Source organism: Streptomyces sp. SS7, from assembly GCF_037993025.1.
Taxonomy (GTDB): domain Bacteria; phylum Actinomycetota; class Actinomycetes; order Streptomycetales; family Streptomycetaceae; genus Streptomyces.
Window position 1 is genome coordinate 230,687 of record NZ_CP141223.1, and the last position, 912,231, is coordinate 1,142,917.

763 protein-coding genes, 3 tRNA genes, 47 pseudogenes and 2 riboswitches (2 of these 815 only partly in view) are annotated in these 912,231 nt (G+C 72.7%); of the genes and pseudogenes, 384 read left to right on the forward strand and 429 right to left on the reverse strand.

Going from position 1 to position 912,231, the window contains the following annotated elements; all coding sequences use genetic code 11:
* Both U5640_RS01070 and U5640_RS01075 read right to left on the reverse strand, forming a co-directional pair.
* Positions 1 to 461 (reverse strand): annotated as a pseudogene (locus U5640_RS01070) (zinc-binding dehydrogenase) (its annotated part extends 130 nt beyond the left edge of the window); the annotation flags it as partial.
* Between the two features lie 157 nt (positions 462 to 618).
* Entirely contained in the window at positions 619 to 2,025 is a 1,407-nt protein-coding gene (locus tag U5640_RS01075) for a DHA2 family efflux MFS transporter permease subunit (protein WP_340373904.1), read from the reverse strand.
* A gap of 202 nt (positions 2,026 to 2,227) precedes the next feature.
* Between U5640_RS01075 and U5640_RS01080 the strand changes: the two genes are divergently transcribed.
* From U5640_RS01080 to U5640_RS01090, 3 genes are all read left to right on the forward strand, one after another.
* Positions 2,228 to 2,746: a MarR family transcriptional regulator gene (locus U5640_RS01080; RefSeq protein ID WP_340373905.1), complete on the forward strand. Its 519-nt coding sequence runs from the start codon at positions 2,228 to 2,230 to the stop codon at positions 2,744 to 2,746.
* 65 nt (positions 2,747 to 2,811) lie between these two features.
* Complete coding sequence (locus tag U5640_RS01085; RefSeq protein ID WP_340373906.1) at positions 2,812 to 4,023, forward strand: MFS transporter; 1,212 nt, start codon at positions 2,812 to 2,814, stop codon at positions 4,021 to 4,023.
* Between the two features lie 226 nt (positions 4,024 to 4,249).
* Complete coding sequence (locus tag U5640_RS01090) at positions 4,250 to 6,427, forward strand: SpoIIE family protein phosphatase (protein ID WP_340373907.1); 2,178 nt, start codon at positions 4,250 to 4,252, stop codon at positions 6,425 to 6,427.
* On the opposite strand, the pseudogene U5640_RS01095 reads toward U5640_RS01090, so the two are convergent.
* The 6 genes and pseudogenes from U5640_RS01095 to U5640_RS01120 all read right to left on the reverse strand — a co-directional run.
* Positions 6,424 to 6,659: pseudogene (locus U5640_RS01095) on the reverse strand (transposase); the annotation flags it as partial. The gene U5640_RS01090 and the pseudogene U5640_RS01095 overlap by 4 nt on opposite strands.
* A gap of 43 nt (positions 6,660 to 6,702) precedes the next feature.
* Entirely contained in the window at positions 6,703 to 7,887 is a 1,185-nt protein-coding gene (locus U5640_RS01100; RefSeq protein WP_340373908.1) for a type III polyketide synthase, read from the reverse strand.
* A 125-nt stretch (positions 7,888 to 8,012) separates the two neighbouring features.
* Positions 8,013 to 8,201 (reverse strand): alpha/beta hydrolase, encoded by a 189-nt coding sequence (locus U5640_RS01105; RefSeq protein WP_340373909.1) that lies wholly within the window; start codon positions 8,199 to 8,201, stop codon positions 8,013 to 8,015.
* On the reverse strand, positions 8,168 to 8,485 hold the full coding sequence (locus tag U5640_RS01110; RefSeq protein WP_340373910.1) for a hypothetical protein: 318 nt from the start codon (positions 8,483 to 8,485) through the stop codon (positions 8,168 to 8,170). Before U5640_RS01110 ends, U5640_RS01105 begins: the two co-directional genes overlap by 34 nt.
* Before the next feature lie 545 nt (positions 8,486 to 9,030).
* Complete coding sequence (locus U5640_RS01115; RefSeq protein ID WP_340373911.1) at positions 9,031 to 9,492, reverse strand: hypothetical protein; 462 nt, start codon at positions 9,490 to 9,492, stop codon at positions 9,031 to 9,033.
* Positions 9,482 to 9,970, reverse strand: coding sequence for a copper-binding protein (locus U5640_RS01120; RefSeq protein WP_340373912.1), 489 nt, complete (start codon positions 9,968 to 9,970; stop codon positions 9,482 to 9,484). Before U5640_RS01120 ends, U5640_RS01115 begins: the two co-directional genes overlap by 11 nt.
* A 140-nt stretch (positions 9,971 to 10,110) precedes the next feature.
* Between U5640_RS01120 and U5640_RS01125 the strand changes: the two genes are divergently transcribed.
* The gene (locus U5640_RS01125; RefSeq protein WP_340373913.1) at positions 10,111 to 10,686 is read left to right on the forward strand and encodes a sigma-70 family RNA polymerase sigma factor; all 576 of its coding nucleotides are present in this window, start codon (positions 10,111 to 10,113) and stop codon (positions 10,684 to 10,686) included.
* 5 nt (positions 10,687 to 10,691) lie between these two features.
* Positions 10,692 to 11,357: a hypothetical protein gene (locus tag U5640_RS01130; RefSeq protein ID WP_340384858.1), complete on the forward strand. Its 666-nt coding sequence runs from the start codon at positions 10,692 to 10,694 to the stop codon at positions 11,355 to 11,357.
* Positions 11,358 to 11,984: 627 nt separating this feature from the next.
* Here U5640_RS01130 and U5640_RS01135 read toward each other — a convergent pair.
* Complete coding sequence (locus U5640_RS01135; RefSeq protein WP_340373914.1) at positions 11,985 to 12,596, reverse strand: TetR/AcrR family transcriptional regulator; 612 nt, start codon at positions 12,594 to 12,596, stop codon at positions 11,985 to 11,987.
* Positions 12,597 to 12,748: 152 nt separating this feature from the next.
* On the opposite strand from U5640_RS01135, the gene U5640_RS01140 reads away from it, so the two are divergent.
* Entirely contained in the window at positions 12,749 to 14,404 is a 1,656-nt protein-coding gene (locus U5640_RS01140) for an amidohydrolase (RefSeq protein ID WP_340373915.1), read from the forward strand.
* Between the two features lie 91 nt (positions 14,405 to 14,495).
* A pseudogene (locus tag U5640_RS01145) lies at positions 14,496 to 15,984 on the forward strand (APC family permease).
* A gap of 179 nt (positions 15,985 to 16,163) precedes the next feature.
* On the opposite strand, the pseudogene U5640_RS01150 reads toward U5640_RS01145, so the two are convergent.
* The 7 genes and pseudogenes from U5640_RS01150 to U5640_RS01180 all read right to left on the reverse strand — a co-directional run.
* A pseudogene (locus U5640_RS01150) lies at positions 16,164 to 16,378 on the reverse strand (helix-turn-helix domain-containing protein); the annotation flags it as partial.
* 105 nt (positions 16,379 to 16,483) lie between these two features.
* Positions 16,484 to 17,083: a TetR family transcriptional regulator C-terminal domain-containing protein gene (locus tag U5640_RS01155; protein WP_340373916.1), complete on the reverse strand. Its 600-nt coding sequence runs from the start codon at positions 17,081 to 17,083 to the stop codon at positions 16,484 to 16,486.
* Between the two features lie 99 nt (positions 17,084 to 17,182).
* Positions 17,183 to 17,719: a putative immunity protein gene (locus tag U5640_RS01160; RefSeq protein WP_340373917.1), complete on the reverse strand. Its 537-nt coding sequence runs from the start codon at positions 17,717 to 17,719 to the stop codon at positions 17,183 to 17,185.
* Between the two features lie 101 nt (positions 17,720 to 17,820).
* The gene (locus tag U5640_RS01165; RefSeq protein WP_340373918.1) at positions 17,821 to 17,988 is read right to left on the reverse strand and encodes a hypothetical protein; all 168 of its coding nucleotides are present in this window, start codon (positions 17,986 to 17,988) and stop codon (positions 17,821 to 17,823) included.
* Positions 17,989 to 18,041: 53 nt separating this feature from the next.
* The gene (locus tag U5640_RS01170; protein ID WP_340373919.1) at positions 18,042 to 18,833 is read right to left on the reverse strand and encodes an SGNH/GDSL hydrolase family protein; all 792 of its coding nucleotides are present in this window, start codon (positions 18,831 to 18,833) and stop codon (positions 18,042 to 18,044) included.
* 128 nt (positions 18,834 to 18,961) lie between these two features.
* Complete coding sequence (locus U5640_RS01175; RefSeq protein WP_340373920.1) at positions 18,962 to 19,120, reverse strand: hypothetical protein; 159 nt, start codon at positions 19,118 to 19,120, stop codon at positions 18,962 to 18,964.
* Between the two features lie 167 nt (positions 19,121 to 19,287).
* On the reverse strand, positions 19,288 to 20,082 hold the full coding sequence (locus U5640_RS01180) for a thioesterase family protein (protein ID WP_340373921.1): 795 nt from the start codon (positions 20,080 to 20,082) through the stop codon (positions 19,288 to 19,290).
* A 248-nt stretch (positions 20,083 to 20,330) separates the two neighbouring features.
* Here U5640_RS01180 and U5640_RS01185 point away from each other — a divergent pair, with 248 nt between their 5' ends.
* The 3 genes and pseudogenes from U5640_RS01185 to U5640_RS01195 all read left to right on the forward strand — a co-directional run.
* Positions 20,331 to 20,528: a DUF6229 family protein gene (locus U5640_RS01185; RefSeq protein ID WP_340373922.1), complete on the forward strand. Its 198-nt coding sequence runs from the start codon at positions 20,331 to 20,333 to the stop codon at positions 20,526 to 20,528.
* Positions 20,529 to 20,633: 105 nt separating this feature from the next.
* The gene (locus U5640_RS01190; RefSeq protein ID WP_340373923.1) at positions 20,634 to 23,543 is read left to right on the forward strand and encodes a type 2 lanthipeptide synthetase LanM family protein; all 2,910 of its coding nucleotides are present in this window, start codon (positions 20,634 to 20,636) and stop codon (positions 23,541 to 23,543) included.
* A gap of 70 nt (positions 23,544 to 23,613) precedes the next feature.
* Positions 23,614 to 24,186 (forward strand): annotated as a pseudogene (locus U5640_RS01195) (hypothetical protein); the annotation flags it as partial.
* Positions 24,187 to 24,239: 53 nt separating this feature from the next.
* On the opposite strand, the gene U5640_RS01200 reads toward U5640_RS01195, so the two are convergent.
* Both U5640_RS01200 and U5640_RS01205 read right to left on the reverse strand, forming a co-directional pair.
* On the reverse strand, positions 24,240 to 24,620 hold the full coding sequence (locus U5640_RS01200) for a hypothetical protein (RefSeq protein ID WP_340373924.1): 381 nt from the start codon (positions 24,618 to 24,620) through the stop codon (positions 24,240 to 24,242).
* 258 nt (positions 24,621 to 24,878) lie between these two features.
* A complete protein-coding gene (locus U5640_RS01205) occupies positions 24,879 to 25,421 on the reverse strand; it encodes a GNAT family protein (RefSeq protein ID WP_340373925.1) in 543 nt (180 codons plus the stop codon).
* Positions 25,422 to 25,599: 178 nt separating this feature from the next.
* Here U5640_RS01205 and U5640_RS01210 point away from each other — a divergent pair, with 178 nt between their 5' ends.
* A complete protein-coding gene (locus U5640_RS01210; RefSeq protein ID WP_340373926.1) occupies positions 25,600 to 26,025 on the forward strand; it encodes an excalibur calcium-binding protein in 426 nt (141 codons plus the stop codon).
* Positions 26,026 to 26,052: 27 nt separating this feature from the next.
* On the opposite strand, the gene U5640_RS01215 is transcribed toward U5640_RS01210, so the two are convergent.
* The 3 genes from U5640_RS01215 to U5640_RS01225 form a co-directional block, all read right to left on the reverse strand.
* A complete protein-coding gene (locus tag U5640_RS01215; protein WP_340373927.1) occupies positions 26,053 to 26,673 on the reverse strand; it encodes a dihydrofolate reductase family protein in 621 nt (206 codons plus the stop codon).
* Between the two features lie 202 nt (positions 26,674 to 26,875).
* The gene (locus U5640_RS01220) at positions 26,876 to 28,093 is read right to left on the reverse strand and encodes an MFS transporter (RefSeq protein WP_340373928.1); all 1,218 of its coding nucleotides are present in this window, start codon (positions 28,091 to 28,093) and stop codon (positions 26,876 to 26,878) included.
* Between the two features lie 228 nt (positions 28,094 to 28,321).
* Positions 28,322 to 28,480: a hypothetical protein gene (locus U5640_RS01225; protein ID WP_340373929.1), complete on the reverse strand. Its 159-nt coding sequence runs from the start codon at positions 28,478 to 28,480 to the stop codon at positions 28,322 to 28,324.
* A 7-nt stretch (positions 28,481 to 28,487) separates the two neighbouring features.
* On the opposite strand from U5640_RS01225, the gene U5640_RS01230 reads away from it, so the two are divergent.
* From U5640_RS01230 to U5640_RS01240, 3 genes are all read left to right on the forward strand, one after another.
* Positions 28,488 to 29,021: a hypothetical protein gene (locus U5640_RS01230; protein WP_340373930.1), complete on the forward strand. Its 534-nt coding sequence runs from the start codon at positions 28,488 to 28,490 to the stop codon at positions 29,019 to 29,021.
* A 77-nt stretch (positions 29,022 to 29,098) separates the two neighbouring features.
* Complete coding sequence (locus U5640_RS01235) at positions 29,099 to 29,986, forward strand: NAD-dependent protein deacetylase (RefSeq protein WP_340373931.1); 888 nt, start codon at positions 29,099 to 29,101, stop codon at positions 29,984 to 29,986.
* A 264-nt stretch (positions 29,987 to 30,250) separates the two neighbouring features.
* Positions 30,251 to 31,702 (forward strand): MFS transporter, encoded by a 1,452-nt coding sequence (locus tag U5640_RS01240; RefSeq protein ID WP_340373932.1) that lies wholly within the window; start codon positions 30,251 to 30,253, stop codon positions 31,700 to 31,702.
* 67 nt (positions 31,703 to 31,769) lie between these two features.
* Here U5640_RS01240 and U5640_RS01245 read toward each other — a convergent pair.
* A pseudogene (locus U5640_RS01245) lies at positions 31,770 to 31,904 on the reverse strand (cytochrome P450); the annotation flags it as partial.
* 232 nt (positions 31,905 to 32,136) lie between these two features.
* Here U5640_RS01245 and U5640_RS01250 point away from each other — a divergent pair.
* Entirely contained in the window at positions 32,137 to 33,354 is a 1,218-nt protein-coding gene (locus U5640_RS01250; RefSeq protein ID WP_340384860.1) for a GNAT family N-acetyltransferase, read from the forward strand.
* A 28-nt stretch (positions 33,355 to 33,382) separates the two neighbouring features.
* Here the strand turns inward: U5640_RS01250 and U5640_RS01255 are convergent, their stop codons facing one another.
* The gene (locus U5640_RS01255) at positions 33,383 to 33,631 is read right to left on the reverse strand and encodes a hypothetical protein (RefSeq protein ID WP_340373933.1); all 249 of its coding nucleotides are present in this window, start codon (positions 33,629 to 33,631) and stop codon (positions 33,383 to 33,385) included.
* On the opposite strand from U5640_RS01255, the gene U5640_RS01260 reads away from it, so the two are divergent.
* A complete protein-coding gene (locus U5640_RS01260) occupies positions 33,630 to 33,752 on the forward strand; it encodes a hypothetical protein (RefSeq protein ID WP_340373934.1) in 123 nt (40 codons plus the stop codon). The genes U5640_RS01255 and U5640_RS01260 overlap by 2 nt on opposite strands.
* 5 nt (positions 33,753 to 33,757) lie before the next feature.
* Here U5640_RS01260 and U5640_RS01265 read toward each other — a convergent pair whose 3' ends face one another.
* Complete coding sequence (locus tag U5640_RS01265; RefSeq protein WP_340373935.1) at positions 33,758 to 35,341, reverse strand: PLP-dependent aminotransferase family protein; 1,584 nt, start codon at positions 35,339 to 35,341, stop codon at positions 33,758 to 33,760.
* A 21-nt stretch (positions 35,342 to 35,362) separates the two neighbouring features.
* On the opposite strand from U5640_RS01265, the gene U5640_RS01270 reads away from it, so the two are divergent.
* The gene (locus U5640_RS01270) at positions 35,363 to 36,337 is read left to right on the forward strand and encodes an EamA family transporter (protein ID WP_340373936.1); all 975 of its coding nucleotides are present in this window, start codon (positions 35,363 to 35,365) and stop codon (positions 36,335 to 36,337) included.
* 239 nt (positions 36,338 to 36,576) lie between these two features.
* Positions 36,577 to 36,729 carry a hypothetical protein gene (locus tag U5640_RS01275; RefSeq protein WP_340373937.1) on the forward strand — a complete coding sequence of 51 codons (153 nt, stop codon included), beginning with the start codon at positions 36,577 to 36,579 and terminating at the stop codon, positions 36,727 to 36,729.
* Positions 36,730 to 36,931: 202 nt separating this feature from the next.
* Here the strand turns inward: U5640_RS01275 and U5640_RS01280 are convergent, their stop codons facing one another.
* The 8 genes from U5640_RS01280 to U5640_RS01315 all read right to left on the reverse strand — a co-directional run bounded on the left by U5640_RS01280 (position 36,932) and on the right by U5640_RS01315 (position 47,556).
* A complete protein-coding gene (locus U5640_RS01280; protein ID WP_340373938.1) occupies positions 36,932 to 37,309 on the reverse strand; it encodes a cytochrome C oxidase subunit I in 378 nt (125 codons plus the stop codon).
* Positions 37,306 to 39,000: a cytochrome c oxidase subunit I gene (gene ctaD, locus U5640_RS01285; RefSeq protein ID WP_340373939.1), complete on the reverse strand. Its 1,695-nt coding sequence runs from the start codon at positions 38,998 to 39,000 to the stop codon at positions 37,306 to 37,308. The genes U5640_RS01280 and ctaD (U5640_RS01285) overlap by 4 nt, the downstream gene beginning before the upstream one ends.
* A 283-nt stretch (positions 39,001 to 39,283) precedes the next feature.
* Entirely contained in the window at positions 39,284 to 41,236 is a 1,953-nt protein-coding gene (locus U5640_RS01290; protein WP_340373940.1) for an alpha-L-fucosidase, read from the reverse strand.
* A gap of 218 nt (positions 41,237 to 41,454) precedes the next feature.
* Complete coding sequence (locus tag U5640_RS01295; RefSeq protein WP_340373941.1) at positions 41,455 to 43,191, reverse strand: trehalase family glycosidase; 1,737 nt, start codon at positions 43,189 to 43,191, stop codon at positions 41,455 to 41,457.
* A gap of 84 nt (positions 43,192 to 43,275) precedes the next feature.
* The gene (locus tag U5640_RS01300) at positions 43,276 to 44,100 is read right to left on the reverse strand and encodes a carbohydrate ABC transporter permease (RefSeq protein WP_340373942.1); all 825 of its coding nucleotides are present in this window, start codon (positions 44,098 to 44,100) and stop codon (positions 43,276 to 43,278) included.
* Positions 44,097 to 45,083: a sugar ABC transporter permease gene (locus U5640_RS01305; RefSeq protein WP_340373943.1), complete on the reverse strand. Its 987-nt coding sequence runs from the start codon at positions 45,081 to 45,083 to the stop codon at positions 44,097 to 44,099. The genes U5640_RS01300 and U5640_RS01305 overlap by 4 nt, the downstream gene beginning before the upstream one ends.
* A 24-nt stretch (positions 45,084 to 45,107) precedes the next feature.
* On the reverse strand, positions 45,108 to 46,355 hold the full coding sequence (locus U5640_RS01310; protein ID WP_340373944.1) for a sugar ABC transporter substrate-binding protein: 1,248 nt from the start codon (positions 46,353 to 46,355) through the stop codon (positions 45,108 to 45,110).
* Between the two features lie 178 nt (positions 46,356 to 46,533).
* Entirely contained in the window at positions 46,534 to 47,556 is a 1,023-nt protein-coding gene (locus tag U5640_RS01315; protein ID WP_340373945.1) for a LacI family DNA-binding transcriptional regulator, read from the reverse strand.
* A 311-nt stretch (positions 47,557 to 47,867) separates the two neighbouring features.
* On the opposite strand from U5640_RS01315, the gene U5640_RS01320 reads away from it, so the two are divergent.
* A complete protein-coding gene (locus tag U5640_RS01320) occupies positions 47,868 to 51,524 on the forward strand; it encodes a LamG-like jellyroll fold domain-containing protein (protein WP_340373946.1) in 3,657 nt (1,218 codons plus the stop codon).
* A gap of 37 nt (positions 51,525 to 51,561) precedes the next feature.
* Here U5640_RS01320 and U5640_RS01325 read toward each other — a convergent pair whose 3' ends face one another.
* From U5640_RS01325 to U5640_RS01340, 4 genes are all read right to left on the reverse strand, one after another.
* Positions 51,562 to 52,248, reverse strand: a complete 687-nt coding sequence (locus U5640_RS01325; RefSeq protein WP_340373947.1) for a response regulator transcription factor — start codon at positions 52,246 to 52,248, stop codon at positions 51,562 to 51,564.
* A 204-nt stretch (positions 52,249 to 52,452) separates the two neighbouring features.
* The gene (locus U5640_RS01330; RefSeq protein WP_340373948.1) at positions 52,453 to 53,175 is read right to left on the reverse strand and encodes a ferritin-like domain-containing protein; all 723 of its coding nucleotides are present in this window, start codon (positions 53,173 to 53,175) and stop codon (positions 52,453 to 52,455) included.
* A 135-nt stretch (positions 53,176 to 53,310) separates the two neighbouring features.
* Positions 53,311 to 53,928, reverse strand: coding sequence for a 3'-5' exonuclease (locus tag U5640_RS01335; protein WP_340373949.1), 618 nt, complete (start codon positions 53,926 to 53,928; stop codon positions 53,311 to 53,313).
* Between the two features lie 402 nt (positions 53,929 to 54,330).
* On the reverse strand, positions 54,331 to 55,059 hold the full coding sequence (locus tag U5640_RS01340) for a flavodoxin family protein (protein WP_067253160.1): 729 nt from the start codon (positions 55,057 to 55,059) through the stop codon (positions 54,331 to 54,333).
* A 125-nt stretch (positions 55,060 to 55,184) separates the two neighbouring features.
* On the opposite strand from U5640_RS01340, the pseudogene U5640_RS01345 reads away from it, so the two are divergent.
* Positions 55,185 to 56,163 (forward strand): annotated as a pseudogene (locus U5640_RS01345) (NAD-dependent epimerase/dehydratase family protein).
* A gap of 131 nt (positions 56,164 to 56,294) precedes the next feature.
* Here the strand turns inward: U5640_RS01345 and U5640_RS01350 are convergent.
* Positions 56,295 to 57,313, reverse strand: a pseudogene (locus U5640_RS01350) (HAMP domain-containing sensor histidine kinase); the annotation flags it as partial.
* A gap of 5 nt (positions 57,314 to 57,318) precedes the next feature.
* Between U5640_RS01350 and U5640_RS01355 the strand changes: the two are divergent.
* Positions 57,319 to 57,678: pseudogene (locus U5640_RS01355) on the forward strand (hypothetical protein); the annotation flags it as partial.
* 69 nt (positions 57,679 to 57,747) lie between these two features.
* Here U5640_RS01355 and U5640_RS01360 read toward each other — a convergent pair.
* A complete protein-coding gene (locus U5640_RS01360) occupies positions 57,748 to 60,726 on the reverse strand; it encodes a glycoside hydrolase family 2 TIM barrel-domain containing protein (protein WP_340373950.1) in 2,979 nt (992 codons plus the stop codon).
* A 645-nt stretch (positions 60,727 to 61,371) separates the two neighbouring features.
* The gene (locus U5640_RS01365) at positions 61,372 to 61,839 is read right to left on the reverse strand and encodes a helix-turn-helix domain-containing protein (protein ID WP_340373951.1); all 468 of its coding nucleotides are present in this window, start codon (positions 61,837 to 61,839) and stop codon (positions 61,372 to 61,374) included.
* Positions 61,840 to 61,932: 93 nt separating this feature from the next.
* On the opposite strand from U5640_RS01365, the gene U5640_RS01370 reads away from it, so the two are divergent.
* Complete coding sequence (locus U5640_RS01370; protein ID WP_340373952.1) at positions 61,933 to 62,433, forward strand: PaaI family thioesterase; 501 nt, start codon at positions 61,933 to 61,935, stop codon at positions 62,431 to 62,433.
* A gap of 49 nt (positions 62,434 to 62,482) precedes the next feature.
* Here the strand turns inward: U5640_RS01370 and U5640_RS01375 are convergent, their stop codons facing one another.
* Positions 62,483 to 63,448, reverse strand: a complete 966-nt coding sequence (locus tag U5640_RS01375; protein WP_340373953.1) for a D-alanyl-D-alanine carboxypeptidase family protein — start codon at positions 63,446 to 63,448, stop codon at positions 62,483 to 62,485.
* Positions 63,449 to 63,747: 299 nt separating this feature from the next.
* On the opposite strand from U5640_RS01375, the pseudogene U5640_RS01380 reads away from it, so the two are divergent.
* Positions 63,748 to 64,812, forward strand: a pseudogene (locus U5640_RS01380) (IS1380 family transposase); the annotation flags it as partial.
* Between the two features lie 161 nt (positions 64,813 to 64,973).
* Here U5640_RS01380 and U5640_RS01385 read toward each other — a convergent pair.
* Positions 64,974 to 66,275: a prenyltransferase/squalene oxidase repeat-containing protein gene (locus U5640_RS01385; protein WP_340373954.1), complete on the reverse strand. Its 1,302-nt coding sequence runs from the start codon at positions 66,273 to 66,275 to the stop codon at positions 64,974 to 64,976.
* A gap of 305 nt (positions 66,276 to 66,580) precedes the next feature.
* A complete protein-coding gene (locus tag U5640_RS01390; RefSeq protein ID WP_340373955.1) occupies positions 66,581 to 67,015 on the reverse strand; it encodes a GAF domain-containing protein in 435 nt (144 codons plus the stop codon).
* Between the two features lie 582 nt (positions 67,016 to 67,597).
* Between U5640_RS01390 and U5640_RS01395 the strand changes: the two are divergent.
* The 6 genes and pseudogenes from U5640_RS01395 to U5640_RS01420 all read left to right on the forward strand — a co-directional run.
* Positions 67,598 to 67,765, forward strand: a pseudogene (locus tag U5640_RS01395) (IS1380 family transposase); the annotation flags it as partial.
* Positions 67,766 to 67,886: 121 nt separating this feature from the next.
* The gene (locus U5640_RS01400) at positions 67,887 to 68,786 is read left to right on the forward strand and encodes an amidohydrolase family protein (RefSeq protein WP_340373956.1); all 900 of its coding nucleotides are present in this window, start codon (positions 67,887 to 67,889) and stop codon (positions 68,784 to 68,786) included.
* An 82-nt stretch (positions 68,787 to 68,868) separates the two neighbouring features.
* Positions 68,869 to 69,324 carry an Lrp/AsnC family transcriptional regulator gene (locus tag U5640_RS01405; protein ID WP_340373957.1) on the forward strand — a complete coding sequence of 152 codons (456 nt, stop codon included), beginning with the start codon at positions 68,869 to 68,871 and terminating at the stop codon, positions 69,322 to 69,324.
* Positions 69,325 to 69,391: 67 nt separating this feature from the next.
* The gene (locus U5640_RS01410; protein WP_340373958.1) at positions 69,392 to 71,191 is read left to right on the forward strand and encodes an RNA ligase family protein; all 1,800 of its coding nucleotides are present in this window, start codon (positions 69,392 to 69,394) and stop codon (positions 71,189 to 71,191) included.
* The gene (locus tag U5640_RS01415) at positions 71,191 to 74,121 is read left to right on the forward strand and encodes a poly(A) polymerase (RefSeq protein ID WP_340373959.1); all 2,931 of its coding nucleotides are present in this window, start codon (positions 71,191 to 71,193) and stop codon (positions 74,119 to 74,121) included. The genes U5640_RS01410 and U5640_RS01415 overlap by 1 nt, the downstream gene beginning before the upstream one ends.
* Positions 74,122 to 74,258: 137 nt before the next feature.
* On the forward strand, positions 74,259 to 75,929 hold the full coding sequence (locus U5640_RS01420) for a protein kinase (RefSeq protein ID WP_340373960.1): 1,671 nt from the start codon (positions 74,259 to 74,261) through the stop codon (positions 75,927 to 75,929).
* A gap of 372 nt (positions 75,930 to 76,301) precedes the next feature.
* On the opposite strand, the gene U5640_RS01425 is transcribed toward U5640_RS01420, so the two are convergent.
* The 3 genes from U5640_RS01425 to U5640_RS01435 form a co-directional block, all read right to left on the reverse strand.
* Positions 76,302 to 76,841, reverse strand: a complete 540-nt coding sequence (locus U5640_RS01425) for a hypothetical protein (protein ID WP_340373961.1) — start codon at positions 76,839 to 76,841, stop codon at positions 76,302 to 76,304.
* Positions 76,842 to 76,844: 3 nt separating this feature from the next.
* Complete coding sequence (ctaD, locus tag U5640_RS01430) at positions 76,845 to 78,485, reverse strand: cytochrome c oxidase subunit I (protein ID WP_340384862.1); 1,641 nt, start codon at positions 78,483 to 78,485, stop codon at positions 76,845 to 76,847.
* Between the two features lie 180 nt (positions 78,486 to 78,665).
* Positions 78,666 to 79,166 (reverse strand): hypothetical protein, encoded by a 501-nt coding sequence (locus U5640_RS01435; protein WP_340373962.1) that lies wholly within the window; start codon positions 79,164 to 79,166, stop codon positions 78,666 to 78,668.
* Positions 79,167 to 79,404: 238 nt separating this feature from the next.
* On the opposite strand from U5640_RS01435, the gene U5640_RS01440 reads away from it, so the two are divergent.
* The 6 genes from U5640_RS01440 (at position 79,405) to U5640_RS01465 (ending at position 85,740) form a co-directional block, all read left to right on the forward strand.
* The gene (locus tag U5640_RS01440) at positions 79,405 to 81,414 is read left to right on the forward strand and encodes a SpoIIE family protein phosphatase (RefSeq protein WP_340373963.1); all 2,010 of its coding nucleotides are present in this window, start codon (positions 79,405 to 79,407) and stop codon (positions 81,412 to 81,414) included.
* Positions 81,415 to 81,457: 43 nt separating this feature from the next.
* Positions 81,458 to 81,958, forward strand: coding sequence for a GNAT family N-acetyltransferase (locus U5640_RS01445; protein ID WP_340373964.1), 501 nt, complete (start codon positions 81,458 to 81,460; stop codon positions 81,956 to 81,958).
* 127 nt (positions 81,959 to 82,085) lie between these two features.
* Complete coding sequence (locus tag U5640_RS01450) at positions 82,086 to 82,727, forward strand: hypothetical protein (protein ID WP_340373965.1); 642 nt, start codon at positions 82,086 to 82,088, stop codon at positions 82,725 to 82,727.
* 112 nt (positions 82,728 to 82,839) lie between these two features.
* Positions 82,840 to 83,082, forward strand: coding sequence for a ferredoxin (locus U5640_RS01455; protein WP_340373966.1), 243 nt, complete (start codon positions 82,840 to 82,842; stop codon positions 83,080 to 83,082).
* Complete coding sequence (locus U5640_RS01460) at positions 83,079 to 84,470, forward strand: FAD-dependent oxidoreductase (protein ID WP_340373967.1); 1,392 nt, start codon at positions 83,079 to 83,081, stop codon at positions 84,468 to 84,470. Before U5640_RS01455 ends, U5640_RS01460 begins: the two co-directional genes overlap by 4 nt.
* A 34-nt stretch (positions 84,471 to 84,504) precedes the next feature.
* Positions 84,505 to 85,740 carry a cytochrome P450 gene (locus tag U5640_RS01465; protein WP_340373968.1) on the forward strand — a complete coding sequence of 412 codons (1,236 nt, stop codon included), beginning with the start codon at positions 84,505 to 84,507 and terminating at the stop codon, positions 85,738 to 85,740.
* Positions 85,741 to 86,018: 278 nt separating this feature from the next.
* Here U5640_RS01465 and U5640_RS01470 read toward each other — a convergent pair.
* Positions 86,019 to 86,078: pseudogene (locus U5640_RS01470) on the reverse strand (hypothetical protein); the annotation flags it as partial.
* Positions 86,079 to 86,386: 308 nt separating this feature from the next.
* Here U5640_RS01470 and U5640_RS01475 point away from each other — a divergent pair.
* Positions 86,387 to 86,818: a tautomerase family protein gene (locus U5640_RS01475; RefSeq protein ID WP_340373969.1), complete on the forward strand. Its 432-nt coding sequence runs from the start codon at positions 86,387 to 86,389 to the stop codon at positions 86,816 to 86,818.
* A 204-nt stretch (positions 86,819 to 87,022) separates the two neighbouring features.
* Here the strand turns inward: U5640_RS01475 and U5640_RS01480 are convergent, their stop codons facing one another.
* Entirely contained in the window at positions 87,023 to 87,850 is an 828-nt protein-coding gene (locus U5640_RS01480) for a DoxX family membrane protein (protein ID WP_340373970.1), read from the reverse strand.
* A gap of 150 nt (positions 87,851 to 88,000) precedes the next feature.
* Positions 88,001 to 88,162, reverse strand: coding sequence for a hypothetical protein (locus tag U5640_RS01485; protein ID WP_340373971.1), 162 nt, complete (start codon positions 88,160 to 88,162; stop codon positions 88,001 to 88,003).
* Positions 88,163 to 88,267: 105 nt separating this feature from the next.
* Between U5640_RS01485 and U5640_RS01490 the strand changes: the two genes are divergently transcribed.
* Complete coding sequence (locus tag U5640_RS01490; protein WP_340373972.1) at positions 88,268 to 88,702, forward strand: hypothetical protein; 435 nt, start codon at positions 88,268 to 88,270, stop codon at positions 88,700 to 88,702.
* Between the two features lie 901 nt (positions 88,703 to 89,603).
* On the opposite strand, the gene rbsD is transcribed toward U5640_RS01490, so the two are convergent.
* Genes rbsD through U5640_RS01515 form a run of 5 tightly spaced genes read right to left on the reverse strand, consistent with a single transcriptional unit; the run spans position 89,604 to position 93,766 of the window.
* Positions 89,604 to 90,005, reverse strand: coding sequence for a D-ribose pyranase (rbsD, locus tag U5640_RS01495; RefSeq protein ID WP_340373973.1), 402 nt, complete (start codon positions 90,003 to 90,005; stop codon positions 89,604 to 89,606).
* Between the two features lie 4 nt (positions 90,006 to 90,009).
* Complete coding sequence (locus U5640_RS01500; RefSeq protein ID WP_340373974.1) at positions 90,010 to 90,960, reverse strand: ribokinase; 951 nt, start codon at positions 90,958 to 90,960, stop codon at positions 90,010 to 90,012.
* A complete protein-coding gene (locus U5640_RS01505; protein WP_340373975.1) occupies positions 90,953 to 91,753 on the reverse strand; it encodes an ATP-binding cassette domain-containing protein in 801 nt (266 codons plus the stop codon). Before U5640_RS01505 ends, U5640_RS01500 begins: the two co-directional genes overlap by 8 nt.
* Positions 91,754 to 91,761: 8 nt before the next feature.
* Positions 91,762 to 92,721, reverse strand: coding sequence for an ABC transporter permease (locus tag U5640_RS01510; RefSeq protein WP_340373976.1), 960 nt, complete (start codon positions 92,719 to 92,721; stop codon positions 91,762 to 91,764).
* Between the two features lie 7 nt (positions 92,722 to 92,728).
* On the reverse strand, positions 92,729 to 93,766 hold the full coding sequence (locus U5640_RS01515; RefSeq protein WP_340373977.1) for a substrate-binding domain-containing protein: 1,038 nt from the start codon (positions 93,764 to 93,766) through the stop codon (positions 92,729 to 92,731).
* Positions 93,767 to 94,794: 1,028 nt separating this feature from the next.
* Here U5640_RS01515 and U5640_RS01520 point away from each other — a divergent pair.
* The 5 genes and pseudogenes from U5640_RS01520 (at position 94,795) to U5640_RS01540 (ending at position 101,338) form a co-directional block, all read left to right on the forward strand.
* On the forward strand, positions 94,795 to 95,832 hold the full coding sequence (locus U5640_RS01520) for a LacI family DNA-binding transcriptional regulator (RefSeq protein ID WP_340373978.1): 1,038 nt from the start codon (positions 94,795 to 94,797) through the stop codon (positions 95,830 to 95,832).
* A gap of 881 nt (positions 95,833 to 96,713) precedes the next feature.
* On the forward strand, positions 96,714 to 97,049 hold the full coding sequence (locus U5640_RS01525) for a hypothetical protein (RefSeq protein ID WP_340373979.1): 336 nt from the start codon (positions 96,714 to 96,716) through the stop codon (positions 97,047 to 97,049).
* 366 nt (positions 97,050 to 97,415) lie between these two features.
* Positions 97,416 to 98,012 (forward strand): HD domain-containing protein, encoded by a 597-nt coding sequence (locus tag U5640_RS01530; RefSeq protein WP_340373980.1) that lies wholly within the window; start codon positions 97,416 to 97,418, stop codon positions 98,010 to 98,012.
* A gap of 104 nt (positions 98,013 to 98,116) precedes the next feature.
* Positions 98,117 to 99,091: pseudogene (locus tag U5640_RS01535) on the forward strand (helix-turn-helix domain-containing protein).
* 81 nt (positions 99,092 to 99,172) lie between these two features.
* Positions 99,173 to 101,338, forward strand: a complete 2,166-nt coding sequence (locus tag U5640_RS01540; protein ID WP_340373981.1) for a hypothetical protein — start codon at positions 99,173 to 99,175, stop codon at positions 101,336 to 101,338.
* Between the two features lie 199 nt (positions 101,339 to 101,537).
* On the opposite strand, the pseudogene U5640_RS01545 reads toward U5640_RS01540, so the two are convergent.
* The 4 genes and pseudogenes from U5640_RS01545 to U5640_RS01560 form a co-directional block, all read right to left on the reverse strand.
* Positions 101,538 to 102,554 (reverse strand): annotated as a pseudogene (locus U5640_RS01545) (chitinase); the annotation flags it as partial.
* Between the two features lie 161 nt (positions 102,555 to 102,715).
* On the reverse strand, positions 102,716 to 104,047 hold the full coding sequence (locus U5640_RS01550) for a cytochrome P450 (RefSeq protein ID WP_340373982.1): 1,332 nt from the start codon (positions 104,045 to 104,047) through the stop codon (positions 102,716 to 102,718).
* Between the two features lie 153 nt (positions 104,048 to 104,200).
* On the reverse strand, positions 104,201 to 105,691 hold the full coding sequence (locus U5640_RS01555; RefSeq protein ID WP_340373983.1) for an NAD(P)/FAD-dependent oxidoreductase: 1,491 nt from the start codon (positions 105,689 to 105,691) through the stop codon (positions 104,201 to 104,203).
* Position 105,692: 1 nt separating this feature from the next.
* Complete coding sequence (locus U5640_RS01560) at positions 105,693 to 106,682, reverse strand: patatin-like phospholipase family protein (protein ID WP_340373984.1); 990 nt, start codon at positions 106,680 to 106,682, stop codon at positions 105,693 to 105,695.
* A gap of 205 nt (positions 106,683 to 106,887) precedes the next feature.
* Here U5640_RS01560 and U5640_RS01565 point away from each other — a divergent pair, with 205 nt between their 5' ends.
* Positions 106,888 to 107,478 carry a TetR/AcrR family transcriptional regulator gene (locus U5640_RS01565; RefSeq protein ID WP_340373985.1) on the forward strand — a complete coding sequence of 197 codons (591 nt, stop codon included), beginning with the start codon at positions 106,888 to 106,890 and terminating at the stop codon, positions 107,476 to 107,478.
* Positions 107,479 to 107,535: 57 nt separating this feature from the next.
* Here the strand turns inward: U5640_RS01565 and U5640_RS01570 are convergent, their stop codons facing one another.
* On the reverse strand, positions 107,536 to 108,225 hold the full coding sequence (locus U5640_RS01570; protein ID WP_340373986.1) for a hypothetical protein: 690 nt from the start codon (positions 108,223 to 108,225) through the stop codon (positions 107,536 to 107,538).
* Between the two features lie 167 nt (positions 108,226 to 108,392).
* Between U5640_RS01570 and U5640_RS01575 the strand changes: the two genes are divergently transcribed.
* Complete coding sequence (locus U5640_RS01575; protein WP_340373987.1) at positions 108,393 to 108,869, forward strand: nuclear transport factor 2 family protein; 477 nt, start codon at positions 108,393 to 108,395, stop codon at positions 108,867 to 108,869.
* Between the two features lie 34 nt (positions 108,870 to 108,903).
* Here U5640_RS01575 and U5640_RS01580 read toward each other — a convergent pair whose 3' ends face one another.
* Complete coding sequence (locus U5640_RS01580; RefSeq protein ID WP_340373988.1) at positions 108,904 to 109,638, reverse strand: SDR family oxidoreductase; 735 nt, start codon at positions 109,636 to 109,638, stop codon at positions 108,904 to 108,906.
* A gap of 141 nt (positions 109,639 to 109,779) precedes the next feature.
* On the opposite strand from U5640_RS01580, the gene U5640_RS01585 reads away from it, so the two are divergent.
* The 3 genes from U5640_RS01585 to U5640_RS01595 all read left to right on the forward strand — a co-directional run bounded on the left by U5640_RS01585 (position 109,780) and on the right by U5640_RS01595 (position 113,130).
* A complete protein-coding gene (locus U5640_RS01585) occupies positions 109,780 to 110,589 on the forward strand; it encodes a helix-turn-helix transcriptional regulator (RefSeq protein ID WP_340373989.1) in 810 nt (269 codons plus the stop codon).
* 307 nt (positions 110,590 to 110,896) lie between these two features.
* The gene (locus tag U5640_RS01590) at positions 110,897 to 111,745 is read left to right on the forward strand and encodes a PhzF family phenazine biosynthesis isomerase (RefSeq protein WP_340373990.1); all 849 of its coding nucleotides are present in this window, start codon (positions 110,897 to 110,899) and stop codon (positions 111,743 to 111,745) included.
* 62 nt (positions 111,746 to 111,807) lie between these two features.
* Entirely contained in the window at positions 111,808 to 113,130 is a 1,323-nt protein-coding gene (locus U5640_RS01595; protein WP_340373991.1) for an MFS transporter, read from the forward strand.
* 79 nt (positions 113,131 to 113,209) lie between these two features.
* Here the strand turns inward: U5640_RS01595 and gap are convergent, their stop codons facing one another.
* The 6 genes from gap to U5640_RS01625 form a co-directional block, all read right to left on the reverse strand.
* On the reverse strand, positions 113,210 to 114,208 hold the full coding sequence (gene gap, locus U5640_RS01600) for a type I glyceraldehyde-3-phosphate dehydrogenase (protein ID WP_340373992.1): 999 nt from the start codon (positions 114,206 to 114,208) through the stop codon (positions 113,210 to 113,212).
* Positions 114,209 to 114,315: 107 nt separating this feature from the next.
* Positions 114,316 to 115,272 carry a helix-turn-helix domain-containing protein gene (locus U5640_RS01605; protein ID WP_340373993.1) on the reverse strand — a complete coding sequence of 319 codons (957 nt, stop codon included), beginning with the start codon at positions 115,270 to 115,272 and terminating at the stop codon, positions 114,316 to 114,318.
* Positions 115,273 to 115,413: 141 nt separating this feature from the next.
* A complete protein-coding gene (locus U5640_RS01610) occupies positions 115,414 to 118,494 on the reverse strand; it encodes a glycoside hydrolase family 38 C-terminal domain-containing protein (protein WP_340373994.1) in 3,081 nt (1,026 codons plus the stop codon).
* Positions 118,495 to 118,530: 36 nt separating this feature from the next.
* Positions 118,531 to 119,427 carry a carbohydrate ABC transporter permease gene (locus U5640_RS01615; protein WP_340373995.1) on the reverse strand — a complete coding sequence of 299 codons (897 nt, stop codon included), beginning with the start codon at positions 119,425 to 119,427 and terminating at the stop codon, positions 118,531 to 118,533.
* The gene (locus tag U5640_RS01620; protein WP_340384864.1) at positions 119,427 to 120,272 is read right to left on the reverse strand and encodes a sugar ABC transporter permease; all 846 of its coding nucleotides are present in this window, start codon (positions 120,270 to 120,272) and stop codon (positions 119,427 to 119,429) included. Before U5640_RS01620 ends, U5640_RS01615 begins: the two co-directional genes overlap by 1 nt.
* A 77-nt stretch (positions 120,273 to 120,349) precedes the next feature.
* Positions 120,350 to 121,726, reverse strand: a complete 1,377-nt coding sequence (locus U5640_RS01625; RefSeq protein ID WP_340373996.1) for an extracellular solute-binding protein — start codon at positions 121,724 to 121,726, stop codon at positions 120,350 to 120,352.
* Positions 121,727 to 121,979: 253 nt separating this feature from the next.
* Between U5640_RS01625 and U5640_RS01630 the strand changes: the two genes are divergently transcribed.
* Positions 121,980 to 123,227 carry an ROK family transcriptional regulator gene (locus U5640_RS01630; RefSeq protein ID WP_340373997.1) on the forward strand — a complete coding sequence of 416 codons (1,248 nt, stop codon included), beginning with the start codon at positions 121,980 to 121,982 and terminating at the stop codon, positions 123,225 to 123,227.
* A gap of 66 nt (positions 123,228 to 123,293) precedes the next feature.
* Here the strand turns inward: U5640_RS01630 and U5640_RS01635 are convergent, their stop codons facing one another.
* Positions 123,294 to 124,829, reverse strand: coding sequence for an MFS transporter (locus U5640_RS01635; protein WP_340384867.1), 1,536 nt, complete (start codon positions 124,827 to 124,829; stop codon positions 123,294 to 123,296).
* A 618-nt stretch (positions 124,830 to 125,447) separates the two neighbouring features.
* Here U5640_RS01635 and U5640_RS01640 point away from each other — a divergent pair.
* The 5 genes from U5640_RS01640 to U5640_RS01660 all read left to right on the forward strand — a co-directional run bounded on the left by U5640_RS01640 (position 125,448) and on the right by U5640_RS01660 (position 130,843).
* Complete coding sequence (locus U5640_RS01640; protein ID WP_340384869.1) at positions 125,448 to 126,926, forward strand: glutamate-cysteine ligase family protein; 1,479 nt, start codon at positions 125,448 to 125,450, stop codon at positions 126,924 to 126,926.
* A gap of 96 nt (positions 126,927 to 127,022) precedes the next feature.
* Positions 127,023 to 127,157, forward strand: coding sequence for a hypothetical protein (locus U5640_RS01645; RefSeq protein WP_340373998.1), 135 nt, complete (start codon positions 127,023 to 127,025; stop codon positions 127,155 to 127,157).
* A gap of 47 nt (positions 127,158 to 127,204) precedes the next feature.
* The gene (locus tag U5640_RS01650) at positions 127,205 to 128,530 is read left to right on the forward strand and encodes an MFS transporter (RefSeq protein ID WP_340373999.1); all 1,326 of its coding nucleotides are present in this window, start codon (positions 127,205 to 127,207) and stop codon (positions 128,528 to 128,530) included.
* Entirely contained in the window at positions 128,527 to 129,903 is a 1,377-nt protein-coding gene (locus U5640_RS01655) for a hypothetical protein (RefSeq protein ID WP_340374000.1), read from the forward strand. Before U5640_RS01650 ends, U5640_RS01655 begins: the two co-directional genes overlap by 4 nt.
* Positions 129,904 to 130,057: 154 nt before the next feature.
* Positions 130,058 to 130,843 (forward strand): PaaX family transcriptional regulator C-terminal domain-containing protein, encoded by a 786-nt coding sequence (locus U5640_RS01660; RefSeq protein ID WP_340384871.1) that lies wholly within the window; start codon positions 130,058 to 130,060, stop codon positions 130,841 to 130,843.
* Positions 130,844 to 130,867: 24 nt separating this feature from the next.
* Here the strand turns inward: U5640_RS01660 and U5640_RS01665 are convergent, their stop codons facing one another.
* Entirely contained in the window at positions 130,868 to 131,398 is a 531-nt protein-coding gene (locus U5640_RS01665; RefSeq protein ID WP_340384873.1) for an AAA family ATPase, read from the reverse strand.
* A gap of 143 nt (positions 131,399 to 131,541) precedes the next feature.
* Here U5640_RS01665 and U5640_RS01670 point away from each other — a divergent pair, with 143 nt between their 5' ends.
* Positions 131,542 to 132,354, forward strand: coding sequence for an SAM-dependent methyltransferase (locus U5640_RS01670; protein WP_340374001.1), 813 nt, complete (start codon positions 131,542 to 131,544; stop codon positions 132,352 to 132,354).
* Between the two features lie 19 nt (positions 132,355 to 132,373).
* Here U5640_RS01670 and ligA read toward each other — a convergent pair whose 3' ends face one another.
* Complete coding sequence (ligA, locus tag U5640_RS01675) at positions 132,374 to 134,485, reverse strand: NAD-dependent DNA ligase LigA (RefSeq protein WP_340374002.1); 2,112 nt, start codon at positions 134,483 to 134,485, stop codon at positions 132,374 to 132,376.
* Between the two features lie 460 nt (positions 134,486 to 134,945).
* On the opposite strand from ligA, the gene U5640_RS01680 reads away from it, so the two are divergent.
* On the forward strand, positions 134,946 to 135,305 hold the full coding sequence (locus tag U5640_RS01680; protein WP_340374003.1) for a hypothetical protein: 360 nt from the start codon (positions 134,946 to 134,948) through the stop codon (positions 135,303 to 135,305).
* Between the two features lie 6 nt (positions 135,306 to 135,311).
* On the opposite strand, the gene U5640_RS01685 is transcribed toward U5640_RS01680, so the two are convergent.
* Positions 135,312 to 135,719: a hypothetical protein gene (locus U5640_RS01685; RefSeq protein WP_340374004.1), complete on the reverse strand. Its 408-nt coding sequence runs from the start codon at positions 135,717 to 135,719 to the stop codon at positions 135,312 to 135,314.
* A 160-nt stretch (positions 135,720 to 135,879) separates the two neighbouring features.
* On the opposite strand from U5640_RS01685, the gene U5640_RS01690 reads away from it, so the two are divergent.
* A complete protein-coding gene (locus U5640_RS01690) occupies positions 135,880 to 136,308 on the forward strand; it encodes a hypothetical protein (RefSeq protein WP_340374005.1) in 429 nt (142 codons plus the stop codon).
* On the opposite strand, the gene U5640_RS01695 is transcribed toward U5640_RS01690, so the two are convergent.
* Complete coding sequence (locus U5640_RS01695) at positions 136,293 to 137,036, reverse strand: VCBS repeat-containing protein (protein ID WP_340374006.1); 744 nt, start codon at positions 137,034 to 137,036, stop codon at positions 136,293 to 136,295. The two genes, U5640_RS01690 and U5640_RS01695, sit on opposite strands and share 16 nt — an antisense overlap.
* Positions 137,037 to 137,207: 171 nt before the next feature.
* Between U5640_RS01695 and U5640_RS01700 the strand changes: the two genes are divergently transcribed.
* Both U5640_RS01700 and U5640_RS01705 read left to right on the forward strand, forming a co-directional pair.
* The gene (locus tag U5640_RS01700; RefSeq protein WP_340374007.1) at positions 137,208 to 138,869 is read left to right on the forward strand and encodes a serine/threonine-protein kinase; all 1,662 of its coding nucleotides are present in this window, start codon (positions 137,208 to 137,210) and stop codon (positions 138,867 to 138,869) included.
* Positions 138,866 to 139,750, forward strand: a complete 885-nt coding sequence (locus U5640_RS01705; protein ID WP_340374008.1) for a hypothetical protein — start codon at positions 138,866 to 138,868, stop codon at positions 139,748 to 139,750. Before U5640_RS01700 ends, U5640_RS01705 begins: the two co-directional genes overlap by 4 nt.
* On the opposite strand, the gene U5640_RS01710 is transcribed toward U5640_RS01705, so the two are convergent.
* The 4 genes from U5640_RS01710 to U5640_RS01725 all read right to left on the reverse strand — a co-directional run bounded on the left by U5640_RS01710 (position 139,731) and on the right by U5640_RS01725 (position 142,398).
* Entirely contained in the window at positions 139,731 to 140,036 is a 306-nt protein-coding gene (locus U5640_RS01710) for a hypothetical protein (protein ID WP_340374009.1), read from the reverse strand. The two genes, U5640_RS01705 and U5640_RS01710, sit on opposite strands and share 20 nt — an antisense overlap.
* Positions 140,037 to 140,161: 125 nt before the next feature.
* A complete protein-coding gene (locus U5640_RS01715) occupies positions 140,162 to 141,394 on the reverse strand; it encodes an aminotransferase class V-fold PLP-dependent enzyme (protein ID WP_340374010.1) in 1,233 nt (410 codons plus the stop codon).
* A 44-nt stretch (positions 141,395 to 141,438) separates the two neighbouring features.
* Positions 141,439 to 141,615 (reverse strand): hypothetical protein, encoded by a 177-nt coding sequence (locus U5640_RS01720; RefSeq protein WP_340374011.1) that lies wholly within the window; start codon positions 141,613 to 141,615, stop codon positions 141,439 to 141,441.
* 417 nt (positions 141,616 to 142,032) lie between these two features.
* The gene (locus U5640_RS01725; RefSeq protein ID WP_340374012.1) at positions 142,033 to 142,398 is read right to left on the reverse strand and encodes a hypothetical protein; all 366 of its coding nucleotides are present in this window, start codon (positions 142,396 to 142,398) and stop codon (positions 142,033 to 142,035) included.
* A gap of 164 nt (positions 142,399 to 142,562) precedes the next feature.
* Here U5640_RS01725 and U5640_RS01730 point away from each other — a divergent pair, with 164 nt between their 5' ends.
* From U5640_RS01730 to U5640_RS01740, 3 genes are all read left to right on the forward strand, one after another.
* Positions 142,563 to 142,913, forward strand: a complete 351-nt coding sequence (locus U5640_RS01730) for a hypothetical protein (RefSeq protein WP_340374013.1) — start codon at positions 142,563 to 142,565, stop codon at positions 142,911 to 142,913.
* On the forward strand, positions 142,910 to 143,761 hold the full coding sequence (locus tag U5640_RS01735) for a hypothetical protein (RefSeq protein ID WP_340374014.1): 852 nt from the start codon (positions 142,910 to 142,912) through the stop codon (positions 143,759 to 143,761). Before U5640_RS01730 ends, U5640_RS01735 begins: the two co-directional genes overlap by 4 nt.
* Before the next feature lie 66 nt (positions 143,762 to 143,827).
* A complete protein-coding gene (locus tag U5640_RS01740; protein ID WP_340374015.1) occupies positions 143,828 to 144,202 on the forward strand; it encodes a roadblock/LC7 domain-containing protein in 375 nt (124 codons plus the stop codon).
* Positions 144,203 to 144,213: 11 nt separating this feature from the next.
* On the opposite strand, the gene U5640_RS01745 is transcribed toward U5640_RS01740, so the two are convergent.
* Both U5640_RS01745 and U5640_RS01750 read right to left on the reverse strand, forming a co-directional pair.
* A complete protein-coding gene (locus tag U5640_RS01745; RefSeq protein WP_340374016.1) occupies positions 144,214 to 145,005 on the reverse strand; it encodes a beta-glucanase in 792 nt (263 codons plus the stop codon).
* 180 nt (positions 145,006 to 145,185) lie between these two features.
* Entirely contained in the window at positions 145,186 to 145,416 is a 231-nt protein-coding gene (locus U5640_RS01750; protein WP_067253496.1) for a WhiB family transcriptional regulator, read from the reverse strand.
* Between the two features lie 226 nt (positions 145,417 to 145,642).
* On the opposite strand from U5640_RS01750, the gene U5640_RS01755 reads away from it, so the two are divergent.
* Positions 145,643 to 146,530, forward strand: coding sequence for an oxygenase MpaB family protein (locus U5640_RS01755; RefSeq protein WP_340374017.1), 888 nt, complete (start codon positions 145,643 to 145,645; stop codon positions 146,528 to 146,530).
* A 185-nt stretch (positions 146,531 to 146,715) separates the two neighbouring features.
* Positions 146,716 to 147,639, forward strand: a complete 924-nt coding sequence (locus tag U5640_RS01760) for an SGNH/GDSL hydrolase family protein (RefSeq protein ID WP_340374018.1) — start codon at positions 146,716 to 146,718, stop codon at positions 147,637 to 147,639.
* A 132-nt stretch (positions 147,640 to 147,771) separates the two neighbouring features.
* Here U5640_RS01760 and U5640_RS01765 read toward each other — a convergent pair whose 3' ends face one another.
* Both U5640_RS01765 and U5640_RS01770 read right to left on the reverse strand, forming a co-directional pair.
* Entirely contained in the window at positions 147,772 to 149,253 is a 1,482-nt protein-coding gene (locus U5640_RS01765) for an MFS transporter (RefSeq protein WP_340384876.1), read from the reverse strand.
* A 506-nt stretch (positions 149,254 to 149,759) separates the two neighbouring features.
* The gene (locus tag U5640_RS01770) at positions 149,760 to 150,803 is read right to left on the reverse strand and encodes a helix-turn-helix domain-containing protein (RefSeq protein WP_340374019.1); all 1,044 of its coding nucleotides are present in this window, start codon (positions 150,801 to 150,803) and stop codon (positions 149,760 to 149,762) included.
* Between the two features lie 241 nt (positions 150,804 to 151,044).
* Here U5640_RS01770 and U5640_RS01775 point away from each other — a divergent pair, with 241 nt between their 5' ends.
* Positions 151,045 to 152,376, forward strand: a complete 1,332-nt coding sequence (locus U5640_RS01775) for an alpha/beta fold hydrolase (RefSeq protein ID WP_340374020.1) — start codon at positions 151,045 to 151,047, stop codon at positions 152,374 to 152,376.
* Positions 152,377 to 152,974: 598 nt separating this feature from the next.
* On the opposite strand, the gene U5640_RS01780 is transcribed toward U5640_RS01775, so the two are convergent.
* The 3 genes from U5640_RS01780 to U5640_RS01790 form a co-directional block, all read right to left on the reverse strand.
* Positions 152,975 to 153,793, reverse strand: a complete 819-nt coding sequence (locus tag U5640_RS01780; RefSeq protein ID WP_340374021.1) for a chitosanase — start codon at positions 153,791 to 153,793, stop codon at positions 152,975 to 152,977.
* A 147-nt stretch (positions 153,794 to 153,940) separates the two neighbouring features.
* Positions 153,941 to 154,984, reverse strand: a complete 1,044-nt coding sequence (gene mgrA, locus U5640_RS01785) for an L-glyceraldehyde 3-phosphate reductase (protein WP_340374022.1) — start codon at positions 154,982 to 154,984, stop codon at positions 153,941 to 153,943.
* 105 nt (positions 154,985 to 155,089) lie between these two features.
* Positions 155,090 to 155,362 carry a hypothetical protein gene (locus U5640_RS01790; RefSeq protein WP_340374023.1) on the reverse strand — a complete coding sequence of 91 codons (273 nt, stop codon included), beginning with the start codon at positions 155,360 to 155,362 and terminating at the stop codon, positions 155,090 to 155,092.
* A gap of 152 nt (positions 155,363 to 155,514) precedes the next feature.
* Here U5640_RS01790 and U5640_RS01795 point away from each other — a divergent pair, with 152 nt between their 5' ends.
* Complete coding sequence (locus U5640_RS01795) at positions 155,515 to 156,213, forward strand: hypothetical protein (RefSeq protein ID WP_340374024.1); 699 nt, start codon at positions 155,515 to 155,517, stop codon at positions 156,211 to 156,213.
* Positions 156,214 to 156,327: 114 nt separating this feature from the next.
* On the opposite strand, the gene U5640_RS01800 is transcribed toward U5640_RS01795, so the two are convergent.
* On the reverse strand, positions 156,328 to 158,598 hold the full coding sequence (locus U5640_RS01800) for a M4 family metallopeptidase (protein WP_340374025.1): 2,271 nt from the start codon (positions 158,596 to 158,598) through the stop codon (positions 156,328 to 156,330).
* Between the two features lie 424 nt (positions 158,599 to 159,022).
* On the opposite strand from U5640_RS01800, the gene U5640_RS01805 reads away from it, so the two are divergent.
* Positions 159,023 to 159,475: a hypothetical protein gene (locus U5640_RS01805; protein ID WP_340374026.1), complete on the forward strand. Its 453-nt coding sequence runs from the start codon at positions 159,023 to 159,025 to the stop codon at positions 159,473 to 159,475.
* Between the two features lie 7 nt (positions 159,476 to 159,482).
* Here U5640_RS01805 and U5640_RS01810 read toward each other — a convergent pair whose 3' ends face one another.
* Positions 159,483 to 159,935, reverse strand: a complete 453-nt coding sequence (locus tag U5640_RS01810) for a flavodoxin family protein (RefSeq protein WP_340374027.1) — start codon at positions 159,933 to 159,935, stop codon at positions 159,483 to 159,485.
* 220 nt (positions 159,936 to 160,155) lie between these two features.
* Between U5640_RS01810 and U5640_RS01815 the strand changes: the two genes are divergently transcribed.
* The 10 genes from U5640_RS01815 to U5640_RS01860 all read left to right on the forward strand — a co-directional run bounded on the left by U5640_RS01815 (position 160,156) and on the right by U5640_RS01860 (position 167,678).
* A complete protein-coding gene (locus tag U5640_RS01815) occupies positions 160,156 to 160,530 on the forward strand; it encodes a hypothetical protein (protein ID WP_055633293.1) in 375 nt (124 codons plus the stop codon).
* A gap of 211 nt (positions 160,531 to 160,741) precedes the next feature.
* Entirely contained in the window at positions 160,742 to 161,110 is a 369-nt protein-coding gene (locus tag U5640_RS01820; protein ID WP_340384878.1) for a metalloregulator ArsR/SmtB family transcription factor, read from the forward strand.
* Positions 161,111 to 161,171: 61 nt separating this feature from the next.
* A complete protein-coding gene (locus U5640_RS01825; protein WP_340374028.1) occupies positions 161,172 to 161,600 on the forward strand; it encodes a hypothetical protein in 429 nt (142 codons plus the stop codon).
* Positions 161,601 to 161,710: 110 nt separating this feature from the next.
* On the forward strand, positions 161,711 to 162,178 hold the full coding sequence (locus U5640_RS01830; protein ID WP_340374029.1) for a hypothetical protein: 468 nt from the start codon (positions 161,711 to 161,713) through the stop codon (positions 162,176 to 162,178).
* 220 nt (positions 162,179 to 162,398) lie between these two features.
* Complete coding sequence (locus U5640_RS01835) at positions 162,399 to 163,802, forward strand: ATP-binding protein (protein ID WP_340374030.1); 1,404 nt, start codon at positions 162,399 to 162,401, stop codon at positions 163,800 to 163,802.
* Positions 163,799 to 164,221, forward strand: coding sequence for a roadblock/LC7 domain-containing protein (locus U5640_RS01840; protein ID WP_340374031.1), 423 nt, complete (start codon positions 163,799 to 163,801; stop codon positions 164,219 to 164,221). The genes U5640_RS01835 and U5640_RS01840 overlap by 4 nt, the downstream gene beginning before the upstream one ends.
* Positions 164,218 to 164,604 (forward strand): DUF742 domain-containing protein, encoded by a 387-nt coding sequence (locus tag U5640_RS01845; protein WP_340374032.1) that lies wholly within the window; start codon positions 164,218 to 164,220, stop codon positions 164,602 to 164,604. The genes U5640_RS01840 and U5640_RS01845 overlap by 4 nt, the downstream gene beginning before the upstream one ends.
* Positions 164,576 to 165,223 (forward strand): ATP/GTP-binding protein, encoded by a 648-nt coding sequence (locus U5640_RS01850; protein WP_340374033.1) that lies wholly within the window; start codon positions 164,576 to 164,578, stop codon positions 165,221 to 165,223. The genes U5640_RS01845 and U5640_RS01850 overlap by 29 nt, the downstream gene beginning before the upstream one ends.
* Positions 165,220 to 166,461, forward strand: coding sequence for a cytochrome P450 (locus U5640_RS01855; protein WP_340374034.1), 1,242 nt, complete (start codon positions 165,220 to 165,222; stop codon positions 166,459 to 166,461). Before U5640_RS01850 ends, U5640_RS01855 begins: the two co-directional genes overlap by 4 nt.
* Positions 166,461 to 167,678: a cytochrome P450 gene (locus U5640_RS01860; RefSeq protein WP_340374035.1), complete on the forward strand. Its 1,218-nt coding sequence runs from the start codon at positions 166,461 to 166,463 to the stop codon at positions 167,676 to 167,678. Before U5640_RS01855 ends, U5640_RS01860 begins: the two co-directional genes overlap by 1 nt.
* Before the next feature lie 122 nt (positions 167,679 to 167,800).
* Here the strand turns inward: U5640_RS01860 and U5640_RS01865 are convergent, their stop codons facing one another.
* A complete protein-coding gene (locus U5640_RS01865) occupies positions 167,801 to 169,333 on the reverse strand; it encodes a helix-turn-helix domain-containing protein (RefSeq protein ID WP_340374036.1) in 1,533 nt (510 codons plus the stop codon).
* Positions 169,334 to 169,506: 173 nt separating this feature from the next.
* Between U5640_RS01865 and U5640_RS01870 the strand changes: the two genes are divergently transcribed.
* Positions 169,507 to 170,100: a helix-turn-helix domain-containing protein gene (locus U5640_RS01870; RefSeq protein WP_340374037.1), complete on the forward strand. Its 594-nt coding sequence runs from the start codon at positions 169,507 to 169,509 to the stop codon at positions 170,098 to 170,100.
* A 22-nt stretch (positions 170,101 to 170,122) separates the two neighbouring features.
* Entirely contained in the window at positions 170,123 to 170,743 is a 621-nt protein-coding gene (locus U5640_RS01875) for an L-threonylcarbamoyladenylate synthase (protein ID WP_340374038.1), read from the forward strand.
* A 352-nt stretch (positions 170,744 to 171,095) separates the two neighbouring features.
* On the opposite strand, the gene U5640_RS01880 is transcribed toward U5640_RS01875, so the two are convergent.
* Positions 171,096 to 171,329 carry a hypothetical protein gene (locus tag U5640_RS01880; RefSeq protein WP_340374039.1) on the reverse strand — a complete coding sequence of 78 codons (234 nt, stop codon included), beginning with the start codon at positions 171,327 to 171,329 and terminating at the stop codon, positions 171,096 to 171,098.
* A gap of 211 nt (positions 171,330 to 171,540) precedes the next feature.
* Between U5640_RS01880 and U5640_RS01885 the strand changes: the two genes are divergently transcribed.
* On the forward strand, positions 171,541 to 172,296 hold the full coding sequence (locus tag U5640_RS01885; RefSeq protein WP_340374040.1) for a dienelactone hydrolase family protein: 756 nt from the start codon (positions 171,541 to 171,543) through the stop codon (positions 172,294 to 172,296).
* Positions 172,297 to 172,390: 94 nt separating this feature from the next.
* Here U5640_RS01885 and U5640_RS01890 read toward each other — a convergent pair whose 3' ends face one another.
* The gene (locus U5640_RS01890) at positions 172,391 to 174,790 is read right to left on the reverse strand and encodes a M4 family metallopeptidase (RefSeq protein ID WP_340374041.1); all 2,400 of its coding nucleotides are present in this window, start codon (positions 174,788 to 174,790) and stop codon (positions 172,391 to 172,393) included.
* A 364-nt stretch (positions 174,791 to 175,154) separates the two neighbouring features.
* Here U5640_RS01890 and U5640_RS01895 point away from each other — a divergent pair, with 364 nt between their 5' ends.
* The 4 genes from U5640_RS01895 to U5640_RS01910 all read left to right on the forward strand — a co-directional run bounded on the left by U5640_RS01895 (position 175,155) and on the right by U5640_RS01910 (position 179,228).
* A complete protein-coding gene (locus U5640_RS01895) occupies positions 175,155 to 175,967 on the forward strand; it encodes an MHYT domain-containing protein (protein WP_340374042.1) in 813 nt (270 codons plus the stop codon).
* A 114-nt stretch (positions 175,968 to 176,081) separates the two neighbouring features.
* Positions 176,082 to 177,587 (forward strand): metallophosphoesterase, encoded by a 1,506-nt coding sequence (locus U5640_RS01900; RefSeq protein ID WP_340374043.1) that lies wholly within the window; start codon positions 176,082 to 176,084, stop codon positions 177,585 to 177,587.
* A 67-nt stretch (positions 177,588 to 177,654) separates the two neighbouring features.
* Entirely contained in the window at positions 177,655 to 178,689 is a 1,035-nt protein-coding gene (locus tag U5640_RS01905; protein WP_340374044.1) for an LLM class flavin-dependent oxidoreductase, read from the forward strand.
* Positions 178,690 to 178,694: 5 nt separating this feature from the next.
* Positions 178,695 to 179,228, forward strand: a complete 534-nt coding sequence (locus U5640_RS01910) for a hypothetical protein (protein WP_340374045.1) — start codon at positions 178,695 to 178,697, stop codon at positions 179,226 to 179,228.
* Between the two features lie 3 nt (positions 179,229 to 179,231).
* Here U5640_RS01910 and U5640_RS01915 read toward each other — a convergent pair whose 3' ends face one another.
* Positions 179,232 to 180,200: a TauD/TfdA family dioxygenase gene (locus U5640_RS01915; RefSeq protein ID WP_340374046.1), complete on the reverse strand. Its 969-nt coding sequence runs from the start codon at positions 180,198 to 180,200 to the stop codon at positions 179,232 to 179,234.
* Positions 180,201 to 180,352: 152 nt separating this feature from the next.
* On the opposite strand from U5640_RS01915, the gene U5640_RS01920 reads away from it, so the two are divergent.
* On the forward strand, positions 180,353 to 181,183 hold the full coding sequence (locus tag U5640_RS01920; protein ID WP_340374047.1) for an aldo/keto reductase: 831 nt from the start codon (positions 180,353 to 180,355) through the stop codon (positions 181,181 to 181,183).
* Positions 181,184 to 181,264: 81 nt separating this feature from the next.
* Here the strand turns inward: U5640_RS01920 and U5640_RS01925 are convergent, their stop codons facing one another.
* From U5640_RS01925 to U5640_RS01950, 6 genes are all read right to left on the reverse strand, one after another.
* Entirely contained in the window at positions 181,265 to 183,607 is a 2,343-nt protein-coding gene (locus tag U5640_RS01925; RefSeq protein WP_340374048.1) for a SpoIIE family protein phosphatase, read from the reverse strand.
* Positions 183,608 to 183,708: 101 nt separating this feature from the next.
* Positions 183,709 to 184,176 (reverse strand): peroxiredoxin, encoded by a 468-nt coding sequence (locus U5640_RS01930; protein ID WP_340374049.1) that lies wholly within the window; start codon positions 184,174 to 184,176, stop codon positions 183,709 to 183,711.
* Positions 184,173 to 184,553: a MauE/DoxX family redox-associated membrane protein gene (locus tag U5640_RS01935; RefSeq protein WP_340374050.1), complete on the reverse strand. Its 381-nt coding sequence runs from the start codon at positions 184,551 to 184,553 to the stop codon at positions 184,173 to 184,175. The genes U5640_RS01930 and U5640_RS01935 overlap by 4 nt, the downstream gene beginning before the upstream one ends.
* A 109-nt stretch (positions 184,554 to 184,662) precedes the next feature.
* Positions 184,663 to 185,175 (reverse strand): MarR family transcriptional regulator, encoded by a 513-nt coding sequence (locus U5640_RS01940; RefSeq protein WP_340374051.1) that lies wholly within the window; start codon positions 185,173 to 185,175, stop codon positions 184,663 to 184,665.
* A gap of 39 nt (positions 185,176 to 185,214) precedes the next feature.
* On the reverse strand, positions 185,215 to 185,478 hold the full coding sequence (locus tag U5640_RS01945; protein WP_340374052.1) for a hypothetical protein: 264 nt from the start codon (positions 185,476 to 185,478) through the stop codon (positions 185,215 to 185,217).
* The gene (locus U5640_RS01950) at positions 185,475 to 185,720 is read right to left on the reverse strand and encodes a hypothetical protein (RefSeq protein WP_340374053.1); all 246 of its coding nucleotides are present in this window, start codon (positions 185,718 to 185,720) and stop codon (positions 185,475 to 185,477) included. Before U5640_RS01950 ends, U5640_RS01945 begins: the two co-directional genes overlap by 4 nt.
* Before the next feature lie 371 nt (positions 185,721 to 186,091).
* On the opposite strand from U5640_RS01950, the gene U5640_RS01955 reads away from it, so the two are divergent.
* The 5 genes from U5640_RS01955 (at position 186,092) to hemC (ending at position 190,969) form a co-directional block, all read left to right on the forward strand.
* Entirely contained in the window at positions 186,092 to 187,135 is a 1,044-nt protein-coding gene (locus U5640_RS01955; protein WP_340374054.1) for a zinc-binding dehydrogenase, read from the forward strand.
* A gap of 315 nt (positions 187,136 to 187,450) precedes the next feature.
* Complete coding sequence (locus tag U5640_RS01960; protein WP_340374055.1) at positions 187,451 to 187,936, forward strand: hypothetical protein; 486 nt, start codon at positions 187,451 to 187,453, stop codon at positions 187,934 to 187,936.
* A 91-nt stretch (positions 187,937 to 188,027) separates the two neighbouring features.
* The gene (locus tag U5640_RS01965) at positions 188,028 to 188,987 is read left to right on the forward strand and encodes an ATP-dependent DNA ligase (protein WP_340374056.1); all 960 of its coding nucleotides are present in this window, start codon (positions 188,028 to 188,030) and stop codon (positions 188,985 to 188,987) included.
* A 155-nt stretch (positions 188,988 to 189,142) separates the two neighbouring features.
* Positions 189,143 to 189,919 (forward strand): NPP1 family protein, encoded by a 777-nt coding sequence (locus tag U5640_RS01970; RefSeq protein WP_340374057.1) that lies wholly within the window; start codon positions 189,143 to 189,145, stop codon positions 189,917 to 189,919.
* A gap of 114 nt (positions 189,920 to 190,033) precedes the next feature.
* A complete protein-coding gene (hemC, locus tag U5640_RS01975) occupies positions 190,034 to 190,969 on the forward strand; it encodes a hydroxymethylbilane synthase (protein ID WP_340374058.1) in 936 nt (311 codons plus the stop codon).
* Between the two features lie 13 nt (positions 190,970 to 190,982).
* Here hemC and U5640_RS01980 read toward each other — a convergent pair whose 3' ends face one another.
* The 4 genes from U5640_RS01980 to U5640_RS01995 all read right to left on the reverse strand — a co-directional run bounded on the left by U5640_RS01980 (position 190,983) and on the right by U5640_RS01995 (position 193,790).
* The gene (locus U5640_RS01980; protein ID WP_340374059.1) at positions 190,983 to 191,501 is read right to left on the reverse strand and encodes a hypothetical protein; all 519 of its coding nucleotides are present in this window, start codon (positions 191,499 to 191,501) and stop codon (positions 190,983 to 190,985) included.
* A 189-nt stretch (positions 191,502 to 191,690) separates the two neighbouring features.
* Positions 191,691 to 192,551: an ABC transporter permease gene (locus U5640_RS01985; protein ID WP_340374060.1), complete on the reverse strand. Its 861-nt coding sequence runs from the start codon at positions 192,549 to 192,551 to the stop codon at positions 191,691 to 191,693.
* Positions 192,511 to 193,338, reverse strand: a complete 828-nt coding sequence (locus U5640_RS01990) for an ATP-binding cassette domain-containing protein (protein WP_340374061.1) — start codon at positions 193,336 to 193,338, stop codon at positions 192,511 to 192,513. The genes U5640_RS01985 and U5640_RS01990 overlap by 41 nt, the downstream gene beginning before the upstream one ends.
* Positions 193,335 to 193,790 carry a MarR family winged helix-turn-helix transcriptional regulator gene (locus tag U5640_RS01995; RefSeq protein WP_340374062.1) on the reverse strand — a complete coding sequence of 152 codons (456 nt, stop codon included), beginning with the start codon at positions 193,788 to 193,790 and terminating at the stop codon, positions 193,335 to 193,337. The genes U5640_RS01990 and U5640_RS01995 overlap by 4 nt, the downstream gene beginning before the upstream one ends.
* A gap of 243 nt (positions 193,791 to 194,033) precedes the next feature.
* Between U5640_RS01995 and U5640_RS02000 the strand changes: the two genes are divergently transcribed.
* Positions 194,034 to 194,825 (forward strand): RNA polymerase sigma factor SigF, encoded by a 792-nt coding sequence (locus U5640_RS02000; protein ID WP_340374063.1) that lies wholly within the window; start codon positions 194,034 to 194,036, stop codon positions 194,823 to 194,825.
* A 16-nt stretch (positions 194,826 to 194,841) separates the two neighbouring features.
* On the opposite strand, the gene U5640_RS02005 is transcribed toward U5640_RS02000, so the two are convergent.
* Positions 194,842 to 195,177, reverse strand: a complete 336-nt coding sequence (locus U5640_RS02005) for an ANTAR domain-containing protein (RefSeq protein ID WP_340374064.1) — start codon at positions 195,175 to 195,177, stop codon at positions 194,842 to 194,844.
* Positions 195,178 to 195,284: 107 nt separating this feature from the next.
* Here U5640_RS02005 and U5640_RS02010 point away from each other — a divergent pair, with 107 nt between their 5' ends.
* A complete protein-coding gene (locus U5640_RS02010) occupies positions 195,285 to 196,088 on the forward strand; it encodes a VOC family protein (RefSeq protein ID WP_340374065.1) in 804 nt (267 codons plus the stop codon).
* A 32-nt stretch (positions 196,089 to 196,120) separates the two neighbouring features.
* On the opposite strand, the gene glgX is transcribed toward U5640_RS02010, so the two are convergent.
* Both glgX and U5640_RS02020 read right to left on the reverse strand, forming a co-directional pair.
* Positions 196,121 to 198,268, reverse strand: coding sequence for a glycogen debranching protein GlgX (gene glgX, locus U5640_RS02015; RefSeq protein ID WP_340374066.1), 2,148 nt, complete (start codon positions 198,266 to 198,268; stop codon positions 196,121 to 196,123).
* A complete protein-coding gene (locus U5640_RS02020) occupies positions 198,265 to 198,777 on the reverse strand; it encodes a pep a2 (RefSeq protein WP_340374067.1) in 513 nt (170 codons plus the stop codon). Before U5640_RS02020 ends, glgX begins: the two co-directional genes overlap by 4 nt.
* Positions 198,778 to 199,003: 226 nt before the next feature.
* On the opposite strand from U5640_RS02020, the gene U5640_RS02025 reads away from it, so the two are divergent.
* From U5640_RS02025 to U5640_RS02060, 8 genes are all read left to right on the forward strand, one after another.
* Positions 199,004 to 199,303 carry a DUF5133 domain-containing protein gene (locus U5640_RS02025; protein ID WP_340374068.1) on the forward strand — a complete coding sequence of 100 codons (300 nt, stop codon included), beginning with the start codon at positions 199,004 to 199,006 and terminating at the stop codon, positions 199,301 to 199,303.
* A gap of 158 nt (positions 199,304 to 199,461) precedes the next feature.
* Positions 199,462 to 201,405, forward strand: coding sequence for an alpha-1,4-glucan--maltose-1-phosphate maltosyltransferase (locus U5640_RS02030; protein ID WP_340374069.1), 1,944 nt, complete (start codon positions 199,462 to 199,464; stop codon positions 201,403 to 201,405).
* A gap of 32 nt (positions 201,406 to 201,437) precedes the next feature.
* On the forward strand, positions 201,438 to 203,156 hold the full coding sequence (treS, locus tag U5640_RS02035) for a maltose alpha-D-glucosyltransferase (protein ID WP_340374070.1): 1,719 nt from the start codon (positions 201,438 to 201,440) through the stop codon (positions 203,154 to 203,156).
* Between the two features lie 28 nt (positions 203,157 to 203,184).
* Positions 203,185 to 204,546: a maltokinase gene (locus U5640_RS02040; RefSeq protein ID WP_340374071.1), complete on the forward strand. Its 1,362-nt coding sequence runs from the start codon at positions 203,185 to 203,187 to the stop codon at positions 204,544 to 204,546.
* 3 nt (positions 204,547 to 204,549) lie between these two features.
* Complete coding sequence (gene glgB / locus U5640_RS02045) at positions 204,550 to 206,754, forward strand: 1,4-alpha-glucan branching enzyme (RefSeq protein WP_340374072.1); 2,205 nt, start codon at positions 204,550 to 204,552, stop codon at positions 206,752 to 206,754.
* 97 nt (positions 206,755 to 206,851) lie between these two features.
* On the forward strand, positions 206,852 to 207,946 hold the full coding sequence (locus tag U5640_RS02050; protein WP_340374073.1) for a glutamate--cysteine ligase: 1,095 nt from the start codon (positions 206,852 to 206,854) through the stop codon (positions 207,944 to 207,946).
* 165 nt (positions 207,947 to 208,111) lie between these two features.
* Positions 208,112 to 210,010 (forward strand): AMP-dependent synthetase/ligase, encoded by a 1,899-nt coding sequence (locus U5640_RS02055; RefSeq protein WP_340374074.1) that lies wholly within the window; start codon positions 208,112 to 208,114, stop codon positions 210,008 to 210,010.
* Between the two features lie 138 nt (positions 210,011 to 210,148).
* Complete coding sequence (locus U5640_RS02060; protein ID WP_340374075.1) at positions 210,149 to 210,583, forward strand: ATP-binding protein; 435 nt, start codon at positions 210,149 to 210,151, stop codon at positions 210,581 to 210,583.
* On the opposite strand, the gene U5640_RS02065 is transcribed toward U5640_RS02060, so the two are convergent.
* Positions 210,528 to 211,022 (reverse strand): ATP-binding protein, encoded by a 495-nt coding sequence (locus U5640_RS02065; RefSeq protein WP_340374076.1) that lies wholly within the window; start codon positions 211,020 to 211,022, stop codon positions 210,528 to 210,530. The two genes, U5640_RS02060 and U5640_RS02065, sit on opposite strands and share 56 nt — an antisense overlap.
* Positions 211,023 to 211,384: 362 nt before the next feature.
* Between U5640_RS02065 and U5640_RS02070 the strand changes: the two genes are divergently transcribed.
* Positions 211,385 to 211,774, forward strand: a complete 390-nt coding sequence (locus U5640_RS02070) for an STAS domain-containing protein (RefSeq protein WP_340374077.1) — start codon at positions 211,385 to 211,387, stop codon at positions 211,772 to 211,774.
* 195 nt (positions 211,775 to 211,969) lie between these two features.
* On the opposite strand, the gene U5640_RS02075 is transcribed toward U5640_RS02070, so the two are convergent.
* Entirely contained in the window at positions 211,970 to 212,455 is a 486-nt protein-coding gene (locus tag U5640_RS02075; protein ID WP_340374078.1) for a MarR family transcriptional regulator, read from the reverse strand.
* A 117-nt stretch (positions 212,456 to 212,572) separates the two neighbouring features.
* Here U5640_RS02075 and U5640_RS02080 point away from each other — a divergent pair, with 117 nt between their 5' ends.
* From U5640_RS02080 to U5640_RS02105, 6 genes are read left to right on the forward strand one after another with little or no spacing between them, the layout of a single operon-like run.
* A complete protein-coding gene (locus U5640_RS02080; RefSeq protein WP_340374079.1) occupies positions 212,573 to 213,784 on the forward strand; it encodes a PP2C family protein-serine/threonine phosphatase in 1,212 nt (403 codons plus the stop codon).
* 34 nt (positions 213,785 to 213,818) lie between these two features.
* Complete coding sequence (locus U5640_RS02085) at positions 213,819 to 214,718, forward strand: STAS domain-containing protein (protein ID WP_340374080.1); 900 nt, start codon at positions 213,819 to 213,821, stop codon at positions 214,716 to 214,718.
* Positions 214,715 to 215,131: an STAS domain-containing protein gene (locus U5640_RS02090; RefSeq protein WP_340374081.1), complete on the forward strand. Its 417-nt coding sequence runs from the start codon at positions 214,715 to 214,717 to the stop codon at positions 215,129 to 215,131. Before U5640_RS02085 ends, U5640_RS02090 begins: the two co-directional genes overlap by 4 nt.
* Positions 215,128 to 215,571: an anti-sigma regulatory factor gene (locus U5640_RS02095; RefSeq protein ID WP_340374082.1), complete on the forward strand. Its 444-nt coding sequence runs from the start codon at positions 215,128 to 215,130 to the stop codon at positions 215,569 to 215,571. Before U5640_RS02090 ends, U5640_RS02095 begins: the two co-directional genes overlap by 4 nt.
* Entirely contained in the window at positions 215,571 to 216,608 is a 1,038-nt protein-coding gene (locus U5640_RS02100; protein ID WP_340374083.1) for an ATP-binding SpoIIE family protein phosphatase, read from the forward strand. The genes U5640_RS02095 and U5640_RS02100 overlap by 1 nt, the downstream gene beginning before the upstream one ends.
* Complete coding sequence (locus U5640_RS02105) at positions 216,605 to 218,326, forward strand: SpoIIE family protein phosphatase (protein WP_340374084.1); 1,722 nt, start codon at positions 216,605 to 216,607, stop codon at positions 218,324 to 218,326. The genes U5640_RS02100 and U5640_RS02105 overlap by 4 nt, the downstream gene beginning before the upstream one ends.
* 7 nt (positions 218,327 to 218,333) lie before the next feature.
* Here the strand turns inward: U5640_RS02105 and U5640_RS02110 are convergent, their stop codons facing one another.
* Positions 218,334 to 218,795 carry a MarR family transcriptional regulator gene (locus tag U5640_RS02110; protein ID WP_340374085.1) on the reverse strand — a complete coding sequence of 154 codons (462 nt, stop codon included), beginning with the start codon at positions 218,793 to 218,795 and terminating at the stop codon, positions 218,334 to 218,336.
* A gap of 225 nt (positions 218,796 to 219,020) precedes the next feature.
* On the opposite strand from U5640_RS02110, the pseudogene U5640_RS02115 reads away from it, so the two are divergent.
* A pseudogene (locus U5640_RS02115) lies at positions 219,021 to 220,382 on the forward strand (NAD(P)/FAD-dependent oxidoreductase); the annotation flags it as partial.
* A gap of 12 nt (positions 220,383 to 220,394) precedes the next feature.
* Entirely contained in the window at positions 220,395 to 222,656 is a 2,262-nt protein-coding gene (locus tag U5640_RS02120) for an FUSC family protein (protein WP_340384880.1), read from the forward strand.
* Between the two features lie 225 nt (positions 222,657 to 222,881).
* Here U5640_RS02120 and U5640_RS02125 read toward each other — a convergent pair whose 3' ends face one another.
* From U5640_RS02125 to U5640_RS02135, 3 genes are all read right to left on the reverse strand, one after another.
* Positions 222,882 to 223,313 carry a hypothetical protein gene (locus U5640_RS02125; RefSeq protein ID WP_340374086.1) on the reverse strand — a complete coding sequence of 144 codons (432 nt, stop codon included), beginning with the start codon at positions 223,311 to 223,313 and terminating at the stop codon, positions 222,882 to 222,884.
* Between the two features lie 28 nt (positions 223,314 to 223,341).
* Positions 223,342 to 224,178, reverse strand: a complete 837-nt coding sequence (locus tag U5640_RS02130) for a DUF1206 domain-containing protein (protein ID WP_340374087.1) — start codon at positions 224,176 to 224,178, stop codon at positions 223,342 to 223,344.
* A gap of 153 nt (positions 224,179 to 224,331) precedes the next feature.
* Positions 224,332 to 224,556 carry a hypothetical protein gene (locus tag U5640_RS02135; RefSeq protein WP_340374088.1) on the reverse strand — a complete coding sequence of 75 codons (225 nt, stop codon included), beginning with the start codon at positions 224,554 to 224,556 and terminating at the stop codon, positions 224,332 to 224,334.
* Between the two features lie 53 nt (positions 224,557 to 224,609).
* Here U5640_RS02135 and U5640_RS02140 point away from each other — a divergent pair, with 53 nt between their 5' ends.
* Positions 224,610 to 225,056, forward strand: coding sequence for a hypothetical protein (locus tag U5640_RS02140; RefSeq protein WP_340374089.1), 447 nt, complete (start codon positions 224,610 to 224,612; stop codon positions 225,054 to 225,056).
* On the opposite strand, the pseudogene U5640_RS02145 reads toward U5640_RS02140, so the two are convergent.
* From U5640_RS02145 to U5640_RS02160, 4 genes and pseudogenes are all read right to left on the reverse strand, one after another.
* Positions 225,020 to 225,199: pseudogene (locus tag U5640_RS02145) on the reverse strand (hypothetical protein); the annotation flags it as partial. The gene U5640_RS02140 and the pseudogene U5640_RS02145 overlap by 37 nt on opposite strands.
* Before the next feature lie 69 nt (positions 225,200 to 225,268).
* Positions 225,269 to 225,583, reverse strand: coding sequence for a DUF5133 domain-containing protein (locus tag U5640_RS02150; protein WP_340384882.1), 315 nt, complete (start codon positions 225,581 to 225,583; stop codon positions 225,269 to 225,271).
* Between the two features lie 104 nt (positions 225,584 to 225,687).
* Entirely contained in the window at positions 225,688 to 226,527 is an 840-nt protein-coding gene (locus U5640_RS02155) for a SigB/SigF/SigG family RNA polymerase sigma factor (RefSeq protein ID WP_340374090.1), read from the reverse strand.
* 180 nt (positions 226,528 to 226,707) lie between these two features.
* Positions 226,708 to 227,160, reverse strand: coding sequence for an ATP-binding protein (locus U5640_RS02160; protein ID WP_340374091.1), 453 nt, complete (start codon positions 227,158 to 227,160; stop codon positions 226,708 to 226,710).
* A gap of 194 nt (positions 227,161 to 227,354) precedes the next feature.
* Between U5640_RS02160 and U5640_RS02165 the strand changes: the two genes are divergently transcribed.
* Positions 227,355 to 227,576, forward strand: a complete 222-nt coding sequence (locus U5640_RS02165; protein ID WP_340374092.1) for a hypothetical protein — start codon at positions 227,355 to 227,357, stop codon at positions 227,574 to 227,576.
* Positions 227,577 to 227,854: 278 nt separating this feature from the next.
* Entirely contained in the window at positions 227,855 to 228,310 is a 456-nt protein-coding gene (locus U5640_RS02170) for a cyclic nucleotide-binding domain-containing protein (RefSeq protein ID WP_067255056.1), read from the forward strand.
* A 604-nt stretch (positions 228,311 to 228,914) separates the two neighbouring features.
* Here U5640_RS02170 and U5640_RS02175 read toward each other — a convergent pair.
* Positions 228,915 to 230,225 carry an MFS transporter gene (locus U5640_RS02175; protein ID WP_340374093.1) on the reverse strand — a complete coding sequence of 437 codons (1,311 nt, stop codon included), beginning with the start codon at positions 230,223 to 230,225 and terminating at the stop codon, positions 228,915 to 228,917.
* A 120-nt stretch (positions 230,226 to 230,345) separates the two neighbouring features.
* Positions 230,346 to 230,963 (reverse strand): LysE/ArgO family amino acid transporter, encoded by a 618-nt coding sequence (locus U5640_RS02180; protein WP_340374094.1) that lies wholly within the window; start codon positions 230,961 to 230,963, stop codon positions 230,346 to 230,348.
* Positions 230,964 to 231,040: 77 nt separating this feature from the next.
* On the opposite strand from U5640_RS02180, the gene U5640_RS02185 reads away from it, so the two are divergent.
* Positions 231,041 to 231,943 (forward strand): LysR family transcriptional regulator ArgP, encoded by a 903-nt coding sequence (locus U5640_RS02185; RefSeq protein WP_340374095.1) that lies wholly within the window; start codon positions 231,041 to 231,043, stop codon positions 231,941 to 231,943.
* Here the strand turns inward: U5640_RS02185 and U5640_RS02190 are convergent.
* Positions 231,933 to 232,667, reverse strand: a complete 735-nt coding sequence (locus U5640_RS02190; RefSeq protein WP_340374096.1) for a TetR/AcrR family transcriptional regulator — start codon at positions 232,665 to 232,667, stop codon at positions 231,933 to 231,935. The genes U5640_RS02185 and U5640_RS02190 overlap by 11 nt on opposite strands.
* 156 nt (positions 232,668 to 232,823) lie before the next feature.
* Between U5640_RS02190 and U5640_RS02195 the strand changes: the two genes are divergently transcribed.
* Both U5640_RS02195 and U5640_RS02200 read left to right on the forward strand, forming a co-directional pair.
* Positions 232,824 to 234,041 carry a saccharopine dehydrogenase C-terminal domain-containing protein gene (locus U5640_RS02195; protein ID WP_340374097.1) on the forward strand — a complete coding sequence of 406 codons (1,218 nt, stop codon included), beginning with the start codon at positions 232,824 to 232,826 and terminating at the stop codon, positions 234,039 to 234,041.
* A 130-nt stretch (positions 234,042 to 234,171) separates the two neighbouring features.
* A complete protein-coding gene (locus U5640_RS02200) occupies positions 234,172 to 234,420 on the forward strand; it encodes a WhiB family transcriptional regulator (protein ID WP_340374098.1) in 249 nt (82 codons plus the stop codon).
* 18 nt (positions 234,421 to 234,438) lie between these two features.
* Here the strand turns inward: U5640_RS02200 and U5640_RS02205 are convergent, their stop codons facing one another.
* A complete protein-coding gene (locus U5640_RS02205) occupies positions 234,439 to 235,854 on the reverse strand; it encodes a M1 family metallopeptidase (RefSeq protein ID WP_340374099.1) in 1,416 nt (471 codons plus the stop codon).
* A 134-nt stretch (positions 235,855 to 235,988) separates the two neighbouring features.
* Between U5640_RS02205 and U5640_RS02210 the strand changes: the two genes are divergently transcribed.
* On the forward strand, positions 235,989 to 236,336 hold the full coding sequence (locus U5640_RS02210; RefSeq protein ID WP_340374100.1) for a DUF488 family protein: 348 nt from the start codon (positions 235,989 to 235,991) through the stop codon (positions 236,334 to 236,336).
* Between the two features lie 7 nt (positions 236,337 to 236,343).
* Here the strand turns inward: U5640_RS02210 and U5640_RS02215 are convergent, their stop codons facing one another.
* Together U5640_RS02215 and U5640_RS02220 are read right to left on the reverse strand one after the other, a co-directional pair.
* Positions 236,344 to 238,017, reverse strand: coding sequence for an FAD-binding dehydrogenase (locus tag U5640_RS02215; RefSeq protein WP_340374101.1), 1,674 nt, complete (start codon positions 238,015 to 238,017; stop codon positions 236,344 to 236,346).
* A gap of 53 nt (positions 238,018 to 238,070) precedes the next feature.
* Positions 238,071 to 238,703, reverse strand: a complete 633-nt coding sequence (locus U5640_RS02220) for a TetR/AcrR family transcriptional regulator (RefSeq protein WP_340374102.1) — start codon at positions 238,701 to 238,703, stop codon at positions 238,071 to 238,073.
* A gap of 327 nt (positions 238,704 to 239,030) precedes the next feature.
* On the opposite strand from U5640_RS02220, the gene U5640_RS02225 reads away from it, so the two are divergent.
* Positions 239,031 to 240,209, forward strand: a complete 1,179-nt coding sequence (locus U5640_RS02225; protein ID WP_340374103.1) for a phytanoyl-CoA dioxygenase family protein — start codon at positions 239,031 to 239,033, stop codon at positions 240,207 to 240,209.
* Positions 240,210 to 240,295: 86 nt separating this feature from the next.
* Here U5640_RS02225 and U5640_RS02230 read toward each other — a convergent pair whose 3' ends face one another.
* The 3 genes from U5640_RS02230 to pgm all read right to left on the reverse strand — a co-directional run bounded on the left by U5640_RS02230 (position 240,296) and on the right by pgm (position 243,986).
* Positions 240,296 to 241,297 (reverse strand): MASE1 domain-containing protein, encoded by a 1,002-nt coding sequence (locus tag U5640_RS02230; protein WP_340374104.1) that lies wholly within the window; start codon positions 241,295 to 241,297, stop codon positions 240,296 to 240,298.
* Positions 241,298 to 241,387: 90 nt separating this feature from the next.
* On the reverse strand, positions 241,388 to 242,233 hold the full coding sequence (locus U5640_RS02235) for a PP2C family protein-serine/threonine phosphatase (protein WP_340374105.1): 846 nt from the start codon (positions 242,231 to 242,233) through the stop codon (positions 241,388 to 241,390).
* A 112-nt stretch (positions 242,234 to 242,345) separates the two neighbouring features.
* Positions 242,346 to 243,986 (reverse strand): phosphoglucomutase (alpha-D-glucose-1,6-bisphosphate-dependent), encoded by a 1,641-nt coding sequence (gene pgm / locus U5640_RS02240; RefSeq protein WP_340374106.1) that lies wholly within the window; start codon positions 243,984 to 243,986, stop codon positions 242,346 to 242,348.
* Between the two features lie 279 nt (positions 243,987 to 244,265).
* On the opposite strand from pgm, the gene U5640_RS02245 reads away from it, so the two are divergent.
* A complete protein-coding gene (locus U5640_RS02245; RefSeq protein ID WP_340374107.1) occupies positions 244,266 to 244,931 on the forward strand; it encodes a lysophospholipid acyltransferase family protein in 666 nt (221 codons plus the stop codon).
* Positions 244,932 to 244,969: 38 nt separating this feature from the next.
* Here U5640_RS02245 and U5640_RS02250 read toward each other — a convergent pair whose 3' ends face one another.
* Positions 244,970 to 246,019, reverse strand: coding sequence for a LacI family DNA-binding transcriptional regulator (locus U5640_RS02250; RefSeq protein ID WP_340374108.1), 1,050 nt, complete (start codon positions 246,017 to 246,019; stop codon positions 244,970 to 244,972).
* A 234-nt stretch (positions 246,020 to 246,253) separates the two neighbouring features.
* On the opposite strand from U5640_RS02250, the gene U5640_RS02255 reads away from it, so the two are divergent.
* From U5640_RS02255 to U5640_RS02275, 5 genes are all read left to right on the forward strand, one after another.
* Positions 246,254 to 247,180 carry a sugar ABC transporter permease gene (locus U5640_RS02255; protein ID WP_340374109.1) on the forward strand — a complete coding sequence of 309 codons (927 nt, stop codon included), beginning with the start codon at positions 246,254 to 246,256 and terminating at the stop codon, positions 247,178 to 247,180.
* 4 nt (positions 247,181 to 247,184) lie between these two features.
* Positions 247,185 to 248,111, forward strand: coding sequence for a carbohydrate ABC transporter permease (locus U5640_RS02260; protein WP_340374110.1), 927 nt, complete (start codon positions 247,185 to 247,187; stop codon positions 248,109 to 248,111).
* 94 nt (positions 248,112 to 248,205) lie between these two features.
* Entirely contained in the window at positions 248,206 to 249,543 is a 1,338-nt protein-coding gene (locus U5640_RS02265) for an extracellular solute-binding protein (protein ID WP_340374111.1), read from the forward strand.
* Positions 249,544 to 249,626: 83 nt separating this feature from the next.
* Positions 249,627 to 251,672 (forward strand): beta-galactosidase, encoded by a 2,046-nt coding sequence (locus U5640_RS02270; RefSeq protein WP_340374112.1) that lies wholly within the window; start codon positions 249,627 to 249,629, stop codon positions 251,670 to 251,672.
* Positions 251,673 to 251,793: 121 nt separating this feature from the next.
* Positions 251,794 to 253,815 carry a glycoside hydrolase gene (locus U5640_RS02275; RefSeq protein WP_340374113.1) on the forward strand — a complete coding sequence of 674 codons (2,022 nt, stop codon included), beginning with the start codon at positions 251,794 to 251,796 and terminating at the stop codon, positions 253,813 to 253,815.
* 96 nt (positions 253,816 to 253,911) lie between these two features.
* Here U5640_RS02275 and U5640_RS02280 read toward each other — a convergent pair whose 3' ends face one another.
* The 6 genes from U5640_RS02280 to U5640_RS02305 are packed head-to-tail and all read right to left on the reverse strand — an operon-like array spanning position 253,912 to position 259,983.
* A complete protein-coding gene (locus U5640_RS02280) occupies positions 253,912 to 254,802 on the reverse strand; it encodes a hypothetical protein (RefSeq protein WP_340374114.1) in 891 nt (296 codons plus the stop codon).
* A complete protein-coding gene (locus tag U5640_RS02285) occupies positions 254,799 to 255,671 on the reverse strand; it encodes an STM4011 family radical SAM protein (RefSeq protein WP_340374115.1) in 873 nt (290 codons plus the stop codon). The genes U5640_RS02280 and U5640_RS02285 overlap by 4 nt, the downstream gene beginning before the upstream one ends.
* Before the next feature lie 9 nt (positions 255,672 to 255,680).
* A complete protein-coding gene (locus tag U5640_RS02290; protein WP_340374116.1) occupies positions 255,681 to 257,012 on the reverse strand; it encodes an STM4012 family radical SAM protein in 1,332 nt (443 codons plus the stop codon).
* Positions 257,009 to 257,824, reverse strand: coding sequence for an STM4013/SEN3800 family hydrolase (locus U5640_RS02295; RefSeq protein WP_340384884.1), 816 nt, complete (start codon positions 257,822 to 257,824; stop codon positions 257,009 to 257,011). The genes U5640_RS02290 and U5640_RS02295 overlap by 4 nt, the downstream gene beginning before the upstream one ends.
* A gap of 52 nt (positions 257,825 to 257,876) precedes the next feature.
* Positions 257,877 to 259,019 carry an STM4014 family protein gene (locus U5640_RS02300; protein ID WP_340374117.1) on the reverse strand — a complete coding sequence of 381 codons (1,143 nt, stop codon included), beginning with the start codon at positions 259,017 to 259,019 and terminating at the stop codon, positions 257,877 to 257,879.
* 10 nt (positions 259,020 to 259,029) lie between these two features.
* Positions 259,030 to 259,983 carry an STM4015 family protein gene (locus U5640_RS02305; protein ID WP_340374118.1) on the reverse strand — a complete coding sequence of 318 codons (954 nt, stop codon included), beginning with the start codon at positions 259,981 to 259,983 and terminating at the stop codon, positions 259,030 to 259,032.
* A gap of 195 nt (positions 259,984 to 260,178) precedes the next feature.
* On the opposite strand from U5640_RS02305, the gene U5640_RS02310 reads away from it, so the two are divergent.
* Positions 260,179 to 260,505 (forward strand): hypothetical protein, encoded by a 327-nt coding sequence (locus U5640_RS02310; RefSeq protein ID WP_340374119.1) that lies wholly within the window; start codon positions 260,179 to 260,181, stop codon positions 260,503 to 260,505.
* A gap of 104 nt (positions 260,506 to 260,609) precedes the next feature.
* A complete protein-coding gene (locus tag U5640_RS02315; protein ID WP_340374120.1) occupies positions 260,610 to 261,656 on the forward strand; it encodes a DUF6745 domain-containing protein in 1,047 nt (348 codons plus the stop codon).
* A 7-nt stretch (positions 261,657 to 261,663) separates the two neighbouring features.
* Here the strand turns inward: U5640_RS02315 and U5640_RS02320 are convergent, their stop codons facing one another.
* Entirely contained in the window at positions 261,664 to 262,395 is a 732-nt protein-coding gene (locus U5640_RS02320) for an FAD binding domain-containing protein (protein WP_340374121.1), read from the reverse strand.
* Between the two features lie 177 nt (positions 262,396 to 262,572).
* Here U5640_RS02320 and U5640_RS02325 point away from each other — a divergent pair, with 177 nt between their 5' ends.
* On the forward strand, positions 262,573 to 263,499 hold the full coding sequence (locus U5640_RS02325) for a GNAT family N-acetyltransferase (RefSeq protein ID WP_340374122.1): 927 nt from the start codon (positions 262,573 to 262,575) through the stop codon (positions 263,497 to 263,499).
* Between the two features lie 57 nt (positions 263,500 to 263,556).
* On the opposite strand, the gene U5640_RS02330 is transcribed toward U5640_RS02325, so the two are convergent.
* Positions 263,557 to 264,681, reverse strand: coding sequence for a peptidoglycan DD-metalloendopeptidase family protein (locus U5640_RS02330; RefSeq protein WP_340374123.1), 1,125 nt, complete (start codon positions 264,679 to 264,681; stop codon positions 263,557 to 263,559).
* Positions 264,682 to 264,887: 206 nt separating this feature from the next.
* Between U5640_RS02330 and U5640_RS02335 the strand changes: the two genes are divergently transcribed.
* Positions 264,888 to 265,859, forward strand: coding sequence for an STM4015 family protein (locus U5640_RS02335; protein ID WP_340374124.1), 972 nt, complete (start codon positions 264,888 to 264,890; stop codon positions 265,857 to 265,859).
* Between the two features lie 20 nt (positions 265,860 to 265,879).
* On the opposite strand, the gene U5640_RS02340 is transcribed toward U5640_RS02335, so the two are convergent.
* The gene (locus U5640_RS02340) at positions 265,880 to 269,254 is read right to left on the reverse strand and encodes a pyruvate carboxylase (protein WP_340374125.1); all 3,375 of its coding nucleotides are present in this window, start codon (positions 269,252 to 269,254) and stop codon (positions 265,880 to 265,882) included.
* A gap of 388 nt (positions 269,255 to 269,642) precedes the next feature.
* Between U5640_RS02340 and U5640_RS02345 the strand changes: the two genes are divergently transcribed.
* Both U5640_RS02345 and U5640_RS02350 read left to right on the forward strand, forming a co-directional pair.
* A complete protein-coding gene (locus tag U5640_RS02345) occupies positions 269,643 to 274,790 on the forward strand; it encodes a family 43 glycosylhydrolase (RefSeq protein ID WP_340374126.1) in 5,148 nt (1,715 codons plus the stop codon).
* A 67-nt stretch (positions 274,791 to 274,857) separates the two neighbouring features.
* Positions 274,858 to 275,763: a hypothetical protein gene (locus tag U5640_RS02350; protein ID WP_340374127.1), complete on the forward strand. Its 906-nt coding sequence runs from the start codon at positions 274,858 to 274,860 to the stop codon at positions 275,761 to 275,763.
* On the opposite strand, the gene U5640_RS02355 is transcribed toward U5640_RS02350, so the two are convergent.
* The 5 genes and pseudogenes from U5640_RS02355 to U5640_RS02375 all read right to left on the reverse strand — a co-directional run.
* Complete coding sequence (locus tag U5640_RS02355; protein ID WP_340374128.1) at positions 275,739 to 278,561, reverse strand: hypothetical protein; 2,823 nt, start codon at positions 278,559 to 278,561, stop codon at positions 275,739 to 275,741. The two genes, U5640_RS02350 and U5640_RS02355, sit on opposite strands and share 25 nt — an antisense overlap.
* Positions 278,558 to 279,679: an AAA family ATPase gene (locus U5640_RS02360; RefSeq protein WP_340374129.1), complete on the reverse strand. Its 1,122-nt coding sequence runs from the start codon at positions 279,677 to 279,679 to the stop codon at positions 278,558 to 278,560. Before U5640_RS02360 ends, U5640_RS02355 begins: the two co-directional genes overlap by 4 nt.
* A 29-nt stretch (positions 279,680 to 279,708) precedes the next feature.
* On the reverse strand, positions 279,709 to 281,127 hold the full coding sequence (locus tag U5640_RS02365) for a VWA domain-containing protein (protein ID WP_340374130.1): 1,419 nt from the start codon (positions 281,125 to 281,127) through the stop codon (positions 279,709 to 279,711).
* Positions 281,124 to 282,485: a hypothetical protein gene (locus tag U5640_RS02370; RefSeq protein ID WP_340384886.1), complete on the reverse strand. Its 1,362-nt coding sequence runs from the start codon at positions 282,483 to 282,485 to the stop codon at positions 281,124 to 281,126. The genes U5640_RS02365 and U5640_RS02370 overlap by 4 nt, the downstream gene beginning before the upstream one ends.
* A 99-nt stretch (positions 282,486 to 282,584) precedes the next feature.
* Positions 282,585 to 283,115, reverse strand: a pseudogene (locus U5640_RS02375) (hypothetical protein); the annotation flags it as partial.
* Between the two features lie 265 nt (positions 283,116 to 283,380).
* Between U5640_RS02375 and U5640_RS02380 the strand changes: the two are divergent.
* Both U5640_RS02380 and U5640_RS02385 read left to right on the forward strand, forming a co-directional pair.
* Positions 283,381 to 285,645: a helix-turn-helix domain-containing protein gene (locus U5640_RS02380; protein WP_340374131.1), complete on the forward strand. Its 2,265-nt coding sequence runs from the start codon at positions 283,381 to 283,383 to the stop codon at positions 285,643 to 285,645.
* A gap of 236 nt (positions 285,646 to 285,881) precedes the next feature.
* Positions 285,882 to 286,838, forward strand: coding sequence for a helix-turn-helix domain-containing protein (locus U5640_RS02385; protein WP_340374132.1), 957 nt, complete (start codon positions 285,882 to 285,884; stop codon positions 286,836 to 286,838).
* Positions 286,839 to 286,898: 60 nt separating this feature from the next.
* Here U5640_RS02385 and U5640_RS02390 read toward each other — a convergent pair whose 3' ends face one another.
* The 4 genes from U5640_RS02390 to U5640_RS02405 form a co-directional block, all read right to left on the reverse strand.
* Positions 286,899 to 287,261, reverse strand: a complete 363-nt coding sequence (locus U5640_RS02390; protein ID WP_340374133.1) for a hypothetical protein — start codon at positions 287,259 to 287,261, stop codon at positions 286,899 to 286,901.
* A gap of 24 nt (positions 287,262 to 287,285) precedes the next feature.
* Entirely contained in the window at positions 287,286 to 287,894 is a 609-nt protein-coding gene (locus tag U5640_RS02395) for a flavin reductase family protein (protein ID WP_340374134.1), read from the reverse strand.
* 66 nt (positions 287,895 to 287,960) lie between these two features.
* Positions 287,961 to 288,401, reverse strand: a complete 441-nt coding sequence (locus U5640_RS02400) for an Lrp/AsnC family transcriptional regulator (RefSeq protein WP_340374135.1) — start codon at positions 288,399 to 288,401, stop codon at positions 287,961 to 287,963.
* A 19-nt stretch (positions 288,402 to 288,420) separates the two neighbouring features.
* Positions 288,421 to 289,770: a transaminase gene (locus U5640_RS02405; protein WP_340374136.1), complete on the reverse strand. Its 1,350-nt coding sequence runs from the start codon at positions 289,768 to 289,770 to the stop codon at positions 288,421 to 288,423.
* 436 nt (positions 289,771 to 290,206) lie between these two features.
* Here U5640_RS02405 and U5640_RS02410 point away from each other — a divergent pair, with 436 nt between their 5' ends.
* Together U5640_RS02410 and U5640_RS02415 are read left to right on the forward strand one after the other, a co-directional pair.
* Entirely contained in the window at positions 290,207 to 292,588 is a 2,382-nt protein-coding gene (locus tag U5640_RS02410; RefSeq protein ID WP_340374137.1) for an NlpC/P60 family protein, read from the forward strand.
* 166 nt (positions 292,589 to 292,754) lie between these two features.
* Entirely contained in the window at positions 292,755 to 293,870 is a 1,116-nt protein-coding gene (locus U5640_RS02415; RefSeq protein ID WP_340374138.1) for a cytochrome P450, read from the forward strand.
* Between the two features lie 16 nt (positions 293,871 to 293,886).
* Here U5640_RS02415 and U5640_RS02420 read toward each other — a convergent pair whose 3' ends face one another.
* The gene (locus tag U5640_RS02420; protein WP_340374139.1) at positions 293,887 to 294,060 is read right to left on the reverse strand and encodes a hypothetical protein; all 174 of its coding nucleotides are present in this window, start codon (positions 294,058 to 294,060) and stop codon (positions 293,887 to 293,889) included.
* Between the two features lie 251 nt (positions 294,061 to 294,311).
* Between U5640_RS02420 and U5640_RS02425 the strand changes: the two genes are divergently transcribed.
* Positions 294,312 to 294,947, forward strand: a complete 636-nt coding sequence (locus U5640_RS02425; protein WP_340374140.1) for a class I SAM-dependent methyltransferase — start codon at positions 294,312 to 294,314, stop codon at positions 294,945 to 294,947.
* Here the strand turns inward: U5640_RS02425 and U5640_RS02430 are convergent, their stop codons facing one another.
* The 5 genes from U5640_RS02430 to U5640_RS02450 form a co-directional block, all read right to left on the reverse strand.
* On the reverse strand, positions 294,948 to 295,520 hold the full coding sequence (locus U5640_RS02430; protein WP_340374141.1) for a phosphatase PAP2 family protein: 573 nt from the start codon (positions 295,518 to 295,520) through the stop codon (positions 294,948 to 294,950).
* Positions 295,513 to 296,859, reverse strand: a complete 1,347-nt coding sequence (locus tag U5640_RS02435; RefSeq protein WP_340384889.1) for a diacylglycerol kinase family protein — start codon at positions 296,857 to 296,859, stop codon at positions 295,513 to 295,515. The genes U5640_RS02430 and U5640_RS02435 overlap by 8 nt, the downstream gene beginning before the upstream one ends.
* Before the next feature lie 84 nt (positions 296,860 to 296,943).
* Entirely contained in the window at positions 296,944 to 298,641 is a 1,698-nt protein-coding gene (locus tag U5640_RS02440) for a hypothetical protein (protein WP_340374142.1), read from the reverse strand.
* 143 nt (positions 298,642 to 298,784) lie between these two features.
* Positions 298,785 to 300,851, reverse strand: a complete 2,067-nt coding sequence (locus tag U5640_RS02445) for a DUF1996 domain-containing protein (protein WP_340384891.1) — start codon at positions 300,849 to 300,851, stop codon at positions 298,785 to 298,787.
* Positions 300,852 to 301,049: 198 nt separating this feature from the next.
* A complete protein-coding gene (locus U5640_RS02450; protein ID WP_340384893.1) occupies positions 301,050 to 301,862 on the reverse strand; it encodes a hypothetical protein in 813 nt (270 codons plus the stop codon).
* Between the two features lie 286 nt (positions 301,863 to 302,148).
* Between U5640_RS02450 and U5640_RS02455 the strand changes: the two genes are divergently transcribed.
* From U5640_RS02455 to U5640_RS02475, 5 genes are all read left to right on the forward strand, one after another.
* Positions 302,149 to 302,811 carry a lipoprotein gene (locus tag U5640_RS02455; RefSeq protein WP_340374143.1) on the forward strand — a complete coding sequence of 221 codons (663 nt, stop codon included), beginning with the start codon at positions 302,149 to 302,151 and terminating at the stop codon, positions 302,809 to 302,811.
* Positions 302,812 to 303,319: 508 nt separating this feature from the next.
* On the forward strand, positions 303,320 to 305,860 hold the full coding sequence (locus tag U5640_RS02460; RefSeq protein WP_340374144.1) for a SpoIIE family protein phosphatase: 2,541 nt from the start codon (positions 303,320 to 303,322) through the stop codon (positions 305,858 to 305,860).
* A gap of 51 nt (positions 305,861 to 305,911) precedes the next feature.
* A complete protein-coding gene (locus tag U5640_RS02465) occupies positions 305,912 to 308,608 on the forward strand; it encodes a SpoIIE family protein phosphatase (protein WP_340374145.1) in 2,697 nt (898 codons plus the stop codon).
* A gap of 134 nt (positions 308,609 to 308,742) precedes the next feature.
* On the forward strand, positions 308,743 to 310,107 hold the full coding sequence (locus tag U5640_RS02470) for an FAD-dependent oxidoreductase (RefSeq protein WP_340374146.1): 1,365 nt from the start codon (positions 308,743 to 308,745) through the stop codon (positions 310,105 to 310,107).
* 67 nt (positions 310,108 to 310,174) lie between these two features.
* Positions 310,175 to 311,140, forward strand: coding sequence for a DUF1152 domain-containing protein (locus U5640_RS02475; protein ID WP_340374147.1), 966 nt, complete (start codon positions 310,175 to 310,177; stop codon positions 311,138 to 311,140).
* Positions 311,141 to 311,162: 22 nt separating this feature from the next.
* On the opposite strand, the gene U5640_RS02480 is transcribed toward U5640_RS02475, so the two are convergent.
* Positions 311,163 to 312,947: a serine/threonine-protein kinase gene (locus tag U5640_RS02480; RefSeq protein WP_340374148.1), complete on the reverse strand. Its 1,785-nt coding sequence runs from the start codon at positions 312,945 to 312,947 to the stop codon at positions 311,163 to 311,165.
* Positions 312,948 to 313,126: 179 nt separating this feature from the next.
* Between U5640_RS02480 and U5640_RS02485 the strand changes: the two genes are divergently transcribed.
* The gene (locus tag U5640_RS02485) at positions 313,127 to 313,741 is read left to right on the forward strand and encodes a hypothetical protein (protein WP_340374149.1); all 615 of its coding nucleotides are present in this window, start codon (positions 313,127 to 313,129) and stop codon (positions 313,739 to 313,741) included.
* A 75-nt stretch (positions 313,742 to 313,816) separates the two neighbouring features.
* Here U5640_RS02485 and U5640_RS02490 read toward each other — a convergent pair whose 3' ends face one another.
* Both U5640_RS02490 and U5640_RS02495 read right to left on the reverse strand, forming a co-directional pair.
* Entirely contained in the window at positions 313,817 to 314,299 is a 483-nt protein-coding gene (locus U5640_RS02490; protein WP_340374150.1) for a roadblock/LC7 domain-containing protein, read from the reverse strand.
* Positions 314,300 to 314,497: 198 nt separating this feature from the next.
* Complete coding sequence (locus U5640_RS02495; RefSeq protein WP_340374151.1) at positions 314,498 to 314,923, reverse strand: ATP-binding protein; 426 nt, start codon at positions 314,921 to 314,923, stop codon at positions 314,498 to 314,500.
* Positions 314,924 to 315,117: 194 nt separating this feature from the next.
* Between U5640_RS02495 and U5640_RS02500 the strand changes: the two genes are divergently transcribed.
* The 4 genes from U5640_RS02500 (at position 315,118) to U5640_RS02515 (ending at position 319,660) form a co-directional block, all read left to right on the forward strand.
* Positions 315,118 to 315,885, forward strand: a complete 768-nt coding sequence (locus tag U5640_RS02500; protein WP_340374152.1) for an IclR family transcriptional regulator — start codon at positions 315,118 to 315,120, stop codon at positions 315,883 to 315,885.
* Positions 315,886 to 315,977: 92 nt separating this feature from the next.
* Entirely contained in the window at positions 315,978 to 317,492 is a 1,515-nt protein-coding gene (gene glpK, locus U5640_RS02505; protein WP_340374153.1) for a glycerol kinase GlpK, read from the forward strand.
* Positions 317,493 to 317,636: 144 nt separating this feature from the next.
* On the forward strand, positions 317,637 to 318,866 hold the full coding sequence (locus U5640_RS02510; RefSeq protein WP_340374154.1) for a SpoIIE family protein phosphatase: 1,230 nt from the start codon (positions 317,637 to 317,639) through the stop codon (positions 318,864 to 318,866).
* 98 nt (positions 318,867 to 318,964) lie between these two features.
* Positions 318,965 to 319,660: a DUF4389 domain-containing protein gene (locus U5640_RS02515; protein WP_340374155.1), complete on the forward strand. Its 696-nt coding sequence runs from the start codon at positions 318,965 to 318,967 to the stop codon at positions 319,658 to 319,660.
* A 12-nt stretch (positions 319,661 to 319,672) separates the two neighbouring features.
* Here U5640_RS02515 and U5640_RS02520 read toward each other — a convergent pair whose 3' ends face one another.
* Genes U5640_RS02520 through U5640_RS02530 form a run of 3 tightly spaced genes read right to left on the reverse strand, consistent with a single transcriptional unit; the run spans position 319,673 to position 322,837 of the window.
* Positions 319,673 to 320,506, reverse strand: coding sequence for a carbohydrate ABC transporter permease (locus U5640_RS02520; protein WP_340374156.1), 834 nt, complete (start codon positions 320,504 to 320,506; stop codon positions 319,673 to 319,675).
* Positions 320,503 to 321,558 carry a sugar ABC transporter permease gene (locus tag U5640_RS02525; RefSeq protein WP_340374157.1) on the reverse strand — a complete coding sequence of 352 codons (1,056 nt, stop codon included), beginning with the start codon at positions 321,556 to 321,558 and terminating at the stop codon, positions 320,503 to 320,505. Before U5640_RS02525 ends, U5640_RS02520 begins: the two co-directional genes overlap by 4 nt.
* A 1-nt stretch (position 321,559) precedes the next feature.
* Positions 321,560 to 322,837, reverse strand: coding sequence for an extracellular solute-binding protein (locus U5640_RS02530; protein WP_340374158.1), 1,278 nt, complete (start codon positions 322,835 to 322,837; stop codon positions 321,560 to 321,562).
* Positions 322,838 to 323,194: 357 nt separating this feature from the next.
* Here U5640_RS02530 and U5640_RS02535 point away from each other — a divergent pair, with 357 nt between their 5' ends.
* The 6 genes from U5640_RS02535 (at position 323,195) to tgmB (ending at position 328,648) form a co-directional block, all read left to right on the forward strand.
* Positions 323,195 to 323,947 (forward strand): DeoR/GlpR family DNA-binding transcription regulator, encoded by a 753-nt coding sequence (locus U5640_RS02535; protein WP_340374159.1) that lies wholly within the window; start codon positions 323,195 to 323,197, stop codon positions 323,945 to 323,947.
* A gap of 36 nt (positions 323,948 to 323,983) precedes the next feature.
* Positions 323,984 to 325,348, forward strand: a complete 1,365-nt coding sequence (locus U5640_RS02540) for a 6-phospho-beta-glucosidase (RefSeq protein ID WP_340374160.1) — start codon at positions 323,984 to 323,986, stop codon at positions 325,346 to 325,348.
* A 306-nt stretch (positions 325,349 to 325,654) separates the two neighbouring features.
* Positions 325,655 to 326,869: a hypothetical protein gene (locus U5640_RS02545; protein WP_340374161.1), complete on the forward strand. Its 1,215-nt coding sequence runs from the start codon at positions 325,655 to 325,657 to the stop codon at positions 326,867 to 326,869.
* Positions 326,870 to 326,958: 89 nt separating this feature from the next.
* Positions 326,959 to 327,249: a YkvA family protein gene (locus tag U5640_RS02550; RefSeq protein ID WP_340374162.1), complete on the forward strand. Its 291-nt coding sequence runs from the start codon at positions 326,959 to 326,961 to the stop codon at positions 327,247 to 327,249.
* A 204-nt stretch (positions 327,250 to 327,453) separates the two neighbouring features.
* On the forward strand, positions 327,454 to 327,645 hold the full coding sequence (gene tgmA, locus U5640_RS02555; RefSeq protein ID WP_055632657.1) for a putative ATP-grasp-modified RiPP: 192 nt from the start codon (positions 327,454 to 327,456) through the stop codon (positions 327,643 to 327,645).
* 16 nt (positions 327,646 to 327,661) lie between these two features.
* On the forward strand, positions 327,662 to 328,648 hold the full coding sequence (gene tgmB, locus U5640_RS02560; protein ID WP_340374163.1) for an ATP-grasp ribosomal peptide maturase: 987 nt from the start codon (positions 327,662 to 327,664) through the stop codon (positions 328,646 to 328,648).
* A 63-nt stretch (positions 328,649 to 328,711) separates the two neighbouring features.
* Here the strand turns inward: tgmB and U5640_RS02565 are convergent, their stop codons facing one another.
* On the reverse strand, positions 328,712 to 328,942 hold the full coding sequence (locus U5640_RS02565) for a DUF5133 domain-containing protein (protein WP_340374164.1): 231 nt from the start codon (positions 328,940 to 328,942) through the stop codon (positions 328,712 to 328,714).
* Positions 328,943 to 329,193: 251 nt separating this feature from the next.
* On the opposite strand from U5640_RS02565, the gene U5640_RS02570 reads away from it, so the two are divergent.
* Both U5640_RS02570 and U5640_RS02575 read left to right on the forward strand, forming a co-directional pair.
* The gene (locus U5640_RS02570; protein WP_340374165.1) at positions 329,194 to 330,564 is read left to right on the forward strand and encodes a diaminopimelate decarboxylase; all 1,371 of its coding nucleotides are present in this window, start codon (positions 329,194 to 329,196) and stop codon (positions 330,562 to 330,564) included.
* Positions 330,565 to 330,649: 85 nt separating this feature from the next.
* On the forward strand, positions 330,650 to 331,549 hold the full coding sequence (locus U5640_RS02575) for a Gfo/Idh/MocA family oxidoreductase (RefSeq protein ID WP_340374166.1): 900 nt from the start codon (positions 330,650 to 330,652) through the stop codon (positions 331,547 to 331,549).
* Here the strand turns inward: U5640_RS02575 and U5640_RS02580 are convergent, their stop codons facing one another.
* Positions 331,550 to 332,437 (reverse strand): GNAT family N-acetyltransferase, encoded by an 888-nt coding sequence (locus U5640_RS02580; protein WP_340374167.1) that lies wholly within the window; start codon positions 332,435 to 332,437, stop codon positions 331,550 to 331,552. It abuts the gene before it with no gap.
* 232 nt (positions 332,438 to 332,669) lie between these two features.
* On the opposite strand from U5640_RS02580, the gene U5640_RS02585 reads away from it, so the two are divergent.
* Positions 332,670 to 333,764: a PP2C family protein-serine/threonine phosphatase gene (locus U5640_RS02585; RefSeq protein WP_340374168.1), complete on the forward strand. Its 1,095-nt coding sequence runs from the start codon at positions 332,670 to 332,672 to the stop codon at positions 333,762 to 333,764.
* On the opposite strand, the gene U5640_RS02590 is transcribed toward U5640_RS02585, so the two are convergent.
* Positions 333,718 to 335,964, reverse strand: coding sequence for an MMPL family transporter (locus tag U5640_RS02590; protein ID WP_340374169.1), 2,247 nt, complete (start codon positions 335,962 to 335,964; stop codon positions 333,718 to 333,720). The genes U5640_RS02585 and U5640_RS02590 overlap by 47 nt on opposite strands.
* A 131-nt stretch (positions 335,965 to 336,095) precedes the next feature.
* On the opposite strand from U5640_RS02590, the gene U5640_RS02595 reads away from it, so the two are divergent.
* The 4 genes from U5640_RS02595 to U5640_RS02610 all read left to right on the forward strand — a co-directional run bounded on the left by U5640_RS02595 (position 336,096) and on the right by U5640_RS02610 (position 340,412).
* Positions 336,096 to 336,302 (forward strand): hypothetical protein, encoded by a 207-nt coding sequence (locus U5640_RS02595; RefSeq protein ID WP_340374170.1) that lies wholly within the window; start codon positions 336,096 to 336,098, stop codon positions 336,300 to 336,302.
* Between the two features lie 51 nt (positions 336,303 to 336,353).
* The gene (sthA, locus tag U5640_RS02600) at positions 336,354 to 337,760 is read left to right on the forward strand and encodes a Si-specific NAD(P)(+) transhydrogenase (RefSeq protein ID WP_340374171.1); all 1,407 of its coding nucleotides are present in this window, start codon (positions 336,354 to 336,356) and stop codon (positions 337,758 to 337,760) included.
* A 202-nt stretch (positions 337,761 to 337,962) separates the two neighbouring features.
* Complete coding sequence (locus U5640_RS02605) at positions 337,963 to 339,438, forward strand: APC family permease (protein ID WP_340374172.1); 1,476 nt, start codon at positions 337,963 to 337,965, stop codon at positions 339,436 to 339,438.
* 14 nt (positions 339,439 to 339,452) lie between these two features.
* Positions 339,453 to 340,412, forward strand: coding sequence for a hypothetical protein (locus U5640_RS02610; protein ID WP_340374173.1), 960 nt, complete (start codon positions 339,453 to 339,455; stop codon positions 340,410 to 340,412).
* Between the two features lie 36 nt (positions 340,413 to 340,448).
* Here U5640_RS02610 and prcB read toward each other — a convergent pair whose 3' ends face one another.
* The 4 genes from prcB to U5640_RS02630 form a co-directional block, all read right to left on the reverse strand.
* On the reverse strand, positions 340,449 to 341,306 hold the full coding sequence (gene prcB, locus U5640_RS02615) for a proteasome subunit beta (RefSeq protein WP_340374174.1): 858 nt from the start codon (positions 341,304 to 341,306) through the stop codon (positions 340,449 to 340,451).
* Positions 341,307 to 341,384: 78 nt separating this feature from the next.
* Positions 341,385 to 343,727, reverse strand: coding sequence for a glycosyl hydrolase family 65 protein (locus U5640_RS02620; protein ID WP_340374175.1), 2,343 nt, complete (start codon positions 343,725 to 343,727; stop codon positions 341,385 to 341,387).
* Positions 343,724 to 344,464, reverse strand: coding sequence for a beta-phosphoglucomutase family hydrolase (locus U5640_RS02625; protein ID WP_340374176.1), 741 nt, complete (start codon positions 344,462 to 344,464; stop codon positions 343,724 to 343,726). The genes U5640_RS02620 and U5640_RS02625 overlap by 4 nt, the downstream gene beginning before the upstream one ends.
* A gap of 38 nt (positions 344,465 to 344,502) precedes the next feature.
* Entirely contained in the window at positions 344,503 to 344,898 is a 396-nt protein-coding gene (locus tag U5640_RS02630; protein ID WP_340374177.1) for an SgcJ/EcaC family oxidoreductase, read from the reverse strand.
* 98 nt (positions 344,899 to 344,996) lie between these two features.
* Here U5640_RS02630 and U5640_RS02635 point away from each other — a divergent pair, with 98 nt between their 5' ends.
* Positions 344,997 to 345,644 (forward strand): nucleoside/nucleotide kinase family protein, encoded by a 648-nt coding sequence (locus U5640_RS02635; protein WP_340374178.1) that lies wholly within the window; start codon positions 344,997 to 344,999, stop codon positions 345,642 to 345,644.
* Positions 345,645 to 345,754: 110 nt separating this feature from the next.
* Here the strand turns inward: U5640_RS02635 and U5640_RS02640 are convergent, their stop codons facing one another.
* The 6 genes and pseudogenes from U5640_RS02640 to U5640_RS02665 form a co-directional block, all read right to left on the reverse strand.
* On the reverse strand, positions 345,755 to 347,590 hold the full coding sequence (locus U5640_RS02640) for a hypothetical protein (protein WP_340374179.1): 1,836 nt from the start codon (positions 347,588 to 347,590) through the stop codon (positions 345,755 to 345,757).
* Positions 347,591 to 347,648: 58 nt separating this feature from the next.
* Positions 347,649 to 349,368 (reverse strand): annotated as a pseudogene (locus U5640_RS02645) (hypothetical protein).
* 4 nt (positions 349,369 to 349,372) lie between these two features.
* Entirely contained in the window at positions 349,373 to 350,275 is a 903-nt protein-coding gene (locus U5640_RS02650) for a carbohydrate ABC transporter permease (protein WP_340374180.1), read from the reverse strand.
* Positions 350,272 to 351,183: a sugar ABC transporter permease gene (locus tag U5640_RS02655; RefSeq protein ID WP_340374181.1), complete on the reverse strand. Its 912-nt coding sequence runs from the start codon at positions 351,181 to 351,183 to the stop codon at positions 350,272 to 350,274. Before U5640_RS02655 ends, U5640_RS02650 begins: the two co-directional genes overlap by 4 nt.
* 120 nt (positions 351,184 to 351,303) lie before the next feature.
* Positions 351,304 to 352,626 carry an extracellular solute-binding protein gene (locus U5640_RS02660; protein ID WP_340374182.1) on the reverse strand — a complete coding sequence of 441 codons (1,323 nt, stop codon included), beginning with the start codon at positions 352,624 to 352,626 and terminating at the stop codon, positions 351,304 to 351,306.
* A gap of 275 nt (positions 352,627 to 352,901) precedes the next feature.
* A complete protein-coding gene (locus tag U5640_RS02665) occupies positions 352,902 to 354,035 on the reverse strand; it encodes an ROK family protein (RefSeq protein WP_340374183.1) in 1,134 nt (377 codons plus the stop codon).
* Positions 354,036 to 354,355: 320 nt separating this feature from the next.
* Here U5640_RS02665 and U5640_RS02670 point away from each other — a divergent pair, with 320 nt between their 5' ends.
* From U5640_RS02670 to U5640_RS02695, 6 genes are all read left to right on the forward strand, one after another.
* On the forward strand, positions 354,356 to 355,264 hold the full coding sequence (locus U5640_RS02670) for a BadF/BadG/BcrA/BcrD ATPase family protein (RefSeq protein ID WP_340374184.1): 909 nt from the start codon (positions 354,356 to 354,358) through the stop codon (positions 355,262 to 355,264).
* Positions 355,265 to 355,455: 191 nt separating this feature from the next.
* Positions 355,456 to 357,372, forward strand: coding sequence for a phosphatase PAP2 family protein (locus U5640_RS02675; RefSeq protein WP_340374185.1), 1,917 nt, complete (start codon positions 355,456 to 355,458; stop codon positions 357,370 to 357,372).
* Between the two features lie 276 nt (positions 357,373 to 357,648).
* Positions 357,649 to 359,190, forward strand: coding sequence for a glycosyltransferase family 39 protein (locus tag U5640_RS02680; protein ID WP_340384895.1), 1,542 nt, complete (start codon positions 357,649 to 357,651; stop codon positions 359,188 to 359,190).
* Positions 359,191 to 359,287: 97 nt separating this feature from the next.
* Positions 359,288 to 360,211, forward strand: coding sequence for a MurR/RpiR family transcriptional regulator (locus U5640_RS02685; protein WP_340374186.1), 924 nt, complete (start codon positions 359,288 to 359,290; stop codon positions 360,209 to 360,211).
* A 326-nt stretch (positions 360,212 to 360,537) separates the two neighbouring features.
* Entirely contained in the window at positions 360,538 to 360,921 is a 384-nt protein-coding gene (locus U5640_RS02690; RefSeq protein ID WP_340374187.1) for a hypothetical protein, read from the forward strand.
* 127 nt (positions 360,922 to 361,048) lie between these two features.
* Positions 361,049 to 363,379, forward strand: a complete 2,331-nt coding sequence (locus U5640_RS02695; RefSeq protein WP_340384897.1) for a SpoIIE family protein phosphatase — start codon at positions 361,049 to 361,051, stop codon at positions 363,377 to 363,379.
* Positions 363,380 to 363,413: 34 nt separating this feature from the next.
* Here U5640_RS02695 and U5640_RS02700 read toward each other — a convergent pair whose 3' ends face one another.
* A complete protein-coding gene (locus tag U5640_RS02700) occupies positions 363,414 to 364,349 on the reverse strand; it encodes a peptidoglycan-binding domain-containing protein (protein ID WP_340374188.1) in 936 nt (311 codons plus the stop codon).
* 59 nt (positions 364,350 to 364,408) lie between these two features.
* On the reverse strand, positions 364,409 to 365,236 hold the full coding sequence (locus U5640_RS02705; RefSeq protein WP_340374189.1) for a hypothetical protein: 828 nt from the start codon (positions 365,234 to 365,236) through the stop codon (positions 364,409 to 364,411).
* Positions 365,237 to 365,367: 131 nt separating this feature from the next.
* Between U5640_RS02705 and U5640_RS02710 the strand changes: the two genes are divergently transcribed.
* The 4 genes from U5640_RS02710 to U5640_RS02725 all read left to right on the forward strand — a co-directional run bounded on the left by U5640_RS02710 (position 365,368) and on the right by U5640_RS02725 (position 370,547).
* A complete protein-coding gene (locus tag U5640_RS02710; protein WP_340374190.1) occupies positions 365,368 to 366,216 on the forward strand; it encodes a bifunctional methylenetetrahydrofolate dehydrogenase/methenyltetrahydrofolate cyclohydrolase in 849 nt (282 codons plus the stop codon).
* Positions 366,217 to 366,322: 106 nt separating this feature from the next.
* Positions 366,323 to 367,033 (forward strand): TetR family transcriptional regulator, encoded by a 711-nt coding sequence (locus tag U5640_RS02715; RefSeq protein WP_340374191.1) that lies wholly within the window; start codon positions 366,323 to 366,325, stop codon positions 367,031 to 367,033.
* A 157-nt stretch (positions 367,034 to 367,190) separates the two neighbouring features.
* Positions 367,191 to 367,607 carry a zinc ribbon domain-containing protein gene (locus tag U5640_RS02720; RefSeq protein ID WP_067254830.1) on the forward strand — a complete coding sequence of 139 codons (417 nt, stop codon included), beginning with the start codon at positions 367,191 to 367,193 and terminating at the stop codon, positions 367,605 to 367,607.
* 165 nt (positions 367,608 to 367,772) lie between these two features.
* Complete coding sequence (locus U5640_RS02725; protein ID WP_340374192.1) at positions 367,773 to 370,547, forward strand: hypothetical protein; 2,775 nt, start codon at positions 367,773 to 367,775, stop codon at positions 370,545 to 370,547.
* 54 nt (positions 370,548 to 370,601) lie between these two features.
* Here the strand turns inward: U5640_RS02725 and U5640_RS02730 are convergent, their stop codons facing one another.
* The gene (locus tag U5640_RS02730) at positions 370,602 to 370,982 is read right to left on the reverse strand and encodes a PPOX class F420-dependent oxidoreductase (RefSeq protein WP_340374193.1); all 381 of its coding nucleotides are present in this window, start codon (positions 370,980 to 370,982) and stop codon (positions 370,602 to 370,604) included.
* Between the two features lie 228 nt (positions 370,983 to 371,210).
* Between U5640_RS02730 and U5640_RS02735 the strand changes: the two genes are divergently transcribed.
* Together U5640_RS02735 and U5640_RS02740 are read left to right on the forward strand one after the other, a co-directional pair.
* Positions 371,211 to 372,026: an SAM-dependent methyltransferase gene (locus U5640_RS02735; protein WP_340374194.1), complete on the forward strand. Its 816-nt coding sequence runs from the start codon at positions 371,211 to 371,213 to the stop codon at positions 372,024 to 372,026.
* Between the two features lie 160 nt (positions 372,027 to 372,186).
* Positions 372,187 to 373,578: a S1 family peptidase gene (locus tag U5640_RS02740; RefSeq protein WP_340374195.1), complete on the forward strand. Its 1,392-nt coding sequence runs from the start codon at positions 372,187 to 372,189 to the stop codon at positions 373,576 to 373,578.
* Between the two features lie 58 nt (positions 373,579 to 373,636).
* Here U5640_RS02740 and U5640_RS02745 read toward each other — a convergent pair whose 3' ends face one another.
* Entirely contained in the window at positions 373,637 to 373,822 is a 186-nt protein-coding gene (locus U5640_RS02745) for a hypothetical protein (RefSeq protein WP_055632074.1), read from the reverse strand.
* Between the two features lie 95 nt (positions 373,823 to 373,917).
* The gene (locus tag U5640_RS02750; RefSeq protein WP_340374196.1) at positions 373,918 to 375,096 is read right to left on the reverse strand and encodes an ROK family transcriptional regulator; all 1,179 of its coding nucleotides are present in this window, start codon (positions 375,094 to 375,096) and stop codon (positions 373,918 to 373,920) included.
* 181 nt (positions 375,097 to 375,277) lie between these two features.
* On the opposite strand from U5640_RS02750, the gene U5640_RS02755 reads away from it, so the two are divergent.
* Entirely contained in the window at positions 375,278 to 376,480 is a 1,203-nt protein-coding gene (locus U5640_RS02755; RefSeq protein WP_340374197.1) for a Gfo/Idh/MocA family oxidoreductase, read from the forward strand.
* A 31-nt stretch (positions 376,481 to 376,511) separates the two neighbouring features.
* On the opposite strand, the gene U5640_RS02760 is transcribed toward U5640_RS02755, so the two are convergent.
* Positions 376,512 to 377,207: a L,D-transpeptidase gene (locus tag U5640_RS02760; RefSeq protein WP_340374198.1), complete on the reverse strand. Its 696-nt coding sequence runs from the start codon at positions 377,205 to 377,207 to the stop codon at positions 376,512 to 376,514.
* 133 nt (positions 377,208 to 377,340) lie between these two features.
* Between U5640_RS02760 and U5640_RS02765 the strand changes: the two genes are divergently transcribed.
* Positions 377,341 to 377,877 carry a hypothetical protein gene (locus tag U5640_RS02765; protein ID WP_340374199.1) on the forward strand — a complete coding sequence of 179 codons (537 nt, stop codon included), beginning with the start codon at positions 377,341 to 377,343 and terminating at the stop codon, positions 377,875 to 377,877.
* A gap of 4 nt (positions 377,878 to 377,881) precedes the next feature.
* Here the strand turns inward: U5640_RS02765 and U5640_RS02770 are convergent, their stop codons facing one another.
* From U5640_RS02770 to U5640_RS02785, 4 genes are all read right to left on the reverse strand, one after another.
* Positions 377,882 to 378,808: an SDR family oxidoreductase gene (locus U5640_RS02770; protein WP_340374200.1), complete on the reverse strand. Its 927-nt coding sequence runs from the start codon at positions 378,806 to 378,808 to the stop codon at positions 377,882 to 377,884.
* 102 nt (positions 378,809 to 378,910) lie between these two features.
* Positions 378,911 to 379,291, reverse strand: a complete 381-nt coding sequence (locus U5640_RS02775; RefSeq protein ID WP_340374201.1) for a DUF4180 domain-containing protein — start codon at positions 379,289 to 379,291, stop codon at positions 378,911 to 378,913.
* A gap of 57 nt (positions 379,292 to 379,348) precedes the next feature.
* Positions 379,349 to 379,978, reverse strand: coding sequence for an MBL fold metallo-hydrolase (locus tag U5640_RS02780; RefSeq protein ID WP_340374202.1), 630 nt, complete (start codon positions 379,976 to 379,978; stop codon positions 379,349 to 379,351).
* The gene (locus U5640_RS02785) at positions 379,978 to 381,063 is read right to left on the reverse strand and encodes an S-(hydroxymethyl)mycothiol dehydrogenase (RefSeq protein ID WP_340374203.1); all 1,086 of its coding nucleotides are present in this window, start codon (positions 381,061 to 381,063) and stop codon (positions 379,978 to 379,980) included. Before U5640_RS02785 ends, U5640_RS02780 begins: the two co-directional genes overlap by 1 nt.
* A gap of 159 nt (positions 381,064 to 381,222) precedes the next feature.
* On the opposite strand from U5640_RS02785, the gene U5640_RS02790 reads away from it, so the two are divergent.
* Positions 381,223 to 382,977: an ABC transporter ATP-binding protein gene (locus U5640_RS02790; protein WP_340374204.1), complete on the forward strand. Its 1,755-nt coding sequence runs from the start codon at positions 381,223 to 381,225 to the stop codon at positions 382,975 to 382,977.
* 79 nt (positions 382,978 to 383,056) lie between these two features.
* On the opposite strand, the gene U5640_RS02795 is transcribed toward U5640_RS02790, so the two are convergent.
* Entirely contained in the window at positions 383,057 to 383,353 is a 297-nt protein-coding gene (locus U5640_RS02795) for a hypothetical protein (protein ID WP_340374205.1), read from the reverse strand.
* Positions 383,354 to 383,525: 172 nt separating this feature from the next.
* Between U5640_RS02795 and U5640_RS02800 the strand changes: the two genes are divergently transcribed.
* Positions 383,526 to 383,894 (forward strand): nuclear transport factor 2 family protein, encoded by a 369-nt coding sequence (locus tag U5640_RS02800; RefSeq protein WP_340374206.1) that lies wholly within the window; start codon positions 383,526 to 383,528, stop codon positions 383,892 to 383,894.
* Between the two features lie 264 nt (positions 383,895 to 384,158).
* Here the strand turns inward: U5640_RS02800 and U5640_RS02805 are convergent, their stop codons facing one another.
* On the reverse strand, positions 384,159 to 386,117 hold the full coding sequence (locus tag U5640_RS02805; RefSeq protein ID WP_340374207.1) for a ricin-type beta-trefoil lectin domain protein: 1,959 nt from the start codon (positions 386,115 to 386,117) through the stop codon (positions 384,159 to 384,161).
* Between the two features lie 259 nt (positions 386,118 to 386,376).
* Between U5640_RS02805 and U5640_RS02810 the strand changes: the two genes are divergently transcribed.
* Positions 386,377 to 387,591, forward strand: a complete 1,215-nt coding sequence (locus tag U5640_RS02810; protein ID WP_340384899.1) for a glycosyltransferase — start codon at positions 386,377 to 386,379, stop codon at positions 387,589 to 387,591.
* Positions 387,592 to 387,937: 346 nt separating this feature from the next.
* Here the strand turns inward: U5640_RS02810 and U5640_RS02815 are convergent, their stop codons facing one another.
* Positions 387,938 to 388,633 (reverse strand): TetR/AcrR family transcriptional regulator, encoded by a 696-nt coding sequence (locus tag U5640_RS02815; protein ID WP_340374208.1) that lies wholly within the window; start codon positions 388,631 to 388,633, stop codon positions 387,938 to 387,940.
* A gap of 189 nt (positions 388,634 to 388,822) precedes the next feature.
* On the opposite strand from U5640_RS02815, the gene U5640_RS02820 reads away from it, so the two are divergent.
* A complete protein-coding gene (locus U5640_RS02820) occupies positions 388,823 to 390,067 on the forward strand; it encodes a YncE family protein (RefSeq protein WP_340374209.1) in 1,245 nt (414 codons plus the stop codon).
* A gap of 95 nt (positions 390,068 to 390,162) precedes the next feature.
* Here the strand turns inward: U5640_RS02820 and U5640_RS02825 are convergent, their stop codons facing one another.
* Positions 390,163 to 392,031 carry a cellulase family glycosylhydrolase gene (locus U5640_RS02825; protein WP_340374210.1) on the reverse strand — a complete coding sequence of 623 codons (1,869 nt, stop codon included), beginning with the start codon at positions 392,029 to 392,031 and terminating at the stop codon, positions 390,163 to 390,165.
* 138 nt (positions 392,032 to 392,169) lie between these two features.
* Here U5640_RS02825 and U5640_RS02830 point away from each other — a divergent pair, with 138 nt between their 5' ends.
* Positions 392,170 to 393,288: an XdhC family protein gene (locus U5640_RS02830; protein ID WP_340374211.1), complete on the forward strand. Its 1,119-nt coding sequence runs from the start codon at positions 392,170 to 392,172 to the stop codon at positions 393,286 to 393,288.
* Between the two features lie 160 nt (positions 393,289 to 393,448).
* Here the strand turns inward: U5640_RS02830 and U5640_RS02835 are convergent, their stop codons facing one another.
* Positions 393,449 to 393,952 (reverse strand): metallophosphoesterase, encoded by a 504-nt coding sequence (locus U5640_RS02835; protein WP_340374212.1) that lies wholly within the window; start codon positions 393,950 to 393,952, stop codon positions 393,449 to 393,451.
* A 227-nt stretch (positions 393,953 to 394,179) separates the two neighbouring features.
* Between U5640_RS02835 and U5640_RS02840 the strand changes: the two genes are divergently transcribed.
* On the forward strand, positions 394,180 to 396,108 hold the full coding sequence (locus tag U5640_RS02840) for a glycosyltransferase family 2 protein (RefSeq protein ID WP_340374213.1): 1,929 nt from the start codon (positions 394,180 to 394,182) through the stop codon (positions 396,106 to 396,108).
* A 92-nt stretch (positions 396,109 to 396,200) separates the two neighbouring features.
* On the opposite strand, the gene U5640_RS02845 is transcribed toward U5640_RS02840, so the two are convergent.
* The 6 genes and pseudogenes from U5640_RS02845 to U5640_RS02870 form a co-directional block, all read right to left on the reverse strand.
* Complete coding sequence (locus tag U5640_RS02845) at positions 396,201 to 397,004, reverse strand: class I SAM-dependent methyltransferase (protein ID WP_340374214.1); 804 nt, start codon at positions 397,002 to 397,004, stop codon at positions 396,201 to 396,203.
* On the reverse strand, positions 397,001 to 397,882 hold the full coding sequence (gene rfbD / locus U5640_RS02850) for a dTDP-4-dehydrorhamnose reductase (protein ID WP_340374215.1): 882 nt from the start codon (positions 397,880 to 397,882) through the stop codon (positions 397,001 to 397,003). Before rfbD ends, U5640_RS02845 begins: the two co-directional genes overlap by 4 nt.
* The gene (gene rfbB / locus U5640_RS02855) at positions 397,879 to 398,847 is read right to left on the reverse strand and encodes a dTDP-glucose 4,6-dehydratase (protein WP_340374216.1); all 969 of its coding nucleotides are present in this window, start codon (positions 398,845 to 398,847) and stop codon (positions 397,879 to 397,881) included. The genes rfbD and rfbB overlap by 4 nt, the downstream gene beginning before the upstream one ends.
* The gene (locus tag U5640_RS02860) at positions 398,844 to 399,911 is read right to left on the reverse strand and encodes a glucose-1-phosphate thymidylyltransferase (RefSeq protein ID WP_340374217.1); all 1,068 of its coding nucleotides are present in this window, start codon (positions 399,909 to 399,911) and stop codon (positions 398,844 to 398,846) included. Before U5640_RS02860 ends, rfbB begins: the two co-directional genes overlap by 4 nt.
* Before the next feature lie 58 nt (positions 399,912 to 399,969).
* A complete protein-coding gene (locus tag U5640_RS02865) occupies positions 399,970 to 400,152 on the reverse strand; it encodes a hypothetical protein (RefSeq protein WP_340374218.1) in 183 nt (60 codons plus the stop codon).
* An 86-nt stretch (positions 400,153 to 400,238) separates the two neighbouring features.
* Positions 400,239 to 402,672: pseudogene (locus U5640_RS02870) on the reverse strand (SpoIIE family protein phosphatase).
* Positions 402,673 to 402,812: 140 nt separating this feature from the next.
* Between U5640_RS02870 and U5640_RS02875 the strand changes: the two are divergent.
* The gene (locus U5640_RS02875; protein WP_340374219.1) at positions 402,813 to 404,957 is read left to right on the forward strand and encodes a SpoIIE family protein phosphatase; all 2,145 of its coding nucleotides are present in this window, start codon (positions 402,813 to 402,815) and stop codon (positions 404,955 to 404,957) included.
* A 78-nt stretch (positions 404,958 to 405,035) separates the two neighbouring features.
* Here U5640_RS02875 and U5640_RS02880 read toward each other — a convergent pair whose 3' ends face one another.
* Complete coding sequence (locus tag U5640_RS02880) at positions 405,036 to 406,481, reverse strand: S1 family peptidase (RefSeq protein ID WP_340374220.1); 1,446 nt, start codon at positions 406,479 to 406,481, stop codon at positions 405,036 to 405,038.
* Positions 406,482 to 407,237: 756 nt separating this feature from the next.
* Between U5640_RS02880 and U5640_RS02885 the strand changes: the two genes are divergently transcribed.
* The 8 genes from U5640_RS02885 to U5640_RS02920 all read left to right on the forward strand — a co-directional run bounded on the left by U5640_RS02885 (position 407,238) and on the right by U5640_RS02920 (position 416,829).
* Entirely contained in the window at positions 407,238 to 407,453 is a 216-nt protein-coding gene (locus U5640_RS02885; RefSeq protein WP_340374221.1) for a type A2 lantipeptide, read from the forward strand.
* A gap of 83 nt (positions 407,454 to 407,536) precedes the next feature.
* Positions 407,537 to 408,343, forward strand: coding sequence for an HlyD family efflux transporter periplasmic adaptor subunit (locus tag U5640_RS02890; protein WP_340374222.1), 807 nt, complete (start codon positions 407,537 to 407,539; stop codon positions 408,341 to 408,343).
* Positions 408,340 to 410,562, forward strand: coding sequence for an NHLP family bacteriocin export ABC transporter peptidase/permease/ATPase subunit (locus U5640_RS02895; protein ID WP_340374223.1), 2,223 nt, complete (start codon positions 408,340 to 408,342; stop codon positions 410,560 to 410,562). The genes U5640_RS02890 and U5640_RS02895 overlap by 4 nt, the downstream gene beginning before the upstream one ends.
* The gene (locus U5640_RS02900; RefSeq protein WP_340374224.1) at positions 410,559 to 413,375 is read left to right on the forward strand and encodes an NHLP bacteriocin export ABC transporter permease/ATPase subunit; all 2,817 of its coding nucleotides are present in this window, start codon (positions 410,559 to 410,561) and stop codon (positions 413,373 to 413,375) included. Before U5640_RS02895 ends, U5640_RS02900 begins: the two co-directional genes overlap by 4 nt.
* Positions 413,376 to 413,535: 160 nt before the next feature.
* Positions 413,536 to 415,035, forward strand: a complete 1,500-nt coding sequence (locus U5640_RS02905) for an MFS transporter (RefSeq protein WP_340374225.1) — start codon at positions 413,536 to 413,538, stop codon at positions 415,033 to 415,035.
* A gap of 137 nt (positions 415,036 to 415,172) precedes the next feature.
* Entirely contained in the window at positions 415,173 to 416,177 is a 1,005-nt protein-coding gene (locus U5640_RS02910) for a Ppx/GppA family phosphatase (protein WP_340374226.1), read from the forward strand.
* A 35-nt stretch (positions 416,178 to 416,212) separates the two neighbouring features.
* Positions 416,213 to 416,356: a hypothetical protein gene (locus U5640_RS02915; protein WP_340374227.1), complete on the forward strand. Its 144-nt coding sequence runs from the start codon at positions 416,213 to 416,215 to the stop codon at positions 416,354 to 416,356.
* A gap of 113 nt (positions 416,357 to 416,469) precedes the next feature.
* Complete coding sequence (locus U5640_RS02920; protein WP_340374228.1) at positions 416,470 to 416,829, forward strand: STAS domain-containing protein; 360 nt, start codon at positions 416,470 to 416,472, stop codon at positions 416,827 to 416,829.
* Positions 416,830 to 416,985: 156 nt separating this feature from the next.
* Here the strand turns inward: U5640_RS02920 and U5640_RS02925 are convergent, their stop codons facing one another.
* Positions 416,986 to 417,420, reverse strand: coding sequence for a protease inhibitor (locus tag U5640_RS02925; RefSeq protein ID WP_340374229.1), 435 nt, complete (start codon positions 417,418 to 417,420; stop codon positions 416,986 to 416,988).
* A gap of 335 nt (positions 417,421 to 417,755) precedes the next feature.
* Here U5640_RS02925 and U5640_RS02930 point away from each other — a divergent pair, with 335 nt between their 5' ends.
* From U5640_RS02930 to U5640_RS02940, 3 genes and pseudogenes are all read left to right on the forward strand, one after another.
* Positions 417,756 to 418,331, forward strand: coding sequence for a hypothetical protein (locus U5640_RS02930; protein ID WP_340374230.1), 576 nt, complete (start codon positions 417,756 to 417,758; stop codon positions 418,329 to 418,331).
* A 55-nt stretch (positions 418,332 to 418,386) separates the two neighbouring features.
* Positions 418,387 to 419,082: an alpha/beta fold hydrolase gene (locus tag U5640_RS02935; RefSeq protein WP_340374231.1), complete on the forward strand. Its 696-nt coding sequence runs from the start codon at positions 418,387 to 418,389 to the stop codon at positions 419,080 to 419,082.
* 585 nt (positions 419,083 to 419,667) lie between these two features.
* A pseudogene (locus U5640_RS02940) lies at positions 419,668 to 419,985 on the forward strand (transposase); the annotation flags it as partial.
* 311 nt (positions 419,986 to 420,296) lie between these two features.
* Here the strand turns inward: U5640_RS02940 and U5640_RS02945 are convergent.
* On the reverse strand, positions 420,297 to 422,708 hold the full coding sequence (locus tag U5640_RS02945) for an Orn/Lys/Arg decarboxylase N-terminal domain-containing protein (protein ID WP_340374232.1): 2,412 nt from the start codon (positions 422,706 to 422,708) through the stop codon (positions 420,297 to 420,299).
* A gap of 392 nt (positions 422,709 to 423,100) precedes the next feature.
* Between U5640_RS02945 and U5640_RS02950 the strand changes: the two genes are divergently transcribed.
* Positions 423,101 to 424,270, forward strand: a complete 1,170-nt coding sequence (locus tag U5640_RS02950) for a lactate 2-monooxygenase (protein ID WP_340374233.1) — start codon at positions 423,101 to 423,103, stop codon at positions 424,268 to 424,270.
* A gap of 39 nt (positions 424,271 to 424,309) precedes the next feature.
* Here the strand turns inward: U5640_RS02950 and U5640_RS02955 are convergent, their stop codons facing one another.
* From U5640_RS02955 to U5640_RS02970, 4 genes are all read right to left on the reverse strand, one after another.
* Complete coding sequence (locus tag U5640_RS02955) at positions 424,310 to 425,935, reverse strand: RICIN domain-containing protein (protein WP_340374234.1); 1,626 nt, start codon at positions 425,933 to 425,935, stop codon at positions 424,310 to 424,312.
* A gap of 407 nt (positions 425,936 to 426,342) precedes the next feature.
* The gene (locus U5640_RS02960; protein WP_067254741.1) at positions 426,343 to 426,720 is read right to left on the reverse strand and encodes a toxin Doc; all 378 of its coding nucleotides are present in this window, start codon (positions 426,718 to 426,720) and stop codon (positions 426,343 to 426,345) included.
* Between the two features lie 3 nt (positions 426,721 to 426,723).
* Positions 426,724 to 426,969: a hypothetical protein gene (locus tag U5640_RS02965; RefSeq protein WP_067254739.1), complete on the reverse strand. Its 246-nt coding sequence runs from the start codon at positions 426,967 to 426,969 to the stop codon at positions 426,724 to 426,726.
* Positions 426,970 to 427,048: 79 nt separating this feature from the next.
* Positions 427,049 to 429,304 carry a glycoside hydrolase family 9 protein gene (locus U5640_RS02970; protein WP_340374235.1) on the reverse strand — a complete coding sequence of 752 codons (2,256 nt, stop codon included), beginning with the start codon at positions 429,302 to 429,304 and terminating at the stop codon, positions 427,049 to 427,051.
* A gap of 822 nt (positions 429,305 to 430,126) precedes the next feature.
* On the opposite strand from U5640_RS02970, the gene U5640_RS02975 reads away from it, so the two are divergent.
* On the forward strand, positions 430,127 to 432,493 hold the full coding sequence (locus U5640_RS02975; protein WP_340374236.1) for a SpoIIE family protein phosphatase: 2,367 nt from the start codon (positions 430,127 to 430,129) through the stop codon (positions 432,491 to 432,493).
* Between the two features lie 35 nt (positions 432,494 to 432,528).
* A complete protein-coding gene (locus U5640_RS02980) occupies positions 432,529 to 432,744 on the forward strand; it encodes a winged helix-turn-helix transcriptional regulator (RefSeq protein ID WP_340374237.1) in 216 nt (71 codons plus the stop codon).
* 51 nt (positions 432,745 to 432,795) lie between these two features.
* Here U5640_RS02980 and U5640_RS02985 read toward each other — a convergent pair whose 3' ends face one another.
* From U5640_RS02985 to U5640_RS02995, 3 genes are all read right to left on the reverse strand, one after another.
* Positions 432,796 to 433,056, reverse strand: a complete 261-nt coding sequence (locus tag U5640_RS02985; RefSeq protein ID WP_340374238.1) for a hypothetical protein — start codon at positions 433,054 to 433,056, stop codon at positions 432,796 to 432,798.
* A 51-nt stretch (positions 433,057 to 433,107) separates the two neighbouring features.
* Positions 433,108 to 435,135, reverse strand: a complete 2,028-nt coding sequence (locus tag U5640_RS02990) for an RICIN domain-containing protein (RefSeq protein WP_340374239.1) — start codon at positions 435,133 to 435,135, stop codon at positions 433,108 to 433,110.
* Between the two features lie 320 nt (positions 435,136 to 435,455).
* On the reverse strand, positions 435,456 to 436,379 hold the full coding sequence (locus tag U5640_RS02995; RefSeq protein ID WP_340374240.1) for a helix-turn-helix domain-containing protein: 924 nt from the start codon (positions 436,377 to 436,379) through the stop codon (positions 435,456 to 435,458).
* Between the two features lie 74 nt (positions 436,380 to 436,453).
* Here U5640_RS02995 and U5640_RS03000 point away from each other — a divergent pair, with 74 nt between their 5' ends.
* The gene (locus tag U5640_RS03000; protein WP_340374241.1) at positions 436,454 to 437,317 is read left to right on the forward strand and encodes a phytanoyl-CoA dioxygenase family protein; all 864 of its coding nucleotides are present in this window, start codon (positions 436,454 to 436,456) and stop codon (positions 437,315 to 437,317) included.
* On the opposite strand, the gene U5640_RS03005 is transcribed toward U5640_RS03000, so the two are convergent.
* The 3 genes from U5640_RS03005 to U5640_RS03015 form a co-directional block, all read right to left on the reverse strand.
* Positions 437,296 to 438,264 (reverse strand): aldo/keto reductase, encoded by a 969-nt coding sequence (locus U5640_RS03005; RefSeq protein WP_340374242.1) that lies wholly within the window; start codon positions 438,262 to 438,264, stop codon positions 437,296 to 437,298. The two genes, U5640_RS03000 and U5640_RS03005, sit on opposite strands and share 22 nt — an antisense overlap.
* A 74-nt stretch (positions 438,265 to 438,338) precedes the next feature.
* Positions 438,339 to 438,845, reverse strand: coding sequence for a flavoprotein (locus tag U5640_RS03010; RefSeq protein ID WP_340374243.1), 507 nt, complete (start codon positions 438,843 to 438,845; stop codon positions 438,339 to 438,341).
* A 9-nt stretch (positions 438,846 to 438,854) separates the two neighbouring features.
* Positions 438,855 to 439,316, reverse strand: coding sequence for a nuclear transport factor 2 family protein (locus U5640_RS03015; protein WP_340374244.1), 462 nt, complete (start codon positions 439,314 to 439,316; stop codon positions 438,855 to 438,857).
* Positions 439,317 to 439,474: 158 nt separating this feature from the next.
* On the opposite strand from U5640_RS03015, the gene U5640_RS03020 reads away from it, so the two are divergent.
* Complete coding sequence (locus U5640_RS03020) at positions 439,475 to 440,020, forward strand: TetR/AcrR family transcriptional regulator (RefSeq protein ID WP_340374245.1); 546 nt, start codon at positions 439,475 to 439,477, stop codon at positions 440,018 to 440,020.
* Between the two features lie 132 nt (positions 440,021 to 440,152).
* Positions 440,153 to 441,349: a serine hydrolase domain-containing protein gene (locus tag U5640_RS03025; RefSeq protein ID WP_340374246.1), complete on the forward strand. Its 1,197-nt coding sequence runs from the start codon at positions 440,153 to 440,155 to the stop codon at positions 441,347 to 441,349.
* Between the two features lie 49 nt (positions 441,350 to 441,398).
* Here U5640_RS03025 and U5640_RS03030 read toward each other — a convergent pair whose 3' ends face one another.
* Positions 441,399 to 441,623, reverse strand: a complete 225-nt coding sequence (locus U5640_RS03030) for a ferredoxin (RefSeq protein WP_340374247.1) — start codon at positions 441,621 to 441,623, stop codon at positions 441,399 to 441,401.
* A gap of 11 nt (positions 441,624 to 441,634) precedes the next feature.
* On the reverse strand, positions 441,635 to 442,852 hold the full coding sequence (locus U5640_RS03035; protein ID WP_340374248.1) for a cytochrome P450: 1,218 nt from the start codon (positions 442,850 to 442,852) through the stop codon (positions 441,635 to 441,637).
* 322 nt (positions 442,853 to 443,174) lie between these two features.
* On the opposite strand from U5640_RS03035, the gene U5640_RS03040 reads away from it, so the two are divergent.
* The gene (locus tag U5640_RS03040; RefSeq protein ID WP_340374249.1) at positions 443,175 to 443,798 is read left to right on the forward strand and encodes a LysE family transporter; all 624 of its coding nucleotides are present in this window, start codon (positions 443,175 to 443,177) and stop codon (positions 443,796 to 443,798) included.
* Between the two features lie 11 nt (positions 443,799 to 443,809).
* On the opposite strand, the gene U5640_RS03045 is transcribed toward U5640_RS03040, so the two are convergent.
* Positions 443,810 to 444,265: a nuclear transport factor 2 family protein gene (locus tag U5640_RS03045; protein WP_340374250.1), complete on the reverse strand. Its 456-nt coding sequence runs from the start codon at positions 444,263 to 444,265 to the stop codon at positions 443,810 to 443,812.
* Positions 444,266 to 444,401: 136 nt separating this feature from the next.
* Between U5640_RS03045 and U5640_RS03050 the strand changes: the two genes are divergently transcribed.
* Entirely contained in the window at positions 444,402 to 444,848 is a 447-nt protein-coding gene (locus U5640_RS03050; protein WP_340374251.1) for a nitroreductase family deazaflavin-dependent oxidoreductase, read from the forward strand.
* A 98-nt stretch (positions 444,849 to 444,946) separates the two neighbouring features.
* Here U5640_RS03050 and U5640_RS03055 read toward each other — a convergent pair whose 3' ends face one another.
* Positions 444,947 to 446,053, reverse strand: coding sequence for a cation diffusion facilitator family transporter (locus U5640_RS03055; protein ID WP_340374252.1), 1,107 nt, complete (start codon positions 446,051 to 446,053; stop codon positions 444,947 to 444,949).
* Here U5640_RS03055 and U5640_RS03060 point away from each other — a divergent pair.
* Together U5640_RS03060 and U5640_RS03065 are read left to right on the forward strand one after the other, a co-directional pair.
* On the forward strand, positions 446,052 to 447,071 hold the full coding sequence (locus U5640_RS03060; RefSeq protein WP_340374253.1) for a glutathione S-transferase C-terminal domain-containing protein: 1,020 nt from the start codon (positions 446,052 to 446,054) through the stop codon (positions 447,069 to 447,071). The two genes, U5640_RS03055 and U5640_RS03060, sit on opposite strands and share 2 nt — an antisense overlap.
* Before the next feature lie 76 nt (positions 447,072 to 447,147).
* Positions 447,148 to 447,453 carry a DUF4235 domain-containing protein gene (locus tag U5640_RS03065; RefSeq protein WP_067254694.1) on the forward strand — a complete coding sequence of 102 codons (306 nt, stop codon included), beginning with the start codon at positions 447,148 to 447,150 and terminating at the stop codon, positions 447,451 to 447,453.
* Positions 447,454 to 447,499: 46 nt separating this feature from the next.
* Here the strand turns inward: U5640_RS03065 and U5640_RS03070 are convergent, their stop codons facing one another.
* On the reverse strand, positions 447,500 to 447,892 hold the full coding sequence (locus tag U5640_RS03070) for a VOC family protein (RefSeq protein ID WP_340374254.1): 393 nt from the start codon (positions 447,890 to 447,892) through the stop codon (positions 447,500 to 447,502).
* 64 nt (positions 447,893 to 447,956) lie between these two features.
* The gene (locus U5640_RS03075) at positions 447,957 to 448,424 is read right to left on the reverse strand and encodes a pyridoxamine 5'-phosphate oxidase family protein (RefSeq protein WP_340374255.1); all 468 of its coding nucleotides are present in this window, start codon (positions 448,422 to 448,424) and stop codon (positions 447,957 to 447,959) included.
* A gap of 119 nt (positions 448,425 to 448,543) precedes the next feature.
* On the opposite strand from U5640_RS03075, the gene U5640_RS03080 reads away from it, so the two are divergent.
* Together U5640_RS03080 and U5640_RS03085 are read left to right on the forward strand one after the other, a co-directional pair.
* A complete protein-coding gene (locus tag U5640_RS03080; RefSeq protein WP_340374256.1) occupies positions 448,544 to 448,906 on the forward strand; it encodes a DUF1304 domain-containing protein in 363 nt (120 codons plus the stop codon).
* Complete coding sequence (locus U5640_RS03085; RefSeq protein WP_340374257.1) at positions 448,903 to 449,466, forward strand: TetR/AcrR family transcriptional regulator; 564 nt, start codon at positions 448,903 to 448,905, stop codon at positions 449,464 to 449,466. Before U5640_RS03080 ends, U5640_RS03085 begins: the two co-directional genes overlap by 4 nt.
* Before the next feature lie 7 nt (positions 449,467 to 449,473).
* Here the strand turns inward: U5640_RS03085 and U5640_RS03090 are convergent, their stop codons facing one another.
* Together U5640_RS03090 and U5640_RS03095 are read right to left on the reverse strand one after the other, a co-directional pair.
* A complete protein-coding gene (locus U5640_RS03090; RefSeq protein WP_340374258.1) occupies positions 449,474 to 450,325 on the reverse strand; it encodes a hypothetical protein in 852 nt (283 codons plus the stop codon).
* 61 nt (positions 450,326 to 450,386) lie between these two features.
* Positions 450,387 to 451,341, reverse strand: a pseudogene (locus U5640_RS03095) (helix-turn-helix domain-containing protein).
* 71 nt (positions 451,342 to 451,412) lie between these two features.
* Here U5640_RS03095 and U5640_RS03100 point away from each other — a divergent pair.
* Complete coding sequence (locus U5640_RS03100; RefSeq protein ID WP_340374259.1) at positions 451,413 to 452,363, forward strand: NADP-dependent oxidoreductase; 951 nt, start codon at positions 451,413 to 451,415, stop codon at positions 452,361 to 452,363.
* 21 nt (positions 452,364 to 452,384) lie between these two features.
* Here the strand turns inward: U5640_RS03100 and U5640_RS03105 are convergent.
* Positions 452,385 to 453,492 (reverse strand): annotated as a pseudogene (locus U5640_RS03105) (NAD(P)-dependent alcohol dehydrogenase).
* A gap of 30 nt (positions 453,493 to 453,522) precedes the next feature.
* Positions 453,523 to 454,977, reverse strand: a complete 1,455-nt coding sequence (locus tag U5640_RS03110; protein ID WP_340374260.1) for an aldehyde dehydrogenase family protein — start codon at positions 454,975 to 454,977, stop codon at positions 453,523 to 453,525.
* A 104-nt stretch (positions 454,978 to 455,081) separates the two neighbouring features.
* On the opposite strand from U5640_RS03110, the gene U5640_RS03115 reads away from it, so the two are divergent.
* Positions 455,082 to 455,549: a MarR family transcriptional regulator gene (locus tag U5640_RS03115; RefSeq protein WP_340374261.1), complete on the forward strand. Its 468-nt coding sequence runs from the start codon at positions 455,082 to 455,084 to the stop codon at positions 455,547 to 455,549.
* 193 nt (positions 455,550 to 455,742) lie between these two features.
* The gene (locus U5640_RS03120; protein ID WP_340374262.1) at positions 455,743 to 456,123 is read left to right on the forward strand and encodes an anti-sigma factor antagonist; all 381 of its coding nucleotides are present in this window, start codon (positions 455,743 to 455,745) and stop codon (positions 456,121 to 456,123) included.
* Positions 456,124 to 456,138: 15 nt separating this feature from the next.
* Here U5640_RS03120 and tuf read toward each other — a convergent pair whose 3' ends face one another.
* Positions 456,139 to 457,332 (reverse strand): elongation factor Tu, encoded by a 1,194-nt coding sequence (tuf, locus tag U5640_RS03125; RefSeq protein ID WP_340374263.1) that lies wholly within the window; start codon positions 457,330 to 457,332, stop codon positions 456,139 to 456,141.
* A gap of 56 nt (positions 457,333 to 457,388) precedes the next feature.
* Entirely contained in the window at positions 457,389 to 458,342 is a 954-nt protein-coding gene (locus U5640_RS03130; protein WP_340384901.1) for a ribose-phosphate pyrophosphokinase, read from the reverse strand.
* A 248-nt stretch (positions 458,343 to 458,590) separates the two neighbouring features.
* Here U5640_RS03130 and U5640_RS03135 point away from each other — a divergent pair, with 248 nt between their 5' ends.
* Positions 458,591 to 459,253: a DUF4230 domain-containing protein gene (locus tag U5640_RS03135; RefSeq protein WP_340374264.1), complete on the forward strand. Its 663-nt coding sequence runs from the start codon at positions 458,591 to 458,593 to the stop codon at positions 459,251 to 459,253.
* Positions 459,254 to 459,648: 395 nt separating this feature from the next.
* Positions 459,649 to 460,110, forward strand: coding sequence for a VanZ family protein (locus U5640_RS03140; protein ID WP_340384903.1), 462 nt, complete (start codon positions 459,649 to 459,651; stop codon positions 460,108 to 460,110).
* Here the strand turns inward: U5640_RS03140 and U5640_RS03145 are convergent.
* Positions 460,107 to 460,346 (reverse strand): hypothetical protein, encoded by a 240-nt coding sequence (locus U5640_RS03145; RefSeq protein ID WP_340374265.1) that lies wholly within the window; start codon positions 460,344 to 460,346, stop codon positions 460,107 to 460,109. The genes U5640_RS03140 and U5640_RS03145 overlap by 4 nt on opposite strands.
* Positions 460,347 to 460,461: 115 nt before the next feature.
* Between U5640_RS03145 and U5640_RS03150 the strand changes: the two genes are divergently transcribed.
* The 3 genes from U5640_RS03150 to U5640_RS03160 all read left to right on the forward strand — a co-directional run bounded on the left by U5640_RS03150 (position 460,462) and on the right by U5640_RS03160 (position 463,640).
* Positions 460,462 to 461,484, forward strand: a complete 1,023-nt coding sequence (locus tag U5640_RS03150) for a PHP domain-containing protein (RefSeq protein ID WP_340374266.1) — start codon at positions 460,462 to 460,464, stop codon at positions 461,482 to 461,484.
* A gap of 49 nt (positions 461,485 to 461,533) precedes the next feature.
* Positions 461,534 to 462,493: an SDR family NAD(P)-dependent oxidoreductase gene (locus tag U5640_RS03155; RefSeq protein ID WP_340384906.1), complete on the forward strand. Its 960-nt coding sequence runs from the start codon at positions 461,534 to 461,536 to the stop codon at positions 462,491 to 462,493.
* Positions 462,494 to 462,611: 118 nt separating this feature from the next.
* Positions 462,612 to 463,640 carry an SDR family oxidoreductase gene (locus U5640_RS03160; RefSeq protein WP_340374267.1) on the forward strand — a complete coding sequence of 343 codons (1,029 nt, stop codon included), beginning with the start codon at positions 462,612 to 462,614 and terminating at the stop codon, positions 463,638 to 463,640.
* Between the two features lie 43 nt (positions 463,641 to 463,683).
* On the opposite strand, the gene U5640_RS03165 is transcribed toward U5640_RS03160, so the two are convergent.
* The 3 genes from U5640_RS03165 to U5640_RS03175 form a co-directional block, all read right to left on the reverse strand.
* On the reverse strand, positions 463,684 to 463,932 hold the full coding sequence (locus U5640_RS03165) for a hypothetical protein (RefSeq protein WP_340374268.1): 249 nt from the start codon (positions 463,930 to 463,932) through the stop codon (positions 463,684 to 463,686).
* A gap of 55 nt (positions 463,933 to 463,987) precedes the next feature.
* Positions 463,988 to 465,277, reverse strand: coding sequence for an ROK family transcriptional regulator (locus U5640_RS03170; RefSeq protein ID WP_340374269.1), 1,290 nt, complete (start codon positions 465,275 to 465,277; stop codon positions 463,988 to 463,990).
* 73 nt (positions 465,278 to 465,350) lie between these two features.
* On the reverse strand, positions 465,351 to 466,286 hold the full coding sequence (locus tag U5640_RS03175) for a DUF3626 domain-containing protein (protein ID WP_340374270.1): 936 nt from the start codon (positions 466,284 to 466,286) through the stop codon (positions 465,351 to 465,353).
* Positions 466,287 to 466,375: 89 nt separating this feature from the next.
* Between U5640_RS03175 and U5640_RS03180 the strand changes: the two genes are divergently transcribed.
* The 4 genes from U5640_RS03180 (at position 466,376) to U5640_RS03195 (ending at position 470,806) form a co-directional block, all read left to right on the forward strand.
* On the forward strand, positions 466,376 to 466,870 hold the full coding sequence (locus U5640_RS03180) for an FBP domain-containing protein (protein ID WP_340374271.1): 495 nt from the start codon (positions 466,376 to 466,378) through the stop codon (positions 466,868 to 466,870).
* Positions 466,871 to 467,093: 223 nt separating this feature from the next.
* The gene (locus U5640_RS03185) at positions 467,094 to 468,347 is read left to right on the forward strand and encodes an FUSC family protein (RefSeq protein ID WP_340374272.1); all 1,254 of its coding nucleotides are present in this window, start codon (positions 467,094 to 467,096) and stop codon (positions 468,345 to 468,347) included.
* Positions 468,348 to 468,391: 44 nt separating this feature from the next.
* Positions 468,392 to 469,453: a hypothetical protein gene (locus tag U5640_RS03190; RefSeq protein WP_340374273.1), complete on the forward strand. Its 1,062-nt coding sequence runs from the start codon at positions 468,392 to 468,394 to the stop codon at positions 469,451 to 469,453.
* A 90-nt stretch (positions 469,454 to 469,543) separates the two neighbouring features.
* Positions 469,544 to 470,806 (forward strand): lactonase family protein, encoded by a 1,263-nt coding sequence (locus U5640_RS03195; protein ID WP_340374274.1) that lies wholly within the window; start codon positions 469,544 to 469,546, stop codon positions 470,804 to 470,806.
* On the opposite strand, the gene U5640_RS03200 is transcribed toward U5640_RS03195, so the two are convergent.
* Together U5640_RS03200 and U5640_RS03205 are read right to left on the reverse strand one after the other, a co-directional pair.
* On the reverse strand, positions 470,774 to 471,499 hold the full coding sequence (locus U5640_RS03200; RefSeq protein ID WP_340374275.1) for a DUF2470 domain-containing protein: 726 nt from the start codon (positions 471,497 to 471,499) through the stop codon (positions 470,774 to 470,776). The two genes, U5640_RS03195 and U5640_RS03200, sit on opposite strands and share 33 nt — an antisense overlap.
* Before the next feature lie 86 nt (positions 471,500 to 471,585).
* Entirely contained in the window at positions 471,586 to 472,194 is a 609-nt protein-coding gene (locus U5640_RS03205; protein ID WP_340374276.1) for a TetR/AcrR family transcriptional regulator, read from the reverse strand.
* A gap of 117 nt (positions 472,195 to 472,311) precedes the next feature.
* Here U5640_RS03205 and U5640_RS03210 point away from each other — a divergent pair, with 117 nt between their 5' ends.
* On the forward strand, positions 472,312 to 473,841 hold the full coding sequence (locus tag U5640_RS03210; protein WP_340374277.1) for a cytochrome P450: 1,530 nt from the start codon (positions 472,312 to 472,314) through the stop codon (positions 473,839 to 473,841).
* On the opposite strand, the gene U5640_RS03215 is transcribed toward U5640_RS03210, so the two are convergent.
* The 11 genes from U5640_RS03215 to U5640_RS03265 all read right to left on the reverse strand — a co-directional run bounded on the left by U5640_RS03215 (position 473,803) and on the right by U5640_RS03265 (position 485,491).
* A complete protein-coding gene (locus U5640_RS03215) occupies positions 473,803 to 474,657 on the reverse strand; it encodes a pentapeptide repeat-containing protein (RefSeq protein WP_340374278.1) in 855 nt (284 codons plus the stop codon). The two genes, U5640_RS03210 and U5640_RS03215, sit on opposite strands and share 39 nt — an antisense overlap.
* A 24-nt stretch (positions 474,658 to 474,681) precedes the next feature.
* Positions 474,682 to 475,614, reverse strand: coding sequence for a sigma-70 family RNA polymerase sigma factor (locus U5640_RS03220; protein WP_340374279.1), 933 nt, complete (start codon positions 475,612 to 475,614; stop codon positions 474,682 to 474,684).
* 34 nt (positions 475,615 to 475,648) lie between these two features.
* A complete protein-coding gene (locus tag U5640_RS03225) occupies positions 475,649 to 476,392 on the reverse strand; it encodes a PIG-L deacetylase family protein (RefSeq protein ID WP_340374280.1) in 744 nt (247 codons plus the stop codon).
* Between the two features lie 28 nt (positions 476,393 to 476,420).
* A complete protein-coding gene (locus tag U5640_RS03230) occupies positions 476,421 to 477,722 on the reverse strand; it encodes an alpha/beta fold hydrolase (protein WP_340374281.1) in 1,302 nt (433 codons plus the stop codon).
* Between the two features lie 132 nt (positions 477,723 to 477,854).
* Entirely contained in the window at positions 477,855 to 478,877 is a 1,023-nt protein-coding gene (locus U5640_RS03235) for a LacI family DNA-binding transcriptional regulator (RefSeq protein WP_067254620.1), read from the reverse strand.
* Between the two features lie 79 nt (positions 478,878 to 478,956).
* Positions 478,957 to 480,381, reverse strand: a complete 1,425-nt coding sequence (locus U5640_RS03240; protein WP_340374282.1) for a BNR repeat-containing protein — start codon at positions 480,379 to 480,381, stop codon at positions 478,957 to 478,959.
* 47 nt (positions 480,382 to 480,428) lie between these two features.
* Entirely contained in the window at positions 480,429 to 480,749 is a 321-nt protein-coding gene (locus U5640_RS03245) for an L-rhamnose mutarotase (RefSeq protein ID WP_340374283.1), read from the reverse strand.
* A gap of 43 nt (positions 480,750 to 480,792) precedes the next feature.
* Entirely contained in the window at positions 480,793 to 481,872 is a 1,080-nt protein-coding gene (rhaS, locus tag U5640_RS03250; protein ID WP_340374284.1) for a rhamnose ABC transporter substrate-binding protein, read from the reverse strand.
* A gap of 61 nt (positions 481,873 to 481,933) precedes the next feature.
* On the reverse strand, positions 481,934 to 482,911 hold the full coding sequence (locus tag U5640_RS03255) for an ABC transporter permease (protein ID WP_340374285.1): 978 nt from the start codon (positions 482,909 to 482,911) through the stop codon (positions 481,934 to 481,936).
* Entirely contained in the window at positions 482,904 to 483,977 is a 1,074-nt protein-coding gene (locus U5640_RS03260) for an ABC transporter permease (protein WP_340374286.1), read from the reverse strand. Before U5640_RS03260 ends, U5640_RS03255 begins: the two co-directional genes overlap by 8 nt.
* Positions 483,974 to 485,491 carry a sugar ABC transporter ATP-binding protein gene (locus tag U5640_RS03265; protein ID WP_340374287.1) on the reverse strand — a complete coding sequence of 506 codons (1,518 nt, stop codon included), beginning with the start codon at positions 485,489 to 485,491 and terminating at the stop codon, positions 483,974 to 483,976. Before U5640_RS03265 ends, U5640_RS03260 begins: the two co-directional genes overlap by 4 nt.
* Before the next feature lie 272 nt (positions 485,492 to 485,763).
* On the opposite strand from U5640_RS03265, the gene rhaI reads away from it, so the two are divergent.
* From rhaI to U5640_RS03300, 7 genes are all read left to right on the forward strand, one after another.
* Complete coding sequence (gene rhaI / locus U5640_RS03270) at positions 485,764 to 486,924, forward strand: L-rhamnose isomerase (RefSeq protein ID WP_340374288.1); 1,161 nt, start codon at positions 485,764 to 485,766, stop codon at positions 486,922 to 486,924.
* 116 nt (positions 486,925 to 487,040) lie between these two features.
* The gene (locus U5640_RS03275) at positions 487,041 to 489,080 is read left to right on the forward strand and encodes a bifunctional aldolase/short-chain dehydrogenase (protein WP_340374289.1); all 2,040 of its coding nucleotides are present in this window, start codon (positions 487,041 to 487,043) and stop codon (positions 489,078 to 489,080) included.
* 5 nt (positions 489,081 to 489,085) lie between these two features.
* Positions 489,086 to 490,522, forward strand: coding sequence for a rhamnulokinase family protein (locus U5640_RS03280; RefSeq protein ID WP_340374290.1), 1,437 nt, complete (start codon positions 489,086 to 489,088; stop codon positions 490,520 to 490,522).
* 72 nt (positions 490,523 to 490,594) lie between these two features.
* Positions 490,595 to 491,350: a (Fe-S)-binding protein gene (locus U5640_RS03285; RefSeq protein WP_067254595.1), complete on the forward strand. Its 756-nt coding sequence runs from the start codon at positions 490,595 to 490,597 to the stop codon at positions 491,348 to 491,350.
* On the forward strand, positions 491,347 to 492,825 hold the full coding sequence (locus U5640_RS03290) for a LutB/LldF family L-lactate oxidation iron-sulfur protein (protein ID WP_340374291.1): 1,479 nt from the start codon (positions 491,347 to 491,349) through the stop codon (positions 492,823 to 492,825). Before U5640_RS03285 ends, U5640_RS03290 begins: the two co-directional genes overlap by 4 nt.
* On the forward strand, positions 492,822 to 493,451 hold the full coding sequence (locus U5640_RS03295; RefSeq protein ID WP_340374292.1) for a lactate utilization protein C: 630 nt from the start codon (positions 492,822 to 492,824) through the stop codon (positions 493,449 to 493,451). The genes U5640_RS03290 and U5640_RS03295 overlap by 4 nt, the downstream gene beginning before the upstream one ends.
* Before the next feature lie 84 nt (positions 493,452 to 493,535).
* On the forward strand, positions 493,536 to 494,261 hold the full coding sequence (locus U5640_RS03300) for a hypothetical protein (RefSeq protein ID WP_340374293.1): 726 nt from the start codon (positions 493,536 to 493,538) through the stop codon (positions 494,259 to 494,261).
* 34 nt (positions 494,262 to 494,295) lie between these two features.
* On the opposite strand, the gene U5640_RS03305 is transcribed toward U5640_RS03300, so the two are convergent.
* Complete coding sequence (locus U5640_RS03305; RefSeq protein ID WP_340374294.1) at positions 494,296 to 494,868, reverse strand: hypothetical protein; 573 nt, start codon at positions 494,866 to 494,868, stop codon at positions 494,296 to 494,298.
* A gap of 123 nt (positions 494,869 to 494,991) precedes the next feature.
* Between U5640_RS03305 and U5640_RS03310 the strand changes: the two genes are divergently transcribed.
* Both U5640_RS03310 and U5640_RS03315 read left to right on the forward strand, forming a co-directional pair.
* On the forward strand, positions 494,992 to 495,849 hold the full coding sequence (locus U5640_RS03310; protein WP_067254586.1) for a MoxR family ATPase: 858 nt from the start codon (positions 494,992 to 494,994) through the stop codon (positions 495,847 to 495,849).
* Positions 495,846 to 497,198 (forward strand): VWA domain-containing protein, encoded by a 1,353-nt coding sequence (locus tag U5640_RS03315; protein ID WP_340374295.1) that lies wholly within the window; start codon positions 495,846 to 495,848, stop codon positions 497,196 to 497,198. Before U5640_RS03310 ends, U5640_RS03315 begins: the two co-directional genes overlap by 4 nt.
* A gap of 34 nt (positions 497,199 to 497,232) precedes the next feature.
* Here U5640_RS03315 and U5640_RS03320 read toward each other — a convergent pair whose 3' ends face one another.
* The 3 genes from U5640_RS03320 to U5640_RS03330 form a co-directional block, all read right to left on the reverse strand.
* Positions 497,233 to 497,592, reverse strand: coding sequence for a cupin domain-containing protein (locus U5640_RS03320; RefSeq protein WP_340374296.1), 360 nt, complete (start codon positions 497,590 to 497,592; stop codon positions 497,233 to 497,235).
* Positions 497,593 to 497,733: 141 nt separating this feature from the next.
* A complete protein-coding gene (locus U5640_RS03325; RefSeq protein WP_340374297.1) occupies positions 497,734 to 498,711 on the reverse strand; it encodes a threo-3-hydroxy-L-aspartate ammonia-lyase in 978 nt (325 codons plus the stop codon).
* A complete protein-coding gene (locus U5640_RS03330; RefSeq protein ID WP_340374298.1) occupies positions 498,708 to 499,436 on the reverse strand; it encodes a PAS domain-containing protein in 729 nt (242 codons plus the stop codon). Before U5640_RS03330 ends, U5640_RS03325 begins: the two co-directional genes overlap by 4 nt.
* Before the next feature lie 173 nt (positions 499,437 to 499,609).
* On the opposite strand from U5640_RS03330, the gene U5640_RS03335 reads away from it, so the two are divergent.
* Positions 499,610 to 500,428, forward strand: a complete 819-nt coding sequence (locus tag U5640_RS03335; protein ID WP_340374299.1) for an SAM-dependent methyltransferase — start codon at positions 499,610 to 499,612, stop codon at positions 500,426 to 500,428.
* A gap of 24 nt (positions 500,429 to 500,452) precedes the next feature.
* Here U5640_RS03335 and U5640_RS03340 read toward each other — a convergent pair whose 3' ends face one another.
* Both U5640_RS03340 and U5640_RS03345 read right to left on the reverse strand, forming a co-directional pair.
* Complete coding sequence (locus tag U5640_RS03340; RefSeq protein ID WP_340374300.1) at positions 500,453 to 501,367, reverse strand: helix-turn-helix transcriptional regulator; 915 nt, start codon at positions 501,365 to 501,367, stop codon at positions 500,453 to 500,455.
* A 121-nt stretch (positions 501,368 to 501,488) separates the two neighbouring features.
* A complete protein-coding gene (locus U5640_RS03345) occupies positions 501,489 to 501,710 on the reverse strand; it encodes a DUF397 domain-containing protein (RefSeq protein WP_340384908.1) in 222 nt (73 codons plus the stop codon).
* Positions 501,711 to 501,862: 152 nt separating this feature from the next.
* Here U5640_RS03345 and U5640_RS03350 point away from each other — a divergent pair, with 152 nt between their 5' ends.
* From U5640_RS03350 to U5640_RS03365, 4 genes are read left to right on the forward strand one after another with little or no spacing between them, the layout of a single operon-like run.
* On the forward strand, positions 501,863 to 502,333 hold the full coding sequence (locus tag U5640_RS03350) for an ATP-binding protein (RefSeq protein ID WP_340374301.1): 471 nt from the start codon (positions 501,863 to 501,865) through the stop codon (positions 502,331 to 502,333).
* Positions 502,330 to 502,818, forward strand: a complete 489-nt coding sequence (locus U5640_RS03355) for a hypothetical protein (RefSeq protein WP_340374302.1) — start codon at positions 502,330 to 502,332, stop codon at positions 502,816 to 502,818. Before U5640_RS03350 ends, U5640_RS03355 begins: the two co-directional genes overlap by 4 nt.
* Before the next feature lie 53 nt (positions 502,819 to 502,871).
* Positions 502,872 to 503,837 carry a pirin family protein gene (locus U5640_RS03360; protein WP_340374303.1) on the forward strand — a complete coding sequence of 322 codons (966 nt, stop codon included), beginning with the start codon at positions 502,872 to 502,874 and terminating at the stop codon, positions 503,835 to 503,837.
* A complete protein-coding gene (locus tag U5640_RS03365; protein ID WP_340374304.1) occupies positions 503,834 to 504,466 on the forward strand; it encodes a hypothetical protein in 633 nt (210 codons plus the stop codon). The genes U5640_RS03360 and U5640_RS03365 overlap by 4 nt, the downstream gene beginning before the upstream one ends.
* 20 nt (positions 504,467 to 504,486) lie before the next feature.
* Here the strand turns inward: U5640_RS03365 and U5640_RS03370 are convergent, their stop codons facing one another.
* Entirely contained in the window at positions 504,487 to 504,969 is a 483-nt protein-coding gene (locus U5640_RS03370) for an NADAR family protein (protein ID WP_340374305.1), read from the reverse strand.
* A 144-nt stretch (positions 504,970 to 505,113) separates the two neighbouring features.
* Between U5640_RS03370 and U5640_RS03375 the strand changes: the two genes are divergently transcribed.
* Together U5640_RS03375 and U5640_RS03380 are read left to right on the forward strand one after the other, a co-directional pair.
* Positions 505,114 to 505,527: a hypothetical protein gene (locus U5640_RS03375; protein ID WP_340374306.1), complete on the forward strand. Its 414-nt coding sequence runs from the start codon at positions 505,114 to 505,116 to the stop codon at positions 505,525 to 505,527.
* 184 nt (positions 505,528 to 505,711) lie between these two features.
* Positions 505,712 to 506,428 carry a DUF4142 domain-containing protein gene (locus U5640_RS03380; RefSeq protein ID WP_340384910.1) on the forward strand — a complete coding sequence of 239 codons (717 nt, stop codon included), beginning with the start codon at positions 505,712 to 505,714 and terminating at the stop codon, positions 506,426 to 506,428.
* 43 nt (positions 506,429 to 506,471) lie between these two features.
* Here the strand turns inward: U5640_RS03380 and U5640_RS03385 are convergent.
* Positions 506,472 to 506,765 (reverse strand): annotated as a pseudogene (locus U5640_RS03385) (MarR family winged helix-turn-helix transcriptional regulator); the annotation flags it as partial.
* Positions 506,766 to 506,931: 166 nt separating this feature from the next.
* The gene (locus U5640_RS03390) at positions 506,932 to 507,885 is read right to left on the reverse strand and encodes an EamA family transporter (RefSeq protein WP_340374307.1); all 954 of its coding nucleotides are present in this window, start codon (positions 507,883 to 507,885) and stop codon (positions 506,932 to 506,934) included.
* Positions 507,886 to 507,967: 82 nt separating this feature from the next.
* Here U5640_RS03390 and U5640_RS03395 point away from each other — a divergent pair, with 82 nt between their 5' ends.
* Together U5640_RS03395 and U5640_RS03400 are read left to right on the forward strand one after the other, a co-directional pair.
* On the forward strand, positions 507,968 to 508,495 hold the full coding sequence (locus U5640_RS03395; RefSeq protein WP_340374308.1) for a MarR family transcriptional regulator: 528 nt from the start codon (positions 507,968 to 507,970) through the stop codon (positions 508,493 to 508,495).
* A gap of 84 nt (positions 508,496 to 508,579) precedes the next feature.
* The gene (locus U5640_RS03400; protein ID WP_340374309.1) at positions 508,580 to 508,957 is read left to right on the forward strand and encodes a tetratricopeptide repeat protein; all 378 of its coding nucleotides are present in this window, start codon (positions 508,580 to 508,582) and stop codon (positions 508,955 to 508,957) included.
* 125 nt (positions 508,958 to 509,082) lie between these two features.
* Here the strand turns inward: U5640_RS03400 and U5640_RS03405 are convergent, their stop codons facing one another.
* Positions 509,083 to 510,510, reverse strand: coding sequence for a PepSY domain-containing protein (locus U5640_RS03405; protein WP_340374310.1), 1,428 nt, complete (start codon positions 510,508 to 510,510; stop codon positions 509,083 to 509,085).
* A 129-nt stretch (positions 510,511 to 510,639) separates the two neighbouring features.
* Here U5640_RS03405 and U5640_RS03410 point away from each other — a divergent pair, with 129 nt between their 5' ends.
* Positions 510,640 to 511,284 carry a peptide deformylase gene (locus U5640_RS03410; protein ID WP_340374311.1) on the forward strand — a complete coding sequence of 215 codons (645 nt, stop codon included), beginning with the start codon at positions 510,640 to 510,642 and terminating at the stop codon, positions 511,282 to 511,284.
* Positions 511,285 to 511,316: 32 nt separating this feature from the next.
* Here U5640_RS03410 and U5640_RS03415 read toward each other — a convergent pair whose 3' ends face one another.
* A complete protein-coding gene (locus U5640_RS03415) occupies positions 511,317 to 512,735 on the reverse strand; it encodes an NAD(P)/FAD-dependent oxidoreductase (RefSeq protein ID WP_340374312.1) in 1,419 nt (472 codons plus the stop codon).
* A gap of 118 nt (positions 512,736 to 512,853) precedes the next feature.
* On the opposite strand from U5640_RS03415, the gene trxA (U5640_RS03420) reads away from it, so the two are divergent.
* On the forward strand, positions 512,854 to 513,234 hold the full coding sequence (trxA, locus tag U5640_RS03420; protein WP_340374313.1) for a thioredoxin: 381 nt from the start codon (positions 512,854 to 512,856) through the stop codon (positions 513,232 to 513,234).
* A 13-nt stretch (positions 513,235 to 513,247) separates the two neighbouring features.
* On the opposite strand, the gene U5640_RS03425 is transcribed toward trxA (U5640_RS03420), so the two are convergent.
* The 3 genes from U5640_RS03425 to U5640_RS03435 all read right to left on the reverse strand — a co-directional run bounded on the left by U5640_RS03425 (position 513,248) and on the right by U5640_RS03435 (position 516,668).
* Positions 513,248 to 514,693, reverse strand: a complete 1,446-nt coding sequence (locus U5640_RS03425; protein WP_340374314.1) for a benzaldehyde dehydrogenase — start codon at positions 514,691 to 514,693, stop codon at positions 513,248 to 513,250.
* A gap of 108 nt (positions 514,694 to 514,801) precedes the next feature.
* Positions 514,802 to 515,851, reverse strand: coding sequence for a LacI family DNA-binding transcriptional regulator (locus U5640_RS03430; RefSeq protein ID WP_340374315.1), 1,050 nt, complete (start codon positions 515,849 to 515,851; stop codon positions 514,802 to 514,804).
* 160 nt (positions 515,852 to 516,011) lie between these two features.
* Complete coding sequence (locus U5640_RS03435) at positions 516,012 to 516,668, reverse strand: helix-turn-helix domain-containing protein (RefSeq protein ID WP_340374316.1); 657 nt, start codon at positions 516,666 to 516,668, stop codon at positions 516,012 to 516,014.
* Between the two features lie 116 nt (positions 516,669 to 516,784).
* Here U5640_RS03435 and U5640_RS03440 point away from each other — a divergent pair, with 116 nt between their 5' ends.
* Both U5640_RS03440 and U5640_RS03445 read left to right on the forward strand, forming a co-directional pair.
* Positions 516,785 to 517,345, forward strand: a complete 561-nt coding sequence (locus U5640_RS03440) for an NAD(P)H-dependent oxidoreductase (protein ID WP_340374317.1) — start codon at positions 516,785 to 516,787, stop codon at positions 517,343 to 517,345.
* Between the two features lie 160 nt (positions 517,346 to 517,505).
* Positions 517,506 to 518,552, forward strand: coding sequence for an FkbM family methyltransferase (locus U5640_RS03445; protein ID WP_340374318.1), 1,047 nt, complete (start codon positions 517,506 to 517,508; stop codon positions 518,550 to 518,552).
* On the opposite strand, the pseudogene U5640_RS03450 reads toward U5640_RS03445, so the two are convergent.
* Positions 518,549 to 518,861: pseudogene (locus U5640_RS03450) on the reverse strand (TerC family protein); the annotation flags it as partial. The gene U5640_RS03445 and the pseudogene U5640_RS03450 overlap by 4 nt on opposite strands.
* Before the next feature lie 122 nt (positions 518,862 to 518,983).
* On the opposite strand from U5640_RS03450, the gene U5640_RS03455 reads away from it, so the two are divergent.
* From U5640_RS03455 to U5640_RS03470, 4 genes and pseudogenes are all read left to right on the forward strand, one after another.
* Complete coding sequence (locus U5640_RS03455) at positions 518,984 to 519,958, forward strand: alpha/beta hydrolase (RefSeq protein ID WP_340374319.1); 975 nt, start codon at positions 518,984 to 518,986, stop codon at positions 519,956 to 519,958.
* A gap of 227 nt (positions 519,959 to 520,185) precedes the next feature.
* A complete protein-coding gene (locus tag U5640_RS03460) occupies positions 520,186 to 521,178 on the forward strand; it encodes a helix-turn-helix domain-containing protein (RefSeq protein ID WP_340374320.1) in 993 nt (330 codons plus the stop codon).
* 207 nt (positions 521,179 to 521,385) lie between these two features.
* Positions 521,386 to 521,533, forward strand: a pseudogene (locus U5640_RS03465) (IS481 family transposase); the annotation flags it as partial.
* Between the two features lie 107 nt (positions 521,534 to 521,640).
* On the forward strand, positions 521,641 to 522,231 hold the full coding sequence (locus U5640_RS03470) for a TetR/AcrR family transcriptional regulator (RefSeq protein ID WP_340374321.1): 591 nt from the start codon (positions 521,641 to 521,643) through the stop codon (positions 522,229 to 522,231).
* Between the two features lie 105 nt (positions 522,232 to 522,336).
* On the opposite strand, the gene U5640_RS03475 is transcribed toward U5640_RS03470, so the two are convergent.
* Positions 522,337 to 523,731: a glycoside hydrolase family 43 protein gene (locus tag U5640_RS03475; RefSeq protein WP_340374322.1), complete on the reverse strand. Its 1,395-nt coding sequence runs from the start codon at positions 523,729 to 523,731 to the stop codon at positions 522,337 to 522,339.
* A gap of 237 nt (positions 523,732 to 523,968) precedes the next feature.
* Between U5640_RS03475 and U5640_RS03480 the strand changes: the two genes are divergently transcribed.
* From U5640_RS03480 to U5640_RS03495, 4 genes are all read left to right on the forward strand, one after another.
* A complete protein-coding gene (locus U5640_RS03480) occupies positions 523,969 to 525,390 on the forward strand; it encodes an amidase (protein WP_340384912.1) in 1,422 nt (473 codons plus the stop codon).
* A gap of 49 nt (positions 525,391 to 525,439) precedes the next feature.
* Complete coding sequence (locus U5640_RS03485; RefSeq protein WP_206189786.1) at positions 525,440 to 525,658, forward strand: hypothetical protein; 219 nt, start codon at positions 525,440 to 525,442, stop codon at positions 525,656 to 525,658.
* Between the two features lie 144 nt (positions 525,659 to 525,802).
* Positions 525,803 to 527,284: an SPFH domain-containing protein gene (locus U5640_RS03490; RefSeq protein WP_340374323.1), complete on the forward strand. Its 1,482-nt coding sequence runs from the start codon at positions 525,803 to 525,805 to the stop codon at positions 527,282 to 527,284.
* Positions 527,285 to 527,396: 112 nt separating this feature from the next.
* Positions 527,397 to 527,861 (forward strand): type II toxin-antitoxin system PemK/MazF family toxin, encoded by a 465-nt coding sequence (locus U5640_RS03495; protein WP_340374324.1) that lies wholly within the window; start codon positions 527,397 to 527,399, stop codon positions 527,859 to 527,861.
* Here the strand turns inward: U5640_RS03495 and U5640_RS03500 are convergent.
* Positions 527,846 to 528,685 carry a TIGR02452 family protein gene (locus U5640_RS03500; RefSeq protein WP_340374325.1) on the reverse strand — a complete coding sequence of 280 codons (840 nt, stop codon included), beginning with the start codon at positions 528,683 to 528,685 and terminating at the stop codon, positions 527,846 to 527,848. The genes U5640_RS03495 and U5640_RS03500 overlap by 16 nt on opposite strands.
* A gap of 314 nt (positions 528,686 to 528,999) precedes the next feature.
* Between U5640_RS03500 and egtA the strand changes: the two genes are divergently transcribed.
* The 4 genes from egtA (at position 529,000) to egtD (ending at position 533,468) form a co-directional block, all read left to right on the forward strand.
* Positions 529,000 to 530,319 carry an ergothioneine biosynthesis glutamate--cysteine ligase EgtA gene (egtA, locus tag U5640_RS03505; RefSeq protein WP_340374326.1) on the forward strand — a complete coding sequence of 440 codons (1,320 nt, stop codon included), beginning with the start codon at positions 529,000 to 529,002 and terminating at the stop codon, positions 530,317 to 530,319.
* Positions 530,316 to 531,635 (forward strand): ergothioneine biosynthesis protein EgtB, encoded by a 1,320-nt coding sequence (gene egtB, locus U5640_RS03510; protein ID WP_340374327.1) that lies wholly within the window; start codon positions 530,316 to 530,318, stop codon positions 531,633 to 531,635. Before egtA ends, egtB begins: the two co-directional genes overlap by 4 nt.
* Positions 531,635 to 532,414 (forward strand): ergothioneine biosynthesis protein EgtC, encoded by a 780-nt coding sequence (egtC, locus tag U5640_RS03515; RefSeq protein WP_340374328.1) that lies wholly within the window; start codon positions 531,635 to 531,637, stop codon positions 532,412 to 532,414. Before egtB ends, egtC begins: the two co-directional genes overlap by 1 nt.
* A 73-nt stretch (positions 532,415 to 532,487) precedes the next feature.
* Positions 532,488 to 533,468, forward strand: a complete 981-nt coding sequence (egtD, locus tag U5640_RS03520; protein WP_340374329.1) for an L-histidine N(alpha)-methyltransferase — start codon at positions 532,488 to 532,490, stop codon at positions 533,466 to 533,468.
* Between the two features lie 76 nt (positions 533,469 to 533,544).
* On the opposite strand, the gene U5640_RS03525 is transcribed toward egtD, so the two are convergent.
* Positions 533,545 to 535,776, reverse strand: a complete 2,232-nt coding sequence (locus U5640_RS03525; RefSeq protein WP_340374330.1) for an alpha-L-fucosidase — start codon at positions 535,774 to 535,776, stop codon at positions 533,545 to 533,547.
* A 456-nt stretch (positions 535,777 to 536,232) separates the two neighbouring features.
* Between U5640_RS03525 and U5640_RS03530 the strand changes: the two genes are divergently transcribed.
* From U5640_RS03530 to U5640_RS03585, 12 genes are all read left to right on the forward strand, one after another.
* Entirely contained in the window at positions 536,233 to 537,294 is a 1,062-nt protein-coding gene (locus tag U5640_RS03530) for a sugar ABC transporter substrate-binding protein (protein ID WP_340374331.1), read from the forward strand.
* Between the two features lie 46 nt (positions 537,295 to 537,340).
* Positions 537,341 to 538,903: a sugar ABC transporter ATP-binding protein gene (locus U5640_RS03535; RefSeq protein ID WP_340374332.1), complete on the forward strand. Its 1,563-nt coding sequence runs from the start codon at positions 537,341 to 537,343 to the stop codon at positions 538,901 to 538,903.
* On the forward strand, positions 538,896 to 539,939 hold the full coding sequence (locus U5640_RS03540) for an ABC transporter permease (protein WP_340374333.1): 1,044 nt from the start codon (positions 538,896 to 538,898) through the stop codon (positions 539,937 to 539,939). Before U5640_RS03535 ends, U5640_RS03540 begins: the two co-directional genes overlap by 8 nt.
* 93 nt (positions 539,940 to 540,032) lie before the next feature.
* On the forward strand, positions 540,033 to 541,367 hold the full coding sequence (locus U5640_RS03545; RefSeq protein WP_340374334.1) for an L-fuconate dehydratase: 1,335 nt from the start codon (positions 540,033 to 540,035) through the stop codon (positions 541,365 to 541,367).
* Positions 541,360 to 542,247, forward strand: coding sequence for an amidohydrolase family protein (locus U5640_RS03550; protein WP_340374335.1), 888 nt, complete (start codon positions 541,360 to 541,362; stop codon positions 542,245 to 542,247). The genes U5640_RS03545 and U5640_RS03550 overlap by 8 nt, the downstream gene beginning before the upstream one ends.
* Entirely contained in the window at positions 542,238 to 542,675 is a 438-nt protein-coding gene (locus tag U5640_RS03555) for an RbsD/FucU domain-containing protein (protein ID WP_340374336.1), read from the forward strand. Before U5640_RS03550 ends, U5640_RS03555 begins: the two co-directional genes overlap by 10 nt.
* On the forward strand, positions 542,672 to 543,706 hold the full coding sequence (locus tag U5640_RS03560) for an alcohol dehydrogenase catalytic domain-containing protein (RefSeq protein ID WP_340374337.1): 1,035 nt from the start codon (positions 542,672 to 542,674) through the stop codon (positions 543,704 to 543,706). Before U5640_RS03555 ends, U5640_RS03560 begins: the two co-directional genes overlap by 4 nt.
* Before the next feature lies 1 nt (position 543,707).
* Positions 543,708 to 544,469: an SDR family oxidoreductase gene (locus tag U5640_RS03565; RefSeq protein ID WP_340374338.1), complete on the forward strand. Its 762-nt coding sequence runs from the start codon at positions 543,708 to 543,710 to the stop codon at positions 544,467 to 544,469.
* Positions 544,466 to 545,095, forward strand: coding sequence for a bifunctional 4-hydroxy-2-oxoglutarate aldolase/2-dehydro-3-deoxy-phosphogluconate aldolase (gene eda / locus U5640_RS03570; protein WP_340374339.1), 630 nt, complete (start codon positions 544,466 to 544,468; stop codon positions 545,093 to 545,095). Before U5640_RS03565 ends, eda begins: the two co-directional genes overlap by 4 nt.
* Complete coding sequence (locus U5640_RS03575) at positions 545,092 to 546,162, forward strand: sugar kinase (RefSeq protein ID WP_340374340.1); 1,071 nt, start codon at positions 545,092 to 545,094, stop codon at positions 546,160 to 546,162. Before eda ends, U5640_RS03575 begins: the two co-directional genes overlap by 4 nt.
* Positions 546,163 to 546,256: 94 nt before the next feature.
* Positions 546,257 to 547,270, forward strand: a complete 1,014-nt coding sequence (locus tag U5640_RS03580) for an aldo/keto reductase (protein WP_340374341.1) — start codon at positions 546,257 to 546,259, stop codon at positions 547,268 to 547,270.
* Positions 547,261 to 547,983, forward strand: coding sequence for a FadR/GntR family transcriptional regulator (locus tag U5640_RS03585; RefSeq protein ID WP_340374342.1), 723 nt, complete (start codon positions 547,261 to 547,263; stop codon positions 547,981 to 547,983). The genes U5640_RS03580 and U5640_RS03585 overlap by 10 nt, the downstream gene beginning before the upstream one ends.
* 7 nt (positions 547,984 to 547,990) lie before the next feature.
* On the opposite strand, the gene U5640_RS03590 is transcribed toward U5640_RS03585, so the two are convergent.
* The 4 genes from U5640_RS03590 to U5640_RS03605 all read right to left on the reverse strand — a co-directional run bounded on the left by U5640_RS03590 (position 547,991) and on the right by U5640_RS03605 (position 552,488).
* On the reverse strand, positions 547,991 to 548,959 hold the full coding sequence (locus tag U5640_RS03590) for a nitrilase-related carbon-nitrogen hydrolase (protein WP_340374343.1): 969 nt from the start codon (positions 548,957 to 548,959) through the stop codon (positions 547,991 to 547,993).
* A 679-nt stretch (positions 548,960 to 549,638) separates the two neighbouring features.
* Entirely contained in the window at positions 549,639 to 549,992 is a 354-nt protein-coding gene (locus U5640_RS03595; RefSeq protein WP_340374344.1) for a GntR family transcriptional regulator, read from the reverse strand.
* Positions 549,993 to 549,998: 6 nt separating this feature from the next.
* Positions 549,999 to 550,943 carry a DUF1648 domain-containing protein gene (locus tag U5640_RS03600; RefSeq protein ID WP_340374345.1) on the reverse strand — a complete coding sequence of 315 codons (945 nt, stop codon included), beginning with the start codon at positions 550,941 to 550,943 and terminating at the stop codon, positions 549,999 to 550,001.
* A 105-nt stretch (positions 550,944 to 551,048) separates the two neighbouring features.
* Complete coding sequence (locus U5640_RS03605; RefSeq protein WP_340374346.1) at positions 551,049 to 552,488, reverse strand: glycosyl hydrolase family 28-related protein; 1,440 nt, start codon at positions 552,486 to 552,488, stop codon at positions 551,049 to 551,051.
* Between the two features lie 82 nt (positions 552,489 to 552,570).
* On the opposite strand from U5640_RS03605, the gene U5640_RS03610 reads away from it, so the two are divergent.
* Complete coding sequence (locus tag U5640_RS03610; RefSeq protein ID WP_340374347.1) at positions 552,571 to 553,272, forward strand: CDP-alcohol phosphatidyltransferase family protein; 702 nt, start codon at positions 552,571 to 552,573, stop codon at positions 553,270 to 553,272.
* 21 nt (positions 553,273 to 553,293) lie between these two features.
* Here U5640_RS03610 and U5640_RS03615 read toward each other — a convergent pair.
* The 5 genes and pseudogenes from U5640_RS03615 to U5640_RS03635 all read right to left on the reverse strand — a co-directional run.
* A pseudogene (locus tag U5640_RS03615) lies at positions 553,294 to 553,710 on the reverse strand (adenylyltransferase/cytidyltransferase family protein); the annotation flags it as partial.
* Positions 553,707 to 555,299, reverse strand: a complete 1,593-nt coding sequence (locus tag U5640_RS03620; RefSeq protein ID WP_340374348.1) for a fibronectin type III domain-containing protein — start codon at positions 555,297 to 555,299, stop codon at positions 553,707 to 553,709. The pseudogene U5640_RS03615 and the gene U5640_RS03620, both read right to left, overlap by 4 nt.
* A 143-nt stretch (positions 555,300 to 555,442) precedes the next feature.
* Positions 555,443 to 556,984: an oligosaccharide flippase family protein gene (locus U5640_RS03625; RefSeq protein ID WP_340374349.1), complete on the reverse strand. Its 1,542-nt coding sequence runs from the start codon at positions 556,982 to 556,984 to the stop codon at positions 555,443 to 555,445.
* A complete protein-coding gene (locus U5640_RS03630) occupies positions 556,981 to 558,564 on the reverse strand; it encodes a hypothetical protein (RefSeq protein ID WP_340374350.1) in 1,584 nt (527 codons plus the stop codon). The genes U5640_RS03625 and U5640_RS03630 overlap by 4 nt, the downstream gene beginning before the upstream one ends.
* A complete protein-coding gene (locus U5640_RS03635; RefSeq protein ID WP_340374351.1) occupies positions 558,561 to 560,033 on the reverse strand; it encodes a hypothetical protein in 1,473 nt (490 codons plus the stop codon). Before U5640_RS03635 ends, U5640_RS03630 begins: the two co-directional genes overlap by 4 nt.
* A gap of 187 nt (positions 560,034 to 560,220) precedes the next feature.
* Between U5640_RS03635 and U5640_RS03640 the strand changes: the two genes are divergently transcribed.
* Both U5640_RS03640 and U5640_RS03645 read left to right on the forward strand, forming a co-directional pair.
* A complete protein-coding gene (locus tag U5640_RS03640; RefSeq protein ID WP_340374352.1) occupies positions 560,221 to 561,201 on the forward strand; it encodes an NAD-dependent epimerase/dehydratase family protein in 981 nt (326 codons plus the stop codon).
* Positions 561,202 to 561,232: 31 nt separating this feature from the next.
* Positions 561,233 to 562,429: a glycosyltransferase family 4 protein gene (locus tag U5640_RS03645; RefSeq protein WP_340374353.1), complete on the forward strand. Its 1,197-nt coding sequence runs from the start codon at positions 561,233 to 561,235 to the stop codon at positions 562,427 to 562,429.
* Between the two features lie 43 nt (positions 562,430 to 562,472).
* On the opposite strand, the gene U5640_RS03650 is transcribed toward U5640_RS03645, so the two are convergent.
* The 9 genes and pseudogenes from U5640_RS03650 to U5640_RS03690 all read right to left on the reverse strand — a co-directional run bounded on the left by U5640_RS03650 (position 562,473) and on the right by U5640_RS03690 (position 570,069).
* The gene (locus tag U5640_RS03650) at positions 562,473 to 563,591 is read right to left on the reverse strand and encodes a glycosyltransferase (protein ID WP_340374354.1); all 1,119 of its coding nucleotides are present in this window, start codon (positions 563,589 to 563,591) and stop codon (positions 562,473 to 562,475) included.
* The gene (locus tag U5640_RS03655; RefSeq protein WP_340374355.1) at positions 563,588 to 564,154 is read right to left on the reverse strand and encodes a DapH/DapD/GlmU-related protein; all 567 of its coding nucleotides are present in this window, start codon (positions 564,152 to 564,154) and stop codon (positions 563,588 to 563,590) included. Before U5640_RS03655 ends, U5640_RS03650 begins: the two co-directional genes overlap by 4 nt.
* A gap of 160 nt (positions 564,155 to 564,314) precedes the next feature.
* Positions 564,315 to 565,315, reverse strand: a pseudogene (locus U5640_RS03660) (IS5 family transposase).
* A 73-nt stretch (positions 565,316 to 565,388) separates the two neighbouring features.
* Positions 565,389 to 566,051 (reverse strand): arsenate reductase ArsC, encoded by a 663-nt coding sequence (locus U5640_RS03665; protein ID WP_340374356.1) that lies wholly within the window; start codon positions 566,049 to 566,051, stop codon positions 565,389 to 565,391.
* Entirely contained in the window at positions 566,044 to 566,712 is a 669-nt protein-coding gene (locus tag U5640_RS03670) for a helix-turn-helix domain-containing protein (RefSeq protein WP_340374357.1), read from the reverse strand. The genes U5640_RS03665 and U5640_RS03670 overlap by 8 nt, the downstream gene beginning before the upstream one ends.
* A gap of 98 nt (positions 566,713 to 566,810) precedes the next feature.
* Positions 566,811 to 568,244 carry an FAD-dependent oxidoreductase gene (locus tag U5640_RS03675; RefSeq protein ID WP_340374358.1) on the reverse strand — a complete coding sequence of 478 codons (1,434 nt, stop codon included), beginning with the start codon at positions 568,242 to 568,244 and terminating at the stop codon, positions 566,811 to 566,813.
* 63 nt (positions 568,245 to 568,307) lie between these two features.
* On the reverse strand, positions 568,308 to 568,631 hold the full coding sequence (trxA, locus tag U5640_RS03680; protein WP_340374359.1) for a thioredoxin: 324 nt from the start codon (positions 568,629 to 568,631) through the stop codon (positions 568,308 to 568,310).
* A 35-nt stretch (positions 568,632 to 568,666) separates the two neighbouring features.
* A complete protein-coding gene (gene trxB / locus U5640_RS03685; RefSeq protein WP_340374360.1) occupies positions 568,667 to 569,659 on the reverse strand; it encodes a thioredoxin-disulfide reductase in 993 nt (330 codons plus the stop codon).
* Positions 569,656 to 570,069 carry an arsenate reductase ArsC gene (locus U5640_RS03690; protein ID WP_060905627.1) on the reverse strand — a complete coding sequence of 138 codons (414 nt, stop codon included), beginning with the start codon at positions 570,067 to 570,069 and terminating at the stop codon, positions 569,656 to 569,658. The genes trxB and U5640_RS03690 overlap by 4 nt, the downstream gene beginning before the upstream one ends.
* A 91-nt stretch (positions 570,070 to 570,160) precedes the next feature.
* Here U5640_RS03690 and U5640_RS03695 point away from each other — a divergent pair, with 91 nt between their 5' ends.
* The 3 genes from U5640_RS03695 to U5640_RS03705 are packed head-to-tail and all read left to right on the forward strand — an operon-like array spanning position 570,161 to position 572,312.
* The gene (locus U5640_RS03695; RefSeq protein WP_340374361.1) at positions 570,161 to 570,469 is read left to right on the forward strand and encodes a metalloregulator ArsR/SmtB family transcription factor; all 309 of its coding nucleotides are present in this window, start codon (positions 570,161 to 570,163) and stop codon (positions 570,467 to 570,469) included.
* The gene (locus U5640_RS03700) at positions 570,466 to 571,245 is read left to right on the forward strand and encodes an aquaporin (RefSeq protein ID WP_340374362.1); all 780 of its coding nucleotides are present in this window, start codon (positions 570,466 to 570,468) and stop codon (positions 571,243 to 571,245) included. The genes U5640_RS03695 and U5640_RS03700 overlap by 4 nt, the downstream gene beginning before the upstream one ends.
* On the forward strand, positions 571,242 to 572,312 hold the full coding sequence (locus U5640_RS03705; RefSeq protein ID WP_340374363.1) for an ArsO family NAD(P)H-dependent flavin-containing monooxygenase: 1,071 nt from the start codon (positions 571,242 to 571,244) through the stop codon (positions 572,310 to 572,312). Before U5640_RS03700 ends, U5640_RS03705 begins: the two co-directional genes overlap by 4 nt.
* Here U5640_RS03705 and U5640_RS03710 read toward each other — a convergent pair.
* The gene (locus U5640_RS03710; protein ID WP_340374364.1) at positions 572,278 to 572,826 is read right to left on the reverse strand and encodes a DinB family protein; all 549 of its coding nucleotides are present in this window, start codon (positions 572,824 to 572,826) and stop codon (positions 572,278 to 572,280) included. The two genes, U5640_RS03705 and U5640_RS03710, sit on opposite strands and share 35 nt — an antisense overlap.
* A 29-nt stretch (positions 572,827 to 572,855) precedes the next feature.
* Positions 572,856 to 572,969: pseudogene (locus tag U5640_RS03715) on the reverse strand (transcriptional regulator); the annotation flags it as partial.
* Between the two features lie 63 nt (positions 572,970 to 573,032).
* On the opposite strand from U5640_RS03715, the gene U5640_RS03720 reads away from it, so the two are divergent.
* Complete coding sequence (locus tag U5640_RS03720) at positions 573,033 to 573,404, forward strand: hypothetical protein (protein WP_340374365.1); 372 nt, start codon at positions 573,033 to 573,035, stop codon at positions 573,402 to 573,404.
* Positions 573,405 to 573,701: 297 nt separating this feature from the next.
* On the opposite strand, the gene U5640_RS03725 is transcribed toward U5640_RS03720, so the two are convergent.
* A complete protein-coding gene (locus tag U5640_RS03725) occupies positions 573,702 to 574,115 on the reverse strand; it encodes a MerR family transcriptional regulator (RefSeq protein ID WP_340374366.1) in 414 nt (137 codons plus the stop codon).
* 421 nt (positions 574,116 to 574,536) lie between these two features.
* On the opposite strand from U5640_RS03725, the gene U5640_RS03730 reads away from it, so the two are divergent.
* From U5640_RS03730 to U5640_RS03745, 4 genes and pseudogenes are all read left to right on the forward strand, one after another.
* Positions 574,537 to 576,027 carry a SulP family inorganic anion transporter gene (locus tag U5640_RS03730; RefSeq protein ID WP_340374367.1) on the forward strand — a complete coding sequence of 497 codons (1,491 nt, stop codon included), beginning with the start codon at positions 574,537 to 574,539 and terminating at the stop codon, positions 576,025 to 576,027.
* Between the two features lie 295 nt (positions 576,028 to 576,322).
* A pseudogene (locus tag U5640_RS03735) lies at positions 576,323 to 576,529 on the forward strand (transposase family protein); the annotation flags it as partial.
* A 52-nt stretch (positions 576,530 to 576,581) separates the two neighbouring features.
* Positions 576,582 to 577,178 (forward strand): ISAs1 family transposase, encoded by a 597-nt coding sequence (locus tag U5640_RS03740; protein ID WP_340374368.1) that lies wholly within the window; start codon positions 576,582 to 576,584, stop codon positions 577,176 to 577,178.
* A complete protein-coding gene (locus U5640_RS03745) occupies positions 577,118 to 577,453 on the forward strand; it encodes a hypothetical protein (RefSeq protein ID WP_340385692.1) in 336 nt (111 codons plus the stop codon). The genes U5640_RS03740 and U5640_RS03745 overlap by 61 nt, the downstream gene beginning before the upstream one ends.
* A gap of 124 nt (positions 577,454 to 577,577) precedes the next feature.
* Here the strand turns inward: U5640_RS03745 and U5640_RS03750 are convergent.
* Together U5640_RS03750 and U5640_RS03755 are read right to left on the reverse strand one after the other, a co-directional pair.
* Positions 577,578 to 577,907: pseudogene (locus U5640_RS03750) on the reverse strand (cupin domain-containing protein); the annotation flags it as partial.
* Between the two features lie 58 nt (positions 577,908 to 577,965).
* On the reverse strand, positions 577,966 to 578,433 hold the full coding sequence (locus tag U5640_RS03755; protein WP_340374369.1) for a MarR family transcriptional regulator: 468 nt from the start codon (positions 578,431 to 578,433) through the stop codon (positions 577,966 to 577,968).
* 128 nt (positions 578,434 to 578,561) lie between these two features.
* Here U5640_RS03755 and U5640_RS03760 point away from each other — a divergent pair, with 128 nt between their 5' ends.
* On the forward strand, positions 578,562 to 579,353 hold the full coding sequence (locus U5640_RS03760) for an SDR family oxidoreductase (RefSeq protein ID WP_340374370.1): 792 nt from the start codon (positions 578,562 to 578,564) through the stop codon (positions 579,351 to 579,353).
* A 606-nt stretch (positions 579,354 to 579,959) separates the two neighbouring features.
* Here the strand turns inward: U5640_RS03760 and U5640_RS03765 are convergent.
* Positions 579,960 to 580,532 (reverse strand): tyrosine-type recombinase/integrase, encoded by a 573-nt coding sequence (locus U5640_RS03765; protein WP_340374371.1) that lies wholly within the window; start codon positions 580,530 to 580,532, stop codon positions 579,960 to 579,962.
* Between the two features lie 116 nt (positions 580,533 to 580,648).
* Between U5640_RS03765 and U5640_RS03770 the strand changes: the two are divergent.
* Positions 580,649 to 581,610 (forward strand): annotated as a pseudogene (locus U5640_RS03770) (IS5 family transposase).
* A 22-nt stretch (positions 581,611 to 581,632) separates the two neighbouring features.
* On the opposite strand, the gene U5640_RS03775 reads toward U5640_RS03770, so the two are convergent.
* Positions 581,633 to 583,105 (reverse strand): sugar transferase, encoded by a 1,473-nt coding sequence (locus U5640_RS03775; protein WP_340374372.1) that lies wholly within the window; start codon positions 583,103 to 583,105, stop codon positions 581,633 to 581,635.
* Between the two features lie 164 nt (positions 583,106 to 583,269).
* Here U5640_RS03775 and U5640_RS03780 point away from each other — a divergent pair, with 164 nt between their 5' ends.
* Positions 583,270 to 583,485 carry a dodecin gene (locus U5640_RS03780; RefSeq protein ID WP_340374373.1) on the forward strand — a complete coding sequence of 72 codons (216 nt, stop codon included), beginning with the start codon at positions 583,270 to 583,272 and terminating at the stop codon, positions 583,483 to 583,485.
* Between the two features lie 15 nt (positions 583,486 to 583,500).
* On the opposite strand, the gene U5640_RS03785 is transcribed toward U5640_RS03780, so the two are convergent.
* The gene (locus tag U5640_RS03785; protein ID WP_340374374.1) at positions 583,501 to 583,992 is read right to left on the reverse strand and encodes a hypothetical protein; all 492 of its coding nucleotides are present in this window, start codon (positions 583,990 to 583,992) and stop codon (positions 583,501 to 583,503) included.
* A gap of 72 nt (positions 583,993 to 584,064) precedes the next feature.
* On the opposite strand from U5640_RS03785, the gene U5640_RS03790 reads away from it, so the two are divergent.
* Positions 584,065 to 585,078 carry an LLM class flavin-dependent oxidoreductase gene (locus U5640_RS03790; protein ID WP_340374375.1) on the forward strand — a complete coding sequence of 338 codons (1,014 nt, stop codon included), beginning with the start codon at positions 584,065 to 584,067 and terminating at the stop codon, positions 585,076 to 585,078.
* Positions 585,079 to 585,088: 10 nt separating this feature from the next.
* On the opposite strand, the gene U5640_RS03795 is transcribed toward U5640_RS03790, so the two are convergent.
* The 6 genes from U5640_RS03795 to U5640_RS03820 all read right to left on the reverse strand — a co-directional run bounded on the left by U5640_RS03795 (position 585,089) and on the right by U5640_RS03820 (position 591,339).
* Positions 585,089 to 586,156, reverse strand: a complete 1,068-nt coding sequence (locus U5640_RS03795; RefSeq protein WP_340374376.1) for an NAD-dependent epimerase/dehydratase family protein — start codon at positions 586,154 to 586,156, stop codon at positions 585,089 to 585,091.
* A gap of 11 nt (positions 586,157 to 586,167) precedes the next feature.
* Positions 586,168 to 587,040 carry a lysophospholipid acyltransferase family protein gene (locus tag U5640_RS03800; RefSeq protein ID WP_340374377.1) on the reverse strand — a complete coding sequence of 291 codons (873 nt, stop codon included), beginning with the start codon at positions 587,038 to 587,040 and terminating at the stop codon, positions 586,168 to 586,170.
* The gene (locus U5640_RS03805; RefSeq protein WP_340374378.1) at positions 587,040 to 587,822 is read right to left on the reverse strand and encodes a GNAT family N-acyltransferase; all 783 of its coding nucleotides are present in this window, start codon (positions 587,820 to 587,822) and stop codon (positions 587,040 to 587,042) included. Before U5640_RS03805 ends, U5640_RS03800 begins: the two co-directional genes overlap by 1 nt.
* Positions 587,823 to 587,975: 153 nt before the next feature.
* Positions 587,976 to 588,722: a succinate dehydrogenase/fumarate reductase iron-sulfur subunit gene (locus U5640_RS03810; protein ID WP_340374379.1), complete on the reverse strand. Its 747-nt coding sequence runs from the start codon at positions 588,720 to 588,722 to the stop codon at positions 587,976 to 587,978.
* On the reverse strand, positions 588,719 to 590,665 hold the full coding sequence (locus U5640_RS03815) for a fumarate reductase/succinate dehydrogenase flavoprotein subunit (protein WP_340374380.1): 1,947 nt from the start codon (positions 590,663 to 590,665) through the stop codon (positions 588,719 to 588,721). Before U5640_RS03815 ends, U5640_RS03810 begins: the two co-directional genes overlap by 4 nt.
* Before the next feature lie 2 nt (positions 590,666 to 590,667).
* Positions 590,668 to 591,339, reverse strand: a complete 672-nt coding sequence (locus U5640_RS03820) for a succinate dehydrogenase (RefSeq protein ID WP_340384914.1) — start codon at positions 591,337 to 591,339, stop codon at positions 590,668 to 590,670.
* A 132-nt stretch (positions 591,340 to 591,471) separates the two neighbouring features.
* Between U5640_RS03820 and U5640_RS03825 the strand changes: the two genes are divergently transcribed.
* On the forward strand, positions 591,472 to 592,356 hold the full coding sequence (locus U5640_RS03825) for a LysR substrate-binding domain-containing protein (protein ID WP_340374381.1): 885 nt from the start codon (positions 591,472 to 591,474) through the stop codon (positions 592,354 to 592,356).
* A gap of 8 nt (positions 592,357 to 592,364) precedes the next feature.
* Here U5640_RS03825 and U5640_RS03830 read toward each other — a convergent pair whose 3' ends face one another.
* Positions 592,365 to 593,258 (reverse strand): NAD(P)H-binding protein, encoded by an 894-nt coding sequence (locus U5640_RS03830; protein WP_340374382.1) that lies wholly within the window; start codon positions 593,256 to 593,258, stop codon positions 592,365 to 592,367.
* A gap of 124 nt (positions 593,259 to 593,382) precedes the next feature.
* Between U5640_RS03830 and U5640_RS03835 the strand changes: the two genes are divergently transcribed.
* Complete coding sequence (locus U5640_RS03835; RefSeq protein WP_340374383.1) at positions 593,383 to 594,228, forward strand: LysR family transcriptional regulator; 846 nt, start codon at positions 593,383 to 593,385, stop codon at positions 594,226 to 594,228.
* A 28-nt stretch (positions 594,229 to 594,256) separates the two neighbouring features.
* Here the strand turns inward: U5640_RS03835 and U5640_RS03840 are convergent, their stop codons facing one another.
* The 3 genes from U5640_RS03840 to U5640_RS03850 all read right to left on the reverse strand — a co-directional run bounded on the left by U5640_RS03840 (position 594,257) and on the right by U5640_RS03850 (position 598,524).
* Positions 594,257 to 596,395, reverse strand: coding sequence for an EAL domain-containing protein (locus U5640_RS03840; RefSeq protein ID WP_340374384.1), 2,139 nt, complete (start codon positions 596,393 to 596,395; stop codon positions 594,257 to 594,259).
* Complete coding sequence (locus U5640_RS03845) at positions 596,392 to 597,204, reverse strand: SAM-dependent methyltransferase (protein WP_340374385.1); 813 nt, start codon at positions 597,202 to 597,204, stop codon at positions 596,392 to 596,394. The genes U5640_RS03840 and U5640_RS03845 overlap by 4 nt, the downstream gene beginning before the upstream one ends.
* 327 nt (positions 597,205 to 597,531) lie before the next feature.
* A complete protein-coding gene (locus U5640_RS03850) occupies positions 597,532 to 598,524 on the reverse strand; it encodes an SCO0930 family lipoprotein (protein ID WP_340374386.1) in 993 nt (330 codons plus the stop codon).
* Positions 598,525 to 598,834: 310 nt separating this feature from the next.
* Here U5640_RS03850 and U5640_RS03855 point away from each other — a divergent pair, with 310 nt between their 5' ends.
* The 3 genes from U5640_RS03855 to U5640_RS03865 all read left to right on the forward strand — a co-directional run bounded on the left by U5640_RS03855 (position 598,835) and on the right by U5640_RS03865 (position 601,008).
* On the forward strand, positions 598,835 to 599,479 hold the full coding sequence (locus U5640_RS03855; protein ID WP_340374387.1) for a hypothetical protein: 645 nt from the start codon (positions 598,835 to 598,837) through the stop codon (positions 599,477 to 599,479).
* Between the two features lie 21 nt (positions 599,480 to 599,500).
* Positions 599,501 to 600,265 (forward strand): hypothetical protein, encoded by a 765-nt coding sequence (locus U5640_RS03860; protein WP_340374388.1) that lies wholly within the window; start codon positions 599,501 to 599,503, stop codon positions 600,263 to 600,265.
* A gap of 212 nt (positions 600,266 to 600,477) precedes the next feature.
* Positions 600,478 to 601,008, forward strand: a complete 531-nt coding sequence (locus U5640_RS03865; RefSeq protein ID WP_340374389.1) for a hypothetical protein — start codon at positions 600,478 to 600,480, stop codon at positions 601,006 to 601,008.
* A 107-nt stretch (positions 601,009 to 601,115) separates the two neighbouring features.
* On the opposite strand, the gene U5640_RS03870 is transcribed toward U5640_RS03865, so the two are convergent.
* Positions 601,116 to 601,631: a hypothetical protein gene (locus U5640_RS03870; protein ID WP_340374390.1), complete on the reverse strand. Its 516-nt coding sequence runs from the start codon at positions 601,629 to 601,631 to the stop codon at positions 601,116 to 601,118.
* 335 nt (positions 601,632 to 601,966) lie between these two features.
* On the opposite strand from U5640_RS03870, the gene U5640_RS03875 reads away from it, so the two are divergent.
* Positions 601,967 to 602,638, forward strand: coding sequence for a class F sortase (locus U5640_RS03875; protein WP_340374391.1), 672 nt, complete (start codon positions 601,967 to 601,969; stop codon positions 602,636 to 602,638).
* A gap of 27 nt (positions 602,639 to 602,665) precedes the next feature.
* Here U5640_RS03875 and U5640_RS03880 read toward each other — a convergent pair whose 3' ends face one another.
* Together U5640_RS03880 and U5640_RS03885 are read right to left on the reverse strand one after the other, a co-directional pair.
* A complete protein-coding gene (locus U5640_RS03880; protein ID WP_340374392.1) occupies positions 602,666 to 603,505 on the reverse strand; it encodes a polysaccharide deacetylase family protein in 840 nt (279 codons plus the stop codon).
* A 75-nt stretch (positions 603,506 to 603,580) separates the two neighbouring features.
* Positions 603,581 to 605,546: pseudogene (locus U5640_RS03885) on the reverse strand (amino acid--tRNA ligase-related protein).
* Between the two features lie 97 nt (positions 605,547 to 605,643).
* On the opposite strand from U5640_RS03885, the gene U5640_RS03890 reads away from it, so the two are divergent.
* Positions 605,644 to 606,129, forward strand: coding sequence for a universal stress protein (locus U5640_RS03890; protein ID WP_340374393.1), 486 nt, complete (start codon positions 605,644 to 605,646; stop codon positions 606,127 to 606,129).
* Positions 606,130 to 606,139: 10 nt separating this feature from the next.
* Here the strand turns inward: U5640_RS03890 and U5640_RS03895 are convergent, their stop codons facing one another.
* Positions 606,140 to 606,955, reverse strand: coding sequence for an alpha/beta hydrolase (locus U5640_RS03895; RefSeq protein WP_340374394.1), 816 nt, complete (start codon positions 606,953 to 606,955; stop codon positions 606,140 to 606,142).
* 80 nt (positions 606,956 to 607,035) lie between these two features.
* Here U5640_RS03895 and U5640_RS03900 point away from each other — a divergent pair, with 80 nt between their 5' ends.
* Entirely contained in the window at positions 607,036 to 607,512 is a 477-nt protein-coding gene (locus tag U5640_RS03900) for a MarR family winged helix-turn-helix transcriptional regulator (protein ID WP_340384916.1), read from the forward strand.
* A gap of 23 nt (positions 607,513 to 607,535) precedes the next feature.
* On the opposite strand, the gene U5640_RS03905 is transcribed toward U5640_RS03900, so the two are convergent.
* On the reverse strand, positions 607,536 to 608,690 hold the full coding sequence (locus tag U5640_RS03905) for a CapA family protein (protein WP_340384918.1): 1,155 nt from the start codon (positions 608,688 to 608,690) through the stop codon (positions 607,536 to 607,538).
* A 215-nt stretch (positions 608,691 to 608,905) separates the two neighbouring features.
* Here U5640_RS03905 and U5640_RS03910 point away from each other — a divergent pair, with 215 nt between their 5' ends.
* The 5 genes from U5640_RS03910 (at position 608,906) to U5640_RS03930 (ending at position 613,743) form a co-directional block, all read left to right on the forward strand.
* On the forward strand, positions 608,906 to 609,454 hold the full coding sequence (locus U5640_RS03910; protein WP_340374395.1) for a sigma-70 family RNA polymerase sigma factor: 549 nt from the start codon (positions 608,906 to 608,908) through the stop codon (positions 609,452 to 609,454).
* A gap of 157 nt (positions 609,455 to 609,611) precedes the next feature.
* Entirely contained in the window at positions 609,612 to 610,127 is a 516-nt protein-coding gene (locus tag U5640_RS03915; protein ID WP_340374396.1) for a hypothetical protein, read from the forward strand.
* A gap of 141 nt (positions 610,128 to 610,268) precedes the next feature.
* A complete protein-coding gene (locus tag U5640_RS03920) occupies positions 610,269 to 610,928 on the forward strand; it encodes a zf-HC2 domain-containing protein (RefSeq protein WP_340374397.1) in 660 nt (219 codons plus the stop codon).
* 160 nt (positions 610,929 to 611,088) lie between these two features.
* Complete coding sequence (locus U5640_RS03925; RefSeq protein WP_340374398.1) at positions 611,089 to 611,478, forward strand: hypothetical protein; 390 nt, start codon at positions 611,089 to 611,091, stop codon at positions 611,476 to 611,478.
* 3 nt (positions 611,479 to 611,481) lie between these two features.
* Positions 611,482 to 613,743 carry a caspase family protein gene (locus tag U5640_RS03930; RefSeq protein WP_340374399.1) on the forward strand — a complete coding sequence of 754 codons (2,262 nt, stop codon included), beginning with the start codon at positions 611,482 to 611,484 and terminating at the stop codon, positions 613,741 to 613,743.
* A gap of 24 nt (positions 613,744 to 613,767) precedes the next feature.
* Here the strand turns inward: U5640_RS03930 and U5640_RS03935 are convergent, their stop codons facing one another.
* From U5640_RS03935 to U5640_RS03945, 3 genes are all read right to left on the reverse strand, one after another.
* On the reverse strand, positions 613,768 to 614,631 hold the full coding sequence (locus U5640_RS03935) for a DNA-formamidopyrimidine glycosylase family protein (protein ID WP_340374400.1): 864 nt from the start codon (positions 614,629 to 614,631) through the stop codon (positions 613,768 to 613,770).
* Positions 614,632 to 614,653: 22 nt separating this feature from the next.
* Positions 614,654 to 616,741, reverse strand: a complete 2,088-nt coding sequence (locus tag U5640_RS03940) for a SpoIIE family protein phosphatase (RefSeq protein WP_340374401.1) — start codon at positions 616,739 to 616,741, stop codon at positions 614,654 to 614,656.
* A 61-nt stretch (positions 616,742 to 616,802) separates the two neighbouring features.
* Positions 616,803 to 617,081, reverse strand: a complete 279-nt coding sequence (locus U5640_RS03945) for a hypothetical protein (RefSeq protein WP_340374402.1) — start codon at positions 617,079 to 617,081, stop codon at positions 616,803 to 616,805.
* Between the two features lie 128 nt (positions 617,082 to 617,209).
* On the opposite strand from U5640_RS03945, the gene U5640_RS03950 reads away from it, so the two are divergent.
* Positions 617,210 to 618,631, forward strand: coding sequence for a lipase maturation factor family protein (locus tag U5640_RS03950; RefSeq protein WP_340384920.1), 1,422 nt, complete (start codon positions 617,210 to 617,212; stop codon positions 618,629 to 618,631).
* A 49-nt stretch (positions 618,632 to 618,680) separates the two neighbouring features.
* Here U5640_RS03950 and U5640_RS03955 read toward each other — a convergent pair.
* From U5640_RS03955 to U5640_RS03965, 3 genes and pseudogenes are all read right to left on the reverse strand, one after another.
* Positions 618,681 to 619,170, reverse strand: a pseudogene (locus tag U5640_RS03955) (amidohydrolase); the annotation flags it as partial.
* A 73-nt stretch (positions 619,171 to 619,243) separates the two neighbouring features.
* Positions 619,244 to 620,212, reverse strand: coding sequence for an aldo/keto reductase (locus tag U5640_RS03960; RefSeq protein WP_340374403.1), 969 nt, complete (start codon positions 620,210 to 620,212; stop codon positions 619,244 to 619,246).
* Positions 620,209 to 620,967: an SDR family oxidoreductase gene (locus U5640_RS03965; protein WP_340374404.1), complete on the reverse strand. Its 759-nt coding sequence runs from the start codon at positions 620,965 to 620,967 to the stop codon at positions 620,209 to 620,211. Before U5640_RS03965 ends, U5640_RS03960 begins: the two co-directional genes overlap by 4 nt.
* A 212-nt stretch (positions 620,968 to 621,179) precedes the next feature.
* On the opposite strand from U5640_RS03965, the gene U5640_RS03970 reads away from it, so the two are divergent.
* Both U5640_RS03970 and U5640_RS03975 read left to right on the forward strand, forming a co-directional pair.
* Positions 621,180 to 621,896 (forward strand): FadR/GntR family transcriptional regulator, encoded by a 717-nt coding sequence (locus U5640_RS03970; RefSeq protein WP_340374405.1) that lies wholly within the window; start codon positions 621,180 to 621,182, stop codon positions 621,894 to 621,896.
* A gap of 88 nt (positions 621,897 to 621,984) precedes the next feature.
* On the forward strand, positions 621,985 to 623,334 hold the full coding sequence (locus U5640_RS03975; RefSeq protein ID WP_340374406.1) for an amidase family protein: 1,350 nt from the start codon (positions 621,985 to 621,987) through the stop codon (positions 623,332 to 623,334).
* Positions 623,335 to 623,361: 27 nt separating this feature from the next.
* Here U5640_RS03975 and U5640_RS03980 read toward each other — a convergent pair whose 3' ends face one another.
* Complete coding sequence (locus U5640_RS03980; protein ID WP_107103433.1) at positions 623,362 to 623,535, reverse strand: hypothetical protein; 174 nt, start codon at positions 623,533 to 623,535, stop codon at positions 623,362 to 623,364.
* Positions 623,536 to 623,990: 455 nt separating this feature from the next.
* Here U5640_RS03980 and U5640_RS03985 point away from each other — a divergent pair, with 455 nt between their 5' ends.
* Both U5640_RS03985 and U5640_RS03990 read left to right on the forward strand, forming a co-directional pair.
* Entirely contained in the window at positions 623,991 to 624,434 is a 444-nt protein-coding gene (locus tag U5640_RS03985; protein ID WP_067254374.1) for an inositol oxygenase family protein, read from the forward strand.
* A gap of 25 nt (positions 624,435 to 624,459) precedes the next feature.
* On the forward strand, positions 624,460 to 625,218 hold the full coding sequence (locus U5640_RS03990; RefSeq protein ID WP_340374407.1) for an SDR family oxidoreductase: 759 nt from the start codon (positions 624,460 to 624,462) through the stop codon (positions 625,216 to 625,218).
* A 52-nt stretch (positions 625,219 to 625,270) separates the two neighbouring features.
* Here U5640_RS03990 and U5640_RS03995 read toward each other — a convergent pair.
* The 5 genes and pseudogenes from U5640_RS03995 to U5640_RS04015 all read right to left on the reverse strand — a co-directional run bounded on the left by U5640_RS03995 (position 625,271) and on the right by U5640_RS04015 (position 631,589).
* Positions 625,271 to 626,765, reverse strand: a pseudogene (locus tag U5640_RS03995) (SDR family NAD(P)-dependent oxidoreductase).
* A 102-nt stretch (positions 626,766 to 626,867) separates the two neighbouring features.
* A complete protein-coding gene (locus U5640_RS04000) occupies positions 626,868 to 628,226 on the reverse strand; it encodes a wax ester/triacylglycerol synthase family O-acyltransferase (protein ID WP_340374408.1) in 1,359 nt (452 codons plus the stop codon).
* Positions 628,227 to 628,328: 102 nt separating this feature from the next.
* Positions 628,329 to 629,549, reverse strand: a complete 1,221-nt coding sequence (glgC, locus tag U5640_RS04005; RefSeq protein WP_340374409.1) for a glucose-1-phosphate adenylyltransferase — start codon at positions 629,547 to 629,549, stop codon at positions 628,329 to 628,331.
* A gap of 54 nt (positions 629,550 to 629,603) precedes the next feature.
* Entirely contained in the window at positions 629,604 to 630,776 is a 1,173-nt protein-coding gene (glgA, locus tag U5640_RS04010; RefSeq protein WP_340374410.1) for a glycogen synthase, read from the reverse strand.
* A gap of 39 nt (positions 630,777 to 630,815) precedes the next feature.
* The gene (locus U5640_RS04015) at positions 630,816 to 631,589 is read right to left on the reverse strand and encodes a (2Fe-2S)-binding protein (RefSeq protein WP_340374411.1); all 774 of its coding nucleotides are present in this window, start codon (positions 631,587 to 631,589) and stop codon (positions 630,816 to 630,818) included.
* Positions 631,590 to 631,798: 209 nt separating this feature from the next.
* On the opposite strand from U5640_RS04015, the gene U5640_RS04020 reads away from it, so the two are divergent.
* Positions 631,799 to 633,028, forward strand: coding sequence for a DMT family transporter (locus U5640_RS04020; RefSeq protein ID WP_340374412.1), 1,230 nt, complete (start codon positions 631,799 to 631,801; stop codon positions 633,026 to 633,028).
* On the opposite strand, the gene U5640_RS04025 is transcribed toward U5640_RS04020, so the two are convergent.
* Positions 633,018 to 634,187, reverse strand: a complete 1,170-nt coding sequence (locus U5640_RS04025) for a transglycosylase family protein (RefSeq protein ID WP_340374413.1) — start codon at positions 634,185 to 634,187, stop codon at positions 633,018 to 633,020. The genes U5640_RS04020 and U5640_RS04025 overlap by 11 nt on opposite strands.
* Positions 634,188 to 634,351: 164 nt before the next feature.
* On the opposite strand from U5640_RS04025, the gene gndA reads away from it, so the two are divergent.
* Positions 634,352 to 635,791 carry an NADP-dependent phosphogluconate dehydrogenase gene (gndA, locus tag U5640_RS04030; protein WP_340374414.1) on the forward strand — a complete coding sequence of 480 codons (1,440 nt, stop codon included), beginning with the start codon at positions 634,352 to 634,354 and terminating at the stop codon, positions 635,789 to 635,791.
* Positions 635,792 to 636,262: 471 nt separating this feature from the next.
* Here the strand turns inward: gndA and U5640_RS04035 are convergent, their stop codons facing one another.
* The 3 genes from U5640_RS04035 to U5640_RS04045 form a co-directional block, all read right to left on the reverse strand.
* Positions 636,263 to 636,610: a GNAT family N-acetyltransferase gene (locus U5640_RS04035; protein WP_340374415.1), complete on the reverse strand. Its 348-nt coding sequence runs from the start codon at positions 636,608 to 636,610 to the stop codon at positions 636,263 to 636,265.
* A 52-nt stretch (positions 636,611 to 636,662) separates the two neighbouring features.
* On the reverse strand, positions 636,663 to 637,082 hold the full coding sequence (gene panD / locus U5640_RS04040; protein WP_340374416.1) for an aspartate 1-decarboxylase: 420 nt from the start codon (positions 637,080 to 637,082) through the stop codon (positions 636,663 to 636,665).
* Between the two features lie 372 nt (positions 637,083 to 637,454).
* A complete protein-coding gene (locus tag U5640_RS04045) occupies positions 637,455 to 637,790 on the reverse strand; it encodes a hypothetical protein (protein WP_340374417.1) in 336 nt (111 codons plus the stop codon).
* A gap of 543 nt (positions 637,791 to 638,333) precedes the next feature.
* On the opposite strand from U5640_RS04045, the gene U5640_RS04050 reads away from it, so the two are divergent.
* Positions 638,334 to 639,581, forward strand: coding sequence for a DUF418 domain-containing protein (locus U5640_RS04050; RefSeq protein ID WP_340374418.1), 1,248 nt, complete (start codon positions 638,334 to 638,336; stop codon positions 639,579 to 639,581).
* Between the two features lie 226 nt (positions 639,582 to 639,807).
* On the opposite strand, the pseudogene U5640_RS04055 reads toward U5640_RS04050, so the two are convergent.
* The 5 genes and pseudogenes from U5640_RS04055 to U5640_RS04075 form a co-directional block, all read right to left on the reverse strand.
* Positions 639,808 to 640,468 (reverse strand): annotated as a pseudogene (locus U5640_RS04055) (nucleotidyl transferase AbiEii/AbiGii toxin family protein).
* Positions 640,469 to 640,592: 124 nt separating this feature from the next.
* Positions 640,593 to 641,785 (reverse strand): annotated as a pseudogene (locus U5640_RS04060) (IS3 family transposase).
* 209 nt (positions 641,786 to 641,994) lie between these two features.
* Complete coding sequence (locus tag U5640_RS04065) at positions 641,995 to 643,416, reverse strand: aldehyde dehydrogenase family protein (protein ID WP_340374419.1); 1,422 nt, start codon at positions 643,414 to 643,416, stop codon at positions 641,995 to 641,997.
* A pseudogene (locus U5640_RS04070) lies at positions 643,413 to 644,292 on the reverse strand (SDR family oxidoreductase). Before U5640_RS04070 ends, U5640_RS04065 begins: the two are co-directional and overlap by 4 nt.
* Entirely contained in the window at positions 644,289 to 645,635 is a 1,347-nt protein-coding gene (locus tag U5640_RS04075; protein ID WP_340374420.1) for an NAD(P)-binding domain-containing protein, read from the reverse strand. The pseudogene U5640_RS04070 and the gene U5640_RS04075 overlap by 4 nt, the downstream one beginning before the upstream one ends.
* A 213-nt stretch (positions 645,636 to 645,848) precedes the next feature.
* Between U5640_RS04075 and U5640_RS04080 the strand changes: the two genes are divergently transcribed.
* On the forward strand, positions 645,849 to 646,400 hold the full coding sequence (locus tag U5640_RS04080) for a hypothetical protein (RefSeq protein ID WP_340374421.1): 552 nt from the start codon (positions 645,849 to 645,851) through the stop codon (positions 646,398 to 646,400).
* 319 nt (positions 646,401 to 646,719) lie between these two features.
* Complete coding sequence (locus U5640_RS04085; protein ID WP_340374422.1) at positions 646,720 to 647,811, forward strand: AraC family transcriptional regulator ligand-binding domain-containing protein; 1,092 nt, start codon at positions 646,720 to 646,722, stop codon at positions 647,809 to 647,811.
* A 149-nt stretch (positions 647,812 to 647,960) separates the two neighbouring features.
* Here U5640_RS04085 and U5640_RS04090 read toward each other — a convergent pair whose 3' ends face one another.
* From U5640_RS04090 to U5640_RS04120, 7 genes are all read right to left on the reverse strand, one after another.
* Positions 647,961 to 649,331, reverse strand: a complete 1,371-nt coding sequence (locus tag U5640_RS04090; protein ID WP_340374423.1) for a peptidoglycan-binding protein — start codon at positions 649,329 to 649,331, stop codon at positions 647,961 to 647,963.
* 175 nt (positions 649,332 to 649,506) lie between these two features.
* On the reverse strand, positions 649,507 to 650,841 hold the full coding sequence (locus U5640_RS04095; protein ID WP_340374424.1) for a hypothetical protein: 1,335 nt from the start codon (positions 650,839 to 650,841) through the stop codon (positions 649,507 to 649,509).
* Between the two features lie 455 nt (positions 650,842 to 651,296).
* Positions 651,297 to 655,643 (reverse strand): DUF6603 domain-containing protein, encoded by a 4,347-nt coding sequence (locus U5640_RS04100; protein WP_340374425.1) that lies wholly within the window; start codon positions 655,641 to 655,643, stop codon positions 651,297 to 651,299.
* Entirely contained in the window at positions 655,640 to 656,878 is a 1,239-nt protein-coding gene (locus U5640_RS04105) for a hypothetical protein (protein WP_340374426.1), read from the reverse strand. The genes U5640_RS04100 and U5640_RS04105 overlap by 4 nt, the downstream gene beginning before the upstream one ends.
* Before the next feature lie 8 nt (positions 656,879 to 656,886).
* Complete coding sequence (locus U5640_RS04110) at positions 656,887 to 659,481, reverse strand: LamG domain-containing protein (protein WP_340374427.1); 2,595 nt, start codon at positions 659,479 to 659,481, stop codon at positions 656,887 to 656,889.
* Positions 659,478 to 659,627: a hypothetical protein gene (locus U5640_RS04115; protein ID WP_340374428.1), complete on the reverse strand. Its 150-nt coding sequence runs from the start codon at positions 659,625 to 659,627 to the stop codon at positions 659,478 to 659,480. The genes U5640_RS04110 and U5640_RS04115 overlap by 4 nt, the downstream gene beginning before the upstream one ends.
* Positions 659,624 to 663,199, reverse strand: a complete 3,576-nt coding sequence (locus U5640_RS04120; RefSeq protein ID WP_340374429.1) for a hypothetical protein — start codon at positions 663,197 to 663,199, stop codon at positions 659,624 to 659,626. Before U5640_RS04120 ends, U5640_RS04115 begins: the two co-directional genes overlap by 4 nt.
* An 856-nt stretch (positions 663,200 to 664,055) precedes the next feature.
* On the opposite strand from U5640_RS04120, the gene U5640_RS04125 reads away from it, so the two are divergent.
* From U5640_RS04125 to U5640_RS04140, 4 genes are all read left to right on the forward strand, one after another.
* Positions 664,056 to 667,112 carry an AAA family ATPase gene (locus U5640_RS04125; RefSeq protein WP_340374430.1) on the forward strand — a complete coding sequence of 1,019 codons (3,057 nt, stop codon included), beginning with the start codon at positions 664,056 to 664,058 and terminating at the stop codon, positions 667,110 to 667,112.
* Between the two features lie 102 nt (positions 667,113 to 667,214).
* Positions 667,215 to 667,355, forward strand: coding sequence for a hypothetical protein (locus U5640_RS04130; protein ID WP_340374431.1), 141 nt, complete (start codon positions 667,215 to 667,217; stop codon positions 667,353 to 667,355).
* 95 nt (positions 667,356 to 667,450) lie between these two features.
* Positions 667,451 to 667,621 carry an RICIN domain-containing protein gene (locus U5640_RS04135; protein WP_340374432.1) on the forward strand — a complete coding sequence of 57 codons (171 nt, stop codon included), beginning with the start codon at positions 667,451 to 667,453 and terminating at the stop codon, positions 667,619 to 667,621.
* Positions 667,622 to 667,654: 33 nt separating this feature from the next.
* Complete coding sequence (locus U5640_RS04140) at positions 667,655 to 667,996, forward strand: hypothetical protein (RefSeq protein WP_340374433.1); 342 nt, start codon at positions 667,655 to 667,657, stop codon at positions 667,994 to 667,996.
* Between the two features lie 232 nt (positions 667,997 to 668,228).
* On the opposite strand, the gene U5640_RS04145 is transcribed toward U5640_RS04140, so the two are convergent.
* Positions 668,229 to 669,401, reverse strand: a complete 1,173-nt coding sequence (locus U5640_RS04145) for an MFS transporter (protein ID WP_340374434.1) — start codon at positions 669,399 to 669,401, stop codon at positions 668,229 to 668,231.
* A 127-nt stretch (positions 669,402 to 669,528) separates the two neighbouring features.
* Positions 669,529 to 672,747: a cytochrome P450 gene (locus tag U5640_RS04150; RefSeq protein ID WP_340374435.1), complete on the reverse strand. Its 3,219-nt coding sequence runs from the start codon at positions 672,745 to 672,747 to the stop codon at positions 669,529 to 669,531.
* A 203-nt stretch (positions 672,748 to 672,950) separates the two neighbouring features.
* Here U5640_RS04150 and U5640_RS04155 point away from each other — a divergent pair, with 203 nt between their 5' ends.
* The gene (locus U5640_RS04155) at positions 672,951 to 673,538 is read left to right on the forward strand and encodes a TetR/AcrR family transcriptional regulator (RefSeq protein WP_340374436.1); all 588 of its coding nucleotides are present in this window, start codon (positions 672,951 to 672,953) and stop codon (positions 673,536 to 673,538) included.
* A 41-nt stretch (positions 673,539 to 673,579) separates the two neighbouring features.
* On the opposite strand, the gene U5640_RS04160 is transcribed toward U5640_RS04155, so the two are convergent.
* Entirely contained in the window at positions 673,580 to 675,226 is a 1,647-nt protein-coding gene (locus U5640_RS04160; protein WP_340374437.1) for an RICIN domain-containing protein, read from the reverse strand.
* Positions 675,227 to 675,687: 461 nt separating this feature from the next.
* On the opposite strand from U5640_RS04160, the gene U5640_RS04165 reads away from it, so the two are divergent.
* Both U5640_RS04165 and U5640_RS04170 read left to right on the forward strand, forming a co-directional pair.
* Positions 675,688 to 677,739, forward strand: a complete 2,052-nt coding sequence (locus U5640_RS04165) for a non-reducing end alpha-L-arabinofuranosidase family hydrolase (RefSeq protein WP_340374438.1) — start codon at positions 675,688 to 675,690, stop codon at positions 677,737 to 677,739.
* Between the two features lie 96 nt (positions 677,740 to 677,835).
* Positions 677,836 to 678,801: a glycoside hydrolase family 6 protein gene (locus U5640_RS04170; RefSeq protein ID WP_340374439.1), complete on the forward strand. Its 966-nt coding sequence runs from the start codon at positions 677,836 to 677,838 to the stop codon at positions 678,799 to 678,801.
* 100 nt (positions 678,802 to 678,901) lie between these two features.
* Here U5640_RS04170 and U5640_RS04175 read toward each other — a convergent pair whose 3' ends face one another.
* Positions 678,902 to 679,918, reverse strand: a complete 1,017-nt coding sequence (locus U5640_RS04175) for a hypothetical protein (protein ID WP_340374440.1) — start codon at positions 679,916 to 679,918, stop codon at positions 678,902 to 678,904.
* Positions 679,919 to 680,190: 272 nt separating this feature from the next.
* On the opposite strand from U5640_RS04175, the gene U5640_RS04180 reads away from it, so the two are divergent.
* From U5640_RS04180 to U5640_RS04200, 5 genes are read left to right on the forward strand one after another with little or no spacing between them, the layout of a single operon-like run.
* Entirely contained in the window at positions 680,191 to 683,892 is a 3,702-nt protein-coding gene (locus tag U5640_RS04180) for a nitrate reductase subunit alpha (protein WP_340374441.1), read from the forward strand.
* Between the two features lies 1 nt (position 683,893).
* Positions 683,894 to 685,444 (forward strand): nitrate reductase subunit beta, encoded by a 1,551-nt coding sequence (narH, locus tag U5640_RS04185; RefSeq protein WP_340374442.1) that lies wholly within the window; start codon positions 683,894 to 683,896, stop codon positions 685,442 to 685,444.
* A complete protein-coding gene (narJ, locus tag U5640_RS04190) occupies positions 685,441 to 686,229 on the forward strand; it encodes a nitrate reductase molybdenum cofactor assembly chaperone (RefSeq protein WP_340374443.1) in 789 nt (262 codons plus the stop codon). Before narH ends, narJ begins: the two co-directional genes overlap by 4 nt.
* A complete protein-coding gene (narI, locus tag U5640_RS04195; protein WP_340374444.1) occupies positions 686,226 to 686,978 on the forward strand; it encodes a respiratory nitrate reductase subunit gamma in 753 nt (250 codons plus the stop codon). Before narJ ends, narI begins: the two co-directional genes overlap by 4 nt.
* 42 nt (positions 686,979 to 687,020) lie before the next feature.
* Positions 687,021 to 687,602: a hypothetical protein gene (locus U5640_RS04200; protein ID WP_340374445.1), complete on the forward strand. Its 582-nt coding sequence runs from the start codon at positions 687,021 to 687,023 to the stop codon at positions 687,600 to 687,602.
* Positions 687,603 to 687,783: 181 nt separating this feature from the next.
* On the opposite strand, the gene mshA is transcribed toward U5640_RS04200, so the two are convergent.
* From mshA to U5640_RS04230, 6 genes are all read right to left on the reverse strand, one after another.
* Positions 687,784 to 689,148 carry a D-inositol-3-phosphate glycosyltransferase gene (gene mshA / locus U5640_RS04205; RefSeq protein WP_340374446.1) on the reverse strand — a complete coding sequence of 455 codons (1,365 nt, stop codon included), beginning with the start codon at positions 689,146 to 689,148 and terminating at the stop codon, positions 687,784 to 687,786.
* Positions 689,145 to 690,005 carry a formate dehydrogenase accessory sulfurtransferase FdhD gene (gene fdhD / locus U5640_RS04210; protein ID WP_340374447.1) on the reverse strand — a complete coding sequence of 287 codons (861 nt, stop codon included), beginning with the start codon at positions 690,003 to 690,005 and terminating at the stop codon, positions 689,145 to 689,147. The genes mshA and fdhD overlap by 4 nt, the downstream gene beginning before the upstream one ends.
* A 4-nt stretch (positions 690,006 to 690,009) precedes the next feature.
* Positions 690,010 to 691,392, reverse strand: coding sequence for an L-serine ammonia-lyase (locus tag U5640_RS04215; protein ID WP_340374448.1), 1,383 nt, complete (start codon positions 691,390 to 691,392; stop codon positions 690,010 to 690,012).
* 68 nt (positions 691,393 to 691,460) lie between these two features.
* Positions 691,461 to 692,720 carry a serine hydroxymethyltransferase gene (gene glyA, locus U5640_RS04220; RefSeq protein WP_340374449.1) on the reverse strand — a complete coding sequence of 420 codons (1,260 nt, stop codon included), beginning with the start codon at positions 692,718 to 692,720 and terminating at the stop codon, positions 691,461 to 691,463.
* Positions 692,721 to 692,740: 20 nt separating this feature from the next.
* Positions 692,741 to 693,922: an FAD-dependent oxidoreductase gene (locus tag U5640_RS04225; protein ID WP_340374450.1), complete on the reverse strand. Its 1,182-nt coding sequence runs from the start codon at positions 693,920 to 693,922 to the stop codon at positions 692,741 to 692,743.
* A gap of 101 nt (positions 693,923 to 694,023) precedes the next feature.
* Complete coding sequence (locus U5640_RS04230; protein ID WP_340374451.1) at positions 694,024 to 695,157, reverse strand: aromatic ring-hydroxylating dioxygenase subunit alpha; 1,134 nt, start codon at positions 695,155 to 695,157, stop codon at positions 694,024 to 694,026.
* Between the two features lie 208 nt (positions 695,158 to 695,365).
* On the opposite strand from U5640_RS04230, the gene U5640_RS04235 reads away from it, so the two are divergent.
* The 3 genes from U5640_RS04235 to U5640_RS04245 all read left to right on the forward strand — a co-directional run bounded on the left by U5640_RS04235 (position 695,366) and on the right by U5640_RS04245 (position 698,072).
* On the forward strand, positions 695,366 to 696,157 hold the full coding sequence (locus U5640_RS04235; protein ID WP_340374452.1) for an IclR family transcriptional regulator: 792 nt from the start codon (positions 695,366 to 695,368) through the stop codon (positions 696,155 to 696,157).
* Positions 696,158 to 696,291: 134 nt separating this feature from the next.
* Positions 696,292 to 697,164: a formyltetrahydrofolate deformylase gene (gene purU / locus U5640_RS04240; RefSeq protein WP_340374453.1), complete on the forward strand. Its 873-nt coding sequence runs from the start codon at positions 696,292 to 696,294 to the stop codon at positions 697,162 to 697,164.
* A gap of 113 nt (positions 697,165 to 697,277) precedes the next feature.
* The gene (locus tag U5640_RS04245; RefSeq protein ID WP_340374454.1) at positions 697,278 to 698,072 is read left to right on the forward strand and encodes an IclR family transcriptional regulator; all 795 of its coding nucleotides are present in this window, start codon (positions 697,278 to 697,280) and stop codon (positions 698,070 to 698,072) included.
* A 37-nt stretch (positions 698,073 to 698,109) separates the two neighbouring features.
* On the opposite strand, the gene folP is transcribed toward U5640_RS04245, so the two are convergent.
* The 6 genes from folP to U5640_RS04275 form a co-directional block, all read right to left on the reverse strand.
* Positions 698,110 to 698,946, reverse strand: a complete 837-nt coding sequence (gene folP / locus U5640_RS04250; RefSeq protein WP_340374455.1) for a dihydropteroate synthase — start codon at positions 698,944 to 698,946, stop codon at positions 698,110 to 698,112.
* A gap of 133 nt (positions 698,947 to 699,079) precedes the next feature.
* Positions 699,080 to 699,940: a bifunctional methylenetetrahydrofolate dehydrogenase/methenyltetrahydrofolate cyclohydrolase gene (locus U5640_RS04255; protein WP_340374456.1), complete on the reverse strand. Its 861-nt coding sequence runs from the start codon at positions 699,938 to 699,940 to the stop codon at positions 699,080 to 699,082.
* A 37-nt stretch (positions 699,941 to 699,977) separates the two neighbouring features.
* The gene (locus tag U5640_RS04260; RefSeq protein WP_340374457.1) at positions 699,978 to 702,416 is read right to left on the reverse strand and encodes an FAD-dependent oxidoreductase; all 2,439 of its coding nucleotides are present in this window, start codon (positions 702,414 to 702,416) and stop codon (positions 699,978 to 699,980) included.
* 223 nt (positions 702,417 to 702,639) lie between these two features.
* Positions 702,640 to 703,617, reverse strand: a complete 978-nt coding sequence (locus tag U5640_RS04265) for an ABC transporter substrate-binding protein (RefSeq protein ID WP_340374458.1) — start codon at positions 703,615 to 703,617, stop codon at positions 702,640 to 702,642.
* A gap of 13 nt (positions 703,618 to 703,630) precedes the next feature.
* Positions 703,631 to 705,631, reverse strand: coding sequence for an ABC transporter permease subunit (locus U5640_RS04270; RefSeq protein ID WP_340374459.1), 2,001 nt, complete (start codon positions 705,629 to 705,631; stop codon positions 703,631 to 703,633).
* Complete coding sequence (locus tag U5640_RS04275; protein WP_340374460.1) at positions 705,631 to 706,719, reverse strand: glycine betaine/L-proline ABC transporter ATP-binding protein; 1,089 nt, start codon at positions 706,717 to 706,719, stop codon at positions 705,631 to 705,633. The genes U5640_RS04270 and U5640_RS04275 overlap by 1 nt, the downstream gene beginning before the upstream one ends.
* 338 nt (positions 706,720 to 707,057) lie before the next feature.
* On the opposite strand from U5640_RS04275, the gene U5640_RS04280 reads away from it, so the two are divergent.
* Positions 707,058 to 707,546 carry a lamin tail domain-containing protein gene (locus U5640_RS04280; RefSeq protein ID WP_340374461.1) on the forward strand — a complete coding sequence of 163 codons (489 nt, stop codon included), beginning with the start codon at positions 707,058 to 707,060 and terminating at the stop codon, positions 707,544 to 707,546.
* A 59-nt stretch (positions 707,547 to 707,605) separates the two neighbouring features.
* On the opposite strand, the gene U5640_RS04285 is transcribed toward U5640_RS04280, so the two are convergent.
* Entirely contained in the window at positions 707,606 to 708,640 is a 1,035-nt protein-coding gene (locus U5640_RS04285; protein ID WP_340374462.1) for a glycoside hydrolase family 5 protein, read from the reverse strand.
* A 499-nt stretch (positions 708,641 to 709,139) separates the two neighbouring features.
* On the opposite strand from U5640_RS04285, the gene U5640_RS04290 reads away from it, so the two are divergent.
* From U5640_RS04290 to rsgA, 4 genes are all read left to right on the forward strand, one after another.
* Positions 709,140 to 710,615 carry a glycosyltransferase family 2 protein gene (locus U5640_RS04290; protein WP_340384922.1) on the forward strand — a complete coding sequence of 492 codons (1,476 nt, stop codon included), beginning with the start codon at positions 709,140 to 709,142 and terminating at the stop codon, positions 710,613 to 710,615.
* A 182-nt stretch (positions 710,616 to 710,797) separates the two neighbouring features.
* The gene (locus tag U5640_RS04295) at positions 710,798 to 712,327 is read left to right on the forward strand and encodes an APC family permease (protein WP_340374463.1); all 1,530 of its coding nucleotides are present in this window, start codon (positions 710,798 to 710,800) and stop codon (positions 712,325 to 712,327) included.
* A gap of 129 nt (positions 712,328 to 712,456) precedes the next feature.
* Positions 712,457 to 712,984, forward strand: a complete 528-nt coding sequence (locus U5640_RS04300; protein WP_340374464.1) for a hypothetical protein — start codon at positions 712,457 to 712,459, stop codon at positions 712,982 to 712,984.
* A gap of 48 nt (positions 712,985 to 713,032) precedes the next feature.
* The gene (gene rsgA, locus U5640_RS04305) at positions 713,033 to 714,145 is read left to right on the forward strand and encodes a ribosome small subunit-dependent GTPase A (protein WP_340374465.1); all 1,113 of its coding nucleotides are present in this window, start codon (positions 713,033 to 713,035) and stop codon (positions 714,143 to 714,145) included.
* A gap of 21 nt (positions 714,146 to 714,166) precedes the next feature.
* Here rsgA and U5640_RS04310 read toward each other — a convergent pair whose 3' ends face one another.
* Both U5640_RS04310 and U5640_RS04315 read right to left on the reverse strand, forming a co-directional pair.
* Positions 714,167 to 714,811 carry a histidine phosphatase family protein gene (locus U5640_RS04310; protein WP_340374466.1) on the reverse strand — a complete coding sequence of 215 codons (645 nt, stop codon included), beginning with the start codon at positions 714,809 to 714,811 and terminating at the stop codon, positions 714,167 to 714,169.
* A 36-nt stretch (positions 714,812 to 714,847) separates the two neighbouring features.
* A complete protein-coding gene (locus U5640_RS04315; protein WP_340374467.1) occupies positions 714,848 to 715,600 on the reverse strand; it encodes an SDR family oxidoreductase in 753 nt (250 codons plus the stop codon).
* A 176-nt stretch (positions 715,601 to 715,776) separates the two neighbouring features.
* On the opposite strand from U5640_RS04315, the gene U5640_RS04320 reads away from it, so the two are divergent.
* Genes U5640_RS04320 through U5640_RS04340 form a run of 5 tightly spaced genes read left to right on the forward strand, consistent with a single transcriptional unit; the run spans position 715,777 to position 725,842 of the window.
* The gene (locus U5640_RS04320; RefSeq protein ID WP_340374468.1) at positions 715,777 to 717,093 is read left to right on the forward strand and encodes an aspartate aminotransferase family protein; all 1,317 of its coding nucleotides are present in this window, start codon (positions 715,777 to 715,779) and stop codon (positions 717,091 to 717,093) included.
* Positions 717,090 to 718,661, forward strand: coding sequence for a class I adenylate-forming enzyme family protein (locus tag U5640_RS04325; protein ID WP_340374469.1), 1,572 nt, complete (start codon positions 717,090 to 717,092; stop codon positions 718,659 to 718,661). Before U5640_RS04320 ends, U5640_RS04325 begins: the two co-directional genes overlap by 4 nt.
* Positions 718,662 to 718,666: 5 nt before the next feature.
* Positions 718,667 to 719,719, forward strand: coding sequence for a ketoacyl-ACP synthase III family protein (locus U5640_RS04330; protein ID WP_340374470.1), 1,053 nt, complete (start codon positions 718,667 to 718,669; stop codon positions 719,717 to 719,719).
* A complete protein-coding gene (locus U5640_RS04335; RefSeq protein ID WP_340374471.1) occupies positions 719,716 to 725,097 on the forward strand; it encodes a beta-ketoacyl synthase N-terminal-like domain-containing protein in 5,382 nt (1,793 codons plus the stop codon). The genes U5640_RS04330 and U5640_RS04335 overlap by 4 nt, the downstream gene beginning before the upstream one ends.
* On the forward strand, positions 725,084 to 725,842 hold the full coding sequence (locus U5640_RS04340) for an alpha/beta hydrolase (RefSeq protein ID WP_340374472.1): 759 nt from the start codon (positions 725,084 to 725,086) through the stop codon (positions 725,840 to 725,842). Before U5640_RS04335 ends, U5640_RS04340 begins: the two co-directional genes overlap by 14 nt.
* Here the strand turns inward: U5640_RS04340 and U5640_RS04345 are convergent.
* The 6 genes from U5640_RS04345 to U5640_RS04370 are packed head-to-tail and all read right to left on the reverse strand — an operon-like array spanning position 725,794 to position 735,928.
* Positions 725,794 to 726,771, reverse strand: a complete 978-nt coding sequence (locus U5640_RS04345) for a Gfo/Idh/MocA family oxidoreductase (RefSeq protein WP_340374473.1) — start codon at positions 726,769 to 726,771, stop codon at positions 725,794 to 725,796. The two genes, U5640_RS04340 and U5640_RS04345, sit on opposite strands and share 49 nt — an antisense overlap.
* 4 nt (positions 726,772 to 726,775) lie before the next feature.
* On the reverse strand, positions 726,776 to 728,512 hold the full coding sequence (locus U5640_RS04350; RefSeq protein ID WP_340374474.1) for a radical SAM protein: 1,737 nt from the start codon (positions 728,510 to 728,512) through the stop codon (positions 726,776 to 726,778).
* Between the two features lie 49 nt (positions 728,513 to 728,561).
* Positions 728,562 to 730,289, reverse strand: coding sequence for a radical SAM protein (locus tag U5640_RS04355; RefSeq protein ID WP_340374475.1), 1,728 nt, complete (start codon positions 730,287 to 730,289; stop codon positions 728,562 to 728,564).
* Positions 730,282 to 733,722 (reverse strand): beta-ketoacyl synthase N-terminal-like domain-containing protein, encoded by a 3,441-nt coding sequence (locus U5640_RS04360; protein WP_340374476.1) that lies wholly within the window; start codon positions 733,720 to 733,722, stop codon positions 730,282 to 730,284. The genes U5640_RS04355 and U5640_RS04360 overlap by 8 nt, the downstream gene beginning before the upstream one ends.
* Entirely contained in the window at positions 733,719 to 733,994 is a 276-nt protein-coding gene (locus U5640_RS04365; protein ID WP_340374477.1) for an acyl carrier protein, read from the reverse strand. The genes U5640_RS04360 and U5640_RS04365 overlap by 4 nt, the downstream gene beginning before the upstream one ends.
* Before the next feature lie 32 nt (positions 733,995 to 734,026).
* Positions 734,027 to 735,928, reverse strand: a complete 1,902-nt coding sequence (locus U5640_RS04370; protein ID WP_340374478.1) for a KedN5 family methylcobalamin-dependent radical SAM C-methyltransferase — start codon at positions 735,926 to 735,928, stop codon at positions 734,027 to 734,029.
* Between the two features lie 487 nt (positions 735,929 to 736,415).
* On the opposite strand from U5640_RS04370, the gene U5640_RS04375 reads away from it, so the two are divergent.
* The 3 genes from U5640_RS04375 to U5640_RS04385 are packed head-to-tail and all read left to right on the forward strand — an operon-like array spanning position 736,416 to position 738,592.
* Positions 736,416 to 737,387 (forward strand): PIG-L family deacetylase, encoded by a 972-nt coding sequence (locus U5640_RS04375; protein ID WP_340374479.1) that lies wholly within the window; start codon positions 736,416 to 736,418, stop codon positions 737,385 to 737,387.
* A gap of 36 nt (positions 737,388 to 737,423) precedes the next feature.
* Complete coding sequence (locus U5640_RS04380) at positions 737,424 to 738,062, forward strand: hypothetical protein (RefSeq protein ID WP_340374480.1); 639 nt, start codon at positions 737,424 to 737,426, stop codon at positions 738,060 to 738,062.
* Positions 738,062 to 738,592 carry a hypothetical protein gene (locus tag U5640_RS04385; RefSeq protein WP_340374481.1) on the forward strand — a complete coding sequence of 177 codons (531 nt, stop codon included), beginning with the start codon at positions 738,062 to 738,064 and terminating at the stop codon, positions 738,590 to 738,592. Before U5640_RS04380 ends, U5640_RS04385 begins: the two co-directional genes overlap by 1 nt.
* 301 nt (positions 738,593 to 738,893) lie before the next feature.
* Here the strand turns inward: U5640_RS04385 and U5640_RS04390 are convergent, their stop codons facing one another.
* Positions 738,894 to 739,973: a methyltransferase gene (locus tag U5640_RS04390; protein ID WP_340374482.1), complete on the reverse strand. Its 1,080-nt coding sequence runs from the start codon at positions 739,971 to 739,973 to the stop codon at positions 738,894 to 738,896.
* Positions 739,973 to 741,052, reverse strand: a complete 1,080-nt coding sequence (locus U5640_RS04395; protein ID WP_340374483.1) for a radical SAM protein — start codon at positions 741,050 to 741,052, stop codon at positions 739,973 to 739,975. Before U5640_RS04395 ends, U5640_RS04390 begins: the two co-directional genes overlap by 1 nt.
* A gap of 313 nt (positions 741,053 to 741,365) precedes the next feature.
* Between U5640_RS04395 and U5640_RS04400 the strand changes: the two genes are divergently transcribed.
* From U5640_RS04400 to U5640_RS04410, 3 genes are read left to right on the forward strand one after another with little or no spacing between them, the layout of a single operon-like run.
* Positions 741,366 to 743,105: a carbamoyltransferase C-terminal domain-containing protein gene (locus tag U5640_RS04400; RefSeq protein ID WP_340374484.1), complete on the forward strand. Its 1,740-nt coding sequence runs from the start codon at positions 741,366 to 741,368 to the stop codon at positions 743,103 to 743,105.
* Positions 743,102 to 744,301 (forward strand): DegT/DnrJ/EryC1/StrS family aminotransferase, encoded by a 1,200-nt coding sequence (locus U5640_RS04405; protein ID WP_340374485.1) that lies wholly within the window; start codon positions 743,102 to 743,104, stop codon positions 744,299 to 744,301. The genes U5640_RS04400 and U5640_RS04405 overlap by 4 nt, the downstream gene beginning before the upstream one ends.
* Before the next feature lie 37 nt (positions 744,302 to 744,338).
* Complete coding sequence (locus U5640_RS04410) at positions 744,339 to 744,851, forward strand: glutathione peroxidase (protein WP_340374486.1); 513 nt, start codon at positions 744,339 to 744,341, stop codon at positions 744,849 to 744,851.
* On the opposite strand, the gene U5640_RS04415 is transcribed toward U5640_RS04410, so the two are convergent.
* A complete protein-coding gene (locus U5640_RS04415; protein ID WP_340374487.1) occupies positions 744,836 to 745,942 on the reverse strand; it encodes an FAD-dependent oxidoreductase in 1,107 nt (368 codons plus the stop codon). The genes U5640_RS04410 and U5640_RS04415 overlap by 16 nt on opposite strands.
* 603 nt (positions 745,943 to 746,545) lie before the next feature.
* Positions 746,546 to 747,976 (reverse strand): amino acid permease, encoded by a 1,431-nt coding sequence (locus U5640_RS04420; RefSeq protein ID WP_340374488.1) that lies wholly within the window; start codon positions 747,974 to 747,976, stop codon positions 746,546 to 746,548.
* Between the two features lie 185 nt (positions 747,977 to 748,161).
* Between U5640_RS04420 and U5640_RS04425 the strand changes: the two genes are divergently transcribed.
* Positions 748,162 to 748,860, forward strand: a complete 699-nt coding sequence (locus tag U5640_RS04425; RefSeq protein WP_340374489.1) for an FCD domain-containing protein — start codon at positions 748,162 to 748,164, stop codon at positions 748,858 to 748,860.
* A gap of 59 nt (positions 748,861 to 748,919) precedes the next feature.
* Complete coding sequence (locus U5640_RS04430; protein WP_340374490.1) at positions 748,920 to 750,392, forward strand: APC family permease; 1,473 nt, start codon at positions 748,920 to 748,922, stop codon at positions 750,390 to 750,392.
* 75 nt (positions 750,393 to 750,467) lie between these two features.
* Here U5640_RS04430 and pqqE read toward each other — a convergent pair.
* The 7 genes and pseudogenes from pqqE to U5640_RS04465 form a co-directional block, all read right to left on the reverse strand.
* A pseudogene (gene pqqE, locus U5640_RS04435) lies at positions 750,468 to 751,578 on the reverse strand (pyrroloquinoline quinone biosynthesis protein PqqE).
* A complete protein-coding gene (gene pqqD, locus U5640_RS04440) occupies positions 751,575 to 751,847 on the reverse strand; it encodes a pyrroloquinoline quinone biosynthesis peptide chaperone PqqD (RefSeq protein WP_340374491.1) in 273 nt (90 codons plus the stop codon). The pseudogene pqqE and the gene pqqD overlap by 4 nt, the downstream one beginning before the upstream one ends.
* Positions 751,844 to 752,641, reverse strand: a complete 798-nt coding sequence (gene pqqC, locus U5640_RS04445) for a pyrroloquinoline-quinone synthase PqqC (RefSeq protein WP_340374492.1) — start codon at positions 752,639 to 752,641, stop codon at positions 751,844 to 751,846. Before pqqC ends, pqqD begins: the two co-directional genes overlap by 4 nt.
* Positions 752,638 to 753,537: a pyrroloquinoline quinone biosynthesis protein PqqB gene (gene pqqB / locus U5640_RS04450; RefSeq protein ID WP_340374493.1), complete on the reverse strand. Its 900-nt coding sequence runs from the start codon at positions 753,535 to 753,537 to the stop codon at positions 752,638 to 752,640. Before pqqB ends, pqqC begins: the two co-directional genes overlap by 4 nt.
* A 9-nt stretch (positions 753,538 to 753,546) precedes the next feature.
* Complete coding sequence (gene pqqA / locus U5640_RS04455; RefSeq protein ID WP_340374494.1) at positions 753,547 to 753,687, reverse strand: pyrroloquinoline quinone precursor peptide PqqA; 141 nt, start codon at positions 753,685 to 753,687, stop codon at positions 753,547 to 753,549.
* A 40-nt stretch (positions 753,688 to 753,727) separates the two neighbouring features.
* Positions 753,728 to 753,934, reverse strand: coding sequence for a hypothetical protein (locus U5640_RS04460; protein ID WP_340374495.1), 207 nt, complete (start codon positions 753,932 to 753,934; stop codon positions 753,728 to 753,730).
* Positions 753,935 to 753,948: 14 nt separating this feature from the next.
* Positions 753,949 to 755,052 carry a PQQ-dependent sugar dehydrogenase gene (locus tag U5640_RS04465; RefSeq protein ID WP_340374496.1) on the reverse strand — a complete coding sequence of 368 codons (1,104 nt, stop codon included), beginning with the start codon at positions 755,050 to 755,052 and terminating at the stop codon, positions 753,949 to 753,951.
* A 344-nt stretch (positions 755,053 to 755,396) separates the two neighbouring features.
* Between U5640_RS04465 and U5640_RS04470 the strand changes: the two genes are divergently transcribed.
* The 4 genes and pseudogenes from U5640_RS04470 to U5640_RS04485 all read left to right on the forward strand — a co-directional run bounded on the left by U5640_RS04470 (position 755,397) and on the right by U5640_RS04485 (position 761,399).
* The gene (locus U5640_RS04470) at positions 755,397 to 756,233 is read left to right on the forward strand and encodes a hypothetical protein (RefSeq protein WP_340374497.1); all 837 of its coding nucleotides are present in this window, start codon (positions 755,397 to 755,399) and stop codon (positions 756,231 to 756,233) included.
* Positions 756,233 to 758,533: a bifunctional serine/threonine-protein kinase/ABC transporter substrate-binding protein gene (locus U5640_RS04475; protein ID WP_340374498.1), complete on the forward strand. Its 2,301-nt coding sequence runs from the start codon at positions 756,233 to 756,235 to the stop codon at positions 758,531 to 758,533. Before U5640_RS04470 ends, U5640_RS04475 begins: the two co-directional genes overlap by 1 nt.
* A gap of 10 nt (positions 758,534 to 758,543) precedes the next feature.
* A pseudogene (locus U5640_RS04480) lies at positions 758,544 to 759,338 on the forward strand (serine/threonine-protein kinase); the annotation flags it as partial.
* Entirely contained in the window at positions 759,315 to 761,399 is a 2,085-nt protein-coding gene (locus tag U5640_RS04485) for a branched-chain amino acid ABC transporter substrate-binding protein (protein ID WP_340384924.1), read from the forward strand. The pseudogene U5640_RS04480 and the gene U5640_RS04485, both read left to right, overlap by 24 nt.
* A 9-nt stretch (positions 761,400 to 761,408) precedes the next feature.
* On the opposite strand, the gene U5640_RS04490 is transcribed toward U5640_RS04485, so the two are convergent.
* A complete protein-coding gene (locus U5640_RS04490) occupies positions 761,409 to 764,318 on the reverse strand; it encodes an AAA family ATPase (protein WP_340374499.1) in 2,910 nt (969 codons plus the stop codon).
* A gap of 134 nt (positions 764,319 to 764,452) precedes the next feature.
* On the opposite strand from U5640_RS04490, the gene U5640_RS04495 reads away from it, so the two are divergent.
* The 3 genes and pseudogenes from U5640_RS04495 (at position 764,453) to U5640_RS04505 (ending at position 768,384) form a co-directional block, all read left to right on the forward strand.
* Positions 764,453 to 765,187, forward strand: a complete 735-nt coding sequence (locus U5640_RS04495; protein ID WP_340374500.1) for a DUF6585 family protein — start codon at positions 764,453 to 764,455, stop codon at positions 765,185 to 765,187.
* A gap of 18 nt (positions 765,188 to 765,205) precedes the next feature.
* Positions 765,206 to 765,645 (forward strand): annotated as a pseudogene (locus tag U5640_RS04500) (transposase); the annotation flags it as partial.
* A gap of 810 nt (positions 765,646 to 766,455) precedes the next feature.
* Entirely contained in the window at positions 766,456 to 768,384 is a 1,929-nt protein-coding gene (locus U5640_RS04505) for a WD40 repeat domain-containing protein (RefSeq protein WP_340374501.1), read from the forward strand.
* A 398-nt stretch (positions 768,385 to 768,782) separates the two neighbouring features.
* Here U5640_RS04505 and U5640_RS04510 read toward each other — a convergent pair whose 3' ends face one another.
* Positions 768,783 to 769,139, reverse strand: a complete 357-nt coding sequence (locus tag U5640_RS04510) for a darcynin family protein (RefSeq protein ID WP_340374502.1) — start codon at positions 769,137 to 769,139, stop codon at positions 768,783 to 768,785.
* A 312-nt stretch (positions 769,140 to 769,451) separates the two neighbouring features.
* On the opposite strand from U5640_RS04510, the pseudogene U5640_RS04515 reads away from it, so the two are divergent.
* From U5640_RS04515 to U5640_RS04525, 3 genes and pseudogenes are all read left to right on the forward strand, one after another.
* Positions 769,452 to 770,430 (forward strand): annotated as a pseudogene (locus U5640_RS04515) (transposase).
* 21 nt (positions 770,431 to 770,451) lie between these two features.
* Positions 770,452 to 770,970, forward strand: a complete 519-nt coding sequence (locus tag U5640_RS04520) for an NUDIX domain-containing protein (protein WP_340374503.1) — start codon at positions 770,452 to 770,454, stop codon at positions 770,968 to 770,970.
* Between the two features lie 228 nt (positions 770,971 to 771,198).
* Positions 771,199 to 771,392, forward strand: a pseudogene (locus tag U5640_RS04525) (IS5/IS1182 family transposase); the annotation flags it as partial.
* A gap of 15 nt (positions 771,393 to 771,407) precedes the next feature.
* On the opposite strand, the gene U5640_RS04530 reads toward U5640_RS04525, so the two are convergent.
* Positions 771,408 to 773,312, reverse strand: coding sequence for an ABC transporter ATP-binding protein (locus U5640_RS04530; RefSeq protein WP_340384926.1), 1,905 nt, complete (start codon positions 773,310 to 773,312; stop codon positions 771,408 to 771,410).
* 147 nt (positions 773,313 to 773,459) lie between these two features.
* Here U5640_RS04530 and U5640_RS04535 point away from each other — a divergent pair, with 147 nt between their 5' ends.
* Positions 773,460 to 774,419, forward strand: a complete 960-nt coding sequence (locus U5640_RS04535) for a lysylphosphatidylglycerol synthase transmembrane domain-containing protein (RefSeq protein WP_340374504.1) — start codon at positions 773,460 to 773,462, stop codon at positions 774,417 to 774,419.
* Between the two features lie 229 nt (positions 774,420 to 774,648).
* The gene (locus U5640_RS04540) at positions 774,649 to 775,749 is read left to right on the forward strand and encodes a mechanosensitive ion channel family protein (RefSeq protein WP_340374505.1); all 1,101 of its coding nucleotides are present in this window, start codon (positions 774,649 to 774,651) and stop codon (positions 775,747 to 775,749) included.
* A gap of 210 nt (positions 775,750 to 775,959) precedes the next feature.
* Here the strand turns inward: U5640_RS04540 and U5640_RS04545 are convergent, their stop codons facing one another.
* Entirely contained in the window at positions 775,960 to 777,525 is a 1,566-nt protein-coding gene (locus U5640_RS04545) for a M1 family metallopeptidase (protein ID WP_340374506.1), read from the reverse strand.
* A gap of 218 nt (positions 777,526 to 777,743) precedes the next feature.
* On the opposite strand from U5640_RS04545, the gene U5640_RS04550 reads away from it, so the two are divergent.
* The 4 genes from U5640_RS04550 (at position 777,744) to U5640_RS04565 (ending at position 783,547) form a co-directional block, all read left to right on the forward strand.
* Entirely contained in the window at positions 777,744 to 779,963 is a 2,220-nt protein-coding gene (locus U5640_RS04550; protein WP_340374507.1) for an NADP-dependent isocitrate dehydrogenase, read from the forward strand.
* Between the two features lie 184 nt (positions 779,964 to 780,147).
* Positions 780,148 to 781,458: a bifunctional o-acetylhomoserine/o-acetylserine sulfhydrylase gene (locus U5640_RS04555; RefSeq protein ID WP_340374508.1), complete on the forward strand. Its 1,311-nt coding sequence runs from the start codon at positions 780,148 to 780,150 to the stop codon at positions 781,456 to 781,458.
* Positions 781,459 to 782,625 (forward strand): homoserine O-acetyltransferase, encoded by a 1,167-nt coding sequence (locus U5640_RS04560; protein ID WP_340374509.1) that lies wholly within the window; start codon positions 781,459 to 781,461, stop codon positions 782,623 to 782,625.
* Between the two features lie 127 nt (positions 782,626 to 782,752).
* Complete coding sequence (locus U5640_RS04565; protein WP_340374510.1) at positions 782,753 to 783,547, forward strand: N-formylglutamate amidohydrolase; 795 nt, start codon at positions 782,753 to 782,755, stop codon at positions 783,545 to 783,547.
* Between the two features lie 13 nt (positions 783,548 to 783,560).
* Here U5640_RS04565 and U5640_RS04570 read toward each other — a convergent pair whose 3' ends face one another.
* The 3 genes from U5640_RS04570 to U5640_RS04580 all read right to left on the reverse strand — a co-directional run bounded on the left by U5640_RS04570 (position 783,561) and on the right by U5640_RS04580 (position 786,158).
* A complete protein-coding gene (locus tag U5640_RS04570) occupies positions 783,561 to 784,082 on the reverse strand; it encodes a hypothetical protein (protein ID WP_340374511.1) in 522 nt (173 codons plus the stop codon).
* Positions 784,083 to 784,087: 5 nt separating this feature from the next.
* Positions 784,088 to 784,663, reverse strand: coding sequence for a sigma-70 family RNA polymerase sigma factor (locus U5640_RS04575; RefSeq protein ID WP_340374512.1), 576 nt, complete (start codon positions 784,661 to 784,663; stop codon positions 784,088 to 784,090).
* Between the two features lie 82 nt (positions 784,664 to 784,745).
* Positions 784,746 to 786,158: a S8/S53 family peptidase gene (locus U5640_RS04580; protein ID WP_340374513.1), complete on the reverse strand. Its 1,413-nt coding sequence runs from the start codon at positions 786,156 to 786,158 to the stop codon at positions 784,746 to 784,748.
* Between the two features lie 178 nt (positions 786,159 to 786,336).
* Between U5640_RS04580 and U5640_RS04585 the strand changes: the two genes are divergently transcribed.
* Positions 786,337 to 788,940: a CHAT domain-containing tetratricopeptide repeat protein gene (locus U5640_RS04585; RefSeq protein WP_340374514.1), complete on the forward strand. Its 2,604-nt coding sequence runs from the start codon at positions 786,337 to 786,339 to the stop codon at positions 788,938 to 788,940.
* A 34-nt stretch (positions 788,941 to 788,974) separates the two neighbouring features.
* Here the strand turns inward: U5640_RS04585 and U5640_RS04590 are convergent, their stop codons facing one another.
* Complete coding sequence (locus U5640_RS04590; RefSeq protein WP_340374515.1) at positions 788,975 to 790,753, reverse strand: LuxR C-terminal-related transcriptional regulator; 1,779 nt, start codon at positions 790,751 to 790,753, stop codon at positions 788,975 to 788,977.
* A gap of 96 nt (positions 790,754 to 790,849) precedes the next feature.
* Here U5640_RS04590 and U5640_RS04595 point away from each other — a divergent pair, with 96 nt between their 5' ends.
* Positions 790,850 to 791,935 carry a M12 family metallopeptidase gene (locus tag U5640_RS04595; protein WP_340374516.1) on the forward strand — a complete coding sequence of 362 codons (1,086 nt, stop codon included), beginning with the start codon at positions 790,850 to 790,852 and terminating at the stop codon, positions 791,933 to 791,935.
* 123 nt (positions 791,936 to 792,058) lie between these two features.
* Here the strand turns inward: U5640_RS04595 and U5640_RS04600 are convergent, their stop codons facing one another.
* The 9 genes from U5640_RS04600 to U5640_RS04640 all read right to left on the reverse strand — a co-directional run bounded on the left by U5640_RS04600 (position 792,059) and on the right by U5640_RS04640 (position 801,633).
* A complete protein-coding gene (locus U5640_RS04600; RefSeq protein WP_340374517.1) occupies positions 792,059 to 793,414 on the reverse strand; it encodes an NtaA/DmoA family FMN-dependent monooxygenase in 1,356 nt (451 codons plus the stop codon).
* Positions 793,415 to 793,436: 22 nt separating this feature from the next.
* Complete coding sequence (locus U5640_RS04605) at positions 793,437 to 794,627, reverse strand: LLM class flavin-dependent oxidoreductase (protein ID WP_340374518.1); 1,191 nt, start codon at positions 794,625 to 794,627, stop codon at positions 793,437 to 793,439.
* A 322-nt stretch (positions 794,628 to 794,949) separates the two neighbouring features.
* Positions 794,950 to 795,975, reverse strand: coding sequence for an ABC transporter substrate-binding protein (locus tag U5640_RS04610; protein WP_340374519.1), 1,026 nt, complete (start codon positions 795,973 to 795,975; stop codon positions 794,950 to 794,952).
* 64 nt (positions 795,976 to 796,039) lie between these two features.
* Complete coding sequence (locus U5640_RS04615) at positions 796,040 to 796,837, reverse strand: amino acid ABC transporter ATP-binding protein (RefSeq protein ID WP_340374520.1); 798 nt, start codon at positions 796,835 to 796,837, stop codon at positions 796,040 to 796,042.
* Positions 796,834 to 797,811, reverse strand: coding sequence for an amino acid ABC transporter permease (locus U5640_RS04620; protein ID WP_340374521.1), 978 nt, complete (start codon positions 797,809 to 797,811; stop codon positions 796,834 to 796,836). The genes U5640_RS04615 and U5640_RS04620 overlap by 4 nt, the downstream gene beginning before the upstream one ends.
* Positions 797,812 to 798,178: 367 nt before the next feature.
* A riboswitch (SAM riboswitch) is annotated at positions 798,179 to 798,288 on the reverse strand.
* Positions 798,289 to 798,353: 65 nt separating this feature from the next.
* On the reverse strand, positions 798,354 to 799,250 hold the full coding sequence (locus U5640_RS04625) for a glutathione S-transferase C-terminal domain-containing protein (RefSeq protein WP_340374522.1): 897 nt from the start codon (positions 799,248 to 799,250) through the stop codon (positions 798,354 to 798,356).
* A 143-nt stretch (positions 799,251 to 799,393) separates the two neighbouring features.
* A complete protein-coding gene (locus U5640_RS04630) occupies positions 799,394 to 799,516 on the reverse strand; it encodes a putative leader peptide (RefSeq protein ID WP_340374523.1) in 123 nt (40 codons plus the stop codon).
* 495 nt (positions 799,517 to 800,011) lie between these two features.
* Positions 800,012 to 800,941 carry a carbohydrate kinase family protein gene (locus U5640_RS04635; RefSeq protein WP_340374524.1) on the reverse strand — a complete coding sequence of 310 codons (930 nt, stop codon included), beginning with the start codon at positions 800,939 to 800,941 and terminating at the stop codon, positions 800,012 to 800,014.
* Complete coding sequence (locus U5640_RS04640) at positions 800,938 to 801,633, reverse strand: class II aldolase/adducin family protein (protein ID WP_340374525.1); 696 nt, start codon at positions 801,631 to 801,633, stop codon at positions 800,938 to 800,940. Before U5640_RS04640 ends, U5640_RS04635 begins: the two co-directional genes overlap by 4 nt.
* 57 nt (positions 801,634 to 801,690) lie before the next feature.
* On the opposite strand from U5640_RS04640, the gene U5640_RS04645 reads away from it, so the two are divergent.
* Complete coding sequence (locus tag U5640_RS04645; protein ID WP_340374526.1) at positions 801,691 to 802,305, forward strand: TetR family transcriptional regulator; 615 nt, start codon at positions 801,691 to 801,693, stop codon at positions 802,303 to 802,305.
* 64 nt (positions 802,306 to 802,369) lie between these two features.
* Here U5640_RS04645 and U5640_RS04650 read toward each other — a convergent pair.
* Positions 802,370 to 802,443: transfer RNA gene (locus tag U5640_RS04650), tRNA-Pro, on the reverse strand.
* A gap of 89 nt (positions 802,444 to 802,532) precedes the next feature.
* A complete protein-coding gene (locus U5640_RS04655) occupies positions 802,533 to 803,729 on the reverse strand; it encodes a serine hydrolase domain-containing protein (RefSeq protein ID WP_340374527.1) in 1,197 nt (398 codons plus the stop codon).
* Positions 803,730 to 804,392: 663 nt separating this feature from the next.
* Between U5640_RS04655 and U5640_RS04660 the strand changes: the two are divergent.
* From U5640_RS04660 to U5640_RS04690, 7 genes and pseudogenes are all read left to right on the forward strand, one after another.
* Positions 804,393 to 811,365 (forward strand): annotated as a pseudogene (locus tag U5640_RS04660) (SDR family oxidoreductase).
* Between the two features lie 3 nt (positions 811,366 to 811,368).
* Positions 811,369 to 816,006 carry a beta-ketoacyl synthase N-terminal-like domain-containing protein gene (locus U5640_RS04665; RefSeq protein ID WP_340374528.1) on the forward strand — a complete coding sequence of 1,546 codons (4,638 nt, stop codon included), beginning with the start codon at positions 811,369 to 811,371 and terminating at the stop codon, positions 816,004 to 816,006.
* A complete protein-coding gene (locus U5640_RS04670) occupies positions 816,003 to 816,311 on the forward strand; it encodes an acyl carrier protein (RefSeq protein ID WP_067252449.1) in 309 nt (102 codons plus the stop codon). The genes U5640_RS04665 and U5640_RS04670 overlap by 4 nt, the downstream gene beginning before the upstream one ends.
* A 3-nt stretch (positions 816,312 to 816,314) precedes the next feature.
* Complete coding sequence (locus tag U5640_RS04675; RefSeq protein ID WP_340374529.1) at positions 816,315 to 817,121, forward strand: alpha/beta hydrolase; 807 nt, start codon at positions 816,315 to 816,317, stop codon at positions 817,119 to 817,121.
* Positions 817,118 to 818,278: a glycosyltransferase gene (locus U5640_RS04680; RefSeq protein ID WP_340374530.1), complete on the forward strand. Its 1,161-nt coding sequence runs from the start codon at positions 817,118 to 817,120 to the stop codon at positions 818,276 to 818,278. Before U5640_RS04675 ends, U5640_RS04680 begins: the two co-directional genes overlap by 4 nt.
* A complete protein-coding gene (locus U5640_RS04685) occupies positions 818,275 to 819,342 on the forward strand; it encodes a class I SAM-dependent methyltransferase (RefSeq protein WP_340374531.1) in 1,068 nt (355 codons plus the stop codon). The genes U5640_RS04680 and U5640_RS04685 overlap by 4 nt, the downstream gene beginning before the upstream one ends.
* 97 nt (positions 819,343 to 819,439) lie before the next feature.
* Positions 819,440 to 820,384: an alpha/beta hydrolase fold domain-containing protein gene (locus U5640_RS04690; protein ID WP_340374532.1), complete on the forward strand. Its 945-nt coding sequence runs from the start codon at positions 819,440 to 819,442 to the stop codon at positions 820,382 to 820,384.
* A 104-nt stretch (positions 820,385 to 820,488) separates the two neighbouring features.
* Here U5640_RS04690 and U5640_RS04695 read toward each other — a convergent pair whose 3' ends face one another.
* From U5640_RS04695 to U5640_RS04705, 3 genes are all read right to left on the reverse strand, one after another.
* Positions 820,489 to 821,277: an alpha/beta hydrolase gene (locus U5640_RS04695; RefSeq protein ID WP_340374533.1), complete on the reverse strand. Its 789-nt coding sequence runs from the start codon at positions 821,275 to 821,277 to the stop codon at positions 820,489 to 820,491.
* A 319-nt stretch (positions 821,278 to 821,596) separates the two neighbouring features.
* Complete coding sequence (locus U5640_RS04700) at positions 821,597 to 822,109, reverse strand: hypothetical protein (RefSeq protein ID WP_340374534.1); 513 nt, start codon at positions 822,107 to 822,109, stop codon at positions 821,597 to 821,599.
* Positions 822,110 to 822,250: 141 nt separating this feature from the next.
* Positions 822,251 to 823,282: a LacI family DNA-binding transcriptional regulator gene (locus tag U5640_RS04705; protein WP_340384928.1), complete on the reverse strand. Its 1,032-nt coding sequence runs from the start codon at positions 823,280 to 823,282 to the stop codon at positions 822,251 to 822,253.
* A gap of 298 nt (positions 823,283 to 823,580) precedes the next feature.
* Between U5640_RS04705 and U5640_RS04710 the strand changes: the two genes are divergently transcribed.
* Positions 823,581 to 824,357: an SDR family oxidoreductase gene (locus tag U5640_RS04710; protein WP_340374535.1), complete on the forward strand. Its 777-nt coding sequence runs from the start codon at positions 823,581 to 823,583 to the stop codon at positions 824,355 to 824,357.
* 79 nt (positions 824,358 to 824,436) lie between these two features.
* Positions 824,437 to 825,441, forward strand: a complete 1,005-nt coding sequence (locus tag U5640_RS04715) for a Gfo/Idh/MocA family oxidoreductase (protein ID WP_340374536.1) — start codon at positions 824,437 to 824,439, stop codon at positions 825,439 to 825,441.
* Positions 825,442 to 825,483: 42 nt separating this feature from the next.
* Here U5640_RS04715 and U5640_RS04720 read toward each other — a convergent pair whose 3' ends face one another.
* From U5640_RS04720 to U5640_RS04735, 4 genes are all read right to left on the reverse strand, one after another.
* Entirely contained in the window at positions 825,484 to 825,657 is a 174-nt protein-coding gene (locus U5640_RS04720; RefSeq protein ID WP_340374537.1) for a hypothetical protein, read from the reverse strand.
* A gap of 176 nt (positions 825,658 to 825,833) precedes the next feature.
* A complete protein-coding gene (locus tag U5640_RS04725; protein ID WP_340374538.1) occupies positions 825,834 to 826,748 on the reverse strand; it encodes an ATP-binding cassette domain-containing protein in 915 nt (304 codons plus the stop codon).
* A gap of 5 nt (positions 826,749 to 826,753) precedes the next feature.
* Positions 826,754 to 827,830 (reverse strand): ABC transporter permease, encoded by a 1,077-nt coding sequence (locus U5640_RS04730; RefSeq protein ID WP_340384930.1) that lies wholly within the window; start codon positions 827,828 to 827,830, stop codon positions 826,754 to 826,756.
* Positions 827,830 to 828,846: a sugar ABC transporter substrate-binding protein gene (locus tag U5640_RS04735; protein ID WP_340374539.1), complete on the reverse strand. Its 1,017-nt coding sequence runs from the start codon at positions 828,844 to 828,846 to the stop codon at positions 827,830 to 827,832. The genes U5640_RS04730 and U5640_RS04735 overlap by 1 nt, the downstream gene beginning before the upstream one ends.
* Before the next feature lie 413 nt (positions 828,847 to 829,259).
* Between U5640_RS04735 and U5640_RS04740 the strand changes: the two genes are divergently transcribed.
* Complete coding sequence (locus tag U5640_RS04740; RefSeq protein WP_340374540.1) at positions 829,260 to 830,045, forward strand: GntR family transcriptional regulator; 786 nt, start codon at positions 829,260 to 829,262, stop codon at positions 830,043 to 830,045.
* Between the two features lie 16 nt (positions 830,046 to 830,061).
* Here the strand turns inward: U5640_RS04740 and U5640_RS04745 are convergent, their stop codons facing one another.
* The 4 genes from U5640_RS04745 to U5640_RS04760 all read right to left on the reverse strand — a co-directional run bounded on the left by U5640_RS04745 (position 830,062) and on the right by U5640_RS04760 (position 832,907).
* Positions 830,062 to 830,820: an SDR family NAD(P)-dependent oxidoreductase gene (locus U5640_RS04745; protein ID WP_340374541.1), complete on the reverse strand. Its 759-nt coding sequence runs from the start codon at positions 830,818 to 830,820 to the stop codon at positions 830,062 to 830,064.
* Positions 830,821 to 830,822: 2 nt separating this feature from the next.
* The gene (locus U5640_RS04750) at positions 830,823 to 832,001 is read right to left on the reverse strand and encodes an acyl-CoA dehydrogenase family protein (protein WP_067252419.1); all 1,179 of its coding nucleotides are present in this window, start codon (positions 831,999 to 832,001) and stop codon (positions 830,823 to 830,825) included.
* Between the two features lie 140 nt (positions 832,002 to 832,141).
* Positions 832,142 to 832,714 (reverse strand): TetR/AcrR family transcriptional regulator, encoded by a 573-nt coding sequence (locus tag U5640_RS04755; protein WP_340374542.1) that lies wholly within the window; start codon positions 832,712 to 832,714, stop codon positions 832,142 to 832,144.
* A 119-nt stretch (positions 832,715 to 832,833) separates the two neighbouring features.
* Positions 832,834 to 832,907, reverse strand: a tRNA-Pro gene (locus tag U5640_RS04760).
* A 138-nt stretch (positions 832,908 to 833,045) separates the two neighbouring features.
* Between U5640_RS04760 and U5640_RS04765 the strand changes: the two genes are divergently transcribed.
* The 3 genes from U5640_RS04765 (at position 833,046) to U5640_RS04775 (ending at position 835,275) form a co-directional block, all read left to right on the forward strand.
* On the forward strand, positions 833,046 to 833,570 hold the full coding sequence (locus tag U5640_RS04765) for a DUF309 domain-containing protein (protein WP_340384932.1): 525 nt from the start codon (positions 833,046 to 833,048) through the stop codon (positions 833,568 to 833,570).
* Positions 833,571 to 833,615: 45 nt separating this feature from the next.
* A complete protein-coding gene (cobF, locus tag U5640_RS04770; RefSeq protein ID WP_340374543.1) occupies positions 833,616 to 834,389 on the forward strand; it encodes a precorrin-6A synthase (deacetylating) in 774 nt (257 codons plus the stop codon).
* A 430-nt stretch (positions 834,390 to 834,819) separates the two neighbouring features.
* A complete protein-coding gene (locus U5640_RS04775) occupies positions 834,820 to 835,275 on the forward strand; it encodes a PaaI family thioesterase (protein ID WP_340384934.1) in 456 nt (151 codons plus the stop codon).
* Between the two features lie 29 nt (positions 835,276 to 835,304).
* On the opposite strand, the gene U5640_RS04780 is transcribed toward U5640_RS04775, so the two are convergent.
* The gene (locus U5640_RS04780) at positions 835,305 to 836,078 is read right to left on the reverse strand and encodes a sulfite exporter TauE/SafE family protein (protein ID WP_340374544.1); all 774 of its coding nucleotides are present in this window, start codon (positions 836,076 to 836,078) and stop codon (positions 835,305 to 835,307) included.
* 124 nt (positions 836,079 to 836,202) lie between these two features.
* On the opposite strand from U5640_RS04780, the gene U5640_RS04785 reads away from it, so the two are divergent.
* Positions 836,203 to 837,006 carry a lysophospholipase gene (locus U5640_RS04785; RefSeq protein WP_340374545.1) on the forward strand — a complete coding sequence of 268 codons (804 nt, stop codon included), beginning with the start codon at positions 836,203 to 836,205 and terminating at the stop codon, positions 837,004 to 837,006.
* Positions 837,007 to 837,102: 96 nt separating this feature from the next.
* On the opposite strand, the gene U5640_RS04790 is transcribed toward U5640_RS04785, so the two are convergent.
* The gene (locus tag U5640_RS04790; protein ID WP_340374546.1) at positions 837,103 to 838,356 is read right to left on the reverse strand and encodes an amidohydrolase; all 1,254 of its coding nucleotides are present in this window, start codon (positions 838,354 to 838,356) and stop codon (positions 837,103 to 837,105) included.
* Positions 838,357 to 838,724: 368 nt separating this feature from the next.
* Here U5640_RS04790 and U5640_RS04795 point away from each other — a divergent pair, with 368 nt between their 5' ends.
* Both U5640_RS04795 and U5640_RS04800 read left to right on the forward strand, forming a co-directional pair.
* A complete protein-coding gene (locus U5640_RS04795; RefSeq protein ID WP_340374547.1) occupies positions 838,725 to 838,868 on the forward strand; it encodes a hypothetical protein in 144 nt (47 codons plus the stop codon).
* A 229-nt stretch (positions 838,869 to 839,097) separates the two neighbouring features.
* A pseudogene (locus tag U5640_RS04800) lies at positions 839,098 to 839,351 on the forward strand (LuxR C-terminal-related transcriptional regulator); the annotation flags it as partial.
* 13 nt (positions 839,352 to 839,364) lie between these two features.
* On the opposite strand, the gene U5640_RS04805 reads toward U5640_RS04800, so the two are convergent.
* Positions 839,365 to 840,219 (reverse strand): Cof-type HAD-IIB family hydrolase, encoded by an 855-nt coding sequence (locus tag U5640_RS04805; protein WP_340374548.1) that lies wholly within the window; start codon positions 840,217 to 840,219, stop codon positions 839,365 to 839,367.
* A 149-nt stretch (positions 840,220 to 840,368) separates the two neighbouring features.
* Here U5640_RS04805 and U5640_RS04810 point away from each other — a divergent pair, with 149 nt between their 5' ends.
* The 5 genes from U5640_RS04810 (at position 840,369) to murJ (ending at position 846,034) form a co-directional block, all read left to right on the forward strand.
* On the forward strand, positions 840,369 to 841,157 hold the full coding sequence (locus U5640_RS04810; RefSeq protein ID WP_340374549.1) for an SAM-dependent methyltransferase: 789 nt from the start codon (positions 840,369 to 840,371) through the stop codon (positions 841,155 to 841,157).
* A 57-nt stretch (positions 841,158 to 841,214) separates the two neighbouring features.
* Complete coding sequence (locus U5640_RS04815; RefSeq protein ID WP_340374550.1) at positions 841,215 to 842,618, forward strand: glutamine synthetase family protein; 1,404 nt, start codon at positions 841,215 to 841,217, stop codon at positions 842,616 to 842,618.
* Position 842,619: 1 nt separating this feature from the next.
* Complete coding sequence (locus U5640_RS04820; RefSeq protein ID WP_340374551.1) at positions 842,620 to 843,753, forward strand: amidohydrolase family protein; 1,134 nt, start codon at positions 842,620 to 842,622, stop codon at positions 843,751 to 843,753.
* Positions 843,754 to 843,768: 15 nt separating this feature from the next.
* Complete coding sequence (locus U5640_RS04825; protein WP_107122106.1) at positions 843,769 to 844,308, forward strand: NUDIX hydrolase family protein; 540 nt, start codon at positions 843,769 to 843,771, stop codon at positions 844,306 to 844,308.
* Between the two features lie 91 nt (positions 844,309 to 844,399).
* The gene (gene murJ / locus U5640_RS04830) at positions 844,400 to 846,034 is read left to right on the forward strand and encodes a murein biosynthesis integral membrane protein MurJ (protein ID WP_340374552.1); all 1,635 of its coding nucleotides are present in this window, start codon (positions 844,400 to 844,402) and stop codon (positions 846,032 to 846,034) included.
* Between the two features lie 4 nt (positions 846,035 to 846,038).
* Here the strand turns inward: murJ and U5640_RS04835 are convergent, their stop codons facing one another.
* The 14 genes and pseudogenes from U5640_RS04835 to U5640_RS04900 form a co-directional block, all read right to left on the reverse strand.
* The gene (locus tag U5640_RS04835) at positions 846,039 to 846,686 is read right to left on the reverse strand and encodes a sigma-70 family RNA polymerase sigma factor (protein ID WP_340374553.1); all 648 of its coding nucleotides are present in this window, start codon (positions 846,684 to 846,686) and stop codon (positions 846,039 to 846,041) included.
* Between the two features lie 149 nt (positions 846,687 to 846,835).
* Positions 846,836 to 846,909, reverse strand: a tRNA-Pro gene (locus tag U5640_RS04840).
* Between the two features lie 97 nt (positions 846,910 to 847,006).
* Positions 847,007 to 847,363 carry an MmcQ/YjbR family DNA-binding protein gene (locus U5640_RS04845; RefSeq protein WP_340374554.1) on the reverse strand — a complete coding sequence of 119 codons (357 nt, stop codon included), beginning with the start codon at positions 847,361 to 847,363 and terminating at the stop codon, positions 847,007 to 847,009.
* A gap of 30 nt (positions 847,364 to 847,393) precedes the next feature.
* A complete protein-coding gene (locus tag U5640_RS04850; RefSeq protein ID WP_340374555.1) occupies positions 847,394 to 847,921 on the reverse strand; it encodes a GNAT family N-acetyltransferase in 528 nt (175 codons plus the stop codon).
* Positions 847,918 to 848,499: a helix-turn-helix domain-containing protein gene (locus tag U5640_RS04855; protein ID WP_340374556.1), complete on the reverse strand. Its 582-nt coding sequence runs from the start codon at positions 848,497 to 848,499 to the stop codon at positions 847,918 to 847,920. Before U5640_RS04855 ends, U5640_RS04850 begins: the two co-directional genes overlap by 4 nt.
* A gap of 46 nt (positions 848,500 to 848,545) precedes the next feature.
* On the reverse strand, positions 848,546 to 849,448 hold the full coding sequence (locus U5640_RS04860; protein WP_340374557.1) for a LysR family transcriptional regulator: 903 nt from the start codon (positions 849,446 to 849,448) through the stop codon (positions 848,546 to 848,548).
* A gap of 31 nt (positions 849,449 to 849,479) precedes the next feature.
* The gene (locus tag U5640_RS04865) at positions 849,480 to 850,673 is read right to left on the reverse strand and encodes a glycine C-acetyltransferase (protein WP_340374558.1); all 1,194 of its coding nucleotides are present in this window, start codon (positions 850,671 to 850,673) and stop codon (positions 849,480 to 849,482) included.
* Between the two features lie 36 nt (positions 850,674 to 850,709).
* Positions 850,710 to 851,738 (reverse strand): L-threonine 3-dehydrogenase, encoded by a 1,029-nt coding sequence (gene tdh, locus U5640_RS04870; protein ID WP_340374559.1) that lies wholly within the window; start codon positions 851,736 to 851,738, stop codon positions 850,710 to 850,712.
* A 189-nt stretch (positions 851,739 to 851,927) separates the two neighbouring features.
* Positions 851,928 to 852,488: a GAF domain-containing protein gene (locus U5640_RS04875; RefSeq protein ID WP_340374560.1), complete on the reverse strand. Its 561-nt coding sequence runs from the start codon at positions 852,486 to 852,488 to the stop codon at positions 851,928 to 851,930.
* 84 nt (positions 852,489 to 852,572) lie between these two features.
* Positions 852,573 to 853,232, reverse strand: coding sequence for an ATP/GTP-binding protein (locus U5640_RS04880; RefSeq protein WP_340374561.1), 660 nt, complete (start codon positions 853,230 to 853,232; stop codon positions 852,573 to 852,575).
* On the reverse strand, positions 853,210 to 853,581 hold the full coding sequence (locus U5640_RS04885) for a DUF742 domain-containing protein (RefSeq protein WP_340374562.1): 372 nt from the start codon (positions 853,579 to 853,581) through the stop codon (positions 853,210 to 853,212). The genes U5640_RS04880 and U5640_RS04885 overlap by 23 nt, the downstream gene beginning before the upstream one ends.
* 2 nt (positions 853,582 to 853,583) lie before the next feature.
* Entirely contained in the window at positions 853,584 to 854,018 is a 435-nt protein-coding gene (locus tag U5640_RS04890) for a roadblock/LC7 domain-containing protein (RefSeq protein WP_340374563.1), read from the reverse strand.
* Between the two features lie 1,106 nt (positions 854,019 to 855,124).
* Positions 855,125 to 857,320 (reverse strand): annotated as a pseudogene (locus tag U5640_RS04895) (ATP-binding protein); the annotation flags it as partial.
* 379 nt (positions 857,321 to 857,699) lie between these two features.
* Entirely contained in the window at positions 857,700 to 858,899 is a 1,200-nt protein-coding gene (locus U5640_RS04900; protein ID WP_340374564.1) for an MBL fold metallo-hydrolase, read from the reverse strand.
* A gap of 137 nt (positions 858,900 to 859,036) precedes the next feature.
* Here U5640_RS04900 and U5640_RS04905 point away from each other — a divergent pair, with 137 nt between their 5' ends.
* Positions 859,037 to 860,218 carry a Glu/Leu/Phe/Val dehydrogenase dimerization domain-containing protein gene (locus U5640_RS04905; protein WP_340374565.1) on the forward strand — a complete coding sequence of 394 codons (1,182 nt, stop codon included), beginning with the start codon at positions 859,037 to 859,039 and terminating at the stop codon, positions 860,216 to 860,218.
* Positions 860,219 to 860,286: 68 nt separating this feature from the next.
* Complete coding sequence (locus U5640_RS04910) at positions 860,287 to 860,919, forward strand: TetR/AcrR family transcriptional regulator (RefSeq protein ID WP_340374566.1); 633 nt, start codon at positions 860,287 to 860,289, stop codon at positions 860,917 to 860,919.
* 30 nt (positions 860,920 to 860,949) lie between these two features.
* Here U5640_RS04910 and U5640_RS04915 read toward each other — a convergent pair whose 3' ends face one another.
* The 4 genes and pseudogenes from U5640_RS04915 to U5640_RS04930 all read right to left on the reverse strand — a co-directional run bounded on the left by U5640_RS04915 (position 860,950) and on the right by U5640_RS04930 (position 866,329).
* The gene (locus U5640_RS04915) at positions 860,950 to 861,735 is read right to left on the reverse strand and encodes an SGNH/GDSL hydrolase family protein (protein WP_340384936.1); all 786 of its coding nucleotides are present in this window, start codon (positions 861,733 to 861,735) and stop codon (positions 860,950 to 860,952) included.
* 126 nt (positions 861,736 to 861,861) lie between these two features.
* Positions 861,862 to 862,587, reverse strand: a complete 726-nt coding sequence (locus tag U5640_RS04920; RefSeq protein ID WP_340374567.1) for a DUF6250 domain-containing protein — start codon at positions 862,585 to 862,587, stop codon at positions 861,862 to 861,864.
* Positions 862,588 to 862,723: 136 nt separating this feature from the next.
* Positions 862,724 to 863,702 (reverse strand): annotated as a pseudogene (locus tag U5640_RS04925) (LysM peptidoglycan-binding domain-containing M23 family metallopeptidase).
* A gap of 4 nt (positions 863,703 to 863,706) precedes the next feature.
* A riboswitch (cyclic di-AMP (ydaO/yuaA leader) is annotated at positions 863,707 to 863,900 on the reverse strand.
* Between the two features lie 269 nt (positions 863,901 to 864,169).
* Positions 864,170 to 866,329, reverse strand: coding sequence for an alpha-galactosidase (locus U5640_RS04930; protein ID WP_340374568.1), 2,160 nt, complete (start codon positions 866,327 to 866,329; stop codon positions 864,170 to 864,172).
* Positions 866,330 to 866,550: 221 nt separating this feature from the next.
* On the opposite strand from U5640_RS04930, the gene U5640_RS04935 reads away from it, so the two are divergent.
* Positions 866,551 to 867,348, forward strand: a complete 798-nt coding sequence (locus U5640_RS04935) for a tyrosine-protein phosphatase (RefSeq protein ID WP_340374569.1) — start codon at positions 866,551 to 866,553, stop codon at positions 867,346 to 867,348.
* A 41-nt stretch (positions 867,349 to 867,389) separates the two neighbouring features.
* Here the strand turns inward: U5640_RS04935 and U5640_RS04940 are convergent, their stop codons facing one another.
* The 19 genes and pseudogenes from U5640_RS04940 to U5640_RS05030 all read right to left on the reverse strand — a co-directional run bounded on the left by U5640_RS04940 (position 867,390) and on the right by U5640_RS05030 (position 888,550).
* The gene (locus U5640_RS04940) at positions 867,390 to 867,512 is read right to left on the reverse strand and encodes a DUF6126 family protein (protein ID WP_340374570.1); all 123 of its coding nucleotides are present in this window, start codon (positions 867,510 to 867,512) and stop codon (positions 867,390 to 867,392) included.
* Positions 867,509 to 868,123 (reverse strand): XRE family transcriptional regulator, encoded by a 615-nt coding sequence (locus U5640_RS04945; RefSeq protein ID WP_340374571.1) that lies wholly within the window; start codon positions 868,121 to 868,123, stop codon positions 867,509 to 867,511. Before U5640_RS04945 ends, U5640_RS04940 begins: the two co-directional genes overlap by 4 nt.
* Positions 868,124 to 868,197: 74 nt before the next feature.
* Positions 868,198 to 869,583, reverse strand: a complete 1,386-nt coding sequence (locus tag U5640_RS04950; protein WP_340374572.1) for an aspartate aminotransferase family protein — start codon at positions 869,581 to 869,583, stop codon at positions 868,198 to 868,200.
* 13 nt (positions 869,584 to 869,596) lie between these two features.
* Entirely contained in the window at positions 869,597 to 871,480 is a 1,884-nt protein-coding gene (dxs, locus tag U5640_RS04955; RefSeq protein ID WP_340374573.1) for a 1-deoxy-D-xylulose-5-phosphate synthase, read from the reverse strand.
* A 37-nt stretch (positions 871,481 to 871,517) separates the two neighbouring features.
* Complete coding sequence (gene ispG / locus U5640_RS04960) at positions 871,518 to 872,675, reverse strand: flavodoxin-dependent (E)-4-hydroxy-3-methylbut-2-enyl-diphosphate synthase (protein ID WP_340374574.1); 1,158 nt, start codon at positions 872,673 to 872,675, stop codon at positions 871,518 to 871,520.
* A gap of 4 nt (positions 872,676 to 872,679) precedes the next feature.
* Complete coding sequence (gene hpnH / locus U5640_RS04965; RefSeq protein WP_340374575.1) at positions 872,680 to 873,702, reverse strand: adenosyl-hopene transferase HpnH; 1,023 nt, start codon at positions 873,700 to 873,702, stop codon at positions 872,680 to 872,682.
* Between the two features lie 5 nt (positions 873,703 to 873,707).
* Positions 873,708 to 874,349 carry a 1-hydroxy-2-methyl-2-butenyl 4-diphosphate reductase gene (locus tag U5640_RS04970; RefSeq protein ID WP_340374576.1) on the reverse strand — a complete coding sequence of 214 codons (642 nt, stop codon included), beginning with the start codon at positions 874,347 to 874,349 and terminating at the stop codon, positions 873,708 to 873,710.
* Complete coding sequence (gene shc, locus U5640_RS04975; RefSeq protein ID WP_340374577.1) at positions 874,350 to 876,473, reverse strand: squalene--hopene cyclase; 2,124 nt, start codon at positions 876,471 to 876,473, stop codon at positions 874,350 to 874,352.
* A 118-nt stretch (positions 876,474 to 876,591) separates the two neighbouring features.
* Positions 876,592 to 877,656 (reverse strand): polyprenyl synthetase family protein, encoded by a 1,065-nt coding sequence (locus U5640_RS04980; RefSeq protein WP_079079085.1) that lies wholly within the window; start codon positions 877,654 to 877,656, stop codon positions 876,592 to 876,594.
* A gap of 74 nt (positions 877,657 to 877,730) precedes the next feature.
* Positions 877,731 to 879,131 carry a hydroxysqualene dehydroxylase HpnE gene (gene hpnE, locus U5640_RS04985; protein WP_340374578.1) on the reverse strand — a complete coding sequence of 467 codons (1,401 nt, stop codon included), beginning with the start codon at positions 879,129 to 879,131 and terminating at the stop codon, positions 877,731 to 877,733.
* A gap of 154 nt (positions 879,132 to 879,285) precedes the next feature.
* Positions 879,286 to 880,236, reverse strand: coding sequence for a presqualene diphosphate synthase HpnD (hpnD, locus tag U5640_RS04990; RefSeq protein ID WP_340384940.1), 951 nt, complete (start codon positions 880,234 to 880,236; stop codon positions 879,286 to 879,288).
* Positions 880,237 to 881,154: pseudogene (gene hpnC / locus U5640_RS04995) on the reverse strand (squalene synthase HpnC); the annotation flags it as partial. It abuts the gene before it with no gap.
* Between the two features lie 360 nt (positions 881,155 to 881,514).
* A complete protein-coding gene (locus U5640_RS05000; protein WP_340374579.1) occupies positions 881,515 to 882,303 on the reverse strand; it encodes an ABC transporter ATP-binding protein in 789 nt (262 codons plus the stop codon).
* Positions 882,296 to 883,225, reverse strand: coding sequence for an ABC transporter permease (locus U5640_RS05005; RefSeq protein WP_340374580.1), 930 nt, complete (start codon positions 883,223 to 883,225; stop codon positions 882,296 to 882,298). Before U5640_RS05005 ends, U5640_RS05000 begins: the two co-directional genes overlap by 8 nt.
* Before the next feature lie 98 nt (positions 883,226 to 883,323).
* Positions 883,324 to 884,169, reverse strand: coding sequence for a glycosyltransferase (locus tag U5640_RS05010; RefSeq protein ID WP_340384942.1), 846 nt, complete (start codon positions 884,167 to 884,169; stop codon positions 883,324 to 883,326).
* A gap of 32 nt (positions 884,170 to 884,201) precedes the next feature.
* Positions 884,202 to 884,981 carry a CDP-alcohol phosphatidyltransferase family protein gene (locus U5640_RS05015; RefSeq protein ID WP_340374581.1) on the reverse strand — a complete coding sequence of 260 codons (780 nt, stop codon included), beginning with the start codon at positions 884,979 to 884,981 and terminating at the stop codon, positions 884,202 to 884,204.
* Positions 884,959 to 886,020 (reverse strand): iron-containing alcohol dehydrogenase family protein, encoded by a 1,062-nt coding sequence (locus U5640_RS05020; RefSeq protein ID WP_340374582.1) that lies wholly within the window; start codon positions 886,018 to 886,020, stop codon positions 884,959 to 884,961. The genes U5640_RS05015 and U5640_RS05020 overlap by 23 nt, the downstream gene beginning before the upstream one ends.
* Positions 886,008 to 886,760, reverse strand: coding sequence for a phosphocholine cytidylyltransferase family protein (locus U5640_RS05025; protein ID WP_340374583.1), 753 nt, complete (start codon positions 886,758 to 886,760; stop codon positions 886,008 to 886,010). Before U5640_RS05025 ends, U5640_RS05020 begins: the two co-directional genes overlap by 13 nt.
* Complete coding sequence (locus U5640_RS05030) at positions 886,757 to 888,550, reverse strand: DUF5941 domain-containing protein (RefSeq protein WP_340374584.1); 1,794 nt, start codon at positions 888,548 to 888,550, stop codon at positions 886,757 to 886,759. The genes U5640_RS05025 and U5640_RS05030 overlap by 4 nt, the downstream gene beginning before the upstream one ends.
* A gap of 323 nt (positions 888,551 to 888,873) precedes the next feature.
* Between U5640_RS05030 and galE the strand changes: the two genes are divergently transcribed.
* From galE to idi, 3 genes are all read left to right on the forward strand, one after another.
* Entirely contained in the window at positions 888,874 to 889,857 is a 984-nt protein-coding gene (gene galE, locus U5640_RS05035) for a UDP-glucose 4-epimerase GalE (protein ID WP_340374585.1), read from the forward strand.
* A gap of 128 nt (positions 889,858 to 889,985) precedes the next feature.
* Positions 889,986 to 890,927, forward strand: coding sequence for a cation diffusion facilitator family transporter (locus U5640_RS05040; RefSeq protein WP_340374586.1), 942 nt, complete (start codon positions 889,986 to 889,988; stop codon positions 890,925 to 890,927).
* 175 nt (positions 890,928 to 891,102) lie between these two features.
* Positions 891,103 to 891,696: an isopentenyl-diphosphate Delta-isomerase gene (gene idi / locus U5640_RS05045; protein ID WP_340374587.1), complete on the forward strand. Its 594-nt coding sequence runs from the start codon at positions 891,103 to 891,105 to the stop codon at positions 891,694 to 891,696.
* A 12-nt stretch (positions 891,697 to 891,708) separates the two neighbouring features.
* Here the strand turns inward: idi and U5640_RS05050 are convergent, their stop codons facing one another.
* Complete coding sequence (locus U5640_RS05050) at positions 891,709 to 892,227, reverse strand: ATP-binding protein (RefSeq protein WP_340384944.1); 519 nt, start codon at positions 892,225 to 892,227, stop codon at positions 891,709 to 891,711.
* Between the two features lie 280 nt (positions 892,228 to 892,507).
* On the opposite strand from U5640_RS05050, the gene U5640_RS05055 reads away from it, so the two are divergent.
* The 3 genes from U5640_RS05055 (at position 892,508) to U5640_RS05065 (ending at position 896,443) form a co-directional block, all read left to right on the forward strand.
* A complete protein-coding gene (locus U5640_RS05055) occupies positions 892,508 to 893,260 on the forward strand; it encodes an enoyl-CoA hydratase/isomerase family protein (protein WP_340374588.1) in 753 nt (250 codons plus the stop codon).
* 138 nt (positions 893,261 to 893,398) lie between these two features.
* Entirely contained in the window at positions 893,399 to 895,813 is a 2,415-nt protein-coding gene (locus U5640_RS05060) for a Tex family protein (RefSeq protein WP_340374589.1), read from the forward strand.
* A gap of 66 nt (positions 895,814 to 895,879) precedes the next feature.
* Entirely contained in the window at positions 895,880 to 896,443 is a 564-nt protein-coding gene (locus U5640_RS05065) for a putative glycolipid-binding domain-containing protein (RefSeq protein ID WP_340374590.1), read from the forward strand.
* A 33-nt stretch (positions 896,444 to 896,476) separates the two neighbouring features.
* On the opposite strand, the gene U5640_RS05070 is transcribed toward U5640_RS05065, so the two are convergent.
* Positions 896,477 to 898,117 carry an ABC-F family ATP-binding cassette domain-containing protein gene (locus tag U5640_RS05070; protein ID WP_340374591.1) on the reverse strand — a complete coding sequence of 547 codons (1,641 nt, stop codon included), beginning with the start codon at positions 898,115 to 898,117 and terminating at the stop codon, positions 896,477 to 896,479.
* A 93-nt stretch (positions 898,118 to 898,210) separates the two neighbouring features.
* Here U5640_RS05070 and U5640_RS05075 point away from each other — a divergent pair, with 93 nt between their 5' ends.
* Positions 898,211 to 899,167 carry an FAD-dependent oxidoreductase gene (locus tag U5640_RS05075; RefSeq protein ID WP_340374592.1) on the forward strand — a complete coding sequence of 319 codons (957 nt, stop codon included), beginning with the start codon at positions 898,211 to 898,213 and terminating at the stop codon, positions 899,165 to 899,167.
* Between the two features lie 46 nt (positions 899,168 to 899,213).
* Here the strand turns inward: U5640_RS05075 and U5640_RS05080 are convergent, their stop codons facing one another.
* Positions 899,214 to 901,157, reverse strand: a complete 1,944-nt coding sequence (locus U5640_RS05080) for a Xaa-Pro dipeptidyl-peptidase (RefSeq protein WP_340374593.1) — start codon at positions 901,155 to 901,157, stop codon at positions 899,214 to 899,216.
* Positions 901,158 to 901,343: 186 nt separating this feature from the next.
* Between U5640_RS05080 and U5640_RS05085 the strand changes: the two genes are divergently transcribed.
* Positions 901,344 to 901,517 (forward strand): hypothetical protein, encoded by a 174-nt coding sequence (locus U5640_RS05085; RefSeq protein WP_340374594.1) that lies wholly within the window; start codon positions 901,344 to 901,346, stop codon positions 901,515 to 901,517.
* A 149-nt stretch (positions 901,518 to 901,666) separates the two neighbouring features.
* On the opposite strand, the gene U5640_RS05090 is transcribed toward U5640_RS05085, so the two are convergent.
* Positions 901,667 to 902,149, reverse strand: a complete 483-nt coding sequence (locus U5640_RS05090) for an Appr-1-p processing protein (RefSeq protein WP_340374595.1) — start codon at positions 902,147 to 902,149, stop codon at positions 901,667 to 901,669.
* Between the two features lie 42 nt (positions 902,150 to 902,191).
* Positions 902,192 to 903,658 (reverse strand): amino acid permease, encoded by a 1,467-nt coding sequence (locus U5640_RS05095; protein WP_340374596.1) that lies wholly within the window; start codon positions 903,656 to 903,658, stop codon positions 902,192 to 902,194.
* A 190-nt stretch (positions 903,659 to 903,848) separates the two neighbouring features.
* Between U5640_RS05095 and U5640_RS05100 the strand changes: the two genes are divergently transcribed.
* Entirely contained in the window at positions 903,849 to 904,559 is a 711-nt protein-coding gene (locus tag U5640_RS05100) for a MerR family transcriptional regulator (protein WP_340374597.1), read from the forward strand.
* Here the strand turns inward: U5640_RS05100 and U5640_RS05105 are convergent.
* From U5640_RS05105 to U5640_RS05125, 5 genes are all read right to left on the reverse strand, one after another.
* Complete coding sequence (locus U5640_RS05105; protein ID WP_340374598.1) at positions 904,499 to 905,752, reverse strand: acyltransferase; 1,254 nt, start codon at positions 905,750 to 905,752, stop codon at positions 904,499 to 904,501. The genes U5640_RS05100 and U5640_RS05105 overlap by 61 nt on opposite strands.
* A gap of 128 nt (positions 905,753 to 905,880) precedes the next feature.
* Positions 905,881 to 908,058, reverse strand: a complete 2,178-nt coding sequence (locus U5640_RS05110; protein ID WP_340374599.1) for a 3-hydroxyacyl-CoA dehydrogenase NAD-binding domain-containing protein — start codon at positions 908,056 to 908,058, stop codon at positions 905,881 to 905,883.
* Positions 908,059 to 908,101: 43 nt separating this feature from the next.
* Positions 908,102 to 909,316 (reverse strand): acetyl-CoA C-acetyltransferase, encoded by a 1,215-nt coding sequence (locus U5640_RS05115; RefSeq protein ID WP_340374600.1) that lies wholly within the window; start codon positions 909,314 to 909,316, stop codon positions 908,102 to 908,104.
* 36 nt (positions 909,317 to 909,352) lie between these two features.
* Positions 909,353 to 910,525 (reverse strand): CaiB/BaiF CoA-transferase family protein, encoded by a 1,173-nt coding sequence (locus tag U5640_RS05120; protein ID WP_340374601.1) that lies wholly within the window; start codon positions 910,523 to 910,525, stop codon positions 909,353 to 909,355.
* A gap of 127 nt (positions 910,526 to 910,652) precedes the next feature.
* Entirely contained in the window at positions 910,653 to 911,033 is a 381-nt protein-coding gene (locus U5640_RS05125; protein WP_340374602.1) for an MmcQ/YjbR family DNA-binding protein, read from the reverse strand.
* A gap of 131 nt (positions 911,034 to 911,164) precedes the next feature.
* Here U5640_RS05125 and U5640_RS05130 point away from each other — a divergent pair, with 131 nt between their 5' ends.
* Positions 911,165 to 912,231, forward strand: partial view of a saccharopine dehydrogenase NADP-binding domain-containing protein gene (locus U5640_RS05130; RefSeq protein WP_340374603.1) — the 5' portion only. 106 nt of this gene lie beyond the right edge of the window; the window shows 1,067 of its 1,173 coding nt (coding positions 1-1,067); its start codon is at positions 911,165 to 911,167; its stop codon lies off the right edge, out of view.

The following is a 912,231-nucleotide window of genomic DNA, read 5'->3' on the forward strand; positions in this document are numbered from 1 at the left end:
AGCTCGCTCAGTCGCGCTCCGTCGGCGGTCACCGCGACGGCCGAGGTCCGCACCCCGCGCACCGGCTCCGGGTGCGCCCCGGGCCGGACGCCCACGTACCCGCCCCCGTCGCGGACCCACTCCAGGGCCGGCTCACCGAGCACCGCCGCGTCCAGCACGGCGTCGACACTGCCCGCGCCGACCGTGCCGGACGTGAAGTGCGCGGCTCCCAGGGACCGTACGAACTCCTCGTCGCCCGGCCTGGCCAGCGCGGTCACCGCGATCCCCCGCCGGGCGGCGAGCTGGACGGCGAAACCGCCGACCGCACCCGCCGCTCCGGTGACCAGGAGTGACTGCCCCTCGGTCAACTCCAGCAGTTCCAGGGCCTGTACGGCGGTCAGTCCGTTCAGCGGCAGTGTGGCGGCGTGCACCATGTCCACCGTGTGCGGCGCCTGCGCCACCGCGTCCGTCTCGACGACGACGTTCTTCTCCGGCGCGGCCGACCCGGTCGAGACGCCGGACCGCGGTCAGGACCGCTCGCCGGTCCGCGACGGCCCGACCGGCCGGACAGCCGTGCAGGCCGACGGCCGGCGGCACAGGGCGGCAGCGGTACGGGGTCGACGGTCTCGCGGTGAGGCGTCAGCGGGCGTTCTCGTGGTGCGTCGCGGCCGCTGTGGGCCGGGACGCCGCAGCCGTGTTCCCGGCGGCCGCGCGGGCGCGGGCGTCCGGGAGGGTGAAGGCGAAAGCAGCGGTCGCCGCCGCGACGGCGGCCAGGGCGAGGTAGGTGTACTGGTACGCGGTGACCGGCGGATCGGCGACGGCCGCCGCGGGGGTGCCGAGGACGAGGGCGGTGGTCACCGCGACCGGCGCCAGGGCCCCTCCCGTCTGCCGGACCACGGTGTTCAGCGTGGACGCCTGGGCCAGGTCCTGCCGGTCGACGTTGGCGAGCGAGGCCACCGTCGTGGGCATGAAGACCCCGCCCATGGCAATGCCCAGCAGGAACATGTAGGCCCGGAACGTCCACAGACCGGTGTCCTCGTCGCAGGTGGCGAAGAGCAGGAGGACCACGCTGACGCCGGCCAGCCCGCATCCGACGATGATCCGCGGGCCCACCCGGGCGTAGAGGACCCCGACGACCTGGACGGTCAGCAGGACCCCGAAGGCCTCGGGGAAGGTGCTGGTACCGGACTCCAGCGCGCTGCGGCCCTGGGCCTGCTGGAGGAAGAGCGGGCCGAGGTACATCGCGCCGAGGATCGGGATCAGACCGATCAGGTTGATCAGGTTGGTGTCACGGAAGAGCCGGTCCGCGAAGAGCCGCAGTTTCAGGAGCGGTTCGGTCACGCGCAGCTGGTGGACGGCCGTGGCGGCGAGCAGGAGCGCGCCGAGAACCAGGGAGACGACCACCGGCACGGAGGACCAGCCGCGGCTGGGACCCTCGGAGACACCGAACATCGCGGCACCCAGTCCGGCGGCGCTCAGCAGCAGGCCCGGCAGGTCGAACCGGCCGGGCAGCCGGCCGCGGTGCTCGGCCAGGAAGAGCATGCCGAACACGACGACGGGCAGCCCCACCGGCACGTTGACGTAGAACACCCACCGCCAGGACAGATGGTCGACGAGGAGGCCGCCCAGAATAGGCGCGGCGGCCGGGGCCATCTGCTGCGGGACGATCATGTAGCGGGAGATCCGCACCTGGTCGGAGGCGTTGAAGGTCGCGAAGAACAGGGCGGCGGAGGCCGGGAACAGCACACCGGCGGACAACCCCTGCACCGCACGGAAGGCCACCAGCTGGGCGAGGCCGGCGGCCGTGCCGCACAGCAGGGACGAGCCGAGGAAGACGGTGAGCGCGGTGAGCAGGACGCGCTTGCCGCCGAAGCGTTCGACGAGCCAGGCGGAGGCGGGGATCGTCATGGCCAGACACACCGGGTAGACCACGACCACCCCGTCGAGGGCGGCCGTGGTCAGCCCGAACTGCCGCGCGATGGCGGGCAGGGCGACCGTCGTGATCGCCCCGTCGACGATGGCGATGAAGGTCACGCTGACACACATCACGGGGACGACGAGGCGCTGACCGAGCCGGAAGGACCGGGCCGGGCCGAGCGAACGGGAGGAACGGGAGGAACGGGAAGAACGGGAAGAACGGAGGGGCGTGCGGGAGCGACGCGGGGACAGCTGCACATGCTGAGCATACTCACTATGTCGGTGCTCATAGAATCGGGTTTCCGGTGGAACGCGCGACGGGGAGCGACACATGGCAGTGCAGGGCAGCAGCGACGTCCTGGTCGACGAGCTCTACGAGACGACGCAGCAGCTGCGCCGGTTCGTGGAGCACCGCCTGCGCGCCGGCGGCGCCACGGTCGCCCGGCTGCGGGCCCTGCGGATGCTCGCGCGCGCCGAACGGCCCCTGCGGATGCGGGACCTGAGCGAGATGACGGGCGTCGCGGCGCGCACCGTGACGAGCATCGTCGACAGCCTGGAGCGGGACGGTCTGGTCGAGCGGGTCCGCCACCCGGACGACCGCCGCGCCTTTCTCCTCCGGCTGACCGACGACGGACTGCGGTGCCATCGTGAGGCCGAGGACGTGGACCGTCAGGCGCTCGCGGAGGCGACGGCCGGTCTCACCCCGGAGGACCGGGAGCGGTTCCGGGCTCTCCTGGCGGTCGTCCGCGAGGCGACGGCCGACCGGAACCAGTCCGACGGGGACCAGTCCGACGGGGACCAGCCCAGCCGGGACCCGTCCGGCCGGCCCGCGCACGGCATGCGACCGTGACGCGCGAGGAGCGCGGCCCTGCCGTTCCCAGCCTCTGGCGGGACCGCGACTTCCGCAGCCTCTGAGTGGGCCAGACGGCTTCCCAACTCGGAGAACACACCTGTCTGGTGGTCGTGCCGCTCTTCGCCGTCCTGACGCTGGACGCCGGTGCCGGCCAGTTGGGCGCCCTGCGGGCGGTGGGGCAGGCTCCGATCCTGCTGCTGTCGCTCTTCGCCGGCGCGTGGGTGGACAGGTGGCGCACCCGCAGCGTGATGGTGCTGACGGACGCGGGCCGGGCCCTGGCGTTGGGCGCCGCCGCCGCGGCGGCCCTCCTCGGCGGTCTGGTCCTGCCGGTGCTGTTCGTCGTGGCCTTCGCCGTCGGGGCCCTGTCGGTGTTCTTCGACGTGGCCTACCAGGCGTCCCTGGTACGGCTGGTGAGGCGGGATCAGCTGGTCCGGGGCAACAGCGCGCTCGAGGGCAGCCGGTCCGCGGCGCAGATCGGCGGTCCCGCCCTCGGCGGCGCGCTGGTGTCCGTGCTGTCGGTGCCGGTCGCCGCCGTTTCCAGCGCGTCGTTCTTCGCGCTGTCGTTCCTGACGATACGGCGGATCGGTCGCCGCGAGTCCGTCCCGGCGCACGCGGAACGCCGCGAGCACAGAGGTGCCTCCGGGGTCTGGCGGCGGATCCGCACCGGGCTCCGTTTCGTCGCCGGTGACACCTCGCTCCGGGCGGTGTGTCTCGCGTCTGCCGCCTTCCAGCTCTTCTTCGCCGCCGTGATGACCGTCTATCTGTTGTTCCTGCCGCGGGACCTGCACCTCTCGGGCGCCGCCGTGGGGCTGGCCCTCGCGGCGACGGGGCCGGGGGCGCTCCTGGGTTCCCTGCTGGCCGCCCGCCTGCCGAGCCGCTTCGGGCACGGCCGAGTGCTCGTCCGGGCGGCGGTGCTCGGCGACGGCGCGTTCCTGTGCGTGCCCGCGCTGCACGGCTCCTCCGCGGTGACGATCACCGCGCTCTGCACGGCCAACCTCGTCTTCGGGGCCTGCGGCCAGCTGGTGAACGTCACGGTGATGGCCGTCCGGCAGACCCTGACGCCCGACGGGATGCAAGGCCGCGTGGCCGCGACGATCACCTTCGTCGGCATGGGGCTGACCCCGCTCGGCTCGCTCCTCGGCGGGTTCCTCGCGCAGGCGTGGGGGACGCGCACGAGCCTCCTGGTGACGGCCGCGGGCATGCTGCTGTCGCCGGCCCTGATGGCCCTCTCCCCTCTCGCCCGGCTGGGACGGACGCTCCCCGCCCCGGCGTAGCCCGCGGCACCGCCCCTACCCGCGGCACCGCCCGTACCCGCGGGCGGGCGGTGCCCGCCGCCGACCCGCCGGTGAAATGCCGCTTTATGCTAATTTTTAGCTATCCAGCGGACATGCTGTCTGTCCTATCTCATGAGAGGTGCGATACAGGACCTCGGGGCTGGGCCGCACGGCCCCGGGAAACATCGTCCGGCGTGTGCCGGAGTCAGCGAGCTGCGTGAGACGCATGAACGCCACTTCGTCCTCCTCCTCGGCTTCGCCGTTCGACATGGTCAGCGGAGCCCTGGCGGATTACATCCCGAGGGCCGGAGCGACGGCGGCCGCGGGTCGCGTCGGCTCCTCGGGCGAGGGTGACGTGCGTCCGCCCCGGGGCAGCGGCGCGGAGCCCGACGACCGGGAGCAGATCCTCGGGGCCGTCAACCTCGACCGGGATCTGCGGATCACCAGCTGCAATGTGGACGCCGCCCCTTTCACCGGGGTGACGGTCGCGCCGGGGGACTCCTTCGCCGATCTCCTGCCTCCCGGGGACGTACCGACGGTGACCCGGCGCCTGCAGCGGGTCCTCGACACCGGGGAGGCGCACGTCGCCCGTGTCCAGCGCCTGCGGCGCAGCGACGGGTCGGAGCTGGTGGTGTCGATGAGCATCCTGCCGGCCGCCACTCCGGAGGAGGGTCTGACCGTCTCGCTGATCGCCATGGCCAAGCGGCTGCACCTGTACGCCTCCGCCGCCGCGATCGGCACGTCCCTCGACATCGGGGAGACCGCGCAGTCCCTGGCCCAGTCCCTGCTGGCCTGGGGGGACGTGGCGGCCGTCGACCTGGACTACGCCGTGTGGACGGGTGAGGCGGTCACCGAGCAGGCCCAGGACCGCATCCGGCTGCGGCGGGCCGCCCTGGTGCCGGACCGGGCCTGGCCCGACGGGTACCTGACCCCCGGGGACAATCTGCCCCAGGAGGCGAGCCGGCTGCTGGCCGGCGCGGTCATGCGGGACGACGTACCGCAGGCCATCGTCGTCCGTGACCGCGAGGCGATCGAGCGGGCACTCGGCGACCGACGGCTGGTGCGCGCCCTGGTGCCCGGCGACCAGCCGGTGAGCGTCGCGTGCATTCCGCTCGTCGTCGAGGGGCAGCAGGGCACCCCGGGCCCGATCGTGCTGGGCGTGACAGAGGTCTGGCGCCGCCCGGAACGCCCCTTCCGCGAGGGTGAGCTGCTCGACCTCCAGGAACTCGTGGCCAAGACCGCCCGCCATGTGGACCTGGCCCGCCAGCACCAGCGGGAGCACGCCCAGGTCCTGGCACTGCAACGCCGGCTGCTGCCACGGGTCGGCAGCGAGACCATCGAGGTCGCCAGTGTGTACGAGCCCACCACTCCCGACAGTGCGGGCGTCGGCGGGGACTGGGTGAACAGTTTTCCGCTGCCGGGCGACCGGACCGCGCTGGTGGTCGGTGACGTCGTGGGGCACGGCCTCGGGGCCGCGGCGGCCATGGGCCAGCTGAGCATGGAGGCCCGTGCGCTGCTGTCGGCGGGGCTGGGCCCCGGCGAGGTGCTGGAGCGGCTGGACGAGACGGTCACGCTGCTGGACGACACCGACGCGGGCCTGGCTGCCGGGTACAGCGCGCTGGGCTCGACGTGCTGCATCGCGGTCTACGATCCCGTCGACCACCGGGTGGTGATGTCCAACGCCGGTCACCTCCCCCCTGTCCTCGTCCATCCCGACGGGTCCGCCAAGGCCGTGGCGGCCCAGCCGCACCCGGCGCTCGGAGCCGAGTTCGCCGTACGGGAGCCCTTCGACGTGCACGAGTTCGCCGCGCCCCCGGGCTCGCTCCTCGTCCTCTACACCGACGGCCTGGTCGAGGATCCGTCCACCTCGATCGATGACGGCATAGGCCGGCTGACGGACGTGGTCCGTGACGTGCATCCCTGGGACGATCTCCAGCGGGCCGCCCGTCGCGTGGTCGCCCGGCTGGCCCCGCAGGAACCCCTGCGCGACGACGTGACCCTGCTGCTGGCCCGGATGGCCGGCCGCCGCGGCCGGGACAGCGCCACCTGGCGCCTGTCCGCCCGCGACAACACCGCGGCCCGCGCCCGCGCCCTGGCCTCGCCCGTGCTGCGGGCATGGCACACGGGCGGCCAGGCCCGGGACAACGCGCTGCTGGTGATCAGCGAACTGGTCACCAACGCCGTCCGGTTCGGCACCGGGCCCGTCACCCTGCGGCTGGTGCGGGCCGGGCACCGGCTCACCTGCGAGGTCGGCGACAGCGGCAACGGCCGCCCGCGCCTGCGCCGCGCCGGGCTGCTCGACGACCGGGGGCGGGGGCTCCACGTCGTCCACAAGCTGACCACCCGCTGGGGGGTGCGGTGGACCGAGACCGGCAAGGCGGTCTGGGCCGAACTGGAGGTCTAGCTTGATCTTTCACCTGTGCGGCGGGGGCGTGGAGTCGTTGACTTCTTCGTGCGTCGTTTTGTGGGGCCGGGTTTGCGGACGGTGTGCACGTCATAGCGAGCGGTGGGCTGGTTGTTCCTGGGGCCGGGTGGCCGTCCTGGGCCGGCCGGGAGGATTTCGGTGCTCCGGCCGGGCAGGCGGCCTTCGACCGGAGGTGCCGAAAGTCGCGACGGACGCGGGCAGGGGTGAGCCTTTAAAGATCAACCTGGTGCCGGAGTGAGGGCGGGGTGCCCCGGCTACAGCCACTCCCCCTCCACGGCCGTGGCCGTCAGTCCGGGTGCGGCCGCGTACAACACCGTCCGGCTGCCCGACTTCTGGCCGGCCTCGTGGGCGCGGCACAGGATGTCGAGCACGGCCGCGCCGCCGCGGTTGCCCGTCAGGTAGCTGTCCCGGCTGTAGGCGAGAAGGCCCGTCGGCCATCCTTCGGGCATCGTCTGTTCCATGTACTCCAGCACCCTCGTCCCACCCGGGTGCGCGAGCAGCAGGTCGGGATGCCACCGCTCTCGGTCGTCCTCATGGCGTACGCGCAACCACCTCCACATCGCGGCGACCGTCTCCTGTACGGCGCGCGGTCCACGGCGGTCCATCACGAAGTGCGTGCCGTCGGTCCGGGTCTCCAGCCGGTGCAGGTCCATGGTGCCGGGCAGGGTGTGGTGCCAGACCGCGTCCAGTCTCAGGACCGACTCCGGTCCGGGGCGTCCGGTGACCACCACGGCGACGGCGGTGTCGGCGAACAGCAGCCGCACGATCAGCGACTCCAGTGTCTCGTCGGCGGGTTGGTAGGTGGTGCTCAGCGCCTCCGCGATCACCACCAGCACCACGCGGTCGGGGTCCGTCGCGACCAGATCGGCCGCGAGCGCGAGCGATCGGGTGCCGGCGATGCAGGCCCACTGGGTGGCCGGGAGCAGGAGTACGTCGCGGCGCAGCGGAAGGCGGTTGAGCAGGGACAGGTCGAGCCCCGGGAGGGCCGGGGTGGTGGAGTGACTGGTGATGAGACAGTCGACGTCGGCGGCGTCCAGTCCGGCGACGTCGAGAGCTGCGCGCGCCGCGCGTTCGCCGTACTCCTGCACGGCCGCCCAAGCCGGCGCGGTGCGCTCCTGGACGGTCTGCGGTGCGGGTATCGCCTCCAGTGCGGCGATTACGCGGTTCACCTCGTCGTCGCCGAAGCCGCGTCGGGTCAGTGCCTCACGAGCCGCGCCCGCGCCGGGGGTTCGCAGGCCACTCCCACCGCTGGGCGCGGAGGCCGACTCCAGCGGCAGCATCCAGGCCCGTGAGATGATCCCGGTGCTCGCGGCGATGCCGTCCATCCTCGGCAGCCACGGCGCCTGCGGGTGGCGGGCCCGGACCTCCGCCAGGATCTGGCCGGTCTTCACGACATGCTCGCCTTGCACCACGGCAGGAGGACACAGATAGGCGCCCATAGCACGCATCTTTCTCGGGAAACCCCTGGATGACGTCCAGTGTCTGAAACCTGCCCGATGCGGCAGACCGGGGTCAAGATGCTTTCATCGCAATCCACTTCGCATTCCACCTGCCTTTGTCCATATCACTGGAGAACCGGACCATGTGGATGCGGTGCGGCGGCACAGGTCGGGTCCTGCGCGGGAAGCAGGCCGGTGCGCAGGTAGGCGTTGACCTGGTCGTCGACGCAGGTGTCGCCGTACTCGCCGTAGAGGCCGTGCTGGCGGGCGTGTTCGACGGTCAGGAGCCGCGAGCTCGGCCACCGCTCGCGCATGGCCCGGCGCCGGAGTCGACGCTGCGAGGGTCGCCGGTCGCGGCGAGGAGCAGGGCCGGGACGTCGTTGTCGAGCACGGTCGGTGCCTCGGCGGGCGGCGCCCAGAACTCCGCAGGGGGTGATGGCGTTCGCCAGGGGCCGACGAGCGGGAACCGCCGGCGGCGCGACTGTTCGACCGCGCGCCAGTAGTCGGCGGCGCCTCGCCGCTCCGCCACGTCGCCGCAGAGGATCGCCGTCATCCGGCCGGCGGTGGCCGAGCCCGCCGAGGTCAGCAGGAACTCCAACCAACGGGCCGGTCGTTGGGGTGGCTCGACCGGCTTCCGGTCGGCGGCACGGGCCAGGAGGCCTACGGTTCGGGCCAGGTCGGCGCGCCGGCCGTCGAGGCCGCCACCACGCCGATCCGTCGTCTTTCCGGAACTGCGGGCCCGAACGGTGGGCCGTGTCGGTCGCCTTCCGGCGGGAGACGGCGACGGGGATCGTACGGCTGCGTCGATCGGTGTAGTCCAGGGGCACGGTGACGTCGGCGCAGTCGGCGCCCGCGGCGTCCGGCTCGCGGCCGGTCTCGTCGTCGGGGCCGAGCACGCAGGCGTGGCAGTCGAGGTGCTGGGTGTGGAAGCGGGCGAGCGGGTCCGGGCCTGCGGCGGTGGCGGGCGTGGCGTAGGGCGCGACGGCAGTGGCGGCGAGCAGCACCGGGCACACCGCGAGCGTCCTGGGGTGTCGTCGAAACGCTGAAGCCGGCGTGTGATCAACGCCAGGGTGGCTCGCGGTCCGGCAGACGCACGGGAGTCCGCCGGGCCGAGAAGGCCCGGCGGACTCCCGTGCGGCAGGGTCACCCTTGGCGTGCGCCTCCGGCGTCCGTGCGGTGTCGACGGCGGGGGGCAGGGGCGTGCGCGCGGCGGTGGGGGCGGCCGTGGGCGACGACCGCCAGGAGGGCCAGGACGGCCACTCCCGCCGCCTCGACGTACACGGTCGGGCGGACCAGCTCCGCGTCCATCGACTCGACGAAGCCGAAGAGCCCCGTGGTGAGGCTGAGCACCAGGGCGCCCAGGGTGCCCGCCGTGAAGAGGGCGGTCACGGCGGCTACCGGCACCAGCCGGCGTACGGGGGTGACCAGCAGCGCCAGGGCCAGCAGGAGGCCGACGACGCCGTTGAGCAGGAAGAGCGGCCCGATGGTGTCGAGGCCCCGGTAGCCCTCGTCCCACAGGCGCAGATGGATCGCTGCCATCGCCGCCGTCAGCCCCGCGCCGGCCAGGCGCAGGACGAACGTCGCGGCCGTCCGTTCAGTAGCCATTGTTCGTAGAGGTGTTGTCGTTGCTGGTGCTGGGCGACGCCGGGGTTCCGCCGACCGTGATGTGCGTCTTCATGCCGAGGTCCTTGTGTCCGTCGACCGGGCAGAACACCTGGTACGAGCCGGACTTCAGCGTCACCGTGAAGGTCGTGGACTGTCCGGGCTCCAGGGTCTTGCTGCGGTTGTTGCCGCCCGGGCCGTCCAGCTCCAGGGCGTGTTCGTGGTGGCCCATGTTCTGCGCGGTGAAGGTGTACCGGCCGGGGTGGTACTTCTGCGTCGAGAGCTGGATGTGGAAGTCGGTCAGCTTCGCCGTGACCTGGGTCCCGGAGGCCGCGGCCATCGACGGGGCGGGTGCGGTGGTCGTACCGGAACCGCTGCTGCTGCCGTTGCTGCCGCCGCCTCCGCAGGCGGCCAGCAGGGCGGTCAGTCCGCCGGCGGCCACACCGAGGAGCACGCGGTCACGGGTGTGCGGGATGGTCATGAATCGGTCCTCCGGATCGTCCCCCTGCTCCCCCCTGCAAGGGGTACGGCCGCGGCGGGCGGAGGGATTGCGGATCGCCCGAGGGAGAATGGAGGTGAGGTGAGCGCAATCCCTTCCGGGCGTCGGAACGTATTCCTGATATGTGGCGCATGGCCCTTTCCTTCGGACGGGTGCCCGACGAGGCACTGCTCACCGGCCTGACCACGGGCGATCCCGAGCTGGCCGTGGCGTTCGTGCGCCGTTTCCAGAGCACGGTCTACGGCGTGGCCCTCGCCGTCCTGGGCGACACCCAACTCGCCGAGGACGTCGCCCAGCAGACGTTCGAGCGGGCCTGGCGGCACGCACAGGTGTACGACCCCCGGCGGGGCTCCGTACGGTCCTGGCTGACGACGATCGCGCACAACCTGGCGATCGACGCGGTACGGGCGCGGCGGGCGAAGCCGGTCGCGCCCGAGGACCTGGACACGCTGCTCGACGTCGTGACCGAGACGCCCGAGCGGCGGGCGATGGCCGACGACAACGCCGAGCGGGTCCGACGCGCGGTGGCCGAGCTGCCCCGGGAACAGGCGCGGGCCCTGGTGATGGCCGGGATCTACGGGATGACGGCCGGGGAGGTGGCGGACACCGAGCACATTCCGCTGGGCACGGCGAAGACACGGATCCGGACCGGCACGCGCAAGGTGCGCGCCCTTCTCGAGACGGAGGAGAAGCGGTGAGCGGCATGGAGTGCGAGCGGCTGCGGGAGCAGGGCGCCGAACTGGCGCTCGGGGTCCTGCCTGCCCGTGAACGGGCCGAGGCGGTCGCCCACCTGGACCGTTGCCCGGAGTGCCGGGAGCACGTCGAACGGCTGACGGCGGTCGGCGACGGTCTGCTCGCCCTGCTGCCGGAGGCCGAGCCGCCGGTCGGCTTCGAGAGCCGGGTCGTCCGGGCCATGGGCGCCGCCCCGGTGCCGGAGCGGAGGCCTCGCAGGCAGCGGCTGCGGCTGGCGGCGGCCGCGGCCGCCGCGACCGTGGCCTGCGGTTTCGGCGGCTGGGCGGTCGGCACGGTGGTCGAGGGCGCGCCGGCACCGGTCGCCCAGCGGACGCACGGCGGACTGCGCGAGGCCGCCCTGGTCTCCGGCGGCCACGAGGTGGGCCGCTTCTTCGCTCACGGCGGCGACCGGAGCTGGGTGTACATGTCCGTCGAGCTCCCCGGGACCGACCGGGGCCCGGTGCGGTGTCTGCTGGTCCGCGCCGACGGGTCGACGGTCCCGGTGGGGTCGTTCCCGCTCAAGGACGGTTACGGCTACTGGGGGGCGCCGACCCCGGTCGACCCGACGACCACGACCGGCGCCCGCCTGGTGGGCCCGGACGGAACGGTCCTGGCCACGGCACGCTTCTCGGCGTGAGGCCGGCTGAATACCTCCAGAGACTACAGATGAATTCCACCGTAGATGACTCCGGCTTGCACCAGGGGCCCCATGACGGATCCAGAAACCTGGTTGTGCGTACCTGAAGCGATCCCACTCGGTTCGGCCTCACCTGTGCTCTCGCCGGACATGAGAACCCCCTGATCGATCTCAATCATCGAAGTCGGACGAGGGCCTGGTACGCAGCCATGCGGAACAACTACATGTTCATTCGTTCCCGTCGGCGACCGCTCGCACACGCGCTCGCGGGCCTTCGCGGCGATGGAGTCGCTCCGACGTGTCGTTTGATCTCGTCTCCGTTGGGGGTGGGTCGACCGAGACGCAGCGCCTGCCGAGGTGGAGGGAGCGTTCGGGGACGGCCGACCTCAGGGCGTCCAGCAGATCGGCGCGGTGGGCGGTGCGCGCCGTCAGGCGGGCGCCGGGCGCTGAGGCGGGACTGTCGGTCCGGGGGCGAAAGCCGGCCTTCCCGACCCGTGACGGTGACCGCGTCAGGACGACGGACGCCTACAGCACCCGGGCCGAGGCACGCACAGGGCACGTGACCATTTCCGACGGGGCCAGGGTGCCGCGTCGACGGGCCGAGCAGGGCCCCGTCCGCGACTGCCCTCAGTGACGCAGCAGGTCGCGGAATCCGGTGAGCAGGGCGCGCAGCCCGAGGTCGAAGGCCAGGGTGGCGCGGCTGCGGTCGGCGGGGGTCTGGTCGAGTACGGCGCTGAGGTGCGGAGCCGTGTCGCGGGCGACGTCGGAGACCATCACGGGCGGCGCCACCAGGTCGAGGGCGGAACCGAGGACGAAGCTCTCCAGCGCGGTGATCACCGGCATGACCTCCTTGGCGGCGAAACCGGCGTCGAGGAGCAGCTCGGCGACCTTCTCGTACATGGCGTGCATGAAGGGTTCGGCCAGTGGGGCGGTGGCGAGCAGGGGAACCGCCCCGGGGTGGGCGGCGAAGGCGGCGAGGTAGGAGCGGGCCCAGCCCTCCAGGGCCTTCTCCCAGGGCTGTGACCAGTCCTGGTCGCCTCCGGTCGTCAGGGCCAGTTCCTCGCGCATCAGCGAGATGATCTCGTCGCGGCCGGCGACATGGTGGTAGAGCGCGGACGGGGCGACACCCAGCGCCTTGGCCAGGGCCGGGATGGAGAGTGCGCCCTGCGCGTCGGCCAGGCGCAGTGCCGCCGCACCGATGCGCCGACGGTCCAGCAGAGGTGTGCGCGGCCGTCCCACGGTGGCTCCTCGTCTTCGTGTGCCGTAACCCAGAAGTTACCGAATGACATTCAGTAAAACTCTTCCCAGTCGCCTGGGCGGCGCCTACATTACCGGAAACCGAATGCCTTTCAGTTAGGCAGCCGGCCGAAGGAAGGGCACCGTCCGACGCCATGCATGCCGACATCGTCTTCACCGAAGGAACCGTCCGGACCGGGCTGGCAGACACCCCCGTCCACGACGCCCTCGCCGTCACCGACGGCCGGATCACCGCCCTCGGCGCCGCGGCGCTGGCCGCCAGGGGACCGCGCACCACCGTCGTCGACCTGGCCGGCGGGACCTTGCTGCCGGCGTTCGGCGACGGACATGTCCATCCCGTGATGGGAGGACTGGGGCTGGCCGGGGTGCCCGTCCGGGACCGCACGAGCGTCGACGAGATCGTCGGGGCCGTACGGGACTGGGCCGCCGAACACCCGGAGACGGAGTGGATCACCGGTGACGGCTTCGACCCGTGGCTCGCCCCCGACGGCCGTTTCGACGCCCGGTGGCTGGACGCCGCCGTACCCGACCGTCCCGTCGTCCTGCGCACCATGGACCACCACACCGCCTGGGTGAACAGCGAGGCCCTGCGCCGGGTCGGTTACACCGCCCGCACGCCGGACCCGGTGGGCGGGGAGATCCTGCGCCGGGACGGATCGTCCGAGCCGCTGGGCACGCTTCGCGAGTTCGGCGCTCTCGGCCCGGTGCTCGCCCTCATCCCCACTGCGTCCCACGAGGTGCAGGTGGCGGCGCTGCGCGAGGCCGCCGCCCGGTTCGCCGCGGCCGGCGTGACCTGGGTGCAGGACGCCTGGGTGGAGCCGCACCACGCCGACGTCTGGGTCACCGCGGCGACCACCGGGCCGGGGCTTCCGGTACGCGCCGACCTCGCCTTCGTCCTGCAACCCGACGGCTGGCGCGAGCGCATCCTCCGCTTCACGGCGGACCGGGACAAGGTGGAGAGCTCCGCTCCCGGGCTGCTGACCGCGCGGAGCGTGAAGTTCTTCGCCGACGGCGTCATCGAGGCCGGCACCGCCGCCCTCCTCGAGCCCTACAGCGACTGCCCGCACTCGCACGGCATCGCCAACTGGTCCCCCCAGGAGCTCGCCGAGGCCGTCACCGCCGTCGACGCACTCGGCTTCCGCGCGCACCTCCACGCCATCGGCGACGGCGGAGTCCGGATGGCCCTGGACGCGATCGAGGCCGCGGCCCGCACCAACGGCGCCCGCGACCGCCGTCCGGTCATCGCCCACGCCCAGCTGATCGACCCCGCCGACCTGGACCGGTTCGCCGCCCTCGGCGTGGTCGCCAACCTCCAGCCGCTGTGGGCCCAGCCCGATCCCCTGATGACCGAGCTGACCCTGCCGAGGATCGGCCCGGAACGCGGCGGGCGGCAGTACCAGATCGCCGCCCTGCTCGCCTCCGGTGCCCGGCTCTCGTTCGGCAGCGACTGGCCGGTCACCGCCCATGAACCACTGCGGGGCATCGCCACCGCCGTGACCCGTCAGACGCCACAGGGTGTTCCCGAGGGCGGCTGGCTCCCCGAGGAGCGGATCGACGTCGACACCGCTCTCGCCGCCTACTCCGCAGGGTGCGCCCACCAGGCGTTCGAGGAGAAGGAATGGGGCGCGCTGCGCCCCGGAATGCGCGCCGACCTGGTGCATCTCGCCGCCGACCCGGCCGAGACCGCCCCCGGCGACCTCGCGCACCTCCCCGTCCTGGGCACCTGGCTCGCGGGCCGGCGTACCCACCCCGCCCCCGCTCCCCGCGGCACGCGGCCCGGGAGACGATAGACCCACGTCGTCCTCACGGCCGGGTCCGCGTCTCCCCGACATCTCGCTCATCTCGCCCGCTCCTCGACGACACACACTCTGCGGAGACCTCATGACCGAGCCCCTCGTCCCCACCGCTCCCCAGCAGCCCCCATCGGCCGCCGGGGCCGATCCGAGCCCGCACCTCCAGCGCGGCAGTCTCGGTGTCGCCGACATCGTCTTCTTCGTCGTCGCCGCGGCCGCCCCGCTCACGGTCATGGCCGGCGTCGCTCCCCTGGCCATCCTCTTCGGCGGCATCGGCGCCCCGGTCGCCTATCTCGCCGTCGGGGTCCTGCTGGTCCTCTTCGCGGTCGGCTTCACCGCGATGACGCCCTACATCCGCAACGCCGGCGCCTTCTACTCGTACATCGCGCGGGGCCTCGGACGTCCGGCAGGGCTGGGGGCGGCGTTCCTCGCCGTGTTCTCCTACAACTCCCTCCAGATCGGCCTGTTCGGCGCCTTCGGCTTCTTCGCCTCCACCACCGCGAACGACCTCCTCGGCGTCGACCTGCCCTGGCCGGTGTACGCCTTCGCCGGGATCGCCGTCGTCTGGTTCCTGGGCTTCCGCTCCATCAACCTCGGCGCCAAGGTCCTGGCCGCCCTGCTGATCGCGGAGACCGCCATCCTGGTGCTCCTCGCCGGAGCGGTCCTGGTCAAGGGCGGCGCGAGCGGGCTGAGCTTCGACTCCTTCGCTCCCTCGAACATCTTCGTCTCGGGGATGAGCGGACCGCTCGGTCTCCGCCGTCGCCGCGTTCATCGGCTTCGAGGCCACCGCCATCTACCGCGAGGAGGCCCGCGAGCCCGACCGCACCGTGCCCCGTGCCACCTACCTCGCGATCGGCTTCCTCGGCCTCTTCTACGCCTTCATCGCCTGGATCATCGTGCAGGCGTTCGGCAGCGACCAGGCCGTCGCCGTCGCCGCGAAGAACCCGGCGGAGATGTTCTTCACCGCCATGACCCAGTACGTCGGCGGCTGGGCGACCGACGTCCAGCGTGTCCTCATCGTCACCAGCGTGCTCGCCGCCCTGCTCGCCTTCCACAACGCCATCACCCGGTACGTCTACGCCCTGTCGGCCGAGAACGTCGCCCCGGCGTCGCTGGGCCGGGTGCACCCCAGGCATGGCTCGCCGTGGGTGGCCGGCGTCGCCCAGAGCGCCCTGGCGGTCGTGGTCGTCGCCGTCTTCGCCTCGATCGGCGTCGACCCCTACACCAAGTTCTTCCTGTGGGTGAACACTCCCGGTGTCGTCGGCATCCTCGTCCTCCAGGCGCTGGCGGCCTTCGCGGTGGTCTCCTTCTTCCGCCGCAACCGCGCCGAGCACGGCGAGGGAAGCCTGCGCACCCTGGTCGCGCCCGCCGCGGCCGGCGTCCTCCTCACCGCCGTCACCGTGCTGGTCTGCAAGCGCCTGGACCTGTTCACCGGCGCCGGCGCGGCCGTCAACTGGACGCTGATCGCGCTCGTCCCGGCGGTGTTCCTGGCCGGCACGGCCCGTGCCGCACACATCCGCCGCACCCGGCCCGAGGTCTACGCCAAGCTCGCCACCACCGACGTCGACGCCGCCTGACCGATGTGCGCACAGGGGCGGTCCCGCCGTCCGGCCGCAAGCCGGAACGCGGGACCGCCCCGCGCCGTTTACTCCCGTGCTGCGCAGCGCGGGGATCGACGGCCAGCACTTCGCCCGCGACATCCCCGGCGCCGAGGAGGCGGGTGCACCGCCACGGCGGTCACCTGCTGCCCGAGGAGCCAGCCCATCGCGAGGAGTTCCTCGCCGTTCAGCTCCACGGCGCCGAACATGCGGTCCACAACATGGGCGACCAGCGCCGCCCGGTTGTCGAAGTGCCGTACAGCGTCGCCGTGCCGGAGCCCAGGCGCTGGGCCAGCGTGCGCATGGAGAGAGCGTCGGAGCCGTCCTCGTCCACGATCCGGGCAGCGGTCGCGACGATGCGCTCCAGCGGCACGGGCGGCCGCCCCGGGGAACGCCGAGCCGATCCAGCGCCCGGTAGCCCGGGACCAGCGACTGCCACGGAACGTCCCACCTCCTCGGCCGCGACGGCGACCTGCAGCTATCGGTTCTTGTCGGCGAAGGTCAGCAGATGCTCGCCGGTCAGACGGAGCACCTCGCGCGTGTCCTCGCTGTTGCGGTCGACCAGCCAGCACAGGATGAGGCCGTCCAGTACGGCGTTCAGATAACGGGCGAGGACCGGAACCGGCTCGGTCCAACGGATCCCCTCGCTCTCGGCGGCCTCCGTGAGAAGCTTCTGGTGGACCTGCAGATAACTCTCGTACTGCTGGCGGGCCAGTTCCTCGAAACCGGCCTGCCGCAAGGCGTAATGCGTGAGCTCATAGGTCACCTGGTGCTCTCCCGGACTGAGCTCCACGCCGTCCCAGAAGGCACCCAGGCTCCGGTAGACGCGTTCACTCAGGTCACCGCCCTCGTGAAGGGCCTTCCACGCCGCTTCGGCACTCCTCGCCGTGAAGCGGGTGAGGACCTCCTGGAGGAGTTCCTCCCGAGAGCTGAAACAGTAGTGAAAGACCCCCAGGGGCATGTTCGCTTCATTGACGATCGCGCGCGTCGTCGCTTTCGTGACTCCGTCGCGGACCATGACGCGGAACGCCGCTGAGATCAGCTCTTCCCGTCGGTCTTTCGCCGCCATGCGAGCCATGCAGTCTGCTTTCCCCTGAGGCCGAGATTCCCGTGCATCCTATCCCAGCGTCTTGGACGGGTGACCGACATGGGGCGGGAACGGGCGGGCCGCGGGCCCTCACGGTGAACGGAGGCCGGCGTCCAGCATGCGCGTCAATGCGCCGACCCGTCCCCCGCCATCCGGTGCCGCCGGGAAGCGCTCGAGTACCTCCACGACGGCCGGTGTCGCGCGGCGCACCGCTCGATCGACGTGTTCGGCGCCGATGGCCGGGTCGTGGCCGGCGGCCAGTTCGGCGGCCCGGGCCGCGTGAGCGGCGGCTCCGAGGATGTGCTTGACCTGGGTGGCCTTGGCCAGCGGGTGCAAGTAGGCGGCGCCCGCCGCGGCCATCGCCGCCCGGGCCGCCTCGCTCGCGGCCGCGGTGTGCGCGCTCCGGGCCGCCTTGAGGGCCGCCCACGCCGTGTCGCGCAACGGCTTCCCCCGCTCGCCGCCCCGAGCGAACTCCCACGCGGCACGGACGGCGTCGCGCGGCCGCGCGTCGTCCGGCTGATCGGCCTCGAACAGCTCGAGTACCGGTTCCGCGCACGCCGCGGCGAACGCGGTGACCTCACGCAGCTCCTGCTTGCTCAGAGCGATCCCGCTCCCGTCCTCCGCCATGAAGCCATCCTCGACCAGGGGGCCGGTCCGGCCCGGAGGCCCGGTCGGAGGATCAGGTACGGGGTACCGGTCGACCGGATCGCCGGGCGCCAGGGCCGAGATCACGTCCGTCCGTCGGGTTCCTCGATGATCCAACGCGAACGCGACGGCACGGAGGGGTCGGCCACCACCTCGGCCAGCGGTTCGCCCTCGGCGCGCAGCAGCTCGGCGATCTCGGCGGCAAGTGCGGGGAACGCGTCCGAGAGTCGTGGGTACGGTCCGTCGGTCACCGTGGCACCGTACCCGGCGCGGGCCGGGCCGATGCCCTGGTCCGGCCACGGCGTCAGATGCGGGAAGGTTCGGTCAGCGGCAGGAGCGCGGGGCGTTTGGCCAGGCGGCCGTCGCCGGAGGAGCGGCCGCGCAGACGGCGGGCGATCCAGGGGCCGAGGAAGGTGCCGGCCCAGCGCAGCTCGGTGGTGACGGTCCGCCAGGCGGTGGTGGGGGCCTGCGCGGCCGGCAACGGCCGGGTCCACTCGGTGTCGCTGCCGGGGAGGGCCAGCGCGTGGGCGACGGCGGCCGCGATGCGGGCGTGGCCGAGGGGACTGGCGTGCAGCCGGTCGGCGCTCCACAGACGCGGGTCGGTCACGACGGGGTGCGCGGCCGTCTCCGCCACCACCACGCCGTGGCGTCCGGCGGCCTCCCTGATGCGCTCGTTGAGCCCCTGGACCCGCGGCCCGAGCGGACGGGCAAGCGGTGTTATGCGCCCGATGTCGGGGATCGCCAGCGTCGCCACCGTGGCGCCCTGGGCGGTGAGTGCCGCGAACATCGCCTCCAGGTGGCCGGCCACCTCGTCGGCGTCGAAGCTCGGGCGCAGGAGGTCGTTGACCCCGGCGACGACGGTGGCCAGGTCCGGTCGCATCGCGAGCGCCGGGGCGAGCTGTCCGGCACGCACCTCGTCGGCCTTGCGGCCGCGCACGGCGAGGTTGGCGTAGTGCACACCGGGGCTGTGGCGGGCCAGGTGCTCGGCGAGCCGGTCGGCCCAGCCGCGCAGGCCGTGAGTGTCGTCGCCGTCGCCGACCCCTTCGGTGTGACTGTCCCCCAGGGCGACGTACCGCAGATAGGCACCGTTCGTCATGGACCCGCTCCCCTGTCCGCATAGGCAACTGAGCACCTAGGTGCATTGTTGACTATGAGGATAGCGTCGGGCTGCTGCCCGATGCGCCGAGGTGCGCCTTGCGGCCCCGCGGGCGGCCGCGAGCGGCGTCAGGCGGTGACGTCGGAGTCGTCGGTGCTGCCGAGCGGGCGGGCGAAGGTGTGGGGCACCGGGGGCACGTACATCCAGTGCTCGTCGACCTCGTGCACGCCGACGCTGCGCCCCCTGGCCGTCCCGGCGGCCCGCGAGCGGGGGTCGCCTTGATGCACGTCCGGCTCGCCCTGACCGAAGCCGGGTACGCGGCCCAGCCGCTGTGGGGCGAGTTCGGCCGCCCGGGACCCGCCCTCGCCCGCTCGACGCCTCGGTGCGGGGGGCGGAGTGGCGCGGCCGGGGCGCGGTCCGGGACAGGTGCCCGCGGCGCGGCCGCCTAGCGCGCTCAGCCGCGCGGTGCCACGTACAGGCTCTGGGTGCTGCGGCCGAGGGGGCCCTTCTCGTCGTGGAGGGCGGACTCGGCGATGCCGATGCCGGCGGCGTCGACCATCGTCCGGGCGTCCAGGCAGACCCACTCGCCCTCGGGGTGGCGGTGCACGCCGACGGTGAGGTCGGCGTTGATGAAGACGTAGCGGTGGAAGTCCAGTTCGGCGCTGACGCCGTTGCCCGAGTCGGCGGCGATCAGCACCCTGCTGAGCGGTGCGATCTCCTCCCCGGCGACCAGGGGCACCCGCATGCGCATCCACGCCTGCGCCGGGCCGGGCTCCAGGAAGGAACCGGCCGCGAAGCGCACCTCCATCGCGGTGTGGTAGCCGCGGTCCCAGGGCACGGGGAAGAACGGCTTCGCGAGCGCGCTCGCCGGGCCCGGCACCTGGGGGCCCGGCGTCACCTCGGGAACCGAGTGCGGCGCCGTCTTCAGGAGCAGCGCCGTCACTCGCATCACGTCCGCGCCGCCCTCGGGCGTGAGGACGGCCTCGACCAGTTCGGTGCTGCGTCCCGAGCGCAGCACCCGGACGGCCACGGTCAGCGGCCGGATCGGGACCGGACGCATGATCTCGTACGTGAGCCGGGCGACCCGCAGGTCCGGCCTGGCCCCCGGCCGCTGCTCGACGGCCAGCCCGAGCAGCGCGGCGGGCGGGCCGGCGTGCTGGGAGTCGGCGTCCCACGGCCCTCGGGTGGACGGGGTGGGGAGGAACCTGTCCTGGCTCTCCCGCTGGTAGAAGGCCTCTGCTTCCGACACCGCTGTGCCCTTCCCTCCGTGGTCCGCCGGACTGTCCCGCACCATGCTACTAAGCGCTTGCTCATTCCGTCGGGGAGCCGCGACGGCCCGGCGGCACCGCCGGGCGGGCCCGTCGGCCCCAGAGGTGGTACGGGGTCCCGCCCGCCCCACCCGACTGTGGCCGGATTAGCCGTCTGACAGATGTTCGATCGCCGCGATACTCGGGGCTGGGCAATCCGTCCCGCAATTTCCGTCTCCGGAGGCCGCCGATGCCACAGATCAGTGTTCACACCGCGGTGCTCGACGCCTGGCTGTCGGGTGCCGAGAGCGCGTACGGGCAGGTCAATCCCGCTGGTCCGCTCTACGTCGGTGGCGCTGCCGCCGAGGCCGCGCTCACCGACCCGAGCGACTCCCTCTACGGCTTCTGTTCCAGCCCGAGCGGGTCGCACGGCAGCTGGTGCTGCTGATCCCCTGAGGCACGACGGGAGCGGGGGGACCGTGCGGCTCCCCTCGCCCTCGGGGGCGCGTCGCCGGACGGGCCCACACATCCGGTGGAACAGGGACGGTGACGGGTGAACGGATCTGCTCCGGTGCAGCCGACGGGCGCGGTACCGATGGACGCCGTACAGGGGGACAAGGACGAGACGGAGTGGTTCGCCCGCCCCGTACGCGTCCTGGCCCGCCCCTGGCGGGAGGAGCTCGCGCGGCGGCTGGCGGACGTCGACGGGCTCGACGCGAAGGAACGGGACGTGGTGCTGGAGGCGGGGCACACCGCGCTGCTCAGGTCCCTGCACGCGAAGCTGTCGCGGCTGTTCCTCATCGAACTCCATGCGCTGCGCGTCGCGGCGGACGGCGCGGCCGACGGGGAGAAGGCCGGAGCCGGAGCGTCCGACACGGCGTCCTGGGCCGCGTTCATCGAACTGGCCGCCCAGGACGGCTATCTCGACCGGCTGGCCGGCCGGTATCCCGTCGTGGGCGGGCGGATCGCCTCGGTCGCCCGGCTGTCGGTGGGCGCGACCGCCGGTTTCGCCGAACGGTTCGCCGCGGACCGGGAGTCGCTGCGCCCGCTGTGCGCGACGGCCCCAGGACGGCTGCGGGCCGTCACCTTCGGGGCGGGTGACACCCACCGCGGCGGACTGACCGTCAGCCGGGTCGACCTCGACGACGCGAGCGTCATGTACAAGCCCCGGTCGTCGTGGATCGACGTGGCGCTGGGCGATCTGCTGGAGGAGCTGTTCGCGGACCTCGCCGACGCCCCGGCACCGCACGAACGCATCCGCGTGCCGCGCACCCTGGCCCGCGAGGGCTACGGGTGGGCCGAATTCGTCCGCCACCGCTACTGCGCCGACGACGGCGAACTCGCCGTCTTCTACCGCAACGTCGGGCACTGGCTGGCCGTCCTGCGGCTGACGGGCGGTACCGACATGCACGCCGAGAACATGATCGCGGCCGGTCCGGTGCCGGTCGTCGTCGACGCCGAGACCCTCTTCGACGCCCCCGCGCCGTTCCCGCCCAGTGGACGCGGCGACGCGGTGGACGCGGCGGCCGCGGCGATCCGCCGCACGGTGCTGCGCACCGGACTGCTGCCCGTGCGCGGCACCGGCTTCGCGCTGGGCGGCGTCGACATCTCCGGCATCGGGGCGCTGCCCGGCCAGCAGCCGCTGATCCCGCACCCGGTGATCACCCGGGGCGGCACCGGGGCCGCCCGCTTCGAGGTCGGCCTGGTCGCCATGCCCACCGCGGGCAACCACCCCAGTCCCGCCCCGGTACTGAGCGCGTACTGGGACCGCGTCCTCGCCGGATTCCGCGAGATGACCGCACACCTGCGACGGCCGGGCACGGACCCGCACCGGCTGCTGCGGCGCTTCGAGGGCGTGCGGGCGCGGCGCATCCTGCGGCCCACGCAGGCCTACGTCGACATCGGCCGCATGCTGTGGCACCCGGCGTCGCTGCACGACGAGCCCGCGGCCGTCGAACGGGCCCGCGACATCCTGCGCCGCAACGCCGAGGTGCTGCCGGGAGCGCCCACCGACCGGGTGACCGTCGAGGGGGAGATCTCGGACCTCCTCGTCGGCGACGTCCCGATGTGCACCTTCACGGTGGACTCCGCGGCCGTCGAGGCGACCGTGCGGGACTGGCGGACCGCCGACCTGCCGCTGGAGGAGTCGGTGATCCAGGACGCCCTGGTCGGCGCCTACCTCAACGAGCGGTCGCTGCCCGGCCGGGTCCGGACCGCCGCCCACCGCCCGCACGCCCGGGACCGGGAGCGGCGCCGTCGTCACCTGGCCGCGGACATGGTACGGCGGCTGTGCGACGGGGCGGTGCGCGGGCAGGACGGCACGGTCACCTGGATCAGCCCCGTGTTCACGCCCGCCGGATGGTCCATCAGGGTGCTGCCCGCCGACCTCTACACGGGGCAGGGCGGGGTCGTCCTGGCACTCGCCGAATACCTGGCCGAGGTACGGGCCGGACGGGCGGACGAGGTGCCGGGCGTCGCCGAGACCTTCGACGGAGCGCTGCGCGTCCTGGTCGGCACCGAGGACCTGGCGACCGTGCCGCCCTCGGCGGGCGCGTTCAGCGGTGCCGCGTCCCAGGTGTGGACGTGGCTGGCGCTGCACCGCGTGCTGGGCGATCCCTGGCTGCTGAACAGAGCGGCCCTGCGCGCGCTCCCCCTCGCCGGGGGCCCGCTCGTGGACGACGACGTCGAGGTCGACCTCCTCAACGGTGCCGCGGGCGCCGTGGTCCCGCTGCTCGACCTGGCCGCCGCGACCGGGGAGGACCGGTGGGCGGCCGCCGCCGCCCACGTCGGCCGACGGCTGAGCGGACTGGCCCTGCACGACACGGCCGGGGCGCGCTGGACCACCCGGCTCAACCCGCAGGGCATCGGCGGCTTCGCCCACGGGGCCACCGGCATCGGCTGGGCCCTGGCCCGTCTCTCCCTCGGCGAGGCGGGCACCGCCGCCGAACGGCAGGGCTGGAGCCGCCTCGCCGAAGAGGCCTTCGCCTACCAGGAGTCGCTCTGGCAGCCCGGCGAGGGCAACTGGCTCGACGCCCGGGTCGGCGCCGAGGAGGACTTCTTCACGAGCTGGTGCCACGGCAGCGCGGGCATCGGCGTCGCCATGCTCGACCTGCACCGGCGCACCGGCGATCCCGCGCGCCTCGACACGGCCCGGCGGGCCGCCCGCGCCTGCGCCGCCGAGGGCTTCGGCTGGAGCCACACGCTGTGCCACGGCGACCTCGGTCTCTGGGAACTCCTCACCGCCCTCGAGCCCGGCCGCACCGCCCCGCTCGACGGCGAGATCCTCACGAGTCTCGAACAACGCGGGCCCACCGGCGGTCTGGCCCGCGAGGCCTTCTCCCCCAGCCTGATGGCGGGCCTCGCCGGAGTCGTCCACACCCTCCTGCGCATGCACCCGGCGGCCGACCTGCCCGATCCCCTCCTCCTGGACCCTCGCCTCGCGGACCTCGGCACGCCCGGGTGACGTCCGGGCCCCGCACCCGACGCCGCCGCACGCGGGAGGGCGAGGTCGCCGAGCAGGGCGCGCACATGGCTCCGGCAACCGCACCGATGTGCCGCCGGACCGCTGGGTCCCCGCGCTGGCCGTCTGCTCGGGGGCGGTCGTCGCCCTGGCGCTCGCGGCCCTGCGCCGCCCGGAGGGCCGTGGCCGGGCGGCCTGTCTGGGGGCGGCGACGGCGATCGGTCACGCCATGACAGCGGCGCTGATGAAGTCCGCCACCCACGCCCTCGACGAGCGGGGGCTCGTGGGCTTCCTGTCCGCCTGGCAGACGTACGCGTTCGCCGCCACCGGCGTCTGCGCGCTGTTCCTTCTGGAGAACGCGATGCAGGCCGGCCCCCTGGTCGCTTCGCAACCCGCGCTCACACTCGGCGACGCGGCGGTGAGTCTCGTCCTCGGCGTGACCCTGTACGAGGAGGCCGTCCGTACCGGGTGGTGGCTGCTGCCCCAGCCGTGCGGGGTGGCGCTGGTCGTCGCCGGCGTCGTCGCCCTGGCGCGGGCCACCCTCGCGCGGACGCTGGTGGCACAGGACCCGCAAGAACAACGGGGGGTGGTTCCCGCCGGCCGACAGGAACCACCCCCCGTGTCAGGGGCCGCTGATCAGACGTAGATCAGGCGTGGAGCGGTTTGTAGCAGTGTGGAGCAGTGCGGAGCAGGTGCGGATCAGGCGGAGGCGCAGATCGCGTACACGCTGATGCCGACGGTGGAGTAGCCGTCCTGCCGGCCGAGGGCGATCCATCCGGTGCCGTCGGCGGTGGGGAAGCTGCCCACCAGGATCGCGCCGTTGCCCTGGGCCTCGCCGCCGCCCCCGATGACCCGCTTGCCTGCCGGGCAGTACACCGTCCTGCGCTGGAAGTTGGGCACGTTGGCGTTGGGGAGCTGGACGATCTGGTAGCCGTCCACGGTCGCGGCCCGGGCCGGCGCCTTGGCCGCGGCGGCCAGGCCCGTGGCGGGTTCGCTGCTCGTGGCCTGGGCCGCCCAGCCGGCTCCGGACACCAGAGCCAGTGCCAGGACGCCCGCGCCGATCGCCTGCTTGCCTCGCATACACATGTCCTTTCGGTCCCGAGGCCCCGCGGTCGCGGAAGCTCTCGGACGCCATGGTGGCGGGCACGGAACGGACATTGGGCGGGCAATACGGCTAAACGACACGATGTGCCGAATGCGGAGCATACGGCGCACGGATCGCCGCCGAATGCCCCGCGCGCCCGCGCCCCCGCCTCCTCCTGCGACGATCCGGAGCCGAGCACGGACCGGATCGGCGGCCACGCGCCGCCCGCCACCCGGTAGCACGCCCCACCGCGGCTATACCTGCAGGCCGGGTTTCCAGTCCTGGGCGAGGAGTCCGAGCAGGACCTCGTCCAGGAACTCACCCATCACCCAGGCCGAGGAGCGCAGCACGCCCTCGCGGACGAAGCCGTTGCGTTCGGCGGAGCGCAGCATCGCGGCGTTGTCCGCGAGCGTCTCGATCTGGAGGCGGTGCATGCCGCGCACGACGAAGCCGTAGTGGCACAGCACCGCGACCACGTCGGTGCCGTAGCCGTGGCCGCGGGAGGCGGGCAGCAGGCCCAGTCCGATGTGCGCGGCCCGGTTGTGGGTGTCGATGCCCCACAGCGTCGCCGTGCCGACCAGCGTGCCGCCCTCCAGTTCCACCACGGAGAACGGGACGCTTCCCTGCGCGGTGTCGTCCACCACGAGCCGCGGGTCCTTCGCTCCGGGCGACACCGGACGCCATGGCCCGCTCTCGGCCCGCGAGGCGTTGACCACGTCGTCGTAGAGCTCGGCCCGCAGGATCGGGATGTCCTCCTCGTGCCGGGCCCGGAGCCCGACCTTGCTGCCTTTGAGCATGTGAGCTTCTTATCGGGCCGGACCGGCCGACGGCAAACCAATATGCGGGCACGGGAGTTCGGGCATCCTCCCTGGTCTCGGCCCGCCTCCTCACCCGGACGGCCGCTCACCTCGGGCGGCGGCGCGGGGCGTTCCCTAGCGTCGTAGCGACGGTCGCCCGGGCCGGGAGGAGACACCCATGCCACGCATCGCCATCGCCGCAGCCGCAGCCGCAGCCGCAGCCGCCGCGATCATGATCGTCGTTCCGCTCGCCGGAGTCGCACACGCACAGGACCTCGACTGCCGGGACTTCACCTTCCAGGAGGACGCCCAGGCGGTCTTCGACCAGGACCGCAGCGACCCCAACCGGCTCGACGAGGACCAGGGCCCGGACGACGGCATCGCCTGCGAGGCCCTCCCCCGCAGGTCGCCGGCCGCCCTCGCACCCGCCACGAGCCGTCCCACGGCGCCCTCCGCCTCCCTGTTCCCGAGCCGCGGTGTGCGGGGCGGTGTCGGCGGCACGGTCACCGCCGGCCCGTCGGCCCGGGACGTCGCGCTCGGGTCCGGCCTCACCCTGGCGGGCCTGCTGGCGGCCGCCGGGTGCGCGCGACGACGCCGGTCCTGAGCGGCGGCGGCAGGACGGGGCCGGCGATCACGTGCGGCAGCAGTCGTACGTCAGGTGCGTCGCCGTAGACGTCGGGGTCACGCCGCGCCGCACCAGCGTACGGGGGGTGCCGCCGGTGAACAGGGGGGTGCCCGCGCCCAGCACGACGGGGGCGACGTGGAGGCTCAGGGTGTCGACGAGACCGGCGTCGAACGCCGAGCCGATCGTGGCGCCGCCGCCCATCAGGACGACGTCGAGATCCTTCCCGGCGCGCGCCGACGCCGCCTCGGCGTGTTCGCGGGCGACCGCGAGGGCGTCGTGCAGTCCGGTGGTGACGAACGTCCAGTCGAGGTCGGTGAGCCGCACCGACTCCGGAGGTGAGCCGGTCACGACGACGAAGGCGGGCCTGCCGACCTCACCGGCGCCGTAGCCCGTCGTGTCGTCCCAGCCGTCCGGGCCGTCGACCTGGTCGAAGAGCCGGCGGCCGAGGACGACGGCCCCGGAGCGGAGGGTGCCCTCACGCAGGATGCGGCGGTCGTCGGGGTCGTCCGAGAACGCCCAGGTGTGGAGGGCCTCGCCCCCGGTGCCCAGGCCGTTGTCGGGGCCGGGGTCGGGTCCGGTGACGAAGCCGTCGAGTGAGACCGAGATGTCGGCGATGATGCGCGTCATACCGGGGCAGACCCCGTGCGCCCCCCGGACTCATCGGCCCTGGTCCGCTTTCCGCGCCGCCGCAGGGGGCCGGTCCTCCACAGGTCGCGTCCGCGAAGTCCCTCCCCCGGGGGGTACCCCCGGCCCCGCGACGCCCGGCACGCTCCCCCCAGAGCCGAAGGGCGCGCCCTTCGAGCGGACGACGGGACTTTGCGGGAAAGACCTAGCGCGCCGTTACCTGGCCGGTCTCCGCCGGGGCCGGTGCGCCCGACGACCTGATCACTTCGGAGTTCCCGCCGCTGCCCCGGTCCATGAGGCCACCGGTGAAGGCGAGACCCAGGCCCGCCGCGGCGAGGGCCGCGCCGACCAGGGCGGGCGAGGCCCAGCCCCAGCCGGCCGAGATGGCGAGGCCGCCGAGCCAGGCGCCGCCCGCGTTGGCCAGGTTGAAGGCGGAGTGGTTGGAGGCCGCCGCCATCGTCGGGGCGTCCTTCGCCTTCGCCATCAGCAGCATCTGCACGGGCGTGGTGACGAGGGCGCCCATCGCGCCCATGACGACGAGCGTCAGCAGGGCGGGGACGGTGCTGTGGACCGTGAAGTAGAACGCCACGAGCGTCGCGCCGAGCAGGGCGAGTCCGCCGTACAGCGTCGGGCGCAGGGCGCGGTCGGTCAGCGGGCCCGCGAGCAGGGTGCCCAGGGTCATGCCGCCGCCGTAGAGCGCGAGGACCAACGTGGTCGAGGAGTCCGAGAGGCCCGTCAGGTGGGTCAGGATCGGCACCAGGTAGCTGTAGACGGCGAAGAAGCCGCCGAACCCGACGACGGCGGTGGCGAGCCCGATGGCGACCTGCCTGTTGCCCATCGCCCGCAGTTCGTGCCGGATGCCCGCCTGGGCGCCACGCGGCTGGTGGGGGACGAAGGCGGCGAGCGCGGCGAGGGCGACCAGGCCGATCACGGCGACCGCGCAGTAGGCGTACCTCCAGCCGAACTGCTGGCCGAGCGCGGTGCCGGCCGGGACGCCGACGATGTTGGCGACGGTGAGGCCCAGGAACATCCGCGAGACGGCGCGTCCGGCCCGCTCGGGGGCGACCAGCCGGGACGCCACGACGGCGCCCACGCCGAACAGGGCGCCGTGCGGCAGGCCGGCCAGGAAGCGCGCGGCGAACCGCCACCCGAAGGTGGGCGCGAGGGCGGACGCGACGTTGCCGATCACGAACAGCCCGGACAGCAGGAGCAGCAGCCGCTTGTGGGGGATGCGAGCGCCGATGCCGGTGAGGACGGGCGCGCCGACGACAACGCCGAGCGCGTAGGCGGAGACGACGTTGCCGGCTTGCGGGACGGACACGCCGATGCCGTCGGCGATCTGGGGAAGCAGTCCCATCGTGGCGAATTCGGTCGTACCGATGCCGAACGCGACGACGGCGAGGGACAGCAGGGCCAGGGGCATGGAGCGGAGGTACCTTTCGGGGGCGGCGATCCGGATGCGGCGGAGCGGGCGGGGGACCGTCGTCGCCCTGCTCCGGTGGCCAGTCGCGCCGGCCGCCATTGCCCGGTGCGCCCCCCGGGGCAGGGGAGGCCCACCAAGGTGCAGCAGCGGCGGAGGTCTGCGCATTCCAAGATCGGACCCTGCCTGATATGGCCTCCGTCACACACCGTGCGGGCGCTGCGGATCGAGCTACCAGATCAGGCACCAGTAGCCGCCGGAGGTGCCCACGCCGATGCGGTCGGCCGGCGGCACGAGCCGGGGGTCGGGGTCGCCCCGCGCCGAGAGCGAGCACGCCGGGTCGCCGACCGCCTGCGCCGCCGCCATGCGCTGTGCGGCGGCCTCGGCCACCGGCGACGTGAACCAGACGGTCGTCGGCGCCGAGCTGCCCGGGGCCGTGGCGGTCGGGGCCGGGGCCGTCGGGGCCCGGGCGGGCGTGGAGGGCGGCGCGGAGGCGGTCGGCGTCGGGTGGGGCGGCACGGTCGCGGTCCGCAGCGGGTGCGGTGACCGTGCGGGCGTGCGGGACGGTGTCGGTTCCGGTGGCGTCCGCGGGGGCGTCGACGACGCCACCGCCTGGCCGCCGGGGCGGGTCGGGGCCACCGGGGGCCGGGAGGTCGACGGATGCGTGGGGAGGGACCGGGACGTGCTCGACGTACGGGGGGAGGCCGTGCGGGAGGGAGCGGGTGACGCGGTGAGCGAGGGCGGGGTGAGCGTGGGCGGGGTGAGCGTGGGCGGGGTGAGCGTGGGCAGGGACAGGCCGGAGGAGGCCGTGGGCGACGGGCGGGACGTGCCGTCCTCCGAGGCCGTCAGCGCCCAGACGCCCAGGCCACCGGCGGCGAGGACCACTGCCGCACCCGCGATCCACGGCGCTCTGCGCGGTGGGCGTCGGTGACGGCGGCTCATGCCTCTCACTGTCTGCCCGGGCGCCGGTCTTCTCAAGCGGTGGGGGACCTTTCGTACGCTTGCGGCATGCGGATACGCCCCACCTTGAGCTGGACGCCCACCGAGGGCCTGCCGCCGGGCACCACGGATCTGGAGCCGGTCGTCGACGCCCTGAGCGACGGTGGGGTGCTGGTGCTGAGCGGGGCGGGCATCTCCACGGAGTCGGGCATCCCCGACTACCGGGGCGAGGGCGGCAGCCTCAGCCGGCACACGCCGATGACGTACCAGGACTTCACCGCCGAGGCGCAGGCGCGGCGCCGGTACTGGGCGCGCAGCCACCTCGGCTGGCGCACGTTCGGCCGGGCGCGGCCCAACGCCGGGCACCGGGCCGTGGCGGCGTTCGCGCGGGCCGGGCTGCTCACGGGGGTGATCACCCAGAACGTGGACGGTCTGCACCAGGGCGCCGGCAGCCAGGACGTCGTGGAACTCCACGGGAGCCTGGCCCGGGTCGTCTGTCTGTCCTGCGGCGCGTTGAGCGCGCGCCGGGAACTCGCCCTGCGGCTGGAGGAGGCCAACGCGGGCTTCGCGCCGGTGGCGGCGGGTATCAATCCGGACGGCGACGCCGACCTCACCGACGAGCAGGTCGGGGACTTCCGCGTGGTGCCGTGCGCGGCGTGCGGCGGCGTCCTCAAGCCCGACGTGGTGTTCTTCGGTGAAACCGTGCCGCCGGCGCGGGTCGCGCACTGCCGCGCCCTGGTGCGGGAGTCGACCTCGCTGCTGGTCCTCGGGTCCTCGCTGACGGTGATGTCCGGTCTCCGGTTCGTCCGCGAGGCGGCCCGGGCCGGGAAGCCGGTGCTGATCGTCAACCGCGACGCGACCCGGGGCGACCGCCACGCCCTCACCCGCGTCGCGCTCCCCCTGGGCGCGGCCCTCGGCACGGTCACCGAACGGCTGGGCCTGCCCGGCGCTCCCTGAGCACCCGCAGCGCCTCCGAGAAGTGGCGTACCGGTTCCTCCACCCGATTTCCCCATGCTTTCCGCAGGCTTTCCGCAGACCCTCCGCACAAGGAAGCCGGAATTACATTCCCCGGCTCGCGTGAAATATTCCCGCGAAGCGAAATACCTCACAGCGCAATGCCCCGCGACGCGCTCGCGCAAGAGGCGTCGCGCCTGCTCGGACAGCATTTGGATGCGCTGCGCAAGGAGGCGCACACGCTTCGTAAACGGCACGGTTGGGCCTATGGTCGCTTTCCGGTCTGCCGCCGAACCCGTCGAGCAGGCCCGTCCCTGTCCCCGACGAAAGCAGGCGAGCGAAGTTTTGCCGACCGCACCAGTCACCTCAGCGACCCCGGCTCCCTCGACTCCTCCGCCCCCTCCGAAGACAGTCACCGTCACGGACCCCGCACTGGTGAAACGCGCCGTGAAAGCCGCCGCGCTGGGGAACGCGATGGAATGGTTCGACTTCGGCGTCTACAGCTATATCGCGGTCACTCTGGGAAAGGTCTTCTTTCCCTCCGGGAATCCGACCGCCCAGCTTCTCTCCACTTTCGGCGCGTTCGCCGCGGCCTTCCTGGTCCGCCCGCTCGGCGGGATGGTCTTCGGGCCGCTCGGCGACCGGGTCGGCCGGCAGAAGGTGCTGGCCCTCACCATGATCATGATGGCGGCGGGCACCTTCGCCATCGGACTCATCCCGTCGTACGCCTCGATCGGCGTCGGGGCCCCGCTGCTCCTGCTGGCCGCGCGGCTCGTGCAGGGCTTCTCCACCGGCGGTGAGTACGCGGGCGCGTCCACCTTCATCGCCGAGTACGCGCCGGACAAGCGGCGCGGCTTCCTCGGCAGCTGGCTGGAGTTCGGCACGCTCGCCGGATACATCGGCGGGGCCGGCCTGGTCACCGCGATGACCGCCCTGCTGTCCACCGAGGACCTGCTGAGCTGGGGCTGGCGGATCCCGTTCCTGATCGCGGGCCCGATGGGCATCGTCGGCCTGTACCTGCGGATGCGCCTGGAGGAGACCCCGGCGTTCGCCGCGGAGATCGAGCAGGCCGAGGCGGGCCGGCCGAAGGTGCCGCTGCGCCGGATGGTCGCCGGACAGTGGCGGGCGCTGCTGCTGTGCATGGGCCTCGTCCTGGTCTTCAACGTCACGGACTACATGCTGCTGTCGTACATGCCGAGCTATCTGACCAGCGAACTCGCCTACGACGAGACGCACGGACTGCTCGTGGTGCTCGGTGTGATGGCCCTGATGATGATCGTCCAGCCCTTCGCGGGCGCCCTCACCGACCGGGTGGGCCGCCGGCCGGTGATCGCCGCGGGCTGCGCGGGCTTCCTGCTCCTCTCCGTCCCCGCGCTGCTGCTGATCCGCCAGGGCAGCCTGCTCGCGATCGCGCTGGGCATGGGCGCGCTGGGCCTTCTGCTGGTCTGCTTCACGGCGGCGATGCCCGCCACCCTGCCGGCCCTGTTCCCGACGAGCGTCCGCTACGGATCGCTCTCGCTGGGCTTCAACGTCTCCGTCTCGCTCTTCGGCGGCACCACCCCGCTGGTGGTGACGGCCCTGATCGGGGCGACCGGGAACATGATGATGCCCGCGTACTACATGATGGCCGCGGCCGTCATCGGCGGCGTGGCGGTCTGGTTCACCGCGGAATCGGCCGGGCGTCCCCTGCCGGGCTCGGCCCCGTCCGTGGAGAGCTGAGCCGCCCGTCGGCTGAGCCGCCCGTCGTCAGAAACGCACGGGCAGGACGCGCGGGCAGGACGCGCGGGCCGCGGGTCCGCATCGAGGGGCGCCACCGCAGTTCGTCCGGCCGCACGGCGAGGGTCAGTCCGGGGAATCGGTCGAGGAGCGCGGAAAGGGCGATCTCGGTCTCCAGCCGGGCGAGGGGAGCCCCGGGGCAGTAGCCGCGCAGGGTCCGTGACCAGCTCCCGCGGGGTCAACGGCAGTCCCCTGTACGGGAGTTGCGGTCGGCATGGTCCTCACCCTGGACGCAGCGCGCCTTGTGTCCCCATCGGCCCGCGGCGGCCGCGGTGCCGCCGGGTAATTCGGTTGACCTGGCCGTGGGGTGGCGCTGCATGGTGGCGGGGGCCGCACGGCTGGTGCGGGTGGTGCGTGAGGGGAAGGCGACGGCGGCGATGGAGATCCGTTCCACGAGCGAGCAGGACCTGGGGGTCTACGTCGACACGCTCCACGCGGCGTTCGGGCGCTTCGCGGAGGCACCGGACGACAGCCGGGGCGTGTGGTGGTCGGCGGTGGAGATGGACCGCGGCGTCCTCGCGACGGCGGCGGACGGGCGGCCCGTCGGGACCGCCGGCGCGTACTCCTTCGAGCTGACCCTGCCCGGCGCGGTCCCCGTACCGGTCGGCGGGGTGAGCATGGTCGGGGTCCTGCCCTCGCACCGACGCCGGGGCGTGCTCACGGCGATGATGCGGTATCAGCTCGCCGAACTCCGGGCCCGGGGCGATTTCCTGTCGGTGCTGCTGGCCTCGGAGGCCTCCATCTACGGCCGGTTCGGCTACGGACCGGCGACCTACACCCACCAGCTGACCGTGCCGCGTCAGCGGGGCGCCTTCACCCGTCCCCGGGCGGGCGGGGAGGCCGGTCCGGACACCGGCACGATCGAGGTGCTGCGGCGGGCCGAGTGCGGCGCGGTCCTGGAGGAGGTCTACGACCGCTACCGCCGCGCACAGCCCGGCGCGCTGTCCCGGCCGCACCGCTGGTGGGACCTGGGTGCGGGGCAGCCCCCCGTCTCTCGAGCACCGCGGTACATCGCCCTCCACCGGGACGCAGACGGCATCGCGGACGGATACGCCGCCTATGCGATCGGTGAGTCCGACACCCTGACCGTCGACGAGACCATCGCCTGCGACGACGCGGTGTACACGGCCCTCGCCCGCTTCGTCCTCGGACACGACCTGGTCGGCCAGGTCGTCTTCAAGCACGTCCCGCCGGGGCACCCCCTGCGCTGGCAGCTCGCGGACTTCCGTGCCGCACAGGTGGGCGGCGACACCGACTGGCTCTGGGTGCGGCTGCTGGACGTGCCCGGCGCGCTGACCGCGCGCGGCTGGTTCACGGACGGCGAGCTCGTCCTCGACGTCGACGACCCCTTCCTCGGCGAGCGGGTCCGCCATCTGCTGACCGTGCGGGACGGCAAGCCCGACTGCGTCCCGACGGACCGGGAGCCCGACCTCTCCCTGGACGTGCGGGACCTGGGCTCGGTCTACCTCGGCGGCACCGCCCCGAGCACGCTCGTCCGCGCCGGCCACATCCGTGCTCACCGGCCGGACGCGGTCCCCCTCGCCGACGCCCTGTTCCGGGCCGAGCGTCCCCCGCACTGTCTGCACTGGTTCTGAGAGCACCGGCGGCGGCCAGGGTGCAGCGTCAGGCGGTCACGGGCAGGAGGTCGAGGAGCGCGCCGACGCCGTCGAGGGTGCGGTGCGGGCGCTGCTCGGGCGGCAGTGCGGTGCAGTGGCCGTCCGGGTGGATGCCGGTGGTCACCGCGACGGCGAGCGCCCCGGCCGGGGCCGGACCATGGTGGGCCATCGCCATCTCCAGTTCCGGCTCGTCCCGAAGGGGGAGGTGCTGGGCTGCGTCGGCATCACCTGGCGCAGGAACGGCGAGCACGGTCATGTCCGCCCAGGAGGTGGCGCGGCGCCATCTGGAGGACCTCCAGGCCGCGGCGCACCCGATCGCGGAGCGGGCCGCGGCGGCCGGTCCGCACCGGCTCGGGCCGGGCGGCGCGGGCGCCTGACGTCCTCAGGCGGCGGGCGCAAGGCTCCGCAGGGCCGTGCCGAGGACGGCGACGCCCTCCTCGATCTCGTGGGCGGGGCCCGCCGCGTAGCCGAGGACCAGGCCGGGCGGGCCGGGCGCGATGCGGTGCCAGGACAGCGGGTGTGCCTTGACGCCCCGTTCCAGGGCGGCCGCGGCCAGGTGGACGTCGTCCGGTCCGCCGTCGTCGAAGGTGACCATGAGGTGCAGCCCGGCGGCGGCCCCGTGCACCCGGGCGCCGGGCAGGTGTTCCCCGACGGCCCCCAGCATCACGTCCCGGCGGCGGCGGTGGCGGCGCCGGACGTGGCGCAGATGCCGTTCCAGGTCGCCCGACTCCATCAGCCGGGCGAGGACCAGCTGGGTGAGGACGCCGTTGCCGAGGTCGGCGTACCGTTTGGCGGCGACCACCGCGTCCAGCCGGTCGGGCGGGACGAGCAGCCAGCCGACGCGGAGCGCGGGCGCGAGCAGTTTGGAGACGCTGCCCGCGTAGCAGACCCCCTCGGGCAGCAGGGAGCGCAGCGCCGGGACAGGTGGGCGGTCGTAGCGGTGCTCGGCGTCGTAGTCGTCCTCGATCACCACTCCGCCGTCGGCCGCCCAGCCCAGCAGGTCGCGGCGGCGTTCGCCGTCGAGGACGACACCGGTGGGGAACTGGTGAGCCGGGGTCAGCAGCACCGCCCGGGCACCGCCGGCGCGCAGTGCGCCCACGTCCAGGCCGCCCTCGTCCACGGGGACGGGCACCAGGGAGTGGCCGCCGTACTCGAGCTGCTGCCGCGCCCCGAGGGACCCGGGGTCCTCGACGGCGATCCGCCGGATGCCCTCGTCCCGCAGGAGCCGCCCGAGCAGGCCGAGCGCCTGCGCCACCCCGGCGACCACCACGACCTCGTCGGGGTCGGCGCGGATGCCGCGGTTGCGGGCCAGCCAGCCGACGACGGCCCGGCGCAGGGCGGGGGCGCCGCGGGGATCGCCGTAGCCGAAGTCGGCCGGCCCGACCTGGGCGAGGACGGCGCGCTCCGCGCGCAGCCAGGCGGTGCGGGGGAAGGCGGCGAGGTCGGGGACGCCCGGGGAGAGGTCGATACGGCAGGGCGTGGCGCGCAGGGCCTCGACGACGCCCTCCCGGTCGGCCGAGCCGAAGACCCCTGGCCCGGGCACGGACGCCGCGAGGACGGGTGTCGCGGGGGCGGGCGGCACGGGGGCGGGGCCGGATCGCGGGCGGGCGCGGGCGGGGCCGCGGGGCGCGGCAGGCGCGGCCACGACCACCGTGCCGAGCCGGCCGCGGCCGGCGATCTGCCCGGACTCGGCGAGCCGGCGGTAGGCCTCGGTGACCACACCCCGCGTCACGCGCAGCTCCTCCGCCAGGACCCGGCTGGCGGGCAGCCGCGCCCCGACGGGCAGCCGCCCGTCGGCGACGGCGGACCGCAGCTGCTCGGCGAGCCAGGCGATCCGTCCGCCGGGCGGCGCCTGACCGATGTCCAGCTGGAGGAAGTCCGAGCCGACCGCCGGTCCGACGGCCGGCGCGTCCACCGTTTTGGACCCCTGCGACGGTGACTTCTTGGACCTGCCCATGACGTCCATTGTGCGGGCACCGTGGACTTCATGAACACACCTTCCGCCTCACCTTCCGCCTCCGCGTCCGCGTCATGGGCCCGGCTCGTCCCCGGCATGGTCGGGATGACGCTGGTCGGCAGCAGCGTGAGCGTCTCGCGCACGCTCGTCGACGCCCCGCTGTTCACCACCCAGGCGCTCCGGTACACGGCCGCGACCGCGATCCTCCTGGTCATGGCCCGGGTGGCCGGTGCCCGGGTGCTCCGGCCGCGGGGCCGGGAGTGGCTGTGGCTGGTGGGGATCGCGGTGAGCGGCCTGGTGCTGTTCAACGTGGCCGTGGTGCGGGGCGTCGCCCATGCCGAGCCGGCGGTCATCGCCGTCGCGGTCGCGTCCGTGCCGCTGGTCCTCGGGGTGGTCGGCCCGGTGCTGGAGCGGCGCGCGCCGAGCCGGCAGGTGCTGCTGGCGGCGCCCGTCGTGATGGCGGGCGCGGTGCTGGTGGAGGGAACGGGCCGCACCGATGCCGTCGGGGTGGCCTGGGCCGCGCTGGCGCTGGGGTGCGAGGCCGCCTTCACCCTGCTCGCCGTACCGGTGCTGCGGCGGCATTCCCCGTGGGGGGTGTCCGTGCACGCGATGTGGCTGGCGGCCGTACTGCTCGCGGTGCTCGGCGCGGTGACGGAACGGCCGTCGGCGATCGGGGAGTTGTCGGGTGTCCAGTGGGCGGCCGTCGGCTATCTCGCGCTGATGGTGACGGCGGTCGCCTTCGTCCTGTGGTACTCGACGGTCCGTGCCGTGGGTTCCGGCCGGGCCGGACTGCTCACGGGCATCGCACCGCTCGCCGCGGCGGTCGTCGGCACGGCTTTCGGCGGCGGTGCACCCCGCCCCTCGGTGTGGCTGGGCATCGTCGTCCTCGTCCTCGGTCTGGTCGGCGGCATCAGCCCCCGGCGCGTGCCCGCCGGGACGGTCCCGGCGGACGGTCACCCGGCGCGGGCGGGCCGGGCGGGACGCGGGGCGGACGCGAAGGTGTGAGGGATCGCTTCCCACCGGGGGAAGGGGTCCGCCCGCTCACCTGCGGAGATCGAGGCGGACGCCACCGGGCGACATCGGTCCCGAGTCCTTTCCCGCGTGGTCCCCGGCCACGGCGCGATCGCCCCGCCGCTCTCGCGTACCCAGACCGCGGCGGTCGATACGGCGGTCCCGCCCGCCCGCGTGAGGGCATCCGGCCGCGGGTACCCGGTCGGCCCACGCGGAGCCGAAGGGAGACCGGCATGAGTGACACGACCCCGTCCCAGGCAGAGGGCGAGCGGCCGGAGGAGGAGCCCCGGCACCGCGACGTACCCCGCACCACCCCTTCACAGGCGGAGGGCGAGGCGGTCCCGGACGAGGAGACGGAGAACGAGAACGCGACGGAGAAGGAGTAAGGAGAGCGAGAAGGCCACGGTGAACGAGCAGGCGGCGGACGGCACGGAGTAGAGGCGCGGCGCGGGAGTGATCCATCGTCGCCTCCCAGCTAGTGCCGCCGTCCGGGTACACGGACCGGGTGCACCGTACGCGGCCGTCGAAACGCGGCGCCGCACCCGGACGAGGAGGCCCTGCCCCAGGACCCGGGGCAGGGCCTCCTCGTCAGCGGGTCAGTGACAGCGCGGCCAGGAAGACCAGGGCGAGGCAGACGGCCAGCGTGCCGGCCACACAGCGGCGGCGCAGCAGGCGGTACCGCTCCTCGTACTCGCGCCGCAGGGAGGCGCAGCGGGCGGCGATCCGTTCCAGGTCGTGGCGGGCGCGCAGGAGACCGTCGTGGACGTGGTGGCGTTCCACCTCCTCGCGTTGGGACGTGGTGAGCCAGTCCATGCGCCCGGTGAACTCGCGGGCCCGCTGCTCGGCCTCCGCGACCCTGGCCCGCCAGAGCAGGTAGCCCTCGGCCTCGTTGCCGAGGACCTCGTCGGTTCCCGGCTTCGGTCCCGGCTTCGGCGGGCCGTCGGCACGGCGTCCCGGGTCGTTCATGCGCCGACGCCGTGCGCCTCGGCCTCGGCCATCGCGATCTCGGGGTGATGGAGGTCGAAGGCCGGGGATTCGCTGCGGATCCGCGGCAGCGTGGTGAAGTTGTGCCGCGGCGGCGGGCAGGACGTGGCCCACTCCAGGGAGCGGCCGTAGCCCCAGGGGTCGTCGGTGCCGACGAGCTTGCCGTACCGTCCGGTCTTCCAGACGTTGTAGAGGAACGGCAGCATCGACAGTCCGAGGACGAAGGAGCTGATGGAGGAGACCGTGTTGAGCGCGGTGAAGCCGTCCTGCGCCAGGTAGTCGGCGTACCGGCGGGGCATGCCCTCCGCGCCCAGCCAGTGCTGGACCAGGAAGGTGCCGTGGAAACCGACGAACAGCGTCCAGAAGGTCATCTTGCCGAGGCGTTCGTCGAGCATCCTGCCGGTGAACTTGGGCCACCAGAAGTGGAAGCCGGCGAACATCGCGAAGACGACGGTGCCGAAGACCACGTAGTGGAAGTGCGCCACCACGAAGTAGGAGTCGGACACGTGGAAGTCCATCGGCGGTGAGGCGAGGATGATGCCGGTCAGGCCGCCGAAGAGGAACGTGACGAGGAAGCCCGCCACCCACAGCATCGGTGTCTCGAAGGAGAGACTGCCCTTCCACATGGTGCCGATCCAGTTGAAGAACTTCACGCCGGTCGGGACGGCGATGAGGAACGTCATGAAGGAGAAGAACGGCAGCAGCACGGCACCGGTGACGAACATGTGGTGCGCCCACACCGTCACGGACAGGCCGGCGATCGCGATGGTGGCGGCGACCAGGCCCATGTAGCCGAAGATCGGCTTGCGGGAGAAGACCGGGATGATCTCGGTGACGATGCCGAAGAACGGCAGCGCGATGATGTACACCTCCGGGTGGCCGAAGAACCAGAAGAGGTGCTGCCACAGGATGGGGCCGCCGTTGGCCGGGTCGTAGACGTGGGCGCCGAACTTGCGGTCCGCCTCCAGGGCGAACAGCGCGGCCGCGAGGACCGGGAAGGCCAGCAGGACCAGGACACCGGTCAGCAGGACGTTCCAGGTGAAGATCGGCATGCGGAACATGGTCATGCCGGGGGCGCGCATGCAGATGATCGTGGTGATGAAGTTGACGGCGCCGAGGATGGTGCCGAAGCCGGAGAAGGCCAGTCCCATGATCCACATGTCGGAGCCGATGCCCGGCGACCGGATGATGTCCGACAGCGGGGTGTAGGCGAACCAGCCGAAGTCGGCCGCCCCCTGCGGGGTGAGGAAGCCGCCGACGGCGATCGACGAGCCGAACAGGTACAGCCAGTAGGCGAACATGTTCAGCCGCGGGAACGCGACGTCGGGCGCGCCGATCTGGAGCGGCATGATCCAGTTGGTGAAGCCGGCGAACAGCGGCGTCGCGAACATCAGCAGCATGACCGTGCCGTGCATCGTGAACGCCTGGTTGTACTGCTCGTTCGACATGATCTGCAGGCCGGGCCGGGCGAGTTCGGCGCGGATGAACAGCGCCATGATCCCGCCGATCAGGAAGAACGCGAACGACGTGACCAGGTACAGGGTGCCGATGGTCTTGTGGTCGGTGGTCGTCAGCCACTTGACCACGACGTTGCCGGGCTGCCTGCCCCGTACCGGGACCTCGGCGTCGTAGGGGACGACGGCCGGCTCCTCCGGGCCGTTGAGAATAGTCACAGGCGTCTTTCTCCAATGGTTCGCGGGCCGGCCGCGCGGGGGTAGTCAGCCGTCATCCTTGCGCCTCGGGGCCTGGAGCGGAGCCCTGAGCTGCTGACATACCGCCGAACGGGCGGTCGTGACCCACGAGTGGAGCAATCGTCCGACGGGCGGGGGACGGCAGGTCCGCGGTGCCGCGGCCGTGCGGCGGGGCTCCGGCTGGATCCTTCTTCCACCGGCCCCGCCGACTACCGGGCGGGCGTCTCTTCGCGGGACGCGGACGCCTCGCCCGTCGTCGGGATCGTCAGACGGCGACGATCTGCCATTGCTGCCGCGTCAGGGACGCGTACGGCTGCTGTTCGATGTTGGCTCCGTCGGCCGTACTGCCCTCGTCAACGGCGAGGCAGAGGCCGCTGTAGCGGTTGATGAGGAAGTAGTAGCCGTCGCCGGTGGGCGTGACGGCCCACTGCTGCTGGGGGGCGGAGGCGTCGGACCAGATGCCGACGTTGCCGCCGTCGTCGCGGGAAAGGCCCGCCACTTCCATGAGCGTGCCGCTGCCCACACCCTTGATCTTGTAGTAGCCGTCGCCCGTGTTGGTGAAGGTCCACTTCTGGTTCGCCGCGTCGAGCCAGGGCCACTGAAGGACGTTGGAGCCATTGGCGGTGCCCCCGCCCGCCACGTCGGCGACCTTGCCGCTGTTGCGGTTGACCAGCCGGTACACCGTGCTGTTGCCGGGCAGCGTGGAGGACACCAGGGCGGGGGTGGCCGTCCTGCCGCCGATCCTGACACCGCCGATGTTGACGTAGCCACCGGTGGCCGCGTTGGCCCGGATCCGTAGGAAGCCCACGTTGCGGGCGGGCCATTCGGCCACCTTGGTCGCACGGTTGCCGGCCCACGTGCCGGTGGCGACCTGCGTGAAGTCCGTGCCGTCGGTGCTGGTGAAGATGGTGTAGGAGGTGATGTCACCGTCGGTGGAATCGGTGCGGTTCCACTGCTTGGGCAGGTACTCCAGGGTGGAGACGTTGCTCCAGACTCCGCCCAGGTCGATCGTGATCGAGTGCGGCAGCGCCGAGGACAGTCCCCACGTCGACCAGCAGGTCTCATATCCCTTGTCGCTCAACCCGTCGATGGCGTTGAGCGGCCCCTCACCGGTGCGGAATCCGGTCGCGTAGGCGCTGACGGGTGTCACGGGATGCTCCGCGCGCAGCATCTGGGCCGGCAGCGGCGGCCGGGAGGTGTCGGGGCTCCAGGCCGCCCCGACCTCGGCGAGCCGGTTGACGATATTGGTGTCCAGCTTGCCGTTGCGGTTGGGTGGGCAGTTGAGGATGAACGAGGTGTACTTCGGCTCCAGGTCCGCGAGATGGGACAGGATCGCGTCCTTGCTCATCAGGCTCTCGGTCGGCGTGGACGGATGCCAGAACCACCCGTTGCTGATCGTCTGCCCCTGCGTGGCCGCGTAGGTGTTCCCGGCCGGCGCGGAGACGCCGAGCGGCTCCTCGAAGTAGATCGCGTCACCGAGGAACGGTACCGACAGCGCACCGTGGTCGATCATGACGATGTCCGGCTGGAGCGACTTCACGTGCTCCCGGATCCGCTGGTAGGAGAGGGCCTGCTGCCCCATCTGCCACGCATAGCCGTCCGTGACGAACAGGTCGATCTTGCCGTAGTTGGTGAGCAGCTCGGTGATCTGCCCCAGGACGAAGGTCATGTCACCGGACTGGATGGCGTCGGTGATCTCAAGACCGGACACCCCGTGACGGCTCTCCCACGCCTCGACGCCGAAGGTGCGGTCCCAGATCGAGTAGTAGAGCCCGACCTTCAGCCCCTTCGCCCGGAAGGCGTCGCAGTACGCCTTCACCACGTCCTGCTTGTAGGAGCTGTTCGCGACGTTCTGGGTGCCGTAGGCGCTGGGCCACAGCGCGAAGCCGTCATGGTGCTTGGTCGTCAGGATGCCGTAGCTCATCTTCGCGGCGGCCGCCGCGGCGGCCCACTGCGCGCAGTCCACAGCTGTGGGCGCGAACAGGGTGGGGCTCTGGTTCGGGGCGGCCCACTCCTCGTTGGTGAAGGTGCCCAGGTTGAAGTGGTTGAACATGCCGAACCGCATGTCCACCAGGTTGCTGAGATTGGTCTGGGCGTCCGCGGCTGCCGCCTGCGTCAGCAGAGGCGACAACGCGGGGAGCACGGGCAGCGCGGTGGTGGCCACAGCGGCGCCCGCCGCACCCAGCAGCGCGCGGCGGGACAGTCTTCCTGACGACATGTGCGGACTCCAGGATTGAGGGAGCTCTGGTATGCCGGAGCGAACATCCCCGGGCCCCAAGGCGCCGGATGTTACGCATGAAGTTCAGTGATGTGACGGCGTCATGTCAACCGGTTGAAGGGATGAAAGTCCCGCCTCACTGATTGATGACGCAGAGTTTGCGAGCTGAATCACTTATGTCCGTTACAGACATGCCATGTCTTCCTGGAGCGACCGGGTCAGCGGCCGCTTCGGTGCGCGTGCGCTTCTGCGAGGAGGAGGTAGCTGCTGGCGGTCCAGGTGTAGGCGCGGTCGCGCAGGCCGGTTCCGGTGAGGGCGTCGAAGTTCTCGGCGAAGCCGTGGGCTTCGCACAGGGCGCGGAAGCGGGCGCTGATGTCGTCGGCCAGCCGGGTGTGGCCGGCCCGGCGCAGGCCGTCCTCGACGAGGACGGTGGCGGGCGCCCAGATGGGGCCGCGCCAGTAGCCGTCGGCGAGGTAGTGCGGCGAGGTGGTCAGCTCGGTGGCGAGGCCGTACGGCGTCAGATGGGCCTCGATGCGGTCGGCCAGGGTGCCGCCGATCTCCTCCGGCAGGTGCTCGCCGAGCGCGATGGGCATCAGGTCGAGGAGGCTGGCGCTGCTCCAGGTGCTGCCGGTGCCGGCCCCGCGGGCGAGGAACCGGTCGCCGGTCCAGAGCTGGTCGAGCAGGGCCGTCTGCAGCTCCGCGGCCCTGGCGGTCCACCGGCGCGAGGCGTCGGCCTTCCCCAACTCGGCTGCCAGTGCGGCGAGTTCGTGTAGCTGGAGGACGAGGAAGGCGGACAGGTCGGCGGTGACGACCACGCGTCCGGGGTCGAAGGTGGTGGCGTTGTCCCAGCCGCTGTCGTTGCCGTGCTGGTAGTGCGGCAGTTGGGCGCCGGGGGCGCGTCGCGCGGTGAGCCAGAAGTCGGTCCAGCGCTCCAACCGGGCGTAGACGCACGACAGTTCCTCCGGGGTGGGCGGCTTCGGCAGCCGGCGGCGCAGCCGGCCGAAGGCCCAGCCGTGGATGGGCGGCTTGACGAAGTTGTGCAGGACCTCGGAGTGGGTGACCGAGTCGGGCAGGGCGCCGGCCGCGTCCTGGTGGTCGAAGGGGAGGTGGAACTGATCGAGTGCGAGCCCGGGCGAACCCGGCGCCAGGGCCAGGGCGTTGAAGCAGTGGTCCCAGCTCCAGACCTTGTCCATCCAGTGCTTGGACATCAGCACGCCGGGCCGGGTGACCAGGCCCGTCGGACGGACGGTCGCCGACCAGAGGACGTAGGCGGCGAGTTCGGCGGCCGGGGTGGCGGAGGAGCGCCAGGGGGCCACCGCGTCGACGAAGGCCGCGAACGCCCCGGCGGCGGCGTCCCGCACCTCCTCGAAGCAGGCCGAAGGGGTGTAGGGCGGGCGGGCGGTGTCGAGCTCCTCGATCGCGATCTCCCAGGCCCCGTCCGGGTCAGCGGTGACGGTGACGCCGCGGTCGGCACGGCCCAGTGCCTGGTCCCCGGCCACCTCGGCGAGGGTGCCGGTCAGCACGGTGACGCGGTAACGGCGGCCGGTCTCGTACGACGTGAAGACGTGTCCGCCCGCCGCGGGGTCGTGGAAGAAGTACGTGCCGCTGAAGGGGGTGAGGTCAGGGGCGGCGGCGCGGACACCGAGACCGAGGCCGCTGCCCCGCAGCCGTACGGTGTCCGGCGACTCGTAGGCGAGGTCGACGCGGCCCGTCTCGCCGATCCAGCCGAGCAGGCCCGGGGTCGCCTCGATGCGGGTCTCGGCACGCTCGCCCGCCGTCGGGTGCAGGGGGACCAGGCGCAGGACGCCGTGCATGCCGTTCTGGTGCGAGACGAGGTGGAGGTCCTCGGCGTACGTCTTCTCCGCGATCACCGGCGAGATGTCGAACCAGGATCCGAACGTGCTGAACGGGATGTCGTGGACGGAGAAGGCCGGGCCGGATCGGGCGGCGGTCATGTGGCGGACTCGTTTCTGGAGCAGGGGCGACGGTCGGCCGACCGCGTCGTCGGGCCGGCCGTCGTGCCGTTCGCGAGGGGGAACTCAGTCCTTGACGGCACCGGCGGTCACACCGGCGGCGACATAGCGCTGGGCGAGGACGAGGATGACCGCGGCCGGCAGGGAGGCGACCACGGCGGTGGCCATGATGGCGTTCCACTGCTGGTTGTTGTTGCCGATGTAGTGGTAGATGCCGAGGGTGATCGGCTCGTGGGCGCCGCCGTTGACGAGGGTGCCGGCGAAGACGAAGTCGGACCAGGACCACAGGAAGGCGAACAGGGACACCGTGATCACGGAGTTTCGGCTCAGGGGCAGGACGACGGACCAGAAGGTGCGCAGCGGCCCGGCGCCGTCCGTCCTGGCCGCCTGGAGCAGTTCGCCGGGGATGCCGGACATGAACGCCGTGAAGATCAGGACGCCGAACGGGACGGACAGGGTGGAGTCGGCGACGATCAGGCCGGGCACGGACTGGAGCAGTCCGAGCTGCAGGTAGACGGCGTAGAAGCCCATCGCCATGATGATGCCGGGGATCATCTGGGCGGCCAGCAGGACGAAGTGGAGGAGGCCGCCGCCGCGTGGGCGCAGCTTGGCCAGGGCGTAACCGGCCGGCGCGGACAGGGCGACGGTCAGGACGACGGTGCCGAGTCCGATCAGGAGGCTGGTGCCGAGGTAGGGCAGTTGCTCGGCGAGGACGGTGCGGTAGCCGGCCAGGGTGCCGTGCAGGGGCAGCAGGTCCGGCGGGCTCTTGCGCATGTCCTGGTCGCGGGTGAGGGAGACGTTGACCATCCAGTAGACCGGGAAGAGCATGATCCCGGTGAGCAGGACGCCGATCGTCGTCCTCGCCCGGGAACGCTTGCGGTGTGCGCTCATGCCGTCGCCTGCTTTCTCTGGGCCCGGACGTGGACCAGGCCGAAGACCAGCGCCGCGACGACGAGCAGGTTGCCGACGGCCGCACCGGGGCCGAAGGCCGGCAGGAGGCTGCCGAAGCCGAGCTGGTAGGACCAGGTGGCGAAGGTGGTGGACGAGTCCGCCGGGCCGCCCTTGGTCATGATCCAGATGATGTCGAAGACCTTGAGGGTGTAGATCAGCCCGAGGAGCAGGGTGATCGCGGACACCGGGCGCAGCAGCGGGAAGGTGATGCGCCAGAAGCGCTGCCAGGTGTTCGCGCCGTCGAGGGCGGCGGCCTCGTACAGGTTCGTGGGGATGGACTGCAGTCCGCTGTGCAGGACGACCAGGTTGAACGGGACGCCGATCCAGATGTTGGCGATGATCACCGAGGCCAGGGACCAGGACGGCGAGGTCAGCCAGTTCACCGGTCCGATGCCTACTGCGTGCAGGGCGGCGTTGACGACGCCGGACTCGCTGTTGAGCATCCACGACCAGGTGGAGGCCGAGACGATCAGCGGCAGCAGCCACGGCACCAGGAACAGGGCCCGCAGCGTGGCGGAGAGCCGGAAGTTCTGGTGGAAGAAGACCGCGAGGGCGAGCCCGATGGCGTACTGGAAGACCAGGCACACGACCGTGAAGACCGCGGTGTGCAGAAGAGCCGGCGCGAAGGTCGGGTCCTCGATGACGTCACGGTAGTTCGCCAGGCCCGTGAACGGCGCGTCGCCCTGGACGAAGGAGCGGACGGTGTAGTCGCGCAGGCTGAGGTCGAGGTTGCGGTAGAGGGGATAGGCGTAGAAGAGGGCGAGGTAGAGGGTCACCGGCGCGAGGAAGCCCCAGGCGGCCCACTGGGTGGAGGGGGGCCGGCGGCGTTTCCCGACGCGGGCCCGGGGCGGGCCGGCGGCGGGCGCCGGCCCGTTCCGGACGCCCTCGGACCGGTGGTCCGGCAGCTTGGTGGTGTGGTTCATCGACGAACGGCCCTCGTGGTCGGGTTACTTGACGGCGGACTGCGCCTCGGACAGCGCGTCCTCGGGCGACTTGGAGCCGCTGAGAGCGGCCTGCACGGCCTTCCACATCTGCTCGGAGATCTTGGGGTACTTGGTGCCCAGGTCGTCGCTGGTGCGGCCCTTCGCCGCCTTGACCGCGTCGACCCAGGGCTTCAGGTCGGCGTTCGCGGCCACCTGCTTGTCCTGGACCGCGCCGGTGGGAGCGACGTAGGACAGGGTGTTGTCGGTGTTGAGCAGGTTGTCGCCGCTGGTCAGGCAGGTCACCAGCTTCTGTGAGACGGCGTGGCGGCCGGTGTCCCTCTGGACCGGGACGGTCACGAACTCGCCGCCGGTCGGGGCCGCGGCGTCGCCGCCGGTGGCGGCGGGGACGGGCAGGACGCCGTAGGCGAAGCCGGCCTTCTTGGCGTTCGCGAGCTGCCAGGTGCCGTTCTCGCCGAACGCGTAGTCGCCGCCGGCGAACTCCTGCCAGCTGGTGGTCTGGGTGTTGTTGATGACCGAGTTGGGTGCGTAACCGGCCTTCAGCCAGTCCTTCCAGAGGGAGAGGGCGGAGACGGCCTGCGGGGAGTCGAGTGCGGTCAGGTGGGCGCCGGAGCCCCAGAACCAGGGCAGGAACTGGAAGCTGCCCTCCTCCGTGCCGATCGCCGAGAAGGTGATGCCCTTCTTGCCGGCCGCCTTGACCTTGGCCAGCGCCGCCGTCAGCGTCTTCCAGTCCTTGACCGAGGCGATGTCCACGCCGGCCTTCTTCAGTACGTCCTTGTTGTAGTACAGGGCCAGGGTGTTCGCGCCGATCGGGACGCCGTAGGTCTTGCCGCCGGACTGGCCGGCCGCGAGCAGATTGGGGTCGACCCCGGCGGTGTCCAGTTCGATGTCGCCGGTCGTGGTGAGCACTCCCGCCTCGGCCAGTGTCGAGACCACCGGATTGTCGACGATGAGGACGTCGGGCGGGTTGCCCTGCTGCGCGGCCAGCAGTGTCTTGTTGCCCAGGTCGCTGGTGTCGAAGGCGGTCCGCTTGATCTTCACGCCGGCCTCGGTGCCGCACCGGTCCAGCAGCTTCGCCCAGTCCGAGGTCTTGTCGAACTGCGGGTACGGGTCCCAGATCGTGTACGTGCCGCCGCGTGCGCCCTTGGTGTCGCTGCTGCCCGACCCGGAGGAGCAGGCGGTGGCGGTGACCGTGAGGGCGACGACGGTGACGGCCGCGGCGGTCAGACGGCGCGGTCCGGAGGAGCTGGTCATGGAGGTTCCTTCGATGTCGGGCGTGCGGTGCCGAGGGCACGGGTGAGGTCGGGCGTGCGGTGCCGGGGCACGGGGTGGCGGAGGGGAAGGAAGGGAGGAAAGAAAGAGGGCACGGCGGACGGCGCCGTGGAGCTGTGGGCGCGTCCTGGGGGTGCTGCGGGGAGGTACGGCGGTGGCGTCAGGGGGTGGTGGCGGCTGTGGCGGGTCCGGTGCTGGCCCGCAGGGAGATGGGCGGCGTCAGGAGGTGGTGCCGGGGCTGGGCGTCGGGGTGGCCGATCCGCTCCACCAGCAGTTCGACTGCGCGGCGCCCCATCTCCTCGGCGGGTACATCGGCCGCGGTGAGCTGCGGGGTGACCGTCTCGGCCCAGCGGGCGGCGACGACCCCGGTGACGGAGAAGTCGCGCGGCACATGGCGGCCGGCTTGCGCGAGACCTCGGTAGAGGCCTCCGAGCGCGGCTTCGTTCAGGGTGACGAGGGCGGTGGTCGCCGGGTCGTCGTGGAGGATCCGCTCCAGGCAGGCCTGTCCCGAGGCGGCGTCGTCCCCGCAGCAGTACGTGCGGACCGTGAGCCCGCGTTCGGCCGCGGCCTTGGTGAAGCCGTCGAGGCCGCGGTGGGCGGACTCGTACCCGGCCCGCAGCAGGTTCTCGGGGCGGTTGACGAAGGCGACCCTGCTGTGGCCGAGGTCGGCCAGGTGGTGGACGCACGCCGCAGCGAGCGCGGTGTGGTCGAGGCTCACCCACCAGCCGCCCTCCGGACGGCCGGTACGGCCGATGGCGACGGAGGGGAAGTCCAGCTCGGCCAGGTGATCGACCCGGTCGTCCGCCAGTCTGATCTCCATCAGAATGGCCCCGTCGACGCGCCGCTCCCCCAGGAGCCGCTGGAACGAGCGGTCGCTGTCCACGCCGCTCGGTGAGAGCAGCACGTCGTAGTCGTAGGCCGCCGCCGCCTCCACGACGCTGCCGATGAAGTCGAGCTGCATGCCGGTGTAGTGGTTGCCGGCCGGCGGGAAGACCAGTCCGATGGTGCTGGTGCGGCCGTTGGCCAGGGCGCGTGCGCTGGCGTTGGGCCGGTAGCCCAGTTCGTCGATGACCTGCTGGATCTTCAGACGGGTGTCGTCCGAGACCGGGCGCTTGCCGCTCAGCGCGTACGAGACGGTGCTCCGCGAGACACCGGCCCTGCGGGCGATCTCACCGATGTTCACGGGTCTCCTTCGTCGAACCGGTTCGCCTGGCGGACCGACTGTCGAACCGGTTCGCGTGAAGTGAAGGTAGGAATCACCCACCGCCGTGTCAACACCCTGGACGATTTCCGTCCGGAGGATTGCTGGGCGCACGGCCCGGTGCTAGCTTCGCGAACCGGTTCGACGACCGCGATCGGCCGCCACCCCTCCCCCACCGGACGAGTTCTCCACCCGTCGACTCCGGACGTCGAACCGGTTCGACAAAGATCGCACCCGTGATCGCCCCCCGTCATCCCCCCGTGATCGCCCCCGACGATTGAGGACGTAGATCGATGCCATCCGCTGACCGACCGGCCCCGCGCCGGGCCCCGGCCGCCGTGGCGCTGGCCCTCGGCGCCGGCCTGCTGGCCGCACCGGCCGTCCCCGCCCGGGCCGCCGAGGCCCCTTCGCCCGCCGCGCACTACACCTTCGACCAGGACGACCTCGCCTCCGGCAGGATCACCGACAGCTCCGGCAACGGGCTCACGGCGACGCTGGTCAACCCCTCCACCGCCCAGTCCGTCACGGGCACGGGCGGCGGCAGGGCGCTCTCCCTGCCCGGCGGGGCGCCGGCCTCCGGCGCGTACGTCCGGCTGCCCCGGGAGGTCCTCGGTGACGCGAGCGATCTGACGGTCTCGGCCCGGGTGAGATGGAGCGGCGAGGCGTCGCCCTGGCAGCGCATCTTCGACCTGGGCACCGACACCGGCCGGTACCTCTTCACCACGCCCTCCAACGGCAGTGTGCTGCGCACCGCCGTGACCACCGGCGGTGGCGGCGCGGAGGCCCAGGTCTCCGGCTACGCGCCGCTGCCCGCCGACGGCTGGCGGACCGTCACCGTGACCCTGGACACCGCCGCCCGCCGTCTCACCACCTACCTCGACGGCGTCGCGGTCTCCTCCGCGGCGACGAGCGTCAAGGCGGGGGACCTGCTGGACGGCGCGGCCACGACGGCCGGCTACATCGGCAAGTCCTTCTACCAGGACCCGCTGCTGAAAGGCGCGATCGACGACTTCACCGTCTGGCACTCGGCGCTCACCGCCGAGCAGGTGGCCGGCACGGTCGGCGCGCCGCCCACCCTCCGGCAGCTCTCACGGACGGCGTTCGAGGTCCGGACGACGACCGGGACCGCCCCCACCCTGCCGGCCGCGGTCCGCGCCTCCTTCTCCGACGGCTACGACCGCGACACGCCCCTCGGCTGGGACGCCGTGGCGGCCGAGAAGTACGACCGGCCGGGCACCTTCACGGTGGCCGGGTCGGCCGCCGGGCAGCCGGTGCGGGCGACCGTCACGGTGGTCCGGGAGGGAGCGCTCACCGTCGACCTCGGCTCGGACACCGGCGCCTTCCACGGCGGCGCCTCCGGGACCCTCTACGGCGTGTACGGTCCGGACGTCCCCACCGGCAACCTCATCGAGGGCATGGGGCTGCGCACGGTCTCCACCAAGGCGCAGGACGGCCCGCAGCATCCGGGCGCCGACGCGCTGGAGGTCGTGCAGCCGCTGGCCGACGCCACCGACGGTGATGTGTACATCTACATGACCGACATCCACCGCGGTTTCCCGTACGAGTGGCCGGGCGCCACGCCCGCGGAGAAGCTCGCCCTCTACGAGCAGAAGATCGCCCAGCAGGTCGACCAGGTGCTGCACCTGCCGGAGCGGTACCGGGACAACATCGTCTTCGTGCCGTTCAACGAACCCGAGGGCAATATGTTCGGCACCGGCGAGTGGAGCTACGACAAGGTCAGCTGGCTCACCGACCCCGAGGACTTCTTCGCCGCCTGGGACGAGGTCCAGCGGCTCATCAAGCGCAGGATGCCGGACGCCCGCGTCGCCGGTCCCAACACCAGTGTCCTGTACGACCAGGTGAAGGGCTTCCTCGCCCACACCCTGGCCGCCGGCACGCTCCCCGACGTGATCACCTGGCACGAGCTGAGCCACCCGGAGGCGGTGCGCCGCAGCGTCGCCAGGTACCGGGCGTGGGAGGAGGAGTTGTTCCGGGGCACCGGCCGGGAGGGGACCCGACTCCCCGTCAACATCAACGAATACGCGTTCAACTACCACACCTCCGTCCCGGGTCAGATGATCCAGTGGGTGTCGGCGATCGAGGAGTCCAAGGTCGACGCCGACATCGCGTACTGGAACATCGACGGCAATCTGTCGGACTCCGCGGTGCAGTCGGGCCGCGGCAACGGCCAGTGGTGGCTGCTGAACGCGTACGCCTCGATGAGCGGCCACACGGTGACGGTGACCCCGCCGTTCCCCGGCGAGAACTACACCATGCAGGGCGTGGCCACGCTGGACGAGAAGAAGAAGCAGGCCCGGCTGCTGTTCGGCGGTTCCGCCGGCAAGGGACACCTCACCTTCACCGGCGTGCCGCGGGACGTCTTCGGCGACCGGGTGCACGCCTGGGTGCGCGAGATCGAGTGGAGCGGCCAGCTCGGCGACTCCGCCGGCCCCCGGCTGCTCACGGAGACCGAGGTGACGGTTCACCAGGACGGTACGGTGACACTGGACTTCGGCGACGGCGGGCTGCCCCGGCTGAAGGAGTCCTCGGCCTACGAGGTCGTCCTCAGCCCGGCCGGCAAGGCCCGGGGCACCCGGTCCGCGCCCGCCCGCTGGCAGGGGTCGTACGAGGCGGAGGACGCCGCGCACACCGGGTCCGGCTACTCCAGGAACGGTCCGGAGGGCTCGACGAGCGACGTGTCGAAGTTCTACACCTCCGGCGGCTACGACGTGGGCGGTCTGCGCACCGGCTCGGACGTCACGCTCGACTTCACCGTGGACGTGCCCGAGGACGGCGACTACGACCTGAGCGTCTTCGCCAACTCCCTCAACACCTTCGACAAGGTGAAGGACCAGGGGCCCACCAATGTGTTCCTCCGGGTCGACGGCGACGCGGCCACCGAGCAGGAGCTGCACCTGCCGCTCGGCTACAAGTGGGTGGTGTGGGACCACACCGACACCTCGGTCCGCCTGACCCGCGGCAGGCACACCCTCACGCTGGCCGCGAGGAGCCTCGACGGCCGACGCGCCACGAAGGGCGACGCGATCGTCGACCGCCTCACCCTGTCCCTGCCGGACGCCTCGGCCGGCACACAGGTCTACGAGGGCGAGCTGGCCTGGCTGGGCGGCGGGGGACGCCCCGTCTACACCCTGCCGAAGCACGCCCCGCTCCCCGCCACCGGCTCGGGCGCGGCCCGGCTCACGCGGGGCCAGACGGCCACGTTCTGGGTCTACTCCCCCGCCGACCGCGAGGCCACGCTGCGGGTCGCCACCCTGGGCGGCTCGGGTGCCCGGCTCTCCGTCGACGGGCACGACGTCCTGCGCCTGGCCAAGGGGCGCGAGGCGGTCGCGGTCTCCCTCTCGGGCGGCGTCAACAAGGTGACGGTGACCGGCGGTTCCTCCACCACCCTCGTCGACCGTCTCACGGTCACCCCCTCCGAGGGCGCGCTCCCGGTGCGGACGTACGCGGCGCAGGACGCCACGCTGGCGGGCACGGCCGCGCTCACCCCGCTCTCCCTGGCCACCGACGGCACGGCGATCACCGGCGTCGGCGGCGAGCCGGGCAACGGCAACACCGCGACGTTCACCGTCACGGCCGACCGGGCCGGTCTGTACGCCCTGCGGATCCGCTACTCCAACCCCGAGCAGTCCCCGGCCACCCACTACAACCCGGACCCGCTCGCCCGGTACGCCGACCTCTCCGTCAACGGCGGCGCACCCCGGCGGGTAGGCTTCCCGCACACCTTCCACCAGAACAACTTCTGGGAGCTGACCGTCCCGGTCCGCCTCGACGAGGGACGGAACACGGTCTCCTTCCGGTCCGAGGAACGGCCGAACTTCGACGGCACCACCTACGCCTCGGACACCTTCCCCGGTGTGCTCCTGCGCTCCCGCTACGCGCCCCTGATCGACCGGATCGCGGTCGCGCCGTACGCCGAGGAGGTGCGCTGAGGTGACCCGACCGGCCCCGCCTCCCGACGGCACCTGATCAGTCCCCGGCTCGTACCAGCCCGCTCTCGTAGGCGAAGATCACCGCGTGGACACGGTCGCGGAGACCGAGTTTGGTCAGGATGCGGCCGAGGTGGGTCTTGACGGTCGTCTCTCCCACGAAGAGGCGGCCGGCGATCTCGCCGTTGGTCAGTCCCTCCGCGACCAGCGCGAGGACTTCCCGTTCCCGGTCGGTGAGCACGGCCAGGCGGCTTCGCTGGGCGGGCACGGACGCCGGGGCCTGCCGGACGAAGCGGTCGACCAGGCGCCGGGTGAGGGAGGGCGCCACCATGACCTCGCCCCGCAGCACCGCCCGGACGGTCACCGGGATCTCCTCGGCGGGGGCGTCCTTGACGAGGAAGCCGTTCGCACCGGCGCGCAGGGCCGCGTAGGCGTACTCGTCGAGGTCGAAGGTCGTGACGACGAGGATGCGGGGTCCGTTCGGCCGCGCGCACAGGTGCTCGGTCGCGGCGAGTCCGTCCAGGCCGGGCATGCGTTCGTCCATCAGGACGAGGTCGGGCCGGAGTGCGGCCACGGCCGTGATCGCCGCGTCCCCGTCGGCGGCCTCGCCCACCACGGTGAGGCCGGGCTGGCTGTCGACGACCATGCGCAGTCCCATCCGGATGAGCTCCTGGTCGTCGCAGATCAGCACCCGCGCCGCCGACGGGGTGGCGGCCGGGCCGGTCATGGGGTCACCGCGGTGGGCCGGGGGCGGTGGGGCGCCGCTTCGACCGGCTGGAGCGCTCGAAGGCCGTGTGGGCGAACCTCCCGCCCGCCTTCGTCCACCGGGCCACCTGGAGTCCCTGACGGCGGCGCACGCCGGCACCGCGTACATCGGCAGGGGGCCCGCGATCACCGCTCCTCCGGTTCACCGCTCCACCGGTTCGCCGGTTCACCGGTTCACCGGTTCACCGGTCCCGAGGATCGCCGCGGCCGGCGGACCGGCCGACCTCAGCACGTCCGCCACGAAACGTCCTCGCCCGACCCCGAGCCCGCGCAGTGCCCGCCCGTGGTCGGCGGCCACGATCAGGACCGCGCCGAGGAGCATCACCCGCCAGCCCGCCAGCAGCGGCCGCCGGGCTGCGCGCGGCAGCTCCGCGACCGACGCGCGCAATCGCGCGCAGTGGAACGGGACGTGGTGTTCCTCGTCCGCCAGGATGCGGCCGGCGACCTCCGACGTGAGCGGATCGTCGGTCCCGTCGCGCAGCGCCCGGTAGTAGCGCAGCGCGACCATCTCCGCGACCATCAACAGCAGCAGCTCCGCCCGAAGCCCCCGCACGCGACGCAGTCGGGCGAAGGCCGCGTCGCTCCAGTGTCCGGCCTGCGGCTTCGCCCCGCCCGCCTCGAGCAGCCGAGCGAGGAGCCGCGCGTGGTTCTTCTCCTCGGCGACGAACAACCGCAGCGCTGCCGTGTACTCCGGATCGCCCGCCGCGTCCGCCTTGGCGAACAGGGCCGAGCTGTCGCCGTCCTCGCCGGCCTGGAAGCGCTGGACGCTGGCCCGCACCGCCGGGGGCAGTGCGGCACCCGACTCCCAGCGAGGGTCGGGCCGGGCCGCGCGGCGGTCCCGTTCGGTCTCGAAGTGGCGAAGCCATACGGCGAATCCCGATGCACTCATGCCGTTCTCTTCCCTCCCCCGCCCCGCCCGGACGGGGCGGGGTCTCCTCGGCCGAGGGGACGCGGCGGGAGGGGGCGCAGTTCCGACGCAGGGTGCGCGTGGATCGCCGTGACGTGCGGGGTGACGCGTCCGTCGTCAGTGATCCCCGTGGCCCGTGGTCCGTGGTCCGCCCGCGACGGGGACCGGCCAGGCCCCGCGGCCCAGGAGGTCCAGGACGAGGGCCGCGATGTTCCAGGCGTCGTCCTCGCCCCGGTGATGGCGCCCTTCGAGGGGGAGACCGGCGATCTTCAGGGCCTGGCTCATGCCGGGCTTCCTGCCCAGGCCGTGGGCGGTGGTGAAGACCGCCTTGGCATTGGTGTGGCCGCGCTCCACGGGATATCCGAACGGGTAGGGCACCCGGTCGGCCTGGCTCTGCCGGGCGAACTGGCGGCGGTCGTAGTCGCCCCAGCTCGCCCAGGGCCGCTCCGCCGCCGCGTACTCCTCGACCAGGAGCCGGCACGCCTCGGCGAAGGTCATGCCGCGTGCCACGTCCGCCTGCGTCAGGCCGGTCAGTTCGGTGCAGAAGGGGCTGACGGTCGACCGGGTGGGACGGACCATGATGCCGTGCCGGGACAGGCGGCGCCCGGCCCGGAGGTCGACGACCGTGAGGCCGACCTCGATGATCTCGTTCACCGCGCCCGGCGGGGGCTGCCCGTCCCAGCAGGTGGCTTCGACGTCGATGACGTTCAGGAGGCTCAGGTGGTCGTCGCGCATGGGGTGAGGCTACGAGGGGGCCGGGCCGCCCGGCATCCGTATTTCCGCCCCGGCGCCCGCGCTCCGCGCCGCGGGAGGAGCGGGCCGTGCGGGTGCGGGGGGGTGCGGGCGGCCCCGCGCCGGGGCGGCTTCGTCCGGTGCGGCCGAGCAGCGCGGCGAGGGACGGGGCCGCCCAGGCGGTGAGGGCGATGCCCCCCGGCCGAGGGCGTCGAGCAGGGGTGCGGCGAGGGCGGTGCCGAGGGCTCCGGCGGCGAAGTACAGCACGAGGGAGACGCGGGCCCGGACGTGCCGGCGGCCGTCGTCCTCGGCCTCGCCCTGTTCGACGCCGAAAGTTCGGCCGCCGGCTCGATCTGACGCTCATGCAACGGACGGTGAGCTGAACCGGCGCGACCGCGCGCGGGGTCAGCGGTGTTCGGGGTTGTCCGCGCCCGGACGGCAGCCCGCATCCCACGCCGAGCGCTGGTTGCCGTGGGCGGGAACGCCCCCGGAGCGTTTCAGCAGGGCGGCGAGGTGCATGAGGTTCCAGGTCATGAAGGAGGTGTTGCGGTTGGTGAAGTCGTTCTCGGGGCCGCCCGAGCCCGGGTCGAGGTATGACGGGCCGGGGCCGGCCGCACCGATCCAGCCGGCGTCCGCCTGCGGCGGGATCGTGTAGCCGAGGTGCTGCAGGCTGTAGAGGACGTTCATCGCGCAGTGCTTCACACCGTCCTCGTTGCCCGTGATCAGACATCCGCCGACGCGGCCGTAGTAGGCGTACTGCCCCTGGGAGTTGAGCAGGGAGGAGCAGGCGTAGAGGCGCTCGATCACCCGCTTGGTGACCGAGCTGTTGTCGCCCAGCCAGATAGGGCCGCAGAGGACGAGGATGTCGGCGGCCATCACCTTCTCGTACAGCGCCGGCCAGACGTCGGTGGAGGCGCCGTGTTCGGTCATGTCCGGGTAGACGCCCGTCGCGATGTCGTGGTCCACGGCGCGCACCAGGTCCGTGGTCACGCCGGCGGCGTCCATGACCGCCCGGCTCCTGTCGATCAGGCCCTGGGTGTGGCTGCGCTGCGGGGACGGTTTCAGTGTGCAGTTGACGTAGAGGGCGGTCAGGTCGTCGTACCGGTACGACGGCGTGGAAGGAGATGCGTCCATAGCGGGCAGGGTCTCGCGCCGTGCCCGTTGTGTCCCGGTTCGACGCGCCGCCGGACGTCTTACGGAGTGGTGACGCGCCCGGCGGGTCACGCCCCGTCGCGGGCGGGCGGTCCTAGCGTGGCCGTATGCGAGTACTGGTCACCGGCGGTGCCGGGTTCATCGGGTGCCATGTCGTGGACGCGCTGCGGGAGCGGGGACACGAACCCGTCGTGTTCGACGTCCGGGAGGACCCGGCCGCCGACGTGCGCGCCCCCGCCGCCGTGGCCCGGGCCCTGGTCGGGGTCGACGCGGTGTCCACCAGGCGGCGATGGTCGGGCTCGGGGACGGGGTCGCCGACGCGGCGGAGTACGTCTCGCGCAACGACCTGGGCACGGCCGTCCTGCTCGCCACCATGGCCGGGGCCGGCGTGGGCCGCCTCGTCCTGGCGAGGGACGGTACGAGTGCCGCAGGCACGGGCTCGTCCGTCCCGGACCCCGGGCCGTCGCCGACCTCGACGCCGCCCGGTTCGAGCCCACCTGCCCGCTGTGCGGGGACGACCTCTCCCCCGGCCGGGTCGGCGAGGCCGCCCCGACCGATCCGCGCAACGTGCACGCCGCGACCAAGCTCGCCCAGGAGCACCTGGCCGCCGCCTGGGCCCGGTCGACGGGCGGGTCGGCGGTGTCGCTGCGCTACCACAACGTGTACGGGCCCCGGATGCCCCGCGACACCCCGTACGCCGGTGTGGCCTCCTTCTTCCGCTCCGCTCTCGCCCGCGGCGAGGCTCCCCGGCTCTTCGAGGACGGGCGGCAGCGGCGCGACTTCGTCCACGTGCGGGACGTCGCGGCGGCCAACGCCGTCGCGCTGGAGGCAGGGTCCGCGCCGGGGGCGCTGACCGCGTACAACACCGGCAGCGGCGAGCCGCACACCGTCGGGGAGATGGCCCGGGCGCTGGCCGCCGCGTGCGGCGGGCCCGACCCGGTCGTCACCGGTGAGTACCGGCTCGGGGACGTACGGCACATCACCGCGGACTCCTCACGGCTGCGGGCCGAGCTCGGATGGAAGCCGGAGGTCGGGTTCGAGGACGGCATGGCGGAGTTCGCACGGGCCGGGATGCGGGGGGCGTAGGGGGTGTTTCGAAAGTCCTGTGCGGTGCCCGCGGTGTCCGGTGCGTGCTCTCGGCGTGCCGGGCGCCGTGTGCCGTGGGTGCCGTGGGTGCCGTGCGGGACTTTCCTAGGGGCCGGTGGTGCTGCCCGCGTTCATGAAGCTGCGGCGGGCAGCACCACCTCGAAGCGGCAGCCCCCGGGGATGTTGCGCACCGTGGCCCGGCCCTGGTGCGCCTCCACGATCCCCCGGACGATGGCGAGGCCCAGGCCCGCACCGGCCGGGGGCGTCCGGGCGTGCGTGCCGCGCCAGCCGGTGTCGAAGACGCGGGGCAGGTCCGCCTCGGGGATACCGCCGCAGCCGTCCGTCACGGACAGCACCACACCGCCCGGGGAACGCTCCGCGGCGACCGCAACCGTGCCGTCGGCCGGGGTCCGGCGGACCGCGTTGACCAGCAGGTTGCCCAGCACCCGGCTCATCTCCTTGCCGTCCACCTCCACCGGCACCGGTTCGATGCGGCCTCCGACCAGCCGTACGCCGTACTCCCGGGCGAGCGGGTCCGCTCCCGCGAGCGCGTCGCCGACGAGGTCGTACGACGACATACGGGTGGGCGTGAGCGGCAGGGTGCCGGCGTGGATCCGGGAGAGCTCGAAGAGGTCGCCGACCATGCCGTCGAGGCGTTCGACCTCGGTGCGCATCTGCTTGAGGTAGCGGCCGGGATCGACGGCGACACCGTCCTCCAGGGCCTCCGACATGGCGCGCAGACCGGCCAGCGGGGTGCGCAGGTCGTGCGAGATCCAGGCGACGAGTTCACGCCGGGAGGTCTCCAGGGTGCGTTCCCGCTCCCGGGACTCGGCGAGCCGCGCGCTGGTGGCCGCCAACTCGCGGCTGAGAGCGTCCAGTTCGGCGGTCGTCGGGCCGACGGGAGCGGAGAAGTCCCCGCCGTCGCCGAACGAGCGTGCCGCCACGGCGAGTTCGCGGCTGCGGGCGACGACCCGGCGCCCGAGCAGCAGCGCGGTGGCGAGGGAGACCACGGCGGCCATGGCGACGACCGTGGTCACCACGGTCAGGTCGTGCGGGGAGAGGAACATCGCCCAGGCGACGGCGAGCGTGCCCGCGAGCATCGCGACGACCCGACCGCCGCGACCACGGCGAGCGAGGCGGTCAGCGAGCGCCCGGCAGGGCGCGGGTGGCGTACGGCCGTACGCGTACTGGGTGTGGGCCGATCCGGCCTGCACGGTCCTGATCACGGGGCTGGCGACGGCGGCGGGACTGCTGCGCTCGGGGGCCGTCCTGCTGCGGCGGCACCCTGCCGACCGCGACGGCGTCCGCCTCGCGCTCCTCGTGGCCGCCGCCCTGCTCTCCCTGCTGGTCGCCGACCTCTCCGGTATGAGCAAGGCGGAGACGGAACGCATCTGGCTCCCCTTCGCGATGTGGCTCCTGCCCTCCTGTGCGTTCCTTCCTCGTCCCCGTGCCTGGCTCACCGCCCAGGCCGTGCTGGCGCTCCTGCTCAACCATCTGCTGTGGACCGGCTGGTGACACCTGGGCGTGGCCGCCGCCCTCGGGCCGGCTGCCGCCGGCGGGACGGCCGCCGGCGGGCTCTGTGGTTCAGGCGCCCGGTGTGATGCGCAGCCTGATGGTGCGGGCCTCGGGGCGCAGCGCGAACTCCGGCCACACGTCCGGCCCGCAGGAGCGCGAGCCGAGTCCGTGCTGGGCCGCGTCGATGATCAGGTGACTCGTGGTCGACTCCGGAAGCTCGAAGGGGTGTGCGGCCCGGGCGATCTGCTGCGGGGTGTGGCGGCCGAGGGTGAAGCCGGGGCGCCGACCGCGGGTGTCGGGGAGGGCCTCGAGCCGCAGTACCCCGGTGCCGCCGCTGGTCAGCGTGAGGCGGCGCAATCGGGAGCGGTGGCCGGTCTCCTGGGGGCGCGCGTAGGCGACCGCGAGGTCGCGGACCGCGGCGGAGAAGCGGCCGGTGCGCGCCGCGCGGAGACTGTCGGGGTAGGACTCCCGCGGTCCCAGGCCGAACCAGTCCGCGCCGTCGACGGGTGCCGTCCCGTCGGGCAGTGCGAAGTGGACCCCGATCCGCGGCCACACCGACCGCCAGCCGCGCGAGGGCTCTATCTCCACGCGCAGTTCGAGTGCGCCGTCCTCGATCGACCAGACGGACTCCACGGTCACCGACAGGGCGGAGTCCGCGGCGGAGACCCGGTCGACGGTGCGCAGGGCGTCCGCGGCCTGCTCGACGCCGAGGCGCCGCGTCATCAGCCGGTCCAGACCGTCCTGGCGCCAGGTGTCGGCGCTGGACACCCCGAGGACGCTGTCGTCGCTGCCCTCCAGCCGGTCGGCCCGGCTCTCGTCGTTGTCGGTGGGGGCACGGAACAGCTCCAGGCGGGGGCCGGTCACGGGGCGCCCGGCGAGGCGGGTGAGGGAGCCGCCGGTGAACTCGGCGATGCCGAGCGTGAGCGTTCCCTCGCCGGACCGCCAGTCGTGCCGGGGCCGGACGGCGGGTACGGGCCGCCGTACCGAGCGGTCGAGTTGGGCGGTGGCGACCTCATGCCCCCGCGGGGCCCAGGCGGTCGCCGCCGCCAGCACCGCCTCGACCGTCAGCCAGGTCTCGCCGTCCGTGGCCACCGCGACCGGCGGCAACGGCACCCGCCCCGACTCGCCCGCCGCGAGGACCGGGGCATCCCACTCCCCCGAGTCCACGAGGTGTCCGTCGTGCTCGACGCGCCAGCCGAAGCGCAGGTCGGACGTGTCGGCCGAGTGCCGCAGGTTCGTGATCACGAGTGCGTCGCCGTCGAAGGCGAAGCGGATCGGCTGGGTGACCGCCTTGAACTCGTGCAGGCTCGGCATCGGCACGTCGTCGCTGAGCACCATGCCGTCCATCACGAAGTTGCCGTCGTGCACGACCTCCCCGAAGTCACCGCCGTAGGCGTGGTACGGCGTCCCGTCCGGGGCCGCGGCCAGGATGCCGTGGTCGCGCCACTCCCAGACGAAGCCGCCGTGCAGCCGCGGGAACCGGTCGACCAACTCCTCGTACTGGTCGAGGGCACCCGGCCCGTTGCCCATCGCGTGGGCGTACTCGCAGAGCAGGAACGGCTTGGTGCGCTGCCGGGCGCCCTGGGCCGGCGTGCAGCCGAGCAGCGGCGCCCGGGAGCCGTCCGTGCCGATCTGCTCGGTCTCCAGGACCGTGGGGTACATACGGGAGTAGACGTCCGTGTACTCGCCGGTGTAGTCGCCTTCGTAGTGCACGGGACGCTCGGGGTCGCGGGCGTGCACCCAGGCCGACATGGCGGCGAGGTTGGCGCCGGTGCCGGCCTCGTTGCCGAGAGACCAGATCACGACGGCGGGATGGTTCTTGTCCCGCTCGACGGTGCGCCGGACACGGTCCAGGTAGGCCGCGCGCCAGGCCGGATCGTCGCTCGGGTTACCGGCCCAGTCGGCCTTCTCGAAGCCGTGGGTCTCCAGGTCGCATTCGAGGACGACCCAGAAGCCGAGTTCGTCGGCGAGGTCGAGCAGCCGGGGGTGCGGGGGGTAGTGGCTGGTGCGGATGGCGTTGACATTGAACCGCTTCATGCGGGCCAGGTCCTCCCGCGCGTGCCCCTCGTCAAATACGCGGCCGCGCTCGGGGTGGGCCTCGTGCCGGTTCATCCCGTGGAAGACGACGCGGCGGCCGTTGACCAGGAACCGGTCGCCGCGGATCTCCACCGTGCGGAAGCCCACCCGCAGGGCGATGCTCTCCGCGGCCGAGGACACGGTGACGTCGTACAGGCGGGGCCGCTCGGCCGACCACGGCTCCACGTCCGCGATGTCGAGGGGCGCCACGTCGGCGGGGGTGGCCCAGACCCGCTCGACGCCGAGTTCGGGGATGCGCAGGGTGACGGGGAACGCGGCCGCGTCGGCGGTGATCTCCGGGTCGACACGGCCGTTTCCGTGGTCGTATCCGGTGCGCAGCCAGACGTCCTCGACGCCCCCGGCCGGCCGGGCGAGCAGGGTGACGTCCCGGAAGATGCCCGGCAGCCACCACTGGTCCTGGTCCTCCAGGTAGCTGGCGGCCGACCACTGGTGCACCCGTACGGCGACGACGTTGTCGCCCGGTCGCACGGCGGACGTCACGTCGAACTCGTGGGCCAGTCTGCTGCCGCTGGCGCTGCCGATCTCGACGCCGTTCACCCAGACCCTGAACAGCGACTCCACCCCGTCGAACCGCAGCAGGACCCGCTCGGCGTCCGGCCAGTCCCCGGGCAGGTCGAAGTGGCGGCGGTAGTCGCCGGTGGGGTTCTCGTCGGGGACGTGCGGCGGGTCGAGGGGGAACGGGTACTGGACGTTCGTGTAGATCGGCCGGCCGTAGGCACCGTCGCCTTCCAGCACCCAGTGCGCGGGCACCGGGATGCTGTCCCAGCCCCGGTCGTCGAAGTCCTCGGAGGCGAACTCCTCGGCGACCGCCGCCGTGGGCGACAGACGGAACCGCCAGGAGCCGTTCAGCGACCGGGAGGGGGCGTCGGAGTGCAGCCAGGAGCGGGCCGGACGCAGGGCGCCCCGCCACGGTGCGGTGTCCGACACGTACGAGGAGAGCGGGGAGGGCAAGGTGGCTGTGCCTTTCGGACGGGGTGGTTTCAGGGCGGCGGTGCCCTGGCGCAGGGGAAGCAGTCGTCTGCACGACTCCGACTCAACACGAACGAACAAATCCGACCAGCGACTGCGGGGAAGACTGGACGCTCCGGGGAGTCGCTGTCAAGCCCGTCCGACAGAAGGCCCCTCCTCCCCACCTGCGCGACCCGAGGCCGACCAGCCGTCGGCCAAGGGATCCGCCGCCGTCCGCGGAATCGACCCTGCGGGAACTCCGGATCGCTGTACCCGCGGGTGCTGCGCCTGCAGCACAACGGGTCCGCCAACGGCACCGGCTACTGCAAGCTCCGAAGATCGTCCGGGTCAACTGACCACTCCCCTGGTACGGGACGACCAGGCGCGGGAACCGCCGACGAAGCGGTTCCCCGCGAGGCTCAGTGGGCCATCACGGGCTCGCCCTCGGACGGCTCCGGGGCCCGATTCGGAATCACTGCGCCGGCACCTGGGCCAGTGAGCAGGACCCGAACGTGACGACGCGCCTGCCGTGCGGTCGCGGCGACGGTCGTGCACGAGGCGCCCGGAACCGCGACCGCGGCCGGCAAGGCAAGCCGGTGGCCGCCCCGGACGCGGGCCAAGCAGGACGCGTCGCCGTCGAGCACCGCGTCACGATCGCGGCCGTGCACCGGGTCCCAGCCGGGCCGTGACGTGCTCGGGACGGAGCGAGGAGTGCCCCTCGGAGCACTCGACGACGACGCGGACCGGAGCGTCGCAGTCGGTGTGGCGGACGTCCAGCACAGGACTCTCGGAGCCGAGGGCGTATGCCTCGCCCCACTGCCGCAGCGCCATCAGGACGGGCCACAGGTCCCAGCCCTTGCGGGTCAGGCGGTACTCGTTGCGGGAGCGGCTGCCCGGCTCCCGGTAGGGGACGGTCTGCAGGATGCCGGCCGCGATCAGCTTCCTCAGTCGGTCACTGAGGACGGCCTCCGACAGGCCGATGTGGCGGTGGAAGTCGTCGAAGCGGCGGACTCCGTTGACGGCGTCCCGCAGGATCAGCAACGTCCATTTCTCTCCGACCACGTCGAGCGTGCGCTGGACGGGACAGTTCTCCGTGCTCGCCTCAAGCCACTCCATCCCGCCATCGTAGGCGCCTGACTTCGTCATTGACAGTCAGGTGAACGGGCAGCTAGCTTCACTTGCAAAAGTCAGAGGGGAAGGCGCTCGGTGGTGGGACGCACACGGACGTACCAGTGGGAGGATCCCGCGGTCTCGGCGGAAGCCGCCGCACGCATGGCCGGCATCGACTTCCTGCGCGAGCTGCAGGCGGGGCGGCTGCCGGGGGCACCCATCGGCTCCGCCATCGACTTCCGCCTGGACGAGGTGGAGCCCGGCAGGGTCGTGTTCTCCCTGACGCCGGGCGAGGAGCACTACAACCCGATCGGCAGCGTGCACGGCGGCGTCTTCGCCACGCTGCTCGACTCCGCCGCGGGATGCGCCGTCCAGACGACTCTCCCGCAGGGCATGGCGTACACCTCACTCGACCTGACGGTGAAGTTCCTGCGGCGGATCACCGCGGAGACGGGCACGGTGCGCGCCGTCGGCACGGTCGTCAACAGGGGCCGCCGAACCGCCCTCGCCGAAGCGCAGTTGGTCGACGCGAAAGACCGTCTGCTCGCCCACGCCACCAGTAGCTGCCTGCTCTTCCCGGTTCCTTCCCCTCAAGGGTGAGCACCAGGACTCTGGTGGAGGGCTCGGGTGCGACCGATCGAACCCGGGCTCAGCCGAAGTACGCCTGCTCGTTGACGTGGAACATGTAGTTGCGCCAGTTCGCCCTGATGTAGGTGAACCGCGCGGGGTCGTAGCTCCACAGCCCGTCCAGCGCACCGGTGATGAGGGCCTCGTCGGCCCGGACGAAGTCCAGGACCGCCTCCGCGACGGGGGCGTACGACCAGTGCCAGCGTTCCTGGCTGATCGCCGGGGTGTCCTGGGCCGACGCGGCCGTGTACGTCTGGAGGAAGCCGTGGCGGGAGGCGTTCGCGCGCAGCCAGGCGTAGCGGGCGGCCTGCGGACCGCCGTCCGTCCAGTTCTGGGGTGTGGTGTCGAAGAAGTCGGCGTCGGAGCCGAGGTGGTGGCGGGAGACACCCGGCGCGGTCGAGGTGCGGAGTATCTCGATCTGGCGCTCGTCCGGGGTCAGGGACGCCCAGACCGTGCGGTGGGACTCCTTGTCGGGGTCCCACTGCGGGTCCGTGCCCAGTTCGGCGGGGTACGCCGCGCGTGTCGCGTCGGTGATGACGCCGAAGGTTCCGGCGCCGCCCGAACCGGTGCGCAGGAAGTCGTACTTACGGTCCCAGATGGCCCGCTGGGTGGCCGCGGTCCGCACCCGGGAGACGACAACGGCGGAACGATCGGTGCCCGTGCCGGCCGCGGCGGCGTCCGCCAGGGCGTTGACCTGGGCGTCCAGCTCCGCGGGGAGGGCGCCCGGAGCGGTGCCGGTGCCGGTGATCCAGGCCGCGACCGCCGCCGGATCCGCGGCGCCCAGTACGGCGGCGACGGCGCTCCGGCGGTCGTCGATGTCCTGCGGGGAGGAGTACACCCGGGGCGGCGGCGTCTCGTCACCGAAGGCCGACCAGCCGAGCCCGGCCGTGCCGACGGCACCGGCGCCGGCCGTGGCCAGCAGCAGGAACCTCCGGCGGCTGGGCCTTCTGTGGCGCCCCGGGACCTGATGGTCGTGCGAGTCCTGCATGGTTGCCCTCTCCCGACTCCCCGCGGACGCACCCTTGACCTGCCCGCCCCGAACTGTGGGCACTCTAAGGGATACGAGCGGAGGATCCGAGTCCGGATGCCGTCAACCTCCTTGCGGCGCGGGCTGGTTGGCGCGACGGCCCGGCCATGAAGGCCGCACGCCATGACGGTCGTCCTGGCCTTGGGCTTTCGTGAGGGGGTCTGTCCGAGGCTTGATCACAAACAGAGAAGTGCTCCTGAACTGGAACGACAGGACTTGTCGAGGGTCCAGATCGCGCCGTGGGAAGAAGCACTTCTCAGGTGAACAAGCGTATCGGGTCGTACCCGCGTGTCCGCGTTGAGGACAGCGGTCATCAAGTGCTGGATGTGGCGCTCGCGGTCGCCCTCGGCGGCGACTGCCTGACCGACATCGGCATGCTGCGGGCCGAGCCGGACGTGTTCGGGCCGGCGGCCCCGGACCCGACAGTCTTGGCAGGGCAGACGGCGCCGGATGCGACCGGTTCTGCGACCGTGGACCTGGACGGCGTCCTGGTTATCGCACACTCCGACAAGGAAGACACAGCTGCGACCCGGAAGAAGACCTTCGGCCACCACCCGCTCATGGCCTTCGTCGACCATGGCACGGGCGGGTCCGGCGAACCGGTGGCCGGTCTGCTCAGGCCCGGAAATGCGGGGAGCAACACCGCCGCCGATCACATCACGACCACCCAACTGACCCTGGCACAGCTGCCCAAGTCCCACCGGCGCGGGCGCCAGACGCTGATCCGCACCGACTCCGCGGGCGGCACCCACGAGTTCGTGGGCCTGGCTCGCGAAACACGGACGGTGACTGTCGTATTCGGTCGGCATGACCATCACCGACACCATTCACCAGGCCGTACTCAAGGTGCCGCTCGCGGCATGGACGCCCGCCGTCGAGCCCGACGGGGAGGTCCGCGACGGGGCCTGGGCCGCCGAACTCACCGGCGGCATGCTCGACGGCTGACCGAAGGGCATGAAGCTGATCGTCCGCAAGGAACGCCCGCACCCCGGCACCCAGTTGAGAATCACAGATGCCGACAGCATGCGGCTGACCTGCCTCGCGACCAACACCACGGGCGGCCAGCTCGCCGACCTCGAACTGCGCCACCGCCGCCGGGCCCGCTGCGAGGACCGGATCCGAAACGCCCGCGACACCGGCCTGCGCAGCCTCCCCCTGCACGACACCGCACAGAACCAGATCTCGCTGGAGATCATCTCCCTCGCACTCGACCTCCTCGCCTGGATGCCGATGCTCGCTCTCACCGGCGACACCCGCCGCTGGGAACCCAGGAGCTCCGCCTGCGCCTGTTCTCCGCCGCCGTCCAACTCGTGAACACCGACCGCCCCAACGACCTGCACCACTACACCGGGAACGTGGAACCCGGCGCCCACCCGACGCGACACTCGGGCGGCCACCCCGCCCCAGCCACAAAAAGACTGCACCTCACAAACACAGAGTCCCCGCCAGCACACCACCGAGGACTCATGAACGATCGAGGGTAACCTCAAAAACGAGACACCAGAACATTGAGAGTGTTGAGAACGAGCGAGGTACCGAGGGCGGGTTCATTGTCCATGAACTGGGGGTTGCTGTTACTCCAGGATCCGTCGGGACGTTGCAGTGAGCGCAAGTGGGAAGCCATCTCGTCGGCCCAGGAATGCTCGCGGCCGTCGGCGGTGAGCAGCGTCTTGATCTCCAATTCATGTAGGCATTCCGCCATGAGCCACAGGTATAGGTACAGGCCCGCCTGACTCGGGTCGCCATGTCGGTCGGGAACGATTTCCACCGTATCGCCGCGATCGACGAAATGAAAACCTCTGGAGGACTTTAGTCGGGTCGCGGGCACGCTAGAACCCTGCGTCTCGGGATCATCGGTGACCGTCAAGCCGGGATGCCCCTCAGGCCAGCGCGGTGACTGGTCAAAATCAAAGTTGAGTGCGTCGGCGTATCGCGCGTGTTCGCTGACGGTGTAGTATTGACGGATCCAGTCGAGAGTGACCGTCACCTCCGGTGACGAATGGGATATTCCCGCCCCGAGATAGATAAACATTCCCTGCAGGGTGGCGAGTCCGGTGGATATGATTGGGGTCAGGTTCTGACCCACCGCTTCCCGCGCCTCGGGCCGCCGCCGGAAGCGGTCCAGGGTTAGAAGCATTCCTCCATCGCCGGAAAGGCAGAACCTGTTGTCGGCGAGAAACTCCTGGACATCTGGACGATTGTTGATCAAGGGAGTGTTGTGACAGCAATGGACGTAGTCCACCATCTCCCTCCAGAGGGGGTCGCTGGGTGCGACCTCCGCGTACCGCAGAGCCGTCGCAGCAAACATGGTATCGGTTATCGAGGGTCCGCCCATGGTGACTTCTCGGTTCGGGTGGCTAGGGGTACCGAACACCCCTGTTCTCCCCGCACCGAAACCACCGCGGTGCATTCCCTCCTTCTCCTGGCACCCCCTCAAGTAATCGACCGCCTTGGCGATCTGGGCGGCGTATCGCTCCCTGTCTACGGCGCACAGTAGCCGCGTCCCCATACCGGTGGCCGCAGGACGGTACAGGCGTCGGCCGACTCCCTCACCGAATGCCCCATCCTCCAGCTGCTCGCCCGCCAGCCACTCGGCGGCCCGTTCGGTGGCCGCCCGATCAATGTTCAATAGTGCCAATCCGGACAACGCGGTGACGAAAACGCTCGGATCCGGCCCGCCGGCTTTAAGGCGCAACCCCCACGCTCCGGATGAGCCTTGATGCCTCAGCAGCCAGTCGCCAGCCCTTTTCCTCATCTCCAGGATTGACGCGGAACCCACTGAATTCACCCCATCTAGTGTCACTAATCGATTCCTTTGTCTTGTCGTTGTCGGTGAGGTTGGCGGACCTCGGTGTGAACTCAGCGGTCCAGGCGAACGGTTTCGCGCCGGTGTTCCAAGCGGTGACGTAGTTGTTGATCGCGCTGGCGAGACGGGTGACGGCGGTGAAGGCGCCGCGTCGCCGCATGGCTTGCCGGGCGGACCCTGAACCAGATCTCGACTTTTTCACCCAAACCGTGTAGAGCATCCCCGCTCGGGCCGTACTAGGTGACGAGCCGAATTTGGCGAGGCTCTACCGCCCCGTCCACCGTCGCTCAGATGTCTTGGACCCTGTCAAGAAGTGCTCGGGCGCGCTTTTCCATCCATTGCAATTCCGCACCCAGGAACTCTGTGCGTTCGCCCGCGAATGCGATACCGACGATGGCCACGACGTCTCCGTTCTCGTCGCGTACCGGTAGCGCCACGGCGGCCTGAGCATTCACCGCCCGCGCCCCCGGTCGGACAACACCGCTGTCATCCGTCTGGATATTGCAGGACTGCACCGCCACCCCCCGCTCCAGGGCCAGCCCCGCCATGCCCTTGCCCCGAGGCACAAACGCCGTAACCTCCCGTACCTTCGGCGGCAGGTTGACGGCGGCAGCCAGCGCAACGCCTTCGCCTTGGCGCACATGGACAGAGCCAGCCACGCCGTCGTACGTTCCGATGAATTCCCGGAGCCAACTCTCCACCTCAGTTTCATCTGTGATCATGGTGGCCTCCTTCTCCCTGTGCCTGGAAGGGCATATGCCGGCGATCGGTTCAGGAACTCGTTGAGTGGGCCGGTTCCCCAATGGCTTGTCCGGCTTGTTTGACCCGTTCGGCGAGTGAGCGGCTCGACCGCGTCACCGTCAGCCGCAGCCACAAGCTCCAGAACGGAATTCAGAGTTGCACAAGTAAAGCCGCAGTTCCAGGGGTTCCTTGAAGTTTCCAGATCTTATATCGGCCATTTCCGCACGATTCACCCCACGTGGCCGCCCCGCCTGAAGGGCATGCGAGAATCCTGAGATCTAAATTACGCCAAAAGAATGATTTTGAGCCATGCCCATATATCTGTCCACCCGTGACCCGGGAGGCGGCCTGTCCCTGTACGGCGTGGCCCTGCGGGACGCGATCCGGCGCCGGAGATCTTCCAGCAGCTCGTGCGCTGCGTCACTCGACCTCGTGGCCGATGCCCGCGTCGTCGTGAGGGGGTCTGTCCAAGGCTTGATCACAAACGCGAGAAGTGCTCCTGAACTGGAACGACAGGACTTGTCGAGGGTCCAGATCGCGCCGTGGGAAGAAGCACTTCTCAGGTGAACAAGCGTATCGGGTCGTACCCGCGTGTCCGCGTTGAGGACAGCGGTCATCAAGTGCTGGATGTGGCGCTCGCGGTCGCCCTCGGCGGCGACTGCCTGACCGACATCGGCATGCTGCGGGCCGAGCCGGACGTGTTCGGGCCACGGGCCCTGACCGTGTCCCGGGAACGGGAACGCGGCCCGCTGCTCGACGCGGCGGTGCGCGAGCCGGCCGACGGACTCCCCGGCGCACACGCGACCCCACCGACGACGGCCCCCACGACTGCCACGACTCCGAGAGGGACGCATGACGGACGCACACGACTGGGCGAGCGAGGCGGTCGCGGTACGGCGGTTCCAGGAGCGGCTCGGGCTGCCGGGACTCGTGGACGTGCACGTCCACTTCATGCCCGAGAACGTGCTGCGCAAGGTCTGGGACTACTTCGACGCGCTCGGCCCGCTGACCGGGGGTGTCGAGTGGCCCATCACCTACCGCGCCGAGGAGGCCGAACGCCTCGCCGTGCTCCGGGACTTCCGCGTCCGCGCCTTCACGTCGATGGTCTATCCGCACAAGGGCGAGATGGCGCGTTGGCTGAACGGCTGGGCCGCCGACTTCGCCCGCCGCACGCCCGGCTGCCTGCACACCTCGACCCTCTTCCCCGAGCCGGGCGTCGAGTCGTACGTCAGGGAGGCGGTCGAGTCGGGCGCACGCGTCTTCAAGGCCCACGTCCAGGTGGGGGCGTACGACCCGGCGGACGACCTCCTCGACCCCGCCTGGGGACTGCTCGCCGAGGCCGGCGTCCCCATCGTGATCCACTGCGGTTCGGGGCCCGCGCCGGGCAAGTACACCGGGCCCGAGCGGGTGGAGCGGGTCCTCGCCCGGCATCCCCGACTCCGGCTGGTCGTCGCGCACATGGGGATGCCCGAGTACGAGGACTTCCTGAGCCTCGCCGAGCGGTACCCGGAGGTCAGGCTGGACACCACGATGGCCTTCACCGACTTCGGGGACCGCTTCGCCCCGTTCCCCCAGGACGCCCTGGCCCGGCTCACCGATCTCGCCGACCGTGTCCTCCTCGGCAGCGACTTCCCCAACATCCCCTATCCGTACGTCCACCAGCTGGAGGCACTGGAACGCCTGGGGCTCGGCGACGCGTGGCTGCGGGCCGTCTGCCACGACAACGGGGCGCGCCTGTTCGGGCTGGAGTGAGCGCGGCCCTCCCGCCGCGACCGCCCGGCGGGCCCGCGGCGTTTGCTTGCTCCGACCGGGGATTGCGTGCTACTTCTCCGCCATGACCGCGTTTTCCCCGTTCACCCCCGACGCCGTCGACTGGCGCATCCTCGACGTCCTCCAGCGCGACGGCCGGGCCAGCTTCGCCGATCTGGCGCGGGCCGTCTCCATGTCGCCCAGCGCCGTCACCGAGCGGGTGCGCCGGCTGGAGGAGGCGGGGATCATCAGCGGGTACGCGGCGGTCGTGGACCCGGAGAAGGTCGGCCTGACGATCCTGGCGTTCGTACGGCTGCGCTACCCGAACGGCAACTACAAGCCCTTCCACGACCTGGTCGAGGCGATGCCGGAGATCCTGGAGGCCCACCACGTGACCGGCGACGACTGTTTCGTCCTCAAGGTCGCGGCACGCTCCATGCGCCACCTGGAAGAGGCCACCGGCCGCATCGGCACCCTGGGCTCCGTCACGACCAGTGTCGTGTACTCCTCCCCGCTGCCCCGGCGCCAGGTGGGCCACTGAGAGACGCGCCCGTACCGTCCCGTAAACCGTTGGAGGCCCGGATTCCCGCGCTCCTATAGTGACCGCCATGCGCACCGCCTACCCCCGAACACCGCATCTTCCCTGGTCACCCGGCGTCTCCGCCGACGATGTGCGGGCAGGGGGACTCGCGGGGTTCGTCGGGCGGGAGGTCGTCGTCACCGAGAAGCTCGACGGGGAGAACACCACGCTGTACGCGGACGGGCTGCACGCGCGGTCCGTGGATTCGGCGCACCATCCGTCGCGGGCGTGGGTCAAGGCGCTCCAGGGGCGGGTGGGGGCGCGGATACCGGCGGGCTGGCGGGTGTGCGGCGAGAACATGTACGCCCGCCACTCCCTGTCGTACGACAGCCTGGACGGCTACTTCTACGGCTTCTCCGTGTGGGACGCCCGCGACCGGTGTCTGGGCTGGGACGAGACCGTGCGGTTTCTGCGCGGGCTCGGGGTCCCGGTGCCGCCGGTGCTGTGGCGCGGGGTGTTCGACGAACGGGCGCTGCGGCGGCTGCGGGTGGCGACGGGACGGCAGGAGGGTTTCGTCGTACGGACCGTGGAGGGCTTCGCCCGGGCGGAGTTCGCCGGGCGGGTCGCCAAGTGGGTGCGGTCCGGGCACGTCACGACGGACACGCACTGGATGCACTCGGCGGTGGCGGCGAACGGCCTGGGCCCCACGGCACCGCTGTGGGCCGTACGGTCGGGGGCGGCACCGGACGCGGAGGCACTGGCCGTGTGTCTCGGCGAGGTCTGCCCGGGCGCGACGGCGCGCGGCGACGCACAGGCCGACCCGGGCGCGACCGCCCGCTCCGGTGCGGCCCCCGCCTTCGACGCGGTCGCCGCCGTCGAGGTGGCCGCCCGGCTGGACGGGCTCGGCCGGGGCGGCGACGCGCGGCTCGCGGGCGTGCTGGCCGCGCTGCTGCACCGCACCCCGCGGGCGAGGCTGCTGAGCGGGGCCGCCGGGGCGCTGGGGGTGCCGCTCGCTCGGCGGGTCGCCGACCTGGTGGGGCTGCACGGCGGTCCGCAGCGGCCCTACCCGGACGGGGAGCGGCGGGCGGGGCTGGTACGGATGTCGTTCGCGGCCGATCTCGGGGTGCTGCACGCGGTCGCGGGGACGGTCGCCGGGGACGACGAGGCGCGCGAGCAGGTCGAGTGGTCGGCGCTGCACGCCCAGGAGGCCGGGCTGTTCGGTGAGGCGCCGCTCGGGGCGCTGCGGTCGGGACTGCGCGACGCGCTGGAGTCCGACGGGATCGGCGGCGCGGCGGCGGACCGCTGCTGGGCGGAGACACGGGAGGCGTACGCGCGGGGGCGGGTCGGCACGGTGGCGGAGGCCGTCGCGGCGACCTGGCGCTGGCGGGGCGGGGAGTCGCCCCGGCTGGTGCAGCTCGTGGGGCCGTCCGGAAGCGGCAAGAGCGCCTTCGCCGCACGGCTGGAGGGCGTCTCGGCGTACGTCTCGCTGGACGGGCTGCGGGAGGCCCGCGGCGGCCGGGCCGACCAGAAGGCCAACGGGGAGGTGCTGCGGGAGGGCCTGGACCGGCTGGACCGGGCGCTCGCGGAGGGCGCCGGGCGGGTGGTGGTGTGGGACGCCACCTCGCTCAACCCGCACCAGCGCTCCCTGGTGCACGCGGTGGCCCGCCGACGCGACGCGCTGGTCACCCACGCCGTGCTGGTCACGGCCGAGGACGAGCTGCTACGACGCAACGCCGGGCGCGCGCATCCGGTACCGGCCGGGGTGCTGGCGGGGCAGCTGCGCCGGTTCGTGCCGCCGTACCCCGGCCAGGCGCACCGGACCTGGTACGTCGGCGCGGACGGGACCGTACAGGACCGTGACGGCACACTGGAGGGGGAGGACGCCTGATGCGTACCAGCGAGGAGATCTACCACCGGGTGCGCTGGGATCCGCGGTTCGACCCCGCGCGGTTCGTGCTCGGCATCAACCAGCGCCAGGCCGCGCCGAAGCGGGTGCCGCTGCCGGCGTTCGTGCCGGGCGGCGAGATCCCCTGGCACCGGGTGCTGTTCGTGGAGGCGGACGGCGAGCTGGTGTGGGACCGCGCCACCGGGGTGGACCGTATCGACACCTCCGGCGCCGGCCGGGTGCGCGAGGCGCGCCGGCTGCGGGCGCCCTTCTTCACGGCGCGCACCCCGCACGCCTGGGACGCGACGGCCGGACGCTGGCGGCCCGCGCCACCGCCCCAGCCGTCCCCGTCGTCCCGGCTGTCCCCGCCGTCGGTGCGGGACACGGGGCACGACCGGGTGCGGATCGTCACCTGGAACACGCTCTGGGACCGCTACGACAGCCACCGCATCGACACCGCCCGGCGCCGCCCGCTGCTGCTCGAGGCGCTGGAGCGCGCCGACGCCGACGTCATCGCCCTCCAGGAGGTCGAGGCGGAGCTGCTGGCCATGCTGCTGGACGCGGACTGGGCCCGGGCGGGCTGCACGCTGGCCACCGACCCCTACGGGAAGGACGTCGACGACTGCGGTCTGCTGCTGCTCAGCCGGCTGCCCGTGCGGGAGGGGGCCGTGCACGTCCTCGGGCACCACAAGGCCGTCACCGCCCTCGTCGTGGACACCGCGTCGGGTCCGCTGACCGTGGCCGCCACCCATCTCACGAGCGACCACTCCGAGGACGGGCCGGCCCGGCGCGCCACCGAGCTGACCCGGCTGGCCGAGGGGCTCTCGGGTGTGACGGGCGGTCTGGTGCTGGTCGGCGACTTCAACGACGGCGGGCCCGGCCCGGCGCGCACCCTCGGCATGCTCGACGCCTGGACCGAGACCCACGGCCCGGGCGACGACTCCCCCACCTTCGACCCCGGGGTGAACCCGCTGGCCGCGGTCTCCTCGCTCAGCGGCCGGGCCTCCCGCCTCGACCGGGTCTTCGTCCGCGCCGCCGACGGCCCGCGCGTGACCGGCGCCGCACTGCTCGGTGACACGCCCACCCCGCAGGGGCTGTACGTCTCCGACCACTACGGGGTCGCCGCCGACCTGTACTGCGGCACCGGTGCGCCCGTCGACGTGCTCGACCTCGCGCCGACGCCCCGCACGGCGCTCGCCTGGGTGCCGCCGCGTGACCTGTGGCCCGCGATCCAGGACGTGCGCCGCGACCACGACGTGCAGATCCGGCGCTGGCCGCCGCACGTCAACGTGCTGTTCGGGTTCGTCCCCGAGGCGGAGTTCGAGCGGGCGGCGCCGCTGCTGGCCACGGCCGCCGCGCAGGTCCAGCCGTTCACGGCCCGGCTCGACGGGCTGCACACCTTCGGGCACCGGCACGGCGCCACGGTGTGGCTGGACCCGGCCGCGGCCGACGAGACGCCGTGGGCGGAGCTGTGGCAGGCCCTCGTACGGCGCTTCCCGCGGTGCCGGGGGCGCCATGAGGGGTTCACCCCGCATCTGAGCCTCGGCCGGACCGGTGACCCGCACGCGGTCGAGGTCGACTGCGCGGCCCGGCTCTCGCCCATGACGGCGCGGGTCGGCGAACTGGTCCTGCTCTCCCGGCGCGGCGACGAACCGATGCGGCCGCGGGCCACGGTCGCGCTCGGCACCGGCGAGGTGCGCTGGCTGCCCGAACCCGCCGTCGGCCGCCCCGACCGGGACTGGGCGGACTGGGCCGGCCCCGCCCCCGGGCGGGAGGTCCGGCCCGACGCGGACGGGGCGGCGGCGGCCGAGCGGGTCGTACGGTGCCTGACGGACGCGTTCGCCGAGGGCGCCGTCGAGGTGGCCGGGTCCCGGCGTATGGGCTGCGCCCTCGCGGGCGCCGACCTCGACGTGGTGGCCGCGCTGCCGGGGACGGTCGACCTCACGGTCGTACGGGAGCGGGTCACGGAGGCGCTGCCGGACGCGGCGCGGGTGCGGGAGGTCGTCGGCGCGCGGGTGCCGGGGCTGCGGCTGCGGGCCGAGGGGCTCGACGTGGACCTGGTGGTCGTGGGCACGGGGCCGGTGCCGCCCCGGGAGGCGGTGGCGCGGCGGGCGGAGCTGGGCGAGGCCGCCGCGGTCGCGCTGAGCGCGGTGTCCGACGCCGACGCGGTCCTGGCGGCGGTCGGCGCGGGGGGTGCGCCGGGGTTCGCGTCGCTGGCGCGCGTCGTGAAGGCGTGGGCACGGGCGCGCGGGCTGGACTCCGCCCCGTTCGGCGGGCTGCCCGGGGTGGCGTGGGCGGTGCTCGCGGCCCGCACGGTCCGGGAGGCACCGGACGGCGCGGACGACGCCGAGCTGCTGCGGCGGTTCTTCGGTACCTGGGCCGCGTGGGACTGGCGGGAGCCGATCGCCCTCACCGGGGAGGACCCGGCGGCCGACGACGGCGCCGCCCTGACGGTGCTGACCCCCGGCGCGCCGGTGCGCTCCTGCACCGGACAGGTCGGGGCCGGTACGGCGGACCTTTTGAGCCAGGAGCTGTACCGGGCCTGGGACCTCGCGGAGACGGCGGCCGGGTCCGGGACGGATCCCCGGCCGGTGCTCCTGTCCCCGCCGCCCCTGCACCGGCGCCACGCGTCCTGGGCGGTGGTGACGGTCCGCGCCCGCCGCCCGGAGGAATTCGACGAGCTGAACGGGCGGGTACGGGGGCGGATGCGGGCGCTGCTCACGGCGCTGGCGGAGTCGGGCGTGGCGGAGGCGCACGCCTGGCCGCGGACGCTGCTCGACGACCCGGCGGCCGCGCGGTACGCGATCGGGCTCGGGCGCACCTCGCCGCGTGCCGGGGAGCGGCTCGCGAGCGTCGCCGACCGCTGGCTCACGGGCCTGCCCGGGGTCGAGTGGGAGTGCGTCGAGGGCGGGGCGGTCCCCACACCGAAGTGATCAGAATACGCACATGTGTGCGGTGATTCCCGAGATGTCCCCACGGCGGATTTTCGCCAGTAGGGTGGCGGGCGAATCCACGGCAGCCGGTACGACGTCGGGCTGCCGCATGCCGTCAGGGGGGCAGAGTCATACGGGTGCTCGCGGAGAGATACGAACTGGTCGAGGCCGTGGGGCGCGGGGGCATGGGAGAGGTCTGGCGCGCCACGGACCGCGAGCTCGGCCGGACGGTGGCGGTCAAGGTCCTGCCGCCGGACCTCACCCGCCACGAGGAGTTCCGGGTCCGGTTCCGCCGGGAGGCGCGCACGGTCGCCTCGCTCAACCACCGCAACGTCGCCGTGCTGCACGACGTCGGGGAGGACACCACGGACGGCGGGACGACGCCGTTCCTGGTGATGGAGTTCATCGAGGGGCGCACCCTGACCGACGCGCTCGCCGAGGGGCCGTTCACGGTCGAACGGGCGCTGGCCGTCGGCAGGGACATCGCCGACGCCCTCGCCCACAGCCACGGCCAGGGCCTCATCCACCGGGACATCAAGCCGTCCAACGTCATGCTGACGTCCGGCGGTGACATCAAGGTCCTGGACTTCGGGATCGCCAAGGTCGTCGCGGAGACCACGACCCGGCTCACGGCCACGGGCATGACGGTCGGCACCCCCGCCTACCTCTCCCCCGAACAGCTCACGGGGCGGGCGGTGGACGGCCGTTCCGACCAGTACTCCACGGGCTGTCTGCTGTACGAACTGCTGACCGGCCGCCCGCCGTTCGTCGGCGACTCGCCGTTCGCGGTGATGCACCAGCACATCAGCCAGGAGCCGCTGGTGCCGTCCCGGCTGCGTCCGCAGATCCCGGCCCGTGTCGACGCGCTCGTGCTGCGCACCCTGGCCAAGGACCGCGAGGAGCGGCTCGGCAGCGCGGCGGAGCTGCGGGAGGCGCTGGCGGAGACCCTCGCCGCGCTGGGCGCGCCGGTGGCGGCTCCCACCCGTCAGCGCGCCGCCTCGGCCCCGGTCACGCCGACCGCGCCGCCCGCCCCCACCGTCCCGCCCGCCCGCACGGCCGCCGAACCCCCGGCGGGACCGGGGCACACGACCCTGGCCGAGCAGGAGACCCGCACCACGCCCACACCGCCGAGGCCGTCCGGCCCGCCGCCGGGCGAGCGGCCCGGCCCGGCCGCCTCCGACAGCACCTCGTCCCCCGCCCGGCGCCTCTCCGCCGGCGCCGGACGGCTCGTCGCCCTGCTGGGCCTCGTCGCCTCCGGTGTCGTCACCCTCAGCTACCAGGACCTGTACGACGACTCCCTCGAACCGCTGATCGGCGTGTGGGCGGCCACCGCCGTGCTGGGGCTCGCGCTGTTCCGCTGGTTCCCCCTCGCCGCGACCTGCCTGTGGTGGGGCGCCGGGGCCCTGGCCGTCGCGAGCGTCACGGCGGGCGGCATGGACCGGGGCGCCGACTACTCCTCCGGGTACGGCTCGCTCTACTACTACGACTCCTACAGCAGCGAGTACTACAGCGCGTCCTACGACGGGATCGACCGCGTGGAGATCTTCGCGGCGCCGCTGCTCGCCCTCGCCGTGCTCTGTCTGGTCCGCGCCCTGCGCCCCCGCGCCCCCTCCCCGCTCGCGGCGGCCTGCGCGCTGACCCTGGGCGGTACGGGGGTGGGCTGGCTGGCCTTCGACGACGAGGGCCAGACCGGGGTGTTCTCGGTCGCCTGGGGCCTGATCGTACTCGCCGCCGTCCTCCTGGAACTCCGCGCGGCCCGCCGCAAGGCCCCGCGCCGCCGACTGCGCTTCGTGACGGCCGACCAGTGAACCTGGGGGCGTGTCCGCAAGGTCCCGTCGTCCGCCCGCCGGGCCGCCGGGGCGGACGGACGTAGGGACCTGCCGGGGATCGCCGTCCGCCGGGCCGGCCGCCGCGTCGCCTTCCGGGACCGCGTGACGCCCACCGAGGCGGGCCGTGTCTTCAGCGGCACCGGGGCGCGCCCGTGAACTGCGCGGCGACCGTCGAGGCCGACGGGAGACGGCCGAGCCGTGACGCCGGCGCCCGGCGCGGAGGGCGTCGGGTCGCGCGCGTGCCCATGCCTCCGGCGCGACGCGAAGGCCCTGTACAAGAGGCCCGGGCCACCGGGGTGCCCCGCCACGACCGCGACCGATGCCGGTGCACCCGTCCGCCCCCGCCCCCGCTTACGACGCCCGGCGGCGGGACCGGCTCGCGCAGAGGGCCGCGACGGCGACCGACACGGCGACGATCCCGGCCGGCGCCAGGGCGAGCGACGGCCCGTGCGGGCCGCGCTCCCCGGCCAGGGCCGGCTGCAGCACCGCGGTGGCCGCCGCCGCGCACAGCCCGCCGCCGAGGAGCCCGGCGACGAGGCGCGGTCGCCGCCCGGGGCCGGCGGGAGCCGGGGCCGCGCGCAGTTCCGCCCAGTCCTGCGCGGTCTGCCGTGCCTCGCGCCGCCGCTGGACGAGCGCACGGCACCACAGGACCGCCGTGACGGCCGCGCCGGTGACCGCCGCGGCGACGGGCACCCACCAGGCCTCCGCCAGGAACAGCAGCAGGGCGATGACCCCGGTCGTGCTCCAGCCGCTCAGACAGGCGGCCGCGGCGGTGCGGCGGGAGTCGGTGCGGTCGGCGCCGGCCCGCAGGTCGACGAGGGCCGGCAGGTACCAGGTACAGCCGGACACGGTCACCATCGCGGCGCCGAGAGCGGCGACGGGCTGGACCACGGCCTAGATCTCCGCCTCGAGCGCGGCGATCTCCGGGTGGTGCAGGTCGAAGGCGGGCGACTCGCTGCGGATACGGGGCAGGGCGGTGAAGTTGTGGCGCGGCGGCGGGCAGGAGGTGGCCCACTCCAGGGAGCGGCCGTAGCCCCAGGGGTCGTCCGCGGTGACCGGCTTGCCGTACTTGGCGGTCTTCCAGACGTTGTAGAGGAACGGCAGGATCGACAGGCCGAGCAGGAACGCCCCGAGGGTGGACAGGGTGTTGAGGGCGGTGAAGCCGTCGGCGGCCAGGTAGTCGGCGTACCGGCGGGGCATGCCCTCCGCGCCGAGCCAGTGCTGGACCAGGAAGGTGAGGTGGAAGCCGACCGTGAGCGTCCAGAAGGTGATCTTGCCGAGGCGTTCGTCGAGCATCCTGCCGGTGAACTTGGGCCACCAGAAGTGGAAGCCGGCGAACATGGCGTACACGACCGTACCGAAGACGGTGTAGTGGAAGTGGGCGACGACGAAGTACGAGTCGGAGAGGTGGAAGTCCATCGGGGGTGCCGCGAGGATCACTCCGGTGAGGCCGCCGAAGACGAACGTGACCAGGAAGCCCGTGGTCCACAGCATCGGTGTCTCGAAGGACAGCGAGCCCTTCCACATGGTGCCGATCCAGTTGAAGAACTTCACACCGGTCGGGACGGCGATGAGGAACGTCATGAAGGAGAAGAACGGCAGCAGCACCCCACCGGTGACGTACATGTGGTGGGCCCACACGGTCACGGACAGACCGGCGATCGCGATCGTCGCGGCGACGAGCCCCATGTAGCCGAACATCGGCTTGCGGCTGAAGACGGGGATCACCTCGGAGACGATCCCGAAGAACGGCAGAGCCAGGATGTAGACCTCGGGATGGCCGAAGAACCAGAACAGGTGCTGCCAGAGCAGGGCGCCGCCGTTCGCCGCGTCGAAGACGTGGCTGCCGAACTTGCGGTCGCACTCCAGCGCGAACAGGGCCGCCGCGAGCACGGGGAACACGATCAGCACCAGGACGCCGGTCAGCAGCACGTTCCAGGTGAAGATCGGCATGCGGAACATGGTCATGCCGGGGGCGCGCATACAGATGATCGTGGTGATGAAGTTGACGGCGCCGGCGATCGACCCGAACCCGGACAGCGCCACGCCCATGATCCACAGGTCGGCGCCGAGGCCCGGGGAGTGCACGGAGTCCGACAGCGGCGCATAGAGGAACCAGCCGAAGGACGCCGCCCCGCCCGGTGTGAGGAAGCCGAAGGCGGCGATCGACGAACCGAACAGGAAGAGCCAGAAGGCGAGCATGTTCAGCCGGGGGAAGGCGACGTCCGGGGCGCCGATCTGGAGCGGCATGATCCAGTTGGCGAACCCGGTGAACAGCGGCATCGCGAACATCAGCAGCATGATCGAGCCGTGCATCGTGAACGCCTGGTTGAACTGTTCGTTCGACATCAACTGGAGCCCGGGCCTGGCCAGTTCGGCCCGCATCAACAGCGCCAGGACACCTCCGACAAGGAAGAACACGAACGCGCTGACCAGATACAGCGTGCCGATCCTCTTGTGGTCGGTGGTCGTCAGCCACTCCACCCAGGAGGGCCCGGCGGGGGCCCCCGCGGCGCTCCCCGGCGCGATCTCCACCAGTTCCGTACGTGCCTCGTCCACCGGTGCGTGTCCTCCCCTTGGTCGTCTGACGGCTCGGCTTCTCGCCGAGCCAAGATCACCGCAGGTGAGGAAGACGCCGGTAGGGTCGAACGGCCCCGGCTGGTCCCGGACCCCGGGGCCCGAAGGTCCCGCCCGGCCCGGGTCGGGACCCGGCCGTCACCGCCGTACCGGCGGCACGCGCAGGGTGGTGCGGCTCGCGCCGGCCGGCCAGAGCACCTCGACCTCGACGCCTCGGGCGCGGGCGTAGGCCACCAGGTGCGCGGTGGCGTCCCGGCCGTCGGAGGGCGAGCCGTCCCACACGGCCACCAGGCGCCGGCAGCCCGCGACGATCTCCTCGTCGGCGCCGACGCACGCGTCGCGGTCGCCGGGGTCGTACGTCAGCAGTCGTACCTCCCGGGCGAGCAGCAGCAGTTCCCCGGTCGGCACCCGGTCCCGCTCGGGCAGCGGGGCGGGCACCATACCGATCGTGGGGATCACCACGACCAGGTCCCGCCCCGCCACGCGCAGCGCCCGCGCGAAGGCCAGCGGGGCTCCTCCCCCGGCGCGCACCACTCCCGGTCCGCCGTCGGGCTCCCCCCGCAGCCGCGCCACCAGTTCGGCCTCGATCAGCCCGAGGCTCTCCGGGGTGACGTCGGCGTGGCCCACCACCGCGATCATCCACCGCTCCTTCCGTTCGGTCCACGCGATCAGTGAAGTCAGGGCCCTGCGGGCCTGGCTAGAGTCGAACGGCCCTGACCGGGAGCGTGCGGCGCGGCGGGCCGGGGGTGGGCACGGGTGCCGCCGGACACGGCGGTTGCCACGGTTCCGGATATGGTGTTTTCGTATGACATGTTGCCCAGGGTGAGGTCATGCGGTGGATGCTCCCCGGAGGACGGGCCAGGTACCGGGACGGCCCTTGGAGGCGGTCGGGTACGCGGGTGTGCTGCGCGAGCTGCTGCCGATCGCGCTGTGGCGGGAGGACGCGGACGGCCGGATCGTGGAGTGGTCCCTCGCCGCGCAGGACCTGCTGGGGTACCGGGCCGAGGACGTGCTCGACCGGCCCGCGTCGGCGCTGCTGGTGCCCGAGGGCAACCGTGAGCTGGCCGACGAGCTGACGTACCGGGTGCACAGCGGGGAGACGGTCGTCGGGACCCTGTCCGTGCGCCATCGCGACGGCCATCAGGTCACGATGGAGATGTGGATCGTCCCGGCCGCCGGTCCGGACGGGCGGGCCGGGGCGATGCTGATCGCCGTCGAGACCTCCCAGGTCCTCAGGATGCGGGACTCGCTGGCGGCCTTGGAGAGCCTGTTCCGCCAGTCGCCGATCGGCCTGGCCACGCTCGGCACCGATCTGCGCTTCCTGCGGGTCAACGACGCGCTCGCCCGGATGAACGGCGTCTCCCCCGCCGAGCACGTGGGCAAGCGGCTCACGGAGGTCGTGCCCGGGGTCAACGCGCTGGCCCTGGAGTCGACGATGCAGGAGGTGCTCGACCGGGGCACGGCCGTCGTCGACGTCCGCCGCAGCGGCCGCACCTCGGCCGACCCGCACCGGGAGCGGACCTGGTCGTGCTCCTACGCCCCACTGCTCGACGGCGCGGGCCGCACCCTGGGGCTGATCGCGTCCCTCATCGACATCACCGAGAGCCAGCAGGCCGAGCGCGACGCGGAACGCGCCCGGCGCCGCTTCGCGCTGCTGGCGGAGGCCGGCACCAGGATCGGCACCACCCTGGACCTGCAGCAGACGTCCGAGGAGATCGTCCGGATGCTGGTGCCCCGGCTCGCCGACTCCGCCGACGTACAGCTCCTGGAGGAGGTGATGGCGCCCGACGAGCCCACCGACGCCGTGCACGGGGTGGTCCGCCGCATGGCCGCCCTGTTCGCCGACCCCGCAGCGCCCCGGGCGAAACTGCGCCCCGGCCTGACGTCCCGGCTGGAGCAGGGCTCCCTGTACGAGCGGGTCATCACCGAGGGCCGCCCCACCAACCTGTACCGGCCGGACGTCCGGGCCCTGGTCACCGACCCCCGCGCCGACGAACTGCGCGCCTATCTGATGAGTCTGGGCTCGGCGCGGCTGGTCCCGCTGGTGGCCCGGGGCAAGGCGCTGGGCGCGGTCGTGGTGACCCGGCTGCGCAGCCGGGAACCCTTCGACGAGCAGGACTGCGTGCTCATCGACGAACTGGCCGCGCGTGCCGCCCTGAACATCGACAACGCGCTGATGTACACCCGGCAGCGGGCGGCGGCCCTCACCCTCCAGCGCAGCCTGACGAACAGCACGCTCCCGGACGTGCCCGGGCTCGACCTCACCGGCCGGTACCTGCCCGCCAGTGAGCACGACGTCGGCGGTGACTGGTACGACGTGATCGCGCTGCCGGACGACCGGACCGGGCTGGTCATCGGTGACGTGATGGGCCACGGCATCCATGCGGCGGCGGTGATGGGCCAGCTCCGCGCGGCGGTGCGGTCACTGGCCCGGCACGGCATCCGTCCGGCCCGGATGCTGCGCTCGCTGGACGCCGTGGTGGCCGACATGGGCGAGGACCAGATGGCGACCTGCGTCTACGCCGTGCACGACCCGGCGGCCGGCGGCTGCCTGATCGCCCGGGCCGGCCATCCGCCGCCGGCCGTGGTGACCCCGGACGGCGCGATCACCTTCCTGGACGGCTCCCCGGGCACCCCGCTGGGCACCGGAGGGCGGCGGTTCGCGACCGAGGAGGTCCCGCTGCCGCCCGGCAGCCTGCTGGTGCTCTACACCGACGGGCTGATCGAGGCCCGCGGCAGCGACCTCGACCAGGGCCTGGACCGCCTCGCCGGAGCCCTGCGGCGCCCCGCGCCGTCCCTGGCCGCGCTCTGCGACGGCGTCCTCGAACAGATGCTGCCGCTCCCCGCCCAGGACGACGTCGCGGTGCTGATGGCCCGCCCGCAGTGACCCGGGGGCCTCCGCGTCGGCGGGGGCGTGTGATGCTGGCGGCATGACCGATCAGCACGAGATCGCCGTCGTCCGCTGGACGGGGCAGGACCACTCTCCCGACGGCGGGCTCTCCGGGCTGCTGGCCGCCTACCACCTGCGGACCCAGGAGGAGAAGGGCGAGGGTGTCGAGCGGGTGGAGGAGCTGCCGGAGCGCTACCGGGCAGAGGTCCGCGATCCCCTCGGCGCGTTCGGGCGGGACGTGGTGCTGGTCGCGGTGAGCGGGGGCGCCGCCGTGGGCTGTGTGGTGGTGACCGGGGCGGTGGGCGGGCGGTGCGAGGTGAAACGGCTGTGGACACGGCCCGCGCAGCGCGGCCGAGGGGTCGCCTCCGCGCTGATCGGGGCCGCGCTGGCGCAGGCCGGGCGGAGCGGCGTGCGCACCGTGGGGCTGTCGGTGTGGCGGTGGCGGACGGGCGCGATCGCGCTGTACGAGCGGCTCGGCTTCACCGTCGTCCCCCCGTGGGACGGCCGGGAGGGGCTGGTGTGCATGGAGCGCGCCCTGTGACGGGTACCGCCCCCGCGCGGTGACCTGTACGGCCCACCGCTGTCTCCCTCCCGAGTGGTCCCGGTGGCGGAACTCGCCGCGGCACGGGTGTCTGGACCCAAGAGGTGTGCGGAGAGAGCGGGAGACCATGGAGCACAAGCGCGAGCGCCTCGGGACACCGCGGGCCGCCGGGATCGCCGGTGTCGTGTTCGCGGTCCTGCTGGGCGTGGCGATCGTCCTGCTGCGGACCGCCCTGCCCGGCGGGGCCGACGGGCACCACATCACGGTCGACGCGGCGCAGCGCAGGTCCGTGCAGACGGCGCTGGGCCTGCTGCCGTACGCCGGGATCGCGTTCCTGTGGTTCATGGGAGCCCTGCGTGAGCAGGCCGGGGACGCGGAGGACCGGTTCGTGTCCACGGTGTTCCTCGGCAGCGGCCTGATCTTCGTCGCCACCCTGTTCGGGTGCGCCGCGGCGGCGGTGACCGTGCTGGACGAGAACCAGCAGGACGCCCCCTTCGGCCGCCACTACGCGTACACCCTGCTGACCACGTACTCGATGCGGATGGCGGCGGTGTTCATGCTGACGACCTCGACCATCGGCCGCCGGCTCGGCGTCCTGCCGCGTCCCCTGGTGCTCCTGGGGTTCGCCGCGGGTCTGACGCTGTTGCTGGTGGGGGCGCGGCTGCCCTGGTCCGAGCTGGTCTTCCCGGTCTGGGCGCTGATCGTCAGCCTGGACATCCTGCGGGGCGGGCGTGCCTCGGCGGCGGGGCGGCGGGCCGCCTCGGCGTGAGCGGGCCGGCCACCGGCCTCACCCGAACGGGCCGCTCCTCGTCGCCGCCCGTGCCACGGCCCCCGAGGCTGGCAGCAGGGGCTCGTCAGGGCCGTAGGAGAGGACCGAACCCGTGCCGAGGATTGCCGTCGATCTGAACCGATGTCAGGGCTACGCGCAGTGCGCGTTCCTCGCCCCCGAGGTCTTCGCCATGCACGGCGACGAGGCGCTGCTCTACGACCCGGAGCCGGACGAGGGGCAGCGGGAGAAGCTGGCGCAGGCCGCCGCGGCGTGCCCGGTGCAGGCCGTGCTCGTCGACGCGGTGGACCCGGTGGACCCGGCGGACGCCACGCCCGGGGCGGTGTCCGGCCGGTGAGCGCGGACGGGTTCCCGGAACGGTTCCGGCGCGAGGGCCGGATCGTCGTGGTCGGCGCGTCGCTGGCGGGTCTGCGGGCGGCGGAGACCCTGCGCGAGAAGGGGTTCGCGGGCTCCCTGACGCTGATCGGGGACGAGCCCCACGAGCCGTACGACCGGCCTCCGCTGTCGAAGACGGTGCTGCTCGGGCGGGCGGCCGCCGAGCGGACCGCGCTGCCCCGGCTGGCGGCTGTCGACGCGACCTGGCGGCTCGGCGTCGCCGCGACCGGGCTGGACATGGCGGGCCGACGGGTGCGGCTGGCCGACGGCGACGAGGTGCCGTACGACCGGCTGCTGATCGCCACCGGGGTGCGGGCGCGGCCGTGGCCGCGCGAGGCGGAGGCGGAGCTGGACGGTGTGTTCGTGCTGCGGACCCGCGACGACGGCGCGGCGCTCGCGCGGCGGCTGGCGGCGGGGCCGAAGCGGGTGCTGGTCGTCGGGGCCGGGTTCACCGGGTCGGAGATCGCCGCCGCGTGCCGGGAACGGGGTCTGGCCGTCACGGTCGCCGAGCGCGGGGCCTCGCCCCTGGTCGGCGCGCTCGGCGGGGTGGTCGGCGCGGTCGCCGCCGACCTTCAGCGGCGGCACGGCGTGGATCTGCGGTGCGGGGTGATGGTGACGGCGCTGGAGGGCGACGCCTCGGGGCGGGTACGGGCCGCGCAGCTCTCCGACGGCTCGACGGTGGAGACGGACGTGGTGGTCGTCTCGCTCGGCGCCCTCCGCAACACCGAGTGGCTGGCCGGGTCGGGGCTCGGGGCGGGACCCCGCGGGATCGCCTGCGACGCGGGCTGCCGTGCCTTCGACATCCGCGGGATCGTCACCGACGACGTGTTCGCGGCGGGTGACGTCGCCCGCTGCCCGCACCCGCTGTTCGGCTACCAGTTCCTGTCGCTGGAGCACTGGGGCAACGCCGTCTCCCAGGCGCGGGTGGCGGCCCACAACATGCTCAGCGAGAGCACCGACCGGATCCCGCACATGGAGGTCCCGGCCTTCTGGTCGTCCCAGTTCGGAGTGAACATCAAGTCGGTCGGGGTGCCCTCGCTGGGGACGGAGATCCTGATCACCCAGGGGTCGCTGGAGGAGCGCCGGTTCGTCGGCGTGTACGGCTACCAGGGGCGGATCATCGGTGCGGTCTCCTTCGACCAGGCCCGCTGGCTGCCGTTCTACCAGCGGCTGATCGAGACGACCGCGCCGTTCCCGCCGGAGTTCGCCACGGTCGACCGGCGCCCGGAGGGGCGGCGGCCGCTCGACGCGGACTTCCCCGACCCGTCGGTGCCGACCCACGGTCCCACCGTGACCCTCAGCGGGTACTCGCCGGCCGACCGCCGGCTGTCGTTCACCCCCGCGCACTGACCCGCTTCGGCCACGAGCCCCCGAGGACCCAGCCATGACGCCATCGCCGCTGCACCGGATCCTGGACTACGCCAACCGCGCCGACCCGTACCCGATCTACGAGGAGCTGCGCAGGACGCCGGTGTATCACGAGGGCGAGGGGCCGTACGTCGTCAGCACCTACCACGAGATCCTCGGTCTGCTGCACGATCCCCGGATCAGCTCCGACTCCCGGACCGTGGCGCAGACCGCGCACGATCCGCTGGCCGAGCCGGACCAGCAGGAGAGCGCGCTGCCGCCGAGCTTCCTGCGGCTCGACCCGCCCGAGCACGACCGGCTGCGCCGGATGACGAACCGCCCGTTCGGACCTCCGCATTCCCCGCACCGGATCGACGGGATGCGCGGCGAACTGCGGGACATCGTCACCGGTCTCATCGACGGCATCGGCGATCCCGACCGCTTCGACCTGGTGGACCGGTTCTCGTACCCGTTCCCGGTGACGGTGATCTGCCGGCTGCTGGGGATCCCCCGCGAGGACGAGGCGCGCTTCCACGCCTGGGCGGACGCCATCGCGGCGAGCCTGGACCCCGACCCGGACGCGGATCCCGCCGAGCGCGGCAAGGGCGCGCACGACGCCCGGACGCAGCTGGGGATGTATCTGGCGGGGCTCGTCGAGGAGCGCCGCAGGAACCCCGGCGACGACATGCTCTCCGCGCTGGCCACGGCCCAGGGCGAGGACGGCTCGATGACCACGATGGAGCTGCTCAGCACCGCCGCGCTGCTGCTGATCGCGGGCCACGAGACCACCGTCAACCTGGTCACCAACGGCATGCTGACCCTGCTGCGCAACCCCGATGTGCTGCACCGGCTGCGGGCCGATCCCCGCCTGGCCGTGCCCGTCGTCGAGGAGCTGCTGCGCTTCGAGCCGCCGGTGCAGCTGGTGCCACAGCGGGTCACCCTCGCCGATGTCGAGGTCCGGGGTGTCACCATCCCCAAGGGCTCCGCCCTGTGGCTGGTGCTGGCGTCCGGCAACCGTGACCCGCGGCGCTTCGAGAACCCCGACCGCTTCGACCCCGACCGCCGGGACAACCAGCACCTCGGCCTCGGCAGCGGCATCCACAGCTGCTTCGGCGCGCCCCTGGCCCGGCTGGAGACCCAGTTCGCCCTGGCGGAGCTGGCCCGCCGACTGGAGAACCCACGACTGCTGGAGGACCCGCCACCGTACCGCCGCAACGCCGTACTGCGCGGACCCCGGCATCTGCGGATCGCGTGCGACGGGATCCGGGCGTAGGGAGGGTCTTTCCGATCATCCGATCGCCTGATCGTCGGACTGGTCGTGCGGGAGGGGGAGATATCTGAGGCGGTGCGGGCGGGAGGGATCTGCCGGAGCGGTGCGGCCCGTGACCGACGGTGCACGGACTCTTCGCCCGCTGGGCCGACGACGGGACCTTCGACCGGCTCCTGACGGTGGCCCACGGCCGGGCCGAGGCGCAGGTTCAGGTTCAGGTTCAGGTTCAGGTTGCGGTGCTTGAGCGGGGAGAGCCGGGCCATGTCCGCTTCGCGAATCTCGTGGCCCTCGGCGCGGAGCTGGGCGACGGCGGCGTCGATGTACTTCGTGGTCCACAGCACGATGGCGTTGAGGACCAGGCCGAGCGCGCCGAGCTGGTCTTGTCCGAACTCGCCCAGCTCGGCGGCAGGTCCGCCAACGAGCCGTCGTTCACCACGGAAGGCAGTCGTGAAGAAGTGTTGGGTGGACGGGTTCCGCCGGGCGTGTCATGCACGATGTCCGCGCGCGCTTCGCGGTCCTACTGGAAGAAGGCGTAGTCCGGCCACAGCAACGCTTGTCACACCCCGCCACCGCGCCGACCAGGCCACAATGACCCCAGTAGATCTTGCTGTATCGCACCTGCGCGTACGGCAGACAAGGAGATGTCGTCATGTCGATGATCAGGCTCACCGTCCCGGCAGGTTCTCTCCCCCCCGAGGGCCGCGAGACCGTCCAGAAGGATCTGGCCGAAGCGCTGCTGCGCTGCGAGGGAGCGCCCGACGCAGCATTTTTCCGGGCCCAGTTGTGGAGCTATCTCGTCGAACTGCCCGAGGGGGCGCAGACCACCGCAGCGGACGACGCACCACGATTCCTCATCGACGTCACGGTTCCGCAAGGCGTGCTCTCCGACGAGGGCAGAGCCCGCCTCGTGGAGGAGGCCACGGGGATCGTGCTGTCCGCTGCCGGACTTGGCCAGGACGATGCGCCGAGGGTGTGGGTCCTGGTGCATGACCAGCCTGACGGAACATGGGGAGCAGGGGGCGCAATCGTCCGCCGTGCCGACCTCTTGGCTCTCGCCCAGAAACAGCGCGCCGGGGAGTGACGCCACTGGGTGCGGCACCCTCCGACCGCTGTCACCTCGCCCGTATGCCTTGCACCCGTTTCACCGGCATGCGCTACGCCGCCTCGCCTGAAAACGGGCGGGGCCCAACCGACGCGTAGCGGGTAGAGCAGGACGCGGTACGGACGTAGCGACCCGCAGCAGTCATGAACTCCGAAGCCGCCGGAACAGACAACTTTCGCATCATCAGCAACACAGTGTGGTCCAACACGGTGAGGATCCCGACGTCATGCAACTCGAGCAACGACGGCCCCCGGCGGGCTGGCCGAACGCTCGAAGGTCTGTGCGTACGGCCACTCTCAAGATCCTTTCCGGCGTGTTCCCGGTCCTGAGGTCGGCGACGGAACCACTGGCCACCGGCGTCAACGGCGTGCTGCGTTCCGGAATCCTGCCGCCGGACGGGCGTAGGCCCGGTGGGGCTTGGCGCCGCCGTGGAACTGGCGGCCCGAGCGGTGGCACTGATCGTGGTGTCGGGCCCCTCAGCGATACGCAGGGAGATCGCTTTCGTCGACCCCACGCAGGACGACCCCGTGGAGGCCTGGCGCACAGCAGCCCCCGGCCGCACCTGGCGATCGTCACTTTCCTCAATGGCGCAGGATCAGGAAGAGCGCCGCCGTCAGCACACCGAGCAGCGCCGCGATCGCGCCGTATTGGAGCCAGTGCTGCCGTAGGAGAGGTATCGCGCGGCGACGGCCAGACCGCCGGCGCCCATGAGGCACAGGATGACGGCGGTGACCGCCAGGAGCAGTTCGTACTCGAACCGGCGGGGGCGAAGAACCCGCCGTCCCCCTTCACGCCGATGGCGTTGACAAGGCTGACAAGGACGGCGGCCCCGCCGAGCGGGGTCAGCAGGCCGAGTACCAGCCCGGGACCGCCTCCGGTCTCCGCCGGCCCGGCCAGGATCGCCAGCGCTTTGACGGACGGGTATCCCCCGGCCTTGAAGAAGGCCGCGGTGCCGTCGAGACCGGGGCCCCCGAACCAGCCGATCAGTTTCTGCGTGCCATGGGCGACCATGATCGGGTCGAGGGTCAGGCGAAGCAGGAGGAAGCCGACGCCATGGGGGAGTTGATGATGCGTGAACCGGTTGAGGTCGACGTCGTGCGGCCTTCCACGGGGTAGAGACCGGAGGCGTCGTCATGCGCGGTTCCTTGGAGTGATGAGGGATCAGTGCGCGAGGTGTGCGGTCATGAAGTTGGGGTTGGTGTTGGTCGTGTAGGCCGCGTCGGTCACGTACTCCTCGGAGCCGTGGACGGCGACGGAGGTGGGCGTCCGGGCCCACCCGGCCAAGGACTGCCGACGCCCCGACTGGTGGTGCTCGGCAGCCACGCGTCGCTGAGCACCGCACACCCCGCGCCTCCGTGTCCCGATCACGAGACGTAACATGGCGCCGCCGAGCTGCGAAAGGGGGCCTGGCCGGTGGCAGGTGGACTGGTGATCATCCCGTTCCTGGCGTTCGTCCTGGCCATTCCGCCGGCGATGCTGTCCTATGCGGTCGGCAAGAAGACGTCCCGGAAGATGGGCTGGCTGTTCGCCTCGGTCTTGATCGGCCTGCCCTCTGTGCTGCTGATTGCCATGTTCATGCCTCGAGGCGGCACCTCCGACCCGTCAGGTCCCATCATCTACGGGAACCCGTACGAGCCCGGCTCGATTGCGGACGCCCAATACAAGCGCGGCTACGACTTCGCCGCCGGTCTCGCCAGGCAAGGAGAGAACCCGGGATCGGGCATGGCGGACGACGTCTTTCTCTGGTGCCAGGACCGGCTGACGCCAGCAGCAGGTTTCAAGGGCAAGATCACTACGGCGATGATGCAGGGCTGCGTCGAGGGATCCAAACAGCCTTCCGTACCTCCATCGAATGCGTCGTAAGGCCAACTGGGACGAGCTTGCTCGTGTCGTCGTCGTTCAGCGGCAGCGGCAGCGGCAGCGGCAGCGGGACCAACGGGCCTGTGGGCGGAAGCCGGACCGGCGTGCAGAGAGGGCGGCCGGAGAGGAACTCGTACGAACGCAGGCCCCACCCATCCGGTGTCAGCAGCCGGTTCAGCTCCTCAACCTGCTTCATCCTTCATCGCCTCCTCGACGCCGGCCGCAACCTCGGGACGGACGGTCCGCGCCAGGAAGGCGAGCAGCACTTCGTCCGGCCCGTCAGAGAGCTCCGACCGGGAGTCCTCGAAGATGCAGTCTCGAGCAGGTCGTTGTTGTTGAACCGGTGCTGCTGGATTTCGGCGCGGACGGTCGGGAGCTCGCCGTTCTCGGACGCAGGTCGGTCCAGGTCGTCGATCCGCACCACCGTGGTCTCCACGAGCCTCCGTGCACGGGCGCGCGGTGGAGTGCATCGCGTCCACTCATCCCCGGCGGCGGCCCCGTGCGGTGCGCCACGGGTTCGGCCGGCCGCCGGGGTACCCCGCGGTACCCCGGATGGGCGTGGACGGCGACCTGCTGGCCACCCGCGGGGCGGTGGATCCGCAGGCCGCGGCAGTGGGCAGTCGGACGCTTCACGGAACAGCGTTCGGTGCCCGGTCCGGAGCCGTGTTCGGCGCCCCGGCGGTCGATCAGCGGCTTCACGCCGACGCCGGCCGGAACCGTCGACGGCTGTTTTGCGGAAGTCCGGGAGGTTCGCGCTGCGGAACGTGGCGAGGAGGATGTCGAGCCACCACCCACAGTTCGTCGTCGACCTCCCACGGCTTCGGCGGCGCCACGCCGTGCCCCCGGCTCACCAGTCCCGCCAGTGATCCAATCTCCTCAAAGACCATTGCGTCAGGGGTTCTTGTCAGTACTCGCCGGAGAACGGGACGCCGGCGCGAAGGAGCACGTTGGCGAAGAAGCTGTCCTCGCCCGTGCGCACGGCGAATCTCGCGGCTCCGACCCGCCGTTTGAACTCGTCGTGATCGAGAGGCTCCGGGTCGAGGCCGAGCGAACAAAGCCCGGTGTGGACGGTGGGGTTGACCTCGCGGACCTTGCCGGTCACCCAGCTGCCCTCGACCACGACTTGTCCCAGTACGGCCTCGACGACGTCCAGGAAGGGCGGTTGACCGTACCGGTAGCCGAGGTCCACGGTGGGGGTGCCCGGCGCCAGGGGCAGCCCCGCGTCGCTGATCACGAAGGTGTCGGTGTGCCGAAGTCCGGCGATCAGACCGGCCAGCTCCTGGTGGATGATGCCGTTGCGTTTCACGGGTTCAGTCCTTCCTGTCGGTGGTGGCGGTGGCGACCATGACGCGAAGCGTGTCCAGGTCGGCGCAGTACTGTTGGGCGCCGGCGGCCCGCACCGCCAGGGAGCCGGCGGCGATCCCCAGCCGGGCGGCGTCCAGAAGGGAGTCGCCGGCTGCGAACCGGGCGGCGAACACCCCGACGAACGCGTCGCCGGCCCCGGTGGTGTCCCGCACGGTGGCGGGGATGGCCGGGATCGCGGTGGTGGTGCCGTCCGTGTCGGTGATGATCGCGCCCGCGGCTCCCAAAGTGGTGACCACCGCCTTGGCGCCCCGGGCGCGCAGCGCGGCGTGCGCTTTCCGTACGGCGGCCAGGTCCGTGGTCGTGTCGGTGTCCTGCTGCCCGGAGACCACTGCCTGCTCGTGCTCGTTCACGATCAGCACGTGGCAGCGGGAGATGAGCCGGTCCGGCAGTTCGGCGGCCGGCGCGGCGTTGAGCAGGAATCGCCCCTTGCAGGCCGCTGCCGCGCGCTCCACCACGTCCAGCGGGATCTCCAGTTGGGCCAGCACGACGTCCGCGTCCGCGCCGGCGCCGCCTGTCGGGTCGCCCTGGGGCGGCCACTGATGGTTGGCCCCGGAGACCACGATGATGGTGTTGTCTCCGGCCGCCACGGTGATCCATGCGGTTCCGGTCTCCGCGCCGGGGACGGGGATCACACCGTGTACGTCCACGTTTCTGGCGGACAGACCGGCACGTGCGGTGGTGGCCGCGGCGTCGTCGCCGACCCGGGCGATCAGCGCGGTGCGCACCCCGGCGGTCGCGGCCGCCACCGCCTGGTTGGCGCCCTTGCCGCCGAGCGTGACCTGCGCCGTCCGGCCGAGGATGGTCTCTCCGGGTGACGGGAAGGCGTCGGACTCCACGACGTGGTCGACGTTCACCGAGCCGATCACCACCACGAGCGGCGAGCGGGGCTCAGGCACGCACGTCTCCTTCGATGGCTCCCGTGATCAGGCCGACCAGTTCGTCGCCGGTGGTGTCGGCGACGGTCCGCCGGGCGGCGGTCTGCCCACGGCGCAGCACGTACGCGGTGTCCGCCACCCGCAGCACCTGCGCCATGTCGTGGCTGATCAGCAGTACGGTCACGCCCGTGTCGCGCAGCCGGTGGATCAGCGCCTCCACAGCCGCCGTCTCCCGCACGCCCAGGGCGGCGGTCGGCTCATCCATGATCACCAGGGTTTTGCCCCAGTTGGCCGCCCGGGCGATGGCTATGCTCTGCCGCTGGCCGCCGGACATCCGACGTACCGTGGCCCGGACGTTCGGCACGTTCACGTCCAGCCGGGACAGGATGTCCTGGCTGTGGCCGATCATGGACTTCTTGTCCAGCACCTGGATGGGACCGAACCCCGTGGTCAGTTCCCTGTTCAGGTACAGGTTCTGCCATACCGTCAGGTCCTCGATCAGCCCGAGGGTCTGGTACACCGTTTCGATGCCCAGTCGCCGCGCGTCGTCGGGCGAGCCGAGCCGGATCGGCTCGCCGCGGAAGCGGATCTCGCCGTCATCCGGTGGGTGTACCCCTGTCAGGCAGCGCACCAGGGTGGACTTGCCCGCCCCGTTGTCGCCCAGCAGTGCGGTGACCTCGCCTTCGGCCAGTGCCAGGTCCACGCCCTGCAGTGCGCGCACCGCGTCGAAGGACTTGCGCAGCCCGCTGATCTCCACGAGCGGCGGGTCGACGGCGGAGGCTTCGCCCGCCTCGCGGGCCAGAGTGTCTGTCATGACTGTCCCTACTTCTGGAACCGGGAGATGAAGGCGGCGCTGAGCACCACCGCGCCGACCGCGACGGGCTGGTAGTACTGCGAGATGCCGAGCAGGGTGAAGCCGTTGACCAGGGACTGCAGCAGCACCGCGCCGGCCGCGGAACCGAACACGGAGGCCTTCCCGCCGAACAGGCTGGACCCGCCGAGCACCACGGCGGCGATGGAGCTGAGCAGCAGGTCCGTCTGCAGGCTCGGGTCGGCGCCGCCGGTGCGGGCCACGAACAGCACTGCGGCGACTCCGCAGGCGAGCCCTGAGCCGGCGTAGGCGATGAGCCGCATACGGTCGACGTGGATGCCGGCCTCGCGGGCGGCTTCGATGTTGCCGCCGGTGGACAGCAGGTACGTACCCGTGCGGGTGCGGAAGAGCAGGAAGCCGACCGTCACCGCCCCCAGGACGGCCACCACCCAGAACCATCGCACCGGGCCGATGCCGTCGAGCGCCAGGTCACGGAGGAAGGAGGAGTTCACCGCGACGGTGTTGCCGGTGCTCAGCAGGAGGGTGAAGCCGCTGACCACGGTCAGCGAGCCGAGTGTGACGATGAAGTCCGTCATGTTCAGCCGGGCCACCATCAGGCCGTTGATCACGCCGACCGTCAGGCCCGCCAGCAGTGCCAGGAGTATCGAGAGGGGCAGCCCCCAGCCGTGGGTGTAGGCGTATCCGAGTACTGCGGCCGCCCAGGGCAGGTTGGACCCCACCGACAGGTCGATGCCGGCCACGGTGACCACCAGTTGTTGGCCCATGGCGAGCACCAGCAGGATCGAGGTGGACACCAGCAGGTCGCTGATATTGGCGACCGTGAGGAAGTCGGGTGTGGCGATGAAGAAAACGATGAAGACCAGGGCCACCCCGATCGGGGCGGCGAAACGTGCCGCCGCCCCGACTGAGAGGTGCCCGGCGAGGCGACCGGGCGCCTGAACGTCTGCCATGATCAGCTCACTTCCCGGCCGCGGTCAGCGGGTTGGTGAACGGTTCGACCGGCTGCGGGAAGGAGCTGATCGCCTTGTCCACGTTGCTGGAGTCGATCAGCGCCGTCGGGGAGACGATCCGGCTTGGCACGGTCTTCTTCTTGACGAGGTCGATGCACGCCTGCACGGCCATCTGCCCCTCGGCGTAGGGGTACTGCGAGATGGTGCCGCTGAGCGTGCCGGCCTTCACGGCCTCCAGCGCGGCGGTGATGCCGTCCACGGAGATGATGGACACCTTCCCGGTCAGCCCCGCGTTCTTCACCGCCTGCGCGGCGCCCAGGCCCATGGAGTCGTTGGCGGCGAAGATTCCGGTGATCTTCGGGTGCGCCTTCAGAATGGCCTCGGTGACGGTCTGCGCCTTGGCCTGGTCGTAGTCGGCCGGCTGGGTCGCGACGATGTTCAGCTTGCCGGCCACCGTCTCGGAGAAGCCCTTCTGGCGGTTGATGCCGTTCTGCTCGCCCGCGATGCCCTGGAGGATCGCCACGTCGCCCTTTCCGCCCATGCGCTTGAGCAACGCCTGTCCTGCCTGCTCCCCGGCGGACAGGTTGTCCGAGCCGATGAACGACGCGTAGGACACTCCTGCCTGCTTGGAGGCGTCCGGGTCGATCTGGGTGTCCAGGTTCAGGATCGGGATCTTCTTCTGCGCCACCGGGACCAGCGGGGTGATCACGTTGGTGGCGTTCACCGGCACCACGCCGAAGCAGTCGTAGTTCTGCCCGGCCAGGGTGGACAACTTGGCGTTCTCCCCAGTGGAGTCGGTCTCCGACTGGCCGGCCTGGACCTCCACCGTGACGCCCTGCTTCTTGCCCTCGGCCAGGGCACCGTCGCGCAGCGCCGCCCAGTAGGGGTTGGTGAAGTCACGGGTGACGATGGCGATGCGGACGCCCTTGCTCCCGCCGCTCCCGCTGCTCGCGTTGTCCCCGCCCCGCCCGCACGCGGCCACTGCGGCCAGCACGGAAAGGGCGACGGTCGCAGTGCGCAGCTGGCGTCTGGTGTGGTTGGACATGGTGGTGCCTTTCTTCGCGTCATTGCGTCCGGTCAGGTGTGGTCGACCGGTAGAAGGTGGCTCTGGCGGTTGGCCGAGTCCGGCGACTGGGCCGGCTCGGGGATGCGGCTGACGGCTGAGCCGACGCCGGGGTGATGCGTGACCGGGAAGCGGAATTCGACGGCGCCCGGCCGGCCGGCCGGTCCGTGCCCGGCGTCATCGGCAGGTGCGTGTCGTGGCGTGGGGGCCGGCCGGTCCGCCGGTGTCTTACGACGGGGTGGCCGGGCGGTGATGCCGAACGGGTTCAGGAGTCGGATCCGGCTGCCGTTGATCTGCGACGGGCAACTGGAGGAGGAACCGGCATGGTGAGCGGGCCGGCAAAGGCGGCATGGGGAGTCATGGGCGTTCCCCTTCGCCGCTGAGGGGTGTTGCTTTTCCTGATTCCGTTTGCCGTCCGGTCCTCGACCACCCTCCGGGTGAAGAGGGAGATGGCCAGGATCAGGGGCAGGCTTTCGACAGCAGTCACTGTCGGCGGGCCGTACTACGGATGCTTGGGGGTTACCGAGCAGGTGGCCCGAAGTGAACCATGTGTTTTCCAGCTCACGGGTGCAAGAAAGCCACAGGCGGCAATTAGGTCACGATTCTGGACAGCTTGTGGCTGTTCTTCATTGCGGCGGGCCTAACGGGTCGCCGCTGATTTGAGCACGGCCGGCGGGGTGAACGACATCCGCGTGGAGTTCGTTCTTCCCTGACCGCCGTCTCGAGGTGGCGATCTCCTTGCCACCGGCAGACGGGGCGCGGCGAGACCGCTTTACGCAAGGCTTCATCGCGCACGTCCCTTCTTTCGTGTGGGCGGCTTGCAGAGCGGACGGACACTTGCGAGCAACCAGCTACGTAATCGATTACATCGCTTATGGCGAGTTATTTAAACGGCGGCTCTCGACGGGTGTCAAGGTCCTGGTGTCAACACATTCGGCAGGCGGTCGACGTCTTGACGGCGTGGGGAGTAATCGATTACAAGGGTCCAAGACGGGAGAAGGAGGTGACCGATGGCGGTGACCGTCGCAGACGTCGCTCGACACGCCGGAGTCTCGACGGCGTCGGTGTCGCGGGCTCTGTCGGGCGCGGACGGTGTCAGCGCAGCCGTACGTGAACGCGTCACCGCGGCAGCGCAAGCGCTGGGTTACCGACCGAACACGGTCGCGCGTTCACTGCGGACCACGCGGACGCAGACGATCGGACTGATCATCCCGGACGTCGTGAACCCCTTCTTCAGCGAGCTCGCCTGGGCTGCCGAAGAGGCTGCGCACCAGCACGGATACAGCGTGATCCTGTGCAACGCCAACGAGGAGACCGAACGCCAGGACGGGTACATCGACCTGATGCTGGCCCGACGCGTCGACGGACTGCTGCTGACCCCGGTACTCGAGGAGTCGTCCGCCTTGCGCGCCGTGGCGCGCCAGGGTGTGCCCATGGTGTTCGTCGACCGGGCGGTGGCCAGCATGGACGCGCCGGTGGTGCGCGCGGACGGACACGCGGCGATCTCCCAGCTCGTCGACCACCTGGTGAAGCTGGGACATGAACGGATCGCCGTCATCAGCGGCCCTCCGCAGACGGTCACCGGCCGCGAACGGCTCACCTCCTTCCGGAACGCGATGCGGGCGCATTCCCTGGATCTTCCAGAGGAGCTGGTGCGGTTCGGCAACTTCCAGGCGGACAGCGGCCGACGGGCGGCCGCCGAGCTGCTCGACCTGGACGAGCTGCCCACCGCGGTGTTCGCCATCGACAACCTGATGACACTGGGAGTTTTCCAGGAAATGCGCAAGCGGGGCCTGCGGATCGGCGCGGACATGGCGGTGGCCGGCTTCGACGACCCGCCCTGGTTCCAACTGCTGGACCCTCCCCTGACCACGGTGTCACAGCCGGTGACCAGAATGGGGGCACTGGCGGTGGACATGCTGATCGAGGCGATCGGCGGCGGATCGGTGGAATCCCACCTGCTCGACTGTGAATTGGTGATCCGGGAATCGTGCGGCGAGACCAGGGCCCTTGGCGGTAAGGGCCGGCGCCCGGATCAAACGCCGTGACTCCGGGTAGGACCTTCTCCCCATCGAAGCGTCCTCGAGTCCGAATGGACAAGAACAGCCCGTGAAGCGAGAATGCGACGACCATGACGGAATTCCACTGAAACTGAGCACCCAGGCAGGAGATCCGGGCCTGGTCCCATCCCGGAACTTCGCTCCGGAAGCCACTCCGGGCTTGGACTTGGTGCTCTTACGCTTGGGCCGTGGGAGCGCGCCGTTTCCCCGATCACCGGGACTCATCGGCGGTCGCGGAGCCTGCGTACCGTCTGCCGGGCCTGAGCGCGGCGGCGTGGGCCGGCCGCGCACCGGCGTGCCTGCTCGATCGTGCGCCGCCCCTGAGGGCTGCTCATGATTGCCTTGATGCGTGCGACAATTCCGGCCACATGACCCCCTCCGCTTGGATGACCCGCTCTTCCGAGGCACCGTCGTCTTCTCGACTGCCCCGTGACTGACGGTCCGTCCCAGCCCCCGGTGGCCGGAAATCGTTTGTGTCTGCGACAGTCACCGTGAACTGCCGTCCACCAGACAGGAACGTCATGGCAACCTCCAAGAAGTCGAACCGGCACAGACCCGGCACTCTTCTCCGCGCGACCGTGAGCAGTGCCCTTGCCGCCGCCCTCACGGTGGTGCTCACGGCCTGCAACGGAGACGGGACCTCGACGGCAGCCCCCACCGGCGGGAAGAGCACGACGGCAGGGTCGGCCGGCAGCGCGCAGACCGCTTCCCAGCCGGCCGGCGCCAAGCCCGCGGACCAGTCCACGACGGGCACCGGCAACGCCGGTTCGTCACATTCCGCAGCTCCTCAACCCGCCCCCTCGGCGCCCGCACCGGCCGCCCCGATCGCCTCTGCCAGTACGGACAGTGACGACGGTTGCGACCACAAGATGCCCATCTCACCTGACGAGGTGGCGGTCTACCGTTACACCCCCGAGGGGGGCTCCCTGAGTCTCATCGTCAAGTACGGCAACTGGGGCTGTGCCCCCGCGGACTCCGACGGCGCGCCGTTCGAGACGGTGGGGAAGGAAACCTACATGCCCATGGACCAGGCGGCGTACGTCACCGTGACCACACCCATCGTGGAGAGCACCGAGAACCAGCACATCGGCGTCCAGGAGTTCCTGGACTGGCTGGCAGCCAACCCGAACAGCGGACTGGTGTTCAAGTACCACGTGGGCGCCGACGGGGCGATCGACCGTCTGGACGAGGAGTTCACTCCCTGAGCGACGACGCTGCGGCCCGTACCCGGAGGCCAGCCGCTCGCCGCCGGAGGTGGCCGTTCGGGGCGTCCGGGGCAGCGAACCTCCGCACAAGAGGTCGAGTCCCGGCTGACTGGGGCTGTCCAGCGCTGTGTCGCCGGGCCCTACCGGCGCCCCATCGGCCACGATGGGGACCGCGGCCGGCAAGCGCGCATTCACTGCGGGAGCGTTTGCGGTAGGACGGGCCGCCAACCGCGATGGCCCTCGCGCAGGCGGCCTCCAGACGTGTGTCGCCGTACTTCTTCCGCAGGGGAGTCACGCCCTCATGGCGCCCGGCTGGCTGGTGCGCTGGCGACAGATCGCTTGGGGGTGGGAAAGTACGCTGCCGGGGTGATCCTTCCGACAGTCAACGAGGTACGCGCGCTGCACGAGCGGTACGCGCCGTCGCATGAGGCGCTGGACCTCGTCTTCACCCACTGCGAAATCGTCTGCAGCATCGCCGCACAGCTTGTGGCACAGACCGCCATCCCTCTCGACGCCGACCTCGTCCGAGTCGGCGCCCTGCTCCACGACATCGGCGTCTACCGGCTCTATGACCAAGCCGGTCGGCTCGATCACCGCAACTACATCCGCCATGGAGTCCTCGGCTACGAGATCCTCCACGAGGAGGGCTTCCCGGAGCCCCTGTGCCGCTTCTGCTCCTGTCACACGGGAGTCGGTCTTACCCAGCACGACATCCGCGAACAGAAGCTCGCCATACCCGAGGCCGACTACCTGGCCGAGACCATCGAAGAGCAACTGGTCATGTACGCGGACAAGTTCCACAGCAAGACGACACCCCCTACGTTCCTCACCGCCGACTCCTATGCAGCGCAAGTGGAGAGGTTCGGCGCGGACAAGGTCCACGCATTCGGCCTTCTGCGTGCCCGGTTCGGCGAACCCGACCTGACCTCGGCCAGGGCGCGGTACGGCCACGCGCAGGCATGAGGTCGGCGGCGCCGCACCGGACAGGCCCGGGCAGGCCCGGCAACATTCGCCCTGTTGCGATGTGACGCGCCGTCTGGATGGCGCGTCTGCGCCAAGCTGTGCGGGTGGCAGAACGAGTACGCGTCCGTGAGATCGATGACGACGAGGGCAGGCGGATGCTGCGGATCATCCGCCGGGGCAGCGGGTCGGTGGTGACCTGGCGGCGGGCGCAGATGGTGCTGCTGTCCGCGCAGGGCATGGGCGGAGATCGCCGAGGTGACGTTCACCAGCGCGGACCGGGTCCGGGACGTGATCCGCAACTTCAACGCCGACGGCTTCGACTCCCTCTACCTCAAGTACAAAGGCGGTCGGCCCAGGACGGTCACCCTGCCCGAACGGCGCGAGATCAAGAAGATCGCCAAGTCCAGGCCGGCCGAGCACGGTCTGCCGTTTTCGACCTGGAGCCTGGCCAAGCCGGCCGGCTTCCTGGGCGCGGAGGGGGTGGTCGACGACATCAGCCACGAGGGCCTTCGGGTTCTGCTCCGCGAGGAGGGCGTTTCGTTTCGACGCACAAAGACCTGGAAGACCTCCCGCGACCCCGACTATGCCGCCAAGAAGGCCCGGGTCGAGCACCTCTACGCGATCGCCGACGGCGAGGTCATGCCCGAGGAAGGCGAGCGCGGCGGACGGCACAAGGATCCCGACCGGGAGCCGAGGGCCCGTAGGCGGGCTGCCTACACCCGCCAGCACGGGGTCCGGCACCTGTTCGCCGCCTACGACCTGGCCCGGGACAAGCTCTACGGTCATGTCAAGCCGAAGAAGAACCGGACGAGGTTTCTGGAGTTCTGCCGTTATCTGCGCAGCCTCTACCCGCCGAAGATCCGGATCGCGATCGTGCTCGACACTTCGTGGCTGAATCGGATCGAGGCCCAGTTCACCGCTCTGCGCTACTTCGCCCTGGACGGTACCGACCATGCCGGCCACGGGGAGCAGGGAGCAGGGAGCGGGGCAGCATGATCCGCCGCTACATCATCTGGCGAAACCGTCACGTCGCCGATCAACGGATACGAGCCGTGGTCGACAGGGCGAACATTGCTTGATGCGGCAGTGGGTCGCGCGGGTGCGGCAGGGGTGCGACAACCCGGATGCCCGAAGAGGGAGGTTCCTGCGATCATGCCGGGATGTTGCCGTCGCTCGAACACCTGGTCATCCGTCACACGTACCGGCTGCCCGCCCCCGTCGGACCCGCCGGTGAAGGAAGCGGTGCCGCACGCCAGTTGGACGCCGCGCTGATGTCGGTGGGCTTCAAGCTCTCGGCGGAGCTGCTCGGGCACCTGTCGGGGCTGGCCGAGCGGTCGGTCACCGAGACCGCCGGTCGGGTCCTTCGGGCCGTGCGGGAAATGGTCGGCGACCACGTCCGGCACAACGTCTACTTCATCGACTTCCCGGCCAACGTGCCGGACACGTACGACTTCTGGACCCGCTGCATCAACGACGCGCTCGCCGACGACGGCTCCCGCGCGGGCACGCTCGCCCAGTTGAGCACGGGCGTGGTCGATCTGCTCACGCTGCCGTCCTACGGCACGTATCAGCACTCCTACGAGGAGATGCTCGCCGCGCATGACGAACTGGTCGCCGCCGCGGGCGACCGTCTGACGGTCCTGCACCTGGGGGGCTCCCCGGAGGACGAGGTCGGCGCGCTGTATCTGGCCCTCGCCGGCAGCGTGACCCCGCTGGGCGAGGACGGCCTGCGCGATCTGGGGGTGCTCGCGCGGCACTGCGTCGACGGCCCCCAGCCCGAGGTGATCCCCGTGCGGGAGAACCGCGCCGTCGTCAACCTCGCCCGGCTGCGCGCCGGCGCCGACCTGCTGCTGGACACGGTCACCGATGTGCTGCGGCTGGCCTGTGCGTTGTCGGGCGGCGACGCCACCCTGGTGGAGCCGACCCGGTTCCGGTCGCCGAGCCGGCGGGTGCGGCGGGTCCTGCTCGCCGGTCTCGACGCGGTCGTGGCCGCGGCCCCCGCCAAGCTGGCCGACGTCACCGCGCACCGCGAGGCGTTCAAGCGGCTCGGTGAGCGGCTGCATCCGCACGAGTACCCGCACTGGCCGCACGCCGCCGAGGTGTTCGCGGTGGCGCGGGGCGAGCGGCAGGCCCCGTCGTTCGACCGCCGCGTGGAGGAACTGCTGGGCGCGGACGACGTCGGCGCGGCGGCCCGGTTGCTGACAGCCGCGCCGGGCCGGCTGTTCCGCTCGCTGGACCGACTGCTGCGGCTGTGCCGCACCGAGGACCAGCGCGCCGCCGTGACGGCCGCCGCCGGGCAGGTCGCCCCGAAGGTCTCCGGGCGTGTGCTGCTGTCGGTCCGTGAGCACTTCCTCAACCGGGCCGAGGAGCCCGCCGGTAGCCGGGTGTTCGTCAACCGCTCGGGCCGCGGCTGGGTCACCGCCGACACCCGCCCGCCGGTGGGGGCGGCGCAGCGCGAGCGGCTGATCGAGGTGCTGGACGCGGAGACGCGCCGCCGTCTTCCCGAGCCGGCGCACCTGCTGGTCGACCCCGACGTGCTCGACGTGGCGCTTCCGCTCAGCGGCAGGGCGACGACGGCCGGGCTGGGCGTGCTGCCGCGCGGCTCGCTCTCCCGGGTCGACGGCGAGTTGCTGCGGTTCTTCGTGTACTGGAGGCAGTCGCGCCGCACCACCGACTTCGACCTGGCCGCGCTGCTCCTGGACGCCTCGTACGAGACGCTCGGCTGGCTGTCGTACACCGAGCTCAAGCAGGTCGAGGGCGAGCACTCGGGAGACATCACCGAAGCGCCGGACGGTGCCTCCGAGTTCATCGATCTGCGGCTGGGGGCGGCGCGCGGGGACTTCGTCGTGCCGCAGGTCAACATCTTCTCGGGCGAGGGCTTCGAGGAGGTCGAGGAGTCGTTCTTCGGCTTCATGCTGCGCGAGGCCGAGCAGCGGGGGCGTCCCTTCGAGGCGCGGACCGTGCGGATGAAGTCGGAGCTGCGGGGCCCCGGCCGGGTCGCGCTGCCGCTGGTGTTCCTGCGCGGCCCCGACGGCGGCTGGCGCGCGAAGTGGCTGCACCTGTATCTGCGGGGCAGGGTGGCCTACAACCGGGTCGAGGGGAACCGGCTCTCGGTCGCGACGCTGGTGCGGGCGGTCGTCGAGCGGAATCCGCTCACGGTCCGGCATCTCGTCGGCCTCATGGGTGCCGGGACGACCACGGTGTGGGACGGCGGTGCGGTCCCGGACGGACCGGTCCTGTACATCGGTCTGGAGCGGCCCGAGGGGCTCCACCCGGACTCGGTGGTCGTCACCCGGGAAAACCTGCGCGACCTGATCCCGGGCTGACTGCTACCGTTGCGTCCGGGCGAGGCCATGAACGGGCTTCCTTCTCCACACTCTCCCTGATTCAGTCCGTTCGCTTTCCTCCCCTTCGACCTCACGCCGGGGTGCCGCAGCGCACCCCGGCGTCGTCATGCCGTCATGCCGTCATGCCGTCATGCCGTCATGCGGTCAGCCGTCAGTGGTGCGCGGCGGCGAGCGCCTCGAAGGTGTGGCTGAAGTACCAGGTGTCCTGGGCGATGCCGGAGCAGGAGTCGGAGCCGCCGGTGCCGACGCAACCGCCGTTGTCACGCTGGAGCGCCCAGAAGGAGAGGGTGTTGATGCCCCGCGCCTCGGCCCACTTCTCCACCGTGACGGCGTTCTCCGTGGTGAAGGTCTCCTCGGGGCCGTAGTCGTCGATGCCGGGCATCTCGATGACGCCGATCATGTTCCAGAGCCTGGCGGAGTTCTTCTTCGGGTAGAGCGCGGCCAGTTGGCCGTGGAGTCCGGTGGCGGCCGTCGCGGTGTCGGCGGCCATGTCGTGGGTGGCGCCGTCGTAGTAGTCGAAGGTCATGAGGTTCACGACGTCCACGCGTGCGCCGTTGTCGACGGCGTTGCGCAGGACGGCCAGGCCGTTGGCCCCCAGTCCGGTCGTGGAGGTCGGCAGGGTGTAGGAGAACTGGACGCTGCGGCCGGTGTGTTCCGCCCAGCGTTCGACCTTGGCGATCGCCTTGTTGCGGCGGTCGATTCCGGCGGCGTTGTCGATGGAGTCGCCTTCGACGTCGAGGTCGATACGGGTGATGCCGTAGGTGGTGACGAGGCTCTTGAAGACGGCGGCGATGGCGTCGACGTCGGTGCAGCTGTCGGCCAGTTCGGTGCCGGTGGTGTCCGCGGACCAGCCGCCGAAGGAGGGGATGGCGTTGCCGCCGCGCGCCCGCAGCCGCGCGATGTCACGGCCGAAGGCGTCCTTCGCGATCGGCCGGCCGGTGTCACCGTTCCAGTACGCGGTGCAGGAGCCCGGTGCGGACGTCTGGAGGAAGGCCAGGGTGAGGTACTTGTTGCCTGAGGCGGCGGCGAGTTCGGCCGGGCTCTGCCCGGTCCAGGTCTCGAAGTACGGCGCCACCACCGGGGCCGGCCGGGGCTTCGCGGCGGCCGGCGGCGCGTCCGACGGCGCCTCCGGCGCGGCGAGGGCGGCCCCTCCCCCGAGGGCCATGAGTCCGACGGACAGCGAGGCCGCGCTCAGACAGGACAGCAACGTACGCACAGAACCAGGTCGTCTCACTGACGCTCCCGTGGTGAAGGGACGTGCCGCGGGGCGCGTGGAGGCACACGGTCCGCGGGTGAACAGCGACCATCGTTGGACTAGACCATTTAACTGTCAAGGTTCTTTACAATTAACTGACCTCAACCGGTGCGCGGGGCGAGGGTGACGACGGCGGGACCCTCGGGGCGGACCGTGATGCCGTACGACGTCCCGGTGGGCGTGCGGCGGAAGGTCACGGTGTGGGCGGGCAGGAGGTGTTCGAGCAGGACCGTGGACTCGCGGAGCGCGAACTGCGTGCCGAGACAGGCGCGGGGGCCGATGCCGAAGGGGAGGTAGGCGCCCGGGTGGGCGGGGCGGCCTTCCGGGGCCGTGAAGCGGCGCGGGTCGAAGCGCTCCGGGTCCGGCCAGAGTCCGGGGTCGCGGTGGGTGAGGTACGGGCAGACGAGGAGGTCGGTGCCCGCCTCGACCGTGTGCCCCGCGAGAATGTCCGCCGCGGCGGCGTGCCGCGGCAGGATCCAGGCGGGCGGGTACAGCCGCAGCGTCTCGTGGACCAGTGCCTGGATCGCCCGGCGGCGCCGCGCGGAACCCTCGGGGCCGGCGGCGAGCGTCTCCTCGCGGGCGGTGGGGTTCCGGTCGAGCAGGAGGTGGAGCCAGGTGAGGGTGGTGGCGGTGGTCTCGTGCCCGGCGACGAGGAGTGTGACCAGTTCGTCGCGGATCAGCCGGTCGGTGTACTCGGGGCGCTCGGTGGCGGCGTCCAGGAGGACCTGGAGCAGGCCGGGGCCGTCGGGTCCCGCCGCCCCCGCGCGGGCGGTCTCGACGGCCCGCCGGGCGACGGCGTCGATCCGTGCGAGGTCGGCGGCGACGGCGTCGCGCGCGTCCGCGGCGTCGGCGGGCAGCGTCGGGAGGGCCGCCGCCACCGACGCGACCGCGGTCAGCTCACGCTCGGTCTCCTCGTCGACGGCGTACCCGGTGAGCGACCGCCAGATGGCGTCCAGGGCGAACCGGCGCATCTCCTGCCCGACGTCGAAGGCCTCCCCGGTCCGGGCGTACCCGCTCCACCGGGCCGCGGTGGTGCGGGCGGCCCCGGCGATCCGCCCGTCGTAGCGGCGCATCCCGGTCCCGGTGAACTGCGACTGGAGCAGCCGGCGTTGCCGCTTCCAGGCGTCGCCGGTGGCGGACAGGACACCGTCACCGACCAGCAGCCGGGCGCGGTGCGCACGCTTGACGTAGCGGTCCGGCCGCCGGGCGAGGACGTGCTGCACCGCGTCCGGGTCGGTGACGAGCACGGTCAGGCCGGGCCCGAGCCGCACCCCGGCGACCCCGCCGGCCTCCTCCCGCACCTGACCCAGCAGGTCGACCAGTTCGCCTCCCGCGGCCTGCCAGCGGGCGACGAGACCCGGATCGGCTTCCGGGACCGGGTGCCCCGTCGCGGGGGCGGGCGGGTGGGGGCTGAGGCCTGCTTCGCTGTCCACGTTCCTTCTCCTGGTCGGCCGCTGCCGTCGCGTTCGGATCGGAGCGGCGGCACCACGGACTGTACGGGAGTCGGCACGTGCGGTGACAGCCCGTCAGAAGGTCGGCGGCGTAAGGGCGCGCGCGGCCGGCGCGGCCGCTCGTCCGACGGGGCCCTACGCGGCGTCGTACGCCTCCGGGTCGAACGTGGCGAGCCTGCGGCGCAGCCGGCCCGTCGACCAGGGCCAGCTGAAGCTGTTGAGGCCGTTGGCGTCGAGGTAGTAGCTCGAACAGCCGCCCGCGTTGTACACGGTCGTGGGCAGGGCCTGCTGCACCTGAGCGCCGAAGGCGGCCTGAACCTCGGGGCGCACGTCCATGCTGGTCCAGCCCGCGGCGCGGAAATGCCGTACCGCGCCTGTCAGATAGGCGAGCTGGGCTTCGAGGACGGTGTACGCGGAGGAGTGACCGGTCCCCAGATGCGGGCCGAGGAGGAGAAACGCGTTGGGGAATCCGGTGACGGTGGTGCCCAGATAGGCGTCGGGGCTGCCCTTCCAGTGGTCGTCGAGGCTCACGCCGTCGGCGTCGAACACGCGCCCGGCGATGGGCATGTCGAGGATGTGGAAGCCGGTGCCCAGGATGATGGTGTCCACGTCCGCCGTACTGCCGTCCGCGCCGATCACCCGGCCGCCCTCGACGGCGCGGACCGCGGTGGGGTGGACGGTGACGTTGGGCCGCGTCAGGGCCGGATAGTAGGTGTTCGACAGCAGCAGGCGTTTGCAGCCGAGGGTGTAGTCGGGCGTCAGGGCGCGCCGCAGCCGCGGGTCCCTGACGGCCGCCCGGAGGTGGAGCGCGCCCGCCTTCTGCACCGCGCGCAGGAGGGCGGGGTGACGGAAGCCCACGCCGAGGGCCTCCAGGGCGGCGTACTCCGTGCCCCGCAGGGCCCGCCCGGCGCCCGGGAGGTGCCGCAGCAGCCGGCGCCCGGCGGCAGGCACCCGGTGGTCGGGCTTGGGCAGCACCCACTGGGCGGTGCGCTGGAACAGGTGCAGCCGGTCGACGTACGGCTGGACGGCGGGCACGAACTGCACGGCGGACGCCCCGCTGCCGACGACGGCGACCCGGGCGCCGGTCAGGTCGTGGTCGTGGCGCCAGCGCGCGGAGTGGAAGACCTCGCCGGGGAAGTCGGCCAGGCCGGGGATGTCGGGGAGCAGGGGTTCGTGCCAGGGGCCCGCCGCCGCGACGAGGAAGCGCGCGAGGTAGTCGCCGCGCGAGGTCCCGACCCGCCAGCGGGCCTTGCGGGCGTCCCATTGAGCGCGCAGGACCTCGGTGCCGAAGCGGATGAGGGGCGTGACGCCGTACCGGGCCGCCGTGTCGCGCAGATAGGCGCGGATCTCGGGCTGGCCGGCGAAGGCCCGGGTCCAGTCGGGGTTCGGCGCGAAGGAGTACGAGTAGAGGGCCGAGGGGACGTCACAGGCGCACCCGGGGTAGGTGTTGTCCCGCCAGGTGCCGCCGAGGTCGTCCGCCTTCTCCAGGACGACGACCTCTCGTACGCCGGCCCGGCGCAGCTGGACGGCCGCCCCGATGCCGGACAGCCCGCTGCCGATGATCAGCGCCTCGACGGTGGTGGGCCGGGGGTTCGTGGTCGCGCCGGGGTGGTCGGGGTGGGGCATGTCAGGCTCCTGTCCGGGCGTTCGCGGAGGCGGGGGCGGCCGGGCGAAGGTGGTCGCGGACGAGCGCGCGGGTGGTGCGCAGCGAGGTCTCCAGTACCGTGAGCCGCCGCCGGGGATCCATGAAGTTGCCGCCCATCACCCGCAGGTCGGCGGGGGTGGGTTCGAGCCGGACGACCTCGGTGCCGGCGGCCCGCAACGCGGCGCACTCGGCGTCGAGGGTGCGGGTCATGACCCGGCGCAGCAGCGCCTCGGCGCGGCCCAGTCCGCGGCGCGGCCCCGGGCGGACGGAGCTCATGGGGGCGATGACGTACACCTCGTCGAGGCCCAGGGGGACGAGGAGGTTGGCGGACGCGGTGGACAGGATGCCGCCGTCGGCGTACCGGCGGCCGGCGATGCGCACGGGCGGGAACCAGCCGGGGACCGCCCAGGACGCGCGCAGCGCGTCCCGGAGTGCCGCGGGCGGGGTGTCGGGGTGTCCGAAGACGGTACGGCGTCCGGTGTCGAAGTCGGCGGCCACCAGCCAGGTCGCCGGATGCGGGACCCAGCCTCCGCCGGGAGCCAGGACGTCGGCCAGGTCCGCCAGCCACCTGCTGTCGCCCCGCCCCTGGGGCAGCAGGCCGGACAGGCCGGCCGTCGTGGGGGCGGTGCGCCGCCGGGCCCGGCGCGCCAGTCCGGGCGATCCGGGGAAGAAGGCGGGGCGCGGGGGGACCGCCCGGGGCGGGCCCGCGAAGTGCCGGACCAGTTCCGGACGCGCGTCCTTTCCGGCGAGTTGCGCCGCCAGCAGTTCCTCCACGCCGACACCGGCGCCGAGCAGCGCGGCCAGCTCCGCCCCGGCCGATGTGCCCACCAGCACGTCGGCCCGGCGGGGGTCCCACCCGAGGGCACTCCGGAGAGAGTGCAGGGCGCCGACCGTCCAGGCCGCGCCGAGCGTTCCGCCGCAGCCGAGCACCAGTCCTCGGGTAGGGGTCGTACGTGTGCCCGTCGCGGTCACGTCATGTCTCCGCCCTCTTGGCTCTGCACGGTACCGGCTCTTCGGGATACCGACGAGATCGGGATACTAGCGGTATCCGAAAGCCGGGCGCACCCCTTCGGCGGAGTTAGGATCCAGGGAGCCGAGGCAGGGAGGCAGCCGAGAATCCCTGAGGCCCCGGGGGCACAGCACCACCGCGCGGGACGGGAGAGGGAGCGAGAGAGACATGACCCGTCTGAGCCGCGTCGAGAGCCAGGAGCGCACGCGCGAGCGACTCGTCGCCACCGCACGGGAGCTGTTCCTGCGTGACGGGTACGGCGTGACCTCGCTCAGCGATGTCGCGGAGACCGCCGGCTACTCCAAGGGCGCCGTCTACTCCAATTTCCGCAGCAAGGGCCATCTGTGCCTGGCCGTCCTCGACGACATCCGGGCCGAGCAGCTCGCGCTGCTCACGGAGTCCGTGATGCGCGATCCGGCGGCCGAGGACCGGCTGGCCGCCTTCGCGGCCTGGAGCGAGGCCAACATCGGCGAGACGTGGACCGTGCTGGAGGTCGAGTTCCTCACCGGCGTACGGCACGACCAGGAACTGCGGCGGGAGATCACGGCCCGCGTCACCGCGATCCGCGGGGCGCTGGCCCTGCTGATCGAGGCGCTGGCCCTGGAGCTGGGCACCTCGCCGGCCATGCCGCCCGACCAGGCCGCGATGACCCTGCTCAGCCTGGGCATCGGCCTCGGCCTCCAGCGCGTGGCCGACCCGTCCGTCCCGACGGCCGTCCTCACCGACACCCTGCGGCTGGTGCTGCGGCTGGACCGGTAGGCGCCGCGCACTCGGGCGGGACCGGGCGTCGGCGGCCGGGGTGCGGAGGCCGAGGGCTCAGGACGACTTCTCGGCCGCCGTGTCGAGGGCCGTCCTCAGCGCAGGCAGACCCTGCCCGAGGAGGGTCTTCTCCAGACTGCGGTCGCTCTTGCGGCCCGTGCGCTCACCCTGGGCGAAGCCGTCGGTGTCCACGACCTGCCCGCACCACTCGCCGTTGCCGACGGACTGCCCGTCGAACGGGACCACCGCGCCCTCCCCCAGGGACACCCAGCGCTCGTCCTCCCAGCGTAGGGCGAGGACGTAGGTGTGGTCCGGCACGACCCGCGGGGCGTCGCCGGTGAGTTCGGGAATCAGGGTCTTGCCGTCGGCACGCAGCAGGTTCCAGCCCGGCCCGACGTAGTCCAGCGAGGACCCCACGGTGGGGTGGGAGCGGGTGGTGGAGGTGAACGGCTTGTCCTGGACCTCCAGTTTCACCGTCCGCTCCACCTCGTGGCTGTAGGGCCCCGCCGACAGCTCCTCCCGCCCGCTCTCCCGCTCCTCGACCGCCCGGCCGACGACGACCACGTCGGCGTACCGGACCCAGTCCTTGGCCGTCTCCGACGGATAGCGATTGACCGCGAGGCCGCAGCCGTTGACGGTGTCGAGGCCCGGCCAGCCGATCAGCACACCCGCGACCACGCCGACGGCCGCCGCGCCCGCGACGACCGGACGGCCCGTCAGACGGGGCGGTAACAAGTTTCTTCGCACTCGATGATCTTGATGTGAACACGTTTCACCGGCCGTGACGCAGGTCACTTTTCCAGTCACAGCCCTGTCACAGCCCGAACGGCCGTGACCACTTGACCCCATCGCGGGCCCGAACGACCGGGCGAAAGGAGTCGTAGCCCGGTCAACACGACTGGTAGGAAGGGCGGATGACCTCTCATGACCCCGACCCGTCGGAGCGGCTGCTCGCCGAACGCGCCTGTGAGCGGGTGATCCTGGAGTTCGTCCGCCGGCTCGACCTCGGTGACCCGAGCACCGTCTGCGACCTCTTCACCCCCGACGGCAGCTGGGAATGGCCGCACGACGCGCGGCGCGTCGAGGGCCGCGAGGCGCTCCGCGCCTACTTCGGCTCCCGCCCCGCCGACCGCCTCTCCCGCCGTATCTGCACCAACATCCTGGTCACCGTCGAGTCCCCGGACACCGCCACCGCCCTCACCTACTTCGCGACGTACCGCATCGACGGGCACACCGAGGGAACCCTCGTCGCCCCCCGGCCGCCCGCCAACATCGGCCACTACGAGGACACCTTCCGCCGGATCGACGGCACCTGGCTCCTCTCCACCCGCACCCTGCACCTCGCCTTCGGCGGCCCGACGGAGCGCCTGGCGCCCGTCGGCCGGGACTGACGCACGAAGGCCCCGCGGTCTCGGGCGGACACGGTCACCGGGCGCGGGCGGCCGGCCGTACGACGAGTTCGTTGACATCGACCTGCGGCGGCTGGGAGACGGCGTGGGCGATGGCGTCCGCGACCGCGGAGGCGGGCAGGGCGACGGCACGGTAGGCCTGCATGACCTGCCGGGCGACCGGGTCGGAGATCCCGTCGGCGAGTTCGGACTCCGTGACACCGGGCGAGACCAGGGTGACCCGGATGTCCCCGGCGGACTCCTGCCGCAGCCCCTCGGTGATCGCGCGGACGGCGAACTTGGTGGCGCAGTAGACGGCGGCGGTGGGCGAGACCTCGTACGCGCCGACGGAGGCGACGTTCACGACGTGCCCGCCGCCCTGGGCGCGCATCACCGGCAGGGCGGCGGCGATGCCGTGCAGAACCCCCCGCACGTTCACATCGATCATCCGGTCCCACTCGTCCACCTTCAGCGCCTGGAGCGGGGACAGCGGCATCACGCCGGCGTTGTTGACGATGACGTCCAGCCTGCCGTACCGGTCGCGGGCCGCGGCCACGAAGGAGCGGACGTCGCCGGCGTCCGTGACGTCCAGACGACGGAAGGACGCGGTGCCGCCCGCGGCGGTGAGCTCCTTCGCGAGCGTCTCCAGCCGGTCGGTGCGGCGCGCCCCGAGCAGGAGGCGGTGGCCGTCTGCGGCGAGCCGACGGGCGGTCGCCTCGCCGATGCCGCTGCTCGCTCCGGTGACCGCGACGACCTTGGGTGCGTGGGACATGCCTGTACTTCCGTTCGATCCGCTGAGGCAGGGGGCTTGCGGCACCGAGTCTGGGCCGGCCCGCGACGGCGGACCAGGACGTGTGCTGCCTGGGTGCGCCACACCCAGGCGGGCCGGCGCGGAGAGGCCTAAGGTTCGGTCGTGGCCGACAACCAGCTGGGAGAGTTCCTGCGTGCCCGCCGGGGCGCCGTGTCCCCGGACACGGTCGGTGTGCCCGCCCACGGCGCCCGCAGGGTCGCCGGGCTGCGCCGGGAGGAGGTGGCCGTGCTGGCGGGGGTGAACGCCGACTACTACGCCCGCCTGGAGCAGGGCCGCGAACGCCGGCCGTCGGCACAGGTCCTCGACGCGCTCGGGCACGCCCTGCGGCTGGACCCCGACGCCCGGGCCCATCTGCACCGGCTGGCCGGCACGGCCCCCGTCCTCCCCCTCGGCCGCACCCCGGACCGGGTGAGCCCGGCCCTGCGCCGGCTCCTGGACGGTTTCCCCGGCTCCCCGGCGTACGTCGTCAACCGCACCCTGGACGTCCTGGCCGCCAACACCCTCGCCGAGGTGCTGCACTCACCCTTCTCCGACCTGGACAACCTCGCCCGTATGACGTTCCTCGACCCGGCCGGCCGCCGCTTCCACACCCGGTGGGACCGGACGGCCCAGGCCGTGGTGGGCCATCTGCGCGAGTCGTCGGGCCTCGATCCGGACAGCCCCCGTCTGCGCGCACTCGTGCGGACTCTCTGCGCGGACAGCCCCGACTTCGCCGGTCTGTGGCACACCCACACCGTGCGGGGCAAGACCCATGACGCCAAGCACTTCCTCCACCCGGACGTCGGCCCGCTCACCCTCACCTACCTGGCCCTCGACGTCCGCGACGCCCCGGGCCAGCAACTCATCGTCTACCAGGCCGAACCTTCCGGCCCCGACGCCGAGGCCCTCGCCCTCCTCGCCGCCCTGGCCTGAGGGCGTTCCCGCCGGGACCGGGGGGCGCGTCCATGCGGGTGGCAAACGCGCTCGCGGCAAGCCGACTTCGGCATGACCGGCGTTGTACAGGACACCTCCTCCACCCGCTAGGGAAAGGCTGTTCCATGCGCCGTACCACTCTGCTCGCCGTCTGCGCCCTCATCACCGCCGCCGCGACCGGCTTTTTCGCCACGACAGCGATCCGCAGCCGCTGACCGACCGATGGTCGGCGGCGGCGATCAGGATCTCCCGGTGCGGTTCGATCTTCCCTGTGGACTCGGCCCGCACCGGGTGGCAGCGTGTGCCCATGACCAACGAAACCCTGCGCTACTCGGCCTTCACCCGCGACCCGGCGGGCGGCAACCCCGCCGGGATCGTGCTCGACGCCTCCGGGCTGGACGCGGCGGAGATGCTGGCCGTCGCCGCGGAGGTCGGCTATTCGGAGACGGCGTTCGTGACGGAGCGCGACGACGCCGCGCGACGGTTCCGGGTGCGCTACTTCAGCCCGCTGGCCGAGGTGGCCTTCTGCGGGCACGCGACCGTCGCCCTGTCCGTGGCCCTCGCCGAGCGGCTCGGTCCCGGCGGGATCGTCCTGGACACCCCCGCCGGTGAGATCCCGGTGGCGATCGGGGTCGGTGAGAACGGCGAGGTGCTGGCCACGCTCACCAGTGTCCCGACGCGTTCCCGTCCCGCTTCCGGCGCCGAACTGGAGGCGACCCTCGCGGCCCTGGGCTGGGCGGCCGGCGATCTCGACCCGGAGCTGCCGCCGCACGTGGCGTTCGCCGGCAACGACCACCTGATCCTGGCCGCCGCCTCCCGGGCCCGACTGGCGGACCTCGCCTACGACTTCGACGGTCTCGCCGCGGTGATGCGGCACTACGGCTGGACCACCGTCCACCTGGTGTGGCGCGAGTCGCCGCGGTACTTCCACGCCCGGGATCCGTTCCCCGTCGGCGGTGTCGTGGAGGACCCGGCGACCGGCGCGGCGGCCGCGGCCTTCGGCGGTTACCTCGCCGCGCTCGGGCTCGTCACGGCCCCGGCCAGGATCGCGATCCGTCAGGGCGAGGACATGGGCCGCCCCAGCGATCTGCTGGTCGACGTGGACCCGGAACTCGACCGGACCCGGGTGACGGGCGGGGCGGTTCCGATCGCCTAGTGCCACCTCGTCAGCGTATGTTCCGCCGGGGAAGCCGCCCCCCGTCCCCATGGAGAGCCGCCATGGCCCTGGGCCACGACGCCCCGCTCGGTGAGTCGCCCGCTCCGGCCGCCGTGCCCATCGTCATCCCCGCCACTCCCGACTCCCCTGTCGACGTCTCCCCCGTCGACGCCTCCCCCCGGCTGGTCCTCGCCCTCGCCGTCGCGCAGTTCGGCGCCTACCTGGCCGTGCTCACGCCGGTGACGGTGACCCTCGCCCTGCGGGTCGGCCAGATCGTGCCGGCTGCCGGCCGGGGCGCCGCCCTGGGACAGGTGCTGAGCGTCGGCGCGATGCTCGCGATGCTCGGCAACCCCGTCTTCGGCGCCCTGTCCGACCGCACCACCAGCCGCTTCGGCCGCCGCCGGCCCTGGCTGGTCGGCGGGATGACCGCCGGGCTCGTCGGACTGCTCGTCGTCGCCCTCGGCGGGAGCGTGCCGGTGCTGACGGCCGGCTGGGCCGTCGCCCAGCTCGGCATCAACGCCACCCTGGCCGCCCTGACGTCCTGCGTCCCCGATCTGATCCCGCCGCGGCAGCAGGCCCGGGTCTCCGGCGTCATCGGCATCACGGCCTCGCTCGCGATGCTCGGCGGCTCGGTGCTCGCCCAGGTGTTCAGCGGCTCGATGGCAACTGCCTTCCTGGTGCCCGGGGTGATCGGCCTGGCCGCCGTCGGCTGCCTCGCGGTCGTCATCGAGGACCGCCCGGCCCGCGCGGGAGCCTTCGAGCCGTACAGCGTCCGGGAGTTCCTGCGGAGCTTCTGGGTGAACCCGCGCCGCCACCCCGACTTCGCCTGGAACTTCGCCGGCCGGTTCCTGGTCTTCACGGGCGCCTCCTGTGTGACCAGCTACCAGGTGTACTTCCTGATGGACCGCCTCGGGTACGACGACACGGCGGTCACCGGGAAGGTCCTGGTCGGCATGCTCGCCATGGTCGTCTCGATCACCGCCGGGTCGCTCCTCGGCGGTCAGCTCTCCGACCGCTCGGGGCGCCGCAAGCCCTATGTGCTGGGGTCCTCGCTGGTCATGGCGGCCAGCCTGGCGCTGATCGCCTCCGCGCAGAGCTTCGGGACGTACGTCGTCGCCCTGGTCGTCTTCGGCTTCGGCGAGGGGCTCTACCTCTCCGTCGACATGGCGCTGGCCGCCGCGGTGCTGCCCGACCCCGAGGAGTCCGCGAAGGACATGGGCGTGCTCAACATCGGCAACGCGCTCCCCCAGTCCCTCGTGCCCGTCGTCGCCCCCGCCCTCCTGGCGATCGGCGGGGGCGGGAACTACGGCGCGCTGTTCCTCTTCGGCGCGGTCGCCGCCGTCCTGGGCGCGCTCGCCGTCCAGTTCGTCCGCTCGGTCAGGTAGCCGGCCGGCTTCCCCCATCGAGGAAGAAGCCCGGCCGGCTCCCGCGTCGGCATCCCGTAGGTAACGCCGGGTTACAGGGTCAGCGGGCGGCGAGCAGTCCCAGGGTGTCGACGACCCGGTGGGAGAAGCCCCACTCGTTGTCGTACCAGGCGACCACCTTGACGTGGCGGCCGTCGACCCGGGTGAGCTCCGAGTCGAAGATCGACGAGGCCGGGTTGCCCGTGATGTCGGAGGAGACCAGGGGGTCCTCGGAGTACTCGAGGATGCCCGCCAGGGGGCCCTCGGCGGCCGTGCGGTAGGCGGCGAGGATTTCTTCGCGGGTCACGTCACGGGCGACGGTGGTGTTCAGCTCGACGATCGAGCCGACCGGGACGGGCACCCGGATCGAGTCGCCGGACAGCTTGCCGTCCAGGTTCGGCAGCACCAGGCCGATCGCCTTGGCGGCGCCCGTCGTGGTCGGCACGATGTTGACGCCGGCGGCGCGGGCGCGGCGGGGGTCGCGGTGCGGGCCGTCCTGGAGGTTCTGCTCCTGGGTGTAGGCGTGCACGGTCGTCATGAAGCCGTGCTCGATGCCGGCCAGCTCGTCGAGCACCGCGGCCAGCGGGGCGAGCGCGTTGGTGGTGCAGGAGGCGTTCGAGACGATCGTGTGCAGCTCGGCGTCGTAGGCGTCGGTGTTGACGCCGTAGGCGAGGGTCACGTCGGCGCCGTCGGAGGGCGCGCTGACGAGGACCTTGCGGGCACCGGCGTCGAGGTGGGCGCGGGCGGCCTTGGCGGAGGTGAAGCGGCCGGTCGACTCCAGCACGATGTCGACGTCCAGCGCGGCCCACGGCAGCTGTGCCGGGTCGCGCTCGGCGAGCACCTGGATGCGGTGTCCGTCGACGACGAGCGCGCCGTCCTCGGCGGTGACCGGTCGGCCGAGACGGCCGGACGTGGAGTCGAAGGCGAGGAGGCGCGCGAGGGCGGTCGGCTCGGTGAGGTCGTTGACGGCGACGACCTCGAGGCCGGTCTCGCGCTCCAGCAGCGCGCGCAGCACGTTGCGTCCGATGCGGCCGAATCCGTTGATGGCGATGCGAGTCATGAATCGTGTCCCTTCGAGTCGCCCCCAGCCTCGCGTGCCGCGGTCGCGGGTGGCCACGGCGTGAGCGACATGGTTCGCAAGGATCTCGCCAAGGGGTGCCGGGGGGCCTATTCGCCCCGGGTGAAGGTGCGCCGGTACTCGCTGGGGGTGGTGCCGAGGATCTGCTGGAAGTGCAGCCGCAGGTTCGAGCCGGTGCCCAGGCCGACGTCGCCGGCGATCTGCTCGACGCCGCGCTCGGAGCGTTCCAGCAGTTCGCGGGCGCGGTCGATCCGGGCGCGCATCACCCACTGCATGGGGGTGTAGCCGGTGTCCTCGACGAAGCGGCGGGAGAGGGTGCGCGGCGAGACGGCCGCGTGCCGGGCGAGGGTGTCGAGGGTGAGGGGTTCGTCGAGGTGGCGCAGGGCCCATTCGCGGGTGGCGGCGAACCGTTCGCCCAGGGGCTCGGGCACGCTGCGCGGGACGTACTGGGCCTGGCCGCCGCTGCGGTAGGGCGCGGCGACCAGCCGCCGGGCGGCGTGGTTGGAGGCGGAGACGCCGAGGTCGCCGCGGAGGATGTGCAGGCACAGGTCGATGCCGGAGGCGGCACCGGCGGAGGTCAGAACGCTGCCCTCGTCCACGAAGAGGACGTTCTCGTCGACCCGTACGAGCGGGTGCTTCGCGGCGAGCGCCCGGGTGTAGTGCCAGTGGGTGGTGGCGCGTCGGCCGTCGAGCAGGCCGGTCGCGGCGAGCGCGAAGGCCCCGGTCGAGATGGCGGCCAGCCGGGCGCCGCGGGCGTGGGCGGCGCGCAGGGCCTCGACCACCCGCGGCGGCGGGTCCTCGCGGTCCGGGGAGCGGTAGCCGGGGAGGAAGACGATCTCGGCCCACTCCAGCGCCTCCAGACCGTGGGCCACGTGGTACGACAGCCCGTCACCACCGGTGACCAGGCCGGGTTCCGCCCCGCACACCCGGACCTCGTACGGCATGCTGGCGCGGGTCGTGAACACCTGGGCGGGGATTCCGACGTCGAGCGGCTTGGCACCTTCGAGCACGAGGACGGCGACGCGTCGGAGGCGGGAGGACGGCACGCGGTACAGCTTAGGTCGAGGGACAGGGCGGGCGGCGGGTCCGCCCTGTCGACGAGTTGGTCCGCGTCAGGCCAAGAGCGCCTGGCGCTCTGTGGTGCGCAGTGCAGCGGTGCGCGTGTCTCGGGCCTGTGGGCGAAGGTGTCAGGCGCCGCCGGCATCGGGGCCGGCCGGGCGGTGCAGGCGGAGGGTGAGGATCTGGAAGGGGCGCAGGGTCAGGTGGACCTCGCCGTCGGTGACCCGGTGGCTCGCCGGGTCGGGCAGGGGGCGTTCCAGCAGGTCGGTGGTCTCGGCGGAAGCGAGGGGGAAGCCGGGGGTGAGGGTGGCGCGGGCGCGGACGCCGTGGGCCTCGAAGAGCCGGACGACGACGTCCCCGCTGCGGTCGTCGGCGAGTTTGACGGCCTCGACGACCACACCCGGGTGGTCGACGGTGACCAGCGGGGCGACCGGGGTGCTTCCGGGCCGGGTGCGTTCGGGGAGGTTGAGGTGGTAGCCCTCGCGGACCGCGTCGGCGAGGTCGGCGCCGATCAGCAGGGCGTAGCGCAGCCGGTGCACGCCCCGGTCCTGGTCGGGGTCGGGGAACCGGGCGGCGCGCAGCAGGGAGAGGCGGACCGTGGTGGTGGTGCCGCCGTCGGGGCGGACGTCACGGGTGATGTCGTGGCCGTAGGTGGAGTCGTTGACCAGGGCCGCGCCCCAGTCGCGTTCGCCGACGTGCAGGAAGCGGTGGGCGCAGACCTCGAACTTGGCCGCGTCCCAGCTGGTGTTGGTGTGGGTGGGGCGTTCGACGTGGCCGAAGGGGATCTCGGCGGTGGAGTGCGCGGCCCGTACGTCCAGCGGGAAGGCGGCCTTGAGGAGCTTCTCGCTCTCGTGCCAGTCGACGACCGTGTCCACGAGCAGGCGCCGGGACCCTGCGGCGAGGCTGAGGGTCTGTTCGACGCGGGACGCTCCGAAGTACCGGACGACGTGGACGGCGCCGTCCTCGGTGGCGGTGACCGAGTCGGCCTCGGTGAGGTCGCGTAGGGAGTTGCGGTAGAAGGCGTCGATGTCCCACGCGTCCCACTGGTTGGGGAAGTCCTGGTGGAGCTGGAGGAGGTTGGCGCGGGCGCCGGGGGCGAGGGCCTCGCGGTCGGCGGTGAGGTCGCGGGCGGAGGTGATCAGGCCGTCGGAGTCGACGGTGACGCGGACGAGCCCGTTGTCGAGGACGAGGCCCTCGGCGGTGGCGCGCGGGCGTACGGGGGCCGCGGGGTCGTCGGCACGGGGCGCGGCGCCGAGGGCGGCGACGCCGGCGCGGGCGTGCGGGGCGGCGTTGAAGACGAGGGTGCCCTCGCCGTCGTCCGCGAGGCTCCCCTGGGCCGCGTCGATCAGCTCCTCCAGTTCACGGGCGACGGCGGCGTAGGTCTCCTCGGCCTCCCGGTGCACCCAGGCGATGGAGGTGCCGGGCAGGATGTCGTGGAACTGGTGGAGCAGGACCGTCTTCCACAGGCGGTCCAGGGCGTCGTACGGATACGGGTGCGCGTGCCGTACGGCGGCGGTCGCGGCCCACAGCTCGGCCTCGCGCAGGAGGTGTTCGCTGCGCCGGTTGCCCTGCTTGGTGGCGAGCTGGCTGGTGAGGGTGCCGCGATGGAATTCGAGGTACAGCTCGCCGGACCAGACGGGGGCGCCGCCGGCCGCCTGGTACTCGGCGTGGGCGCGCGGGAAGAAGTCGGCGGGTCCCTCGACGGCGACGCGGGCGGAGCCCTCCAGGTCGGCCAGGCGGGCGGCGCGGGAGAGCATCTCGCGGGTGGGGCCGCCGCCGCCGTCGCCGTAGCCGAAGGGGATGAGGGAGCTGTTGCTTCCTGCCTTGTCCTGGAAGTTCCTTACGCTGTGGGCGACTTCGGCGCCGGAGAGTTCGCCGTTGTAGCTGTCGACGGGTGGGAAGTGGCTGAAGATCCGGGTGCCGTCGATGCCCTCCCACCAGAAGGTGTGGTGCGGGAACTTGTTGGTGGTGTTCCAGGAGATCTTCTGGGTGAGGAACCAGCGCACCCCGGCGAGCTTCATCAGCTGCGGCAGGGCGGCGTTGTAGCCGAAGGTGTCGGGCAGCCACATCTCCTCGGTCTCGACGCCGAACTCCTCCAGGAAGAAGCGCTTGCCGTGGACGAACTGGCGGACCAGGGCCTCGCCGCCGCTGATGTTGGTGTCGGGTTCCACCCAGAGGCTGCCGGCGGGCAGGAACTGACCGGTCTTCGCCTTCTCCTGGGCGCGGGCGTAGACCTCGGGGCGGTGTTCCTTGAGCCAGGCGAGCTGCTGCGCCTGGGACATGACGAACTTGAACTCCGGGTGGTCGTCCATGAGCTGGGTGACGTTGGAGACCGTGCGGGCGACCTTGCGGACGGTCTCGCGCAGCGGCCAGAGCCAGGCGGTGTCGATATGGGCGTGGCCGACGGCGGAGACGCGGTGGGCGCTGGCGTGCGCCGGGGCCGCGAGGGCGGGGGCCAGGGCGGCTCGGGCGGCCGGCGCGCTGCCGCCGATGTCCTGGAGGTCGACGGCGTCCAGGGCCTGTTCGGCGGCGCGCAGGAGCTGCCAGCGGCGCGGTGAGTCGGGGGAGAGTTCCCGCATGAGCTGGTCGAGGACGTCGAGGTCCTGGACGAGTTCGTACACCGGCCGGTCGACGACGGCGAGGTCCAGCCGGCGCAGCCGGTACAGGGGTTCGCCCGGGTCGGCGGCCGGGTCGCCGATCCAGGGGGCGCGGCCGCCCACCGCGGTCGGGCCGAAGGAGAGTTCGCCGGGGGCGGTGTGCATCACGACGGGGTTGGCGGCGGCCTCGATGTAGGCCGTGAACTGCTCTCCCCCGGCGGCGCGCCCGGTCACCGGCAGCCAGGTGTTGCGGGGGTTGAGGGCCTTCACGGCGGTGCCGTCGGCGCGGTAGACGAGCCCTTCGGCGGAGAAGCCGGCCGAGTGGGTGGCGAAGCCGAGGTCGAGGACGGCCTCGACGGGGAGTCCGGCCCAGTCGGCGGGGATCGTGCCGCTCACCTTGAACCAGCTGGTCGTCCAGGCCGGGCCCCACCGGTCGCCGGTCCGGGCGGGGCGGTAGGGGGCGGTCAGGCCCGTCTGCACGGGCACGGGTTCGCCGGGCACGTCCCAGACCTCGACGTGCAGCGGGAGCGAGCGGGCGTGGACGGCGGGCCGTATGCGCTCGTCGAGGACCCGGCGCAGTCGCTGCTCGGTGAGTTCACGGTCGTTGTGCATGGCTGTCTTTCTCGTGGGGGGTCGCGGAAGGGGTGCTCATCCCTTGAGGGCGCCGCCGAGGGCGAAGCCGCCGCCGAGCTTGCGGGAGAGCAGCAGGTAGAGCATGACGACGGGCAGCGAGTAGAGGAGCGAGAAGGCGGAGAGCTGTCCGTACTGCGTCTGGTCGTGGGCGCTGAGGAAGGTGAAGACGCTGACGGACGCGGGGAGTTTCTCCGGGGACAGCAGCAGGATGAAGGGGACGAAGAAGTTCCCCCACATGCCGATGAAGGTGAAGACGGTGACCACGGTGACGCCGGGGCGCATCAGCGGCAGGACGACCCGCCACAGCACCTGCATGGCGTTCGCGCCGTCGATGCGCGCCGCCTCCTCCAGGACGATCGGCACGCCGTCCATGAAGTTCTTCATCAGCCAGATCCCGAACGGCAGCGCGGAGGCGGCCAGGAACAGGGTCGTGCCGGGCATCGAGTCGATCAGGTTGACCTGCACGAACATGCTGTAGACCGGGATCATCACGGCGGTGATGGGCAGTCCGGTGGAGAACAGGATCGTGTAGAGGAACGGCCGGCGCAGCCGGGAGCGGTAGCGGGACAGCGGGTAGGCCGCGAGGACCGAGACGACGACGGTGATCAGGGTGCCGAAGCCGCACAGCAGCAGGCTGTTGAGCATCGGCCGGTAGGTGGTGTCGACGTTCAGGATCGCGTCGAAGTTGTCGAGGGTGAAGGTGTCCGGCCACGTCAGCCGGAAGGTGTTGAGGTTGCTGACGGAGGCGAGGGCCATCCACAGCAGGGGCAGCACGTAGGTCACCGACACCGCCAGCAGGACGAGGTTCACCCCGAGCCGGCCGAGGCGGGGGCGGCGTCGCGGGGCCGCGGGGCGGGGGGCGGACCGGCTGCGGCGGGCGGATCCGGTGGGCGTCTTGACGGCGACGGCCATCACTCGTCCTCCAGTCGGAGCAGCCGGATGTACACGGCGGAGAACAGGGCGCCGACCACCAGCAGGACCAGCGCGATGGCGGTGCCGTAGCCGATGAGGCTGTTCTGGAAGGCCTGTTGGTACATGAACACGGGAAGGGTCTCGCTCTTGTTGCCGGGTCCGCCGCGGGTCATGGTGTAGATCAGGCCGAAGACGGAGAGCGTCTGGAGCGTGATCAGCATCAGGTTGGTCAGGACGGACCGCCGGATGACCGGCAGCGTGACGCGCCACAGCCGCTGCCAGGGGCCCGCGCCGTCCATCTCGGCGGCCTCGACGAGTTCTCTCGGCACGTCGTTGAGGGCGGCGGAGAAGACCATCATCGAGAAGGCGGTGCCGCGCCAGACGTTGGCCAGGCAGACCGCGAGGATCGGCAGGGTGTAGAGCCAGTTCTGCCGCGGCAGGTGCAGCGCCCCCAGAAGTGAGTTGAGGGATCCCTGGTCGTAGAAGAAGGCGTACATCAGGTAGCCGGCGACGACCTCGGGCAGCACCCAGGCGGCGATGACCACGCCGTTGGTGAGCGAGCGGACCGGCTTGGACGCCTTCTCCATCAGGACGGCCAGGGCCAGTCCGAGGGTGTTCTGCCCGACGACCGCGGAGCCGATCACGAAGACCAGGGTGAGGCGTACGGAGTTGAGGAAGTCGGAGTCCCGGAAGGCGCGGGTGAAGTTGTCGAAGCCGGTGAAGTGGGTGCCGGTGGCGCCGGTCAACTGCATGTCGGTGAAGGCGTAGTACACGCAGTAGGCGATCGGGCCGGCGAGGAAGACCACCAGCAGGACCACCGCGGGCAGCAGCGGCAGGCCCCGCAGGAGGCCCCGGAGGGGCGCGGGGACCCCGCGGGACCGGCGGTGGCCGTCGGTCCCGCGGGAAGCCGGGGCGAGTGCGGTCACGAGGTGCCCTTGACCGTCTTGTCGTCGCCCACGGCGGCGGCCACGTCGCTGTCGTAGGTGGCGGCGGCCTTGTCGACGGAGGCCTGGCCGGTGGTCACGGACTCCATGGCCTTCTGGATGGCGGTGGAGACCTGGTTGTAGGCGGGCAGGCCGGGCCGGTAGTGGGTGTCGGCGACGAGGGCGGTGAAGAACTCGTTGGTGGGGACGGCCTTCAGATACGTCGGGTCGGTGGCGACGTCGGTGCGGGTGGCGATGGTGGCGTTGAGGGCGTTCCACTTCGCCGAGTTTGTCCTGGTCTGGAGGGACTCCAGGAACTTCCAGGCGAGGTCGGCGTTGCCCGCCTTGGCGGGGATCGACCAGGCCCAGCCGCCTGACATCGATGTCTTTCCGGGTGCCTGTCCGTTCTGCGTCGGCATGGCGGCCGTGCCCATGGTGCTCTCCCAGGCGCTCCACGGCTTGGCGCTGGTCGAGCCCCAGTTGTTGGGCATCCAGGAGCCGTCGATGTCGATGGCGAGCTTGCCCTCGGGAATCAGCTCGGTGCCGACGGTGGTGCCGAAGTTGGCGCCGAGGGCCTGGTCGACGGAGGGGCCGAGCTTCTCGCTGAAGACGGTGTGGACGAACGTCAGCGCGTCCTTGAAGCCCTGGCTGCCGACGACCCACTTCTTCCGGCTCGCGTCGTAGAGGGACTTGTCGCCGGCCGGGGTGCCGTACAGGAGCATCTCGAAGCCCTGCATGGAGGAGGCCTCGCCGCCGGCGGTGCCGGTGTAGAGGTTCATGGGGGTGACGCCGGGCAGCCTCGCCTTGATCTTCCGGGCGGCGGCGAGGACGTCGGCCCAGGTCTTGGGCTGCCAGGGCACGGAGATCCCGGCCTTGGCGAGGAGCGTCTTGTTGTACCAGATCCCGCGGGTGTCGGTGTTGTCCGGGACGCCGTACACCTTGCCGTCGGCGGCGCCGGTGACCGCGCCCTTGGCGGCGGTGGCGTACTGCGACCAGTCGGCCCACTTCGCGGTGTAGGCGTCGAGGGGCTTGAGGTAGCCGCCCGCGATGTCGGAGTTGATCAGCGCGGTGTCCTCGTAGACCAGGTCGGGGGCGGTCGAGGGGGACCGCATCATGAGCTGGATCTTGGTGTAGTAGTCGTTCTCGGAGGCCGTGACGGGGACGAGCTTGACGGTCGTGCCGGGGTTGGCCGCGGTGAACTCCTTCACCATCGACGCGAGGTAGTTCGCCTGGAGCTTGTTGCTGCTGTTGAGGTTCTGCCAGTAGACGACCTTGACGGTCTTGGCGGAGCTCCCGGAGGAGCCCGATCCGCAGGCGGTCGCGGTCAGCGCGGTGGCGGCGGTGAGGATGGTGACGAGGGCGAGTTTCGAGCGCACTGGGGTTTCCTCCGGAACGAAAAAACCTGTGGGAAGCCGCATGGGACGCGGACACGCCGGCTCGGTGCGGGCGGCGCCTCCCTTGCGCCGCCCTGCGCGTCCGGTCCGTTCGACCCGGTTCGGTGGGCGACAGCTAAATCCAATGGATGGACTAAGTCAACGCCTCCGGTATGTAAACTTCCGGCCATGCGGCGTGGTGTGATGGCGGGGACGTCGCGATGTGGACATGAGGCGGGGGTCAGGTGATGGACAGGTGACGAGACTCGGCGGCACGAATCTGCCGCGTGTGGGCGGCTACAACCAGGCTGTGGTGCTGGACGCCATCCGCACGCGCGGCGCGGTCAGCCGTGTCGAGCTGGCCGCGCTCACCGGCCTGACCAATCAGACCGTGTCGAACGTCGTCCGCAAGCTGCTCGACGCGGGTCTGGTCACCGAGACCGGGCACGCCCCGTCCAGCGGCGGCAAGCGCCGCACACTGCTCTCCCCCCGCCCGGACGGCGCGTACGCGGTCGGCGTCCACCTCGACCCCGACTCGGCCGTGATCGTGCTGGTGAACCTGGCGGGCGAGGTGATCGTCAGCCGCCGGCTGCGGCTCACCGCGCCGGACGTGCCGGAGGACGTCGTCGACCGGGTCGCGCGTGCGGTGCAGCGGCTGATCGTGCGCTCCGCGGTGGAACCGGCCCGGCTGCTCGGCCTGGGCATCGCCGCGCCCGGCCCGATCGACGGCTCCACGGGCTGTGTCGTCCGACCGCCGAACCTGCCCGGCTGGGACCGGGTGCCCCTCGTCGAGATGTTCGCCAAGGCCACCGGTCTGCCCGTCGCCCTGGACAACGACGCGACGGCCGCCGCGATAGGCGAGCGCTGGATCGGCGGCGAGGCCCGGGCCGGCAGCTTCCTGTTCATCTACCTCGGGACCGGGATCGGCGCCGGGATCGTCCTCAACAACACGGTCCTGCACGGAGATTCGGGCAACGCCGGGGAGTTCGGCCATATGCCCGTCGAGCCCGGCGACCGGGTCTGCCACTGCGGCGCCACCGACTGCCTCGGCCCCTACTGCAGCCCGGCCGCGATCATCGACGACCTGCTGCGGCGGTACGGCCGCGACGCCGCCGACCGTATCGGGGTGACCGGTGCCGCCGCCTCCCTCCACGACGACTGGAAGGCCCTGCGCCGCGCCGCCCGCGCCGGTGACCCCGGGGCCCAGGACGTCGTACGCCGCGCCGCCCGCCTGATCGCCCAGGCCACGCGCGGTGCGGCCAGTCTGCTCGACGTGGGCCGGGTCGTCCTCGGCGGCGAGGCGCTGCGCGGCATCGAGCCGATCCTGCTGGAGGAGATCGACAGCGCCGTCAACCGCACCTCGGTGGCCCGCTCCATCCGCCCCGTGGTGATCGAGCAGAGCGTCATCGGCGACACGGTGGGCGCGATCGGGGCGGCGTCACTGGTCCTGCACGGGAACTACGCCCCGGGCTGGCGCCTGCTCACGGACGGGGCCGGCGGCTGACGGCCTCGGCTACTTCCGCGCCCTGGGGGGGGCGCGTCGGCGCGGTGGCGGGTCCGGCGTCGGCGGTCAGTGCTGCGCGGGCGGTGGCGTGCCGTCGGTCTCGGGGGCGGTGCGACCGCCGTGGCCGCCCGGGTGGCGCAGGGCGCAGAAGTAGCCGATGCCGAGCGCTACGGCCATGCCGTAGAAGACCCACTGGTTCGCTTCCGCGAAGTCCATTCGGATCGCGGACATGGCGTCCCGCATGGTGGTCGCGACCGGCCCGGTGCCGGTGGGGGTGCGCGTGTCGCCGTTGCCGGTGATCGACTGGGTCACGTCCCGGGCCACGGAGTGCGCGGTGCCGGACGGCACCCCGCGGGTCCGGAGGGTGTCGACGACACGGTCGGTCATCGTGTGCGTGAGCACCGTGCCGTAGACGGCGAGGCCGACGCTGGCCGCGTAGTTGCGGACGGTCTGCGTGATTCCGGTGACCTCGCCGTAGGAGGCGTCGATGGCGCGGTTGACCGCGTCCGTGGAAGCCGGGGCGAGGATGAACCCGATGCCCGCGCCGGCCAGGGCGGCATAGGGCCACTGGTCGTGCATGGACAGGTCGGTGAGCTTGCCCGCCCACAGCGCGAAGCCGACGGCGCCGACCGCGCAGCCGGTCTTCATCGCCGGACGGGCACCCCGCCGGTCGAGGATGCGGCCGCCCCACTGGGAGGCGATGGCGAACCCGACGAAGAAGTACAGCAGATACAGGGCGGCCTGGTTCGGCGAGGCACTCAGCGAGACCTGGGCGTACACGGACGCGAAGAAGAACACCGGGACGAACGCCAGCATGGCGAAGAACAGCACCAGCGCGTCCACGGCGAAGGCACGGTCACGGAAGACCGCCAGGTTGACCAGCGGGTGGCGGGTGCGCAGTTCGAGGCGGCAGAAGACGTACAGGACGGCGAGGCCACCGACGATGCACGCCCAGGTCGCGGCGGTGTCCCAGCCCCAGACAGACGCCTGCTGGAAGCCCAGCACGCTCGCGCCCATGCCCACGGCGATGAGCAGCGCGCCCCGGACGTCGAGGGCCTCGTCGCGGCGCCGGTCGGAGATACGGGCGAGGGCGGTGAGGATCAGTGCGACAACCGCGACCGGGACGTTGACCCAGAAGATCGCCCGCCAGGTCCAGTCGGTCAGCCAGCCGCCCAGCAGCGGTCCGAGCGCGGTGAGGGCGCCGGTGACACCGAAGAACAGGGCGAGCGCCCGCCCGCGCCGCTCGACGGGGAACACCGCGACGACGACCGCGAGCGCGGCCGGGAAGAGCAGCGCGGCCCCGAGCCCCTGGGTCGCCCGGAAGACGATCAGCCAGGTCAGCGCGGTGTCCCCGGTGGGGACACAACCGCACAGCACCGAGGAGATCACGAAGATCAGCGTGCCCGCCACGACCACACGGCGCGGGCCCCACAGGTCGGCGAGTCGGCCGCCGAGGGCGAAGAACGCGGCCAGGGCCAGCAGGTAGGCGTTGACCACCCACTGCATGCCGGAGCTGGAAAGCCCCAGTTCCGAGACGATGTCGGGCGCCGCGATCGACACGATCGTCTGGTCGATGAAGGTCATGGCGACCGCGAACATCATGGCGGCGAGCGCCAACGGCTGGGAGGCCGCGCGGCCGGCGCCGAGCGCGCTCTCGCCGTGACGTGTGTGCGTTCGGCTCATCCGGCCAGTCTGCGACGGTCCCCACGGGGGCGCACCCCGAGCGCGGCAGGGGCAGCCGGGAGTGCCCGGTGTCGACGTGAACGACCCCCGTACGCAAGGCAGTCGGACACTCGGCGCCCGGCCCTGCAACTCCCGCCGCAGCTGCGGGACATGACGGCGCCGGGGCGGTCCACGGCGGACGGCCTCACCGGTGACGCGTGCGTCACCGCCACCCTCGCCGACGTGACGCGTCCGGGCGGTCCGAGCCTGACGCACCGCGTCCTGGAGTCAGGCCTGTGGGCGCTCGCCCGGCTCGCGCCGGTACCGCCGCTCCGGGCCGGCCGGCACGCGGCCGGCCCGGAGGAGAGCGGCGCCGACCGGCTCGGCCCGTGGCGGCGCGCCGGGGCCCGGCTGTCCACGGAGGCGCAGGTCGCCGGGTACCCCACCCCCAGCCCCCGGGCGACCGCGGGGAGCAGTCTCGGCCCGCTCGCATGGTCGGCTGCGGGGGGTGGTGGGACGCTGGAGGGGAGGGGCGTCCTCGGAGCAGCGGGAGGATCGATGGGACGTGACGTCCCGGCGCTGGTCTTCACCCGCGAGGACCGTCGCCGCTACCGGATCAAGATGCAGGAGTGCCTGGAGGTCCTCGCGCAGATGCTGCGCGAGGAGCGGTTCGCCTCGGAGCGGCCCCGGGTGGGGCTGGAGATCGAGCTGAACCTGGTCGACGACGAGGCCGAGCCGGCGATGCGCAACAGCGAGGTGCTGGAGGCGATCGCGGACCCGGCGTGGTCGACCGAGCTGGGCCGGTTCAACCTGGAGATCAATGTGCCGCCCCGGCGGCTGACGGAGGGCGGGCCCGACGCCTGGGAGTCCGAGATCAGGGACGCGCTCAACCACGCCGACCAGCGGGCCAGGACCGCCGAAGCCCGCCTCATCATGATCGGCATCCTGCCCACGCTGCGCCAGGAGGACGTCGGCGAGGACACCTTGTCGGAGAACGCGCGCTACCGGCTGCTCAACGACCAGGTGTTCGCGGCGCGCGGCGAGGACCTTCGGATCGAGATGGACGGGGTCGACCGGCTGCGCACCTACGCCGACACGATCACGCCGGAGGCCGCCTGCACGAGTACCCAGTTCCACCTCCAGGTATCGCCGCAGGAGTTCGCCGCCTACTGGAACGCCGCCCAGGCCGTCGCCGGGGTCCAGGTCGCGCTGGCGGCCAACTCGCCGTTCCTGTTCGGCAAGGAGCTGTGGCACGAGACCCGGATCCCCCTGTTCGAACAGGCCACCGACACCCGCCCGCAGGAGATCAAGGCGCAGGGCGTACGGCCCCGGGTGTGGTTCGGGGAGCGGTGGATCACCAGCGTGTTCGATCTGTTCGAGGAGAACCTGCGCTATTTCCCCGCGCTGCTGCCGCTGTGCGACGAGCAGGACCCGGCCCGCACCCTCGACGAGGGCGCCGTCCCGGAGCTGGGCGAGCTGACCCTGCACAACGGCACCATCTACCGCTGGAACCGCCCGGTCTACGCCGTCGCCGACGACGAGCCGCACGTCCGCGTGGAGAACCGCTGTCTGCCGGCCGGGCCGACCGTCGCCGACACCCTCGCCAACGGGGCGTTCTACTACGGGCTCACCCGCGCCCTGGTGGAGGAGGACCGGCCGGTGTGGTCGCGGATGTCGTTCCAGGCCGCCGAGGACAATCTGCACACCGCCGCCCGCCACGGCATCGAGGCCCCGCTGTACTGGCCGGGCATGGGAGAGGTGCCGGTGCCGGAACTCGTGCTGCGCCGGCTGCTCCCGCTGGCGCACCGCGGACTGGAGCTGTCGGGCATGGACGCGGCCTGGCGGGAGCCGCTGCTCGGTGTCGTCGAGCAGCGCTGTGTCACCGCCCGCAACGGGGCGGTCTGGCAGAAGGAGATGTTCCACCGCATCAGCAAGGCGGCACACGTGGACCGGCACGAGGCGCTGCGTCTGATGACCCAGCAGTACATCGACTACATGCATCTCAACGCCCCGGTGCACACCTGGCCCGTGGACTGACCGGCCGTCACGGTCCGGCTCGTGGTCCGGGTGACCGGGGGTGACCTTGAAGTCCGGGACCACGCCGGGACCCGCGGGCGGCACCGGGAGGCACCCGTGGCGCACACCCCGACCGTCGACGTGCCGATCGCAGGTGCGGGTCCGGTGGGGCTGAGCGCCGCCGCCCTGTCCGCCCACCTCACCGCGCTCTCCGCGATTGATGTTGTGCACTTTATTGACGACCATCATTGAAGCGCCTAACTTCACGGTGTCCCTCCCCCCACTCAAGGGAGACCGCGATGCCCCCGTCCCCCACCATCCAGTTACGCCGGGTCGCCCTCTCCGGGCTGCTCGGCACCGCCGTGGAGTTCTACGACTTCCTCGTCTACGGCACCGTCGCCGCCCTGGTCTTCGGCGAACTGTTCTTCCCTGGCGCCGACCCCGCCGTCGGCACCATCGCCGCGTTCGGCACCTTCGCCGCCGGCTATCTCGCCCGCCCCCTCGGCGGCATCCTCTTCGGCCACTTCGGCGACCGGCTCGGCCGCAAGTCGATGCTGCTGCTCACGATGGGACTGATGGGCGGCGCCAGCTTCCTCATCGGTCTGCTGCCGACGTACGACACCCTCGGCGTCTGGGCGCCCGTCCTGCTGATCACCCTGCGGGTCGTGCAGGGCATCGCCATCGGCGGCGAGTGGGGCGGCGCCACGCTGATGGTCGTCGAGCACGCCGGGGAACGGCGGCGCGGACTGTGGTCCAGTTTCACGCAGATGGGGGCTCCGCTCGGCTCCCTGATCTCCGCCGCCGTCGTCGCGCTCGTCGTCACCCTCCCGAAGGACGAGTTCACGGCGTGGGGCTGGCGCGTGCCGTTCCTGCTGAGCGTGCTCCTGCTCGGCGTGGGTCTGTTCGTCCGGCTCCGGGTGGTGGAGAGCCCGCTGTTCGCCGAGGTGAAGCAGCGGGGCACCGAGGCACGGCTGCCGGTCCTCGACGTCCTGCGCCGCCCCCGTCCGGTGCTGCTGGCCTGCTGTGTCGGCATCGGCGCCTTCACCGCCCAGTCGCTGCTGACCAGTTATCTCATCGCGTACGCCACCGGCATCGGCTACGCCCGGCCGCAGGTGCTGACCGCGCTCACCGTCTCGGCCGCCGTCGCCCTGGTCGTCCTTCCCTGTGTCTCGGCGCTGTCCGACCGGGTCGGCCGCCGTCCGGTCGTGCTGGTCGGAGCGCTCGCCTCGGCGGCGCTGGCCTTTCCCGTCATGGCCCTCGTCGACACGAGGTCGCCGGGGCTGCTGATCCTCGCGGTCGTCCTCGGTCACGGCATCGCCCAGTCCACGATGTACGGGCCGCTGGGCGCCCTGTTCAGCGAGATGTTCGGCACCCGGGTCCGCTACACGGGTGCCTCCCTCGGCTACCAGGGCGCGACCCTGATCGGCGCCGGCTTCTCCCCGATGATCGCCGGGAGCCTGGTCGCCGGGAGCCACAGCGGCACCCCCGTCGCCCTGCTGCTGTGCGGCGGCTCCCTCGTCACCGCGCTGACCGTGTGCTTCGTACGCGAGACCAGCCGTACGTCCCTCTCCGGCGCCCCCGCCGAGAGCGCCTCCGCCCCCCACTCCCAGGAGATCACCGCATGACGAACCGCCCCCGAACCGCCGCCGTGGCCGCGCTCCTGCTCGCGCTCACCACACTGCCGGCCACGGCCGTGGCGGCGACGGACGAGCCGGTCCATGTGGAGGGCCGGCTCCCCTCCGGCGCGACGTACCTGATGGACGTCCCCGCCGACTGGAACGGCACCGTCCTGCTCTTCAGCCACGGCTACGCGGCCGGCCCGGCCAACCCCGCCCAGGACGCCCCGGACGACGCCACCAAGGCACTACTGCTCGACGGCGGTTACGCGCTGATCGGCTCGTCCTACGCCACCACCGGCTGGGCGGTCACCGACGCGGTCCCCGACCAGCTCGCCACCCTCACCGCGTTCACCGACCGCTTCGGCGCCGCCTTGCGCACACTCGCCTGGGGGCGGTCGTACGGCGGACTCGTCACCACCGCGATCGCCGAGCGCGCCCCGCAGCGCATCGACGGCTCGCTGTCCCTGTGCGGCCTGGTGCACGGCGGCGTCGCCAACTGGAACAACACCCTCGACCCGGTCTTCGCCCTCAAGACCCTCCTCGCGCCGGACTCCGGCGTCCCGCTCGTGAACCTCCCGGACCAGCAGACCGCCACCGACGCGGTGACCGTGCTGACGGCGGCGGTCGACGCCGCGCAGACGACCGCCCAGGGGCGCGCCCGGATCGCCCTCGCCGCCGCCCTGCACAACATCCCCGTCTGGAACCAGCCCACCCAGACCCGGCCCGCGGCGACCGACTGGGACGCCCAGCAGGCCAACCAGTACACGGCCGTCAAGGGCCTGCTGAACGCCGGATTCAACCGGCGGCAGGAGGCCGAGGCCCGCGCCGGCGGCTCCATGTCGTGGAACACCGGCGTCGACTACGCGCGGCTGCTCCGGCAGTCGTCGGTCCGCAAGGAGGTCACCGAGCTGTACAAGAAGGCCGGACTGTCCCTGCGCGAGGACCTCACGGCCCTCAACCGCGCCCCGCGCATCGGCGCCGACCCGGACGCCGTCGCCTGGATGAGCCGGACCAGCTCCTTCACCGGCAGGCTGACCAAGCCGCAGCTCTCCGTCCACACCGTCGGCGACGCCCTCGTCCCGGTGCAGACCGAGAGCGCGCTGCGCCGGGCCGTCACCGCCGCCGGCTCGTCGGCGCTGCTGCGGCAGGCGTACACCGACAACGCGGGGCACTGCACCTTCAGCCCCGCCGAACAGCTCGCCGCCCTGCACACCCTGGAGGACCGTCTCACCACCGGCCACTGGCCGGCCACGGACGCCGGGGCGCTCAACTCCCGTGCCGCGGCGGCCGATCCCACGACTCCCGCCCGCTACACCGCCTACCGCCCGACCCCGTACCTGCGGCCCTACGACCTTGCCCACCCGGCCGACGGCCGGTGACCTGGTACGACCGCCCGCGGCAGGTCCGCCGGGCGGTCGTACGCTTGCTCGCGTGGCGGACGACGACATCCTGGACACCTCGGACGGCGAAGCCCCTGCGGGCGACGCCCCGGACGGCGACACCTCGGAAGCCCCGCAGTCGCGGCCGCAGTCGCTGATGCTCGCCTTCTTCGGCAACCATGTGCTGGAGGAGGGGGAGCTGTGCGTGTACTCGGGCAGCATCATCGACGTCCTCGGCCGGGTCGGGGTGGGCGAGCAGGCCGTACGGTCCACGCTGACCCGCATGGTCAACCGGGGCCTGCTCAGGCGTCAGCGGGAGGGCCGCCGGATGTACTTCGGTCTGACCCCGCAGGCGACGCGCATCCTCGACGACGGCCGCACCCGTATCTGGACGCAGGGCGCGGTCAACGACGACTGGGACGGCTCCTGGACTCTGCTGGGCTTCTCGCTGCCCGACTCCTGGAAGCGCCAGCGCCACGATCTGCGCTCCCGGCTGACCTGGTCCGGGTTCGGCGCCCTGTACAGCGGGCTGTGGATCGCCCCGGGCGACGTCGACGTGTCCGCCGTCGTCGACGAGCTGGGCCTCGCCGACCACGTCAAGATCTTCCACGCCCGAGCCGACCAGGCCACCGACATCGCGCTGATGATCCGGGACACCTGGGACCTGGAGAGCATCGCCGCCCGGTACGTCACCTTCGACAAGCGCTGGACCGCGCACCTGGGCGCCGGCTCCGGCGAGGATCCGATCGGGACGCGGCTGCGGCTGGTCAGCGAGTGGCTGTGGACCATCCGCACGGATCCCCGGCTGCCCGCCCGCCATCTGCCGCCCGCCTGGCCGGCCCGCGCCGCCCAGGAGACCTTCCGCCAGGTGGCCGAGCAGACCGAGGCCCCGGCCCTGCGCAGCGCCCGCGAACTCCTGGAGACCGCTCCCCTGCACTGAACCGCCCCCCGCGCCACTCCCGGGTCACTCCCGGGCCGGGAGGGCGTCGAGGCCGGTGTCGCGCAGGATGCGCTCGACCGTCTCGGCGAGGGTGCTGTCGGCGCCGATGACGGTCTCCACGCCGCCGGGCAGCAGATCGAGCTCCCGGTACCAGTCGCGCAGATCGCTCTCGCCGACCTCCCGGGCGATGGGCTTGGTGGCGTGCCGGGCGAGGGTCTCCTCCCACGGCACGTGCAGGTAGTAGGCGTGGGTGCGGCCCCGGTGGTCGGTGCGCAGCCGCGCGAGCATGTCGCCGTAGCGGTCGGCGCAGAGGATGCCTTCGAGGACGACGTGATAGCCGGCGTCGAGGGCATAGCGGGCGACGGTGTCGATGAGGCCGATGTTCGCGGCGCCCGGCCGGTCCCGTTCGCGCAGGACGATCCGGCGGAGGTTGTCCTGACCGACCAGGGCCAGTCCTCGCCCGAACCGGTCGCGCAGGCCGGCGGCGACCGAGGACTTCCCGGAGGCCGAGTTGCCGCGCAGGAGGACGAGCCGGGTCTGCGAGGTACCCACCATCACACGTGTCACCATACCGGCGGCGTGGGGGCCGCCCGCTGTGCGTACTGGGGAATCCGTGAACTGATGTACGCAGGCGGGACGTTGGGACGTATGTTGTGCGGTGACCGACCCTTGAACCGACCGGAAGACGGACGCTCCTCATGACCGAGCACGTGACGCCCGAAGCGGCCGCGCACCAGAAGATCGACACGTCGGTGCCGCACTCGGCCCGGATCTGGAACTACTGGCTGGGCGGGAAGGACAACTACCCCGTCGACGAGGAGGCCGGTGACGCGTACACGGCCGTCTTCCCCGGCATCGTGACCATCGCCCGCAGCAGCCGGGCCTTCCTGAAGCGCAACATCACCCATCTGGTGGCCGAGGCGGGCATACGACAGTTCCTGGACATCGGGACCGGGCTGCCGACCGCCGAGAACACCCATCAGGTCGCGCAGCGCATCGCGCCCGAGACCCGGATCGTGTACGTCGACAACGACCCGATGGTGCTGGCGCACGCCCGTGCCCTGCTCTACTCCTCCCCGGAGGGGGCGACCTCCTACGTCGACGCCGATGTCACGGACCCGGAGCGGATCCTGGCGGCCGCCGCCGGGACGCTGGACTTCTCCCGGCCCACCGCCCTGATCCTCAGCAACATCCTGGGCCATGTCGCCGACCACGACGAGGCCCGCTCGATCGTCGACCGGCTGATGGGCGCCCTGCCGTCCGGCAGCTATCTGTCCATCAACGACGGTTCGCTGGGCGTCGATCCCGTCTTCGAGCAGGCCCAGAACGCCTACAACGAGAGCGGTGCCGTGCCGTACAACCTGCGGACGCCCGAGCAGATCACCTCCTTCTTCGACGGTCTGGAGCTGCTCGAGCCCGGTGTCGTCTCGGTCCCGCTGTGGCGTCCCGAGGCCGACTCCCCCGAGCCGAGGGTCATCGGCGAGCACGGCGGACTGGCACGCAAGCCGTGAGGTGAGAAGCCGCAGGTCGTCACTCCCCCGTGTCGAGGAAGTCCGCGACCAGGACGGCGAACTCGTCCGGGGTGGCGAGGCGGACACCGAGGGCCTCGGCCTTGGTCCGCTTGGAGCCGGCGCCCTCTCCCGCGACGACCAGCGCGGTCTTCCTGGAGACGCTGGAGGAGGCGCGGCCACCGGCCCGTTCGACGAGTTCGTTCATCTCGTTGCGGCTGAGCTTCTCCAGCGGGCCGGTCATCGCGCCCGTGACCACCACCGCCAGGCCGGCGAGCGGACCGGCGGCGGGGGCGTCGGCGGCCCCCTCCCCGGCGGCCGCGGTCTCCTCGGCGGCCGGGGGTGTGGCGCCGGGCTCGGTCATGTTGACGCCGGCCGCGGCGAGCTTGTCGATGAGCGGGGCGAGTTCGGCGAGTTCCGCCACGATGGACGGGGCCTTCTCGGTGCCGATGCCCTCGACCCGCTGGATCGCCTCGGCGTCGGCCGCGCGCAGGGCGTCCATCGTGGCGAAGTGGCGGGCGATACGGCGGGACATGGAGCGGCCGGTACCGCGCACGCCCAGGGCGCACAGCACCCGGGACAGCGGGCGCTGCCTGGCCCGGCCGAGCGCGGTGAGGAGGTTGTCGCTGCTGGTCTCCCCCATCCGCTCCAGGCCGAGGAGCTGGTCCCGGGTGAGGGTGAACAGGTCCGCGAGGTCGGCGACCAGGCCCGCCTCGACGAGCTGTACCACCCGGGTGTGGCCGAGTCCCTCGATGTCGAGCTGGTCGCGGCCTGCGGCATAGGAGAGGGAGGCCACGAGGTGGCAGTTGCGGCCGTTCTCGCAGCGCCAGCGCTGTTCACCGGTGTCGATGCCGGCGCCGCACCGGGGGCACGACTCGGGGAAGGGGATGGGCTGTTCGTCGCCGGTGCGCAGATGCGCGACGGGTGCTTCGATGCGGGGGATGACGTCACCGGCGCGGTGGACCATGACATGGTCGCCGAGGCGCAGGTCCCGGCGGGCGATGTCGGCCGGGTTGTGGAGGGTGGCGTAGGTGATGGTGGAGCCGTCGATCTCGACGGGTTCGAGGACGCCGCGCGGGGCGATGACGCCGGTGCGGCCGACGTTCCACTCGACCGCGAGCAGGCGGGTGATCTTCTCGACGGCCGGCAGCTTGTAGGCGATGGCCCAGCGCGGGGCGCGCGAGCCGGAGCCGGCGGTGCGCTGGTCGGCGGCCAGGTCGGCCTTGACGACGATCCCGTCGATCCCGAAGGGCAGTTCGGCCCGCAGCGCGGCGATCTCCTGGACGCGGGCGAGCACCGCGTCGGCGTCGGCGGCCGTGGTACCGGGGACGGCGGTGGTGACGGTGGTGTTCACACCGTAGGAGCCGGTCAGGGTCATCAGGTCGCTGTGCGCGGCGTCGGCGAGGGACTCGGCGAGGGCCGGTTCGGTGGCGGGCAGGGGCAGCAGGCCGTAGCCGAAGAAGGTCATGGGCACGGTGTAGGCGCGGTCCTTGGCGCGCAGGGTGCCCGCTGCGGCGTTGCGGGGGTTGGCGAAGGGCAGTCCGCCGTGGGCCGTGCGCACCTCGTTGGCGTGCTCGAACTGGGCGGTGGTCATGAGGACTTCGCCGCGCACCTCGACGGTGACGGGTGCGGTGAGCCGGTCCGGGAGGCCTTCTATGGTGCCGATCGCATGCGAGACGTCCTCCCCGGCCGTCCCGTCGCCGCGGGTGATCAGCCGGGTGAGGCGGCCCTCGGTGTAGCGGGCGGCGATCGCGAGGCCGTCCAGTTTGGGCTCCACGCTGAACCGGGTGATGTCGTGCCCGACGCGGCGGGCCAGTGAGGCGGTCCAGGCGGTGAACTCCTGCGGCGAGAACACGTTGTCCAGGCTGAGCATCGCGACGGTGTGCGGCACGTCCCCCTCGGCGGCGCCTCCGGCGACCTTGCCGGTCGGCGAGTCGGGCAGGGTGTCCTCGGGGTGCCCGGCCTCCCACTCGGCGATGGCGCGCACCAGACGGTCGTAGGCGTCGTCGTCCAGGGCCGACGTACCGCCCGCGTAGTAGGCGGCGGCCGCCCGCACCGCGTCCCGCACGGCACGCCCGTAGGCCTCGGCGTCCGCGATCACTGCAACTGCACCAGGTGTCGTCATGTCCTTCATCCTGCCTGCCACCACTGACAATGCCCCCGGCGAGCGGACGGGGCGGGGTGCGGCGGCCCGGAGGCGGGCGGGCAGACTGGGTGCGTGGACAGGGTGCGACGGGCGGAACGGGAAGCCGGTGCCGAGCGGTACGGAAGCCTACGGGTGTGCACCGGGGAGCCGGGTCCGGCCGACTGGCTGACCCGGCGAGCGCCGGGGCCGGGCGATGGCGGCCTCGGCACGGTGGCCGGGGTGGCCGCTCCGGGCTTCGCCGCCTACGCACGGCTCCTGCATCCGGCGTCCCTCGACGGGCGGCCGGTGCGGTGGTCGCAGGCGGCCGCCGCCTACGGCCGGACGGTCGGGCCGGGGGCGCAGTGGCACCGGCTCGTCGGCGTGCCCCGCGCCTACCACAACGGGTCGGAGCACGGTCTGGCCGGTGTGTGGGACGAGCATCCGGCGCAGGGGCCGACCCCGCCGGGGGGTGGCGCAGGCCCTCGTCCCGGTCCTGGCCCGGCACACCCGGACGCCGCGCCGCTGCTGGTTCGGCCTGTGGGAGGGCTACGGCCGCCGGGACTTCGCCGGGGTGCCCACGTTCCCCACCCCGGGCCGGGACGAGGTGCTGCTCCGCGGGGCGCTGTCCGAGATGCTCTCGCCGGTCTCGGTGGACGAGTTCGCCGAGCTGCCGGATCTGTGGTGGCCCGAGGACCGTGCCTGGTGCGTGGGCGGGGACGTGGACCTGGTCAGCACCTACGTGGGCGGGTCGCCGGAGCTGATCGCCGGCCTGCTGGCCGACCCCCGGCTGGAGGCTCTCCCCGCCTCCCCCGGCGACACGCCCTACTGACGCGGGTCAGGCCGCGCGGGCCCGGCGCCGTGCCGCGAGCACCGGCACGGTGGCCGGCACCGGCGGGGACACGGGCGGGGCCGGGAGTCGCAGGGGCGCCGCCTGGGGTCGTACGGCACGCACCCGGTAGGTCGTGCGGCTCCGGTCGGCGACGGGCTCGCCCAGGGTTATCCGGCCGGTGGCGCGCAGCTGGTCGCACTCGGCGGTCGGCAGGGCCACGTAGCAGCCGCCCTTGCCGGTGACGGAGTCCAGCGGCCGCCAATAGCTGTACCGGTGCCGCCCGTTCGTATGCACGGTCACGAAGACGGGATGGCTCGCATCACTGACGATCCGCAGAACATCCGCCTCGGCCCGGGTGAGCGGGGCGTTGCGGCGCGGGGAGTCGGACAGGCGCGGAGCGTCGGCGGGCGGCATGGGCGGCGACCTCTTTCAGGGACAACGGCTGTACACCGTCTACCCCGTAGGAGCGAAGTTGATCTCTGTTCCGCGCATTCTTCAACACGGCAGTGACATTACTGTTGCGCCGTGACGGGAAGGCCTTCCCGGATGGGCCGCTTTGTCCATCCCGGGGGGTATGACGCGGGGCGGCGCACGGTCGTTGGACGAGGCGTGGGACTCGGCACGGGAGGACGCGCGGGGGCTCGACTCCGGCGTGCGGCACACCCGCTCCTGGCTCCCCCCGGCGTCCGAGGAACTGCTGCCGGCAGCGCGGGCGAGCGCACTGAGCCGGTGGTATCCGTCGTTCAGCCACCACTGTCTGCGGTTCACGGAGGGACCACCCCTGTGGACGCCCGGCGGACGCGAGGACGTACGGGAGGTCGCGGGATTCCTCTGCTGCGCCTCGGAGGCCGGCCGCAAAAGCGGCACCGTCTTCCTGGCCTTCGACGGGCTCGCGTTCCGGGAGCCGGATCCCGTGCTGGTGCTGACCACTGCGGTCGCGGCCGACGCCGTGGACGCGCTCGTCGCGCTGCTGGTGGACGGATCCGGTCAGCAGCGGGGGTAGAAGGGGTCCAGGCCGGTGGCCGGGAAGGCCGACGGGTCCGCCCGGCCCGTGTCGTCGACGGTGAACTCACGGGTGTCGGGGCCGAGTCCGCGGCCGGGCTCCCCGAGGCGGGCCTCCCAGGCGTACACGCCGTCGCCGGTGTAGGTGTACGCCGAGAGGTCGGGGTGGCGGTCGTGGTCGAAGTCGGCGACCGCGATGTCCTTGGCGGGGCCCAGGTCCAGTTGCCGGATCCGGCGGGCGCGGCCGGTGTTCGAGAACGGGCCGAAGCGCAGTTCGGCGACCTTCGGGGGGATCGGGGAGTCGCCGAGCTGGTTCCGGCCGGCGACGACGACCAGGTCGCTCCAGCCGTCCCGGTCGAAGTCGGCCACGACGGCCCGGACGTAGTTCTGGTGGGTTCCCGCACGGTCGGCGAGGGCGCGTCGCCCGGCGGTGTTCTCGTACGGCGTGCCGAACCCGAAGGTGACGGTCAGCCCCGCGCCCCGACGCGTCGGGTCGGCGACCCGGTCGGGGCGGCCGTCGCCGTCGAGGTCGGCGATCAGTGCGCCGGAGTCCGTCACACACGCCGTCACGGAGGACGGGCCGTCCGGGGGCCGGGGCGGCGGGCCGAGGACGTCCTCGCAGCCCGCGAGGAGCAGCAGACCAGCGGCGGCGAACACCCCCGGGGTGAACCTGCCCCCGTGCCGCGTCCGGTACGGGCGCTCGCGCGCCGTGGAGAACATGGCGACCATGGCGCCCCACTGTGACACACGGCTGTCGCACACGGGTGCGATGTCGTTCCGCCCCCTCGCGATCGGCGGCCGGGAGTGCAACCGTGGTGGCCGAAATCGTGTCTCAGCAGCCGTGGCCCGACGGTTGCCGGGGCCGGAAGGGCGCGGGCGCGCCGAGGAAAGGGGGTGGCGATGAGCACATGGGCCGTACCGGGGTACTCCGAGTCCCTGGAACTGGGTTCCGGAGCCGGCGGACGGGTGGTGCTCGCCCTGCACGAGCCGACCGGTGTGCCGGTGGCCGTCAAGTACCTCAGCGAGTCGCTGCGGACGCGCCCCGGTTTCCTGCGCGGCTTCCGCGCCGAGGCAGAACTGCTCGGCGGTCTGCACAGCCCCTACGTGGCCGGTTTCTACGAGTACGTGGAGGGCACCGAGGGCGCCGCCATCGTGATGGAGCTGGTGGACGGCGTGTCCCTGCGGACCCTGCTCGCCCGCCAGGGCCCCCTGACCCCGGAGTCGGCGCTGGCCGTCCTGAAGGGCTCGCTGCTCGGTCTGGCCGACGCCCACCGGGCCGGTGTGGTCCACCGCGACTACAAACCGGCGAACGTCCTGGTCACCCCGGAGGGCGCGTCCAAGCTCGTCGACTTCGGGATCGCGGTGGACGCCGGCCTGAGCGCGGGCGTGGCGGGCACGCCGGCCTACATGGCGCCGGAGCAGTGGACCGGCGCGCCGGCCTCCCCCGCCGGGGACGTGTACGCGGCCACCGCCACGTTCTTCGAGTGCCTGACCGGCCGCAAGCCCTATCCCGGCGACAACATGGCCCAGCTCGCGGTGCAGCACGCCGAGGACCCCGTCCCGGTGGAGGAGGTGCCCGCGGCGGTGCGCGCCCTGGTCCGCCGGGGCATGGCCAAGACGGCGGCGGAGCGCCCCTCGGACGCGGCGGCCTTCGTGGCGGACCTGGAGCGGGCCGCCGTGGGCCAGTACGGCGACGACTGGGAGGAACGCGGCCGGGGACGGCTGGCCGCCGTCGTGGCGTCGCTGCTCTTCCTGCTGCCCTCGGGCCGCACGGGATCCGGGACGAGCACCACCGTCGACGAGGCACGCACCGTGCTCGGCCCGGACGCCTCCGGCGGGCGGCTGCGCCCGTGGCGGCCCACCGTGCCGGGCGCGGCCGTGGCGGCGGCCGCCGTGCTCGTCGCGCTCCTCCTGGGCCAGGGGGTCGGCCAGGGAGCGGGAGCGGCCTCCCGGCAGGAGACGCAGGCACGGGCCACGACCAGCCCCCGTCAGGTGTCCGACACCGGCTCCCCGCCCACGGCGTCGGCGTCGGCGTCCGCGTCGGCCTCGCCGTCGGCGTCCGAGTCCTCCGCCCCGCCGAGCGCCTCGCCGTCGGAGTCGACCGGTGACGGGTCCTCGCCGTCGGCGGCCGCCCCCGACCCGTCGGTCTCCCCGGACGCGTCGTGGAGCGCACCCGCCCCGAGCGACTCGGCGAGCCCGACCAGCAGCCCGTCCCCTTCGCCGTCCCCGTCCGCCGCCACCGCCGTCAAGGACGTCACGGTGTCCGCCTTCCGGCAGACGGGCCCGGCCACCGCCACCACCACGATCACGGTCACCGCGGACGGCACGGGTCCCGTCACCCTCACCCTCGCCTGGTTCACGGGCAACGCGGCCGGACAGGCGGGGTCGGCGGACGGCAGCGAGTCGTACCGGCGCAGCGGTGCCCGGCAGTACACGCTGACCGTCGACCACACCTTCCAGGGAACCGGCTGCTACTGGACCGTGCAGGCCACCACCAGCCCCGCCTCGGCGGACGGCGGCGCCTCCCAGCAACTTCTGACCCGGGGGTGCCAGCTCCGATGACCAGGCCGGACGAGCACTACGACAGGGACGACTACAGCGCCACCGCGCTGGACAGCTTCTGGGTCGAACGCGGGGAGGACGGCACGACCGTGGTGCACGCCCGGTCCGACGACGCCACGGCGGTGCTGCCGTCCGGCGCCGACGAGCGTACGGCGGTGCTGCCGTCCGGCGCCGACGACCGCACGGCGGTGCTGCCGTCCGGCGCCGACGACCGCACGGCGGTGATCACACCCGCGGCAGCCGACGGTACGGCGGTACATGAGCCCCGGTCCGCGCACGGGACGGCGGTGGTGGAGCCGGGCTCGGCTGAGCCGACGGCGCCGGTGGGGAGCCGGTCCGGCGGCGGCGAGGTCGTTCCGCGGGGGCGGGTCGACGGGACCGTGCTGCGTTTCGGGCCTGGCGTCACCGCGCGGCCGGGGGCGACCTCTGGTTCGGCCTTCGGGGTGCACACCGTGACCGTGCCCGCCGCGCCGCCGGTCCGGCGACACCGTCGGCTGCGCCGGCACGCGCTGCCCGCGCTGGTGCTGGTCGCCGCGGTGCTGTTGCTGCTGTGGCGGCAGTACGACACGCCCGGCCTGTCGGTGCGGGGCGTCTCGGCGGCGGCCGCACAGGACAGCACCGGGTGCGACGCGACGGCGGACGTCGTCGGCGTCGTCCGCACCGACGGTCACGCGGGCCGGCTCAGCTACCGCTGGGTCCGCAACGACGGCACCGAGTCCGACGTCCTGCACGCCACGGTCGCCGCGGGGCACCGGCAGGTGCGGGTGCATCTGCTGTGGACCTTCCAGGGGCAGGGCCACTACGCGGCGACGGCGGAGCTGCGGGTGCTGTCCCCGGGCGCCCGGACGGCGCGGGCCGCCTTCACGTACGACTGTCCGTAGCGGGCCGGCGGTGGCCGCGGGCGGCGGCCGCGTAGTGGCGGGCCAGGGCGTGGAAGGCCTGCCAGGTCGCGGCGGACGGCCCTGATGTCGGCGCGCATCCGGTGGGCGTTCCAGGCGGTCGCCGGGGTCTCGCCCTCCCCACCGCGTAGACGACACCCCGGTGCCGCAGTCCCCGGCGCCCTTGGGCGGTGCGGGCGTCGCCCGCCGGTCCGAGTGCGGCCGCCGCGCCGGCGGCCACGGCCCCGCCCAGGAAGCGGGCCCGGCTGATCCCTTCGGTCTTCTCCATGCCCCCACGGTGTCGGGGCGCGGAAGCCGTGCGCAGTCGGCCGATGGTCGGTGCCGGTGCGACGAAGGTGGATGCCCCGGCCGCCGCGCGGGGTCGAAGGGGCTGCCGGCGTGCCGGAGGTCTGCTCAGTGCCAGGGGGACGTCCGGCGGGCCCAGCGCTGCACGACCGGGGCGCAGGTCTCGGCGAAGTGCTCGTAGTCCTCGGGCGTGTTGTAGACGTGGGCGGAGAGGCGGAGGTAGCCGAGGCCGTCGAAGCTGGTGAACGCTGCCTCGACGCCGAGTTCGGCGGGTGCCCGGTCGCGGAGCGCGTCGGCCGCGATCCGGCTCGCGCCGAGACTGCCCGGCAGGCGGACCAGGCGCATACCGGGGACGGGCATGCCCACGTCGACCGGTTCGGTCGGGGTTTCGGCGGGGGCGAAGGCGTCCGCGACGACCCGGGCGCCGTACTCCGCCAGGTCGTCCATGTAGCGGCGGGCCGTGTCCCAGCCCCAGGTGTCGTCGATGAACCGCAGCGCCGCGGGCGCGGCGAGGGCGCCGGTGGCATCGAGGGTGCCCTGGTGGTCGAAGCGGTCGGGGAAGGGCTCGGCCGCACCCCAGGAGTCGATCAGCGGGTGGAGGTCGTCCCGCAGCGGCCCGCGGGCGACGAGCGCGGCCGAACCGCGCGGCGCGCAGCCCCATTTGTGCAGGTTGCCGACCCAGGCGTCGCAGTCCAGGCCGGCGAGGGGCGCGGCGAGGAGGCCGGGGGCGTGCGCGCCGTCGACGAGCAGGGTGATGCCGCGCCGTGCCGCTTCGGCGGCCACGCGCTCGACGGGCATCAGCCGGGCCGTGGCGGAGGTGATCTGGTCGAGGACGATGAGGGCGACCTCCTCGTCCACCTCGGCGAACACGGCCCGGTACGCCTGGTCGGCGTCGGCGGCGAGCGGCACCCGTGCGGTGCGCACCCGGCGGCCCCAGCGGCGGGCGAGCCGTTCGGCGCCCATCGTGACGGCGCCGTAGCCGTGGTCGGTGACCACGATGTCCCCGCCGGTCCGGTCGGCGAGCGCGGCGAAGACCGCACTGGCACCGGCGCTGGCGTTGGGGACGAGCGCCAGGTCCTCGGGGTCGGTGCGCAGCAGGCCGGCGATCTCCGTGCGGGCGGCCGCGAGCCGTGCGGGCAGGGTCGCGAACCAGACGACGGGGGCCCGCTCCATCTCGGCGCGCAGGGCGTTCTGCCGTTCCTGGGCGACGGCCGGGACCGCGCCGAACGAGCCGTGGTTGAGGTGGCGCAGGCCGGGGTCGAGGGTCCAGGCCGCCGTCGCGGGCCGGCCGTCGGGCAGCGGCAGCGGACGGGGCGCGGTGAGTACGTGGCCCTCGCTCATGGTGGTCCCCCTTCGCGCTTCCACATCGGTCGGCGGGCCGGGCGTCAGGAGAAGAAGCCCCTGGGGGCGGGCAGTCCGGGGTTGATGGAGGGGCCGCCTGCCATGACGCGGTCCAGGTCGCGCTTGATGCGTTCGGCCTCGCCGCGCACCTGGGCGGGGATGTCGCCGCGCTCACTGACGAGGCGGTGGTAGATCGGCGTGTCGTCGAAGACGGAGAACACGGGTGGCTCTGCTTTCGTGGGCGGTCGGGCGGGCCGACACGGTGGAACGGCTTCGGACACGGCACCGGTCCGGCGGGTGGACCGGCGCTGCCGTGACGTCGTCTGACGGCCCCGCAGCGATACCGGTGTCGGCGACATCATCGCATTGTCCCCGGTTCGGCCCTCGCCGATGACCGTGGATGGCCGTCCGTGACACATCGGAGACTTTGACTCCGGTTTCATGGTGCAGCGATGCCGCAACCATGCGCTAAGCTAAGGCCAAAGCTGAAGAGCAGAACTCCCGTTCCTCGGTGACGCGTTGGTGGTCCAAGGAAAGACGTCCCGCTTCCTGCGGGGAAATGCAGGTGCAAGGCCTGCCCGGCGCTCGGATACGTACCCCGTACCACTTCCGTGGTACGGGGTACGTGCTTTTCCGGTTCAGACCTCGAGTTCGGCTTCCAGCGCCCTGAGCCGGTGACGGGCGAGCGCGAGGTTGCCGCGACCCCGGTCCAGCGCGAGATACAGGAAGAGCCCGCCGCGCGCCCGGGCCAGCGGCCTGATCAAGTGGTACTGCGTACCGAGGGTGATGAGGATGTCCTCGATCTCCTCCTGCAGACCGAGCGACTTGAGCGTGCGCTGCTTGGCCCGGACGACCTCGGTGTTTCCGGCCGCGGCCAGCTCCAGGTCCAGCTGGGGGCCGCCGCCCAGGGCACCGAGCGACATCCCGCTCTCGTAGTCGACGAGGGCCACCCCCAGGGCACCCTCGATGCTCATCGCTTCCTTGAGCGCGCTCTCAATGTTCACGCTGGTGCCTCATTTCCGTACAGACCGACCGGTCTTGATCGCTTACAACGACAACCAGTGTTATTTCTGGGAGCGTTGATTTCGAACGAGCTCATCTTTGGCCAGTCTTGCGATAGTTGGCAAATAAAGTACTGTGCTCGGCAGGGCAAGCGAAGGGGCAACCAATGGCTCTACTCGAGACGGCCCTCGCCCGAGTTCTGCAGACGCCCGGCATCGTCGGCGCCGCTGTGGTGGACTCGGTGACGGGCCTCTCCTACGCCTCGCTGGGGGACACGGGCGCGAGCCAGGACGTCCACGACCTCGTCGGCCTCGCCGACGGCGGTCTCCGGCAGGCGGGGTGCGCCGACGAACTGGAGAGCATCGTCGTCACCACCGCGAGCACCCACCACGTGACCCTGAGCGTCGGCCGGGACCGCGATCCGGTGCTGCTGTGCGCGACCGTGGACCGGGACCGGACCAACCTGGCCTGGGTGCTCCAGGACCTCACCCGGCACGCGGACGCACTGCTGGCATGAGCCGGAACGACGACGCCGAGAAGCCCCCCGCCCCCCGCAACCTCCCCTCCCTCCTCTCCGGCCTGCACGCGCAGCGCCGCTCCTGCACCGTCTCCGTCACCGGAAGTCCCGGTGGCACCCTGCACGTCCGCGACGGCCTGGTGGTCGCCATGGAGACTCCGGGCACGCCCGGGGCCGAGGCCATCCTGCTCAGGTCCGGCCGCCTCACCGAGGAGGCGTGGACGGCCGTGCGGGCCACGGACAGCACCCATGAGCATCTGGCGCGGGAACTGGTCGCCGCCGGGCTGATCGGCGCCGGGGAGCTGGAGGTCGTCTGCCTGGGCGCACTGTTCGACGCGGCCTTCGCCCTCTCCCTCAACCGGCCGGTGGACTGGGAGGTCGGTGATCCCGTCCCCGTGCTGCACGCCGGGGCCGGGATGCCGCCCGAGCGGCTGGTCGCCGAGACGACGCGCCGCTTCGCCATCCTGGAGAAGGAGCCCGGCGCGATCGCGCGGTCCACCCGGGACCGTGTCCACCCGACCCCCGCCGCCGGCCTGCCGGAATCCACCGCCCGCCTCTCCCCCCGCCACCTGGGCCTCCTGACCGCCGTCGACGGACGCCGGACACCCCGGGACCTCGCGTTCTCGCTCGGCCGCGGACTGTTCGCCGTCCTGCTCGACCTGCGGCAGCTGACCGGGCTGCGACTCGTCGAGTACGCGACCCCGCCGGGCGCGGCCGGACGCCCGAGCACCGCCCCCCGTACCCCCGCCGCCCCGGCCGCCCCCGCGACGGCCGGGCTCCCCCGGCGCCTGCCGCGCCGCACCGGCTCCCAGCCGGCCTCGCCGGACTCCCCCGGGCACCTCGCCTGACCCGGCCGGTTCCCCCGTCGCGCCCGTCCCCTCCCCGCCCGCACCGCTCACCAGGAAGAAGACATTATGAGCGACCCCGTGAACGACATCCTCATCTCCCTGCGGGACAAGGTGATGGGTGTCAACGAAACCACCCTCGCGACCGTCGACGGGCTGGTGGTCGCCAGTGACGTCAGCAAGACGCACGCGGAGTCCATGGCCGCCGTCGCCGCGGCCACCCTGTCCCTCGGGCGCCGTCTCGCCGACCAGGCCTCCACCGGCACCCTGCGCGAGATGAGCGCCCAGTGCAGCGCCGGACATGTGATCGTCACCGCGGTCGGGGAGCGCGCGCTGCTCGCCGTCATGGCGGACGAGGGCCTGGACCTGGCCGCGTTCCGCCGGGAGATGCCCGCGCTGGTGGCCGAGCTCGGCGGCATCCTGGACGCCGACGCCCCGGACTGACGGCGCCCGGTTCACACCGGATCACCTTCGGTCTCCACCTCCCCCGCCCCCTCGGTCCCCTCCACGTCCTCGGGCTCGTCGTCGTCCTCCTCCAGCAGGTAGGGCGGGCGCATCACCACGAGGCGCGACACCTCGTACGACATCTCGGTGACGCCGGGATCGGGCGGCGGGTGGTACCGGCCCGCGCACACCGAAAGGTTGACGATCAGGTACGCGTTCCAGCCGCGGCCCACGCCCCGCCGGTCGACGAACACCTGCCGGCCGTCGACCCACCAGACGACGGACCGTCTGCCGAACTCGACCCGAAGGTCGATCCAGGCACCGGGGCGGATCGCCGGGTCCCGGTAGTAGAGGTTGGCACCGCGGACGTGGTTGCTCAGCTCCAGGAGATCGGGGTTGTCCGGGTGGTACTCGAAGACGTCGATCTCCTGGTCGCCGTCCCGCCAGGTCCAGATCGCGGGCCAGGCCCCCATCTCGTACGGCAGTCTCACCCGCGCCTCGAGCACGTCACCGGTGCGGACCGTGAAGGCCTCCTCGCTCCCCTCCGTGGTGAGCAGGCCCGCGTTCCACCGCCCGTCGCGGCGTCGGGTGGCCCGGAACGTCCCCGTCCGGGAGTAGGCGGGATCCGAGACCAGGTAGTCGAGTTTGTTGTCGTCGGGATTGATCGGTCCGCCGTTCGGATACGCCCACGAACGCCCCGCCACCCACTGGCTGGTGGAGGTGAAGTCCGCGGTGAAGACGGCCGCGGGTCCGCGCCGGGCCGCGGTGGCCTCGGGCGAACGGTCGGATGCGGGATTCTCCATGGCCGGATGCTGCTCCGCATATGTCCAGGGCATGCGGGCGGGCGGCGGATCCGCCGCGAGGACCACCCGGCTGAGTGACGAGCCCCGGCGTGTCATGTCTGCGGTAGGACAATCCGCTCAGGGGAGGTCCTGCGCGGTGCTCCGTGCGAGGTGCGCCGCGCTTCGCCGACCGGTGCCCGGTCAGGGCCGGCTCGGCCGCAGGCCGCGGCGCTCCCCGGCCGTCATCGCACCCCACACCCCGTGCCGCTCGCCGTGCCGGACCGCCCAGGTCCCGCAGGCGCGCATCACCGGGCAGCTGCGGCAGACCGCCCGCGCCTGCTCGATCTGCCGCCGGGACGGGCCGTCCTCACCGATCGGGAAGAACAGCTCGGGGTCCTCGGAACGGCAGGCCGCCGCCTCACGCCAGTTCAAGGAGGGGAAGGAGTTCATCGGCACCTCCGGCGACCGCTTCGCCGACTCCGCCGGGCGGCCCGCCCGCGCGAAGACGCCCTTCGACGCCCTTCGCATCCACGGACCCGGCGGAGGTAGAAAGAAATATAGGCACTTCGAACCGTTTGGGCCATGGCCCCGGAGTGCGCGATTCCGGGCGGTGGACGGCGACGGGCGCCCCCGCGGCGACGAGGAGGTCACGGCACCCATGAGACCGGCCGAAGCCGGGGGCCGCAGCCCCCGTGAGCGTCTCGGAGAGGGCCTGTTCACCCGGGTCGCCGGGCCGGACGGCGCACGCCACCGGGCCCGGATCCACGGCACCCCCGGCCCGCGCTGGTTCGGACCGGAGCGTCCGGTCCGCCGGGTGCACGGGGACGCCTCCATGTTCATCGGCGGTCTGTCCGCCCTGCTCCTGCAGTCGCTGCACCCGCTCGCCATGGCCGCCGTGGCCGCCCACTCGGGGTACCGGGGCGACCCCTGGGGCCGGCTCCAGCGCACGAGCACCTTCCTGGCCACGACGACGTACGGCACCGCCGAGCACGCCGAGCGGGCGTGCGCCCGGGTGCGCGCGGTGCACGAGCGGGTACGGGGGGCCACCGCGAGCGGAATGCCGTACCACGCCTCCGATCCCCATCTGCTCACCTGGGTGCACCTCGCCGAGACGGACAGCTTCCTGCGCGCCCACCAGCGCTACGGCGCGCGTCCCCTCTCGGACGACGAGTGCGACGGCTATGTCGAGGACATGGCCCGGGTCGCCGTGGAGCTGGGCATCCCGGCTCCGCCCCGCAGCAGGGCCGAGCTCACGGAGCGGCTGACCGCGTACCGCCCGGAGCTGGCGGTCACCGCCCAGGCCCGGGAGGCCGCGCGTTTCCTGCTGCTGCACCCTCCCGTACCGCTCGTCGCCCGTCTCCCCTACGGGGTGCTCGCCGGCAACGCCGTGGCACTGCTGCCGCGCTGGGCGTCCGGACAACTGGGACTGCCCCGGATCCCCTTGGTCGAGGACGTCTGTCTGCTGCCGCTCGGCCGCGCCACGACCGCGACGATCCGCTGGGCGATGGCACCGGCCCGGCAGCGCGTGACCACGGCCACGGGCTGACCGCGTGAGGGTGGGCTCGCGCCCGCGGGCCACGCCGCCTCGGCACCCGCACAGACGCGCGAAGACAGTCCCTCCCGCCTCTGGCCCTGGCGGGCTACCCGGCGGTATACAAACTGCGGCGCACAGCACGGCGGCCGTCCGGGCCGTCGGCGCCGGCCCGGGCGGGCTCGGGGGGAGGAGCTGCGATGCAGCACGAGGTACGCGGCGGCACTTCGGCCGGACAGCGACGCAGAGGGATCACCTTCCTTGCCGCACTGGGCGGTTGCGCCCTGGTGGCCGCATCGGCGGTACCGGCGGCGGCACACGGCGGCGGGGGCGGCGGCGGGAAGACGCGGGCGTACGTGGCCCTCGGGGACTCGTACACCGCCGGACCTCTCATCCCCCGGCAGACGGACGCCAACTGCGCCCGCTCCGACCAGAACTACCCGTCGCTGGTGGCCGCGAGGCTCGGCACGACGCCCTTCAAGGACGTCAGCTGCTCCGGGGCGACGACCCAGGAGATGTGGAAGGCGCAGGGCACCAACGGCCCCCAGCTCGACGCGCTCGGGCGCACCACCGACCTGGTGACCGTGCAGGTCGGCGGCAACGACGTCGGTTTCGGCACCATCATCGGGACGTGCGCCGCGCTGGCCGCGCAGGACCCGGCCGGCAGCCCCTGCCGGAAGTACTACGGGGCCTCCGGGGTCGACCAGTTGAGCGTCACGATCGCCCGGACGGCGCCCAAGGTGGCGCAGGTGCTGCGGGACGTGCACCGCCGGTCGCCGCACGCGCGGGTGCTCCTCGTCGGCTATCCGGACCTCCTGCCCGACGACGGCATCGGCTGCGCGCCCTCGGTGCCCTTCGCGGCAGGGGACTTCGCCTACCTCCGGGACACCGAGAAGCGCGTCAACCTGATGCTGCGTCTGGTGGCGTACGCGAGCCGGACGGAGTACGTCGACACCTACGGGCCCACCGTCGGCCACGACATGTGCAAGCCCGCGGCGGACCGCTGGATAGAACCGCTCCGGCCCGCCTCCCCGGCGGCACCCGCCCACCCCAACGCCAAGGGCGAGGCCGCCATGGCCGGAGCCGTCCTCAACCGCCTCGACCGGGGGTGGCACGACCGCTGAACGGAGGACCTCGCCTGCGCCCGGTGCATCGCCGAACCTTCCGCCGGGCGTACGGCGGACCCGGCGCCGTATCCGCGCCGCGCAGCCTCCTCCGTCGCCGGGAGCGATGAGCTGCGGGCGGTGCGGGCGGGTTCACACCCCCGGGGGGCCCGTGCCGCCCTGGAGGCGCTCCAGGTCCGAGGGGCGTACCTGGATCACCACGACGGCGATCAGCGCGGCGACCGCGGTGAAGATGGCCGCCATGATGAAGGCGGCCGAGACGCCGGCGGTGAGGACCTGGTCCGACCAGGGGGCGGGGAGCTGGCCGGTGCGCTGGAAGCGCAGACGTTCGGCGGGGGTGGCCTGGGCGAGGAAGGCGGGGATCTGGTCGTTCGCCTCGTTGCGGCTGGCCGTGCCGTACATGGTGACCAGGATGGACAGGCCCAGTGAACCCCCCACCTGCTGCGTCGCGTTGAGGAGGCCGGAGGCCGCGCCCGTCTCGGGCGTGGGGACGTCGGACAGTGCCATCAGCGTCAGCGACACGAACTCCATGCCCATGCCCAGGCTGAAGACGAGCATGGGGCCGAGGATGCTGCCCGCGTAGGTGGAGTCGACGTCCGTGAGCGTCAGCCAGCTCAGGCCGGCCGCGGCCAGGATCGCGCCGCCGACCATGAAGGGTTTGGGGCCGTACGTCGGCAGGAACCGTGAGGCGAGTCCGGCCCCGACCGCGATGACCGCGCTGACCGGCAGGAACGCGAAACCGGCGGCGAGCGGGCTGAAACCGAGCACGTTCTGGACGAAGAGCGTCAGGAAGAAGAACATGCCGAAGATCGCGGCGGCCAGACAGAGCATGATGCCGTACGTGCCCGCCCGGTTGCGGTCGGCGAACATGTGCAGCGGGGTGATCGGCTGCCGGGAGCGCCGCTCGATCAGGATGAACACCGCGAGGACGACGACGGCCGCGCCGAACGAGGCGAGCGTGAGCGCGTCGCGCCAGCCGTCCTGTCCGGCCCTGATGAAGCCGTAGACCAGCAGCACCATTCCGACGGTGGAGGTGAAGGCGCCCGCCAGGTCGAAGCGGCCGGGGTGGCGCTCGGACTCCTTGATGTAGCGCGGGGTGGCGAGCGCGATGAGCAGGCCGATGGGGACGTTGACGAACAGCACCCACCGCCAGTTCAGGTACTCGACGAGGATGCCGCCGGCGAGCAGACCGATCGCGCCGCCGCCCGCCGAGACCGCCGCGAACACACCGAAGGCGCGGTTGCGTTCGGGGCCTTCGCGGAAGGTGGTGCTGATCAGAGCGAGGGAGGTCGGGGAGGCGATGGCTCCGCCGACGCCCTGGAGGGCGCGCGCGGAGAGGAGTTGGCCCTCGTTCTGGGCGAGGCCGCCGAGCAGGGACGCGAGGACGAACAGCAGCACGCCGACGATGAACACCCGCCGTCTGCCGAGGATGTCCCCGGCCCGGCCGCCGAGCAGCAGCAGCCCGCCGAAGGTCAGCGTGTAGGCGTTGACGACCCACGACAGGCTGGTGGTGGAGAAGTCCAGGGAGCGCTGGATGTCCGGGAGCGCGATGTTCACGATGGTGATGTCGAGAACCACCATCAACTGACATGAGGCGATGACCAGCAGCGCCATCGCGTGTCCGCCACCGCCGTTCTGCGGGGCGGTGGTCTCGGTCGCGGGGGTCGGCTGCGGAGCGCTGGTCATGGCGTCGTGTCGCCCGCCCGAAGCGGGCCCGGGGGAAGTGACCTTGGACGGTGGTGCCCAGGTCGGATCCACCGTTCGACGGTACGCCCCCGCCCGGACCGTCACCACTCGATCATCCGGGGGACGGCACGGCACGGGGCCGGGCCAGGACTCCCCCGCAGTCCTGGCCCGGCCACCGGCCCCCGCGGGTCTGTGTGCCGCGGTTGATCACCAGCATGCGACAGGTACGGGAGGTATGTCGTTGGCGCACGGTCCACAACTCGTTGGCACCGCGTCCACAGGGGGCCCGGCGCGAGGGGGCCCGGCGCGAGGGGGCCCGGCGCGAGGGGGCCCGGCGCGGCCCGGCGCGGTGAGGCCGCGGTCCGTCAGCGGCCCGCTCGACGCTTCCGGCTTCCCGCGTCCCACGTCCCGCGTCCGGCATGTGCGGTGCGCGGTCAGGGTTTCGGCGTCCCGCCCACCGCGGCGCGATCACCCGCGCCCGCCCCGGCCTTCGCTCCCTGCCCGTCTTCGTCCGCGGTCAGGGCCTGCTCGCGCAGTTCGCTGGGCGCGAGACCGTAGGCAGTGCGGAAGGCCCGGGTGAACTCGGCGGCGCGGAGGAAGCCCCAGCGGGCGGCGACGGCGTTGACCGGCAGGGCGCGCAGGGCGGGGTCGGCGAGGTCGCGGTGGGCGCCGGCGAGCCGCTGGTCGCGGATGTAGGCGGCGATGCCGACGCCTTCACTCTGGAAGAGGCGGTACAGATAGCTGCGGGAGATGTGGTGGGCCGCGGCGATCCGGGCGGGGGTGAGGTCCGGGTCGGCCAGGTGGCGGCGCACGTGGTCCTTGATGTGCAGGACGAGCGAACGGCTGCGGGTCTCCGGCGGCACGCTCGGGTCGGCGTCCACGGCGTGCGCGAACGCGACGGTCACCAGGTCGGCGACGACCGTGCCGAGCCGCGGCGCGTCGGAGGGCCGGTACGGCCCGGTGTCCCCGATCAGCTGGCGCAGGAACTGGGCCAGGAGTGCGCCGCTGCCCTCCCGGCCCGAGATGAGGCCGCCCAGGACCCGGTCGACGCGGTGCCCCGGTACGGGCACCAGGGCGCGCGGGATCTCCACGCCGACGATCGTGACGGGGTCGGCGCCCGTGGTCACGTCCCAGGACCGCGAGGAGGAGTTGGTGTGGAAGTCGTTGATCCGGTAGACCGCCTGGCGCCGGTCCCAGACGGCCGCGCCCTCGCCCTTCAGCAGCAGCGAGAGATGGTACGTCTCGGGGTCGGACTGCCGGACCAGTTTGGCCGTGCGGTGGAACGTGAGGGGGTCCATGGTGGCCGGCCACACGACGACCTCTCCCAGTTCGATCACGCGTTGGTGGCCGCGGTAGTCCTCGGTGCGGGGGGTGCTGAGCCGCATGGGTGCGTGGGTGCTGCCCATGCGCTGGGCCCAGGCGTCGAAGCGGTCGCGCGGCGGCAGGTCCATCGTCCGGAAGACCGACTCTCGCAACATCCGAGCAGTCAACCACACAGGTCGCAGGCCCTGTTGAGGGTGGCCTTCCGGGCACCCACCGTCACATTACCGAACCGTAACCTACCGACCAGTACCCGCGGTAACCGTCTGGTCGGTACGGTCCTGACAGTTCGTCCAACAGCGGTACGGAGCTGCGGTCGGGACGACCGGCGCTCCGCGCCGTCCCCCACCCGAGCCGCAGAGGAAGGCTCGGGCCTCCCCTCTCCCCCGGAGGTCCGCCATGCCCGCCCCCACCCGACTGCTCGCCGCGGCCGTGACCGTGGCCGCCTGCCTCGGTGCGACGGCCGTCCCGGCCACCGCCGCCGGTGACACCGCCACGGACGCCGTGGTCTCGCGCGGTGTCACCATCCCCACCTTCTACAACCCGCCCGTCACCCTCCCGTCGGCCGACGGCGCCCTGATCCGCACCGAACCGCTCCCCCTCGCCCTGAGCCTGCCCGGCGTCGACGGCCCGCTCCCCGGCACGGCGACCCGGCTGATGTACAAGTCCACCGACTCCGCCGGCGGTCCCGTCGCGGTCACGGGCGCCTACATCGAACCGACGGCCGCCTGGCGGGGCGGCGGGGCGCGTCCGCTGGTCGTGGTGGCCCCCGGCACGATGGGCCAGGGCGACCAGTGCGCCGCCTCCCTCGGTCTGGAGCGGCCGCTCATCGTCAACCTCCAGACCCTGTCGGTCGGTTACGAGAACCTGGCGATGTACCGGCTGCTCGCGCGCGGCATCGCCGTCGTCGTCACCGACTATCCCGGGCTGGGCGCCACGGACCGGCTGCACACCTACGTCAACCGGGTCGACGAGGCGCACGCCGTCCTGGACGCCGTCCGCGCCGCCCGCTCCCTCGGCGGTACGTCGCTCACGGCCGCCTCCCGGGTCGCGCTGTACGGCTACAGCCAGGGCGGCGGAGCCACGGCGGCCGCCGCCGAACTCCAGCCCTCCTACGCCCCCGACATCACCCTCGCCGGAACCTACAGCGGCGCCCCGCCCGCGGACCTGGCCGCGGTCACCCGGGCCATCGACGGCAGCGACCTCGCGGGGGCGCTCGGCTGGTCGGTGAACGGGTTCGTGCAGTCCGACCCCGAACTGAAGCCGATCGCGGAGGCGCATCTCAACGCGGCCGGCAAGGCGGCCCTCAAGGACCTGTCGACCATGTGCGTGGGCGACGCGCTGCTGGCCTACAACTCGGCCCGCAGCAGCTCCTGGACCACCGACGGCAGCTCCATCGCCGACATCATCGAGGAGGAGCCGGCGCTCCAGGCGTTCCTCGCCGACCAGCGCATCGGCCGGCTGAAGCCGACGTCCCCGGTGCGGCTGGCGACGGGCACCGCCGACAACCTCGTCCCGCACGCCCAGGCTCGGGCGCTCGCCGCGGCCTGGTGCGCGAAGGGCGGGAACGTCACCTACAAGCCGGTGGTGCTGCCGGGCCTGGGCCGCGCCCTGCTCAACCACTTCGGCCCCCTGCTGGCCGACCAGGGCGCCGCGATCGGGTGGCTGACCGACCGGCTCGAAGGGCAGCCGGCGTCGTCGAACTGCGCGGCGCTGCCGCTGACGCCGTGATGCCGTGATGCCCTGACGCGGGACGCCGGGATGCCGGGAGCGTCACCCGCCGTGGTCCCCGGCCTAGGCTGGGGCCATGGTCGAGATCGAGGTGGTGGAGTTGCTGGTGTCGGCCGCCCACCGGTTTGCGGGGCGCCCCTCGGACGGTCCGTCGGACGGACCCGAGGACGAGTCGGTGTCCCGGGTGGAGGTCCGGCGGGGTCTGGGGCTGGTCGGCGACCGGTACTTCGGCCGTCCGGCGCACCGGGACGCGGCGGTGACCCTCATGGCCGTCGAGAGTCTGCCGGTGGGCCCGGACGGCTCTCCGGGGCTGCGGCAGACCCGGCGGAACGTCCTGCTCAGGGGCGTCGACATCGACTCCTGCGTCGGCTCGACGATCGCGCTCGACAGCGGGGACGGTCCCGTGGTGTTCGCCGTCAACCGGCCGGCCCGGCCGTGCGCCTGGATGGAACGTCACGGTCGGGCCGGGGGCACGGCGTGCCCTGCGCGACAAGGGCGGCGTGCGGTGCACGCCGTTGTCGGACGGCGTACTGACCGTCGGCCGGGCGACGTTCGAGGTGGTCGACGCACCGCCCGGGCCGGACCCGAGGGGCGCCCGTCAGCCGAGGTGGTAGCTGTCGCCGTAGACCTTCCAGTCCAGCGGCGGATCGAGGTCGAGGTTCCCCTTGCGCAGGAAGACCCGCTGGGCGGTGTCGACGCGGCTGGTGTCGCTGTGCGCCTCCTCCTGCTTCATGGCCCAGACGCGCGCGTCGAGGAAGGCGTTGAGGTACGTCGTCTCGTTGCCGCCCTGGGCCGGCGGCTCGGCGCTGCGCAGGGCCCGCTTGCGGATGTTGCGGAAGCTGGTGGAGTCGTCGCCGTCGCCGTGCATCACGATCGCGTCGTAGTAGGCGAACTGGCCGAGGGCCCGCAGACCGTCCGCCTTGCCCTGCTTGACGGCGGGGTTGAAGTAGACCCGGTCGCGCTCGTCGTTCTGCGCCTTCTGGAACGCGGTGTCCTGGGCGGCCTTGCGCCAGTCCTTGGGGTAGTTCGGATCGAGCCCCGCGTGGGAGTCGCTGCCGTCGACCGAGCGGAGCGCCGGGAGGTACTTGGCGAGGACGTTGCCGGGTTTGCGGTCGGTGTAGAGCTGCACGAGGTCGAGCATGTCGCCGGTGCCGGAGCAGAAGCCGATGATCCCGGCGGTGTAGCCGCGGCCGTCGCCGATGTCCTCGATGTACTTGTACTGGGCCTTCCAGTCGAGCGAGGAGTTCTCCGCGCTCGACACGAGTTTCATCGCGATCTCCTTCTTCGCCGGGTCGTCGAGCCCGGCCGCGGTCACGGCGCCCGCCCGGGCCGGGGCGAGCAGCGGGACCGCCGCCACGGTCCCGGCCAGGGCACCGGTGAGGGCGAGGAAGGTACGGCGGGAGGCGGGAATGGGCACCACAGTGGCTCCAGGGGGTGGGGGGCGAGCGAACTGACAGGAAAGTTTCCTATCAAGCCGCCCGTACAGAAGTAACCCCACCGCAAGCATGTTCGTACGATCGAACGAGCATACTTCCGGCCACTTCCGCATCCCGGTGCGGCGGGCTCAGCCCAGCTTGCCGAGGCGGGCGTCCCGCCACAGGTCTACGCCGGCGTCGGTGGCGTACCGGTCGATCTCGGCGAGTTCCTCGGTGCTGAAGTGAAGGTTCCTCAGCGCCGCCACGTTCTGCTCGAGTTGCTCGGTCCGCGAGGCGCCGATCACCAGGGAGGTGACCCGCGGGTCCCGGAGCGCCCAGGCCAGGGCCATCTGGGCGAGGGTCTGCCCGCGCCGCCCCGCCACCGCGTCGAGGGCCCGCAGCCGGCCGACCATGTCGTCGGAGAGCCATGCCGCGTCCAGCGAGGTGCCGCGGGCCGCGCGGGAGTCCTCGGGGACGCCCTGGAGATAGCGCCCGGTCAGCATCCCCTGGGCCAGCGCCGTGAACCCGATGACGCCGACTCCCTCCTCCTGGGTGACGTCCAGCAGGCCGTCGGTCTCGATCCAGCGGTTGAGCATGCTGTACGACGGCTGGTGGATGAGCAGCGGCGTCCCCAGTTCCCGCAGCAGGCCCGCGGCCTCACGGGTGCGCTCCGCGTCGTAGGACGAGATGCCGACGTAGAGGGCCTTGCCCTGGCGCACCGCGGTGGCCAGCGCCGACATCGTCTCCTCGAGGGGCGTGGTGGTGTCCAGGCGGTGGGAGTAGAAGATGTCGACGTAGTCGAGTCCCGTGCGGCGGAGGGACTGGTCCAGCGAGGCCAGGAGGTACTTGCGCGAGCCGCCGCCCTGTCCGTAGGGGCCGGGCCACATGTCCCAGCCGGCCTTGGTGGAGATCGCCAGCTCGTCGCGGTAGGGCCCGAGGTCCTGTTTCATCAGGCGGCCGAAATTGAGCTCTGCCGCGCCGTAGGGCGGACCGTAGTTGTTGGCCAGATCGTGGTGGGTGATCCCGAGGTCGAAGGCGCGCAGCGCGATCTCACGCTGCTTCTCGAACGGCCGGTCGTCACCGAAGTTGTGCCAGTACCCGAGGGACAGGGCGGGGAGGTCGAGTCCGGAGCGGCCGGCGCGACGGTAGAGCATGCCGTTGTCGTAGCGCTCCGGGTGTGCGACGTGGGTCATGGAGGGGTCTCCCAAGAGGTCCGGGGTCACTGGGGCACAGAAAACCACGGATGAGCCGACCGGGCGTGCTCCCGGATGCCCACGGCCTTCGGGGACCACCCGCCGTCAGGGGGTGCCCGGAGCGTCGCCGCGCCAGTCGAAGCGGGTGGTGTCGGTGGGGCGCCGTGCGTACAGGGTGCGGCCGCCGGGGCCGTAGCGGCCTATTTCCGTGGTGAGTTCCACCTCGCCCGGCCCCTGGTCGGCGCGGTCCGTGACGTCGAGCAGCAGGCCGTCGAGCGGGCCGCCCACCAGCTCGGCGTACGCACGGTCCGGGCGGGGGCCCGCGTCGTCGTGATCGGCGCCGTACACCCGGCCCCGCAAGAACTCAGCCTCGTCCATGACCAGCAGCTTGGCACGCCCCACTGACAACGCCCCGTCGGCCGGGACGCGGGGCGCACAGGGGCGCACGGAAGCGTTCGCCGCATCGGTGGCGCGTCGACGGGTAGCCCGCTCTCACTCGCACATCGGGGCGTACGGGCTGGGGGGCGACCGTGACGGCAGGCGGGCGGGAGCGATTACCGGAGGGCGGGTCGGGGCGGGACCGGCGGCGCCGCACGGTGCGGGAGCTGCGGGCGGCGGGCCGGGACGGGCCGCGGTTGGGGGAGGTGCTGCCCGCGCTGGCCCTGCTGATCGTGGCCGTGTGCGCGCTGGTCGTGGGGCTGGTGCTGGTCTCCCGCAGGTTCGGCGCCTGGGCCGGTGTCCCGGTCCTGGTGGTGTGCGCGGTCGCCGGAACGGCGGTACGGCGCCGCTCACGGCCGTACGCCCGGCGGCGCGGAGGTCGCTACACGGCGCGGGAGCTGGCGGAGCTGGACATGCCGGCGCTGGTGGTGGCGGTGGCCCGGATGCTGCGGCGGGACGGCTGGCGGGTGCTGCCGCCGCCGCGCCACGACGCCCTGCATCTCGCCGCCCGGGACGGCCGGGGGCGGGTGCTCGACGTGGCGTTCCGTCCGGTGGCGGAACCGCTGCCCGACGAGGACGGGGCCTGTTCCTGCCGGACCCGGCCGGCGGCGCGCGGCTGGGCGGCTCCGGCGCTGCGGCTCGTGGTGCACCGGGGCACGTTCACCCACCGCGACGAGGTGTGGGCCGCGCGCCAGGGCCACACCTATCTGATCGACGGCCCCCGGCTGCTGCTGTGGGCGGGCGGTACCCCGCTGGCCCAGCTCGCGGCGGACGCCGCTCCCCAGCGGTGAGCCGGGCGGCACGGGCCGCCGCCCGGCCCCTCGGGGGCCCGGGCGGCGGTGGTCGTGGAGCCGTCCCCCGGCCCCGGGGCGGCCGTGCCGCCCGAGGTCAGGGGACGATCCGGGTCAGGGCGTCAGCTGCCAGTTCTGGATGTAGCCGACGTCGATCGACGCGCGGTCCTGGACGCGGAGCTTCCAGGTGCCGTTGAGCGGCTGGGCGGAGGCGTTGACGGTGAAGGTCTGGTCGACGTTGTCGGCGGAGCCGCCGCTGCGGTTGAGCAGCGAGTAGACCGTGCCGTTCGGGCCGACCAGGTCGACCGTCAGGTCACCGCGGTAGGTGTGGACGATGTTGACGTAGACCGAGGTGGTGGCGGAGGCGTTGCCGTCGCGGCCGGTGATGGTGACCGGGGACTCGACGGCGGCGCCGTTGTCCGGGATGTCGACCCGGGTGGCGTTGGCGTAGATGTACGCGATACGCCAGCTGAAGGTGTCCGTGACGGACGCCCCCGTGCTGTCGGTGACCTTGAGGGTCACGTCACCGGTGCCCAGGGTGGTCGGCGTGCCCGAGATGAGACCGCTCGGGCTGATGCTCAGCCCGTCCGGCAGTCCGGTCGCCTCGTAGGTCAGACCGGCGCCCGAGTTGGTGGTGTAGGCGTCCACCTGGAGGCTGACCGCCTGGCCGATGCCGCTGGTCTGGTCGGCGATCGGCGCGACGTTGACGCCGAGGGCGATCCGGTTGCCGACGTTGATGCCGGCCCAGGCGTCGGCGACGGCGAGGTAGGTCGGGCTGTAGGCGCCGAAGAGGTCGGCGGCGGCCGAGAGGGTGGCGGTGCGGGCACCGGCGTAGTTCGTCGACGAGGTCATGTACGTCGTCAGCGCCCGGTACCAGATCGCGGCGGCGTTGGTGATGCCGATGCCGGTCACGGCCCGGCCGTCGGAGGTCGGGCTGTTGTAGGAGACGCCGTTGATCGTCTTGGCGCCGCTGCCCTCGGAGAGCAGGTAGAAGAAGTGGTTCGCGGGGCCCGAGGAGTAGTGGACGTCGAGGCCGCCCAGGGTGGAGCTCCAGCTGTCGCTGGAGGAGCCGTCCTTGGAGGGCTTGTCCATGTAGCGCAGCGGGGTGCCGTTGCCGTTGATGTCGATCTTCTCGCCGACGAGGTAGTCACCGGGGTCGGCCGGGAGGTTCTCGTAGAACTCGACGGCCGCGGCGAAGATGTCCGAGGTCGCCTCGTTCAGGCCGCCGGACTCCCCGGAGTAGGTGAGGTTGGCGGTGGCGGCGGTGACGCCGTGGCTCATCTCGTGGGCGGCCACGTCGAGGGCGGTCAGCGGGTGGGTGTTGCCCGAGCCGTCGCCGTACGTCATGCAGAAGCAGCTGTCCTGCCAGAACGCGTTGACGTAGGAGCTGCCGTAGTGGGCCCGGCTGTAGGCGGCGACCCCGTCGTTGCGGATGCCGTTGCGACCGTAAACCTCTTTGTAGTAGTCCCAGGTGGCGGCGGCGCCGAAGGCCACGTCGACACCGGCGGTCTGGCGGTTGGACGGCAGACCGTTGCCCCAGACATCGTTGTCGTCCGTGAACAGTGTCCCGGTGCCCGAGGTGCCCTGGTTGAGGTCGTACGTCTTGTGCCCGGCGCGGCCCGGGTCGGTGAGCTGGTACGTCGAGCCCGACTGCGTGGTGCCGAGCGGGACCGTGCCGACGTACTGGCCGGTGCCGGTGCCGGTGTGCACCTTCTCCGCGGCCTGGATCTGCTTGCCCGTGGTGGCGTCGGTGACGACCTGGAGTTCGCTCGGGGTGCCGTCCTCCTGGACGCCCTCGACGACCGTCTCCCAGGCGAGGACGGGCCTGCCGGTTCCGGCCCAGACGACCAGGCGGGGCGCGTTCTCGGTCGCGGAGCTCTTGACGTCGGCCTTCTTCGAGGCGGCGAGCGCCTTGTCGGTGGCGTTCGAGGCGGAGAGCTTCGGGGTCAGCGAGGGCACCTTCAGGGTGGCTCCGCTCGCCTTCGTCACGGTGGTGCGGCCGCCCCTGTCGTGCACGACAAGGTCACCGCCGAGGACGGGCAGCCCGGCGTAGGTGCGCTCGTAGCGGGTGTGGGTGGTGCCGTCGGCGTCCTTGATGACGTCCTTGGCGACCAGCTTCTCCTGTCCGCCGAGGCCGAGCCGCTGGGCGGTCGTGCCGGCGGCGGTCTGCGCGCTCTTGATGAGCGAGGCGCGGCGGGCCGGGGACAGAGCGGTTGGTTCGGCGCCGGCCCGGGGCGTGGCGGTGATCCTGCCGGGGCCGGGGTCGGTGGGTGCCGCGGAGGCGGCGCCGGTCTGCATCCCGAGGGTGAGCAGGGTGCCGGCGGTGGTGAGGGCGATGAGCGAGGCGCGTCTGCGCCGGGGGGTGGCATGGTGTCGCCGGGGCAACGGGTTCTCCTTCGGTGCGACGGTCGGCCTCTGGTGGGGGCCGAGGGGGGCGGGCCGACGGGATGGGCCGGTCCGGAGCGCTGCACGACTGGCGGGTGGAAGGAGGTGGGGGGTGAGGGAGTGGGGGGTGGTCGGGCATCCACCTCATGAGGGGGATGTGAAGGAACGGTGAATGACCGCAGCAGAGTGGCACTGCGTGCACAGCTTTGTCATGGGAATGCCAAGACTTCGGCCGGAAATGACCATGCCGGGCTGGGGATTCGGCCCGCGGAGCGCAGATTTTCGGCCGCACCGCGATCGGCGCGCTACGCCGAACGAGTCGCCACTGCTCCGTTCGAGTGGTCGTGCCGCGCGCATCGTCGTACGGTCGGTACCGGACAACCCGGGACGCACCCGGTCCCGGGACGGGCGGGCGGGAGCCGACATGCGACACGTCACGAGGACAGCGGTGATGCTCTGTGCGGCGCTGGGACTGACCGCGGCGATCGGCACCGCCTCGGCCACACCGGGCGCGCCGTCGGCCGGGGCACGGCAGGTGGCCGTGCCGGTCCTGGTGGACTGCTTCTGGCACGCGCAGGTCCGGCCGGGCGCCTTCGTGCTGGCCTGCGGCGACGGCAACAGCCGGCTGACCTCGCTGCACTGGAAGCACTGGGGCACGCGGACGGCACGGGCGAGCGGGGTCAACGTGGTCAACGACTGCGTCCCGTACTGCGCGGCCGGCCACTTCCACCCGTACGCCGTGAAGGTGACCCTCGACCATCCCAAACCGTGGAAGAAGCACCCGCGGGTGCAGCACTACAGCCGGATGACCCTCACCTACACCGGGGCCCGGCCGGACCACTTCCCGCGGGTCGTGACCTACCCGCTCTGGAACTGAGCCCCGCTCACTCCATCAGTCCGGCGGCCACCGTCGCGCCCAGTTCCCAGCAGGCCCGCAGGTCCGCCCTGCCGGGTTCCCCGGTGACGGTGACCGGGTCGGCCGCGCCGCGCCAGCCCAGTCCGGTGGTGACGGTCCCGACGGCGCGCACGGCGCCGGTGACGTCGTTGCCGCCGTGGACGTAATAGCCGAACGGGCGCCCCCGGGTGGTGTCGAGGCAGGGGTAGTAGACCTGGTCGAAGAAGTGCTTGAGCGCGCCCGACATGTACCCGAGGTTCGCGGGGGTGCCGAGCAGATAGCCGTCGGCCTCCAGGACGTCCGAGGCGGTGGCGGCGAGGGCGGCCCGGCGCACCACCCGGACCCCCTCGATCTCCGGGTCGGTCGCCCCCGCGAGCACCGCCTCGAACATCGCCTGGCAGTGGGGGGACGGGGTGTGATGGACGATCAGCAAGGTGGCCACGCCACGGAACCCTGCCCGCTCGGCCGGCCCACCGCAAGCGCGGGGCACCCGGTCAACTCCCACCCTTCGGTGGTCAAAAAGTCGCGTGGATCTTCGTGTTTCGAACGTCCTTGGGCCAGTCCCGGAGCACGCGGCCCTCGTGGCGGACGCGGTCCGTACGTTCGGATGCACCAGCGGGACCGGAGGAGTCCGGGCCCGTGCAACCGGCAGGAGGAGCGCCATGGCGAATGTGGAGATCTCTCTCAAGGAGATGATGACCGCGGTGGAGGGCGCGATGGGGGCCGCCGTCGTGGACTACACGAGCGGGATGGCCCTGGGCACGATGGGCGGCGGCAAGGACCTTGACCTGGCCGTCGCCGCCGCGGGCAACACCGATGTGATCCGGGCCAAGGTCCGCACGATGGAACACCTGGGCCTGAAGGGAGAGATCGAGGACATCCTGATCACCCTGGGCAGCCAGTACCACCTCATCCGGCTCGTCAAGGGCCGTACCGGCAGCGGGCTGTTCATCTATCTCGTCCTGGACCGGGAGCGCTCCAACCTGGCCATGGCCCGCCACCAGCTCAAGCGCATCGAGAACGAGATCGAGGTGTAGAGACTCCAGGTCCCCGGCTTCGCATGCCCATGAATTGAAGATTTCTTCATCTCGACACATCCAGATCAGCGCATCACACGGGTGTGCGGAGCCTCCAACCAGGAGGATCGGAACGGGATCCCGACGCAGGACCACGCGCGGCGGCGTACGACGCCGGGCCGCCGCGCGGACGGGCCCATCCGGCGAACGCGGCAGGAGCGAGCGATTGACCATGCAGGTCCCCCTCTACCAGGCCAAGGCCGAGTTCTTCCGCATGCTGGGGCACCCGGTGCGCATCCGGGTCCTCGAACTGCTGCAGGGCGGCCCCGTCCCCGTACGGGACCTGCTCACCGAGATCGAGATCGAACCGTCCAGCCTGTCCCAGCAGCTGGCCGTGCTGCGCCGCTCCGGGATCGTGGTGTCGATCCGGGAGGGGTCGACGGTGAGCTACGCGCTCGCCGGCGGCGACGTGGCCGAACTGCTGCGGGCGGCCCGCCGGATCCTCACCGAGCTCCTCGCGGGCCAGAACGAGCTGCTCGCCGAGCTGCGCCAGGCGGACCCGCCGCTGCCGGTGCCGCACGGCGGGGGCCGACGGGTGTGACGAGGGGACGCGACGGCGGTCTTCGGGTCGGCTTCAGAGGAGAGCCCGGAGCCTCGACCGCATGCATCGAGACGACCGCGGACACCGACCCCGCACCCCCGCAGCCGAGCGCAGCCGCCGCCGGTTCATGAACCAGGCGCTGTTCGCCGGCGGAGTCGCCGCCGTGGCGACGATGACGGGATGTTCCCCGCACTCCTCCGGGACGACGGCCTCCACCTCGTACGGCGGCCCGGGCGGCGCGATGCCCTCGGGCATGCCCTCCGGAGGGCCCGGCGGTTCCGGGGGCCTCGACCTCGTCCGCGTCCATGCCGGCAACCTGGACGAGGGCCACGCCGAGGTGAAGACGGCGGAGGTGGAGAAGCACCTCGACGACACCCGCATCTCCTGGTCCGGCGAGACGGAGGTCCACCGGCCCCCGACCGAACACCAGTGCGAAAGTCGAACGAAACAGACCGAAACGCCACGGTCCGCCACCCCTTCCGCCAGGTAGAAATATCTACCAGCATGCAGATGCCGAGTCGGCACAGTGCGGCCGACGGCCTTGCCCGGTGCCGCGCTGGTCCGTCGCCGGGTCCTGGGGACAGCACACGGAGCCGGACGATGAGCGATGCGATGTGGGAACGCGGCGTGGAGTGGCTCTCCGCCGCGGCGACGGACCCTCGGGTCTGCAAACGCGAGTGGGACCAGGGCGACGGGATCGCCCTGCTCCAGGCGGGCCGGTACTGGGACGTGCTGAGCGTCCCGGACCGGCTCGGTCTGCTCACGCTGGATCTGCTGTGGCAGCCCGCGCTGCCGGTGCCGGGGCCGACCCTGGTGGACACGGCCGCCCACCGGGTGGGCTTCTTCCTGCCGCCCGACCCGGGCAGCCGGTGGATCGGGGCCGGGCTGCGGCACGCCCGCCGGGGCTCCTGGGTCGCGGTGCCCCCGCCGTACCGGCCGGCCCGGTTCCTGGAGTGGCTCGTGCCACCGGACGGCACCGGCGCCCTGCACGCGCCCGGCACGCTGGAACTGGCCCTGCGCCAGGCCAACGGCACCCTTGCCGTGCTGACGCCGATCGGCGCGGAGTAGGGCCGGCGACGACGACGCCCCGGGCAGGCGCCCGGAACAGGGATCGCTCCCCGTTTTCAACTCACGTATGGGCAAAGGCATTTCAGGCACTCGACGCAGAACCGAACAGAAGTCGGTCGGTTTCGCGCTGAACTCCCGCCCAACCGGGCAGGAGCGGCCGACGACGGTGTGTACTGTGCTGCGAGAACCCCGATGCGACCCCTTCCTGGAACCCGAATCGATGATCGAATTACCGGACCTGGTGGCCGGCGGTCTGACCGTCGGCACGCTGTCCGCGTTCGCCCTGGGCGGCGGCCTGCTGCGGGCCCGGAGGCAACGCGCCCGCGCGCAGGCCGAGACGGCCGCCCTGCGCACCCGACTCGACGGGACCGTCAGGGCGTTCACGGCCGAGGTCGAGCATCTGGCGGCGCACCGCGTGCCCGCCGCCGCCCGCCAGGTCGCCCATCGGCACCTCGACGTCCCGGGCCCGCTGCAGCCGTTGACCGTCGGCACCCCGCTCGGCATCGCCATGGAGAACGTGCTCCTCGCGCTCCAGTCGGAGGTGCTCGCCCAGCGCACCCGGGTGGACGCCGCCGCGCAGGCCGGGATGCGCGGCGCCACCCGGGAGATCCAGGCGGCCCTGTACCGCCTCCAGGACGCCCTGCGCGTGCTGCAACAGCGCTACGACGACCCGGAGCTGGCCCAGACGCTGTTCCGGCTCGACCACGAGAACGAGCAGTCGCTGCGCCGCGCCCAGGTCACCGCGGTGGTCTGCGGGGCCTGGGTGGGGCTCGCCCGCGAGGAGTCCCACGTCGTGGACGCGGTCACCGGCGGCCAGGCCCGGCTCGCGGGGTACCAGCGGGTGCGGGTCCACAACCATCTGGAGCCCGGCACCGCCCTCGTCTCGCACGCCGTGGAGCCGGTCGCGATCATCGTCGCGGAACTGCTCGACAACGCGCTGCGCCACTCCTCCCCCGACACCGACGTCGTGGTCGGCCTGGAGCACGTCCACCACGGGGTGTGCATCACCGTCGACGACGCCGGCCTCGGCATGACGCGCGACGAACGCGAGCGCGCCCAGCGGCTGGTGGCCGGCGACGAGCCGATCCTGCTGACCGGGCTGGGCGATCCGCCGCGCATGGGACTGGCCGCGATCGGCCGCCTCACCCGCCAGTTCGACCTCGGCGTCGACGTCTCCTCGGCCTCCCCCTACGGCGGGGTGCGCGCGGTGCTGCGCGTCGACAGCCATCTGCTGAGCACGATCGATCCCGAGGAGCGGCCCCCGGCGGCGAGCGCCCCGCGCACCACGCGCCCGACGGCTGCTGAACGCACCTCCCCCTCCCACACGTACGGAACGGAGCACCAGGACGCGGAGCCCGCCGGGCACCACGGCTCCCGGGACGCCGACGGCCTGCCCCAACGCCGCCGCCGTTCCCGCGCGGCCGTGGCCGAGGACTCCGCGGCCGTCCGGCCGGCCCGCCGTCCGGAGGAGGCCGCCGCCGCACTCGGCGCGCTTCAGTCCGGCACCGCGGCGGCCCGCTCCGGCGCGGACGAGCCGGCCACCGCGCAGGTGGCCGGGGACGGCACCGACCAGACCGACCAGACCGACCAGACCGACCACGCAGAAGGAGGAGCGGCCCGATGACCAGCCGCGACACGGGCGACACCGCATGGGTGCTGGAGCCGATCCTGCAGGTGCCGCACGTGGTGGCCGCCGTCATGCTCACCCGGGACGGCCTCGTGACGGGCTACACCGACGCCCTGTCGCAGCCGTCGGCCGAACGGGTGGCCGCCATCACCAGCACCGTACAGGGGGCGTGCCGGACGGCCGCGGCCGCCTTCGCCGACCGGGAACGGGCGGAGGTCCGGCAGATCGTCATCGAGTCCGACCACGGGTACGTCCTCATCGTGCCGACGGACCACGGCACCTGTGTCGCCGCGTACGGCGGAGTCGAGGCGCGCCTCGACCTGCTGGCGCACCGGGTGCACTCCCAGGTGGCGCGACTGGGTGAGAAGGCCATGGCGGCCGCGCCCAGAGGAGCCGACGACAACGCTCCGGCATGACCGGTCGCCCGGCCGGCCGCCCCCTGGTCCCCGCGTATCTGTCGACCGGGGGCGTGGCCCGGCCCAGCCGCCCGCACCTGGAGCGGCTGACGGTACTCGCCCTCACCGGCGATCCGCTGGCCCGAGGCACACCCGAAGGGTCACCCGAGGGACTGCCGGCCGCCGGACTCGCCCTGCTGGAAGCCCTGGAGGGCGGCTCGCTGGCCGTGGTGGAGGCGGCCGCGCTGCTGCGGCTCCCGGTGTCCGCGGTGCGGGTGCTGGCGGCCGACCTCGAAGACCGGCACCTGGTACTCGCCCGGCCGCCCATCCCGCCCGCCGGGCGGTTCGACCCCGACCTGCTGAAGAGAGTGGCCGATGGCCTCCGCGCCCTCAAGCACGACTAGCGCACCCTCAGGCACGACCGGCGCGCCCGGCGAGACGGATCGCGTCCATCTTCCCGACACCGCCCGCGACCTGGTGAAGATCCTGGTCGCCGGGCCGTTCGGGGTGGGCAAGACGACCCTGATCGGCTCCGTGTCGGAGATCCGGCCGCTGCACACCGAGGAGCAGCTGAGCGAGGCGTCCGCGCAGGTGGACGATCTGGCGGGGGTGCGGGACAAGACGACGACGACCGTCGCGATCGACTTCGGCCGGGTCAGCCTGCCCGGCGGGGTGGTGCTCTATCTGTTCGGCACGCCCGGACAGGAGCGGTTCCGGGCGCTGTGGGACGACATCGCCTACGGGGCGCTGGGCGCGCTGGTCCTGGTGGACAGCCGCCGGATCGACGCCTCCTTCGACGTGCTGGGGCTGGTCGAGGAGAGCGGACTGCCGTACGCGGTGGCATTGAACGAGTTCCCGGACGCGCCCCGGCACCACGGGGTGGAGCGGCTGCGCCGGGCCCTGGACCTGGAGGCGGACACCCCGATGGTGACCTGCGACGCCCGGGACGCGAACTCCTCGATCGACGCGTTACTTGCGCTGGTCGACCATCTGCTCACCCGCGACCCGGCGGAGGTCCGGTGACCACCTACCCTCCGGACCGGCGGGACTTCTCGCGTTCGGCGCCGGTGCGCCTGTGGGAGGAGGGCTTCGCCTCGGACCCGCGCCACTACTACGGCGCGCTGCGCGCCCAGGGACCGGTGGGCTGGGCAGAGCTGGCGCCCGGGGTACCGGCGTACGTGGTCACGGACCGGCGGGCCGCGCTGGACGTGCTGCACGACGAGGAGACCTTCACGCACGACCCGAGGGCCTGGGAGACGACCGTCCCGGCCGACTCCCCGGTGCTCGGCATGATGCGCTGGCGGCCCAACGCGCTGTTCTCCGACGGCGCCGCCCATGTCCGCTACCGCACCACCCTGATCGATGTGTTCGACCTGGTGGAGCCGCACGATCTGCGCGGCCGGGTGCACCGCGCGGTACGGCTGCTCGCGGGCCGGATCGCTCCGCTGGGCGAGGCGGACCTGGTCGGGGACTTCGCACGGCCGCTGCTGGCGCTGGTGCTCAACGACCTGTTCGGGCTGCCGGACCACGAGGGCGACCGGCTCAACGACAGCCTGGGCAAGATGATGGAGGGCGGCGCGCAGGCCGCCGAGGGCGAGGCCCAGTACGCGCGGTACGTCCTGGAGCTGATCGACGCCAAGGCACGGACGCCGGGGGACGACCTGCCGAGCCGGCTGCTGGACCATCCGGCCCGGCTCACCCGCGAGGAGGTCACCTGGCAGGTGTTCCTCACCCTCGGGGCCGGCTACGAGCCGACCGCGAACCTGCTGTCCAACACCCTGTCCCGGATCCTCGGCAACCCGGCCTACTACTCCACCCTCACCAGCGGCGCCCGTCCGGTGCTGGACGCGGTCGTGGAGGTGCTCCACCACGAGACACCGCTGGCCAACTACGGCATCTACTACGCGCGCAGACCCGTCTCCTTCCACGGGGTGTGGCTGCGGGACGCGGTACCGGTCGTGGTGTCGTACGGGGCGCTCGGTCACTTCTCGGAGCAGGAGGTCACCGACGGCCGGCATCCGAACGACGCCTCGCACCTGTCCTGGGGCGCGGGCGCGCACGCCTGTCCGGTCAAGCAGCACACGCTGCTGCTCGTCACCGAGGCCATCGAGCAGCTCACCCAGTGGCTGCCGGACCTGGACCCGGTGCTGCCCCGGGCCCGGCTGTCCTGGCGGCCCGGGCCGTTCCATCGCTCGCTGACCGCCCTGCCCGTCCGTTTCAGCCCTCGCTCGCCCTCTTCCGACCAGCCAGGAGTGTCCTGATGACCGTGACCGACCGCATCGCCCTCGACCCGCTCGGCGCCGACATCACCGCCGAGAGCGCCCGGCTGCGTGCCCTCGGCCCCGTCGTGCCCGTCGAGCTGCCCGGCGGCATCCCCGCCTGGGCGCCCACCGGATACGACACGCTGAAGCAGCTGATCCTCGACCCCGAGGTCAGCAAGGACCCGCGCCGGCACTGGCGGCTCTGGCCGGAACTCGGCGAGCACCCCTCCTGGGGCTGGATCCTCGGCTGGGTCGGGGTGGTCAACATGCTGTCGACGTACGGCGCCGACCACACCCGGCTGCGCAGGCTGGTGGCGCCGAGCTTCACGCACCGGCGGACCGAGGCGCTGCGGGAGCGGGTGGAGGCGGTCACCGCCGAGCTGCTGGACGACCTTGAGCGGGGCGGTGAGGTGGTGGACCTGAAGGCCGGGCTGGCACATCCGCTGCCGATGCGGATCATCTGCGAGCTGTTCGGGGTGCCGGAGGGGATGCGGGACTCCGTCGGCCGGCTGATAGCGGCGATCATGGACACCTCGGACCCGAGCCCGGAGCACGCCGCGTTCGTGCAGGAGCGGATCGGCACGGTCCTGGGCGGGCTGATCGCCCACAAGTCGGAGCAGCCGGGCGACGACATGACGACCGAGCTGATCCGGGTGCGCGACGAGGACGGGGACCGCCTCAGCGACGAGGAGCTGCTGTACACGCTGCTGCTGGTCATCGGGGCCGGGTTCGAGACGACCGTGAACCTGGTCGGGAACGCGGTGGTGGCGCTGCTGGGGCGGCCCGAACAGCTGGCGGCGGTGCGCGCCGGGGAGATCTCCTGGGACGCGGTCATCGACGAGACGCTGCGGGCCCACCCGTCGATCGCCTCGCTGCCGCTGCGGTTCGCGGTGAGCGATCTGAAGGTCGGCGAGGTGACGATCCCGGCCGGGGACGCGATCATCACGACGTACGCCGCGGCGAATCTGGATCCCGCGCACTACGGCCCGGACGCGGACGTGTTCGACGCGACGCGGGCGGCGGAGGACCATCTGTCGTTCGGGATCGGGGTGCACCGGTGCATCGGGGCGCCGCTGGCCCGGATGGAGGCGTCGATCGCGCTGAGCACCCTCTTCGAGCGTTTCCCCGAGTTGAGCGCGGCCGACGGGAAGCTGGAGCAGGTGCCGTCGTTCATCGCGTTCGGCTGGCAGGAGATCCCGGTCCGGCTGCGCGGCTGAGGACGACCGCGGGGGATGCGACCAGACCCCCGTGCCGGTCGCACCCCCGCGGTGCCTCGAACCTACGTGCCGCGGGACGGGGATGTGAATCGTGGCGATGCCCGTTCGCGGGCGCCGAGGACTCAGTCGTGCACAGGTGAGTCCGGATGGCCCGATTCCGCGGGCGGGTCCTGGCGCAGGTCGGGCTGGTCGAGTTCGCGGGTCGCGAGGTGCGCGAGGACGACCTCGTAGAGGTCGCTGCCGGAGGCCAGGAGCTGGCGCTCGAGGACGGGTTCGGCGCTGCGGACGTGCTCACGCACAGTCTGCGCGTGTACGCCGAGCAGCTGTGCGGCGCGTTCGGCGTTGCCGCCGGCGGCGAGCCAGGCGCGCAGGGTACGGCGCAGATCGCGGGCGTCGGTGTCCAGGCGGGCCAGCAGGTCACGCGCCCAGGTGCCGAGGGCGGGCCCGGTGAGCAGGTCGCCGAACCGGGCGGGCCCGGCCGGCCGGACCCGGGTGTCCTCGGTGAGCGCCACCTCGGTGTTGAGCGCCAGATGGACTGCGGCCCGGACCGTGAGGTCGGAGAAGTCGGTGCCGAGCAGGTTCTCGACCCGTTCCATACGGGCACGGACGGTGTTGCGGCTGACGCCGAGCACCTTCGCGGCGCTGACCGCGGTGAACTCCAGTCCGAGGCGGGTGGTGGCGAGCAGTTCGGCACGGGTGTGGTGCGGGAGGGTGTCGAGGGGGCGCAGCAGCCGGGTGCTCCAGCTGCGCAGGACGTCCGGGTCCATCAGGCGCTCGGGGTGCGTGCGCTCGGCGTAGACGGCGGTCTGGTCGGGGCGGAAGCGGGCGACGGCCAGGGCGCTGACGGCCTGCCCGTAGGCGGTGGCGGTGCCGGCGAGGCGCTGCCGGGCGCTGCCGCCGAGCAGGGCGTCGGGGGTGCGCTCGCACACGCTGCGCAGGGCGGAGGCCGTGGTGTCGTCGGGGACGACGACGATGACATGGCCGTCCATGGCCGGGCAGCGGACGACGAGGGCCTCGTCGCGGGTGGCCTCGACGCACGCGTCGGCGAGGCGGTCGCGGTCGGCGGGGCTGGTCTCCACGACGTAGACGCACGTGGTCTCGGTGTCGAGCAGGCCGGGCCAGAGCCCGGCGGCGACCCGGCGGGCGGCGACGATGTCCTCGACCATGAGCAGCTGCAGGATGGCCAGACGCAGGTCGGCGGTGGCGCGGGCGAGGCGGTCGCCGGTGGCCACGGTCTGCTGGGCACGCAGCAGCAGTTCCAGGACGCTCGCGGCGCGCCGGAGGATCTCGGCGGCGCGCCGGTCGAAGGGGGCGGTCCGACCGACGACGAGGACGGCGGCCGTGCCGGGTCCGGGCAGTTCGACCCGGACGAGCCGCAGACTGCGGCCGTCGCCCTCCCAGGCGGCGGAGGCGAGGCGGCCGCAGACGAGGTCGCCGAACAGGTCGTCGTCCAGCGGCATCCGCTCCCCGGCGAGCGGCTCGCCACCGCGGTCCAGCAGGGACACCGTCGCGTCGAGGGTGGTGGCCAGCCAGGCGACGATCCGCCGGACACCGGACCCGGCGGGGCGCAGCTGGTCGAGCAGTTCCTGCGCCCATGACGAGTCCGCGCCGCCCGTCGCCTCGGTGTGGCGGTTCCCGTCGTCCCGGCCGGTCATGCGCGCGCTCTCCTCGTCCCGTCCGGCCCCCTCGGGGCCGTGACCAGTGATTTCGGTCGGGGACGTTACCTCACGCCGGGCTCGGGCCCGAGCCCGGTCGGATACCGGGATGGATCGTAAATATGCCGCCATACGGACATGAGACCCGGCCGCCCGCACCGTACGATGGGGCCGTGGCCCAGCTGCGTGCCGCCCAGAAGCAGATGACCCGTCGGCTGCTGCTGTCGACGGCTCTGGAGCTGTTCGGGAAGCACGGCTACGCGGGGACGACGGTCGACGACATCGCGCGGGCCGCGGGCACCACCCGGGTGACCTTCTACGCGCACTTCCCGTCCCGCACGGCCCTGATGACCGCGCTCTGCGCGGAGCTGGAGGAGCTGACCGCCGAGGACACCGAGCACCTCGTCGAGGTGGTGCGCGAGGGCGGGCGGGAGGGCATCGCGGTCTGGCTGGCGACCTCGGCGGAGCGCTGGTCCGCGATCCGGCCGTACGTCCTGGCCGCGGAGGAGGCGGCGGCCGTGGACGCGGAGGTGCGCGAGGTGGTCGAGGGCCGGTTCGACGGGCTGGTCACCGACGTCCGGGCCGCCCTCGACGGGGCCGGCCGGTTCGATCCGGGCTCCCGGCGCATGCGGGGCTTCCTGGCGCTCGCCCAGCTCGACCGGCTGGCCCGGCAGTGGATGCGGCACGGCTGGCAGAGCGAGCCCGGGACCGCGCTGGACCTCCTCACGGAGAGCTGGGTGGGGTTGCTCGGCCGGCCCGCGCCCTGATGCCCACGGATAAGCTCGGCCAATGGCCAAGTACTACGACGTGCACCCCGACAACCCCCAGCCGCGCACCATCGCACAGGTCGCGCAGGCCATCCGGGAGGACGCGCTGATCGCGTACCCGACGGACTCCTGCTACGCGCTGGGCTGCCGACTGGGCAGCAAGGACGGCATCGACCGGATCCGGTCCATCCGCAAACTGGACGACCGGCACCACTTCACGCTCGTGTGCCGGGACTTCGCCCAGCTCGGGCAGTTCGTACGGCTGGACAACGACGTGTTCCGCGCGATCAAGGCGTCGACGCCGGGCAGTTACACCTTCATCCTCCCCGCCACGCGGGAGGTGCCGCGCATGCTCCAGCACGCGAAGAAGAAGACCGTGGGCGTCCGCATCCCCGACCACGTCGTCACCCAGGCCCTGCTGGCCGAGCTCGGCGAGCCCCTGCTGTCGAGCACTCTGCTGCTGCCCGGCGAGGACGAGCCGATGACCCAGGGCTGGGAGATCAAGGACCAGCTCGACCACGTGGTGGACGGGGTGGTCGACTCCGGGGACTGCGGCACCGAGCCGACCACGGTGATCGACTTCTCCGAGGGCGAGACGGTGATCGTGCGGCACGGGGCCGGGGACACCTCACGGTTCGAGTGAGCCCGTGCCCGGGGCGCTGTCGGTGCCGGACACGCCGTGCGGTCCTGCGTCCCACCGGACGGTGAGGCAGGCCCGGTCCACCGTCCGGACCAGGGTGTCGCCGTCACGGTCGGTCGGCCTCGCGCGCAACGAGACGGTGCCCGGCTCGGCGGGGTGCCTCGGCGCCGGTCGCTCGCCCTCGTCGTACGACACCTCGAACGTCGGCTTCTCAGCGGCCCGCCGAGCGGAACGTCCACCGTGCCCGCACCCGGGTGCTGACCGGGTACGTCTCCGCGCTGCGGCAGGTCACGCCGGACAGGGGCACCCTTCTCGACCTTCGTCGCCGCGGGTGAGACCTCGTCGAGCGTCCGGCTCACCCGGGCCCGTGCCGGGCGTCGGGCGCTCGCTGCGGGGGCACCGCCCCCCGTGCAGGTGACGACGCCTTCTCACGCCCCTCGGCCCGCTGTGTCCCGGCGACGGAGTCGGCCGGGGCGTCGGCGGGCGCCGCGAAGGTCTGGGTCATGACCGGTGTGCCGGTCGCGGCCAGGACGACGGCCATGGCGATCACCGCCACCACGCGTAGGCCTCTGCTGGGGGACCCGGACATGCTGATCACCTGTCTCAACTCGAAAAGGGCTGCGGAGAGGCCGTACATGATCACGGTCCACGAGGGTGCAGTCGCCTTGTGACCGGGCCTGGACCGCTCGATAACGGAACGGCAACGGCCTTCGGACGGGGGGCCTCGCCGAGGGGTGGGTGATGCGTGCAACGATGAGTCCCGCAGCCCCAGTTCGACCGCGCAGAGAGGCACACCCCCCATGACCTCCGTACAGGGCACAGCCGTGGACATCCCCACCGAGGACGGCGTCGCGGACGCCTATCTCGCCCATCCGGGCGACGGGTCGCCCCGGCCGGGCGTGCTGCTGTACCAGGACGCGTTCGGCCTGCGCCCGCACCTGAAGGCGATGGCCGACCGGCTCGCCGCAGCGGGCTACGCGGTGCTCGTGCCCAACGTGTTCTACCGGCACGGACGCGCCCCGGTGGTGGAGATGCCGGAGTACATCGACCCCGTCGCGCGGCCGGAGATCTTCGGCAGCCTTATGCCGCTCATGCAGTCCCTGACGAACGACCTCGCGGCACGGGACGCCGACGCCTATCTGCGCTGGCTGGAGGAGAGCCCGCTGGTCGCGGACGGCCCGGTCGCGCTCACCGGGTACTGCATGGGCGCGCGGCTCTCCCTGCTGACCGCCGGCACGCACCCCGAGCGGGTCGCCGCGGCGGCGGGCTTCCACGGCGGGCGCCTCGCCACCGACACCCCGGAGAGCCCGCACCTGGTGGCCGGCCGGATCACCGCCGAGGTGTACTTCGGGCACGCCGACAACGACCACTCCCTGCCGCCCGAGCAGATCCAGCGGCTGGAGGACGCCCTGACGGCGGCCGGCGTGCGGCACACCTGCGAGGTCTACGAGGGCGCGCAGCACGGCTACACGCAGGCCGACACCTCGTCGTACGACGAGAAGGCGGCGGAACGGCACTGGGCGGCGCTGCTGGACCTGCTCAAGCGCACCTTCTGAACCGCGGAAGGGCGCCCACGGCCGCACGGCGCGACGCCGTCCCGCACGCGGGGGGAACCCGCGTGCGGGACGGCGTCGTGGTGCGGAGAGCGGATCAGCCGGTCGTCACGGCGGTGTCGTCGATGACGAAGCTGGTCTGGAGCGAGGAGTCCTCGACGCCGCTGAACTTCAGCGCCACGGTCGAGCCCGCGTAGGAGCCGAGGCTGAAGGACTTCTGGACGTACCCGGAGGCCGCGTTGAGGTTCGAGTACGTGGCCAGGGTGGTCGAACCGGCGGTGACCGTCAGCTTGTCGTACTGGGTGCTGGTGGTGGTCTCGGCCGTGTCGACGTGGAGGTAGAAGGTGAAGGTGGTGTTGGTGCAGCCGCTCGGGATCGTCACCGACTGGGACAGCGTGTCGGTGTGGGTCGAGCCGTAGCCGTCGAGCCACGCCTTGTAGGAGCCGGTACGGGCCGCCTGGCTGCTGGAGTTGGTGATGACACCGCTCGTCGCGGTCCAGGTGGTGTTGCCCGACTCGAAGCCGTTGTTGCCCAGCAGTTGGGTGGAGGTGCAGGAGCCGCCGCCGGAGGAGCTGACCGTCCAGGTGAAGGACGCGGTGCCGGTGGCGCCGGTGGAGTCGGTCACCGTCACGGTGGTGCTGTAGGTGCCGGCCGTGGTCGGCGTGCCCGAGATCAGACCGGTGGAGCTGATCGACAGGCCGGTGGGCAGGCCGGACGCGGCGTAGCCGAGCGTGCCGCCGTTGGTGCTGCTGGCCGAGACCTGCAGGCTGACCGCGCTGCCGACGGTGGTGGACTGGCTGCCCGGGTTGGTGACCGTGACGCCGTTCGACGGGACGGTGATGTGGCTGCCGACGTTGATGCCCGCGAAGGCGTTGCCGACCCCGGCGTACTGCGTGGAGCTTGCGCCGTAGAGCGCCGTGGCGGCGTTCAGGGCGGCGGTGCGGGCGCCCGCGTAGTTGGTGCTGGACGTCATGTACGTCGTCAGCGCCTTGTACCAGATCTGGAGCGCCGCGGCCCGGCCGATACCGGCGACGGCGACGCCGTCGGAGGTCGGGCTGTTGTAGGTGACGCCGTTGATGGTCTTGCTGCCGCTGCCCTCGGAGAGCAGGTAGAACATGTGGTTCGCCGGGCCCGAGGAGTAGTGGACGTCGAGGTTGCCGACGCCTGAGTACCAGGAGTTGGCCGAGGCGCCGTCCTTGCTCGGCTGGTCCATGTAGCGCAGCGGGGTGCCGTCGCCGTTGATGTCGATCTTCTCGCCGATGAGGTAGTCGCCGACGTCGGAGGAGTTGTTCGCGTAGAACTCCACCCCCGTGCCGAAGATGTCCGAGGTGGCCTCGTTCAGACCGCCCGGCTCGCCCGAGTAGTTCAGGCCCGCGGTGTTGGAGGTGACACCGTGGCTCATCTCGTGGCCGGCCACGTCCAGCGAGGTCAGCGCGTGCGTCCCGCCGGAGCCGTCGCCGTACGTCATGCAGAAGCAGTCGTCGTCCCAGAAGGCGTTGACGTACGACGAGCTGTAGTGCACGCGGGAGTAGGCGGCGACGCCGTCGTTCTTGATGCCGCTCCGCCCGAAGGTGTTCTTGTAGAAGTCCCAGGTGACCTGGGCGCCGAAGTGGGCGTCGACACCGGCGGTCTGGGTGTTGGAGCCGGAACCCGTGCCCCAGGTGTCGTCGGTGTCGGTCATCAGGGTGCCGGTGCCCGACGTGCCGTTGTTGAGGCTGTACGTCTTGTGGCCGCCGCGCGCGGTGTCGTACAGCTGGTACGTCGACCCGGACAGCGTGGTGCCGATGGTGACGGCGCCGCTGTACTGGCTGTTGCCGGTACCGGTCTTGATGTCCTGGAACTCGGAGAGCTTCGCGCCGGTCAGGGCGTCGGTGACGACGTGCAGCCGGCTCGGCGTGCCGTCGTCCTGGAGGCCGGTGACCACGGTCTCCCAGGCGAGCTTCGGCGTGCCCTCGCCGGCCCAGATCACCTTGCGGGCGCTCTGGGTGGCGGGGTCCGTCGCGTCGAGCGCCGCGGCCCGCTTCAGGGCCTTGGTCTCGGCGGAGGCCTTGCTGTACGTCGCCGTGGTCGACTTGACCGAGATGGCGCGGCGGTTGTTGTTGAAGGTCGTGCTCACCGTGCCGGCGGCCAGCGAGGCCGGGGGCGTGTGCGCGACGAAGTCACCGCCCAGGACGGGCAGTCCGGCGTAGGTGCGCTCGTAGCGTGTGTGCACCGTGCCGTCGTTGTCCTTGACGACGTCCTTGACGACGAGCTTCGTCCCGGCGGGCAGGCCCAGGGACTCCGTCGTCCGTTCCGTCCTCGCCTGGGCGCCCTTGATGAGCGCGGTGCGCTGGGCGGGCGTGACGTCGGCGGCGAGGCCGCCGCTGCGCAGGGGGGTGGGGTGCGGGGCCGCGGGCTTGGCGGCTGCCGGGACCGACTGGACGCCGAGGGCCAGAAGGGCGGCGGTGGAGAGCAGGGCCGCTCCGACCGCGGTCCGCTTGCGGGGGTTGGGTCTCACTCGTTCTCCTACTGCGGCGGCCGAGGGGTACGGCCGGTGACAGACCGGGCAGACGGGTGTGCTGTCCGGGACGAGCTGAGTCGTGCGGGACCGTGCGACTGCGTGGGGGGTGTCCCGCCGCTGGTGTGCGGCAGTTGGGAGGGAGAATGACAGGCTTGACGGTTACATGTCAGCCTGACCGGGGCGCTTCGAGGGTTATCCCTCGGTGCCGGGCCGGACGCGGACCGTCACCCCGCGGCCGACTGCGACCGGACTGTGCACGCCCTGTCCGTCCGGTGCGACACGCCGGGTCCGCTTGCCCTCACCCCACTCTTACACGTAGACAATCCTCCACGAACAACCGTGACTCTGGGGGGAGTTGCCGATGGAAGGCACGATTGACGGCTTCCGGTACGGGATAGTGACGCCGGTGGCGGCCTATCTGATGGCGTGCCTGGGAGGGGCCCTCGGGCTGCGCTGCATCGTGCGGTCACTGATGGACAAGGACTCCTTCCGGACGGGCTGGCTGGTACTGGGGGCCACCTCGATCGGCTGCGGCATCTGGACGATGCACTTCATCGCGATGATCGGCTTCCGGGTGCGGGAGACCCGGATCGGCTACGAGGTGTGGCCGACCGTCCTCAGCCTCGCCGTCGCGGTCGGTGTGGTCGGCGTCGGCGTGTTCCTCGTCGGCCGCCCGGACGCGGGCCGCGGCGCGCTGCCCCTCGCGGGCACCCTCACCGGTCTGGGCGTCGCCGCGATGCACTACCTGGGCATGGCGGCGATGCGGCTCGACGGCACCCTCGTGTACGACCCGCTCCTGGTCGCCCTCTCGGTGCTGATCGCGGTCGGCGCGGCCACCGCCGCGCTGTGGGCGGCCGTCACGGTCCGCGGCTTCCTGACGAGCCTCGGCGCCAGCCTGGTGATGGGCCTCGCCGTCTCCGGGATGCACTACACGGCGATGTCCGCGGTCGGTGTCCATGTGCACGGCACGACGTCGTCCTGGGCCGGGGACTCCCCCACCTCGCTGCTGCTGCCGATGCTGATCGGACCGGTGATCTTCCTCGTCCTCGCCGGTGTGGTGGTGATGTTCGACCCGCTGCTGGTGCTCGGCGACGGCGAGTGGAACCGGCCCGCTCCGGCCGAACGGACCGATCCACCGAAGCGGCAGGTCAGCCGGTCGTGGAGCGGGGGGTGAGCGGTGCGCACGGCCGGCGGGCGGTGGGGTCACGGCCCGGCCGACGGCGAACCACGGTGCTCGGGGCGGTACTTGGCGCACGGCGCCGGGTGACGGATTGCTACGGTGCACCGCGTGTCTGACTCCTCACGTGATACCGCCGCGGGCGCCGGCTGGGGCGAGGCGGAACCCGGCGCCTACCGCGCGCTGATGCCCGGCCGGGTCGAGAAGATCTCCTGGCTCGATCCACGGATGCTGTGGGCCGCCCGCAACGGGGTGCTGGCCTCCTGGTTCGGGGACCCCACGGGCCGTACCCGCGACCGGTGGGTGGCCCAGCGGCAGGCGGCCGGGGCCCCCGCCGACAAGGTGATCCGGCGCTCCGACCCCGACCGCTTCTCCTTCATGGTCATCGGCGACACGGGCGAGGGCGACGCTTCCCAGTACGCCGTCGTGCCAGGGTTCCTGAAGGTCGGTCAGGGGACCGCCTTCACCGTCCTCGCCAGCGACGTCATCTACCCGGTCGGCAGCGCGGACGACTACGCCACCAAGTTCTTCCGCCCGTACCGGGACTACCCCGCGCCCGTCTACGCGATACCGGGGAACCACGACTGGTACGAGGACCTCGGCGGGTTCATGCGGGTCTTCTGCGACGACGCCCCGCCGCTGCCCGCCGAGCCCGCCCCCCGCCCGCCGACCGCCGCCTGGCTGCGCTCCCGGCTGTGGCACCGGCCGCGCCCGCACGACGGACAACACCTCGACGAGGCGCGGAAGTCGCGCTCGGCGGCGGACCAACTGGCCGTGCAGCCGGGGCCGTACTGGGCGATCGACGCCGGCCCGGTGCGGATCGTCGGGATCGACACCGGCCTGCTGGGCACCCTGGACGCCGCGCAGGGCGCCTGGCTGCGCGAAGTGTCCCGGGGACCCCGGCCGAAGATACTCGTCACCGGCTCGCCGCTCTACGTCGACGGGGAGCACCACCCCTGCGCCATCGAGGGCGGCGGGACGGTGGACGACATCGTCCGCGCCCCGGAGCACCGCTATGTGGCCGCGATCGGCGGCGACATCCACAACTACCAGCGCTACCCCGTGCCGTTGGCGGACGGCCGCACCCTCCAGTACGTCGTCTCGGGCGGCGGCGGGGCCTTCATGCACGCCACGCACACCATCCCCCGCGTCTCGATCGCAGGGGTCTCCGAGCAGGACTTCCGCTGCTACCCGCTGCGCGGCGACTCCCTCGCCTTCTACAGCGGGCTCTACGGGCGCCGGCTGGGGCTGCGCCGCCTCTTCTCCCTCAGCGAGGCCGAGGCCCAGGCGGTGATCGCCGAACGGCTCGGCATCCCGGCCACCCGCACCCCGGGGCCGGAGGTCCGGGTCACCCGCCGGATCCGGCTGATCGCGGGCCTGCTGGGCACCGGGAGCCGCCCGGAACGGCGGCGGCGCCTTCGGCTCCCCGTCCGCAAGATCTACACCCAGCTGTTCTCGCCCGGCTCCGCGACGTACAGCCCGCCGTTCTTCAAGAGCTTCCTGCGCCTGGACGTCACCCCGGAGTCGATCCGCCTGCGCTGTCACGCGGCCACCGGCAACCGCGCCCAGGAACTGAACCCCCCGGTCGAGGACGAGGTGGTCATCCCGCTCGTCTGATCACACGCCGGCAATGTTCGGCTGCCACAATCGGGGCAGTACCGCCGTACGACCGCTGGAGGATCCCGTGCCGCCCACCTCACGCCCGCTGCGCAAGCTCGGGTTTCTCACCATCGGGCTGTTCGAGGGGGACGACCCGCGGCGGGGGCACGAGACCACGCTGGAGATCATCGAGCTGGGCGAGCGGCTCGGCTTCGACAGCGCGTGGGTGCGCCACCGCCACCTCCAGTACGGCATCTCCTCCCCCGTGGCCGTCCTGGCGGCCGCCTCGCAGCGCACCCGCCGTATCGAGCTCGGCACCGCGGTGATCCCGCTGGGCTGGGAGAACCCGCTGCGGCTGGCCGAGGACCTGGCGACGGTGGACGTCCTGTCCGGCGGCCGGCTCAACCCGGGGGTGAGCGTCGGCCCGCCGATGCACTACGACCAGGTCAAGGACGCCCTCTACCCGGACTCCGCCGACGCCGAGGACTTCGGCTACGAGCGGGTGCGGCGGCTGCTGGACCTGGTGCGGGGCAAGTCGGCGAGCGACTTCAGCGGGGTCGAGGGCTTCGAGGTGTTCTCCGACCGGGTGCAGCCGCACTCCCCCGGCCTCGGCCGGCGCCTGTGGTACGGCGGTGGCAGCGTCGGCTCGGCGCGGTGGGCCGGGGAGCACGGCATGAACTTCCTCACGAGCTCCGTCGTCAAGGCCGAAGCCCCGGACGACACAAGGGACTTCGCCGAGATCCAGCTCTCCCACGTACGGGCCTTCCGTGCCGCGCACCCCGACGGCGAGGCCGCCCGTGTCTCGCAGGGGCTCGTGGTCGTCCCCACCGACTCGGCCTCGCCCGCACAGCGCGCCAAGTACGAGGAGTTCGCCGCGAAGCGGCTGCCGCGCACCCGGTCCCCGCAGGGGCCGGCGCGGCTGCTGTTCGCGCCGGACCTGGTCGGCACCTCCGAGGAGATCGCCGAGCGGCTGCACGCCCACGCCGCGTTCCGCGAGATCGACGAGGTGGCCTTCGCGCTGCCCTTCACCTTCGAGCACGAGGACTACGTGCAGATCCTCACCGACACCGCGACGAAGCTGGGCCCGGCGCTCGGGTGGCGGCCGGCGGTGGCCGGCTGAGCGCCGTGGGGGGTCCGGAACGGGACGGGTGGCGTCTCGGGGCCGGGCGACAGCCGTTCTTCGCGCTCTGCGAGGAGAGCGACGGACCGGGCACCGGCCACGGGCTGTCGAAGGGCGCGTCGCTGTGCGGGATCCCCGGTGACCGGCTCACGGTGTACCGCGGCCCGTTCGACCCGACCCGGAACACGGCCTGCCCGGACTGCCGCGCGCAGGTGCACGGAGATCCCGAACCCACGGTCGAGGATCGCCTGCGCCACCGGGTGCGGGGCGCGGTGCCGGGGCCCCTGCGTGCGGAACTGCTGGCGGCCCTCAAGCAGGGGGCGCGGGTCGGGCTCTGGGTGAGCGGGCGGGCGGCGGAGCTGGTACGACGGCACGTGCGGCCCGAGCGGATCGCCGAGGGCGGCGCGCTCGTCGAGGCCGTGGTGCGCGCGGACCGGCGGCTGGGCCTGGCCCGCGTGGTTCACGGCACCCGTGAGTTCCTCGTGTTCCTCCCGCAGGACGAGCGTCCGTTCGTGGCACGCGCCGAGCCCGGGCCGTGAGCCTCACCACCGGCCCGGCTCGGTGCCCGTGATCGGCTCCGAGGGCTTGCCGTCCACCCCGACCGGGACGTCACCGGCGAGCATCACGCGGTGCATGGTGCGGGGGAAGCCGAGGTGGGCGTTGTCGGCGGGGGCGAGGTGGATGGTGGCCCGGTTGTCCCAGAAGGCCACGCTGCCGGGCTCCCAGCGGAAGCGGACGGTGTACTCGGGGCGCACCGCCTGTTCCAGCAGCAGCTCGAGGAGGGCACGGCTCTCGGCCCGGGAGACGTCGGCGATCTGCTCGACGTAGTAGCCGTTGACGTACAGGATCCGCTCCCCGGTCTCCGGGTGGACCCGGACCAGCGGGTGCAGTGCGGCGACCTGGTGGTCGAGCAGATGGCGGACGTAGGCGTCCTCGCCGGGCCGCGGCTGGTAGCCGACGCCGAGGCGGTGCTCGGCCCTCAGCCGGTCCACGAACTCTTGGACGGGTGCGGACAGTCCGGCATACGCGGCGGCCAGGTTGGACCAGGTGGTGTCCCCGCCGTAGGGCGGGACCGTCTCGGCGCGCAGGATCGTCGCGGCCGGCGGGTCGATCCGGGCGCCGTGATCGCAGTGCCAGCCGCGCAGCAGGGTGTGCCTGCGGCGCTGGAGCCATTCGTCGTGCTCCATGCCGAATCTGCCACCGAGCTCCAGCCGGTCGGCGGTGGTCTCGATCTCCGGGAAGTCCGCCGGTGAGGCGCTGCCCCGTCGGCGCAGCACGACGGGCTCGCCGAACCGCCGGGCGAAGGCCACGTGTCCGGCGTGGTCGAGGCGCTGGCCGCGGAAGAACACCACCTTCCAGCGCAGCACGGCCGCCCGGATCGCGGCGACCTGGGCGTCGTCGAGGCCTGCGGCCAGGTCCACGCCCTCGACCTCGGCGCCGATGTGCCCGGCGACCGGTTTCACCTCCACCCCGGCCGCGCCCGCCGCCTGGCTGTCGAAGTCCGTCGTCATGCCCGCTCCGATCGTCGTGAACACCCCTCGCCGAAGATCGTGACAGTCCGTCGCCGCCGTGGCGACAGTGCCTCCGGTCCGGCCCGGTTGAGCGGGCCCCCTTCATCCGTGAGGCTGGAGTGACGCATCCCGCTCCGAGGGAAGGGCAGACGGTGATCGACATCCCGGTGCACACGCTCAACGACGGTACGCAGCTCCCTGCCCTCGGTCTGGGTACCTGGCCGATGGACGACGCGCAGGCCCAGGAGGCGGTGGCCGGCGCACTCGGGCTGGGCTACCGGCTGGTCGACACGGCGGCGAACTACCGCAACGAGAGCGGGGTGGGGCGCGGGGTGGCGCGGAGCGGGGTCCCGCGCGAGGACATCATGGTCACCACCAAGCTCCCGGGCCGCCACCACGGTCACGAGGAGACCCTGGCCTCCTTCGAGGAGTCCCGCCGCCGTCTCGGCCTCGACCGCGTCGATCTGTATCTGATCCACTGGCCGCTCCCCCGGGTCGGCAGGTACGTCGACTCGTGGCGGGCGATGATCGAGCTGCGGGAGGAGGGTCTGGTCCGTTCGATCGGCGTCTCGAACTTCACGCCCGAGCACATCGAGCGCCTGGAGAAGGAGACGGGTGTCCTTCCGTCGGTGAACCAGATCGAGCTGCATCCCCTCTTCCCGCAGGAGGAGCTGCGGGCCTTCCACGCGGCGAAGGGCATCGTCACCGAGAGCTGGAGCCCGCTGGGGCGGGGCTCGGCCCTGCTCCAGGACCCCGCGGTGGTCCAGGTCGCGGAGGCGCTCGGGGTCACCCCCGCGCAGGTCGTGCTGCGCTGGCACGTCCAGCTGGGCGCGGTCCCCGTCCCGAAGTCGGCCGACCCCGGGCGGCAGGGCGCCAATCTGGACGTCTTCGGCTTCTCGCTGGGTCCGGCGCAGATGCGCGTGATCGCGGACCGGGCCCCGGAGCGGCTGGGCGGCGACCCGGAGACCCACGAGGAGTTCTGAGCCGGGGACCGCGCGGCCACCGGCTCGGTGCGGTGCGGTCTCCTGCCGAGCGCCCGTCCGCAGGGGCGGGGCCCGGTGTGATCACTGCGGCTCGAGGCTCTGTTCCGCCCAGATCGTCTTGCCCCGGTCCGTCTGCCGGCTGCCCCAGCGCTGGGTGAGCTGCGCGACCAGCAGCAGGCCGCGCCCGCCCTCGTCGAAGGCGTGGGCGCGGCGCAGGTGCGGCGAGGTGGAACTGCCGTCGCTGACCTCGCAGATGAGGCTGCGGTCGCGGATCAGCCGGAGCCGGATGGGGGGTTCGCCGTAGCGGATGGCGTTGGTGACCAGTTCGCTGACGACGAGTTCGGTGACGAAGGCGGTCTCCTCCAGTCCCCAGGCGGCGAGTTGCTCGGTGGCGGCCTGCCGGGTGGCGGCGACCCGGGCGGGGTCGGGATCGACGTCCCAGGTGGCGACCCGGTCGGCGCCGAGGGCGCGGGTGCGGGCCAGCAGCAGGGCCACGTCGTCGCCCGGCTCCTCGGGCAGGACCGCCTTGAGCACGGTGTCGCACAGGGCGTCGAGGGTGTCGGCCGGCGCGCCGAGGGCGCTGCACAGTTCGCCGGTGGCGCGGTCGACGTCCCGGTCCCGGTCCTCGATGAGGCCGTCGGTGTAGAGGGCGACGACCGCGCCCTCGGGCAGCTCCAGCTCGACCGCCTCGAAGGGCAGCCCGCCGACGCCGAGCGGGGGGCCGGGGGCCATCCGGACCAGCTCGGCGCGGCCGTCGGGCAGCAGCAGGGCCGGCGCGGGATGGCCGGCGGCGGCGAGGGCGAGGTGCCGGCTGACCGGGTCGTAGACGGCGTACAGGCAGGTGGCTCCCAGCTCCGCGACCTCGTCGCCGCCCTCCTGGTAGCCGGCGAGGTGGGTGACCAGGTCGTCGAGGTGGGTGAGCAGTTCGTCGGGCGGCAGGTCGACGTCGGCGAGGGTGCGCACGGCCATGCAGAGCCGGCCCATGGTGGCCGAGGACGCGATGCCGTGCCCGACGACGTCGCCGACGACCAGCGCGACCCGGCTGCCGGAGAGCGGGATCACGTCGAACCAGTCGCCGCCGATGCCGGCGGTGGAGCCGCTGGGCAGATAGCGGTGGGCGACCTCGACGGCGGCCTGGCCGGGCAGTCCGCGCGGCAGCAGGCTGTGCTGGAGTGCGAGCGCGGTGGTGCGTTCACGGGCGAAGCGGCGGGCGTTGTCGATGCAGACGGCGGCCCGGCTGGCGAGCTCCTCGGCGAAGACGGCGTCGTCGGCCTCGTAGTCGTCGGGGTGGGCGATCCGGACCCCGACCAGCACTCCGAGGGTGGTGCCGCGGGCACGCAGCGGCACCGAGATCATGGAGTGGACGCCGCGCCGGTAGGGGCTGCCCTCGGGCGAGCGGGTGTCGCGCTCGGCGAGCCAGCGCATGAAGTCGGGCTCACCGGCCTGGCTGCGGATCGCGCGCCCCTGCCGCAGGGCGCGGGCGGGCGGGCTCAACGGCGGATGGGTGTCGGTGCCGCCGAGGCGGACCGCGGCCTCGGGGGTGCCTTCCCGGCCGGAGCCGTGGGCGACCCGGCGCAGCACGATCTCCCCCTCGGGCACGGGCGGCGGCTCGTCGGCGCCCAGGACCCAGTCGAGCAGGTCGACGCTGACGAAGTCGGCGAAGCGGGGGACCAGCAGTTCGACGACCTCCTCGGCGGTGCGGACGACGTCGAGGGTGGTGCCGATGGAGGCGGCGGCCTCGTTGAGCATGGCGAGACGGCGGCGGGCCCAGTACTGGTCGCTGCTGTCGAAGGCCGCCAGGGCGACCCCGGCGACCTCGCCCGAGGCGTCCCGCACCGGCCACATCTCGGTGGTCCAGGCGTGTTCCCGGTTGAGGGAGGGGGCGCCGGTGTGGCTCTCGTAGCGCAGCGGGCGGCCGGTCTCGGCGACCTGGCGCAGGTGCCAGTTGAACCCCTCGCTGTGGTCGGCCTCCTCCACGGTGTCCGGGAAGCGGCGGCCGAGCAGGACGTCCTCGGTGACGCCCATGACCTTGCAGGCGACCTCGTTCAGCCGCAGATAGCGCTGTCCGGGGTCGAAGACGGACATCGACATGGACGCCTGCTGGAAGGCGCGCCCGGCGAGGGTGGGTTCCGGCGCGGCGGCGCGTTCCGCGGTGAGGGTCCAGCCCAGGGCCTCTCCCCCGGTGCCGAGGAGGGGACAGGCGGTGACGGCGAGGGTGACGGGGTGCCCGTCGCGGTGGCGTACGACGACCGGCCGGCTCCAGGCCTGTCCGCCGGCGGACGTGAGGTCCTCGGCGAGCAGGCCCGCCGCCGCCCGCCCCACGGCCTCCTCGGCCGGATGCCCGGTCAGCAGCCGGGCACCCTCGCTCCAGCCCGTCACGATGCCCCGGGCATCGATGACCGCCGCAGCGACGACATGGTCCATGTCGTCCAGAATGGTCCCTTTGACCGGGTGCATCAACCGCGCGGGTCCGGTCGTGGACCGGGGCTGCGGGCGCCGGCCGGGGGCCGGGGCCCGCGCGTCGCTCAGCCGCGGTGGGCGCGCAGGGCGTCCAGGGCGCGGTCGGCGTGGGTGTTCATGCGCAGTTCACTGCGGACGACCTCGAGGACGGTGCGGTCCTGGGCGATGACGAAGGTGGCCCGCTTGGTGGGCATGAGGGAGACGCCGCGCTTCACCCCGAACAGTTCCCGCACCTCGCCGTCACCGTCGGAGAGCAGGGTCATCCCGAGGGTGTGACGGCCGGCGAACTCCTGCTGGCGGTCGACGGAGTCCCCGCTGATGCCGATCGGCCGGGCGCCCACGGCGGCGAACTCGGCGGCGAGATCACGGAAGTGGCAGGCCTCGGCGGTGCAGCCGGGGCTGAGCGCGGCGGGGTAGAAGAAGAGGACGACGGGGCCCTCTGCGAGCAGGTCGGTGAGGCTGCGCACCGTGCCGGTCTCGTCGGGGAGCGAGAAGTCCTCGACCTTGTCGCCGATCTCCAGTGTCTTCGTCATGACCGTCCTTCCGTGCCGTTCGCGACGCTGCGGGCCCACAGCACGAGGGGCACCTGCAGGGGCAGCCGGCCGAACGCGGCAGCCTTGAGGGGGGTGGGACGGTCGCGCCAGTCCAGCGCCATCTTGACGTTGGCGGGGACGACGCCGACGAAGAACGCGGCGCTGGCCAGCGCGGCCGCCTTGCGGGTCCGCGGCAGCGCCAGTCCGGCTGCCAGCGCCAGCTCCGCGGCGCCGCTGGCGTACGTCCAGGCCCTGGGCGAACCCGGCAGGACGCGCGGGATCGTCGCGTCGAAGGAGCGGGGTGCGGCGAAATGGGCCACGCCCGCGGTGGCCAGCAGGCCGGCCAGCAGCAGGGGTGAGCGTCCGGACCGGGACAAGGTTCCTCCTCTGAAGTCCTGACGCCCGAGATTACTGGACGGTAGTCGGGACCCCGGCGGCGGGGTACGGCGCTGCGGACGCCCTCAACTCCCTTGCGGCGACAGCCGGTCAGGCGCCGACGGCCGACTGGTCGGTGTCGTCGTCGACGGCGTAGGAGAGGAAGTCGTCGACCATGCGGTGGAAGAGCGCGGCGAGCCGGCCGAGCTCCTCGGGGGACCAGCCGGCCAGGGCGAGCTGCATCCCCCGGGCGCCCGCGTCCCGGACCCGCTCGACGGCCTCGCGGCCGGCGTCGGTGAGCTGGATCCGCTGGGCCCGGCCGTCGTCGGGGTCGGGGACCCGGGTGACGTACCCGGACTTCTGGAGCTGCTGTACGGTGCGGGTCACGTGGGAGGCCTCCACGCCCAGGCGCTGGGCCAGCTCCCCCGGCCGCAGCGGCTCGGAGTCGGCGACCTGGCGCAGCAGCGCCACGGCGGCCCGGTCCAGGGGGACGCCGGCCATCGCCATCAGCCGGTCGTGCTGGCGGGCACGGGTGCTCAGGTAGGTGATCCGGGTGAGTGCGCGCTCGATCTCGATCACTTCCGGGGCGGCCACGGCGGGCAGGGGGAGGGGTTCGCTGGGCATGCCATCCAGTTTACCATCTTGTTGCGTAACTCAAGTAAGTTACTGCGCGGGCACCCCCACGGATTCACCCCAGGCCGCTCCCGTGGCGATCGCCCGGAGCCACGGCCGGACCGCCTTCGGCGGCACGCCGATCGTGAGAACCCCGCTCACCCGGCGGCCCGTGCGGTACACGGCCACGAACCGGCGCGCGGCGAGGTCGCCCTCGTATACGACCAGCCGGCGACCCCGGCTCCAGCTGGGCAGCAGGCTGCCGAGCGAGTCGTACGGGGCGAGGTGGAGGACCGGCGGCCGGTGGGCGATCAAGGGGGGCCCGCGCGGACGACGCCGGGCAGCTCGGGCCAGGTGATGTCGACGACCAGGAGATCGAAGCGGTGCGCGTCGAGCCGCGCCAGGGCGCCGGCGGCGGTGTCCGCGAGGCCGATCCGGTAGCCGGCCAGCTCCTGCGTGGCGGTGAGGAGTCCGGCGGTGTCCGGGCCACCGGCGAGGATCAGCACCTGCTGCCCGGCGCCCCGGGCGAGCGAGGGCGTGAGGACGGCACGGGACAACGGTCCGGGGCGGTCCCCAGGCCGGGACGATCGGGGTGCGCGCATCAGGAGGGGTGCCCTTCCATCGAGGGGACATGGAGGTCACGCTTGCTTGACTCAAGTAATTCATATGTGCTTGCCTAACTCAAGCAACCTGGGCCGGTCGGCCCGGGCCCGGAGCCGCCTCCCCCCGGCCTGGGATCAGCCCGGCGCGACCGAACCCCCTCCTCGGCCCGCGGGTGCGCTGCCGCTCGCCCCGCCGCCTCCGTCCACCCCGGCGAACAGAGCACGACGGACTCTGTCCTGACGCGCCTCGGCGTGTGACCGCCGTTGTGCACCACCGATGACCGATAACCGATGAGCGACAAGCGACACCCGAGAGAGGTTCTCCCATGAGCACGATGAAGTCCGTCCGGACCGGTGGCGTCGACAAGATCGAGGTCGTCGACGTGGAGCGGCCCGTGCCCGGTCCCAGGGACGCCCTGGTCCGGATCCGTGCCTGCGGCATCTGCGGCACCGATGTCACCTTCCTCCACATGGGTGGCATGCCCGCCCGCGCCCACCTCGGCGGCGAGCTGGTCCCGGTGGCGCTCGGCCATGAGCCGGCCGGCGAGATCGTGGAGCTCGGCTCCGACGTGGAGGGGCTGAACATCGGCGACCGCGTGGTCGTCAACCCGCAGGACGCCCCCGGCGGCATCATCGGCTGCGGCGGCACGTACGGCGGTATGAGCGAGTTCCTGCTGATCGAGAACGCCGAGGTCGGCCGGAGCGTCGCCGTCTTCCCCGACAGCGTGCCCTTCGACGTGGCCTCGCTGAACGAGCCGATGGCGGTGGCGCGGCACGCCGTCAACCGGTCCGAGGCGGGCCCCGGTGACAAGGTCGTGGTGTTCGGCGCCGGCCCGATCGGGCTGGGCGCGGCGATCTGGCTGAAGCTGCGCGGCGTGGAGCACGTGGTGGTCGTCGACGTCATCCCCGCCCGGCTGGAGAAGGCACTGGCCGTGGGGGCGGACGCCGTCGTCAACTCGGCGGAGGAGGACGTGACGGCGCGACTGACCGCACTGCACGGCCGGAGCGCCAACGCGCTCGGCCAGCCCCGGCCGGGCACGGACGTCTTCGTCGACGCGGCCGGCGTGGCCGCGGTCTTCAACACCGTCGTCGACTCCGCCAAGTGGGGGGCCAGGCTGGTGATGGTGGCCGTCCACAAGAAGGGCTCCGAGATCGACCTGGGCGGCATGCTGCGCAGCGAGCTGACCCTGATCGCCTCCCAGGGCTACCCGACAGAGATCTTCGAGGTGACCCCCGAGCTGGTCGAGCACCAGGAGCGGTTCGCCCGGCTGATCAGTCACCGGGTCCCGTTCGCGGAGGCCGAGCGCGCCTTCGAGCTGACGCTGACGCCGGGCGCGGCGGAGAAGGTCGTCGTCACCCTGGACGACTGAGCCTCCCGGCGGGGCCGCCTGACCGGACCCCCCGCCCGGCGGCCACCCCCCTTCCGCCCTTGGTTGTCCCACTTCCCCCCGGACGGGAACGGCACCGCATGCGAGCGACCCTGCGACAGGCGGCGCGGGCCTCGGTCCGCGCCGCCGCGTCGCGGCGCTCGACGGGACGGTACGGCTCTCCAGCCCGGCGGGCGGACCGACGACGGTGGACGTGGAGCTGCCGTGCGTGTGGTGAGCGGCCCCCCGCCGGGCGACGGCTCCGGTGGCCGAGGGTGCGGGCCACTTGGACGAGGGGTGTCAGTGGCCTGCCCTACCGTGACGGACACGGGACGGTTCACCGATCGCAAGGGGGGCGCGATGGGCGCGAGTTGCTGGGACTACGTCACGCCGTACAGGGGCGGCGTCGAGGAGTCCCTGAGGGCACTGCACGCCGAGGAGTTCGCTCGGGAGTACGGCGCCGACGGCGTCTACGCGAGCCTGGAGGAGCTCTGGGGGGACGCGGAGTTCATGAGCCAGGAGGGCACCCACTCGATCCTCGACATCCTGCACGTCGTCGGCACCTGCGCACCGCCGGACGAGTACGCGGTCGAGGACACCAGCACACTGCGGCCACTGCCCGCGGACCGGGTCAGACACCACTTCGGCAGCCCCAGACCGACACCGGAGCGGTTCCGGGAGGTGTACGACTCCGGGCCCGCGCTGAGTGCCGAGTGCGCGGTGCGCTGGACCGGCCGGTACGTCCTGCTCTACACCGGCGACCGGCCGAGTCACCTGGGCGTCTTCGGCTGTTCGGGCGACTGAGCCGCCGTTCGGGGGAAACCGCCGCGCCGGGCGCGTGCGGCGGGGCCAGAGGGTCGACACCTCACCCGTGACGCTCCCTCTCATCCCTCCCATGCTCGCCACGCCCGGCAAGCTGCCCCCGGTCACCCAGGACGCGCGCTGGGCCTACGAGACGAAGCAGGACGGGCAGCGGGCCGTGCTCTACCTCCCCGGGGACGGGACGCTCCGGCTGCGGGCCCGCTCCGGCGAGGACATCACCGGGGCCTATCCGGAGCTGGGGCCGCTGGGCGCGGCGCTGGGGGCCACGGCCGCGGTACTGGACGGGGAGGTGCTGGCGCCGGACGCGCGGGGCCGGGCCGACTTCCAGCTGCTGCAGTCCCGGATGGGGCTGGCGCAGGCACCGGGCAGGGCGGCGCGGATGGCGGCGGTGGTGCCGGTGCACCTCGTGCTCTTCGACGTCATGCACCTCGGCGGGGACCCGCTGCTGCGGCTGTCCTACGCGCGGCGCCGGGCGCGGCTCGAGGAGCTCGGCCTGGAGGGGCCGTTCTGGTCGACGCCGCGCGCACTCGTCGGCCACGGACGCGAGGCCCTGGACGCCACCCGCGTCCACGGTCTGGAGGGGCTCGTCTGCAAGCGGCTGGACTCGGTGTACGAGCCCGGCGTGCGCTCCCGGGCCTGGATCAAGATCCGCAACCTGCGCACCGCCGATGTGCTGATCGGCGGCTGGTCGCCGGGGAAGGGAAGGCTGACCGGGCTGCCCGGTGCGGTCCTCGTCGGGCAGCGGACCACCGCGGGCGCCCTGCGGTACGTCGGCAGCGTGGGCACCGGCTGGAGCGAGGCCGAGCGCACCGAACTCGGCGCGCTGCTGCGGGCCGAGGCCACCGGGGTGTGCCCCTTCGACCCCGTCCCCGCGGCCGCCGGTGCCCGGTGGGTGGCGCCCCGGCTGGTCGGCGAGGTCCGCTACAGCACCCGGACCCGGGCCGGACTGCTGCGCCAGCCCTCCTGGCTGCGGCTGCGCACCGACCTCACCCCCGACGAGTCTGCGGCCGACCTTCCGGACAACTCCGCCTGACACGGCACCGAACGACCGAGTGTTGGGCTGTGCTTCACCACTGATACGCCTGCGACCCCTTGGCCTGGGAGCGAAAACCGTGGAAGCTGAGCTTCCTTCAACTCCCTTTTCCCCCACAGCCGTTCGGCTGCGCCCGGATCCCCTAGGAGGACGCAGTGTCGTCATCTACGTTCAAGGCCCACGGCAGGAGGTGGCTCACCGGACTCGCCGGTGCCGCCGCCCTGGTGCTCGCCGTACCCTCGGTCGCCTTCGCGGCTCCCCCGGCGGCGCTGCCGCAGAACGCCGAGGCGGCCGAACTGACGTACCAGCCCGCGTTCGACTACGACACGGACGGCTGCTACTCCACCCCGGCCATCGGCCGGGACGGCTCCATCAACGGCGGCCTGAAGCCGACCGGTTCGCTGAGCGGCGACTGCCACGACGCGTCCGACCTGGACAACACCAACACCTACTCGCGCTACAAGTGCAACAACGGCTGGTGCGCGTACATGTACGGCCTGTACTTCGAGAAGGACCAGGCCCTCGCGGGCAGCAGCATCGGCGGGCACCGGCACGACTGGGAGCACGTCGTGGTCTGGGTGCAGAACGGCAGCGTCCAGTACGTGTCGACGTCCAACCACGGCTCGTTCACCGTGCACCCCGTCTCCGGCGTCCGCTTCGAGGGCACGCACGCGAAGGTCGTCTACCACAAGGACGGCATCAGGACCCACTGCTTCCGGATCGGCAACTCCAACGACGAGCCGCCGGAGAACGCCAAGCACACCTGGCAGTACCCGCCGCTGGTCGGCTGGAACGGCTACCCATCGGGTCTGCGCGACAAGTTGACCGCGTACGACTTCGGCAGCGCCAACTTCGGCCTCAAGGACGGCAACTTCGCCGCCCACCTGGCGTCGGCCAAGCCGTCGGGGATCACCTTCGACCCCAACGCGTGACGGCGGTACGGAACCCGTAGTCCTACCCTTCCGGCCACGGTTCACACGGTGCCCCGTGGCCGGAAACGGGGAAGCGGTGCGGAGTGCGGGGCGCGAGGGTCTATCGTGTCCCGCATGTCCGTTCCGGAACTGATCCGCATCGTGTCCCGAGACTCCCCCATGGCGCTGGCCCAGGTGGAGCGTGTCCGCGCCGAGTTGGCCGTGCTGCACCCGGGTGTGCGCACCGAGGTCGTCCCCGTGAAGACGACCGGCGACAAGTGGATGGGCGATCTGTCCCAGGTCGAGGGCAAGGGCGCGTTCACCAAGGAGGTGGACGCGGCGCTGCTGGCCGGTGAGGCCGATCTGGCGGTGCACTGCGTCAAGGACGTGCCGGCGGACCGGCCGTTGCCCGCGGGCACGGTGTTCGCGGCCTTCCTCCGGCGCGACGACATCCGCGACGCCCTGGTCCACCCGGGCGGGCTCACCCTCGACGAACTGCCGGAGGGCACCCGGATCGGCACCTCCTCGGTGCGCCGGATCGCCCAGCTGGCCGCGACCCACCCGCACCTGGAGTGCGTGCCGTTCCGCGGCAACGCCAACCGGCGGCTGGAGAAGCTGGCGGCGGGCGAGGCGGACGCGCTGCTGCTGGCGGTGTCCGGTCTGGAGCGCATCGGCCGTACGGACGTGATCAGCGAGGTGCTGTCGCCGGAAACGATGATGCCGCCGATCGGCGCGGGAATCCTCGCGCTCCAGTGCCGTGAGGGCGACACCGGGCTGATCGACGCCGTCAGCGGGCTCGGCGACCCGGCCACCCACCGGGAGGCCACGGCGGAGCGCATGTTCCTGCATGTCCTCCAGGGACACTGCAACAGCCCGATCGCCGGGTTCGCCCGGGTGGACCGCAGCGGGGAACTGTCGCTACGGGCCTGTGTGTTCACGCCCGACGGCAAGGTGCGGCTCAACGCCCACGAGTGGGCCGGCCCGCTCGACCCGGCGACCCTCGGCACCTCGGTGGCGGTGGCGCTGCTGCGTCAGGGCGCCCGCGAGATCATCGACGGCATCCCGCACTGATCCGGGGGCACACTCAGGCGGTGCCCTCCTCGGCGGCCTGGTCCCGCAGGAAGTTGCTCACCTGGCGGGCCAGGCTGTCCCGGCCCGGCCCCGCGGGCAGCGCCCCGCCCCGCAGGCCGATCCCTCCGGTCCACAGCCGGCGGTCGGCCCACTCGTCGTCGACCCGCAACTGGATCTGCACGTCCACCTGGCCGAGCGCCGCCTCGGGCCCCGCGGCGTACAGGACTGCGGTCGCGCGGCGCAGCGGGTAGACGTCGAAGCCCTCGATGAACTGCGAGTTGCGCCAGTCGATGAACGCGCTCTCGCCGTCGGGCCCGATCCGTACGTCGATCTGACCGTCCTCGAGATGGATCGTGGAGTGCCCGGTCCCACGGTTCTCCACGGTCACCCGCAACCGGAAGTAGGTCAGCCCCTCGGCCGCGTCGTCGCGGCCCCGCGGCGGCTCGGACTCCTCCAACTGGTGGACGCGGACCCGCAGACCGGCCTGCTCGTCGTACTCCTGCCAGTCCCCGACCACGTTCGGCTCGTCCACTGTCCACCTCTCGACTTCTACCGGCTGCTTCCTATCCGTGTGCTCAGCGCACTGTCAAATGGGCGGAATGCGCTGTGGCCAGGGCGTTCACCCCTTTTGATCGTCGATCAAGCCGTGCGCAGGAAGAATCCGCCGACGGCCGCCGCGGGACGGTCCGCGGGCGTGCCGCACATCACGTCGCCGACAAGATCAGCGGGCCAGCCGGCCGAGCAGTGCGGAGGCCGCGGTGATGCCGAGCGCGGCGGCCAGGACGAGCACCCCGAAGTCGAGCGCGAGGTGCGCGGGGGTGCCGAGGAGGAGACCGCGCAGGGCGTCCACTTCGTAACTGAGCGGGTTGACCTTGCTGATCACCTGGAGCCAGCCCGGCATGATCGCGACCGGGTAGAGGGCGCTGGAGCCGAAGAACAGCGGCATGGTGATGGCCTGCCCGATGCCCATCAGCCGGTCGCGGCTGAGGACGATGCCCGCGATGGACATCGACAGACAGGAGAAGAACGCCGAGCCGAGCACGACGATCCCGGCGACGCCTAGCAGCTTCAGCGGGTTCCAGGTCAGGGCGACCCCGAGCAGGGCGGCGATGAGGATCACCACGACGGCCTGGATCAGCGACTTCACACCGGCCGCGAAGGCCTTGCCGGTGATCAGCGCCGAGCGCGGGGTGGGGGTGACGAGGAGTTTGTTGAGGACCCCGGCGTCCCGCTCCCAGATGATCATGATGCCGTAGAAGATGGCGATGAACATCGCGGACTGGGCGATGATGCCGGGTGCGAGGTAGTCGATGTAGGGGATGCCGCCGGTGGGTATCGCCCGGATGCGGCTGAAGGTCTGACCGAAGATCAGCAGCCAGAGGGCGGGCTGCACGGCCCGGGTGTAGAGCTCGGTGCGGTCGTGCCTCAGCTTCTGGAGTTCGACGGCGCACAGGGCCGCGACCCGGGCGGGGAGCACCCGCCAGCCGGCGCGCGGCACGGGGGGCCGCAGCAGCAGGTCGATGCCCGGCTCGTGGGCCACGTCAGCCGACGCGCTGCGCGGTGCGGCGGGTGCTTCGGACATCGCGGAAGTCTCCTGACGTGTCGTCGAGGCCGCTGCCGGCGACGTCCCGGAAGACGTCCTCCAGGCTCGGCGGCGGGTCCGTGGGCGCGAGGCCGCGGCGTTCGCCGAGGTCGCGGCGGAGCTCGGCGGGGGTGCCGAGGGCGCGGATACGGCCGCGGTGCATCAGACCGACCCGGTCGCAGTACTGGTCGGCCTCGTCCATGTAGTGCGTGGTCACCAGGACGGTCATGCCGGTGGCCTCGCGCACGGCGGTGATGTGCTCCCAGACACCGGTGCGGGCGATCGGGTCGAGCCCGATGGTGGGCTCGTCCAGGATCAGCAGCCGGGGTGCGCTGACCAGGGCCTGGGCGAGTTCGAGGCGGCGGACCATACCGCCGGAGTAGGTGCCGGCCAGCCGGTCGGCGGCGTCCGTGAGGTCGACGGCGGCCAGCGACTGGGCGACGCGCGCCGCGCGTTCCCGGCGGGGCACGTCGAAGACCCGGGCGAACAGGGCGACGTTCTCCCGGCCGGTGAGGTTCTGGTCGGCGGACAACTGCTGGGGGACGTACCCGAGCAGCCGTCGTACGGCCATGCGGTCGCGGGCGGCGTCCCGGCCGAAGACGGCGACCATGCCGGACGGGACGGGCAACAGCGTGGTGATGCAGCGGATGGCGGTGGTCTTGCCCGCCCCGTTGGGGCCGAGCAGACCGAAGACCTCCCCCTCGCGGACGGTCAGGTCGAGCCCGTCGACGGCCCTGGTGTCCCCGAAGGCGTGGGCGAGCGCGGTGCAGGCGACGGCGGCGGTCATGAGTCCTCGGCCTCCTCGTGCAGACTGACGGCGAGCGAGCGCAGCGCCGGGAGCGCCGCGCGCAGGGCCTCCCGGTCGGCGGCGTCGAGCCCGGTGACATGCCGGTGGACGAGCGCGGCCCGGCGTGCCTTCCAGGCCCGCAGACGGGTCTCGGCGGCCTCGGTGAGCAGCAGCCGGGCGGCACGCCGGTCGGCGGGGTCGGTCTCCCGGACCAGGTACCCGTCCCTGACGAGCTGGTTGACCAGGGTGGAGACGGAGTTGCCCGCGAGGTACAGCTCCTTGGCGGCGTCGGAGATCCCGACGCCGGGCCGGGACTCGACGAGCCGCAGCAGTTCGACCTCCGCGCCGCGCAGCCGGGGCACGGTCAGCCCGGCGCGCAGACGGCGCCGCAGCAGCCGCTGGATGCCGACGAGCGCGTCGGCGAGCTCTTCCGGGAAGGTCTCCTCGTCCACATCGCGAGGTTACCTCTGTGTCAGAGGTAAATCTCCCTCCGGGAAGTCAAAAGTAAATTCCGACATAACCGGACGAACAGTTTCAGAAGTTCGTGCCCGGGAAGGTGACCAGTGTGCTTCGGACAGGAGGCACGTCCGTGGGACCTCCGCCTGGCGGGCGCCCCGGGCGATCGCCGAATTGTCCGCGCGTGCGCATCCCACGGTGCCCTTCCATCCTCGGCACCCCCTCGGGAAGGCATGCAGATGCGTTCCACCGTCAGAACGCGCCGGCACCCCCACGACGACGCCCCGGACACCGGCCGGTCCTTCGCACGGCTGGCCGCCCTGTCCGACGGGCCGGAGCGCCGGGCCCTGCGCGACGAACTGGTCCGGCTGTGGCTGCCGATGGCCGAGCGGATCGCCGTCCGCTTCCGCGGTCGCGGCGAGACGCTGGAGGACCTGTACCAGGTCGCGGCCCTCGGACTGGTCAAGGCCGTCGACCACTACGATCCCGGGCGCGGCCGGGCCTTCGAGGCCTACGCGGTGCCCACGATCACCGGCGAGATCAAGCGCCACTTCCGTGACCACATGTGGACGCTGCACGTGCCCCGGCGGGTCCAGGACCTGCGCAACCGGGTGCGGCACGCCACGAAGGAACTCACCCAGACGACGCCCGGCCGGGTGCCGAGCGTCGCCGAGATCGCCGCGTACGCGCAGCTCACCGAGGAGGAGGTGCACACCGGCATGGAGGCGCTGGAGTGCTTCTCCGCGCTCTCACTGGACGCCGAGCTGCCCGGCACCGACGGGTACGCCCTCACGGACGCCCTCGGCGAACCCGACCCCGGCTACGACACCGTCGTCGACCGCGTGGCCGTGGCGCCCTGTCTGCGGGCGCTTCCGGAGCGCGAGCGCACCATCCTCTATCTGCGGTTCTTCCAGGGCATGACCCAGAACACCATCGCCGAGCAGCTCGGCATCTCGCAGATGCACGTCTCCCGGCTGCTCAGCAGCTGCTTCGCCCGGCTGCGCGAGGAGGTCGTGCCGCAGACCCGATGACCCGGGCGAATCGCCCTCACTCCAATGGCGGGGCGCCGGGGATCTGCGTGGGGCCGTACTCGTCCAGCAGGGCTTCCAGCTCCGCCCGGATCTCCTCCGGCATCTCCCCGCTGCGCCCCCAGATCAGGATCAGCTCCGAGACGTTGCGCAGCTTGATGTTGGTGTGCTGGGAGACCTCGCGGAGGATCGCCCAGCCCTGGTCGGGCGTCACCCTTCCGAGCGCGACGATCACCCCGATCGCCTGGTCCACCACGGCATGGGAGGCGACCGCCTCCTTGAGCTGCTCGACCTCCTGCTGGAGCCGGCGGATCCAAGCCGTTTCGTCGCCGGGTTCGTGCGGTACTCGTGGCACCACTCCATCGTGCCACCGGCGTCCTCGGCAGGCGCCGCCGCCGAGTCCGGCCGGACACTGGAGGAGAGCCGCCGGCCGTCGGCCCGGAGACAGGAACGCGAGCCCCCATGAACGATCACCCGTCCCCACCCCGCGGAGCGCGGGACGTCCTCTCCACCGACGCCGTGTTCGGCGCGCCCTGCTGGGTGAGCCTGACCAGCCGCGATCTGGAGGCCACCCAGGAGTTCTACGGAGCCGTCCTCGGCTGGACGTGGCGGCGCGGCACCCTGGGCGGCCATTTCCGGACGGCGCTGGTGGACGACGTCCCGGTGGCCGGGATCGCCGCCGTCGCCGCGATGTGGCAGATGGCGGTCGCGTGGACGCCGTACTTCGCCGTCCGCAGCGCCGACGAGGCCGCCTCCCGCACCCGGGAGCGCGGGGGGACCGTGGCGGTGGGGCCGATCTCGCTGCCGCCGGGCCGGGCGGCCCTGCTGGCCGACCGGGAGGGGGCGACCTTCGGGGTCTGGGAGGGCAAGCTGATCGGCAACTGGGAGGCGTGGCGGCAGGCCGCCCCCTCCTTCATCCGGCTGCACACCCGCGACGCCTTCGACTCCGCGATCTTCTACGGCGAGATCCTCGACTGGGCCACGGACCGGCCCGGGTGCTGCGAGGTGCGGTACGAGGGCGGCGAGGTGGTGCTGCGCAGCGGGGGCGATGTCGTGGCGCGGATCGAGTCGGGGGCGTTGGAGGCGGCGCCCGATCCCACCATTCGGCCGCACTGGCAGGTGCATTTCGCCGTCGGCGAGGTGCCGGGGGCTGTGCGGGCCGCGGAGAAGCACGGGGGGAGCGTGCTGCGGGAGGGTGAGGAGGAGGCGATTCTGCGGGATCCGGACGGGGCGCAGTTCACGGTGACGTCGCGTCGTCAGCGGTGACGCCGAAGGAGGGGGAGCCCCGCGCCCGTCCTTCACTCCGAGCGGCGCGGGGGTCTCGTCAGGACGATCAGGCTGCGGGATTCCAGGGTCAGTTCGGCGCCCGCCTTGTACTCCGTCTCGTCCCGGGCCCCGTCCGGTTCCGCCGTGTCGGCGGCGATCGTCCAGCGCTCGCCGTAGGACGTGCCGGGGAGGCGGAAGGGGACCGGTTCCCAGTAGCTGTTGAAGAGCAGGAGGAAGGAGTCGTCCACCACCGGGCGGCCGCGGGGGTCGGGTTCGGCGATGGCGTCGCCGTTGAGGAAGACGCCGACGCTGTGGACGTCGGAGCGCAGCCAGTCGCGGTCACGCATCTCGCGGGCGTCCGGCTGGAACCAGACCAGGTCGGGCAGGGGCTGTCCGGCGTGGGTGACGGTCTCGCCGAGGAAGAAGCGGCGCCGGCGCAGCACGGGGTGGGCGGCGCGCAGCGCGAGAAGGCGCCGGCAGAAGTCGGTGAGCCGGCGCTGCTCCTCGGTGAGCCGCCAGTCGATCCAGGACACGGGGTTGTCCTGGCAGTAGGCGTTGTTGTTGCCGCGCTGGGTGCGCCCGAGTTCGTCGCCGTGGCCGATCATCGGGATGCCCTGGGAGAGCAGCAGGGTGGCGAGGAGGTTGCGCTGCTGGCGGGCGCGCAGTGTCAGGACGGCCGGGTCGTCGGTCTCGCCCTCCGCCCCGCAGTTCCAGGACCGGTTGTGGCTCTCGCCGTCGCGGTCGCCCTCGCCGTTGGCCTGGTTGTGCTTGTGGTTGTACGAGACGAGGTCGCGCAGGGTGAAACCGTCGTGCGCGGTCACGAAGTTGACGCTGGCGCGCGGCCGGCGCCTGGTGTGGGCGTACAGGTCGGAGGAGCCCGTCAGCCGGGAGGCGAACTCGCCGAGGGAGTGCGGCTCGGCCCGCCAGAAGTCGCGTACGGCGTCACGGTACCTGCCGTTCCACTCCGACCACAGGGGCGGGAAGTTGCCCACCTGGTAGCCGCCCTCGCCCACGTCCCAGGGCTCGGCGATCAGCTTGACGCGGCTGATCACCGGGTCCTGCTGGATCAGGTCGAAGAACGCCGACAGCCGGTCCACCTCGTGGAACTGCCGGGCCAGGGTGGCCGCGAGGTCGAACCGGAAGCCGTCGACGTGCATCTCGGTCACCCAGTAACGCAGCGAGTCCATGATGAGCTGGAGCACGTACGGGTGGCGCATGAGCAGGCTGTTGCCGGTGCCGGTGGTGTCGTAGTAGTGCGACCAGTCGCCGTCCACCAGCCGGTAGTACGAGGCGTTGTCGATGCCCCGGAAGGAGAGGGTGGGGCCCTTCTCGTTGCCCTCGGCGGTGTGGTTGTAGACGACGTCGAGGATCACCTCGAGGCCGGCCGCGTGCAGCGCCTTCACCATCTCCTTGAACTCGGTGACCTGCTGTCCCCGGGTGCCGTGGGCGGCGTAGGCGTGGTGCGGCGCGAAGAAGCCGATGGTGTTGTAGCCCCAGTAGTTGGCGAGGCCCCGGTCGATGAGCACACCGTCCTGCACGTACTGGTGGACCGGCATCAGCTCGATCGCGGTCACGCCCAGCGAGGTGAGGTGCTCGGTCACCGCCGGGTGGGCGAGGCCGGCGTAGGTGCCGCGCAGGGCGCGCGGGACGTCGGGGTGGGTGCGGGTGAGCCCGCGGACGTGGGCCTCGTAGATCACCGTGTCGGCGTACGAGCGCCGGGGCGGGGTGTCGTCGCCCCAGTCGAAGGCGGGGTCGGTGACCACGCCCAGCGGGGTGTGCCCCGCGCTGTCGGCGGAGTCGGGGCGGTCCCCGGCGCGTTCGAAGAGCGAGGGGTGGTTGTCGGTCCGGCCCTCGACGGCGCGGGCGTAGGGGTCGAGGAGCAGCTTCGCCGGGTTGCAGCGGTGTCCGCCGGCCGGGTCCCAGGGGCCGTGCACCCGGTAGCCGTAGCGCTGTCCGGGGCCGACACCGGGCAGACGGCCGTGCCAGACGAAACCGTCGACCTCGGTCAGCGGGACGGTCCGGTGGCTGTCGTCGTCCTCGACGAGCACCAGGTCGACCCGCTCGGCGACCTCGCTGAACAGCGCGAAGTTGGTGCCGTCGCCGTCGAAGTCGGCGCCCAGGGGGTAGGGGTGCCCGCTCCACGCGGGCACCCCTGCCGTCCGGTGGGGCGGTGAGGTCACCGAACCGCCTCCAGGACCCCGGGTTCAGCGGGCGCCGGGGCGGCCAGCGCCGCCACCGGGAGGGCGCGCGGCACCGGGCGTCCTTCGCGCAGGCTGGGCGACGGCGGGGCCGGCACCAGCGGGACGCGTTCGCCGGAACGGGCGCGCTGCGAGAACCAGATGACCTTGCTGCCGGTGGCGGTGGCACAGCAGCCCCAGCCGTCGCTCATCGCGGCGATCTGCTCCAGGCAGCTCCGCAGGTCCTGGTCGGGACGCAGCTCACGGTCGTTGCCGCCGACGGCCGTGATCAGATGCTGGCCGTTCCACCACATCTCGATCGAGAGGGACTTGTCCGTCGCGTTCTCGTCGATGGCCGTCAACAGCATCCCGGCGCCGCCGCAGACGGGGGCGACGAGGGTTTCGAGGTCCCAGTACCTCAGGTGGGCGGCCAGGATCCGGCCGACCTGGGCGACGCGCTCCGGACTGACGTCCACGTCGAGGTGGTAGTAGCAGGGAACTGCGGTCTTCATCGTCGTTGGCTCCTCACCGGCGAGGCTCCCGCTCCGTGGGCCCCCGCGGGCCGAATATACGGAGGGTGAGCGCTGATCGCTTCTGAGTCACCTCCCACAGTGCGGGCGTTAGTCCATTCGTGCAACACGAGCGCACTCCGGGGTGATTGAAGATCCAACAAGACGCTGGGTGTCGGCGCATGCACCATGAGTGAAACATTCATCGAGCCCGAAAGGTGACTGCGTCATGCTGCTACCGGCCAAGACCGAGGTCGCCAGGCAGTTGCGGCGGTACCGGGCGTGGGAGCGCGTGATGCTCGCCTCCCCGGCCGACCGCGCGGTGCGGGCCACCTTCGAGGACTCGGGTTACACCTTGTGTGTGCTCATGGGAAAGCGCTGCGCGCGCGAGGCCGCGGACGCGGCGGAGCGGTATCTGCGCACCACGCTCGCCGTCTACCTGCAGGAACAGGACGGCCGTCCGCGGGCGGCCGGCGCCGCACGGCGCGGTGGCCGGGCGGTGGCCCGGCTCGCTCCGGCGACGCCGTGACGGCGGACCCGTTCCGGTGGCGGAGCGGGAGCCGGGCCGCGGGCCCGGCGGACCACATGACGACAGATTCGGCTGCGGGCCGGACGGATGACCCGGCGCAGAACCGCCCGGCCGATCCGGCCGTTAGCCCGGCCATGAGCACAACGAAGGTGAGACGAATGAGCCCGACCCCTGTCATCGGCCGGATCCCGGTCCGCGACGTGCGGCCCGCGGTGGAGGGCGGCAGACGTCCGGCCAAGGCGGTCCCGGGGGAGAGCTTCGAGGTGACGGCGACCGTGTTCCGGGAGGGCCATGACGCGGTGGCCGCCAATGTCGTCCTGCGCGGGCCCAAGGGCCGGCGCGGTCCGTGGACGCCGATGCGTGAACTGGCCCCGGGCAGCGACCGCTGGGGCGCCGAGGTCACCCCGGACGCGCCGGGCCGCTGGACGTACGCCGTCGAGGCCTGGAGCGACCCGGTCACCACCTGGCGCCGGACGGCGCGGATCAAGGTCCCGGCCGGCCTCGACGTGGGGCTGGTGCTGGAGGAGGGCGCGGAGCTGTACGAGCGCGCGGCGGCCGGAGTGCCGAAGGGCCGGGCCCGTACGACGGCCCTCAGGGCAGCGCGGGCCCTGGGCGACGACTCGCTGCCGCCCGCCTCCCGTCTGGCGGCGGCGTTGACGCCGGAGGTGGACGCGGTCCTGGCCCGTCATCCGCTGCGGGAGCTGCTCACCGTCTCGCCGCCCCTGCCACTGCTGGTGGAACGCGAACGCGCCCTGTACGGCGCCTGGTACGAGTTCTTCCCCCGCTCCGAGGGCACCCCCGACCACCCCCACGGCACCTTCCGCACCGCCGCCCGCCGGCTGCCCGCCATCGCCGCCATGGGCTTCGACGTCGTCTACCTCCCCCCGATCCACCCCATCGGCACCACCCACCGCAAAGGCCGCAACAACACCCTCGACGCCACCCCCGACGACGTCGGCGTCCCCTGGGCCATCGGCTCCCCCGAAGGCGGCCACGACACCGTCCACCCCGACCTCGGCACCCTCGAGGACTTCACCCGCTTCGTCGAACAGGCCCGCACCCTCGGCCTGGAGATCGCCCTCGACTTCGCCCTCCAGTGCTCCCCCGACCACCCCTGGGTCCACAAACACCCCGAATGGTTCCACCACCGCCCCGACGGCACCATCGCGCACGCGGAGAACCCCCCCAAGAAATACCAGGACATCTACCCCATCGCCTTCGACACCGACCTCGACGGCATCGTCACCGAGACCCTCCGCGTCCTGCGCCACTGGATGTCCCACGGCGTACGGATCTTCCGCGTCGACAACCCCCACACCAAACCCGTCGTCTTCTGGGAACGCGTCATCGCCGGCATCAACGCCACCGACCCCGACGTCCTCTTCCTCGCCGAGGCCTTCACCCGCCCCGCGATGATGCACACCCTCGCCCAGACCGGCTTCCAGCAGTCCTACACCTACTTCACCTGGCGCACCACCAAACAGGAACTCACCGACTACCTCACCGAACTCTCCGGCGACGCCGCCTCCTACATGCGGCCCAACCTCTTCGCCAACACCCCCGACATCCTCCACGCCTACCTCCAGCACGGCGGCCGCCCCGCCTTCGCCGTCCGCGCCGTCCTCGCCGCCACCCTCTCCCCCACCTGGGGCATCTACAGCGGCTACGAACTCTGCGAGAACACCCCCCTGCGCCCCGGCAGCGAGGAATACCTCGACTCCGAGAAATACCAGCTCAAACCCAGGAACTGGGACACCCCCGACACCCTCGCCCCCCTCATCACCCGCCTCAACACCATCCGGCGCGGCCACCCGGCGCTCCACCACCTCAGGAACCTGCGCTTCCACGACGCGGACAACGACTCCGTCCTCGTCTACAGCAAGCGCACCGGGACGGACACGGTGATCGTCGTCGTCAACCTCGACCCGCACCGCGCCCAGGAGGCCACGGTCTCGCTGGACCTCTCCCAACTGGGGCTGGACGACCACGCGTCGGTGTCGGTACACGACGAGCTGACGGGTGCGTCCTACTCCTGGGGCCGGCACAACTACGTGCGCCTGGACCCCGGCACGAGCCCGGCCCACGTGTTCCACGTCCGGTGATCCGCACCGCAGATCGGAGGCCCCAGACCGCCATGACCGTCAACTCACCCGTCCCGGACACGTTCGAGGACACCCCCGCCAAGGACCGCGACCCCGACTGGTTCAAACGAGCCGTCTTCTACGAGGTCCTCGTCCGTTCCTTCCAGGACAGCGACGGGGACGGTGTCGGCGATCTCACGGGGCTCACCGCCCGGCTCGACTACCTCCAGTGGCTGGGTGTCGACTGCCTCTGGCTGCCGCCCTTCTTCAAGTCCCCCCTGCGCGACGGCGGGTACGACGTCTCCGACTACACCTCGGTGCTCCCCGAGTTCGGCGACCTCGCCGACTTCGTGGAGTTCGTCGACCACGCCCACCAGCGCGGGATGCGCGTGATCATCGACTTCGTCATGAACCACACCAGCGACCAGCACCCGTGGTTCCAGGAGTCGAGGAAGGACCCCGACGGCCCCTACGGCGACTACTACATGTGGGCCGACGACGACAAGCAGTACGCCGACGCCCGCATCATCTTCGTCGACACCGAGGTCTCCAACTGGACCTTCGACCCCGTCCGCAAGCAGTACTTCTTCCACCGCTTCTTCTCCCACCAGCCCGACCTCAACTACGAGAACCCGGCCGTCCAGGAGGAGATCCTCGCCGCTCTCCGGTTCTGGCTGGACCTGGGCATCGACGGCTTCCGGCTGGACGCGGTGCCGTACCTGTACGCGCGCGAGGGCACCAACTGCGAGAACCTGCCCGCCACGCACACGTTCCTCAAGCGGGTGCGCCGCGAGATCGACGCCATGTACCCGGACACGGTGATCCTCGCCGAGGCCAACCAGTGGCCCGAGGACGTGGTCGACTACTTCGGCGACTACGCCTCCGGCGGCGACGAATGCCACATGGCGTTCCACTTCCCCGTCATGCCGCGGATCTTCATGGCCGTCCGCCGGGAGTCCCGCTATCCGGTCTCGGAGATCCTGGCGAAGACCCCGGCCATTCCCGCCAAGTGCCAGTGGGGCATCTTCCTGCGCAACCACGACGAGCTGACCCTGGAGATGGTCACCGACGAAGAGCGCGACTACATGTACGCGGAGTACGCCAAGGACCCGCGGATGCGCGCCAACATCGGCATCCGCCGCCGCCTCGCCCCGCTCCTGGACAACGACCGCAACCAGATCGAGCTGTTCACCGCCCTGCTGCTGTCGCTGCCCGGCTCGCCGATCCTCTACTACGGCGACGAGATCGGCATGGGCGACAACATCTGGCTCGGCGACCGCGACGCCGTCCGCACCCCGATGCAGTGGACACCGGACCGCAACGCCGGCTTCTCGTCCTGCGACCCGGGGCGGCTGTGTCTGCCGACGATCATGGATCCCGTCTACGGCTACCAGGTCACCAACGTCGAGGCGTCGATGTCGTCGCCCTCGTCGCTGCTGCACTGGACCCGCCGGATGATCGAGATCCGCAAGCAGAACCCCGCCTTCGGGCTCGGCACCTTCACCGAGCTGCCGTCCTCGAATCCGGCCGTGCTCGCGTTCCTGCGCGAGTACGAGGACGACCTGGTGCTGTGCGTGCACAACTTCTCGCGCTTCGCCCAGCCCACCGAGCTCGACCTGCGCCGCTTCGACGGACGCCATCCGGTCGAGCTGTTCGGCGGGGTGCGCTTCCCGGCCATCGGTGAACTGCCCTATCTGCTCACCCTGGCCGGGCACGGCTTCTACTGGTTCCGGCTCACCCGAGCCGCGGCCCGTGTCGGCCGACGCCTGTGAGCGTGCGCCGAGGAAAGGATGGGTCATCGTGACGAAGACCGCCCCGCTCAGGCCGAGCACCGCGAGCGCCTTCCGCTCCGGGGGTCCGCTCGTCGCGCTGCTGCGCGAGTGGCTGCCCCGGCAGCGCTGGTTCGCCGGGAAGGACCGGCCGCTCACCGATCTGCGCATGCTGTCGATGACGGAGCTCTACCCGGGTTGTCTCCATCTGCTCGTACACGCCGGCCAGTCCGGGGTGCCGACACCCGGGGGCACTCCCCCCGCCGGTGACTGCTACCAGCTGCTCCTCGGTCTGCAGGAACACCTGTCCCCCCGGCTGGGCCGGGCGCTGATCGGCAGGGTCGAGGACGGCCCGCTGGCCGGGCTGACGGTGCACGACGCGTTGCAGGACCCCCGGTCGGCGCAGCTGCTCCTGGAGCGGATGCGCCACCCGGGCACGCTCGGTCCGCTCTGCTTCGAGTCGGACCCGGCGGTGTCGCTGCCCGCCGGGCTCGCGCCGCGGCTGCTGGAGGCCGAGCAGTCCAACACCTCGCTGGTGTACGGCGACGCGTACATCCTGAAGATCTTCCGGCGGATCCAGCCGGGCGTGAACCCCGATCTGGAGGTGCCGGTGGCGCTGGCCGGCCAGGGGTGCGGGCGGGTCCCCGCGCCGGTGGCCTGGTTCCGGACCACCCATCCCCAGGAGGCCACGCTCGGTGTGCTCCAGCCGTTCCTGCCCGACGCGGCGGACGGCTGGACGCTCGCGCTGCAGGCGCTGGCCCGGGGCGAGGACTTCACCTCGGAGGCCGAGGAGCTGGGCCGGGCGACGGCCGACGTCCACCTGGCGCTCGCGGCGGCCCTGCCGGCCGGTCCGGACGCCGAGGACGGGCGGACGGCGGCCGCGATGACGGAGCGGCTGGAGGCGGCCGCGCACCACGTGCCGGCGCTGCGGCCGTTCGTCCCGGGTCTGACCACGGCGTTCACCTCGCTCGCGGTCTGCGACCAGGGACCGCCCGCCCAGCGCATCCACGGCGATCTGCACCTGGGGCAGGTGCTGCGGGCCGGGCGCGACTGGTTCGTCATCGACTTCGAGGGCGAACCGTCCCGGCCGCTGGCCGAGCGCCGGCTCGCCCACTCACCGGTGCGGGACATCGCGGGCATGCTGCGCTCCTTCGACTACGCCGCCCGGCAGCGGCGGCCCTGGCGGCCGGAGTGGGCGCGCCGCTGCCGGGAGGCCTACTGCGCGGGCTACGCGGCCCGGGCGGGCTGGGACCCCCGCAAGAAGCACGCGCTTCTGCGTGCCTATGAGACGGATCGCGCCGTTTACGAAGTGCTGTACGAGGCCCGCAACCGGCCCGACTGGCTACCCGTACCCATGGCGGCGATCGAACGACTCGCCGTCCGAGGAGGCTGACCCATGGCCCTGCGCGACACCGCTCCCCCCGAGGCCGCCGGTCCCCGGCCGCTCGCGGCGCCCGCGCTCGACCCCGCCGACCGCGCCCGTCTGCTCTCGGGCGCCCATCACGACCCGCACGCCCTGCTGGGCGCCCACCCGGTGGCGGGGGGCGTGCTGTTCCGGGCCCTGCGTCCGTTCGCCGACTCGGTGAGCGTGGTCGTCGGCGGGACGGCGATCCCGCTCGCCTCCGAGGAGGACGGTCTCTTCGCCGCCGTACTGCCGCTCGACGAGGTTCCGGCGTACACGCTGCGGGTGGCGTACGACGGCGACCCGTGCGAGGTGGAGGACCCCTACCGGTTCCTGCCGGCGCTCGGCGACCTGGATCTGCATCTGGTGCGGGAGGGCCGGCACGAGGAGCTGTGGCGGGCGCTGGGCGCCGAGCCGATGACCCACCAGGGGGTGGCCGGCACCCGCTTCACGGTGTGGGCGCCCAACGCGCGGGGCGTGCGGGTCGCGGGTGACTTCTGCTGCTGGGACGGGACCGCGTTCCCCATGCGGTCGCTCGGCGCGGCCGGGGTGTGGGAGCTGTTCCTGCCCGGCATCGGCGAGGGCACCCGGTACAAGTTCGAGATCGCCTCCCGGCACGGCGGACGGTTCCTGAAGGCCGACCCGATGGCACGGCGGGCGGAGGTCCCGCCGGACACGGCGTCGATCGTGCACGCCTCGCACTACACGTGGGGTGACGCCGAGTGGATGGCGCACCGGGGTGACGTCCCGGTGCACCGGGCGCCGTTCTCGGTCTACGAGGTCCATCTGCCGTCCTGGCGGCCGGGGCTGTCGTACCGGGAGCTGGCCGAGGTGCTCCCCGCGTACGTGACCGACCTGGGCTTCACCCATGTGGAGTTCATGCCGGTCGCCCAGCACCCCTTCGCCGGTTCCTGGGGCTACCAGGTCACCGGGTTCTACGCGCCGACGGCCCGGCTCGGCACCCCGGACGACTTCAAGTACCTGGTGGACGCCCTGCACCGGGCCGGTGTCGGGGTGATCGTGGACTGGGTGCCGGCGCACTTCCCCAAGGACGACTGGGCGCTGGCCCGCTTCGACGGGGATCCGCTGTACGAGCCCGGGGACGCGCGGCGGGCCGAGCACCCGGACTGGGGGACGTTCGAGTTCGACTACGCGCGCACCGAGGTGCGCAACTTCCTGGTCGCCAACGCCACGTACTGGTGCGAGGAGTTCCACGTCGACGGGCTGCGGGTGGACGCCGTCGCCTCGATGCTCTACCTCGACTACTCGCGGGACTCCGGGCAGTGGGAGCCCAATGTGTACGGAGGACGGGAGGATCTGGCCGCGATGGCCTTCCTCCAGGAGATGAACGCGACCGTGTACCGGCGGTGCCCGGGGGTCGTCACGATCGCCGAGGAGTCGACCGCCTGGGGCGGGGTGACCCGGCCGACCGACAGCGGCGGGCTGGGCTTCGGGCTGAAGTGGAACATGGGGTGGATGCACGACTCGCTGCAGTACATGGCGAAGGAACCGGTGCACCGCAAGTACCACCACAACGAGATGACCTTCTCGATGGTGTACGCCTACAGCGAGAACTACGTGCTGCCCATCTCGCACGACGAGGTGGTGCACGGCAAGCAGGCGCTGGTGTCGAAGATGCCCGGCGACTGGTGGCAGCGGCGCGCGAACCACCGGGCGTACCTGGGCTTCATGTGGGCCCATCCCGGCAAGCAGCTGTTGTTCATGGGGCAGGAGTTCGCGCAGGGGGCCGAGTGGTCCGAGGCGCACGGCCCCGAGTGGTGGCTGCTCGACCCCGGGTACGCGTCCGCGGGCGATCACCGGGGCGTCCAGGACCTGGTGCGTGATCTGAACGCCGTGTACCGGTCGACTCCGGCGCTATGGGAGCGCGACACCGACCCGGCCGGGTTCCGGTGGGTGCTCGGGGACGCCGCCGACGACAACGTCCTCGCGTTCCTGCGGTACGGCGCCGACGGCGGCCCGCTGCTGGCGGTGAGCAATTTCTCGCCGGTGGTCCGCCACGACTACCCGCTCCACGTCCCCGGTGAGGCACCCGCGTGGGAGGAGGTCCTCAACACCGACGCGGCGCGCTACGGCGGCGGTGACGTCGTCCACGCCGAACCGGTCAAGGCGGCGAACGGGGAGCTGACGCTCACGCTGCCGCCGCTGGCCACGGTGTGGCTACGGCCGTCGTCCGTGTGAGACGGCCCCTGAAGGGGCAGTCGGGTGCGTGCACCCCTGAGCAGTCCCAGCCGGTCCCGGCCGTCAGCAGGCAGGGCGCAGAGAAAGGCCGTATCGCGTGCGCACCGTAGGAGTGGAGGAGGAGCTCCTCCTGGTCGACCCCGAGACCGGGGAGCCCAGGGCGCTGTCCGCCGCGGTCCTCGCCCGCGCCGCGCGGTACGACGTGGCCGAGGAAGAGCCCGTCTTCCAGAAGGAACTGCACAACCAGATGGTGGAGTTCGCCACCCATCCCCGGTCGGAGATGGCGGAGCTGGGCGCGGACATCGTCCGGATCCGCGCGGAGGCGGCCAAGCACGCGCGGGAGGCGGGCTGCGCGGTCGCCGCGCTCGCCACCTCCCCGCTGGCGGTGCGTCCCTCCGTGAGCATCGGGACGCGCTACCGGTGGATGGCGGACCAGTACCGCATCGCGACCCGTGAGCAGATCGTGTGCGGCTGTCACGTGCATGTCTCGGTCGCCTCCGACGAGGAGGGGGTCGCGGTCATCGACCGGCTGCGGCCCTGGCTGTCGGTGCTGACCGCGCTGAGCGCCAACTCGCCGTTCTGGCAGGGCCGGGAGACGGGGTACAGCAGTTATCGCAGCCGGGTGTGGCTGCGCTGGCCGTCGGCGGGCCCGACCGAGCTGTTCGGGTCGGCCGAGCGCTACCACCGGCGGGTGGCGGACATGCTGGCCACGGGGACGATCCTCGACGAGAAGATGGTCTACTTCGACGCCCGGCTGTCGGCACGCTGGCCGACGGTGGAGGTGCGGGTGGCCGATGTCTGTCTGCGCGCGGACACCGCCGTCCTCGTCGCGACGCTGGCGCGGGCCCTCGTGGAGACGGCCGCCCGGGACTGGGAGGCCGGGAAGGAGCCGGCGGACCACAGCGTCAGCCTGTTGCGGCTGGCCGACTGGCGGGCCGCCCGCTCGGGGCTGACCGGGGACCTGGTCGACCCGCTGACCATGCGGAACGCGCCCGCCGAGACCGTCGTACAGTCGCTGCTGGAGTACGTCGAGGACGCGCTCACGGACAGCGGCGACCTGGAGCGGGCCCGGGAGGCGTGTGCCGGTCTGCTGCTGAACGGCAACGGGTCGCAGGTGCAGCAGGAGGTGTTCGCGCGCACGGGCAGTCTGCGGGAGGTCGTCACGACGTGCGTGCGGCAGACCCAGGCCTGAGGCCGTGTGGCCGGTTTCCGAGGGCGCCCCATGACGGGCCAGGTCACCGACGCTCATCACTTGGTCGGTTCCCGGCCACAAGCAGTCCCGCCTGGGCTACATTCGCCAGCGTCGATAACAGTTCTCGTCGACGGGGTCACCCTTCGTACATGTCAGGAGCAGCGTATGCGCGACTTCGCTGTCGCTCCCCCAGCCGTTTCGCCCCTGACCGGCGGGCTCGCCGACAGCGTTTTCGAGACAGCGGCCCGTACCCCGGTGCTGGCCGTCCTCGCCCGCCCCGGCGCGCCGGGCTCCGCCACCTGGCAGGAGGTGACGGCCGTCGAGCTGCGCGACCAGGTCGTGGACCTGGCGAAGGGGTTCGTGGCGTCCGGGATCTCCCCCGGCCACCGGGTCGCGATCATGGCGCGCACCCGGTACGAGTGGACCGTCCTCAGTTACGCCCTGTGGGCGGTGGGCGCCGAGGTGGTGCCGGTGTACCCGACCTCCTCGCGCGACCAGGTCGAGTGGATCCTGCGGGACTCGGCCTGTGTGGGTGTGGTCGTCGAGGACGAGCAGAGCGTCATGACGGTGGGGTCGGTGTGCGCGACCCTGCCCCGGCTGCGGCACGTATGGCAGCTCGACACCGGGGCGCTGGAGGAGCTCGCGCGGCGCGGTGAGTACGTCCCGGTGACCACCGTGGACTCGTTGCGCAGGATCGTGATGCCCGACTCCACCGCGGTGATCGCGTACACCTCGGGCACGTCGGGCCGTCCGCTCGGCTGCGCGCTGAGCCACCGGAGCCTGGCCAGCCCCTGCGACACCCTGCTGGCCGGCTGGGGACAGACCGCCGCGCCGCCCGGGGAGCAGGCCTCCGTCCTCGCGTTCCTGCCGTTCTCCCATGTGTACGGCCTGATGATCCAGGGGCTGTGTCTGCGCGGGGGCATCCTGATGGGGCACGAGCCCGACCTGAGCGCGGATTCGCTCTCGGCGGCGCTGAAGTCCTTCCGGCCGACCTATCTCTACGCGGTGCCGTCGGTGTTCGAGAAGATCTACAAGAACTTCCTGCGGGTGGCGCAGGAATCGGGCCGCGGGGCGCTGTTCGAGCGGGCCGCGGAGACGGCGCGGGACTTCGCGGCGGCCGTCGAGCGCCATCGGCTGGGCCGTGGTTCGGGGCCCGGCTTCGATCTGCGGCTCCAGCACGCGCTGTTCGAGCGGACGGTGTACCGCCGGCTGCGCGCGGCACTGGGCGGCCGGGTGCACCGCGCCACCTCGGGCGGCTCCCCGCTCCACCGCGACCTGTCCCTGTTCTACGAGGGCATCGGCGTGTACGTCCACGACGGGTACGGGCTCACCGAGACCAGCGGCGGTGTCACCATGCAGCCGCTCGGCCGGGAGCGGTCCGGGACGGTCGGGCAGGCCCTGCCGGGCACCGACATCCGGGTGGCGGACGACGGGGAGATCCTGGTGCGCGGCCCGTCGGTGTTCCAGGGGTACGTCAACGCCGACGCCGCGACCCGGGCCGCGCTGCGGGGCGGCTGGCTGGCCACGGGCGATCTGGGGTACATGGACAACGACGGCTATCTGACCATCACGGGACGGAAGAAGGACGTCATCATCACCAGCAGCGGCAAGAGCGTGGCGCCGGCCGCGCTGGAGCAGCGGCTGCGGATGCATCCGCTCGTGCACCAGGCGGTGGTCGTCGGCGACAACCGGCCCTGTGTGGGCGCGCTGATCACCCTGGACCCCGATTTCCTGGCGCACTGGCGCGCCAGCCTGACGCTGTACGGGGAGGGCCGGGAGGCCCGTGAGGAGAACGCCCTGCGGGAGGAGATCGCCCGGGCGGTCGCGGCGGCGAACAGCTCGGTGTCGCGCTCGGAGTCGATCCGCGCCTTCCGGATCCTCCCCCAGCCGTTCGACCACGCGAACGGGCTGCTGACCCCGTCCATGAAGCTGCGCCGCGACTCGATCGTGCGGCACTACGCGGCGGAGATCGAGGCGATGTACCAGGCGAGGGCCAGGCTGCCCCGGCAGACGCCGACGGAAGAGATCCTGAGCTGGGACGACGCCGACGACGTCTTCCGCTGAGAGCCTGCGGGACGGGCTCTCAGGGCAGGGGGCGCGCGGGGCGCGTAGGACGGGCCGACCCGGGAACCCTGTGAGTGGCGACGAGAGATACGTACGAGAAAGGACGTCGGCCCCCCGGCGGTGGGCCGCACCCACGACATGGCGATCGACCCGCGCGGCGACGACTCCCGGGCCGGTGCGGCCGTACCGGCCCGGACCGTGCGGTTCGCGGGCGAGCCGCACGATGTGACGGGCGCGCGGCTGGCCGCGGAGGAGTTCCTCGACGCGCTCGCGGAGGTCGTCCCGCCGTCCGCGCCGGAGTGCTGGCACGACATCGTGCTGATCGTCACTGAGCTGGCGTCCAACGCCGTGCGGTTCGCGCCGGGACCGTTCGAGCTGGCGCTGCGGCCCACGTTCGACGGGGTGCACGTCACGGTGCACGACACCAGTGCCGTACGGCCGTCCCCGCGTCCCTTCCGGCCGGACACCGGGGGCGGCGGTATCGGCTGGTACCTGATCGAGACGCTGTGCACGCAGGTCAGCGTGGTCCCGGACGGGGCGGGCAAGGAGGTGCATGTGTTCCTGCCCTGGTGAGACGGGCCGGGGCGGGGCGCAGCGGCACCAGCACGCGGATCGTCTTCCCGCCGTCGGGGCGTGACTCGACGCTCAGCTCGCGGGTGAGCCGGATGATCAGGGGCCAGCCGTAGCCGTTGCCGCGGTGGGCCGTCGGCGGTTCCCCGGTGCCGTAGGCGGCGGACGGCACCGCCTCGCTGCGGTCGTGCACGGCGAGGCGTACGCCACCGGGTACGGGCGTCACCTCGAAGCCGGCCAGGCCGCCGCCGTGCCGGATCGCGTTCGTCACCAGCTCGGAGACCACCAGCTCCAGATCGATGAGGTCCCGTTCGTGCGGCGGGTGCCCGCACCAGTGGGCGTCGACCACCGCACGCGCCCGTGCCCGCGCGGCCGCGGCGGTCGGCGGCGGGGCGTCCGCGGTCGGCGGCGGGGCGGTCGCCGCGAGGTCGTCGCCCGTCACGCGGGACGGCTTCGCCGGCCGGTCACGGTGTCGCCGTACATCGGGGGGCGGGCGGGCGGTGTGCGTCGGTGGTCACTTCGCTCCCTTCTCACGCGTTCCACCGCTGCGGCTACCCGGGCGTCGCGTCCGCATACCGGGCCGGGCGGGCGAGGTGTCGCCCGCGCCGACGCGGGCCGCGGACGTGAGCGGCGGAGCGGGCATGAGGGGCGGAGCGGGCATGAGGGGCGGGTTCCGGGGTAGCCGCTCGGCGCGAGAAGAAGGCCGCAGCCCCTGGAGGAGTCCATCCGTCCGTCGCCCCCCACCCCGCTGCGCAACCGTCCGCCGGGGCGACCGGTCCCGACCGTCAGCTTTCGGAGGTAGTCGTGTCCACCGCCCAGCACCCCCTGTCCGTCGAGGTCGACGTGGTCCGGGAGGACGTCGCCCTGGTCACGGTCGAAGGCCATCTGGACCTCGACACCGCGACCGAGCTCCAGGCCCAGCTGGCGAACCAGCTCCACCACGGCCGCCGGCACTTCCTGCTCGACCTGTCGGCCGTGCCCTTCATGGACTCGTCCGGCATGAACATCATCCTGCGCGTCTACCACGAGGCCCGCGCCCTGCCCGGCAGTGTCCATGTCATCGCGCCCGCGCCCGCCGTGCGGCGTGTGCTCGATCTGACCGGCGTCAGCCTCACGGTGCCGATCTCGGAGGAGGTCGGTGACGCGCTGGACCTCATCGACCGGGGCGCGGCCGGGACGGAGCCGGAGGCCTGAGGGCGGCTCGCCGCACCGGCCGGAAAGGCGCAGGTGCGGCGGCCAGGCACGGGCAACAGTTGCCATTTGACAACTATGAGCATGAGGCAACAAAGTGTGCGGGGCAGTCACGCGGGAGGGATCACGGATGTGCCGGTGGGCGAGGACGACCACCCGCGGCGCGCCACGGCGGCCCGCGGCGCACGCCCGAGGCACTCAGGCCGTGGCCGCGCCGGCCGGGCCGGCCGGCTCGTGGATCTGCTGCGCCGCTGCGGTGCAGAAGGCCTCCAGACCCCGCAGCAGCGCGTCGCGCTGCACGGCCGGCATCTGCTCCAGGACCGCCTCCAGGGCACTCTCGCGCCGCGCGCGCAGATCGGTGAGGAACGCACGCCCGTGCCGGCTCAGGAAGAGCTGGAGCTCACGGCGGCTGTTCTCGGCCGCCCTGCGTTCGACGAAGCCCACGGCCTGCAACCGGTCGCACAGCCGGCTGGTGGACGGCGGGGTCGAGCCCAGGTGGTCGGCGAGTGTCCGCAGGTTGATGCCTTCGTTGTGCTCCAGGATGAACAGCACCCGCAGCTGGGAGGCGGAGACCGGGGCCGTGGAGGCACGGCCCCACAGGACCTCCAGCAGCTCCGCCGCCTCCGCGGTCACCCGCGCGACCTCCTGGGGCTGCGGACGCGAGGAGCGCGAGGAGGGGGACATCACGGAGCCACTCTCCCAGGCTTCCGTGACGCTGTCAGCCCACCCCCACCGGAGACGGCCCGGCCGCCGCGTCACCGCGGCCCCTTCGGGCCGTCCCGGCCCCACACGGAGAAAGGCGTGACCGACATCGTGAACCGGCTCGTGACCGCCGGGCGCGCCCTGCGCTCCGCGGCCGCCCACGAGGTGCCCGAGGCGCTGCGCGAGGTGCTCCGCGCCCACTATGCCGCAGAGGCGGCGCAGTTGTGTCTCGCCGACTACGGCGCGACCGTCCTGCTGCCCGTCCCGCCCGCGTCGTCCGGTGCCGGCCCCGGGCCCGAGCCGCTGCCCGTGGGCGCCGGCGCCCCGGGCCGGGCCTACGGCGCCCAGGAGCCCCACGTCGAGCGGCTCGACGGCGGCCGGGTGCGCGCGCACCTGCCCGTCACCGTGCGCGGCGACCGGCTCGGCGTGCTGTCCGTGACCCTGCCCGCCGAGGCGGCCGGGCCCGGCCCGCTCGCCGAACTCGCCGAGGTGGCACGGCTGCTGGGCCATGAACTGGTGGTCGCCGAACGCGACACCGACCGCTACCTCCAGGCCCGCCGCACCGACCGGCTGACGCTGGCCGCGGAGATGCAGTGGCAGCTGCTGCCGGCCCGGTCCTGCGCCCGGGACGCCTACGCGCTCGGCGCCCAGCTGCAGCCCGCGTACGCGATCCACGGCGACAACTTCGACTGGTCGGCGTCCGCGGACCATCTGATGGTCTACGTCACCAACGGCATGGGCGAGGGCATCGAGGCGTCCCTGCTGACCGGTCTCGGCATCAACGCCCTGCGCAACGCCCGCCGCGCCGGCATCCCCATCGCGGACCAGGCGGCGCTGGCGGACCAGGCGATCCACGCCCACTACCGGGGCGAGGCGCACCTGTCCGTGCTGCTCGTGGACATCGAGCTGTCGACGGGCCGGACGCAGGTCGTCGACGCGGGGTCACCGCGGATGCTGCTGCTGCGCGACCGGGTGCTGACCGCGGTGGACCTGGAGGCGCAGCTGCCGCTCGGCATGTTCGAGGAGACGGACTACGTCGCCCAGGAACTCACCCTGGAGCCGGGCGACCGGCTGCTGTTCGTCAGTGACGGCGTGCACGCGGTGCCCGGGCCGGGCGGGGAGATCTACGGCGACCGGGCGCTGGCCCGGGCGGTGAACTCCGCGGCGCTGCTGCCGGCGGCCGAGGTGCCGGCCGCGGTCCTGCGGGAACTCTCCGGGCACCGCGGCAGACCCGAGCCGGACGACGACGCGCTGGTGGTGTGCCTCGACTGGTTCGGCAAGCCCCCCGCGTCCCCGTCCGGCGCCCCCTGACCCAGCAGTAGGACCAGACGAGGAGTGAGGCAGGTTGCCGGAGCACGAGACGGCCGCACAGCACAGGACACCCGAGAGCGAGGTCGGGGAGTTCCTGCGCCGGCGGCGGGAGCAGCTCGCCCAGCGGTGGGCGGACGAGCCCCTGTTCCGCACGGTGTTCACCGTCGCGCGGGACGAGGCGGTGGAGGCGGGGCGGGTCGTCCTCGACGCGCTCGCCCAGGTGGCCGGGCGCGGACGCGTGGAGGACCCGGCGGACCCCGGATTCACCGTCGTACGCGAGCAGCTGTCGCGGATGGCGGCGGCGCGTGCCCGCACCGGGCTCACCCCGTCCCGGGTGTCGACCGAGGTGGACGCCCTGCGGGTGCCCGCCGCCGAGCTGCTCGTGGCGGAGCTGCCGCAGGCGTCGGCCGAGCACGTGCGGGCGTGCACGACGGCGCTGACCGTCCTGATGGGCACCCTGCGCCTGGTGGTGATGGAGACCGCGCTCAACGAGGGCGAGGCGCTGATCGACCGGCAGCGGCTGCAGCTGCTGGAGGTGGCGACCCCCGTCATCCGGCTGTGGGACGGGATCGTCGCGGTCCCGCTGATCGGGACCCTGGACAGCGCCCGCAGCCAGGTGGTGATGGAGACGCTGCTGGAGTCGGTCGTCGCCGAGCAGGCCCGGTTCGCGATCCTCGACATCACCGGTGTGCCGACCGTGGACTCGCTGGTCGCCCAGCATCTGATGAAGACCGTGGCGGCGGTCCGGCTGATGGGCGCCGAGTGCGTCGTGTCGGGCATCCGGCCCGCGATCGCGCAGACCATCGTGCATCTCGGCCTCGACCTGGGCACGGTGATCACCCGCGCGAGCCTCGCCGACGCCCTCGCGTACGCCCTGCACCGGCTGGGCGCGGACATCGTGCGCGCGGCGCCCGGCGGTGCGACGGCCAGGTGAACGACGACTTCCTCCAGCCCGGCGCGGTCTCCGTACCGGTGCTCAGACTCGGCGACGTCCTGCTGGTCACCCTCCAGGGCGATCTGTACGACGGCATGGCCGCACGGCTCCAGCAGGACATCGCGCAGGCGATCGTGGACAGCCGGGTGACCGGTGTGGTCATCGACATCTCGGGGGTGGAGATCGTCGATTCCTTCCTCGGCCGGGTGCTGGCCGAGATCGCGGAGCACGCCCGGCTGCTGGCCGCGCGGACCGTGGTGGCCGGGATGCGGCCCGCGGTCGCGCTCACCCTGGTGGAACTCGGTCTGACCCTGCCGGGGCTGCGGACCGCGCTGAACACAGAAGCGGCACTGGAGCAGCTCGGCCGGGTGGACGCGGCCCTGCCCGGCGGCGCGCACGGGGACGCCCGGTGAGCGCGGCCGCCGCGGGCGTCGAGGCCCGGCTGCCGATCCGCTCGGACCTGGACCTGGTCCGGGTCCGCCAGCATGTGCGCCAGGCGTCCGCCGCGCTCGGCTTCGGCCTGGTCGACCAGACGAAGCTGGTCACCGCGGCCAGCGAACTGGCCCGCAACACGCTGGTGTACGGCGGTGGCGGCGAGGTGGAGGCCACCCGGGTCGGGGACGGCAGGCGTGAGGGGCTGCGGCTGACGTTCAGCGACCGCGGGCCGGGCATCCCCGACCTGGAGCGGGCGCTCAGCGACGGCTACACCTCCGGCGACGGGCTCGGGCTCGGGCTCGGCGGGGCACGGCGGCTGGTGCACGAGTTCGCCATCGACAGCACGCCCGGCGTCGGCACCACCGTCACGGTGACCTCGTGGACGGCGCGGACGCCCCGGCCGCGTGAGGGGTGCTGATGGCGCGCGTGTGGGACGTACCGGTGCACGACTCGACGCGGGTGCGCGACGCCCGGGTGGCCGCGGAGGACGCCGCGGCGCTCGCCGGTCTGGACGAGTCGCGCACCGCGGCGGCCGCCCTGATCGCGACGGAGCTGGCCACCAACCTGCTCAAGCACGCGGGCGGGGGGCAGCTGCTGGTCGAGGCGGTGGCGCCGCCCGCCGGGCAGGGCTCCCCGCCGTCCCTCCAGATCGCCGCGGTCGACCACGGTCCGGGCATCGCGGACGTGCCGGCCGCCCTGGTGGACGGGTTCTCCACGACGGGTTCGCTCGGCGCGGGGCTCGGCACCTGCCGGCGGCTGGCCGACGCCTTCGGCCTGGACGGCTCCCCGGGCCGGGGCACGGTCGCCCTGGCCCGGCTGGACGTCGCGCCGCAGGTGCCCTCCGTCGGCGCGCGGGTCGGCGGGATCAACGTGCCGTTCGCGGGCGCGGCGTACTCCGGCGACCTGTGGACCTGCGTCCACGCGGCCGGCCGGCTCACCCTGATGCTGGCCGACGGGCTCGGGCACGGCCCCGAGGCCGCGCGCGCCTCGACGGCGGCCGCCGAGGAGGTGCGGCGGTGTGCCCATCTGCCCCCCGCCGAGCTGCTGAAGTGTCTCGACGGGGCGCTGCGCGGCACCCGCGGCGCGGCCGTCGCGGTGGCGCAGCTCGATCCGCGGGCCGGGCGGCTGCGGTACGCGGGCGTCGGCAACACGGGCGCCCGGCTGTACGAGGGCGGCACCTGGCGTCCGCTGCTGTCGCGGCCGGGCATCGTCGGCGTGCACCGGCCCGGTACCGTGCCGGAGACCGACGTGCCCTGGGCGGCGGACCGGCTGCTGATCCTGCACACCGACGGGCTGCCCAGCCGCTGGGTGCCGCCGTCCGGCCCCGGTCTGCCGGGCGCCGACCCCGCCGTGACGGCCGCGGTGACCGTGCGCGACGCGGGCAGTTTCGCCCGTCCGGTGCGCGACGACACCGCGGTGGCCGTCCTGTCCCCCGACCCGCCGGACCTTCCATGACGCACAGCTGGCAGATCACCACCGTCACCGACGCGGCCCGTGCCCGGATCGGCACCGCCCGCCTCGCCGCCGCGTACGGCGTTCCGCCCCTGGAGCGCACCCGGCTCGCGGCGGCGCTCAGCGGACGGCTGCGCCGCTGTCTCACCAAGGGCGGCGACTGGCGGCTGACCGCCCGGGTGGCGGACGGTCTGCTCGCGCTGGAGGTGCTGCCCCTGTCCGCCGCCGGGGAGCCCGCGTGGCGGACGGCGGCGCCCTGCCCGGAGCCGTCGGGGGCGGTGTTCTGCACCGTGGTCGCGGACGATCCGGTGCTGCTCGCGGAGGCCCTGCTGGGCGCCGACGAGGACACCTCGCTCGTCCTGGACCGGCTCGCCGAGCAGGAGGAGCTCGTCGGGGTCCACCGCGAGGAGCTGCACCAGACCAACCAGGGGGTGCTGGCGCTGCACGCGGAGCTCGACGCCGCCGGGCGGGCGCAGCGCGAGGCGTTCTCGGCGGAGCGGGCGGCCCGCAGGGAGGCGGAGAGCGCCCGCCGCCGGCTGACGTTCCTGGCGGACGCGAGCGCGGCGCTGACGGCGTCCCTGAGTCAGGACCAGATCGTGCGCCGGCTGCCGGAGCTGCTGGTCCCCGAGTACGCCCGCACGGTCGACGTCTGGCTGTTCGACGCCGAGGACGACCGGGGGGAGCGGGCCGCGCACCCGGCGGCGGCCGTGCTCGCCGCCCGCACCGGACGGCCCCGGTACGCGGCCGCGGCCCCCGGCGGGCTGCCGGGCATAGACGACCACCCGCCGTCGGCGCTGGATCCGGCCCGTCCGATGCTGTGCGTGCCGCTGGCGACCCGGCGCGCGCCCTTCGGTGTGCTGACGCTGACCCCGCCGGGCGAGCGCTGGGACCCCGACGACGCGGTGATGCTGGTGGAGCTGACCCGGCGGGCGAGCACCGCCCTGGACAACGCGCGCCGCTTCGAGCACAACCAGGACATCGCCGAGACCCTCCAGCGGGCCCTGCTGACCGATCTGCCGGGGGTTCCCGGTCTGCGTCTGGCGGCCCGCTACCTGCCCGCCACCTACGGGCTGAACATCGGCGGCGACTGGTACGACGCGTTCCGCGGCCCGGACGGCAGTCTGATCGTCGTCATCGGGGACGTCACCGGGCACGGGCTGCACGCGGCCGTGATGATGAGCCAGCTGCGCACCGCCCTGCGCGCCTACGCCGTCGACGGCGCCAGCCCCGGGCAGCTGCTGACCCGGCTGCACGTCTTCCTCCACCAGCTCCAGCCCGATCTGTACGCCACCGCCGTGATCGCCCGGTTCCGGCCCGGGGAGCCGTCGCTGACCTGGGCCGCCGCCGGTCATCCGCCGCCGGTGCTGCGCGGTCCGGACGGGCGGGTGCGCACCCTGGACGCGAAGCCGGGGGCCATGCTCGGCATCCCGCTGCACCAGGAGATCGCCGACCACACGGTGCCGCTCGCGCCCGGCTCGACGCTGGCGCTGTACACGGACGGGCTGGTGGAGCGGCGCGCCCAGGGCATAGACCCGGGCATCGAACGGCTCGCGGCGACCCTCGGCGGTTTTCGCACCGAGGAGCTGGAAGGGGATCTGGACGGGGCGGCGGAGCGCATCCTGGATCCGATGCTGAGCGACTCGGAGCGGGACGACGACGTGTGCCTGCTGCTGTGCCACCTCGACACCGACACGGCCCCCGCGTCGTCCGGGGGCCGCTGACCCCGGCTCAGCCCTCCTTGGTGTACGCGTGGCTGAAGGCGTACAGGCCCTGCTGCAGGGCCGTGCGCTGGGCGGGAGTCAGGCCGGCGAGGACGGCCGCGAGGTGGCGCACCCGCCGTTCGGTGACGTCGGCGAGAACCCGGCTGCCGTAGGCGGTGACCACGAGCTGGACCTCGCGCCGGTTGCGCGGCTGCACGGTCCGCTCGATCAGGCCCGCGGCCTCCAGCCGGTCGCAGAGCCGGCTCGCGGTGGGCACGCCGATGCCGAGGTGCTCGGCGAGCGCGGTCAGATTGAGCTCGGGTCTGCGCCGGACCGTTCTGAGCGCGAGCAGCTGCCGGGCGGGCAGCCGGGGCACCGCCTCCTCGGCCGCCGCGAGCCAGCAGGCCACCAGCGACTCCGCCGCGTCGGCGAGGTGCCGCGCCGCCGTCTGGGGGCCGCCCTGGGCGTCGCAGCCCTCCGCGCGCTCCACGTCAATACCCTCCGGCCACCGCAATTGTCATGTACCTCGGCCTACCCGGAGGTACCTGGCGTACACAGCCCCTGTGCGGGGTACGACGGGAGCCTCAGCAGAAACGTTCGTCTGCATGCCTCGCCCGGCTGGCGGAACCGGTACGGGCGCGGTGGGATCGATGGGGTGCGACGGCTCTCGGGAGGGCACACGCATGACGTCAGACGCCTGGAGCCGCAGAAAGGGATGGACACCGTGACACGACCCAGGATCCTGGTGGTGGGCGCGGGCTTCGCCGGAGTGGGATGCGTTCGACGTCTGGAACGCCGGCTCGCCGCTTCGGAAGCCGAGATCACTCTGGTGACGCCGTTCGCCTACCAGCTCTATCTGCCGCTGCTGCCGCAGGTCGCCTCGGGGGTGCTGACGCCCCAGTCGATCGCCGTGTCGCTGCGGCGCAGCAAGAAGTACCGCACCCGGATCATCCCGGGCGGCGCCGTCGGCGTTGACCTGCAGGCGAAGGTCTGCGTCATCCGCACCATCACCGACGAGATCGTGAACGAGCCGTACGACCACATCGTGCTGGCTCCCGGCAGTGTCACCCGCACCTTCGACATCCCGGGGCTGACCGAGCACGCCTTCGGCATGAAGACGCTCGCCGAGGCCGCGTACGTCCGTGACCACGTCATCAGCCAGCTCGACCTCGCCGACGCCAGCCACGACCCCGCCGAGCGCGCCTCCCGGCTCCAGTTCGTGGTCGTGGGCGGCGGCTACGCAGGCACCGAGACCGCCGCCTGTCTGCAGCTGCTCACGCACAACGCGGTCAAGCGCTATCCGCGGATCGACCCCGCCCTGATCAAGTGGCATCTCATCGACATCGCGCCCAAGTTGATGCCGGAGCTGGGCGACAAGCTGGGCGCCAGCGCACAGGCGGTGCTGCGCCGGCGGGGCATCGACATCTCGCTCGGCGTGTCCATCGCCAAGGCGGGTCCCGAGGAGGTCACCTTCACCGACGGACGGGTGATCCCGACCCGTACGCTCATCTGGACGGCCGGGGTGGTGGCCAGCCCGCTGATCGCCACGCTCGGCGCGGAGACCGTGCGCGGACGGCTCGCGGTCACCTCCCACATGGACCTGCCCGGCCAGGACGGGGTGTTCGCCCTCGGTGACGCGGCCGCGGTGCCGGACGAGGCGAAGGACGACCCGGACGCGGTCTGCCCGCCGACCGCGCAGCACGCCATGCGGCAGGGCAAGGTCGTCGCCGACAACGTGGTGGCGAAGCTGCGCGGGCAGCCGACGCGGCCGTACGTGCACAAGGACCTCGGTCTGGTGGTCGACCTGGGCGGCACCGACGCGGTGTCCAAGCCGCTCGGCATCGAGCTGCGGGGACTGCCCGCGCAGGCCGTGGCGCGCGGCTACCACTGGTCGGCGCTGCGCACGGGCGTGGCCAAGGCGCGGGTGCTGACGAACTGGACGCTGAACGCGATCGCGGGCGACGATTTCGTCCGCACCGGGTTCCAGGCGCGCCGGCCCGCCAAGTTGAAGGACTTCGAGTACACGGACAGCTATCTGACGCCCGAGCAGGTGCGGGCGCACGTCGAGGGCTCGGGTCCCGGGGTCCGGGTGACCGCGGCGGGGACGAGCGCGGTGGCCCGGTGGCGCGACCGGGTCGCCGCATCGGATCCCGGGCTGCTGCGGCTGGCCGCGGGGCTGCGGACGGTGGCCGCGATCTCGCTCACGCTGGCCGTGCTCTCGCTGCTCGGGGCGGACGTCCAGCACCTGGTCGCCGGGGCCATCGCGGCGATGGTGGCCACGTTCGCCATCCGGGAGAAACAGCGGTCCCGGCAGGCGGTCACGCTGGTCCTGGGCCTGCCGACGGCGCTCGCCTCGGTGTCGGTGGCGGCGCTGCTCGGCACCCGGCAGGTGGCCGGTGACGTCTTCTTCGTGGTGCTCATCTTCTGCGCGGTGTACGGCCGCCGGTTCGGCGACCGGGGCACGACGCTGGGGCTGATCGGCTTCCAGGTCTACTTCCTGGCCCTGTTCGTCGGTGTCACGACGGACGACCTGGCCGGGTTCTGCGGGGTGATCGCCGTCGCGTTCGTGTGCGGCGCGGCGGCCCGCTTCGTCCTGGTGCCGCAGACCCCGACGGCGGTCCTGGAGCGGCTGCGGCTGGCGTTCCGGGCCCGGCTGGCGCAGCTGCTCGACGCCCAGCGGGACTTGCTGGACGCCGGCCCCGAGGACGCGGAGAAGGCGCTGGAGCGCGCCCGGGAGGGCACCGCGCGGCTGCACGAGACGGCCATGATGATCCAGGGGCGGCTGGAGGAGGGCACCTCGGACGAGGAGGTGGCCCGGCTGCTGCAGCGCCGGATCGCCGACGCGGAGATCACCGCCGAGCGGCTGGGCCTGCTGCTGCTGACGGCGCGCAGCGCGGAGCGGGCCGACACCCTGACCATGCATCTGCCCGGGGCTCCACTGCCGGAGGGCGGCCGTCTCCCGGTCCGGGACGACGCGCTCGACATCCTGCGCCGGGATCTGACGGCCCTCCAGCTCCTCGTACGGCAGCCCGTGGCGGACGGGACGGACACGGCACGGACGCGCAACCGGCTGCTCGGGTACCGGGACGAGGAGAACCTGCCGGAGGCCTCCGCGGACGTGCAGGACGTGTTCCGGGGGCTCGGCGAGGCGACGCGCGCGGTGCTGGGGCTGCGGATCGCGCTCGACGGACCGCAGGACGAGTCGCAGGACAGTCCCGAGGCCGCCCGCTCCCGGGAGGAGCTGGACGCGGAGGACGCGGCCATCGCCGCCGAGGAGGAGGAACCGCAGGAGAGGGGGCTGCGCCGGCCGACGACCCGGGCGGCGGTGCAGGTCGCCGTCGGCTCGTCGCTGGCCATGGTCGGGGGCGAGCTGCTGTCCGCGCACCGGTGGTACTGGGCGGTGCTGACCTGCTGGATCGTGTTCCTCAACACCGCGTCCACCGGGGAGATCCTGGTCAAGGGCTCCCGTCGGCTGCTGGGGACCGTGCTGGGGGTGGTCGCGGGCATCCTGCTCGCGGGGATCGTCGGGCAGCACACCGGGCCGGCGTTCGCGGTGGTGCTGCTGTGCGTGTTCGCGATGTTCTACACGGCACCGCTGTCGTACACGCTCTCGTCGTTCTTCGTCACGGCGGCGCTCGGCGTGCTGTACACGCTGTTGCACACCTACAGCCTGTCGGTGCTGGTGCTGCGGATCGAGGAGACCGCGATCGGGGCGGCGTGCGGGGTGGCCGCGGCGGCGCTGGTGCTGCCGGTGCACACCGACCGCCGGACGAACGAGCTGCTGACGACCGTCCTGGACCGGCTGACCGATGTCACCTCGGCCGCGGTCGGCCAGCTCAGCGGCGAGCCGCCGACGGAACTGCTCGACCTGGCCCGGGATCTGGACGAGGCGCTGGCGGACCTGCGGGCGGCCACCCAGCCGCTGACGCATCCGGTCACGCCGTTGCGGACCCGGCGGGACACCGCGCAGTACGTGGTCGCGCTGCTGGAGACCTGCGCCTATCACGCCCGGTCGCTGGCGGCGACCGCCGAGCTGCTGCCCACCCATCCCTCGATCGCCGCGGACCCCCGGCTGCGCGGGGCGGGGCAGCGGATCCTGCACAACATCGGCGCGATCGCCGCCCGGGTCGCCGGGGAGCCCACCACGGCCGAGGTGGTCACCGGGCCCAGCGTCGCCTCGCTGCTCAAGCCCGGCGGGATCGGCACGCCCCGCTACGGCCGGGTCACCGACCGGGTGCTCCGCCACCTCCAACGGCTGGACGAGGCGGTCCTCGGCCTCGCCCGCCCGCTGGACGTGCCCCTGACCCGGCCACTACGGGCACCGGTCACCGGACCCGAAACACCGGCGTGAAGGCGGGCAGGTCGCTCGCGGCCGACGTGGTCACCGGGCCCGGCGTCGCCTCCCACCTGAAGCCGGCCGGTCGGCACACCGCGCCACGGCCGGGTCACCGACCGGGTGCTCCGCCACCTCCAACGGCTGGACGAGGCGGTCCTCGGCCTCGCCCGCCCGCTGGACGTGCCCCTGACCCGGCCACTACGGGCACCGGTCACCGGACCCGAAACACCGGCGTGAGACTCAGAAGTCGGCGGGCAGGTCGCTCGCGGCGGCGATGCCGCGCAGTTGCTCGATGTCGTCCTGCCGCTGCCGGATGCAGCCGGCGATCTCGGCCAGCCGGGCGGGGTCCTCGGCGGTGACCGCGTCGGTGACCACCCGGACCGGGCCGGTGCCGTCCACGTGGATCTCGACGAGCTGGTTGTCCAGGCGGCCGGTGAGGGCGGTGGCGATCACCAGGGCCGCCTCGTCGCGGATCTCCTGGGGCAGCGCGTCGCTGTCGTCCGGGTCCAGCGCGAAGTCGAGGGTTTCCGGGGGCTGTTCTTCCAGGGCGCGCAACGCCGGCCCGACGATCTCCATCAGCAGGCGGTAGTCCTCGCTCTCCATGCGGAGGCGCAGAAGGCCGAGGTACATGTCGACGGGCCGTGCGTCCGGCGTGAACTCGGATTCGCTCATGTGCTGCGGGTTCCCCGGCATCCGGGTGTCAGACCCTGCGCCAGCGGGCCATCGCGAAGGAGAACAGTCCGAACAGCACGAGGCCGGCCGCGACACAGGCCAGCAGGGCCGGTCCGGCGGGCGTACGGGCGAACGAGCGCAGGGTGTCGTCGAGCCCCTTGGCGTGGTCGGGGTCGTAGTCGACGGCGGCCCGTACGGCGAAGGCGCCGACGCCGGCGAACACCAGGCCGCGGGCCGCCCCGCCGCCCACGCCGGTGACGTCCACCAGCCGCCGGACGCCCCGGGACATGGCGCCCAGCCGCATCTTCTCGTGGTAGGCGCGGGTGACGGCCCGGCCGCCGATCCAGACGCCGGCCACGATGATCCCCGCACCGGCGGCACCCACGAGCCACTGTCCCGCCGGCACGTGGAGCAGCCGGGCGGTGACGTCCTTGGACTGCCGGTCGCTGGAGCCGCCGCCGCTGCCCGCGCCGGCGGCGAGCGCCAGGACCGAGTAGGCGACGAAGGAGTAGAACCCGCACCGGGCGAGGGCGAGGAGCCGTTTCCCTGCCGTGTGCCCCTCGGGTCCGGCCGCGCCGAAGACCGCCTCCGACAGCCGCCACAGGGCCATCCCGGCCAGCCCGACCCCCAGCGCCCACAGCAGCACGGCGCCGAAGGGCTGCCGCGCCAGCTCGCCGAGGGCGCCCTGCCGGTCGGCCTCGCCCCCGGGGCGTCCGAAGGCGATCCGCAGGGCCAGCACCCCGACGAGAAGGTAGATCACTCCGCGCGCGGTGAAGCCGGCTCTCGCGGCGCCCTTCACCACGGATCCGCGTGCGGCGCGCCGGGCCCCCGCCTCGCCCTCGCGCACCACGGCATTCGTGTTCATGATGTGTCCCTCCCTGGTCTTCGTGAGGCGGCTGCCCCGGGGAGCGCCGGGCACACCCGGACGGACACGAGGGGCGGCGCACACAGGCGCACACAGGCGCACACAGGCGCACACAAGGGACAGCAGGTGGGAGTGAAGGGGGGCCTGGCCGGCTCAGCTCCGGCGCGTCCCCGCCCCCCGTTGCGCACGGCCGAGGGCGTGCAGGTGCTCCAGGGCGTCGAGCAGGACCGTCCGCTCGTGCCAGGCCAGCCAGCGGCCCGCCTGCGCGCCCAGCGCTTCGAGGGCGGTGAGCTGGGCGGTGCGCAGGCCGTCGAGCGGGCGGTCGACGTGGGCCGAGACCATGCCGACGCAGGCCCCCGACCCGGTGGTCAGGGGCACGCTGTGGCAGGCCCGGCTGCCGGCGGCCAGGATCGCCCCGCGGGCGGGGCTCGGTGAACACCGGGTCCTGCTCCACGTCCCGCACGGTGACCTGGACGACCTCGCTCGCGGCCTTCCCGCAGGAGGTGCCCTTCTCCCCGACGTACGCGAAGAAGTCGACGAACTCCTCGGTCAGCCCGGTGTGCCGTTCGATGCGCAGCTGGCGGGTGACCCGGTCGACGGTCTGCACATTGCCCATGTCCGCGCCGACCACGTCGAGCGTCCGGTACAGCACGGCCCCCAGCACCGCGCCCCGGCTGCTGCTGCCCCGCTGGTCCCGCGGCAGGAAGGCCAGCGGCGGCTCGGGCCGGCGCACGCGCCCCGGGAACCACAGCACGGTCCGTTCGTCCGGCCGGGGTGTGCTCACCAGGGCCGCGGCGAGCGTGCGCATCTTGACGTTGTACCGCTGCGAGGCACGCCGCAGGAGCGAGAAGGCCCCTTCCGCGTCGGGAAGGGCGTAGCGCTCCTGCAGCATGCCCTGGGCCTGCGAGATCAGTGGGTGGGCGTGAATTCGGGCGCGGAGGTCGCGCACCTCGGCGCGCAACCGCAGCACCTCCGCGCGCTGCGGGTCCTCGTCCGCCGTCCCTGGTACGGGAGCGGTCATGGCGTCTCCATCCGGTCGGCTGCAGCCGCCGCTCGTACACGGCCGCACCGGCGCGCCTGCCCCGCTCGCTCAGGTGTACACGTGGCGCCCCTCGTCCCGGCGGCGGTCCTCCCCGGCCCCGTCGAGGGCCAGGACCAGCTTCGCGGGCACGTCCACGGTCGCGGGCCCGTCCACGGTCGTCGCTCCCCCCGCCGCGAGTTCGGCCGCGGCGAGCCAGCTCCGGGCGGTCTCCAGGGCCACTCCCACGTCCCGCGTCCCGGTGGAGACGCACAGGGTGTAGGCGAGGTCCTGTGAGCGCGTCCGCGTCCCGGGCCCATCGGACGCCGTGAGCGCCTCGTACTCCTCGACGAGGACGCGCAGCACGGCGGGATGGGGTCTGAGCATGGGGGTGTTCCTCTCCGTCGGTCCGACCGGGCGGGTGCCGGCGGGGCTGGTGGCGGCGGGGCTGGTGTCGGTGGCGCTGCTCTCGGTGGAGCTGGGTGTGCGGTTCATGCGCGGCCGTCGTGCCGGCTGCCGAGCGCCTCCTCGCGGACCCGCTCGCAGCTGCGGCTGATGAGCCGGGAGACGTGCATCTGCGAGATGCCGAGCCGGTCGGCTATCCGGCTCTGGGTCATGTCCTCGAAGAAGCGCATGTAGAGGATGGCGCGTTCGCGTTCGGGCAGGCTGCGCAGCCCCTGCCGGGCGGACTCGCGGTCGACGACGACGTCGAACGAGGTGTCCGGGCCGCCCAGCGTGTCGGCGAGGCTGTAACCCTCGTCGTCGGTGCGCAGCTCGGCGTCGAGCGAGAGGGTGCTGAAGCTGTCCAGGGCCTCCAGACCGGCGCCGACCTCTTCCTCGGTCAGGCCCGTGCGGGCGGCGAGGTCGGCGACCGAGGGCTCGGGGGAGCCCGGGGTCTGGGCGAGTTCGCGGCGGGCCGTGCGGACCTTGTTGCGCAGTTCCTGGACCCGGCGGGGGACGCGCAGCGCCCACATCCGGTCCCGGAAGTGCCGCTTGATCTCGCCGGTGATGGTGGGCACGGCGTAGCTCTCGAAGGCGCCGCGCTCGGGGTCGAAGCGGTCGACGGCCTTCACCAGGCCGAGCGCGGCCACCTGCCGCAGGTCCTCGACGGCCTCCCCGCGGTCGCGGAACCGGCCGGCGATGCGGTGGGCCATGGGCAGCCAGGCGGTGACGATCTCGTCGCGCACGGCGTCCCGTTCCGGTCCCTCGGGGAGAGCGGTCAGCCGCGCGAACTGGCGGGCGGTGTCCGGGGCGTCGTCATGGGGCCGCCGGGTCCGCCCCGCGGGGCGGGCGGATTCTGCGGATCGGCTGGTCGACAGGTCGATGAGCATGCTGGATCGGCTCCTGAACGGTCGTCTCGGGATGTGACCATGGGAGGGCCGTCGTCGTCCGGGGCACCAAGGAGCGGCCCGGAGCGGACACACCACTCCCGTCGGCGCGCCTCCGGTCCGAAGCACGAACCTCCGTCTGCCCGGGGGCCGGAGGAACAAACTCCGTTCGGGGACGGCCTTTCAGTACACGGGGACCACGGCGGTGATGCGCTTGCCGCCGGAGGGCAGGCCGCAGACCTGGACGTCGCGGGCCAGCCGGCACACGATCGGCCAGCCCCGGCCGCCGGTGCGGGTCCGCCCGTGCTCGTCGAGCGGGGTGTTGACGACCGGCAGCCGGTCGCTGCGGTCGCTCACGGAGACCCGCACGGCGGGTCCGTCGAGGTCGACGTCGTACGAGGTGACTCCGCCGCCGTGGAGGATGGCGTTGGTGGTGAGTTCCGAGGCGACGAGCAGGGCGTCGCCGAGGGCCTCCTCGTCGTACGGACGACCGCCGCCCCCGCGCCGCCCGGTCACCGCCCGCCACACGGCCCGGCGGACGTCGCAGGGCCGGCACAGGCCGTCCCCCGGGTCCGGGTCGGGTCCGCGCGGTGCGTCGAGTGCGTACGTGCGGTCGGTCGTTCGGTTGACACGCATCCTTTCGCTCCCCTGGCCGTTCCCGTGCGGGTGGATGGTCGCACCGAGGGGCCACGGCCCACGGGTGCGCCCGGTGTTGTCCCCTCCGGGCGGCGCGGGCCCCTCTCCGTTGCGGCTGGCCGCCCCGGCGGACTCCAAACATCCCGGGGGCGCCGGGAGTCGTCGGAGCGGCCGGCCGAGGGTACATATCAGGCATGACCGATGTCGTGGACGCGGGTGAGCTGCTGCGCCGCATCCAGCGCGCGAGGGCCTGTGCGCGGGAGGAGCTGCGGAGCTGGCGGGCCCGGAGCGGTGAGCTGGAGCGGGACGATCCGGAGGCGGCGCGCGAGGCGCGGGTGCGGACCCTGGCGTACGAGGCGGTGCTCAGGATCCTGGACGAGATCGTGACGCCGGGCCGGACCGGGGTGCGGCACTGACCGCGCGAAGTGAAACAGGTCACGTGGCCGGGTTCGGGTGCGCGAAATCTCCGTGGATGGTTTACGGTTCATCCATAGGCGGTGAGCGAGGTCGAGCCTCTGTCTCCTTCGCACACCATCCTTGACGGCCCTGGCTGGCTTCCCCCGTCCAGCCAGGGCTTTTTCCTGCCCCGGTGCCGAAAGTCGCCTCCGCCGAGGTGCCCGGCGGGCCGGCAGCGGCTGAAATGGGCTGTGGAGACAAGCATCGCGTCCGATCGCCCGGCGAGGAGCACCGCGCCATGACCAAAGCGACGAAACTGCTGACCGCCCTTCCCCCGCCCCAGCGCCGCAGTCTGATGGAGCTCGCCCGGGAGGTCTACTTCCCGGAGGACACCCGGATCTTCGAGGCGGGCGGCCGGGCCGACCGTTTCTGGGTGGTCCGCTCCGGCGCGGTCTCCCTGGTCCAGCAGGTGACCTCGGTGCAGCGGGTCACCGTCGCGAGCCTCGGCGCCGGTGATCTGCTCGGCTGGTCCTGGCTGTTCCCGCCGTACCGGTGGGACTTCGGCGCCGAGGCGTTCAGCCCGGTCCGCGCCTACGAGTTCGAGGCGCAGCCGGTGCTGAAGCTGTGCGAGGAGGACCCGGCCCTCGGGGTCACACTCGTGCGGATCGTGGCCGAGATCCTCGCCCACCGGCTGGAGATGACCCGGGGCCGACTACTGGACCAGTACGGAACACACCGGCGTCGGTCGCTGTAGCCCACCGGGGCGGGAGGACGGGGACGCACACGACAGCGGCCGAGGCGGGCCCGCCGGAAGCCGACAGCAGGCGGGGCGAGACATCTGGGAGTCGGCGGCAGCCTGTTCACGACCGTCGGAGCCGAGAGCAGCCGGGACAAAACCCGCCGGAAGTCGTCGACAGCCAGGCCAAGACCGCCGAAGCCGGCAGCGGCCAGGCCGAAACCGCCGGAAGCCGGCGACAGCCGACACAGACCGCTGGAACCGACAACAGCCAGGCCAGACCGCTGGAAGCCGACGGCAGCCGGTTCGCAAGCGCCGGGCGCGGCAGCCGCCTGGACGCGTCCGCCGGCGCGCCGGCCGGCAAGGAGAACTGGGCGCCAGCCGGCAAGGTGGACGGCGCGCCCGGTCGGCAAGGACGGCGGGGCGCCGGGCTCGGCAGCCGCCGGGAGAGACGCCGGGCACCGCCGCCACCAGGTCGGACCACCCGCAACGGGACGTCGGACACCTCGCAACGGGGCGTCGAACACCTCGCAGCCACCGGACCGGAACCGCCCGCCCCGCCCCTCGGCCACCCCGGCCGACCGCACCGCCGGACGCGGCAGTCGCCGAGACGACGAGGGCCTCAGACGCGATAGCGTCGCAGGGCCGGTACCGCCGTGGCGAGGGTCAGCATCAGGGCGACGACCAGGAGGCCGCCGCCCGCCACCGCCGTGCGGGGGCCGAAGGCCGCGCCCGCGGTGCCGTGCAGGACGTCGGCGAGCCGCGGCCCGCCCGCGACGACGACCGTGAAGACACCCTGCATCCGGCCGCGCATCTCGTCGGTGGCGGCGGAGAGCAGGATCGCGCCGCGGAAGACCATGGAGACCATGTCGGCGACCCCGGCGGCGGCCAGGAACAGCACGGCGAGCCACAGGCTGGTGCTCAGCCCGAACCCGGTGACCGCGACGCCCCAGGCGACGACCGCGCCGATCACCATCCAGCCGTGCCGGCGGGCCCGCGAGAACGTCCCGGAGAACAGTCCGCCCAGCACCGCGCCGATGGGGATCGCCGCGAACAGCAGGCCGAGGGCGAGCCCTTCGCCGTAGGAGGCGTACGTCCGGTCGGCGAGCTGCGGGAACAGCGCGCGGGGCATGCCGAAGACCATCGCGACGACATCGGCGAGGAAGGACAGCAGCAGGACCTTGTGCCGGGATATGTACCGGAAGCCCTCCGCGATCTCGCGCACCCCGGCCCGCTTGGCCGCGGCAGTCGCGAGCGGCGGCAGCGCGGGCAGCCGGGCGACGGCCCACAGCGTGACGGACAGGGCGAGTGCGTCGAGCAGATACAGCTCGGGCAGGCCGATCACGGGGATCAGGGCACCCGCCAGCAGTGGGCCCGCGACCAGTCCGGTCTGCATGACGGTGGAGCCGAGGGCGTTGGCGGCGGCCAGTTCGCCGGCCGGCACCAGCCGGGCGATGGAGGCGTTGCGGGCGGGCGCGTTGAGCCCGAAGAACGCCTGCTGGGCGGCGAGCAGCACCATCAGGACGGCCACCGAGTCCAGACCGGAGACCGCCTGGAGCCAGAACAGCACCGAGGTGACGGCGATCCCGCTGTTGGTGATCAGCAGCAGCCTGCGCCGGTCCATGGTGTCGGCGACCGCGCCGCCCCACAGCGCGAACAGCACCATCGGCACCAGCCCGGCGAGGCCGGCATAGCCGACCCAGGCGGAGGACTGGGTGATGTCGTAGATCTGCTTGGGCACGGCGACGGCCGTCAGCTGGCTGCCGACGGCCGTGACGATGGTCGAGGACCACAGTCTGCGGTAGGCGGGGCGGCGCAGGGGACGGGTGTCCATCGCCCAGCGGCGCCAGCCGCGCCGGGCCGCCTCCTCGGTACGCGGCCCGTCGTCGGTACCCGCCCCGGGTACCGTGCCGCTGCTCTCGCTGGTGTCCACGCGCGTCCTGGTTGCTCGTTACATCTTTCGGGTCGGGGGCCACTATGTCAGCAGCTCCCGGGCCGACGCGGCCGTTTTGGACGGGCGGTCTCGGAATGCGGGACACGCAGGCGTACGGAATCAGGCGCCCGCGACGAGCAGCACACCGAGGGTGATCATGGTGGCGGCGACCAGGCCGTCCAGCACCCGCCAGGCGGCGGGCCGGGTCAGGAAGCGGCTGAGCAGCCGGGCGCCGAAGCCCAGGGCGGCGAACCAGCAGAGGCTGGCGAAGGCGGCACCGAGGCCGAAGGTCCAGCGCAGCGGGCCGCGGTCGGCGGCGATGGAGCCCAGCAGGAAGACGGTGTCGAGGTAGACGTGCGGGTTGAGCCAGGTCAGTGCGAGGCAGGTGAGCACGGCCCGGCGGCGGGAGCCGGCCCCCTCGCCGTCGGTGCGCAGCGCGTCCGTGCCGGGCCGGATCACCCGGCGGGCCGCCAGCAGTCCGTATCCGAGCAGGAACGCGCCGCCGACCCAGCCGACCACGGTCAGGGCGTCCGGCCAGGCCACCACCAGGGCGCCCACCCCGCCCACGCCGAGGGCGATGAGGAGGGCGTCGGACAGGGCACAGATCCCGACGACGGCCAGGACGGCGTCGCGGCGGACCCCCTGCCGCAGGACGAAGGCGTTCTGGGCGCCGATGGCGACGATGAGCGAGAGACCGGTGCCGAAGCCTGCGGCCGCGGCGGCGAGTGCGGTGGACATGACCTCCACGCTAAGGAGGCGATCACTGCACGTACAGCTAAAGATTTTTACGTACCATTAGCGCTCGTGATGACGCCATGATGACCGACCTCCCGCTGGAGCAGGTGCGGACGCTGCTGGCCGTGGTGGACGAGGGCACCTTCGACGCGGCGGCGGCCGCCCTGCACGTGACGCCGTCGGCGGTCAGTCAGCGGGTGAAGGCGCTGGAGCAGCGCACGGGCCGGGTCCTGCTGCTGCGCACCAAACCGGTACGGCCGACCGAGTCCGGTGAGATCGTCGTGAGGTTCGCCCGCCAGCTGGCCCGGCTGGAACGCGACACGCGGTCCGAGCTGGGCATGAGCGGGGACGGGGAGCCGACCCGGGTGACGGTCGCGGTGAACGCGGACTCGCTGGCGACCTGGTTCCTGCCCGCCCTGACCCGGGTGGCGCAGGACCCGCCGCTCCGCTTCGAACTGCACCGCGAGGACGAGAGCCGCACGGCGAAGCTGCTGCGGGAGGGGCTCGTGATGGCCGCCGTCACCTCCTCGCCCGAGCCCGTGACCGGGTGTTCGGTGCGGCCGCTCGGCACGATGCGCTATCTCGCCGCTGCCAGCCCGGACTTCGTGGCCCGCCACCTCGAGGGCGGACCCCTCGCCGAGACCCTGGCGCGGGCCCCCGTGATGACCTTCGACCGCAGCGACGACCTCCAGGACGCGTTCGTCCGCGGGCTGCGACGCGGCGCCGCGGGGGCTGGTCCGGTACGACACGCCGTGCCGACCTCGGAGGGTTTCGTGGCCGCGGTGGCCGCGGGGTTCGGCTGGGGCATGGTGCCCGAGGCCCAGGCGGGCACCCTGCTGCGGACCGGCCGCCTGCTCCCGCTGGCCCCCGACCGTCCGCTGGACGTCCCGCTGTACTGGCAGCAGTGGCGACTCGACTCACCGGCCCTGGCGGCGGTCGCCGAGGCGGTGACGCGGGAGGCGGCGCGGACGCTCAGGCGCTGACACGGCCGTCACCGGGCGCCGCGGCGAGCCGGGCCAGAGTGTTGGCCGCGCTGTCCAGGAGCATCGCAAGCGCCGTCGGGTAGGCGCTGGTGACCATGCGGGCCGAGAGCAGGGGGGCCGCTTCGGCGATGCGGGGGTGGGTGGTGGCGGGGAGCCGGGCGTAGGTCGAGGCCCACTTGGCGTCGTCCGCGCGCTGCGAGGCGCGGGGCAGGGCGAGGGAGGCGGCGTCCAGGGCGGCGAAGGCCAGCGTCTGGTCGATGAAGGCGTGGTAGACGCGGACCGTCTCCGGCAGCGGGAAGCCCGCGGTGCGCAGGACGTCGAGGACGGTCTCGTCGGCGGCCAGTTCGTTGGCCCGACCGGTGACCCGGCTCGCGGTGAGCTGGGCCGCCTGCGGATGGGCGACGTAGGCGGCGTGGATGCGCAGCCCGATCGCGTGCAGGTCGTCGCGCCACCGACCGGTCGGCTCCCAGCCGCGCAGCGCCGCACCGATCAGCGCGTCGCCGATGGCCAGGGTCAGTTCGTCCATGCCGCGGAAATAGCGGTAGAGCGTGCTCGGGTCGCAGTCCAGGGCGAGGCCGAGGCGGCGTGCGGTCAGTCCGCTGCTGCCGTGCTCGCGCAGCAGCCGCAGCGCGGCCTCCACGATCAGCCGCTCGGACAGCACGGTGCCGCTCCTGGTGGGTCTGCGCCGGCGCCGCTTCTCCTCCGGTACGACCGTCTTCGGCATCCCCGCCGCCTTCCTAGCCGCCCCCTTATGCCAACGCCATTGACCTTACGGCAGGGGGAGGCGTTGTATCGCGGACAGGGCTCCTCTTCCTTCGCCCGCCTTTCCCCCACTTTGCGCGTTCTGCTGTGCGCGTCTTCGACCGAGGGAGTTCTCGTCATGCGTGTCCTGCTCGTGGGTGCCGGCGGCGTCGGCACCGCCGTCACCCGGATCGCCGCCCGGCGCCCGTTCTTCGAGGCGATGGTGGTCGCCGACCACGACCCCGCCCGGGCCGCGGCCGCCGTCGCCGCGCTCGACGGCGACGACCGGTTCACCGCCGAGCGGGTCGACGCGGGCGACGAGGCGGCGGTCGCCGCACTGCTCGCCCGGTACCGCTGCGACGTGCTCCTCAACGCCACCGACCCGCGCTTCGTGATGCCCCTGTTCGGCGCGGCGCGTACCGCCGGGGCCACCTATGTCGACATGGCGATGTCGCTGTCCCGCCCGCACCCGGATCGGCCCTACGAGGAGTGCGGGGTCAAGCTCGGCGACGCGCAGTTCGCGCAGGCCGAGCAGTGGGCGGCGGCGGGCGGACTCGCCCTGGTCGGCATGGGGGTGGAGCCGGGGCTGTCGGACGTGTTCGCGCGGTACGCCGCCGACGAGCTGTTCGACGAGATCGAGGAGATCGGCATCCGGGACGGCGCGAACCTCACCGTCGACGGCGCCGACTTCGCGCCCTCCTTCAACATCTGGACCACCATCGAGGAGTGCCTCAACCCTCCGGTGGTCTACGAGGCCGGCCGCGGCTGGTTCACCACGGCACCCTTCAGCGAGCCCGAGGTGTTCGACTTCCCCGAGGGCATCGGCCCGGTGGAGTGCGTCAACGTGGAGCACGAGGAGGTGCTGCTCGTCCCGCGCTGGGTGGACGCCCGCCGGGTCACCTTCAAGTACGGTCTGGGCCGCGAGTTCGTCGACACCCTGAAGACGCTGCACAAGCTGGAGCTGGACCGCACCGCGCCGGTGACCGTGCCGAGTGCGGCGGGCCCGGTGCCGGTCTCGCCCCGGGACGTGGTGGCCGCCTGTCTGCCCGACCCGGCGACGCTGGGCGAGCGCATGCACGGCAAGACCTGCGCCGGCACCTGGGTGCGGGGCGTGAAGGACGGTGCGCCGCGCGAGGTGTACCTGTACCACGTGGTCGACAACCAGTGGTCCATGGCCGAGTACGGCAGCCAGGCCGTGGTGTGGCAGACGGCCGTCAACCCCGTCGTCGCCCTGGAGCTCCTCGCCGGCGGCGCCTGGTCCGGCACGGGTGTCCTCGGCCCGGAGGCGTTCCCCGCCCGCCCCTTCCTCGACCTGCTGACCGCGTACGGCTCCCCGTGGGGCATACGCGAGCAGTGACGAGGTTTCCCGGTCGCGTCCGTTTCACTTCCGCCCCTGCGGTGACCCGCTCCCGAGCGACGCGTGCGGTAGGGCGGAATACCGCAGGAACAGCGAAGAACACGGACGACTCTCGATCGGAGCGACTTCGATGGACGACTGGCGACAGCATGCGGCGTGCCGCCACGAGGACCCCGACCTCTTCTTCCCGATCGGCACATCGGGCCCGGCCCTGCTCCAGACGCAGCAGGCGAAGGCCGTCTGCCACCGCTGCCCCGTGCGGGAGCAGTGCCTCGACCGGGCGTTGGCCACGGACCAGGCCATGGGCGTGTGGGGCGGCACCACCGAGGCGGAGCGGCGCGCGCTCAGGCGGCGGACGGGAGCCCGCCGGGGTTCCTGACGCGCGCCGCCCCCGCCGTCACGGGGTGCTGGGCCTGCCCGCCTGGTACAGCCACTTCTGGAACAGGGGGCCGAGGTTCTGGCCGGACTCCCGCTCCGCGAGCCGCTGCAGCTGGGCGGTGGTGCCGTGGCCGCCCCGGTGCTGCTGCGCCCAGGCGCGCAGCACGCGGAAGAAGGTCCTCTCGCCGATCGCTACGCGCAGGGCCTGGAGGGTCATGGCGCCGCGGGCGTAGACGGGGGAGCCGAAGAGGTTGGCGCCGCTGCCGGGGTTGCCGGGCGGGTACGCCCAGAGGTTGTCGGTGGCGGGGGTGGCGTACAGCGCGTCGAACCTCTTCTGGGCGCTGTCGCCGCCGTGCTGCTCGGAGTACAGCCACTCGGTGTAGGTGGCGAAACCCTCGTTGAGCCAGATGTCCTTCCACGACGTCAGGGAGACCGAGTCGCCGAACCACTGGTGGGCGCTCTCGTGGACCATCGTGCTCAGGCTGGGCGCGCTGTCGTACAGCGGCCGGGTCTGGGTCTCCAGGGCGTAGCCGACGTTGGGCGCGTGGTCGACGACGGAGCCGGCGGCGCGGTAGGGGTAGGGCCCGAAGAGGGTGCTCTCCCACTCCAGTACGGACGGCAGCTTCTTCAGCACGGGCGCGGCGGCGCGGGCCTCGCGCGGGTCGACGGCGTCGTACACCTTGATGCCGTCCCGGGTCGTGTACTGCTTGACCTGGAACGTCCCCACGGTGGCGGTGGCGAGATAGGCGGCCATGGGTTCCTTCTGCCGCCAGTGGAAGGTGGTCCTGCCGTCGCGCGTGCTCTGTCCGACCAGGACGCCGTTGGAGACGGCGGTGCGGCCCCGGGGGACGGTGATCGTGATGTCGTACGCCGACTTGTCGAGAGGGTGGTTGTTGGCGGGGAACCAGGTCATGGCGCCCTGCGGTTCCCCGGCGACGAAGGCGCCGTCGTCGGTGGGCACCCAGCCGTCGAGCGAGCCGTCGGGGTCGGTGACCGGTCCGGGCTTGCCCTGGTAGGTGACGGTGACCCGGAAGGTCTGGCCCTTGCGCAGGGGGCGGGCGGGGGTGACGACGAGTTCCTGACCGTCGCGCCGGTGGGTGGCCGCGCGGTGATCGACCGTCAGGCCGGTGATCTTCAGGCCCTTGAGGTCGAGGTCGAAGCGGCTGAGGCGCTGGGTGGCGCGGGCGGTCAGGACGGCCCTGCCGGTGAGATGGCCGCTGCTCGGGTCGTAACCGAGCGTCAGACCGTAGTGGGAGACGTGGTAGCCGCCGTTCCCGGCGAGCGGGAAGTACGGGTCGCCGACGCCGGGCGCGCCCGCCGAACCGGCCGCGGTGGCGGGTCCGGCCGCCGTCAGCAGGGCAGCCAGGGCGACCGGGACGGTGGCGACGACAGCTTCCCGCCTCAGCGGGGCGGGGCGTCTGCGGGAGAGGGGCACGTGCGCTCCTTGGGGGGGTGGCGAGTGATCAAACGCCCATCAGACTAGGCAACGCGCTGCCCGGAGTCCCCCTCCTCCAGGTCAAGCCGCGCGGCGTCCGGGGACGGCCGCTGGCAGGCCCTACGCTCGGCGGCATGACTGTCCGTGTGCGCCGTGTCTACGAACCGCCCGAGCCCGAGGACGGCGTCCGTGTCCTCGTCGACCGGCTGTGGCCGCGCGGCCTGGCCAAGGACGCGGCGCGGATCGACGAGTGGCCCAAGGCGCTGACCCCCTCGACGGAGCTGCGCCGCTGGTACCACGCGGGCGAGGCGTCGTACGAGGAGTTCTCCCGCCGTTACGAGGCGGAGCTGGCCGCTCCGGAGGCGGCCGAACTCCTGGACCATGTGCGGTCGTTGGTCCAGGAAGGGCCGGTGACCCTGCTGACGGCCGCGAAGTCCCCCGAGAGGAGTCACGCGGCCGTCCTGCTGGGGCTGCTGGGCTGACGGCCGCTCAGCCGGTCTGCCGGGCCGCCGCCCGGCCCGCCGCGCGGCCCGAGAACAGGCAGCCGCCGAGGAAGGTGCCTTCGAGGGCGTTGTAGCCGTGGACGCCGCCGCCGCCGAAGCCGGCGACCTCACCCGCCGCGTACAGGCCCTCGATGGGCTGTCCGTCGGCGCCGAGGGCGCGCGAGTCGAGATCGGTCTGGATGCCGCCGAGCGTCTTGCGGGTCAGGACGTGCAGCCTGACGGCGATCAGCGGCCCGGCCTGGGGGTCGAGGATGCGGTGCGGGGTGGCGACCCGGCCGAGGCGGTCACCGATGTAGCGGCGGGCGTTGCGGATGCCCTGGACCTGCGCGTCCTTGCTGTACGGGTTGTCGATCTGGAGGTCGCGGGCGCGGATCTGGCGGCGCAGTGCGTCGGCGTCGAGCAGGGGCTTGCCGGTGAGCGCGTTCATCTTCTCGACGAGCCGGTCGAGGGTGTCGGCGACGACGAAGTCCGCGCCGTGGTCGAGGAACGCCTGCACGGAGGCCGGGGCTCCCTTGCCGAGCAGTCGGTCGCGCAGGACGGCCCGGCGGTCCTTGGCCGTGATGTCGGGGTTCTGCTCGGAGCCGGAGAGCGCGAACTCCTTCTCCACGATCTTCTGGCTGAGGACGAACCAGGAGTGGTCGTACCCGGCGATGTCCTCGGTGGTGCGCAGGTGTCTGAGGGTGTTGAGGGTGTCGTAGCCCGGCAGGCAGGGGTCGGGCAGCCGGCGGCCGAGCGCGTCGAACCACATCGAGGACGGGCCGGGCAGGATGCGGATGCCGTGGCCGGGCCAGATGGAGTCCCAGTTCTGGATGCCCTCGGTGTAGTGCCACATGCGGTCCCGGTTGACCAGCCGGACGCCGGCCTCGGCGCTGATGTCGAGCATGCGGCCGTCGACGTAGGCGGGCACGCCGGTGACCATCTCGGTGGGCGGGGTGCCGAGCCGCTCGGGCCAGTAGCGGCGCACGATCTCGTGGTTGGCGCCGATGCCGCCGCTGGTGACGACGACGGCCTGGGCGGTCAGCTCGAACTCGCCGACCGCCTCGCGGCTGGAGGCGACACCGCGGGCGGAGTCGTCGGGCGCCAGGACCGTGCCGCGGACGCCGCGGGCGGCGCCGTCCGTCACGACCAGCTCGTCCACGCGGTGGCGGTGGTGGAAGGTGAGCAGCCCGTCCTTGGCGGCCTGCTCGGCGTAGCGGACGAACGGCTCGACGACACCGGTGCCGGTGCCCCAGGCCACGTGGAAGCGGGGCACGGAGTTGCCGTGGCCGTCGGCGCGCAGGTCGCCGCGCTCGGCCCAGCCGACGGTCGGCACGAACGAGATCCCGTGTCCGCTCAGCCAGGTCCGCTTCTCCCCCGCGGCCCACTCGACATAGGCGCGGGCCCAGCGCACCGCCCAGGAGTCCTCGTCCTCGGTGCGGTCGAACCGCGCGCTGCCCTGCCAGTCGTTCCAGGCGAGGTCCAGGGAGTCCTTGATGCCGAGGCGGCGCTGCTCCGGGGAGTCGACGAGGAACAGTCCGCCGAAGGACCAGAACGCCTGGCCGCCGAGGTTGGCGGCGTTCTCCTGGTCGACCAGGGCGACCCGCCTGCCCCTGCTGGTGAGTTCGTGCGCCGCGACGAGGCCCGCGAGGCCCGCTCCGACGACGATGACGTCCGCGTCCATGGCGACCGTTGCCTTTCTCTGACGGGGAGCTGCGATGAGGTGCTGATGAGGTGCTAGTGCGGGGCGCTGCCGTCGGTCAGCAGCGCGGTGAGCAGTTGCTTGAGCCAGGCGCGGGCGGCGTCGACGTCCTTGTCCAGCAGCAGTTGGGTGGTGACCCCGTCGTACGCGGCCACGACCGCGTGGGCGGCGGAGTCGGCGTCGCCGAGGACGGCGGGCAGCGGGATGGGGCCGCGGGCGCGGGCCAGCCGGTCGGCGACGGCTCGGCGCAGCCTGGCCCGGTGTTCCAGGAGGGTCTGCGCGACGGCCGGGTCCCGTGCCGCGTGCACCAGGAAGTCCGTCTTCACCAGCAGCCAGTCGAGGTCGAGGAGCAGCACCTCGGTGACCCGGTCCACCGAGGCGGGCACGTCGAGATCGGGGCCGTCGCCGGCGAGGGCGTCGGCGACCTGCTGGGCGATCAGGTCCGCGCGTTCCCCGTAGAGGGCGAAGAACAGCTCGTCCAGCGTGGCGAAGTTGGAGTAGAAGGCGCCCCGGCTGTAGCCGGCGGCCTCGCAGACCTCCTCGATGGAGACCCGTCCGAATCCCTTGGCGGCGAACACGGCGAAGGCGGCGTCGAGCAGGTTGGCCCGGGTGCGCACCCGGCGCCGGGTGACCCGGCCGGTCGCCCGTTCGTTCTGTTCCGCCGCCACGGTCGGACCTCCGTTCGATACGGCAATGTATCGGATGCACGGATGTATCGAAAGTGGTCTCCCGGAGCTTCGGCGCCCGTGCCCGGACCCTCGTCCCCGCGCAGCGCCCCGCAGGACCAGGTCGTGCTGGGTGGCGTCGAGCCCGTCGCTGTCGGTGACCGGTCAGTTCACCGACGGGCGGAGAACCGCTCCGGCGCCTGCATCACGATGCCGAGATGCCTGTTTTCCCACGATTGCCGAGGTGTTTTTGATGGATTTCCGAGCCTTGAATGATGGCTCCCTGCTCAGAAGACTGGCAGCAAAGCGAGGGCTGCGAAAGGACCCGCGATGATCCCCTCCCGTGTGCGCTCCCGGACCTGGCTGACCGAGGAGGACTGCGCCCTCGACGTGTTCCGCTCGCTCGTCGAACAGCGCACCGACCCCGCCGACCATCCTTCGGCCCTGCGGATCGAGCAGAACGTCCCGCTCTACGACAGCGGCCGGCTGCGCGAGCTGACGGCCACCGCCGAGGGGCGGCGGGAGGTGCAGAGCGAGCTGGTGCGGGCCCTGCTGGACGGCCCCGGTGTCGTGGTCCTGAAGGGCGCGTACACCGATGAGGCGGTGGTGGACCGGGCGTCGGAGGCGTTCCGGGCGCTGATCGAGGAGGAGCGGGCCTCGGGCACGGCCCGCGGTGACCACTTCGCCAGGCCGGGCGCGAACGACCGGGTGTGGAGCGCGCTCGACAAGATGGCCGTGCGGGCGCCGGAGGTCTTCGCGGACTACTACGCCAACGACATGCTGGAGCTGATCGCCGAGGCCTGGCTCGGTCCCGCCTACCAGGTGACCTCGCAGGTCAACGTGGTCAACCCGGGGGGCGCCGCGCAGAGCCCGCACCGCGACTACCACCTCGGCTTCCTGTCCGGGGCGCGGGCGGCCGCGTACCCCGCGCATGTGCACCGGCTGTCACCCGTGCTGACCCTCCAGGGCGCGGTCGCCCACTGCGACATGCCCGTGGAGTCCGGTCCGACCCTCTACCTGCCGCACTCGCAGAAGTTCGAGCCGGGCTATCTCGCCTGGCGACTGCCCGAGTTCGTCGCCTACTTCGACGCCCACCACGTCCAGCTCCCGCTGCAGAAGGGGGACGCGGCCTTCTTCAACCCGGCGCTGTTCCACGCGGCCGGGCACAACGTCTCCCCCGGCATCCGGCGGATGGCCAACCTGCTCCAGATCTCCTCCGCGTTCGGCCGGGCGATGGAGACGGTCGACCGGGAGGCGATGGCGAACGCGCTCTTCCCCGTCCTGCGGCAGCGCCGGGCGGAGGGGGCCGGGGAGGACTGGCTGCGCCGTGTGGTCGCCGCCGCCGCCGAGGGCTACTCCTTCCCCACCGACCTCGACCGCGACCCGCCGGTCGACGGTCTGGCCCCGCCCTCCCAGGCGGACACCCTCTGGCGGGCGGTCGCCGAGGACTGGGAGCCGGAGCGGCTGCGGCGTGAGCTGGCGGCGGGCAGGGAGCGCCGCAGGAGCTGAACGACGTACGCCGAGCCGACGGACGCCGAGCCGACACCGCAGCGGTCCGGACCCGGAGCGGCCGGGGCCCGGAACGTCGGTCCCGCTCACCCCTCGCGGTCGGCATCCCTCGGCGGGCGGCCGGGCGGGGGCTCGCCCGCCGTGAGGTGTTCCAGGACCTCCACCAGTTCCTGGCAGGCCTGCTCCACCGAGCGCCGGGTGTTGCGCTGCTCCATGATCACGGCCGAGAGCAGCAGGGCGGTGAGGGCCATCGTCCCGTTGAAGGCCTGGAGTTTGATCATCACCTCGACCCGGCTGAGGCGGGCGAACGGCCCGATCCGGTCGGTGGCGGCGACCGTCGCCATGACGGAGGTGAACAGCACGCACAGCATGCTGCCGGCCAGCAGGAAGCGCAGGGCCGCCCAGATCAGCAGCGGATAGACGAGGAAGAGCAGGCTGACCGTGCTCCGGGTGGCCGGCGGGACGAGGGCGAGGCAGATCACCGCGAGGCCCGCCGCCTCCTTCCAGCGGGACAGGAGCAGGGGGCGGCGCGCCGTCCGCAGGAGCAGCAGCACCGGCGTGACGATCAGGACGCCCATCACGTCCCCCACCCACCAGCCCAGCCAGACCGGCCAGAAGGACTGCGCGTCGAGCCTGTCGGTGAGGATCAGCAGGCCCACGCCGACGCTCGCGCTCAGCAGCATCGCGGTGAGCGCGGCCAGGAAGACCAGGGCGAGGCCGTCGCGTAATCGGGCGAGGTCGCTGCGGAAGCCGACCCTGCGCAGCAGGAGGTAGGCGCAGACGGGGGCGGCGGTGTTGCCCACCACGTTGACCAGGGCGAGCGGGCGCAGGGTGGTGATCGACAGGATGACGAGCAGGACACCGAGGGCGATGCCCGGCCAGGCGCGCAGGCCGAGGATCAGCAGGGAGGCGACCGCGACGCCGGTGGGCGGCCAGATGGGGGTGAAGACGGCGCCGTCGACGACGAGCCGGCGGATGAGTCCGAGCCGTCCGGCCCCGTAGTAGCAGACGGCGACGGCGAGCGTCTGGACGGCGAAGACCGCCGTCCGGCGCAGCTCGAGGTCCCGGATACCCACCACAGCAGCCATCAGACACCGTCCCGGCGCGGTCGGCGAGGTGAGAGCCCGGCCGCCCCGGGCCCTGCGACCGCTGTCGGGGCCTGCGACCGCTGTCGGGCCCTACGGCCGCGTCCGGGGTACGTCCGCGAGCAGCCCGTCGTGGCCGACCACCAGGACCGCCGCGTCGTCCTCGTGCCCGGAGCGCTCGGCGCCCCTGAGCACGGCGGCGGCGAGCGAGCCGGCCTCCATGCCGGCCACCGCGGCGATGCCCGCGAGACGGACGACCTGGTCCAGGCCGTCCTCGACGCTGAGCCGGGGCCCCTCGACCACACCGTCCGTGAGCAGGACGAACAAACCGCCCTGCGCGAGGCGGTAGCGGGTGACCGGGTAGTCGACGCCCTCGACGACACCGAGGGGCGGGCCGCCCTCGTCCTGGGCTATGCCGGACCTGCCGTCCGCGGTGGCCCAGACGCAGGGGACGTGCCCGGCCCGGGCGCTCTCCAGGACCCCACTGGCCGGATCGAGCCGCATGAAGGTGCAGGTGGCGAAGAGGTCGCCGCCCAGGGAGAGCAGCAGGTCGTTGGTGCGGGCGAGGAGTTCGCCGGGCTCACCGGTGACGGAGGCGAGCGCCCGCAGGCCGACCCGGACCTGCCCCATGAACGCGGTCGCCTCGATGTTGTGGCCCTGGACGTCGCCGATGGACAGGCCTATCCGCCCGTCGGGCAGGGTGAAGGCGTCGTACCAGTCGCCGCCGACGTTGAGGCCGGAGCAGGCGGGGGCGTACCGGACGGCGAGCCGGTAGCCGGGGGCCACGGGCAGGTCACGGGGCAGCATGCCGCGCTGCAGGGCGAGCGCCAGTTCGACCCGGGACCGCTGGAGCTCCGCGCGCTCCCGGGCCTGGGCGGTCAGCGACCCGAGCCTGACCAGCAGCTCGTCGCCTTCGTCCGGGGGGCGCCTGCGGGACATCGATCACTCCGGCGTAAAATCGACATTTTACGTTTAGGGGATCATATCCGGCCGCGGAGCGGCGCGGGGCGCCGGTGAGGAGCGCCCCTGGCCGCCGACGGCTGCCCTCCCGTCAGGCCTCCAGGGCCGCCGTCACCACCGCCTTCGCCTCCTCCTGGATCCGGGTGAGGTGCTCGGCGCCCAGGAAGGACTCGGCGTAGATCTTGTAGACGTCCTCGGTACCGGAGGGACGGGCCGCGAACCAGGCGTTGGCCGTGGTCACCTTGATCCCGCCGAGGGCCGCGCCGTTGCCGGGGGCCTCGGTGAGGACGCCGGTGACGGCCTCCCCGGCGAGCGTGTCGGCGGTGACCTGCGCGGGTGAGAGCTTCGCGAGCAGCGCTTTCTCCTCGCGGGTGGCCGGCGCGTCGATACGGGCGTAGGCCGGCTCGCCGAAGCGCTCCGTCAGGGCGGTGTAGTGCTCCGAGGGCGTCTTCCCGGTGACCGCGGTGATCTCGGAGGCCAGCAGCGCCAGGATGATGCCGTCCTTGTCGGTGGTCCACACGGAGCCGTCGCGGCGCAGGAAGGACGCCCCGGCCGACTCCTCCCCGCCGAAGCCGAGCGAGCCGTCGACCAGGCCGTCCACGAACCACTTGAAGCCGACCGGCACCTCGACGAGCCGGCGCCCGAGGTCGGCGGCGACCCGGTCGATCATCGACGAGGACACCAGCGTCTTGCCCACCCCCGCGTCGGCGGGCCACTGCTCGCGGTGCGCATAGAGGTAGGCGATGGCGGCGGCCAGATAGTGGTTCGGGTTCATCAGGCCCGCGTCCGGGGTCACGATGCCGTGCCGGTCGGCGTCGGCGTCGTTGCCGGTGGCGATCCGGAACCGGTCCCGGCTGCCGATGAGCGAGGCCATCGCGTACGGCGAGGAGCAGTCCATGCGGATCTTCCCGTCCCAGTCCAGCGTCATGAACCGCCAGGTGGGATCGGTGAGCGGATTGACGACGGTCAGGTCGAGCCGGTGCTGCTCGGCGATCCGGCCCCAGTAGGCGACCGAGGCTCCGCCGAGCGGGTCGGCGCCGATCCGGATCCCGGCCGCGCGGATCGCGTCCAGGTCCAGGACGGCCGGGAGGTCGGCGACGTACGTGCCGAGGAAGTCGTACCGCCCGGTGGTCGGCGCGGCGAGGGCCCGCGTGTACGGGATGCGGCGGACGTCCTTCAGACCGGCGGCGATGATGTCGTTGGCGCGGTCCTGGATCCAGGAGGTCGCGTCGGAGCCCGCCGGGCCGCCGCTCGGCGGGTTGTACTTGAAGCCGCCGTCGGCGGGCGGGTTGTGCGAGGGGGTGACGACCACGCCGTCGGCGAGACCGGAGGTACGGCCGCGGTTGTGGGCGAGGATGGCGTGCGAGACGGCCGGGGTGGGCGTGTAGCCGTCGGCGCTGTCGATGAGCACGGTGACGTCGTTGGCCGCGAACACCTCCAGGGCCGTGACGCGCGCGGGCTCGGACAGGGCATGGGTGTCGGCGCCCAGGAAGAGGGGGCCGTCGGTGCCCCGGTCGGCGCGGTACTCGCAGATCGCCTGGCTGGTGGCGGCGATGTGGTCCTCGTTGAAGGCGGTGTTCAGGGACGAGCCGCGGTGGCCCGAGGTGCCGAACGCGACGCGCTGGGCGGGGTCGGCCGGGTCGGGGTGCAGCGCGTAGTACGCGGTGACCAGCCGGGCGACGTCGACGAGGTCCTCGGGGCCGGCCGGCCGGCCCGCTCGCTCGTGCTGCATGTGCCCGCTCCTCCATGTCGGTTGACCATCTGGCTGTGCGGTTCCATCTTCCCCCGGCGCGGTGATCACCCGCGACGCCGGTCCGGGGCACGTCGCGGCGACCGCGCCCCCGACGGCACCCGCGCTCGCGGTCCGGACCGGACCGGACGACGGCCGGGCCCACGCCCGGCACACCGGTCGCCACCGGTCGTCCCGCGCGTTGAGTATCCGTACTCAGGCGCCCGGCGCCCGCCACCCGCGAGACTGTGACCGGACCATCACCCGTCGAGAGGCCGACCCGTGTTCAGTCGCACCGTCATCGCCCTGACCCCGTTCTTCGGGCGGCTCACCGTCACCAGTGAGATCAAGATGCGGCTGCCCGAAGGGAGCATCTTCGTCGCCAACCACGACTCCCTGGCCGACCCCGCGGTGGTGATGGCCGCGCTGCGCAGCTTCGACCTGAAGCCGGTGGTGCTGGCCACGGCGGGCCTGTGGCGGATCCCCCTGCTCGGCAGGGCGCTCAGCCGGGAGGGGCACATCCCGGTCCACCGCGGGACCGCGCACGCCGCACTGGCGCTCGACGCGGCTGCCGAGGCGCTGGCGGGCGGCCGCCATGTGCTCCTGTACGGCGAGGGCGGCCTGCCCCGCCGCAGGGACGCGGGCCCCACTCCCCCGGAGCCGTTCCGCACCGGGCTGGCCCGGCTGGCCCGCACGACCGGTGCGATGGTGGTCCCGATCGGCCACGCCGGGGCCCGCCGCATCGCCTCGGGCTCCCCCACCAAGCAACTCGCCGGCACCCTGACGGCCCCGATCCGCCGCCCCCGCTGCCATGTGCACCTCGGCGCCCCGATCCGTCTCCCCGCGGAGACCGACCGCGGCACGACAGCGGCCCACCAGGCGGTGACAGCGGCCTGGCGCACGGCGGTCAGGGCGGCGGGCGAGCCGGCCCTCACGGGCTCGCGCTGACCGAGGGCGGGGCGAGGCCCCGCACCCCGGGAACGGCACTACCGGGCCCCCGGCGGCGGAGCCGTGCTCTCCCGCACGACCAGCCGCGTCGGCACCAGCGTCGTCCCCCGCGACCCGTCGTCCGGGTCGCGCATCTTGCGCAGTACGGCCCGCACGCACAGCCGCCCCACCTCCGCGAAGTCCTGGTGCACGGTGGTGAGCGGCGGCATGAAGGACCCGGCCTCGGGAATGTCGTCGAACCCGATGACACTCACGTCCTGCGGCACCCGCCGCCCCCGCTCCTGGAGCGCCCGCAGCAGCCCCAGCGCCATCTGGTCGTTGGCCACGAACACCGCCGAGCAGTCCTCGCGCGCGGCGAGCTCGATGCCGGCGCGGTACCCCGACTCCGCCGACCAGTCGCCCCGGATCAGCGGAGGCGCCGTACGCCCCGCCTCGGTCAGTGCGGCCCGCCACGCGTCGGTGCGCCGCTGCGCGGCGAAGGAGTCCTCGGGTCCGCCCAGGTGCCACACCGTCTCGTGCCCGAGGGCGAGCAGATGCTGGACGGCGGTCCGGCTGCCGCCCGCCTGGTCGGTGTCGACGACCGTGTAGTGCTCGCCGGCGTCGGAGTCGACGACCAGCACCTGGACGTACGGCGGCAGCATGATCGTCGCCGCGTCCAGCAGATGCACCTCCATGATGACGATCACCGCGTCCACGGCCAGTTCCTCGAGCCGGGTGAACGCGCCGCGCACCTCGTCCTGAGTGGGCAGGGCCACCGGCAGCAGCGTCACGGCGTACCCCTCGGCGGCGGCCGAGTTGGCGATCGCCTCCAGGGTGCGCACATTGCCCGTCGAGGACAGGGAGAAGGTGATCACGCCGAGGGTGCGGAACTCCCCGCGCTTGAGCGCGCGGGCCGCGCTGTTGGGCCGGTAGCCCAGCTCCTTCATCGCGGCGAGCACCTGCTGCCGTGTCTCCTCGTTCACACCGGCGTAACCGTTGGAGACCCGGGAGACGGTCTGCGAGGAGACCCCCGCCCGACGGGCCACATCGGCCATGGAGACGGTGACCCGGCCCAGCCTCGGCGTTCTCGCCGGGGTTCTTTCAGCCATCTCCATGGCGTCCCCGCCTCTCTGTCTGCACAGGTGTCACGGTCTCCCCCAAAGGACCATTGACCATCGTAATCAGGGCAGTGTAGACATGCCGCCATCCAATGTTTACGTAAACATAACAGTCCGCCAAGGCTCTTGCGTGGCTGATGTTTGCGTAAACATCATGGGTCCGGTGGGGCGGCCGGACATCTCCGCGCCACCGCTGGTTCCACCACCGCACGAGCGAGGAACGACATGACGACGCTGCAACCGCCGGCGGCCGCCGAGCCACGGCAGGCACCGCCTCCGGCGAGACGGGACCGACGCTCCTGGGCGGGGTGGGGTTTCATAGGTCCCTTCGTGGCCGTGTTCGCCCTGGTCTTCCTGGCCCCGATCGCCTACTCGGTCTACCTCAGCCTCTTCCGCGACCAGCTCATCGGCGGCAACCACTTCGTCGGCCTGGACAACTACACGCAGGCCCTCAAGGACGACGCGTTCTGGGCGGCGGTGGGCCGGGTGGCACTCTTCCTCGCGGTCCAGGTGCCGATCATGCTGGGCATCGCCCTGCTGGTGGCGCTGGCCCTGGACAGCGGCCGGCTCTACGGCAAGAGCTTCTTCCGGATCACGATCTTCCTGCCGTACGCCGTGCCCGCCGTGGTCGCCACCCTGATGTGGGGCTTCATGTACGGCACCAAGTACGGCCTGGTGGGCGACATCAACTCGGCGTTCGGTGTCACGCTCCCCGACCTGCTCTCCCCCGGCTGGGTGCTCGCGTCCATCGGCAACATCGTGACCTGGGAGTTCGTCGGCTACAACATGCTGATCTTCTACTCGGCGCTGCGGGTCATCCCGACCTCGCTGTACGAGGCGGCGGAGATCGACGGCGCAGGGCAGTGGCGGATCATCGGCTCGATCAAACTGCCCGCGATCCGCGGGGCGCTCGTCATCGCGACGATCTTCTCGATCATCGGCAGCTTCCAGCTCTTCAACGAGCCGAGCATCCTGCGTCCGCTGGCGCTGAACTCCATCACCACGGACTACACGCCGAACTTCTACACGTACTCGCTGTCCTTCAACGGCCAGCAGCACAACTACTCCGCGACGGTGGCCATCATCATGGGCGTCATCACGATGATCGTCGCCTACGCCGTCCAGCTGCGCGGCATGCGCAAGGGAGCGTGACCCGATGAGCACCTCTGTCACCGCCTCCCCCGCGAAGAACACCACCGCGCCCAGGTTGCGGACCCCGAGGAAGAAGCACACCCCGGGCAAGCCGAAGCGCAACGTGCTGCTGACGGTGCTGATGGGCCTGATGGTCCTCTACACCGTGGTGCCGCTGATCTGGCTGGTCATCAACTCCACGAAGACCCAGACGGGTCTGGCCGAGTCCAACGGGCTGTGGTTCGCCCACGACTTCGCCCTGTGGGACAACATCCGGGACACCTTCACCTACCACGACGCCATCTTCGGCCGCTGGCTGCTCAACACCCTGCTGTACGTGGTGCTCGGCGCGGGCGGCGCGACCCTGCTGGCGGTGCTCGGCGGGTACGCGCTGGCGAAGTTCGACTTCCCCGGCAAGCGCGCGGTCTTCGCCGTGGTGATCGGCGCGGTGGCCGTGCCGGGTACGGCGCTGGCGGTGCCGACCTTCCTGATGTTCAGCAAGATGGGGCTGACCGACACCCCCTGGGCCGTGATCATCCCGTCGCTGGTGTCGCCGTTCGGTCTCTATCTGATGTGGGTGTTCGCCGCCGAGGCGATCCCGACCGAGCTGCTGGAGGCGGCCCGGATGGACGGGGCGAGCGAGCTGCGGACCTTCTTCCAGGTCTCCCTGCCGCTGCTGGCCCCCGGGATCGTGACGGTGCTGCTGTTCACCACGGTCGCCACCTGGAACAACTACTTCCTCCCGCTGATCATGCTCAAGGACCCCGACTGGTACCCGCTGACGCTGGGTCTGAGCGCCTGGAGCTCCCAGGCACAGACCATCGGCGGCGACGTGATCTTCAACCTGGTGATCACGGGCTCGCTGCTCACGATCCTTCCGCTGATCGCCGCCTTCCTGTTCCTCCAGAAGTACTGGCAGTCCGGCCTGGCCGCCGGAAGCGTCAAGGAGTGACACGGGCCGCGCCCCCCAAGCCCCACATGTGAGCCGAGACCGGCACCACCCCCACCCTCACCTGTCCCACCCACGAAGAAGTGGAAGCACCCTCATGCGCAGATCAACGAGCCGCGTCCTGCGCGGCCTCGCCCTCCTCTCCACCCTCGCCCTCGGTGCCACCGCCTGCGGCAGCTCGGACGACAGCTCCGACACCAAGGCCGTCTCCGCCGGTGACATCCAGTCGGCCCTGAAGAAGGGTGGCTCGATCACCGTCTGGGCCTGGGAGCCCACCCTGAAGTCGGTCGCCGCCGACTTCGAGAAGAAGTACCCCAAGGTCAAGATCAACCTGGTCAGCGAGCGGTCCGGCGACAAGCACTACACCGCGCTGTCGAACGCCATCTCCGCCGGCAAGGGCGTCCCGGACGTCGCGCAGGTCGAGTACTTCGCGCTCGGCCAGTACTCCCTCACCAAGGGCCTGACCGACCTGGCCCCCTACGGCGCCGGCAAGCTCGCCGCCAAGTACACGCCCGGCCCGTGGAACGCCGTCAGCGACGGCGACAAGGTCTACGGCCTGCCGATGGACTCCGGTCCGATGGCGCTGTTCTACAACAAGAAGGTCTTCGACAAGTACAAGATCGCCGTCCCCACCACCTGGGACGAGTACCTGGACGCGGCCCGCAAGCTGCACAAGGCCGACCCGAAGGCGTACATCGCCAACGACACCGGCGACGCGGGCTTCACCACCTCCATGCTGTGGCAGGCCGGTTCGCGCCCCTACAAGGTCGACGGCACCAAGGTCGCCATCAACTTCGACGACGCCGGCGCCAAGAAGTTCGAGACCGTCTGGCAGAAGCTGATCAGCGAGAAGCTGCTCGCCCCGGTCACCGGCTGGACCGACGACTGGTACAAGGGCCTCGGCGACGGCACCATCGCCACCCTGGCCACCGGCGCCTGGATGCCCGCCAACTTCGAGACCGGTGTCCCGAACGCCAAGGGCGACTGGCGCGCCGCCGCGATGCCGGCCTGGACCAAGGGCGACAAGGCGAGCGCCGAGAACGGCGGCTCCTCCCTCGCGCTGCCCGCGCTGGGCAAGAACAAGGAACTCTCCTACGCCTTCGTCGAGTACGCGAACGCCGGTGCCGGTGTGGCCACCCGGGTGAGCGAGGGCGCCTTCCCGGCGACCGTCGCGGAGCTGCAGTCCACCGAGTTCAAGAACAAGGAGTTCCCGTACTTCGGTGGCCAGAAGGCCAACGAGATCTTCGCCGAGTCCGCCGCGAACGTCGCCGACGACTGGTCGTACCTGCCCTTCCAGCCGTACGCCAACTCGATCTTCAACGACACCGTCGGCAAGGCCTACGTCTCCTCCACCACGCTGGCCGACGGCCTGAAGGCCTGGCAGGAGGCCTCGATCAAGTACGGCCAGGAGCAGGGCTTCACCATCGAGAAGTAGTTCTCGGCAGCAGTACGTCAACGCCGGGCGGCGCGGCTCCCGGGCCGCGCCGCCCCCGTGCACCACCCTTCGGAAGGACCGCCATGATCTCCACCCTCCAGTCCCGCATGCTGCGCGGGGCGGACGGTGAACCCGCCCCGCGTCTGGCCTACGGCGCCGACTACAACCCCGAGCAGTGGCCCCGGGACGTGTGGGAGGAGGACGTCCGGCTGATGCAGGAGGCCGGCGTGACCGTCGTCTCCGTGGGGATCTTCTCCTGGGCGAAGATCCAGCCGGGCCCGGACACCTGGGACTTCGGCTGGCTCGACGAGGTCATGGACCTGCTGCACGCGGGCGGCATCGGCGTCGACCTGGCGACCGCGACCGCCTCCCCGCCCCCGTGGCTGACCACCGCCCACCCGGAGATCCTCCCGGTGACCGCGAACGGCGAGACGCTCTGGCCCGGTGCCCGCCAGCACTGGCGCCCCACCTCGCCCGTCTTCCGCGAGCACGCCCTGCGCCTGGTCCGCACGATCGCCGACCGCTACAAGGACCACCCGGCGCTGGTCGCCTGGCACGTCTCCAACGAGCTGGGCTGCCACAACGTCTACGACCACTCCGACGACGCGGCCCGCGCCTTCCGCGTCTGGCTGCGTGGCCGCTACGGCACGCTCGACGCCCTCAACCACGCCTGGGGCACCGCCTTCTGGTCGCAGCGCTACACCGACTGGGAGCAGATCCTGACGCCCCGGCTGGCCGCCTCGCACCCCAACCCGACCCAGCAGCTCGACTTCAAGCGCTTCTCCTCCGACGCCCTGAAGGACCACCTCGTGGCCGAGCGGGAGATCCTGAAGGAGATCACGCCGGACATCCCCGTCACCACCAACTTCATGGTGATGGGCAACACCAAGGGCATGAACTACCCGGACTGGGCCGACGAGATCGACTTCGTCTCCAACGACCACTACGTCCACCCCGGCCCCCAGGACCGCGACGAGCTGTCCTTCTCCGCCAACCTGACCAGCGGGATCGCCGCCGGGCGGCCCTGGTTCCTGATGGAGCACTCCACCAGCGCGGTCAACTGGCAGCCCGTGAACGTGGCGAAGCGGCCCGGCGAGCTGGCCCGTGACGCGCTGCTGCACGTGGCGCACGGCGCGGACGCGGTGTGCTACTTCCAGTGGCGCCAGTCCGCGGCCGGCGCCGAGAAGTACCACTCGGCGATGGTCCCGCACGCGGGCGCCGACAGCGACGTCTTCCGCGCGGTGGCCGCCCTCGGCTCCACCCTGCGCACACTGGCCCCCGTGGCCGGCGCGGAGCGGGAGACCGCGGCCGTCGGCATCCTCTACGACTGGGACTCGTGGTGGGCGAGCGAGCAGGACTCGCACCCCACCTCGCTGCTCGACTACCGGCAGGAGGCGCTCGACTGGTACTCGGCGCTCCTCGCCCTGGGCGTGCGCGCCGACCTGGTCACCACCCGCGCCGACCTCGCCCGGCACCAGGTGCTCATCGCGCCGGTGCTGCACGTCGTGCCCGCCGGGCTCGCCAAGGAGCTGACGCGGTACGCCGAACAGGGCGGCCATCTGATCACCACCTACTTCTCCGGTGTCGTAGACGAGAACGACCACGTCTGGCTCGGCGGCTACCCGGGCGCCCTGCGCGAGCTGCTCGGCATCCGCATCGAGGAGTTCGGCCCGCTGCTCGCCGGGGAGGACGTCGAGCTGGACGGCGCCGGCCCCGGCACCCTGTGGACCGACCGGATCACCGTCACCGACGAGGCCGGCACCGAGGTCCTCGCGCGCTACCGCACCGGTGTGCACGCCGGGCGGCCCGCGATCACCCGGCGCGCCACGGGCAGCGGTTCCGCCGCGTACGTCTCCACCCGGCTCGGCATCGACGGGCTGCGCTCGCTGCTGCCGCGGCTGCTGGAGCCTGCCGGGGTGCGCAGCGAACTCCCCGAGAACGCGCGGGGGCGGGTCGAGCTGACCGTCCGCCGCGGGGCGACGGAGCGCTTCCTCTTCCTGGTCAACCGCACCGACGACACGGTGCCGGTGACCGGCCTTGAGGGGGACGTGCTGGTCGGCGACGACCGCACGGACGGCGCGCTCGTCCTCGGGCCGCGCGCGGTCGCCGTACTGCGCCAGGCCCTGTAGCACCCCGGGCAGCACCCCCACGACTCCCCGGCACGGCCTGACCCGTGCCGGGGGCCATCCCCTCCTGCCCGCGCGGCGGGAGGGGCCCACCACAGCGACCGCACCGCAGTTGGGAGCATTGATGGCACGCCGTACCAGACGGTCCCTCGGGGCCGCAGCGCTGACCGCCCTGGCCACCGGGGCCGCCCTGCTGAGCGTCCCCGCTCAGGCGCGGGCCGACGCCGCCGTCACCGTGACGCCGGATCCGTCGTACAAGCACGACAAGTTCGAGGGCTGGGGCACCAGCCTGGTCTGGTTCGCCAACGCGACCGGCGACTACCCGCCCGCGATCCGCGAGAAGCTCGCGAAGCTGCTCTTCGGTGACGACGGGCTGGCGCTGAACATCGCCCGCTACAACATCGGCGGCGGCAACGCGCCGGACGTCACGGACTACCTGCGCGCGGGTGGCGCGGTCGAGGGCTGGTGGAAGGCGCCCGCGGGCACCACCCGGACGGACACCGACTGGTGGAGCGCGGACGACAAGGCGGACTGGAACAAGGACGCCGACGCCACCCAGCGCTGGTGGGTGGACCGCATCAAGAACGACATCGACCACTGGGAGACGTTCAGCAACTCCCCGCCGTGGTTCATGACCGTCAGCGGCTATGTCTCCGGCGGGTTCAACGCCAACGCGGACCAGCTCAAGGCCGACTCGGTCGACGACTTCGCCGCGTACCTCGCGGGGGCGACCAGGCTGCTGGAGAAGTCCGAGGGCATCAAGGTCGACACGATCGACCCGTTCAACGAGCCCAACACCGGCTACTGGAGCACCCGTCTGGGGGCGGACGGCCAGCCCGTCGGCGGCCGGCAGGAGGGCGCCCACATCGGGCCCGAGCTCCAGCAGAAGGTGCTCGCCGCGCTCCCGGCCGCGCTGAAGAAGGCCAAGGTCAAGGCCGACATCTCGGCGATGGACGAGACCAACCCGAGTATCTTCGCGACGAACTGGAACTCCTACTCGCAGGCGTCCAAGGACGCCGTCGGGCAGATGAACGTCCACACCTACGGCACCGGGCAGCGCACCACCGTGCGCGATCTGGCCAAGGCCGCCGACAAGCCGCTGTGGATGAGCGAGGTCGAGGGCGACTGGGGCGACGGGCAGAGCTTCACGGACATGCGGCCGGGCCTCGGCCTCGCCCAGCAGATCGTCAACGACCTGCGCGAACTGGAGCCCAAGGCCTGGGTGTTCTGGCAGCCGGTCGAGGACTACGACAACATGAAGCCGGGCGGCGAGTCCGCCAAGGGCGGCAACTGGGGCTCCATCCAGCTCCCGTTCAGCTGCACCGCGAAGGACACGCTCCAGTCGTGCCCGATCTACACGAACACCAAGTTCGACACGGCCCGTAACTTCACGCACTTCATCAAGCCCGGCGACAGGCTGATCAAGGTGGACGACACCTCCAGCGCCGCGGCGGTGACGAAGGACGGCAAGGGCGCCTCGCTGGTCCACGTCAACAGCACCACCGCGGCCCGCACGGTCACCATCGACCTGTCGAAGTTCCGCACGGTCAAGAGCAACGCGACCGTCACCCCGACGGTGACCAGCGCCGACGGCAAGCTCGTGCGGCAGGCCCCGGTGAAGGTCGTCGACGGCCGCGCCACCTACACCGTGCCCGCCCAGTCCGTGACCTCCTTCTCCATCAAGGGCGTCTCGGGTGTCGCGAAGAACGCGGGGCTCTTCACCAAGGGCCACTCCTACACGCTGACCGGTGTGCAGAGCGGCAAGGCGGTCACCGTCGGCGCCAACGGCACCAACCTGGTCATCGGTGCGGCCAACGGCACGGTCGCGCAGGAGTGGCAGCTCGACGCGCGCCACGGCAAGACCGGCAACCGCCAGCGGTACGTCTTCGCCAACCCGGCCGAGGGCAAGCGGCTCGCCGTGCGCAACAACGTGCCGGTCGTCGAGCCGGACACCGGTGAGCGCGATCCGGCGACCGAGTGGATCATGTCGACCACCGGTGACGGGACGTGGACGCTGATCAACGTGGCCACCTCCCGTGTCCTCGAGGTCGGCGGTCAGGCCACCAACGAGGGGGCCGCCGTGACCACCTGGCAGCCCAACTCCGGCTCCAACCAGCGCTGGAGGGTCACGGACGTGACTCCGTAACACCGCACTCCGCGACACCTCACTCCGGACCACCCCACCCGGAAGCCGCCCGCCCACGCGCCCCCGCGCGTCGGCGGGCGGTCCGCGGCGGCACACTCACGGGCGTCCGCCGCCGAACTCGATCAACGCCAGCCGACGCTGGGCGTGCCGTGCGACGAGGTACTCGTCGAAGCCCGCCCACCTCCACAGCCGGCGCAGCACCCAGGGCCGGTCCTCGAGCTCCCGGTCGGGGTGGTCGTAGGCGTGCCGGACCGCGGCCTTGAGCAGCCGGTGCCGCGCTCCGCCCAGCACCGGGCCCCAGTCCGCCCGGTCGAAGTGCCGGTCCCACCGGGCGCTCGGCCGGAAGTGGTCGTAGTACGCCGTGCGGCTCCAGCGCAGCAGGACGTCGGCGCGCGGCGCCCAGTCGAGCGGCAGGGGCGGCGTGCGCACGCACCGCCACCACTCGGCCAGCAGGCCGTCCTCGAGCAGGTCCCGGAGCAGCACGTCCCCCGGGCGGGGAAAGCTCGTCGCCGCCCAGTCGCTGTGCGCAACGGTCGGTGAGTCCTCCAGCGCCCGCCGGAGCCGTACGGCGTACCAGTCGTCCCCGGTGGTGGGAAACTCCGGCGCAAAGGGGTCGCGCGTGGCCAGGAGGAGCCGCGCCTGTTCGGTGAGCGCCTCGTTCACGCACCCCGAGAACCAAGTGCTGCGGCTCAAGGCACGCATGGTCTTCCCCACGGTGAGGGGTATGGTGCGCGATCGGCCGCCCTCGTCCAGGTGGAGGACGAGGGTGAAGAGTTCGCGCGGCGCGTTGTCCCGGTTCCGGCGCCTGCGCGGGATGTCGAGGATCAGCACCTGCTCCAGCGGTATCCGCGAGGTGCGGCCCCAGGGGAGGGGCCAGGTGCGCCGTGTCAGGGAGACGGTGTGCCCGTCGAACTCCAGGCGCGACCACCGGGTGTGCACCCGAAGGGGCCGGGCGGGCGGCAGACCGGGGTGCCGAGGGGTCGTCATGACGGAAGTATGAGCGCGCCGCGCCGCTCGGTCGCCGGAATACGTTCCAGGACACCGCCGGCGAACACGTCGTACAGCGGCAGGGTCTCCAGGTGCACGTAGCCGATGTGGCAGTCGCAGACGGCGAGCGGGCAGGCGCGCGGGCGCAGGGCGGCGCGGTAGGTGCCGTCGTAGAGGTTGCCGAGTTCGGCGGGGACGAAGTGACAGCGGCGGACCGTGCCCTCGCCGTCGACCGAGATCACCGACTCGCCGGTGCGGCAGGGCAGTCCGGCGCTGGTGTGCGGGTGGCGGCTGTACGGGAAGAGCGGGTCGAGGGCGGTCCACTCCTCGGCCTCGGGGTCGGTGTAGGTCTGGCCCTCGGCGGCGTTGATCCAGAGGTAGACGTGCGCGGGCAGGTCGGCGCGCAGCCGACGGGCCGCGGCGAGGTGCGCGGGCAGGCCGACGACTCCGACGCTGAAGCGGATGCCCCGGTCGGCTAGGTCGCGGCACTTGGCGAGGAAACGGTCGTAGGGGGTCTGGCCCGGGTGGTACGTGCACCACAGGGCCAGCGTCCCGGGGTCGGCGTCGGCGAGCCAGTCGGTGCGGCAGCTCAGGTTGGTCTGGATGGCGACTCGGCGGATGTGCGGGAGGTGGGAGAGCTCCGTCAGGGTGCGCCGGTACCAGGAGCGGACCAGGCCCTCGCCCCAGGGAGTGAAGAGGAGGGAGAGCCGGTCGTCCGTCCGGTCCGCGGCCCAGTCCGCGAACCGCTCCAGCGCGGCGCGGTCGGCGCGCAGTTGGGCGGTGGAGTCACGGCGCTTGGCGAACGGGCAGTAGGGGCAGTCGTAGTCGCAGGAGGCGAGCGGGCCCCGGTAGAGGAGGGTCAGGTCCACGGCGGCCGGTCACTTCCTCTCGTAGGCGGCCATGGCGGCGCGCACGGCCGGGGAGAACAGCGCGGGACCGACGGCGTCGGAGTGGGCGAGGCCCTCCGCGGTGAGCCGGACGCGCCGGGAGTCCTCCGTCAGCCAGCCCCGGTCGGCGAACCCGGCGAGTTCCGGGCCGAAGTCCTCGGTGGGGGGGCCGCCGAAGCGGGCACGGTAGTCGGCGACGTCGAGTCCCTCGGCCTGGAGGAGGGACTGCAGCAGGTGTCGGCGGCGGGACTCGTCGGGGGTCATCGGGTGGCCGACCTCGGCGTGTGTGAAGTCGGCGGTGGTGACGTAGTCGTCGATGATGCCGCGGATCTCGTGCATACCGACCGCGTAGTCGAAGGAGTAGTGCAGTGCGGCGGTGTAGGAGCGGGCTCCGCAGCCCAGGCCGATCATGCCGTCGGTCTGGCAGGCGTAGTCGTCGGCGCCCTGGGGCGGGGCGTCGGCGCGGCGGAACATCCGCATGGACTGCTGGGTGTAGCCGTGCGCGAGGAGGTGGTCCCGGCCGGTCCGGTACAGGGCCAGCCGCTGCTCGTCCCAGGCCGGGTCGTGGCCGGTCGCGGCGCGCCGGTCGAGGCCGGTGAGGGGGCGGACGTAGAGCGGGTAGAGGTACAGCTCCTCGGGGCGCCAGGCGAGGGCGGCGTCCAGGGAGTGCAGCCAGCTCCGCTCGGTCTGGCCGTCGATGCCGTAGATGAGGTCGATGTTGAGGACCGGGATGCGTGCGTCGCGGATACGGGCGAGGGCGCTCTCGACGTCGGCGCGGCGCTGCGGGCGCACGGCGGCCCGGGCCTCGGTTTCGACGAAGCTCTGGACGCCCAGGCTGAGCCGGGTGGCGCCGCGCTCGGCGAGGACGGCGAGCCGGTCGGCGGTGGCGGTCGCGGGCGAGGCCTCGACGGACAGCGGGACCGCGCGCAGGTCGGCGCCCATCCGGTGCTCGGCGATGTCGCAGAGCCGCTCCAGTTCGGCAGCCGTGAGGAAGGTGGGGGTGCCGCCGCCGAACGCTGCCGTGGCGAAGCGGACGCCGTCCGTGTCGCCGAGGGCCTCGCGGACGGCGGTGGCCTGGCGGTCCAGGGCGTCGAGGTAGGCGCCGGTGAGGACGTCGGGGGCGCCGATGCGGGTGAAGAGGTTGCAGAAGCCGCAGCGGACCTCGCAGAACGGTATGTGCAGGTACAGCGAGAGGGCGTCCTTGGGCTCCGCCGCCCACAGGCTCCGCAGCGCGGGCCGGTCCGTGAGCGTGCGGTAGGCCGTCTTGTGGGGGTAGGCGTAGACGTAGTGCTGGTAGGGGGTCTCCGCGGTCGCGGTGGTCATCGGGCGGCCTCCGCCGGGTGCAGGAAGAAGTGGGCGTACGGCACGGTCCACACCGACGGGTGGCCGAGGCGGTGGCCGGTGTAGCCGTCGTCGCCGTAGGCGGTGCCGTGGTCGGAGCAGACGATCGCGAAGCAGGGCCGCCGGCTGCTCGCGGCGGTGAGGAGCCGGCCGATGTGCCGGTCGACGTACTCCAGGGCGGCGGCGTGCGTCTCGCGGGTGTCGCCGGCCTCGCGGGTGGCACCGGGGAGGTGGAACCAGTTCGGCTGGTGCAGTGCGGAGACGTTGACGAAGAGGAACAGCCTCTGTTCGGGCGGGAGTCGGGCGACGACGCGTTCGGCGCAGGCGACCTGGTTCTCGAAGGACTGCGGTGAGGTGACCCCGAACTCCGGTGCCCAGTGCGACTCGTGGAAGAGTCCGGGCAGTACCGAGCCGAGGGGGCCCTGCTTGTTGAAGAAGCCCACGCCTCCGACGCACACGGTGTGGTAGCCGGCCTGCGCCAGGCCGGAGACCAGGTCCGGGGTGTCGTATACGAAGGTGCCGTCGGCGGTGGTCTCGCTGCCCGCGAAGCTCGCCGCGAACAGCCGCGGGTGCGGGCCGGGGGCCGCCGGGGTGGGCAGGAAACCCGCGAAGATCGCCTGGTGGGAGGCGTAGGTGAAGCTGCCCGGGGCGTGGCGCTCCTCCCAGCGTCCGCCGGGGAGGTGACGGGCGAGGTGCGGGATGCGCCCGGCTGCCGCCAGTTCCACGGCCACGTCGTGGCGCAGGGTGTCGAGGGTGACCAGGAGGATGTCGTGGCTGCCGACGACGTCCTTCATGTCGGGGTGACCGGGCACACCGGGGAGGTCGGGCAGGTCGGGCAGGTCGGGTTCAGGCATGGCGTGTTCCTCTGTCGTGCCGGTCGTGCCGGTCGTGCCGGTCGTGCAGCACGGCGGCCACCTGGGCGCCGTAGGTGTCCAGTCCCTCGGCGCCGCTGCCGGGCAGGCCGGTCAGCCCGGGCAGCAGGTCGCCGAAGGCGTTGACCTCGCCGACGGCGGCCCTGCGCCAGCCGACGGCCGGGAGCAGGTCGACGCCGACGCAGAGGGTGCGCGGGAAGCAGGCCGCGGCCCGCTCGCACACCCCGAGGACATCGGCCCAGCGGGTGCCGGCCGCCTCGAAGGACCGCCGGACGGCCTCGAGGTCGCCGCGGCTGCCGCCGAGATGGAGGTTGGTCAGGGGGGAACGGCTGGTGCGGACCACCGCGTGGGTGGCCCGGCCGGCCACGACGACGACCCGCAGATCGGCGGCGCGGCCCTCCTGGGAGGCCTTCGGCAGCCAGCGTTCGAGGTGCAGGCCGTCCGGGGCGAGGGCGTCGACGACGGCCGCGATGTCCCGCTCGCTCTCGTAGCGGCGCACCTTGAGGGAGTTGTGCAGGCTGCCGTCCGGGGCCACCTCCACGGAGGTGGTGGCCCTGATCCGGCCGCCACCGCCCGCCTCCACGGCGAGGACGCCCGACGCGGACGATCCGTGCGCGGGTTTCACGAACAGCCGGTGCATCCGGTGCGCGTCCATCAGCGCCCGTACGTCGTCCCAGCCGTGCACCTCGGCGGCACCCGGGCCGGAGGTCGGCGAGGCGGGTACGGGGACCCCGGCGGCGTCGAGGACGGCGTGACAGCGGCGTTTGTCGAACAGGACGGCGAGGTCGTCCGGGTCGTCGAGGCGGCGACCACCGCGCAGCCCGCGCACCGCGGCGGTGAACCGGGCGTACCAGCGGGCCGAGCCCTCGACCCGGGTGGGGTCCCCGGCGCCCCGCAGGATGCGGTCGACCTCGGTGTTCTCGCCGGGAGAGTCGACGCGGACGGTCTCGTCGGCGGTGAAGTCGGCTCCGCCGTCGCGCAGGACGTCCGTCCAGGGGACGATCCGCGGGGCGGGCAGACCGGCCGCGAGGACCGCGTCGCCGAAGAGCGCGACGCGGCGGTTCTCGGGGTTGCCGACGACCGCGAAGCGCGGTGCGGGCGGGGCGGATGTGCTCACTCGGGGGTGCTCACTCGCCCACGGCGACGTAGCGCCAGACCGTGCCGTCGTCCTCGGTGTCCTCGTCCGCGTCGCCGCGGTCGAGGTCCAGTTCGACGCCCGCCAGGGTCTGGCGCAGGCGGTCCTGGAGCGGCTCGGTGAGGTAGTGGTGGTGCAGGTCGAGCTTCTTGAGGTGGGTGAGCGCCTGCCCGCCGAGCAGCGCGGCGGCGCCCTCGTCGGTCAGGATGCCCATGGAGAGGTCCAGCACCTCGAGGCGGGCGACGACCGGCGCGGAGGCGACGGCCGCGGCGACGGCGTCCTGCATCTCGCTGTTGCGCAGGGCCAGGTGACGCAGGTGCGGCAGCCGCGTGCCGGACAGGAGGGGCTCCAGGTCGGCGACCTCGCTGTCGCCGCCGTAGTCCGGCGTGCCGAGCCACAGGTCGAGGTGCTCCAGGGCGGGCAGGTCGCTGGCGCCGACCCCGCGCACCACCTCGGCGCCCAGGCCGCCCGCCTCGATGACGAGCCGGCGCAGCGCGCCGTGGCTCACCGCGGGGAACTCCAGCCCGGAGCCGCCGCGCACCCCCAGCTCCTCCAGCGCGGGGTAGGCCGTGAGCAGCGGGGTGACGTCGGTCTGGTTGATCCAGGAGATCTCGCACTCCTCGGACTCCATGTCCCCCACGAACAGGGCGCGCAGCGCGGGGAAGCGGTCCCGGGCGCCGACCAGGGCGTCGATGACGGCGGTGGGCTCGGTGTCGTACGCCTCCTGCCAGGGGCCGACGATCAGGGCCCGTACGCGCGTGGTGTCGACGGCGGCACAGAAGCGGGCGAAGGCGTCCGTCCACGGCTCGTCGGAGTCGTAGACGTCAGAGGTGATCCGCCAGGCGACGCCCTCGGCGTCCGGCAGGTCGTCGGTGCGGGCCTCGGGGCCCGGGAAGGAGTAGGCGGGCAGCCCGTACAGCGAGACGAGATGGGTGGCGTAGGACATACGGCTGCTCCCGTGCGGAAAAGGTGGGCGATCCCTGATGCCCGCAGTTGTACCAACAGGCACTGACAACGTCCCGCGGCGGGGGCGGGGTTCGGGGCGGGGTCGCCGGGCGGGTCCGGGGCGTTGTCAGTGGTGGTCCGTACGGTCGTGGTCATGAGGCCGGTGCGCGGTGCACCCGGCGGTGAGGGGAGAGCCATGTACCGGCAGGGAGACGTGCTGATCGTGCCCGTGGACACGGAGGCGGTGCCGCCGCACGTCGCCCTGGCACCGCGGGAGGCGCGGGACGGGCGGGGGCGGCTGGTGCTGGCGCTGGGCGAGGTCACCGGGCACGCCCACGCGGTGGTGGGGCCGGGTGATCTGGTGCGCGAGCCGGGGCCGTTCGGGCCGCTGCTGCTGCATCTGCCGCAGGGCGGCCGGGTGGTGCACGAGGAGCACGCGGTGATCCCGCTGCCCAGGGGCTGGTACCGGGTGATCCGGCAGCGGGAGTACGTGCCGGGGTCGGTGCGGATCGTCGCGGACTGAGCCGGGCCGGGCACGGCCCGCGTCGAGCAGGGCCGAACGGCTCGGACAGGGCTGCACAGGTGAAGCAGGTGGAGCAGGTGGAACAGGGAGTGGGGGAAGGACCGATGACGACGACGGGTGCGCAGGTGGGGGCGGTGGCCTCGGACCAGGGGCTCGCCGCGTGGCGGGCGTGCGCCACGGCGACCGGTCCCGCCGACCGGGCGGCGGCCGAGGCCGGGGTGCGCCGGGCCTACCGGCAGGCCGGGCTGGCCGAGCCGGAGCGGGTGGTGTGGGCGGGTTCGCCGCGCGCGGCGGTGGCACTGATCCGGGCGATGACGGACACGGGTCCGAGCGTGCGCGAGACCGTGCGCAGCGCCCCCTGGGCGCAGGAGCGGCAGCTGCTGCACGCGGAGTTGGGCACGGCGGGCTGGCCGGCCCACTGGGCGGCCACCGGTGGCCGGCTGTGGGACTCCACCCAGGCGCTGGTGGACCGGATCCGGACGGGGCTCCTGGAGGAACTGGCCGGCGGGGAGACGGGCGAGGAGGCCGCGCGGATACGGCTGATCCTGCTGGACGCGGTGCTGGGGCAGCACGACGCGCCGTGGCTCGCCGCGTTCGCCACCGACGGCGGTCCGCTCGACGGACTGGCCACGGTGTCCCGCAACGCGGGCTGGTGGTGGCCGTTCGCGCGGGTGGCGGTGGTGTCGGAGCGGCCGGTGGCCCTGCACCGCGACGAGGCGGGCCGCCTCGACCACGGCGACGGCCCGGCGCTCGCCTACCCCGACGGGTTCGCTCTGTACGCCTGGCGGGGCATGCCGGTGCCGGCCGCGTTCCTGGCGGAGCTGCGGTCGCTCACCCCGGACCGGATCCGCGCCGAGGAGAACGCCGAACTGCGCCGTGTGATGCTGGAGTACTACGGCTACGACCGGTACCTGGCGGACTCCGGTGCCCGCCCCGTCCACCGGGACGGGACGGGCATCCTGTGGCGGATCGACCTCGCGGACGACGAGCCCGTGGTGATGGTGGAGGTCGTCAACTCCACGCCGGAGCCGGACGGCACCCGGCGCACGTACTGGCTGCGGGTGCCGCCGTCGACGCGGACGGCGCGGGAGGGGGTCGCCTGGACGTTCGGACTGGCGGAGGACGTGTACCGGCCGCTGCTGGAGACGTGAGGAGGCCTCAGGCGCCCGTGCGGGCCAGCACGTCCGTGACCTGCTCGCGCAGATGGGCCCGGGCCGGGGCGGGCAGGGCGGCGAGGTCGGTGCGTTCCAGGGCGTGCAGCACCTGGTCGGCGTCCGGGTCGAAGGGGGTGCTCTCGCTGAGCACCTCGTAGCCGTCCCGTACGGCCACCCGCAGCAGCCCCGGCGCCTCGGCGTCGCCGTCGGCGTCCGTGTGCACCGCGGCGGCCACGACGAGCGGGGGCGGACCGCCCGCGTCGCCCTCCACCTTGCGGTAGCCGCTGACCAGGGGGGTGCGCCAGCGCAGGCTCAGCAGCAGCGGACGCTTGGCCACCAGCTCGGTGAGGTCGGTGTCGTACACGCCGTCGGGTCCCAGGACCGTCGCACGGGCGTCCAGGACCAGGGCCGCGGGGAGCAGACAGCGCAGGGTGCTGCCGACGATGTTGCCGCCGACGGTGGCGGTCCGGCGCACCGCGCCGGTGCCGATGCCGCAGGCCGCCCGGTGCAGCACCTCGGGCACGGTGGTGTCGACGCGGTGCAGCAGCACGGCCCCGCCGATTTCCTCGGCGCCGACGACGTTCGCCTCGGGCACATGGCGCAGCGACACCGCCTGTTCCGGGAAGCCGTCCCGTTGCCAGGCGGCCCACACCAGTGTGGCCCCGCCGATCGGTACCGCCCCCTCGGCCAGACAGCGCTGAGCGTCGGATATGGAGGCGGGAAGACGCAACTGCACGACAACCGACCTGCCTTCCCGGGTAGTTCGTGGGGAGACACGTGTCACTCCCCCGTGTGATCAATGGCAGAACGGATTCTGCCCAGGCACACGGGGGCGCATACAGGGCTCATCGCGGCACTCGGTGCCAGGACAAAATGCGTTGCGGCCGGTGCCGCCGCTGCCGACCCTTGGCCCATGTCCTACGTCCTGCGCCCCGCCGCCCTCGCCGACGCGCCCGCCGTGACCGAGCTGCTCAACGCCGTCGACCTGATCGAGATCGGTCGGCCCGAGACGGACCTGCACACCGTCGAGGCCGATCTGAAGCACCCGGAGACCGATCTGGAGCGCGACTCCTGGCTCGCCTTCGCGGGCGACCGGCTGGTGGCGTACGGGCTGTTGTGGGACGAGTCGGGGGGCGAGCGCGTCGACGTCGACCACTACGTCCTGCCCGACCGCCAGGACGCCGGGCGGCTCGTCCTGGAGGCGATGGAGGCACGGGCGCTGGAGCGGGCCCGGGAGAACGGCGCCGGGCGCGCCGTGGTGCACCTGCACCTCAACACCGCGCCCACGCTGGACACCTCGCTGCTGACCGAACGCGGCTGGTCCGTCGTACGGCGCTATCACGTACTGCGCCGGGCGCTGGACGCGGCGGAGGACCGGGCGCCGGTGCTGCCCACCGGGGTGCGGCTGCGCCCGTGCGCCACCGAGGCAAACCGCCGGCGGGTGCACGAGCTGTACCAGGCCGCGTTCGCCGAGCACTTCGACTTCCAGCCGCGCGGCTACGAGCAGTGGCTGCACGACGTGGACGCCGCGGGGCTCGACTGGTCGCTGGTGTGGATCGCCGGCACGGACGATCTCGGGGACGCCGGGTTCCTGCTGGCCCGCGACGACCGTGAGGCGATGGGCTGGATCCGCAGCCTCGGGGTGCTGCGCGAGGCCCGGGGGCGCGGGCTGGCCGGGCTGCTGCTGCGGCACGCCTTCGCGGCCTTCGCCGCCCGGGGCCGGGACACCGTGGGGCTCGGCGTGGACACCTCCAACGCCACGGGCGCCCCGCGGCTGTACGCCCGCCACGGGATGGGCGTGCACTACGCGGTGGACACCTGGGAGGCCGTCCTGCGCTGACGTCCGACGTCCGAGCGCCCCGACGGGCGTCCGCGGAACCGCCCCCGTCGTCGCGGGTCAGCCGGCGGCGGAGAGCCAGGGCTGAGGATCGGTGTAGTAGCCGTCGTAGATCACCTCGAAGTGCAGATGCGGCCCGGTCGACAGGCCGGTGGAGCCGACCCGGCCGACCGGGGTGCCGGTCTGCACGGCCCGGCCCGCGGTGACGTCGATCCGGGAGAGATGGCTGTACGTCGTCTGCAGCCGCTTGCCGTCGATGGTGCCGTGGTCGACGACGACCCGGTTGCCGTAGGCCTTGGTCATGGCCGCGAAGACGACCGTGCCCGCGCGGGCGGCGGAGACCTGGGCGCCCTGCGGTGCGCCGTAGTCCACGCCGGTGTGGAGTTTGGTGACGCCGGTGAGGGGGTGCGTGCGGGAGCCGTAGGGCGAGGTGATGGTGAGGGTGGTGACGGGCGGGGCGAGGAGGGCGCCGGCCCGGGCGCCCGCCGCGCCGCCGCCGCTCGGGTCCTCCCGGTCGAACTCGGCGTACTTCGCGAACAGGGCCCTGACCTCGGTCAGGTAGGTCGTCGCGTCGGCGGGCACGCGTCCCGCCTTCTCCACGGCGTCCGTGCCGACGGCGTAGGCGGCGAGGGTGAGGTCGACCAGGTCACCGTTGACGGTCCCGTCGGTTCTCAGGTCGGTGACCTTTCGGGCGAGGGAGCAGTCCTGGCGGCCCAGCGCCATGATCGCGTCGGCCGGATCGCCGGGCGAGGACGTGCCGTTGCCGTCGTCGTCCTTGCCGAAGGTGCGCCACTGGGCGTCCGTGAAGGCAGCGATGCCCTGCCCGCCGGAGGCACCGGCGGTGGCGTTGTCCCAGCCGGTGAGCTGGTCGATCTGGGCGGCGAGGACGGACGGTGTGACGACGGTGCAGGCGCCGGCGGCCTTGCGCAGCCAGGGCCCGTAGGTGTCGTTGACCCCGGCCACCGGGTCCTGCCGGGCACCGCCGCCCGGGGACCAGTCGTCGGGGAGTCCGCCGGTCAGGGCCAGGACTCCGGCGACGGCGGAGAGGGTGAGCAGTCCGGGAAGGACAAGGAAGACGACGGGGCCGGGGCCGCGCCGGCGGGGCGAGGGGGGCGGCGTGCGCGGCGTCGGCGCTTCGGGCCCGGTGTCCCGTACGGGGGTGTCGACGGCGTGCTCTTCGCTCACGCGGAGGGCTCCGCGGGGAGTGTGCAGGTGTTCACGGGCGGACGGTAGCCCGCCGCCGGGCCGGTGTCAGCGGACGCGAGGGCACAACCGCTGCCCACGGGGGCAGAACCGGTCGGCGCCGTGCCGTGCGGGGCCTTGGTAGAAAGGGCCGCCACAGGCCGGGCCCTCGGGTGCCGGCCGCCGTCCGCGCTCGGAAGGATCCCGCCGTGCCCCTCGACCACGTCCCAGGTCTGCACGGCCTGCCCGTGCACGTCTTCCCGCAGCCCGGCGCCGCGGCACGGCCGTTGCCGGAGGCGGGGACGGTCGCCTGGAAGCTGGTGAGCGGTCTGCGGACCGACGAGGAGGACTTCGACGAGCACTGGCGGCGCTTCCTGGACACCGTGGATCCGGCCGGGGTGCGCGCACTGGTCCTCGGCGGGGGCGCCTACGGCGGTGACATGGACGGCTGCTCCCCCGGGGAGACGGCGGAGCTGCTCGCCCGGGCCGCCGACCGGCTGACCGGCCTTCAGGCCCTCTATCTCGCCGATCTCACGTTCGAGGAGGCGGAGCTGTCCTGGATCGTCCAGGGTGACGTCAGCCCCGTGCTTCAGGCCTATCCCCGGCTGCGGGAGCTGGCGGTGCGCGGTTCGACCGACGGCTTCGGCGGGGGTTCGGGGCTGGAGTTCGCGCCGATCAGCCATGACGGGCTGCGCGTCCTGCGGTTCGAGAACGGCGGGCTGCCCGCGCAGGTGCTGCACGGGCTCGCCGCCTCGGAGCTGCCCGCGCTGGAGCACCTGGACATCTGGCTGGGCGACGAGTCGTACGGCCGCACGGCGACCGTCGGGGACCTGGCGCCGGTCCTGGACGGCTCCGGACTGCCCGCGCTGCGCCGGCTGGGCCTGCAGAACGCCGACATCCAGGACGAGGTGGCGGCCGCCGTCGCCTCGGCCCCGGTGGTGGCCCGGCTGACCGCCCTGCACCTGGGCCGCGGCATCCTCACGGATGCCGGGGCCGAGGCGCTGCTGGCCGGTCAGCCCCTGACGCATCTGGCGGAACTGGACCTGCACCACCACTATCTGTCGGACCCGATGGCGGAGCGGGTGCGGCAGGCGCTGGAGCCGTACGGGGTGCGGATCGACCTGTCCGGCAGGCCGGAGCTGGACGAGTACGAGGGGCGGTACGTGGCCGCCGGTGAGTGACCCCGCCGGCGGCCGGCCGGTCAGTCCACCACGACCAGCAGGTCACCGCCCTCCACCTGCTGGATCCGGTTGATGGCGAGCCGGGCGACCCGGCCGCCCCGGGGCGCGGTGATGGTCGCCTCCATCTTCATCGCCTCGATGGTGGCGACCGTGGCACCGGCCGTGACCTCGTCGCCCTCGGCGACGGCGAGGGTCACCACGCCCGCGAACGGGGCGGCGACATGGCCGGTGTTGGCGCGGTCGGCCTTCTCGGTCACCGGGATGTCGGAGGCCGCCGCCCGGTCACGGACCTGGATCGGGCGCAGCTGGCCGTTGAGGCTGGACATCACCGTGCGCATGCCGCGCTCGTCGGCCTCGCCGACCGCCTGCAGCTCGATCAGCAGCCGCACGCCGGGCTCCAGGTCGACGGAGTACTCCTTGCCCGGCCGCAGCCCGTAGAAGAAGTCCTTGCTGTCCAGGACGCTGGTGTCGCCGAACGCCTGCCGGTGCGCCTCGAACTCGCGGGTGGGGGCGGGGAACAGCAGCCGGTTGAGGGTGGCGCGGCGGGACTTCTCCAGGCCGTCGCGGTCCTCGGCGGTGAGGTCGTTGACCGGCTTGGCGTCGGCGCGGCCCTCCAGGGCCTTGCTGCGGAAGGGCTCGGGCCAGCCGCCGGGCGGGGTGCCCAGCTCGCCGCGCAGGAAGCCGATGACGGAGTCGGGGATGTCGTAGCGGTTGGGGGCCGCCTCGAAGTCCTGCGGGGAGACGCCGGCGCCGACCAGGTGCAGGGCGAGGTCGCCGACCACCTTGGAGGAGGGGGTGACCTTGACCAGGTGGCCGAGGATGCGGTCGGCGGCGGCGTACATCGCCTCGATGTCCTCGAAGCGGTCGCCGAGGCCGAGCGCGACGGCCTGGGTGCGCAGGTTGGACAGCTGGCCGCCGGGGATCTCGTGGTGGTAGACGCGCCCGGTCGGGGACGCGAGGCCCGCCTCGAAGGGGGCGTAGACACGGCGGACGCTCTCCCAGTACGGCTCGAGGTCGCCGACGGCCTGGAGGTCGAGGCCGGTGGGGCGCTCGGAGTGGTCGGTGGCGGCGACGAGCGCCGACAGCGAGGGCTGGGAGGTCGTGCCGGCCATGGAGGCCACCGCGCCGTCCACCGCGTCCGCGCCGGCCTGGATGGCGGCGAGGTAGGTGGCGAGCTGGCCGCCGGCGGTGTCGTGGGTGTGCAGGTGGACCGGCAGGTTGAACTCGCGGCGCAGGGCGGAGACCAGCGTGGTGGCGGCGGGGGCGCGCAGCAGGCCCGCCATGTCCTTGACGGCCAGGACGTGGGCGCCGGCCTCGACGATCTGCTCGGCGAGCCGCAGGTAGTAGTCGAGGGTGTAGAGGCGCTCGTTCGGGTCGGACAGGTCGGAGGTGTAGCAGAGGGCGACCTCGGCGACCGCGGTGCCCGTCTCGCGTACGGCGTCGATGGCGGGGCGCATCTGGCCGACGTCGTTGAGGGCGTCGAAGATGCGGAAGATGTCGATGCCGGTGGCGGCGGCCTCCTGCACGAAGGCGTCGGTCACCTCGGTCGGGTAGGGCGTGTAGCCGACGGTGTTGCGGCCGCGCAGCAGCATCTGGAGGCAGATGTTGGGGACGGCCTCGCGCAGGGCGGCCAGCCGCTCCCAGGGGTCCTCGGCGAGGAAGCGCAGGGCGACGTCGTAGGTGGCGCCGCCCCAGCACTCCAGGGAGAGCAGGTCCGGCAGGGTGCGGGCGACCAGCGGGGCGGAGGCGAGGAGGTCCTTGGTGCGCACCCGGGTGGCCAGCAGGGACTGGTGGGCGTCGCGGAAGGTGGTGTCGGTGACGCCGATGGTCGGGGACTCGCGCAGCCAGCGGGCGAAGCCCTCGGGGCCGAGGTGGACCAGCCGCTGCCGGGAACCGGCCGGCGGCTCACCGGCGGGCAGCGGTGGCAGCTTGGTGGTGGGCTCGATCAGCTCGGGGCGCTCGCCGTGCGGCTTGTTGACGGTGACGTCGGCGAGGTAGGTGAGCAGCTTGGTGCCGCGGTCGGCGGAGGAGCGGGCGGTCAGCAGGTGCGGGCGCTGCTCGATGAACGAGGTGGTGACCCGCCCGGCCTGGAAGTCGGTGTCGTCCAGGACGGCCTGGAGGAAGGGGATGTTGGTGGCCACGCCGCGGATGCGGAACTCGGCGACGGCACGCCGGGCGCGCCGGATGGCGGCCTCCAGGTCCCGGCCCCGGCAGGTGAGCTTGACCAGCATGGAGTCGAAGTGCGCGCTGATCTCCGTACCGGCGTGGGTGGTTCCGCCGTCGAGGCGGATGCCGGAGCCGCCCGGGGAGCGGTAGGCGCTGATGCGGCCGGTGTCGGGGCGGAAGCCGTTGGCGGGGTCCTCGGTGGTGATGCGGCACTGCAGGGCCGCGCCGCGCAGGGTGACCGTCTCCTGGGAGAGGCCGAGGTCGGCGAGGGTCTCGCCGGAGGCGATCCGCAGCTGGGCCTGGACGAGGTCGACGTCGGTGACCTCCTCGGTGACCGTGTGCTCGACCTGGATGCGGGGGTTCATCTCGATGAAGACGTGGTTGCCGTCGCGGTCGAGGAGGAACTCGACGGTGCCCGCATTGCGGTAGCCGATCCGGCGGGCGAAGCGGACGGCGTCGGCGCAGATCCGCTCGCGCAGCTCCGGGTCCAGGTTGGGCGCGGGGGCCAGCTCGATGACCTTCTGGTGGCGGCGCTGGACGGAGCAGTCGCGTTCGAAGAGGTGCATGACGTTGCCCTCGCCGTCGGCGAGGATCTGCACCTCGATGTGGCGGGGGTCGACGACGGCCTTCTCCAGGAAGACGGTCGGGTCGCCGAAGGCGGAGGCGGCCTCGCGGGAGGCGGCCTCGATGGACTCGCGCAGCACGGCCGGGTCCTCGACCCGGCGCATGCCGCGGCCGCCGCCGCCGGCGACGGCCTTCACGAAGACGGGGAAGCCGATCTCCTCGGCGGCGCGGACGAGTTCGTCGACGTCGTTGGAGGGGGTGGAGGAGCCGAGGACGGGGACGCCCGCCTCCCGGGCCGCCGCGACCGCGCTCGCCTTGTTGCCGGTCAGTTCGAGGGTGCGCGCGTCGGGGCCGACGAACGTGATGCCGGCCTCCTCGCACGCGCGCGCGAGCTCGGGGTTCTCGGAGAGGAAGCCGTAACCCGGGTAGACGGCGTCGGCTCCCGCCCGGCGGGCGGCGGCGACGATCTCCTCCACGGAGAGGTAGGCGCGCACCGGATGCCCGGGTTCGCCGATCTCGTAGGCTTCGTCGGCCTTCAGCCGGTGCAGTGAGTTGCGGTCCTCGTGCGGGAAGACGGCGACCGTGCGCGCGCCCAGCTCATAGCCGGCGCGGAACGCACGGATCGCGATCTCACCACGGTTGGCGACCAGCACCTTGCGGAACATCCTGGACCCCTTCAGCCTGACGGTGACGGGACCCATGGTGGCGGTGAGTCACTTCTTTGACCATGTGAGCCGGGCCACTCACCGGCATGTCTCGCCCGATGAGACGTGTTCCGCAAGGCGAATCAGGTCACGGCGGCTGCCGCCGCCGGACCCGGCGCGTCCCGGGCTCGCGGTCGGGGACCTCGATCCGCCGCTCGCGGTCGGCGAGGCGGGGGCGGGCGCTCACCGGATGGCCGGAGTCGTCAACACGGCACTGAGCAGCGGGGCTTGAGAACCATGACGTTTTCGTTCGACCTGTCGGACATTGTTCGAGAAGTCTTGACGCGGCCATGTACACCGTTTGACACTCTCGCAACATCACGTCACACGGCTGAAACGGCGGTCTCCTATGACGCAGAGAAAACGCTTCCGCTTCCGTGCGAGACGCGGGGCGGGCCAACTGGCCGCCGTGACCGCCGTTTCGCTGCTCATGAGCCTCACCGCGGCGGCCGCACCGGCCCGGGCCGCGGGCGACCTCACCGACGGCCTCGCCCTCTGGTACAAGCTCGACGGAGCCTCCGGCACGACCGTGCCCGACGCCTCCGGCCACGGTCGGGACGGCACCCTCAACGGCACCGCCGACTGGTCCGGCCAGGGGCTCGGCTTCAACGGCTCGGACACCTACGTCAAGGTGCCCAACGACGTGATGAAGGGGATGACGTCGATCAGCGTCGCCTTCGACGTGAAGCTCGACGCCACCCAGGCCACGCCGTACTTCCTCTACGGATTCGGCAACTCCAGCGGCGGCAACGGCAACGGCTACCTCTTCGCCACCGGCAACTCCCTGCGCACCTCGATCGCCACCGGAAACTGGTCGACGGAACAGAACACCAAGCCCTCCGACTCCCGCAATCTCACCCGCTCGGTGTGGAAGAACGTCACCTACACCCAGACGGGCACCACCGCGGTCCTGTACGAGGACGGCGTCGAGATCGCCCGCAACACCTCGGTGACCATCACCCCGGGCGCGATCGGCGCCGGCACGACCACCGCCAACTACGTGGGCAAGTCGGTCTACTCGGGCGACAGGCTGTTCAAGGGCAGCATGCGCGACTTCCGGGTCTACGACCGCGCCCTGGCCGCGTCCGAGGTCGAGCAGCTCGCGCTTCCCCTCGCCACCCAGGGCGTCGAGGACGACAAGGCCGCCCTCGACCTGGGCGACACCAGCGCGATCACCGCCGACCTGACACTGCCGAAGACCGGTACCGCCGGGGGCTCCACCATCACCTGGGCCAGCGACAACGCGGACGTGGTGACGGACGCCGGCAAGGTGACCCGTCCCGCCGCGGGCCGGCCCGACGGGCACGCCACCCTCACCGCGACCCTGAAGAAGGGCACGGTCACCGCGACAAGGACGTTCGACATCACCGTCCTCTCGGCATTCGACGACCAGACCGCGGCCGACCGGGCCGCCGAGGCGCTGACCGTCCACAACCTCGACGACGTACGCGGCAACCTCACCCTGCCGGCCTCCGGCACCTACGGCACGGACGTCTCCTGGTCCTCCGCCGACCCGGACGTCGTCTCGGCCGCCGGTGTGGTCCACCGCCCCGCGCACGGCGCGGGCGCCACCGCGGTCGAGCTCACCGCGACGGTCACCAAGGGCGACGCGAAGGCGACCCGGGTGTTCACCGCGAAGGTCCCCGAACTCCCCGCGAAGGAAGCCCTCAAGGGCTACATGTTCAGCTACTTCACAGGCGAGGGCACGGCGAACGGCGAGCAGCTCTACGCCGCGCTCAGCAAGGGCGACGACCCGCTGCACTGGCGTGAGCTGAACGACGGCGAGCCGGTGCTGACCTCGACGCTCGGCGAGCAGGGCCTGCGCGACCCGTTCATCATCCGCTCCCCCGAGGGCGACAAGTTCTACCAGATCGCCACCGACCTCAGGATCTACGGCAACGGCGACTGGGACGCCGCCCAGCGCACCGGCAGCAAGTCCATCATGGTCTGGGAGTCCACCGACCTCGTGCACTGGACGAACCAGCGCCTGGTGAAGATCTCCCCCGACAGCGCGGGCAACACCTGGGCGCCCGAGGCGTACTACGACAGCACCCTCGGTGAGTACGTCGTCTTCTGGGCGTCGAAGCTGTACGACAACGAGGCGCACTCCGGCGACACCTACAACCGGATGATGTACGCCACCACCCGTGACTTCTACACCTTCAGCCAGCCCAAGGTCTGGATCGACCGCGGCTACTCCGTCATCGACTCCACGGTCATCCAGCACGACGGCACCTACTACCGGCTGTCGAAGGACGAGCGCAACAACACCTCCTCCACACCCAACAGCAAGTTCATCTTCGAGGAGAAGAGCGACTCGCTGCTGAACCTGTCCTGGGACGCGGTCGCCGAGGGCATCGGCAAGGGCGCGATGAACGCGGCCGAGGGCCCGCTGGTGTTCAAGTCGAACACCGAGAACAAGTGGTACGCCTTCCTGGACGAGTTCGGCGGGCGCGGCTACATCCCCTTCGAGACCACGGACCTCGCCTCCGGCAAGTGGACGCCGGTCGCCGACTACGACCTGCCCTCGCGACCCCGCCACGGCACGGTCCTGCCGGTCACCCAGGCCGAGTACGACCGGCTGCTCACCGCCTACCAGCCGGACCAGCTCGTCACCGGCGTCGAGGACGTCACCGTCAGGACGCGCACCGGCGAGGCACCGGTGCTCCCCGCGACGGTGATCGCCACCTACTCCGACGGGGTCGAGCGGCCGGTGGCCGTGCACTGGGACGACGTCCCGGAGTCGGCCTACGCGCAGCCCGGTGAGTTCACGGTGACGGGCAGCCTGCCCGACGGCGCCGCGATCCCCGTGCAGGCGAAGGTGACGGTCTCCGCGGCCGGCGCCGACGTGCCCGCCGACCTGCTGCTGCACTACGGCTTCGACGAGACGTCCGGCAACATCGCCGTCGACTCCAGCGGCCACGGCTACCACGGCACCTACGTCCGTACGCCCGCCTTCGGCACCGGCGTGAGCGGCGGCTCGTTCAGCATGTCCGGCGCGAGCGACTCGCCGTATGTGAAGATCCCCGCCGGTGTGCTGAAGAACGCGAGCAGCGTGACCGTCTCGACGTACGCGAAGTGGAAGGGCGGCAGCAACTGGCAGTGGCTGTTCGGGCTCGGTCCGGACAGCAACAAGTACCTCTTCGCGAGCCCCTCCAACGGCTCCTCGAAGCTGTACTCGGCCATCACCAAGGCGAGTTGGTCGGCGGAGTCCAAGCTGACGGCGGGCTCGCAGCTCACCCCCGGCGAGTGGCGGCACGTGACCGTCACCCTGGACGGCTCGACCGGCACGATGGTCCTCTACGTGGACGGCATCGAGGCGGCCCGGGCGACCGGCGTCACCGTCAAGCCCTCCGAGCTGTACGACGCCGACAAGGACTACAGCGGCTACATCGGACGCTCCCTGTACGCGGCCGACCCGTACTTCGGCGGTGAGGTCGACGACTTCCGCATCTACGACCGCGCGCTGTCGGCGGCCGAGGTGATGGAGCTCAGCGGCAACACCACGGGCATCGCGCGCGCCACCCACCCGGCGCTCAAGGTCGACGCCCTGATCGACAACGGCAAGAGCCGCATCACCCTGCCCGTCAAGGAGGGCACCGACCTCACCGCACTGGCACCGGAGTTCACCCTCGCCCACGGCGCGGCCGTCAGCCCCGCCTCGGGCAGTGTGCAGGACTTCACCAAGCCGGTGACGTACGAGGTCACGGGCTCCGACGGCAAGAAGCGCACCTGGACGGTCTCGGCGGTCGAGATGAAGAGCCCGGTGCTGCCGGGGCTCAACGCCGACCCGAACATCGTCCGCTTCGGCGACACCTTCTACCTGTACCCGACGACCGACGGCTTCGACGGCTGGAGCGGTACGCAGTTCAAGGCGTACTCCTCGACCGACCTGGTGCACTGGACGGACCACGGCGTCATCCTCGACCTGGGCCCGGACGTGAGCTGGGCGGACAGCAGGGCCTGGGCGCCGACGATCGCCGAGAAGGACGGGAAGTACTACTTCTACTTCTGCGCCGACGCGAACATCGGCGTGGCCGTCTCCGACTCGCCCACCGGTCCCTTCAAGGACGCGCTCGGCGCACCGCTGCTCAAGGCGGGCCAGCTGAGCGGCCAGATGATCGACCCGGCCGTCTTCACGGACGACGACGGCACGTCGTACCTCTACTGGGGCAACGGCCACGCCTACGTGTCGCCGCTGAACGCCGACATGACCTCGATCGACACCGCGCAGATCAAGGACATCACCCCGAGCGGCTACAACGAGGGCTCGTTCGTGGTGAAGCGCAAGGGCACCTACTACTTCATGTGGTCGGAGAACGACACCCGCGACGAGAACTACCGCGTCGCCTACGCCACCGGCCCCTCCCCCACCGGCCCCTGGACCAAGCGGGGCGTGATCCTGGAGAAGGACGCCACGCAGGGCATCCTGGGCACCGGCCACCACTCGGTCGTCCAGGTCCCGGGCACGGACGACTGGTACATCGCCTACCACCGCTTCGCGATCCCCGGCGGTGACGGCACCCACCGTGAGACCACCATCGACAGGATGGAGTTCGACGCGGACGGTCTGATCGAGAAGGTCGTGCCCACGCTCACGAGCATCGACCCGGTCGCCGTCGTGCACGCCGGTCCCGACGCCACCGGCACGGAGGGCTCGGCGATCGCCCTGAACGGCACGCACTCCGGCGCGGGCACCCCGAAGTGGACCCTCGCCCAGGGCGCGCCCTGCACGATCGCCGACCCGGGCGCGGCCCGGACCACGCTCACCTGCATCGACAACGGCACCTTCACCCTCACCCTGACCAGTGGGCGCAGCACCGACACGGCCGTGGTGACGGTCGGGAACGCGGCTCCGGTCCTCACCTCCGCCACCGGTCCGAGAGCCCCGGCCCCGGTCGGCCGCCGGACGAGCGTCGCGGTCTCCTTCACCGACGCGGGCACCGCCGACACCCACACCTGCACGGTCGACTGGAAGGACGGCACCAGGCCGGCCGCGGGCAAGGTCGTCTCGTCCGGCTGCCTCGCGGAGCACACCTACGCCTCGGCGGGCATCCGCCGGCCGGTGGTCACGGTCACCGACGACGACGGCGCGTCGGCCGCCCGTACGCTCCCCGAGATCGTCGTGTACGACCGCTCGGCCGGTCCGGTGGTGGGCGCGGGCGCCGTCGGCACCCGGAGCTTCTTCACCGTCGCCGCCCGCTACCTCCCGCAGGCCACCACCCCGCTCGGCCAGGTCACCTACGTCTCGGCCCCGGCCCGGGCGAAGTTCCGCTCCACCGGCCTGGACTGGCTGGTCGTCAGCGGCTCCAAGGCCGTCGTCGAGGGCTCCGGCACCCTGGCCGGCAAGAAGGGCTACGGCTTCCGGGTCACGGCCACCGACAACCCCGACACCTTCGCGATCAGGATCTGGAAGAAGTCCGACGGCAAGGTGGTCGTCGACACGGGGGCGGGGGTGAAGCCCGGCTCCGTGACGATCGGCACGCACCGCCGCTAGCACCACTAAAGTCATGGGCCCCCTGCGCACGCAGGGGGCCCATGCGCCGTACGGGGGTAGACACGGCATGCAGACGGTCGAGGACATCTGGAACGAAGCCGATCTCGCCGGGCGCCGCCTGGCCGGGCTGGCTCTGAACCCGGCCGCTCCCGAGGACGTCCTGCTCCGGCTGCTGGCGGACGCCCCGCCCGCGGCACGGATGCTGCTGTGCCGGGACCGGGACCTGCCCGAGGCGGTCGTCGACGCCGTGCTCGCGCATCCGGACGCCCGCACGCGCAGCTTCCTGGCCCGCAATCCGCAGGTCGCCGCCGAGCAGCGGGCGAAGCTCGTGGACGATCCCGACTGGCGCGTGCGCGCCCATCTGGCCGACGGGCCGCGGCACCCCGCCCCACCGCTGGCCCACGAGACCGTGGTCCGCATGATCAGCACCTACGGCAACGAAGAACTGGGCGGATCCGTCTACCTCCAGTTCTCGAACGAACTGCACCAGGCCATGCCCACCCACCCCGACCCCAAGGTCCGGGCCTGGGGAGTCGGCATGTGGACCGGGCTGTCCGAGGAGACACGGGCGGCGCTGCTGGCGGACCCGGACGACGAGGTGCGCCGGAGGGCGGAGCGTCACCGCCGGCACCAGGACCCGGCATGGGTGGAGAGCAATCTGCCGGAGCACCCGTGCCACGGGCGGACCGACGCCCTGGTGAACCTGCCGCTGACCAGGGCCGCCGTGGACAGCGTCCTCCGCGCACCGGCGGGTCCCCAGGAGCGCTCGATGATCGCGCGCAACGCGTCGCTGCCGTACGACGTGGTGGTCCTGCCGGCCTCCGATCCGGACCCGGAGGCGCGGAAGGAGATCACGCGCCGGGCCGACCTCGGGCCGGACCGGATGCGGGCCCTCGCGGTCGATCCGGACCCGGAGGTGCGGCTCGCCGTGTCGGTCCACCCGGCCGGTCAGGTGACGTCCAGCAGGGCCTGAAGGGCCCGCGCGGTTCCCGGGTGCCTCGTGAGGAGGAGCGCGCCACCCGGTTCCGCCGTCTCCCAGGTGCCCTCGCAGCCCAGCAGGGCGGCCAGCGCGTCGCAGGTCCCGGGGTGGGCGGCGAGGAGTGCCGCGCCGCCGCCGGCGGGCGCGGACGGCAGGGCGAGCGGCGGCGCCTCCGGGAGCCGCCACGGCGGGACCCAGCTGTCCAGCTCCGCGAGCCGGGCCGGGAACACGCGGCCGGCCTCGCGGACGATCAGCGGGGCCAGTTCGGTGCCGCCCGCGCGCAAGGTGGTGATCAGGGTCGGCAGCCAGGGCAGCAGGACCCGGTCGGGGAGCCGGGCGAAGGCGTTGGACACGGCCTCGACGACGAAGGCGGCCAGGGCCGGAACCGGTTCGAGGGCATGCACGAATCCGCTCAGATAGCGGGGGTAGGCCGGGACGACCAGCGGGTTGGCGAGCAGCTCGTCGCAGCGCTCCCGCAGCGCCGCCCTGGGCAGGGTGCCCAGGTGGGTCTGGGCCGCCCACAGCAGGGCGGTGCGCGCGGGCTCCGCCGGGTGGGACTGGGCCAGGGCCAGTTCGAGCTGGGTGCGGTCGCAGCCCAGGGAGAGGGCGAGGCTCTCCATGCCGAACAGGAAGCCCAGCATCGCGGCGACCTGACGGACGGTCGCGTCCTCGTCGGCGAACGCGGTCGGCAGCAGTGTGCAGTAGTGCGCGTACCCGGTCTTGACGAAGGACTCGATCCAGGACGGCAGGACCGGTTCGGCGGTGCGGTAGTACGCCAGCAGCCGGCGGACGCGGCCCAGCACCTCCGGGGCGCCGTCGACGCTGCGTTCGGCCGCGAGGACCTCCAGCGCGCGGGTGCCCAGCTCGTCGGCGAGCCGTCGGCTGCGCAGGTACACGATCGCGTCCTCGACCGCCGCGAGGACAGTCGCCGCCGTGGCCTGCGGCGCGTACGCGGTGCGGCGCAGCCGCTGCTCCAGGACCTGCTCGATGCTGACGCCCTCGTAGCCGAGTTCGATGAGCGACCGCTGGTGGGTGCCGAGAGCGAGGTCCCAGGACTCCTGGATGGGCCGCTGGCCGAGACCGCGGTCGCCCATGATGGGACGGGCGGCGCCCTCGGGCAGCAGCCAGCGCAGCATCCACAGCACGTCGGAGCAGTGCCCCAGTTCGGGCCGGGCGGCGATGTCCAGCAGGGCACGCTGGACCCCGCGCTGCTGGAGCCGCAGGTTCAGCGGGGCGAGCCGGTCGTGGACGTCCCGGGCCAGCGGCGGCAGCGCGTCGTAGCCGACCTGACCGACCCGGTCGCCGCCCATCATGATCTCGACGAGCCGGCCGACGTCCCGCCGGCCCGGCACCCGGTCCTTCTCGATGCAGGTGACGGCCGCGTCCTGGAAGTCGTACGGCGTCGGCTTGGCGCGGTCGCGCATGCCGGCCAGCAGGATCGACGTCTCGAAGACGGCGATGGCGTCGGCGGTGGAGGCGAGGTAGCCGTTGCGGCGGGCGGCGCGCACGATCTCCACCGACCAGCCGAGCAGTTCGGCCTCGTCGAGGGTGTCGAGGACGGGCGGCCGGCGCAGGAACCCGGTGAGCCTGTCGGCGGGTACGGCCGCGGCGGCGGCCGGCGGGGCCGCGGGCGCGGGGAGGCTCTTCTTCGGCTTGGCGCCGGCCTGGCCCGCGAGCCGGTAGGGCTTCACCCGGGTGCGCTTGAGGTTCTTCGCCCATTCCGTGGCGGCGATGGAGACCGAGCCGGCGGCCAGCCCGAACTGGGCCTCGATCGCGGCGTGGCTGGACGGGATCAGTCCGTGCCGCCAGGTGGTGCCGCTGGGCGGACTGATGCTGAAGGTGTCGCTGCCGTGCACGCCGAACTCCTCGACCCGGCTCGCCGCGTGGAAGGCTCCGCAGACGTAGAGGCAGTCGGCGGGGTCGGTGCCGGTGGCGGCGAGGTGGTGCCGCATCCGCGTCCACATGTACCGCTCGCGGTCCTCGTCGACGCGGGCCTTGTGCTCCTCCCCGGGTGCGAGGCGGCGGAAGAGGCTGCCGATGAGCAGCATCACCTGGCGGTAGGTGTCGTGGTCGCTGTCGCCGAGGGGCAGTTCGACGTACTGGTGCCACCACTCGGACCAGTGCCGGACCCGGCCGTGGCGCAGGAGGTGTTCCTCCAGTTCGGCGAAGCGCGGGCGCAGGTCGCCGATCTCCACGCCGACGGCGTCGCCGTGCAGGGCGCTCTCCTCGCCCGCCGCCGGTGCGTCGGGGTCCGGGGTGTCGGCCGGGGTCGGCTCGGGTGGGCCGGCGTCCCGCTCCCACTGGAACACATGGTCCGAGGAGCGGTCGACCAGGACCAGTTCGACGCCGGGGGTGTCCAGGGCGTAGGCGATGGCCTGGTACTCGGCGGAGGCCTCGGTGATCGGGGCGACGACCGACAGCGGGGACCAGTCGGCGGGGAAGCCCTCCACCTCGGACGCGAACGCCTGGACGGCCACCGGGAGGCGGCAGTTGCGCAGCTCGGTGAGGAGAGGCGCCATGTCCTCGCACAGCTCCAGGTAGACCACCTTCGGCCGCTTCTCGCGCAGTCGGCGGGCCATGGCGATCGCCGAGGCCGGTGAGTGGTGGCAGACGGGGAAGATCTCCAGCGGTTCGCGCACCGCGCGCTCGACGTCGTCCACGATGCCCCGCAGGATGCCCTCCAGGGCGCCGGGGCCGTCGGCGAAGGCCGTGGCGGCCTCGTGGAGCTGGCCGCGGAGGGCCTCGAAGGGGGTGCCGCCGCCGTTCACACCGCTCCCGTGCTCGCCGGTCATGACAGGGTCGCGATCGCGTCGCGGCCGCCCTCGAGGAACTCCGGCCAGGAGCCGCCCTCTTCCTTGCTGCGCGGCTCGACCACACCGTGCAGGTACTTGTTGAGGATGGCGAGGTCCTCCGGCTCGCGCCGGGCGAGGGAGCCGACGAGCGAGGAGGCGAGGGTGCGGGCGGTCAGGGCGCGGTCACCGAAGAAGTTGCTGTGCAGGATGGCGTCCTCCAGGACACCGATCTGCTCGGCGGTGGACAGCGCGGACTCCAGCTTCTCGTCGTCGCTGCCGGCGGCGGCCGCGGACGCGCGCAGGTCGGCGAAGCTCTGCAGGAGCACGTCCAGCAGGGTGGGCGGGACGTCGAGCTCGATGCGGTGGCGGCGCAGGAGTTCCTCGGTGCGGAAGCGGACGATCTCCGCCTCGCTCTTCTTGTTCGTCACGACCGGGATGCGGACGAAGTTGAAGCGGCGCTTGAGCGCGGAGGACAGGTCGTTCACGCCCCGGTCGCGGCTGTTGGCGGTGGCGATGACCGAGAAGCCGGGCTTGGCGAAGACGATGTTCTCGCCGTCGGCGCCGTCCAGTTCGGGGACGGAGATGTACTTCTCGGAGAGGATCGAGATCAGCGCGTCCTGGACGTCGCTGGTGGATCGGGTCAGTTCCTCGAAACGGCCGATGGTGCCGGTCTCCATCGCGGTCATGATCGGCGAGGGGATCATCGACTCGCGCGACTGGCCCTTGGCGATCACCATGGACACGTTCCACGAGTACTTGATGTGGTCCTCGGTGGTGCCCGCCGTGCCCTGCACGACCTGGGTGGAGTTGCGGCAGACGGCCGCCGACAGCAGTTCGGCGAGCCAGCTCTTGCCGGTGCCGGGATCGCCGATGAGCAGCAGCCCGCGGTCGGAGGCCAGGGTCACGATGGAACGCTCGACGAAGCTGCGGTCGCCGAACCACTTCTGGTCGATCTCCCGGTCGAGGCCGTCGGCGCGCTCGGAGCCCAGGATGAACACCCGGATCATCTTCGGCGACAGCCGCCAGGAGAACGGCTTGGGGTTGTCGTCGATCGACTCCAGCCAGTCCAGTTCCTCGGCGAACTTGATCTCGGCGGGGGCGCGCAACAGGTCGGTCATGACGGTGCCTTTCAGAAGAATGAGGGGTGCTAGGCGAGGAACGTCTTGAGTTCGTCGACGAGCTTGCGGATGTGGCCCGAGATCACCGGGGTGCCCTGGTCCTTGAAGCGCTCCCGGAACCAGGGGTTGACGCTGCCGCGCCCCGAGCTGGTCACCGACCCGACGGGGATGAACTTGACCCCGGAGCGGTGCAGGGCGGCCATGCTGTCGAACAGCGGCTGGTGGTGCCATTCGTAGAAGTCGGAGATCCACACCACGACGGTGTTGCGCGGCTCGGCGATCTTCGGCTGGGCCAGGGCCATGGCGACCGTGCCGTCGGTGCCGCCGCCGAGCTGGGTGCGCAGCAGGGTCTCGAAGGGGTCGTGCACCCAGGGAGTGAGGTCGACCGCCCGGGTGTCGTAGGCGACGAGGTGGACGTCCACTCGCGGCAGTCCGGCGAAGATCGAGGCCAGGATGGTGCAGTTGACCATCGAGTCGACCATCGAGCCCGACTGGTCGACGACCACGATGAGCCGCTGGGGTGTCGTCCTGCGGGCGGTGTGCCGGTAGTAGAGGCGGTCGACGTAGAGCCGCTCCTCCTCGGGGCTGTAGTTGGTGAGGTTCTTCCAGATGGTGCGGTCGAGGTCGAGGTTGCGGAAGACGCGCTTCGGCGGGATCGAGCGGTCGATCGCACCGACGGTGGCCTTCTCGACCTGGGTGCGCAGGACCTCCGCGACCTCGTCGACGAACCGGCGGATCAGCGCCTTGGCGTTGGCGAGGGCCACGCCCGAGAGGTTGTCCTTGTCGCGCAGGAGTTGCTCGATGAGCGACATGCTCGGGGTGAGGCGGGCGGCGAGCGCGGGGTCGGCGAGCACCTCGCGCAGTTTCATGCGGCGGACGAGGTCGCCCTCCAGGGCGCCCAGTTCGGGTCCGATCGCCGGGACGAGGCTGCCGAGGTCGGGGGTGGCACGGTGGCCGCCGGTCCCGGTGGGGCTCGCGCCCCGGCCCGCGCCCCGGCCCGCGCCGCGTCCGCCGCGCAGGTCGCCGGGTGAGCAGCCCAGGGCGCGCTCCAGCCAGCCGGCGTCGGACTGCCACCGGGCGAGCTGTCCGGCACTGACGGCTCCGCTGCCGGTGCTGAACACGTTGAGCAGCACCTTGGACACCAGGGCCGCGCGGCGCACCTCCGCGGCGCCGTCCCGCGGGTCGTCGGCGGTGTCGGTGTCGTCGACCACCATCAGGCCGTCGAACGCGTCGGCCAGGTGGGGATGGCGCTGCACGATCGAGTCGACGGAGGCGTGCGGGTCCAGCAGGGCGGGCGGGAGGCCGATGTCCTCGACGACGGCGAGGCTCGCCGACTCCAGCGCGGCCTGCTCCTCGGGGTCGAAGAGACGGGCGAGGAGCCGCCAGTACAGCACCTGCCGACGGTTGTCGTGCGGCACGGGCGTCGGATCGGTGGTCGGTTCGGTCATGTGCGCAGCAGCCTTCCCGCTCGCTCCCGCAGGACGGTCACGGCGTCGGTGGCGGCCTTCTCGGCCTTGACGCCCGTCCGGTCGGTGGTTCCGCCGGCCCAGGCGCCCGCCTGGAGGGCGACGGTCTTGCGGCGCACGGTCGTCTCGACGGCGAGCGGCTGGATGCGGAAGGCGCCGCCGTCCCAGCGGAGCAGGCCGACGCAGGCGCCGGAGGCCGCGACGGCCTCGGGGGTCAGCGGGCCCGCGACCGGGATGCGGTCGGTGTCGACGACGAGGTCGTCGCCCGCGTGGGTGAGGACGAGGGTGTCGCCGTCCCACCGGGTGGCGTAGCCCTCCAGGAACACCGGTTCCGCGAGGCGGGCGGGGTGCCGGTCGAGCGGCGCGGTGGCCGGCGCGGTGGCCGTGGGCAGGGCGACGCGGGCGGTGGCGAAGGGGTCCGCCGGTTCGCCCGGGCGGGCCCGGGTGTCGTCCCAGAGGAGGTCGCCCTCCTCGGTGAGGGGCATGGCGTCCAGCCGCATCGTCCGGTCTTCGCCGAGGGCGGCGAGCAGCGACAGATGCGGTCGCAGCAGCTGCCAGACCCCGGCCGCGACCACGCTGTCCGGCTTGGGCACCGAGACGCTCGCGCGGACCAGCCGGGACGGGGTGCCGTCGTCGGGTTCGAACAGGGCGTGGACCTGGGCCTGCGCGGCGGTCGCGTGTTCGTGCAGGTCGATGCCGAGCGGCAGCAGCCGCCCGGTGGCGGTGCCAGCGGCGGGCCGGCCGGTGGCGCCGGGCCGGGTGAGCAGCAGGCCGCGGGCCCAGAGGTCGCCCCAGCGGCGGGCCGGAACACGCTCCAGGGCGGAGCCGGGGCAGGAGGCGGCGAGCTCGGCGGCGAAGCCGTCGAGCAGGGCGGCGAGCCGCCGCAGTTCGGGCCGGGGCAGCATCGCGGAGACGATCGGGGCGGCGCCGCCGACGAGTTCGTGGTCGATGCCCTGCCAGCCGGCGCGGGCGAGGTCCGCGAGCCAGGTCCGGGCGGCGGCGAGCAGGTTGGCCTGCTGCGGGTCGCCGGCCGCGGCAGGGGTGTCGTCGGCGCGGATGCGGCCGGTGGCGGCGTCGGCGCGGGCGGTGAGCGCGTCGTGGACGGCGCCGAGGAGGGCGGAGCGGGCGGCGGCCAGGGCGAGGAGGTGGTCCTCGTCCGCGGTTCCCGCGGCGGCCTGCTCGGCGGCCGCGGCGACCCGGGCGGCCAACGGGCTGCCGGAGACGGCGCGGGCGAGTTCCGCGAGGCCCGCGGCCTGGTCGGAGCGGGGCCGCAGCAGCCCGGCGACGAGACACCGGTCGAGGGCGTCGACCGCGGCCAGGGCTTCCTCCAGGCCGTCCACCGGGGCACCGAGCGCACCGGTGGACTCCCCCGCGCCCGGGCGCTCCCCCGCGCCGCCCGGATCCGCGGCCCCCTCCGTGAGGGACGGCTGCGTGCCCTCCGCCCGCGTCGGGGCGAACCAGTGCATCTCCGGCAACGGGTCGGTGACCGGCGCCTGTTCGAGATAGGCGAGGTGGCGCAGGAACCGGCTGAAGACGGGGGCGGCGGCCGCCTTGCCGTCCGCCTGCTGCGGGTGGGTGCCGGTCATCGCGGCGGTGAGGGCGGCGGCGTCGGGCTCACCGCCCGTCGGCTCGACCCGCAGATAGCGGGCGACGCGCGGGCCGCCGTACTGGAGGACCGCCTCGGTGACCAGGGCACGGATGTGGTTGCAGAACGAGCCGCGCGCACCGCCGCAGGGCCGGTTGTTGTTGGTGCTGCAGGCGAAGGCGTAGGTCCCGGCCTCGATCGACGAGACGTAGACGCGCTCGATGTCCGAGCCGCTGGAGACGACCCCTTGCAGGCGCCCCTCGGCGAGTTCGACGAAGGGGACCTTGGCGAGCTTGCGCGGACGGGCGGGGGGCACCACCCGGGCCGTACTCGCCCTTTCCCAGTTCTCCCGGTCCGACAACGCACCATCTCCTTTGCGGCACACGGCTGCACACGCCGGGCGGCGCAGCACAGGGGGATTCGCCGCACCCGAGCGGCGCGACACCAATGAACTTATCGGCGACCACTGACAACGTGTCCGACCTGCGCAGACAGCACCGGATGAGGGGGGCGGGCGACCGCGCCCCCAGCGCTTGCCCGGCGCTGTCCGGATCCCGGTCGGGACCGCACAGCAAACGCCGCGCTCTCCTAGAATCCGATCGATCACGGCCGGTGGTGCGGGCAGCCCGGCGAGGGCGGGAGGGACGGGATTGAGCGGGGAGCAGGCGGCGTTCGGGCCGCTGCTGCGGGAGTTGCGGCTGGCCGCCTCGCAGACGATCGAGGGTCTGGCGGAGGCGTCGGGCGTCAGTGTGCGGGGCATCGGCGACCTGGAGCGGGGGCGGCGGGCGGCTCCGCAGCGGCGTACGGTCGCGGCGCTCGCGGACGGTCTGGGGCTGGACGAGGCGCTGCGCGAGCGGCTGCTCGCGGCCGCCCGGACGGGGCGCGCGCCGGGATACAGCCCGGTGGGCGTCCAGGCGTTCCCTCGCGGTGTCGACGACTTCGTGGGCCGCGAGGCGCAGTTGGCGCGGCTCGCGGAGCTGGCGGCCGGGCGGCGGGACGCGGTGCAGCCGGTGGTGGTGGCGGTGTCCGGGCCGCCGGGCGCGGGCAAGACGACGCTCGCGCTGCACGCCGCCCGCGCGCTCGCCGAGCGTTTCCCCGACGGGCAGTTGGTGGTCGATCTGTGCGGCACCGACGACGAGCCGCCCGGCCCCGCGGAGCTGGTGCTGCGGGTGCTCAAGGCGCTCCGCGTGGCCGACCGGGAGCTGGCCCGGGCCGGTCCGCAGGGCCATCCGGCGCTGTACCGTCGGGTGCTGGCGGACCGGCGCTGTCTGCTGGTCCTGGACGACGCGCGCGACGAGGCCCAGGTGCGGCCGCTGCTGCCGGCCGCGGGCGGGGCCATGGTGGTCGTGACGAGCCGGCGCATGCTGACCGGGCTGGACAGTGTGCACCGGCTGCCGCTCGGGGAGCTGAGCCCGGGGGAGGCCGCCGCGTTCCTCACGGCGCTGGTCGGCGCCGAGCGGGCGGCGGCCGATCCGGACGCCGTCGCCGACGTGGCCGGCCGGTGCGGGCGTCTGCCGCTGGCGCTGCGGGTGGCGGGCAACTGGCTGGCCACCCGCACCGGCTGGACGGTGCGCCGGCTCGCCGACCGGCTGGCCGCCGAGGACCGGCGCCTGGACGCGCTGTCCGCGGGGGACGTGCGGGTTGCCGCCGCCTTCGACCTGTCGTACCGTCAGCTGACCCCCGCGGCGGCCCGGTTGTTCCGGCGGCTCGCGCTGGTGCCGGGCCCGGACACGGGCGCCGCCGGGGCCGCCCGGCTGACGGGGCAGGCGCTGTTCGACGCCGAGGACACCCTGGAGGAGTTGGTCGAGACCGGGCTGCTCGGGGCGCACGGCGAGCGGTACCGGCTGCACGACCTGCTGCGGCTGTACGCGCGTGCCCGGCTGGCGGCCGAGGAGAGCGCCGCGGACGCGGTACGCGCGCGTGAGGCGCTGTACGACTGGCTGCTCGGGACCACGGTCGTGGCCGGGCGGTGGTTCGAGCCGGACCACGGTGCGCCGCCCGCCGACTTCGACGGGCCGGTCGACCTGTCGAGCGCGGCGCGGGCCCGGGACTGGTTGCAGGCCGAGGGCGCGAACTGGCTGGCGGCCCTGCGCGCGGCGGCGGCCGTCGGGGCGCACCGGACCGTGGTGGAGGTGGCGGAGTCGTTGCACTGGTTCTCCGACCAGTGGATCTTCTGGGGGCACTGGCCGGAGGTCTTCGGCGCGGCCGCCCGCAGTGCGCGCGAGCTGGGCGACCCGGTGCTGGAGGCGACCCATCTCAACTACCACGCGTGGGCACTGCTGACCTGCGAGGGACGCCCGCACGACAGCCTGGAGCGCTCCGCGCGGGCCCTCGAGGCGGCGCGGCGGGCGGGTGACGTACGGCAGGAGGCGTGGGGGCACATCTACCAGGGGCTGGCGTTCCGCCGGCTGGCGGACCACGTCCCGGCCGCCGCGCACATGCACCGCGCGGTCGCGCTGTTCGAGGCCGTGGGCGATCTGCACGGCAGCCTCCAGGCGCGGCACGGACGGGCGCTGATCCTGATGGACTCGGGGCGGCCCGAGGAGGCCCTGGTGGTGCACGAGGAGACGCTGGCGTTCCTGGAGCGGGTCCGGGACCGGCTGGCGCCGCACATCGCCGAGTTCGGCCGGGGCGGCATGCACTCGGGGATGGGGGCCAGCCTCGCCCTGCTGGAGCGCTGGGCGGAGGCCGTGGAGCACCATCGTGCCGCCACGGCGATCTGGCGGAGCAGCGGCAACACGGCCATGGAGAGCCGTCAGCTCGTCCACCTGGGACACGCGCTGGCGTCCGCGGGGCGGCAGGACGAGGCGCGGGAGGCGTACGCCCGCTGTGTGTCCCTCGGCCCGGACGCCGACCCGCAGCGCGTGACGGCGGCCCGCGACGCCCTCGCCCGCCTCGACACGACCTGGTTGTAGTGCCCCGACAGGCGAGGTCCCCGCGCCGTGGGACCATCCTCGCCGCCGCCGCTGCCCCGCGTCTTGTCCCTCGGCGCACTGGGCTGTTCCGTGCGCGCACGGCCGCGGCGGGACGTTTCTGCCTGTTTCCTGCCTGGAGGCGGTCCCGGCCGGCTGCTTGGCTGGGGGCGGCGGGAGAGCGGGCCGCCGCCGGTGCGCGCTCTCCCGGGCCCCGTACGGCAGAAAGGGAGAACCGGGTGAGCCTGGTGTGGACGACGGACGCGGTCGCCGAGGGGGAGCGGCTGACGTACTGGCGCGACGCGCTGGGCCGGGCGCTGGTGCCGATGCACGTCACCCCCCGTGGGGACGGACCGTTCTCGGGCCGGATCTCCAGCGGGCGGCTCGGCTCGCTGTGGATCTCCACCGTGGAGGCGGACGCCCAGCGCGCCAGCCGTACGCCCGCCCAGATCGCCCGCGCCGACGCGGACTGCGTGGCCGTCGGCGTCCAGACTGCGGGCACCGCGACCCTCGTCCAGGACGGCCGGCACGCGCGCGTGGGCGAGGGGGACCTCGTCGTGTACGACACGTCACGCCCGTACGCCCTGGACTATCCGGGGCGGTTCTCGACGCGGGTGCTGCACATGCCCCGGCGGGCGCTCGGTCTGCCGGAGGAGGATCTGCGGCAGGTCACCGGCACCGCGCTCGCGGCCACGGAGGGCGCCGGGGCACTGCTGGTGTCCTTCCTGACCGGACTCGCCGCGTCCCTCCCGACCTGTTCCCCGGCGGTCGCGACCCGGCTGGCGGCCAGTGTGGTGGACCTGTTCGGCACGCTGGTGGACGAGCGGACGTCCACGGACGCGACGTCGCCCGCCGACCCGCACCACCCGCTCGTGGCCCGGATCAGGGACCACATCGACCGGCATCTCGCGGACCCCGGACTGTCCCCGGCGAGCATCGCTGCGGCACACCACATCTCCGTGCGCTATCTGCACCGGCTGTTCGAGGAGGAGGGCGTCAGCGTGGCGCGGCTGGTCCGGCGGCTGCGGCTGGAGCGGTGCGCCCGGGATCTGGCGCGGCGGGACGCGGCGGCGCCCACGGTGTCGGCGGTGGCCCAGCGCTGGGGTTTCGCCGACCCGGCGCATTTCAGCCGGGTGTTCCGGGCGGCCTACGGACGGTCCCCGCGCGACTGGGTGCGCCACGGCGCGGTCGGCTGAGCCCGCGAGGCCGGGGCCGGGCGGCCTCGGTGGGGCGCGCGGGACGGGGCGCGCCGGGGGTCACCGCGCCGGACGGGCCGCCCGCCGGGCGCAGAGCACCGCCGCTGCGGTGAGGGCGACCGCGGCGGCGCCGATCGCGCGGCCGCCGCCCGCGCGGGTGCGCCAGGCGAGCACCGCGCCGGTCGACTGGGCGGACAGCACCGAGCCGGCGCTGAGCCAGGAGCCCACGGAGGCGACGGACGCGGCGGAGCCGACGGAACCCACGGACAGGAAGCCGCCGACCGAGCCGACGGACAGGGAACTGCCCACGGAGCCGATGGAGAGGAAGGAGTCGACCGAGCCGATCGACAGCGCCGAGTTCCTCGACCACAGCGAACGCCAGGAGCCGTCCGCGCCCGCCCGCTCCGTCACCGCTCTCGTCATGGTCCGATCTTAGGACGGCGGGTGTCAGGAGGGCGGCCGGTCGCGGTAGGCGATGCGGGCGAGGTCGCGGACCTCGCCGAGGGTTCCCCATTCATTGCGGCCCAGCCGGGACAGGGGCCGCAGCCGCCGGATGTCGGGGTGGCCCTCCACGATCACGTCCTCGCGCACGGCGGCGTGCACGACCTGGCCGAGGACCAGGGTGGAGGCGCCGATGCCGAGGGTGGAGTGCAGCCGGCACTCCAGCGCCACCGGGGAGGCCGCCACGCGCGGTGGCTTCACCCGCAGCGAGGCCTCCCGCTCGATGCCCACCGCCTCGAACTCTCCCTCGTCGGCCGGGAAGTCGGTGGCGGTGGCGTTGATCTGCTCGAAGAGCGGCTCGGGCGCGAAGTTGACGACGAACTCGCCGGTGGCCTCCACGTTGCGCAGGGTGTCCTTGCGGCCGACGGAGGTGAACTGGACGATCGGCGGGTCGGTGCAGGCCACGGTGAAGAAGGAGTGCGGGGCGAGGTTGGCCGTCGTGCCGTCGGCGGCCAGGGTGGACACCCAGGCGATCGGACGGGGGACGACGACGGCCGTGAGCAGCCGGTAGAAGGCTCCCGCGCCCAGGGACTCGGGATCGAGGTCAACGCGCATACCGGCCACCCTACGGCGCCGTCGTCGCCCGCGGATCCGCCGCGGACCTTCGGAGATCCTCCCAGGTCACCCCACCTCCCAGAGAAACCGGTGGGTGTGGATGGCGAAGTAGGGGAAGGACTGGACACCGCCGACGCCCTCGATGAGCCGCACGGTGTCGTTGACGAAGTCGAGCAGGTCCTTCGCGGTGGGGCTGACCACCTCGGCGAACAGGTCGAAGCCGCCCGAGGTGAGCACCGCGTACACCACCTCGGGGTGGGCGGACAGCGCGTCGGCGACCGGGCGCGGATCGCCGTCGACGGTGACGCCGAGGAGCGCCATGGCCTGGCCCCCCATGGCCATCGGGTCGGTGACGCCGACGACCTGCACGGCTCGGGAGTCCAGCAGCCGTTGCAGCCGCTGGCGGGCGGCGGAGGCGGAGAGTCCGACCCGGGGGCCGAGGTCGGCGTACGCGATGCGTCCGTCGGTCTGGAGTTCGCGCAGGATGGCCCGGTCGATCTCGTCCATGTGTCCTCTGTGTCCTCTCCTAGCCGGCCAGTTCGGCCAGGGCGGCGGCGAACAGGTCGGTGTGGGTGTCGACGTCCTGCTCGGTGGTGTCCGGGCACATCAGGGCCATGCTGTGGAAGGGGGTGAGGAGGATGCCCCGGTTGGCGAGGTAGAGGTGGAGGAAGTCCTCCAGCTCGGTGTCGCCGGCCGCCGCGGCCTCGGTGCCGGTGCGGGGCGCGGGGTCGGTGAAACGATACTCGGTACGGGCGCCGAGGCGGGTCACCGACCAGGGCAGCCCGTGGGCCTCGATGCCCGCGCGGACGCCGTCCTCGAAGCGTTCGGACAGCTTGTGCATCCGGGCGAACGCGTCGTCGGTCAGGACGTGTTCGAGGGTGGCGCGGGTCGCGGCGACGGAGAGCGCGTTGCCCGCGAGGGTGCCGCCGACCCCGCCCATGTCGACGAGGTCCAGGTCGGCGCGGCCCAGCAGCCGGTCGGCGAGGTCCGCGGAGAGGCCGTAGGCGCCGGCCGGGATACCGCCCGCGATGGCCTTCCCGATGGTCAGCACGTCGGGCTCCAGGCCCCAGGCGGCGGTGCAGCCGCCCGGGCCCGCCGAGAAGGTGTGCGTCTCGTCGTTGATCAGCAGCGTGCCGTGCCGGCGGGTCAGTTCGCGCACGCCCTCCAGGTAGCCGGGTTCGGGGAGCACGATGCCGATGTTGGTCAGCGCGGGTTCCATGAGGACGGCGGCCACGTCGCCGTGGGCGAGTTCGCGCTCCAGGTGGTCCAGGTCGTTGAACTCGGCGACCCGGCTGGTGAGGGTGACGTCGCAGGGGGCGCCGACGTTCCCGGGGCGGGGCGCGCCCTGACCGTCGGGGCCGGTCACGATCAGGGACTCGTCGACGCTGCCGTGGTAGCAGTAGCTGTTGACCAGGATCTTCGGCCGGCCGGTGACGGCCCGGGCGAGGCGGATCGCCCAGCGGTTGGCGTCGGTGGCGGTGAGCGCGAAGCTCCACCGGGTCGGACCGAAGCGGCGGGTCAGCTCGGCGCCGACCCATTCGGCGTCCTCGGTGGGCAGCATCGCGGTCGCACCGCCCAGGGTGGCGAAGCGGTGCTGCACGGCCTCGGCGACGGCGGCCGGCGAGTGGCCCGCCATGGCCCCGGTGTCGCCGAGACAGAAGTCGATGTACTCGTGCCCGTCGACGTCGCGGACACGGGCCCCCCGCGCGGACTCCAGGTAGCGGGGGAAGGCACCGGCCGTCTTGTTCATCCAGGTCATCGGCACCCGGCCGAAGAGATGGTCGGCACGGCCGTAGGCGTCCCGGGACCGGGGGTTGCGCCGCTCGGCGTCCGCGCTCTCACGGGCGAGGAGTTGACGGATTCGGGCACGTTCCATGGCACATCCCTGGTCGAATCGGACGACTGGATGTGCTGAATTTACGGCCGTCGACGCAGCCACAGCAAGAGGTGGCGCTTGATTCGAGCGTGACAACGCTCGAATCAAGCGTCGGCGACCGGATCCCAGGTCTGGCCTTCCAGGCGATCGTGAGCGATCATGAACCGTGGTGAACCGGTCATCGCGGATCGGCGCGAAGAGGCGAGAGACGAAGGTCACGAATACGTATCGGACATTTAACTCTTCAATCTTCACACCAGTCACACATGTTGGTTTAGGTTTGCGCCCAGACCGCACGAGCGACTCCGGCGAACGAACGCCGGGTCAGGCGGCCAACAGCCCGGCAGGGCATTGAGCTTGGGGCACCCCCTCCGCGGGGTCGCCCGGATCCGCGGGCCGCTACGGCCCGGCGGAGCACGGAAGGAGTACGTCTTCCATGGCGAGGGACGTCGGCGAGCCGAGCCGGGCGGAGGTCCAGCAGGCGGTCAACGCGCTGTACGACCGGGCCGAGAGCGACACCGGGAAGTACAACGTGACGCGCGCCCAGGCCGGCGGGCGCCGGTCCGGTGTCTCCCTCGCGCGCGGCGGACGCGGTTCCGACCCGTCGACCGACGCCATGACGCGGAAGTGGTTCGACGTGGCGCGCGGCAGCATCGGTCCGACCGTGGCCGCCGCTCTCCCGGCGGACCGCATGCCCGCCCGCCCCATCGGCGGCCCCGGCGGTCCCCGGGTGCCCAAGGAGCTGGAGGAGGCGTTCGAGAAGCGGGCGCCGCGCGCCCTGGAGCCGGGTTCACGGCTCGAACTCGAGGCACCGGCACGGCAGGCGCCGGAGCTCCCCGCACGGCCGGTCGCCGCACTGCCGCCCGCGCCGCGGCCGATGCCCGCCGCGCCCCGGCCGGACGCCCCCGCGGCCCTGGAGCCCGCAGTGGTGCAGCCGTCGCAGCCGTCCCAGCCGTCGCCCGCGGCGACGATGGCGATGCCGCTCGTGCCCCCGCAGATGGCGCCTCAGGCGATGGCGCCGCAACCCATGACACCGCAGCCCATGGGCCAGCAGTCCATGGGCCAGCAGTCCATGACGCCGCAGCCGATGGCTCAGCAGCCCATGGCGGCTCAGGCCACGCCTCCTCAGCCCATGGCCGCCCAGCCCATGGCGACACAGCAGATGAGACCCCCGGCCACCCCCGTGGCACGGCCCGGGGACACCGCGGCGCAGCAGGCGTACCGGGCCGAGGCCACGGCCGCGTGGGCCGGACAGAACACGTCCTCGCAGGCCGTCCTGAGCTCCGACACGGGCCCTCAGCCGGTGGTGGGCGGCACGGACCAGATGCCCGAGGCGAAGATCATGACGCCGGGGGCGGCCAGGACGTCGGCCCGCGGCTCCCGGCCCGCGCCCGGCCCCCAGAAGTCCGGATTCGGCGCCTCGAAGGCCGCGTTCAGCTTCCCGATGCCCGAAGTCGACCCCACGACCGGCACGTTCATCCTCCCCGACTTCGGCGATCCGGCCGCCGCTGCCCCGGCGGCACCCGCCCCGGCGCCGAGCGCTCCCGCGCCGCAGGCCGGCCCGGGTACCGGTTCGTTCGCCTTCCCGATGCCGGACGCGGGCAACGCCACCCCGGCCCCGGGCACCCCGATGCCCCAGGCGGGGCCCGGGACAGGCTCGTTCGCCTTCCCCCTGCCGGACGCCGCCGCCCCGGCGCCCGCACCGGCGCAGAACGGCCCCGCGAGCGGTTCGTTCAGTTTCCCCATGCCCGGCGCCGCCACCACCACGCCTGCCCCGGGCACCCCGATGCCCACCGGCGGTCTGCCGACGCCGGGGCCCGGAGCTCCCGGTGCGGTCTTCCCGCCCTCCGAATTCGGTGTCGCGCAACCGCCGTTCAGCTTCCCGTACCCCGAGCCGGTGCCCTCCGCCGGTGCGCCGGCGGCCCCGGCCGGCCCCATGACCGGCTCCTTCGCCTTCCCCATGCCCGACGCGGGGATGGGCACTCCCCCGGCCGGTACCCCGATGCCGCAGGCCGGTCCCGGGACGCCGCCGAACGGCACGCTCATGCCCGAAGGCGTCCCCGCCGCGCCCGCACCGGGGTTCCCCGCTCCCGAACTCGTGGGTGCCAGCGCCTTGACCGGTTTCCCGGCCCCCGCCGCCATGGCGGCACCTATGCCGGGGATGACCGGAGCGATGCCGGGCCCGGCGGAGCCGGCGTCCGCCCTGGCCGCCGGAATGCCCGGTACGACGGCCATGGCCCCGGCCATGGCGGCCGCACCCATGGCCCCTCCGATGCCCGCACCCGCACCCATGGCACCGCCGATGGCGCCGCAGACGGCCCCGGCCGCGGCTCCCGCCTTCGCGGCCACCGCACCCTTCCCGGCCGCCCCCATGCCCCCGGCCGCCCCCATGCCCACCCCGGCGCCCATGCCCGCCGCCCCCGCCGGCCCCACCTTCGCCGGCACCGGTACGGCCTACCTCGGGAAGGCCGACAAGGCGCTCGCCTTCGCGCGGGCCCAGATCGGGCGGCCCTGCCTGCCGGGCGCGACGGGGCCGGAGTCGTACGACTGCTCCAGCCTCACCCAGGCCGCCTGGCGGGCCGCCGGGGTGACCCTGCCGCGGGCCGCGATCGACCAGGCGAAGGACTTCACCCGGGTCGGCCTCGACGCGCTCCGCCCCGGTGACCTCGTGTTCTTCCACGACGACCTCAGCCATGTCGGTCTGTGCACGGACGGCGGCATGATGATCCACGCTCCGGGTCCCGGCGCGACCATCCGCGAGGAGCCGATCACGGCCGTCGGCGAGGGCACGGTCCGGGGTGCCGTACGGCCCGCGTGACATGAGGTGACGGACCCCGGCGCACGGCTTGGCCGGAAGAAGGCCCTCGCGGCTCCGGCCGCCGCCGTCACACTGGCATGGCCGTGTGCGGGAGGGGGGTCCGGTGGCAGACGGACCGGTGAGTGTGCGGAAGGTGGACCGGGGGCCCGGTCCGCCCGGATGTCCGGTGAGCCGGGCGGCCGACGGGGGCTGGGTCGTGCACGGGTATCCGGCCGCCCGTGAGCTGCTGCGCAGCGCGGACACCGTGCAGGCGGGCCTCGGGATCGAGACGGTGCAGAGACTGCCCCGGCGCATCCGCCGTCCCGTGCTGTACCAGGACGGGCCGGAGCACCGGGAGCAACGGCGTCGGACCGCACGGTTCTTCACGCCCCGGCGGGTGGACGAGCACTACCGCGCGCTCATGACCCGCGTCGCCGAGGAGCAGGTGGCGGCGCTCCGGGCTTCCGGCACCGCGCAGTTGTCGGACCTGAGCTTCACCATGGCGATCGAGGTGGTGCGGGAGATCATCGGGCTCACGCACAGCCGCCCGGGGCTGAAGCGGCGGCTGGAGCGGTTCTTCCCCGAGGAGTTCGGGCGGCCGGGGCTGACCAGTGTGCGCGGCCTGTACTGGACCGTGCAGGGGAACGCGAACTGGCTGGCGATCCATCTCGCCGACGTCCGCCCCGCGATCCGCGCGCACCGGCGCCGGCAGCGGGACGACCTGATCTCGCACCTGCTGGCCGAGGGCTGCTCCCAGGCCGAGATCCTCGGCGAGTGCCTGACGTACGCGGCGGCCGGCATGGTCACCACGCGGGAGTTCATCTCCGTGGCCGCCTGGCATCTGTTCGGCGACCCGGAGCTGCGGGAGCGTTATCGCGCGGCGGCCGAGGCGGAGCGGCTGGCGCTGTTGCAGGAGATCCTTCGGCTGGAGCCCGTCGTCGGGCGGCTGGCCCGCCGGACCACCGCGCCCCTGACGGTCGGCGGGACGCAGCTCGCGGCCGGCGAGCTGGTCACGGTGCACGTGGACGAGGTCAACGCCGACCCGGCGGTGGCGGGTGACGGCCCGGGGCTGCTGCGTCCCGGCCGGACGATGGGGCTCGGCGCGGGCGCGGCCGGGCTCGCCTTCGGGGACGGCGCCCACCGCTGCCCGGGCGCCTCCGTCGCCGTACTGGAGGCGGACGTCCTGCTCAGCAGGTTGTTCGCGCTCGGCGGACTGCGGATGACCGGCGTGCCGCGGGTGTCGTTCAAGGACGAGACCGGCGGCTACGAGATCAGGGATCTGGCGGTGACCGTCCCGCTGTGACCTGTGGGCGGCCGGGTCAGCGCAGTGCGGAGCCGGCGCGCCCCTGTGCCCTGCGGGCGTTGTTGTAGGCACGCAGGAGGAGCTTGGAGACCGCGCACGGCGACCGGTCGACATGGCACTGCCGGCAGGTGCGGGTGTGCTCCTCGTAGGCGGCTCGGGCCTGGTACAGAGCGTCCTCGGGAGAGGGCATGGGGGGTCCTCCGAACGGGATGACGGGTGGTCGGGGGCGGACCTACTGGCGAGTAGGTCCTACGTCGAAGGAAAGTGGATCATGTTACTCACGGTAGCGGAAAATGGGATTCCGGCCGTTTCGGGACCGGTCCGTGCTCACCTGGCGTGAACTGACCGCCCCCGTACGGCGCATGCGCCGGTCCGACCCGGCCCGAAGTGCGACGATGCCCGGGATGCGCTCACCACGGCACACGAGGCGAAGGGGCCGACTTGGCAGGCGAGGACGACGGGCGGCGCGCGGCGGCGGTGTTCGACGCGCTGGGGTCCGGGTACGAGAAGGCGTTCGCGCACTCGGAGGCGCACCACAGATCCCTGGAGTGGCTGCTCGGCCGGCTCGCACCGGGCAGCACGGTCCTGGACGTCGGCAGCGGCACGGGCCGGCCGACGGCCGCGACCCTCGTGGCGTCGGGCCACGAGGTCCTCGGCGTCGACGTGTCCCCGGTCATGGTCGCGCTCGCCGAGCGGCAGGTGCCCGGGGCGCGTTTCCGGTGCGCCGACGTTCGGGACCTGCCGCTGGAGGAGGGCTCGTTCGACGCGGTCTGCGTCTACTTCTCGCTGCTGCAGATGGACCGCGCGGACCAGTCCGGGCTGCTCGGGCGTCTGGCGCGGGCGCTGCGGCCGGGCGGGAGTCTGGTGCTGGCCACCGTGCCCCTGGACCTGGAGGGCGTGGACGCGGTGTTCATGGGGCAGCCCGTCCGGGTCACCAGCTTCGCCGGGGCGGACCTCGTCGAGGTGGTCCGGGCCGCGGGACTGACCGTGCTGGCCGAGGAGGACACGCTGTTCACCCCCGCCCATCCGGACGCCGTGCCCGAACCCCACCTCTTCCTGTACTGCGGCAGGCGGTGATCAGCGTTCCGCGCGGGCGGCGAGGGAGAGCACCAGGGCCGCCGAGCCCGTGCCGAGGAGCGCGCCGGCGATGACGTCCCCGGGGTAGTGCACGCCGGTGTGGACCCGGGAGTAGCCGACGGCGCAGGCGAGCGCGCCCAGCGGGACGGCGGCGACCGGAAGCGCCGGGCCGACCGCGGCGGCGAACGCGACGGCCGAGGCGGTGTGCCCGGAGGGGAAGGACGCCGACGCCGGCATGGGCACATGACGGCCCGGGAACGGCGAGTCCTCGGCCCGGTGCGGCCGTCGGCGCCGCACCAGTCGCTTGCCGACCAGGTTCGCGGTCGCCGAGGCCACCCCGATGGCGGCCACGCCCAGGACGGCGGCGCGGCGCGAGCGGCCGCCGCACAGGGCCAGGCCGGCGGCGACCGCGAAGGACAGCTTGGAGTGGTCGGCGGCCGCGGACAGCCGGCGCAGCGCGGTGTCCAGGGTCGGGGTCCGGGTGATGGTGACCGTCTCGTAGAGCGCCTGGTCGAGGGTGGCGAGGTCGTGGACCAGGTCCGGGGTGGTGAGCTTCGGCAGGCGGTCAGACATCGTAGGCATCCTTGGTCGTCTTGGGGTCGTGACGGCCGAGGGCGAGACGCACGATGCGCCGCCAGTCGACCGTCGGAGGCGCGTAGGCGGCGCCGGGGCGGTGCCGGGGCACCCGCACCCGGAGCACACTGGGCCGCACGGTGCACACCACCGGGGTGGGCAGTTCGAGCGCTTCGCCGTCGACGGCCACCGAGATGCGGTCCCGGTCGGCCTCGACGACCACGCGGTGGGGGGTGAGCGTGGTGATGCCGCTGGCTCGTTCGCCGAGCAGGGCGAGTTCGGCGGCCTGGGCGGCGCCCTCCACGCGGACGCCGATCACGCCGAGCAGTCCGGCGTCCAGCCGGGGGCGGCGGCCGCCGCCGAACGGGTCGGCGCGGGCGTAGGCGTTGTTGCTGACCAGGAGGGCCTGCGGGGCGTGCAGCAGGGTGTCGTCGGCGCGGACGTCGAGGGTCGGCCCGGCGCCGCCCTGGAGCAGGTCGGGCAGGTGCTCCAGGGCGGTGGCGGCCTTGGCGTCGCGGTACTCCGGATTCTGCACGATCTCGGCGTACGCCCCGAAGGAGACGGTGTTGACGAAGGGCCGACCGTCGACGTCCCCGAGGTCCACGCGGAGTTCGACACCGTGGGTGAGGGCGTCGAGGCTGAGCGCGGGGTCGGCGCGGTCCAGGCCGAGATCCATCGCGAAGTGGTTGCGGGTGCCGGCCGCGACGACCACGAACGGCACGTCGTGCTCGGCGGCCACGGCGGCGACGAGCGCCTGGGTGCCGTCGCCGCCCGCGACGCCGAGCAGGTCCGCACCCTCGGCGACGGCCTTGCGGGCCTCCTCGGCCGGGTCGGTCCAGCCCTCGCCGGTGCCCAGCAGCACCACCTTGGCGCCCAGCGCCTCGGCGCGCGCGACCAGGTCGTACTTCTCGACCTTCCCGCCGCCCGACCGCACGTTCATGATCAGGACGGGGTGGCGGGGCGGCGGGACGCGGCGGCCGTGGGTGCCCTTGGGGCGGCGCAGACTGCGCAGCGACTGACGGGCCGAGGCCAGGGCGGCTCCCCACAGGGCGACGGCGCCGACCGCGACCACCCAGAGTCCTGAGATGGCGTACAGGACCAGCACGCCCACGGGCGCGAGGACGGCGAGCACCCCGCCCAGGAACCGGGCGCCGCCGCGGTGGGCGAGCATCCACCACACGCCGGCCCCGGCCAGGGCGAGACCGGCGAGGCCGGCGAGCAGGACGACCCAGCCCCCGGACCCGGCGCCGCCCGCCACGACCGCCGCGCAGCCGAGAACGAGGACCACGGCGAGCCGGGCCCATCTGCGTGCGCGGGCGACGGCGTCCTTGGCCGTCATCCCCGCCGTCCACTTCGAAAGCGTCTCGTTCACCGTGCGCCCGCCATGCTCCGGGTCCCCTCGAGGTATCTGGACAGCAGTCGGTCAATTGTCCATGGCACAGCAGTCCGGGGTGACCGCCGGGGTGCGGGAAGGCTCCAGACGGCAGAAGCAGGACGCCCGGACGGGTACATCGGCCAGCGCGGCCGCGAGCTTCAGCTGCTGGGCGACGATCCGGGCCTCGGCGTCCTTGCCCCGGCGGACCAGGCATTCGTGGAAGCCGTGCAGGGACCAGACGTTGCCCGGGTGCTGGGAGGGCCGCGGCAGGGTGTCGTCGAGTCCGAGATCGGCACGGTAGACGGCCTCCGCCTCCGCGACCCGGCCCTGTTCCAGGAGCAGCGCGCCGTAGGCGTGCCGGGTGGGCTGCATCCACCCCCACGGCTCGTCGTACGGCAGGCCGTCGTCGAGGGCGATCGAGCGTTCGAGGGCGGCGAAGGCGAGGTCGTGACGCCCCTTGCGGTACTCCAGCTCGCCGTCCAGCATCGCGTCGGCGATCGCGAGGATGTCCGCGCAGGTGTTGTTGAACAGCATGCGGGTCTCCTGGACCCGCCCGGCCGCCGCCCGGAACAGCCCGCGTTCCGTCTCGGCCTGCGGCACCCGGCCGGTGGCGGAGAGGGCGACCCCCCGGGCGTAGTGCAGCAGCGCCGTGGTGAAGCTGTAGAGGCCGGCGTCGGCGGGGAACGGCAGGGCGAGGACGTCCTCCCAGCGGCCGAAGCGGATCAGGACGTGGAACCGCATGCCGAGGAAGGCCTCCAGCCAGTCGGCCATGGGCGGGCTCTCCACCCGCAGCAGTTCCTCCGGGACGGTGGCCTCCAGACGCTCCACGGTCTCCAGCGCCGTCCCGTACTGACCGAGGAACATCGCGCCGTAGATCTTGAAGTGGAGGTTGTGGCACCGGTACAGCGTGTAGAAGTTCATCGGGCCGGACCGGGCGAGCACCTTCGCGTCGGCGGCGATCGCGGCGCTGTTGTCGGTGACGACCCGCCGGTAGTCGCCGCAGAGCACGTCCAGGTGCGAGGGCATGTGCTGGAGGTGCCCGGCGTCCGGCACCAGTCCGCGCAGCCGGTCGGCGACCCGCAGGGCGGCCTCCGGGGTGGGCGACATCTCCATGAGGTGGACGTAGAAGTGCAGCAGCCCGGGGTGCGCGGCAGCCGCCGGATCGGCGAGCGCCCGGTCGAGCACCTCCTGGGCCTGCCGGGTGCGGGCGCCTTCGGCGGGGCGGCCGGTGCGCACGTCCCACAGCTGCCAGGGGGTCAGGTTCATCAGGGCGTCGGCGTAGAGGGCGGCCACGTCGAGATCGCCGGGGGCCAGCTCGTGGACGGCGCGCATGGCGTCGGCGTACGGCTCGTTCCACACCGCGCAGTCCGGGGCGGGCCGCTCCTGCGGATAGCGGGCGCGCAGCGCTCCGATCAGTGCCCGCTCCACGGGGGTCGCCCCGGCCGCCTTGGCGTGGGCGCGCTCCACGGCGGCGTGGGTACGGGCCACGGTCCGTTCCAGGTCCCGGCCGTCGAAGAACTCCCACGGCTTGTTGTAGTGGGGACCGAGGGCGTAGGCGATGCCCCAGTACGCCATCGCGCAGTCGGGGTCGGCCCGGGCCGCCGCCTCGAAGCAGACCACGGCCTCCTCGTGGTGGAAGGCGTACGCCCACACCAGCCCGCGGTCGAACCACAGCTGCGCCTCCGGCGAGGAGGTCGTCACGGGCCGGCCGTGGCTGCCGAGGTCGTAGTAGTCCACGGATTCCATGGTGCTCCCATCGTCGCGCGGCGGCTCGAGCGACGTATACCGCGCGGACCGGTGCCGCGGCGGTGGGTCGGAAGCGGGAGCACCCGTACGGGGTGAGGGGCCCGTCGGCGCTGCGACGGACCCCTCTGCGGTGACGCGGTGTCTCAGGCGGTGCGGCGGACGTTCCGGTAGAGCACCACGAACCCGGCGATCACCAGGAGGCCACCCGCGGCCGCGGGCCACAGGCTGCCGCCGGTCTCGGCAAGGCTGCCCGAGACGGCCTGGGGCTCGGTCACGTTGCCGGTGCCCGCGGGAGGCTGGGCGCCGCTGCCGGCGGCCGCCCCGGTGGCGCCGCCGGCCGGCGCCTGGGGGGCGCTGCCGGCGGGTGCCGCCGTACCGGTGTCGTCGTCGCCCTCGGCCGCCGGGGCCCGGGGCCGGTCCGGGGCGGTCGCGGCGGTGCCGACCTCACCGGCCGGCCGGGCGGCGGGGGCGGAGGTGGCCGCCTTGGGAGTGTCGGCGCCGGGCCTGCTGTCGCCACGGGTGTCCGTGCCGGCCGGGGCGCCTCCGGTGCCGGAGTTCCCCTTCTGGGGCTCGGTGTCGGCGGGCTCGGTCACCGGGGACTCGGGGGCCTGGGACTCGGCAGGGGCCTGGGACTCGGCGGGGGGCTGCTGCCCGTCGCCACCCGGGGTGCCGTCCGAGCCGCCCGCGGAGCCGCCGTTCCCACCGCCGTCGGAACCGTTGCCCGAACCGCCGTCGGAACCGTTGCCGGAGCCGTTGTCCCCGCCGTTGCCGGCACCGCCGTCCGAGCCGTTGCCGCCGGAGCCGTCGTCGCCCGTTCCGGCGCCGCAGTCGCGGCCCTCGTTGATGCAGTCGACCATCTGCTTCATCAGGCCCTCGTCGAAGACGTTGATGAAGTCGCCGTGGTCCGTCACCGGCTTGTGGAGCTGCTCGGGGAAGGAGTCCACGGCGAACAGGGGCGTCGTACGGCCGCCGTCGTCGAGGCTCGGCGCGTCCACGTCGTAGACGATGCGCTGCACCAGCTGCGGGATGGCCTTGAAGCCGGTCGGGCAGGTGCCGTTCGGGGCGGCGAAGGCCACGTGGGTGCGGTGGTTGGCGCTGTCGATGTTGCTGCCGTCCCAGCAGCTCTGGAAGCGGAAGGTGCGCACCACGTCGCTGCCGGACGGGCACAGCGGGTACTTGTCCTTCAGCTGCCGGTCCTCGAAGCCGGTGCAGCTCCAGGAGGCGTTGGCGTTGCCCGGGCCGTTGACGAAGGCCTTGGCGTCACCGGTGATGATGCGCAGCAGCCGGGGCATCTCGGTGACCTGGGAGACCGGGTTGCCGACGAAGGTCAGGGTCACGTCCTTGGGGGTGACGATCTCACCCGCGTTGCCCTCGATGCCGCCGCCGGGGCTCTTGGCGTCCTGCTCCTCGGTGCCGTTCTGGAGCCGCAGGACCGGCCAGTAGTACGTGGACCTGTCACCCGGGTCCACACAGCTCGTCTCGGCGTTCGCCAGGTCGTCGTCGGAGGCGAAGGCGGTGTTGGACTGGTTGCCGACGTAGTCGTGGAAGTGGTGGGCGCCGTTGCTGACGCCGGGGGCCACGATGACGTTGTCCGAGTTGAACAGGCCGTTCTCGTTCACTCCGCAGCTGGTGACGAAGGTGCCGCGGGAGGGGCCGGAGCGGGGGTCGAGCGGGAGCGAGGCCGGGACGGTCCTGATGTCGACGTAGTCCCCGGCGACGGGACCGTTGCCGGCCTGGCCGCCGTTGTCCTGCCGGCCGTTCTGACCGGACTCCTGAGCCGAGCCCTGTCCCTGGCCTGCGTTCTGCCCCTGTCCCTGCTGCTGCCCCTGCTGGTTCTGCTCCTCGGTGACGCGCAGGGAGCAGGCGGCGAGCGCGTCGAGGCCGTCCGGACGGTCGCCGTCCCGGTCGACGGCCTCCGTGATCCGGCCGATCGTCGCGGCGCGCTTCTCCTTCAGCGGGTTCATCACCGCGTTGTCGGCGAAGCCCCGGTCCTGCCGTACCGCCTGCGCCTGGTCCTGGAGTTGCTGGTAGGCGGCGGCTATCTGCTGGTCCAGGGCGGCGAGTTCGCGGTCGACCTCGGAGCGGGCGCCGTCGGGGACGGAGGTGAGGCTGTTGCCGACGTCGGGACAGTCGATGGTGACCGAGCCTCCGCCGGTCAGTTCCACCGTGTCGCCGTTGGAGGTGGCCGAGGCGTAGACGTTCACCGCCATCAGCCCGCCGCCGCCGAGGATCAGGGCGACGGCGGCGAAGGTGGCCCGCCGTCCGCCCGTCGGGCGTCTGCGTCTGTTCTGTACCAAGGAGTGCTCCTACGCGAATTCGTCGTCGGCCGCCTGGGTATGGAAATCCCCCGCCCCATACGCAGCAGGAGGCGCACGTGTTCAGCCGACGCACGAATTCATAGCAAGATCTCAGGCGGAGCGCGTGGGCGGCCCCTCGGGAACCGTGGCGGACAGCAGGGCGGGCGCCCTGAACAACCGCCGGAGGCGGGCTCGTTCGTGGTACAGGCCGAGCACGACGGCGGCTGCTACGGCGATCAGATGCTCGCGGCCTGCCAGGTTGGGCTTGGCGATCGACTCGACGACCATCGAACCGCCGGTGAGGAAGAACACCACGGGGGCGCGGCGCACCACCGACAGGTAGGTGAACAGGCCCACGACGGCGGCGGAGGGGCCGGTGTCGAGCACCTGGCCCGCCTCGGGCGGCAGTCCGAGGCCCCACCAGCCGGGCCCCGTCGCGATCATCACCCGCACCGTGAGGGTGCCGGCCAGGGTGGCGGCGTAGGCGACGGCGAGGGTCCTGAGCCGGCCGAGGGCGAGTTCGGCCAGGGCGAAGGCGAGGAAGAGCTGGGTGATGCCGGCCCACACCGGCAGGTCGAGGGCGGGGACGTAGAGGGAGACGGGGGTGCGCAGGAGGGCCAGCCACAGCGGGAGGTCGCCCTGGACGCCGCCGAGGATCCGCACGACGGTGGCACCGGTCGGGTTCTGGGCGATGGCGTGGAAGAAGATCACTCCGCCGCAGGCCACGAACGCGAGGAGCAGCGCCTTGGGACCGCGTCGCCGGAGCTGGCGGAGGGGGTCGACGACGATGCCGTACAGCTCGTCGCGCAGGGTGCGCCCGACGAACGCGGCCGCACGCAGCGGGAGGCTGCGGCGCGGCTTCCGCTCGCCGTCCCCGGCTCGGCCGGTGCGGCGTCCCTCCACCTCTGGACGCAGGATCACCAAGGGGTCCCCCAAGAAACTCGTCGCACGGACGTCCGTGTCCGGGCCGGTCGGAACAGCTCCCCCAGCGGTGCGCAGCGGGATCGGCGCACGTCACCGCCAGGGGACGCCACCGGCGGGTCGGCCGGTGTCGCTCCTGTGAAGACGCAATGAGGGCCTGCCAGGATCACTCCGCCGCCGTTCGCGACTTTCCGCACACGGAGACTCACGGAACGTCATGCTTTTTCGGTGCGGGACCGCCCACCTCGCGCGTTACAGTGCACCGCGTGCATCGAGAGGAGATCGCGGAGTGCGCCACGGGGTGGGGAACGGACGGCGGGGGCTGGCCCTGGCGGTCCTGCTGACGGCACTGGTCGGCGGCTGTTCGACGGGGGACGGGGAATCCGCTCCGGCCGGGGACGGCCCGTCGTCCCGGGCCGGCGTCGAGGTCGCGCGGCGCGGGACACGTGTGGGTGCGGCGGGGTCGGCCTGCGAGCTGCCGGTCACCTTCGACGCCGCCGAGTCCTGGAAGCCCAAGGGGGTCGACGCCGAGGCGTTGCCGGCGGGCGTGAGCGAGGACCTGGCGGATCTGGCCGACGCGTTCCTGCACCAGGGCCCGGTCACCTTGGCCTGCGAGATAGACGCCAAGCCCGCGGGCGCCATCGGCTTCCTCCGGGTGTGGACCGGTGAGCCGGGGGACGCCGACGCCCGGGCCGTGCTGGAGGACTTCGTCGCCGCCGAGAAGGGTGCGGCGCGGGAGGAGTACCGCGCCTTCGAGGCGGGCGGTTCGTCCGCCGCCGAGGTCGAGTACACCGCGCCCGGCGGCGGGGAGTCCCGCACGGCCCACGCCTTCGCCGTGGTCACCCGCGACGGCCCGGTCGTCCTGCACCTCGGCGGCCTGGACGACGAGGAACACGCGGCGATGCTCCCGGCGTACGAACTGGCGAAGGCGACCCTGCGCCCCACGGCCTGACCCGCCCCGACGGCCCCCTCGGCGGCCGGGCCGAGCACCCGACACCCCTTGCATGCACCCACCCGCACCACCGCCGACTCCCCACCCCCGACGCGCCACCCCACCGACCCCACGTGGCCCCACGCAGCCGGACGCGGCACACCGCTCCCCCGCCCCCGACAGCCCGGCACCTCCCGCCGCCCGCACCACGAACGCCCGAGCGCCGGTCGGCCCGCCCCCGTCCGCCCCCGCGCCACGTCGTCACGCCCCCCACCCCCCGCCCCCGGCCGTTCCGTCCGACCGTCCCTGCCCGACCCGCCAGGCGCCGCACACCAGCCGTCCGACCCGCCCCAGCCCAACCCCCGAGCGCCGGACTCCACCCGCCCGTACCACCCCGCCCGCCCCGCCGAGCGCCGGACTCCACCCGCCCCCGGTCGCCCCGTCCGCCCCGCCCGGATGCACAGCACCGCAGGTGTGGCGCATTCTTGCTGTGTCGACCACGCGGCGGCGCACGGACGGGGTAGGGCCGATGACTGGGAGCGCCGGGGACGAGCGGAGGCAGTCCGGGCCGCCGCCCGCGCTGCTGGTCGCGGCCTCGGTCGACGCCCTGCGGGCGGCGGACGGGCGGGCCTCCGGCGTGTACCTGCGCTCGCGCACCCCCGGGATCATGCGGCTCGGGGTGATCGCGGGGCTGCCCGGCCGGCTGTTCCGGCCCTGGTGGCGGGTGCACGTGGAGCGGCCGTTCCCGGTGGTGGACGTCCAGCGGACGGGCGTACCGGTGGTGCTGGCGAACGCCACGGAGACGATGCGGCGCTATCCGCAGCTCGCGGCGGGGCTGCCGTTCCAGTTCGGCTCGCTGTACCTCCCGGTCGCGGCCCAGGGCCGGTCGTACGGGGTGCTGATCGTGCTGCGGGCGGCTGCCGCCGACGCGGCGGAGGTGCTGGCCGAACAGGAGCGCCTGACGCGGGTGGCGGACCGTCTCGCGGCGGAACTGGTGCGGCTGGAGGCCGAGGGCGCGCCTGTCACCTGGGACGACGCCCCCGTGTGCGTGCGGCCGCCGGCGGCGGGGCCCGCGCCGGGCCGGGTCGGCCGGTTCTCGTGGGACCCGGTGTCCGACACCGTCCACGCCGACGACCGGGCGCGGGCGCTGTTCGGTCTGCCGCCCGGGGGCGTCCCCGGCACGCTGGGGGAACTGGCCCGGGCCGTCGACCCGGCGGACGCCCACCGCCTGCCCGACCTGCTGCGCGAGACGGCGCGGGGCAGCCCGCCGCCGCTGCCCCTGGAGGTGCGCACCACCGAGGGCGGGCTGCGGCTGCTGGAGCTGTGGGCGGCGGCCGAGGGGCCGGCCGGCTCCGTCACCGGCGTCCTGCTCGACCCGGGGGCAGGCGCCCTCGCCGACGGTGCGGCGGACCTGCTGCCGGAGGGCGTGTTCTGCCTCGACCGGCTGGGCCTGGTCGTGTACGCCAACGCCCGCGCCGCGCACTTCCTGGGCGTGGACCGCGAGGAGATGGTCGGCCGGCCGCTGTGGGAGGCCGTGCCGTGGCTGAACCAGCCGGCCGGTGAGGAGCATCTGCGGGGCGCCCTGCTGTCGCCGGAACCGGTGCACTTCCATGTGCGGCGGCCCGCCGACGGCCCGCGGGTGTTCGAGGGCGACTGGCTGAGCATGTCCGTCTACCCCGGCCCCGACCTGCTGACCTGCACCGCCGTCCCGGCGAGCCGGGTCCCGCCCGAAGCGGCCCCCGAACCGGTGGACGCCGAGCCGCCGGCGCCCGACCCGGCCGCGCAGACCGCCCCGTCGTACCGGCCGATCGTGCTGGCGATCGCGCTCACCGAGGCGGTGACCGCCCGCCAGGTGTCGGAGGTGGTCATGCAGGAGCTGCTCCCGGCCTTCGGCGGCCGTCGGCTCGCGATCTACCTGCTCCAGGAGCGGCATCTGTATCTGGCGTGGGAGAGCGGCTTCCCCGACGGGTTCCTCTCGGCGTTCGAGGGGGTGGGCCTGGACGCCCGGCTGCCCGGCGTGGAGACGCTGACGACGGGCCGTCCGCTGTTCTTCGACTCGATGCCGCAGCTGGCGGCCGCCTACCCGGGCATCGAGCTCGACGCGAGGGAGGGCGCCCGCGCCTTCCTCCCGCTGATCGCCTCGGGCCGCCCGGTCGGCTCCTGCATCCTCGGTTTCGACGGCCCGCGCAGCTTCAGCCAGAAGGAACGCACCGTGCTGACCGCGCTCGCCGGGCTGATCGCCCACGCCATGGAGAAGGCCCAGCGCTACGACACGGAGGCGGCCCTCGCGCGCGGGCTCCAGCAGGCCCTGCTCCCCCGGCGGCTGTCGCAGCACGCGCGCGTGGAGACCGCGGGGCGCTATCTGCCGGGCACCGAGGGCATGGACGTGGGCGGCGACTGGTACGACGTGGTGGAGGCGGGCGACGGGCTCGCGCTGGTCATCGGGGACGTCCAGGGGCACGGGGTGCAGGCCGCGGCCACCATGGGGCAGCTGCGCAGCGCGGTGCGGGCGTTCGCGCTCAGCGACCATCCGCCGCAGGAGGTCCTGTCCGGCACGAACCGTCTGCTCATCGACCTCGACCCCGGCCAGTTCGCCAGTTGCTGCTACGTCCGGCTCGACCCGGCGACGGGCCGGGCGCGGGCGGCCCGGGCCGGTCATCTGCCACCGCTGCTGCGCGGGCCCGACGGCCGTACGACGGCGGTGGAATTGCCGGGCGGGGTGGTGCTCGGGGTCGACCCGCGCGCCCGGTACCCGGTGACGGAGCTGCGGCTGGAGCCGGGCGCGATCCTGGCGCTGTACACGGACGGGCTGGTGGAGCGGCCCGGGCGCGACATCGACGAGGGCATCGCGGCCCTGCGCGCGGCGCTCGACGGGGCGGGCGACGGGGCGGGCGGTTCCCTGGGGGAGGTCGCCGACCGGCTGACCGCGTCGGCCCGGCGGGCGGTGGACCGGGCGGACGACATCGCGCTGCTGCTCGCCACCCTCCCGGCCCGCCCGGATGATCACGCAGGGGAGCATGAGCACCGATCCGGTGACACTGTGTCACGTCCGGGTGGGCGTGTCCTGTGACTCTGTGTGACGCCTCTCGCCTCAGGAGGCCGGGCAGTGTAGGAATGGCACATGGCACGTGTCCTGGGGCGCCCGAGTGCCCGGCCGACCCGTCGTCCCCGGGGCCCGGGAGTTCGGCGTGCGCCGGAGTCCGCGCTGGGCGGGCGCAGTCTCGCGGCGCAGGTGTTCGTGCTGCAGGTGGCGATCGTGCTGCTGCTGGTCGTGGCGGCGGTCGTGGCGCTGCTGCTCCAGGTGCGCCACGACACCACCCAGGAGGCCCGCAACCGCTCCCTCGCCGTCGCGCAGACCTTCGCCAACTCCCCCGGCATCGTCGAGGCGTTGCGCAGCCCGGACCCCACGGCGGTGCTCCAGCCGTCGGCCGAGGCGGCCCGCAGGGCCGCCGACATGGACTTCATCGTCGTGATGAACACCGACGGCATCCGCTACACCCATCCCAAACCGGACCGCATCGGCAAGAAGTTCGTCGGGAACATCAAGCCCGCTCTGGACGGCGGCACCGTCGTCGAGGAGGTCGACGGGACCATCGGCCGGCTGGTCCAGGCCGTCGTCCCGGTGAAGGCCCCCGACGGGACGGTCGTGGGTCTGGTGTCGTCGGGCATCACCACCCGGCACGTCGGCGGCAACGCGGACCGTCAGCTGCCGCTCGTCCTCGGCAGCGCCGCCGTGGCCCTCGCCCTGGCCACCGCGAGCACCGCGCTGGTCAGCCGCCGGCTGCTGCGGCAGACCCATGGTCTCGGACCGCGCGAGATGACCCGGATGTACGAGCACCACGACGCCGTGCTGCACGCCGTGCGCGAAGGGGTGATCATCGTCGGCGGGGACGGCGAGCTGCTGCTCGCCAACGACGAGGCGCACCGGCTGCTCGACCTGCCGCCGGACGCCGAGCGCCGTCAGGTCCTGGACCTGGGCCTGGACCCCGGTACGGCGGAGCTGCTGGCCTCGGGGCGGATGGTCACCGACGAGGTGCATCTGGTCGGCGACCGGCTGCTGGCGATCAACCAGCGGCCCACCGACCTGGCGGGCGGCCCGGAGGGAAGCGTGGCCACGCTGCGGGACTCCACCGAGCTGCGGGCCCTGTCCGGCCGGGCGGAGGCGGCCCGGGAGCGCCTGGACCTGCTGTACGCGGCCGGGGTGGGCATCGGCACGAGCCTGGACGTCACCAGGACGGCGGAGGAGCTGACCGAGCTGGCGGTGCCGCGGTTCGCGGACTTCGTCACCGTCGACCTGTTCGACGCGGTGCTGGCGGGCGAGGAGCCCGAGGCGCGGGGCGCGCTGCGGCGCACGGCGGTGGGCGGTGTCCGCAAGGGTTCGCCGCTGTACGCGGTGGGCGAGCGGATCCGGTTCGTGGACTCGGCGCCGCAGGCCCGCGCGCTGGAGACGGAACGGGCCGTGCTGGAGGCGCGCCTCGCCCAGTCGCCGGGCTGGCGGGCGCAGGACCTGGAGCGGACCGAGCAGATCGTGGAGTTCGGCATCCATTCGCTGATCACCGTGCCGGTGCGGGCGGGGGCCCTGGTGCTGGGCGTGGTGAGCTTCCTGCGGTCGGAGCGGCCCGAGCCGTTCGACCCGGAGGAGGTGGCGCTGGCGGAGGAGCTGGTGGCGCGGGCGGCGGTCTCCATCGACAACGCGCGCCGCTTCACCCGTGAGCACGGGATGGCGGTCACCCTCCAGCGCAGTCTGCTGCCCCGCACGCTGCCCGAGCAGAACGCGCTGGACATCGCCTACCGCTATCTGCCGGCGCAGGCCGGTGTGGGCGGCGACTGGTTCGACGTACTGCCGTTGTCCGGGGCGCGGGTGGCGCTGGTCGTCGGGGACGTGGTGGGGCACGGGCTGCACGCGGCGGCCACGATGGGGCGGCTGCGCACGGCCGTGCACAACTTCTCCGCGCTGGATCTGCCGCCGGAGGAGCTGCTCGGGCTGCTGGACGAGCTGGTGACCCGTATCGACCAGGACGAGGCGGCGGACGGGGCGCACGGTCCGGTGTCCGGGGCGACCTGTCTGTACGCGATCTACGACCCGGTGTCGCGGCGGTGCACGGTGGCCCGGGCCGGGCATCCGCCGCCGGCCCTGGTCCATCCCGACGGCCGGGTGGAGTACCCCGAGGTGCCGACCGGGCTGCCGCTGGGGCTGGGCGGGCTGCCGTTCGAGACGGCCGAGCTGGAGCTGGCCGAGGGCAGCCGGCTGGTGCTGTACACGGACGGGCTGGTGGAGGACCGGCAGCGGGACATCGACACCGGTCTGGAACTGCTGCGGACGGCGCTGGAGCGCAGCGCCGCCGGCACGCCGGACGAAGCCTGCCGCAGTGTCCTGGAGGAGCTGCTGCCGGCCCGCCCGAACGACGACATCGCGCTGATCGTGGCGCATACCCGGGCTCTCGGCGCCGACCGGGTGGCCGAGTGGGACGTACCGGTGGATCCGGCCGCGGTGGGCGAGGTGCGCTCGGCGGTCGCGCGGCAGCTGGCCGTGTGGGACCTGGAGGAGCTGTCGTTCACGACGGAGCTGATCCTGAGCGAGCTGGTCACCAACGCGATCCGCTACGGCATCGCGCCGGTCCGGGTGCGGCTGCTGCGCGACCGGACGCTGATCTGCGAGGTGTCCGACGCGAGCAGCACCTCGCCGCATCTGCGGTACGCGGCGATGACGGACGAGGGCGGCCGCGGGCTGTTCCTGGTGGCGCAGCTCACCGACCGCTGGGGCACCCGGTACACCCCCACGGGCAAGGTCATCTGGGCGGAACAGCCGCTGCCGTGAACGGAGTGGTGCGCGCGCACCGACTCATAAACGACGTTGATGAGTCCATAGACCGGACCCGCGTACCGACTTAGGTATGCCTCAGTTTAGGCTTCCCCCGAGTTGATCCGTCACCGCTCGAAGGGAACCTGATCATGCCCCGCCCCCTGCGGGTAGCCATCGTCGGAGCCGGCCCCGCCGGGATCTACGCCGCCGACGCGCTGCTCAAGTCCGATGTGGCCGCCGACCCCGGTGTCTCCATCGACCTCTTCGAGCGGATGCCGGCCCCGTTCGGACTGATCCGCTACGGCGTGGCGCCGGACCACCCCCGGATCAAGGGCATCATCACCGCCCTGCACCAGGTCCTCGACAAGCCGCAGGTCCGCCTGTTCGGCAACGTCGACTACCCGGCCGACATCTCGCTCGACGACCTGCGCGCGTTCTACGACGCCGTGATCTTCTCGACCGGCGCGATGGCCGACCGCGAGATGTCCATACCGGGCATCGAGCTCGACGGCTCCTACGGCGCCGCCGACTTCGTCTCCTGGTACGACGGCCACCCCGACGTGCCGCGCACCTGGCCGCTCCGGGCGGAGAAGGTCGCCGTGCTGGGTGTCGGCAACGTCGCCCTCGACGTCGCCCGCATCCTCGCGAAGACGGCCGACGAGCTGCTGCCGACGGAGATCCCGCCGAACGTGTACGACGGTCTGAAGGCCAACAAGGCGCTGGAGATCCACGTCTTCGGCCGCCGCGGCCCGGCGCAGGCGAAGTTCTCCCCGATGGAGCTGCGGGAGCTGGACCACTCCCCGAACATCGAGGTCGTCGTCGACCCCGAGGACATCGACTACGACGAGGGCTCGATCGCCACCCGGCGCGGCAACAAGCAGGCCGACATGGTCGCCAAGACGCTGGAGAACTGGGCGATCCGCGACACCGGCGACCGCCCGCACAAGCTCTTCCTGCACTTCTTCGAGTCGCCCTCGGAGATCCTCGGCGAGGACGGCAAGGTCGTCGGCCTGCGCACCGAGCGCACCGCCCTCGACGGCACCGGGAACGTCAAGGGCACCGGCGCGTTCAAGGACTGGGACGTCACCGCGGTCTACCGCGCGGTCGGCTACCTCTCCGAGAAGCTGCCCAAGCTGCCCTGGGACATCGACTCGGGCACGGTCCCGGACGAGGGCGGCCGGGTCATCGAGGAGAGCGGCGCGCACCTGCAGTCGGTGTACGTCACCGGCTGGATCCGGCGCGGCCCGATCGGTCTGATCGGCCACACCAAGGGCGACGCCAACGAGACCGTGGCGAACCTGCTGGCCGACCACGCGGGCGGCCGGCTGCACACCCCGTCCTCGCCGGAGCCGGAGGCGGTGGACGCGTTCCTCGCCGAGCGCGCGGTCCGCTTCACCACCTGGGAGGGCTGGTACAAGCTGGACGCCGCGGAGAAGGCGCTGGGCGTGCCGCAGGGCCGTGAGCGCGTGAAGCTCGTCGAGCGCGAGGACATGCTGCGGGAGAGCGGCGCGTAGGCGCCGTCGTGACGGGAACCCCGGGTTCCGGGTGGGCGGCATGATCGCCGCCTGCTAGCTTCCCGGGGTGTTCTCCCTCCACGAGCCTCCCCTGTTCACCCGCCTGCGTGATGCGCGGCGGGTGCTCGTCGCCGGTGCGGGCGGCGGTTTCGACGTGTACGCGGGCCTTCCGCTGGCGCTCGCGCTGCGGTCGGCCGGCAAGGACGTCCACCTGGCGAATCTCTCCTTCACCGAGCTGTACGCCCAGCCCGACGAGGTGTGGCTGGAGCCGGACGTGGCGGCCGTGCGCCCGGACACCCCGGCCCGCGGTGACTACTTCCCCGAGCACGCCCTGGCCCGCTGGCTCGACGGCCAGGGGCTGCCCGCCACCGTGTACGCCTTTCCCCGCACCGGCGTCGCCCCGCTGCGGGACGCCTACCGGGCGCTGGTGGACCGTCTGGGCGGGGTCGACGCGGTCGTCCTCGTGGACGGCGGCACGGACATCCTGATGCGCGGCGACGAGCACGGGCTGGGCACGCCCGAGGAGGACATGGCCAGCCTGGCGGCCGTGCAGGCCCTGGACGGGGTGGAGCACCGGCTGGTGGCGTGCCTGGGCTTCGGCGTGGACGCCTATCACGGCGTCAACCACGCGCTCGTCCTGGAGAACCTGGCCGCGCTCGACCGCGACGGGGCCTACCTCGGCGCGTTCTCCCTGCCCCGGGAGAGCCGTGAGGGGAGCCTGTACCTGGACGCGGTGGCGCACGCCCAGGCCTGCACGCCGGGGCATCCGAGCATCGTCCACGGCTCCGTCGCCGCCGCCGTGCGCGGCGAGTTCGGCGATGTGCGCTTCACCGAGCGCACCCGGGGCAGCGAACTCTTCGTCAATCCGCTGATGTCGGTGTACTTCTGCGTGGACGCGGTCGGTCTGGCCCGCCGCAACCTCTATCTCGACCGTCTCGCGGACACCGTCCTGATGCGGCAGATCAGCACCCGCATCGAGGAGTTCCGCGAAGAACTCCCCGTCCTGCGGCAGCCCCGGGCGTTCCCGCACTGAGGCGGCGGTCCGGGCGCCGGGCTCAGCCGCCGTCGCGCGGGTGGGCCTGGATCACGTTGCCCTTCTGGTCGGCCTCCAGATAGGCGCCGCCGTAGTCGTCGACGAGGTAGATGTTCATCGTCGGCGGGTCGTTGAAGATCGTGGACGCCGGGTTGATCACCAGGTAGCGCATGGTCGGGTGGGGGATGTTGAGCACCTTCTTGGCCTTGGTGAGCAGTCCGGGCACCTTGTCCCAGTCGAAGCTGTCCAGGTCGACCGGGGTCTCGCCGCTGAGCACGGTGCCGCCGGGGCCGTTCTTCACGGCCACGTCCCCGCCCCGGTATTCGTAGCGGTCGTAGAGCTTGGCGTTGCCGGCGACCGGGGCCGCGGCGATGGCGTACTCCGGGTACACCGTGAGGTCGGTGACCTTGGAGCCGCCCATGGCGGCCTTCAGCTTCTTCACGACCGTGCGGACGCCGTCCGCGGAGAGCAGGTCGAGCTGCTGCCCGGACTGTCCGCCGGACGAGGAATCCGTGGAGTCGGAGCCCGTGGAGGAGGAGCCCGGACGGGGGCTCGCGGAGGCGGAGGCGGACGACGAGGAGGACCCGGAGGACCCGGGGGACCCGCCGTCCCCCGCGTCCCGCAGCAAGGGGCTCACGTACCACGCCAGGACGCCGGCCAGGACGGTTCCGGTGACGGCCGAGGCGACCACGAGGGGACGGCCGCGGCGCGGCCGGCGGGGAAGGCCGGAGCCCTGGACCGTGACCGCGCCGGGCGCGGGCGCCGCGGCGGGGAACGGGGCCGGGGTGGGGCCGCCGGCGGGCGGGGCGATCGGGTAGGAGGTCGGCGCGCCGGTGAAGGCGGGGGGCTGCCCGCCGTAGGGCGAGGGGCCGTAACCGGTCGCCGGGCCGAACCCGGCGGGCGGGCCCGGCACGGGGGTGTCGCCGGCAGGCGCACCGAAGGCGCCCGGCGTCGTGTCCGCCGGTGCCTCGCCGGTCACCGCGGCGAGCAGCCGGTCGACCTCCTCGGCCTCGGGGCGGGCCTGCGGGTCGCGCACGAGGAGCGCGGTGAGGAGACCGGCCAGCGGGCCGGCCTGCCGCGGGGGCGGCACGTCCTCGGCGAGTACGGCGGCCAGGGTGGCGAGGGTGCTGGAGCGGCGCAGCGGGTGGTGGCCCTCCACGGCGACGTAGAGCAGCATGCCCAGCGACCAGAGGTCGGCGGAGGGGCCGCCGTCCTTGCCGCTGACGCGCTCCGGTGCCATGAAGTCGGGCGAGCCTATGACGGAGCCGGTGGCGGTGAGGCTGGTGGCCTCGCGCAGGGCGGCGATGCCGAAGTCGGTGAGGACGGGCCGTCCGTCGGGCCGCAGCAGCACGTTGGCCGGCTTCACGTCGCGGTGCTCGATGCCGACGGCGTGCGCGGCGCGCAGCGCGGACAGCACCTCGCGTCCCAGGCGCGCGGCCTCCACCGGGGTCAACGCGCCCTGCTGGAGCCGGTCCTGGAGCGAGCCGCCCGTGACCAGCTCCATCACGATCCAGGGATACGTGTTCTCGCCGCCGTCGACGATGTGGTGGATGGTGACGACATTGGGGTGGTGGACGCGGGCCAGGGCGCGGGCCTCCCGCAGGACGCGCTCCCGGAGGGTGCGGGCGCCCTCGGGGTCGTATTCGGCCAGCGCCGGATCCGGTGGCCGTACCTCTTTCACGGCCACGTCGCGGTGCAGTGCGAGGTCGCGGGCGCGCCACACCCACCCCATGCCTCCGCCTCCGAGCCGGTGCAGCAGCTCGAATCGGCCGTCGATGACGCGTCTGTCGGGTTCCCCGGTGTTCATGGGGGGAGCTTAGGGGTAGACGCGGACAGTGGTGTGTCCGCCAAGGGGGGCACAGCGCGAATGGTCCGCCCCGGCACGGGCATGCTGTGAACGAGGTCACTTCTTCCGGCGGGCCGCCGTGCCGGAACCACTCCGGACTCGTCGCCCTCCCCCCACGATCGCCACGAAGGACATGTGCTTTGGCTCTTACGTACCCTGACGCCCCCTCGGCCCGCCGGCCCGGCCGCTGCTGGACGATCCGCGTGGTCGGGCACCGGGACCGCACCGCCTCGGTCACCTGCTCGTCGGCGTGCGTGATGCCGCCGCGGTCCCGGGACCTCGCGGCGCTGCGCCGCTTCGCGGAGGCCCACGCCGCAGCGCACGCCAGAGCGGCGGCGGTGCATCACGACGCCGCCTGCTGGTGCCGGCGCGAGCGGTGCGCGCTGCACGAGGGCACCCGGGTCAACTGCGCGGGCACGGTCGTCCTCGTGCTGCGGCACGATCCGGCGGTCGCCCAGGTGTGGACGCTCACCGAAGTGTGCTCCGCCTGCGCCCCCTTGATGCCGCACGCGCGGGTGATCAGCCGTGCCGTTCCGCCCCCGCCCCGGGACGGGGAGCGGGAGGGCGAGCGGGAGGGTCACGCCCGTCCCCCTTCGCCCGCACCCGTGCCCGCGTCCCCGACGGTGGCGCCGCCCCGCATGGTCCCCGGCGGCTTCAGCGCTCCCGCGAACCTCGGCCCCGGCCCGGAACGGGTGGGAACCCGCCGCCGTGCCACGACCCGGCGCCGCGGCCGCGCGGAGGGCCCCACCGGCTGAACCGCCTCGGCGGCCGGCGCCACCGCGCCACCCGGCACCCCCGCACGCCCGGTTCCGGCTCTCCGCCCCGCGCGCTCAGGAGCCGTAGCGGGACTGCGGGGGGATGCGCAGGGGCAGGGCGCCCAGGCTGCGGGGCGGGAGGGCGGGGGGCGGCGGCCCGTCGGGAGGGCGGGGGCGGTCGGGGGTGGCGGGCGTCGTCATCAGTTCGGCGATACGGGTCCCGCTGCGCCGCCCTTCGAGATGGAGCCGGCCGACGTTGACCCGGTCGTCCGCGAGCAGTGTGAGGACGGCGGACGGGCCGGCCGCGTAGGTCGCGACGTATCCCCCGGCGCCGCGGACGAGCAGCTCGCGGAACTCCCCGCGCGTCGCGAGGTCGGCCATCCGGCGGCCGACGCCCAGCGCCGCGGCGGTGAGCGCCGCCAGCGCCTCCGCCTCCACGTCGGGCATGTCCCTGGCCAGGACGAGCCCGTCGGCGCTGGCCGCCAGCGCCCCTCTCAGCTGCGGCACGCACGTGCGCAGCCGGTGCAGTTCGTGCAGAACCTCGGCCTCGACGGCCATGACCGTGTCCTTTCGGCGCGTGGGCGGCAGGAGCGGTTCAAGTGCGGGGCGGGGAAGGGTCGTTGCAGCGACCCTGAGCGTGCGGGTGAGACCGAGGTTACGGAAAGTACCGGCCACGGGGGACCGCTTTGGCATTTTCCGCTGGAACATGCTGCCGTCGATCACGCGCGCCGAGGCGCGATCAAGCAGAGCGCCCGTTCACGCGGCGACGAGATCCGCCCACCGGGTGACCCCTCGGGAGTGCACCCGCTTGCCGTGCGCCGCGGCCAGGGCGTGCACGATCTGCTCGCCGCGGCCGTGCTCGTCGGGGTCGATGTCCGCCCGGGCCTGGCCGGGAGCCAGGGCGGGACCGGCGTCGGTGACCTCCACCCGCAGCGTGCCGGGCCCCCTGCCCCGCATCCAGGAGAGCCGCAGCTCCGCCGGGGGCAGGGCGTGCACGATCGCGTTGGTGAGCAGCTCCGACACCACGAGGAGCGAGTCGTCGACGATGTCCTCGGACACCTTCCAGTCGGCGAGGACCTCCCCCACGCGCCGGCGTACGGCTGCGACGGCCCCGGGGACGGGCGGCAGCGGACACACGTGTTCCACTGTCTCCCGGGGCAGTATGCCGAGCTGTACCGCCATCTTCTCTCCTCCGGTGAATGCTGTCTGCCGATACCGGGCACCGGCACCACTGCCGGACCTCAGTGCACGTTAGGGACCGAAGCGGAGAAGGGCAACGAATCCCGGTCGGCATTGCCGAACGCCACCGAGCGGGAGGTGATCGGCGGCCGGGCGCAGCGGGGGCGAACGGCCCACCGCGGTAATAGGCTCGGCTCATGACCGGCCCGGTCCAGTCGATCGAACGGGCGGCGGCGATCCTGCGTCTCCTCGCCGGCGGACCCCGTCGTCTCGGGCTCGGCGAGGTGGCGGCCTCGCTCGGGCTGGCGAAGGGCACCGCCCACGGCATCCTGCGCACCCTGCAGCACGTGGACTTCGTGGAGCAGGACCCCGCCACCGGAAAGTACCAGCTCGGGGCGGCCCTGCTGCACCTCGGCACCAGCTACCTCGACGTCAACGAACTGCGCTCGCGGTCCATCAACTGGGCCGACGCGCTCGCGGCCCGCAGCGGGGAGTCGGTGCGGCTGGGCACCCCCCTGGAGGGCAGGGTCCTGGTCGTCCACCATGTGTTCCGGCCGGACGACACGTTCCAGACCCTGGACGTGGGCTCGCTGCTGCCGCTGCACGCCTCCTCCCTCGGCAAGGTCCTGCTCGCCTTCGGTGCCGCGCCTCTGGACTCGGCCCTGGAAGCGGGGCTGGAGGCCTACACCCGGCACACCCTGGTCGAGCGGGGCCCGCTGGCCCGGGCGCTGGCCGAGACCCGGGAGCGGGGCTGGGCGGACGAGGTGCAGGAGATGAGCATGGGAGAGGCCGGGGTCGCCGCGCCGATCCGCGGGCACGGCGGGCTGGTGGTCGGCGCGATCGGTCTGTCCGGCCAGCTCGAACGGGTCTGCGACAGTCAGGGGCACCCCCGGTCGAACCTGATCAACCTGCTGCGGGAGGCCGCCCGGGCGATCTCCAGGGACCTGGGCGCCGGCCGCTGGTGACCGCGTCCCGCGGCGAAGGGCCCGGAGGCGAAAGCGGTCGGATCCGCAAGCGGTCGGAAAGTCCGTCGAAGAGTCGGAAGGGAGACCCGATCATGGTCGAGCGCTATGTGATGTCCATCGACCAGGGCACCAACTCCACCCGATGCATCCTCTTCGACCACCACGGACGGCTCTCCTCGGTCGCCCAGCGTGAGCACCAGCAGCACTTCCCGCGGCCCGGCTGGGTCGAGCACGACGCCGTCGAGATCTGGCGCAACCTCCAGCGGATCGTCCCCGAGACGCTCTCCGGCGCCGGGGCCGGGGCCGAGGACATCGCCGCGATCGGCCTCGCCAACCAGCGGGAGACCACCGTGGTCTGGGACCGCCGCACGGGCGTCCCGCTGGGCCGGGCGATCGTCTGGCAGGACACCCGCACCGAACCCCTCGTCACCGCCCTGCGGAGCGATCCCGGGGACGAGTTCTTCCTGGAGCGGTGCGGTCTGCCGCCGTCGACCTACTTCTCTGCGCTGCGGCTGAGCTGGCTGTTCGACCACGTCGACGGGCTGCGGCGGCGCGCCGAGAACGGCGAGGTGCTGTGCGGAACGATCGAGAGCTGGCTGATCTGGAACATGACCGGCGGCCCGGACGGCGGGCTGCACATCACCGACGCCACCAACGCCGGCCGCACCATGCTGATGAACATCCGCACCCTCACCTGGGACGAGGAGCTGCTCGCCTTCTTCGGGGTGCCGCGCCCCATGCTGCCCGAGATCCGCTCCTCCGCCGAGCACTACGGCACCGCCCGGTCGCTGCTGCCCGGCGTGCGGATCACGGCCGCCCTCGGCGACCAGCAGGCCGCCCTGTTCGGCCAGACCTGTTTCTCCCCGGGCGAGGCGAAATGCACGTACGGCACGGGCAGCTTCCTGCTGCTCAACACCGGCGGCGACCTGGTGCGGTCCCGGCACGGCCTGCTCACCACCGTCGCCTACAAGATCGGGGAGCAACCGCCGGTGTACGCCCTGGAGGGCTCCATCGCCGTCACCGGCTCGCTGGTGCAGTGGTTCCGCGACCGGCTGGGGCTGATCAGCAGCGCGCCGGAGATCGAGACGCTCGCCCGCACGGTCGAGGACAACGGCGGCTGCTACATCGTCCCCGCCTTCTCCGGGCTGTTCGCGCCGCACTGGCGCAGCGACGCGCGCGGGGTCATGGTAGGTCTGACCTCGTACATCACCAAGGGCCATCTGGCCCGGGCGGTGCTGGAGGCCACCGGCTGGCAGACCCGGGAGGTGGTGGACGCCATGAACGCCGACTCCTCGGTGCCCCTGAAGCAGCTCAAGGTGGACGGCGGGATGACGGCCGACAACCTGCTGATGCAGTTCGTGGCGGACGTCCTCGACGTGCCCGTGGTACGGCCCATGGTCGCCGAGACGGTCTCCCTCGGCGCGGCCTACGCCGCCGGGCTCGCCGTCGGCTACTGGCCCGATCTGGAGGGACTGCGCCGCAACTGGCACCGGGCGGCCCAGTGGATCCCGGACATGGACCCGGCGCGGCGCGAGGCGGAGTACGAGAACTGGAAGCGAGCCGTCGAACGGTCACTCGGCTGGGTGAAACCGCCGAGGCCGCCGTGACCGGAGCGGTCCTCGCCCCCGCCACGGTGCCGCCGGCGGACGGCGTCCGCGCGCCGGACTCGTCGTCGGACTGACTGGGCCGGGTCCGCGCTCCTATCGTGGAACGGCGACATCGACGCCCGGCGCGAACCAGACAGGCAGGACATGAGGAAACCGCAGATCGACTACACGGCGGTGTTCCGGGCCCTGCCCGGCATGGTGGCCCTGCTCACCCCGGAGCTCGTCTACGCCGATGCCAACGACGACTTCGTACGGCTGTCCGGGCGCACGCGTGAGCAGCTGGTGGGCCGCTACATCTTCGACGTCTTCCCCGAGAACCCCAACGATCCGGCGGCGGCCGGCCGGCAGGAGACCGAGACGTCGATGCTGCGCACGGTGGCCACCGGCGAGCGGGACACGATGGCGCTGCTGCGCTACGACATCGAGGACCCCGACCGGCCCGGTCAGTGGCGGGAGCACTTCTGGAGCCCGGTCAACGCGCCCGTCCTCGCCCCCGACGGGCAGGTGGAGCTGATCGTGCACCGGGTGGAGGAGGTCACCGAGCTGATCCGGGCCTTCGGCGGGCCGGGCGACGACAGCCGGGCCCGGGTGCTGGAGGCCGAGCTGTACACCCGTGCGCGGGAGCTCCAGCAGGTCAACGAGCGGCTGCGCCGGGCGCACGCCCATGAGCGCGAGGTCGCCCTGGCGCTCCAGGCGGCGATGCTGCCGGCGCCGGGCCCGACCGGGGAGCACGCGGCGGCGGTGCGCTACCGGCCCGCGATCGGGGCGCTGAACGTGTGCGGCGACTGGTACGACCTCGCCGATCTGCCGGACGGGAACCTCGCGGTCGCGGTCGGTGACGTCGTCGGACACGGTCTGGCCGCGGCCTGTGTCATGGGGCAGCTGCGCAGCGCGCTGAGCGCGGCCTGCCGGGTGGCCGACGGTCCGGGCCAGGCCCTGGAGGCCCTCGGTCTGTACGCCCGCTCGGTCGAAGGCGCCGAGTCCACCACGGTCGTGTCGACGTTCATCGACTGGGCCGAGCGGACCGTGACCTACAGCAGCGCGGGCCATCCGCCCCCGGCGCTGCTGGACCCCGACGGCACGGTCCGCTTCCTCGACGAGGCCACCGACCCGCCGCTCGCGGCCCGTCCCCGGCACCTCGCGCGCCCGCAGGCCCGTACGTCCTTCACGGAGGGCTCCACGCTCGTGCTGTACACCGACGGGCTGATCGAACGCCGTACGGAGGACATCGACACCGGTCTCGACCGGCTGGCCGACTCCCTGGTCCGGCACCGCAAGGACGACCCCGAGCAGCTCGCCGACGCCCTCCTCGCGGATCTCCTCCCGGCGACCGGCAACACCGACGACACCGCCCTGATCGTCATCCGCCTCTGATCCCCGCGCTGCCCCCGATGGCCCCGCGCCCCTGCGCCATGGGGCCACAGGGGGCAGAGTGGAAGGAGAAGCACAGGTGACATCAGGAGGCGGGAGCAATGACGCATCCCCTGCCCGCGCCGGTCCGGGTGACCGCACGGCTCGACGCGCCCCTGTCGCGCTGGCTGTGGCTGGTGAAGTGGATCCTGGTCATCCCGCACGTCGTGGTGCTGTTCTTCCTGTGGATCGCGTTCACGGTGGTCGGGGTGATCGCCTTCTTCGCGATCCTGTTCACCGAGCGCTACCCGCGGGCCCTGTTCGACTTCAACCTCGGTGTGCTGCGCTGGAGCTGGCGGGTCACCTACTACGCGTACGGGGCCCTGGCCACCGACCGCTACCCGCCGTTCAGCCTGGGCGAGGAGCCCTCCTACCCGGCCCGGCTGGACGTCGTCTATCCCGAGCGGCTCTCCCGCGGCCTGGTCCTGGTGAAGTGGTGGCTGCTGGCCATTCCGCACTACGTCGTCGTGGGCTTCTTCGTCGGCAGCTGGGGGTACGGCTGGTGGAACGGCGGTCTGGTGACCGTGCTGGCGATCATCGCCGCCGTGGTCCTGCTCTTCACCGAGAAGTACCCGCGGGACCTGTTCGACCTGATCACCGGGCTGAACCGCTGGGTCCTGCGGGTCGCCGCGTACGTCACCCTGATGACGGACGTCTATCCCCCGTTCCGTCTCGACATGGGCGGTCCGGACCCCGACCCCGGCCCCGGGCCCGAGCCCGGCCCCCAGCCGTCGACCCGGACCGGGCCGCCCTGGTGACCGCCCCGCACCTCAGCGCAGGGCCCCCTTGGTCGCGTCGGCGATGAACCCGCGGGCGAAGAAGGTGAACACCATCACCAGCGGGATGACCGACAGCAGGACCCCGGACATCACCATGCTGTAGTCGGTGGAGTGCCCGGCGTACAGCTGGGCGAGCGCCACCTGGAGGGTGAGCTTGTCCGGGTTGACCAGCATCACCAACGGCAGGATGTAGTCGTTCCAGGCGCCGATGAAAGTGTAGATGCCGAGGAACGCCAGCGCCGGACGGACGCACGGCAGCACCACGTGCCAGTACTGGCGGAAGAACCCCGCGCCCTCGATCCGGGCGGCGTCGAGGAGTTCGTCCGGGACGCTGGTGGAGGTGTACTGCCGCATCCAGAAGATGCCGAAGGCGTTGGCCGCGGCGGGCACGATCAGCGCCTTCAGGGTGCCCAGCCAGCCCAGCTGCACCATGATCTCGTACTGCGGGATGATCGCGAGCTGGGTCGGCAGGATGTACATCGACAGGAGCACGCCGAAGAGGAACTTCTTCGCGGGGAACTCGTACTTGGCGAAGGCGAAGGCGGCCAGCGAGTCGAAGAACAGCACCAGTACGGTCGTGGAGACCGCGACGATCATGGTGTTGGCCAGTGACCCGAAGAAGTCCATCTTGGCGAACAGGTGCCGCAGATTGGTGAGCAGGTTGTCGCCGAACCAGAGCTTCGGCGGGTAGCGGTAGATGTCCTGCGAGGTGTTGGTCGCCATGACGACGATCCAGTAGAACGGGAAGACCGAGACGACGACACCGGTCATCAGGATCGTGTGGACACCGAGGCCCCTGAGGCGCTTGCGGTTCAAGGCGTTCATGGCCGTCGCTCCTTACGCTGCACCAGGCGCCAGTTGACGAGCACGATGAGCAGGATCAGCAGGAAGAAGGCCCAGACGATCGCGGCGCCGTAGCCGAAGTCGTTGTTGTCGAAGGCCTGGTGGTAGAAGTACAGCAGCGTGGTCAGGCCCGCCTGGCCCGGTCCGCCGGAGTTGGGGTTGGTGGCCGCGTCGCTGCCGAACAGCACCTGGGGTTCGGTGAAGCTCTGCAGCCCGGTGACGGTGGAGATCACGACGGTGAACAGGATGATCGGCCGCAGCAGCGGGATCGTGAGGGAGAAGAAGATCCGCACCGGGCCCGCGCCGTCCATCCGGGCCGCCTCGTAGAGCTCCGAGGGGATCGCCTGGAGGCCGGCCAGATAGATGATCGCGTTGTAGCCGGTCCACTGCCAGGTCATCAGCGCCGCGATCACCAGCTTGATCGTCCACTCGTTGCTCATCCAGGGCACGGCCGACAGGTGCAGGCCCCTGAGGATGGCGTTGATCAGACCGAAGTTGTTGCTGAAGACCGCGCCGAAGAAGATCGCGATGGCCACCAGCGAGGTGATGCTGGGGATGAACAGACAGACCCGGTAGAACGCGGTGAACCGCTTGGTGGAGTTGACCAGGACCGCGAGGACCAGGGCCATGAAGAGCATGGGCACGGTCGACAGCACCCAGATGATCAGGGTGTTGCGGATCGACATCCAGAACACCGGGTCGTCCCACAGGAAGCGGAACTGCTGGAAGCCGACGAACTGCATCTGCCCGATGCCGTCCCACTTCTGGAACGCCAGGTACACGGTGTAGAGCACCGGGAAGAGCATGAAGACCGAGAAGATCAGGTAGTACGGCGAGATCGCGAGGTACTGCGGCCAGTGCCTGAGGACCCGTCGGCTCGGCCCGGGCCGGGCCCCGGCCGACACCGGCCGGATCCGGGGGGCGCGCCGCCCCGGACCGCGGGAGGGGTCCGGAGCGGGCTGCCCGAGGAGGCCGGTGGCGGGTCCGGAGGTCGGTCCGGTGGGTGCCGGACCGGCTACCGGGCTTGACGACATGTCACTTCACTCCCTGCCGCTGAGCGATCTGCTTGGCCTGGCTGACCGCGTCCTTCCAGGCCTCGTCCGGGTCCTTGCCCTTGGCCTCGATGCTGGTCAGCTCGGCGTAGTAGGGCGCGGAGACCGCCGCGTCGGCCGGGGCCTCGTAGGCGGCGGGGATCTTCTGGGCCGCCGGGCCGAAGATCTCGATGGTCTTCTGACCGCCGAAGAAGGCGTCCCCGCCGGTGAGCGCGGGCAGCTTGTACGCGGCCGGTGCGGTCGGGAAGAGGGCGGCGTCGGTGAAGCCGCGGGCCTGGTTCTCGGGGCTGAGGATCCAGCTGATGATCTTGAAGGCTTCCTCGGGGTTGCCGCTGGTCGCAGGGATGGCGAGGAAGGACCCGCCGAGGTTGGACGGTCCGCCGGGCAGGCTCGCCACCCGCCACTTGCCCTTGGTGCCGGGGGCGGCGTTGCTGATGTCGAGGGCGTGCCAGGCGGCGCCGATCTCGGTGCCGAGGGTGCCGTTGCCGATGGCGGCGTTCCAGGTGTTGTCGTTGATCTTGGCGTCGATGCCGAGGGTGTAGGGCTTCACGGCGGTGGTCCAGGCGGTGCGGATGTGGTCCTGGTCGCCGATGAACTTGTTGTCCTCGTCGATGAAGCGCCGGGTGCCCTGGCCGACGATCATCGAGAACACGGAGCCGATGTTGTTGATCAGGAAGGTCTTGGGCACGGCCTTGTGCAGTTCGACGCCGGCCTTGAAGTAGTCGTCCCAGGTGGACAGTTGGGCGGAGACCTGGGTGGGGTCGGTGGGCAGGCCCGCCTTGGCGAAGAGGTCCTCGCGGTAGAACGTGGCGCAGGGGCCGATGTCGATGGGGAAGCCGATGAGCTTGCCGTCCTGGGTGGTGGCCTGCTTCAGCTTCCACGCCAGGTAGTCCGGGGTCAGCTTCTTCGCGCCGACCGTGTTCAGGTCGACGAACCGGTTGGCGTTGGGCAGGAAGGAGGCGATGTCCTCGCCCTTGATGCCGGTGATGTCGGGGGCGGTCTGCGCGGAGCGCAGTCCGGTGAGCAGCTTGGTCTTGAAGTCGCCGCCGACCACGGAGGTCTTCAGGGTGATGTCGGAGAAGTGGGTCTTGGCGTCCGCCACGACCTTGTCGCTCAGTCCGCCGGCCCAGTACCAGAACGTCAGGTTCTTGCTGTCCTTGCTGCCGCTCGACGCCGAGCCGCCGCCGCACGCTGCGGTGGCGCCGGCCGCGGCGGCCGTCAGTACGGCGGCCTGAAGGAATCGTCTGCGGGAAAGGTCCACGATCTTCTCCTAGATCTCGGCGGTTTCGGCGTGTCCGGCATGTCCGGCAGGACCTGTGGGTCGGGGTCCGCGGTGGGGCGCGGCGGGGAGGCCGGGTGGCTGAAGAGCATCGGCGTGGGTGGAACCCTTCAGCCACCCGGGGTGTACGACCTGGTCCTCTCAGACGGTGCCGACGCGTCCGGGACGGCGGAATACGCCGTTCATCCGCTTCGGCCGACCGGAGTGGGGCCCGGGCCTGCTCCGAATTACGCAAGAGAGTGCACCCGGTGAGCGGGTTTGACAAGGGTCAAGCGAATATCGAGACATTCATGCGCGACTTTGCTTGAGTTTGGCGAGTTCACGAGTATGGTCTGCCGCATGCTCCCTGACCGAAGACATCAGCTGATCCTTCGTTCCCTGCGTGCGGACGGGCCGACCTCGGTGTCCGTCCTGGCCGAGAGGGTCGGGGCGAGCCAGGCCACGATCCGCCGTGACCTCGCACAACTGGAGGACGAGGGCCTGCTCAAACGGGTCTACGGCGGCGCCGCGCCCGTGGTGGGCGAGGACGATCCGTTCGCCGACGTCGCCGGGATCCGGGTCGAGGCCAAGGACGCCCTGGCGGCCTGGTGCGCAAACCTCGTCAAGGACGGTGAGACCGTGCTGCTCGACATCGGCACCACGGCCCACCGGGTGGCCCGGCATCTGCACGGCCGGTCCCTCACCGTGATCACCAGCAACCTGGCGGTGTACGAGGAGCTCCAGGACGACAAGGACGTCCAGCTGATCCTGCTCGGCGGCGTGGTCCGGCGGGACTACCGCTCGCTGGTCGGCTTCCTCACCGAGGACAACCTGCGCCAGGTCCACGCCGACCGGCTGTTCCTCGGGACCAGCGGGGTCCGCCCCGACGGCCAGGTGCTGGACACCACCGCCGTCGAGGTGCCGGTCAAGCGGGCGATGATCGCCGCGAGCGCCCAGGTGGTCCTGGTGGCGGACGCCGGCAAGTTCCCCGGCACCGGGATGGCCCGGGTGTGCGGACCGGAGGACCTCGACGTCGTGGTGACCAACGCGCCGGGCGAGGAGAAGACCTGCGCACGGCTGCGCGAGGCGGGGGTCGAGGTGGTCGAGGTATGAGCAAGGTGATCCACGGATGAACGAGGTGGTCGGCGTATGAGACTCACGATCCTGGGCGGCGGCGGCTTCCGCGTCCCGCTGGTCTACCGGGCGCTGCTGGGCGACCGCGGCGCGGGGCGCGTCACCGACGTGACCCTGTACGACCTGGACGCCTCCCGGCTGGCCATCATCCGCAAGGTCCTCGCCGACCAGGCGGCCGGGCATCCCGACCCGCCCACCGTGACGGTCACCACCGACCTCGACGAGGCGGTCACCGGAACCGACTTCGTCTTCTCCGCCATCCGCGTCGGCGGACTCGCCGGCCGGGCGGCGGACGAGCGCATCGCCCTGGAGGAGGGCGTCCTCGGCCAGGAGACCGTCGGCGCCGGCGGCATCTCCTTCGGGCTGCGCACGGTCCCCGTGGCCGTGGCGATCGCCCGCCGGGTCGCCGCGCTGGCCCCCGATGCCTGGGTCATCAACTTCACCAACCCCGCCGGGCTGGTCACCGAGGCGATGACCGCGCACCTCGGCGACCGGGTGATCGGGATCTGCGACTCGCCCGTGGGCCTCGGCCGCCGGGTCGCCGGCGCGCTCGGCGTCGAACCGGCCCGCGTCCGCCTCGACTACGTCGGGCTCAACCATCTGGGCTGGCTGCGCGGGCTGTACGCCGAGGGCCGCGACCTGCTGCCGTCCCTGCTCGCCGACGACGGCGCCCTCACCTCGTTCGAGGAGGGCCGGCTCTTCGGCGCCGACCTGCTGCGCACCCTGGGCGCGCTGCCCAACGAGTACCTGCACTACTACTACTTCAGCCGCGAGTCGGTCAGTTCGGCCCGGGCCGCCGAGCAGACCCGGGGCGCCTTCCTCCACTCCCAGCAGCAGCGCTTCTACGACGCCCTGGCCCTGACCCCGCCCCCGGGCCGGCCGGCGGCGCGCGCCGCCTGGGACGCCTGGGACGCGACCCGGCTGGAGCGCGAGACGACCTACATGGCCGAGAACCGCGAGGCCGTCGGCATGGGCGAGCGGGACTCCTGCGACCTGGAGTCCGGCGGATACGAGCAGGTCGCCCTGGCCCTGATGCGCGCCATCGCGCTGGACGAGCGGGCGACGCTCATCCTCAACGTGCGCAATCGCGGACGGATCCCCGTCCTGGACGACGACGCCGTCGTGGAGGTGCCCTGCCATGTCGACGCCAACGGCGCCCACCCCATCGCCGGGGCCGCGCTGCCCGACCACGGCACGGGGCTGGTGTGCTCGGTCAAGGCCGTCGAACGGGCGGTGATCCACGCCGCGACGGCCGGTGAGCGCGAGCACGCGGTGCGGGCCCTGACCATCCACCCGCTGATCGACTCGTACGCCGTCGCCAGGCGTCTGCTGGACGCCTACCAGCGGCACTTCCCGGAACTGGCCTACCTGGGCGGCTGAGCGACCGCGGCGGCCAGGGCCCGCCCCGACGCGGATGACGGGCGAGTCCTGGCCGCCGAGAGCGATTCTCGGGGCGCGGCACGGTGTGCCCACCGGTGTGCGCGGGGCGGCCCTGGTGAACGGCGGCCACCCCGTGCGCCCGGCGCACACCCCGTACGCGGCTGCGGGGCGAGGAGTGACGGCGTGTCGGGCGGGGAAGGCGTGACGTCAGCAGGCCGGGCCCCGGCCCCGCGTGATCAAGCACACCCCGTGGCGCGCGATACTGGGCTCGGCCCATCGCCCTCGTCGACCGCTCACGAACGGATCATGCACATCTCCGCGACCGCCCCGCCCACCACCCCCTCCACGGTCTGGCTCGGCCGTGGCCGCCACACCGGTCCCACGGCACCGGAGGTCCTGCGCACCCGTCTCGGGGCGCTCAAGGACGGCGAGAGGCTCCAGGACTTCCGGGAGCTGCCCGACAGCGAGACCGCCGAGGGCGAGTCGGCCTTCGAGGCGCGCTGGCAGGTACCCGACAACATTACCGTGCGGGCCCGGCTGAAACTGTCGGAGTGGTCGGGCCGGGGCCAGGAGTGGACGCTGGTCGCCGAGGCCGAGCGGCCCTGGGACCTGCGCTGGCCGTCGCCCGCCGAGGTGTTCTGGCCGTGGGAGACGGACACCGCCTGGGGCCAGGAGACCGTGGCCGGCCAGCGGTTCCTCGACGCCAACCCGCTGCCCGCCGACGACAGGGACCTGCGCCGCGTCCTGCGGTCCGCCCTGCGCGACACCTGGACCGTCGACGTCGTCGTCCACGAGGCGATGACGCCGGACGACCGGGGCCGGCGTTCGCTGGTCTCCCTGCTGCCCCCGGGCCTGCACCACCGGGTGGTGGAGCACCGGGCGGCGCCGCACCAGCTGCGGACCGTGAACTGGGCGCTGAAGGACTTCGGCGTGGAGGTGCCGCGCGGCGGGGCGCTGGTCCTGCCCGGCAGCCCCGCCCCGGACGGCTACGACGCCGGGTCCTTCGCGGTGCGCAGCGTCTTCCTCGACGGCTCGCACCCCACGGAGGTGCTGGACGCCGTACGCCGCTACGTCGCGCTGCCCGCGCCCCTGCCGGAGGGCGGCGACGCCGCGCTCACCCTGCTCCGGGAGAAGTGGCAGCTGTTCACCCTGGAGGAGGAACTCGCCCGGGAGCGCGAGCTGGTGGCCATGTACAAGGAGGCCCTGGAGGCGATGACCGAGTCCCGGGACCTGTACCGGGAGGCCGCCGAGCAGGCCCACGAGGCGCTGGCCGCGTACCGTGAGGCGGCGGCCGAGGCGGGCGTCGAGCCACAGCGTCCCGCGCCGGCGAAGAAGGGCGGCTCGCCGTTCCAGCAGTGGGGCCGCACCCTGGAGCGGCTCAAGGAGAGCACGATGGGCCTGCGCCCGGCGTCGGCCACGGTACCGGCCCCGGCGTCGTCCCGGGACGGCGAGGACGGCAGGGGCACAGGCTCCGCCGACTCCGCCGACCCGACCGGGGAAGCCTTCCGACGTGTGAGGTAATCCCGCCGGAAAAGGGGAATTCGGAAACCGAAATCGGGGAAATCGAAACAAGGGCGGCACACCGCGCGACGGACCCGGAGGGAGGGCCCGTGGACACGACCACCACGCTCCTCGTCGTCGCCGCGGTACTCGCGGCGACCCTGCTCGTCTGCGCCGCCGCGGTGCTGGTGCGGCTGGTCCGCACCCGCCGGGACCTCAGACGCGCCGGCCTGCCCACCGGGCCGCGCTGGATCTTCTGGGGCGCGGTCCTGTACTTCGTGCTACCGACCGACCTCCTGCCCGACCCGGTCTACCTCGATGACATCGGTGTCCTGCTGCTCGCCCTGCGCTCCCTGCGCCGTCTCCCCGACCCGGCGGCAACCCCAACTGACCGTATTTGAAGACGTTTTCCCCCCCGGTTCGACGCATCTCCCCTGCTCCGCGCCCTGTTGGGACCCCGACTCGCCGATGATCACGGAGAGTAAGGAAACCAACCACCCGTTCGATTCGTATAAGTGACTGAAGGTCGCACCTAACGCAGCGGGCCCGAGTGACGTCGCACAGCGGCACCGCTTGATCGAGGCAGTTCCGACGAGGGAGAGAACATGCAACCGTTCGCGCTCAACTACGCACGCCCTGCGGCGGAGTTGGAGTTTGCAACTCCGTACGCCTATGACCCCGGACTGCAGTTGAACGTACTCCTCGACGGCCGGGTCGCCGCACGCGACCACGCCCTGCTCAGAGAACTGGGGACCACCACCTCCACCGCGGGTTCCAAGACCCACTTCGACGACTGAGCACGGGCCGCGCAACATGACCGTGCTCATCCTGACCTGCGAAGAGGACGTCACGGCGGACATGGTGGTCGTGCACCTGAACGCCGCGGGCGTCCCGGTCGTCCGGCTCGACCCGGCCGATCTGACCAGCACCGTCGCCCTGTCGGGCGAGTTCGTCCACGGTGCGTTCCGGGGCCATCTGTCCTCGGCCGGCCGACTGGTGAGCCTGGACGGACTGCGGTCCGTGTGGGTGCGCCGGCCGGGCGCCGCGGCGGCGCGGGCGGCCCAGCCGTCCGCGTGGCTCACGGAAGAGGCCTCGCAGGCCCTCTACGGCATGCTCCGGGGCACCGGAGTGCGCTGGATGAACCACCCGGACGCGTCCGCGCGCGCCCGGCACAAGCCGTGGCAGCTGCGGCTGGCGCAGCGCAGCGGGCTGCCCGTGCCCGCGACCCTCATCACGACCTTCCCGCAGGCCGCGCGGGATTTCGCGGAGCGCTACCCGGACCTGGTGGTCAAGCCGGTGTCCGGGGCGCATCCGCAGGACCCGCCGCGCGCGGTGCCCACCACCCGGGTACCGCCCGGCGCCGACTTCGCGGCCGTGGCCTACGGTCCGACCCTGCTGCAACGCCGCGTCGCCAAAAGGGCGGACATCCGGCTGACCGCGGTGGGCGAGCGGCTCCTCGCCGCCCGCAAGGACACGGCCCCGGACACCGATCCGGACGTGGTGGACGTGCGCTACGCGCCCTCGACCACGCCGTGGCGCCCCGCCGACGTACCTCCCCGGCTGGCGGACGCCGTACGGACGTATCTGCGCGAGGCGGAACTGGCCTACGGCGCCTTCGACTTCGCGGAGGACTCGGACGGCACCTGGTGGTTCCTGGAGTGCAACCAGTCGGGGCAGTTCGGTTTCGTGGAGGTGGACACCGGTCAGCCGATCGCGCGCACCATCGCGGAGTGGCTGGCCGGTCCGGCCCCGCGGCCGGGCCCCCGGTCCGCCGACCGCTGCGGTTCGGCGGTCTCCTGAGCAGACCCCGGAACGCACCCGCGGGGCCGGGACCCCACCGGGTCCCGGCCCCGCGGTCACCGCTCAGACGGCGAGCGGCAACCCCCTGTCGGTCGTGGCCCGGGACTCCAGCAGGGAGTCCGCCGCGGCCACCGCCTCCCGGACGTCGGACGTGCCCATCAGCACACAGAGCGTGTAGGTCACGTCATGCAGTTCACGGGCCGTCTCCGGCCGCTCCTGCTCCGCCTGAGCGATCCTCAGCGTCGCGTACCGGGTCAGCAACGTCCTGGCGACCTTGGGGTCGGGAACGATCACGAGCGCCCCTCTCTACGGTTGTTGCGCTGCGTGTGCCCGGACCTGGGCGATTCATGCACACGAGGCACACACGTCACCCTCCGGGGGCACGATCGCGCCACGCGGTTCGTGCCGTACGTAACGCCGGGGTGCACGCTGAGTCACGCGCGTCCCGAGACCCCGCACGGAAAACGACGCAGAGGACACCCGTACGGCCCTTCGGGGGTGACCCTGGAGGTGTCGCACCCCCCCGCCGCGAAGGAGCCCCGGACGTGTCATTCTCCACCGACAAGGTCGCGCGCGCCGTACGGCAGGCGGTCACCGACGGGCTGCTGGCCGAGGACCGGCCCGTGGCCGGCCTCCTCGACGTCGGGGGCGTGCGCGAGAGCGTCGCCGCGCTCCGGGGGGCGTTCGCGGGGGTGCCGGAGGTGCTGCACGCCTTCGCCGCCAAGGCCTGCCCGCTGGTGCCGGTGCTGCGGCTGCTCGCCGACGCCGGTCTGGGCTGCGAGGTGGCGAGCCCCGGGGAGCTGCGGCTGGCGCTGGACGCGGGGTTCGCGCCGGAGCGGATCGTGCTGGACTCCCCCGCCAAGACCCGCGGCGAGATCCGCGAGGCGCTCGATCTCGGTGTCGCGCTGAACGCGGACAACCTCGGCGAGCTGGACCGGATCGGCGCGCTGCGCCCCGGACACTGCTCCTCCGTGCTGGGGCTGCGGGTGAATCCGCAGGTGGGCGGCGGTTCGATCGGGGCGATGAGCACCGCGACCGCCCACTCCAAGTTCGGTGTGGCCCTGCGCGACCCCGGGGCCCGGGAGCGGGTCGTCGAGGCGTTCGTACACCGTCCGTGGCTGACGCGGCTGCACGCGCACGTCGGCTCCCAGGGCTGCCCGCTGCCGCTGATCGCCGAGGGGCTCGCGGCGCTGCACGGGCTGGCCGGGGAGATCGACGCGCGCGCCGGCCGCCGTCAGGTCACCAGCCTCGACCTGGGCGGCGGGCTGCCGGTGAACTTCGCCGACGACTCCGTGACACCGACCTACGCCGCGTACGTGGCGGCGCTCACCGCCGCGGAGCCCGCCCTGCTGGACGGCCGCTACGCGGTGGTGACCGAGTTCGGCCGCTCCCTGCTCGCCAAGAACGGGGTCACGGCCGCCCGCGTCGAGTACGTGAAGGAGGCGGGCGGCCGCCGGATCGCGCTCACCCACGCGGGCGCCCAGGTGGCGACCCGGACGGTGTTCATGCCGGCGTCCTGGCCGCTGCGGGTCAGCGCGTACGGCCCCGACGGCACGCCCAAGCGGGGCCCGCTGACGCCGTACGACATCGCCGGGCCGCTCTGCTTCGCCGGGGACGTCGTCGCCCACGCGCACCCGCTGCCCGAACTCGCCGAAGGCGACCTGGTCGTGCTGCACGACACCGGGGCGTACTACTTCTCGGCGCCCTGGGCGTACAACAGCCTGCCCCGCCCGGCCGTCTACGGCTGCCTCTTCGAGAACGAGGGCGGGGAGAGCGCACGGGACGGCCGCCGGGGCGCCGGCGTCCTGTTCGCCACCGTCCGCGCCGCCCAGTCGGCCCGGGAGATCTCCCTGGAGAACGGCGCGGACCGGGCCGACGCCCTGCTGACGGGCTTCGCCGCGCGCCCTCGCGGCTGAACCGGGGGGTGTCCCCGGGCCGGATCGATGTGCGAAGCTCGCCCGTGTTCGACACGGCTTCGCACAAGCAGGGGAGATTCAGCGTATGCGCATCGGTCTGCTCGGTACCGGTCCGTGGGCCCAGATGGTGTACGGCCCCGTCCTCGCCGCCCACGACGACCTGGACTTCACCGGGGTGTGGGGCCGCCGCCCCGAGGCCGCCAAGGAACTGGCGGACCGTCACGGCACCCGCGCCTACGACGACGTCGACGCGCTCCTGGAGGACGTGGACGCGGTCGCCGTGGCGCTGCCGCCGGACGTCCAGGCGGAGCTGGCGGTGCGGGCCGCACGGGCGGGCCGGCACCTCCTGCTGGACAAGCCGGTCGCCACCACCGCTGCCGGGGCCCGGGCCGTGGTCGCGGCGGCCGAGGAGGCACAGGTCGCCTCGGTGGTCTTCTTCACCTCCCGGTACCTGACCGAGACCGCCGACTGGACAGCGGCGCAGAAGCGGGCGGGAGGCTGGTTCACCGGGCACGCCCGCTGGCTGGGCTCGGTGTTCGCCGAGGACGGCGACAGTCAGTTCGCCACGCCCTGGCGGCGAGCGAAGGGCGCCCTGTGGGACGTGGGCCCGCACGCCCTGTCGGTGCTGCTGCCGGTCCTCGGTGACGTCCGCCGGGTGAGTGCCGCCGCACCCGGCCCCCGGGACACCGTCCACCTGGTCCTGGAGCACGCCGGAGGCGCCTCCAGCACCGTGACGCTCAGTCTGACCGCCCCGCCCGCGGCGTCCGGGGCGGCCGTCGAACTGTACGGCGACAGCGGTGTCGTCCGGCTGCCCGAGCCGGCCGGCAGCGCCGCCGACGCGCTGACCCGGGCCGCGGGGGAGCTCCTCGCCGCGGCCCGGGACGGGCGTGCGCACCCGTGCGACGCCGCCTTCGGACTGCGGGTCACCGAGATCCTCGCCGATGCCGAGGCCCTGCTGGGCCCGGGCACCGGCGAGCCGCGCTGATCAGCTCGGTGTGAAGTTGGCCCGCTCCCTCACCACGGGGTAGCCCGCCGTGGCGAAGTGGGCCGCCATGGGGAAGTTGCCCTGGTCCGTGGCCGCGGCGATGAACTGCGCGCCCCGCTCGACGAGGTAGTGGGTGCAGTCGGCGAGCAGGTCGTAGGCGTAGCCGTGGCCGCGGTGCTCGGGCAGGACGCCGATGAAGCCGACGCAGGGCCCGGAGGGGTTGTGGGCCGGGATGTGGATCCCGGCGAGGTCGCCCTCGGGGGTGCGGGCGACCTGCCACCACGCGCGCGGGGACGGGCACCAGCGGAAGAAGTCCATCTCCTCCTGGGCGGCCTGGTCCGGACCGCCCTCCGCGACGGCCCTGCGGGCGTGGGCGTCGAGGGTGACGGAGTGGATGCGGCGCAGGGCGTCGAAGAACACCGCGTCGTCGGGTTCGGGAGCGAAAGCGAGCCGGCCGGGGCGCTCGGGGAGTCCGCACGGCGGCGTCCAGCGGTAGACGAAGCGCTCCACGAGCAGGCTCTGGCCGGCCGCGCGGGCGGCGGCGTACCGCGCCTCGACGGCGGCCCGCAGGGCGGGGTCCTCGCGCCAGCCGCCGGGCAGGGCCAGTTCCAGGCCGACCTGCCAGGGCGCGGTGCGCAGGAGTTCGGCGCCCGCCTCCTCCTCGCCGTCGGCGAAGTCGAACCACTCGACGGTGACCGGTTCGCCGTCGTCGGGCCCGCCCCACCAGGCGGCTCGGGCGACGACCCGGCCGTCGCGCAGGGCCACCCGCCTCCAGTGCGGACGGTAGGTGGCGTTGCGGAACGTCTCGGCGTTGCCGAGCGGGTCGGGCAGGGTGTCGAAGAGATGGGTGTCGCGCTCGTCGAGCGCGCGGATGACCAGATCGGTCACGGGGATTCCTCCGGGATGCGGATGACGTGAGTCGCTCCCGGGCGTCGGACGAGGGTCAGACGCGGCACGCCGGGGTCACGGAACGGGAGCGCGGGACGCGTGAGAGCTTCATCGGCGCTCGCCTCCTTCCGTGGTCTGCGGGCGTGCGGGAACACCGTAGAAGATCGTCTGACGGGGCGTCCACCCGTTTTCCCGGCGTGCGGGCGGCGGTGCCGGGGTGGAGCGTGGTGGTGTGGCACGAGTGGACGGGGAACGGCGGGGCTGGCTGCGGGGCGCGCCGCCGCCGCCCTGGGTGCGGGCGCTGCCGCTCGCGCTGATCGCGGGGGTGTGCGTGGCCACGCTGGTGAGCCCGGACCCGCTGGACATCGGCTTCCTGCTGGGCGCGATCCCGCCGCTGGCGGTCCTGTCGTACGGCCCGGTGGCGACCGGTGTGCTGGGTGCGGTGGTGGTCGTGATGCTGAACGTGCCGGCCTTCCGACTGGACAATCCGGGTCAGACGGACCTGCTGACGGTCTGTTTCGTCGCCGTGCTGAGCGTGTTCGTGGCGTTCGTGCGCAGCCGCCGGGACGTGCAGCTGGACGTCGAGCGCACCATCGCCGAGGCGGCCCAGGAGGCGGTGGTGCCGCCGGTGCCGGAGCGGGTGGGCGAGGTGGCCTGCGCGGGCCTGTACCGGGCGGCGGAGCGCGGCACGCTGGTGGGCGGCGACTTCTTCGACGTACGGGACAGCGCGCACGGGGTGCGGGCGGTGCTGGGGGACGTCCAGGGGCACGGGCTGGCGGCGATCGCGACGGTGGCGTCGCTGATGGGGGCGTTCCGGGAGGCGGTGCTGGACCAGCCGTCCCTGGAGGCGGTGGCGGCCCGGCTGGACCGGCGGCTGGCGGTGGACTCGGCCCGGGTGCCGCACGCGGAGCTGTTCGCGACGGCGGTGCTGCTGGAGTTCACCCCGGGCGCGGACGCGGTGCGGGTGGTGGTGTGCGGGCATCCGCCGCCGGTGCTGCTGCGCGACGGCACGGCGACGGAGGTGGCGGTCACCCCGGGGGCGCCGCTGGGCCTGGACCTGCCGGACGCGCCGCGGCCGGGCGGGCTGGTGCTGCCGCTGTGCGCGGGTGACCGGCTCTTCCTCGCCTCGGACGGGGTGTGGGAGGCGAGGGACGGGGCCGATGTCTTCTATCCCCTGACGGAGCGGCTCCCCGGCCTCACGGCGGGGGCCGATCCGGCGACCACGGCCGTCCGGGTCTGGACCGATGTCGTACGGCACTCCCCCGAGGTCCGGGACGACGTCACGATGCTCGTCCTCGCGCCCCTACGTCCGGACCGTGACCGGTGAGGGTCTCCGCGTCGCCCTCGGCGTCGATGTGCGGCAGGATCCGGTCGAGCCAGCGGGGGGTCCACCAGGCCTTCTCGCCGAGCAGGGTCATCACGGCCGGCACCATGAGCAGCCGGACGACGGTGGCGTCGATCAGCACGCTGACGGCGAGGCCGAGACCGAGCATCTTGACGACGATGTTGTCGCTGATGATGAACGCCGCGAACACGCTCACCATGATCAGGGCGGCGCAGGTGATGACCCGGGCGGTGATCTCCAGGGCGTGGGCGACGGAGTCCTTGGCGTCGCCGGTGCGCAGCCAGGCCTCGTGGACGCGGGAGAGCAGGAAGATCTCGTAGTCCATGCTGAGGCCGAAGATGATCGCGAACATCATCATCGGCACATAGCTCTCGATGGGCACGTCGCCGTGGACGCCCAGCGCGGGCCCGCCCCAGCCCCACTGGAAGACGGCGACGACCACGCCGTAGGAGGCGGTGATGGACAGCACGTTGAGGACGGCGGCCTTGACCGCGACGAGCAGGCCGCGGAAGACGGCGAGGATGATCAGGAAGGCGAGGCCGACGACCACGCAGATGATCAGCGGCAGGCGGCTGGCCACGATGTCGCGGAAGTCGACCTGGGCGGCGGTGGTGCCGGTGACATAGCCGTGGGCGTCGTAGCCGGAGACCGCGTCGGGCAGGGTGGTGTCCTTGAGCCGGTTGACCAGGTCGGTGGTGACGGCGTCCTGCGGGGCCTGCGTGGAGTAGACGGTGCCGATCAGGACGTCGCCGTCCTGAGTGGCCGTCAGGGGGGTGACCGTCGCCGCGTCGGGCACCGCGTCCAGGGTCTTCTGTGCCTGGGACTGGAGGTCGGCGCGTTTGTCGGAGGGGACGGACGTCTGGTCGACGACGATGGTGAGCGGCCCGTTGGAGCCGGGGCCGAAGGCGTCGGTCATCAGGTCGTAGGCCCGCCGGTCGGTGAAGGAGGTCGGGTCGGCCCCGTCGCCGATGTGGCCCAGCTGGATGGAGAACACGGGGATGGCCAGGACGGCGATGACGGCGAGACCGGAGGCGAGGTACCGCCAGGGCCGGCGTTCGACGCGTTTGGCGTAGCGGTGCCAGGTGCCGTGCGGGGTGGCGCCCGGTTCGGCGTCGGTCTCGGCGACGGGCTTGCGCAGGTGCCAGCGGTCGATGTGGCGGCCGATGAGTCCGAGCATGGCGGGGACGAAGGTGAGGGCGCCCGCGACGGCGGAGATCACGGTGATGGCCGCGGCGAGACCGAGTTTGCCGATGAAGGACACCCCGGACGCGTACAGGCCCATCAGCGCGATGATCACGGTGGTGCCGGAGACCAGGACGGCACGTCCGCTGGTGGCGGTGGCGTGCCCGGCGGCCTCGGCGGGATCGGCGCCGTCCATCAGGTTCTGCCGGTGCCGGGTGATCAGGAACAGGGCGTAGTCGATGCCGACGCCGAGGCCGATCATGGTGGCGAGGGTCGGTGAGACGGTCGCGAAGGTGAACGCGGCGGCGAACAGGCCGAGGATGGCGAGTCCGCCGACGACGCCGATCAGGGCGGTGACGAGGGGCAGTCCGGCCGCGATGACGCTGCCGAAGCCGATCAGCAGGACGACGACGGCGACCGCGAAGCCGATCGCCTCGCTCAGGTAGTCGTTGGCCTTGGGCCGGGCCAGTTCGCCGAGCGAGCCGCCGTACTCGACGTCGGCGCCGGCCGCCCGCAGCGGCTGCACGGCCTTGTCGACGCCGTTCAGGTAGTCGTCGCCGAGGGTGTTGGGCTGTTTGTCGAAGCGGACGGTGATGTAGCCGGTCTTGCCGTCGCTCGACACCGGGCCGACCTTGGTCGGCGTCTGCGAGAGGGGGTTCTGCGCCGAGAGGACGTGGGGCAGCTTCTGCAGGTCGCCGACCGTGGTGGACATCTGTGAGCTCAGCGCGCTCAGGGGCTGGTCGTCGTGCATCACGATCTGGGCGCTGTACCCGCCGGCCTGCGGGTCGTGCTGCTGGAGGACCTCCAGGCCCTTCTGGGACTGGGTGTCCGAGAGCTGGAAGTTGTCCTCGTAGGTGCCGCCGACGGCGCGGTCGATCAGGTGGAGGGCGACGAGGGCCACCAGCCAGGCGATGACAACGAGCACGAAGTGGCGGGCGCACCAGGCGCCGAGTCTGCGCAGTCCCCCGCGTCGCGGGGGCCCGGCGGTGGGGGGTGCCATGGGCCCATTACACGCCGACCTGATCTTCTCGGCATCTCGGACGTCATGCGCATGAAATGATCGGGATTGCAGGGTGCGCCGGGAGGATGAATGGTGTTAGTACATTCCTTCGGACGCGAGGAGCAGACACCATGCCGACCTCACAGCCGGGCGGCGCCCGGCCCGCCGCGGACCGCGTCACCCCGGACGACCTGCTCCACACGCGCACGGGCAGCGAGGTGTCCCCGGAGGACATGGTCCTGGCCACGGGCCGGGACCTCACCCCGCGCACCCTCGCATGGGCCCGGCGCAAGCTCGCCGAGGAGGGCCCGACCGCGATCGAGAAGCTGCTGCCGTAGATCCTTCTCCGCTCTTTCGCCGCGGCACCCCTCGCTGTCACACTGCGGAGGGTGCCCGACTTCGACATGCTCGTCCTCGGTTCAGGTCCCGGCGGCCAGAAGGCCGCCATCGCCGCGGCCAAACTGGGCCGCCGCGTCGCCGTCGTCGACCGCCCCGACATGGTCGGCGGGGTCTCCCTCCACACCGGCACCATCCCCTCCAAGACCTTGCGCGAGGCGGTGCTGTACCTCACCGGTCTCACCCAGCGCGATCTGTACGGCCAGAGCTACCGGCTGAAGGAGGACATCACCGTCGCCGATCTCACCGCACGCACCCAGCATGTGGTGAGCCGTGAGACCGACGTCGTCCGCAGCCAGTTGTCCCGCAACCACGTCTCCCTGTTCTCCGGCACCGGACGGTTCGTCGACGACCACACCGTGGCCCTGCGCGAGGCGGGCGGCGGCCGGGAGCGGACGATCAGCGCCGAGCACATCGTCATCGCCACCGGGACCCGGCCGGCGCGACCGGAGAGCGTGGAGTTCGACGGGCGGACCATCCTCGACTCGGACAACGTCCTCACGGTCGAGCGGGTGCCGCGGTCCATGGTGATCGTGGGCGCGGGGGTGATCGGCATGGAGTACGCCTCCATGTTCGCCGCGCTCGGCAGCAAGGTCACGGTGGTGGAGAAGCGCGCCGGGATGCTCGACATGTGCGACGTGGAGGTCATCGAGTCGCTCAAGTACCATCTGCGCGATCTCGCGGTCACCTTCCGGTTCGGGGAGACCGTCGCCGCCGTGGAGCGGCATCCGCGGGGCACCCTGACGGTGCTGGCCAGCGGCAAGAAGATACCGGCGGACGCGGTGATGTACTCGGCGGGCCGGCAGGGCCTGACCGACGAGCTCGATCTGGGCCGGGCCGGGCTGGCGGCGGATCCGCGGGGCCGGATCGAGGTCGACGAGCACTACCGTACGCGCGTGCCGCACATCTACGCCGTGGGGGACGTGATCGGCTTCCCGGCGCTGGCGGCGACCTCGATGGAGCAGGGCCGGGCGGCCGCGTACCACGCCTGCGGGGAGCCGGTGGCGCGGATGCACCGCCTCCAGCCGATCGGCATCTACACCATCCCGGAGATCAGCTTCGTGGGGCGGACGGAGGACCAGCTCACCGAGGACAGCGTGCCGTTCGAGGTCGGGGTGGCCCGGTACCGGGAGCTGGCCCGCGGGCAGATCATCGGCGACGCGCACGGGATGCTGAAGCTGCTGGTCTCGCCCGAGGACCGCACGCTCCTCGGAGTGCACTGCTTCGGGACCGGCGCCACGGAACTGATCCACATCGGGCAGTCGGTCATGGGCTGCGGCGGCACCGTCGACTATCTCGTCGATGCGGTGTTCAACTACCCGACGCTGGCGGAGTCGTACAAGGTCGCCGCCCTGGACGCCACCAACCGGCTGCGCCAGCTGGACCGGATCGGGGAGTGAATCACGTTACCCACCCGTCAATCTTGAAAGCTCAAAAGGGGGGGTTATCATCACACGCACACTCGGTGTGACCGTCCCGCGACTCTTGGCGGAACGGTAACCGCCGTGGCTTTCCCCGTCGACGTTTTCCGAGGCCGACCCTTCGGTGCCCGGCGGCGCTCCATCCACACCCCCCATGTGCACGACGGAAAGCAGCACGAGCATGAGCAACAGCACCGGAAGAGGGCTGCAGGCGAACGTCCTCGGCACCTTCGACACGGTGGTGATGGCGGTCGCGGGCAGTGCCCCGGCGTACTCCATCGCCGCCACGACGGCGGTCCTCGTCGGCGCGGTGGGCCTGGCCAGCCCGGCGGCGCTGCTGTACTGCGCGATACCGATGCTGGGCATCGCGCTCGCGTTCAGCCGGCTCAGCCGTATCGACGTGAACGCGGGAGCCAGCTACTCCTGGGTGGGCCGGACCCTCCACCCGTTCCTGGGCTTCCTCAGCGGCTGGGCGCTGGTCGTCTCGGCGACGATCTTCATGGTGGCGGGCTCGCTGCCGGCCGGCTCGATGACCCTCGCCCTCTTCGACGAGGGCCTCGCCGACAACACCGCGCTGTCGACGGTGGTGGGCGCGGCCTGGTTCGTGGTGATGCTGGCGGTGGTGCTGGGCGGGGCCCGGCTCACCGTGCGCGCCCAGCTGATCATGTCGGGTGTGGAGCTGGCGATCCTCGCGCTGTTCGCGCTGCTCGCCTGCTTCCACACCCAGGACAACGCACTGCCGTTCGACTGGTCCTGGCTCGGCTTCAGCCACTTCGACGGCATGTCCGGCTTCGCCTCGGGCGCGCTGGTCGCGGCCTTCTACTACTGGGGCTGGGACGTCACCAGCAACCTCAGCGAGGAGACCCGCAACAGCCGCCGCACGACCGGGCTCGCCGGTCTGATCGGCGTCGGCATCGTGTTCCTGCTCTTCGAGGTGTTCACCATCGCGGTGAACGTCATCCTCAGCGCCCAGCAGATCGACGACAACGGCGCCAACGTGCTGGCCGCGCTCGGTGAGGAACTGATCCCCGGCTGGGGCGGCAAGCTGCTGATCGTCGCGGTGATGCTGTCCACGATCGCCACCCTGGAGACGACGCTCATCCAGGTCACGCGCTCGCTGTTCGCGATGGGCCGCGACCGTACGATGCCCTCGGCGCTGGGCCGGGTGCACCGCACCTGGAACACCCCGTGGATCGCGATCGCGGTGGTCGGCGGGGTGGCGCTGGCGATGTTCGTGGCCTCCAACGCGCTGGGTTCGGTGGGCGACATCCTCGCCGACGCGATCTCGGCGATCGGTCTGCAGATCGCGATCTACTACGGCCTCGCCGGGCTCGCGGCGGTCGTGGCCTACCGCAAGACCCTGCTGCGGTCCCCCTCGGACTTCCTCCTCGGCGGGCTGTGGCCGCTGTTCGGCGCGGTGTTCATGTTCTGGGTCTTCGCGGAGTCGCTCGGCGAACTGGAGCCCGCGGCGATCGCCATCGGCATCGGCGGGCTCGCCGTGGGACTGGTGCCGATGCTCTGGTACTGGCGCAAGGGCAGCGACTACTACCGACCGGCCCGGCTGGACGCCTCGCGGACCGTCGAGGCCGACTACGCGCCGGACGGCCACGCGGCCGCGCACTCCACCGCCTACGAGGGTCTCCCCACCGACTTCTGAGGGGAACCCGAGCGATGGCGCGTGACCGCTTCACTCCCGAGTTCGACCCCGACTGCGGGGACGTGTCCCTCTCCTCCGCACGCCACGACATCGTGATCGGCCGCTGGCAGGGCCTGCGGGAACTGCTGCGCACGACCGGCCCGGACTGGCTCGCCCGGGGCCACCGGGTACGGCTGCTGGCACAGGTCTGCGCGGGCAGTTCGACCGTGGAGACCTGGCTGGCCGCCGAACCGCAGAGCGCGGACGCGCTGGTACTGCGGGCCGCCACCGAGACCGCCAGGGCGTTCAACCTGGCCATCGCCGCGGGCCGGGGCGTGGCGATCGACCAGCAGCGGATCGACGCGGCGGTGCTGGCGTGCCTGTCGGCGGCCGAGGCGTACCCGGCGGACCCCACGCCCTGGGTCTCGCTGATCTCGGTGGCCCGGCTCTATCCGGCCGGGGTGCGCCGGCAGGAACTCGCCCGCTGGTGGGACGAGTTGCACCGGCGCGACCCGTACAGCATGGAGGGCCACCTCCAGGTGCTGCACTACTACTCCGCCCGCTGGCACGGCTCGCACGGTCTGATGTACGACTTCGCGCGCGACGCGGCGGGGGTGGCGCCGCCGGGATGCCCGCTGCCGGTCCTGGTGCAGTACGCCCGGGTCGAGGAGTACCGGTACGCCGTCGACACCACCCAGGGACGGCCCGCCCGGGTGGGCCTCGCCCAGCACTGGAACAACGACGGGGCGGTGAGCGACGTACGGCGCACCTGGGACCGGTGGATCACCGGTCGGCCGGACTCGGTCGTGGCCCCCGGTGAGCTGCGGGATTTCCACTACCTGGCGCACGCGGCCTGCTGGGCGGACGTGGCGGACGTGGCGGCCCCGCTGCTCCGGGTGCTGGGGCGGCGGGCGACGCGTACGCCGTGGTCCTACACCGGGGATCCCGAACAGCAGCTCGTGCGGTGGCGCAAGGAGTGGGTGGTGCGGGCCTGAGGGGTCCCGTGCCCATGAGGAGAAGGGTCGCGGTCCTCACGGGGTGGCGTGGGGGCCGTCCGGCCGCCTGCTGCGGTGTGCCACCATCTCCCGGCTCAGCGCCTCCGTCTCCGCCTCCGGCAGGCGTTCGAAGCCTTCCTCCGTGATGACGGAGACGATCGGGAAGATCCGGCGGCCGATGTCGGGGCCGCCGGTGGCGGAGTCGTCGTCGGCCGCGTCGTAGAGGGCCTGGAGTGCGGTGAGGGCCGCCTCGCGGCGGGACATGTCCGGGCGGAACAGCTTCTTCAGGGCGCCCCGGGCGTAGGGGGAGCCGGAGCCCTCGGCGTGGAAGGGGGCCTTCTCGTAGAGGCCGCCGGCCACGTCGAAGCTGAAGATACGGCCCCTGGCGCCCTCGGGCGCGGCGAGGTCGTAGCCCGCGAGGAGGGGGACGACGGCGAGGCCCTGCATGGCCTGGCCGAGGTTCTGCCGGATCATCGTGGCGAGCCGGCGCGCCTTGGCGCCGAGGGTCATCGGGATGCCCTCGACCTTCTCGAAGTGGGTCAGCTCCACCTGGTAGAGCTTCACCATGTCCAGGGCGAGGCCGACGGTGCCGGCGAAGGCGACGGCGGTGTGGTCGTCCGCCGGGTGCACCTTCTCCAGGTCGCGCTGGGCGATGAGGTGGCCCATCGTGGCGCGGCGGTCGCCCGCGATCAGGACGCCGTCGCGGTAGGCGAGGGCGAGGACCGTGGTGCCGTGCGGGAAGGCGTCGGGTGCGGCGCGGACGCCGTCGGGGAACGGCGCACGGGTGGGGAGCAGTCCGGGGCGGTGTGCCGCCAGGAACTGGGCGAAGGACGAACTGCCCGGTGTGAAGAACTCCGGGGCCGGCCGGCCCTCGTGCCCACGGTCCGCCGTCATGCCACTCCCCCTCGCCCGCCCGGTCGCCGACACCCGACTACCTACCTGCCTTCGGCGACCGGGAAACCCGGGTACGGCTCAACGGCTCTTCGGTGACCGGTGCGGCGGCTGGGCGGGCTCCGTGCGCACCGGCGCGGGCGGCAGCGGGCGCACCACGGGGCCGTCGCCGTTCACCGTGAGGGGTTCGCCGTGGTGACGGATCGTCAGGGGGCCACCGGAGAGCAGGGTGTACGTCGCCTTGTCGGGCCCGATCTCCACCCGCAGCCGGCTGCCGCGGAGCTGGACGCTGAACGCGAGCCGGCTGAACCGCTCGGGCAGCCGGGGCGCGAAACGCAGGCGGGTGCCGTCGCGGCGCAGTCCGCCGAAGCCAGCCACCAGGGCCGTCCAGGTGCCGGCGAGGGAGGCCATGTGCAGCCCGTCGCGGGTGTTCTGTTCCAGGTCGGCCAGGTCCATCAGCGCGGCCTCGGCGGTGTAGGCGTGGGCGAGGCGCAGATGGCCGGCCCGGGCGGCGATCACGGCCTGGCAGCACGCGGACAGCGAGGAGTCGCGGACGGTGAGGGGCTCGTAGTAGGCGAAGTTGCGGGCGAGCTGTTCGTCGTCGAAGGAGTCGTCGCAGGTGTACATCGCGAGGACCAGGTCGGCCTGTTTGACGACCTGCTTGCGGTAGAGGTCGAAGTACGGGAAGTGCAGCAGGAGCGGGTACTGGTCGGGGCGGGTGCCGGCGAAGTCCCAACGCTGGTAGCGGGTGAAGCCGGCGTGCTGTTCGTGCACGCCGAGTTCGTGGTTGTACGGGAGGTGCACGGCCGCGGCCGCGTCCCGCCAGGCGGCACTCTCCTCGTCGTCCACGCCGAGCCGGGCCGCGGCCTCCGGGTGGCGTTCGACGGCATCGGCGGCCGCGAGGAGGTTCGCGCGGGCCATCAGGTTGGTGTACGTGTTGTCGTCGGCGACCGCGCTGTACTCGTCGGGGCCGGTGACACCGTCTATGTGGAAGGTGCCGTGGATGTCGTGGTGGCCGAGCGAGCGCCACAGGCGGGCGGTCTCCACCAGCAGTTCGACGCCCGTTCCCGCTTCGAAGCCGAGGTCGCCGGTGGCCTCCACGTACCGTACGACGGCGTCGGCGATGTCGGCGTTGACGTGGAAGGCGGCGGTGCCGGCCGGCCAGTAGGCGGAGCCCTCGGAGCCCTCGATGGTCCGCCAGGGGAACGCGGCGCCGCTCAGGCCCAGTTGGGCGGCGCGTTCGCGGGCGGCGGGCAGGGTGTTCTGCCGCCAGCGCAACGCCTCGGCGACCGCGTCGGGGGCGGTGTAGGTGAGCAGGGGCAGCACGAAGGTCTCGGTGTCCCAGAAGGCGTGTCCGTCGTAGCCGGAGCCGGTCAGCCCCTTGGCGGGGATGGCGCGCTGCTCGGCGCGGGCGCCCGCCTGGAACACGTGGAAGAGGGCGAAGCGGACGGCCTGCTGGATCTCCTCGTCGCCGTCGACCTCGACGTCGGCGCGGGCCCAGAAGTCGTCGAGGCAGGCGTGCTGTTCGTCGAGGAGGCCCTGCCAGCCGCTGTGCCCGGCGGCGGCGAGGGCGGCCTCGACCTGGTCGCTCATCGCGGGCCGGGAGCGGGCCCCGGACCAGCCGTGCGCGACGATCTTCTCCACCCGCAGCGTCTGGCCCGGTTCCAGCACGGAGGTGACGGTCAGCCGGGCCACGTCCACATTGCTCTCGCTGCTCGTCGTGGTCCGGCCGGGGCCGGTGACGGTGTGGTCGGCGGCGACGGCCACCCGCAGTCCGCTGCGTTTCGTGCGGTGCACCAGGCGCAGCCGGTTGCCGACGGCGACGTCCTCCTCGGGTTCCAGCGGCGACTTCAGGGCGCGGGCGGCGCGCGGGTCGCCGTCGGGGTCGGGCAGGCTCTCGTTGGCGACCAGTTCGGACTGGATCACCACCCGGGAGCGGCCGCCGACGGCCTCCACCTCGTAGGCGACGGCGGCGACGGCCCGCTGGGCGAGGGAGACCAGCCGGGTCGAGCGCACCCGGACCGTGGTGCCGGCCGGGGAGGTCCACTCGCAACTGCGCTCCAGGACGCCGCGCCGCAGGTCCAGCACCCGCTCGTGGGCGACGAGGCGGCCGTAGCGCAGGTCGAAGGGCTCGTCGTCGACGAGGAGCCGCAGGACCTTGCCGTTGGTGACGTTGATGACGGTCTGTCCGGACTCCGGGTAGCCGTAGCCCGCCTCGGCGTAGGGCAGGGGGTGCAGTTCGTGGACGCCGTTGAGGTAGGAGCCGGGCAGGCCGTGCGGTTCGCCCTCGTCGAGGTTGCCGCGCCAGCCGACGTGCCCGTTGGACAGGGCGAAGACCGACTCGCTCTGGGCGAGGACGTCGAGGCCGAGCGCCGTCTCGCGTACGCACCACGGTTCCACGGTGTACGAACGGTGGGTGATCACGCCTGCCCTCCCAGCTCGGCGAGGTCCTTGACGACGACGTCGGCGCCGTGCGCGTACAGCGCGTCGGTCTGTCCGACGCGGTCAACGCCCACGACGTACCCGAAGTTCCCGGCCCGTCCGGCGTCCATCCCGGCCAGCGCGTCCTCGAAGACGGCCGCCCGGGCCGGCGGAACGCCGAGGTCTCGGGCGGCGGCGAGGAAGGTGTCGGGGCGTGGCTTGCCCGGCAGTCCGCGTTCGGCCGCCACGACCCCGTCGACCCGTACGTCGAAGAGGTGCTCGGCGCCGATCGAGCGCAGCACGTCCCGGGTGTTGGCGCTGGAGGAGACGATCGCCGTGCGCAGTCCCCGCGCGCGGACGGCCTCGATGAACCGGAGGGTGCCGTCGTAGGGCTGGACGCCGTCGGTGCGGATCCTCGCCAGGAGGATCTCGTTCTTGCGGTTGCCGAGGCCGTGGACGGTGGGCGCGTCGGGCGGGTCGTCGGGCCGGCCCTCAGGGAGGTGGATGTCCCGGGAGGCGAGGAAGGTGCGCACGCCGTCCGCGCGGGGGCGGCCGTCCACGTACGTGTCGTAGTCGTCCGCGCCGAACGGGCGGAATCCGTCGCCCTCGCGCGCGTGCAGGAAGGCGTCGAAGGTCTCCTTCCAGGCGGCCGCGTGCACCACGGCCGTCCGGGTGACGACCCCGTCGAGGTCGAAGAGGCAGGCCTGGATGGCTTCGGGGAGGCCGAGCGTCGTCGTCATACAGGGTCCGGTTCCCCGGGATCGGCGCCGGTATGACGTCAGTCGTGGGGGAAGGAGTGGTGTTCGTGTGCGATGAGCCAGCGGCCGTGCTCCTTGCGCAGGCCGAAGGTGAGGCGCAGCCGCAGGGTGGGGCTCTCGGCGAGTTCCCGCGGTGTCCCGCAGCGCAGCAGGGCGTGGGCGAAGGCGACGTCGCGCCCGGCGGTGACGTCGAGGGTGTCGATGTCGAAGCGGGCGCCCTGGGCCTGCCAGGCGAAGAACGGGGGCCAGCAGGCCCGGTAGGCGGCCAGGCCCCGGATGCCCTCGTGCGGTGCCGGCACGTCGTACATGACGAGGTCCTCGGCGTGGCCGGCGAGGACCGTGTCGAGGTCCCCGCGGTGGACGGCGTCGGCCCAGCGGGTGATCAGGGTGCGGATCTGCGTCTCGTCGTCGGACACGGTCGCCCTCCTTCCCTCCCTGTCGGTCTCCATGGGTCTCCATGAATCTCCATCGGGGTCCATGGGTCTCCCTCCAGGAGACTGCGACACTCTGCTGTGTGCTCACTTTCGACGATCTGCTGCGGCGGGCCCGTTCCCTCGCCGGGCCGGGCCGGCCGCGCGCGCTCCTCGGGATCACCGGCAGCCCCGGCGCCGGCAAGACGACCCTCGCCGAGCGCCTGGTGCGGGACCTGAACGCGGGCGGCGAACGATGGGCGGCGCACGTCCCGATGGACGGCTTCCACCTCGCCGACGTGGAGTTGGAGCGGCTGGGCCGCCGGGACCGCAAGGGCGCGCCGGACACCTTCGACGCCGCCGGGTACGCGGCGCTGCTGCGGCGGCTGCGGGAGGACTCCGGCGACCTGGTGTACGCGCCGGGGTTCGAGCGGGTGCTGGAGCAGCCGATCGCGGGGGCGATCCCGGTGGAGCCGACCGCCCGTCTGGTCGTCACCGAGGGGAACTACCTCCTTCTCGGAACGGGCGCGTGGGCCCGGGTGCGGGGCGAGCTGGACGAGGTGTGGTTCGTCGAGGCGGACGAGGAGGAGCGCGTGCGGCGGCTGATCGCGCGCCACGAGGAGTTCGGCAAGGGCCACGAGGAGGCGGTGGCGTGGGTGGCGCGCAGCGACCGGCTCAACGCCGCACTGGTGGCGGGCACCCGGGATCGCGCGGATCTGCTGGTCGGGGCCGATGTCGGTGGCCCCGGTTAGCTTCGGGAGCGTGACGGAGGGCGTCAGCGGGTGGGCCCGGGCGGGAGGACGGGTCTCCCGCCCGGGGACGGGCGGCCGCGGACGGCGCGCCCCCGCGAGGCAGGACCCGGTCAGCCGCTGACGGCGGCGCGCAGGGTCAGCTGCGGCTCGGCGTGCGCGTCGTCGGGTCCGAGTACGGCGGTGAAGGCGGCCGTGGTCACGGTCAGTCCGTCCGGCGTCCGGGCCACGCGGACGCCCGACGGGTCCTCGGTGCCGTAGCGCACCGCGAAGACGTGCAGGTCGTCGGGGGCGTCGGCGATCGGGCCGGCCTCCAGGGCGCTGGAGTGCACCAGATGGGCCCAGCCCTGGTCCGGGTTGCCGTAGCCGCGCGGGTCCTCCGCGAGGGCGAAGGCGGCCTGCTCCTGGGTCAGCTCGGCGCGGGCGTCGAAGTGGTCGGCGCCCGTCGCCTCGGGGTGGGTCAGGCGCAGGGTGCCCGCCGAGGAGACGGGCACGTGGGCCGTACGGCGGACCCGGTCGCCGTCGTCCTCGGCGTACGGCAGGCCGGCCAGCAGGTAGGGGCTGCCGTCGAGGCGTTCCACGGCGACCGTCGTCCACAGGGTGGTGCCGTCGGTGACGTACAGGGACCGCACGTGGCGCAGGACGTGGTCGCGGCCGACGACCGGCTTGGTGACCAGCTTGGCGGTCAGTCCGTCGGCGCGGACGTCGCGGACGCGGACCTCGCCCATGGGCCGGCACAGCAGGAAGCCGTCGGTGACGGGGCCGAAGCCGTGCTGGCGGTTGACCGCGGCCGGCAGGAGGTAGGTGCCCGCCGCCTCGATCACGGCCGGGGTCATCCGGTCGTCGAAGGCGACGGAGACGGTGCCGGCCCGCAGCTGGTGCCGTGCGGTCGCGGTGGACGGCTCCCGGTGCCAGGGGGTGGTGTCCTGGATCTGCCAGACGAGCATCCACGCGAAGTGTCCGTCGACCCCGCCGTCCGGCTTGACGGCGTGCCGGGCCCAGCGGCTGTCGCCCCGGTAGCGGCCGAGGTCGGAGCCGATGCGGGCGCCGAAGTAGCGCAGGCCGAGCACGGACTCGAAGGCGGAGTGCTGCTCGCTGTAGCGGGGGCCGCCGTTGTCGAAGCCGCCGTTGGTCAGCCGGGCGTCGAGGTAGCGGGCGAGGGCCTCGCCGTCCTCGGCGAAGACGTCCTCGCCGCTGATCCGGTGGGCCTGGGCGAGGAAGGAGAGGGAGATCGGGCCGTAGTTGTTGTCGTAGGCGCCGCCGTGCTCGGGGGGCAGCAGGGCGCCCCGGTCGGCGACCCGGTGGGCACGGATCTTCGCGTCGTACAGCGCGAGGGCCCGCGCGCGGACCCGCTCGCCGTCCTCGGGTGCGAGATGCCGGGCCAGCATCAGACCGCCCACGACACAGCCGATGGCCTGGTTGCCGGCCTCCTGCGGGTTGAAGAACGTGGCCTCGGTCAGCCAGCTCCAGTAGCCGCGCGCCACCTCCAGCAGCTCGGCGCGCTGGTCGTCGGGCACGAGGCCGTCCGCCGTGTCGAGGATGTTGACGGCCTGGAGCAGGGCCCACACCGTGCTGGGCCAGTCGCCGATGGGGTGGGCGCCCGCCGCGAGGACGTAGCGGGCGTAGGGCAGTCCCGAGCCGCGGACCGTGCGGTTGGGGTAGCCGGGGTTGTCCTCCCGGTACACCCGCTCGCGCAGATGGAAGGCGAGGCTGCGGTGCACCGCCTCCGGCAGCCGCGGGTCCTTGCCCCGCTGCCAGGCGAGGGCCAGCAGCGAGGTGATGCCGAGGGAGGTGTCGCCGATGTCGTCCTCGGCGTCGGGGTGTTCGAGGTTGCCCTCCGGGGTGAGCCGGGCCAGGGCCTGCTCGACGACGTCGGCGAGGACGGCGTCGTACGCCTCCGGGGTGTCCGGGAGGTCGTGCAGCGGGGCGCGCTGGTGGAGGAGGTGCACGGGGATCAGCCCTTCATGCCGGGGACGGCCATGGCGTGGGTCGTCGGAGTCGTCGGGGTCACCCGACGGGCGCCGGCCGGCGGGCGCGCAGTGCGACGGTCACCGTGTGCGGGCCGAGTCCGCCGAGGTAGAGGCGGTCGCCGGTGGTGGCGTCGGTGCCGCCCACGACGGTGTGGTCCTGACCCGGGTCGTAGCGCAGGACGTCGCCCCGGTCGGGCCCGGCGAGGGGGTCGCCCGCCTCGACGTGGGCCTCGATCCGGATCTCGTCGTCACCGGCCCGGTAGGTGACCGGCCCGGTGGTCAGGCACCAGCGCCCGTCGCCGAGCGGTACGGCGCCCTCGGGCACGCCACCGGGCCGGAAGGTCAGTTCGAGGGCCCAGGGAACGGGTGGTCCGCCGAGGTCGATCCGCAGGTCGGCGCCGTCGTCCCGCAGCTCCACCTCGACGCGGGTCGTGTGCGTGACGTCGTCGCGGGGCCGGTCGGGGAAGGCCATGGCGGCCGAGAAGCGTCCCTCGTCCGCCAGGCGGTAGGCACCGCCGTCCCGTCGGCGCTCGGGCGGCAGCGGCTGGTAGTAGGCGGCCGTGAGGGTCTCGGTCAGCAGGTACCGGTGGCCGGCGGACGCCCGCATGTCGGCGGCGCGGAACGGGCCCAGGTCGAAGAAGCCCCGGGAGAGACGGGCCGCGTCGAGGACCGCGTCGCCCGCGAACAGGCGCAGGAACGTGGGGTTGCAGGCGAGGCCGGAGCGGATGCGCCGGTGCGCGGGCACGTCGGAGCCGCCGTACACCACCGTGTGCGCGGTGGCCGAGGCGTGTGCGGCGAGGCGCGCGGTGGTCAGGTACCGGGTACGGGGGAGCGTCTCGTCGGTCGGTGCCGGCAGGACCTTGCAGAGGTCCGGGGTGAGGAGGGTCTCGGCGAGCAGGTCGGGGTCGTCGATGCCCCCGGCGGCCGCGAGCCGTGCCGCCCGGCTGAAGTCGCCCCGGCCGGTGCGGATCGCGAGCAGCCGGTAGTGCGGAAGGTAGGACGCCAGTGGGAACAGCTGGTGCTGGTCCTGCCGACGCGAGTGGACGGTCTCCACCGTGCCGTCCGGTCTGATGAGGTCCAGCGTGGCGGCGAGATTGCGTTCGACGGCGTCCAGCAGGTCGGCGCGGCCGAGCACACCGGCCAGCAGGAGCAGCGAGGGGTTTGGACACATGGGCCGCGTAGACGGCGCTGCGTTCCGAGTACAGGCCGTCCGCGTCGATGTCGACGCCCTCGGCGAGCCACTGCTCGACCCGGTCCGGCAGCCGGTCGTCGGGGAACGACCGGTGGAGCCGGGCCAGCGCCGCGCACAGCTCCCAGCGGTGGTTGGGGGTGTGCACCCCACCGGTCAGGAGCGCGCCGGTGGCGGCACCGGCGATCTCGGCGAGCGCGGCCGTGACGTCCCGCAGCTCCGGCCCCCCGCCGGCGGCGAGGACATGCGCGTCGCACACGTCGTTGACGGTGAACGCGGAGTCCGGGGGCGACTGCACGTTGTCGCCGCCGGCGAAGAGGCCGGTGGTGGTCTGTGCGGCCCGCAGCTCGCGCAGGTGGGCCGCGGCGGCGGCGACGGCCCGCTCGCTGCCGTGCAGGACCGAGTCGGGGGAACGGTACGCGGCGACCAGCGTCTTCACCCGCCGGGCCAGCACGCGGTGGGTCGCACCTGCGGGGTGCGCGGCCGGGCCGGCCGCCAGCGGGGCGGCCGACCGGTCGGCGGCGCGGGCGACCGCGCGGACGAACTCGTGGTCGAGCGGGGTGGGCAAGGTGTCAGTCCTTCAGTCCTGCGTTGATGTCGGCGCCCATGACGTAGCGCTGGAAGACCAGGAAGATGGCGATCAGCGGGATCATGGAGATCACCGAGGCGCCGAGCAGGACCGACCAGTTGATGTTCTGCGCGCCGACGATGCTCTGGATGCCGATCTGCACCGTGAACTTGTTGGGGTCGTTGAGCATCAGCAGGGGCCAGATGTAGTCGTTCCAGCGCCACTGGAAGGACAGGATGGCCAGGGTCAGCATGATGGGCCGGGAGAGCGGCACCATGATCCGCAGGAAGATCGACAGTTCGCGTGCGCCGTCGATGCGCGCGGCTTCCACGAGTTCGTCGGGAACCGTCAGGAAGAACTGGCGGAACATGAAGCATCCGGTCGCGGTGAGCACGGCGGGCAGGATGATGCCGGCGAACGAGTTGAAGAGCCCGAGGTTGCGGGCGACCAGGAACTCGGGGGCGAGCATGACCTCGCCCGGCAGCATCGTGGTGGCCAGGATGCAGACGAAGAAGACCTTGAGCCACTTGTTGTCGTACTTGGCCAGCGCGTAGCCGGTGCAGCAGCTGGCTCCCACGGTGAGGATCGTGGTGATCACGCAGACGGTGGCCGTGTTGATGAAGTACTGGCCGAAGTTGGCACTGCGCCACGCCGTGAGGTAACCCGAGAAGGTGGGGTTGTGCGGCACCAGCGTCAGCGGATAGGAGAACAGGTCGCTGGCCGGCTTGAGGGAGCTGAGGATGAACCACAGCACCGGCAGGCCGTAGAGGCACGCCAGGACCCACAGCAGTGTCGTCGCGGAGATCGCCTGCCGGAGCCCGCCGGTGGCCGCGCCGCGGGACCGCTTCCCGGAGGCGGGCCGTCCGGGGCCCTTGTCGACAGGGCGTGGGATGTCTGTGGTTGTCATCGGTTCTCCACCCGCCGGTTGACCATCAGCTGGATGATCGCGACGGCCATCAGGATGATCATGAGCACGAACGACGCGGCGCTCGCGTAGCCGATCTGGCCCCGTTTGAAGCCGGTCTCGTAGATGTACTGGACGAGCAGGTTGTTCGAGGTGCCGGGGCCGCCGTTGTTGAGGGCGACGAACACCGGGTACTCCTTCATCGCGTTGATCGTGTTGAGCAGGACGACGATGAACGAGGTGGGCGCGATGCTCGGCAGGGTGATGCTGAAGAACTGGCGCCACGGGCCGGCGCCGTCGAGCGAGGCCGCCTCGTAGTACGACACCGGTACGTTCTTGATCGCCGCGATGAACAGCAGCATCGAGAAGCCCGTCCACATCCAGGACGCCGCCATCACCACCACCAGCAGCGACAGGTCGGCGTTGGACTGCCAGGGAACGGCACTTCCGCCGAGCTTCTCGATGAGGTAGTTGACCAGTCCGAAGTTCTCACCGAAGAGCCACCGCCACAGCACACCCACGACGATGGGCGACAGGAGCCACGGGATGAAGAAGATGACGCGGGCGACCGAACCGCCCTTGGCGTGCTTGTTCACCAGAAGGTTGGCGGTGAGCAGCGAGAGCGCGAAGTTCAGCGGTACGAAGAGCACGGCGTACAGCAGCGTCCGCGTCAGCGCGTCGTAGAAGGTGGAGTCACCGATGAGCTTGTCGTAGTTGTCCAGTCCGATGAACTGGAACGTCCCCACACCCGTGTAGTTCGTGAAGGAGTAGAGGAGCCCGATCACCGCCGGCCAGACGAAGAACAGGGCGAAGAGCACGACATTGGCCGCGATGAGGACGAGCGGCGCAAGTGTGTACTTACTGCGTCTCCTGGGCGGGCTCGCGGACGCGTCCGAGGCGCGTTTTGTCATCTTCCTGACTCCGTGCTGGTGGAATGGATTGCGGTGGGCTCACGGCCTGAGCCGGGGGGCACGTGGACGGCCGGGGCCGGGCGGGGTGTCTGGCTCCCCGCCCGGCACCTGGCCCGGCGATCAGCCGCCGACCTGCTGGTTGTAGCCGGCCACGATGTTCTCCAGGGCCTTGTCGGCCGACTGCTGACCGTTGATCGCCTTGGCGAGCTCCGTCTTGGTCGGGTCCTCGGTGAGGCTCTTGCCCTTCAGCACCCACTCCGTCTGCGCGTTGTTGAAGTAGCCCGAGATCGGGGCGTAGAGCGGGATCTCCTCGTTGTACAGCTTGAACGCCGCCTGCGCCGCCTCCGAGGTGAAGGGGTACTTCGGGTTCAGACCGCTCTCGACCGGCAGGAAGCCGGAGGCCTCGCACAGCTCGCGGTAGTGGTCCGGCTCGTAGACCCAGGACAGGAACTTCTGCGCGGCGGTGGCCGCGTCGCCGTTGTTGTTGAAGCCCACCATCATGCCGCCGGCGTTGACGTCACTGGCCTGCACCGGCTGGGCGGGGGTCGGGACGCTCGCCCAGTCGAACTTCTTGATGCTCTCGGCGAAGGCGGCGACCTGCCACACGCCGGACCAGTAGGCGACCACGTCACCGCTCTGGAACATGGCCGACGGGTCGGCGCCGCTGGTCCACACCGACTTCGGCATGGTCTTGTCGTCGTTCCAGCCGACGAAGGTGTTCACGGCCTTCTTGGTCGCGTCGTCCACCGAGAACTTGCCCGAGTCGTCCGCGTGGACGTACTGCCCGCCCATCTCGTAGACCATGGCGCGGAGCCGGGACGGGGAGTTGTCGAACGTCAGGGAGTACTTCGCCTTGGTCTTCTCCCGGACCGTGTTCGCCGCCTTGATGAAGTCGGTCCAGGTCCAGGTCTTGTCGGGCGAGGAGGGGAAGGCGACACCGGCCTTCTTGAACAGCGTCTCGTTGATGTACAGGCCGGACGCGGTGACGTCCGAGGGTATGGACAGCACCTTCCCGGACTTGTCCTTGGCGAGGAAGTTCGGGTTGATGTTGTTGCTCTTGGTGTTGACGATGGAGCTGAGGTCGAGCAGCTTGTTCGACCAGATCGGGTCGAGCGACGGCACGGCCGCCACGTCGGGCAGGGAGTTCGCCTGCGCGGCGTTCTTCAGCTTCGTCGTGTACCCGTCGTAGGGGATGTTGACGAGCTTGACGTCGACACCCTCCTCCTTCTTGTACTGCGCCACCAGCTTCTTCCAGCCCGCGTCCTGGCCCGGAACCGTGGAGATCCAGAACGTCAGCGACTTGGAGGTGCCGCCCGACTCGGACCCGCCTCCGCAGGCGGTCAGCAGCAGGGCACCTGCCGAGGCCACGGCAGCGAGGGGAACCAGGCGGCGTATGCCGCCGCGGCCGAGTCGGCGGGAGCGCCGCACACCCACAGTGGTCATCTTCGATCCCTTTTTCGTCGTAGGGGACGGAGCACGGCGCCGATCGAGGCGGCACGGGTGCATTTTGCAGGAAATTTCGCTTTCCGGGGGCGCGGCCTCGCCCGGCCGCGTCGCCTTGGGGGGCGGAGTCCCCGGCCATGAGGGCCGTCGTCGCACAAGCACGCCCTCGTGCGGCTGCCGTACTTCACGTACAGGCGGGACGCTCAACCCGAGTCGGCGTCCCGGCCGACTTAGAAAGCGCTTGTCCGGACATTGGCAGATCGAGTCGGAGGCCGTCAATCCTTCCCCCCCGCGGCCTCGGTCACGGTTTGGACTCCTCGGCTGACCGCGAGCCGGGCGGCGCCCACGACCGTGCCGAGATCCCCGACCGTGCTGCTGACCACTTCGGTGGGCCAGCTCAGCCGGGCCAGCTCGGCCCGCACACCGGGGAGCACCTGCGGGTCCGCGCCGGTGCTGCCGCCCAGCACGATCAGGCCGGGGTCCAGGACGGCCGTGACGGCGGCGGCGAGCCGCCCCACGTCGGCGGCGTGCCGGTCGACGACGGCACGGGCCGTGGCCCGACCCTCGGCCGCGAGGGCGAAGAGCCGGTCCGTGGTCCGCGGACACGGCCCGTCGCGCTCCCCCCAGGCCTCCTTGGCGCGGCGCAGCAGCGAGCGGGCCCCGATGTACTCCTCCAGGGCCTCCCGGCGCGGCTCACGCCCGTCGTCCCAGGGGTAGGGCAGCCGGGCGAGCTCACCGGCGGCGCCGTTCGAGCCGCGCAGCACCTGGCCGCCGACCACGATGCCGAGACCGATACCGACGCCGATCCGCAGATAGCCGAAGGTGTGCCGGCCCCGGGCGGCGCCCTCGTGCAGCTCGGCGAGCGCGGCGCAGTTGACGTTGTTCTCCAGGTGCACGGGGACGCCCGGGGGAAGGGCCACGGCCATCGCGTCGAAGACCGGACCGGCCTTGGCGGTGGCGGGGCGCATCCCGCTGCCCTGGAGGTCCCGTGCGGTGACGTCACCGACGGCGACCACGATGGAGCGCAGCGGTGCCCCGGCGGGCAGGGCGGCGAGCGCCTCCCGTACGGCGTGCGCGGCGTCCTCGCGGGGGGCGGTGGCCTCGGCGAGCAGGGTGCCGTCCAGGGCGCAGCCCCTGACCCGGGTGTGCGCGGGGCCGAGGTCGACGGCCAGGACGGCGCCGGCGACGGGGCCGAGCCGGTAGACGGCGGCGGAGCGGCCCGTGCCGCTGGAGGCGGTGCCGGAGTGCGCGGCGAGCCGGGCGCCCTCCAGTTCCGCCACGGCGGAGGAGACCGTCGGCTTGGAGAGCCCCGCCAGGCTGGCGAGCTGCGGGCGGGTGGCCCTGCTCGCCTGGGCCAGCACGGCGAAGACCGCGCTGGCGCTCTCGGTCAGGCGGGGGGCTTCCGCCACGTCGTGTTCCACAGTTTCCCCCACACGGGTACCGGGCCGCGCACCCGGCCGATCGGTTCGGCGGACTGCGGCGAAAGGATGCGACGACGGCGCGCGTTCCCGCCCCGCGAAGGTCCGGAAAGGGTCCGCCGGGGTCGAGTGCGCGACTTCTCTTGACGCACTGTACTTCGTTAGTTAACTTCCTAACGAACTTCACGGTACTCGCCTGCCGTGCTCACCAGAAGCCCGTCCCGGGGCTTCCCTAGTTCACCAGAAACAGCAATTTCGCAGGTCACGGTTCGCCCACCGTCGCAGCTCGATGCAACGACGAAAGAGGATCCGTGCAGGACTCTCCCCCTTCGTGCCCCCTCGCGGTCGGCGTCGACGTGGGCGGTACCAAGACGCATCTCCGCGCGATGGCGGGTGACGACGTGGTGGCCGACCGGGTCGGCCCCAGCAGCGGCTGGCGGCCCCACGACACCGCGGCCGCCGCCCGCTGGCTGGCCCGGCTCGTCCAGGAGTCGCTGCCCGCGGGCGTGCGCCCCGCCGTGCTCGCCGTGGGCGCGCACGGCTGCGAGACCCTCCGGCAGTGCGCGCAGATCCGCGCCGCCGTTCAGGAACTGCTCGGCGTTCCCGCGCACATCGTGGGCGACGCCGAGCTTCTCGTGCCCGCCGCGGGACTGGACAAGGGGGCCGGCCTGGTGGCCGGCACCGGTTCGGTCGCGGTGGGCCTGCTGCCCGACGGCACCCCCGTGCAGGTGGGCGGCTGGGGCGCGGTCCTCGGCGACGAGGGCGGCGCCGCCGGCCTCGTCCGGGAGGCGGCCCGGGCCGTATGGGCCGCCCACGACCGCGGTGCGGAGCCGGACGCGCTGGCGGCCGGTCTCGTCGCCGCGTTCGGTGTGCCCGAGGTGCCCGCGCTCGGCGCGGCGCTGGAGGGCGCGCAGAGCGCCTCCGCCGAGTGGGGCCGGCACTCCCCCGTGGTGTTCGCGGCCGCGGACGCCGGCTCCGCGCTCGCCCGTGCCGTGATCGCCGAGGGAGGCGGGGCGCTCGCCGCGCTCGTCGCCCGGCTCGCCGCCCGCGGGGCGGCGGTCGACGACGTGGTGGTGGCGGGCGGCACGATCCTGCACCAGCCCGCTCTCTACGAGGCCTTCACCACCGCGCTGCGGGCCGCCGTACCGGGAGCGCGCGCACGGCCGCTGACCGGGCCGCCGGTCCTGGGCGCGGTGGCACTGGCGAGGGCGCTCCTGTGAGAAACCGCTTGCACGTTCACCCGCGTGACATGTACCCGTCGCCGGGCCCTCACGGAAGCGACACAGCCCGGCCGTAGATCTTCGCTCGTACGCGTCATCCGGCTCAGGAGTCGTCACCAGGCCCACGAGCCGCACGTGATCACATCTCTCCCTCTGGCCCCACGGCCGAAGAACTCAAGAGAGGCACATCCATGCCGTCACCCGCCGGGCTCCACTCCACCTCGGCCGTGAACAGAAGGCGTTTCCTGAAGGTCTCCTTCGGCGGCTCCGCGGCCCTGGTCGCCGCGCCGACGCTGGTCTCCTGGCTGGGCGCGGCCGACGCCAAGGCCGCCACGAGCCCGCTGCCGTTCGTCGACGACTACAAGACGAACGTGCCGACCAACCTCACGCCCGAGACCAACGCCGTGGTGCGGGTCCTCGGCGGCTTCGCCCGGGTGTGGAAGACCGGATCGGCCTGGAACACCGGCACGCCGCTGCGGCCGGAGATCCTGCGCGCCAACATGCGCTACTGCGCCGCGCTCACCGGTGCGCGCACCGAGGCCCAGGGCCGGGAGGCGTTCGTCTACGACCGCCAGCACCAGAGCTACGCGATGATCGCGGGCCTCGGCCCCCTGTCCGGCCTGTACAAGGCCGGCGCCAAGGCGGTCACCTCGATCACCAGCGCCCCGGACACCACGCCCGCGACCACGATCAGCGACGCGGTGCCCGCCGACGCGCCCGCCGGCTCCGCGCTCGGCGCCGGGTCGTACACCTCCGACCTCGGCCAGGTCGCCAAGCTGGTCGACACCGTGCGCGGCCCGTACGCCTCCGGCAACCCGGGCAAGTACGCGTTCCAGTACCCGCGGCCGTGGCGCATGAACGAGAACAGCGAGGTCGTCGACACCGGGAGGACCGACGCGCTCGGCTACCCGGTCTACGACTCCGCGGTGGTCGTCGTGCCCCAGCTGCTGCGCCAGCGCAGCACCTCGCCGACCGACGACGGCGGTTTCCCGAGCGGCCACACCAACGCCTTCCACCTGGCGGCGCTGGCGTTCGCGTACGCCGTGCCCGAGCGGTTCCAGGAGCTGGTGACCCGCGCCCTGGAGCTCAGTCACACCCGCATCATGTCCGGCATGCACTCCACGGTCGACGTCATGGGCGGCCGCATCATGGCCACCGCGCTCGCCGCGGCCACCCTCGCCGACCCGGCCAACGCCGAGCTGAAGGCCGCCGCCCGCGCCCAGGCCCTCGCCTACTTCACCGGGACGACCGGGACGACGGCCGACACGCTGTTCGCCTACGCGCACGCGGACCCCTCGGACCCGTACGCCGACCGGGAGGCCAACCGGCGCGCCGCCGAGCCGCGGCTGACGTACATCCTGGAGCGCCAGGGCCGCAAGGAGCCGCTGACCGTGCCCAAGGGCGCCGAGGTGCTGCTGGAGACGCGCCAGCCGTACCTGAGCGCCGAGCAGCGCCGCGCGGTGCTGCGCTCCACCGCGCTGCCCTCGGGGTACGTCCTGCTGGACGGCTTCGAGCAGTGGGGCCGCCTCAACCTGTTCGCCGCCGCCGACGGCTACGGCGCCTTCGAGTCCGACGTGACGGTCACCCTGGACGCGGCGAAGGGCGGTTTCCACGCGGCCGACGCCTGGCGCAACGACATCGAGGGCGGGGGCTCCCTGACCAAGCGCGGCTCGGGCACCCTCACCCTGACCGGCCACAACCGCTACCACGGCGGCACGGTCGTGCAGGAGGGCACGCTGGTCGCGGGCCACGCGAACGCGCTCGGTCAGGGCGACGTCCGGCTCACCGGCGGCACGCTGCGCGCCGGGCAGCCGGTGCGGGTCCGCGGCACCTGGACGCAGTCGAAGGGCGCGACGCTGGAGCTGCCGCTGCGCCGTGACCACAGCGCCGCGCTCACCGTGTCGGGACGGGTGACCCTCGGCCAGGGCTCGGTGCTGTCGCTGCGCCTGGACGACAAGCAGCCCGCCCGTGCCGGGGACGTCGTCCCGGTCATCGACGGCTGCGCGCTGCGCGGCCAGTTCGACACGGTCGAGCTGAACTCCGCCACGCTGCGCGCCGTACCCGTGTACACGGCGGACGGTCTGTCGGTACGACTCCTGAAGCGGTAACGCCCCCGGAGGCGGGAGCTGGTGCACAGTGGCCCCGTGGCCACCGCGGACCGCTCCCGCCGTCGCCCCTCGGGCGACGCCGCGGGGCGCACGATGAAGCACACCCAGCGCACGGACACGGACACGGTCCCGCGACCCGGCACCGGCACCGGCACCGGCACCGGCACCGGCACCGGCACCGGCACCGGCACGACGGTGGCACGCCCGCGCCGCGCTGCCCCGGTCCGCCGCAGACCCTGGCCGGTGCCGCTGTTCGTGGTCCTCCTCCTCGCCCAGATGGCCGCGGCGATGGTGACCACGGCCGTGCAGCAGACGCCGACCATCGACGAGCCGGTCTACGTGGCCACGGCCGCCGGCTATCTGCACGAGCACCGGATCCGGTACAACCCCGAGCACCCGCCCCTGGGCAAGCTGGTCGTCGCGGCCGGTGTGGCCCTCGCCGACCCGCACGTGGACCCGCGCTTCAGCGGCGACCAGACCGCCGCGGGCCGCCATCTGCTCTACGAGTCGGGCAACGACCCCTGGCGGTTGATGCTGTGGGCGCGGCTGCCCGTGATCGTCCTGACGCTCCTGTTCGGGCTGGTGGTGTTCGCCTTCGCCCGTGATCTCGCCGGTCCCGTCCCCGCCCTGGCCGCGCTGGCCCTGTACGCCTTCTCCCCCGACGTGATCGCGCACGGCTCGCTGGCGACGCTGGACGTGCCCGCGGCCGGTTTCCTGCTGACCGCGGCCTGGCTGCTGTGGCGGGCCCACCGCACCGGGCGGACCCGGCTGTACCTGCCGCTCGCCGGGGCCGCGCTCGGCGCCGCCCTCGCCACGAGGATGAGCGCCCTGCCCGCCGTACCGGTGTGCCTGGCGCTGGCGGCCCGGCCGGTGGGGCCGCGCCGGGTGCGCCGGGCCGCGGCCGCGGCGGGCGTGGTGGCGGTGACCGCCGTGGCAGTCGTCTGGCTGGCGTATCTCGCGGTGGACCCCCGGCTGCGCTGGGACCCGCGGCAGGCGCACGTCCCCGTGGTGCACGGGCTGCACGGGCTGCGCGGGCTGCTGGTGCGGCTGCTGCCCCTGCCGGAGGCGTACCGGGACGGCATGCGGATGCAGTTCGGGCTGGAGAACCAGTCCTGGTCGGGGTTCCTGTTCGGACACGTGTACTCCGGGTCGCGCTGGTACTACCTGCCGGTCGCCCTGGTGGTGAAGACCCCGCTCGGCATGCTCGCGCTGTGGGCGGCGGGCGCTGCCGCCCTGGTGGCGGTACGGCGGCTGCGGCCCGCGGCGCCGTACGTCCTGGTCCCCGCGGCGGTCCTGCTGGCCTCGGCGATGACCGGGTCGCGGAACTTCGGCACCCGGTACGTGGTGTTCCTGCCGATGTTCCTGGCGGTGGCCGGCGGCTGCGTCCTCGCGGTGCGGTGGCGGTGGCGGCGGGTGGTGACCTGGGCGCTGGTGGCCTTCGTCGCCGTCAGCTCGCTGCGCACGTTCCCCTATTACCTGCCGTACTCCAACGAGGCGTTCGGCGGCCCGGCGCGGACGCATCTGCGGCTGCACGACTCCAACGTGGACTGGGGCCAGGACCTCGGCCGGCTCGCGGGCCGGCTGCGCGGACGGTACGCGGGCGAACGGGTCTGGCTCGTCTACAAGGGCAGCGGAGTGCCCTCGTGGTACGGCATCCGCGCCTCCGATCCCCGGCGCGCCCCGCTGCGCTCGGTGCACGGGGTGCTGGCCGTGTCGGACTCTGCGGCGGCCCGGGCCGGCAGGCGGCTCGCCCGGCTGATCCGGTCCAGCCACGAGGTGGACGAGGTCGGCCACTCGATCACGATTTACCAGCGGTGAAGGCCTGCGGGTGTGCGACCGGCGGCAGCTCGGGCACGCTGTCCCGCACGCTCCGTGAGCTATGTTGAGCTGCGTGGGAGACAAAGGAGGCGCACCGGTGCCATCGCCCCAACAGGCACGCGCACAGGCATCAGCGATCACCTCGGGCAAGACGGATCCCGAAGCGGAGGTGTCCCCGACCTCCCGGCTCCGGGCCCTCTTCGACGGGCCCCAGCTGTCCCCGGGACAACGACGCATCGCCCAGTACCTGATCGAGCACATCACCGAGGCGGCGTTCCTGTCGATCACCGACCTCGCCGACCGGGTGGGGGTCAGCCAGCCCTCGGTGACCCGGTTCGCCGCCGCCGTCGGCTTCAGCGGCTACCCCGCGCTGCGCGAGAAGCTCCAGTCGATCGCGCTCGGCACCCTGGCCGGCGGCCCCGCCGCGGACGAGGCGAACCGCGCCAACGAGCTCCAGGCCGCGGTCGACGCGGAGATCGAGAACCTGGAGAACCTGCGGCGGGACCTGTCCGACCCGGACCGGGTGATCGAGATCGGGCGGGCGCTGTCCCAGTCGACGCCGCTGACCATCCTGGGCCTGCGGATCTCGGCCTCGCTCGCCGAGTACTTCGCCTACGCCGCACGCCGGGTCCACCCCGACGTCCGGCTGGTGACCCGGGGCGGCAGCGTCGCCTACGACGCGCTGCTGCAGTCCCGGGAGGCGGGCGGGACCTGGGTGCTGGCGTTCTCGATGCCCCGGCACGCCCAGGAGACGCTGACGGCGGTACGGGTCGCGCGCAGCGCCGGACTGAAGGTCGCGCTGATCACCGATCTGGCCCTCGGACCGGTGGCCGACGAGGCCGACGTCACCTTCGCCAGCGGCACCGGCTCCCGGCTGGTGTTCGACTCCTACGCCGCCCCCGGGGTGATGGCCGCCGCGCTGCTCCAGGCCATGACCGACGCGGGCCCGGAGCGCACCCAGGCGCGGCTGGAGGAGTACGAGCAGATCGCCGAGCAGCACCAGTTCTTCCTGCGCGAGTAGGACGGCCGGCCCCGGACCGACGACCCTCCACGATCACCCCTCCCCCCTCCGTAAAAGGGCACAGGGATCATTGCGGGCACATCGCACATGAATGTTTTCATACGCCTTGCAAACCCGTCGGTATATATAAATACTGCTCACGGCCGCACCGCCCACTCAGGGCTCCTGTACGGGCACCCGAAGCCGTCGTCCCTACCCACGCCGGCGCCACAGGGTGCTCGGGGCGCCGCTCGCGCGAGCGCCCGTGGCGGCCTCGGTCATCCCCTGGACCGGGGCCGCCCCACACCCGTCGGACCACCCGTCCCGACGCCGCACACCCGGAAGCGATGACCATGACTCTGACGACGACGCAGCGCATCAGCCCGGACTGGCCGTGCCAGGTCAAGACCCCCGGCAGCTACGACTGGGAGCGTTCGGCCGCGAAGTGGCTGCGGGAGCTGGTGCCCGCCCGGTACGCGAGCTACCCGCTCATGCTGCGTCAGCCGGTGCTGCTCGGCCGTCACGCCCAGATCCAGGTCCAGCAGGAGATCCGGGTGGCCCGCACCGCCCTGCAGACCGCGCGCGCCGACCTGCCCCGGCTGGGCATGCCCGAGTCGGTCATCGAGCACACCATCAAGCTGTACGCCGCCGAGCTCATGCAGCTCCAGCACATCGCCCGCAGTGTCCGCTGCGTCACCCAGGCCCTGATCGAGTCCCACGCGGGCCGCTGAGCCGAGGCGGACGCCGGCCCGTCCGTGACGTCGGCGCAAGGGCCTGATCGCAGCCGCACACCTGTGCCATGCTCGATGCGTGACGAGCGAATCCGCGCTGCCCCCGGAGTCGGGCGAGACACCCGACATGGCCGCCCTCACCCGGGTCGTGGCACGCCAGCGCGCGGAGATGGACCGGCTCCAGGAACTGGCCGCCACCGCGGCCGTCCGGGAGCGGGCCAAGGGCGCGGTCATGGCGCGGCTCGGCTGCTCCCCCGACGCGGCACAGGAGGAACTGCAGCGCCGGGCGAAGGCCGCCCGGCGGACCCTCCTGGAGGAGTGCTGGCTCACCCTCGGCTCACTGACCGCGCGCACCGCCGCCGAACCGCACCCCTCCGCAACCCCACCGCACGAGGGGCCGGACGAAGCGCACCCGGCCCCCGACGAGGCCGACTCCTCGGCCCTGGCCCGGTTCGCCCGGGCCCTCGTGCGGGTCGGCACCCCCCAGGACCTCGCCCGCTGTGTGCTCGACCGGCTCGCCGCCGACGCGGACGCCGACGCGGTCATGCTCTACGCCCGGCTGCCCACCGGCGGGCTGGAACTGGTCGGGCACGCCGGGATCGACGAGACGCTCGCCCTGCAGTGGGGCCGGGTGCCGCCGCTCGCCGGGATCGCCGCGCTGGAGACGCTGAGCACCCACGAGGCCCGCTGGCTGGAGGACCCGGCGGCGGACCAGGAGCGGTACCTGCTGATCGGGGGCGCGTCGCGGTGGGGCTCCCGCGCCTGGCTGGCGGTGGGCACCGGCGAGCCGGCCGAGGTGGCGCTCGGCGTGCTGCGCCGCCGCACGGGCCCCTTCCCGGCCGCCGTACGCGCGCATCTGCAGGCCGTCGCCCGGCTGTGCGCGGGACCGCTGCACACGTTCGGGGTCCGGCGGGAGCCGGCCGTCGGTGCCGCCGCGGACGCCGTGCAGACGGTGTTCGACCGGCTGCCGGTCGCCGCGGTGCTGCTCACGCCGGTGCGCGGGCCCTCGGGTGCCGTCGAGGACTTCCGGATCGAGGCCGTCGCCGCCGGTACCTCCGACGCCGTCGGCCGCGCCGGGCGCGAGCTGCGCGGTCTGCGCTTCCTGGAATGCTGGCCCACGGCCGTGGACGAGCCGCTGTGGCAGGGGTGCCTGAAGGCGCTGGAGGGCGAGGAGCCCTACGAGAGCGAGCCGTTCGCCCGGCAGCAGAGTGTCGCCGGGGTCAGCGAGCTGGCCACCTACGCGGCGCGGGTGGCCCGGCTGGGCGACGGACTGGTCGTCAGCTGGGTGCGCCACGACCCCTCGGACCGCCAGGAGCAGCGGCTGGCGGACGTGCAGCGGCTCGGCCGGCTCGGCTGGGCCACCTGGAACCTGACCACCGGCGAGGGAAACTGGTCCGCCCAGGTCTACGCCCTCCTCGAACGCGACCCCGCGCACGGACCCGTCCCGCTGACCCGGCTGCCCGGCTTCGCCCTGCCCGAGGACGTGCCCGCGCTGGCCCGTGCCGTCGGCGAGCTGGTGCACGAGGGGAGACCGTGCGACGTACCGTTCCGGGTCGCCGCCCGGGACGGCGTCCGCCATCTGCGGGCGGTCGCCGAGGCGGTGACGGACGCCGAGGGCACCCCCGTCGAGGCGCACGGCTTCCTCCAGGACGTCAGCGCCCAGCGCAGCGCCGAACTCGCCCTGCTCGCCAGCGAACGCGCGATGCTCACCCAGCAGGGCGCGCTGACGGCCGAGCGCACGGTCGCGGCCCGGCTCCAGGACGCGCTGCTGCCGCTGCCGAAGGAGCCCGTACGGCTGGCCGGACTGCGCGTCGACATCGCCTACCTGCCCGCGCAGTCGGGGCTCAACGTGGGCGGCGACTGGTTCAGCGCCATCCAACTGCCGGACGGAGACGCCCTGTTCGTGGTGGGTGACGTCACCGGGCACGGTCTGGACGCCGTCGCCTCGATGGCCCTGCTGCGGTTCACCGCCAAAGGCATGGTGATCACCGGCTCCTCGCTGACCGGGGCGCTCTCCCGCCTCAACGCACTGCTGCTGCACTCCCGGGACCCGCACGGGACGGCGACCATGGTCCTGGCCCGCTACAGCCCCGCCGGGCGGCGGCTCGTGTGGGCCCAGGCCGGGCATCCCCCGCCGCTGCTGCTGCGCTCCGGCGAGGCCCGCTACCTCGAACGGCCGCACGGCATGCTGCTCGGCGCCCGCGACACCCCGCGCTACGCGGAGGCGGAGTGCCTGCTCGCCCCGGGCGACCGACTGGTGCTGTACACCGACGGTCTGGTGGAACGCCCCGGGGAGAGCATCGACCTGGGCCTGGAGCGGCTCGCCCGCGCCGCGGCGGCCCCCCACCCGGACGGCCCGGTGCCGCTGGAGCGCCTGCTCGGCGCGCTGCCGGGACCGGAGGGCCGGGACGACGTGTGCGTCCTGGACATCCAGGTGCCCCTGGACGCCGCCGACTGACCGGACCGGTCCCCCGTCGGCCCGGTCGCCGGTGTCAGCCGCCGGTGCGTGACTCCAGCGCCTGCCGGGTGTCGTCGCCGTACACGCCGTCCTCGTCGCCCCGGATGCCGTACCAGAGCTGGAAGCGGGCCACGGCCTCCGTGAGGGTGGCGTCGTACCGGCCGTCGGTGGGGCCGTCGCGGTACACGTCGGGGATCTTCAGCAGCCGCTGCTGGAGGTCGGTCACCTCGGGGCCGCTGTCGCCCTCCCGCAGCGTGCCGGCGCCGTCGGGGTCGGCCGACGGCGAGGAGGTGTCCGGCTGGGTGGCGCTCGGCTGCGGCCGGACGGTCTCCGCCGCCGCCTCGCCGCCGCGGCCCGGCACCAGCAGGGCACCGGCGAAGCCGACGAGCGCCGCGGCGCACACGCCGACCGCGATGGCGGCCCGGCGCAGCCCGTTGCCCGGCCCCTCGGCGTCGCGCCGCCCGCGCGCACCGCGCGCCGCCGGCGCCGCGGGGTGCGCGCCGGTGCGTCCCCGAGGGGGCCCGTAGGGGCGGCCGGCGGGGCGAGTGGGGCGCGATCCGTACGAGGGCCGCTCAGCCGGACCCGCCGAGGCCGCGGCGGAAGGGTGCTCGCCCCACCCCGCCGGCGCCGCGGCGCCCCGGTCCGCGGCGGGCTCGGACGGGGACCGCTCCTCCGCCCAGTCCTGGCCGGCGACCGGTTCCGTCGCCGGTCCCGCGGGGTCGTGGGCGTCGGCCGCGGGGACGGCATCGGTCCAGTGCCCCACCGGCGGGAGCCGCTCCGTCGCCGGTTCGTCGGTGCCGTCCGGCAGCCCCTGCATCGGGATCGACTCGTAGGAGACCGGTTCCTTGGTCAGCTCGGTCATCTCGCGGAACAGGTCCGCCAGGGCGTCGGTGTTGCGGGGCCTGAGAACCCGGATGGGCTCCACGACCTTGCGCTCCTGCGGTTGTCCGGGTTCGGCCGGTGTCGGCACCCTGGTCTCCCTCCGTTCCGTGTCCCCGGGGAGAGATACGGGCGGACGGGCGGACGGGTTCAGCCGGTCAGGAAGCGGCGCAGCGAACGCGCGGTCGCCGCGACGAAGGCGTCCCGGGCGCCGTCGTCGAGGACGTCCAGGGAGAGATAGGGGTTGAGGTCCTCCAGTTCGACGAGGAGCAGCTCGCCGCCGGGGGCGCGGCAGGCGTCGACGCGCTGGATGCCGTACGCGAGGGTGTTCCACTCGATGAAGCGGTGGGCGAACTCCAGGTCGGCGGGGGTCGGCTCGTAGGGCTGCAGCTCCCAGCGGCGGCCGGGGTCCGGGGCGTACAGGGCGTACTGGAAGTCGTGGTCGACGAAGTAGAAGGAGACCTCGTAGGCGAAGTCGACGCACGGCTGGACGAGGACGGTGCCGTCGGCCAGGGCGGGCAGGTCGTCCTCGGTGACGGTCCTGAGGCCGAGGGAGTCCGCGCCCAGCTTGGGCTTGACGACGTACCGGCCGGCCGCGGGCAGGCGGTGCAGGTCCTCGGCGCGGTCGACGGTGGGGATCACCGGGTACCCCTGGGCGCCGAGGTCGAGGAGGTACTGCTTGCCGGCCATGTCGGCGCGCCCGGTGAGCGGGTTGTAGACGCGGACGCCGTCGTGCAGGGCGCGCTCGCGGAAGGCGTCGTAGGCGTCCTGGTAGCCGAGGACGGGGCCGCTGTTGCGGACCACCACGGCGTCGAACCCGGCCATCAGGGCCGCCGCGTCCAGGGGGTGGCACAGGGCCAGGTCGAAGTCCGCGCGCAGCAGGGAGGTGAGCCGGACGTCCTCGTCGCCGTAGCGCCGGCCGCGGGCCGGGTAGGCCAGGTCGGTGACGTAGAGGAGACGGGGACGGGCGGACGGCACGGGGGCTCCTCGGGCTGGGCGGCGGTGCCGAAAGGTTACGCCGGGGCGGTGGGTGCTCCTGCGGGGAGGGGGACGCGGGGGTCGTACGATGACAGGACCGTCGTTTCTCTCCCGAAGGGCTCGTCCACTCCGTGACCACCGCAACTCTTCTCGACGGCAAGGCCGCCGCGGCCGACATCAAGAACGAACTCGCGCTGCGTGTCGAGGCGCTCAAGGAGCGCGGCATCACCCCGGGGCTGGGCACGATCCTCGTCGGCGACGACGCCGGCAGCCGTTCCTACGTGGGCGGCAAGCACCGCGACTGCGCGCAGGTCGGCATCGCCTCGATCCGGGTGGAGCTGCCCGCCGACGCCTCCCAGGCCGATGTCGAGGCCGCGGTGCTGCGGCTGAACACCGACCCGGCGTGCACCGGCTTCATCGTGCAGCTCCCGCTGCCCGCGCACATCGACACCCATGCCGTGCTGGAGCTGATCGACCCGGTCAAGGACGCCGACGGGCTCCACCCGACGAACCTGGGCCGGCTGGTGCTGGGCATCCCCGGGCCACTGCCGTGCACCCCGCGCGGCATCATCGATCTGCTGCGCCGCAACCACGTGGAGATCACCGGGCAGCAGTTCTGCGTGATCGGCTGCGGTGTGACCGTCGGCCGTCCGCTGGGCCTGATGCTGACGCGCGCCACCGAGCACGCCACGGTGACCCTGTGCCACGAGGCGACGCAGGACACCGCCGCGCACGCCCGGGAGGCGGACGTGGTCGTGGCCGCCGCCGGGGTGGCCCATCTGGTGCGGCCGGACTGGATCAAGCCGGGCGCCACCGTGCTGTCGGTGGGCCTCACCCGCACGGTCGAGGGCGTCCTCGGTGACGTGCACCCCGATGTCGGCGATGTCGCCGGCTCCTTCGCCCCGCCGATCGGCGGCGTCGGCCCGATGACCCGGGCGATGCTCCTGACGAACGTCGTCGAGGCGGCCGAGCGGCTCTGAGCCCCTGCCGTCCCGGCACACCGTGCCAGGCACTCAGTTCCCTGCCCGGGGGAAAAAGGAGGGAACTGAGTGCCATCGCAGCGCCCCGGGTGTTACGTTCCCGTCCATGAGCGCCACTGAGAAGGCGGAGGCCAAGCCGCCCATGCGGGACGCCCTGGTCGCGGCGGCCTTCCGGCTGTTCCTGGAGCGGGGCTACGAGCAGACCACCGTCGACGACATCGTGGCCCTCGCGGGCGTCGGCCGGCGGTCGTTCTTCCGCTACTTCCCCTCCAAGGAGGACGTGGTCTTCCCCGACCACGAGCGGTGCCTGGCCGACATGACCGCCTTCCTCGCCGCGAGCGAACCGGACGCGGAGCCGGTCCGGCGCGTGTGCGACGGCGCCCGGCTCGTCCTGCGGATGTACGCCGAGAACCCCTCCTTCTCGGTGCAGCGCTACCGGCTCACCAAGAAGGTGCCCGGGCTGCGCGCGTACGAGCTGTCGGTGGTGTGGCGCTACGAGCGCGCCCTCGCCGAGTACCTGCGGGGCCGCTTCGCCGGCGGGGCCGACGGCAGCCTGCGGGCCGATGTGATCGCCTCGGCCGTGGTGGCCGCGCACAACAACGCCCTCAGGTCGTGGCTGCGTTCGGACGGCGAGGGCGACGCGACCGCGACCGTGGACCACGCGCTGGGCTATGTGCAGGCGGCGTTCGGCGCGGCGCCCGCGCCCGCACACCCGCCCGCCGAGCAGCCCGAGGACGTGGTCGTGGTGGTCTCGCGGCGCGGGGCGCCGCTGTGGCGGGTGGTGCAGGAGATCGAGACGACGCTCGGCCGGAGCTGAATCAGCTCCGCTCCCTCATCAGGGTACGCGGTACCTTTACCTGTGGCACTCAGTGCCATACGCTGTGGCCGTGCACGGTGGCACGGCGACCGGGCACATCCGTGCACGGCCGGGCCGCGCACGGGGGATTCCGGCCCAGGGCAGGGAGTTGACCAGCGTGTACCACTACTCAGGAAGCGCCGTTCAGCGGGCAGCCGGCTCCTCCGCGGGGCTGCTCGACCGCGCGAAGGCCGACGGCGAGGCGATCCTCTTCCAGCGCTGCACCTGGTGCGGCACCGCCATGTACCACCGGCTGCTGTGTCCGGTGTGCCAGGGCAGCGACCTGCGCACGGAGCGCAGCGAGGGCGTCGGGACGGTCCGCCACGCCACCGTCGTCCACCGCAACACGCCCTCCGCGCGCAATGTGTCGCTGGTCGAGATGGCCGAGGGGTTCGTCGTACGGGGCCGGGTCATGGGCCCCCTCATCGGCATCCACAGCGGCGATCGCGTCCGGCTCTCCACCGTGAAGGACCCGGTCCGCGGCGAGCCGGTGTTCCAGTTGGTCGACGAGCCGTACCGGGGCTGGCACCGCTAGCGCCGGACAGCGCGGCGACACGCACCCGATGGCTCAATTCCGGTCATTCACAGGCCGGTTCGCTCCTCACAGGCAACCCACAGGTCCCTGATCGCCTCCTTGCAGGCGTGAGGTGCTCCCGGAACGGACGGGAGACGCCCACGCACGAAGTGTGAGGAGGGACCCTTGTTGCATGCCCGGCGCATAGGTGTCACCGCCGTGGCCGTGCTCGCGGCCCTGGCGGGAACACCCGGGCTGGCCCAGGCCCGGCAGCCGTCCGCTACGACGGCGTCGGCCGCTTCCGACGACGGCCTGCCCCCGGGGTGGCGCGTCACCGGTGAGGGTGCGTCACGTCAGCTGGTGTGGCGCGCGGAGCGACCCGTGCCCATGGGGGACGCGCGGGTCGAGTTCCACGCGGGCGGCCGGCTGCTCGGGGTGCCGAAGCCGGCCCGGGACGGCCGTACCTTCCGGCTGTCCCTCGACCGGGCCGCGTCGCTGACGGACCTCCAGGTCCTCGCGGCGGGCCGCCGGCTGGACGAGAGCGCCGCAGACTCGGACGCACCGTCGAGGGATTCCCTGGCGGCCGCGCGTCCCCCGGCCGCGCTCCCGGCGAACCCGGTGGACCCCGGCAAGCCGGGCGCGTACCGCACGGTCACCGGTGAGTACGACCTCGCCCCGGTGAAACTGCCCGACTTCCCCCAGCCGGTCGAGATGCAGGCCGTGGTGGTCGCGCCGAAGGGCGCCACCGGCAAGCGGCCGCTCGCGCTGTTCCTGCACGGCCGGCACGCCACCTGCTACAAGCCGGGCGGCGGCGACGACGGCGTCACCGGTGACTGGCCCTGCCCCACCGGGCTGAAGGCGATCCCGAGCTACCAGGGCTACCTGCAGGACCAGAAGCTGCTGGCCTCGCAGGGCTATGTCACGGTGTCGATCTCGGCGAACGGCATCAACGGCCAGGACTGGGCGGCCGAGGACGGCGGTGCCCAGGCCCGTTCGTCCCTGGTGCGCCGGCACCTGGCGAAGTGGGCCGGCTGGGCCGCCCACCCCGCCGACGCGCCGGCGGCCGTACGCACCGCGCAGGTGGACCTGGACCGCGTCCTGCTCGTCGGCCACTCGCGCGGCGGCGAGGGCGTCAACCGGGCCGCGATGGACAGCCTCTACCCGGCGCCCGCCGCCCAGGACGGCTACCGGGGCCCGGTCCGCTGGAAGATCCGCGGGACCGTGCTCATCGGCCCGACCGTCTTCGGCCAGAACCCGGTCGCCGACGTCCCCTCCACGACGATCCTGCCCGGCTGCGACGGTGACGTCTCCGACCTCCAGGGCGAGGTGTACGCCGACGGCACGCGCGGCGTCAGCAAGGGCACCGCCCTGCACAGCTCCGTCTACGTGGTCGGCGCCAACCACAACTTCTTCAACACGGAGTGGACCCCGGGCAAGGCCCAGGCGCCCGCGAACGACGACTTCTGGGACGACCCGGAGCGCACGGACCGCGACCCGGTCTGCTCCACGGGCACCCGTACCCGGCTGACCGCCGACCAGCAGCACCGGGCCGGCGCGACCTACATCGCCGCGGCCGCCCGGCTGTTCGTGGCCGGCGACGACCGGGTGCGCCCGCTGCTCGACGGCACCGGCCGGCGCGCCCCCTCCGCCGACCCGGCCCGGGTGCTGACCCACGCCGTGGGCGCCCGCCGTACCGGCGCGTTCCTGCCGGACGCCGGGGTGAAGGTGACCGGCGGCAGGCTGTGCGCGGCCGTCGACCCGGCCCCCGCCAAGGCCTGTCTGGGCGCGGACGCCCACGGCTCCTCCCCGCACTTCGCCACCTGGGCGCTGGAGAAGGAGGCCGGCCGCGGCGCGGTCGCGCTGAAGTGGTCGACGCCCGGCAGGGCCACGAAGGTCACCCCCGCCAAGCCGCTCTCCCTGTCCGGCGCCAAGAACCTGACGCTGCGCGTCTTCGTGCCGCCCAACACCACCGGCACCAAGCTGGACGTGTCACTCACCGACTCCGCCGGTCACCGTGCCAGGCTCGGCCAGGTGAAGGTCGACGGGCTGCCGGGCACCGTGCGGACCTCCTCCTACTGGGCGCGCGAGGTGCGGGTCCCGCTGACCGCGGCCACCCGCGGCAGGTTCGACCTCAAGCACGTCAAGTCGCTCGAGCTGACGCCGCGTTCGCGCTCCGGGCGGGCCTGGCTGATGGACGCCTGGGGCTGGGCCCCCGGCACCCCGGCGGTCGCGGCGGCCACCCTGCCGCGGGTCGACATCGGCAGGCTCACGGTCAAGGAGGGCGACTCCGGCACCCGCACCTACCGCGTCCCGGTCAAGGTCACCGGACACGGCACGGGCCGGGTCCGCTTCTCCGTCATCGACCCGGACACCGGCCGTGCCGTGGACAAGCTGGTCGCCGTGCGGCCCGGAGCGAACCCGCTGAATGTGTCGGTCGTGGTGAAGGGCGACACCCGCTTCGGCTACGACCAGCGGCACGACGTCGTCGCCAAGGCCGTGCGCGGTGCGGTCATCGGCTCGTACCAGGGCGGGGTCACCGCGCAGAACGACGATCCCGCGCCGAAGGTGACGCTGACGCCGGTCACGGACAAGGTGACCGAGGGCGGGACGCTGACCTGGCGGATCTCCCTCTCCGAACCGGCCGACGTGGTCTTCTGGCAGCCCGTCCGGGTCCTGCCGGTCACCGAGGGCACCGAGCTGTCCACCAAGGACGTGGACCCGCAGTGGCTGCTGGACTGGTCCGGTGACCTGCCCGACCCGGAGCGCCCGCTGTCCAGCGCGAACCTGTGGGCGTGGATGGGCGTCCCGGCCGGGTCCACCACCACGGACTTCACCGTGAAGACGGTGCGGGACCAGGTGGCCGAGCCGGTCGAGTCGATGCGGCTGGCGCTGACGGACGAGAACGCCGAGCCGCTGCCGGACGGGCCGGTCCTGACGGGAACGGTCGAGGACGCGCCGTAGGCGGTCGTCACTCAGGGGGCATGGACCGGGCGGTCCATGCCCCCTCTTGCGTGTTCAGAGCGTGATGCGGATCCCAACCGTGCCGTCCAGCCCGCGCCGCAGCCTGCTGCCCAGGAGAGTGAGCCGCCCGAGGACGCCGTACTTGCGGGCCAGCAGGGTGCGGTAGCGGGCCGTGGTCCGGGCGTCGCAGATCTCGGCGGTGGCCGGGACCGGTGCCCCGGTGGGATTGCCGCGTACGTCGCAGGGGCCCACGAGGACGTCGGCGCGGGCCCGGATCCGCTTCACCTTCCAGGCGTCGGCGGCCGACCAGGCCCCGAGCGTGTCCCCGTCGCGCACCACCCAGACCGGGGTCGCGACCCCGGTGCCGTTCTTGCGGTAGCTGGTGATCAGCAGGTACTTGCCCGCTCCGAGCCGGTCGAGCGCGTTGTCGTCCATGCGGGCAGTCTAGGCAGGCTGATCCCGACCTCGGCAGCCCCGGACCGTGGTCGGCGCGGCCGCGCGATGCTCCCCGGGGCCGCCGGTGCGGCGCGGCCCGGCGACGGCGGTTTCCGGGCATCCCGGCACGGATTCCGCCGGTCGCCCCCCGGGTGCCGGCTCCCTTGCATAGATTGCTTGCCGATATCACGCCTCCCCCTTCCCCCTCCTGCCGCCGGAGCCGAACCCATGACGTCCGTCACCCCCACGCCGGAGAACTCCCGTATCGACATCACCCAGCCGCACACCGCCCGCATCTGGAACTACTGGCTGGGCGGCAAGGACCACTACGAGGTCGACCGGGCCGCCGGCGACCGCATCCGGGAGTTACACCCGGACATCGGGGAGTACGCCCGCGCCGACCGGCTCTTCCTGGGCCGTGCCGTGACCCATCTGGTGACAAGGGCCGGGATCCGCCAGTTCCTCGACATCGGCACCGGGCTGCCCACCGCCGACAACACCCACGAGGTGGCCCAGCGGCTGGCTCCGGACTCCCGGGTCGTCTACGTCGACAACAACCCGCTGGTCCTCGCGCACGCCCGGGCCCTGCTCAGCAGCACGCCCGAGGGCCGCACGGACTACCTCGACGAGGATCTGCGCCACACCGAGGCGATCCTGGAGCACGCGGAGAAGACCCTGGACCTCGCGGAGCCGGTGGCGCTGATGCTGCTCGGCGTGGTCATCTTCGTCGGCGACGACGAGGACCCGTACGCCCTGGTGCGTCGGCTGCTCGACCGGCTGCCGACGGGCAGCCATCTGGTGCTGTCGCACACCGTCACCACCCCCGCGATGCCGGACGTGGACGAGGCCGTGCGGTTCTGGAACGAGCACGGCACTCCGAAGCTGACCCAGCGCACCCCCGAGCGGGTGGCGCGCTTCTTCGACGGTCTGGAACTGCTGGAGCCGGGCGTGGTGTCGTGCTCGCGCTGGCGGCCCGAGCGGCAGGCGGCGGAGCCGGAGCCGGCGGAGGTGGCGATGTTCGGCGGAGTGGGACGCAAACACTGAGGTGGCGGCGCGGCCGTCCGGCGGGCGACGGCCGGGCGCGAGGTGATCACTTCCGGGCTGAACACGACCGGGCGCTCGCACGTATGGGGGTGAGGGCACTCAACGACCGGAGCGCCCCGCGGTGTTGGAGCCGCACAACCGGGGTTTTCGGGAGCTGGGCATGAGGCACGCACGACGACGGATCGTCCGGCGAGTGACACGGCTGGCGGCAGTCGGCGGACTCCTCCTGGGCGGGACCATGGTCACCCAGGCGGCCATGGCGACCGAGACACCCGCCACCTCGGCGACGCCGCGCGCCGCCCCGGAGTCCGTGGTCACCAACCCCGGTGCGGCGCTGGTCAAGAAGCTCGGCACGGCGCGCACCGCGGGGACCTGGCTCGACGACGAGGGACGCCCGGTCGTGGCAGTCACGGACGACGAGTCGGCCGCCACCGTGCGCAAGGCGGGCGCCCGGCCCAAGCTCGTGGACCACAGCATGAACGAACTGAAGTCGGCGGCGGCGACGCTGCGTTCGGCGCCCACGGTGCCCGGCACCGCGTGGGTGACGGACTACAGGACCAACGAGGTCATCGTGCAGGCCGACAGCACGGTGTCGGCCTCCGACTGGGCGAGCCTGACGAAGACCGCGACGGGCATCGGCAGTTACGTCCGGATGGAGCGCACGGCGGGCAAGTTCACCACCCGGCTCAACGGTGCCCAGCCGATCCTGTCGACGGGCGGCCGCTGCTCGGCCGGGTTCAACGTGACCAACGGGACGAACGACTTCATCCTGACCGCCGGGCACTGCGGGCCGACCGGGTCGACCTGGTTCGCCGACAACACGGCGCAGCAGCAGGTGGGCGAGACCGTGCAGCAGAGCTTCCCGGTCAACGACTTCTCGCTGGTGCAGTACGCCAGTGGCAAGGCCGGCGACGGCGCCGACGTCGTGGCGATCGGCAACGGCAACGGGGTGCGCATCACCGGCACGGGCGACGCGGCCGTGGGCCAGCGGGTGTTCCGCAGCGGCAGCACCACGGGCCTCAAGGACGGGCAGGTCACCGGGCTCGACGCAACGGTGAACTACCCGGAGGGCACGGTCAGCGGGCTGATCGAGACGAACGTGTGCGCCGAACCCGGGGACAGCGGCGGCCCGATGTTCTCGGAGGGCGTCGCGCTCGGCATCACCTCGGGCGGCAGCGGCGACTGCACGACGGGCGGCACGACGTTCTTCCAGCCGGTGACCCGGGCGCTGGCCCAGCTGGGCGTGACGCTCATCGTGTCCGCCCCGGCCGACGGGCAGGGCGGCGGCGCCGCGGCCTCCGGTGGCCCCCAGCCGTCCCTCTCCCCCACCCAGGCGGCGATCGCGCCGGGTTCGACCTCGCCGGGCTCGACGACCCCGGTGACGGGCGTCGGCGGGACGTCCCTCGCGGCGCGGCTCACCGACCCGAACGCCATCGGCCCCGGCCTGCTGGTCATCGGCGGCAGTCTGGTCGCGCTGGTCGCCACCCGCTACTTCCGCGCCGAACAGGACCGCCGGGCCTACCGCGACTACTACTCGGCGACCTGGGGCTGAGCCGGGCAGGCAAACGAAAAGGGCACCCGGTCAGGGTGCCCGCTTCGGCCTACGAGGATCAGACCGCGTTGAGCGGCTGCGGGGCCGCGGCGGCCCACTCCAGGACGAGGCGCTGGTACTCCGCGCGCTGCTCGACACTCAGTGTCCCGCCCGACCGCAGCCACAGGGCCCGGATCTCCTCGTTGACCTCGTCAGCCGAACGATCGGAAACGGTTTCAACAGTGGTGGACATGGTGTGAAGCATACGACCCTCAGAGTGAAGGCCACGTGAGTAAGTACTGATAATTCGGTCATTCCGCACCGTGTTACTGATCACGTCCCCCTGTACACCGCCATCTGTCAACCCCTGTCGGCCCGTTCGTCCTTCCCGGCCCCCAACACCAGGACCTGGATGGCCAGAACGGCGGCACCGCGCGCCCAGTCGTGGAAGTCGGACACCTTCGTCTCCAGGTCGACGGGGGCGGCCAGCGGATGCCGGTGGGAGCGGATGGTCTCCGCGACCGTGACGCCGGCCACCTCCATCAGGCCGACCCCTTCGCCGGCCAGCAGGATCTTCTGCGGCATGGCGAAGTTGGCGATCTGGGCCACCAGCGTGCCCAGGGCGCGGGCCGCCTCCTCGACGACCCGGGCGGGCAGGGGCTCGCCGCCGGCGGCGCGGGCGAGGATCTCCTCGTACGTCCACGCGCGGCCGGTGGCGGCCTGGACCTGGTAGCGGATGCTGGGGACGGTCAGCAGCGAGACGGCGCTGCCGCGTCGGCCGTCGGGCGTGAGCGGCCCGTGGGGGTCGACGATCCAGTGGCGGCCGAAGCCGCGGCCCTCCTCGGCGCACGGGACCCGCCGGCCGCCGAGGACCAGTCCGTAGCCGAGGCCCGCGCCGATGGTCAGGACGGCGAAGCGGTCGAGGCCGCGGCCGGCGCCGAACCAGGTCTCCGCCTCGACCAGGGCGGCGACGTCGTTCTCGACGACCACGGGCAGGCCGGTGCGCTCCTCGACGAGCGCGGCGAGCGGCACGTCCCGCCAGCCGAGGAAGACCGACTCGCCGACCACGGCACGGTCCCGGACGAACCCGCCGACCCCGATGCCGACACCGGCGATCCCGGGGTGCGCGCCGGTCAGTTCCGCGGTCATCTCACCGAGGAGGGCGACCACCTCGGCGGGCTCATGGCTGGTGAGCGGGCGGTCGTACCGGGCGACGATGTCGCTGCGCAGGGTGGTGACGACGCCGTAGACCAGATCCGCGGTGATCTTGAAGCCGAGGAAGGAACGGGAGCCCGCGACCACGTCGAGCGGCTGCGAGGGGCGCCCCTGCCGCACCTCGGCAGGGGTTCCCGCCTCGGCCGCCTCCACGAGCAGGCCCGACTCGATCAGCGGCTTGGTCAGCCGGGTGAGGCTGCCCGCGGAGAGGCCCAGCCGGTGTGCGAGGTCGGTGCGGGACAGCGGCCCGTGGACCAGCACCTCGATCGCGACCGAGCGCTCCTGGGGGCTCAGCGGCAGCCAGCTGGCGGTACGTGCGGTCATGCGGGTCAGTCTCCCCAGGGCCGGCGGGCACGATCTTTCTTTCACGGCAAAAATATCAGGCCCGGCTCCGGACTCAGCCCGGCCGGACCAAGCGGACCGAGGAGCCACCATCGACCCTCTTGACGGCCAGATTCTTTTGCGATGAAAGTAAGGCTCTCGGCAAACGAAGGGCACCCCTCCCATGACGTTCTCGCTCGGCATCGTCGGCGCCGGCCAGTTCTCCGGTCAGTTCGCGACGCTGTTCCAGGCCCATCCCGGCGTCGGTGACGTGTACGTCACCGATCTGCTGCCCGAGCGGGCCGAGCAGCTCGCCTCCGCGCAGGGGCTGGCCGGTACCTTTCCCTCGTACGAGGCGATGCTGGAGTCGCCGGCGGTGGACGCCGTCGCGATCTTCACCCAGCGCTGGACCCACGGTCCCCTGGTGGTCCAGGGCCTGAACGCCGGGAAGCACGTCTATTCGGCCGTGCCCATGGCGATCAGCACGGAGGAGATCGCGGCGATCATCGACGCGGTCAGGGCGACCGGGCTGACGTACATGATGGGCGAGACCAGCCAGTACAACCCGGCGACCGTGCACGCCCGCAACCAGATCGCCGAGGGCGCCTTCGGGCGGCTCTTCTACGCCGAGGGCGACTACGTCCACGACATGGACCTGGGGTTCTACGAGGCGTACCGCTACAGCGGCGGCGAGAACTGGAAGGCCACCGCCAGCTATCCGCCGCTGCTGTACCCGACACACTCGGTGGGCGGGGTGCTCGGCGCCTGGCAGACGCACGCGGTGAGCGTGTCGGCGATCGGGGTGGTGGACGAGCGTGGCGACGGCGTCTTCGACAAGGACGTCAGCCAGTTCGGGAACGACGTCTCCAACGCGACCGCGCTGTTCGAGGTGGCGGGCGGCGGTTCGTTCCGCACGAACGAGTTCCGGCGGGTGGGCTACCCGTCCCACCTGCGTGAATCACGGTTCCGGTTCTTCGGGACCGAGGCCAGCATGGAGCAGCTGGCGACGGTGGCCCTGTGGCAGGACAAGAAGGGCGTGCGGGACATCAGCGAGCTGCTCGAACCCAGGCCCACCCTGTCCCCCGACGACCCCTCGCTGCGGCACATCGCGCCGGAGCTGCGGGCGGCCTTCACCTCCGGGTCGGCGCCGGTGCACGACCGGGCGCGGCTGCCCCGCGCGTTCGACACCCTGCACAACGGGCACGAGGGCAGCCACCACTTCCTGGTCGACGACTTCGTGACGTCGGTGAACGCGCGCACACTGCCGTCGGTCAACGCCTGGGTGGCCGCCCGCTACACCCTGCCGGGCATCATCGCGCACGAGTCCGCGCGGCAGAGCGGGGTCAGGCTGGAGATCCCGGACTTCGGGGACGCCCCGGAGAGCTGAGCCGAGGCCCGCCGGCCGGGGCCGGGTGCCGTCAGGTGCCCGGCTTGCGGCCGTAGACGAAGACGTCGTCGCCGTTCCTCAGCAGCGACCAGTACTTCTTGGCGGTGGTCGTGGTCATGTTGACGCAGCCGTGGGAGCCCGGCGGGTTCCACATGCTGAGGTTGACCGAGTGGAAGGCCTGGCCGCCGTCGAAGAACTGGCTGTAGGGCATCGGCACGTTGTAGATGTTGGACACGTGGTCGATGTCACGCCAGTAGATCTTCTTCAGCCCGGTGCGGGTCTCGTACCCGTTGCGGCCCGTGCGGACGGGGACGGGGCCGTAGACGAGCCGGCTGCCGTCCTGGATCCAGCTGAGCTGGAGGGTGAGGTTGACGCAGGCGATCCGGCCCTTGTTGGTGGGGCACCGGCCGGCTGCGTTGGGGTGGTTGCCCACGGCCTTCTGCTTGTTCATGAGATCCATCACGCCCCAGGTGACGGAACCCGCGTAGCCGATGTTCGGCGTGATGCCGTGCTTGTTCTGGAACGCCTGGATGGCGCGGCAGTCGGCGGCCGACTGCCTGCCGTCGACGGGCCGGCCGAGGAACTTCTCGACCTGCTTCTGGTACGGCCCGGCCTGCGTGGTGCAGGTGGCGGCCTGGGCCGGCGCGGCGCCCAGCACGAGCGTCAGCGGGGCGAGCAGCCCCGTGACCCCGAGCGCGACGGCTCCTCTTGTGCGTATGTCCCCCATGGGTGCCCTCTTTCCGGCGCGGTTGCGATCTCGACAACCTAGACCGGTGGGCGGGGTGCGTGGTTGTGGTCCGGGGCAAGCTGTGACGAATCAGTGAAGTAGGCCCGGCCGACGAAATGGAGTTCGTTCACACATGTCCGGTTTTGTCCAGCAACTTCCCGCGCTCATAGGGGTCGTGATCGGTGCCCTCGGTTCGTATCTGGCGGTCGTGCGCAGCGACCGGGCCCGGTTCGGGCGGGAGCAGGCGGCGCGGTGGGAGGAGCGGCGGCTGTCGGTGTACTTCGACTACGCGCAGGCGTTGAAGAGGTCGGTGATCCTGACGTACCGCGTCGCCGCCCACCTCGGCAACGACCCGCACCCGCACCCGATGGCCCTGGCGGAGGCCGAGCCGCTGCTGGCGGAGGCCACCGACGGGCGGGACCCGGCCGGGGAGGCGCTGATCATGCTGGGCAGCCGGCAGGTGGTGGACCGGGCCCGGGTATGGGTGCGGGTGGTGATGGACATGGAGGCGTTCCTGCGGGCGGGGACCGTCGACCCCGAGGCCTGGCAGGAACTGCTGGAACGGCAGCGGGCCGGCCGTGAGGGCTACTACACGGCCGTGCGCGAGGACCTGGCGCTGCCGCCGGGGCATCCGGCGCGCTGGCCCACGATGCCGGTTTCGGGCGGATGAGGGATCAGCGGTAGCCCGTCACGTCCGCCGGCTTCCCCGCGTCCTGGACCTCGACCAGGTAGCGCCAGGCGTCGGGGCGGCTGCCGTCGAGGTCGGTGTAACCGTAGAGGGCGGCGAGGCCGCCGCTGGACAGGGACCGGCCGTTGAAGCGTGCCACGTCCGGGTCGGCGGCGAGGGCGGCGACGGCCCGGCCGACATAGCGGGGTGTCTCGGAGATCGCGAAGTGGGGTTCGGCGGTCAGGGCGTCACGCCAGGTGTCCTCGGTGACGCCGAACGCGTCGAGCATGATCTCCGAGCGCATCCAGCCTGGGGTGAGGGCGACGGCGGTGGCGCCGCGCGGGCCGAGTTCATGCCCGAGGGAGAACGCCATGCGCAGCACGGACGTCTTGGCGAGGTCGTAGAAGAAGCTGTTGCGGTAGGTGACGCGGTTGTACTCGGCGGTGCCGTCGGTCATCTCCACGACCAGGCCCCCGGGGTGCCGCAGCAGGAGCGGGAGGGCGTGGTGGCTGGTGATCGCGTGGGTCTCGACGGCGAGGCGGAGCAGTCTGAGTCCGTCGTCGAGGTCGTGCTCCCACACGGGGGTGTCCCACGCGAAGAGGTGCTCGGCGCCCCAGATGTCGTTGACGAGGACGTCCAGCCGGCCCTGCTCGGTGTCGATGCGTTCGACGAGCGCCCTGACCCGGTCGGGTTCGAGATGGTCCGTGGGGACGGCGATGCCCCGCCCGCCGGCCTCGGTGACCAGGTCGGCGGTGTCCTCCAGGGTCTCGGGGCGGTCGTACTCGGAGCGGCGGTCGCGCGTGGTGCGTCCCGTCACGTAGACGGTGGCCCCGGCCGCGCCCAGCTCGACGGCGACGCCCCGTCCGGCGCCCCTCGTCGCCCCCGCCACCAGTGCGACCCTGCCCGCCAGCGGACCCGACCTGTCCGGCCCCATGTCCGGCCTCCTCGTGTTCCTCGACTGCTGCTCGGTGTCGGGTCCAGGGTCGCGTGGAAGCCGGACATCTTCTGTCGTCTTTTCCGGCGGGTTCGCCGGCGGTCACCCGGTGGGGCTCAGCCGCTCCGCGAGTTCGTCCTCGTCGGCGACGAACCAGAGCTGGCGGCCCCGGTTCGCCTCGTACACGAAGTCGCGGAGGGCGGAGCTGTCGGCGAGGTGCCGGGAGATGTCACCGACGACGGCCAGCCGCAGCCGGTAGTTCGCGAACTTCTGCACGACCGCGCCCGCGACCCCCGACCGCAGCCGGAAGAACTCCTCCCCGCAGCGCTCGGCGGGGACCACCACCAGTTCCGCGTCGTGTCCCATCGCGTCACCGATCAGGTCGAGCGCGGCGCGCTCCCCGTCCAGCGCCGGCCCCTCGGGGGCACAGCGCAGGACGCGGGTGGTGTGCAGGGTCGTGAGCGTGGGTGCGGTGTCGGTCATGCGGATGATCGTAGGAGTGTCCTACGGCCGTGCGCGCGCCCTTTCCCGGCCACGGCGTCAGTGCCCGCGGGCGATCCACTCCTGGAGGTGGGGTGCCTCCGCGCCGATGGTCGTGGCGTCGCCGTGGCCGGTGAGCACCTTGGTGTCGGGAGGGAGGGAGAGCAGCTTCTCGCGGATCGAGGTGATGATCGTCGGGAAGTGGGAGTAGGAGCGGCCGGTGGCGCCGGGGCCGCCCTGGAACAGGGTGTCGCCGGTGAACAGGACACCGAGGCCGGGGTCGTACAGGCAGACCGCGCCGGGGGCGTGCCCGGGGGTGTGCAGGACGGTGAGGTCGGCGCCGGCGGCCTCGATGACCTGGCCGTCGGCCAGATGGGCGTCGGGCTCGCGGTCCGGGTGGGTGAGCTTCCACAGCGGCAGGTCGTCCGGGTGCAGCCAGATGGTCGCGCCGGTCAGCTCGGCGAGGGCGGGGGCCGCGTTGACGTGGTCGTTGTGGGCGTGGGTGCACACGATCGCGGTGAGCCGGCGGTCGCCGACGGCCGCGGCGACGGCGGCGGCGTCATGGGCGGCGTCGATGACGATCGCCTCGTGGTCGTCGCCGACGATCCAGACGTTGTTGTCGACGTCCCAGGTGCCGCCGTCGAGGCTGAACTGCCCCGAGGTGACGAGTCGTTCGATCCGGGCGGCCATCACAGCACCACCACCGAGCGCAGCACGTCGCCGTGGTGCATCCGCTCGAACGCCTGCTCCACCTCGTCGAGGGCGATCGTCTCGGTGACGAACGCGCCGAGATCGAGGCGGCCCTGCTGGTGCAGGTCGATCAGCATCGGGAAGTCGCGGGAGGGAAGGCAGTCGCCGTACCAGGACGACTTCAGGGCACCGCCGCGGCCGAAGACGTCCAGGAGCGGCAGTTCGAGCTTCATCTCCGGGGTCGGGACGCCGACCAGGACGACCGTGCCGGCCAGGTCACGGCCGTAGAAGGCCTGCTGGTACGTCTCCGGGCGGCCGACCGCCTCGATGACGACGTCCGCGCCGAAGCCGCCGGTCAGCTCGCGGATCGCCTCGACGGCGTCCTTCTCCTTGGAGTTGACCGTGTGGGTCGCGCCCATCTTCTTCGCCGTCTCCAGCTTGCGGTCGTCGATGTCGACGGCGATGATCCGCGCCGCGCCGGCGAGGTCGGCGCCGGCGATCGCCGCGTCACCGACGCCGCCGCAGCCGATCACGGCGACCGTGTCCCCGCGGCTCACGTTGCCGGTGTTGATCGCGGCCCCGATGCCCGCCATCACGCCACAGCCGAGCAGCCCGGCCACGGCGGGCGACACCGCCGGGTCGACCTTGGTGCACTGTCCGGCCGCCACGAGCGTCTTCTCGGCGAAGGCTCCGATGCCGAGGGCCGGGGACAGCTCGGTACCGTCGAGGAGGGTCATCTTCTGCCGGGCGTTGTGCGTGTCGAAGCAGTACCAGGGGCGCCCGCGCAGACAGGCCCGGCACTGGCCGCACACCGCACGCCAGTTGAGGATCACGAAGTCGCCCGGGGCGACGTCCGTGACGCCCTCGCCGACGGACTCGACCACACCCGCCGCCTCGTGGCCGAGCAGGAAGGGGAACTCGTCGTTGATGCCGCCCTGCTGGTAGTGCAGGTCCGTGTGGCACACCCCGCAGGCCTGGATCCGTACGACGGCCTCGCCGGGGCCGGGGTCCGGGATCACGATCGTCTCCACCCGCACCGGCTCGTTCTTCCCCGGCGCGATCACTCCGCGTACGTGCTGCGGCATGGGGTTGCCCCTTTCTTCGGCGGTCATCCGTCCCAGGTAGGACCCTACGCGTGACGGAGTGGTCAGGGCACGGGCGACAGCTCCGGAACCCCTCCTGCGGGCCGCGCCCGGCGACCGCCGCCGTAGCCTGAGGGCTCCGCCCGAGCGCCGAGGAGCCCCGTGAGCAACGCAGAGACAGCCGGCATACGACCCCCGTGGCGGCTGCTGCTCGACCATGTCCGGCCCCACCGCGGGACCCTGCTGGCGGGGGCGGTGCTGTCGCTGGTCACCGGGGCGACCGGGCTGCTGCTGCCGCTCGTGGCGCGGGGGTTGATCGAGGACCTGTCCCACGACCGGCCGATCACAGGGGCGTTGTTCCTTCTGACGGGCCTGGTCGTCGCCAACGCGGCGGTGGGGGCGCTGGGTTCGTACGTGCTGCGGCGCACCGCCGAGTCCGTGGTGCTGGGCGCGCGACGGGCGCTGTCCTCGTATCTGCTGCGGCTGCGCATCCCGGCCGTTGACCGCACCGAGCCCGGCGACCTGATGGCCCGGATCACCTCCGACACCACCTTGCTGCGCGAGGTCACCACCGACTCGTTGGTGGGCCTCGGCACCGGCGGACTCACCCTGGCCGCGACGGTCGTGATGATGGCGCTGGTCGATCCGGTGCTGCTGGGGGTGACCCTGGCCGTGATCCTGTGCGCGGGAGCGGTCCTCGGGGTGATCGTGCCGCGGATCAACCGGGCCAGCCGGCAGGCACAGGACGCGGTCGGGGTGATGGGGGCCTCGCTGGAGCGGGTGCTGGGCGCGCTGCGCACCGTGAAGGCGTCCGGTGCCGAGCCCCGGGAGGAGCGGACGCTGCACGCGGCGGCCGAGGAGTCCTGGCGGCAGAGCGTGCGGGCGGCCAAGTGGTCGGCGGCGGCCGGGAACACGGCCGGGCTCGCCATGCAGAGCGCGTTCATCACGGTGCTGGCGGTGGGCGGGGCGCGGGTCGCCACGGGGGCGATCGGTGTCGGCACCCTGGTGGCGTTCCTGCTGTACGTCTTCTATCTGATGGCGCCGATCCAGCAGGTCGTGGGCGCGATCACCCAGTACCAGACGGGCTCGGCCGCCCTCGCCCGGATCCAGGAGGCGCTGGCGCTGCCCGCCGAGCCGGTGGGCCGGCCCGCCCCGCTGCCCTCCCCCGCCGCCGAACCGGCCTCGCTGTCCTTCACCGACGTCCGCTTCCGGTACGCCGACGACCTGCCCTACGTCCACCACGGGGTGACGTTCGACGTCCCGGCGCGGGGCATGACGGCGTTCGTCGGCCCGTCGGGCGCGGGCAAGACCACGGTGTTCTCGCTGATCGAGCGGTTCTACGATCCCGAGTCCGGCTCGATCAGCCTCGACGGGCGCGCCCTCGGGGACTGGGAGCTGCCGCTGCTGCGGTCGTCCATCGGGTACGTCGAGCAGGACGCGCCGGTGCTGTCGGGCTCGCTGCGCGCCAACCTGCTGCTGGGCAACCCGGAGGCGGACGAGGACACGGTACGGCGTGTGCTGAAGACGACCCGGCTGGACGGGCTGGCCGACCGGCTGCCGCAGGGCCTGGAGACGCTGGTCGGACACCGGGGGACGAAGCTGTCCGGCGGGGAGCGGCAGCGGGTGGCCATCGCCCGCGCGCTGCTGCGCCGGCCCCGGCTGCTGCTGCTCGACGAGGCGACCTCGCAGCTGGACGCGGTGAACGAGGCGGCGCTGCGGGACACGGTGGCCGATGTCGCCCGGACGACGACGGTGCTGGTCGTGGCGCACCGGCTGTCGACGGTGACGACGGCCGACCGGATCGTCGTCATGGACGCGGGCCGGGTGCGGGCGGTGGGGACGCACGCCGAGCTGGTGACGGGCGATCCGCTCTACGCCGAGCTGGCGGCGACCCAGTTCCTGGCGGCGTCCGAGTGAGGGAAGGCCCCCGGGGGCGACGCCGAAGGGGCCGCCCCCCGGCGGGAGGGCCCGGGCGACGGCCCCACGGGGCCTGCGGCTACTGGACCGCGGGGAGCAGCCCGGTGACGGGGGCGACGAGGTCGGTGACCTGGTGCAGTTCGCTCAGCTTGGTGAGCTGGTGCACGTTGTTCAGTTCGGCGAGCTGGCGGGAGACCGTCGGCAGGTCGGCCCGGTGCTCCGCCGGCATCCCGTCGGCGGCCAGCGAGTCGATCAGGGCCATCGGGTGGATCCGGCCGGCGGAGGGGGCGTCGGCCGCGTTCGCCAGGGGTGCGGCGAGGCCCGTGACACCGGCGGCGAGGGCGGCGACTGCGGCGATGCGTCGAGTGGAGATCATGCCCGCACAAACGCCGCGGGCGCCGTCGCGGACACGGGTGGCGGACCGGGCTCACTCAGGAGGCGGAGCCGTGGCCGCTGCGCTTGCCGAGGCCCGTGGGGCGGAGGACGCTCGAAGGTGAGGGACCGGCGGCCCGGCTCCCCACGGTCCGCGGCCCTCCAAGGAGGTCACCATGGGCACTGCGGCAAGTTCCGGCTTCTCCACCGACACGCTGCGCAGGGGCGTCGAGGGATCGACCCCCTCGGATCTGCTGTCCCTCTACGCGGACGACGCACAGCTGCGCATCGTCGACCGCAACACCCAGCCCAGCAGCCCGCGGGTGCTGCACGGCCGGGCGGAGATCGGCGAGCTGCTCCAGGACGTGTACAGCCGCGACATCAAGGCGCACAAGGTCGACGACTGCATCGTGCAGGGCGACCGCGCCGCCTTCACCGAGTCCTGCGAGTACGCGGACGGCGTGCGGGTCCTCTCCGAGTCGATGATCACTCTGCGGGACGGCAAGATCGTCGACCAGATGATGATCCAGGCATGGGACGAGTAGGGAGGAAGTTCGCCGGGGTCCAGGTCACCTCCCGGCTGACCTGGACCTTCTCGGCCCGGCTGGGGCGCTCGCGCGGCCACCGCTCCGCGCTGCCGGGGCCGGCGTCGGCGGCGGGCCGGAAGCTCTCCGTCGCCGTGCTGCGCACGCTCCTGGGCACGGCCCGCCGGCCGCGCCCGCTCCCTCCCGGCACCCCCGTACCGGCACCGGCCCGCGCTGCCGGTGCGCCGCCGCCGGACGCGCTGACGCCCGGCGCGGGACGGTGCGTCAGTTCAGCGACCAGCCCTGGTTGGTGGCGCCGCTGCACGACCACAGCACCAGCACGGAGCGGTTGGCGGTGGCGGCACCGTTGACGTCGAGGCACAGGTTCGCGTGGACGTTGGTGATCGTGCCGTCGCCGTTGACGTTCCACTTCTGGTTGTTCTGGCCGTTGCAGTCCCAGATGACGACCTTGGTGCCGTTGCCGGTGCCCTGGTTGTAGGCGTCCAGGCACTTGTTGCCGTACACCACGAGTTCCTTGCGGGAGGTGTACGTCCAGGACTGGTTCTGGCCGCCGTTGCAGTCCCAGATCTCCGCCTGCGTGCCGTTGGTGACGGTGTTGTTGTAGACGTCCAGGCACCGGCTGGACGCCTTGCCGACGACCTGGGTGCCGTTCACGCCCGCCAGGGGTCTGACGGTGATGTCGGCGAGGGCCGGGGCGTTGCTGAAGGCCAGTGTGTTGGCCGAGCCCTTGGACAGGCCCACCAGGAGGCTGACCGTGCCCTGGCCGGAGCCGGTCGGCGGGAAGGAGACCGTGGTGGCGCCCTGGCCGTTGACCTTGAGGGTCGCGGTCCTCGGCGTCGAGGCGGTGTTGGTGTAGGCGACGTCCACGATCTTGGTGCCGGTGGCGCCCGCGGTCACACCGGAGAAGCTCGACGTACCGGTGTAGGTGCTGCCGGAGGCCTCGGTGCCGCCGGAGACGGTGAGCATCACCGAGCCGCCCGCCGGAACGCTCTGGGTGTAACTCGTGCTGTACGAGCCGACGTCCGACCGGGACCACAGGTCGCGCACGGTCGCCGAGGCACCGGTCAGCCCCAGGTCGGACCAGCGGACGGTGATGTTCGCGGCGGCGGAGGTCCGGTTGAGCAGGACGACGGCCCGCTTGCCGGTGCCGGCGAGGACCTTGCCGTACACCTGGAGGCCGGTGGTGTCCTCGGCGACCTTGACGCCCTGGAGTCCGCGCGCGTCCTGGTCGACGGCGATGACCTCGGGGTTCTTGAGGATGTCGGCGGTCTCGGCGGTCATGGTGGTGAGGTCGTTGCCGGCCAGCAGCGGGGCGCCGGAGACGGCCCAGAGGTTCATGTGGGTGCGGTTCTGCGCGGCGGTGAAGCCGCTCATGCCGACCATCAGCATGTCCGGGTCGTTGTAGTAGCCGGTGTGCTGGGCGAGCGGGTGCAGGCCCTGGTCGAAGTTGGACAGCAGGTTCGTCATGGACGGCGAGTTGCCGTAGAAGATGATGTCGGTGCTGGTCCGGTACATCGGGGCCAGGCCCGGGGCCCAGTTCCAGGGGTTGCCGTAGCCCCAGTTGCAGACGGAGAGGGTGAGCGGGCGGCCCGTGGTGGCGCTCGCCCGGGCGACCGCGTCGCTGATGGCGGTGTACGTCGTCTGCGGGTCGAGGCCCTCGGCGTCACCGCCGCACCAGTCGACCTTCACGAAGTCGAAGCCCCACTTCGAGAACTGGAGCATGTCCTGGGCGTAGTGGCCCTCACTGCCGCTGCCCGGGGCGGCGGGGCGGCCGGTCGGGTAGTAGTAGCCGCAGCCGTCCTTGCCGGCGTCCGTGTAGATGCCGGCTTTGAGGCCCTTGCTGTGGATGTAGTCGGCGATGGCGCTCATCCCGCCGGGCCACTCGGACTCGTCGACGGTGATGTTGCCGGCGCTGTCGCGGGTGCCCTGCCACCAGCCCTCGTCGATGTTGACGTACTGGTATCCGGCCGCCGGCAGGCCCGCCCCCACGAACGCGTCGACCTGTCCCTTGATGACGCTGTAGTCGATCTTCGCGGCGAAGCTGTTCCAGGACGCCCAGCCCATCGGGGCCGTGGGCACCGCGATCTGACGGGCCGTCGCCGCCTGCGCGGGGGCGGGAGCGGCGAACACCAGGGCGGCGGTCGCGGTCAGCGCCAGGGCGAGGAGGCGCACGGCTGCGGTTCTGCAGCGTCTGAGGAGGCTGGGACGCGGAGGGGGATACATGCGGCGACTCCGAGGGGGATTCGACATCTCGAACGAGGATCGGCTAACCGAACGGCTGCGCGCCCGAAAGTAGAGCCGCCGGAGGGGCAAGTCAACGGCTGCGACAGAAGTCATGTGACCGGTCTCAAGGAAAACGGTGTGACCGGTCTCAACGAGCGTGAGGTGACCGGCCTGCGGGATGAAGTGACGTTCCGCTTCGGGTCGTTGGCCCCACCGCGCCCCTGCCGCCGCCATACTGTCCGACGTGCGAGTGGCGATCATGACGGCGGGCTCCCGGGGCGATGTCGCCCCCTTCACCGGTCTGGGGCACGCCCTGGTGCGCGCGGGCCACGAGGTCACCCTGGTCACCCATGAGCGGTTCGCAGCGCTCGTGACCGGCTCCGGGGTGGGCTTCCATCCGCTGCCGGTCGACCCGCGGGCCGAGCTGGAGTCGGAGCGCGGCCGGGGCCTGCACGACAGCTCCAGCGGGGCGGGCAAGCTGCTGCGGGCGGTCCGGCTGGCGCGGGCGGTGGTCGGCGACATGACCGACGATCTCCTGACCGCCGCGCACACGGCCGACGCCCTGCTGGCGGCCGCCCCGCTCGAGCCCCTGGCGCGGACCATCGCCGAGGGGCTCTCCCTGCCGATCCTCGGTCTCCACCTCCAGCCCGTCGCGCCCACCCGGGAGTTCGCCCCGCCCCTGCTCGGCGGCGGCTCCTGGGGCGCCCTCGGCAACCGTCTCGCCGGGCACGGTGTCCAACGGGCCGTCGACCGGGTCTTCGCCCCGGTCCTGCCCGCCGTCCGCGCCCGGCTCGGTCTGCCGGCCAGGGGTCCGCGCTCGCGCGGGCACCGGTTCACCCCGGTGCTGCACGGTTTCAGCCCCCTCCTGGTGCCCCGGCCGCGCGACTGGCGCCCGGGGCTCGACATCACCGGCTACTGGTGGCCGTACGACCGGGATCGTCAACTCCCTGAGGCCCTGCGGGAGTTCCTGGACGCGGGGCCGCCGCCGGTCTTCGTCGGCCTGGGCAGCGCGACGGTGCCCGATCCTCAGCGGCTGAGCGCCGAGATCGTACGGGGGCTGCGGCTGGCGGGGCTGCGCGGGGTGATCCAGCGCGGCTGGGCGGGCCTCACGGCCGACGGCGACGACCTGCTGACCGTCGACGAGGTCCCGCACTCCCTGCTCTTCCCCGAGACGGCCGCGGTGGTCCACCACTGCGGCGCGGGCACCACGGCGGCCGGGGTCCGCGCGGGCGTCCCGGCCGTACCGGTCCCGATCCAGTTCGACGAGGCCTTCTGGGCCGACCGCCTCGTGACGGCGGGGGTGGCCCCCCGGGCCGTCCCCCTGCGCCGGCTCACCGCCGAAACCCTGGCCGCTGCCCTCGCCGACGCCACCCGCGACCCCCGGTACACCGAGCGAGCAAGGGAACTGGGCACCCGGGTACGCGCGGAGGACGGCACAGGACGAGCGGTGCAGGCGGTGTCCCGCCTACGGTGACCGGGCAGCCGGGGTGAGCGGCTCGGGGGCTGACGGCCGGGGTCCGACTGGAGCGGCGAGGGCCTGAGCAGCCGACCGGAGCGAGCGGAACCAGGGGACCGACCGGGGCGGGGAAGACCCGCCGGGCGGCAGAACAGACGAGCCCGAGGACCGCCCGGAGCGAGCGAGACCCGGGAACCGACCGGGGCCGGCGAAGCCCAAGAGTCCGGCACGGTCGGCTGGAGTGAGTGCGGTCCGGTGGCCGGTCGCGGTGCTGAAGGTGTGAGGGTCGGCCGGAGCCGGGCAAGGGCGAGAACCAGCCACAGCGGCCAGGCCCGGCAACACGTGTCCGGGAGATGGGCGGTGTTCAGTCGGGCCGGCGTGGGCCTGTGGGCGGGGCCTGGGGGCCCTGCGGCAGCCATCCCGGTGGTTGCAGGATGCCCAGGAGCTGGCGGACCAGTTCGTCGACCACCTCGTCCAGGGTGGCGTCGACCCAGCCGGCGCTCCAGTCGTGGAGGAGGCCGTTGACGCTGCCGATGAAGGCCGCGGCCGAGAGGCGGTAGTCGCGGGGGGCCGCCTCGCCGCGTTCGACGGCGGCCGTGGCCTCGGCGCAGATCAGCTCGATCCAGCGGGCACGGCGGGCCAGGCGCTGCTCCTCCAGACGCGGGCTGATGCCCACGATCTCGACGAAGGTGATCCGGATCCGGCTCGGATCCGAGGTGACGTCGGCGGCGTAGGCGCGGAAGATCGCCGTGACCCGCTCGGCCAGCGGCAGGCCCTCCGCCGCCGCGAAGGCGGCCACGACCGCCTCCTCCGCCCAGTCGTTGACCTGGAGGTGGAGCACCGCGAGGACGTCCTCGAGGGTGCGGAACTCCTCGTAGAACTGCCGCGTCGACAGCCCCGCGGCCTCGCTGAGCGCCGCGACCGTCGTCCCGCGGTAGCCGGGGGTGCCCCCGAACAGTTTCAGCGCCGCGTCGAGGAACCTGCCGCGCCGCTCCGCCTGCCGTTCGGCCGCGGTCCTGCCGCCGTACCGGCCGGTCGGCGCCCTGAGCCTGCCCGTCACTGCACCCTCCCGAGTCGCTCCGTGCTCCCCCGTCGCCAATTTTGTCGTGCACGGAGTCTTGTGGCGAAGGGCACCCCTTCCTTACTTTCCAGTAAGTACATTCTGAACGCAGCCGTGTTCAGATTTGCGCTTCTTCGAGCCGCTCAGCCCTGCCCCACCCGTTTCCCCACTCCGGAGGAGTGAGCACTCATGGCCGCCTTCAGGCCCGGGCACCTCTGTGCCGTAGCCGCCGCCCTCGTCCTGTCCGTCACCGCCCCCGCGACCACGGCCCAGGCCGCGTCCGGCGCCGCACTGCGCGAGGTGATGTTCGTCGGCAACAACTGGGAGGGCACCGCGGACGTCATCAAGTCCACCGGTGACTTCGCGAAGGTCGGCCGGATCAATGTGATCCCCGACAAGGACGCGCGGATGGCGGAGATCAACGCCGATCCGATCAAGTGGATCTACTTCACGGCCATCCGCAACGGCGTCGGCGAGGGCCACGACCAGTTCGTGGACGACATGTACTCCACGCCGGACGGGAAGTCCGTGGTCGTCTCGCGCCCCAGCTTCGCCGACGTGGTCTCCATCAACCTCTCCACCGGTGCCATCAACTGGCGCTTCCCGGTGTCCGGTTACCGCTCCGACCACATGGCCGTCTCCCCCGACGGCACCCGGGTCGCGGTCTCCGCGTCGACCGCCAACACCGTGCACGTGCTGGACATCAACACGGGCAAGCAGGTGGGGTCGTTCGCCACCGGCGACAAGCCGCACGAGAACATCTTCACCAAGGACGGCAAGTACATCTACAACATGGCGATCGGTGATGTGAACACCAGTCTCGACGCCCCGTGGCTGGACTGGACGAAGGGCGACCGGCGCATCACGGTCGTCGACGCGACCACCTACAAGCAGGTCAAGATCATCGACATGCGGCAGAGACTGGACGCGATCGGCCTCACCGACTACTCCGACGCGGTGCGCCCGGCGGTGTTCTCGCCCGACGAGTCCAAGCTCTACTTCCAGGTGTCGTTCTTCAACGGCTTCTTCGAGTACGACCTCGCCAGCGACAGCATCACCCGCACCAAGACCCTGCCGAAGAACCCGGCGACGAGCGACGACCGCACCACGTTCGTCAACGACTCCCGCCACCACGGTCTGTCGATGAGCCCGGACGGCAGCAAGCTGTGCGTCGCCGGCACCATGGACGACTACGCGACGGTCGTCAACCGCAGCACCCTCCAGGAGGGGCCCCTGGTCACCGCGTCCAAGCCGTACTGGGCCACGGTCAGCGGCGACGGCAAGGACTGCGTGATCTCCGAGAGCGGCGCCGACCAGGTCACGGCGATCGACTTCGCCACCGGCAAGAAGGTCCTGTCGATCCCGGTGGGCGACCACCCGCAGCGGGTGCGGCTCGGCCATGTCGCGGCCGACTGGACGGGCACCGGCAGCTGATCGGGCGGCACCGGAGGGGGCGGGCGCCCGGCGCCCGCCCCCTCCTTCGCGCGCTGTGGCACGGTGTCGTGCTCTCGCGTGTCGTGCTCTCGCGCCTATCCGATCTTCGAGGCCACCCACGCGGCCAGTTCACCGCGCGCGGCGGCCAGCAGGGTCGCGGACGGCGCGGTCGCGCCGTTCGTCACCAGTGCGTAGTGCAGGACACCGGAGTCGGCGGCGCTGAGCAGCAGTCGTCGGCTGCCCGTCCCACCGGGTTCCACGGCGGCACCGATCCTCGTCGAGCCCGTCGAGGAGGAGTAAGCCGGAGGGCCGTACACCGTGCCCAGATCGGAGACGACCGTGGTGGACGCGGTCGGGAAGGAGGCGGGCAGATGCAGTTCGGTCGGCGCGGTGCCGCCGTTGGACCGCCACACCAGCACGCCGTACTGGCCGGAACCGACCAGCGAGGCCACGTTCGGCAGGCTGCTGGGAACCGGGTTCCAGGTGAGCGTGGTGGAGCCGTCCCGGGAGCGGTCCTCGTAGGTGAAGGCGACGGTGGAGCCCGAGGTGGCGCTCGGGTACACCCGGTCGAGGAGGCGGGCGTCCTGACGGAGCGTCGCGACACCGCTGTCGTCCAGGCGTACGGCCGAGAGGTCCTCGTCGTTCCAGGCGTCGCCGGAGGTCATCACCTTGTCGGCGTTGCCGTTCATCAGCTCGCGGTGCCGCCCGTTGTAGATGTCCCACTGCCACTGCGAACCGGACAGGACCGGTCCCGAAGCGGCCGGGGTCGTCCACCAGTTGGCGCCCTTCACCCGTGAGTCGAGGGCCTGGTACATCGCCTTCAGGACGGTGGGCGCCTTGCCGGCGGTGCTGCCGTTGAGGGGGTGGCCGAACTCGCTGACCATCGCCGTCGTCCCGAGGGCCGAGGCGCGGTCGCGGACCGTGCCGAAGTCGCCGACGTACTGGCCGTCCGAGGCGTTGCCCCACATCAGGATCCCGGAGATCGCCTTCTGGTCGTAGAAGTGGGTGTTGAAGACGTACCGGGAGCCGATCGCGCCGGCGTCGAGGAGGCCGCCCTCCTCCTTGCTGACGTTGCCGTTCCAGAAGAGGTTCGGCTCGACGAGGGCGGGCTTGTCGGTCCAGCCGGCCGCGTCCATCCGGGCCCGGAACTTCACGTAGAAGGGCCACAGCAGGTCGCGTTCCCAGGTGCGGCTGGCCTGGCCGGAGTCATAGGTGCCGGCGTAGGGCTCGTTGTAGGGGTCGAAGCCCAGGACGCCGGTGAACTCCTCGGTCGTGAGGTTCGCCTTGATGTAGGCCATGGTCTTCTGGGCGGTGGCCAGGAAGTAGTCCTGGAGGCCGTAGGCGTTGTGCCAGAAGTCGTACTGGGCCTTCTTCACCGCGTTGTTCTGGGTGATGTTCTGGCCCCACACGAAGCAGATCCCGCAGGACTCGGTGGGGTAGCCGCCGAGCGCGACCGCCCAGGCGGGGGCGCCGTCGCCGGTGTACCAGCTGCCCGAGTTGAACAGATGGCGGGAGTACAGGTCCTGGTGGAAGTCGGGGTACACCCGGATGCCCGTGTCGAGGAAGGCCTGCATCTGGGCGGTGGCGGAGGCCAGATAGGCGGTGTCGACCTGGCCCTTCACCGGTTCGGCGTAGGCCCAGGAGAGCAGGAAGCGCACGGCGTTGCCGCCGCCGAGGGCGCGCAGGGCCGTCGCCGACTTCCTGGCGTCGGCGACCGAGGCGAAGGGCAGGCCCTTGTTCTCGGCGAGTTTCGTCTCACCGGAGACGTTGTAGCCACGCAGTACCACCTCACGGCCGTTCGCGTCGACGAAGCGGCCGTTCGACACGGTGAGCGCCGTGCCGTCGAACGGGAGGGAGTCGGGGACGGTGGCCGCGGCGGCGGGCGTGCCCGCCGCCGTCAGGAAACCGCAGAGTCCGCAGAGGACAACCAGAACAGCGAGCAGACGTGCCCGGACATTCGGCATGTCCACTACAGTCGGGCGCTTTCCGGACACCGTCAATACATCTGACTCACGAGTAAGGTTGAACATTGTTCACCTCTGGCGCCTCTCGCGCACCGCCGAGGGGCGGCGGGCGGGGCGGCAACGGATTAACGTGCAGACGTGCGCGAGATTCTCCCGGTGCTGAGCGGGTGGTACGGCGCCGGTGCGCCGTTCGGGCTCGCGACCGTGGTCGCGGTCAGCCGCAGCGCGCCGCGGTCACCGGGAGCGGCGATGGCGGTGGGGCCGGACGACGAGGTCGTGGGCAGTGTGTCCGGGGGCTGTGTGGAGGGCGCGGTGTTCGAGCTCGCCCAGGAGGTACTGGCGAGCGGACGGGCCCGCCGGGAGACGTTCGGCTACAGCGACGCCGACGCGTTCGCGGTGGGACTGACCTGCGGCGGGGAGCTCACCGTGCTGGTACGGCCGGTCACCCCCGCGCGGGATCCCGCCTTCGGCCTGCTCGCCGCCTCGGTCGCCGCCGGCGAACCGGTGACCCTGGCAACCGTCACCGACGGTCCTGCCGCGCTCGGCGCCGCTCTCGCGGTCCGGCCGGACCGTGCCGCGGGCTCGCTGGGCACCGAGGGCCTGGACGCGGCGGTCACCGCCGACGCGCGCGGGGAGCTCGCCCTCGGCGCCACCGGAGTGCGGCACTACGGACCGCGCGGGCAGCGGCGCGAGGACGCGGTCACCGTGTTCCTGCACTCCTTCGCCCCACCGCCGCGCATGCTGGTGTTCGGGGCGATCGACTACGCGGCGGCCGTGGCCCGCATCGGCGACTTCCTCGGCTACCGGGTCACGGTGTGCGACGCGCGCCCGGTGTTCGCCAGACCGAGCCGCTTCCCCGAGGGTGTCGAGGTGGTCGTGGACTGGCCGCACCGGTATCTGCGCGGCACCCGGACGGACGAGCGCACGGTGATCTGCGTCCTCACCCACGACCCGAATTTCGACGTGCCGCTCCTCGAGGAGGCGCTGCGCCGGCCGGCCGCGTACATCGGGGCGATGGGCAGCCGGCGCACCCACGAGGACCGGCGCCGGCGTCTGGTCGAGGCGGGCCTGGGCGAGCCCGAGCTGACCCGGCTGCGTTCCCCGGTCGGGCTCGACCTCGGTGCGCGTACGCCCGAGGAGGTGGCGGTGTCGGTGGCCGCCGAGATCGTCGCCGTGCGCTGGGGCGGCACGGGCGCTCCGCTGTCGGGGACGGCGGGAGCGATCCACGGCCGCCCGCCGGAAAGCCCCACCCCCTAGTGCCGTGACCGGAAAGGTTTGCCGGGAAGCTCGCGGCGTCCGGTGCGGTGCATCGCAAGGCGGAGCGTCGCCCGCGTACTGGATGTACTCGGGTGATGCGTCAACGCGGCGAGGTGCCGTGCCGGGCGTCGCGAGCCGGTGAACCTTTCCGGTCACGGCACTAGCCCCGACGCGGCAGCCGGTGCAGGACGACGTCCGTGAGGCGGCCTTGGGCCGCCGTGGCCGTGAGATAGGTGCAGTGCGGCTGACGGCGGCGGTCGGTGGGGGAACCCGGGTTGAGCAGGCGCAGTCCGCCGGGGGCGGTGCTGTCCCAGGGGATGTGGCTGTGGCCGAAGACCAGGACGTCGAGCTCGGGGAAACGGGCGGCGCAGCGGGCCTCGCGGCCCTGGGCCGGTCCCGTCTCGTGGATCACGCCGAGGCGCAGCCCGTCCAGTTCGGCACGGGCCACCTCGGGCAGCCGGGCCCGCAGGTCGGGGCCGTCGTTGTTGCCGTACACCGCGATCAGCCGACGGCTGAGGCTCTCCAGCAGGTCGAGGGTGGCCACGTCGACCCAGTCCCCGGCGTGCACGACGACGTCGGCCTCGGGAAGCGCGGCGAGCAGCGGGGCGGGCAGTTCCCTGGCGCGCCTCGGCAGGTGGGTGTCGGACGTGAGCAGAAGTCGCACAGGCCCAGGCTACGCGCGGCCGGCCGGCGCCTCCCCCGACCGGACCCAAGGCCGGAATCCGGCTGCGCGGCCCCTCGACCCCGCCGTCTGCGGGCGACGCCGGGCAACGGCTCATGAACGCTGGGGAACTGGACAGGTGACCGCGGGGCCGCGGAGTTAGCATCGGGCCAACGCGCACCCGTCCTGCGGCACAGATCCGAACAGATCCAAAGGGGGCCAGGAGCCCGATGCCGGTCAAGGTCAGCGTCATCGTCCCCGTCTACAACCCCGGTCCCTACATCGAGGACTGTGTCGCGTCGCTGCTCAGGCAGTCGCTGCCGCCCGACGCCTACGAAGTGATCTTCGTGGACGACGGCTCCACCGACGCCACCCCCGCCCGTCTCGACGCGCTCGCCGCCGAGGATCCCCGGGTGCGGGTCATCCACCAGGAGAACTCCGGCTGGTCGGGCAAGCCCCGCAACGTCGGCATCGACGCCGCCCGCGGTGAGTACGTCATGTTCGTCGACAACGACGACCACCTCGGCGACGAGGCCCTGGAGCGGATGTACGCGTACGGGGTGGCCCACGACGCCGACGTCGTCGTGGGGAAGATGGTCGGCCGGGGCCGCGGGGTGCCGGTGGAGCTGTTCCGGGTGAACCGGCCGAAGGCGAACGTCGAGAACGCGCCGCTGATCGACAGTCTCACCCCGCACAAGATGGTCCGCCGCGCGTTCCTGGAGCGCACCGGGCTGCGCTTCCCCGAGGGGCGGCGGCGCCTGGAGGACCACGTCTTCGTCACCGAGGCCTATCTGCGCGCGGACAACGTCGCGGTCCTCGCCGACTACGTCTGCTACTACCACGTGCGGCGTGACGACGACGCGAACGCGGGCTTCCAGCGCTTCGACCCGGCCGGGTACTTCAAGAACCTCCGCGAGGCCCTGGACGTCGTCGAGAAGTACACCGAGCCGGGCCCGCTGCGCGACCGGCTCTTCCGGCGCTGGCTGCGCGTGGAGATGGTGGAACGGCTGCGCGGCCGCCGGTTCCTGAACCTGCCCGAGGACTACCGCAAGGAGCTGTTCCAGGAGATCCACGCGGTGGTCGTCGAGCGGTTCGGACCGGGGGTGGCGGAACCGCTGCAGCCCACCCAGCGCGTGGTCGCCGCACTCGTGACGGACGGGCGTTACGACGACGTCGTCGCGTTCGCCGAGTGGGAGTCCGGGGTCGCGCTCACCGTGGACCCGGAGGACGTCCGCTGGCAGGACGGGGTGCTGCGGATCGGGTTCGCGGCGGAGCTGACGCACGACGGCGGGCCGATGACGTTCCCGGCCGCCGGGGGGACCCCGCAGTGGCCGCCGAGGGACGTCGCCGAGGCGGTGCGGTGGCTGGGCGAGGACACGGTCGGCCGCTTCGGCAGGGCCAGGCCGGACCTGCTGCTGCGCGACCGGGCCAGCGCCGCGCAGTACTTCCATCCGGTCGAGGTGGTCCGGGAGACGGTCCCGGCCGGCGACGGCAGCAGGGTGCGGCTGGTGCTGCGGGGCACGGCGACCGTCGACCCCGCGGACCGGACCGCGCTGCCGGGCGACGGACTGTGGGACGCGTACGTACGGGTCGGGCTCGGCGGCTGGACCAAGGAGCTGCGGCTGGGGCCGGCGCCGCGTCACGACCGCCCGGAGCCGCCGGCCGCCGTCGTCGCGGGCCGGGTGGTGCTGCCGTACTGGACCGACCGGCACACCAGTCTCGCGCTGGACGTCGGCCGCGCGGGCCGCCGGCTGGGCCTCGGCCGGCTGGGGCCCGCGGACGTCACGGTCGCCGGGGAGCGGATCGCGGCGGACCTGGGGCTGCACGTGCCCGTGCGCACCGGGGTGCTGCTGCGGCTGAGCGGGCCGGGGTCCCACGACGTGCCCGCGGTGCTGCTGCCGGGCGGGCGGCTGGAGGCCTCGCTGCCCGTCGCCGACCTCGCGGGCCGCACCTGGCGCACGGCGCTCTGTCTCACGCCGGACGGGTCCGAGGTGCGGTTCCACCCACTGGCGGTGGCACTGCGGGTGGGGGCGGACGGGGTGCGGGCCGTTTCGGCGCCGCGTCCCGGAGGGGTGCGGAAGTGGGGGCGGCGGGTGCGGCGTCTGTGGCGGCGGGTGCTCGGTGCTGTCGTGCGGGGCGGGGGCGGGGGCGGGCGTTGAGAGCCTGTGTCACCACAGGCTCTGAAGTGTCGTACGGGTGTGCGTCGTGGCTGGTCGCGCAGGTCCCCGCGCCCCCCCCCACAGGACGGTGGTCAGTTGGCGACCGAGACCTGGTTCAGGGCGGTGCGCAGGGCGTCCCAGCCTCGGCGGCGGGACAGGCCCCGGTTGCGGGCGCGGGTCAGGGGGCGCCAGAAGCCTGCCTCCAGCAGGGTCCTCGGCGGGACCGCGCGGACCCGGTCGAGGACGGTCTCGGGGACCTTCTGCGGGTCGGGCACGTCGAACTCGGCGAGGATCTCGTCGTAGCGCCGGCTCAGCACCCGGCTGTGCGGGTCGGCGCCGAAGACGAGGAGCTGGCCGGTGGGCTGGGTGTCGACGAGGACGGTGACGAGGTCGGGGCGGTGCCGGGCGAGGATCTCGGTGAGCTTGTAGACGTCGCCCGTCCAGGCAGTGGTGTGGCGGTCGCGGGCCGCCTCGTCGGCGCTGCGCGGCAGCATGTCGTCGAAGACGATCACGCTGGCCCAGTCGGAGTGCCGCTCGACGTTGATGAAGTCGCGCAGCGCGTACTCGAACAGGTGCATGCCGTCGATGAAGGAGAGGTCGAGGACGGGGCGCCGCCAGTGGCCGAGGGCCGGACGGCCGCGGCGCAGGTTGCGCCAGGGGTGCCGGCCGCCCCTGAGGTGCTGGAGCGGGTTGTCGCGGGCGAAGAAGTCGTCGCTGGTGGCCTTCACCAGATGGACGTCGCAGCGGATCTCGGAGGTCACCTTGAAGGCGGGGTCGACGGCGATGCTCGGCACCCGGGACAGCCTGAGGCTGCGGCCGTCGTTGACGCCGATCTCCAGGTAGGTGCGGGCGGCGGTGACCTTGTGCAGTTCCCGGAGGAACTCATGGCGTTTCACGAACGGACTCCTTGGGTCTCCTTGCGGATGAGCGGCAAAGCCGTGTGCAGAGCGGTGCGCCAGTCCCGCAGGGGGCGCAGGCCGGTCTCCCTCCAGCGGGCGTGGCCGAGCACGCTGTAGGCGGGGCGGGGGGCGGGCCGGGGGAAGGCGTCGCTGGTGGTGGGGCGGACCCGGTCGGGGTCGGCGCCGATGAGCCGGAGGATCTCGCGGGTCAGCTCGTACCAGCTGGCCTCGCCGGTGGCGGTGGCGTGCAGGATCCCGGTGGCCGTGCGGCCGGTGCGCGGTCCCAGGTCGGCGATGCGGGCGGCGACGTCGGCGCTCCAGGTGGGCTGGCCCCGCTGGTCGTCGACGACGTCGAAGGTGTCGCGGCGGGCCTGGAGAGCGAGCATCGTCCGGACGAAGCTGGGGCCGTGGACGCCGTAGAGCCAGGCGGTGCGCAGGACGACGCAGGCGTCCGGCAGTTCACCGAGGACGGCGCGTTCCCCGGCGAGTTTGGTGCGCCCGTAGGCGGTGCGCGGGGCCGGGGGGTGGTCCTCCGGGTAGGGGACGGTGGCGTCGCCCGCGAAGACGTAGTCGGTGGAGACGTGGATCAGCCGGGCGCCGTGCGCGGCGCAGGCCCGCGCCAGCAGCCGGGGACCGTCGCCGTTGATCCGCAGCGCGCGGGCCTCGTCGGTCTCGGCGTCGTCGACGGCGGTGTACGCGGCGCAGTTGACGACGAGGTCGGGCCGGTGCGCGGCGACGGCCCGGTCCACCTGGTCCGGGCGGGTGATGTCCAGGGCCGTGTGATCGAGGCCGGTCACGTCCTCGCCGCGCCGCGCCAGTTCCGTGACGGTGTCGCGGCCGAGCAGGCCGGCGGCGCCGGTGACGAGCCATCTCATACGGTCCGCACTCCCCGTTTCAGCGGCTCCCACCAGTCGCGGTGGTCCCGGTACCAGGCGACCGTGTCGGCGAGGCCGGCCGTGAAGTCGTGCCGGGGCCGGTAGCCGAGTTCGGTGCGGGCCTTGGTCCAGTCGACGCTGTAGCGCAGGTCGTGGCCCTTGCGGTCGGGCACGTGGTCGACGCGGTCCCAGTCGGCGTCGCAGGCCTCCAGCAGCAGCCCGGTCAGCTCCCGGTTGCTGAGTTCGGTGCCGCCGCCGAGGTTGTAGACCTCGCCGGGGCGGCCCTGGGTGCGCACGAGGTCGACGCCCCGGCAGTGGTCCTCGACGTGCAGCCAGTCGCGGACGTTGCGTCCGTCGCCGTACAGGGGGACCCGCTCGCCGTCGAGGAGGCGGGTGACGAACAGCGGGACGACCTTCTCGGGGAACTGGTGGGGGCCGTAGTTGTTGGAGCAGCGGGTGACCCGTACGTCCAGGCCGTGGGTGCGGTGGTAGGCGAGCGCGATCAGGTCGGAGGACGCCTTGGACGCGGAGTACGGGGAGGTGGGGCCGAGCGGGTGGCCCTCGCGCCAGGAGCCGGTCTCGATGGAGCCGTAGACCTCGTCGGTGGAGACGTGCACGAACGGCCCGACCTCGTGCCGCAGGGCCGCGTCGAGCAGGGTCTGGGTGCCGAGCACATTGGTGCGTACGAAGGTCCCGGCGCCGTCGATGGAGCGGTCGACGTGGGACTCGGCGGCGAAGTGCACGATCTGGTCGGCGCCGGCGGCGAGCTTGTCGACGAGGTCGGCGTCGCAGATGTCGCCCTGCACGAATTCCAGCCGGGGGTGGCCGGCCGGCAGGTTGGTGAGGGTGCCCGCGTAGGTCAGCTTGTCCAGGACGGTGATGTCGAGCGCGGTGTCGCGGGCGAGGAGGCCGCGGACGTACGTGGAGCCGATGAAGCCGGCGGCTCCGGTGACGAGGAGGTTCATGTGTGGATCTGTACCTTGCTGTGGTCGCCGAGGACGAGACGGTGGGCGCTCGGCACGCCGGGCGCCGGGGTGACTTCCACATGTCGGCCGATCAGGGAGTTCTCGATGCGGCCCACGCCGTCGATGGAGGAGTCGCGCAGCACGATGGAGAACTCCAGCTCGCTGTCGGTGATGCGGCAGTTCTCCGCGACGGAGGTGAAGGGGCCGACGTAGGAGTCGCGGACCTCGGTGCCCGCGCCGATGACGACGGGACCGACGACGCGTGAGTTGACGATCCGGGCGCCCGCCTCGACGACCACCCGGCCCACGGTCTCCGAGGTCTCGTCGACCTCGCCGTCGATGCGGGTCTCCAGTCCCTCCAGGACGGTCCGGTTGACCTCGAGCATGTCGACGACGTTCCCGGTGTCCTTCCAGTAGCCCTTGATGATCGTGGAGCGGACGTCGGCGCCGTCGTCGATCAGCCGCTGGACGGCGTGGGTGATCTCCAGCTCGCCGCGCCGGGAGGGCCGGATCGTGCGCACGGCGGCATGGATCGCGGGGGTGAACAGGTAGACGCCGACCAGGGCGAGGTCGCTCTTGGGCCGGTCGGGTTTCTCCTCCAGGCCGACGACCTGTCCGGCCGCGTCGAGTTCGGCGACGCCGAAGGCGCGCGGGTCGGGGACCCGGGTGAGGAGGATCTGGGCGGCCGGCCGGGTCCTGCGGAACTCGTCGACGAGGTCGGTGATGCCGCCGACGATGAAGTTGTCGCCCAGGTACATCACGAAGTCGTCGTCGCCGAGGTAGTCACGGGCCACCATGACCGCGTGCGCGAGACCGAGGGGCCGCTCCTGCGGGATGTAGGTGACGGCGAGGCCGAACCGGGAGCCGTCGCCGACGGCCGCGCGGATCTCGTCGGCCGTGTCGCCGACGATCACCCCGACCTCGGTGACGCCCGCCGCGGCGATGGCCTCCAGGCCGTAGAAGAGCACCGCCTTGTTGGCCACGGGGACGAGCTGTTTGGCCGAGGTGTGGGTGATCGGCCGGAGTCGGGTACCGGCACCGCCGGACAGCACGAGAGCCTTCATCGCCTCACCTCGGCTCCCGGAGGCCGGGAATGCCTGGATCGTGGTGGTTGTCTGTCTTTCAGTCCTCACCCCTGACGATGTTCCATTCCGGGCCGGAGCGCATCCCGGGCGGGGTGCCGGGGCCGACGCGGGCGGGCAGGCAGGTGCGCAGGGCCCACAGGTCGCGGCGGAGTCGGCGGGCCCGGGCCCAGCCGGTCTCCGCCCGGCGTACGGCGGGCTTCTCCTCGATGTGCGAGGTCACGGGTTCTCATCACCTTTCGGGTGACCCACGGAGCGTTCCCGTGGCGCCACGCAAGGGCGAGTACCCGGGGCGGGCCCGCGGACACGTCAGCCGTCGACGGGGACCTCGGCCCACACCTGTTTGCCGCCGCTGACCGGGAGGGTGCCCCAGGCCTCGGAGACGGCCTCCACGAGGAGGATGCCGCGGCCGCCGGTGGCCTCCCAGCCGAGGTTGGGTTTGACGGGGGTCCGGGGCGAGGTGTCGGTGAGGGCCACCCGCAGCCGGTTGCCGGCCAGGGTGAGGTCGAGGCGGACCCGGCCGTCGGTGTGCACCAGGGCGTTGGTGACGAGTTCGGAGACCACGAGGAGGGCCGTGTCCACGGCGTCGCCGGACAGGCCCCAGGCGCGCAGCGTGCGCCGGGTGAAGCGGCGGGCCTGGCGGGCCGCGTCGGGCAGCCGCCACACGGTCCAGCCCTCGCGCAGCGGTTTGACGGCCATGCCGTCGTAGCGCATCAGCAGCAGGGCCACGTCGTCGGCGCGGGGGGCGCCGGTGAGCAACGCGTCGGCGACCAGGCCCAGGTCGGCGGGGTCGGAACCGGACAGGCCCCGGGCGAGCCGGTCCAGGCCGGTGTCGATGTCGAGCTGGGCGGACTCCACCAGGCCGTCGGTGGTCAGGGCGATGACCGTGCCGGGCAGCAGTCGGAGCGGGGTCATGGGGAACTCCGTCCGGTCGAGCACGCCGAGCGGCGGGCCGCCCTCGCCCTCGACGCGTTCGGTTGCGCCGTCCGGGTGGCGCAGCACCGGTGGCGGGTGTCCGGCGCGTACGCACCAGCCGGTGCCGGACTCCATGTCGAGGTCGACGTAGGCGCAGGTGGCGAACAGGTCGGTCTCGAGCTCGGTCAGCAGCCGGTTGGAGTGGGCGACGACCACGTCCGGCGGGTGGCCCTCGGCGGCGTAGGCGCGCAGCGCGGTGCGCATCTGGCCCATGAGGGTGGCGGCGGCGGCGCTGTGGCCCTGGACGTCGCCGATGACGAGGGCCACGTGGTGGTCGGGCAGCGGGATCACGTCGTACCAGTCGCCGCCGACCTCCAGCCCGGCGGTGGCGGGCAGGTAGCGGGCGACGGCGACCCCGCCGGGGGAGCGCGGGCAGCCGGCGCGGGAGGAGCTGGCGCTGGAGCATGCCCACGAGTTCGTGCTCGGCGTCGAAGGCGTGGGCGCGCAGCAGGGCCTGTCCGGCGAGCCCGGCGGAGGCGGTGAGCAGGGCGCGTTCGTCGGGGCCGAAGTCGTGCGGGGTGTCCCAGCCGATGAGGCAGGCGCCCGCCATCCGGCCGGCGGCGGGCAGCGGCAGGACGGCGAGGCCGCCGGGGCCGACCTCGGCGAGGGCGGGTTCGAGGACGTCGCTGCCGGCCGGCCAGATCCGGGCGCGGCCCTCGCGCAGCGCGGCGGCGAGGGTGGGCATGGCGCGTACCGGGGCGTCGGGCCATTCGCCGCGCCATTCCGAGCGCCACAGCTCGGGCCAGGCCTCGGGGTCGGGCGGGTCGAGGACGATGACGACGAGCCGCTCGTTCTCCAGCTCGGCGAGGGCGATCCGGTCGGCGCGCAGCGGCTCGCGCAGGGCGGTGACGACGGCCTGGCTGACGTCCCGGACGGTGCCGGCGGTGGCGAGGGCCGCGGCCAGGCGCTGCACCCGGGCCACGTCGGTGACCTCGGCGCGCAGGCTGGAGGCGTCGGCGACGGTGCCGACGAGCCGGGGCGGCCGGTCCTCCCCGCCGGGCAGCAGCCGGCCGCGCAGCCGCAGCCAGCGGGGCGGGCCGTCGGGCCGGAGCACCCGGAACTCCAGTTCGCGTTCGCCGATCGACATGTGGTCGGCCTCGACGAAGGACATCAGCGAGGGGAGGTCCTCGGGGACGGTCCGGGCGAGGAGGGTCTCCACCCGGCCGTCGAAGTCCTCCCGGTCCATGCCGAACAGGTCCAGGAGCGCGTCGCCGACCTCGACGCGGCCGGTGTCCATGGCGAGGCCGAAGGTGTCCGCGCCCGGTTCGTCCTCCGTGCCGGGGGCGCCGGGCGCGGGTGCGGCGAGGGCCTCCGCGACGAGCGCCAGGCAGGCTCGGTCGTCGCCGTCGAAGCCGACGGGGCGTTCGCTGACGGCGAGCAGCAGCCGTCCGCCGGCGCCGGGCACCGGCAGGGCGGCCAGCCGGACGTCGGGGGTGCCCTCGGCGAGGTGTTCCGGGCCGAGCCACACGGGCCGGCCGACGCGGTGCGCTTCGGCGACCGCGGAGCGTCCGTCGGCGGGGTAGCTCTCGCGCAGTCCGTACAGGGCTCCGGGCACGCCCGCGGACTCGGTCAGCAGGAGCGCTCCGGTGTCCTCGCCGGGTGTGTACAGCGCCGCGAGGGACGCTCCCGTGAAGACGAGCGCCTGTTCCAGGACACGCCGCACCCGGTCCGGGCCGGCCGGGTCGGCCGTGATCGTCTTCAGGGCGAGGTCGGCACGCAAGGGCCCCGCTCCGCGCCCCGCAGCACCCTCAGTGACCACGTCCGCCATTACAGCGCGTATGAGACCCGCGCGCAGCCCCTCCTCACGGCGGGGCCGTCCGCGCCGCCGTGAGGGCGTTCGCCGTGCGCCCCGGCCCGGTAGGGGGCAGATTTGGAGCCGGAACCCGGGGTGGTCGCTGGGCCGAGGAGGTGGGCGCCGTGTCCGACGGGAACCAGGCCGGGCGGACGGCGGCCTCCGTGCGGGCGCCGGTCGGCCGACCGCTGCTGTCCCTGGCGCTGACCTCGATGATGGACGCAGTCGGCGCGCACTCGGGTGCGGTGTACCTGCGGCCGGGCGAGGAGCCGGTGCTCCAGATGGCGGTGACGGCGGGGCTGCCCCGTTCCTTCGCGGCGCCCTGGGAGCGGGTCGGACTGAACGCGCCGATCCCGGTGGCGGAGGCGGTCCGGGAGCGGCGGCTGGTGTGGGTGGGCGGGGAGGAGGACATGGCCCGCCGGTATCCGCGGATCGCGGTCGTCCTGCCGTATCCCTTCGCGCTGGCGGCGCTGCCGGTGGCGACGGAGTCGCGGGTGTACGGGGCGGTGTACGTGACCTGGCCCGGTTCGCATCCGGCGGAGCTGTCCGAGCGGGAGCGCGAGGAGCTGATGGCGGGGTGCGAACGGCTGGCGGTGCGGCTGGAGCGGACGGCGGCGGAGGACCGGACGCTGGGGGTCGAGTCCGATCTGATGGACGCCTGGTCGATCGGCGGGACCGCGGACACCCTCGGCACGGTGGAAGCGGCGCGGATGGTGGCCCGGCTGCCGTACGGGCTGTGCTCGCTGGATCTGAGCGGCCGGGTGGGCTTCGCCAACACGGCGGCGGCGGATCTGCTCGGGGTGCCGGTGCGCGGGCTGCTGGGGGTGCAGCTGTGGGCCGCGGTGCCCTGGCTCAACGACCCCTCGTACGAGGAGCGTTACCGGGCGGCGCTGATCGGGCAGGCCCCCGTGTCGTTCGTGGCGCTGCGGCCGCCCAAGGAGTGGCTGTCGTTCCGGCTGTACCCGAGCACCACGGGGATCAGTGTCCGGATCACCCGGGCGCGGAACGTGTCGGAGCCGAAGCCCTCGCCGGCCCGGCCGGGGGACGCGCCGACCCGGCTGGTGTCGATGTCGCAGGCGCTGAGTCTGGCGGGGGCGCTCACCGAGACGGTGACCGTGCAGGACGTGGTGGGGCTGATCGCGGACGAGATCGCGCCGACCGTGGGCAGCCAGGCGCTGGCACTGCTCGGGGCGCGGGCGGGACGGCTGCGGGTGCTGGGCCACCACGGCTATCCCGACCCGCACACGGTGGAGCGGTACGAGGGGATGCCGCTGTCGGCGGCGTCGCCGGGCGCGCACGCGGTCGCGCACGGCGTTCCGTCGTTCTTCTCGTCCCGGCGGCAGCTGGAGCAGCTCTATCCGGCCAAGCGATCCTCCCCGGACGGTTTCGCGGCCTGGGCCTATCTGCCGCTGATCGCCTCGGGCCGTCCGGTGGGCGCGTGTGTGCTGGCGTACGGGCGGCCGCGTGAGTTCTCCACGCACGAGCGGGCGGTGCTGACCAGTCTGGCGGGGCTGATCGCGCAGGCCCTGGACCGGGCGCTGCTGTACGACGTCAAGCACCAGCTCGCGCACGGTCTCCAGGCTGCCCTGCTCCCCCACACGCTGCCGCGGCTGCCGGGGGTGCGGGCGGCCGCCCGCTATCTGCCGGCCACCCGGGGCATGGAGATCGGCGGCGACTTCTACGACCTGGTGCCGTCCCGGCCGCTGGCGGCGGCGGTGATCGGGGATGTGCAGGGGCACAACGTGACGGCGGCGGGGCTGATGGGGCAGCTCCGTACGGCCGTACGGGCGTACACGACCGTCGGGCAGGAGCCCGCGGAGGTGATGCGCAGCACCAACCGGCTGCTGATCGACCTGGGGTCGGATCTCTTCGCCAGCTGTCTGTACCTGCGGCTGGACCCGGCGCGCGGGCGGGCGGTGATGGCGCGGGCCGGGCATCCGCCGCCGCTGTTGCGCCGGGCGGACGGACAGGTGCGGGTGCTGGACCTCGCGGGCGGTCCGCTGCTGGGCATCGACGGGTCGGCGGCGTATCCGACGACGGAGGTGGAGCTGACCTCCGGCTGTGTGCTCGCCCTGTACACGGACGGGCTGATCGAGTCGCCGGGGGTGGACATCGAGGACGCGGTCGCCGAGCTGGGGCGGCGGCTGGGCGAGGGGGGCGACCGTCCGCTGGAGGAGCTGGCCGACGATCTCGTGGGGCCGTACGCGGCGGCCGAGGAACGGCTCGACGACGTGGCGCTGTTGTTGCTGCGGGCGACCTGAGCACGGGAACGGTCCGGCCCCCGCCGGAGGGCCGGACCGTTCACGCGGTGCCGGGGATCGGCTGGTGCCGATGCGGTGTCAGTTGGACGCGCTCACGCCCGAGCCGCCCTCGAGACCGTTGTCGTCCTGCTGGCCGACGCCGTTGCCGTTCTGGTCCTGGGCGCCGTTCTGGTCCTGCGCCCCGTTGCCGGCGTCCTGACCGTTGCCGTTGACGGCCTCGCCGGTCCGGTCGTCGATGCCGTCGCCGTTCTCGTCGACCGCGCCGGCGCCCTGGCCGTTGCCGGCGTCCTGACCGTTGCCGTTGACGGCCTCGCCGGTCCGGTCGTCGATGCCGTCGCCGTTCTCGTCGACGGCACCGGCGCCCTGGCCGTTGTCGCCGACGCCGTCGCCGGCGCCCACGCCACCGCCGTCGCCGAGGGTCGCTCCGGTCGCCTGGAGGGCGGTGGTCACCGGCTGGAAGAAGGTCTCGCCGCCGACGGTGCAGTCACCGCTGCCGCCGGAGGTCAGGCCGACCGCGAGGCCGTCCTGGGTGAACAGGGAGCCGCCGCTGTCGCCGGGCTCGGCGCAGACGTCGGTCTGGATGAGACCGGTGACGGTGCCCTCGGGGTAGTTGACCGTGGCGTCGAGGGCGAGCACGGTGCCGTCGTTGAGGCCGGTGGTGCTGCCCATCCGGAAGACCTTGGTGCCCACGACCGCGTCGGCGGCCTGCGAGATGGCGACGGTCTGCTGGCCGGTATTGACCTCGCTCGGCGCCTGGGTGTTCGGGTCGTCGTACTTCACGAGTGCGAAGTCACCGTCGCCGGGGAAGGTCGCCTGGTCGACGGTGGCGATCGGCTGGCCGTTCTCGGAGTCGGACCACTGCTCGGCGGCGACGCCGCAGTGACCGGCCGTCAGGAAGGCGGGCGAGCCGTCCTGGGCGGTGACGTTGAAGCCGAGGGAGCAGCGCGCCCCGCCGCCGAAGATGGCGTCGCCGCCGGAGACCTTCGTGGAGAAGGTGCCGGTGGACTTCTTGACCGTCGCCATGCCCGAGCCGAGGCTCTGGACGGTGGACTCCAGCCGGTCCCACTTGGCGCCGGTGACGGTGGAGTCGGCGGTGACCAGGATCTGGTTCGTCCGCGGGTCGACGGCCCACGCGGTGCCCGTGATGGTCGCCTTGGTCTTCAGGGTCTTCGCGGCCGCCTCGAGCTCGGCCGCGCTGTTCTGGACCTCGCGCACCTTGGCGCCGGCCTTCTCGGCCTGGACGAGGACGTTGTTCTTGTCGCCGGAGACGTTGACGACGTTGACGACCAGCTGCTGCTGTCCGGAGTCGTAGTAGGAGCCGGCGAAGGCGTCCCCGAGCAGCTGCTGAAGCTGTGCGGCGAGGTCCGAGGCGTCGCCCGCCTTCAGGGTCTTCACGGAGGCGGCGTCGTTCGTGCCGTCCTGGGAGGCGTTGGCCTGGGGAAGCAGGATGGCCGCCGCTCCGAGCGCCGCGACACCACCGACCGCGATGATGACCTTACGCTTCGTAACTCGCTTGTGACTCAAAAAACTCGACCTCCTGGGGGGCGGGGTCTGGCTGCCGGTCGTCGGCAGCTCCGTACAGCGGCGCCTGGTTGGCCTTGAGTACGCGGGGGGCGCGGGATGCGTTCAATCGCGTTTGCCAACTTCCTTTGCGCAATGCGGAATCGGCCATGACCGCGCCCTGACCGGGGCATGGGGAGGCACCCCCCCATACCCCGACGTCCGCCGCTGAAGCGGACGGGATCCTTCCAGGACACGGGCGTCGACATCCCGCCAGGCGCACAGTCGTCCCACAGCACCCTGCCGGATCGGATGTCTCGATCACGGCAGTCCGGACACCCAGGGGGACGCACCCTCGGTGAGCGGACGGTCACGGGGTGCGCTCGTCGGAGAATCTGCACATCGATTGCCCAAGGGGGGCACCGGAGGCGGGGATTCTGCACATCTCGCGGGTGCCGCTCACGCCATTGGGGCAGGAGTGTCGGATTCGCCGCGCCGGCCCCGGCCGCTCATCCGAGCGCATGCGGCCGAAGTCGTGAAGGAGTCGGCGACAAGTCGTGCGCGCGCCTGCACGGTTCGCCCCCGCCGTGCGGCAAGTTCGCAGGTGAGGCCGGGGATTGAGTGGAACCGCGGCCCGCGGACCTGCTTTCATCCATCGCACCGCAGGGCTCGGACGCCTCCCGGAAACGGGGGTCCGGCCCTCACGGTCGCGGCCGTCGTCTGTCCCCAGAGGGGGCCGCTCCCCCCTTGTGAGATATCCATATGAAGGGAAGTTCCACCATGAACTCCACCCCCCAGGTTGAGACCGTCGAGATCTCCGACGCGGACCTCGACAACGTCTCCGGCGGTCTGTCCGTGAACGCCCTGGGCACCGTCACCGGCCTGGTGGACGGCGTCGCCCCGGTCACCGGCCTGGTCGACACGGCCGTCGGCACCGTCGAGGGTGTCACCGGCCTGAGCACCGCCCCGGTCACCAACCTGGTCGCCGGTCTCTGATCGCACCCGTGTGACCTTCCGAGTCCCGGAGCCCTCACCCGGCTCCGGGGCTCGTCGGCGTCCCGACCCCGGAAGAAGCGCCCGTGCAGTTCCGCCAGCAGGCCCTCACCAAGCTCCAGTCACCGGAGGAACTCGACCTCCCGGTGCGTTTCGCGCGCCCGCAGGGCCGGCTGGTGCTGGCCGTGACCCTCGCCGTCATGGCGGCCGCCTCCGGGTGGGCGGTGACCGGCTCGGTCGCCTCCACGGTGAGCGCGCCCGCCGTGCTGACCCACGGCGAGGGCAGTTACCTCCTGCAGAGCCCGGCGGCCGGCCAGGTCACCGCCGTCCTCGCGAAGGAGGGTGAGCGGCTGCCCGCCGACTCCCCCGTGCTGAAGGTCCGTACGGCCGACGGCGAGGCCGTGGTCCGCACGGTCGCCGCGGGCCGGATCACCGCCCTCGCGGCCACCCTCGGGCAGATCATCGCCACCGGCGCGGACGTCGCCGCCGTGGAGAAGGTCGCCGGCGCCGACGACCCGCTGTACGCCACCGTGTACGTGCCGGCCGGGAACGCCGCGTCGATCCCCGAGCACGCGGCCGTCGACCTGACCGTGCAGACCGTCCCCGCCCAGGAGTACGGCGTGCTGCGCGGCCATGTGCAGTCCGTCGACCGCACGGCCCAGTCGGCGCAGCAGATCTCCGCGTTCCTCGGCGACAGCCGCCTGGGCGAGCGGTTCACCGAGGACGGGCGTCCGGTGGCGGTACGCGTGCGGCTGGACACGTCGGCCTCCACGAAGAGCGGTTACCGGTGGTCGTCCGCCGACGGACCGCCCTACCGGCTCAGTTCACCGACCATGGCCACGGGTGCGATCCGGCTGGCCGACCGGCGTCCCGTCGATTGGCTGCTTCCGTGACCACCGCCGAGCAGAACCGCAGCCGCAGGCGGGCGGCACCGCCCCGGCGCACGGTCCCACGGGCCGGGGCGAAGACCGTCCGCACCCCCACCGTCCTGCAGATGGAGGCCGTGGAGTGCGGCGCCGCCTCCCTCGCGATGGTCCTCGGTCACTACGGCCGGCACGTCCCGCTGGAGGAGCTGCGGATCGCGTGCGGGGTCTCGCGCGACGGCTCGCGGGCGTCCAACCTGCTGCGGGCGGCGCGCGGTTACGGCCTGACCGCCAAGGGCATGCAGATGGATCTGGCGGCCCTCGCCGGGGTGGCGGCGCCCGCGATCCTCTTCTGGGAGTTCAACCACTACGTCGTCTACGACGGCATGGGCCGGCGCCTCGGCCGCCGCGGGGTGTTCGTCAACGACCCCGGCAAGGGGCGGCGGTTCGTGCCGACGGAGGACTTCGACGGCAGCTTCACCGGGGTCGTCCTGGTCCTGGAGCCGGGCGAGGGGTTCGAGCGGGGCGGGCGCCGGCCGGGCGTGCTGGGCGCCCTGCCCGCGCGGCTGCGCGGCACGGCGGGCACCCTGCCCACCGCCGTGCTGGCGAGTCTGCTGCTGGTGCTGGTCGGTGCCGCCGTCCCGGCGCTGAGCCGGACCTACATCGACCTGTTCCTGATCGGCGGTCAGACCTCCTTGCTGGGGGTGCTGTTCGCCGCCATGGGTGCCTGCGTCCTGCTGACCGTCGCGCTGACCTGGCTCCAGCAGGCCAATCTCCACCACGGGCGCCTCATCTCCTCCACCCTCTCCAGCGCCCGCTTCCTGCGCCATCTGCTGCGGTTGCCGGTGACCTTCTTCGCCCAGCGCAGCCCGGCCGACCTGGTGCAGCGGCTGCAGTCGAACGACGCCGTCGCCGAGACCCTGGCGCGTGACCTCGCCTCGGCGGGCGTGGACGCGATCGTCGTCGTGCTGTACGCCGTCCTCCTCTACACCTACGACCCGCAGCTGACGGTCGTCGGCATCGGGGTGGCGCTGCTGAACATCGTGGCCATGCGGGTCGTCGTCCGGCTGCGCGCGACGCGTACGGCGAAACTGCGGGCGGACACCGCCCGGCTCACCAACACCGCGTACACCGGGCTCCAGTTGATCGAGACGATGAAGGCGACCGGCGGGGAGGACGGCTACTTCCGCAAGTGGGCCGGGCAGCACGCCACCACGCTGGAGGAGCAGCAGCGGCTCGGTGTGCCGAGCGCCTGGCTGGGCGTGGTCGCGCCGACGCTCGCCACCCTCAACAGCGCGCTCATCCTGTGGATCGGCGGGATGCGGGCCATCGAGGGCCATCTCTCCGTGGGGCTGCTGGTCGCCTTCCAGGCGCTGGTCGCCCGCTTCACGGCCCCGCTGACCCGGCTGAACGGTGTGGCGGGCCGCATCCAGGACTTCGCGGCCGACGTGGCCCGGCTCAAGGACGTGGAGAGCTTCCGCGCCGACCCGCTCTACGACCGCCGCGCCGGCGCCGACTCCACGCGCCGGCTCCGGGGACACGTCGAGCTGCAGGACATCGCCTTCGGCTACAGCCCGTTGGACAAGCCGCTGCTGTCGGGCTTCGACCTCACCGTCGGCCCCGGGCAGCAGGTGGCGCTGGTCGGCGGCTCGGGCAGCGGGAAGTCGACGGTCTCGCGGCTGCTGTCGGGTCTGTACACGCCGTGGGAGGGCGTGATCCGGATCGACGGGCAGCGGCTGGAGGACATCCCGCGCGGGGCGCTCGCCTCCTCCGTCTCCTTCGTCGACCAGGAGGTGTTCCTCTTCGAGGGGACGGTCCGCGACAACGTGGCGCTGTGGGACCCCTCGATCCCGGACGAGGCGGTGATCGAGGCGCTGCGGGACGCGGCGCTGTACGACGTGGTCATGCGCCGGCCCGGTGGCATCGACGGCCGGGTCGAGCAGGACGGCCGCAACTTCTCCGGCGGCCAGCGGCAACGCCTGGAGATCGCGCGGGCGTTGGTGCGCCGGCCCAGCGTCCTGGTCCTGGACGAGGTGACCAGCGCGCTGGACGCGGAGACCGAGCTGGTGGTGATGGACAACCTGCGCCGGCGCGGCTGCGCCTGTGTGGTGATCGCCCACCGGCTGAGCACGGTCCGCGACAGCGACGAGATCGTGGTGCTGGAGCACGGGAGGGTCGTGGAGCGGGGACGGCACGAGGAACTCGTCGCGCGCGGCGGCGCGTACGCGGCGCTGGTCAGGGAGCGGTGACGGCCATGCCCGACGGTGATCTCGTCCTGGGCGCGCTGGGCGGGACGGGGACGCGGGTCGACTGCGCCGGTTTCGGCCGCCTGGACCTCGAAGGCCCCCAGGTGCTGTGGCTCGTGGTCTCCGGCGCGCTGGACCTGTTCGCGGTGGACGCCGGACAGCAGGGCCACTGGCACCACCTGGGACGGCTGGAGGCGGGCGCGCTGCTGCTCGGTCCGGTCTCCGGACCCCAGCACACGCTCGTGGCCCGGCCGTCGCGGGACTGCGTGGTGCACCGCATCGGCCTGCGTGAGCTGTACCAGCCGGCCGGCACCCGGACCTGGTCCTACGACGAGTACGGCGACCCCCGGTACGTGCCGCCGACGTCGAGCCCGCTGGAGTACGCGCTCGCCCTGGGCGTCGGCCGCGGCCTGTCCGTGCTCTTCCAGGCGCCGACGGCGACGGAGGGGCCCGCCGAGGTGACCGACGACGACGTGTTCTGGATGCAGGTCCCGCCGGGCAGCGTGCAGTACGGGTCGCTGTACGGCGCGGAGGCGGCCGCCGATCTGCTGATGGACCCGGCGGTGTGGCAGGGCATGGTCGACCAGCAGTACCGCCTGCTGACCACGCTGGACCGCTGGATCGAGCAGCTGGAGCGCACCCACGAGTTGCGGGCCGCCGCCGGCATCAGGGCGGGCGAGGCGGTCCGCGACCGGGCCGACCGCACGCTGCTCGCCTCGATCGGCGCGCGGACGGCCCGGCGCACCACGTCCGCCGACGCGGACGCCACCTTCGGCGCGTGCAGGCTCGTCGCCGAGGCGGCCGGGATCACGCTCGCGCAACCCGCGCGGACGGGGGCCGGGGACGAGCGCCTCGACCCGGTCGAGCAGGTGGCCCTGGCCGCCCGGGTGCGCACCCGGGCGGTCCGGCTCGACGGGCGCTGGTGGCGGGACGACCTCGGCCCGCTGGTCGGCCGGCGGAGGCTGTCCGGGGCGCCGGTGGCGCTGCTGTGGCGGCGCGGCGGTTACGTCGCCGTACACCCGTCGACGGGGCGGGAGACCCCTGTCGAGCGGGCGAACGCCGAGGAGTTCGAGCCGCGGGCCGTGATGTTCTACCGGCCGCTGCCGGACCGCGGGCCGTCTCCGCTGGGCCTGCTGCGGTTCAGCATGCGGGGCACCGGGGGCGATCTGGCGCACCTGCTGCTGAGCGGGCTGGTGACCGTGGCGATCGGGGCGCTGGTGCCGATAGCGACGGGCAAGGTGCTCGGCGAGTACGTGCCGAAGGCGCAGTCGGGGCCGATCGCGCAGATGTGTCTGGCCGTGATGGCCGGCGGTGTGGTCGCGGCGGCGTTCACGCTGCTGCAGAACCTCACCGTGCTGCGGCTGGAGGGCCGGATCGAGTCGACGCTCCAGCCGGCCGTGTGGGACCGGCTGCTGAGACTGCCGACCCGGTTCTTCGCCGAGCGGTCCACGGGTGAACTGGCCAGTGCCGCCATGGGGATCAGCGCGATCCGCAGGCTGCTGGCCGGACTCGGTCCCTCGGTCGCGCAGTCGCTCGCCGTCGGCGCGATGAACCTGGGCCTGCTGCTCTGGTACAGCGTGCCGATGGCGCTGGCGGCGATCGGGATGCTCGTCGTCGTCGCCGGGGTGTTCCTGGGGCTCGGGCTGTGGCAGGTGCGCTGGCAGCGGCGGCTGCTGGTGCTCTCCAACAAGCTGAACAACCAGGCGTTCCAGACCCTGCGCGGCCTGCCGAAGCTGCGGGTGGCGGCCGCCGAGAACTACGCGTACGGGGCGTGGGCGGAGCGGTTCGCGCGCAGCCGTGAGCTCCAGCAGCGCCTCGGCCGGATCAAGAACCTCTCCACGGTGCTGGGCGCGGTGTACCTGCCGCTGTGCTCGCTGCTGATGTTCATGCTGCTGGCCGGTCCGGCGCGGGGCGCGCTGTCGGCGGCGGACTTCCTCACCTTCACCACGTCGATGACGATGCTGCTCACCTCGGTGACCTCGCTGACCGGTGCGTTCGTCTCGGCGGTGGCGGCGCTGCCGTTGTTCGAGGAGATCCGCCCGGTGCTGGAGGCGACGCCGGAGGTCCGTACGGGGAGCACCCTTCCTGGCCCGCTGTCCGGCGCCCTGGAGGCCCGCCGGCTCTCCTTCCGCTACTCCGACGACGCTCCGCTCGTCCTCGACGACGTCTCCTTCGAGGTCCGGCCGGGCGAGTTCGTGGCGGTCGTGGGGCCGAGCGGCTGCGGCAAGTCGACCCTGCTGCGCCTGCTCATCGGCTTCGACAGACCGCTCTCGGGTCAGGTGCTCTACGACGGCCAGGACCTCGCCGCGCTGGACCGGTCCGCCGTGCGCCGGCAGTGCGGAGTCGTGCTCCAGCACGCCCAGCCGTTCACCGGGTCGGTCCTGGACGTCATCTGCGGGACCGGGGCCTACACGCCGGAGGAGGCGATGGCGGCCGCCGAGCTGGCGGGGCTCGCGGAGGACATCCGGCGGATGCCGATGGGGCTGCACACCATCGTCTCCGGCAGCGGCTCGGTCTCCGGCGGCCAGCGCCAGCGGCTGATGATCGCCCAGGCGCTGATCCGCCGGCCGCGCGTGCTCTTCCTCGACGAGGCGACCAGCGCCCTGGACAACGACACCCAGCGCACGGTCATCGAGAGCACCCGCAAGCTGAACGCCACCCGGGTCGTCATCGCCCACCGGCTGTCGACGGTGCTGGACGCCGACCGGGTCGTGGTGATGGAGAACGGGCGGATCACCCAGCAGGGCCCACCCGCGGAACTCCTCGCGGACACGAGCGGCCGTCTGCACGAACTGGTGCGCCGTCAGCTGACGTAGGGGCGGCGGGCCGGTCCCGCCCCCCGACGAAACCCCTCTAACGAAACTTTGCCGTTTCGCTCGAAGTGGTCTAGCCTCGATGTGTACGAAACAGTTTCGTTTACTTTCTCTTTGCCCATCCGCCTGCTCCACCGCACCGACCTCCCTGGAGTGGTTCCCCATGCCCTCGAAGACCTTGACGGACGGCGCCCGCACGGGCACCGAGCCGGCGCCGTCCGCCTCCGCCAGGAAATGGTGGATCCTCGCGGTCGTCGCCCTGGCCCAGCTGATGGTGGTGCTGGACGCCACCATCGTGAACATCGCCCTGCCCTCGGCCCAGGCCGACCTCGGCTTCTCCGACGGCAACCGGCAGTGGATCGTCACCGCCTACGCGCTGGCCTTCGCCTCACTGCTGCTGCTCGGCGGCCGCATAGCCGACCTCTTCGGCCGCAAGACCGCCTTCCTCATCGGCGTGGTCGGCTTCGCCGCGGTCTCCGCGCTCGGCGGCGCGGCCGCGAACTTCGAGATGCTGGTCACCGCCCGTGCCCTGCAGGGTGCGTTCGGCGCGCTGCTCGCCCCGGCCGCGCTCTCCCTGCTCAACACGACGTTCACCGACGCCAAGGAGCGCGCCAAGGCGTTCAGCGTCTACGGCGCCATCGCCGGCGCGGGCGGCGCGGTGGGCCTGCTGCTCGGCGGCATCCTGACCGACGCGCTGGACTGGCGCTGGACCCTCTACGTCAACGTGGCCATCGCCGTCCTCGCCTTCGCGGGCGGCTGGATCCTGCTGACCAACCACCGCGACGCGGGCAACTCCAAACTCGATGTCCCCGGCACCGTCCTGGTCGCCGCCGGACTGTTCTCCCTGGTCTACGGCTTCTCCAACGCCGAGACGCACGACTGGGGCTCCCCCCGGACCTGGGGCTTCCTGATCGCGGGCGGGGTGCTGCTGGTGGCCTTCGCCTGGTGGCAGACCCGCGCCGCGCATCCGCTGCTGCCGCTGCGCATCCTGCTCGACCGCAACCGGGCCGCCTCCTTCTTCGCCGTGCTGATCTCCGGCGCCGGCATGTTCGGTGTGTTCCTCTTCCTCACCTACTACCTCCAGCTCAACCTGGGCTTCAGCCCGACGAAGACCGGTGTGGCGTTCCTGCCGATGGTCGGCGCGCTGATGGTGGCGGCCCAGCTGGGCACCACCGTCCTGGTGCCCCGGATGGGACCGAAGGCGGTCATCCCGCTGGGCTTCGCGATCGCCGCCGCCGGCATGGCCTGGCTGACCGGGATCGGCGTCGGCTCGCACTACACGAGCGCGGTGCTGCCGCAGCTGGTCGTCACCGGCATCGGACTCGGCCTGGTCATGCCGCCCGCCATGCAGATGGCCACCGGCGGGGTCGCGGCCGAGGACGCCGGAGTGGCGTCCGCGACGGTCAACGCCATGCAGCAGGTCGGCGGCTCCATCGGTACGGCGCTGCTCAACACCCTCGCCGCGAGCGCCGCGACCGACTACCTGGCCGGCCGGGACGCCACCAGCAAGCTGGTCCAGGCGCAGGCCACGATCGAGAGCTACACCACCGCCTTCTGGTGGTCGGCGGGCATGTTCGCGGCGGGCGCGGTGATCGCGTTCGCGCTCTTCCGCCGCGGGGTGCCGGAGCAGGACCCGGACGCCGCACCGGTGGTCCACATGTAGTTCCGCCGGCCCGCACCCCGGCCCACCGGGGAACGGCGAGCGCCGCAGAGCGAGGAGCCACCGTCCGCTGCGGGACGGTGGCTCCTTTCGTACCGTGACCGGCGTAGGGAATCGGCTCTCGGGGTACGCGCCGGGCCATGAGAATCAGCGTGCTGGACGTGGGGTCGAACGCGGTACGGCTGGTGGTGGCGGACGCCGAGGGCGGGGTGCCGCTCCCGGTGCACACGGAGAAGTGGCGGCTGCGGCTGTCCGAACGGGTCCGTCCGGGCGCGCCCGTCCCGGAGGAGGCCGTGGAACGGCTGGTGACCGCGGTCGCCGCGGCGGCCCGGACCGCGGACCGGTGGGGTGCGGCCGGTCCCCTGGCCTTCGCGACCGCCGTGGTGCGCGCCGCCCCCAACCGGACGGAGGTGCTCCGGGCGGTCCGCACCCGGACCGGGGTCGCGCTGTGCACCCTGCCGGGCGAGCTGGAGGCGGAGCTGACCTTCCTCGGCGCCCGCCGCTGGATGGGCTGGCGGTCCGGGCCGCTCGCGCTGCTGGACATCGGCGGCGGCTCGTTCGAGGCGGCGTTCGGCCGGGGCCGGCTGCCGGACTTCGCGGCCTCGCTGCCGCTCGGGGCGAACCGCCTGACCCATGACTTCTTCGCCGGACAGGACCCGCCGACCCCGGACCTGGTCCGGGCCGTGCGGCGCAGCGTCCGCCATCAGCTCCGGGACGTGGCCGCCCGGATCCGCTGGGAGGGCCCGCGCACCGCGGTGGCCACCTCCCGCACCTTCCAGCAGCTCGGCCGGCTGTGCGGGGCCCTGCCGGGCCGGCACGGTCCGTTCGTGGACCGCACCCTGCACCGCCGTGACCTGCGGACGGCGATCGAACGGCTGGCCGAACTCCCGGCGGCGGAACGCGCCCGGCTGCCCGGCATCTCCGCACCGCGCGCGGCGCAGAGCCTGGCCGGGGCGGTGGTGGGGCACACGGCGATGAAGCTGACCGGGCTGCGCACGGTCACGGTCTGCCCCTGGGCGATCCGCGAGGGCGTCATGCTGCGGCACATCGAGGACGGCGCGTCCTGGTGGGCGCGGATCAGCGGCGAGACCGACGGGGCTCCCGGCCCCCCGGAGCCGGTGCCGCTGCGCGTCGCGCGACACTGAAGGGCCCCGAAGTCGCCCGATGCGAGGAGCAGGCCATGTCCGACGACCGCGAACCGCCCGAGACCGCGCTCGAGGCGGTCCTGCGGGAGATAGAGGACGCCGAGGCCCGCATCGACGAGCTGGACCATCTCGAAGACCCGGCAACAAGTGATATGCCGGAAATTCACTGGTCCGAGTGAACTAGATCTTGCGCCCGGCCGAGCAGGGATGCCGAGCGCCCCAACGGGGTAGCTACCGGCTCCGAAGCGGCTCCCGAAAGCTGCCCGAAAGCCCCTGCCGAGGTGGAGCGGACATGACGCCACCGGCCAATCCCCACGCCCGTACTCGTGTCAACGGCCCCTGCACCGTGGTGGAGCTGACGGGCGAGATAGACCTGGCGACGGCCGGGTTCGTCGCGGAGCAGCTCGACGAGGTCACGGCCGCGGCGGCCGTCGACGTCCTGGTCGATCTGCGCGGGGTGGAGTTCTTCGACTGTTCGGGGCTGCGGGTGCTGTGCCGGGCCCAGGACCGGGCGGTACGCGGCGGCGGTCGCCTGCGGGTCGTCTGCGACCAGCCGTACCTGCACCGGCTGTTCCGCGCGACGGGCCTGCTGGGGCGCTTCCCTCCGCTCGCCTCACTTCCCGACGGCCTCACGGACAGCCGTACCGAATGACCAGCCGTACCGAATGACCCCAGGGACCGGCGGGCGGCCCCACTCCGCCCGTCCGGCCCCTGGGTTACGAGATCACGGTCGTCCCGTGTCCATTGGCCCGCACTCCCCACGTCACGGGCCGGTCACGGCGTCCACGGGAGCCACGCGATCCCGGTCTCAGAAGGCGAAGAGGCTGCTCCCGGCAGCGTTCTTCACACATTCGTTGGCGAACGTGCGCTCGTAGGCGACACGCTTGCCCTGCCAGACACCGTCGACGGTGACGACGACCGGGGCGTACTGCTTGGTGCACAGGGCGTCGCCCGGGCCCGCGAGGGCGTCCGGATCGCCGCCGGCGGCCCGCAGCTCCGCACAGGCGAGCGCGGCCGCGGGGTGGGTGCCGGAGGGTCCCGGCGCACAGCTCAGGGTGACCGCACGGGCGGCACCCACCGTGGCGGCGCTCTCGCCGTGGCCCATGGTCAGCACCAGGGCGGACGGGGCGTAGAGCGAGGCGGGGGCGGCGGCCGGGGCGGCGAGCGCGGCCCCGGTCAGGGGTGCGCAGACGGTGGCGGCCGTGAGGCCGAGGGTCGCCGCCCAGCGCGCGGTGTTCCGCATTGTGTGCATCCTTCCGCTCGATTTCGAGGGTGTGCCGGCCGGCCCGATCGGAGCCGAACGCGGCGACCGCGAGTCTGCCGAGTCCGCCGCCGAAACTCACATCGACCCCATGCGTTTCAGTAACCTTGCGTATTCAAGCAGTGGCGTGAAGTCACGGACTTCGACCGTTCCAACCGTGGAAGCAAGCGCTTCATGATCGCGCCTGTCGGCCGGATGGCCGGTTTCGATGGGTTCGTTAATCGGCCTGAAACATTCCGCTCCTGCCCTCTTTCCGCTCTCGGCTGACCTCTTCGAGATGCCTTGTGTTCATGGACCAGCGGAGTAATCGTCATTACATGATTACTTCGGAGCAGAGGGACAAGCTGAGGGGCTGGTTCGCCGGGCGGCTGCCCGACGACCTGTTCGAGGAACTCGTCGAGGTCGTCGTGGACCGCGAGGAGATCACCGTGATCGGCCGGGTGCCCGCGCCCCGGCTCACCGAGGACGCCCCGGCCGCCGAGCGGGAGGCCGCCGTCGCGGCCCGGATCCAGGAGTTCCGGGAGCGTACGCGCGAGGCCCGGATGGCCGTGGCACGGGACGCCGAGCACCGGTTCCGCCGCAAGGTCGCGTGGGGCGTGGTGTGCGGCGGGGAGCGGGCCCTCTTCACGCATGTCGCGGCGCCGGTGATGACCCGGCTGCGGCAGCCCGAGCGGCAGGTCCTGGACACGCTGATCGCCGGGGGCGTGGCCCGCAGCCGCAGCGAAGCGCTCGCCTGGTGCGTCCGGCTGGTCCAGCGGCACACCGACGACTGGCTCACGGAACTGCGCGAGTCCCTGGAGCACGTCCAGCGGGTCCGGTCCCAGGGCCCGGACACGGGGGAGGTGACCGACACCCGGGACGACTCGTCCGCTCAGGACCGGGAGGAGGGCTGAGCCGGACCACCCGCTGCCCGGGCTCACTGTCAGACCCTGCCCCTACCGTGGGGGCATGACTCATTTCGTGCTGGTGGCAGGGGCTTTCCTGGGTGGGTGGGCCTGGGACGAGGTGGCGGCGGAGTTGCGCGCGGCCGGGGACGAGGCCCATCCCGTGACGCTGTCCGGGCTCGCCGAGCGGGCCGCGGAGCCCGCGGGGCAGCGCACGCATGTGCGGGACGTGGTGGGCGAGGTGGAGCGCCTCGGACTGCGGGACGTGGTGCTGGTCGGGCATAGCTACTCGGGCATCCCGGTGGGCCAGGCGGCCGAGCGGATCGGTGACCGGCTCCGTCGGGTGGTGTACGTGGACGCGAGCGTGCCCTTCGACGGGCAGTCCTTCCTGTCGAGCTGGGACAGCGACCACGTCCGCGCGTCGATCGAGGCGCACGGCGGCATCTGGCCCCCGCTCGGCGCCGACGACTACGCCGGCCAGGGACTGACCGACGAGCAGATCGCCGGGATACGCTCCCGGGCCACCGCCCACCCCGGCGCCACCCTCACCGAAGGGGCGGAGCTCAAGGGTTCCGCGGGCGATCTCCCCTCGACCTACATCAAGTGCCTGCTCGACGGCGACGCCCCGCCGCCGGCCGTGGCGGACCTGCTCAAGGGCGAGAACTGGGAGCTGGTGGAGATGGACACCGGCCACTGGCCGATGTTCTCCCGCCCGGTCGAACTGGCCCGGATCCTGCACGCGTCGGCAGCCGGGAGCTAGGGGGTGTTTCGAAAGTCCCGTGCGGTGCCCGCGGTGTCCGGTGCGTGCTCTCGGCGTGCCGGACGAAAGCCCTCGTACTGGACGTACTTGGGGTCTCGGCCGGTGCGGCGAGAGGGCGTGCCGGGCGCCGTGGGTGGTGTGCGGGACTTTCGAAACACCCCCTAGGGCCCGTCTTCAAAGATCATCGGGTGGTGGATCATGTTTAGGTGATACGCCGCCATGAACTCACCGATCAGGAGTGGGAGTTACTCGCTCCGCTGATACCGCGGGCCGCGACGGGCCGGCCTCGGATGTCGGACCGGCAGGTTATCAACGGAACGGTCTACAAGATCCGGACCGGGATCTCCTGGCGTGACCTGCCGGAACGCTACGGGCCATGACAGACGGTCTACACCCGCTTCCGCCGCTACGCCCTGGACGGCGTCTTCACCCACGCCCTCCAGCAGATCCAGGCTCCGCGGACGCGGCCGGTGACATCGACTGGCTCGTCCAGATCGACTCCACCGTCGTCCGCGCCCACCAACACGCCGCCGCCACCGGCAGAAAAGGGGGATCAACAGGCCGGACGAACCGGACGATCACGCCCTCGGCCGATCCCGAGGAGGCCTGACCACCAAGATCCACCTCGCCTGCGACGGTCGCGGCCGGCCTCTCGCAATCCTTCTGACGCCGGGGCAGCGCCACGACAGCACCTGCGCACGCCCCCTCCTGGAACGCATCCGGGTCCCGCGCACGGGCCTGGGCCGGCCCCGATGCAGGCCCGACCACGTCATCGCGGACAAGGCCTACAGCTCCCGCGGCTTCCGCGCCTACCTGCGCCGACGCGGCATCGCACAGACCATCCCGGAGAAGACCGACCAGCAGCGACACAGGCACAACCGCGGCAGCCGTGGCGGGCGACCACCAGCGTTCGACCGGCAGATCGGTGGGGACTCGGCGGCAGCTGATAGACGGCATACGGTGGCGAGGCGACCATCCCGGTCCCGGCGGACCGCGTCCGCAATCGTCAGAAGCTAGGCTCCCGAGGCGGTCGGCCGCCGAAGTTCGACAAGACCGACTACCGCGAGCGCCATGCCGTCGAGTGCGGAATCAATCGTCTCAAGCGCCACCGGGCCGTCGCCACGAGGTACGACAAGCTCGCCGTCCGCTACGAGGCGACAGTGCTGGTCGCAGTCCTCAACGAGTGGCTGTGGCCAGCACTTTCCCAAGAGACCCTAACCGACACGCCCGGGCGAGTGCCCCGGCATCTGCCCCGCGCCCTGGATCAGGCACTCGATCAGGTAGTCGCCCGTGTCCTCGTCGTTGGTCACGCCGTGGGTCTCGCTGCGGAAGCCGGGGAAGCGGCGGTCGAAGGACTCCAGGGCGGTGAGATAGCGCAGCAGCGGGCCGTCGGGTGCGCCGATGGACTCGCCCGGCATCAGGACCGGGATACCAGGCGGGGTGACCGTCACCATGGCGGCCGCCACCCGGCCCGCCGCCTCCGAGATCCGGACCCGCTCGGTGTCACCCCGCACTAGCCGCTGGTAACAGTGCTGAGGTGGCGCCACGGGCTGCGGGAGCTGCTGGAAGGCCGTGTCCAGAAGCTCCACCAGGCGCACCGAGCGCAGTTGCTCGTGCATCTCCTGGCACAGCCCGCGCAGGGTCAGGCCCGCGTACCGGCGGGGATGCGCGGCGACGGCCTCCGGCAGGACCCGCTCCAGTGGGGCGTCGGCGTCGTAGAGAGCCTTGAAATCCGTCAGGGCGTCCAGCAGGGTGCCCCACTTGCCCTTGGTGATGCCCATGGAGAACAGGATCAGCGTGGTGTAACTGTCGGTCTTCTCCACCACAATCTTCCGGGTGGCCAGATAGGCGGTGAGCACCCGGGCCGGGATGCCCTCCTCGGCCATCTCGCCGGTGGCGCTGACCCCCGGACAGGTCAGCGTGACCTTGACGGGGTCCAACATGCAGTGGCCCTCGGTCAGCCCGGGGAAACCGTGCCAGTCGACGCCGGGCTCCAGCAGCCAGCAGGACTGCTCGGTGCGCAGCAGCTCCGGCGGGGCTTCCTCGAACGGCAGCCGTTCGCTGGTCGCCGGGTCGGTGACCGTGTCCGGCTGCCACACCCCGAAGAACCACGGCGGCCGGTCCCCGGCGCTCTCGATCCGCCGTCGCAGGCGCACCATCTCCTGACGGAAGCGGATCGCCTCGGTCACCGCCTCGTCGATCAGCCACTCGCCCTGCGGGCCGTCCATCATCGCCGTCGCCACGTCGAGCGAGGCGATCATCGGGTAGAGGGGCGAGGTGGTGCCGTGCATCATCAGCGCCTCGTTGAACCGGTCATGCTCCACCGGTGCCCGCGGTGCGGGTCGCATGTGCACCATCGCGCTCTGCGACAGCGCCGCCAGCAGCTTGTGCGTGGACTGGGTGGCGAACACGGTCGGGCGGTCCGGGCCGGGGAAGGCATCCTCGTCCACCGACATGCCGTAACGGCCGGCGTAGAGCGGGTGGAAACGGGCGTACGCGAACCACGCCTCGTCGAAGTGCACCCGGGGCGTACTGGCGGCGAACGCGCGAGCGGTGGCTACGGCGTCGTAACTCAGGCCGTCGTAAGTGGAGTTGGTGAACACCGCGTACTGCGGGTGCGGGGACACCGCGCCCTCGGTGAGCGGATGCGCGGCGATCCGGGCCGCCACCGCGTCCGCGGCGATCTCGGCCGGGGGCAGCGGTCCCGCCAGGCCGTAGCCGTTACGGGTGGGGACCAGGTAGACCGGCCGGGCACCCGAGACAACCAAGCCGTGCAGCACGGACTTGTGGCAGTTGCGGTCCACCAGCGCGATCTCGTCGCGAGTGACGCTGAAATGGCCTACCAGGCGATTGCACGTCGAGTCGCCGTGCAGCACGAAGTAGGTGAGTTTGGAGCCGAAGACACGGGCCGCGTTGCGCTCCGCCTCGCCGATCGGGCCGGTGTGCTCGAACAGCGAGCCCAGTTCCTCGACCGAGATCGACAGGTCGCTGCGCAGCAGCCGCTCTCCGAAGTAGTCGTGGAAGGCGCGTCCCGCCGGCGACTTGAGGAAGGCGACACCGCCGGAGTGGGCCGGGGTGTGCCAGGAGTATTCGTGGGCGTCGTCGAAGCGGCGCAGTGCCCGGAAGAACGGCGGCAGCACGGATTCCCGGTAGGCGTGGGCGGCGGTGGTGATGCGGCCCGCGATGAAGCCCGGGGTGTCCTCCAGCGGCCAGACGTAGCCCACGACCGACTCGGACACCCACAGCGGCAGGTCCCCCAGGCCCTCGTCGGCCATCACCAAGAAGACCGGCAGGTCCCGGAATCGGCGGCCGATCCGGCGCAGCACAGCGCCGCCGCCCGGGGTCCCGTCGAGGGTGCTGCCCGGCCGGGCGAGTGTGCCTCCCGGCGCGGCGAGCGCGGCGCCGGGCCCGTCACCGGCGGCCCTGGGAAGGTCCCAGGCCACCAGCGCCGCCGCCAGACCAGCCTCGGTGCGCAGTACCGCGTCCGCGTCCTCCGCCGTTACCGCCCACCGGACTTCGAAGCCGCCCGCCTCGATCGCGTCCCGGATCTTCCGTAACTGCTGGGGCCCGGCGCCCTCGCCCCGAGGGTGTTCCGGAACCGCGACCAGGATCCTGCTGTCGGCCATGCGCTCTCCCGCTCTCCACTGCGGCGCCCCGGCCGCCCCGGCCAGTGTCCTGGCGGCGCACCGGGCAGAACGGCGGCCGGGACGGCAAACCACCGCTATGGCGGAAACCGCCGTCCCGACGTTGACTTACGCAACACACACCTAGTGCCGGGACCGGAAAGGTTCACCGGCTCGCGACGCCCGGCACGGCACCTCGCCGCGTTGTCGCATCACCCGAGTACATCCCGTACACGGGCGACGCCCCGCCTTGCCATGCACCGCACCGGACGCCGCGAGCTTCCCGGCAAACCTTCCCGGTCACGGCACTAGAAGCAGATCCTGGCTCTCCCCTCACTACCCGCCGGTATCGTCGCCGTGCACGCGGGCTCCACGGCGAGAGGCGGTAGGGACGGATGGCGAAGCACTGGGCGGACTTCCAGTACGAGATCTATCTCCACGGCATGACGGGCCGAGTTCCCCGGCTGCCCACCGATCTGACCCGGCTGGAGGAGCTGACCGAGCGGCGGCTCGGGCCGGGTCCGGTCGGGTACGTGGCGGGCAGCGCGGGGGACGGCGGCACGGCGCGGGCCAACCGGGCCGCGCTGGAGCGCCGCCGGATCGTGCCGCGCATGCTGCGGGACGTCCACGAACGGGATCTGTCGGTCGAGGTGCTGGGCCGTGCCCTGCCCGCCCCGCTGGCCCTCGCACCGGTCGGCGTGCTGTCGATCATGCACCCGGAGGCGGAGTCTGCGGCGGCCCGGGCGGCGGCCGCACAGGGGGTGCCGTACATCCTGTCGTCCGCCTCGAGCACGCCGATGGAGCGGGTCGCCGAGGTGATGGGGGACGCCGAGCGCTGGTTCCAGCTCTACTGGTCCAAGGACCGCGAGGTGACCCGGAGTTTCCTGGACCGGGCGAGGGCGAGCGGCTTCACGGTGCTCGTGGTCACCCTCGACACTCCGCTGCTGGCCTGGCGTCCGCGCGACCTGGACCAGGCGTATCTGCCGTTCCTGCACGGCGTGGGCACCGCCAACTACTTCACCGACCCCGCCTTCCGGGCCGGCCTGGCCACACCTCCGGAAGAGGATCCGAACGCGGCCGTGCTGCACTTCATCGGACTGTTCGCCGACCCCGGCAAGACCTGGCCGGACCTGGCCTTCCTGCGGGAGCACTGGGACGGCCCGATCGTCCTCAAGGGCGTCCTGCACCCCGACGACGCCCGGCTCGCCGCCGACGCCGGGATGGACGGGGTGGTGGTCTCCAACCACGGCGGCCGCCAGGTCGCCGGCTCGATCGGTGCCGCCGACGCGCTGCCCCGGGTCGCCCGGGCGGTCGGCGACCGGCTGACGGTCCTGTTCGACAGCGGGATCCGCACCGGCGACGACGTCTTCAAGGCCCTCGCCCTGGGCGCCGAGGCGGTGCTGCTGGGCCGCCCGTACGTCTACGGACTCGGCCTGGACGGACAGCCCGGCGTCGAGCACGTGATCCGCTGTCTGCTCGCCGAGTTCGACCTCACCCTGGCCCTGTCGGGCCACGCCACCCCGGCGACCGTGGGTCCGGGCGATCTGGCCGAGGACGAGAGATAGCGCCCGGGGAGCGCCCGGGGGCCGTCGCCCCGGCCGTCCTCAGGCCGTCCCCTCCTCCAGGCTCACCGGCTGGGCCGACGGCGGCGCGTCCGTGCCGGTGACGGCGAGGGAGCCGGGCGTGGCGGCTGCCGTGTCGGGGAGCCAGCGCTGGGCGTCGGAGCGGTCACGGACCTTCACCACCACGTCGGCGCCCGCCTCGTCGCCGGCACCGGCCAGGGCGAGGGAGTCGTCCCAGCGGGGCAGCAGCTCGCCCTGGACGGTGAAGTCGTAGCGGACGTCGTCGGCCCGGCGGTCCCCCACGTCCACGCAGTCACCGAGGATCACCACACCGGCGTCGGCGTGGGAGTCCACGCACAGGTCGGGCTGGGCCGCGCTGCGCAGCTGGCCGTCCTCGGCGTACGACCACTGCTGGGTGTTCCCGGTGTCGCACGCGGCGAGTTGGAGGGCCGCGCCGGCCCGGGCCTCGCCCCGGATGTCCAGGCAGAGGTCGGCGCCGGCCTCGCGCAGTCGGGTCCGCTGGGGCGCGGTGGGGAGTTGGACGGTGCCGGGGGTGGTCGGGGAGGCGCCGGCGCCCGGGGTGTCGGTGCCCGGGACCACACCGCTGGTGGAGGCGGCCGGGTCGGCGCCGCCGCCGTCCAGCCACATCCCGGCGGCCAGCAGACTGGTCAGCAGCCCGGCGGAGGCGAGCCCCACCCCGGTGAACAGGGCGCGCGGGGAGCGCGGTTCGCCGGCCGCGCGACGGCGCGGCGAGGGGATGCGGGAGAGCAGGGTGCCACCGCGCGGCCTGCCGCCCCGGTGCCGGGCGGAGCCCCGCAGGCGTACGGGCTGCTGGGTCCGGCCGGGGCGGGAGTCGTGGTAGCGGCGGGCGCCCCAGCCGAGGACGGCCTCGGCGAGGAGCAGACCGAGCGCGTTCTCGAAGTGCCCGAGCTGCTCGGCGGCGGCCCGGCAGTAGCGGCACTCGTCGAGGTGCCTCCGGACGTCCGGCAGCAGTTCGCCGCCGCGCCGGATGGGCACGTCGAGGAGGCGGTTGTAGAAGCGGCACTCCTTGCTGGGGGCGAGTTCCCGGTGGGCGCGGACCAGGCCCTCGCGGAGCTTGTCGCGGGCCTGCTCGTAGGCGGCGGCGGTCATCTCGGTGTCCATGCCGAGCAGTCCGGCGGCCGCCGGTATCGACTCGGCCTCGACCTCCACGTGCCACAGGACGCAGCGGGCGATCGCGGGCAGGCCCTGGAAGGAGCGCTCGGCGAGCACCCGGTTGTCCGGGGTCATGGACTTGGCGGCGCGCATGCCCCGGGCTCCGGCGGGCTTCGTCAGCACGGGCAGCACGCCGGAGATCTGGTCGTCGGCGGCCCAGAGCCGGGCCATGTCCCTGACGGTCACCAGCAGTCGGGGCCGCAGCGCGGTGCCCGGCTCGCCCAGTTTCAGCCGGTCGAAGACCTGGTGGACGGCGGCCGCGGTGAGCATGTTCGAGACGTTGCCGGAGGACGCGATGCAGATCACCGCGTACTCGTGGACCGGCCGCCAGTGCCGGGCGATCAGCACCGCGGTGGACTGGGCGACCTCGCTGTCCGTGCCGCCGCGGATCCCTGCGGCGAGGGACTCGTCGGATTCTCCGGGGCCACCGCCGGGCGGCGGGTAAGGAGGGCGAGGCGGCTGGGCGGTCGGCACTGAGCGGTTCCTTTGGTACGTACCTGATGGCGCAACGGGGAGTATGTGTCCGCCCCACAGGCGTCACACAAGGACCCGGCCGTCACCCCCCGCTCGGAAGGTTCACCTTTGCACAACTAAGTCGTGCGCAACAAGGCGTGAGGACATCCGGCCCCTTGTTGAAAGGATGTCGACAAGCGGGACGGGCGAATGCCGCGTGGCACGCCTTTCGTCCGTTCTTGCGCCCCGTGTGAAACGGACGCACGCGCAGGGGTGCCGCGCACCTTCCCGGGGGGTGTGCCGCGTAGTGGACTGGAACCGGCCACTTCCTCGGAGGCCCCGCGCAGGACGGCGGCTCTCCTGCGCGCCACGGCCGCCGGCCCTGTTCCTCCCGCCCTGGGCCGGCGGCCCACGACGTCCGGGGGCGGCTATATCTGCCAGGACCGCAGCCGGTCCGCGGCCCCGTACACATCGGTCTTGCCGTCGATCAGGTCACGGGCGAGGTCGACGAGCGCGCCGTAGGGCGGGTCGATGCCGACGCCGCTGACGTACATGTAGGCCACCGCGGTCGCGCAGGCGAACCGGGCGTTGGCCGACGGCAGGGGCTTGAGCAGGGCGAGGGTGTGCAGCAGGGCGGCGGCCCGCCATGCCGGGTCGGAGTCGACGCCGAGCCGGGGCGGATCCACCCGGTGCCGGGCGACGGCCGCGACCAGCGCGGAGAAGTCGTTGACGGTGGGCTGGTCCGGCAGGACCTCTTCGTGGCGCTGGAGCAGCCAGGGCACGTCGATGTGGATGACGGGTGTCATCGGTCAGGCGACCCGCCCCTCGCCCCTGAGGGCGGGTTCGTCGTCCGGGAACGCGGCCGCGAACTCGTCGGCGTGGGCGGAGAAGAAGCGGCGGAACGCCTCCGCCCCCTCCTGCAGGGCCCGGTGCCGCGCGATGTCGGCGGCGGCCGCCTCGCGCACGAGCGCCTTCATCGACGTGCCGCGTTCCTTCGCGATCTGCCGCAGGTCCTCCAGCTCGCGATCGCTGAACTCCACATTGAGGGCTGGCATCCCCTCACGGTACCGCCCGGGTACTCACTCGTAAATATCACCAGGTCAAGCGAGGGTTCGGGCGGTACCAAGAGCGTGCCTAGCCGACCTTGGCGCGGCCCTGGTCCGCCACGAAGGAGGCCAGCCGGGCGAGGGCCGCGTTCCAGTTGATCGCGGTCTCGTTCGTGGACCAGGACTGGATGTCGTCGATGTAGCAGAACTGGCCGACGCACCCCTGGAGTTTGCTCTGTGCGTACGGGTCCTGGATGCTCGAGTTCGCGCCGCCCGCGAGGGTGCCCCTCGGCGGTTCGGGGAGGTTCGGGTCGAGCTGGTGGGCGTACCAGCGGCTGTGCTGGTGGTGGGAGGAGACCTCGCCGTAGCCGGTGACGTAGGAGATGTTGAGCGCGTTGCGGCCGAGGACGTAGTCCATGCTCTGGACGGCCCCGTCGCGGTACTTCGAGGCGCCGGTGAGGTCGTAGGCGGTGGCGATGACGACCGCGTTGTTCAGCACCTGGTGGCTGGAGCCCCAGTCGTAGCGGTTGCCGTCGGGGGCGTAGGGCATGCCGTACGGCTGTGCGGCGAGCGTGGCCAGGTAGGTGTCGGCGCCGCGCACCACCGACCTGCGGACCTTGTCGCGGCCGGGCAGCCGGTTGGGTACGAGCGCGAGGTCGAGGCGGCCGGCGGCGGCCGTGCGGGCCCAGTCGAAGCCGTTCGGGGCGAAGATGTCGGCGGTGTGCGCCGGGGAGCCGAGGACGTGGGCGGCGAACTGCTGCTCACCGGTGGTGAGGTACAGCTCGGCGGCCGCCCAGTAGAACTCGTCGGTCGCGTCGCTGTCGTCGTAGGCGCCGCCGCCGTTGCCGTCGGCGGCGCCGGCGTAGACGTCGGGGTGCGCGAGGGCCGCCGCCCAGGCCTTGCGGGCCGCCTTGAGGGCCTTCGCCGCGAACTGCTTGTCGTAGGGCCGGTAGAGGCGGGCCGCCTGGGCGGCCGTGGCGGCGAGGTTGAGGGTGGCCGTGGTGGTCGGCGGGTGCAGTTCGCGCTTCTGCGGGTCGGCGGCCGGCAGCAGGGGCAGGCCGGTCCACTGCTCGTCGTGGACCTTGTGGTGGGCCATTCCGGCGAGCGGCTGTCCGTCCGGCACCTGCATCTTCAGCAGGAACTCCAGTTCCCAACGGGCCTCGTCGAGGATGTCCGGCACATGGTTGCCGCTCTCGGGGAGTGCGAGGGTGCCGTCGCCCAGCGCCGCGGGCCGGCCGGTGCGGGCGTGCAGGGAGCGCTCGTAGGTGCTGAGCAGTTCCCAGGTGGCGATGCCGCCGTTGACGACGTACTTGCCGTGGTCGCCGGCGTCGTACCAGCCGCCGCTGACGTCGAGGCGGTAGTCGCAGACTCCCGGCTGGCAGGGGACGCTGGTGTCGCCCTGGTTGGGCGCGACGCCGACGTGGCCGGCCGCCCTGCCGTAGCCGGGGCGCAGGTCGTCGCGGATCGCGATGCCGCTGCGCTGGGTGTAGTAGTACTTGACCGCGTCCAGCCGCAGCTGCTCGTAGGGGGCCGTCCCGATGTCGAACGGGCGGCTGGTCTCGCCGTCGGCGACCAGCGTGAGGCCCGTGCCGCGCCCCCGGTAGGCGCCGAAGTCGATGGAGTGGACGCGCTGTCCGGAGGAGACGTCGAGGCCGCGCGGCACGGTCCAGCCGTGGGCGAGCGTCGCGCCGGCGGCGTTCTTCAGCTGCCAGGGCAGCTTCTCGGCCGCGTCGGTGACCAGGGTGGCGTCCTTCGGCCCGGCGGGCAGATAGGCGACCTGGTTGACGCGCACGCGCGGCCCGGTGTCCGGCTCGTAGACCTCTGGGGGCACCCCGCCGAGCAGGGAGACGTCGTCCAGGCAGAACCGCCACGGATCGGCGCTGCCCCCGACCTGGAAGGCGACCTGCCCGTCGGTGGAGTCCACCGGTGAGGTGAAGGTGTACGTGTAGGAGTCACCCGCCTCGTTCAGCACCGGCGTCGCCTCGTACCAGGTGTCGTACGGGGCGATCCCGAGCCCCACGATCGCCCGCACCACGTGCCCCTCGGGCACCCCGGAGGCGGCGAAGGAGAAGCGGTACGAGTCACCCTTGACCAGGGTGATCGCGTTCTGGCCGATCGCGGAGTCCCAGCGGTTGGCGGTGCCGCCGGGGACGTCCGCGCACAGGCGTCCGCCGGACAGGCCGGCGGTGACGTTGCTGGTCCACCAGGGGTCGGCGGTGGTGTCGAAGCCACCGTTCCTGACCTGCTCGACCTCGTCGGCACCGGCCTGCTGCACGGGCAGCGCGGTGAGGGCGGCGCCCAGCAGGGCCGCGAGGGAGAGCAGGGCGGTTCTGCGTCGTGTCACGTCCGGCTCCTCGGTCAGCATCATGGGAGCGCTCCCAAACAGGGGCAGGGACATGCTTGTCCCAGTCATGACACCGCGTCAACGGTCCGGACGAGAACGGATGCCCTTCCCCGCCTGGACCGCGCCCCCGTCAAGCTTCCAGCCTGCTGCGCCGCACCGCCCCTCGGACGGCGCCGGGTGCGGCGCGGGTGGGACGTCCGTCGCAACGGGTCCGCGCACCGTCGAAGGTGACGACGGCCGGGGTGCCGGAATCCCCGGCCCGCTCCACGGCCGCTCCGGTTACCGGCATCCACCGCCGCCCGTCCCCCACTGCGACCTCGATGGACGCGGGCAGGCTGTGCGTGGCATCCGGCATGCGGCGGGCCGGGTGTCCGGCCGGCCGGGGCAACCGGCGTCCGCGTGGGGTGGTTCACCGGCTCGGGGCAGGGGGGAGCGAAAGCGGCGGCGGGCGTGGCGGCCACGCCAGTGCCCGAGTAGGCGACCAAGACGGACCTGCGAGCGACTGTCACTGGCGACTCGCCGTGGTGACTCGCCCCCTCAGGACCCAGAAGTGCTCACAACTGATCCGACAACTGATCGTGACCAAACAGAATCTGACGACGAGCCCCGCGCACCCTTCACGGGGCCGGAGACCTCTTGGAGCCCCGAGGGCGACCGCCGCGGCCACCGGACCCCTTCGGGGGGAAGCGGTCCTTGACCTCGCCCGAGGGCGGCCGCCCGGCCCCGCGAGGGGGTTCCGGTCCGCGCGCGGGCCGGACGGACTAGGCTGGAACGGATGTGGCGCGCCTGTTCACTGTGAGTGTCCGCGATGGAGTGGCGACGATGAGCCCGGAGTATCCGTTCGACGAGGCCGCGACGGCCCGGGTGGTCGTCGACGACACCGGCACGGTCGTCGACTGGAACGAGGGTGCCCGCACCCTGCTCGGCTGGGCACCGCCCGAGGTCGTGGGCCGGCCCGCCGGCGAGCTGCTCGCCACGGGAAAGCCTCCCGCCCCCACCGGCCCCCGCTGGGACGGCACCCTCGCGCTGCGTCACCGCGACGGCCGGACCCTGCGGGTGTGGCTGCTCGCCCACCACCGCCCCGCCCTCCACGACACCCCGGGCACCTGGCTCGTCGTGACCCCGCTCGCCTCGGACGACGGCGGCACCCTGGACGACCCCCTGGACTCGGCCGCGCTGGCCCAGGCGCCGTGCGCCGTCGCCGTCTACGACGAGCGGCTCCGGCTGGCCCGGGTCAACGACGCGATGGCCGCCGCGATCGGTCTGCCCGAGGAACGCATCCGGGGGCTGCGGCTCTCCGAGATCGGCGGCCGGCCGCAGAGCGCCGAACTGGAGACGCACATGATCCGGGTGCTCGCCAACGGACGGGCCGAGGACATCCAGATCTACACCCGCACCGGCGGCGAGGAGCGGGCGCACGCCTGGCTGGCGCGGTTCAAGCCGGTCACCGACGCCCGGGGCCGGGTGCGCGGTGTGTGCCTCGCCGCGCACGACTTCACCGAGAACTACCTCGCCCGCGAGCGGCTGCGGCTGGTCAACGAGGCCAGTGTGCGGATCGGCAGCACCCTCGACGTCACCCGGACGGCTCAGGAGCTGGCCGAGGTGTGCGTGCCCGCGCTCGCCGACTTCGTCAGCGTCGACCTGCTGGACCCGGTGGACGGCGGGGATCCGCCCACCCGGCTCGTCACCCCGCTGGAGCTGCGCCGGGCCGCGCACGACTCCGTCGATCCCGGCAACCCGATGGCGGTGGCCAAGCCCGGGGACGTCCTGCGCTATCCGACCGGCTCGCCCCAGGCCGACTCCCTGATCGCGGGCCGCACCATCGCCGCCTCCGTGGACGAACTGAACGCCTGGCTGGCCTGGGACACCCTGCGCGGCGAACGGGTGCGGGAGTTCGGCGTCCACTCCACGATGTCGGTGCCGATCCGGGCCCGGGGCACGACCCTGGGCGTCGCGGTCCTCACCCGCTACCAGCGGCCGGACCCGTTCACCGCGGACGACGTGCTGCTCGCCGAGGAGATCACCGCCCGGGCGGCCGTCTGCATCGACAACGCCCGCCGGTTCTCCCGCGAGCGCGACACGGCCCTCGCCCTCCAGCGCAGCCTGCTCCCGCGCTCCCTGCCCCAGACGGTCGCCGTCGACGCCGCCTCCCGCTATCTGCCCGCCGCCCGCGCGGGGGTGGGCGGCGACTGGTTCGACGTGATCCCGCTGTCGGGGATGCGGGTCGCGATGGTCGTCGGGGACGTGGTCGGCCAGGGCATCCAGGCCTCGGCGACGATGGGCCGGCTGCGGACCGCCGTACGCACCCTCGCCGACATCGACCTCTCCCCCGACGAGCTGCTCACCCACCTCGACGATCTCGTCGTACGGCTGTCCGAGGAGGCCGGCGGCGAGGGCAGCCCCGGCGAGGTCGGCGCGAGCTGTCTGTACGCGGTGTACGACCCGGTGTCCCGGCGGTGCACGCTGGCCCGGGCCGGACACCCCGCGCCGCTGCTGCTGCGGCCGGGCGGCGCGCCCCACCGGATCGATCTGCCCGCCGGTCCCGCGCTGGGCGTCGGGGGGCTGCCGTTCGAGTCGGCCGAGCTGGAGCTGACCGAGGGCAGTGTGCTGGCGTTCTACACGGACGGGCTGCTCGCGTCCGGCGAGCGGGACGCGCAGGCCGGTCACCTGCTGCTCAGCGAGGCCCTCGCCGCGTACTCGGACTCCCTGGACGAGGCCTGCGACCGGGTGCTGCACGCCCTGCTGCCGGCCGGGGGCGTCGCCGACGACGTGGCGCTGCTGCTGGCGCGCACCCGGGGGCTGCCGGCGGCGCAGGTGGCGACCTGGGACATCCCCGCCGATCCGGCGCTGGTCGCGCCGATCCGCAAGCAGGTCGTGGACCAGCTGGCGCACTGGCAGATGAGTGAGGCGTCCTTCACGGCCGAGCTGGTGGTGAGCGAGCTGGTCACCAACGCGATCCGGTACGGGGCGCATCCGATACGGCTGCGGCTGATCCACGACGCGACGACGTTGATCTGCGAGGTGTCCGACACCAGTCACACCGCGCCGCACCTGCGGCGGGCGAAGACGTGGGACGAGGGCGGGCGGGGACTGCTGCTGGTCGCGCAGCTCACGCAGCGGTGGGGAAGCCGCCACACCCCGGAGGGCAAGACGATCTGGGCGGAGCTGGGGCTCTTCGAGGAGGAGTAGGGCGCACGGCGGGGGCCGTCTCATCCTCCCTCGACATGGTCGGCGACAAGTGGAGCGTGCTGATCATCGGCACGCTCGCCGAGGGCCCGGTGCGCTACTCCGAGCTCGCTGACGCGATCCCCGGCATCGACCCGGGCACCTCGCTGCCGTCCACGGTCCTGGACCTGGCCGCCTGGTCCGCCGATCACCACCGTGAGATCCGCGACCACCGGAACGCGTTCGACGCCGAGGCGACACGAGCGAAGCGGTGAGGGTCGTGCCCGAGGGGAGCCTTGAGCAACACCCTTGAGGGCCCTCTCGGATCAGGCCAGCCGGGCCGGACCCGATGGGAAGGGGCGGACAGGCCCCGGGGCGGCTCCGTGGACCATCCCCGGGGTGAGGACCGTGCCCTTGAAGCGCTCTGCGGTGATGGGGGTGCTGTTCTCGGCGCCGCCGTGGAGCGTGGGCAGGGCGGCGACCATCTCCGCGCGCGTCCAGTCCTCCGTCCGCGGACGGAGGACCGGTGCAGGCGTGGGCACCTCGGGCGCGTGCCGCAGCCGCCGGCGATGAGCTGAACCGGTCATGCGGGGGCTGACCACCAAGGTCCACCTCGCCTGCGACCGCCGCGGCCGGTGTCAGTGGCGTCCGCCGCCGCCGTAGCCGGACCCGTATCCGCCGGACCCGGACCCGCCGGACCCGGACCCGTACCCGCCGCTGCCGTAGCCTCCGTACCCGCCGCCGTAGCCCGAGCCTCCGTAGCCCGAGCCGCCGTTCTTGCCGCTCCAGTTGCAGTAGTACCAGGAGGAGTACGAGCAGGAGGTGCCCGCGGTGGCGCCGCCGGAGGTGGTGCTGCCCGGGGAGCTCTTCGGCGTCGAGGGGGCCGAGGGGGCCGGGTCGGCCGACTTGGGCGTGGCCGCCTTGGGGGTCGGCGTCGGCGTCGGGCCGGCGGTGCCGGGTTCGTCGGCGCCCCAGTTGACGAACTCCATCTGCGGGTCGGGCTGCGAGGTGTCGATCACCCAGCGCTGGGCGGTGCCGTTCGCGCGGTTCTTCAGGACCAGGGCTCCCGAGCCGTCGGTGGCGGCGGGCGCGAGGGCCAGGTTCTGGTCGGAGCGCGGGACGAGCGTGCCCTGGAGGGTGAAGTCGTACCGGACGTTCTTCGCGGTCCCCGCGGAGGAGTCCGCGCACTCGCCGAGCCGCACGGAGTAGCCGAGGTGGGAGTCGAGGCACAGGTTCGGGTCGGCGGCGCTGCGCAGCAGTCCGTCGGTCTCGTACGTCCACTGCTGGCCGGCGTCGGAGGAGCAGGCGGCCAGTTCGGTGTCGGCGCCCTTGGCCGCCTTGCCCCCGGCGATGCCGATGCACAGCCCGGAGGCGACGTTGTGCAGCCGGCCGCGCAGGGTGCCCTGGGTCTCCTGGTCGGCGATCCAGGACGGGCTGTCGGTCGCGGTGTCGGTGCCCGCGGAGGGGGTCTTGGTGCCCTCGCCCGCGGTCGCGCCGCTGCCGCCGTCGGAGCCGAGGGCGGCCCACACCACGAGCGGCAGGACGACCATGCCGCTGACCGTCAGGACGGCGGCCGTGAGGTTGCGGCGGCGGATCCGGCGGGCCGCCTTGCGGTCCGAGCGGCGGGACGCGGGACGCAGCGCGACCTCGGTCCTGGAGCCGGGTCCGGCCGCCGGCCGGGACGCCTCGGCCCCGCCCCTGGCTCCGGACGCGGGGGCCGGCGCGGCCTCGGACACGGCGTCGAGCGTCCGGGGTGCGGCCGGCTCGCCGTCGAAGGCCTCGCCGAGGGCGCCCGGCCGGCGCTCCCGCTCGGGCGCCGCCGTCCGCTCGCGTCCGTCCGCGGTGGCCCGGCCCTCCAGGTAGGCGCCGGCCGCCCAGCCCAGGAGGCCCTCGGCCAGGGCGACGCCGAGGAGGCCTTCGAACTGCAGGAGCTGGTCGGCGGTGTGCGCGCAGTGCCGGCACTGCTCGGTGTGGCCGCGCAGATCGGGGTCGACGTCCAGACCGCCGCGGCGGCAGGTCACGTCCAGCAGCCGGTGGTAGCGGTGGCAGTCGTCGTCGGTGGCCTGTTCGCGGTGGACCTGGAGGACCTCCTCGCGCAGCCGCTCGCGGGAGCGGCGCAGTTCGACGTGGGCGCCCTCCTCGTCGAGACCGAGCAGCTGGGCGGGGATCGCGAGGGGTTCGGCCTCGGCCTCGCAGTGCCAGAGCAGACAACGGGCCGACTGGGGCAGCCGGTGGAAGGCGCGGGCGATCATGCGCCGGTTGGCCGGCGGGAGCAGCAGGGCGGCGGCCGGGGTGCCGTCGGCGTCCTGGGGGCGAAGGGCGGGGTGGAGCAGATCGCGGCGGCCGTCGGCGTCCCACTCGCCGGCCAGCCGGCGGACGGTGGCCAGCAGGTGGGGACGCCAGGCGGCGGTCGGGCCGTCCTGGTGCTGGGTCGCGCCGAACAGACGGGTGAAGGCGGCGGTGGTGAGCATGCCGGCGGCGCGCTCGCCGTCGGTGCACAGCCGCGCGTAGGCGAAGGCCGCCTCCCAGTGCCGGTCCAGCAACTCCCCGACGGGGTGGAGCGCGGGCGACTCCCCCGTCCACTGGGTCAGTTCCGCACTCAGCTGTTCGTCCGTCGCGTCGAGGCGGCGAGCCGAAGGGGAATTCGACAGGCCTGCGTCATTCACGGCTGCATTCCTCCTGGAGGCATGTCCGAGGGGAGCGGGACATGCGGCAATAGGCAGGGTTCGACACCTGTGAGGTCAGCAAAGGAGCCGGCTCTTGTGAAGCGTGGGGGGTGTGACGGAACACAGGGGCCTCGCGCGCACAGGGGGAGAAAACGTTGTCCGTGCGCCGACACGCCACACCTTCGCACAGCCGGACCAGGAGGAACAAGGGATCTCGCGGTTTCCGGCACGGTGTGCGCAGCCCAGGAATTGACGAAACGTCAATGCACTGTCTGAGTTAGGGCGGGTCCCGGTATGGGTGTCCCTTTTTGCCGCCGTTTTCAGGGGCCGTTTCCCGGGACGTCCTTTGCGGCGCGCATTCCGTCCCGGTACGCGCCGGGCGGACTGCCGTAGCGGGCGCGGAACACGCGCGTGAAGTGGAACGGGCTCACGAATCCGGAAGCCGCCGCGACGCGTTCCACGGGCAGGCCGGTGCCCTCCAGCAGCCGGGCGGCGTGCCGCAGTCGCGCCTCGCGCAGGGCCCGCATCGGGGACTGGCCGGTCTGCTCGGTGAAGAGGTGCGAGAGCCTGGAGGGGGACAGCGCCACCAGGGCGGCGAGCGAGTCGACGGTGTGCGGGGCGCCGGGGTCGGCGGCGAGGAGTGCCTGGACGCGCCGGACGCGCTCGTCGAGGCCGGGCGGCGGGAGCGGCGCCCGGGCGGCGGCCGTGGTGAGCAGGACGGCCTCCTCCAGGGCGCACAGGGCGAGTTCGCGGGCGGTGGTGCCGTGCGCCACGGCGATGCCGGAGCCGTCCGGCGCCTCCTCGGCTCCCCCGGGCCCGCGGGCATCGGCGTACAGGCGCCGGAAGGCGGACTCGACGCGCGGGTGCAGGGCCTCGGGCACGGGGGTCACGGCGTACAGGCCGTCGTGGGTGCCGTACGGGCGCAGCCAGGGCGTCCAGGAGGGGCGGGCCTGGCAGTGCGCCCACCAGAACCGCCAGCGCGGGACACCGGGGGCGACCGCGTAGCCGTGCGGGACACCCGGCGCGAGGACGACCAGATCACCGGCGCCGGCCCGGATCTCGCTCGCGCCCTGCCGCAGCACGCCTTCTCCGGCGGTCGTCCAGGTGAACAGCCAACTGTCCGATCCCCGGGGCCGGTCGATCCCGTACCCCGGGGCCTCGTCGAAGTGGGCCGCGACCACCAGGCCGGGCGGCGGCGAGGGGTCACCGGGGCCGGCAGCGGCGGGCAGGTCGTCAGCAGGCATGGGCATCCTCCGTGGGCCGCGTCCGCCTCACGATAAGGGGACCGATCACCAGGGACCGATCAAGGAGGGCGCACATGCTGCGGCAGTACGAGGAGGACGGTTTCACGGTCGTCCGGGGGCTGTTCGGACGCGACGAGGTGGAACGCCTGCGTGCGGAGTTCGCCGGACTCCAGGTGGCGGGGCGGGCCGTGCCGGGGCACTTCGAGCCGCGCGCCGGGAACGATCCGCTGGACCGGTACCCCCGGGTGATGCATCCGCACGAGATCAGCGCGCTCGCCCGGCAGGTGCTGCTCGACGCGCGGTTGCGGGAGGTGCTGGAGGCCCTGTTGGGCGAGGAGGTGCTGGCCGCGCAGAGCATGTTCTATTTCAAGCCGCCGGGGGCGCGGGGACAGGCGCTGCACCAGGACAACTTCTATCTGCGGGTGGAGCCGGGCACCTGTGTGGCGGCCTGGCTGGCGTGCGACGAGATCGACCGCGGGAACGGGGGGCTGGAGGTCGTCCCCGGGACGCATCGGATGGAGGTGTTCTGTCCGGAGGAGGCGGACGAGGAGGTGTCGTTCGCGCGGGAGTACGTGCCGCCGCCGGCCGGGCTGGCGCCCGTGCCGGTGGACATGGCGCCGGGGGACGTCCTGTTCTTCAACGGGAGCCTGGTGCACGGGTCGCCGCCGAACCGGAGCGGGGACCGGTTCCGGCGGTCGTTCATCGGGCATTACGTGGGGCGGTCGGCGGAGCGGATCGGGCGGTACTACCGGACGATGTCCATGAGTGGGGCGAGGGTGCCGCTGGAGGAGAGCGCGGGGGCGGGGCCCTGCGGGACGGAGTTCGCGTCGCCGGTGGGGCCGCACCAGGAGTGGGGCGGGTGCGGGTCCGTCGTGGCCGGTCGCGCGGTGTCCCGCACCCCTGAGGAAGAGGCGCCTCAGTGGCCGGCGACCGGGTGAGGGGTGTAGGGGCGCTCCAGCTCTTCCCGTTCCTCCGCGGTCAGTTCCCACTCCACCGCCGCCACCGCGTCCTCGAGGTGCCGGGGCTTCGAGGCGCCGATGATCGGGGCCGTCACCTGGGACTGGTGGAGCAGCCAGGACAGCGCCACCTGGGCGCGGGGGACCCCGCGGCCGGCCGCGATGCGCGAGACCGCGTCGACGATGGTGCGGTCGGCCTCCAGGTAGAGCGTGCTGCCGAAGGTGTCCGTGGCGCTGCGCTCGGTGGAGGTGCCCCAGTCGCGGGTGAGGCGGCCGCGGGCCAGGGGGCTCCAGGGCAGGACGCCCACGCCCTGGTCGGCGCAGAGCGGCAGCATCTCGCGCTCCTCCTCGCGGTAGAGGAGGTTGTAGTGGTTCTGCATGGACACGAACCGGGTCCAGCCGTGCCGTTCGGCGGTGTACTGCATCTTGGAGAACTGCCAGGCGTCCATCGAACTCGCCCCGATGTAGCGGACCTTGCCCGCCTTGACCACGTCGTGCAGTGCCTCCATCGTCTCCTCGACCGGGGTGTACGGGTCGTAGCGGTGGATCTGGTAGAGGTCGACGTAGTCGGTGCCGAGGCGGGTCAGGCTGTGGTCGAGTTCGGCCAGGACGGCCTTGCGGGACAGTCCCCCGCCGTTGGGGCCCGGGCGCATCCGGCCGTGCACCTTCGTGGCGAGGACGATCTCGTCGCGGCGGGCGAAGTCGCGCAGCGCCCGGCCGACGATCTCCTCGCTGGTGCCGTCGGAGTAGACGTTCGCGGTGTCGAAGAAGTTGATGCCGGCGTCCAGCGCCTGACGGATCAGCGGACGCGAGGCCTCCTCGTCGAGGGTCCACTCGTGCGTGCCCCGGTCGGGAAGGCCGTAGGTCATGCAGCCCAGACAGATCCGCGACACGTCCAGGCCCGTCGAACCGAGCTTCACGTACTGCATCGATGCTGCTCCTGACTCGGAGGGGAGTACACACAGGGGAGCCTACGTCGACGCGGGCCGCTCCTCGGAGTGACTCACTCCACCAGGTCCAGTGCCTGCTCCCAGCCGAAGTCCCCGCCCCGGTGCGGAGGTCCGAAGCGGACGCCCGTGCCGCGCAGCCGTATGAGACTGTCCTGGTAGGCGGGGTGGGCGGCGAGGCCGTCGGAGACGCAGGTCAGGACGCCGACCGGGACGCCCTGGCCGGTGACCTCGCACAGCGTGCCGAGGGCGAGGGTGTCGGCGACGCCCGCCGCCCACTTGTTGATCGTGTTGAAGGTGGCAGGGGCGACGACGACGGCGTCCGGGTCGGGGAAGGGGCGCGGGTCCCCCGGGCTCCGCCAGGCGGAACGGATCGGGCGGCCGGTCTGCGCCTCGACGGCGGCCGCGTCGAAGAAGCCGTTCATGGCGTGCGGGGTGGCGATGACCCCGACCTGCCAGCCCCGGTCCTGAGCGGAGGTGATCAGTCTGCCGACGCCCGAGGCGACGCCGGCGGCGCAGACGACGACGTACAGGAAGGGCGGCTTCTCGTCCGGTGCGGTCACCCGGGAACCCTACGCGAGCGGGAAGGACAGCCCTCGCTCGGACTCGGGGCGCGGGCCGTGCAGGCGGCGGTCCCGCTCGTCGATCCGTACGTCGTTGATGCTGGCCTCCCGCCGGGTCATCAGGCCCCGCTCGTCGAACTCCCAGAGTTCGTTGCCGTACGAGCGCCGCCACCGGCCGTCGGCGTCCCGCGACTCGTACTGGAAGCGGACGGCGATGCGGTTGCCGTCGAACGCCCACAGGTCCTTGCGCAGGGCGTACTCGCGCTCGCGGGCCCACTTGGCGGTCAGGAACTCGACGATCGCGGCGCGGCCGGTGAGGAAGGTGTCGCGGTTGCGCCAGACGGAGTCCTCGGAGTAGGCGAGCGCGACGCGGTGCGGGTCGCGGGTGTTCCAGGCGTCCTCGGCGGCCTGGACCTTCCGCGCGGCGGTCTCCCGGGTGAAGGGCGGGAAGGGCGGTCGGGGGTCGGACATGGAAGCGCCTCCTCGGCGTGGGTTACGGCGACCATGGGAGAACGAGCGTTCTCCGGTACGCTGTCACCGTAGAGAACGAACGTTCTCCTCGTCAAGCGGGTCCGGCCCGGCGAGGGGGACCCGGCGGGACGATCGGGAGCACGGTGATGGTGGTGGCCATGGACGGCGCGACAGCACGTGAGCAGGCGCTCGACGCCGCGGAGACGCTGTTCTACGGGCGGGGTGTGCAGTCCGTGGGGATGGACGCGGTCAGGGCCGCCTCGGGGGTCTCGCTGAAGCGGCTGTACCAGCTCTTCCCAGCGAAGGAACTGCTGGTGGAGGCCTACCTGGAGCGCCGGGACGTGCGCTGGCGGGGGCGGCTCGCGGCGTTCGTGGCGCGGCGGGAGGAGCCCCGGGAGCGGATTCTCGCGGTGTTCGACTGGCTGGAGGAGTGGTTCACCGAGCCGGACTTCCGGGGCTGCGCCTGGATCAACGCGTACGGCGAGCTGGGGGCGACCTCGGAGCGGGTGGCGGAGCGGGTACGGGCGCACAAGCGGGCGTTCCGGGAGTATCTCGGCGCGCTGATCGCCGACGCCGGCCTGCCCGCAGCCCTGACGGGGCCGCTGTTCCTGCTGGCCGAGGGGGCGATGGTGACGGCCGGGATCGACGGGACGGCGACGCCGGCCACCGAGGCACGCGAGGCGGCCCGGCTGCTGCTCGGGTGACCCCGCCGCGCGGCCAGGACATGCCGCCGGGGCCGTCCCGGGGCCGCTGGGCCGTGTGCAGCAACCCGGGCGGCGCTCCGCCGGGGCCGCACGGAGGCTTGTGTTCTTGGCCGTTCACACCCGGGAGCCCCCATGCAGCCGCCCGCAGCACCCGACCGCCGCGCCCCGCTCCGACGGCGGCCGCGGGCCCTGTCCGCCCTCGTCGTCTGCCTGGGCGCGCTGGCCCCCGCGACCGTGGCCGACCCGGCCGCCGCCTCGGGGACGCCGGACGACCGTATGCTGCAACGTCGCCCGGAGGCCTTCGTCGACGGTCCCGGCGGCCCGCCGGGGGCGATCGCCGTGCTGCGCCGGGACGGACGCACCCGGGTCGTACGGGCGGGTGTCGCCGACCTCGGCACGGGCCGGGCGCCCCGGACGACCGACCACATGCGGCTCGCGAGCACGGCCAAGGCGCTCAGCGGGGCGGTGGCGCTGAGCCTGGTGGACCGTCACCGGCTGCGGCTGGACGACACCCTGCGCGAACGGCTCCCGCGATCCCCCTCGGCCTGGGGAAAGGTGACGCTCCGGCAGCTCCTGAACCACACCGGCGGACTGCCGGACTACTCGGACTCCCCCCTGTTCCGGGCCCAGGTGCAGGCCGACCCGCACCGCCGCTTCGACCCGCACCACCTGCTCGACTACGTGGCCGGCCGGCCCCTGCCCTTCCGTCCCGGCAGCCGGTACCACTACTCCAACTCCGACAACATCGCCGTCGCGCTGATGGCGGAGGCCGCCACCGGGACGCCGTACGAGAAGCTGCTGCGCACGCTGGTCCAACGGCCGCTCGGGTTGCGCGACACCAGCCTGCCGCAGGGCTACCGGCTGCCCGCGCCCTCTCTCCACGGGTACGACGTCTCCCCGCCCGGGCCGCCCGTGGACGTCAGCGAGCTGCTGAGCGCCTCCGGGGCCTGGGCGTCCGGCGGGATCGTCTCCACCCCCGCCGACGCGACCCGGTTCGTCCGGGGTTACGCCGGGGGCGCGCTGTACGGTCGCGAGGTCGTCCGGGAGCAGCGGCGGTGGCGGCCCGGGGCCTCGCAGCCGGCCGGGCCGGGGCGCAACTCCACCGGGCTGGGCATCTTCCGCTACCGGACGCGCTGCGGGGTGGTGCTCGGGCACACCGGCAACTTCCCCGGGTACACCCAGCTGATGGCCGCCACCCCGGACGGCCGCCGCTCGCTGACGTTCTCGGTGACGCGTCAGATCAACGCGGACCTGACGCCCGCCCTGCTGGCGCGGATGCGTGCCCTGCAGGAGGACTTCGTCTGCGGCCTGCTGCGGGGCAGGGGCTGAACCGGGGGCCGGTGCGGTTCCCCGGCCCCCGCACCCCCGCCCCGTCGGCTCATCCGTCCGAGGCGGGCACCTCGATGGCGCCGACCGGGCAGGCCCGCGCGGCCTCCCGGACCATCGGGTTCCCGGCGCCGTCCTCCCGTCCGGGCAGCAGCCTGCTGTAGCCGTCGTCGTCCTGGGTGAAGACGCCCGGTGCGGCCAGCGCGCACTGGCCGGCCCCGATGCAGACGTCCGTGTCGATGCGGATGGGGCCGCGGGCGGGGGTGTCACGGTGCATGGCGGTGCCCCTCACCAGGTCACGGGGAGTTCGAGCATCCCCTGGATGGTGTCGCCGGGCTTCCAGCGGACGTCCTCCGCCGGGATCGCGAGCCGCAGGCCGGGCAGGCGCGCGAGGAGGGTGCCGAGGGCGATCTCCAGCTCGGCGCGGGCCAGGTTCTGGCCGAGGCACTGGTGGATGCCGAAGCCGAACGCCACGTGGTGGCGGGCGGAGCGGTGCCAGTCGAGGGTGTCCGGGGCGGGGTAGGCGCTCTCGTCACGGTTGATCACCGAGGTCGCGAAGACCACTCCGTCCCCGGCCCGGATGGTGGTGCCGCCCACCTCGATGTCCTCGGTGGCCAGTCGCAGCAGCCCGTCGGCGATGGACAGCATCCGCATCAGCTCCTCGACGGCGGCCGGCAGCAGCGCGGGGTCGGCGCGCAGTTCGGCCAGCCGCTCGGGGTGCCGGAGCAGGGTGTAGGTGCCGAGGGAGATCATGTTGGCGGTCGTCTCGTGCCCTGCGACCAGCAGGATGACGGCCAGGGCGATCGCGCCGTCGCGGTCCACGGTGCCGTCGCGCAGCCGCTCGTGGACCAGGGCGTCCAGGACGCCGTCGCCGGGCGGCCCGGCCGCCTTGCGGTCGATCAGCTCGCCGAGGTACGCGTCGAGGCGCCCGCGGGCGTCGAGCACCTCCTCGGGCACCCGGCTGCGCAGCATCCGCCGGGACTGCTCCTCGAAGAACTCGTGGTCGGCGTACGGCACCCCGAGCAGCTCACTGATCACCGTGGACGGCACCGGCAGCGCGAAGGCGGAGACCAGGTCGGCGGGCGGGCCCTGGGCGAGCATCGCATCGATCCGCTCGTCGACGATCCGCTGGATCGCCGGGCGCAGCGCCGTGGCCCGTTTCAGGGTGAAGTCCGCGACCAGCATCCGGCGCTGTGCGTGGTGCTCGGGGTCGTCGACGTTGAGCAGGGCGGCCCGGCGGTCGAGCAGCGCCTTGAAGCGCGGGGAAGTCGCCGGGTAGCCGGGCCGGGTGCGGTCGCTGGACAGCCGGGGGTCCGCGAGCAGGGCGCGGGCGGTGCCGTGGCCGGTGACGACCCAGGCGGTGCGGCCGTCGTAGAGCGTCACGCGGGACAGCGGGCGGGCGGTGCGCAGGGAGTCGTAGGCCGTGGGCGGGTGGTAGGGACAGGCGCGGTCCTGGGGGAAGGACACGGGCTTCGACAGTGGGGGGAGTTCCGACAGTTCCGTCATGAGAGTCCTCGCAGACGAAGGGTGCGGCGTGCCGATCTTCATTAGATGCCCGGGGCATCTATAGGACGACAGGGAGTTCGGCCAGATCGACGAAAGGGACAAGATGGCCGGAACCGTCCACTCCGCGAGGGGGTTGCGCAGGTTTCCTCAGGTGCCGTGCCGGACTCCGGGCCGAAAATCAGTTGCCGCCGGGTGGGCCCCGGCCGCACGATCCGGCCATGCTTCGAATCGACGTTCTTCTGCCGCTGCTGTCCGACGCCGTTCTTCCGGCGGGGCTCCAGCAGCAGGCCGGCCGTCCCCGGAGGCCCGATTCCGCGCGTCCGTGACGGCCGCGCTCGTCGCGGGCCTGATCGCGGGTTACGGCATCGCCGTGCCCGTCGGGGCCGTCGCGACCTACCTCGTCTCCCTCACCGCCCGTACCTCCCTGCGCACCGGCGCGTGCGCCGCGCTGGGCGTCGCCACCGCCGACGGGCTCTACGCCCTGCTGGCCACCGTCGGGGGGTCCGCGCTCGCCGCCGCGCTACGGCCGGTGCTGGTGCCGCTGCGCTGGGCTTCGGCCCTGGTGCTGCTCGCCCTCGCGGTGCGCGGTGCCCTGACCGCCGTACGCCAGTACCGGGCCCGTCGGCTCGCCACCCGCTCCGTGCCCACGCCACCGACCGCCGCCCGCGCCTACCTGGGCCTGCTCGGCATCACGCTGCTCAATCCGACCACCATCGTCTACTTCGCCGCGCTGGTGCTCGGTACCGGCACCACGGACGCCGTACGCCCCCTTGAACAGGGTGTGTTCGTGCTGGCCGCGTTCGTCGCCTCCGCGAGCTGGCAGCTGCTGCTGGCCGGGAGCGGCGCCCTGCTCGGCCGGGCCCTGACCGGCCACCGCGGACGCCTCGCGACCGCACTGGTGTCGAGCGGGGTGATGACCGTGCTGGCGATCGGGATGGTGGTGTAGTCCCGGGTACGTCAGGGGGCGGAGGCCGCGGGCGGAGGGTTCGGGGTGAAGGCTCGGGCGACGCTCAGGCTGTCCTCGTAGACGTGGTGGCGGACGACCAGGCCGTCGCGGACGGTGAGGTGCAGGGCGAACGCGGCCCGGTAGGGGCGTCCGGTGGGGGCGGCGGTCTGCCGGATCTCGCCCAGCACCACCGCGTCGGCGCCGTCGACGAGGACGCGCTCGACCCGCGTGTCCGCCGCGCCGGGCCTGTGGTGGGCGGCCAGTATCCGGAAGTGGTCGGCCGCCTCGGCGCCCGTGGCCCGGTGCCGGATCCAGGGCGTCTCGGCGCGGTCGTGCTCGTCCTCGGGCCAGGAGAGCCGCCAGTCGACACCGTCGGCGTACAGGGCGGCGATCCGCTCCGGGGCGCCCTCGCCGATCCGGCGGAGCAGTTCCTCGGTCACGGCGCGGGTACCGGTCGTCCTCGTCATGGCTCCGAGTGTGCCGCCGGGGTGCGGACGGCGCGATTACCCGCGAGGTAACGGCGGTGCGGATGAATCGAGGGGGCACCGGTGTTGCAGGGATCAGCCGGTCGTGAGCGACCATGTGACGAAAGGGACGGATACCATGCCTCTCGAAGGCGAGTACGAGCCCAGCCCGACCCAGTGGGTACGCGAGCAGGTGGAGCTGTACGAGAGCTCCGGCGGCACCAAGGGCACGACGCTGAGGGAGACGGGACTCCCCGTCATCCTGCTGACCACCCGGGGCGCGCGCAGCGGCAAGCTCCGCAAGACCCCGCTGATGCGGGTCGAGCACGACGGGCGGTACGCGCTCGTCGCCTCCCAGGGCGGGGCGCCCACCCACCCGGTCTGGTACCACAACCTCGTGGCCGACCCGCGGGTGGAGCTCCAGGACGGTCCCGCGAAGCAGGACATGACGGTCCGTGAGATCAGCGGCGCGGAGAAGGCCGAGTGGTGGAAGCGTGCCGTCGCCGCGTTCCCTCCGTACGCCGACTACCAGGAGAAGACCGACCGGGAGATCCCCGTGTTCGTCGCCGAGCCGCAGGGCCGCTGACCGCACGGCGGGGGGCTCGTAGCCAGAAGCGCTGAGAGAAAGCTGCGGGAAATCTGCCGCGTGGCGCATGAAGCGGCCCGCTCCGGGCACGCGGGGACTCAGGCCCCGCCGCGCTCCCCCGTCGCGGCGGGGCTTTTGCGCGCCCCGGGCGGCGGACGGTCGGTGACGTCGAGGAAGATCGCGTCGGCCTCGGGGACGGCGTCGCCGATGGCGCGCTTGATCCGGTCGGCGACCTCCTCCACCCGCTCGCTGTCCAGGCCCGGCATCAGATCGACGCGCGCGGCGACGAGGGCCGTGTCGAGACCCGTCTTCATGGTGAACAGCGCCTCCACGCTGTCGATCTCCGGCTGGGCGGCCAGCAGTTCCCCGATCCGGGCGCCGGTCTCGGGGTCGGCGGCCACGCCGATGAGCTGGTCGCGGGCCTCCCGGCCGAGGTGGAAGGCGACGAACACCAGGAGCGCGCCGATCGCGAGCGAGGCGGACGCCTCCCAGACGACGTTGCCGGTGACCATGTGCAGCGCCATGCCGGCGGCGGCCAGGGTGACACCCAGTACGGCGGTGCCGTCCTCGGCGACGACGGTGCGCAGGGCCGGGTCGCGCAGCCGGGACGTACCGCCCTGCCGGCGCACCTGGTGCAGGGCGCGCAGCAGGGAGAGGCCCTCGGCCAGGAGGGCGACGCCGAGGACGATCAGACCGGCCACATAGCCGCTGGTCTTCTCCTCCGCGCCGCTCCGGAGGGCCTCCACGCCCTGGAAGAAGGAGAAGCAGCCGCCCATGACGAAGATGCCCACGGCGGCGAGGAGCGACCAGAAGAAGCGTTCCTTGCCGTAGCCGAAGGGGTGGCGCCGGTCGGCCGGGCGGCGGCTGCGGCGCAGCGCGGCGAGCAGGAACACCTCGTTGAGGCTGTCGGCGACGGAGTGCGCGGCCTCCGAGAGCAGCGCGGGCGAGCCGGCCAGCAGCCCCCCGGCGGTCTTGGCGGCGGCGATCACCAGGTTGGCGGCGAGGGCGACCAGCACGGTCAGGCGCGTGCGGCGGTCGGCCCGCGTCTTTCGGCCAGGCTCGGGCTTCGGCTTCGGTGTTGTCCCGCTCACCCGTGCCGACTGCCCCGGCAGGTCGGGATCACACCGTGCGGTCCGCGGAAATCGGGGAACGCGGTCAGCAGGTCGCCGAGCCGGGCGGCCGGCGTGAGCAGCGGGAGGTGCCATGAACGACGGGGGCGACGGCAACAGCGGGTACGGGCACCGGCGGTTCCGGCGGTCCAGGAGCCACTTCACGGACCGGATCACCGCGGACGGCCGGGACGGCTGGCCGGTGACGGCCGGGCGCTACCGCCTCGTCGTCAGCCGTGCCTGCCCGTGGGCGAGCCGGGCGGTGATCTCCCGGCGGCTGCTCGGTCTGGAGGACGCGCTGTCCATGGCGATCGCCGATCCCCTCCAGGACGACCGGAGCTGGCGGTTCACCCTGGATCCGGGCGAGCGCGACCCGGTCCTCGGCATCCGTTTCCTCGGCGAGGCCTACGACCGGCGGGAGACCGGGTATCCGGGCGGCGTCAGCGTGCCGGCGGTCGTGGACGTGCCCAGCGGCCGGCTGGTGACGAACGACTACCAGCGGATCACCCTCGACCTGGCCACCGAGTGGCGGGCCCTGCACCGGCCCGGGGCGCCGGACCTCTACCCCGAGGAGTCGCGGGCGGAGATCGACACGGTGATGGCCGAGGTGTACGAGGACGTCAACAACGGGGTGTACCGGGCGGGGTTCGCGCGGGGGCAGGAGGAGTACGAGGAGGCCTGTGCGGCCGTCTTCCGGCGGCTGGAGCTGCTGGGGGCACGGCTCGGGCGGCAGCGTTACCTGGTCGGTGACACGATCACCGAGGCCGATGTGCGGCTGTTCACCACGCTGGTCCGCTTCGACGCGGTCTACCACGGACACTTCAAGTGCAACCGCTGGAAGCTGACGGAGGACCCGGTGCTGTGGGCGTACGCCCGGGACCTCTACCAGACGCCGGGTTTCGGTGACACCGTCGACTTCGACCACATCAAGCGGCACTACTACCAGGTGCACACCGGGATCAATCCGACGAGGATCGTTCCCGTCGGGCCGGACCTGGCGGGCTGGACGACCCCGCACGGCCGGGAGCGGCTCGGCGGGCGGCCCTTCGGGAACGGCACCGCGCCGGGACCGGTCCGCCCGCAGGAGGAGGTCCCGGCACCAGGGCGTCCCTGAACCGGTTCGCGCGGTCGAGGATTTCGAGGATTTCCAGTATTTCCAGTACTTCGAGGCTTTGGACAAGGAGGACTCGGTGGCCAGGAAGACCAGGAAGAGGAAGCTCCCGCTCGTCTACCAGCCCGTCGGCTTCGTCTTCGGCTGGGCGAGCGGCGCCCTGGCCGGGGTCGCCTTCCGCAAGGCGTGGAAGGCGATCCGGCACGAGGACGACGCCCCCGACGCCCTGGACCGCGATCGCGGCTGGGCCGAGATCCTGCTGGCCGCGGCGCTGCAGGGCGCGATCTTCGCGGCGGTCCGCAGCGCCGCCGACCGCACGGGCGCGAAGGCCATCGAACGCTCGACGGGCACCTGGCCGACGAAGGAGAAGGGGGGCCGGGACTGAAGGGCGGGACGTGCGGGACAGGACCTGACGGGCGGTCCCGGACCGTTCAGCCCAGTTTGGGGGCCCTGGGGGTGGTGCGGCGCAGGGTGAAGGAGTGGCCCGACGGGTCGGCGTAGCCGCGTTCCTCGTGGGGGCCGGGCGCTCCGTTCGTGTCCAGGGGGCGGCCGCCCAGGCCGACGATCCTGCGCTCGGCCTCGTCGAGGTCGTCGACCAGGAAGTCGAGGTGGACCTGGAAGGAGTTCTCGGGGCGCGGCCAGCTCGGCGGGGTCGCGTTGGCGTCGCGGCGGAAGGCCAGCCGGGTCCCGTCGGCGCCCCGGATCTCGACGCGGTGGGCGGAGACGTCGGTCTCCTCCGCGTCCAGGAACCCCTTGTAGAACTCGGCGAGCTGCTCCGGCTCGGCGCAGTCGAGCACCACGACGCCCGCTTTCACCACGGCCATGTCGTCTCCTCCACGAGGTCGGGGACGGGCGGCTCCCGTCCCGGACCTTGCGGATACCCCGGTTTCAGCCGGCCACCAGCCACTGGCCGTCCCGCATCACCTCGCACCCCCCGGTCTCCTCCTCCCGGGTCCGCCAGGACCGGATCCGTCGCGGACGGATGAGGAAGTACAGGTGGGGCACGGCCAGGGCACGCGGGTCGAAACCGGTCTTGCCGGCGAAGATCTCGGCGTCCTCCTCCGGAAGGTCGGCGGGCGGGACGGCGACGGCCCGCCCCTCGATCATGACCACGTCGTCGGCCGGTCCGACGGCGAGACGGGCCACGCCGGTGTCGTGCAGGGCACGGCCGGTGGGCGTGGCGAGCGGGGCGGCTACCAGCAGGACGGTGCCGTCCCAGACGTAGGAGAGCGGAGCCAGCTGGGGGGCGTCGCCGTCCTCGGCGGCGGTGGCGACCCAGACGTCGACGTCGTGTTCCAGCCGGTGGAGCGTGTCGTGCTTGCGCTGCTGCGCGGTGCGTGCCGGTGCTGGGGTCATGTCTCCAGTGTGGGCGCGGCCCGCGCCCCCGCACCCCGGACCGGGGGCACCCCCCCCCTGGACTTCCTGGACAGGTGTCCCGCTATAGTGGACACCTGTCCAGGAAGTTGAGGGAGATCATGGAAATTCTTGCGGGTGTACTGGTCGCGCTGGTGGCGCTGCTGCATCTCTACATCCTGGTGATGGAGATGTTCCTGTGGCAGAAGAAGCCGGGGATGGGCTTCCACGGGTTCGACGCGGAGATGGCGCGCCGCACCGCCCCCATGGCCGCCAACCAGGGGCTGTACAACGGCTTCCTGGCGGCGGGACTGGTGTGGGGGCTGATCGCCGAGGACCCGACCGGGTTCGCGGCCCAGGTGTTCTTCCTGTCCTGCGTGATCGTCGCGGGCGTGTACGGCGCGGTCACCGCCAACCGCCGGATCCTGGTCGCCCAGGCGCTCCCCGGCGCGCTCGCCCTGGCCGCGGTGCTGATCGCGCAGTGATCCGGGCGGAGGCCGAGGACCCGAGGGCGGCCCGGACCCGGTCCCGCCTGCGGGCCGCGCTGCTGGCGGAGTGCGCGGAGCGGCCGCTGGAGGAGGTGGGCGTGGCGGCGCTGGTGCGGCGGGCCGGCGTCGGACGGGCCACCTTCTACGTGCACTACCCCGACCTGGAGGCCCTCGCCGTCGACGCCTGCGCGGATGTCGTCCGCGAGGCCGTGGAGGCATTGCACGCCTGGCAGGGGCGCCCGGACCCGGTGCGGGCGCCGGCCGCCCTGGCGGGGTTCTTCGCCTCGCTCACCCCGCACGCCCCGCTCTACCGCACCCTCCTCGCGCCGGGCGGCGGCGGTCCGCTCGGCCGGGTGCTCCACCGGGACCTGCGGGCCTACAGCCTGCGGGAGCGGGAGCGGGCGGGCGCGGCGGACGCCCCGCTGGTGGCCTCGGCCGTCGCCGCGACCTTCGCCGGTGTGCTGGCCGACTGGCTGCACGGCGACCTGGGCGGCACCCCCGGTGAGATCGCCGACCAGGTCTGGCAGTTGCTGGTCGCCCTGCACGCGAGCCGCTGAACGGGTTTCACTTGCAGGCCACCGCCCTCTTCGCGAGCGGCCAGGCCTCGACGCCCTCGGGGGTGCGGACGTAGGCCGTCCTACGGTCCTTCGTCAGCCACAACCGCCAGTGCCCGTAGCGGTATCCGGTGTCGCGGGCGTCGGCCGGCATCCGGACGTCCGCGTCGTACGGGGCGGCGAGCAGGCCGGATGCGAGCACACCGTCGGGGTCGCGGACGTACTGCCGGTAGTCCTCGGCCCCGCCCGTCCCCAGGAAGTGCGCCCTCTCCCAGCCGCAGTGCTCCGCACCGGCGTGGCTGGTGAGGGTGGTGGTCGCCACGCGGTGTCCGTCGCGGTCGGTCCAGATCTCCAGGCCGAGGGAGTCGCTGAAGGCGGCGGGGAGTTCGGCCGGGTCGCAGGAGGCGTTCGTCTCCGGGCCCCAGCCCGGTCGGCCCTGCTGGTCCTCGGCGACCACGACCGCGACCTTCGTCCGGCCGCCGACGTCGTACGAGTACAGGACCCGGCCGTCCGCCTCACGCTCCACCCGGTAGCCGGAGTGCGGGACCTGCGGCTGGAACATGTCGAAGAAGAGCCGCAGCCCGTCCTCCGGGGTGTCGCCGCCGTCGCCGCTGCTCCAGCCGTCGGGGCCGCCGCCGTCGGAGATCTGGCCGTCGCACTCCAGCGCCCGGCCTGCGGCGCCTGACTCGGCCGGCAGTGCCTGCGGGGTGTGCGTGTCGAGGGTCCTCGTCGCGAGGTCCAGACGTCCGGTGTACGGCGTCGTCGGCGGCGTTCCCTCGACGACCAGGTCGCTCCTCTCCCCCGCCCCGCAGCCCACGGCCGCCACCAGTGCCGCCGTCACCGCCACCAGCCCTCTGCGCATGCGCGCCCCCGTCCCTCCGGTCGATCCCGTGTCCCTACGACGCCGGGGCGCGCCGGTACGTTCAGCGGGCGGTCTGGAACGTTCTGCGGTAGGCCTGCGGCGAGACCCCGATCGCCGCGTGCAGGTGCTGGCGCAGCGAGGCGCCGGTGGCGAAGCCGACCCGGCCGGCGATCTGGTCCACGGAGAGGTCGCTGGCCTCCAGCAGGTGCCGGGCGTGCACCACCCGCTGCTGGATCAGCCAGCGGCCGGGGCTCGACGCCCACCTCGTCCTGGAAGCGGCGGGCGAAGGTGCGCAGGCTCATCCGGGCGTGCGCGGCGAGGTCGGCGAGGGCGAGGGGCTCGTCCAGGTGCGCGAGGGCCCAGGCCCGGGTGGCCGCCGTGCTCGCCGGACCGGCCTCGGGCACCGGCTGTTCGATGTACTGCGCCTGCCCGCCGTCGCGGAACGGCGGCACCACACAGCGGCGGGCCACCGTGTTGGCCAGTTCGCTGCCGTGGTCCTTGCGGACGAGGTGCAGACAGACGTCGACGCCGGCGGCGGCGCCGGCCGAGGTCAGCACCCGGCCGTCGTCCACGAAGAGGACGTCGGGATCCAGGTCCACCTGCGGGTACATACGGCGGAAGCGGTCGGCGCAGTTCCAGTGGGTGGTGGCCCGGCGGCCGTCGAGGAGGCCGGCGGCCGCGAGGACGAAGGCCGCCGTGCAGATCGAGACGATCCGGGTGTCGGGGCGGATGCGGGCGAGGGCCCCGGCGACCGCCGACGGCAGTTCCTCCGTGAGCCGCTCGGGCGCCACGGACGCGACGACGACCGTGTCGGCCGTCTCCAGCACCTCGGGGCCGTGCTCGACACCCACCGTGAAGTCGGCGTTCGTGCGCACCGCGCGGCCGTCGACCGTGCAGGTCAGCACTTCGTAGCGCCCGTCGGCGGCGCCGAGGATCCGGCTCGGGATGCCGAGCTCGAAGGGGTAGACGCCGTCGAGGGCGAGGACGACGACACGGTGGGGGGCTGCTGCGGCCATGGCACGATTCTATCGGAGGTTGACCATCATGCCATTTCCCGGCGGGGCGGGGCCGGGCAGGCTGGTCGACCATGAGCACTGAGAACACCATGCGAGTCATCGGCCAGGACGTCCTCGGCGGTCCCGAGGTTCTGCAGGAGAAGGAGACGACACGGCCCGCGCCGCGGGCCAACGAGGTCCTGGTGCGGGTGCGCGCCGCCGGGGTCAACCCGACCGACTGGAAGCACCGCGCCACGGGCGGGTTCCTGGGCGAGCCGCCGTTCGTCCTGGGCTGGGACCTCTCCGGGACCGTCGAGGCGGTCGGGATCGGCGTCGCGACGTTCGTCCCGGGCGACGAGGTCTTCGGGATGCTGCCGTACCCCTACGGCCACGGTTCGCACGCCGAGTACGTCGTCGCCCCGGTCCGTGCCCTGTGGCACAAGCCCGCCGGTGTCGACCACGTCCAGGCGGGCGCGCTGCCGCTGGTCTCGCTGACCGCCTGGCAGGCACTGGTGGAGAACGCCGGACTCACGGCCGGGCAGCGGGTGCTGGTCCACGCGGCCGCCGGGGGCGTGGGGCACGTGGCGGTGCAGATCGCCAAGGCGCGCGGCGCGTACGTGATCGGCACGGCGAGCGCGGGCAAGCACGCCTTCCTGCGGGATCTGGGCGTCGACGAGGTGATCGACTACCGGGAGACCGACTTCACCGAGGCGGTGAAGGAGGTCGACGTCGTCCTGGACACCCTGGGCGGGGAGACCGCCACGCGCTCGCTGCGGGTGCTGCGGCCGGGCGGGGTCGTGGTGTCGATCCTGCCGACGGGTTCACGGGAGCTGGAGGAGGAGGCCGCGCGGCTCGGGGTGCGCGCGGTGCGGATGCTCGTGGACGCCGACCGGGCCGGGATGCGGGAGATCGCCGGGCTGGTGGAGGCCGGCAGGCTCCGCGCGACGATCGCGGGGACGTTCCCGCTGGCCGATGCCGCCGAGGCGCACAGGCTCGGCGACACCGGCCGGACCACGGGGAAGCTGGTCCTGACGGTCGGCTGACGGGCCGTCACCGGGTGGATGTCAGAAGGTCAGCACCGGCTTGATGGTCTTGCCCGAGGTCATGTCCTGGACCGCCTGTCCGATGTCCTCGAAGGCATAGGTGCCGATCAGCCGGTCCAGCGGCAGCCGTCCCGCCTTGACCAGTTCCACCAGGGCGGGGATGAAGGTCCGGGTCTCGCTGTCGCCGAGGGTGAGGCCGACGATCCGCTTGCCGCCGAGCAGCCCGTTGACGTCCAGGGCGACCTCGCTGCCGAACGGCGGCGCGCCGACGACGACCAGGGTGCCGCGGGCGGCGAGCGCGTCGACCCCCTGGCGCAGCACGGCCGTACTGCCCGTGGTCTCCACGATCCCGTCGGCGCCCCGGCCACCGGTGATCTCGGCGACGGCCTCGCCGAACGGGACCTGTCCGGCGTCCACGGTGTGGGTGGCGCCCACCTCCTTCGCGAGCGCGAGGCGTTCGGCGACCCGGTCGACGGCGATGATCGTGGTGGCGGGGCCGAGGGCGGCGGCCATGACGGCGGAGAGGCCGACGGCTCCCGGCACCGAGGACGACGACCGTGTCACCGGCGGTGGGCCGCAGGACGTTCCAGACGGCGCCGACCCCGGTCTGCACACCGCAGCCGAGCGGGGCGATCGAGGTCAGGGGGACCTCGGGGTTGACCTTGACCAGGCTGCGCTCGTCGACCAGGGCCCGCTCCGCGAAGGAGGACTGGCCGAAGAAGTGGCCGCCGAGCGGCTCGCCGTCGCGGCTGATGGTGCTGGTGCCGTCGGCGCGGCGGCCGCCGATGAGGTTCAGCGGCAGCCAGGTCGCGCAGTAGGCGGGGTGGCCGCCGTGGCAGTTGCGGCACTCGCCGCAGGAGGTGAAGGAGAGGACGACGTGGTTGCCGGGGGCCACCCCGGTGACGGCCTCCCCCACCGCCTCCACGACCCCCGCGCCCTCGTGGCCGAGGACGCCCGGCAGCGGGAAGGGCAGTCCGCCGCTCTGCACCCCCAGGTCGGTGTGGCACACGCCGGCCGCCACCAGCCGGACCACCGCCTCGTGCGGGCCGGGCTCGGCGAGGACGACTTCGGAGAGGGTGAACGGCGCTCCGGCGGACTCGACGACGGCCGCGCGCGTGGTGATGGACATCGATGGAACTCCCTTGGCCGGGCGGCTGGTTCAGTCGAGCGAGACGACGACGGACTTGACCTTGGTGTAGGAGGCGAGCGCCTCGGGGCCGTACTCGCGGCCGAATCCGGAGTCCTTGACGCCGCCGAAGGGGACGGCCGGGTCGAGCATGGCCCAGTCGTTGACCCAGACGATGCCGGCCTGGAGGCGGTCGGCGATCCGGTGGGCGCGGGCGAGGTTGCCGGTCTGCACCCCCGAAGCCAGGCCGTACGGGGTGGAGTTGGCGAGGGCGACCGCCTCGTCCTCGTCGTCGAAGGGCTGGACGGTGAGGACCGGGCCGAAGATCTCCTCCTGGACGACCCGCGAGTCGTTGGGGAGGTCGGCGATGACGGTGGGCTTGTAGTAGTAGCCGCCGTCCAGGTCGAGGCGCTCACCGCCGCAGACGATCCGGGCGCCCTCCTTGCGGGCGAGGTCGACGTACTCCTCGACCTTGCGCAGGTGCTTCTCCCCCGCCATGGGTCCGACGACGGTCTCCACGGCGCGCGGGTCGCCCACGGGTACCCCGGGCACGGCCTCGGCGAGGATGCTCAGCAGGGTGCTGTAGACCGGGCGGGCCACCAGCAGGCGCGGGCCGCCCATGCAGAACTGGCCGGTGTTGAAGACGAAGCCCTTGATGACCGCGCCGACGGCCTTCTCCAGGTCGGCGTCCTCGAAGACGAGGTGCGCGGCGTTGCCGCCGAGTTCCATGGTGACCTGCTTGAGGTTCTCACCGGCGATGCCCGCGACGTGCCGGCCGATCGCGGTGGAGCCGGTGAAGGCGATCTTGTCGACGCCGGGGTGCCGCAGCAGCGCCTCGCCCGCGACGGGGCCGGTGCCGGTGACGACGTTGACGACGCCGTCGGGCACCCCGGCCCGCTGGAGCAGTCCCGCCATGTACAGGGCGCTCAGCGGGGTCTCGTCGGCGGGCTTGTGGACGACCGTGTTGCCCGCGGCGAGGGCCGGGGCGAGCTTCGAACCGGCCAGGATCAGCGGGAAGTTGAAGGGGGTGATGGCGGCGACGACACCGATCGGGCCGCGCCGGGTGTAGGCGAGGGCGTTCATCGGGATGTCGCGGTTGCCGCCCTCCAGGGAGAAGGCGAGCGTGGCGTAGTACTCGTAGTCGTTGGCCGCGTTGGTGACGTCGACCGCGTGGGCCAGGGTGATCGGCTTGCCGACGTCCAGGCTCTCCAGCCGGGCGATCTCGTCGGCCTCCTCACGGATCAGCTGGGCCACCCGCAGCAGGATCCGGCCGCGCTCGCGCCCGCTGAGCCCTGACCACCGGCCGGAGTCGAAGGCCTCACGGGCGGCCCGCACCGCGGCGTCCACGTCGGCGGTGCCCGCCTCCGCGACGGTGGTGACGACCGCGCCCCGGGACGGGTCGACCACCTCGGTCCGTGCTCCGTCCGCCGCCTCGCGCCACTGTCCCCCGATGAACAGTCGACCGGGGTCGATCTCGAAGGTGGTCATCGCCACTCCTCAGCATCGTTGCCAAGATTTCAACTAACAGGATTCCTGTTGGTCCGCAGTCTCATTACAGACAGGTTTCCTGTCAATGGTCTACGCTCGGACTCATGGCCGGCACCCAGACGACCCAGGCGGCGACTTCCGCGCGCCCGCCCCACAAGGCTCCCCCGTCCCTGCTCTACATGGTGAAGCAGGTGGAGCTCGTCGTGCGATCCCGGCTGGACGAACTCGTCAAGCCCTCCGGCATCACCGCCCTGCAGTACACGGCGCTCACCGTCCTGGAGCGGCACGACGGACTGTCCGCCGCCCAGCTGGCCAGGGACTCCTTCGTGACCGCCCAGTCCATCGCCGATCTGGTGCGCTCGCTGGAGAGCCGCGGCCTGATCCGCCGGGAGCGCAATCCGCGCAACCGGCGCGAGCTGATGATCCTGCTCACCGACGACGCGCGCGCACTGCTGGAACAGTACGCCCGGCCCGTCCGGGAGCTGGAGGAGCGGATGGTGCGGGAGCTCACGGCGCACCAGACGGAGCAGTTCCGGACGGCTCTGTCCAAGGCATGGCAGGCCCTCTCGTAAGCTTCTCGCACCCCTTCGCTCACGGCGCGAAAAAACTCGGTCGAGACACGCCCGAATTTCGAAGACATATGTCAATCGAACATGCTGAAATTCACTCCATCGGGGGTACCTTGCTGGGGGGGGGGGAACTGCTGTCCGCTGCCCCGCCGTTGGAGGCTCCCGACCGGTGGAGCGGGTTGGAGGCGATGTCGTCGTGCAGCAGGAACCCGCCGCGGACACCCCGCACCTGGGCGTCCGGCAGGAGCGGGGGTACACGGTGCTGGAGTTCCGCGGCGAGATCGACATCGTCGCGGCGACGGAGATCGGTCCACGGCTCGACGAGGCGACCGCCGGGCCCGCGCCGCGGGTCGTCATCGACCTCTCGCCGATCGACTTCTTCGACTGCTCCGGACTCCGCCTGCTGTACCGGGCCCGCCGCCGGGTGCTCGACCAGGACGGCGAACTGCGGCTGGTCTGCACCCACCCGCTGGCCCTGCGTGTCCTCAAGGCCACCGGGCTGCACCGCTTACTGCCGCCCGCGGCGACCCTGGACGCGGCCCTGGGGCAGCCCGAGGCCACGTCCGGCACCTTATGACCGCGCTCCCCGGCCCTACCGCACGATCCTCGTGACCTGTCCGGCCCCCACGGTCCGTCCGCCCTCGCGGATGGCGAACTTCAGCCCCTCCTCCATCGCGATCGGCTGGATCAGTTCCACGAGCATGGTGGTGTTGTCGCCCGGCATGACCATCTCGGTGCCCTCCGGCAGGGTCACCACGCCCGTCACGTCCGTCGTACGGAAGTAGAACTGCGGGCGGTAGTTCTGGAAGAACGGCGTGTGCCGGCCGCCCTCGTCCTTGGACAGGATGTACGCCTGTGCCTCGAACCGGGTGTGCGGGGTGACCGAGCCCGGCTTGATCACCACCTGGCCACGCTCCACCTCGTCCCGTTTGATCCCGCGCAGCAGCAGACCGACGTTCTCCCCTGCCCGGCCCTCGTCGAGGAGCTTGCGGAACATCTCCACACCGGTGACCGTGCTCCTCGTCTTCTGCGGGTGGATGCCGATGATCTCCACCTCGCTGTTGACCCGCAGCGTGCCGCGCTCGATGCGGCCGGTGACGACCGTCCCGCGCCCGGTGATGGTGAAGACGTCCTCGATCGGCATGAGGAACGGCCGGTCCACGTCCCGCTGCGGTTCCGGCACCGCCTCGTCGACCGCGTCCAGCAGGTCCAGCACCGACTGCGTCCACCGCGGGTCGCCCTCCAGGGCCCGCAGCGCGGAGATCCGTACGACGGGCACCTCGTCGCCCGGGAACTCGTACTCGGTGAGCAGTTCGCGCACCTCCAGCTCGACCAGCTCCAGGATCTCCTCGTCGTCGACCATGTCCGTCTTGTTGAGGGCGACGACGATGTACGGCACACCCACCTGCCGGGCCAGCAGCACATGCTCCTTGGTCTGCGGCATCGGCCCGTCCGTGCCCGCGACCACCAGGATCGCGCCGTCCATCTGCGCCGCGCCGGTGATCATGTTCTTGATGTAGTCGGCGTGCCCGGGGCAGTCCACGTGGGCGTAGTGCCGGCGCTCGGTCTGGTACTCCACATGGGCGATCGAGATGGTGATGCCGCGCTGCCGCTCCTCGGGCGCCTTGTCGATCTGGTCGAACGGGGTGAAGGGGTTCAGCTGGGGGAACTTGTCGTGCAGCACCTTGGTGATGGCTGCCGTGAGGGTCGTCTTGCCGTGGTCGATGTGCCCGATGGTGCCGATGTTGACGTGCGGTTTGGTCCGCTCGAACTTCGCCTTCGCCACTGCGAGCCCTCCCTGGTCACATGGGTGACGACATGCGCGTATCCACTCCTTCCTGTCTATTCGCTGCGGGCCGCGTCGAACAGGGCGCTCACGGACTCACCGTTGTGAATACGGCGCACGGCCTCGGCCAGGGCGGGGGCGATGGACAGGATCCGCAGCTTGTCGGTGTGCTCCTCGGCCGGCACCGGCACGGTGTTGGTGCAGACGATCTCCAGGACGTCGGGCTGCTCGCTGAGCCGTTTGACGGCGCCGTCCGCGAACAGACCGTGGGTGCAGGCCACCCGGATCGAGCGCGGCTCGAGCTCCCGCAGCCGGTCGAGGAGTTCGAGGACGGTACTGCCCTTGGCTATCTCGTCGTCGAGGACGATCACGTCCCGGCCGATGACCTCGCCGATCACGGAGTTGATGCTGACCCGGTCGTCGGCGTAGCGCTGCTTCGCGCCGGCCGCCACCTGGGCGCCGATCATCCGGGCGAAGGCGGCGGCCTCCTTGGCGTTGCCGAGATCGGGCGAGACGACGGTGGTGGAGGTCAGGTCGTAGCGGCGGAAGTGGGCCGCCAGCTCGCGACGGGCGTGCAGATGGTCCACGGGCATCGAGAAGAAGCCGTGCACCTGCGGTGAGTGCAGGGTCATGGTGAGGACCCGGTGGACCCCGGCCGCCGCCATCAGATCGGCGACCAGACGGCCGCCCAGGGAGATCCGGGGCGCGTCCTTCTTGTCGGAGCGGGCGTAGGAGTAGTGCGGCATGACCACGGTGATCCGGCCGGCAGAGGCGCCGCGGGCCGCGTCGCACATCAGCAGCAGCTCCACGAGGTGCTCCTGCACGGGCTTGACCAGGGGCTGGACCAGGAAGACGTCCCGCTCCCGGCAGTTGGCCTGGAGCTGGACCTCCAGACAGTCGTTGGCGAACCTGCTGAGCCGGGTCGGGCTCAGCGGCACTCCCAGATGGGAACAGACCTCGGCGGCCAGCTCGGGGTGGGCGCTGCCGCTGAACACGGAGATGTCTCGCACGAAGGACTCCTCGACCAGGTCCGTCGGAAGGGGATCTCTCACGGGATCTCTCATGCTACGGACCCCGCCGAACCGTGCGGCCGGGCGGATGGGCCGACCGGGTGAGCACGGCCTGCCCGCTCGTCGCGCCCTCCGGCGGGCCGCGCCATCATGGCCCACGGCCTGACTTTGTGTCACAGATCGTCAACAACGCGGTCTGGCAAGGGCTTTGCCGGGAATCCGTCTCGACAGGAAGGAGGGCCGTCGCCATGACGACTCCCGTCAAGCGCCTCCAGGGGCGCATACCCGGCTGGGCCAAGGTGCTCATCGCGGTCGTGGTCGTACTCACCGTGATGTTCGCCGGGATCCGGCTCAGCCTGCTGCCCGGGCTGCGCGAGTTCTTCGGCACCGAGACCAAGGACCGCTCGGGCCCCGCCCTGCTCAAGTCCATCCAGGACATGAGCCGTTACGAGGCAGCCTCCGGCAACTTCCAGGTCGTCGTGGACCTGGAGAAGGACGCCAAGTACCTCCCGGACGCCCTGCGCGGCACCCGCACGCTGTACGTGGGGGCGGGCACGGTGGACGCCTATGTCGACCTCGGCGGGCTGGGCGACGACGACGTGACGGTCGACGGCGACCGTACGTCCGCCACGCTCCGGCTGCCGCACGCGCGGCTCGGCAAACCGGCACTCGACCCGGACCGCTCCTACGCGGTCTCCAAGCAGCGCGGTCTTCTCGACCGCCTCGGCGATCTCTTCTCGGACAACCCCAACAGCGAGCAGGCCGTGCAGAAGCTCGCCGTGAAGCACATCGGCGAGGCGGCGAAGGACAGCGAGCTGACCTCCCGCGCCGAGACCAACACCACCGACATGCTGGAGGGTCTGCTGCACTCCCTCGGCTTCACGGAGGTCAAGGTCACCTACGGGCCCTGACCGGCCGAGCGGGGTTCCCACGGGCCGTGCGCATCCTCGGGGCGTCAGCGGGTAACCGCCTTACGACGCAGGTAAGTTGAAGACTGGAGGACAGCATGGCCCGTGCAGCCGAACGCCCACGTCCCGTGTTCCGCCTGCGCCCGCCCAAGGGCGGACAGCCACCGGACGCGTCCGCGCCCGCCGCGCAGGCGGCAGCCCGCAAGAAGGCGGCACCCGCGAACCGGGCGGCACCCCGCGAGAAGGCGGCGCTCTGGCGGAGGGTCGTGTCCCGGACGAAGGCGGCGCCCGAGCGGGACACCGCGCCCGGGAAGGACAGCGCGCCCGGGAAGAAGGCGGCGCCCGGCACGAGGGCGGCGCGGGAGGAGAAGGCGCCGGCGCGTTCCGGTCCCCGGCCGATGCCCTTCCCGTTGCGGCTCCTCGCGATGCTGTTCGCCTTCGCCTTCATGGTGGGGTTCGCCGTCGTGCTGGCGCGGCTGACCCTGGAGCCCTCCCCCGCCTCCGAGGCGCTCGTGCACTCGAACCTGCACCCGGGCCGGTCGCTGCGGGCCTATCTGGACCAGCCCGCGCTCCGGGACGCGGTCAAGCAGATCGGCGGGAACGTGCTGCTCGGGGTGCCGTTCGGCATCCTCGTGCCGGTGCTCGCGCCCAAGGCGCGCGGAATGCTGCGGGTCCTGCTGCTGACGGCGTCCGTGATGCTGCTGGTGGAGTTCGCGCAGGGCGCGCTCATCACCGGGCGCGCCTTCGACATCGACGACGTCATCCTCAACACGGCCGGCGCGCTCGTCGGTTACCTGCTGCTCGGCCGCCGCATGAGCCGCGCGGTGCACGCTCCCCGGCCCCGGCGGCGGGATTCCTAGAGCCGCGGCCTCCAGGTGTACTTGTCGCCGCCCACCCAGCGCACGACATTGGGGTCGTCGAGGTCGTGGACGGTGATGCCGAACGCGGCGGCCGTCTCCAGGACGTCGGTGACGGTGTGCGCGGAACCGACCACTTCGCCGTCGATTTCCACGATCCGGAAGGGGGGAGTGCCCGGCTGCACCCCGAGCACCATGATCCGTGGCTGGTTCATGAAGGGGCTCGCGACTTCGGTCATGACTAGAGCGTAAAACGCAACCAGCCGGTATGGATCGTCAGGAATCACCCACCGGGGCCATCGCCCGTCGTGCGCCGGTGGCCGCGCTGGGCAACGCTGGAGCGAGGAGGTGGCCATGGATCCGCTGGATGCCCTGGACCGGATCGCCTTCCTGCTGGAGCGGTCCCTGGCGCCGACGTACCGCGTGAAGGCCTTCCGTACGGCCGCCCGGGTACTGGCCGAGCTGCCCGAGGGCGAGGTGGCCGAGCGGGCGGGCTCCGGCACGCTGGAGTCGCTGAAGGGCGTGGGGCCGAGGACGGCCCAGGTGGTGCGGGAGGCGCTGGCCGGCGAGGTGCCGTCCTACCTGCGGAAACTCCAGGAGGAGACGGGTCGGCCGCTCACCGACGGTGCCGGGGAGCGGCTGCGGGCCCTGCTGCGCGGCGACTGCCATCTGCACTCCGACTGGTCCGACGGCGGCAGTCCGATCGACGAGATGGGCCGGACGGCGGCGGCCCTCGGCCACGAGTGGGCCGTACTGACCGACCATTCACCCCGGCTGACGGTCGCCCGGGGCCTGTCGCCGGAGCGGCTGCGCGCCCAACTGGAGGTGGTCGAGGAGCTGAACGCGTCCTGGGCGCCGTTCCGGCTGCTGACCGGTATCGAGTGCGACATCCTGGAGGACGGCTCCCTGGACCAGGAGCCCGAACTGCTCGAGCGGCTGGACGTGGTCGTGGTGTCCGTGCACTCGAAACTGCGGATGGAGAAGCGGGCGATGACCCGGCGCATGCTGAAGGCCGTGCGGGATCCGCACGCCGACGTCCTCGGGCACTGCACGGGGCGGCTGGTGCAGGGGCGGGGCCGGCCGGAGTCGGAGTTCGACGCGGACGAGGTGTTCGCGGCGTGCGCCGCGTCCGGCACGGCCGTGGAGATCAACAGCAGGCCGGAGCGGCTGGACCCGCCCCGGCGGCTGCTGCGGCGGGCGGTCGAGGCGGGGGTGCTGTTCTCGGTCGACACCGACGCGCACGCCCCCGGCCAGCTGGACTGGCAGATCCTCGGCTGCGCGCGGGCCGAGGAGTGCGGGGTGCCCGCCGAGCGGATCGTGACGACCTGGCCGGTGGACCGGCTGCTGGAGTGGTCCCGGAAGGACGCCTCCGTTTGACTTCGAGCGCACTCCAATTCGTAGCGTTTCGCACATGAGCAACAGCGACATGAGCCCGCAGCACAAGATCGGCTCGGGCTTCGGTGCCACGAGCACCGCCGACGACGTCCTGCGGGGCATCGACCTGGACGGCCGGCTGGCGATCGTGACGGGCGGCTACTCCGGACTCGGCCTGGAGACCACGCGGGCGCTGGTGAAGGCCGGCGCCCGGGTCGTCGTACCGGCGCGGCGGCCGCAGACGGCGCGGGAGAACCTCGACGGCATCGGGAACGTCGAGGTGGACGAGCTCGACCTCGCCGACCTGGACAGCGTGCGCGCCTTCGCCGACCGGTTCCTCGCCTCGGGCCGCACGCTCGACCTGGTGATCGACAACGCCGGGATCATGGCCTGCCCGGAGACCCGGGTCGGGCCGGGCTGGGAGGCGCAGTTCGCCACGAACCACCTCGGTCACTTCGCCCTCGTGAACCGGCTGTGGCCGGCGATCGAGCCGGGCGGGGCGCGGGTGGTGTCGGTGTCCTCGCGCGGCCACCACTTCTCCGGCATCCGCTGGGACGACGTCCACTGGCGGCGGGACTACGACAAGTGGCAGGCGTACGGGCAGGCCAAGACGGCGAACGTGCTGTTCGCCGTGCACCTCGACGCGCTCGCCCGGGACCGCGGTGTACGGGCCTTCGCGCTCCACCCCGGTGGCATCCTCACGCCCCTCCAGCGGCATCTGCCGAGGGAGGAGATGAGGGCGAACGGGTGGATCGACGAGGACGGCAACCCGATCCCGCAGCCGGGCCTCAAGACCCCGGAGCAGGGCGCGGCGACCCAGGTGTGGGCGGCGACCTCCCCGCAGCTGGACGGCATGGGCGGCGTCTACCTGGAGGACTGCGACATCGCCGAGCCCGCTCCGGAGAACGACGAGCGCACCGGGGTGAAGGCCTGGGCGACCGACCGTGAGCAGGCGTCCCGGCTGTGGGACCTCTCGGCCGAGCTGACCGGGGTGAACGCGTTCGCCTCGTAGGCCTCGCCTCCCGGGCCTCGCCTCCCGGGCTGGTCTCCCGGCGCCGGCGCGCGTGCCGGGTCGCTGCAGGGGGTACTCGGCGGTCGTCTCGTGCAGGGACCGTCGAGAGGAGCCCAAGGTGAGCAGCTCAACGGGCGGCGATGTCGTCGTCACCGGGGCCACCGGGAACGTCGGCACGAGTGTGGTGCGACTGCTGTCGGAGGATCCGGGCGTCGCCTCGGTGCGGGGCCTGGCCCGCCGGGTGCCGGAGTGGGCACCCCCGAAGACGGAGTGGACCGGGGTCGACCTGGCGTCCGAGGACGTCGGCCTGGTTCCCCTGTTCGAGGGCGCGGCGGCGGTGGTGCACCTGGCGTGGGCGTTCCAGCCCACGCACGACCCGGCGGTGACCTGGCGGACCAATGTGCTGGGCAGCATCCGGGTGTTCGAGGCGGTGGCCGCCGCGCGGGTGCCGGTGCTGGTCCACGCCTCGTCGGTGGGTGCGTACTCGCCCGGTCCCAAGGAACACGCGGTGGACGAGTCGTGGCCGACGCACGGCTGGCCGGACGCCGCGTACTGCCGGGAGAAGGCCTATCTGGAGCGGGCCCTGGACATCTTCGAACGCGATCACCCGCAGGTGCGGGTGGTGCGGATGAGGCCGGCTTTCCTGTTCAAGCGGGAGTCGGCGAGCGAGCAGCGGCGGATCTTCGGCGGCCGGTTCCTGCCGGGCCAGGTGGCCCGTCCCGACCTGCTGCCCTTCCTGCCCGACGTCCCCGGGCTGCGGGTGCAGGCGCTGCACACGGACGACGCGGCCGAGGCGTACCGGCTCGCCCTGCGCACCGGGGTGCGGGGCCCGTTCAACCTCGCGGCCGAGCCGGCCGTGGACGTCGGTCTGCTGGGCGAGATGTTCGACGCCCGCCGGGTACGCCTCCCGCGCACGGCCGTCCGCTCGGCCGTCGCCGCGGCGTGGAACCTGCGTCTCCTCCCGGCCTCCCCGCATCTCTTCGACGCGGTGCTGCGCCTGCCCCTGATGGACTGCACCCGCGCCCGCACCGAACTCGGCTGGCGCCCGGAACGCACGGCCACGGAGGTGCTCCGGGAGTTCCTCCGGGGCCTGCGGTCCGGGGACGGCGGGCCGACGGTGCCGATGCGGGGGCGGACGGCGGGCTGAGGCGCCCCGTCCACCGCGGGGCACGCCCTCCCCGCGTTCCGGCTCAGTCGGACGGCTCGTCGGGGATCGGCTGCCCGTCGTCGGGGACCGGCTGCCCGGGGGGTGCGCCGGCCGGGCCGGGGGTTCCTCGGCGGCCGGTGCCGGCCTCGTCGGTGTCGGGGAGTTCGGCGTCGGGCAGATCGGGGGTGGTGACGTCCCAGGGGTCCTCGTCCGAGCGGCTCTGCTGGTCGGGCAGGTCTCGGGGGATCGGGGGGCCCGCCTCGCCGGGGCCCTCTTCTCGGTGCGCAGTCACGGTGTGCTCCCTTCGCGGGGCGCTGGCGGGTACCTCGGCAGCGGGCGGTCAAACCTCAGTGCGGGGTGCGCTCCTCCAGGGCCGTGTGCCAGGCCGGCCGGGGCAGGGCGGGCCGGGGGTCGGGGCGGCGGCCGCCGTGCGCGAAGAAGTCCGCGAGGGGCAGGATCGCCGCGCCCACGGTGACCGCGTCGGGGCCGAGCCTGCCGAGGTCGACGGTGACCCTGCGGGCGGGGTGGCCGAGGGCGTAGGCGGCGGCGTGACGGCGTACGGCGGGCAGCAGGCGGGCGCCGAGCTGGAGGCCCGCCCACCCTCCGACGAGGATGCGCTCGGGCCGGAAGAGATTGATCAGGTCGGAGAGGCCGGCGCCCACGTACTCGGCGGTCTCCTCCAGGACGGCGCGGGCGGCCGGGTCGCCCTCGGTGCCGTCCTCCGGGTGGGCGGCGGCGAGCATCGCGGCGAGCGCGCCCTCCTCGTCGCCGTCGGCGGGCGGCCGGCCCCCTTCCTCGCGCCAGCGGTCCAGGAGCGCCTCGGCGCCCGCGTACGCCTCCAGACAGCCGAGGGCGCCGCAGCGGCAGCGACGGCCCCGGACCCGGACCGTCAGATGCCCCCATTCGAGGGCCCGGCCCTGGTCCGCCTCGGGGGTGACGAGGCTGGCGCCGACGCCGGAACCGAAGAGGACCACGACGGCGTTGCGGGCACCGCGTCCGGCGCCGAACCACATCTCGGCCTGGCCGAGGGTCCGCGCACCGTTGTCGATGAAGTACGGGACGGTGTCGGGCAGCGGGGAGCCCTCGCGCAGCAGCGCCTCCAGCGGTACGGCGTCCCAGCCGATCGTCTGCCCGTGGACGACGGCGCCGTTCCCGGGGGTGTGCTCGACGATGCCGGGGACGCCGATGCCGACGCCCAGGAGCCGTTCGGGGGCGAGTCCTGCCGTCGCCAGCACCTCGGCGACGCCGTCCCGGACGTGACCGACGATGCCCTCGACCTCGTACCGCCGCTGCTCCAACGGGCGGTCCGCGCGGGCGAGTTCGGTGAGGGTGAGGTCGAACAGCTCGATCCGCACCCGGGTCTCGCCGACGTCCACGCCGATCATGTGTCCGCTGTCGGGGGCCACGCGCAGCAGGATGCGGGGGCGGCCGCCGTCGGAGTCGACGCTGCCGGCCTCCTCGACCAGTCCGTCGGCGACCAGATCGGCGACGACGTTGCTGACGGAGCCGGAGCTGAGCCCGGTGGCCGGGCCCAGCTCGAAGCGGCTGAGGGGGCCGTCGAAGTAGAGCCGCTGCAGGACGGCCGTGCGGTTGGCCCGTCTGAGATCGCGTACCGTACGCCCGTTCCGCTCCGTCATGACGCTCCTCTCGCACCCTGCCCGTCCCGCAACATACCCTCGGGGACGGACCGGGCGCGACTTCCTCCACCCCTTAGTTCACGATGCGAGACAAGGGGGGGCGGCGCTCGAGGTCGACCCGATGACGGGCGACCGCGCCCTCAGTTCTCTCGGCCGTGCCCGCACCCCGGGGTGCGCCGAAGCGGGCGAGGGTGTGCCAGACCATCTTGAGGTCCTGCGGGTCGGCCCGCCCCTCGCGGACGGCGTCACCGATCACGCGCGGGTCGACCATCGCGCCGTCGGCGATCCGCGCGCCCAGCTCGGCGTACGCACGGCCCCGGTATGCGGCGTTGCGGTACAGCTCGGCGACGGTGATGCGGTAGCCGGGGTGCCACTCGACCGGACAGGGCAGGGCACCGGCCGCCTCCTCGACCGGGGTGCCGCGGTAACTCGGATCCAGGACCAGGGCCTCGACGTCCCGGGCGAGATCGACGCCCCCGTGCACATGGGCCTCGACGTAGTCGTTGAGGGCGTCCCGCTCGTCGGACTCCGCCAGGGCGATCAGGGGCATGGCCGCAGCGACACCGAAGGCCGCGGGCTCGGCCGCGCTGTCGGGGTAGCAGAAGGTGGCACGGGTGAGCGCCGCCGGGCGCAGCCGCAGGTGCGAGGAGCCGAACCTCGGTGCGGCGCCGACGACTTGGCGCCGGAAGTCGAGTCCGCCGTACACGGGTCGCTCGTGCGGGTCCGCGTCGTCGTAGGCCCCGCCGAAGATCCGGCTCTCCCAGCACCACCGGTCCCCGCCGGGGTGGGCGGTGAGGCCGCCGTTGCTCGTGCCGGTGACGAACTGCGAGTGATAGGCGCCGTCGCGGGCGAGCGCGGCGAGGATCGGCAGCCCGCCCGCCTCCCGGTCCGGATGGAAGTTCAGCGTGATCCGCAGGTCCGGAGCGAGGGCGGGACCCGTGGAGCGGGCTGCGACATGCCGCAGGGCGGTCCGGGCGCGCGAGGACGGAGGGACGTGCGGCAAATCCACTGGCTCTCCCTGACAGGGCTATTTATCCTAGGACACAACCTAGAGGTCCTAGGTTATGACCGGGCACTGCACTCACAGGAGGCTCCCCCATGCGGGCACTCACCGAAAGCGACATTCGCAGTTCGTTCGTCAATTGCTCCAAGGGAGAGGCCAGACGGCTGTACGTGCCCCGTGAGCTCGATCAACTTCCCTGGGCCGCGCTGGACTTCCTGGGGTGGCGCGATCCGGGGGCGCCCGATCGGAGTTGTCTGGTGGCCGAGCGGCAGGGCGAACTCGTCGGTGTGACCCTGCGTCTGCCGTCCTCGCGGCGGGGGCTGCCGCACCGCAGCATGTGCTCGCTGTGTCTGACCACGCACCCCGGTGGCGGGGTCTCCCTGATGACGGCCCGCAAGGCGGGCGCGGCCGGCCGCGAGGGCAACTCGGTCGGCCTGTACCTCTGCGCCGACCTGGCCTGCTCCCTGTACCTGCGGGGCAGGAAGGTCCCGGCGTCGGGCGGCCGGCTGGAGGAGACCCTCACCCTGGACGAGCAGATCGCCCGCACGACGGGCCGCCTGTCGGCCTTCCTCGACCAGCTGTACACGTGACGGCGCGCGAGGACCCTCCTCGACCGGATGGCGGAACCCCCGGTCCCTGAGGACGAAGACCTGCGTCGCCCCGTCGCACCCGTGGAAACCATCTGCCGACCGCCGTCCAGGGGTGCGGATGATTCGAGGAGTGAGACGGGGGATTCCCCGCACCCGTTCCCGACGGCACCCTGGAGACAGAAGGAACGTTCGAGCACCGTGGGGAAGGGGAACTGGTCCGGGAATGCGAGAGGTAAGTCAGCGAGCGACGCCGTTCGTACGGTTCCTGCGGCGTCATCGGGAACCCGCGGTGGTCCAGGCGTTCCGCTCCGCCGCGGCGGCGACGATCGCGTACGTCGTCGCCCTGCGGCTCAGCCCCGAGGCGGCTCCCCTCACCGCGCCCCTGACCGCACTGCTGGTCGTCCAGGTCACTCTGTTCGCCACGCTCACCAACAGCATCCGGCGGGTCAACTCGGTGGTCGCGGGCGTCCTGGTCGCCATCGCCTTCAGCCAGCTGGTCGGCCTGACCTGGTGGAGCCTCGCGCTGCTGATCGTCGCCTCGCTCGCGGTCGGGAACCTGGTCCGGGTCCACGAGTACGTGCCGGAGGTGGCGATCAGCGCCATGCTGGTGCTGGGCGTGACCACCGTCGGCGACACCGCCTGGGCGCGGATCGTGGAGACCCTGATCGGCGCGGTCGTCGGCCTCGCCATCAATCTGCTGCTGCCGCCCCCGGTGTGGATCGAGGAGGCGGGCGATTCGATCGAGGGACTGGCCCGCCGGCTGCGGCGGCTCATGCTGCGGGTCGGCGAGGAGGCGGCCGGCCGCCCGGCGTTCGAGGAGGCGGCCGCCCGGCTGCACGAGGCGCGCCGGCTCGACCACGACATCGTGGAGGTGGACGCGGCACTGCGGCAGGCCGAGGACAGTCTGCGGCTCAATCCGCGGGTCCGGGAGGGCCTGCTGCACCGGGTGGTGCTGCGCACCGGTCTGGACACCCTGGAGATCTGCACGGTCGTCCTGCGGGTCCTGGCGCGCACCTTGACCGACCTCGCCAAGGAGCGCGAACCCGATCCGCTGTTCCCGGAGGAGACCGGCGAGGTCGTCGAGCGGCTGCTGTCGGAGATCGCCGACGCGGTGGTCAGCTTCGCGGTACTGGTCACCACGCATGTCAGCCTCAACGCGGACGCCGCCGAGGCCCGGCTCACCGCGGAGCTGCGGCAGGCCGCGGCCACCCGTGACAAGCTCGCCCAGCTGCTGCTGGAGCGGCTCCAGCACGACGCCCGGCAGTGGCAGCTGCACGGCGCCCTGCTCACCGAGGTGAACCGGATGCTCGACGAGCTCGACACCGAGCACCGCTCGCGCCGGCTCCTGGAGGAACTGGACCGGGTCTCCGCCGAGCAGCGGGCGCGGATGCCACGGCTGACCCGGCTGCGCGAGCGCCTCGGCATCCAGGACGAACTGTGGCGGAACCGCACGGGGATCGGCGGGCGTTCTCTCTGAGGGAGCGCCGGGACGGGGCCGGCGCCGAAGGAGGGAGCACGCCTGTGGCCGGCACCACCGTACGGATCGACGGGGACACACTGAGGCTGCCGGGCGGGGTGGCCGTGCGGTTCATGCGGACCCTGCGACTGCCGGAGAGCGGTGAGCACGAGCTGCCGCCCGGGCTGGGGACGTTCCCGCTCCGCCGGGTCGCGGACCACCCCGACACCGTGCCCGCCGAGTGGCTGGCGCGCGGTGGCGTGATGCTGCCGGTGTATCTCCGCGAGGCGATGTGGCTGGGCTTCGCGGGCTCCACCCGGCCGGCGGCGCTCCAGGTCGGGGCGGGCAAGGTGTGCGCGGTCTCCGGCAAGCCGTGGAGCGACCGGCTCTCCCAGGACCCGCAGAACTACCTGGCGCTGCCGCGTCAGCCCTGGCTGGACGGCATCAACTCCGGCAAGGGCACGGTCCGCCAGTTCGTGGCGGTGCCGCTCGGCCTGGGCGCGACCGTGGAGGGCCAGGTCACCGGCGAGGAGGTGTGGGGCGGGGTGCAGCTCCAGTCCTTCCCGCTGACCGAGGAGAAGCGCGCGGAGTGGGAGGAGGCGCAGCGGGTCCTCTCGATGGAGACGCGGAGCGTGCGGTCCGTCGGGGGCGGGTACGGCGCGGCCCCCGGGGCGATGCCCCCGCAGGCGCCGATGCCCATGGCGGCCGCCGCGCCCGCGCCGGGCGGGGCGCCCCGGCCGCGCGCCGCCGCGATGGGGCTGGGCGTGGGCGGTTCGATGCGGCAGGAGGTGTACCGGGACACCCGCCCGGTCGCGGACTACACCCGCGAACCCGGCGCGCGGGTCTTCGTGCACCTGGTCACCCCGCCGGAGTGGCGGCGCATCACCGGCGAGGAGCCCCCGCCCTCCCCGGTGGACCGCGCCGCGTACACCAAGGCGGGCCTGCCGTGGTTCGACTACTACGACGAGGGTGCGCAGGACCTCCCGCCGGGCGACGCCCTGTCCGGGGTCGAGCCGGTCGGCGGGTGGCTCGGCGACGACCTGGACCCCTGGCAGCAGCCGGCGCCCGGCCAGGTACACCCGCTCAAGGACGCACCGGGGGCGCCGGTGCAGGACGGCGACTGGTAGCCGGGGCGGGTCCCGCTTTTGCGTTCGAGGGGCGTTCCGCGTCAAGGTGCTGGGGACGACGGGGGCGCGGGACGACCTGAGGTGCGCACGATGGGCAGTGGGACGGCAGGGGCGCGCGGCGGCTGGAGCAGGCGGCGGTTCGTCGCGGTGCTCGGCGGCGCGGCGGTGGCGCCGGCCGTGGCGGGCTGCGGCGGTGACGGCGACGGCTCGTCCGGGGCGGCGCGGGAGGCGCGGGAGCCCCAGGAGGCCGCGACGGCCCCGCGGTCGCCGCAGGCGTCGCCGTCCGCCGCCTCCGCCTCGGCCGAGCCCGCGCCGAGCCCGTCCGGGCCGCGGCCGCTCTATCTGGGCACCTACACCTCCGCCGAGGGCGGCGGCAGGGGCATCGGTGTCGCCTCGTACGACCCGTCCTCGGGCCGGATCACCGCCCGGGGCACCGTCACCGGCGTCCCCGACCCGTCGTACCTGGCGATCCACCCGGACGGCGGCACGCTGTACGCGGTGGACGAGCGGGCGAAGGGCACGGTGACCGCCGTACGGCCGGCCGACCGCGCGGTGCTGGGGAGCCGGGCGACGGGCGGGGCGCACCCGTGTCATCTCTCGGTGCATCCGAGCGGGCGGTGGCTGCTGAGCGCCGACTACGGCTCCGGCAGTGTGACCGTGCACCCGATCGGGTCCTCGGGGGCACTGGGCGAGCGCACCGCCCGGGTCACCCACACGCGTCCGGCGCCCGGGCCCGGGCAGCGGGGGCCGCACGCCCACCAGTTCCTGACGGCTCCGGACGGCGGGCACGTGCTGGCCGTGGACCTCGGCACGGACACGGTGTACAGCTACCGTCTCGACGAGCGCGAGGGCACGCTCACCGAGGTCGCGCAGGCGCACACCCGGCCGGGCGCGGGACCGCGCCACCTCACCTTCCATCCCGGCGGCCGGTACGCCTACCTCGCCGACGAGGGCGACGACACGGTCGCGGTCTGCGCCTACGACGCCGACGGCGGGCGGCTGACGATCGGCGCACCGCAGTCGACGGGCGCGAAGTCCGGCCCCAACTATCCGGCGCAGTTCGCGGTCACGCCGGACGGGGCGTACGCGTTCCTGGCCAACCGGGGCGACAACACCCTCGCCCGGTACGCGGTGGAGGCGGACGGGGCCCGGCTGCGGCTGCTCGGCACGGTCCCGGTGCACGGGGACTTCCCGCGGCAGATCGCCCTCTCGCCGGACGGCGGACTGCTGTTCGCGGCGAACCAGCGCTCCGGCACGGTCAGTGTCTTCGAGGTGGACGCCGGCAGCGGCCGACTGCGGCTCACGGGCGAGCCGTTCGCGTCACCCGTCGCCGTCTGTGCGCTGCCGCTGTAGGGGGCGCGGGCAGGACGCGGCGCTCGCCCGGGTGAGCAGGTCGTGCATCCGCTCGGTGAGCCGGCCGACGTCGTCGGCGGGCGCGTGGAAGGGCAGGCGTACGTCACCGTGGGCGCGGGCCCGTTCGATGCGGAGCGTCAGTCCGTGCCGGTCGACGGCGAGCGGCTGGACCCGTACGGCACCGTGCAGGCTCTCGTGCCGCACCAGGCGGGTGAGCCGCTCGACGGCGTCGGGGTGGGCGTCGGCGAGGTGGGTGAGCAGCTGGGCCTCGGCGGCGGCGAGGGGGTCGGGGCGGGCGTCGGCGAACTCGTCGCGGTCGACGACGATCGCTCCCCCGGCCTGTTTCAGGACGACCCGGGTGGCGCGGAAGACGAGGTGGTCGTCCTCGGGGGCGAACCAGCCGGCGAGCCAGAGCCGGCCCCGGATGCGGTGGCGCACGGGCACGGGCGCCACGTCGGCGAACTCCAGGACGGCGGACGGCTCGCCGCGGGGCGCGCAGAGGGCGGCCGTGCGCAGGGAGCTGTCGTCGGGCACATGGAGGCGCACCCGGCCGTCGTCGTCGACGGTGTGTGCGCCGAGGAACTCCTCGCGTCCGCCGTCGGCGGTCACCGCGCAGGACCATGCGGCGGCCAGCACCGACCGGGCCCGCTCGGCCGCACCGGGCACCGCCGTCCAGCAATGGCTGTCACCCATCCCAGACCTCCTTAGGTAAGCCTTGCCTAAGCTATCGGAGTTCGGGCCGTGCGCCAACCGGCACCGGTGACCTTTCGTGCCCCGCGTCAGCGCGCGAGGACCCCGAGCAGCGCCCGCGCACACAGGTCCCGCACCTGCTCCCGCGTCAGATCCGCCCCCCGCAGCCACTCCAGGCAGACGGCCGTGGTGAACGCCAGCCAGCCGCGCACCGCCAGCCGCACCTCGGCGCACTGCTCGAAGAGCGGACCGAACTCGGGGTCGGCACCGAGGGCGGCGAGGATCTGCTCCTCCTGCGCGGCGAGGGCCCGCCGGTAGACCCGGCGCACGGTCCGGTCACCCGCCGCGTCCGCACGGTGGAAGGCGCGGTAGCCGTGCGCGTGGGTCTCGACGTACTCCAGATACGTGTCGAGGCCCGCGGTGAGCTGCTCACGGACCGGGATGCCCGGCACCGCCGCGGTCATCCGCAGCATCCGCTCGCTCTCGCACTCGACGACCGCCGCGAAGAAGTCCCGCTTGGTCGGGAAGTAGTGGTAGAGCAGCCCGCGCGAGACCCCGGCGATCCCGGCGACCCGCTCGATGCGGACCTCGTCGTAAGGACTCTCCGAGAACAGGCACGCGCCCACCGACAGGAGTTGCTCCCTGCGCTCCTCGGTGCTGAGTCGACGCCGGGTGCGCTCCTCGGGGTTCGCGGCCATGCCCGCACCTTACTTGACGCCGGTTCAACGACGGGACCAGACTGGACGCGCTATTGAACCCACGTACAACAGCTCCAACCTGCCGCTGGTCAAAGGGAGATCGAGGGAGAGCGCGTCATGGCGGAGACGGTGTCGACGACCGGGGACGTCCTGCCCAAGGGGTTCCGCAGCGCGGAGCTGGGCTGGCCCGCGCTGCGGCGCATTCCGCATCCCCCGTACCGGATCCCGCTGCTCGGCGACCTCCTCGGCGCCAGCCGGCACACTCCCCTGCAGGACTCCGTGCGCTACGCCCGGCAGCTCGGCCCGATCTTCCGGCGCAAGGCGTTCGGCCGGGAGTTCGTGTTCGTGGGGGGCGCGGAGCTGGCCGCCGACCTGGCGGACGAGACGCGGTTCGCCAAACACGTGGGGCTGGGCATCGCCAACCTGCGGCCGGTGGTCGGGGACGCGCTGTTCACGGCGTACAACCACGAGCCGAACTGGCAGCTCGCGCACGACGTCCTGGCGCCCGGGTTCAGCCGGGAGGCCATGGCGGCCTACCACCCGATGATGCTGGACGTGGCCGAGCGGCTCACCGCCCGCTGGGACCGGGAGGCCGCCGCCGGACGAGCGGTCGACGTGCCCGGGGACATGACCAAGCTGACCCTGGAGACGATCGCGCGCACCGGGTTCGGGCACGACTTCGGCTCGTTCGAGCGGGACCGCCCGCATCCCTTCGTGACCGCGATGGTCGGCACCCTCACCTACGCCCAGCGACTCAACACCCTGCCGTTCCCGGGGCTGTCGAAGGGCGCCGCCCGGCAGAACGAGGCCCACATCGCCCACCTGGACCGTACCGTCGACGCGCTGGTGCGGCAGCGGCGCGCGGGAGGCGGCGGGCAGGGGGACCTGCTCGACCGGATGCTCGACACCACGCACCCCGTGACCGGTGAGCGGCTGTCCGACGAGAACGTACGGCGGCAGGTCATCACCTTCCTCGTGGCGGGCCACGAGACCACCTCCGGCGCGCTCTCCTTCGCCCTGCACTACCTCTCCCTGAACCCGCGCATCGCCGCCCGGGCCCGGGCCGAGGTGGACCGGGTGTGGGGCGGGACGCAGATGCCGGGGTACGACCAGGTGGCGAAGCTGCGGTACGTGCGCCGCGTCCTCGACGAGGCGCTGCGGCTGTGGCCGACGGCGCCCGGATTCGCCCGGGAGGCCCGCGAGGACACGGTGCTGGGCGGGGAGCACCCGATGCGGCGGGGCGCCTGGGCGCTGATCCTGACGGCGATGCTGCACCGGGACCCCGAGGTGTGGGGCGAGGACGCCGAGCGCTTCGACCCGGACCGCTTCGACGCCGCGGCCGTCCGGGGGCGCGCCCCGCACACCTTCAAACCGTTCGGCACGGGAGCCCGCGCCTGCATCGGCCGGCAGTTCGCCCTGCACGAGGCCACCCTCGTCCTCGGCCTCCTCCTGCGCCGCTACGACCTGCGCCCCGACCCGGCGTACCGGCTGCGGGTCACGGAACGGCTGACGCTGATGCCGGAGGGGCTGCGGATGGGCCTGGAGCGGCGTACGGCGGCCGCGGCACCGCAGGAGCCGGCGGCGGTGCCGGCTCCGGAGCAGGATGTCTCAGCTCCCCGCTGTCCAGTGCAGCGGGCGGGTGACTGAGCCCGGCAGCCGGGTGCCGGCGCCGCCCCGGGCCGCGGTCACCTGGGGCTGGGTGAGGAAGAAGGCGCCGGTCAGGTCGGCGTCGGTGAGATCGGTGTCCCGCAGGTCGGCCCCGATCAGGTCCGCGCCGCGCAGATCGGCGCCGGTGAGGTCGGCGGCGATCAGACAGGCCCCGCGCAGGTTCGCCCCGTGCAGATCGGCGCCCTTGAGGCGGGCGCCCATCAGATCGGCGCCCCGGCGGTCCTTCCCGCGGCCGCGGACGCCGGCGCGGGCCAGTTCGCTGGTTTTCAGCAGCAGGACGTTGACCTCCGCGCGGTGGGCCGGGACGTCCAGGGCGGCCAGTTCCCCGGGGGTTCCCCGGGTGAGCGCCTCGGTCCGCTCCAGGGCCCGGCGCAGCTCCGGGTGGACCGGGCGGGCGGCGGGCAGGCCGAGTGCCTCGGTGAGGTACCAGAGCAGCTCATGGAGCTGGCGGACCACCGGGAACACCTCGAACACCGCCCGGGCGTGCTCGGCCGGGGCGCCCCGCCAGTCCTGCCCGCCGAAGGTCACCTGGGAGACCTTCTGGCCGGCGCCGAAGCAGTCGTAGACCGTGCAGCCGGTGAAGCCCTTCTGCCGCAGCCGGTCGTGGATACCGCAGCGGTGGTCCGCCGCCAGGTGGAGGCAGGGCCGCCCCGCGGGCTTGTCCAGCGCGAAGTCGGCCGAGCGGGCGAAGGGCAGCGCCACGCAGCACAGGCCGAAGCAGTTCGCGCAGTCGCCGCGCAGTCCGTCCCGGTCCACCGTCCTGTCCCCCGTCCTGTCTCGCGTCTTCTCGTGCATGCCCTCCACCCTACTGATCTGCGCTCACACGCCGTCCGGCACCTCCAGGGCGGCCACCCGCTCCGGGTCGGCCAGGATGTGCAGGCCGACGATCCGGCCGTCGGCGACGGTGATGCCCATGACCGAACGCACCTCGCCCTCGGGCCCGTTGAGGATGCCGACCGCACCGCCCACCAGCGCCAGCCGCCCGGCCGGCGCGAACTGCCGGAAGAGGATGGCCTGTTCGGCCACCGCCTTGGCACCCTGCACGATCTTGGAGGCCGCCGCGCCGCGCACCAGCGCCCCGGAGTCGGCCCGCAGCACCACATCGGGATGGAGGACGGAGACCAGCGCCTCGAAGTCCCCGGCGCGGGCGGCGGCCAGGAACGCGGAGACCACCTCGCGCTGCCGGCCGAGGTCCGGCTCCGCCGTCGGTGCGGCCCCCTGGACCCGGCGGCGGGCCCGGCTGGCGAGCTGCCGGGTCGCGGCCGGGGTGCGCTCGACGATCGGCGCGATGTCGTCGAAGGGCACGGCGAACATGTCGTGCAGCACGAACGCGAGCCGCTCGTCGGGGTCCAGGGTCTCCAGCACGATCAACAGGGCGAGACCGACCTCGTCGGCCCGGAGAACCTCCTGCTCGGGGTCGGTCCGGGACAGGGGCGCGATCACCGGGTCGGGGACGAAGGCGGCGTACCCCGCGGCCCCCGCGGTCCCCTCGGGGAGGTGTCCTTCGTCCATCGGCAGTTCACGGCGGGCGGCGCGCGAGCGCAGCAGGTCCAGACAGACCCGGCCGGTCACGGTGGTCAGCCAGCCGCCCAGGTTGCGCACCTCGTGGACGTCGCTGCGGGCGAGTCTGAGCCAGGCCTCCTGCACCGCGTCCTCGGCCTCGGCGAGCGAGCCGAGCATGCGGTAGGCGACGGCCTTGAGATGGGCGCGGTGCTCCTCGAAGCGTTGTGCGAGGACATCGGTGTCGGTCATGGCGCCACTCCCCCTGGGCGTCGGTCTCACGGCACTAGCGGTTGAACAGTTCGAAGGCGACCGCGGGGCGGCCGCCGAAGCGCTCCCCGACGGAGTGCGCCACCCCGGTCAGGAAGTTCCGTACATACGTCTCCGGGTCGTCGTCGGTGAGGGCCTCCAGGTAGGCGCGGTGTTCGAGCAGCGAGCTCACCGCCCGCTCCAGGCCCGCCGAGGCGTCCACGGCGTGGGTGGGCGTGGCGGAGCCGGCGACCGCGACCCAGCGCACGCCGTTCCAGGGGTCGAGTCCCTGTTCGGCCAGCTCGGGGAAGATCCAGCGGTTGCCGGCGTCCGCGGCGGCGTCCAGCGTGGCCCGGCCCACCGCGACATGGTCGGGCGTGTTCCAGGCGACGCCGCCCCAGGTGTCCCGGTGGTTGAGGGTGATGACCAGCTCGGGGCGGTGTCTGCGGATCGCGGCGGCGATGTCGCGGCGCAGGGCCGGGCCGTACTCGATCACTCCGTCGTGGTGGTCGAGGAACTCCACGGCGGTGACGCCCACGACGGCCGCGCTCGCCCGCTGCTCCCGCTCCCGCAGCGGGCCGCACTCGGCGGGCGCGATGGTGTCGATGCCCGCCTCGCCGCGGGTCGCCAGGACGTAGGCGATCTCGCGGCCGGCGTCGGTCCAGGCGGCGACGGCCGCCGAGCAGCCGTACTCCAGGTCGTCCGGGTGCGCCACGACGGCCAGGGCCCGCCGCCAGTCCTCGGGCATGGGCTGGAGCTGGGGGATCGTCGGCACGGTCATGCCCGAAGACTAATCGGTGACACCGACATCACGCTTCGTCACGGACGAGGGCCAGCAGCCGGTCCAGGACGCGGGGGCCGCCGGCCCGGACGCCGTCGTGCTCGAACTCGTCGGTGACCCAGGTGCGCAGCCCGCGGATCGCGCGGGCGGTGCGCAGGGAGTGGGCGGTGTCGACGTACAGGTCGTCGTGGTAGATCGCGGCCGCCACCGGGACCTCGTTGACGGCGAGGCGGGCGGGGTCGTAGAGGGGCGTCCAGTCGGTGCGGGCGGCGAGGAGGTCGGCGGTCTCCCGCAGCGGACGCAGCGCGGGGTCGGTGTCGAACATCCAGGGGTGGATCGTTTCGCCGGTGAGCAGCAGCGGTCCGTCGCCGGTGAGCGTCTTCGCGGCGTCGAACTGCGGGAACTCGGCGCGCACCCGCTCCGCCGACCAGGCGGTGGGGCGGGCGTCCTGGCCGTAGATCGCCTCATGGACGAGGGCGTAGAGGGGATGCCCGGCGAAGGAGAGCTGGCCGCGGAGCTGCTCCTGGAAGGCGTCGGAGAGCGCGGGGCCCTGCGGGGTGGGGACGAAGGTGTCCTCGAGGAGGTGGTGCAGCCGGTGGCTGCCGTCACCGGTGCCGAGCAGGATGCCGAGGGTCTGGAACGCCTCCACCGTCAGCAGGTGGCCGCCGGGGAGGGTGACCTCGTGCTGGAGGAGGTGGTCGGCGATCCGGCGGACCCGCTCGACGTCCTGCGGGTAGCGGGCGTAGTGCGCGGCGTTCTTGCGCTCCATGCGCGGGTAGGCGGCGCGGTAGACGTCGTCGGCGTGGGCGTCCAGGGCGGGCAGACCACCGGTGATCAGGGCGGCGGCCAGGCCCTCGGGGGCGAGGGAGAGATAGCTGACCGTGCAGAAGCCGCCGAAGCTCTGGCCGAGGACGGTCCAGGGGGCACCGCCGGTGACCTCGCGGCGGACGGCCTCGCAGTCGCGGACGATCGAGTCGGCGCGGAAGTGCGTGAGGTAGTCGGCCTGGGCGGCCGGACCGCCGCGCAGCGGGAGGGTCTGGCGGTTGGCGGGTGTGGAGGCGCCGGTGCCCCGCTGGTCCAGCAGGAGGACGCGGTACTCCTTGAGGGCGCGGCCGAGCCAGGCCGGTCTGCCGACGAAACGGTTGGCGCCGAATCCGGGGCCGCCCTGGAGGTAGAGCAGCCAGGGCAGGTCCTGGCCGGCCTTCTCGCTCGCGACGGCCTCACGGGCGTACAGCTCGATCGTCTCCCCCGCCGGGTCGGCGTGGTCGAGCGGGACGGTGAAACGGCGGTCGGTGAGTACGACGCCGGGCTGGCGGTAGCTGAGGGGCAACAGGGGTCTCCTGGGACGCTCGGTGTACGGGCCGCGTCCCAGTTGAGCACATGTCCGGGCGGGCGTGGCGGCCGGGGATCACGAGCGGCTACTGAACGGCGGCTCAGCGGGCCGGTTCCGTGCCGGGGTGTTTCAGCGCGCCGAGAGACTGGAGCGGCGTACCACCAGCTCGGGCTGGAGCACGACCCTGCGGTGCTCGTGCCGTCTGCCGGTGTCCTCCTCGGTCTCCTCCAGCAGCATCTCGGCGGCCAGGGCACCCATGGTGACGGCGGGCTGGCGGACCGAGGTGAGCGGGACGGCCGCGGCGGCGGCGAACTCGATGTCGTCGTAGCCGACGATGGCGAGGTCGTCGGGGACCCCGACGCCGGCCGCGTACATGGCCTGGAGCACGCCGAGGGCGAGCAGGTCGTTGGCGCAGAACACGGCCGTGGGGCGGTCGGCGAGTCCGAGCAGCCGGGCACCGGCGTCCCGTCCGGCGGCCACGTCGAGCCGCTCGGTGGGCAGCTCGCGCAGGCGGTCGGGGCCGAGGCCGGCCTCGGCGAGCGCGTTCAGGGCGCCGGTGCGGCGGTCCCGGACCTGGTTGAAGCCGGGCGGTCCGCTGACGTACGCGAGGGAGCGGTGCCCGGCGTCTATGAGGTGCCGTACGGCGAGCGCGCCGCCCGCGACGTCGTCCACGGACACCGAGCACTCGGTGGTGCCCTCGGAGACCCGGTCGACCAGCACGAACGGGATGCCGTGGCGGCGGAAGGACTCGATGTTGCGGCCGGTCGCGTCGGCGGGGGTGAGCAGCACGCCCCGCACCCGCTGCTCGGCGAAGAGGGAGAGGTACTCGGCCTCCTCGCCGACGCTCTCGGCGCTGTTGCAGACCATCACGCCGAGCCCGGCGTCGCGGGCGGCCCGCTCGGCGCCGCGCGCGACGTCCACGAAGAACGGGTTGCCCATGTCGAGGACGAGCAGCCCCATGATCCGGGACCGCCCGGCCCTGAGCTGGCGCGCGGACTCGCTGCGGACGTATCCGAGCCGGTCGATCGCGGACAGCACACGGGCCCGGGTCTCCGTGGCGACGGTGTCCGGACGGTTGATGACGTTGGAGACGGTACCGACGGAGACTCCGGCGGCTCGGGCGACGTCCTTGATACCCACCGGCTGGGCCATCAGGCGGGGACCTCCACGTGAACGGGGTACGGCGGGACGGGCCTCACATTACCGTCACGCCGCCCCCTGGCCGTTCCTGTCATGCGGGCAGTGCGAAGTCGACGACGTGGAGCGCCGACGGGGTGGTCCCGCTCGACTTCTCCTGGTACATGAACGACAGCGTGTTGTCGGCCTTGACGCGCAGCTCGTCGATGACGACCTCACCGAAGGCGTTCAGTCCGCTGCCGTCGAAGAGCACGGTCCAGTCGGTGTAGCCGGAGGACTTCGAGGCGCCGGCGATCCGCCCGAACGGGAAGACGGCGTAGGCGTTGTCGTACTTGTCCAGGACCAGCTTGGTGCGCTGGCTGGAGCCGAGGACGACGGGGATCTCCGTCTTCTGCCAGGTGCCCGAGGCGTTCTTGCGGACGTGGAAGGCGCGGCCGTTGGCGGTGCGGTCGCTGACGTAGTTGGTGGTGCACTGGCCGAAGCGGCCGGGGACGTAGCTGATGATCGCGTGGGGCAGGCCGGCGGAGTCGGTGGCCTGGCTCTCCTGGTTCATCAGGGAGTGGTCGGGGTTGAGCGGGTCGACGACCAGCCCCGGGTCGGTGACGGCGACCGTGTCCGAGGTGCCGGTGGTGCCCACGAGCGTGCCCGCGTTGTTGCGCCAGGTCCGTCCGCGGTCGTCGGAGTAGACGTAGCCGGTGTCGTGGTTGGTGATGCCGCCGCTGCTGCACATGACGGCCGCGGACTGCTCGCGCCAGGTGAAGAAGGAGTGGAGCCGTCCGTTGACGTCGTAGTCGATGCCGTGCAGGTACATGTTGCGGGCGGTGGAGGAGCCGTGCGAGCTGGTGTACGTGCCGGTGGAGCCGGACCACTCCCCGAGCGCGGTCCAGGACGAACCGTCGTACTCGGCGAGGGCGTTGCGCCCGTTGCCGGAGATCCCTACCCGGTAGCTGAGCTGGAGTCGGCCCTCCGGCGTGGAGATGAACTGCGGGTAGGTGAACTGCGAGGTGAGCGCGAGCCCGTCGAGGCTGGTCTGCACGGCGCCGAAGACGGACGAGGTCCAGGACGTGGCGGCCGGGTTGTCCAGGAGTCCGGCGACCGACTTCACGTAGAAGAAGCCGTCGCTGTGGGAGTCCATGTTGAGGTGGAGCCGCCCGTCGGCCCTGGAGACGCCCATGGAGATGACGTTGTGGGAGTCGCTGGCCTTGAGGACGTGGGAGAGGGTGACGGTCGACCAGGAGGTGCCGCCGAGGACGCGGCGGCCGACGACCGCGTTGCCGGTGGAGGTGTACCAGGCCGCGTACTGGTAGCCCTTGTAGGTCAACAGACCGTTCTTCTGGAAGGAGTTGTTGTTGACGAGGCCGTCGTAGGACACGAAGAAGATCGCGCTCGCGTCGAGCCGTGTGCTGCCCTTGCCGGTCACGGACGGGCCGGGGTCGGCGGCGCGGGCGGTGCCGGAGGCGAGCAGGGGGGTCGCCGCGGCGCTCGCGAGGGCGCCGGCCAGCAGGGTGCGTCGTCTCATCTCGGGGGACTCCATTGTCGTACGAGAGCGGGTGGTACGGGGTGGTGTCAGGCGAGGTGGAACACTTCGGTGAGGGGTTTCATGGCCTCGTCGGGCCGGGCGCCGTCGAGGGACTCGAAGAACGGTGCCATCTCGGCCTGCCAGCGGGCGTTGACCTCGGCGGCCGCCATCCCGGCCTGGGCGGCGGCGAAGTCCTCGGTCTCCAGGTAGCCGACGAGCAGGCCGTCGTCCCTGAGGAAGAGGCTGTAGTTGTGCCACCCGGTGGCCGAGAGAGCCTCGAGCATCTCCGGCCACACGGCGGCATGCCGTTCGCGGTACTCGGCGAGACGGTCCTGACGGACCTTGAGCAGGAAACAGACGCGCTGCATGGAAGTACCGCTCCCGGTGGGTGGGGGGACTGGGGCGTGGGGATCAGAAGTTGAACTGGTCGATGTTCTTGGCGTCGAACACGGTCGGCTTGCCGAGGCTGATCACACCGTCCTTGCCGATGGTGTACGACGTCCCGCCGGCTGTGAAGGTCTCGCCCTCCTTGCCGGTGATCTGGCCGGAGGCCAGCGCCACGGCGGTCTGCGCGGCGAGGGCGCCGAGCTTGGCCGGGTCCCACAGCTCGAAGCCGTCGACGGTGCCGTTCTTGACGTACTTGCGCATGTCGTTGGGGGTGCCGAGGCCGGTCAGCTTGACCTTGCCCTTGTACTTGGAGCCCGAGAGGTACTGGGCCGCGGCCTTGATGCCGACGGTGGTCGGGGAGATGATCCCCTTCAGGTTCGGGTACTCCTGGAGGAGGCCCTGGGTCTGCTGGAAGGACTGCTGGGCGTCGTCGTTGCCGTACGCGACCTTGACGAGCTTGATGTCCTTGTACTTGGCGTCCTTGAGTTCGTCCTTCATGAACTCGATCCAGGTGTTCTGGTTGGTCGCGGTCTGCGCGGCGGACAGGATAGCGATCTCGCCCTTGTAGCCGATCTGCTCGGCGAGCAGCTGCACCTCGGTGCGGCCGAGGTCCTCGGCGGAGGCCTGCGAGACGAAGGCGTTGCGGCACTCGGGGTTGGTGTCGGAGTCGTAGGTGACGACCTTGATCTTGTTGCTCATGGCCTGCTTGAGCGCGGTGCACAGGGCACCCGGGTCCTGTGCGGAGACGGCGATCGCGTCGACCTGCTGCTGGGTCAGGGTGTTGACGTACGACACCTGTCCCGAGGTGTCGGTCGCGCTGGAGGGACCGACCTCCTTGTAGTTCGAGCCCAGCTCCTTCAGCGCGGCCTCGCCGCCCTTGTCCGCGGAGGTGAAGTACGGGTTGTTGACCTGCTTCGGCAGGAAGCCGACGGTCAGCCCCTTCTTGGTGGCGGCGTTCGGGTCGGCCTTGCCGGTGGCGGCCGCGGAGGCGCCTTCGCTCTTCACGTCCTCCTTGGTGGTGCCCCCGCAGGCGGTGGCGGCGAGGGAGAGCGAGGAGACGACGGCGAGGGCGGCACAGGCACGCCGAAGGGATGACTTGCGCATGAGGGTTCCTTTGGGAGAGAGGGTGAGAGGAGAGCCTTGAGGGGGGCGCGGGCCGTGTGCGCTAACCGGCGGAACGGGCCGCCGCCCGGGCGACGGAGATCTGACGGGCCACCCGGGGGCCGAGGACGGAGACGACGAGCAGCACACCGGTCACGACGATCTGGGACTGCGCCGACACGTTGACGAGGCTCATCACGTTCTGCAGCGCGCCGAGGAGGAACACCCCCGCGATCGCACCCCCCAACGTGCCCTTGCCGCCGTCGAAGTCGATGCCGCCGAGCAACACCGCCGCGACGACGGAGAGTTCGAGTCCGGTCGCGTTGTCGTAGCGGGCGCTCGCGTAGTGCAGCGCCCAGAAGATCCCGGTGAGCGAGGCCATGAACCCCGTCGCCGTGAACAGGATCAGCTTCTGCCGCTTGACGCGGATGCCGGCGAACCGGGCCGCCTCCTCGCTCGCCCCGATCGCGAACAGCGAGCGTCCGAACGGCGTGGCGTGCAGGACGACCACGGCGATCGCGAGCAGGACCAGGAAGGGCAGGAAGGCCTGCGGCAGGAAGCTGTCCCCGACCCGTCCGGCCGCGAAGTCCAGGTACGTGGAGGGGAAGTCGGTCACCGCGTCGGAGCCGAGCACGATCTGCGCGATGCCCCGGTACGCGGCGAGGGTGCCGATGGTGACGGCGAGGGAGGGCAGTCCGAGCCGGGTCACCAGCAGGCCGTTGATCAGCCCGCAGACGACCCCGAGCAGCAGACAGAGCGGGATGATCGTCTCGATGGTCATGCCCTGGTTCCACAGGGCGCCCATCACCGCGCCGGACAGTCCGGCGGTGGAGGCGACCGAGAGGTCGATCTCGCCGGAGACGACCAGCAGGGTCATGGGCAGCGCGATCAGCGCGATCGGCAGGGTGTTGCCGATGAGGAAGGACAGGTTCAGCGCGTTGCCGAAACCGTCCACGAAGGAGAAGGAGAACAGCAGCAGGACGACGAGGAGAGCGCTGACGACCGTGTCCCACCGGATCGCGCGGTTCAGGGACTCAGGCACGGGCCTCCCCCTTCTTCTCTGCGGCCGGCGTCACCGACGCCGACTTCTTCTTCAGGGCGGTGGCCACCCGCAGCGCCACGATCCGGTCGACCGCGATCGCCAGCAGCAGCAGGACGCCGTTGATGGCGAGGACCCACACCGAGCTGACGCCGAGGGCGGGCAGGACGCTGTTGATGGACGTCAGCAGGAGGGCGCCGAGGGCGGCGCCGTAGACGCTGCCGGAGCCGCCGGTGAAGACGACGCCGCCGACCACGACCGCGCTGACGACGGTGAGTTCGTAGCCGGTGCCGGTCGAGGAGTCGACGTTGCCGAACCGGGCCAGGTACATCGCGCCGGCGAGTCCGGCGAGTCCGCCGCAGAAGGTGTACGCGGCGAGGATCCGCTTGCGCACGGGGATGCCGGCGAGGCGGGCGGCCTCCGGGTTGGAGCCGAGGGCGTACAGCTCCCGGCCGCTGCCGAAGTGCTTGAGGTAGTACGCCGTGGCGATCAGCACCGCCAGGGCGATGAGCGCGAGGTACGGCACCGCGGACAGGCCGCCGGAGCCGAAGTCGACGAAGCCGCCGGGCAGGTCGGCCGCGGTGATCTGCCGGGAGCCGACCCAGATGGAGTCGATGCCGCGGATGATGTACAGCGTGCCGAGGGTGACGACGAGGGCGGGCACCTGGCCGAGGCTGACCAGCAGCCCGTTCAGCAGCCCGCAGCCGACACCGAGCAGGACGGCCAGGGCGATCGCGACGACCGGGTCGCCGCCGCCGTGCAGATAGGTGCCGGCGGCGAAGGCGGTGATGCCGAGGGTGGAGCCGACCGAGAGGTCGACGTTCCTCGTGATCACCACCAGGGACTGGCCGGTGGCGACCAGCACCAGGATGGTCGCGTTCAGCAGCAGGTCCTTGATGCCCTGCTCGGAGAGGAACTCGCTGTTGCCGGCCTGGGTGACGGCGATCATCGCCAGGAAGACGACGAGGATGGCGAGTTCGCGCATCTTGAAGACGCGGTCGACGAGCCGGGTTCCGCCGGACCGGGGCGTCCCGGCGACGGGGGCCTGTTCAGGAGTGGCGACCGTCATGCGGCGGCCCTCCCGGTGGCTGCGGCCATCACGGTTTCCTCGGTGGCGTCGGATCGGGGGATCTCGGCGGTGAGCCGGCCCTCGTGCATCACCAGCACGCGGTCGGCCATGCCGAGGATCTCGGGCAGGTCGGAGGAGATCATCAGGACGGCGACGCCGTCGGCGGCCAGCTCGCTGAGCAGCCGGTGCACCTCGGCCTTGGTGCCGACGTCGATGCCGCGCGTGGGCTCGTCGACGATCAGCACCTTGGGGGCGGTGGCCAGCCACTTGGCGAGGACGACCTTCTGCTGGTTGCCGCCGGAGAGCGTGTTGACGGTGTCGGCGATCCGGGCGTACTTCACCTGCAGTTTGACCGCCCAGTTCAGGGACCGGCTGCGCTCGGCGCCGCGGTCCATCAGGCCGGCCTTCACCGTCGTGCGCAGACCGGTGAGGCCGATGTTGCGCTCGATGGACATGTCCATCACCAGGCCCTGGGCGCGCCGGTCCTCCGGGACCAGGGCGAGGCCGGCGGCCATCGCGGTGGAGGGGGCGCCGTTGACCAGTACCTTGCCGTCGACGGTGACGTCACCGGCGTCCCAGCGGTCGATCCCGAACACCGCGCGGGCCACTTCGGTGCGTCCGGCGCCGACCAGTCCGGCCAGGCCGACGATCTCCCCGCGCCGTACGACGAAGGAGACGTCGGTGAAGACGCCCTCGCGGGTCAGCCGGCGCACGCTCAGGGCGATCTCGCCCGGGGTGACGTCCTGCTTGGGGTAGAGCTCGTCGAGGTCGCGGCCGACCATGCGGCGGACCAGGTCGTCCTCGGTCATCCCGGCGAGGGGCTCGCCGGCGATCCAGGCGCCGTCGCGCAGGGTGGTGACCCGCTGGCAGATCTCGAAGATCTCCTCCAGCCGGTGCGAGATGAAGAGGACGGCCGCGCCCTGCTCGCGCAGGGTGCGCACGACTCCGAAGAGCCGGGCGACCTCGCTGCCGGTGAGGGCGGCGGTCGGCTCGTCCATGATCAGGACACGGGCGTCGAAGGAGAGCGCCTTGGCGATCTCCACGATCTGCTGGTCGGCGATGGACAGGCCGCGGGCCGGGCGGTCCGGGTCGAGGTCGACGCCGAGCCGGGCCATCAGGGCGGCGGTCGCGGCGTGGGTGGCCCTGTGGTCGATGCGGCCGAGGGCGCGCCGGGGCTGGCGGCCCATGAAGATGTTCTCGGCGATCGAAAGGTCGGGGAAGAGCGTCGGTTCCTGGTAGATCACGGCGATGCCGGCGTCGCGGGCGTCGCCGGGTCCGTGGAAGACGACGGGCTCGCCGTCGAGCAGCACCCGGCCGGTGTCCGGCCGGTGCACCCCCGCGAGGGTCTTGATCAGGGTCGACTTGCCCGCGCCGTTCTCCCCGGCGAGGGCGTGCACCTCGCCGGGGAACAGCTCCAGGGATACGCCCCGCAGGGCGCGTACGGCGCCGAAGGACTTGGCGACGTCCCTGAGCGCCAGCACCGGGGCCGGTCCCGTGTCGGACGGGTGGGTCATGGGTGGCTCCTCGACGAACGTCCGCGGCGGTGCCCTGGGGCCCGACACGGCGTCGTGAAAGGTTTCAACTGGATTGCCGGGACGTTAGGCACGGCGGGCATGTCACGTCAATGGGTCCGTCTCGAAAAGTTTTCGATAGCCGAAGGTCACGTGGCGGTCACGGAAAGGGCGCGTGGTCGAAAGGGTTGACAGTACCTTCGCGGCCTCATAGCTTCCCGTTCTGAATCGTTTCATCCGGGCCCTGTCCCGGACCGATGTCACAGGAGCCCGAAGTGACCGACCTCGCCGCCGTGAAGGCCGCGCTGAAGACCCAGGCCGTCGAGACGCCGTCGTGGGCGTACGGGAACTCGGGGACCCGCTTCAAGGTGTTCGCGCAAGCGGGCGTACCCCGCACCCCGCAGGAGAAGCTGGACGACGCGGCACAGGTGCACGCGGTCACCGGCGTCGCGCCGACCGTGGCGCTGCACATCCCGTGGGACAAGGTGGAGGACTACGCGGCGCTGGCCGAGCACGCCGAGGACCGGGGGGTGAGGCTGGGGACGATCAACTCCAACACCTTCCAGGACGACGCCTACAAGCTGGGCAGCATCTGCCATCCCGAGGCGGCGGTGCGCCGCAAGGCCCTGGATCATCTGCTGGAGTGCGTCGACATCATGGACGCGACGGGCTCCACGGATCTGAAGCTGTGGTTCGCGGACGGGACGAACTATCCCGGTCAGGACGACATCCGGGCGCGGCAGGACCGGCTGGCGGAGGGGCTGGCCGAGGTGTACGAGCGGCTCGGGGACGGGCAGCGGATGCTGCTGGAGTACAAGTTCTTCGAGCCGGCGTTCTACGCGACGGACGTCCCGGACTGGGGCACGGCGTACGCGCACTGTCTGAAGCTGGGACCCAGGGCGCAGGTCGTGGTCGACACCGGTCACCACGCGCCCGGGACCAACATCGAGTTCATCGTGGCGACGCTGCTGCGGGAGGGCAGGCTCGGCGGGTTCGACTTCAACTCGCGCTTCTACGCGGACGACGACCTGATGGTGGGGGCCGCGGACCCGTTCCAGCTGTTCCGGATCATGTACGAGGTGGTGCGCGGCGGCGGGTTCACCTCCGAGGTGGCCTTCATGCTGGACCAGTGCCACAACATCGAGGCGAAGATCCCCGCGATCATCCGTTCCGTGATGAACGTGCAGGAGGCGACGGCGAAGGCGCTGCTCGTCGACCGGTCGGCGTTGGCCGCGGCTCAGGCTGCCGGGGATGTGCTGGAAGCCAATGCGGTGCTGATGGATGCGTACAACACGGATGTGCGGCCGTTGCTGCGGGAGGTGCGGGAGGAGATGGGGCTGGACCCCGAGCCCCTGGTCGCCTACCGGGCGTCCGGGTGGGCCGAGAAGGTCGTCGCCGAGCGGGTGGGAGGGGAGCAGGCCGGTTGGGGCGCGTGAGCGTCTGCCTTGATCTGTTTCGTCACGGGGTGCGGGCCGGTCAGTGGCTGGTCGCGCGGTTCCCCGCGCCCCTCGAAGACGTCCACTCCCCTCTCTTGGAAAAGTAAGGAATCTCCATGTCCACCCATCCCGAAGCCGCCGCACTCCTCGCGAGGTCGCACCGACTCGGTGCCGATCCCCGCAACACGAACTACGCCGGCGGCAACGCGTCCGCCAAGGGCGTCGACACCGACCCCGTCACCGGTGGGGACGTCGAGCTGATGTGGGTGAAGGGGTCGGGCGGCGACCTCGGGACGCTCACCGAGAACGGGCTCGCCGTACTGCGGCTGGACCGGCTGCGCGGCCTCGTCGACGTCTACCCGGGGGTGGAGCGCGAGGACGAGATGGTCGCCGCGTTCGACTACTGCCTGCACGGCAAGGGCGGGGCGGCGCCGTCCATCGACACCGCGATGCACGGGCTGGTCGACGCCGCGCACGTCGACCATCTGCACCCGGACTCCGGGATCGCGCTCGCCTGCGCGGCGGACGGGGAGAAGCTGACCGCCGAGTGCTTCGGGGACAGCGTGGCGTGGGTGCCGTGGCGGCGGCCCGGGTTCCAGCTCGGACTGGACATCGCCGCGATCAAGGCCGCCCACCCCCAGGCCGTCGGGGTGGTCCTCGGCGGACACGGGATCACCGCCTGGGGCGACAGCGCCGAGGAGTGCGAGCGCAACTCGCTGCACATCATCCGCACCGCCGAGAGGTTCCTCGCCGAGCGGGGGAAGGCCGAGCCCTTCGGGCCCGTCGTCGAGGGGTACGAGGGTCTGGCCGAGGGCGCGCGCAGGGAGCGGGCCGCCGCGCTCGCGCCGTACGTGCGGGCGATCGCCTCGCAGGACCGGCCGCAGGTCGGGCACTTCGCCGACCCCGACGTCGTCCTCGACTTCCTGGCGCGCGCGGAGCACCCGCGGCTCGCCGCGCTGGGGACGTCCTGCCCGGACCACTTCCTGCGGACCAAGGTGCGGCCGCTGGTCCTCGACCTGCCGCCCACCGCTCCGCTGGAGGAGGCCGTGGCGCGGCTGAAGGAACTGCACACCGCGTACCGGGAGGAGTACGCCGCCTACTACGAGCGGCACGCCGAGGCCGGCTCCCCCGCGATGCGGGGCGCCGACCCGGCCGTCGTGCTGGTGCCCGGCGTGGGCATGTTCTCCTTCGGCAAGGACAAGCAGACGGCCCGGGTCGCCGGGGAGTTCTACGTCAACGCGATCAATGTGATGCGGGGCGCCGAGGCGGTGTCCTCGTACGCGCCGATCGAGGAGCGGGAGAAGTTCCGCATCGAGTACTGGGCGCTGGAGGAGGCCAAGCTCCAGCGGATGCCCGAGCCGAAGGCGCTGGCCACCCGGGTGGCGCTGGTGACGGGCGCGGGCAGCGGGATCGGCCGGGCGATCGCGCACCGGCTGGTCGCCGAGGGGGCGTGTGTCGTCGTCGCCGACCTGAACGCCGAGAACGCGGCCGCCGTCGCCGAGGAGCTCGGCGGGCCCGACAGGGCGGTCGCCGTGACCGTCGACGTGACGGACGAGGAGCAGATCGCCGCGGCCTTCCGGGCCGCCGCGCTCGCCTTCGGCGGGGTCGACCTCGTCGTCAACAACGCGGGCATCTCCATCTCCAAGCCGCTGCTGGAGACCTCGGCCAAGGACTGGGACCTCCAGCACGACATCATGGCCAGGGGATCGTTCCTCGTGTCGCGGGAGGCCGCGCGCATGATGATCGCCCAGGGGCTCGGCGGGGACATCGTGTACATCGCCTCGAAGAACGCCGTGTTCGCCGGGCCGAACAACATCGCGTACTCCGCCACCAAGGCCGACCAGGCGCACCAGGTCCGGCTGCTCGCCGCCGAGCTGGGCGGGCACGGGATCCGCGTCAACGGGGTCAACCCCGACGGGGTGGTGCGGGGCTCGGGCATCTTCGCCGGCGGGTGGGGCGCCCAGCGGGCCGCCGTGTACGGGGTCGACGAGGAGAAGCTCGGCGAGTTCTACGCCCAGCGGACCATCCTCAAGCGGGAGGTGCTGCCCGAGCACGTGGCGAACGCGGTGTTCGCGCTGACCGGCGGGGAGCTGACCCACACCACCGGGCTGCACGTGCCCGTCGACGCGGGTGTGGCGGCCGCTTTCCTCCGGTGACCGGCGTGCGGTCGTACGCCGCGGTCGACCTCGGCGCGTCCAGCGGGCGCGTCATGGTCGGCCGGGTCGGCCCCGACTCCCTGGAGCTGGCGGAGGCGCACCGGTTCGCCAACCGCCCGGTACGGATGCCGGAGGGGCTGCGCTGGGACGTGCTGTCCCTGTACGCCGGGGTCCTGGACGGACTGCGGGCGGCCGGCCCCGTGGACTCGGTCGGCATCGACAGCTGGGCCGTGGACTACGGACTGCTCGACGGTGACGGGGCGCTGCTCGGCAATCCGGTGCACTACCGGGACGCGCGCACCGAAGGGGTCGCCGAGAAGGTGTGGGCGACCGTGCCGGCCACCGAGCTGTACGCGGCGACCGGTCTGCAGTACGCGCCCTTCAACACCCTGTACCAGCTCGTCGCCGCCCGGGAGACACGCCAGTTCGCCCATGCCGAGCGGCTGCTGCTCATCCCCGACCTGCTGGCGTACTGGCTGACCGGGGAGCAGGGCACCGAGCTGACCAACGCCTCCACGACCCAGCTGATCGACCCCCGCACCCGCACGTGGTCGTCCGGGCTCGCCGCGCGCCTCGGCATCGACCTGGAGCTGTTCGCGCCGCTGCGGCAGCCGGGCGATCCGGCCGGGGTCCTGCGCGCCGAGGTGCTGGAGGAGACCGGGCTGACCGCTCCGGTGCCGGTGACCGCCGTGGGGTCGCACGACACCGCGTCCGCGGTGGCGGCCGTGCCGGCGACCGGGGAGCGGTTCGCCTACATCTGCACCGGCACCTGGTCCCTGGCGGGTCTGGAGCTGGAGGCACCCGTGCTCACCGAGGAGAGCCGGGCCGCCAACTTCACCAACGAACTGGGGCTGGACGGCACGGTCCGGTACCTGCGCAACATCATGGGACTCTGGCTGCTCCAGGAGTGCGTACGGGCCTGGGGGGACCCCGATCTGGGGGTGCTGCTGCGGGAGGCGGCGGCCGTGCCCGCGCTGCGGTCGGTCGTGGACGCGGGGGACGCGGCGTTCCTCGCGCCCGGGCGGATGCCGGAGCGGATCGCCGGGGCGTGCCGGGCCACCGGGCAGCCGGTGCCCGGGACCCGCGGCGAGGTCACCCGCTGCATCCTCGACTCGCTCGCCCTCGCCCACCGCCGGGCGGTCGAGGACGCCCAGCGGCTCGCCGGGCATCCCGTGGACGTGGTGCACGTCGTGGGGGGCGGCACGCGCAACGCGCTGCTGTGCCAGCTCACCGCCGACGCCTGCGGGCTGCCCGTGGTGGCCGGGCCGACGGAGGCCGCCGCACTCGGCAACGTGCTGGTGCAGGCGCGGGCCCACGGGCTGGTCGGCGACCGTGCCGATCTGCGCGGGCTGCTCGCCCGCACCCAGCCGCTGACGCGCTACGAGCCGCAGGGCGGCACCGGGCGGTGGCGCGAGGCACAGGCCCGGCTCACCGCGCGGTGAGCCGGGGCTCCCCCCGGGCCCCGTCGCCGACTACCCTGCACTCATCCGATGACCGAACCCCGAGGAGCCGCGATGCGTGTCGCACTGTTCCTGACCTGTGTCAACGACACGCTCTATCCGGACACCGGCCGCGCCGTGGTGAAACTGCTGACCAGACTGGGTGTTGACGTCGACTTCCCGATGGCCCAGACCTGCTGCGGCCAGGCCCACTACAACACGGGCTACCGCCATGAGGCCGAGCCGCTCGCCCGGCACTTCTCCGATGTATTCGGGGAGTACGAGGCGATCGTGACGCCCTCCGGGTCCTGCGGGGCGATGGTGAGGGAGCTGTATCCGCGCATGGGCGAGCGGGCGAGGGCGGAAGGGCGCGGGGGCTCGCTGGCGACGGCGCTGGCGCCGGTGGTGCCGAAGACGTACGAGCTGACCGAGTTCCTGGTGGACGTGCTCGGGGTGACGGACGTCGGGGCCTACTACCCCCACACGGTGACCTACCACCCGACCTGTCACGGGCTGCGGGGTCTGGGCCTGGGCGAGCGGCCCCGCCGACTGCTCCGGGCCGTGAAGGGGCTGGAGCTGGTGGAACTGCCGGGCGCGGAGGAGTGCTGCGGGTTCGGCGGCACCTTCGCGCTGAAGAACTCCGACGTGTCGGCGGCGATGGGCGCGGACAAGGTGCGCAACGCCGAGTCGACCGGCGCCGAGGTGCTGTGCGCGGCCGACAACTCGTGTCTGATGCACCTCGGCGGCACCATGACCCGGCTGAAGGCGGGACTGCGGCCGGTGCACCTGGCGGAGATCCTGGCGAGCACGGAGGAGGAACCGGCCGTATGAGCGGCACGTATCTGGGCATGCCGGCCTTTCCCGAGGCGGCTCGGGCGGCGGTCGGGGACCGGACCCTGCGGGGCAATCTGCGGCACGCCACGCACACCATCCGCGCCAAGCGGGCCACGGCGGTCGCCGAGGTGTCCGACTGGGCCGAGCTGCGGGAGGCCGGCAAGCGGATCAAGGACCATACGCTGCGTCATCTCGACCGCTACCTCGTGCAGTTGGAGGAGTCGGTCACGGCGGCGGGCGGGACCGTGCACTGGGCGGCCGACGCCGAGGAGGCCAACCGGATCGTCGCCCGGCTCGTCAAGGAGACCGGCGAGTCGGAGGTCGTCAAGGTCAAGTCCATGGCCACCCAGGAGATCGGGCTCAACGAAGCCCTCGAAGCCGAGGGCATCCGCGCCTACGAGACCGATCTCGCCGAGCTGATCGTGCAGTTGGGCAGGGACCGGCCCTCGCACATCCTCGTCCCGGCCATCCACCGCAACCGGGGCGAGATCCGGGACATCTTCCGCCGGGAGATGGCCGAGTGGGGGCGCGCGGCTCCCGAGGGGCTCACCGACACACCGGCCGAGCTGGCGGAGGCGGCCCGGCTGCATCTGCGGGAGAAGTTCCTGCGGGCCAGGGTCGGTGTCTCCGGCGCCAACTTCATGGTGGCCGAGACCGGCACGCTGGTGGTCGTGGAGTCCGAGGGCAACGGGCGGATGTGTCTGACCCTGCCCGAGACCCTGATCTCCGTCGTGGGCATCGAGAAGGTCGTGCCGACCTGGCGGGACCTGGAGGTCTTCCTCCAGACGCTGCCGCGCTCCTCGACCGCCGAGCGCATGAACCCGTACACCTCGACCTGGACGGGCACGACGGACGGCGACGGGCCGAGGACCTTCCATCTGGTGCTGCTGGACAACGGCCGCACCGACACCCTCGCCGACGAGGTCGGCCGCCAGGCCCTGCGCTGCATCCGCTGCTCGGCCTGTCTGAACGTCTGCCCGGTCTACGAGCGGGCCGGCGGGCACGCCTACGGCTCGGTCTACCCGGGTCCGATCGGCGCCATCCTCAGCCCCCAACTGCGCGGTACGCAGAGCGAGATCGACGCCTCGTTGCCGTACGCCTCCTCGCTGTGCGGTGCCTGCTACGAGGTCTGTCCGGTCGCCATCGACATCCCGGAGGTGCTGGTGCATCTGCGGGAGCGGGTCGTCGAGGGCGGGCCGGTGGTCCGGGAGGGCAACCGGGTGGTGCTCAAACCGGCCAAGGGGCACGCGGCGGAGCGGGCGGCCATGCGGGCGGCGCGCTGGGCGTTCGCCCGCCCCGGCGCCCTGCGCACCGGGCAGCGGCTCGCCTCCCGGACGCGCCGGCTGCACCCCCGTACGCTCCCCGGACCGGGGCGGGCATGGAGCGGCAGCCGGGACCTGCCGGCCGTACCGGCGGAACCCTTCCGCGACTGGTGGCAGCGGACGAACGGCGGGAAGGACGGAGCGCGGTGAACAGCAGGGAACGCATTCTGGGGCGGGTGCGGCGCGCGCTGGCCGACGCGCCCGGGGACGACGCGCCGATCGAGCGCGCCTATCTGCACGTGCACGGGGACCGCGGCGCCGAGGAGACGGTGGCGCTGCTGGCGGCGAACCTGGCCGACTACCGGGCGCTGGTGCACCGCTGCTCGCCGGACGAACTGCCGTCCGTGATCGGCCGGTTGCTGGCAGAGCGCGGGGCGGGGTCGGTGGTGGTGCCGCCGGGGCTGGACGCGGGATGGCTGGCGCGGACCGGGGCCGACCGGGTCGAGGACACGGCCGCGAGCACCGCGGACGAGCTGGACCGGGTCGGCAGCGTGGTCACGGCGTGCGCGGTGGCGATCGCCGAGACGGGGACGATCGTGCTGGACGGCTCCCCCGACCAGGGCCGCCGCCGGATCACACTGGTCCCCGACCATCACATCTGTGTGGTGCGGGTGCCGGACCAGGTCGTCTCGTCGGTGCCGCAGGCCCTCGAACGGCTGGACCCCGCACGGCCGTTGACATGGATCTCCGGTCCCTCGGCGACCAGCGACATCGAACTGGACCGGGTGGAGGGCGTGCACGGTCCGCGCACGCTCGAGGTGATCCTGGTCGGCTAGTGCCGTGACCTTTCCGCTCACGGCACTAGACGGGGCCCCTCGGGGGTAGGGGCCTGGTGCCGTGTGCGCTCCCCAGGGGGTCCCATGCAGTTCATCGAGGTGACCGGTCTGGCCGGGGTGCGGTCCGCCGTGATCCGGTTCACCAGACCCGCCACGGGCCTGTCCTTCCTGCTGTTCCCGATGATCCACCTCGGGGAGCCGGCGTTCTACCGGGAGGTGGCGGACCGGCTGCGCCGCTGCAACCTGGTGCTCACCGAGGGCGTCGGCCGTCAGACGCGGTCCCCCGGCGCGGAGGCCCTGGTGGCGTCGTACGAGCAGCTGGCGTACAGCGAGCGGCTGGGGCTGGTCGTCCAGGACATCGACTACCGGGCGCTCGGGGTGCCCGTGGTGTGCCCGGACATGTCGGGCCGGGAGTTCGAGGCCGGCTTCCGGCAGCTGCCGCTGCGCGAGCGCCTGCTGATCGCGACGCTGACACCGGCGATGGCCGCGGGCATGCGGTTGTTCGGCACCCGCCGCTACGTGGCCCGGCATCTGGCCACCGAGGATCTGGTGGGCGACACCGAGCAGGCCGTGGCGGACGGCATGCCCGGCCTCGACGACCTGGTGATGCGCCGCCGCGACCGGCTGCTCGTGCGGGTGCTCACCGAGTTCGACCAGGCGTACACGAGCCGCACCGGGCCGTTCACGGTCGCCGTGGTCTACGGCGCCGAGCACATGCGGGCGGCCTCGGAGGCGCTGGTCGGGCTCGGCTATCACGCGGCGGACGCGGAGTGGCTGACGGTGTTCCTGGTGGAGCCGGCTCAGGAGTAGGCCGCTCAGAGCAGGTCACTCAGGAGCAGGTCACTCAGGAGTAGGTCATGGGGCAGTGGTGGCGCAGCGCGTACTGGGCGGCGCGCAGATACAGCGCCGCGAAGAACGCGGTGTCCGGGTCATCGGCCCAGGGGCCGGGACGGGTCGCGGCTCCCTTCCCCGCGTCGCCGTCCTGGAACCAGGCACCGAGCCCGTACGGGCCGGAGGGCTCCGGTATCACGTCGAGCGGCAGCCGGAGGGCGGCGGCGAGGCGCTCGGCGAGGGCGAGGACGTCGGGCGCCCCGACGACCAGGGTCTCGGTGTCGTAGGCGTTCTCGACCGGCAGCAGCAGGGGCTCCTCCAGCGCGAAGGGGACCAGGAACGACCAGCTGAGGAGGGTGTGCCGCTCGCCGGGGGTGAGGTGGGCCCGGCAGAGCGTGTCGAAGCCGTCCATGGGCGGGCTCGTCTTCTCCGCGAACCGGCCCGGCTGCGGCGGCCGGCCCGGCCGGTAGGGCGGCAGACCGCGCCGCGTCAGCTGTTCGTCCAGGGCGGCGGCGACATCGCCGTAGCCGTCCTCACCGGGGACCGACCAGTCCTCCGGGTCCACGCTCACGAGGTAGATACCCATGGCCGCACGGTATCCGCCGCCACTGACAACATCGACAAGGCGGGTGAACAAGCGCTTAGATATGTCTGCGGAGCACCTGCTCGTCCTCGACCGTCCGCCCCGCCCGATCCCCCGGAGGGCCCGTTGTTCACGTCCGTCGACGACGTCGTCGCCCGTCTCGCCGAGACCGGCTATCTGGCCTCTCCCGCGGTCGCCACGACCGTGTTCCTCGCCGACCGGCTCGGCAAGCCCCTGCTCGTGGAGGGCCCGGCCGGCGTCGGCAAGACGGAACTCGCCAAGGCCGTCGCCCGGGTGGCCGGGGCCCGGCTGGTACGGCTGCAGTGCTACGAGGGGGTGGACGAGTCCCGCGCGCTGTACGAGTGGAACCACGCCAAGCAGCTGCTGCGCATCAGCGCCGGCCGTGACGAGACCTGGGACGAGGCCCGCACCGACATCTTCAGCGAGGAGTTCCTGCTCCCGCGCCCGCTGCTGACCGCGATCCGCGGCGACGAGCCGACGGTGCTGCTGATCGACGAGACCGACAAGGCCGACGTCGAGGTGGAGGGCCTGCTGCTGGAGGTGCTCAGCGACTTCCAGGTGACCGTCCCGGAGCTGGGCACGATCACCGCGAGCCGCCGGCCTTTCGTCGTCCTGACGTCGAACGCCACCCGCGAGCTGTCGGAGGCGCTGCGCCGCCGCTGTCTCTTCCTGCACCTCGGCTTCCCCGACGAGGAACTGGAGCGGCGGATCGTGCGGCTGCGGGTGCCCGGTCTGGACTCGGTGCTGACCGAGTCGGTGGTCCGGGTGGTGGCCGCGCTGCGCGCGATGGACCTGCGCAAGGTGCCGTCGGTCGCCGAGACCATCGACTGGGCGCGCACCCTGCTCGCGCTGGGCGCCACCACCTTGGACGAGAGCGTCGTCCGCGACAGTCTGGGCGTGATCCTCAAGCACCAGGACGACATCCTGAAGGCCGGGGCCAAGCTCGACCTGGACGCCGTGTGAGCGGCGACGCCGCCGACCGGCTGACCGGGTTCGTGGCCGCGCTGCGCGCGCACGGCGTGCGGATCGGCACCGGCGAGACCGTGGACGCGGCCGAGGCGGTGGCCGCGCTGGGGTTCGCCGACCGGGGGCTGCTGCGCGAAGGGCTGGCCGCCACCCTGCTGCACTCGCCGGACCAGCGCCGGCTGTTCGACACCGTCTTCGACCTGTACTTCCCCTACGGCGTCGGCGCGCCCGCGGGCGAGCCCGGCGACCGGGACTCCCTGCGCGAGCGGCTCGCGGACGCGCTGGCCGCCGACGACCGTGCCCTGTTGGGCCAGTTGGCGATCGAGGCGGTCGACGGGCTGGGCGGGTACGGGAGTTCACCGGGGGCGGACGGCTGGTCGTCGTACCAGACCCTGGACCGGCTGCGCCCGCAGACGCTGCTGGCCCGGGTCCGGGACGAGATGGGGCGGCGCGGCGGTGGTTCCGGCTTCGCGGGGCGCCTGCTGGAGGACGAGATCCGGCGGCGCATCGAGGAGTTCCGGGGGCTGGTGGCGGTGGAGGCGCGGCGCCGGGTGGCGGAGCGGCGGGGGCGGGACCAGATCGCGCGGCGGGCGGTGGCGCCGACCGCGGACCGGGTGGACTTCCTGTACGCGGGCCGGGACCGGCTGGCCGAATTGCGGCGGACCGTCCAGCCGTTGGCGCGCAAGCTGGCCACCCGGCTGGCCGCGCGCCGCCGCCGTGCCGCGCGCGGCACGATCGATCTGCGCCGCACCCTGCGCGGCTCGCTGTCCACGGGCGGGGTGCCGATGCGGCCGGTGCTGCGCCGTCGGCGGCCGGCCCGTCCCGAACTGGTCCTGCTGTGCGACGTGTCGGGCTCGGTGTCCGGCTTCTCCGACTTCACGATGCTGCTGGTGCAGGCGTTGCACGACCAGTTCGGCAAGGTGCGGGTGTTCGCCTTCGTCAACCGGATCGACGAGGTGACGGGGCTGCTCGAGCACGGCCGTGCCGATCCCGAGGGACTGGGCTCGCGCATCCGGGCCGAGGCCCGGCTGACGGGCCATCACGGCAGCAGCGACTACGGCGTCGCGCTCGGGGAGTTCGCGCACCGGTACGGCGCCGCCGTGGGCCCGCGCACGACGGTGTTCGTCCTGGGGGACGCCCGGACGAACATGAGCGACCCGAACCTGGCGGCCCTGCGCGAGATCTCAGGGCGGGCCCGCCGTCTGTACTGGTTGAACCCGGAGCCCCGCTCGCTGTGGGGCACGGGCGACTCGGCCGCTCCCGAGTACGCCGGACTGGTCGCGATGCACGAGTGCCGCAACGCCCACCAACTCGGCGCACTGGTGGCGCGGTTGCTCCCGATCTGAGCGTCTTCCGCCACGAAGGCCGGGGCTCGGTTCGCTACTCGGCCTTCGCGTAGTCCTTGGCCATCGCCCCGGCGAAGTCGTAGACCACGCACTGCTCGTCACCGACGACCCAGGCGTCGTGTCCGGGTGAGACCACGAAGACGTCGCCGGGACCCACCTCGGTCTCGCCGCCCTCGTCCATGGTGATGTGCATCCGCCCGCTGACCACATAGCCGTTGTGGTGGATCTGGCAGGTGTCGGTGCCCGCGAGGGGCGCCACCGACTCCGTCCAGCGCCAGCCGGGCTCGAACGTCGCCATGGCGAAGTCCAGCCCGCTCATGTGGACCGCCTCCAGGTGGCCCCGCGGAAAGTCGCGCCGCTCGTCCGGCTTGTCCATCGTCTTCACTTCCAGCATGGCGTCCTCCTTCCGGCGGCCGTGCCGTGCCACGGCCGGGGCCGGTCTCCCCGGCCGCCCTGGACGTCACCGGTGGGGGCCGCGCCTCACAGGTCCATCGTCCGCCCCGCCACCGGGGGGCGCCATTCGGCGGACCGGGTCTCAGGTACCGCCCGCGCACAGCTCGGCGAATCGGTGGGTGTCGATGTTGCCGCCGGAGACGATCACCCCCACACGGCGGCCCGGGACGCCGGTCCGGCCCGCGAGCAGGGCGGCCAGCGGGGTGGCCCCGCTGGGCTCCACGACGATCTTCAGACGCTCGAAGGCGAAGCGCATCGCGGCGCGGATCTCCTCGTCGGAGACGAGGGCGATCTCGTCGACGAGGCGCCGGTTCACCGGGAAGGTCAGCTCGCCGGGCGTGGACAGGGCCTGGCCGTCGGCGATGGTGCGCGGCACCGGGATCTCGATCCGCCGGCCGGCTCGGAGGGACCGTCGGGTGTCGTCCCCGGCCTCCGGTTCGACGCCGACGATCCGGATGCCGGGCCGCAGCCCCTTCGCCGCGGTGGCGCTGCCGGCGATCAGCCCGCCCCCGCCGACCGGGGCGAGGAGGGCGTCCAGGCCGTCCACCTCGTCGAGGAGTTCGAGTGCCGCGGTGCCCTGGCCCGCCATGACGTGCGGATGGTCGTAGGGCGGGATCAGGGCGAGCCCTCGGTCGGCGGCCAGGGCCCGGGCGAGTGCCTCCCGGTCGCCGGTGTAGCGGTCGTACGTCACGATCTCGGCGCCGTAGCCCTCCGTGGCCGCCCGTTTGGAGCGCGGCGTGTCCTCGGGCATCACGATCACCGCGGTGGTGCCCAGCTCCCGGGCGGCCAGGGCGACGGCCTGGGCGTGGTTGCCGGAGGAGTAGGCGGCGACGCCCCGGGCGAGCTGGTCGGGGGTCAGCCGGGAGACCGCGTTGTAGGCGCCGCGGAACTTGAAGGCACCGACGCGCTGGAAGTTCTCGCACTTCAGGAACACCTCGGCGCCGACGGCCGCGTCCAGGGTGCGGGAGCGCAGCACGGGGGTGCGCCGGGCGACGCCCCTCAGTCTGACGGCCGCGTCCAGCACGTCGTCGAGGGTGATCGGCGGGGGTGCGGTGGTCACGGGCGGGCTCCCTCGGTGGAGTCGGAGGCGTGGGCGGGGTCGGTGGACGTGTCCCGCGCCTGCGCCAGGTAGTGGTAGGCGGAGGCGCGGGAGATGCCCAGGCGGGCGGCGACCTGTTCGACGGCCCGGCGCACGGCGAAGACGCCCCGTTCGTCCAGGCCGCGGAAGAGGGCGACGCGGCGGGCCCGGTCGAGGCCGGGCCAGGTCTGGTCCTGGCGCCGCAGATGGTCGTCGAGCAGGGCGTCCACGACGGAGTCGATGTCGTCGCCGAAGGTGGTCACGGGCGCCTGCGACGGCTGCGCGCCGGTGCCCGCGAGCGCGGCGAGCAGTCCTTGCACCCGGTCGACCTCGGTGACGTCGACGTTGACGCAGAGGGCGCCGAAGACCGCGCCGGCGGAGTCGCGCAGCACCATCGTGGACGACTTGACCCGTCTGCCGTCGCCGGTGCGGGTGACGTAGTTCAGCTCGTCGCGGGCCTCGTCGCCGCGGGCCAGGACGCGCAGGCCGATCTCACTCATCGCCCCGCCGACCGTCCGCCCGGTCACCGACCCGGCGACGGCGACCACCGACCTCTCCGGCCGCCGGTAGTCGTGCAGGACGGCCTCGCACATCGGCCCGAAGGTGGCCGCGATGCCGTCCACGACCGGGGTGAGCGCCCGCAGGATCGCATCCCGCTCCCTCTCCCTCGCCCGTTCGCCTCCGCGGTCCCTCTCCGTGGTCTCCATACGAGCGATTAGACCACAAGTCCAGGATCTGGACCAGCAGTCCAGGCCGCCGGACGTTCCCCGCTCCGTCCGGCGATCGATCGATCAAGGGGTGGCGTCCCCAATCCCCGTTTCCCTAGGATGTGTTACCGACCGCGACGACGCGGCCACGGCCGGGAGCTGGGGGAGAAGACATGCAGTCCGGGAAGCCTCTGTCCACGGAGATCGACGCCACGATCCCGACGGCAGCGCGCATGTACGACCACTACCTCGGCGGCAAGGACAACTACGCGGCCGACCGGGCCGCCTGCGCCGAACTGGACAAGGTCGTCCCGAGCACCCGCGCCCTCGCCCTGAACAACCGCCGCTTCCTCCAGCGGGTCGTGCGGACCCTGGCCCGGGAGTACGGCATCCGGCAGTTCCTGGACCACGGGTCCGGCCTGCCCACCCAGGACAACGTCCACCAGGTCGCCCAGCAGATCGACCCGAGCTCCCGGGTCGTCTACGTCGACAACGACCCGATGGTCCTCGTGCACGGCCGCGCCCTGCTGGAGCAGGACTCGCGCACCACCGTGATCCACGCCGACATGCGCGAGACCGAGGCCATCTTCACCCACCCCGACACGGAGCGGCTGATCGACTTCTCCCAGCCGGTGGCCGTGCTGTTCAACTCGGTCTTCCACTGCATCCCCGACAGCGAGACCGACGGCCCGTCCGCCGTGGTCCGCCGGGTGTCCGAACGCCTGGCCCCCGGAAGCTATCTGGTGATGTGTCAGCTGGTCAGCGAGGACGCTGCGGTACGGGAGTTCGTGACCGACTTCATGGACAAGGCCACGCAGGGGCACTGGGGCCGGGTGCGGGAGCAGAAGGACGTCGCCGCGTGGTTCGAGGGGCTCGGGATCCTCGAACCGGGACTGGTGGAGGTCTCCACCTGGCGGCCCGACACCGAGGTCGCGCCCCGCCAACTCACGCAGGAGTGGATCGAGTTCGGCGGCGTGGGACGTCTGGGCTGACCGGGCCCCGGCCGGGACCGGCCGTCAGGCGTAGCGCTGCCGGACGGTCTCCTCGATCAGCCTGAGCGACTCGCGCGGCTGGAGCGCCTGGTCGGCCAGCCGGTCCAGGGCGACCCGGTACTCCTCCGTCTCGTCCCGGTCCTCCAGGAAGGTCGCGCTCCTGATCTGCTCCAGATAGACGATGTCGGGCAGATCGGCGCCGCCGAACCGCAGATAGGTGACGGGGATGACCGGCGCGGAGGCGTGCGTGACGTCCAGCGGGACGACCTGCACGGTGACGTGGGGCAGCCGGGCCAGCTCGACCAGATGGGCGAGCTGCTCGCGCATCACCTCGCGGCTGCCCAGCACCCGCAGCAGCACCGACTCGTCGAGGATCGCCCACACCCGCGGGGCGTCGGCGCGGTGCAGCAGCTCGCTCCGCCGGGTGCGCAGCTCCACCCGGCGCTCCACCTCCCGCGGCGAGGCCGAGGGCAGCCCGCGCTCCACCACGGCCCGGGTGTACGCGGGGGTCTGGAGCAGACCCGGCACGTACTGGATCTCGAAGGTACGGATCGCGGTGGCCGCCTCCTGAAGTCCGACCAGACGATCGAACCACTCGGGCATCAGCCGTTTGTCGTACCGCTGCCACCAACCCGGCTCCCCCGCCTGCCGCAGCAGCTCCAGCAGCACCGAGGCCTCGTGCTCCTCGGCGCCGTACAGCGCCAGCAGCGCGCGGACGTCACCCTCCGTCGGAGGGCGGCGCCCCTTGCCGGCCTCGATGCGCGACAGCTTCGCCGGGCTGAACCGGACCGCACGCGCGGCCTGGTCCTGGGCGAGCCCGGCGTCCTCGCGCATGCCCGTGAGCTGGACCCCGACCAGCATTTTGAGCAAGGTCGGGGCGGGCTCCGCGCGGTTCAGATACGGTTCGAGGCGGGAGACTCGAGGTGACTCGGCAGACATGCTGTGACTCCCCACGGACCGGCAGACGACAGACCCCAGTATCGCATCCGACGCCCGACGGCCGTAGGCAGCAAGGGAATTGAACCGGCGCCTCGTCGGCGGCACCCTGCGCCCGAGGCGCTCACAGCAGGTGGTCGAACTCCCCGCCCTTCGCCCCCGCCAGGAACGCGGCCACCTCGGCCGGCGTGTAGACCAGGGCCGGACCGTCGGGGTCCCGGGAGTTGCGCATCGCCACACCGCCCCCGTCCAGCGCCGCGACCTCGACGCAGTTGCCCTCCGCGTTGCTGTGACTGCTCTTGATCCAGCGGACGCCCAGCTCGCTCGCCCGCACTCCGTTCGACACCGATCCGGTTCCTGACGACACGGCAACTCTCCTCGCTTCATACGCGCAATTTCCCGTGAAATTGCACGAGGACATCGTCAGCGTGGATAATAACCATGCCGTCAACCGCACTTCCGGCAACCCGTCCTGACCTCGCCTCAGGGAGATGCCCCGTGTCATCACCTGCGCAGTTCCGGAACCACGAGTCCGCCCTCGACTCGTCCAGAACCGCAAGCCTGCACCTCGGGGGCGGCCGGGAGGGATGCGCCGAGGCCCGGAACTTCACCCGGCGCACGCTCGGCGGCTGGTCCCTGGACCACTGCGCGGACGACGCACTCACCGTCGTCACCGAACTCGCCTCCAACGCCGTCCTGCACGGCCTGCCGCCCCTGCCGGCGGATCACCTCACGGATCACTTCGACGTACGGCTCCGGCTCACCCTGCGCCGCTCGCACCTGATGTGTGCCGTCACCGACCCCAGCGACAGCCCACCCCTGTACCCGCCCCCCGGCGACGACCTGCTGGAGCACGGCCGCGGGCTGTACATCGTCGAGACCCTCTCGGAGCACTGGGGCTGGACCCGCCGCTCCCCCGTGGGCAAGACCGTCTGGGCCATGCTGCCGACCCGCACCTCCACGACATGACCGCCACGAAGAGAACCCCGCCCCTGCAGGACCTGGGACATGTGCCCTGGCCCGAGATCCGGGACACCACCGGATCCGCCGCCGGCATCCCCGCCCTGCTCACCACCGTCGCCCGCGGCGACGCCGAGACCGCCGAGAGCGCGCTCGGGCAGCTGCGCCGCCGTATCTGCCGGTACGGCTTCGTGGTGGACCAGGCGACCGCGGCCACGGTGCCGTTCCTGTGGGAGCTCGCACGGCTTCCGCAGGTCACCTGCAGGGTGGCCATACTGCGTCTGCTGAGGAGCATCGCCGACGCCCGCCAGTGGGAGACCACCGCCGCCGCCTACCCCAAGCTGCTGCGCCACCCGGACAACCACGTGGCCTGGGAGCGCCAGGCCCGCCATGCCGTCCGGGCCCAGCGGGGCCTCCTGGAGGATCTCCTCACGGACCGGGACAGCGAGATCGCCGAGGCCGGCCGGGAGCTCGCGGCGACGCTGAACGACTGAAGAACGGGCGGCGAGCCGGTCCGTCCGGGGGAACCGACCGCTAGGTTGACCGTATGAGCAACCTTGACCGTGCGCCCGTGCCGAGCGTGTGCGGCGGGCGTGGATTCGTCGTCGCCGAACCCGTCCGCGAGCTGCTGAGCCCCCGCCGGGTGAAGCTCGGCGAGTCGACCGAGGTGCGCCGGCTGTTGCCGAACCTGGGCCGGCGCATGATCGGCGCCTGGGCCTTCGTCGACCACTACGGACCCGACGACATCGCCGACGAACCGGGTATGCAGGTGCCGCCGCACCCGCACATGGGACTCCAGACCGTCAGCTGGCTGCACGAGGGCGAGGTGCTGCACCGCGACTCCACGGGCAGCCTGCAGACCGTCCGCCCCCGCGAACTCGGCCTCATGACCTCGGGCCGTGCGATCAGCCACTCCGAGGAAAGCCCGCGGACCCACGCCCGCTACCTCCACGGCGCCCAGCTCTGGGTGGCGCTCCCCGACGCCCACCGCCGCACCGAGCCCCACTTCGAACACCACGCCGCGCTGCCCACGGTCACCGCGCCCGGCCTCACCGCCACCGTCGTCCTCGGCGAACTCGACGGGTCCCGCTCCCCCGGGACGACGTACACCCCGATCGTGGGCGCGGACCTCGCCCTGGCCGAGGGCACGGACGTGCGCCTGCCGCTCGCCGCCGACTTCGAGTACGGCGTCCTGTCGATGTCCGGCGAGGTCCACGTCGACGGCGTCCCGGTCCTCCCCGGCTCCCTCCTCTACCTCGGCTGCGGCCGTACCGACCTCTCCCTGCGCGCCGCCTCCGACGCGGGCCTGATGCTCCTCGGCGGCGAGCCCTTCGAGGAGGAGCTCATCATGTGGTGGAACTTCGTCGGACGGTCCCAGGACGAGATCGTCCAGGCCCGCGAGGACTGGATGAAGGGGACACGGTTCGGAGAGGTGCGGGGCTACGACGGGGCGCCGCTGCCCGCACCGGAACTGCCGCCCACGCCGCTCAAGGCGCGGGGCAGGGTGCGGTGAGCCGGGGAGAGCGGAGGACTGCTTCCCGGAGGGAACGGCAGACCTTCCAGGCGCATCTGCGGCAGGCCGCCACCGGCATCCTGGAGCGGCTCCCCGAGCAGCTGAAGCGTGAGACGTACGTCCTGGCCTTCAACATCTGGCGCCTGGACGCCGACCACCGCCGCCCGTACGTGGACATCGGCTACAACACGGAGAGCCGGTACGAGGAGGAGATGCGCCGCAACTCCGATCCCTGGGAGGTGCGCTGGAACTACGCCTTCTGGATCCTGGAGGGCTTCGACAGGCTCGGCACCGTCCCCGAGGACCCGGTCGGCGGCCGGCTCCTCGAGGAGGAGGCAAGGGACCTCGGGATCTGGTACGACGGTGAGGTCGATCTCGGTCGGCCGACGACGGACGACGCGCTGCGCACCAGGTCCGGCCTCCTCGCACGCCACTTCCGCGACGCCGTGGTCGACCTCGCCCGCCACCTCCACGCGAGCGGAACCATCGAGAGGATCTTCGGTCGCCCCTTGCCCGTGGTCGTGTTCGACATGGACTGCCCGGGCTGGGAGGAGGAGGCCACCAGGGCTGCCAACCCGGCCGGGCTGATCGAGGACTTCCTGGGGGCCGCGCTCGACGGCACGCCGTGACGGCCCGGGGCCGGGCGCGCTCATCCGGTCGTGTCGCACCCGCCGCCCGCGCCCTCGGCGAGCCACCCGAGGAGGTCGTCGGTCAGCAACTCGCCGACGGCTTCGATGTCATGCTCGACGGCGCCGAGATCCAGGCCGTACACGGCAGCGCGATCCCGGTCGTGGCGTCGCATGAACAGCCCCCTGCCGCCGCTGTCATCGCCGACGAGCACCCAGTCCGGGGCGTAAAACTTGGTGAGCACCACACGGCGCATGACGTCGTCCTTGACCCGCTCCCCGTCCCTGCGCAGAGGTCTGGACGCGTGCCGGCCCAGTTCCGCTGCCCGCAGCGGCGTGCGCGCTCGCCGGATGAGATCCACGTGGCGGGTGCCTCTGAACTTCTGCGCCTGGAAGAAGTGTTCCGGAGTCGGCCACCAGACCCCGTCGAGCTCGAAGCCGTGAGCGGAGAAGTTCGAGAAGCACCCGTAAGGGACTTCGTCGGCGCCGTAGAAGCAGATCGTCATGAGAGCCTCACTCATGGCCGCCGGTGACGCCGACGGGCCGACATCCGTGTCAGTGACACGATAGAGCGGCCCTGGATGTGCCCGGAGGCCAGCAGAAAGGCAGCCGGCGGGACGGCAGGCGGCCACGGAGAAAGGGCATGGCCCATGGACGAAGACGCATGCCTCGACCGCTACGGGGTGCACCCGGCCGACGCCGACCTCGACGCCGTCCGTCAGCTTCTCGCGGCGCACACCGCACGGGAGCGGCAGGCGCAGGGCGGCGGCGACACGGAGCTGATGAGACTCTGCTGCGTCCAGCTGTTCAACGCCGGCGGTCTGGACGACGTCCTGCTCATCTGGAAGGCCAAGACCGCCAGTACGGACGCCGACTGCTCGATCGACATCCAGCTGCTGTGCGGGACCGGACTGGCCGGGACCAAGGCGTACCTGCGGTCCCTGCGTCCGCCCGAGGCCGCGGCCGCGCTGCAGCGGTTGCTCGACTGCGAGCAGGCCGGCGACTTCGAGGACTTCTCCGTCGCGGGGCATGCCGCGCAGTACGCCGCCTACTACACGCCATGACGGACACGGGCGAGATCTCCTTTGCCCCCTCTTGAACATTTCCCGGGACGGGGTGAGTTCGAAGGGCGTCAGCCACGTATTCGTCTGCGACCGCCCCGCCGGGCGACCTGCGAATCGACAGACCCCCCTCGACCGCACAGGAGGAACAGTGCAGCTCTCACGCAATTTCGTGGGCACTCTTGTCGTGGGCGGCGCCCTGACCCTGACAGTGAGCGCCCTCGTGTACCCGTCGATGCTCGGTCTGACCACCGTGTCGACCTCGTCCGACCGCCTCATCGCCAACACCCAGTGGGGGCCGTTCACCGAGAGCGACCGGGCATTCGTGGTGGCGGTGCGGGCGGCCGGCCTCTGGGAGCACCCCGTCGGACTGATCGGGGTGGAGAAGGGCCAGAGCAAGGCCGTCGTCACGGCCAGCGAGCACCTCATCGACGGGCATGCGGCCCTGGACGAGACCTGCCGCAAGATCGCACCGATGCTGAACGTCGTCCTGCCCAACGTGGCCAGCCCCCAGCAGGAGGGCTTCGTCACCACCTTGAAGGCCTCCCAGGGCAAGCAGTTCGACATCGACTTCGCCAACATCCTGCGCATGACGCACGGTTCCATCTTCAACACGGTGGCGAAGGTCCGGGCGACGACGAAGAACTCCCTGGTGCGCGCGTTGGCCGACCAGGCGAACGACACCGTCCTGGACCACATCACGGTGATGGAGCAGACCGGCCTGGTCGACTTCGACACCACCCTCTTCAACCAGACCAAGCCGCCGACGCTGCCCAAGTCGGACATGACCCCGCCGGTCCCGCCCGCCGGCCAGCCGCTGGTCGTCCTTCCCCCGCCGCCCAACGCCACGTCCACCCCCGCGGACCTGGGCGCGGCGATGAACGGCGTGGCCGCCAACGGGTAGACGCCGCCCAGGGGCGGGCCGAGGTCGCGCGGGGAGGCCCGCCTCACCCCTCGGGCTGCCCCTCGACCTTCCGCAGCAGGCCCAGCGACGCCTCGCGCTCCGGCTCGGTCAAGCCCTCGAAGCACTCCACGAGCACCGCGTCCGCCACCGTGTGACCGGCCTTCAGCATCCGGCTCCCCTAGGGAGTGAGGTGGTGCTCGATACGGCGGCCGCGTCCGGGGCACCGGTCCCCCAGCCCCTGCGCCACCAGACGCCCGGCGAGCGTGCCGAGGGCCTGCTCGCTCCGGAAGGTCGCCGCCGCCAGTTCCCGGGCGCCGGCGCCCGGCGCGCGACCGATCGTGAACGGAGGGTGCGCCCGCGACACCGGCCGCGCGTGACCGGCCGCGCCGTCGCGCATGCGCCGGGATCGCCACGAACCCCGCACGACCACCGCCGCGCCCACACCGCCGCGACCGCCGTAGCCGGCATCAGCACGCTCTCATTCCCGCACCGGTCATCGCCGTTCATCGCCGGTCGTGCTCGACGCCGGGGCGAGCGGCAGGCGTTCTCGCCACCCGTCGCTCCGGGCCCGGCGTCGAACGCACCGGACCGGAGGGCGGGGGCGTGCGTCGGGGGTGGCTCAGGGCGACCCCCGACAGGACCAGGGCCAGGCCCGCCAGCTGCCGGCCGGTCAGGGCCTCGCCCGCCATCGCCGTGCCGAGGACGACACCGGTCACCGGGTTGAGCAGGCCGATCAGCCCGACCGTCCCCGCGGGCAGGTGTCGCAGGCCGGTGAACCAGGCGACGAACGCCAGGGCCGTGGCGACGAGGGAGACGTAGGCGAAGGCGAGGAGGGTCGGGGCGGAGGCGCCGGGTGGAGCGCCCTCCACCACCGCGGCGGCCGGCAGCAGGAGGAGACCGCCGGCCGTGAGCTGCCAAGCCGTCGACGCGAGCACGTCCGTGCCGGTGCTCCAGCGCTTGGCGAGGATGTGACCGAAGGACGACACCAGCAGCGCGGCGGCCGAGGCGAGCACCCCCGGCACGCTCACCGTCTCCGCCCCCGTGAGCAGCATGAGGCAGACCCCGGCCAGTCCGATCGTGGCACCGGCCAGGTGGCCCGCCCGCGGGCGCTCGGACACCAGGGGCCAGGCGATGAGCATCATCGTGAGCGGGGACAGCGCCATCACCGTCGAGGCGACGCTCGTCGGCAGGAGCTGGGACGCGGCATAGACGAGGACGAAGAACACGCTCATGTTGAGCAGCCCGAGCACCGCGGAACGCCACCACCACGCGCCGTGCGGCCGTCGCCGGCACAGGGCCAGCAGGACCAGCCCGGCGGGCAGTGCCCGTAGGGCGGCCCCCCACAGCGGTCGGTCGGCAGGCAGGAACTCGTGCGTGACGAAGTAGTTGGCACCCCAGGCCACCGGGGCTACCGCGGTCAGGGCCGTCAGGGCCACCCGGCGCACATTCGCTTCCATGGAAGTCAATATAGCTTCCACGGAAGCGAATGTAACTGCCCGGGAAGCGAATGTAACTTCCGGGGAAGCTAATATGGCCGCCATGGAGCAGAACGGTGAAGCGCTGGACCGCGTGGCCCGCATCCAGGCCGACTGGCGCCGGGAGCGCCCCGACGTGGACGTGAGCCCCCAGGGTGTGATCGGCCGGCTGCACCGGCTGGCCGACCGGCTCACCGGGGAACTGTGCCTGGTCTACGACCGCTACGGCCTCGGCGAGGGCGAGTTCGACGTCCTGTGCGCCCTGCGCCGCGCCGGGGAGCCCTACGAGCGGGCGCCCGGCGAGCTCGCGGCGCACACCATGGTCACCACCGGCGCGATGACGAAACGGATCGACCGGCTGGAGCGGGCCGGGCTCGTCACGCGCCGCCGTTCCGCCGACGACCAGCGCGGTCGGATCGTCGCCCTCACCGAGGCCGGCCGCGAGCTGATCGACCGGGCCTTCACCGAGCACATGCACAACGAACGCCGCCTGCTGGACCTGCTGACGCCCGCCGAGGCCGCGACCCTCGAAGCCCTGCTCACCGGGTGGCTGGGCCGGATGGAGCATCCGGGAGCCGCCGACGCCGGGTGACCGGCGCGGTGACCCCTCCGCCTAGTAGTGGAATATTCAACGACCACCCCCGGTTGACGGCGGCGAAGGAGGTCACGAGTGAACATGACATACGGCACGGGGTACGACGCGACGAGCGAGTCGGCGTACTACGCCCACGGGACCCCGGCCGAGCGCTGGGAGCGCGCACGGCTGTTCTTCGACGCGCGGGACTACACCGCGGCGGCCCGGGTGCTGGCGCCGTTGGTCGACGAGGTGCCGGAGCAGACCGGACCGCGGCTGCTGCTGGCCCGCGCCTACTACCACTCGGCCCAACTGCGCCGCGCCGAGACCGAGTTGCGGCTGATCGTGGAGCGTGACCCGGTGGAGCACTACGCCCGCCTGATGCTCGGCCGCACTCTGGAGCGGCAGGGACGGCACACGGAGGCGGGACCGCATCTGCGGATCGCCTCGGCGCTGGCCGGGGACTTCCCGGAGGACTGATCCCGCCCAGGACATGATCCGGTCCCGGGCATGATCCGGCCCGGGACACGGGAGCGGCCCGGCGGTGGACCTCACCGCCGGGCCGCTCCCGTGTGCGGGCCGCTCCCGTGCGCTCGGGCTCCGAACTACGCCTGCGCCTCGGCCTTCGCCTTCACCTTCGTCCGGCGCCGGTGGGCCAGCTCGCCGAGGATCACGTCGACCACCAGGAAGCCGGCGAGCGGGATACCGAGGAGCGGGACGAAGTAGCCGAGCACGGCGACCGCCGCCATCAGCGGCACCAGGACGTACGGCGGAACCTGCGCCCAGGCGCCGCGCGGGATCGGGCGCCCGAAGGCGGAGCCGCGGCCACGCTGCCACCACATGCGGTAGCCCCACACGATCAGCAGGATCAGGGAGAGCGCGAGCAGCATCAGCGCGATCTGGTTGACCAGCCCGAACAGGGTGCCGGTGTGCAGGTCGATACCCCAGCGGGTCAGCTTGGCGAGCACCGGGTGGTCGGCGAACCGCACGGTGTCGGTGACCTCGCCGGTCGCCGGGTCGATCGCGACGACGTCCTGCTTCTCGGGCCAGCTGCGCTGGATCTGCTTGACGACGTACGCCGAGGAGGCGTCGGCGGGCGGGACGATCTCGACCGGGTCGCCCAGCCCCTCGGCGCGCGCGGCGGCGAGCACCTTGTCCAGGCCGACGCCGTGCTCGCCGTCGCCGCCCGAACCGGAGGCCGCGTCATGACCGGCGTGCTCGCCGCCGCCGCTCACCGTGGCCGAGACGGACGGGGTGGCCTGCTTGAGCGAGGTGCGCAGTTCGTCGATGTTGGCGCCGGCATAGGTGGACCAGGTCAGACCGGTCGCGGACAGGAAGAAGAACCCCGCGGCGGCCCAGACGCCGACCGTGCCGTGCAGTCCGAGGGTGCGGCGACGGCCGCTGGTGCCGCGCACCTTGCGCAGCGCGCGGCGGCGGGAGAACCACAGCGCGATGCCGCCGGCCGCGATCACCCACAGCCAGCTCGCGGCGAACTCGCTGTAGAGACGGCCGGTTTCGCCGAGGTGGAGGTTGCGGTGCAGCCCGGAGATCCAGGTGCGCACCGGCAGGGCGCCCGACGAGCCGTACTGCTCCAGCGCGCCGCGCACCTCGGCGGTGTACGGGTCGACGAACACGGCGAGGGTGTGCTCGGGGTCGACGCCCTCGACGCCGGAGAGCATCACACGGGTGGTGGCGTCGTCCTGCGGGGAGGGGCGCACGGCCGAGACCGTACCCTCGGGGTGGGCCTTGCGGGCGGCGGCCACCTGCTCGGAGATCGGCAGCTCGGTGTCGCCGGCGGGCACGGTCATCTCGTGCGCGTAGAGGAGCTTCTCGGCCTGGAAGGAGCCCGCGTACAACAGGCCGGTGACGGCGGCGATCAGCAGGAACGGTGCGACGACGACGCCCGCGTAGAAGTGCAGACGCAGCACCAGGGGGCGCAACGAGGCCCACGGGCCGGGGGACTTGGGCAGCGGGTCCGGGGCCGGGGCTGCCTCGGGGGCCTCGTCCGTGGGGGTCGAGGGAGCGGTGGTCATCGGGGGCTACTCCGGAATCGGGGACGGGTTGAGCCGGGACGGTCCAGTAGTCGGATCGCGCCCGGACCGAGTTCCCGCGAGTTCTCGTGACCTGCGTCACATGGGCGTCGCTCATGTCATGCTGGCCCGATGGCAGCTCCCAGTCCCCGTACGCCCCTTGCCGACCGCGTCGAGGAACTCCTCGCCCCTGGCGGCCCGTTGCCGATCGTCGCGGCCGGCGACCCGGTCCTGCGCTCCGGCACCGAACGCTACGACGGTCAGCTCGACGCGTCCCTGCTGGCCCGGTTCGTCGAGGCGTTGCGCGTCACGATGCACGCGGCGCCCGGTGTCGGGCTGGCCGCGCCTCAGGTCGGGGTGGGGCTGCGGATCGCGGTGATCGAGGACCCGGCGCCGGTGCCGGAGGAGGTGCGGGTGACCCGGGGCCGGGTGCCGCTGCCGTTCCGGGTCCTCGTCAACCCGTCGTACGAGCCGGTCGGTCCGGTCCGCGCCGCGTTCTTCGAGGGGTGTCTGAGCGTGCCCGGCTACCAGGCGGTGGTGGCGCGGGCCGCCGAGGTGCGGCTGACCGGCCAGGACGAGCACGGGCGGCCACTGGACGAGGTGTTCGCCGGGTGGCCCGCCCGGATCGTGCAGCACGAGACGGACCACCTCGACGGCACCCTGTACCTCGACCGGGCCGAGCTGCGCTCGCTGTCCGCCAACCAGGCGGTGCTGGAGCGCTGGGCCCAGCCGACCCCGTCGGAGGCGGCCGGCGCCCTGGGCTTCGAGCTGCCGTAGACCGGGGTTACCCAAGTCCCCTTCCCTACAGGTCAGTTGTCCCGGAACGCCTCCAACAGGCGCAGCCAGATCTCGCTGAGGGTCGGGTAGGACGGCACCGCGTGCCAGAGGCGGGAGACGGGGACGCGGCCGGCGACGGCGACGGTCGCGGAGTGGATCAGTTCGCCGACGCCCGGGCCGACGAAGGTGACCCCGCGCAGGATCTCCTCCTCCAGGTCGACGACCATCCGGGCGCGTCCCTTGTAGCCCTCGCCGTACAGGCCCGCGCCGGCCACCGAGGACATGTCGACGTCGACGGCGCGCACCCGGTACCCGGCCTGTTCGGCCTCGGCCAGCGAGAGGCCGACCGCGGCGGCCTCCGGGTCGGTGAAGACGACCTGGGGGACGGTCTCGTGGTCGGCCGTCGCGGCGTGGGCGCTCCACGGCTCGACGCCGTCCAGGAGGGTGCCGGCGGCACGCGCGGCGATCGCGGCGCCCGCGATCCGGGCCTGGTACTTGCCCTGGTGGGTGAGGAGGGCGCGGCGGTTGACGTCACCGGTGGCGTACAGCCAGTCGGTACCGGTGACGCGCAGGCTGTCGTCGACCGTGAGCCAGGAGCCGGGTTCCAGGCCGACGGTGTCGAGGCCGATGTCGTCGGTGCGCGGGGCCCGGCCGGTGGCGAAGAGGATCTCGTCGGCCTCGATCCGGTCCCCGGTGCCGGTGACGACCGTGACGGTGCCGTCGACCCGGGTCACCGACTCCACCGAGGTCCCGGTCCGTACGTCCGCGCCGGCCTCGGTGAGCGCCTCGGCGACGAGTTCGCCGGCGAACGGCTCCATGCGGTTCAGCAGGCCCTTGCCGCGGACGAGGACGGTGACCTCGGAGCCGAGGGCCTGGTAGGCGGTGGCCATCTCGGTGGCGACGACTCCGCCGCCGACCACGACGAGCCGGCCGGGCACGGTCTGGGAGCCGGTGGCCTCGCGGCTGGTCCAGGGCCGTACCTCGGCGAGGCCGGGCAGCGGCGGCAGGACGGCCCGGGTGCCGGTGGAGACGACCACGGCGTGCCGGGCGGTGAGCGTGCGGTCCCCGACGGTCACCGCGCGCGGGCCGGCCAGTCTGCCGTGGCCCCGGTACAGGTCGGCGCCGATGCCGGCGAGCCAGTCGGCCTGGCCGTCGTCCGTCCAGTCGCCGGTGAACCAGTTGCGGCGGGCGAGGACGGCGTCCGCGTCCAGGGGTCCCTGGACGGCCTGGCGCAGTCCGGGCAGCCTGCGGGCGTCGGCCCGGGCGATGACCGGGCGCAGCAGGGCCTTGCTGGGCATGCAGGCCCAGTACGAGCACTCGCCGCCGATCAGCTCGTTCTCCACGACCGCGGTGGTGAGGCCGGCCGCACGGGTGCGGTCGGCGACGTTCTCCCCCACGGGCCCGGCCCCGAGCACCACGACGTCGTAGGCGATGGTTTCCGATTCCGTCATGGGGTCAGTCTGGTGGGTGGTGTGCGGGGTGGCCACACGGGTAGGGGCGCGGAATACGCGCCCGCACGGCCGTGTTGGTGCCGACCAGGAACCCCCACCAGGAAGAAGGTCGCAGGTCATGAGCAGCACCGTGGAGCTCACCAAGGAGAACTTCGACCAGACGGTCACGGACAACGACTTCGTCCTGATCGACTTCTGGGCGGCCTGGTGCGGCCCGTGCCGTCAGTTCGCGCCGGTGTACGAGAAGGCCGCGCAGGACAACCCGGACCTGGTCTTCGGCAAGGTGGACACCGAGGCGCAGCCGGAGCTGGCCCAGGCCTTCGGCATCCAGTCGATTCCCACGCTGATGATCGTCCGTGACCGGGTGGCCGTGTTCGCGCAGCCGGGCGCGCTGCCCGAGGCCGCCCTCGCGGACGTGATCGGGCAGGCGCGCAGGCTGGACATGGACGAGGTCCGCAAGTCGGTGGCGGAGCAGCAGGCGGCCCAGGCCGACCAGTAGACCTCGCCGGGCCTCAGAAGGGGTAGGGGGCCACGTCGCCGCGCACCGTCGTCCAGCGCAGGTCGGTGAAGGCCTCCACATTGGCCTCGCCGCCGAAGCGGGCGCCGGTGCCGGAGGCGGCGACCCCGCCGAAGGGGGCCACGGCCTCGTCGTTCACCGTCTGGTCGTTGATGTGGACGATGCCGGTGGGGATGCGTTCGGCGAGGTCCAGGCCGCGGGCGGCGTCCCGGGTGACGATGCCCAGGGAGAGGCCGTAGGCGCTCCGGGCGGCGAGCTCGGCGGCCTCGTCGGGGCTGCTGAAGGAGCGGACGGGGGCGACCGGGCCGAAGACCTCCTCGGCGTAGGCGGGCGTCGTCTCGTCGACGCCGGTGAGGACGGTCGGCCGGTAGAAGAGGTCCTCGTGGGTGCCGCCCGCGGCGAGTTTCGCGCCGGCGGCCGTGCTGGCCTCGACCAGGCCGTGCACCTTGGTGAGCTGGCCCCGGTCGATGAGCGGGCCGAGGTGGACCTGGGCGCGGTGCGGGTCGCCGACGGCCAGGGACTCGGCCTTGGCGGCGAGCCGTTCGACGTACTCGTCGTGGAGCGAGGCGTGGACCAGGTGGCGGCCGGTGGTCATGCAGATCTGACCCTGGTGGAAGAACGAGCCCCAGGCGGCTGTGGAGATCACCGCGTCGAGGTCGGCGTCCTCCAGGACGATCAGGGCGGAGTTCCCGCCGAGTTCCAGGTGGGCGCGCTTGAGGTGGCGTCCGGCGGCCTCGCCGACCGCGCGGCCCGCGGCGGTGGAGCCGGTGAAGGAGATGACCGGGACGCGCGGGTTGGCGACCAGGGCGGCGCCCGTCTCGGCGCCGCCGGGCAGCACCTGGAGGAGGCCGGCGGGAAGGCCCGCCTCGGCGAAGACGGCGGCCAGCGAGAGGCCGCCGCAGACGGCCGTGCGCGGGTCGGGCTTGAGGACGACCCCGTTGCCGAGCGCGAGGGCGGGCGCGACGGAGCGGATGGAGAGGATCAGCGGGGCGTTGAACGGGGAGATCACGCCGACCACGCCGACCGGGATCCGCCGGGTGTACGACAGCCTGGCCGCCTCGCTGGGCAGGACCTGGCCGGCGGGACGGGAGGCGAGGGCGGCGGCCTCGTAGCACTCCTGGGCGGCGACGTGCAGTTCGAAGTCGGCCTTGCCCGGGATGGAGCCGGACTCACGGACGAGCCAGTCGCGCAGTTCGTCGGCGTGCGCGGCGAACAGGTCTCCGGCCCTGCGCAGCACCCCGGCGCGGACGAAGTGCGGCAGGCGGGCCCATTCGCCCTGGGCGGCGCGGGCGGCCTCGGCGGCCGGGGCCACATCGGCGGCGGAGGCCAGCACGACGGTGCCGAGCGGTGCGCCGGTCGCGGGCTCGGTGACGGTGTGCCGCGGGCCGCTCAGGGCGCGGGACTGCGCGGTCTGCCAGGTCTGGGGGTCGAGCAGCGACATGGGTGGCTCTCCGATCGGTGACCCGCGGGACGCACTGCTCGGGGGTGCACACGTCCCATCTGGTTGAGCATTTAACAGCTTGTTCCGCTCCTGCGCACCCTCCACGGATCAACTGGACTCGCGGTGCACCACGGTTGCGCCGGACAGAGGGTGCGACTCGGGCTCCGCGCCGGGGTTGCGCACCGCCCGGTCGACCAGTGCCGCGAGTTCGCGGCCGGAGGGCAGTGCGATGCGCACGGTGCTCAGCGTAGGCCGCACCACGGCGCCCAGCATCAGGTCGTCGGCGCCGATGACGGCCGTGTCCTCGGGGATGCGCACCCCCGCCTCGGTCAGGGCCCACATCAGGAGCATGGCGTACTCGTCGTTGTAGGCGAACACGGCGTCCAGGCCCAGGTCGGCCCAGCGGGCGGCGAGGGCGGCGGCGGAACTCCGGGTGTACGCGAGGGGCAGTTCGACCACGGTGGCCCCGGTGCCGCGCAGGGCCTCGCGGGCGCCCGTCAGCCGGGGCCCGGAGAAGATCTCCATGCCCGGCTCCTCGGGCACGACGACACCGATCCGCCGTCTGCCCCGCGCGTGCAGGTGCCGGGCGGCGCTGTGGCCGACGCGGGCGTGGTCCAGGAGCAGCGCGTGGGCGCCCTCGACGGGCACGGGGCTGAGGGTGACCACGGCCCGCGCGCCGGACCGTTTGAGCACGGCCACGCCCTCGGGACCGATGCCCGGAGTGGGCACGAGCACGGCGACCGGCCGCAGTTCGGCCCAGGCCCGGGCGGCGTCGTCGCCGTACATCCCGGAGGTGCCGTACTGGACGACCGTGTAGTCCAGGCGGCTCAGGGCGCCCTGGAAGTCGTGCACGAACTGGCTGTAGAGGGGGCCGGCCGGGACCGGCAGGGTGGGCATCAGGACGACCCGGCTGTGTCCGGCACGCAGGCTGCGGGCGGCAGCGTGCGGCACGTACCCCAGCTCCCTCGCGGCCTCGTGGACCCGGCGACGGGTGGGTTCGCTGATGCGTACGGCGCTGGTGTTGTTCAGCACGTAGGAGACGGTCGCGCGCGAGACTCCGGCCAGGCGGGCCACGTCGGCGCTCGTGGGCACGGGGCGCGGCGCCGGCGGCTTCGTCGGCGCGGGCGTGTTGGGTATCTGCACCATGACGTACGGCATCTTGGCAGAAGCTGTGAGCGGGATTTCAGGTGGGGGACGCACACATTTGGTGAAGCGTCAACCACACCTGCGCTCATCAGTGCGAATTACCAGACGAGGTCTTCGGCCCGGTGCGGCGCCGTTCGGCGTGTCGCGACGCGGTGTTCCGTGCGGCGCGTGCTCAGCCGCCGGCCGTGATCCGGTCCACCAGGTCGCTCCACCCGTCCTCCAGCCGGGCCATCGGCACCCCGCACCGACGGGTCAGATGGTGGACCAGGGCCGGGTTGAGGTAGCCCATCAGGGTGTGGGCCAGGAGCTCGTGGTCGGCGTGGGGCAGCGCCTGGCGCAGCAGCAGGACGACATGGCTGTGCTGGACGCCATGGGCGGGCACCGCGTAGCGGCGGTCCGCGGCGGCCTCGGCCGCCAGCTGCAGGTCCAGCTCGCCGGCGAGGCGCCGCAGCAGGGCGATCCCGAAGGCCCGCAGCCGCTCCACCGGGGGCGCGCCCGGTCCGAGCGGCGGGGGCCCGCCGAGGAACGCGGCCTGCATCTTCCGCTCCGCGTGGTCGAGCAGCGCCATCAGCAGACCGGTGCGGTCGCCGAAGCGGCGGAAGACCGTGCCCTTGCCCACGTTGGCGGCCGCGGCCACCGCCTCCATCGTCACCCCGGCCGCGCCGTGCTCGGCGATCAGCCGGGCGGCCGCGTCCAGCAGCCGCGCACGGTTGCGCGCCGCGTCCGCACGCAGACACGGCTCGTCGCCGGCGGCCCCCAGCTGGATCAGTTGCTGAGGCTCGCCGATCTTCTCCTCGGGCTCCGGACAGGGGGGCATAAGGCTGGACATGAACTCAGCGTAAAGCACCCGGAATGAAACTGGACCACGGTCCGGTTATGCTGCTACACATTAAGCGGACCTCGGTCCGGATCGTATACACCCTGTTTCAGCCCTTGGGAGTTCCCATGTCTGTCCGCATCCTCGCGCTCGTCGGCAGCCTCCGCGCCGGTTCGACCAACCGCCAGCTCGCCGAGGCGGCCGTCAAGGTCGCTCCCGAGGGCGCCGAGGTCGAGCTCTTCGAGGGCCTGGCCGAGATCCCCTTCTACAACGAGGACATCGACGTCGAGGGCAGCGTCCCGGCCGCCGCCGCGAAGCTGCGTGAGGCCGCCCAGGCCGCCGACGCGTTCCTGCTCTTCTCCCCCGAGTACAACGGCACGATCCCGGCCGTCCTGAAGAACGCCATCGACTGGCTGTCCCGCCCGTACGGCGCCGGCGCCTTCGGCGGCAAGCCCGTCGCCGTGGTCGGCACCGCGTTCGGCCAGTTCGGCGGCGTATGGGCGCAGGACGAGGCCCGCAAGGCCGTGGGCATCGCCGGCGGCAAGGTCCTCGAGGACGTCAAGCTCTCCATCCCCGGCTCGCTGACCCGCTTCGCCGAGACCCACCCGTCCGACGACGCCGAGGTCACCGCCCAGCTGACCGAGGTCGTGGCCCGGCTGCACGGCACCGCGGGCGAGCTCGCCGCCTGATCACGGGGACGCATCCCGGCGTACGACACGCCACGAGGGGGCCGCGGCACGGGTGCCGCGGCCCCCTCGCCGTGTCCCCCGCGTATCCCGTACGTCGTCACCTCGTCGAAAGTGATTCAACCCGCAGACCGCCGACCGTGCGGTCTGATAAGGCTGGGTCATGCAGACCCTTTTTCGACGACTGCTCCAGCTGATGCCGCGCGTGGGCGTCCAGGTGACCGACCTCGGCCCGGGTGCGGCGGTCGTGTCGCGGCGGGGCGGCCCCTACGAGGTGACCGACGTGAACGCGGCCACGAAGGTCGTCTCCCGGCGCGGCGGTCCGTACCGGGTGACCGGCGTCGACAAGGACACCTGGGTCCTGCGGCGCACCCGCGACGGCGCGCGGACGGGCGTCACCGAGAAGGGCGTCGTACCGCTCGGCGACACCGGCGCCGTGCTGCTGATCGAGGACCCGGAGCACCAGGACGAGCGCAGGATGCAGCTCTCCGCTGCCGAATACCTGTGCGTCCAGCATGTCGCCGCCATGCTGGAGCTGTACGGCGTGAACTGCGTCTTCGACGTCGGGGCCAACACGGGCCAGTACGCCAAGCGGCTGCGCAAGGCCGGGTACACCGGCCGGATCGTGTCCTTCGAACCGACCTCGGAGACGTTCGCCCGGCTGGCGAAGGCCGCCGAGAACGACCCCGACTGGCAGGTCCACCAGTGCGGACTGGGCCGCGAGGAGACGACCGCCGAGATCCACAAGAGCTGGCTGACCATGAACTCCCTGCTGCCGCCCAGCGAGTACGGCAAGGGCCGCTACGGCCGGTTCAAGAACTCCGACACCGAGGAGATCCGCATCCGCCGTCTCGACGAGGTGATGGACGAGGCTTTGGCGGGACTGGCCGGTCCGGTCCCGTATCTGAAGATGGACACCCAGGGCTACGACCTGGAGGTGTTCGCGGGGGCCGGCAAGCGCGTCGCGGAGTTCGTGGGCATGCAGTCCGAGGTCGCCTGTCTGCGGCTGTACGAGGGCAGCCCCACGATGGGCGAGGCCGTCGCCGCGTACGAGGCGGAGGGCTTCGGCATCACCGGCATGTACCCGGTGACCCGCGAGGCGACCACCGGCCGCGTGATCGAGTTCGACTGCGTGATGATGCGCGCGACCGCGGCCCCGGCCCAGGCGTCCCCCACCGCCCAGGCTCCGCAGGCCCCCCAGGCCTCCTAGGCGGTCTGGGTCTCCCCGGCGGCCGCCCGCAGGCTGGTGAGCGTCGCGACGGTGAGGACGAGCACGATGAAGCCCAGGACGATCGACAGGCCGCAGCTGAGGTGGACCGGCTTCCTCAGCAGGCCGCCGATGAGGAAGTACAGCTGCCGCAGGCCCATCAGCGCGAAGGCGTGGGCGGTGAACACGATGTACGGGCCGTCGGTCAGCCCGTAGACGGCAACAGTGGTAGCGGTCGGCGACGCCGAACCGTTTCTCCACGGCCTTGAGCAGCTTGTTCTCCTCGTACTCCTCTTCGTGCCCGCCCTTCCTCTGCCGTGGAGGTGTCACCCGCCGGATGGCGGGGAGGTTCCGCCGGACGGCGGTGCTCCGGGCGGTGCCGGACGGCTGAATCATGTCCCCACGAGCCGCCGCGTCCCGCGTGAGGAGAAGCCATGACATCCGTTCCGCCGCCGTTCGACCCCGAGCTCGCCGCCGCGCTGGAGCTGATCAAGGAGGTGGTCCAGCCCGGGATGTCCCCCGAGGACATCGAGGCCATCCGGCAGGGACCCGGCATCGCGATGCTGGCCGAGCTGGATCTGACGGTGGGCGGTGCCTTCGAGGTCGAGGACCGGACCGTGCCGGGGCCCGAGGGCGCCCCCGAGATCTCGCTGCTGATCTGCCGGCCCACCGCACCGGCCCCGGCCCGGCCGCGCCCGGTCGTCTACCACGTGCACGGCGGCGGGATGGTCCTCGGCACCAACCGGGTCGGCGTCGACGCTGCGCTGGACTGGGCCCGGGAACTCGACCTGGTCGTGGTGTCCGTGGAGTACCGTCTGGCGCCCGAGAACCCGCACCCGGCGCCGGTCGAGGACGTGTACGCCGGGCTGCTGTGGACGGCGGAGCACGCGAAGGAGCTGGGCGCGGACCCGGAGCGGATCGTGATCGCCGGGGCCAGCGCGGGCGGTGGACTCAGCGCGGCGCTCGCCCTGCTGCTGCGCGACCGGGGCGGCCCGCGGCCGATCGGCCAGCTGCTGATGTGCCCGATGCTCGACGACCGCAACGACACGTCCTCCTCGCACCAGATGGCCGGCCTCGGCGTGTGGGACCGTACGGCGAACGAGACCGGGTGGGGCGCGCTGCTCGGCGAACTGCGCGGCGGCCCCGACGTCTCCCCCTACGCGGCGCCGGCCCGCGCCGAGGACCTGTCCGGGCTGCCCCCGGCCTTCCTCGACGTCGGCTCCGCGGAGACCTTCCGGGACGAGGTCGTCGCCTACGCGTCCCGGATATGGCAGGCGGGAGGCGTGGCCGAGCTGCACGTCTGGCCGGGCGGCTTCCACGGCTTCGACGGCTTCGCCCCGCACGCGGCCCTGTCCCGCTCGGCCCGGGCGGCCCACGTGGACTGGCTGCGACGACTGCTCGCGGAGTAGGACGACGCCGCTGGCCGACCGGGCCGGCACGACGTGGAGCCACTCGCCCGCGGGGCCGCCGTAGTAGCCGGGGGGGCGCACACGGCTGGCCCCCGCCCACGGCTCCGACCCGACGCCGGGACACTCGCCCACCGAGCCGCCGTACCAGCCGGGGCATCCGCACGCCGGGCCCCCGCCGGTGGCTCCCGGCCCTCCTCACCCGCGTGCGCGTGGCGCATGATGGCCCCATGAAAGAGCTGGCCGGGCGTCTGACCGCACTGGACCCGGACGCGGGTGCCGCCGTGCGTGTGATCGCCTACTTCGACCGACTGGCCGAGACCCGAGCCGGCGTCGAGGCACTCGTGCGCGGAGCCGCCGTACTGGCCGGGGTGCCCGCGCGACTGGTCGACGCCGACCGCAGGGTACGGGTGCGGGTCGAGGCGGACGGCACCCGACGGGACTCGGACCTGCCGCCGGACCCCGGGTGGCCGTGCGCGGCCCTGACGCCCGACGGCGCGCCGGCGCTGTGGCTGGAGCGCTCCGGAGCGGCGCCCAGCGTGGTCGACGCGGTGATCCTGGAGCGGGCCGCCGGTGCGGCACGGCTCGTCCTCGACCGCACCCGGGGCCGGGCCCCGCTCGACGACCCCGCGCTGGTCGAGACCGTGCTGGACGCCACGGCCGGCGAGCCGGCCCGGCTGCACGCGGCCCGGCGGCTCGGCCTCGACCCGCAGGCCGCCGCCCGCGCCGTCGCCGTACCGTCCGGACAGCCCCGGGTCGTCGCCGTCGAGGGCCCGGTCACGGAGTCCGCGGGCCCGCGGACCGGCGTCGGCCCCGCCGTCCCCGTCCTGGACCTGCCGCGCTCCTGGGCCGCCGCCCGCACCGCGCTGAGGTTCACCGCCGAGGGAACCGCCCAGGATCCCGGCCCCCGGGTGGTGTACGCCGACGAGCTGGGCGGGATCGCCCTGCTGGCCGAGGTCGTCCTGCCCGGGGCCGAACCGCCGCCCGACGTCCAGGCGCTGGAGGCGGCCGCCGCGGACGCGCCCTGGCTGCTCACCACGCTGTACGCCGTCGTGGCGACGGCGAGTCTGCGGGCGGCCGCCGCCGAGGCGAACGTGCACCACTCCACGCTCCAGGACCGCCTCACCCACGCCGAGCACCTGCTGGGCTGGCCGGTGCGCACCCCTCAGGGCCGGCTGCGGCTGCACCTCGCGCTGACGACTCGGCGCCTGACCCGGGCGTAGACCCCTCGCGGCCGGGATGACGGCGGCGAGGGCGGCCGAGACCAGGGCGAGGCCGCCGCCGACGAGGAGCGCGGTGCGGAGCCGTCCTCGGAGGCGAAGGCGTAGCCGCCCATGTGGTGGTCATCCGGGCGAGGATCACCCCGATCACGGCCGAGCCGATCGAGGTGCCGAGCGAGCGCATCGCCGGCACCAGGGCGCCGCAGACCCTACGTCCGGCCCTACACCAGCAACGACGAACGCACCGCGGCCCAGGCAGACTTCCTGCACACCTACAACCACCACCGCTGCCACCACCGCACTCGAAGGCAAGCCACCGATCAGCCGTGTGAACAACGCTCCGGGGCAATACGACTAGGGCCCCTCCCGGCGCCACCTGCCATCATGGGCCGACGGAACGGGGGTCTCGCTCGACGGACCCGGACACGACCCCGGACAGGGACCCGGAGGGGGAGGCAGGGCGCGGTGGAGGACGGCGAGGCGGGCGTGGGTCAGGCGGGGCGTCCGCAGCGGGCGGACGCGCGGCGCAACAAGGAGAGCCTGCTCGACGCGGCGGCCGCGATCTTCGTGGAGTCGGGCGTGGAGGCGCCGGTCCGCGACATCGCGGCGCGGGCGGGCGTCGGCACGGCCACGATCTACCGTCACTTCCCGACCCGGGCCGATCTGATCATCGCGGTCTACCGGCACCAGGTCGAGGCCTGCGCCGAGGCGGGCCCGGCACTGCTGGCGGCCGGCCCGACCCCGTACGCGGCGCTCGGCCGGTGGATCGACCTCTTCACCGACTTCCTGGTCACCAAGCACGGGCTCGCGGCCGTGCTCCAGTCCGACGACGCCGGCTTCGAGGGACTGCACCACTCCTTCCTGGACCGGCTGGTGCCCGTGTGCACCGAGCTGATCGAGGCGGCCGTCGCCGCAGGCGAGATCCGCCCCGGGATCACCGCCTACGAACTCATGCGCGGCACCGGCAATCTCTGCATCGGCGCCGAGCACGACGCCCGTTACGACGCCCGCCGTCTGGTCGGCCTCCTCGTGGCGGGACTGCGCGCCCCGCGGTGAACCGGCCGGGGCGGCTGCGGCTCGCCCTCGTGGTCGATGCCGGTGACGGCTGACGCGGCCATCTCGCGGTACGGCGGCCGTCCCGCCTTCTCACGGAGGTGCGGGTCAGGCCCAGGCCGTCACCGGGAGGAAGGAACTGTCCTGCCGGAACAGGTCCGTGCCGTCCGACGCCACCACGCTCAGCTGGTAGTTGTAGTGGCGCAGGTAGTAGCCCGGGTAGTTGTACGACTCGAAGCGCACCGAGCCGCTCGCCGTGCCGGTGCGGGCGACGAACGTGGCGTCCTTGGCGAAGGTCGCCGTGCCGTCGTTGGCGTCGAAGCGGGCCCGGAAGTTGTAGTGCCGCAGGTAGTTGCCCGAGGAGTCGCGGAACGAGTAGCCGTTCGCGTCGGCGAGGCCCGCGACGACCGTGAAGGTGGACGCCGTCTTCTCGCCGCTGGTGCTGGAGCTGGTCACCACCGGGAGGTTGAGCAGCGAGGACTGCGTCTGCCAGTACCGGGTCGCGTAGTTGACGGAGCGGAAGGAGCGGGTGGCGTTCCTGGTGATGCTCGGGCCGCCGGACACCGTCTCCTTGATGACGGTGAAGTGGCGGGCGGTGCCGGAGATCGCCGGCAGGGCCTTGGGGGCGCTCCAGGTGGCGAAGGAGTCGGTGCTGTCGCTGCAGTAGTAGTTGCCGTCGCCGTAGCCGTCGAAGAAGATCCGCCAGGTGCCGTTGTCGAGCTGGATCACCGAGGGGCCCTCGCGGTAGCTGCCCCAGCCGGCCCAGTCGCCGGTCCGGGAGATCGTGTAGGGCCCGGCGAGGCTGCTCGCGGTGGCGTACTCGATGTACTTCGTCGTCTCGTTCTTGGTGAAGGCGTGGTAGGTCGAGCCGGTCTTCACGATGTAGGTGTCGATGTGGTTGGAGCCGATGCCGGACAGGGCGACCGGTGAACTCCAGGCCGTCAGGGCCGTGTTGGTGGCCTTCAGCAGATACGGGGTGAAGATCCACTCGTCGCTGGTCGGCGAGCAGGACACGATGACGTTGACGCTGCCGTCGCTGTCCACGAACCACTCCGGCGCCCAGGCGCGCGAGAGGCCGGCGATCGGGACCGTGTAGTCGTACAGGAACGTCCAGGCGACCCGGTCGGAGCTGCGGGCGAAGCCGATCGTGGTGCTGACGTCCTGCCAGGTGTGGGTGGTGTAGGTGAGGTAGTAGTAGCCGTCGGTGTGCTTGAACACGCTGGCGTCGCGGATGCGGTTCGCGGGCGGGGTGTACGCGGAGGACTGCACCAGCCGGAAGTCGGTGGCGTCGTCGGACTGGTAGACGTTGACCGTGCCGTCGTCGCTGTTGAGGAACGGCACGATGGTGTAGCGGGTGGCGGAGCCGGCGGCCGGCGCGGCGGCGAGGGCGGTGCCGAGCAGGCCGGGCAGCTCGCCCAGGACGAACGCCGAGGCGGGCAGGACGGCCATCGCGCGCAGCAGGGCTCGGCGGGAGGGGGACGCGGCGGGGCGGGGTGAGGTCATGGTCGGCTCTCTTCACTGCGGCTCAGTAGTCCGACATACCGAACAAGGTTCGGAAAGTCGGTCAGAAGGTAAGCGCGAGTCAGGAACACGTCAATGGTTTGCGCAGGAACAGGTGGTGCCTGTGCGGCCGCTGTGACGGCCTGTCAGCCGACAGGCCGCAGCGCGCCGTTCCGTCCTGCGCCCCCGAGACGTTACCGTTCGGTAGTGTCAGACGACGTCGTCCCGGAGGTGCCCCGTATGACGCCCGACCGTGCCGCCGGCCTCGCCGAGACCGCCCGGGCGCTGGCCGCGGGCGAGGTCTCCTCGCGCACGCTGGTCGAACAGACCCTGGCCCGGATCGAGGCCACCCAGGGCACCCTCAACGCCTTCCGGATCGTCCGCGCCGAGGCCGCGCTCGCCGAGGCCGACGCCGCCGACCGGGAGCTGGCGGACGGAGGGCGCAGGCCGCTGCTGGGCGTACCGGTCGCCGTCAAGGACGACATGGACGTGGCGGGCTCGCCGACCGCGTTCGGCTGCGCCGGCGAGCACCCGCCGGTCGCCCGGGACGGGGAGGCGGTACGGCGGCTGCGCGCGGCCGGAGCCGTCGTCGTCGGCAAGACCAACACCTGCGAGCTGGGGCAGTGGCCCTTCACCGAGGGCCCGGCGTTCGGGGCCACCCGCAACCCGTGGAGCACCGAGCACACCCCGGGCGGCTCCTCGGGCGGCTCGGCGGCCGCGGTGGCGGCGGGCCTGGTGCCGGCCGCGCTGGGGTCGGACGGTGCCGGTTCGGTCCGCATCCCCGCCTCCTGGACCCATCTCGTCGGCGTGAAGCCGCAGCGGGGCCGGGTCTCCACCTGGCCGCGCGGCGAGTCCTTCCAGGGCATCACCGTCAACGGCACCCTCGCCCGGACCGTGGAGGACGCGGCCCTGCTCCTCGACGCGGCGAGCGGCAACCACGATCTCGATCCGCACCGGCCCGCCCCGATCGACGCCTCGGCGGCCGTGCGCCGCGACCCCGGCCGGCTGCGGATCGCACTCTCGCTGAAGCCGCCGTTCACCGCGGTGCCGGCCCGGCTGACGCCGGAGGTACGGGCGCGGGTCGTGGAGCTGGCCGGGCACCTCGCCGACCTGGGCCACGAGGTCGAGGAGGCGGACCCGCCGTACGGGCGGATCGGGCTCACCTTCGTGCCCCGGGCGACCGCGGGCATCGCCGAGTGGGTCGCCGACGCCCCCTTCCCCGCGCTCCTCGACCCCCGCACCCGCGACGCCGCACGGCTCGGCCGGCTGCTCGGCGGCGCCCCGCTGAAGGCGGCCCGGCGCGCGGAGGCGGTCCTGCACCGCCGTATCGGCTCCTTCTTCGGCTCGTACGACGTCGTCCTCGCGCCGACCACGGCCGCTCCCCCGCCGCGCATCGGCGCCATGCTGCACCTCGGCGGATTCGCCACCGACCGCGCGATGATCGCCGCCTGCCCCTACGCCTGGCCGTGGAACGTGCTGGGCTGGCCCGGCGTCAACGTCCCCGCCGGCTTCGCGCCCGGTGGGCTGCCGGTCGGCGCCCAACTGCTCGGCCCGGCGCACAGCGAGCCGCTGCTGCTCTCGCTCGCCGCCCAGCTGGAGGCGGAGCTGCGCTGGCACGAGCACTGGCCCGCGCCGCTCGCGGCGGAGTCCCCGGCCGTCTGACCGCGCCCGTCCCGCTGACCCGCGGTCCTGCCGCCCGTACGCTGTGACCATGGACGATGCGTCGATGGTCGGGCTGATGGGGCGGGTCACCGGGACGATCGGGCCGGGGCTCGTCGGCGAGGTGATCGTCCGGGTGCGGGGCGGGGCGGAGCACTTCCTCGCCTACGCCGCGGACGGCACCGGCCGGATCGAGCGCGGCAGGGTGGTCATGGTGGTGGAGTACCTGGCCCCGAGGACGGTCTACGTCACGGAGGCTTACGACAGTTGAGCCGGCCGCAGCGCAGGTGAGAGCGGTGTCGGCCAGGTCTGCGTCAAGATTGCAACAAGGATCCGTCTGCGTCTTCACCCGGGGCCCCCGCAGGCGCACACTCCCTTCGTTCGGTGCCGAAAGGGCACCATGCAAAGGGGGCGTATGCCGATGGTTGTCGGCGTCGTTGCGGGGATGGCGGTCGCCGCCGTTCTCGTTCTGATCGGTCTGTTCAAGTTGATGTGGCGGGTCGCGGAACCCAACGAGGCACTCGTCATCTCCGGCTCCAGGCACCGTGTGGAGGGGCTGGAGGAGGGCATGGGCTTCCGTATCGTCACGGGGCGCGGCACGCTGGTGATGCCCGGCGTGCAGGTGGTGCGCAAGCTGTCGCTCGACCTGAACGAGACCGAACTGCAGGTGGACTGCGTGACGCACCAGGGCATTCCGCTGAAGGTGCGGGGCGTGGTCATCTTCAAGGTGGGCGACGACTTCGTGTCGATCGCCAACGCCGCCCGGCGCTTCCTCGACCAGCAGAGGATGATGTCGGAGCGGGTGCACAACGTGTTCGCCGGTCATCTCCGCTCCATCGTGGGCGGGTTGACGGTCGAGGACATGATCCGGGACCGGGAGAAGCTCACGGGGCAGACCCGTGCCGCCTGCGGCACGGAGATGGAGAAGCTCGGACTGATCGTGGACTCCCTCCAGATCCACGAGATCGAGGACCCGACCGGGTACATCCAGAACCTGGCGATGCCGCACGCGGCGGCCGTGCAGCGGGACGCCCGGATCGCGCAGGCGGAGGCGAACCGGCTCGCCACGGAGGCCGAGCAGGCCTCGTTCGCCCGGATGGCCGAGGCCACCCGGGACAGCGAGATCCTCCAGGCCGGCTACCAGGCCGAGCGGGACAAGGCGGCGGCCAAGGCCCGTCAGGCGGGACCGCACGCCGAGGCGGCCGCCCGGCAGGAGGTCGTCGTCCAGGAGACCCGGGTCGCCGAACTGGAGGCGCACCGGCGCGAACAGCAGCTGCAGGCCGACGTCCGCAAGCCGGCGGACGCGAAGGCGTACGAGAAGCGCACGCTGGCCGAGGCCGAGCGCGACGCGCGGATCTCGGCGGCCGAGGCCAAGGCGAAGGAGACGGAGCTGGCCGCCGCCGCCGAGGCCACCCGGGTGAAGACCGCCGCCGGCGCCGAGGCCGAGGCCACCAAGGCCCGGGGTGCCGCCAGCGCGGCGGCGACCCGGGCCACCGGTGAGGCCGAGGCGGCCGCCGCGCAGGCCCGCGGTCTGGCAACGGCCGAGGCGACGAAGGCGCAGGGTCTCGCGGAGGCGGAGGCCATCAAGGCGCGGGCCGCGGCCCTCGCCGAGAACCAGGAGGCCGTCGTCGCCCAGCAACTCGCCGAGAAGTGGCCGGAGATCGTCCAGGCGGGCGCGTCCGCGTTCGGCAACGTCGACAACATGGTGCTGCTCAACGGTGCCGACGGCATGGCCGACGTGTTCGCGAAGGCCCTCACCATGGGCGGCACCGGCCTCGGGCTCGCCCGTCAGCTGCTGTCGTCCATGAACCAGAACGGGCAGCCGGCGAACGGGACTTCGACCCTCAACGGGGCCGGGGCGCCTCCGTCCCAGAAGGTGCCCGTCGAAGGAGCGTGACCCGCGCGAGAGAGGCCCGTGGGGGCGGCCTGCGGGTCGCCCCCACGGGCGCGTCCGGGTGAGGGGGTGGGGGCCCCGCAGGTGTCCCGGGGACCGCGGTTAGGGTGCCCCCGTGACCGCTTTCACCGATGAGAACGTCCCGGGGCGCTTCGGCCCCTCCGCCACCACCGAGGCCGACCCGCGCGAGGTGGGCCGGGTCCGCACCGAGTACTCCCCCGCCCACGACGGCGACCCGGACCCCGGCGAGATCGTCTGGACGTGGGTGCCCTTCGAGGAGAACGACGGCCGGGGCAAGGACCGCCCGGTGCTCGTCGTCGCCCGTGAGGCGGCCGGCACGTTCCTCGCGGTCCAGCTCTCCAGCAAGCGGCACGACGACGCAACAGGGAGCCGGGGCCTGCCCCGGTGGGTCGGGATCGGCAGCGGCCCCTGGGACCGCACCGGACGGGACTCCTGGGTGAACGTCGACCGTGTCCTGCGGCTGCACGAGGACGGCATGCGCCGCGAGGCGTGCGCGCTGGACCGGGGCCGGTTCAACCTCGTCCGGCAGCGGCTGCACGAGCGTTACGGCTGGACCTGAGCCGTAGACCCCTCACCCTCGAACGCTCGCTCGAAGGCGGACCGCACCACTGCCCCCGGCGTGCGGTCCAGCACCCCGAACACCACCCGCTCGAATACATGCTCGAACGCCCCGCCGGGGCCGAGCAGCGCCCGGAACGCCCCCGCCACCTGCGCGGGGTCGTTGCGGAACACCCCGCAGCCCCACGCGCCCAGCACCAGCCGCCGGTAGCCGTGCGCGGCGGCCGTCTGCAGGACCCGCTCGGCACGGGCCGCGAGGGCGCCCGGCAGCTCCGGCGCCCGCTCGGGCGCCGTCCGCAGCACGACGCCCGCGTTCGGCGCGGCGGAGGTCAGGAACCCGGCGGTGAACGGCTCTTCCAGCAGCCGGCCCCGGTCGTCCCGGAAGACGGGCACGGCCGGTGAGTGGACGACCCGGTCCGTGTAGAACGGATCGCGGTGGGCGCGGTGGTGCGCGTAGAACGCACGAGCCTCCAGCAGGCACGTGTACAGCGCGGAGGCCCGGCACAGGGCCTCCTCCTGCGCCTGGGCGCCGTTCAGATAGCCGCCGCCGGGGTTGCGGGCGGAGGCGAAGTCGAGGACGGCGACCGGCTTGTCCGCGAGCCGGCGGGCGGCCTGCGTACTGCTCTCGCCGGTGACCTCGACGGAGGTCACCACGGCAGGCGCAGGAGGGACCGGAACGGGTCCGGGCCCCAGCATCCGGGTCCCGGCCCGGGCGGCCCCGATCAGCGCCGCCAGCTCCACCGCGCGGCCGCCGGGCGAGCGGTACCCCCCGGCCGCGACGATCTCCTCGGTCTCCCGGGCGATGCCGCGCAGACGCGCGCTCATGGCGCCACCCCCGTGGACGCCATGACCGCGGACGCCATGACCGTGCGCGACTTCCCCGTTGTTGTGCTCATGCACACATCGTGGGCGGCGGCGGACCGGCCGTGCAAGGAGATTTCCGACGGCCGGAACACCCCGGGAAACCCCGCGGAAACACCGGGCGACCAGCGCGGAGTCGAAGGTTCCCCACGTCATAGGCCCCGATATGCACTCTTGTGCGATGGGGTTCGAGGGTCTTGGGTGGATGGGGTGATTGCCTGGTCCGGCGGCCTGATCGCCGGACAGGTGGCATGGTGGTACCTCAGGAGGATCCAGACATGTCAGATTCGGTCAGCGACTGTACCGAAAAGTCCGACAACACCGACTGTACGGCGCCTCGCACCTCCCTCTCCGAAGCCGAGGTGGAGGCCCTGGTCAGGGGCATCTGCTTCAAGACCGGCCCGCCCCGGACGGTCGGCGTCGAACTCGAATGGCTCGTCCACGAGCAGCGGTCCCCGCAGCTCCCCGTGACACCCGAACGGCTCGCGGCGGCCTACACAGCGCTGGAGAGCGTGCCCCTGCGGTCGGCGCTCACCGTCGAGCCCGGCGGCCAGCTGGAGCTCAGCTCTCCGCCCGCCGCCTCCCTCCCCGAGTGCGTGGGCACCCTCTCCGCCGACCTGGACGCCGTCCGCGCGGTCCTGCGCGAGCACGGACTCGTCCTCACCGGTCTCGGCACCGACCCCTGGCACACCCCTCGCCGGTTCCTCCACGAGCCGCGCTACGACGCCATGGAGGCCTGCCTCGACCGCACCGGCCCGGCCGGCCGCGCCATGATGTGCACCTCGGCCTCCGTACAGGTCTGCCTGGACGCCGGTTACGAGGGGGCCGGCCCGCTGGGGCACGGCCGCCGCTGGTGGCTCGCGCACACCCTGGGCGCGGTGCTGGTGGCCGCCTTCGCCAACTCCCCGCTGCTGCGCGGCGCCCCGACCGGCTGGCGCTCCACCCGGCAGCTGCTGTGGATGGAGATCGGCGCGGGCCGCGCGGGCGCCCCCGCCCTGGACGGCGACCCCCGTGACGCCTGGGCCCGCCATGTGCTGGACGCACCGGTGATGTGCGTGCGGCGCGACGGCGGGCCGTGGGACGTGCCCGAGCGGATGACGTTCCGGGAGTGGACCCGGACCGGGCAGCCGACCCGGGCGGACCTCGACTACCACCTGACCACGCTGTTCCCGCCCGTCAGACCGCGCGGCCATCTGGAGCTGCGCATGATCGACGCCCAGCCCGGCGACGACGGCTGGATCGTGCCCGTCGCCGTGACGACGGCCCTCTTCGACGACCCGGAGGCCGCCGAGGACGCCTGCCGCGCCGTGGAGCCGCTGGCCCCGCGCGCCCTGCCGCAGCCCGCCCCGCACAATCCGCTGTGGATCGAGGCGGCCCGCTACGGCCTGTCCGACCCCGGCCTGCACACGGCGGCCGTCGCGTGCTTCGCCGCGGCCCTGCGCGCCCTGCCCCGGCTCGGCGCCCCCGCCACGATCGTGGACGCCGTCTCGGAGTACCGGGACCGCTATGTGCTCAAGGGCCGCACTCCCGCCGACGACCAGCTGGACAGCCTGCGCGGCACGGACACCCGCGCGTACGGGAAGGACCCGCGCCCATGACCACCGAGCACCTCCCGGACGCCGACACGCTCCGCGAGCGCGCGCTGGCCTCCCTGACCACCGCCCGGGACCGCACCACCCTGCTCACCTCCTGCGTCGAGGACCCGGACCTCACCGCACAGCACTCCCCGCTGATGTCCCCGCTGGTGTGGGACCTCGCGCACATCGGCAACCAGGAGGAGCTCTGGCTGCTGCGCACGGTGGGCGGCCGGGAGCCGATGCGCCCCGAGATCGACGGCCTGTACGACGCCTTCGAGCACCCGCGTGCCGAACGCCCCTCGCTGCCGCTGCTGCCGCCCGCCGAGGCCCGTGCCTACGCGACGGAGGTGCGCGGACGGGTCACGGACGTCCTGGAGTCGGCCGACTTCCACGGCACCCGGCTCACCGAGGCGGGGTTCGCCTTCGGGATGATCGCCCAGCACGAACAGCAGCACGACGAGACCATGCTGATCACCCATCAGCTGCGGCTGGGCCCCCAGGTCCTCACCGCTGCCGACCCGGAGCCGGCGCCGCTGTTCACCGGTCCGGCCGAAGTCCTCGTCCCCGGCGGGCCGTTCACCATGGGCACCTCCGCCGAGCCGTGGGCGCTCGACAACGAACGCCCGGCGCACCAGCGGGAGGTGGCGCCCTTCCACATCGACACCACCCCGGTCACCAACGCCGCCTACCAGGCGTTCATCGACGACGGCGGCTACGACGACCGGCGCTGGTGGACGACGCAGGGGTGGGCGCACATCCGCCGGCACGGCCTGCATGCCCCGCTGTTCTGGCACCGCGACGCCGGGCAGTGGCTGCGCCGCCGGTTCGGGGTCACCGAGGTGGTGCCGCCCGAGGAGCCGGTCCTGCACGTGTGCTGGTACGAGGCCGACGCCTACGCCCGCTGGGCCGGGCGCCGGCTGCCCACCGAGGCGGAGTGGGAGAAGGCGGCCCGCTTCGACCCGGCGACCGGCGGCTCGATGCGCTACCCGTGGGGCGACGCCGACCCGGCGCCCGAGCACGCCAACCTGGGCCAGCGCCATCTGCGCCCCGCCCCCGCCGGAAGCTACCCGGAGGGCGAGTCACCGCTCGGTGTACGCCAGTTGATCGGCGACGTCTGGGAGTGGACGGCGAGCGACTTCCTCCCCTACCCCGGCTTCACCGCGTTCCCCTACAAGGAGTACTCGGAGGTCTTCTTCGGCCCCGAGTACAAGGTGCTGCGCGGCGGTTCGTTCGCGGTGGACCCGGTGGCCTGCCGGGGCACGTTCCGCAACTGGGACCTGCCGGTCCGGCGGCAGATCTTCTCCGGCTTCCGCACCGCCCGCTCGGGGGCGCTCTGATGTGCCGTCATCTCGCCTCTCTGGGCCCTCCGGAACCGCTCGGCAGGATCCTGGTGGACCCGCCGCACGGTCTGTACCGGCAGTCGTGGGCGCCCCGGCGGCAGCGGTACGGGACGGTCAACGCCGACGGCTTCGGCGTGGGCTGGTACGCCGAGGACGATCCGGTGCCGGCCCGCTACCGCCGCGCCGGGCCGATCTGGGCCGACCTGTCCTTCGCCGACCTGGCGCGTGTGGTGCGCTCCGGCGCGCTGCTGGCCGCCGTACGGGACGCGACGCTCGCCGGGGCCGACGCGGAGGCCGCCGCGGCACCGTTCGCGCAGGGCCCCTGGCTGTTCAGCCACAACGGGGCGGTGGCGGGCTGGCCGGCCTCCCTCGCGGTCCTCGCGCCCACCCTGCCCGCGGCGGACCTGCTGGCGATGGAGGCCCGGACCGACTCCGCGTTCGTCTGGGCGCTGGTCCTGGCCCGGCTGCGGGGCGGCGACCCCGGCGGGCAGGCCCTGGCCGACACCGTCCTGGAGGTCGCCGCCGCGGCCCCCGGCTCCCGGCTCAACCTGCTGCTCACCGACGGCGCGACCATCACGGCGACCGCCTGGGGCGACTCCCTGTGGTACCGCGCCGACCCCGGGCGGCGCACGGTCGTGGCCTCCGAACCGTACGACGACGACCCGCACTGGCGGGAGGTCCCCGACCGCACCCTCCTCACCGCGAACCGCACCGAGGTCCTCCTCACCCCCCTCAAGGACCCCGCGTCCGCACCCCCCGAGGAGCCCCGCACATGAGTCCGTTCCCGTTCTCCCGCACAGGTCGCGCCGCCTCATGGGCGGCCGACGGCTCGACCGAAACGAGGCCATGATGACCGGCTCCCGCGCCTACGGCTACACCGACACCCTCGACGCCGAGCACTACGCCAAGGCACTGCGCGCCGACATCCACGGCGGACTGACCGGCACCCCCAAGTCCACGGCCCCCACGTGGTTCTACGACGCCCGGGGCAGCGAACTCTTCGAGGAGATCACGCAGCTCCCCGAATACCCCTTGTGGCGGGCGGAGCTGGGGCTGTTGCGGCTCCACGCCCAGGACGTGGCCGCACGGACCCGGGCCCGCAGCATGATCGAGCTGGGGTCGGGGAGTTCGACGAAATCCAAGCTGATCATCGAGGCGCTGGGCCCGGCCGGCCTGAACTACGTCCCCGTCGACGTCAGTGCCGACGCGCTCCACCAGGCCAGCGCCCAACTCGTCCAGGACTACCCGGGGATCCGCCTCCACGCCCTCCGCAGCGACTTCACGGCTCCGCTCGTCCTGCCGGACCTGCCCGAGGACGGCCCCCGGCTCATCGCCTTCCTGGGCAGCACGCTCGGCAATTTCCGCCGGCCCGCCCGCGGCCCCTTCCTGCGCGGGCTCCGGGACGTCATGCGCCCCCAGGACTTCCTGCTGATCGGCGCCGACCTGGTGAAGGACGAGCAGGAGATGATCGCGGCCTACGACGACTCCCAGGGCGTCACGGCCGAGTTCGACAAGCACCTGCTCCACGTCCTGAACCGCGAACTGGACGCCGACTTCGACCCCGACGCCTTCGACCACACAGCCGTGTGGAACAGCGCGGAGAGCCACATCGAGATGCGGCTGCGCAGCCGGACCGAGCAGCTGGTGAAGATCCGCGAACTCGACCTGGCGGTGCAGTTCGAGCGCGGGGAGGAGTGGATCACCGAGCGCAGCGCCAAGTTCACCGTGGAGGGACTGCGGGAGGAGATGACCGAGGCGCGCCTGCGCACTCGGGAACTCTGGGCGGACTTTGGCGCCGGGTTCGCGCTGCTGCTCGCGGCTCCGGCATAGCCGAGCCGTCCGCCACGGCCGGATCGTCACCGGCGGCGGTCCCTGGCGCGGGGTGCCGGGGACCGCCGCCGGTCGGTCACAGGGCGGTGAACGTCCACAGCAGGTTGGTGCTGCCGCCGTACGTCCACTGCTTGGTGACGGAGCCCGAGGAGACGTTGCCGCCGCCGTCCAGGACCAGACCCGTGGTGCGGTTGGCGATGGAGTAGCGGCCGCCGCCCCGGTGGGTGATCGTCCACTGCTGGTTGGTGCCGCCGTTCCAGGCGGCCTGCCGGGCGGCGGAGCCGTCCGTGGTGGCGCCCCAGCCGTCGGCGACCATGCCGTTGGTGCGGTTGACCAGCTTGTAGTATCCGCCGCCCACGTCGACCGCCTGCCACTGGAGGTTGTTGCTGGAGTCCCAGCTCCACTGCTTGAGGTTGGATCCGGAGGCGACGTTGCCGCCGCTGTCCAGGGCGAGGCCGTCGGTGACGTTGGTGATCCGGAAGTACCTCGACGGGTTGAACTGGACCCTGAGCGAGGTGATCTGGTCGTTGTTGCCGGTGACCCTGAGGTCGGGGTTGTCGGCGGTGAAGGTCCAGGCGGTGCCGGTGAAATTGTCGCCGGAGTAGCCGATCACCTGGTACCCGGGGGCCGGACGCAGGCTGGAGATGGTGCGGGGGCCCAGTCCGGCCGCCGTCAGGTCTGCCGCGGTGTAGTCGCCGAGGGACAGGGGGGCCGAGCCGCCGCTGTAGTTGACGTCCGTGAAGGCGGCCGCGCCGACGAGCGGCAGCAGGGTGGGGATGGTGCCGGAGAAGGCAAGCTTCAGGACGTAGGCACCCGCGCTGTACGGCGCCGAGGACGGCAGGGTGACGGTGAGGCCGGAGGAGGTCTGTGTGGGTGCGGGCAGGTCGATGTAGGTGCCGGCGGTGGAGCCGAGCAGCTTCACAGAGGTCAGCGAGGAGAGGTTGATGCGGTCCGAGCTGAGCGTCTTGATCGTCACTGAGCTGCCGGGCCAGCCGAGGACGGTGGCGTACAGGACGTTGGCCGCCTTGTTCTGCGTGAAGCGGATGTCCTGCGCGGTGCCGGCCGTCGGAGTCGTGAAGGCGCCGCCGCCCATCTTCGTCGGGCCTTCGCCGTACACGGTCCAGGCGCGGGTCGAGTAGACCGACTCACCGAAGCGCTTCAGGTAGTCGCCCATGCCGAGAAGGATGTCCTTCTGCGCCTGGGGGATGGTGCCGTCGGCCATCGGCGCGATGTTCAGCAGCATGTTGCCGTTCTTGCTGACCCGGTCGAGGAACGAGTGCAGCATCTGCTGGAGGCTGTAGTAGCCGATGCCCTGTGTGTAGCACCAGCTGGAGCTGGAGATGCTGTCGTCGGTCAGCCAGTACGGGCTGGTGAGGTCGCCCGGGCCGCCGCGCTCGTAGTCGAAGACCTCGCCCTTGCCGTTGAACCCGTCCTTGTAGGTGGCGACGACCTCACGACCCCAGGCGTTGGCCTGGTTGTAGTAGTAGGACAGGAAGTTCAGGCGCTGCGTCTCGTCGACCGCGTCCAGTTTGAAGTCCTGCCACAGGATGTCCGGTTGCGCGAGATCGACGACCTCCTTGAGCTTGTCGTACCAGAGCTGGTTCTCCGCGGCCGCGCCGAGTTGGCCGTAGAGCTTCTTGAGGCTGGGGTCGGTCTGGGCGGGGGCGAACTCGTAGAAGCCGTTGAAGTGGTACGCGTGGTGCATGGCGACCAGCAGCTTGAGGCCCTTGGCCCGGATCGCCGTGGTGAACAGCTGCAGCAGGTTGAGCTTCGGTCCCTTGGCGACCGAGTTCCACTCGTTGACCTGGCTGTTCCACATGGAGAAGCCGTCGTGGTGCTCGGCGACCGGGCCGGCGAATTTCGCGCCCGCGTCGACGAACAGCTGCGCCCATTCATTGGGGTCGAAGTTCCCGCCGGCCGACTTCAGCTTCGGCGCGAACTGCACGAAGTTGCCCGCCAGGTCCCTCGCCCCGTTGATGAAGTTGTGGTACGGCCATGCCGAGGGCTGGCCGTAGGTCGCGATGTGATGCTGGTTGACGCTGTCACCGGCCTGGTACATGGAGCGCGGATACCACTCGTTGCCGAAGGCGGGAACGCTGAAGACGCCCCAGTGGAAGTAGATCCCGAACTTCGCGTCCTGGAACCACTCCGGGGCCGGTGGGTGCTGGTCGACCGAGTTCCAGTCGGGCGTGTAGGTGCTGGGCGCGGCCTGTGCGCCGCCCGCGCCGAACACTCCTCCGGCGACGGCCGCCGCGGCCACGACGGTGGCACCGGCCAGGAACTCGCGCCTGTTGATCGCACTCGACATAGCACATCCCTGTTGCGGAAGGGGCGGGGAAAGAGTGGAGGGGCCGGCGCGGCTCACAGGGCCCGGGGCGCCGGTTGTTACGCATGAAGGTCGGGCATGTGACCCAGCGTTGTCAACAGGTGTACAGGGATGAATGAAACCCAACAGGCAAGCAATTGGCCGCTTTTCAGGCTACTTTTACCATTTGTCCTGCCGAGACATCCCATGTTCGCGAGGCGAAGCTGCTCGCCGAGGCCGCCACCGAGGGGGCATTGATGGGATGAGTGAGGTCGTTTGACTCGCACCGCCTCACCCATGCACGGCTTTGACCTGGTCATTCTTCTCCGAGCTCCCCCAGAGGGTAGACAGCGGTCCCGATCTCCCCTATACATACATCCCATCTCTCCGGGCGGCTGACACCCAGATGTCGCCGTGGCGAAACATCTCCCGCTATGGGACCAGCGTGAGGAAGTACCGATGAGACTCAGAAACGTTCTGTTCTCCACCGCCACCGTGTCGGCACTGGCGCTGCTGAGCGCGTGCGGCGGCGGCGCCGGCACCGCGGCTTCGTCGGGCGGCGCGCCGATGGTCGGCGTCGACTACCCGCGCTCCGACACCGACTTCTGGAACTCGTACATCAAGTACACGCCGAAGTACGCCAAGGAGCTGGGCGTCGCCCTCAAGACCACCAACTCGCAGAACGACGTCGCCAAACTGACCGCGAACGCTCAGACGTTCATCAGCCAGGGCGTCAAGGGCGTGGCCATGGCCCCGCAGGACACCGCGGCCATCGCGCCGACGCTGGCGCAGCTCGAGGCGAAGAAGATCCCGGTCGTCACCGTCGACACCCGCCCGGACACCGGCAACGTCTTCATGGTGGTCCGCGCCGACAACCGGGCGTACGGGGAGAAGGCGTGCCAGTTCCTGGGCACGAAGCTCGGGGGCAAGGGCAAGGTCGTGATGCTGGAGGGCGGCCTGGACTCCATCAACGGCCGCGACCGCACCGAGGCGTTCAACGACTGCATGAAGAAGAACTACCCGGACATCAAGGTGTTCGGGGAGGCCACCAACTGGGACGGCGCGGTCGCCGCACAGAAGCTGCAGACGGACCTGACGGCCAACCCGGACATCAAGGGCGTCTACATGGAATCGAGCTTCGCCCTGGCCGGCACGCTCCAGGTCCTCAAGCAGAAGGGTCTGCTGGTCCCCCCGTCCGACAAGAAGCACGTGTTCGTCGTCTCCAACGACGGCATTCCGGAGGAGCTCAAGAGCATCGCCGCGGGCAAGATCGACGCCACGGTCTCCCAGCCGGCCGACCTCTACGCCAAGTACGCCCTGTACTACCTGAAGGCCGCGATCGACGGGAAGACGTTCAAGCCCGGCACGACCGACCACGACAGCACGATCGTGCAGGTCCGTCCCGGTCTGCTGGAGGACCAGCTCTCGGCCCCGCTGGTCACCGCCGACGGCGCCACCTACGGCGGCGTGCCCAGCGTGAAGAGCGACGACGCATCCCTGTGGGGCAACAACCTCGGCTGATGCTCGGCCGGACGTGGCAACGACTCACTCACACAAGGCGGTTGAGATGAAAGACGGGGAGCGAGCAGTGACCCCCGCGGCCGCCCTCGCCGATGATGGGCCGGTCCCCGGGGATCCGCCCGTCGTCGAGGCGACGGGCGTGGTCAAACGATTCGGTCCGACCGTCGCCCTCGACGGTGCCCGGATCACGGTCCGGGCGGGCGAGACGCACGCGCTCGTGGGCCGGAACGGGGCGGGCAAGTCGACCCTGGTGTCCGTCCTCACCGGGCTGCAGGCCCCGGACGAGGGAACGGTCACCTTCGGCGGCGCCCCGGCGCCCCGGCTCACGGACCGCGACGCGTGGCGTCGGCGCGTGGCCTGCGTCTACCAGAAGTCGACGATCATCCCCACGCTGACCGTCGCCGAGAACCTCTTTCTCAACCGGCACGACCACGGCCGCAACCGGCTGATCAGCTGGTCGGGCGTGCGCCGTCACGCACGGGAACTGCTGGCCACCTGGTCGGTCGACGTCGACCCGCAGACCCCGGCGGGCGACCTGAGTGTGGAGCAGCGGCAGTTCGTCGAGATCGCCCGGGCGCTGTCCTTCGGCGCCCGGTTCATCATCCTCGACGAACCCACCGCCCAGCTCGACGGGGCGGCGATCAACCGGCTCTTCGACCGCATCCGTGCCCTGCAACGCCAGGGCGTGACCTTCCTCTTCATCAGCCACCATCTGCAGGAGATCTACGAGATCTGCGACATGGTGACGGTGTTCCGGGACGCCCGGCACATCATCACCGCGCCGGTCGCCGACCTCCCGCGGCCCGAGCTCGTCGCGGCCATGACCGGCGAGGCGGCCGACGGCCGGCGCGAGGAACGCACCGGCACCCCCGACACCCGCGCCACGGCCGCACTCAGCGTGCGGGACCTCACCGGGGACGCCTACCGGGACGTCACCCTCCGGGTCGGCGCCGGGGAGATCGTGGGGCTGGCTGGGGCCGCCGGCAGCGGTCGTACGGAGGTCGCCGAGACCGTCGTGGGACTGCACGCGGCCGTGTCCGGTGAGGTGGAGATCGCCGGGACCCGGCCCCGGCCGGGCAGTGTGCCCGCCGCGCTCGCCGCAGGCGCCGGGTTCGTGCCGCAGGACCGGCACCACCAGGGCTTCGTGCCCGGCATGTCGGTCGCGGACAACGCCACCCTGTCCGTGCCCCATCGGCTCGGCCGGAACGGCCTGCTCAGCGGCCGGAGCCGGGACCGGCTCGCCGAGTCCATGATCGAGAACCTGGCGATCAAGACGCCCGGGCCCGAGCTGCCCGTCTCCGCCCTCTCCGGCGGCAACCAGCAGAAGGTCGTCATGGCCCGTGCCCTGGCCGACGAACCCAAGCTGCTGGTCCTGATCAACCCCACCGCAGGCGTGGACGTGCGCTCGAAGGAATTCCTCCTCGGCAAGGTCGAGGAGACCGCGGACGCCGGCACCGGAGTCCTCGTCGCCTCCGACGAACTCGACGACCTGCGCATGTGCGACCGGGTCCTGGTGATGTTCCAGGGCCGTGTGACCTCAGAGATCGCCCGCGGCTGGCACGACCACGACCTCGTGGCCGCGATGGAAGGAGTGGACCTCGATGCCTGAAGCCGTCCTCGCGGACACGCCCGCACCCGAGGCCGCCGAGCCCGGGGCCAAGCGGTCCGGTCTGTTCGGCGGCCGGATACCCCTGGCCCGGCTGCGCGACCTCGCCCTCGTCCCCGCCATCATCGCCATCGCGATCGTCGGCCAGATCGTCAACCCGGTCTTCCTGCAGGCGGACAACCTCATCAACGTCCTGCAGACCATGTCCGAGATGGCCCTGCTGGTCCTCGCCCAGACGATGATCCTCATCGTCAAGAAGATGGACCTGTCCCTGGAGTCGACCATGGGCCTCGCGCCGGGCGTCGCGGCCTGGCTCGTGGTGCCGACCGGCGCCGGACACGGCCTCGGACTCCTGCCCGGCGGCTGGGCGATCCCCGTCACGCTCGCCGTCGGCGCGCTCGTCGGCGTGGTCAACTCCCTGCTGATCATCCGCTTCGGCCTCAACGGCTTCATCGTCACCCTGGGCATGCTGATCGTCCTGCGCGGCATCCTCACCGGCATCTCCGGCGGCCAGACCTTCTTCCAGCTGCCCGGGTCCATGCTCTACCTCGGCACCGCCGAATGGTTCGGGATGCCCGCCTCGATCTGGCTCTGCCTCACGCTGTTCGCCGTCGCGATCGTCGTCCTCGGCTGGACCAGCTTCGGCCGCTCGCTGTACGCCATCGGCGGCAACGTCGACGCGGCGAAGGCGGCCGGTATCCGCACCGACCGGGTGCTGTGGATCGTCATCGTCGTCGGCAGTGTCCTCGCCGCCCTCGCGGGACTGCTGCTCTCGGGACGGCTCGCCTCCGTCGCCTCCGCCCAGGGCAACGGCTACATCTTCACCGTCTTCGCCGCCGCCGTGATCGGCGGCATCAGCCTCAACGGCGGCAAGGGCACCATGTTCGGCGCGTTCTGCGGCATCCTGCTGCTCTTCATGATCCAGAACGTACTCACGCTGGGCGGCGTCCCCGCGCAGTGGATCGGTGCGCTCAACGGACTGATCATCCTGGTCGCCCTCGCCATCTCCCGCATCACGGGCGGCAAAGTCCAGGAGTGACCTCGGGCGGCGCCGACGCCGCCCGACCCCTCTCCCCAGCACCCCTCTCGCCGCAAGGGCCCCTGGCCCTCTGCCCTCACAGGAGTTGCCGCCATGTCGACCGCTCTGCCCGCTCCCCCGGCATCCGCCCGCATCACCGCCCTGGACGTCCTGGACGTGCGCTTCCCCACCTCCGAGCATCTGGACGGCTCGGACGCGATGAATCCCGAGCCCGACTACTCGGCCGCCTATGTCGTCCTGCGTACCGACGCCGGCGACGGGCTGGAAGGCCATGCGCTGGCCTTCACCACCGGGCGGGGCAACGACGCCCAGGCCGCCGCCATCGCGACGCTCGCCCCGCACGTGGTGGGCCGGTCCGTCGAGGAGGTCTGCGGTGATCTGGGAGGGTTCTCCCGCTCGCTGGTCCACGACCCGCAGCTGCGGTGGCTGGGACCGGAGAAGGGCGCCATCCACATGGCGACCGGAGCCGTCGTCAACGCGGCCTGGGACCTCGCCGCCAAGCGGGCCGGCCGGCCCGTCTGGCGCTTCCTCGCCGAGATGTCCCCCGAGGAGATCGTGGCCCAGGTCGACTTCCGCTGGCTCAGCGACGCCCTCACCCCCGAGGAGGCGCTGCAGATCCTGCGCCGCGCCGAACCCGGTCGCGAGCAGCGCATCGGCCGGCTGCTCGACCAGGGCTACCCCGCCTACACCACCACCCCCGGCTGGCTCGGCTACTCCGACGAGAAGCTGGCCCGCCTGGCCCGCGAGGCCGTCGCCGACGGCTTCACCCAGATCAAGCTGAAGGTCGGCGCCTCGCTGGAGGACGACATACGGCGTCTGCGCACCGCCCGGGAGGCGGTCGGCGCGGGCATCCGCATCGCGGTGGACGCCAACCAGAGATGGGACGTCCAGCCCGCCATCGACTGGATGCGCGCCCTGGCCCCCTACGACCCGTACTGGATCGAGGAGCCCACCTCCCCCGACGACATCCTCGGCCACGCCGCCGTCCGCCGCGCCGTCGGGCCCATCAAGGTGGCCACCGGCGAGCACATCGCCAACCGGGTGGTCTTCAAGCAGCTCCTCCAGGCCGAGGCCGTCGACATCGTCCAGATCGACTCCGCCCGCGTCGGCGGCGTCAACGAGAACATCGCGATCCTGCTGCTCGCCGCCAAGTTCGGGGTCCCGGTCTGCCCGCACGCCGGTGGCGTGGGCCTGTGCGAGATGGTGCAGCACCTGTCGATGTTCGACTACGTCGCCGTCTCCGGCACCACCGAGGACCGTGTCATCGAGTACGTCGACCACCTGCACGAACACTTCGTCGACCCCGTGCGCGTCGTGGACGGACACTACCTCGCCCCCACCCGCCCGGGGCTCAGCGCCCAGATGCACCCGGAGTCCCTGAAGGAGTACACCTATCCCGACGGTCCCGTCTGGGCAGCCCGTGTCTGAGACGCCCGGCCTCGTGGATTCCCACCACCACGTGTGGGACCTCCGGCAGCGCCCCCAGCCCTGGCTGGACGCCCCCGGCCACGAGCCGCTCCGCCGCACCTTCGGCACCGACGACCTGCGGGCGGCGGCCGTCCGGACCATCGCCGGACGGCGTCTGCACCGCGCGGTGGTCGTCCAGTGCGTCACCTCCGTGCCCGAGACACGTGAGCTGCTCGCGCTGGCCGACGAGGACCCCCTGATCGGTGCGGTCGTCGGCTGGGCCGACCTCACCTCCGCCGCGATCGGCGACGTACTGGAGCGACTGGGCGCCGGTCCCGGTGGCCGGTACCTGAAGGCCGTACGCCACACCGTCCAGGACGAGCCGGATCCGTACTGGCTGCAACGACCGGACGTGGAACGGGGGTTGCGGGCGGTCCAGGACCGCGGGCTCGGCTACGACGTGCTCGTTCGCGCCCACCAGCTGCCGCAGGCGATCCGTCTCGCGCAGCGCTTCCCGGCGCTCCCCCTCGTCCTGGACCACGCCGGCAAACCGCCTCTCGCCCGCCGGGACCTGGCCGAGTGGGAACGGGCGGTGCGCACGCTCGCCCGCAGCCCGCAGGTGCGCTGCAAGGTCTCCGGGCTCGTCACCGAGGCGGACCGGGAGAAGTGGAGCGTCGACGACATCCGCCCGGTGTGGGACGTCCTGCTGGCGGCCTTCGGCCCCGACCGGCTGATGTTCGGCTCCGACTGGCCGGTCTGCGTCCTCGCCGGCGGCTGGGAGAGGTGGGCGGCCACCGTCGAGGAACTTCTGGACGGCTGCGCGGCGCACGAGACCGCCGCGGTCCTCACCGACACGGCGACCGGCTTCTACCACCTGAAGGAGGAAACACCGTGCTCCTGACCGAACTGCTGCACCCCGGCATCCTCCAGGCACTGGCCGGCGCCGGTCACGGCGCCCGTGTCCTGCTCGCCGACGGGCACTACCCCGCGAGCACGGCCACCGGCGCCCGCGCCCGGACCGTCCACCTCAACCTGGCCCCCGGCCTGCTCGACGTCACGACCGTCCTGGACGTCCTGCTGCGCGCCGTGCCCGTCGAGTCGGCCCACGTGATGGTGCCCCCCGAAGGCGAACCGGAGCCCCCGGCCATCGCCGAGTACCGCTCGAAGCTCGCCCCCGCCCCGGTCGGGACGCTCGACCGCTTCGCGTTCTACGACGCCGCCCGCTCCCCCGACCTGGCGCTGGCCGTCGTCACCGCCGACACCCGCACCTACGCCAACCTGCTGCTGACGATAGGCGTCCGCGCCGAAGGGACCCTGACCTCGCGATGACACTCGCCGTCCGCTACACCGCCGCCCGCGCCCTGGACACGGCGCCCGTCGAGAGCTCCCCACCCGGTCCCGGCGAGGTGGAGCTGGCCCCGGCCTACGTCGGTATCTGCGGCACCGACCTGCACATCTTCCACGGCGACATGGACGCCCGGGTCAGCACGCCCGCCGTCCTCGGCCACGAGATGTCCGGCCGCGTCGTGCGCGTCGGACCGGGCGTGGAGGACTGGGCGCCCGGGGACGCGGTGACCGTGATGCCGCTGCGCTGGGACGACACCTGCCCCGCCTGTCGCGCCGGCCACCGGCACATCTGCCAGCATCTCGACTTCATCGGCATCGACTCGCCCGGCGCCATGCAGCAGCGCTGGACGGTGCCTGCCGCCACGCTGATCCGGCTGCCCGACTCCCTCCCCCTGGACCGGGCCGCGCTCGTCGAACCCACGGCCGTCGCCGTCCACGACGTCGCGAGGGCCGGGGTCCGCGACGGTGAGAAGACCGTCGTGGTCGGCGGCGGCCCGGTGGGCGTCCTCATCGCGCTGGTCGCCAGGGCCGTCGGCGCCGAGGTACGCGTGGTGGAACCCAGCCCCCACCGGCGGCGGCTCGCCGAGGAGCTGGGGCTCACGGCGTGGGATCCGGCGGACGACGTGTCCGAGCTGGTGCGCGAGTGGACCGGCGACGCCGGCGCGGCCGTCGCCTTCGAGGTCTCCGGCGCCGCGGCCGGCGTCACCACCGCGGTCGACGTGCTCGGCGTACGCGGCCGGCTGTGCCTGGTGGCCATCCACCCCAGCCCCCGCGAGCTGAACCTCCACCGCTTCTTCTGGCGCGAACTCACCCTCGTCGGGGCGCGGTTGTACGACCGCCACGACTTCGAGAAGGCGGTCGCCCTGGTCGCCGACGGCACGATTCCCGCCGAGCGGCTGATCAGCAAGGTGGTGCCGCTGACGCAGGCGCCCGCCGCGTTCGAGGCCCTGGAGGGCGGCGGAGACGTGATGAAGATCCTGGTGGACTGCGGCGACGACACGACGGGAAACTGAGATGTCCCTCTTCGACCTGACCGGCAGGCTGGCCGTCGTCACGGGCGCCCGGCGCGGCATCGGCCGGGCCATGGCCCGCGCCCTCGCCGAGGCCGGCGCGGACGTCATCGGCGTCAGCGCCTCGCTGGAGGAATCGGGCAGCGACGTCGAGAAGGACGTCACCTCGGCGGGGCGCGCCTTCGAAGCGATCCGCACCGACTTCGCCGACCCCCACGCGGTGCGCGCCCTGGGCGACGACCTCGCCGGACGCGCACGGCCGATCGACATCCTGGTCAACAACGCGGGCACGATCCGCCGCGCCCCGGCCGCCGAACATTCCGACGCCGACTGGGATCTGGTGCTCCAGGTCAACCTCGGCGCGCAGTTCACGCTGACCCGGGCGGTGGGCGCGGCGATGACGGCACGCGGTCGCGGAAAGATCATCTTCACGGCCTCCCTGCTCAGCTTCCAGGGCGGTATCACCGTCCCCGGTTACACGGCCGCCAAGCACGGCGTCGCCGGCCTGACGAAGGCGCTGGCCAACGAGTGGGCCCCGCACGGCGTCAACGTCAACGCCATCGCCCCCGGCTACATCGCCACCGACAACACCCGGGCGCTGCGCGACGACACCGCGCGCAGCAAGGCGATCCTGGACCGGATCCCGGCCGGCCGCTGGGGCGACGCAGACGACCTGGCCGGCGCCACGGTGTTCCTGGCCTCGGACGCGGCCGCCTATGTGCACGGTGCGATCCTGCCCGTCGACGGCGGATGGCTGGGCAGATGACCGCCACCCTCGACTCCGTGCTGAACGGCACACGCATCCTGCCGGTGCTCACCGTGCCCGACCGGGCGATGGCGTCCCCGCTGGCCGACGCGCTCGTCGCGGGCGGCGCCCGCTGCGCCGAGGTCACCCTCCGCACCCCGGAGGCCGAGCCGGTCCTGCGGGCCATGGCGGCGCACGGCGGCCTCGCCGTCGGCGCCGGCACGGTCCTCACCCCCGAGCAGGCGGAGCGAGCCGTGGCCGCCGGCGCCCGCTTCGTCGTCTCCCCCGGATACGACGAGGAGGTCGTCGCCACATGCCGGGAGCTGGGGGTGCCGGTGGTGCCCGGCGTGGCCACCGCGACCGAGCTGATGCGCGCCCTGCGGGCGGGCCTGGACACCGTGAAGCTCTTCCCGGCCGAGTCGCTCGGCGGCCCGCCGACGCTGCGGGCGCTCGCGGCCCCCTTCCCCGGGATGCGGTTCGTGCCGACCGGTGGGATCGACGCCTCCCGCATGGCCGCCTACCTCGCCGACCCGGCGGTCCTCGCCGTCGGCGGCGGCTGGCCGGCCACCCCCGCTCTCCTGGAGCGCGGCGACTACGCCACGATCCGCCGGCTCACCGCCGAGGCCGTGGAGAGGAGCACGCCGTGATCGACGTCGTGGCCCTGGGCGAGGTCATGCTGCGTCTCGACCCGGGCGAGGGACGGATCCGGACCACCCGCACCTTCCAGGTCTGGGAGGGCGGCGGCGAGTACAACGTCGTACGCGGGCTGCGCCGCTGCTTCGGACGGCGCACGGCCATCGTGACCGCCCTGGCCGACAACGCGGTGGGCCGGCTCGTCGAGGACCTGATCCTCCAGGGCGGCGTCGACCCCTCGCTCATCCGCTGGGCGGCCGACGACGGCATCGGCCGCACCGCACGCAACGGTCTGAACTTCGTCGAGCGGGGCTACGGCATCCGCGGCGCGCTCGGCGTCAGCGACCGCGCGCACACCGCGGTGTCCCGGCTGCGCGAGGGGGACGTGGACTGGGACACGGTCTTCGCGGCCGGGGTGCGCTGGTTCCACACCGGCGGGATCTTCGCCGGGCTGTCCGACACCACCGTCGGCGTCGCCGACGAGGCCATGGCGGCCGCCCGCCGTCATGGCGTCACCGTGTCGTACGACCCCAACTACCGCCCCAGCCTCTGGGCCGGCCGGGGCGGCGCCGACGCCGCCCGCGCGGCCGACCTGCGGCTGGCCCGGCACGCCGACGTCGTCGTCGGCGCCCTGGGCCTGAGCGGCGCGCGCCCGGGTGACGTACGGGTCCGCGCCGACGAGGTACCGGACGCGCTCGCGGAGGCGGCGGACCGGGCCCCCGCCGCCTCGGTGCTGGCGACGACCCTGCGCGAGGTGCCCTCGGCCGGCGTCAACGACTGGTCCTCCGCCGCCTGGTCGCCCGACACCGGTTTCGTCGTCGGCCCCCGTATGCCCGGTCTGCACGTCCTGGACCGTATCGGCTCCGGCGACGGCTTCGCCGCCGGACTGATCCACGGGCTGCTGGACGGCGACACCCCCTGGCCCGCGGAGCCGCTCACAGCCGTCCGCCTCGAACGGGCCCTGGCCTACGGCACGGCGCACGGCGCGCTCACCATGACCACCCCCGGGGACGTCTCCATGGCGACGCTCGGCGAGGTCGAGGCGCTCATGGCCGGCGGTTCGGCCGCCGTCCGCCGCTGACCGTCCTGCCGCCCGGCGGCCCGGCGGCCCGGCGGCCCGCCCACCCGTACCACCCGTCCCGAGTTCCTCGGGCAAGCACGTAAGGCATCTCAGCATGGAGCACGCGAAGATCGCAGACACCCCCGTCGAGCTGGGCCGGCTCGGCTTCGGGGCCTCCGTCATCGGCAACCTCTACCGCGTCACCCCGGCGGACGAGGCCCGGGCCGCGGTCGAGACGGCCTGGGAGTCCGGCATCCGGTACTTCGACACCGCACCCCACTACGGGCTCGGTCTGTCCGAGCGGCGTCTGGGCGGCGCGCTGCGCGGTCTCCCGCGGGACAGCTACGTCATCTCCTCGAAGGTGGGCCGGCTGCTCGTCGCGAACGACCGCCCGCGCGGCATGGACGACGAGGGTTTCGTGGTCCGCGACGACCTGCGCCGCCAGTGGGACTTCAGCCGCGACGGAGTGCTCCGCTCTCTGGAGGCGACCCTCGAACGCACCGGCCTGGACCGCCTCGACGTCGTCTACCTGCACGACCCCGACGACCACTGGCGGCAGGCCGCCGAGGAGGCCGTGCCCGCGCTGGCGGAACTGCGCGACCAAGGGGTGATCGGGGCCATCGGCGCCGGCATGAACCAGTCGGCGATGCTCGCCCGGTTCCTGCGCGAGACGGCCGTCGACCTGGTGATGCTCGCCGGGCGCTACACCCTGCTGGACCAGTCGGCGCTGGACGACGTCCTGCCCGCCGCCCGGGAACTCGGCAAGGCAGTCGTGGCGGTGGGGGTGTTCAACTCGGGACTGCTCTCCCGCGATCACCCCGCCGAGGGCATGAAGTACGACTACCAGGACGCCCCACCGGACCTGGTCGCCCGCGCCCGGGCGATCGCCGAGGTCTGCACGGCTCACGGAACCAGCCTGCCCGCCGCCGCGATGGCCTTCCCCCGTACGCATCCCAGTATCATCAACGTCACCCTCGGGATGCGGAATCCGGAACAGGTCAGACGAAACGTGGCACTTCATGGTCAGGTGATCCCCGACGCCCTCTGGGACGATCTCCGCGCGCAGGGGCTGATCAGGTCGGACGTGCCCGACGGGGGCGCCGGACGGAAGGGGTCGCGTTGTCTCTGACCGACAAGGCCATCGAGCAGATCCGCGAGCTGATCCGCACCGGTGCGCTGCCGCCGGGCTCGAAGCTCCCGCCGGAGCAGGACCTGGCCGCGAAGCTGGGCCTGTCCCGCAATCTCGCCCGGGAGGCCGTCAAGGCGCTGGCCGTGGCCCGGGTGCTGGAGGTCCGCCGGGGCGACGGCACCTATGTCACCAGTCTCCAGCCGAGCCTGCTCCTGGAGGGCCTCGGCGGTGCGGTGGAGCTGCTGCAGGGGGACTCGGCCGCCCTGCAGGACCTGATGGAGGTACGGCGGCTCCTCGAACCGGTCGCGACCGCGCTGGCCGCCACCCGGATCTCCCCCGCGCAGCTGGCCGAGGTGAAACGGCACCTGGACGCCATGCGCGAGGCCCGCGACGACGTGGAACTGCTCAACGCGCACGACGCCGCCTTCCACCGCGCCGTCATCTCGGCCACCGGCAACGAGACCCTGCTCACGCTCCTCGAAGGCATCTCCGGCCGCACCCTGCGCGCCCGCATCTGGCGCGGTCTCGTCGACGCCCAGGCTGCCGGCCGCACCCTCGCCGAGCACGAGGCGATCTACAACGCCCTGTCCGCCCGTGACTCCACCCTCAGCCAGGCCGCGGCCCTGCTGCACGTCAGCAACACCGAACAGTCGCTGCGGGAGCACCTGCGGTCCCCCGGGAGCCCGGCCGTGATCACGCCCGCTCGGAACTGACCGGGCCTCACCCGCCGGTGGTAGTGGTGCGGGCGGACTCGTCGATGTGCAGGGTGAAGACGTCGGGGCGCGCGTAGTGGCCGGTGGGGTCGAAGTCGAAGCGGGCGCGGACGAGGTCGTCCAGGTCGAGTTCGGCGGTCAGGATGCCCTCACCGTCGCGCAGCGGGCCGGCGAGGACCTCGCCGAGCGGGGAGACGATGACCGAGCCGCCGCCGATCAGGACCGTCTCGGGCGCGTCGCCCTGGACGGGGTGGAGGTCGGCGGGCACGGCGTCGCGGCGCAGGAACTCGCAGGCGCTGAGGACGAAGCAGCGGCCCTCCAGCGCGATGTGCCGCATGGTGGCCTGCCAGGCGTCGCGGTCGTCCACGGTCGGCGCGCACCACAGGTCGACGCCCTTGGCGTACATGGCGGTGCGGAACAGCGGCATGTAGTTCTCCCAGCAGATGCCCGCGGCGAGCCGGGCGGTGCCGGTGTCGACGACCGGGAGGGTGGAACCGTCGCCCTGACCCCACAGGTAGCGCTCGGCGGCGGTCGGCACGAGCTTGCGGTGCAGGCCCAGGTAGCCGTCGGGGCCGAAGAAGAGGGCGACGCAGTACAGGGTGCCGCCCCGGCGCTCCACCGCGCCGACGACGGCGTGGCAGCCGAGCTCCTGGGTGAGTGCGGCGAGGGCGTCGGTCTCGGGGCCGGGCACGTCGACGGCGGCGGCATGGTAGCGGCGGAACAGCTCGCGGCCGGCGGGGGTGCGGCTACCCACCGTGACTTCGAAGTCCAGGCCCTTGGGATAGCCGCCGAGGAACGCCTCGGGCAGGACGACCACCTCCGCGCCGTGCCCGGTGACCGCCTCGCGGACGAGTTCCTCGGCGCGGGTCAGCGCGGCCGGTGTGTCGAAGAGCGGGGCGGCGGCCTGGACGACGGCAGCGGTCACCGTACGGCGGTTCGTGCGGGCGGCGGAGGCGGCGGGGAGCGCGGAGGTCATGGCGTCGAGGCTAGTGCCGTGACCGGGAAGGTCTGCCGGGAAGCTCGCGGCGTCCGGTGCGGTGCATCGCAAGGCGGAGCGTCGCCCGCGTACCGGATGTACTCGGGTGATGCGACAACGCGGCGAGGTGCCGTGCCGGACGCCGCGAGCCGGTGAACCTTTCCGGTCACGGCACTAAGAATGCGCGCGGTCGTCGAGCAAGAGGATGATCGACATTTCGCCGCGCCCCGGATGACGGGGAGCCGGACCACCGGCGGCACCGGTACCGCGTCCTTCGGCATCACCTGCGTGCAGCTCCTCGGCTGGGCCGCGGCCCACTGGAGGGCGGCCGGCTCCACTGCGCCACGCGCCCCGAGGGGTCACCGCTCTGGCCGTCGCCGAGATGGGCGCCTTCGCCGGACTCGGCCCGGCCGGACGCCTGGTCAACACCGTCATCGCCGCCCTGGACGACGAACTCGTCGTCGGCATCCGGGCGGTGGCCGCCGGCGACTCCGTCATCTCCCCCGGCATCACCCGCCGCCTCGTCGACACCTGCACCGAGCGCGTGCCCGGCAGCCGCGGCGCGGCGCAGGAACCCCGGCTCTCCCGGCTGACCGGACGTGAACGCGACGTCCTCACGGCTCTCGCCACCGGCGCGACCGACGCCGAGATCACCGCCCGCGTGCGAGGACGCGGTCGTTCACAGGCAGTCGCGCACCAGCGACAGGAGTTCCTGGTCCGTGAGACCGAACGCGCGTGCCCGGGTGATGAGGCCGTGCACGGCCTCGGTGAGACGGGCCTGGTCCGCGACGCCGGGCGCCGCGGTGATCACCGCGCCCCGGCCGCGGCGCAGCTCGATCAGGCCCTCGTCCCGGAGCCGCTGGTACCCGCGCAGAACCGTGTGCACGTTGATGCCCAGCGACTCGGCGACCTCACGGGCGGGCGGCAGCCGCTCGCCCGGGGCCGCGGTGCCGTCGGCGACCGCTCCCCGGACGCAGGCGGCGATCTGCTCGCCCAGCGGTACGGGAGAGCTCGGAAGCACCCGGAACAGCATGCGGGCTCACGCTCCCGTCGCGTGGCGCCGCACCAGGCCGTTGAGCAGCCCGGCCGCGGTCGTCGCGTCGTCGACGGTGACGACGTACTCGCGTCCCCCCGTCGTGCGGACCGAGAGCGCCTCCCCCGAACGCAGCACCACACCCCGCCGGTTCGGCCGGATCCGGTAGCCCCAGCCGCCGAAGTCCCCCAGGGCGTCGACCTGGACGCTGCCGGCACCGACGATGCTGCCGAGCGGCAGGGCCAGCCGGGGCCGGGGCAGGACCGTCGACGTGACGGCGACGCCACGCCGGTCGACGGTGACCCGGACCCCGGCGAACGGTGCGCAGGTCAGGCCGAGGACGAGCGGCAGCAGTCCAGCCTGCCAGGGACCGAAGGTCACGGCGAACAGCCCGCCGAGGGTGACGACTGCGGCCGGGATGAGCACGGCGCGGGAGATCATGGTGCGGCTCCAGGCCACGGCCTCGCCCTCGGCCAGCGGGAGCGCGGGGGACGGCCGCGCGGGCGCGGAGCGCGGCCCGCCACCCGCCAGCCACCAGGCCAGCGCGCCGGTGGCCACGCCCGCCGGCAGCAGCACGGCCAGGTGCCACACCGGCAGGCGTACCGCGGCCGGGTCCTGGACGCCCGCGTTGGCCAGGACGGTGAGAACCAGGGGACAGCCGAGGGCGACCGCCGTGCCGGCGCCGACCGCGGCGGTCAGCCTCGCCCCGGGGTCCTTGCGGGAGACCAGGGTCAGCACGGTGAACAGCAGCCCGAGACCGATGAGGACGCCGGTGCCGAACCACAGCGCGGCGGTCCGGCTCGTGAAGCCGTCGGCCCCGCCGTCCTCCGAGAAGTGGGTGGCGATCCGCCCGGGCAGCCGGTCCTCGTTCGCCAGAAAGGTACCGGCATAGGCGGCGGTGGCCACGCCGAACGGAACGGCCGTCAGGACGCACCTGCGCAGGGCGGTCATCAGTTCCCCCTCATCTCATTGTTCTCAATGAAATAGAACAATGGCACCCTAGCGCGCGCTTCAGCCGCGGTCGCCGGCGAGGGTCAGGATGATGTCGGCACTCCGTTACGCGGGCGGAGGCGTCTGCGCCGGGGCCGTCGCCGGGCTCGTGGTGCCGCCCGGACCGGCGGACGCCGTCCCGGGGGCCACCGGGGTCACCGGGGCCGACGAAGCCGACGACGAGGCGGTGGTGTCGGCGGCGGCGTCGGCCAGGCAGTCGACGAAGCTGACGAAGTCGGGCTTCGCGGTGCCGTCGGTGACCGCGAACTCCTCCTGCGCATGGCTGCGCAGCAGACACATGTCGTAGCGGGCGACCGTCGGCAGGGAGTCGCGCGCGCCGTCCGTGCGGTACTCGTGACGGCCCACCAACTGGCAGGAGTCGTACCGGATCAGCGGTCCGCGCGGCCCCACGACATAGCGGTGCGGCCGCACTTCGGGCGCGAAGTCCTTGAAGGCCAGGCCGGTGTCGTCGCAGTCGCTGAAGTGGACCGTGCCGCTCTTCCACACGCAGTCGATGACCCGCGCGTCGGGGTTGCGCACCTCGAACCGGATGTCCTGGGCGTGGAAGCGCTGCACCGAGTCGTGGTGCTGGGCGACGGGGAACCGGAAGAAGGTGCTCGTGGTGCCGTATTCCTGGCTCGGCGGCCGGGTGCCCGTGATGATGTACGAGCCGCCCCGGCAGGCGATGGAGCCCCCGTAGGGGAATTCCAGGAAGTTGCCCCAGTCGTACTCGACCTTCATGTCGGTGAACCAGTAGTTGAGGAACTGGTCCTGGTCGTTGGGCTGCTGGCCCCGGCCGGTGAGGCCCGAGTAGAGGAAGGCCCTGCGGTAGGCGCCGCCGACCCGGCACGCCTCCCAGCGCATCTCGGAGTTGGTGTCGGTGCCGTCCAGGCAGATGCCGTACTCCCACTCCCCCATCCACTCGCACTCCGAGAACCGGTAGTCCTGCGCCTGGCCGGTGGAGTAGGAGCTGAAGAAGGAGGCGCCCGGCGTCGCCGAGCGGAACTGGATGCGCTCGAAGGACAGGTTGGCCCAGATGTCCTCGTTGCGGCACAGGAAGGAGCCTGCGCCGGCCGACGGGCGGAAGACCAGGGTGGTCATGCGCTTGCCGGCGCCGGAGAAACGCAGCCCGTTGGCGGGACGCAGCGGCGCGACCCCGTTCAGCAGGGCGTTCGGGCGGGTGATGAGGAACTCGCCGGGCGGGATCTCGATCACGGTGCGGCCGATGCCCCGGGAGACGCGGGCGGCGGCGAGGGCGTAGGCGTACTCGAACGCGGCGGTGTCGTCGGCGCTTCCGTCGCCCACCGCGCCGAGGTCGCGGACGTTGATCACCCGGGACAGCAGACCGGCGGAGCCCGGCGCCCGCACCGCGCCGGCGGGGCCGACCGGAGCGCCGGGGCCGCTTCCCGGTCCCGACGCGGCGGACGCGCTGTGGCCGGTGAGGACGGTCGCGCCCAGCACCGTCACCCCGCCACGCAGGAGCTGCCGACGGCTCACACGGGACATCCCGCCTCCCCGCTCTGCCATAATTGCCTTCTTTCAAGCGATTTGTTTCATTGACTTGAGATTCACACACATAAGGAGGGATATGGCTGAGTTCGTTGAGGTTCTCCGGCATCTGTCGGCGGCCCAGAAACCCGCGAAGGGGGTCTCGCTCTACACCCGGTTCGTCAATCGCCCGGCCGGGCGGGTGCTGGCCGCACTGGCCTATCAGGCGGGGGCCACGCCCAATCAACTGACCGTCCTGGGCGCCCTGTTCACCTTCCCGGCACTGGCCGCCGTGGCACTGCTGCCGCCCACGCCGCCGATGGCGGCGGGTGTGGGCGCGGCCCTGGCCATGGGGTTCTTCCTGGACTCCGCGGACGGTCAGCTGGCGCGGGGACAGCGGTCGGGGAGTCCGTCGGGCGAATGGCTCGACCATGTCCTGGACTGCGTCAAGATCCTCGCCCTGCACCTGGTGGTGCTGGTGTCGTTCTACCGGTTCTTCGCCCTGCCGAGCCCGCTCTGGCTGCTGGCGCCGATGGTCTTCCAGCTCGCGGCCGTGGTGATCTTCTTCGCCGGCATCCTGACGGAGAAGCTGAAGCGGCGGGCACCGGGCGAGGTTCCGCCCGATGCGCCCCCGGCCTTCAGGGCCGTCCTGCTGCTGCCCGTCGACTACGGCCTGACCTGTCTGGCCTTCCTATTCCTGGGCAGTCAGGACGTCTTCCTTGCGGTGTACTCCACGCTGCTGCTGGCACACGTCCTGTTCATGGCCGCCTTCCTGGTGAAGTGGTTCCGGGAGCTGCGCTGAGGGGATCGACGGCGGTTCGTGGGCGGCCAGCATCCTCAGGGCGCTGCGCAGCAGGGTGCTGGAGGTGTGCATGGTGTAGGGGAAGTAGACGACCTCCACCCCGACCTCCCCGAACCGCCGCTCGTACTCGAGCCACTTGGGGGTGCCGCGCCAGTCGTCGCCCTTGAAGATGACGTGGAAGCCGACGCGCTTCCAGGTGTTGAGCTTGTCGTCCTCCGTCTCCACGATGGCGTCGTCGACGTACTTCACACTGCGGACGATGTCGAGCCGTTCGGCGAGCGGCACGACCGGGACCTTGCCCTTCAGCCGTGCCGTCATCTCGTCGGAGCTCACCCCCGCGACGAGCCGGTCGCAGTGGCGCCGGGCCTCGCGCAGGATGTTGAGATGGCCGATGTGGAACAGGTCGTAGACGCCGGGGGCGAACCCGATCCGGGTCATCGCGCCTCACCCTTTCCTCGGGGGGCCGTCAGGCCGGACTCGGCCGCCTCGCCCGTCTGGCCGGACTGCCCGGGCCGGGCGCCGCCCTGGGCCGTCTGCTTCGGCGCCGCCGTGGTCTGCCGCGCCGGCTTCTTCGGCACGTTCACGGTCAGGGAACGGGATCTGGCCGCGGCGTTGGTGCCGTCCGTGACCTCGATGGCGTACTGGTGGCGGGAGCCCGCCGGCACGGAGTCCGTCCAGGTCATCCGCGGGCGGTCCCAGAACGCGGAGGACTTGGCCTGGCGCGTGACCAGCTTGCCGTCGCGGTAGATCCGGTACGTCAGGACGGCGTCGTCACGGTCCCAGGCGGCCCGCCAGGCGAGGGTGACCTTGCCGGGCTCGGCCGCCGACAGGGACAGCGTGGGGGGCTCCTCCGGAGCGCCGGTGTCCTTGTCGCCGAAGCGGGTGAGGCCCTGCTGGGGCGTCTCGTTGACCTCGGTGAACTCGCCGCCCGCCCACAGGAAGCCGCGTGACGCCACCAGGACGCGGGGGCCGACCTGCTCGCCGAGGCCGCCGTTGGTGTCGGGGAACCAGTGCAGGATCCTGCGGTCGTCGACCCGCTGGGCCAGGAAGTGCTGGCGGTCGCCCCGGTCGGGGAAGCCGCCGGGCGTCTCGTTGCAGTCGTGGGCGTGCGAGGCGCTGTAGAGCACGCCGTTGTAGGGCAGCACGGACTGGGTGGCGCCGCGGCAGGTGTCGTTCCACACCATGATGCCGGTGGCGGTCCGGCCCGCGATCCGGCCGTCGTAGATGCCCGGGCCGTGGCCCTCCGCGCCCACGAAGAAGCGGGAGTCGTCCTGGGCGATCGTCTTCACCGACGACTGGCTCGGGAACCAGCCGGGGTAGGCCAGCACGGTGGCGCCGGTGACCGGGTTCAGGGTGACCAGGGAGCGGGCCGACTGTCCGTTGACCCTCTCGAAGTCGCCGCCCACGAAGAGGCGCCCCTGCGAGAGAGCTGCCGACAGGGCGCGCACCGGCTGGTCGAGTTCGGCCTTGAAGGGCAGCAGCGCACCCTTGGGCGTGAGGGCGGCGATACGGCTCCTGGTCTCGCCGGAGACCCGGCCGAAGTCACCGCCGAGGTAGATCGCGCGGTCCGTGGGCTCGACGGCCCGCACGGTCGAGGACACGGTGGGCCTGAACTCCTTGCGCACCGAGCAGTCGGCGGTGTTGAGCGCGACCACGTTGGCCGCCTTCTCCGAGCCGACGGTGTCGAAGGACCCGCCGACGTACAGCACCCGGCCGTCCGCGGAGGCCTTCATGGCCCGTACGGTGTGGTGGTACCCCGTGAAGGACGGGGCGCAGGGCAGGAGTTTGCCGGTCACGGCGTCGAACGCGGCGAAGTTGCGGCGGGCCACCAGCTTCCGGCCCGGCGCCGCACCCGGCGGTCGGACCGCCTCGAAGGATCCTCCGACGTAGACGACGCCGTTCGCGGCGGCCATCGACCACGCGATGCCCTCGGTCTGCCAGGTCGGCAGCGCATCGGCGGAGAACGTCTTCGGACCGCTGTCGGCGGCCGCGGCGAGGGAGGCGTCGAGCAGGGCTGCGGAACACACGAGGGCGGTGACGGCAACCCTGGTGACCGGCTTCGAGCGGAGCTTTCTCAGGTGCAAGGGAACCCCGGGTGGCAGTGGTGGGAGTGGTACGGAGTCGGAAGACGCCCACCGAGTGGGCCGCAGCGGTGCGGCCGGGGCCGGCCTCATGCGGCGCGGCGGCGCAACACTCCGGCGAGCTCGTTCACTCTCAGCGACGTCCGATATCGCCACAAACTAATAGCAAATACACACATCCCCAAAGCCATCCCGACGGCGAGTCCTGATGGAGTGTCACCTTCCCTCGTACGGGCGGCTCCCAGGACCACACAGACGGTCAGGGAGACGCCGAGGGCCCTGACATAGCCGCGGTCGACGGTGGGGAAGCCCAGGCGCCGGCGGATCAGCACGGCCGCGGCGAGGTTCTCCACCACGATGGCCGCGCCCCAGGACACGGCGGCGCCGAGCACGCCCCAGGCCGGGACGGCGAGCACGCCGACGGTCAGCTGGACCGTGAACGCGAGGGCGGTGACGGCCAGATGCCAGGAGCTGCGGCCGGCCATCAGCAGCACGGTCTGGGCGTTGCCGACGGCGACGTTGACCACGGAGGCCGCGCACAGCACGACCAGGGCGGGGGCGCCGCGGACGAACTCCGGCCCGAAGGCGGACAGGAAGGTCCCGGGGAAGGCCGCGAGGAGGGCGAACAGCGGCCAGGAGAACAGCACGATCCAGCAGGTCGACACGCGGTGCAGGGAGTGCGCCTCGGGCTCCTCGCCGAGGGCGAGCAGCCGGCTGACCTCCGGCGCCACGGCGAGCCGTACGGCGAGTTGGAGGAGCGTGCCCGCGGTGACCACGCGGCCGATCGCGGTGTAGACGCCGGCCTCCCCCGCGGTGGCCATGGCCGACAGCAGGAGGACGCCGACCCACACGGCGCTGATGTCGAAGACGGAGGAGACCGCGCGCGGCGCGGCGAAGCCCCAGAACGTCCGCCAGGACACGGTCCCGCCTGCGGGCGGGGCTGTCGGCCCCCGGCCGGCCCGGCAGCGGCGCAGGGTGAACCAGGCGGCCACCGCACCGGCCAGCGTCGGCAGCAGCCAGGCCGAGGCCAGCGCGGTCAGGCCGGGCAGCAGGAAGGCGACGGGGAGGGCGATCAGCAGCCGCAGCACAGGCTTGCCGATCTGCTCGACGGCGACGAACGGGACGACCGTGCCGTAGGCCCGGGTGGCGCCGAGCAGGACCATGCCCACGGTGGCGACCGGCAGGAAGACGCCGAAGAGCCGGACCAGTGAGACGGCGTCCGCGGGGGGCAGTTGGGGCAGCAGGAGCCGGGCCGCGGTGGACGACAGCAGCAGGGGCGCGGCGGCCAGGACGGAGACGACGGCCGCGGGCAGGAGGGCCATGCGCAGCAGCGCGGGCACCGAGCGGCCGTCGTCGAGGGCGAGGTCCCGGGGGACGAAACGGATCAGCCCGGCGTCGGCGCCGAGCTTGCAGGTGTTGCTGAGGATGGTGAACAGGGCGACGCCCGTGAAGACCACGCCCGAGCCGTCCGCGCCGACGGCACGGGTGAACAGGCCGACCAGCAGGAAGGAGAAGACGGCGTTGGCGACCGAGCCCGCCATCCCCCACCAGCCGCCCCGGGCGACCGCCGCCACCGCGCGCGGGGCCTGGGCCCCGGCGCGGGTGGGAGCGGCCGTGTGGGCGGCGATCACCGCCGGGAGACGGAGAAGGTGCCGTCCTGGGCGGGAAGTTCCATCGGCGCGGCGGGGTGCGACGCCGGACGGTACTTCGGGCGGCGGCGCGGCAGCCGCAGGCGCCGGCGGGGCCGGGCGGCGTCGAGGACCGTGCCGAGGAGGCGTCCGCCGGAGCAGTCGACCAGTTCCTGCACCTGGCGCAGGTCGTCCTGGCGGGTGGTACCGAGGCCGACGACCAGCACGACGCCGTCGACGCGCTGGGCCACGGCGAGCGCGTCGGCGTGCGTGAGGAACGGTCCCGTCACGACGACGGTGGTGGACTCGACGCCCGCCCGCAGCCGGTGGGCCTCGGTCGACAGGCTCGAGCGGGTGTGCGCGCCGATGCCGCCGCCGGAGCGGAAGGCGAGCCGCCCGGAGACCTCGGCCTCGACGAGGACGCTCCCGCTGGGCAGGAACGCCTCCTCCAGGGTGGGCGCCTCGTACGGCATCAGCGGCAGCCGGTCCGAGAGCCCGGAGACGTCGGAGTCGGCGTCGACCAGCAGGACCTCGCCGCCGTACTCGGCGAGCGCGGCGGCCAGGTTGGCGGCGACCTCCTCGGCGGCCTCGGCGTCGCGCGGGGCGACGACGAGCACCTGGCCGGGGCCCGCGGGGCCGTCCGTCTTGCGCAGTCGGAAGGCCAGGGCGCGGAACGCCTCAGCGCGGGCGCCGCCGGTGCGGCCGACCTTCAGCAGTTCGCCGTGCCCGTCCTCGTCGTCGTCGGGCAGGATGCCGAGCACCGGGGTGTGCAGGGCACCGCGCAATTCGCCGACCGAGCGGATCCTGGAGTCCAGGGCGGAGCGCAGCCAGGCCAGCACCAGGCCGAGCAGCAGGCCGCACACCAGGCCGAGGGCGAGCAGGACGCGCAGGCCGGGGCCGACCGGCAGGTGGGGGGCGGTGGCCCGGCGGACGACGTCACCGGCGTCGGTGTCCCGGGACTTGATGTCCAGGACGCGCTTCTGGAGGGTGTAGAGCTGGCTCTGCGCGGCGGTCTTGGCGTCCTTCTGCTCCAGCTTCTCCTCGGCCAGATCCTGGTTGAGCACCCGGATCTGCTGGCCGAGGGCGTCGGTGGCGCGCCGGACGGCGGCGTCGTTGCGGCTCTTGCGGTCGGTGAGGTAGGCCTCGGCGAAGGCGTTGGCGCCCTGGGCCGCGCGCTGGGGGTTGCCGGCGGTGAACTCGAAGCGCAGCACCCGGGACTTCATCGGGTTGGTGACGCGCAGCCGGGAGGCGAGGCCGCCTGCCTGGCTCTCGGGCAGGCGCAGCGCGCGGGCGACCCGGCGGGCGACCTCGGCGCTGGTGGCGATCTGCTGCTCGGTGGTCATGCTGACCTGGTTGTCGGCGGAGACCCCGACCGCGCCGAACGGGTCGGCGGTGGAGCGCACCAGGACCTCACCGGTGGCGGTGTAGGTGTGCGCGCGGTACTCGGCCAGCGCCAGCCCGCCGAGGAGTCCCAGGACCAGGCCCAGCGCGATCAGGGCGCGGTGGCGAAGGATGCGGCGCAGTTGGTCGCGTAGTTGGTCCGGCTCGTCGTACCGGTCGTCGAGATGGATGGGGCCGGTCACGGGTGCCCTCCTGTTCCGGGGATCGATGCGTGACGGGTGGTTGCGGCCGGCATCGCCGAAGAGCGGAACCGGGATGCCCGGGCGACGGGGGTGGTGATGAGCAGCGGCACGGCCACCAGCAGGGTCAGCGGACCCGCGATGGCGAGCAGGCTGCCGCGCAGGAAGACCATCTGGTAGAAGGCGAACGCGGGGACGAGCAGGGCGGCGAGGGCGCCGGGGCTCTCGCGCAGCCGGTGGCGGATGTCGTCCACGCGCCGGCCGAACGCGCCGAGCAGGAGGAAGACCAGGATCACCGCCGGGGGGCCGGCCCACAGGTAGCTCTCGATCCACAGGGGCGCGGAGAGGTTGTGGAACTCGTACCCGGCGTACTCGGCCAGGGAGATGCCGGTGTCCTCGGGTTTCTCCGGCCACAGCGCGCGCGGCACCATGAACAGCGGCGGGCCGAGGACGTTCTGCGGGGAGAACCCGTGGTCGTGGGCGTAGTCGACACCGGTCTGCATCTGCTGGAAGGCGTCGTAGTCGCCGTTGGAGGTGAACTGGTCGGCGAGGGAGGCGACGGTCAGGGTCTCGCGGTCGCTGTAGCGGAAGTAGTCGCTGTAGGGGAAGACGAACAGCAGTGCGGCGAGGATCGCGGCCGCGGTGACACGGAAGGCCCGGGGCCGGCACAGCCGGGGCACCGCGAACAGCAGGGTCAGCAGGACCATGCCGGCCCAGAACCGCGGCTTGCTGATGGGGTTGTTGACGACCACGTTGAGGGCGAGCAGCACCGGCAGCAGCAGCCAGCGCACCGCACGCAGCCAGCGGTCGCCGCCGGGGCGGCACGGCACTCTCAGCAGTCCGAGCAGGGCCCAGAACGCGGGGACCGAGAGCGACCAGCTGAGCAGGGAGCGCAGCGAGGCGTCCTCCCCGCCGGCCTCGGTGATGGCCTGCCGGCTGGTGAAGTACGCGCCCAGTCGGCCGGGTTGGCCGGCGATCAGCACGACGGCCAGGCCGAGGGCGAGCGCGCACAGGGCGAGCAGGCGCCAGGGCGCGACCCGGCGGGCGAGGACGCGCTCCAGGCGCCCGGGCGGGGCGGTGTGCCCGCGGACGCGTTCCCGGCGGGCGGCGAGGGCCGCTCCGGCGCTGTGGGCGAGGAGGCCGAGTTCGACCAGGGCCACGGCCACGAGCGCGGTGGTCTCGTCGGTCCGGTACGGCCAGGGGTACGCGTCGGCGGCGAGCATCGCGAGGCCCGCCAGGCCCAGCCAGATGTACGCGAAGACCCAGAAGCCGAGGGCGACGAAGCGTACCCGGGAGGCGGTGAGCACCCGGGCGAGCGCGCCGCCGCTGTGCACCACGACGACGCCTTGCAGGACGAGTGCGGCCGACGGATGCGCACCGTGCGACTGGAGGATCAGCCCCGGCAGCAGGACCGTCAGTGCCACGGCCCAGAGGGAGACCGCAGCCACACTGCGGACGCGAGCGTCCTGCATCCCGGCCTCTCCGTCGAGCGAATATTTAGGCTGAAACATCACTGAAGGATATATAGCGCTTAGATCGCGCTAATCACCCCAGGCGCGCAGAAATCGCGAAATTCTCGGCGTGCCAATTACCCCAAATCATGACAAGTCTGCATAGCTTATCGGCCATCAGATCTCCCGATCGACAGAGGAGTTGTGCATGAGCCAGCAGGTAGACGTCGTCGTCGCCGGGGGCGGGGGCTTCATCGGCGGTCACCTGGTGGGCGACCTTCTCGCCCAGGGACTGACCGTCCGCTCCGTCGACATCAAGCCGCGCCAGGACTGGTACCAGGTCCACCCCGACGCCGAGAACGTGGTCGCCGACCTCTCGCTCCTGGACAGCGCCAGGGCGGGCGTCCGGGGCGCGCGCCAGGTGTACATGCTGGCCGCCGACATGGGCGGCATGGGCTTCATCGAGAACAACAAGGCCGCCTGCATGATGTCGGTGCTCACCAGCACCCACATGCTCCAGGCCGCCCACGAGGCCGGCGTCGAGCGCTACTTCTACTCCTCCTCCGCCTGCGTGTACGCCGCCGGCAAGCAGACCGACCCGGCCCTCACCGCCCTCAAGGAGGAAGACGCCTACCCGGCGCAGCCCGAGGACGGCTACGGCTGGGAGAAGCTGTTCTCCGAGCGCATGTGCCGGCACTACGCCGAGGACTACGGATTCGTCACCCGTGTGGCCCGCTACCACAACGTGTACGGCCCGCACGGCACCTGGACCGGCGGCCGGGAGAAGGCGCCGGCCGCGGTCTGCCGCAAGGTGGCCGAGGCGGTCCTCAGCGGCGAGCACCGGATCGAGATCTGGGGCGACGGACTCCAGACCCGTTCGTTCATGTACATCGACGACTGCGTGCACGGCAGCCAGATGATCCTGAACGGCGACAGCGGGATCCCGGTCAACCTCGGCTCCTCGGAGGTGGTCACCATCAACCAGCTCGTCGATCTCGTCGAGGAGATCGCCGGTGTCCGCTGCGAGCGCACGTACCGCCTCGACGCCCCGCAGGGCGTGCGCGGCCGCAACTCCGACAACACCCTGATCCAGGAGATCCACGGCTGGGAGCCGTCGGTGACCCTGCTCGACGGCCTGGAGACGACCTACGCCTGGGTCTACGACCAGGTCAAGCGCTCCCAGCAGTGAGCCGCGGGCGAGCAGAGGAGACGGTGAACCCATGAGGATCCTCGTCCACGACTACAGCGGCCACCCCTTCCAGGCCCAGCTCAGCCGTGAACTGGCGCGCCGCGGTCACGACGTCGTCCACTCGACGTGCACGGCCTACGTCTCCGGCAAGGGCAACCTCGCCGGGGACACCCCCGGACTGCGCTTCGTCACCATCGGCGACGGCACCGCGCTGCGCAAGGACGCCTACGTCCGCCGGCTGCGCCAGGAGACCCTGCTGGGCCTCGAACTGGCCCGGCAGGTACGGCGGGAGAAGCCCGACGTGGCGCTGCTGTCGAACATGCCGATCCCGGTGCTGGTGGTCGCGGCGGGCGTCCTGCGGCGGATGGGCGTCCCCTGGGTGCTGTGGCACCAGGACGTGACCGCCGTGGCGATGAAGAGCTTCGCCGCCGAGAAGGTCGCCCGGTCCATGGGCATCGCCGCGAAGGTCTTCGGCGCCGGCGAGAAGTGGTCGGCGCGGCAGGCCGCGGCCGTCGTGGTGATCGCCGAGTCGTTCCTGCGCGTGCACCGCGAGTGGGGCACGGCCGGCAAGGTCACCGTCATCCCCAACTGGGCGCCGCTGGACGAGATCGTGCCGGTCGACCGGGCCAACGCCTGGTCGGCCGAGCACGGCCTGGACGGTGTGCGGACGGTGCTGTACTCCGGCACGCTCGGCCTGAAGCACAATCCGGAGCTGCTGGTGCGGCTCGCCGAGCGGCTGGGCGCGCGGGGCACCCCGGTGCGGCTGGTCGTCGTCAACGACGGCCCCGCGGTGCCGGTGCTGCGCAGGGCGGCGGCCGAGCGGGGCGTCGATCTGACCCTGCTGCCCTTCCAGCCCTACGGGCGGCTGCCCGAGGTGCTGGGCTCGGGCGATCTCCTCGTGGTGGTGCTGGGCGCGGACGCCGGGGAGTTCTCGGTACCGTCGAAGACCCTGTCGTACCTGTGCGCGGGACGTCCCGTGCTCGGGCTGATGCCGGCCGCCAACCTGGCGGCGCAACTGCTGCACCGGGCGGGATCGGCGGTGTTCCCGCCGGAGGAGAGCGCGCTCGACGAGGCCGCCTCCTGGGCGCGGGAGATCCTGTCCGACCCGGCGCGCGCGGAGTCCCTGGGCAAGGAGAGCCGGGCCCTGGCCGAGCGGGAGTTCGCCCTGGAGGACTGCGCCTCGCGCTTCGAGGACATCCTGCGTACGGCGAGCCGCGGGCGGCGCTGAACGGGCGGCGGTTCGGCCGCACGCGGCGGCCGAACCGCTCGCGTCACCCCTTGCGGTACAGCTTCTCCAGCCGGTCCACCACCGCGCGGATGGAGAAGACCTCGTCGATCGCCCGCCGGCCGGCCTCGGCGAGCCGGTCGCGCAGCACCGGGTCGGCGAGCAGCCGGCCCACCGCGTCGGCCAGCGCCCGCGGGCTGCCGTCGGTGACCAACGCCGCTTCCCTGCGCGCCAGTTCGGCCGCGATGCCGTTACTGTCCGTGCACACGACCGGGGTTCCCTCGGCGAGCGCCTCCAGGACCGTCATCGGGAACGGCTCCCGCACGCTGGGCAGAACGTACACCGCGGCCTTGCGGTAGGCCGCCAGAGCCGCCGCGTGGTCGAGCGCACCGCCGTAGGAGACGACGTCGCCGATCCCCCGGTCCTCGATCAGCCGGCGCACCGCGGGCAGCGAGCCCTCGTCGGCGCCGTAGAGCGTGAAGCGGGCGTCGTCGGACTCCTTGTGGACCAGGGCTGCCATCTCCACGAACGCCTCGGGGCGTTTGCGCGGGTGCAGTCTGGCCAGGAAGACCACCTCGTGGCCGCTGCGCACCCCCGCGGCGTCGCGGCCCGCGTCGGACACGCGCAGCCCGTTGGGCAGGTCGAGCAGCGGCGGGCCGTCCGGGCCCAGGACGGCGGTCAGTTCGCGGCGCTCCCGCTCGGTGAGCACGAGACAGGCGCGGGCGCCGCGCAGCAGGGGCACGAACAGCCGGTCGAAGACCCGCGCCACGGCAGCGGTGCGGGGCTCCACCATGCCGTGGGTCTGGGTGACGTAGTCCTTGCCGCGCAGCCGGGCCACCGCGAGCGCGGCGAGGGAGACGAGGTCGCGGCCGGCGTGCAGGTGCACGGCGTCGGCACGGCCCGTCTCGCGCCACAGGTCCGCCAGGAGCAGCGGGTGCATGAGTCCGAGACAGCCCCGGCCCGGTACGAACCGCCGGGCCGGGCGGGAGACGAACGGGACGGCTCCGACCCGCCCCGGGGCGGCCGCAGCGCCCCGCCACAGCGACACCAGCCGGACGTCGTGGCCGCGGGCGGCCAGCTCCTCGAGCTGCGCCGCCGCCACGCTCGTCGGACCGCCGAAGGCCCCGTCGTCGCTGACGAGGGTGACCACGTGGACGATTCTCATGCCCGGCCTCCCGCGGTCAGGACCGCGTCCCGCGGCACGTCCTGGTGGGCGACGGCGCCCGCGCCCACCACGGCGCCCCGGCCCACGGTGACCCCGCGCAGCACGACCGCGCGGGCCGCGACCCAGCTGCCCGGCTCCAGCCGGATGGGGCCGTTGTCGAACTCGAAGGTGGCACTGCGGCGGCGGTGGCTGCCGGTGCACAGCAGGGCGCTCTGCGAGACACAGCAGTCGTGGCCGATGATGACCGGTTCGAGGTTGAGGATCCAGGCGTCCTCGCCGATCCAGACGTCGTCGCCGACGTCCAGTTTCCACGGCCAGTGGATCCGCACACCACGCCGGATCAGCACCCGCCGGCCGATCCGGGCGCCGAAGGCGCGCAGCAGCGGCGGCCGCCAGCGGGCGGGGAACCACCACTGGGTGAACAGCAGATGCTGGGCGGCGTACCAGGCGGCCTGCACCAGCGCGGGGCGGCCCTTGTCGTATCCGGCTCCGGTGAAGCCGCGCAGCCGGCGGTCCACGACGGGCCGGAGCGCCGGGTCCGCGACGGAAGTGGTCTGTACCATGACGCGATCCTTCCCGGCGGCGGGGGCGAAGGGTCCGTGCCGGCCGCGTGTTGGCGGCAGAGCTGCCCGGATGGCGGAAGCGGTCCCCGGGCCGGAACCCGGGGACCGCTTCGCCCTCCGCGACGTGGAGGGGCCTAGGGAGCGTATTGCGTTGTGATCATTAGGTGGTCCGGGTGAGCTCTCTGAGCCAGATCATCGAGCCGCGGAGGTGAAGGCCGGCGAGGTAGCTGGCGGGTGTCTTGTCGTACCGCGTAGCGATGCCTCGCCAGGCCTTGAGCTTGTTGATCAGCCGCTCGACGGTGTTCCGCTCCTTGTAGAGATCAGCGTCGTGGCTGACGGGTCGGCCGCCTCTGGAGCCCTTCTTCTTCCGGTTGGCGGCCTGGTCCCTCTTCTCCGGGACGACCGCCTTGATACGGCGTTTACGCAGGTGGGCGCGGTTGCCGCGAGACGAGTACGCCTTGTCCCCGGCGACTGCGCCCGGCCGGGTGCGGGGGCGGCCGACAGGCCCACGCACCCGCACCTTCCCCAGCACGGGGATGAACTGCGGGCTGTCGGCGGCCTGGCCCGCGGTCAGGATGAAGGCCAGCGGGCGGCACTTCCGGTCGCCGGCGACATGGATCTTGCTGGTCTGCCCACCCCGGGAGCGTCCGAGGAGGGCGGCCTTCAGCCGGAGTTTGTGCCGTCGCCGGATGCGCTGTCGCTCTTCCCGCTCGGGGTTGCTTTCGTTCCCCTGCCCGGTTTGTTCGTCGCAGTCACCCCCTTTGACCTGGCCTTCTCCGCTTCGGCGGCAGCCTTCTCCAAAGCGATGAGGACCTCCTCCTCCAGGTGCATGCCGGCCGCGTCGTGGTGGGCCCGGGCGGTGGTGGAGTCGATGCTGACCAGGGACAGGTCCACCTCACCGCGCTTCGCGGCTTCCGCGATCAGGCCCTCCAACAGGGCCTCGAAGACTCCGGCATCACGCCACTGCCGGAAACGGTTGTGGACGGTCGACCAGGCGCCGAACTCTGTCGGCATCTCCCGCCACTGGCCGCCCGCCTTGAACCGCCAGATCACGCCCTCGAACTGCTGCCGCAGCCGCTCGGGGTACGGGCCGTACTCGCCAATCGGCAGGTACGGCTCGATGAACTCCCACTCCGCATCCGTCAGTTGCACGCGAGTCATCCAAGAAGGTCTACCAGTCCAGGCCCCGCCCCACGGACAGAACCCGAAGATTGATCACGACCCAATACGCTCCCTAGTGCTGTGCCGGGACGCCGAGTTCGTCGAGGAGCCCGCGGACGCGGCGCTCGATGTCGTCGCGGATAGGGCGGACGTCGTCGACGGTCTTTCCCGCGGGGTCGTCGAGGGTCCAGTCGAGGTACCGCTTGCCGGGGAAGACGGGGCAGGCGTCGCCGCAGCCCATGCTGACGACGACGTCGGCGGCGCGGACGACCTCGTCGGTCCAGGGTTTGGCGAACTCGCGGGAGATGTCGATGCCGCGCTCGCTCATCGCGGCGATGGCGGACGGGTTGACCTCGAAGCCGGGTTCGGAGCCGCCCGACCAGGCCACGGCGTTGTCACCGGCGAGGTGCTGGAAGAAGCCCATGGCCATCTGGCTGCGGCCGGCGTTGTGGACGCAGAGGAAGAGCACGACGGGCTTGCCGTCGACGTGGTAGCCCTCGACCTTGGCCAGGGCACGCAGGCGCTGGCGGGCGAAGCGTTCGGCGATGAGCGGGAGGAAGTTGGGGATGGTGCTGCGGCCGGCGAACTGGTCGTAGCTGGTGTGCAGGAACCGCTCGATGGTCTCCTCGCCGAAGACGCCGTCGAACTCGCGGGCCAGGTGGGTGGCGGCGGTGCGCAGGGCGAGTTGCTGGTCGATGCTCAGGTTGCGGTGCGGGACGGGCGCGGTCTCAGTCATCACGGCCTCCAGGCGGACGGACGGCGGGAGCCAGCCGGTCGACCCGGTCGGCGAGATCACTCAGGGCGTCGGCGAAGGCGTCGTCGGTGCCGGTGCGGGTGGGGTCGGGGACCGACCAGTGCAGGCGGTCGGGGATGCGGGTGCCGAGCTGTTCGTGGGCGTTGTCGCAGACGGCGACCACGAGATCGTCCGGGCGCAGCGTCTCGTCGATGTGGGAGGTGCGGGCGGAGGCCAGGGAGAGGCCGTGCTTGCGGGCGGCCGCGACGGCGCGGGGGTGGACGCGCCGCGCGGGGTCAGTTCCCGCCGAGGCGGTTGGCACGGTGCTGTGCTGCCTCCAGAGAGCGGCGGCGAGGTGGGAGCGGGCGGAGTTGTGGGTGCAGACGAACACCACGCGGGGTGCCGTCCGCAGGGGTGTGGGCATGGTGTCGGCCAGGGTTTCGACGCGTAGGCGCAGGTAAGTGCGTCTGCGGTCGCCTTCGGAGCGGGCCCGCTCGATCAGGCCGACCTGTTCGAGCAGCTTGAGGTGGTGGGCCAGGAGGTTGCTTGGCAGGCCCAGTTCCTGGCCGAGTTCGCCGGGCGAGGCGTCGCCCAGCAGCAGCCGGTCGATGATCGCCAGGCGCGCGGGTTCCCCCAGTGCCGCGTGCCGTTGCGCTCGCGCCATCACCGATGCAGACCACTCAGCATTCATTGACTCAATTTTTGTTGAGCTAATGCCCTGGCGTCAAGGGTCCCGTGGGAGCCAGACCGCAGGATCCGGCGTCAGAAGACGCCCAGCATGCGGCGCTGCACGTCGAGATGGTGCTCGTTCATCCACCTCTGTGCCGCGACCTGGACCGCGTCCCAGGGTGAGCCGAGGGGTGGGGTGTAGGAGAGGTCGAGCTCGCTGAGGCCGTCGACCGGCATGCCGTGGAAGAGCGCGGCGGCGTACGTGTCCACGCGCTTGGAGACCTCCGCGCTGCGTCTCCCGACGAGTTGGGCGCCGAGCAGGAGGCCGCTTGAGGTGTCGCCGGTGACTCGGATGGAGATCGGGGTGGCGCCGGGGTAGTACGCCTTATGGTCGTCGGGGCGGCTGGCGGTGGTGGCCGGTGTCCAGCCCCGTCCGGCGTCTGCGGCTTCGTGGTCGCGCAGGCCGGTGCGGGCGGCGACGAGGTCGAAGACCTTGACCACCTGGGTGCCGAGGCTGCCGGCGAACCAGCGGGCGCCGCCGAGAGCGTTCTCGCCCGCGATCCGGCCCTGCTTGTGGGCGGTCGTCCCAAGCGGCAGCCAGGTCTTGCCGAGGAGGCGGTGGTGGGTGACGGCGCAGTCGCCGGCCGCGTACACGCCGGGCAGCGAGGTACGCATGTACTCGTCGACGTCGATGGCGCCCTTCACACCGAGCCGGGCTCCGGCAGTCGCGGCGAGCGCGGTGTCGGGGCGTACGCCGACGACGACCAGGACGAGATCCGTGCCACGGGTGAACGTCCGGCCGTCGGGGCCGCTGGCCCGTACGTGAAGGAGGTCGCCGCCCGCGGCGCGGGTGATCGCGGAGACCTGGGTGCCGGTGATGACTTCGACGCCGTGGGTGTCGAGTTCGGCGTGGACCAGGGCTCCGAGTTCCGGGTCGACGGTAAGCAGGACCTCGGGCAAGGCCTCGATCTGGGTGACCTGGAGGCCGCGGGTGGTCAGGGCCTCGGCCATCTCCAGGCCGATGTAGCCGGCGCCGATGACGACGGCCGACTTCGGGCGGCGCGCGGCGATCGACTGCATGATCCCGAAGGTGTCGCCCATGCTGTGCAGGAGATGGACGCCGTCTGCCGGGCCGAGCGCGTCCGGCCCGCTCAAGCCCTCGATGGGCGGGCGGGCGCTGACCGCGCCAGTGCCCACGATCAGGGCGTCGTACGGCAGTTCCTCGGCACGGCCCTCGGCGTCGCGCACGGCCAGCCGCTTGCCGGGCACATCGATGCCGGTGGCGAGGATGTCGGTGCGCACCTGCATGCCGGTGGCCTTCAGGTCCGCCAGGGTGCGGTGGGCGAGGTCGCTCCAGTGGCCGACCTCGCCGGAGACGTAGTACGGGATGCCGCAGAGGGAGAAGTTCGGGTAGGCGTCGGCCACCACCACGGTGACCTCGCTGTGGGGATCCAGCTCGCGGGCGCGCAGGGCCGCGCTGATGCCGGCGTCGCTGCCGCCGACGGCGACGATGCGTTTGCTGGCCACCGGGATACCTCCGTCGGAGATCCGAAGTGGGGGCGCTGGTGGCGCCCCCACGGGTGTCGCGAGTCAGGCGAGGTGGTCGGCGAGTTCGCGTTCGAGGGCAGCCTTCGGCTTGGCGCCCACGATGGTCTGCACGACCTCGCCGCCCTGGTAGACGTTCATCGTCGGGATGGACATCACGCCGTACCGGGCGGCGGTGGCCGGGTTCTCGTCGATGTTGAGCTTGACGATCTCGATCTTGTCGCCGTGCTCGGCGGCGATCGCCTCCAGCGACGGGGCGAGCTGGCGGCAAGGGCCGCACCAGGCGGCCCAGAAGTCGACGAGGACGGGTTTGTCGCTGGCGAGGACGTCCTGCTCGAAGGAGTCGTCGGTGACGTTCTTGAGGGCCATGGGGACCTTCTCTTGCGGTTTCGTGCGGATGTCGCTCAGACCGCGGCTGTGGTCATATCCGGCTCGGGCGTCTGCTCGGCGTCGGCCAGGGCGGCGAGGTAGCGCTCGGCGTCCAGGGCGGCCGCGCAGCCGGAGCCGGCCGCGGTGATGGCCTGCCGGTAGGTGTGGTCGACGACGTCGCCCGCGCCGAAGACGCCAGGGATGTTCGTGCGGGTGGAGGGGGAGGCGACCTTGAGGTACCCCTCGTCGTCCAAGTCGAGCTGGCCGGTGACCAGGTCGGTGCGCGGGTCGTGGCCGATGGCGACGAACAGGCCGGTGGCGGGGAGTTCGGACGTCTGGCCGGTGACGGTGTCGCGCAGGGTGAGCCCGGCGAGTTTGCCGCCGTCCTCGTGGATCTCGGCGACCTCGCTGTTCCAGGCGAAGGAGATCTTCGGGTCCGCGAAGGCGCGCTCCTGCATCGTCTTGGACGCCCGCAGGGTGTCACGGCGGTGGACGATCGTCACGGAGCGGGCGAAGCGGGAGAGGAAGGTGGCCTCCTCCATCGCCGTGTCCCCGCCGCCGACCACCACGATGTCGTGCTCACGGAAGAAGAAGCCGTCGCAGGTCGCGCAGTACGACACCCCGCGGCCGGACAGCGCGTCCTCGCCCGGAAGATTGAGCTTGCGGTGCTGCGAGCCCGTCGCCACGATCACGGCCTTCGCCCAGTGGACCGTGCCCCCGCTGTCGGTGACAGTCTTGACCGCGCCGGTCAGGTCGACGGCGACGATGTCGTCGGGGACGAGCTCGGCGCCGAAACGCTCAGCCTGGGCCCGCATGTTCTCCATCAGCTCCGGGCCCATGATGCCGTCGCGGAAGCCGGGAAAGTTCTCCACCTCGGTCGTCTGCACCAGCGCGCCGCCAGCGGTGACCGCACCCTCGAAGACCAACGGCTTCAGCGAGGCACGGGCGGTGTAGAGGGCGGCGGTGTATCCGGCGGGGCCGGAGCCGATGACGATGACGTTGCGTATGTCCGTCGCCGTGTCGCTCATGCCTGGGGCTCCGGCGCGATCTCCTTGATCAGGCCCTCGACCAGCACCTTGATCTCGTCCCGGATCGGGCGGACGGCCTCGACGCCCTGGCCCGCCGGGTCCTCCAGCTGCCAGTCCAGGTAGCGCTTGCCGGGGAAGACGGGGCAGGTGTCGCCGCAGCCCATGGTGATGCAGACGTCTGACTCCTTGACCGCGTCCACGGTGAGCATCTTCGGGACCTCGGCGGAGATGTCGATGCCGACCTCGGCCATGGCCTCGACGGCAGCCGGGTTGACGCCCGCGCCCGGGTTGGAGCCGGCGGAGCGGACCTCGACGCGGTCCCCGGCCAGGTGGGTCAGCCACGCGGCGGCCATCTGGGAACGGCCGGCGTTGTGGACACAGACGAAGAGCACGGAGGGCTTGTCGGACATCAGAGGTCTCTCTTGTCTCACGACCGGATCAGGTGCGAATGATGTCAGCACCCGGTGGTGTCAGCCACCACTGATGTGACAGTATCAGCCCATGATGACGTCAGTCGACACTGACCTGATCCGGGTGCTGGCCGACCCGCTCAGGCTCCAGATCGTGACCCTGCTCGCCAAAGAGACGCTGTGCACCACCCACCTCGTGGAGGAGACCGGTGCCAAGCAGACCAACCTCTCCAACCACATGAAGGTGCTGCGCGAGGCCGGGGTCGTCGAGACCGAGCCGTGCGGCCGGTACATCTACTACCGGCTCAAGCCGGACGTCATCGCCCAGCTCGCCGACCAGTTCGCCGACCTGGCTGAGTCCGCTCGCACCGCCGCCGAGAACAAGAGGGCCTGCCCATGACCCCCGCCGAAGCCGCCCCGACCGCGGAGTCCGCGCCAGCCGCTGCTGAACCCACGTCCGTCGCGCCGGCGCCGGGTGCCACCCCGCCTCGTACTCCCCTGGTAGCCCGGGCCTCCGCCGAACTCATAGGCACGGCGCTGCTCGTGGCGGTCGTGGTCGGCTCCGGCATCCAGGCCACCGAACTCACCAAGGACGTCGGCCTCCAGCTGCTCGCCAACTCCACAGCCACCGTCTTCGGCCTCGGCATCCTCATCCTGCTCCTCGGCCCGGTCTCCGGCGCCCACTTCAACCCCGTCGTCACGCTCGCCGAGTGGTGGACCGCCCGCCGCGGCGGCGCCGGCGTCACCCCGCGCGAAGTGGCCGTCTACCTGCCCGCGCAGATCGCGGGCGCGATCGCGGGCGCGATCCTGGCAGACGCGATGTTCGGCGAACCGCTGGTCAAGTGGTCCACCCACGACCGCTCGGCCGGACACCTGCTCCTCGGCGAGGTCGTCGCGACGGCGGGCCTGATCCTGCTGATCTTCGGCCTGGCCCGGGCGAACCAGCTGCGCTTCGCGCCCGTCGCCGTCGCCTCCTACATCGGCGCCGCGTACTGGTTCACCTCCTCCACATCCTTCGCCAACCCGGCCGTGACGATCGGTCGGGCCTTCAGCGACACCTTCGCGGGCATCGCCCCCGGCTCCCTGCTGGGCTTCATCGGCATGCAGCTCGTCGGGGGCGTGATCGGGCTGGCGCTGGTCGCGCTCATCTTCATGCCGGGACGATCGGCCGAGTGACCAACGGGGCCCAGGTGGTGGTGATCGGCGGCGGCCAGGCCGGGCTCGCCGCCGGCTACCACCTGCGCCGCCTCGGCCTGGAGTTCGTCATCCTCGACGCCCAGACCACGCCTGGCGGCGCCTGGCAGCACGCCTGGGAGTCGCTGCGCCTGTTCTCCCCGGCCGCGTACTCCTCGCTGCCCGGACGCCTCATGCCCGCGCAGCCTAGCGAGACCTACCCCGATGCGCAGCACGTGGTGGACTACCTCACCGAGTACGAGAAGCGCTACGAACTGCTCGTCGAGCGCCCCGTACGCGTTCTCGGTGTCCATCGGGACGGCGGGTTCCTGCGCGTGGAGACGGACTCCGGCACCTGGCGCGCCCGCGCCGTGATCAGCGCGACCGGAACCTGGTGGCGGCCCTTCCTGCCCGCCGTCCCAGGCCGGGCAGCCTTCAGAGGACGCCAGCTGCACACGGTGGAGTACCGCAGCCCCGCCGACTTCGCCGGTCAGCGAGTCCTGGTGGTGGGCGGCGGCAACTCCGGCGCCCAGATCGCTGCCGACCTCGCCGACGGTACGGACCCGACCTGGGTCACCCAGCGCCCGCCCCGCTTCCTCGCCGACGACATCGACGGCCGCGTCCTGTTCGACGTGGCAACTGCCCGCCGCCGAGCCCTGGATGACGGGCGTACGGACCTCGGCGGCGTCGCCTCGCTCGGCGACATCGTCGCCGTACCTCCCGTGCGCGAGGCCCGAGACCGCGGCCTGCTCACCAGGCGCCCGATGTTCACCCGGCTCCACTCCGGCGGTGTCGAGTGGCCCGACGGCACCCGGGCCGAGGCCGACGCGATCATCTGGTGCACCGGGTTCCGACCGGCTCTGCCCCACCTGGCCCCGCTCCAACTCCGCGGCCGACGCGGCCACATCGGCACCGACGGCACCCGGGCGGTGGATGAGCCACGTCTGCACCTGCTCGGCTACGGCGACTGGACCGGTCCGGCCTCCGCCACCCTGATCGGCGTCGGCCGTCCTGCTCGCGAGGCGACCCGCGAGATCAGCGGGCTGCTTGCGGACCGGCGGGCAGGGTGAGCTGGCGGCGGTGGAACTCAAAGTGCTGGGTCGGATACCGGTAGATGTCCGCGAGCGTCATGACGTCCTGGAAGAACGGGTCCCAGCGCGTCGGATAGTGCATGCCCAGGGAGAGATCGGCTTCCCGCTCGGCGTCGAGCCGCCGGTGCAGGTAGGCGATCACGCGGTCAAACGCCGCACCCATGCCGCGACGTCCGAGCACCTTCGCGCCGCCGAGCGGGCCGAGGTAGTTGACGACGTCGAAGGGCCGAGTGCCTGCGTCCAGGACACGGGCGAAGGTCCGGCTCGCACCGCGCGGCAGCCGTCCGAAGATCCTCATCAGGATGAGCAGCGGCCGCATCAGGATGTAGCCGAAGAGCGTGTGGAACAGCATCTGTCCGTTGGTCCAACGGGTGCCGTCGGTGGGCCGGCGCAGGTCGTCCTCGGAGGCGTCTTCGAGGAGCTGATGGAATGCCCTCCGGGCACGCTCCAGCTCCTCGTGGATCGCCTGACGGTCCACGGACGGCTCGCCCATCGGACTCACCCGCTCTCCGTACGGTCGGCTCAGCCGAGGCTGCTGAGCATCCGCCCCATCGCGGCCACCACGGACGGCTCGACCCGGTAGTACACCCACGTGCCGCGCCGCTCGGAGGCGAGCAGGCCGGCCTCCTTGAGCTTTGGTGAGAGCACAGGTGACGTCGAACTTCGCCCGGTCAAGAATTCCTCAATCACCGCCGAGCGGTGCGTCCCGAGGGCGAGTATCCCGACGTCACGCCCGAAGAATGGGCTGAGTTCGAGGAGCACTTCGGCAAACGCAAGGTCGAACTCGGCAACTGCGCTCGCCCCTATGGATCACCCTGTCAGCATGAACACGCCTGTATCCGATGCCCGATGCTGCAGGTCAACCCGAAGATGTTGCCCAGGCTCGCAGAGATCGAGAAGGACCTGCTTCTCCGTCGCAAGCGAGCTGAGGAGGAACAGTGGCTCGGTGAGATCGAGGGCATCGACCTGACTTTGACCTTCGTCCGCACCAAGCAGGCTGACGCCGCTCGACTCGCACGCCGGTCACCCGTCGCCCTCGGCATCCCAACCACCCGCCCCCCGTCCGGCTGACCACCACGATCGGCTCGCCCGACTCTCCCCGCTCAAGCACAAGAACCTGAACCTGCTCGGCCGCTACAGCTTCACCGCCAGCGTCCCGGCCGCCGGCGCCCTGCGCCCGCTGCGCGACCCGGACGCGCCAGACTTGGACGAGGACGACGACGGGAGCGGGCAGGACTGAGGATGGCTGACCAGGGCGGTGCTGAGCTTGCGGGTCCGCGCGTTGGTCAGCCGCTTCGCGACCGTCGCGCAACGCTGCCGGGGAGCGTGGGGCGAAGTGGCGCCGGCCGGGAGCGACACTGCGGGGTTTCAGACGCGGCCGGCTGGAGTGTTCTGTTCCAGCCGAGCACCAAGGGTGGCGGCGAATTCCTCGGCGCGGGCCAGCTGGATGCGCAGCTTCTCGACCTGCTCGGTGGCGGCCTGCTGGTATGTGCGGACGCGCTCCAGCAGGGCCTTGCGCTCGCCGGCGTCGAGAGCGTCGTCGTTGTCCAGGCGATCGGTGGCGTCGAGCAGGTCGCGCATCTGCTCCAGGGTGAAGCCCAGCGGCTTCATCCGGCGGATGACCATGAGTCGGGCGACGTCGTTCTCGGTGTAGAGGCGGAAGCCGCCCTGGGAGCGGGCGGAGGGGATGACGAGGCCGGTCTCCTCGTAGTGCCGGATGGTACGCAGCGACAGCTCCGTCCGCGCGGCGACCTCGCCGATCTGCATGTGCCCGTCGTCCACGCCGTTCGCCTGGCCCTTCTACCTCGTGGCGGGCCGCGTCCCGTACGGCCCCACCGATCCCTACTCTAACGTTAGGGTAGAGTTGCTGGTGGTGAGGGCGGCCCGGCTGCCCCGCTGTTGCCGTTCCGGGGCCGATGGCGCCCCCGGCGAAGATCCGATTCTTGCAGGAGAGAGCGTGCGCGAGCCCCTGACGCCGATCGCCGCCGCCTGCCCGCCGTGAGGCTTCGCCCCCGGATGTGAGCCGCCGGCCGCCCGTGTGCGCCGCCCCGCCTCGCATCCCTCCCCTTTCGACTTCCGGCCCGCCCTGCGGGCTGTCCGCGGGGTGCCGCCCCGGCCCCTGCGCGTCCTTCCCGCACGCCCCGGACTGCCCGTGGGGTGTGCCCGAGCACGACAGGTACGCATCTCCTTGTCTTCTGCTGCTGTGACTCCCGCCGCGCGCCTGCGCGGCCTCAAGCCCGACTGGCTGAACGATCCGAAGGTCTGGCGCACCGAGGTCCTGGCCGGCCTGGTCGTCGCCTTGGCCCTGATTCCCGAGGCGATCTCGTTCTCGATCATCGCCGGGGTCGACCCCGCGGTCGGCCTGTTCGCCTCGTTCACCATGGCCGTCACGATCTCGATCGTCGGCGGTCGCCGGGCGATGATCTCCGCCGCCACCGGCGCCGTCGCTCTCGTCATCGCCCCCCTGAACCGCGAGCACGGCCTGGGCTACCTGGTCGCCGCCGTCATCCTCGCCGGTGTCTTCCAGGTGATCCTGGGCGCGCTCGGGGTGGCGAAGCTGATGCGGTTCGTGCCGCGCTCGGTGATGGTCGGCTTCGTCAACGCACTCGCGATCCTGATCTTCATGGCGCAGGTGCCGGAGATGCACGACGTGCCCTGGCTGGTCTATCCGCTGATCATCGGCGGGCTGGCGCTGATGGTGTTCTTCCCGAAGGTCACCACCGTGATCCCGGCACCGCTCGTCTCGATCGTCATCCTGACCGTCATCACGGTCGCGGCCGGCATTGCGGTGCCGACCGTGGGCGACAAGGGCGCCCTGCCGTCCTCCCTGCCCGTCCCCGGCCTGCCGGACGTGCCCTTCACCCTCGATACCCTGACGACGATCGCCCCGTACGCCTTCGCGATGGCGCTGGTCGGGCTGATGGAGTCGCTGATGACGGCCAAGTTGGTCGACGACATCACCGACACCCATTCCTCCAAGACCCGCGAGTCCATCGGCCAGGGCATCGCCAACATCGTCACCGGCTTCTTCGGCGGCATGGGCGGCTGCGCCATGATCGGCCAGACCATGATCAACGTGAAGGTGTCCGGCGCCCGCACCCGCCTGTCCACGTTCCTGGCGGGCTCGTTCCTGATGGTGTTGTGCATCGCCTTCGGCCCGGTCGTCTCCGACATCCCCATGGCCGCCCTGGTCGCCGTCATGGTCATGGTGTCGTTCGCGACCTTCGACTGGCATTCCATCGCCCCGAAGACACTTCGGCGGATGCCCGCCGGGGAGATTGCCGTCATGGTCATCACCGTGATCGTCGTGGTCGCCACCGACAACCTCGCCATCGGCGTCGTCGTCGGCTCCGTCACGGCCATGGTCATCTTCGCCAAGCGCGTCGCCCACCTCGCCGAGGTGACCGCAGTTACCGACCCCGATGGCAGCACGGTCGTCTACCGGGTGACCGGCGAGCTGTTCTTCGCCTCCTCCAACGACCTCATCGGCCAGTTCGACTACGCCGGCGACCCGAAGAAGGTCGTCATCGACCTGTCCGCCGCGCACATCTGGGACGCCTCCTCCGTCGCGGCCCTGGACGCGATCGAGACGAAGTACGCCCAGCGCGGCAAGACGGTGGAGATCACCGGCCTGAACGACCCCAGCGCCGACCTCCACGGCAAGCTCACCGGCGAACTCGCCGGCAGCCACTGACCCACAGCGCCGCAACACCAGAGGACCCCGGCCCAACCCTGGGGCGCAGGGCGAACACCTGAGCCAGTCGCCGAAGCGGCACGCACGCGCGCGGTGGCCCTGGACAACCTTGCCCATCGCGCGCTTGCCGACCCAGTGGGGGCGCAGTGCCGAGATCGTGTCGGCGTTCGCGTGGTGTGCTGTACACCAACAACGGGGCAGGGCTGCGGGATGGTCGCCTGGGGCTGATGCGGAGGCAAGCACGGCTCCCGGTGATCACGAGGTGTTGAGTCCCTGATCACCACGACGGAGGACCATGCACGCCCGCTCGTCCTCGCCCATCCCGGGCCCTCTGGGCCAACTCACCGACGCCGCACCGGCCGCACCTGATGACCTCCCCGGCCTGCTGACCTGCCTGGCTCAGGTGCCCGATCCACGGCGGGACCAGGGCCGGCGCCACCCACTCTCTTTCGTCCTGGCCCTGGCCGCGTGCGCGGTCCTGGCCGGAGCGAAGTCCTTGGCCGCGATCGCGGAGTGGGCCGCCGACGCCCCGCCCCACGTCCTGGCCCGGCTCGGTGGCCCATGCCGGGAGCCCGGACCGCGGCCCCGTCGCCCCGGCCGAGGCCACCGTGCGTCGTATCCTCCAGCGCATCGACGGCGACGCCCTGGATATGGCCGTCGGAAGTTGGCTCGCCGGGCGCGAACGCGCCGACGGCCAGGAGGAGAACGACAGCGACCGGCCCCTGCCCTCCCTCGCCGTGGACGGCAAGACCGTGCGCGGTGCCCGCCGCACCGACGGCACCCGGGTCCACCTGCTCGCCGCGATGACGGGGACCGGCCTGGTCACCGCCCAGCGCGAGGTGGACGGCAAGACCAACGAGATCACCGTCTTCCAGCCCCTGCTTGCCCCGCTCGACCTGCATGGCACGGTGGTCACCTTCGACGCCCTCCACTCGCAGACCGCCCATGCGCGCTTCATCGTCGAGGACAAGCACGCCCGCTCCTGGACAAGACGCGGGCCATCGCACACGGTCGCGACGAGATCCGCCGGATCAAGGCCGCCGCCGTCACCGGGATCGCGTTCCCACACGCGGTGCAGGCCGTCCAGATCGTGCGCCGCCGACGGATCGTCACCACCGGCAAGGTCACCCTGGAACGCGTCCACGGGGTGACCGACCTGACCGCGGAGCAGGCCGACGCAACCGAGATCGCCCGCCGCGTCCGCGATCACTGGGGCATCGAGAACAAGATCCACCACGTCAGGGACACCACGTACGCCGAGGACGCCTCACGCCTGCGCACCGGCACCGCTCCACGTGCCATGGCATCCCTGCGCAACCTGGCCATCGGCGCTCTCCGACTCGCTGACCAGACGAACATCGCCGCTGGACTCCGCCATCACACCAGCGACGCCAACCGTCCACTGATCACCCTCGGCATCATGTGATCGATCAGGACACGTCACCCGAACGACGCGGCCCTGGAAGACAGGATGAGACGTGCGGGTCAATCTCTTGGTCACACTCGAAGGCCCGACATCCCGCACGTCACGGGCATTGCGGCACTGAGCATTATTGTTCGCGTACGGCGTTCCAGACAGGACTCGTTCCGAAATACGAGTCGTAGAGATCCTGAACGTCGAGGAGGCTCTCCGACGGTACCTTGCCGTAGCGGATGCGCTCAAGGTGGCGGAAGTACTCGAAGCGCTCCACCCCGGGCGTGATGATGACCAGCATGTCCGCGATCTCGCCGGGTGCGGCGGCGAAGGCGTGCTGTGTACCGGGCGGTACGACGACAACATCCCCGCGCTCCGTGGTGACCACTTGATTGCCGGACAGTAGCTGGGCGGTGCCGTCGAGGACGTAGAACATCTCGGCGGAGTTGCCGTGGTGGTGCGGGCGGACCGGTCTTGCGAGCGTCGGCCCACGGGGCGGTGCCGGGTTTCGCGGCGGGATCCGCTCAGGCGGTCGGGGGTGCGAGGGCCGCGGCCAGGGCCACACGCAGATCTGCGCGGGCGGCGGCGCCGATGCCCGCGAGGACATCGTCCTCGACCGCGGCGGCCAAGGTGTCGGCCCGGCGGAGCAGCGCGTGGCCCTGGTCGGTGAGGGTGAGGCTCTGGCGCCGGCGGTCGCGGGGGTCCCGCTGGCGGCGCAGCAGTCCGCGTCCTTCGAGGTCGTCGACGAGGGTTACGACGATGGCGGGCAGTACGCCGAGCGCGGTGGCCAGTTCGAGCTGGGAGGCGGGCCGGTCCTCCGCGAGGACGGCCAGGGCGTGGTACTGGCGACCGGTCAGTTCCAGTTCCGCGAGCTGCGGGGCCGCCCTGGCCTGGATCTCCTTGTCCGCGCGGGCGAGGAGCAGTGCGAGCCTTCCGGTCACCGCCCGGGGCGGCGCCGAGGCGGTCGGTGGCGGGGAGTCGGGCAGGTCCATGACGGTGAGACTACCAGGACTGAATCATTCATAATTTGATTGATTCAGATTCTGAAGTAGTGTGGTGGTCGCGGCCACCGCCCTCCGGCGGCCGCGACCACTTACCCTTCCTCTCGTAAGGACCAGACATGAACGACTTCAGCGGTCAGCGTGCTCTCGTGACCGGCGCCTCCTCGGGCATCGGGGCGGCCTTCGCTGAACAGCTCGCCGCCCTGGGCGCGGACCTCGTCCTCGTCGCCCGCTCCGGGGCACGCCTTGAGGAGCTCGCGGCACGGCTGCGGAAGACCCATGGCGTGCGGGCGGCCGTCCTCCCCACCGACCTCGCCGCCCGGGGTGCGGCCCAGCGGCTGGCGGCCGACCTCGGCGAGCGGAGCCGGGAGATCGACGTACTGGTCAACAACGCGGGCTTCGCCATGCACGGACTGTTCGCCGAGGCCAACCAGGCGCGGGTGAACGAGCAGGTCGCGCTGAACGTCGCCGCCCCGGTGGAACTGACCGGGCTGCTGCTGCCCGGCATGATCGAACGTGGACGCGGCACCGTCGTGAACGTCGCCTCCACCGCCGCGTTCCAGCCGCTGCCGCACATGGCGGTCTACGGTGCGACCAAGGCGTTCGTCCTGTCCTGGACGGAGGCGCTGTGGGCCGAGACCCGTGGCACCGGCGTCGACGTCCTCGCCCTGTGCCCAGGAGCAACGCAGACGCGGTTCTTCGAGGTGGTCGGCACCGACGCGGCCTCGGTGGGGCGGCGCCAGACTCCCGAGCAGGTGGTCTCCGCCGCCTTGCGGGCGCTCGCCCACCGCCGCCCGTCGACGGTCAGCGGGCACGCGAACGCGGCGCTGGCCTCGCTGCCGAGGATCATGCCGCGCTCGGTGATGCTCCGCCTCAGCGAGCGTAGCCTGCGGCCCCGTGACGCCGCCTGATTCCGTACACGATCAGCCGGACAGGACCCGGGCTGCGGGCATAGGCGGCCATGTCGTCGACGACCTTGGGGCGACCGCCGTGTCGGCCTCGTTCACGGGCGGACGCCTGTCCTTCGAGGGACTTCTCCCGGATGTACTCGCGCTCGGACTCGGCTCGCAGCCCTGTTCGGCGCCTTGACCTGGGCTGACCGTACGGCGCAGCCTTCGCGGGTCGATCATGAAGATCGTGACCGTGGCCTCAGGGCCGGTACCGGCGAAGGACGTGAGCGTCGAACTCGGCAGAGGCACCCAGCCCGGGCAGGTCGCCACAGATGAGTTCACCACCAGATCTTCTCCCGGCCGGGCGGCGGAGCGACGGCGCGTCCGCCCGTCGGGAAGCGTGCGGGCTGCTCAGTCCGCGCCGCTGGCGGAGGCTCCCGCTACCGCGGGAGGAACTCACAGCCGAGATCGGAGCGTCAACAGCTTCATGGAGCTCGAGTGCCCCAGCGACGCGTATGCGTCAGGCGCTCAGAGCAGCCGCACTGAGCTGCGGCGATGCCCGGCGCGTTCCCGAAACGAAGGAGGGGCGTTCCCAGGAGGGATTGAGAGGAGCCGTTGACCTGCGGCTCAGTAATTTTCTGCAAGGCCCCCCACACCCAGGCGGCCGGCCACCCGCGCACTGGCCGCCACCCACGCCTGCTCGATGTGCTCGGAGCGCACATGGATGTAGCGGGTCGTCGTCGCCAGCCACTCATGCCCCAGCAACTCCTGGATCGCCTTCAGATCCACCCCCCGCCCGTACAGCGACGAGGCACAGAAATGCCGCAGCCCATGCGGAGACAGCCGGCCCGACCAGACTGGCAGGAACCGCTCCACCGCGCCGGCCTGCCCGTTCCGCAGACCCTGCGCACCGACACGGCCGGCCGCGCTGCGGCGCTCGCCGGGGAACATCGGGGCCCGCGGATCGGTGTGGTCGCCGGGGAAGTGCGGGCGGACCTCCTCGAGCCACCACCTCAGCAGCACGTCCACCCCGTCGATCCCCGGCACCAGCCGTGCCCGCGGCCCGCGGCCCTGGCTCCCCTTGCCGTAGCGGACATGCAGCTCCCCGAAAGCGCCTAGGTCCGGGCGCCAGTCACCGACATCGAGCGTCACCGACTCGTTCAACCGCAAGCCCACCCGCCGCCACAACGACGCCGCCACCTAGGGAGCGTATTGGGTCGTGATCAATCTTCGGGTTCTGTCCGTGGGGCGGGGCCTGGACTGGTAGACCTTCTTGGATGACTCGCGTGCAACTGACGGATGCGGAGTGGTAGTTCATCGAGCCGTACCTGCCGATTGGCGAGTACGGCCCGTACCCCGAGCGGCTGCGGCAGCAGTTCGAGGGCGTGATCTGGCGGTTCAAGGCGGGCGGCCAGTGGCGGGAGATGCCGACAGAGTTCGGCGCCTGGTCGACCGTCCACAACCGTTTCCGGCAGTGGCGTGATGCCGGAGTCTTCGAGGCCCTGCTGGAGGGCCTGATCGCGGAAGCCGCGAAGCGCGGTGAGGTGGACCTGTCCCTGGTCAGCATCGACTCCACCACCGCCCGGGCCCACCACGACGCGGCCGGCATGCACCTGGAGGAGGAGGTCCTCATCGCTTTGGAGAAGGCTGCCACCGAAGCGGAGAAGGCCAGGTCAAAGGGGGTGACTGCGACGAACAAACCGGGCAGGGGAACGAAAGCAACCCCGAGCGGGAAGAGCGACAGCGCATCCGGCGACGGCACAAACTCCGGCTGAAGGCCGCCCTCCTCGGACGCTCCCGGGGTGGGCAGACCAGCAAGATCCATGTCGCCGGCGACCGGAAGTGCCGCCCGCTGGCCTTCATCCTGACCGCGGGCCAGGCCGCCGACAGCCCGCAGTTCATCCCCGTGCTGGGGAAGGTGCGGGTGCGTGGGCCTGTCGGCCGCCCCCGCACCCGGCCGGGCGCAGTCGCCGGGGACAAGGCGTACTCGTCTCGCGGCAACCGCGCCCACCTGCGTAAACGCCGTATCAAGGCGGTCGTCCCGGAGAAGAGGGACCAGGCCGCCAACCGGAAGAAGAAGGGCTCCAGAGGCGGCCGACCCGTCAGCCACGACGCTGATCTCTACAAGGAGCGGAACACCGTCGAGCGGCTGATCAACAAGCTCAAGGCCTGGCGAGGCATCGCTACGCGGTACGACAAGACACCCGCCAGCTACCTCGCCGGCCTTCACCTCCGCGGCTCGATGATCTGGCTCAGAGAGCTCACCCGGACCACCTAATGATCACAACGCAATACGCTCCCTAGTAGGCGCCCTGGCCGTTGAGGACCGCGCGGACGGTGCGGGCCATCACGTTGACGTCGCCGGACAGGGACCAGTTGTCGACGTAGCGCAGGTCCAGGGCGACCGTCTCGCGCCAGGACAGGTCCGAGCGTCCGCTGACCTGCCACAGTCCGGTCAGGCCCGGCCGGACGTTGAGCCGGCGCATCTCGACGCCGTTGTACTTGACGACCTCCTCGGGCAGCGGCGGGCGCGGGCCCACGAGGGACATGTGCCCGAAGAGGATGTTGAAGAGCTGGGGCAGCTCGTCCAGGGAGTAGCGGCGCAGGACGCGTCCGACCGGGGTGACCCGGGGGTCGCGGCGCATCTTGAACATGTGTCCGTCGTTCTCGTTCTGCTGCTCCAGCCCGCTCTTGAGCCGGTCCGCGTCGACCACCATGGTGCGGAACTTCCACATCGCGAACCGCATGCCGTGCCGGCCGACCCTGGTCTGGCGGTAGAGGACCGGGCCCGGTGAGCCGAGCCGGACGGCCAGGGCCAGCAGGAGCAGCAGCGGCGAGAGCAGCAGGAGCAGCAGCAGGGCACCCACCCGGTCCACCGCCGTCTTGGCGGCGGCGTGCGCACCGCGCTGGAGCGGCGGGGCGATGTGCAGCAGGGTGAGCCCGGCCGCCGAGGTCAGCCGCACCCGGCGGCGGGCCACGTCGGTGATGCCGGGGAGCACCATGAGCGAGCGGCCCCGGTCGTGCAGCGCCCAGGACAGCCGGCGCATCCGCTCGCCGTCCAGGTGCGGGCCGGGCGCCACGAAGACCAGGTCGGCGCCGAGTTCGTCGGCCGCGCCGAGGACGACGGAGGCGTCCGCTTCGGGTGTCTCGGGTGCCTCGCGGGTCAGTTGCGCGCACACGGGGACGCCCGAGGTCACCTCGTCCTCGCCGACCGGGCAGGCGCCGACGATGACGAACTCGTGGTCGGTGCGCTGGGCGAGCTGTCCGACCACGGCGTCGAGGGCCGAGGCCTCCCCGACGACCAGCACATGGCGCAGGGCGCGGGCGTTGCGGCGGGCGGCCAGCAGATGACGGTGGATCAGCTTCTGACAGACTCCCGTGGCCACCAGGGCGGGGAGGAGCGCGGTGAACGCCTCGGCGGGCACGCTCTGCAGTCCGCAGACCACCCGCAGCGTGGCCAGGGCGCCGACCAGGACCAGCCAGTCCCGGGCCACGGCGCGCAGGCCGCCTCCGTCGCCCCAGGCGGCGGGGGTGTACCGCTTGCTCGCCACCCCGATGAGCGGCCACAGCAGGGCCGCGGCGGCCGCCAGCCGCAGGGGGTGGGGCTCATGGACCTCCACGATGGTCGCGGCGACCGGCAGGGCCGCGGCGGCCAGGTCGACGCCGACGGCGAACGGGCCGTACCAGCGGGCCCTGGTCCGCACACGCGGGACGGGGTGGCGCGCCACGGGAATCGGCGCCTGCCGGGACATCGCGATTCTGAACCGGCGCATGGTTTCCTTCGAACCCCCACTCGCAGATCACATTCCTCACATGATCCTTATATCACCGCGTGGGTAGGAAAATAGGCTTTTATCGCCCGGTGGGGAGCGGCGTGGCATGGCGGTGCGTCGCGGGTTGGGGCACGGTGGAGTGACACGGCCGAGAGGAGCACCCGATGTCGAACCACACCTACCGGGTCACGGAGATCGTCGGCACCTCGCCGGACGGCGTCGACCAGGCCATCCGCAACGGCATCGGCCGCGCCTCGCAGACGCTGCACAACCTGGACTGGTTCGAGGTCACCCAGGTGCGCGGCCAGCTCGAGAACGGCGAGGTCGCGCACTGGCAGGTGGGTCTGAAGGTCGGCTTCCGCCTGGACGAGTCGGACTGACGGACCGGTCCGGGATCAGGTACGGCCCTGTCCCTCCTGCGCCTCGCGCAGTTCCGGAGACGGCGCGCTCCAGCGGGCGAGCACGACCCGGAATCCCGCCCGTTCGGCGTCCTGGCACACCAGCGCGTCGTCGTCCACCAGCAGCCGCACCTCCCGCGACCGGGCGAGCCGGCGCAGGATCTCCAGCTTGGTGCGGCGGGCCGGCCTGCGGTCGTCGTTGCGCCGCATGTACACCCGTCCCCCGGGCAGCCCGTGCGCGGCCAGCCACGCCAGCGTGTCCCGCCGGCAGCGCTCCGGCCGGCCGGTGAGGTAGACGACCTCGCACTCCTCGGCCTGCCCCCGTGCCAGGGCGACGCCTTCGGGGATCGGCGGGTCCGCGGGCGCGGCGGCGAAGAACGCGTCCCAGTCGCGCGGCCTGCTCTCCAGGAACCGCTGCCGGTGGGCCGTGTCGGCGAGGGTGTTGTCCAGATCGAACACGGCGATCGGCCGTCGACTGCTGTCGGTCACGGCCCCATTCTCCACCGGAACTTCCGTGGGGAGCCGTGGGAATCCCGTGGAACGTCAGGTGTTGGACCAAGTATGAGTTCCGCGATCGCACCGGCCCGCTTCTCCCTCCTCGATCGGTCCCGGATTCGGGAGGGGCACGGCGCGGCACAGGCGCTGCGGGACACCGTGGCGCTGGCGCGGGAGGCCGAGCGGCTCGGATTCCACCGCTTCTGGGTCTCCGAGCACCACGGGGTCCCCGGCGTCGCGGGCTCCGCGCCCACCGTCCTCGCGGCCGCCGTCGCGGGAGCGACCCGCACCATCCGGGTCGGCACCGGCGGGGTGATGCTGCCCAACCACCGGCCCCTGGTGGTCGCCGAGCAGTTCGGGGTCCTGGAGTCGCTCTTCCCGGGACGGATCGACATGGGGCTGGGCCGCTCGGTGGGCTTCACCGACGGGGTGCGCAGGGCGCTCGGCCGCGACAAGGACGACGCCGACGACTTCGCCGCCCAGCTCGCGGAACTCCTCGGCTGGTTCGGGGGCACCTCGCCGACGCGGGTGCACGCCTACCCCGCCGAGGGACTGACGGTGCCGCCGTTCGTGCTGGCCCTGGGCGAGGGCGCGGCGATCGCGGCCCGCGCGGGCCTGCCCCTGGTGATCGGCGACCTCCGGGACCGCGAGAGGATGCGGCGCGGCATCGACACCTACCGTGCGCTGTTCCGCCCCTCCCCCTGGGCGTCCGAGCCGTACGTCGTCGTCTCCGGCACGGTCGCCGTGGCCGCGAGCCAAGAGGAGGCCCGGCGGCTGCTGCTCCCGGAGGCCTGGTCGATGGCGTACTCCCGCACCCACGGGACCTTCCCGCCGCTCCCGCCCGCCGAGTCGGTGGAGACACGCACGATGACCGCGAAGGAACGCGGCTTCTACGACTCCGGCCTGTCCGGCCACATCGCCGGCACCGAGGACCAGGTGACGCACGAGCTGGACACCCTGCTCCAGGAGACCGGCGCGCAGGAGATCCTCGTCACCACCAGCACGTACGACCGTACGGCGCTGCTGGACTCCCACCGGCGGCTGGCCGGGATCGTGCACCGGGCGAGGAACAGCGGGTGACCGTCGGTCCCTAGTGCCGTCGGCGGCGCCGGTGTTCGCTCCAGGACCGGTGGTGGTCCAGGAGAGTCTCCTCGATCGGGCGGTAGGTGAGGCCCAGTTCCTCGGTGCTGCGGCGGTTGTCGACCCGGAACCGGATGCCGAGGTGTCCCCGGATGTAGTCCTGCGAGAGACCGAAGGCGGGGCCCAGGATGCGGACCGGCCAGTGCGGCAGGGCGGTGCGGGGCAGGCGGAGGTCGCGCGGGTGGTGCCCGCGGAGCAGCCGCGCCATCTGGTGGAAGGACGTCATCTCCTCGGCCGCGAGGATGTACCGGCCGTGGGCGTCCGGGTGCTCGGCCGCGGCCACATGGGCGGCGGCCACGTCACGGACGTCGACCGTGGTGAAGCTGAAGTCGGGGGCGCCGTAGAAGAAGTAGCCCTTGAACAGCTCGTCGAGGAGGAAGAGGCTGCCGGAGTCGGAGGCGGGGGTGAGGGAGGGACCGAGGATCAGCCCGGGGTTGAGGGAGACCATCCGCCAGCGGCTCTGCGCGGCCTCGGCGTCCCAGGCGGCCTGCTCCGCCACGGTCTTGGCGTAGTGGTACGGGTTGTTCTCCACCGTGCTGGTGGTGTTGACGTACTTCTCCGTCAGGACCCGGCCGTCCATGCGGTCGACGTCCGCGTAGTCGCCGAAGATCGCGCCCACCGTGGAGGTGAACACCAGGCGCTCCACCGTCTCGGCGCGCTCCACGGCCGCGACGACGTTGCGGGTGCCGTGCAGCGCCGGGTCGACGACGTCCCGCTGCCCGTCCTTGATCTTCTCCGGCATCAGGAAGGGCGAGGCCACGTGGAAGACGACCGAGCAGCCCTTGGCCGGCTCGTCGAAGGAGCCCTCCCGCAGCAGGTCCGCCTCGAAGAGGTCGAGCCGGCCGGGGTGGGCGTCCCGGAGGGCGCGCAGCGGAGCGAGCTTGGCCGTGTTCGCCGTGTCGCGGACCGTCGTACGCACCCGGTGGCCGCGCTCGAGGAGCTGCCGCACCAGGTGCGCCGCGACGAAGCCGCTGCCTCCGGTGACCAGGACCGTTCGGCCGGCCGGGCTTGTGCTCACGCGCGCTCCCCTCAGGAGGTCGGGACGCGCGCCATGATCCCATCCCGGGCGCCCGACGGCCCCCCGCTTGCGGGGAATTCACGGGACCCGCGCCGGTGCTCGTGCGGACCGGCCAGGACCCGTTCCCCGGCCGCCGCCGCGAGCGCCCTGCGGTCGGTGGCGCCGTCCGGTGCGAGCAGCGGGAGCACCTCGACCTCCGCGACCAGACCGCGCGCCGAGGCCACCCGCCACAGCGAGGCGAGCAGCGAGTCGTCGCCGACGTAGGCGGGCGCGGTGCTGGCCGCGCCGGCGCCGTCCCGGTAACGGATCCGCACCGGCTGGACCGGGACCCGGGCGTCGAGCGCGGCCTGGAACACCGCGCGCCGGAAGTGCCCCTGGGCGCGGCCGCACCAGGTGCTGCCCTCCGGGAACACCGCCACGGCCTGCCCGGCCCGCAGCACCCCGGCGACGGTGGCGACCGTGCCGGGCAGGGCGCGCAGCCGGTCCCGGTCGATGAACAGGGAGCCGTTCGCGGCCATCGCCCCCACGACCGGCCACGCGCGGATCTCCTTCTTGGCGAGCATCCGGGCCGGGCGGACCCCGGCCAGCAGCGGGATGTCCAGCCAGGAGATGTGGTTGGCGACGAGGAGCAGTCCGCCGGTGGCGGGCACGGGCTCGCCGGTCACCCGGATCCGCACCCCGGCCGCCCGGACGACGGTCCGGCTCCACCGCCGTATCGCCCCCGCCGGGATCCGCGCGCCGAACGGGGACAGGGCGACCCCGGCCAGTACCAGGACGACCACCGCGACGAGCCGCAGCACCGCCCGCGGTACGGCCGTCCAGGACGCCGTACCCTCCACGCACGCCCGCGGGGTGCAGGGCGCGCCGGGCAGCCAGACACTCATCAGGCGCTCGGTACGAGGGAGAGGAAGTGGCGCAGGTAGCGGGAGTTGACCCGGCGCATCGGCAGCAGCACGAACAGGTCGGCGACACCGAAGTCCGGGTCGTGCGCCGGCTCGCCGCACACCCAGGCGCCGAGCCGGACGTAACCGCGCAGCAGGGCGGGCAGTTCGGTGCGGGCGGCCGGGGCCGCGGCGGCGCCTTCCTGGGGGACCCACGGGAGCAGCGGGCGCACCCGGAACTCCTCGGGGGCCAGGTGCTTGGCGCGGGCCCGGTCCCAGGTGGCGGCCGCGAGGACGCCGCCGTCGGCGAGCGGGACCGAGCAGCAGCCGGCCAGCCACTCGTGGCCGCGGTCCACCATGTAGCGCGCGATGCCGGCCCAGATCAGGCCGATGACCGTGCCGTCGCGGTGGTCGGGGTGGACGCAGGAGCGGCCGACCTCGACCAGGCCCGGCCGGATCGCGTCGAGCCGGCCCAGGTCGAACTCGCCGTCGGAGTAGAGTCGTCCGGCGACCGAGGCGCGCTCCGGGGGCAGCAGCCGGTAGGTGCCGACGACCTGGCCGGTCTCCGCCTCGCGCACCAGCAGGTGGTCGCAGTAGGCGTCGAACGGGTCGACGTCGAGGCCCGGCTGCGGGGAGGACAGCAGGGCGCCCATCTCGCCGGCGAAGACCTCGTGCCGCAGCCGCTGCGCGGCCCGTACGTCGGCCTCGTCGCGGGCCAGGGTGACGGTGTAGCGGAGGGGTGCCGTGGACTGCTGGGGACGGTCGAGGGTGGAAACGCCGGTCATGGCTCACTCCTGGGCACGGGCCACATCGGGGACGGTGGCGCTCCCCCTGTTTCTCCCGACCCCGGTTGGCGTGGACGTGTCCGGTGCCGGGAGCGGGGATGTGGGAATGTTGAATGCCAGGCTTTCGGCCGTGCCGACGCTTTCCCCGTGCCGCTACCGCTTCGCCTTGCGGGCCGCCCGCAGCCACTCCTTGTTCATACCGGTGATGGACACCAGCGGAATCCCCTTGGGGCAGGCGGTGGCGCACTCCCCGGCGAGCGTGCAGCCGCCGAACCCCTCCTCGTCCATCTGCGCCACCATGTCCAGGACGCGGGTCTCGCGCTCGGGCGCGCCCTGCGGCAGCACGTTCAGGTGGTTGATCTTGGCGGAGGTGAACAGCATCGCCGCGCCGTTGGGGCACGCGGCCACGCACGCCCCGCAGCCGATGCACTCCGCGTGCTCGAACGCGAAGTCCGCGTCGGGCTTCGGCACCGGCGTCGCGTGCGCCTCGGGCGCGGCCCCGGTGGGCGCGGTGATGTAGCCGCCGGCCTGGATGATCCGGTCGAAGGCGCTGCGGTCGACCACCAGGTCCTTGATCACCGGGAAGGCGGACGCCCGCCACGGCTCGACGTCGATGGTGTCGCCGTCCGTGAAGGACCGCATGTGCAGCTGGCAGGTGGTGGTGCGCTCGGGGCCGTGCGCCTCGCCGTTGATGACGAGGGAGCAGGCGCCGCAGATGCCCTCGCGGCAGTCGTGGTCGAAGGCGACGGGGTCCTCGCCGCGCAGGATGAGGTCCTCGTTGAGGGTGTCGAGCATCTCCAGGAAGGACATGTCCGGCGAGACGCCGTCCACCTCGTACGTGGACATGGCGCCGTCGGTCTCGGGGGTGCGCTGGCGCCAGACGCGCAGGGTGAGCTTCATGCGTAGCTCCGCTGGGTGGGATGGACGTACTCGAAGACCAGGTCTTCCTTGTGCAGGGCGGGAGCCTCGCCGGTGGCGGTGAACTCCCAGGCGGCCGCGTACGCGAACTCCTCGTCCCGGCGGGCGGCCTCGCCGTCGGGGGTCTGGGACTCCTCGCGGAAGTGGCCGCCGCAGGACTCGGCGCGGTGCAGGGCGTCGAGGCACATCAGCTCGGCGAGCTCCAGGTAGTCGACGACCCGGTTGGCCTTCTCCAGGGACTGGTTGAACTCCTCGCCGGTGCCCGGGACCTTGATGCGGCGCCAGAACTCCGCGCGGATCTGCGGGATTCGCTCCAGTGCCTTGCGCAGCCCCGCGTCCGTGCGGGCCATGCCGCAGAACTCCCACATCAGCTCGCCGACCTCGCGGTGGAAGGAGTCGGGGGTGCGGTCGCCGTCGACGGACAGCAGCAGGTTCAGCCGGTCCTGGGTCTCGGCGAGCACCTCCTGGACGACCGGGTGGTCGTCGGTCACCTCGTCCTGGGCCGGGTGGCGGGCGAGGTAGTCGTTCACGGTGGCCGGGAGCACGAAGTAGCCGTCGGCCAGGCCCTGCATCAGGGCGCTCGCCCCCAGCCGGTTGGCCCCGTGGTCGGAGAAGTTGGCCTCGCCGATGGCGAACAGGCCGGGGACGGTGGTCTGGAGGTCGTAGTCGACCCACAGACCGCCCATCGTGTAGTGCACGGCCGGGTAGATCCGCATCGGCACCCGGTACGGATCCTCGTCGGTGATCCGCCGGTACATGTCGAAGAGGTTGCCGTACTTGGCCGCGACGGCCTCGCGCCCCATGCGCTCGACGGCGTCCGCGAAGTCGAGGTAGACGCCCTGGCCGCCGGGTCCGACCCCGCGCCCCTCGTCGCAGACGTTCTTCGCGGCCCGGGAGGCGATGTCGCGCGGGACGAGGTTGCCGAAGGACGGGTAGATGCGCTCCAGGTAGTAGTCGCGCTCGGCCTCGGGGATCTCGTGCGCGGGCCGGGTGTCGCCCTTGGCCCTGGGCACCCAGATCCGGCCGTCGTTGCGCAGCGACTCGCTCATCAGCGTCAGTTTGGACTGGTGGTCGCCGGTGCGCGGGATGCAGGTGGGGTGGATCTGGGTGAAGCACGGGTTGGCGAAGTACGCGCCGCGCCGGTGGGCCCGCCAGATCGCGGTGGCGTTGGAGTTCATGGCGTTCGTCGACAGGTAGAAGACGTTGCCGTAGCCGCCGCTGGCGAGGACGACGGCGTCCGCGTAGTACGTGTCGATCCTGCCGGTGATCAGGTCCCGGGCGACGATCCCCCGGGCCCGGCCGTCGACGACGATCAGATCGAGCATCTCGGTCCGCGGATGCATCTCCACGTTCCCGGCGGCGATCTGCCGCGACAGCGCCTGGTAGGCGCCGAGGAGCAGCTGCTGGCCCGTCTGGCCGCGGGCGTAGAAGGTCCGGGAGACCTGGACGCCGCCGAAGGAGCGGGTGTCGAGCAGTCCGCCGTACTCCCGGGCGAAGGGGACGCCCTGGGCCACGCACTGGTCGATGATCTCGACGGAGATCTGGGCGAGGCGGTGGACGTTGGACTCGCGTGCCCGGAAGTCGCCGCCCTTGACGGTGTCGTAGAACAGCCGGTGGACCGAGTCCCCGTCGTTGCGGTAGTTCTTCGCGGCGTTGATGCCGCCCTGGGCGGCGATCGAGTGGGCGCGGCGCGGGGAGTCCTGGTAGCAGAACTGGACGACGTGGTAGCCCTGTTCGGCGAGCGTGGCGCCGGCCGAGCCGCCGGCGAGCCCGGTGCCGACGACGATCACCGTGTGCTTGCGCCGGTTGGCGGGGTTGACCAGTCCGGCCTCGAAGCGGCGCTTGTCCCAGCGCTCGGCGACGGGGCCCGAGGGGGCCTTGCGGTCGACGAGCGGTTCGCCGGTCGTGTAGTCGGTGTAGGTCATGTTCAGCTCACCACTTTGGTCATGACGCCCACGGGTACGGCGAGGAAGCCGGCCGTGAGCAGCAGCGCGAGGACGTTCGCCGTGGCCTTCAGGGCGCGGTCGCGGGTGCGGCTGCCGACGCCCAGGGTCTGGGCGGCGCTCCAGAAGCCGTGCCGCACGTGCAGGCCGAGGGCGAGCATGGCGACGATGTAGATGACGTTGCCGTACCAGGTGGAGAAGGTGTCCACGACGTTCTGGTACGGGTGGCCCGGCTGGAAGCCGCCGCTGTGCACGGTGCCGGTGGTCAGGTCCAGGAGGTGCCAGACGATGAACAGGCCGAGGATGATCCCGCCCCAGCGCATGGTGCGCGTGGCGTAGGTCGTGCGGGCCTTGCGGTGCACGTACCTGCCGGGGCGTGCCTTGATGTCACGCCGGCTGAGCTGGTAGGCGGAGGTGGCGTGCGCGACCACGGCGACGACCAGCACCACCCGGACCAGCCAGAGCGTCCACTCCTCGTGCATGAACGGTTCGCCGACGGTGCGCAGCCAGTGGGCGTAGTGGTTGAACTCGCCGGGCCCGAAGAAGATCTTCAGGTTTCCGATCATGTGGACGACCAGGTACAGCAGCATGATCAGTCCGCTGACGGCCATCACCGTCTTCTTGCCGACGGAGGAGTCCCACACGGTGCGCGCCATCGACGGCCGTCGGTCCGTCCGCGTTGCCAGAGCCATGCCTCCAGACGCTAGGGCCGTTCGGCCCCATCGGTCCAAGACATGAAACGGCTCGTTTCCATAGGCGTCCACTATCGAGCCGCCTACCCTGGAAGGATGCAGTTCCAGCAGCTCCAGTACTTCGTGGCGGTGGCCGAGACCCGGCACTTCACCCGGGCCGCCGAGCGCGTCCATGTCGCCCAGCCGTCGCTGTCGCAGCAGATCAGGGCGCTGGAGCGGGAGCTGGGGGCGGATCTGTTCCTGCGGGCGCGCGGCAACATCACGCTCACCGACGCGGGCGAGGCGCTGCTGCCGCTGGCCCGGCGGATCCTGGCGGACACCGAGACCGCGCGGTACGAGGTGCAGGAGCTGGTGCAGCTGCGCAGCGGGCGGGTGCGGCTCGGGGCGACCCCGAGTCTGTGCACCGGTCTGCTGCCGGACGTGCTGCGCGCCTTCCACGACCGCTACCCCGGCATCCGGCTGCTGATCGAGGAGGGCGGTTCGCACGATCTCGTACGGCAGCTCGCCCGCGGCGCCCTGGACCTCGCCCTGGTCGTGCTGCCGCTGCCGACGCCCTCCCCCGCGCTGACCACGGTCGAGCTGCTGCGCGAGGACCTGGTGGTGGTGTCCTCCCCCGAGGCGCCGAAACCGGGCGACGGGCGGCGCACGGTCGGGATCGCCGATCTGGAGGGCGAACGTCTGGTGATGTTCCGGCACGGCTACGACCTGCGGGAACTGACCGTGGCCGCGTGCCGGGCGGAGGGCTTCGAGCCGGACTTCGCCGTCGAGGGCGGGGAGATGGACGCGGTCCTCGGCTTCGTCCGGGCCGGTCTGGGGGTGGCCGTCGTGCCCCGGATGGTGGCCGCCCGGGCCGGCCGGGGCCTGCGCGTCACCCCGCTCGCCCGGCCCGGTCTGCACCGGACGATCGCCCTCGCGCACCGCAGCGACGTGGCACCGCCGCGGGCGGCGCGCGAGCTCCAGCGGATGCTGCTGGAGCGCTGAGCCCCGGCTCAGGCCCGGAGGGCGGCCGGCCGGAACACCTCCTCGCACCACCGCCGGAAGGTCGTGGGCGCGGTGTCGGGCGTGCTGGGCTGTGCCGCGCCGTACAAGCCCTGGGTGTTCTGGGCGTCGACCATGTCGGAGAAGGCCCGCACCCACGACTCGGTGGCGCCGAGACGGTTCCAGCGCTCCGCGAGCTGCGCCGTGGTGGTGAACTCGACGCGGACGGGCCGGTTGAGCACCTCGGAGAGGACGCCGGCCATGCCTTCGGGAGTCAGGTCGTCGGGGCTGACCAGCGGCACGTCCTCCTGCCCGCGCCAGGAGTCGTCGAGGAGCAGGCGGGCTGCCGTGGCCCCGACGTCGCGCGTGGCGCACAGGCGCAGCACACGGTCGGGAACGAGCGGCGTGGTGAAGACCCCCGCGTCGCGGATCGAGGCCAGCTGGCGCAGCTCGTTCTCCATCAGGGAGGGCGGGCACAGGGCACGGTAGTGGACGCCCGTGGCGGTGATCGCCTCGTCCATGGCCAGCCCCGCGGAGATCAGTCCGGCGTTTCGGGCGACTCCGCGGCCGAGGGTGGAGACGGCCACGACCCGCTGCGGGCCCTGGGCCCCGATCACCTCGCACAGCGGCTCGGTGAAGGCCCGGAAGTGTCCTTCGACGCTGGCGGCGGCGGGGTTCGGCGGGACCAGCCAGAACACCCGGTCGGCGCCCTGGCCGGCCTCCTTCAGCACCGCCGGGTCCGCGTGCGACCCCTGGACGACCTCCACCCGCTCGCGCACCTCGGGGGCGAGGGCGGCCGGGTCCCGGACGATCACCCGGACCGGTGCGGGGCCCTCGGGGGCGTCGAGGAGGCGGGCGACGACCTCACGGCCGATCTGCCCGGTCGGAGTGGTGACGAGAATCATGAACTGCTCCTGGAACACGACGTGTCGGGACACCCTCGAGCCTGCTGCCGGGGCGTCCGTAACTGAAGGTCCGTCTCGCTCGCGCTTGTTACCCTCAGGGCAATGCCAAGGGGAGGTCAGGCCCGTGGAGTCCCGTCCGCTGCGCTACTTCGTCGCCGTCGCCGAGGAGCTCAACTTCACCCGTGCCGCCCAGCGGCTGGGCATCTCCGCGCCGCCGCTGTCGCGGGCGATCCGCGCACTGGAGGAGGAGCTGGGCGCCGCGCTCCTCGAACGCACCACGCACAGCGTGACGTTGACGCCGGCGGGGGAGGTCCTGCTGCCGGAGGCCCGGTTCGCGCTGGAGGCACTCGAGGCCGCGGGGCGGCGGGCCCGGCGGGCGGCCGCCGCCGGACCGAAGCTGGAACTGGCCGTGAAGGCCGACGGCGACGGGGGGCTGCTGGAGCCGATCCTCGCGCGGTACGCCGCCGACCCGGCCGCGGTGCCGGTCTCCGTCCGGCTGTGCGCCTGGCACGAGCAGTCCCGGCTGCTGCGGCGGGGCGAGGCCGACGCCGCCCTGGTGTACGAGCCGTACGACCGCGTCGGTCTCGACGCGGAGGAGCTGGCCGTCGAACCACGTGTCGCCGCCCTCGCGACGCGCCATCCGCTGGCCGGACGGGCCGGGCTGTGCCTGGCCGACCTGGGGCTGCGCGCCGACACGGTGTACGCGTACCTCGACGCGGTCCGCGGCAGGGGCGCCGACCTCGCGCAGCTGCTCACGCTCGTCGCCCTCGGCGAGGCCGTCCCCCTGCTGCCCGCGTCCGTCGCCGGCCGCTACCCGCGCCCCGGTGTCGTCTACCGCCCGGTCCGGGACGCGCCTCCGGCCGTGCTGGCCGTCGCCTGGCCCCAGCAGTCCCGCTCCACGGCGACGGCGGCCCTGGTACGGGCGGCGGTCGCGGTGGCGGACGAGCGCGGGGCGCGGGCGGCGGGCTGAGCGACGTCCCCCGGGGGAGCCGCCGCGGTCAGCCCGTCGCGTCCGCCAGTGCCAGTTCGTGGAGGCGCTCCGGTGGGCCGGGGCGGGCGTAGTACCAGCCCTGGGCGGTGTCGCAGCCGAGCAGGCGCAGTTGTTCGGCCTGGGCTCCGGTCTCCACGCCCTCGACGGTGACCGCGAGGTCGAGGCCGTGGGCGAGCGAGACGATCCCCTCGACGATCTTGAGGTCGACGGGGTCGGCCGGGAACTGCTGCATGCCCTGGGTGAAGGAGCGGTCCAGCTTGAGCACGCTCACCGGCAGTCGGCGCAGATTGGCGAGGTTGGAGTAGCCGGTGCCGAAGTCGTCCAGGGCGATGTCGATGCCCATCTCGGCCAGCCGGCGCAGCGGTTTGAGCAGGTCGTCGTCGGCCCCGATCAGGGCGGACTCGGTGACCTCCAGGCACAGCGCCTGCGGTTCGACACCCGCGCGTTCCAGGATGTCGACCGTGTCCTGCACCAGCCCCGGATGGGTGAGCTGACACGGCGAGAGGTTGACGTTGATGCGGAGCGGCGGCGCCGAGTCGCCGTCGCGTTCCCGCCAGGCACGGGCCTGCCGTACGGACTGTTCCAGGACCCAGCGGCCGAGCGGCACGATCAGCCCGGTGTGCTCGGCGAGCGGGATGAACCGGTCGGGGCCGAGCACCCCGTGCTGCGGGTGCAGCCAGCGGACGAGGGCCTCCGCGCCGCGGACGCTGCCGTCGCCGAGGTGGACCAGCGGCTGGTACTCGATGAAGAACTCACCGCGCTCCAGGGCGGCCGGCAGCGCGGTGGTGAGCCCGTGGCGGGTGATCGCGCGTGCGTCGGCCTCGGGGTCGGCGAGCTCGAAGCGGTTGCCGCCCGCCGACTTGGCCCGGTACATGGTGATGTCGGCACTGCGCAGCACCTCCGCCGCGTTGTGCTCCCCCGCCCGCCCCTCCACGATCCCGATGCTGCCGCGCACGGTCAGCTCGCGGCCGTCGATGCGCACCGGCGCGACCAGGGCGTTCTGGATGCGCGTGGCGAGTTCGTCGACCTCGCTGCGGGTCTCGGTGCCGGTGGTCAGTGCCACGAACTCGTCGCCGCCGAGGCGGGCCACCATCTCACCGGGCGCGGTCGCGCAGGACTGCAGCCGGTCGGCGACCTCGACGAGCAGCTGGTCGCCGGCCGCGTGACCGAGGCTGTCGTTGATGGTCTTGAAGCCGTCCAGGTCGAGGTAGCACAGCCCGAAGCCCTGCTTGCCGCCCGCGCCCAGCACCTTCTCCAGGCGTTCGAAGAACAGCGTGCGGTTGGGCAGACCGGTGAGGGCGTCGTGGGTGGCCTCGTAGCGCAGCCGCAGGTTGAGCAGCCGGCGCTCGGTGGTGTCCTCCATCAGGGCCAGCTGGTACTGCGGTGCGCCGTCCGCGTCCCGCAGCAGGGACACCGTGAGATTGGTCCACAGGACCGTCCCGTCGGGGCGGTAGAACGCCTTCTCCAGGTGGTAGTGCTCGCGTTCGCCGCGCACGAGTTCGTCGTAGAGCTTCCAGGTCTGCGGGGCGTCGTCGGGGTGCGTCCACTCCCGGACGTTGCGACCGTGCATGGTCTGCTCGGAGACGCCGAACATGCGCAGCAGCGCACCGTTGACCTGGAGGATGTTGCCGTCGAGGTCGGCCATGCCGATCCCTATCGCGGCGCCCTCGAAGACCGCGCGGAAGCGGGCCTCGCTCGCGTGCAGCGCCTGTGCCACCACGCCCTGGGCCTGGAGCGCGGCCCGGGCGATGGCCTCCTGCTCGGCGAGCGTGCGCTCGCGCAGGGCCTGCGCGTACCCGGCGGCCATGGCGTGCTGCAGCCGGGAGGCGCGGGTGCGCAGCTCCTCCTGGGGTCCGTCCTCGCCGCAGTAGAGCACCAGATAGGCGTCGACGCAGTCGAGGGCACGGCTGAGCGCCTCGGGGTCGGTGCAGTGCGCGTCGACGAGGGCCGCGCCGACCGCTCGCCCGGTGTCCGCGTCGAAGGCCCTCGCCAGCAGTGCCTCGCGCAGCCGACGGGCCGACGGCAGGAGTTGTTCCTCGAACTCCGGCCGGGTCAGCGACGTCGACGTCACCGGGAACACCGCCCGGCTCCAGATCGTCGCGAACCGGCGCAGTCTGTCCTCCGGCCCGTCCGGCGCGGCGGTCACGCGGTACGCCCCACGCCGGCGAACCCGCAGAACGCGTACGGATCCTCGTCCTGGGGGTCGGTCTCCGGCCGCCAGCGTGGCATCGGCACCAGTCCCGGTTCCACCATGTCGTACCCCTCGAAGAACCGCGCGACCTCGTCGCGCGTGCGCATGATCAACGGGAGGCGGATGTCCCGGTACACGTCCACCATCGCCTCCGTCCGCTCCCGGGCCACCGGCATTCCCTCGTACGAGGCATGCGTGAGGACGAGCACGCTGCCGGGCGCCAGCGCCTCGGTCAGCTCGGCCACCGCCGCGTACGGGTCGTCCGCGTCCTCCACGAAGTGCAGTATCGCAACCAGCAGCAGCGCCACCGGCCGGTCCAGGTCGATGAGGCTGCGGACCTCGCAACTGGTGAGGATGTCCTGCGGCTTGCGCAGGTCGGCGGCGACCACGCCCGCGTCCCCGTTGCCCTCCAGCACGGCCTGGCTGTGCGACACGGCCACCGGGTCGTGGTCGACGTAGACGACCCGGGCGCCGGGGCTCGCGGCCTGGGCGACCTCGTGGACGTTGCCGAAGGTGGGTATGCCCGAGCCGACGTCGAGGAACTGGGTGATGCCCTCGCCCGCCGCCCAGCGCACCGCGCGCCGCATGAACGCCCGGTTGGCCTGCATGATCTTCGGCAGCCCGGGGGTGAACCCCAGCGCCCTGCGCGCCGCTTCCCGGTCGACCTCGAAGTTGTGCGAACCGCCCAGGAAGTAGTCGTAGATCCGCGAGACGCTCGGCACCGAGATGTCGATGCTCCGAGGGGCCCAGGCGGGACGCTCCATCTCTGTCTCCAAGGCGTAGGCGATCCGGTGTTCGAGCTGAGGCTACTGATCGCCCGCCAACGGGGCGAGTGGAAACGGAAATTGACCGTCCGTTCCCGGTCACCGCCTGCGGCACGTGCCGGATCGACATCCCCGAAGGGTCCACGAGAAGCACCCGACGCATCCCGGAAGGTTCCACAGCCGCCTGAAGGGCGGCGAAAGTCTACGCATACGCGGCATGAACCGGGAAACGGCGATCCGCCCCCTCCGTGCGGCGTGGAGGGGGCGGACCAGTGGTCGGGCGCGCTCGTTCAGCAGGTGCGGGGATCAGCCCTGGGGAGGTGATCGCTACTGCTTGGGCGCGCCGACCAGATCTCCGTTCGGGGCCACGGCGTACCAGGTGCCGCCGACGCCCTGACCGTTGATGTCGCCGGGGGACTTGTCACCGGAGAAGGTGTAGATCGGGAAGCAGTTGATGGTCTGCTGCTTGTCGCCGTCGGACCGGGTGAAGTTCATGTAGCCCTTCTCCTGGATCCCCTTGGTCTGGGAGAAGTCGACCGGGTCGACGATGGGCCACTTGTCACGGCAGGCGTCGTTGCAGTTCGACACCGGCTTGGGCCACGCCTTGTCCTTGAGGAAGCGGTAGACCGTCATGCCGTTCTTGTCGACGACGATCTTGCCGAGGTTGGGGTCGTTGCGGACGGAGAGGGCCGCGGTCGCCGACGCCGAGTCGGCCTTGGCCTTCTTGCCGTCGGGGGCCAGCGCGAACCACTTGTTGCCCACGCCCTGGCCGGTGGTGTCACCGGCGTTGGCGTCCTTGGCGTAGTAGTACGCGGGCCAGCCGTCGACGGTGAGCTGCTTGGTGCCGTCGGAGCGGGTGACCTCGCCGAGCAGCGACTTGTCGATGCCGTCGCCCGCGGAGACGTCGTCGGCGGAGACCGGCGGCCAGGTGGTGGCGCAGTCGCCGTCGCAGTTCGACTTCGGCGGTTCGGCGGTGTCCGCGTCGAAGCGGTAGAGGGTCATGCCCTTGGAGTCGGTCAGGATATTGCCGAGTTGGGCGTTGGTGGAGATCGCCAGCTCACCCGCGGTGGCGCCCTGGGCGCCGGCGCCGGCGTCGGCACCGGCCGTGCCGGCGGGGTCGGTCGCACCGGCCGACGCGCCGACACCGGTCCCGACGCCGCCGATACCGCTGCCGACACCCGCGATGCCGCCGGCCTGGGCCGTCGCACCGACGTTCTGGCTGGACGCGGACGTACCGCTTTCCTGACCGCACGCCGTCGTCAGCGCCAGAATGCCCACAGCGCTCGCCACGAGTGAGGCGCTCCGCCAGGAGGTCTTCATCGTCAACAACTCCCCGATAGTCCTAAGGGTGTTCGCAGCGCCCTGCTGCGCCGCCGCACGGCACTGGGTACGCATGGGGGCGGTCGTTGTGTTCAAACGCGGCACAAAAATCTTTCCGAGGCCTGTGATCGGCGCGTTCCGGGGGCCGTTCGCGCAGGGCGCGGGACCCGGCCGCGGGGTCGTACACCTGTACCCGAGGGGGACGCGCGCGCCGGTGCCCGCCCCGCCGCCGGGCGCGCGCTTCCCCCGTTCGGGGCAATCGGGGCCGTCCAGGGCGTAGGGGGGCGCAGCGCACCGCATGATCTCGGTCGTGCATGGACCCGAACCGACCCGAACCGCCCTCGTCACCCGGGCGTTGTCCCTGACGGCGGCGGCCTGGATCCTCGCGGCCGCGCCGGCCGGGGTGGCCGCGGCCGACGCGTGCGCGTACGCCTCCACGGGCCGCGGCGGCACCTCGGCGGTGGCGGTGGCGGGAGGCCGGGGCCACTCCTGGCCGACGCCGCCGACGTCACCGGACTTCCCGGACGGGCCGGACTTCCCGCAGGCGCCGGCGTTCCCGAAGCCCGTGATGCCCACGGCGTGCCCGGTCCCGACGCCCCCGCCGCCCCCACCGCCCCCACCGCCCCCGCCGGAGCCCGAGCCCACCCCCAAGCCGAAACCGACCGTCAGGCCCGTCCCGCCCCCGAAGCCGACCCTCGGGCCGCGGCCCGCGCCGACGCCCCCGCCGCCCGCACCGGCGGCGCCCGCGGCCCGGCCGCCCGCCCCGCCGAGGCCCAGGCCGAAACCGGCACCGCCCCGGCCCACCCCGCGGCCGTCGGTGACCCCCGTGAGCTACCCGGAGTACCACTCCAAGCCACGCCCCCGACCGGCCGGTGAGCGCACTCCTCCGGTCACCTACGTCCTGCTCATCACCGTGCCCGCGCTGGCCGCCGTCGCCGCGCTGCGGCCCCGCTAGCGCCGATCCAGGAGGCATGTCTTGCCGGAATGGCTTGTTCTCACCTTCGCGATGCTCGCCGCCTGCGCGGTCGTCATCGCCGTGACCTTCCTGCGGCACCGCTCGGCCGCCGAGGACGAGGACCCGTCCGAGACCCCGGACGTCATCGAGTACATGACGATGTGGATCGGCGTGGTGTACGCCATCGTCCTGGGCCTGGCCATCGCCGGGGTCTGGGACGCGCGGGGCGGCGCCGAGGACCACGTCCAGGCCGAGGCCCAGGCGCTGCACGAGATCTCGGAGCGGGTGCGGGTGTACCCGCCCGAGGTGCGCGACCGGATCCGGGCGGACGTCAACGCCTATGTCGGACACGTCGTCACCACGGAGTGGAAGGCGATGGCCGACCGCGGCGAGGTGACCGAGCGCGGGGACGCGCTCCTGCAGAAGGTGCGGGTCGACGTCACCGACTACCAGCCCGCCAACGACTTCCAGGCGCAGGCCTACCAGCCGGTCCTGGACCAGATGGCCGCCGCGGACCAGGCACGCAACGCCCGGGCCGGCTCGACCGGGGCGACCATGCCCGGAGTGGTGTGGTTCGGGCTGCTGGCGGGCGGGGTCATCACCATCGGCATGGTCTTCGCGCTCCAGATCAGGCGCACACCCCGGGAGCTGGTCCTCGCCGGGCTGTTCTCGGCCCTGATCGCCTTCCTGCTCTTCCTCATCTGGGACTTCGACGCGCCCTACAGCCGGGGCATCGCGGCATCCGCCGAACCTTTCCTGCACCTGTTCCCGAACGCCGGGGGCTGACGCACCGCCGGGGGGACGGACCGGGCCGCCACGCCGCGGCCGTCCCCCGCTCGCCGGAACGCCGTCCCCTGGGCGGCCCACATCCGTGCCCCATTCGCGCTACTGCGATCGCGCGGGCGGACACCCGTTCCTAGCGTTTCGGTCATCGAGGTGCATTCACGGCACGAGCGGAACAGGTCCGCCGCGGCTCCTCGAAGACCGGAGGAACCCCCATGCGCGCGATACGCGTCGCCTCGGCCGCCCTGCTGGGCGCGGCCGCCCTGGCCCTCACCGCACCGGCCGCCGTCGCGAGCGACGACGGCCACTACGTCATGTCCGAGGGATACCGGGTGCTGCCCTCCACCGTCGCGGCGGGCGGCCAGGTGACGCTGCTGGTGGACCGTGAGGTCAGCGGCTGCAAGGGCTCGGTGACGGTCACCTCGGGGGTGTTCGACCCGGTCACCGTCCCCCGGGGGTCCACGTCGGCGGTGACGCTGGTCGACCGGGACGCGAGGCCCGGGGCGGTGTACCGGGTAACGTTCACCTGCGGCGGTCTGAGCGCCGTCAAGGAGCTGACCGTCACCGCCGGTCACGGGCCCGTCCCGACGCCCTTCCCGCTCCCCCACGGGGTCCGGGCCGGCGAGGGCGGCACCGTCGCCGGCTTCGACCTGCGCCTGATCGGACTGGGGGCCGCGCTGATCGCGGGCTCGGTCGGGACGGCGTACCACCTCGCGCGCCGGCGCGGGGGCGCGGACACGGCCTGACGGCACCGCCCGGGTGGGCGGTGCCGTCGGGGACCGTGTGTGCCGCGGCGGGTGAGCGCGCCTCGGTCTCGGATCCGGCGCCCGGTCTCAGCGGACGGCGCCCGGTCTCAGATACGGCGCTCGGCCCGGCGGCGCATCCAGAACAGCCCGCCGCCGGCCACCGCGGCGGCGACCAGCCCGCCGCCGATGGCGATGTCGGTGGGGGTGGCGCCGGTGGAGCTGCTGCCGCCGAGACCTCCGCGGACACCGCCGAGCACGGTGAAGGCGCGCGGGCTGACCAGGGTGCGGCCGGAGCAGGTCACGGTGAGGTCGTAGCTGCCGGGGCGGGCGTTGTTGCTGATGGTCGCGGTGCCCCGGGCGCTCTGGTTGGTGCCGCTGATCGCGGTGAGGGTGGCCGTCCCGAAGGCGTCCGAGGTCATGGTGCCGCCCTGCGGGCAGCCGTCGACGGTCACCGTGATCTGGCCGCCCCGGGCGATCACGCTGGGCTGCACGACGATGTTGCTCGGGCTGACGTTCATGCCGTCGCGCGCGACGGCCACGGGGGCGGCGAGGCCCAGGGCGGCGACCGCGGCGGCCGAAACCGCCGAGGCCGTCGAGACTCTCCGAAGACTGGTGGTGCGCATGTGATCCTCCGCGGAAGGCGCCCCGGGTCCCGTCCCCGGTCTGTCGGCGAGAGAACGCCTCCCGCAACGACCCTCAGATGCCCTGCCCGCGCCCGCATTTCGGCGATGGTCCGTCCTGGTGAGCGGACACGCCGGGAGACGAGCGCGCGATCACCCATCGCCGCAGGTCACGGACCGTCAGAAAAATCCTCCGGGCGGCGACTCGGATGGCGCACCGAACGCCGGGCCCGCCACCCGTTCGCCCGTGAGCCGTCGCCGGTTGCCGGTGGCGGACTTAGCGTTCTGATATGCGCGAAAGGGACGCGGCGACGGCCGTGTCGAAAGGGGATTGCCGCATGTCCGGTTACGACCTGTCCGAGCGGGCGGAAGAGGAGGAGCGGCAGCGCAAGCGTGCCCCCTGGGGGGTGATAGCGCTTGTTCTGCTGACCGGTCTCGCGCTCATCCGCAACGGTTCGGGGGAGTTCGACATCGGCCCGCCGCAGCCCGCCGCGGCGGCGGCGCCGGACAGCCGCACCGCCACCGGCACCTTCGGGCAGGCGCCGGCCGCGCTGCCGTTCGCCCAGCCGGACCGGGTGATGATCCCCGCGATCTCGGTGAACGCGCCGGTGATGCCGGTGGGACTGGACGCGGACGGCTGGGTGGGTGCTCCGCCGCCGGAGGACCCCAACCTGGCGGGCTGGTTCACCGGGGGCGTGTCGCCCGGCGAGAAGGGGACGGCGGTCGTGGTCGGCCACGTCGACAACAAGCTGGGCCCGGCCGTGTTCTACGGACTCGGCGCCCTGAAGAAGGGGAATCGCGTCGAGGTGGCGCGCCAGGACGGGAAGACGGCGGTCTTCGAGATCTACGGCATCGAGGTCTTCGCGAAGAACAACTTCCCCGGCGACCGTGTGTACGCCTCCAAGGGCGCCCCCGAGCTGCGGGTCATCACCTGCGGGGGCGGTTTCTCGAAGGCGAACGGGTACGACGGGAACGTCGTCGCCTTCGCCCGCCTGGTCGAGGTCCGCTGAGCGGTCCCGGCCGGGCGGGCGCCCGGTTCAGGTGCCCGGCCGCCGGGGCACGGTGATCCGGTAGCCGGAGTCCAGCAGCCGGGGCAGGTAGCGGCGCAGCGCCTTGACGCTCTGGGAGCGGTCGCCGCCGGCGTCGTGCGAGAGGATCACGACCCCGGGGCCGGCGCCCTCCTCGACCCGGTGGACGATGCTGCGGGTGCCGGGGGTGGTCCAGTCGAGGGTGTCGACGGTCCAGGCGAGGGGTTCCATGCCCAGTTCGGAGCCCAGTTGGAAGGCGGCGCGGTTCCAGGCGCCGTAGGGCGCGCGGAACCAGCGGGGGCGCTCCCCGTAGCCGGTCTCGATGACCTCGCTGGTGCGGGTCATCTCGGAGCGGATCCGGCGGCGGGAGAGCGTGGTGAGCAGTGGGTGGGACCAGGTGTGGTTGCCCACGACATGGCCCTCGTCGGCCATCCGGGCCAGCAGGTCCTGGTGGTCGACGGCCATCTCCCCGCACACGAAGAACATCGCGCGGACGTCGTAGCGGGCGAGGGTGTCGAGGATCTGCGGCGTGTAGCGGGGGTCGGGGCCGTCGTCGAAGGTCAGCACCATGCTGCGGCCGCGCCCGGACAGGCTCATCAGCGGTTCGCTGCGGACCGGGACCCGGTCGGGGGCGGCGCTCGGGGGGCCGTAGCCGGTGAGGGGCTGGAGGCGGTACGCGGAGGCTTTCATCGCGGGGCCGCCCGGGGCGCCGGCGACCGGCCCCGCGGCGCCGCCGGCCGGTTCGTCGTCTCCCGTGGCGAGCAGTCCGGCGGCTCCGGCCGCCCCGGCCGCGGCGGTGGCGCCGACGAGCAGGATCCGGCGCCGTGTGAACAACTGATCCTTCTTCATGCAGTCATCAGTCGCCCGTCCGGCCCCGTCCGCACCGCACCGGTCACACGATTCCACCCTCCGGCGCAGCGCCGGTCAGTCGCGGGCGTCGCGCCGTCGCACCAGGGGGAAGGGGAGTGTCTCGCGGATCGTCAGGCCGGTGAGGAACATGACCAGGCGGTCGGCGCCGATGCCCGGGCCGCCGGTGGGGGGCATGGCGTGGTCGAGGGCGTCGAGGAAGTCCTCGTCGAGTTCCATCGCCTCGGGGTCGCCGCCCGCCGCGAGCAGGGACTGGGCGGTCAGCCTGCGGCGTTGTTCCACGGGGTCGGTCAGTTCGGAGTAGGCGGTGCCCAGTTCGGTGCCGAAGGCGACGAGGTCCCAGCGTTCGGCGAGGCGGGGGTCGGTGCGGTGCTGCCGGGTGAGCGGGGAGACGTCCGTGGGGAAGTCCTTGTAGAAGGTGGGGAGCCGGGTGCGTTCCTCGACGAGGCGTTCGTACATCTCCAGGACGATGTCGCCGGGGCCGTCGTCCGGTGTGCGGGGGACGCCCGCGCGGTCGCAGTGGCGCCGGAGCACGGTCAGCGGGGTGCCGGGGCCGATCTCCTCGCCGAGCGCCTCGGAGATCGCGCCGTGGACCGTGCGCACGGGCCAGGTCCCGGAGATGTCGTGGCGCTCGCCGTCCCGGTGCACGACGGGTGTTCCGTGGACGGCGCTCGCGGCGCCCTGGATCAGCTCGCGGGCCAGGCCGAGCATCACGTCGTAGTCGGCGTACGCCTGGTAGGCCTCCCGCATGGTGAACTCGGGGTTGTGCTTGGGCGAGACGCCCTCGTTGCGGAAGGTGCGGCCCAGTTCGAAGACGTTCTCCAGGGCGCCGACGCAGAGCCGTTTCAGATACAGCTCGGGGGCGATGCGCAGGTGGAGGTCGAGGTCGTAGGCGTTGATGTGGGTGGTGAAGGGGCGGGCGTTGGCTCCGCCGTGGATCCGCTGGAGCATCGGGGTCTCGACCTCGAGGTAGCCGCGGTCCGGCAGTCCCCGGCGCAGGGCCTGGACGGCGGTGGAGCGGGCGCGCACGACGTCGCGGGCGGCCGGGGAGGCGATGAGGTCGAGGTGGCGCAGGCGGACCCGGGCCTCGGGGTCGGTGAGGCCGCGGCGTTTGTCGGGCACGGTCGCCGACGGGGTCGCCGGAGGCGAGGCAGACCCCGGCCTCGACGCGGTAGGTGACGGCGGCCTTGCCGCTCGGGGAGAAGACGACGGCCTTGTCGCGCCGGGTGGCGAAGTAGCCGAGGGAGTCCTGGCCGCCGTACCGGTGCAGGAGGGCGCGCAGGCGGGGTTCGTCGTCGCCGTGCAGGGCGGCTTCGAGGCGCTGGGAGCGGAAGAGGGTGGCGGCGGCGTTGAGGAGGGCGAGGGCGCCGAAGAGGCCGAGGAGGAAGTACAGGGCGTGCGGGGTCCGTCCGTCGAAGGAGCGGGTGGAGACCAGGCCGCCGAGGACCCGGTCGGCGGCCCAGCCGAGGCGCTGTCCCTCCGGCAGGGTGCCCGGGAAGAGCACGACCAGGCCCCAGCCGACGAGGATCGCGAGGACCAGTCCGGCGGCGAGGACGGCGAGGGCGCGGCGGACGGCGCCGTGGCGGGAGGCGGCGTAGAACTCGCGGCGGGCGACGACCAGCAGAGCCAGGGCGAGGGCGCAGACGACGCGGGAGGGCAGGGACTCGGCGTACAGGCCGACGGCGACGCCGAGGACGTCGGTGAGGACGACCAGGCCCAGGTAGACGACGACCAGCCACCAGGCGATCCTCTTGCGGGCGGCGGTGGCGGCGGCGAGGAGGAAGAGGAAGACCGCGTAGGCGAGGTTGGCGCTGACCGGGACGATCACGAGGTCCAGGAAGCGTACGACCGGGCGCAGCAGGCGGCGCAGCGGGGGGACGAGGGCCAGCAGCAGGCAGAGCAGGGCGAGGGCGCCGAAGAACGTGGCGAAGCCTTCGGGCACCCGGCCGGGGAAGCGGTCCGCGGGCCGTCGTATCGGGTCCGCGGAGTCCTTGGCCGTGGCGCTGTCCACGGTGGCGCTCATGTACCGACTGTAGGAACACCCGGGCGGGGCCGCCCGTCGAACGGTGGGTGCCCGGGCCGGGCGGTGGTCGGAGCCGGGGCTCCGATAGCCTCGGGCCGTGACGGAACAGCATGCGCAGCGGCCCGCGCGGGAGCCCTCGGAGCCGTTCGAACGGGGCACGGACGGCCCCAAGGTCGTCCTGGTGGGGGTCGACGGCTCGGACTCCTCCCTGCGGGCCGCGGCCTACGCGAGCGGTCTGGCCCGCCGCCAGCACGCGCTGCTCGCCGTGGTGTACGTGCAGCCGGTGATGGCGGCGGGGGCGGCCTTCGGGGTGCCGGTCACGGAGACGACCGGGCAGGTCGCCGAGGACCTGGTCGCGCAGATCCGGGAGTCCGCCGAGCGGCTGCGCGGGATATTCGACGTGCGGTGGGAGTTCCACACCTTTCCCGGCGACCCGTACACGGGACTGGTGCGGGCCGCGGACGAGCTGAAGGCCGACGCGGTGGTGGTGGGCGCCTCCGAGCAGGCCGGGCACCGGATCGTGGGTTCGGTCGCGGTGCGGCTGGTGAAGGCGGGGCGGTGGCCGGTGACGGTGGTGCCGTAGGCGGTCCGGCTCAGAGGGACTTCAGGAAGGTCCTGATCGCCGCGGTGAACTCCGCCGGCTTCTCCATGTTCAGGTAGTGGCCCGTGTCGTCGATGAGTTCGGCGCGCCCGTGCCGGACCTCGTCGGCCAGCCGCTGTGCCGCGGCGATCACGTCGGGGGTGTCGAGGGCGCCGTTCAGGGTGAGCACCGGGACGTCGACCTTCGGGAGGCGGGACCAGGTGTCGGTCACCCGTACCAGCTGGTCCCGCTCGCCGGGCGTGTGCTTCGCCAGGGTGCTCAGGGCCATCTCGCGCAGCCGGCGCGGGATGGCCGGGTCGATGTCGTCGAGCGTGCGGTGCGGACCGGGCACATAGGAGAGGAAGGCCTTCAGCCAGCCTTCGAGGTCCCCGGCCGCGAGGGTGCGCGCGATCTCGGCCTGGATCCCCCGGTGCCAGGGGTCGGAGTCCTGGAACTCACCGGTGGAGGCGCCGCAGACGACGGCCGCGCGGACCAGTTCCGGGTGTTCCAGCAGGGTGTCGCTGACGACGAGGCCGCCCATCGAGACGCCGACCAGCACGGCGGGGCCGGCGTCGAGGTGGTCCAGCAGCTCGGCGAGGTCGTCGGTCCAGCGGAACGGCCTGCTCGCGTTGGCGGAGGCGCCGTGCCCGCGGATGTCGGGGGCGATCACCCGATGGGTCTCGGCGAGCGCCGGGATGTGGTCGTCGAAGACGTGGTGGTCGACGAATCCCGAGTGGAGGAGCACGACGAGGTCCCCGGCGCCCGCCTCGCGGTAGCCGAGGTCGCCGTCGGAGGACGTGAAGAACTTCATTTCCGCAGGAGCATTCATGACAACCAAGGTGTCATCTTCCCGGGATTTTGACAACCTAGTTGTCATGTCGCCCTGCGTGGTGAGCGCGCGTGCATGATGTGGGGGTGAACGACGCCCCGCTCCCGCCCGACGAACTCGGCCACCGCCTCACCGAGGTCTTCGACCTCGTCGGACCGCTCTACCGGCGCGCCCTGCGCAAAGTGGAGCAGGGCGAGGCGGTGGAGGGGGCGTCCGTGGGGGTGCGCTCGGTGCTGGACCTGCTGCGCCAGAAGGGCGACCTGACCGTCCCGCAGATGGCCCGCGTCATGGCGCTCAGCCGGCAGTTCGTCCAGCGCACGGTCAACGACGCGGCGGAGCGGGGGTGGGTGGAGAGCGTCCCGAACCCCGCACACCAGCGCTCGTCCCTGATCCGGCTCACCGAGGAGGGCCATCGGCTCGTCACCCTCGTCCTCGGCCGCGAGCACATGCTGAACCGCCAGGTCGGCGGGGACCTCACCGACGCCGAGGTGCGGGCCTGTGTGCGGGTGCTGCGGGAGATGCTGAAGACCTTCGACCACGTGGACGTCGAGGACTGACCCCGGCCGCCCCTGCGGGCCCCCTACTCCCCCATCACCAGGCCGTCCTTGGCCGCGCCCCGGCTGAGGACGACGTCCCTGATCCGGTCGCGCACGCCCTGGACCCCCGCGCCCCGGGCGAGCGCCTGGTTGAGGTTCACCACCCGGCCCGCGTCGACGTCGAACATCTGCGGCAGGAACTCCGCCTTGGCCACCTGCCAGCGGCCACCGGGCCGCGCGGGCGGGGCGAAGGTGAAGCGGGCGACGGTGGACTCGTTGCCCCGGGGGTCCTCGGCGCCCCGGTTGTCGCTCATCTCGCCGGCGATCTGGTCGCCCAGGCCGTAGACGACCCAGGTGCCGTTGACCTTCTCGTACGCCTGCGGGACATGGGCGTGGGTGCCGAGGACGAGGTCGACGTCGGGGCGGCCGGCCGTACGGGAGGCGGTGAGGGCGCGGGCCAGGGCGAGTTGCCGCTCGTCGGGGGCGTCCTGCCACGGTGTGCCCGCGTGCACGGAGACGACGACCACGTCGGCGCCCGCTTTCCGGGCGGCCCGGGCGTCGGCGAGGATGCGGTGCTCGTCGGCGAGGCCGACGCTCCAGGGCTGCTCCGCGGGCAGCGGGGAAGCGGTGCCGTAGGTGTAGGCGAGGTGGGCGACCTCGGCGGAGCCGGCGTGCAGCAGGGTGACCGCGTCGGCCTCGGCCTGGGAGCGTGCGGTGCCCGCGTGCCGTACGCCGGCGCCGTCGAGGGCGTCCAGGGTGCGCTGCACCCCGGCGGCCCCGTCGTCGAGGCTGTGGTCGGAGGCGGTGGAGCAGCCGTCGTAGCCGGTGGCGGCGAGGGCCTGCGCGATCTCCGGCGGGGACCGGAAGACGGGGGCACCGCTGTAGAGACCGTTCGCGCCGTAGACGGTGTCCAGCTGGCACAGGGCCAGATCGGCCCGGGAGACCACGGGTGCGATGTCCGTGAGCATGGGGCGGAAGTCGTAACCGGTGCCGCCCGCGTCGAACTGGGCGCGTTCGACGACCGAGCTGTGCGGCAGGATGTCGCCGGAGGCCACGAGGGTGAAGCCGCGGGCGGCGGAGGCGGCCGGCGGCCCGGGGCGCTGCGGCTGCTGACGTTCCCGCTCATGCGCCTGGCATGCGGCGCCGGCGGCGAGGAGGGCGGTCACGGCCAGGGCCACCGCGTGCCTGCGTGCGACGATCATGGGTCACCCCAATTCTGATGGATTGTCATATTTACCCATGTCTCACTCCTAGCGCATGCCCCCGGACGGACCGCTCCGCCGCTCCCTACGGGCCGCCCGATCGGCGTAGCCCCCGACCGTTCGTCGAACCGTTCGTCGACGCGATCGACCGTCCGCCGCAGAGCCGTGCCGGCACCCTGTCCCGAACCGGTGCCTTGCGGTGCCATACGCGCATGACCGCCGGAACCGCCCTCGCCGCCACGAAGACGACCGCCGAGCACGAACTCGCCGCGCTCCAGCGGGAACACGGCCGGCCGCTCTTCGCGCTGCTGCTGCGGCTCTGCGACGGCGACCGCCAGCGCGCCGAGGACCTCGTCCAGGAGACCCTCGTCCGGGCCTGGCAGCATCCCGAGGCCCTGCGCACCGACGCGTTCGACTCCGTACGGCCCTGGCTGCTCACCGTCGGCCGGCGGCTCGCGATCGACGCGCGGCGGGCCCGGCAGGCACGGCCCCCGGAGGTCGGGGACGCGGTGCTGGAGAACGCACCGGTCTGCGCCGACCACGCCGAACGGGCCGCCGCGGCCCTCGATGTGCGCGAGGCTGTGAAGACACTCACTCCCGAACACCGTGAAGTCCTGGTGCTCGTGTACTTCCGGGGGGCGAGTGTGGCGGAGGCCGCCGAAGCCCTCGGCATCCCTGCCGGTACCGTGAAGTCCCGCGCGTACTACGCGCTGCGCGCCCTGCGCCGGGTGCTTCCGGGATACGCGCCCGACCTGGGCTGAAACACACAGCCGGGTCAAGCCTTCGCAAAGCGCCTTGCCGAGGACCCCCGTTGGGTAATCGGGTGTCCTTATCCGTGTTCCGGTCCTGCGACCGGCCACCGGACTCCAGGGGCCCGGCGACGGGCTGCGCGCACGCACCGGAGGAAGGCAGGAAGGGATGCAGCACAGAGGTCATCAGAGCACGGACGGCGCCGGCGGGGGCGAACTCACCGTCCCCATGGCCTGGTTGTACGCCGAGTACATCGCCGACGAACTGCTGCGGACCGGCGATCTCATGCCGCCGACGTCCTTCGAGTTCCGCGCCGGGCGCGACGCCCTGGCGCTCACCATCTTCCTGTCCGACACCGACGGCGAACTCCCCGGCATCCGGGTCGTCACCCAACTCGAGACCTGGCTTTCGCTCACGGCGTACGACCAGCCGTGGCAGGACTGGGTCGAGGAACGTATGTCCCAACTGAGGGCCGTGGCGAAGCAGGCGGACGGCCCCTCGCCGGATCTCGAACTGGCCGAGGCCGCCTGGCGCTGGCTGGAGGAGACCGAGCTGCTCGCCCCCGACCTCAACGCGGTCCCGGGCGGCGCCCCGGGGGGCGGCGAGGACGAGGGACCCAAGGTCTGGACGCCCGCGTGGCAGCTCGGACTGCCCCTCGGTCACCTCGCGATCCATCTTTTCTAGAATCCGACCAATCCGCGAGCCCGGCCGCTCCGAACATCTGGGTCACGATTCGGTACGCGCCTTGAGTGATTCGGGTGCCTGGTCCGTACCGGTGGGAGCAAGGAGTAACCCCACTGGCACTCAACGGCACGAGGTTTCGGCATGAGGTCCCTGGAGAGGCATCGCGACGTCGGCGCGTACGCGCTCGGCGTGCTGGACGAGGCGGAGGCCTTCCGCTTCGAGGACCACCTCATGGAGTGTCCTCAATGCGCGGCGCAGGTCACCGAGTTCGGCCCCACCGCTCGGCAGATGATGCTCTACCGGCGGGCCACCCCGCGCAGCGTGCACCCGTTCGCCGGCCCCGGTCCGCGGATGCTGGACAAGCTGCTCGCCGAAGTGGCGGTCCGGCACCGGGCCGCCCGTCGCCGGATGATGTTCGCCCTGGCGGCCTCCGTGGTGATCGCGCTCGTCGGCCCCGCGGTCGCGATGATGGCGGGCGGTGACGACGCCGAGGACGCGGTACGGGTCACGGCCACCGACGAGAAGTCGGGCGTCTGGGCGCAGGTGACCATCGAGGACGAGGCCTGGGGCAGCGACATCGAGCTGAAGGTGAAGGACGGCGCGGGCCCCCGCGACTGCCGGCTGATCGCCGTCGGCCACGACGGCTCCGAGCAGACCGTCACGAGCTGGAACGTTCCGCTGCACGACGCCCGGCCCAACACCATGAAGGGCGGCACCGCCTACCACCCCGAGGAGGTCGCCCGCTTCGAGCTGCGCACCGCCGAGGGCGAGCATCTGGTCACCCTGCCCTCCACCGACTGAATCCGGCCCGAAGTGAGTTCAGGTCACTTCGATGTCGCGTTCAACCTCATTCCCGGACAGTGATTCCGCACATCCTTTCCCGTTAGTGGAATCGCGGAATATCGCGATTTGCAGCGGCGTGCGTCTCGACGGAAAATGTTGTCGAGACGTGGAGCCACCGATGGAAAAGACTTTGCGAATCCTCCTGTCCGAGGACGGCGCGGAAGCCGAGGACATCGCCGAACTGACCGGCTTTCTGCGCGAGGAACTGCTGCAACTCGACGTCGACGACGTCAGGGCCGTGACCGGCGAGGAGGCGCTCCCGCCGGGCGCCCGCGCCGTGGACATCACCACGATCGGAGCCCTGCTGGTCAGCCTGGGCGCCTCGGCCACCGGACTGTCCCAGGTCATGAACGCCATCCGGGAGTGGCGCGGTCGCTGCCGGGGCACCCGCCCCACCCTGCGCCTGACCCTGGACAACGACCAGCTGGAGATCTCCGAGGCGACGACCGAGCAGGTGTCGGAGGCGTTCGACCTGTTCGTCAGCCGCCACTCCCCCCTCGAGGCGTGAGCCATGACCACCACCCGGCATGCGCTGATCATCGCCAACGACCGGTACGACGACCAGGGCCTCGGACAATTGCGGGCACCGGCGCAGGATGCCGTTTCCCTCGCGGAAGTCCTGGGCGATCCCGAGGTCGGCGATTTCGATGTGGAAGTGTTGAGGAACGAACGGGTGGACGCCATCCGGCGCGGCATCGAGCGTTTCTTTTCCGAGGGCGGGCGCGAGGACACCCTGATGCTGCACTTCTCGTGCCACGGCCTGAAAAGCGAATCCGGATCCCTCTATTTCGCGGCCCGGGACACCGAACCGCGGCTGTTGGAGGCGACGGCGGTCTCGGCGCAGTTCGTCCGGCACTGCATGTTCCGCACCCGGGCCAAGCGGACCGTGCTCTTCCTGGACTGCTGCTACGGCGGCGCCTTCTCCCGGGGTTCGTCCTCGGTCCGGGCCGCGGGGGACGTCCATGTCCTGGAGTCGTTCGCCGGGGAGAAGCTCGGCGGCGGCCGGGGCTGGGCCGTGATCACCGCCTCCAACTCCATGGAGTACGCCTTCGAGGGCACCCAGCTCACCCGCACCGCCGCACCGCGGCCCTCGGTGTTCACCCACGCCGTCGTGGAGGGCCTGACCACCGGGGAGGCCGACCTCGACGCGGACGGCGAGGTGTCCCTGGACGAGCTGTACGAGTACGTCTTCGACCATGTCCGGCGGGAGAGCCCCCACCAGACGCCGGGCCGCACCGTCGACATGCAGGGCGACATGTACCTCGCCCACAGCCGACGGCGGCGCATCGTGGCCAAGCCCGTGCCGCCCGCCCTGCGCAAGGCCATGGAGGCCGCCAACTTCTACACCCGGCTGGGTGCGGTCGCCGAGCTGCGCGCCTGGATGGAGAGCACCGACCTCGCCAAGGCGCTGGGCGCGTGCGAGGCCCTGGAGGAGATCGTCCAGAACGACATCCGGGTGGTCTCGGACGAGGCGCGCAAGGCACTGGCCGACGCCGCGCTGCGGCCCGATCCGGTGCGGATGGACTTCGGCCGGGTGCCGCAGGGCTCCGCGACCCCGCACCGGCCGGTCCATCTGCTCGGCCCGCCCCTCGCCCGCGCCTGCACCTTCCATCCCGTCGCCGAGGCGGGCGGCTGGCTGCGGGCGGAGGAGTCGCCCGAGGGCCTGGACGTCGCCGTCGACACCTCCCGGCCGGGCCGGCTCAGCGGGGAGCTGCTGCTGAAGGGCGTCGTCACCGGCGAGGTGACCCTCCAGGTGGAGGCGGAGATCGTACCGGCGCCGGCCCCGCTGCCCGCACCCGAACCGGAGCAGCCGCCGCCACCGCCGCCGCCCCGGCAGGAGGAGCGCGGCACCGGACGGGGCGGGACCCCCGCGGTGCCTGCGGCGCCCGAGGTGCCCGAGGTGCCCGAGGCCACCGCGGAACCGGAGAGCTCCGGTACCGGCCGGGTCGTACCCGAGGCCACCGAGCAGGGCGCGCCCCCGGCCGACGCGGACCGTGTCCGTCCGGACCGTGTCGACGGGGACCGTCCCGATGCGCACCGTCCTGGGGCAGACGGTTCCGGTGCGGTCGGCGTCCCGGCGGCTGCCGGATCCGGAGGGGGCGCAGGGCCCCCGGCCCCACCGGAGCGCGGTGCGGCGACACGGCCCCCGGGGGACGACGGAGGGGGCCCGGACACCGGCGGGGCCCCGGGCCGCCGGGAGGCGGCCGCCACGCCGGTCCACGGCATCCCGCCCCTGCGCGAACCCCCTCCGGTCCGCGAACCCGCGCCCGTGGCGGAGCCCGCGCTCGGGCCCGCCCCGTCCGCCACCCGGCGAACGCCCGTGCCGCGGCGGGCGCCCGTGGCCGAGGAGGCCCCGGGGACCCCGGCGGTGACCGGGGGGCAGGAGCGGGTGCAGCCCTCGCAGCGGGCGCCGGTGCTCGCCGGGGTCGCCCTGGTGCTGGCCGTGGCCTCGGTGGGCACCGCGGCGCGGGCCGTGTACAAGGCGAAGACGGCCGTACAGGCGCTGCACGACCTCAAGGGCGACCTCGGACAGCACATCAGCGACTCGGGGATGCTGCCCGCGCTCGTCGTCTCCCTGGTCACGGCGGCGGTGGCCGTGCTGCTGTGCGCGCTCGCCCGGCGCGACCTGACGACCCGCCCCCGCCTCTACCCCGCGTCCACGGCGAGCACCACGACCTCCGTGGTGTGGACGGCGCGGCTGCTGGCCGTCCCGGCGCTCGTCGTCGGCGTGATCATGGCGATCGCGTACCCGATCACCAACAGCATCTGGTGAGCCGGGCGGCGGCGCCGCCCGGGGTCACTTCAGCAGCCGTGACATCCGCCGGTCCGCGAGCGGCTTGCCGCCCGTCTGGCAGGTGGGGCAGTACTGGAGCGAGGAGTCGCTGAAGGAGACCTCGCGGATGGTGTCGCCGCACACCGGACAGGCCTCCCCCGTACGGCCGTGCACCCGCAGTCCGCTCTTCTTCTCGGCCTTCAGCCGGCCGGCGGCCAGCCCCCGTGACCGCTCGACCGCCTCGGTGAGGGTGGTGCGCAGGGCCTCGTACAGGGTGTGGGTCTCCGGCTCGGTCAGGGAGGCGGCGAGCTTGAACGGGGACATCCGCGCCGCGTGCAGGATCTCGTCGCTGTACGCGTTGCCGACGCCCGCGAGGAGGCTCTGGTCGCGCAGTGCGCCCTTGAGCTGCCGGCGTTCCCCCGAGAGGAGCCCGGCGAGGCGGGGTTCGTCGAAGTCGGCGGCGAGCGGGTCGGGGCCCAGCCGGGCGACCCCGGGGACCTGCTGCGGGTCGGGGACGACGTACACCGCGAGCCGCTTCTGTGTGCCGGCCTCGGTGAGGTCGAAGCCCTCGCCCGTCTCCAGGGCGACCCGCAGGGCGAGGGGGCCCTTTCCGGGCTTGGGCGGGCCGTCGGGGAGGCGGTCCCTCCAGTGCAGCCAGCCGGCCCGGGCGAGATGGGTGACGAGATGCAGGCCGCCGTCCGTCTCCAGGCCGAGGAACTTGCCGTACCGGTGCACGGCGGTGACCTCGTGCCCCTCGACGGCGGTGACGGGAGGGTCGTACGTCTTCAGGACGCTGACGGCGGCCGGCAGGGCGCGCACGATCTCATGGCCGACGACGTGCTCCGTCAGGAAGTCCTTCAGCGCTTCGACCTCGGGAAGTTCCGGCATGGGTCCAGGGTGCCACGGGAGGTCAGTCGCGCTCGCGCACGGCGAACTCGCACCACACGCACTTGCCGCCGCCGCGCGCCTCCACGCCCCACACGTCGGCGAGCAGGTCGACCAGGAGCAGCCCGCGTCCGGAGACCCCGTTCTCGCCGGCCTCGCGGCGGCGCGGCAGGGCGCTGGAGGAGTCCTCCACCTCGACGCGCAGCCGCCGGTCGCCGCCGGTGAGGACCCGCAGGGTGAGGATCGCGGCGCCCTCGGTGTGCATGAGGGCGTTGGTGATCAGTTCGTCGGCGACGAGTTCGATCTCGTCGGCGCGGTCCCCGGCGCCCCAGGCGCGCACGGCGGCCCGGATCATGTGCCGGGCCGCGGTGAGGGCCTCGGGGTCGCCGGGGGCGACGTGCTGCTGGAGCCGTCCGCCGGTCTGCGGGGTGTCGAGGCCGCGCCGGCGCAGCAGGAGCAGGGCCACGTCGTCGTCCCCGTCGCGCTCCTCGGCGACGTCGATCAACCGGTCGGCGAGGCCGCGTACGTCGTCGGGGCCGGCGGCGACGAGGGCGGCGAGGCCGCGCATGCCGTCGTCGAGGTCGGCGCCGGGCTGTTCGACCAGTCCGTCGGTGGCGAGCAGCAGGATGTGGCCGGGGTCGAGCTCGATGGTGCCGACGGGGTACTCCAGGCCGCCGAACTCGGCGGACAGCCCGAGCGGCAGGCCGCCGGGGACGTGGACGCGCCGGCAGGTGCCGTCGGCGGCGCGCAGCAGGGGGTCGATGTGGCCGGCCCGCACCAGTTGGACGACGCCGGTGGACAGGTCGGCCTCGGCGTACAGGCAGGTGGCGAAGCGTTCGGTGTCGAGTTCGTGCAGGAAGACGGAGGCGCGGGCCATCACGGTGGCCGGGGGGTGGCCCTCGGCGGCGTAGGCCTTCAGGACGATGCGGAGCTGGCCCATGACGGCGGCGGCGTGGGTGTCGTGGCCCTGGACGTCGCCGATGACGGCGCCGACCCGGCCTCCGGGCAGCGGGATCAGGTCGTACCAGTCGCCGCCGATGTCGCGGCCGAGGGTGCCGCCGATGGTGGCGGCGCGGTAGCGGACGGCGACGTCGGCGCCGTGCACGCTGGGGATGGTGCGCGGCAGCATGGCCTGCTGGAGGCCCTGGGCGATGTCCTTCTCCTGCTCGTAGAACATCGCGCGCTGGAGGCTCTGGGCGATGCTGCTGCCGAGGGCCACGAGGATGTTGCGCTCCTCCTGGGTGAAGCCCTCGCGGTTGCTGTAGAGCAGGCCCATGGCGCCGATCGGGCGGGCCTGGACGATCAGCGGGAGATAGGCGGCCGAGGTGATCCTGAGGTCGGTGATGTGCGGCCACAGCACGGGGTAGCCGGCCGCGAACTCGTCCGCCGACTCGATGAAGCGGGGGGTGAGGGTGCGCACGACCTCGCTCATCGGGTACGGCTCGTCGATCCGGGTGACCAGGGTGCCGGGGACGAAGCTGCCCTCGGGGCCCTCGGCGACCAGCCGGATCCGCCCGGCCTCGACCAGGCCCATGACGAGGCTGGTGGCGCCGAGGTGGGTGAGGCCCTGGGTGTCCTTGAGGACGTCGATGACGTCCTGCACGGTCCGGGCGTGGGCGAGGGCCGCGGTGGTGAGCTGGACGACGTTGGTCTGCTCGCGGCGGGCGTCGTCGAGGGCGGCCGCCTCGTCGCGGGCGGCGAGGTCGCTCAGTTCGTCGGTGGCGTCGCGGACGATGCCGACGATGCGGCGGGGCCGGCCGGTGCCGTCGCGGCGGATGTAGCCCTGGGTGTGGGTCCAGCGCAGGCTGCCGTCGCGCAGCCGCAGGCGGAAGTAGGCGCCGTAGTTCTCGCTGCCGTCCTTGATGGCCTGGGAGACCAGCTCGTCCAGCCGGATGGCCTCGTTCGGCGGTACCCGGACCGCGAGGGTGGCGGGGTCGCCGTCGTACTCGTCGGGCCGCAGGTCGAAGATCTCGTGGGCCCGGGCGTCCATGTGGAACAGCCCCGAGTCCAGGTCCCAGTCGAAGCTGCCCATGCCGTTGAGCGCCAGGATCGGATCCGGGTGGGCGGGCCAGTCGCCCGGGAGTGACAGGGCGCTCGCTCCCCGATGAACCATGGGGCCACCTTGCCAGGATTCGTCCGATTCTTCGACTTCTGCGTCGGGCCGGGCGGCCGGGTCAGTCCAGGGCGACGCCGTCGACCAGCTCGGTGGTGCCGGACTCGTCGGGCCCGTCCGGGACCAGCCCGCCGCCGTCGGGCAGGTCGGGGGTCTCGGGGACGGTCTCGGGCCCGACGCCCTCGGCGTCGGGGAGGCCCCGCTCCTCCGCGGCGGGCCGGACGGCGCCCGCGTCCGGCGGTGTGCCGTTCCCCTCCGCCTCCCCCGCACCGACGCGGCCGGTGACGAGGAGCACGGCCGAGAGCGCACAGACGGCGGCGGTCGCCACGGGTACTCGCACGGCGGACCTCCCACGGAGTGCGGACATTTCGCCCACTATTGTCTGCTTCACCCGCGCGGGTCACGCAAACGGAGAGCATGGGGACGCACCGTCACGACGGTCGCGACGAGACGAAGGAGCGCAGGGCCGTGGACTGGTTCACCGCACCCGACTACTGGCTGAGCCGGCTGGTGTTCCAGCGGGCGCTGGCCGGTGTGTACCTGGTGGCGTTCCTGACGGCGGCCCTGCAGTTCCGTGCGCTGCTGGGTGAGCGCGGGATGCTGCCGGTTCCCCGTTACGTCGAGCGGGTGCCGTTCCGGGCGGCACCCAGTGTGTTCCAGTGGCGGTACTCCGACCGGCTGTTCGCGGGCTGCGCCTGGACGGGGTGCGCGGTGGCTGCGGCGCTGCTGGCGGGGCTGGACGCCCTGGTGCCGCTGTGGGCGGGGATGCTGCTGTGGCTGGTGCCGTGGGCGCTGTACCTGTCGATCGTGAACGTCGGCCAGACCTGGTACTCCTTCGGCTGGGAGTCGCTGCTGCTGGAGACGGGGTTCCTCGCGGTGTTCCTGGGCAACGACCGGGTGGACCCGCCGGTCGTGGTGCTCTTCCTGGTGCGCTGGCTGCTGTTCCGGGTGGAGTTCGGGGCGGGGCTGATCAAAATGCGGGGCGACGCCTGCTGGCGGAAGCTCACCTGCCTCTACCACCACCACGAGACCCAGCCGATGCCCGGCCCGCTGAGCTGGTTCTTCCACCATCTGCCGAGGCCCCTGCACCGGGTGGAGGCGGCCGCCAACCACGTCACCCAACTCGTGGTGCCCTTCCTGCTGTTCGCGCCGCAGCCGGTGGCCACCGCGGCCGCGGCGCTGATGATCCTGACCCAGCTGTGGCTGATCCTGTCGGGGAACTTCGCCTGGCTGAACTGGATCACGGTGGTGCTGGCGGTGCCCGCGCTGGCCCTGCCCACGGACCACCGGCGGCTCGCCGGCCCGCCGGTCTGGTACGAGGTCGTGGTGCTCCTCGCGGCGGCGCTGGTCGTCCTCCTGAGCTACCACCCGGTGGTCAACATGCTCTCCCGCCGCCAGGTGATGAACCGCTCCTTCGATCCGCTGCACCTGGTGAACACCTACGGCGCGTTCGGCAGCGTGAGCCGGATCCGCTACGAGGTGGTGGTCGAGGGCACCCGGGACGAGGTACCGCGGGAGGACTCCGACTGGCGGGAGTACGAGTTCCGGGGCAAGCCGGGCGATCCCCGGCACTGGCCGCGCCAGTTCGCGCCCGGCCATCTGCGCCTGGACTGGCTGATGTGGTTCGCGGCGCTCTCCCCCGCCTACGCCGGACCCTGGTTCGGCGCGCTGGTGGAACGGCTGCTGGCGGAGGACCGCGACACGCTGAGGCTGCTGCGCCGCTCGCCGTTCCCGCCCGGCGAGCCGCCGCGGTACGTCCGCGCCCGTCTCTTCCGCTACCGGTACACCACCTGGCGGGAACTGCGCGAGACGGGCGCGTGCTGGGACCGCACCTACGTGCGGGAGTACCTGCCACCGACCCGGCTGACGACGGCGGCTCAGAGGCCGTAGACGCGGGTCCGCGGTGCGCTCGAAGAGCGGTTCGCGTCGGCGGGGCCCACCAGGTGAGCTGCGGCAGGGCGGCGGCGGCCGCGGTGCGGGCGGGGAGCCGGTGCGGGAGGACGACCAGGTCGTGGACCAGGCCCGCCGCCACGGCGGCCGGCCCCCGCCGGACGTCCGGGCGCAGCAGCCGGATCGGGGTCGGGTTCGCCCTGGACCTGGTGGCGGATCGCCTGCGGACCGGCCGCCGGGCAGGTCGCGCAGCCGGGCGCGTGCGGCGGCGGTGTCCGGCCGGGTGAGGTCGGTCCGGCCGACGACGCCCGTGATCAGCGGTGGGTGGCGACGAGCGCGAGGAACTCGGGGGTCTCCTCGGCGACGGTGACGGTGACGGTGACGGTCCGGACGAGGACCGTGCGCTCCACCCCGGCCGCGCGGGCGGCGGGTTCCAGGTCGGCGAGGGTGAGGTCGCGGCGGAGCGGGCTGCCCGCCGCGATCCGGTCCTGGTCCCGTACGGACAGGTCCCGGACGTGGTGGTGGGCGTCCACGGTCACGGCAGCTGCCGCACGGCGGACGGGCCCGCGTCGGTGCCCCGGCCGACGTGGTCGGTGTGCGGGGCGGCGGCCCTCATGACGGCTCGTCGGCGTGGAGCAGTCCGGTGTCCCGCAGCTCCTGCCAGAAGGCCTCGGGGACGGGGGCGGCGAACTGCTCGGCGCAGTCCTCGGCCTCCGCCGCCGAGCGGGCGCCGACCAGGACGCTCGCGACCGCGGGATGGGCGGCGCAGAAGGCCAGGGCGGCGGCGCGCAGCGTGATGCCGTGCCGGCCGGCCACCGCGTTCATCCGCAGCGCCCTGTCGAGCACCTCGGGCGGGGCGGGTGCGTAGTCGTAGGTGGCCGAGGGGCGGGGATCGGCGAGCAGCCCGGAGTTGAAGGCGCCGCCGATGACGACGGACACGCCCCGCTCCAGGGCCGCGGGCAGCAGCGCGGCGGCGGCGCGCTGGTCGAGCAGGGTGTGGCGGCCTGCGCAGAGCACCACGTCGACGTCGGTCTCGCGGACGAAGCGGGTGAGCATCCCGGTCTGGTTCATGCCCGCGCCGATGGCCCCGACCACGCCCTCGGAGCGCAGCCTCTCCAGGGCGGGGTAGCCCTCGCGGAAGGCCTGTTCGGCGTGGTCGTCGGGGTCGTGCAGATAGACGACGTCGACGCGGTCGAGGCCGAGGCGTTCGAGGGAGGCGTCCAGGGAGCGCCGTACGCCGTCGGCGCTGAAGTCCCAGACGCGGCGGTGGGTGGCGGGCACGGCGAAGCCGTCGGCGAGGTCGTCGCCCCCGGCCGCGGAGGGCTCCAGGAGGCGGCCCACCTTGGTGGAGACCGTGTACGCCGAGCGCGGGTGCTCGCGCAGGGCGGCGCCGAGGCGGCGTTCGGCGAGGCCGAGTCCGTAGTGCGGTGCGGTGTCGAAGTAGCGCACGCCGTGGCGCCAGGCGGCGGCGACGGTGTCGTGGGCCTGTTCCTCGGACACCTCGGTGTAGAGGTTGGCGAGGGGTGCGGTGCCGAGAGCCAGGCCGGTGACCTGGACGGGGCTGCGGCCGAGGGCGGTCACCGGGCCGCCTCCGGACGCAGGCGCAGGCCCTGCAGCCCGCCGTCCACGGCGAGCGCGGTGCCGGTGGTGGCGCCGGACAGGGGGCTCGCGAGGTAGGCGATGGCCCCGGCGACCTCGGCGGGGCTGACGAGGCGGCCGGTGGGCTGGCGGGCTTCCAGGGCGGCGCGTTCGGCGGCCGGGTCGTCGGCCGTGTCCAGCAGCCGGCCGACCCACGGGGTGTCGGCGGTGCCGGGGTTGACGCAGTTGACCCGGATGCCCTCGCGGACGTGGTCGGCGGCCATGGCGAGGGTGAGCGAGAGGACGGCCCCCTTGGCCGCGCTGTAGAGCGCCCGTCGGGGCAGGCCGGCGGTGGCGGCGATGGAGCAGGTGTTGACGATCGCGGCGTGCGGCGACCGCCGCAGGTGGGGCAGGGCGGCGCGGGTCACCCGGACCATGCCGATCACGTTGACGTCGAGGACGCGGTGCCATTCGGCGTCGTCGTTGTCCTCGACGGTGCCCTGGGCGCCGATGCCCGCGTTGTTGACCAGGACGTCCAGGCCGCCGAGGTCGGCGACGGCCGCCGCGACCGCCTCCCGGACGGCGGTGTCGTCGGCGAGGTCGGCGCGGTAGCCGAGGATCGGCCCGTCGACGCCGGCGGGGTCCCGGTCGAGGACGGCGACCCGGGCGCCGCGCTCGGCCAGCAGTGCGGCGGTGGCCCGGCCGATGCCGGACGCGCCGCCGGTCACCAGGGCCCTCAGTCCCGCGAAGTCGCTCACGCCTCGTTCTCCTTCCGTGCGGCGAGGCCGGGCGGACCGCCAGGTGCCGCCCGGACCGGGTGGCGTTCGTGCTCGGTACGCCAGCCGCATATTTATCAGACCACTTCCCGCCGCAACAGGCCCCGACCGGGTTCCATGGGCAGTGTTGGCCCCAAGTGGTCCGACCACATCCCTGACTAGACTGCGCGGCACCGGCGAGGAGGAGTGGGCACGTGGACGAGCCGCGGCAGGGAGGGAGCGCCGCCCCCAGGGGCACGGTGACGCAGCGCGCCATCGAGCGGATCAAGGCGATGATCGGCGAGGGACTGCTGGAGCCCGGCCAGCGGCTGCCGACCGAGCGCGATCTCGCGGCCCAGCTGGGCATCTCCCGCAGTTCGATGCGGGAGGCGATCCGGGCGCTGACGGTCCTCGGCGTACTGGAGGCGCGGCACGGTTCCGGGATCTACGTCACCCAGCTCCAGGCCGGTGATCTGCTCGAGACGTTCGGGGTGGTCGCCGATCTCTCGCGCGGGCCGCGTCTGGTGGAGCTGCTGGAGGTGCGGCGGGTCCTGGAGTCGACGGCGACCGCGCTGGCCGCCGCCCGGATCACGCCCGGTCAACTGGCCGTGGTGGAGGGTCACCTGACGGCGATGAACGCCACCGAGGACCCGGAGGAGATCCTCGCCCACGATCTCGCCTTCCACCGGGCGATCGCCGAGGCCGCGGGGAACGAGACGATGGCGGCGATCCTGGAGGGCCTGTCCTCGCACACCTTCCGGGCCCGGGTGTGGCGCGGCTACCGCGAGGAGGGCGCTTTCGACCGCACCCGGCGCGAGCACGCCGCGATCCACCGCGCCCTCGCCGCGCACGACCCCGAGGCGGCCCGCGCGGCGGCGGCCGCGCATGTCGGCGAGGTGGAGGAGTGGCTCCGGGCGCAGGTGGGTTCCTGACCGGATTCCCCGGCGGCCTCTCGACGCGGGCCGCTCGGCCGGGCATGGTTTCTCCTTACGTACTCACCAGTAGCACCAAGGAGTCGCCGTGACCACCTGGGTCGGCCGGACCGCCGTCGAGATCGCCGCCGCCGTGCGGGAGAAGCGGGTCACCCCGCGGGAGGTGGTGGCAGAGCACCTCGCCCGGATCGCCCGCCTGGACGACCGCGTCGGGGCGTTCCGGGTGGTGCGGTCCGAGGCCGCGCTCGCCGAGGCGGACGAGGTGGCGGCCCGCTCCGATCTGGCCGAACTGCCACTGGCCGGGGTGCCGGTGGCGGTCAAGGACAATCTGGCGGTGCGGGGCGAGTCGACCCGGGTCGGCTCGGCGGCGACCCGGGACACGCCGGCCGGCGCCGACCATGTGACGGTGGCCCGGCTGCGGGAGGCCGGTGCGGTGGTCGTGGGGCTGACGAACGTGCCGGAGCTGTGTGTCTTCGGCACCACCGAGGGCGTGCACGGCACGGCCCGCAACCCCTGGGACACCTCGCGCACGGCGGGCGGCTCCTCCGGCGGCAGCGCGGCGGCGGTGGCCGCGGGGATGGTGCCGATCGCGCTCGGCAACGACGGCATGGGCTCCCTGCGCATCCCCGCCGCGAACTGCGGTCTGGTGACCATCAAGCCGGGGCACGGGGTGGTGCCGGCGGGCATAGGCGACGGCGACTGGTTCGGGATGTCGGAGAACGGTCCGCTCGCCACGACGGTGGAGGACGCCCGGCTGATGCTGTCGGTCCTGGCGGACGACACGGGGGCCGTACGGCCGGAGGGCGAGCCCGGCGCGCTGCGGATCGCGGTGTCGGTGCGCAGCCCGCTGGCGGGGGTCACGGTGAGCGCCCCGTACGCGGACGCGGCGCGGGACGCCGCCGGGGTGCTGATGAAGGCGGGCCATCAGGTACGGCGGGCCGACCCGAGCTTTCCGCTGTCGCTGGGCGTGACGTCGCTGGCCCACTGGACGGCGGGCACGGCCGTGGACGCGGCCCCGCTGGACCCCCGGCTGCTGACCCGGCGCACCCGGGTGCACGCGGCCCTCGGCCGGCGCTTCCTGAACGGGGTGCGGGGCGGCTCGGCGCGGGAGGAGCTGCGACGGCGCCTGGAGCCGTTCTTCGAGGAGTACGACATCCTGCTCACGCCGGCGCTGGCGCGGCGTTCACCGAGGGCCCAGGAGTGGCACGAGCGGGGCTGGCTGCGCAATGTGCTGGTGAACACGAACTACTCGCCGCTCACACCGCCGTGGAACCTGACCGGGTGGCCCGCGATGGCGGTGCCGTTCGGCGCGCTGCCCTCGGGGGTGCCGGCCGCCGTCCAGCTGGTGGGGCGGCCGGGGTCCGAGGCGGAACTGCTCCGGGTCGCGGAGCAGTTGGAGGGGCTGCGTCCCTGGACGCGGACGGCGCCGCTCGACTGAGCGCGCGCCGTCGGGGCGCCGGGCGGCTCAGTCGACGCTGGGCAGGATGTGGTCCTCGGCGAGGTCGTCCTCGTAGCCGGCCAGGCGGATCGGGGCGGAGCGCGCCCACACGTCGAGGCTGCCGATCTCGCCGGGCCTGCGGCCGGCGCGCTCCGTGCGTTCCTTGGGGCGTTGCTCGCGATTCGTCTTCTCCGGTGTCACCGCGCACTCCTTATGTGTCGGGTCACCCTCGGGGCGTGCCGGCCAGTCTGCGGTCCGGCGCTTCACGCTCCCTCGGGTCGGGCTGGAGTCGGTGGCGACGCGGTGGTGCCGATGACTCCCAGGAGAGCTGGCCGTGGTGAACCGGCTTGTCCCGGACGGACGGTGGGTGGGGGTGGCACTCCGTCCTGCTGTCCGTCGATACAGACTAACCAAATGAGCGGGGTGCTGCTCGATAGCGCCGAAAATTTGAGGTAACCATGGCGTGTCACCTACGTCTCCACTGAGGTGAATTGAACACTTTTCGGTGGTTTCGCGCCGGTCGAGTTCACTCGTACGGCGGATAGAGGCCCGTTCGGGCGACGTCCGGCCGCGTCGTTCAGGTGCCGTTCGCCCCGTCGCAAGCACGTCATGATCTGCTGAGGTACCGAACGGCTGTCTCGCGGGAGGACTGACGCATGGAGCTGCGCAGCGTCGAGGAGCTGATGGACCTGCTGTACGCGTGCCGGGGCGTGCCCGAGTCCCCGGGCGGCCCGGCCCACGGGGTCGACCTGCACGACCACGCGCTGCAGACGGCGGCGCTGCTGCGCCGAAGTCGCCCCGCGGACAAGGAGCTCCAGCTGACCGGCCTGGTCCACCCCATCGGCCACCTCCTGCGCCCCGCCGACCCCACCGGCCGCGCCGAGCGCACGGCGGAGGCGGTACGCCCGCTGCTCGGCCCCCGCGTCGCCCGTCTGCTCCGGCTGCACCCCTGGCGCGGCGGCGACGACGACCTGGCCCGTCTCCACCAGGCCGACGAGGACGGCCGCTCCCCCGACGTCGACGCGGGGGTCCTGGAGGACTGGCGCACGGTCCTGGAGCTGATCGCCGCCCGCAACTCCCGTCTCGGGGCTGTCGATTGAGCGCAGGCCGTGAGACCGTACCCGGATGACCTCGTCGTACGGCTTGCACGGCAGGGCCGCCGTCGTCACGGGCGCCACCCGGGGCATCGGCCGGGCGGTGGCACGGGGACTGGCGGAGGCGGGCGCGCGGGTGTGCGTGAGCGCCCGCGACCCCGACGAGGTGCGGCAGACCGCCCGTGAGCTGGGCGGGGTGGGCCTGCCCGGGAGCGTCGCGGACCCCGGGCACCCCGAGGCGCTCACCGACCTGTGCCTGCGGGCCTTCGGCCGCCTGGACGTGCTGGTCAACAACGCGGCGACGAACCAGCCGTACGGCCCCCTCATGGACGCCGACCCGGCCCTGTGGCGCGAGGCCTTCACCGTCAACGTCGAGGCCCCGCTGCGCCTCGCGCAGTGCGCCTGGCACGGCTGGATGCGCGAGCACGGCGGAACCGTGATCAACATCTGCACGGAGGGCGCGGGCCACGTGGGCCCCGGCGTCGGCGCCTACGGCACCAGCAAGGCGGCCCTCCTCCACCTCACCCAGCAGCTCGCGGGCGAGCTCGGCCCGGCGGTCCGGGTCAACTCGGTCTCCCCCGGCCTCGTGCGGACCGAGATGGCACGGTTCGTGTGGGAGCCGAGGGAGGGCGCCGTCGCGGCGGGCCTCCCCCTCGGCCGGATCGGCGAGCCGGAGGACGTGGCCGGGGCGGTCCTGTGGCTGTGCTCGGACGAGGCCGGATGGATCACGGGCGCGGACCTGCTGGTGGACGGCGGCACCCGGGTGAGGGCGGCACGCGACGCACCCTGAGGGGCGCGGGGAGCCGTGCGAGCGGCCCCGGCACACCCGCACCCCGGCGCACCTACCACTTGCCCGGCGCGTAATCCTTCAGGAAGACCCCGTAGACATCCTCGCCGGCCTCGCCCCGCACCACCGGGTCGTACACCCGGGCCGCCCCGTCGACCAGGTCCAGCGGCGCGTGGAAGCCCTCCTCCGCGAGCCGCAGCTTGTCGAAGTGCGGCCGCTCGTCGGTGATCCACCCGGTGTCGACGGAGGTCATCAGGATCCCGTCGGTCTGGAACATCTCCTGCGCGCTGGTCCGGGTGACCATGTTCATCGCGGCCTTGGCGGCGTTGGTGTTCGGGTGCCCCGCGCCCTTGTAGCCCCGGCCGAAGACGCCCTCCATGGCGGAGACGTTCACGACGTACGAGCGCCCGCTGGCCGCCCGCCGGGCCGCCGCGGCCATCGCCGGCCGCAACGCGCTGATCAGGATGAACGGCGCGGTGTAGTTGCACAGCTGGGTCTCCAGCAGCTCCACCGGGGAGATCTGCTCGATGGTCTGCACCCAGGTGTTGGTCTCGACGACGTCGGGGACGAGCCCGCCCGCGTCGATGGCGGTGCCGTCGAGGTGCCGGGCGACGCTGGCGTTGCCCGCGACCAGGGCGAGGTCGGCGACCTTCTGCGCGTCCATGCCGCTGGTGCCGACGGGCAGCGCGGCCAGCCCGTCGACCGCGCCGGAGTTGAAGGCGCCGATGACGTGGTGGGCGGGCAGTTCACCGGCGGGCAGCGGGGCGCTCTCCCCGTCGACCAGCGCGGCGTAGGCGGTCGGCAGGCGCCGTACCGTCTGTGTGGCGTTGTTGATCAGGACGTCCAGCGGACCCGCCGCGGACACCTGCTCGGCGAGGGCCACGGCCTGCGCCGGGTCGCGCAGGTCGATGCCGACGACCTCCAGCCGGTCGATCCACTCGGCTGAGTCGTCCATGGCCTTGAAACGGCGGATGGCGTCCTTGGGGAAGCGCGTGGTGATCGTGGTGTGCGCGCCGTCGCGCAGCAGCCGGAGCGCGATGTACATGCCGATCTTGGCGCGGCCGCCGGTGAGCAGGGCCCGCTTGCCGGTGAGGTCGGCGCGGGCGTCGCGCTTGGCGCGGTTCAGCCGGGCGCAGTCCGGGACAGAGCTGGTGGTAGAAGTAGTCGACCTCGACGTACCGCGTCTTGCAGGTGTAGCAGGAGCGCGGGCGCTGGAGTATCCCGGCGATCCGGCCCGCCTCGGTGACCGAGGACGGCAGGATGCCCTCGGTCTCGTCGTCGATGCGCTGCGCGGAGCCGGTCGCGGTGGACTCGGTGACCGCCTTGTCGTGGGCGGTCTTGGCGGCCCGGCGCTCCTGGCGGCGGCGCTGCTTCACCGTGCGGTAGAGGCCGGCGGTGGCCCGGCGCACCGCGATCGCGTCCGGGTGGTCGACCTCCAGCTTGTCGAGTTCCTCGAGCACGCCGAGGCAGACGGCCAGCCGCTCGGGGTCGATGCCGGGGCCGTAGACCATCTCCTCGGTGGCGGCCGAGCCGTCCTCTGTCACCGTCATCGCGCTGCTGTTCCCTGCTGAGAAGTGCGGCGCTCCGACCGCGCCCGCTTTCGAACGGGGAAGTCTACGGAGCGCCGGGCCTCTCCTCCAAACCGCCGGCGGTCAGGAACCGCAGGCCGTGATGAGCGTCTCCACCTCGGTGATCAGCGCCTGCGCGAACCGGTCGAGATCGGGGACGGCCTCGCCGTCGGCGACCAGCCCGTAGTGGACCCGGCCGCGGTACGTCGAGACGGCGACGGCCAGGGACTGACCGCGGGCCAGCGGGGCGTACGGGAACACCTCGGTGACCGGGTTCCCGCCGAGCCGCAGCCCGAGGCTGGGCAGCGGGACGCTGGTGACCAGGATGTCGAACCAGAGCCGGGCGGCCTGGCTGACCAGCGGTCCGCCCAGCCGGTGGCCGAGCGCCGGGACGTGGTCGGCGAGCAGGGCGACGGCGCCCGCGCCCCGGCCGGGCCCGGCGTCCTTGTTGGCGTCCATGGCGGTGCGCACCTGGGCGAGCCGGCCGAGCGGGTCGGGGTCGTCGACCGGAAGCCGCATCAGGTACCCGGAGAGCCGGTTGCCCTGTGGGTGCGCGGTGCGCGGGCGGCGCTTGGAGACGGGGATCAGCGCCCGGGGGCGTACGCCCTCGCTGCCGTCGCCGCGCTCGTCCAGCCAGCTGCGCAGGGCGCCGGCCACCACGGCGATCAGGACGTCGTTGACGGTGCCGCCGACGACCTTGCGGACACGGTGCACGTCGTCCAGGTCGAGGACCACCCCGGCGGTGCGGCGGGTGCCGGTGGGCGCGGCGGCGAGCGCGGGGGTGGACCGTACGCCCAGCCGCGACACGGCGACGGAGGCGCCGATGTCGAGGGCGCGCCCCACGTCGGAGACGGCGCCGCGCAGCAGCCCGGGGAGTCTGCGCACACCGGGGATCAGCCCCCGGGCGGGCTCGGCGGGGCGCGGCCGGGGCGCGGGCAGGTCCATCGGGTCCAGGACGGCGGCGGCGAGCGTCAGGGCGCGCAGTCCGTCGGCGAGGGCGTGGTGGAACTTGAACAGCACGGCGAAGGACGCACCGTCCTCGGCGGGCAGGACGTGCGCCTCCCAGGGCGGGCGGTCCCGCTCCAGGGGACGCTCCATGAGCCGGCCGGCCGCGGTCTGGAAGTCGGCCGTGGGCGCGTGCAGCAGGACGTGCCGGTGGGGGTCGAAGTCGGGGTCGCTCTCGCGCACCGCACCGCCTATGGCGAGCGGACGGCGCAGGTCGAGGGGGAGGACGGGGTCGAAGGGCCGCCACACGTCCCGGATGCGCATGCGCAGCCCGGGCACGGCCGCCGCGCGCGCGGCGAGCAGATCGGCCGCGTGGGCGCCTGCGGTGGACGACTGCGCGGCGAAGACACCGAGGGCCCCGAGGTGCATCGGGTGCTCGGGGGACTCGATGTTCCAGAACGCGAGATCGAGAGGTGCCAGGAGATCATCAGCAGTCAAGGGCTTGCCTCGCGTCGACGACGGGTGAGGCAGCAGTCAACCCCCTGGAGGCGATTACGGTCAAGCATGTTCAGGCTACGCTCAGTTAACAGACGATTAAGTTCATGACACCTGCTGCCCCTTGCCGAGGGCGATGACCCCGTTCTCGGACACGGTGTACAGCTCTCCGTCACGCTCGGGATTGACCCCGATGGTCGCGCCCGGCGGCACCTCCACGTTCTTGTCGAGGACCGCGCCGCGCACCACCGCGCCCCGGCCGATGTGGACGTTGTCGTGCAGGATCGAGCCCTGCACGACCGCTCCCGGGTCGACCCGGACACCGGGCGAGAGCACGGAACGGCTGACCTGGCCGCGGATCAGGCAGCCCGCACTGATGATCGACTCGCTGGCCATGCCGCCCGCGTTGAAACGGGCCGGGGAGAGCTGGTTGGAATGGGTGTAGATGGGCCAGCTGCGGTTGTACAGGTTGAACGCGGGGCGCTCGGCGATCAGGTCCATGTGGGCGTCGTAGTACGCGTCGAGCGTGCCGACGTCCCGCCAGTAGCCCTGGTCGCGGCTGGTCTCGCCGGGGACGTGGTTGGCGCTGAAGTCGTACAGGTGGGCCTCGCCCCGACGGGTGAGCTGCGGCAGGATCGAGCCGCCCATGTCGTGCACGGAGTCCTCCTCCTCGGCGTCCCGCTGGAGGGCCTCGATGAGGGCCTTGGTGGTGAAGAGGTAGTTGCCCATCGAGGCGAACACGGCGTCGGGGTCGTCGCGCAGGCCGGGCGGGTCGGCGGGCTTCTCCAGGAAGTTCTCGATCGTCTGGCCGTCCGAGCCGGGGGTGATCACCCCGAAGGAGGACGACTCGCTGCGCGGCACCCGGATCCCGGCCACCGTGACCCCGGCGCCGCTGTCGATGTGCTGGGCGAGCATCTGGCGCGGGTCCATGCGGTACACGTGGTCGGCGCCGAAGACGGCGACGTACTCGGGCCGCTCGTCGTAGACCAGGTTCAGCGACTGCAGGATCGCGTCGGCGCTGCCCAGGTACCAGCGCTTGCCGAGCCGCTGCTGGGCGGGCACCGGGGTGACGTAGTTGCCGAGCAGGCTGGACATCCGCCAGGTGGTGGTGATGTGCCGGTCCAGCGAGTGCGACTTGTACTGCGTGAGCACACAGATCCGCAGGATGTCGGCGTTGACGAGGTTGGACAGCACGAAGTCGACGAGCCGGTAGGTGCCGCCGAAGGTGACGGCCGGTTTGGCGCGGTCCGCGGTCAGGGGCATCAGGCGCTTGCCCTCGCCGCCCGCCAGCACGATGCCGAGCACAGAAGGTCCACCACGACGCATTGGCCGCTCTCCTCACCCTGGTTGGAACCCATGGATGCCCCGCCGCGGGGCCCGCTACGCCTGTTTGACGATCTCCTGGTACAGCCGGACCGTCCGCCGGGCCACGGCGTCCCAGCCGAACTCGTCCACCGCGCGCACCCGCCCGGCTTCACCCATCCGGCGTCCGGCCTCCGGATCGCCGAGGACCGCGTCCAGCGCCCGGGCGAGCCCCGCCTCGAACACGGCGGCCTCCTCGTCGAGCGGTACGAGGACACCGGTCACCCCGTCCTCGACGACCTCCGGTATCCCGCCGACCCGGGAGGCGACCACGGGGGTGCCGCAGGCCATCGCCTCCAGGTTGACGATGCCCAGCGGCTCGTACACCGAAGGGCAGACGAACACGGCCGCATGGGTGAGGAGTTGGATCACCTCGGGGCGCGGCAGCATGCGCGGGATCCAGTGCACGCCGTCGCGGGCGCGGCTCAACGCGGCGAACAGGTCGCGGAACTCCCGGTCGATCTCCGGCGTGTCGGGGGCGCCCGCGCAGAGCACCACCTGGGCGGCCGGGTCGATGTCCCGCACGGCGCGCAGGAGATGGGGCACGCCCTTCTGGCGGGTGATGCGGCCGACGAACAGCACGTAGGGGCGGTCCGGGTCCAGTCCGATCCTGGCCAGGGCGTCGGTGCCGTGGTCCGGGCGGTAGAGACCGGTGTCGATGCCGTTGTGCACCACGTGCACCCGTTCCGGGGCGAGCGCGGGGTAGCAGGTGAGGATGTCCTCGCGCATCGCCGCCGATACGGCGATCACCGCGTCGGCGGCCTCCAGCGCGGTCCGCTCGGCCCAGCTCGACAGCGCGTAGCCGCCGCCGAGTTGCTCGGCCTTCCAGGGGCGCAGGGGTTCCAGGGAGTGCGCGGTCACCACGTGCGGCACGCCGTACAGCTGCTGGGCGAGACGGCCGGCGAGGTTGGCGTACCAGGTGTGGGAGTGGACGAGTTCGCGGCCTTCGAGGGCGGCGGCCATGGCGAGGTCCACCGAGAAGGTGCGCAGCGCGTCGTTGGCGTCGTCCAGGGCGGCCCAGGGGCGGTGGCGCCGGACGCCCGCCGCGCGCTCCCTTTGCGAGCTCTCGCCCCAGCAGTGCACGTCGAGGTCGACGAGGCGGTGCAACTCCCGGGCGAGGAACTCGACATGGACGCCCGCACCGCCGTACACGTCCGGGGGGTACTCCCGGGTCAGCAGTCCCACTCGCACCCGGAACCCCCCATTCTCAGCGGCTGGTTCCCTTCATGGTCACCCAGACGGGGCGCGCGGGGAAGAGCGCGGGGGTCGTGTGAAGCAACAGTCACCGCAGACCCCGCCGCCGGGCACCCGGTAGTAGAGACAGCAGCTGCGGCGGCGGAAGGCGGTACCGGCCGGGGTGTCGGTGCGGCTGCCGGTGTCCGCGAGGAGGGGATGGGCGAGCAGGTCGGCGGTGAGGTCACGCGCGCGTGCGGCGGTCGCGGGGCGTCCGTGCGCCCACGCCCACTGCTCCAGCTGCCGGGCGGCCCCGGCCAGCGCGGAGGCCGCGTTGCCCCGCAGCAGACCGGGCGCGACGCGGTGGTGGGCACGCAGGGCCGCCGACAGCGGCACGAGATGCCCGTCCAGGACGGCGGCGGCGAGCGTCGCGGCGTCGGCGTCCCCGGGCAGTGCCCTGACCTCGGTCAGCCAGAGGTCGTCGGGGGCGCCGCCGTCCGGGTCCCAGTGCAGCAGCCGCGGATCCAGGTCGGGGATCGCGCCGTACAGGACGGCACAGCCGAGGGCCGCCGACCACAGCCGGGCCGCGAGCCCCTGCTGGGCGACGGAGGCCCCGATCCGCTCCTCGGGGGCCCGGAGCGTCCGGCTCACCTTCCGGACACGGAAAGTCAGCGGATCTCCGTAAACATCCGACGACTGGTTCTCGTAGACATGCGCGAGGGTCGGCAGGGGGCGCGGCGGCTGTGCGGCCACGCGCAGGAGGAAGAAGCCGCCGAGCGGGCGCAGCGCGGCGAGTCGGGGGTCGAGGTCCACGACGTGCAGTAGTACCAAGCGCGGCCGTGGCCGGGATCAGGGGGATCCCTCAGACGTCACCCGCCTGGGGGAGGACGGTCGTCCTGTCGTACTCCATCGGCAGTAGGAGGCATTGAGTGCTCAGGGACGACGACGGGAACAGATCGACAGGGCATCGTGTTGGTCATGAAAGCCGACCGTTCGCCGCGCCGGGTCCCGGGCCCCGGCCTCACGCAGAGGAGCAGCTCATGAGCGCCCTCGCGTTGTCCGTGGTCCTGTCGCTGGTCTCCGCCGTGGCGTACGCCTCCGGCGCGATCGTGCAGGAGCAGGTCGCGGTGTCCTCGCCGGACGGGGAGTACGCGCCGCTGCGCCGCCCCGGCTGGTGGGCGGCGGTCCTGCTGAACGGCCTCGGCGGGCTGCTGCACGTGGTGGCGCTGGCCTACGGTCCGCTGAGCCTGGTGCAGCCGCTGGGCGCCCTGACCATCGTGTTCGCGCTGCCGATGGCCGCGCTGTTCGTCGGCCGCAGGGCCGGGGCGACGGCCTGGCGGGGCGCGATCATGGCGACGGTGGGTCTGGCGGGTCTGCTCTCCCTGGTCGGCGCCTCCGACGCGCAGTCGCTGAGCACGGCGCAGCGGATGAGCCTGGCCGTGGTGACCGCCGGCGCGGTGGTGGCCCTGATGGCGGCCGGGCGGGCCGCGCACCGGCATCCGGCGGTGCGCAGCATGCTGCTGGCGACCGGGTCCGGCATAGCCTTCGGCATGTCGTCCGTCTTCACCAAGACCGTCGCGGTCGACTGGACCGACGGTGTCTCGACGGCCGACCTGCCCTCGCTGGCGGTGATCGGCGTGCTGGCCACGGCGGGCATGCTGCTGTCGCAGGCCTCCTACCGGGGCGCGGGTCTCGCGGCGCCGCTGGCCACGCTGACCGTGGTCAACCCGGTGGTGGCCGCCGCGGTCGGCATCACGATGTTCGGCGAGACGTTCCGGTACGGCACGACGGGCACCGTGCTCGCCCTGGGCTGTGGAGTGGTGGCGGCGGGTGGGCTCATCCTGCTGACCACCGAGCGTCTTCAAGCAGGATCCGCTGTGGCCGGGGCTGTGGCCGCGCCGGTGGAGACGGAAGCGCCCGGAGCGGCCGAAGCGGTGGCAGCGGTGGAACCGTCGGAGCCGGCTGTGACGGCGGCGGCACCCGCCCCGGCACCGCTCATGGCCGACCTGCCGGAGGATCTGCTGGCGGCCGTGGAGCTGCGGGACGGCATGCGGCAGGAGTGGCTCAACCGGCCGGAGAACCCGCGCGTGCCGGTCCAGGCGGCCGGGGAGCCGCTCGCCGGACTGGACCGCCTCGACGCACGCGACGTCCCGGCCGGGGAGCCGGACCCGGGCGACCGCGCGATGGTCTTCCTGCAGAGCCCGCTGTGGAGCGCGGCCTACATCCCGACGCCGGCCGTCGACCGGCATCGGGTGCGGGTCAAATCCTGACGCCGCCGGCCCGCAGATAGGCCAGGGGATCGACATCCGAACCGAAGCCGGGCCCCGTCCGCACCTCGAAGTGCAGATGCGGGCCCGTGCTGTTGCCGGTGGAGCCGGAGCGCCCGATGCGCTGCCCGCCGCCCACCGACTGCCCGTCCCGCACCGCGATCGCGGACAGGTGGGCGTACTGGGTGTAGCGGCCGTCGGCGTGCCGGATGACCACCTGGTAGCCGAAGGACCCGCCCCAGCCCGCGCTGACGACCGTGCCCGCGGCGACCGCCTTCACGGAGGTCCCGGTGGGGACGGGGAAGTCGACGCCGGTGTGGTAGCCCTTCGACCAGGAGGAGCCGGTCGCGTGGTACGGGGTCCCGGTGGCGGCGGCGACGGGGGCGACCAGGGAATGGCCGGTATGCGCCTTGTCGCCGGCGTCGGACTCCTTCTCGGTGCGGGATCTGGACGGGCTCGGGCTCTTCGGGGGGGCCTTCGGCCCGGCGGCGCTCAGTCTCAGGCGCTGGCCCGGCAGGATCAGGTCGGGATCGGCGCCGATCGTGGACCGGTTCGCCGCGTAGAGCCGGCGCCAGCCGCCCTTGACCTCCTCGGTGTCGGCGATGCCGGAGAGGGTGTCACCGCGGACGACGGTGTACATCTCGGCTGTTCCGGCCCGGGACTGGGGCGTGGCCTGCGGCTGTACGTCCTTCAGGGACGTCCTGGCCTTCTTGGCGGACGGGGTGGACGCGCCCGCGGAGGTGTGGCCCGAGGTGCCGTTCGGGTGGATGTCGGGGGTGTCGCCGTTCCGGGCCAGTCCGGCCCGTACCGAGCACACCGGCCAGGCGCCGGGGCCCTGGCCGTCCAGGACCTTCTCCGCGACGGCGATCTGCTGGTCCCTGGTGGCCAGGTCGGCGCGCTGGGCGTACCGCTTGCCGCCGTACGCGTCCCACGTCGACCGGGTGAACTGCAGGCCGCCGTAGAAGCCGTTGCCGGTGTTGATGTGCCAGTTGCCGCTGGACTCGCAGGCGGCGACCTTGTTCCAGGTGTCCACGTCGGCCGCCTGGGCCGCGCCGGCCCCGATGAGCGGTATCGCCATACCGGCCCCGCCCGCGGTGACCGTGAGTGAGGCCCGGTTGATCCTGTTCGGCTGGTACCGGCGGTGCCGGCCGCGTACGGCCATGGGGTTCCCCCTCGACAAGCGTCAGGAGGGGCAAAAGTACGGGCCGTTCACAGCCCGTGACAAGACCGCAATCAGCCGCGCCGGGTTCGCCCACGGACGGCGGAAACCCGTAAGGATGGCCCCTAGGACGAAACAGACCGGCACCACCCCTAGGAGCCAGCCCTATGAGCACTACAGCGCAGATCGGTGTGACGGGACTCGCGGTCATGGGCCGCAATCTCGCCCGCAACTTCGCGCGCAACGGTTACACGGTGGCGCTGCACAACCGGACGGCGGCGCGCACCCACGCGCTGGTGGAGGAGTTCGGGCACGAGGGAACGTTCGTGGCGGCGGAGAGCGCCAAGGACTTCGTGGCGGCGCTGGAGCGGCCCCGCCGACTGGTGATCATGGTGAAGGCCGGGGAGCCGACCGACGCGGTCATCCGGGAGTTCGCCCCGCTCCTGGAACCCGGTGACATGATCATCGACGGCGGCAACGCGCACTTCGCGGACACCCGGCGCCGGGAGCGCGAACTGCGCGAGCAGGGCCTGCACTTCGTCGGCACGGGTATCTCCGGCGGCGAGGAGGGCGCACTGCACGGGCCGAGCATCATGCCGGGCGGCTCGACGGAGTCGTACGGCTCGCTCGGACCGATGCTGGAGAAGATCTCCGCGAAGGCGGCGGACGGCGCGCCCTGCGTGACGCACGTGGGGCCGGACGGCGCCGGGCACTTCGTGAAGATGGTCCACAACGGCATCGAGTACGCCGACATGCAGCTGATCGGTGAGGCGTACCAGCTGCTGCGGGACGTCGCCGGGTACACGCCGGCGCAGATCGCGGAGATCTTCCGCACGTGGAACACGGGCCGGCTCGACTCCTATCTGATCGAGATCACGGCCGAGGTGCTGTCGCACGTGGACGCGGCGACCGGCGAGCCGTTCGTGGACGTGGTCGTGGACCAGGCCGAACAGAAGGGCACGGGCCGCTGGACGGTCCAGATCGCCCTCGACCTGGGCGTGCCGGTGTCCGGGATCGCGGAGGCGGTCTTCGCCCGCTCACTGTCCGGGCACGCGGCGCTGCGTGAGGCGTCCCGGGGGCTGTCCGGGCCGAAGGCGGCGCCGCTGGGCGAGGCGGAGGCGGCGGCGTTCGCGGACCGGGTGGAGCAGGCGCTGTACGCGTCGAAGATCGTGTCGTACACGCAGGGGTTCCACGAGATCGCGGCGGGCAGCGAGGAGTACGGCTGGGACATCGACCTCGGCGCGGTCTCCGCGATCTGGCGGGGCGGGTGCATCATCCGGGCGGCGTTCCTGGACCGGATCCGGGAGGCGTACGACGCGCGGGCGGATCTGCCGAGTCTGCTGTCGGACGAGACGTTCGCGGCGGAGATCGGGGCCGCGCAGGACGACTGGCGTGAGGTGCTGGTGGCCGCGGTGCGCCAGGGCGTGCCCACGCCCGGGTTCGCGGCGGCGCTGGCCTACTACGACGCGCTGCGCGCGGAACGGTTGCCCGCGGCGCTCACTCAGGGACAGCGGGACTTCTTCGGGGCGCACACCTACCGGAGGGTGGACCGGGAGGGGGCGTTCCACACGTTGTGGGGTGGGGATCGGTCGGAGGTGGGGGCGTAGCGGTCACGCCGGGCCGCGCCGCCGGGGTCGCGGGGATCGCCGGGGCGGCCGGCCGGTTTTCCGGTGGCGTCGGCGGGATCGCAGGGGGCGGTGTCTCTTTGAGCGCCGCCCCCTGACGTCACCTGCCCTCGGCTCCGCCCTTCAGCCCGCGCGCCCTGTCCTCCGAGTGGAGGTCAGGTCAACGGTGGGCCCGGTTCCGGGGAGGGAGGTGGCTCCGGGCCGGGCGGGATGGGGGACGGCGACGGTTCGGGGGGTGGGCCCGGGACGGGTGGGGGCTGGGGAACCGGAGGGGGTTCCGGGGAGGGGACCGGGCTGGGGTAGGGGTCCGGTGGGCCCGGGGAAGGTGGGGCGGGGTCGGGGGGTGGGGTGGTCATCGTGTCCTCCGGCCAGTCGTGTCGCTCGGCTCTGGACTACTCCCCCGCGTACCCGGCTCCGCCCCGGACACTCACCCGGGTGGGCCCCGCCCGGCGGTCAGAAACGGCCAGGATGGGCGCGCAGCCAGTCCTTGGCGGCGCTCAGCAGCGCGGGGTCGGCCGGCGGGGCCTCCTCCGGGTGACGGGCGGCCCACTTCACGACGTACGGGCAGAGCGGCGCGACCGGGACGCCCTCACGTGCGGCGATGCCGTACAGCTCGCGCGCGAGGGAGCCCGCGATGCCCTGGCCCTCGTGGGCCGGCTCCACGACGGTGTGCACCGGGACGAGGGCGCGGGCGGGCGACTCCAGCACGAAGTACTCGATCCGGCCCATGACCTCGGCCCCCTCGCCGAGGGCTTCGAGACGGCCCGCCGTGCGGTCGTCGCGGATCTCGATGTCGCTCATGGGCACTCCCGGTGCGATGGCTGGCGGTCGGTACGTACGGCCGACGCGTCGCTCAGACGGACACAGCCTGAGGGCTGCGCCGCTGGTCGGAGCCCGGGACCGGCTCGGAGGCGTCGGCCCCGAGGGACACGATCCGGTTGTCGCCGTCCACGTGCACGACCCGCGGCTGCAGCGCCCTCGCCTCGGCGTCGGTGACCTGAGCGTAACTGATGATGATCACCAGATCCCCAGGGTGGACGAGATGGGCGGCGGCGCCGTTGATCCCGACCACGCCCGAGCCTCGCTCGCCCTCGATGACGTACGTCTCCAGTCGCGCGCCGTTGGTGACGTCGACGATGTGGACCAGCTCACCGGGCAGCAGGTCGGCGGCGTCCAGCAGGTCGGCGTCGATGGTCACGGATCCCACGTAGTGCAGGTCGGCCTGGGTGACGGTGGCGCGGTGGATCTTGGACTTGAACATGGTGCGCAGCATGTTGAACTCCTGGAAGATGGCTCCCTGCCTGCTTTGTGCAGGTCAAGGGCGGTCTTCACTGTACACGGGCACGCGTCGGAGTCGACGGTACCGAGGAACAGCGACTTCACTCGGGCAAGAAGGCTCCCACCTTCGGCATCGACCTGGAAATCGTTCACCGCACTCCTGGCATTTCCGGTCAGCACACCTAAAGCGTTAGGCGGTCGAGCGGTCCTACGGCTGATTGATGCTCCATTGGCGTCTGGCCTGCGGATACGAGAAGCCCCCAGTCCGATCCGAAGCCGTGTCCCACCTGACCGTAATCGACCCCGTGGCACGCCACCTCATCAGGGAGCACACGGTCTGCAGCCTTGTGGTTCAACCAGGCCGGGCTCACGACTGTGATCGATCGATCACAGCCGCTACCACTTGGTGGGCAGCCTGACCGACCGGCAGGGCCGCAAACGCTTCACCGGCCTCGAACACGCGGCCAGCATGAGCATCCAGGACACCGCCCACGCCCTCTCCGGCAACGAGTACGTCGGCACCGACCACGGCTTCCGCCTCAACGGCCCCCGCCTCGAGGCGTTCTCCGGCGTAGACAAGGAAGTCTTCCGACTTCTCGCCGGAGGCGACGTCGAGGAGTACCGCGCCCTCGTCCACGCGAGCCGCGGCGTCCGCCCCCGCCTCACCTTCGCCAAGAACCGGGGCGGCCCCGTCTCCGTCCACGCCGACGGCTCCGTCTTCGCCCTCAGCGCATGCCCAGTCACCCACGGCAGTGACCGAGCGGCGTACGAGCGGGCAGTGGCCGGCCACTCAAACGCACGCACCCATCGATCCGGTTCGAAAAGCTCATCGCGTGCGCTTCGGCTCCGCCGTCCGCTCAAGCCCGACCGCCGTGCTGCCCAGCCCAGAGCCGGCAAAGCCGCCAGCCGGTTCGGAGGGACCACCGAGGAACTCCAGAAACTCGCCGCTGCCAGGGACGGCGTCACGGCCCGGTACGTCGGCCGACGTGCTGGTCAAGTCCTCGCGCTCCTTGTGTCGCGCACGCTGTGTCATGCCTCCAGGCTGGAAGCGCGGCTGCCCCGCGCACATCCGGCAACTGTCGGGCCCACCCCCGCCGAGTGGCTGAAGAAGATCGCCATCCGGTCGCAGCGGACCGGCCCGGGACGAGACTCCGCCGGGCGGCAGGGCACTACCCGCCGATCGGTGGGGGCGTCACCGAAGACTGCCGGATGGTCCGCCCCCCGACGTCCACGCGAGGTTCTCCGTATGACTCAGACGCAGCCGCCGCAGAAGACGCCTGCTCCGCAGGAGAACTCGCCTCCGCAGCCCCGAACCCCGCCCGAGTCCGCCGTGCCGGCCGCTCCCGGGTCCTCGATGGGACGCCTCGTCGGGGTGGACCTGGCCCGCGCGCTGGCGGTGTTCGGCATGTACGTCGTGCACATCGGCCCCCCGCTGTCGGCCACACACGGCGTGGCCAGCTGGATCCGGTACATGTCGGAAGGTCACTCATCGGTCCTGTTCGCCACCCTCGCCGGCTTCTCCCTGATGCTGATCGCCGGCCGCCCGGAGCCGAAGACTGGCCTGGCCGGCCGGCAGGCCAAGGCCCGCATCGCGATCCGCGCCGTCATCTTGCTGGCGCTGGGCACCGTGATGGCGATGGAATACGGGGGAGTGATCATCCTCGGCTTCTACGGCCTCTACTTCCTCCTCGCCCTGCCCCTGGTACGGCTGTCGGCGAGGACACTCGCGATCACCGCAGCCGCCCTCGCCCTCGTCACACCCCAGCTGGCCTTCGCCCTCAACTCGCTGCTGACCCAGCCGATCCAGCAGACCATCAACGCCTACGACCCGCTCCGCCGGCTCAGCGAGGTCGGCGTGCTCGATCTGCTGCTCACCGGCTTCTACCCGGCGCTCACGTGGATGCCGTTCGTGATCGCCGGTATGGCACTGGGCCGCCTCGACCTGTCCTCCGGCAAGGTCCAAGGGCGCCTGGCCGCGCTGGGCGCCGCCCTCACCGTGACCGCGTACGGCATGTCCCTGCTGCTCGCCGGCAAGCACGCGCTGGACAGCCTCGCCGAAGGCGGGCCGTCGTCCGGCGGCTCCGGGTCGATGCCCCCCGACGGCGGGTCGTTCCCCGACATGCCGGCGTCATTGCTCTTGACGGCCGGGCCGCACAGCGGCACCACGTTCGACATCATCGGCAGCGTGGGCGTCGCGATCCTCGTGATCATTGGCGCGACGGTGGCGATGGACCGCCTGCCGCGACTGCGCCTCCTGGCCAGACCCGTCATCGCCGTGGGCACCATGTCCCTGACGGCCTACGTCGGCCACTTCGTCGCACAGTCAGCGCTGTCCGTGCCCGCCGGGACCGGCACCCAGCAATCCTGGGTACCGCTGCTCATGTTCGTCCTCGGAGCCATCCTGTTCGCCGCGAGCTGGTCCCGCTTCTTCCGCCGCGGCCCGCTGGAGTACCTGTTCAACGCCGCCACCAAGTCGGCGAAGTACGTCCGATGAGACCCAGCCGGGGTGGGACGTCTCCACGTCCCACCCTGTCTGGAGAAGGACCGCTACCGCAGCCCGGTTTCGCCGTGAGTCCACTGCTGGGTATCGCTCGGCTGCCCCGCACATCCGCCGTGCAGGGCAGCCACTCACCGTGGACGGCTCCGGGGTGGAATCTGCCGGCTACACCGCATCCTCTCGTTGCAACGGCGGTAGCGGGCATGGACACGATGACCGTCTCTCAGGCGTTCTCGTCATGGATCCGCGCCCCCAGATCCTCCGCCCACTCCAACGCCCACGCCTTGAGTTCTTCGATCTGCCGGGAGGTGAGCCCATACGCGGTGTAGTCCTCGTCCTCGTACCAGTCCGCGCCGATGAGCCGGTCCCGGAGGTCTTCGAGGCTGAACTCGTCGTGGGCGCGACGGCGGCCCAGGGATTCGAGGTCGGCGGTGGAGCGGTGGCGGGAGGCAGCCTGGACGTCGATGAGGTCACGGACGGTGCCGCGGTCGGCGAGGGCACGGACCTTGGTGCCGATCACGTCGTCGAGGGAAAGAACGGGGCCGTAGGGTGTCTGAGCCGGAGGGGCCCAGAACGCCTCCTTGAGGACGTCGACCTCGCACTCCTCGCCGGTGTCCGGATCGGTGACGAGGAACCGGCCGCTGAGCGGATCAGTCTGGACGTGCGTGGTCCGCCATCCGCGCTCGCTGAGACCTGCTGTGAGTGAGGCGACGATGTCATCCATCGGAGCGGGGTTTTCGGTGGCCGACGTCGAGGTCGCGGCTGAAGCGTTCGACCAGGCCGTGGGCCTGCACGGCGTATCCGCCGGTGAGGACCAGAGGGTAGGGGGAGCCGAGGTCGAGGATGTCGGCGAGGAGACGCTCGTGGAGCGGAGTGAGCTTCACGCGGCGGTCGTGTCGGCCGGAGCCGTGTGGAGCGGCTCGGGGAAGGCGTCCTCCCAGACCTCGCGGATGTAGGGACTGATCAAACTGAGCTGCCCCGAGTTTCGTGGAGTCCGGCGATCTTGTTTCAGGCGGACTGCGGGGTGGCCTCCTGCTGTCGCCACCAGTCGCGTTCGTACTCGGCGGGCGGTACGTAGTCGAGGGCGGAGTGGAGCCGTTCCTCGTTGTACCAGGCGACCCACTGGAAGATCGCCCGCTCGAGCTGGTCGACGTCCCTCCAGGGGCCCTGCATCTCGATCAGCTCGGCCTTGAAGGTGCCGTTCAGGGCCTCGGCCATCGCGTTGTCATAGCTGTCCGCGACCGAGCCGACCGAGGCCGAAGCCCCGACGTCGGACAGCCTCCCGGTATAGCGAATTGATACGTATTGCGCCCCGCGGTCGCTGTGATGAATGAGGCCGGAGTCCTTCTTGATCTTCCGTCTCCACAACGCCATCTCCAGTGCGTCCAACGGCAGTTCGGTTCGCATGTGGTTCGCGACCTGCCAGCCGACGATCGTCCGGGAGAAGACGTCCAGGACGAACGCCACATACACCCAGCCCGTCCAGGTGCGGACATAGGTCATGTCGGCCACCCAGAGCTGGTCGGGTCGGCTCGCGGTGAAGTCACGGTCGACCAGGTCCGGCGGCCTGGGTGCCGCCGGCTCCGGCACGGTGGTGCGGCGCCGCTGGCCGCGGATGACGCCTTCGAGGCCCAGTTCGGCCATCAGCCGCTCGACGGTGCAGCGGGCCACGTGGACGCCCTTGCGCCGCAGCGCGCGGGTGATCCGGCGGACGCCATAGGTGCCGCCGGACTCGGTATGGACCTGTTCGATCAGCGGCATGAGCTGCTCGTCCCGCAGTCGGCGGGCCGACTTCGGCCGCTTCTTGCGCGCGTAGTACGCCGACTCGGACAGCCCCAGCACCCGGCAGGCGAACCCGACCCCGAGGCCCTTGTCCCTGAGGTGCTCGATCACCTGGTCGGCCTCGTCCGGGGACGGTCGAGTTCCGCCGCAAAAAACGCGCTCGCGGCCTTCAGAATCTCGTTCGCCCGCCTCAACTCCGCGTTCTCCCGGCGGAGTTGTTTCAGCTCGTCCCGCTCTGCGGTGGTCAGCCGGTCGTCGCGTTCCCCGGTGTCCGCCTCGGCTTGGCGGACCCAGCCGCGCAGGGCCTCCTTGTGGATGCCCAGGTCCTTCGCGACATGCGCGATCGGACGGCCGGTGGTGCGGACCTCGCGGACGGCACGCTCGCGGAGCTCGTCGGGGTATTTACGTGGTGCTGGCACTGCTCGTGGTTCTCCTTCGGGCCAGGATCATAAGCCTGGCTTCAGGGACTCCACGAAACGGGGGTCAGCTCACCGAGAAACTCCCGACGTGTCTGCTCCCTGCCTGCTTTGTGCAGGTCAAGGGCGGTGTTCGCAGCGTACAACGATTCGCATGTCCGGTCAGCCGTCCCCAGGTGTCTCGGGACTCACACACGGGTGTGCCACTGGGATCACCGGATGTGGATCCAGACGGCCTTCTCCCGGGTCCACTGGTCGAAGGCATTGGTCGATTTCTCCACGCCGCCGAACCCTGACTGCTTCCAGCCGCCGAAGGGTGTGGTGATGTCGCCCTCGCTGTAGCCGTTGACGGAGACCACGCCGGCCTGGACGCCGTGTGCCAACCGGAGTGCTGTGTCGAGGTCACGGGTCCACACCGAGGCGGCGAGCCCGTATTCGGTGGCGTTCGCCAAGTACACCGCCTCGTCTTCGGAGGTGAAGGTCTGGACGGTGACGACGGGGCCGAACAGTTCCTTGGTGAGTACGTCGCTGCCTTCGGGCGCGTGGGTGATCACGGTGGGCGGGTAGTAGGCCCCACGCTTGGGCAGGCCGTGCGGCAGCCCTCCGGTGTGAATGCGGGCTCCACCGGCCCGGGCGGCTTCCACCGCCGCCGCGACCCGGTCGAAGGCCGCCCGGTCGATCAATGGCCCCACTTGAGTGCGAGGGTCCGCAGGATGCCCGATGACCAGGCGCTTCGCGGCGGTCGTGAACCGCTCCAGCACCTCGTCGGCGATGTCCTTGTGGACCAGGACGCGGGAACCGGCCGTGCAGTTCTGCCCCATCGTCAGGAAAGCGGCCTCGATCATGTGGTCGATGAGCTCGTCCCCGTAGGCGAGCGCGTCGGCCATCAGCACCTGGGGGTTCTTGCCGCCCATCTCCAGCGAGACGCGCTTGAAGTTGCTGTCGGCCGCGTCCTTGAGGATGCGGCGCCCGGTCTCGGTGGAGCCGGTGAACGAGAGGGCACCCACGACGGGGCTGCGGGCCAGGGCTGCGCCGGTGACAGAGCCGTGGCCTGTCATGACCGTGAGGACCCCCTCGGGGAGGCCGGCCTCGGTGGCGAGTTCGGCAAGGTGCAGGGCCGAGCGCGGGGTCGCCTCGGCGGGCTTGACCAGCAGGCAGTTGCCCGCGGCGAGGGCGGGACCGACCTTCCACGCGGTCATGGCCAGCGGGTAGTTCCAGGGCAGGATCGCCGCGACCACTCCGACCGGTTCCCGGGTCATCAGGCCGAGGCCGTCCTGTCCGCCGGGTGCGATCCTGCCGAACATCTTGTCGGCCGCCTCGGCGAACCAGCGGACCGACTCGACAGCACCGGGTACGTCGCCGGTGAGGCACTCCGTGAGCGGCTTTCCCGCGTCCTCGCTGTCCAGCTCCGCCAGGATCCGGGCGTCGCGTTCCATCAGGTCGGCGAGTCGCAGCAGCACCCCGCTGCGCTCCCGGACCGGCAGCCGGGACCACACGCCGGATGCGAAGACCTGCCGGGCCTGCTCAGCAGCCTTGGCGACGTCTTCGGCGCTCGTGGCGGGCACGGTGGTGATCAGCTCCCCGGTGGCCGGGTTGACGACGCTCAGCGTGGCGGGACTCTCTCCGGCGATCATTTCCCCTCCTCCAGTTCCCAGCGTCCGTCGATCTGCCGTGCCAGTCCCCGGCGGCGCAGCTCCTCGAGATAGCGGGCCATGCCGCGCTCACCCCCTCCGACGGAACAGCGGAAGCACCCTCGGCAGCAGGTTCGGCGCCAGCATCGCGAACCGGACCAGACGGGACTCACCGGTCCGGGGGTACGCCTCCAGGCGGGGCTTGTCGAGCAGAGTCACCACGGCCGCCACGACGTCGGCAGGCTGCTGCGGTGGGTCCTGGAACTGCATGGAGTTCCCGCCGTCCACGGCCTCCTGGCGCAGCATCCTGGTGTCGGTCGCCGACGGCAGCACCGATCCGACAAGGATGCCCTTGCTCCTCAGGTCGAGCCCGAGGGAGAGCATCGCCCCGCGCAGCCCGAACTTCGAGGCCGTGTAGATCGGTGTCTCACCCAGCGGGAAGATCCCGCCGAGGGAGACGGTGGTGACCACGCGGGCGTCCCGGGAGGCCTGCAGCAGAGGGATCGCGATCCTGGTGGCGATCAGCGGCGAGGTCAGATTGAGCGTGATCTCCTTCTCGATGCTCTCGACGCTGCGCACGTCGAAGCGTTCGGCGCTGGTCATTCCCACATTGTTGACGAGCACGTCGAGGTGGCCGTACGCGTGGGCGACCTGCTCGAAAAGGTGCTCCACCTGGGCCCGGTCCACCAGGTCGCAGCCGATGGCGGTGTGGCCGGCCCCGGGAAGCCCGGCGGCGACCTGCTTGGCGCGGGTCTCGTCGACGTCGACGACCACGCAGCGGGCGCCCGCGGCGGCGAAGCGACGGCACATCGCGCTGCCGATCCCGCCGGCGCCGCCGGTCACCAGCATGACCTTGTCATGGAAGTCGAAGCCGCTCATGACACCGCCTCCACGTCCCGCAGGGACCGCACGCGCGGCGGCCGGCCTTCGGTGCGCCAGCCCATCCCGGCCGCGATCCTGGCGAGGTGCTTCACGATGGCCGCGCTGTCCACGTAGCCGGTGTGCCGGGGCGAGTCGACGAACTTGAGGCCGCCCGACAGGTCCGGGCGGTCGGTACGGATCAGGCTTGCGAATCGCTCCGCGTTCGGCAGCCGGTGCCGTACGTCGTGGATGTGTCCGGCGATCAGCTGGGCCTGGGTGTCGAAGAGCCGGTATGCGCCGGAGTTGGTCTCGACGAAGCCGACTCCGCACAGGCCCTGGTGTTGACGGGAGAACGACGACAGGTACAGGTCGGGGTGCTGCTCGTCGCCGAAGTACTTCTGCGCGACCGGCACCTTGTGGACGTAACCGGTGGCCAGCAGGATCAGGTCGAAGTCGTCGCGGGTGCCGTCCGTGAAGTGGACCGTCCCGCCCTCGGTCCGCGCGATCCCCGGTTTGGCAGTGATGTCGCCGTGCTGGAGGTGGTGGATCAGCATCGAGTTGATCGCGGGGTGCGTCTCGAACAGCTTGTGGTCCGGCTTCTGCAGACCCAGGCGCGCAGGGTCTCCGTTCACGATCCGCAGGACGGTGCCGAAGACCCGCTGCGCCAGCCACATCGGCACATGCGGACCGTCGTTGGCTATGGTGTCCACCGGCCGGCCGAAGAGGTGCTTGGGGATGAACCAGTAGCCGCGGCGCATGCTGATCACCGCGTGGTCCGCGCTGCGGGCCGCATCGCAGGCGATGTCGCAGCCGGAGTTTCCGGCTCCCACGACCAGGACCCGCTTGCCACGCAGTTCCTCCGCGCTGCGGTAGCCGACCGTGTGGCGGACCTCGCCCGTGAAGTTCCCCGGCAGTTCCGGGACGTTGGGGTGCCACTGGGAACCCGTGCACACCACGACATGGCTGTGCACCGTCTGCTGTCCGTCGGTCCGGGTGACCACCCAGGTGCCGTCCGGGTTCTTCTCCACGCTTTCGACCTCGACGCCGAACTCGATGCGCTCCGTCAGCTCGTAGGCGTCGGCGAAGGACCTCAGATACGAGAGGATCTGCCGGTGCGGGGGATAGTCGGCGAATTCGTCGGGCATGGGAAATCCCCCGAAGCCCGAGAGGGTCTTACTGGAAATGAAGTGGGCCGACTCGTACATCGGGCTTCCGGGGTTGTCGATGTCCCAGATCCCGCCGGGCCCTGTATGCCGCTCGAGATGTGTGTACGGCAGATTCCGCTCCGTCAGGGCTCTGGCGACCGCCAGCCCGGCCGGCCCGGCTCCGATCACGCAGGTGTCGTACTGAACATTTCCCATGAACCCGATCCCTTTTCCAGCCGTTCGCGGTCCCATTTCTGAAGGGCTGAAGGGAACTTATTCATCTGGAGTTCAGCGGGAAATGGTCCGTGCGGTCAAAGAGGGGGCCTGGGCGGCCAGCCGCCCAGACACCTCAGGGTCCTCGCTCGTCAAGCTGCGGTCCTCGGCGCGCTGTGTAGCCTGTCGATCTGTTCGAACGGGATGGGGTGGGGCATGGAGACGCTGGTGGAGGAGGCCGTCGCCGAGGCGCTGCGTGGCGGGGGCGGCGAGGGAATCCGCCTGTATGTCGCTGCCTGCACCGAACGCATGGCGCCGCTGTTCGTGGGCCTGCGGGCCGACGAGCCGGGGCGGGAAGCCGACATGGACCTCTATGCGGAGTCCGTGCGCGATCTTTGGTATGCCGACCGGCCGCTCGTCGACGCCCCCGACCGCGTGCGCCTGCTGGAGCGGTTCCACGAGCTTCAGCCGAGGGAGGAGGGGATCACGGATGTCGCCGACACCTACGCCTGCTTCGCTGCCCTCTGCCTGCGGTATGCCCTGCTGGCCCACGGCTCGGGAAGCGCCGATGCCGCGGTGTCCTGCGGCCATGCGGCGCTCACCGCGATGGGCCTGCTGGACCGGAACGTGGCGGGTGCCGGCTTTCTCGCTGAGGAACAACGGCTCCAGTCCCTCTCGCTGAGCAGTGACGTTTCAGGCCTGTGGGACGCGAGCGTCACGGCAGGGCGGGAGAGGTTCCGTGCAGTGGTGGGCCGCCTGTCCCGCTGAACTCGGGCCTATGGAGAGGTCACCGTGGGGCGGGCTCGCACCACCGACACGAACGAGTGATCCAGGTGGCTGGGCCTGGGCGGCGAACACCGTCGCCACGGCCCGTCGGGTCGCCCTTCGTTTCTTGCGCTCTCGCGCCGGTGTCCCATGGGCCGCGGACGGCAAGGCAGGCGGGTTTCCGCAAAAGGATTGGGAGGGGGAAGAAGCCGTGTGCAGCGCCCCGGAGGCCGAAATGGGGGCCCTGGCGGCCACGGGCGCGACAAGCGGGGCCCCGGCTGCTTAGAGTGAATCGAGAAACGGCCTGGTGAGAGGGAACTCGATGCCCGATGCTCCCGCCCCGGCCACGTCTCCGAGTACGAGCCGCAGCACCTCGGCCACCATCGCGCCGAACATCCTCCGCTACCTCGTCCGGGTCGCCGACGCGTACGGCGTCGACCTGCAGCCGCTTCTGACCCGGGTCGGGCTGGATCCGACGGTGATGGGCTCCGCCGCGCTGCGGGTCTCCTACCGGCAGGGCAGTGACGTCATCCGCCGGGCGGTGGAGCTGACCGGAGACGAGCACCTGGGGCTGCGCGTGGGCGCGGCGCAGCACCTGACCGCGTGGGGGCTGCTCGGCTTCGCGATGATGGCCGCCGACACTCAACAGGACGCCATCGAGACGGGCGTGCGCTATCAGAATCTCTCCGGGGCGATGACGGTGTGGTCGGCCCGCTGGGAGGATGTCGGCTACGTGTTGCGCGCCGATCTGCCGGATCCCGCACTGGATCCGACGGTCGCCGTCTTCCTGATCGAGGAGGCGTACTCCAGCGTCGTCACCCTCATCCGTCTGAGCGTCGGCACCGGATTCGCCCCGCAGGCGGTCGAGTTCGCCTTCTCCGCCCCGCGCGACACACGCCCGTTCGACGAACTGTTCCGCTGCCCACTGCGCTTCGACGCCGCCCGCAGCCGCATGGTGATCCCCACGCGGTGGGCCCGTGCCGCCATGCCGGGGCGGGACCCCATCACCTACGCCTCGGTGCTTGACGTGCTGGAGAAGGAGATGGCGTCGCGGCGCGACCAGCAGGACCTGCTCGAGGTGCTGGAGATCTCCATCGCGCAGAGTCTTCCGGCCGTCCCCCCGTTCCCCGAGCAGGCCCGCAGGCACGCGTCCAGCGAACGCACCCTGCGCCGTCGCCTGGCCGAGTGCGGCACCACGTACGAGGCGATCGTCGACGGGGTACGCCGCGAGCGCGTCGAACACCTGCTAGCACGGCGGGAACTGACACTCCGTGACATCACACGCCAGGCGGGCTTCGCCGACGTGAGTGCGCTCCGGCGGGCGGTGCGCCGGTGGCACGGAGTTACCCCGCTCGAGTTGCGCACCGGGCTCCTGGAGCGGCGGGAGGCGCCCACCGACCGGCCACGCGCCTGACCCCGTTGCATCTCGCCAGAGCCCCTGCCCCGACGGCCTGCACCGATTCTGACGCGCCTGCCGAGCGCGGACGGGACCTTCCCGGCCCGAATGGCAGCAACGCCGGGACGCGACCACGCACGACTTCGACGAAAGGCTCCCTGCCGTCTTCAGAGCTTCGGGATCTTCAGCGCGGCCCAGGTCCTGGGGCCCGGGATCCCGTCCGCGTCGGCCGCCAGTTCGGGCCGGGAGCGCTGGAAGTCGGCGACGTTGAGCCGGTCCGCCTCCGTCCACTCAGGTCCGGGACCCGAGGTGTAGTGCTTGCCGAAGCCGAGCGCCACCAGGCGTCTTCCCAGGGCGGCGACGAGGGGGCTGCGGCGGCCGACGTGGAAGGACGCCGTCCCGGGAAACGGCTCGTACCGCGGTGCCGGCGGCTTCGCCGGGCCCGCCGTCGGCAGTCGCAGTCTCTGTCCCACCGCGATGTCGTCGGCGTCCTTGATTTCGTTGAGGGCCAGCAAGGCCTCGACGGTGGTCCGGTGCGCGGCCGCGATGGACGTCAGGGTGTCGCCCGCCTTGACGGTGTAGGTGCCGGACCCGGCGTCCGGAAGGGGTCCCCTGTCGTCGGAGCGGGGCCTGCCCGGCACGATCTCGATGTCCAGGGCGCCCGGGTCCCAGTGGTCCTGGCCGGGGATCTGGGAGTGCCCGTAGTGGCCGCCCTTGTTCTCCCAGGTGATGCGGGGACGCTCCGTCGCGGCGGCCGCGGTGGCCGGCGGGGCCCCGACGGGCCACACGTCCGGGATGCCGTGCGCGCGCATCGCGGCGAGCAGCCGCTGGAAGTTCGGCTTGGTCTTCGGGTCGAAGCCCCTCGTCCACGGGGCGCCGGCACGTCCCAGCACCTCGACCTGGATGCAGACCTTGCCGGTGCGGTTCGTGCGGCGCGTGCCGTCGTTCTTCAGCGCCCTCGACGACAGGTTCAGGGGCCCGAACTGGCCCAGCCGGTCGGTGACCGGGCAGTAGATCACCTGCGGTTCCACCCCGGCACGGATCAGGAAGGCGGCCACGGACGTGAAGTAGCCGGAGCCGGCCGGGGACTCGGTGGTGTGCCACACGGCCCGCGGCGGCTCGAGCGGGGTGTCCATCGCTCCCCCGATGCGCTGCGCGCCGAGCCGGGTCGCGCCCTCGATGTACGCCGGGCCCGAGGCGCCGTGCGGCACACCGCCCAGGGTGCGGATGTCGCTGCTCAGGACCCCTGCGCGCCGGTCGCCGGCTTCGTCGTGGGTCTCCGGCAGCGGGTCGGGCTCGGGTGCGAGGTGCTCGGCCGGGCCGGTGGGCTCGTAGACGTCCAGGTCGCCGTCTTCGCGCAGGACCATGAAGGCGCCCTCGTGCCGGGGGTGTTCCCTCACTTGGCGCGCGGAGCCCGGAAGGGCGGCGATGGCCCGTACCCGGTCGACGTGGGCCTGGTCGACGGTGCCCAGATAGGTGGTGGTGATGACGTGGGTGTCGGGGGCCGGGTGGTCGACCGCGACGTGGAAGGTGGTCATGTCGGAGTTCCGTTCTCAGGGCCGGCGGAGGTCTTCCCGCTCGGGCGGTGCGGTGGCGGGGCGGGGGACGTGAGGCACACGTCTTGCCCACTCCGGGCACAGGTCGGGACGATTCGGGCGGCGGGGCCGCGGAGGAGGCCGGGGAAAGTGAAGAAGGGGGCGGCCGCGGAATCGGTCAGGAGCTCAGGAAGGTCACGCGCTCGGCCGTCTCGATCATCTGCCGGGCGAAATCGCCGGAGCCGAGCGTCTCGACGCCCAGCGTCGCGGCGATGCCGCCCGCGAGATCACCGATGGGCAGCCGGCCACCCGGCCCCAGCGGCAGCGGTGGAAGAACCGGTCCGCCGGTCCCGTCGGCTGTGCGCAGTGACTTGCCGAACTGTCCGGCGGCAGGGAGTTCCACCGCGAAGTGCACCGCCTCGGGCCGCTGTCGGACGTCCAGCCGGGTCAGTGTGCCGGCGAAGAGGCAGAGCATGATGTCCGGGGTGAGACGGATCGTCCCCACCTCTTCCAGCGGACTGTCGTGCCCCTCGGCGAACGCCTCGACGACCAGCCCGGGATAGCCGGACACGACGCCGGATCTGATCAACGCTCCGGTCACCACGGTCGCCCTGTCCACCGGCGGTCCTGCCCGGTCGAGTTCCGCGTCCGCCGCGGTCAGTCTGCCGATGCTGAAGGCACCGTCCAGCAGATGGCGTATCCACTGCTGGTCGAGGCTGACGAACCGGATGCTCTCCACCGGCAGCAGCCGCTCGTCGGGCACGAGGTACATCAACGGGACGCCCGCCAGACCGGCCAGGCCCGTCAGCCAGGTGCGTACCGTGTCCGGCAGCGTGTCGTCGATGTCCGGGACGTCGAGCGGGTAGCCGGTGGCGGGTTCCAGGGCCGCCCGCAGCCGCTTCTGGCTGCGGCGCCGCTTCCAGTCGTACAACGCGGTGGCGTAGTCGGTGCTCTGCAACGCCAGCAGCCTGCCCAGTTCCCAGGCGGCGGCGTAACCGGCCTCGAACATGCCGATGTCCGGGTGGAAGCGGAGCAGCCCGTCGGAGCTGCGGGTCGCCGGCAGCGGCGACACCGCCACCGGACCGGTCGTCAGGGGGCCCCGGTACCACGACACGGTGCTCCCGCCCTGCCGCAGGGTGTGCCGCACCGGAACCTGCCCCTGGCGCAGCAGGCCGTCCGCGGCGGCGTTGCCGCTGTCGGCCAGCCGCAGGGGGCTGCCGTGCCGAGCCAGGTCCCGGACGAGGGCGGCGAAGTTCTGGTTCTCGGCCACGCAGGTGAACCGCCAGGAGGCCAGGCTCACCAGACGTACGAGTGAGTCGGGCCCACCGGGGCCCAGGTCGAACCCGTCGGCCCGGTACCGCCCTTCCACCGACACCAGGTGCACGGTGCTCGGCTCGTCCGCCGACGGCAGCCTGTTGCCCAGGACCACCGCGACGTCCGGGGCGCCCTCGGTCCGCCGAAGGTGCGCAAGGTAGGGCAGTTCCGCCGCCGAGGGGAGGATCTCCTCCAGCACGCCTCTGGGTACGTCGATGACGGTGGCCCGGTCCTCGGGCGACTGGTGTGCCTCCAGAGGGGTGGGGGGGGAAGTACGCCGGCCCGGCGCCGAGGTCGGCGAGCCGGACCACCTTCGGATCGGGCCGCTGCGACTGGGTGAACAGCAGCAGCACCAGCCAGGGACGGACATCGCCGGAAGGCGGTTCCTCGTCGTCGCCGGACGAGCGTTCCCAGGGCAGCGTCGGCCGGTCCAGCATGACGTGCGGCAGTACGTTGCGATGGTCGCCGAGGCTGCCGTCCGGCGGGAAGACCGCCGTCACCCGGCCCGCGGCAAGGGAGAACCGGTCCGCGCTGATGGTGAACTGACGGGTCGCCGGGAACGGTTCCGGGCTTTCGGTGATCGTCTGGGTGGTGGTGATCACGTACTCCCCGGGCGGCAGGACCGGCCGGGCGTGATCGACGAACGTGATGGTGTCAGCCATGAGTGACCACCTGCGGGACCTCCAGGAACTGGTCGACGCCGAATCCGGCGAGGTCGATCGGAACACCGCCGAGCACCGCGTCGACCAGGGCCGCGCGGGCCGCGGCGACGGCGGGGGCCCCCAGCGCGGCGGTGATCGCGCCGGCGTCGTGCGCGGTGCCGCGGACCGGCTCGGCGGCCGCCCAGCGGATCGCGTCCGGTTCGGTGAACAGCGGGGTCGCGCCCTGGAGTGCGGCGCTCGGCAGGGTCGCCGAGACGGCCGGTTCCTTCGGCGGCAACGGCCGCACCGTGTAACCGGTGAGCAGCTCCTCCACCAGCTGCGGCCGGTTGAGCGAGGCGCCGAACTCACTTCCCCAGAGCGCTGACGGAAGGTGCTTGCCGACCGGCACGAAATCGAACAGGTGGTCGACCTCTTTGCCGTCCTTGGTGATCTCGATCCGGTGCGTCGAGGTCGCGGACGCCACGTCCATCGGGCTCACCCCGAAGGCCGTACCGGCGGTGCCCGTCGGGAGCGTCTTGTCCCGCCCGGCCGGACCACGTACCGCGCCGGTGCTGGGGATGACCGAGTCGGTGACCAGCACCAGGCCGTGCGGGTCGGCCACCCCGAGGTCCGTGCCACCGCCGGGGGCCAGCGCTCCGCCGGCCAGCGCGACGGTGGTGATCTCCTCCCGGGGCGGGAGCAGGGTCGCCCGGAACCTGTCCCACGGCATCGGTGCGGGCGCGCCGGAGCCCGACGCGCCGAAGGAGATGGTGAAGGAGATGATGCTCAGGTCGATGTGGGCACGACCGCCGAAGTCCGGGCCCCAGAACTCGACGTCCGCGCCCACATGGGCGCTGATCGTGTGGGTACCGAAGAACGAGAACGTGTACGAGGCGCCCACCGATACGTGCGCGGAGGCCTCGTAGTGATACGGCTGCCATGCGATGAGGAAGTCCATCGACGCGTCGAACCAGGCCTGCAGCGAGCCGTCGTGCCAGGTCGCGCTGAGGCTGCCGCCCGCCATCAGCGCCGCCGGGGTCAGCGCGAAGTAGGCGCTGCCGGTGAGCTGCAGGTGGGAGTTGACCTGCCAGTTGAAGCCGAGCCGCGGCACCACCGGGTAGTGCGCGGGCACGGTGAAGTGCGGGTGGTAGCCGCCGACGCTCAGGACGAAGTCACCGCTGTTCGGCCCGGCGAACCAGGTGCTGAACGCGAAGCCGCCGGTCAGCCGGCAGTCCCGGGACAGCAGATAGGAGTTCGGGGTGAGCTGGGCGGCGATCGAGAAGACCCCGTCGTCGGGGACGAAGGTGGCGCGCAGCGCCAGCTGCACCTCGGCGACCGGTGTGACGCCCGCCGCGCCCGCGTCCGGCGCCGGCAGGATCAGCGTCGACAGCCCCATCATGTTCAGCTCGAACCGGTGACCGAAGCCGGCCGACAGCAGCAGGAAGGAGTCGACCATCTCGAACGAGGTGAACCGGATCCCGAACATCAGGAAGAGGTCACCGGGCGACGGCGGCAGCGAGTCGTTCAGCCGCTGCAACTGCCCGCCCACGTCGGTGGCGGGCGAACGCCCTGCGACCACATCGGCGATCAGCGGGAAGTCGGCGAGCTGGTCCAGCGCGGGCGGGATCAGCCTGCGGTTATAACCGAAGCCCGCGGCCAGCCCGCGGACGAAGAAGAACGCCGGCCCGCCGATCGGCTTGTCGAGGAACGCGTACACGAACAGGGACGGGCCCTGCGGGAGTTGCAGGTAGGAGCCGATGGCGCCGAGGGAGAAGTCGGCGGTGCGGACGGTGGCCGCCCCGCCGTACCCCGGGTAGGTCGTGCCCTCGAACTCGACGGTGCTCTTCAGGAACGAGCCGCCGATCTCCACCGGCCCCGCCGCGTACGCCAGATCGAGCCCCGCCAGTCCGAAGGTCGGTAGCGCGGCCGGGTCGGACAGCTCGACCCCCGCCTCCAGGCCGGTCAGGGTGAGGGTCAGTCCGGCCGCCGAGATCGAGGCGTCCAGCAGTACGGCGAGTTCGGCGCCCTCGCCGGGCGGATGGTCGTACCGCATGCCCACCCGCTGGATGTGGATCGGCCCGAAGGAGCGCTGCACCTTGTACCAGAGGGCGTTGTCGGTGCTCTGCGTCGACTTGTCAGGTACGGGTGTCGTGGGTTGGGTGCCCGCCACCGGCAGGGCCAGGGGCCTTTCCAGGGTGCCGAGTTTCAGCAGGCCGCTGATCAGGAAACCGGCGGACAGGTCCCCGTCGGGGAGCTTGGCCACCTGGTCCGGCAGCATTGCGTTGACGGCGGTGACCTCGGCCGCGGCCAGGGCGGCGGAGGCCGCGACCAGCCGGAGCGGATCGAAGCCCATCTCGCCCGCGCCGAGATGGTCGCCGACGACCGGCAGGTGCGACAGGTCGACCGTGAGGGCCAGATCGGCGCCGAACAGGTACGTCGGCCCGTCGACGGCGAGGAAGGCGTCCCTCAGGTCCACGGTCAGCCCGTCCGGGACGAAGGCGGCGGCGGACGGCAGCAGGGCGGCGACCAGGTCCTTCAGCGCGGGCACGGGGTCACCGGCCGCGTGGCTGTAGGCGGCGGTGAACAAGCTCGCCGTCGGCTGCCCCGCGAACCTCAGGTCGAACCGGGGCCTGAAGGGCCCGTGCGCCGTCGGTACCGTCGCGGCGAGCGCGGCGGTGAGGGTCCGCTGCCCGGTGTCGATCGCCAGGGTCAGGTCGACCTGGGCGGTGTCGAGGGGGAACAGGGCCTCGCCGGTGAAGAAGAGGCGTCCGGTACCGGTGGACATCTCCATGCCGAGGTTCTCGACGACGAGCCCGGCGATCGGCGCGGGCAGGGCGATCGCGCCGAACCGGTCGGCGATCTCCTGGAACAGCCTGCCGATCGGGACTTGCTGATCGGGTCCGGTCTCGCCGGTGAACTGCCAGTCGCGGGCCCCGGGGTCGTGTGCCGCGGAGATCCTGAGGAAGACTCCGGCGATCACGAATACCGCCAGCGCCTTGAAGGTGGTGTTCTGGGCGTGCTTGACGGAGAACATCACGCTGTTCAGCGAGACCGAGTCCGTCAGCCGCCACTCGCCGTCCAGCTCTAGGAAGGCGTCGTAGACGGCCGCTTCGTTCTGCTGGGGAATGGTCAGGCCGAAGTCGAACTTGAGCACCGACAGATCCGGCACCGGCGAGGGATCGGCGCCGGTCAGCTCGGTGTAGACCTCGCGCATGCTCAGCGGGCCGTCGCCCTCGCGCAGCCCGCCGCCCAGCGTGCCGGTGCGGGTGTCGGCGGTGATCTCCAGGGTGCCTTCCTTGCCGATGCCGAACAGCCCCGTGAGGAGGGCGGACGGACGTGGCGAGGACAGGGGGCTGTCGATGCGGAAGGTCAGGTCGATCGCCTGCACGTCCAGCAGGTCCGGGACGACCGTCCACTCCTCCTGGGTCTCCAGGGTCAGGCTGACGAAGTCGACCGACAGGGTGGCCGGGGTCACCTGCATCGAGACTTTGGTGAGCGCCACCGGGCTGGTGACGGAGAGGTCGAACGGGACCGGCAGGGCGGACTGACCGGCGAATCCGGCCACGTCCGCGAGGCTGATGGCGCCGAGCGCGCTGAAGTCCCCGGAGAACAGCAGGCTCTCGCCCCAGCCGAAGATCTTCGTGTCGACGAGCACGTCGTGCCGCGTTCCGCCCACGGTGATCGGGACGGCCGCGGTCACCGTGACCGAGCCCCGCGCCGACCAATCGATGCGGTGATAGTTGAAGACGGGATCCGAGGTGATCTCGTACCGCAGATCGGTGAGAGTGAACAGGCCCAGGCCGAGGGTCAGCTTCTCAGGCCCGTACAGCAGGATGTCCGGCACGGGAGTCGTGGGGAAGCCCAGCGCCTCCGGGCCGCTCACCATGGTGATCTTCCCGGTGAGTGTGTGGGTGACTCCCGGCATCAGCAGGTCCAGCGGCGCCATCGGCGTGGTGATGACCAGGACGCCGTCGAAGGTCATGGCGGTGGCCGTCGAGTCCAGGATCAGCACCGGCGACCGGAATCGCAGGGTGTCGAAGATCGAGCGGCGAAGGGGCGGGAACGCCTGGGAGAACGTCCAGTCCGCGGCGCCGGCGGCCCGCACCACGACGTGCACGGAGCCGGGTGCGGCGCTGAAGGTGACATCCAGAGCCATTCCGGTGAACGGTCCTGACGCACCGGTGCCTGTCACCCTGACGCCGTCGGCGGTCTCCGTACGGGCCGTCACCGGTTCGATGACGAAGCTGCCGTCGGGGAAGAACGAGGCGAAGAGATCGCCCACGCCGGTCAGCGCGCCGATCGCCACATCGATCCTGGTGCCGGTCTGCCGCACCACGGTCCGGATCTCGTCGGGGGTCATGTGCTCGCCCCGAACTTACGGATGAAGGTGCCCCGGGAGCCGGTGGAGAACACGTTCTGGGTGCTCTTGTAGGAATAAGGCTTTCCCTCTCCGAGCCCTGGCCAGACGTAGGTGGTGTGTGAGGAGATCTCGGGGCGTTCGCTCGTTTCGAGCCGCTCCACGTAACGCTTGATCACATCGTCACTCGGGTGACGGTGCTTCGGGATCTTCCGTCCGGCGCTCGCGACGGCCTCGGCCGGGTCCACCAGGTCGACGAATTCCTGGGAGGACGAGGTCAGGACGCTGCCGTGGTGGGCGGCCTGCACGAGGTTCAGCTTTGTGAGCCGTTTCGCGGCCGTGTTCAGCAGGAACTGCTCGGTGTTCTTGGTCGCGTCGCCCATCATCAGCACTTTCGCGCCATTGGCCTCGACGAGTGTGACGATGCTTCCCCGGTTGGTGTCGTTGCTGCCGTCGTTCTTGTATTCATACGTGATACCGGCGGCGATGATCGATATCTGGCAGCTCTTCCCTTCGTCCAGGATCAGGATGCCGCCCTCGTCGTCCAGCCGGTCGACGGTGTTCTCCTCGTCCTTGGCCTGGACGGGCCTGCCTTGAAGGGTGACCTCTCCCGCCGCCTTTTTCTCGATCGGGTCATGGCTCTTGACGACCTTTTGGACGATCCTGGTGATGGGGTCCAGGAAGGCGCTCGTCTTGGCCACACTGTATTTGTCGAAATTACCGCTGTGATAACACTTGTCGATCGTGTATCTATCGCCCAGCACCGCTGCGAGCTTGTTGTAGTGGTCGGAATCCGGGTGGGTGAGGATCAGAATGTCGATCACGTTCCTGTTGCCGAGGAACTTCTCGTCAGTCAGGACCGAGTGCAGCCTCTTGGTGAAAGCGGTTTTGCTTTCGGGGTTCATTTTGCCCCCCGCGTCCTCGTCGTCCGTGCTCAGTGAGCCGCCGTCGAAGACGATGACCTTTCCACCCGGTGTGGACATCACAGCGAAGTCACCTTGGCCGACTTCGACGAAGGCGACATACAGGTTGCCGTCGCCGCAGTCGCCCACCGGATCGGGGTGGCGCCCGCGTATCTCCGCCTGTCGCTCTTCCCAGAGCCTCTGGCGTTCCTTCACGGCATCTTCCTCCTCCTTCGCTTTCTTCGCCTTCCGCTCACCCTCCAACTGCGACCTCGTGACACGCTTCTCGTACAGGACGGGCGTGTCCTCCGTGCGTTGCCGCTTTTTGCCGGGCATCGGTCACCTCAACTCGGGTAGGCGATCTGCCAGCGCCCTTGGGTCACGCGCTCGCCCTTGGTGGCCCAGGTGGCCATGGCGCGCCGGTTGTCGCCGATGAAGTTGAAGCCGGCGAAGGCGTATTCGTCGTGCACCACGTTCCGCAGGTCGAACTCCAGGTGCCCGTCCGCCAGTTTCTTCAGGATCTGGAGTTCGCCGGCGCCGATGGTGACGTCTCCGATCCGCAGGCTGTTCACGACCACGGTGCCCGCGTACACGTCGGAGAAGGCGTCGCTGCTGAGGTCGCCGGTCTTGAACGTGAACCCTTCCTGTCTGGCCTCGATGCGGTGCCAGAAGCGTTGGTGCTGGTGGAAGCGCAGTACCGGGAAGGTCATGGGACTCGTGCTGTCCTGGAAGAGTTCGAGGTACAGCGTCTTCCCGTCGACGGTGTCGGCCGTCGCGTTCTGCCGGCGCACCTGGAGGTGCCCGCTGCCGGTGTCGGCGACCAGCGGAGTGTTCGCGGGCAGCCCGCTGCGCAGGCCGTTCACTACCGCGGTGTTCGCGTACACGTCGCAGAGGTCGTCGCTGTTGAGGTCGCCGTTCTTGAACATGAGCCCCTCGGGTCTGGCCTCGACGCGCTGCCAGAAGCGGTTGCCGTGGTGGAAGCGCAGCGAGGGGTAGACCGTGCTGGAGCTGCTGTCCTGGAACAGTTCGAGGTAGAGCTGCTTGCCGCCGCTCGCGTTCGACTCCCGGCGCAGTTGCAGATGGGAGGAGTCGGCACTGACCGTGAGCCTGGCGCCGGGCGTCGTGGTGCCGATGCCGACGTTGTTGCCGAGCGGGTTGACGGCCAGCGGTTTCGAGCCGTGCGACTGCACCCAGCTGTAGTCCTGGTGGTAACCGAGCCGCAGGTTGGACTGGCCGGTGGGGCCGAGGATCAGGGTGTTGCCGTTCGCGTTCTGGTTGGTGTTGACGATGTGCAGCTTCGCCTCGGGGGCGACGGTGCCGACACCGGTGTTCACGGGGTCGTACAGCAGCGGCGACTTCTCGGCGAACAGCGTCACCGAGCCGTCCTGGTATCCCGGTACGTTGCGGTAGCCGATGACGATCGGAGCCTGGCCGAGTGACGCAACCGCGATCACCTGGGACAGGGTGACCACCAGCGTCCCGTCGGGCCCGAACGCAGTGGCCGACCGGGGGGTCAGCGTCCATTCGACACGCTGCCCGAGTCTCTCCGAGGCGACCGCCCAGTCGGAACCGACCCCGTTCGCCCGCAGATCGCCCAGTACCGCGCCCGCCGCCGCGGCCGCGTTCACCAGCGCCCACTCGTGGGTCTCGCCGGCCTCCTGAAGGTCGTACGAGAGGGTGAACGAGGCGCCGGCCAGGGAGAGCGCGGTGTCCCGCGACCGGTTGGCGATCCGGAAACGCAGGGTGTTCGGGGTGACGCCGTCGCTCAGTACCCGGTTTCCACCGACGAACCCGATCGCGAGCGGGATGTCACGGCGGCCCCGCCGGTTGACGATGTCGAGGAACGCGGTGCGCTGCCCGGTCAGTTCGCTCTGCTCACCCGCGTACCGCATCCGCTGGTGCGTCAGCTCCACCCGGGTGCCTCGGGTTCCGCGGCTCCCGTCGGCCGTCAGCCCGCGCAGCGACAGGTCGAAGGACGTGCCCCGTCCGATGACCATGGCCTTGGGCGCCCCCAGGTACAGCACCGTACCGCCGGTCGCCGGGTCCGGGGCCCGCAGCAGCGTCCACCCCGAGGTGGCGACGGCCGGTTCGGGCGGGAAGGCGAGGGTTCCCTGGCGCAGCCGCAGCGCGACGTGGTGCTCGGTGGCCGACACGGGGCCCGTGAGGGTCCGGAGTTCGATGTCCTGGCGGGAGGTGTTGGTGAGCCGCAGGGTCATCGGCTGCCCCGCGGGGGCGTCGTCGATGAACAGCACCGGCTGCTGGTCCACGTCGAGCAGGGCGAAGTCCAGCGGATGCGCCCGGACGAACGCGGCCAGCAACGCCTCGTCGTCGGCCATGTCCCGCTGGATCTCGGCCTGGCTGAGCGCGTTGTCGTAGATCCGTACGTGGGACAGCAGCCCTGTGTACCGGCCCGTCCCGTCCGTGCCGACCAGCAGCGGGCTCAGGGCGGCGGCCCGGTCGCCGGCGAACGCGTACTCGCTCGCCTTGACCCCGTCGACGTAGATCCGGGCGGTGTGCCCGTCGTTGACGCAGGCCACGTGGTGCCAGGTGTCCGTGGGTACGGTCCCGGGCGCGGTGGCGTGCCCGTCGCCCGGCTTCACCGAGGTGTCGAACCGGTGCCGGAGCGTGCCGTCCGCGTCGAGTACGACGGCGAAGTCGCCCTTCGCCTTGGCCACGATGCCCACCCGCGCGGCCCTCTTGGCCGACGGGTTGACCCATGCCTCGACCGTGTACGAGCCGAGTCGCAGCAGGGGTGTGTCGGCGCCGGTGACCTGGACGGTGGTGCCGTCGAACGCCAGCACGCTGCCGAACCGGTCGTCGGGGCGGGTCCCCGGTTGCCCGGAGACGGTACCGGCCAGATGGTTGTCGGAGCTGTCCGTGACCTGGTTGTTCGAGGTCAGGGCGTCCAGGTGCCAGTGCAGCACCAGGTTGGCCGTCATTCCGCGATTCCGTCCTGGGCCTCGGCGGACTGCTCCGCCTGCTGGTGAATCTTCGCTATCAGTTCGTACACCTGCGCGTACGGCCGGGTGCCGAGCGCCTCCAGCAGGACGTTCGTCTCGGCGAGCGTCAGCTCCAGGTTGATCATCGTGCTCCTTGTTCGGGCTGCGGGTCGGACACCGGACGCAGGGTCAGCCAGCCTTCGCGCAGGGTTGCCCGGGCCGGGAACCTCGCGTCGGGCCGCGGCGGATCGGCCTGTTCCACCAGGTCGGTCCGGACCTGTTCCTGCCAGGACCAGGCGTAGCCGGGCTCGTCAGGCAGCGGTACGGCGATCCGGTCCGCGTCGGTGAGGACCGGCGCGGCACGGAAACTGACGGCCATGCCCTCCAGCGCGTCCCGGAACATCCCGGACGGGATCCGCAGCGAGTGGGTCGGCAGGATGCCCGCCGTCGCGTGCACCGTGCCTCGCGGGTCGATGAGCATGGTCAGGTACTGCGGAGGCGCGTCGAGCGCCTGGACCAGTGGGTCCTCGGGAGAGCGGACGTCGTGCCAGAGGGGGCCGAGGCGCTGCGCCGAGTCCTCCAGCCAGAACCCGAGGACCCCGTCGTCGAGGAGCTGGTGCTCGCCGATCCTGACCGGGAAACGGACCGACGGGAAGTCGTTGGTCTCCCGGTGGGTGCGGCCCATGTCCTGCCGGAAGACGTTCCAGTCCTGGTGGGTGGCCGGACGGCCCATCAGCTCCAGCGACACCCGCGCGCGGACGACCGCCAGCGGCCGGCCCATCAGCACGGCCCGGCCCCGGTGCTGGGCGTAGTCCTCCGGCTCGATGTACTGGAGGGTGGCGTCCAGGTCCTCCAGGAACGTGCCCAGATCCGTCGGCCCGGTGTCACGCAGACGTTGCACCACCGCCCGCAGAGGGGAGTTGGCGATCGCCTCGATCGGGGCGGGGACGCTTCCGGGCAGGTTCCGCCACTGGGCGAACTGTGGCTGGGCGGCGTCCGCGAGAGCGTGCAGTTTGCCGATGGCCGAGCCGTCGGCGGCGTACACGGCGAGACCGGCGTCGAGGTGGTCGGGCACCAGCCAGCCGCAGATCGGGGAGGTGTCCGGCAGACCGTTGGTCTGCCGGATGTCGTCCTCCGCGTCGAGCCACTCGAACGACAGCCGTGCGGGCTGGGCCAGCCGGGGCGGCATCGCCACCCAGTCCGGGTGCTCGGGCATCCGCAACTGTGTGGTGGTCCGGATCCGGCTGACGTCCACATTCCGGGCGGTGCCGAAGTTGTCCAGGATCCGCAGCCGCAGCACCCGCAGCGCACCGGCCCGGATCGGGTTGAAGTCGCTGAGGGGCTGCGGCGCGTGCCGCGTCTCCGCGCCCACCGCCTGGGCCACGTCGGCGGCGAACCGCTGGTGGTCGGGGAAGCCCAGCGGATCGGCGATCGGGAGCTGACGGGTGAGCTTGCGCATGAGCAGGGCGTCGTTGAACCCGCTCAGGACGGCGGACAGATTGCTGTCCTCGTGCACCGCGAGATGCCGGTAGATACGGACCAGCAGGGCCAGCCGCTGGTCCGCCCCGTGGGAGTCGAACCAGTCGAGCACGCGGGCGGGGTCCGCCAGGAACGCCTCGCGGGTCACCTCGGGCTGCCCCGACCCGTTGTACAGCGGCAGCACAGCGCCCTGCAGGTAGCGCAGCACCCGGGAGGACAGCAGCGGCCGGGCGCTCGGCGACAGGATCGTCGTACCGGTGTAGACGTTGGCACCCTTGTCCGGTATCTGGCGGATCGGCTGGAGCTCCACGTCACGGGGCGGCAGGACATAGTTGCCGGTGACGAAGTCCTCGCTGTAACTGCGGTCGCGCGGATCGTTGTTGTTGCCGATCGTCGCGGGGAAGAACTCCACCTCCCATTCCAGCACCGTGGGATGCCAGGACGGGCCGGTCCACTCGGTGATCGCGAAGTTCGGCACCGGCAGCTTCGCCACGGCGGCGACCGCGGTCGCCCGCAGGGCCCGCACGGCTTTCGGCGTGCTCAGGTCCGGGTGACCCTCGGCGGACAGGGCGCACTCCAGCAACCCCTGCGGATGCAGCGCCCCGTCCTGGCCGTGGCGGTCACTGGGGGTGGCCGCCTGCCCGGTGAGCAGCACCACGGGCTCATTGGGGAGCCGGTACGACGGTGCGGGAATCTCGTGCAGGACGAAGGTGCTGCGGGCGTGCAGGGTGACGGCGTTGAAGTCCTTGAGCGAGAGGTCGACGGCCGCGCGCGCGTCGCGCAGGCGCTGGGCCAGGAGTTCGGCCCTGCCCGAGTCCTGGTCGAGCAGGCCCATCGTGCGTCGGAGAAAGAAGGCCACCTGGTCCTGGTTCGGATACGAGTCCACCAGGGCGTCGTACGGATAGGCGCAGAGCTGGTACTTGTACCAGTCCGCGAAGAGTTGCTCGCGGAGCGAGATCAGTTGGTGGCGCGCCCGGTCCAGGTCTGCCTGGGCGACGTTCAGGAGATTCAGCAGGTCGCTCAACGCATGGGGCACGGTGAGCCGTTCGCGTGCCTGCTTGTCCTCGGCGGTGACGCCGTCGGTGTCGTCCTGTCTCCGGAGCGTCCACAGGATGCCGGAGGGGACGTCGTGGAAGGTGGCGGAGTGCCGGGCTTCGCTCAGGCCGAAGCCGAGGTCCAGCGGCTTCGACTCCAGTTCGTCGGCGAAGGCCAGCGCCTCGAGGAGTTCCTCCACCTGGTCGGCCCGCTCCTCCTGACTCCTCGGGGCAGCCGGGCCGGTCTTGTCGGCGGGCACCGTGGGCAGGACGGTTCCGAGGTGTGCGGCGAGCGCCTCGGTGGCGGTGTTCCCCACGCAGACGCCGGTCTCGTCGTCCGTGTCGGACAGCGGTGGACCCGGCGTGCCGGTGGCCGCGAAGGTCAGCTGGGCGTAGCAGACCACCCGGCCCGGAGGCGGAGCGTCGGGGCCGGCCGGGGACGCGGTCCAGCCGAACCGCAGTCGGGCCCCCTCCTGCCAGCCTGAGCCGCCCGGCGCCGCGGAGCCGTCCCCCAGCGCGGCGGCGGGATCCTGGCCGGGGTCGTCGAACCAGCCGAGCACCTCGTACCGCAGGCCCTTCGGCGGGGCGCCCGGGTAGTCCGGGTCATGGAAGCCGAAGACGCTGTGGCAGTTGGCGTACTGCGCCGCGAAGGTGGGCTCCCCGTAGCCGACCGCGGTCAGCCGGGGGAGGTACCGCGAGCGGTCGGTGGAGCGGCTCCAGACGTCGAGCGGCAGCTTCCGGCCGAGCCTCCGGTACGGCCGTCCCGCTCCGGGTACCGGATAGCAGATCCCGGCGGGGTTGTCGTCGGCGAGGTAGTCGCTCTCGACGATCCACTCCTCCTCCACCCGGCCGTCCCTGCTCCGGGTCACCAGCCAGCGGTTCGGCACCGCCGGGACGGCGGTGGTGCCGTCCGCCCGCTGGACCATCCGGGTCAGACCGTCCGGCAGCGCCCAGTGGAGATGGACACCGGCCCTGAGCCGGAAGTCCTCGTCCTGGAAGGGGCTCCGCACCATGATCTCGCTGATGTACGGGAGATCCTCGTTCTGGTCCAGACCGGTGGCCGTATCGCGGTAGGGAAGCCGGGTGAAGTCGTTGGCCGGCCCCCTCACGTCAAGATCGTCGGCCAGGCACAGCGCGTCGAGGTGGACCGGTACGACCAACGGTCCGCCGATGCTCACCGGTCTTCCGCCGTTGCGGTCGGACATGCGACGGCCATCCCATGCAACACGGTTCTCCCAAGGTCCAGCTGCTGGTCGAACGGTGTCTCTCCCAGGTCAGCGAGCGCCACCGTAGTGGGCAAGCAGCCGTGGGGAGCGCGCAGTTGATTGAACGCGGCACTACTGGCGACGGCGGGTTCGGAGCGTCTCCGGGGGAACGCGGGCCAACGCGCACCTTCACGACTGTGCGACCGCAACGACCGTAGGAAACGGGGTGTCCGGCCCGCCGGAGGCCGTGTCGGGACGAGAGCCGGCAGCTCGCCGCGGCTGTTCCGGCAGCGGGCTCACCATGAGAGTTCCCTGTGAACGCCGACGCGATCGAGCGCGACGAGAGCGGGGGACAGGACCTCGGGCGGAACTACGGGTGCGGCCGTCGTTCCTGCCGTGGTGGGGTTCCCCCTTCGCACAATGAGGGCGGCCCGATCGCTGTCCCTCGGGCGGGCCGCGGTCTCCGGTCCGGCCGGCCGGGCGAGAGGACCGGCTCCGGCACCGGAAGGTTCCCGCGCGGTTCTTCCGGTGGTCCGTCCGGTTGTTCTTCCTGGTGCCCTGTCCGCCGCGCGCGTCCGCGCCGGGCCGGGCCGGGCCGGGCGCCTTGCCCGCGGTGCGGGCGCCGAGGCGCTCGCCGGCGGATCACACGTGTTCTTCCGGCGAGGTTTACCGGCGTCTCACCGACCCTCCTGGCCGAAGGGGAGGGTGGTCGGCAAGCAGCGATCGCCGGTGAGTACCATCCGCTGAACGGCGAGGTGTCGGAGTCCTGGCCCGGATGCTTCGGGCCGGACTCGAAGGGGATCGTCCCGTGCGGCGGGGCGGTGCGGGGGGCGGGCAGTTGGCGACATTCGGTGAGATGCTGCTGGTCTTTCGCCGGGCCGCGGGGATGACACAGGAGGAGCTGGCCGAGGCCGCCGGGATGGCGGCCCGGTCGATCCGGGATCTGGAGCGCGGTCGGCGGGCGCGGCCGCAGCGCCGCACGGCGCAGTTGCTGGTGTCGGCGCTGGGGCTGGGTGACGCCGACGCCGCCGCGCTGCTCGCGGCGGGCCGCCCCCGCCGGCAGACGATTGCTCCTGCCGACGACGGCACGGCGCCGTCCGGCCTGCTCGGTCGTCAGGACCAGCTGGCGGTGCTGGAGCGTGCGGCCGGCGAGGCACGGGCGGGCCGGGGCGGCGTGGTGCTGGTACGGGCGGACGCGGGGATGGGGAAGACCGCGCTGCTGGATGCGTGGGCAAGCGTCCAGCAGTCGCGGGAGATCCTGGTGCTGTCCGCGAGCGGGGCGGAGCTGGAGCAGGGCTTCGCCTTCGCGGTGCTGCGGCAGCTGGTCGAGCCCTTGCTGGCCCGAGCCGGTGACGACAGGCGCGCGCGGTTGTTGTCGGGTCCGGCGCAGCTGGCGTCGCACGCACTGCGTGTGGAGGGGACGGGTGAGCTGTCGCCCGAGGCGTCTCTGGGCCTGCTGCACAGTCTGTACTGGCTGATGGTGCACGTCGCCGACGAGGGGCCGGTCGCCCTGGTGGTCGATGACGTGCACTGGGCGGATGTCCCGTCGGTGCGGTGGCTCGAGTACCTGGCGCGACGTCTGCGGGGTCTGCCCCTGCTGCTGGTGCTGGCGGGGCGGCCGGACAAGGGGTCCGGGGTCGAGCCGATGCTGGAGCGGATCGCCGGACAGCCGTACTGCCGTCCGCTCGGCCTGCCCGGACTGGACATCGACAGTGTGAGCCACCTGGTACGGGCGAACCTGGGGCCCGGCGAACCACGGTTCGTCGCCGCGTGTGCCGCGGCCACCGAATGCAATCCGCTGCTGTTGCACGAGTTGCTGCGGACCCTGTCCGACAACCAGGTCGGGGCCACCGACGAACAGGCCCATCTGGTGGCGGAGTTCCGGGGCCGGATCCTGGCCGGAACCGTGGTCAAGCGGCTGGCCGACGAGCCGGAGCCGGTCCAGCGCCTGGCGCGGGCCCTGGTGGTGCTGGGGGACGAGGCCCCCTGGAAGGTCGTGGCGGAGCTGGCGGGGCTGGGCGAGTCGACGGCCCGGGAGCTCTGCGGCAGGCTGCGGCAGATCGGTGTGCTCGCGCCGGGTGAGCCGGTGCGGTTCGGGCACGCGCTGATCCGCACCGATGTCGCCGAAGCCGTCCTGGGGCCGGTGGAACTGGCCGCCGGTCACGCGCGGGCAGCCGAACTGCTGCGGAGCGACGGCGCGGCCGACGATCTGGTGGCGGCCCATCTGCTGCTGGCCGAACCGGGCGGTGAGCGCTGGTGGGTGGACGCCCTGCGGGAGGCGGCGCGGGCGACTCGTGGCCGCGGGGCTCCGGAGGTCACCGCGGCCTATCTGCGCCGGGCTCTGCGCGAGCCGGTGTCCGTCGAAGAGCGTGGTCCCCTGCTGCTGGAGTTGGGCAAGGACGAGATACAGATCGATGTCGGCGCGGCCAGACACCACCTCACCCAGGCCTCGACGGCGTTAGCCGACCCCTACGCGCTGGCCGAGGCGGCCTCGCTGCTCGCCAGCGCGCTGTTCCTCAGCCATGAGCACGAGCGCGCCGTGGACATCCTCGCCCGCGCGGTGGACGATCTGAACCGAACCGACGACGGCATCGGCCTCGCTCGTGAGGTGTCATGGTTCCTTCAAGCGCAGATGCTGTTGATCGGTTACGACCAGCTGTCCACGCTCCCCGCCGCACGCCTGCACGCGCGACGGCTGTGGGACCACAAGCTGGCCGGTGACACCCCTGGCGAGTGCATGGTCCTGGCCGCGCTGTCCGCCTCGGCCACCACCGGGGAGGCCGGCGCCCAGGTGACCAACGACCTCCTCGACCGGGCCCTGCGAGGCGGCCTGGTCGCGGCGGACACGTCCCACATGCTCGTGACCCTCGCCGGGCTGGCCTTCGTGGCCACCGACCGGCTCGACGACGCGGTCGCGCGATTCGACCGCATCGGCGACATGGGCGGCCGATGGGGCTCGTTCCTGATGGTCTCGTCCGCGATGACCTGGCAGCTGCTCGTCCAGGCCCGCCGTGGCCGACAGCTCCCGCTCACCGCTGACTTCGGACACCCCGCCACCACGGCCGACCAGGGCTTGGAGCCTCGGGTCAGGGTGGCGACGGCAACCCTGGTGGGCGAGTCGCTGATCGAGCGGTGCGACCTGACCTCGGCGACGGAAGTACTCACCGGGGACGCCGACTTCGACCGGGTGGGCTGGACCTGGCAGGGCCCGGCGCTCCTCGCACGCAGTCGCCTGCACGCGGCGCGGGGCAACCCGACCGCCGCCCTCGCCGTCCTGCACGAGTACGGCGCGGAGGAGAACCGGGTACAGGTCATGAACCTGGCCGGGGTGCCGTGGCGGTCGCGGGCGGCCTTGCTGCACCTCGCGCTCGGACAGCGGACGGACGCGCTCCAACTGGCCACCGAGGAACTGGAGCTGGCCCACCGGTGGGGCACCGAGCGGGCGATCGGGGTGGCCTCACGCTGTCTGGGCGTCATCCACGGCGGCCGCAGGGGACAGGCCCTCCTGCGCGAGGCCGTGGCCCTGCTGAAACGGTCCCCCGCCCGACTGGAACTGGCCCGCGCCCACTACGGGCTGGGAACCGCCCTCCTGCGCGCCGGCGAGGCCGACGAGGCCCGCCAGTCCCTCACCCAGGCGCTCCACCTCGCGGACACCTGCGGCAGCGTCCTGCTGGGCGGCAGAGTACGCGGAGCGCTCGCCACGGCAGGAGTGCGCCCCAAACCGGCACCACCAGCGGCCCCGAGCCTGTCCCCGACCGAACACCGGCTGGTCGAACTGCTCCGCGCAGGCCACAGCGACCGTCAGATCGCCCAGGCCCTGCTCCTGACCCCGCACGACGTGACCGGACTGACCGAGCAGGCAGCCCGCAAACTGGGGGTGACCAGCAGGGCGGAGCTGGCATCCCCGGCCTAGTGCCGTGACCGGAAAGGTTCACCGGCTCGCGACGCCCGGCACGGCACCTCGCCGCGTTGTCGCATCACCCGAGTACATCCGGTACGCGGGCGACGCTCGGCCTTGCGATGCACCGCACCGGACGCCGCGAGCTTCCTCCTCGACGGCAGCCACTTCCTCCTGGAGAGCGCGCTCGACGAGGCGGCAGCGCTGATCCGCGCCTTCCTGACGGCCGACGTCCGAACCGGGCGACGGATCAGGTGACCGCGCTCCACTATCTGGTTCTGGGCGCCCGTGCAGGTCCAGAGCCGGAGCGGTGTGCGGTTGCTTCCGCGCGGGTCCGTGGCCTCCACACACTTGTGAGCCTGGAGGTTGACCAGGTCTGGCAGCGGGGCAGCGGGGACACCCTGGTGAATCCGGCCTCGGGCAAGTGCCTGGACGTCACCGAGATGTCCACCGCCAACAACACCCGGCTGCAGATCTGGTCCTGCACCGGTACGGCCAACCAGCAGTTCCACCTGCCGGTCTGACCCGGGTCATCCACGGCTTCCTATACTTCGGTTGTGTCTGATGCGTCGCACTTCTTCCACGTCTCGTCCGTCCTCAATCGGCGGTCGATCACCCGGCATGGCCTGGACTGGGCCCGTATGGGCGCCGCCCGGGGAATCGCCGGCAGCCGCCGCCCCGAGGTGGAGGGGGTCTTCGTCTGTCGGGGTGAGGAAGAAGTGGGGTTCTTCCTGCAGATCAACAACACCGGTGGGCCGGTCGATCTGTGGTCCGTGGACGGCATCGACGAGGGGCTGCTCCTCGACAACGGCAACGGCTTCGTCTATGTCCCCTCCCGCATACCGGCCGAGCGAGTCCGGCTGGTGCGAGCAGACGTTCCTCCTCAGCACGGCATCTGAGTTCGCCCGGCGAGACGGCAGGGGCCGGGCCCGCGCCGTCACGCAGGTCCGCCTTGCGGGCGTCGGGGTGGACGTCCATCGGTTCGTCGATCTCCTCGCGCAGGTGCCCGGGGACCCTCGGGCCGCCGGCTGAGTTGAACTCGCGGGCCTCGCCGCGGCGTTCGCACAGCAGCGCGGCGTACCCGGGTCGCCTCGACGAACTGGAAGCGGCTGGCCACATACGCCTGCTGTGTCAGCGGACCAGGGGTTCGGGTGACAGTGAAGGGCCGGACACCGTCATCCGGAGCAGGGGCAGCGAGGCGACGAGGGTGCCGAGCGCCAGGACGAGGCCGAGCACCCCGGCCCCGGCGGTGTCGAGCACGGCACCGACGGCCAGGGGTCCGACGCCGGTGCCCAGGGCGCCCGCGCCGCTGAGGGAGGCGACCAGGCGTCCGGTCGGGTCGATGAGCGCCGCGGCGGCGAGCATCTGCACCAGGACGGCCAGCTGGCAGGCCTGCCAGAGGACGGCCGCCACGGTGAAGAACACGGGGTCGTGGGTGAGGATCAGGGCCGCCATCGCGAGGGCCTGTGCCGTGACGAAGGCGGCCATCGACCGCAGGCGCCCGAAGCGCCGCGCCGCCACCGGACCCACCACCGCGCCCACGAGCGCCACGACGCTCGAGACCGCGAGGACGGCCGACACCGCCGAGGGCGACATCCCGGTGTGCTGACGGCCCAGGACCGAGGCGTAGGACCACGCGCCCTGGGTGACGGTCCACAGGAGGGCGGTCCCCAGGAGCAGAACCGCCGTCGGCCTGACACCGGTGGTGCCTCCCGTGCCGGCGGAGGCGGCGGCCGGCGTCGCGGGACCGTCCGGGAGCCGGTGCACCAGGGGCCAGGCGGCGAGACAGCACGACGCCATGAGCAGGAAGCCGGTGCCCTCCCCCCAGTGGTGGTTGGCCGCGGGGACGCCCATGATCAGCAGTGCCGTCACGCCGACCGTGCCGGAGATGGTGACGGCGGACGCCTTGTCGGCGTCGTCGGTCGCGGCGAGCGCCGCCGTGGCCGCCGCGTAGACCGCGCCGAGTCCCGCGCCGACGACCAGGTTGGCCAGGACCAGGGTCACCGGGTCGGTGGCCGCCGCCGCTCCCAGGAAGCCGGCGCCCGAGAGGGCGAGTCCGATCCGGGTCATCCGTACCCGCCCCGGCCGCGCGGCCGCCTTGGCCAGCAGCAGCGTCACCATCGCCGTCGCCATCAGCTGGGTCGCGGCCACGAGCCCGGCCCCGGAGTCCGACAGCCCGAAGCGTGACGAGAAGTCGTCGACGAACACGGGCATCACGTTCGCGCCACCGTTGCCGAGCGTGACTCCGGCGACGAGCGCCACCGCCACACCGAAGGTCAGGGAGGAGGCGCTTCGCGCGCTCATCGGCCGCTCCTCAGCGGTGAGCCGGGGAGGACCGCCGGTCCTCGGCGGGGCGTCGGGGGCATAACAGGCATGGAGAACCTCATGGGTGGGGAGAGGGGGCGGGCGGGAGACGTCCGGGCGGGGGCGGTCAGCCGGCCCAGACGTCCTCGACGTACGTGCCGGACTCGGTCAGGGCGCTCAGCCAGGCGCTCGCCTCGTCGTCCCCGGCACCCGTCCGTGTGCGGTAGATCGCCATGAACGCCTCCCGCACCGCCGGGGCCATGCGACGGCCGTCCCCGCAGACGTGGACGCGTCCGCCGGCCTCCAGCACCGCCCAGACCTCGTCGCTCTCCTTGGCGATACGGTCCTGGACGTAGCGGACCCCGTCCTCGGGAGCGCAGGAGAAGGCGGGCCGCATGCTGACGGCCCCGGCCGCCTCGGCCGCCTCGAACTCCGTACGGTGGAGGTAGTCGACGTCGGGGTGGTCGCAGCCGAAGTAGCACAGCAGTGTTCCGGTGGACCGGGTGTGGTGGCGGTCCAGGACCGCGCCGCGGAAGGGCGCCACACCGGTGCCCGCGCTGACGAGGATCACCGGCACGGAGTCGTCCTCGGGCAGGCGGAAGGCCTCGGCGCAGGGCAGCACCCTCGCCTGGACGGTGTCGCCGGCGTTCACGGTCTGCAGGTAGTGCGAGCCGATGCCGTGGAACATGCCCTCGCCGGCGCGGTGGGGTGCGGCGAGCAGCGACACCATCAGGTCCACTTCGCCGGGTGCCGCGGCTGCGGACGAGGAGATCGAGTAGGGGCGCGGGCGCAGCACGGGCAGCAGTTCCAGGAAGCGTTCGAAGGGCAGTTCGCAGGCCCGGTGCTGCTCCAGCAGGTCCAGGACGCTGCGTCCGGAGGCGGTCACCTCGTCGTGGAAGTCCTCCGGAGCGGCCGCCGCGAGTGCGGCCAGGGGCCGCTTCTCGGGCGGGCAGGCGGTGTGCTCGGCGAGCACGGCGACCTGCTCCTGGGTGGCGGTGGCCTGCAGTTCCACGAAGTCGGTCAGCAGACGGCGCACGGTCAGCGGCCGGTCGACGGGCAGGCTGTTGCGGCTGCGGCGACGGGCCCGCAGTCGCACGGTGCGGTCCAGGTCGAGACCGAACCGGTCGGCCACCCGCCGCACGAGGGCGTCCGGGTTGCTCGGGAGCACGGCCAGGTGGTCGCCGGTGCGGTAGGTGACGCCCTCGGGCAGGCGTAGCCTCAGGAAGCGCTTGGAGCGGCCCAACGTGTGCTCCATGTCGACCAGTTCGTATGCGTCGAGCACCTCCATCGGTGCGACGCCGTGTCGTGCCGTGAGCCCGCCGATGACCGAGTCGGTCGCGTCCTGGAGCTCGTACAGTCCGCCGTCCGGGTCGGCGGCCGGCTCGGCCTCCCGCTCGGGTGCGGCGGCTCCGTACCGTTCCAGCAGGGCGGTCCACAGGTCGCCGGTCCACCGGTCCACCGTGCCGGCGAAGTCGCCGGCGGCGTCCGCGGCGCCGCGCTGCAGCAGTGAGGTGGCGCCCGCGGCGGCGAGGCGCTCGTCGATGAGGGTGGGGACGCGCTGGTAGGTGGCGGCCCAGTTGCGGTCGCCGACACCGAGCACGGCGTACTGGAGGCCCTCCAGCGCGCCGGGCGCCAGGCCCTCCAGCCATGCGACGAAAGCCGTGGCGTCGTCGGTGGGCCTGCCGTTGTAGGAGGCGGCCACGATCACCACCGGTCCGTCACCCACGGGGAGTGCTCCCACGGCGTCGTCGAGGGGGGCGACGGACGGGGCGAAGCCGTGCCGGTCGCCGTCCGCCGCCAGGTCGCGTGCGATGCCCGCGCAGGTGCCCAGGTTGGAGCCGTGCAGGAGGGTCAGCGCGGTACCGGCGGCACGCCGGACGGCGGGCCGGTCCAGGCTTGAGGGGGCGCTGCTCGCGGCGGCCGCGGCGGTGGGCAGGCGGCGCTCCCCGCTGGTGCGCCGGGCGAGGTCGAGCGTGAACGCGTCGGGCTTGAGGGTGAGCGACTGCTTGATCTTCAGCTGGTAGTTGGCGTGGTCGATCAGGCGGTAGCGGTGGATCACCAGCGCGAGGACCAGTGTCGCCTCGTGCAGCGCGAACTGGCGCCCGATGCAGGCGCGTTCACCGTTGCCGAACGGCTTGAACAGGTGGACCGGCCGCTCCTCCTCCCGCTCGGGCAGGAACCGGTCGGGGTCGAACAGCTCGACGTTCTCGCCCCAGGCGGGATCCCGGTGCAGCTGCGGGATGAGCACCTGGATCGACTCACCCTTGCGCACGGCGTACTTCCCGCCGATGACGGTGTCCTCCAGCGGCTCCACGGCATACGCGGGGGCCGTCGGCCACAGCCGCAGGCCTTCGTTGAGCACCTGGCGGATGTACGTCAGCCTGCCGATGTCCCCGTAGTCCGGCTCGGGGGCGTCGGAGTCGCCCCACAGCGCGTCGACCTCGGCCTGGGCGCGGGCGAGTACCTCGGGGTGCTTGGTCAGGTAGTAGAGGGCGAAGGACAGGGCCCCGCTGGTGGTCTCGTGCCCGGCGATGAGGAAGGTGATCGCCTGATGGCGGATGTTGACGTCGTCCAGGGGTTCGCCCGTGACGGCGTCACGGGTGTGCAGCATACGGCCGAGCAGGTCGTCGGTGCTCCGGTCACCGGAGGCCCGGCGCTCCCGGATCACGTCGTCGACCAGGTCCTTCATCAGGGTCACGTCGGTGCGGAACTGTTCGGCCTGCTTCCACTTGAACAGCTCCGCGCCCGGAATGGACTCCCCCTTGGCCTGGGCGAAGCCGAGTGCTCGCGACAGGGCGGTGACGAAGGGGTGCGACTCCTCGCGGCCGAAGGAGTCGAAGTCGTAGCCGAAGCCGCACAGGCCGATCGTGTCGAACGTCAGCCGCGTCATGTCGGCGGAGACGTCCACGGGCTCGGCACCCGCCGCGCGGTCCCACTTCCCGATCAGCTTGCGGGCCACCTCGAGCATGGTCGCGTGGTAGCCGCGCATCGCGCCGAGCGAGAACGCCGGCATCAGGATGTCGTGCGCCTTGCGCCAGTTGGGCTCGTCGTCGAAGGCGGTGAAGAGTCCGTCGCCCCCGATCTCCCGGAGGATCACGAGGTCGGCGTGCACGTTCTTGCGGAACCGGCTCTCGTCGGCCAGCTCGGCGACCAGGTCGAGGCCGGAGGCGAAGTTCATCTCGTTGCCGAAGACGCGGAGCTTGAACAGCGGGCCGAGCTCGCGGGCCTCCTTCATCACGTAGTGCAGACCGTCGGCGCCCCCCGGGATGTCGAACGCGTGGCCGACCAGGGGCAGGGCGGGACGCTGCGGGATCGGCTCGGTTCCGCTCAGGGTCTCGTGAGTCATGGGCTTGCCTTTCGTCCGGGCGCGGCTGTCGCTGCCAGAACCATACAAGCGACTTTGTCACCCGACCATGTCGCTCAACTGTGTTGAGTGACACAGTCAATTGAAGGAACCGCGGGAGTCCTGTGAGCGTTCGGCCGAGCCGGGGCCGCGGCCCGTCTTGTCGAGCGACCTGTTCGGCAGACTGAGTCGCATAGGATGCCGTCATGGCTCATGTATCCGCGGCGGAGCGCCGCCCCCAACTCATCAAGGCGGCCGTGGACCTCATGACCAGGGAGGGCGTGGCCGCCGGAAGCACCCGTGCCATCGCCGCCGAGCTGGGCGTGGCCCAGGCGACCGTGCACTACACCTTCGGCACGAAGGAAGATCTGTACCGGGCCGTCATGGAGCAGCTCACCCAGGACCTGATCACCCAGGTGGAGCGGGCGGCGCCCACGGACGCGGGCTTCGAGGACACGATCGTCACACTCGCCGAGGCGCTGTGGCAGACCGTGCTCGCGCAGCCGACCTCGTACCAGCTCCTCACCGAGCTGTCCCTGTTCGCCCTGCGCATGCCACGTCTGCAGGAGTCCCTGCACAGCCACTACCGCGGCATCACGGCCGTGACGACCAAGCTGATCAGTGAGGCCGCCGAGCGCGCCGGGCACGAACTCGCCCAGCCCGCCGAGACCATCGCGAGGTTCTTCCTCGCCGGTTTCGACGGGCTGACGATGCAGCACCTCTCCCTGCCGGACGAAGAGGCCGAGAGGATCTGCCTGCGCGCGCTGATCTCCGCCGTCCTGGCCATGGCCTGACCCCGGGTGCGCCTACGCCGCGCCCCGGTGCGGTGGCTTCGTCACGCACGATTCCACTTCTGGCCCGCCTGGCCGTTGCACGTCCACAGGACCAGCGGGGTCCCGTTCGCGGTACCCGCACCGTTGACGTCGAGGCACAGCCCGGCGTGGACGTTGCGGATCGTCCCGTCGGAGCCGACGGTCCACTTCTGGTTGTCCTGGCCGTTGCAGGGCCAGGTGATGACCCGGGTGCCGTTGGTGGTGCCCTGGTCGTAGGCGTCCAGGCACTTGTCGCCGAAGACGCGGATCTCGCCGCCGGCCCACGTGGTCCACAGCTGGTCGGCGGCCGTGTGGCAGTCCCGGATCAGGGCCGTGGCCCCGGCCGCCGTGGAGGCGTTCTCGACGTCCAGGCAGCGGCCTGACGCGGTGCCGCGCAGACGTGAGGTGGTGGCGGCCAGCGGGCTGCCCCCGCTCACCCGGAACGCGGCGACCCCGTGCGCGGGGACGCTCGCCGAGATCTGCCCGGACGTGCTCGACGTGCCCCCGGTCCACAGGTCGGTGAGGGTGAACGAGCCGCCGGACAGACCCGCCTGCGCGGCCGTCGTGGTGACGGTCGCGGTGCCCCCGCCACGGTTGAACAGGCCCACCGCGACGGAGCCGTCCGACAGGGGCTTGGCGAACACCTCGGTGCTGCCGTCGTCACGCACCCTGCGCCCGCCCGCGCCCAGCGTGTCCTGGTTCACCGCCAGCAGACGCGGGTTGCGCAGGATCGCACTCACGTCGGCGGACATGGTGCGGATGTCGTTGCCGGCCATGAGCGGGGCGCCCATCAGCGCCCACAGGGCGAAGTGGGAGCGGGACTCGGTCAGTGACAGGCCGGGACGGCCGACGACCAGCATGTCCGGGTCGTTCCAGTGTCCCGGGCCCGACTGCGCCGCCAGCGGCGCGGTGATGTCCAGGACGTTGCCGACGCCCATCGGATAGCTGTTCGTGTTGCCGTTCTGCCAGATGTCGAGCAGGTCCTCGGTCGTCCGCCACAGGTCGGCGACCTCGCCCCAGTTGTAGGTGGCCCCGGTGATGGCGTGGAAGCTGTTGGGGTTGATGCTGTAGACGATCGGCCGCCCGGTGGCGCGCAGGGCGTCGCGCATCAGCGTGAACCTGGCCACCTGCTCGTCACGGGTGCCGCTGGAGGAACACCAGTCGTACTTGAGGTAGTCGACGCCCCACGAGGCGAACGTGGCGGCGTCCTGGGCCTCGTGCCCCTTGCTGCCCGTCGACCCGGGATAGGCGCCGCTGGTCTGCGCGCAGGTGCGTTCGCCCGGCACCTGGTAGATCCCGAACTTCAGTCCCTTGCCGTGGATGTAGTCGCCGAGCGCCTTCATCCCGCTCGGGAACTTGGCCGGATCGCCCCGAAGGCTGCCGGCCGCGTCGCGCTGCGGGGCGAACCAGCAGTCGTCGACCACCACGTACCGGTAGCCGGCGTCGCGCATGCCCGAGGACACCATCGCGTCGGCGGCCTGGCGCACCTGGGCCTCGGTGATCCCGCACCCGAAGCTGTTCCAGCTGTTCCAGCCCAACGGTGGAGTGAGCGCCGGACTGCCGGGCGCGGCCGTGGCGGTGGAGTGAGCGGAGGCCGTCACCGACGCGGTGACCGAGAGCGCGGCGGCGGCGAGAAAGCGGAGCAGTCGTCCGCCGGGTCGTGTGGGCACCAGGTCTCCTTTGACCGAAGGGCGCGTTGGAAGTTTCGGTCCCCATTCGGAAACTGAGGGTGCCACGGATAATCAGAGAGGCACCCGAGCATGTCAACACCCCCCGGGGAAATGACCCGTCAAACCCTCCCGGCAGGCCGACAACGCGCCATTTCCGCCTCAGCCTGCACCGAACCGCAGGGCCTCGCCGCCCCCATCGGTTCGAATGTTTCGAGACGCAATTCGAATCATGCGTGAGGTATTGACGGCACTTCAGGACTCCCCAATCATCCAGATGCCCGGCAAGTCGAGCATTGTTCGGCATCACGAACAGAGCGTCGGCGACCGGTGTGTCATGTACTGATCATGCACGCACGGCGCACCCGGTGGCGCGGTGCGCGTTCTGCGGTGCGACCTGCCGCGCCGTGATCCGGTCCGATCCCCCGCACCACCCACCCGCACCCGCCCGTACGAGGAGAAGCATGAACCCACTGAAGCGGCTCGGCCGTCGCCGAGCCTCGGTCTTAGGCCTGCTGGCCGCGACCGTCCTGGTGACGCCCGGGGTCGCGACCGGCGCACCCGACGCCGTCAGAGCCTCCACCCTGGGGGCCCAAGCGGCCCAGACCGGGCGGTACTTCGGAGCGGCCGTGGCCGCCGGAAGGCTCGGCGACGGCACGTACACCGGCATCCTGGACCGCGAGTTCAACTCGGTCACTCCCGAGAACGAGATGAAGTGGCAGACGACCGAGCCGTCCCGTGGCTCGTTCAACTTCGGCCCCGGCGACCAGATCGCCAACCGGGCGGCGTCCCACGGGCAGCGCGTACGCGGCCACACCCTGGTCTGGCACTCCCAACTGCCCGGCTGGGTCGGCTCCATCAGGGACGCCAACACGCTGCGCAGCGTGATGAACAACCACATCACCACCCTGATGAACCACTACAAGGGCCGGATCCACTCCTGGGACGTGGTCAACGAGGCCTTCGCCGACGGCGGCAGCGGCCAGCACCGCCCCTCGGTGTTCCAGAACCTGCTGGGCGACGGCTTCATCGAGCAGGCCTTCCGCACCGCGCGCTCCGCCGACCCTGCGGCCAAGCTCTGCTACAACGACTACAGCATCGAGAACTGGAGCGACGCGAAGACCCAGGGTGTCTACCGCATGGTGCGCGACTTCAAGGCGCGCGGCGTGCCCATCGACTGCGTCGGCTTCCAGGCGCACTTCGGCACCGGCGGACCGCCCGCCAGTTTCCAGACCACGCTGGCGAACTTCGCCGCCCTCGGCGTGGACGTCCAGATCACCGAACTGGACATCGCGCAGGCCTCGCCGACCGCGTACACGAACACGGTCAGGGCCTGTATGAACGTCGCGCGCTGCAACGGCATCACGGTCTGGGGCATCCGCGACAGCGACTCCTGGCGGTCTTCGGAGAACCCGCTGCCGTTCGACCGCAACGGCGGCAAGAAGGCCGCGTACAACGCCATCCTGACGGCGCTGGGCGGCCGGCCCGCCGCCACCCGCGGCACGTCCGCCGCCACGCTCGGCACGCCGGCCGCCTCGCGCGGCGCCGCCGACGCCGCCGCGCTGCCCGGTCGTTACTCGTGGAGCTCCAGCGGCACACTGATCGCGCCGAAGCCGGACTCGACGCACAACATCGCCGGGATCAAGGACCCGACGGTCGTGCAGTACAACGGCAAGTACCACGTGTTCGCGAGCGTCGCCAGTCGCTCCGGCTACAGCCTGGTGTACCTGAACTTCAGTGACTGGTCCCAGGCCGGCTCGGCCACCCACCACTACCTGGACCGCACCGCCGTCGGAATCGGTTACCGGGCCGCACCGCAGGTGTTCTACTTCGCGCCGCAACGCCTGTGGTACCTCGTCTACCAGACCGGCAACGCCTCGTACTCCACCAACCCGGACATCAGCAATCCCAACGGGTGGAGCGCACCGCGCAACTTCTACCCCTCGATGCCCGACGTCATCCGGCAGAACATCGGCAACGGCAACTGGGTCGACATGTGGGTGATCTGCGACAGCGCCGACTGCTACCTGTTCTCCTCCGACGACAACGGACACCTGTACCGCTCCCGGACCGGCGTCAACCAGTTCCCGAACGGCTTCGCCAACACCGTCATCGCCGCCCAGGACGCCAACAGGAACGCCCTGTTCGAGGCCAGCAACGTGTACAAGGTGCAGGGCAGCAACCAGTACCTGCTGCTCGTCGAGGCCATCGGAACGGACGGCCGACGCTACTTCCGCTCCTGGACCTCGGGCAGCATCGCCGGTTCCTGGACGCCCCTGGCCGCGTCCGAGAGCAACCCCTTCGCCCGGGCGAACAACGTCTCCTTCCCCTCGGGCGCCTGGAGCCGGGACATCAGTCACGGCGAGATGATCCGCGCCGGCTACGACCAGACGCTCACCATCCCCGCCTGCCGGTTCCAGTACCTCTACCAGGGCCTGAACCCCAACGCGGGCGGCGAGTACAACCTCCTGCCGTGGCGGCTCGGCCTCCTCACCCAGACCAACTCGACCTGCTGAGCGACCGCGCCGTGGGAAGCGCCTCCGACGGGAGCGCTTCCCTCGCTCGCCGCCGACCTTCGGACGCACCCCTGTCAGAAAGCCGAGGTACCCGTCATGCGCCGCAGACTCCTCGCCCTGGCGGCAGCGCTCTGCTCGCTGCCCTTGGCGCTCGCCGCCGCCCCGTCCGCCCACGCGGCCGACCCGACGACCATGACCAACGGGTTCTACGTGGACCCCGACTCCAGCGCCAAGCGGTGGGTCGCCGCCAACCCCGGTGACGGCCGGGCGTCCGCGATCAACGCCTCCATCGCCAACACGCCGACGGCGCGTTGGTTCGGCTCCTGGAGCGGCACCATCGGCACCGCCACCGGCGCGTACGCGGGCGCCGCGGACGCCCGGGACAAACTGCCCGTCCTCGTCGCCTACAACATCTACAACCGCGACTACTGCGGCGGGCACTCGGCGGGCGGAGCCTCCTCGCCGTCCGCCTACGCGAACTGGATCACGCAGTTCGCGGGTGGGATCGCCGGCCGCCCGGCCGTCGTCGTCCTCGAACCGGACTCCCTCGGGGACTACGGCTGCATGTCCCAGGCCCAGATCGACGAACGCCGGGGCATGCTGAGCGGAGCGATCGCCGCGTTCAACCGCCAGGCCCCCAACACCTGGGTCTACCTCGACTCCGGCAACCCGGGCTGGGCGAGCGCGGCGACCATGGCGCAGCGCCTTCACGAAGCCGGCCTCCGGCAGGCCCACGGATTCTCGCTCAACGTCTCCAACTACCTGACCACGGCCGAGAACACCGCCTACGGCAACGCCGTCAACAGGGAACTCTCCGCCCGGTACGGCTACACCAAGCCGTTCGTCATCGACACCAGCCGCAACGGCAACGGCTCCAACGGCCAGTGGTGCAATCCCTCCGGCCGCCGGATCGGCACCCCCACCCAGCTGGGCGGAGGCGCCGAGATGCTCCTGTGGATCAAGGTCCCGGGTGAGTCCGACGGCAACTGCGGCGTGGGAAGCGGCTCCTCGGCCGGCCAGTTCCTGCCGGAGGCCGCCTACAAGATGATCTACGGCTACTGATCCGCAGCCGCCACCCGTCCACCGGTCGGGCCGGTCCCGTCGCAGCGGGACCGGCTCCGTCATCACCGGCGGCACCAACGGACGCGGCTCGGCCCGTCCGTCAGCCGCGCCCACCGTGACCGCTCCCCGGCCCCCGGTCAACGGGCGGCCGTACGCAGTCCGCCGGTGCACGCGGTGTGGGGGCGCCGTCCGGGCCGTAGCCGAACCGGATCACGACCTGGGGGCAGCACCGCGGCCTCGGCCCGGCCGTCGCCGCCCGCAGGTCCGGCCACTCCATCGCCTGGTGCAGCATCGAGGTCCGCACCCCGTGCGCGGTCGCCGTGAGCAGCACGCGCTGGAGCGCCTGCCCCGCGCGCAGCCAGTCCTCGGGCCGGTCGTGGGACGTCCACAACAGGGCCACCTGGACATGCCGTTCGAAGGGCAGGGTGGGCAGCCGCGGCGCGGGCAGCGCGCCGACGAAGTCCCGCACGGGCACCCGACCGGAGGCGTCCCGCGGCCCCAGGGCCGTCACGGGGATGCCGTACGCCGCAGGGGCTCCCGGGACGGTGAGCCAGGTGCGCGCCTCGGACGCACGGGCCGGGTGCACGGCGTTGCGGGACTCGGCCGCCGCCGTCAGGCGCAGCAGGCGCCGCGTCGCCACGATGTCGGGAACGTCCAGGTGCGCGCCCTCGGCCCGGGCGGCGACGGTCATCTCGTGCACGACCGTGTCCGGCACGGTGCGGCCGGTGAACGGCAGCCGGCTGGTGTGGCGTCGCTCGATCTGCCGGTACAGGTCGCGCAGGGACGCCTGCCCGCCCGCGGTGGTGCCGGTCAGCTGCACCGAGGCCAGCAGGTCCGGATCGTCCGCGGCGGAGCACAGCCGGACGGCGGGGTCCCAGCCCAGGTGCTCCGCGGCCACCCGGAGGTTGAGGACGGCCGCGCCCACGGAGAGGTACTGGGCGCGCCGCCGGGGATCGGCCTCCGGCAGCTGTCGCTCCCGGTCGAGGCGGACCAGGACCGACCTGGTGTCCGGGTCCAGGCCGAACCGCCAGGGCTGCGTGTTGTGGATCGACGGCGCGGCCACCGCAGCGGCCAGCAGGGCCTGGACGGCCGGGGCGTCGACTTCCCGGGTGTGCATCACGGCTCCTTCACCAGGTTGCCTTCCGTGCCGTCCACTCTGCGCCGCCGTCCGGTCCGGGAGGAGGGTTGACCGGCCCCGGCCACGGGCCGTACGGCCTCGATCGCACGCCGGCCCTGGGGGCGGGTCCTTCCGCGTTCGCGTCGCCGACCGGGGCACGTCCCCGGGGCCGTTGGGCCCTGCTCGCGGCGGCCGGAGAGGGCCGGAAGGCCGTCGGGCCGGGGCCGACGGCCCCGGGTCGCCGCAGGGGTGTGCCGCCTAGCGTTCCGGCCATGGAGAACGATCGCAACGCCGGACGCCGGGAGCCGCACGCCGGTGAGGGCTGGCCGCTCGCGGCCCGCAGACTGCTCACGCGCGGCGAGGTGTCCGCGGACGGCCGCGCGGTGTTCGGCACGGGCGACCCGCACTGGGAGGGCTTCTACCGCGACCGCTGGGCGCACGACAAGGTGGTCCGCTCCACGCACGGGGTGAACTGCACCGGTTCCTGCTCGTGGATGGTGTACGTCAAGGACGGCATCATCACCTGGGAGCACCAGGCCACCGACTACCCGTCGATCGGCGCCGACTGTCCCGAGTACGAGCCCCGGGGCTGCCCGCGCGGCGCGTCGTTCTCCTGGTACACGTACTCCCCCGGCCGGGTCCGCCACCCGTATGTGCGCGGGGCGCTGCTCAAGCTGTGGCGCGACGCCCGGCGGCGGCTCGGTGACCCGGTGGCGGCCTGGGCCGAGATCACCGGCGACCCGGCGAAGGCCCGCGCCTACAAGCGGGCCCGGGGCAAGGGCGGCCTGGTGCGCGCGGACTGGGACGAGGTGTCCGAGCTGGTCGCAGCCGCCCAGGTCCACACGGTCAAGACGTACGGCCCCGACCGCGTCGCCGGTTTCTCCCCGATCCCGGCGATGTCGATGGCGTCCTTCGCGGCCGGCGCCCGGTACACCTCGCTGATCGGCGGCACGCTGCTGTCGTTCTACGACTGGTACGCCGATCTGCCGGTCGCCTCGCCGCAGGTCTTCGGCGACCAGACCGACGTACCGGAGGCCGCCGACTGGTGGAACGCCGGCTATCTGATCATGTGGGGGTCGAACATCCCCGTGACCCGGACGCCGGACGCGCACTTCCTCACCGAGACCCGCTACAACGGCACCAAGGTCGTCGCGGTCAGCCCCGACTACGCGGACAACGTCAAGCACGCCGACGAATGGCTCGCCCCGCACCCGGGCACGGACGGCGCGCTGGCCATGGCCATGGGGCATGTGATCCTGCGCGAGTTCCTCGTCGACCGCGAGGTGCCGTACTTCCGGGACTACCTGCGCAGTTTCACCGACGCCCCGTTCCTGGTGACGCTGCGCGAGCACGGGGAGCGGGGCCTGGTCCCGGACGGGTTCCTGACCGCGGCCGATCTCGGGCACGAGACGGAACACGCCGGGTCGAAGACCGTGCTGCTCGACGCGGCCACCGGTGAGCCGGTCGTGCCGAACGGCTCGCTCGGCTTCCGCTGGGCGCAGCACGACCCGGGGCACTGGAACCTCGAACTGGGCTCCACGGTGCCCGAGTTGAGCCTGCTCGGGCGCGCGGAGGAGACCGTGGCCGTGGCCCTGCCCCGGTTCGACGAGGGCGGCACGGAGGGCGGCTCGGTCATGGTGCGCGGGGTGCCCGTGCGGCGCGTCGGCGGACGGCTCGTCACCACCGTGTTCGATCTGCTGCTGGCGCAGTACGGGGTGGAGCGGCCGGGTCTGCCGGGCAGTTGGCCGTCGTCGTACGAGGACGCCTCCGAGCCCTGCACCCCGGCCTGGCAGGAGACGATCACCTCGGTGCCGGCCGAGCAGGCGGCCCGGATCGCCCGGGAGTTCGCCCGCAACGCCGAGCGCACGAACGGCCGGTCCATGATCGCACTGGGTGCCGGCACCAACCACTGGTTCCACTCCGACACCATCTACCGCGCCTTCCTGGCGCTGCTCACCCTGACCGGCTGCCAGGGCGTCAACGGCGGCGGCTGGGCGCACTACGTGGGCCAGGAGAAGGTCCGCCCGGTCACCGGCCAGCAGCACCTGTCGTTCGCGTTCGACTGGCAACGGCCCACCCGGCACATGGCGGGCACCTCGTACTGGTACCTGAACTCCGACCAGTGGCGCTACGAGGCGTTCGGGCCCGAGGAGCTGGCCTCCCCGCTGGGGGAAGGGAGGTTCAAGGGGAAGGGCTTCGCGGACTGTCTTGCGCAGGCGGTCCGGCTGGGCTGGACGCCCGGGCACCCCGGTTTCAACCGCAACCCGCTCGACCTGACGGACGAGGCGGCGCGGGCCGGCCGACCGGTCGCCGAACACATCGTGGACGAACTGACGTCGGGGCGGCTGCGGTTCGCCGTGGAGGACCCCGACGACCCGGCCAACTTCCCGCGGGTGCTCACGGTGTGGCGGGCGAACCTGCTCGGCTCCTCCGGCAAGGGCAACGAGTACTTCCTGCGGCATCTGCTGGGCACCGACGCGGCGGTCCGCTCCGCGGAGACCCCGCCCGAGCGCCGCCCGAAGGACGTGGTGTGGCGGGAGGAGGCGCCCGAGGGCAAGCTCGACCTCCTGGTCTGCATGGACTTCCGGATGACGTCCACCGGGCTGCTGGCGGACGTGGTCCTGCCGGCCGCGACCTGGTACGAGAAGGACGACCTGTCCAGCACGGACATGCACCCGTTCGTGCACGCCTTCACCCCGGCCATCGCGCCGCCCTGGCAGGCCCGCACCGACTACGACGCCTTCCTGACGATCGCCGACCGGTTCAGCGAGCTGGCCGTCGAGCACCTCGGCACCCGCACCGACGTCCTCGCCGTGCCGCTGCTGCACGACACCCCGGACGAACTCGCCCAGCCGGGCGGGGTGGTGCGGGACTGGAAGACCGGGGCGTGCGAGCCTGTCCCCGGGCGCACCATGCCGAAACTGGTCACGATCGAGCGGGACTTCACGGCGGTCGCGCAGAAGATGCGTGCCGTCGGCCCGCTGCTCGACACCCTGGGCACGACCACCAAGGGCGTCACTGTCCACCCCGACCGGGAGATCGAGGACCTCAGGCACCGCAACGGCACCGTCCGTGACGGTGTCGCCGCCGGGCGGCCCTCGCTCGCCACCGCGAGCGACATGTGCGAGGCGATCCTCGCGCTGTCCGGCACCACCAACGGGCGTCTGGCCACCGAGGGCTTCCGGGAGCTGGAGCGGCAGACCGGGGCCGAGGGGCTGGTCGCGCTCTCCGCCGAGCGCGAGGCGGAGCGGATCACGTTCGCCGACACCCGCACCCAGCCGCGCTCGGTGATCACGTCGTACGAGTGGTCGGGGTCGGAGACCGGCGGGCGCCGCTACTCGCCGTTCGTCATCAACACCGAGCACAAGAAGCCGTGGCACACCCTCACCGGTCGGCAGCACTTCTTCGTGCAGCACGACTGGATGGCCGAACTGGGCGAGCAACTCCCCGTTTACCGGCCCCCGTTGAACGCGTCGAGGCACTACGGCGACGAACACCTGCACGACGGGGACCGCGCGGAGGTCACCGTCCGCTATCTGACCCCGCACTCGAAGTGGTCCATCCACTCGAACTACCAGGACAACAAGTACATGCTCGACCTGTCCCGCGGCGGACCGGCGATCTGGATGTCCACCGCCGACGCCGAGAAGATCGGCGTCAAGGACAACGAGTGGATCGAGGCGTACAACCGCAACGGCGTCGTCGCCGCCCGTGCGGTGGTCACCCACCGGATGCCCGAGGGCACCGTGTACATGTACCACGCCCAGGACCGCACCGTGAACGTGCCGAGGACCGAGGTCGGCGGCCGGCGCGGCGGCATCCACAACTCGCTCACGCGACTGCTGCTCAAGCCCACCCATCTCGCGGGCGGCTACGCGCAGTTCACCTACGCCTTCAACTACTACGGCCCGACCGGGAACCAGCGCGACGAGGTCACCGTCATCCGCCGTCGCTCGCAGGATGTGGAGTACTGAGATGCCCCGTGGTGAAGCCGGTGTCGGACGTGTGATGGCCCAGGTGGCGATGGTGATGAACCTCGACAAGTGCATCGGCTGCCACACCTGTTCGGTCACCTGCAAGCAGACGTGGACCAATCGCACCGGCGTCGAGTACGCCTGGTTCAACAACGTCGAGACCAAGCCCGGCGTCGGCTACCCGCGCCGCTACGAGGACCAGGAGCACTGGAAGGGCGGCTGGATGCTCGACCGGCGCGGACGCCTGGTCCTGCGGTCCGGCGGACGGGTCAAGCGGCTGCTGTCCCTGTTCTCCAACCCCGACCTGCCCTCCATCGAGGACTACTACGAGCCGGTCACCTACGACTACGACAACCTCGTCGGCGCCCCCGCCGGGAAGGACATGCCGGTCGCCCGCCCCCGCTCGGTCCTCACCGGCCGGCCCACCGCCCTCACCTGGGGCGCCAACTGGGAGGACGGGCTCGGCGGAGCCCCCGAGAACGCCGGCGCGGACCCCAACCTCAGCGGGGCGTGGGCGGAGAAGGTGCGGTTCGAGTTCGAGCAGACCTTCCTCTTCCATCTGCCGCGGCTGTGCGAGCACTGCCTCAACCCGGCCTGTGTGTCGGCGTGTCCGTCCGGCGCCCTGTACAAGCGGGTCGAGGACGGCATCGTCCTGGTCGACCAGGACCGCTGCCGGGGCTGGCGGATGTGCGTGACGGCGTGCCCGTACAAGAAGGTGTACGTCAACCACGCCACCGGCAAGGCGGAGAAGTGCACCTTCTGCTTCCCGCGCGTCGAGGCCGGCCAGCCCACCGTCTGCTCCGAGACCTGCGTCGGCCGGCTGCGCTACCTCGGTCTCCTGCTGTACGACGCCGACCGCGTCGGCGAGGCCGCCGCCACCCCCGACGCGCGCGACCTGCTCGACGCCCAGCGCGGTGTCTTCCTCGACCCGCACGACCCCGAGGTCCGCGCGGCCGCACGGGCGTCGGGCATCCCCGAGGACTGGCTGGACGCCGCCCGCCGCTCCCCGGTGTACGACCTGGTCATGCGCTACAAGGTGGCGCTGCCGCTGCATCCGGAGTACCGCACGCTGCCCATGGTCTGGTACGTCCCGCCGCTGTCCCCCGTGCTCGACGCCGTCGACGCGGCGGGCGGCGACCAGGACGACCCCGACCATGTCTTCGCCGCCGTCACCCGGCTGCGCATTCCGCTGGAGTACCTGGCGGAGCTGTTCACCGCGGGCGACACGGACGTCGTCGCCGGTGCGCTGATGAAACTCACCGCGCTCCGCTCGTACATGCGCGGCCGCGCCCTCGGCGGGACGGGGGACGAGACGGCGCTCCGGGCCGTCGGCCTGACCGCCCGCGAGGCGGAGGACCTGCACCGGCTGCTCGCCGTCGCCAAGTACGCCGACCGGTACGTCGTCCCCGCCGCCCACCAGGAGGACGCGGCGGCGCTGACCGCCCTGGAGAACCGCTGCCCGGTCGAGACCTCGGGCGACCCCGCACCCCGAAGGACCATGCTCGGCCTGCCCACCGTGCGCCGCGACACCACCGCCGGAGACCCCCGATGAGCCCGCTGCCCGCCACGATCCCCGCCCTCGTCCGCACCCGGGTCCGGGCCGCCGTGCGCCGCCCCGCCCGGCTCACCCCCGAGGAGACGGCGGACCGGGCGCTGACCCTGCGGCTCATGTCGCTGCTCCTCCAGTACCCGGACGCCGAACTGACCTCCGCCCGAGCGGAGTTGACCGGCGCGGTGGCGGCCCTGTCGGCCACGCCCGCGGCGGAGCGGCTGGCCCGGTTCACCGACTGGTTCGCCGACCAGGACCCCGAGGCGCTGGAGCGGCACTACGTCGAGACGTTCGACCTGCGCCGCAGGAGCAGCCTCTACCTCACCTACTACCTGCACGGGGACACCCGCCGCCGGGGCATGGCCCTGCTCGCCCTCCACCAGCGCTACCGGGCCGCCGGCTGGAACAGCGCCGGTGGCGAACTGCCCGACCACCTCCCGGTCGTGCTGGAGTTCGCCGCGCTGGCCGGCCCCGGCGGTGGCGAGGCGCCGCTGCGCCTGCACCGGCGCGGGCTGGAGCTGATCCGGCGGGCGCTGACCGACGCCGACTCACCGTACCGGCATGTGCTGGCCGCGCTGCTCACCCTGCTGCCGCCGCCGACGGAGGCGGACCGGGCCGCGGTGGACCTGCTCGTCGCCGAGGGCCCGCCGAACGAGGACGTCGGCCTGGACCCGTACGGCGCGCACCCCGCCTACGGCCACGGCGAGTTCGCCCCGCCGGACACCTTCGTCCCGCCCCTCACCGCCCCGACCGTCGCCCCGACCAGTCGTGAGGACCACCAGCGATGAACGATCTGCTGCTGTGGGTCGCCGTGCCCTACGTGTGCCTCGCCGTGTTCGTGACCGGGCACGCCTGGCGCTACCGGCACGACCAGTTCGGCTGGACCACGCACACCAGCCAGCTGCTGGAACACCGCTGGCTGCGCTGGGGCAGCCCGCTGTTCCATCTCGGGGCCTTCCTGGTGATCGCCGGGCATGTGGCGGGGCTGGCGGTCCCGGCGTCCTGGACCGGGTCCGCCGGGATCAGCGAACACGCCTACCACACGACGGCCGTCGGGGCGGGTTCGGTCGCGGGGCTCGCCATGGTCACCGGGCTCGGGATGCTGTGCGCCCGCAGGCTGCTGACCCGGCGGATCCGCCTCGGCACCGACCGCAGCGACAAGGTGCTCTTCCCGCTGCTGTCCGCCACCGTCCTGCTCGGCATCTGCGCCACCGCCGCCCACAACGTGTTCGGCTCCGGATACGACTACCGCGCCACGGTCTCGGTCTGGTTCCGGGGACTGTTCGTCCTCCGGCCGCAGCCCGAGGCGATCGCCGGGGCGCCCCTGCTGTTCCAGCTGCACGCGCTGACCGCCTGCCTGCTCTTCGCGGCCTGGCCGTTCACCCGGCTGGTGCACGTCTGGAGCGTCCCGGTCGGCTATCTGGTCCGGCCGTACCTGGTCTACCGGCGGCGCGCCGCACCGGCACCGGGCCGTACGGCCCTCACGCGACGTCCCGTTCGGCCTCTGCCACCATCGAACGCCGATGCGTCACCGTGAGGAGGTGACGGTCCGGCACATCGCGCACGGAAGGGTGCACACATGCCGAAACGCGGGGGCAGGGTGTGGTTCTGGCACTGGCGGCGCAACCCGCTGCGGCGGCGCTCCGACATCGCCGAAGCGTGGATCGGCGCCACGGCGGCGGCGACGCTGCTCCTGACGGTCCCGGTCGTGGGCGTGGCGATGGCCGGGGTCGGCGAGCGCTCCGCCCTCGGCCAGGCGCGGGGCCTGCACCGCACCGCCGCGCATCTCGTCGAGGACGCGCCCACGGCACCGGCGCGGTTCCGCGGGACGGCGGACGCGTCGGTGCGGGCGACCGTACGCTGGACCGGGTCCGGCGGCTCGTCCGTGACGGGTGAGGCAAAGGTGCCGTCGGGCAGCAGGGCGGGCTCCCCCACCACGGTGTGGCTCGACGACACGGGCCGCGTCCGGCCGGCCCCGCCCACCCCGGCCCAGGCGGCATCCCAGGGGGCGGCCCTCGGCGCGACCGCCGCTGCGGGCGCCGGCCTGCTGGTCGCCGGCGGCTGGTGGGCCGCCCGGAAAGGGCTGGACGTGCGTCGCAGGCGCCAGTGGGACCGGGCCTGGTCCGAGTTCGACACCGACCGGGGCCACCGGCACGCGTAGGTCGCGGGGGTGCGTCGTCACAGGAACACGCTCGCCGTGACGCGCCGGCCACCGGGTCCTGCCCGCGGCCACGGGCACTGCGGGAAACCGGAATCGCGGACGCGCGTCAGGGGACGCGGCACGCGGGGCACAGGTCACCGGTCACGGGAGGGGTCAGGGAACGCGACACACGGCACACGGGTCACGGGGCACGGGTCACAGGACGCGGGTGGGGCCGGTGCGTGCGTAGGGCTGCTGTGTACACGTCCACCGTGGCCTTCGCCGTCGTGGTCCAGCCGAAGGACCCGGCGTGGCGGACCGCGGCCTCGCCCATCCGGGCCGAGCGGGCCGGGTCGTCGGCGAAGGCGGACAGCGCCCGCGCGTAGTGCGCCGGATCGTGCCCCCGTACGAGGACGCCGCTCACCCCGTCCCGCACGGCCACCGGCAGACCGCCCACCGCGGCGGCGATCACCGGGGTGCCACAGGCCTGCGCCTCGACGGCCACCAGGCCGAAGGACTCGCTGTGGGACGGCATGACCAGCACGGACGCCGCCCGGTACCAGTCCGCCAGCCGGTCCTGGCCGACCGGCGGTCTGAACAGCACGACGTCCGACACCCCGAGCCGGGCCGCCAGTTTCTGCAGACCCTCCGGCCGGGTCAGACCGCTGCCGCTGGGGCCGCCCACCACCGGCACCACGAGCCGCTCCCGCAGGCCCGGCCGCTCCCGGAGCAGCCGGGCCACCGCGTGCAGCAGCACGTCCGGTGCCTTCAACGGCTGGATACGGCCCACGAACAGCGGGATCAGGGCGTCCGGCGGAAGACCGAGCCGGGACCGGGCCGCGGCGCGCCCGGCGTCGACCCCGCGCGCGTCGGGCCGGAAGCGCTCCAGGTCGACCCCGGGGTGCACGACGGCGACCCGGCCGGGGTCGGCGCCGTAGTGACGCTGCAACTCCCCCGCTTCCTCGGCGGTGTTCGCTATCAGCCGGTCGGCGTCCCGCACGACCTCCGCCTCACCGGCCACCCGGGCCGCTGGTTCGGGCGTGTCGCCCTCGGCGAGGCCGGCGTTCTTGACCTTGGCCATGGTGTGCATGGCGTGCACCAGCGGGACTCCCCAGCGCTCGGCGGTGAGCCGGCCGACGTGGCCGGAGAGCCAGTAGTGGGAGTGGACCAGGTCGTAGTGGCCGGGGCGCTCCCCCGCCCAGGCCTGGCTCACCCCGTGCGCGAAGGCGCAGAGCCGAGCGGGCAGTTCGTCCTTGGCGAGCCCCTCGTAGGGGCCGGCGTCCACGTGCCGGACCAGGACTCCGGGCGCGAGGGCGACGCGGGGCGGCAGCGCGGCCGAGGTGGTACGGGTGAAGATCTCCACCTCGACGCCCAACGCGGCGAGCCGCCCGGCGAGTTCCACGATGTAGACGTTCATCCCGCCGGCGTCGCCGGTGCCGGGCTGGTGCAGCGGCGAGGTGTGCACGCTGAGCATGGCGACCCGGCGGGGGCGGTGCCGGCCGTCGGGCGGCCACGACTCGGGCCGGGCGACCGCGGCGCCGGCCGGGGCGCGGCCGTACCCGCTCATCCGTCCCGTCCCCCCGCCGCGGCGCGGGCCCGCAGGTCGATGCGCTCCTCGCCGGTGTACACGTTCATGGAGGCGCCGCGCAGGAAGCCGACGAGCGTGAGACCGGTCTCGGCCGCCAGGTCCACCGCGAGGGAGGACGGTGCCGAGACCGCCGCGAGCACCGGGATGCCCGCCATGACCGCCTTCTGCGCCAGCTCGAAGGACGCCCGGCCGGACACCAGCAGCACGCTCCGGGACAGCGGCAGTCCGCCGGACCGCAGGGCGCGGCCGATCAGCTTGTCGACGGCGTTGTGGCGGCCGACGTCCTCGCGCAGGTCCAGCAGGTCGCCCTCCGGTGAGAACAGCGCGGCCGCGTGCAGCCCCCCGGTCCGGTCGAACACCCGCTGGGCCGCCCGCAGCCGGGCGGGCAGCACCGCCAGCAGTTCGGGGGCGACCCGGACCGGCGGTGTGTCGGCGATCGGCCAGCGCGCCGTGGTCCGTACGGCGTCCAGGCTCGCCTTCCCGCACAGACCGCAGGACGAGGTGGTGTAGACGTTGCGTTCGAGCGTGATGTCGGGCAGCGGCACACCGGGGGCGAGCCGTACGTCGACCACGTTGTACGTGTTCGAGCCGTCCCGGGTGGCGCCCGCGCAGTACACGATGTTCGCCACCTCCTCGGCACGGCCCAGGACACCCTCGCTCACCAGGAACCCGGCGGCGAGCGCGAAGTCGTCGCCGGGCGTGCGCATGGTGACGGCCAGCGGCCTGCCGTTCAGACGGATCTCCAGCGGCTCCTCCGCGACGAGCGTGTCCGGACGCCTGCCCGGCACTCCGTCGCGGATCCGCAGGACGCGCCGTCGCTCGGTGACCCGTCCCATGACGTCAGCACTCGATGACGTTGACGGCGAGGCCGCCGCGGGCGGTCTCCTTGTACTTGACCTTCATGTCGGCGCCGGTGTCCTTCATCGTCTTGATGACCTTGTCGAGGGAGACGTGGTGCCGCCCGTCGCCGCGCAGGGCCATCCGGGCGGCGGTGACCGCCTTCACCGCGGCCATGCCGTTGCGCTCGATGCAGGGGATCTGGACCAGGCCGCCCACGGGGTCGCAGGTGAGGCCGAGGTTGTGCTCCATGCCGATCTCGGCGGCGTTCTCCACCTGTTCCGGGGTGCCGCCGAGCACCTCGGCCAGTCCGCCGGCCGCCATCGAGCAGGCGGAGCCGACCTCGCCCTGGCAGCCGACCTCGGCGCCGGAGATGGAGGCGTTCTCCTTGAAGAGCATGCCGATCGCGCCGGCCGCGAGCAGGAAGCGGACCACGCCGTCCTCGTCGGCGCCCGGCACGAAGTCGAGGAAGTAGTGCAGGACGGCGGGGATGATGCCCGCCGCGCCGTTGGTCGGGGCGGTGACGACGCGGCCGCCCGCGGCGTTCTCCTCGTTCACCGCCATCGCGTAGAGCGTCACCCACTCCATCGCGCGGACCGCCGGGTCGCCCTCGCTGCGCAGCGCCCGGGCCGCGGCGGCGGCGCGCCGACGGACCTTCAGACCGCCCGGGAGGATGCCCTCACGCCCCAGGCCCTTGGCGACACAGGCCCGCATGACGTGCCAGATCTCCAGCAGACCGGCGCGGATCTCGTCCTCGGTGCGCCAGGCCTTCTCGTTCTCCAGCATCAGCGCGGAGATCGACAGTCCGGTCTCCCGCGTCAGGCGCAGCAGCTCGTCGCCCGTGCCGAAGGGGTACCTCAGGACCGTGTCGTCCAGCTTGATGCGGTCCGCGCCCGCCGCCTCCTCGTCCACGACGAAACCGCCGCCGACCGAGTAGTACGTCCGCTCCGACAGCGGCGCCCCGTCGGCGTCGTACGCGAAGAGGATCATGCCGTTGGCGTGGTAGGGCAGCGAGCGCCGGCGGTGCAGCACGAGCTGGGTCGCCGGGTCGAAGTCGATCTCGTGGGCGGGGCCGATCTCCGCGCCGAGGAGGCGGATGCGCCCGGTACCGCGGATCCTCTCCACGTCCAGTTCGGCCTGTGCGACGTCGACCGTGTGCGGCTGGTACCCCTCCAGGCCGAGCAGGACCGCCTTCGGGGTGCCGTGGCCGTGGCCGGTGGCCCCCAGGGAACCGAACATCTCCGCCCGGACCGCCGCGGTCTGCGCCAGCAGGCCGTCCTGCTTCAGCCGGGTGACGAACATCCCGGCGGCGCGCATCGGGCCGACGGTGTGCGAGCTGGACGGCCCGATACCGATGGAGAACAGGTCGAAGACGCTGATTGCCACGCCATACTCCGTGAGGTCGAAGGGGCATGCCGGGCAAAGGCCGGCATGCCCCCGTGGAACGTTGTCGGTTACAGGCCGGGGTAGAGCGGGTGCTTGTCGGCGAGGGCCTCGACCCGGGCCTTGAGCGCCGCGGCGTCGTAGACCGGCTTGAGGGCCTGGGCGATGACGTCGGCGACCTCGGCGAAGTCCTCGGCGGTGAAGCCGCGGGTGGCGAGGGCCGGGGTGCCGATGCGCAGGCCGGAGGTGACCATCGGCGGGCGCGGGTCGTCGGGGACGGCGTTGCGGTTGACGGTGATGCCGACCTCGTGGAGGCGGTCCTCGGCCTGCTGCCCGTCCAGCTCGGAGGCGCGCAGGTCGACGAGGATCAGGTGCACGTCGGTGCCGCCGGACAGCACGTCGATGCCGGCCTCCCGGGCGTCCGGGGCGGTCAGGCGCTCGGCCAGGATGCGCGCGCCCTCCAGGGTGCGCTGCTGGCGCTCCTTGAACTCCGGCGAGGCGGCGACCTTGAAGGAGACGGCCTTGGCGGCGATCACGTGCTCCAGGGGGCCGCCCTGGAAGCCGGGGAAGACGGAGGAGTTCAGCTTCTTCGCGAACTCCTTCTTCGCCAGGATGATCCCGCCGCGCGGGCCGCCGAGGGTCTTGTGGGTGGTGGAGGTGACCACGTCGGCGTAGGGGACGGGGCTGGCGTGCAGGCCCGCGGCGACCAGGCCGGCGAAGTGGGCCATGTCCACCCACAGGTGGGCGCCGGCCGCGTCCGCGATACGGCGGAACTCGGCGAAGTCGAGCTGGCGCGGGTAGGCCGACCAGCCCGCGATGATCACCTTGGGGCGGTGCTCCAGGGCGAGCTTCTCCACCTCGGCCATGTCGACCAGCCCGGTCGCCGCGTCGACGTGATAGGCGACCACGTTGAACTGCTTGCCGGAGAAGTTCAGCCGCATGCCGTGGGTGAGGTGGCCGCCGTGGGCCAGGTCCAGGCCGAGGATCGTGTCGCCGGGCTGGGCCAGCGCGAACAGGGCGGCCTGGTTGGCGGAGGCGCCCGAGTGCGGCTGGACGTTGGCGTACTCGGCGCCGAACAGCTCCTTGACCCGGTCGATCGCGATCTGCTCGGCCACGTCCACGTGCTCGCAGCCGCCGTAGTAGCGGCGGCCCGGGTAGCCCTCGGCGTACTTGTTGGTCAGGACCGAGCCCTGCGCCTCCATGACCGCGAGCGGAGCGAAGTTCTCCGACGCGATCATCTCGAGCGTGGACTGCTGACGGTGCAGCTCGGCGTCGACCGCGGCCGCGATCTCCGGGTCGAGCTCGTGCAGGGACTGGTGGAGCAGAGTCATCGACGTTTCCTCGCTGGGGCTCAGTGGGCGGCGGCCGGGACGGCGGGGACGAGGGTGCGGCGGAGCCGGTTGAAGAACTTGGGCTGGTTCAGGGAGAGCACCGCGACGGGGGTGCCCTCGCGCCGGTAGACGGCCGTGAAGGAACGGCTGCCGAGGTCGCCCTCGACGACCTCGGGTTCGGCGCCGGGAGCGACGTACCCGGCGAGCTGGATGCGGACCCCGTACTGGTCGGACCAGAAGTACGGTGCGGTGGCCGCGGCGGGGGCGGACACTCCGGTGAGCAGGGTGCGGGCGGCGGTCCTGGCCTGTTCACCGGCGTTGGTCCAGTGCTCGATCCGGGCGTGCCGCCCGGTGAACGGGTGGGGGCAGCGGGCGACGTCGCCGACGGCGACCACGCCCGGGACACCGGTCGCGCAGCCGGCGTCGCACACCACCCCGTCGTCCACCGGCACTCCGGACCCGGCGAGCCAGTCGGTGGCGGGCCTGACCCCGACGCCGGCCACGACGACGTCGGCGGGCAGCACCCGCCCGTCGGCGAGCCGCACGCCCGTGACCCGGCCCTCGCCGAGAAGTCCCGCGACGCCGGTCCCGCACAGCAGCCGGACACCGTGGTCGGAGTGGAGCGAGGAGCACACGAGCCCCATCTCGCGCCCCAGTTGGCGTTCCAGCGGGATGCCGAGCGATTCGACGACGGTGACGTCCAGGCCGAGTCCGCGGGCGGTGGAGGCCACCTCGGCTCCGATGAAGCCGGCGCCGATGACGACGAGCCGGGGCCGGCCGTCGGTCAGCTCGGCGCGCAGCGCCAGGGCGTCGTCCAGGGTGCGCAGGGTGTGGACTCCGGCCAGGCCGTCCGTGCCGGGGAGCGTGCGGGCGGCGGCGCCGGTCGCGACGACGACCCCGTGGGTGCGCACGTGCCGGCCGCCGGCCAGGGTGACGGTCCGGGCGGCCGGGTCGAGACCCACCGCCCGCTCGCCGAGCAGCCACTGCACGTCCAGGTCCGCGTACTCCTCCGCGTCGCCGAGCGCGAGCGCGGCGGCGTCGACGTCCCCCTTGAGGAAGTCCTTGGACAGCGGTGGCCGGTCGTAGGGGGTGTGGCGCTCCTCCCCCACGACGACGATCTCGCCGTCGTAGCCGTCCGTCCGCAGCGCGCGGACCGTGCTCAGGCCTGCCAGCGATGCTCCGACGACGGTGATGCTCCTCATGCGGGCTCCAGACAAGCTGTCTCACATGGCACAACGACATCCGTTATGCGCAACATGGTTTGGGTGGGGAGCGGCGGTTGTCAAGAGGCGGGAGGGGGCGGTCAGCGCGCGGGGCCCACGTCGAGCTTGTTCTGGAGCCAGGCGTGGAACTCTCCGATGTGGTGCTCGCTGGGCACCAGCACACCGCCCTTGGCGTACATCCGCGAGCTCATGCCCGGCTGGGTGCGCTCGCAGGCGTCGAAGTCCTGCACGTTGACCCGGTGGAACAGCTCCACCGAGCGGCTGACGTCCTTGCCGCTCTCGACGACGTGCGGCAGGTAGAGCCAGTCGCACTCGACGATCGTGCGGTCGACGGCCACCGGGTACATACGGTGGAAGATCACATGGTCGGGGACGAGGTTGATGAAGACCTGCGGCTTGACGGTGATCGCGTAGTAGCGGCGGTCCTGGTCCTCGGCCACCCCGGGGATGCGGTCCAGCCCCTCGGAGCCGTCCACCGTGAAGCCCTGGATCTCCTCGCCGAACTCCGCGCCGTGGCCCACGTAGTACTGGGCCGCGTAACCGTCCGCGAACTCCGGCAGCACCTCGGTCAGTTCGGGGTGGATCGTGGCGCAGTGGTAGCACTCCATGAAGTTCTCGATGATGAGCTTCCAGTTCGCCTTCACGTCGTACGTGATGCGCCTGCCCACGGACAGGTTGTCCACGTCGTAGCGCTCGATGGAGGCGAGGTCGCCGAGGCGTTCGACGGCGGCGCCCATCACGTCCGCCTCGAAGGACGGCGGCTCGTCGGCGAGGCACACCCACACATAGCCGAGCCACTCCCGGACATGGACGCCGGTCAGGCCGTACTCGGTCCGGTCGACGTCCGGCATCGAGGTCAGATTGGGGGCCGCGACGAGCTTGCCGTCCAGGCCGTACGTCCAGGCGTGGTACGGGCACTGGAAGGCCCGCTTGACCTCGCCGGACTCCTCCGTGCAGAGCCTGGCGCCGCGGTGCCGGCAGATGTTGAGGAACGCCTTGACCGAGTTGTCCCGGGCCCGGGAGACGAGCACGCTCTCCCGGCCGACCTGGTACGTGCGGAACGCGCCGGGCTTGGCCAGATCGGAGGCGCGGGCCACACAGAACCACATGGCCTCGAAGACCCGCTCCTGCTCCTGGGCGAAGATCCCGGGGTCGGTGTAGTACTCGCCGGTCAGCGTGGGGATCAGGCTGGGCGGCAGGTTCGTGCTGGTCATCGTGTCACCTTCGGAGAGGGCGAGGGTCGATTTCTTTGTTGCACATATCGCAACACTCTTCGCCATAAGCAACGTCCGCCGAAACTGTCCCCTCGCGGACATCCACTGTCAAGGGTTTCGGCACGCTCGGCCATGTTGCATAATGCGATGCCTGTTCTCCATAGGGAAACACCGACAGGGAAACAACGGCGGAGGAGCGACAGCGGCAATGAGCGACGGCACGGACGCTCCGGCGCCCTCCGAGTCCCCGGTGCAGTCGGTCGACCGGGCGGCGGCCATCCTCGAACTCCTCGGCCGGCACGACGAGGCGGGCGTCACGGACATGGCCGCCGAACTCGGGGTGCACAAGTCCACGGCGTCCCGGCTCGCCACCGCCCTGGAGATGCGCGGACTCATCGAGCAGACGGAGGAGCGGGGCAAGTACCGCCTGGGCCTCGGCCTGATCCGCCTCGCCGGTGCCGCCACGGCCCGGCTGGACCTCTCCCAGCAGAGCCGCCAGGTGTGCGAGAGACTGGCGCACCGGATCGCGGAGACCATCAACCTGGCGATCCTGGACCGGGACGCCGCGATCAACATCGACCAGGTACTCGGCCCCTCCGCCCTCACCACCCACAACTGGCTGGGCCGGCGCACCCCGCTGCACGCCACGTCCAGCGGCAAGATCCTCCTGGCCCACCTGCCCGAACCCCACCTCGCGGACCGGCTCATGGAGCCCCTGGAGCGCTACACCCCGCACACGGTCACCGACCCGTCGACCCTCCGGGCCCAGATCGAGCGCGCCCGCGCGGACGGCGTCGCGTACAGCCTCGAAGAGCTCGAACCGGGCCTGAACGCGGTGGCCGCGCCGATCTTCGCCTTCGACGGACGGGCGGTCGCCGCACTCAGCGCCTCGGGGCCGTCGGTCCGGCTGACCGCGCAGCGGCTGCCGGAGATCTGCGCCGCGGTGCGGGCGGCCGCCGAGGAGATCTCCGACCGCCTGGGCCATCTCCGTCGGCCCTGACCTCTTGACCACCGGGTCACCGACACTGGAGCATGTTGCGTATAGCCCACAGCGTTGCGCAATACGAATCAGACGAAGACGCGCGGGACGCCGGCGCGCCAGACGGATTGCGCACCCGATCACGGAGGATGGCCATGTCTCCCCGACCGCAGCCCGGCCGCGAGTTCGTCCTCACCTTCTCCTGCCCCGACCAGGCGGGCCTGGTCCACGCCGTGACCACCTTCCTGCTGCACCACTCCGGCAACATCCTGGAGAGCCGGCAGTTCGACGACCGGATGTCCGGACGCTTCTTCATGCGGGTGCACTTCGACGTCTCGGACCCCGGCATCTCGCTGGAGGACCTGCGGACCGGCTTCGGCCCGGTCGGGCAGGCGTACGGGATCAGCTGGCAGCTGCACGACGCCTCGACCCCCACGCGCACCCTGATCATGGTGTCGAAGTTCGGCCACTGCCTGAACGACCTGCTCTTCCGCAGGTCCACCGGGTCGCTCCGCATCGATGTCCCGGCGATCGTCTCCAACCACCGCGACTTCGAGCCGCTGGCACGGAGCTACGGCATCCCCTTCCACCACATCCCGGTGACCAGGGAGACCAAGGCCGAGGCCGAGGCGCGGCTGCTGGACCTGGTGAGCGAGCTGGACGTCGACCTGGTGGTGCTGGCCCGCTACATGCAGGTCCTCTCCGACGACCTGTGCAAGCAGCTCGACGGCCGGGCCATCAACATCCACCACTCCTTCCTCCCCAGCTTCAAGGGCGCACGGCCGTACGTCCAGGCGTACCAGCGCGGGGTGAAGCTCGTCGGGGCCACGGCGCACTACGTCACGTCCGACCTCGACGAAGGCCCGATCATCGAACAGGACGTCGTCCGGGTGGACCACTCCCGTGACCCCGACGAAGTGGTCACCATCGGCCGGGACGTCGAGGCCCGGGTGCTCGCCCGCGCCGTGGAGTGGCACAGCGAGAGCCGCGTCCTGGTCAACGGGAAGTGCACCGTGGTCTTCCGCTGACGAACCACCGGCCCTAGGGTGCGGGGAACGCTCGGCGGTCAAGTGTCCGATCGGCCCCTTATCCGGTCGCTGTGGCCCCTCGCACCCCGTCAGCCTGTGCGTATAGTTGCGCTATGAGCAACTACGCGGCAGAGGGCGCAACGACAGGTGGGGTGAACGGCGTGCAGTCCGTCGACCGTGCCGTCAGCGTCCTGGAGATCCTCGCCCAGCGCGGCGAGGCCGGTGTCAGCGAGGTCGCCGCCGAGATCGACGTCCACAAGTCGACCGCGTTCCGCCTGCTCGGAGCGCTGGAGGCACGCGGCCTGGTCGAGCAGACGGCCGAGCGCGGCAAGTACCGGCTCGGTTTCGGGCTGGTGCGGCTGGCCGGAGCGGTGACGGGCCGGCTCGACATCACCCAGCAGGGACGGGTGGTGTGCGAGCGGCTCAGCGACCGGATCGGCGAGACCGTCCACATAGCGGTCCTCCAGGAGCACTACGCCGTCAACCTCCATCAGGTACGCGGCCCCGGCGCCGTCGGCACGCACAACTGGGTGGGGCAGCTCACCCCGCTGCACGCCACGTCGAGCGGCAAGATCCTGCTCGCCCATCTGCCCCCGCAGGCCCGCGCGGAGGTGCTCACCGCCTCCGGGCTGCGCAAGCTGACGCCGCACACCCTGACGGTGCGGTCCAAGCTGGAGAAGAACCTCACCGAGGCGCTCGACCGCGGGTACGCGATGACGCTGGAGGAACTCGAGATCGGGCTGCACGCCATGGCGGCCCCGATCCGCTCCCGGGACGGCGAGGTTGTCGCCGCGCTCAGCGCCTCCGGTCCCGCCTACCGCTTCACCGAGACACGCATGCGGGAGCTGGCCCCGCTGCTGGTCGAGGGCGCGGCGGAGATCAGCCGCCGGATGGGCCACCTGGGCTGAGCCCGGCAGGTACGGAACGGCTCGGCTCAGCGGCCGACTACAGCACAGGAGCCGGAGCCGGCACGGGTGACCCGGCGCTCTCGGCACCCCAGCGGGCGGTCACCCGCACCGCGTCCAGCGTCGAGGCGACATCGTGCACCCGCAGACACCACACGCCCTGTGCCGCGGCCAGCACGGACACCGCCGTGGTCGCGGCGTCCCGCTGCGCCGCCGGTCGGGGCCGTCCCGTCACCGGGTCCGCCAGCAGGGCACCCAGGAACGACTTGCGCGACGCCCCCACGAGCACGGGACAGCCCAGCGCGCGCACTTCGTCCAGCCGGCCGAGCAGTTCCCAGTTGTGCCCGGCCTCCTTCGCGAAGCCCAGGCCGGGGTCGACGACCAGGCACCCGGGCGCGACCCCCGCCGCCAGCGCGGCGTCGATCCTCGCGCGCAGCTCGCCGAGCACCTCGGTCACGACATCGCCGTAGCGGGCGTTGGCCTGCATGCCCGCCGCGTGTCCGCGCCAGTGCATCACGACGTACGGCACCTCGGCCCGCGCCATCGACGGCAGCATCGCGGGATCGGCGAGCCCCCCGGAGACGTCGTTGATCAGCCGGGCTCCCGCGTCCAGCGCACGGGCGGCGACCTCGGCCCGCATGGTGTCGACGCTGACGACCGCGCCCGCCGCGGCCAGTTCCCGGACCACGGGCAGCACCCGGCGCAGCTCCTCCGCCACGGGCGGACGCACGGCTCCGGGCCGGGTGGATTCACCGCCCACGTCCACGATGTCCGCGCCCTGTTCGACCAGGGCGAGTCCGTGCGCGACGGCCGCCTCCGGGGCGAACGCCAGCCCGCCGTCCGAGAACGAGTCGGGCGTGACGTTGACGACGCCCATGACCAGCGTCCGGCCGGGCCGCGGAAGCCCGTGCGGGTGGAGCCCGGGTGCACCCGGGCGGGAAAGGGTGGGGTGGGCCATGACGGTCACAGGGGTCCAGCCTCGGTCGGTGACATGTCGGTGACGTGCGGGTTCATGCCGAGGCGGCGTTCCTCTCGGCGGCCTCGACGACGTTGGCGAGCAGCATGGCCCGTGTCATGGGGCCCACCCCGCCGGGCATGGGCGCGAGCCGGCCTGCGACGGTGGCGGCGTCCGGGTGGACGTCACCGACCAGGCCCTGTTCGGTGCGGGTGATGCCGACGTCCAGGACGGCCGCGCCGGGGCGCAGCATGTCCCTGGTGACCATGCCCGGCGAACCGGCGGCGGCGATGACGATGTCCGCCTCCCGGACGTGCCAGGCCAGGCCCTTGGTGCCGGTGTGGCACAGGGTCACGGTGGCGTTCTCGGACCTGCGGGTGAGCAGCAGCCCGAGGGGACGGCCCACCGTGATGCCCCGGCCGATCACGCACACCCTCGCTCCGGCGAGGGGCACGTCGTGACGGCGGAGGAGTTCCACGATGCCGCGCGGGGTGCACGGCAGCGGTGCCTCGACCCCGAGGGCGAGCCGGCCGAGGTTCACCGGGTGCAGTCCGTCGGCGTCCTTGGCCGGGTCCATGCGTTCCAGTACGGCGTTCGCGTCCAGGTGGGCCGGGAGCGGCAGTTGGACGATGTATCCCGTGCAGGCCGGGTCGGCGTTGAGTTCGTCAATGACGTCCTCGACCTGCCGCTGGGTGGCGTCGGCGGGCAGGTCCCGGCGGAGGGAGGCGATGCCGACCTGCGCACAGTCCCGGTGCTTGCCCGCGACGTAGGCACGGCTGCCGGGATCGTCGCCGACGAGGACGGTGCCCAGCCCCGGCGGACGACCGCCCGCGGCCGTCAACTTGGCCACGCGCTCCGCGAGTTCGCGGCGTATCTCGGCGGCAGTGGCCTTGCCGTCAAGCAGTTGTGCGGTCACCGGCGGTGCTCCTTGCCTCGGAGTGGACACTGTTCGCTCAGCCGCGCAGGCGGGACATGGACGGGTCGAACAGGGGTTCCTCGGCGACGACTGCGTCGACGCGCTGGTCGAAGTAGCCGATGTGGAGTGCGGTGCCGGGGACGGCGAGGTCGGCGGGCAGCCAGGCGTAGGCGATGCCCTTGCCGATGGTGTAGCCGTAGGCCGCGCTGGTGACGTAGCCGACCGGGCGGTCGCCGTCGTAGACGGGTTCCTTGCCCATGACGACCGCGTGCGGGTCGTCGACCGTCAGACACGCGAGTCTGCGCCGCACCTGGTCCTTGCGCCGCTGCAGCGCCTCACGGCCGATGAAGTCGCCCTTGTCGAGCCGGACCGCGAAGGCGATCCCGGCCTCGTAGGGGTCGTGCTCGTAGGTCATGTCGGTGCCGAAGGAGCGGTAGCCCTTCTCCAGCCGCAGACTGTTGAACGCGCCCCGCCCGGCGACGATCCCGCCCAGCGGCTCGGCCGCCGCCCACAGCGTGTCCCACAGCTTCTGCCCCTGGTCGGCGGTCGTGTACAGCTCCCAGCCCAGCTCACCGACATAGGACAGGCGCATCGCGGTCACCGGGACACTGCCGATGTAGGCGTGGCGGGCGCGGAAGTACTTCAGGCCGTCGGCGGAGAAGTCCTCCTGGGTCAGGGGCTGCAGGACCTTGCGGGCCAGCGGGCCCCACAGGCCGATGCAGCAGGTCCCGGCGGTGATGTCACGGACCTGGACGGTGCCGTCGGCGGGCAGGTGACGGGTCAGCCAGTCCAGGTCGACATTGCCGTTCGCGCCGATCTGGAACACGTCCCGGCCCAGCCGGGCCACCGTGACATCGCTGCGGATGCCGCCGTCGTGGTCGAGGAACAGGGTGTAGGTGACCGAGCCGACCGACTTGGCGACCTTGCCGGTCGTCAGCCGCTCCAGGAACTCGGCCGCACCCGGACCGGTCACCTCCAGGCGCTTGAGCGCGCTCATGTCGTACATCGCCACCGTCTCGCGGGTGACCTGGGCCTCCGCGCCCACGATCGGCGACCAGAACTGCGCCGCCCACGCGTTCGGGGTGGGGATGGTACGGCCCTCCACCAGCGGGGCGTTGGCCTCGTACCACTGCGGGCGCTCCCAGCCGTTCGCCTCCAGGAAGAACGCGCCCTTCTCCCTCTGCCGGGTGTGGAAGGGGCTGGTGCGGATCGGGCGCGGGTCACCGGAGGGCTGCAGCGGGTGGAGGATGTCGTAGACCTCGACGAAGTTCTGGCAGTTGCGCGCCAGCACGTACTCCGGGGCCAGCTGGTGCGGCTCGAACCGGTTGACGTCGCACTCGTGCAGGTCGAAGGAGGAGCAGTAGCCGTCCACCAGCCACTCGGCCATGGCGCGGCCCACCCCGGCGGAATGCGTCACCCAGACGGCTTCGGCGACCCAGAAGCCCTTGACGTCCCGGGACTCGCCCAGGAGGGGGAAGTTGTCGGTGGTGAAGGAGAACAGGCCGTTGATGCCCTCCTCGACCTTCGCCTCCCGCGTCGCCGGCAGCAGGGCCTGGGTCTCGCTCCAGGCGGTTTCGAAGTCCTCCTCGGTGAACTTCAGCACCGAGGGCATCGGCTCGGCCTCGTCGAAGGAGAGGATGTCGTCGGCGGAGACCGGCATCGGGCGGTGGCCGTAGTAGCCGATGCCCAGACCGTCGAAACGGTCCCGGTAGTACAGGTCCGCGTCCTGGTGGCGCAGGATCGGACGGACCGCCTCCTGTGTCTGCCCGGCCAGCGCCGGAACCGGCCCCGTCCAGGCGAGCTGGTGCGCCAGCGGGGTCAGCGGCAGGTTCATCCCCACCATCCGGGCGATCTTCGGACCCCAGATCCCCGCACAGCACACCACGATGTCCGCCGGGATCTCACCTTGGTCCGTGAGGACGGCGGTCACCTCGCCGTCGGTGTGCAGGACGTCGAGGACCTCGTGCCGGGCCAGGAACGTCACACCGCGTTCCGTCGCCCGGCGGATCTGCGCCTCCACCGCCAGGACCGCCTTGGCCAGGCCGTCCGTCGGCACCAGCAGACCACCCAGCACCCTGGCAGGGTCCAGCAGCGCGTGCTGCTCGACGCACTCCTCGGCCGTCAGCAGCCGGGCCTCCACGCCCCACGCGGTCACCCAGCCGTGCCGGCGCCGCAGCTCCGTCAGCCGCTCGGGGGTGGTGGCCACCTCCAGGCCGCCGACCTGGAGGAAACACGGCTTGCCGTCCACGTCCAGCGAACAGAACTTCTCCACCGTGTAGCGGGCCAGCTCCGTCATCGTCTTGGAGGAATTGGTCTGGAAGACCAGACCCGGGGCGTGTGAGGTCGAGCCCCCGGTGGCGGGCAGCGGCCCCTGGTCGACCACCGTCACCTCGGTCCAGCCACGCGCGGAGATCTCGTCCGCCAGCGCCGCACCCACGACACCCGCACCGATGATCACCACTCGGGGTCCCGCCATCGCCGCACCTCCGAATCGAACCGGCCCAGCCGGTTCAGTTGCTGTCCACGCAACACGGTTCAGGTTGCGCAACTCAATGTGCCCGCCGTCCCAGTGGGTGTCAAGGGTTGCGGAACCCGGGAAAACGGGCCCGGACACGGCGATGCCCGGTGGGCGGGCGCGGAGATCGCGCCCCGCCCACCGGGCGGGTTCCGACCGGTTTGCGAGCCTCAGGAGGCCGGGGCTACTTCAGCCAGGCCTTGACCTTGTCCGGGTTGGCGTCGACCCACTTCTTCGCGGCCGCGTCGGGGGTCATCTTGTCCTCGGCGATGTACTTGGCCACGGTGTTCTGGTCGTCGTTGGCCCAGGTGAAGTTCTTGACCAAGTCGTAGGCGGGGCTGCCGGACTTGGCGAACTTCGCGCTGACGATCTTGTCGAGCTTGTACACCGGGTAGTCGCAGGCGACCTTGGCGGCGTCGGCGTCACAGCCCTCCGTGTACTTGGGCAGGTTGACCTTGACGAGCGGGACCTCGGAGAGGAACCACTGCGGCTCGTAGAAGTAGCCGATCACCCATTCCTTGTCCTTCTCCGCCTTGCGGAAGGCCTGGATGAGCGCCGTCTCACTGCCCGCGTACACCACCTTGAAGTCCAGCTTCAGGTTCTTCACCAGCGCCTCGTCATTGGTGACGTACGACGGGTCACCGTCCAGGAGCTGACCCTTGCCGCCCGACTCCGAGGTCTTGAAGTTGGCCGCGTACTTGTTCAGGCTCTTCCAGTCGGTGATGTCCGGGTGCGCCTTCGCCAGCCACGGCGGCACATACCAGCCGATCAGGCCTTCGTTACCGGTGGGGCCGGCGTCGACCGCGGTCTTCTGGTCGGTCATGTACTTCTTCTTGAGGTCGTCGTGGCCCCAGTTCTCGACGACGGCGTCGACCTCACCCGTCCCGAAACCCTGCCAGGCGATCTCTTCCTTGAGGTCCTTCTTGTTGACCGTACAGCCGAGCTCGTGCTGTGCGACGTACGCTATGACCGCCGCGTTGGCCTCGTAGCCCACCCAGGGGTTGACCGCGAGGTTGAAGGTCCCGCACTTGCCGGAGCCGCCCGAACTGCCGGCCTGCGAGGAGCTGTCACCGACCTTCGTCCCGCCGCAGGCGGTGAGCGTGAGGCCGAGGACGGCCAGGCCCACCACGCCGGCTCTCCAGTGTGTCGCTTGTCCTGCCATGGTCAGTTGCTCCTTACGCGCTGGTACGCCGCGCCGCTGCCTGAGTGATCCGGTCGAACATGACGCCGAGAAGGACGATGGCGAGACCCGCCGCCAGACCCTTCCCGTACAGCTGGCCCTGCGAGAAACCGGCCACGACGTCGTAGCCGAGGGCACCCGCCCCCACCAGGCCGCCCACCACAACCATCGACAGCACGTAGATCAGACCCTGATTCGTCGCGAGAGTCAGAGCACTGCGTGACATCGGCAGTTGAACCTTGGTGATGATCTGCCAGGTGTTGCACCCGGCCGAGGTCGCCGCCTCCACCGTCGCCTCCGGCACCGCCCGCACCCCATCCGCGATGATCTTCATCGCGACCGGCGCGGCGTAGACGAGGGCGGCGACGATCGCGGTGAACCGGGTCGCACCGAACAGTGCCAGGAACGGCACCAGATAGACGAACGGCGGCATGACCTGCGCCGCGTCCAGAGTCGGCCGCAGCACCCGGTCCACCATCCGGCTGCGCCCCATCCACACCCCGAAGACGATCCCCAGCACCATCACGAGCACCGTCGCCACCACGGTCGAGGCCAGGGTGGTCATCGCGTCCGACCACATGCCCGTCCCCACCAGCAGGCCCACGCACACCACCGTGGTGACCCCGGACCGCCACCCGCCGAGCACGACCGCGAGGGCGACCAGCACCCCGGCCACCACCCACCACGGCGAATCGGTCAGCAGCGTCTGGAACGGATTGAGCAGACCATTGGTGATCGCGTCCCGGAAGGCGTTCGTCAGACCGGACAGGTCGTCCTGCGCCCAGGTGGTCGCGGAGTCGGCCGCGCTCGCGATCGAACTGCCGAGGCTGCCCTCGCCGGGGAACTCGGCCGCCCAGAGGTAGGTGTGCGACAGGTAGACGAGGATCGCCGTGATCGCCGCACCCGCGCCGAGGAGGTGCTTGCGCCACTTCAGGAAGCGGTTCTTCGCGTTCCGGGCGCTCTCCTCACGGGCGCTGGCCGCGGTCGTCACCCGGTCCAGCACGATCGCCATCACCACGATCGCCAGGCCCGCGTTGAACGCCGTACCCACATCCAGCGACTGCAGCGCCTGCACCACCGTCTTGCCCAGACCCGGAGCGTCGATCAGCGCCGCGATCGTGACCATGGCGAGCGCGGCCATGATGGTCTGGTTGACGCCCATCACCACGGTCCGCTTGGACATCGGGAGCAGGACCTTCAGCAGGGCCTGCCGGCGGGTGGCGCCCAGGGAGTCGGCCGCCTCGACCGTCGTCGTCGGCACGGAGCGGATGGCGTGCGCGGTGATGCGGATCGCCGGGGGCGCGGCGTAGATGAGTGTCGCGATGGCCGCGGAAGCGCCGCCGATCAGGAAGAACAGGGTCAGCGGGGCCAGGTAGACGAAGGTCGGCATCGTCTGCATGAAGTCCAGGAACGGCGTCACGACCCGGTTGAACCGGTCGGACAGTCCTGCCCACACCCCCAGCGGGATCGCGAACAGCAGCGCCACCAGGACCGCCGAGAGGGTCAGCGCCAGGGTGTCCATGCTCTGCTGCCACAGCCCCTGCAGCCCCATGAACGTGAACCCGGCCACCGCCAGCAGCGCCACCCGCCAGTTCCCCACCGCCCACGAGACGTACCCGGCGACGCCCACGACCCCCAGCCACCCGATCTGGGGCACCGGCCGCACACCGGACGGCTGGGAGATCAGATCCCGGACGAAGGTCACCAGGCCGTCGATCACCAGCCGGATCTCGTTGAAGAAGTACAGGAACAGCGGACTGGAATTGCGGTTCGCGCCGATGGAATCGTTGACGTCGTTGAACCAGCGGTGCAGACCCGTCAGATCGGCGGCCGCCAGGGTCAGGGTCTGCCTGCCCCGCAGCACCACGAAGAGCAGCAGCCAGACCGCCAGGATCACACCCAGCACCACGGGCCGGCTGACCTTGAACGCGCTCCTGGCCGGAGCGGCCGGGCCCGGGGACACGGTCTTGCGGGGTTTCTCGATGGCGACGGTCATCACCTGCCGCCTTCCTGCCCCGCGACGACCGCGAGGATCTCCTCGTCCCCCACGATCCCGAGCAGCTTGCCGTCCTCGACGACCTTCACCGGCTTCTCCGCCGCGAGCACCGCCCGCGTCGCCTCCCGCACCACCACGTCCGGACCCAGCTCCGGCCCGTCCAGAGCGTCACCGTCCACCGGCGCCCGCATGATCCACCGCAACGTCAGCACATCACCGCGCGGCACGTCCTTCACGAACTCCCGCACATAGTCGTCCGCCGGAGCCCCCACCAGCTCGTCCCCCGTACCGCACTGGACCATCTTCCCGTCCCGCATGATCAGGATCCGGTCCCCCAGCTTCAACGCCTCCGACAGGTCGTGCGTGATGAACACCATCGTCTTGCCGACCTCGTGATGCAGCCGGATCACCTCGTTCTGCATGTCCCGCCGGATCAACGGATCCAGCGCCGAGAACGGCTCGTCGAAGAACAGCACGTCCGGATCCCCCGCCAGCGCACGCGCCAGCCCCACCCGCTGCTGCATACCGCCCGACAGCTGGTCCGGATACGAGTTCTCATAACCCGCCAGCCCCACCAGCTCCACCACCTCCAGCGCCCGCCGCGTCCGCTCCGCCCGGCCCATCCCCCGGATCTCCAGACCGAACGCCACGTTGTCCACCACCCGCCGATGCGGCAACAACCCGAAATGCTGGAACACCATCGAGAACTTCCGCCGCCGCAACTCCCGCAACCGCGCCGCGTCCGCCTGCCGGATGTCCTGCCCCTCGAACAAAAGCTCACCCGACGTCGGCTCGATCAGCCGCGTCAGACACCGCACCAACGTCGACTTGCCCGAACCCGACAAACCCATCACCACGAACACCTCGCCGCGACGGACGTCGAAATTCACCTCACGCACCGCGGCCGTACACCCGGTGCGGTCCATCAGCTCACGCCGGGTCAGGCCGCACAGCTCCGCGTCACCCGGCACCCGCTCGGCCTTCGGCCCGAACACCTTCCACAGATTGCGCACGGATATCACCGGAGCGCCGTCGGCGTCCTCGGGCGCACCCCGTCGCCGGGGTGCCTCGGTCTGTGTGGGGGTCACGATCGACCTCTTTTCGGCGTTCAGCCGCGGAACCAGTGCTGCGGCCGAGATGGATGGCACCGTGTTGCGCATCGCGCATCGAATTGCTTGTGGTGGAACACCCTGGCCGCCTCACGGACGGGCGTCAAGGGGTTGGCGGATGACGATTCAACAAGCGACTTCGAGTTGCGTATGACTGATTCCGAACGCGCAATGCGCAACGGAAAGCCCGGAGCATCAGGTCCGGCGCCTACCGTTCTTCACGGAATGAACACACAGAGCACATACCTCGATCACATTCGGTATGCTCCAGTCGCTCCAATCGCACCTTTGAGGGGGGATTCCTCATGCCCACGCGCATGCGTCACGTTCTGGCCGCCGCGTCCCTGGCGGGCGCGCTCGCCGTGTCGACCGCCGGTCCGGCCGGGGCCACCGAGTACACGTCCGCAGTGAAACTCAAGGGCGTGCAGTACGACGCGCCCGGCGCGGACTCGAACCGCTGCTCCGGCGGCAACACCAAGGACGAGTACCTGACGATCAAGAACTACTCGCGGACCGCGACGGTCGATCTGCGGGGGTACGTCGTCAAGGACGCCACGGGCAACACGTTCACCTTCCCCGCCGGCCACCGGCTCGAGCCGGGCGACTACGTCAAGCTGCGGGGCGGCCGCGGCACCGACTCCGACGCCGGCAACGTCGTCTACCGCCAGAACTGCAACTTCATCTGGAACAACGACAAGGACACCATCTACCTCGTGAAGCCGAACGGCTCACGGGCCGACGTCCACTCCTACACCAAGCGCGCGAACGACGCGGACGGCAACGGCTACATCACCTTCCACGGCTGACGCCCACGGGTCCCCGGAGCCGGGTCGGTGCGGCTCGGGGACCCGTCGGCAGGACTGCCTCAGCCTCTGATCCGGTCACGGACCCAGACGCCGTTGGGCGAGAGCGAGGCGGTGCCGAACCTGCCCGTGCTGCACGCGCCCTTCTTGAACACCGACAGGTCCTTCTGGTTGTCGGAGAGGCTCCAGTTCGTCCAGCTGATCTTCTTCCTGGCCATGAGGTCGACGAACTTCTGGGCCATCGGGTAGTCGGTGCCCCAGCCGTTCCAGGAGGCGACCGCCCACTCGCTGACGAAGACGGGCAGCTTGTCCGAGGCGCGGTCGAGAAGCTTCAGGAACTGCTCCCGTCCGGCCGTCGCATAGAAGTGGTACGTGTACATCACGTTCTTGTCGCGTACGGGGTCGGCGATGATGATCTTCTCGTTGGTCGCCTCGGCGGCGCCGAGCGTGGACCAGCCGCGCGTCGGGACGAGGATGACGCTGTGGGGGGCACGGGAGCGGATCACCGGCATGATCTTCGCGGCGTAGTCCTTGATGGTCGACCAGCTCACCCCGTGGGGCTCGTTGGCGATCTCGTAGAGGACGTTGTCCTTGCCCTTGTGCTTCTCGGCGATCGCCGTGAAGAACGCGCGGGCGTTGTCGAGGTCCTCGTGCGGATCGCCCGGGTGGATGGTGTGCCAGTCGACGATGACGTACATGCCGCGGGCGCTCGCCATGTCGACGAGCCGGCTCGCCAGTTCGGTGTACTTCTTCGGATCGTTGCGGTAGGCGCCTTCGCGGGCGTACGTGGAGACCCGCAGCACGCTCGCCTTCCAGTCCTGGGCGACGGCGTCCAGCGCGGCACCGGTGAGGCACTGCGGATACCACTGGGTGCCGTGGGTGCTCATGCCGCGCAGCTGGACGGGCCGGCCGGACCGGCCGCACAGCTGGGTGCCGCAGACATGGAGCCTGCCGTAGGTCTGCACGGGCGTCCTGGCCTTGGGGGCCGGTCCGGAGCCGGCCGCGTGCGCGGGGTTCGCGGGGAGGAAGCCGACCGCCGCCGCGAGGGCCAGTGAGGTCCAGGCGACGCGGCGGGCGCGGGAATGCGTGGGGGGCATGGTGCCTCCGGTTCCTGAGGAGTGGGGACCAAAGGCAAATATGACGATACGACAGCTGAGAGGTGATGCACCGTCACCGCGATTCGTCCGAGTCCCGATCGAGGTTCACCCGAGTGCAGAGACGGTGTACCGCCGCCCGCCCGGGCCCGCACGGACCCCGTCCGGCCACGCTCCCCGCCGGGTGCCACTCCGGCGCATCCTTCCTTCGAGCGACCGGTGCAGCAATCAGCCCAGCGGAAGGCGCGGCTCACACCCTGCCTGGCTATCGGTTGGAGGTGACCGACCCCCTTCAAGGAGCACATCTGGCGAGGAGCACGCCTTGAGCCTGGATTCCTTTGACCTGACGCTGGAGACCGACCGACGACAGTCCGTCCCGCGGATAACTCCCCGATCCGGGCAGCAGCCCGGCACCGTGCTGCCCCGGCCTCCGGACGACCAGGAGAAGTACTCCTACGTCCGACGCCGTCTCTGGGTGCTCACCGGCGCCTCGATCATCAGCATGGGCTGCCTCGTCCAGAGCCAGTTCCGGCTGATCCAGTCCACGCCCTGGCTGTCCGTCCTGCTGCCGTGCCTGGTCTTCAGCATCCTCTACTACCTGGCCTCGCTGCGGGTGAACGGCTTCACCCCCGACTTCGACCTGGAAGCCCACCGCGATCTGGTCCGCGCCTGGCGCCCCGCGACCCATCCGACGGTCGCCGTCTTCCTCCCGGTCTGCGGCGAGCCCGCCGACGTCCTGGAGAACACCTGGCGGTATGTGCGCCGGCTCACCGAGCGCTATCCCGGCAGGGCCACCGCTTATGTGCTCGACGACTCCGCCTCCGCCGAACTCGCCGCCATGGCGAAGGAGTTCGGCTTCGAGTACGGGAGCCGGCCCAACCCGGGATGGTTCAAGAAGGCGGGCAACCTGCACTACGGCCTGGGCATCTCGGACGAGGAGTACATCCTCATCCTCGACGCCGACTTCGCCCCGCGGGCGGATCTGCTGGAGGAACTCCTGCCGTACATGGACCACGATCCGACGACCGGCATCGTCCAGTCGCCGCAGTTCTTCCGCGTGGCCCGGCGGCAGACGTGGATCGAGCGCGGCGCGGGCTCCGTGCAGGAGCTGTTCTACCGCGCCGTCCAGGTGTCCCGGCAGCGCCACGGCGGCGCCATCTGCGTGGGCAGCTGCGCGGTGTACCGGCGGACGGCCCTGGAGGCCAACGGCGGTACGACGCTGATCGAGCACTCGGAGGACGTGCACACGGGCTTCGACCTGGGGCGCCTGGGCTGGAAGCTGCGCTACGTGCCGATCCCCCTCGCCACCGGCAACTGCCCCGACAACGTCAGCGCCTTCTACCACCAGCAGTACCGCTGGTGCTCGGGATCCATGAGCCTGCTGGGCAGCAGGAAGTTCTGGAGCACCAGGCTCCGGCTCACCACCCGGCTCTGCTACTTCTCCGGCTTCCTCTACTACCTCCACACGGCGCTCTTCACCTTCGTGGCGCCCCTGCTGCCGATCGTCCTGCTGGTGGCCACACCGGAGAAACTCAAGGTCGACTATCTGCTGCTGGTACTGCCCAGCGTCGTCTACACCCTCCTGGTCTTCCCGTTGTGGCACCGGAGCCCCTACCGGATCGAGGCCTGGGCCGTACGCCTGCTGTACGGCTGGGCGCATCTGTTCGCCGTCTGGGACATCGTCCGCGGCAGGCGCCAGTCCTGGCGGCCCACCGGCTCGGCGTCCGCGGGCCGCACCACCCATCGGCGCCTGACCATCGGCGTCCGGGTCTGGAACGGCGGTACGGCCGTCCTGTGGGTGGGCGCCGCAGCCTGGCGCATGCTCACCCTGTACCCGCCGGACTTCGTCCTGGTCATGGCCTCCGGGCTGTTCTACGCCGTGGTCGTCGGACGGGTCCTCCTGCCGGAGCGGGCCCCCCGGAAGGAACCCGTCGCCACGGCCGCGCACAGACGGCCGGCGCCCGCGGAGGGCCACTGAGGCCCACCCGCGCGACACTCCGACGAGGTCCCCGCAGCCAGGCCGACGTGGCTGCGGGGACCTCGTCCGTGAGCCTGTGTAAGTAAACGTCAAGACTTGCGCTCGAACGCTTGTGGGTATTTGGGACGACGGCTCATCATTGGCCGGATCCCGCCCGTACCACGAGCATCCAGGAGCCTCCGGTGGCCGCTGGCCAGATCCTCTCCGAGCCGGCCGGCGTGCCGGCGGCAGCCCAGGCCGAGCGGCGGAAACTGCGCAAGCACTTCGGCCGCTTCGACATCCTCTTCTTCCTCCTGTGCACCATCGTCGGCGTGGACACCATCGGCACGGTGGCCTCCTCCGGCGCCGAGGCCTTCACCTGGCTGATCGTGCTGGCCGTGGTGTTCTTCGTACCGTCCGCGCTGCTGATCGCCGAGCTGGGCGCCGCGTTCCCCGACGAGGGCGGCCCCTACATCTGGACCAGCCGGGCCTTCGGGCGGCTGGCGGGCGCCGTCAACAACTTCCTGTACTGGATCACCAATCCGGTGTGGCTCGGCGGCACGCTGTCGGTGTCCGCCGTCACCGCCTTCACCACGTTCTTCCACGACGGCAAGGACCTGAGCACCCCGGCCTTCTACGTCTTCACCCTCGCGTTCGTCTGGGTGGGCGTGCTCGCCGCGATCCTCTCCTTCGACGTCGGCAAGTGGATCCCCACCATCGGCGCCTGGAGCCGGTTCGTGCTGCTCGGGCTGTTCACCGTCACCGTCGTCCTCTACGGCGTCCGGCACGGCCTGCACGGCTTCGGGCTCGGCGACTTCTCCCCGACGTACGCCGGATTCGTCGGCCTGGTGCCCGTCCTGATGTTCAACTACGTCGGCTTCGAGCTGCCGAACACCGCCGGCGAGGAGATGACGGACGCCCAGCGGGACGTGCCCTTCGCCATCTTCCGCAGCGCCCTCCTCGCCGTCCTGCTCTACGCGCTGCCGATCCTCGGCATCCTGCTCGTCCTGCCGGTCAAGGCGGTCACCGGCCTCGGCGGGTTCATCGACGCGATCCGCCAGGTCTTCACCGTCTACGGCGGTTCCGTCGCCGGTGACGGCACCGCCACGCTCAGCGGCGCGGGCAGCGTGCTCGGGGATCTCGCCGCGATCCTCTTCATCCTCACCGTGCTGTCCTCGGGCGTCACCTGGGTCATGGGCTCCGACCGCGCCCTCGCCGTCTCCGGCTACGACGGCGCGGCGCCCCGCTTCCTCGGCGTCATCTCCAGCCGGTTCGGCACCCCGGTCCGGGTCAACATCCTCAGCGGGCTGGTCTCCACCGTCGTCCTGGTCCTGGCCCACCAGCTCACCGGCGGCAGCGCGGCCAAGCTCTTCGGCGCGGTCCTCGGCCTCGCCGTCTCCACCACCCTCGTCAGCTACCTGGGCATCTTCCCGGCCCTCGCGGTCCTGCGCCGCAAGGCCCCCGACACCCCCCGCCCCTACCGGGCGCCCCTGCCCCGCACGATCAGCGCGGTGCTCACCCTGCTCGTCCTGTTCGCGAGCGTGCAGCTCATCGCCCCCGGCCTCGGCGACCACTGGTTCGGCTCCGCCTACGCCCCGGACGGCTGGACCCACGCCGAACGCTGGAAGTACCTGCTGACCGAGGCCGTGCCGCTGGCCGGTTTCATGCTCCTCGGCGTCCTCTTCTGGGCCCTGGGCGCACCGACCCGCGCCGCGGCCGGCGGTGAGCGCTGACCCGCCGGTCGCCCACCGTGCCGGTCCGACCGCGCCCGGCGACGTTGACGGCCACCGTCCGGGGGTACTCGGCCACCCGGCCGGGGAACCCGGTCGTCATCGACGGGGCGCGGGGGCCGGAGGCACACCATGAGCGCGACAGCAGGAGGTCCGGACCGGCGCACGGTCCTGGACGTCTACCTCAACGACCACCTGGCCGGCGCCACGGCCGGCGCCGAGCTGGCCCGGCGCATGGTCCGGGAGCACGACGACCCGGCCTACGCGGAGGACCTGCGGCGGCTGGCGGCGGAGATCGCACAGGACCGGCGGTCCCTGCTCGGTGTCCTGGCCGACCTCGGGATCCCGGTGCGGCACCACAAGGTGTACGCCGCGTGGCTCGGGGAGAAGGCCGGGCGGCTGAAGCCCAACGGACGGCTGCTGCGCCGCTCCGGCCTCGCGGTCCTGGTCGAGTGCGAGGCCATGCGGCTGGGCGTGCAGGGCAAGGCGCTGCTGTGGCGCTCCCTGCTCGCCGCCTCCCCCCGGGAGCCGCGGCTGGAGCCCGTGCGGCTGCGGGAGCTGCTGGAGCGCGCGGAGGGGCAGCTGAGGGCCGTTGACGAGCTGCACCGCAGGGCGGCGACTGCGCTGCTGTCCGCGCCCGGTGTCACCGTGTCCGCGTGACGGGCAAGTCCCCGCCGCACGGGACGGGTTGGCCGGTACACTGGTGGCTTGACCTCCTCCCCCGGCACCCCGCACCCGCTCCTTCCGTACGGCTGGAGCGACACCGTCGCGGCCGGCTTCGCCGCGCAGGAGGCGCGGCGGGGGCTGAGCCCCGGGCGGGTGGTACGGGTCGATCGCGGGTCGTGCGAGGTGGTGACCGTCGACCGGAGCGGGCGGGCGGTGTGCGTGCGCGCGGGGACCGGGTCGCCGGTGTCCGCGGATTCCACGGCCCAGCTCTGCACCGGTGACTGGGTGACGGTCGACGCGGAGCAGCACGTCGTACGGGCGGTGCTGCCGCGGCGTACGGCGTTCGTCCGGGCGGTCTCCTCGCGGCGGTCCGACGGCCAGGTGCTGGCCGCCAACGTGGACCGGGTGCTGATCGCCGTGTCCCTGGCGGACGAGCTGGACCTCGGGCGCGTCGAGCGGTTCCTGTCCCTGGCGTGGGAGAGCGGCGGGGAGCCGGTGGTGGTGCTGACCAAGGCCGATCTGGTGCCCGACGCGACGACCCTGTCGTATCTCGTGGAGGACACCGAACGGGTGGCCCCCGGGGCGCGGGTGCTGCCGGTCAGCGCGGCCACCGGGCAGGGGATGGGCCTGCTCGCCGACGTCCTGCGCGAGGGCACGGCCGCGCTGCTCGGCATGTCCGGTGCCGGGAAGTCGACCCTGGCCAACGCGCTCACCGGGACGGATGCGCAGCGGGTGGACGCCACCCGGGACGGCGACGGCAAGGGGCGGCACACGACCACGGCCCGTGATCTGCTGCCGCTGCCGGGCGGCGGGGTCCTCATCGACACCCCGGGGCTGCGCGGGGTGGGGCTGTGGGACGCGGACGGGGGGCTCGCGCAGGCCTTCACCGATGTCGAGGCCCTCGCCCGGGGCTGCCGCTTCCAGGACTGCTCGCACCGGGCGGAACCGGGCTGCGCGGTGCTCGCGGCTGCCGAGGACGGGACCCTGCCGCTGCGGCGGCTGGAGAACTACCACAAGCTGGTCCGGGAGAACGAGCGGATCGCCGCCCGCAGCGACGCGCGCCTGAGCGCGGACCTGCTGCGGGACTGGAAGCGGAAGAAGGCGCTGGGCCGGCACATGATGGAGCGCAAGCGGGGGCCCCGGCAGGAGGGTTGAGACGGACGCCGTCGGGTTCCGTCAGGCCTCGTCGAGGTGCCGGGCGTCGTCGAAGCGCCCCAGTCTCCAGCGGGTGCCGTCGTGGACGAACTCGTTGATCGAGGTCGCCGCCGGGCTGGTGTCGGTGAACAGGGTCTTCGGCACCCTGTCCAGCAGTGCGGACATCACCGCGACGATGAGTCCGGCGTGACAGACGACGAGGGCGGTGCCGCCCCGGTGCCGGGCGAGCAGCGCGTCGGCGGCACGGCCGGCCCGGATCCGGAACTGGTTCCAGGTCTCCCCGCCGGGCGCGAAGGGCCGGTCGGGGTCGGCCGTCATGTCGAACGAGCCGTGCCTGCGCAGGTGTTCCTCGACGGACAGACCGTCGGCAGCCCCGAAGTCGAGTTCCCGTACCTCGCGTTCGACGTCCGGCGACCCGACGCGCAGCCCCCTGGCGAGGATGTCGGCGGTCTCACGGGCCCTGCGGACGGGACTGGTCAGCAGCGCGTGCGGCCGCAGCCGTTCCGCCGCCAGCCGGGCCGTCAGGCGCGCGGCCTGGTCCCGGCCCCGCTCGGTGAGCCCGCGGCAGGTGCGGGAGCCCGCGAGCAGCTTCCGCACGCTGGCGTGCGACTGCGCGTGCCGCACCAGCAGGACATGGGTGGAGGGGCCGTGTGCGCTGTGTTCCATGCGTGTCGTGGTCCTTCCGTCGGCCTGCGGGGCAGGTCAGTCGAGATCCCAGCCCCCGTCGACGGTCAGGCTCTGGCCCGTGATGAATCCGGCTTCCGGGGAAACCAGGAACGCCACGGCCGCCGCCACGTCCTCGGGACGCCCATGCCGTTTGATGCATTGGCGGGCGAATTCCCGTTCACGCCAGGCCGGGTAATCCGGATGGGACCGCTGGCGCGCATCGAGTTCGATCGGCCCCGGTCTCACGGAATTCACTGTAATCCCATACGGGCCGAGTTCACGGGACAGGGCACGCACGAATGCCTCGAGACCGCCTTTCGCGGCGATGTAGGGGGCGAGTTCCACGCGTCCGATCCGGGTGAGCACGGTGGAAACGGCAACGATCCGGCCAGACCCGCGCGCCACCAAATGCGGAGTGGCGGCCCGTGCGCAGGCGATATGCGCGACGAGATTGACATCGACGGCCGATCTGACCTCCTCCCAGGTCGTTTTCTGCCATGGCGCATATGTGTATGCGCCGGCATTGCAGACCAGGACGTCGAGTCTTTCCCGGCACCGCGCCATGACCTCCCCGAGCCGTTCCACGGTCTCCTCGCGGGTGAGGTCCCCGGGCACGGTGGCGACCACGTCCGCACCCGCCGCCCTCACCCGCTCGATGGTCCTGACCAGGCCGGAGTCCTCGGTCAGATGGGTCAGCACCAGGTCATGGGTGGCGGCGAGGCGCAGGGCGACGGCGGCCCCGAGGCCGGAACCCGACCCCGTGACCACGGCGACGTCCCGAGAAGACATCACATTCCCCCTGTGCAACGCGGCCTGATCACCTGTCCGATCCTGCCACCCAAGACTGGCCGATCACCCCCCGTGATCCGGCCATTCCCAGAACGGCCGCTGTCGGCCTCCAAAGCTCTGCGGCATTCTGTGGTTTCGGATCAGGCCGACGAAGCTGGAGGTTTTCAGTGGGTGCCATGGACGCCGAACGTCGGACGAATACTGATTACCTGAAAAGCATCAAGGAGGTCATCGCCGGAGGCGTCAGCAGCAGCATGCGGGCCGCGGCGGTACCCGTCCCGCTCGTCGTACGGCGCGCCCACGGCTGTTCGATCCGGGATGTCGAGGACAGCGAGCTCGTGGACTTCAACATGGGCTACGGTCCCCATCTCTTCGGCTACGCGGACCCCGATGTCGCCGAAGCCGTGGCCGATCAGTTCACCCAAGGTCATATGACCGGTCTGCCGCACGCCCTGGACGCCGAGGCCGGCGGGCTCGTCGCCGAGCTGGTGCCCGGCGTGGAGCAGATCAGGTTCGCCAATTCGGGCACCGAGGCCGTCGCCTCCGTCCTGCGTCTCGCCCGTACCGTGACGGGCCGCTCCCTGGTGCTCACCTTCGAGGGGCACTACCACGGCTGGAGCGAGACGGTGCTGCGTGCCGGGAAGACCACGCTCCACCTCGCGGGCACCCGGCCGACGGACGTCGTCCCCGGCGCGCCCGGGATGATCCCCGAGGCGCTCGCGCACACCGCGCAGCTGCCGTGGAACGACGCCGACGCCCTCCGCGAGTTCTTCGCCAGGGACGGCGACCGGACGGCCGCCGTCGTCCTGGAGCCGGTGCTGGCCAACGCCGGGGTGATCCCCCCGGCCCCCGGCTTCCTGGAACTGCTGCGCGACCTGACCGCGCGCAGCGGAGCGCTCCTCGTCTTCGACGAGGTGATCACCGGCTTCCGGGTCGCCCGCGGCGGGGCGCAGGAGCGGTACGGCGTCGAGCCCGACCTGACCGTCCTCTCCAAGGTGATGGGCGGCGGTTTCCCCGTCGCGGCGTTCGGCGGCCGCAAGGAGGCGATGCGGCTGCTCGCCACGAACGAGGCCCACCACGCCGGTGTCTACGCCGGGAACCACGCCGCCCTGCGCGCGGTCGTCGCCGTGCTCACCAAGATCCGCGCCCGCCCCGGGCTGTACGACGAGCTGGAGGCGATCGGCGCCGACGCGGAGGCGGCGCTGCGCGAGGTGTTCGCCGCCGAGAAGCGGCCGGTGCACATCAGCCGGGTCGGCACCCTGATGTGCGTGGCGCTGCTGCGCAGGCCGCCCGAGCGGCACGGCACGCTGCGCGACCTCGCCGACGCCGTCGACTTCTCCCGGCACCGCCGTCTGCAGACCCTGGCCCAGCGCGAGGGCGTCTACTTCCACCCCAACCCGCTGGAACCGTGGTTCCTGAGCACCGCCCACACCGGAGAGGTCCTCGACAAGGCGGCGGGGGCCCTGCACCGAGCGCTGACCGAGCTCGGATGACGGCCGCGCGCACGGAACTGCTCTCCCTGCTGCGCGAGCGCGCGGCCCGGCTCGGGAACACCCCGCTGATCAGCGACGAGACCGGCAGCACGGGCGCGGAGGAACTGGTCGAGCGGGTCGACGCCAAGACGCGGGCGCTGCGGGCGGCGGGCGCGGGCCCCGGGGTCCTCGTGGGGACGCTGGGCGGGCCGGCCGCGGAGTTCGTCAGCGAGGTGTTCGCGATCCTGGCCGCCGGGGCGGTCGCCGTACCGCTCTCGCGTCGGCTGACCCCGTGGGAGCTGGAGCGGCTGCGCGAGCGCTGCCCGCTGGACCTGCTGTGGGCCCCCCGCGACGCGCCGTCGGCGCTCCCCTTCCCGGCCGAGGACTGCGGGGCGCGCCGGCTGACGGGTCACCGGCATCCGGCACGCCGGTCGCCGGGGCCGGGGGCGCTCGCGCGCCGGCCCGCGTTCGAGGCGGCGGCGACGGCCCAGCTCACCTCCGGCACCACCGGGCACCCCCGGGTCGCGCTGCGGTCCGCCGCCGCGCTGCTCGCCGAGGCCGAGAACTACCGCGCGGCCCTCGCCCTGGGCCCGGACAGCCGGCTGCTGTGCCCGGTGCCGCTCCAGCACGCGTACGGCTTCGGACTGTGCGCCCTGGCCGCGCCGCTGGCGGGCGCCCACGTCCGTTGCACGTCCCCGGACCGGCCGCGGATGCTGCTGCGGGAGATCGCCGACGACGGGGTGACGCTGTTCGTCGGGGTGCCCCCGCTGCTGCGGCTGCTCGCCCGCTCCGCCCGCTCGCTGCCCCGCCGGGGGCGCGCGGTGGGGTACCTCTCCGCCGGGATGGCACTGGACGCGCACACCGCCGAACTGGTCGCGACCCGGCTCACCGGACACGTCGGCCAGGTCTACGGGACCACCGAGACCGGGCCGATCTGTGTGACCCGTCCGGCCCCGTGGCACCCGGACGCCACGGGCCCCGGGGCTCCCCTGCCCGGGGTGGAGGTCCGGCTCTCACCGGTACCGGACGCTCCGGTACCGGACGCCGCCGTCCCGGACGCCGCCGTGCCTGACACCGGCCCGGACACCCGCCCGGACACCGGGATCGGCGCGGCGACGGCCACCGGCACGGGACTGGTCACCGTCGTGTCGCGGTCGGCGATGCTCGGGTACGCCGAGCGGGACACCGTCGACACGGCACCGCTGCGGGGCGGGTTCACCACGGGCGACCTGGCCCGCTGGGAGGACGGACGGCTCGTCCTCACCGGGCGGTTGTCCACCAGCATCAACGTCGCGGGCGTCAAGATCGCCCCGGAGGAGATCGAAGCGGTCCTGCTCGCCTTCCCGGAGGTCGCCTCCTGTCTCGTCTCCGGCGCCGACGACCCGCTCCTCGGGCAGCGGATCGTGGCGACGGTGACACCGGAGACGGTCGACCCGGAGAAGCTGGAGCGCTTCTGCCGGGAGCGCCTGTCGCCCTCCTGGGTCCCGCATGCCTTCGCCTCCGTGGCGCATCTGCCCACGACCGAGACCGGGAAGGTCATCCGACCGAGGACCGGACCGCCGGGACAGCCCGGGCGTCCGGACAGTTAGGACAAGTGAGCGTGCGAACAGAGAACCTCTTCCTGGCAGGCACCGGCGCGTACATCCCGCCCAGGGCGAGCGTGGCCGAGGCGGTGCGGCGCGGGGCGTACGACAGGGAGCGGATGGACTCCTGCGGCTGGCGCAACATCGCCGTGTCCGACGGGGTCTCCGCGCCGGACATGGCGGTGGCGGCCGTACGGCAGGCGGTGCGCCGCTCGGGCCTCGGGCCCGAGGACATCGACCTCCTCGTCCATTCCTGCGCCTACCACCAGGGGCCCGACGGCTGGTCCGCGCCGCACTACATCCTGCGGTCGACCCTCGGCTCCACCGTGCCGGCGCTGACGGTGGAGCAGGGCTGCAACGCGTTCCTCGCCGCCCTGGAGATGGCCGCCCAGTACCTGCTGTGCGCCCCCTCGCGCACCGGGGCCGTGGTGAGCGCGGCGGACAACTTCGGCGCCCCGTCGGTCGACCGGTGGTACGCGCACCGGGACGCGGTGCTGGCGGACGCGGCGACGGCGGTCGTGCTGTCGAAGCAGTCCGGCTGGGCCGCCCTGCGCTCGGTGGAGTCGGTCTCCCTGCCGCACTTCGAGATCCTCAACCGGGGCCACGAGCCGATCTTCCCGCCGGCCGTCACCACCGGACGGCCGCTCGACATGAACGAGCACCTGGAGGCGATGATCGAGGAGCTGGGCCCGAAGGCCTCGGAGATCGTGCAGGAGTACGGGGCGAGCGGGACCAAGCTGGTCGAGCAGGTGACGGCCGAGGCGGGGATCACCGTGGCCGACCTGTCACGGGTGCTCCATCTCGGCGCCGCCACGGCGGACTTCCTGGACAGTCATCTGCGGCCGATGGGGCTGGACGCCGCGCTGGGCGCCGTCGACTTCTTCCGCGACGTGGGGCACGCGGGCGCCACCGACGTGGGACTCCAGCTCAACCACCATGTGGAGGCCGGTGACCTGGGCGCGGGCGACCATCTGCTCCTGCTGAGCGCCGGACCCGGGCTGATGATCACCGCCGCGGTGGTCACCGTGCTGGAGACGCCGGGTTCCGAGGGGGGCAACGCGTGACGGGGGCACGGGTCCACGTCCCGCCCGCGGCCGGGGCCGAGGAGCCCGTCGCCGTCGTCGGGCTGAGCTGCCGCTACCCCGGCGGCGCCGACTCCCCCGCCGCGTTCTGGGACCTCCTCGTCGAGGGCCGGGACGGCATCGGCGACGGGGCGGAGCGCTGGGCGCCGTACGCGCAGGCGGGGCCCGAGCAGGAGGCCGTCGTCCGGGCCACCACGAGCCGGGGCGGTTTCCTCACCGACATCGCCGGGTTCGACGCGGAGTTCTTCGGGATCGCGCCGCGCGAGGCCGAACTGATGGACCCGCAGCAGCGGCTGGTGCTCGAACTGGCCTGGGAGGCCCTGGAGGACGCGGGCATCCCGCCGCTGGGCCTCGGCGGCGGCGACTGCGGGGTCTTCGTGGGCGTCGGCTCGGACGACTACGGGCGGCGGCTGCTGGAGGACCTCCCCGGCATCGAGGCGTGGACCGGGATCGGCGCGGCGCTGTGCGCCACCGCGAACCGCGTCTCCCACAGCCTCGATCTGCGGGGCCCCAGCCTCGCCGTCGACACCGCCTGCTCGGCCTCGCTGGTGAGCGTCCACCTGGCCCGGCGGAGTCTGCTGGCCGGGGACTGCGACCTGGCGCTGGCGGCCGGGGTGAACCTGATGGTCGCGCCCGGGCTGTCGGTGACCCTGGACCGGGCGGGCGCCACCTCGTCGGACGGCCGCAGCAAGCCCTTCGACGCCTCGGCGGACGGCTATGGACGGGGCGAGGGCGCGGGCGTCCTCGTCCTGAAGCGGCTGACGGACGCCGAGCGGGCGGGCGACCGGGTGCTGGCGGTGATCCGGGGCAGCGGGGTGAGCCAGGACGGGCGCACCGCCGGCATCATGGCGCCCAGCGGCGAGGCGCAGGCGGACCTGCTGCGCAGGACGTACGAGAGGTGCGCGATCGCGCCCGCCGGTGTGGACTACGTGGAGGCGCACGGGACCGGCACGGTGGCGGGCGACCCGCTGGAGGCCGGGGCGCTCGCGGCGGTCTTCGGCGCGGGCCGGCCGGCCGGCCGCCCCTGTCTGATCGGCTCGGTGAAGGGCAACATCGGGCATCTGGAGGCCGGTTCCGGGATCGCCGGGATGATCAAGACGATCCTCGCCCTGGTGCACGAGGAGATCCCGCCCAGCGGGCACTTCTCGGTGCCCAGCCCGCGCATCCCGTGGGAGGAGTCGCGGCTGCGGGTGACACGGGAGCGCACCCCGTGGCGGCGCGGGGAGCGGCCCCGCCGGGCCGGCGTCTCCAGCTTCGGCTACGGCGGCACGATCGCCCACGTCGTCCTGGAGGAGGCACCCACCCGGCCCGTACCGTCCCCTGCCGGGCGCGACGCCCGACCCGTGGCGTCCCCAGCCGGGCAGGACGGCCGGCCTGTGGCGTCCCCAGCCGGACACGACGACCAACCCGTACCGTCCCCAGCCGGACACGACGACCAACCCGTGTCGCCCCCCGCCGGGCAGGAGGGGCCGCCCCTGCTGTTTCCGCTCTCCGGGCGGTCCGAGGTGGCCCTGCGGGCGGACGCGGCCCGGCTCGCGGACTGGCTGGCCGGGCCCGGCGCGGACGTGGCGCTCGACGTCCTCGCCCGGGATCTCGGGGCGCGGCGCAGCCATCTGGACCGCCGGGTCGCCGTCGTCGCCGCCGGTGCGAAGGAACTCGCGGGCGGGCTGCGCCGGTTCGCGGCGGGCGCGTCGGCCCCCGGGGTCGTCGAGGGCCCGCCGGTGGACGGGGCCGGCGACAAGGTGGTGTGGGTGTTCTCCGGCACCGGCGCCCAGTGGCCCGGCATGGGCCGTGAACTGCTGGCCACGGAGCCCGTGTTCGCCGAGACCGTCGACCGGATCGGACCGGTGTTCGCCGAGGAGATCGGCGCGACCGCCCGGGAGCTGATCGAGAACGGGGACGTCGGCCGTGTCGATGTCGCCCAGACGATGATCTACGCCGTCCAGCTCGGCCTGGCCGCCCTGTGGCGGTCGCTCGGGTTCACGCCGTCGGCCGTCCTCGGCCACTCGATGGGGGAGATCGCGGCCGCCGTGACGGCCGGAATCCTGTCGCCGCTGGACGGTGCCCGGCTGGTGTGCCGGCGCAGTGTGCTGCTGCGGCGGGTGGCCGGTGCGGGCGGCATGCTGATGATCGGTCTGCCCGCCGAGGAGACCGCGGCCCGGCTGGGCGGCACCGAGTCGGTGGTGCCGGCGGTGCTCGCCTCGCCCACGTCGACCGTGGTGGCCGGCGGGCGGGCGGAGATCGACGCACTCGCCGCGGACCTGGCGGCGGACCCGGCCCTGCTGGTGCGCCGGGTGGACAGTGACGTGGCCTTCCACAGCCCGCAGATGGACCCCCTGGCGAAGGAGCTCGCGGAGGCCGCCGCCCACCTCGCCGTCCACGCTCCCCGCCTTCCCGTCTACAGCACCGCCTCGGCCGATCCCCGGGACCCGGCTCCCCGGGACGGCGCCTACTGGGCGGCCAACCTGCGCGACCCGGTGCGGTTCGCCGGGGCGGTGACCGCGGCGGCCGAGGACGGGTTCCGCACGTTCCTGGAGGTGTCGGCCCATCCCGTGGTCCGGCACTCCGTGCAGGAGACCCTGGAGGCGGCGGGGGCCGACCGGCACTGTGTCGCCGGGTCGCTGCGCCGGGACGCCGGCGGGCGCGCCCAGCTGCTGGCGAACGCGGGCCTGCTGTACTGCGCGGGAGCGGCCGTGGACTGGCCCTCCGGCCCCGGCGTCCCGCCCCTGTCCCTGCCGCCGCGCAGCTGGCGGCGGCAGCGCCACTGGCGCGAGCCTGCGGTCCGCCGGCCCGACCGGGGCCGGCACGACAGCACGCGCCGCACCCTGCTGGGACCGCGCAGCACCCTGGCCGGGAGCAGCCCGCTGGATCTGTGGCGCACCCGAGTCGACCTGGCGTCACGGCCGTATCCGGGCCGGCACGCCCTGCACGGCGTCGAGCTCGTCCCGGCGGCCGTCGTCCTGCAGACCTTCCTGGACGCGACGGGCCGGCCCGCCCTGTCCGGGGTGTCGTGGAGGCTTCCGCTGACCCTGGCCGCGCCCCGGGACGTCGACGTCGTCGCCCAGGACGGCGTCGTACGCCTGCTGTCCAGGACCGTGCAGCCGGACGGTGCCGGTGCCGCCCCGGACGAGGACGGCGGGCCCTGGCTGACCCACGCCACGGCCACCGCGTCCGACGAGGCGGCGCCACCGGCCCTGCCCCCGGCCGGCGGGCCCGGAACGCCGCTCGCCGCGGACCGGATCACCACCGAGCTGGCCTCGGTCGGGGTGCCCTCGATGGCCTTCCCCTGGCGTGTGGACCGGCTGGAGCGTCTCGACGCGGGGCTGCGGGCGGACGTGGTCGCGGCCGACGAACCGGACTCCGCGGCACGCACCTGGGCCCCGCTGTTCGACGCCGCCCTGTCCATGGCGGCCGTCGCCTTCCCCGGACCCGCCGTCCTGCGCGTGGTGGCGGGGGTGGGGCGGGTGTGGACGACGGACGAACCGCCGGTCCGCGCCCGGATCGAGGCGCTCGTGGAGGAGCCTGCCACCGGCACCGGCACCGGCACCGGCACCGGCACCGGGCGCACGGTGGGCGTGCGGATCTCGGCGCAGGACGGACGGACCGTGGCCGCGCTCGCCGGGGTCCGGTACGCGGACGCGGAGTCGGAACCCCGCCCTCCCGGCGCGCCCGGACAGCTGCTGTTCCGGACCGACTGGCGGCCCCTGCCCACCGAGGGGCCCGCGCTTCCCCGGACCCTGGTGGCGATCGGCGCGGCCGGCGGACTGACCGCCGAACTGCGCACCATTGCGGACCAGTTGGGCGTCGCGTGGCTGTCGGCGGAGGATCCGGACACGCTCGACGGGCTGCGCGGCCGGGTGTCCGGGCCGGTCGACGTCCTCGTCCTGCCCTGCGCCGAGCCGCTCGCGGCCGGGGATCTCGCCGTGCGGGAGGCGTGGCGGCTCGCGTGGGCGGCACAGCGGCTCGGTGTGTGGCCGCCCGGTACGGCGCGGCTGTGGTCGCTGACCACGGGTGTCCGGGAGGCGGACCGGCTGGAGGCGGTGGCCCAGGCGTCCCGTTGGGGCCTCGGCCGGGTGGTCGGGGGCGAGCACCCCGGTCTGTGGGGCGGCACCCTCGATCTCGCTCCGCGGCCCACGCGGGACGACCTCGTCACCGCGGTGCGGGTGATCGCCCGAAACCCGGGCGAGGACGTCGTCGCGGTCCGCGGGGGCGAGGCCTTCGTCAACCGGCTGGTCCCCCTCGGTCCGGGCGCCGACCACGCCCCGCCCCGGTGCCGGCCGGACGGCACCTATCTGGTCACCGGCGGTCTGGGCGTCCTCGGGGGCGAGATCGCCCGGTGGCTGGTGGAGCGGGGCGCGCGCCGCCTCGTGCTGGCCGGACGGGGTGGTTTGCCGCCCCGGTCGCGGTGGGACACCGTGACGGATCCGGCCCGGGCCCGCGCCGTGGGGACCGTACGGGCGCTGGAGTCCCTCGGGGTGACCGTGCGGGTGGTGGCCCTCGATCTGGCCGACCCGGAGGCCGCGGCGGCCGCGCTGTCGCCGGACGCGCTGGGCCTGCCGCCGGTGCGCGGCGTGGTGCACGCGGCCGGGGTCCTGCACGACCAGCTCGTCGACCGGCTGGACGCGGCGACGCTGTCGGCGGTGCTGCGGCCGAAGGCCGGGGGCGCCCTGACGCTGCGCCGGCTGTTCCCGCCGGGGTCCCTGGACTTCCTGGTCCACTTCTCCTCGTGCGGTCAGTTCCTGGGCCTCACCGGTCAGGCGGCGTACGCCTCCGCCAACGCGTTCCTCGACGCCCTGGCCGTCCACGACCGCGGTCAGGGTGCGGCCGGCAGTCTGAGTCTGGCGTGGACGTCCTGGCGGGGGCTGGGCATGGCGGACAACGCGGCGGTGGACGCCGAACTGCGGGCCCACGGTGTCGGGGACATCACGGCCGCCGAGGCCTTCGGCGCCTGGGACCTGGCGGGCCGGTCCGGGGCCGCCGCCCTGGCCGTGCTGCGGCCGGTGCCGCTGCCGCCCGGGGTGCGGCGTGCGGGCCTGCTGAGCGGCCTCACCGACGACGCGCCCGCGGAGCCGGCCGGGCCCGCCGGGCCGCCGCGGGCGGCGGACCTCACCGAGGAGGCGCTGCGGGAGCTGCTGCACGAGCAGACGGTCGCCGTCATCGTGAGTGAGATGAAGCTGGACCCGGCGGAGCTGGACCCGGACCGCTCGCTGCTGAAGACGGGGCTCGACTCGGTGATGGCGATCGTCATCCGGCGGCGCCTCGAACGGCTGCTGGAGCGCCGGCTGCCGGCCAATCTGGTCTGGCACCAGCAGACGGTCACGGCCATCGTGGACTACCTCGTGACCAGTGCGCGCTCCTGACCGCGCGGTGACGCTGGCCTGCCGGATCACGGGGGATCCGGCGGGGCGGCCGACCGTGCTGCTCCACGCGCTGGGCGACACCGGGCGCGGCTGGGACCGGCTGGCGTCCGCGCTGCGGCCGCTGGGGCGCCGGGTGTTCGTGCCGGACCAGCGCGGGCACGGCCTGAGCCCGAGGGTCCGCCCGGAGGCGTACACCTTCGAGCTGATGTACCGGGACGTGACGGCGCTGCTGGACCGTCACCGTCTGGACGACGTCGACCTGGTGGGGCATTCGATGGGCGGTCATGTGGCCTGGCTGGTCGCGCAGCGGCAGCCGGGGCGGGTGGGCCGGCTGGTGATCGAGGACACGCCTCCGCCGCCGCGCGACACGGCGGCGGAGGCGGCGCTGCGGGCCCGGTCCCGGACCGCCGCCGACCGGGCGCCGGTGGTCTCGCTCTACCGGGAGCTGCGCGCACTGCTGCGCGCGGGGGAGCTGGACGGGGCCGCGGTCCGCCCCGTCATCGACGATCTGCGGCGGGCGGATCCCGGCTGGTGGCGGCGGCTGCCCGAGGTCACCGCCGAGACCCTGGTGATCAGCGGGGGTCTGTCCAGCCCGGTGCCCCGCTCGCTGCTGGCGGAGGTGGCCGCGGCGGTGCCCCGGGGACGGCTGCTGGCGCTCGACGCGGGCCATTACGTGCATCGCGCGCGGCCGGAGCGCTACTGCGCCGAGGTGGCCCGCTTCCTCGGCTGCCGGGCGTGTGCGTAGGCGGACTCGACGAGGAGCTGGAGCGCCAGGGCGTCCCGGACGCCCACCTTGGCGTGCGGGCCGCCGGGCGCGCCCGTCACCCGGTCGAAGTAGGCCGAGACGGCGGCGAGTTCGGGCCGGTCGCCGGCCTGTTCGACGGTGCCGTCCGCCCTGCGCAGTTCGCCCCGGCGCAGATCGAGGACGTGGTCGCCGTCGGCGGTGGTGACGGTGACCGACGTCTCCAGCCGGCGCGCGGCCCGGTCGATGTCCAGGCGGGCCGGCAGGCCGCCGAAGGACAGGTCCAGCCGGACCCGCTCCTCGACGTCCGGCGCGTCCGGCGCGTCCGTCGCGCACGCCTCGACCTCGGCCGGGCCGAACACCGTGGTGAGCAGGTCGAGGGCATGGGGTCCCAGGTCCAGGAGGGCGCCGCCGCCGGCCCGGCGGGCGTCGCCGTACCAGGGGGTGCGGGCCCGCCAGACCCGGTTGCCGGGGGTGGCGAAGGTGAACGTGACGCGCCGTGCCCCGGCGCGGGCCGCCTCGGCGAACGCCCCGAGGAGCGGATGGAACCGGAAGGGCATGTTCACCCCCAGCAGTTCCTCGGCGGCGGGATGGGCGGCGATCCGGCGCGCGTCCGCGACCGTCGCGGCGAGGGGTTTCTCGCACAGTACGGCGATGCCGGCGTCCAGCGCCGCCAGCACCGGTGCGGCATGGGCGTCGTTGGGGGTGCAGACGCTGATCAGGTCGGGCCCGGTCTCCTCGATCAGCCGGTCGACGCGGGTACCGGTCCACACGTCCGGCCGGTCCGCCGTCAGCTCCTCGGCGCGCTGGACGTCGGTGTCCACCACGCCCACCAGGCGCATCGCGTCGCGGGCGTCGGCGCAGGGCAGGTGGTAGCGCTCGAACACCCTGCCGCACCCCACCGCCGCGAAGCGGATCCGTTCGTCGGTCATCCCCTCAGCCCCTCACCTGGGCCAGGGCGTGCTCGCCGCACGCCCGCGCGGTCTCGACGACGAAGTCCGGGAAGGCCCGGCCGAGATGCTCGCGGTCGTACGCGACGATCATGGCGCGCAGTTCGGTCTCCAGCCGTTCGGCGAGCCCGGGCGGGTTCTCGTCGGCGAGCAGCAGCCCCGCGTTGAGGAAGGCCACGAGCAGCCCGGCGAGCCCCTGGTCCCAGCGGCGCAGCCGGCCCAGCAGGGGGCGCAGGGAGGCGGCGCCGGTGCCGCGCCGGGCGCGTACGGCGTCGGCGATGCTCTGGGCGAGGAACGGGACCTCGTTCTCCTTGCGGTCGTTGATCTCGGAGGACACCCTGCTCCAGGCCGTCCACAGGTGCTCCACGCGCTCGTCCTCGACCCGGTAGTCGCGGCGGGCGTGCCGCAGGACCTCCCGGGCGGCGCCCTCCACCCCGGGGATGTCGGGTTCCTCGTACCGGGTGGCCTTGTCGTAGATCTCGGTGCCGCGCAGGGCGATGGCCCGGTTGATCAGGAAGAACGGGTTCTCGCTCTCGTGCACCCGGGCGGCCACGATGAACTTGAGGTTCTCCCAGAGCTCGTCGAGGGTGGTGCCGGGCTCGATCATGATCCAGCCGGGTTCCAGCTCGATGCGCTCCTCCTTGAACAGGCGGGCTGCGTCGAAGTTGTACTCGACGGTGGTGCCCTTGCGGAAGCGCTTCATCATGCCGGGTGAGCCGGTCTCCATGCCGAGCAGCGCCAGGTCCATGCCGGCACGGCGCAGGGTGCGCAGCGCCTCCCGGTCGATGAGGCCGGTGTCGACGCGGAACTCGCAGTGGAAGTTGATCTTCAGATCGCGGCGCAGGACCTCCTCGGCGAAGCCGACGGCGTGGCTGTAGCCGTCCTGGAAGGCGCCGCCGAAGTTGTCGTCGTTGAACCACAGGAACCGGGTGCCGAACTCCCGTTGCAGGTACTCGATCTCGTCGACGGCGTCCTCCACCGGCCGCACCCGCCAGGGGCCGTCGACCACTCCGGGCTGCCGGGGGGCGTAGCAGAAGGTGCACTTGGCGTGGCAGCCGCGACTGGTGTACGTCGACGCGCGGGGCGTGGGGATGCCGTTGCGGCGGTGGTGGACGAGCAGGTCGCGGGCGGGCCAGGGTTCGTTCGCGAGGTCGGGGAGTTTGGGCGGGCCGCTGCTGCGGACCCGGCCGTCCTGCCAGAACCACAGCCCCGGCACACCCCGCCAGTCCCGACCGGCCGCCAGACACTCCATCAGCCCCTCGACCGTCAGCTCCCCCTCCCCGAACGCCACACAGTCCGCCTCCGGGATCCGCTCCGCGATCAACTTCGCGTTGTACGTGCAGAACGCCCCACCGATCGCCACGAACACCGACGGATCGGCCTCACGCACACACCGCAGCAACCGCACCGCATCGACGATGTGCAGGTCGTACATGATGCTGATCCCGACGAACCGCGGCCGCTCCCGCCGGATCAGATCCGTGATCGCCTCATCACTCGGATTGCGCCCGTGCAGATTCAACGCCCGCACCGCATACCCGCACGACCGCAGATGACCCGCGATGCACGCCACACCCAGGTTCTCCCGCACCCGCTTGTAGAACAGGCGCATCGCGGGGTCGAGGGACAGGTACTCCTCGTCGTTGATCATGACGTTCTGGTTGTTCAGGCTCGCGGCGCCGGTGGGGATCTCCCGGGGGGTCAGCAGGACCACATCCGCCATGGCCGTCTCCTCTCTCCTTCTGATGTGCCCATCCCGAGAACCGGGCGCGTCACCCGGCCATGGCCTGCTCCCCGCACAGCCTCCTCGTCTCCGCGACGAACACCGGATAGGGATCGCCCAGGACCCTGCGGTCGTAGGCGTCGACCAGGGCGCGCAGTTCCGTCTCCAGCCGCTCGGCGAGCCGGGGCGGGTCCTCGTCGGCGAGCAGCAGCCCGAGGTTGAGGAAGGCGACCAGCAGTTCCGCGAGGCCGTCGGCCCAGTCGCGCAGCCGGCTCAGCAGCGGCCGCAGTCCCGGTTCGCCCCGGGTCCTGCGGGCCCGGGTGGCATCCACGATGAGCTGGGCGACGAACGGCAGCTCCTCCTTGCGGTCGGCGACCTCCGCGCTGACCGTGCTCCAGGCCGCCCACACGTCCTCGACCCGCCGGTCCGGGATCCGGTACTCCCGGCGTGCCTGCAGCAGCACGGCCCGGGCGGGCCCCTCGACGTCCGGGAGCTCGGGCGGCATGGGGTCGGCGATTTTGTCGTACATCTCGGTGCCGCGCAGGGCGATGGCGCGGCTGATGAAGGAGAACGGGTTCTCGCTGACGGCGATGTCGGCGGCCACGATGAACTGGAGGTTCTCCCACAGCTCGTCCAGGGTGGTGCCCGGCTCGACCATGATCCAGCCGGGTTCCAGCTCGATGCCCTCCGCCTTGAACAGGCGGGCTGCGTCGAAGTTGTACTCGACCATGGTCCCCTTGCGGAATCGTTTGGCCATGCTCGGTGCCCCGGTCTCCATGCCGAGCAGCGCGGAGGCCATGCCGGCCCGGCGCAGGGTGCGCAGCGCCTCCCGGTCGACGAGGCCGGTGTCGACCCGGAACTCGCAGTGGAAGGAGATCTTCAGATCACGCCGGAGGATCTCCTCGGCGAAGCCGACGGCGTGGCTGTAGCCGTCCTGGAAGGCGCCGCCGAAGTTGTCGTCGTTGAACCACAGGAACCGGGTGCCGAACTCCCGTTGCAGGAACTCGATCTCGTCGACGACGTCGACCGGTGAGCGGACCCGCCAGGCGTTGCCCGCCGTGACGCCGGGCGCCCTCGGGACGTAGCAGAAGGTGCACTTGGCGTGGCAGCCGCGACTGGTGTACGTCGAGGCCACCGGGGTGGGGATGCGGTTGTCGCGGTGGTGGACCAGGAGGTCGCGGGCGGGCCACGCCTCCTTGGCGAGGTCGGGGAGTTTGGGCGGGCCGCTGCTGCGGACCCGGCCGTCCTGCCAGAACCACAGCCCCGGCACACCCCGCCAGTCCCGACCGGCCGCCAGACACTCCATCAGCCCCTCGACCGTCAGCTCCCCCTCCCCGAACGCCACACAGTCCGCCTCCGGGATCCGCTCCGCGATCAACTTCGCGTTGTACGTGCAGAACGCCCCGCCGATCGCCACGAACACCGACGGATCGGCCTCACGCACACACCGCAGCAACCGCACCGCATCGACGATGTGCAGGTCGTACATGATGCTGATCCCGACGAACCGCGGCCGCTCCCGCCGGATCAGATCCGTGATCGCCTCATCACTCGGATTACGCCCGTGCAGATTCAACGCCCGCACCGCATACCCGCACGACCGCAGATGACCCGCGATGCACGCCACACCCAGGTTCTCCCGCACCTTCTCGTAGAACAGGCGCATCGCGGGGTCCAGGCGGAGGTACTCCTCGTCGTTGATCAGCACGTTCTGGTTGTTGACACTGGAGAATCCGGTGAGGATCTCGCGGGGTGTCATCAGCACCGCGTCAGCCATCCGTACTCCACTCCCCGCGCCCGGTCGTGTCGTCTGTCAGGAGCAGGGCGGCGTTGTTGCCGCCGAACCCGAAGTTGTTCACCAGCACGGAGCGCGTCCCGTCACCGGGCTCCGTATCGCGCAGCACCCGCACGTGCCGTGCGTCGAGGGGCTTGCGCAGTCCGGGCGTGCCCGGCAGGACCTGTTCGCGCAGCGCCCGGACCGCCGCGACGACACCGGGGAACACCGAGGCGTGCAGCAGATGACCGGCGGCGCCCTTGTACGAGCTGACCGGGACGCCCCGCCAGTCGTGCTCGGCGCCGACCCGGTCCAGGGCGAGCAGTTCGGCCTCGTCGCCCTGGCGGGTGCCGGGGGCGTGGCCGTGGACGAGGTCCACCGTGGTGAGCCCGGCCATGGCGAGGGCCTCGCGCACGCAGGCGACGCCGACGTGCGCGTCGAGCCGGCTGACGCCCTGGCCCGCGACCCGGCAGGAGATCCCGCTCAGTGTCGCCCGGGGGAGGTGTCCACGGGCCGCCGCCCGCTCCGCCGTCTCCAGCACGATCGCCCCGGCGCCCTCCCCGACGGTGACGCCGGAGCGGTCCTCGTCGAAGGGGCGGGCGACGGACGTGCTCGTGGCGCGCAGGGTGTCGAGGCAGGCGTAGTCGTAGGTGTTGAGGGACGACACCCCGGTGACGACGGCCAGATCGGCGAGCCCGCACAGCAGCCACTCGCGGGCCAGGGCCAGCCCGAAGGCGCCCGACGCGCAGGCGTGCGCCATCAGCACCGCGTTGCGGGCGGGGATGCCGAGGCCGTCGCCGTCCCAGTCGGGCTCCAGGGCGATCTCCTCGATCCGGGGCGCCCCCGCGACCTGCGGGAGGTGCGGGACCACACCGGCGAGGACGAGCAGGGTGCGGGGCGGCGGCTCGGCGACACCGGCCTCGCGCAGGGCCTCGGCGCGGGCGCGGTCCAGCAGGGTCCGCCGCAGCGGCTGCCCGGGCGTCGGCTCGAGCGGGGTCTGGCAGACCGTCCGGCCGCGGAAGCGGGACGCGTCGAAGCGGGTCGGTGCGGACAGGGCCCGGTTGCCGGCCAGCAGATTCCGCCAGAACGCCTCGCCGCCCTCGCCGAACGCGGTGACCAGGCCGGTGCCGGAGACGACCACCGAGGCGTTTTTCGCCCGGACCGCACCGGCGGCCGTGGCCGCGCCGGTCACGGCGACGGCCGTCACGCGGTAGCCGTCGCCGTGCGGAGCGCGCAGGAGTTCGCAGACGACCATCGCCCGGTGCATCCCCGCCGCGACCGTCCCCCAGGCCCAGCGCCAGGCCTGGAGGGCCGCCGCGCGCGGGCTGATCAGCACCTGGCCGCGCCCGTCCCAGTCGGCGGCCGCGGCCAGTTCCTGGAGCAACTGGGCCGGTTCCGGGGTCATGGCCTCGGTCGGCCGCAGCCTGCGTCCGCCGGCCTCCGCCTCCGCACACCGGGCGACGTACCGGGAGGTGGCCGCGACACAGTAGTCGGTGGCCGCCAAGACCACGGGCGCGGTGCCGCGCAGGTCGGCGGGGAGCCGGTCCAGGGCGGCGCCCAGCACCTCGACGAAGGCGGTGGTGAGGGCGTCGCGGGTGGGGAGGACGACGAGATCCGGACGGAGCTCGCGCGACGGAAACGGCACGGTGCCTCCGACGACCACGGCACTCACGGTCGGCGCGGTCACGAGCCCACCGTCCCGATCGCCGGGGGGCCGGCCGGTGGGGGGCCGACCGTTGGCACGTCGGCCGGTGGGAGGTTGGCAGTTGGCATGCCGGCTGGCGGGAGGCCGGCCGGCGGCGGGACTGCCGGGGGCAGGCCGACCGACGGGGGGACGGCCGACGGGAGACCAACCGGCGGGGAGACGGCCGACGGCAGGACGGCCGGCGGGAAGACGGCCGACGGCGCGCCGACGGGTGAGGGGCCGGCCCATGGCACGCCGGCCGGTGGGAGGGCCCTCGTCGGCAGGCCTGCCGACGGGGGGACGACCAGCGGAAGCTCGGCCGACCGGAACCCTGCCGGGGACAGGCCGACCGACAGGGGGACGGCCGACGGGAGACCAACCGGCGGGGAGACGGCCGACGGCAGGACGGCCGGCGGGAAGACGGTCGGCGGGAAGACGGCCGGCGGGAAGACGGCCGACGGCGCGCCGACGGGTGAGAGGCCGGCCCATGGCACGCCGGCCGGTGGGAGGGCCCTCGACGACAGGCCTGCCGACGGGGGGACGACCAGCGGGAAGCTCGGCCGACCGGAACCCTGCCGGGGACAGGCCGACCGACGGGGGGACGCCCGACGCGCGGCCGACTGGCGGCAGCGCTGCCGGTGGCAGGCCAGCCGGCGCGGGGTCGGCCGACGGCAGGACGGCCGACGCGGAGAAGGCCGACGCGCGGCCGACTGGCGGCAGGACTGCCGGTGGCGGGCCAGCCGATGGGATGCCAGCCGACGGGGGGTCGGCCGGCGGCGCGCCAGCTGGTGACACGCCGGCCGATGGCACGCCGGTCGGTGGGGGGCCCGCCGGGGGCAGGCCCGCCGGTGGCGCGTCGGCCGGGGGGCCGAGGCGGTGGGCGAGGTCGGCGAGGGGGAGTTGGCCGGTGAGGTAGGTGCCCACGTCGGCCAGCCGGGGGTCGCCGTGCCGGTCGGCGACCCGTCGCCAGAAGCGGGGCAGGAGGTCGCCGGTGTCCCGGCGGGCGGTCGGGAGGTGGTACGAGACCGGGTCGAGGAGGCCGAAACGGGCGCCCGCGGCCGCGAGCCGCAGCCCCAGTTCGAGGTCCTCGCCGCCCCACAGCTCGCCGTAGTGCTCGTCGAAGCCGCCCACCCGCTCGAAGAGGGTCCGCCGGACGCTGGTGGCGGTGCCGATGCAGACGAGCCAGCGCAGCGCGGGGTGGCCGGGCGAGCGGATCACCCGGCGGGCGGTGCGCTCGATGAAGGAGCGGCGCGGCCCGAGGAGGGGGACGGCCGTGTCGAGGCCGGCGAGGGTGGCGGGCTCGATCCGCCGTCCCCGCGCGCCGACGAGGGCCGGCCGGAGCGGGTGCGGGTCGGGGGTCAGGGCGAAGGCGGAGAGATCGGTGACGGCGCTGTGCAGCACGGCCGTCTCCGTGCGCGCGTGGGCCGCGAGGTGTGCCTCCAGCAGCCCGGGACCGGCCACGGTGTCGTCGTCGAGGAACAGCAGGAGCTCTCCGCGGGCCGACCGCGCCCCGGTGTTGCGGGCGTGGGCGGCGCCGCGCCCACCCGTGGCGGCGGTGCGGATGGGCAGCCCCGGCGGGAGGGCCGACAGCACCTGGGCGACGGCACCGGGGCGCGGGGCGTCGTCGACCAGGACGACCTCGAACCGCTCCCGGCCAAGGGTCTGTCGCCCCAGGGCGGTGAGCGTGAGCAGCAGGCGCGTGGTCCGGTCACGGGTCGGTACGACCACACTGACCGCGGTGTCACCGCTCACGTCAGGGAGGGGCTCTCGCCGGTCCTCTGGTCCAGGATGTAGGTGGCGAGCCCCTCGATGGAGAAGAGGGTCTCCTCCGTCAGGTCCTCGTCCTCGAACACGACGTCGAACTTCTCCTCGAGGATCAGCAGGTACTCCAGGGCGTCCAGGGAGCTGAACCCGTACTGGTCGACGAGGCTGGCGTCGCCCTCCCCCGGCGGCTGCCCGTGCTCGCCCTTGGTCATGCCCGCCGCTATCTCGTGGAGGTCCCGAATGAGCCCGGCGCGGTCCATCGTCAATGTCTCCCGTGAGGTGGGGTGCTGGGTCAGGCCTGGCTGAACTGCTGCTCCAGCTGCTGCTCCGTCAGTCCGCGGAAGCGGTCCATGCGGAAGTAGTGCTGGAGGTCACCGCCGAACTCGGTGCGGTAGTAGAAGTCCGCGGTGTGACGCTCGGGTCGTGTGCTCACGCTCTCGCCGCGCCGCAGCGCGGCGATCAGCCGGGGCACGGGGTGGGTGAACTCCGTGTCGCTGCGCAGGTACCAGCGTTCGCCGTGCCGGGTGACGACCGGGAGGTCCTCCTCGGGGCCCGAGCCGTCGGGCAGCGGGCGCACGGGCTGGCACATCAGGTCGTAGCGGAACACCTCGTCGAGGAGCGGCAGCAGCTCCTCGGGCAGGCCGGGGCGCAGGGCCTCCTCCCACCACAGCCGCAGCAGCCGTTTGGTGAGCAGCCGCCAGACGTTGGGGTCGACGTTCTCGCTCGCGGAGCCGGTGGGCCGGGCCAGCGCGTGCAGCTCCCGGGCCTCGGGGTCCTCGCTCGTGTCGATCCAGTCGGAGAAGCTGAGGATGACGCGGGACTGGGGGACGTCGGCGAGTTCGCGCAGGGCGACCCAGATGTTGTGCAGCCACAGACTGCGGGCCAGGACCCGGTTCCAGCAGATGAAACGGAGCATGCGCTCGTTGTCCGCGAGGGTCATCGTGCGGTGGGCGAGCACATAGTCGAAGTCGTCCTGCTCGCCGCGCACGGTCACCATTCCGTGCTGTTCCTTCTTGTCGTGGTATTCGGTGTTCGGCAGCAGCATGAGCGGGTGGACGGCGATGAACGGGGTGTGCCGGGCGGCCCGGTCGTACCCGTCGAGGAATGAGGCGACGGTCTCGCCCGGCGCTCCCCAGATCAGCTCCAGATACGGGGTGATGCCATGGTCGGTGAGCCAGCCGACCAGGCTTTCCCAGTCGTTCAGCTTCATGTTCCGGCGGCGCATCAGATCCAGCACGGAATCGTCCATGGTCTGGAGCGCCAGGATGAACGCGCTGTGCATCCCGGACTGCTTCATCTTTTCCATGATGCGGTAGAAACCGGGCGACTTGTTCTTGGCCCAGGAGGTTTCCAGCCGCCTCGGGAAGCCGTATTTACGCCGCACCCGGAGAAGATCGTCGAGGAATTCCTCGTCCTGGCGCAGGAGTCCGAAATTGGAGTCGGCGAGCATGAGGATTTCCGCGCCGCGCCGGCCCAGCACCTCCAGTTCCGCGCGCAGCCGTTCCCGGGAGAACGCCCGCATCTTCTGCCCGGTGGCACCTCCCCAATAACAGAAGGCGCACTTGTACGGGCAGCCCCGGTTGGTCTCCATGAGGGCGTAGTCGTAGAGGAAGCGGCCCTGCCGGTCGACGAGCGGGATCGCCCCGGTGAGGATCGGCGAGGGCAGGATCTCCAGGTCCTTGATGCGTTCGCGCTCGGGGGTGGTGACGAGGTCTCCCCCGGCCTCCCGGAAGGAGATGCCGGCGATCCCGTGGAGTCCGTCGCGGGTCGCGCCGTCGAGGCAGGCGTTCATCAGGTCCCGGAAGACCAGTTCCCCTTCGCCGTTCACCACGACGTCGACCTGCGGGAACGTCCGGAAGACGCGCTCTCCCTGGTGGGCGACGTGGTTGCCGCCGAAGACGACCCAGCCGTTGGGGTTGAGCTGTTTGAAGGTCTCGGCGAGGGCACCGAAGGCGCGGAAGTTCCAGCCGAGCACGGAGAAGCAGAGGATGTCGGGGCAGCCGTCCCGGACGAGATCCCGGGCCATGGCGTTGAGTCCGGCGTCGCCGGGGTAGTTCCTCAGGGAGATGTCCATGCGCCGTCGAATGCGTTCGTCGGCCTCGGCGTAGGCCTTCAGGTAGCCGATCGCCAGCGGCATGGAGACCGCTGAATTCCCCCACACTCCTTGCTGAACGAGTAGTACGCGCGTCGCCATTCCCTGCCTCGTCCTCTAATCGATCCGACAGGCCAAATCGCCCTTCGAGGCTACAGGAGAAGATCCCCGGTGCAATGGGGCCGCGGCAACCCGGCCGGAGTCGTGGCCAATCGTTCCGCCCCTGTTCGGCCAGGCCGCGCGCCTGACCGAGGGCCACCGCACGGACCCGGTGCGGCGCCGCGCAAGGCCTCCCGGTGCAGGGTGGTTGACGTGGGAAATCAGTGAGGGAACCGCGCCGCACGGTCGGCACCGGGTACGGAGGTCGGGGCGCCGGGCGATCAGGTCTCGGGGGCGCAATGAATGACCGGAAACCTATCGCCCCGCCGCACGCAGAAAAAATGATCAGAGCAACGCGTCCGGAATACTTTCGGCCACCGGTCCCCCATTTTCTGCCGCTCTGGAACGCGCCCTGTGCGGGCCTGGCGGTGATCGGTATGCTCCCGCCTTATTACGGCTGTCATTCCTCACCGCCCGGGCTCGGAGATACATGACAGAGATTCCTGACACGTGGTGCCCGATCACTCTGCCGCATGTCGAGACGGTCGACGGCCGGCTGTGTTTCCTGGGGCACGAGGTGGACGCCGACACCGCGCTGCTCTCCCGGTGCGACGGCCGGCGCCCCCTCGCGGCCTTCACCGCGGCGGAGCGCGAGCGCCTCGCCCGCTGGCGGCGGCTCGGGCTGCTGCTCATGGCCCCGCCGGCCGCACCCGCCGATCCCCTGGCGCCGGTCGTCGTGTCCCCGCACCCGGACGACGCCGCGCTGGCGCTGGGCGGCACGGTGGCCCGGCGCGGCGGCCGGTTCGTCGACGTGTTCAGCGTGGAGACCTGGACCAAGGACCCGTACTACGCCGTGCGCCCGGAGCTGACCCGGCGTCTGCTGCTCGCCGAGGAGACGGTCGCCGCCCGGGTGCTGGGGGCCGGGGTGGAGCTGCTCGGCTTCGTCGACGCCGCCGACCGCGAGCTGAGACGGGAGGCGTTCTTCACCGACCCGGCCTGGTCCGACGGCTTCACGCGCGAGGAGCCGGAGCTGTTCGACGCGGTCACCGCCCGGCTGGGCACGGCGCTCGCGGGCGCCGGCCTGGTCTGCGCGCCGCTCGGCGTCGGCGGGCATGTCGATCACCTCGCCTGCCGGGAGGCGGTGCTCGCACTGGCGCGTGGCGGGCGGCTCGGCGGGGCGCGGCTCGTCTTCTACGAGGACCAGCCGTACGCGCTGTTCTCCTCGGCTGAGGAGACCGCGCGCGCACTGGGCGCCCGGCTGGCCGAGGCGGGCCTCGGGGAGCTGCGCCCCGAGCTGTGGCCGGTGGACGGGACGGCGGCGCTCACCAAGTCCGAGGCGCTGGGCGCCTATCGCATCCAGGTGCGCCGGGGCATCGTCCGGCGCATCCACCGGCACGGCACCCGCCTGGCGGAGGGCTCGGACGGGCCGGCCGCCGAGCGGATCTGGCGGCTGCACGGCTGACCGGCCCTCCCAAGAGAACTCCGTGAAGGGTTTCCCATGTATGCACTGGCTCAGTCCCTGGCCCCGGCGGACCTGGAGGTCCTCGCGGACGCCTGCGCCGAGGTGGGTCTCACCCTGGCGGTGACCGATCCCGACGCGGGGGGCCACGCGGCGCCGCCCGGCGCCCGGTTGGTCGCCTTCCACCGGATCGCCGCCGCCGGGCCCGACGAGCCCGCGGCGGCGGAGCTGAAACGCGGCGGCGGTTACGCGATCGCGGTCCTGGACCGCATCTCCGCCACCGAGGTGCTGGCGGCGGTCTCGCGCGGGTACAGCTTCACCCTGGCCAGCCCGCTGCGGCGGGAACGGCTGGTGGAAACCCTCGGCTACCTCAAGACCGTCACGCCGCCCGAGAACACGCAGGTGCTCACGCTCGACGGCAGGGGGACGCTCAGCTCCCCCGCGAAGTCGGCGCCGGTGACCGAGGCGGAGGCGGGGCTGCTGCGGCTGCTGGCCGGGCGGCCGGGCCAGATCGTCTCGCGCGAGGAGCTCGGCCGGGCGGCCGGCGGGGAGGACGTGAACAAGGTGACGTCCGTGCTGAAGCAGAAGTTCCTGGACATCGACTCCGGGGCGAAGCTCCTGAAGATCCCTCACCTGGGCTTCCGCCTGGTGGGCACGGTCCGTGAGGACACGCACTGATGCGCGTCGTGGTGATCACGGGGGCGCCCGGGGTCGGCAAGACCCGGCTCGGGCATCAGCTGGTGACGCGGTACGGCGTCCCGGCCGCGGCGATGGACTGCGACCCCGTCGTCCATCCCTGGGACGGGGGCGAGGAGTTGTACGACCTCATGGCGGCGAGCCTGCGCGCCGCCCTGCCGGTGTACCGGGCGTGGGGGGCGCGGGTCGTTGTCGTCACCGGGGTGGTCCTGGCGGGCCGGGCCTACGAGCGCTTCCACCGGGTGTTCGGGGAGCTCGGGGCGCACCCTGTCTACTACGGGCTGCGGGCCGACGCGGACGCGCTGGCCGCCCGGATCCAGGGCGACGCGGGTGGGCGGCTGTTCGTCGAGGGCCGGCTGGCGGAGCGGCACCTGGACGGGGAGGTGCCCGACGTCCCCGGCATCCGCCTGGTCGACACCACCCGCCTGACCCTGCTGGAGGCGACGGACGCGGTCGCCGCCCTGGAACACGCCGACCTGGGCCCACGATGGCTCGACCGGACGACCACGTGACCCGCCGGGCCCGCCCCGACCCGGCCTCCACCACCCGGACCCGCCCCGACCCGGCCTCCACCACCCCCACACGGCCCACCGACCCTCGGCCAACCCCTGCCACACCCCGGCCCACGCACCACCCCCCCTCGATCAACCACCGCCACCGCACCGGCACCGGCGCCCTCCCGACCGGCCACCGCCACCCGACGCACACCGCCACGCCGCCCCTACCAGCCCGGCATTCACCGGCCCGGTATCCCCCGGCCCCCCGCCCATGTCCGGTGGGCGGGGGGCCGGGGGCCCGGCGGATCGGGGTCGTTCAGCGGAAGCGGCCGACCTCCAGGCCCTCGCCGGTGCGGTGCGCCGAGAGGACGAAGCCGTAGTAGTGGGTGGCGCCGATGCTGGTGACATAGGCGCGGACCTCGTCGCCGAGGGGGCCGGTGAGCTGCTGCTGCGCGTCGCGCGGGGCGAAGGCCGGCCAGCGCGGGGGCGTGGAAGGACGCAGCAGGAGCCGGCCGGAGAGGTTCAGCCGGCGCAGTTCGGCCTCGAGTTCGCGGACGAAGAACGGGCCGTGCTCGTCGCCGTAGGCCGCCGCCTGGAGCAGTGCCTCGCCGCCGCCGGTGAGGAGTGCGGGCACCTGGCGCAGGAGTTCCCAGAAGAACTCCAGTCCGTCCAGGCCGGCTTCCCCGGCGAGCCAGCCGAGCGAGCCGCGTCGCAGCGGCAGGCAGGGCGGGTTGGAGACGACGAGGTCGAAGCGGGAGCCGAGGGAGAGGGACATGATGTCGGCCTCGGTGGCGGTGACCCGGCCGGCCAGGCCGTTGAGGTGGGCGTTGAGGGTCGTGGCCGCCGTGCACTCCGGGTTGACGTCGACCGACAGGACCTCGGCGCCGCCCCGGGCGGCGGACAGCCCGAGGATGCCGGTGCCGCAGCCGAGGTCCAGAGCCGAGCGGATCCCGCTGCGCGCGGCGACGAGCCGGGAGAGGGTGATCGAGTCGGTGCCGACCCAGGGCGCGTACGACCCGCTGTCCCGTCCCGCCGCCCGCCAGGCGGCCAGCAGCACCAGGCCGTCCCCGCGGACCAGGCAGTACTCGGCCGACAGCTTCCCGGCGTCCTCGCTGAGCACACGGGCGCGCAGCAGCAGGTCGAGCAGCGGCGCGGGGACCTCCGCGCGGGCCTCGGACTCGGCGACCTGGTCGCCGAAGACGAAGAGGGAGGACAGCACCGATTCGGCGGACAGGCTGGTGGAGATCGCCGCGAGGCTCTCGGCGTCCCGCCAGGGCGCCAGTTCACCGAGCCAGTCCCCGGCGAGGGTGAGCAGATCGTGCTGTGGAAGGGCGCGAAGCCGCTGCGGTCCGGCGGCCGCGATCTCGTCGGCGGAGATCCCGTCCAGGGAAATCATCACGTCTCCTCACGGCCCGGGAGGGCCGGCTCGAAAACCGGTGCGAACGCCGATTTCAGCTCCCGCAGCCGCTCCAGTGCGCGGGGTCCGGCGTACGGGGCGCAGCGCGCGATTTCCTCCTCGGTGATTCCGCCGAAGAGATAGAGATTGACCACGTCGATCGGCCCGGTGCAGCTCTTGCAGTACGGAAAACGGGGTCGGGGCTGCATGAACATGTCGTAGTGCTGGTGTTCTCCGAACTGCTCGGGTATGAGGTCGGGATTCTCCTTGATGTTTCCCATGGGTTTGAGCCAGGCGTACGGGCAGCAGGAGACGTCCCCCTGGCCGAAAAGCTGGACCATGGTGGCCGTGGCGTAACAGCGCAGGGTACGGACGCCGGTGCGCAGTTGATTCCCGATGTGTTCCACGAACGCGCGTGGCGGGAGGACCGCGGACAGTTCGTCGTAGCGTTCCAGTAATGGCGCGAAATGGTCGCCGAGCGGCGGTGCGTGCGTGGCCCTGGTCTCACCGCGCACGGGAAAGAAGTAGAGCATCACCCCACGCCCGTAGCGCTCCGCCAGGAACTCGGCGAAGTCGGCCTGCCCGGTGGCGTTCAGGTCGGTGATGACCGACTGGATCTCGATCGGGATGCCGAGTTCCACGGCGTGGTCCAGGTGCCGCATGATCACGTCGAAGAGGCGGTGCTGCTTCGGCGGCAGGCGGTGGCCGTTCATCTCCAGCGTGTGGCCGTCGAGGGACAGGCAGAGCTGGACGTTCCCCAGCTCGGCGAGGGCCTGGAGCCGGTGCGGCGTCAGGAAGGCGCCGTTGGTGATGACCTGCACCACCTCGTACTTCTCGCTGCATTCCGCGACGAACTCGGTGGAGCCCTTCAGCCAGAAGAACTCGCCGCCGCTCAGCCGCATGATCGGGCTGTCGACGTGCCGGTGGTAGGCGTCGAGGATCTCGTGCCAGTCGGCGCGCCGGTCGGTGGTGAGCCGCAGCCGCGCGTCGGGTACCTGCATCAGGAGATTGAAGTCCTCGGTGAGGCAGTAGGAACACCTCATCTGGCACAGCTGCTCCTCTATCACCATGTCATTCATGAGGAGCTTGAGACGGTTTTGGCCGTCGCGATGCGCGAACATCGTCTCGCGATAATCACGTTTCAGGGCCATGCCTTATCCCCGCATCCAGGTCGTCCGGCGCATGACTCTTCCGTTGACCGCGAGTCTAAGTTCACCCGGAAGACAGGGTCAATGTGGCCCACGTCTGTCGGCTGCCTTCGTCCGGATCGCGACCCGATCCGTCCGGAGGATGGCTCATATGCGTCTGACGACGGCCCGGTTGGTACGGGGTAGCGTTATGCCGACGTACTCGCCAAATCAGTGTGCCGGAACTGGGAGTAAGGACGGCAGTATGCTCGCTCTGGGACTCGGCGGTTCCAACCACGACTTCTCGGCCTGCCTCGTCGAGAACGGTGAGATCGCCGTCGGTATTGAAGAGGAACGGCTGACGCGGCGCAAATACGCGGTCAATGTGAATTCTCTGGCGAACCAGTGCTGGCGTTACTGTCTGACCGCGCGCGGGGTCCGGCTCGGTCAGGTGGAGGCGATCGTCGCCGACGACACCCTGCTGCCGAGCTGCTACTTCCCCTTCCGCAGCCGTACGACGCTGATCCGGCACCATCTGGCGCACGCCGCCAGCGCCTTCCACCCCTCGCCCTTCCCGGAGGCCGCGATCCTGGTGGTCGACGGGGCGGGCAGCCTCTTCGACGGGCAGGGCGTGGAGACGCTCACGATGTCGGTGGGAAGCGGCACCGGGATCACCGAGATCTCCAAGGTGTTCGGCACCAACTGGAGCACCGACGGACTGCGCGACACCCGGGTCTACCAGGCCGGCGACAGCGACCACTCGCTGGGCTTCCTGTACAAGGCCGTCAGCAGGGCCATCGGCTTCACCCTCTACGAGGAGGGCCGCTGGTACCTGACCGAGGACGGCAAGACGATGGGCCTCGCGCCCTACGGCACCGACCGCTGGCGCGGCGAGTTCCACCGCCATCTCGACCTGCTGCCGGAGGGCCGCTACCACCTGCACCTCAAGGACGGCGGGCTGCTGGACTTCGTCGAGCACGCGCTGGACGGGTTCGAGGGCGACGAGCGGTTCGCCCGGGGCGCCGATCTCGCCTGGGCGGCCCAGGACCTCCTGGAGACGGCCGTCCTGCACGCCGCGCGCTGGCTGCACCGGGAGACCGGGCTGACCCGGCTGTGTCTGGCGGGCGGGGTCGCCCTCAACTCGGTGGCGAACGGCAAGATCCTGCGGGAGACGCCGTTCACGGAGATCTACGCCCAGCCCGCCGCGGGCGACAACGGCTGCGCGGTCGGCTGCGCCTACTACGGCCACCACGTCCTCGGCGGGCACCCCCGCCCCCGGGCCCCGCGGGCCGGCGGGGCCCGGGGACCTGCGGCGCCGCGCGCCGGCGGCGCGGCACCGCGCCCGCAGACCCATACCTACCTGGGCCGTTCGTACGGCACCGAGGAGATCCGCGCCGCGCTCGACGCCTCGGGCCTGCCCCACCGCCGGGTGGCGCGACCGGCCCGGGTCGCGGCCGAACTCCTGCCGCGGGGCGCGCTCATCGGCTGGTTCACCGGAGGGTCCGAGTTCGGGCCGCGGGCCCTCGGCCACCGCAGCATCCTGGCCGACCCGCGCCGCGCGGAGATGAAGGACATCCTCAACAGCAAGGTCAAGCACCGGGAGGCGTTCCGGCCGTTCGCCCCCGCCGTCCTCGCCGAGCGGGCCGCCGACTACTTCGACCTCGACATCGAGTCGCCGTACATGCTGATCGTCGCGCCGGTCCGCGAGGACAGGCGGCGGGAGATACCGGCCGTCACCCATGTCGACGGCACGGCCAGGGTGCAGACGGTGACCCCGGAGGCGAACGGCGCCTTCCACGAACTGGTGGCCCGGTTCGGGGAGATCACCTCGGTGCCCGTGGTGCTCAACACCTCCTTCAACGACCGCGGGGAGCCGATCGTGGAGACCCCCGGGCAGGCGCTCGCGTTCTTCGGGCCGAGCCAGCTCGACTATCTGTTCCTGGAGGACTTCCTGGTGGCCCACAGCGTCACGGACCTGGACGCGGTGACCGAGGAGGCCGGGTGAGCGACGGGACCGGGATGCGGTACGAGACCTGGCGGGCGCTCGCCCTGTGGGGGGAGGAAGAGGAGGCCGCCGCCCTGGAGGTGATCCGGTCCCGGTCCCCCTTCCGCTACTACGGGCCGGACCTCGCGCACCGCACCGATGCGTTCGAGACCGCGTTCTCCGAGGCGATCGGGGTCGCGCACACGGTAGCGGTGTCCTCCGGCACCGCCGCGCTGACCGCCGCGCTGATCGGTCTGGGCATCCCGGCCGGCGCGGAGGTGATCGTGCCCGGCGTGACCTTCGTCGCCAGTGTCGGCGCGGTGGTCGGAGCCCGGGGCGTTCCCGTCTTCGCCGAGGTCGACGACTCGCTCACCCTGGACCCGGCGCGGCTGGAGGAGCGGATCACCGGGCGGACCTGGGGGGTGATGCCGGTCCATCTGCACCACGCCGCCGCCGACATGGACCCGATCCTCGAGGTCGCGCGCCGGCACGGGCTGCGGGTGGTCGAGGACGCGGCGCAGGCCGCCGGCGTCCGTTACCGGGGCCGGCCGGTCGGTGGCCTCGGTGACGCGGGCGCGTTCAGTTTCCAGCTCGACAAGAACATCACCGCGGGCGAGGGCGGCGCGGTCACCACCTCCGACGCCGACGTCCACGACCGGGTGGCCCGCTACCAGGACCAGGGCGGCCAGTTCACCACCGCCAAGGGCGCGACGCGGGGCACCGCCGACGCCCCGCCGTTCATCGGCACCAATCTCCGCATGACCGAGCTGGCCGCGGCGGTGCTCGGGGTCCAGCTGCCCCGGCTGCTCCCGATGTGCCGACGGCTGCGGGACGTGGCCCGCCGGGTGCGGGCCGAGACCGCCGATCTGCCGGTGCGCTGGCGGCGCCTGCCCGACGAGGAGGGCTCGGGCGGCGATCTCACCCTGTTCGCCGGCTCGCGTCTGCAGGCCCGCGCCGTCGTCGCCGACCTCAACGCCGCCGGCATCCCGGCGCACACCCTGTACCAGGGCCAGCCGGTCACGGCCAACCGGGCGGTGCGCGAAGGGCGTACGCCCTGGGGCGTGGAGTGGGAACGGCCACCGCGCCTGCGCACCAGCGAGGCGCTGCTCGGCCGCTCCGTGACCATCGCGCTGGGCGCGGCCATGACGGACGACGACGTGGACGCCGTGGTCGCCGCCGTCCGCAAGGCCTGCCAGGGCATCGACGCGGCCGGCTGACCCGTACGGACCGACCGGAGCGGAGCGAGACACCGACATGAGCCTGTACGACATCCCCGTCCGCACCCTCGCCGGTGAGCCGGGCGATCTGAGCCGCTACCGGGGGACGGCCCTGCTCGTGGTGAACGTGGCCTCGCGCTGCGGGCGCACCCCGCAGTACGCGGCGCTGGAGGAGCTGCACCGGCGGTACGGACCGCGCGGGTTCGCCGTCCTCGGCTTCCCCTGCAACCAGTTCGGGCAGCAGGAACCGGGCACCCCGCAGGAGATCCGGGAGTTCTGCTCGACGGAGTACGACGTCACCTTCCCCCTCTTCGAGAAGGTGGACGTCAACGGCGTACGGCGGCATCCGCTGTACGCGCTGCTCACGGCCGCGCCCGACGAACGGGGGGTGGCCGGGGACGTCGAGTGGAACTTCGAGAAGTTCCTGGTGTCGCCCGAGGGCACGGTCGCGCACCGCATCCGCTCCCGGGTGAAGCCGGACACGCCCGAGGTCACCGGGCGGATCGAGGCGCTGCTGCCCGCGTCAGGACGGCGTCAGGCCGCCGTGTAGCCCAGCTGGCGCCGCATGAACGGGGTCATCAGGGTCTTCGCCTTGGCCAGGGTGGTGGTCCGGGTGCCGAGGACGGCGGTGTCGCCGCCCGGCACGGGCAGGACGGTCACCCCGTCGGACGGACCGAACGGCACGATGAGCGGGGTGCGGTGGACCCCCCGGTAGGAGCGCGACCGCTTGCTGTGCCGGCCCGGACTGCGCAGATACGCCCCGATGTTGTGGGCGGCGGTCTCCGCCTGGGAGAGCGCCGCCGGGGTGACCTTCAGTTCGCCCACGTCGTTCACGTCACCGACCGCGAACACGTCCGGCCGCCCCACCACACGGAGCATGCCGTCGACCTTGACGTGCCCGGTGCCGTTGAGCCAGTCGCCGTGTCCGGCCAGCCGCAGCCAGAGCGTGTTGGGGGTGGTGCCGGTCGCCCAGAAGGAGAGGTCGGCGGAGAGGACGGCGCCGCGGCTGTCGCGGTAGGTGGCGAAGTCGTTGCCCGGCGAGACGAAGGAGCCGAGCCGCACCTGCACCCCGTGCGACTCCAGCCAGGCGCGGGCCCTGCGGCCGGCGCGGGCGCTGCCCGTGGAGGTCAGCAGTTCCGCTCCCGAGTGGGCGAGCGTGACCCGGGCGTCCGGCCGGGCCAGCCGGATCTCGGCGCTGAGCTCGACCCCGGAGGGCCCGCCGCCCACGACCAGGACGTGCTCGGCACCGGCGATCTTGCGCTGGTGCTGGCCGAACACCCGCGCCGCCTCCTCCGCCGTCCCGCCGCTGAAACGGGCCGGTTCGGGGTAGTCGGCGCCGGTGGCGATCACCAGGACGTCGTACGGCAGCCGTTCGCCCGCCGCGAGGACCACCTCCCGCCCGACCGGGTCGATCCGGACCGCCTTGCCGACGACCAGCCGGCCGTGGCGCAGCAGCCGGTCGTACGGGATGAACGGGGTCACCGTCCATTCGGGGCGCACACCGGCGCGCAGGGACGCGATGCGGTGGAAGAAGACGTCCTTGCGGTCCACGAGCGTGACGTTCGCCGTCGCGTCCAGGCGTTTCGCCAGGCGGACGCCCGCGTAACCGCCGCCTATCACCACTACGTTGCCGTCTCGCACAACGAGTCTCCTGTGCTGGGTGGGGGGATGGACGGGAGCGTAGCCCTTTGAAACCTAAAGTACTTGGAGAGTCGGTGAAGGTTCCGTGAAGACGTGTCCCGGCCGCGGCCCGCGGCCGTCGCCACCGGCCCGCTGATCCGCCGCACCACCAGCCGGGAGGCAACACCGCCTCCAGTGTATGGAGTTGACGGCACATCACCGACCGGCAGGCGCGCCTCCGCGGGACCTGTGCGTCGGTCCGGTCATCGTCGCCGCGGCCTTCTTCAACCGTCTGGTCGGGGGGAGGGCGAAGTGAGCGCCGCCGAGCCCACCGCCGGAAACGGAGCGACCATGTCCCCCACCGCCACCGCGGACGCCACGGGAGCGGCCACCGGCGAGGTCCTGCTGGAGCTGTCCGACATCAGCAAGCGGTGCGGAGCCAACACCGTCCTGAACGGAGGGCATCAAGAACCCGCGACAGCTGGTCGGTTCCGCTCTCCGGCGGTCAGCAGCACCACGGCCGCAAGAACCTCGTCACCCGCCCGACCGGCGGTGCCCGGAACGCCGACGGGGCCGGACCCGCCGTACGAGAGGCGGGTCCGGCCCTCCGGCCGGTTCGGGGGGTCACTCCTTCGCGGAGGTCACCGCGTCGGGCACGGCGCCCCGGCCGAGGCGCTGGCGGACCACGGCCACGACCACCACGCCCACGGCCACCAGGGTGGACAGGACGACCTGGTCACGGCCGCCGCCCTCGGCGGTGTCGGTGAGCATGTAGAGCAGGACGAAGGCGATCAGACCGATGGTGGCCCAGGTGAGGTAGGGGTAGAGCCACATCCGCACGACCAGCTTCTCGGGCGCCTCCCGCTCGATGATCCGGCGCATCTTCAGCTGGGAGAAGCAGATCACCAGCCAGACGAACAGGGCGATGGCGCCGGAGGCGTTGAGGAGGAACTGGAAGACGGTGTCGGGCCACAGGTAGTTGAAGGCGACCGCGACGAAGCCGAAGACGACCGAGGCGAGGATGGCCGAGCGCGGCACACCGCGGTCCGTGGTGCGGCCGAAGGCGGCCGGGGCGTCGCTGCGGCGGCCGAGGGAGAACGCCATGCGCGAGGCCGTGTACAGACCGGAGTTGAGGCAGGACAGCACCGAGGTGAGCACGATCGCGTTCATGATCTGCGCGGCGTGCGGGATGCCGATGGAGCTGAGGGCGGCGACGTACGAGCCGTCCTTGAGGATCGCCGGGTCGTCCCAGCGCAGCAGGGAGACCACGATGAGGATCGAGCCGAGGTAGAACACGGCGATCCGCCAGATCACGCTGTTGGTGGCCTTGGTGACCGCACCCTGCGGGTCGGCGGACTCGCCGGCCGCCAGGGTGACGATCTCGCTGCCCATGAAGGAGAAGACGACCATCAGGACGCCGGTGAGGATGGCGCCCGGCCCGTTGGGCAGGAAGCCGCCGTGCGCGGTGAGGTTCGAGAAGCCGGACGCCGGGTGGTCCGAGCCGGGCAGCAGGCCGAAGATCGCGAGGCCGCCGATCACGATGAACGCGGCGATGGCGACGACCTTGATCCCGGCGAACCAGAACTCGAACTCGCCGTAGGAGCTGACCGAGGCCAGATTGCTGGCGGTCAGCACGACCATGACGATCAGGGCCCAGCCCCACTGCGGGACCGCGGGGATCCAGCCGGCCAGGATCTTGGCGCCGGCGGTCGCCTCCACGGCGAGGACGACGACCCAGAAGAACCAGTAGAGCCAGCCGATGGTGAACCCGGCCCAGCGGCCGAGCGCCCGGTCGGCGTAGGCGGAGAAGGAGCCGGAGGTGGGGTTGGCCGCCGCCATCTCGCCGAGCATCCGCATCACGAGGACGACGAGGACGCCGACAAGGGCGTACGAGATCAGGATGCCGGGTCCGGCGGTGGCGATGCCGGAGCCGGAGCCGACGAACAGACCGGCACCGATGACTCCGCCGATCGCGATCATCGACAGATGGCGGTTCTTCAGTCCGGCCTTGAGACCGGGCTCTGCGGGAGGGGCTTCGGGAAGGGTTGTGGTCATCTCGACATCCGGTGAGGAGGGGACGGGCTGTCGAGGCGCGAAATTAGTTCACTACGATCGAAAAGAACAAGGCTTGTTTAAGTGTTCACCTTGCTCTATTTTGCAGGCAACGTGGAACCCTCGCTTCCGGGAGCCCTCCGTGCACCACGCCGTGACCCCGCTCAGCAGGCCGTTAGGGTGGCGCCGTGGTGAATCCAGCGGGCAAGTTCGGCCCCTACGGCGGCGGGGACGCCCGCCTGCGCTCCGGCGGGACCCAGACGGGGTCGGACCTGGTCCGTTCCCGGGTCGCGCTGCGGGTGCGCCTGAAGTCCGTGACCCCGGGTGACCGGCTGCCGGACGCCGGCGTCCTCGCCGAGGAGCTGGGGATCGGTGAGATCACCGTGCGCCGCGCGCTGGAGGGCATGTGCCAGGACGGTCTGCTCGACCGGCGCCGCGGCCGGGCCGGCGGCACCTTCGTCGCCGCCGACTGGGACACCGTCGTCGCCCTGATGCACGACGCCGAGGAGGCAGCCCTGCTCGACTCCTTCCACCTGCTGCTGGAGTGCGGCCTGGTGGCGCACGGCGCGGGCGAGGTCCCCGAAAGCTCCCTCGAAGGGCTGCGGTCGCTGGTCGCGGAGATGGACCTGGCCGAGGACCCGGCCCGGCTGGTCGAGCTGGAGACCCGTTTCCACCTCGACCTCGCCGAGCTGCTCGGCGGCGCCGGCATCCGCGAGTTCGCCGCCGATCTCCTGGGCCGCCAGTGCCTGCTGCTGCCCCCGCCCGGCCCGGCCGTGGTGCGGGCCCGCAACCGCTGCCACGCCGAGCTGCTCACCGAACTCGGCCGCGGCGCGATGGACCCGGCCGTACGGGCCGTGAAGGAACACCAGCGGGCCCGCCCGAGCTGACGGCCGGCCCCGCCCGCCGCGCCCCTCGCCCCGCCACCGTCCCCGAAGGAGCAGTCGCCATGTCCGACCCCGGAGCCGTCGGCCCGCCGCCGACGTCGGGCCCCGCCGGCGGCCCGCCCCAGCGGCTGCGCGGCGGTGTGCTCGGCATGGCGGACATCGCCGCCGCCACCATGGCCAACGTCGGCCCGGCCATGAGCTTCTTCTTCGGCTTCGCCTTCCTCGCCGCCACGGCCGGCATCGCCTCCCCGCTCACCATCGCCGCCGCGGGCGTCGCCGTCGCGCTGCTCGGCAACACGCTCGCCGAGTTCTCCCGCGCGCACCCGTCGGCGGGCAGTTTCATCACCTTCGTCGGCAAGACCTTCGGGCCGGTCAGCGCCGTGACCACCGCGCTGCTCGCGGGACTCGGCTACATCATCGCGATGGCCTCGGTGATCGCGATCTCCGGCGGGTTCGTGCAGATCACCCTGCACCACTACACGGGCATCGACCTGCCGTGGATCCTGTGGACGCTGCTGCTGACCGGGGTGTCGGTGGTGCTGATGCTGCGCGGGATCGTGGTCTCCACCAAGTGGGCCGGCTATTTCTTCGGCGTGGAGATGCTGGTGCTGGTCGTGGTGTCGGCGGCGGCGCTCTTCGAGCACCGCGGCAGCCTGTCCGCCGCCCCGTTCCTGCCGGGCCACCTGCGCCACGGCCTCAGCGGCCTCGCGGCCGGGTTCCCGCTGGCGGTGTACCTGTTCATCGGCTGGGAGAACTCGGCGGCGCTGGCCGAGGAGACGGAGAATCCACGGCGCAACGTCGGGCGCGCGGTGCTCTTCTCCGTCGCGATCATGACGGTGAGCTACATCCTGTTCTCGTACGCCACCGTCACCGGCTTCGGCTACGACACGGCGGCGCTCGGCGACTCCCCCCTCCCCTTCATCGACGTCGCCCACCACACCCTCGGGGCGCTGGCGGTCCTCGCCTACGTCGGCGGGCTGACCTCCACCCTCGGCGTGCTGATCGCCGGCATCAACTCCCAGGCGCGGCTGATCTTCAACGCCGGACGCGAGGGACTGCTGCCGTCGTTCTTCGGGTACGTCCACCCGACGCGCCGTACGCCCAACAACGCGATCGTCACCTTCGCCGTCACCTCGCTGCTGATCATCGGCGGCTGGGGGCTCGGGCACCTGCTCGGCCCCGACGGCGGCCGGATGGACCCCGTGGTCTTCTTCACGGAGTCCTCCAGCCTGGGCGCGCTGCTGATCCTGCTGGTGTATCTCGCCTCGAACATCGCGCTGCCGCTGTACTACCGCCGCTACCGGCCGCAGGAGTTCCGGACCGTACGGCATCTGGTGCTGCCGGCGATCGGGGCGCTGGCGATCCTGGTCCCGCTGTACTACCTCGCCAAGCCGGGGCAGCCGGCGCCGTACAGCTGGTTCCCGTATGTGGCGCTGGTCGCGCTGGTGGGGTCCGTCGGATATGCCGCGGTGTTGGTGCGGCGGGATCCCACGTTGGCGGAGCGGGTGGGGTCGGTGGTCGCGGACGTGGAGTAGTTCCCGGGTGCGGCGCCGTTGGGGCCGGTCGCGCCCGCGCGGCGGAGCCGCACGGCGACACGGCCCCGCGCCCCGTCAGGACACGGACGCTCCCGGGCGGCGATAGGTGTACGGGGGGGCGGGTGGCCGCGGTCTCCGGGGCCACCAGGGTCTGCAGGAGGGGGTGGTCCGGGGACAGGGCACAGGCCGGGTCCGTGCGGGCCGGGTCGCCCGTCAGGGCGTGGGCCTGGCAGCGGCAGCCGCCGAAGTCCTCCTCGCGGCGGGGGCAGGTGCCGCAGGGACCGGTCATCCGCCAGTCGGTGCCGCGGTAGCGGGTGAAGGCGGGCGATTCGTCCCAGATCCAGGCGAGCGGGTGGTCCCGTACGTTGGGCGGGTCCAGGCCGGGCAGGGCGGCCGCGGCCGGGCAGGGCAGTGCGGTGCCGTCGGGGGTGACGGTGAGCGAGACCGCTCCCCAGCCGCCCATGCAGGGCTTGGCGATGCCGTCGAAGTAGTCGGGGACGACCCAGACGAGGTCCATGCGGCCGGCGAGCCGCTCGCGCCGGTGCTCGACGGTCTCCCGGGCACGGGCGAGCTGCTCGCGGGTCGGCAGCAGGGCCGCCCGGTTCAGCAGGCCCCAGCCGTAGAACTGGGTGTTGGCCAGCTCCACGCGGTCCGCGCCCCAGGCCTCGCCCAGGTCGATGAGGTCGCCGACGGAGTCGAGGTTGTCGCGGTGCAGGACGACGTTGAGGCCGAGCGGGAGGCCCGCCGCGCGGATCAGGGCGGCGGCCCGCTCCTTGGCCGCGAAGGCGGACGGGCGGCCGGCGATCCGGTCGTTGGCCCGGGCGTCGGAGTGCTGCACCGAGAGCTGGACGCTGCGCAGGCCGGCCTTCCGAAGGGCGGTCAGGCGGGGCTCGTCCAGGCCGGTGCCGCTGGTGACGAGCTGGGTGTAGACGCCCGCGGCCTCGGCGGCGGCGACGATCCGCTCCAGGTCGGGCCGGAGCAGCGGTTCACCGCCGGAGAGATGCGTGTGGACGACGCCCAGCGCGGCGGCCTGCCGCAGGACGTCCGCCCACTCGTCGGTGCTCAGCTCGCCCGAGCGGCGGGCCAGTTCGAGCGGGTTGGAGCAGTACGGGCAGTGCAGCGGGCAGGCGTGGGTGAGTTCCGCGAGCAGCGCCCAGGGGCGGGCCGGCGACGCGTCGGCGGTCATCGGAGCCAGCCCTCCCCCCGCAGCCGGTCGAGGAAGGCGGGCACCTCGGCGGCGACCGGGGCGCCCGGGAAACGCGCGGCGAGTTCGCCGACGATCCCGGGGACGGTACGGGTCCCGTCGCACAGGCCGACGACCTGGCTCGCATGGCCTTCGAGCACGACCACCCGTTCGGGCAGGAGCAGCAGGTCGGCGCCGCGCACCGGGTCGTGCCGCAGCATCAGCGCCGGCGCGAGGGCGGGGCGCCAGGCGGTGACGTCCGCCGCCGTCACCCCCGCACCCGCCAGGGCCGGCTGTCGGTCTCCGGTCGCTCGGCGGAAACCGCTCGCCCGGGGCGGGGGGCGCGGTGGCCGGTGCCGGCCTGTTGGACCGCGTCGAGCAGGGCCCACAGCACCTCGCACTTGAAGGTGAGCGCGGCCAGGGCCCGCCGCTGGTCCTCGCGGGTGCGGGCCCAGTCCAGGACGAGGGCGAGGGCCTCCGTGCTGTCGCGCCGGCCCTGGTCGACACGGGTGCGGAAGTAGCCGAGGCCATCGGGCTCGATCCAGGAGTAGTGGCGTGCGAAGGCGTCGATGCGCACCCGCATCAGATCGGGCGCGGTCAGCTCGGTGAGGGAGGCCGCGACGGCCTCCAGCGGGGACCGCAGCCGGCAGAAGTTGACGTATCCCTCCACCGCCAGGCGTACGCCGGGCAGCACCGAGTCGCCGCTCAGCAGCGCGCGGCGGTCCAGGCCGGCCGCCTCGCCGAGCCGCAGCCAGCGCTCGATGCCGCCCTCCCCGTCCGCGCGGCCGTCGTGGTCCTCGATGCGCCGCACCCACATCCGGCGCAGCCGGGGGTCGTCCAGCTTGGCGGTGATCAGCGCGTCCTTGACCGGGATGTGCCGCTGGTAGTGGAAGCGGTTGGTGATCCAGGCCCGCATCTCCTCGGGGCACAGGTCGCCCTCGTGCATCCGGAGGTTGAAGGGGTGCCGGTCGTGGTAGCGCTCCCGGGCCACCGCGCGCAGGCGGTCCTCGAACGCGGCGCGGCCCCAGGGTGCGGCTTCGGCCCGGGGGGCGAGGGTCGTGGTCACAGCTCGATCACCAACTCGTCGTCGGCCACCTCGATGCCCATCCGGGCGAGCCGCTTGTGCTGCGCCGCGGTCGGGTCGACCAGGGGGTTCGTGTTGTTGAGGTGCGTGTAGTAGCAGCGGGCGGACAGCGTGGCGAGGATGCCCGCGGTGCCGCCCGGACCGTCGATGGGCAGATGCCCCATCCCGGTGGCGGTGCGGGAGGAGATGCCGGTGCGGCGCGGCTCCTCGTCGTCCCAGAAGGTGCCGTCGACGAGGACGCAGTCGGCCTCGGCCACGACCTGGTGCAGGGCATCCGACCAGGCGGCGACGGCGGGCGCGTAGACCGCCGTACGGCCGGTGGACGGTTCGTACAGGCGCAGCGCCACCACCCAGGCCTCGTCCTCGGGGGCTTCGGCGGCGTACCGGGGACGCTTGGCGGAGACGGGGACGGCGGTGATCCGCAGGCCGTCGTCGGACGGGCCCAGCGGGTGCGCGCCGTGGCAGGTGAGGTCCCGCCAGGTGAGGGAGGTGTAGGGGCCGAGGACGTCGCCGAGGCGCAGGCGGTCCTGAAGGGCCCGGCGGACCGGGGCCGTGGCGTGGATCTCCAGGGCGTCGGCCTCGCGCAGCCGGGCGATGCCCAGGGTGTGGTCGAGTTCGGCGTCGGTGAGGACGACCCCGGCGATCGGAGTCTGCCGGGGGCCGGGCCCCGGGTGGAGCGCGGGGTGGGCCTCGATCTGGTCGCCGATGTCGGGGGTCGCGTTGACGAGGTACCAGCGGCCGTCGTCCGTACGGACCGCGAGGGAGGCGTGACGGCGGCGGCGCTCGGGATGCGCGCGTGCCCCGGAGCAACCGGGGCACGCGCAGTTCCACTGCGGGATGCCGCCGCCGGCCGCGGTGCCGAGCAGCTGGAGCAGCACGGCGGCGGGCTAGCGGGCCGCGAGGGAGTAGGCGGTGACTTCCAGGGCGGTGTCGACGACCGTGTAGCCGGGGGTCCGCCAGACGGCGCTGTCGGACGCCTCGGCCGTGGTCGTGGGCCGGTGCTCCGCGCGCTCGGTGGTGTCGTTCATGATGGGTGCCTTCCTTCCGGAGGGACGGGCATGGATGGGTTCACCCCTCGGTGAGGGGAGCCTGGGGGGCCGGGGCGGCAGTCGGTCCGAGGGTGACCTTCAGGAGGGAGTCCTTGTCGGTGCCCCGGTCGCTGGTGCCGAGCCAGAGTTCGTCGGCGCCGGGCACCTTGGCGAGGGCGCGCAGCCGGCCGTAGGCGCCGGTGTAGTACGCCACGGCGGTGCCAACGGTGACGGCGGCTGCCGCCATGCGGCGGCTCGGGCTCATTTGACGGTGACTTCGAGGATGCGGTCCTTGCCGTCGCCGCCGTCGGTCGTGCCGACCCAGAGCCGGTCGGTGCCGGGCACCTTGGCGAGCGCGCGCAGCCGGCCGTAGCTGCCGTTGTAGTACGACTTCCCGGCCCCGACGGCCTTGCCGGTGCCGTCGATCGGCAGCGCCCACAGCCGCTGGCCGAGCAGCGTCGTGACGTAGACGACGTCGTTCTTGACGGCGATCTGGGCGGGGACACCGCCCTGGTCGGGGTGCCAGACCTTCTTGGGGTTGGTCATCCCCGCCTTGGCGCAGGACCCCTCGCAGCTGGGCCAGCCGTAGTTGCGGCCCGCCTCGACGAGGTTGAGCTCGTCCCAGGTGTTCTCGCCGATCTCGGTCTCCCAGAGCCGGCCGCGGCTGTCCCAGGCGAGGCCCTGCGGATTGCGGTGGCCGAGGCTGTAGACCCGGGTGCCGAACGGGTTGCCGGGCGCCGCGGCACCGCTCTTGGTGATGCGCAGGACCTTGCCGTTGAGGGAGTGCTTGTCCTGGGCGAGATTGCGCTTGAGGGCGTCGCCGACGCTGACGTAGAGATAGCCGTCGGGGCCGAACGCGAGCTTGCCGCCGTTGTGGTCGCCGCCCCGGGTGATGCCGCCGAGGACGACCTTGTAGTCGCTCAGCTTGCTGCCGTCGAAGTGCATGCGCACGACGCGGATCTCGGAGGCCGCGGTGTGGACGAAGAAGACGTCCCGGTCCGTGGTGCCGTTCCAGGTCGGTGACGGGGCGACACCGAGCAGTCCGCCCTTGCCGCCGCTCGGCGAGGGCGCCACGGTGTTCGGGACGGTGCCCACCTTCTTCTTGGTGCCGTCGCTCGACTGGAGCCATACGCCGGCCGTGAAGCGCTCGGTCACCAGGGCCCGCTTCCCGCCGGGCAGGAAGGTGATGCCCCAGGGCCTGGTCCAGCCCCGCGACAGGACTTTGACGCCCGTCGGTGCGCCGGCCGCGCGGGTGTCCGCCCGGGCGTCGGCGGCCGCGGGAGGGGCGGGCTGGAGGAGGCAGGTGCCGAGGACAGCGGTGAGGGCGACGACCGCGGCCCGGCCGCGCCGGACTCGATGCGGCACCGGTTGCGCCAAGCGTGACATTCCGAAGCCTTTCCTGTCGTGGGGGCGTGGAGGCGACCGGCCCCGTCGAGGAAGGAGGGCGCCGCCGGATCGGAGAGCGCGGGGAGACGGGAAGCGTGTGCCGTCGCACGGCACCGGCTCTCCCGGATCGGCTCCCTCAAGGAGTATCGGGGCATGATTTCCGGCCGGGCCACCGGAGATCGTCCATCGTGCTGACGGGCCGGGCGGCAGGGTGAACCCGGGACGAATACGTAATCGGATACGTGGTTCTACGGAGGTGTCCGGCTTCCGGGGGCGACTACGTTCGGTGTGTCGAACGCAGTGAGCCGTGTTGAGGGGACCGAGTGACAGGCAACGCCCGAGGCGTGCGGGGTACGGGGGTGACCCTGCTGGTGGCGGGGAGCCTGCTGGCCGGGTGTTCGGCCCAGGGGGCGGACGGCGGGGCGGCCCGGAAGAGCGCTTCGCCGTCGGCCGGCGCCGGGACGGGGGCCACGGCCGGGGCGGGGGCCACGGCCGGAACCACGGCGCCCCCTTCCGGCTCCGCCCTCTTCACCGCCGACCCCGCGCTGGTCCCGCGGACCGCCAAGGACGGCGCGGTCCTCGCCGACGCGGTCGTGCTCGCCGCCGACGACTGGGGCCGGGGCTACGTCGCCCAGCGGCCGGCCGCGAGCACCCCGGGCACCTGGGCCGTGCTGGACGACGACTGCCGCTGGGAGCGGGAGAAGCTGCCGAGCGGCGTGCTGGCCAGTTCGTCCCGCTACAGCCTGCTGCCGGCCGCGGGGGGCAAGGGCGCGGTCAGGGTGACGGCGGCGACCACCGTGCACGCCTCGGTCCTCGGTGCCGACGAGCAGATCTCCACCACCCTGGAGGAGGTGCTGCGCTGCCCGGAGCAGCAGCCGCGCGCCGACGCGCGGATCACCGGCCTCAACTCGATCGGCACCCCGTTCGGCGCCCGCGAGCAGGGGTACGCCGACGACTCCGTCATGGAGACCGGCCGGTACACCCAGAACGGCGGCGCCGCCCAGTCGTACTCCTGGATGGTCGCCCGGCTGGGCACGGTCGTGGTGGCCGTCTCCGTGACGGGCGGCAAGGGCAACACCGACGAGGAGCTGAACCAGGTGGGTGCCGAGGCCGTGGCGAAGATGCTGGAACGGATCCAGCTGCGCCTGAAGGGGAACTGATGGAGCCGCTGCGTACCTCCGACCCGTCGCGGCTGGCGGGCCACCGGCTGCTCGGGCGGCTCGGCGCGGGCGGCATGGGGGTGGTGTACCTGGGCCGTTCGGCCGGGGGCACCCTGGTCGCCCTCAAGGTGATCCAGGCCGAGTACGCCGAGGACCCCGGCTTCCGGGAGCGGTTCCGGCGCGAGGCGGACACCGCGCGCCGTATGACCAGCCCGTGGGTGGCACCCCTGGTGGACGCCGACCCGGAGGCGGAACAGCCCTGGCTGGCGACCGTGTTCGTGCCGGGGCCCTCGCTCGCCGAGGCCGTCGCCGCGCACGGGCCGCTGCCCGCGGGGACGGTGCGCGTGCTGGGGGCACGGCTCGCCGAGGCGCTGCGGGAACTGCACGCGGCGGGACTGGTGCACCGGGACGTCAAGCCGGGCAATGTGCTGCTGGCGCTGGACGGGCCGCGGCTGATCGACTTCGGGGTGGCCCGGGACCCCCAGGACACCTCCCTCACCTCGACCGGGGTCGTGGTCGGCACGCCCGGGTTCCTCTCCCCCGAACAGGCGCGGGGCGCGCGCGAGTCGGGGCCGGCGGGGGACGTGTTCTCGCTGGGCTGTGTGCTGGCGTACGCGGCGACCGGCCGCCCTCCGTTCGGCACCGGCGCGCTGGACGCGCTGCTGTACCGCACGGCGCACGACGCGCCCGATCTGGAGGGGGTCCCGGAGGAGATCGCCGGGCCGGTGGGCGGCTGTCTGGAGAAGGACCCGCAGCGGCGGCCCACGGCCGAGGCGCTGGCCCGGTCCCTGTCGGCCGCCGCACCCGCCGCACCCGCCACGCCGCCCGACCCGCGCGAGGCGCTGCGGGCGGTGCGCCCCGAGGCGGCGGACGGGTCCGCCGCGTCCCCGCCCGTGCCGGAGGGGACGGCACCCGAGGACGCGGTCGCCGGTGACGAGGCGTGGCTGCCGGAGCCGCTGGTCCGGCTCATCGCGGAACGGTCGGCGGCGGGACTCGCGCTGCCCGGCGTCGACGACACCGAGATCGACACCTCGGACGCGACGGTGCCGTCCCCGGCCGCACCCGAGGAGCGCGGTACCGGCCGGCGCCGCTTCCTGCTGCTGGCCGGGGGCGCGGCGGCGGTGGTCGCGGCGGGCGGGGGCGCGCTGGCCGTGTGGGGGACGCCCTTCGGCGACGGCGGGGGCAAGGGGGCCGGCGCGGCGCCGGACGACAGTCTGCCCCGGTACACCATCGGGCTGCACGCCGATCTGAGCGGTGACCAGAAGGCGGTCGGGCGGGCCCAGGAGCGGGGGTTGCGCGTCGCGGTCGACGAGTTCAACGCCCGGCGCGACGCGCGGTTCGCGCTGGCCGTGAAGACGGTCGACGACGGCGGTGATCCGGCGCGGGCGACCGAGGCGGCCAAGCGGCTCGTCGCGGACCGTACCGTCCTCGCCGTGGTCGGTCCCACCACGGACACCACCGCGCTGGCCTCGCTGGCGACGTACGACGCCGCGTCGCTGCCGCTGATCGCGGTGTCGCCGGGCGCCACCGTGCTGGACGTGACGGGCAGCCGGTCCTTCCTGCACGCCCGGGTCACCGACACGATCCTGCCGTTCTACCTCAGCGCGTATCTGCGGGGCACCGCCAAGTCCCGCACGATCGGGATCGTGGACGACCGGGCGGCGGACACCTACGGCTGGGAGATCAGCAGCACGCTCAGCCGGATCCTGCGCGACGCCCGGCAGCCGGCCGTGCCGAAGGTGGTGAGCGCGTTGCGGACCGACTTCGCGCCGACCATGGACGCGCTGCTCGACAAGGGCGCCGACTCGGTGGTGTTCGCCGGCTACTACGAGCGGGCCGCCCTGCTGGCCCGGGAACTGACCCGCCGTGACTTCCCGGGCGCCCGGGCCGGCGCGCAGGGGGTGCTGGACGCCCGGTTCCTGTCCGCCGCCGGGGACGCGGCCGAGGGCTGGGCGATCCTCGCCCCCGTGATGGACGCGGCGACGGCGCCCGAGGCCAAGGCGTTCGCCGCGGCCCACCGCAAGCGTTACGGCGCGGAGCCCGAGCGGTACTCCGTCGAGACGTACGACGTGGCGCAGCTCGTGCTCAGGACGCTGGGCTCGCTGGCGGTCGGGGAGCGCACCCGGGCCCGGCTGACGACGGCGCTGCGTTCGGCCTCGTACAAGGGGATCAGCCGGAATCTGGCGTTCGACAAGACGACCGGGGCGCTCGTCGTCGACGGCAGCGGTATCTACTTGTGGAAGGTGACCGGCGGCCGGTTCGTCTACCAGGGCGTGGCCCCGTACCAGGTCACCGCCTGAGGGGGTGTCGATGGAGCCGTTGCGCGGCGCCGATCCGGCCGGGATCGGGGGCTACCGGCTGCTGCGCCGACTGGGCGCGGGCGGCATGGGCGTGGTGTACCTGGCCCGCTCCACGAACGGTTCGCTCGCGGCGCTGAAGGTGATCCGCGCCGGGCACGCCGACGACCCCGGGTTCCGGGCCCGGTTCCGCCGGGAGGTGGAGACGGCGGGCCGGGTCGTCAACCCCTGGGTGGTGCCCCTGCTCGACGCGGACCCGGACGCGGCCTCGCCCTGGCTGGCCACGGCGTTCGTCCCGGGGCCGTCACTGGCGGAGGCGGTCGAGGAGTGCGGGCCGTTGCCGTACGCGACCGTCCGCGTTCTCGGGGCCCGGCTCGCCGAGGCGCTGGACGCGGTGCACGGGGCGGGGCTGGTGCACCGGGACGTCAAGCCGGGCAATGTACTGCTCGCGGTCGACGGGCCCCGCATGATCGACTTCGGGATCGCCCGGATGCCGGAGGACACCGCGCTCACCGCGAGCGGCATGGTGGTCGGCTCGCCGGGGTTCCTCTCCCCCGAGCAGGCCCGGGGGCGGGGCCGGGAGATCGGCCCGGCCAGTGACGTGTTCTCGCTCGGCTGCCTGCTGGCGTACGCCGTCACGGGCGAGCGTCCCTTCGGTCCGGGCTCCGCGGCCGAGTCCCTGATGCGCACGGTCCACGACGAACCGGACCTGAACGGCGTACCGCAGCCCTTGCTGCCGCTCCTGCGCGCCTGCCTGGAGAAGGAGGCCGGGGCCCGGCCCGGGGTGACGGAGATCCGTCGGGCGTTGGAGGACACCGGGACTTGGGGCGCGGGTGGCGAGCACGGGGATGATCCTCGGGGCGGGGGCGGCGAGCACGGGGATGATCCTCGGGGCGGGGGCGGCGAGTACGAGGGTGATCCTCGGGGCGGGGGCGGCGAGCACGGGGATGATCCTCGGGGCGGGGGCGGCGACCCCCGGGAGGGTCCGTGGGGCCGGGGCGGCGAGCGCGGGGCGGGGCCCCGTGGCTCGGCCGACGCGCACGGGGACGGGCCGCGCGGTGGGACCGGCGACGGATCGGCCGGAGGGCACGGCCGCGGTGAGGGCGGGCCGCGCGGTGGAACCGGCAGCGGCGGGGCCACCTCAGCCGCAGACGCCCGCGACGACGGGGCCGCGCCGCACGCACACGACCGCGGCACCGGGGCCGAAACCCCGCACGCAGACGCCCGCGACGTCGGCGCCGCGTCGCGCCCCGAGGCCGGAGACGGCAGCGCCGCGCGACGCGTGGAACCCCGCGACGGCGCGGCCGAGCCGCAGGAACAGCACGGCGCCGGCCAGGCCACTCCCCGCGCTGAAGCCGCCGACGGCAGGACCGCGCCGCGGACAGCGCCCCGCGACGGATCGGCCGGAGGGCACGCCCCCGGTGGGGACGGGACGGGCGGTGAGGTCTGGTTGCCGGAGGTACTGACCCGGCTGATCGCCCGGCGTTCGGCCGCCGTGCTCGCGCTGCCCGACGTCTCCGCCACCGAGGTGCCGGTCACCGCCGGCGACGACGGTGAGGCGACGGCAGGGGCTGAGGGGGGCGGCGGGACGACGGCGGCCGGGTCCGGCGGCAGCCCGACGCGACGGCGGTTCCTGGTGCTGGGGTCGGCCGCGGGGGTGCTGGCCGCGGCCGGCACGGCGGCCTGGTGGACCACCGGACGCCCCGGCGGGCCCGCGGACCACGGTGGCTCCGCCGCGCTGCCGCGCCTGACGCTCGCCGTCCACGCCGATCTCAGCGGCGGCGGCCGGACCACGGGCCGGGCCCAGGAGAACGGCGTCCGGCTCGCCGTCGACCGGCTCAACTCCCGTACGGGACGCACCTTCCAGCTGGCGCTCCAGGTGCACGACGACCGGGGCGAGCCGAGCCGGGCGCAGGAGATCGCCCGGCGGCTGGCGGCCGACGACCGGGTGCGCGCGGTGCTCGGGCCGAGCACCGACGCCTGCGCGCAGGCCACCCTCGCCCTGTACCAGAAGGCCCTGCTGCCGATGGTGTCCGTGTCGGTGGGCCTCGACGACGTCTCCGCCTTCACCTACCGGGTGTACGCCGCCACCCGCCCGAACGACGCGACGCTCGTGACGCCCTTGCTGGCGTACCTGGTGCACACCGCCGACGCCCGCCGGACGGTGCTCGTCGACGACGCGGCCGAGGGGGACTTCAGCTGGCGTCTGTGCTCGGGGCTCGCCGAGTCCCTGGGCGCCGTGCGCACGGTGATCCGGCGCACCCTGGCCGCCGACGCCGCCACGGACGGCGCGTTCCGGGCCCTCGCCGAGGCCGTGACGGCCGCCGGGGCCGACGCGGTGGTGTTCGGCGGGGGGTACGCGCGGGCCGCGCGGCTGGCCCGTGCGCTGCGCAAGGCCGGCTTCTCCGGTGCCCGGTTGGCCACCGAACGCGCCTGCGACACCCGCTTCCTCCGCGCGGCGGGCGACGCCGCCGACGGCTGGGTGTTCGCGACCTCCTACCTGGACCCGGCCCGGGTGACGGCCGCGAAGCCGTTCGTCACCGCCTATCGCGCGCGCTTCGGCACCGCCCCGCCGCCGTACGCCGCCGAGGCCTACGACGCGACCCTGTTCGTGGCCGGCGCCCTGACCGCGCTGGGGCCGGACCGAGCCGAACGGGGCGCCGTCGTGGGCCGGTTGCGGGAGACCGACTACCGGGGGATCACCAAGCAGCTGCACTACACGGCGTCCAGCACGCGCTACAGCCGGGACGCGATGTATCTCTTCCGGGCGTCCGGGAACGCGTTCCGCTATCTCGGTCAGTACGCGGACGCCACCGCCGCCTCCACGTCCACCCCCAGCTCCACCCCCACCTCCACGGCCGCGCCCTGAGCGGGGCATTCAACCGCTGAACGCGGTCCCCGGCGGGCGCGCCGCGATCAGTGCGGCGAGGGCGGCGCGCGAGGAGACCCCCGTCTTGCGGTAGATCCGCGAGACATGGGTCTCGACCGTGCGCCGGCTCAGACAGAGGCGGGCGGCGATCGCGGGGCTGGTCAGTCCCTCGGCGACCAGGCCGGCGATCTCCCGTTCTCGGGTGGTCAGTTCGGCGAGCCGGCGCTCCGGGCCGTCGGCGGCCTCCGCCACGGCGGGGCCGACCGCGTCGGCGAGTCCGGTCAGCATCGCGGAGCCCCCGGCGGCGGCCACTCTGCGCCCCCGCTGCCAGGCGGCCCGCCCCTGCCGGGGCCCGTCCGGGGCCGCCGCCAGCAGCGGGGCGCCCAGGAGCAGGGAGAACGCCTCCCAGAACAGCGCACCGCTGCGGGTGCTCTCCTCGGCCGCGGCCACGAACAGCTCCGCCGCGGCCCGGGAGTCGCCGAGGCCGAGGGGGATGTGGGCGCCGCTGCGCAGGGCCGAGGCCCGCTGCACGGGCAGCCCGAGCCGCTCGGCCTCCTCGTGGGCCCGCCGCGCCCAGTCCTTCGCCGCGTCCACCTCGCCGAGCGCGAGGGAGGCGGTCACCAGGATCTCCAGGAACAGCGGGCGCATCGACGGCTGGAGCCGGCGCAGGTCCGGGCCGCCCGCGTGCAGTACCGCCTCGCGGGCGCGGGCCGGGTCGCCTGCGGTGAGTGCCGCGTAGCCGAGCATGCAACGGGCGATGGAGGCCCACCAGTTGACGCCCAGTCCGGCCGCGGCGACCGCCTCCTCGGCCACCGCCAGGGGCCGCGGGTCGCCGGGCGGGCAGGCGGCGACCATCGCGTGCGCCTTGGTGCCGAGGACGAAGGCGAGGAGTTCGTCGCTGCCGATGCCGCGGGCGATGTCCTCGGCCTCGTCGGCCAGTTCCACCGCCGACACCGGACGGCAGATCTGGACGTGCACATGCGCCTTGCACAGCAGCAGATGGGGCAGCAGGGCGAGCTGGCCGGTGCGGCGGGCGATGGTCAGACCCCGGTCGGCGTGCCGCTCGGCGTCGGCGAAGCGCTCCAGGAACGCCTCGGCCCAGCCCAGCCGGGCGAGTTGCTCGCACAGGCCGGTGAGGTCGTCGTCCGGCAGCGAGTCCACCAGGGCGGCCGCCTGGCGGGCGTACCGGTCGGCGTCGGCCGTCTCGCCCTCGTAGGCCTCCCCCAGCGCGGCGACGGCCAGTGCGCCGGCGACGCCCACCTCGTCACCGAGGGAGCGGGCCACCGCGAGGGTGCGGGCCATGTCGGCGCGCACGGTGGGGTACGAGGTGTCGTGCGGGGCGGAGGAGCCCAGCTCCAGGCCGAGCGCGACCTGGTCGGCGGGTGAGGGCGCCGGGTCGGTGCGGTGCAGTTCGCGGCGGAGCAGGGCCACCGCCTCCGAGTAGCGCCCCAGATGGCGTTCCATCACGGCGCACAGCACGACGGCGGAGACGCGCGATCCGCCGGCCCTCTCGACGGCCCTCTCGACAGCGTCCTCGACGGCGCCCTCCACGAGGCCGTCACCGGGTGCCTCGAAGGCCGGGTCCGGCATGGCGATCACCTGGTGCAGCAGGTCGCGGCTGGCGCGGAGTTCGCCGCAGGCGCCGAGGGCGCGGGCCCGGCGCAGCATCAGGTCACGGCGGCGCACCGCCCGGTCCGGGGTGTGCGGCAGGTGCCGCAGCACCACGCCGAGCCAGTGCGCGCAGCTCGCGGGCGCGGTGTGCGCGGCCTGTTCGGCGGCCCGGACCAGCACGTCCGCCGTCTCGGGGTCCCAGCCGGACAGGGAGCGTTCGGCGTGGTGGGCACGCTCGGCGGGCGGGGCTCCGGCACGGGCCAGTGCGGCGGCGGCGAGCCGATGGGTCTCGGTGCGCAGCCAGGGGTCCGTGCCGTCGTGGACGAGACTGCGCAGCACGGGGTGGCGCAGGGTCAGCCGTCCGTGCGGCCCGGGGCGCAGCAGGTCGCGGCGGGTCAGCTCGGCGAGGTCGGCGGCCAGGTCGGCCGGGGTTCGGCCGGTGACCGGGGCGAGCAGGGCGGGGGTGGCGTGGTCGCCCAGCGCGGCCACCACCTCGACCAGTCGGCGCTGTCCGGCGCCGAGCGGGGTCAGTTCGTCCAGCAGCAGCGCGCCGAGTCCGGTGGTGGACAGCCGGCTGACCGGGGCGCCCTCGCGGTGTGCCTGGAGCAGGGCCAGCAGGTAGAGGGGGTTGCCCTCGCTCGCGGCGAAGAGCCGGACGGCCTCCTCGCGGTCCAGGCCGGGCGCGAGCCGCTCGAGGCACGCCTGCTCGTCCAGCGGCCCGAGGACGGTGCGGCGCACCGCTCGGCTGTCGGTGCCGCGCTGGAGTGTCGCGGTGAGCGGGGCGGGGCTCTGCCGTTCGCGGCGGGCGACGGCGATCAGGACCCGGGCGCGCGGGGGGTGCCGTACGAGATGGTCGAGGAGTTCCAGGGAGGCGGGGTCGGCCCAGTGCAGGTCGTCGAGCACCATGACCAGCGGTGCGGTGGCGGCGTGGGCGAGCAGGGCGGCGGTGGCGCGGTGCAGGCCGAAGCGGTCGGCGCGACGGGCGGCGCCGGTGAGCACCGGGGCGACCTCGGCGGCGGGGAAGGACGCGGGCACGGCGGGGTCGAGGTCGGCGAAGGCGTCGGTGAACGGCTGGAAGGGGATGTGCCGTTCGTACTCCGTGGCGCGGCCGCGCAGCACCGTGGCTCCGGCGTCTGCCGCGCGCCGGCACAGCTCGTGGGTGAGGCGGCTCTTGCCGATGCCGGCCTCGCCGGTGATGTCCAGCACCGCCGGGCGGCCCGCCGCGTCCGCGACGAGGTCGGCCAGCAGCCCGTCGAGCAGCGCCAGTTCGGCGTCCCGGCCGGCCAGCGGCATCGGTTCCGTCGTCATGTCCGCGCCCCCTGCGCCCCGTCCTGCTGATCATCCTGCCGTACGCCACCGACAGCGCGGGCGGGGAACATACGTAGGCGATCTACGTAACACCACGGTTGCCGCCGCCCGGGCACGGCTCGAAGGGTGGCCTCATGACCACACCCGTCCCCTCTCCCGAGGTCTCCGCACTGGCCGCCCGGCACGGACTGGGCGCGCTGCGGGCCGTGTTCGCGCCGAAGCGGATGAGCAGGTGGATGTTGGCCGCCCACCTCTTCAACACCTTCTACCTCTCGCTGCTCTTCCTCGTCCCCGGGGTGCTGTACTACTGGTGGCAGGCCCGCCGCCATCCCGGCTTCACCCCGCGGCAGTCCCGCAAACGGCTGCATCTGTTCGAGCAGGGGCTGGTGGTGGACCCGCCGGTTGGCAGGGGGGCGGTCGTCCTGCGCTGGGACTCCCTGCGGCTCCAGCAGGACATCACCCAGCTCGTCGTCAACGGCCGCCCCGCCCCGACCCGGTACGTGTACACGGCGAGCGTGCCGGGCCAGGGGTCCGTACGGATCACCGAGTTCTACGAGGGCCCCGACGTCTGGGGCCCCTTCCTGCAGGAGGCGGTCCTCGCGGCCCAGGGCCCGGCGGTGCTGAAGACGCTCCAGGACGGCGGGACGGCCTCCTTCGGGGTGCTCGAACTCTCCCGCGAGGGGCTGTCCGCCCCGAAGAAGGGCCGGCTCCCCTGGCCGGAGGTCCAGGAGGTCCGGGTCTCGGGAGGCCTGGTCTTCGTCACACGGGCCGGCGACTCCGCCCGCTGGTCCCACCACGCCGTCAAGGACGTCGTGAACCTCCATCTGTTCCTGGCCGCGGTCGCGGCCCTGCACGGGGAACCCGTCTAGGTTCTGTCTCTTTGGTCCTGGTCGAGGGCGGGTGTCCGGGGCCGCCTCCACGAGGCCGTGCTGCACCGGCTTGACGACGCCGGCCTCATCGATGTCACCCACGTCGCCCTCGACACCGCCCACGTGAGGGCTAAAAGGGGGCGAACACACAGGTCCGAGCCCCGTGGACCGCGGCAAGCCGGGTTCCAGGATGCACGTCCTGCCGGACGCGAACGGACTGCCCCTCCTCGTCGGCGTCTCGGCCGGCAACACCCACGACAGCGAGGGGCTCAAGCCCATGATCGAGGGTCACCAAACGAGACACGACCCCGATCGCGGCCGGTACTTCAAGCCTCGGCGCCTGCACGCGGACAAGGCCTACGACCGATGTCGTGGCTGTCGGGCTACCGCAGACTCAGCCCCGCTACGCACGCAATCCCCGCAACTACTCGGCATTCAGAATGCCCGGTTGGCCATGAATATGGCAGGGGATCACGAAAATCTCCGTCACCGCCGTGGGGCCGCCCCGGCAGCGTCGCCGAGGGGTACCGCCAGGTGTGCGTGACCTCGGGGCGACTCCACACTTCACCGGAAGAGTCGGTCACGGCACCTACGGCGTCACGAGGAGGAGAGTCCGCAGTTGGGCCGCGTGGCTTGCCATGTCCCCGTCCAAGACCCGGGATCCGCACCGGCGATCAACTGCGCACCCTCGCCACCGCCCGCCACGGCCACCGCCACCCCAGCTACGGCAGCTCCGCATCCGCGGGCATGTTCGCGCGGACAAACATAGGGACCAGGACGTAGGTGAGAGCTCGGCGCACCGAGGCGGCCCGGCTGATCGGCGAGCTGGAACAGCTCCTGCTGGACACGTCCGAGGGGTGAGAGCCGTACGACGGGTGTCCGCAAGACCCGCCCGGATACTGCGATATCAGCGGCGCCTGCGCCGGAGCGGGCGCGTCGGCGGCGTGCTGCGATCCGGAGGTGTCGGTGGAGGCTGATTAGATGTGGGTATGTCCGATGATCTGAATGTTGACGGGTTCGGTGCTGTGCCTGCGGGTGCGGACGTGCGGTTGGTGGATCCGGGGTTCCTGGTACATGCCGACCCGGGTGAGGTGCTGGGCCTGGTGGATGCGGCCTCCGGGCCTGCGGCGCGGTTGGCGGGGGCGGTGTACCGGGCGTCGGCGCACCTGCACCGGGATGCTGACGCGGGGGTACGACGGCAGTTGCTGGCGCTGGATGCCGCCCGGTACAGGGACCGGGGGTTGGCGGCGCAACTCACTGCCGTATCGGTGGACGGTCGAACCGATGCGCGGTGGGTGGTCGAGTGGGCCACCGGCAGCACGGTCGACCACCGGTTCCGGCAGGTCCTCATCGGGCACATCGACGTGGTGCAGGCGGTGGCGACGACGGTGGTGGACGGGCGCCCCGCAGCCGTCAGCGGCAGTATGGACGGGACGGTACGAGTTTGGGATCTGACCACCGGACAGCCTGTCGGTGAACCCCTTACCGGCCACACCAGCGGGGTCGTGACAGTCGCGACGGCTGTGGTGGATGGCCGCCCCGTCGCTGTCAGCGGCAGTGAGGATGCCACGGTTCGGGTGTGGGACCTGGCCGCTGGACAACCCGTTGGTGAACCCCTCACCGGTCATACCGGCGGGGTGGTGGCAGTGGCGACCGGGATGATGGAGGGCCGCCCGGTAGCTGTCAGTGGCAGTTCCGACGAGACGGTTCGGGTGTGGGACCTGACCACCGGACAACCCATCGGCGAACCCTTCAGCTGCTCGGCGTACGCGGTAGCGACGGGGGTGGTGGAGGGCCGCGCGGTCGCCGTGACCGGCAGCTGGGACAGGACGGTGCGAGTCTGGGATCTGACGACTGGGCAGCCGGTTGGTGAACCCCTCACCGGCCACACCAGCGGGGTGGTGACGGTGACGACCGGGATGGTGGAAGGCCGCCCCGTCGCCATCAGCGGCAGCCACGACAAAACGGTCCGGGTGTGGGACCTGACCACCGGACAACCCGTCGGCGAACCCCTCACCGGCCACACCAGCACGGTGGGTGGGGTGGCGACCGGGATGGTGGACGGGCGCCCCGTCGCCATCAGCGGCAGCCACGACAAAACGGTCCGGGTGTGGGACCTGACCACCGGACAACCCGTCGGCGAACCCCTCACCGGCCACACCAGCACGGTGGGTGGGGTGGCGACCGGGATGGTGGACGGGCGCCCCGTCGCCATCAGCGGCAGCGACGACGAGACGGTCCGGGTGTGGGACCTGGCCACCGGACAACCCGTCGATGAGCCCCTCACCGGCCACGCCGGCAGGGTGTACGCGGTGGCGACGGCGGTGGTGGACGGCTGTCCGGTCGCTGTCAGCGGCAGTGGGGATGCCACGGTTCGGGTGTGGGACGTGGCCGCTGGACAACCCGTTGGTGAACCCCTCACCGGCCACACCGATGCGGTGCGAGCGGTGGCGACGACGGTCGTGGACGGCCGTCCGGTCGCCGTCACCGGCAGTGCGTACGAGGATGCCACGGTGCGGGTGTGGGACCTGGCCGACAGCCGACAGATCGGCGACCCCCTCACCGGCCACATGGACGGGGTGGTGGCGGTGGCGACGACGGTGGTGGAGAACCGCCCCGTCGCCGTCACCGGCAGCTACGACAGGACGGTGCGCTTGTGGGACCTGACCACCGGCCAGCAGCTCCGGGAACCCCTCACGGACCGGATGGAAGAGGTGTTCGCGGTGGCGACAACGGTGGTCGACGGCCGTCCGGTCGCCGTCACCGGCAGTGAGTACGGGACGGTGGAGGTGTGGGACCTGACCGCCGGCCAGCTGGTTGGCAAACCACACACCGACCACACCGGCTACGTGGCGGTGGCGACGACGGCGGTCGTGAACAGCCGCACCGTCGCCATCACCAACAGCAACGACAAGACCGTGCACGTGTGGGATCTGACCACCGGTCAACCCGTAGGCGAGCCCCTCGCCGACCACACCGGCTACGTGGTAGCAGGGGCGACGGCGGTGGTGGACGGCCACCCCGTCGTCGTCATCGGCAGCATGGACGGGACGGTGCGGGTGTGGGACCTGGCCACCGGCCGGCAGGTCGGACCGGAGTTGGTGTTTCCTGCGGCTGTGTACGCGGTGGCCGTCAGTTCGGATGGCCGGCTGGTGGTGGGGTTCGGCCGGGACGTCGCGGTGCTGGCCCCTTGCTGACCAGGCCCCTGCACGGTGTGCCCTGGGCACGGGCGACTCCCGAAGCCGCCGCGACGCAACATGAAGGCCACCTGGCGCGAGGACGTGTTCACCCGCACCTACCTCTCCCCCGCCCCCAACGGCCCGGCCAAGCCGCAGCTCCCCGGCCCGGAGACCGCGCCGTACGACGACATGAGCCGGGAGGACTGCCAGGCCTGCGCCGAGGCAGCCGGTTTGGTCGGACGGCTGCGGGATGACCACCACCGCGGGCTGACCTCGCACCAGGCCCCTTTCGCCACAGGCGCCATATCCGCCAGCCGTCAGACTCTGTCGACCCGGAGCCACCCGCAGCCGAAGCCGAGGACGAACGGCCTTGACAGAGTCTGGCGGCCAGCCGTCATCACGGCGCCCACGCTGACTCAGTCACGCTGCCCGGTTCGACGCTCGTAGTCGGCGAAGCCGTCCTCGACCGTCGGCAGTACAAGCTCCACCCGGAAGTAGGGCACGCTCCATAGCGGACTGTCGCGAAGCCCCTCGAACAGATCGGACCACGAGGTCAGGTCGTTGGTCGTTGCCACTAGAACATCGGACGGAGCGGCGGCCCAGGCTTCAGCGTCGAACCATCGGACCTGGACAGTGTCATGTTTGTCCAGCAGCGGTTGCACATGATCGACGATGATCTGCTGACGCTCGGGGCGCCCCAGCGCGAGCCACGAGGGCAATGCCGTGAGGTGCACGAATATGGTGAACCGCGGCTTTGGTTGGATGGCAGTCATAGCCCCATTGTGGATCAGCCAACGTCGGCGAACACCCCCTCAGCGAATCGCCGCCAGGGCATCAACACGGCGTCGAAGGGGAACCCTCCGTCCACAGCGGTGTCAGTTCTCATCGATCATTCACGGCTCTGCGATCGACAAGTGCTGCCCAAACTCGTCGAGATGTGGTGTCGGTTCTCAGGTCTGGCGAGCAATGCTCGAAACCTGTGGATCGGCCTCGGGTTGGCACGCGAAGGGCGTACCTTCCCGAGTGATCGATTGATGGTCATCGAGTAGGCCGGTGTTCGCAGCGTCGGCCGGGAAGGCACGCCCGTGCTCGGCGTCGTCAACGAAGACGGCTCCACGCCGAACGGTTCCCTGGTTGACGAGATCGTCCGCGAGGGCGCACGGCGGATGCCGGCCACCGCGCTGGAAGCCGAAGTCAACACCTGCATAGCCGAGTTGGCCGACCAGCACGACGACAATGGCCGACGCCTGGTGGTCCGCAACGGCTACCACCAGCCACGTAAGGTCACCGCCGCTGCCGGGACGATCGAGGTCAAAGCCCCGCGCGTCAATGACAAGCGAATCGACGAGGCCACGGGTGAGCGCAAGCGGTTCTCCTCGGCGATCCTGCCGCCCTGGACACGGAAGTCTCCGAAGATCAGCGAGGTCCTGCCGCTGCTCTACCTCCACGGCCTGTCCTCCGGCGACTTCGTGCCCGCACTCGAGCAGTTCCTCGGCTCCTCGGCGGGCCTGTCCCCGGCCACTGTCACCCGCCTGACCGCGCAGTGGCAGGCCGACCACACCGCCTTCAACTTGCGCGACCTTTCGGCCAGCGACTACGTCTACGTCTGGGCCGACGGCATCCGTCTGAAGATCCGCCCGGAGCAGGCCAAGGCCGCGGTCCTGGTTCCACGCCGAGGACCGCGAGCAAGCGGCCCGGGCCATCACGGCGTTCGCCAAGCAGTACGGTGCGAAGTTCCCCAAGGCCGTCAAGAAGATCGCCGATGACGAGGACGCGCTGCTGGCGTTCTACGACTTCCCCGCCGAGCACTGGATTCACCTGCGCACCACGAACCCGATCGAGTCCACTTTCGCGACCGTCCGCCTGCGGACCAGGGTCACCGAAGGCGCCGGCTCACGCGCGGCAGCCCTCGTGATGGTGTTCAATCTCGTCGAGTCCGCCCAGACCCGCTGGCGGGCCGTGAATGCACCCCGCCTCGTCGCCCTGGTCCGTGCCGGAGCCCGCTTCGAACGAGGCCACCTCGTCGAACGCCCCGACGAGGACCTCGTCCCCACAGCCGCTTGAGTCGATCGCTGGAACGGAACCATGAACGACATTGCTGGGAATGGCGCCTACTTCACCGCATCCATCAACGGTCAGGAATGCCGCGTTGCGTGGTATCCACCTTCTGACCCGCCGCCGGGTACGCCACACGGCGCGGAGGCGGTGTGCGTCGCCGACGATCGGATCGTCGTGGTCAGCCCGGATGGACAGCAGTGGGGCCTGCCCGGCGGTCGCCCCGAGCGGCATGAGCAGTGGGTCGACACGATGCGCCGCGAGGTCGGTGAGGAAGCCTGCGCCGAGGTGACGGACTGCCGACTCCTCGGGTTCAGCCGGGGCGTCTGTGTGCGAGGCCCAGAGGAAGGGCTGGTGCTGGTCCGGTCGATGTGGCGAGCAGAGGTACGTCTGGCTCCGTGGGACCCACGATTCGAGATGGCCCACCGCCGCCTTCTGCCGGCGGAGGAGGCGTTCCAGTCCCTGGCCATCCCCGACGGCCTCGGCCCCTTCTATCGCCGACTGTTCGCCGAAGCTGCAATCTCCCGCCCCAGCATCCACGACCTCTGACCACCAGATCACTCATGCGACGAACGCACCGAAAGATCTTGATCCACAGATCGTGACTGTTCCTCCGTTCTGGCACGAGTTCCGTGAAGCGGTCACGATTAGTGATCAGCGGATGTTTCGAGTGCTTGGAGGATCTGTCGCACTTCCTGGCGCCACCGATCGGCTTCGGCGCTGTCCACCCAGCCGGTGCCGTCGGTCATCCCGCAGCCGTCCGACCAAAACGGCCATCGCCTGCGGCGAGGCCGCCTCGGTGGCCGTCCACCCGGCTTCGACAGCCAGGCATACAAGCAGCGGAACACCGTCGAGCCGTGCATCAACCGCCTCAAGCAGTGGCGCGACCCGGCCACACGAACCGACAAGCTCGCGATCGCCCACCAGGCTGCCCTCCACTCGCGGGCATCCTCATCTGGACCCGACCCTGACCGAAGAGACAGAACCTAGGCGACCGGCTCCGGATCCGGCTCCGGCTCGGATTCCTGCCCGGGCACCGGCTCCTCGAACTGGGTGCGGTAGAGCTCCGCGTAGCGTCCGTCCGCCGCGAGGAGCGCCTCGTGGGTGCCGCGTTCCACGATCTGTCCGGCCTCCACGACCAGGATGAGGTCGGCGGCGCGCACGGTGGACAGGCGGTGGGCGATGACGACGGCGGTGCGGCCGGCCAGCGCCTCCGTGAGGGCCTCCTGGACGGCCGCCTCCGAGGTGTTGTCGAGGTGGGCGGTGGCCTCGTCGAGGACGACGACCTGCTGGCGGGCGAGGAGCAGCCGGGCGATGGTCATGCGCTGGCGTTCGCCGCCGGAGAGCCGGTAGCCGCGTTCGCCGACGACGGTGTCGAGGCCGTCGGGCAGGGAGCGGACGAGGCCGTCGAGGCGGGCGCGCAGCAGCGCGTCCCACAACTCCTCCTCCGTGGCCTCGGGCCGGGCGAGGAGCAGGTTGGCGCGGACCGTGTCGTGGAAGAGGTGGCCGTCCTGGGTGACCATGCCCAGGGTGGCCCGCAGCGAGCCGGCGCTCAGGTCGCGGACGTCGACCCCGCCGATGCGGACGGCGCCGCCGTCGATGTCGTACAGGCGCGGCAGGAGCTGGGCGATGGTCGACTTCCCGGCGCCGGAGGAGCCGACGAGCGCGACGGTCTGGCCGGGTTCGGCGCGGAAGGTCACGCCGTGCAGGACCTCCTCGCCGCCGCGGGTGTCGAGGGTGGCGACCTCCTCCAGGGAGGCGAGGGAGACCTTGTCGGCCGACGGGTAGCCGAAGCGGACGTCGTCGAACTCGACGGACACCGGGCCCTCGGGGACCGCGCGGGCGTCGGGCTTCTCCTCGATGAGCGGCTTCAGGTCGAGCACCTCGAAGACCCGCTCGAAGCTGACCAGGGCGCTCATCACCTCCACGCGCGCCCCGGCGAGCGCCGTGAGCGGCGCGTACAGACGGGTCAGCAGGAGGGCCAGGGCGACCACGGCGCCCGGTTCGAGGGTGCCGTTCAGGGCGAGCCGGCCGCCGAGGCCGTAGACGAGGGCGAGGGCCAGGGCGGAGACGAGGGTGAGGGAGGTGAGGAAGACCGACTGGGCGGTGGCGGTGCGGACGCCGATGTCGCGGACGCGGGCGGCGCGGGCGGCGAACTCGGCCGACTCCTCCTCGGGGCGGCCGAACAGTTTGACGAGGGTGGCGCCGGGCGCGGAGAACCGCTCGGTCATGCGGGTGCCCATCGCGGCGTTGAGGGCGGCGGCCTCGCGCTGCATGCCGGCCATCCGGCGGCCCATCCGGCGCGCCGGGATCACGAAGACCGGCAGCAGGACCAGTGCCAGCAGGGTGACCTGCCAGGACAGGGTGAGCATGACGGCGAGCGTGAGCACCAGGGTGACCAGGTTGGACACCACGCCGGAGAGGGTGTTGCTGAACGCGCGCTGGGCGCCGATCACATCGTTGTTGAGTCGGGAGACGAGCGCTCCCGTACGAGTACGTGTGAAGAACGCGACCGGCATTTTCTGCACATGATCGAACACGGTCGTGCGCAGATCGAGAATGAGTCCCTCCCCGAGCGTCGCCGACAGCCTCCTGCCGAGGATGCCGAGCGCCGCCTCCAGGACCGCGATGAGCGCGATGAGCAGCGCCAGCCGCACCACCCGGTCGGGGTCGCCGTGCGACACGATCGCGTCGACGACCCGGCCGGCCAGTACGGGAGTGGCGACCGCGAGCAGCGCGGTCACCACCCCGAGCACCACGAACAGCGTCATACGGCGGCGGTGCGGCCGCGCGAACGCGCCGATGCGGCGCAGTGTGGCGGGGTCGAAGGGGCGGCGTTCCTGCTGGGAGTTCATGACGCTGTACAGCTGCGTCATGGCTACGACGTCCATGCTCATGGGAGGCACCGTAGAACCTCGAGCTCTGTTGAGGTCAACCCGTATGCGAAGGCACCCCCGAAGGACCCGATGACCGTACGTAATGCGCCGTCCCCGCTTCCGCAACCCGCCGTTGGGACCGCGCGGAAAACCTCTCTCCCTGTGACAGCGGTTCCGCTCCCCTCGCCCCGTCGGCGCCTCCCCCTGCGCCGGATCCTGTGTCTGCTCCCGCTCCTGCTGGTCACCGTGGTCGCGGTGCGCCACCGCTCGGTGCTCGCCGAGGGCTTCGGCCATCTGCGGACCGCGGAATGGCCCTGGCTGCTGGCCGCGGCCGGGGCCACCTGTCTGACCTGGGTCGCCGCCGCCGTGACCCGGCAGGGGGCGGTGGTGCAGCCACTGCCCCGGCTGCGGCTGCTCGCCACGCAGTTCGCGGCCGGCGCCGCCAATCATCTGCTGCCGACGGGGCTGGGCGCGAGCGCGGTCAACCTGCGGTTCATGACGGTGTGCGGGGTGCCGCTGGCCCGTTCCTCGGCCGCCCTCGCGCTGTATCTGCTGGCGGAGGGCGTGGCCCGGGTGGGGCTGCTGGCCACGCTGCTGCTGCTCTTCCCCGACGCGCTGCGGCTCGGTTCGCTGCTGCCGCACGGGGCGGTCGGGCCGCTGCTGGGCGCGCTGGGGGCGGTCGTGCTGCTGGCGGTGGCCGCGCTGGCTCTCGTACGGCGGCTGCGGACGGCCGTGTTCTCGTTCCTGCGCACCGCGCTCGGCGAGGCCCGTTCGGTGCACACCTGCCCGGCGAGGGCGGCGGCGCTGTGGGGCGGCTCGCTGGCGTTCCCGGTGCTCCAGGCGGCCGGACTGGCGGCGGTGGGGCAGGCGTTGGGCCTGCCGGTCCCGCCCGCCCACATGGCGGTGGCCTACCTGGCGGCTACCGTGGCGGTGGCCCTGGTCCCGACCCCGGGCGGCATCGGCTCGGTGGAGGCGGCCCTGATCGTGGCCCTGGTCGCGGCGGGCGGCCCCCTGGCCCTGGCCACCGCGGTCGTCCTCACCTACCGCGTCATCACCGTGTGGCTCCCCCTGGTGCCGGGGGCGGTGACGCTGGGGGCGCTGGTGCGCTGGAAGGTGATCTGACAGCGCCCCGTGCGGCGGGCTCGGGCCGGTGCCCGGAAGTCGCCGCCCGGTCGTCCCTGGCGCGCGAAGTGCCGTGCCCCATACGGCAGGATGGACGACCGTGCCCGTTCGCGGACGGGCGCGACCGCACATCCCGTGAGCAAGCAGGTGACTTCGTGACGAGACTTCACATCCGGCCGTCGGCGGGCGTATGCGCCCTCCCCGCGGAGCGAACCGCCGGAGGTGACCGGTGAACCGCGCGCTGACGCTGGACGACCTCGTCCTCGCCGGGATCGCCCTGGCCACCGGGTTCCTCGTGGCCTTCCTGTCGCGCACGCTGCTGCGCTGGCTGGGCAAGCACGCCAAGCGCACCCGGTGGAGCGGCGACGACGTCATCGTGGACGCGCTGCGCACGGTGGTGCCGTGGGCGGCGATCGCGGGCGGCGCGGCGGCCGCGGCGGCGGTGCTGCCGTTGACGAAGGCGGTCCAGCACACCGTGAACCAGTGCCTGACGGTGCTGCTGATCTTCGTGGTGACGGTGTCGGCGGCCCGGGTGATCGCCGGTCTGGTGCAGGCGGTGACCCAGTCCCGGTCCGGAGTGGCCGGTTCCGCCACGATCTTCGTGAACATCACCCGCGTGCTCGTGCTGGCCATCGGCTTCCTGGTGATGCTCCAGTCGCTCGGCATCTCCATCGCGCCGATGCTCACCGCGCTGGGCGTCGGCGGTCTGGCCGTGGCCCTGGCCCTCCAGGACACCCTCGCCAACCTGTTCGCGGGCATCCACATCCTCGCCTCGAAGACCGTGCAGCCCGGTGACTACATCAAGCTGAGCAGCGGCGAGGAGGGATACGTGGAGGACATCAACTGGCGTCAGACCACGGTCCGGGCGCTGTCCAACAACCTGATCGTGATCCCCAACGGGCAGCTCGCCAAGGCCAACATGACCAACTTCATGCGGCCCGAGCAGCAGTTGACGGTCCTGGTGCAGGTGGGCGTGGCCTACGACAGCGATCTGGAGCACGTGGAACGGGTGACCATGGAGGTGGTCGCCGAGGTGATGACGGAGATCGCCGGTGCGGTTCCGGACCATGAACCGGCCGTGCGCTTCCACACCTTCGGCGACTCCCGGATCGGCTTCACGGTGATCCTGGGCGTCGGCGAGTTCAGCGACCAGTACCGGATCAAGCACGAGTTCATCAAGCGGCTGCACCGGCGCTACCGCGACGAGGGCATCCGGGTGCCGGCCCCGGCCCGCAACATCTCGCTCCAGCAGGGCGCGGTCGTCATCCCGCAGCAGCGGACCGGCGCCGTCGAGGCGGACGGCGCATCCCCCGCCCGCCTCGACAACTGAGCCAGGGGGTGTCCCGAAAGTCCCGCACAGCACCCACGGCGCCCGGCACGTTCCCCCGGAGGGGGCACCCCCACTCGCCGCACCGGCCGAAATCCCCAGTACGTCCAGTACGAGGGCTTTCGTCCGGCACTCCCCCAGCCTTCGGCCGGGGGGACCCCCAGAGCACGCACCGGACACCGCGGGCACCGCACAGGACGTTCGCAACACCTGCTAGAGCGTCGCCGAGTTCTCGTGCCGGCGCGCCCCGGACTTCCGGCGCGGGGCGGTGAGGGACGGGGGCACCGGGGTGACCGTCCAGTCCGGGTGGCCGGGCATCCTCGGGGTGCTCGTGCCGTACAGCCAGTCGCGCAGGAATCCGGAGACGTCCTGGCCGGAGACCTTGCAGGCGACGGCGATGTAGTCCTCCGTGGACGCGGAGGAGTTGCGGAAGCGGGCGAGGAACGCCCGCTCCACCGCGTGGAAGGCGCCCTCGCCGATCAGTTGCCGCAGGGCGTACAGGACGAGGACGCCGCCCAGGTAGCGCTGGCTGTCGAAGAGGTTGGCCGCGTTCGGGGCGGCGACGGGGCCCGAGCTGCGCCGCCACTGGTCGCCGCGGGCGTACGTGTCCTTCATCCGGGCCTCGAACGTGGTCAGGCCCAGCGAGTCCGGCCAGCCGCGCTCGTAGCGGTAGAGCAGTCCGTAGAAGTCGGCGTGGCCCTCGTTGAGCCAGAGGTCGGCCCAGGTGGCGGGCGAGACGCTGTTGCCGAAGTAGGAGTGGACCAGCTCGTGCATCATGTGCGAGCCGATCTTCGGCTCCGCCTGGAGCAGGAAGTTCGGCTTGTACAGGGTGAGGGTCTGGGTCTCCAGGCCGGTGAAGTCGAAGGCGGCCGGGTCGTCCGAGTTGCACGGCAGCAGGCCGTACGTCTCGAAGGGGTAGGCGCCGAGGCGCTGTTCGAGCCACTCCACCAGACCCGGGGTCAGGGCGAGCGCGGGCTCCAGGGCCTCGGCCCGGGCGGTGGGGACGACGTCGCGCAGCGGCAGCCCGTGCGGGCCCTGCCGGTTCTTGACGACGTAGTCGCCGACCGTGATCTGCACCAGCTCGGTGGCGATCGGGGAGCGGGAGCGGTAGGTGTACGCGGTCCGGTCGCCGGCCAGGTCCTCGGTGCACACCAGGGTGCCGCTCGCCACGGCCTTCAGCGCGGCGGGGACCGTGATGCGGACGGTGAGGCCGGCCTTGTCGGACGGGTGGTCGTTGCAGGGGAACACGGTGTGCGCCGAGTCGGGCTGCGGGCACAGCGCGAACCCGTCGGGGGTGGGCACCCAGGCGGTGTGCGGGAGGGCGCGGCGCGGGTCGGCCCTGTAGGTCACCCGGACGGTGGCCCGGGCCCGGTCGCCGAGTGCGCGGGCCGGCGTGATCCGCAGCTTCTCGTCCACCTGTTCGAACTCCGCCGTGCGGCCGTCGACGCTCACGGACGCGATGTCCAGGCCGAGGGCGTCCAGGGAGAGGCGGGACAGGCACTGGGTGGTGCGGATCTCCAGCGTCGCCGTGGCGTCGACCAGTGCGGTCGTGGCGTCGTAGGAGAGGTCGAGGTGGTAGGAGGTGACCCGGTAGCCGTCGTTGCCGAGGGCCGGGAAGACCGGGTCACCGAGGGTCTCGGGGGACGGGGCGGGTGCCGTCCCGGCCCCGTCCGTCCCACCGCCCGCGGGTGCCGCCTGGGCCGTGTTGCCCCCGACAACGACGGCCGCGGTGCCGATGAGGGCCGCGGCGGGGCCCGTCACTCTGGTGCGATATCTCATGATCCGCTTTCGCTCGGGCGGCCGGATGGTCGGTCCGGCCGGTGGAGGAGGTCGACTCTCTACCCCCTGGACCACCGGATCCGGCCGATCGGTTGCCCGTACGGCGGACGTCATGGCGGGAAATGTGAGCGGACCCCCGGCGGACCCCTGTCGAGCCCGCCCGCGTCACGAGATATCTTGATGTCGAGCAATGTTGCAGACGTGGAGCGGAGCACCCGGTGACTGACTCGACCATCATCTATACGCACACTGACGAGGCCCCGGCCCTGGCGACGTATTCCTTCCTGCCGGTGGTCCAGGCGTACGCCTCGCAGGCGGGTGTCGCCGTGACCACGCGGGACATCTCGCTGGCCGGGCGCATCATCGCCGTGTTCCCGGAGTACCTCACCGAGGACCAGCGCATCCCGGACGCGCTGAGCGAGCTCGGCGCACTGGCCAAGACGCCCGAGGCCAACATCATCAAGCTGCCGAACGTCTCGGCGTCGATCCCCCAGCTCAAGGCCGCCGTCGCCGAGCTGCAGAGCAAGGGCTACGCGCTGCCGGACTACCCGGACGACCCGAAGACCGACGAGGAGCGGGAGATCCAGGCCCGCTACGACAAGGTCAAGGGCTCCGCGGTGAACCCGGTCCTGCGCGAGGGCAACTCCGACCGCCGCGCCCCCGCGTCGGTCAAGAACTACGCCAAGACCCACCCGCACCGCATGGGCGCCTGGACCTCCGAGTCCAAGACCAACGTGGCGACGATGGGCGAGAACGACTTCCGCTCCACCGAGAAGTCCGTGGTGATCTCCGAGGCCGGTTCGGTCCGGATCGAGCTGGTCGCCGAGGACGGCACCACCACCGTCCTGCGCGAGTCCGTACCGGTCCTCGCGGGCGAGGTCGTCGACGCGTCCGTGCTGCACGTGGCCGCGCTGCGCGAGTTCCTCACCGCGCAGATCGCCCGGGCCAAGGCCGAGAACGTGCTGTTCTCGGTGCACCTGAAGGCCACGATGATGAAGGTCTCCGACCCGATCGTCTTCGGCCACGTGGTGCGCGCCTTCTTCCCGAAGACCTTCGAGCGGTACGGCGCCGTGCTCGCCGCCGCCGGCCTGTCCCCGAACAACGGTCTGGGCGGCATCCTGGGCGGCCTCGCCTCCCTCCCCGAGGGTGACGCGATCAAGGCCTCCTTCGACGCCGAGCTCGCCGAGGGCCCGGCCCTCGCCATGGTCGACTCCGACAAGGGCATCACCAACCTGCACGTGCCGTCCGACGTCATCGTCGACGCCTCGATGCCGGCCATGATCCGCACCTCCGGCCACATGTGGGGCCCGGACGGCCAGGAGGCGGACACCCTCGCGGTGCTGCCGGACTCCTCGTACTCCGGCGTCTACCAGGCCGTGATCGACGACTGCCGCGCGCACGGCGCCTACGACCCGTCGACCATGGGCTCCGTCCCGAACGTCGGTCTGATGGCGCAGAAGGCCGAGGAGTACGGCTCCCACGACAAGACCTTCGAGATCAAGGCCGCGGGCACGGTCCGCCTGGTCGACCAGGCCGGCGACGTCCTGATCGAGCAGCCGGTCGCCGAGGGCGACATCTTCCGCGCCTGCCAGACCAAGGACGCCCCCATCAAGGACTGGGTGAAGCTCGCCGTCACCCGCGCCCGCGCCACCGGCGACCCGGCCGTCTTCTGGCTGGACGAGACCCGCGCGCACGACGCCAACCTGATCGCCAAGGTCAACGCCTACCTGCAGGAGCACGACACCGAGGGCCTGGACATCCGGATCCTCGCCCCGGTCGACGCCACCAAGCTGTCGGTGGAGCGCATCCGCCGCGGCGAGAACACCATCTCGGTGACCGGCAACGTGCTGCGTGACTACCTGACGGACCTCTTCCCCATCCTGGAGCTGGGCACCAGCGCCAAGATGCTGTCGGTCGTCCCGCTGATGGCGGGCGGCGGTCTGTTCGAGACCGGCGCCGGCGGTTCCGCGCCGAAGCACGTCCAGCAGCTGGTCAAGGAGAACTACCTGCGCTGGGACTCCCTCGGTGAGTTCTTCGCGCTCGTGCCGGCCTTCGAGCAGTACGCCACGGCCACCGGCAACGCCCGCGCCCAGGTCCTCGCCGACACCCTCGACCGCGCCACGGCGACCTTCCTCAACGAGGACAAGTCCCCGACCCGTCGCGTCGGCGGCATCGACAACCGCGGCAGCCACTTCTACCTGTCCCTGTACTGGGCGCAGGAGCTGGCGCGCCAGAGCGACGACGCGGAGCTGGCCAAGGCCTTCCAGCCCCTCGCCGAGACGCTCGGCGCGGCCGAGCGGACCATCGTCGAGGAGCTGAACGCCGTCCAGGGCGAGGGCGCCGACATCGGCGGCTACTACCAGCCCGACCCGGCGAAGGCGGCGGCGGTCATGCGTCCGTCGGCCACCTGGAACGAGGCGCTCGCGACGCTGAGCTGACCCGCTCCCGCTCCCCCGCGCCCCGGCCGGCAACTCCCGGCCGGGGCGCGGCTTTTGCAGCGACCGTGCCGACTGTGTCAGTCGGATGTCAGGTTTTTTGCAGATCGGTTCGGACCCGTCCGGCCGTGCTTTCCTCCTCGCACGTCCCCCGCTCTCACCCCGCACGCAGAGCACGAGGAGCACCATGAGCACGCAGCCCGACACCTCGGCATGGTCGTTCGAGACCCGGCAGATCCACGCCGGCGCCGCCCCCGACCCCGTCACCGGCGCCCGCGCCACCCCGATCTACCAGACCACGTCCTTCGTGTTCCGGGACACCCAGCACGCCGCCGACCTGTTCGCCCTCGCCGAGCCGGGCAACATCTACACACGGATCCACAACCCCACCCAGGACGTCCTCGAACAGCGGATCGCGGCGCTGGAGGGCGGCGTGGCCGCCGTCGCGCTGGCGTCCGGGCAGGCGGCGGAGACCCTCGCGATCCTGACGGTGGCGAGCGCGGGCGACCACATCGTGTCCAGCACGTCCCTGTACGGCGGCACGTACAACCTGCTGCGGCACACCCTGCCGAGGTACGGCATCGAGGTGTCGTTCGTGGACGACCCGGACGACGCGGAGGCCTGGCGGGCGGCGATCCGGCCGAACACCAAGGCGCTGTTCGCGGAGTCGCTCGGCAATCCGCGCGGCAACGTCCTCGACATCCGCGCGGTCGCGGACGTGGCGCACGCGGCGGGCGTCCCGCTCATCGTGGACAACACCGTGCCGACGCCGTACCTGGTGCGGCCGATCGAGCACGGCGCGGACGTCGTCGTGCACTCGGCGACCAAGTTCCTCGGCGGACACGGCACCACGATCGCCGGTGTGGTGGTGGACGGCGGCACCTTCGACTTCGGCGCCCACCCGGAGCGCTTCCCCGACTTCAGCGAGCCCGACCCCAGCTACCACGGGCTGCGCTACTGGCCGGCGCTCGGCCCGGGCGCGTACGCGATCAAGCTGCGGGTGCAGCTGCTGCGCGACCTCGGTCCGGCGCTCTCGCCGCACTCGGCGTTCCTGCTGCTGCAGGGCGTGGAGACGCTGAGCCTGCGCATCGAGCGGCACTCGGCGAACGCGCTGGCGCTCGCCCAGTGGCTGGAGCAGCGCGACGATGTCGCCGTCGTCCACTACGCGGGCCTCACGTCCAGCCCGTGGTACGAAGCGGGCCGGAGGTACCTGCCGCAGGGCGCGGGCGCGATCGTCTCCTTCGAGCTGCGGGACGGCATCGAGGCGGGCCGGCGGTTCGTGGACGCGGTGGAGCTGTTCAGCCATCTCGCGAACATCGGCGATGTGCGCAGCCTGATCATCCACCCGGCGTCCACGACCCACAGCCAGCTCGACGAGGAGCAACTGGCGGCGACCGGGACCTCCCCGGGCCTGGTGCGGCTGTCGGTCGGCATCGAGAACCTCGCCGATCTCAAGGCCGACCTGGAGGCCGGTTTCCGCGCGGCCAAGGGCGCCTAGGTGACGCTGCCGAAGGAGGTCTCCCTGCCGCCGGCCACCGGGGCCTGGCGGGAGGGGGACCCGCCGGGGCGGCGGCGCTGGTACCGGGCCGAGCGGCCCCTCGCCCTGGAGGCGGGCGGTGAACTGCCGGGCGTCCGGCTGGCGTTCGAGACCTGGGGCCGCCTCGCCCCCGACGCCTCCAACGCCGTCCTGGTCCTGCACGCGCTCACCGGGGACAGCCATGTCGCCGGGGCGGCCGGACCGGGGCATCCGACGGCCGGCTGGTGGGACGCCCTGGTCGGTCCGGGGCGGCCGCTGGACACCGACCGGTGGTTCGTGGTCGCGCCCAATGTGCTCGGCGGCTGTCAGGGCAGTACGGGCCCGGCCTCGGCCCGGCCCGACGGGCGCCGCAGCTGGGGCGGGGCCTTCCCCTTCCTGACCCAGCGCGACCAGGTCGCCGCCGAGGCGCACCTCGCGGACGCCCTCGGGGTGGCACGCTGGGCGCTGGTCGTCGGCGGCTCGATGGGCGGGATGCGGGCGGTGGAGTGGGCCGTGTCCCGCCCGGAACGCGTCGGCGCCCTGCTGCTGCTCGCGACCACGGCGGCGGCGAGCGCGGAGCAGATCGCCTGGGCGCAGATCCAGACCGGGGCCGTGCGCGCCGACCCGCACTGGCAGGGCGGCGACTACCACGACACCGGCCGCGGCCCCCACGCCGGGCTCGGTCTCGCCCGCCGGCTCGCCCATGTCACCTACCGCAGCGAGCCGGAGCTGCGGACCCGCTTCGGCCGTGCGCCCCAGGGGAGCGAGGACCCCTTGCGGGGCGGGCGCTACCAGGTGGGCTCCTATCTCGACCACCACGCGGCCAAGCTGGTACGGCGGTTCGACGCGGCCAGCTATGTGGTGCTGTCCGAGGCGATGAACGCGCACGACGTCGGCCGGGGCCGGGGCGGTGCGCGGGCGGCCCTGCGCCGGGTGGGCGCGCCCACCCTGGTGGCCGGGGTGGACTCCGACCGGCTCTATCCGCTCGCCCAGCAGGCCGAGCTGGCGACCCTGATCCCGTCCGCCGACCGGCTCCGGGTGATCGGCTCGCCGTACGGCCACGACGGCTTCCTGCTCGAGACGGACCAGGTCGCCGCGCTCGTGCGGCAGATCCTCGGTCCGGCGGTCACCAGGCCCGGGGGGCGATGAGCCTCCCCACCGCCGTGCCCGTCCCCGCCCTCGCGTCCCGTCGTGTTGTGATGGCCTCTGCGCGGGCCTCGGCGCCCGTGCCACCGATCATGCACCACGCCTCCGACAACGCCCCGGGAGCCGCCCGATGACCCCTGCCGCCCCCTCCTTCGCCCTCCTCCCCGGAGCGGCCGCCTCGCCGGTGATCCTGCACGTGCCGCACGCGGCGCGGGAGATACCGGCCGGGGTGCGGGCGGCCCTCGTGCTGGACGACGCGGCGCTGGAGCGGGAGCTGGACCACATCACCGACGCGCACACCGACGCGATCGCCGAGGAGGCGGCCCGGCTGGCGGAGGTGACGCCCTGGCGGTTCGTCAACCGGCTGTCGCGGCTGGTCGTCGATCCGGAGCGGTTCCCCGACGAGCGCGAGGAGATGCGCGCCGTGGGGATGGGCGCCGTGTACACGCGGACCACGCACGGGGAGGTGCTGCGGGGCGAGGGCCACGACCCCGGGCCGCTGGTCGAGCGCTACTTCCGGCCGTACGCCGACGCCATGACCGAGGCGGTGCGGGAGCGGCTCGCGGCGGTCGGGCGGGCGGTCGTCGTCGACGTGCACTCGTATCCGACCGAGCGGCTGCCCTACGAGCTGCACGGCGCGGGGCCGCGTCCACCGGTCTGTCTGGGCACCGACGCCTTCCACACCCCGCCGGAACTGCTCGCCGCCGCGCGGGCCGCGTTCGCGGGCATCGGGCGGACCGGGCTGGACAGTCCGTTCGCCGGGACGTACGTCCCCCTGGAGCACTACCGGCGCGAGCCCGCGGTGTCCGCGCTGATGGTCGAGATCCGGCGGGACACCTACATGGGCGAACCGGGCGGGCCGGCCGGGGCGGGACTGCCCCGGCTGGCCGCGGCCCTCGCGGCCCTGGTGGACGCCGTCTCCTGAGGGCCGTCCCCGGTCAGGCCCGCATCCACTCCGTGACGACCACCTCGCCGCCGGTCCGCAGCCGCAGGGCGAACGGGCCGGCGGGCGGGGTGGGGCAGGCGAACCGGCCCATGGCGTCGGCGGTGAGCGCGGCCCCCGCGCGCGGGCCGTGCAGGACCTCGACCGACGCGGACTGCGGCGGCAGCAGCTGCCCCAGCAGGCCGTCCTCGGACACCTCCACGTCGACCGTGAGCCCACCGCTGTGGAAGGTCAGCATGCGCGGTACGTCCCCGGCTCCCCTGACGGGGATCGCGTCGGTCAGCGAGTCGAAGGTCAGCTCGGCGACACGGGCGTCCAGGTCGTGCAGCGCGTAGGCCTCGACGGCGATCCGGCACAGCTCCGCCGGGACCGGATCGAGGATGGCCACGGTCTGACGCAGCTCCTCCTCCAGGCTCCCGAGGTCGAACTCGTCGTCCTCGAAACCCTCCTCGAACCCGTCGTTCAGCCCGTCGTCCACCCTGCCGTCGGCCCGGTCGCCGAACCTGTCGTCGCTCATGCCGTTCACAGTGCTCCCCGTGCGTCGAGTCGGGCCCGCAGACGGCGCAGACATCGCTGGCGCATCGGCCCGATGCTGCCGACGGCGATGCCGAGCGCGCTCGACACCTCCTGGTAGCTGGGCGGCGGCGAGGAGACCAGCACCCGCAGCAGCTGCCGGCAGCGGTCGCCGAGCGCTTCGAGCTCCTGCCACAGGAAGCGGACGCGCTCGCTCTGCGCGGCCGCCTCCTCCGAGTCGAGGACCGACTGCTCGGGCGTCGGTTCGTCGCTGGCGCGGTCCAGCAGCTGGGGATCGTCGGTCGGTGTCAGCCGTCTCGAGCTCTTGAGCACCTTCAGGCACTCGTTGCGCGCGGTGCTCGCGAGCCACGAGCCCGCCTTCTCCGGTTCCCGGATCCGGCCGAGGTGCTGGGCGAAGCGGAACCACACGGTCTGGTAGACCTCGTGCCCGTCGGCCTCGGAGAGCCGGTGGGCGCGCACGACCGACCACACCAGCGGACTCAGCCCTTCCACGAGCGCCTTCCAGGCCGCCGTTTCCCCGTCGACGGCCGACCGGACGAGCGCGCCGACATCTGTACGGTCCACGGCCCCACCCCTCGTGTACGGCCTGTCATCGTACGCCGTGACGGGTGCTCCTTCGGACCTCACGCGGTTCCCGCCGGCCCGCTCAGGACGGGCCGACCGGGGCCGGACGCCAGCCGGCCGGGCGCAGCGCCGGGACGTGCGCCCCGCGCACCTCGGCGAACTCGGCGTTGTTCTCGAGCAGTTGTCGGGCGGCGGCACGGGGATCGGTCTCCTTGTTCGCGGTCATGTGGGCGGCGACGAGCCCGGCGACCAGGGGGGTGGCGAAAGAGGTCCCGCTCCAGGAGGCGAACCCCTCGAACATCACCTGGTCCGGCTTGCCCGAACCGTCGCTCAGCACGCCGGTGTGGCGCGGGGAGCGGCAGGTGCAGGCGTACCCGAAGCCGTAGCGGCAGCTGTCGTAGGTGGAGTGCTGGTAGACGTACGGGACGGGGGTGGCGAAGCCGGTGAGGGCGCCGGTGAGGCGCTCGCCGGGGGCGTAGACCCGTACCCAGGGGCCGTGGTTGCTGAAGCAGGCGCCGAACTCGCCGTCGGCGCGCAGCGCGCCGACCGACAGCACGGCGTCGGCGTACTCGGGCAGGGAGCCGTAGGCGGCCGGCCAGAAGGGGGTGGCGCTGGCGTTGTTGCCGGCGGCCGCGACCAGGAGGGTGCGCTGGGCGCGCAGGGCCCGCAGGAAGGCGTCGAGGCCGAGGAGTCCGTCGGGCCGTCCGTTGGAGGTGCCGGCGGAGAGGCTGAGGATGTCCGGCCAGCCGCCCTGCTCCACGGCGTCGAAGAGCTTCTCGCCGAACTCGTCCTCCAGAACGGCCCCGCAGTCGTCGAGCGTGTTGCGCACGGTGACGTCGGTGTTGGGCGCGACGGCCGCGACCAGTGAGGCGATGAACGTGCCGTGGCCGACGTACTGCTGGAGGACGCCCTCCTCGTCCCTCTCGCGGACCTGGAGGTCGCCGTCGGTGTGGGCGAGCGGCGGGTAGGAGCGGTAGTCGTGCATCAGGCCGGTGTCGACCACCAGGACGCCGACCGCGGAGTCCGGGTCGTGAGCGCCGTCGGCCGGGGCGGGGTTGGGCAGACCGGCGGCCGGGGCGGGCACGGGTTCGTCGCCGGGGCAGGCGTTGACGGAGATCGACACGACGTGGTTGCGGCTGACCAGGCGGCGTCCGGTACGGCCCTCCGCCTCGCGCAGGGCGCGCACGGCGCCGGCGACGGCGTGGTCGGCGGTGCGGTCGCCCCGGCCGGGGTCGCCGACCCGGATACGGGTGATGCCGGACCGGTTGGTGCGCGGTCCCGCGCGCCGGACGTCGTCGGCGGTCAGGCCCTCCGTCGCGGTGAAGTGGGCGCGCACGGTGTCCTCGACGACCTGGGCCTCCTCTCCGTCGCGGGCGAGGACGACGCCCTTCTCGTAGATGAACTCGGCGGAGTCGTCGGGTCCCATCGCGAGCGGTACGCCGGGCAGCGCGCGCTGGATCTGGTCGAACTGTTCGTGGAATCGCCGTGGTGCCATGCCGTGTCCTCCCCCTGGCCGGTGTGTCGTCAGTGTGATCCGCCGGCCGGTCCGCTGATACAGGTGGTGCGACGGCGTGGGCGGTGGTGCGGTTGCGGGGCGGGGTGGCGTACTTGTGTGCGGCCGATACCGCTCCCGACCGGTGTGGCCTGCCGTGCGGAGCACTACCATCCGTGGAGTGACAGCGGGAAACGACCCGGTTCTCGAACTGCTGCCGATGGTGTTCGCCGCCCCCAACGACGCGTTGTCGCGGGCGCGGGGGGTGCTCGACACCGATCCGACGCCGTTGCGTGCCTCGGTCGCGCATCAGGTGATCGGCATCTGGCAGCGGGACTGGGGCGACATGCGGCTCGCCCTGGACCATCTGCGGCGCGCCCGTGCCCTGGCGGCGCGCGCGGACTCCGCGGAGCGCGAGGCGGACGTGCTGGCCACGCTCGGGGTGGCGCTGGTGCACGCCGGCCGCACCCGGCAGGGCCTGACGGCCTTCGAGCGCGGGATCACGCGCGGGACGGGCCACACCCGCGCGCGGGTGCTGTACCGGCGGGCCTACTCGTGGTGGGTGCTCGGGCACCACCCGGAGGCGCTGGAGGACGTACGGCGGGCGATCCCGGTGCTGCGGCAGGCGGACGACGTGATCTGGACGGCGCGCGCGCTGACCCTGCGGGCCACCGTGCACCTCGCGCTCGGGGCGGTGGAGCGGGCGGAGGCGGACTTCACGGCGGCCGAGGCGCTGTGGGACACCACCGGCCAGGAGCACGACAAGGCGGACGCGGTGGAGAGCCGGGGTCTGGCCGCGTTCCGCTCCGGGGACGTCCCCGCGGCGCTGCGGCTCCTCGACGAGGCCGAGGAACGGTACGCCAAGCTCGGCACACCCACCTTCATGCTCAACATCCGCCGCTGCGAGGTGCTGATGGCGGCCGGGCTGGCGCCGGAGGCCCTGGCCGAGGCGGACGCGGCCACGGCGGTCCTGGACGGCATCGGCGGCCAGTCGACCCGTAAGGCGGAACTGCTGCTGGCCGCCGCCAGGGCCGCACGGCTGGCGGGCGATCCGGGTACGGCGATCGCGCGGGCGGCGGTGGCGGTGCGGCTGTTCGCCGGGCAGCGGCGCACGTGGTGGGAGGCGCACGCCCAGCTCGTGCTGATCGACGCCCGCGTGGCGGCCGGGCGCGGTTCGGGGCGGCTGGTCGCCGACACGGTCCGGGTGGCGGAGCGGCTGTCGTCCTTCGGGGCGCCGGCGGCGCCGGAGGCCTGGCTGCTGGCGGGCCGGATCGCGCTCGGCCTCAACTGGTCGGCGGACGCCGAACGCTATCTGGAGGTCGCCGCGCGCAGCCGGCGCAGCGGGCCGCCGCTGGCGCGGATGACGGGCTGGGCGGCCCAGGCGCTGCGGGCCCGGGCCACCGGGTCGGACCGGGGGGTGCTGGAGGCCTGCCGGCGCGGACTCGCCGTCCTCGACGACCACCGTACGACGCTGGGCGCCTCGGAGCTGCGGGCCCGGGCCACCGCGCAGGGGGCCGAACTGGCCGCGCTGGCCCAGCAGGTGAGCCTGGAGCGGGGCGGCCCCCGGCGGCTGCTGGAGTGGAGCGAGCGCTGGCGGGCGACGGCCCTGTCCACGCCGCCGACCCGGCCGCCCGCCGATCCGGCGCTGCTGAGCGGGCTGACCGCGTTCCGGGTGATCGCGGCGCGTGCGGAGGAGGCCCGGATGGACGGGCGTCCGGTGCCCGCCCTGGAGCGGGAGCAGCGGCGGCTGGAGCGGGAGATCCGCTCCCGGACCCTGCACATCCGCGGGCATGCGCCGGGGTACGGCGGCCGGTTCGACGCGGGCCGGCTCCTGGACCGGCTCGGGGCCGGGCGGCTGGTCGAACTCGCCGTGCTGGACGGGCGGGTGCAGGTACTGCTGTGCGGCGGGGGGCGGGTGCGGCGGTTCACCGGCGGGCTGCTCTCGGAGGCTGAGCGCGAGGCCGAGTACGTGCAGGCGGCGTTGCGCCGGCTGGCCCACCCGGGTGGGGAGGCACGGCTGCCGGTGGCCGAGGCGGCGGGGCGTCGGCTGGAGGAACTGCTGCTGGGCGGGGCGGCGCGGCTGCTGGGCACGGGGCCGGTGGTGGTGGTGCCCCCGGCGCGGCTGCACCGGGTGCCCTGGGCGCTGCTGCCCTCGCTGCGCGAGCGGGTGGTGAGCGTGTCGCCGTCGGCGAGCGCCTGGCTGCGGGCCCGGGACACCGAGCCGCCGCCGGGCGGCCGGCAGGTCCTGGTGCGCGGCCCGGGGCTGGCGACCGGGGGCGCGGAGGTACCGGAGGTGGCGGGGCGGTACGGCCGGGCCACGGTGCTGGAGCAGGCCGACGCGCACGGCAACCGGGTGCTGCGGGAGCTGGACGGGGCCGCGCTGGCGCACATCGCCGCGCACGGCACCTTCCGTGCCGACAGCCCGATGTTCTCGGCGCTGCGGATGGCCGACGGCCCGCTGATCGTCCATGACTTCGAGCGGCTCGCCCGCAGCCCGTACCGGATCATCCTCTCCAGCTGCGACACCGCCCGGCTCGCCTCGGTCGGCGCCGACGAACTCCTCGGTCTGGTCACCGCGTTGCTGCCGCTCGGCACGGCGGGAGTGGTGGCGAGCAGTGCGCCGGTGAACGACGCGGCGGTGGTGCCGCTGATGCTGGCGCTGCACAAGGGGCTCAGCGACGGTGCGTCTCTCGCCGAGGCGCTGCGCGACGCCCGGGCCGCCCTGCCGGGGGACGCGCTGCACCAGGCGACGGGGTGGGCGTTCACGGCGTTCGGGGCGGCGTGAACGGCCGCGTCCGCGAGGACCTTCGCAACACCTTCTAGGCGGGCTGTTCCAGCAGGCAGGGCAGGGACGCCCGGTCGCCGGCGCCGAGGCGGGTGTAGGCGCCGTAGAGGTGGTTGCCGACCGTGCGGACGGACAGGGTGAGCCGCTCGGCGATCTGACGGTTGCTCAGACCTGCGGCGGCGAGGGTGACGATCTGCCGTTGCCGGGCGGTGAGTTCGCCGAGGGCCGGGCCGGACAGCGCCGGGGTGCGCGCGCCCGGGCAGCGGCGGGCCAGGGCGACGGCGCGGGTGCGGGCGGTGCGCGCGGCCGTGGGGTCGCGGTGGACCCGTACCGCCTGGGCGTGCGCCTCCGCCGCGAACAGCAGGAACCCGCGCTCCGCCAGGTCACCGGCGACCCGGTCCAGGGCGGGGCCGTCGGCGTCGGCGAGGGCCCGGGCGTGCCGGGCGAAGACACTGCCGGGCGGCAGGAGACCGAGGGCTTCGCCGGGTGTGCCGAGGCGTACGGCGGTGTAGGGGTCGCCGTCGCGGACCAGTTCCGCGCGGCCCGACTCCGCTGCCGCCAGGTCGAGTTCGCGCAGGCAGGCCGCGTCCCGCGCCGCGCCCGCGAGGCCCTCCCGCGCCCAGGCCGCCGCCTCGCGGGGTCGGCCGCGCAGGCGGGCGTGGCGGGCGCGGACGGCCGCGTACCCGGGCGGGACGGTCTCGCCCTCGGCGACCAGCCACTCCCCCACCGGGGCCCGCCCGGCGCGGAGGTCGGCGCGGGCGATGCCGTCGGCCAGGGCGGCCGCCTCCGCGTCGAGGGCCTCGTCCAGGGGCCGGCGGCCGGCGGCCAGCCGGCGTGCGCGCAGCCGGCCGGCGGCGGCGCGCAGCACGGGGCCGTGCAGCGGGTCGGCCAGGCGTACGGTCGCGGGCTCGCCGTCGAACGTCCCGATCAGGCCGTCCCCCTCGGCCGGGCCGTCCGCCTCGATCAGGCCCTCCACCTCGATCAGGCCGTCCGCCTCCAGACGTTCGAGGACCCGCAGATCGAGCGTGTCCACGGGCAGCGGCAGGGGTTCGGCGAAGGCGAGCCGGTCGAGGGTCTCGCGTTCCTGCGGGCAGGGACGGGCGAGGACGGGGGCGGCGCGTTCGCGGAGGGTGGGGGTCAGCGGGACCCGGCCGCGCCAGGCCTGTTCCTCGGTGCCGGGCACCGCGGTGAGCAGGCCCTCGTCGCGTACGGCGGCCAGCAGGTCGCGCAGCAGACGCAGGTCGCCCCGGCACAGACGGTGCAGCCGGCCGACGGTGAGCGGGGCGAGGGGACCGCCCGCGTCGGCGGTGAGCAACTGGGCGACGTCCTCCGCGGGGAGGGGCTCCAGGACCAGCCGGGGCAGCAGGTCGCCGGTCCACAGCCGGGTGACGGCGTCCGGGGCGCCCACGCCCTCGGTGACGACGACCAGGAGCCGGGTGCGGCCCAGGACGGCGAGCTGGTGCAGCAGCGCGGCGGAGGCGTCGTCCAGCAGGTGGGCGTCGTCGACCAGCAGCAGCCGGGTGTCGGACAGGAGCCGGACGGCCCGGTGCAGGGTGACGCGTTCGGGGAGCAGGTGGGCGAACGCGGCGAAGGCGGTGCCCCGGGCCCCGGGGGTGCCGGCCACGCGGACGCAGTCGCTGGCGCGGACCGCCTCGGCCGCCAGCCGGGTGCGGCCGCAGCCCGTCGGCCCGGTGAGCACGAGGCCCGGCCGGCCCGCCGCCAGCGCACGGCGCACCAGCTCCCGTTCCTCCTGCCGGCCGGTGAACGGCAACGGCAGGCGCAGGGCCCCGGCATGCGTCTCGATCGTCGTCACGTCATCAGGAGTCGGGTTGCTCAGCCCTGATACAGGGCGACTTGAGTAGCCCCCGACTCAGGCGTCCGGCCGGGCCGTCACGGCAGGCTGGGGCCCATGACCGCCCGCTACTGCTCGCTCGCGCCGCAGCCGGCCCCCGCCTTCGCGCCGGGGCTGGCCGCCGAGCGGCTGGGCGCGCTCATGAGCGCGCGCCGGATGTGGGTCAACGGCACGGTCCTGCACTACCACTTCTTCGCCGGTGAGAGCGATGCCTCGGTGATCCCGGTGCCGGGTTCGGGGGACATCCGGCGGGTGTCGTGGGTCGGCGGCGAGGACCAGCGGGACGTGGTGCGCGACTGCTTCGGCGAGTGGGCCGGCCTGGGGCTCGGGGTGTCGTTCGCCGAGGTCGCCGACCGTTCGGAGGCGGAGCTGCGCATCGGCTTCCAGCAGGGGGACGGGTCCTGGTCGGCGGTGGGCCGGGACGCGCTGTCCGCGGGGCTCAACGAGCGGACCATGAACTTCGGCTGGGATCTGACCGCTCCCGGGGAGCGGGCGACGGCCCTGCACGAGATCGGGCACGCGCTCGGCATGCAGCACGAGCACCAGAGCCCGTTCGCGGGCATCCACTGGGACGACGAGGCGGTCTACGCCGACCTGGCGGGCCCGCCGAACCACTGGAGCCGGGACCGCACGTTCTTCAACGTCCTGCGCAAGCTGGATCCGGCCGAGGTCAACGGCTCGGTGTGGGATCCGCAGTCCGTGATGGAGTACCCCTTCGCTGCGGGGCTGATCCTGGAGCCGGAGCAGTTCCGGGGCGGGGTCCGTCCGCCGGGGGCGCTCTCCCCGCTGGACAAGGAGTTCGTGCTGCGCTGGTACCCGCCGCCGGACGTGCCGCGGCCGCCCGCGCTGGTGCCGTTCCGCTCGGTGGCGCTGTCGCTCGGGCCCGGTGAGCAGGCCGACTTCACCGTGGAGCCGCGGGAGACCCGCACCTACACGGTGGGCACCTTCGGGGAGGGCGACGCGATCGTGGTGGTCTTCGAGGAACGGGACGGCGAACCCCGCTTCCTCGCCGGCCGGGACGACGGCGGCACCCCGCTCAACGCCACGCTCAGGGCCCGCCTCGTCAAGGGCCGCCGCTACTTCGTGCGGGTGCGCCTGTACTCCGGCTGGGGTTCGGGAGAGACGGCGGTCATGTGCTGGTGAGCGGCACGGGACCGCGGAGGACCACTGTCCGGCGCCGGGGGAAGGGCCGGGGCTCGTCGCCTTCGGGGGAGGGAGACGAGCCCCGGCCGCACGTGCGGTCGGATCAGCGGCCCGTGACGTGGCCTACGCCACCGACCGCGGGCGGTCCAGGCCGAGGTGGTCGCGCAGGGTGGTGCCCTCGTACTCGGTGCGGAAGACGCCCCTCTCCTGGAGCAGCGGGACGACCTTGTCGGCGAACTCGTCGAGGCCGCTGGGGGTGATGTGCGGGACGAGGATGAAACCGTCGCCGGCATCGGCCTGGACGTACGCGTCGATGGTGCGGGCCACGGTCTCCGGCGTCCCGACGAAGTTCTGCCGGTTGCCGGTCTCGATGACCAGGTCGCGGATGGACCAGTTGTTGGCCTCGGCGAGCGCGCGCCACTCGCGGGCGACGGCCAGCGGGTCCCGGTACATGCGGACCTGGGCGCGGCCCCGGGAGATGTGCTCGTCGCCGACCACCGGGTCGACGTCGGGGAGGGGGCCTTCGGGGTCGTACGAGGAGAGGTCCCGGTTCCAGACGAACTCCAGGTGCTTGAGGGCGGTCGCACCGCTGACCTGGCGGCGGCGCACGTCCTTGGCGATCTCCTCGGCCTCGGCGTCGGTGTCGCCTAGGACGAAGCTGGCGGCCGGCAGGATCAGCAGCTCGTCGGGGCGGCGGCCGTACTTGGCGAGCCGGGACTTGACGTCGGTGTAGAACGCCTGGCCGGTCTCCAGCCGGGCGTACCGGCTGAAGATCGCGTCGGCGCTCGACGCGGCGAACTCGCGGCCCTCGTCGGAGTCGCCGGCCTGGAAGATCACCGGGCGGCCCTGGGGGCTGCGCGGGACGTTGAAGCGGCCGTGGATGTCGAAGTGGTGGCCCTCGTGGACGAAGGCGCCCGCCTTGGCGTCGCTCAGGAAGGTGCCGGTGGCTCGGTCGGCGACGATCTCGTCGCCCCGCCAGGAGTCGAAGAGTTCGGTGGCCGTGGCGAGGAACTCCCTGGCACGCGAGTAGCGCTCCTCCTGCGGGAGGAAGCCGCCGCGCCGGAAGTTCTCGCCCGTGAAGGCGTCCCAGGAGGTGACCACGTTCCACGCGGCGCGGCCGGCGGAGAGGTGGTCGAGGCTGGCGAACTGGCGGGCCACCTCGTAGGGCTCGTTGAAGGTGGAGTTGATGGTGCCGGTCAGGCCGAGGCGGTCGGTGACGGCGGCGAGCGCGGCGAGGACGGTGAAGGTGTCGGGGCGGCCGACCACGTCCAGGTCGTAGATGGTGCCGCCCTGTTCGCGCAGGCGCAGGCCCTCGGCGAGGAAGAGGAAGTCGAACTTGGCGCGTTCGGCGGTGCGCGCGAAGTGGGCGAAGGAGCTGAACTCGATGTGGCTGCCGGCCTTCGGGTCGCTCCACACGGTGGTGTTGTTGACGCCGGGGAAGTGGGCGGCCAGATGGATCTGCTTCAGGGGCTTGCTCATGGTGGTCGGCTCTCCGTCCGGCTCAGGCTGCGGCGTAGCGGTTGGCGGGGCGGGACAGGCCGAGCAGTCCGCGCAGGGTGTCGGCCTCGTAGGCCTGGCGGAAGACGCCGCGGCGCTGGAGTTCGGGGACCAGGCCGCGGGTGATGGCGGGCAGGTCGTGGCCGACGACGGCGGGGCGCAGCCGGAATCCGGTCAGCCCGGCCTGCGCCAGCTCCTGGAGGAGGTCGGCGAGCTGGGCGGGGGTGCCGGTGAAGATCCGGGCGTCGCTGGTGTACGCCTCGCCGGCGAGGGTGTCGAGGCGGTCGCGGCGGGCGGCGGCCTCGGCGGGGTCGTCGTCGAGGAGGACGACGAGGTCGCCGAAGACGTGCAGGGGTTCGGCGGCGCGGCCGGCGGCCTGCTGCTCGGCACGGATCTCGGCGACGACGGCGCGGGCCTGGTCGTTGTCGTGCGGGGTGACGAAGCCGACGTCGGCGGCGCGGGCGACCAGCCGGTACGGGACGGTGGCGTGGGCGAGCGCGGCGACCACGGGCTGGCCCTGCGGCGGGCGGGGGGTGATCGAGGGGCCCTTGACGCTGAAGTGGCGGCCCTCGAAGTCGATGTAGTGCAGCTTGTCGCGGTCGATGAAGCGGCCCGTGGCCACGTCCCGGATCTCGGCGTCGTCCTCCCAGCTGTCCCAGAGGCGGCGCACCACCTCCACGTAGTCGGCGGCCTCGTCGAAGAGTTCCGTCACCACCGGGCCGTGGAAGTCGTCGACGCGCGGGACCGTACGGCGGCCGAAGTGGCCGGCGTCGCCGGGCCGGGCCGTGATCTGGACGCGCAGTCCGGCGCGGCCGGTGCTGACGTAGTCCAGGGTGGCGATCGCCTTGGAGAGGTGGAACGGCTCGGTGTGGGTGGTCACCGCCGTCGGCACCAGGCCTATGTGCCGGGTGAGCGGGGCGACGCGGGAGGCGACGAGCACGGCGTCGAGGCGGCCGCGCACCTGGTCGGTGCGGTCGTCCGGGTCGAGGGGGTGGGAGGACTGGGGGCCGAGGCCGTCCTCCAGGGTGACGAAGTCGAGCAGGCCGCGCTCGGCCTCGGCGACCAGGTCGGCCCAGTAGCCGGCGGTGAACAGCTCCTGGGGACGGGCGACCGGCTCGCGCCAGGAGGCGGGGTGCCAGCCGGTGCCGTCGAGGGCGACGGCGAGGTGGAGGGGAGAGACGGGGTTCGAGGACACGGAGGTGCCTTCCTGGAGGTCCGTACGGGGGCGCACGTCACCCGTGCGAGGGTGCGGCGGGAGGGGAACCGGTCAGGAGCAACAGAGCGCGCCGGCCACGCGACGGAGGTCGATGTGGGGCCGGGAGTGAAGGCGCACGGCCTGGCACAGGAGCGTCACGGCCGCCGCCTCCCCCGTCGGGCGCCCCGCGACGCCGTCCACACCTCGTCACGCGTCACAACGCCCCCACCGCGCCGGGTGTTCCCGGGGGCGCGCCACGGATCGCCGTGGTGCGCCCGTCGAGGCTGGTGCGGTGGGGTCGCCGACATGTCGTGACGATGCGTCAGGAGTTGTCCAGCGGCAGGCCGGGCGGGTTGATCTCCGACTTGGTGACGGCCTCGTTGGAGAGGTTGTAGGCGGCCAGCCACTTGGCGTACTGCCCGTTCTCGATCAGGTGGTTGATGGCGTCGGCGAGCGGCTTGGCCAGACCGCTGTCCTTCTTCGCGGTGGCCGCGATCAGGCCCTGGAGCGTCTCACCGGCGCCGGAGAAGGTGCCCGCGTTGCGGGTGGCGTTGGCGGTGCCGGCGGTCTGGGAGACGTTGTAGGCGATGCCGGGGTTGGGCCCGAAGTAGGCGTCGATCTTGCCGCTGCCGAGGGCGAGGTAGAGGCCGTTGCGGTCCGGGTAGTACTTGATCGTGAGCTTCTTGCCCTCGGCCTCGAGCTTCTTCTTCCACTCCAGGAGGATCTTCTCCTGGTTGGTGCCGGAGCCCACGGAGACGGTGAGGCCGGCGAGGTTCTCGTAGTCGCCGTCGAAGTTCCAGCTGCTGGACTTCTTCACCTCCCAGCCGAGGTTGTCCTGCCGGTAGGAGGCGAACTCGTACTTCTTCTTGCGCTCCTCGGTGTCGGTGACGTTGGAGAAGGCGGCGTCGACCTTGCCGCTGTCGATGCCGACGAAGAGGTTCTCCCAGGTGAAGTTCTTCGTCTCGGGCTTCAGTCCGAGGACGGCGGCGACCAGGCGGCCGAGGTCGGGCTCGGCGCCGGTGAGGGTCTTCTGGTCGTCGCCGATGTAGGCGAGCGGGGCGAATCCGGAGGGCAGGGCCCCGATCCCGATGGTGAGCCTGCCGCTCTTCCTCACCGCGGCCGGCAGTTCGGCGCTGATCGACTCGACCTCGGAGACCTTCAGGGTGGTCTCCTTCGCCGCGCCGTTGGAGACCCGGCCGATCGTCACGCTGCCGGAGGCGGCGGATCCGGCCGTGGTGGCGGCGTCGCTCTCACCACCGCAGGCGGCGAGCCCGGTGCCGAGGGTGGCGACCGCGGTCGCCGCGGTGATGCCGCGAATCAGGCTGCGTCGGGTGAAGTGGGTGGCCATGGCCGTTCCTTGTCGCTGGAGGTGATCAGGGTGGCGTGGGGGGAGGTCTGAAGGGTGCGGCGGGTCAGAGGACCTTGCTGAGGAAGTCCCGGGTCCGCTCGTGCCGCGGCTGGTCGAGGACCTCGTGGGGCGGGCCCTGCTCGACGATCTTGCCGCCGTCGATGAAGACGACCTTGTCGGCGACCTCGCGGGCGAAGCCGACCTCGTGGGTGACGATGACGAGGGTGGTGCCGCCGGTCGCCAGGTCCTTGATGACGGCGAGGACCTCGCCGACCAGCTCGGGGTCGAGGGCGGAGGTCGGCTCGTCGAAGAGGATGACGCCGGGGCGCAGGGCGAGGGCGCGGGCGATCGCGACGCGCTGCTGCTGGCCTCCGGAGAGCTGGCGGGGGTAGGCGCCGGCCTTGTCGCCGAGGCCGACCCGGCCGAGCAGTTCGCGGGCCAGCTCCTGGGCCGCGGACTTGCCGAGCCGGCCGGTGGCGACCGGGGCGGCGGCCACGTTGTCCAGCACGGTCAGGTGCGGGAAGAGGTTGAAGTTCTGGAAGACGAAGCCGATCCGCCCGCGCTGGGTGAGGATGGCCCGCTCGCTCAGCTCCTTGAGCCTCCCGCCCTGCCGCTTCACGCCGATCGGCTCGCCATTGATGCTCACGTGGCCGATCTCGGGCTTCTCCAGGTGGTTGATGACCCGCAGCAGGGTGGACTTTCCGGAGCCGGAGGGGCCGAGGATCACGGTGACCTCGCCGGGCCGGACGGTCAGGCTGACGCCGTCCAGCACCCGGTGGGTGCCGTACCACTTGTGCACGTCGTGCACCTCGACGGTGGCGGCCTCTGCGTCCGCCAGGGCCTCGATGGTGTCGGCGGTCATACGGCGGCCTCCCGGCGGATGCGCTCCCGCAGGCCGGTGAGCCCGGTGCGGAGCTTCTGCAGCGGTGTCGGCGGCAGGGAGCGGGTGGCACCGCGGGCGTAGTACCGCTCGACGTAGAACTGGACGACGGAGACGACGCTGGTCAGGATCAGGTACCAGACGGTGACGACCAGCAGCAGCGACACGATGTCGCCGGGATAGGTGGCGCCCATGGTCTGCGCGGTGCCGAACAGGTCGAGCAGCGAGACGTAGAACACCAGCGAGGTGGACTTGACCAGGCCGATGAGCTGATTGACGTAGTTCGGCACGATCGAGCGCAGGGCCTGCGGGAAGACGATCCTGCGGAACTGGTAGACCTTCGGCAGGCCGAGGGCGGCGGCCGCCTCGTGCTGGCCCTGGTCGACGGAGAGGATGCCGCCGCGGACCACTTCGGCGGCGTAGGCGGCCTCGTTGAGGCTGAGACCGACGACCGCGATCACCATGTCGGTGGCGAGCCGGGACTCGTCGAAGGTGAAGAACGCGGGGCCGAAGGGGACGCCCACACTGAGCGTCCGGTACAGGGCGCTGAAGTTGTACAGGAACAGCAGGACGACGATCAGCGGGATGGAGCGCAGCGCCCAGACGTAGGTCCAGCTGACCGCCCGCAGCACGGGGGACCTCGAGAGCCTGGCGAGGGCGAGCAGGACTCCGCCGAGCAGGCCCAGCACCGCGCTGTAGGCGGTGACTTCGAGGGTGATGAGCAGCCCGTCGAGGATCACGGGCCGCAGGAACCAGTAGCCGAACCGGTCCCACTGGTAGAACGGGTTGGACACCAGGCCGTGCACGAACTGGGCCACCAGGACCAGCACCACGGCGGTGGCGATCCAGCGTCCCGGGCGGCGCAGGGGCTGAACGCGCTGGGCGGTGAGCTTCTCTGACGGGGTGTCGGCGGCGGGTGCCTCGGCGAGGGTCACGGCGCCTGGGGGTTCACTCATGGTGGGCTCCGGCGGGAGTCGGGCACCCCGGACCGACGCAGGAGTGACGAGCCGGCGGGGATCGGCGCGCGGCGCACGGGTGCGTACGGGGGAACCGGGGTGGGGCGGCGGGCGGCACACCGCTTCGGCGGTGTCCGTCAGGAACGCGGGGTCGGGGCGAGGGGCGAGAGGGAGGAAGCTCAGCCCCGACAGCGGGCACGGCCCGGTGCGGTACACAGTGCGCTGTTCACGCGGAGCAGATCGACGGCGCGGTTGGCGGCGAACAGGTTCGACAGGTTCGCGTACGGCTGTACGCAGCCCTGGGGACGGCGTGCGGCCGTCCTGGGAGCTGCGTACATCTCGTCACCGTCACTGTCCGGCCCCGAGGGCCTCGCGCTTACCGAAACGTCATCCGGTCCGGTCGTCACCTGGGGCACCCCACCGCGGAGCGAGGGTTGCCGGTCAGCCAGCCAGGGCTTGTCGCTGACGCTCATGACCATTCGGCTTCCAAGTAAGGCAGTTGACCAGTCGAATGTCAACGGCCGTCCAAGGGATGGACCGGCTCAGGGCCGGTTGACCTGCGAAGGAAGGCTGTTGCCCTCCGCCGCGTGGGCTGCCCAGTCCAGGATCTGGACAGCGGCTCCGGCGGCTTCCAGGCCCTGACAACGGGCGTGGTGGCGGCGGGCGATGCCGTCCAGGTCGAGGTGCGCACCGAAGGCCGGACGGGCGGCCAGCCGGCGGGCGTAGGCCCACAGGGCGGGGTGTCCGGCGATGCGGCGCACGGCGTCGGCGTCGAGGTGGTGCCGGTGCACGGTGTCCAGCCGGACCAGCGCCACCCACAACTCGACGTCCGCCGCGGTGATCTGATCGCTGATCAGATATGGCTGGGCACCGAGCCCTTGTTCCAGGACGCCGAGGGTGGCGAGCAGCGCGTCGAGCGCGGCGGCCCGCCCGGCCGGGTCGGCGCCCGCTTCCCCGGCGCGCTGGGCCGCCTCCTCGATGCCCTGGGCGCACATGCGTTCCACGGCCTCGATCTCCGACTCCGAGCCGCACGGGTACAGCACGGCCCGGCCGCCGGCGAACCTCCGGGCCAGGTCGCGGGCGATGTCGGGGCCGTGGGTGGAGACGATCCGGCCCGACCAGTCGTCACTGAGCACCGGCGCGAGGGCCGGGCCGGTGTAGCGGTGGGCGCTGGCCTCGTAGAGCGGGCGCAGTTGCGCATGACCGCCGTCGGGACAGTCGGGGACGGCGGGCAGGAACGTCACCGGACAGGCCCGGTCGAGGCCGAGGAGGGCGTGGGTGACGGCGATGCGCAGTCCGTCCGGGTCGGCGGTGGACAGATGGAGCCGGTAGCGGCGCGGCACGGCGTAGTGCCCGCTGCGCGCGTCCCGGCCGATCCTGCCCCGGAAGGCGGGAGCGGGGCGGGCGGACGGGTGGGCGGCCAGCGGTGTGACGGACATGACTCTCCCCGGGGGCGGGCGCACGGGCGGACGTGCGCGCGGCGGATGCGACGGCGAAAAGGGAGACGGCCCTCGTCCTCACACGCGGGACGGGGCGGTGTCGGCGGACACCGCCGCTCGGTCCGGCGCGGGAGGGGCCCGGCTCAGCGCGGCAGGCTGATGGCGCTGCAGACGCGCTGCAGGTCGATGTGACGGCGGGAGGTGAGGAGGGGCGAAGACCAGGTCGTGCGGCTTGTGCGGCCGGCGGCCGGATGCAGGCGCCCCATGTTTCCCTACCTGTTCACTAGGATTCCCTGATCGAGTGTCGATCCACCCCTGGCGGACGTCAAGAGGGCGTCCACCAGGTGAGTACGGCGGGTGAGACGGATCGGTCCGGGACCCTGTCGCCGGCGTGCGGCACCTTCGGCGTGGAGCGCGACGCGGCCCTCCCCGGCGGAGACGACCGCGCCCGACCCCCGGCCCCGGCACGAAGCGAACGCCCCCCGGCCCCGGACCCGGCCCCGCCGGCCTGGAGCGCGACGCGGACCTCCCCGGCCGAGACGGCCGCGCCCGACCCCCGGCACGGAGCACGTGCCAAGAGGGCGACCGCCGCCCGACGGACGGCGAGCCGGGAGGCGATGTACGCGGACTTCAAGGCCTCCCGGCACGCCCCGCCACCCCTGCTTCTGCGGATGGTCGAGGCGGGTGGCCCTGTTCCTCAGCGGTCCCAGGGGCGCCGCACCCACTCACTCACGCACTCACTCACTCACTCACTCACTCACTCACGCATGGGACTTGGCGGAAGAGGCGAACGCATCCGCACCGGCCAGATCGAAGTCACCGTGATCGCTGCCGAGCCCCTGCGCGACCAGCGCGGCAGCCGCACTGCCCAGCACCGCCGCGTCACTCGGCGTACGCCCCAGCCCGATCCCCCTCAGGTACCCCGCGGAGAACGCGTCCCCGCACCCGGTGGTGTCGACGACGTCGACGACGAACGCCGGCACCGGCTCCGCCCCGTCCGCGCTCACCACCAGCGCCCCGTCACCGCCGCGCGTCACGGCGACCACGCCCACCCCCGCGGCCAGCAGCTTCCGCGCGCCGGTCAGCAGGTCGTCCTCGCCGGTGAAGCCGAGGACCTGGTCCTCGTTGGGCAGGAAGTGGTCGACGTAGGGCAGCGCCGCCTCGATCTGCTCGAAGCTGCCGAGCACCCCCGGCGCGAGCAGGTCGACGGAGGTGACGACCCCGTGTTCCTTCGCGTACGACAGGATCCGCGCCGCGGTGTCCACCCCGATCAACTCGGGCCCGCCCAGGTGCAGATGGGTGGCCTCGGCGAGGGCGTCCCAGGGCACGTCGTCCACGCCGTAGGTGATGTTCGCGCCGAGCAGGTGCAGCGAGGGCCGGTCCCCGTTGGGGCGGATGGGCAGGACGCTGGCGGAGGTCGCGGTGTCGGTGCGGCGGACGAGGAACCCGGTGTCGATGCCGGCCCGGTTCAGCAGCTGCACCAGCATGTCACCGGTCGGGTCGCTGCCGATCGCGCCCGCGCTGAGCACCTCGGCGCCGAGCTTGGCGAGGGTGAGGGCGGTGCCGCCGGCCGTGCCCGCGGCGGTCATCCGGATGTCCTCGACCAGGGTCGCGCCCTGCCCCTCGGGTATCTCCTCGACCGGCCGGACCAGGACGTCCAGGACGTGCACGCCCATCGTGAGGACCTTCATCTGCTCCCCCTGTTCTCCTCGTGCGCGGGTGGCACGGGACGGGTGGTTCCGTAGTTGCGGGCGACGGCCGCCTCGATCACCGCGAGTTGCTGCTGTTCGTCCAGGAAGCGGGGGGTGCCCATGGAGGCGGCGCGCTGGTAGACGCCGCAGGCCCATTCGAGGAGCAGGGCGTGTTCGACGGCCTGGTCGAGGGTGACGGCGTGGGTGAGCGCGCCGTGGTTGGCCATCAGGGCGGCGCTGCGTCCCTCCAGGGCGGTGAGCACCGACTCGGCGAGTTCCGGGGTGCCGAAGGTGGCGTAGGGGGCGACCCGGACCGTGCCACCGAGGGCGAGCAACTGGTAGTGGATGCAAGGGAGTTCGTCGAGCACACAGGACACGGCGGTGGCGTGCGGCGCATGGGTGTGGACGACCGCCCCACTGCCGTGGCGGCGGTAGACGCCGAGGTGCAGTTCGAGTTCCGAGGTCGGCTCGTAGGTCCCCTCGATGTGCTTGCCGTCGAGGTCGACCACGGTCACCTGGTCCGGGGTCAGCGTGGCGAGGACCGCTCCGGTCGCGGTGATGGCGACCCGGTCGTCGACGCGGACGCTCACGTTCCCGGCCGTGCCGATGAGGAGGCCCTCGGCCCCCAGGCGCCGGCAGACGTCCGCGACGGCGGTCCGCTTCTGGCCCGGCGTCGAGCTTGAGGCGGTCATGGGCGCGAAGGTAGCCTAAACATGAAACAAAGTCACGTTCACGTTCGGAGCCGGTTCTTGGACACTCCTCTGCGCCGCACCCCCCGTCAGGCCCGCAGCAGGGCCCGTCTGGCGCTGCTGCTGCGGGCCGCCGAGCGCATCCTGGTCGAGGAGGGCGTGGAGGCGCTGACGACGACCCGGGTGGCGGCCGAGGCGAAGGTCTCCGTGGGGTCGCTGTACCAGTACCTGCCCGATCGCGGCGCGATCATCGACGCCCTGGCGGCGGGGTGGTTCTCCCGGCTGGAGGGCGTCATGGACGACCTGGTCCGGGCCGCGGCCGTGGAGCGGTGGGAGGATCCGGTCGGGGTGCTGATCGACGCGTACGCCGGGATCTACCGGACGGAGCACGGTTTCCGGGCGCTGTGGTTCGGCAGCGGGCTGACCGAGCGGACCCGGGCGGCGGACCGTGAGCACAAGCGGCGGATGGCCGACGGGATCCGCCGGGTGCTGCTCGCGCTGGACGTCGTACGCGACGACGAGCCGCTGGCCCGCGCCTGCCACGCCGCCGTCCTCACGGCCGACGCGCTCGCCCAGGAGGCGTTCCGCCGGGTCCCGGACGGTGACGCGGCCCTGCTGGAGGAGGCGAAGGTGATGCTGCGGGGCTATCTCACGGAGGTCGTGGCCCGTTACTGAGACAGGGCCCGCATCCACGGTGTGGATGCGGGCCCTGCTCTGCGACGACGGAGCGGACTCCTTGTCGGGACGACAGGATTTGAACCTGCGACCCCTTGACCCCCAGTCAAGTGCGCTACCAAGCTGCGCCACGTCCCGTCGCGCTGCCGCGGCGGTGAGCTGCGGGAACGCGCAGGTAAACCTTACCGTACGCGGACGGGTGCGGGCGTCGGGCCGGCTGCGACCGGTCAGCCGGCCAGCGGGTGCCGGGGGGCGAGCCGTTCGGCGATCCGCTCGGTGACCGTCTGGGCGGTGTTGCCGCCGGGCGCGTCGGGGCCCACCGTCGTGGACACGGCGATGGTGAGCCGCTGGTGCGGCTCGTACGCCATCACGGCCGCGTAGCCGAAGAAGGACGGGTTCTGCACCACCCAGCCGTTCTTGACGACCACGCCGACGCCGAAGTGGAAGTCCTCGGTCATGGGCAGACAGACGGTGGCCGGGCAGGTTCTCGTGGGGTGGCCGAGGCCGACCGTGCCCGGGTCGAGCTGGGTGCGGAAGGAGCTGCGGGAGAGCAGTTCGCCCGCGCCGACGCCCTTGCCCGAGCGGGCGAGGTCGCAGATGTCCTGGGTGATGACCGCGCCGGGGGCGGTGGTCCAGGACGGGTTGAAGTAGGTGGACTCCTCGTAGGTGCCGCGCTCGTCGTCGTAGGCGTGCAGGACGGGCTCCGGGATCACGGCCGTGTCGGCGGCGGCGGTGTTGCGCAGCCCGAGCGGGCGGTACACACGGGTGCGCAGCAGCCGGTCCAGCGGGGTGCCGGTGATCTTCTCCAGGGCGCGGCCGAGGAGCTGGAAGTTGGCGTGCGAGTAGCTCCAGTTGGTGCCGGGCCGGTACCAGAGGGGGTGGCTCAGCGAGATGCCGACGACCTCCTTGGGGGTCCAGTGCCGCCACGGGTCGGCGTACAGCCTCTTCAGGAAGACCGGGTCGGGGACGTAGTCGTGGATGCCGGAGGTGGAGTCGCCGAGCATGCGCAGGGTGATCCTGTCGCCGTGCGGCAGGTCGGGGAGCCAGCGGGAGACCGGGTCGTCGAGGCCGACCTTGTGCTCCTGGGCGAGCTGGAGGAGCACCGTACCCATGAAGGCGATGGCGACCGAGCCGGTCCTGAAGTGCATCGCGGGGGTGGCCGGCACTCCGGTCATGGACTCGCCGACCGCGCCGGTGTAGAGGGTGCGGCCGCCGACGGTGACCTTGACGAGGGCGGCCTTGAGACCGAGGTCCTTCCTGGCCTTGCGGACGACGGCGAGGACCTCGCGCGCCCGGCCGTGCGGGTTCTCGGTGGTGACGCAGGCGCGGTGGGGGCGGTCGGGCGCCGCGGTCGCGACCGCTGTCGGGAGGGTGGCGGCGAGGAGGGCGGCGGCGCACAGCACCGCCGTACGGGTACGCGTCATAGGCGCACTCTGGGTGGCCGGCGGTGTCCCCCTGCATGCCAACACTCCGGGCACCGGGCCCGCGGACCCGGACGGAGGAGTTGCCCTCGCTCCGGTCCGACCGGCCTGCGGCAGACCGGGGAGCTCTGTCGCATTCCCGTGTGACTGCGCAGTCAGCCCGATCCACGACCTCCCGAGGGGAGCCTGACTGCGCAGTCATGTCAGTTTTGGCGGCGGATCCCCGCATGTCAAGACCCGTCCCGACCTTTCCCGGACACTCGTCACGCGACACACAGATTTTCCCGGCCCGTCATCCACGGCCCGCCGGGGGCGGGAAAAGCGCATTCCGATCCGGACAAGCGCTCCAAAGGAACCCATTTTCCTTTCGGCTGTCGACGCCTCGACATGACGAGCGGAGAGGGGGCGGGGCCGGGCCCGAAAGGAATTCATCCGATTTCCTACCCCCTGGCCGTTCACCGACGACTGACCGAATCATTGCGGCTGGTTACCAGCCGATCGTCCGATCGTTGACCGGTGAGTAATAACGGCACTACCTTTCAACGCGTTTCGAGCAAGCGTTTTGAATCCCGCCTTCCGCGGTGACCTGTGCCCGCGCGAATGCGGTGCACCGCCTTTGCTGTCCTGAACCCCCCACCCTGCGGTTTCACGTTGATTCGGAGAATCATGGCGTCCGCTGCGCGTTCCGAGGACATGATCATCGGCATCACCCCGTTCGGCGAGCCCGACGCCCCGCTCGCCCTGGCCGTCGGCCGGGCCGGCGGCCCTCGGCGTGCTCGACCTGGGGCCCGGGGACCGAAGAGCGCGCGAGGCGCTGGCGCGACTGCGTCGCGCCTCACCGGGCGCCTACGGGGTGAGGGTCGGGCCGGGCTGCCGGCTCACCCCCGCCGACCTCCCCTCGGGAGACGCCGGGCCGCACACCGTGGTGCTCGGCGCGGACGCGCCCTGGTCCGTGGCGGAGGTCGCGGGCCGCTACCGCGTGCTGGCGGAGGTCACCGATCACGCCGGGGCCGCGGAGGCGGCGCGCGCGGGGGCGTACGGACTGATCGCACGGGGCTCCGAGTGCGGCGGCCGGGTCGGCGGGCTCGGCACCTTCGTCCTGCTCCAGCAGCTGCTCGCGGCCCGGGATCCGGAGCTGCCGGTGTGGGCGTGCGGCGGTATCGGTCCGCGCACGGCCGCCGCCGCGGTGGCCGGCGGGGCGGCCGGTGTCGTCCTGGACAGCCAGCTCGCCCTGCTCGACGACTCCGCGCTCCCCGGACCGGCGGCCGCCGCCCTGCGCGCGATGGACGGCTCGGAGACCGTCGTCCTGGCCGGGCACCGCGTCCTGCGCCGGCGCGGCCCCGACGCCCCCCTGGTCCCCGAGGACGCCGGGCCCGAGGCGGTGGCGGCGCTGCTCGGCGCCCGCGATCCGCGGACCGAGCTGCTGCCGGTGGGCCAGGACGGCTTCCTGGCCGCCCGCTTCGCCGACCGGTGGGGCGACGCGCGGCGTACGGTACGGGCCCTGCGCGAGGCGGTGCTGGACGCCGTGCGCGACGACACCGCCGTACGGGCGCTGGGGCCGGGGTCGCCGATGAGCGCCGCGCTCGGCACCCGGCTGCCGCTCGCGCAGGGGCCGATGACCCGGGTGAGCGACGAGGCGTCCTTCGCGGCGGCGGTCGCCGCGGAGGGGGCGCTGCCGTTCCTGGCGCTGGCCCTGGCGGACGGGGCGCGGACCCGGGAGCTGCTCGCGGCGACCCGGGACGCGGTGGCGGGGCGGCCCTGGGGCGTGGGGGTGCTCGGTTTCGCACCGGAGGAGGTGCGGGCGGCGCAGCTGGAGGCGGTACGGGAGCTGCGGCCGACGCACGCGATCATCGCGGGCGGACGCCCCTCCCAGGCGCAGGCCCTGGAGCGGGACGGCATCCGGACCTTCCTGCACGTGCCGTCGCCGGGGCTGCTGCGGCAGTTCCTGCAGGCCGGGGCGCGCCGGTTCGTGTTCGAGGGCTCGGAGTGCGGCGGACATGTGGGACCACGCGGCAGCTTCCCGCTCTGGGAGGCCCAACTCGCCGTGCTGGAGGACCATGTGGCCGGGGCCGGCGGCTCGGACCTGGAGGTGTTCTTCGCGGGCGGGGTGCACGACGAGCGGTCGGCGGCGATGGTCGCCGCGCTGGCCGCCCCGCTGACCGCGCGGGGGGCGGCCGTCGGGATGCTGATGGGAACGGCCTACCTCTTCACCGAGGAGGCCGTGACGCACGGCGCGATCCGCCCGCTGTTCCAGCGCCAGGTCCTGGCCGCCGAGGGCACCACGCTCCTGGAGTCGGCGCCGGGCCACGCCACCCGGTGCGTGCCGAGCCCGTTCGCCGCCGACTTCCGCGCCGAGGAGGCGCGGCTGCGCGCCGAGGGCGTGCCCGAGCGGCAGGTCTGGGAGGAGCTGGAGCGCCTCAACGTGGGCCGGCTGCGCCTGGCCAGCAAGGGCGTGACCCGCGACGGCGAGGGCGCGCTCACCCCGGTCGACGAGCGACGCCAGTACGCCGAGGGGATGTTCATGGCCGGGGAGGTGGCCGTGCTGCGCTCGGCCACCACCACCCTCGCCGCACTGCACGCGTCCGTGACGACCGGCGCGGCCGAACATCTCGCGCTGCGCGCGGCCGAGTTGGGGGCGACCTCGGAGGCGCTCACGGAGCCCGAGCCGCCGGCGCCGCTGGACATCGCGGTTGTCGGCATGGCGTGCATGTTCCCGCAGGCCCCCGATCTGCCCACCTTCTGGGCCAACGTGGTCGGTGGCGTCGACGCGGTCGGCGAGGTCCCGGCCGACCGCTGGGACCCGGCCGTCCACCACGGCGAGTCCACCCCGTCGAAGTGGGGCGGCTTCCTGCCGCCGATCCCCTTCGACCCGCTGCGCTACGGCATCCCGCCCGCCTCCCTCGGCAGCGTCGAACCGGTGCAGCTGCTGTCCCTGGAGGCCGCCCGGCGAGCCCTGGAGGACGCCGGATACGGCGACGGGGGGCGGGAGTTCGACCGGGCGCGGACCTCGGTGGTGTTCGGCGCGGAGGCCGGCAGCGACCTGTCGAACGCGGCCACCCTGCGGGCCGTGCTGCCCTCCTACTACGGCAAGGTCCCGGCCGGACTGGAGGAGCAGCTCCCCCGGCTCACCGAGGACTCCTTCCCCGGCATGCTCGCCAACGTCATCTCCGGGCGGATCGCCAACCGGCTCGACCTCGGCGGCGCCAACTACACGGTCGACGCGGCCTGCGCGTCCTCGCTCGCCGCGGTGGACGTCGCGTGCAAGGAACTCGTCGGCGGCACCTCCGACGTGGTGCTGTGCGGCGGCGCGGACCTGCACAACGGCATCAACGACTACGTCCTGTTCTCCTCCGTCCACGCCCTGTCCCCCACCGGGCGCTCCCGCGCCTTCGACGGCTCGGCGGACGGCATCGCGCTCGGCGAGGGCGTGGCCTGTGTCGTCCTCAAACGGCTCGCGGACGCCGAACGCGACGGCGACCGGATCTACGGCGTCATCAAGGGCCTCGGCGCCTCCAGCGACGGCCGCTCCCTCGGGCTGACCGCCCCCCGCCCGGAGGGCCAGCGCTCGGCACTGGAGCGGGCGTACCGCAACGCGGGCGTCTCCCCGGCCGACGTCGGACTCGTCGAGGCCCACGGCACCGGAACGGTGGTCGGCGACCGCACCGAACTGCGCATCCTCGGCGAGGTGTTCGGCGAGGCCGGGGCACCGGCCGGCGCCTGTGTGCTCGGTTCGGTGAAGTCGCAGATCGGGCACACCAAGTGCGCGGCCGGACTGGCCGGGATGATCAAGGCGCTGCTTGCGCTGTACACCGGCGTCCGGCCACCGACCCTGCACGTCGAGGCGCCCAACGCCGCCTGGGAGGGGGACGGCAGCCCGTTCGCCTTCCACGCCGAGGCCCGGCCGTGGGCGGTGCCCGCCGCGGAACGGCTCGCCGGGGTGAGCGCGTTCGGGTTCGGCGGCACCAACTTCCACGCGGTGCTGAGCGCCTACGCGGACGGCGCGCCGCCGGTGCGGGGCCTGGACGCCTGGCCGGCCGAGCTGTTCCTGTTCCGGGGACGGGACGAGGCCGCGGCCCACCGGGCGGTCGGGGACCTGCTGCGCGCCGCGGAGGCCGAAGGCCGGCCGTGGCGGCTGCGCGACCTGGCGCTCGGCGCGGCCCGACGGGCGGACGCGAGCGGCGATCCGGTGCGGATCGCGGTCGTGGCGACGGACGTCGACGACCTCGTCGGCAAGCTCCGGCGGGCGCTGCGCGGCGCGTACGACCCGCGGCACGGGCTGCACGCGCACGACCCGCAGGACGGCGCGGTCGCCTTCCTCTTCCCCGGCCAGGGCAGCCAGCACCCCGGTATGCTCGGCGAACTCTTCGTCGCCTTCCCCGCGTTGCGCCCCTACCTGGAGCTCGGCCGGGCCCACGCGGACGCGCTGTACCCTCCGGCGGCCTTCGACGAGGCCGCACGGGAGCGGCAGCGGGCCGCCCTGACCGACACACGGGTCGCCCAGCCCGCCCTCGGGGTGGCCGGGCTCGCCGCGCACGCCGTGCTCACGGCGGCCGGGGTGCGCCCGGACATGGCCGCCGGGCACAGCTACGGCGAGCTGGTCGCCCTGTGCGCGGCCGGCGCCCTCGATCCCGACACCCTGCTGGACCTGAGCGCCGAGCGGGCGGCGGCCATCCTGGACGCCGCCGCCGGCGCCGGTCCGGAACCCGGCACCATGGCCGCCGTCTCGGCGGGCGCCGAGGAGACCGCCCGGGCCCTGCGGGCGGCGGGCGCGGCGGACGCGGTCGTCCTCGCCAATCGCAACTCGCCCGAGCAGACGGTGATCTCGGGCCCGACCGACGCGGTCACGGACGCCGTACGGCTGCTGCGTGAGGCGGGCCTCGGGGCGAAACGGATCCCGGTCGCCTGCGCCTTCCACAGCCCGCTCGTCGCCGCGGCCGGTGACCGCTTCGCCGAGGTGCTCGCCGAACGGCCGGTGCACGCGCCCGAGTTCCCGGTGTGGGCCAACCGCACGGCCGCCCCCTACCCGGCCGGCCCGGACGCCGTACGGGCCGAACTCGCCGCGCAGATAGGGGCGCCCGTCGCCTTCGCCGAGCAGATCGAGGCGATGTACGCGGCGGGCGCGCGGGTCTTCGTCGAGGCCGGTCCGGGGTCCGTGCTGACCCGGCTGGTGGGGCGCATCCTCGGTGACCGGCCGCACCGGACGGTGGCCTGCGAGCCCCGGCCCGGCGCCGGGCTGCCCGGCTGGCTGGACGCGCTGGCGCGGCTCGCCGTGGCGGGGCTGCCGGTGCGCACCGGAGAGCTGCTGCGCGGCCGGGACGCCGTCGACGCCGTCCACGCCCCCGCTCCGAAGCGGCCCGGCTGGACGGTGGACGGACACCTGGTCCGCACCGCCTCCGGCGCCCTGCTGCCCGGCGCACTCGCGCCCGCCCGACGCGTCGCGGACCCCGCCGAAAGGACTGTGCCGACTGTGACGACGAACCCCCCGCACGGCGTCCCCTCCGACCGGGACGCGCTGATCTCCGAGTTCCTGCGCACCAGCCGGGAGATGATCGCGGCCCAGCGGGACGTGCTGCTCACCTACTTCGGGGCGACACCGGGGGCACAGCTTCCGGCGCCGCTCGCGCCGCAGACCGGGGCCCGGCCCGAGGTGCTCCCGGCGGTGGCGGCCCTCGCGGCGGTCCCGGCCGTCGTCGCCGTCCCGGATCCCGCTTCGGCGGCCGGCGGTGACCCTGCCGCCGGTGACACTCCGGCCGGTGGCACTCCCGCCGGTGACACAGACGTCCAGCAGGTGGTCCTGGAGATCATCAGCGAGCGCACCGGCTACCCCGTCGACATGATCGAACCGGACCTCGATCTGGAGGCGGACCTCAGCATCGACTCCATCAAACGGGCCGAGATCGCCGGGGAGCTGGCCAAGCGCCTGGGCGGCGGGGGCTCCGCGGACCTCAGCGCCCTGGAGGACGCCGAACTGGAGGAGCTGGCGAAGGCCCGGACGGCCGCCGCGGTGACGGACTGGCTCCGGTCCCGGCTGGACGGTCCGGCCCCGGCGGGGACGGGATCGGAGCCGCGGGACACGTCCGGTCCCGGGGCGGTGGAGCCGTCCCGGCCGGCCGACCCGGGGACCTCGCGGCCCGCCGCCGCGAGCGCGCCCGGTCCTGTCGACGAGGTCACCGGTGAGCCGCCCCGGCGGCATGTGCTGCGGCCGGTCCTGCTCGACTCCGCCGCGGCCGACCCGGCCGCCGTCCTCGCCGGTACCCGCTGGGTTCTCCTCGGCGACGCCCCGGAGGCCGCCGCGCACCTCGCGGCCCACGGCGCCGAGGTCGTCGTCCACGCCCGGGACCACGCGCTGACCGAGGCGGACGGGCCGGTGGACGGGGTGCTGTACCTCGGCGCGCTCGCCGGGCCCGGGGACGACGTGCCCGTACTGCCCGACGCGTTCGGCGTGCTCAAGGCGGCCCTCGGACGCGGTCCCGGCCGGCTGCTGGCCGTACGACACCTGGACGGCGGGGCGCCCGACGCCCGCTCGGCAGGTCTGCGCGGCCTGTTCCGCACCGTGGCGCGCGAGTACCCGGGGACGCTCGCCCGGCTGGTCGACCTGGCCGACGCCGCGCCGGACGCGGTCGCGCGGGCCGTGGTCGAGGAGGCGGTGGCAGCCGACCGGACGCCGGTGGTGGTGCGGACGGAGGGCGGACGGTACGGCTTCGAGCTGGTGGAGGAGCCGCTGGGGGCGCTCGGCAGCACCGGCGCGGGACCGGCCGGGGACGGGGTCGCGGAGGCGGCCGCGCTGGGCCTGGACCAGGACTCGGTGGTGGTGCTGACGGGCGGGGCGCGGGGCATCACCGCGCAGTTCGCGGCCGCGCTCGCCGGCGCCGCCCGCTGCCGGCTGGAACTCCTCGGCCGGACGCCCGCGCCGGACGGCCCCGAGTCCCCCGACACGGCCGGCGCGCGCACCACGGCCGAACTGCGGTCCGTGCTCGCCGCGCGCGGCGGACTGAAGCCGGCGGAGATCAACCGGACCGCCGAACTCCTGCTGGCCCAGCGGGAGATCACCGCGACGCTCGGCGAACTCGGCGCGCTCGGCGCCCGGGTGCGCTACCGCTCGGTCGACTTCCGGGAGCCGGAGGCGGTGGTGCAGGCGGTCAAGGAGATCCACGCCGAGCACGGCCGGCTCGACGGCGTGGTGCACGCGGCCGGGATCATCGAGGACCGGCTGATCGAGGAGAAGAGCGCCGAGTCCTTCCAGCGGGTCTACGCGACGAAGGCGACCGGCGGGGACGCGCTGCTCACGGCGCTGGAGGACCTGCCGTCCGCGCCCGCGTTCACGGTGCTGTTCGGGAGCATCTCGGCCGTCCTCGGCAACCGGGGGCAGGTGGACTACGCCGCCGCCAACGACGCCCTGGAGACCCTCGGCGCAGCCTTCGCCGCCCGCACCGGACGGCGTGCGGTGACCGTGCACTGGGGCCCCTGGGCGCCCGCGCCCGGTCACGGCGGGATGGTCGGGGCGGACCTGGCCCGCGAGTACGCCCGGCGCGGCATCCGGCTCATCGACCCCGAGGAGGGCACCGCGGCGCTGCTGCGGGAGCTGGCGTGGGGCGACCCGTCGGTCACGGCCGTGGTCCACACCGCTTCGGGCTGGTGACCGGTGACGTCATCCCCCGCGCCCTCGGCGGCGCGTCACGTGCCGGTCGCCATCGTCGGCATGTCGGTGCTGCTGCCCGGGTCCGCCGATCTGGACGCCTACTGGCGGAACCTGCGGGACGGCGTGGACGCGATCGGCGAGGTCCCCGAGGGGCGCTGGGACGCCGACTACTACCGGCCCGGCACGGCCGCCGAACCGGCCCTCGCCGACCGGGTCTACGCCCGCAGGGGCGGGTTCGTGGACGGGCTGGCGCAGGTGGAGGTCACCCGGTTCGGGATCATGCCGAATTCGGTGGCCGGCACCGAGCCCGACCAGCTGATCGCCCTGCACGTGGCCGCCGCGGCCCTCGACGACGCGGGCGGCACGGACCGGCTCCCCGACCGAGGGCGCGTCGGCGTCGTCCTCGGCCGGGGCGGCTACCTCACCCCCGCCCTGGCCCGGCTCGACCAACGGGTACGTACGGCGGGACAGCTGGTGCGGACGCTGGGCGAGCTGCTGCCCGACCTCACCGACGGCCAACTCGCCCGCGTGCGGGAGGCGTTCACCGAGCGGCTGGGGCCGGACAGCCCCGAGGCGGCGATCGGTCTCGTACCCAACCTCGCCGCCTCCCGGGTCGCCAACCGGCTCGATCTGCGCGGCCCGGCGTACACGGTGGACGCCGCCTGCGCGTCCTCGCTGGTCGCCGTGGACCAGGCGGTCGGCGAACTGGCCTCGGGGCGCTGTGACCTGATGCTCGCGGGAGGCGTCCACCACTGCCACGACATCACGTTGTGGAGTGTGTTCTCCCAACTGCGCGCCCTGTCCCCGAGCCAGCGGATCCGCCCGTTCCACCGGGACGCCGACGGCATCCTCATCGGTGAGGGCACCGGGGTCGTCGTCCTGAAACGGCTGGCCGACGCCGAGCGGGACGGCGACCGGATCTACGCCGTGATCCGGGGCACCGGGGTGGCGAGCGACGGCCGGGCGGCCGGGCTGGTCAACCCCGATCCCGGCGGCCAGGCCGCGGCCGTACGGCAGGCGTGGCGGGCCGCCGGGCTCGACCCCGCGGCGCCCGGCGCACTCGGGCTGCTGGAGGCGCACGGGACCGCGACGCCGGCCGGTGACGGCGCCGAACTGAGCACCCTGGCGGAGGTGTTCGGGCCGAACGACGGCGAACGGGACGCGGTCGTGGGCTCGGTGAAGTCGATGATCGGGCACACCATGCCCGCCGCCGGTGTCGCCGGACTGGTCAAGGCCGCCCTCGCCGTCCACCACGCGACCCTGCTGCCCACCCTGCACTGCGACGACCCGCACCCGGGCCTGGCCCGCACCCGCTTCCGCACCCTGGAGAAGGCGGCGGAGTGGGAGACCGGCCCGCGGCAGCCGGTCCGCCGGGCCGCCGTCAACGCGTTCGGGTTCGGCGGGATCAACGCGCACGTGGTGCTGGAGGAGGCGCCGGGGGCACGGCGGGGAGCCGGGGCGATGCCGGCCCTCGCGACCGCAGTCCATGCCGCCTCCCCCGCCTCCCCCGCCTCCCCCGCCTCCACGTCGTCCATTTCCTCCGCCTCCTCCGTCTCCCCCACCGCCCCCGCCGCCCCCTCGCGCGCCGAGGTGGCCGAGCCCGAGCGGATCCTCCTGCTCGCCGCCGACTCCCCGGCAGCGCTCGCCGCCCTGCTGGACGCCGACGACGTCACCCTGCGGGCCGCCGGGCTCGACGCCGCGCGCCCGCAGCCGGGCGCGGGCCCGGCCCGGGTCGGGATCGTGGACCCCACCGCCAAGCGGCTCGCGCTGGCCCGTCGCGCCGTCGGCAAGGGGCGCGCCTGGCACGGCCGCACCGACGTCTGGTTCCGGCCGGGACCGCTGCTGGGGGCCGGAGAGGGAAAGCTGGCGTTCCTCTTTCCCGGTCTGGAGGGCGACTTCACGCCCCGGGTCGACGACATCGCCGCCCACTTCGGCCTGCCCGCCCCCGAACTGGCCGCCGGGGACGCCCAGGACGTCGGCCGGCACGGCTTCGGGGTCGTCGCCGTGGGCCGGCTCCTCGACACCGCGCTGCGCCGCACCGGGATCGTGCCGGACGCGGTCGCCGGGCACAGCGTGGGCGAGTGGACGGCGATGGCGGCGGGCGGACTGTACGCGGGGGACGAGGTCGACGCCTTCATGGCGGGCTTCGACCCCGACACGGTGACGGTCCCCGGGCTGGCCTTCGGCGCGATCGGCGCCTCCGCCGAACGGGTGCTGGCGGCCCTGCGCGAGGAGGGCCGGGCCGGGGCGGGACTCGTCCTCTCCCATGACAACGCGCCCGGCCAGTCCATGGTGTGCGGGCCCCAGGCCGCGGTCGAGGACTTCGTCCGCGCGTTCCGCTCCCGCGGGGTGCTCAGCCAGGTGCTGCCGTTCCGGTCGGGCTTCCACACGCCGATGCTGGCGCCCCACCTCGGCCCGATCCAGGAGGCCGCCGGCCGGTTCCGGCTCCAGGCACCCCACACCCCCGTCTGGTCCGGGACGACCGCCGCCCCCTTTCCCGAAGGGGAGGCGGACGTAAGGGAGTTGTTCGTACGGCATCTGCTGGAGCCGGTGCGTTTCCGGCAGCTGGCGCAGGCCCTGTACGCGGCCGGACACCGGGTGTTCGTCCAGGCGGGGCCCGGTCAGCTCGGCTCCCTCGTGGGCGACACCCTCGGCGGACAGGACCACCTGGTCGTCGCCGCCAACTCCCCCCACTGCTCGGGCCTGGCGCAGCTGCGCCGGGTGGCCACGGCGGTGTGGACGGCAGGGGCGGACGTGGCCCCCGCGCTGACGCACCGTCCCCGGCGGACACCGCCGAGACGGTCCCCGGTGCGGCTGGACCTGGGCGGCGCCCTCGTGTCGCTCCCGCCGGACCGACTCGCCGGGCTCCGCGCCGGGCTCGGCACCGGCACCGGCACCGGCACCGGCGGCCCGTCGCCGCTGGACGCGCTCGCGCGGCACTCGCCGCTGGCGGCCGAGTTGACCGCCCTCATGCGCGAGACGGCGGACACGGCCGCGGCCCTGCTGGACCCCTCGGCGCGGCGCTCCGCCCCCAGGGCGCTCGCCCCCCGCCGCACCACCGTCCGGGTCTCCCCCGACACCATGCCGTACCTCCTCGACCACTGCTTCTTCCCGCAGCGGCCCGGCTGGCCCGACGTGGCCGACCGGTGGCCGGTGGTGCCGGCCACGACGATCGTGCGGCACCTCATGGACGCGGCGGCCGAGGCGGCACCCGGCACGGTGCCGGTGGCCGTGCACGGCGCGCGGTTCGAGGAGTGGCTCACCGCCACCCCGCCCGTCGACGTACCGGTGACGGCGGTCCCGGAGGGTCCCGACCGCATGGCCGTCTCGTTCGGTCCGCGCGCCCGTGCCACGGTCGAACTGGCCGCCTCCCACCCGTCGCCGCCCCCGGTGCCGTGGCCGGCCGGCCCCGCCGAACGCGTCCCCGAGCACACCGCGGCCCAGCTCTACGACGAACGCTGGATGTTCCACGGCCCCGCGTTCCAGGGCGTGAGCGAGCTGACCGCGATCGGCGACCGGCAGGTGCGCGGGGTCATCACCACGCCGCCCGCGCCGGGCGCGCTGCTGGACAACGTCGGTCAGATCCTCGGCTACTGGATCATGGCGACGCGGTCGGAGCGGACCGTGGTGTTCCCGGTCGGCATGCGGGAGATGCGCTTCTACGGGCCGCACCCGGCGCCCGGCACGGAGGTCGCGTGCCTCGTCCGGATCACCTCGCTCACCGACACCTTCCTGGAGGCCGACGTCCAGCTCACGGTCGACGGCACGGTCTGGGCCGAGCTGTACGGCTGGCAGGACCGCCGGTTCGACAACGACCCCAGCACCCGTCCCGTCGAGCGCTTCCCGGGGCGCAACACCCTCTCGGAGTTGCGGCCGGGCGGCTGGACGCTGCTGCACGAGCGCTGGCCGGACCTCGCCTCCCGCGAGCTGATCATGCGCAACTCGCTCGGCGGCCGGGAGCGTGACGCGTACGCGGCGCACCCGCCGCGCGGGCGCCGGCAGTGGCTGCTCGGCCGGATCGCCGTCAAGGACGCCGTACGGCGGTGGCTGTGGGACAGCGGCGAGGGCCCGGTCTTCCCGGCCGAACTCCGGGTGGAGAACGACGCGTCGGGCCGCCCGTTTGTCACCGGGGTGCACGGCAGGGACCTGCCCCCGCTGGACGTCTCCCTGGCGCACTGCGCGGAGGCGGGCGTGGCGATCGTCCGCCCGCACACCCCCGGACCGGGCCCCGGCATCGACGTCGAGGAGGTCACGGCGCGCACCCCCGAGACGCTCGCGGCGGCCCTGGGCCCGGACGAACTCCGGCTGCTGCGCGCGCTGTCGTCGGCCCCGGAGGACCCCGCGGGCCCCGGGGACCCCGAGGCGCTCTGGTTCACCCGCTTCTGGGCGGCGAAGGAAGCCGTCGCCAAGGCGGAGGGCACCGGATTCGGCGGCCGGCCACGGGACTTCACCGTGCGGGACGCGAGCGCGGACGGCCGGCGGCTGACGGTCTCGGGACGTCTGGAGCGCGCCTACACCGTGCACTGCGAGCCCGTCGCCAACCCGCCCACCCTGCCCGCCCGGCAGTACGTCGTCGCCTGGACCGCGGGCCCCGCCCCGGCGCCCGCGGAACCGTCCCCACCGAAGGAGTACGACCGATGACCCCCGTCACCGCCGACGAGGAGCACGTCCTCGCCGACCTCACCGGCATGCTCGCGCGGCTCCTGGAGGACGAGTACGGCCTCGACGACGTCGAGATCGGCATGCAGACCACCTTCAACCGCGACCTGGAGCTGGAGAGCATCGACCTGGTGACCCTGGCGGGACTGCTCCAGGAGCGGTACGGCGACCGGGTCAACTTCGCCGAGTTCCTGGCCGGGATGGAGTTCGACGAGATCATCGAGCTGACCGTGGGCCGGCTCGTCGAGTACGTGGTGACCAGCCTGAAGGCGGCGGGGGAGAGCTGAGCCATGGCGATGGTCGACACCGGCGCCGTCCGGTTGCACGTCCAGCGGCTCGGTCCCGGCGGGGGCCGCCCGGCCGACGCCACCGTCGTCCTGGTGCACGGTCTGCTCACCGACAGCCTGGCCAGCTACTACTTCACCGTTGCCCCCGCGTTCGCGGCGGCCGGCCTCGACGTCGTCATGTACGACCTGCGCGGTCACGGCCGCAGCGGGCGCCCGGCCGAGGGCTACACCCTGGACGACAACATCGACGACCTGGCGGCGCTGCTCGACCGGCTGGGGGTGTCCGGGCCGGTGCATCTGGTCGGCAACTCCTACGGCGGCACGGTCGCGTTCGGCTACGCGGCCCGGCATCCGGAGCGGGCGGCCTGCGTGGCCCTGATCGAGTCCGAACCGGCCACCGCCGCCTGGGCCCGGAAGCTGGACGGCATCCTGCGCCGGGTCATGACCCAGCTCGCGCACAACGAGCCCGACGCCCTCGCCTGGATCAGCGCCCACCGGGGCCACAACACGGCCCGGCTGGCCAGGGGCGCGGCCCGGCTGGCCCGCGAGACGACGCTCGGCCGGGACATCCCCGCCAGCCGGGTGCTGAGCGCCGACGAGCTGGCGGCGGTGCGCTGCCCGGTGCTCGCGGTGTACGGCGGCGACTCCGACCTCGCCGAGCAGGCGGCGTGGCTGGAGCGGGCGCTGCCGGACTGCCGGACGGTGATCGTGCCGGGACACGAGCACTCCGTGCTCGTGGAGGCGTCGGGGACGGTGGGCGGGCACGTCCTGGCCCTGGTGGAGCAGACCCTGCGGGCGGCGGCCCGGTGAGCCGGTTCCTGTTCGTCGTGCCGCCGCTGGTCGGACATGTGAACCCGACGGTGGGGGTCGCCGCCGAGCTGGTCGCGCGCGGACACCGGGTGGCGTGGGTGTGCCCGGAGCCGGAGCTGGTGGCGCGGCTCGCGGGCGCCGACGCGCTCGTCCTGGCGTGCGCCGGGACCGGGCGGGGCGAGCGGCCCGCCGAGCTGCGGGGCCCCGAGGCGCTGAAGTTCCTGTGGGAGTGGTACCTGCTGCCGCTGGCCGAGGCGATGGCGCCGGGCGTGCGGGCGGCCGTCCGGGAGTTCCGGCCGGATGTGGTGGTGGCCGACCAGCAGGCGTTCGCGGGGGCGTTCACCGCCGAGCGGCTGGGTCTGCCCTGGGCGACCTCGGCGACGACCTCGGCCGAGTTCACCGACCCGCTGGCCGGACTGCCCAAGGTGCGGGAGTGGGTCGACGGGCGGCTCGCCGCACTGCGCGCCGCGATCGGCGATCCGCTGCGGGTGACCGACCCGCGGTTCTCCCCGTACCTCGTGCTCGCCTTCAGCACCCCGGAGTTGGCGGGCCCGGCCGAGGGCGTCCGCTGGGTCGGCCCCTCGGTCACCGCGCGCCCCGAGACGCCCGGGTTCCCCTGGGAGTGGCTCGATGCCGGCCGGGCCACCGTGCTGGTGAGTCTCGGCACCGCCAACACCGAGGTGGGCGGGCGATTCCTCGACGTGTGCCGCACCGCGCTGCGTGAACGGGCCGACCGGGTCCAGGCCTTGATCGTCGACCCGGGCGGCACGCTCGGCGCCGCCACGGACGACAAGGACGTGCTGGTGGTGCCGTCCGTGCCCCAACTCGCCCTGTTGCGGCGGGGGGTGGACGCGGTGGTGTGTCACGCCGGGCACAACACGGTGTGCGAGGCGCTGTGGCACGGCGTCCCTCTGGTCGTCGCGCCCATCCGGGACGACCAGCCGGTGGTCGCCGGGCAGGTCGTGGACGCCGGTGCCGGGGTGCGGGTGCGCTTCGGCCGGGTCACGGCGGAGCGGCTGGGCGCCGCCCTGGACGCCGTACTGCACGGGCCGGCCCACCGGGCGGCCGCCGAGCGGATCGGTTCGGCGTTCCGCGCCGCGGGCGGCGCACCGGCCGCCGCGGACCACCTCGACGAGCTGGCAAGGGAGTCCGCATGACCGACGAGACCCGGCCGGACGAGCGCGTCGCCGCGCTGCGGCCCGGCTACCAGGCCGACATCGCCGCCGGTGTGGAGCGGTTCCTGGAGCCCCGCCGCACCAGCTGCCCGTGGTGCGGCGGCGAGGAACTCACCACCCGGCTGCGCACCACCGATCTGCTCCAGCACAAGCCGGGCCGGTTCGTCCTGGACCGCTGCGCGGGGTGCGGGCACGTGTTCCAGAACCCCCGGCTCAGCGCGGAGGGACTGGAGTTCTACTACCGGGACTTCTACGACGGTCTCGGCGAGAAGAAGCTCGGGGACACCTTCGGGGCGCGGACCGCGATGTACCGGAACCGGGCGGAGTCGATGCTGCCGTACGACTCCGCGCCGAAGGCCTGGCTGGACGTGGGCACCGGGCACGGGCACTTCTGCGCGGCGGCGCGCGAGGTGCTGCCGGACACGGTGTTCGACGGACTGGACTTCACCGACGGCGTCGAACTCGCCGAGAGGGAGGGCCGGGTGGCGCACGGCCACCGCGGCAGCTTCCCGGAGCTGGCGCCCGAACTGGCCGCCCGTTACGACGTGGTGAGCATGTTCCACTACCTGGAGCACAGCACCGACCCCGACCGTGAGCTGCGGGCCGTGCGGGAGGCGGTGCGGCCGGGCGGGCACCTGCTGATCGAGGTCCCCGACCCGGAGAGCCGCTACGCCCGGCTGCTGGGCCGCTGGTGGCTGCCCTGGCTGCAGCCGCAGCACCTCCATCTGGTGCCGGTGGGCAATCTGCGGGACCGGCTCACCGGGCTGGGCTTCACGGTGGTCGCGGAGCAGCACGCCGAGCCGCACGACCCGGTCGATCTGCTGGCCGCCGTCTGGCTGGCGCTGGACCACACGGCGCCGCGCGAGGACGCGCCCTGGCTGCCCGCACGGCCGGGCGCGCCGCGCCGGGCGCTGCGGGCCGCGCTGCTGCTCGCGGGGGTCCCGGCGCTGATCGCGGCCACGCTGCTCGACCGGTTCGCCGTCCGGCCGCTGGCGCACCGGCTGGGCGTGTCCAACGCGTACCGGATCGTCGCCCGCCGCGACTGACGACTGGGCAGACGGGTTCCGCCGTGCTAGCTTCAGGCCCATCGGATCAACAGGAATCCTGGCGATTGACGGTACCGGCCCGACGAACGGAACCCGCATGTCCCTCCTGGCCAGACCGGCGGTGGCGACCCGCGCCGCGAAGACGATGCAGGGCCTCACCAGGCTGGCGAGCCGCCGCTCGGGCGGCCCCGGTTCCATGGCCACCTGGCGGGCCCGGTTCCCCGAGTACCCGCGGGACGCGACCGAAATGACGGTGGCGACCTCGGTCGCCCCGGCGCCGGTCACGGTGTACCTGCCGCCGGCCGGGACCGCCGGCCGGCCACCGGTCCACGTCAACTTCCACGGCGGCGGCTATGTCATGTCGATGCCGATGATGGACGACGCGCTGTGCCGGTTCCTCGCCGTCGAGGCGGGCGTGGTCGTGGTGAACGTGCAGTACGTGGTCGCGCCGCAGCACCCGTTCCCGGCGCCGACCACCCAGGCGTACGAGGTCGTGCGCTGGGTGGCCGGGCACGGCGCGGAGCACGGCTGGGACGGCGCGCGGCTCACCGTGGGCGGGCAGAGCGCGGGCGGCGGACTCGCCGCGGCCGTGGCCCGCCAGGCCCTGGAGCGGGGCGAGCCGTCGATCGCCCTCCAGGTGCTGCACTATCCGCCGCTGGACCTCGCGACCGCCGGCCGGGACAAGAAGGCGGCGGTCGCCCGGCCGATGCTGCGGCCCTGGATGGCGGACGTCTTCGACACGTCGTACGTGCCCGACCCCGAGGAGCGCGCGGACCGGCTCGTCTCCCCCGCGCACCCCGGGGACTCCGCCGATCTGCGGGGCATCGCCCCGGCGCTCGTGGTCACGGCCGAGTACGACCTGCTGCGCGCCGAGGGGGTCCGCTACGCCGAGCGGCTGCGCGCGGCCGGCGCCCTGGTCGAGCACCACGACGTGGCCGGGGCCGACCACGGCTACGACGGGAGCGACGACGAGAAGGCCCGGAGCACCTACGCCCTGATGGCCCGTCACCTCCGCAGCGCCACCGCGCCCGACGCCTCCTGAGAGGCCCGGGCGCCGCGGTCCCGCCGGGAGCCGCCGTCCCCCTATTCGGCGGCTCCCGGTGGGGCGACCCCTGCCGGGGTCCCGGCCGGGGAACCGGCCGGGACTCAGCGCACCCCCGCCTTCACCGCCTCCAGGACGACCTCGGCCACGGCCTTCGGCTGTTCCACCAGGACCGCGTGTCCCGCGTCGGGGACCGTCACCATCCGCACGTACGGGCAGGCCTGGAGACCGGCGCGCTCCTCGTCGGTCAGGCCGATCTCGTCGTGGTCGCCCCGCACCACCCAGGACGGCACGCCGGCCCCGCACAGCCGCTGCACCAGGGAGGGGTGGCGGCCGAGGTAGACGTAGTACTCGTGGAGGATCCGGCGGCAGGCCGCCGGGTCGTTGTCGGCCATCACCGCCGCGAGCGCCTCCGCGCGCAGCGGCGGCAGTTCGCGTTTCATCGCCCGGGGCAGCAGCCCGAGCATGCCGGCCCAGACCATCGCGCCGAGACCCGGTACCCGGCCCACCGCGTTCAGCACCGCCAGGGACTTCGTCTCGTCCCCGCGCGAGAAGCTCGGCGAGAGCAGCACGAGCGGGCCCCGGAACAGGCCGAGGGCGGCCATCTCCAGCGCCACGTTGGCGCCCAGGCTGTGCCCCACGACCGCCTCGCAGCCGGCCTCGGCGGCGAAGTCGGCCATCAGCCGGGCGTAGTGCTCCATGGACACGTCCTCGGGCGGATCGGTGCGGCCGAAGCCCGGCAGGGTCACCGCGACCGTCCCGAGGCCGGCCACCGCGGGCTCGGCCATGACGTCCGCGCAGAACTCGGTCGTGCACAGTCCGCCCGGGATCATCAGCACCCGGTGCGCGGCGTCCGCCGGTCCGCCGCGGCGGACCTCCCAGCGCTCACCCATACAACGAGCGTGACCCCGTACGACGCGCTCCGCACCCCGAACGCCGGCCACCGCACACGAGGTGCGGGGACGGCCTGACGGTGTCCCCGGGGTGCCGGTGCGCGCCGGTCGGTGCGCGCCCGCGGGCTCCTGGCCGACCGGGACGGGCGTCCGCCGCGTGCCGCGCGGGGCCGCGGTCCCGCTGAAGTCGCCGTTGCCCGCGCCGAGCAACCGGCCGCCGGGCCAGGGGCCGGGGACGGCCGCCGGAGCGGCCCCTGCCGAAGTCCCCGGCGCGGGCGGTGACGACGAGGCGTGACACCGGGCACGTGCCGGGCACCGGTCACTTGATGACGGCGTTGGCCACGACCACGACCAGCCCGAGCAGCGCGTCCAGCATCCCGACCAGCAGGGCGGCCGCCCAGGAGCGGTGTGCCCGGCGGGCGGTGACCAGACCGAGGGCGAACAGCAGGGCGATGTTGAGGGCGAAGGCCGGGTACTCCACCCCGTTCGCCGGCCACCAGCCCCAGCCCGCGCCCGCCAGCACCACCACCGTCGGTACGACCGCCGCGACCAGGGACCATTCGTCGCGCAGGGCACGCAGCGCGTCCCAGCGGCGGTGCGGGGCGCGCTCGGCGATGTAGTGGGCGTAGCCGTGCGCGAGGGCGGACGCCCCGGCGGTGACCAGCAGCCACAGGGCGTCGTAGCGGCGCCTGGCCGGGGAGGCGTACCCGTACTGGGTGAGCGCGGCCACCATCGAACTCGCGAGGACGGCGCCGTAGACCCCGCCGAAGAGCATCGTCTCGTGGGCGTCGTGCCCGTGGGGCCGGACCGCGTCCGCCGTGTCGTCCGCCATGCGCTCCACGATCACCCGGCCCCGCCCCGCCTGCCAGTCACGACGAACCGTCCGCCGTGATCAGCGGCTCGCCGACCAGCGGGATCGAGGGCGGCCGCACCCTGACCGTCGGCCCCGGCGACTGGCTGAGCCCCTCCCCGGTCAGCCGCCCGCCGCCGGGGGCATGTTGTACGGGGTCACCACCTGGATCGCGGACGGCAGGGTCGGTCCGGCGGGCGGCAGGGCCCCGTGGGCGCGCATCACCGTGTGGCAGGCCTCGCGCATGTCCTGGCGCAGGTCGTGGTGGAGGACGGCGGACAGCCGGTGGTCGCGCAGCAGCCGGGTGTTGTCGTGGTCGAGGTCGTGCGCGACGAACACGGCGCACTCCCGGCGGGCGTCGGCGAAGGCCCTGAGGGTGGCGAAGTTCCCGCCGCCGATCGAGTACACCGCCCGGATCTCCGGGTCGCGGGCCAGGGCGGCCCGGACGAGGTCGTACTGGGTGGCGTCCAGGCCCTGCCCCTCGGTGATCTCCACCAGGGCGCGGCCCGGGTGCCGGGCCCGCATCACCCCGCGGAAGCCCATCTCGCGCTCCTCCTCGTTGCGGAAGAACCCGCTGGACAGGCTGGTGAGGACATTGCCGGGGCGCTCGCCGAGCCACTGCCCCATGAGGTACGCGGCGGTGGCGCCGGCGGCCCGGTTGTCGATGCCGACATAGGCGAGCCGGGCGCTGGCGGGCAGGTCGGTGACGAGCGTGACGACCGGGATTCCGGCGGCGACCAGCCGGCCCACGGCGGCCGTGACCTCGGGGACGTCCGGCGCCTTGAGGATCACGCCCTGCGAGCCGCGCCGCGCTATCCGGTCCAGGACGGCGATCTGCTCCGCGACCGGTCCGGTCTCCCGGAAGTGGAAGCGGGAGCGCAGGACCGCCGGGTGCAGCGAGGGCAGTTCGGCCTCCAGGGCGGCCCGTACGGCGGTGGTGAACCGTTCGGGCGCCTGCATCACGATGTCCACCATGAAGGTCCGGCCGACGAGCCGGACCTGGGTGCGCTGGCGGTGCAGTTCGGCGATGGCCCGCCGCACCTCCTGGGCGGTGGACTCGCGCACCCCTCCCCTGCCGTTGAGGACCCGGTCGACGGTGGCCTCGCTCAGGCCCGCCTGACGTGCGATCTCACGGAGGGGGAAGGGGTGACCCACGGCAGGCTCCTCGTAGTCGCTCGACGGTCCGCCTGAGGGGTTTTTGATGGCCGCCTGCTGGTTGTTCGAAGGGTTTGTCATGACAAGAATGGCAGTGCTGAGCCGCCATTGTCATCGAAGGGGACGACGATGTCCTTCACGTCCGTGCGGGGGCGACGCGGTCTTCCTCCCCCCCGGCCGCGCCGCACGCCCGGGGCCGCACCGCACCCCGGAGGCCGTCGCGCATCCGGTCCTCCCCGTCCGGCGGGCACCGCGGGCGGGCGCCGAGCGGTGCGCCGACTGAAAGGACATGCGCTCCATGGGACTTCTCGACGACAAGGTCGTTCTCGTCAACGGCGGCAGCCAGGGGGTCGGCGCGGCCGTCGCGCGCGCGGCGGCCCGCGAGGGCGCCCTGGTCGCCGTCACCGGGCGGCGGCCGGAGCCCGGTGAGGCCCTGGCGGCCGAGCTGACCGGGGCGGGCGGCAGGGCGCTCTTCTTCCGGGCCGACCTCGCGGACGCCGACCAGGCGAAGGCGTCGGTGACCCGTACCGTGGCCGCCTACGGCCGGATCGACTGCCTGGTCAACGCGGCCGGGCTGACCGCCCGGGGCACGCTCCTCGACACCACGCCCGAGCTGTTCGACCAGCACGTCGCGATCAACCTGAAGGCGCCGTTCTTCGCCATGCAGGCGGCGGTCGCGGACATGGTGGCCCGCGAGGCGCCCGGCACGGTCGTCAACATCATCACCTCCTCGGCGCACGGCGGGCAGGCCTTCCTCGCGCCGTACGTCGCCGCCAAGGCCGGGCTGGTCGGCCTGACCCGCAACGCGGCGCACGCCCACCGCTTCGACCGCGTCCGGATCAACGGACTGAACATCGGCTGGACGGCGACCGAGGGCGAGGACGCGACCCAGCGGGCCTTCCACGGCGCCGGGGACGACTGGCGCGAGGAGGCGGCCGCGCGGCTGCCGATGGGCAGGCTGGGCCAGCCGGACGAGATCGCCGACTTCGTGGTGTTCCTGCTGTCCGAGCGGTCCGGCGTGGTCACCGGTTCGGTGATCGACTGGGACCAGAACGTGCTCGGCGGCCTCGACTAGACCTCGCTTCCTTCGTCCCCGCGTCCCTTCGTCCCTGCGTCCCCCTCCTCCGTAAGACCCCTCAAGGAGCTGCACCACCATGCGCATCGGAATCCTCGGCCTCGGCCGCATCGGCGCCTTCCACGCCGAGACCCTCTCCGGACTCGACGCCGTCGAGTCGCTCGTCGTGACCGACCCCTTCGCCGAGGCGGCCAAGGCCGCCGCGGAGCGGTTCGGCGCCGAGGTCGTGGACTCGCCCGAGGCCCTGCTGGCGGCCGGGGTGGACGGCATCGTCGTCGCCGCCGCCACCGACGCCCACCCCGCGCTGATCCTCGCCGGTGTCGAGGCGGGCATCCCCGTCTTCTGCGAGAAGCCCGTCGCGAAGACCATGACCGAGGGCGTCGAGGTCCTCGAGGCCGTCCAGGGCAAGGACGTGCCGATCCAGATCGGCTACAACCGCCGCTTCGACACCGGGTTCGTCGCCGCGCGGGCCGCCGTGCAGTCGGGTGAGCTGGGCAAGCTGCACACCGTCCGCTCCACCACCCTGGACCCGGCGCCGCCGCCGGCCGCGTACGTCGCCGCCTCCGGGGGCATCTTCCGCGACTGTTCGGTCCACGACTTCGACATCATCCGCTGGGTGACGGGCCGCGAGGTGACCGAGGTGTACGCGGTGGGCGGCAACCGGGGCGCCGACTACATCAAGGAGGCGGGCGACGCCGACACCACCGGCGCGCTGCTCACCCTCGACGACGGCACGATCGCCGTGATCTCCAACTCCCGTCACAACGCCCGTGGTTACGACGTCCGTATGGAGATCCACGGCTTCGCGGACTCCATCGCCGTGGGCCTGGAGGACAAGCTGCCGCTGCGCTCGGTGGAGCCCGGGGTCACCTTCCCGGCCGGCACCCCGCACGACTTCTTCATGGACCGCTTCACGGCCGCCTACCGCGCCGAACTGACCGCGTTCACCGAGGTCGTGGCCGGCACCCGGCCCTCGCCCTGCACGATCGAGGACGCCCTGGAGGCGGGCTGGATCGCCGAGGCCTGCACGCTCTCGCTGCACGAGCACCGCCCCGTGACGATCGCGGAGGTGCGGGCCTCCTGACCTCGCTCACCCCTGTGAGGGCGGCCCCTGCCGGGGCCGCCCTCACAGGCAGTAGCGGACCATCCACTCGTCCGGGTCGTAGGCGTCGCGCGCCGGGTCCCGAGGGACGGCCGGGCGCTCCTCCACCGTGTCCTCCGGGCGCACCCGCTCGGGCAGCGCCCCGAACCGGACCCTGCGCCGGTCCTCCTCGGTGCCTTCCCGCCGTTCCTCCTGCATCTCACTCTCCCCGTACAAGGCTCAGCACACCTTCCTTCTTCTCCAACGTCCTTGCGGCGCTGCCGGTTCCGGGAACGGCGATGCCCCGGTGGGAACCCACCGGGGCATCCGTCGCATCCGTCACGTCCGTGGGGCGGGGCTCCTCACGCCTCGCGCAACCGCGGGGAGCCGTCCTCTCAGGACGTCCCCTCGCCGCCGCCCGCCACCGGGGCGGTGAGGTCCGCCTCTTCCGGCAGCTCCTCCACGTCGACACCGCGGACCTGGGACAACTCGTGCTTGAGGGCCGCGAGTTCGGCGCCGCCTGCCATGTGGTTGGTCAGCTCCTCGAGGCTGACCTCGCTGCGGTCGGCGGAGAGTTCCAGGGTGCCGAGGCGCAGCACGCTGAAGTGGTCGCCGACCATGTAGGCGTGGTGCGGGTTGTGGGTGATGAAGATGACGCCGAGGCCGCGGTCGCGGGCGGCGGCGATGTACTTCAGCACCACACCGGACTGCTTGACGCCGAGGGCGGCGGTGGGCTCGTCCAGGATCAGCACCCGCGCGCCGAAGTAGACGGCGCGGGCGATCGCCACGCACTGGCGCTGGCCGCCGGAGAGCGTGCCGATGGGCTGTTCCAGGTCGTCGAGGACGATCCCCATGTTGCGCAGTTCCGCGTCGGCGGTCTTCTTCATCCGCTCGATGTCGAGACGGCGCACGGGCCAGGGGCCCTTGGTCATCTCGGAGCCGAGGAAGAAGTTGCGCCACACCGGCATCAGCGGGACCGTCGCGAGGTCCTGGTAGACGGTGGCGATGCCCTTGTCGAGCGCCTCGCGCGGGGTGGAGAAGCGCACCGGGGTGCCGTCGACGAGGAACTCGCCCTCGGTGTGCTGGTGCAGCCCCGAGATGATCTTGATGAGGGTGGACTTGCCGGCGCCGTTGTCGCCGAGGACGCAGGTCACCTTGCCGGGGTACACCTTCAGGTCCACGCCGTGCAGGGCGCGGATGTTGCCGTAGGCCTTGCCGGCGTTGCGCAGTGCGACGATCGCCCCGTCCGCCCGGTCGGCGGTGTCCGCGACGACCGCCCCGTGGGTGCCGGTTCCGTTGGTGGATGTCATGGGGGTCACCTCCGGGTCGCCGTACGGCTGACCCACAAGTTGATCAGGACGGCGCCGAGCAGCATCACGCCGAGGAACGCCTTGAACCAGTCGGGGTTCCAGCCCGCGTAGACGATGCCCTGCTGCACCATGCCGAACATGAAGGCGCCGAAGACCGGGCCGATCGCCGAGCCGGCGCCGCCGGTCAGCAGACAGCCGCCGATGACGGCCGCGGAGATGTAGATCAGCTCCTGGCCGACGCCCTCGCCGGACTGCACGGTGTTGAAGGTGAAGAGCTGGTGCATGCCGATGAACCAGGCACCGAAGCCGACCAGCATGAACAGCGAGATCTTGGTGAACGTGACGGGCACGCCGACCGCCCGCGCGCTCTCCTTGTTGCCGCCGACCGCGAAGATCCAGTTGCCGTACCGGGTGCGCAGCAGCACCCAGGTGGCGAGGGCGGCGAAGGCCAGCCAGTAGAAGATCGTGATCTTCACTTCGACACCGCCGATGTCGAAGGAGGAGGCGAAGATCTTCTTCGCCTGGTCGAAGCCGTCCATGTCGCTGATGTCGTCGGTGGCCACGTTGGTGGTGACCAGCTTGGTCACCGCGAGGTTGACGCCCTGGAGGATCAGGAAGGTGCCCAGGGTGATGAGGAAGCTGGGCAGTCCGGTCTTCACCACCATCCAGCCGTTGAGGAAGCCGATGCCGAGGGAGACCGCGAGGGCGACGACCACACCGACCCACACGTTCGCGGTGAGCTGGTAGCTGAGCATGCTCGCGGTGAGCGCCGAGGTGATCACGGCGACACCGGAGGACAGGTCGAACTCTCCGCCGATCATCAGCAGGGCCACGGGCAGCGCCATGATCCCGATGGTGGACGACTGGTAGAGGATGTTGGCCATCGAGCCGGCCTCGCGCACCGGCGGGGCCGTGATGAGGAAGAACACGTAGACCGCGACGGCACCGAGGAAGACACCCACCTCGGGGCGGGCCAGCAGCCGGAGGGCGAGGGGACGTCGGGCGGTCCGGCCGTCCGTCTCCTTCGGGCCGGGGGCCGGCGGTGTGGTCACCGCCGGCTCGGCGTGGTGGGTCATGCTGATCACCGGGTGCCCTTCGCGGCGAACGCGGCGACCTTGTCGACGTTGGTCTTGTCGACGAAGGCCGGACCGGTCAGCACCGGAGCCTCGCCGCCGCCCATGTAGTTGCCGTTGTTCTTGTAGAGCCACAGCGAGTCGATCGCCAGGTAGCCCTGGAGGTAGGGCTGCTGGTCGACGGCGAACTGGATGGTGCCCTTGCTGATGGCTCCGGTGAGGTCCTTGTTGAGGTCGAAGGTGGCGATCTTCGCCTTGGAGCCGGCGTCGGAGGCGGACTGGACGGCCGTCAGGGCGAAGGGGGCGCCGAGCGTGACGACGTAGTCGATGGACTTGTCCTGGGTGAGCTTGGCGGTGATCGTCGACTTCACCGACGGCATGTCGGTGCCGTTGACGTTCAGTACCTCGGTGGTGCCCGAGAAGGTCTTCTTCACGCCGTCGCACCGCTGGGTCAGGCCGATGTTGCCCTGCTCCTGGATGACACAGACGGCCTTCTTGGCGCCTTCCTCGTTGAGCCGCTTGCCGAGCGCCTCACCGGCGACGGTCTCGTCCTGGCCGAAGAACTCCATCAGACCGAGCTTCTGCCACTCGCTCACACCGGAGTTGAGGCCGACGACGGGGATGTTCGCGGCCTTCGCCTTGGCGACGACGTCCTTGAGCGCGTCGGGCTTGGCGAGGGTGACGGCGATCCCGTCCACCTTCTGGTCGATGGCGTTCTGGACCAGGTTGGACTGGTTGCCCGCGTTCGGGTCGGCCGAGTAGATCAGCTTGACGTTGTCCTTGGCCGCCGCGGCCTCGGCGCCCTTGCGGACGATGTCCCAGAAGGTGTCGCCGGGCGACTGGTGCGTCACCAGCGCCACCGTCATCTGCGGGGTGCTCGCCTTGCCCGCCGAGGCGCCGTCCGCGCTCTCCTCGGCCTTCTTTCCACCGGAGCTGCTGGAGCAGCCCGCCAGGGTCAGGGCCACCGCCGCGGCCATGGCCACGACCGGGGCGATTCTGCGGGAACGGGGCGAAGAGCTGTCCATCTTTCCTGCACCTCACTGTGCGACGGGAGAACGACCGGGAAAGGGTGGGGGGATCTCTGGGATCAGGGCCCGTTACTGCTCAGGGTGGGGCCATGGGGCCGGGTCCGCGAAGGTTCGTTTTCTGTTCGACTGAGGGACTCGGCCCGTGCACTGCTGGGACCGGATCAAATCCCCTCCCAGGCCCGCTGTCAATACTTTGTTAAGACATCATCTCAGGATCAGGTCCGAATGTAAGAACAAACCATTGACAGCGGAGGCCATCGGGACCTACACCTGGGGGACGCCAGATCACCCGACCACCATAGAAGCCGATCATCACCCCTCGCACACAGGCGTACCCCTCGCACGTGTGGACGATTCGGGGAGGTTCGTCGGACGATCCGCTCCCGCGGCCGACACAGGAGGTGCCCTCGATGGCGAAGACCGGTGAACGTCCCCGCGCGGTGGCCGCCTCGGCCCTGGAGGGGCTGCCCTTCGCGCTCGACCGGTCCAGCCCGGTACCGCTCTACTACCAGCTCGCCCAGCAGCTGGAGTCGGCGATCGAGCACGGCGCGCTCGCCCCCGGCAACCTGCTGGGCAACGAGATCGACCTGTCGACCCGGCTCGGCCTCTCCCGCCCCACGGTCCGCCAGGCGATCCAGTCGCTGGTCGACAAGGGGCTGCTGGTGCGCCGCCGCGGCGTCGGCACCCAGGTCGTGCACAGCCAGGTCAAGCGGCCGCTGGAGCTCAGCAGCCTCTACGACGACCTGGAGGCGGCCGGACAGGGACCCACCACGCACGTCCTGTGCAACGAACGGGTCCCCGCGGGCCCCGACGTGGCGGCGGCCCTCGGGATCGCGGAGGGCGCCGAGGTCACCCGGCTGGAACGGCTGCGCTCGGCACACGGGGAACCGGTGGCCCATCTGCGCAACTACCTGCCCCCGGCCCTGTTCGACCTGGACACGGAGCGGCTGGAGGCGACCGGCCTCTACCACCTGATGCGCGCGACGGGCATCACCCTGCACAGCGCCCGGCAGACCGTCGGCGCCCGCGCGGCCACCGCCGAGGAGGGCGGGCTGCTCGGCGAGGAGGCGGGCGCGGCCCTGCTGACCATGCAGCGCACGGCGTACGACGACACCGGCCGGCCGGTCGAGTACGGGACGCACATCTACCGCGCGTCCCGGTACGCGTTCGACTTCCAGCTGCTGGTCAGGGGCTGAGGAAGCGGCTCGAAGGCTACTTCGGGGCCATCCGCAGGGCACCGTCCATGCGGATGGTCTCGCCGTTGAGGTAGTCGTGGTCGATGATCGACAGGGCGAGCTGCGCGTACTCCTCGGGCCGCGCCAGCCGCTGCGGGAAGGGCACTCCGGCCGCGAGGCCCGCCCGGTACTCCTCGGAGACCGTGGCCAGCATCGGCGTCTCCACGATCCCCGGGGCGATGGTGCAGACCCGGATGCCGTACTGCGCCAGGTCGCGCGCGGCGGGCAGGGTCAGTCCGACGACGCCACCCTTCGACGAGGAGTAGGCGGCCTGGCCGATCTGGCCGTCGTACGCGGCGATCGACGCGGTGTTGACGATCACGCCGCGCTGGCCGTGCTCGTCGGCCTCGGTGGCGGCGACGGCCTCGGAGGCGAGCGCGAGGACGTTGAAGGTGCCGATCAGATTGATCTGGATCACCTTGGCGTACAGGGCGAGGTCGTGGACGCCCTTCCGGCCGAGGATCCGCGCGGACGGGCCGATGCCCGCGCAGTTGACGACCGTGCGCAGCGGGACCCCCGCGCCCGCCGCCGCGGCGACGGCGGCCCGGACCTGCTCGGGATCGGTGACGTCGGCGGGGACGTAGGTGACGCCGTCGACCTCGGGGGCCCGGTCGACGCCGTCCTTGAGGTCGAGGGCGAACACCTGCGCGCCGCGCTCGGCGAGGGCCTTCGCGGTGGCCGCGCCGAGGCCGGAGGCACCGCCGGTGACGAGGGCGGCGGTGTGGGCGAGCTGCATCATCACTCCTTGCCGAGGGCGGTGAGCACACCGCCGTCGTTACGGTCCAGCGCACGGGAGATGATCATGCGCTGGATCTGGTTGGTTCCTTCGAAGATCTGCATGACCTTGGCCTCGCGCATGTAGCGCTCGACGGGGAAGTCGCGGGTGTATCCGTATCCCCCGAGGACCTGCACGGCGTCCGTGGTCACCTTCATGGCGTTGTCCGTGGCCACGAGTTTGGCGATCGACGCCTCGCGTGTGAAGGGCAGACCGAGGTCCTTCAGCCGCGCGGCGGACAGGGTGGTGGCCCGCGCCGACTCGATCGCGGCGCCCATGTCGGCCAGCACGAACGCCAGCCCCTGGTGCTCGATGATCGGCTTGCCGAAGGTCTCCCGCTCCCGGGCGTAGCGCACCGCGTGGTCGAGGGCGCCCTGGGCGAGACCGCAGGCCACGGCGGCGATGCCGAGGCGGCCGTGGTCGAGGGAGGCGAGCGCGATCCTCAGCCCCTGCCCCTCCTCCCCGATGAGCCGGTCGGCCGGCACCCGGACGTCGTCCAGCCGCATGGTGGCGGTGGCCGAGCCGGTCAGCCCCATCTTGCGCTCCGGCGGATCGGCGCTGAGGCCCGGGGCGTCCGCGGGGACGAGGAAGCAGGAGATGCCGCGGCTGCGGTCCTCGGAGGTGCGGGCCATGACCGTGTAGAAGTCGGCGTGTCCGCCGTGGGTGGTCCAGGCCTTGGCGCCGTTGAGCACATAGGTGTCACCGTCGCGCACGGCGCGGGTCAGCATGGCCGCCGGGTCGGAGCCGGCGTGCGGCTCGGACAGGCAGTACGCGCCGAGCAGTTCCCCGCCGAGCATGTCCGGCAGCCACCGGCGCCGCTGCTCCGCGGTGCCGAAACGGGCGAGCGGGAAGCAGGACAGGGCGTGCACCGAGATGCCCACCGCGACGCTCGACCAGACCGCGGCGACCTCCTCCAGCACCTGGAGGTAGACCTCGTACGGCTGTCCCGCACCGCCGTCCTCCTCGGCGAACGGCAGACCGAGCAGGCCGCTGCGCCCGAGGGTGCGGAACGCGTCCCGGGGGAACGCCCCGTCCGCCTCCGCGTCGGCGACCCGGGGAGCGAGTTCCTTGGCGGCGAGGGTGCGGGTGAGCTGGATGAGCTCCACGGCCTCGTCGGTCGGCAGGGCGCGCGTGGCAGGCATGGTGACCTCCCCGGAGTAGTACGGAAAACGATACTGGCGTGCGTACGAACGTATCATTCACAGTACGGCACGCGGGCGTGCCGAAGCACCCCGGAACGGGGATCGATCAGCGGGTGGGCCGGAGCGGTGGCCCGGCCCGGTCAGGAGGAGACGGCGTGCACGATCAGCGAGGCGAGCTGTTCGTAGGCCTCCGCGTCGGTCAGCCCGGTGCGCGTCTTGAGCTCGCCCTGCTGGATCTGGCGCATCGTCGCGGCGGCGACCTCGCCGACGAAGGCGGTGTGCACGTCCCGGAAGGCACCGCCGGAGACCCCCTCGGCGATCAGCTGCCGCACCCGCTCCGCGGCCATCCGCGTATTGGCCTCGTACACCTCGCGGGCGGGCGGGAAGTCCGCCACGTCGTCGAGGAAGGCGCGCGAGAGCGGGCGCAGCTGCTCGGCCACGGTGGTGAGATACACCCGGACCCGGTCCGAGGGGTCCACGGTCTGCGCCACCCGCTTCTCCACTGCCTCCGTCGCACCGCGGAAGTAGTGCTTGACCGCCTCGACCACCAGCCCCTGCTTGCTGCTGGCGAGCTGGTAGAGCGTGGTCTTCGAGCAGCGCAGCCGCTCGGCGAGGTCGTCGAGGGTGAGGGCGGCGAACCCTTCCGCCGTCAGCAGCGCGACGAGTCGTTCCAGCAGGTCGGCCTGTCGGGCGGTGCGGCGGGTGGACGGCATGGGCCCAGCGTAGTCCCCTTGTTACCGCCCGGTCAGCAGTGCCCGGCGTCCGTGACGGGGACGGCGAAAAGGCCGTACCGGATGCTCCGATACGGCCTCTGACCTGCTGTGCCAGCAAGTCGGGACGACAGGATTTGAACCTGCGACCCCTTGACCCCCAGTCAAGTGCGCTACCAAGCTGCGCCACGTCCCGGTGCGCGACCCTCGCGAAAGTTCCGCGTGATCGCGCGAACAGCACTTTACCCCACGACGGGCGCCACACCGAAAGGGAGCCGGGCGCGGGACAATCGGGCGCATGGACCGTACGGACCGCAGGGAGCGCGTGGACGGCATGGAGAGCACTCGGAGCGGCGCGAGGGACGGCGCGACCGGCGGGGCCCGGGACCGGGACGGCGCGGGGCGGGCGCGCAGTGCGCGGCCCCGGGACGGCCTCGGGCGGCCCCTGCCGTACGGGGCACGAGGGGTGGCGCGCCAGCCCGAGGGGGTCGTGCGCGGCCCCCGGCAGACCGTCACCGAGGCGCAGGCGCTGCTGGACGCGGGGAAGCCGTTCCACGCGCACGAGGTCTTCGAGGACGCCTGGAAGACCGGCCCGGAGTCGGAACGCGGCCTGTGGCGCGGGCTCGCCCAGCTCGCGGTCGGCCTGACCCACGCGGCCCGGGGCAACCTCACCGGCGGTCCCCGGCTGCTGCGGCGCGGCGCCGGGGCCGTGGAGGAGTGGGCGGCCGGCACGGGGGCGGCGCGGCCGCACGGGATGGATCTCCCGGGGATCGTCCGGTGGGGACGGGCGCTGGCGGACGAGGTGGAGCGGACGGGGGCGGCCGTGGACGCGGGACGGTGTGCGCCGCGGTTGCGGTGACTCCCGGCCCCGTCACGGCCGGTGGCGTACGGCAGACTCGGTCGCGTGCGAAAGATTCATGTCATCGGTATCGGCGCGGGCGACCCCGACCAGCTCACCCTCCAGGCCGTGCGGGCCCTGCGGGCCACGGACGTGTTCTTCGTCCTGGACAAGGGCGAGGTGAAGAGCGACCTGACGCGGCTGCGCCGGGACATCCTCGAGGCCCATCTGCCCGAGGGCGGCTACCGGGTGGTCGAGGCGCCCGACCCGGAGCGGGACCGCGGGGCCGGCGGGGCCGCCTACTCCCCCGCCGTCGGCGACTGGCGCAGCGCCCGCGCGGACATCTACGAGCGGCTGATCACGCAGGAGCTCGGCGAGGACCAGAGCGGCGCGTTCCTGGTGTGGGGCGACCCCGCGCTCTACGACAGCACCCTGGGCGTCCTGGAGGAGGTGCTGGCCCGGGGCACGGTGGCCTTCGACCATGACGTGGTGCCCGGCATCAGCAGCGTCTCGGCGCTGGTCGCCCGGCACCGCACCGGTCTGAACCGGGTGGCGCGCCCGGTGCAGATCACCACCGGACGACGGCTCGCCGAGGGGTTCCCCGAGGGGGTGGACGACGTGGTGGTGATGCTGGACGCCCACCAGGCCTTCCGGCGGTACGCCGAGGAGGACATCGACATCTACTGGGGCGCCTACATCGGCACGCCGGACGAGATCCTGGTCTCCGGCCCGCTGGCCGAGGCCGGCCCCCGGATCGAGCGGGCGCGGGCCGAGGCGCGCGAGCGCAAGGGCTGGATCATGGACACCTACCTGCTGCGCCGCAACCCGGGCGAGCGGTGACCCGGCACGGCGTCCTCCCCTCCCGCCTGCGCGGGCACCCTCCGGCCGCGCCCCGGGGGCGCGCCTTCGCCGCGGGCGCGATGTTCTCGTCCTCTCGCCGGGCATGTCCACCCGCGTGCGTGCCCCGCTGAGCCCGCGGGCCGCGCACGAGGCCATGGTCACGGCCCGCAGCCACGGCGGCCATGAGGCGCCGGCCGCCGGCCTCGTGGACCACGCGGTCGACGAGGACGCCGTACGCACCACGGCCGTCGGCCTCGCCGTGGCCCAGTGCGGCGAAGGCGGGCGACGCCCTGCGCACCGCACCGTCAAGTCCCCTCACGTCCCCCTGTACGTCCACGTGCGGCGCCCCTGCGCGAGCGGCAGAACCCGCTCGGCGACTGAGCACCCCCGCCGTACGGCGACACCGGCAAGCCCTCGAAAGGACCCCCGCGTGACCACCACCGACCCCTCCGCCCTGTCCGGCCTCGAACTCCTGCGTCTCGTCCGGGACGGACGGCTCGGCGACCGGCCGTCCATCGGGCGGCTGCTCGGGATGCGCTTCGACGAGGTGGAGCAGGGGCGGGTCGTGCTCTCGCTCGACACCCGCCCCGACTTCGCCAACCCGCTCGGCACCGTGCACGGCGGCATCGCCGCGACCATGCTGGACTCGGCCCTGGCCTGCGCGGTCCACACCACCCTGCCCGCCGGCACCGGCTACACCACGCTGGAGCTCAAGGTGAACTACATCCGGCCCGCCCGCACGGACGGCCAGACCCTGACCGCCGAGGGCACCGTCGTCCACGCGGGCCGCCGCACCGCCACCGCCGAGGGCAGGGTCGTCGACGAGGAGGGCCGGCTGATCGCCCACGCCACGACCACGTGCATGATCCTCGGGCCGGGCGACTGACCCGGCCGGCCCGCGGGCGCGAACACCCCCTACGGCCGCAGCAGTTGCAGGCCGCCCAGCACGGTCGCCGCGATGACCAGCCGCTCGAACAGCCGCTGGTCGATGCGGTGGACCGCCCACCTGCCGAGCAGGGCGCCGGGGACGACGAACAGGGCGAGCGCGGCGTCCAGGAGCAGCGAGGGGCCGTCGATCAGGCCGAGGCCGGCGCTGAAGGGCACCTTCGAGAGGTTGACGACGAGGAAGAAGAAGGCGGAGGTGCCCAGGAAGCCGAGTTTGCGGAAGCCCGCCGAGAGCAGGTACATCGACATCACCGGGCCGCCCGCGTTGGCGACCATCGTGGTGAAGCCGCCGAGGACGCCGTAGGAGCGGGCCTTGACGCGGCCCGCCCGGGTGACCACCGCGTCCGGGTCGACGGGCGTCTCGGCCGTGCGGCGGCGCCACACGGTGACGGCCGCCATCAGCAGCAGGATCGCGCCGATCGAGGTGCGCACCACCCGGTCGTCGGCCCACAGCAGGAACACCGTGCCGAGGACCACCCCGGCCGCGACCGCCGGGAACAGCCGCCACAGGGTGGGCCAGTGGGCGTGCCGCCGGTAGGTGAGGACGGCCAGGACGTCCCCCGCGATCAGCAGCGGCAGCAGGACACCGGTCGACGCGCGGGCCGGCAGGACCGCCGCGAAGATCGCCAGGCTGACCGTGTTGGCGCCGCTGACCGCCGTCTTGGAGAAGCCGACCAGCAGCGCCGCGAAGGCGAGGGCGGCGAACTCCCAGCCGGTGACGTGCCACAGATTCATCGTGTTCATGCGGGGACCGATGCTATGCGCACGTATCCGACGTCGTAAGAACCGTCTCGCCAGATGGCGGGGGCACCGGCCGGGGGCCTGAGAGGATCCCTGGGTGGCGGCACCCGATCCAGTTGGAGGAGCCATGGCCGAGCACGTCCTCGCGGGCACACGCGGCGCGATCACGGCGCACGTGTGGCCGAACCCGTCAGCCCGCTACCTGGCCCTCGTCGCGCACGGCTACGGCGAGCACGCCCGCCGCCACGAGCAACTCGCCGGTGTCCTGACCGCGCACGGCGCCGCCGTGTTCGCACCCGACCACATGGGGCACGGCAGGTCGGACGGCGAGCGGGTGCGGATCGAGGACTTCGAGGACGTGGTCACCGACGTGCGGGCCGTCGTGGAGCTCGCCCGGGCCGCCCACCCGGACCTGCCGCTGGTGATGATCGGGCACTCCATGGGCGGGCTGATCGCCGCCCGCTACGCCCAGCGGTACGGCACGCCTCTCGCCGCGCTCGTCCTGTCCGGGCCGGTCATCGGCACCTGGGAGCTGCCCGGACGGCTGCTGGCGCACGCGGAGATCCCCGACGTCCCCGTCAGCCCCGCCGCCCTCTCCCGTGACCCGGCGGTCGGGACGGCGTACGCGGCGGATCCGCTGGTCTGGCACGGGCCGATGAAACGGCCGACGCTGGAGGCCTTCGTACGGACCCTGGAGACCGTCGCCGCCGACGGCCCGGCCGGCACACTGCCGCTGCTGTGGCTGCACGGCGACGCCGACCGGCTGGTCCCGCTGCCCGGCAGCCGCATCGGCGTCGAGCGGCTCGCCGGGGGCCCGCGGACCGAGCGGATCTACCCGGGCGCCCGTCACGAGGTGTTCCACGAGACGAACCGGACGGAGGTCTTCGCCGACCTGACCGGCTTCCTGGACGCGGTCCTGGACGGGTCCTAGACGGCCGCTCGACGGCACCGTCGGCGTCGCCCCCCGGCGGGGCCCCGACCGGGCGCGGCGGACGCGGCCCGCCCGCTGGGGCCCGCGGTCAGCCGGTCATCCCCCGGCCGTCGCCAGCCGGGACAGCGCCGCCGACACCAGCGTGCGCACCCCCGGCACCAGCACCGCGGTATCCGGCGCGAACAACGGGCTGTGGTTTCCCGGCACGTTGGCGAACTTCTCCGTCAACTCCTCACCCGGCGCAGCCTCCCAGACGGCGGCCGGGGTGGAGGTGACGTACCAGTAGTCGTACGGCACGCCCTGCGGCGCGAGGAGCGAGAAGTCCTCGCTGCCCATCGTCCCGCCGAAGTCGAACACCGTGTGCTCGCCGAAGAGTCGCCGGTGCACGGCGGCGATCTCGCCGTCCAGGACGGGGTCGTTGACGGTGGTCGGGCAGCCGGGCAGGACCGTGACCTCGGGCGGCACCGGGCAGCCCGCGGCCGCGCACTCCGCCTCGACGATCCGGCGGACCGCGGTGAGGACGCGCTCGCGCACCCGGTGGTCACGGGTCCGTACGTTCAGCGAGAGCCGTGCCTCGGCCGGGATGATGTTGGGTTGCGTCCCGGCGTGGAAGGAGCCCACCGTCACCACCGCCGACTCGCCCGCCGCGACCTCCCGGGAGACGACCGTCTGCAGCCGGGTGACCACATACGCGGCCGTGACCACCGGGTCGACGGTCGACTCGGGCCGTGAGCCGTGGCCGCCGACCCCGTGCACGACGACGTCGACGTCGTCCGAGGCCGCCAGGGTCGGCCCGGGGGTGTGCGGGTAGAAGCCCGCGAGCCCGGGCGCCGCGTGCTGCCCGAACAGCACGTCGGGGCGCGGGAACCGCTCGTGGACGCCGTCCGCGACCATCGCGGCCGCCCCGCCCTCCGCCTCCTCGGCCGGCTGCCCGACCACGACGAGGGTGCCGGACCAGAGGTCGCGGGCGGCGGCGAGGGCCTCGGCCGCCGCGGCCAGCCAGGTGATGTGGAGGTCGTGGCCGCAGGCGTGCATCACCCCGTCGACGACCGAGGCGTACGGCAGCCCGGTCGCCTCCCGCACCGGCAGCGCGTCCATGTCGCCGCGCAGCCACACCACCGGCCCCTCCCCGTGGGCGAGCACCCCGACCACACCGGTGCGGGCGACGCCCTCGGTCACCTCGTACCCGGCGGCCCGCAGCCGGCCGGCGAGCCGCGCCGCGGTGCGGTGCTCCGCGAAGGCGAGTTCGGGGTGGCGGTGCAGGTCCCGGTAGAAGTCCTCCAGGTCCCCCTGGCGCAGACCCGAGGTGATGTCCCGGGTGAGCCGGGCGACGACGGCCGGATCGGTCATAGCGGGAGGGTAAGCGGTGGTCGGCCGAACGGTCGAGGAACCGGCCCACCCGATCCCGGCCGTTCGGCCGAGGCGCGGGGCGGCCCCGGACGGCGAGGCCGGAGCCGCTCCTCCCCCTCCCCCTCCCCCTCCCCAGGAGTACGCGATGCTGTCCAGCACGTTCGCCGTGGGCGCGATCGGAGGCGCCGCGGCCGTGGTGGCCGTCGGCGGCCTCGGCACCCGTCTGCTCTCCGGTACCGAGTCGAGGACCGGACTCGACTCCCGCACCACCGTCCTCGTCGACGGTCACAGGGCGCTGGCCGCGAACATCGTCGCCGGCCGCGCCGAAGGCCTCTACCACCCGCTGCCGTGGGTCGGCGGACGTCGCGGTGACCTGTCCGCGCGGTCTGCAGGCGGTGGCCGGCGCCACCCTCACCTGCGTCGGCAGGAAGAGCGGCGGGCGGGCGGTCGACATCCCCGTCACCGTGCTGAAGGCGTCCGCCCACTGCGTCACCTGGAAGTTCACGCGATGAGCACGGTCCTGGCCGCCGACGCCGGGATCGTCCGCCCCGACGGCGGTCAGGTGCTGCTGCGGGGCAGGCGGCGGGAGGCGGCGGGCGCCCCGGCCGCCGGCTGGGAGCGCATCGACACGCTCGGGAGAACCGGCTCAGCGCGCTGCGCCGCTCCCGCTTCGGGTTCGTGTTCCAGTTCGGCCAGTCGCTGCCCGAACTGCCGGCGGAGGAGAACGTGGCGCTGCCGCTGATGCTGGAGGGCGTCCCGCGCCGGAAGGCCGCCCCGCGCCCGGCCGCCGCCGAGCCGCTCACCGACCGTGAGCTGGACGTCGTCCGCCTGGCTCCCTGGGCCGGACGAACGCGGAGATCGCCGCCGGGCTGTACGTCTCGCTGTCGACGGTGAAGACGCATCTCTCCGGCGTCCAGCCGAAACTGGGCGCCCTGAACCGCGTGGAGATCGCGGCCTGGGCCCGGCAGCACGGCCACGCCGGGCCGCGCTCCTGAGCCGGACCGCGGTTCAGAGGTCCAGGAGGCGGGTGATGGTGCGCAGGACCCCGTTGTCGTTGTTGGAGGGCGCGAGGTGGCGGGCGCGCTCGACGACCCGTGGATGGGCGTTGGCCATGGCGAAGGACCAGTCGGCGGCGTCCAGCATCTCCAGGTCGTTGAGGTAGTCGCCGAACACCATGGTCTGCGCGGGGGTGATGCCCAGCTCGCGCTGGAGGCTGCGCAGGGCGGCTCCCTTGTTCGCGGTGCGGTTCATGACGTCCACCCAGTGCTCGCCGGAGACGACGACCTGGTGGGTGTCCGCGAGGGGGGCGAGCCCGGGGGCGGTGGTCTCCTCGGCGGCGCCGAAGTCGAACAGGGCGACCTTGATGACGTCGTCGTCGACGGCGGTGAGGTCCTCGACCGGCTCGCAGCGCAGGTAGTACCGGCGCACCTCCGCCAGGAAGGCCTCGTCGGCCCGCTCGACGTACGCCGACCGCTTCCCGCAGACGACGGCGCCCAGGTCGACCCCGTCGGCCGCGAGGCCCCGCGCGGTGTGCACGATCCGCGCGGTCACGGCCGGCTCCAGCGGATCGGAGCTGAGTTCCCGCCCGTCGCGCACCACATAGGTGCCGTTCTCGGCTATGAACACCATCCCGTCGGCGACCTCGGCGAACTCCGCCGCCAGGGTGGCGTACTGGCGTCCGCTCGCCGGGCTGAACAGCACCCCGCGCTCCCGCAGCCGCGCCAGCGTGTCCCACAGCCCGTCCGGGACGCGCTTGTCGTCGTCGAGCAGCGTGCCGTCCATGTCGGTGACGACGAGCCGGATGTCGAGGGGACCGGCCGGGAGCTCGGGGGCGGGCGGCCGGGGGGCGTGCGAGTAGGGCATGTCCTGCTTCCTGTGCTGCGGGCGCGCGCGCCGCGACGGGGGTGACCGGATTGTCACCCTACCGGGGGACCCCGCGAATCCCGGGACAGCGATGATCATGGGCGGCACAATGGACAGCCGGACGGTCGGTCGTACGAAGGAGCGGTGACGTGGGCGGTGCACGGCTGGACACCAGCGTGGCGCACAACGCGCGGGTGTGGAACTACTGGATCGGCGGCAAGGACAACTACGAGGTCGACCAGCGGGTCGGCGAGCACGTGGCGGGCATGTTCCCGCTGATCCGGGACATCGCCCGCGCGGACCGCTGGTTCCTGGGCCGGGCGGTGCGCTTCCTCGCCGAGGAGCGCGGGGTGCGGCAGTTCCTGGACGTCGGCACGGGGCTGCCGACGGCCGACAACACGCACGAGATAGCGCAGCGGATCGCACCGGACTCGAAGATCGTGTACGTCGACAACGACCCGATCGTGCTGGCGCACGCCCGCACCCTGCTGACGGGCACCTCCGAGGGCGCCACCGACTACATCGACGCCGACGTCCACGACCCGACGGCGATCCTCGAACGGGCCTCCGGCACGCTCGACTTCGACCGGCCGGTCGCGGTGATGATGCTGGGCATCCTGAACTTCGTGCTGGACTACGAGGCGGCCCGGGACATCGTCCGCAAGGTCATGGCGCAGGTCCCGGCCGGCAGCTACCTGGTGCTCACCCACCCCACGCACGACGCGGAGGTGGGCGGCGAGGGCCAGATCCCCGCGATGAAGTTCTGGAACGAGAACGCCACCCCGCCGATCACCGCCCGCTCCGGAGCGGAGATCACCGCGTTCTTCGACGGCCTGGAACTGCTGGAGCCGGGCCTGGTGTCCTGTGCGCGCTGGCGTGCCGACGACGCGGCGGCGACGGCGGTGCCGCAGTACGGCGCGGTGGCCGTGAAACCCTGAGCACACGGCACTCCCCCCGTGCCGGTACCGCCCGACGGACGAGCCCGCGGAGGACGTATGACCACCCTTGCCGACCCCGTCCCCGGCGGGCGTCCCTCAGACGTGGAGCGGGCCTCGGCGCTGAGCGGGGAGCTGTCCGGCGCGGGCGTGCACGGGATCGTCCTGTCGTACGTCGACACCGCGGGCGTCGGCCGGGTGAAGGCGGTCCCGGCGACGGGGCTGGCGTCGGCCGTGGCATGGGGCGTCGGGATGTCGCCGGTGTTCGACACCTTCCTGGCGAACGACCACATCGTCACCACGGACGTCCTCGGCTCCCCCGACGGCGATCTCAGGCTGTTCCCGGACCTGGACCGGCTGGTGGCGCTGGCCGCGCAGCCGGGGTGGGCGTGGGCGCCGGTCGACCGCCTCACCCAGGACGGCGAGCGGCATCCGGGCTGCTCGCGCACGTTCCTGCGCCGGATCGTCGCCGACGCCGCCCGCGACCACGGACTGCGCTTCCGGGCCGCCGTCGAGATCGAGTGGGCCGTGGGACTGGACTCCGCGCCCGCCGGGGAGTTCGTCCCGGCGACCACGGGACCGGCGTACGGCGCGACCCGCATGGTCGAACTGGGCGACTACACCGCCGATCTGCTGACGGCGTGCGAGGCACAGGGCGTGACCGTCGACCAGATCCACCCGGAGTACGCGCCGGGCCAGTTCGAGATCTCGGTGGGCGCGCTGGACCCGGTGGCGGCGGCCGACCGCAGCGTCCTCGTCCGGCAGACGATCCGCGCGGTGGCCCGCCGGCACGGGCTGCGGGTCTCCTTCTCCCCCGCCGTCGCCGCGGAGGGCGTCGGCAACGGCGGGCACGTCCATCTGTCCGCCTGGCGCGACGGCCGCAACCTGCACTCCGGCGGCGAGGGGCGGCACGCACTGACGGCCGAGGCCGAGTCCTTCGCCGCGGGCGTCCTCGCCCGGCTGCCCGCCCTGACGGCGGTGACCGCGCCCAGCCCGGCCAGCTATCTGCGGCTCAAACCCTCCCAGTGGGCGGGGGTGTTCACCGCCTGGGGCCTGGAGACCCGCGAGGCGGCGCTGCGGGTCGTACGGGGCACCGCGGGGCGGCGGGCGGAGCAGGCGAACCTGGAGGTCAAACCCGTCGACCTGGCCGCCAACCCCTATCTGCTGCTCGGCTGTCTCATCGCCGCCGGACTGGACGGGCTCGCCGCGCGGGCCGAGCTCCCCGAGGAGATCACCGGCGACCCGGCCCGCCTCACCGCCGAGGAGGCCGCCGCCAAGGGCGTCCGACGGCTGCCCACCTCGCTCGCGCAGGCGGTCGCGGAGTTCCGGGAGGACGAGGTGCTGCGGGCCGCGCTGGGGCCGGTCCTCGCCGACGCGGTGACCGCCGTACGGCAGGGCGAGATCGACGCGACCTACGGGCTGGACGACGCTCAGGTGGCCGCCGCCTACCGGTGGGTGTACTGAGGTGGGCGCCGGACCGGTCCACGAGGAGCTGGCCGCGCTGGAACTGGTGGACCACCACTGCCACGGGGTGACCACCGGCCCCCTGGACCGGGCGGGCTTCGAGTCGCTGCTCACCGAGGGCGAGTCCTGGCCCGGCGTCTCCTCCTTCGACACCCCCGCCGGGATCGCCGTGCGCCGCCACTGCGCACCCCTGCTCGGCCTCGACCGGCACGCCCCCGCCGACGCCTATCTGGCCCGGCGTGCCGCGCTCGGCCCCGAGGAGGTGAACCGGCGCTTCCTGACGGCGGCCCGCACCGGGGTGTTCTGCGTCGACACCGGTTTCGCCCCGCTCCCGCTCACCCCGCCCGCCGCACTGGGCCGGGCGGGCGGCGGCGCCGCGCTGGAGGTCGTACGGCTGGAGTCGCTCGCGGAGTCCGTGGCCGCGCGGGGCGTCGACGCCGGCGGGTACGCCGACGCGTTCCGGGCGGCCGCGCTGGAGGCGGTGCGGCCGCCGGGCGTGGTCGGGGTGAAGTCGGTGGCCGCCTACCGCACCGGCTTCGACCTGGACCCGGCCCGCCCCGCGGACGCCGAGGTCACCCGGGCGGCCCGGCGGTGGCTGGCGCGCGGCGGCCGGCTCGACGCACCGGTCCTGGTACGGCACCTGCTGTGGACCGCCGTCGACCTCGGCCTGCCGCTGCAGCTGCACACGGGCTTCGGCGACCACGACATCCGGCTGCACCGGGCGGATCCCGCACATCTGACGGACTGGCTGCACCTGATCGCGGGAACGATCCCCGTGCTGCTCCTGCACTGCTGGCCCTACCAGCGGCAGGCCGCCTACCTGGCGGCCGTGTTCGAGCAGGTGTATCTCGACGTGGGGCTGACCCTGCACCACGTCGGCCCGGTGCGGGCGCGGACGGTGCTGGAGGAAGCGTTGGAGATCACACCGTTCCGCAAACTGCTGTACAGCTCCGACGCCTACGGTGTGTCGGAGTTCTACGCCCTTGGAGCGCTGGCGTTCCGCCGCGGTCTCGGAGACCTCCTCCAGGACCGGGTGGACGCCGACGAACTGAGCCTGCCCGACGCGCTGCGCCTGGCGCGCTGGGCCGGAGCGGACAACGCCCGCCGGGTCTACCGGCTTCCCGACGGACACTGAAAGTATGATCAAGCAATGTCAGACTTGACCGAGACCACGCCCGGCTGGCTGAGCGCAGACGAGCTCGAGATGGCCCGCGCCCGCATGCCGATCCTGTACGTCGAGGCCGTGCCCGTGCGCGTCGACGACAGCGGCGAAGTCGTCAGCATCGGACTGCTGCTGCGCATCGGACCCGACGGAAACGTCAGCCGGACCCTGGTCTCCGGCCGGGTCCTGCACCACGAGCGGGTCCGCGACGCCCTGTTGCGGCACCTGGAGAAGGATCTCGGACCGGTGGCGCTGCCCCGGCTGCCGGCCTCCCTCCAGCCGTTCACGGTCGCGGAGTACTTCCCGACGCAGGGCCTCACCCCGTACCACGACCCCCGTCAGCACGCGGTGTCGCTGGCCTACATCGTGCCGGTGACCGGTGACTGCCAGCCCCGCCAGGACGCCCTGGACCTGGTCTGGTTCGACCCGCAGGAGGCGGCCTCCCCGGCGGTGCAGAGCGAGATGCCGGGCGGTCACGGGTTCCTGCTGCGGCAGGCGCTGGCCCACGTGGGTCTCTCGGCGTCCTGAAGCGCCGTGGCCCCGCCGCCCGGTCCGCGGACAACTGGCCCCGGGACGAGTCGAGTTGGTCGCCCGGATCTTGATGTCGTAGCTTGACCCGATGGGGGCTACGACACAGGAGCGGGTCGCAGGACGTTCCGGCGGGGCGGCGAGGTCGTCGGCGCTGATGGCGCTGGGCACCGTGGTGTCCCGGGCGACCGGGCTGATCCGGCAGGTGCTCCAGGGCGCCGCGCTCGGCACCGGTCTGCTGGCGACCACGTACAACACGGCGAACACCGTGCCCACCAGCCTGTACACCCTGCTGATCGGCGGCGCGCTGAACTCGGTGCTGGTGCCGCAGCTGGTGCGGGCCCGGTCCGCGCACGCCGACGGCGGCCGGGCGTACGAGCAGCGGCTGGTGACGCTGGTGCTGTCGGTGCTGGCCGTCGGGACCGCGCTGGCGGTGTGGGCGGCGCCGCAGATCGTCAGCGTCTACCTGCGCGACACCCCGGACCGGCACGCGGCGTACGAACTCACCGTCGTCTTCGCCCGGTTCCTGCTCCCGCAGATCTTCTTCTACGGGCTGTTCAACATGTACGGCCAAGTCCTCAACGCCCGCGAGAAGTTCGGCGCGATGATGTGGACACCGGTCCTCAACAACATCGTGCTGCTGGGGATGTTCGGCGCCTACCTCGGCCTGCTGACCGTGCCCACCCGGGTGCAGGACATCACCGAGGCGCAGGTGCGCCTCCTCGGCATCGGGACCACGGCCGGGATCGCCGTACAGGCGCTGGCGCTGGTGCCGTTCGCACGGGCGGCCGGGTTCCGGTTCCGGCCGCGCTTCGACTGGCGCGGCTCGGGTCTCGGTTCGGGCGTGCACGCCGCCAAGTGGACCCTGCTGTTCGTCCTGACGAACCTCGTCGCCCTCACGGTCGTCACCAACTACGCGAACGAGGCCGACCAGGCCCTGCCGGACGCCGGCGCGGGCTACACGGCGTACACCTACGCGCAGACCGTCTGGATGCTGCCGCAGTCGGTGGTCACGGTGTCGCTGGTGACCGCGCTGCTGCCGCGGATGAGCCGGGCGGTGGCCGAGGGCCGGATCGCGGACCTGCGCGCCGATCTGTCCCGGGGGCTGCGGGTGAGCGGGGTCGTCGTCGTGCCCGCCGCGTTCCTGTTCCTGGCGCTCGGTCCGGGGATCGCGACGCTGCTGTTCGCGCACGGGGCGGCCGACGCGGCATCCGCGCAGCCGCTCGGGCAGATGCTCCAGGCGTTCGCCCTGGGTCTGATCCCGTTCTCGGCGCAGTATCTGCTGCTGCGCGGTTTCCACGCCTTCGGGGACACCCGGACGCCGTTCCTCATGGCGGTGTGGATCGCGGCGGTGAACATCGCGCTGGCCACCGCCTGCCATCTGCTGCTGCCGGTCCGCTGGGCGGTGACCGGCATGGCCGGCGCCTACACCGTGTCCTACCTGGCCGGACTCGCCCTGACCGCACGGCTGGTGCGCCGGCGGGTCGGCGGCCGGCTCGACGACGGGGCGCTGCGCCGGACGTACACCCGGCTGATGTGCGCCTCGGCCCTGGCGGCGGCCTGCGGCTGGGCGGCGGACCGGGCGTGCGGCGCGTGGCTGGGCGGCGGCACGCTCCCCACCGCGCTGGCGCTCACGGCGGGGACCGTCACCCTCGGCGCGGTCTATGTGACCCTGTCCCGCCTGCTGAAGGTGGAGGAGCTGCGGCAGCTGGGCCGGCTGCGCTGACGCCTCACCGGGTGACCTCTGCGGCGAGGGCGGCGCGGGCGCGGGCCACCCGGGAGCGGACCGTGCCCACCGGACACCCGCTCACCCGGGCCGCCTCCTCGTAGGGCAGCCCCAGCATCTGCGTCAGCACGAAGGCCTCCCGCCGGTCGGCGGGCAGCGCCTCCAGCAGGGCGCGCAGGACGATCCCGTCGTCGAAGCCGGGCAGCCCGCGCGGCTGGGCCAGCTCCACGGCGGACCGCCAGTCCGGCAGGTCCGCGAGGCGGGGGCGGGTCGCGGCGCAGCGGTAGCCGTCCATCACGGCCCGGCGGGCTATCGACAGCAGCCAGACCCGCGCCGAGCACCGCCCCTCGAACCGGTGCAGACTGCCCAGCGCCCGCAGGAAGGTGTCCTGCGCCAGGTCGTCCACCGCCTGCGGGTCGGCGCACAGATGGGCGACGTAGCGCAGCACGTCCCGGTACAGCGCCTGCACGAACTGCTCCACCGCCCCGGCGTCCCCCTGCCGGGCGGCCAGGGCGAGAGCGGTGGTTCGCTCGTCGGCGAGGTCGTCCCGGTGGCCGCGGCGGCGGGTGCCGTGCCGCGCGGACTTGACGTGGTCGCGGTGGCTCTCGTGCCTGCCGGTCTTCTTCTCGCGTGGCCTCACCCCGGGATTCATGGGGCCTGATCCTGACAGCGCGCCCACGCGTGATGACCGGGGTTGGGCGAATCCACAGCTCCCCCCGGGCTGCTCACAGGCGCGCGGCGGGCGGGCGCAACGCGAAAAAGGGCCCCGCGGGCTCTCACCCGCGAAGACCCTTCGCTCTGTCGGGACGACAGGATTTGAACCTGCGACCCCTTGACCCCCAGTCAAGTGCGCTACCAAGCTGCGCCACGTCCCGTTGCCCGTCTGACCTGGGGTTTCCCCTGGGCGGACGTGCAGGGAAACAATACCGCACTCGGGTCGGTGGTCGCGCACCCGTTTCCGTACGGGGCGGGTCAGGCGCGGGGCAGGCCCAGGTCGGGGTAGGCGTCGAGGAGGCGGGGCGGGGCGGCCTGGCGCCAGGAGTCGGCGAGGATGTCGCGCAGCTCGTCCTCGTCCTCGACGGCGGCGAGCCGGGCCCGCACCCAGGCGAACTGGGCCTCGTGGGCCGCGATCCAGAACTTCTCGGGCTCGGCGAGGGCCAGCTCGTCGCGCTCCTCCTTGGGGCAGCGCACGGCGAGGGACGTCTCGTCCTCGGGCAGCGTGGCGAACATCTTCCCCGCCACCCGGAACGTGGGCATGTTCCAGGCGACCTTCTCCGTGGTGTCCGGCAGGGCGAGGGCGATACGGCGTACGTCTTCGGCGTCGGGCATGCTCCGCACCGTAACCGCTGCCACTGACAGTCAGCCGCTGGTGAGACGTTTGTAGTAGAGGGTGGTGGGGCGCAGGACTCCGGCCGGGTCCGCCGCGTAGTCGGGGATCACGCCCGCCCTGGTCCAGCCGGCGGTGCCGTAGAGATGCTCGGCGGGGCTGTCGGTCTCGGTGTCCAGGTGGAGCAGCGTGACACCGGCGGCGCGGGCGGCCCGCTCGGCGGTGGCGAGGAGGGTGCGGCCGAGGCCCCTGCCGCGGGCGTCGCGGTGGACCATGAGCTTGACGAGTTCGGCGCGGTGGCGGCTGTTGGGTTTGTCGGGAAAGGCGAGGCTGACCGTGCCGATCACCCGGTCCGCGTCGTACGCCGCCCAGACCGCGAGGCGGCCGGCGTCGGCGCCCTCGGCCCGCTCCCGCCACCAGGCGAGTGCCTGGGCGGTGTCCAGCGGTGCCAGGAAGCCGATCGACGCGCCGTCCGCCACGGTGTCGACGAGCAGGGCGGCCAGCTCCTCCGCCGCGCGGAAGAGATCGGCGCCGGCAAGGAGCCGCACGGTCGCCGTCACGGCAGCACCACCGCCAGCGCATAGCGGACCTCGGTGTCGCCGGCGCAGCGGAACCGGGTCGGCCCCCACACCCGCAGGCGCAGGCAGTCTCCGGTGTCGAGGTGGTGCTCGTCGTCCTGGACGGTCAGGGCCAGGGCGCCTTCCAGGACCCAGACGTGCTGTTCGAGGCCCGGTACGGGCGGGCGGTCGTAGGCGAGGTCGGCGCCCGGCGCGAGCCGTCCCTCGACGAGTTCGCCGCGCAGTCCGCGGTGCGGCGGGGACACGGACCGGCGGACGAAGCCGGCGCCGCGGTCGTGCCACACCTGCTGGTCGGCGGCCCGCACCAGGAGCGCGGGCTCCGTCTCGACCTCGCTGAGCAGCTGGGACATCGTCCGCCCGTACACCGCGCACAGACGGTTGAGGAGCGAGGCGGTCGGGCTGATCTCGGCCCGTTCGGCGCGGGAGAGGGTGGAGCGGCTGATCCCGCTGCGTTGCGCCACGTCCCCCAGGGACCAGCCGTGTTCGGCGCGCAGGGCGGCCAGGCGGGCGCCCAGCCGGGCATCGACGGCGTCCGGGGCCGCCTCCTCGGTGTGTCTCATATCCGGGAAGTTATCCCGGATATGAGACGGGCGCGTTACGGACGGCTCACACCCGCGCCGCCTCCCGCAGCGCGTCCAGCACCGGCAGGATCAGCGGGTGCTCCTCCGCGCCGCGCCGTACGGCGGCGAAGACGCGGCGGGTCGGGGCCGCGCCGTCTATCGGGCGGACGACGACCCCGGTGAGGTCCATGCCGCGCAGGGCCGAGCGCGGCACGAGCGCCACCCCCGCGTCGGCCGAGGCGAGGGCGACGACCGCGCGGAAGTCGTCGGAGGAGTGTTCGAGCCGGGGCTGGAACCCCGCGTTCTCGCAGGCCAGGACGACCACGTCATGGCAGGGGTTGCCGGGGTAGGGGCCGATCCAGGCGTCCTTGGCCAGCTCCGCGAGGGGGACCTCCTCGGCGTCGGCGAGGCGGTGGGTGACCGGGACGACCGCGTCGAAGGGCTCGGCGTACAGCGGGACGTGCACGAGCCGGGGGTCGTCGGCGGCCGGGGCGCCCCGGTACTCGACGGCCACGGCGACGTCGACCTGGCGATCCAGGACCATCGGCAGGCTGGCGTCCCCCTCGGCGTCCTGGACGCGGATTCTTATCCCGGGCGCGCTGCGGGCCAGCCGGGCCACCGCGGGTGCCACGACCAGGGCGATCCCGGTCGCGAAGGCGGCGACGGTGACCGTGCCGGCCTCACCCGAGCTGTAGGCGGCCAGCTCCGCCTCGGCCCGCTCCAGCTGGGCGAGGACCGCGTGGGTGTGGGTCAGCAGGATCTCGCCGGCCGGAGTGAGCCGTACGCCCTTCGCGCCGCGCTCCACCAGGCGGTGGCCGGTCTCCTGCTCCAGCGCGGCGAGCTGCTGGGAGACGGCGGAGGGGGTGAGGTACAGCGCGGCGGCAGCCGCCGTCACGGTGCGGTGGTCGGCCACCGCACGGAGGATGTGGAGCCGCCGCGCCTCGATCATGGGACCGATTATCGCAATATGTCGGGGCTCCTCAGCCCTCCAGTTCCGCGCGCGCCGCGACGAAGGCGTCCACCGCGCGGTCGACGTCCTCGGTGGAGTGCGCGGCCGACAGCTGGACCCGGATCCGGGCCTGGCCCTGCGGGACGACCGGGTAGGAGAAGCCGATCACGTACACCCCGCGCTCCAGCAGCAGTTCGGCCATCCGGCCCGCCTTCGCGGCGTCGCCGATCATCACCGGGGCGATGGCGTGGTCGCCGGGGAGGACGTCGAAGCCCTCCTCGGTCATCCGGCGGCGGAACAGGGCGGTGTTCTCCCTCAGCCGCACGCGCAGGTCGTCGGCGGACTCCAGCAGGTCGAGGACCTTCAGGGAGGCGGCCGCGATCACCGGGGCGAGGGTGTTGGAGAACAGGTACGGGCGGGAGCGCTGGCGCAGCAGGGCGACGATCTCCGCGCGGGCGGCGACATAGCCGCCGGAGGCGCCGCCGAGGGCCTTGCCGAGGGTGCCGGTGACGATGTCGACCCGGTCCATGACGCCGTGCAGCTCGGGGGTGCCGCGGCCGCCGGGGCCGACGAAGCCGACGGCGTGCGAGTCGTCGACCATGACCATCGCGTCGTAACGCTCGGCGAGGTCGCAGATCTCGCCGAGCGGCGCCACATAGCCGTCCATGGAGAAGACGCCGTCGGTGACGACGAGCCGGCGGCGCGCGCCCGACGCCTCCTTCAACTGGCGCTCCAGGTCCTCCAGATCACGGTTGGCGTACCGGAAGCGGCGGGCTTTGGACAGCCGGATGCCGTCGATGATCGAGGCGTGGTTGAGGGCGTCGGAGATCACCGCGTCCTCGGGGCCGAGCAGCGTCTCGAAGACGCCGCCGTTGGCGTCGAAGCAGGAGGAGTACAGGATCGTGTCCTCCTGCCCGAGGAACGCCGACAGCCGGGCCTCCAGCTCCTTGTGGACCTCCTGCGTACCGCAGATGAAGCGCACGGACGCCATGCCGTAGCCCCAGCGGTCCAGCGCCGCGTGGGCGGCGGCGACGACCTCGGGGTGGTCGGCGAGACCGAGGTAGTTGTTGGCGCAGAAGTTCAGGACCTCACCGGGACGGCCGCCCGCGGTGACGGCGACGGTCGCCGACTGCGGGGTGCCGATCACCCGCTCGGGCTTGTGCAGTCCGGCGGCGCGGATCTCGTCGAGGGTGGTGCGCAGGTCGTCGCGCACGGAGTCGAACATGGGGGAAGCTCCTTGGGTGCCTTCGCCGAAAGGGGTTTACGCGGTCCAGTCGAGGATGACCTTGCCGCCGCGGCCGCTCGCCGCGTCGGCGAACGCCGCCTCGAAGTCGCGGTACCCGTACCGGCCGGTGATCACGGGGGCCAGGTCGAGGCCGCCCTCCAGCAGGACCGACATCGCGTACCAGGTCTCGAACATCTCCCGGCCGTAGATGCCCTTGATCGTGATCATGGAGGTGACGATCCGGGCCCAGTCGACCGGGAACTCCTCCGCGGGCAGCCCGAGCATGGCGATCCGGCCGCCGTGGGTCATGTTGGCGATCATGTCGCGCAGGGCCTCGGGCCGGCCGGACATCTCCAGGCCGACGTCGAAGCCCTCGCGCAGCCCGAGCTCGCGCTGGCCGTCGGCGACGGACGCGCGGGAGACGTCGAGGGCGAGGCTCGCGCCGATCTTGCGGGCCAGGTCCAGTCGCTCCTCGCTGACGTCGGTGACCATGACGTTGCGGGCTCCGGCGTGCCGGGCGACGGCGGCGGCCATCAGACCGATCGGGCCGGCGCCGGTGATGAGGACGTCCTCGCCGACCAGCGGGAAGGACAGCGCGGTGTGCACGGCGTTGCCGAACGGGTCGAAGATCGCGGCCACGTCGAGGTCCACGGGCACGCGGTGCACCCAGACGTTGGAGGCGGGCAGCACGACGTACTCCGCGAAGGCCCCGTCGCGGCCGACGCCGAGGCCGACGGTGGCCCGGCACAGATGGCGGCGCCCGGCGAGACAGTTGCGGCACTTGCCGCACACCAGGTGTCCCTCGCCGCTCACCCGGTCGCCGACGGCGATGTCGGTGACGTCCCGCCCGGTCTCCACGACCTCGCCGACGAACTCGTGGCCGAGGACCAGCGGGGTGCCGATGGTCTGCTGCGCCCAGCCGTCCCAGGCCCGGATGTGCAGATCGGTGCCGCAGATGCCGGTCCGCTGCACCTTGATCAGTACGTCACCGGGGCCGGCCTCCGGCTCCGGGACGTCCCGGAGCCACAGCCCGGGCTCCGCCTTCTCCTTGACCAGCGCCTTCAAGCTGCGGCTCCTGTGGTGAGGGCCCCGGGGGCGCACGGGCGGGCCGGGGGCGCCCCGCTGCCGGGGAGGGGGGGTGGATTCGCTCAGCAATCTGCCGCATGCCACCGGCCCCGGTCCATCGAGCTTTTCTTAAGCGGAGCAACAGCTTTCCTTCACGCCCTGATCTTGGACCCGGCGTGCGCACCGGTGCTACGGCCGTGCGGTGCCCGTCTCCAGCCGTACGACGAGGTCGGCGGCGCTCGCCTTGATGGTCTCCAGGCCGGGCGTGCCCCAGCGCCGGGGCGCGAGGTCGGCGACGCACACCGTGCCGAGGACCGTGCCGGTCGTGTCGATGAGCGGGGCGCCGAGGTAGGAGCGGATGCCGTACTCGTCGACGACCGGGTTGCCCGCGAAGCGCGGGTAGTCGCCGACGTCCTCCAGGACCAGCGCCTTGCGCCGGACGGCGACGTGCGGGCAGTAGCCGTACTCGCGCGGCAGGCGCCGGCCCACCTCGGGCTTTCCGCCGCGGGCCGGCTCGCCCCCGGGCGGGGTGTGCAGCCCGGCGAAGAACTGGCCCTCCGCCCGCAGGAAGTTGACCATGGCGTAGGCCGCGCCGGTCAGCTCGGCGAGGTGCTCGGCGAAGGTGTCCAGGGCGGGCTCCGGCCACTCCCCGAGGCCGAGTCGGCGCAGCCTCTGGGTGCGGGCGGGGGCGTCCCGGTCCTCCGGGGTGAGCAGCAGTCGACCGGCCGGGCGGGACGGCTCGTAGCTCATGGGCGTGCTCCGGGCGGGCGGCCCGGGGCGCCGGGGCGGTGGGCGTGGGTCGTCATCTGCGGCTCCATGACAGGGGATGCGGGGTCACATGGTGGCGCCGCGGCTCGGCTGGGGTGCCCCCGGTGCGTGGGCGATGAGGTGCCGGACGAGGGTGAGCAGGGTCTGCACCCCGGAGGCGGAGATCCGGGCGTCGCAGCGCACGATCGGGATGGCCGGGTCCAGGTCGATGGCGGCGCGCACCTCCTCCGGGTCGTAGCGGTGTGCGCCGTCGAACTCGTTGACGGCGACGATGAAACCGAGGCCGCGCTCCTCGAAGAAGTCGACGGCCGCGAAGCACTCCTCGAGGCGGCGGGTGTCGGCGAGGACGACCGCGCCGAGGGCTCCCTCGGACAGCTCGTCCCACATGAACCAGAACCGCTCCTGTCCGGGCGTGCCGAACAGGTACAGCACATGCTGCGGGCCCAGGCTGATGCGGCCGAAGTCCATGGCGACGGTCGTCTCGACCTTGTTCTCGATGCCGTCGAGGTTGTCGGTCGCGGCGCCGGCCGTGGTGAGCAGTTCCTCGGTGCTGAGCGGGGCGATCTCGCTCACGGCGCCCACGAAGGTGGTCTTGCCGACCCCGAAGCCGCCCGCGACGAGGATCTTCAGGGCGGTCGGAAAGGGGTCGGCGCGGCCGTCGTCGTAGCGCCCGTACGTCTCCCGCGCGTCGTACGCGTCGCTCTCAGAGCTGTCGTCGTAGTCCATCGAGCACTGCCTCCAGTAGGGCCCGGTCGGTGGGGTTGTGGTGGAACTCGGGGGGCTTGGTGGTCAGGGCCCCGCAGTCGACGAGGTCCGACAGGAGGACCTTGGTGACCGCCGCCGGCAGTTTCAGATGGGCGGCGACCTCGGCGACCGGGACGGGGGCCCGGCACAGGTCGAGGGCCTGTGCGTGCTCGGGGCCGAGATAGCCGAGGGGTCTTGCTCCGGTGGCCATCACCTGCGACATGAGGTCGAGGGTGACGGTGGGCTCGGTGCGCCCGTTGCTGACCGTGAAGGGGCGCACCAGCCGTCCGGCCGCGTCGTCGAGCCAGGGCCCGTCGCCGGCCGCCGCCACGCTCAAGTTCCCGTCACCGACGCATCGACGGCGTGCTGCCGGGGCGCGGTCGTCAGGTACGGCCGCACGCTCTTCACCAGCATCGCCATCTCGTAGCCGAGGACGGCGGCGTCGGCCTCCCGCCCGGCGAGCACGGCGAGACAGGTTCCGGAACCGGCGGTGGTGACGAACAGCAGCGTCGCGTCGAGCTCGACGACGACCTGGCGTACGTCCCCGCCGTCGCCGAAGCGGAGGCCCGCACTGCGGCCGAGGGAGTACAGGCCGGAGGCCAGGGCGGCCATGTGGTCGGCGCTGTCGGCGTCGAGGCCGTGGACCGACTTGACCAGTCCGTCGCAGGACAGCAGTACGGCGCTGCTGGTGTGCGGTACGCGCTGCACGAGGCCGCTCATCAGCCAGTCGAGATCGGTTGCCTGGCCGGTCGGCGCGTCGCTCGCCATGGTGGATCGACTCCTTGGGTTACGAAGGTCTGCGGGAGCGCGGGGGGCGGGGGTGGGCGTGGGGCTCATCCGGCGGGTGTGCTCCCGTCGCGCCGGGGGGTGGGGTGGTCGGAACCGGGATCGGAGCCCTGCGCGGCCCCGGCCGCCTCGTCCATCACGCCGTACGCCCAAGGGGCCCCGGAGGCGTGCGCGGAGGGCACCGCGGCTATCCGGGAGGGGGCGCCGGGGGGTGAGACCGGGGCGGACCGGGGGGACGGGGCGGTGGAACCTTCGGGGGCGGACTCGGGGGCCGCCGCGCGTCGGCGAACCGGGGCGGCGGAGCCGTCCCAGGCGGACGCGGACGACGGAGCGGAAGACCTGCCCACGGCCGAGTCGGACAGCGGGACGGCGGGCCCGGCCCAGGCGGTCGCGGGGGCACCGGTGGCGGACGCGGACGACGGAGCGGAAGACCTGCCCACGGCCGAGTCGGACAGCGGGGCGGCGGGCCCGGCCCAGGCGGTCGCGGGGGCGCCCCCGGTTGTGGACCCATGGGACGTAGCGGTGGAGCCGTTCGGGGCGGACCCGGGCACCGGGGCGGCGGACCCGCGGAGCAGGGTGGCGGAGCTGTCCCACGCAGTTGCGCCGGCCCTGGCCGCAGACCCGGGCGACGGGGTGGACCTGTCCAAGGCGGAGTCGGGCAGCGGGGCGGCGGGCCCGGCCCAGGCGGTCGCGGGGGCGCCGGGGGCGGACGCGGACGACGGGGCGGAGGACCCGTCCCCGCCAGACTCGGGCACCTGGGCGGCCGACGCGCGGGACGAGGCGGCGGAGCCGTCGGGGGCGGACTCGGGGGACGCGGCAGCAGGTCGGTGGGGCAGGGCGACGGGTGACTCCGGCGTTCCGGGCCGGTCGAACGGGCCCGGGGCCGGGTAGGCGCTGCGCTCCAGGGGCTCCCACTCCGGGAGCGGTACGGCAGACCGCGGCACCTCCGCCTCCAGGCTCTGCTGCGCCTCGGCGAGGCCGATGCCGCGCTGGAAGGCGGCCATCAGCCCGGGGTCGTGCCCGACCACGGGCTGCTCGGCGTCCGGGCGGGGCGCGGGGCCGCCGCGCAGCTGGGGCACGATGTGCTCCTGGGCACGGCGCCGGGGCAGTCGCGGCTTGCCCATGGCGCCGCGCACGTCACCGGAGCGCGGGACCGGTGCGACGCCCGCGTTCTCCTCCACGACCCTCCGGTCGGCCGGCCGGATGCCGGGCACGGCGTCGGCGGGATTGGGCCGGTCGTGCCGCTCCCCCCGCACGGGCAAGGGCCCGGTTCCTCCGGGGAAGCCGGAATCCCGACGGTGCTCGGAGGCGGCTTCGGACGAGGGGAGGAGAGGGGATCCGCCGGCAGCCGGCGCGATCGGGTCGGTGCCGCCGCGGAGCCGGGCCGATCCGCGGGAACCCTCCGTGGCGGGGTTGTTCCGCGAGGAGTGCGGTGCGGCGAGCGGGTGCGCCGCCGCCGTGGTGGTGACGGTGCGCTGCGGCTGCGCCGACCCCGGAAGCCGCTCGGTACCGCCGGTGTTCCGCTGTGGCGAAGCCACCGGAGGACCCGCCGCGCCCCCGGCGGTCGACGGCCGTTCCGGAACCGCAGCCCCCTCCGCACGGGGCTCCTGCCCAGCCGCGGCGTGCGGCCGCCGAGGCGGAAGCGGAAGCCGCTCCGTACCGGACGGATTCCGGTGCGGCGCGGCCACCGGAGGACGCTCCCTGCCACCCGTGCTCTGCGGCTGCGAAGCCGCCGGAGGCCGCACCCCGCCCCCCGCGTCCTGCGGGCGAGGCGGAACCGGAAGCCGTTCCGCACCGGACGGATTCCGGTGCGGCGCGGCCACCGCAGGGTGCCCCGTACCGCCCGGGGCCGGCGGGCGGCTCGTGTCGTGAGCGTTCCGCGGGCGGGCCGGCGCCTGGATGCGGTCCCAGCCGCCCGTGTCCTCCCCCTGCGGCGGAGCCGGCCGCTGCGGTGTCGTGCCCTGCGGCCGGGGCGCCGGCGGCCGGGGCCCGGCGCCCGGCTGCGCCGGTCGGCGTCCCGTGTCCCCGCCCTGGCGCGGCAGTTGCCGCGCCGCCGTGGCATCCGTGGCCGGGGCCTGCCGCTGGTCGGCGGTGGCGAAGGGGTCCGGGGCGAGGGGATCGCGGGCCGGTACGAGGGCTCCGGCGGCGCCCCCGAGCAGGGCCTGCGGGACGACGAGAACGGCCTGGACACCGCCGTAGATGTTGGACTGGAGCCGGACCCGGATGCCGTGCCGCCGACCGAGCTGGGAGACGACGTACAGACCGATGCGGCCGTCGGCCAGCAGGCGGCCGACGTTGACCTGGTCGGGGTCGGCGAGCAGCGCGTTCATCCGGTCCTGCTCCTCGACGGGCAGGCCGAGGCCCCGGTCCTCCACCTCGACGGCGAGCCCGGAGGTGCACAGGGTGGCGCGCAGCAGCACCTGGGTGTGCGGGGCGGAGAACACCGTGGCGTTCTCGACGAGTTCGGCGAGGAGATGGATGACGTCGGCGACGGCGTGCCCGCGCAGCTCGCCGTCGATCGGCGGGACGAGCTTGACCCGGGAGTACTGCTCGACCTCGGCGATGGCGGAGCGCAGCACCTCGGTCATGGAGACGGGGTTGCTCCACTGCCGCCGGGAGACGGCCCCGCCGAGGACGGCGAGGTTCTCGGCGTGGCGGCGGATGCGGGTGGCGAGGTGGTCGACGTGGAAGAGACCCTTGAGCAGCTCCGGGTCCTCGATCTCGTTCTCCAGCTCGTCGAGGATCGAGATCTCGCGGTGCACGAGGGACTGAAGCCGCCGCGCGAGGTTGACGAAGACCTCCAGTTTCTGTTCGCTGCCCGCCTGGCTGGAGAGCTGGGAGGCCTGTACGACGGCCGTGACGGCGCCCGAGTGCGCGCGGGCGAGGTCGGCGGCGAGCAGTTCGAATTCGTCGGCGTCCGCGGGCGGGGCGCCGCGCGACCTGCGCCGTTCCGGCACCTCGCCGCGGCGCAGCGACTCGACGAGCGCGCACAGGTCGGCCTCGGCGCGCGCGCTGCTGCGGCGCAGGGCGGCGACGCGGTCGCCGACCGAGCGGGCGGCACGGTCGGCGGCGACGGCGGCGACGAGGATGCCTACGCCGGTGACGGCCACCGCGCCGGCCAGCACCGTCCACAGGACGGGGCCGGGCCGGGTGCCGGTGGAGCGCACGGTGAACAGCACGACCGCGCAGGCGCTGAGCGCGACGGCGGTCGGCGGCAGCACGGCGAGTCGTAGCAGCTGGGGCCTGAGGTGCGTCTCGGCCGGCACGGGGGCGGTGCGGGCCACCGGCCGTCCGTGCCGCCCGCCCTCACGGCGGTCTGCGCGTGCGACGGGTGCGCGGAGGTGAGACATCGGTGTCCTCGTACTGGTCCGTGGGCCGGTTTTCTGGCGCGGGTACGCACGGCGGGCATACGCCGGCGGCCACTCACAGTAGTCACCAAGGCATCATGTGCGGCGGGCAGTTGACAAACTCCCCCGGGGAACGTCCCGCTCTGGTATGAGGCCTCGCACAGGGGGCCGATAAGCCCTGGATTCACCCGTTCACGGATGACACCGAAGAGATAAGAGAACGATCAGCGACCGTCAGAAATGGTCACTGTCGGTGAGGGGGCTCCCGGGGACGCGCCGGTCTTCCGCCCGCGCCCCCGGTCCGCTCGGACGGACGTCAGCGGTCGCCCGCGAAGTCGAGGTCGCCCTCGCGGGTCTCGGGACCGGCCGGCGGCGCGCTCGGCCCGGTCGTGCGCCACGGTCGGGCGATCGGGCGGGAGACCGCCGTCCACCACGCGTCCGTGGGGAGTTCGCCCGTGGGTTCGAAGGGCTCACCGGGGCGCGGGGTCGCGACGGGCTGGCCGGCCGCCTCGCCCGCGTCCTTGGTCCACTGGCCGGGCTCCGCCCACGCGTGCGTGGCGAGGTTGAAGGTGCCCCAGTGGATCGGCAGCAGGACACCGCCCGGCGCGCCGCCCTGGAGGTCGAGGTGGGCGCGCACGCCCTCCTCCGGGGTCATGTGAATGTCGGGCCAGAAGTCGGAGTAGGCACCGATCTGGATCATCGTGGCGTCGAACGGGCCGTGGTCGGCGCCGATGTCCCGGAAGCCGTCGAAGTAGCCGGTGTCGCCGCTGTGGTAGATCCGGTGCTCCTCACCGGCGACCACCCACGAGGCCCACAGGGTGTGCTGGGTGTTGCGCAGACCGCGGCCGCAGAAGTGGCGGGCCGGGGTGGCCGTGAGGGTGAGGCCGCCGACCTTGGTCGTCTCGTGCCAGTCCAGCTCGCGCAGCCGGTCCGGCGAGACGCCCCAGTGCTCCAGGTGGGCACCCACGCCGAGCGGCACCGCGAAGAGGGTGTCCGTGCCGGCCAGCGCCTTGATGCTGGGCAGGTCGAGGTGGTCGTAGTGGTCGTGGGAGATGACGACGACGTCGACCGGGCCCAGCGCGGCCAGCGGCAGCGGCACCGGGTGCAGCCGCTTGGGTCCGGCGAAGGAGAACGGGGAACAGCGCTCGCCCCAGACCGGGTCGAACAGCACCCGGTGCCCGTCGATCTCCGCGAGGACGCTGGAATGGCCCATCCAGGTCACCCGGAGCCCCGTGACGGGCGGCTTGGCGAGGTCGGCGAGGGTCGTGGGGTGCACCGGGACCGTGCCGGAGGGGGCGCGGCGGGGCCGCTGTTCCTTGTCGAAGAACACCTTGGCGAAGTCGAGCGCCGAACCCGAGGGGCGGGTGCGCGCGGGACCGCCGGGGTTCTGGAAGACCCCGTCCTTGAAGTGGGGGGATCTGCGGATGCGCGCCATGCGCTCACCGCTCGGGTCCGCGCCGAAGCCCTCGGGCTGCAGTGCGCGGAGCCCGGAGCTCAGGGAACGGAAACCGGACACGGTACCTCCAGGTGGAGTCGCTGAGGCATTCCATTATGGTCGCCCCCTCCTGCGGCGCGTTGACAGCCCGTGCCCGCCCTCCCGATACTGACCCACTGTTCAGTAGCGGTCCGTCCTGACCCGTCCGAGGAGTGCCCATGCCCGCCGCCCCCCTGTTGTCCCTCACCTGGACGGACGAGGTCACCGGGCGCCGGGGCTTCCTGGTGGTCGACCGGCTGGTGCGCGGGGTGTGCAGCGGCGGTCTGCGGATGCGCGAGGGCTGCACCCTTCAGGAGGTGACGGGCCTCGCGCGCGGGATGAGCCTGAAGGAGGCGCTGCACTACGACCCCGAGGCGCGGTACGTCCCCCTGGGCGGGGCCAAGGGCGGCATCGACTGCGATCCCCGGGACCCGGCGGCCTACGGCCTGCTGGTCCGCTATCTGCGGGCGGTACGGCCGTACGTGGAGAGCTGCTGGACCACCGGCGAGGACCTGGGGCTGAGTCAGGACCTGGTGGACCGGGCGGCCGCCGAGGCGGGGCTGGTCTCGTCCGTGCAGGCCGTGTACCCGCTGCTCGACGACGAGACGGCGGCCCGCGCGCGCCTGGCGGAGGCCTTCGCCCTCGACGTGGACGGCATCGGGCTGGACGAACTGGTCGGCGGCTGCGGGGTCGCGGAGTCGGTGCTGACCGCCCTGGACCGGGCCGGGGTGCCGTACCCGGGGACACGGGTCGCGCTGCAGGGGCTCGGCACCATGGGCGGTGCCACGGCCCGCTTCCTCACACGCGCGGGGCTCACCGTCGTGGCGGTCGCCGACGTCAAGGGCACGATCGCCAACCCGGACGGGCTGGACGTGGAGGCGCTGCTCTTCGCGCGCGACGCCCACGGCACGGTGGACCGCTCGGTGCTGCGGCCCGGTGACCGCGAACTGCCGGGCGACGCGTGGCTGTCCGCGGAGGCGGAGGTGCTGGTGCCGGCGGCGGTGTCGTACGCGATCGGCGCCGCGGAGCAGGGGCGGATCCGGGCCCGCTGGATCGCCGAGGCGGCCAACATGCCGGTGCTGCCGGAGGCGGAGGCGTCGCTCCACGCGCGCGGGGTGACGGTCCTGCCCGACGTGGTGGTCAACTCCGCGACGAACGCCTGGTGGTGGTGGACGCTGTTCGGGGACGTCGGCGCGGACGCGGACGAGGCGTTCGCGCACACCCGCCGGTCGATGCGCGCGCTGGTGGAACTGGTCCTGGCGCGCGCCGCGACGGAGGGGACGACCCCGCGGGCCGCCGCGCACGCGGTCGCGGCGGAGCGGCTGCCGGTGATCGCGGAGCGGTTCGGCAGCCACCGCTGAGGGCGTCGGCGCAGGTCGAGCGGCTGTGCCGGGCGGTGCCCGGCAGGGCCCCTGTGTAGGGTGACGCCGTGGCGAGGGTCCGGTTGAGTGTGGCCGAGCGGCGCGGGGAACTGCTGCGGGCCGCCATCGAGCAGATCGAGGCGCGGGGCGTGGCGGCCGTGAGGATCGCCGACGTGGCCGCGGCGCTCGGGGTGAGCAACGCACTGGTCCTGTATCACTTCTCGACGAAGGAGAAGCTGGTCGCCGCCGCCTTCGCGCACGCCGCCGAGGACGACCTGGCGCATCTGCGCGGGCTGCTCGGCCGCCGTACGACCGCGCTGCGCCGGCTGCGGGCCGCCGTGCGCTGGTACGCGCCCACCGGCCAGGCCAAGGGCTGGCGGCTGTGGATCGAGGGCTGGGCGGTGTCCCTGCGGGAGCCCGCGCTGCGGGAGGTCGCCCGGGACCTCGACCGGGCATGGAAGGCCGCGCTGGCCGAGATGATCGACGAGGGGGTGGCGGCGGGCGAGTTCAGCTGCCCCGATCCCGCCGCGACGGCCCTGCGTCTGACGGCCCTCCTGGACGGTCTGGCCGTCCAGCTGACGTCGTACGGCGGCACGGTGTCCCGGGTGAGGGCGCAGGAGTGGGTGGAGGAGGCGCTGGCACGGGAGCTGGGCACCCCCGTGGAGCCGGCGCGGGCGGCCGGCGAGGACGAGCCCCGCTGAGGGCCCGCCCCCTCCCCCGTCCCCTTTCCGTCAGGCCACCGAGGCGATCCGGTTCCGGATGTCCTGCGGCGACAACGCGCCCTTCGCCGTCACATGGTCCCCGGACGACTCGCCCCGCAGCCGCCGTCCGATCCACGGCACGAGGTACTCGCGGGCCCAGTGCACGTCGTCGCGCCGCACCTCCAGCGTCCCGCGCGGCGGCAGCGGCGGCCACGCCTGTTCGGGGTCGGCCGGCACCTGGAGCCCGAGGGTCTGCCCGGCCCGCAGCGCCACGCGTGTGTGCCCCTCGGGGGACAGGTGCAGCCGGTCGCCGTCCCAGGCCCGGCGGTCCTGCACGGACTTCAGGGACCACAGGTCGAGCACCGGGCAGCCGTAGCGGTCGGCGACGGCCCGCACATGTCCGTTGTAGGTGGCGATCTTCCCGCGCAGGTGCTTGAGCACGGGTACGCCCCGGGTGTCGAAGCCGGTGGTCACCATGACCGTGCCGGCGACGGCGGTCAGCGAGGCGATCGCGCGCTCGAAGCGCTCGGCGACCTCGTCGGGATCGGTGCCCGGACGGATGATGTCGTTGCCGCCCGCGCAGAAGGAGACCAGGTCCGGCGCGAGCTCGACGGCCCGCGGCAGCTGGTCCTCCATGATCTGGTCGAGCAGCTTCCCGCGCACCGCCAGGTTGGTGTACGCGAAGTCGCCCTCGGGGCGCCGGTCCGCGAGGAGTACCGCGAACCGGTCCGCCCAGCCGACGAACGCCCCGTCGGGGCCGGGGTCGCCGACGCCCTCGGTGAAGCTGTCCCCCACCGCCACGTACGACCCGATCACTGATCTGCTGTCATTCTTCGAATCGTCTGCCACAGCGGTTCATGATTCCTCTTCGAATGTGACCTACGCGACCGTAGGAAGGGGTTGACTGGCGGTGAGATAAGCCACGCCGGAAGACTGTGCCCTTCAGGGAATAAGCGACCACGCCCGGAAGTTGCCGATCCGGAAATGGCTCCAGGTGGTACGGAACCCGAAGTGGCCCCCGGTGTACGGCTGCGGGTCCGTGCAGTCGAAGACGAGCCGTCCGTTGTTCCACCAGCGCTGGGTGGAGCCGTCGGAGACGATCCGGACGCGGTTCGACTCGTTCGCCACCAACAGCGGCTCGGTGTAGTCGTAGACCAGCGGCCGTACGCCCGCCTCACCGACGTAGCGGCGCAGCCGGGTGGTGGTGTTGGTGTTGGCGCCGTAGCCGACGTAGTACGTCCTGAGGTGGTCGTACTCGGCGAGCGCGCCGCCGCGCGGGGTGGCGAAGAGGTCGTCCGGGGAGCGGACGTCGACGGCGTTCCAGAAGTTGTTGAGGTCGGAGACACGGTCGTTGACCCCGCCCGCGGAGACGGGTGTGGCCACGTACTCGAGGACGTACGGCCCTTCGAACGGCCGCCTGAACCAGAGGGTCGCCCCGGCGGGCACGTCGGCCTCCAGGACGCCGTGCGAGGCCGTGACGGTCCCGCCCCGCTCCAGCTCCACGGCCCACTGGCCGAGGCCGTGGCAGAAGTCGTCGCGGGCGATCAGCCGGCGGTGGCGGGGGCCCCGGGCGTGCGCGACGGCAGTCGTCGGCCCGAGGGCCGCCAGGGCGGGGGCCGCCGCCAGTGCCCCGAGTACGGCTCTGCGTGGAAAGCGCTTGCTCGTCATGGGGATCACTCTGTCCCCACCCCGGACCGGCTGTCGACGGGGCGAAAAGGGATGCCACGACGAAGGCCGGGCCCGGGGCTCGGGTCCGGCCTTCGTCCTGCGTGTCAGGCGTGCACGGCGGTCGTCGTCGGCGGGGTCAGCCGACGGCGACGCCGTGGGAGCGGAGGTAGCCGACCGGGTCCACGTCGGATCCGTAGTCCGGCGTGGTGCGGATCTCGAAGTGCAGGTGCGGGCCGGTCACGTTGCCGGTGGCGCCGGAGAGGCCGATCTGCTGGCCGGCGGTCACGGTCTGGCCGGCCGAGACCGAGAGCTGCGACAGGTGGGCGTACTGGGCGTAGTAGCCGTCGGCCAGCTTGATGACGACCTGGTTGCCGTACGCACCGCCCCAGCCGGCGGAGACGACGGTGCCCGCCGCGACGGCCTTGAGGGAGGTGCCGGTCGGGACGACGAAGTCGACGCCGGTGTGGTAGCCGCTGGACCACATGCTGCCGGCCACGTGGTAGCCGGTGCCGATGGTCGCGCCGGACACCGGGAGGGTGTAGCCGCTGGAGGAGGTGGCGCTCCCGGCGGACCGGGCGGCCGTGTCCGAGGACGACGAAGAGGACGACTGCGTCGGCTGTGTCGACTTCGACGAGGAGGACGAGGAGGACGAGGCCGAAGAAGAGGAGGACGAGGAGCCGGTCGACGACCGGGTGCCGGTGCTCGCGGCCCGCGTGCCGAGCGACAGCTTCAGGCCGGGGTGGATCAGCGAGGGGTTGCTGCCGACGGCCTCGCGGTTGTCCGCGTACAGCTTCTGCCAGCCGCCGCGGACCTGCTGCTCGTCGGCGATCCTGGCCAGGTAGTCGCCGGCCCGCACGGTGTAGCTCCGGGCGTGCGCGGCGGACTTCCGTGTCGTCGTCGCGGAGGCCCGGACGGCGTTGTCCGCGACCGACTGGGAGACGGTCTGCGCCACGGCCTGGGAAGCACCCTGGGAAACGGACTGGGGGGGTGGCCGCGTGGGCGCCGGTGGCCCCCATGAGCGGGAGGGCGAGTGCGGCCCCGCCGGTTCCGGCGACGGCGATGGAGCGGGTGAAGCGCTGGGTCTTCGGGCGGCGGTGCTTACCCTTCGCGGGCATGGCGAATTCCTCTCCGGCGCCTGCGAGGTGAGCTGTCGGGTGCGGACTGGAGATGCCCGGCCGCGACGGGTCGCGGCTTTACCCCGAGCCTGTTCCGGAGACCGGGACAGGCGGTTCTGCCTGTGGGTCCCCCGCTCCTGCCGTGCACGGGTGAGTGTGCGGATTCCGGACGGCGGCAGGATTCGGCGTCCGTCCGGATGGGTCTGGAACGTAAGCGACCAGGACGCACAGGAACAAGCAGTGGTTGCCCTGTTCACGCCTTTCTCTTGATCCGCTGTGCGAATTCCCTGTGACGCTCCGTGCAACCACCACGGGGAATTTCGCCTAACGCCCTTGAAACGCCCTTGGATTACGTGAGCATGACGGGCGACGCAGGGTCACGGATATGACCCTGCTCACGTAATACCCTTGCAGGATCCCTTATTCCAGAGCGAGTTGGAACGAAGGATTCAATTCGGACAGATCCCTCAGATGCGACGCAGGCGGATAACCGTCGCATCGAGGTCACCGCGCAGCCCGGTCCGCAGCCCGTGGTGCAACAGCACCGCACCTCGGTGGACTTCACCCGTTTCGCGGCATTCGTACGACGCCGTCGGGTCCAGGCCGCGCAGACGCAACGCCGGGACCGGCTCGCCGTAGCGCTGGGCCTGGAGCCAGGCGAGGACGACGGTCTCGTCGCCGCGGACGTACTGGACGGCGCTCAGCCCGCCCGCCGGAGGGCGCAGCCGGTACTGGTCGCCGCGCTGGACGAGGGGCCGGATCTCCTTGTAGAGGTCCACCCAGCGGCGGGCCTCGGCGAGCTCCTCCTCGGTCCACTCGGAGAGGTCGCCGCCGACGCCGAGCACCCCGGCCATGGCGCTGACGAAACGGAAGCGCAGCGAGCTGATCCGGCCGTTGAGCTGGGTGTTGGGGCTGTCGGTGACCCAGGCGGCCATCACGCGCGCGGGGTGGATCTGGCTGAAGCCGTGCTGGATGTCGAGCCGGTCGAGCGGGTCGGTGTTGTCGGAGGTCCACACCTGGTCGGTGCGGGCGAGGATACCGAGGTCGATCCGTCCGCCGCCGCCCGAGCAGGACTCGAAGGCCACCCCCGGGTGGGCCGCCCGCAGCCGGTCCAGCAGGGAGTACAGGGCGCGGACGTGGTCCACCCACAGGCGCTGCGGGTAGGGGTCGTCGGGCCAGCCGGCGTCGGTGAAGCAGCGGTTGAAGTCCCACTTGACGTAGTCGACGGGGGCGCTGGACAGCAGGCCGTCGAGCCGTTCGAAGAGGTACTCCTGGACGTCCTCGCGCGCCAGGTTCAGCATGAGCTGATTGCGGAACTCCGTCCGCTTTCGTCCCGGTTGGAACTGGACCCAGTCGGGGTGCGCCCGGTACAGATCGCTGTCCGGGTTGACCATCTCGGGCTCGACCCAGATGCCGAACTGCATGCCGAGGGCGTGCACGTGGTCGGCGAGGGGCTTCAGCCCGTTCGGGAAACGGTCCGGGTTGGGCCACCAGTCGCCGAGGCCGGCGTGGTCTCCGGTGCGGGCGCCGAACCAGCCGTCGTCGACGACGAACAGCTCGACACCCATCGCCGCGGCCCGCCGGGCGAGGGTGGCCTGCTGCTCCTCGGAGATGTCGAAGAAGGTGGCTTCCCAGGAGTTGAACAGCACCGGGCGGTCCCGCTCGGCGTCCGGGATCACATGGGCGCGCTGGTAGGCGTGCCAGGCGCGGCTGGCCCCGCCGAAGCCCGCGTCGCTCCACAGACCGGCGAACAGGGGCGTGGTGAAGGACTCCCCCGCCGCGAGCCGCAGCAGACCGGAGTCGTCGTGCCCGGCGCCGCCGGTGATCTGCACGCGCGCGTCGGGGAGTTGGGCGACGGCGATGCGCCAGGAACCGGACCAGCCGAGGGCACAGCCGTAGACCTCGCCGCGCTCCTCGGTGGCGTCGGTGTCGAGGGCGACCCAGGGCAGGTACTGGTGACCGGTGTGGCCGCGCCGGCTGCCGATGATCTTCTCGCCGTAGGTCAGCGGGGCCCGCACCAGCCGGGACTCGGCGGCCCAGCGGCCGTGCAGATGCGACAGCCGCCAGTCCTCGCGCTCGGGCAGGGTCCAGGTGGCGGAGTCGGCGCGCAGCAGCTCCAGCGGCTCCTCGCCGTCGTTGCGCAGGGTCGTCCAGCGCTCCACGACGTCGCCGCGCATCCGGTAGTGCAGGGTGATCACCAGGGCGCCGTCGCGGAACCGCAGCCGCAGTTCGGCACCGCCGGCGTCCCGGCCGTCCTCGGCGTCCGCGCCGTCCCGGCCGTGCTCCGTCCGGAGCTCGCGCGGGTCCTGTATCTCGTACGACTCGAAAGTCCACTCGGTGCCGCGGCGTCCGGTGCCGGTGCGCACGGACAGCGCGGGACGGACGAACCGGGGGCCGCCCTCCACCGGGTACTCCTCGTGCCCGTCCAGCGCGGCCTCGAAGGACGCACGGCCCTGGAAGGGCACGGCGGCCAGCGCCTCGGCGTCGGCGAGCGCGATCCTCGCGCCCCAGTGCAGATGCACCAGTTCGTCGGCCTCGGTGAGGTGGAGGGCATAGCTGCTCGCCGGCCCCGAAAGGAGCCAGGTACGGCCGCCCGCGGCGATCTCGGGCTTCACGGTCTCGGGCATCAAACCCCCACTAATTCGAACAGGTGCGATCAAGCCCCAACATCATGAGCTGCGCGTGCCCCGCCCTGCAACGTCTGTGGACAAACCTTTCACCTGGGGAGACGAAGGATTCGTCCGGCTGTGGACAACCCGTTGCCCAAGGAGTCAGTGCCGTATGGTCGAATCGGTTCCTTCGGTCACCCGAGCCGCACCGGTGGAGCCCTACCCTGGAGGGAGCCCCCGTGACGCAGCAGATCCCGTCGACCGAGCCCGAGCTGGCAGGTGTCCGCAACTTCCGCGACGTCGGGGGTCTGCCGACCGCCGACGGACGGCGGGTGCGGCACGGCGTGCTGTTCCGCAGCGGCCATCTCGCGCACGCGACCGACGAGGACGCCGCGTTCCTGTCCTCCCTGGGTCTGCACACGGTGTTCGACTTCCGCAACGCGGCGGACCAGAAGCTGGAGGGCCCCGACGTCGAGCTGCCCGGGGTGCTCAATGTGAACCTGCCGCTGTCGGACCCGGCGGACGGCGCGGAGTTCTGGAAGATGGTCCGCGACGGCGACATCGAGCAGCTGCGCGTCCTCCTCGGCGACGGCAGGGCCGCGGGCCGGATGATCGCCTCGTACCGCACGATCATCAAGGGGCGTACGGCCGAGCACTCGCGCGTGCTGCACGCGCTCGCCGAGGACAGCGTCCCGGTGCTGATGCACTGTGCGGCCGGCAAGGACCGCGCCGGTCTGTCCGTCGCGGTGACGCTGCTCGCGCTCGGGGTGGAGCGCGACGCGATCCTCGCGGACTACCTGGAGTCCAACGCCACGCACCGCCGCTACAAGGTGCGGCGCGGCGGCTCCGCGGCGACCGCGTACACCCCCGAGGTGATGGAGCTGCTCAGTCCCCTGTTCGACGCCCGTGAGGAGTACCTCGCGGCGGCGCTGGACACCATCGACGCGACCTGGGGCGGGGTCGACCCCTATCTGGAGAAGGGGCTGAAGCTGGCTCCGCGGACCCGGGAGCGGCTGCGCGAGCGGCTGCTCGACTGATTCCGCCCGCCGCCCCGTCGCGGGTCGCGGGTCGCGGGTCGCTACTGCTTGGCCCCCACCTCGAAGAGGAACCAGATGAAGGCCGCGAGGACGTGCCCCACCGCGATGTAGATGATCAGCCGGATCCAGAGGCTGCGCGGGAACCGCTCCTCCATGTCGGTCATGGTGTCTCTCCAGGGGTGGGGCCCAGGCACAGGGCGGCCGTGGGACTCTGCAGCAGGGTGTGGACGAAGAGCAGGTCGACCCCGTCGGGGTCCTGCGCGGCGAGGCGGTGCGGGGTCAGCGAGTCGAAGTGCGCGCCGTCCCCGGGGCCGAGCAGATGCACGGTGTCGCCGAGGCGCAGCCGCAGCCGCCCCGTCAGGACGTGCAGCCACTCCTCCCCCGGGTGCACCCGCACGATGTCGCCCTGCGACCCGTACGGCACGTGCACCCGCAGGGCCTGCATCCCGCGCCCGGACGCGCCGGCCTGCCAGTACGTCCAGCCGCCGGCCCGGGTGGGTTCCATGTCGGCGGCGCGGATCACCGCGTCCCGGTCGGCGACCGTCTCGCCGAGCAGTTCCGAGACCGTCGTACCGTAGACCCTGGCGAGCGCGAGCAGCATCGGCAGCGAGGGCTGGCGCTGCCCGGTCTCCAGCCGGGAGAGATGGGCGGGCGAGAGCCCGGCCGCGCGGGCGGCGGCCTCCAGGGTGAGGGCGGCCCTGCGGCGCAGGGACCGCAGTCGCGGTGCGACGGCCGGCAGGTCGTCCGCGGCGGACGGGGAGTCGGGCGAACTCATACGTCCATTCAGCCCGAGTCTTGCCTCTGGGGCAAATTTCTTGCCTCAGAGGCAAAACGTGCGGTGCGCGCCGGTCAGCGGTTGGCCACCGCCTGCTTGATCAGCGTCTTTCCGAAGTCCCACATCAGCCCGCCCCCGCCGTGGGCGTCGTCCATCACCTCGGTGAAGGCGTCGACGAACCGGTCCACGTCCCGCTCGTCGACCACCAGCGGCGGGATCAGCTTGATCACCTCCAGGTGGTCGCCGGAGACCTGGGTGAGGATCCGGTGCCGCTGGAGGAGCGGGACGACCACCATCTGGGCGAAGAGCCCCTTGCGGGCGGTCTGGAGCACGGTCCAGCGGCTGCGCAGCTTCAGCGACTTCGGGCGGCCGAACTCGATACCGATCATCAGACCCCGGCCCCGGACGTCGGCGAGCAGCTCGTAGGTGCCGGTGAGCGCCGCGAGCCGGGACTTCAGCCGCTCGCCCATGACGCGTGCGTTCGCGACGATCTGCTCGTTCTCCATGACGGACAGGGTCGCCAGGCCCGCCGCCATCGCCTGGGCGTTGGAGCCGAAGCTCGCCGAGTGGACCAGGACGCGGTCGATCGAGGAGTAGACCTTCTTGAAGATCCAGTCCTTGCCGAGGGTCGCGCCGACCGGCACGTATCCGCCGGAGAGCGCCTTGGCCACGCACACCAGGTCCGGTTCGACGCCCTCCTCGTGCTGGTAGGCGTAGAAGTCGCCGGTCCGGCCGAGGCCCGTCTGCACCTCGTCGGCGATGAGCAACGCCTTGTGCCGGTGCAGCAGCTCCTGCGCGGCGCGCAGATAGCCGGGCGGGGCCTCGTGCACGCCCTTGCCCTGGATCGGCTCGACGATCAGGGCGGCGACGTCGCCCTTGCGTAACTCCCCGGCCAGCGCGTCGAGATCGCCGAGCGGCACGGCCGTGTCGGGCAGCAGCGGGTCGAAGCCCTCGCGGAAGCCGTCCTCGCCGTTGACCGAGAGCGAACCGGTGGTCAGGCCGTGGAAGGCGTGGTCGCAGTAGAGGATCCTGGGCTTCCCGGTGGCCCGGCGGGCGAACTTCAGCGCGGTCTCGACCGCCTCGGTGCCGCTGTTGCCGAAGAACACCCGGTCCAGGTGCGGGCTGTGGGTGAGCAGCCGTTCGGCGAGGAGGCCCGGGAGCGGCTGGCAGTCGAAGCGGGTGAGGTCGGCGAGGGAGGCGTCGAGGACGTCGTGCAGCGCCTTGCGGACGACGGGGTGGTGGCGGCCCAGTCCCATCACCCCGAACCCGGCGAGCATGTCGAGGTGGTCGTTGCCGTCGGCGTCCCAGAAGTGCGCGCCCTCCGCCCGCTCGTAGACCTTGTCGAAGCCGATGGTGTGCAGCATGCGCGGGAGCTGGTGGTTGAGGTACTTGCTGTGCAGCTCGTAGCGCTCGGCTCCGCGCTCGGCCAGGAGGGCGCCGAGGTCGAACTCCTTGGTCATACGTGTCTCTCCTTCACTGGCCCGGCTCCTCCTTGAGCGCGAGGCTCGCGCCGATCCGCCCGGCGATCTCGACCGGGGTGAGGCCGATGTCGGCGAGCACCTCGGCACGTTTGGCGTGGGCGAGGAACTGCTCGGGGATGCCGAACCGCCGGACGGGCACGTCGACCTCGGCGTCCCCGAGAGCGAGGGCGACCGCCGAACCCACGCCCGCCGCACGGCTGTTGTCCTCGACGACCGCCACCAGCCGGTGTCCGGCGGCGAGCACGGGCAGGGCCGGGTCGACGGGCTTCACCCAACGGGGGTCGACGACCGTGCAGTGGATGCCGCGGGCTTCGAGCAGCGCGGCGGCCTGGAGACAGACCGGCGCCATCACGCCGACGGCGACGAACAGCACCTCGGCCGCCTCGGTCCGGTGCAGCACGTCCAGGCCGCCCACCCGGTCGACCGCCGGGATCACGGGTCCCACCGACTCCTTGGGGAAGCGCACCAGGGTCGGCGCGTCGTCCACCGCGACGGCCTCCCGCAGCTGGGCGCGCAACTGCTCGGCGTCGCGCGGGGCGGCGATCCTGAGCCCCGGCACGACCTGGAGCACCGACAGGTCCCACATACCGTTGTGGGAGGCCCCGTCGACACCGGTGATCCCGGCCCGGTCCAGGACGAACGTCACCCCGCACCGGTGCAGCGCCACGTCCATCAGGAGCTGGTCGAAGGCCCGGTTGAGGAAGGTGGCGTAGACGGCGACGACCGGGTGCAGCCCGCCGGTGGCGAGGCCGGCCGCGCTGACGGCGGCGTGCTGCTCGGCGATGCCGACGTCCCACACCCGGTCCGGGAACCGCTCGGCGAAGGCACCGAGTCCCACCGGGTGCAGCATGGCCGCCGTGATCGCCACGACGTCGTCGCGCTCCTCGCCAATGCGGACGATCTCCTCGCCGAACACCGAGGTCCACGAGGGGCCGCCGGAGGGCGTGAGCGGGGCGCAGGTGAGGGGGTCCATGGCGCCGACGGTGTGGAAGTGGTCCTCCTCGTGCGCGAGCGCCGGCTCGTAACCGCGGCCCTTCTCGGTCAGGCAGTGCACCAGCACCGGCCCGTGGAAGCGTTTGGCACGCCGGAGCGCGGACTCGACGGCCTTGATGTCGTGCCCGTCGATCGGTCCGACGTACTTCAGCCCGAGGTCCTCGAACATGCCCTGCGGGGCGAAGGCGTCCTTGAAGCCCTTCTTCGCGCCGTGCAGCGACTCGTAGAGGGTGGCACCGACGACCGGGGTGCGCAGCAGGACGTCCTTCCCCCAGGCCAGGACCTTCTCGTAGCCGTCGGTGGTGCGCAGGGTCGCCAGATGGTTGGCGAGCCCGCCGATGGTCGGGGCGTAGGACCGTTCGTTGTCGTTGACGACGACGATGAGCGGCCGGTCCCTGGCGGCCGCGATGTTGTTGAGCGCCTCCCAGGCCATGCCGCCGGTCAGCGCCCCGTCGCCGATCACCGCGACCACATGACCCTGCTCGCCCTGCACCTGGCGGGCCTTGGCGAGACCGTCGGCCCAGCCGAGCGCGGTGGAGGCATGGCTGTTCTCGATGACGTCGTGCTCGGACTCCTCACGGGAGGGGTAGCCGGACAGGCCGCCCTTCCCGCGCAGCTTGGAGAAGTCCTGACGTCCCGTCAGCAGCTTGTGCACATAGCTCTGGTGGCCGGTGTCCCACAGGATGCGGTCGACCGGCGACTCGAAGACGCGGTGCAGCGCGACGGTGAGTTCCACCACCCCCAGGTTGGGCCCGAGGTGTCCGCCGGTCCTGGCGACCGCGTGCACCAGGAAGTCCCTGATCTCTTCGGACAGTTCACCGAGCTCCGGCTCGGACAGCGCCCTCAGGTCGCTTGGTTGCCGGATGTTCTCCAGGATCGTCACGATCGGGCCCCCTTCGGTCCGTGCAGTTCCGTGCTGATCAGCTCACGGTGACGGCCGGCTCCCCCGCCGCGACGCCGTCCCGCTCCATCCGCTCGGCGATCTTCATCGCCTCCTCGATGAGGGTCTCCACGATCTTCGACTCCGGGACGGTCTTGACGACCTCACCCTTGACGAAGATCTGGCCCTTGCCGTTGCCGGAGGCGACCCCGAGGTCCGCCTCCCGGGCCTCGCCGGGGCCGTTCACCACACAGCCCATGACGGCGACCCGCAGGGGCACCTCCATGCCCTCCAGACCGGCGGTGACCTCGTCGGCCAGCTTGTAGACGTCGACCTGGGCGCGGCCGCAGGACGGGCAGGAGACGATCTCCAGCCGCCGTTGCCGGAGGTTCAGCGACTCCAGGATCTGGATGCCGACCCTGACCTCCTCGGCGGGCGGCGCGCTCAGCGACACCCTGATGGTGTCGCCGATGCCCTCGGAGAGGAGCGCGCCGAAGGCGACGGCCGACTTGACGGTGCCCTGGAAGGCGGGGCCCGCCTCGGTGACGCCGAGGTGGAGGGGGTAGTCGCACTGGGCGGCGAGCCGGCGGTACGCCTCGATCATCACGACCGGGTCGTTGTGCTTGACCGAGATCTTGATGTCGCGGAAGTCGTGCTCCTCGAAGAGGGACGCCTCCCACAGGGCGGACTCGACGAGGGCCTCCGGGGTCGCCCTGCCGTACTTCTGCAGCAGGCGGCGGTCCAGCGAGCCGGCGTTGACGCCGATACGGATCGGGGTGCCGTGGTCCTTCGCCGCCTTGGCGATCTCCCGGACCTTGTCGTCGAACTGCTTGATGTTGCCGGGGTTCACGCGGACCGCGGCGCAGCCCGCCTCGATGGCCGCGAACACGTACTTCGGCTGGAAGTGGATGTCCGCGATCACCGGGATCTGCGACTTCCGCGCGATCGTCGCCAGCGCGTCGGCGTCGTCCTGGGTCGGACACGCCACCCGGACGATCTGGCAGCCGGACGCGGTCAGCTCGGCGATCTGCTGGAGCGTCGCACCGATGTCCGACGTACGCGTCGTCGTCATCGACTGCACCGACACCGGGGCCCCGCCCCCGACCGCCACCGGGCCGACCTGGATGCGCCGCGACACACGCCGCGCGGCGACCGGCCGGACCGGTACCTCGGGGACGCCCAGGGGGACGGCGGTCACGGCCTCACTCCCGGTTCCCGGAGACCGTCTCGCGCATCGCGCGCAGCGACTCCTTGAGCGAGCCCATGGTGGCGAGGACGGCGGTGGGCTCGTAACCGCAGTGCGCCATGCAGTTGGCGCAGCGCGGGTCCTTGCCGCGGCCGTACTTGTCCCAGTCGGTCTTCTCGATCAGCTCGCGGTACGTGGGCACGTACCCGTCGCTCATCAGGTAGCAGGGGCGCTGCCAGCCGAAGAGCGAGTAGTTGGGGATCGCCCACGCGGTGCAGGGGAAGTCGACCTTGCCCTCCAGGAAGTCCAGGAAGAGCGGGGAGTGGTTGAGCCGCCACTTGCTCCGGTTGCCGCCCGCGAAGGCCTTCTTGAACAGTTCGCGGGTCTGCTCCACGCCGAGGAAGTGCTCCTGGTCGGGGGCCTTCTCGTAGGCGTAGGCGGGCGAGATCATCATCTCGTCGACCTTGAGGTCGTCGTTGAGGAAGTTCAGCACCTCGATGATGGTCTGCGGGGTGTCGGTGTTGAAGAAGGTCGAGTTGGTGGTGACCCGGAAGCCGCGCCGCTTGGCCTCCTTGATGGCGGCCACCGCCTCGTCGAACACGCCCTCCTTGGCCACCGACTCGTCGTGCCGCTCGCGCAGCCCGTCGATGTGCACGGCGAAGGCGAAGTACGGCGAGGGCGTGAACTTGTCCATCTTCTTGCGCAGCAGCATGGCGTTGGTGCACAGGAAGACGTACTTCCGCTTGGCCACCAACTGCCGCACGATCTCGTCGATGTGAGGGTGCATCAGGGGCTCGCCGCCCGCGATGGACACCATCGGCGCACCGGACTCCAGGACCGCTCCGACGGCCTGGGCGACCGGCATGCGCTGCTTGAGCACCCCCGCCGGGTGCTGGATCTTGCCGCAGCCCTCGCACTTCAGGTTGCAGGCGAAGAGGGGCTCCAGCTCCACGATCAGGGGGAACTTGTCCCGCTTGCGGAGCTTCTGTTCAGCGAGATATGTAGCGACCTTGATGGACTGGCGCAGCGGCATGGCCATTCGGCTCACCTCCGGGGGAGCAGCACATTACGGTGCCATTCGAAGAATGCAGGCAGGACGGAACGAAGGACACGGAAAGCCGATATTCCACCGCGCACCGTGCCGATACGGACGAGTTCATGTTCTGGAGCGTCCACGACCACCCGGACGGCCGCAACCGGGCGTCCGTCCGCGCGCACGGCGCTCAGGAGCGTGGCCGCCGACTCCATGTCGACGGCGATCGCGCCGGTCGCCAGCAGATCGGCCCGCTCATGACCGCGGACGACGTGGTCGGAGCCGGTCAGGGGGCCGGTGTGGACGGTGCGCCCGGGCAGGGTGCGTACGAGTTCCTTGACGAGCAGTTCCGTGCCCACGCAGGGCACGGTGCCGCGCGGGTCGCGGGTCTCCTCGGCGACGACCAGGTCGCCGGGGTGCATACCGGGGGCGAGTCCCGCGCAGAAGCCCGTGGCGAGCACGGCGGCCCCGCCGAGCACCGGGTCGGCGAGGACCCGGGTGACGGAGCGCTCGGCCGCCCTGGGCCCCATGCCGGTGCGCAGGACGGTGACGGGCCCGCCGGCCCCGCTGCGGTCGCCCAGGCGCAGGGCGAGGTGCTCGATGCCGAGGGCGCAGGCGATCAGCAGCGGGGCCGGGACGGGCGGTGTGCTCATTCAGCTTCCCTTGGCCTCGGCGGGAGCGGCCTCCGCGGGAGCGGCCTCCGCGGAGGCGGTCCGGGCGGCGGTCACGGAGGAGGCGGTCGCGGAGGAGGCGGCGGAGGGGCCGGTCACGGCGGCGGCCGTCTCGGCGGACGCCTTCGTGGCGAACGGCTCCCCGTGGACGTACCGGCCGAGCGCGGTCAGCGGGAAGACCTGCCGGTAGAGGTGGTAGTTGATGGAGAAGTCCCAGGGGAAGCCCGTGCCGGTGAAGTACGGCTCGTCCCAGGAGCCGTCCTCGCGCTGGGTCCGGGCCAGCCAGGCGATGCCCCGCTCGACGGCCGGCGAGTCCCGCTCCTCCGCCGCCAGCAGGGCCATCAGCGCCCAGGCCGTCTGCGAGGCCGTCGAGGCGCCGCGGCCGCTCCAGCGGGCGGGGTCGTGGTAGGAGCGCAGGTCCTCGCCCCAGCCGCCGTCGTCGTTCTGGACCCGCTCCAGCCAGGCGACCGCCCGGCGGATCGCGGGGTGGCGGGCGGACAGTCCGGCCGCGGTGAGGGCGGGCACCACCGAGCCCGTGCCGTAGACGTAGTTGACGCCCCAGCGGCCGAACCACGAGCCGTCCGGCTCCTGTTCGGCCAGCAGCCAGCGGATGCCACGCCGGGTGCGCGGGTCGTCGGCGAGGCCCTCGACCGCGAGCATCTCCACGACGTGCGCGGTGACGTCGGCCGACGGGGGGTCGATGACCTCGCCGAAGTCGCAGAACGGCAGCCGGTTGGGGAACGGGCTGGTGTTGTCCACGTCGAAGGCGGCCCAGGCCCCGCCCCGGGACTGCATCCCGAGGTTCCAGCGCACCCCGCGCCCGATGGCCCGCTCCACCCGCTCGGGGTCGTGGTGGCGGACCCGGCGCAGCGCGAGGACCACCTCCGCGGTGTCGTCGATGTCCGGGTAGTTGTCGTTGTGGAACTCGAACGCCCAGCCGCCGGGCGGGAGGTTCGGGCGGCGCTCGGACCAGTCGCCGGGCCGTACGATCTGCTCGCCGAGCATCCAGTCGGCGGCCTTGACGAGCTGGGGATGGTCCGCGGGCAGACCGGCGTCGGCGAGCGCGATGGTGGCGAGGCAGGTGTCCCAGACCGGGGACTGGCAGGCCTCGATCATCCGGGCGCCGTCCTCGCGCCACACGGCGTAACGATCCAGCGACTTCAGGCCCTCGCGCATCACGGGGTGTTCGAGGTCGTAGCCGAGCAGGTGCAGGGCGATCATCGAATACACGGCCGGGGGCTGGATGCCGCCCCAGCAGCCGTCGTTCTCCTGCCGCTCGATGATCCACCGGGCGGCGGAGTTCATGGCGGCCCGGCGCAGCCGGCGCACCGCGACCGTGCGGTAGCCGCGGACCACCTTGTCGAGCCGCTGGAAGAGACCGTCCCAGGTGTGCAGGGGCGCCAGGGGCTGCGGGGGGTTGGGGCGGTCGGGGTCGGTGTGCAGCTCGTCGAGGGGGAAGGGCGCCGGGCGCACCGGGCGCTTCGCCGAGACGACGGTGAGCGGGACGATGGTCTGGCGGGCCCAGCAGCCGAAGTTGTAGATGCTGAGCGGGAACCACTTGGGGAAGTACAGCAGTTCCGGCGGGAGTTCGGGCAGGTCCTCCCACTTCCACCAGCCGAACAGGGCCAGCCAGATCCGGGTGAAGACGCGGGCGGCGGCGATGCCCCCCTGGGCGCGGACCCACTCCGAGGCCTTCGCCATGTGCGGGGCGTCGGGGGCGTCACCGGCCAGCCGCAGGGCGACGTACGCCTCGACGGTGGCGGACAGTTCGGGCGGGCCGCCGTGGAAGGTGGCCCAGGTGCCGTCCTCGCGCTGCTCGCCCCGGACGAAGCGGGCGGCGGCCTGGGTGGTGGCCTCGTCACGGATGCCCAGGAACTGGCGGAGGAGGAGGTCCTCGGCGTCCATGGTGACGTTGGTCTCCAGGTCGCCCTTCCACCAGCCCTCGGGGTCCTGGCGGGCGAGCAGGAAGTCGGTGGCGCGCCGCATGGCGCGTGCGGCGGCTTCTTGTCCCCCGGCCGCCACGGGGATGGTGATGTCGGTGTCGCTGGCCGCGGCCGCCCGGGGCGGCAGGGCCGCCCCGGCGCTTCCGTCGGTCGTCGCTGTCATGGCTTCCCCTTCGTGCAGTCGTGCGAGTCGTGCTGCTGTGGGAACGCCGTCGGCCGGTACGCATCTCGCCTCGCTGCACCGGCCGGCGACTACGCGAGGACTATTCGACCGATAGTGATCATCTCTTTCGTACGACGACGAAGTCGGCGAGCGCCGTGAACCGGTCCCGCACCTGCTCGGGCATGTCCACGGCGTTCAGGGCCTCGATGGCGACGGTGTGCTGACGGCGGGCCTCCTCGGCGGTCCAGTCCCGGCCGCCGGCCTCCTCGATGAGCGCGGCACGGGCGGCGAACTCCTCCTCGGAGAAGGTCGCGAAGTCGCTGCTCTTGGCATCGGCGGCGAGGATCTCGCCGAGCCGCTCGGAGGCGGGGCCGCCCGCCGCGAGGGCCGCCACGACCGGCAGGGACTTCTTGCGCTGGCGCAGGTCGCTCCAGGTCTGCTTGCCGGTGGAGACCGGATCGCCCCAGATGCCGAGGAGGTCGTCGACGGCCTGGAAGGCCAGGCCGAGGTGGTAGCCGTACTTCTCCAGGCGGTCGGCGCTGCGCTCGTCCGCACCGCCGAGGACGGCGCCGATGGAGCTGGCGCAGGCCAGCAGGGCGCCGGTCTTGTTGCCCTCCATCTCCAGGCACTCCTCGACGCTGACGCGGTCGCGGTGCTCGTAGGAGATGTCCTGGGCCTGCCCGTCGATCAGGGCGCGGGTGGCGGTGGTCAGCCGGCGGGTGGCGCGGCCGGCCTCCGCGGTGCCGAGTTCGAGGAGGATCTCGTTGGCGAGGGCGAACAGGGCGTCGCCGACCAGGATCGCCTGGGCGGGACCGTGCACCTTCCAGACGGTGTCGCGGTGACGGCGCTGCTCGTCGCCGTCCATCAGGTCGTCGTGCAGCAGGGAGAAGTTGTGGACCAGCTCCACGGCGACCGCGCCGGGCACCCCGGTCTGCGGGGCGGCGCCGGTCACCTCGGCGGAGAGCACCGCGAGGGCGGGACGGACCGCCTTGCCGCCGTCGCCGTCGGTCGGGTTGCCCTGGGCGTCGATCCAGCCGAAGTGGTAGGCGGCGACCGTGTCCATGGGCGGCGCCAGCCGGTCGACGGCCGCCCGGAGCACCGGAGTGGCCAGGGTGCGGCCGCGCTCCAGGAGCGCGGTCACGTCCACCGCGGTCCTGCGAGCGGCCGGCGAGGCCGGGGGCACAGTGGGCACAGTTTCTCCTCTTGTTGCGGTACCGGAGGGGGTGCGGGGGTGTGCCGAGCCGTGCTGATCGAGCATCAGGCCGCCTCCTCGAACGCGAAGAGCCGGTGGGGTCGGGGCCGGCCGAGGGCGCCGAGCGCGGCGTCCGCCGCGTTCACGCCGCTGCGGACCGCACTCTCCATGGTCGCGGGCCACCCTGTGGCGGTCCACGCTCCGGCCAGGTACAGGCCGGGGGCTTCGGTGCGGGCGCCGGGACGCAGCCGCCCGACGCCGGGGGCGGGAGCGAACGTCGCGTGGCGCTCCCGGGTGACGAAGAAGTCCCTCACCCCGGCTCCGCGCGCACGGGGCAGCAGCCGTTCCAGCTCGGGGAGGTAGCGCGCGCGCAGTGCGGCGACCGGGGTGTCGATCTCGTCCTGGGCGGTGGACTGGGACAGGGCGAGGTACTGGCCCTCGCGCAGCCCGGAGGCGTCGGTGCGGTCGAACACCCACTGCACGGGGGTGCCGAGCGCGGCGAGGAAGGGGGCGTCCAGCACCTTGCGGTCGTAGACGACATGGACGTTGAGGATGGGCGCGGTGCCGATCTCCCGCAGCCGTCCCGGCTCGTCGAGCGCTCCGGCCGGCAGCAGGTCGTGGGTCTCGCCCTGCGGTACGGCGAGGACGACGGCGTCGGCGGTGAGGGTCTCGCCGGGGACCCGGACGCTCCAGCGTCCGTCGCCCTCCGCGGAGACGGAGGTGACGCGGGTACGGACCTCGGTGCGCACGCCCGCGGAGTCGAGCGCCCGGCCGGCCAGCCCGTCGTGCAGGTCGCCCAGGGGGACATGGGCCCAGCCGATGTCGGCGGCGCCGGGGTCGGAGAGCAGTCCGGTCTTGAAGACCATCGCGGCGAGCGCGAGGGAGGCCTCGCCCGCGACCGCGTTGAGGGTGGCGACCCCGACCAGGTCCCACAGGGCCTCGACGGCGCGCGCCGACTGGCCGTGCGCGGTCAGCCAGCTGCCGAAGTCCTGGGCGTCCAGCGCCGGGTCGGCGAGGTCGAGCCCCTTGAGGGCGAGCGCGGCCCGGCCCACCCGGGCCCGTTCGGCGAGGGAGAGGTGCGGGTAGGCGGCGAGGCTGCGTCCGAGGTGCAGGGGCACCGGCAGGGCGTCGCGCCGGAGCCTGCCGAGCCGTCGTCCCGCGGGGCGCGCGACATCGACAACGGGCACGTCGAGACGATTTTGCAGAGGGGCCAGGGCGGCGCCCCCGATGCGGTCGAGGAACCAGCGGTAGGCGGTGCAGCAGCGCAGATAGACATGCTGGCCGTTGTCCACGGTGAGGTCGCCGCGGCGGAAGGAGAAGGCCAGTCCGCCCAGGCGGGGGCGGCCCTCCAGCAGGGTGACGCGCACGCCCGCGTCGGCGAGCGCGAGCGCGGCGGTGATGCCGGCGAGCCCGCCGCCGACGACGACCGTGTGCCGTCCGTCGGCGCCCTGCCGTCCGTCGCTCATCGTGCGCCCTCCCCTGCCGCCCTGCCGTGGTAGGTGAACTGTGCACGGCCTGCGGTCGCACTCAGGGACGCCGCGCCGCAGCGGAGGGTTGCGTGCCGCCTTCCGTCGGTTCCGGTGGTTTCCGCGGCGGCGGCACCCCGTCCCGCGGCGCCCATCAGGCATGCCTCCTGACGGTCTGCCGGGAGACGTGCCGGGCGTCCAGTCCGGACAGCCCGCGCACGGCGACATAGGCCTTCTCGCGGCCGGGCAGCGAGACCCGGCCGCGCAGCACGGCGGCGGGGTCGCGTTCGATGCGGTCGAGCAGACGCCGGTAGATGCCGGCCATGGCGGCGACACAGGCGCCGCTGCGCCGGTCGAGCAGGGGCAGCAGCCGGTAGCCCTCGGCGAACAGGGTCCGGGCCCGGCGCACCTCGAAGTGCACGAGCCCCGCGAAGTCGGAGCCCTCGGGCGGCGTCGGCCCGTCGAACCCGGCCGAGCAGCCGAACTTGGCGAGGTCGTCGGCGGGCAGATAGGTCCGGCCGCCGGTCGCGTCCTCCCGGACGTCCCGCAGGATGTTCGTCAGCTGGAGCGCGAGCCCGAGCGTGTCGGCGTACTCCGGCGCGCGCTCGGCGCCGCGCGCCCCCGGTTCCGTACCGAACACACCGAGCGAGAGGCGCCCGATCGCGCCCGCCACACAGCGGCAGTACGCCTTGAGGTCGTCCCAGGTCTCGTACGTCTCACCGCGTACGTCCATCAGGACGCCGTCGATCAGTTCGTCCAGGCCGCCGAGGGGGACGGGGAAGACACGTGCGGTGTGGGCGAGGGCGACCGCGACGGGGTCGGTGTCGTCCTCGTCGACCTCGCCGTGGCGGACCCGGGCGAGCAGGGCCCGGGTGTCCTCCAGGCGGGCGGCCTTGACCTTGTCCTCCAGGGTGCCGTCGCCGATGTCGTCGACGCGGCGCGAGAAGGCGTACAGCGCCGACATCGCGCGGCGTTTCGGTGTGGGCAGCAGCCGGATCCCGTAGGCGAAGTTACGGGCCTGCGCTCCGGTGACGGTCTCGCAGTAGCTGTAGGCGGCGAGTACCGGTGCGGACACGTGCGGTGACGACTCCACGGTCCGGATCACCCCCTCTCCTCGCAGGATCACGCCCACCTCGCGCAGCAGCCTGAGCTTGCCGGGCTTGGGCGGGCCGGGAAGGACGTCGTACTCGGCGGCGGCGATCGCGTGGACCGCCGCCCTTCCCCCCGCCACGAATCCCGCGAGCAGCAGCCTCAGCCTGCCGTGGACGCTACCCACGAGGGGGGCGCCTTCATTCAGCAGATCGCGGGCGCGTTGCGCCTCGAACGCGACCAGGGCGCGCACCGAGGCGCCCGCCGTGGGCGCGGCGAGATCCGCCTCCCGCACATGAAAGCGCTTCATGTCGGAGGCGGGCAGGTAGACGCGGTCGCGGCCGAGGTCCTCGGCCACGTCCTGGAGGTGTTCGACGATCTGGAGTGCGGTGCAGATCGCGTCGGAGCGGCGGATCCGCTCGGGGGTCGCGGCGCCGGTGACGGCGAGCACGAGACGGCCGACGGGGTTGGCGGACAGCTCGCAGTAGGCGAGCAGGTCGTCGTAGGTCTCGTAGCGCTTGACGAGCTGGTCCTGGCGGTTGGCGGCGATCAGGGCCAGGAACGGCTCGGGGCCGAGGCGGTGGCGGCGGACCGTGGGCAGCAGACCGCGCAGCAGGGGGTGGCGGGGCTCTTCCGGGGAGCCGGGGGAGCTCTCGAAGACGCGGCGCAGATCGGCCTCGAAGGCGTCGAGGAGGAGCAGGCGGTCCTCGGCGTCGGCGGCCGGAACGCCGAGGAGGGCTGCGTCGGCGCCACCGGGGGCGAGGTCGCCGTCCCCGATGTCGTCGACGAGCCGCGCGAAGCCGTAGACGGCCATGAGGTCCGCGCGCCAGGCTCGGGGGAGGAAGAACGGGGCGACCGGGAAGTTCTCGTCGGAGGCCTTGTCGAGGGTGCCGCGTCCGGGACCGCCGGTGCGGGGCACGGCCGGCGCCGTCATCGTTCGCTACCAAGGGCAGGGACGGCACGTACTGCGTTGAGCTGGGGAGTTTCCGTAGCCATTGCCGTCACATCTCCCGTTCTACACCGCCGACCCAAGACACACTATTTCGGACACGCCGCCCGGCTGTCCGCACGGCAGCCTCGACCGAGGGTGTCGCGCATTATCGCCCCACTTGACGCGTTTCGGGACCTGTCACAGCTTACGTTGTACAACGCAGCGAGGTTCGCGCGGGTGTCCCGCAGATCACAACAACACACCGATTGGCGTCAAGATTCCTACGCGGTCCCGGAGTTGACGCTTCCTTTGCGGACACGTGGGCCCCGCCGGACCGTTCCGGCGGGGCCCGGTCGCCACGCGCTACTTGCCCGTGAACTTCTCGTACTCCTTGAGGACCTCTTCGGTCGGTCCGTCCAGGCGCAGTTCGCCGCGCTCCAGCCACAGGACGCGGTCGCAGGTGTCGCGGATCGACTTGTTGCTGTGGCTGACCAGGAACACCGTGCCGGCGTGCTTGCGCAGCTCGCGGATGCGTTCCTCGGAACGTTTCTGGAACTTGCGGTCGCCGGTGGCCAGGGCCTCGTCGATCATCAGGACGTCGTGGTCCTTGGCGGCGGCGATGGAGAAGCGCAGCCGGGCCTGCATGCCGGAGGAGTAGGTGCGCATCGGCAGGGTGATGAAGTCGCCCTTCTCGTTGATGCCGGAGAAGTCGACGATCTCCTGGAAGCGCTCCTTGATCTGCTCCCGGGACATGCCCATGGCGAGCCCGCCGAGGACCACGTTGCGCTCGCCCGTGAGGTCGTTCATCAGGGCCGCGTTGACGCCGAGCAGCGAGGGCTGGCCGTCGGTGTAGACCTTGCCGCTCTCCGGCGGCAGCAGACCGGCGATGGCCCGCAGCAGGGTGGACTTGCCGGAGCCGTTGGAGCCGATCAGGCCGATGGCCTCGCCGCGGTGGGCGACGAAGGAGACCCCGCGGACCGCGTGCACCTTGCGCACACCGCGGTCCTCGTCGCCGGGGCCCCGCCTGATCATCCGGCTCAGCGCGGCGGTGGCGCTGCCCTTGCCCGTCCTGGCGCCGTTGACGCGGTAGACGATGTGCACGTCGTCGGCGATGACGGTGGGAATGTGCCGCCCGGGTACCTGGTCAGCCACGGCCGTACCTCTCCTCGGCCTTCCAGAAGTAGAGGAATCCGCCGACCGCGAGCAGCAGGGCCCAGCCGCCGGCGACGGCCCAGACGTGCTCGGGGAGGTTCTCGGCGCCGTACTCCTCGATGAGCGCGAAGCGCATGAGGTCCATGTAGATGGCGGCCGGGTTCCACTGCAGGACGTTGGCCACCCACTGCGGCTTGTCGGCGAGGAAGACGGGGATGGAGAACATCACGCCGGAGGCGTACATCCAGGTCCGCATCACGAACGGCATCAGCTGGGCGAGGTCGGGGGTCTTCGCGCCCGCCCGGGCGAACACCAGCGCCAGTCCGGTGTTGAAGGCGAACTGCAGGATCAGCACCGGCACGATCAGCGCCCAGGAGGCGTCCGGGTAGCTGCCGAAGCCGATCACGACGACGAACATCACCAGCATCGAGTACAGCAGCTGCTGGAGCTGCTGGAGCGCGAAGGAGATGGGCAGCGAGGCGCGCGGGAAGTGCAGGGCGCGCACCAGGCCGAGGTTGCCGGAGATCGCCCGGACCCCGCTCATCACGGAGCTCTGCGTGAAGGTGAACACGAAGACGCCCGTGACCAGGAACGGGATGTACACGTCCTTGGGCATGCCCCGGCTGGCGTTGAGCAGCACGCCGAAGATCATGAAGTACACGAACGCGTTCAGCAGCGGCGTCGCCACCTGCCACAGCTGGCCGAGCTTGGCCTGGCTGTACTGCGCGGTCAGCTTCGCCCGGGAGAACGCCAGGATGAAGTGCCGGCGTCCCCAGAGCTGGCGGACGTACTCCCGCACGGGGGGCCGGGCGCCGCTCACGGCCAGCCCGTACTTGGCGGCCAGCTGGGCTGCCGTCAGGCCCTCGTCGGGCGACGGAAGCGCGCTCACCGCGACTCCGCCGTCATGCGTTGTCTCACTCACAAGTAGGAAACTTTCGTCTTCGCGATGCACGGCCTTGACCGGGCCGGCATGAGCCGGGGGGCTCCCGGTGCGGCCGGGAGCCCTCTGGGACGAGCTTGTCAGATGACCGGGGGGCGGCCCAGTCTGGTCAGCCGCCACACCGTACGCCACCTGATGGGCCTGCGTGGCCCGCACGGTGTGGTCCAGCCTTCCCGGAAGCCTCCGAACCACGCCTTCAGCGCGGACCGCGAGGGCCGCCGGGCCAGGGTGAGCAGCAGCCACACCCCGAGATAGACCGGAACGAGCACGGCGGGCAGGTTGCGCCGGGCCAGCCAGACCCGGTTGCGCGCCACCATGCGGTGGTAGACCGCGTGCCGCGAGGGCGCGGTCGTGGGGTGGTACAGCACCATGTCGGACCGGTAGTCGATCATCCAGCCCGCGTCGAGGGCCCGCCAGGCGAGGTCGGTCTCCTCATGGGCGTAGAAGAACTCGTCCGGCAGTCCACCCACATCTGCGAAAACCTGCGTACGGACGGCATTGGCGCCGCCGAGGAAGGTGGTGACCCGGGAGGACCGCATCGGGTCGGAGGCCCGCAGCCGCGGGACGTGCCGCCGCTGGGTGACGCCGGTGTCCGGGTCCGCGATGCGGAAGCTGACGATGCCGAGCTCCGGGTCGGCGGTGAAGGCCCGCCGGCACAGCTCGGCGGTGTCCTGCCGGGCCAGCAGGCCGTCGTCGTCGAGGAAGAGCAGCACGTCGGCGTCGCGGCCGGCCGGGCCGAAGGCCTCGATGCCGACGTTGCGGCCGCCGGGGATGCCAAGGTTCTCGGGCAGCTCGACCGTGCGCACCCCCTCGGGGACGTCCGGGACGGGCGAGCCGTTGCCGACCACGACGACCTGGACCGGGTCGCCGTCCTGCCCCGCGACCGAGTCGATCAGGGCCCTCAGCTCGTCGGGGCGGTTGCCCATGGTGATGATCACCGCCCCGACCTTCAGAGCGCTCACTTGAGCCTGCTCGACGCGAGGATCGAGACCAGGTGCAGCAGGGTCTGGAGCACGGCGATGCCGGCGAGGACGGCGACGCCGAGGCGGGTGAAGAAGAGGTCGCCGCGGAGCTGGTCGGCTATCGCCAGGGCCAGGATCAGCAGCGACGCCTCGATGCCGAGGATCAGCCGGTGGAACTTCAGCGCGGCGGCGGCCCGGCGGGCCAGCGCCATGCCGGAGGAGCGCATCTCGGCGGCGGCCTCCTTGACCGGCGGCTTGCCGGCCTGGTGGCGGGCGACGCCGACCAGGTCGGTCTCGGCCTTGATCAGGATCGCGCCGAGCGCGGCCAGGGTGCCGAGGAAGGCCCACAGCCAGTCGATGCGGCCGCTCCCCCACAGGTCGGCGGCGCGCAGCCCGAGGCCGACGAGCACGGCGGCGTCGGTGAGGTACGCGCCGACGCGGTCGAGGTAGACCCCGTTCAGCGAGTACATCTTCTTCCAGCGCGCGATCTCACCGTCCACGCAGTCCAGCAGCAGGTACAGCTGGACGCAGAGGACGCCGAGCACGGCGCCCGGGATCCCCGGCACGAGCAGTGCCGGGGCCGAGAGCACGCCGAAGACCGTCATCAGGTACGTGAGCTGGTTGGGCGTGACCCTGGTGTTGACCAGGTAGCGGTCCACCCGCAGGGACACCTCACGCATGTAGAGGCGTCCCATCCAGTGCTCACCGCTGCGCCGGTCCTTCACCCCCGGGGGGTGGACGACCGGTCTGAGTTCAGCTACCGATGGCCTTGACATAGTCGGCGTAGATGTCCTTGATCTGTTCGGTCTTGAGGTCGAGGTGTTCGAGGATCGTGTAGCGGCCGGGCCGGGTCTCGGGGGCGAACTCCACGGCGCGGACGAACTCGTCCACGGTGAAGCCGATGTCCGTCGGCAGGACCGGCAGTCCGTGCCGTCGCAGCACCTGGGCCATGTAGGCCGACTCCTCGTGGGCTCCGCGCAGGTACATCGCGAAGGCCGCGCCGAGTCCGCACTGCTCGCCGTGGGCGGCTGCCCGCTTGGGGAAGAGCAGGTCGAAGGCGTGGTTGATCTCGTGGCAGGCGCCGGAGGACGGGCGGGAGTCGCCCGACACCGACATGGCGATGCCGCTCAGCACCAGCGCCTCGGCCAGCACCTGGAGGAAGTCGGTTTCCCCGATGCCGCCCGGGTGGCGCAGCACCGCCTCGCCGGCCTGGCGGGCGATCGCGGCGGCGAGGCCGTCGATCTTCTCGCCCTTGACCCGGTTGGCGAGCTCCCAGTCCGCGATGGCGGAGATGTTGGAGACGGCATCACCGATACCGGCCCGGACGAAGCGTGCCGGGGCCTCGCGGATGACGTCCAGGTCGATGACGACGGCGATCGGGTTGGGCACGCCGTAGGAGCCGCGGCCCGCGTCGTTGTCGAGGGTGGCGACCGGGGAGCACAGGCCGTCGTGCGCGAGGTTCGTGGGGACGGCGACCAGCGGGAGGCCGACCCGTGCCGCGGCGAACTTGGCGCAGTCGATGATCTTGCCGCCGCCCAGGCCCACGACGGCGTCGTAGTGGCCGGCCTTTATGTCGCCGGCCAGCCGGACCGCGTCGTCGAGGGTGCCGCCGCCGACCTCGTACCAGGTGGCGCCGGGCAGCACGGGCGTGAGCCGCTCGCGCAGCCGGGCGCCCGAGCCGCCGCTGACGGCGACGGCGAGCCTGCCGGAGTGCGAGATGCGCTCGTCGGCGAGGACGCATCCCAGGTCGTCGAGGGCACCCGGGCGGATGTCGACGACGACCGGTGAGGGGATGAGCCGGGTCAGTACTGGCACGCGATCTCCCGTCCCCGGGCGAGATCGTCGTGGTTGTCGATCTCGACCCACCTGACGTCGCCGATCGGCGCGACGTCGATCCGGAAGCCGCGGTTCACCAGTTCCTGGTAGCCGTGCTCGTAGAACTGCTGCGGGTCGGTCTCCCAGACGGTCTTCAGCGCGTCGGCCAGCTCCGGGGCGGCGTCGCCCTCGATGAGCGTGACGCCGATGTACTCGCCGGTGGCCTCGGCCGGGTCCATCAGCTTGGTGATCTTCGTCATGCCCCGCTCGGGGTCGACGACGACCTTCATCTCCTCGTCGGCGAGGGACTTCACGGTGTCCAGGGCGAGGATGATCCGCCGGCCCTCGCCGCGGGCGGCGAGCAGGGTCTTCTCGACGGAGACCGGGTGCACGGTGTCGCCGTTGGCGAGGATCACGCCGTCCTTCAGGGCGTCACGGCCGCACCACAGGGAGTAGGCGTTGTTCCACTCCTCTGCCTTGTCGTTGTCGATCAGGGTGAGCTTGAGGCCGTACTTCGCCTCCAGCGCCTCCTTGCGCGCGTACACGGCCTCCTTGCGGTAGCCGACGATGACCGCGACCTCGGTCAGCCCGATCTCGGCGAAGTTGCCGAGGGTCAGGTCCAGGACCGTGGGCTCGCCCTCTATGCCCGCGGGCCCCACCGGCACCAGCGCCTTGGGCAGGCTGTCGGTGTAGGGGCGCAGACGGCGTCCGGCGCCGGCCGCCAGCACGAGGCCGATCATGCGGGTTCTCCTTCGTCGTGTACGGCGGGGGCCCCTGCGGACACCCAGAAGCGGATGCTCTCGACGAGCACCACGAGGGCGACGGCCACGGCGAGAACCGTGAGCGCGACCGTGAACTGCGTGGCGGTGAGCAGGGCGGCCAGCACCGCGACGAGCAGCGTCCGCCCCTCCTGCCCCCCTACGGCGCGCACCAGCCAGGCCGGCGGCGCTCCGGCGTTGCCGCGGATGCGGTACACCGTGTCGTAGTGATGGTAGGCGACGGCGGACACCAGGCCGAAAGCCGCGGGAAGGGCTCCGTTCACCTCGGACTTCGCCGCGAGGATCAGGACGGTGAGGTATTCGCCGGCCCGGAAGAGCGGGGGGACGAGCCAGTCGAGGGCGCCCTTGAGGGGGCGTGAGACGGCTTCGGCCGAGGCCAGGACGTAGGCACCGGCCATCAGGACGGTCCACCAGCCCGGCCCCCACAGCCAGGACCCCGCCACGACCAGGACGAGGCCCACGGCGGCGCTGAGCGGTGCCAGGTGGCCGCCCCTGCCGCGCAGGACCCGGGCCGGGCCCTGGGCGAGGGGGCCGCTGTCGGTCAGGTCCGCGAGCGCCTGCGCGGCCCGGTCGGTGCGCCGCGCCCTGCGGGTCACCGAGCGCAGCACCCGGCCGGCCGTGGTGTACGTCGCCGCGAAGGCGCAGCCCGCGAGCAGCGCGTAGAAGGTGATCCGGGGGGTCGTGGCGGCCGTCAGGACGGCGATCATGGCCCATCGTTCACCGATGGGCAGGACGATCATGCGCCGCACCCAGACCGTCCAGCCGACGCTGTCGAGCCTGTCGGAGAGGGCGGCGGTGGGACTGGTGTTGGCGGTGGCGTCGTGGTTGGCCTCGTTGAAGGAGAAGTCGACCACGTGCCGGCAGGTCTGCAGGATCATCGCGCCGAGCGCGAGCGCCCACACGTCGTCGCCGCCCTTCGCGGCGCCGAGCGCGAGGCCGGCGTAGTAGGCGTACTCCTTGATCCGGTCGAAGGTGGCGTCGAGCCAGGCGCCGAGTGTGGAGTACTGCAGGGAGTAGCGGGCGAGCTGGCCGTCGGTGCAGTCCAGCACGAAGGACGCGATGAGCAGGACACCGGCCGCGACGAAGCCGCCCCGGGTGCCGGTGACCGCGCACCCGGCCGCGATCAGCGCGGTGATCAGGGAGGCGGTGGTGACCTGGTTGGGGGTGAGGCCCCGGCGGGCGCACCAGCGGGCGAGGTAGCGGGAGTACGGGCTGATGCAGTACGTGGTGAAGAAGCCGTCGCGGGCCTTCACGGCCGACCTCAGCCGTACGGCCTCGTCGTCGACGGAGGCGACGGCCTGCCGTGCCTCGTTGCGGGCCTGGGGGTCGGCGGGGACCTCGGCGACCAGGCTGCCCAGCTCGGGGCGGTGGACGCCCTCGCCGTCGGCGTCGAGGCCGGTGACGACACGGTCGGCGAGGCTGTCCACGGCGACCGCGGTGCCGCCGCCCGCGCCGTTCTCCCGGGCCAGCGCGCGGGCGAGGGCCGGGCGGCCGGCGGCCTGCGCGGTGAGCGCGCCGGGGATCGCGGCGAGCGGGAAGCGCGGGTCGGTGAGGCCGAGGCGCAGGGCGTGCAGATGACCGACGAAGCGGGCGTCGACGACGGCGACCCGGTCCTGGGCCGGCACCTCGGCGAGCAGCGCCTCGGTGTCGGCGCCGCCGGCGGCGAGCCGGACGTCGAAGCCGAGGGAGCGCAGATCGCCCTCGATCGACGATCCGGGGACCGGCTGACCGGTGAGGATGGCGGTCGGCAACCGAACTCACTCCCTGGGTCCCGACGCGTCCGCGCCGGTCGTGTACACGATGGAGGCGCCCTGGGCCTGCCCCGGTCGGGGCCGGGCGGGCGGCATGTCGGCAGAGGCTATCGGATGCCGGGAAGGCCGCGTTCACCGGCCGTTCAGCTCCGATCGACGCGGTCGGGCGGCACGGCTCGAACCGGCCTTTGCCGAGATCATCATCGTCGATCGGCGGCCCGCCCGACAAACCGCGACGGCCGCCGGGCGCGCACCTCGGGGTCGGGTGTCCGACATGGAGGACATTGCGGGCGGCGCGGGGCCTCGGCATAGGGTGGGCGGCCATGACGTGGCTGATCACCGGCGGAGCCGGATACATAGGGGCCCATGTGGCGCGGGCCATGGCGGGCGCCGGGGAGCGCGTCGTCGTCCTGGACGACCTCTCGGCCGGCGTCCCGGCCCGGCTGCCGGCGGACGTCTCCCTGGTGCGGGGCTCCGCGCTGGACGCGACCCTGCTCAAGGAGGTCCTGGCCGGGCACGCCGTGACGGGTGTGGTGCACCTGGCGGCGCACAAGCAGGTCGCCGAGTCGGTCGCGCGGCCCACCCGCTACTACCGGGAGAACGTCGGCGGTCTGGCCACGCTCCTGGAGGCGGTGGCCGAGGCCGGGGTGCGGCGGTTCGTGTTCTCCTCGTCCGCGGCCGTCTACGGCAACCCGGCCGTGGACCTCATCACGGAGGACACCCCCTGCGCCCCGGTGAACCCCTACGGCGAGACCAAGCTCGCCGGGGAGTGGCTGGTGCGGGCCGCCGGGCGGGCGCACGGCATCACCACGACATGTCTGCGCTACTTCAACGTGGCCGGCGCCGCCGCGCCCGAGCTGGCCGACACCGGGGTGTTCAACATCGTGCCGATGGTCTTCGACCGGCTGACCCGCGACGAGGCCCCGCGGATCTTCGGCGCCGACTACCCGACGCCGGACGGCACCTGCGTACGGGACTACATCCATGTCGCGGACCTGGCCGAGGCGCATCTCGCGGCGGCCCGCCGGCCGGCCGGCGACGGGGGCGACCTCACCGTGAACATCGGGCGCGGCGAGGGTGTCTCGGTGCGCGAGCTGGTCACGCTGATCGGCGAGGTGACCGGCGACGCGCGGCCCGCGGTGGTCGAGGGGCGGCGCCCGGGTGACGCGCCGCGCGCGGTCGCCTCGGCCGGGCTGGCCGCACGGGAACTGGGCTGGACGGCGCGGCGCGGGGTGCGCGAGATGGTGGAGTCGGCCTGGCGCGGCTGGTTGCTGCACCGGGCCGGACCCCGGCCGGACGGCGACTGAGGGTGTCCTGACCTGCATTTCGTTTCCGCAGGTCAGGGCACATGACAACGGTGTTCAGTGCCGCGTTGCCGGATACCCCCCACCCGTAGTTCACTGTGATCCCGGGCGACCACAGGAGGGTGCTTCCCATGGGGGCTGGGCACGACCACGGCCACGGACACACGCACGCGCCGACCACCGGTACGGCCGCGGCGGCGTACCGCGGCAGACTGCGCGTCGCGCTGGGCATCACGCTCGGCGTCATGGTGGTCGAGATCGTCGGCGGGCTCCTCGCCGACTCCCTCGCACTGATCGCGGACGCGGCGCACATGGCGACGGACGCGCTGGGCCTGGGCATGGCCCTGCTCGCGATCCACTTCGCGAACCGGCCCGCGAGCACCAACCGCACCTTCGGGTACGCCCGCGCCGAGATCCTGGCCGCGCTCGCCAACTGTCTGCTGCTGCTCGGCGTCGGCGGGTACGTCCTGTACGAGGCGGTGCAGCGGTTCGTCACGCCGGCCGGCACCGAGGGCGGGCTGATGATCTGGTTCGGCGCCATCGGTCTGGTCGCGAACATGATCTCGCTCACGCTGCTGATGCGGGGCCAGGCGGAGAGCCTGAACGTGCGCGGGGCGTTCCTGGAGGTGGCGGCGGACGCGCTGGGCTCGGTCGCGGTGCTGATCTCGGCCGTGGTGATCCTGACCACCGGCTGGGAGTACGCCGACCCGATCGCCTCGCTGGTGATCGGTCTGATGATCGTGCCGCGCACGGTGAAGCTGCTGCGGGAGACGCTCGACGTGCTGCTGGAGGCGGCGCCCAAGGATGTCGACATGGCGGAGGTGCGGGCCCACATCGTCGCGCTGGACGGGGTGGAGGACGTGCACGATCTGCACGCCTGGACGATCACCTCGGGGATGCCCGTGCTGTCGGCGCACGTGGTGGTGCGCTCGGACGTGCTGAACGCGATCGGCCACGAGAAGATGCTGCACGAGCTCCAGGGCTGTCTCGGCGACCACTTCGACGTGGAGCACTGCACCTTCCAGCTGGAGCCGGTCGGCCACGCGGAGCACGAGGCGCGGCTCTGCCACTGAGGCGGCGATCCGGACACCAGTTCAGTACGGTTCCCCGCCCGGGGCCCCGGGCAAGATCACCCGCGGGGGCCCGCCGTCGGGCGCGGGGGGACGGGCGCGGCGTTCGTGCGAAGCGCCGGGCCGACCGGGCTCGTACGGCAGACTGGGGACGCGAGGACCGATGCTAAGGATGGGTATGCCGATCACACCTGCCACCGCGACGCACAGCTCGTCGAGCGGCACCGCGGAAGCGATTTTGCTGGAACTGGTCGACGAGGACGGTGTGACGATCGGCACCGAGGAGAAGCTCGCGGCCCACCGGCCGCCGGGTCTGCTGCACCGCGCGTTCTCCGTGTTCCTCTTCGACGAGCGGGGCCGGCTGCTGCTCCAGCAGCGGGCGCTCGGCAAGTACCACTCCCCCGGTGTGTGGTCCAACACCTGCTGCGGCCACCCCTACCCGGGCGAGGCGCCCTTCGCGGCGGCCGCGCGGCGCACGTTCGAGGAGCTGGGGGTGTCGCCGTCGTTGATGGCGGAGGCGGGCACGGTCCGCTACAACCACCCGGACCCGGCGTCGGGCCTGGTGGAGCAGGAGTACAACCACCTCTTCGTCGGGATGGTGCAGTCGCCGCTCGGTCCGGACCCGGAGGAGGTCGGCGACACGGCCTTCGTGACACCGGAGGAGCTGGCCGAGCGGCATGCGAAGGACCCGTTCTCGGCCTGGTTCATGACCGTGCTGGACGCGGCCCGGCCCGCCGTGCGGGAGCTGACGGGACCGTCGGCCGGCTGGTGAGCCGACGGGCGGTCAGGGGAGCCGTACGGGCTTGAGCGGCAGGGCGGCCCAGATCACCTTGCCACCGCCGGAGGTGTGCTCGACGTCGGCGATCCCGCCGGCCTCCCGGGTGATCTCCCGCACCAGGAGCAGTCCGCGGCCGTTGGTCTCCTCGTGATCGGCCTCCAGGGCCGTCGGGCGGTAGGGGTGGTTGTCCTCGACGGCCACCCGCACCCACTCGGCCCCCACGGCCACCTCCACCGCGAGTGTCGGCGACAGCAGCGCCGCGTGCCGGACGGCGTTGGTGACCAGTTCCGAGACGATCAGCAGCAGCCCCTGGACCAGGTCGTCCGAGACCGGCACCCCCTGGCGCAGGAGCAGGTCGCGCACGGCGTGCCGGGCCTGCGGGACGGAGGCGTCCACGGCCGGTGCGGTGAAGCGCCAGACGCCTTCGTAGGGCAGCGGCCGCGGCCCCGGATCGGCCGGGGACTCGAGAGGTGCGTCCGCGCCGCCCTCGGGGCGTGGGTCGGGCCCGCGCCCGTGGTTGTCCATCGTCCGGTCGCCACCCTCGCGCTCGATTGTCACCACACGTCGAGTGTTGGCAACGAGCCGCGCCACACCTCCTGACTGACCAGAAGTCAGCCATTATCGAACCTTCCCGACCGCTCCCGTCCCGACGGGTCGTGGCCGCGACCGATATCGATCCGATGATGCCGCTTTCGCGCACTCTTCGGGTTGTACGGGTACGGCGACCCCCTCGGCCCCGCTCGCCCGTTTCGTCCCCCGGGCCCGCTGTGACCGGGCCCGGGGCCCGGCGGCTAGCATCCGGGCCATGGAGCCCGAACTGCTGCACGGCGTCACCGACGGGGTCGCCACCGTCGTCCTGCACCACCCGGCCAAGCGCAACGCCATGACCGCCGCGATGTGGGCCGCGCTGCCGCCGCTGCTGGAGGGGCTGGCCGCCGATCCCGAGGTCCGGGCGCTGGTGCTGACCGGCGCGGGCGGCACCTTCTGCGCGGGCGCCGACATCTCCACGCTCCAGGGCTCGCCGGACGAGGCCCAGACCCTGGCCGTGCGGGCCGAGGAGTCCCTCGCGGCGTTCCCCAAGCCGACGCTGGCCGCCGTGAAGGGGCACTGCGTGGGCGGGGGCGCCCAGCTCGCGGCGGCCTGCGATCTGCGGTTCGCCGAGGAGGGCGCGCTGTTCGGGGTGACACCGGCGCGGCTCGGGCTCGTCTACCCGTCCACCGCCACCCGCCGGCTGGTGGCGCTGATCGGTCCCGCCGCCACCAAGTACCTGCTGTTCTCCGGTGAGTTGATCGACACCGAGCGGGCGCTGCGCACCGGTCTGGTCGACGAGGTGCTGCCTGCCGACGCACTCGACGAGCGCGTCGCGGAGTTCACCCGGACTCTCGTCTCGCGCTCCCGGCTGACCCAGGCGGCCGCGAAGGAGTTCGCGAACGGCCGGACGGACCGGGACGCCCACTGGGCCGCGCAGGCCCGGCTCGCCGGCGACACCGCGGAAGGGGTCGCCGCCTTCCTGGAGCGCCGGGAACCGCGCTTCACCTGGAGTGTCACGGCCGGGTGACCGTCGCGGCGCGACGACCGCCACATCCGCCGACCGTCACGGCTCCCCCGGGCGGGATGTCGTCGGGGCAGCCACGGGTTGTCGGTGTCACCTGCCACAATTGCGGCGCAACCTCAGTGGAGAAGGCGGTACGGGCTCGTGACGACACCGGGATCCCTCGAAGCAGGGTCCATCGAAGGCAGGATCGCCGAGGAGCTCGGCGTACGGGAACGGCAGGTCAAGGCCGCCGTGGAGCTGCTCGACGGCGGCTCGACGGTGCCCTTCATCGCCCGGTACCGCAAGGAAGCGACCGAGATGCTCGACGACGCGCAGCTGCGCACGCTCGAGGAGCGGCTGCGTTATCTGCGGGAGCTGGAGGAGCGGCGCACGGCGATCCTGGAGTCGGTGCGCGAGCAGGGCAAGCTCACCGAGGCGCTGGAGGCGCAGATCCGCGGCGCCGAGACGAAGGCGCGGCTGGAGGACGTCTACCTCCCGTACAAGCCCAAGCGGCGCACCAAGGCGCAGATCGCGCGCGAGGCGGGTCTCGGACCGCTGGCCGACGGCCTGCTCGGCGACCCGGGCGTGGAGCCGCTCGCGGCGGCGGCCGCGTTCGTCGACGCCGACAAGGGCGTCGCCGATCCGCAGGCCGCGCTGGAGGGCGCGCGGGCGATCCTGACCGAGCGGTTCTCGGAGGACGCCGACCTGATCGGCGAGCTGCGCGAGCGGATGTGGGGGCGCGGGCGGCTGGCCGCCAAGGTGCGTGACGGCAAGGAGGAGGCGGGCGCCAAGTTCGCCGACTACTTCGACTTCGCCGAGCCGTTCACCGAGCTGCCCTCGCACCGGATCCTGGCGATGCTGCGGGGCGAGAAGGAGGAGGTCCTCGATCTCGTCCTGGAGCCGGAGGAGCCCTCCGAGCAGCCCGGCCCCTCGTCGTACGAGGGGATCGTCGCGTCGCGGTTCGGCATCGCCGAGCGCGGCCGTCCGGGCGACAAGTGGCTGACGGACACCGTCCGCTGGGCCTGGCGGACCCGCATCCTCGTGCACCTCGGCATCGATCTGCGGCTGCGGCTGCGCACGGCCGCCGAGGACGAGGCGGTGAACGTGTTCGCCGCGAACCTGCGGGACCTGCTCCTCGCGGCGCCCGCCGGGACGCGCGCGACGCTGGGCCTCGACCCCGGTTTCCGTACGGGCGTGAAGGTGGCGGTGGTCGACGCGACCGGCAAGGTCGTCGCGACGGACGTGATCTACCCGCACGTCCCGGCCAACAAGTGGGACGAGGCGCTCGCCAAGCTGGCGCGGCTGGCACGGGAGCACGCGGTCGAGCTGATCGCGATCGGCAACGGCACGGCGTCCCGCGAGACGGACAAGCTCGCCGGAGAGCTGATCACCCGGCACCCGGAGCTGAAGCTCACCAAGGTGATGGTGTCCGAGGCGGGCGCCTCGGTGTACTCGGCCTCCGCGTTCGCCTCGCAGGAACTGCCCGGCATGGACGTGTCGCTGCGCGGTGCCGTGTCCATCGCGCGCCGGCTCCAGGACCCGCTGGCCGAGCTGGTGAAGATCGACCCGAAGTCCATCGGGGTGGGCCAGTACCAGCACGACCTGTCCGAGGTGAAGCTGTCGCGCTCGCTGGACGCGGTGGTGGAGGACTGTGTGAACGGCGTCGGGGTGGACGTCAACACGGCGTCGGCCCCCCTGCTCTCCCGGGTCTCCGGCATCACCGCCACCCTCGCCGAGAACATCGTGGCGCACCGGGACGCCAACGGACCGTTCTCCTCCCGTACGGAGCTGAAGAAGGTGCCGAGGCTCGGCCCCAAGGCCTACGAGCAGTGCGCGGGCTTCCTGCGCATCCGGGGCGGAACCGACCCGCTCGACGCGTCCAGCGTGCACCCGGAGGCGTACCCGGTGGTGCGGCGCATGGTGAAGACCTCCGGGCAGGAGGTGGCCTCCCTCATCGGCAACACGGGTGCGCTGCGCTCCCTGCGCCCGGCGGACTTCGTCGACGACACCTTCGGTCTGCCGACCGTGACCGACATCCTCAAGGAGCTGGAGAAGCCGGGCCGCGACCCCCGGCCCGCCTTCAGGACCGCCACCTTCAAGGAGGGCGTGGAGAAGATCTCCGACCTGGCGCCCGGGATGGTCCTGGAGGGCGTCGTGACGAACGTGGCGGCCTTCGGGGCGTTCATCGACGTCGGCGTCCACCAGGACGGTCTGGCGCATGTCTCGGCGCTGTCGAAGACGTTCGTCAAGGACCCGCGGGACGTGGTCAAGCCGGGTGACATCGTCAAGGTGAAGGTCCTCGACGTCGACATCCCGCGCAAGCGGATCTCCCTCACCCTCCGGCTGGACGACGAGGCGGCCCCCCAGGGCCAGGACCGGTCCTCCGGCGGCGGCCGGCCGCAGCGGGGCGGCGGACGCCCGCCGCAGCAGCGCCAGCAGCAGGGCGACCGGCGCGGCGGGAACGGCGGCCAGCGCGGGGGCGGCGCCGCGCGCCAGGCGCCGCCGCCGGCCAACAGCGCGATGGCCGACGCCCTGCGCAAGGCGGGCCTGCTCGACCCGAAGAAGGGCCGGCGCTGACGTGACGGTGCCGGGCCCCGGTTCCCGGGAGGGCGCCGGGGCCCGGCCCGCTCGTACAGTGACGGTATGAGCACTTCCCGTGTCCTCACCTGGACCGTCGCGGCGAGCGGCGGCTACGAGACCGCGTGGACCGAGACCGGCGACGGGCTGCTGCGGGCGCGGGGGCGCGCGGTCGGGACGCTGCCGGAGCCGTACTGGGTGTCGTACGACCTCGACACCGACGGCGGCTACGTGACCCGGCGGCTGCGGGTGACCGTGGAGACGGCCGAGCGGACCCGGTCGCTGGACCTGCGGCACGACGGCCGCGGCGGCTGGACGGCCGACGGTGAGCCGCTGCCGGGCTTCCAGGACGCCGTCGACTGCGACCTGGGCCTGTGTCCCCTCACGAACACCCCACCGGTCCTCCGGCACGGGCTGCACCGGACCCCGGGCGAACACCGGCTGCTGACGGCGTGGGTGTCGGTGCCGGCCCTCACCGTGCGCCCCTCCTGGCAGACGTACACCCACCTCGGCCCGGGCGACCGCGGCACCCGGGTGCGGTTCGTCTCCGGGACCTTCCGCGCCGACATCGAGTTCGACGCGGACGGATTCGTCACCGCCTACCCCGGCCTGGCCGAACGCCTCGCCTGACCGCCCGGCCGCCGCCGCTCTCGGAGGTCGGCACTAGCGTTCCGTCACCTTGCCGGCGGCCACCTCCAGGCGGCGGGTGACGTGGACCGCGTCCAGCATGCGGCGGTCGTGGGTGACGAGGAGCAGGGTGCCCTCGTAGGCGTCGAGGGCCGACTCCAGTTGCTCGATCGCCGGGAGGTCGAGGTGGTTCGTGGGCTCGTCGAGGACGAGCAGGTTGACGCCGCGGCCCTGGAGGAGGGCGAGGGCGGAACGGGTGCGCTCCCCGGGTGACAGGGTGGCCGCAGGGCGCAGGACGTGGTCCGATTTCAGCCCGAACTTGGCCAGCAGGGTGCGGACCTCGACCGGCTCGGTGTCGGGGACGGCCGCGCAGAAGGCGTCCAGCAGGGACTCCGGTCCGTGGAACAGCTGGCGCGCCTGGTCGACCTCGCCCACCAGGACCCCCGAGCCGAGCGCCGCGTGCCCGCCGTCCAGGGGGAGCCGGCCGAGGAGCGCGGCGAGCAGGGTCGACTTGCCCGCGCCGTTCGCACCGGTGACCGCGACCCGGTCGGCCCAGTCGATCTGCAGGGTCACGGGGCCGAAGGTGAAGTCGCCCCGACGCACCTCCGCGTCCCGCAGCGTGGCGACCACCGCCCCGGAGCGGGGGGCGGCGGCGATCTCCATGCGCAGCTCCCACTCCTTGCGGGGCTCCTCGACGACGTCCAGGCGCTCGATCATCCGCTGGGTCTGCCGGGCCTTCGCGGCCTGCTTCTCACTGGCCTCGCTGCGGAACTTGCGGCCGATCTTGTCGTTGTCGTTGCTCGCCTTGCGGCGGGCGTTCTTCACGCCCTTGTCCATCCAGGAACGCTGCATCTGGGCGCGGTCCTGGAGCGCGGCCCGCTTGTCGGCGTACTCCTCGTAGTCGTCGCGCGCGTGCCGGCGGGCCACGTCCCGCTCCTCCAGATAGCCGTCGTAGCCGCCGCCGTAGAGGTTGACCTGCTGCTGCGCGAGGTCGAGTTCGAGCACCTTGGTGACGGTGCGGGTGAGGAACTCGCGGTCGTGGCTGACGACGACGGTGCCCGCGCGCAGCCCGGTCACGAAGCGTTCGAGGCGCTCCAGGCCGTCGAGGTCGAGGTCGTTGGTGGGCTCGTCCAGGAGGAAGACGTCGTAGCGGGAGAGCAGGAGGGAGGCGAGGCCCGCGCGGGCGGCCTGCCCGCCGGACAGGGCGGTCATCGGCTGGTCCAGCCCGACGCCGAGGCCGAGGGAGTCGGCGACCTCCTCCGCGCGCTCGTCGAGGTCGGCCCCGCCGAGTCCGAGCCAGCGCTCCAGGCTCGTGGCGTACGCGTCGTCCGCGCCCGGGGCACCGTCCACCAGGGCCTGGGTCGCCTCGTCCATGGCCCGCTGGGCCTCGGCGACACCGGTGCGGCGGGCGAGGAACTCCCGGACGGTCTCGCCGGGGCGCCGCTCCGGCTCCTGGGGCAGATGGCCGACGGTCGCGGCGGGCGGGGAGAGCCTCAGCTCGCCCTGCTCGGGCACGCCGAGCCCGGCGAGCAGCCGCAGCAGGGTGGACTTGCCCGCGCCGTTGGCACCGACCAGCCCGATCACGTCACCGGGCGCGACGACGAGGTCCAGCCCGGAGAAGAGGGAGCGGTCGCCGTGGCCGGCGGCGAGGTTCTTGACGACGAGGGTGGCGGTCACAGGTCGTAGATCCTAGTGGTCGCGCGGCCGGGCGGGCGCGCGGGTTTCCCGGCGGTCTCGCCGCGGCCCCGTCCCTTCGGTTACCGTCCGCCCGTGGACAGTGGCGAGCGGGACGACGTGGTGGTGGTCGGCGGTGGGGTCGTCGGGCTGACGACGGCCCTCGTACTGGCCGGGCGCGGGCGGCGGGTGCGGCTGTGGACGCGGGACCCGGTGGAGCGGACCACCTCGGCGGTGGCCGGTGCGCTCTGGTGGCCGTACCACATCGAGCCGCTCGCGGCGGCGCGCCGGTGGTCGCTGCGCTCGCTCCAGGTGTACGAGGAGCTGGCGGGCCACGCCGAGGAGACCGGGGTCAGGCTGGTCGAGGGCGCGATGGGCGGTGTCGACCCCGACGAGGTCCGCGGGTGGTCGGCCGGACGGCCGGCCGGGATGCGCCCGGCCACCGAGCGGGAGTACCCGGGCGGGGCCGCGATGTGGGCCCGGCTGCCGCTGATCGACATGGCGGTGCATCTGCCCTGGCTGCGGGAGCGGCTGCGGCGTGCGGGCGGCTCGGTCGAGGAACGCACGGTGACCGACCTGGCGGAGGTCCGGGCACCGGTCGTCGTCAACTGCACGGGCCTCGGGGCGCGGGAACTGGCCGGCGACCTGTCGGTGCGTCCCCAGCGCGGGCAGCTGGTCGTGGTCGAGAACCCCGGCATCGACACCTGGCTCGTCGCCGGGACCTCGGGCGGCGAACTCGCCTACCTCTTCCCGCAGCCCGGCCGCCTGCTCCTGGGCGGCACGGCCCAGGACGACGACTGGTCCACCGAGCCGGACCCGGCCCAGGCCGAGGCGATCGTACGGCGGTGCGCGGCCCTGCGCCCGGAGGTCGCCGGAGCCCGCGTGCTGGGCCACCGGGTGGGACTGCGCCCGGTCCGGCCGCGGGTGCGGCTGGACCGGGAGCCGCTCCCTGACGGCCGGCTCCTGGTCCACCACTACGGCCACGGCGGCGCGGGCGTCACGGTGGCCTGGGGGTGCGCGGAGGAGGCGGCGACCCTGGCCGTGGCCCCCTGAAGGGGCGCGGGGGCCGCGCGCCCCTGCCGCCGGACCGGCGGAGCGGTCAGGGAATCCGGTACGTACCGCCCGGCACCCGCACACCGTTTGACGGGCCGGAGCCGAGCGCACCGCCGGCAGCCCCGGACGTGGCCGCCGCGAACGCGGCCGCACCCCCCACGAACGGCACCCGGGCCGACGTACGGGCCAGATCCACCCTCAGCGTGGGCGTGTCCGCGGGCGGGTCGATGAGGTCCTTGTCCGTGCCCGCGACGATCAGTGCGAGCCGGTGGCCGGCGGGCACGACATGGTCGGTGGCGGCCAGGTCGAGGGTGATCGTGTACCGCCTGCCCGGGGTGAGCGGGGCGCCCCTGCCGGGGTCGGCGTAGGTGCCGAGGTCGGCCCAGCCCCGGCTGAGGACGGTGAAGCCGACGTCGGCGGTCTGCGCCGCGGTCTCCTTGAAGCAGGCGCTGTCGCCGGCCGTGCTCTCGCCCCAGCAGGTGCGCTCGGTGAGGGTGGTGATGCCCTCGCCGGCCGCCGCGTAGTCCCGGACGGTGTCGGGGCCGAGGTCCACGAGGACGGCGCTGAGGTGGGCGGTCGCCGTGGTGGGGGTCGCGGTGACGGTGACCTGTGAGGAGCCGGACAGGCGCAGGTCGCGGGTGAGCGGCCCGGTGGCGAAAGCGGCCTTGGCGGGCGTGGGGGTGTCGGTCGCCGCGGCCCAGTCGGTCTCGCCGAGCCGCGGGTCGTCGGTGAAGGTCTCGGTGCCGGTGCCCCGGCGCAGGCCGAGCGTGCCGACGCCCGGCTGGACTCCGGCGGCGGGTCGCAGGGTCGTGGGCCGGGTGCCGCTCGGCGGCCAGGTCGTCGAGGTGGCCCACCGGTCGGGGTGGCGTTCGACGTCGGCCATGGGCTCGCGGTCGATCCCGTTGTCGTAGCCGAGGAGTTCGTGGTCGAACCAGCGGTGGAGGGTGTCGACCCAGGCGGCGCGCCGGAAGTCGAAGGGGTCGACATGGCCGGTCTGGGAGAGCCAGATCTTGCGCTCGACGCCGTTCTTCGCGAGGGCGTCCCACCAGCGGCCGAAGTGCCGGGTGCGGACGTTGAGGTCCTGCAGACCGTGGACGACGAACACGCTCGCCCGGACCTTGCGGGCGTCCTTGACGTAGTCCCGCTCGGTCCACAGGGACGTCAGGTCGCCCGTGCGCGGGGCCTCCTCGACGAGTCTGCGCTGGACGGCGGCGCACCGGGCGCGGGCGTCGGGGCTGTCGACGTAGTCGGCGAGCCAGTCGGGGCCGGAGTCGTAGAGGGGGGCGCCCTGGGAGAAGTAGTAGTCGTACCAGGAGGAGATCGCCGAGATCGGGACGACGGTCCTCAGGCCCCTGACCCCGGTGGCGGCGACGCCGTTGGCGATGGTGCCGTCCCAGCTCTTGCCGATCATCCCGGTTCTGCCGTTGGTCCAGCCCGCCGTGGCGGGGGTGGTGCCGGTGCGGGTGGTGTAGGCCCTGGCGCGGCCGTTCAGCCAGTCGACGACGGCCTTCGCGGACAGGATGTCGGAGCGGCCGCCGATGTCCACGCAGCCGTCGGAGCGATTGGTGCCGGCCAGGTCGACGCCGACGACGGCGTAGCCGCGCGGGACGAAGTAGTTGTCGTAGAACAGCGGCATCCGGACGACGTTCCCGGCCGGGTCGTACGTCTTGCGCTGGCTCTCGTTGCCGCGGCCGCAGCAGGAGTAGTAGGGGCTGGCGTCCATGATGACGGGCACCTTGCGGCCCTGTGCGGCGGGTTCGCGGGGGCGGACGATGTCGACGGCGACCCGGTCGTGCCGGCCGTCGCCGTCGCCGTCGAGTCCGGTGTCGACCCAGACGGCCTCGCGGATGGCCTGGGCGTAGGAGTAGACCGGCCGGCTCTCGCGCGCGGCACCCTGGGCGGTCACCGGGGTGAGGAAGCCTGCCACCAGGAGGGTGAGGGCGGCGGTCGCGAGCGTTCTCCAGATCGTGAAGCGCGTGCGTGTCGGCATGCGCGGGACGGTACCTCGGTCAACTCCCTTGCAGAAGAGGGCCTTTGTGAGCCGCCTGGGACCGCCGGGGCGTGTGGCCGGAACTGGGGAGAAGATCGAGGCGACGGACGGGGTGCACCGGCACTGAGCGGGGGCGGGCGTGGGTAGCACCGGGGGAAGGAGTCGGGGAGACCGAGGGGAGAGGTCATGGCAGGCGGGCAGAGCGGCAACGAGGGTGTGTGGCGGGTGTTGACCGGTGTCGGCGCGCTGTGTGTCGGCATCGGGCTGATCGCGGGGGCGCCCTTCCTGAATCTGCTGGGGGCACCCCTCGTCATCGTCGGTGTGATCGGCCTGACCGCGGCGCGCCGGAAGGCGCGGTAGGGGGAGGAGGGGAGGGCTGCGCGGAGCGGGCGCTAGAAGCGTCCTGAAGATCTTGAAATTGCGCCCGACTTGCACCGGTTCATAGTGATTGACATTTACTGGCAATCCGGGGCGAGTCAGGCGGCCGGAGCAAGATCTTCATCAGACTCCTAGCCCTCGCCGTGGTCGTACACCGTCACGGCTATGCCACGGCGCACGAGCCGCTCGGCGACGAGCGGCTCGACGCGCGACCACTTGCCTCCGGCGAGACCGCAGCCTATGCGCGGCATGTGGACGGAGGCGTCGAGGTCGAGGGCACGGTCGGCCAGCCGGGCCAGGGCCGCGTCGATGGCCTCGTAGCGCACGGGGACGCCCTTGCTGCCCGTGCGCACGCCGCGCTGGCCGACCATGTTGGCGACCCACACGTCGGGCCTGACCCGCACCAGTTGGAGCGCGCCCAGGCCGAAGTCGTTGGAGGCGCGCTCGCGGTGCCAGGCGCGGTACGCCGCCTCCGGCTCCGGCCAGCGGCGGGAGAGGGACAGGACGAAGCCCTTGCCCCAGCCCCCGATGTCGTTGCAGACGTGGGCGATCACCTTGGGGCCCTTCGCCGACGGCACGGTGGCGTCACCGCGGATGTAAGTGATCTCCGACATGACGCCACCGTAGGCGATACCTCTGACAGTGGCTCTGACCTGCTACTTCGTAAGGTCGGCCAGCTCGGCGTCCGTGGTCTTGGAGACTCGGCCGCGCACCGCGAACCAGCCGCCGACGAGGGCGGCCGCGATCACCGGCACCAGGAGCAGGGTCTTGCGGCCGACCTCGGGGTCGTTGCCCATCAGGCCGAGGACGGCGAGCAGGAAGGCGATCGTGACCAGTTCGGTGACCGGGCTGCCGGGGAGGCGGAAGGAGGGCCGCTCGACGAGGCCCGCCCGGGCGCGGCGGACGAACACCAGGTGGCAGATCATGATGATCACCCAGGTGCTGATGATGCCGAGGGAGGCCACGTTCAGCACGATCTCGAAGGCCTGGCTCGGCACGAGGAAGTTCAGGCCGACACCGAGGACGCAGACCGCGCAGGTCAGCAGGATGCCGCCGTAGGGCACCTGGCTGCGGTTCATCCGGGCGGTGAACCGGGGCGCGGAGCCCGCCACGGCCATCGAGCGCAGGATGCGGCCGGTGGAGTACAGGCCGGAGTTCAGGGACGACATCGCGGCGGTGAGGACGACCAGGTTCATGACGTCACCGGCGCCCGAGACCCCGGTCTTCGACAGGACCGTCACGAAGGGGCTCTCGCCGGCCGAGTAGACCGAGCCCGGCAGGAGCAGGGCGAGCAGGACGACCGAGCCGACGTAGAAGAGGCCGACGCGCCACATGATGGAGTTCACCGCGCGCGGGACGACCTTCTCGGGCTCGGCGGTCTCGCCGGCGGCGACGCCGACCAGTTCCAGGGCGGCGTAGGCGAAGATCACGCCCTGCATGACGAGCACGACCGGCATCAGGCCGTGCGGGAGGACTCCGCCGTGGTCGGTGATCACGTGCAGTCCGGGGGTCTGGCCGCCGACCTGGTGCCGGGTGGCCAGCAGGAAGACGCCGACGCACATGAAGGCGACGAGGGTGGCGACCTTGACGATGGCGAACCAGAACTCCATCTCGCCGAAGATCTTCACCGAGATCAGGTTCACCGCCAGGACCACCGCGAGGGCGATCAGCGCCAGCACCCACTGGGGGATGCTGGTGAACATGCTCCAGTAGTGCGTGTAGAGCGCGATCGCGGTGATGTCGGCGATCCCGGTCGTCGACCAGTTCAGGAAGTACATCCAGCCGGCGACATAGGCGCCCTTCTCGCCGAGGAACTCGCGCGCGTACGACACGAACGAGCCGGACGAGGGCCGGTACAGGACCAGCTCGCCGAGGGCGCGGACGACGAAGAACGCGAAGACCCCGCAGACCAGATAGGCCAGCGCGAGGGCCGGGCCCGCGGTGTGGAGGCGTCCTCCGGCGCCCAGGAAGAGGCCGGTGCCGATGGCGCCGCCGATGGCGATCATGTTGACGTGGCGGGGCTTGAGGTCCTTGCTGTAGCCGGCGTCGCCCGCGTCCGCGGGCGTCGCGGTCGCCTGGGGGTGGGCGGCGACTTCGGCCGTGTGCACGGCGTCCTTGCTCACGGGTGTTTCCACTCTCTGGTGCGCCCGGACCTCGTGGGTCCGGGTGTCCGTACGGTCGTGGCCAGCGGCTCCCGGGTAGGGGCGCGGACCAGTGCAGCAGCTTCCCAGAGGCCTCCGCGAACACACGTGTCCCAGGTCACAGAGCGTTCCTTCTCACACGGCCGCCCCCGCGGCGGCGATACTGCTGCGCATGACGATCGAGACCGACGAGCCGCCCCTCACGGTCGACGAGCTGGCCGCACGCGCGGGGATCACGGTCCGCACGGTCCGCTTCTACGGCACCAGGGGTCTGCTGCCGCCGCCCGTGATCGGCCCGCGCCGGGTCGGGCACTACGGCCCGGAGCACCTCGCGCGTCTGGAGCTGATCGAGGAGCTGCAGCGGCAGGGCATGACCCTGGCGGCGATCGAGCGCTACCTGGGGCAGCTGCCGCCCGGCCTCGACGCCCACGACCTCGCCGTGCACCGGGCGGTGGTGGCGTCCTGGGCGCCGGACACCGACGAGCCGGTGAGCGGCGAGGAGCTGCGGCGGCGGGCGGGGCGGCCGCTGTCCGAGGAGGACGTACGGCGGCTGGTGGCGATGGACGTCGTCGAGGCGGCGCCCGACGGCGGCTACCGGGTCGACTCCGGTCTGCTGCCGCTCGGGGTGCGGCTGCTCGACGTACCGCTGTCGCAGGAGGTGATCCTCGCGGCGCGCACCACGCTGATCGAGCACTCGCGCGCGGCGGCGCAGGAACTGTCCGGGCTGCTGCGGGAGGCGGTGGCGGAGCGGGACGCGCGGGACGTGCGCTCGCTGACCGCGCAGATGCGTCCGCTGGTCGTCCAGGCCCTGCTGACGACGTTTCAGCGCTCGCTGCGGGACGAGCTGCGGCTGTGGCTGTCGCAGGCGCAGCCGGGCGGCTGAGGGACGGCCGGCGCGCGGCGGGCCAGCCGGCGGCCCCAGGCCTGGCCGGGCGCCTCGATCCAGCGGTACGTCAGCGCGCACAGCGGCAGCAGCACCGCGAGGAAGGCCACCAGGAGCAGAGGTGCGTCGCGCCGCTGCCGGCCGATCGTGCCGTCGACGGCGGTGAGCAGCACCGGATGCAGCAGGTAGACCGAGTAGCTGATCACGCCCAGGGCGGCCGGCGCGCGCGGGATCCGCCGCCGGCGCACGGCGAATCCGGCGGCGAAGGTGAGCAGGGCCAGCAGGAACGCGGTGATCCAGCCGCGCCGGGTGAAAAAGTGGCCGTCGCCGTACCACCAGGCGCTGCCCACCGCGCAGAGCACCACCACGCCCGCCGCGCAGACCGCGGCCCGCCGGCTGCTCTGACCGTGTTCGGCGCGGTGGACGGCGGTGCCGAGGAACATCACGGCGAGGATCACCAGGCTCTCCCACTGCGGCACGGTGCTGTCGAACGCCACCAGGGCGAGCGCCAGGAGCCCGCCCAGCACTCCCCCGGCGACCCGCAGCGCGGGCGGTCCGGCGCTCGCGGCGCACACGGCGACGGCCAGGACGGCCGCGGCGGCGGCGACGAGCGGGCCGGTGCCGATGAGGCCGGCCAGGGCGGAGACCGGCAGCCCGCCGCCCGTGAGCGCGCCGACGGCGGCGCACAGGGCGAGGGTGGCGGCGACCGTCGCCGAGCGCCGGTGCCGGCGGACCGTGAAGAGGGCGACGACCAGCAGGTAGAAGGCCATCTCGTACGACAGCGTCCACAGGACGAGCAGCAGGCCGGGTGTCCCGAGCAGTTCCTGGAGGAGGGTGAGGTGGGCGACGGCCACGGCGACGGCGCTCGGGCCGCCGCGCATCCGGGTGACCCCCGCGAGGTCGAGGACGAGGACGGCCCCGACGGCGAGCGCCCACAGCGGGTAGAGACGGAGGATCCGGCCGGTCCAGAAGCCGCGGACGGAACCCCGGCGTTCCAGCGAGGCGGGGATGACGTAGCCGCTGACGAGGAAGAACACCGTGATGCCGTAGCGGCTGGTGTTGAAGTGCGGCATGAGCTCCCGCCGGAACTCGGGCAGGAAGGTGGCGGACGCGTGGTCGAACACCACCACGAGGGCCGCGACGGCACGCAGCACGTCCAGCCAGTCCAGCCGTGACCGCCTCGTGCCGTCCACGCGCGTCCCTTCCTCACCCGGTCCCTGCGGCTGTTCTTGGACCGGGGCGCGAGGAGCGTTACGCGGCGGGGCCCACGGGGCGAACCCCGTGAGCCCTTGGAAGGTCACGGGGTTCGGCGCGCGGGGTGTCAGCGGGCGTCGGTGAAGGTCTCCCCCCGGTCCGCCTTCTCCACCAGCAGGGCGGGCGGGGTGAAGCGGTCGCCGTAGCGTGCGGCGAGCTCACGCGCGCGTGCCACGAATCCGGGCAGTCCCCCGTCGTAGCCGTTGATGTACTGGAGCACACCGCCGGTCCAGCCGGGGAAGCCGATGCCGAACAGGGAGCCGATGTTGGCGTCGGCGACGGAGGTCAGGACGCCCTCCTCGAGGAGCCTGACGGTGTCGAGGGCCTCGGAGAAGAGCATGCGCTCCTGCATGTCCCGGAAGGGGATCTCGCTGCCCGCGCGCGTGAAGTGCTCGCGCAGGCCGGGCCAGAGGGCGCCGCGGGAGCCGTCCTCGGTGTACTCGTAGAAGCCCGCTCCGCCGCTGCGGCCGGGGCGGCCGAACTCGTCAACCATGCGGTCGACGACGGCCTCGGCGGGGTGGGCGGTCCAGGTGCCGCCCGCCTCCTCCACGGCCCGCCGGGACTCGCGGCGGATCTTCTGCCCGAGGGTCAGCGTCAGCTCGTCCGTCAGCGAGAGCACCTTGGCCGGGTAGCCGGCCTGGGCGGCCGCCTGCTCGATCGAGGCGGGCTCGATGCCCTCGCCGACCATGGCGACGCCCTCGTTGATGAAGTGGCCGATCACCCGGGAGGTGAAGAAGCCGCGCGAGTCGTTGACGACGATCGGCGTCTTCCTGATCTGCCGGACCAGGTCGAAGGCGCGGGCGAGCGCCTCGTCGCCGGTGCGCTCGCCCTTGATGATCTCCACGAGCGGCATCTTGTCGACGGGCGAGAAGAAGTGCAGGCCGATGAAGTCCTCCTGGCGCTCCACGCCCTCGGCGAGGGCGGTGATGGGGAGCGTGGAGGTGTTGGAGCACAGCAGCGCGTCGGGGGCGAGGACGTGCTCGATCTCCTGGAAGACCTTGTGCTTGAGGGCGGCGTCCTCGAACACGGCCTCGATGACGGCGTCGCAGCCCGCGAGGTCGGCCGCCTCGGCGGTGGGGGTGATGCGGGCGAGCAGCGCGTCCGCCTTCTCCCGGGTCGTACGGCCCCGGGCGACGGCCTTGTCGCAGAGCTTCTCGGAGTAGCCCCTGCCCTTGGCCGCGGCTTCGGGGGTGACGTCCTTCAGGACGACGTCGATGCCCGCGCGGGCGCACGCGTAGGCGATGCCGGCGCCCATCATGCCCGCGCCCAGGACGGCCACCCGGCGGACCTGGCGGGGCTCGATCCCCCGCGGGCGGTTGGCGCCGGAGTTGACGGCCTGGAGGTCGAAGAAGAACGCCTGGATCATGTTCTTCGAGGTCTGGCCGGCGGCGAGTTCGACGAAGTAGCGGGCCTCGATGACCTGCGCCGTCTCGAAGTCGACCTGGGAGCCCTCGACGGCCGCGGCGAGGACGGCCCGCGGCGCCGGGTAGGGGGCGCCGCCCGTCTGCTTGCGCAGGGTGGCCGGGAAGGCGGGCAGGTTGGCGGCGAACTTGGGGTGGGCCGGGGTGCCGCCGGGGATGCGGTAGCCGGGCCTGTCCCAGGGCTGGTGGGACTCGGGGTGCGCGTCGATGAAGGCGCGCGCCTTGGCGAGGAGTTCCTCGGGGGTGGCGGCGACGTCGTCGATCAGGCCGTTCTGCAGGGCCTTGCGCGGGCCGTACTGGGTGCCCTGGAGGAGGACCTTCAGGAGCGCGTCGGCGATGCCCAGCAGGCGGACGGTGCGGACGACTCCGCCGCCGCCGGGGAGCAGGCCGAGGGTGACCTCGGGGCAGCCGATCTTGGCGCCGGGGACGTCCAGCGCGATCCGGTGGTGGCAGGCGAGGGCGAGTTCGTAGCCGCCGCCGAGGGCCGCGCCGTTCATCGCCGCGACGACGGGCTTGCCGAGGGTCTCGATGCGGCGGAGGTTGCGCTTGATCTCCAGGCCGCCCTCGAAGAGTTCCCGGGCGGTCCCGGGGGTGACACGGATCAGGTCGCGCAGGTCGCCGCCGGCGAAGAAGGTCTTCTTGGCGGAGGTGAGGATGACACCGCGGACGGTGTCCTTCTCCGCCTCCAGACGGTCGGTGACCGCGGCGAGGGAGGCGCGGAACGCCGCGTTCATGGTGTTGGCGGACTGGTTCGGGTCGTCGAGGACGAGGGTGACGAGGCCGGTGCGGTCCTGTTCCCAGCGGATGGTGGTGCTCTCGGTCATGACGGGGTCTCCGTAGAAGTCTGTGGGGTGCCGCCGGGAAGGGTCAGACGCGCTCGACGATCGTGGCGATGCCCATGCCGCCGCCGACGCAGAGGGTGGCCAGGCCGTACCGCTTGTCCTGGCGCTCCAGTTCGTCGACGAGGGTGCCGAGGATCATCGCGCCGGTGGCGCCGAGGGGGTGGCCGAGGGCGATGGCGCCGCCGTTGACGTTGACCTTGTCCAGGGACAGGCCCATGTCCTTGACGAACCGCAGCACCACCGCGGCGAAGGCCTCGTTGATCTCGACGAGGTCGATGTCGTCGATGGTCAGTCCGGCCTTGGCGAGGGCCTTGCGGGTGGCCGGGGCGGGGCCGGTGAGCATGATGGTCGGCTCGGATCCGGAGACGGCCGCGGAGACGATCCGCGCGCGCGGGGTGAGGCCGCCCCGCTCGCCGGCCTCCTTCGAGCCGATGGCGACCAGGGAGGCGCCGTCGACGATTCCGGAGGAGTTGCCCGCGTGGTGCACGTGGTCGATCTTCTCCACCCAGTGGTACGTCTGGAGCGCCACCGCGTCGAAGCCGCCGAGCTCGCCGATGTCGGCGAAGGACGGCTTGAGCGCGGCGAGGGAGTCGGCGGTGGTGCCGGGGCGCAGGTGCTCGTCGTGGTCGAGGACGACGAGGCCGGCGCGGTCCCTGACCGGGACGACGGAGCGGTCGAAGCGGCCCTCCTTCCAGGCCGTCGCCGCCCGCTCCTGCGACAGCGCCGCGTACGTGTCGACGTCCCGGCGGGAGAAGCCCTCGATGGTGGCGATGAGGTCGGCACCGATGCCCTGCGGCACGAAGTTGACGGCGAGGTTGGTCATCGGGTCGTTGAACCAGGCGCCGCCGTCGGAGGCCATCGGCACCCGGGACATCGACTCCACGCCGCCCGCGAGGACCAGGTCCTCCCAGCCGGAACGGACCTTGGCGGCGGCCAGGTTGACGGCCTCGAGACCCGAGGCGCAGAAGCGGTTCTCCTGCACGCCCGCCACCGTGTCCGGCAGCCCTGCCGCGATCGCGGCGATGCGCGCGATGTCGGAGCCCTGGTCGCCGACGGGGCCCACGACACCGAGGACGATGTCGTCGATGGCGGCCGGGTCCAGGCCGGGGAAGCGGTCGCGGAGTTCGTGGATGAGGCCGACGACGAGGTCGACGGGCTTCGTGCCGTGCAGGGCGCCGTTCGCCTTGCCGCGCCCGCGCGGGGTGCGGATCGCGTCGTACACGTACGCTTCGGTGCTCACTGGTCAAGCCTTTCGGGGAAGGTGGGCCGAACGGGGTCAGTCGCCCTGGCGCGGGAGGTCGTTCACGGGGGTCTTCACGAGGTCGTTCACCAGCCCCGGTACGTCCCAGTCGCGGGCGACGCGCGCGGTGTCGGCGCCGGGCCGCGCGGGGCCGGAGCGGACGGCCGTGGGGGTGACGGAGAAGCGGGGGGCGGGGGCCGGCTGGGTGATACCGCCGTGGTCGGTGAAGGTGCCGCGGGCGGCGAGGTGCGGGTGGTGCGGTGCCTCGCTCAGTGAGAGCACGGGCGCCACGCAGGCGTCGGTGCCCTCGAACAGGGCCGTCCACTCGTCCCGGGTGCGGGTCCGGAATCGGGCGGCGACCGCCTCGCGCAGCTCGCCCCAGCGGGTCCAGTCCCTGCGGGCGTCCCGGAAGTCCCCGAGGCCGAGGAGGCCGGTGAACTCGTCGTAGAACCGCGGTTCCAGGGCGCCGACCGCCATGTACCCGCCGTCGGCGGTCTCGTAGGTGCCGTAGTAGGGGCAGCCGCCGTCGAGGAGGTTGGCGGCGCGCCGGTCCCGCCAGCCGCCGGCCGCGAGCATGCCGTGGATCATCGTGGAGAGATGGGCGGTGCCGTCCACGATCGCCGCGTCGACGACCTGGCCGGTGCCGCTCACGCGCGCGTGGTGCAGTGCGGCGAGGATGCCGACGACGAGGTAGAGGGAGCCGCCCGCGTAGTCGCCGAGCAGGTTGGCGGGGGCGGGCGGCGGGGTGTCCGGGGCGCCGATCATGCCGAGGGTGCCGGTCAGCGCGATGTAGGCGATGTCGTGGCCGGCGCGGTGGGCGAGTGGGCCGTCCTGGCCCCACCCGGTCATCCGGCCGTAGACCAGCCGGGGGTTGCGGGCGTGGCAGTCCGCGGGGCCGACGCCGAGCCGTTCGGCGACGCCGGGCCGGTTGCCCTCGATCAGCACGTCGGCGCGAGCGGCGAGGTCGAGCACGCGCGCGGGGCCGTCGGGTGCCTTGAGGTCGACGACGACCGAGCGCTTGTTGCGGTTGGTGACGTCGTGGGCCGGGTCGACGGCGAGGGAGGGGCCGCCGGGGCGGTCCACGCGGACCACGTCGGCGCCGAGGTCGGCCAGCAGCATCGCGGCGAAGGGGCCCGGGCCGATGCCGGCGAGCTCCACCACGCGCACTCCGGTGAGCGGGCCGTGCCCGGACGTGTGTGCCGTCGTCATCCAGCCCCCTTGCTGTGACACAACCGATGTAACACCCGTGATGTTAAGAACGTGTTCCAGTGGGCACAAGAGCCGAGCGAGCAAGCGCTTAGCCAGTCTAGGGCCGATACCCCCGGCCGGCACCGGCTCAGCGGGCGTCCAGCTCCGCTATGAGCCGCTTGGGTGCGATGGTGCGGTAGCTCTCCTCGACCCAGTCGCACAGCAGGTCGGCCGACGGGGCGCCCTTCTCCTGCAGCGGGAGGCTCACCCAGCCCGCCTTCCCCAGGCCGTACCCGGTGGGCTCGGCGCCCGGGGCGGCCAGCGCGTGCGCGTGCGCCGTCTCGTCCCGGAGCTTGACGGTGACGCCCAGGGGGTGACTGCCGTCGTCGACGCCGAGGAAGACGAACACCTTCCGGTTGACCTTGGCGACCGACCCGCCCCAGGGGAACTCCTCGGTCGCGCCCGGCAGCCCGAGCGCGAACTCGCGCACTTTCTCCCACTTCTTCAGGGCGTTCCGGTCCACCGCCACCTGCTGCCTCCGGGCTCGTCGTCGGCCTGCGCACTCCTCACGCTAGCCTCAGCCACCGACAGCGGCGCGGGCTGCGGGACCAAGAGGTGTCCTGAACGGGCAAGGGGTGACATGAACGAGCAAGGGGTGTCATGGGCAGGCTAAAAAGGACGGACCGTCCGTACGACGTCGTGCTCTTCGGCGCGACCGGATTCGTCGGGACGCTGACCGCCGAGTACCTCGCCGCCCACGCGCCCCCGGACCTGCGCTGGGCGATCGCCGGCCGCAGCCGCGAGAAGCTGGAGCGGCTGCGCGAGCGGCTCGGCGTACCGGCCGGGGTGCTCACCGCCGACGTCGCGGACCCGGCGTCGCTGCGCGCCCTCGCGGAGCACGCGCGCGTGGTGGCCACGACCGTCGGCCCCTACATGGAGTACGGCGAGGAACTGGTCGCCGCCTGCGCGGACACCGGCGCCGACTACCTGGACCTCAGCGGCGAGCCGGAGTTCCTGGACCTGATGTACGTCCGGCACGACGCCCGCGCGCGGGAGACGGGCGCACGGCTGGTGCACGCCGTCGGCTTCGACTCCGTCCCGCACGACCTCGGCGTGTACTTCACCGTCCGGCAGCTGCCCGAGGGCGTGCCACTGACCGTGGACGGCTTCGTGACGGCGAACGCCGCCTTCTCGGGCGGGACGTTCGCCTCGGCGCTGGGTCAGTTCGCGCGCCGGAGGCAGATGGCCTCGGCCGCGCGGGACCGGCGCCGGCACGAGCCGCGGCTGATGGGCCGGCGGGCCACCGCGCCCGCGGGCACCCCCCGGTTCGCCCCGGAGGTCGGCGCCTGGGCGCTGCCGCTGCCGACGGTGGACCGCCACATCGTGTGCCGGTCGGCGAAGGCGCTGGAACGGTACGGCCCCGACTTCCGCTACCGTCACTACGCGGCCGTACGGCGGCTGCCGGTCGCCGTGGGCGGGGTCGCGGCCGTCGGGACGGTCGTCGCGGCCGCCCGGTTGCCGCCCGCGCGGCGCTGGCTGTCGGGCCGGCTCAGGCCCGGGGAGGGGCCGAGCGAGGAGACCCGGGCCCGGAGCTGGTTCTCGGTCCGGTTCGTCGGCGAGGGCGGCGGCCGACGGGTGTTCACGGAGGTCTCGGGCGGCGACCCCGGCTACGACGAGACGGCGAAGATGTTCGCCGAGGGCGCGCTGGCGCTGGCCTGCGACGACCT

Excerpts from the sequence above, each read along its gene's own strand:
- U5640_RS02435 (WP_340384889.1), bottom strand. The coding sequence starts at position 296,859 with ATGACGGCCAAGGACGCCGTCGCCCGCGCACGCAGATGGGCCCGGCTC.
- U5640_RS03260 (WP_340374286.1), bottom strand. The coding sequence starts at position 483,977 with ATGACGGTCGCCACTCCTGAACAGGCCCCCGTCGCCGGGACGCCCCGG.
- U5640_RS04080 (WP_340374421.1), top strand. The coding sequence starts at position 645,849 with ATGGAGACGCTGGTGGAGGAGGCCGTCGCCGAGGCGCTGCGTGGCGGG.
- U5640_RS03915 (WP_340374396.1), top strand. The coding sequence starts at position 609,612 with ATGCAGCACAGAGGTCATCAGAGCACGGACGGCGCCGGCGGGGGCGAA.
- U5640_RS04150 (WP_340374435.1), bottom strand. The coding sequence starts at position 672,747 with ATGACTCACGAGACCCTGAGCGGAACCGAGCCGATCCCGCAGCGTCCC.
- U5640_RS01270 (WP_340373936.1), top strand. The coding sequence starts at position 35,363 with ATGAACACACCTTCCGCCTCACCTTCCGCCTCCGCGTCCGCGTCATGG.
- U5640_RS03985 (WP_067254374.1), top strand. The coding sequence starts at position 623,991 with ATGGAGCTGCGCAGCGTCGAGGAGCTGATGGACCTGCTGTACGCGTGC.
- U5640_RS04490 (WP_340374499.1), bottom strand. The coding sequence starts at position 764,318 with ATGACGACGGAACCGATGCCGCTGGCCGGCCGGGACGCCGAACTGGCG.
- tgmA (WP_055632657.1), top strand. The coding sequence starts at position 327,454 with ATGCAACCGTTCGCGCTCAACTACGCACGCCCTGCGGCGGAGTTGGAG.
- U5640_RS03240 (WP_340374282.1), bottom strand. The coding sequence starts at position 480,381 with ATGAGACGACGCACCCTGCTGGCCGGCGCCCTCGCGAGCGCCGCGGCG.
- U5640_RS03535 (WP_340374332.1), top strand. The coding sequence starts at position 537,341 with ATGAAAGACGGGGAGCGAGCAGTGACCCCCGCGGCCGCCCTCGCCGAT.
- U5640_RS04530 (WP_340384926.1), bottom strand. The coding sequence starts at position 773,312 with ATGGACGTCGTAGCCATGACGCAGCTGTACAGCGTCATGAACTCCCAG.
- U5640_RS04765 (WP_340384932.1), top strand. The coding sequence starts at position 833,046 with ATGGAGAGCACTCGGAGCGGCGCGAGGGACGGCGCGACCGGCGGGGCC.
- U5640_RS04325 (WP_340374469.1), top strand. The coding sequence starts at position 717,090 with ATGACGGCCGCGCGCACGGAACTGCTCTCCCTGCTGCGCGAGCGCGCG.
- folP (WP_340374455.1), bottom strand. The coding sequence starts at position 698,946 with ATGGGCGTCGTCAACGTCACGCCCGACTCGTTCTCGGACGGCGGGCTG.
- U5640_RS04790 (WP_340374546.1), bottom strand. The coding sequence starts at position 838,356 with ATGACCGATCCGGCCGTCGTCGCCCGGCTCACCCGGGACATCACCTCG.
- U5640_RS03275 (WP_340374289.1), top strand. The coding sequence starts at position 487,041 with ATGTCCACCCATCCCGAAGCCGCCGCACTCCTCGCGAGGTCGCACCGA.
- U5640_RS02755 (WP_340374197.1), top strand. The coding sequence starts at position 375,278 with ATGACGTTCTCGCTCGGCATCGTCGGCGCCGGCCAGTTCTCCGGTCAG.
- U5640_RS01925 (WP_340374048.1), bottom strand. The coding sequence starts at position 183,607 with ATGGACCATGTCGTCGCTGCGGCGGTCATCGATGCCCGGGGCATCGTG.
- U5640_RS02200 (WP_340374098.1), top strand. The coding sequence starts at position 234,172 with ATGGACGACTGGCGACAGCATGCGGCGTGCCGCCACGAGGACCCCGAC.
- U5640_RS03340 (WP_340374300.1), bottom strand. The coding sequence starts at position 501,367 with ATGTCTGCCGAGTCACCTCGAGTCTCCCGCCTCGAACCGTATCTGAAC.
- U5640_RS02265 (WP_340374111.1), top strand. The coding sequence starts at position 248,206 with ATGCGCAGATCAACGAGCCGCGTCCTGCGCGGCCTCGCCCTCCTCTCC.
- U5640_RS03805 (WP_340374378.1), bottom strand. The coding sequence starts at position 587,822 with ATGACCGGCGTTTCCACCCTCGACCGTCCCCAGCAGTCCACGGCACCC.
- U5640_RS01805 (WP_340374026.1), top strand. The coding sequence starts at position 159,023 with ATGCGACACGTCACGAGGACAGCGGTGATGCTCTGTGCGGCGCTGGGA.
- U5640_RS02765 (WP_340374199.1), top strand. The coding sequence starts at position 377,341 with ATGTCCGGTTTTGTCCAGCAACTTCCCGCGCTCATAGGGGTCGTGATC.
- U5640_RS05040 (WP_340374586.1), top strand. The coding sequence starts at position 889,986 with ATGGGGGCTGGGCACGACCACGGCCACGGACACACGCACGCGCCGACC.
- U5640_RS02315 (WP_340374120.1), top strand. The coding sequence starts at position 260,610 with ATGACGACGACGGGTGCGCAGGTGGGGGCGGTGGCCTCGGACCAGGGG.
- U5640_RS03235 (WP_067254620.1), bottom strand. The coding sequence starts at position 478,877 with ATGGCCCAGCCGGTGGGTATCAAGGACGTCGCCCGAGCCGCCGGAGTC.
- U5640_RS03655 (WP_340374355.1), bottom strand. The coding sequence starts at position 564,154 with ATGGTACAGACCACTTCCGTCGCGGACCCGGCGCTCCGGCCCGTCGTG.
- U5640_RS02520 (WP_340374156.1), bottom strand. The coding sequence starts at position 320,506 with ATGAACGCCTTGAACCGCAAGCGCCTCAGGGGCCTCGGTGTCCACACG.
- U5640_RS02860 (WP_340374217.1), bottom strand. The coding sequence starts at position 399,911 with ATGAAGGCTCTCGTGCTGTCCGGCGGTGCCGGTACCCGACTCCGGCCG.
- U5640_RS05050 (WP_340384944.1), bottom strand. The coding sequence starts at position 892,227 with ATGGACAACCACGGGCGCGGGCCCGACCCACGCCCCGAGGGCGGCGCG.
- U5640_RS01220 (WP_340373928.1), bottom strand. The coding sequence starts at position 28,093 with ATGCCCCTGGCCCTGCTGTCCCTCGCCGTCGTCGCGTTCGGCATCGGT.
- U5640_RS01745 (WP_340374016.1), bottom strand. The coding sequence starts at position 145,005 with ATGGAGAATCCCGCATCCGACCGTTCGCCCGAGGCCACCGCGGCCCGG.
- U5640_RS04690 (WP_340374532.1), top strand. The coding sequence starts at position 819,440 with ATGTCCCTCCTGGCCAGACCGGCGGTGGCGACCCGCGCCGCGAAGACG.
- U5640_RS03115 (WP_340374261.1), top strand. The coding sequence starts at position 455,082 with ATGGCCGGCACCCAGACGACCCAGGCGGCGACTTCCGCGCGCCCGCCC.
- U5640_RS04905 (WP_340374565.1), top strand. The coding sequence starts at position 859,037 with ATGCCCGCCGCCCCCCTGTTGTCCCTCACCTGGACGGACGAGGTCACC.
- U5640_RS03830 (WP_340374382.1), bottom strand. The coding sequence starts at position 593,258 with ATGATTCTCGTCACCACTCCGACCGGGCAGATCGGCCGTGAGGTCGTC.
- U5640_RS04310 (WP_340374466.1), bottom strand. The coding sequence starts at position 714,811 with ATGGAACACAGCGCACACGGCCCCTCCACCCATGTCCTGCTGGTGCGG.
- U5640_RS02750 (WP_340374196.1), bottom strand. The coding sequence starts at position 375,096 with ATGACCGCACGTACCGCCAGCTGGCTGCCGCTGAGCCCCCAGGAGCGC.
- U5640_RS04315 (WP_340374467.1), bottom strand. The coding sequence starts at position 715,600 with ATGTCTTCTCGGGACGTCGCCGTGGTCACGGGGTCGGGTTCCGGCCTC.
- U5640_RS02020 (WP_340374067.1), bottom strand. The coding sequence starts at position 198,777 with ATGAAGACCGCAGTTCCCTGCTACTACCACCTCGACGTGGACGTCAGT.
- U5640_RS01860 (WP_340374035.1), top strand. The coding sequence starts at position 166,461 with ATGACCGTGACCGACCGCATCGCCCTCGACCCGCTCGGCGCCGACATC.
- U5640_RS02305 (WP_340374118.1), bottom strand. The coding sequence starts at position 259,983 with ATGTCCTACGCCACCCATCTCGTCTCGCTGTACGGGCTGCCCGCCTAC.
- U5640_RS03150 (WP_340374266.1), top strand. The coding sequence starts at position 460,462 with ATGGATCCGCTGGATGCCCTGGACCGGATCGCCTTCCTGCTGGAGCGG.
- U5640_RS04110 (WP_340374427.1), bottom strand. The coding sequence starts at position 659,481 with ATGACGGCCAACCTGGTGCTGCACTGGCACCTGGACGCCCTGACCTCG.
- U5640_RS03565 (WP_340374338.1), top strand. The coding sequence starts at position 543,708 with ATGTCCCTCTTCGACCTGACCGGCAGGCTGGCCGTCGTCACGGGCGCC.
- U5640_RS03415 (WP_340374312.1), bottom strand. The coding sequence starts at position 512,735 with ATGACGGAATCGGAAACCATCGCCTACGACGTCGTGGTGCTCGGGGCC.
- U5640_RS04970 (WP_340374576.1), bottom strand. The coding sequence starts at position 874,349 with ATGAGCACACCGCCCGTCCCGGCCCCGCTGCTGATCGCCTGCGCCCTC.
- U5640_RS03135 (WP_340374264.1), top strand. The coding sequence starts at position 458,591 with ATGACGACTCCCGTCAAGCGCCTCCAGGGGCGCATACCCGGCTGGGCC.
- U5640_RS02500 (WP_340374152.1), top strand. The coding sequence starts at position 315,118 with ATGACCGGCCCGGTCCAGTCGATCGAACGGGCGGCGGCGATCCTGCGT.
- U5640_RS03290 (WP_340374291.1), top strand. The coding sequence starts at position 491,347 with ATGAGCGGCACGTATCTGGGCATGCCGGCCTTTCCCGAGGCGGCTCGG.
- U5640_RS03400 (WP_340374309.1), top strand. The coding sequence starts at position 508,580 with ATGACATACGGCACGGGGTACGACGCGACGAGCGAGTCGGCGTACTAC.
- U5640_RS03445 (WP_340374318.1), top strand. The coding sequence starts at position 517,506 with ATGCAGACCCTTTTTCGACGACTGCTCCAGCTGATGCCGCGCGTGGGC.
- narH (WP_340374442.1), top strand. The coding sequence starts at position 683,894 with ATGCCCCGTGGTGAAGCCGGTGTCGGACGTGTGATGGCCCAGGTGGCG.
- U5640_RS02690 (WP_340374187.1), top strand. The coding sequence starts at position 360,538 with ATGACCATGACTCTGACGACGACGCAGCGCATCAGCCCGGACTGGCCG.
- U5640_RS03825 (WP_340374381.1), top strand. The coding sequence starts at position 591,472 with ATGCAGTTCCAGCAGCTCCAGTACTTCGTGGCGGTGGCCGAGACCCGG.
- U5640_RS02295 (WP_340384884.1), bottom strand. The coding sequence starts at position 257,824 with ATGAAGGACGTCGTCGGCAGCCACGACATCCTCCTGGTCACCCTCGAC.
- U5640_RS04020 (WP_340374412.1), top strand. The coding sequence starts at position 631,799 with ATGAGCGCCCTCGCGTTGTCCGTGGTCCTGTCGCTGGTCTCCGCCGTG.
- U5640_RS04165 (WP_340374438.1), top strand. The coding sequence starts at position 675,688 with ATGAACCCACTGAAGCGGCTCGGCCGTCGCCGAGCCTCGGTCTTAGGC.
- U5640_RS01650 (WP_340373999.1), top strand. The coding sequence starts at position 127,205 with ATGCCCCCGTCCCCCACCATCCAGTTACGCCGGGTCGCCCTCTCCGGG.
- U5640_RS02995 (WP_340374240.1), bottom strand. The coding sequence starts at position 436,379 with ATGCCTGCTGACGACCTGCCCGCCGCTGCCGGCCCCGGTGACCCCTCG.
- U5640_RS01480 (WP_340373970.1), bottom strand. The coding sequence starts at position 87,850 with ATGGTCGCCCATGGCACGCAGAAACTGATCGGCTGGTTCGGGGGCCCC.
- U5640_RS02535 (WP_340374159.1), top strand. The coding sequence starts at position 323,195 with ATGCTCCCTGACCGAAGACATCAGCTGATCCTTCGTTCCCTGCGTGCG.
- U5640_RS02480 (WP_340374148.1), bottom strand. The coding sequence starts at position 312,947 with ATGAACACCGGGGAACCCGACAGACGCGTCATCGACGGCCGATTCGAG.
- U5640_RS03560 (WP_340374337.1), top strand. The coding sequence starts at position 542,672 with ATGACACTCGCCGTCCGCTACACCGCCGCCCGCGCCCTGGACACGGCG.
- U5640_RS02460 (WP_340374144.1), top strand. The coding sequence starts at position 303,320 with ATGACTGGGAGCGCCGGGGACGAGCGGAGGCAGTCCGGGCCGCCGCCC.
- treS (WP_340374070.1), top strand. The coding sequence starts at position 201,438 with ATGACCGTCAACTCACCCGTCCCGGACACGTTCGAGGACACCCCCGCC.
- U5640_RS01260 (WP_340373934.1), top strand. The coding sequence starts at position 33,630 with ATGTCCGCCCAGGAGGTGGCGCGGCGCCATCTGGAGGACCTCCAGGCC.
- U5640_RS01265 (WP_340373935.1), bottom strand. The coding sequence starts at position 35,341 with ATGGACGTCATGGGCAGGTCCAAGAAGTCACCGTCGCAGGGGTCCAAA.
- U5640_RS02510 (WP_340374154.1), top strand. The coding sequence starts at position 317,637 with ATGAGGAAACCGCAGATCGACTACACGGCGGTGTTCCGGGCCCTGCCC.
- U5640_RS01640 (WP_340384869.1), top strand. The coding sequence starts at position 125,448 with ATGGGACGTGACGTCCCGGCGCTGGTCTTCACCCGCGAGGACCGTCGC.
- U5640_RS03695 (WP_340374361.1), top strand. The coding sequence starts at position 570,161 with ATGATGACGTCAGTCGACACTGACCTGATCCGGGTGCTGGCCGACCCG.
- U5640_RS03390 (WP_340374307.1), bottom strand. The coding sequence starts at position 507,885 with ATGGAAGCGAATGTGCGCCGGGTGGCCCTGACGGCCCTGACCGCGGTA.
- U5640_RS02405 (WP_340374136.1), bottom strand. The coding sequence starts at position 289,770 with ATGGAACGTGCCCGAATCCGTCAACTCCTCGCCCGTGAGAGCGCGGAC.
- U5640_RS04285 (WP_340374462.1), bottom strand. The coding sequence starts at position 708,640 with ATGCCCCCCACGCATTCCCGCGCCCGCCGCGTCGCCTGGACCTCACTG.
- U5640_RS01295 (WP_340373941.1), bottom strand. The coding sequence starts at position 43,191 with ATGACCGCCGCCCGATCCGGCCCGGCCTTCTCCGTCCACGACATCCCG.
- U5640_RS01840 (WP_340374031.1), top strand. The coding sequence starts at position 163,799 with ATGACCAGCCGCGACACGGGCGACACCGCATGGGTGCTGGAGCCGATC.
- U5640_RS01090 (WP_340373907.1), top strand. The coding sequence starts at position 4,250 with ATGAACGCCACTTCGTCCTCCTCCTCGGCTTCGCCGTTCGACATGGTC.
- U5640_RS02910 (WP_340374226.1), top strand. The coding sequence starts at position 415,173 with ATGAGAATCAGCGTGCTGGACGTGGGGTCGAACGCGGTACGGCTGGTG.
- hemC (WP_340374058.1), top strand. The coding sequence starts at position 190,034 with ATGTCCGTTCCGGAACTGATCCGCATCGTGTCCCGAGACTCCCCCATG.
- U5640_RS02440 (WP_340374142.1), bottom strand. The coding sequence starts at position 298,641 with ATGGAATCCGTGGACTACTACGACCTCGGCAGCCACGGCCGGCCCGTG.
- U5640_RS02950 (WP_340374233.1), top strand. The coding sequence starts at position 423,101 with ATGGCGAAGCACTGGGCGGACTTCCAGTACGAGATCTATCTCCACGGC.
- U5640_RS03990 (WP_340374407.1), top strand. The coding sequence starts at position 624,460 with ATGACCTCGTCGTACGGCTTGCACGGCAGGGCCGCCGTCGTCACGGGC.
- U5640_RS02985 (WP_340374238.1), bottom strand. The coding sequence starts at position 433,056 with ATGACCGGTTCAGCTCATCGCCGGCGGCTGCGGCACGCGCCCGAGGTG.
- U5640_RS01325 (WP_340373947.1), bottom strand. The coding sequence starts at position 52,248 with ATGACCGGCCCGGCCGCCACCCCGTCGGCGGCGCGGGTGCTGATCTGC.
- U5640_RS02255 (WP_340374109.1), top strand. The coding sequence starts at position 246,254 with ATGACGACGCTGCAACCGCCGGCGGCCGCCGAGCCACGGCAGGCACCG.
- U5640_RS01450 (WP_340373965.1), top strand. The coding sequence starts at position 82,086 with ATGGAGCACAAGCGCGAGCGCCTCGGGACACCGCGGGCCGCCGGGATC.
- U5640_RS03000 (WP_340374241.1), top strand. The coding sequence starts at position 436,454 with ATGCTGCGGCAGTACGAGGAGGACGGTTTCACGGTCGTCCGGGGGCTG.
- U5640_RS04620 (WP_340374521.1), bottom strand. The coding sequence starts at position 797,811 with ATGAGTGAACCCCCAGGCGCCGTGACCCTCGCCGAGGCACCCGCCGCC.
- tgmB (WP_340374163.1), top strand. The coding sequence starts at position 327,662 with ATGACCGTGCTCATCCTGACCTGCGAAGAGGACGTCACGGCGGACATG.
- U5640_RS01555 (WP_340373983.1), bottom strand. The coding sequence starts at position 105,691 with ATGCCCCACCCCGACCACCCCGGCGCGACCACGAACCCCCGGCCCACC.
- U5640_RS01825 (WP_340374028.1), top strand. The coding sequence starts at position 161,172 with ATGCATCGAGACGACCGCGGACACCGACCCCGCACCCCCGCAGCCGAG.
- glyA (WP_340374449.1), bottom strand. The coding sequence starts at position 692,720 with ATGACTCTGCTCCACCAGTCCCTGCACGAGCTCGACCCGGAGATCGCG.
- U5640_RS04200 (WP_340374445.1), top strand. The coding sequence starts at position 687,021 with ATGCCGAAACGCGGGGGCAGGGTGTGGTTCTGGCACTGGCGGCGCAAC.
- U5640_RS01300 (WP_340373942.1), bottom strand. The coding sequence starts at position 44,100 with ATGAGCGCACACCGCAAGCGTTCCCGGGCGAGGACGACGATCGGCGTC.
- U5640_RS03455 (WP_340374319.1), top strand. The coding sequence starts at position 518,984 with ATGACATCCGTTCCGCCGCCGTTCGACCCCGAGCTCGCCGCCGCGCTG.
- U5640_RS04670 (WP_067252449.1), top strand. The coding sequence starts at position 816,003 with ATGACCCCCGTCACCGCCGACGAGGAGCACGTCCTCGCCGACCTCACC.
- U5640_RS02100 (WP_340374083.1), top strand. The coding sequence starts at position 215,571 with ATGGCGCGCGTGTGGGACGTACCGGTGCACGACTCGACGCGGGTGCGC.
- U5640_RS04245 (WP_340374454.1), top strand. The coding sequence starts at position 697,278 with ATGAGCAACTACGCGGCAGAGGGCGCAACGACAGGTGGGGTGAACGGC.
- idi (WP_340374587.1), top strand. The coding sequence starts at position 891,103 with ATGCCGATCACACCTGCCACCGCGACGCACAGCTCGTCGAGCGGCACC.
- U5640_RS01105 (WP_340373909.1), bottom strand. The coding sequence starts at position 8,201 with ATGCGCGAGCGGTGGCCGAGCTCGCGGCTCCTGACCGTCGAACACGCC.
- U5640_RS01525 (WP_340373979.1), top strand. The coding sequence starts at position 96,714 with ATGCCCATCTCACCTGACGAGGTGGCGGTCTACCGTTACACCCCCGAG.
- U5640_RS04510 (WP_340374502.1), bottom strand. The coding sequence starts at position 769,139 with ATGACTGCCATCCAACCAAAGCCGCGGTTCACCATATTCGTGCACCTC.
- U5640_RS01210 (WP_340373926.1), top strand. The coding sequence starts at position 25,600 with ATGCCACGCATCGCCATCGCCGCAGCCGCAGCCGCAGCCGCAGCCGCC.
- U5640_RS03610 (WP_340374347.1), top strand. The coding sequence starts at position 552,571 with ATGGCTGAGTTCGTTGAGGTTCTCCGGCATCTGTCGGCGGCCCAGAAA.
- U5640_RS05090 (WP_340374595.1), bottom strand. The coding sequence starts at position 902,149 with ATGTCGGAGATCACTTACATCCGCGGTGACGCCACCGTGCCGTCGGCG.
- U5640_RS03910 (WP_340374395.1), top strand. The coding sequence starts at position 608,906 with ATGACCGCCGGAACCGCCCTCGCCGCCACGAAGACGACCGCCGAGCAC.
- U5640_RS04875 (WP_340374560.1), bottom strand. The coding sequence starts at position 852,488 with ATGAGCTACGAGCCGTCCCGCCCGGCCGGTCGACTGCTGCTCACCCCG.
- U5640_RS01830 (WP_340374029.1), top strand. The coding sequence starts at position 161,711 with ATGAGCGATGCGATGTGGGAACGCGGCGTGGAGTGGCTCTCCGCCGCG.
- U5640_RS03225 (WP_340374280.1), bottom strand. The coding sequence starts at position 476,392 with ATGACCGTGCCGACGATCCCCCAGCTCCAGCCCATGCCCGAGGACTGG.
- U5640_RS03480 (WP_340384912.1), top strand. The coding sequence starts at position 523,969 with ATGACGCCCGACCGTGCCGCCGGCCTCGCCGAGACCGCCCGGGCGCTG.
- fdhD (WP_340374447.1), bottom strand. The coding sequence starts at position 690,005 with ATGGGACGGGTCACCGAGCGACGGCGCGTCCTGCGGATCCGCGACGGA.
- U5640_RS02825 (WP_340374210.1), bottom strand. The coding sequence starts at position 392,031 with ATGCCGAATGTCCGGGCACGTCTGCTCGCTGTTCTGGTTGTCCTCTGC.
- U5640_RS01375 (WP_340373953.1), bottom strand. The coding sequence starts at position 63,448 with ATGCAGGACTCGCACGACCATCAGGTCCCGGGGCGCCACAGAAGGCCC.
- U5640_RS04920 (WP_340374567.1), bottom strand. The coding sequence starts at position 862,587 with ATGACGAGCAAGCGCTTTCCACGCAGAGCCGTACTCGGGGCACTGGCG.
- U5640_RS02360 (WP_340374129.1), bottom strand. The coding sequence starts at position 279,679 with ATGACCGACCTGTTGCGCGCCCCCGCCGAGATCAAGTTCGCCGAGGAA.
- U5640_RS04375 (WP_340374479.1), top strand. The coding sequence starts at position 736,416 with ATGACAGAGATTCCTGACACGTGGTGCCCGATCACTCTGCCGCATGTC.
- U5640_RS01930 (WP_340374049.1), bottom strand. The coding sequence starts at position 184,176 with ATGACGAAGACACTGGAGATCGGCGACAAGGTCGAGGACTTCTCGCTC.
- U5640_RS04945 (WP_340374571.1), bottom strand. The coding sequence starts at position 868,123 with ATGAGTTCGCCCGACTCCCCGTCCGCCGCGGACGACCTGCCGGCCGTC.
- U5640_RS04545 (WP_340374506.1), bottom strand. The coding sequence starts at position 777,525 with ATGAGATATCGCACCAGAGTGACGGGCCCCGCCGCGGCCCTCATCGGC.
- U5640_RS03760 (WP_340374370.1), top strand. The coding sequence starts at position 578,562 with ATGAACGACTTCAGCGGTCAGCGTGCTCTCGTGACCGGCGCCTCCTCG.
- U5640_RS04695 (WP_340374533.1), bottom strand. The coding sequence starts at position 821,277 with ATGGGTGAGCGCTGGGAGGTCCGCCGCGGCGGACCGGCGGACGCCGCG.
- U5640_RS01305 (WP_340373943.1), bottom strand. The coding sequence starts at position 45,083 with ATGAACCACACCACCAAGCTGCCGGACCACCGGTCCGAGGGCGTCCGG.
- U5640_RS04420 (WP_340374488.1), bottom strand. The coding sequence starts at position 747,976 with ATGACCACAACCCTTCCCGAAGCCCCTCCCGCAGAGCCCGGTCTCAAG.
- U5640_RS01635 (WP_340384867.1), bottom strand. The coding sequence starts at position 124,829 with ATGATGTTCGCGGTCGCCATGACCTTCATCGACCAGACGATCGTGTCG.
- narI (WP_340374444.1), top strand. The coding sequence starts at position 686,226 with ATGAACGATCTGCTGCTGTGGGTCGCCGTGCCCTACGTGTGCCTCGCC.
- U5640_RS02465 (WP_340374145.1), top strand. The coding sequence starts at position 305,912 with ATGGCACGTGTCCTGGGGCGCCCGAGTGCCCGGCCGACCCGTCGTCCC.
- U5640_RS03265 (WP_340374287.1), bottom strand. The coding sequence starts at position 485,491 with ATGACCCACCCGTCCGACACGGGACCGGCCCCGGTGCTGGCGCTCAGG.
- U5640_RS02655 (WP_340374181.1), bottom strand. The coding sequence starts at position 351,183 with ATGACAAAACGCGCCTCGGACGCGTCCGCGAGCCCGCCCAGGAGACGC.
- U5640_RS01510 (WP_340373976.1), bottom strand. The coding sequence starts at position 92,721 with ATGGCAGACGTTCAGGCGCCCGGTCGCCTCGCCGGGCACCTCTCAGTC.
- U5640_RS03080 (WP_340374256.1), top strand. The coding sequence starts at position 448,544 with ATGGAAATTCTTGCGGGTGTACTGGTCGCGCTGGTGGCGCTGCTGCAT.
- U5640_RS02525 (WP_340374157.1), bottom strand. The coding sequence starts at position 321,558 with ATGTCGTCAAGCCCGGTAGCCGGTCCGGCACCCACCGGACCGACCTCC.
- U5640_RS03595 (WP_340374344.1), bottom strand. The coding sequence starts at position 549,992 with ATGCTGTTCCGGGTGCTTCCGAGCTCTCCCGTACCGCTGGGCGAGCAG.
- U5640_RS01445 (WP_340373964.1), top strand. The coding sequence starts at position 81,458 with ATGACCGATCAGCACGAGATCGCCGTCGTCCGCTGGACGGGGCAGGAC.
- U5640_RS02925 (WP_340374229.1), bottom strand. The coding sequence starts at position 417,420 with ATGCGGAACACCGCGCGCTGGGCGGCGACCCTCGGCCTCACGGCCGCC.
- U5640_RS03370 (WP_340374305.1), bottom strand. The coding sequence starts at position 504,969 with ATGACGATCTGCTTCTACGGCGCCGACGAAGTCCCTTACGGGTGCTTC.
- U5640_RS03410 (WP_340374311.1), top strand. The coding sequence starts at position 510,640 with ATGGCAGCTCCCAGTCCCCGTACGCCCCTTGCCGACCGCGTCGAGGAA.
- U5640_RS02810 (WP_340384899.1), top strand. The coding sequence starts at position 386,377 with ATGACGGCGGGCTCCCGGGGCGATGTCGCCCCCTTCACCGGTCTGGGG.
- U5640_RS03815 (WP_340374380.1), bottom strand. The coding sequence starts at position 590,665 with ATGACCTACACCGACTACACGACCGGCGAACCGCTCGTCGACCGCAAG.
- U5640_RS01130 (WP_340384858.1), top strand. The coding sequence starts at position 10,692 with ATGGAGTGCGAGCGGCTGCGGGAGCAGGGCGCCGAACTGGCGCTCGGG.
- U5640_RS02060 (WP_340374075.1), top strand. The coding sequence starts at position 210,149 with ATGGCGATCGACCCGCGCGGCGACGACTCCCGGGCCGGTGCGGCCGTA.
- U5640_RS02930 (WP_340374230.1), top strand. The coding sequence starts at position 417,756 with ATGATTACTTCGGAGCAGAGGGACAAGCTGAGGGGCTGGTTCGCCGGG.
- U5640_RS03540 (WP_340374333.1), top strand. The coding sequence starts at position 538,896 with ATGCCTGAAGCCGTCCTCGCGGACACGCCCGCACCCGAGGCCGCCGAG.
- shc (WP_340374577.1), bottom strand. The coding sequence starts at position 876,473 with ATGACAGCGACGACCGACGGAAGCGCCGGGGCGGCCCTGCCGCCCCGG.
- U5640_RS03430 (WP_340374315.1), bottom strand. The coding sequence starts at position 515,851 with ATGCCGTACGTCATGGTGCAGATACCCAACACGCCCGCGCCGACGAAG.
- eda (WP_340374339.1), top strand. The coding sequence starts at position 544,466 with ATGACCGCCACCCTCGACTCCGTGCTGAACGGCACACGCATCCTGCCG.
- U5640_RS01705 (WP_340374008.1), top strand. The coding sequence starts at position 138,866 with ATGACCAGGCCGGACGAGCACTACGACAGGGACGACTACAGCGCCACC.
- U5640_RS01475 (WP_340373969.1), top strand. The coding sequence starts at position 86,387 with ATGTCGATGATCAGGCTCACCGTCCCGGCAGGTTCTCTCCCCCCCGAG.
- U5640_RS03780 (WP_340374373.1), top strand. The coding sequence starts at position 583,270 with ATGTCGAACCACACCTACCGGGTCACGGAGATCGTCGGCACCTCGCCG.
- U5640_RS03850 (WP_340374386.1), bottom strand. The coding sequence starts at position 598,524 with ATGAAGACCTCCTGGCGGAGCGCCTCACTCGTGGCGAGCGCTGTGGGC.
- U5640_RS02590 (WP_340374169.1), bottom strand. The coding sequence starts at position 335,964 with ATGGCACCCCCCACCGCCGGGCCCCCGCGACGCGGGGGACTGCGCAGA.
- U5640_RS03015 (WP_340374244.1), bottom strand. The coding sequence starts at position 439,316 with ATGTCCGACCCCCGACCGCCCTTCCCGCCCTTCACCCGGGAGACCGCC.
- U5640_RS04320 (WP_340374468.1), top strand. The coding sequence starts at position 715,777 with ATGGACGCCGAACGTCGGACGAATACTGATTACCTGAAAAGCATCAAG.
- U5640_RS02340 (WP_340374125.1), bottom strand. The coding sequence starts at position 269,254 with ATGTTCCGCAAGGTGCTGGTCGCCAACCGTGGTGAGATCGCGATCCGT.
- U5640_RS01155 (WP_340373916.1), bottom strand. The coding sequence starts at position 17,083 with ATGGCTCGCATGGCGGCGAAAGACCGACGGGAAGAGCTGATCTCAGCG.
- egtC (WP_340374328.1), top strand. The coding sequence starts at position 531,635 with ATGTGCCGTCATCTCGCCTCTCTGGGCCCTCCGGAACCGCTCGGCAGG.
- U5640_RS02030 (WP_340374069.1), top strand. The coding sequence starts at position 199,462 with ATGAGCCCGACCCCTGTCATCGGCCGGATCCCGGTCCGCGACGTGCGG.
- U5640_RS02395 (WP_340374134.1), bottom strand. The coding sequence starts at position 287,894 with ATGCGCGTTGACCTCGATCCCGAGTCCCTGGGCGCGGGAGCCTTCTAC.
- U5640_RS01290 (WP_340373940.1), bottom strand. The coding sequence starts at position 41,236 with ATGTCGTCAGGAAGACTGTCCCGCCGCGCGCTGCTGGGTGCGGCGGGC.
- U5640_RS04720 (WP_340374537.1), bottom strand. The coding sequence starts at position 825,657 with ATGCAGGAGGAACGGCGGGAAGGCACCGAGGAGGACCGGCGCAGGGTC.
- U5640_RS01515 (WP_340373977.1), bottom strand. The coding sequence starts at position 93,766 with ATGTCCAACCACACCAGACGCCAGCTGCGCACTGCGACCGTCGCCCTT.
- U5640_RS02625 (WP_340374176.1), bottom strand. The coding sequence starts at position 344,464 with ATGACGACGACGCTCGGCCTCCCCGAAGCCATCCAGGCCTGCCTCTTC.
- U5640_RS04100 (WP_340374425.1), bottom strand. The coding sequence starts at position 655,643 with ATGACCCCCGACGAGATCCGGACCGTGGTGCGGCAGACCGGCACCAGG.
- U5640_RS01895 (WP_340374042.1), top strand. The coding sequence starts at position 175,155 with ATGGAAGGCACGATTGACGGCTTCCGGTACGGGATAGTGACGCCGGTG.
- U5640_RS04725 (WP_340374538.1), bottom strand. The coding sequence starts at position 826,748 with ATGACATCCACCAACGGAACCGGCACCCACGGGGCGGTCGTCGCGGAC.
- U5640_RS03895 (WP_340374394.1), bottom strand. The coding sequence starts at position 606,955 with ATGAATGCTCCTGCGGAAATGAAGTTCTTCACGTCCTCCGACGGCGAC.
- rfbD (WP_340374215.1), bottom strand. The coding sequence starts at position 397,882 with ATGAGATGGCTCGTCACCGGCGCCGCCGGCCTGCTCGGCCGCGACACC.
- U5640_RS02680 (WP_340384895.1), top strand. The coding sequence starts at position 357,649 with ATGGCCGCGGCGATGGTGACCACGGCCGTGCAGCAGACGCCGACCATC.
- U5640_RS04475 (WP_340374498.1), top strand. The coding sequence starts at position 756,233 with ATGGAGCCGCTGCGTACCTCCGACCCGTCGCGGCTGGCGGGCCACCGG.
- U5640_RS03360 (WP_340374303.1), top strand. The coding sequence starts at position 502,872 with ATGAGCAACCTTGACCGTGCGCCCGTGCCGAGCGTGTGCGGCGGGCGT.
- U5640_RS03205 (WP_340374276.1), bottom strand. The coding sequence starts at position 472,194 with ATGGCCGCGAACCCCGAGGAGCGCACCCGGCGTCGACTCAGCACCGAG.
- U5640_RS01340 (WP_067253160.1), bottom strand. The coding sequence starts at position 55,059 with ATGGACGCATCTCCTTCCACGCCGTCGTACCGGTACGACGACCTGACC.
- U5640_RS01755 (WP_340374017.1), top strand. The coding sequence starts at position 145,643 with ATGAGACCGGCCGAAGCCGGGGGCCGCAGCCCCCGTGAGCGTCTCGGA.
- U5640_RS04845 (WP_340374554.1), bottom strand. The coding sequence starts at position 847,363 with ATGCCCGACGCCGAAGACGTACGCCGTATCGCCCTCGCCCTGCCGGAC.
- U5640_RS01990 (WP_340374061.1), bottom strand. The coding sequence starts at position 193,338 with ATGACCGCCGCCGTCGCCTGCACCGCGCTCGCCCACGCCTTCGGGGAC.
- U5640_RS02210 (WP_340374100.1), top strand. The coding sequence starts at position 235,989 with ATGACTGTCCGTGTGCGCCGTGTCTACGAACCGCCCGAGCCCGAGGAC.
- rhaS (WP_340374284.1), bottom strand. The coding sequence starts at position 481,872 with ATGCGCAAGTCATCCCTTCGGCGTGCCTGTGCCGCCCTCGCCGTCGTC.
- U5640_RS01405 (WP_340373957.1), top strand. The coding sequence starts at position 68,869 with ATGACCGCGTTTTCCCCGTTCACCCCCGACGCCGTCGACTGGCGCATC.
- U5640_RS01100 (WP_340373908.1), bottom strand. The coding sequence starts at position 7,887 with ATGGGCGCCTATCTGTGTCCTCCTGCCGTGGTGCAAGGCGAGCATGTC.
- U5640_RS04855 (WP_340374556.1), bottom strand. The coding sequence starts at position 848,499 with ATGAGACACACCGAGGAGGCGGCCCCGGACGCCGTCGATGCCCGGCTG.
- U5640_RS01845 (WP_340374032.1), top strand. The coding sequence starts at position 164,218 with ATGACCGGTCGCCCGGCCGGCCGCCCCCTGGTCCCCGCGTATCTGTCG.
- U5640_RS04610 (WP_340374519.1), bottom strand. The coding sequence starts at position 795,975 with ATGGCCACCCACTTCACCCGACGCAGCCTGATTCGCGGCATCACCGCG.
- U5640_RS02230 (WP_340374104.1), bottom strand. The coding sequence starts at position 241,297 with ATGGCTGCTGTGGTGGGTATCCGGGACCTCGAGCTGCGCCGGACGGCG.
- U5640_RS01595 (WP_340373991.1), top strand. The coding sequence starts at position 111,808 with ATGGCCCTGGGCCACGACGCCCCGCTCGGTGAGTCGCCCGCTCCGGCC.
- U5640_RS04235 (WP_340374452.1), top strand. The coding sequence starts at position 695,366 with ATGAGCGACGGCACGGACGCTCCGGCGCCCTCCGAGTCCCCGGTGCAG.
- U5640_RS04745 (WP_340374541.1), bottom strand. The coding sequence starts at position 830,820 with ATGCAGCTCGCCCACACCGCCGCCCTCGTCACCGGCGGTGCCTCCGGC.
- U5640_RS04835 (WP_340374553.1), bottom strand. The coding sequence starts at position 846,686 with ATGAATCCCGGGGTGAGGCCACGCGAGAAGAAGACCGGCAGGCACGAG.
- U5640_RS01730 (WP_340374013.1), top strand. The coding sequence starts at position 142,563 with ATGGCTCTACTCGAGACGGCCCTCGCCCGAGTTCTGCAGACGCCCGGC.
- U5640_RS02965 (WP_067254739.1), bottom strand. The coding sequence starts at position 426,969 with ATGCCAGCCCTCAATGTGGAGTTCAGCGATCGCGAGCTGGAGGACCTG.
- U5640_RS04385 (WP_340374481.1), top strand. The coding sequence starts at position 738,062 with ATGCGCGTCGTGGTGATCACGGGGGCGCCCGGGGTCGGCAAGACCCGG.
- U5640_RS03220 (WP_340374279.1), bottom strand. The coding sequence starts at position 475,614 with ATGACCGACACCGATGTCCTCGCACAACGCTTCGAGGAGCACCGCGCC.
- U5640_RS04625 (WP_340374522.1), bottom strand. The coding sequence starts at position 799,250 with ATGTCCGTCACACCGCTGGCCGCCCACCCGTCCGCCCGCCCCGCTCCC.
- U5640_RS04280 (WP_340374461.1), top strand. The coding sequence starts at position 707,058 with ATGCGTCACGTTCTGGCCGCCGCGTCCCTGGCGGGCGCGCTCGCCGTG.
- U5640_RS04785 (WP_340374545.1), top strand. The coding sequence starts at position 836,203 with ATGGCCGAGCACGTCCTCGCGGGCACACGCGGCGCGATCACGGCGCAC.
- U5640_RS01415 (WP_340373959.1), top strand. The coding sequence starts at position 71,191 with ATGCGTACCAGCGAGGAGATCTACCACCGGGTGCGCTGGGATCCGCGG.
- U5640_RS01080 (WP_340373905.1), top strand. The coding sequence starts at position 2,228 with ATGGCAGTGCAGGGCAGCAGCGACGTCCTGGTCGACGAGCTCTACGAG.
- mgrA (WP_340374022.1), bottom strand. The coding sequence starts at position 154,984 with ATGACCCACGTCGCACACCCGGAGCGCTACGACAACGGCATGCTCTAC.
- U5640_RS05025 (WP_340374583.1), bottom strand. The coding sequence starts at position 886,760 with ATGATCGGCCTCGTGCTGGCGGCCGGCGCCGGACGCCGTCTGCGCCCC.
- U5640_RS02770 (WP_340374200.1), bottom strand. The coding sequence starts at position 378,808 with ATGGGGCCGGACAGGTCGGGTCCGCTGGCGGGCAGGGTCGCACTGGTG.
- U5640_RS01760 (WP_340374018.1), top strand. The coding sequence starts at position 146,716 with ATGCAGCACGAGGTACGCGGCGGCACTTCGGCCGGACAGCGACGCAGA.
- U5640_RS04600 (WP_340374517.1), bottom strand. The coding sequence starts at position 793,414 with ATGAGCAAGCCCCTGAAGCAGATCCATCTGGCCGCCCACTTCCCCGGC.
- U5640_RS03865 (WP_340374389.1), top strand. The coding sequence starts at position 600,478 with ATGCGCGCGATACGCGTCGCCTCGGCCGCCCTGCTGGGCGCGGCCGCC.
- U5640_RS02740 (WP_340374195.1), top strand. The coding sequence starts at position 372,187 with ATGAGGCACGCACGACGACGGATCGTCCGGCGAGTGACACGGCTGGCG.
- U5640_RS03320 (WP_340374296.1), bottom strand. The coding sequence starts at position 497,592 with ATGCTGGAAGTGAAGACGATGGACAAGCCGGACGAGCGGCGCGACTTT.
- U5640_RS03440 (WP_340374317.1), top strand. The coding sequence starts at position 516,785 with ATGTCTGTCCGCATCCTCGCGCTCGTCGGCAGCCTCCGCGCCGGTTCG.
- U5640_RS01075 (WP_340373904.1), bottom strand. The coding sequence starts at position 2,025 with ATGTGTGTCAGCGTGACCTTCATCGCCATCGTCGACGGGGCGATCACG.
- U5640_RS05100 (WP_340374597.1), top strand. The coding sequence starts at position 903,849 with ATGACGATCGAGACCGACGAGCCGCCCCTCACGGTCGACGAGCTGGCC.
- U5640_RS01410 (WP_340373958.1), top strand. The coding sequence starts at position 69,392 with ATGCGCACCGCCTACCCCCGAACACCGCATCTTCCCTGGTCACCCGGC.
- U5640_RS03590 (WP_340374343.1), bottom strand. The coding sequence starts at position 548,959 with ATGACCTCCGCGCTCCCCGCCGCCTCCGCCGCCCGCACGAACCGCCGT.
- U5640_RS03925 (WP_340374398.1), top strand. The coding sequence starts at position 611,089 with ATGGAAAAGACTTTGCGAATCCTCCTGTCCGAGGACGGCGCGGAAGCC.
- egtB (WP_340374327.1), top strand. The coding sequence starts at position 530,316 with ATGACCACCGAGCACCTCCCGGACGCCGACACGCTCCGCGAGCGCGCG.
- galE (WP_340374585.1), top strand. The coding sequence starts at position 888,874 with ATGACGTGGCTGATCACCGGCGGAGCCGGATACATAGGGGCCCATGTG.
- U5640_RS04355 (WP_340374475.1), bottom strand. The coding sequence starts at position 730,289 with ATGGCTGACGCGGTGCTGATGACACCCCGCGAGATCCTCACCGGATTC.
- U5640_RS03180 (WP_340374271.1), top strand. The coding sequence starts at position 466,376 with ATGCGGGCACTCACCGAAAGCGACATTCGCAGTTCGTTCGTCAATTGC.
- trxA (WP_340374313.1), top strand. The coding sequence starts at position 512,854 with ATGAGCAGCACCGTGGAGCTCACCAAGGAGAACTTCGACCAGACGGTC.
- U5640_RS03580 (WP_340374341.1), top strand. The coding sequence starts at position 546,257 with ATGGAGCACGCGAAGATCGCAGACACCCCCGTCGAGCTGGGCCGGCTC.
- U5640_RS03200 (WP_340374275.1), bottom strand. The coding sequence starts at position 471,499 with ATGGGTGACAGCCATTGCTGGACGGCGGTGCCCGGTGCGGCCGAGCGG.
- U5640_RS04025 (WP_340374413.1), bottom strand. The coding sequence starts at position 634,187 with ATGGCCGTACGCGGCCGGCACCGCCGGTACCAGCCGAACAGGATCAAC.
- U5640_RS03100 (WP_340374259.1), top strand. The coding sequence starts at position 451,413 with ATGAGCACTGAGAACACCATGCGAGTCATCGGCCAGGACGTCCTCGGC.
- U5640_RS02130 (WP_340374087.1), bottom strand. The coding sequence starts at position 224,178 with ATGAACACGAATGCCGTGGTGCGCGAGGGCGAGGCGGGGGCCCGGCGC.
- U5640_RS01775 (WP_340374020.1), top strand. The coding sequence starts at position 151,045 with ATGCCCGCCCCCACCCGACTGCTCGCCGCGGCCGTGACCGTGGCCGCC.
- U5640_RS01790 (WP_340374023.1), bottom strand. The coding sequence starts at position 155,362 with ATGGACGAGGCTGAGTTCTTGCGGGGCCGGGTGTACGGCGCCGATCAC.
- U5640_RS03305 (WP_340374294.1), bottom strand. The coding sequence starts at position 494,868 with ATGGGTATCTACCTCGTGAGCGTGGACCCGGAGGACTGGTCGGTCCCC.
- U5640_RS03355 (WP_340374302.1), top strand. The coding sequence starts at position 502,330 with ATGACCGCCACGAAGAGAACCCCGCCCCTGCAGGACCTGGGACATGTG.
- U5640_RS03775 (WP_340374372.1), bottom strand. The coding sequence starts at position 583,105 with ATGCGCCGGTTCAGAATCGCGATGTCCCGGCAGGCGCCGATTCCCGTG.
- U5640_RS01695 (WP_340374006.1), bottom strand. The coding sequence starts at position 137,036 with ATGGTCGCCATGTTCTCCACGGCGCGCGAGCGCCCGTACCGGACGCGG.
- gndA (WP_340374414.1), top strand. The coding sequence starts at position 634,352 with ATGAGCACTACAGCGCAGATCGGTGTGACGGGACTCGCGGTCATGGGC.
- U5640_RS02235 (WP_340374105.1), bottom strand. The coding sequence starts at position 242,233 with ATGTCCCGCAGGCGCCCCCCGGACGAAGGCGACGAGCTGCTGGTCAGG.
- U5640_RS02010 (WP_340374065.1), top strand. The coding sequence starts at position 195,285 with ATGAACGATCACCCGTCCCCACCCCGCGGAGCGCGGGACGTCCTCTCC.
- U5640_RS02225 (WP_340374103.1), top strand. The coding sequence starts at position 239,031 with ATGATCCCCTCCCGTGTGCGCTCCCGGACCTGGCTGACCGAGGAGGAC.
- U5640_RS04225 (WP_340374450.1), bottom strand. The coding sequence starts at position 693,922 with ATGAGGAGCATCACCGTCGTCGGAGCATCGCTGGCAGGCCTGAGCACG.
- U5640_RS03875 (WP_340374391.1), top strand. The coding sequence starts at position 601,967 with ATGTCCGGTTACGACCTGTCCGAGCGGGCGGAAGAGGAGGAGCGGCAG.
- U5640_RS04890 (WP_340374563.1), bottom strand. The coding sequence starts at position 854,018 with ATGGCGAGCGACGCGCCGACCGGCCAGGCAACCGATCTCGACTGGCTG.
- U5640_RS02715 (WP_340374191.1), top strand. The coding sequence starts at position 366,323 with ATGAGCGCCACTGAGAAGGCGGAGGCCAAGCCGCCCATGCGGGACGCC.
- U5640_RS01715 (WP_340374010.1), bottom strand. The coding sequence starts at position 141,394 with ATGAGCGAGGGCCACGTACTCACCGCGCCCCGTCCGCTGCCGCTGCCC.
- U5640_RS03195 (WP_340374274.1), top strand. The coding sequence starts at position 469,544 with ATGGGCAGTGGGACGGCAGGGGCGCGCGGCGGCTGGAGCAGGCGGCGG.
- U5640_RS02945 (WP_340374232.1), bottom strand. The coding sequence starts at position 422,708 with ATGGCCGACAGCAGGATCCTGGTCGCGGTTCCGGAACACCCTCGGGGC.
- prcB (WP_340374174.1), bottom strand. The coding sequence starts at position 341,306 with ATGACGGCGGACCGTGGGCACGAGGGCCGGCCGGCCCCGGAGTTCTTC.
- U5640_RS02935 (WP_340374231.1), top strand. The coding sequence starts at position 418,387 with ATGACTCATTTCGTGCTGGTGGCAGGGGCTTTCCTGGGTGGGTGGGCC.
- U5640_RS02390 (WP_340374133.1), bottom strand. The coding sequence starts at position 287,261 with ATGACGAGAGCGGTGACGGAGCGGGCGGGCGCGGACGGCTCCTGGCGT.
- U5640_RS01205 (WP_340373925.1), bottom strand. The coding sequence starts at position 25,421 with ATGCTCAAAGGCAGCAAGGTCGGGCTCCGGGCCCGGCACGAGGAGGAC.
- U5640_RS03690 (WP_060905627.1), bottom strand. The coding sequence starts at position 570,069 with ATGTCCGACAAGCCCTCCGTGCTCTTCGTCTGTGTCCACAACGCCGGC.
- U5640_RS03030 (WP_340374247.1), bottom strand. The coding sequence starts at position 441,623 with ATGCACCGTGACACCCCCGCCCGCGGCCCCATCCGCATCGACACGGAC.
- U5640_RS02445 (WP_340384891.1), bottom strand. The coding sequence starts at position 300,851 with ATGGCGGTGAACGTCTACGCCTCGGCCACCTCCAACGGCGACACGGTG.
- U5640_RS02660 (WP_340374182.1), bottom strand. The coding sequence starts at position 352,626 with ATGACCACTGTGGGTGTGCGGCGCTCCCGCCGACTCGGCCGCGGCGGC.
- egtD (WP_340374329.1), top strand. The coding sequence starts at position 532,488 with ATGACCGGCTCCCGCGCCTACGGCTACACCGACACCCTCGACGCCGAG.
- U5640_RS02695 (WP_340384897.1), top strand. The coding sequence starts at position 361,049 with ATGGCCGCCCTCACCCGGGTCGTGGCACGCCAGCGCGCGGAGATGGAC.
- purU (WP_340374453.1), top strand. The coding sequence starts at position 696,292 with ATGTCTCCCCGACCGCAGCCCGGCCGCGAGTTCGTCCTCACCTTCTCC.
- U5640_RS01505 (WP_340373975.1), bottom strand. The coding sequence starts at position 91,753 with ATGACAGACACTCTGGCCCGCGAGGCGGGCGAAGCCTCCGCCGTCGAC.
- mshA (WP_340374446.1), bottom strand. The coding sequence starts at position 689,148 with ATGAGCGGGTACGGCCGCGCCCCGGCCGGCGCCGCGGTCGCCCGGCCC.
- U5640_RS02310 (WP_340374119.1), top strand. The coding sequence starts at position 260,179 with ATGTACCGGCAGGGAGACGTGCTGATCGTGCCCGTGGACACGGAGGCG.
- U5640_RS03075 (WP_340374255.1), bottom strand. The coding sequence starts at position 448,424 with ATGACCCCAGCACCGGCACGCACCGCGCAGCAGCGCAAGCACGACACG.
- U5640_RS04395 (WP_340374483.1), bottom strand. The coding sequence starts at position 741,052 with ATGAATGACATGGTGATAGAGGAGCAGCTGTGCCAGATGAGGTGTTCC.
- U5640_RS03170 (WP_340374269.1), bottom strand. The coding sequence starts at position 465,277 with ATGACGGAGCGGAACGGGCGTACGGTACGCGATCTCAGACGGGCCAAC.
- U5640_RS01670 (WP_340374001.1), top strand. The coding sequence starts at position 131,542 with ATGACCGAGCACGTGACGCCCGAAGCGGCCGCGCACCAGAAGATCGAC.
- U5640_RS03525 (WP_340374330.1), bottom strand. The coding sequence starts at position 535,776 with ATGTCGAGTGCGATCAACAGGCGCGAGTTCCTGGCCGGTGCCACCGTC.
- U5640_RS01765 (WP_340384876.1), bottom strand. The coding sequence starts at position 149,253 with ATGGCGCTGCTGGTCATCGCCTCATGTCAGTTGATGGTGGTTCTCGAC.
- U5640_RS03285 (WP_067254595.1), top strand. The coding sequence starts at position 490,595 with ATGCGTGTCGCACTGTTCCTGACCTGTGTCAACGACACGCTCTATCCG.
- U5640_RS01820 (WP_340384878.1), top strand. The coding sequence starts at position 160,742 with ATGCAGGTCCCCCTCTACCAGGCCAAGGCCGAGTTCTTCCGCATGCTG.
- U5640_RS01435 (WP_340373962.1), bottom strand. The coding sequence starts at position 79,166 with ATGATCGCGGTGGTGGGCCACGCCGACGTCACCCCGGAGAGCCTCGGG.
- U5640_RS02545 (WP_340374161.1), top strand. The coding sequence starts at position 325,655 with ATGCACATCTCCGCGACCGCCCCGCCCACCACCCCCTCCACGGTCTGG.
- U5640_RS03050 (WP_340374251.1), top strand. The coding sequence starts at position 444,402 with ATGCCTCTCGAAGGCGAGTACGAGCCCAGCCCGACCCAGTGGGTACGC.
- panD (WP_340374416.1), bottom strand. The coding sequence starts at position 637,082 with ATGCTGCGCACCATGTTCAAGTCCAAGATCCACCGCGCCACCGTCACC.
- U5640_RS03600 (WP_340374345.1), bottom strand. The coding sequence starts at position 550,943 with ATGACCGCCCTGCGCAGGTGCGTCCTGACGGCCGTTCCGTTCGGCGTG.
- U5640_RS05110 (WP_340374599.1), bottom strand. The coding sequence starts at position 908,058 with ATGACCGAGAGCACCACCATCCGCTGGGAACAGGACCGCACCGGCCTC.
- U5640_RS03820 (WP_340384914.1), bottom strand. The coding sequence starts at position 591,339 with ATGGCGCGCACCGTGTGGGACTCCTCCGTCGGCAAGAAGACGGTGATG.
- U5640_RS03940 (WP_340374401.1), bottom strand. The coding sequence starts at position 616,741 with ATGGTTCATCGGGGAGCGAGCGCCCTGTCACTCCCGGGCGACTGGCCC.
- U5640_RS04635 (WP_340374524.1), bottom strand. The coding sequence starts at position 800,941 with ATGAAGGTCCTCACGATGGGCGTGCACGTCCTGGACGTCCTGGTCCGG.
- U5640_RS01610 (WP_340373994.1), bottom strand. The coding sequence starts at position 118,494 with ATGCACAACGACCGTGAACTCACCGAGCAGCGACTGCGCCGGGTCCTC.
- U5640_RS04685 (WP_340374531.1), top strand. The coding sequence starts at position 818,275 with ATGACCGACGAGACCCGGCCGGACGAGCGCGTCGCCGCGCTGCGGCCC.
- U5640_RS04400 (WP_340374484.1), top strand. The coding sequence starts at position 741,366 with ATGCTCGCTCTGGGACTCGGCGGTTCCAACCACGACTTCTCGGCCTGC.
- U5640_RS02160 (WP_340374091.1), bottom strand. The coding sequence starts at position 227,160 with ATGCGTGTCAACCGAACGACCGACCGCACGTACGCACTCGACGCACCG.
- U5640_RS03005 (WP_340374242.1), bottom strand. The coding sequence starts at position 438,264 with ATGCAGTACGTGAAGCTCGGTTCGACGGGCCTGGACGTGTCGCGGATC.
- U5640_RS02605 (WP_340374172.1), top strand. The coding sequence starts at position 337,963 with ATGAGCAACAGCACCGGAAGAGGGCTGCAGGCGAACGTCCTCGGCACC.
- U5640_RS01280 (WP_340373938.1), bottom strand. The coding sequence starts at position 37,309 with ATGAACGACCCGGGACGCCGTGCCGACGGCCCGCCGAAGCCGGGACCG.
- U5640_RS03425 (WP_340374314.1), bottom strand. The coding sequence starts at position 514,693 with ATGTCGCTGCTCGACCCCCAGACCTGGCAGACCGCGCAGTCCCGCGCC.
- U5640_RS03475 (WP_340374322.1), bottom strand. The coding sequence starts at position 523,731 with ATGACCTCACCCCGCCCCGCCGCGTCCCCCTCCCGCCGAGCCCTGCTG.
- U5640_RS02820 (WP_340374209.1), top strand. The coding sequence starts at position 388,823 with ATGGCCGCCTTCAGGCCCGGGCACCTCTGTGCCGTAGCCGCCGCCCTC.
- U5640_RS04270 (WP_340374459.1), bottom strand. The coding sequence starts at position 705,631 with ATGACCGTCGCCATCGAGAAACCCCGCAAGACCGTGTCCCCGGGCCCG.
- U5640_RS01335 (WP_340373949.1), bottom strand. The coding sequence starts at position 53,928 with ATGCGCGACGACCACCTGAGCCTCCTGAACGTCATCGACGTCGAAGCC.
- U5640_RS04145 (WP_340374434.1), bottom strand. The coding sequence starts at position 669,401 with ATGAGCGCGCGAAGCGCCTCCTCCCTGACCTTCGGTGTGGCGGTGGCG.
- U5640_RS01185 (WP_340373922.1), top strand. The coding sequence starts at position 20,331 with ATGCCACAGATCAGTGTTCACACCGCGGTGCTCGACGCCTGGCTGTCG.
- U5640_RS03185 (WP_340374272.1), top strand. The coding sequence starts at position 467,094 with ATGCGAGAGGTAAGTCAGCGAGCGACGCCGTTCGTACGGTTCCTGCGG.
- rfbB (WP_340374216.1), bottom strand. The coding sequence starts at position 398,847 with ATGAACCTCCTCGTCACCGGAGCCGCCGGCTTCATCGGCTCCACGTAC.
- U5640_RS02920 (WP_340374228.1), top strand. The coding sequence starts at position 416,470 with ATGACGCCACCGGCCAATCCCCACGCCCGTACTCGTGTCAACGGCCCC.
- U5640_RS04570 (WP_340374511.1), bottom strand. The coding sequence starts at position 784,082 with ATGAGCGACGACAGGTTCGGCGACCGGGCCGACGGCAGGGTGGACGAC.
- U5640_RS04495 (WP_340374500.1), top strand. The coding sequence starts at position 764,453 with ATGACCACACCCGTCCCCTCTCCCGAGGTCTCCGCACTGGCCGCCCGG.
- U5640_RS02180 (WP_340374094.1), bottom strand. The coding sequence starts at position 230,963 with ATGTCCACCGCACTCGCCGCCGCGGCCGCAGGCTTCGGCACCGGTCTC.
- U5640_RS03545 (WP_340374334.1), top strand. The coding sequence starts at position 540,033 with ATGTCGACCGCTCTGCCCGCTCCCCCGGCATCCGCCCGCATCACCGCC.
- U5640_RS01390 (WP_340373955.1), bottom strand. The coding sequence starts at position 67,015 with ATGATCACAGATGAAACTGAGGTGGAGAGTTGGCTCCGGGAATTCATC.
- U5640_RS04580 (WP_340374513.1), bottom strand. The coding sequence starts at position 786,158 with ATGGCACCACGGCGATTCCACGAACAGTTCGACCAGATCCAGCGCGCG.
- U5640_RS02760 (WP_340374198.1), bottom strand. The coding sequence starts at position 377,207 with ATGGGGGACATACGCACAAGAGGAGCCGTCGCGCTCGGGGTCACGGGG.
- U5640_RS02975 (WP_340374236.1), top strand. The coding sequence starts at position 430,127 with ATGAGCCCGGAGTATCCGTTCGACGAGGCCGCGACGGCCCGGGTGGTC.
- U5640_RS04180 (WP_340374441.1), top strand. The coding sequence starts at position 680,191 with ATGGAGAACGATCGCAACGCCGGACGCCGGGAGCCGCACGCCGGTGAG.
- U5640_RS01120 (WP_340373912.1), bottom strand. The coding sequence starts at position 9,970 with ATGACCATCCCGCACACCCGTGACCGCGTGCTCCTCGGTGTGGCCGCC.
- U5640_RS03530 (WP_340374331.1), top strand. The coding sequence starts at position 536,233 with ATGAGACTCAGAAACGTTCTGTTCTCCACCGCCACCGTGTCGGCACTG.
- U5640_RS01955 (WP_340374054.1), top strand. The coding sequence starts at position 186,092 with ATGAGCACGATGAAGTCCGTCCGGACCGGTGGCGTCGACAAGATCGAG.
- U5640_RS03710 (WP_340374364.1), bottom strand. The coding sequence starts at position 572,826 with ATGGGCGAGCCGTCCGTGGACCGTCAGGCGATCCACGAGGAGCTGGAG.
- U5640_RS01835 (WP_340374030.1), top strand. The coding sequence starts at position 162,399 with ATGATCGAATTACCGGACCTGGTGGCCGGCGGTCTGACCGTCGGCACG.
- U5640_RS03110 (WP_340374260.1), bottom strand. The coding sequence starts at position 454,977 with ATGACCACCTTCGAGATCGACCCCGGTCGACTGTTCATCGGGGGACAG.
- U5640_RS01985 (WP_340374060.1), bottom strand. The coding sequence starts at position 192,551 with ATGTCCGAAGCACCCGCCGCACCGCGCAGCGCGTCGGCTGACGTGGCC.
- gap (WP_340373992.1), bottom strand. The coding sequence starts at position 114,208 with ATGACTCGCATCGCCATCAACGGATTCGGCCGCATCGGACGCAACGTG.
- U5640_RS01885 (WP_340374040.1), top strand. The coding sequence starts at position 171,541 with ATGACCTCCGTACAGGGCACAGCCGTGGACATCCCCACCGAGGACGGC.
- U5640_RS04750 (WP_067252419.1), bottom strand. The coding sequence starts at position 832,001 with ATGCCTGCCACGCGCGCCCTGCCGACCGACGAGGCCGTGGAGCTCATC.
- U5640_RS03490 (WP_340374323.1), top strand. The coding sequence starts at position 525,803 with ATGCCGATGGTTGTCGGCGTCGTTGCGGGGATGGCGGTCGCCGCCGTT.
- U5640_RS02025 (WP_340374068.1), top strand. The coding sequence starts at position 199,004 with ATGCTGCTACCGGCCAAGACCGAGGTCGCCAGGCAGTTGCGGCGGTAC.
- U5640_RS03485 (WP_206189786.1), top strand. The coding sequence starts at position 525,440 with ATGGACGATGCGTCGATGGTCGGGCTGATGGGGCGGGTCACCGGGACG.
- U5640_RS04655 (WP_340374527.1), bottom strand. The coding sequence starts at position 803,729 with ATGACGCGTACCCGTACGGCGGTGCTGTGCGCCGCCGCCCTCCTCGCC.
- U5640_RS04735 (WP_340374539.1), bottom strand. The coding sequence starts at position 828,846 with ATGGACAGCTCTTCGCCCCGTTCCCGCAGAATCGCCCCGGTCGTGGCC.
- U5640_RS02915 (WP_340374227.1), top strand. The coding sequence starts at position 416,213 with ATGTCCGACGACCGCGAACCGCCCGAGACCGCGCTCGAGGCGGTCCTG.
- U5640_RS01310 (WP_340373944.1), bottom strand. The coding sequence starts at position 46,355 with ATGACCAGCTCCTCCGGACCGCGCCGTCTGACCGCCGCGGCCGTCACC.
- U5640_RS03460 (WP_340374320.1), top strand. The coding sequence starts at position 520,186 with ATGAAAGAGCTGGCCGGGCGTCTGACCGCACTGGACCCGGACGCGGGT.
- U5640_RS03375 (WP_340374306.1), top strand. The coding sequence starts at position 505,114 with ATGGACGAAGACGCATGCCTCGACCGCTACGGGGTGCACCCGGCCGAC.
- U5640_RS02325 (WP_340374122.1), top strand. The coding sequence starts at position 262,573 with ATGTCCTACGTCCTGCGCCCCGCCGCCCTCGCCGACGCGCCCGCCGTG.
- U5640_RS04825 (WP_107122106.1), top strand. The coding sequence starts at position 843,769 with ATGTCAGACTTGACCGAGACCACGCCCGGCTGGCTGAGCGCAGACGAG.
- U5640_RS03640 (WP_340374352.1), top strand. The coding sequence starts at position 560,221 with ATGAGCCAGCAGGTAGACGTCGTCGTCGCCGGGGGCGGGGGCTTCATC.
- U5640_RS02355 (WP_340374128.1), bottom strand. The coding sequence starts at position 278,561 with ATGACCGGCGAGCACGGGAGCGGTGTGAACGGCGGCGGCACCCCCTTC.
- U5640_RS02150 (WP_340384882.1), bottom strand. The coding sequence starts at position 225,583 with ATGCTCAGACCCCATCCCGCCGTGCTGCGCGTCCTCGTCGAGGAGTAC.
- U5640_RS04950 (WP_340374572.1), bottom strand. The coding sequence starts at position 869,583 with ATGACCAAGGAGTTCGACCTCGGCGCCCTCCTGGCCGAGCGCGGAGCC.
- U5640_RS02185 (WP_340374095.1), top strand. The coding sequence starts at position 231,041 with ATGATGACCGACCTCCCGCTGGAGCAGGTGCGGACGCTGCTGGCCGTG.
- U5640_RS04755 (WP_340374542.1), bottom strand. The coding sequence starts at position 832,714 with ATGCCGTCCACCCGCCGCACCGCCCGACAGGCCGACCTGCTGGAACGA.
- U5640_RS03020 (WP_340374245.1), top strand. The coding sequence starts at position 439,475 with ATGGACGGCGCGACAGCACGTGAGCAGGCGCTCGACGCCGCGGAGACG.
- U5640_RS04615 (WP_340374520.1), bottom strand. The coding sequence starts at position 796,837 with ATGACCGCCGACACCATCGAGGCCCTGGCGGACGCAGAGGCCGCCACC.
- U5640_RS02400 (WP_340374135.1), bottom strand. The coding sequence starts at position 288,401 with ATGGACGAGATCGACCGGGCCATCCTGCGCGAACTCCAGACCGACGGA.
- U5640_RS04345 (WP_340374473.1), bottom strand. The coding sequence starts at position 726,771 with ATGACCGACGAACGGATCCGCTTCGCGGCGGTGGGGTGCGGCAGGGTG.
- U5640_RS03935 (WP_340374400.1), bottom strand. The coding sequence starts at position 614,631 with ATGCCGGAACTTCCCGAGGTCGAAGCGCTGAAGGACTTCCTGACGGAG.
- U5640_RS02275 (WP_340374113.1), top strand. The coding sequence starts at position 251,794 with ATGGCACGCCGTACCAGACGGTCCCTCGGGGCCGCAGCGCTGACCGCC.
- glpK (WP_340374153.1), top strand. The coding sequence starts at position 315,978 with ATGGTCGAGCGCTATGTGATGTCCATCGACCAGGGCACCAACTCCACC.
- U5640_RS03025 (WP_340374246.1), top strand. The coding sequence starts at position 440,153 with ATGCAGCCGCCCGCAGCACCCGACCGCCGCGCCCCGCTCCGACGGCGG.
- U5640_RS01200 (WP_340373924.1), bottom strand. The coding sequence starts at position 24,620 with ATGCGAGGCAAGCAGGCGATCGGCGCGGGCGTCCTGGCACTGGCTCTG.
- U5640_RS02260 (WP_340374110.1), top strand. The coding sequence starts at position 247,185 with ATGAGCACCTCTGTCACCGCCTCCCCCGCGAAGAACACCACCGCGCCC.
- U5640_RS03155 (WP_340384906.1), top strand. The coding sequence starts at position 461,534 with ATGAGCCCGCAGCACAAGATCGGCTCGGGCTTCGGTGCCACGAGCACC.
- U5640_RS04595 (WP_340374516.1), top strand. The coding sequence starts at position 790,850 with ATGACCGCCCGCTACTGCTCGCTCGCGCCGCAGCCGGCCCCCGCCTTC.
- U5640_RS03845 (WP_340374385.1), bottom strand. The coding sequence starts at position 597,204 with ATGGAGCGTCCCGCCTGGGCCCCTCGGAGCATCGACATCTCGGTGCCG.
- U5640_RS02420 (WP_340374139.1), bottom strand. The coding sequence starts at position 294,060 with ATGCCCTCTCCCGAGGACGCTCTGTACCAGGCCCGAGCCGCCTACGAG.
- U5640_RS05010 (WP_340384942.1), bottom strand. The coding sequence starts at position 884,169 with ATGGGCAACCGCCCCGACGAGCTGAGGGCCCTGATCGACTCGGTCGCG.
- U5640_RS01815 (WP_055633293.1), top strand. The coding sequence starts at position 160,156 with ATGGCGAATGTGGAGATCTCTCTCAAGGAGATGATGACCGCGGTGGAG.
- U5640_RS02055 (WP_340374074.1), top strand. The coding sequence starts at position 208,112 with ATGCGCGACTTCGCTGTCGCTCCCCCAGCCGTTTCGCCCCTGACCGGC.
- U5640_RS02595 (WP_340374170.1), top strand. The coding sequence starts at position 336,096 with ATGCCGACCTCACAGCCGGGCGGCGCCCGGCCCGCCGCGGACCGCGTC.
- narJ (WP_340374443.1), top strand. The coding sequence starts at position 685,441 with ATGAGCCCGCTGCCCGCCACGATCCCCGCCCTCGTCCGCACCCGGGTC.
- U5640_RS04630 (WP_340374523.1), bottom strand. The coding sequence starts at position 799,516 with ATGGGGCGCCTGCATCCGGCCGCCGGCCGCACAAGCCGCACGACCTGG.
- U5640_RS03035 (WP_340374248.1), bottom strand. The coding sequence starts at position 442,852 with ATGACGGAACTGTCGGAACTCCCCCCACTGTCGAAGCCCGTGTCCTTC.
- U5640_RS01740 (WP_340374015.1), top strand. The coding sequence starts at position 143,828 with ATGAGCGACCCCGTGAACGACATCCTCATCTCCCTGCGGGACAAGGTG.
- U5640_RS02195 (WP_340374097.1), top strand. The coding sequence starts at position 232,824 with ATGCGTGTCCTGCTCGTGGGTGCCGGCGGCGTCGGCACCGCCGTCACC.
- U5640_RS01580 (WP_340373988.1), bottom strand. The coding sequence starts at position 109,638 with ATGTCCCACGCACCCAAGGTCGTCGCGGTCACCGGAGCGAGCAGCGGC.
- U5640_RS02795 (WP_340374205.1), bottom strand. The coding sequence starts at position 383,353 with ATGATCTCCACTCGACGCATCGCCGCAGTCGCCGCCCTCGCCGCCGGT.
- U5640_RS02775 (WP_340374201.1), bottom strand. The coding sequence starts at position 379,291 with ATGACCGACACCGCACCCACGCTCACGACCCTGCACACCACCCGCGTC.
- U5640_RS04230 (WP_340374451.1), bottom strand. The coding sequence starts at position 695,157 with ATGACCAGCACGAACCTGCCGCCCAGCCTGATCCCCACGCTGACCGGC.
- U5640_RS01330 (WP_340373948.1), bottom strand. The coding sequence starts at position 53,175 with ATGAGTGCATCGGGATTCGCCGTATGGCTTCGCCACTTCGAGACCGAA.
- U5640_RS02125 (WP_340374086.1), bottom strand. The coding sequence starts at position 223,313 with ATGAGCGAATCCGAGTTCACGCCGGACGCACGGCCCGTCGACATGTAC.
- U5640_RS04265 (WP_340374458.1), bottom strand. The coding sequence starts at position 703,617 with ATGGCAGGACAAGCGACACACTGGAGAGCCGGCGTGGTGGGCCTGGCC.
- U5640_RS02540 (WP_340374160.1), top strand. The coding sequence starts at position 323,984 with ATGAGACTCACGATCCTGGGCGGCGGCGGCTTCCGCGTCCCGCTGGTC.
- U5640_RS03650 (WP_340374354.1), bottom strand. The coding sequence starts at position 563,591 with ATGAGAATCGTCCACGTGGTCACCCTCGTCAGCGACGACGGGGCCTTC.
- U5640_RS04710 (WP_340374535.1), top strand. The coding sequence starts at position 823,581 with ATGGGACTTCTCGACGACAAGGTCGTTCTCGTCAACGGCGGCAGCCAG.
- U5640_RS01140 (WP_340373915.1), top strand. The coding sequence starts at position 12,749 with ATGCATGCCGACATCGTCTTCACCGAAGGAACCGTCCGGACCGGGCTG.
- U5640_RS02675 (WP_340374185.1), top strand. The coding sequence starts at position 355,456 with ATGCCGTCACCCGCCGGGCTCCACTCCACCTCGGCCGTGAACAGAAGG.
- pgm (WP_340374106.1), bottom strand. The coding sequence starts at position 243,986 with ATGCAGCACGAGCGAGCGGGCCGGCCGGCCGGCCCCGAGGACCTCGTC.
- U5640_RS01685 (WP_340374004.1), bottom strand. The coding sequence starts at position 135,719 with ATGCCGCCCGCCGACGCTCCGCGCCTGTCCGACTCCCCGCGCCGCAAC.
- U5640_RS03330 (WP_340374298.1), bottom strand. The coding sequence starts at position 499,436 with ATGGAGACCACGGAGAGGGACCGCGGAGGCGAACGGGCGAGGGAGAGG.
- U5640_RS01915 (WP_340374046.1), bottom strand. The coding sequence starts at position 180,200 with ATGACGACGGACTTCGACAGCCAGGCGGCGGGCGCGGCCGGGGTGGAG.
- U5640_RS01115 (WP_340373911.1), bottom strand. The coding sequence starts at position 9,492 with ATGGCTACTGAACGGACGGCCGCGACGTTCGTCCTGCGCCTGGCCGGC.
- U5640_RS04940 (WP_340374570.1), bottom strand. The coding sequence starts at position 867,512 with ATGACCGACATGGAGGAGCGGTTCCCGCGCAGCCTCTGGATCCGGCTG.
- U5640_RS02165 (WP_340374092.1), top strand. The coding sequence starts at position 227,355 with ATGACCGATGTCGTGGACGCGGGTGAGCTGCTGCGCCGCATCCAGCGC.
- U5640_RS02350 (WP_340374127.1), top strand. The coding sequence starts at position 274,858 with ATGCAGACGGTCGAGGACATCTGGAACGAAGCCGATCTCGCCGGGCGC.
- U5640_RS02885 (WP_340374221.1), top strand. The coding sequence starts at position 407,238 with ATGAACTCCACCCCCCAGGTTGAGACCGTCGAGATCTCCGACGCGGAC.
- U5640_RS02960 (WP_067254741.1), bottom strand. The coding sequence starts at position 426,720 with ATGACACCCGTCATCCACATCGACGTGCCCTGGCTGCTCCAGCGCCAC.
- U5640_RS04155 (WP_340374436.1), top strand. The coding sequence starts at position 672,951 with ATGGCTCATGTATCCGCGGCGGAGCGCCGCCCCCAACTCATCAAGGCG.
- U5640_RS03670 (WP_340374357.1), bottom strand. The coding sequence starts at position 566,712 with ATGGCGCGAGCGCAACGGCACGCGGCACTGGGGGAACCCGCGCGCCTG.
- U5640_RS02365 (WP_340374130.1), bottom strand. The coding sequence starts at position 281,127 with ATGACCGAACCGACCACCGATCCGACGCCCGTGCCGCACGACAACCGT.
- U5640_RS02490 (WP_340374150.1), bottom strand. The coding sequence starts at position 314,299 with ATGGCCGTCGAGGCCGAGGTTCTGCACGAACTGCACCGGCTGCGCACG.
- U5640_RS04410 (WP_340374486.1), top strand. The coding sequence starts at position 744,339 with ATGAGCCTGTACGACATCCCCGTCCGCACCCTCGCCGGTGAGCCGGGC.
- U5640_RS05015 (WP_340374581.1), bottom strand. The coding sequence starts at position 884,981 with ATGTCAAGGCCATCGGTAGCTGAACTCAGACCGGTCGTCCACCCCCCG.
- U5640_RS04565 (WP_340374510.1), top strand. The coding sequence starts at position 782,753 with ATGACCCCTGCCGCCCCCTCCTTCGCCCTCCTCCCCGGAGCGGCCGCC.
- U5640_RS04430 (WP_340374490.1), top strand. The coding sequence starts at position 748,920 with ATGTCCGACCCCGGAGCCGTCGGCCCGCCGCCGACGTCGGGCCCCGCC.
- U5640_RS05065 (WP_340374590.1), top strand. The coding sequence starts at position 895,880 with ATGAGCACTTCCCGTGTCCTCACCTGGACCGTCGCGGCGAGCGGCGGC.
- U5640_RS02980 (WP_340374237.1), top strand. The coding sequence starts at position 432,529 with ATGGTCGGCGACAAGTGGAGCGTGCTGATCATCGGCACGCTCGCCGAG.
- U5640_RS04390 (WP_340374482.1), bottom strand. The coding sequence starts at position 739,973 with ATGATTTCCCTGGACGGGATCTCCGCCGACGAGATCGCGGCCGCCGGA.
- U5640_RS02575 (WP_340374166.1), top strand. The coding sequence starts at position 330,650 with ATGCGCATCGGTCTGCTCGGTACCGGTCCGTGGGCCCAGATGGTGTAC.
- U5640_RS04640 (WP_340374525.1), bottom strand. The coding sequence starts at position 801,633 with ATGACCGCCTCAAGCTCGACGCCGGGCCAGAAGCGGACCGCCGTCGCG.
- U5640_RS03435 (WP_340374316.1), bottom strand. The coding sequence starts at position 516,668 with ATGTCCAGCCTTATGCCCCCCTGTCCGGAGCCCGAGGAGAAGATCGGC.
- U5640_RS02250 (WP_340374108.1), bottom strand. The coding sequence starts at position 246,019 with ATGGCTGAAAGAACCCCGGCGAGAACGCCGAGGCTGGGCCGGGTCACC.
- U5640_RS03055 (WP_340374252.1), bottom strand. The coding sequence starts at position 446,053 with ATGGCACCTCCCGCTGCTCACGCCGGCCGCCCGGCTCGGCGACCTGCT.
- U5640_RS01400 (WP_340373956.1), top strand. The coding sequence starts at position 67,887 with ATGACGGACGCACACGACTGGGCGAGCGAGGCGGTCGCGGTACGGCGG.
- U5640_RS03335 (WP_340374299.1), top strand. The coding sequence starts at position 499,610 with ATGCAGTCCGGGAAGCCTCTGTCCACGGAGATCGACGCCACGATCCCG.
- U5640_RS01160 (WP_340373917.1), bottom strand. The coding sequence starts at position 17,719 with ATGGCGGAGGACGGGAGCGGGATCGCTCTGAGCAAGCAGGAGCTGCGT.
- U5640_RS02280 (WP_340374114.1), bottom strand. The coding sequence starts at position 254,802 with ATGACGACCCCTCGGCACCCCGGTCTGCCGCCCGCCCGGCCCCTTCGG.
- U5640_RS01235 (WP_340373931.1), top strand. The coding sequence starts at position 29,099 with ATGCGGATACGCCCCACCTTGAGCTGGACGCCCACCGAGGGCCTGCCG.
- murJ (WP_340374552.1), top strand. The coding sequence starts at position 844,400 with ATGGGGGCTACGACACAGGAGCGGGTCGCAGGACGTTCCGGCGGGGCG.
- U5640_RS02495 (WP_340374151.1), bottom strand. The coding sequence starts at position 314,923 with ATGGCGGTACAGCTCGGCATACTGCCCCGGGAGACAGTGGAACACGTG.
- U5640_RS04805 (WP_340374548.1), bottom strand. The coding sequence starts at position 840,219 with ATGCCCTACTCGCACGCCCCCCGGCCGCCCGCCCCCGAGCTCCCGGCC.
- U5640_RS04170 (WP_340374439.1), top strand. The coding sequence starts at position 677,836 with ATGCGCCGCAGACTCCTCGCCCTGGCGGCAGCGCTCTGCTCGCTGCCC.
- U5640_RS01875 (WP_340374038.1), top strand. The coding sequence starts at position 170,123 with ATGGCCAAGTACTACGACGTGCACCCCGACAACCCCCAGCCGCGCACC.
- U5640_RS02735 (WP_340374194.1), top strand. The coding sequence starts at position 371,211 with ATGACGTCCGTCACCCCCACGCCGGAGAACTCCCGTATCGACATCACC.
- U5640_RS01275 (WP_340373937.1), top strand. The coding sequence starts at position 36,577 with ATGAGTGACACGACCCCGTCCCAGGCAGAGGGCGAGCGGCCGGAGGAG.
- U5640_RS01880 (WP_340374039.1), bottom strand. The coding sequence starts at position 171,329 with ATGTCCGGGTCCCCCAGCAGAGGCCTACGCGTGGTGGCGGTGATCGCC.
- U5640_RS05080 (WP_340374593.1), bottom strand. The coding sequence starts at position 901,157 with ATGCCGACACGCACGCGCTTCACGATCTGGAGAACGCTCGCGACCGCC.
- U5640_RS03045 (WP_340374250.1), bottom strand. The coding sequence starts at position 444,265 with ATGACGAGGACGACCGGTACCCGCGCCGTGACCGAGGAACTGCTCCGC.
- U5640_RS04780 (WP_340374544.1), bottom strand. The coding sequence starts at position 836,078 with ATGAACACGATGAATCTGTGGCACGTCACCGGCTGGGAGTTCGCCGCC.
- U5640_RS01850 (WP_340374033.1), top strand. The coding sequence starts at position 164,576 with ATGGCCTCCGCGCCCTCAAGCACGACTAGCGCACCCTCAGGCACGACC.
- U5640_RS03500 (WP_340374325.1), bottom strand. The coding sequence starts at position 528,685 with ATGAGCGCGCGTCTGCGCGGCATCGCCCGGGAGACCGAGGAGATCGTC.
- U5640_RS04260 (WP_340374457.1), bottom strand. The coding sequence starts at position 702,416 with ATGGCGGGACCCCGAGTGGTGATCATCGGTGCGGGTGTCGTGGGTGCG.
- U5640_RS02105 (WP_340374084.1), top strand. The coding sequence starts at position 216,605 with ATGACGCACAGCTGGCAGATCACCACCGTCACCGACGCGGCCCGTGCC.
- U5640_RS04085 (WP_340374422.1), top strand. The coding sequence starts at position 646,720 with ATGCCCGATGCTCCCGCCCCGGCCACGTCTCCGAGTACGAGCCGCAGC.
- U5640_RS04865 (WP_340374558.1), bottom strand. The coding sequence starts at position 850,673 with ATGTTCGACTCCGTGCGCGACGACCTGCGCACCACCCTCGACGAGATC.
- hpnE (WP_340374578.1), bottom strand. The coding sequence starts at position 879,131 with ATGAGCGACGGACGGCAGGGCGCCGACGGACGGCACACGGTCGTCGTC.
- U5640_RS01865 (WP_340374036.1), bottom strand. The coding sequence starts at position 169,333 with ATGACCGGCCGGGACGACGGGAACCGCCACACCGAGGCGACGGGCGGC.
- U5640_RS01465 (WP_340373968.1), top strand. The coding sequence starts at position 84,505 with ATGACGCCATCGCCGCTGCACCGGATCCTGGACTACGCCAACCGCGCC.
- U5640_RS03405 (WP_340374310.1), bottom strand. The coding sequence starts at position 510,510 with ATGACCACCGCTCCCTCGACCCCCACGGACGAGGCCCCCGAGGCAGCC.
- U5640_RS01735 (WP_340374014.1), top strand. The coding sequence starts at position 142,910 with ATGAGCCGGAACGACGACGCCGAGAAGCCCCCCGCCCCCCGCAACCTC.
- U5640_RS01215 (WP_340373927.1), bottom strand. The coding sequence starts at position 26,673 with ATGACGCGCATCATCGCCGACATCTCGGTCTCACTCGACGGCTTCGTC.
- U5640_RS02075 (WP_340374078.1), bottom strand. The coding sequence starts at position 212,455 with ATGTCCCCCTCCTCGCGCTCCTCGCGTCCGCAGCCCCAGGAGGTCGCG.
- U5640_RS03665 (WP_340374356.1), bottom strand. The coding sequence starts at position 566,051 with ATGACTGAGACCGCGCCCGTCCCGCACCGCAACCTGAGCATCGACCAG.
- U5640_RS04740 (WP_340374540.1), top strand. The coding sequence starts at position 829,260 with ATGGCGAAGACCGGTGAACGTCCCCGCGCGGTGGCCGCCTCGGCCCTG.
- U5640_RS02290 (WP_340374116.1), bottom strand. The coding sequence starts at position 257,012 with ATGACCACCGCGACCGCGGAGACCCCCTACCAGCACTACGTCTACGCC.
- U5640_RS03810 (WP_340374379.1), bottom strand. The coding sequence starts at position 588,722 with ATGAAGCTCACCCTGCGCGTCTGGCGCCAGCGCACCCCCGAGACCGAC.
- U5640_RS02780 (WP_340374202.1), bottom strand. The coding sequence starts at position 379,978 with ATGGCCGCCCGGATCGAACGACTCGTCACCTCGGGGCAGTTCAGCCTC.
- U5640_RS04370 (WP_340374478.1), bottom strand. The coding sequence starts at position 735,928 with ATGGCGACGCGCGTACTACTCGTTCAGCAAGGAGTGTGGGGGAATTCA.
- U5640_RS04125 (WP_340374430.1), top strand. The coding sequence starts at position 664,056 with ATGCTGCTGGTCTTTCGCCGGGCCGCGGGGATGACACAGGAGGAGCTG.
- U5640_RS03790 (WP_340374375.1), top strand. The coding sequence starts at position 584,065 with ATGAGTTCCGCGATCGCACCGGCCCGCTTCTCCCTCCTCGATCGGTCC.
- U5640_RS02905 (WP_340374225.1), top strand. The coding sequence starts at position 413,536 with ATGCCCTCGAAGACCTTGACGGACGGCGCCCGCACGGGCACCGAGCCG.
- U5640_RS01565 (WP_340373985.1), top strand. The coding sequence starts at position 106,888 with ATGACCCGTCTGAGCCGCGTCGAGAGCCAGGAGCGCACGCGCGAGCGA.
- U5640_RS01250 (WP_340384860.1), top strand. The coding sequence starts at position 32,137 with ATGGAGATCCGTTCCACGAGCGAGCAGGACCTGGGGGTCTACGTCGAC.
- U5640_RS03090 (WP_340374258.1), bottom strand. The coding sequence starts at position 450,325 with ATGCGCAGAGGGCTGGTGGCGGTGACGGCGGCACTGGTGGCGGCCGTG.
- U5640_RS05055 (WP_340374588.1), top strand. The coding sequence starts at position 892,508 with ATGGAGCCCGAACTGCTGCACGGCGTCACCGACGGGGTCGCCACCGTC.
- U5640_RS04555 (WP_340374508.1), top strand. The coding sequence starts at position 780,148 with ATGAGCACGCAGCCCGACACCTCGGCATGGTCGTTCGAGACCCGGCAG.
- U5640_RS04065 (WP_340374419.1), bottom strand. The coding sequence starts at position 643,416 with ATGATCGCCGGAGAGAGTCCCGCCACGCTGAGCGTCGTCAACCCGGCC.
- U5640_RS04880 (WP_340374561.1), bottom strand. The coding sequence starts at position 853,232 with ATGGACTACGACGACAGCTCTGAGAGCGACGCGTACGACGCGCGGGAG.
- U5640_RS04090 (WP_340374423.1), bottom strand. The coding sequence starts at position 649,331 with ATGACCACCTTCCACGTCGCGGTCGACCACCCGGCCCCCGACACCCAC.
- glgC (WP_340374409.1), bottom strand. The coding sequence starts at position 629,549 with ATGCGTCGTGGTGGACCTTCTGTGCTCGGCATCGTGCTGGCGGGCGGC.
- U5640_RS03145 (WP_340374265.1), bottom strand. The coding sequence starts at position 460,346 with ATGACCGAAGTCGCGAGCCCCTTCATGAACCAGCCACGGATCATGGTG.
- U5640_RS02805 (WP_340374207.1), bottom strand. The coding sequence starts at position 386,117 with ATGTATCCCCCTCCGCGTCCCAGCCTCCTCAGACGCTGCAGAACCGCA.
- U5640_RS04460 (WP_340374495.1), bottom strand. The coding sequence starts at position 753,934 with ATGGCGGCAGCCGCCGTCACCGTTGGCACCGCCGTGGCGTACTACACC.
- U5640_RS01590 (WP_340373990.1), top strand. The coding sequence starts at position 110,897 with ATGACCAACGAAACCCTGCGCTACTCGGCCTTCACCCGCGACCCGGCG.
- U5640_RS03920 (WP_340374397.1), top strand. The coding sequence starts at position 610,269 with ATGAGGTCCCTGGAGAGGCATCGCGACGTCGGCGCGTACGCGCTCGGC.
- U5640_RS03210 (WP_340374277.1), top strand. The coding sequence starts at position 472,312 with ATGGCGGAGACGGTGTCGACGACCGGGGACGTCCTGCCCAAGGGGTTC.
- U5640_RS03880 (WP_340374392.1), bottom strand. The coding sequence starts at position 603,505 with ATGAAGAAGGATCAGTTGTTCACACGGCGCCGGATCCTGCTCGTCGGC.
- U5640_RS01575 (WP_340373987.1), top strand. The coding sequence starts at position 108,393 with ATGACCTCTCATGACCCCGACCCGTCGGAGCGGCTGCTCGCCGAACGC.
- U5640_RS04175 (WP_340374440.1), bottom strand. The coding sequence starts at position 679,918 with ATGCACACCCGGGAAGTCGACGCCCCGGCCGTCCAGGCCCTGCTGGCC.
- U5640_RS04815 (WP_340374550.1), top strand. The coding sequence starts at position 841,215 with ATGACCACCCTTGCCGACCCCGTCCCCGGCGGGCGTCCCTCAGACGTG.
- pqqA (WP_340374494.1), bottom strand. The coding sequence starts at position 753,687 with ATGAACGACACCACCGAGCGCGCGGAGCACCGGCCCACGACCACGGCC.
- U5640_RS05085 (WP_340374594.1), top strand. The coding sequence starts at position 901,344 with ATGGCAGGCGGGCAGAGCGGCAACGAGGGTGTGTGGCGGGTGTTGACC.
- trxB (WP_340374360.1), bottom strand. The coding sequence starts at position 569,659 with ATGAGCGACACGGCGACGGACATACGCAACGTCATCGTCATCGGCTCC.
- ligA (WP_340374002.1), bottom strand. The coding sequence starts at position 134,485 with ATGAAGGACATGACGACACCTGGTGCAGTTGCAGTGATCGCGGACGCC.
- U5640_RS02155 (WP_340374090.1), bottom strand. The coding sequence starts at position 226,527 with ATGCTCATCGACCTGTCGACCAGCCGATCCGCAGAATCCGCCCGCCCC.
- U5640_RS02650 (WP_340374180.1), bottom strand. The coding sequence starts at position 350,275 with ATGACAACCACAGACATCCCACGCCCTGTCGACAAGGGCCCCGGACGG.
- U5640_RS04860 (WP_340374557.1), bottom strand. The coding sequence starts at position 849,448 with ATGATCGAGGCGCGGCGGCTCCACATCCTCCGTGCGGTGGCCGACCAC.
- U5640_RS04930 (WP_340374568.1), bottom strand. The coding sequence starts at position 866,329 with ATGCCCGAGACCGTGAAGCCCGAGATCGCCGCGGGCGGCCGTACCTGG.
- U5640_RS03605 (WP_340374346.1), bottom strand. The coding sequence starts at position 552,488 with ATGTCCCGTGTGAGCCGTCGGCAGCTCCTGCGTGGCGGGGTGACGGTG.
- egtA (WP_340374326.1), top strand. The coding sequence starts at position 529,000 with ATGTCAGATTCGGTCAGCGACTGTACCGAAAAGTCCGACAACACCGAC.
- U5640_RS02190 (WP_340374096.1), bottom strand. The coding sequence starts at position 232,667 with ATGCCGAAGACGGTCGTACCGGAGGAGAAGCGGCGCCGGCGCAGACCC.
- U5640_RS01655 (WP_340374000.1), top strand. The coding sequence starts at position 128,527 with ATGACGAACCGCCCCCGAACCGCCGCCGTGGCCGCGCTCCTGCTCGCG.
- U5640_RS04520 (WP_340374503.1), top strand. The coding sequence starts at position 770,452 with ATGAACGACATTGCTGGGAATGGCGCCTACTTCACCGCATCCATCAAC.
- U5640_RS02745 (WP_055632074.1), bottom strand. The coding sequence starts at position 373,822 with ATGCTTCACACCATGTCCACCACTGTTGAAACCGTTTCCGATCGTTCG.
- U5640_RS01365 (WP_340373951.1), bottom strand. The coding sequence starts at position 61,839 with ATGGAGTGGCTTGAGGCGAGCACGGAGAACTGTCCCGTCCAGCGCACG.
- U5640_RS03930 (WP_340374399.1), top strand. The coding sequence starts at position 611,482 with ATGACCACCACCCGGCATGCGCTGATCATCGCCAACGACCGGTACGAC.
- U5640_RS03395 (WP_340374308.1), top strand. The coding sequence starts at position 507,968 with ATGGAGCAGAACGGTGAAGCGCTGGACCGCGTGGCCCGCATCCAGGCC.
- U5640_RS04365 (WP_340374477.1), bottom strand. The coding sequence starts at position 733,994 with ATGGACCGCGCCGGGCTCATTCGGGACCTCCACGAGATAGCGGCGGGC.
- U5640_RS01710 (WP_340374009.1), bottom strand. The coding sequence starts at position 140,036 with ATGGAGAAGACCGAAGGGATCAGCCGGGCCCGCTTCCTGGGCGGGGCC.
- U5640_RS01690 (WP_340374005.1), top strand. The coding sequence starts at position 135,880 with ATGACGCGGGGCGGCGCACGGTCGTTGGACGAGGCGTGGGACTCGGCA.
- U5640_RS01770 (WP_340374019.1), bottom strand. The coding sequence starts at position 150,803 with ATGTTGCGAGAGTCGGTCTTCCGGACGATGGACCTGCCGCCGCGCGAC.
- U5640_RS02610 (WP_340374173.1), top strand. The coding sequence starts at position 339,453 with ATGGCGCGTGACCGCTTCACTCCCGAGTTCGACCCCGACTGCGGGGAC.
- U5640_RS04290 (WP_340384922.1), top strand. The coding sequence starts at position 709,140 with ATGGGCTGCCTCGTCCAGAGCCAGTTCCGGCTGATCCAGTCCACGCCC.
- U5640_RS01170 (WP_340373919.1), bottom strand. The coding sequence starts at position 18,833 with ATGACGAACGGTGCCTATCTGCGGTACGTCGCCCTGGGGGACAGTCAC.
- U5640_RS03300 (WP_340374293.1), top strand. The coding sequence starts at position 493,536 with ATGCAGTTCATCGAGGTGACCGGTCTGGCCGGGGTGCGGTCCGCCGTG.
- U5640_RS01965 (WP_340374056.1), top strand. The coding sequence starts at position 188,028 with ATGCTCGCCACGCCCGGCAAGCTGCCCCCGGTCACCCAGGACGCGCGC.
- U5640_RS02785 (WP_340374203.1), bottom strand. The coding sequence starts at position 381,063 with ATGCCGCAGCACGTACGCGGAGTGATCGCGCCGGGGAAGAACGAGCCG.
- U5640_RS01240 (WP_340373932.1), top strand. The coding sequence starts at position 30,251 with ATGGTCGCTTTCCGGTCTGCCGCCGAACCCGTCGAGCAGGCCCGTCCC.
- U5640_RS03140 (WP_340384903.1), top strand. The coding sequence starts at position 459,649 with ATGCCCTTCCCGTTGCGGCTCCTCGCGATGCTGTTCGCCTTCGCCTTC.
- U5640_RS01520 (WP_340373978.1), top strand. The coding sequence starts at position 94,795 with ATGGCGGTGACCGTCGCAGACGTCGCTCGACACGCCGGAGTCTCGACG.
- U5640_RS04050 (WP_340374418.1), top strand. The coding sequence starts at position 638,334 with ATGACTCAGACGCAGCCGCCGCAGAAGACGCCTGCTCCGCAGGAGAAC.
- U5640_RS02840 (WP_340374213.1), top strand. The coding sequence starts at position 394,180 with ATGCCGGTCAAGGTCAGCGTCATCGTCCCCGTCTACAACCCCGGTCCC.
- U5640_RS02515 (WP_340374155.1), top strand. The coding sequence starts at position 318,965 with ATGACGCATCCCCTGCCCGCGCCGGTCCGGGTGACCGCACGGCTCGAC.
- U5640_RS03700 (WP_340374362.1), top strand. The coding sequence starts at position 570,466 with ATGACCCCCGCCGAAGCCGCCCCGACCGCGGAGTCCGCGCCAGCCGCT.
- U5640_RS02730 (WP_340374193.1), bottom strand. The coding sequence starts at position 370,982 with ATGGACGACAACGCGCTCGACCGGCTCGGAGCGGGCAAGTACCTGCTG.
- U5640_RS04035 (WP_340374415.1), bottom strand. The coding sequence starts at position 636,610 with ATGAGCGACATCGAGATCCGCGACGACCGCACGGCGGGCCGTCTCGAA.
- U5640_RS01940 (WP_340374051.1), bottom strand. The coding sequence starts at position 185,175 with ATGCCCAGCGAACCCCTCCCCCTGCCCGCCGTGGCCGCCCCGGAAGTG.
- U5640_RS03070 (WP_340374254.1), bottom strand. The coding sequence starts at position 447,892 with ATGGCCGTGGTGAAAGCGGGCGTCGTGGTGCTCGACTGCGCCGAGCCG.
- U5640_RS02470 (WP_340374146.1), top strand. The coding sequence starts at position 308,743 with ATGCCCCGCCCCCTGCGGGTAGCCATCGTCGGAGCCGGCCCCGCCGGG.
- U5640_RS03245 (WP_340374283.1), bottom strand. The coding sequence starts at position 480,749 with ATGCAGCGCGTCTGTTTCCTGCTCAAGGTCCGTCAGGACCGTCTCGCC.
- U5640_RS01665 (WP_340384873.1), bottom strand. The coding sequence starts at position 131,398 with ATGGTGGGTACCTCGCAGACCCGGCTCGTCCTCCTGCGCGGCAACTCG.
- U5640_RS01540 (WP_340373981.1), top strand. The coding sequence starts at position 99,173 with ATGTTGCCGTCGCTCGAACACCTGGTCATCCGTCACACGTACCGGCTG.
- U5640_RS01615 (WP_340373995.1), bottom strand. The coding sequence starts at position 119,427 with ATGGCCGTCGCCGTCAAGACGCCCACCGGATCCGCCCGCCGCAGCCGG.
- trxA (WP_340374359.1), bottom strand. The coding sequence starts at position 568,631 with ATGGCCCTCAAGAACGTCACCGACGACTCCTTCGAGCAGGACGTCCTC.
- U5640_RS01320 (WP_340373946.1), top strand. The coding sequence starts at position 47,868 with ATGCCATCCGCTGACCGACCGGCCCCGCGCCGGGCCCCGGCCGCCGTG.
- U5640_RS01255 (WP_340373933.1), bottom strand. The coding sequence starts at position 33,631 with ATGACCGTGCTCGCCGTTCCTGCGCCAGGTGATGCCGACGCAGCCCAG.
- U5640_RS03800 (WP_340374377.1), bottom strand. The coding sequence starts at position 587,040 with ATGAGTGTCTGGCTGCCCGGCGCGCCCTGCACCCCGCGGGCGTGCGTG.
- U5640_RS04380 (WP_340374480.1), top strand. The coding sequence starts at position 737,424 with ATGTATGCACTGGCTCAGTCCCTGGCCCCGGCGGACCTGGAGGTCCTC.
- U5640_RS03060 (WP_340374253.1), top strand. The coding sequence starts at position 446,052 with ATGAACGACGGGGGCGACGGCAACAGCGGGTACGGGCACCGGCGGTTC.
- U5640_RS03635 (WP_340374351.1), bottom strand. The coding sequence starts at position 560,033 with ATGCAGGACGCTCGCGTCCGCAGTGTGGCTGCGGTCTCCCTCTGGGCC.
- U5640_RS02430 (WP_340374141.1), bottom strand. The coding sequence starts at position 295,520 with ATGTCTGACCGCCTGCCGAAGCTCACCACCCCGGACCTGGTCCACGAC.
- U5640_RS05120 (WP_340374601.1), bottom strand. The coding sequence starts at position 910,525 with ATGACGACGGCACACACGTCCGGGCACGGCCCGCTCACCGGAGTGCGC.
- U5640_RS04120 (WP_340374429.1), bottom strand. The coding sequence starts at position 663,199 with ATGTCCGACCGCAACGGCGGAAGACCGGTGAGCATCGGCGGACCGTTG.
- U5640_RS02000 (WP_340374063.1), top strand. The coding sequence starts at position 194,034 with ATGCGTTCCACCGTCAGAACGCGCCGGCACCCCCACGACGACGCCCCG.
- U5640_RS04105 (WP_340374426.1), bottom strand. The coding sequence starts at position 656,878 with ATGCCCGGCAAAAAGCGGCAACGCACGGAGGACACGCCCGTCCTGTAC.
- U5640_RS04700 (WP_340374534.1), bottom strand. The coding sequence starts at position 822,109 with ATGGCGGACGACACGGCGGACGCGGTCCGGCCCCACGGGCACGACGCC.
- U5640_RS03645 (WP_340374353.1), top strand. The coding sequence starts at position 561,233 with ATGAGGATCCTCGTCCACGACTACAGCGGCCACCCCTTCCAGGCCCAG.
- U5640_RS02270 (WP_340374112.1), top strand. The coding sequence starts at position 249,627 with ATGATCTCCACCCTCCAGTCCCGCATGCTGCGCGGGGCGGACGGTGAA.
- U5640_RS02170 (WP_067255056.1), top strand. The coding sequence starts at position 227,855 with ATGACCAAAGCGACGAAACTGCTGACCGCCCTTCCCCCGCCCCAGCGC.
- U5640_RS03215 (WP_340374278.1), bottom strand. The coding sequence starts at position 474,657 with ATGCACGAGAAGACGCGAGACAGGACGGGGGACAGGACGGTGGACCGG.
- U5640_RS03870 (WP_340374390.1), bottom strand. The coding sequence starts at position 601,631 with ATGCGCACCACCAGTCTTCGGAGAGTCTCGACGGCCTCGGCGGTTTCG.
- U5640_RS02345 (WP_340374126.1), top strand. The coding sequence starts at position 269,643 with ATGACGCAGAGAAAACGCTTCCGCTTCCGTGCGAGACGCGGGGCGGGC.
- U5640_RS04675 (WP_340374529.1), top strand. The coding sequence starts at position 816,315 with ATGGCGATGGTCGACACCGGCGCCGTCCGGTTGCACGTCCAGCGGCTC.
- U5640_RS01125 (WP_340373913.1), top strand. The coding sequence starts at position 10,111 with ATGTGGCGCATGGCCCTTTCCTTCGGACGGGTGCCCGACGAGGCACTG.
- glgB (WP_340374072.1), top strand. The coding sequence starts at position 204,550 with ATGGCCCTGCGCGACACCGCTCCCCCCGAGGCCGCCGGTCCCCGGCCG.
- U5640_RS02800 (WP_340374206.1), top strand. The coding sequence starts at position 383,526 with ATGGGCACTGCGGCAAGTTCCGGCTTCTCCACCGACACGCTGCGCAGG.
- U5640_RS01700 (WP_340374007.1), top strand. The coding sequence starts at position 137,208 with ATGAGCACATGGGCCGTACCGGGGTACTCCGAGTCCCTGGAACTGGGT.
- hpnH (WP_340374575.1), bottom strand. The coding sequence starts at position 873,702 with ATGGCCATGCCGCTGCGCCAGTCCATCAAGGTCGCTACATATCTCGCT.
- U5640_RS04715 (WP_340374536.1), top strand. The coding sequence starts at position 824,437 with ATGCGCATCGGAATCCTCGGCCTCGGCCGCATCGGCGCCTTCCACGCC.
- U5640_RS02215 (WP_340374101.1), bottom strand. The coding sequence starts at position 238,017 with ATGGACGCGGACGTCATCGTCGTCGGAGCGGGCCTCGCGGGCCTCGTC.
- U5640_RS04350 (WP_340374474.1), bottom strand. The coding sequence starts at position 728,512 with ATGGCGGATGTGGTCCTGCTGACCCCCCGGGAGATCCCCACCGGCGCC.
- U5640_RS02410 (WP_340374137.1), top strand. The coding sequence starts at position 290,207 with ATGGCGAGGGACGTCGGCGAGCCGAGCCGGGCGGAGGTCCAGCAGGCG.
- U5640_RS04115 (WP_340374428.1), bottom strand. The coding sequence starts at position 659,627 with ATGATCAACCTGGAGCTGACGCTCGCCGAGACGAACGTCCTGCTGGAG.
- U5640_RS03755 (WP_340374369.1), bottom strand. The coding sequence starts at position 578,433 with ATGGACCTGCCCGACTCCCCGCCACCGACCGCCTCGGCGCCGCCCCGG.
- U5640_RS04300 (WP_340374464.1), top strand. The coding sequence starts at position 712,457 with ATGAGCGCGACAGCAGGAGGTCCGGACCGGCGCACGGTCCTGGACGTC.
- U5640_RS04075 (WP_340374420.1), bottom strand. The coding sequence starts at position 645,635 with ATGGGAAATGTTCAGTACGACACCTGCGTGATCGGAGCCGGGCCGGCC.